Source organism: Streptomyces chartreusis (assembly GCF_008704715.1).
GTDB lineage: Bacteria > Actinomycetota > Actinomycetes > Streptomycetales > Streptomycetaceae > Streptomyces > Streptomyces chartreusis.
Genome location: NZ_CP023689.1, coordinates 8,799,448 through 9,722,193 on the forward strand (window position 1 = coordinate 8,799,448; position 922,746 = coordinate 9,722,193).

Annotated in this window: 755 protein-coding genes, 1 tRNA gene and 12 pseudogenes (1 of these 768 only partly in view); 409 read left to right on the forward strand and 359 right to left on the reverse strand. The window is 71.2% G+C overall.

From position 1 onward, the window contains the following. The 4 genes from CP983_RS39020 to CP983_RS39035 all read right to left on the reverse strand — a co-directional run. Positions 1-2,314: the 5' portion of a right-handed parallel beta-helix repeat-containing protein gene (locus CP983_RS39020; protein ID WP_167537824.1), read on the reverse strand. It extends 128 nt beyond the left edge of the window; only the first 2,314 of its 2,442 coding nucleotides appear in the window; its start codon is at positions 2,312-2,314; the stop codon falls past the left edge of the window. Positions 2,315-2,423: 109 nt separating this feature from the next. Further along, entirely contained in the window at positions 2,424-3,029 is a 606-nt protein-coding gene (locus tag CP983_RS39025) for an Rv1733c family protein (RefSeq protein WP_107911533.1), read from the reverse strand. A 179-nt stretch (positions 3,030-3,208) separates the two neighbouring features. Then, on the reverse strand, positions 3,209-4,036 hold the full coding sequence (locus CP983_RS39030; protein WP_150504971.1) for an MOSC domain-containing protein: 828 nt from the start codon (positions 4,034-4,036) through the stop codon (positions 3,209-3,211). A 45-nt stretch (positions 4,037-4,081) separates the two neighbouring features. Further along, on the reverse strand, positions 4,082-4,516 hold the full coding sequence (locus CP983_RS39035; RefSeq protein WP_093744974.1) for a DUF6643 family protein: 435 nt from the start codon (positions 4,514-4,516) through the stop codon (positions 4,082-4,084). A 299-nt stretch (positions 4,517-4,815) separates the two neighbouring features. Here CP983_RS39035 and CP983_RS39040 point away from each other — a divergent pair, with 299 nt between their 5' ends. Further along, positions 4,816-6,093: a TerD family protein gene (locus CP983_RS39040; RefSeq protein ID WP_150504973.1), complete on the forward strand. Its 1,278-nt coding sequence runs from the start codon at positions 4,816-4,818 to the stop codon at positions 6,091-6,093. Here CP983_RS39040 and CP983_RS39045 read toward each other — a convergent pair whose 3' ends face one another. Further along, on the reverse strand, positions 6,094-7,287 hold the full coding sequence (locus CP983_RS39045) for a glycosyltransferase (RefSeq protein ID WP_150507125.1): 1,194 nt from the start codon (positions 7,285-7,287) through the stop codon (positions 6,094-6,096). Positions 7,288-7,326: 39 nt separating this feature from the next. On the opposite strand from CP983_RS39045, the gene CP983_RS39050 reads away from it, so the two are divergent. Next, on the forward strand, positions 7,327-8,112 hold the full coding sequence (locus tag CP983_RS39050; RefSeq protein ID WP_150504975.1) for a glutamate racemase: 786 nt from the start codon (positions 7,327-7,329) through the stop codon (positions 8,110-8,112). Between the two features lie 131 nt (positions 8,113-8,243). Next, positions 8,244-8,786 (forward strand): hypothetical protein, encoded by a 543-nt coding sequence (locus CP983_RS39055; protein ID WP_150504977.1) that lies wholly within the window; start codon positions 8,244-8,246, stop codon positions 8,784-8,786. A 215-nt stretch (positions 8,787-9,001) separates the two neighbouring features. On the opposite strand, the gene CP983_RS39060 is transcribed toward CP983_RS39055, so the two are convergent. Beyond that, a complete protein-coding gene (locus CP983_RS39060; protein ID WP_150504979.1) occupies positions 9,002-10,069 on the reverse strand; it encodes an O-antigen ligase family protein in 1,068 nt (355 codons plus the stop codon). Positions 10,070-10,345: 276 nt separating this feature from the next. Here CP983_RS39060 and lnt point away from each other — a divergent pair, with 276 nt between their 5' ends. The 4 genes from lnt to CP983_RS39080 all read left to right on the forward strand — a co-directional run bounded on the left by lnt (position 10,346) and on the right by CP983_RS39080 (position 15,449). Next, positions 10,346-11,956 carry an apolipoprotein N-acyltransferase gene (lnt, locus tag CP983_RS39065; protein WP_150504981.1) on the forward strand — a complete coding sequence of 537 codons (1,611 nt, stop codon included), beginning with the start codon at positions 10,346-10,348 and terminating at the stop codon, positions 11,954-11,956. A 127-nt stretch (positions 11,957-12,083) separates the two neighbouring features. Continuing rightward, complete coding sequence (locus CP983_RS39070) at positions 12,084-12,563, forward strand: NUDIX hydrolase (RefSeq protein ID WP_107911517.1); 480 nt, start codon at positions 12,084-12,086, stop codon at positions 12,561-12,563. 54 nt (positions 12,564-12,617) lie between these two features. Beyond that, complete coding sequence (locus CP983_RS39075; protein WP_150504983.1) at positions 12,618-13,427, forward strand: 3-hydroxybutyrate dehydrogenase; 810 nt, start codon at positions 12,618-12,620, stop codon at positions 13,425-13,427. Positions 13,428-13,502: 75 nt separating this feature from the next. Beyond that, positions 13,503-15,449 carry a helix-turn-helix domain-containing protein gene (locus tag CP983_RS39080; RefSeq protein WP_150504985.1) on the forward strand — a complete coding sequence of 649 codons (1,947 nt, stop codon included), beginning with the start codon at positions 13,503-13,505 and terminating at the stop codon, positions 15,447-15,449. A gap of 56 nt (positions 15,450-15,505) precedes the next feature. Here CP983_RS39080 and CP983_RS39085 read toward each other — a convergent pair whose 3' ends face one another. From CP983_RS39085 to CP983_RS45130, 4 genes are all read right to left on the reverse strand, one after another. Beyond that, the gene (locus CP983_RS39085) at positions 15,506-16,912 is read right to left on the reverse strand and encodes an MFS transporter (protein ID WP_150504987.1); all 1,407 of its coding nucleotides are present in this window, start codon (positions 16,910-16,912) and stop codon (positions 15,506-15,508) included. A 314-nt stretch (positions 16,913-17,226) separates the two neighbouring features. Then, positions 17,227-18,003, reverse strand: coding sequence for a calcium-binding protein (locus tag CP983_RS39090; RefSeq protein WP_150504989.1), 777 nt, complete (start codon positions 18,001-18,003; stop codon positions 17,227-17,229). Positions 18,004-18,067: 64 nt separating this feature from the next. Further along, positions 18,068-18,841 carry a calcium-binding protein gene (locus tag CP983_RS39095; RefSeq protein ID WP_150504991.1) on the reverse strand — a complete coding sequence of 258 codons (774 nt, stop codon included), beginning with the start codon at positions 18,839-18,841 and terminating at the stop codon, positions 18,068-18,070. Positions 18,842-19,542: 701 nt separating this feature from the next. Beyond that, positions 19,543-19,809 (reverse strand): hypothetical protein, encoded by a 267-nt coding sequence (locus CP983_RS45130; RefSeq protein WP_150504993.1) that lies wholly within the window; start codon positions 19,807-19,809, stop codon positions 19,543-19,545. 95 nt (positions 19,810-19,904) lie between these two features. Between CP983_RS45130 and CP983_RS39105 the strand changes: the two genes are divergently transcribed. Next, positions 19,905-21,227 carry a cytochrome P450 gene (locus tag CP983_RS39105; protein WP_229914826.1) on the forward strand — a complete coding sequence of 441 codons (1,323 nt, stop codon included), beginning with the start codon at positions 19,905-19,907 and terminating at the stop codon, positions 21,225-21,227. 142 nt (positions 21,228-21,369) lie between these two features. On the opposite strand, the gene CP983_RS39110 is transcribed toward CP983_RS39105, so the two are convergent. Together CP983_RS39110 and CP983_RS39115 are read right to left on the reverse strand one after the other, a co-directional pair. Beyond that, complete coding sequence (locus CP983_RS39110; protein WP_150504994.1) at positions 21,370-22,191, reverse strand: SCO6745 family protein; 822 nt, start codon at positions 22,189-22,191, stop codon at positions 21,370-21,372. Between the two features lie 2 nt (positions 22,192-22,193). Further along, positions 22,194-23,072, reverse strand: a complete 879-nt coding sequence (locus tag CP983_RS39115; RefSeq protein ID WP_308436546.1) for an alpha/beta fold hydrolase — start codon at positions 23,070-23,072, stop codon at positions 22,194-22,196. A gap of 208 nt (positions 23,073-23,280) precedes the next feature. On the opposite strand from CP983_RS39115, the gene CP983_RS45020 reads away from it, so the two are divergent. The 4 genes from CP983_RS45020 (at position 23,281) to CP983_RS39130 (ending at position 25,896) form a co-directional block, all read left to right on the forward strand. Continuing rightward, a complete protein-coding gene (locus tag CP983_RS45020) occupies positions 23,281-23,532 on the forward strand; it encodes a thiolase family protein (RefSeq protein WP_229914825.1) in 252 nt (83 codons plus the stop codon). Further along, positions 23,520-24,479 (forward strand): acetyl-CoA C-acyltransferase, encoded by a 960-nt coding sequence (locus CP983_RS39120; protein ID WP_229914824.1) that lies wholly within the window; start codon positions 23,520-23,522, stop codon positions 24,477-24,479. Before CP983_RS45020 ends, CP983_RS39120 begins: the two co-directional genes overlap by 13 nt. Positions 24,480-24,529: 50 nt before the next feature. Next, complete coding sequence (locus tag CP983_RS39125; RefSeq protein WP_229914823.1) at positions 24,530-25,129, forward strand: HAD family hydrolase; 600 nt, start codon at positions 24,530-24,532, stop codon at positions 25,127-25,129. Between the two features lie 74 nt (positions 25,130-25,203). Next, positions 25,204-25,896: a TetR/AcrR family transcriptional regulator gene (locus tag CP983_RS39130; RefSeq protein WP_150504998.1), complete on the forward strand. Its 693-nt coding sequence runs from the start codon at positions 25,204-25,206 to the stop codon at positions 25,894-25,896. On the opposite strand, the gene CP983_RS39135 is transcribed toward CP983_RS39130, so the two are convergent. Beyond that, positions 25,897-26,751 (reverse strand): ABC transporter permease, encoded by an 855-nt coding sequence (locus CP983_RS39135; RefSeq protein WP_150505000.1) that lies wholly within the window; start codon positions 26,749-26,751, stop codon positions 25,897-25,899. A 42-nt stretch (positions 26,752-26,793) separates the two neighbouring features. Continuing rightward, positions 26,794-27,819, reverse strand: a complete 1,026-nt coding sequence (locus CP983_RS39140; RefSeq protein ID WP_150505002.1) for an ABC transporter substrate-binding protein — start codon at positions 27,817-27,819, stop codon at positions 26,794-26,796. A gap of 324 nt (positions 27,820-28,143) precedes the next feature. Between CP983_RS39140 and CP983_RS39145 the strand changes: the two genes are divergently transcribed. The 3 genes from CP983_RS39145 (at position 28,144) to CP983_RS39155 (ending at position 31,331) form a co-directional block, all read left to right on the forward strand. Next, positions 28,144-28,875: an ABC transporter ATP-binding protein gene (locus CP983_RS39145; RefSeq protein ID WP_229914822.1), complete on the forward strand. Its 732-nt coding sequence runs from the start codon at positions 28,144-28,146 to the stop codon at positions 28,873-28,875. Next, positions 28,872-29,816, forward strand: coding sequence for an LLM class F420-dependent oxidoreductase (locus CP983_RS39150; RefSeq protein ID WP_208852845.1), 945 nt, complete (start codon positions 28,872-28,874; stop codon positions 29,814-29,816). Before CP983_RS39145 ends, CP983_RS39150 begins: the two co-directional genes overlap by 4 nt. Positions 29,817-30,119: 303 nt before the next feature. Beyond that, positions 30,120-31,331, forward strand: coding sequence for a S8 family peptidase (locus CP983_RS39155; protein WP_150505004.1), 1,212 nt, complete (start codon positions 30,120-30,122; stop codon positions 31,329-31,331). A gap of 340 nt (positions 31,332-31,671) precedes the next feature. Here the strand turns inward: CP983_RS39155 and CP983_RS39160 are convergent, their stop codons facing one another. Next, a complete protein-coding gene (locus tag CP983_RS39160; RefSeq protein WP_150505006.1) occupies positions 31,672-32,145 on the reverse strand; it encodes an ATP-binding protein in 474 nt (157 codons plus the stop codon). Between the two features lie 137 nt (positions 32,146-32,282). Here CP983_RS39160 and CP983_RS39165 point away from each other — a divergent pair, with 137 nt between their 5' ends. From CP983_RS39165 to CP983_RS39175, 3 genes are all read left to right on the forward strand, one after another. Next, positions 32,283-32,660: an STAS domain-containing protein gene (locus CP983_RS39165; RefSeq protein ID WP_150505007.1), complete on the forward strand. Its 378-nt coding sequence runs from the start codon at positions 32,283-32,285 to the stop codon at positions 32,658-32,660. A 164-nt stretch (positions 32,661-32,824) separates the two neighbouring features. Continuing rightward, positions 32,825-33,367 carry an aldo/keto reductase gene (locus tag CP983_RS39170; protein WP_150505009.1) on the forward strand — a complete coding sequence of 181 codons (543 nt, stop codon included), beginning with the start codon at positions 32,825-32,827 and terminating at the stop codon, positions 33,365-33,367. A 221-nt stretch (positions 33,368-33,588) separates the two neighbouring features. Continuing rightward, positions 33,589-34,662 carry a hypothetical protein gene (locus CP983_RS39175; RefSeq protein ID WP_229914820.1) on the forward strand — a complete coding sequence of 358 codons (1,074 nt, stop codon included), beginning with the start codon at positions 33,589-33,591 and terminating at the stop codon, positions 34,660-34,662. 166 nt (positions 34,663-34,828) lie between these two features. On the opposite strand, the gene CP983_RS39180 is transcribed toward CP983_RS39175, so the two are convergent. The 4 genes from CP983_RS39180 to CP983_RS39195 form a co-directional block, all read right to left on the reverse strand. Continuing rightward, on the reverse strand, positions 34,829-35,344 hold the full coding sequence (locus CP983_RS39180) for a hypothetical protein (RefSeq protein WP_150505013.1): 516 nt from the start codon (positions 35,342-35,344) through the stop codon (positions 34,829-34,831). A 345-nt stretch (positions 35,345-35,689) separates the two neighbouring features. Continuing rightward, a complete protein-coding gene (locus tag CP983_RS44525) occupies positions 35,690-35,923 on the reverse strand; it encodes a hypothetical protein (RefSeq protein WP_189748834.1) in 234 nt (77 codons plus the stop codon). A 439-nt stretch (positions 35,924-36,362) separates the two neighbouring features. Further along, positions 36,363-37,481, reverse strand: a complete 1,119-nt coding sequence (locus tag CP983_RS39190; RefSeq protein ID WP_107911476.1) for a fatty acid desaturase family protein — start codon at positions 37,479-37,481, stop codon at positions 36,363-36,365. A 7-nt stretch (positions 37,482-37,488) separates the two neighbouring features. Continuing rightward, a complete protein-coding gene (locus CP983_RS39195) occupies positions 37,489-38,544 on the reverse strand; it encodes a ferredoxin reductase (protein ID WP_150505015.1) in 1,056 nt (351 codons plus the stop codon). Between the two features lie 86 nt (positions 38,545-38,630). Between CP983_RS39195 and CP983_RS39200 the strand changes: the two genes are divergently transcribed. The 3 genes from CP983_RS39200 to CP983_RS39210 all read left to right on the forward strand — a co-directional run bounded on the left by CP983_RS39200 (position 38,631) and on the right by CP983_RS39210 (position 40,591). After that, complete coding sequence (locus CP983_RS39200) at positions 38,631-39,770, forward strand: PucR family transcriptional regulator (protein ID WP_150505017.1); 1,140 nt, start codon at positions 38,631-38,633, stop codon at positions 39,768-39,770. 105 nt (positions 39,771-39,875) lie between these two features. Beyond that, positions 39,876-40,409, forward strand: a complete 534-nt coding sequence (locus CP983_RS39205; RefSeq protein ID WP_150505019.1) for a GNAT family N-acetyltransferase — start codon at positions 39,876-39,878, stop codon at positions 40,407-40,409. 108 nt (positions 40,410-40,517) lie between these two features. Continuing rightward, a tRNA-Met gene (locus CP983_RS39210) sits at positions 40,518-40,591 on the forward strand. Between the two features lie 233 nt (positions 40,592-40,824). On the opposite strand, the gene CP983_RS39215 is transcribed toward CP983_RS39210, so the two are convergent. After that, entirely contained in the window at positions 40,825-41,739 is a 915-nt protein-coding gene (locus tag CP983_RS39215; protein WP_373309837.1) for an endonuclease/exonuclease/phosphatase family protein, read from the reverse strand. A gap of 204 nt (positions 41,740-41,943) precedes the next feature. Here CP983_RS39215 and CP983_RS44890 point away from each other — a divergent pair. Continuing rightward, positions 41,944-42,126: pseudogene (locus CP983_RS44890) on the forward strand (IS630 family transposase); the annotation flags it as partial. A 121-nt stretch (positions 42,127-42,247) separates the two neighbouring features. Here the strand turns inward: CP983_RS44890 and CP983_RS39225 are convergent. Both CP983_RS39225 and CP983_RS39230 read right to left on the reverse strand, forming a co-directional pair. Next, a complete protein-coding gene (locus CP983_RS39225; RefSeq protein WP_150505023.1) occupies positions 42,248-42,880 on the reverse strand; it encodes a DUF6368 family protein in 633 nt (210 codons plus the stop codon). Positions 42,881-43,163: 283 nt separating this feature from the next. Beyond that, positions 43,164-44,144 carry a quinone oxidoreductase family protein gene (locus CP983_RS39230; protein WP_150505025.1) on the reverse strand — a complete coding sequence of 327 codons (981 nt, stop codon included), beginning with the start codon at positions 44,142-44,144 and terminating at the stop codon, positions 43,164-43,166. Between the two features lie 98 nt (positions 44,145-44,242). Between CP983_RS39230 and CP983_RS39235 the strand changes: the two genes are divergently transcribed. Then, the gene (locus CP983_RS39235) at positions 44,243-44,908 is read left to right on the forward strand and encodes a TetR family transcriptional regulator (RefSeq protein ID WP_150505027.1); all 666 of its coding nucleotides are present in this window, start codon (positions 44,243-44,245) and stop codon (positions 44,906-44,908) included. Positions 44,909-44,946: 38 nt separating this feature from the next. Here the strand turns inward: CP983_RS39235 and CP983_RS39240 are convergent, their stop codons facing one another. After that, complete coding sequence (locus tag CP983_RS39240) at positions 44,947-45,423, reverse strand: hypothetical protein (protein ID WP_150505029.1); 477 nt, start codon at positions 45,421-45,423, stop codon at positions 44,947-44,949. A 6-nt stretch (positions 45,424-45,429) separates the two neighbouring features. On the opposite strand from CP983_RS39240, the pseudogene CP983_RS39245 reads away from it, so the two are divergent. Next, positions 45,430-45,661, forward strand: a pseudogene (locus CP983_RS39245) (IS5/IS1182 family transposase); the annotation flags it as partial. Between the two features lie 16 nt (positions 45,662-45,677). Here CP983_RS39245 and CP983_RS39250 read toward each other — a convergent pair. Beyond that, positions 45,678-46,301, reverse strand: a complete 624-nt coding sequence (locus CP983_RS39250) for a TetR/AcrR family transcriptional regulator (RefSeq protein WP_150505031.1) — start codon at positions 46,299-46,301, stop codon at positions 45,678-45,680. A gap of 125 nt (positions 46,302-46,426) precedes the next feature. On the opposite strand from CP983_RS39250, the gene CP983_RS39255 reads away from it, so the two are divergent. The 3 genes and pseudogenes from CP983_RS39255 to CP983_RS39265 form a co-directional block, all read left to right on the forward strand. After that, complete coding sequence (locus tag CP983_RS39255; RefSeq protein WP_229914819.1) at positions 46,427-47,101, forward strand: hemerythrin domain-containing protein; 675 nt, start codon at positions 46,427-46,429, stop codon at positions 47,099-47,101. After that, positions 47,098-47,784, forward strand: a complete 687-nt coding sequence (locus CP983_RS39260; RefSeq protein ID WP_150505033.1) for an SDR family oxidoreductase — start codon at positions 47,098-47,100, stop codon at positions 47,782-47,784. The genes CP983_RS39255 and CP983_RS39260 overlap by 4 nt, the downstream gene beginning before the upstream one ends. A 1-nt stretch (position 47,785) precedes the next feature. Next, positions 47,786-48,151: pseudogene (locus tag CP983_RS39265) on the forward strand (transposase); the annotation flags it as partial. A gap of 54 nt (positions 48,152-48,205) precedes the next feature. On the opposite strand, the gene CP983_RS39270 reads toward CP983_RS39265, so the two are convergent. After that, positions 48,206-49,057, reverse strand: coding sequence for an alpha/beta fold hydrolase (locus tag CP983_RS39270; protein ID WP_150505035.1), 852 nt, complete (start codon positions 49,055-49,057; stop codon positions 48,206-48,208). A gap of 103 nt (positions 49,058-49,160) precedes the next feature. Between CP983_RS39270 and CP983_RS39275 the strand changes: the two genes are divergently transcribed. From CP983_RS39275 to CP983_RS39295, 5 genes are all read left to right on the forward strand, one after another. Next, positions 49,161-49,574 carry a winged helix-turn-helix transcriptional regulator gene (locus CP983_RS39275; protein WP_150505036.1) on the forward strand — a complete coding sequence of 138 codons (414 nt, stop codon included), beginning with the start codon at positions 49,161-49,163 and terminating at the stop codon, positions 49,572-49,574. Positions 49,575-50,908: 1,334 nt separating this feature from the next. Beyond that, positions 50,909-53,005, forward strand: a complete 2,097-nt coding sequence (locus tag CP983_RS44190; protein ID WP_167537825.1) for a tetratricopeptide repeat protein — start codon at positions 50,909-50,911, stop codon at positions 53,003-53,005. A gap of 132 nt (positions 53,006-53,137) precedes the next feature. Beyond that, a complete protein-coding gene (locus CP983_RS39290; RefSeq protein ID WP_150505038.1) occupies positions 53,138-53,530 on the forward strand; it encodes a hypothetical protein in 393 nt (130 codons plus the stop codon). Between the two features lie 202 nt (positions 53,531-53,732). Further along, positions 53,733-53,909 carry a hypothetical protein gene (locus tag CP983_RS44195; RefSeq protein ID WP_167537826.1) on the forward strand — a complete coding sequence of 59 codons (177 nt, stop codon included), beginning with the start codon at positions 53,733-53,735 and terminating at the stop codon, positions 53,907-53,909. Between the two features lie 830 nt (positions 53,910-54,739). Further along, entirely contained in the window at positions 54,740-55,225 is a 486-nt protein-coding gene (locus CP983_RS39295) for a DUF1036 domain-containing protein (protein ID WP_150505040.1), read from the forward strand. 105 nt (positions 55,226-55,330) lie between these two features. Here CP983_RS39295 and CP983_RS44200 read toward each other — a convergent pair whose 3' ends face one another. The 4 genes and pseudogenes from CP983_RS44200 to CP983_RS39320 all read right to left on the reverse strand — a co-directional run bounded on the left by CP983_RS44200 (position 55,331) and on the right by CP983_RS39320 (position 59,165). After that, the gene (locus CP983_RS44200) at positions 55,331-55,519 is read right to left on the reverse strand and encodes a hypothetical protein (RefSeq protein ID WP_167537619.1); all 189 of its coding nucleotides are present in this window, start codon (positions 55,517-55,519) and stop codon (positions 55,331-55,333) included. Between the two features lie 495 nt (positions 55,520-56,014). Then, positions 56,015-56,179: pseudogene (locus CP983_RS39310) on the reverse strand (transposase); the annotation flags it as partial. 230 nt (positions 56,180-56,409) lie between these two features. Beyond that, positions 56,410-57,702: an amidohydrolase family protein gene (locus CP983_RS39315; protein WP_150505042.1), complete on the reverse strand. Its 1,293-nt coding sequence runs from the start codon at positions 57,700-57,702 to the stop codon at positions 56,410-56,412. Between the two features lie 278 nt (positions 57,703-57,980). After that, positions 57,981-59,165: a trans-sulfuration enzyme family protein gene (locus tag CP983_RS39320; RefSeq protein ID WP_107911441.1), complete on the reverse strand. Its 1,185-nt coding sequence runs from the start codon at positions 59,163-59,165 to the stop codon at positions 57,981-57,983. 153 nt (positions 59,166-59,318) lie between these two features. On the opposite strand from CP983_RS39320, the gene CP983_RS39325 reads away from it, so the two are divergent. Next, on the forward strand, positions 59,319-59,762 hold the full coding sequence (locus CP983_RS39325; RefSeq protein ID WP_107911439.1) for an Lrp/AsnC family transcriptional regulator: 444 nt from the start codon (positions 59,319-59,321) through the stop codon (positions 59,760-59,762). 53 nt (positions 59,763-59,815) lie between these two features. Here the strand turns inward: CP983_RS39325 and CP983_RS39330 are convergent, their stop codons facing one another. Beyond that, positions 59,816-60,658, reverse strand: a complete 843-nt coding sequence (locus CP983_RS39330; protein ID WP_150505044.1) for a PhzF family phenazine biosynthesis protein — start codon at positions 60,656-60,658, stop codon at positions 59,816-59,818. Positions 60,659-61,315: 657 nt separating this feature from the next. Continuing rightward, positions 61,316-62,053, reverse strand: a complete 738-nt coding sequence (locus CP983_RS39335) for an SDR family NAD(P)-dependent oxidoreductase (RefSeq protein ID WP_150505046.1) — start codon at positions 62,051-62,053, stop codon at positions 61,316-61,318. 84 nt (positions 62,054-62,137) lie between these two features. On the opposite strand from CP983_RS39335, the gene CP983_RS39340 reads away from it, so the two are divergent. Further along, the gene (locus tag CP983_RS39340) at positions 62,138-62,779 is read left to right on the forward strand and encodes a TetR/AcrR family transcriptional regulator (protein ID WP_150505048.1); all 642 of its coding nucleotides are present in this window, start codon (positions 62,138-62,140) and stop codon (positions 62,777-62,779) included. 173 nt (positions 62,780-62,952) lie between these two features. Here the strand turns inward: CP983_RS39340 and CP983_RS39350 are convergent, their stop codons facing one another. Beyond that, positions 62,953-63,813: a MerR family transcriptional regulator gene (locus CP983_RS39350; protein ID WP_150505050.1), complete on the reverse strand. Its 861-nt coding sequence runs from the start codon at positions 63,811-63,813 to the stop codon at positions 62,953-62,955. A 254-nt stretch (positions 63,814-64,067) separates the two neighbouring features. On the opposite strand from CP983_RS39350, the gene CP983_RS39355 reads away from it, so the two are divergent. Further along, positions 64,068-64,997, forward strand: coding sequence for a hypothetical protein (locus CP983_RS39355; protein ID WP_150505051.1), 930 nt, complete (start codon positions 64,068-64,070; stop codon positions 64,995-64,997). A 633-nt stretch (positions 64,998-65,630) separates the two neighbouring features. Here CP983_RS39355 and CP983_RS39360 read toward each other — a convergent pair. The 5 genes from CP983_RS39360 to CP983_RS39375 all read right to left on the reverse strand — a co-directional run bounded on the left by CP983_RS39360 (position 65,631) and on the right by CP983_RS39375 (position 69,474). Then, positions 65,631-66,299: a GNAT family N-acetyltransferase gene (locus CP983_RS39360; RefSeq protein WP_150505053.1), complete on the reverse strand. Its 669-nt coding sequence runs from the start codon at positions 66,297-66,299 to the stop codon at positions 65,631-65,633. A 615-nt stretch (positions 66,300-66,914) separates the two neighbouring features. Beyond that, entirely contained in the window at positions 66,915-67,484 is a 570-nt protein-coding gene (locus tag CP983_RS39365) for a dihydrofolate reductase family protein (RefSeq protein ID WP_150505055.1), read from the reverse strand. A 91-nt stretch (positions 67,485-67,575) separates the two neighbouring features. Next, positions 67,576-67,734 carry a hypothetical protein gene (locus tag CP983_RS44205; RefSeq protein ID WP_167537827.1) on the reverse strand — a complete coding sequence of 53 codons (159 nt, stop codon included), beginning with the start codon at positions 67,732-67,734 and terminating at the stop codon, positions 67,576-67,578. A 46-nt stretch (positions 67,735-67,780) separates the two neighbouring features. After that, positions 67,781-68,770, reverse strand: a complete 990-nt coding sequence (locus tag CP983_RS39370; protein ID WP_150505057.1) for an immunity 49 family protein — start codon at positions 68,768-68,770, stop codon at positions 67,781-67,783. Positions 68,771-69,027: 257 nt separating this feature from the next. Then, positions 69,028-69,474: a hypothetical protein gene (locus CP983_RS39375; RefSeq protein WP_189748831.1), complete on the reverse strand. Its 447-nt coding sequence runs from the start codon at positions 69,472-69,474 to the stop codon at positions 69,028-69,030. Between the two features lie 83 nt (positions 69,475-69,557). Between CP983_RS39375 and CP983_RS39380 the strand changes: the two genes are divergently transcribed. Then, complete coding sequence (locus tag CP983_RS39380; RefSeq protein ID WP_229914860.1) at positions 69,558-70,235, forward strand: helix-turn-helix transcriptional regulator; 678 nt, start codon at positions 69,558-69,560, stop codon at positions 70,233-70,235. A gap of 26 nt (positions 70,236-70,261) precedes the next feature. Here CP983_RS39380 and CP983_RS39385 read toward each other — a convergent pair. Then, positions 70,262-71,135: pseudogene (locus tag CP983_RS39385) on the reverse strand (SDR family oxidoreductase). Then, a pseudogene (locus CP983_RS39390) lies at positions 71,132-71,782 on the reverse strand (iron-containing redox enzyme family protein); the annotation flags it as partial. The pseudogenes CP983_RS39390 and CP983_RS39385, both read right to left, overlap by 4 nt. On the opposite strand from CP983_RS39390, the gene nrfD reads away from it, so the two are divergent. Both nrfD and CP983_RS39400 read left to right on the forward strand, forming a co-directional pair. After that, a complete protein-coding gene (nrfD, locus tag CP983_RS39395; RefSeq protein WP_229914818.1) occupies positions 71,723-72,661 on the forward strand; it encodes an NrfD/PsrC family molybdoenzyme membrane anchor subunit in 939 nt (312 codons plus the stop codon). The pseudogene CP983_RS39390 and the gene nrfD sit on opposite strands and share 60 nt — an antisense overlap. Before the next feature lie 270 nt (positions 72,662-72,931). Continuing rightward, complete coding sequence (locus CP983_RS39400; RefSeq protein ID WP_150505061.1) at positions 72,932-74,647, forward strand: SpoIIE family protein phosphatase; 1,716 nt, start codon at positions 72,932-72,934, stop codon at positions 74,645-74,647. 49 nt (positions 74,648-74,696) lie between these two features. Here CP983_RS39400 and CP983_RS39405 read toward each other — a convergent pair whose 3' ends face one another. Then, a complete protein-coding gene (locus CP983_RS39405; RefSeq protein ID WP_150505063.1) occupies positions 74,697-76,037 on the reverse strand; it encodes an aspartate aminotransferase family protein in 1,341 nt (446 codons plus the stop codon). Between the two features lie 90 nt (positions 76,038-76,127). Here CP983_RS39405 and CP983_RS39410 point away from each other — a divergent pair, with 90 nt between their 5' ends. Then, the gene (locus tag CP983_RS39410) at positions 76,128-77,024 is read left to right on the forward strand and encodes a LysR family transcriptional regulator (RefSeq protein WP_208852847.1); all 897 of its coding nucleotides are present in this window, start codon (positions 76,128-76,130) and stop codon (positions 77,022-77,024) included. A gap of 257 nt (positions 77,025-77,281) precedes the next feature. Continuing rightward, complete coding sequence (locus CP983_RS39415; RefSeq protein WP_107911409.1) at positions 77,282-77,758, forward strand: potassium channel family protein; 477 nt, start codon at positions 77,282-77,284, stop codon at positions 77,756-77,758. Between the two features lie 40 nt (positions 77,759-77,798). On the opposite strand, the gene CP983_RS39420 is transcribed toward CP983_RS39415, so the two are convergent. The 12 genes from CP983_RS39420 to CP983_RS39475 all read right to left on the reverse strand — a co-directional run bounded on the left by CP983_RS39420 (position 77,799) and on the right by CP983_RS39475 (position 90,953). Further along, the gene (locus CP983_RS39420) at positions 77,799-78,374 is read right to left on the reverse strand and encodes a hypothetical protein (RefSeq protein ID WP_150505067.1); all 576 of its coding nucleotides are present in this window, start codon (positions 78,372-78,374) and stop codon (positions 77,799-77,801) included. Continuing rightward, the gene (locus CP983_RS39425; RefSeq protein WP_150505069.1) at positions 78,371-79,765 is read right to left on the reverse strand and encodes a hypothetical protein; all 1,395 of its coding nucleotides are present in this window, start codon (positions 79,763-79,765) and stop codon (positions 78,371-78,373) included. Before CP983_RS39425 ends, CP983_RS39420 begins: the two co-directional genes overlap by 4 nt. Further along, entirely contained in the window at positions 79,762-80,595 is an 834-nt protein-coding gene (locus CP983_RS39430) for an ABC transporter ATP-binding protein (RefSeq protein WP_150505071.1), read from the reverse strand. The genes CP983_RS39425 and CP983_RS39430 overlap by 4 nt, the downstream gene beginning before the upstream one ends. Continuing rightward, the gene (locus tag CP983_RS39435) at positions 80,592-81,416 is read right to left on the reverse strand and encodes a zf-HC2 domain-containing protein (RefSeq protein ID WP_150505073.1); all 825 of its coding nucleotides are present in this window, start codon (positions 81,414-81,416) and stop codon (positions 80,592-80,594) included. The genes CP983_RS39430 and CP983_RS39435 overlap by 4 nt, the downstream gene beginning before the upstream one ends. Next, on the reverse strand, positions 81,413-81,973 hold the full coding sequence (locus CP983_RS39440; protein ID WP_150505075.1) for an RNA polymerase sigma factor: 561 nt from the start codon (positions 81,971-81,973) through the stop codon (positions 81,413-81,415). Before CP983_RS39440 ends, CP983_RS39435 begins: the two co-directional genes overlap by 4 nt. A gap of 107 nt (positions 81,974-82,080) precedes the next feature. Beyond that, positions 82,081-83,130: a glycoside hydrolase family protein gene (locus CP983_RS39445; protein ID WP_229914816.1), complete on the reverse strand. Its 1,050-nt coding sequence runs from the start codon at positions 83,128-83,130 to the stop codon at positions 82,081-82,083. Positions 83,131-83,155: 25 nt separating this feature from the next. Further along, on the reverse strand, positions 83,156-84,445 hold the full coding sequence (locus tag CP983_RS39450) for a TRAP transporter large permease (RefSeq protein WP_150505077.1): 1,290 nt from the start codon (positions 84,443-84,445) through the stop codon (positions 83,156-83,158). Between the two features lie 3 nt (positions 84,446-84,448). Next, complete coding sequence (locus tag CP983_RS39455; RefSeq protein ID WP_150507144.1) at positions 84,449-85,000, reverse strand: hypothetical protein; 552 nt, start codon at positions 84,998-85,000, stop codon at positions 84,449-84,451. Positions 85,001-85,152: 152 nt separating this feature from the next. Next, complete coding sequence (locus tag CP983_RS39460) at positions 85,153-87,282, reverse strand: hydantoinase/oxoprolinase family protein (RefSeq protein ID WP_150505079.1); 2,130 nt, start codon at positions 87,280-87,282, stop codon at positions 85,153-85,155. 49 nt (positions 87,283-87,331) lie between these two features. Further along, a complete protein-coding gene (locus tag CP983_RS39465; protein ID WP_150505081.1) occupies positions 87,332-88,930 on the reverse strand; it encodes an FAD-dependent oxidoreductase in 1,599 nt (532 codons plus the stop codon). 69 nt (positions 88,931-88,999) lie between these two features. Continuing rightward, positions 89,000-90,025, reverse strand: coding sequence for a LacI family DNA-binding transcriptional regulator (locus tag CP983_RS39470; RefSeq protein WP_167537913.1), 1,026 nt, complete (start codon positions 90,023-90,025; stop codon positions 89,000-89,002). A gap of 274 nt (positions 90,026-90,299) precedes the next feature. After that, complete coding sequence (locus CP983_RS39475) at positions 90,300-90,953, reverse strand: M15 family metallopeptidase (RefSeq protein WP_150505084.1); 654 nt, start codon at positions 90,951-90,953, stop codon at positions 90,300-90,302. 166 nt (positions 90,954-91,119) lie between these two features. Here CP983_RS39475 and CP983_RS39480 point away from each other — a divergent pair, with 166 nt between their 5' ends. Together CP983_RS39480 and CP983_RS44895 are read left to right on the forward strand one after the other, a co-directional pair. Continuing rightward, positions 91,120-91,959, forward strand: a complete 840-nt coding sequence (locus CP983_RS39480) for an endonuclease/exonuclease/phosphatase family protein (RefSeq protein WP_150505086.1) — start codon at positions 91,120-91,122, stop codon at positions 91,957-91,959. Positions 91,960-91,962: 3 nt separating this feature from the next. After that, a pseudogene (locus CP983_RS44895) lies at positions 91,963-92,163 on the forward strand (transposase); the annotation flags it as partial. Between the two features lie 31 nt (positions 92,164-92,194). Here the strand turns inward: CP983_RS44895 and CP983_RS39490 are convergent. Beyond that, entirely contained in the window at positions 92,195-92,755 is a 561-nt protein-coding gene (locus CP983_RS39490) for a hypothetical protein (RefSeq protein WP_229914815.1), read from the reverse strand. A gap of 11 nt (positions 92,756-92,766) precedes the next feature. Here CP983_RS39490 and CP983_RS39495 point away from each other — a divergent pair, with 11 nt between their 5' ends. Beyond that, positions 92,767-93,666, forward strand: a complete 900-nt coding sequence (locus CP983_RS39495; protein ID WP_150505090.1) for an aminoglycoside phosphotransferase family protein — start codon at positions 92,767-92,769, stop codon at positions 93,664-93,666. A gap of 56 nt (positions 93,667-93,722) precedes the next feature. Here the strand turns inward: CP983_RS39495 and CP983_RS39500 are convergent, their stop codons facing one another. The 4 genes from CP983_RS39500 to CP983_RS39515 all read right to left on the reverse strand — a co-directional run bounded on the left by CP983_RS39500 (position 93,723) and on the right by CP983_RS39515 (position 96,110). Then, on the reverse strand, positions 93,723-94,364 hold the full coding sequence (locus CP983_RS39500; RefSeq protein ID WP_150505092.1) for an Rv1733c family protein: 642 nt from the start codon (positions 94,362-94,364) through the stop codon (positions 93,723-93,725). Positions 94,365-94,465: 101 nt separating this feature from the next. Next, positions 94,466-95,311, reverse strand: coding sequence for a rod shape-determining protein (locus CP983_RS39505; protein WP_167537828.1), 846 nt, complete (start codon positions 95,309-95,311; stop codon positions 94,466-94,468). Continuing rightward, positions 95,308-95,676, reverse strand: coding sequence for a TraR/DksA family transcriptional regulator (locus tag CP983_RS39510; protein WP_107911385.1), 369 nt, complete (start codon positions 95,674-95,676; stop codon positions 95,308-95,310). The genes CP983_RS39505 and CP983_RS39510 overlap by 4 nt, the downstream gene beginning before the upstream one ends. A gap of 122 nt (positions 95,677-95,798) precedes the next feature. Continuing rightward, positions 95,799-96,110, reverse strand: coding sequence for a TraR/DksA family transcriptional regulator (locus CP983_RS39515; RefSeq protein WP_125525638.1), 312 nt, complete (start codon positions 96,108-96,110; stop codon positions 95,799-95,801). Positions 96,111-96,619: 509 nt separating this feature from the next. Here CP983_RS39515 and CP983_RS39520 point away from each other — a divergent pair. The 5 genes from CP983_RS39520 to CP983_RS39540 all read left to right on the forward strand — a co-directional run bounded on the left by CP983_RS39520 (position 96,620) and on the right by CP983_RS39540 (position 101,896). Continuing rightward, positions 96,620-97,579 carry a HAMP domain-containing sensor histidine kinase gene (locus CP983_RS39520; protein WP_167537829.1) on the forward strand — a complete coding sequence of 320 codons (960 nt, stop codon included), beginning with the start codon at positions 96,620-96,622 and terminating at the stop codon, positions 97,577-97,579. A gap of 14 nt (positions 97,580-97,593) precedes the next feature. Next, positions 97,594-98,289: a response regulator gene (locus tag CP983_RS39525; protein WP_150507151.1), complete on the forward strand. Its 696-nt coding sequence runs from the start codon at positions 97,594-97,596 to the stop codon at positions 98,287-98,289. 55 nt (positions 98,290-98,344) lie between these two features. After that, complete coding sequence (locus tag CP983_RS39530) at positions 98,345-98,776, forward strand: hypothetical protein (protein ID WP_150505094.1); 432 nt, start codon at positions 98,345-98,347, stop codon at positions 98,774-98,776. 183 nt (positions 98,777-98,959) lie between these two features. Next, positions 98,960-101,218 (forward strand): protein translocase subunit SecD, encoded by a 2,259-nt coding sequence (gene secD, locus CP983_RS39535; RefSeq protein WP_189748825.1) that lies wholly within the window; start codon positions 98,960-98,962, stop codon positions 101,216-101,218. 219 nt (positions 101,219-101,437) lie between these two features. Beyond that, positions 101,438-101,896 (forward strand): SRPBCC family protein, encoded by a 459-nt coding sequence (locus CP983_RS39540; RefSeq protein ID WP_107911380.1) that lies wholly within the window; start codon positions 101,438-101,440, stop codon positions 101,894-101,896. A 59-nt stretch (positions 101,897-101,955) separates the two neighbouring features. Here CP983_RS39540 and CP983_RS39545 read toward each other — a convergent pair whose 3' ends face one another. Together CP983_RS39545 and CP983_RS39550 are read right to left on the reverse strand one after the other, a co-directional pair. Next, the gene (locus CP983_RS39545) at positions 101,956-102,198 is read right to left on the reverse strand and encodes a hypothetical protein (protein ID WP_030967281.1); all 243 of its coding nucleotides are present in this window, start codon (positions 102,196-102,198) and stop codon (positions 101,956-101,958) included. Positions 102,199-102,328: 130 nt separating this feature from the next. Then, positions 102,329-103,453 (reverse strand): PP2C family protein-serine/threonine phosphatase, encoded by a 1,125-nt coding sequence (locus tag CP983_RS39550; RefSeq protein ID WP_150505098.1) that lies wholly within the window; start codon positions 103,451-103,453, stop codon positions 102,329-102,331. Positions 103,454-103,686: 233 nt separating this feature from the next. Between CP983_RS39550 and CP983_RS39555 the strand changes: the two genes are divergently transcribed. Both CP983_RS39555 and CP983_RS39560 read left to right on the forward strand, forming a co-directional pair. After that, a complete protein-coding gene (locus CP983_RS39555; RefSeq protein ID WP_163017263.1) occupies positions 103,687-104,478 on the forward strand; it encodes a matrixin family metalloprotease in 792 nt (263 codons plus the stop codon). Positions 104,479-104,618: 140 nt separating this feature from the next. Beyond that, entirely contained in the window at positions 104,619-105,560 is a 942-nt protein-coding gene (locus tag CP983_RS39560) for an SMI1/KNR4 family protein (RefSeq protein ID WP_150505102.1), read from the forward strand. 59 nt (positions 105,561-105,619) lie between these two features. On the opposite strand, the gene CP983_RS39565 is transcribed toward CP983_RS39560, so the two are convergent. Both CP983_RS39565 and CP983_RS39570 read right to left on the reverse strand, forming a co-directional pair. Further along, on the reverse strand, positions 105,620-106,012 hold the full coding sequence (locus CP983_RS39565; RefSeq protein ID WP_125525614.1) for a VOC family protein: 393 nt from the start codon (positions 106,010-106,012) through the stop codon (positions 105,620-105,622). Next, complete coding sequence (locus CP983_RS39570; protein ID WP_107911367.1) at positions 106,009-106,311, reverse strand: ArsR/SmtB family transcription factor; 303 nt, start codon at positions 106,309-106,311, stop codon at positions 106,009-106,011. The genes CP983_RS39565 and CP983_RS39570 overlap by 4 nt, the downstream gene beginning before the upstream one ends. A gap of 105 nt (positions 106,312-106,416) precedes the next feature. On the opposite strand from CP983_RS39570, the gene CP983_RS39575 reads away from it, so the two are divergent. From CP983_RS39575 to CP983_RS39605, 7 genes are all read left to right on the forward strand, one after another. Continuing rightward, on the forward strand, positions 106,417-106,854 hold the full coding sequence (locus CP983_RS39575) for a glutaredoxin domain-containing protein (RefSeq protein WP_150505104.1): 438 nt from the start codon (positions 106,417-106,419) through the stop codon (positions 106,852-106,854). Between the two features lie 150 nt (positions 106,855-107,004). Continuing rightward, the gene (locus CP983_RS39580; RefSeq protein WP_150505106.1) at positions 107,005-109,308 is read left to right on the forward strand and encodes an FdhF/YdeP family oxidoreductase; all 2,304 of its coding nucleotides are present in this window, start codon (positions 107,005-107,007) and stop codon (positions 109,306-109,308) included. Between the two features lie 240 nt (positions 109,309-109,548). Further along, positions 109,549-110,634: an S-(hydroxymethyl)mycothiol dehydrogenase gene (locus CP983_RS39585; RefSeq protein WP_107911361.1), complete on the forward strand. Its 1,086-nt coding sequence runs from the start codon at positions 109,549-109,551 to the stop codon at positions 110,632-110,634. Further along, positions 110,634-111,266 (forward strand): MBL fold metallo-hydrolase, encoded by a 633-nt coding sequence (locus CP983_RS39590; RefSeq protein ID WP_150505108.1) that lies wholly within the window; start codon positions 110,634-110,636, stop codon positions 111,264-111,266. Before CP983_RS39585 ends, CP983_RS39590 begins: the two co-directional genes overlap by 1 nt. Before the next feature lie 195 nt (positions 111,267-111,461). Next, positions 111,462-111,827: a bifunctional 3-phenylpropionate/cinnamic acid dioxygenase ferredoxin subunit gene (locus tag CP983_RS39595; protein ID WP_107911357.1), complete on the forward strand. Its 366-nt coding sequence runs from the start codon at positions 111,462-111,464 to the stop codon at positions 111,825-111,827. Then, positions 111,824-112,984 carry an NAD(P)/FAD-dependent oxidoreductase gene (locus CP983_RS39600; RefSeq protein ID WP_150505110.1) on the forward strand — a complete coding sequence of 387 codons (1,161 nt, stop codon included), beginning with the start codon at positions 111,824-111,826 and terminating at the stop codon, positions 112,982-112,984. Before CP983_RS39595 ends, CP983_RS39600 begins: the two co-directional genes overlap by 4 nt. A 103-nt stretch (positions 112,985-113,087) precedes the next feature. Beyond that, a complete protein-coding gene (locus CP983_RS39605; RefSeq protein WP_150505112.1) occupies positions 113,088-114,218 on the forward strand; it encodes an aromatic ring-hydroxylating oxygenase subunit alpha in 1,131 nt (376 codons plus the stop codon). A 9-nt stretch (positions 114,219-114,227) separates the two neighbouring features. Here the strand turns inward: CP983_RS39605 and CP983_RS39610 are convergent, their stop codons facing one another. Continuing rightward, entirely contained in the window at positions 114,228-115,025 is a 798-nt protein-coding gene (locus CP983_RS39610; protein WP_185843863.1) for an IclR family transcriptional regulator, read from the reverse strand. A 150-nt stretch (positions 115,026-115,175) separates the two neighbouring features. Here CP983_RS39610 and betA point away from each other — a divergent pair, with 150 nt between their 5' ends. From betA to CP983_RS39625, 3 genes are read left to right on the forward strand one after another with little or no spacing between them, the layout of a single operon-like run. Next, a complete protein-coding gene (gene betA / locus CP983_RS39615) occupies positions 115,176-116,849 on the forward strand; it encodes a choline dehydrogenase (protein ID WP_150505114.1) in 1,674 nt (557 codons plus the stop codon). Further along, positions 116,850-117,686, forward strand: a complete 837-nt coding sequence (locus CP983_RS39620; RefSeq protein WP_150505116.1) for a methylenetetrahydrofolate reductase — start codon at positions 116,850-116,852, stop codon at positions 117,684-117,686. It abuts the gene before it with no gap. Between the two features lie 12 nt (positions 117,687-117,698). Beyond that, positions 117,699-118,541 (forward strand): alpha/beta fold hydrolase, encoded by an 843-nt coding sequence (locus CP983_RS39625; protein WP_150505118.1) that lies wholly within the window; start codon positions 117,699-117,701, stop codon positions 118,539-118,541. A 79-nt stretch (positions 118,542-118,620) separates the two neighbouring features. Here the strand turns inward: CP983_RS39625 and purU (CP983_RS39630) are convergent, their stop codons facing one another. Continuing rightward, positions 118,621-119,493 carry a formyltetrahydrofolate deformylase gene (gene purU / locus CP983_RS39630; RefSeq protein WP_150505120.1) on the reverse strand — a complete coding sequence of 291 codons (873 nt, stop codon included), beginning with the start codon at positions 119,491-119,493 and terminating at the stop codon, positions 118,621-118,623. Between the two features lie 219 nt (positions 119,494-119,712). Here purU (CP983_RS39630) and CP983_RS39635 point away from each other — a divergent pair, with 219 nt between their 5' ends. The 9 genes from CP983_RS39635 (at position 119,713) to CP983_RS39675 (ending at position 133,996) form a co-directional block, all read left to right on the forward strand. Beyond that, positions 119,713-121,182 carry an aldehyde dehydrogenase family protein gene (locus CP983_RS39635; protein ID WP_150505122.1) on the forward strand — a complete coding sequence of 490 codons (1,470 nt, stop codon included), beginning with the start codon at positions 119,713-119,715 and terminating at the stop codon, positions 121,180-121,182. A gap of 8 nt (positions 121,183-121,190) precedes the next feature. Next, entirely contained in the window at positions 121,191-122,288 is a 1,098-nt protein-coding gene (locus CP983_RS39640) for a quaternary amine ABC transporter ATP-binding protein (RefSeq protein ID WP_208852848.1), read from the forward strand. Beyond that, positions 122,288-124,291: an ABC transporter permease gene (locus CP983_RS39645; RefSeq protein WP_150505126.1), complete on the forward strand. Its 2,004-nt coding sequence runs from the start codon at positions 122,288-122,290 to the stop codon at positions 124,289-124,291. The genes CP983_RS39640 and CP983_RS39645 overlap by 1 nt, the downstream gene beginning before the upstream one ends. A gap of 13 nt (positions 124,292-124,304) precedes the next feature. Next, positions 124,305-125,273 (forward strand): ABC transporter substrate-binding protein, encoded by a 969-nt coding sequence (locus tag CP983_RS39650; RefSeq protein ID WP_030967255.1) that lies wholly within the window; start codon positions 124,305-124,307, stop codon positions 125,271-125,273. Between the two features lie 181 nt (positions 125,274-125,454). Further along, positions 125,455-127,893 (forward strand): GcvT family protein, encoded by a 2,439-nt coding sequence (locus tag CP983_RS39655; RefSeq protein ID WP_150505128.1) that lies wholly within the window; start codon positions 125,455-125,457, stop codon positions 127,891-127,893. Between the two features lie 118 nt (positions 127,894-128,011). Then, entirely contained in the window at positions 128,012-128,872 is an 861-nt protein-coding gene (locus CP983_RS39660; RefSeq protein ID WP_150505130.1) for a bifunctional methylenetetrahydrofolate dehydrogenase/methenyltetrahydrofolate cyclohydrolase, read from the forward strand. A gap of 31 nt (positions 128,873-128,903) precedes the next feature. After that, on the forward strand, positions 128,904-130,136 hold the full coding sequence (locus CP983_RS39665) for a sarcosine oxidase subunit beta family protein (RefSeq protein ID WP_150505132.1): 1,233 nt from the start codon (positions 128,904-128,906) through the stop codon (positions 130,134-130,136). 28 nt (positions 130,137-130,164) lie between these two features. Continuing rightward, positions 130,165-133,401, forward strand: a complete 3,237-nt coding sequence (locus CP983_RS39670) for a sarcosine oxidase subunit alpha family protein (protein WP_150505134.1) — start codon at positions 130,165-130,167, stop codon at positions 133,399-133,401. Beyond that, positions 133,394-133,996, forward strand: a complete 603-nt coding sequence (locus tag CP983_RS39675; RefSeq protein ID WP_150505136.1) for a sarcosine oxidase subunit gamma — start codon at positions 133,394-133,396, stop codon at positions 133,994-133,996. The genes CP983_RS39670 and CP983_RS39675 overlap by 8 nt, the downstream gene beginning before the upstream one ends. A gap of 57 nt (positions 133,997-134,053) precedes the next feature. Here CP983_RS39675 and CP983_RS39680 read toward each other — a convergent pair whose 3' ends face one another. After that, positions 134,054-134,851 carry an IclR family transcriptional regulator gene (locus CP983_RS39680; RefSeq protein ID WP_189748821.1) on the reverse strand — a complete coding sequence of 266 codons (798 nt, stop codon included), beginning with the start codon at positions 134,849-134,851 and terminating at the stop codon, positions 134,054-134,056. 113 nt (positions 134,852-134,964) lie between these two features. After that, the gene (purU, locus tag CP983_RS39685) at positions 134,965-135,837 is read right to left on the reverse strand and encodes a formyltetrahydrofolate deformylase (protein ID WP_150505138.1); all 873 of its coding nucleotides are present in this window, start codon (positions 135,835-135,837) and stop codon (positions 134,965-134,967) included. A 266-nt stretch (positions 135,838-136,103) separates the two neighbouring features. On the opposite strand from purU (CP983_RS39685), the gene solA reads away from it, so the two are divergent. The 11 genes and pseudogenes from solA to CP983_RS39745 all read left to right on the forward strand — a co-directional run bounded on the left by solA (position 136,104) and on the right by CP983_RS39745 (position 148,803). Continuing rightward, entirely contained in the window at positions 136,104-137,261 is a 1,158-nt protein-coding gene (gene solA, locus CP983_RS39690; protein ID WP_150505140.1) for an N-methyl-L-tryptophan oxidase, read from the forward strand. Between the two features lie 37 nt (positions 137,262-137,298). After that, positions 137,299-138,420 carry an aromatic ring-hydroxylating oxygenase subunit alpha gene (locus CP983_RS39695; protein ID WP_150505142.1) on the forward strand — a complete coding sequence of 374 codons (1,122 nt, stop codon included), beginning with the start codon at positions 137,299-137,301 and terminating at the stop codon, positions 138,418-138,420. A 140-nt stretch (positions 138,421-138,560) separates the two neighbouring features. Next, complete coding sequence (locus tag CP983_RS39700) at positions 138,561-139,733, forward strand: NAD(P)/FAD-dependent oxidoreductase (RefSeq protein ID WP_150505144.1); 1,173 nt, start codon at positions 138,561-138,563, stop codon at positions 139,731-139,733. Between the two features lie 58 nt (positions 139,734-139,791). Beyond that, entirely contained in the window at positions 139,792-141,054 is a 1,263-nt protein-coding gene (gene glyA, locus CP983_RS39705; protein ID WP_150505146.1) for a serine hydroxymethyltransferase, read from the forward strand. A 68-nt stretch (positions 141,055-141,122) separates the two neighbouring features. Continuing rightward, a complete protein-coding gene (locus CP983_RS39710) occupies positions 141,123-142,505 on the forward strand; it encodes an L-serine ammonia-lyase (RefSeq protein WP_150505148.1) in 1,383 nt (460 codons plus the stop codon). Between the two features lie 68 nt (positions 142,506-142,573). After that, positions 142,574-143,452, forward strand: coding sequence for a formate dehydrogenase accessory sulfurtransferase FdhD (fdhD, locus tag CP983_RS39715; protein ID WP_150505150.1), 879 nt, complete (start codon positions 142,574-142,576; stop codon positions 143,450-143,452). Then, a pseudogene (mshA, locus tag CP983_RS39720) lies at positions 143,421-144,764 on the forward strand (D-inositol-3-phosphate glycosyltransferase); the annotation flags it as partial. The gene fdhD and the pseudogene mshA, both read left to right, overlap by 32 nt. Positions 144,765-144,871: 107 nt before the next feature. Next, positions 144,872-146,008, forward strand: a complete 1,137-nt coding sequence (locus tag CP983_RS39730) for a pentapeptide repeat-containing protein (RefSeq protein WP_229915089.1) — start codon at positions 144,872-144,874, stop codon at positions 146,006-146,008. Between the two features lie 108 nt (positions 146,009-146,116). Beyond that, on the forward strand, positions 146,117-147,544 hold the full coding sequence (locus CP983_RS39735) for a serine hydrolase domain-containing protein (RefSeq protein WP_189749116.1): 1,428 nt from the start codon (positions 146,117-146,119) through the stop codon (positions 147,542-147,544). Between the two features lie 16 nt (positions 147,545-147,560). Beyond that, a complete protein-coding gene (locus tag CP983_RS39740; protein ID WP_167537830.1) occupies positions 147,561-148,502 on the forward strand; it encodes a GNAT family N-acetyltransferase in 942 nt (313 codons plus the stop codon). Positions 148,503-148,611: 109 nt separating this feature from the next. Beyond that, the gene (locus tag CP983_RS39745; protein ID WP_229915088.1) at positions 148,612-148,803 is read left to right on the forward strand and encodes a hypothetical protein; all 192 of its coding nucleotides are present in this window, start codon (positions 148,612-148,614) and stop codon (positions 148,801-148,803) included. 51 nt (positions 148,804-148,854) lie between these two features. On the opposite strand, the gene CP983_RS39750 is transcribed toward CP983_RS39745, so the two are convergent. After that, positions 148,855-149,610 carry an SDR family NAD(P)-dependent oxidoreductase gene (locus tag CP983_RS39750; protein ID WP_150505156.1) on the reverse strand — a complete coding sequence of 252 codons (756 nt, stop codon included), beginning with the start codon at positions 149,608-149,610 and terminating at the stop codon, positions 148,855-148,857. 144 nt (positions 149,611-149,754) lie between these two features. Between CP983_RS39750 and CP983_RS39755 the strand changes: the two genes are divergently transcribed. Further along, complete coding sequence (locus tag CP983_RS39755; protein WP_150505158.1) at positions 149,755-150,381, forward strand: TetR/AcrR family transcriptional regulator; 627 nt, start codon at positions 149,755-149,757, stop codon at positions 150,379-150,381. Between the two features lie 64 nt (positions 150,382-150,445). Here CP983_RS39755 and CP983_RS39760 read toward each other — a convergent pair whose 3' ends face one another. Together CP983_RS39760 and CP983_RS39765 are read right to left on the reverse strand one after the other, a co-directional pair. Continuing rightward, positions 150,446-151,570, reverse strand: a complete 1,125-nt coding sequence (locus tag CP983_RS39760) for a sensor histidine kinase (protein WP_150505160.1) — start codon at positions 151,568-151,570, stop codon at positions 150,446-150,448. Beyond that, the gene (locus tag CP983_RS39765; RefSeq protein ID WP_150507157.1) at positions 151,567-152,229 is read right to left on the reverse strand and encodes a response regulator; all 663 of its coding nucleotides are present in this window, start codon (positions 152,227-152,229) and stop codon (positions 151,567-151,569) included. Before CP983_RS39765 ends, CP983_RS39760 begins: the two co-directional genes overlap by 4 nt. Positions 152,230-152,537: 308 nt before the next feature. Here CP983_RS39765 and CP983_RS39770 point away from each other — a divergent pair, with 308 nt between their 5' ends. The 4 genes from CP983_RS39770 (at position 152,538) to CP983_RS39785 (ending at position 157,600) form a co-directional block, all read left to right on the forward strand. Continuing rightward, on the forward strand, positions 152,538-153,782 hold the full coding sequence (locus CP983_RS39770) for a DUF418 domain-containing protein (protein ID WP_150505162.1): 1,245 nt from the start codon (positions 152,538-152,540) through the stop codon (positions 153,780-153,782). A 135-nt stretch (positions 153,783-153,917) separates the two neighbouring features. Continuing rightward, the gene (locus CP983_RS39775; RefSeq protein WP_150505164.1) at positions 153,918-155,048 is read left to right on the forward strand and encodes a diaminopropionate ammonia-lyase; all 1,131 of its coding nucleotides are present in this window, start codon (positions 153,918-153,920) and stop codon (positions 155,046-155,048) included. A 52-nt stretch (positions 155,049-155,100) separates the two neighbouring features. After that, on the forward strand, positions 155,101-156,375 hold the full coding sequence (locus CP983_RS39780) for a Zn-dependent hydrolase (protein ID WP_150505166.1): 1,275 nt from the start codon (positions 155,101-155,103) through the stop codon (positions 156,373-156,375). A 40-nt stretch (positions 156,376-156,415) separates the two neighbouring features. Then, entirely contained in the window at positions 156,416-157,600 is a 1,185-nt protein-coding gene (locus CP983_RS39785) for an ArgE/DapE family deacylase (protein ID WP_150505168.1), read from the forward strand. Here the strand turns inward: CP983_RS39785 and CP983_RS39790 are convergent, their stop codons facing one another. The 5 genes from CP983_RS39790 to CP983_RS39810 all read right to left on the reverse strand — a co-directional run bounded on the left by CP983_RS39790 (position 157,601) and on the right by CP983_RS39810 (position 164,485). Then, entirely contained in the window at positions 157,601-158,605 is a 1,005-nt protein-coding gene (locus CP983_RS39790) for an esterase/lipase family protein (protein ID WP_150505170.1), read from the reverse strand. It lies immediately after the preceding gene. A gap of 152 nt (positions 158,606-158,757) precedes the next feature. Further along, complete coding sequence (locus tag CP983_RS39795) at positions 158,758-161,316, reverse strand: beta-galactosidase (protein WP_150505172.1); 2,559 nt, start codon at positions 161,314-161,316, stop codon at positions 158,758-158,760. Beyond that, positions 161,313-162,215 (reverse strand): carbohydrate ABC transporter permease, encoded by a 903-nt coding sequence (locus CP983_RS44900; protein ID WP_125526919.1) that lies wholly within the window; start codon positions 162,213-162,215, stop codon positions 161,313-161,315. The genes CP983_RS39795 and CP983_RS44900 overlap by 4 nt, the downstream gene beginning before the upstream one ends. After that, positions 162,215-163,189 (reverse strand): carbohydrate ABC transporter permease, encoded by a 975-nt coding sequence (locus CP983_RS39805; protein ID WP_125526920.1) that lies wholly within the window; start codon positions 163,187-163,189, stop codon positions 162,215-162,217. Before CP983_RS39805 ends, CP983_RS44900 begins: the two co-directional genes overlap by 1 nt. Before the next feature lie 6 nt (positions 163,190-163,195). Further along, positions 163,196-164,485 carry an ABC transporter substrate-binding protein gene (locus tag CP983_RS39810; protein ID WP_150505174.1) on the reverse strand — a complete coding sequence of 430 codons (1,290 nt, stop codon included), beginning with the start codon at positions 164,483-164,485 and terminating at the stop codon, positions 163,196-163,198. A gap of 288 nt (positions 164,486-164,773) precedes the next feature. Between CP983_RS39810 and CP983_RS39815 the strand changes: the two genes are divergently transcribed. Then, a complete protein-coding gene (locus CP983_RS39815; RefSeq protein ID WP_229915087.1) occupies positions 164,774-165,517 on the forward strand; it encodes a DUF1775 domain-containing protein in 744 nt (247 codons plus the stop codon). Positions 165,518-165,606: 89 nt separating this feature from the next. Here CP983_RS39815 and gdhA read toward each other — a convergent pair whose 3' ends face one another. The 4 genes from gdhA to CP983_RS39835 form a co-directional block, all read right to left on the reverse strand. Beyond that, entirely contained in the window at positions 165,607-166,971 is a 1,365-nt protein-coding gene (gene gdhA, locus CP983_RS39820) for an NADP-specific glutamate dehydrogenase (protein WP_150505178.1), read from the reverse strand. A 59-nt stretch (positions 166,972-167,030) separates the two neighbouring features. Beyond that, a complete protein-coding gene (locus CP983_RS39825) occupies positions 167,031-168,242 on the reverse strand; it encodes an FAD-dependent monooxygenase (RefSeq protein WP_150505179.1) in 1,212 nt (403 codons plus the stop codon). A 132-nt stretch (positions 168,243-168,374) separates the two neighbouring features. After that, positions 168,375-168,803 (reverse strand): RNHCP domain-containing protein, encoded by a 429-nt coding sequence (locus tag CP983_RS39830; protein ID WP_125526924.1) that lies wholly within the window; start codon positions 168,801-168,803, stop codon positions 168,375-168,377. Positions 168,804-168,831: 28 nt separating this feature from the next. Continuing rightward, positions 168,832-169,218 carry an RNHCP domain-containing protein gene (locus CP983_RS39835; protein WP_107911278.1) on the reverse strand — a complete coding sequence of 129 codons (387 nt, stop codon included), beginning with the start codon at positions 169,216-169,218 and terminating at the stop codon, positions 168,832-168,834. Between the two features lie 481 nt (positions 169,219-169,699). Here CP983_RS39835 and CP983_RS39840 point away from each other — a divergent pair, with 481 nt between their 5' ends. The 3 genes from CP983_RS39840 to CP983_RS39850 all read left to right on the forward strand — a co-directional run bounded on the left by CP983_RS39840 (position 169,700) and on the right by CP983_RS39850 (position 176,418). After that, positions 169,700-172,546 (forward strand): carbohydrate-binding protein, encoded by a 2,847-nt coding sequence (locus tag CP983_RS39840; protein ID WP_150505181.1) that lies wholly within the window; start codon positions 169,700-169,702, stop codon positions 172,544-172,546. A gap of 2 nt (positions 172,547-172,548) precedes the next feature. Then, positions 172,549-174,690: a glycoside hydrolase family 99 protein gene (locus CP983_RS39845; protein ID WP_373309907.1), complete on the forward strand. Its 2,142-nt coding sequence runs from the start codon at positions 172,549-172,551 to the stop codon at positions 174,688-174,690. 186 nt (positions 174,691-174,876) lie between these two features. Further along, positions 174,877-176,418: a glycoside hydrolase family 30 protein gene (locus CP983_RS39850; protein WP_189749114.1), complete on the forward strand. Its 1,542-nt coding sequence runs from the start codon at positions 174,877-174,879 to the stop codon at positions 176,416-176,418. 83 nt (positions 176,419-176,501) lie between these two features. On the opposite strand, the gene CP983_RS39855 is transcribed toward CP983_RS39850, so the two are convergent. From CP983_RS39855 to CP983_RS39865, 3 genes are all read right to left on the reverse strand, one after another. After that, a complete protein-coding gene (locus CP983_RS39855) occupies positions 176,502-177,266 on the reverse strand; it encodes a thioesterase family protein (protein WP_229915094.1) in 765 nt (254 codons plus the stop codon). A 73-nt stretch (positions 177,267-177,339) separates the two neighbouring features. Further along, complete coding sequence (locus CP983_RS39860) at positions 177,340-177,666, reverse strand: branched-chain amino acid transporter permease (RefSeq protein WP_150505185.1); 327 nt, start codon at positions 177,664-177,666, stop codon at positions 177,340-177,342. Next, positions 177,659-178,360, reverse strand: coding sequence for an AzlC family ABC transporter permease (locus CP983_RS39865; protein ID WP_229915086.1), 702 nt, complete (start codon positions 178,358-178,360; stop codon positions 177,659-177,661). The genes CP983_RS39860 and CP983_RS39865 overlap by 8 nt, the downstream gene beginning before the upstream one ends. Positions 178,361-178,440: 80 nt before the next feature. Between CP983_RS39865 and CP983_RS39870 the strand changes: the two genes are divergently transcribed. Then, entirely contained in the window at positions 178,441-178,881 is a 441-nt protein-coding gene (locus CP983_RS39870) for an Lrp/AsnC family transcriptional regulator (protein WP_150505189.1), read from the forward strand. A gap of 29 nt (positions 178,882-178,910) precedes the next feature. On the opposite strand, the gene CP983_RS39875 is transcribed toward CP983_RS39870, so the two are convergent. Continuing rightward, positions 178,911-179,879 (reverse strand): GlxA family transcriptional regulator, encoded by a 969-nt coding sequence (locus tag CP983_RS39875; protein WP_150505191.1) that lies wholly within the window; start codon positions 179,877-179,879, stop codon positions 178,911-178,913. Between the two features lie 118 nt (positions 179,880-179,997). Between CP983_RS39875 and CP983_RS39880 the strand changes: the two genes are divergently transcribed. Both CP983_RS39880 and CP983_RS39885 read left to right on the forward strand, forming a co-directional pair. Then, the gene (locus CP983_RS39880) at positions 179,998-180,636 is read left to right on the forward strand and encodes an HD domain-containing protein (protein ID WP_150505193.1); all 639 of its coding nucleotides are present in this window, start codon (positions 179,998-180,000) and stop codon (positions 180,634-180,636) included. Between the two features lie 222 nt (positions 180,637-180,858). After that, positions 180,859-182,484 carry a sigma-70 family RNA polymerase sigma factor gene (locus tag CP983_RS39885; RefSeq protein ID WP_150505195.1) on the forward strand — a complete coding sequence of 542 codons (1,626 nt, stop codon included), beginning with the start codon at positions 180,859-180,861 and terminating at the stop codon, positions 182,482-182,484. A 39-nt stretch (positions 182,485-182,523) separates the two neighbouring features. Here the strand turns inward: CP983_RS39885 and CP983_RS39890 are convergent, their stop codons facing one another. From CP983_RS39890 to CP983_RS39920, 7 genes are all read right to left on the reverse strand, one after another. Continuing rightward, a complete protein-coding gene (locus CP983_RS39890) occupies positions 182,524-183,945 on the reverse strand; it encodes an aminobutyraldehyde dehydrogenase (protein WP_229915085.1) in 1,422 nt (473 codons plus the stop codon). Beyond that, positions 183,938-185,257, reverse strand: coding sequence for a flavin monoamine oxidase family protein (locus CP983_RS39895; protein ID WP_150505199.1), 1,320 nt, complete (start codon positions 185,255-185,257; stop codon positions 183,938-183,940). The genes CP983_RS39890 and CP983_RS39895 overlap by 8 nt, the downstream gene beginning before the upstream one ends. 28 nt (positions 185,258-185,285) lie before the next feature. Further along, a complete protein-coding gene (locus CP983_RS39900; RefSeq protein WP_107908923.1) occupies positions 185,286-186,356 on the reverse strand; it encodes an ABC transporter ATP-binding protein in 1,071 nt (356 codons plus the stop codon). 5 nt (positions 186,357-186,361) lie between these two features. Then, positions 186,362-187,240, reverse strand: a complete 879-nt coding sequence (locus CP983_RS39905) for an ABC transporter permease (protein ID WP_150505201.1) — start codon at positions 187,238-187,240, stop codon at positions 186,362-186,364. After that, positions 187,237-188,127, reverse strand: a complete 891-nt coding sequence (locus CP983_RS39910) for an ABC transporter permease (protein ID WP_107908922.1) — start codon at positions 188,125-188,127, stop codon at positions 187,237-187,239. The genes CP983_RS39905 and CP983_RS39910 overlap by 4 nt, the downstream gene beginning before the upstream one ends. A 3-nt stretch (positions 188,128-188,130) precedes the next feature. Further along, a complete protein-coding gene (locus tag CP983_RS39915; RefSeq protein ID WP_150505203.1) occupies positions 188,131-189,255 on the reverse strand; it encodes a polyamine ABC transporter substrate-binding protein in 1,125 nt (374 codons plus the stop codon). A 191-nt stretch (positions 189,256-189,446) separates the two neighbouring features. Next, the gene (locus CP983_RS39920) at positions 189,447-190,625 is read right to left on the reverse strand and encodes an aromatic ring-hydroxylating oxygenase subunit alpha (RefSeq protein ID WP_150505205.1); all 1,179 of its coding nucleotides are present in this window, start codon (positions 190,623-190,625) and stop codon (positions 189,447-189,449) included. A 391-nt stretch (positions 190,626-191,016) separates the two neighbouring features. Here CP983_RS39920 and CP983_RS39925 point away from each other — a divergent pair, with 391 nt between their 5' ends. From CP983_RS39925 to CP983_RS39965, 9 genes are all read left to right on the forward strand, one after another. Beyond that, positions 191,017-191,442, forward strand: a complete 426-nt coding sequence (locus CP983_RS39925; protein WP_150505207.1) for a hypothetical protein — start codon at positions 191,017-191,019, stop codon at positions 191,440-191,442. Beyond that, positions 191,439-192,677, forward strand: coding sequence for an NADH-ubiquinone oxidoreductase-F iron-sulfur binding region domain-containing protein (locus CP983_RS39930; RefSeq protein WP_150505209.1), 1,239 nt, complete (start codon positions 191,439-191,441; stop codon positions 192,675-192,677). The genes CP983_RS39925 and CP983_RS39930 overlap by 4 nt, the downstream gene beginning before the upstream one ends. Before the next feature lie 75 nt (positions 192,678-192,752). Continuing rightward, positions 192,753-192,944, forward strand: coding sequence for a ferredoxin (locus tag CP983_RS39935; RefSeq protein ID WP_107908918.1), 192 nt, complete (start codon positions 192,753-192,755; stop codon positions 192,942-192,944). A 1-nt stretch (position 192,945) separates the two neighbouring features. Further along, a complete protein-coding gene (locus CP983_RS39940) occupies positions 192,946-195,000 on the forward strand; it encodes an acetate--CoA ligase family protein (RefSeq protein WP_150505210.1) in 2,055 nt (684 codons plus the stop codon). Positions 195,001-195,041: 41 nt separating this feature from the next. Continuing rightward, on the forward strand, positions 195,042-196,214 hold the full coding sequence (locus CP983_RS39945; RefSeq protein ID WP_150505212.1) for an acyl-CoA dehydrogenase family protein: 1,173 nt from the start codon (positions 195,042-195,044) through the stop codon (positions 196,212-196,214). A gap of 35 nt (positions 196,215-196,249) precedes the next feature. Beyond that, complete coding sequence (locus tag CP983_RS39950) at positions 196,250-197,422, forward strand: acyl-CoA dehydrogenase family protein (RefSeq protein ID WP_150505214.1); 1,173 nt, start codon at positions 196,250-196,252, stop codon at positions 197,420-197,422. Between the two features lie 32 nt (positions 197,423-197,454). Beyond that, positions 197,455-198,357, forward strand: a complete 903-nt coding sequence (locus CP983_RS39955; protein ID WP_150505216.1) for a 3-hydroxybutyryl-CoA dehydrogenase — start codon at positions 197,455-197,457, stop codon at positions 198,355-198,357. A gap of 47 nt (positions 198,358-198,404) precedes the next feature. Continuing rightward, on the forward strand, positions 198,405-199,016 hold the full coding sequence (locus tag CP983_RS39960) for a TetR/AcrR family transcriptional regulator (protein WP_107908914.1): 612 nt from the start codon (positions 198,405-198,407) through the stop codon (positions 199,014-199,016). 106 nt (positions 199,017-199,122) lie between these two features. Beyond that, a complete protein-coding gene (locus CP983_RS39965; RefSeq protein WP_107908913.1) occupies positions 199,123-199,452 on the forward strand; it encodes an SCO4225 family membrane protein in 330 nt (109 codons plus the stop codon). 4 nt (positions 199,453-199,456) lie between these two features. Here CP983_RS39965 and CP983_RS39970 read toward each other — a convergent pair whose 3' ends face one another. Both CP983_RS39970 and CP983_RS39975 read right to left on the reverse strand, forming a co-directional pair. Continuing rightward, on the reverse strand, positions 199,457-201,901 hold the full coding sequence (locus CP983_RS39970) for a SpoIIE family protein phosphatase (protein WP_125528223.1): 2,445 nt from the start codon (positions 201,899-201,901) through the stop codon (positions 199,457-199,459). A gap of 182 nt (positions 201,902-202,083) precedes the next feature. Continuing rightward, positions 202,084-204,159, reverse strand: a complete 2,076-nt coding sequence (locus CP983_RS39975; RefSeq protein WP_167537832.1) for a SpoIIE family protein phosphatase — start codon at positions 204,157-204,159, stop codon at positions 202,084-202,086. Between the two features lie 193 nt (positions 204,160-204,352). Between CP983_RS39975 and CP983_RS39980 the strand changes: the two genes are divergently transcribed. Both CP983_RS39980 and CP983_RS39985 read left to right on the forward strand, forming a co-directional pair. Beyond that, on the forward strand, positions 204,353-207,727 hold the full coding sequence (locus CP983_RS39980) for a pyruvate carboxylase (RefSeq protein WP_150505218.1): 3,375 nt from the start codon (positions 204,353-204,355) through the stop codon (positions 207,725-207,727). Positions 207,728-207,821: 94 nt separating this feature from the next. Beyond that, on the forward strand, positions 207,822-208,631 hold the full coding sequence (locus tag CP983_RS39985; RefSeq protein WP_150505220.1) for an aminoglycoside adenylyltransferase domain-containing protein: 810 nt from the start codon (positions 207,822-207,824) through the stop codon (positions 208,629-208,631). A 24-nt stretch (positions 208,632-208,655) separates the two neighbouring features. Here CP983_RS39985 and CP983_RS39990 read toward each other — a convergent pair whose 3' ends face one another. From CP983_RS39990 to CP983_RS40010, 5 genes are all read right to left on the reverse strand, one after another. Continuing rightward, positions 208,656-208,910 (reverse strand): EF-hand domain-containing protein, encoded by a 255-nt coding sequence (locus tag CP983_RS39990; RefSeq protein WP_107908906.1) that lies wholly within the window; start codon positions 208,908-208,910, stop codon positions 208,656-208,658. Between the two features lie 72 nt (positions 208,911-208,982). Continuing rightward, positions 208,983-210,065 (reverse strand): FecCD family ABC transporter permease, encoded by a 1,083-nt coding sequence (locus CP983_RS39995; RefSeq protein ID WP_150505222.1) that lies wholly within the window; start codon positions 210,063-210,065, stop codon positions 208,983-208,985. Further along, entirely contained in the window at positions 210,062-211,066 is a 1,005-nt protein-coding gene (locus tag CP983_RS40000) for a FecCD family ABC transporter permease (protein WP_150505224.1), read from the reverse strand. The genes CP983_RS39995 and CP983_RS40000 overlap by 4 nt, the downstream gene beginning before the upstream one ends. A gap of 63 nt (positions 211,067-211,129) precedes the next feature. After that, on the reverse strand, positions 211,130-212,170 hold the full coding sequence (locus CP983_RS40005; protein WP_150505226.1) for an ABC transporter substrate-binding protein: 1,041 nt from the start codon (positions 212,168-212,170) through the stop codon (positions 211,130-211,132). Between the two features lie 178 nt (positions 212,171-212,348). Next, a complete protein-coding gene (locus CP983_RS40010; RefSeq protein ID WP_150505228.1) occupies positions 212,349-213,983 on the reverse strand; it encodes a cellulase family glycosylhydrolase in 1,635 nt (544 codons plus the stop codon). 188 nt (positions 213,984-214,171) lie between these two features. Here CP983_RS40010 and CP983_RS40015 point away from each other — a divergent pair, with 188 nt between their 5' ends. Further along, a complete protein-coding gene (locus CP983_RS40015; protein WP_125526936.1) occupies positions 214,172-214,957 on the forward strand; it encodes a cyclase family protein in 786 nt (261 codons plus the stop codon). Next, positions 214,954-216,594, forward strand: a complete 1,641-nt coding sequence (locus CP983_RS40020) for a thiamine pyrophosphate-binding protein (protein WP_150505229.1) — start codon at positions 214,954-214,956, stop codon at positions 216,592-216,594. Before CP983_RS40015 ends, CP983_RS40020 begins: the two co-directional genes overlap by 4 nt. A gap of 144 nt (positions 216,595-216,738) precedes the next feature. Here the strand turns inward: CP983_RS40020 and CP983_RS40025 are convergent, their stop codons facing one another. Then, positions 216,739-218,184 (reverse strand): glyceraldehyde-3-phosphate dehydrogenase, encoded by a 1,446-nt coding sequence (locus CP983_RS40025; RefSeq protein WP_150505231.1) that lies wholly within the window; start codon positions 218,182-218,184, stop codon positions 216,739-216,741. 157 nt (positions 218,185-218,341) lie between these two features. On the opposite strand from CP983_RS40025, the gene CP983_RS40030 reads away from it, so the two are divergent. The 4 genes from CP983_RS40030 (at position 218,342) to CP983_RS40045 (ending at position 224,411) form a co-directional block, all read left to right on the forward strand. Beyond that, positions 218,342-219,301 (forward strand): LysR family transcriptional regulator, encoded by a 960-nt coding sequence (locus CP983_RS40030; RefSeq protein WP_150505233.1) that lies wholly within the window; start codon positions 218,342-218,344, stop codon positions 219,299-219,301. A gap of 150 nt (positions 219,302-219,451) precedes the next feature. Continuing rightward, positions 219,452-221,380 carry a collagenase gene (locus CP983_RS40035; protein WP_150505235.1) on the forward strand — a complete coding sequence of 643 codons (1,929 nt, stop codon included), beginning with the start codon at positions 219,452-219,454 and terminating at the stop codon, positions 221,378-221,380. 203 nt (positions 221,381-221,583) lie between these two features. After that, positions 221,584-223,926, forward strand: a complete 2,343-nt coding sequence (locus CP983_RS40040; protein WP_150505237.1) for a molybdopterin cofactor-binding domain-containing protein — start codon at positions 221,584-221,586, stop codon at positions 223,924-223,926. 8 nt (positions 223,927-223,934) lie between these two features. Then, positions 223,935-224,411 carry a (2Fe-2S)-binding protein gene (locus tag CP983_RS40045; protein ID WP_107910056.1) on the forward strand — a complete coding sequence of 159 codons (477 nt, stop codon included), beginning with the start codon at positions 223,935-223,937 and terminating at the stop codon, positions 224,409-224,411. A 34-nt stretch (positions 224,412-224,445) separates the two neighbouring features. Here the strand turns inward: CP983_RS40045 and CP983_RS40050 are convergent, their stop codons facing one another. Continuing rightward, complete coding sequence (locus CP983_RS40050) at positions 224,446-225,408, reverse strand: esterase/lipase family protein (protein WP_167537833.1); 963 nt, start codon at positions 225,406-225,408, stop codon at positions 224,446-224,448. A gap of 328 nt (positions 225,409-225,736) precedes the next feature. Between CP983_RS40050 and CP983_RS40055 the strand changes: the two genes are divergently transcribed. After that, positions 225,737-226,939: a PucR-like N-terminal domain-containing protein gene (locus tag CP983_RS40055; protein ID WP_150505239.1), complete on the forward strand. Its 1,203-nt coding sequence runs from the start codon at positions 225,737-225,739 to the stop codon at positions 226,937-226,939. A gap of 11 nt (positions 226,940-226,950) precedes the next feature. Here CP983_RS40055 and CP983_RS40060 read toward each other — a convergent pair whose 3' ends face one another. Continuing rightward, a complete protein-coding gene (locus CP983_RS40060) occupies positions 226,951-227,910 on the reverse strand; it encodes a LysR family transcriptional regulator (protein ID WP_150505241.1) in 960 nt (319 codons plus the stop codon). Between the two features lie 121 nt (positions 227,911-228,031). Between CP983_RS40060 and CP983_RS40065 the strand changes: the two genes are divergently transcribed. From CP983_RS40065 to CP983_RS40075, 3 genes are read left to right on the forward strand one after another with little or no spacing between them, the layout of a single operon-like run. Then, a complete protein-coding gene (locus CP983_RS40065) occupies positions 228,032-228,727 on the forward strand; it encodes a type 1 glutamine amidotransferase domain-containing protein (protein WP_150505243.1) in 696 nt (231 codons plus the stop codon). Positions 228,728-228,730: 3 nt separating this feature from the next. Continuing rightward, entirely contained in the window at positions 228,731-229,345 is a 615-nt protein-coding gene (locus CP983_RS40070; protein ID WP_150505245.1) for a TetR/AcrR family transcriptional regulator, read from the forward strand. Positions 229,346-229,395: 50 nt separating this feature from the next. Continuing rightward, positions 229,396-230,844 carry a purine-cytosine permease family protein gene (locus tag CP983_RS40075; RefSeq protein ID WP_189749209.1) on the forward strand — a complete coding sequence of 483 codons (1,449 nt, stop codon included), beginning with the start codon at positions 229,396-229,398 and terminating at the stop codon, positions 230,842-230,844. A gap of 22 nt (positions 230,845-230,866) precedes the next feature. Here CP983_RS40075 and CP983_RS40080 read toward each other — a convergent pair whose 3' ends face one another. Both CP983_RS40080 and CP983_RS40085 read right to left on the reverse strand, forming a co-directional pair. Next, positions 230,867-231,778: a peptidoglycan-binding domain-containing protein gene (locus CP983_RS40080; RefSeq protein ID WP_150505247.1), complete on the reverse strand. Its 912-nt coding sequence runs from the start codon at positions 231,776-231,778 to the stop codon at positions 230,867-230,869. A 131-nt stretch (positions 231,779-231,909) separates the two neighbouring features. Continuing rightward, positions 231,910-233,238 carry a phosphoribosyltransferase family protein gene (locus CP983_RS40085; protein ID WP_107910039.1) on the reverse strand — a complete coding sequence of 443 codons (1,329 nt, stop codon included), beginning with the start codon at positions 233,236-233,238 and terminating at the stop codon, positions 231,910-231,912. A gap of 183 nt (positions 233,239-233,421) precedes the next feature. On the opposite strand from CP983_RS40085, the gene CP983_RS40090 reads away from it, so the two are divergent. From CP983_RS40090 to pqqB, 3 genes are all read left to right on the forward strand, one after another. After that, positions 233,422-234,663: an acyl-CoA dehydrogenase family protein gene (locus CP983_RS40090; protein ID WP_150505249.1), complete on the forward strand. Its 1,242-nt coding sequence runs from the start codon at positions 233,422-233,424 to the stop codon at positions 234,661-234,663. 148 nt (positions 234,664-234,811) lie between these two features. Further along, positions 234,812-235,213 (forward strand): SseB family protein, encoded by a 402-nt coding sequence (locus CP983_RS40095; RefSeq protein WP_030948108.1) that lies wholly within the window; start codon positions 234,812-234,814, stop codon positions 235,211-235,213. A 252-nt stretch (positions 235,214-235,465) separates the two neighbouring features. Continuing rightward, positions 235,466-236,317 carry a pyrroloquinoline quinone biosynthesis protein PqqB gene (pqqB, locus tag CP983_RS40100; RefSeq protein WP_150505251.1) on the forward strand — a complete coding sequence of 284 codons (852 nt, stop codon included), beginning with the start codon at positions 235,466-235,468 and terminating at the stop codon, positions 236,315-236,317. A 95-nt stretch (positions 236,318-236,412) separates the two neighbouring features. Here pqqB and CP983_RS40105 read toward each other — a convergent pair whose 3' ends face one another. The 6 genes from CP983_RS40105 to CP983_RS40130 form a co-directional block, all read right to left on the reverse strand. Next, positions 236,413-236,802: a MarR family winged helix-turn-helix transcriptional regulator gene (locus tag CP983_RS40105; RefSeq protein WP_107910034.1), complete on the reverse strand. Its 390-nt coding sequence runs from the start codon at positions 236,800-236,802 to the stop codon at positions 236,413-236,415. An 86-nt stretch (positions 236,803-236,888) separates the two neighbouring features. After that, a complete protein-coding gene (locus CP983_RS40110; RefSeq protein ID WP_107910033.1) occupies positions 236,889-237,239 on the reverse strand; it encodes a VOC family protein in 351 nt (116 codons plus the stop codon). 126 nt (positions 237,240-237,365) lie between these two features. After that, the gene (locus CP983_RS40115; protein ID WP_150505253.1) at positions 237,366-238,397 is read right to left on the reverse strand and encodes a LacI family DNA-binding transcriptional regulator; all 1,032 of its coding nucleotides are present in this window, start codon (positions 238,395-238,397) and stop codon (positions 237,366-237,368) included. Further along, positions 238,394-239,302, reverse strand: a complete 909-nt coding sequence (locus CP983_RS40120; RefSeq protein WP_107910028.1) for a carbohydrate ABC transporter permease — start codon at positions 239,300-239,302, stop codon at positions 238,394-238,396. The genes CP983_RS40115 and CP983_RS40120 overlap by 4 nt, the downstream gene beginning before the upstream one ends. Continuing rightward, positions 239,299-240,222 (reverse strand): carbohydrate ABC transporter permease, encoded by a 924-nt coding sequence (locus CP983_RS40125; protein WP_150505255.1) that lies wholly within the window; start codon positions 240,220-240,222, stop codon positions 239,299-239,301. The genes CP983_RS40120 and CP983_RS40125 overlap by 4 nt, the downstream gene beginning before the upstream one ends. Next, a complete protein-coding gene (locus CP983_RS40130) occupies positions 240,219-241,544 on the reverse strand; it encodes an ABC transporter substrate-binding protein (protein ID WP_150505257.1) in 1,326 nt (441 codons plus the stop codon). The genes CP983_RS40125 and CP983_RS40130 overlap by 4 nt, the downstream gene beginning before the upstream one ends. A 183-nt stretch (positions 241,545-241,727) precedes the next feature. On the opposite strand from CP983_RS40130, the gene CP983_RS40135 reads away from it, so the two are divergent. From CP983_RS40135 to CP983_RS40145, 3 genes are all read left to right on the forward strand, one after another. Next, the gene (locus CP983_RS40135) at positions 241,728-243,749 is read left to right on the forward strand and encodes a beta-galactosidase (RefSeq protein WP_150505259.1); all 2,022 of its coding nucleotides are present in this window, start codon (positions 241,728-241,730) and stop codon (positions 243,747-243,749) included. A gap of 122 nt (positions 243,750-243,871) precedes the next feature. Next, positions 243,872-245,440, forward strand: coding sequence for a glycoside hydrolase family 53 protein (locus CP983_RS40140; RefSeq protein WP_150505261.1), 1,569 nt, complete (start codon positions 243,872-243,874; stop codon positions 245,438-245,440). Between the two features lie 182 nt (positions 245,441-245,622). After that, complete coding sequence (locus CP983_RS40145) at positions 245,623-245,910, forward strand: helix-turn-helix domain-containing protein (RefSeq protein ID WP_150505263.1); 288 nt, start codon at positions 245,623-245,625, stop codon at positions 245,908-245,910. A gap of 91 nt (positions 245,911-246,001) precedes the next feature. On the opposite strand, the gene CP983_RS40150 is transcribed toward CP983_RS40145, so the two are convergent. Next, positions 246,002-246,460: an SRPBCC family protein gene (locus CP983_RS40150; RefSeq protein ID WP_150505265.1), complete on the reverse strand. Its 459-nt coding sequence runs from the start codon at positions 246,458-246,460 to the stop codon at positions 246,002-246,004. Positions 246,461-246,733: 273 nt separating this feature from the next. Here CP983_RS40150 and crcB (CP983_RS40155) point away from each other — a divergent pair, with 273 nt between their 5' ends. The 11 genes from crcB (CP983_RS40155) (at position 246,734) to CP983_RS40205 (ending at position 257,653) form a co-directional block, all read left to right on the forward strand. After that, on the forward strand, positions 246,734-247,195 hold the full coding sequence (gene crcB / locus CP983_RS40155) for a fluoride efflux transporter CrcB (protein WP_150505267.1): 462 nt from the start codon (positions 246,734-246,736) through the stop codon (positions 247,193-247,195). Then, the gene (locus CP983_RS40160) at positions 247,192-247,566 is read left to right on the forward strand and encodes a DUF190 domain-containing protein (protein ID WP_150505269.1); all 375 of its coding nucleotides are present in this window, start codon (positions 247,192-247,194) and stop codon (positions 247,564-247,566) included. The genes crcB (CP983_RS40155) and CP983_RS40160 overlap by 4 nt, the downstream gene beginning before the upstream one ends. A 2-nt stretch (positions 247,567-247,568) precedes the next feature. After that, complete coding sequence (crcB, locus tag CP983_RS40165; RefSeq protein ID WP_150505271.1) at positions 247,569-247,943, forward strand: fluoride efflux transporter CrcB; 375 nt, start codon at positions 247,569-247,571, stop codon at positions 247,941-247,943. A 95-nt stretch (positions 247,944-248,038) separates the two neighbouring features. Further along, a complete protein-coding gene (locus tag CP983_RS40170) occupies positions 248,039-248,875 on the forward strand; it encodes an undecaprenyl-diphosphate phosphatase (RefSeq protein ID WP_107910009.1) in 837 nt (278 codons plus the stop codon). A gap of 107 nt (positions 248,876-248,982) precedes the next feature. Continuing rightward, positions 248,983-249,714, forward strand: a complete 732-nt coding sequence (locus CP983_RS40175) for a FadR/GntR family transcriptional regulator (protein ID WP_107910007.1) — start codon at positions 248,983-248,985, stop codon at positions 249,712-249,714. Continuing rightward, positions 249,711-251,150 carry an amino acid permease gene (locus CP983_RS40180; protein WP_125525063.1) on the forward strand — a complete coding sequence of 480 codons (1,440 nt, stop codon included), beginning with the start codon at positions 249,711-249,713 and terminating at the stop codon, positions 251,148-251,150. The genes CP983_RS40175 and CP983_RS40180 overlap by 4 nt, the downstream gene beginning before the upstream one ends. A gap of 58 nt (positions 251,151-251,208) precedes the next feature. Further along, positions 251,209-252,225: an asparaginase gene (locus CP983_RS40185; RefSeq protein ID WP_150505273.1), complete on the forward strand. Its 1,017-nt coding sequence runs from the start codon at positions 251,209-251,211 to the stop codon at positions 252,223-252,225. 117 nt (positions 252,226-252,342) lie between these two features. After that, the gene (gene aspA / locus CP983_RS40190) at positions 252,343-253,752 is read left to right on the forward strand and encodes an aspartate ammonia-lyase (RefSeq protein ID WP_150505275.1); all 1,410 of its coding nucleotides are present in this window, start codon (positions 252,343-252,345) and stop codon (positions 253,750-253,752) included. Positions 253,753-253,802: 50 nt separating this feature from the next. Beyond that, a complete protein-coding gene (locus tag CP983_RS40195; RefSeq protein WP_150505277.1) occupies positions 253,803-254,744 on the forward strand; it encodes a glutaminase in 942 nt (313 codons plus the stop codon). Positions 254,745-254,906: 162 nt separating this feature from the next. Beyond that, complete coding sequence (mptB, locus tag CP983_RS40200; RefSeq protein ID WP_150505279.1) at positions 254,907-256,301, forward strand: polyprenol phosphomannose-dependent alpha 1,6 mannosyltransferase MptB; 1,395 nt, start codon at positions 254,907-254,909, stop codon at positions 256,299-256,301. Next, complete coding sequence (locus CP983_RS40205; protein WP_150505281.1) at positions 256,298-257,653, forward strand: glycosyltransferase 87 family protein; 1,356 nt, start codon at positions 256,298-256,300, stop codon at positions 257,651-257,653. The genes mptB and CP983_RS40205 overlap by 4 nt, the downstream gene beginning before the upstream one ends. Before the next feature lie 83 nt (positions 257,654-257,736). On the opposite strand, the pseudogene CP983_RS44905 reads toward CP983_RS40205, so the two are convergent. From CP983_RS44905 to CP983_RS40225, 4 genes and pseudogenes are all read right to left on the reverse strand, one after another. Then, a pseudogene (locus CP983_RS44905) lies at positions 257,737-258,576 on the reverse strand (D-alanyl-D-alanine carboxypeptidase family protein); the annotation flags it as partial. An 89-nt stretch (positions 258,577-258,665) separates the two neighbouring features. Next, positions 258,666-259,802, reverse strand: coding sequence for a transcription termination factor Rho (gene rho / locus CP983_RS40215; protein WP_125525069.1), 1,137 nt, complete (start codon positions 259,800-259,802; stop codon positions 258,666-258,668). A 244-nt stretch (positions 259,803-260,046) separates the two neighbouring features. Continuing rightward, positions 260,047-260,874 (reverse strand): class I SAM-dependent methyltransferase, encoded by an 828-nt coding sequence (locus CP983_RS40220; RefSeq protein ID WP_150505285.1) that lies wholly within the window; start codon positions 260,872-260,874, stop codon positions 260,047-260,049. Positions 260,875-260,969: 95 nt separating this feature from the next. Next, complete coding sequence (locus CP983_RS40225) at positions 260,970-261,368, reverse strand: nuclear transport factor 2 family protein (RefSeq protein ID WP_150505287.1); 399 nt, start codon at positions 261,366-261,368, stop codon at positions 260,970-260,972. A 70-nt stretch (positions 261,369-261,438) separates the two neighbouring features. Between CP983_RS40225 and CP983_RS40230 the strand changes: the two genes are divergently transcribed. Both CP983_RS40230 and CP983_RS40235 read left to right on the forward strand, forming a co-directional pair. Next, a complete protein-coding gene (locus CP983_RS40230) occupies positions 261,439-261,996 on the forward strand; it encodes a PadR family transcriptional regulator (protein WP_150505289.1) in 558 nt (185 codons plus the stop codon). 10 nt (positions 261,997-262,006) lie between these two features. Continuing rightward, a complete protein-coding gene (locus CP983_RS40235) occupies positions 262,007-262,738 on the forward strand; it encodes a class I SAM-dependent methyltransferase (RefSeq protein WP_150505291.1) in 732 nt (243 codons plus the stop codon). A 32-nt stretch (positions 262,739-262,770) separates the two neighbouring features. On the opposite strand, the gene CP983_RS40240 is transcribed toward CP983_RS40235, so the two are convergent. From CP983_RS40240 to CP983_RS40255, 4 genes are all read right to left on the reverse strand, one after another. Beyond that, a complete protein-coding gene (locus tag CP983_RS40240; protein ID WP_093744773.1) occupies positions 262,771-263,514 on the reverse strand; it encodes a GntR family transcriptional regulator in 744 nt (247 codons plus the stop codon). Between the two features lie 130 nt (positions 263,515-263,644). After that, a complete protein-coding gene (locus tag CP983_RS40245) occupies positions 263,645-264,811 on the reverse strand; it encodes a serine hydrolase domain-containing protein (RefSeq protein WP_150505293.1) in 1,167 nt (388 codons plus the stop codon). 109 nt (positions 264,812-264,920) lie between these two features. Further along, positions 264,921-265,325, reverse strand: a complete 405-nt coding sequence (locus CP983_RS40250) for a nuclear transport factor 2 family protein (RefSeq protein ID WP_150505295.1) — start codon at positions 265,323-265,325, stop codon at positions 264,921-264,923. 9 nt (positions 265,326-265,334) lie between these two features. Further along, a complete protein-coding gene (locus tag CP983_RS40255; protein ID WP_107909984.1) occupies positions 265,335-266,303 on the reverse strand; it encodes an acetylxylan esterase in 969 nt (322 codons plus the stop codon). A gap of 103 nt (positions 266,304-266,406) precedes the next feature. On the opposite strand from CP983_RS40255, the gene CP983_RS40260 reads away from it, so the two are divergent. Beyond that, positions 266,407-267,789, forward strand: coding sequence for an 8-oxoguanine deaminase (locus CP983_RS40260; RefSeq protein ID WP_150505297.1), 1,383 nt, complete (start codon positions 266,407-266,409; stop codon positions 267,787-267,789). 14 nt (positions 267,790-267,803) lie between these two features. On the opposite strand, the gene CP983_RS40265 is transcribed toward CP983_RS40260, so the two are convergent. From CP983_RS40265 to CP983_RS40275, 3 genes are all read right to left on the reverse strand, one after another. Continuing rightward, positions 267,804-268,388: an Rv1733c family protein gene (locus CP983_RS40265; protein WP_150505299.1), complete on the reverse strand. Its 585-nt coding sequence runs from the start codon at positions 268,386-268,388 to the stop codon at positions 267,804-267,806. Positions 268,389-268,466: 78 nt separating this feature from the next. Then, complete coding sequence (locus CP983_RS40270) at positions 268,467-269,231, reverse strand: ferredoxin reductase (RefSeq protein WP_150505301.1); 765 nt, start codon at positions 269,229-269,231, stop codon at positions 268,467-268,469. Further along, positions 269,224-269,829 (reverse strand): sulfite oxidase-like oxidoreductase, encoded by a 606-nt coding sequence (locus CP983_RS40275; protein WP_150505303.1) that lies wholly within the window; start codon positions 269,827-269,829, stop codon positions 269,224-269,226. Before CP983_RS40275 ends, CP983_RS40270 begins: the two co-directional genes overlap by 8 nt. Before the next feature lie 324 nt (positions 269,830-270,153). Here CP983_RS40275 and CP983_RS40280 point away from each other — a divergent pair, with 324 nt between their 5' ends. Further along, the gene (locus CP983_RS40280) at positions 270,154-270,978 is read left to right on the forward strand and encodes a putative protein N(5)-glutamine methyltransferase (RefSeq protein ID WP_150505305.1); all 825 of its coding nucleotides are present in this window, start codon (positions 270,154-270,156) and stop codon (positions 270,976-270,978) included. 136 nt (positions 270,979-271,114) lie between these two features. Here CP983_RS40280 and CP983_RS40285 read toward each other — a convergent pair whose 3' ends face one another. Beyond that, on the reverse strand, positions 271,115-271,807 hold the full coding sequence (locus CP983_RS40285) for a hypothetical protein (RefSeq protein WP_150505307.1): 693 nt from the start codon (positions 271,805-271,807) through the stop codon (positions 271,115-271,117). A gap of 480 nt (positions 271,808-272,287) precedes the next feature. Here CP983_RS40285 and CP983_RS40290 point away from each other — a divergent pair, with 480 nt between their 5' ends. Together CP983_RS40290 and CP983_RS40295 are read left to right on the forward strand one after the other, a co-directional pair. Continuing rightward, positions 272,288-273,679: a family 2B encapsulin nanocompartment shell protein gene (locus CP983_RS40290; RefSeq protein WP_229915083.1), complete on the forward strand. Its 1,392-nt coding sequence runs from the start codon at positions 272,288-272,290 to the stop codon at positions 273,677-273,679. Beyond that, positions 273,666-274,952, forward strand: coding sequence for a cysteine desulfurase (locus CP983_RS40295; protein WP_150505309.1), 1,287 nt, complete (start codon positions 273,666-273,668; stop codon positions 274,950-274,952). The genes CP983_RS40290 and CP983_RS40295 overlap by 14 nt, the downstream gene beginning before the upstream one ends. Before the next feature lie 107 nt (positions 274,953-275,059). On the opposite strand, the gene CP983_RS40300 is transcribed toward CP983_RS40295, so the two are convergent. Further along, positions 275,060-277,138 (reverse strand): SpoIIE family protein phosphatase, encoded by a 2,079-nt coding sequence (locus tag CP983_RS40300; protein WP_150505311.1) that lies wholly within the window; start codon positions 277,136-277,138, stop codon positions 275,060-275,062. Between the two features lie 268 nt (positions 277,139-277,406). Between CP983_RS40300 and CP983_RS40305 the strand changes: the two genes are divergently transcribed. Together CP983_RS40305 and CP983_RS40310 are read left to right on the forward strand one after the other, a co-directional pair. After that, a complete protein-coding gene (locus tag CP983_RS40305; RefSeq protein WP_125529058.1) occupies positions 277,407-278,279 on the forward strand; it encodes a hypothetical protein in 873 nt (290 codons plus the stop codon). A 170-nt stretch (positions 278,280-278,449) separates the two neighbouring features. Continuing rightward, the gene (locus CP983_RS40310) at positions 278,450-278,830 is read left to right on the forward strand and encodes a hypothetical protein (RefSeq protein WP_107909968.1); all 381 of its coding nucleotides are present in this window, start codon (positions 278,450-278,452) and stop codon (positions 278,828-278,830) included. 25 nt (positions 278,831-278,855) lie between these two features. Here the strand turns inward: CP983_RS40310 and CP983_RS40315 are convergent, their stop codons facing one another. Continuing rightward, on the reverse strand, positions 278,856-280,016 hold the full coding sequence (locus CP983_RS40315) for a M20 family metallopeptidase (protein ID WP_150505313.1): 1,161 nt from the start codon (positions 280,014-280,016) through the stop codon (positions 278,856-278,858). 232 nt (positions 280,017-280,248) lie between these two features. On the opposite strand from CP983_RS40315, the gene CP983_RS40320 reads away from it, so the two are divergent. Then, positions 280,249-282,264 carry an NADPH-dependent 2,4-dienoyl-CoA reductase gene (locus CP983_RS40320; protein ID WP_150505315.1) on the forward strand — a complete coding sequence of 672 codons (2,016 nt, stop codon included), beginning with the start codon at positions 280,249-280,251 and terminating at the stop codon, positions 282,262-282,264. Between the two features lie 52 nt (positions 282,265-282,316). Continuing rightward, positions 282,317-282,868: a PadR family transcriptional regulator gene (locus tag CP983_RS40325; RefSeq protein ID WP_150505317.1), complete on the forward strand. Its 552-nt coding sequence runs from the start codon at positions 282,317-282,319 to the stop codon at positions 282,866-282,868. 40 nt (positions 282,869-282,908) lie between these two features. Here the strand turns inward: CP983_RS40325 and CP983_RS40330 are convergent, their stop codons facing one another. Together CP983_RS40330 and CP983_RS40335 are read right to left on the reverse strand one after the other, a co-directional pair. Further along, positions 282,909-283,454, reverse strand: coding sequence for a hypothetical protein (locus CP983_RS40330; RefSeq protein ID WP_150505318.1), 546 nt, complete (start codon positions 283,452-283,454; stop codon positions 282,909-282,911). 227 nt (positions 283,455-283,681) lie between these two features. Beyond that, the gene (locus CP983_RS40335) at positions 283,682-284,665 is read right to left on the reverse strand and encodes a fibronectin type III domain-containing protein (protein ID WP_150505320.1); all 984 of its coding nucleotides are present in this window, start codon (positions 284,663-284,665) and stop codon (positions 283,682-283,684) included. Between the two features lie 443 nt (positions 284,666-285,108). On the opposite strand from CP983_RS40335, the gene CP983_RS40340 reads away from it, so the two are divergent. Next, on the forward strand, positions 285,109-285,804 hold the full coding sequence (locus CP983_RS40340) for a glycoside hydrolase family 75 protein (protein ID WP_107909960.1): 696 nt from the start codon (positions 285,109-285,111) through the stop codon (positions 285,802-285,804). Between the two features lie 126 nt (positions 285,805-285,930). Here CP983_RS40340 and CP983_RS40345 read toward each other — a convergent pair whose 3' ends face one another. Next, complete coding sequence (locus CP983_RS40345; RefSeq protein ID WP_150505322.1) at positions 285,931-286,692, reverse strand: SDR family NAD(P)-dependent oxidoreductase; 762 nt, start codon at positions 286,690-286,692, stop codon at positions 285,931-285,933. A gap of 148 nt (positions 286,693-286,840) precedes the next feature. Here CP983_RS40345 and CP983_RS40350 point away from each other — a divergent pair, with 148 nt between their 5' ends. Further along, complete coding sequence (locus tag CP983_RS40350; protein ID WP_373309905.1) at positions 286,841-287,527, forward strand: TetR/AcrR family transcriptional regulator; 687 nt, start codon at positions 286,841-286,843, stop codon at positions 287,525-287,527. 73 nt (positions 287,528-287,600) lie between these two features. Here CP983_RS40350 and CP983_RS40355 read toward each other — a convergent pair whose 3' ends face one another. From CP983_RS40355 to CP983_RS40370, 4 genes are all read right to left on the reverse strand, one after another. After that, the gene (locus CP983_RS40355; protein WP_107909958.1) at positions 287,601-288,020 is read right to left on the reverse strand and encodes a PTS-dependent dihydroxyacetone kinase phosphotransferase subunit DhaM; all 420 of its coding nucleotides are present in this window, start codon (positions 288,018-288,020) and stop codon (positions 287,601-287,603) included. Further along, a complete protein-coding gene (gene dhaL / locus CP983_RS40360; RefSeq protein ID WP_150505323.1) occupies positions 288,013-288,612 on the reverse strand; it encodes a dihydroxyacetone kinase subunit DhaL in 600 nt (199 codons plus the stop codon). Before dhaL ends, CP983_RS40355 begins: the two co-directional genes overlap by 8 nt. Before the next feature lie 31 nt (positions 288,613-288,643). Then, positions 288,644-289,636 carry a dihydroxyacetone kinase subunit DhaK gene (gene dhaK / locus CP983_RS40365; protein ID WP_107909954.1) on the reverse strand — a complete coding sequence of 331 codons (993 nt, stop codon included), beginning with the start codon at positions 289,634-289,636 and terminating at the stop codon, positions 288,644-288,646. Between the two features lie 315 nt (positions 289,637-289,951). Then, positions 289,952-290,863, reverse strand: a complete 912-nt coding sequence (locus CP983_RS40370) for an EamA family transporter (protein WP_150505325.1) — start codon at positions 290,861-290,863, stop codon at positions 289,952-289,954. A 68-nt stretch (positions 290,864-290,931) separates the two neighbouring features. On the opposite strand from CP983_RS40370, the gene CP983_RS40375 reads away from it, so the two are divergent. The 4 genes from CP983_RS40375 (at position 290,932) to CP983_RS40390 (ending at position 296,583) form a co-directional block, all read left to right on the forward strand. Further along, positions 290,932-291,786: a LysR family transcriptional regulator gene (locus CP983_RS40375; RefSeq protein ID WP_150505327.1), complete on the forward strand. Its 855-nt coding sequence runs from the start codon at positions 290,932-290,934 to the stop codon at positions 291,784-291,786. Positions 291,787-292,174: 388 nt separating this feature from the next. Continuing rightward, on the forward strand, positions 292,175-292,969 hold the full coding sequence (locus CP983_RS40380) for an HAD family hydrolase (RefSeq protein WP_150507173.1): 795 nt from the start codon (positions 292,175-292,177) through the stop codon (positions 292,967-292,969). A 50-nt stretch (positions 292,970-293,019) separates the two neighbouring features. Further along, positions 293,020-295,389: a glycoside hydrolase family 65 protein gene (locus CP983_RS40385; RefSeq protein ID WP_150507175.1), complete on the forward strand. Its 2,370-nt coding sequence runs from the start codon at positions 293,020-293,022 to the stop codon at positions 295,387-295,389. A 309-nt stretch (positions 295,390-295,698) separates the two neighbouring features. Next, entirely contained in the window at positions 295,699-296,583 is an 885-nt protein-coding gene (locus CP983_RS40390) for a universal stress protein (protein WP_150505329.1), read from the forward strand. 3 nt (positions 296,584-296,586) lie between these two features. Here the strand turns inward: CP983_RS40390 and ppk2 are convergent, their stop codons facing one another. Continuing rightward, positions 296,587-297,390 (reverse strand): polyphosphate kinase 2, encoded by an 804-nt coding sequence (ppk2, locus tag CP983_RS40395; RefSeq protein WP_150505331.1) that lies wholly within the window; start codon positions 297,388-297,390, stop codon positions 296,587-296,589. A gap of 136 nt (positions 297,391-297,526) precedes the next feature. Here ppk2 and CP983_RS40400 point away from each other — a divergent pair, with 136 nt between their 5' ends. The 6 genes from CP983_RS40400 (at position 297,527) to CP983_RS40425 (ending at position 304,327) form a co-directional block, all read left to right on the forward strand. Continuing rightward, complete coding sequence (locus tag CP983_RS40400) at positions 297,527-297,868, forward strand: hypothetical protein (protein ID WP_150505333.1); 342 nt, start codon at positions 297,527-297,529, stop codon at positions 297,866-297,868. 45 nt (positions 297,869-297,913) lie between these two features. Continuing rightward, positions 297,914-298,288, forward strand: a complete 375-nt coding sequence (locus CP983_RS40405; protein ID WP_107909943.1) for a four-helix bundle copper-binding protein — start codon at positions 297,914-297,916, stop codon at positions 298,286-298,288. 72 nt (positions 298,289-298,360) lie between these two features. Next, on the forward strand, positions 298,361-299,539 hold the full coding sequence (locus tag CP983_RS40410; protein ID WP_150505335.1) for an acyl-CoA dehydrogenase family protein: 1,179 nt from the start codon (positions 298,361-298,363) through the stop codon (positions 299,537-299,539). A gap of 9 nt (positions 299,540-299,548) precedes the next feature. Further along, positions 299,549-300,472, forward strand: a complete 924-nt coding sequence (locus CP983_RS40415; RefSeq protein ID WP_150505337.1) for an oxygenase MpaB family protein — start codon at positions 299,549-299,551, stop codon at positions 300,470-300,472. Then, the gene (locus CP983_RS40420; protein ID WP_150505339.1) at positions 300,454-302,694 is read left to right on the forward strand and encodes a serine/threonine-protein kinase; all 2,241 of its coding nucleotides are present in this window, start codon (positions 300,454-300,456) and stop codon (positions 302,692-302,694) included. The genes CP983_RS40415 and CP983_RS40420 overlap by 19 nt, the downstream gene beginning before the upstream one ends. A gap of 58 nt (positions 302,695-302,752) precedes the next feature. Then, complete coding sequence (locus tag CP983_RS40425) at positions 302,753-304,327, forward strand: phytoene desaturase family protein (RefSeq protein WP_189749111.1); 1,575 nt, start codon at positions 302,753-302,755, stop codon at positions 304,325-304,327. A gap of 123 nt (positions 304,328-304,450) precedes the next feature. Here CP983_RS40425 and CP983_RS40430 read toward each other — a convergent pair whose 3' ends face one another. Beyond that, positions 304,451-305,293, reverse strand: coding sequence for an SDR family NAD(P)-dependent oxidoreductase (locus CP983_RS40430; RefSeq protein WP_150505344.1), 843 nt, complete (start codon positions 305,291-305,293; stop codon positions 304,451-304,453). An 87-nt stretch (positions 305,294-305,380) separates the two neighbouring features. Between CP983_RS40430 and CP983_RS40435 the strand changes: the two genes are divergently transcribed. After that, entirely contained in the window at positions 305,381-306,232 is an 852-nt protein-coding gene (locus tag CP983_RS40435) for a helix-turn-helix transcriptional regulator (RefSeq protein ID WP_150505346.1), read from the forward strand. Positions 306,233-306,236: 4 nt separating this feature from the next. Here CP983_RS40435 and CP983_RS40440 read toward each other — a convergent pair whose 3' ends face one another. Further along, the gene (locus CP983_RS40440) at positions 306,237-308,009 is read right to left on the reverse strand and encodes a serine hydrolase domain-containing protein (RefSeq protein ID WP_150505347.1); all 1,773 of its coding nucleotides are present in this window, start codon (positions 308,007-308,009) and stop codon (positions 306,237-306,239) included. Positions 308,010-308,178: 169 nt separating this feature from the next. On the opposite strand from CP983_RS40440, the gene CP983_RS40445 reads away from it, so the two are divergent. Together CP983_RS40445 and CP983_RS40450 are read left to right on the forward strand one after the other, a co-directional pair. Continuing rightward, complete coding sequence (locus CP983_RS40445; RefSeq protein WP_126902174.1) at positions 308,179-309,288, forward strand: NAD(P)H-dependent flavin oxidoreductase; 1,110 nt, start codon at positions 308,179-308,181, stop codon at positions 309,286-309,288. Then, on the forward strand, positions 309,285-310,862 hold the full coding sequence (locus CP983_RS40450; protein WP_150505349.1) for an acyl-CoA synthetase: 1,578 nt from the start codon (positions 309,285-309,287) through the stop codon (positions 310,860-310,862). Before CP983_RS40445 ends, CP983_RS40450 begins: the two co-directional genes overlap by 4 nt. Before the next feature lie 24 nt (positions 310,863-310,886). Here CP983_RS40450 and CP983_RS40455 read toward each other — a convergent pair whose 3' ends face one another. The 4 genes from CP983_RS40455 to CP983_RS40470 all read right to left on the reverse strand — a co-directional run bounded on the left by CP983_RS40455 (position 310,887) and on the right by CP983_RS40470 (position 319,084). After that, positions 310,887-313,796, reverse strand: a complete 2,910-nt coding sequence (locus CP983_RS40455) for an ATP-binding protein (RefSeq protein ID WP_150505351.1) — start codon at positions 313,794-313,796, stop codon at positions 310,887-310,889. Positions 313,797-313,970: 174 nt separating this feature from the next. Continuing rightward, positions 313,971-314,972 carry a (-)-alpha-amorphene synthase gene (locus tag CP983_RS40460; RefSeq protein ID WP_229915082.1) on the reverse strand — a complete coding sequence of 334 codons (1,002 nt, stop codon included), beginning with the start codon at positions 314,970-314,972 and terminating at the stop codon, positions 313,971-313,973. Beyond that, positions 314,962-316,443, reverse strand: coding sequence for a cytochrome P450 (locus CP983_RS40465; protein WP_125526908.1), 1,482 nt, complete (start codon positions 316,441-316,443; stop codon positions 314,962-314,964). Before CP983_RS40465 ends, CP983_RS40460 begins: the two co-directional genes overlap by 11 nt. Positions 316,444-316,666: 223 nt before the next feature. Beyond that, positions 316,667-319,084, reverse strand: coding sequence for a penicillin acylase family protein (locus CP983_RS40470; RefSeq protein ID WP_150505355.1), 2,418 nt, complete (start codon positions 319,082-319,084; stop codon positions 316,667-316,669). 112 nt (positions 319,085-319,196) lie between these two features. Here CP983_RS40470 and CP983_RS40475 point away from each other — a divergent pair, with 112 nt between their 5' ends. Then, positions 319,197-320,696, forward strand: a complete 1,500-nt coding sequence (locus CP983_RS40475) for an acyl-CoA synthetase (protein ID WP_150505357.1) — start codon at positions 319,197-319,199, stop codon at positions 320,694-320,696. Between the two features lie 36 nt (positions 320,697-320,732). Here CP983_RS40475 and paaK read toward each other — a convergent pair whose 3' ends face one another. Further along, positions 320,733-322,028, reverse strand: coding sequence for a phenylacetate--CoA ligase PaaK (gene paaK, locus CP983_RS40480; RefSeq protein ID WP_125526911.1), 1,296 nt, complete (start codon positions 322,026-322,028; stop codon positions 320,733-320,735). Positions 322,029-322,227: 199 nt separating this feature from the next. Here paaK and CP983_RS40485 point away from each other — a divergent pair, with 199 nt between their 5' ends. From CP983_RS40485 to CP983_RS40495, 3 genes are all read left to right on the forward strand, one after another. Further along, positions 322,228-323,082, forward strand: a complete 855-nt coding sequence (locus CP983_RS40485) for an alpha/beta fold hydrolase (protein WP_150505359.1) — start codon at positions 322,228-322,230, stop codon at positions 323,080-323,082. Positions 323,083-323,161: 79 nt separating this feature from the next. Next, positions 323,162-323,647 carry a cation:proton antiporter regulatory subunit gene (locus tag CP983_RS40490; protein WP_107909903.1) on the forward strand — a complete coding sequence of 162 codons (486 nt, stop codon included), beginning with the start codon at positions 323,162-323,164 and terminating at the stop codon, positions 323,645-323,647. 6 nt (positions 323,648-323,653) lie between these two features. Next, complete coding sequence (locus tag CP983_RS40495) at positions 323,654-324,943, forward strand: cation:proton antiporter (RefSeq protein ID WP_150505361.1); 1,290 nt, start codon at positions 323,654-323,656, stop codon at positions 324,941-324,943. A 113-nt stretch (positions 324,944-325,056) separates the two neighbouring features. On the opposite strand, the gene CP983_RS40500 is transcribed toward CP983_RS40495, so the two are convergent. The 5 genes from CP983_RS40500 to CP983_RS40520 all read right to left on the reverse strand — a co-directional run bounded on the left by CP983_RS40500 (position 325,057) and on the right by CP983_RS40520 (position 330,343). Then, entirely contained in the window at positions 325,057-325,371 is a 315-nt protein-coding gene (locus CP983_RS40500) for a hypothetical protein (protein WP_163017221.1), read from the reverse strand. Beyond that, on the reverse strand, positions 325,368-325,724 hold the full coding sequence (locus tag CP983_RS40505; protein ID WP_107909899.1) for an ArsR/SmtB family transcription factor: 357 nt from the start codon (positions 325,722-325,724) through the stop codon (positions 325,368-325,370). Before CP983_RS40505 ends, CP983_RS40500 begins: the two co-directional genes overlap by 4 nt. Positions 325,725-326,031: 307 nt before the next feature. Further along, positions 326,032-326,472, reverse strand: coding sequence for a hypothetical protein (locus CP983_RS40510; protein ID WP_150505363.1), 441 nt, complete (start codon positions 326,470-326,472; stop codon positions 326,032-326,034). 148 nt (positions 326,473-326,620) lie between these two features. Beyond that, entirely contained in the window at positions 326,621-328,666 is a 2,046-nt protein-coding gene (locus CP983_RS40515) for a sulfatase (protein WP_373309903.1), read from the reverse strand. A gap of 48 nt (positions 328,667-328,714) precedes the next feature. Then, positions 328,715-330,343, reverse strand: a complete 1,629-nt coding sequence (locus CP983_RS40520; protein WP_150505367.1) for an acyl-CoA synthetase — start codon at positions 330,341-330,343, stop codon at positions 328,715-328,717. Positions 330,344-330,509: 166 nt separating this feature from the next. Here CP983_RS40520 and CP983_RS40525 point away from each other — a divergent pair, with 166 nt between their 5' ends. The 8 genes from CP983_RS40525 to CP983_RS40560 all read left to right on the forward strand — a co-directional run bounded on the left by CP983_RS40525 (position 330,510) and on the right by CP983_RS40560 (position 339,145). Further along, positions 330,510-331,310, forward strand: coding sequence for a crotonase/enoyl-CoA hydratase family protein (locus CP983_RS40525; RefSeq protein WP_125527971.1), 801 nt, complete (start codon positions 330,510-330,512; stop codon positions 331,308-331,310). A gap of 120 nt (positions 331,311-331,430) precedes the next feature. Next, complete coding sequence (locus tag CP983_RS40530; RefSeq protein ID WP_150505369.1) at positions 331,431-332,390, forward strand: Zn-ribbon domain-containing OB-fold protein; 960 nt, start codon at positions 331,431-331,433, stop codon at positions 332,388-332,390. Further along, positions 332,387-333,436 (forward strand): thiolase domain-containing protein, encoded by a 1,050-nt coding sequence (locus tag CP983_RS40535; protein WP_107909888.1) that lies wholly within the window; start codon positions 332,387-332,389, stop codon positions 333,434-333,436. The genes CP983_RS40530 and CP983_RS40535 overlap by 4 nt, the downstream gene beginning before the upstream one ends. Beyond that, entirely contained in the window at positions 333,433-334,599 is a 1,167-nt protein-coding gene (locus CP983_RS40540) for a thiolase domain-containing protein (RefSeq protein ID WP_150505370.1), read from the forward strand. Before CP983_RS40535 ends, CP983_RS40540 begins: the two co-directional genes overlap by 4 nt. A gap of 120 nt (positions 334,600-334,719) precedes the next feature. Further along, on the forward strand, positions 334,720-334,965 hold the full coding sequence (locus CP983_RS40545; RefSeq protein ID WP_030958393.1) for a DUF397 domain-containing protein: 246 nt from the start codon (positions 334,720-334,722) through the stop codon (positions 334,963-334,965). Positions 334,966-335,161: 196 nt separating this feature from the next. Continuing rightward, entirely contained in the window at positions 335,162-336,070 is a 909-nt protein-coding gene (locus tag CP983_RS40550) for a universal stress protein (protein WP_150505372.1), read from the forward strand. 104 nt (positions 336,071-336,174) lie between these two features. Next, positions 336,175-336,672 (forward strand): hypothetical protein, encoded by a 498-nt coding sequence (locus CP983_RS40555; protein WP_030958688.1) that lies wholly within the window; start codon positions 336,175-336,177, stop codon positions 336,670-336,672. A 238-nt stretch (positions 336,673-336,910) separates the two neighbouring features. Beyond that, a complete protein-coding gene (locus tag CP983_RS40560; protein ID WP_150507177.1) occupies positions 336,911-339,145 on the forward strand; it encodes a glycoside hydrolase family 95 protein in 2,235 nt (744 codons plus the stop codon). Between the two features lie 22 nt (positions 339,146-339,167). Here the strand turns inward: CP983_RS40560 and CP983_RS40565 are convergent, their stop codons facing one another. Continuing rightward, entirely contained in the window at positions 339,168-341,066 is a 1,899-nt protein-coding gene (locus CP983_RS40565) for an N-acetylmuramoyl-L-alanine amidase (protein ID WP_167537834.1), read from the reverse strand. A gap of 347 nt (positions 341,067-341,413) precedes the next feature. After that, a complete protein-coding gene (locus CP983_RS40570) occupies positions 341,414-342,556 on the reverse strand; it encodes an aminoglycoside phosphotransferase family protein (protein WP_107909879.1) in 1,143 nt (380 codons plus the stop codon). Positions 342,557-342,799: 243 nt separating this feature from the next. Here CP983_RS40570 and CP983_RS40575 point away from each other — a divergent pair, with 243 nt between their 5' ends. After that, on the forward strand, positions 342,800-344,293 hold the full coding sequence (locus tag CP983_RS40575; protein WP_107909877.1) for a DNA-binding protein NsdB: 1,494 nt from the start codon (positions 342,800-342,802) through the stop codon (positions 344,291-344,293). 88 nt (positions 344,294-344,381) lie between these two features. On the opposite strand, the gene CP983_RS40580 is transcribed toward CP983_RS40575, so the two are convergent. Further along, a complete protein-coding gene (locus tag CP983_RS40580) occupies positions 344,382-345,779 on the reverse strand; it encodes a PP2C family protein-serine/threonine phosphatase (protein WP_150505376.1) in 1,398 nt (465 codons plus the stop codon). A gap of 430 nt (positions 345,780-346,209) precedes the next feature. On the opposite strand from CP983_RS40580, the gene CP983_RS40585 reads away from it, so the two are divergent. Next, the gene (locus CP983_RS40585; RefSeq protein ID WP_150505378.1) at positions 346,210-346,623 is read left to right on the forward strand and encodes an SsgA family sporulation/cell division regulator; all 414 of its coding nucleotides are present in this window, start codon (positions 346,210-346,212) and stop codon (positions 346,621-346,623) included. Between the two features lie 66 nt (positions 346,624-346,689). On the opposite strand, the gene CP983_RS40590 is transcribed toward CP983_RS40585, so the two are convergent. Together CP983_RS40590 and CP983_RS40595 are read right to left on the reverse strand one after the other, a co-directional pair. Next, positions 346,690-347,787 carry a baeRF3 domain-containing protein gene (locus CP983_RS40590; protein WP_107909874.1) on the reverse strand — a complete coding sequence of 366 codons (1,098 nt, stop codon included), beginning with the start codon at positions 347,785-347,787 and terminating at the stop codon, positions 346,690-346,692. Positions 347,788-347,852: 65 nt separating this feature from the next. Beyond that, positions 347,853-349,436, reverse strand: coding sequence for an alpha/beta hydrolase (locus CP983_RS40595; RefSeq protein ID WP_150505380.1), 1,584 nt, complete (start codon positions 349,434-349,436; stop codon positions 347,853-347,855). 270 nt (positions 349,437-349,706) lie between these two features. Between CP983_RS40595 and CP983_RS40600 the strand changes: the two genes are divergently transcribed. Both CP983_RS40600 and CP983_RS40605 read left to right on the forward strand, forming a co-directional pair. Beyond that, positions 349,707-350,357 carry a chaplin gene (locus tag CP983_RS40600; protein ID WP_107909872.1) on the forward strand — a complete coding sequence of 217 codons (651 nt, stop codon included), beginning with the start codon at positions 349,707-349,709 and terminating at the stop codon, positions 350,355-350,357. Positions 350,358-350,603: 246 nt separating this feature from the next. Next, positions 350,604-351,458, forward strand: coding sequence for a GNAT family N-acetyltransferase (locus CP983_RS40605; RefSeq protein ID WP_150505382.1), 855 nt, complete (start codon positions 350,604-350,606; stop codon positions 351,456-351,458). 37 nt (positions 351,459-351,495) lie between these two features. Here CP983_RS40605 and CP983_RS40610 read toward each other — a convergent pair whose 3' ends face one another. After that, positions 351,496-351,981, reverse strand: a complete 486-nt coding sequence (locus tag CP983_RS40610; protein WP_150507179.1) for a nucleoside deaminase — start codon at positions 351,979-351,981, stop codon at positions 351,496-351,498. Positions 351,982-352,116: 135 nt separating this feature from the next. On the opposite strand from CP983_RS40610, the gene CP983_RS40615 reads away from it, so the two are divergent. Next, positions 352,117-352,893, forward strand: a complete 777-nt coding sequence (locus CP983_RS40615; protein WP_150505384.1) for a GNAT family N-acetyltransferase — start codon at positions 352,117-352,119, stop codon at positions 352,891-352,893. An 83-nt stretch (positions 352,894-352,976) separates the two neighbouring features. After that, on the forward strand, positions 352,977-353,921 hold the full coding sequence (locus tag CP983_RS40620; RefSeq protein ID WP_150505386.1) for an NAD-dependent epimerase/dehydratase family protein: 945 nt from the start codon (positions 352,977-352,979) through the stop codon (positions 353,919-353,921). 78 nt (positions 353,922-353,999) lie between these two features. Here CP983_RS40620 and CP983_RS40625 read toward each other — a convergent pair whose 3' ends face one another. Together CP983_RS40625 and CP983_RS40630 are read right to left on the reverse strand one after the other, a co-directional pair. After that, on the reverse strand, positions 354,000-354,263 hold the full coding sequence (locus tag CP983_RS40625) for a GlsB/YeaQ/YmgE family stress response membrane protein (RefSeq protein ID WP_030956038.1): 264 nt from the start codon (positions 354,261-354,263) through the stop codon (positions 354,000-354,002). A 70-nt stretch (positions 354,264-354,333) separates the two neighbouring features. Further along, on the reverse strand, positions 354,334-354,909 hold the full coding sequence (locus CP983_RS40630; protein ID WP_150505388.1) for a nucleoside/nucleotide kinase family protein: 576 nt from the start codon (positions 354,907-354,909) through the stop codon (positions 354,334-354,336). A gap of 79 nt (positions 354,910-354,988) precedes the next feature. Here CP983_RS40630 and CP983_RS40635 point away from each other — a divergent pair, with 79 nt between their 5' ends. After that, entirely contained in the window at positions 354,989-355,729 is a 741-nt protein-coding gene (locus tag CP983_RS40635; protein ID WP_150505390.1) for a phosphotransferase, read from the forward strand. A 21-nt stretch (positions 355,730-355,750) separates the two neighbouring features. On the opposite strand, the gene CP983_RS40640 is transcribed toward CP983_RS40635, so the two are convergent. Next, entirely contained in the window at positions 355,751-356,335 is a 585-nt protein-coding gene (locus tag CP983_RS40640; RefSeq protein WP_150505392.1) for a hypothetical protein, read from the reverse strand. 188 nt (positions 356,336-356,523) lie between these two features. Between CP983_RS40640 and CP983_RS40645 the strand changes: the two genes are divergently transcribed. Next, positions 356,524-357,291, forward strand: coding sequence for an ArsR/SmtB family transcription factor (locus CP983_RS40645; protein ID WP_150507181.1), 768 nt, complete (start codon positions 356,524-356,526; stop codon positions 357,289-357,291). Positions 357,292-357,370: 79 nt separating this feature from the next. On the opposite strand, the gene CP983_RS40650 is transcribed toward CP983_RS40645, so the two are convergent. After that, entirely contained in the window at positions 357,371-357,811 is a 441-nt protein-coding gene (locus tag CP983_RS40650) for an SPW repeat protein (protein ID WP_030956152.1), read from the reverse strand. Positions 357,812-358,039: 228 nt separating this feature from the next. Between CP983_RS40650 and CP983_RS40655 the strand changes: the two genes are divergently transcribed. From CP983_RS40655 to CP983_RS40675, 5 genes are read left to right on the forward strand one after another with little or no spacing between them, the layout of a single operon-like run. Then, positions 358,040-359,347, forward strand: coding sequence for an NAD(P)/FAD-dependent oxidoreductase (locus CP983_RS40655; protein WP_150505394.1), 1,308 nt, complete (start codon positions 358,040-358,042; stop codon positions 359,345-359,347). Beyond that, a complete protein-coding gene (locus CP983_RS40660) occupies positions 359,341-360,075 on the forward strand; it encodes a DUF1365 domain-containing protein (protein ID WP_150505396.1) in 735 nt (244 codons plus the stop codon). The genes CP983_RS40655 and CP983_RS40660 overlap by 7 nt, the downstream gene beginning before the upstream one ends. Next, positions 360,072-361,418 carry an SAM-dependent methyltransferase gene (locus CP983_RS40665; protein WP_150505398.1) on the forward strand — a complete coding sequence of 449 codons (1,347 nt, stop codon included), beginning with the start codon at positions 360,072-360,074 and terminating at the stop codon, positions 361,416-361,418. The genes CP983_RS40660 and CP983_RS40665 overlap by 4 nt, the downstream gene beginning before the upstream one ends. Continuing rightward, entirely contained in the window at positions 361,415-362,776 is a 1,362-nt protein-coding gene (locus CP983_RS40670) for an SAM-dependent methyltransferase (protein WP_150505400.1), read from the forward strand. The genes CP983_RS40665 and CP983_RS40670 overlap by 4 nt, the downstream gene beginning before the upstream one ends. Beyond that, entirely contained in the window at positions 362,773-363,579 is an 807-nt protein-coding gene (locus CP983_RS40675) for a DUF1295 domain-containing protein (protein WP_150505402.1), read from the forward strand. Before CP983_RS40670 ends, CP983_RS40675 begins: the two co-directional genes overlap by 4 nt. A 26-nt stretch (positions 363,580-363,605) precedes the next feature. On the opposite strand, the gene CP983_RS40680 is transcribed toward CP983_RS40675, so the two are convergent. From CP983_RS40680 to CP983_RS40690, 3 genes are all read right to left on the reverse strand, one after another. Next, a complete protein-coding gene (locus CP983_RS40680) occupies positions 363,606-364,355 on the reverse strand; it encodes an anti-sigma factor (RefSeq protein WP_150505404.1) in 750 nt (249 codons plus the stop codon). Continuing rightward, positions 364,352-364,936, reverse strand: coding sequence for a sigma-70 family RNA polymerase sigma factor (locus CP983_RS40685; RefSeq protein WP_125525416.1), 585 nt, complete (start codon positions 364,934-364,936; stop codon positions 364,352-364,354). Before CP983_RS40685 ends, CP983_RS40680 begins: the two co-directional genes overlap by 4 nt. 248 nt (positions 364,937-365,184) lie before the next feature. Continuing rightward, the gene (locus CP983_RS40690; RefSeq protein WP_150505406.1) at positions 365,185-365,802 is read right to left on the reverse strand and encodes a sigma-70 family RNA polymerase sigma factor; all 618 of its coding nucleotides are present in this window, start codon (positions 365,800-365,802) and stop codon (positions 365,185-365,187) included. A 179-nt stretch (positions 365,803-365,981) separates the two neighbouring features. Here CP983_RS40690 and CP983_RS40695 point away from each other — a divergent pair, with 179 nt between their 5' ends. After that, positions 365,982-367,022, forward strand: a complete 1,041-nt coding sequence (locus CP983_RS40695; protein WP_150505408.1) for a MerR family transcriptional regulator — start codon at positions 365,982-365,984, stop codon at positions 367,020-367,022. A gap of 21 nt (positions 367,023-367,043) precedes the next feature. Here the strand turns inward: CP983_RS40695 and CP983_RS40700 are convergent, their stop codons facing one another. Together CP983_RS40700 and CP983_RS40705 are read right to left on the reverse strand one after the other, a co-directional pair. After that, entirely contained in the window at positions 367,044-368,414 is a 1,371-nt protein-coding gene (locus CP983_RS40700; RefSeq protein WP_150505410.1) for a cryptochrome/photolyase family protein, read from the reverse strand. Positions 368,415-368,497: 83 nt separating this feature from the next. Then, positions 368,498-370,024, reverse strand: coding sequence for an SDR family oxidoreductase (locus tag CP983_RS40705; RefSeq protein WP_107909848.1), 1,527 nt, complete (start codon positions 370,022-370,024; stop codon positions 368,498-368,500). Positions 370,025-370,140: 116 nt separating this feature from the next. On the opposite strand from CP983_RS40705, the gene CP983_RS40710 reads away from it, so the two are divergent. The 3 genes from CP983_RS40710 (at position 370,141) to CP983_RS40720 (ending at position 373,142) form a co-directional block, all read left to right on the forward strand. Beyond that, a complete protein-coding gene (locus tag CP983_RS40710; RefSeq protein ID WP_229915081.1) occupies positions 370,141-370,647 on the forward strand; it encodes a MarR family winged helix-turn-helix transcriptional regulator in 507 nt (168 codons plus the stop codon). Positions 370,648-370,808: 161 nt separating this feature from the next. Next, positions 370,809-372,884 (forward strand): MMPL family transporter, encoded by a 2,076-nt coding sequence (locus CP983_RS40715; protein WP_150505412.1) that lies wholly within the window; start codon positions 370,809-370,811, stop codon positions 372,882-372,884. A gap of 90 nt (positions 372,885-372,974) precedes the next feature. Beyond that, positions 372,975-373,142 (forward strand): hypothetical protein, encoded by a 168-nt coding sequence (locus tag CP983_RS40720; RefSeq protein ID WP_185932772.1) that lies wholly within the window; start codon positions 372,975-372,977, stop codon positions 373,140-373,142. Between the two features lie 60 nt (positions 373,143-373,202). Here CP983_RS40720 and CP983_RS40725 read toward each other — a convergent pair whose 3' ends face one another. After that, positions 373,203-374,243, reverse strand: a complete 1,041-nt coding sequence (locus CP983_RS40725; protein WP_150505414.1) for an acyl-CoA dehydrogenase family protein — start codon at positions 374,241-374,243, stop codon at positions 373,203-373,205. 99 nt (positions 374,244-374,342) lie between these two features. On the opposite strand from CP983_RS40725, the gene CP983_RS40730 reads away from it, so the two are divergent. The 10 genes from CP983_RS40730 (at position 374,343) to CP983_RS40775 (ending at position 385,025) form a co-directional block, all read left to right on the forward strand. Continuing rightward, complete coding sequence (locus CP983_RS40730) at positions 374,343-374,711, forward strand: YciI family protein (RefSeq protein WP_107909841.1); 369 nt, start codon at positions 374,343-374,345, stop codon at positions 374,709-374,711. Next, a complete protein-coding gene (locus CP983_RS40735; protein ID WP_150505416.1) occupies positions 374,711-375,904 on the forward strand; it encodes an RNA polymerase sigma factor in 1,194 nt (397 codons plus the stop codon). The genes CP983_RS40730 and CP983_RS40735 overlap by 1 nt, the downstream gene beginning before the upstream one ends. 131 nt (positions 375,905-376,035) lie before the next feature. Then, on the forward strand, positions 376,036-376,806 hold the full coding sequence (locus CP983_RS40740; protein WP_150505418.1) for a GntR family transcriptional regulator: 771 nt from the start codon (positions 376,036-376,038) through the stop codon (positions 376,804-376,806). An 87-nt stretch (positions 376,807-376,893) separates the two neighbouring features. Next, positions 376,894-377,121, forward strand: coding sequence for a 4Fe-4S dicluster domain-containing protein (locus CP983_RS40745; RefSeq protein ID WP_031480193.1), 228 nt, complete (start codon positions 376,894-376,896; stop codon positions 377,119-377,121). A gap of 13 nt (positions 377,122-377,134) precedes the next feature. Beyond that, positions 377,135-378,508, forward strand: coding sequence for an ABC transporter substrate-binding protein (locus tag CP983_RS40750; RefSeq protein WP_150505420.1), 1,374 nt, complete (start codon positions 377,135-377,137; stop codon positions 378,506-378,508). After that, the gene (locus CP983_RS40755; protein ID WP_150505422.1) at positions 378,505-379,347 is read left to right on the forward strand and encodes an ABC transporter permease; all 843 of its coding nucleotides are present in this window, start codon (positions 378,505-378,507) and stop codon (positions 379,345-379,347) included. The genes CP983_RS40750 and CP983_RS40755 overlap by 4 nt, the downstream gene beginning before the upstream one ends. Then, positions 379,344-380,138: an ABC transporter ATP-binding protein gene (locus CP983_RS40760; RefSeq protein ID WP_150505424.1), complete on the forward strand. Its 795-nt coding sequence runs from the start codon at positions 379,344-379,346 to the stop codon at positions 380,136-380,138. The genes CP983_RS40755 and CP983_RS40760 overlap by 4 nt, the downstream gene beginning before the upstream one ends. A gap of 254 nt (positions 380,139-380,392) precedes the next feature. After that, complete coding sequence (locus CP983_RS40765; RefSeq protein WP_150505426.1) at positions 380,393-383,140, forward strand: fumarate reductase/succinate dehydrogenase flavoprotein subunit; 2,748 nt, start codon at positions 380,393-380,395, stop codon at positions 383,138-383,140. Between the two features lie 230 nt (positions 383,141-383,370). Continuing rightward, complete coding sequence (locus CP983_RS40770) at positions 383,371-384,081, forward strand: chitinase (protein WP_030961923.1); 711 nt, start codon at positions 383,371-383,373, stop codon at positions 384,079-384,081. Positions 384,082-384,119: 38 nt separating this feature from the next. Next, positions 384,120-385,025: an aldo/keto reductase gene (locus CP983_RS40775; protein WP_167537835.1), complete on the forward strand. Its 906-nt coding sequence runs from the start codon at positions 384,120-384,122 to the stop codon at positions 385,023-385,025. Positions 385,026-385,044: 19 nt separating this feature from the next. Here the strand turns inward: CP983_RS40775 and sph are convergent, their stop codons facing one another. Together sph and CP983_RS40785 are read right to left on the reverse strand one after the other, a co-directional pair. Next, positions 385,045-386,049, reverse strand: a complete 1,005-nt coding sequence (sph, locus tag CP983_RS40780) for a sphingomyelin phosphodiesterase (protein ID WP_150505428.1) — start codon at positions 386,047-386,049, stop codon at positions 385,045-385,047. 120 nt (positions 386,050-386,169) lie between these two features. Then, positions 386,170-386,628, reverse strand: a complete 459-nt coding sequence (locus CP983_RS40785) for a pyridoxamine 5'-phosphate oxidase family protein (protein WP_150505430.1) — start codon at positions 386,626-386,628, stop codon at positions 386,170-386,172. 134 nt (positions 386,629-386,762) lie between these two features. Between CP983_RS40785 and CP983_RS40790 the strand changes: the two genes are divergently transcribed. After that, a complete protein-coding gene (locus CP983_RS40790; protein ID WP_150505432.1) occupies positions 386,763-387,149 on the forward strand; it encodes a VOC family protein in 387 nt (128 codons plus the stop codon). A 56-nt stretch (positions 387,150-387,205) separates the two neighbouring features. Continuing rightward, entirely contained in the window at positions 387,206-388,276 is a 1,071-nt protein-coding gene (locus CP983_RS40795) for an adenosine deaminase (protein ID WP_125528857.1), read from the forward strand. A 30-nt stretch (positions 388,277-388,306) separates the two neighbouring features. On the opposite strand, the gene CP983_RS40800 is transcribed toward CP983_RS40795, so the two are convergent. Next, positions 388,307-388,816: a mycothiol transferase gene (locus CP983_RS40800; RefSeq protein ID WP_150505434.1), complete on the reverse strand. Its 510-nt coding sequence runs from the start codon at positions 388,814-388,816 to the stop codon at positions 388,307-388,309. A gap of 25 nt (positions 388,817-388,841) precedes the next feature. After that, entirely contained in the window at positions 388,842-389,729 is an 888-nt protein-coding gene (locus tag CP983_RS40805) for a LysR family transcriptional regulator (RefSeq protein WP_150505436.1), read from the reverse strand. 137 nt (positions 389,730-389,866) lie between these two features. Here CP983_RS40805 and mgrA point away from each other — a divergent pair, with 137 nt between their 5' ends. Continuing rightward, on the forward strand, positions 389,867-390,859 hold the full coding sequence (gene mgrA, locus CP983_RS40810) for an L-glyceraldehyde 3-phosphate reductase (protein ID WP_150505438.1): 993 nt from the start codon (positions 389,867-389,869) through the stop codon (positions 390,857-390,859). Here the strand turns inward: mgrA and CP983_RS40815 are convergent. Then, positions 390,849-391,136, reverse strand: coding sequence for a DUF1905 domain-containing protein (locus CP983_RS40815; protein WP_107909809.1), 288 nt, complete (start codon positions 391,134-391,136; stop codon positions 390,849-390,851). The two genes, mgrA and CP983_RS40815, sit on opposite strands and share 11 nt — an antisense overlap. A 73-nt stretch (positions 391,137-391,209) precedes the next feature. After that, on the reverse strand, positions 391,210-391,611 hold the full coding sequence (locus CP983_RS40820) for a nuclear transport factor 2 family protein (RefSeq protein WP_150505440.1): 402 nt from the start codon (positions 391,609-391,611) through the stop codon (positions 391,210-391,212). A gap of 346 nt (positions 391,612-391,957) precedes the next feature. On the opposite strand from CP983_RS40820, the gene CP983_RS40825 reads away from it, so the two are divergent. The 4 genes from CP983_RS40825 to CP983_RS40840 all read left to right on the forward strand — a co-directional run bounded on the left by CP983_RS40825 (position 391,958) and on the right by CP983_RS40840 (position 396,411). Continuing rightward, positions 391,958-392,368, forward strand: coding sequence for a hypothetical protein (locus CP983_RS40825; RefSeq protein ID WP_125528862.1), 411 nt, complete (start codon positions 391,958-391,960; stop codon positions 392,366-392,368). Positions 392,369-392,450: 82 nt separating this feature from the next. Continuing rightward, complete coding sequence (locus tag CP983_RS40830) at positions 392,451-394,799, forward strand: FHA domain-containing protein (RefSeq protein ID WP_150505442.1); 2,349 nt, start codon at positions 392,451-392,453, stop codon at positions 394,797-394,799. A 9-nt stretch (positions 394,800-394,808) separates the two neighbouring features. Further along, positions 394,809-395,354: an SH3 domain-containing protein gene (locus CP983_RS40835; RefSeq protein WP_150505443.1), complete on the forward strand. Its 546-nt coding sequence runs from the start codon at positions 394,809-394,811 to the stop codon at positions 395,352-395,354. Beyond that, a complete protein-coding gene (locus CP983_RS40840) occupies positions 395,344-396,411 on the forward strand; it encodes a serine/threonine-protein kinase (protein WP_150505445.1) in 1,068 nt (355 codons plus the stop codon). The genes CP983_RS40835 and CP983_RS40840 overlap by 11 nt, the downstream gene beginning before the upstream one ends. Positions 396,412-396,423: 12 nt before the next feature. Here the strand turns inward: CP983_RS40840 and CP983_RS40845 are convergent, their stop codons facing one another. Further along, positions 396,424-397,710: a streptophobe family protein gene (locus CP983_RS40845; protein WP_150505447.1), complete on the reverse strand. Its 1,287-nt coding sequence runs from the start codon at positions 397,708-397,710 to the stop codon at positions 396,424-396,426. Positions 397,711-397,933: 223 nt separating this feature from the next. On the opposite strand from CP983_RS40845, the gene CP983_RS40850 reads away from it, so the two are divergent. The 4 genes from CP983_RS40850 to CP983_RS45025 all read left to right on the forward strand — a co-directional run bounded on the left by CP983_RS40850 (position 397,934) and on the right by CP983_RS45025 (position 400,800). Next, positions 397,934-399,076 (forward strand): DUF6777 domain-containing protein, encoded by a 1,143-nt coding sequence (locus CP983_RS40850; protein WP_150505449.1) that lies wholly within the window; start codon positions 397,934-397,936, stop codon positions 399,074-399,076. A gap of 99 nt (positions 399,077-399,175) precedes the next feature. Further along, complete coding sequence (locus tag CP983_RS40855; protein WP_125530028.1) at positions 399,176-399,631, forward strand: ATP-binding protein; 456 nt, start codon at positions 399,176-399,178, stop codon at positions 399,629-399,631. A gap of 57 nt (positions 399,632-399,688) precedes the next feature. Beyond that, positions 399,689-400,270 (forward strand): DinB family protein, encoded by a 582-nt coding sequence (locus CP983_RS40860; RefSeq protein ID WP_229915080.1) that lies wholly within the window; start codon positions 399,689-399,691, stop codon positions 400,268-400,270. A gap of 71 nt (positions 400,271-400,341) precedes the next feature. Continuing rightward, complete coding sequence (locus CP983_RS45025; RefSeq protein ID WP_150505451.1) at positions 400,342-400,800, forward strand: helix-turn-helix domain-containing protein; 459 nt, start codon at positions 400,342-400,344, stop codon at positions 400,798-400,800. Between the two features lie 16 nt (positions 400,801-400,816). Here CP983_RS45025 and CP983_RS40870 read toward each other — a convergent pair whose 3' ends face one another. The 3 genes from CP983_RS40870 to CP983_RS40880 form a co-directional block, all read right to left on the reverse strand. Further along, positions 400,817-401,419, reverse strand: coding sequence for a ClpP family protease (locus tag CP983_RS40870; RefSeq protein WP_150505453.1), 603 nt, complete (start codon positions 401,417-401,419; stop codon positions 400,817-400,819). A 1-nt stretch (position 401,420) separates the two neighbouring features. After that, complete coding sequence (locus CP983_RS40875; RefSeq protein WP_150505455.1) at positions 401,421-402,059, reverse strand: ClpP family protease; 639 nt, start codon at positions 402,057-402,059, stop codon at positions 401,421-401,423. Positions 402,060-402,144: 85 nt separating this feature from the next. Beyond that, complete coding sequence (locus tag CP983_RS40880) at positions 402,145-403,353, reverse strand: epoxide hydrolase family protein (RefSeq protein WP_150505457.1); 1,209 nt, start codon at positions 403,351-403,353, stop codon at positions 402,145-402,147. A 123-nt stretch (positions 403,354-403,476) separates the two neighbouring features. On the opposite strand from CP983_RS40880, the gene CP983_RS40885 reads away from it, so the two are divergent. Further along, positions 403,477-403,959, forward strand: coding sequence for a VOC family protein (locus tag CP983_RS40885; protein ID WP_107909786.1), 483 nt, complete (start codon positions 403,477-403,479; stop codon positions 403,957-403,959). 10 nt (positions 403,960-403,969) lie between these two features. On the opposite strand, the gene CP983_RS40890 is transcribed toward CP983_RS40885, so the two are convergent. The 5 genes from CP983_RS40890 to CP983_RS40915 form a co-directional block, all read right to left on the reverse strand. After that, positions 403,970-404,878, reverse strand: coding sequence for an SGNH/GDSL hydrolase family protein (locus tag CP983_RS40890; protein ID WP_150505459.1), 909 nt, complete (start codon positions 404,876-404,878; stop codon positions 403,970-403,972). Positions 404,879-404,996: 118 nt separating this feature from the next. Continuing rightward, the gene (locus tag CP983_RS40895) at positions 404,997-405,875 is read right to left on the reverse strand and encodes a geranyl diphosphate 2-C-methyltransferase (RefSeq protein ID WP_150507183.1); all 879 of its coding nucleotides are present in this window, start codon (positions 405,873-405,875) and stop codon (positions 404,997-404,999) included. A gap of 50 nt (positions 405,876-405,925) precedes the next feature. Further along, positions 405,926-406,999, reverse strand: a complete 1,074-nt coding sequence (locus CP983_RS40900; protein ID WP_268256310.1) for a family 2 encapsulin nanocompartment cargo protein terpene cyclase — start codon at positions 406,997-406,999, stop codon at positions 405,926-405,928. Then, on the reverse strand, positions 406,992-408,428 hold the full coding sequence (locus CP983_RS40905; protein WP_125528409.1) for a family 2B encapsulin nanocompartment shell protein: 1,437 nt from the start codon (positions 408,426-408,428) through the stop codon (positions 406,992-406,994). Before CP983_RS40905 ends, CP983_RS40900 begins: the two co-directional genes overlap by 8 nt. A gap of 327 nt (positions 408,429-408,755) precedes the next feature. Then, positions 408,756-409,763 carry a zinc-binding alcohol dehydrogenase family protein gene (locus CP983_RS40915; RefSeq protein WP_189749118.1) on the reverse strand — a complete coding sequence of 336 codons (1,008 nt, stop codon included), beginning with the start codon at positions 409,761-409,763 and terminating at the stop codon, positions 408,756-408,758. Between the two features lie 150 nt (positions 409,764-409,913). On the opposite strand from CP983_RS40915, the gene CP983_RS40920 reads away from it, so the two are divergent. Together CP983_RS40920 and CP983_RS40925 are read left to right on the forward strand one after the other, a co-directional pair. Continuing rightward, the gene (locus CP983_RS40920) at positions 409,914-410,714 is read left to right on the forward strand and encodes a VOC family protein (protein ID WP_150505465.1); all 801 of its coding nucleotides are present in this window, start codon (positions 409,914-409,916) and stop codon (positions 410,712-410,714) included. A 74-nt stretch (positions 410,715-410,788) separates the two neighbouring features. Continuing rightward, positions 410,789-411,481, forward strand: coding sequence for a ribonuclease H family protein (locus CP983_RS40925; RefSeq protein ID WP_150505467.1), 693 nt, complete (start codon positions 410,789-410,791; stop codon positions 411,479-411,481). 19 nt (positions 411,482-411,500) lie between these two features. On the opposite strand, the gene melC2 is transcribed toward CP983_RS40925, so the two are convergent. Together melC2 and melC1 are read right to left on the reverse strand one after the other, a co-directional pair. Then, positions 411,501-412,325 carry a tyrosinase MelC2 gene (melC2, locus tag CP983_RS40930; protein ID WP_030962410.1) on the reverse strand — a complete coding sequence of 275 codons (825 nt, stop codon included), beginning with the start codon at positions 412,323-412,325 and terminating at the stop codon, positions 411,501-411,503. A gap of 35 nt (positions 412,326-412,360) precedes the next feature. Then, entirely contained in the window at positions 412,361-412,780 is a 420-nt protein-coding gene (gene melC1 / locus CP983_RS40935; RefSeq protein ID WP_150505469.1) for an apotyrosinase chaperone MelC1, read from the reverse strand. Between the two features lie 362 nt (positions 412,781-413,142). Between melC1 and CP983_RS40940 the strand changes: the two genes are divergently transcribed. From CP983_RS40940 to CP983_RS40955, 3 genes are all read left to right on the forward strand, one after another. Further along, a complete protein-coding gene (locus tag CP983_RS40940; RefSeq protein WP_150505471.1) occupies positions 413,143-414,348 on the forward strand; it encodes an FAD-dependent monooxygenase in 1,206 nt (401 codons plus the stop codon). 273 nt (positions 414,349-414,621) lie between these two features. Next, on the forward strand, positions 414,622-415,605 hold the full coding sequence (locus CP983_RS40950) for an aldo/keto reductase (RefSeq protein ID WP_150505472.1): 984 nt from the start codon (positions 414,622-414,624) through the stop codon (positions 415,603-415,605). 84 nt (positions 415,606-415,689) lie between these two features. Then, entirely contained in the window at positions 415,690-416,172 is a 483-nt protein-coding gene (locus CP983_RS40955; RefSeq protein ID WP_150505474.1) for a DUF6328 family protein, read from the forward strand. A 28-nt stretch (positions 416,173-416,200) separates the two neighbouring features. On the opposite strand, the gene CP983_RS40960 is transcribed toward CP983_RS40955, so the two are convergent. Next, a complete protein-coding gene (locus CP983_RS40960) occupies positions 416,201-417,244 on the reverse strand; it encodes a hypothetical protein (protein ID WP_150505476.1) in 1,044 nt (347 codons plus the stop codon). Between the two features lie 109 nt (positions 417,245-417,353). Next, positions 417,354-418,325 carry an LLM class F420-dependent oxidoreductase gene (locus CP983_RS40965; RefSeq protein WP_125529344.1) on the reverse strand — a complete coding sequence of 324 codons (972 nt, stop codon included), beginning with the start codon at positions 418,323-418,325 and terminating at the stop codon, positions 417,354-417,356. A gap of 112 nt (positions 418,326-418,437) precedes the next feature. On the opposite strand from CP983_RS40965, the gene CP983_RS40970 reads away from it, so the two are divergent. Then, positions 418,438-419,874, forward strand: coding sequence for a serine hydrolase domain-containing protein (locus CP983_RS40970; protein WP_150505478.1), 1,437 nt, complete (start codon positions 418,438-418,440; stop codon positions 419,872-419,874). On the opposite strand, the gene CP983_RS40975 is transcribed toward CP983_RS40970, so the two are convergent. The 7 genes from CP983_RS40975 to CP983_RS41005 all read right to left on the reverse strand — a co-directional run bounded on the left by CP983_RS40975 (position 419,875) and on the right by CP983_RS41005 (position 428,507). Continuing rightward, complete coding sequence (locus CP983_RS40975; RefSeq protein WP_107909763.1) at positions 419,875-421,488, reverse strand: serine/threonine protein kinase; 1,614 nt, start codon at positions 421,486-421,488, stop codon at positions 419,875-419,877. Between the two features lie 157 nt (positions 421,489-421,645). After that, entirely contained in the window at positions 421,646-422,605 is a 960-nt protein-coding gene (locus tag CP983_RS40980) for a threonine/serine dehydratase family protein (RefSeq protein WP_150505480.1), read from the reverse strand. Between the two features lie 137 nt (positions 422,606-422,742). Beyond that, entirely contained in the window at positions 422,743-423,813 is a 1,071-nt protein-coding gene (locus CP983_RS40985) for a polyprenyl synthetase family protein (protein WP_150505482.1), read from the reverse strand. After that, a complete protein-coding gene (locus CP983_RS40990) occupies positions 423,810-424,856 on the reverse strand; it encodes a tetratricopeptide repeat protein (RefSeq protein ID WP_150507185.1) in 1,047 nt (348 codons plus the stop codon). The genes CP983_RS40985 and CP983_RS40990 overlap by 4 nt, the downstream gene beginning before the upstream one ends. 204 nt (positions 424,857-425,060) lie before the next feature. Next, on the reverse strand, positions 425,061-425,738 hold the full coding sequence (locus CP983_RS40995; protein ID WP_107909757.1) for an AIM24 family protein: 678 nt from the start codon (positions 425,736-425,738) through the stop codon (positions 425,061-425,063). A 64-nt stretch (positions 425,739-425,802) separates the two neighbouring features. Next, entirely contained in the window at positions 425,803-427,182 is a 1,380-nt protein-coding gene (locus CP983_RS41000) for a CAP domain-containing protein (protein WP_150505484.1), read from the reverse strand. A 95-nt stretch (positions 427,183-427,277) separates the two neighbouring features. Further along, a complete protein-coding gene (locus CP983_RS41005; RefSeq protein ID WP_125528748.1) occupies positions 427,278-428,507 on the reverse strand; it encodes a serine hydrolase domain-containing protein in 1,230 nt (409 codons plus the stop codon). A 218-nt stretch (positions 428,508-428,725) separates the two neighbouring features. On the opposite strand from CP983_RS41005, the gene CP983_RS41010 reads away from it, so the two are divergent. The 4 genes from CP983_RS41010 (at position 428,726) to CP983_RS41025 (ending at position 435,382) form a co-directional block, all read left to right on the forward strand. Then, complete coding sequence (locus CP983_RS41010; RefSeq protein WP_125528747.1) at positions 428,726-429,913, forward strand: ROK family transcriptional regulator; 1,188 nt, start codon at positions 428,726-428,728, stop codon at positions 429,911-429,913. A gap of 23 nt (positions 429,914-429,936) precedes the next feature. Then, complete coding sequence (locus tag CP983_RS41015; RefSeq protein ID WP_126903471.1) at positions 429,937-431,754, forward strand: alpha-galactosidase D; 1,818 nt, start codon at positions 429,937-429,939, stop codon at positions 431,752-431,754. Positions 431,755-431,819: 65 nt separating this feature from the next. Then, entirely contained in the window at positions 431,820-434,195 is a 2,376-nt protein-coding gene (locus CP983_RS41020) for a glycosyl hydrolase family 95 catalytic domain-containing protein (protein WP_150505486.1), read from the forward strand. Next, positions 434,192-435,382, forward strand: coding sequence for an SGNH/GDSL hydrolase family protein (locus tag CP983_RS41025; protein WP_150505488.1), 1,191 nt, complete (start codon positions 434,192-434,194; stop codon positions 435,380-435,382). The genes CP983_RS41020 and CP983_RS41025 overlap by 4 nt, the downstream gene beginning before the upstream one ends. Before the next feature lie 16 nt (positions 435,383-435,398). Here the strand turns inward: CP983_RS41025 and CP983_RS41030 are convergent, their stop codons facing one another. The 4 genes from CP983_RS41030 to CP983_RS41045 form a co-directional block, all read right to left on the reverse strand. Next, positions 435,399-438,341, reverse strand: a complete 2,943-nt coding sequence (locus tag CP983_RS41030; protein ID WP_150505489.1) for a helix-turn-helix transcriptional regulator — start codon at positions 438,339-438,341, stop codon at positions 435,399-435,401. A 72-nt stretch (positions 438,342-438,413) separates the two neighbouring features. Continuing rightward, entirely contained in the window at positions 438,414-438,767 is a 354-nt protein-coding gene (locus CP983_RS41035; RefSeq protein WP_107909746.1) for a UBP-type zinc finger domain-containing protein, read from the reverse strand. After that, on the reverse strand, positions 438,764-440,203 hold the full coding sequence (locus tag CP983_RS41040) for an ATP-binding protein (RefSeq protein ID WP_150505491.1): 1,440 nt from the start codon (positions 440,201-440,203) through the stop codon (positions 438,764-438,766). Before CP983_RS41040 ends, CP983_RS41035 begins: the two co-directional genes overlap by 4 nt. Further along, positions 440,200-441,876, reverse strand: coding sequence for an NAD(P)/FAD-dependent oxidoreductase (locus CP983_RS41045; RefSeq protein WP_125523972.1), 1,677 nt, complete (start codon positions 441,874-441,876; stop codon positions 440,200-440,202). Before CP983_RS41045 ends, CP983_RS41040 begins: the two co-directional genes overlap by 4 nt. A 229-nt stretch (positions 441,877-442,105) precedes the next feature. Here CP983_RS41045 and CP983_RS41050 point away from each other — a divergent pair, with 229 nt between their 5' ends. After that, positions 442,106-442,975, forward strand: coding sequence for a universal stress protein (locus tag CP983_RS41050; protein WP_150505493.1), 870 nt, complete (start codon positions 442,106-442,108; stop codon positions 442,973-442,975). Position 442,976: 1 nt separating this feature from the next. Here CP983_RS41050 and CP983_RS41055 read toward each other — a convergent pair whose 3' ends face one another. The 4 genes from CP983_RS41055 to CP983_RS41070 all read right to left on the reverse strand — a co-directional run bounded on the left by CP983_RS41055 (position 442,977) and on the right by CP983_RS41070 (position 447,040). Next, entirely contained in the window at positions 442,977-444,251 is a 1,275-nt protein-coding gene (locus CP983_RS41055) for a DUF4032 domain-containing protein (RefSeq protein ID WP_150505495.1), read from the reverse strand. Positions 444,252-444,291: 40 nt separating this feature from the next. Next, on the reverse strand, positions 444,292-445,038 hold the full coding sequence (locus CP983_RS41060) for an MBL fold metallo-hydrolase (protein WP_150505497.1): 747 nt from the start codon (positions 445,036-445,038) through the stop codon (positions 444,292-444,294). 49 nt (positions 445,039-445,087) lie between these two features. Then, positions 445,088-446,302: an acyltransferase family protein gene (locus CP983_RS41065; protein WP_150505499.1), complete on the reverse strand. Its 1,215-nt coding sequence runs from the start codon at positions 446,300-446,302 to the stop codon at positions 445,088-445,090. Between the two features lie 108 nt (positions 446,303-446,410). Next, on the reverse strand, positions 446,411-447,040 hold the full coding sequence (locus tag CP983_RS41070; RefSeq protein ID WP_150505501.1) for an alpha-ketoglutarate-dependent dioxygenase AlkB: 630 nt from the start codon (positions 447,038-447,040) through the stop codon (positions 446,411-446,413). A gap of 139 nt (positions 447,041-447,179) precedes the next feature. On the opposite strand from CP983_RS41070, the gene CP983_RS41075 reads away from it, so the two are divergent. Both CP983_RS41075 and CP983_RS41080 read left to right on the forward strand, forming a co-directional pair. After that, positions 447,180-447,809 carry a TetR/AcrR family transcriptional regulator gene (locus tag CP983_RS41075; protein WP_107909732.1) on the forward strand — a complete coding sequence of 210 codons (630 nt, stop codon included), beginning with the start codon at positions 447,180-447,182 and terminating at the stop codon, positions 447,807-447,809. Between the two features lie 109 nt (positions 447,810-447,918). Beyond that, positions 447,919-449,592, forward strand: a complete 1,674-nt coding sequence (locus tag CP983_RS41080; protein WP_150505503.1) for an FAD-binding dehydrogenase — start codon at positions 447,919-447,921, stop codon at positions 449,590-449,592. 88 nt (positions 449,593-449,680) lie between these two features. Here the strand turns inward: CP983_RS41080 and CP983_RS41085 are convergent, their stop codons facing one another. Next, positions 449,681-450,028, reverse strand: coding sequence for a DUF488 domain-containing protein (locus tag CP983_RS41085; RefSeq protein WP_150505506.1), 348 nt, complete (start codon positions 450,026-450,028; stop codon positions 449,681-449,683). 114 nt (positions 450,029-450,142) lie between these two features. Between CP983_RS41085 and CP983_RS41090 the strand changes: the two genes are divergently transcribed. The 3 genes from CP983_RS41090 to CP983_RS41100 are packed head-to-tail and all read left to right on the forward strand — an operon-like array spanning position 450,143 to position 453,451. Further along, entirely contained in the window at positions 450,143-450,883 is a 741-nt protein-coding gene (locus CP983_RS41090; RefSeq protein ID WP_150505508.1) for a L,D-transpeptidase family protein, read from the forward strand. 52 nt (positions 450,884-450,935) lie between these two features. After that, on the forward strand, positions 450,936-451,631 hold the full coding sequence (locus tag CP983_RS41095; protein WP_107909726.1) for a response regulator transcription factor: 696 nt from the start codon (positions 450,936-450,938) through the stop codon (positions 451,629-451,631). After that, positions 451,628-453,451, forward strand: a complete 1,824-nt coding sequence (locus tag CP983_RS41100) for a sensor histidine kinase (RefSeq protein ID WP_150505510.1) — start codon at positions 451,628-451,630, stop codon at positions 453,449-453,451. The genes CP983_RS41095 and CP983_RS41100 overlap by 4 nt, the downstream gene beginning before the upstream one ends. Positions 453,452-453,484: 33 nt before the next feature. Here CP983_RS41100 and CP983_RS41105 read toward each other — a convergent pair whose 3' ends face one another. Both CP983_RS41105 and CP983_RS41110 read right to left on the reverse strand, forming a co-directional pair. Continuing rightward, positions 453,485-453,718, reverse strand: a complete 234-nt coding sequence (locus CP983_RS41105) for a WhiB family transcriptional regulator (RefSeq protein WP_125523962.1) — start codon at positions 453,716-453,718, stop codon at positions 453,485-453,487. 108 nt (positions 453,719-453,826) lie between these two features. Then, positions 453,827-455,044 (reverse strand): saccharopine dehydrogenase family protein, encoded by a 1,218-nt coding sequence (locus tag CP983_RS41110; protein WP_150505512.1) that lies wholly within the window; start codon positions 455,042-455,044, stop codon positions 453,827-453,829. Between the two features lie 135 nt (positions 455,045-455,179). On the opposite strand from CP983_RS41110, the gene CP983_RS41115 reads away from it, so the two are divergent. Then, positions 455,180-455,881, forward strand: coding sequence for a TetR/AcrR family transcriptional regulator (locus CP983_RS41115; RefSeq protein WP_150507189.1), 702 nt, complete (start codon positions 455,180-455,182; stop codon positions 455,879-455,881). Positions 455,882-455,969: 88 nt separating this feature from the next. Here CP983_RS41115 and CP983_RS41120 read toward each other — a convergent pair whose 3' ends face one another. Then, a complete protein-coding gene (locus CP983_RS41120) occupies positions 455,970-456,878 on the reverse strand; it encodes a LysR family transcriptional regulator ArgP (RefSeq protein WP_229915079.1) in 909 nt (302 codons plus the stop codon). 66 nt (positions 456,879-456,944) lie between these two features. On the opposite strand from CP983_RS41120, the gene CP983_RS41125 reads away from it, so the two are divergent. Both CP983_RS41125 and CP983_RS41130 read left to right on the forward strand, forming a co-directional pair. Continuing rightward, positions 456,945-457,559: a LysE/ArgO family amino acid transporter gene (locus tag CP983_RS41125; protein WP_107909722.1), complete on the forward strand. Its 615-nt coding sequence runs from the start codon at positions 456,945-456,947 to the stop codon at positions 457,557-457,559. 120 nt (positions 457,560-457,679) lie between these two features. Then, complete coding sequence (locus CP983_RS41130; protein ID WP_189749107.1) at positions 457,680-458,978, forward strand: MFS transporter; 1,299 nt, start codon at positions 457,680-457,682, stop codon at positions 458,976-458,978. A gap of 3 nt (positions 458,979-458,981) precedes the next feature. Here the strand turns inward: CP983_RS41130 and CP983_RS41135 are convergent, their stop codons facing one another. From CP983_RS41135 to CP983_RS41150, 4 genes are all read right to left on the reverse strand, one after another. Then, the gene (locus CP983_RS41135) at positions 458,982-459,437 is read right to left on the reverse strand and encodes a cyclic nucleotide-binding domain-containing protein (RefSeq protein ID WP_107909720.1); all 456 of its coding nucleotides are present in this window, start codon (positions 459,435-459,437) and stop codon (positions 458,982-458,984) included. Positions 459,438-459,738: 301 nt separating this feature from the next. Next, complete coding sequence (locus CP983_RS41140; RefSeq protein WP_150505516.1) at positions 459,739-459,960, reverse strand: hypothetical protein; 222 nt, start codon at positions 459,958-459,960, stop codon at positions 459,739-459,741. Positions 459,961-460,011: 51 nt separating this feature from the next. After that, positions 460,012-462,255, reverse strand: coding sequence for an FUSC family protein (locus CP983_RS41145; RefSeq protein WP_150505518.1), 2,244 nt, complete (start codon positions 462,253-462,255; stop codon positions 460,012-460,014). Positions 462,256-462,323: 68 nt separating this feature from the next. Then, positions 462,324-463,709, reverse strand: coding sequence for an NAD(P)/FAD-dependent oxidoreductase (locus tag CP983_RS41150; RefSeq protein WP_163017218.1), 1,386 nt, complete (start codon positions 463,707-463,709; stop codon positions 462,324-462,326). Between the two features lie 317 nt (positions 463,710-464,026). Between CP983_RS41150 and CP983_RS41155 the strand changes: the two genes are divergently transcribed. Both CP983_RS41155 and CP983_RS41160 read left to right on the forward strand, forming a co-directional pair. Continuing rightward, complete coding sequence (locus CP983_RS41155) at positions 464,027-464,629, forward strand: hypothetical protein (protein ID WP_125523954.1); 603 nt, start codon at positions 464,027-464,029, stop codon at positions 464,627-464,629. Between the two features lie 11 nt (positions 464,630-464,640). Continuing rightward, positions 464,641-465,192 carry a fibronectin type III domain-containing protein gene (locus CP983_RS41160; RefSeq protein ID WP_229915078.1) on the forward strand — a complete coding sequence of 184 codons (552 nt, stop codon included), beginning with the start codon at positions 464,641-464,643 and terminating at the stop codon, positions 465,190-465,192. 13 nt (positions 465,193-465,205) lie between these two features. On the opposite strand, the gene CP983_RS41165 is transcribed toward CP983_RS41160, so the two are convergent. The 6 genes and pseudogenes from CP983_RS41165 to CP983_RS41190 all read right to left on the reverse strand — a co-directional run bounded on the left by CP983_RS41165 (position 465,206) and on the right by CP983_RS41190 (position 474,959). Beyond that, positions 465,206-467,110, reverse strand: coding sequence for an AMP-dependent synthetase/ligase (locus tag CP983_RS41165; protein WP_125523953.1), 1,905 nt, complete (start codon positions 467,108-467,110; stop codon positions 465,206-465,208). Positions 467,111-467,225: 115 nt separating this feature from the next. Continuing rightward, positions 467,226-469,442: a 1,4-alpha-glucan branching enzyme gene (gene glgB / locus CP983_RS41170; RefSeq protein WP_150505520.1), complete on the reverse strand. Its 2,217-nt coding sequence runs from the start codon at positions 469,440-469,442 to the stop codon at positions 467,226-467,228. A 5-nt stretch (positions 469,443-469,447) separates the two neighbouring features. Beyond that, positions 469,448-470,809, reverse strand: a complete 1,362-nt coding sequence (locus tag CP983_RS41175; RefSeq protein ID WP_150505522.1) for a maltokinase N-terminal cap-like domain-containing protein — start codon at positions 470,807-470,809, stop codon at positions 469,448-469,450. 41 nt (positions 470,810-470,850) lie between these two features. Then, a complete protein-coding gene (gene treS / locus CP983_RS41180; RefSeq protein ID WP_150505524.1) occupies positions 470,851-472,569 on the reverse strand; it encodes a maltose alpha-D-glucosyltransferase in 1,719 nt (572 codons plus the stop codon). Between the two features lie 5 nt (positions 472,570-472,574). After that, positions 472,575-474,580: pseudogene (locus tag CP983_RS41185) on the reverse strand (alpha-1,4-glucan--maltose-1-phosphate maltosyltransferase). 70 nt (positions 474,581-474,650) lie between these two features. Further along, positions 474,651-474,959 (reverse strand): DUF5133 domain-containing protein, encoded by a 309-nt coding sequence (locus tag CP983_RS41190; protein ID WP_125523950.1) that lies wholly within the window; start codon positions 474,957-474,959, stop codon positions 474,651-474,653. 296 nt (positions 474,960-475,255) lie between these two features. On the opposite strand from CP983_RS41190, the gene CP983_RS41195 reads away from it, so the two are divergent. Beyond that, positions 475,256-475,768, forward strand: a complete 513-nt coding sequence (locus CP983_RS41195) for a pep a2 (RefSeq protein WP_107909709.1) — start codon at positions 475,256-475,258, stop codon at positions 475,766-475,768. Then, positions 475,765-477,921: a glycogen debranching protein GlgX gene (gene glgX, locus CP983_RS41200; protein WP_189748923.1), complete on the forward strand. Its 2,157-nt coding sequence runs from the start codon at positions 475,765-475,767 to the stop codon at positions 477,919-477,921. Before CP983_RS41195 ends, glgX begins: the two co-directional genes overlap by 4 nt. 3 nt (positions 477,922-477,924) lie before the next feature. On the opposite strand, the gene CP983_RS41205 is transcribed toward glgX, so the two are convergent. Next, complete coding sequence (locus tag CP983_RS41205) at positions 477,925-478,725, reverse strand: VOC family protein (RefSeq protein WP_107909707.1); 801 nt, start codon at positions 478,723-478,725, stop codon at positions 477,925-477,927. Between the two features lie 167 nt (positions 478,726-478,892). On the opposite strand from CP983_RS41205, the gene CP983_RS41210 reads away from it, so the two are divergent. After that, positions 478,893-479,225: an ANTAR domain-containing protein gene (locus tag CP983_RS41210; protein WP_150505526.1), complete on the forward strand. Its 333-nt coding sequence runs from the start codon at positions 478,893-478,895 to the stop codon at positions 479,223-479,225. A 4-nt stretch (positions 479,226-479,229) separates the two neighbouring features. Here CP983_RS41210 and CP983_RS41215 read toward each other — a convergent pair whose 3' ends face one another. Continuing rightward, positions 479,230-480,021: an RNA polymerase sigma factor SigF gene (locus CP983_RS41215; protein ID WP_150505528.1), complete on the reverse strand. Its 792-nt coding sequence runs from the start codon at positions 480,019-480,021 to the stop codon at positions 479,230-479,232. Between the two features lie 266 nt (positions 480,022-480,287). Between CP983_RS41215 and CP983_RS41220 the strand changes: the two genes are divergently transcribed. From CP983_RS41220 to CP983_RS41235, 4 genes are all read left to right on the forward strand, one after another. After that, positions 480,288-480,743, forward strand: a complete 456-nt coding sequence (locus CP983_RS41220; RefSeq protein WP_107909704.1) for a MarR family winged helix-turn-helix transcriptional regulator — start codon at positions 480,288-480,290, stop codon at positions 480,741-480,743. Beyond that, entirely contained in the window at positions 480,740-481,588 is an 849-nt protein-coding gene (locus tag CP983_RS41225; RefSeq protein WP_150505530.1) for an ABC transporter ATP-binding protein, read from the forward strand. The genes CP983_RS41220 and CP983_RS41225 overlap by 4 nt, the downstream gene beginning before the upstream one ends. After that, a complete protein-coding gene (locus CP983_RS41230; RefSeq protein ID WP_150505532.1) occupies positions 481,548-482,408 on the forward strand; it encodes an ABC transporter permease in 861 nt (286 codons plus the stop codon). Before CP983_RS41225 ends, CP983_RS41230 begins: the two co-directional genes overlap by 41 nt. 202 nt (positions 482,409-482,610) lie before the next feature. After that, the gene (locus tag CP983_RS41235; protein WP_093867482.1) at positions 482,611-483,132 is read left to right on the forward strand and encodes a hypothetical protein; all 522 of its coding nucleotides are present in this window, start codon (positions 482,611-482,613) and stop codon (positions 483,130-483,132) included. Between the two features lie 28 nt (positions 483,133-483,160). Here the strand turns inward: CP983_RS41235 and hemC are convergent, their stop codons facing one another. Together hemC and CP983_RS41245 are read right to left on the reverse strand one after the other, a co-directional pair. Next, positions 483,161-484,096, reverse strand: coding sequence for a hydroxymethylbilane synthase (gene hemC / locus CP983_RS41240; RefSeq protein ID WP_125523945.1), 936 nt, complete (start codon positions 484,094-484,096; stop codon positions 483,161-483,163). Positions 484,097-484,113: 17 nt separating this feature from the next. After that, a complete protein-coding gene (locus tag CP983_RS41245; RefSeq protein ID WP_150505534.1) occupies positions 484,114-485,316 on the reverse strand; it encodes an MFS transporter in 1,203 nt (400 codons plus the stop codon). A gap of 110 nt (positions 485,317-485,426) precedes the next feature. On the opposite strand from CP983_RS41245, the gene CP983_RS41250 reads away from it, so the two are divergent. After that, positions 485,427-486,434 carry an ArsR/SmtB family transcription factor gene (locus CP983_RS41250; RefSeq protein ID WP_150505536.1) on the forward strand — a complete coding sequence of 336 codons (1,008 nt, stop codon included), beginning with the start codon at positions 485,427-485,429 and terminating at the stop codon, positions 486,432-486,434. Positions 486,435-486,453: 19 nt separating this feature from the next. Here CP983_RS41250 and CP983_RS41255 read toward each other — a convergent pair whose 3' ends face one another. The 4 genes from CP983_RS41255 to CP983_RS41270 form a co-directional block, all read right to left on the reverse strand. Beyond that, on the reverse strand, positions 486,454-487,230 hold the full coding sequence (locus tag CP983_RS41255; RefSeq protein ID WP_150505538.1) for an NPP1 family protein: 777 nt from the start codon (positions 487,228-487,230) through the stop codon (positions 486,454-486,456). A 165-nt stretch (positions 487,231-487,395) separates the two neighbouring features. Further along, complete coding sequence (locus CP983_RS41260) at positions 487,396-488,379, reverse strand: ATP-dependent DNA ligase (protein ID WP_150505540.1); 984 nt, start codon at positions 488,377-488,379, stop codon at positions 487,396-487,398. Positions 488,380-488,453: 74 nt separating this feature from the next. Continuing rightward, on the reverse strand, positions 488,454-489,140 hold the full coding sequence (locus tag CP983_RS41265) for a response regulator transcription factor (protein WP_107909698.1): 687 nt from the start codon (positions 489,138-489,140) through the stop codon (positions 488,454-488,456). Between the two features lie 160 nt (positions 489,141-489,300). Continuing rightward, on the reverse strand, positions 489,301-490,494 hold the full coding sequence (locus tag CP983_RS41270; protein ID WP_150507194.1) for a sensor histidine kinase: 1,194 nt from the start codon (positions 490,492-490,494) through the stop codon (positions 489,301-489,303). Positions 490,495-490,693: 199 nt separating this feature from the next. Here CP983_RS41270 and CP983_RS41275 point away from each other — a divergent pair, with 199 nt between their 5' ends. The 6 genes from CP983_RS41275 to CP983_RS41300 all read left to right on the forward strand — a co-directional run bounded on the left by CP983_RS41275 (position 490,694) and on the right by CP983_RS41300 (position 495,502). Beyond that, the gene (locus tag CP983_RS41275) at positions 490,694-491,350 is read left to right on the forward strand and encodes a TetR/AcrR family transcriptional regulator (protein ID WP_107910136.1); all 657 of its coding nucleotides are present in this window, start codon (positions 490,694-490,696) and stop codon (positions 491,348-491,350) included. Between the two features lie 28 nt (positions 491,351-491,378). Then, complete coding sequence (locus CP983_RS41280; RefSeq protein ID WP_150505542.1) at positions 491,379-492,182, forward strand: response regulator transcription factor; 804 nt, start codon at positions 491,379-491,381, stop codon at positions 492,180-492,182. A gap of 121 nt (positions 492,183-492,303) precedes the next feature. Then, positions 492,304-493,536, forward strand: a complete 1,233-nt coding sequence (locus tag CP983_RS41285) for a cytochrome P450 (RefSeq protein WP_150505544.1) — start codon at positions 492,304-492,306, stop codon at positions 493,534-493,536. Positions 493,537-493,594: 58 nt separating this feature from the next. Next, positions 493,595-493,789 (forward strand): ferredoxin, encoded by a 195-nt coding sequence (locus tag CP983_RS41290; RefSeq protein ID WP_107909695.1) that lies wholly within the window; start codon positions 493,595-493,597, stop codon positions 493,787-493,789. After that, positions 493,786-494,964: an NAD(P)/FAD-dependent oxidoreductase gene (locus CP983_RS41295; protein ID WP_150505546.1), complete on the forward strand. Its 1,179-nt coding sequence runs from the start codon at positions 493,786-493,788 to the stop codon at positions 494,962-494,964. The genes CP983_RS41290 and CP983_RS41295 overlap by 4 nt, the downstream gene beginning before the upstream one ends. 34 nt (positions 494,965-494,998) lie before the next feature. Then, the gene (locus CP983_RS41300; protein ID WP_150505548.1) at positions 494,999-495,502 is read left to right on the forward strand and encodes a MarR family winged helix-turn-helix transcriptional regulator; all 504 of its coding nucleotides are present in this window, start codon (positions 494,999-495,001) and stop codon (positions 495,500-495,502) included. A gap of 74 nt (positions 495,503-495,576) precedes the next feature. Here CP983_RS41300 and CP983_RS41305 read toward each other — a convergent pair whose 3' ends face one another. Further along, a complete protein-coding gene (locus CP983_RS41305; RefSeq protein ID WP_167537917.1) occupies positions 495,577-496,737 on the reverse strand; it encodes an MFS transporter in 1,161 nt (386 codons plus the stop codon). An 87-nt stretch (positions 496,738-496,824) separates the two neighbouring features. Here CP983_RS41305 and CP983_RS41310 point away from each other — a divergent pair, with 87 nt between their 5' ends. The 4 genes from CP983_RS41310 to CP983_RS41325 all read left to right on the forward strand — a co-directional run bounded on the left by CP983_RS41310 (position 496,825) and on the right by CP983_RS41325 (position 500,930). Continuing rightward, positions 496,825-497,571, forward strand: coding sequence for an AraC family transcriptional regulator (locus tag CP983_RS41310; protein ID WP_150505552.1), 747 nt, complete (start codon positions 496,825-496,827; stop codon positions 497,569-497,571). Between the two features lie 85 nt (positions 497,572-497,656). Then, positions 497,657-498,037 carry a DoxX family protein gene (locus CP983_RS41315; RefSeq protein WP_107909691.1) on the forward strand — a complete coding sequence of 127 codons (381 nt, stop codon included), beginning with the start codon at positions 497,657-497,659 and terminating at the stop codon, positions 498,035-498,037. Beyond that, positions 498,034-498,492: a peroxiredoxin gene (locus tag CP983_RS41320; RefSeq protein ID WP_150505553.1), complete on the forward strand. Its 459-nt coding sequence runs from the start codon at positions 498,034-498,036 to the stop codon at positions 498,490-498,492. Before CP983_RS41315 ends, CP983_RS41320 begins: the two co-directional genes overlap by 4 nt. Positions 498,493-498,593: 101 nt before the next feature. Beyond that, the gene (locus tag CP983_RS41325) at positions 498,594-500,930 is read left to right on the forward strand and encodes a SpoIIE family protein phosphatase (RefSeq protein ID WP_150507196.1); all 2,337 of its coding nucleotides are present in this window, start codon (positions 498,594-498,596) and stop codon (positions 500,928-500,930) included. 61 nt (positions 500,931-500,991) lie between these two features. Here the strand turns inward: CP983_RS41325 and CP983_RS41330 are convergent, their stop codons facing one another. Continuing rightward, positions 500,992-501,822, reverse strand: coding sequence for an aldo/keto reductase (locus CP983_RS41330; RefSeq protein ID WP_150505555.1), 831 nt, complete (start codon positions 501,820-501,822; stop codon positions 500,992-500,994). A gap of 96 nt (positions 501,823-501,918) precedes the next feature. Between CP983_RS41330 and CP983_RS41335 the strand changes: the two genes are divergently transcribed. Then, positions 501,919-502,983: a LacI family DNA-binding transcriptional regulator gene (locus CP983_RS41335; RefSeq protein ID WP_150507198.1), complete on the forward strand. Its 1,065-nt coding sequence runs from the start codon at positions 501,919-501,921 to the stop codon at positions 502,981-502,983. On the opposite strand, the gene CP983_RS41340 is transcribed toward CP983_RS41335, so the two are convergent. Genes CP983_RS41340 through CP983_RS41355 form a run of 4 tightly spaced genes read right to left on the reverse strand, consistent with a single transcriptional unit; the run spans position 502,946 to position 507,572 of the window. Then, complete coding sequence (locus tag CP983_RS41340) at positions 502,946-504,346, reverse strand: glycoside hydrolase family 32 protein (protein WP_150505557.1); 1,401 nt, start codon at positions 504,344-504,346, stop codon at positions 502,946-502,948. The two genes, CP983_RS41335 and CP983_RS41340, sit on opposite strands and share 38 nt — an antisense overlap. Then, positions 504,343-505,197 carry a carbohydrate ABC transporter permease gene (locus CP983_RS41345; RefSeq protein ID WP_030950959.1) on the reverse strand — a complete coding sequence of 285 codons (855 nt, stop codon included), beginning with the start codon at positions 505,195-505,197 and terminating at the stop codon, positions 504,343-504,345. Before CP983_RS41345 ends, CP983_RS41340 begins: the two co-directional genes overlap by 4 nt. A gap of 15 nt (positions 505,198-505,212) precedes the next feature. Continuing rightward, complete coding sequence (locus CP983_RS41350) at positions 505,213-506,166, reverse strand: carbohydrate ABC transporter permease (protein WP_150505559.1); 954 nt, start codon at positions 506,164-506,166, stop codon at positions 505,213-505,215. Next, a complete protein-coding gene (locus CP983_RS41355) occupies positions 506,163-507,572 on the reverse strand; it encodes an extracellular solute-binding protein (RefSeq protein ID WP_150505561.1) in 1,410 nt (469 codons plus the stop codon). The genes CP983_RS41350 and CP983_RS41355 overlap by 4 nt, the downstream gene beginning before the upstream one ends. 175 nt (positions 507,573-507,747) lie before the next feature. Between CP983_RS41355 and CP983_RS41360 the strand changes: the two genes are divergently transcribed. Next, entirely contained in the window at positions 507,748-509,298 is a 1,551-nt protein-coding gene (locus tag CP983_RS41360) for a glycoside hydrolase family 32 protein (protein ID WP_150505563.1), read from the forward strand. Between the two features lie 128 nt (positions 509,299-509,426). Beyond that, the gene (locus tag CP983_RS41365; RefSeq protein ID WP_150505565.1) at positions 509,427-510,401 is read left to right on the forward strand and encodes a TauD/TfdA dioxygenase family protein; all 975 of its coding nucleotides are present in this window, start codon (positions 509,427-509,429) and stop codon (positions 510,399-510,401) included. 33 nt (positions 510,402-510,434) lie between these two features. Here the strand turns inward: CP983_RS41365 and CP983_RS41370 are convergent, their stop codons facing one another. Then, positions 510,435-511,313, reverse strand: a complete 879-nt coding sequence (locus CP983_RS41370) for an alpha/beta fold hydrolase (RefSeq protein WP_150505567.1) — start codon at positions 511,311-511,313, stop codon at positions 510,435-510,437. 103 nt (positions 511,314-511,416) lie between these two features. Continuing rightward, the gene (locus CP983_RS41375; protein ID WP_150505569.1) at positions 511,417-511,710 is read right to left on the reverse strand and encodes a hypothetical protein; all 294 of its coding nucleotides are present in this window, start codon (positions 511,708-511,710) and stop codon (positions 511,417-511,419) included. 183 nt (positions 511,711-511,893) lie between these two features. Here CP983_RS41375 and CP983_RS41380 point away from each other — a divergent pair, with 183 nt between their 5' ends. Next, positions 511,894-514,155 carry an AfsR/SARP family transcriptional regulator gene (locus CP983_RS41380; protein ID WP_150505571.1) on the forward strand — a complete coding sequence of 754 codons (2,262 nt, stop codon included), beginning with the start codon at positions 511,894-511,896 and terminating at the stop codon, positions 514,153-514,155. 54 nt (positions 514,156-514,209) lie between these two features. On the opposite strand, the gene CP983_RS41385 is transcribed toward CP983_RS41380, so the two are convergent. After that, positions 514,210-516,468 carry a polyprenyl synthetase family protein gene (locus CP983_RS41385; protein WP_150505573.1) on the reverse strand — a complete coding sequence of 753 codons (2,259 nt, stop codon included), beginning with the start codon at positions 516,466-516,468 and terminating at the stop codon, positions 514,210-514,212. A gap of 272 nt (positions 516,469-516,740) precedes the next feature. On the opposite strand from CP983_RS41385, the gene CP983_RS41390 reads away from it, so the two are divergent. Then, positions 516,741-528,803 carry a non-ribosomal peptide synthetase/type I polyketide synthase gene (locus CP983_RS41390; RefSeq protein WP_150505575.1) on the forward strand — a complete coding sequence of 4,021 codons (12,063 nt, stop codon included), beginning with the start codon at positions 516,741-516,743 and terminating at the stop codon, positions 528,801-528,803. Here CP983_RS41390 and CP983_RS41395 read toward each other — a convergent pair. The 3 genes from CP983_RS41395 to CP983_RS41405 form a co-directional block, all read right to left on the reverse strand. Next, positions 528,745-529,788: an LLM class flavin-dependent oxidoreductase gene (locus tag CP983_RS41395; RefSeq protein WP_150505577.1), complete on the reverse strand. Its 1,044-nt coding sequence runs from the start codon at positions 529,786-529,788 to the stop codon at positions 528,745-528,747. The genes CP983_RS41390 and CP983_RS41395 overlap by 59 nt on opposite strands. 88 nt (positions 529,789-529,876) lie before the next feature. After that, positions 529,877-531,379: a metallophosphoesterase family protein gene (locus tag CP983_RS41400; protein ID WP_150505579.1), complete on the reverse strand. Its 1,503-nt coding sequence runs from the start codon at positions 531,377-531,379 to the stop codon at positions 529,877-529,879. Positions 531,380-531,462: 83 nt separating this feature from the next. Next, a complete protein-coding gene (locus CP983_RS41405) occupies positions 531,463-532,329 on the reverse strand; it encodes an MHYT domain-containing protein (RefSeq protein ID WP_150505581.1) in 867 nt (288 codons plus the stop codon). Between the two features lie 271 nt (positions 532,330-532,600). Here CP983_RS41405 and CP983_RS41410 point away from each other — a divergent pair, with 271 nt between their 5' ends. Further along, entirely contained in the window at positions 532,601-533,524 is a 924-nt protein-coding gene (locus CP983_RS41410) for an arginase family protein (protein ID WP_150505583.1), read from the forward strand. Between the two features lie 97 nt (positions 533,525-533,621). Next, complete coding sequence (locus CP983_RS41415; RefSeq protein ID WP_167537837.1) at positions 533,622-534,608, forward strand: alpha/beta fold hydrolase; 987 nt, start codon at positions 533,622-533,624, stop codon at positions 534,606-534,608. Positions 534,609-534,620: 12 nt separating this feature from the next. Here the strand turns inward: CP983_RS41415 and CP983_RS41420 are convergent, their stop codons facing one another. Both CP983_RS41420 and CP983_RS41425 read right to left on the reverse strand, forming a co-directional pair. Beyond that, entirely contained in the window at positions 534,621-535,841 is a 1,221-nt protein-coding gene (locus CP983_RS41420; protein ID WP_150505587.1) for an MFS transporter, read from the reverse strand. A 143-nt stretch (positions 535,842-535,984) separates the two neighbouring features. Then, on the reverse strand, positions 535,985-536,917 hold the full coding sequence (locus tag CP983_RS41425; protein WP_189748939.1) for a LysR family transcriptional regulator: 933 nt from the start codon (positions 536,915-536,917) through the stop codon (positions 535,985-535,987). Between the two features lie 71 nt (positions 536,918-536,988). On the opposite strand from CP983_RS41425, the gene CP983_RS41430 reads away from it, so the two are divergent. Then, on the forward strand, positions 536,989-537,876 hold the full coding sequence (locus CP983_RS41430) for an SDR family NAD(P)-dependent oxidoreductase (RefSeq protein WP_150505591.1): 888 nt from the start codon (positions 536,989-536,991) through the stop codon (positions 537,874-537,876). 31 nt (positions 537,877-537,907) lie between these two features. Here the strand turns inward: CP983_RS41430 and CP983_RS41435 are convergent, their stop codons facing one another. Next, entirely contained in the window at positions 537,908-538,663 is a 756-nt protein-coding gene (locus tag CP983_RS41435; RefSeq protein ID WP_125527633.1) for a dienelactone hydrolase family protein, read from the reverse strand. Between the two features lie 123 nt (positions 538,664-538,786). Continuing rightward, positions 538,787-539,407: an L-threonylcarbamoyladenylate synthase gene (locus CP983_RS41440; protein WP_163017214.1), complete on the reverse strand. Its 621-nt coding sequence runs from the start codon at positions 539,405-539,407 to the stop codon at positions 538,787-538,789. Positions 539,408-539,573: 166 nt separating this feature from the next. On the opposite strand from CP983_RS41440, the gene CP983_RS41445 reads away from it, so the two are divergent. Then, positions 539,574-541,106, forward strand: coding sequence for a helix-turn-helix domain-containing protein (locus CP983_RS41445; RefSeq protein WP_150505593.1), 1,533 nt, complete (start codon positions 539,574-539,576; stop codon positions 541,104-541,106). A gap of 165 nt (positions 541,107-541,271) precedes the next feature. On the opposite strand, the gene CP983_RS41450 is transcribed toward CP983_RS41445, so the two are convergent. The 6 genes from CP983_RS41450 to CP983_RS41475 are packed head-to-tail and all read right to left on the reverse strand — an operon-like array spanning position 541,272 to position 546,824. Then, entirely contained in the window at positions 541,272-542,504 is a 1,233-nt protein-coding gene (locus CP983_RS41450; RefSeq protein WP_150505595.1) for a cytochrome P450 family protein, read from the reverse strand. After that, complete coding sequence (locus tag CP983_RS41455) at positions 542,501-543,739, reverse strand: cytochrome P450 family protein (protein ID WP_125527636.1); 1,239 nt, start codon at positions 543,737-543,739, stop codon at positions 542,501-542,503. The genes CP983_RS41450 and CP983_RS41455 overlap by 4 nt, the downstream gene beginning before the upstream one ends. Before the next feature lie 5 nt (positions 543,740-543,744). After that, positions 543,745-544,383 (reverse strand): GTP-binding protein, encoded by a 639-nt coding sequence (locus CP983_RS41460; RefSeq protein ID WP_107909672.1) that lies wholly within the window; start codon positions 544,381-544,383, stop codon positions 543,745-543,747. Then, positions 544,355-544,717, reverse strand: coding sequence for a DUF742 domain-containing protein (locus tag CP983_RS41465; protein ID WP_125527638.1), 363 nt, complete (start codon positions 544,715-544,717; stop codon positions 544,355-544,357). The genes CP983_RS41460 and CP983_RS41465 overlap by 29 nt, the downstream gene beginning before the upstream one ends. Then, positions 544,714-545,136 (reverse strand): roadblock/LC7 domain-containing protein, encoded by a 423-nt coding sequence (locus CP983_RS41470; protein WP_093744622.1) that lies wholly within the window; start codon positions 545,134-545,136, stop codon positions 544,714-544,716. Before CP983_RS41470 ends, CP983_RS41465 begins: the two co-directional genes overlap by 4 nt. Further along, positions 545,133-546,824, reverse strand: coding sequence for an ATP-binding protein (locus tag CP983_RS41475; RefSeq protein ID WP_150505596.1), 1,692 nt, complete (start codon positions 546,822-546,824; stop codon positions 545,133-545,135). The genes CP983_RS41470 and CP983_RS41475 overlap by 4 nt, the downstream gene beginning before the upstream one ends. Positions 546,825-547,393: 569 nt before the next feature. Between CP983_RS41475 and CP983_RS41480 the strand changes: the two genes are divergently transcribed. The 8 genes from CP983_RS41480 to CP983_RS41515 all read left to right on the forward strand — a co-directional run bounded on the left by CP983_RS41480 (position 547,394) and on the right by CP983_RS41515 (position 570,115). Continuing rightward, the gene (locus CP983_RS41480; RefSeq protein WP_150505598.1) at positions 547,394-549,148 is read left to right on the forward strand and encodes a fatty acyl-AMP ligase; all 1,755 of its coding nucleotides are present in this window, start codon (positions 547,394-547,396) and stop codon (positions 549,146-549,148) included. 276 nt (positions 549,149-549,424) lie between these two features. Then, complete coding sequence (locus tag CP983_RS41485; protein ID WP_150505600.1) at positions 549,425-563,005, forward strand: type I polyketide synthase; 13,581 nt, start codon at positions 549,425-549,427, stop codon at positions 563,003-563,005. A gap of 61 nt (positions 563,006-563,066) precedes the next feature. Continuing rightward, positions 563,067-565,487, forward strand: a complete 2,421-nt coding sequence (locus tag CP983_RS41490) for a thioester reductase domain-containing protein (RefSeq protein ID WP_150505602.1) — start codon at positions 563,067-563,069, stop codon at positions 565,485-565,487. Beyond that, complete coding sequence (locus CP983_RS41495) at positions 565,484-566,623, forward strand: alpha/beta hydrolase (RefSeq protein ID WP_150505604.1); 1,140 nt, start codon at positions 565,484-565,486, stop codon at positions 566,621-566,623. The genes CP983_RS41490 and CP983_RS41495 overlap by 4 nt, the downstream gene beginning before the upstream one ends. 64 nt (positions 566,624-566,687) lie before the next feature. Next, positions 566,688-567,467, forward strand: coding sequence for an alpha/beta fold hydrolase (locus CP983_RS41500; protein ID WP_150505606.1), 780 nt, complete (start codon positions 566,688-566,690; stop codon positions 567,465-567,467). A gap of 81 nt (positions 567,468-567,548) precedes the next feature. After that, positions 567,549-567,911 carry an ArsR/SmtB family transcription factor gene (locus CP983_RS41505; RefSeq protein WP_150505608.1) on the forward strand — a complete coding sequence of 121 codons (363 nt, stop codon included), beginning with the start codon at positions 567,549-567,551 and terminating at the stop codon, positions 567,909-567,911. Then, positions 567,904-568,563, forward strand: a complete 660-nt coding sequence (locus CP983_RS41510; RefSeq protein ID WP_150505610.1) for an SRPBCC family protein — start codon at positions 567,904-567,906, stop codon at positions 568,561-568,563. Before CP983_RS41505 ends, CP983_RS41510 begins: the two co-directional genes overlap by 8 nt. A 169-nt stretch (positions 568,564-568,732) precedes the next feature. Next, complete coding sequence (locus CP983_RS41515; protein WP_150505612.1) at positions 568,733-570,115, forward strand: glycoside hydrolase family 10 protein; 1,383 nt, start codon at positions 568,733-568,735, stop codon at positions 570,113-570,115. 56 nt (positions 570,116-570,171) lie between these two features. Here CP983_RS41515 and CP983_RS41520 read toward each other — a convergent pair whose 3' ends face one another. Further along, positions 570,172-570,870 carry a lipoprotein gene (locus CP983_RS41520; RefSeq protein ID WP_150505614.1) on the reverse strand — a complete coding sequence of 233 codons (699 nt, stop codon included), beginning with the start codon at positions 570,868-570,870 and terminating at the stop codon, positions 570,172-570,174. A 220-nt stretch (positions 570,871-571,090) separates the two neighbouring features. On the opposite strand from CP983_RS41520, the gene CP983_RS41525 reads away from it, so the two are divergent. Further along, positions 571,091-571,753 (forward strand): maleylpyruvate isomerase family mycothiol-dependent enzyme, encoded by a 663-nt coding sequence (locus CP983_RS41525; RefSeq protein ID WP_308436550.1) that lies wholly within the window; start codon positions 571,091-571,093, stop codon positions 571,751-571,753. Positions 571,754-571,798: 45 nt separating this feature from the next. Here the strand turns inward: CP983_RS41525 and CP983_RS41530 are convergent, their stop codons facing one another. Next, positions 571,799-572,425: an NADPH-dependent F420 reductase gene (locus CP983_RS41530; RefSeq protein ID WP_150505616.1), complete on the reverse strand. Its 627-nt coding sequence runs from the start codon at positions 572,423-572,425 to the stop codon at positions 571,799-571,801. 222 nt (positions 572,426-572,647) lie between these two features. Between CP983_RS41530 and CP983_RS41535 the strand changes: the two genes are divergently transcribed. Next, a complete protein-coding gene (locus CP983_RS41535) occupies positions 572,648-573,295 on the forward strand; it encodes a class I SAM-dependent methyltransferase (protein ID WP_150505618.1) in 648 nt (215 codons plus the stop codon). 75 nt (positions 573,296-573,370) lie between these two features. On the opposite strand, the gene CP983_RS41540 is transcribed toward CP983_RS41535, so the two are convergent. Further along, entirely contained in the window at positions 573,371-574,315 is a 945-nt protein-coding gene (locus tag CP983_RS41540) for a methionyl-tRNA formyltransferase (RefSeq protein ID WP_150505620.1), read from the reverse strand. Between the two features lie 237 nt (positions 574,316-574,552). Here CP983_RS41540 and CP983_RS41545 point away from each other — a divergent pair, with 237 nt between their 5' ends. The 8 genes from CP983_RS41545 to CP983_RS41580 all read left to right on the forward strand — a co-directional run bounded on the left by CP983_RS41545 (position 574,553) and on the right by CP983_RS41580 (position 594,605). Continuing rightward, complete coding sequence (locus CP983_RS41545; protein ID WP_150505622.1) at positions 574,553-575,908, forward strand: lysine N(6)-hydroxylase/L-ornithine N(5)-oxygenase family protein; 1,356 nt, start codon at positions 574,553-574,555, stop codon at positions 575,906-575,908. A 30-nt stretch (positions 575,909-575,938) separates the two neighbouring features. After that, positions 575,939-576,997, forward strand: a complete 1,059-nt coding sequence (locus CP983_RS41550; protein WP_150505624.1) for a FecCD family ABC transporter permease — start codon at positions 575,939-575,941, stop codon at positions 576,995-576,997. A gap of 32 nt (positions 576,998-577,029) precedes the next feature. Next, the gene (locus CP983_RS41555) at positions 577,030-578,133 is read left to right on the forward strand and encodes a FecCD family ABC transporter permease (RefSeq protein ID WP_189748938.1); all 1,104 of its coding nucleotides are present in this window, start codon (positions 577,030-577,032) and stop codon (positions 578,131-578,133) included. Positions 578,134-578,159: 26 nt separating this feature from the next. After that, on the forward strand, positions 578,160-578,999 hold the full coding sequence (locus tag CP983_RS41560; RefSeq protein WP_107909655.1) for an ABC transporter ATP-binding protein: 840 nt from the start codon (positions 578,160-578,162) through the stop codon (positions 578,997-578,999). 112 nt (positions 579,000-579,111) lie between these two features. Next, positions 579,112-580,170 (forward strand): iron-siderophore ABC transporter substrate-binding protein, encoded by a 1,059-nt coding sequence (locus CP983_RS41565; RefSeq protein WP_150505625.1) that lies wholly within the window; start codon positions 579,112-579,114, stop codon positions 580,168-580,170. A 2-nt stretch (positions 580,171-580,172) separates the two neighbouring features. Beyond that, positions 580,173-581,960, forward strand: a complete 1,788-nt coding sequence (locus CP983_RS41570) for an ABC transporter ATP-binding protein (RefSeq protein WP_150505627.1) — start codon at positions 580,173-580,175, stop codon at positions 581,958-581,960. A 59-nt stretch (positions 581,961-582,019) separates the two neighbouring features. Then, positions 582,020-592,918, forward strand: a complete 10,899-nt coding sequence (locus CP983_RS41575) for a non-ribosomal peptide synthetase (RefSeq protein WP_150505629.1) — start codon at positions 582,020-582,022, stop codon at positions 592,916-592,918. Further along, entirely contained in the window at positions 592,905-594,605 is a 1,701-nt protein-coding gene (locus CP983_RS41580) for an ABC transporter ATP-binding protein (RefSeq protein WP_150505631.1), read from the forward strand. The genes CP983_RS41575 and CP983_RS41580 overlap by 14 nt, the downstream gene beginning before the upstream one ends. Here CP983_RS41580 and CP983_RS41585 read toward each other — a convergent pair. Continuing rightward, positions 594,535-595,716 (reverse strand): alpha/beta hydrolase-fold protein, encoded by a 1,182-nt coding sequence (locus tag CP983_RS41585; protein ID WP_150505633.1) that lies wholly within the window; start codon positions 595,714-595,716, stop codon positions 594,535-594,537. The two genes, CP983_RS41580 and CP983_RS41585, sit on opposite strands and share 71 nt — an antisense overlap. 94 nt (positions 595,717-595,810) lie before the next feature. On the opposite strand from CP983_RS41585, the gene CP983_RS41590 reads away from it, so the two are divergent. Continuing rightward, on the forward strand, positions 595,811-596,011 hold the full coding sequence (locus CP983_RS41590) for an MbtH family protein (protein WP_107909652.1): 201 nt from the start codon (positions 595,811-595,813) through the stop codon (positions 596,009-596,011). Here the strand turns inward: CP983_RS41590 and CP983_RS41595 are convergent. Together CP983_RS41595 and CP983_RS41600 are read right to left on the reverse strand one after the other, a co-directional pair. Further along, entirely contained in the window at positions 596,008-597,585 is a 1,578-nt protein-coding gene (locus CP983_RS41595; protein WP_150505635.1) for a glycerol-3-phosphate dehydrogenase/oxidase, read from the reverse strand. The two genes, CP983_RS41590 and CP983_RS41595, sit on opposite strands and share 4 nt — an antisense overlap. Then, complete coding sequence (locus tag CP983_RS41600) at positions 597,582-598,181, reverse strand: TetR/AcrR family transcriptional regulator (protein WP_150505637.1); 600 nt, start codon at positions 598,179-598,181, stop codon at positions 597,582-597,584. Before CP983_RS41600 ends, CP983_RS41595 begins: the two co-directional genes overlap by 4 nt. Before the next feature lie 74 nt (positions 598,182-598,255). On the opposite strand from CP983_RS41600, the gene CP983_RS41605 reads away from it, so the two are divergent. Next, a complete protein-coding gene (locus tag CP983_RS41605) occupies positions 598,256-599,854 on the forward strand; it encodes an FAD-binding oxidoreductase (RefSeq protein ID WP_150505639.1) in 1,599 nt (532 codons plus the stop codon). A gap of 139 nt (positions 599,855-599,993) precedes the next feature. Further along, a complete protein-coding gene (locus tag CP983_RS41610) occupies positions 599,994-600,875 on the forward strand; it encodes a YegS/Rv2252/BmrU family lipid kinase (protein ID WP_150505641.1) in 882 nt (293 codons plus the stop codon). A 15-nt stretch (positions 600,876-600,890) separates the two neighbouring features. On the opposite strand, the gene CP983_RS41615 is transcribed toward CP983_RS41610, so the two are convergent. Then, positions 600,891-601,256, reverse strand: coding sequence for a helix-turn-helix transcriptional regulator (locus tag CP983_RS41615; protein ID WP_107909648.1), 366 nt, complete (start codon positions 601,254-601,256; stop codon positions 600,891-600,893). A 127-nt stretch (positions 601,257-601,383) separates the two neighbouring features. Between CP983_RS41615 and CP983_RS41620 the strand changes: the two genes are divergently transcribed. The 4 genes from CP983_RS41620 to CP983_RS41635 all read left to right on the forward strand — a co-directional run bounded on the left by CP983_RS41620 (position 601,384) and on the right by CP983_RS41635 (position 605,701). After that, positions 601,384-602,058 (forward strand): ANTAR domain-containing protein, encoded by a 675-nt coding sequence (locus CP983_RS41620; protein WP_150505643.1) that lies wholly within the window; start codon positions 601,384-601,386, stop codon positions 602,056-602,058. A 28-nt stretch (positions 602,059-602,086) separates the two neighbouring features. Beyond that, positions 602,087-602,539, forward strand: coding sequence for a flavodoxin family protein (locus tag CP983_RS41625; RefSeq protein ID WP_150505645.1), 453 nt, complete (start codon positions 602,087-602,089; stop codon positions 602,537-602,539). Positions 602,540-602,781: 242 nt separating this feature from the next. After that, the gene (locus tag CP983_RS41630; protein WP_150507200.1) at positions 602,782-604,785 is read left to right on the forward strand and encodes a DUF1996 domain-containing protein; all 2,004 of its coding nucleotides are present in this window, start codon (positions 602,782-602,784) and stop codon (positions 604,783-604,785) included. A 136-nt stretch (positions 604,786-604,921) separates the two neighbouring features. Further along, entirely contained in the window at positions 604,922-605,701 is a 780-nt protein-coding gene (locus CP983_RS41635; protein ID WP_150505647.1) for an aminotransferase class IV family protein, read from the forward strand. Here CP983_RS41635 and CP983_RS41640 read toward each other — a convergent pair. From CP983_RS41640 to CP983_RS41650, 3 genes are all read right to left on the reverse strand, one after another. Next, a complete protein-coding gene (locus CP983_RS41640) occupies positions 605,698-606,447 on the reverse strand; it encodes an SDR family NAD(P)-dependent oxidoreductase (RefSeq protein ID WP_150505649.1) in 750 nt (249 codons plus the stop codon). The genes CP983_RS41635 and CP983_RS41640 overlap by 4 nt on opposite strands. Before the next feature lie 111 nt (positions 606,448-606,558). After that, positions 606,559-607,320, reverse strand: a complete 762-nt coding sequence (locus tag CP983_RS41645; protein ID WP_150505651.1) for a YqjF family protein — start codon at positions 607,318-607,320, stop codon at positions 606,559-606,561. Positions 607,321-607,366: 46 nt separating this feature from the next. Further along, entirely contained in the window at positions 607,367-608,017 is a 651-nt protein-coding gene (locus CP983_RS41650; RefSeq protein WP_150505652.1) for a TetR/AcrR family transcriptional regulator, read from the reverse strand. A gap of 57 nt (positions 608,018-608,074) precedes the next feature. Here CP983_RS41650 and CP983_RS41655 point away from each other — a divergent pair, with 57 nt between their 5' ends. Together CP983_RS41655 and CP983_RS41660 are read left to right on the forward strand one after the other, a co-directional pair. After that, positions 608,075-608,761 carry a class II aldolase/adducin family protein gene (locus CP983_RS41655; protein WP_030954917.1) on the forward strand — a complete coding sequence of 229 codons (687 nt, stop codon included), beginning with the start codon at positions 608,075-608,077 and terminating at the stop codon, positions 608,759-608,761. Continuing rightward, positions 608,758-609,687 (forward strand): carbohydrate kinase family protein, encoded by a 930-nt coding sequence (locus CP983_RS41660; protein WP_150505654.1) that lies wholly within the window; start codon positions 608,758-608,760, stop codon positions 609,685-609,687. The genes CP983_RS41655 and CP983_RS41660 overlap by 4 nt, the downstream gene beginning before the upstream one ends. A 7-nt stretch (positions 609,688-609,694) precedes the next feature. Here the strand turns inward: CP983_RS41660 and CP983_RS41665 are convergent, their stop codons facing one another. Further along, positions 609,695-610,054, reverse strand: a complete 360-nt coding sequence (locus tag CP983_RS41665; protein ID WP_150505656.1) for a VOC family protein — start codon at positions 610,052-610,054, stop codon at positions 609,695-609,697. A 111-nt stretch (positions 610,055-610,165) separates the two neighbouring features. Then, complete coding sequence (locus CP983_RS41670) at positions 610,166-610,888, reverse strand: DUF4232 domain-containing protein (RefSeq protein WP_150505657.1); 723 nt, start codon at positions 610,886-610,888, stop codon at positions 610,166-610,168. A 213-nt stretch (positions 610,889-611,101) separates the two neighbouring features. Between CP983_RS41670 and CP983_RS41675 the strand changes: the two genes are divergently transcribed. Further along, positions 611,102-612,346 (forward strand): helix-turn-helix domain-containing protein, encoded by a 1,245-nt coding sequence (locus tag CP983_RS41675; RefSeq protein WP_189748921.1) that lies wholly within the window; start codon positions 611,102-611,104, stop codon positions 612,344-612,346. Positions 612,347-612,405: 59 nt separating this feature from the next. Here CP983_RS41675 and CP983_RS41680 read toward each other — a convergent pair whose 3' ends face one another. The 5 genes from CP983_RS41680 to CP983_RS41700 all read right to left on the reverse strand — a co-directional run bounded on the left by CP983_RS41680 (position 612,406) and on the right by CP983_RS41700 (position 616,248). Next, positions 612,406-612,825, reverse strand: a complete 420-nt coding sequence (locus CP983_RS41680; RefSeq protein WP_107909635.1) for a TOBE domain-containing protein — start codon at positions 612,823-612,825, stop codon at positions 612,406-612,408. A gap of 152 nt (positions 612,826-612,977) precedes the next feature. Further along, entirely contained in the window at positions 612,978-614,063 is a 1,086-nt protein-coding gene (locus CP983_RS41685) for an ABC transporter ATP-binding protein (protein ID WP_150505661.1), read from the reverse strand. After that, positions 614,060-614,911 carry a molybdate ABC transporter permease subunit gene (modB, locus tag CP983_RS41690; RefSeq protein WP_107909633.1) on the reverse strand — a complete coding sequence of 284 codons (852 nt, stop codon included), beginning with the start codon at positions 614,909-614,911 and terminating at the stop codon, positions 614,060-614,062. Before modB ends, CP983_RS41685 begins: the two co-directional genes overlap by 4 nt. A gap of 11 nt (positions 614,912-614,922) precedes the next feature. Further along, positions 614,923-615,750 carry a molybdate ABC transporter substrate-binding protein gene (gene modA / locus CP983_RS41695; RefSeq protein ID WP_150505663.1) on the reverse strand — a complete coding sequence of 276 codons (828 nt, stop codon included), beginning with the start codon at positions 615,748-615,750 and terminating at the stop codon, positions 614,923-614,925. 111 nt (positions 615,751-615,861) lie between these two features. After that, on the reverse strand, positions 615,862-616,248 hold the full coding sequence (locus tag CP983_RS41700) for a TOBE domain-containing protein (RefSeq protein ID WP_176578801.1): 387 nt from the start codon (positions 616,246-616,248) through the stop codon (positions 615,862-615,864). Positions 616,249-616,386: 138 nt separating this feature from the next. On the opposite strand from CP983_RS41700, the gene CP983_RS41705 reads away from it, so the two are divergent. Next, entirely contained in the window at positions 616,387-616,869 is a 483-nt protein-coding gene (locus tag CP983_RS41705; protein ID WP_125526948.1) for a molybdopterin-dependent oxidoreductase, read from the forward strand. 11 nt (positions 616,870-616,880) lie between these two features. Here the strand turns inward: CP983_RS41705 and CP983_RS41710 are convergent, their stop codons facing one another. Then, a complete protein-coding gene (locus CP983_RS41710; RefSeq protein ID WP_150505664.1) occupies positions 616,881-619,607 on the reverse strand; it encodes a molybdopterin-dependent oxidoreductase in 2,727 nt (908 codons plus the stop codon). After that, entirely contained in the window at positions 619,604-620,416 is an 813-nt protein-coding gene (locus tag CP983_RS41715) for an FAD binding domain-containing protein (protein WP_150505666.1), read from the reverse strand. The genes CP983_RS41710 and CP983_RS41715 overlap by 4 nt, the downstream gene beginning before the upstream one ends. 223 nt (positions 620,417-620,639) lie before the next feature. Here CP983_RS41715 and CP983_RS41720 point away from each other — a divergent pair, with 223 nt between their 5' ends. The 3 genes from CP983_RS41720 (at position 620,640) to CP983_RS41730 (ending at position 624,403) form a co-directional block, all read left to right on the forward strand. Continuing rightward, entirely contained in the window at positions 620,640-622,154 is a 1,515-nt protein-coding gene (locus tag CP983_RS41720) for a PucR family transcriptional regulator (protein ID WP_150505668.1), read from the forward strand. A 47-nt stretch (positions 622,155-622,201) separates the two neighbouring features. Further along, positions 622,202-623,137 (forward strand): LysR family transcriptional regulator, encoded by a 936-nt coding sequence (locus CP983_RS41725; protein ID WP_150505670.1) that lies wholly within the window; start codon positions 622,202-622,204, stop codon positions 623,135-623,137. 105 nt (positions 623,138-623,242) lie between these two features. Further along, positions 623,243-624,403, forward strand: a complete 1,161-nt coding sequence (locus tag CP983_RS41730) for an NAD-dependent formate dehydrogenase (RefSeq protein WP_150505672.1) — start codon at positions 623,243-623,245, stop codon at positions 624,401-624,403. A gap of 48 nt (positions 624,404-624,451) precedes the next feature. On the opposite strand, the gene CP983_RS41735 is transcribed toward CP983_RS41730, so the two are convergent. The 7 genes from CP983_RS41735 to CP983_RS41765 form a co-directional block, all read right to left on the reverse strand. Further along, positions 624,452-624,847, reverse strand: a complete 396-nt coding sequence (locus CP983_RS41735) for a TOBE domain-containing protein (protein WP_030955054.1) — start codon at positions 624,845-624,847, stop codon at positions 624,452-624,454. Between the two features lie 55 nt (positions 624,848-624,902). Beyond that, positions 624,903-625,892 carry a TAXI family TRAP transporter solute-binding subunit gene (locus CP983_RS41740; protein ID WP_150505674.1) on the reverse strand — a complete coding sequence of 330 codons (990 nt, stop codon included), beginning with the start codon at positions 625,890-625,892 and terminating at the stop codon, positions 624,903-624,905. Continuing rightward, positions 625,889-627,310, reverse strand: coding sequence for a sensor histidine kinase (locus CP983_RS41745; RefSeq protein ID WP_150505676.1), 1,422 nt, complete (start codon positions 627,308-627,310; stop codon positions 625,889-625,891). Before CP983_RS41745 ends, CP983_RS41740 begins: the two co-directional genes overlap by 4 nt. Positions 627,311-627,318: 8 nt before the next feature. Continuing rightward, entirely contained in the window at positions 627,319-627,987 is a 669-nt protein-coding gene (locus tag CP983_RS41750; RefSeq protein ID WP_150505678.1) for a response regulator transcription factor, read from the reverse strand. A 17-nt stretch (positions 627,988-628,004) separates the two neighbouring features. Beyond that, complete coding sequence (locus CP983_RS41755) at positions 628,005-629,342, reverse strand: MFS transporter (RefSeq protein ID WP_107909623.1); 1,338 nt, start codon at positions 629,340-629,342, stop codon at positions 628,005-628,007. 125 nt (positions 629,343-629,467) lie between these two features. Beyond that, the gene (gene abc-f / locus CP983_RS41760) at positions 629,468-631,105 is read right to left on the reverse strand and encodes a ribosomal protection-like ABC-F family protein (RefSeq protein ID WP_373309855.1); all 1,638 of its coding nucleotides are present in this window, start codon (positions 631,103-631,105) and stop codon (positions 629,468-629,470) included. 342 nt (positions 631,106-631,447) lie between these two features. Beyond that, entirely contained in the window at positions 631,448-632,140 is a 693-nt protein-coding gene (locus tag CP983_RS41765; protein ID WP_107910116.1) for a GAF and ANTAR domain-containing protein, read from the reverse strand. 182 nt (positions 632,141-632,322) lie between these two features. Here CP983_RS41765 and CP983_RS41770 point away from each other — a divergent pair, with 182 nt between their 5' ends. The 4 genes from CP983_RS41770 to CP983_RS41785 all read left to right on the forward strand — a co-directional run bounded on the left by CP983_RS41770 (position 632,323) and on the right by CP983_RS41785 (position 636,591). Further along, a complete protein-coding gene (locus CP983_RS41770; RefSeq protein WP_150505681.1) occupies positions 632,323-633,300 on the forward strand; it encodes an aminoglycoside phosphotransferase family protein in 978 nt (325 codons plus the stop codon). 98 nt (positions 633,301-633,398) lie between these two features. Next, entirely contained in the window at positions 633,399-633,626 is a 228-nt protein-coding gene (locus tag CP983_RS41775) for an EF-hand domain-containing protein (RefSeq protein WP_150505683.1), read from the forward strand. Between the two features lie 103 nt (positions 633,627-633,729). Beyond that, on the forward strand, positions 633,730-635,118 hold the full coding sequence (locus CP983_RS41780; RefSeq protein WP_150505685.1) for an MFS transporter: 1,389 nt from the start codon (positions 633,730-633,732) through the stop codon (positions 635,116-635,118). A 357-nt stretch (positions 635,119-635,475) separates the two neighbouring features. After that, entirely contained in the window at positions 635,476-636,591 is a 1,116-nt protein-coding gene (locus tag CP983_RS41785; RefSeq protein ID WP_150505686.1) for a hypothetical protein, read from the forward strand. Positions 636,592-636,628: 37 nt separating this feature from the next. Here CP983_RS41785 and CP983_RS41790 read toward each other — a convergent pair whose 3' ends face one another. Continuing rightward, positions 636,629-637,600, reverse strand: coding sequence for an NAD(P)-dependent alcohol dehydrogenase (locus CP983_RS41790; RefSeq protein ID WP_189748919.1), 972 nt, complete (start codon positions 637,598-637,600; stop codon positions 636,629-636,631). Positions 637,601-637,625: 25 nt separating this feature from the next. Continuing rightward, entirely contained in the window at positions 637,626-638,420 is a 795-nt protein-coding gene (locus tag CP983_RS41795; protein ID WP_150505688.1) for a MerR family transcriptional regulator, read from the reverse strand. 47 nt (positions 638,421-638,467) lie between these two features. Here CP983_RS41795 and CP983_RS41800 point away from each other — a divergent pair, with 47 nt between their 5' ends. Then, positions 638,468-638,926 (forward strand): DUF6194 family protein, encoded by a 459-nt coding sequence (locus CP983_RS41800; RefSeq protein ID WP_150507204.1) that lies wholly within the window; start codon positions 638,468-638,470, stop codon positions 638,924-638,926. 36 nt (positions 638,927-638,962) lie between these two features. Here the strand turns inward: CP983_RS41800 and CP983_RS41805 are convergent, their stop codons facing one another. Then, positions 638,963-640,435: a tryptophan 7-halogenase gene (locus CP983_RS41805; RefSeq protein WP_150505690.1), complete on the reverse strand. Its 1,473-nt coding sequence runs from the start codon at positions 640,433-640,435 to the stop codon at positions 638,963-638,965. Positions 640,436-640,485: 50 nt separating this feature from the next. Then, on the reverse strand, positions 640,486-648,354 hold the full coding sequence (locus CP983_RS41810) for a type I polyketide synthase (protein WP_150505692.1): 7,869 nt from the start codon (positions 648,352-648,354) through the stop codon (positions 640,486-640,488). Between the two features lie 210 nt (positions 648,355-648,564). Between CP983_RS41810 and bdeA the strand changes: the two genes are divergently transcribed. The 8 genes from bdeA to CP983_RS41850 all read left to right on the forward strand — a co-directional run bounded on the left by bdeA (position 648,565) and on the right by CP983_RS41850 (position 658,214). Beyond that, complete coding sequence (gene bdeA / locus CP983_RS41815) at positions 648,565-649,512, forward strand: bis(hydroxyethyl) terephthalate hydrolase (RefSeq protein ID WP_150505694.1); 948 nt, start codon at positions 648,565-648,567, stop codon at positions 649,510-649,512. 356 nt (positions 649,513-649,868) lie between these two features. Continuing rightward, positions 649,869-651,383, forward strand: coding sequence for a helix-turn-helix transcriptional regulator (locus tag CP983_RS41820; RefSeq protein WP_373309852.1), 1,515 nt, complete (start codon positions 649,869-649,871; stop codon positions 651,381-651,383). Positions 651,384-651,651: 268 nt separating this feature from the next. Beyond that, positions 651,652-652,944: an RsbRD N-terminal domain-containing protein gene (locus CP983_RS41825; protein WP_150505698.1), complete on the forward strand. Its 1,293-nt coding sequence runs from the start codon at positions 651,652-651,654 to the stop codon at positions 652,942-652,944. Between the two features lie 328 nt (positions 652,945-653,272). Then, positions 653,273-654,097 (forward strand): ABC transporter ATP-binding protein, encoded by an 825-nt coding sequence (locus CP983_RS41830; protein ID WP_150505700.1) that lies wholly within the window; start codon positions 653,273-653,275, stop codon positions 654,095-654,097. Continuing rightward, positions 654,094-654,894, forward strand: coding sequence for an ABC transporter ATP-binding protein (locus CP983_RS41835; protein WP_107909612.1), 801 nt, complete (start codon positions 654,094-654,096; stop codon positions 654,892-654,894). The genes CP983_RS41830 and CP983_RS41835 overlap by 4 nt, the downstream gene beginning before the upstream one ends. Continuing rightward, positions 654,891-655,790, forward strand: coding sequence for a branched-chain amino acid ABC transporter permease (locus CP983_RS41840; RefSeq protein ID WP_107909611.1), 900 nt, complete (start codon positions 654,891-654,893; stop codon positions 655,788-655,790). The genes CP983_RS41835 and CP983_RS41840 overlap by 4 nt, the downstream gene beginning before the upstream one ends. Before the next feature lie 19 nt (positions 655,791-655,809). Continuing rightward, a complete protein-coding gene (locus CP983_RS41845) occupies positions 655,810-656,922 on the forward strand; it encodes a branched-chain amino acid ABC transporter permease (RefSeq protein WP_126900178.1) in 1,113 nt (370 codons plus the stop codon). Beyond that, positions 656,919-658,214: an ABC transporter substrate-binding protein gene (locus CP983_RS41850; RefSeq protein WP_167537838.1), complete on the forward strand. Its 1,296-nt coding sequence runs from the start codon at positions 656,919-656,921 to the stop codon at positions 658,212-658,214. Before CP983_RS41845 ends, CP983_RS41850 begins: the two co-directional genes overlap by 4 nt. An 81-nt stretch (positions 658,215-658,295) precedes the next feature. Here the strand turns inward: CP983_RS41850 and CP983_RS41855 are convergent, their stop codons facing one another. Then, entirely contained in the window at positions 658,296-660,101 is a 1,806-nt protein-coding gene (locus CP983_RS41855) for an alkyl/aryl-sulfatase (RefSeq protein ID WP_150505702.1), read from the reverse strand. Between the two features lie 146 nt (positions 660,102-660,247). Continuing rightward, entirely contained in the window at positions 660,248-660,886 is a 639-nt protein-coding gene (locus CP983_RS41860; RefSeq protein WP_150505703.1) for a TetR/AcrR family transcriptional regulator, read from the reverse strand. A 68-nt stretch (positions 660,887-660,954) separates the two neighbouring features. Here CP983_RS41860 and CP983_RS41865 point away from each other — a divergent pair, with 68 nt between their 5' ends. Both CP983_RS41865 and CP983_RS41870 read left to right on the forward strand, forming a co-directional pair. Next, a complete protein-coding gene (locus CP983_RS41865) occupies positions 660,955-662,559 on the forward strand; it encodes an FAD-binding oxidoreductase (RefSeq protein WP_150505705.1) in 1,605 nt (534 codons plus the stop codon). Positions 662,560-662,678: 119 nt separating this feature from the next. Then, positions 662,679-663,254 (forward strand): dihydrofolate reductase family protein, encoded by a 576-nt coding sequence (locus CP983_RS41870; RefSeq protein WP_125528758.1) that lies wholly within the window; start codon positions 662,679-662,681, stop codon positions 663,252-663,254. Positions 663,255-663,273: 19 nt separating this feature from the next. Here the strand turns inward: CP983_RS41870 and CP983_RS41875 are convergent, their stop codons facing one another. After that, a complete protein-coding gene (locus CP983_RS41875) occupies positions 663,274-664,410 on the reverse strand; it encodes an AI-2E family transporter (RefSeq protein WP_150505707.1) in 1,137 nt (378 codons plus the stop codon). Between the two features lie 256 nt (positions 664,411-664,666). Between CP983_RS41875 and CP983_RS41880 the strand changes: the two genes are divergently transcribed. From CP983_RS41880 to CP983_RS41890, 3 genes are read left to right on the forward strand one after another with little or no spacing between them, the layout of a single operon-like run. Further along, on the forward strand, positions 664,667-666,133 hold the full coding sequence (locus tag CP983_RS41880) for an MFS transporter (protein WP_150505709.1): 1,467 nt from the start codon (positions 664,667-664,669) through the stop codon (positions 666,131-666,133). Further along, positions 666,130-668,334 (forward strand): FUSC family protein, encoded by a 2,205-nt coding sequence (locus CP983_RS41885; RefSeq protein WP_150505711.1) that lies wholly within the window; start codon positions 666,130-666,132, stop codon positions 668,332-668,334. The genes CP983_RS41880 and CP983_RS41885 overlap by 4 nt, the downstream gene beginning before the upstream one ends. Positions 668,335-668,344: 10 nt before the next feature. Then, entirely contained in the window at positions 668,345-669,502 is a 1,158-nt protein-coding gene (locus CP983_RS41890; RefSeq protein WP_229914914.1) for a PP2C family protein-serine/threonine phosphatase, read from the forward strand. 16 nt (positions 669,503-669,518) lie between these two features. On the opposite strand, the gene CP983_RS41895 is transcribed toward CP983_RS41890, so the two are convergent. Beyond that, positions 669,519-670,838, reverse strand: a complete 1,320-nt coding sequence (locus tag CP983_RS41895) for a ThuA domain-containing protein (protein WP_167537839.1) — start codon at positions 670,836-670,838, stop codon at positions 669,519-669,521. A gap of 197 nt (positions 670,839-671,035) precedes the next feature. Here CP983_RS41895 and CP983_RS41900 point away from each other — a divergent pair, with 197 nt between their 5' ends. Next, positions 671,036-671,791, forward strand: coding sequence for a TetR/AcrR family transcriptional regulator (locus tag CP983_RS41900; RefSeq protein WP_150505713.1), 756 nt, complete (start codon positions 671,036-671,038; stop codon positions 671,789-671,791). Positions 671,792-671,798: 7 nt separating this feature from the next. Further along, complete coding sequence (locus tag CP983_RS41905; protein WP_150505715.1) at positions 671,799-672,944, forward strand: FAD-dependent oxidoreductase; 1,146 nt, start codon at positions 671,799-671,801, stop codon at positions 672,942-672,944. An 11-nt stretch (positions 672,945-672,955) separates the two neighbouring features. On the opposite strand, the gene CP983_RS41910 is transcribed toward CP983_RS41905, so the two are convergent. Continuing rightward, positions 672,956-673,930: a helix-turn-helix transcriptional regulator gene (locus tag CP983_RS41910; protein ID WP_150505717.1), complete on the reverse strand. Its 975-nt coding sequence runs from the start codon at positions 673,928-673,930 to the stop codon at positions 672,956-672,958. A 136-nt stretch (positions 673,931-674,066) separates the two neighbouring features. On the opposite strand from CP983_RS41910, the gene CP983_RS41915 reads away from it, so the two are divergent. Next, positions 674,067-674,462 (forward strand): RidA family protein, encoded by a 396-nt coding sequence (locus CP983_RS41915; RefSeq protein ID WP_125528773.1) that lies wholly within the window; start codon positions 674,067-674,069, stop codon positions 674,460-674,462. 38 nt (positions 674,463-674,500) lie between these two features. Here the strand turns inward: CP983_RS41915 and CP983_RS41920 are convergent, their stop codons facing one another. The 3 genes from CP983_RS41920 to CP983_RS44210 form a co-directional block, all read right to left on the reverse strand. Continuing rightward, a complete protein-coding gene (locus tag CP983_RS41920; protein ID WP_150505719.1) occupies positions 674,501-675,166 on the reverse strand; it encodes an NAD-dependent epimerase/dehydratase family protein in 666 nt (221 codons plus the stop codon). A gap of 64 nt (positions 675,167-675,230) precedes the next feature. Next, complete coding sequence (locus CP983_RS41925; RefSeq protein WP_150505721.1) at positions 675,231-676,349, reverse strand: mannose-binding protein; 1,119 nt, start codon at positions 676,347-676,349, stop codon at positions 675,231-675,233. A gap of 3 nt (positions 676,350-676,352) precedes the next feature. Then, a complete protein-coding gene (locus CP983_RS44210) occupies positions 676,353-676,499 on the reverse strand; it encodes a hypothetical protein (RefSeq protein ID WP_167537840.1) in 147 nt (48 codons plus the stop codon). A gap of 330 nt (positions 676,500-676,829) precedes the next feature. Here CP983_RS44210 and CP983_RS41930 point away from each other — a divergent pair, with 330 nt between their 5' ends. From CP983_RS41930 to CP983_RS41945, 4 genes are all read left to right on the forward strand, one after another. Beyond that, positions 676,830-677,570 carry a type VII secretion system-associated protein gene (locus tag CP983_RS41930; protein WP_150505722.1) on the forward strand — a complete coding sequence of 247 codons (741 nt, stop codon included), beginning with the start codon at positions 676,830-676,832 and terminating at the stop codon, positions 677,568-677,570. Continuing rightward, positions 677,567-678,856, forward strand: coding sequence for an RICIN domain-containing protein (locus CP983_RS41935; RefSeq protein ID WP_189748913.1), 1,290 nt, complete (start codon positions 677,567-677,569; stop codon positions 678,854-678,856). The genes CP983_RS41930 and CP983_RS41935 overlap by 4 nt, the downstream gene beginning before the upstream one ends. A 151-nt stretch (positions 678,857-679,007) precedes the next feature. Beyond that, the gene (locus CP983_RS41940) at positions 679,008-682,322 is read left to right on the forward strand and encodes a right-handed parallel beta-helix repeat-containing protein (RefSeq protein WP_150505724.1); all 3,315 of its coding nucleotides are present in this window, start codon (positions 679,008-679,010) and stop codon (positions 682,320-682,322) included. Next, entirely contained in the window at positions 682,319-683,554 is a 1,236-nt protein-coding gene (locus CP983_RS41945) for a S8 family serine peptidase (protein ID WP_150505726.1), read from the forward strand. The genes CP983_RS41940 and CP983_RS41945 overlap by 4 nt, the downstream gene beginning before the upstream one ends. A 60-nt stretch (positions 683,555-683,614) precedes the next feature. On the opposite strand, the gene eccCa is transcribed toward CP983_RS41945, so the two are convergent. Then, complete coding sequence (eccCa, locus tag CP983_RS41950; protein WP_150505728.1) at positions 683,615-687,607, reverse strand: type VII secretion protein EccCa; 3,993 nt, start codon at positions 687,605-687,607, stop codon at positions 683,615-683,617. Between the two features lie 454 nt (positions 687,608-688,061). Here eccCa and eccD point away from each other — a divergent pair, with 454 nt between their 5' ends. From eccD to CP983_RS41995, 9 genes are all read left to right on the forward strand, one after another. After that, entirely contained in the window at positions 688,062-689,468 is a 1,407-nt protein-coding gene (gene eccD / locus CP983_RS41955) for a type VII secretion integral membrane protein EccD (protein WP_150505730.1), read from the forward strand. Positions 689,469-689,508: 40 nt separating this feature from the next. Next, positions 689,509-691,074, forward strand: coding sequence for a type VII secretion protein EccB (gene eccB, locus CP983_RS41960; RefSeq protein WP_150505732.1), 1,566 nt, complete (start codon positions 689,509-689,511; stop codon positions 691,072-691,074). Positions 691,075-691,551: 477 nt separating this feature from the next. Further along, positions 691,552-691,887, forward strand: a complete 336-nt coding sequence (locus CP983_RS41965) for a hypothetical protein (RefSeq protein WP_030955148.1) — start codon at positions 691,552-691,554, stop codon at positions 691,885-691,887. A gap of 87 nt (positions 691,888-691,974) precedes the next feature. Further along, a complete protein-coding gene (locus tag CP983_RS41970; protein ID WP_030955147.1) occupies positions 691,975-692,283 on the forward strand; it encodes a WXG100 family type VII secretion target in 309 nt (102 codons plus the stop codon). Between the two features lie 122 nt (positions 692,284-692,405). Continuing rightward, positions 692,406-692,876, forward strand: coding sequence for a type VII secretion system-associated protein (locus CP983_RS41975; protein WP_107909597.1), 471 nt, complete (start codon positions 692,406-692,408; stop codon positions 692,874-692,876). A 25-nt stretch (positions 692,877-692,901) separates the two neighbouring features. Further along, positions 692,902-696,144 carry an AAWKG family protein gene (locus CP983_RS41980; protein ID WP_150505734.1) on the forward strand — a complete coding sequence of 1,081 codons (3,243 nt, stop codon included), beginning with the start codon at positions 692,902-692,904 and terminating at the stop codon, positions 696,142-696,144. Between the two features lie 181 nt (positions 696,145-696,325). Next, complete coding sequence (locus tag CP983_RS41985; RefSeq protein WP_107909595.1) at positions 696,326-696,781, forward strand: YbaB/EbfC family nucleoid-associated protein; 456 nt, start codon at positions 696,326-696,328, stop codon at positions 696,779-696,781. After that, a complete protein-coding gene (locus CP983_RS41990; RefSeq protein WP_030954976.1) occupies positions 696,781-697,155 on the forward strand; it encodes a hypothetical protein in 375 nt (124 codons plus the stop codon). Before CP983_RS41985 ends, CP983_RS41990 begins: the two co-directional genes overlap by 1 nt. Positions 697,156-697,236: 81 nt before the next feature. Next, positions 697,237-715,800, forward strand: coding sequence for a hypothetical protein (locus CP983_RS41995; RefSeq protein ID WP_150505736.1), 18,564 nt, complete (start codon positions 697,237-697,239; stop codon positions 715,798-715,800). A 15-nt stretch (positions 715,801-715,815) separates the two neighbouring features. Here the strand turns inward: CP983_RS41995 and CP983_RS42000 are convergent, their stop codons facing one another. The 3 genes from CP983_RS42000 to CP983_RS42010 all read right to left on the reverse strand — a co-directional run bounded on the left by CP983_RS42000 (position 715,816) and on the right by CP983_RS42010 (position 720,428). Next, positions 715,816-717,699 carry a sialidase family protein gene (locus tag CP983_RS42000; protein ID WP_150505738.1) on the reverse strand — a complete coding sequence of 628 codons (1,884 nt, stop codon included), beginning with the start codon at positions 717,697-717,699 and terminating at the stop codon, positions 715,816-715,818. A gap of 117 nt (positions 717,700-717,816) precedes the next feature. Continuing rightward, complete coding sequence (locus CP983_RS42005; protein WP_229914913.1) at positions 717,817-719,094, reverse strand: phospholipase D-like domain-containing protein; 1,278 nt, start codon at positions 719,092-719,094, stop codon at positions 717,817-717,819. A gap of 131 nt (positions 719,095-719,225) precedes the next feature. After that, positions 719,226-720,428: an erythromycin esterase family protein gene (locus CP983_RS42010; protein WP_150505742.1), complete on the reverse strand. Its 1,203-nt coding sequence runs from the start codon at positions 720,426-720,428 to the stop codon at positions 719,226-719,228. Positions 720,429-720,486: 58 nt separating this feature from the next. Between CP983_RS42010 and CP983_RS42015 the strand changes: the two genes are divergently transcribed. The 9 genes from CP983_RS42015 (at position 720,487) to CP983_RS42055 (ending at position 729,152) form a co-directional block, all read left to right on the forward strand. Next, entirely contained in the window at positions 720,487-721,221 is a 735-nt protein-coding gene (locus CP983_RS42015; RefSeq protein ID WP_150505744.1) for a TioE family transcriptional regulator, read from the forward strand. Positions 721,222-721,585: 364 nt separating this feature from the next. Next, entirely contained in the window at positions 721,586-721,867 is a 282-nt protein-coding gene (locus tag CP983_RS42020; protein ID WP_150505746.1) for a hypothetical protein, read from the forward strand. Between the two features lie 89 nt (positions 721,868-721,956). Continuing rightward, on the forward strand, positions 721,957-723,468 hold the full coding sequence (gene pelF / locus CP983_RS42025) for a GT4 family glycosyltransferase PelF (RefSeq protein WP_150505748.1): 1,512 nt from the start codon (positions 721,957-721,959) through the stop codon (positions 723,466-723,468). Beyond that, complete coding sequence (locus CP983_RS42030) at positions 723,465-724,865, forward strand: hypothetical protein (protein WP_150505750.1); 1,401 nt, start codon at positions 723,465-723,467, stop codon at positions 724,863-724,865. The genes pelF and CP983_RS42030 overlap by 4 nt, the downstream gene beginning before the upstream one ends. Positions 724,866-725,047: 182 nt before the next feature. Further along, positions 725,048-726,049 carry a GDP-mannose 4,6-dehydratase gene (locus CP983_RS42035; protein WP_150505752.1) on the forward strand — a complete coding sequence of 334 codons (1,002 nt, stop codon included), beginning with the start codon at positions 725,048-725,050 and terminating at the stop codon, positions 726,047-726,049. A gap of 31 nt (positions 726,050-726,080) precedes the next feature. Continuing rightward, positions 726,081-726,794: a nucleotidyltransferase family protein gene (locus CP983_RS42040; RefSeq protein WP_150505754.1), complete on the forward strand. Its 714-nt coding sequence runs from the start codon at positions 726,081-726,083 to the stop codon at positions 726,792-726,794. 8 nt (positions 726,795-726,802) lie between these two features. Next, positions 726,803-727,705 carry an NAD-dependent epimerase/dehydratase family protein gene (locus CP983_RS42045; RefSeq protein ID WP_150505756.1) on the forward strand — a complete coding sequence of 301 codons (903 nt, stop codon included), beginning with the start codon at positions 726,803-726,805 and terminating at the stop codon, positions 727,703-727,705. Beyond that, complete coding sequence (locus CP983_RS42050; RefSeq protein WP_150505758.1) at positions 727,702-728,364, forward strand: spherulation-specific family 4 protein; 663 nt, start codon at positions 727,702-727,704, stop codon at positions 728,362-728,364. Before CP983_RS42045 ends, CP983_RS42050 begins: the two co-directional genes overlap by 4 nt. Positions 728,365-728,390: 26 nt before the next feature. Further along, entirely contained in the window at positions 728,391-729,152 is a 762-nt protein-coding gene (locus CP983_RS42055; RefSeq protein ID WP_150507212.1) for an endo alpha-1,4 polygalactosaminidase, read from the forward strand. A 10-nt stretch (positions 729,153-729,162) separates the two neighbouring features. On the opposite strand, the gene CP983_RS42060 is transcribed toward CP983_RS42055, so the two are convergent. From CP983_RS42060 to CP983_RS42120, 13 genes are all read right to left on the reverse strand, one after another. Next, positions 729,163-729,384 (reverse strand): ferredoxin, encoded by a 222-nt coding sequence (locus CP983_RS42060; RefSeq protein WP_150505760.1) that lies wholly within the window; start codon positions 729,382-729,384, stop codon positions 729,163-729,165. Then, a complete protein-coding gene (locus CP983_RS42065; RefSeq protein WP_150505762.1) occupies positions 729,381-730,583 on the reverse strand; it encodes a cytochrome P450 in 1,203 nt (400 codons plus the stop codon). The genes CP983_RS42060 and CP983_RS42065 overlap by 4 nt, the downstream gene beginning before the upstream one ends. A gap of 233 nt (positions 730,584-730,816) precedes the next feature. Further along, positions 730,817-731,539, reverse strand: coding sequence for a hypothetical protein (locus tag CP983_RS42070; RefSeq protein WP_150505764.1), 723 nt, complete (start codon positions 731,537-731,539; stop codon positions 730,817-730,819). 64 nt (positions 731,540-731,603) lie between these two features. Further along, the gene (locus CP983_RS42075; protein ID WP_150505766.1) at positions 731,604-732,347 is read right to left on the reverse strand and encodes a class I SAM-dependent methyltransferase; all 744 of its coding nucleotides are present in this window, start codon (positions 732,345-732,347) and stop codon (positions 731,604-731,606) included. Positions 732,348-732,441: 94 nt separating this feature from the next. Continuing rightward, positions 732,442-733,866, reverse strand: a complete 1,425-nt coding sequence (locus tag CP983_RS42080) for a Gfo/Idh/MocA family protein (protein WP_125524901.1) — start codon at positions 733,864-733,866, stop codon at positions 732,442-732,444. Positions 733,867-734,475: 609 nt separating this feature from the next. Continuing rightward, on the reverse strand, positions 734,476-735,468 hold the full coding sequence (locus CP983_RS42085) for a zinc-dependent alcohol dehydrogenase family protein (protein WP_107909578.1): 993 nt from the start codon (positions 735,466-735,468) through the stop codon (positions 734,476-734,478). After that, the gene (locus tag CP983_RS42090) at positions 735,465-736,352 is read right to left on the reverse strand and encodes a carbohydrate ABC transporter permease (RefSeq protein WP_107909577.1); all 888 of its coding nucleotides are present in this window, start codon (positions 736,350-736,352) and stop codon (positions 735,465-735,467) included. Before CP983_RS42090 ends, CP983_RS42085 begins: the two co-directional genes overlap by 4 nt. Further along, entirely contained in the window at positions 736,349-737,308 is a 960-nt protein-coding gene (locus CP983_RS42095) for a carbohydrate ABC transporter permease (RefSeq protein ID WP_125524900.1), read from the reverse strand. The genes CP983_RS42090 and CP983_RS42095 overlap by 4 nt, the downstream gene beginning before the upstream one ends. A gap of 81 nt (positions 737,309-737,389) precedes the next feature. Beyond that, positions 737,390-738,745, reverse strand: a complete 1,356-nt coding sequence (locus tag CP983_RS42100; RefSeq protein WP_125524899.1) for an ABC transporter substrate-binding protein — start codon at positions 738,743-738,745, stop codon at positions 737,390-737,392. 89 nt (positions 738,746-738,834) lie between these two features. Then, complete coding sequence (locus tag CP983_RS42105; RefSeq protein ID WP_030947415.1) at positions 738,835-739,596, reverse strand: DeoR/GlpR family DNA-binding transcription regulator; 762 nt, start codon at positions 739,594-739,596, stop codon at positions 738,835-738,837. 285 nt (positions 739,597-739,881) lie between these two features. Then, complete coding sequence (locus CP983_RS42110; protein ID WP_189748911.1) at positions 739,882-740,634, reverse strand: hypothetical protein; 753 nt, start codon at positions 740,632-740,634, stop codon at positions 739,882-739,884. Beyond that, positions 740,631-742,292 carry a serine/threonine-protein kinase gene (locus CP983_RS42115; RefSeq protein WP_150505768.1) on the reverse strand — a complete coding sequence of 554 codons (1,662 nt, stop codon included), beginning with the start codon at positions 742,290-742,292 and terminating at the stop codon, positions 740,631-740,633. The genes CP983_RS42110 and CP983_RS42115 overlap by 4 nt, the downstream gene beginning before the upstream one ends. A 433-nt stretch (positions 742,293-742,725) precedes the next feature. After that, on the reverse strand, positions 742,726-742,932 hold the full coding sequence (locus tag CP983_RS42120) for a DUF2180 family protein (RefSeq protein ID WP_107909572.1): 207 nt from the start codon (positions 742,930-742,932) through the stop codon (positions 742,726-742,728). A gap of 276 nt (positions 742,933-743,208) precedes the next feature. Here CP983_RS42120 and CP983_RS42125 point away from each other — a divergent pair, with 276 nt between their 5' ends. The 5 genes from CP983_RS42125 (at position 743,209) to CP983_RS42145 (ending at position 747,819) form a co-directional block, all read left to right on the forward strand. After that, the gene (locus CP983_RS42125) at positions 743,209-744,375 is read left to right on the forward strand and encodes an aromatic ring-hydroxylating oxygenase subunit alpha (RefSeq protein WP_150505770.1); all 1,167 of its coding nucleotides are present in this window, start codon (positions 743,209-743,211) and stop codon (positions 744,373-744,375) included. Positions 744,376-744,414: 39 nt separating this feature from the next. Beyond that, positions 744,415-744,768 carry a VOC family protein gene (locus CP983_RS42130; RefSeq protein WP_150505772.1) on the forward strand — a complete coding sequence of 118 codons (354 nt, stop codon included), beginning with the start codon at positions 744,415-744,417 and terminating at the stop codon, positions 744,766-744,768. A 76-nt stretch (positions 744,769-744,844) separates the two neighbouring features. Continuing rightward, entirely contained in the window at positions 744,845-746,173 is a 1,329-nt protein-coding gene (locus CP983_RS42135; RefSeq protein ID WP_150505774.1) for a PP2C family protein-serine/threonine phosphatase, read from the forward strand. Positions 746,174-746,257: 84 nt separating this feature from the next. Next, positions 746,258-746,986, forward strand: coding sequence for a FadR/GntR family transcriptional regulator (locus CP983_RS42140; RefSeq protein ID WP_150505776.1), 729 nt, complete (start codon positions 746,258-746,260; stop codon positions 746,984-746,986). Further along, positions 746,983-747,819 (forward strand): sterol desaturase family protein, encoded by an 837-nt coding sequence (locus tag CP983_RS42145; RefSeq protein WP_150505778.1) that lies wholly within the window; start codon positions 746,983-746,985, stop codon positions 747,817-747,819. Before CP983_RS42140 ends, CP983_RS42145 begins: the two co-directional genes overlap by 4 nt. 29 nt (positions 747,820-747,848) lie before the next feature. Here CP983_RS42145 and CP983_RS42150 read toward each other — a convergent pair whose 3' ends face one another. From CP983_RS42150 to CP983_RS42160, 3 genes are all read right to left on the reverse strand, one after another. Continuing rightward, positions 747,849-749,996 carry a bifunctional serine/threonine-protein kinase/ABC transporter substrate-binding protein gene (locus tag CP983_RS42150; RefSeq protein WP_150505780.1) on the reverse strand — a complete coding sequence of 716 codons (2,148 nt, stop codon included), beginning with the start codon at positions 749,994-749,996 and terminating at the stop codon, positions 747,849-747,851. A 93-nt stretch (positions 749,997-750,089) separates the two neighbouring features. Continuing rightward, positions 750,090-752,324 carry a bifunctional serine/threonine-protein kinase/ABC transporter substrate-binding protein gene (locus tag CP983_RS42155; RefSeq protein ID WP_150505782.1) on the reverse strand — a complete coding sequence of 745 codons (2,235 nt, stop codon included), beginning with the start codon at positions 752,322-752,324 and terminating at the stop codon, positions 750,090-750,092. Further along, complete coding sequence (locus CP983_RS42160; protein WP_150505784.1) at positions 752,317-753,249, reverse strand: hypothetical protein; 933 nt, start codon at positions 753,247-753,249, stop codon at positions 752,317-752,319. Before CP983_RS42160 ends, CP983_RS42155 begins: the two co-directional genes overlap by 8 nt. A 529-nt stretch (positions 753,250-753,778) precedes the next feature. Here CP983_RS42160 and CP983_RS42165 point away from each other — a divergent pair. Together CP983_RS42165 and CP983_RS42170 are read left to right on the forward strand one after the other, a co-directional pair. Continuing rightward, the gene (locus CP983_RS42165) at positions 753,779-754,846 is read left to right on the forward strand and encodes a LacI family DNA-binding transcriptional regulator (RefSeq protein WP_150507216.1); all 1,068 of its coding nucleotides are present in this window, start codon (positions 753,779-753,781) and stop codon (positions 754,844-754,846) included. Positions 754,847-754,885: 39 nt separating this feature from the next. Beyond that, a complete protein-coding gene (locus tag CP983_RS42170) occupies positions 754,886-755,368 on the forward strand; it encodes a hypothetical protein (protein WP_229914912.1) in 483 nt (160 codons plus the stop codon). 86 nt (positions 755,369-755,454) lie between these two features. Here CP983_RS42170 and CP983_RS42175 read toward each other — a convergent pair whose 3' ends face one another. After that, on the reverse strand, positions 755,455-756,255 hold the full coding sequence (locus CP983_RS42175; RefSeq protein WP_150505786.1) for a phosphotransferase: 801 nt from the start codon (positions 756,253-756,255) through the stop codon (positions 755,455-755,457). A 966-nt stretch (positions 756,256-757,221) separates the two neighbouring features. Here CP983_RS42175 and CP983_RS42180 point away from each other — a divergent pair. The 5 genes from CP983_RS42180 (at position 757,222) to CP983_RS42200 (ending at position 763,219) form a co-directional block, all read left to right on the forward strand. After that, complete coding sequence (locus CP983_RS42180) at positions 757,222-758,466, forward strand: sugar ABC transporter substrate-binding protein (protein ID WP_150505788.1); 1,245 nt, start codon at positions 757,222-757,224, stop codon at positions 758,464-758,466. A gap of 16 nt (positions 758,467-758,482) precedes the next feature. Beyond that, complete coding sequence (locus CP983_RS42185; protein ID WP_150505790.1) at positions 758,483-759,451, forward strand: carbohydrate ABC transporter permease; 969 nt, start codon at positions 758,483-758,485, stop codon at positions 759,449-759,451. Next, the gene (locus CP983_RS42190) at positions 759,448-760,317 is read left to right on the forward strand and encodes a carbohydrate ABC transporter permease (protein WP_107909561.1); all 870 of its coding nucleotides are present in this window, start codon (positions 759,448-759,450) and stop codon (positions 760,315-760,317) included. The genes CP983_RS42185 and CP983_RS42190 overlap by 4 nt, the downstream gene beginning before the upstream one ends. Before the next feature lie 107 nt (positions 760,318-760,424). After that, positions 760,425-761,630, forward strand: coding sequence for a glycoside hydrolase family 1 protein (locus tag CP983_RS42195; RefSeq protein ID WP_150505792.1), 1,206 nt, complete (start codon positions 760,425-760,427; stop codon positions 761,628-761,630). A 170-nt stretch (positions 761,631-761,800) separates the two neighbouring features. Next, entirely contained in the window at positions 761,801-763,219 is a 1,419-nt protein-coding gene (locus CP983_RS42200) for a glucoamylase family protein (protein WP_150505794.1), read from the forward strand. 14 nt (positions 763,220-763,233) lie between these two features. Here the strand turns inward: CP983_RS42200 and CP983_RS42205 are convergent, their stop codons facing one another. Further along, a complete protein-coding gene (locus CP983_RS42205; RefSeq protein WP_189748903.1) occupies positions 763,234-765,954 on the reverse strand; it encodes a SpoIIE family protein phosphatase in 2,721 nt (906 codons plus the stop codon). A gap of 201 nt (positions 765,955-766,155) precedes the next feature. On the opposite strand from CP983_RS42205, the gene CP983_RS42210 reads away from it, so the two are divergent. Beyond that, positions 766,156-767,277 carry a PP2C family protein-serine/threonine phosphatase gene (locus tag CP983_RS42210; RefSeq protein ID WP_229914911.1) on the forward strand — a complete coding sequence of 374 codons (1,122 nt, stop codon included), beginning with the start codon at positions 766,156-766,158 and terminating at the stop codon, positions 767,275-767,277. A 189-nt stretch (positions 767,278-767,466) separates the two neighbouring features. Continuing rightward, positions 767,467-768,261, forward strand: a complete 795-nt coding sequence (locus CP983_RS42215) for a hypothetical protein (RefSeq protein ID WP_150505796.1) — start codon at positions 767,467-767,469, stop codon at positions 768,259-768,261. On the opposite strand, the gene CP983_RS42220 is transcribed toward CP983_RS42215, so the two are convergent. The 6 genes from CP983_RS42220 to CP983_RS42245 all read right to left on the reverse strand — a co-directional run bounded on the left by CP983_RS42220 (position 768,262) and on the right by CP983_RS42245 (position 775,609). Then, the gene (locus CP983_RS42220) at positions 768,262-769,626 is read right to left on the reverse strand and encodes a carotenoid oxygenase family protein (RefSeq protein ID WP_150505798.1); all 1,365 of its coding nucleotides are present in this window, start codon (positions 769,624-769,626) and stop codon (positions 768,262-768,264) included. Between the two features lie 49 nt (positions 769,627-769,675). Then, positions 769,676-770,116, reverse strand: a complete 441-nt coding sequence (locus tag CP983_RS42225) for an SRPBCC family protein (RefSeq protein WP_107909557.1) — start codon at positions 770,114-770,116, stop codon at positions 769,676-769,678. Between the two features lie 60 nt (positions 770,117-770,176). Further along, positions 770,177-771,661 (reverse strand): MFS transporter, encoded by a 1,485-nt coding sequence (locus tag CP983_RS42230; RefSeq protein ID WP_229914910.1) that lies wholly within the window; start codon positions 771,659-771,661, stop codon positions 770,177-770,179. Between the two features lie 119 nt (positions 771,662-771,780). Then, the gene (locus CP983_RS42235; RefSeq protein ID WP_208852849.1) at positions 771,781-773,781 is read right to left on the reverse strand and encodes an ATP-binding protein; all 2,001 of its coding nucleotides are present in this window, start codon (positions 773,779-773,781) and stop codon (positions 771,781-771,783) included. A 133-nt stretch (positions 773,782-773,914) separates the two neighbouring features. Beyond that, positions 773,915-774,307, reverse strand: coding sequence for a nuclear transport factor 2 family protein (locus CP983_RS42240; RefSeq protein ID WP_150505803.1), 393 nt, complete (start codon positions 774,305-774,307; stop codon positions 773,915-773,917). A gap of 63 nt (positions 774,308-774,370) precedes the next feature. After that, positions 774,371-775,609 carry a cytochrome P450, cyclodipeptide synthase-associated gene (locus tag CP983_RS42245; RefSeq protein ID WP_150505805.1) on the reverse strand — a complete coding sequence of 413 codons (1,239 nt, stop codon included), beginning with the start codon at positions 775,607-775,609 and terminating at the stop codon, positions 774,371-774,373. A gap of 259 nt (positions 775,610-775,868) precedes the next feature. Here CP983_RS42245 and CP983_RS42250 point away from each other — a divergent pair, with 259 nt between their 5' ends. Next, positions 775,869-776,291: an SRPBCC family protein gene (locus CP983_RS42250; protein ID WP_125527726.1), complete on the forward strand. Its 423-nt coding sequence runs from the start codon at positions 775,869-775,871 to the stop codon at positions 776,289-776,291. Between the two features lie 15 nt (positions 776,292-776,306). Here the strand turns inward: CP983_RS42250 and CP983_RS42255 are convergent, their stop codons facing one another. Beyond that, a complete protein-coding gene (locus CP983_RS42255; RefSeq protein WP_150505807.1) occupies positions 776,307-777,449 on the reverse strand; it encodes an acyl-CoA dehydrogenase family protein in 1,143 nt (380 codons plus the stop codon). 87 nt (positions 777,450-777,536) lie between these two features. Next, positions 777,537-778,349: an SDR family oxidoreductase gene (locus CP983_RS42260; RefSeq protein ID WP_208852850.1), complete on the reverse strand. Its 813-nt coding sequence runs from the start codon at positions 778,347-778,349 to the stop codon at positions 777,537-777,539. Positions 778,350-778,711: 362 nt separating this feature from the next. Between CP983_RS42260 and CP983_RS42265 the strand changes: the two genes are divergently transcribed. Next, entirely contained in the window at positions 778,712-779,665 is a 954-nt protein-coding gene (locus CP983_RS42265; protein ID WP_229914908.1) for an NAD(P)H-dependent flavin oxidoreductase, read from the forward strand. A gap of 47 nt (positions 779,666-779,712) precedes the next feature. Then, complete coding sequence (locus CP983_RS42270; protein WP_150505811.1) at positions 779,713-780,501, forward strand: enoyl-CoA hydratase-related protein; 789 nt, start codon at positions 779,713-779,715, stop codon at positions 780,499-780,501. Between the two features lie 29 nt (positions 780,502-780,530). Here CP983_RS42270 and CP983_RS42275 read toward each other — a convergent pair whose 3' ends face one another. After that, on the reverse strand, positions 780,531-781,190 hold the full coding sequence (locus CP983_RS42275) for a TetR/AcrR family transcriptional regulator (RefSeq protein WP_150505813.1): 660 nt from the start codon (positions 781,188-781,190) through the stop codon (positions 780,531-780,533). A gap of 257 nt (positions 781,191-781,447) precedes the next feature. Between CP983_RS42275 and CP983_RS42280 the strand changes: the two genes are divergently transcribed. Then, positions 781,448-782,509, forward strand: coding sequence for an NAD(+)/NADH kinase (locus CP983_RS42280; RefSeq protein WP_107909548.1), 1,062 nt, complete (start codon positions 781,448-781,450; stop codon positions 782,507-782,509). 13 nt (positions 782,510-782,522) lie between these two features. Here the strand turns inward: CP983_RS42280 and CP983_RS42285 are convergent, their stop codons facing one another. Both CP983_RS42285 and CP983_RS42290 read right to left on the reverse strand, forming a co-directional pair. After that, the gene (locus CP983_RS42285; RefSeq protein ID WP_229914907.1) at positions 782,523-783,389 is read right to left on the reverse strand and encodes a hypothetical protein; all 867 of its coding nucleotides are present in this window, start codon (positions 783,387-783,389) and stop codon (positions 782,523-782,525) included. A 226-nt stretch (positions 783,390-783,615) separates the two neighbouring features. After that, a complete protein-coding gene (locus tag CP983_RS42290; RefSeq protein WP_150505816.1) occupies positions 783,616-784,248 on the reverse strand; it encodes a TetR/AcrR family transcriptional regulator in 633 nt (210 codons plus the stop codon). 101 nt (positions 784,249-784,349) lie between these two features. Between CP983_RS42290 and CP983_RS42295 the strand changes: the two genes are divergently transcribed. After that, complete coding sequence (locus CP983_RS42295; RefSeq protein ID WP_150505818.1) at positions 784,350-785,747, forward strand: MFS transporter; 1,398 nt, start codon at positions 784,350-784,352, stop codon at positions 785,745-785,747. Continuing rightward, positions 785,744-786,964 carry an FAD-dependent monooxygenase gene (locus tag CP983_RS42300; protein WP_150505820.1) on the forward strand — a complete coding sequence of 407 codons (1,221 nt, stop codon included), beginning with the start codon at positions 785,744-785,746 and terminating at the stop codon, positions 786,962-786,964. Before CP983_RS42295 ends, CP983_RS42300 begins: the two co-directional genes overlap by 4 nt. Before the next feature lie 28 nt (positions 786,965-786,992). Here CP983_RS42300 and CP983_RS42305 read toward each other — a convergent pair whose 3' ends face one another. Beyond that, on the reverse strand, positions 786,993-788,072 hold the full coding sequence (locus CP983_RS42305) for a sensor histidine kinase (protein WP_150505822.1): 1,080 nt from the start codon (positions 788,070-788,072) through the stop codon (positions 786,993-786,995). 10 nt (positions 788,073-788,082) lie between these two features. Further along, positions 788,083-788,778 (reverse strand): response regulator transcription factor, encoded by a 696-nt coding sequence (locus tag CP983_RS42310; protein WP_150505824.1) that lies wholly within the window; start codon positions 788,776-788,778, stop codon positions 788,083-788,085. Between the two features lie 75 nt (positions 788,779-788,853). On the opposite strand from CP983_RS42310, the gene CP983_RS42315 reads away from it, so the two are divergent. Beyond that, the gene (locus CP983_RS42315; RefSeq protein WP_373309851.1) at positions 788,854-789,318 is read left to right on the forward strand and encodes a M15 family metallopeptidase; all 465 of its coding nucleotides are present in this window, start codon (positions 788,854-788,856) and stop codon (positions 789,316-789,318) included. Positions 789,319-789,341: 23 nt separating this feature from the next. Further along, positions 789,342-790,415 (forward strand): endonuclease/exonuclease/phosphatase family protein, encoded by a 1,074-nt coding sequence (locus tag CP983_RS42320; protein ID WP_150505826.1) that lies wholly within the window; start codon positions 789,342-789,344, stop codon positions 790,413-790,415. Between the two features lie 57 nt (positions 790,416-790,472). Here the strand turns inward: CP983_RS42320 and CP983_RS42325 are convergent, their stop codons facing one another. Then, on the reverse strand, positions 790,473-791,546 hold the full coding sequence (locus CP983_RS42325; protein WP_150505828.1) for an alkene reductase: 1,074 nt from the start codon (positions 791,544-791,546) through the stop codon (positions 790,473-790,475). 128 nt (positions 791,547-791,674) lie between these two features. Here CP983_RS42325 and CP983_RS42330 point away from each other — a divergent pair, with 128 nt between their 5' ends. Together CP983_RS42330 and CP983_RS42335 are read left to right on the forward strand one after the other, a co-directional pair. Then, positions 791,675-792,052 (forward strand): MerR family transcriptional regulator, encoded by a 378-nt coding sequence (locus CP983_RS42330; RefSeq protein WP_150505831.1) that lies wholly within the window; start codon positions 791,675-791,677, stop codon positions 792,050-792,052. A 336-nt stretch (positions 792,053-792,388) separates the two neighbouring features. Then, a complete protein-coding gene (locus CP983_RS42335) occupies positions 792,389-793,696 on the forward strand; it encodes an MFS transporter (protein ID WP_150505832.1) in 1,308 nt (435 codons plus the stop codon). Here the strand turns inward: CP983_RS42335 and CP983_RS42340 are convergent. Beyond that, positions 793,688-794,335: a nucleotidyltransferase domain-containing protein gene (locus tag CP983_RS42340; protein ID WP_150505834.1), complete on the reverse strand. Its 648-nt coding sequence runs from the start codon at positions 794,333-794,335 to the stop codon at positions 793,688-793,690. The two genes, CP983_RS42335 and CP983_RS42340, sit on opposite strands and share 9 nt — an antisense overlap. Positions 794,336-794,417: 82 nt before the next feature. Then, positions 794,418-795,710, reverse strand: a complete 1,293-nt coding sequence (locus CP983_RS42345) for an MFS transporter (protein ID WP_150505836.1) — start codon at positions 795,708-795,710, stop codon at positions 794,418-794,420. A 111-nt stretch (positions 795,711-795,821) separates the two neighbouring features. On the opposite strand from CP983_RS42345, the gene CP983_RS42350 reads away from it, so the two are divergent. Together CP983_RS42350 and CP983_RS42355 are read left to right on the forward strand one after the other, a co-directional pair. Continuing rightward, positions 795,822-796,376, forward strand: a complete 555-nt coding sequence (locus CP983_RS42350; RefSeq protein WP_150507222.1) for a hypothetical protein — start codon at positions 795,822-795,824, stop codon at positions 796,374-796,376. A 51-nt stretch (positions 796,377-796,427) separates the two neighbouring features. Further along, entirely contained in the window at positions 796,428-797,387 is a 960-nt protein-coding gene (locus tag CP983_RS42355; RefSeq protein WP_150505838.1) for a hypothetical protein, read from the forward strand. Between the two features lie 59 nt (positions 797,388-797,446). Here CP983_RS42355 and CP983_RS42360 read toward each other — a convergent pair whose 3' ends face one another. Then, complete coding sequence (locus tag CP983_RS42360) at positions 797,447-798,004, reverse strand: Dps family protein (RefSeq protein ID WP_125524252.1); 558 nt, start codon at positions 798,002-798,004, stop codon at positions 797,447-797,449. A 305-nt stretch (positions 798,005-798,309) separates the two neighbouring features. Between CP983_RS42360 and CP983_RS42365 the strand changes: the two genes are divergently transcribed. Together CP983_RS42365 and CP983_RS42370 are read left to right on the forward strand one after the other, a co-directional pair. Then, positions 798,310-798,492 (forward strand): hypothetical protein, encoded by a 183-nt coding sequence (locus CP983_RS42365; RefSeq protein ID WP_150505840.1) that lies wholly within the window; start codon positions 798,310-798,312, stop codon positions 798,490-798,492. A 221-nt stretch (positions 798,493-798,713) separates the two neighbouring features. After that, positions 798,714-799,938, forward strand: a pseudogene (locus CP983_RS42370) (RNA-guided endonuclease InsQ/TnpB family protein). Positions 799,939-800,238: 300 nt separating this feature from the next. Here CP983_RS42370 and CP983_RS42375 read toward each other — a convergent pair. Both CP983_RS42375 and CP983_RS42380 read right to left on the reverse strand, forming a co-directional pair. Beyond that, positions 800,239-802,719 (reverse strand): SpoIIE family protein phosphatase, encoded by a 2,481-nt coding sequence (locus CP983_RS42375; protein ID WP_150505843.1) that lies wholly within the window; start codon positions 802,717-802,719, stop codon positions 800,239-800,241. 76 nt (positions 802,720-802,795) lie between these two features. After that, entirely contained in the window at positions 802,796-807,061 is a 4,266-nt protein-coding gene (locus CP983_RS42380) for a HAMP domain-containing protein (RefSeq protein ID WP_150505845.1), read from the reverse strand. A 352-nt stretch (positions 807,062-807,413) separates the two neighbouring features. Here CP983_RS42380 and CP983_RS42385 point away from each other — a divergent pair, with 352 nt between their 5' ends. Together CP983_RS42385 and CP983_RS42390 are read left to right on the forward strand one after the other, a co-directional pair. Further along, positions 807,414-809,030 carry a phospholipase D family protein gene (locus CP983_RS42385; RefSeq protein WP_150505847.1) on the forward strand — a complete coding sequence of 539 codons (1,617 nt, stop codon included), beginning with the start codon at positions 807,414-807,416 and terminating at the stop codon, positions 809,028-809,030. A gap of 78 nt (positions 809,031-809,108) precedes the next feature. Then, positions 809,109-810,074: a YihY/virulence factor BrkB family protein gene (locus tag CP983_RS42390; protein WP_150505849.1), complete on the forward strand. Its 966-nt coding sequence runs from the start codon at positions 809,109-809,111 to the stop codon at positions 810,072-810,074. A 25-nt stretch (positions 810,075-810,099) separates the two neighbouring features. Here the strand turns inward: CP983_RS42390 and CP983_RS42395 are convergent, their stop codons facing one another. The 4 genes from CP983_RS42395 to CP983_RS42410 are packed head-to-tail and all read right to left on the reverse strand — an operon-like array spanning position 810,100 to position 814,455. Beyond that, positions 810,100-810,936 (reverse strand): carbohydrate ABC transporter permease, encoded by an 837-nt coding sequence (locus CP983_RS42395; protein ID WP_150505851.1) that lies wholly within the window; start codon positions 810,934-810,936, stop codon positions 810,100-810,102. After that, a complete protein-coding gene (locus tag CP983_RS42400; protein ID WP_150505853.1) occupies positions 810,933-811,913 on the reverse strand; it encodes a carbohydrate ABC transporter permease in 981 nt (326 codons plus the stop codon). The genes CP983_RS42395 and CP983_RS42400 overlap by 4 nt, the downstream gene beginning before the upstream one ends. A 2-nt stretch (positions 811,914-811,915) precedes the next feature. Beyond that, positions 811,916-813,217 carry an ABC transporter substrate-binding protein gene (locus CP983_RS42405; RefSeq protein WP_107909531.1) on the reverse strand — a complete coding sequence of 434 codons (1,302 nt, stop codon included), beginning with the start codon at positions 813,215-813,217 and terminating at the stop codon, positions 811,916-811,918. Between the two features lie 17 nt (positions 813,218-813,234). Next, positions 813,235-814,455, reverse strand: coding sequence for an aminotransferase class V-fold PLP-dependent enzyme (locus CP983_RS42410; protein ID WP_150505855.1), 1,221 nt, complete (start codon positions 814,453-814,455; stop codon positions 813,235-813,237). Between the two features lie 227 nt (positions 814,456-814,682). Between CP983_RS42410 and CP983_RS42415 the strand changes: the two genes are divergently transcribed. After that, positions 814,683-815,399 carry a FadR/GntR family transcriptional regulator gene (locus CP983_RS42415; RefSeq protein WP_150505857.1) on the forward strand — a complete coding sequence of 239 codons (717 nt, stop codon included), beginning with the start codon at positions 814,683-814,685 and terminating at the stop codon, positions 815,397-815,399. Here CP983_RS42415 and CP983_RS42420 read toward each other — a convergent pair. Next, positions 815,396-816,445 (reverse strand): YihY/virulence factor BrkB family protein, encoded by a 1,050-nt coding sequence (locus CP983_RS42420; protein WP_150505859.1) that lies wholly within the window; start codon positions 816,443-816,445, stop codon positions 815,396-815,398. The genes CP983_RS42415 and CP983_RS42420 overlap by 4 nt on opposite strands. Before the next feature lie 55 nt (positions 816,446-816,500). Here CP983_RS42420 and CP983_RS42425 point away from each other — a divergent pair, with 55 nt between their 5' ends. Beyond that, complete coding sequence (locus CP983_RS42425) at positions 816,501-817,181, forward strand: alpha/beta fold hydrolase (RefSeq protein ID WP_150505861.1); 681 nt, start codon at positions 816,501-816,503, stop codon at positions 817,179-817,181. A 73-nt stretch (positions 817,182-817,254) separates the two neighbouring features. Here CP983_RS42425 and CP983_RS42430 read toward each other — a convergent pair whose 3' ends face one another. Further along, complete coding sequence (locus CP983_RS42430) at positions 817,255-817,881, reverse strand: TetR/AcrR family transcriptional regulator (RefSeq protein WP_150505862.1); 627 nt, start codon at positions 817,879-817,881, stop codon at positions 817,255-817,257. Between the two features lie 81 nt (positions 817,882-817,962). Between CP983_RS42430 and CP983_RS42435 the strand changes: the two genes are divergently transcribed. Then, entirely contained in the window at positions 817,963-818,898 is a 936-nt protein-coding gene (locus CP983_RS42435; RefSeq protein WP_150505864.1) for an oxidoreductase, read from the forward strand. Between the two features lie 36 nt (positions 818,899-818,934). Here the strand turns inward: CP983_RS42435 and CP983_RS42440 are convergent, their stop codons facing one another. Then, complete coding sequence (locus CP983_RS42440) at positions 818,935-819,954, reverse strand: NAD-dependent epimerase/dehydratase family protein (protein WP_150505866.1); 1,020 nt, start codon at positions 819,952-819,954, stop codon at positions 818,935-818,937. Positions 819,955-820,080: 126 nt separating this feature from the next. Here CP983_RS42440 and CP983_RS42445 point away from each other — a divergent pair, with 126 nt between their 5' ends. Beyond that, the gene (locus CP983_RS42445; protein ID WP_150505868.1) at positions 820,081-820,647 is read left to right on the forward strand and encodes a TetR/AcrR family transcriptional regulator; all 567 of its coding nucleotides are present in this window, start codon (positions 820,081-820,083) and stop codon (positions 820,645-820,647) included. Position 820,648: 1 nt separating this feature from the next. On the opposite strand, the gene CP983_RS42450 is transcribed toward CP983_RS42445, so the two are convergent. Together CP983_RS42450 and CP983_RS42455 are read right to left on the reverse strand one after the other, a co-directional pair. Continuing rightward, complete coding sequence (locus CP983_RS42450) at positions 820,649-822,862, reverse strand: MMPL family transporter (protein WP_167537841.1); 2,214 nt, start codon at positions 822,860-822,862, stop codon at positions 820,649-820,651. Next, on the reverse strand, positions 822,859-823,434 hold the full coding sequence (locus CP983_RS42455; RefSeq protein ID WP_167537842.1) for a class I SAM-dependent methyltransferase: 576 nt from the start codon (positions 823,432-823,434) through the stop codon (positions 822,859-822,861). Before CP983_RS42455 ends, CP983_RS42450 begins: the two co-directional genes overlap by 4 nt. A 235-nt stretch (positions 823,435-823,669) precedes the next feature. On the opposite strand from CP983_RS42455, the gene CP983_RS42460 reads away from it, so the two are divergent. The 6 genes and pseudogenes from CP983_RS42460 to CP983_RS42485 all read left to right on the forward strand — a co-directional run. Then, on the forward strand, positions 823,670-824,842 hold the full coding sequence (locus tag CP983_RS42460) for a sensor histidine kinase (RefSeq protein WP_150505872.1): 1,173 nt from the start codon (positions 823,670-823,672) through the stop codon (positions 824,840-824,842). Further along, complete coding sequence (locus CP983_RS42465; protein ID WP_150505874.1) at positions 824,839-825,531, forward strand: response regulator; 693 nt, start codon at positions 824,839-824,841, stop codon at positions 825,529-825,531. The genes CP983_RS42460 and CP983_RS42465 overlap by 4 nt, the downstream gene beginning before the upstream one ends. A 111-nt stretch (positions 825,532-825,642) precedes the next feature. Continuing rightward, entirely contained in the window at positions 825,643-826,602 is a 960-nt protein-coding gene (locus tag CP983_RS42470; RefSeq protein ID WP_150505876.1) for a Dyp-type peroxidase, read from the forward strand. A 132-nt stretch (positions 826,603-826,734) separates the two neighbouring features. Beyond that, positions 826,735-829,251 carry an ATP-dependent Clp protease ATP-binding subunit gene (locus CP983_RS42475; protein ID WP_150505878.1) on the forward strand — a complete coding sequence of 839 codons (2,517 nt, stop codon included), beginning with the start codon at positions 826,735-826,737 and terminating at the stop codon, positions 829,249-829,251. A gap of 40 nt (positions 829,252-829,291) precedes the next feature. After that, entirely contained in the window at positions 829,292-829,486 is a 195-nt protein-coding gene (locus CP983_RS42480) for a hypothetical protein (protein ID WP_037863050.1), read from the forward strand. A gap of 407 nt (positions 829,487-829,893) precedes the next feature. Then, positions 829,894-830,304, forward strand: a pseudogene (locus tag CP983_RS42485) (FdhF/YdeP family oxidoreductase); the annotation flags it as partial. Between the two features lie 20 nt (positions 830,305-830,324). On the opposite strand, the gene CP983_RS42490 reads toward CP983_RS42485, so the two are convergent. Genes CP983_RS42490 through CP983_RS42500 form a run of 3 tightly spaced genes read right to left on the reverse strand, consistent with a single transcriptional unit; the run spans position 830,325 to position 833,432 of the window. Then, complete coding sequence (locus CP983_RS42490; RefSeq protein ID WP_107909516.1) at positions 830,325-831,113, reverse strand: hypothetical protein; 789 nt, start codon at positions 831,111-831,113, stop codon at positions 830,325-830,327. A 49-nt stretch (positions 831,114-831,162) separates the two neighbouring features. After that, complete coding sequence (locus CP983_RS42495) at positions 831,163-831,579, reverse strand: hypothetical protein (RefSeq protein WP_125524226.1); 417 nt, start codon at positions 831,577-831,579, stop codon at positions 831,163-831,165. Continuing rightward, positions 831,576-833,432 (reverse strand): hypothetical protein, encoded by a 1,857-nt coding sequence (locus CP983_RS42500; protein WP_150505880.1) that lies wholly within the window; start codon positions 833,430-833,432, stop codon positions 831,576-831,578. Before CP983_RS42500 ends, CP983_RS42495 begins: the two co-directional genes overlap by 4 nt. A gap of 603 nt (positions 833,433-834,035) precedes the next feature. On the opposite strand from CP983_RS42500, the gene CP983_RS42505 reads away from it, so the two are divergent. From CP983_RS42505 to CP983_RS42545, 10 genes are all read left to right on the forward strand, one after another. Further along, positions 834,036-835,238, forward strand: a complete 1,203-nt coding sequence (locus CP983_RS42505) for an RNA-guided endonuclease InsQ/TnpB family protein (RefSeq protein ID WP_150505882.1) — start codon at positions 834,036-834,038, stop codon at positions 835,236-835,238. Between the two features lie 57 nt (positions 835,239-835,295). Next, positions 835,296-837,317: an ATP-binding protein gene (locus CP983_RS42510; protein WP_150505884.1), complete on the forward strand. Its 2,022-nt coding sequence runs from the start codon at positions 835,296-835,298 to the stop codon at positions 837,315-837,317. Positions 837,318-837,423: 106 nt separating this feature from the next. Beyond that, positions 837,424-837,780, forward strand: coding sequence for a PRC-barrel domain-containing protein (locus CP983_RS42515; protein ID WP_125524265.1), 357 nt, complete (start codon positions 837,424-837,426; stop codon positions 837,778-837,780). 27 nt (positions 837,781-837,807) lie between these two features. Continuing rightward, entirely contained in the window at positions 837,808-837,975 is a 168-nt protein-coding gene (locus CP983_RS44215; RefSeq protein WP_163017203.1) for a hypothetical protein, read from the forward strand. Positions 837,976-838,142: 167 nt separating this feature from the next. Continuing rightward, positions 838,143-839,177 (forward strand): LacI family DNA-binding transcriptional regulator, encoded by a 1,035-nt coding sequence (locus tag CP983_RS42520; RefSeq protein WP_150505886.1) that lies wholly within the window; start codon positions 838,143-838,145, stop codon positions 839,175-839,177. 436 nt (positions 839,178-839,613) lie between these two features. Then, on the forward strand, positions 839,614-840,708 hold the full coding sequence (locus tag CP983_RS42525) for an ABC transporter substrate-binding protein (RefSeq protein ID WP_125524223.1): 1,095 nt from the start codon (positions 839,614-839,616) through the stop codon (positions 840,706-840,708). 93 nt (positions 840,709-840,801) lie between these two features. Next, complete coding sequence (locus tag CP983_RS42530; protein WP_150505888.1) at positions 840,802-842,361, forward strand: sugar ABC transporter ATP-binding protein; 1,560 nt, start codon at positions 840,802-840,804, stop codon at positions 842,359-842,361. Continuing rightward, on the forward strand, positions 842,354-843,316 hold the full coding sequence (locus tag CP983_RS42535) for an ABC transporter permease (RefSeq protein WP_150505890.1): 963 nt from the start codon (positions 842,354-842,356) through the stop codon (positions 843,314-843,316). The genes CP983_RS42530 and CP983_RS42535 overlap by 8 nt, the downstream gene beginning before the upstream one ends. Further along, entirely contained in the window at positions 843,313-844,347 is a 1,035-nt protein-coding gene (locus tag CP983_RS42540; RefSeq protein ID WP_185843769.1) for an ABC transporter permease, read from the forward strand. Before CP983_RS42535 ends, CP983_RS42540 begins: the two co-directional genes overlap by 4 nt. Positions 844,348-844,473: 126 nt before the next feature. Then, positions 844,474-846,834, forward strand: coding sequence for an AbfB domain-containing protein (locus CP983_RS42545; protein ID WP_208852851.1), 2,361 nt, complete (start codon positions 844,474-844,476; stop codon positions 846,832-846,834). 72 nt (positions 846,835-846,906) lie between these two features. On the opposite strand, the gene CP983_RS42550 is transcribed toward CP983_RS42545, so the two are convergent. After that, a complete protein-coding gene (locus CP983_RS42550) occupies positions 846,907-847,491 on the reverse strand; it encodes a DinB family protein (RefSeq protein ID WP_150505892.1) in 585 nt (194 codons plus the stop codon). A 46-nt stretch (positions 847,492-847,537) separates the two neighbouring features. Then, complete coding sequence (locus CP983_RS42555; RefSeq protein WP_150505893.1) at positions 847,538-848,788, reverse strand: MFS transporter; 1,251 nt, start codon at positions 848,786-848,788, stop codon at positions 847,538-847,540. 90 nt (positions 848,789-848,878) lie between these two features. Between CP983_RS42555 and CP983_RS42560 the strand changes: the two genes are divergently transcribed. Next, entirely contained in the window at positions 848,879-849,856 is a 978-nt protein-coding gene (locus tag CP983_RS42560) for an ArsR/SmtB family transcription factor (RefSeq protein ID WP_150505895.1), read from the forward strand. Between the two features lie 101 nt (positions 849,857-849,957). Here CP983_RS42560 and CP983_RS42565 read toward each other — a convergent pair whose 3' ends face one another. Continuing rightward, the gene (locus CP983_RS42565) at positions 849,958-853,224 is read right to left on the reverse strand and encodes a LamG-like jellyroll fold domain-containing protein (protein ID WP_150505897.1); all 3,267 of its coding nucleotides are present in this window, start codon (positions 853,222-853,224) and stop codon (positions 849,958-849,960) included. A gap of 315 nt (positions 853,225-853,539) precedes the next feature. On the opposite strand from CP983_RS42565, the gene CP983_RS42570 reads away from it, so the two are divergent. Next, positions 853,540-854,610: a glycoside hydrolase family 43 protein gene (locus tag CP983_RS42570; protein WP_150505899.1), complete on the forward strand. Its 1,071-nt coding sequence runs from the start codon at positions 853,540-853,542 to the stop codon at positions 854,608-854,610. Between the two features lie 13 nt (positions 854,611-854,623). On the opposite strand, the gene CP983_RS42575 is transcribed toward CP983_RS42570, so the two are convergent. Together CP983_RS42575 and CP983_RS42580 are read right to left on the reverse strand one after the other, a co-directional pair. Next, positions 854,624-856,132 (reverse strand): MFS transporter, encoded by a 1,509-nt coding sequence (locus CP983_RS42575; RefSeq protein ID WP_150505901.1) that lies wholly within the window; start codon positions 856,130-856,132, stop codon positions 854,624-854,626. A gap of 109 nt (positions 856,133-856,241) precedes the next feature. Then, the gene (locus CP983_RS42580; RefSeq protein ID WP_107912512.1) at positions 856,242-856,526 is read right to left on the reverse strand and encodes a hypothetical protein; all 285 of its coding nucleotides are present in this window, start codon (positions 856,524-856,526) and stop codon (positions 856,242-856,244) included. Between the two features lie 278 nt (positions 856,527-856,804). On the opposite strand from CP983_RS42580, the gene CP983_RS42585 reads away from it, so the two are divergent. Continuing rightward, positions 856,805-857,338 carry a hypothetical protein gene (locus tag CP983_RS42585; protein ID WP_150505903.1) on the forward strand — a complete coding sequence of 178 codons (534 nt, stop codon included), beginning with the start codon at positions 856,805-856,807 and terminating at the stop codon, positions 857,336-857,338. A 67-nt stretch (positions 857,339-857,405) separates the two neighbouring features. Continuing rightward, complete coding sequence (locus CP983_RS42590; RefSeq protein WP_150505905.1) at positions 857,406-858,122, forward strand: hypothetical protein; 717 nt, start codon at positions 857,406-857,408, stop codon at positions 858,120-858,122. A 15-nt stretch (positions 858,123-858,137) separates the two neighbouring features. Here the strand turns inward: CP983_RS42590 and CP983_RS42595 are convergent, their stop codons facing one another. Continuing rightward, on the reverse strand, positions 858,138-859,220 hold the full coding sequence (locus CP983_RS42595) for a LacI family DNA-binding transcriptional regulator (RefSeq protein ID WP_150505907.1): 1,083 nt from the start codon (positions 859,218-859,220) through the stop codon (positions 858,138-858,140). Positions 859,221-859,493: 273 nt separating this feature from the next. Between CP983_RS42595 and CP983_RS42600 the strand changes: the two genes are divergently transcribed. The 4 genes from CP983_RS42600 (at position 859,494) to CP983_RS42615 (ending at position 864,619) form a co-directional block, all read left to right on the forward strand. Continuing rightward, entirely contained in the window at positions 859,494-860,855 is a 1,362-nt protein-coding gene (locus tag CP983_RS42600) for an extracellular solute-binding protein (RefSeq protein WP_150505909.1), read from the forward strand. Between the two features lie 21 nt (positions 860,856-860,876). Then, entirely contained in the window at positions 860,877-861,827 is a 951-nt protein-coding gene (locus CP983_RS42605; protein WP_167537843.1) for a carbohydrate ABC transporter permease, read from the forward strand. Between the two features lie 2 nt (positions 861,828-861,829). Further along, positions 861,830-862,729: a carbohydrate ABC transporter permease gene (locus tag CP983_RS42610; protein WP_107912526.1), complete on the forward strand. Its 900-nt coding sequence runs from the start codon at positions 861,830-861,832 to the stop codon at positions 862,727-862,729. Between the two features lie 66 nt (positions 862,730-862,795). Further along, the gene (locus CP983_RS42615) at positions 862,796-864,619 is read left to right on the forward strand and encodes a glycoside hydrolase family 2 protein (RefSeq protein WP_150505912.1); all 1,824 of its coding nucleotides are present in this window, start codon (positions 862,796-862,798) and stop codon (positions 864,617-864,619) included. A 6-nt stretch (positions 864,620-864,625) separates the two neighbouring features. Here CP983_RS42615 and CP983_RS42620 read toward each other — a convergent pair whose 3' ends face one another. The 8 genes from CP983_RS42620 to CP983_RS42655 all read right to left on the reverse strand — a co-directional run bounded on the left by CP983_RS42620 (position 864,626) and on the right by CP983_RS42655 (position 872,764). Next, entirely contained in the window at positions 864,626-865,540 is a 915-nt protein-coding gene (locus tag CP983_RS42620; protein WP_167537844.1) for an alpha/beta hydrolase, read from the reverse strand. A gap of 7 nt (positions 865,541-865,547) precedes the next feature. Continuing rightward, positions 865,548-866,387 carry an alpha/beta hydrolase family protein gene (locus CP983_RS42625; RefSeq protein ID WP_150505916.1) on the reverse strand — a complete coding sequence of 280 codons (840 nt, stop codon included), beginning with the start codon at positions 866,385-866,387 and terminating at the stop codon, positions 865,548-865,550. Next, positions 866,384-866,707 carry a DUF4387 domain-containing protein gene (locus tag CP983_RS42630; protein WP_150505918.1) on the reverse strand — a complete coding sequence of 108 codons (324 nt, stop codon included), beginning with the start codon at positions 866,705-866,707 and terminating at the stop codon, positions 866,384-866,386. The genes CP983_RS42625 and CP983_RS42630 overlap by 4 nt, the downstream gene beginning before the upstream one ends. A 3-nt stretch (positions 866,708-866,710) precedes the next feature. Continuing rightward, positions 866,711-868,072 (reverse strand): acyclic terpene utilization AtuA family protein, encoded by a 1,362-nt coding sequence (locus tag CP983_RS42635; protein WP_150505920.1) that lies wholly within the window; start codon positions 868,070-868,072, stop codon positions 866,711-866,713. A gap of 42 nt (positions 868,073-868,114) precedes the next feature. After that, the gene (locus tag CP983_RS42640) at positions 868,115-869,326 is read right to left on the reverse strand and encodes an MFS transporter (RefSeq protein WP_229914906.1); all 1,212 of its coding nucleotides are present in this window, start codon (positions 869,324-869,326) and stop codon (positions 868,115-868,117) included. A gap of 193 nt (positions 869,327-869,519) precedes the next feature. Then, positions 869,520-870,239 carry a GntR family transcriptional regulator gene (locus CP983_RS42645; RefSeq protein WP_150505924.1) on the reverse strand — a complete coding sequence of 240 codons (720 nt, stop codon included), beginning with the start codon at positions 870,237-870,239 and terminating at the stop codon, positions 869,520-869,522. A gap of 168 nt (positions 870,240-870,407) precedes the next feature. Continuing rightward, a complete protein-coding gene (locus CP983_RS42650) occupies positions 870,408-871,649 on the reverse strand; it encodes an exo-alpha-sialidase (protein WP_150505926.1) in 1,242 nt (413 codons plus the stop codon). A 149-nt stretch (positions 871,650-871,798) separates the two neighbouring features. Further along, complete coding sequence (locus tag CP983_RS42655; RefSeq protein ID WP_189748895.1) at positions 871,799-872,764, reverse strand: LysR substrate-binding domain-containing protein; 966 nt, start codon at positions 872,762-872,764, stop codon at positions 871,799-871,801. 203 nt (positions 872,765-872,967) lie between these two features. Between CP983_RS42655 and CP983_RS42660 the strand changes: the two genes are divergently transcribed. The 5 genes from CP983_RS42660 (at position 872,968) to CP983_RS42680 (ending at position 878,175) form a co-directional block, all read left to right on the forward strand. After that, on the forward strand, positions 872,968-874,095 hold the full coding sequence (locus CP983_RS42660) for a tartrate dehydrogenase (RefSeq protein WP_150505928.1): 1,128 nt from the start codon (positions 872,968-872,970) through the stop codon (positions 874,093-874,095). Between the two features lie 78 nt (positions 874,096-874,173). Then, a complete protein-coding gene (locus tag CP983_RS42665; RefSeq protein WP_150505930.1) occupies positions 874,174-875,445 on the forward strand; it encodes an MFS transporter in 1,272 nt (423 codons plus the stop codon). A gap of 41 nt (positions 875,446-875,486) precedes the next feature. Beyond that, positions 875,487-876,452 carry a phosphoglycerate dehydrogenase gene (locus tag CP983_RS42670; protein ID WP_150505932.1) on the forward strand — a complete coding sequence of 322 codons (966 nt, stop codon included), beginning with the start codon at positions 875,487-875,489 and terminating at the stop codon, positions 876,450-876,452. Between the two features lie 15 nt (positions 876,453-876,467). Then, the gene (locus CP983_RS42675; RefSeq protein WP_150505934.1) at positions 876,468-877,853 is read left to right on the forward strand and encodes an acyclic terpene utilization AtuA family protein; all 1,386 of its coding nucleotides are present in this window, start codon (positions 876,468-876,470) and stop codon (positions 877,851-877,853) included. Further along, positions 877,846-878,175, forward strand: coding sequence for a DUF4387 domain-containing protein (locus CP983_RS42680; RefSeq protein WP_150505936.1), 330 nt, complete (start codon positions 877,846-877,848; stop codon positions 878,173-878,175). Before CP983_RS42675 ends, CP983_RS42680 begins: the two co-directional genes overlap by 8 nt. A gap of 33 nt (positions 878,176-878,208) precedes the next feature. Here the strand turns inward: CP983_RS42680 and CP983_RS42685 are convergent, their stop codons facing one another. Continuing rightward, positions 878,209-879,021, reverse strand: coding sequence for an SAM-dependent methyltransferase (locus tag CP983_RS42685; protein WP_150505938.1), 813 nt, complete (start codon positions 879,019-879,021; stop codon positions 878,209-878,211). A 290-nt stretch (positions 879,022-879,311) separates the two neighbouring features. On the opposite strand from CP983_RS42685, the gene CP983_RS42690 reads away from it, so the two are divergent. Next, entirely contained in the window at positions 879,312-880,949 is a 1,638-nt protein-coding gene (locus CP983_RS42690) for a GMC oxidoreductase (RefSeq protein ID WP_185844001.1), read from the forward strand. An 86-nt stretch (positions 880,950-881,035) separates the two neighbouring features. On the opposite strand, the gene CP983_RS42695 is transcribed toward CP983_RS42690, so the two are convergent. Both CP983_RS42695 and CP983_RS42700 read right to left on the reverse strand, forming a co-directional pair. Continuing rightward, positions 881,036-881,524: a carboxymuconolactone decarboxylase family protein gene (locus tag CP983_RS42695; RefSeq protein ID WP_150505940.1), complete on the reverse strand. Its 489-nt coding sequence runs from the start codon at positions 881,522-881,524 to the stop codon at positions 881,036-881,038. A gap of 2 nt (positions 881,525-881,526) precedes the next feature. Beyond that, positions 881,527-882,603 carry an NAD(P)H-dependent amine dehydrogenase family protein gene (locus tag CP983_RS42700; protein WP_150505942.1) on the reverse strand — a complete coding sequence of 359 codons (1,077 nt, stop codon included), beginning with the start codon at positions 882,601-882,603 and terminating at the stop codon, positions 881,527-881,529. A 385-nt stretch (positions 882,604-882,988) separates the two neighbouring features. Between CP983_RS42700 and CP983_RS42705 the strand changes: the two genes are divergently transcribed. The 3 genes from CP983_RS42705 (at position 882,989) to CP983_RS42715 (ending at position 886,750) form a co-directional block, all read left to right on the forward strand. Then, on the forward strand, positions 882,989-884,524 hold the full coding sequence (locus tag CP983_RS42705; RefSeq protein WP_150505944.1) for a pectate lyase family protein: 1,536 nt from the start codon (positions 882,989-882,991) through the stop codon (positions 884,522-884,524). A 196-nt stretch (positions 884,525-884,720) separates the two neighbouring features. After that, positions 884,721-885,560: a calcium-binding protein gene (locus tag CP983_RS42710; protein WP_229914905.1), complete on the forward strand. Its 840-nt coding sequence runs from the start codon at positions 884,721-884,723 to the stop codon at positions 885,558-885,560. A gap of 62 nt (positions 885,561-885,622) precedes the next feature. Further along, on the forward strand, positions 885,623-886,750 hold the full coding sequence (locus CP983_RS42715) for a sialidase family protein (RefSeq protein WP_150505946.1): 1,128 nt from the start codon (positions 885,623-885,625) through the stop codon (positions 886,748-886,750). A gap of 9 nt (positions 886,751-886,759) precedes the next feature. Here CP983_RS42715 and CP983_RS42720 read toward each other — a convergent pair whose 3' ends face one another. The 5 genes from CP983_RS42720 to CP983_RS42740 all read right to left on the reverse strand — a co-directional run bounded on the left by CP983_RS42720 (position 886,760) and on the right by CP983_RS42740 (position 890,541). Then, positions 886,760-887,074, reverse strand: a complete 315-nt coding sequence (locus tag CP983_RS42720) for a hypothetical protein (RefSeq protein WP_150505948.1) — start codon at positions 887,072-887,074, stop codon at positions 886,760-886,762. A gap of 327 nt (positions 887,075-887,401) precedes the next feature. Then, positions 887,402-887,788 carry a VOC family protein gene (locus CP983_RS42725; RefSeq protein ID WP_125526893.1) on the reverse strand — a complete coding sequence of 129 codons (387 nt, stop codon included), beginning with the start codon at positions 887,786-887,788 and terminating at the stop codon, positions 887,402-887,404. Beyond that, positions 887,785-888,585 (reverse strand): metalloregulator ArsR/SmtB family transcription factor, encoded by an 801-nt coding sequence (locus CP983_RS42730; RefSeq protein WP_150505950.1) that lies wholly within the window; start codon positions 888,583-888,585, stop codon positions 887,785-887,787. The genes CP983_RS42725 and CP983_RS42730 overlap by 4 nt, the downstream gene beginning before the upstream one ends. A gap of 36 nt (positions 888,586-888,621) precedes the next feature. Then, the gene (locus CP983_RS42735) at positions 888,622-889,551 is read right to left on the reverse strand and encodes a LysR family transcriptional regulator (protein WP_150505952.1); all 930 of its coding nucleotides are present in this window, start codon (positions 889,549-889,551) and stop codon (positions 888,622-888,624) included. Positions 889,552-889,683: 132 nt separating this feature from the next. Continuing rightward, complete coding sequence (locus CP983_RS42740) at positions 889,684-890,541, reverse strand: NAD-dependent epimerase/dehydratase family protein (protein ID WP_150505954.1); 858 nt, start codon at positions 890,539-890,541, stop codon at positions 889,684-889,686. Positions 890,542-890,865: 324 nt separating this feature from the next. Here CP983_RS42740 and CP983_RS42745 point away from each other — a divergent pair, with 324 nt between their 5' ends. Then, positions 890,866-892,095: an MFS transporter gene (locus CP983_RS42745; RefSeq protein ID WP_150505956.1), complete on the forward strand. Its 1,230-nt coding sequence runs from the start codon at positions 890,866-890,868 to the stop codon at positions 892,093-892,095. 99 nt (positions 892,096-892,194) lie between these two features. Here the strand turns inward: CP983_RS42745 and CP983_RS42750 are convergent, their stop codons facing one another. Then, a complete protein-coding gene (locus tag CP983_RS42750) occupies positions 892,195-893,271 on the reverse strand; it encodes a glycoside hydrolase family 5 protein (RefSeq protein WP_150505958.1) in 1,077 nt (358 codons plus the stop codon). Between the two features lie 289 nt (positions 893,272-893,560). On the opposite strand from CP983_RS42750, the gene CP983_RS42755 reads away from it, so the two are divergent. Both CP983_RS42755 and CP983_RS42760 read left to right on the forward strand, forming a co-directional pair. Then, entirely contained in the window at positions 893,561-894,076 is a 516-nt protein-coding gene (locus CP983_RS42755) for a hypothetical protein (RefSeq protein WP_150505960.1), read from the forward strand. 152 nt (positions 894,077-894,228) lie between these two features. Beyond that, positions 894,229-895,167: a tetratricopeptide repeat protein gene (locus CP983_RS42760; RefSeq protein ID WP_373309854.1), complete on the forward strand. Its 939-nt coding sequence runs from the start codon at positions 894,229-894,231 to the stop codon at positions 895,165-895,167. Here CP983_RS42760 and CP983_RS42765 read toward each other — a convergent pair. Both CP983_RS42765 and CP983_RS42770 read right to left on the reverse strand, forming a co-directional pair. After that, positions 895,161-897,014 (reverse strand): glycoside hydrolase family 76 protein, encoded by a 1,854-nt coding sequence (locus CP983_RS42765; protein WP_150505964.1) that lies wholly within the window; start codon positions 897,012-897,014, stop codon positions 895,161-895,163. The genes CP983_RS42760 and CP983_RS42765 overlap by 7 nt on opposite strands. A gap of 54 nt (positions 897,015-897,068) precedes the next feature. Continuing rightward, the gene (locus CP983_RS42770) at positions 897,069-898,559 is read right to left on the reverse strand and encodes a glycoside hydrolase family 76 protein (protein ID WP_150505966.1); all 1,491 of its coding nucleotides are present in this window, start codon (positions 898,557-898,559) and stop codon (positions 897,069-897,071) included. 296 nt (positions 898,560-898,855) lie between these two features. On the opposite strand from CP983_RS42770, the gene CP983_RS42775 reads away from it, so the two are divergent. Together CP983_RS42775 and CP983_RS42780 are read left to right on the forward strand one after the other, a co-directional pair. After that, positions 898,856-900,358 carry a family 43 glycosylhydrolase gene (locus CP983_RS42775; protein ID WP_150505967.1) on the forward strand — a complete coding sequence of 501 codons (1,503 nt, stop codon included), beginning with the start codon at positions 898,856-898,858 and terminating at the stop codon, positions 900,356-900,358. A gap of 72 nt (positions 900,359-900,430) precedes the next feature. Next, complete coding sequence (locus tag CP983_RS42780; RefSeq protein ID WP_150505969.1) at positions 900,431-901,204, forward strand: DUF1963 domain-containing protein; 774 nt, start codon at positions 900,431-900,433, stop codon at positions 901,202-901,204. Between the two features lie 46 nt (positions 901,205-901,250). Here the strand turns inward: CP983_RS42780 and CP983_RS42785 are convergent, their stop codons facing one another. From CP983_RS42785 to CP983_RS42795, 3 genes are all read right to left on the reverse strand, one after another. Then, the gene (locus tag CP983_RS42785) at positions 901,251-903,152 is read right to left on the reverse strand and encodes a Na+/H+ antiporter NhaA (RefSeq protein WP_167537845.1); all 1,902 of its coding nucleotides are present in this window, start codon (positions 903,150-903,152) and stop codon (positions 901,251-901,253) included. Between the two features lie 181 nt (positions 903,153-903,333). After that, a complete protein-coding gene (locus CP983_RS42790; RefSeq protein ID WP_373309849.1) occupies positions 903,334-905,904 on the reverse strand; it encodes a discoidin domain-containing protein in 2,571 nt (856 codons plus the stop codon). Between the two features lie 306 nt (positions 905,905-906,210). Next, a complete protein-coding gene (locus CP983_RS42795; RefSeq protein ID WP_150505971.1) occupies positions 906,211-906,810 on the reverse strand; it encodes a hypothetical protein in 600 nt (199 codons plus the stop codon). Between the two features lie 410 nt (positions 906,811-907,220). Between CP983_RS42795 and CP983_RS42800 the strand changes: the two genes are divergently transcribed. Further along, positions 907,221-907,832, forward strand: a complete 612-nt coding sequence (locus CP983_RS42800) for a DUF4232 domain-containing protein (protein ID WP_150505973.1) — start codon at positions 907,221-907,223, stop codon at positions 907,830-907,832. A gap of 39 nt (positions 907,833-907,871) precedes the next feature. Here the strand turns inward: CP983_RS42800 and CP983_RS42805 are convergent, their stop codons facing one another. Next, positions 907,872-908,417 (reverse strand): MOSC domain-containing protein, encoded by a 546-nt coding sequence (locus CP983_RS42805; RefSeq protein WP_150505975.1) that lies wholly within the window; start codon positions 908,415-908,417, stop codon positions 907,872-907,874. Between the two features lie 91 nt (positions 908,418-908,508). Then, on the reverse strand, positions 908,509-909,090 hold the full coding sequence (locus tag CP983_RS42810) for a DUF6461 domain-containing protein (RefSeq protein WP_229914903.1): 582 nt from the start codon (positions 909,088-909,090) through the stop codon (positions 908,509-908,511). Between the two features lie 127 nt (positions 909,091-909,217). On the opposite strand from CP983_RS42810, the gene CP983_RS42815 reads away from it, so the two are divergent. Together CP983_RS42815 and CP983_RS42820 are read left to right on the forward strand one after the other, a co-directional pair. Then, the gene (locus tag CP983_RS42815) at positions 909,218-910,135 is read left to right on the forward strand and encodes an EamA family transporter (protein WP_229914902.1); all 918 of its coding nucleotides are present in this window, start codon (positions 909,218-909,220) and stop codon (positions 910,133-910,135) included. A gap of 165 nt (positions 910,136-910,300) precedes the next feature. Next, the gene (locus tag CP983_RS42820; RefSeq protein ID WP_150505977.1) at positions 910,301-911,227 is read left to right on the forward strand and encodes a LysR family transcriptional regulator; all 927 of its coding nucleotides are present in this window, start codon (positions 910,301-910,303) and stop codon (positions 911,225-911,227) included. A 92-nt stretch (positions 911,228-911,319) separates the two neighbouring features. Here CP983_RS42820 and CP983_RS42825 read toward each other — a convergent pair whose 3' ends face one another. After that, complete coding sequence (locus CP983_RS42825) at positions 911,320-912,189, reverse strand: class I SAM-dependent methyltransferase (protein WP_150505979.1); 870 nt, start codon at positions 912,187-912,189, stop codon at positions 911,320-911,322. Positions 912,190-912,300: 111 nt separating this feature from the next. Continuing rightward, positions 912,301-912,894 (reverse strand): helix-turn-helix domain-containing protein, encoded by a 594-nt coding sequence (locus CP983_RS42830; RefSeq protein ID WP_189748893.1) that lies wholly within the window; start codon positions 912,892-912,894, stop codon positions 912,301-912,303. Between the two features lie 191 nt (positions 912,895-913,085). Between CP983_RS42830 and CP983_RS42835 the strand changes: the two genes are divergently transcribed. From CP983_RS42835 to CP983_RS42855, 5 genes are all read left to right on the forward strand, one after another. Next, positions 913,086-914,678, forward strand: a complete 1,593-nt coding sequence (locus CP983_RS42835; RefSeq protein WP_150505981.1) for an MFS transporter — start codon at positions 913,086-913,088, stop codon at positions 914,676-914,678. Between the two features lie 592 nt (positions 914,679-915,270). Further along, positions 915,271-919,356 (forward strand): discoidin domain-containing protein, encoded by a 4,086-nt coding sequence (locus CP983_RS42840; RefSeq protein ID WP_150505983.1) that lies wholly within the window; start codon positions 915,271-915,273, stop codon positions 919,354-919,356. A 91-nt stretch (positions 919,357-919,447) separates the two neighbouring features. After that, a complete protein-coding gene (locus CP983_RS42845) occupies positions 919,448-920,221 on the forward strand; it encodes an SDR family oxidoreductase (protein ID WP_150505985.1) in 774 nt (257 codons plus the stop codon). A 32-nt stretch (positions 920,222-920,253) separates the two neighbouring features. After that, complete coding sequence (locus CP983_RS42850) at positions 920,254-920,574, forward strand: nuclear transport factor 2 family protein (protein ID WP_150505987.1); 321 nt, start codon at positions 920,254-920,256, stop codon at positions 920,572-920,574. 35 nt (positions 920,575-920,609) lie between these two features. Continuing rightward, positions 920,610-921,443 (forward strand): MerR family transcriptional regulator, encoded by an 834-nt coding sequence (locus tag CP983_RS42855; RefSeq protein ID WP_150505989.1) that lies wholly within the window; start codon positions 920,610-920,612, stop codon positions 921,441-921,443. Positions 921,444-921,474: 31 nt separating this feature from the next. Here the strand turns inward: CP983_RS42855 and CP983_RS42860 are convergent, their stop codons facing one another. Continuing rightward, on the reverse strand, positions 921,475-922,425 hold the full coding sequence (locus tag CP983_RS42860) for a PLP-dependent cysteine synthase family protein (RefSeq protein WP_150505991.1): 951 nt from the start codon (positions 922,423-922,425) through the stop codon (positions 921,475-921,477). Positions 922,426-922,746: the final 321 nt, after the last annotated feature.

Genomic DNA, 922,746 nt, shown 5'->3' on the forward strand with positions numbered 1-922,746 from the left:
CGTTGCCGAACGCGGGGCCCTTGGGGATCGCCGTGAAGTACTTCTGCAGGGCCTCCGAGAGCCCCGGACCGAGCCGGTACTCGTGCTCCTCGGCCTGCTGCTCCACGATCCGCAGCAGCTCCTCGGGGCCGTAGTCGCTGAAGGTGATGGTCCGTGAGAAGCGGGACGCGACACCGGGGTTGACCGACAGGAAGCGCTCCATCTCGGCGGTGTAGCCGGCCACGATCACCACGACCGCGTCCCGGTGGTCCTCCATCAGCTTCACCAGCGTGTCGATGGCCTCCTTGCCGAAGTCCCGGCCCGAGTCCTCCGGCGACAGCGCGTACGCCTCGTCGATGAACAGCACACCGCCGCGCGCCTTGTCGAAGGCCTCCTGCGTGCGGATCGCGGTGGAACCGATGTGCTCGCCGACCAGGTCGACGCGGGACACCTCCACCAGATGGCCCTTCTCCAGGACGCCGAGGGAGGCGAGGATCTCGCCGTAGAGGCGGGCGACCGTCGTCTTGCCGGTGCCGGGGGAGCCGGTGAAGACCAGATGGCGCTTGACGGACGCCGCCTTGAGGCCGGCCTGCTGACGGCGCCGGCCCACCTCGATCATGTCGGTGAGGGCGCGCACCTCGCGCTTGACGCTGTCCAGGCCCACCAGGGCGTCCAGTTCACCGAGGACGGCCTTGGAGGTCCGCGTCGGCTGCTCCGCCTCGGCGGCGGCGATCAGTGGCTCCTGCTCGGTGGTGCGCTGGCCGGGGATGGCGCCGAGGAGGCCGGGGGACTGGTTCGCCGTCTGCACGACGGGCTCCGGCGCCGGAGTCGGCTGCCTGAGGCCCGCGCTCTCGTCGCTGGTGCAGTCCTCCACGTCCGGGCCCATCCCGGACGCCGCGTCCGGGCCGCCGTCCGCGAACTCGTAACCGCCGCGCGCACACCGCTCCGTACGGCACTTCCGCAGCGTCGTACGGCAGCCGTCGATCACATGGAAGCCGTAGCCGGCACTGCCCCTGACCCGGCAGTTCAGGAACGTGCCGCGGCCACCCGCGGAGACGTAGAACCCGGCCTCCGCCGGGGATTCGACCGTGCAGCGCTCGATGGTGGGATCGGCGCCCTTGGTGACGATCACGCCGGTCTGCGTGCCGTCCACCGTGCAGTTGTTGAGGGTGCCGCCGCTGCCGTGGTCCCGGAACCAGGCGCCGGTCGCCGCGTCCCGGATCCGGCAGTCGTCGAGCTGCGCGGTCGCCCCGTCGCTCACCGACACGGCCGTGTTGCGCACCTGCGAAAGGTCACTGTCGACGACGTCCGCGCGGGAGCCGCGGTCGAGGACGAACAGCGCGTCCGGCACGTCGTGCACCCGGCACGAGTCCAGTACGGCGGTCGCGCCGTCGCTGACCCACACGGCCGGGTAGTCGCCCGTGCTGTCGAAGATCTCGCACTGGTTGGCGTCCACGCGCGTGCCCGGATCCCACACCGACAGGCCGTTGCGCCCGAACTGACGCACCGTCGTGCGGGTCAGCGTCAGCACGGAGCGGGAGCGCAGGTCGACCGCGTTCTCCGGGATGTCGTGGATTCGGCAGTCCGCCAGCGTCAACACCGCGTCGGTGTCGAGGGTGACGCCGTCGGCCGTGGTCCGGTGCACATCGCAGTCGGTGAGATGGGCGGTGGCCCGGCCGGTGACCTGGACACCAGAGCCCCGGACCTCGTAGACCTCGCAACCGACCGCTTCCAGAGCGGAGTTCTCGCCGGTCGCCGTCAGCCCCGAGCCGGAGGCATGGTGCACTCGGCAGCGCTCCAGGCGGGGGTGGCCCCCGCCGCGCACGGCGATGCCCGCCTGCCCGGCCGCGACGACCTCGCACTCCTCGAACACACCGCCCCCGCCGTCGAGTACGGCGATGCCGATGCCCGCGGGGTTGTCGACGGTGCAGCGCCGCACGGTCGGCCGCGCACCGCCGCGCACCTCGATCCCCGCCGCGGACCGCGTGACGATCCGAACGTCCGTCAGCTCCGGCGCGCCCTCCTCGACGAGCAGCGCGGGCGCCGCCGCGTCCTGGCCCTCCACGTGCAGGTCCTGGACCACCGCCGAGGCGCGCACCGTCAGCGGCACACCGTCCACGGGCGCGATGCGCACCGAGCCGGGAGAGCCCTCGGGGCCGCGCAGGGTCACCGCCCGCTGGATGACGAGGTTCTCCCGGTACGTGCCGGGCGCGACGGTGAGGACGTCACCGTCGGCCGCGGCCTCCAGGGCGGCGGCGAGCGACGCGTACTCACCCGTGCGGCGCCGCCACCGCGATGTACCGGTGTGCGTCACCTGGACCGTGCCCTGTGCCATGGCGTTGACGTGCCCCCACCTCGTAGTACGCGGGTTTTGCTGCCGAAGAGTACGGCCGGTCCACCGTAGCGTGCGCGCGGGCGGTGGGTTGACCAGAGCCGGAAGGCCGTCAACTGCCGGTGCCGGTGCGCCCCCAGTCCGGACCTGCTTTGTCCCAGGCCTGGTCCCAACGGTCGTACCGGAGACGGACCATGCGCCACACGATCAGCCGTCTGACGCCCTCGATGAACCCGGCCGCCAGCAGGGCCGCGCCGACCCCGGCGATCACGGCGTGCGTCGCCGCCGTCGCGGCGTCCAGCGGGCGGGCCACGGTTCGGCCCTGGCGGTCTGTCCACATCCGGAAGAGGTCGCCAGGCTCCGGTCTGTCGAGGCTCGTCATCACCCGGCCCTGGTGCAGGGTGCCGTCCGGCGCGGTCCAGTCGGCCAGGACCCGGGTGCGCTTGTCCCGCCCGGTGGCCGACTCGGGGTCCACGTCCAGCGAGGAGCCGGGCACCCTGCGGACCACCGTCGCCGTCACCAGGTGCCGGGACGCGCGCTGTTCACGAACGGAACTCTGCAAGGCGCCCTGGGCCAGGCCGCCGACGAAGGAGCCCACCAGGGGCGTCACGACCAGGATCAGCAGCAGGGCCGCGAGGGCGACCCAGGCCTCGGCCAGATCGGTCGCCCGACGCAGCGGATTGTGCCGCCAACGCCAGAGTCCGCTGATCGCCCGCATCGCCGGCCACCCCCTTCCCGCCTCCGTGATAACCCGTGGCGGAGCCGTTCACCCGGGGGCCCCGCCGAAGAGAGAGCGAAATCACCTGAGTCGGGCCCTCTCAGGAAGTTCTCACAAAAGGCCCAACGCACGGACCCCGGGCCGTGGTTCCCGCCCGGCCCACGCTGCGGGGATCTTCCTCAATCGAGGAGGGTGACGGTATCGCCGACCCGGATCGTGCCGCGGTTCAGGGGCACCAGATTCTGGCCGAACACCAGCTTGCCGCCGATGCGGCGATGTCTGCCCAGGGTGAGCAAGGGCTCCTTGCCGCGCTCGGCGGTGCCCTGGTCGGTCGTCGTCACGACGCAGCGCCCGCACATCTTGGGCACGCGGAAGGCGACCTCGCCGATGGAGATGCGCGACCAGTCGTCCTCGGCCCAGGCTGCGGTGCCCGACACGACGACGTTCGGCCGGAAACGGTTCATGGGCAGCGGGCCCTCGTGCGCGTGGTCACCCTGCGCGATCAGGGAATTGAGGGCGTCGAGCGAGGCCGTCGAGGTGAGCAGCAGGGGATAGCCGTCGGCGAAGCTGACCGTCTCGCCCGGCAGGGCGTACTCCGGGTCTACGGGCCGGCACGTGCCGGGATCGGGCATGTGGACCAGGCGCACATCGGCGCCGAGATAGGTGCTGCACCAGGCATGCGCGGCGTCGTCCTCGGCGAGGACCGCCTCGACCTTGTCGCGGAAGATCTCCACCGGAACGGTGCCGACCGTGCTCGGCACGGGCACGCTCAGCGGCTCCATGCCGGGCGCGCTCAGCAGAACGCCGCCGCCGGGCAGCAGCTCGGCGACGGCCAGCGCCAGCCGCGGTTGCTGGCGCTGCGTAACGACCTTCCCCCCGACGTCGATCAGCATCCAGCGTCGATCTCCGGCCGGCCCCCAGGGCTCCACGACGGCTTCCCGGAGCGCTGTGCCCCGGAACGCCTTGACCGGATGAACGTGAACCGACTGCAGCTGTGCGTGCCCCATGGAGCCATCGTGCCAGGTGGCACCGACAGCCCCGTGGGAGACGGATCAGTAGCCGCGGTACTGCTGGTTGTTGTACGGGTCCTGATAGGGAGCCGCGGCGGGACGCGGAGCCGCGGGGCGCATCGCCTCGTAGCCCATGCCACCGGGGGCCACCGGCCGAGGCTGCTGAGCCTGCTGCGGACCCGGGTAGCCGCGCGGGGCCGCCTGCTGCGGGATGTAGGCCGCGGGCGCCTGCTGGAGCGGAGCCGGCTGCTGCGCCTGCGGATAACCGTAGGAGGGCTGGGACGGTGCCGCCGGGAGGGCGGGCAGTGCCGACGGCAGGGCAGGCAGGTTGCTGCCCGGCATGTCGTACGCGGCGGGGACCCGGATCGGGGCGATCTGCGGGGTGCCCCGCTCGGCGACGAGCCTGTCGTAGATCGGGGTGTCCGGGAAGGAGGCGGAGTAGTAGCCGCCGCCATAGGTGGAGCGGGGGGAGGTCATGGCACATAAGGTAAGCCCACGATGTGCTGGTTGGGGAGACCGATAAGAGGGTTGTTTTACGTGTCCGCTGTGACGCCGGATCCCCAATGCGAGCGAACTTGGCAAAAAGGGACGCCAATCCGCGCTCGGATCGTGTAAATGCCGAGTTCCGGGCGGGTTACCGGGGGTTGACCACGGGTGTTTGCACGCCCCTCGTGGGACTTCGATGTCGCGCGGAATAGGTTGACCGTGTACAAGAACCCAATGAGCTGCCGGGACATGCCTGGCGCCGTGAGCCGGTGATGGGGGCGGACATGTCAATGTCGAAGGGATCGAATGTTCCGGTGCCGACGACGGCACTGCGGGTCGAATTGGGCTGGGGCTCCGGTCCCGGAGTACCCGACGCGGACGCCTCGGCGCTGTTGCTCGTCGGCGGAAAGGTCCGCTCCGACGCCGACTTCATCTTCTACAACCAGCCCGCGCACTCCTCCGGCGCCGTCCGGCACGAGGGCAAGAGGGACGCCGGCGGGCAGGTGACCGACAGCATCCACGTCGACCTCGCGCGCGTGGAGCCCGCCATCGAGACCGTCATCCTCGCCGCCTCCGCGGACGGCGGCTCGTTCGGCCGGGTGCCCGGCCTCTACATCGAGGTCAAGGACGCGGCCCAGGGGACCGTCGTCGCCCGCTTCGACAGCACCGGCGCCGACGTCGAAACCGCTTTCGTGCTCGGCGAGTTCTACCGCCGCCAGGGCGCCTGGAAGTTCCGCGCCGTCGGCCAGGGCTACAGCAGCGGCCTGGAGGGCCTGGCCACCGACTACGGCATCACGGTCGACGAACCCCAGCAGGCGGCACCCACGGCGGCGCCGGCCGCACCGCCGGTCGCCCCACCGGCCCCCACGATGGCCCCGCCTCCGCCCGCCATGCCGCCGGTGGCCCCGCCCGCGCCCCAGGGGGCGCCGGTCAGCCTGAGCAAGGTCACGCTCACCAAGGCGGCCCCCGCGGTCTCGCTGACCAAGCAGGGCGGCACCTCGGGCGCCATGCGCGTGAACCTCAACTGGCAGGTGCGCAAGCAGTTCTCGGGCTGGGCGAGCAAGCTGGGCCGCCCCGTCGCCATGCACAACGACCTCGACCTCGACCTGTGCGCCCTGTACGAGCTGACCGACGGCAGCAAGGGCGTGATCCAGTCCCTCGGCAACGCCTACGGTGCCCTGCACCAGCCCCCGTACATCCACCTGGACGGTGACGACCGCACCGGTGCCGTGGCCAGCGGTGAGAACCTCACCGTCAACCTCGACCAGCAGCGCGCCTTCCGCCGCATCCTGGTCTTCGTGACCATCTACCAGGGCGCGCGCTCCTTCGCCGACCTGCACGCCACGGTCACCCTCACACCGCAGCACGGCGCTCCGATCGACTTCTCCCTGGACGAGTGCACGGTCCCGTCCACGGTGTGCGCCCTCGCCCTGATCACCAACACGGGCAACGACCTGATCGTCCAGCGCGAGGCCCGCTACCTGGTCCCCGAGCGCGGCGTCAGCCCGCAGCGCACCGTCGACTACGCCTACGGCTGGGGCATGAACTGGACCCCCGGCCGCAAGTAGTCACCCCTCGTCGGGCAGCGCGTCCGGACGTGCGTAGGTGCGGCCCTTCCAGGCCGCACCACGACCCCTGTAGTGCTGCACCGCGGAATCGACCGTCATCAGGAGATAGAGGAAAGCGGTGAACGGCAGCAGGGGAGCGAGCCACAGCGGCTGCCTGTAGTAACGGAGCATCGGGACGTACGTCCCCGTCATCACCAGCCACGCCAGACCGCCGCAGGCCGCCGTCACCGTGTCCCCGCCCGCCAGGCCCACGACGAGCGCCACGGGCGGCACCAGATACACCAACGCGAGCCCGGCGACCGTCCCGGCCAGCACCACCGGATTGTGCCTGAGCTGCGCGTACGCGCTGCGCGACACCATCCGCCACAGGTCACCCAGCCGCGGATACGGCCGCACGCTGTCCACCCGCTCGGCCAGCCCCAGCCAGATGTGCCCGCCACCGCGCTTGACGGCCCGCGCGAGCGCCACGTCGTCGATGACGGCATGCCGGATGGCGTCCGGGATCCGCGCCCGTTCCGCCGCCTCGGCCCGCAGCAGGACACAGCCACCCGCGGCGGCCGCCGTCCGAGACCCCTTCCTACCGATCCGGCGGAACGGATAGAGCTGTGCGAAGAAGTACACGAAGGCCGGCACGACCACCCGCTCCCACAGGCTCTCCACCCGCAGCCGCGCCATCTGCGAGACCGCGTCGAAGCCACCGGTGCGCGCGGCCGCGACCAGCTCGCGCAGGCTGTCGGGCGCATGCGCGATGTCGGCGTCCGTAAGAAGGAGGTATTCGGGCTCACGCGCGCGTGCCAGGCCGATGCCGTGCCGTACCGCCCACAGCTTGCCCGTCCAGCCCGCGGGCGGCTCGCCGGGGGAGTCCACCGTCAGCGGCAGCCCGCCATGGCGGCGCGCGAGCGCACGCGCCAGTTCCCCGGTGCCGTCCGAACTGCCGTCGTCGATCAGGAAGATCTCGGCCCGCCCCGGGTAGTCCTGGGCGAGCAGCGACGGCAGGCTCAGCGCGAGCACCGCGGCCTCGTCGCGGGCCGGCACGACGACGCAGACAGACGGCCACTCGTCCGGCCGAGTCCGCTGCGGGAGCCTGATATCCGTACGCCAGAAGAAGCCCTGACAGAGCAGCAGCCACAGCCAGGCGGCGAGTGATCCGGCGGAGGTCCACGCGAAGGCGCTCACCCGCGCAGTCTGCCCCACGGGAGCGGCCGGCAAGGGCCCATCGTCTATCGTGGCCGGGTGAAGATCGCGCTGATGGACTCCGGAATCGGCTTGCTCGCGGCGACCGCCGCGGTACGGCGGCTGCGACCCGACGCAGATCTCGTGCTCTCACTCGACCCCGACGGCATGCCCTGGGGTCCCAGGACTCCCGAAGACCTCACCAGGCGCGCCGTGGCCGTCGCCGACGCCGCCGCGGCGCACCGGCCCGATGCCTTGATCATCGGCTGCAACACGGCGACCGTGCACGCGCTGCCCACCCTCCGCGCCCGCCTCGAACCCGCCATACCGGTCGTCGGCACCGTCCCGGCCATCAAACCGGCCGCGGCCGGCGGCGGCCCCGTCGCGATCTGGGCCACCCCCGCCACCACCGGCAGCTCCTACCAGCGCGGGCTGATCAACGACTTCGCCGACGGCGTGACCGTCACCGAAGTGCCCTGCTTCGGGCTGGCGGAAGCGGTGGAGCACGCGGACGAGTCGGCGATCGACGCCGCCGTCACCGCGGCCGCCGCCCTCACCCCGCTGGACGTGACGACCGTAGTCCTGGGCTGCACCCACTACGAACTCGTCGCCGAGCGCATCCGCGCCGCCGTCCAGCGCCCCGACTTCCCGCCGCTCGTCCTGCACGGCTCCGCCGGAGCAGTCGCAGCGCAGGCCCTCCGCCGGCTCGGCGAGCAGCCCGCCCCCGGGGCGGAGGCGACGGGCACCCTGACCGTGCTGCTGAGCGGCCGCGAGGGCAAGCTCCCCGAGCCCGCCCTCGCCTACGCGGAAGGTCGCCTCCTCCACGCGGTCAGCCCCGCACAGTGATCGGCGATCACCACCGGCGGTCATGAGCCGACGCCCATGACCGGGCGCCGCGGATCCGCCTTGCTCCGGTCGGCGCAGTCACCCTGGGCGACGAGGTACCAGCGCAGCGAATCCTGAGTAATCTCATAGCCATGAGGGACCACCCCCACGGCAGGAAGCCGCATCCTGATGTGTGGACCGGGCGGGCGACCAACCGGGTCCAGTGGTTGTTGGCGCTCGTTGGCGCCGCCTGTATGGCGCTCGGAGTCGAGCTGGCCGTCGACTCGCCCTGGACGGGCGGCGTCGCCCCCCTCGCCATGGCCGTCGTGGGCTGCATCGCCGCCGGACTGCTGGTCCTCTTCGGCACTCTGGCGTTCGTGCACGTCGCCCTGAAGGTCGACCAGGAGTGCCTCGAGGTGCGCTGCGGCCACATCGGTGTGCCGCGCCGCCGTATCCCCCTGTCAGAGGTCGTAGGCGCCGAGTTCGTTCCACTGGTCACTCCGCGCCACTGGGGTGGCTGGGGTTACCGATGGCGTCCCGAGAAGGGCACCGCCGTTGTCGTACGGCGGGGTGAGGGCCTGGTACTGCGGTTGGGTGACGGCCACACGTTCACCGTCACCGTGGATGACGCGGAGGCGGCCGTGGGAGTCATCGAGGAACGCCTGCGTACTCGGAAGGTCGGCACGGTTCACTGAGCTGGGGCCGGCTGCCGGGAGGGGGCGGCGTTGGCGTTTCACTGGGCTGGGTGCTGGGTGCTGGGTGCTGGGTGCTGGTCTGGTCGGTGTTCGTCGGTTGCTCGTCGGGCACTGCTTGCTGCGGGTGACGGCGGCTGTCGGGCCCATGTGTGCGGACAACACAGTGGTCCGCGAGGGCTTGGGCATGGGTATGTGCGACAGCGTTGTACGTCAGGTCATGGAGCCAGCTGGTCGCCACGCGTGCGTACGTCGTCCTCGCGCTGCGTCGACTCAACGGCGATCGGGCGTGCTGTGGCCAGCCCCGCCAGCAGGCCCGCTCCCACGGACACCGTGGTGAAGCTGAGCGCATTGCCGACCGCGGCGATGGCCGCAAGCGCGGTGAGTGCCGCACCCGCGGTGAGAGCGACGGGGGTGGGGCGGGCGGTGCGCCACAGAGCGAAGAGCATCCAACAGAAGGCCGCCGCCAGGAGCAGTACGCCGACGACTCCCTGTTCCGCAGCCTGCTGCAAGGGCGCCGAGTGCGGCTTGCCGTCGGACAGGAGTGTCCCGGTCGCCGTCGAACTGAGCTCGCCGAAGCGGCCCGGACCCACACCCAGGGCGAGGTCCTCGCGCGCCAGGTGCAGCGCGTCCTGCCACAGCTGGATCCGGTGTCCGGTCAGCTGACCCTCCAGCCAGGTCAGCAGCCCGCCGGGCACCACGTTCCCGGCGACCGCCCAGATCAGGCCGGTGACCGAGGCCGCCGCCAGGGCCAGCCCCGCGATGCCCACGCCGCGGTGGCGGAGGTGGCCGGCAGAGAGCGAGCACACCAGGACGGCGGAACAGGTGACGAAGCCGCTGGTCGAGCCCAGGACTGCCGCGGTCACCGTGATCCCGGCGGCGAGCAGACGCAGAGCCAGGCGTACCAGCGGCGCCGAGGCGGACCAGGCCGCACAGCATGCGGCGCCGGTGGCGAGCGTCAGTACCGCGGCGGTGGCTCCCGCGTGGCCCAACGGCGTGACGAGCTGCGGGCCGGGCGACAGATGGGGAACGGTCAGCGTCAGGCCCACTCCGGCCAGAGCCGCGACGCAGGGCACGGCGACAGGCAGCAGCGCTCCGCCGATGCGGCCCGCGGCATAGCCGGCCGCCACGGCGAGGATCGCGAGCAGCACACCCTCGGGGCGGCCGTCGTGCATGGCAGCAGAGATCAGCGACCATGCGGCGCAGGCTCCCAGCACGACGACGCCCGCCGCGTCAGAAACGTTTCGTCTGTCGCCGTCCTCTTGCGGACCTGCCGAGGACGTCATTCTTGCGACACCCACCCCGCCCCCCGAAACCGGTCCCCCGACCTGTGACGGAACCTCGGCCACCCGGACCTGACCGGCCGGTACGAATGAGGCTCCGGCATACCGTAACGGCTTATGGCCGGTTTGTGGACGTCTCGTGCAGGAACGATGCGGCGCGGGACCTCGGTGTGCGGCGATTCGAGGTCGGTATTCGTGCGCTCGGCCGTGTGCCGTGGGCCCTGCCCGTGAGACGGACCGCGCTGTCCGTGCCAAGGTCAACCGCCGTACACTCCCGGAGTGACCGTCACCGCAACCTCCGTGGACGAGTCGGACCAGCTCGACCCGCAGACCGCGCCCGCCTCGCGCGCGGCACGACTCGTGCGTCTGGTTCCGGCCCTCGCCGCTGCGCTCTCCGGAGTGCTGCTCTACGTCAGCTTCCCGCCGCGTACCTTGTGGTGGCTGGCCCTGCCTGCGTTCGCCGTCTTCGGCTGGGTTCTGCGCGGGCGTAGCTGGAAGGCGGGCCTCGGCCTCGGCTATCTGTTCGGCCTCGGTTTTCTGCTGCCGCTGCTGGTGTGGACCGGTGTGGAGGTCGGCCCGGGACCCTGGCTTGCGCTCGTCGTGATCGAAGCGGTTTTCGTTGCGCTGGTGGGCGCGGGAGTCGCCGCGGTGTCGAAGCTGCCGGGCTGGCCGGTGTGGGCGGCGGCGCTGTGGATCGCCGGAGAGGCGGCACGCGCGCGTGCGCCGTTCAACGGCTTCCCCTGGGGCAAGATCGCGTTCGGTCAGGCCGATGGTGTCTTCCTGCCGCTCGCTGCCTTGGGCGGCACGCCGGTGCTGGGCTTCGCGGTCGTCCTGTGCGGCTTCGGTCTCTACGAGGTCGTACGCCTGGCGGTGGAGCGGCGGCGCATGCGGGCCGTGCAGCGGTCCGCCGCGGCCGTGGCCCTGCTGAGCGTCGCCTTGCCCGTGGTGGGCGCCGTGGCCGCGCGGCCGCTGGTCAGCGACAAGGCCGAGGACGGCACCGCGACCGTCGCCGTCATCCAGGGCAACGTGCCGCGCGCGGGACTCGACTTCAACGCCCAGCGACGGGCCGTACTCGACTACCACGCGCGCGAGACCGAGCGCCTGGCCGCCGAGGTCAAGGCGGGCAAGGCCGAACAGCCCGACTTCGTGCTGTGGCCCGAGAACTCCTCCGACATCGACCCCTTCGCCAACGCCGACGCCCGCGCCGTCATTAACACGGCCGCCAAGGCGATCGGCGCGCCAATCTCGGTGGGCGGCGTGGTCGAGCGGGACGGCAAGCTGCTCAACGAGCAGATCCTGTGGGACCCGAAGAAGGGCCCCGTCGACACCTATGACAAGCGGCAGATCCAGCCGTTCGGCGAGTACCTGCCGCTGCGCTCGCTGGTCGGGGCGATCAACGAGAACTGGACCTCGATGGTCCGCCAGGACTTCAGCCGCGGCAGCGAACCGGGCGTGTTCACCATGGACGGCGCCAAGGTCGGTCTCGTCACTTGCTATGAGGCCGCCTTCGACTGGGCGGTTCGCTCCGAGGTCGTCGACGGTGCGCAGATGATCTCCGTGCCGAGCAACAACGCCACCTTCGACCGCAGCGAGATGACCTACCAGCAGCTCGCAATGTCCCGCGTCCGCGCCGTCGAGCACAGCCGGACGGTCACCGTCCCGGTGACCAGCGGCGTCAGCGCGATCATCATGCCGGACGGCAAGATCACGCAGCGTACCGGCATGTTCGTGGCCGACTCACTCGTCCAGAAGGTCCCGCTGCGCTCCAGCGAGACCCCTGCCACCCGTCTCGGCATCCTGCCGGAGATCGCCCTGGTGCTGATCGCGGCGGGCGGCCTCGGCTGGGCGATCGGCGCCGGGATGCGCGCACGGCGGTCCGCGGACGCGTAGCCGTAAGAGGACACGTAGCTGTAAGGCGGCGGTCGCGTCCGTAGCGTGGACCGCCTGCCGATCGTGCTGATCGCAAGCCCGCGAAACCTACCGAGGGCCGCGTCACCGGCCCGTTAGGGTCGGGGACATGGCTACTCCTGACTTCATTCGTACGATCCGTGCCGCCGCCGGTCATCAACTGCTGTGGCTTCCCGGGATCAGCGCCGTCGTCTTCGACGACGAGGGACGGGTCCTGCTGGGGCAGCGCGCGGACAACCACAAGTGGACGGTGATCAACGGCATCCCCGACCCCGGCGAGCAGCCCGCTGCCTGCGCCGTGCGGGAGGTGTACGAGGAGACGGGCGTCCGGTGTGTCCCCGAGCGGGTCGTGCTCGTCAGGTCCAGCGGTGAGGTCACCTATCCGAACGGCGACATGTGCCAGTTCATGGACATCACCTTCCGCTGCCGTGCCGTCGGTGGCGAGGCACGGGTGAACGACGACGAGTCGGTCGAGGTCGGCTGGTACGAGGTGGACTCGCTGCCCGAGATGGAGGAACGCCAGCTGTTTCGGATCAAGCAGGCACTGGCCGATGAACCCACGTGGTTCGAGCCTATGAGTACGGACTGAAGTATGGGTTGCGACCATATGTGGCCTGGCAGGGGCGCTGCCTAGGGTCGAGCCATGACCCCGCGCAGCACCCTCCCGGCTCAAGGCTCGCCCTTGCCCTCCCCGCTCGACCTCGGCGGCCGCACCGCCCTTGTCACCGGAGCTGCCGGTGGCATCGGCCGCGCCTGTGCGCTACGGCTCGCGGCCGCAGGGGCCAAGGTCAGAGCGGTCGACCGGGATGCCGCCGGTCTGGAGGAGCTTGCCGAGCTGGCTCGCGGGCTTGCGGGCGCGGTCGAACCCCATGTCCTGGATCTGACCGACCTGGACGCTGCGGAGCTCGCCGCCGCCGGCACCGACGTCCTGGTGAACAACGCGGGGTTGCAGTTGGTGCGCCCTATAGAGGAGTTCCCGCCCGACGTCTTCCACACGGTGCTCACCGTGATGCTGGAGGCGCCGTTCCGGCTCATCCGTGGAGCCCTGCCCCATATGTATGGGCAGGGCTGGGGCCGCATCGTCAATGTGTCCTCCGTACATGGGCTGCGCGCCTCGGCATTCAAGTCGGCCTACGTGGCCGCCAAACACGGTCTGGAGGGACTCTCCAAGACCGCAGCCCTGGAGGGCGCACCACATGGCGTCACCTCGAACTGTGTGAACCCCGCCTATGTGCGCACCCCACTGGTCGAGAAGCAGATCGCCGACCAGGCCACAGCGCACGGCATCCCCGAGGAGCGGGTGGTGTCCGAGGTGATGTTGCAGGACAGCGCGGTCAAGCGGCTCATCGAACCGGAGGAGGTCGCCGAAGCCGTGGCGTATCTGTGCAGCCCGCACGCTTCCTTCGTGTCCGGTACCTCGCTGGTGCTCGACGGTGGCTGGACCGCGCACTGACCGGCAGGGGCCGGCGGGAATCCGAGTTATCCACAGGGCTGACGGGGTGGCGGTGCGATGAGCAATCCTGTCGGCATGCCCCGCGATCACATGCACCCCGACCAGCGTTCACCGGCCGCCGCCGGAGCGCCCCTGAGCAGCGCCGAGACACCGTTCCTTGAGCTGTTGGCCAGGGGCGCGTCCGCCGACGCCTATGAACAGCCGGTGCTGCTGGCCCGTGCCGAGGGCAGATCCACCGAATGGATCGTCGCCCTCGAACAGGCCAAGCTGCTCGCGCTGCGTGTCCGCTCCGAGCTGGAGGGACGCCGCAGACGCGAGGCCGAGCTGTCGGCCCTCTTCGAGACGGCCCACGACCTGGCCGGTCTGCGGGACCTGGACGCCGTGCTCCAGGCGATCGTGCAGCGCGCCCGGTCCCTGCTCGGCACGGACGTGGCCTATCTCAGCCTGAACGACCGGGCCCGGGGCGACACCTATATGCGGGTGACCGAGGGCTCGGTCGCCGCCCGCTTCCAGCAGTTGCGGCTCGGCATGGGGGAGGGCTTGGGCGGCCTCGTCGCACAGACGGCCCGTCCCTATGTCACCGACGACTACTTCAAGGACGACCGCTTCCAGCACACCCTCACCATCGACGCCGCTGTGCGTGACGAGGGGCTGGTCGCCATCCTCGGGGTGCCGCTGACGCTGGGCCACCATGTCATCGGGGTCCTCTTCGCGGCGGACCGGCGCGCCCGGGTCTTCGAGCGCGAGCAGATCGCGCTGCTCGGCTCCTTCGCCGCCCTCGCAGCAGCCGCCCTCGACACCGCGAACCTGCTCACCGAGACGCGCTCGGCCCTCGCAGATCTGGAACGGGCCAACGAGATCATCCGGGACCGCAGCGGAGTCATCGAACGCGCCTCGGACGTGCACGACAGGCTCGCCCAGCTCGTGCTGCTCGGCGGCGGGGTGCACGACGTGGCCGCAGCCGTCTCTCAAGTCCTCGACGGCACAGTCGAGTTCACGGAGGCAGCCGCCACACCCGCCAGAGCCTTGGAGGCGGCCCGCGCGGAGGGCCACGCTGTGCGGCACGGCGACGACTGGATCGCAGCCGTGATCGCAGGCGGTGAACTCCTCGGCGCGCTGGTCCTGCGCGGCCACCCCGGCCTCGACCCCGTGGACCAGAGCACACTGGAACGAGCCGCGACCGTCACCTCCCTCCTCCTGCTCGCCCGACGCTCCGCGGCCGAGGCCGAACAGCGAGTCCGGGGCGAGCTGCTGGACGACCTCCTCGACGCCCGCGACCGCGACCCACGGCTGCTGCGCGAGCGTGCGGCGCGGCTGTACGCCGACCTCGACGCAACCCACGTCGTCCTCGCCGCCCGCCTCGACGTCACGTCGGCCGACGCCGACCAGGAGGCGTCCGCCCGCAGACGCCTGTGGTCCGCCGCGTCCCACCTCGCCGCGACCCGCCAGGGTCTGGCCGCTGCCCGCGACGGCGGCACGGTACTGGTCCTGCCCCTCGAAGGAGGGGACACCGCCACCGCGGTGGCCCGCCGCACGGCGCGCCACCTGGGAACGGCAGTCCAGGAGTCGGTCACCGTCGGTGCCTCCGCTCCGGTGGAGGCACCTGCCGCCCACCCCGAGGCCGTGGCCGCCGCCTACGACGAGAGCCGGCGCTGCCTCGACGCGCTACGGCTGCTGGGTCGCTCCGGCGACGGCGCCGCAGCCGAGGACTTCGGCTTCCTGGGGCTGCTGCTGGCCGGCGACCGGGACATCGCAGGCTTCGTCGACCGCACGATCGGCCAGGTCGTCGCCTACGACGAACGGCGCGGTACCGACCTCCTGCAAACCCTCGACGCGTACTTCGCCTGCGGTATGAGCCCGGCCCGCACCAAGGACGACCTGCACGTCCACGTGAACACGGTCGCCCAGCGCCTGGAGCGCGTCGGCCGTCTCCTCGGCGCCGACTGGCAGAGCCCAGCGAGGGTCCTGGAGATCCAACTGGCCCTGCGTCTGCACCGGTTGTCGGCACCGACACAGCGCTGACCCCCATACGCACGGGGCGTACGGGGGCCGATTCGCAGGGCTCTACGGGCGAACCGTCAGACGGTGTGCGCGTCCGCAGCCCGGGCCGCCGTGGGCTCCGCACCTGCCGAGCGCTCCACGTCGGCCAGGTCCCGGTGACGGGTCTCCTTGGCGACACCGACCGCGATGAGCGTCAGGATGGCCGCGCTGATGACGTAGAGGGCGATCGGGGTGGAGCTGCCGTACGCGTCCAGCAGCGCGGTGGCGATGAGCGGGGCCGGGGCGCCCGCCGCGACCGAGGCGAACTGGGCGCCGATCGAAGCACCGGAGTAGCGCATCCGGGTCGCGAACATCTCGGAGAAGAAGGCGGCCTGGGGTGCGTACATGGCGCCGTGCAGTACGAGCCCCACGGTCACGGCGAGGAGCAGGTTGCCGAAGCCGCCCGTGTCGATGAGTGAGAAGAACGGGAACATCCACAGCCCGACTCCGGCCGCGCCCAGCAGGTAGACGGGACGGCGACCGATCCGGTCCGACAGGGCGCCCCAGCCCGGGATGACCGCGAAGTGGACGGCCGAGGCGATGAGGACCGCGTTGAGCGCCGTCTGCTTGGAGACTCCGGCCGACGTCGTGGCGTAGACGAGGATGAACGCGGTGATGACGTAGTAACTGATGTTCTCCGCCATACGCGCGCCCATCGCCACCAGCACATCACGCCAGTGGTGCCGCATCACGGAGACGAGCGGCAGCTTCTCGGCCCCGGCGTCGGCCTCGGCCGCACGCGTCGACTTACGCGCCTCGGCCTGCGCCAACGCCTGCTTGAAGACTGGCGATTCATCGACAGACAGACGAATCCACAAACCGACGATCACGAGCACACCGGAGAGCAGGAACGGTATCCGCCAGCCCCAGCTACCAAAAGCACTCTCCGACAGCACGGCCGTGAGCAGCGACAGCACACCGGTCGCGAGCAACTGACCTGCCGGCGCACCTGTCTGCGGCCACGAGGCCCAGAACCCACGCCGCCGAGCGTCCCCGTGCTCCGACACCAGCAGCACGGCCCCACCCCACTCACCACCGAGCGCGAAGCCCTGCACAAGGCGCAGCACGGTCAGCAACACCGGCGCCGCGGAGCCGATGGTCGCGTGCGTCGGCAACAGTCCGATCGCGAAGGTGGCCCCACCCATCAGCAGCAGGCTCAACACCAACAGCTTCTTACGCCCGAGCCGGTCCCCGTAATGCCCGAACACAAGCGCACCGATCGGCCGCGCGGCGAACCCGACGGCGTAGGTCAGGAACGACAGCAGGGTGCCGACGAGGGGATCGGAGTCCGGAAAGAACAGCTTGTTGAAGACGAGTGCGGCGGCCGATCCGTAGAGGAAGAAGTCGTACCACTCGATGGTGGTGCCGATGAGGCTGGCGGCGACGATGCGCTTGAGGTTGGCGGGGCTTGCGGGCGTCGGTGGAGCGGGTGCTGCGGAGGCCATGTACGCCACTTCCTCGTGTGCGGTGGGGACGGGTAGGTGTCGGCACACCGTAGAAACACGCAGGTGAGGCGCACATGTGGTGGGGCACCATAGTTCGGGGCACAGTTATGCGTTGGACCACCATGCCGTGCTCGCGGAGCGGCGGCTGAGAGCCTGGAGAGGAACGAGACTCATACTGTTCTGCTCCTGCTGTCATCCTGTCGCCGGACAGCCGGAACAGCTGTCCGGCGACGCCTCCGACCCGATCGCTCCCAGAGGGCTCTTGAACCTGCGGCCTCGTGAGTTTCACGTCAGGCCGCACGAAGGGTCGTTGATCAGGGGCAGTTGATGGCCGTGTCGCCGGTGTCGCGGTTGCAGGTGTCGAAGCCGAGGCCGCCGTCGAGGCTGTCGTTTGCGATCACGTTGTCCACGGCGTTGAGGGTGTCGTTGCCCTCGCTGCCGATGTGCGTGTCATTGCCCCTGCCCCCGGTGAGGGTGTCGTTGCCCTGGTCACCCCCGAGGGTGTCGTTGCCGTCGTCGCCGTTGAGGGTGTCGTTGCCGGCATTGCCATTGATGGTGTCGTTGCCGGCCAGCCCGGAGATCGTGTCGTTGCCGGGGCCGCCGTTGATGGTGTCGTTGCCCGGCGTCGCCCGCAGTCCGGTGGCAGTCGGATCGTCGCCGACGAGCCGGTCCGCCCGGGGCCCGCCGTTGAGGCGGTCGTCACCCGCACCGCCGATCAGCGTTCCCACGGCCTCCAGGTTCGGGGAGATGGTGACACTGTCATCGGCGTCGTCGGCGTTGACCCGTATCGACGTGACCGGCAGGGGACACTCTGCCGTGTGCGTCCCCGTCGACTGACACGGGGCGACGGCGGCCACGGTGTCCCCGGCGTCCGTCACTACGACAACGGTGCCCTGGCGCCGGACGGTGATGTCGTTCACCACCCCTTGGTCCGCTGTGACGACCAGGGCGTCGCCCACCTCCTGCACGACCGTGGTGCCTGCCAGGCCCTCGCCGGGGGCCGCACCGGGCGCGGCGGAGGCGGCGGTCAGCGGGGCGCAGGTGAGTGCGCCGATCGCCACCAGGGTGGTGCAGATGCTTCGTGTTCTCATCGGTGCCCGCCTTTCGGGTTGTCTCGCCGTGTACGGGTGCTTGCGTGCTGCTCGGTCATGCCGGTCACGGGCATCCGCTGACGTTGTCGCCCAAGTCGGCGCGGCAGTCGTCCGCGTCGGCGCCGCCTTCGACGTAGTCGTTGCCGCTGACGTTGTCCACGGCGTCGATGGTGTCCCGGCCGCTGCCGCCCTCGGCGTAGTCGTTGCCGGAGCCTGCGACGATCCGCTCGTTGCCGCCGCCGCCGTAGATCACGTCGTTGCCGGCACCTCCGTCCACGATGTCCGAGCCGCCGCGTCCCTCGACGGAGTCATTGCCGGAGCCGCCGAAGATCCGGTCCGCTTCGGCTCCCCCCGTCAGCGTGTCGTTGCCTGCGCCGCCGGAGAGGAAGTCGGAACCCTCGTCGCCTTCGAGGGTGTCGTTGGCGGCCCCGCCGTAGAGGTTGTCGTTGCCGGCACCGCCGATGAGGGTGACGCCGAGGGCCGTCAGCGAGGAGGTGACGTTGTCGTCCTGGTCGCCGGCGTTGACCACGACTTCGGTGGTGTCGGCGGCCCCGCAGGCGACTTCGGTCGTGCTGATGGCGTAGCAGTCGCCGGACGGTGCGATCGTGTCTCCGGTGTCTCTGATTCTGATGCCGTTGCCTGACTGCCAGACACTGATCGTGTTGCCCCGTCCGACTCCGGCGGTGACCGTGATGGTGGTGCCGGTCTTGTTCACCAGAGTTGTGGCGAGAATGTGTGACGTCGGTGCGCCGGCCGCGCGGGCAATGCCCGTGAGACACAGAGTGAAACCGCACACCGTGGCCAGAAGTGCCACGGTGTGATGACGCGTTCTCTTCATGACCTGCTCCTGACGATAGGGCGCTGAATTTCGATCTCGCAGACGTGCGCATTTCCTTTTGCTTCGATCGCCGCACCAATCGGAGGAGGCAGATCTTGACGGCTCCGGGACGTGATCCGGCGACCGCAGCCGGGACCCAAGAACGGGCCTTCGCGGCGTGCGAGGGAAACGGGAAAGGTGTGGCTGCAAGCGCTGAACGTGCGGCTGCGGCCCATCCCGGCGCGACGGCCGGATGTCCCTGCCGCTTCCAACAGTCCTCGAAGACCCCTCCCGTCACACCATGGCCGACGCCGGCTCGACCGGTGATCGGCCTTGGCGCCTGGGCACCCAGAGCATGCCGGGATGCGAAGCCGTGCTGAAGCCGAATTAGCGCCATTGCCGAATACACGGTCTCCGCGCGTGGATCGGCGCCCTGACCGGGGACGGATGAACTGCACGCATGCCTGTGCTTGATTTTCATCAGCCCGACCGGGTTAATTCGGGATTCACCCGTCCTGAATTCAATTAGTCGCGGGGTGAGTTGATGCGGCCCCCACGGTCGATCTGAAAGGGCTCGTCAACAGGGCTTTACGCCGGCACGTCCAAGCGGCTTCGGGTTCTGCGTCGGCGGCCCTGGGTATCCCGGTCTGTCTCGGTGTGAAAGGCGGGTGCCAAGGGGCGTCCAGTGTCGGCCGGGCCGCCACTGCCCCAGACCACTTCCGTCACATATACGAGCCTCCTGACGCGGCTCTGGCTTGATCGTGACCTGCCGGTGTGGGGATCATCGCCGACGGGGCGGCAGCCACCGGCCCGGCCTCGCGCAGTTCAAGGACAGCGGGCGCCCATGCAGATGGCACGCCGTGGCCGAAGGCGAGGTACTCCTTGTCGGCGCGGGCGAAGTCGATGTGGCCGGCGTCCTCGCCGTACTTCACGGGGTGACGTCCGGCGGCCGCGTGGGCGCCGAGGATGGCCTCACCCTTGCCGATCACTACCCCGGGATGCCCAAGAGGTGAAGCCGAGAGCAGCAAGTGATGCCGCGCGCACACGGCCCGGGGTCATGCCTCGTGCGTGTTAACTTCCGGCCGTGACTTCCCCGGCTCTGGATTCCTTCGCACCGGGTACTGGAGCAGCCGGGTGGGGCCCGGCGGCCGGCCCCGAATCCACCGACATCCTTGATCCGCTGGGTCTGCTCGACCTGTTCGGTGACCCCTTCGTCCGCGATCCCCACCCCTGGCTGGACCTCCTGCGGGCCGAGTCTCCCGTTCACCATGACCCTGCTACCGGGCTGTGGCTTGTCAGCCGTCACCAGGACGTACGCCGGGTCCTGCTCGACCCGGAGCGGTTCCACCCGGACAACGCCCAGCACGCCGTCACCCCGCTGCCCGTCGCCGTGCTGCGGGTCCTGGCTCGCGTCGGCTTCACGCTCCCGCCCGCCCTGGCGAACAACGGCACCCTGAGCCACTCCGGACTGCGCCGCGTGGTCACACGGTTCTTCAACGCACAGCGTGTCGCAGCGGCCGTGCCGGCGATCGAGCGCATCGCCGAGGAACTGCTCGACGGCGTCCGGTCCCAACTCGACACCACTGACGGCTGCGACCTGTTCACCTCATTCGCGCAGGTCCTTCCGTGCAGGGTGCTGATGGAGGTCCTCGGCATCCAGGACGTCGAACCGGCCACTCTGATCCGCTGGAGTGACGCCTCGCTGGAGCTGTTCTGGGGCAGGCCTCCGCTCGAACGGCAACTGGAATTGGCAGAACTCGTCGCGGAATTCCATCAGTGGCTCACCGAGACCGTGCGCAGCGGTACGGTCCCTGCCGGCTCGTTCATCGGGGCACTCGCCCGTCACCGCCTGCCCGACGGCAGGTCACTGGACGCCGAGACCGCGGTCGCCGCGTGCTTCTTCGTCTTCATCGCCGGCCAGTCCACCACCGGGCAACTCATCGCCACCGTGCTGCGCCGGGCACTGGACGAGCCCGGCAGGTGGCCGCACGTGGCCGGGGCAGCGGGCCGGGCCGAGGCCTGGGTGGAAGAAGTCCTGCGACGTGAGCCGCCGGTGACCACCTGGCGCCGGGTGACCCCGCAGGCCACCCGACTGGGCGGCGTCGGACTGCCGGCCGGTGCGCAGTTGCTGCTGATGCTCATGGGCAGCGGATCCGACCCGGAGGTCTTCCCGCAACCGGAACGGATGTGTCCGAACCGGGCGAACATCCGCCACCACCTGGCATTCGGCGCCGGTCGACACCGCTGCCCGGGTGCGTCCTTGGCGCGCACGGAGGCGGCGGTGGCCCTGCGGGCAGCAGCACGCAGACTTCCGGACATCCGACCGGCCGCCGGGACGGGGGAGCCACCCATGCTCGGCCTGCTGTCGTTCAGAGCACCGTCGAAGGTGGCGGTGGAACGGGCATAGGCGGCTCGGCAGCGACGACCTTTCGGCGTTCCTCAGCCCGGGAAGCCACTCCCTCGTGTGCGGTGGGGCCGGGTACGTGTGGGCACACGGCTCGGCCACCGGTGCCAGCGGATGAAGCAGGAGGGGAGGGGCAAGGGCCTGGTCAGCCGAGCTTGAGAAGGCCGGCTTCGAGGACGGCGCGGCCGAAGGAGCCGGCGAGTTCGGCGAGACGCTCACAGTCGGCGTCTCCCAGCGCGGCGTAGGCGGGAAGGGCCAGGCGGTCGGTGCGGTCCTCGATGTGCCGGCGCAGGAGTACGCCTTCCGGGCTGAGGGCGTCGCCGTCGAGGAGACCTCGCTCGCGTAGGCGTTCCCGGGTGTCGACCCACTCCTCCTCGGGCCATGCGCGGCTGGCCTTGAGGAAGCCGACGGGAACATCACCGGTGGCGGCGTGCAGAACCAGGGCCTCCAGGGCCCCGATGCCCTCGCTCAGCAGGCAGGCGACATGGCCGTCCCCACGGAATTCCCGGAGCAGTGTCTGGGCATGCCACAGCTGCAGTACCGGATCCTCCGGCCAGGGCAGCGCGGCGTGCGCGGCGAACAGCGGGCGGCCCTGCGCGTGTTCCCGGGCCGCCTCGGTGGCCCGGCGGGTCAGTGTCAGGACCTCGTCGAGGGCGGGCAGTTCGTGGATTCCCGCGCGCCGCAGGGCTTCGCCCGCCGCGGCGTAGCGTGCGTCCAGCACCTGCTGGGGCGTCGTTGCGTCCCAGGCCCCGTCGAGCGCCTGCCGTACGAGAGCGGGGTTGAAGTTGTAGAACGTCGCGATGACCAGCTCGGCGGATGCCCGGCCGAACGCGGCGCTGCGGGAGGTGAAGTAGCCGGCGCGTCCGCTCAGTCCGAGGTCCGCGTACCGGCGCCTGGCCTCGGGGACGAAGTAGATCATGCCGTGCACGGGTTCGAGTCCGCGCCAGGCCGCACGCGCTGTCTTCACGGTCACCTCTCCGATGAGTCGGGGGACGGGGTATGCGCCGCGTGTCCGTACTGGCCGTGCGCTCGCAGGTGTTCGAGCAGCAGGCGGTTCAGGGTTTCGGGCGCTTCCTCGGGGACCCAGTGGGTGACGTCCGGGATGGGCTCGAAGCGGTACGTTCCGTTGACCCACCGCTCGGTTTCCCGTGCCGCTGTCGGGCCGAACGCGCTGTCGTTCGTGCTCCAGACGTACAGCGTGGGCACGTCGACGGTGCTGATCTTGCCGTCGGGGCGGCCTGCCCGGTACCAGTTCAGCGCGGCGGTGAGAGCTCCTGGCCGGGACAGGTGCCGTACATAGGCATCCACGCTGTCCTGCGGAACCTTTCCGGCGTACAGGGCGCGCAGCAGCTCGGCGTCGTGGGCCAGCATGTGCTCCTCGGTCGCGGGTGTTTCACGCCAGTCGATCATGTAGTGCGAGCGGCTGCGCTGGTCCTCGTCGGTACGCAGGGCGGTCGCCAGAGCGCCGGGATGAGGGGTCGAGACAACCGTCAGGGTGCGTATGCGGCCGGGGTGGGCGGCAGCGGTCCACCAGGCCACCGCGCCTCCCCAGTCGTGGCCGACCAAGTCGAACGCCGGCCAGCCCAGTTCCTCCGTGATCGCGACGACGTCGTCGACGAGAAGGCTCATGCGATAGTCCTCGGGCCGCTGGGGGCGGGCGCCGGGGGAGTACCCACGTTGGTCGGGCGCCACCACCCGATACCCCTGCTCGGCCAACTCCGCGATCTGCCGTTGCCACGCCAGCGCTGTCTGGGGAAAGCCGTGCAGCAGCACTGGGCGGCCCTCGGGCGGACCCGCCGAGATCGCGTCGAACACGCCTGCACCTGTGGAGATGCTCAGCTCGGTCACGACTCACCCCTTCATACCGACTGGTCGGTAGCCTTCAGGTAGGGGGGCATGCTGTCAAGACCGCGGACTGGTTGAACATGACGCCGGATTCAACTACAACAGGGGCCCGGAGGCCGACCCCCGCACCCCTTGCGGCCATGGCTCGTGTCAGGGAATTCCGGTCCCGAGGATCCGGGACGAACCGCACCAACAAAAGCAGTGAGGCGACATGAGGGAAGCAGTCATCGTTTCGACGGCACGGACGCCGATCGGAAAGGCTTACCGCGGCGCGTTCAACGACACGCAGTCGCAGGAACTCGCCGCCCATGCCCTGTCCCACGCCGTACGACGCGCCGGACTCGAGGGCGGCGAGGTCGAGGACGTGATCTTCGGCTGCGCCGCTCAGCAGGGGCATCCGGTTTCAACGTCGCGCGTCAGGCGGCTCTGCGCGCCGGGCTTCCGGACACCGTGTCGGGGATGACGGTCGACCGGCAGTGTTCGTCGGGCCTGATGGCCATTGCGACGGCCGCCAAGCAGATCGTCGCGGACGGCATGCAGGTCGCTGTCGGCGGCGGTGTCGAGTCGATCTCCCTGGTGCAGAACGAGCACATGAACACCCACCGGATGACCGACCCCTGGCTGGTCGAGCACAAGCCGAGCATCTACCTGCCGATGTTGCAGACGGCGGAGATCGTCGCCGAACGCTACGGCGTGAGCCGGGAACGCCAGGACGGGTTCGCACTGGTGTCACAGCAGCGCACCGCGGCGGCGCAGGAAGCCGGCCGGTTCGACCGGGAGATCGTCGCGCTCGACAGCGTCAAGAAGGTGCTCGACAAGCAGTCCGGAGAGGTACGCCACGAAGGGGTCACCCTGACCCGGGACGAGGGCAACCGTGCCTCGACGACGCTCGAAGGCCTGGCCGGGCTGGCGCCGGTGCTGCCCGACGGGCAGGCGAGCGCACACTCCAGCGTGACGGCGGGCAACTCCTCACAGTTGTCGGACGGGGCTTCGGCGTCGGTACTGATGGAGTCGAGGGAGGCCGAGCGCCGCGGACTGGAACCGCTGGGCGTGTACCGCGGTATGACCGTTGCCGGTTGTGGACCGGACGAGATGGGCATCGGGCCGGTGTTCGCCATTCCGAAGCTGCTGAAGCAACACAACCTCACCGTCGACGACATCGGCCTGTGGGAGCTCAACGAGGCGTTCGCTTCCCAGGCGTTGTACTGCCGGGACGAACTGCACATCGACCCGGAGCGGTTCAACGTCAGTGGTGGAGCGATCTCGGTCGGCCACCCGTACGGGATGACCGGTGCCCGGCTGGTCGGGCATGCCCTCATCGAGGGCAGGCGCCGGGGTGTTCGGTATGTGGTGATCTCGATGTGCGTCGGGGGCGGAATGGGCGCGGCCGGACTGTTCGAGGTCGTCTGAGCGTGGATACCTTGTCGAACGCCGCGGAAAAGACCCGAACCTCGGTCCTTGTGGACTTCGGGGGTGTCATCACCTCCAGTGTGCTGCAGGCGTTCACCGACTTCGGAGCCTCGCTCGGCGGCGACCCGCGCCTGCCGCTGGAACTCCTCGGCCGGGACCAGCCGTCACGCGCACTCCTGGCCGACCACGAGTGCGGCCGGATCGACACCGAAGCCTTCGAGCGGGGATTCGCGGAACGACTCCGCGTCCACGGTGCCGTCGCCGAGGCCGAAGGGCTCACGGCCCGGATGCAGGCGGGCATGTCGATCGACCAGGAGATGCTCGCGTTGCTCGGTGATCTTCGAGTCGCCGGCCATCCCGTTGCGATCGTGTCGAATTCGTTCGGTACCGGAACCTACGACGGCGTCGACCTCGCCGCTCTTGCAGACGTGGTGGTCATCTCCGCCGTGGTCGGGATCCGCAAGCCCTCCCGACGGATCTACTCCATCGCGTGTGAACGTCTCTGCGTCGCCCCGGAGGAGGCAGTCATGATCGACGACCTCCAGCAGAACCTCGACGGAGCGGCACGGATCGGAATCGGCGGCGTACTGCACACCGGCGCCGCCGACACCCGTCGCCAACTCGCCGAACGATTCGGAATCAGCACCTGACCGATCGAGAACTGCCCTTCTGCGGCGGAGGTGGTTTTGTGACCATGGCGTCGGGTTCGAGTACGGTTTCCGCGATGGACACCACCGCGGCCGAGGAGAACGACGGCGAGAAGGCGCCCCCGATGGCACCGCTCTCGCACCTTCGCGTGCCGCCCGCGACGAAGCGAGGAGCGCGCACACGGGCCGCTTTGGTGAAGGCAGCGCGCAAGGTGTTCGAACGGGACGGCTACCTCGACACCCGCCTGACCGACATCACCAAGGAGGCGCAGTGCGCGGCGGGATCGTTCTACACCTACTTCGCGAACAAGGAAGAGGTGCTTGCGGCCGTACTCCTGGAGGTGCAGGAGGACATGCTCCACCCCGGTATGGCCCGGGTGGAGGATGCGGACGATCCCTATGCGGTACTCGAGGCGAGCAATCGCGCGTATCTCCAGGCGTACAAGCGCAATGCGAAGCTGATGGCACTGCTTGAGCAGGTCGTGCAGGTGGAGCCGGAGTTCCGTACGTTCCGAAGCCGGCGCGCCGACGCGTTCGTCCGCCGCAACGCGCGCGGCATCGCCGACCTGCAAGCGCGGGGTGTCGCGGACCGTGAGGTGGATCCGATGCTGGCCTCCCGTGCGCTCTCGGGCATGGTCAGCGTCATGGCCTATAACGCCTTTGTGCTCGGTGAGCGGCAGGAAGACGGCACGCCGGTGGACTTCGAGGATCTCGTCTCCACGGTCACCCGGCTGTGGGCGAACGCATTGCGGTTTCCTGCCCAAGGCTGATCAGCCGCGCGAGGTGGTGTCCCTGACCCAGGGCAGCGCCCATCGTTCCAGCAACACCAAAGCGGAGTAGAGCAGGATGCTCATCAACCCGATCAGAATGATCGCGGCCCAGGCCGTGGCGGTGTCGCCGACCCCACCCGCCTGCACGATCAGATAGCCCAGCCCGCTCTCACCGGCCTGGAACTCGCCGATGACCGCGCCGATCGCGGCGAGAGGCATGGCCACCTTCAGCCCGACGAAGATCTGCGGCAGTGCGGCGGGCAACCGTACCTTCCGGAAAGCCTGCCAGCGCGAGGCGTCCAGCGAGCGCGCCAACTCGGCCAGATCCGCCGGGGTCGACGTGAGGCCGGTTGCGGTGGACAGCACGATCGGGAAGAAGCAGAGCAGGAAGACCATGGTCAGGACCGGCTTCTGCCCCCAACCGAGGGCTCCCACCAACAGCGGCCCGAGCGCGATCTTCGGAACCGCGTTGACGGCAACCAGCAGCGGCGTGAACATCCTTTCCAGAACCCGCGAGCCCGCCAGTGACAGTCCGATCAGAACACCGCACCCGCTGGAGAGAACGAACCCGACAACCGTCTCCATGGTGGTGTCGCCGGCATGTTCCAGGAACCGGATCGGGGCCGCGGCGAACGCCGAGAGCACGGCACCTGGCGGCGGCAGCACAGCCGGGTGGATCACTTCCAGCACCGAGGTGAGAAGCCACCACACGCCGAGCGCGACCAGCAGCCCGCCCAGGGGCAGCAGCAGGACACCGAGGCCCGTCCTGCGCCGTGGACCGACTCGCGGCACGGGCATGGGCATCGGCTCCGGGCCCGCCGTCGAGGCTTGCTGCGGCTTCGAGAGTTCGGTCATCCCATCCTCCTCCCGGCGCGGCCCTTCTCCAGCGCGGCGCTATCAGGCCTTCGGCACCAGGTCGAAGTCGATGATCCGCTCAGGAGTCATTCCCTGCTGCAGCGCGCCCGCTCGCTCCAGGATCGCGATGCTCCTCGCCACCCGCGCGGAGTTCAGCGTCCCCAATGCCGTGCCGGAACCGCCCGGCGTGACGTAACCGGCCATCAACTCCAACTCGGCGGCCGCGGCGGTCGGGTTCGTGGCGTCCACGTTCCGCTCAAGGATCTCGGCGGCCTCCTTCGTGTTGGCGAGGCTGTACTCCAAGCCCTTGAGCAGCGCACCGGTGAACCGCTTCACCATCTCCGGGTCCTGCTCGGCGATCTCCTTCGACGTGATCAGCACGTTTCCGTAGAGGTCGGGTATCACGTCGCTGTAGGGCAGCAGGACGGCCTTCTTCTTGGTCACCGCCTCGATGGTCGGCTCACCCACCACGAACTGGCCGATGCCGTCCACCGAACCGGCGGCGAGTGTGCCCATCAGGGTCTGTGCCTCGCCGTTGACCCAGGTCACCTTGTCGGCGTCCACGCCGGCCAGTCGGGCGTACGTCGGGAAGAGGTTGCGTACGACGGAGCCGGGCGTGTCGGCGAGACGTTTGCCCTCGAGGTCCTTCGGAGTGGCAATGCCGTTGCCCTCGGTCGTGGCGATCGCGGCCATGGTGCGCTGCTGGATGGCGGCCACCGCGACGAAGCCCTTCGCCTGACCGCTGCCCATGTGCAGCAGACCTCCCGTCAGGTCGATCGGGCCGAACTGCGCCTGGCCACTCACGACGGCCGGAATCACACCGCCGGTTCCCTGGCCCGGCTTGATCTCCACGTCGAAGCCGGCCTTCTCGAAGAACCCCTTGTCCTTCGCGACCCAGGCGTACGCGTCCCGGCCGAAGTTGCCGAACGAGGTCAGGTAGGTCACCTTCTTCAGCGCCTTGCCGTCATCACCGGCACCTGCGTCGGAATCCGAGCCGCCGCATCCCGCCACCAGCGCCAGCGCTGTCGTCAGGGCCACCGCGGCGACCGTACGGGCGAACCTGATCATGCGCACAGTGTTGTCCTTTCCGACCGCCGGCCGCGTCGGCGGAGGGGCGTCGAGACAGACGAGACGGAACGGCGTGACAGAACCGCCGAGGGCATGACACTTGGTACGGACAACAGCGTACGAGGGATGGGTAGTTGTGGGCCAGGTGTGGGCGTCGGGGCGTACACCAACAGGACGACAGGTACCGTCGAGCGACCTGCTGCGGGTAGCCTGACTGGGCGTCACGAACCGGCCGACATGGCGATCGCCAGTGAATGGGGAGACCGCCGGATGATCAGACTCACCGGTGTGTCCCGGAGCTTCACCAGCCGGTCCGGTTCGACGGTGGCGCTCCAGGACATCGGCCTTCACATCGCCGAGGGTGAGTTCGTGGCGGTGGTGGGCCGGTCCGGATGCGGCAAGTCCACACTGCTCCGGCTGATCGCAGGGCTACTGCCGGTCACCGAGGGCGAGATCACCATAGGCGGTGAGCGAGTCACCGGAGCACGGCGGGATGTCGCGATGCTGTTCCAGCGGCCGGCGCTGCTGCCCTGGCGGTCCGTCCTCGACAACGTCCTGCTGCCTGTGGAGATCTTCGGCTGGAACAAGGCCGAGTATCGCGACCGGGCGAAGCAGCTGCTGGAGACGGCCGGACTGAGCGGCTTTGAGAAGCACCGGCCGCACGAGCTCTCCGGCGGTATGCAGCAACGCGTCTCACTGTGCCGGTCGTTGATGGGCGAGCCCCGGGTGATGCTCATGGACGAACCGTTCTCCGCACTGGACGCGCTGACCCGCGCGGACCTAGCGGTGGAGCTGCAGCGCATGCACATCGAAAACTCGTCAACGGTCGTCTTCGTCACTCACTCGATTGACGAAGCCGTGCTGCTCGCCGACCGGGTGGCGGTGCTCAGCCCGCGCCCGGGCCGGATCCGCAAGATCGTCGACGTCGCCATTCCCCGGCCGAGAACACTGGGCCGGACCGCACACCTGGACGAAGTGGCCCGGTGCAGCGCCGATCTGCATGAGCTGCTGATGGAACGGGACACACCCACGTCGGCCGAAACGGAGGGGCGATGAGCCTGCGGATCTGCGTCTTCACCGAGCCGCACCGCGGCGCCGACTACGAGGATCAGCTGCGTTTCGCCCGACTCGTCGAAGCCGGCGGGTTCGAGGGCTTCTTCCGGGCCGATCACTTCCAGGCGATGGGCGCCGGCTCCGGGCTGCCGGGCCCCACCGACGCGTGGCTCACGCTGGGCGCGCTCGCTCGGGAGACGTCCCGGATCCGGCTGGGCACCCTGGTCACCTCGGCCACCTTCAGGCTGCCCGGCCCGCTTGCAGTGATGGTGGCGCAGGCCGACCGGATGAGCGGGGGGCGGGTCGAGCTGGGCCTCGGCGCAGGATGGTACGAACGGGAACACACCTCGTACGGCATCCCGTTCCCACCCGCCCCGGAGCGCTTCGACCGGCTGGAGGAACAGCTGGCGGTGATCACCGGCCTGTGGCGGACGCCGGTCGGCGAGAGCTTCAGCTATCGCGGCGACCACTATCAGCTGGTGGACGCGCCTGCCCTGCCGAGGCCCGTGCAGGTGCCGGCGCCGCCGATCATCGTCGGGGGCCGCGGCCCCAAGCGCACCCCGGAGCTGGCCGCCCGGTATGCCGACGAGTTCAACATGCCCTTCAAGTCGGTGGCGGAGACGGCCCGGGCGTACCAGCGGGTTGCCGAGGCGTGCGACCGGACCGGCCGGGCCGACGCCGGTCAGTCACCGCTGGTTCTCTCGGCCGGGGTCGTGGTCGCTATCGGCCGTACCGACGCGGAAGCGCAACGGCGGGCCGCCCCGCTGCATGTCAAGAGCGCCCTGCCGCCGGAGGATCCGGTGGTCGGATCCCCGGCCCAGCTCGTGGAGCGGCTCGGCGAGTTCTCCGCGATCGGCGCAAGCCGCATCCATCTGCGACTGATCGATTTCAATGACCTCGACCACCTGGAACTCATCGCCGGTGAGGTGCTCCCACAGCTGTAGAGCGCGAAGGCCGCCGCACGCCGTGGCGCAAAGTGACGCTCAACGCGACCGCGCGTGAGTGGACGGTGAAGAAATCGGCACAGATAATCCTGAGCCGTTCTTTGGTGATTCAACCAGCGTTCAACGCTGCACGTTTGCGCTCGGGTTGCTTCGAATGTGCGTGAATCCCGTGGAGATCGGCGATCCGTCGGACGCCGGGTTCGCGTCGAGAGATTGATCTGCCCGCGACAAGTCGGCCACTCTCCTGAGCACGCAGCGCTGCTGTTCGAACGCAAATCCCCCCACTTCACGAGGAGACCCCTCTTGACGGCGCATCACAAACGCTCAAGCAAGGCCAAGATCGTCACCGCGATCGCGGCTGTCGCAACCGTCGTCGGTACCGGCCTTTACGTATCCCCCATTGCCCAGGCGAGCCAGCCCGCGGAGGGTACGGTCTACGGTCTGAATGCCGAAGGAGCCGTGGCCGGCAGCTACATAGTCCTCCTGGACCAGAAGACGTCCACGGCCGAGAAGCGGGACCTGGCCAACGAGTACGGCGGCAAGATCGGCCGGACCTACGGTTCGGCGGTCAACGGCTTCTCCGCCGGCAGTCTGACCGAGACGGAGGCCAAGCGGCTCGCGGCCGACCCCGCGGTGTCCAAGGTGGTCCAGAACAAGAAGTTCCACACCAATGCCACCCAGGACAACCCGCCGTCCTGGGGCCTGGACCGTGTCGACCAGACGGACACGGCCGGCGACGGGAAGTACACCTACCCGGACAAGGCCGGGGAGGGCGTGACCGCGTACGTCATCGACACCGGCGTACGCATCAGCCACAAGGACTTCGAGGGCCGTGCCGCCTCCGGGTTCGACGCCGTCGACAACGACGACACGGCCGACGACGGCAACGGCCACGGCACTCACGTGGCCGGAACCATCGCCGGCGCCTCCCACGGGGTGGCCAAGAAGGCCAAGATCGTCGCGGTCCGCGTGCTGGACGACAACGGCTCGGGCACCACCGAGCAGGTCGTCGCCGGCATCGATTGGGTGACCGAGAATCACCAGGGCCCCTCGGTGGCCAACATGAGCCTCGGCGGCGGCGCGGACCCCGCTCTCGACGAGGCCGTCAAGAAGGCCATCGCTTCGGGTGTCACCTTCGCGGTCGCCGCTGGCAACGAGTCGGCCGACGCGGGCCAGGGTTCACCGGCCCGGGTCCCCGAGGCCATCACGGTCGCGTCCAGCACCAAGGACGACGCCCAGTCGGACTTCTCCAACTTCGGCTCGATCGTGGACCTGTACGCGCCGGGCTCGGACATCACCTCCGACTGGAACGACAGCGACCAGGGGACCAAGACGATTTCCGGCACGTCCATGGCCACCCCCCACGTCACTGGAGCCGCCGCCGTCTATCTGGCCGGTCACCCGGACGCCACTCCCGCTCAGGTCGCCACCGCGCTCACCGGCGCGGCAACCGGCGACAAGATCACCAACCCGAGCAGCGGAACGCCCAACAAGCTGCTGAAGGTGACTGAGTAGAGCCATACCGGAGATCGGGCCCGGCGGTGCCGCAGCGCGTGCGCAGCGGCACCGCCGGGTCGCGTAGTGGTCGGATCCAGGTCGTGCTCTCGAAGCAGGGCAGGCAGGTGACGCGGTGCCCCGCGCCAGACGTGGACATCAACGCGGAGCGGGTCCTGAAGGTGGATGCCGCGACGGTGATGTCGAGCACCCCGCCGCGACCGGACCAGGCAGGTCTTGGCCAAGGCTGCCCGCGCTGGGGGCACCACGGCCTCTATCCGGCCGCCCTCGGCCAGTGGGTTCCCAGGCGGCGATCTGAGTCCTGCGCCCCGCGACCAGGCCGCGCACAGGAGCGAGTCTTCTACGCGAGACCGCGGCCAGGGACGTCGGCATCCTCGCGCAGGGCGATGCGGGCGGTGATGCGTTTGCCGACCGGCTCGGGGTGGATGGCCAGGTTCTCGGTGACGGCCTGGACGATCTCAAGGCCGTGCTGGCCGATCCTGCCGGGATCCGCGGCCCGAGCAGCGGGAATGGTGGGGTCGCTGTCCCACACCACGATGTCCACGGCATGAGCGGTGATCCGTAACTCCATCAGTACCGGGCCGGGAGCGTACTTGCGGGCATTCGTGACCAGCTCGCTCACCACCAACTGGGTGAGCTCCAGGACCTGCTGCGAGACCGGAAGGCCGTGCCCCTCCTGAGCCTGGGAGAGGAATTCCGTGGCCCGGTGGCGGGCCTCGGCGATGCTGGTGCCGCCCCCTTCCAAGGCCAGGGCAGTCTGCATCACCCGACAGCCGCTCCCCGCAGTGTCGTTTCCTCCCGCGTTCGATCCCATCGCGGTGTGCCCTCATTCCCCGTGTCAGACTTCCGCGCGTACCCCGGAAATCATCAATAACTCCTTGCTCTTGACGCTCCAGTAAACCGGTGGCTCGGCTCTACGGGATAGCGGCCGGGTGTGCCAGGATCACCTGCATGACTGACGGACGAGAAGGACGAACCGAGCGGGCTGGGCAGCCGGGGCGGCTGTCAGTCCAGGCCACCGTCAGCGACGGCGTCCGCGTGGTCACTGCGGCAGGGGAGATCGACTACGACACCTGCGAGGAGCTCCATCAGGCCCTCGAAGCCTCCGGCTCGCTGCCGCCGCGCGTGGTCGTCGACATGCACCAGGTCACCTTCATGGACTCCAGCGGCATCAACGTCCTTCTCGCCGCCTACCGCACCCACAACACAGCCGGCGGCTGGCTGCGCCTGGCCGGACCCACCGGCGCGGCCAAGCGGGCCCTGCAACTGGTCGGCCTCGACACCGTCATCGACTGCCACGAGACGCTCAACCAAGCACTCAACGCCTGAGAATCCGCATCCAAAGGCTGCCCGGCAGAGGCGGCGGTTCGCGGCCTCACCATCGCCGACGGCGGCCAAGAACCTCTCGCATCAATGTCAGCTCATAGCGTCCGAGCCATGACGAACACGAGTACGATCGCGAACACGACCGGCGCCACACATTCAACCTCGACGTGAACCTCGTCGACAGCCTGCGTCGCCTGCGCACGGACCGGATCGACCTGCTGCATCTGCACCGCCTCGACCCCGCCTATCCCATCGCCGACCAGGTGGGCGCGCTGGCACAGCTGCAGCAGGAGGGGAAGGTCCGGCACATCGGCTTGTCCGAGGTGACCGTCGAGCAGTTGGAGGAAGCGCGGCGCACCGCCCCGATCGCCGCCGTACAGAACCTCTACAACCTGGCGGCCCGCGACCACGAGGACGTCGTCGACCACACGGCGGCGCACGGTATCGCGTTCCTGCCGTTCTTCCCCGTCGCCATGGGCGGCCACGCGGGCCTCGACAGCCCTGTTGGCGCCGTGGCAGCGGAGCTCGGCGTCACCCCGGCGCAAGCAGCACTGGCCTGGCTCCCGCAGCATCCACCCAGTTTGGTCCCGATCCCGGGAACGGGCTCAGCAGCTCATCTCGCCGAGAACATCGGGGCGTTGGGGGTGGCGCTGAGCGCCGACCAGTTCAACGCCCCCATGCAACCGGGCCGGCACAACCGCACCTTCTGAATTGGCCTATGGGGCCCTGCGTGTTGTGAAGCCGACCGTTCCCACTTGGCCGGAACCGTGCCTCTCAATAGGCATGCGACACATTGACCGCACAGTGCCACCGCGGTTGCATGCTTGTGGCCCTTCGGTGGGGAACCGGGGGAGCAGGGCTATGTCGTTGCCTTAGGGGGAAAGTGCGGGGGAATATGAATTGGCGTGCCGTCAGACGTGTACGAGCCGTCTTGAGCGCCACGGTCGTGGTCTGTGCGGTCACGGCGGTGCTGCCCGGAGCCGCTTCGGCCGAGTCCATGACCGTGGCGGGCGTTGCGAGCGACAGCGGTGCCGGAGTCGAACGGATCAGTGTCGCGACCGACGGCACCCAGGGCGACGGTGACTCCGCCGGCGCCACGATCACGAGTGACGGTCGGCGTATCGCCTTCTCGTCGTCGGCGAAGAACCTCACACCCGCCAACCCGGGGACGGGGGAGAGGGTGTTCGTCCGCGACCAGCGGACGAGTCAGACCACGCTGATGAGCACCCTCACCTCCCCGATCCAGCGCCCGGTGATCAGCGCTGACGGGCAATACGTTGCGCTGTGGGGGCTGTTGTTCAGAGACACGAAGACATTCCTGTCCCAGGTGAGCTCGGGGAGCACGATCGGCATCAACTGCCCCGGCCTCAGCTGCAGCCAGCCATCGCTGAGCGCGGACGGCCGCTACATCGCCCAGGCCGCCACCTTCAACCGACCGCCGTCCCGGCAGCGTATCGAGGTACGGGACTGGCGGTCCGACACCACGCAGACCGTCGCCGAGTTCGGCCACACCGTGTCGGCGCGGCCGTCCATCAGCGGCGACGGCCGCTTCGTCGCCTACCAGGACGGCCAGGCGGAGGACGTCTTCGTGTGGGACCGGACCGGCGGCGCCGCCTCCGGCCCGATCGAGGGCTCGTCCAAGGCGGCGACACTCGTCCAGCTCACCAAGGACGGCCGTAAGGTCGTCTACCTCTCGGGCTCCGACACCTACGTCCACGATGTGAGCTCAGGCACCGACCAACTGGTGCCGAACGTACGGGGCGTGGCCATCGATCCCACCGGACGCTATCTGCTGTACACGCCACTCGACACGAGCGGACCGTCGCTCACGCTGCGCGACCTGGAGGCAGGCACCGACGAGATCGTCTCGAACCAGCCCGCCTCGGCCGGGACCGACGCGGTCAGCGCCGGCGGACGTGACGTGGTCTTCCAATCCACGGCCGACGACATCGTGCCCGGGGACACCAACGGCAAGTCGGACGTGTTCCTGCGCCGCTTCTACTGATCGCCCCGACAGCCAGGATCTCCACCCTGCACCGGGGAGAGCTGAATCTGGCCAGTGCGAGCCTCACCTGGTCGACGCGGCGGTTCTGAGTACGGAAGGCGTGGCTGAGGTGCCTTCAGCGAACAACTCTCGATGAGGCGGCGGGATGGATCCTCTCCGCGGGCCGTCACCAGTCGGCAGTGGCCCGTGGATTGACCTCGCAGCGAGCGATCTGGTCCAGGTGCCCCGTACCGATACCGGCAATGGCCACCCGGTCGGTTGCGGTGTCCTTGGCGGGCACCGGCACCTGAGCCGAGGTGGTGATCATGGTGAAGCCGTGTGCGTCCTTGAACGTCATCTTCATGGTGAAGACGGCGTCGCGTTCGTTCGGATTCCTGACTTCGACGGTGGCGTACGGGTCGTCCGAGCTCGCGCAGCTGACGAGTACCGCGGTGCCGTCTTTCAGGGGCTGGGCCGTTTCGCTGGAGGGGGACGCGGTGGGGGTGGGACTGTCGGTGGGCTGTGAGCGCTGCGTATCGCCGCCGCTGCCACCGGTAGGCGTCCGCGAGTCTTGCGCGTCGCTCTCGGACGAACTGGCATCGCTGCGGCTTCCGTGACCACATCCCGACGAGAACCCGGTCAGGGCCAGTACGACCATCGCTGCCGCCGCTGTGAATCTGAGCCTGCGCCCCCGCATGTACATGCCGCCACTTTACCCACGGGCGTCCCACCTGCCCCGATGGCCGTCTAGCGGCGACCCGTTGCGCCCGACATCCCGGCGCCGTCGGCCCCGCAGAAGGTCCCGCGTCGCTGCTTGACCGATTCTCGGGTGTGCCGTTTTTGCAGCTGTCGAAGCGGCCACACCGCCGTCCTCCGCTCGCCGGTGGTGTCGACGACGGACGGCTCGGGGAATTGCGGTCGTCCCAGGCCGAGGTCGGCCAGGGTGAGGGTGCGCGACTGGCCAGTGGTGTCAGTCTCGGCCGGGCGGCATCGCCGCTGGCGGCCTGCGCGATCCGCTCGGCGGTCGCGACCATGGCGGCAGGGTCCTTCAGCCACTGCTCCCTGCCGGCCAGGTGACCGGCATCTCGACAGCGGGCTCCGGTGCGAGCAGGTCCAGGCTCTGGGTACGGACGAACCCACCGACGGGGTCGACGATGACGCCGAACTTGTCGCCGCCGAGAACGTCGGGCAGTAGCGCGGAGTCGACGATGATGACGGCGACCGCGAAGACGGGATCGATCTCATAGTCCTGCGTCGACACGACCCGTGCCTGATCGCTCACGTACGCGGAAATGGGCCATCCATGTGTCGGCAGCTCGGGCGGCGCGAGTGCCTCGGCGGTGGAGCCGGTCCTGGAACCGCTCGGACGACAGTCGCCCCTGCGCCCAGATGACCAGCTTGCCGTCCGGTGCTGTCGCGTCCGGCATCGGCTTCGTTCCCGGATTCGATCTCCGGGAACGAAGCCGACCGGCTCTTGCCCCGCCGGGAGTGCAGCACTACAGGGGCTCGGGCCGGCAAAGGCCGGGGTACGTGCTGGGCTGCTGACGCAAGTCCAGGCAGCGCAGCTGGAGACCGGGCTGCCCGGATCCCGTGTCGAACGGCCTGGTGTCGCAGTAGCCCACCGTCCGCAAGGGATCTCATCCAATCCGGCGGTGCCGGGGACACGGCCGAACCCGGCGGTGCCGCCGTACGGCCGAAGTATCTCCGGCCAGTACCGGGAATCAGGCCGCGACGAGCTCCTGCTCGCGGTCCGGCGTCTTGACCTTGGGCTTCTTGTTCGGCAGCGAGAGCCGGAAGACCTTGTGCCACGCGGAGAAGACCTGCTTGGGCAGCGGGCCGGTGACGTACTCCAGCTCGTACTTCTCGAACAGCGCGCGCACCTTCACCGCGACCTCGGCGTACCGGTTGCTCGGCAGGTCCGGGAACAGGTGGTGCTCGATCTGGTGCGAGAGGTTGCCGGTCATGAAGTGCATGGCCTTGCTGCCGCTGATGTTCGCCGAGCCCATCATCTGGCGCAGGTACCACTGGCCGCGCGTCTCGCCCTTGATCGACCGGCGCTCGAAGACCTGCACGCCCTCGGGGAAGTGCCCGCACATGATCACCGAGTGGGACCAGATGTTGCGGACCAGGTTCGCGGTGAACGTGGCGGCGAGCGTGGTGAGGAACGACGGGCCCGACAGCAGCGGGTGGATCACGTAGTCCTTGAGTACCTGCTTGCGGATCTTGCGGCCCACGGCCTTGGCCCGCGCGCGGAACTCCGGGTTCTTACGGCGGCGCTTGTGCAGGTTCTTGCCGAGCTCCAGGTCGTACGCTGCGATGCCGTACTCGAAGAAGCAGGCGTTGATGAAGTTCCACAGCGGCTGGCCGAGGTGGATCGGGTGCCACCTCTGGTCCTCGTCGACGCGCATGATGCCGTAGCCGAGGTCGTTGTCCTTGCCGATCACGTTGGTGTACTTGTGGTGCAGCTCGTTGTGCGAGTGCTTCCACTGGTCGGACGGCGAGACGTGATCCCATTCCCAGGTGGTGGAGTGGATCTTCGGGTCCCGCATCCAGTCCCACTGGCCGTGCAGGATGTTGTGACCGATCTCCATGTTGTCCATGATCTTCGCCACGGACAGCCCGGCGGTGCCGATCAGCCACGCGGGCGGGAAGAACGAGAACAGCAGCACGCCCCTGCTGACCAGCTCGAGCTTGCGCTGCGCCGAGATGACCTTACGGATGTAGGCGGCGTCCTTCTCGCCACGGCTGGCGATCACCTCGTCGCGGATCGCGTCCAGCTCGCGGCCGAGCTCCTCGATCTGCTCCGCGGTCAGGTGGGCGGTGGGGTCGATGGCGGTCAAGGTGCTCCTACCGTTCGATGTCGCAGGGGCCCGCGGCGGCGGACACGCAGGTCTGGATGAGGACGCCCGGTTCGGCCTCGGTGATCTCGCCGGTGCGCAGGTCGCGGACGGCGCCCGCCTTGAGCGGCGAGGTGCAGCCGAAGCAGATGCCCATGCGGCACCCGGAGGGCATGAGCACGCCGGCCTCTTCGCCGACGTCCAGCAGCGGCGTGGCGCCGTCCGCGTCGACGGTTTTGCCGGTGGCGCTGAACGTGACCTCGCCGCCGTCGCCGGCGACGACGACGGTGGGGCGGAAGCGTTCGGTGTGCAGGTGCTCCGGGACGCCGTGCTCGCTCCAGTGCTTTTCGGCGGCGTCGAGCAGTCCCGCGGGCCCGCACGCCCAGGTCTCGCGCTCGGCCCAGTCGGGCACGAGTTCGTCGAGACGGGCGATGTCGAGCATGCCGTCCGTGTCGGTGTGCACCTCGGTGAGCCGCAGCTTCTTGTCCTCGACCAGGGCGTGCAGTTCGTTGCGGAAGATCACGTCCTGCGGCTGCGGCGCGCAGTGGACCATGACGACGTCGTCGAACTCGGTGTCGCGCAGCATGCCCATCACGGGCGTGATGCCACTGCCGGCCGTCAGGTAGAGCACCTTGGCGGGCTTGGCCTGCGGCAGTACGAAGTCACCGGTCGGCTGGTCGAGCTGGATCAGCGTGCCAGGTGTCGCCCTGCGGACCAGGTGGTTGCTGACCTTGCCGTCCGGGATCGCCTTCACGGTGATCGTGACGCGGCCGTCCTGGCGGTTCGTCGGCGAGGTGAGCGAGTAGGCACGCCACAGGCGCACGCCGTCGACGTCCACCCCGATCCGTACGTACTGACCGGCTGTGTGGCCGCGCCAGCCCCGTCCCGGCCTGATCACGATGGTCGCGGCGTCACCCGTCTCGGGGTGCACGGCCTCGATACGCCCCCGCAGGTCAGCGCCCGCGCGCAGCGGGCTGACCAGGTCGAGGTAGTCCGACGGCAGCAGTGGCGTCGTGACCATCTCCAGCAGTTTCCACGCCCTGCCGCGGAGGGCTGTACTCGTCATGGCTCCAGCTTGCTGCGCCTCAGGGCGTAAAGTCCTGACCGTAGGACGTAAATCTGATCGGCTGAATTGTTCGCAGGGAATAAAAAGTGAGCCATGTGATCCGGAGGGCCAGCGAACTGGCCTTGGATGAGACGACGGTCACAGCAGTTCGGGCTGCGCTGAGGGCCACCGCCGACGAGGTCGTCCAGGCGATCATCGACGAGGTCCCTCCCTATGCCAACGCCCTCTCGGGCCGCATGGGTGGCACCATCCGCCGAGCCGTCCGCACCGCCCTGGGGCACTACCTGGACCTCGCGAGCGGGAACGCCACGGGCGCCGACGGCGGTGACGCGGCCTACGAGCTGGGCCGCGGCGAGGTGCGCGACGGCCGTTCGATGGACGCCCTGCTCAGCGCCTACCGCGTCGGTGCCCGCGTGGCCTGGCGATGCCTGGCAGAGGGTGCCGTATCCGCAGGTCTGCCCGCCGCCGAGGTCGCCAAGTTCGCCGAGCTGACCTTCGCCTACATCGACGAGCTCTCCGCCGCGAGCGCAGCGGGCCACGCCGACGAACTCGCCGCCCGGGGCAGGGCCCACGAGCGCCACCTGGAACACCTGGCCCGCGACCTCCTCGCCGGCGCGAGCCCGGACGCGCTGCTGGTCTCCGCTCAACGGGCCGGGTGGCATCCTCCGGCCTCGCTGACCGCGGTCCTGCTGCCCGCCGCACAGGCCCGGCCTGCCTACCGCGCGCTCGACCCGAGCACCCTCGTCCTCGACGATCTGCCGGACGCCACCGGTGTGCTGCTCGTCCCCGATGCCGACCGATCACATCTCTTGCGGCAGCTGACCGGCCGCGCCGCCGTGGTCGGCCCGGCCCGGCCATGGACCCGTGCGTCCGCCTCGTACGCACGAGCCGTACGCGCGCGCTCCCTCTCCCCTGACATACGCGACACCGAGGACCACCTGCCCGAGCTGCTGCTGAGCGCCGACGCGGACGCGTTCGCAGACCTGCGTGCCCGAGCCCTCGCACCGTTGCGGACCTTGCCCGTCGCGACCGCACGGCGGCTGGAGGAGACGTTGCGGGAGTGGCTGCTGCACCAGGGCAGGCGGGACGAGGTGGCGGCGGCGTTGTTCGTCCATCCCCAGACGGTTCGGTACCGGATGTCGCAGCTGCGGGAGCTGTTTCCGGATCTCGCATCGCCAGACCGGGTCCTTGAGCTGACGCTGGCGGTGGGTCTTCGGGCCGGCTGACGCGTACTTCGACGGTCCACTACCCCGTACACGCGCCGCCAGAGCCGCGGCATCAGCACCGCGCCGATTACTGATGAGGCTCTTGCCTTCGGCAGGATGGGGTCTATGAGCGAGATCCGCACCCCCCGCCTCCTCCTTCGCCCTTGGCATGACGACGACCTCGTGCCCATGGCGGACATCAATTCGGACCCGCAGGTCATGCGCTGGATCGACGACGGCGCAGTGCGCGACCTGGACCACACGGCCGAGGACATCGAGCGGTGGGAGGAGGAGTGGGACGAGGAGGGCTTCGGCCTCTTCGCCATCGAGCTGCTGGCTTCTGGTGAACTGGCCGGTTTCACGGGGCTCTCCGTGCCTGAGTTCCTGCCGGAGGTACTGCCCGCCGTGGCGATCAGCTGGCGGCTCGGCGCACAGTTCTGGGGCCAGGGATACGCGTCCGAAGCAGCGCAGGCCACGCTGGAGTTCGCGCTCCAGGACCGCGGCCTTGACCGTGTCATCAGCATCAACCAGATCGGTGACAATGCCTCCGAGAACATCAGCCGCAAGCTCGGCATGGTGCCGGAACAGGTGACGGCACACCCGGTGTACGGCTATCCGCTGCGCGTTCACAGCATCGATCTCACCGAGTTCGAGGCATAACCCGGCTGCTCTCAGGCGAAGCCACGGTCAGAGCAGGGAGCTGCGTCACCTCCGGGCGAAAGTCGATTCGGCCCAGCCGGATCAATGCCGTACAGTTCTCCGTACCGACGCGGGGTGGAGCAGCTCGGTAGCTCGCTGGGCTCATAACCCAGAGGTCGCAGGTTCAAATCCTGTCCCCGCTACTCACACATGAAGGCCCGGTATGCACCGGGCCTTCATTGCGTCTACGTCAGGGCGAACCCGATCCGGGCCGGACGCGAGGTCGTCACGACCGGGCAGGGCACGCTCATCGACCCGCAATGGGGCCGCGACACCCAGCTGTCACCCCTCCTCGCTGGCCTTACTGATCTATGAGCTGGTGGGGCGCTTGGCGTCGGGAGGTACTCAGAGTCCCGCCGACCGCCGATCAGCCGGTTCAGCGATGCTTTCCCAGTTCCAGCGTCGCCTGTACTGGCAGATGGTCGCTCGGTAGCCGGCCATTCATTGCGAAGGTGTTGATTGCCGCCCAGTGTGTGGTCACCCCGGGGGTGGTGAGGATCCAGTCGATGCGCTGGCCACCGGGCTCCGGCGGTCGGAAGCCGTTGAACGTCCCATACAGGGGACCCCGTGCAGCCGCCGCGTCCCAGGTGTCCACGAGTCCGAGGGCCAGCATCGCGTCGTAGACCCGGTTGTCGTGTGCTGCGACGTTGAAGTCGCCGGTCACCACGACCGGCAAGGCGCTGTCGAACGCGGCGATCGTCTCGCCGATCAGCTCCACGGAACGCTCGCGCGCGTCCTGGCTCCGATGGTCCAGGTGGGTGTTGAGGACGTAGAACTCCCGCCCCTCGCGGGCGAGATCGCTGAACCGGACCCACGTCACCACACGCGGCAGGTCCGCACCCCAGGTGTTGGAGGCGATCACGGACGGCGTGTCGGAGAGCCAGTAGTGGTCGAATTGGGCAGGCTTCAGGCGCTCGGTGTCGTAGAAGACTGCCACGAACTCGCTCTTTCTGCCGCCCATTCTGCCGATGCCGATCCAGTCGTAGTGCGGGCCGATGTCCTTCTCGATGCTGCGCAGCTGCCGGTAGCGACCCTCCTGAGTACCGATGACGTGGGGGCGCTCGCGGCGCAGCAAGTCCCGCATCACCGGGCGCCGCACGGCCCAGCGATTGCTGCCCGTGGCGTGGGCGACCTTCAGGTTGTACGTCATGACGCTCAGAGCCCCCGGCTGTTCGCCGGCCGAGGCGCGCGAGGTGGACCCGTCGGTGGCGAGCAGCGGTACGGACATGGACGTGGCCGCCGCCGCGGACTCTGGCCTCTCGAGGCGCGTGTCTCTTATGTCGTCCGGCACATGATCTCCTCCTCTTGGGAACCAGGATGCGGGCGTGTGCTGGACTACGGAAGAAGATGACCGCCTCGCTTGAAGGGATGCGTAGTCAGCCTTCCGCTGGAAAGCTCTCCGTTCTGCGCTGGTGCTGTGACCGCATAGGTTCGCCGGGTCGGGGTTGCAGCGGTTGGATGTGTGGTGACGTCCGATCCGACCGCTGGAGGCTCGGTGGCCGAGCCCGTCCGTGTGCGCAGACTGACCGACCAGGAGGGACAGAAGCTGCAGCAGATCGTGCGCCGGGGCAGCACCAGTTCGGTGCGTTACCGACGCGCGATGATGCTGGTGGCCTCGGTCGGCGGGAAACGGGTGCCGGTCATCGCCCAGCTGGTCCAGGCCCACGAGGACACCGTCGAACCACCCCAACCACACCGATTGGCATCCGCTGGGGCGGCAGGACCCGCTCTCGCCGCATGTTCAGGCAACCCGGCGAACGTTCTAGGTCAGCACCACCTCAGCCGCGGGTCTGTCTGGACTACTTGACCAGCCGGAAGGCGGGGTGCCGGGCCCAGCCCCTCAGGAACTCCGCTGTTCCCAGCGCCATCCAGTCGTCGTCCGCGATCCCCGACACCCCGGGCAGGTCAGCGACGACCGGCGCCTGTCCGTCCAGCAGCTCGGCTTTGGCCACGCCTCCGATGACGTCCATGACAGCGGCGGTCAGCAGGGCCGTAGTCACGTGGTCGATCTCGCGATTGCAGCCGGCGCTGACGTTGACGGCATGGGTAGGCCTGAAGCCGAGGATGGCCTCCACCTCGGGTTCGTCCGCGTGCTCAGCCTCGAAGGTGCTCTCGTCGCCGACACCCGGCCCCATCAAATAGACCAGGAAGGGCCGACGCCAGTCCTCGCGCTGCGGATTGAATCCCACAAGTGCCGCGAGTTCCTTGTCCGCGGTGGCGTTGCCGAGGAGTGGAAGCGGGAACGGCTTTCGCCAGTGCTCCTCTCGGCTGTCCTCGATGCCCAGGCGCTCTGCGGGCACGTTGACGTCGAAGAATCCGGGCCGCTTCTCGTCGAAGTGGGAGGACAGCCCCACCATCAACGCGCGGAACTCCCGCAGCGCAGCGGGGGAGAGCGGCTCCGCCAACTCGATCACCAACGTCGGACCAGACATGCTGGGAGCCTAGTTTGATCGGCTCCGCGACCGCCCGAAATTCCTCCGACACCGAGTCCAGCCTGGCCGTGAGCCGACGTCGCCACGCCGGCGGACCAAAGCGGTCAGAGCACTAGCGGGGTCCTGGTCGCCGTAGCGTTGGCACGGCCGGCCCGGGGAAGGGAGCGGTGCCTGAAGGACCCGGCCGCCATGGCCGCGACCGCCGAGCGGATCGTGCAGGCCGCAGGCGGCGATCCCGCAGCCGGCCAGGTGACCGGCATCTCGACAGCGGGTGATTTGCCGCTCATGGGGTGAGGACGATGCGGCCCTCGGTTGTGTGGTTCTCGAGTCGTTCATGTGCGGTTGCCGCGTCAGCCAAGGGGAGGATTTCGATCTCGGTGTCGGCCAGTCCGCCCGCGACCGCCTTCAGCGCGGCCTCTGCGGCGGGCTGAACGGCCTCGGGGTGGGCCGGGACATAGCTGCCGGCGTTGAAGCCGGCGACGGTGATGTTGCCCTGCCAGATGCGGTTGCCGTCGATGCCGTGGTCCCAGTCGCCGCTGGCGTTCCCGACCAGCAGGAGACGTCCTGACGGTGCGAGCAGGTCCAGGCTGTGGGTACGGACGAGCCCGCCGACGGGGTCGACGATGACGTCGAACTTATCGCTGCCGAGCACGTCGGGCAGCTGCGCGGAGTCGACGATGGTGTCGTACGGCAACTTGCTCGCGGCCGCCGCGCCCATCCGCCCGGAACGGACCGTGCCTACCACCCGGGATGCGCCCAGCTGTCGGGCGATGCCGGGGAAGGCGGCGGCCAGCCCGCCAAGCGCGCCGTGGATGAGGACGCTTTCCCCTGCGGACATGCTGATGGCGCGGGTGAGCGCGATGTGGGCCATGAGCGCGTTGGGGACGGCGGCGACCGCTAGGGCGGGATCGATGTCGTAGTCCTGCGTCGACACGACCCGTGCCTGGTCGCTCACGTACAAGGACGCGTATCCGCCTGTCCCGTGGGCGGACAGCGACACCACCTTCTCGCCGACGGCGAAGCCGGTGACGCCCTCACCGAGTGCGCGCACGGTGCCGGCGACCTCAAGACCGGGAACATACGGCGGCTGCGGCAGCCCGGGGGCGTCCTTGAACAGGCCCTGTCGCAGGTAGACGTCGATGAGTCCGACGGCGGCATGGGTGACGTCGATCGCGATCTGGCCGGGCCCAGGGGTGGGATCCGGCAGATCGGTGACGGTGAGCACGCTCGGTGCGCCGAACTGGCTGGCTTGTACGGCCTTCATGGTGGTCCCTTTCAGATTTAACGCACGTCGTGATGCGGTATCGCGACCGTACCACCGTGTCGTGGTTAGCGCATCTCGATGTGCGTTAAGCTTCCGGCATGCACCAAAGGGCTCGGTCGGCGGAAGACAAGACGCGTCGCTCGGAAGATCTGCTGAAGGCGGCGGAAGCACTCGCGCTCGAACTCGGGGGCGTCCGGTACATCACGCTGGCGCCGGTCACCGAGCGGGCCGGGCTGCACCGCACCGGCGTACGGCGCTATTTCGCCAGTAAGGAGGAACTGCTCCTCGAACTGGCCGAACGGGGATGGGGGCAGTGGCGTGACGCGATCAAGGGTGAGGTCGCCGGTCGCACTGGGCTGGGGCCCGCACAGACCGCTGCGGTTGTCAGCGAGACCTTGGTCGCACTGCCGGTCTTCTGTGACCTGTTGACCCACGTCGCGCTGTACCTCGAAGGGGACGTCGACATCGAACGGGCCCGCCGGTACAAGACCAACGCCTTCGCCGCGCACGACGAGATCGCCACCGCGTTGGATCACGCGAGCACCATGACGCTCGAGCAGATCGGCAATCTGCTGGCCGTGGCGATCACGCTGGCCTCCGGCTTCTGGCAGGTGGCCCATCCGACGCCCACCCTCGCGGCGCTGTACGAACAGGAGCCGCAGTGGGGTCATGTCGCGCTCGACTTCGCCCCGCGTCTCAACCGCGCGCTCAAAGCGTTCGCCATCGGATTCGCCGAGTCGATCACCCCGGGTGAAGGGGCCTAAGGGCTGCTCCGTAAAAGATCTTCGGACGCCGGCGGTCGCTATCCCATGACCGCACGAGCCGCGTCGAGGAATGCCAGCCGGTTGTGTTCCAGGTAGTCCCGCACGTTCTCGCCGTCGGGCAGCCCTTCCCACACGGTCCGGTTGAGGTCGAGGGAGTACGCGCGTGCCGAGTCGTGTACGGGCAGGGGGAATTGGATGCGGATTAGTCGCTCCGCGACCCACAGCCTGTTCATGACGTCCTGGGTCGTCAGGTGCCAGTCGTGGGTGTCGTCCCACTCGTCAGGCTGGCTGAACGCGGCGCGTTCGGCTTCGGCCCCCACCTCGATGAACCGCTCCAGCAACGCCAGCTGTTCCGCGCGCCTGGCTTCCGACAAGGTGATCTGCTGTCGTTGCTGTTCTGCGCGTTCTGCCGAGAGCTGAGTCTTGTGCTGGACGAGGTAGGACAACAGACCGCCGAGGACAACGCCGCCCACGGATATGAGTGACACCCAGACCTGACCTGACATGGCGGTCATCGTTTCATGCTGTCGATCTTTGGGATGAGCCCGCGGCAGTTCGGCAAGCTGGTCACTGCGCTACAGCGCCAAGGGCGGACCCGGTCCGACAGGGCCGACTTTGGACCCTGCAGCTTGAAGGGTTCTGTGGCCGAGACGGCGGTTCCGCAAGGAAACCGTGCTGATCGTGGACGGAACCTTGGTGCTCACCCGTCATCACACGGTCGCCGAGCAGTCGAAGAACTACCGGTATTCGACCCTGCCCGGGCAGGAAGTCAGCCGAAGAGAATCTGCCGCAATATCCGGGTGAGGTGCTCGGTGAGTCGGTCCGGCGGCATCGAGGCGAGCGGTTCGGTGCGCGCGATATAGCGACTGAAGGCCACACCGATCATCTGCGCCCCCACCAACGCCACGCGCGTGTCCAAGTCGTCGCCCGGCACTGGGGATTCACCGGGTGACAGGACGGAGCGGTAGACGACGGCACTGTGCTCCTGCATCGCCACAAGGAGATGGGCGGCTGCGCGTTCGTCGGACGCGGCACTGCGCAGAAGGGCGATCAGTGGGTCGTTGACGGCGTCGGTCTCCAAGCGCCGTACGAAGGCCGCGGCGATCCGGTCCGGCAGCGTCTCGGGGTCACCTGCCGCGACTTGCTCCAGGTCACGATTGCCCGGCACCGCCGCGAGGAAGAGCCGTTCCTTGGAGGCGAAGTGCCGTGTGATCAGGCCGTGTGTGACTCCGGCCCGGCGCGCGATCTCCCGGAGCGTCGTACGCGCGTAGCCGCGCTCGGCGAAGGTGTGGCGGGCCGCCTCGATGATGGCCGCCCGGTGCCCCTCGGGATCCCGACGGCGCCTGCGTGGCGGCTCGTCAGCCGACTCGCTCGCCGGCTCTGCGTCGTTCACGGCGCCTCCTTCATGTGATCACTCTACGGCGCTGCGGCACGGCGCCCGTCGCCACTGCTACGTTAGTATCCATGTGGATATTAACGAGCGGGAGGGAGCCCGTTGTGAGCGTTGGGGAGCCTGTGGTGAGCGTTCAGGGGCCGGAATCCGCGGCGGTCGTCGAGACCCGGCTGCTGCACAAGATGCATCGGGCGGCTACGTCCTTGCTGGTGGAAGCGGCGCAGAAGTCTGCCGCGCCCTCCGCCGCGCTGGAGGAGTTGCGTGACTTCGTCGTTGCGGCGCTGCGGCACCATCACGAGAGCGAAGACGACGTGCTGTGGCCGCAGTTGACCGCCGCCGATCCCGCTGCCGCCACCGGACTGGCCGAGCTCGAAGCTGAGCACGACGCACTGGACGCGTCGCTGGACGCACTGGCCGCCGCTCCCGTGCGCGACGACGCCGGCCGGGTGCCGCTGATCTCCGCGGCCGTGGCCGTACGCGACCTGGTACACACCCACCTCGAACATGAGGAGCCGCTGCTCCTCCCTGCCCTTGAGGCGCACATGTCCGACGACGCCTGGGCGCAGTTCTCCCGTGCGGTCATCGCCTCGGCCCCACCTGTGGGCGCGCACCTCAACATCGGCTTCTTCGAGCAGGTGGGCTCACCCGCCGAACTCGCGGTGGTCACGGCGAATCTGCCACCGGCCGCCCTGGACCTCGTACCGGCCATGCGCGAGCAGGCCGAAGCCACCCTGAGAAGTCTGAAGGCCACCGAGCAGGATCTGAAGGCCACCGAGCAGGAAAGGACGGTCACCGCATGACCAGCACCCTCATAGTCGGCGGAAGCGGCGGGCTGGGCAGCGTAATCGCCGAGCACTTCGCAAGCCGTGGCGACGACGTCATCGTCACCAGCAGGGACAAGGCGCGCGCCGAGGCCGTGGCCGCCCGGATCGGGGGCAGCACCCGCGGGCTGGCCCTCGACCTCGCCCACCCCGAAACGATCAGCGCCTCGCTGGCGGACGTGACGGAGGTGGACCACCTCGTGATCACCGCTGTCGGCCAAGCGGCAAACACCCTGGCGCAGTTCAGCATCACGGATGCGGTTTCCGCCGTGACCATGAAACTCGTCGGCTACGCGGAGACCGTCCGTGTGCTGCACGACCGGTTCGCTCCGAACGCCTCCGTCGTACTCTTCGGCGGACTCGCCAAGGAGCGCCCCTACCCCGGCTCGACGATCGTCTCAACCTTCAACGCCGGGATCACGGGCCTGGTGCGGACACTTGCGGTGGAAATCGCGCCGCACCGCGTCAACGCCCTCCACCCTGGCCTGATCGGCGACAGCCCCAAGTGGCGCGACGTCCCCAACCCACCCCACTCGGCGCAGACCCCGATCGGACGCCTGGTCACCATGGCCGAGATCGCCGACGCCACGGACTTCCTGCTCCGCAACACCGGTATCAACGCCCACGACCTGCACATCGACGGCGGCTTGCTGGCCACCTGAGCCCACAGGGCGACCGCTGCTGAAGCGCGCGGGCCGGCTGCGCCGAGGACCCTCCTGCGCAGACACGGCCTACTGATCTCGCGCCAACCGCTCTTACGTGCGTAAACGCAATATCAAAGCGGTCATCTCGGAGGGGAAGGACCAGGTCGCCAATCGGAAGAAGTAGGGCTCCACGGGCGGTCGGCCCGTCAGCCCGGACGCCGATCTCTACAAGGAGCGGAACACTGTCGAGCGTCTGATCAACAAGCTGAAGGCCTGGCGGGGCAGCGCGACTCGAGATGACAAGACGCCCGAGAGCTACCTCGCCGGCCTCCACCTCCGTGCGTCGATGATCCGGATCAGCGATCGCCTGGGGGGACCTGGCTGATCACGACATCACACAGCCCCTAGGGCGTGTATCGAATGTCAGTCCCCGCCCCGGTCACGCTGCTTTCGCGTCCTCGCCGGCCAGGAATGGATGCAGCAGCGTGAGCAGGGCGCGCGGCCGGTGCAGCGGGATGATGTGGCCGCAGTCTTCGATGACGTGTCCGGTGAGATCGTCGGTGACCGGGCGGAGTTGGCGTTCCAGCGCAGCACCGACGGGCCGGGCGCCCAGCGCCATTGTTGGCACCGTCAGGCGGGCAGTGGCGACCGCCTGCTCGATCTGTACCGCGCTCTCGGGCAGGGCCCGGTAGTACGAGAACGCGCAGCTCAACGCCTGGCGGCCGGTGTATGCGCGGACGAAGGCGTCCCGGAGAGCGGGGCGTATTCCGGCGCCGAGCGTGCCGGCGCGCAGAAACCAGTCGACGTAGGCGGCCTCGTGGCCCTCCAGCACGGTCTCGGCCAGGCCCGGCGCGGCGGAATGGAATCCGAACCACCACGGCGGCCCGTCGGCTAGGAAGTCCTCGGCGCCGGGCAGCCTGCCCAGAACGGACTCCATGACGACCAGGCGCCGGACGAGACCGGGGCGGCGCAGGGCGAGGAGGAAGGCCGGCGCGGTGCCCGCGTCGATGCCCACCACCGCTGCCGAGGACACGCCGAGCGTGGTGAGAAGCGCCGCGGCGTCCTCGGCCAGGGTGCCCGCGTCGTAGCCGGAGGCGGCCCGGCTGCTGGCGCCGAACCCGCGCAGGTCCGGCGCGATGACGCGGTAGCGGCCGGACAGATCGGCCATGACGTCCGTCCACACCTCCCAGGTGTGCGGGAAGCCGTGCAGCAGCAGGACGGCTGGGCCCGATCCGGTGAGGGCGACATTCAGTTCGACACCGTTGGCGAGGACGCGTCGCAGCTCGGGCACGGAGGGGCTCCAGGTATGTGGTGAGTTATAGTGACTAGGTCACGTTAGGGAACTATCGTGGTCCGCCCAAGACGGCACTTTCCTTTCAGGTGGTGAGCTCCGGGTGACCACACCGAGGCCCGGCGAACCCAGTGGGCGACCCGGTGAGCGCGGTGATCTGCTGGATCCGCGCTGCCCGACCCGCCAGTTGCTCGACCGTATCGGCACCAAGTGGACGTCGATGACGGTCAAGGTGCTGGCCCAGGAGGCTCCCGGCGAGCTCCGTTTCGCGGAACTGCGGCGCCGTATCCCGGGCATCTCACAGAAGATGCTGTCCGTCACCCTGCAGAGCCTGGTCCGCGATGGCCTGGTCGCGCGCCGCGTGGAACCCACCGTGCCTCCCGCCGTCCACTACCGCCTCACCGGGCTCGGCCTGTCCCTCGAAGGACCGCTCTCCGCCCTGCGGGTCTGGGCCGAGACACACATGCCGGAGATCAACCGCAGCAACCAACTCGCCGATGCGTCACCCCCCAACTAGGGCGTGGATCGAACGAGCTGGTAACAGCCACTCGTTGATGGCCGCGACAAGAACGGTCGCCTCGTAGCGGACCGCGAGCTTGTCGTAGCGAGTCGCCACGGCGCGGTTCCTTTCAAGACGATTGATGCCGCACTCGGCTGCGTGCCGAGCCTTGTAGTCCTCGGCGTCGAACTTGGGCGGCCTGCCGCCGCGAGAGCCGAGCTTCTTGCGGTCACGGAGCGGACACGCGTAGGCCCAGGGTCGCTTGCCAGGGTTCCGCGGCCCAGGTTCATGCGGCGGAGATGCAGTTCCTGCGGCCGAGTCGCGGCAATGCGTGCAGCGTGGTCGTTGCCGAGGTGCTGGAGCTCGAGAAGCGGCTGACGGCCCTCAGCGATGGCAAAGCCCCGGTGCCAAGACCGCGACAACCGCGGCCTGGGCGGTCACCGAACACGATGGCACGCGGACGGTGGCCGGGCACCCCCTCGCCTCCGGCCCGGCGGGCTCGCCGGCAACGCGAGCAGTGCTACCTGGAGCTTGTTGCGAGCCTGCGCCTGGCGTGTGCGGTACTCAACCCGCACGGACCGGCCGAGGCCGACGCCGCTGCCGTTGAGCTCCTCGCCGCCTGCGAGGAAACGGTCACCGGTGTGCACCAAAGGTTCCTGGAGTCCTTCTACCCATGGAGCCGCGACTGGGCTGTGCGGGAAGTCGCACGGATCAGAGAAGCCCGCCAGCAGTTTCCCCGCATGGCAGGTCCTCACCTCAACTCCGTGTGACGCTTCCCGAACGGAGGTGGCTCGCCTACGCGAGACGCCAGCTGACCTTCAGCAAGCCGCCGGCCGCACAGGTGCCCGCTCAAGGGAATTCGGGCCCGTTCGTGGGGCCCGCTTTGCGGTAGTGGTCACCAACGGAAGGCTTACCGGGGATGCGTAACTGTGGGGCGAGCGTCATCGGATCCTCTGGGTGGACTGTGAACGGTTGGGGCAGTGGGCCGAGCACGGCACCCCCTTACAGGAACTCTGCGTCTGAGCCGCGAGCCCGGTCGCCGCGGCGCGCGTGGGTCTTCTTCGCACGGTACGCCCCCGGCCCGGGTGATGCCCCGGGGCGCCTGCGGCTGGGCCACACGGCGAATGCCGGCCCAGCGAAGCGGGATTCGCTCTGGCCTCTCGTGTCTCGAGTCTCGAGGCGGCTGCCGGTTGCAGTGCGGTGCACGGAATTCCCGATTGGCGGGAGCGATAGGGCAGGACGGCGGTGTTGTCCGGCGTCGTGTGGGATCGGCCGGAAGCCGCTCCTGTGCTCTCGACATCGCCGTGCTCTTCATGAAGATGCCCTTAAGCGGGGGATATCAGGGAGGCCGCATGCCTGGGCTTTTGCGGCGCGGTGAGCAAGCGTGGCAGGGGCTGGCCGGGTTTGTTGCGGTGGTGGTAGCGGGGTGTGTGGCCATCGCCGCGGCCATCACGTGGCTGTCCGGTCCGTGGGCGGCGGGGGTGGGGGCCGCCGTGACCGCGGTGTACGGGTTGACAGCCGAACTCTTTCGGCCACGACGGCGCAGCCGGGAGGAGACGGACCTGCTGCGCGATGCGCGGGGGCGTATTCCCCGGGCGCGTCAGGTAACCCGGCCGGAAGCGGCGGGGGTGCGTGCCGCGGAGGGCGAGGCGGCACCGCCCTATGTGCCCAGAGACGCCGAACACGAGGTCGTGCACCAGCTGCAGCAGACACGGTTTGTGCTACTGGTCGGAGAATCCGCCGCGGGCAAGTCCCGCCTCGGCTACGAAGTGGCACGCTCCCGGTTCGGACAGTACCGCTTCGTCGTTCCTCGCACGCGAGCTGCCGTCCCGCAGGCGGTGGCCTGTGCCCGCAGCTGCCGCCGGGCTGTCGTATGGCTGGATGACCTGGAGAACTACCTGGGCCGGGACGGCATCACGGCGACCATGTTGCGATCGCTGTTCGACAGCGGCCGAGGGCACCGGATCGTGCTGGGAACCATGCGTGTAGAGGAGTACCGCCGCTTCGAGGCCCGTGAGGAAAGCCGCCTGACCGGCTCCGACCGGGATGCCTGGCGTACACAGCGTGAGGTCCTGCAGGCAGCACACGTGATCCGGCTGCCCCGGCGCTGGTCCGAGCACGAATGCCGGCGGGCCGCCGCCCATGCGGACGATGCACGGATCGCGGCTGCCTTGCATGCCTGCGACCGGTTCGGCATCGCAGAAACGATCGCGGCAGGACCGGAACTGATGGCTGCATGGCAAAACGCCTGGGCCCCGGGCACTAACCCGCGCGCCGCCTCCCTGGTAACCGCAGCCGTCGACTGCCGCCGCGCCGGCCTGCGCAGCGCCGTGCCCCGTGATCTGCTGCAGCTGCTCCACGAGCCGTACCTGGCCGAGCGCGGCGGCAGCAACCTGCGCCCGGAGACCCTCAACACCGCCTTCCGATGGGCCTGCACACCCGCCCTGGCCACCAGCGGTCTGCTCCAGCACGACGGCGACGGCCGCTACCAGGCCTTCGACTACCTGATCAACACCCCCCACCTCGCCCCCGTCCCCGACCACCTGTGGCACGCACTCCTTAACGCAGTCGGCCCGGAGGACGCCTATGACCTCGGCCTCGTAGCCCATCAGCAGGCCCGGCTGCAGCGGGCGATCGCCGCACTGACCAAAGCACACCAGGGATCCGTGACCGAAGCGGAATTTCCCCTCGCACTCGCCCTGGGCGACGGCGGACACCCCCGCCAAGCTGCTACGCGCCTGCGCCGCATCGCCGAGCGGCCCGGCACCGAGCCGCTCTTCACGCTCGCAGCCCGTCACCAGGCAGCCTTCTTCATCGGAGAGTCCGGAGAAGCACAGCAGGCCGTGCGCCTGTTCGACCGGATCGTCGCCGAAGCTCGTACGCTGCTGGACGAGTCGCACCCCGACGTTCTCGACGCACGGCACCAACTGGGCTACTTCGCCGGCGAGAGCGGCAACACCCACGCCGCCGCCCACCAGTTCCGGGTCCTGCTCTCCGACCGGGTCCGCCACCATCCCGACGACCATCAGCAGCTCATCGCCACCAAACGCAGCTGCATCTGGTTCTCCGCCCGCCCTGACACCCTTGTCGAATCCGAACGCGCCATGCACGGCTTGCTCGACGAAGCCACCGCCCGGATCGGCGCGGATGCGCCGCACACGCTCGCCATCCGCAGCAGCCTGGCCACCTTCGCCGTCCGCGCCGGCAGGCACGACGAAGCCCTGGCCCGGTTCGCCGCCCTCATCGACGACCGAACCCGCCTGCTCGAACCGGAACACCCTCACGTCCTGCGCAGCCGCCTGGACTGGGTGCACGCACTCGCAGGCGCAGGACACACCGCACAGGCTCGCACCGAGGTGCTGAGCACCCTGCACACCGCCGAAGCCATCCTCGAACCCGACCACCGCCACCTGCGCCATGCCAGGACTCTCCTCGAGCAGCTCTCTTGAGGGTCCGTCCCGCAGAGGGCTGGGCTGCGCGGCTAGCCTGGGGGTGGGGGGTTGGAGTTGGGTGAGCCAGCTGGGTGCGGCGGGGTCGCCTTGGCGTGCGCGTTGGGTGAGCCAGGTGATGGCTTCGCCGGTGTGTCCGGTGTCGTACAGGAGGGTGACGGCGAGTCCGAGGCTGGCGCTGTCGCCGTTTTCGCTGGCACGTTGGTACCAGGTGATGGCGTCGTCGATCTGTCTGGCGGTGCGCAGGAGGGTGCCCGCGGCCCGCAGGCCTTCCGGCTGGCCGGCTTCGTGGGCGGCGGTGAACAGGCGCAGGGTGGGGGAGAGCAGGCCGCGTTCGCCGGCGGACTGGGCGAGGTCGGTCAGGTCCGGGCGGTGGGCGTGCTCGATCAGGGCGTCCCAGAATCCGGTGGGGGTGTGGTCGAGTTGGCGGGTGGTGCGTCCGTGTTCTTCGAGGAAGTGCGCCAGCCGGTAGTGGGGTTGGGGGTGTGGGCGGGGGTGCCGCGGCGGGGCCGGATGCGGGTATGACGGCGTGGATCGCCGCCGGCTCCGCGGTGGTCGGCGCCCTCGCCGGCGGCGCGGTGACCGGGTGGTTCACTCTGGCCGCCACCCGCAAACAGGGCGCAAGGAACGGTCGATGCCGCAGCCCGTCAGGCGGACGCCGCCCGGACTGCCGGCCAGCGCCGGGCGGACGCCGCATGGAGGCCGGACGCCGCCAGGCAGATGCAGCATGGGAGGCCGGACGCCTGCAGGCCCCCAGCTCGACGTCGCCCGCCAGATCCTCACCGCCCAGCGTGAGGTACGCCGGGCCGCCTACGCCCCGTTCCTCGCCGCCACCAACACCGCCTGCCGACACCGCCGGGAATGGCAGCAGACCCTGGGCCCCGTAAGCGGCCAGTCGCCGTGATCGCTACCAGACGGGCCCGGCTCGCCGTCACCGAGGCACTCACCCTGGTCCGTTTCGAAGGCCCCGACCCGGGCCTTCTGGCTGCCGAGACCCTGGAACGCTCCCTTGACGCGAACGCGCCCCAGGACGATTACCAACCGCGCACATTGCCTTCCTGGACGCCGCTTGCACCGCCTCACCAGCGCCTGACCCACCTTGGCGCCCCACTTTCTTGAGTGCCTGATCGTCCGGCCGGCAGTCAAGGACCGAGGCAGCACCAGGGACCCGACACGCACCTTCGGGCGATGGCCGGCCTCTGTACGGTGAGCCCCAGCCGGGAAGTGCCCATCGGGCTCGGCCCGAACGAGCGAGAGCTTCGGCTCCTGCCGGGGAGCGCTCCCTGACGCAATGCGGACGGCGCGTTGCGGGCCGGGAGGTGGCCAGCGTCAGGGGCCTGCCGGCCTGTTGTCACAGTTCGTTCGCCTCGTGCAGGAGCAGCACCCGGTCCTCGCTGTGGACAGCCGGTATACCGCCGCGGCGAGGTCGAGGATGCGCTGGGTCGTTGTCATCGTTGTGCAGTACCCCTCTTGCACCGGACGAGGGGACTGCAAGTGCGACCGAGATCAAGTGGCGGCGATCTTAGCCGAGTTCGCGGCAGGTGCGGCCTGCTGCATCCAAGTGCCACGGACCAGGTTGTGGCTGGGGGCGTGGTCGCTGATTCCCAACCAAGAGACCTGAAGCGAAGAGAAGTGACCATAAGGGAAAGGAATGGATCAATTCCGCCAACAGGCTGGCACGCCCCGGGGTATGGAGCGAGGATTACCTCGATTTAGACCGACCCGGGGGGATTCATGGTCGAGCCCTTGAGTGCAATTCTTCTCAGTGGCGGCAAAGCACTGTACCGATACGCGACGGGCACCGGAAACAAGCCTGTGACGATCGGAAACAGAACGAGCAAGAACCTCTACGTGGCCCTCTGCTTCACCCCCGAGAGAACCCGTGAAACCTGGCTCACGGTGGGATGGTTACGTGTGGACGCGTATACCACAGAGGTCTATCCGGTGCCCGTCATGCGCATCGGAAGCCCTGTCTATCTCTATGCGCGAACCAAAGGTGGAGCTCGCCAGTGGACTGGCGACGCCACGAAGATAGCTGTTGCTGTGCCAGTGACCGGGAAAGTCAGAGCCGGAGACAAGTTCGTCACGTCCGAACCCAAAGGCTCGATCCCTCTCCTGCAAAGCAGCAGCTGCAACGCTCGCGTACGCATGGTGGGCGCACAGGAGATCAAGGTGGGCGTGGACGGAGGGGCACTGAATCTGGTCCAACGGCAGTCGTGAGCATCTGCTCCGTCCTTGCCGCGAAACCTGCTGCTGCCTGCACGCTAAGTGGTGAGCGGCAGCGCTGGGGCATCGCAGCTCCTGGGGCGTCGAGAGGCGGCGGTTTCAGATGCTGGGGATCCAGCCGGTGACGGTGCTGATCACGTCGGCAATGACGGGTGCGGCGCCGTTGGAGGCGAGGAAGTAGCCGAAGCCGGTGCAGGCCAGGGCGGGCCAGGCGCGTACGGAGCCGCCCCGGAGCAGGATGAAGACGATGATGCCGAGCAGGACGACGGCGGAGACGGTGACGACCACGAGGGGATGCCCTTCCGGGTGCGTGCAGGGCCCGGCCGGTAGACGGCCGGGCCCTGCACGGTGGGCGAGGAGCGGGTCAGGTGCGGGAGAGGTTCTTGATGGCTTCCAGCGCTCGGCGAGGTGAGGTGACCTCGTCGCGGCATGCGGCGGCCTTGCCTCCACCGCGATGCTGGTCGCCGCTCTCCCAAGGCGCGTCGTCGCCATCTTCGTCGTCGGGTTCGGGGCCAAACTCGCCCGGGCTGGGGCGGCTCGGTCCAGTCGAACCACAATCCCTGCTTCTCCAGCTCGCGGATCTCGTGGTCGGTCAGGAACGCGACGGTGTCGGGGAAGTAGCCGGCGATGCCGGCGCCGAAGTCCATGAACAGCGTGCGCAGGACGTCGTGCTGTTTGGCTTCCACGATCCATCCGGCGTCCCGCGCGATGACTTCGGATGCGCACCGTCCCCGGACATTGCGATTCTCGGTCGCCCCACGGGACCGACCTTCCGTCCCGCACCGCCCACCGCAGTAGTCGCTTGTGCGCCGTCTTGAAGGAGCCGAGCTCTGCGGGCAGGCCACGCCAGGGCGAGCAGGTGCGGTACTTCCAGGCGATGGCCTCGACCGTGCGACGGTGATCCGCCCACCGGCGTCCACGAACCGGATCGGCCCGCTGCTCAGGCACCGCCGTAGCGTCACCTGCTGTCCTAGATGCTGCGGAACCCTGAACTTGCCCGGCGTCGACCATGACCTACAAGTCGTAGGCACCTCTGGCATCCACGAACTCGCTTATGTCCGCTACTCGATGTTCTGCACGTAGTTTGGTCAGCGTGGCCGCCTGGTGCGGATCCACGACAACCTCCTCGCCCCCATGACTGACGCCGACGTGAACGCCGGCTGGGCGAGGTGGAAGGACTAGGTCGATTCCGGTTGTGGGAGCCACGTGCCGTCGAGGGGAATGCCGGCGGCCGCCGCGATTCGGTTGCGTGACTCGAGCAGCCGAGTCCGCAGTACCGGCAGGTCTACGTTCACCAGTATGCCGTCGCGTTTGACTACGTGGCCGGCGACGAGGACGGTGTCGACCAGGCCGGGGTGGCCGGCGCTGACGATGGTGGCTGCGGGGTCGGTGACCGGGAAGACGGTCAGGTCGTCGGTGCGCAGGAGGATGATGTCGGCGTCCTTGCCGGGTGTGAGACTGCCCGTTCGGGCGTCGAGTCCGCACGAAGTGGCGGCGTCGATTGTGGTGAAGGCGAGCAGGTCGCGGGAGCGCAGGCCTCCGTCCAGTCCGCGCTGTACGGCGAAGGCGGTGCGCATGGTGGAGAACATGTCGCCGCCGACGGAGGGGACGTCGTCGATGGAGAGTGTCGGGCGTAGGCCGGCGGCAAGCGCCCGGCCGATCATGGGCCATCCGAAGCCCATCTTCAGCTCGACGTCCGGGCTGATCGACAGTGAGCTTCCCGCATCGGCGAGCATCCGCAGCTCGTCGTCACCGAGCCCGTTGCCGTGGACGAACGTGGTGGTTTCCCGGAGCAGACCGTGTGCGCGCAGATCGGCGACGGCCCCGCCTACGAGGTCCACGTGCAGGCTGGTGCGCAGCCCGAGTTCGGCGGCCAGTTTCAGCTCCCGGGCGACAGTGTCCATGCTGGTGGCCTCGGGGCCGCGCAGGCCGAACGCCATGGTGACCAGGCCTTCTCCGGCCAGGTCGGCGTGGACGCGGCGGACGGCGGCGTCGACGGGGGCGGGGGTGCCCCAGCCGGCGCCGAGACAGTAGATCGACCGTCCGGGAGCGTCACGCAGGGCGGCGACGGCGGCGTCCTCGTGCTGCGGGGTCTGCGCGACGTGGTACCAGTCCAGCATTGTGGTCACGCCGGAGTGCAGGGCCTCCAGTCGGCCGAGAAGGGTGCCCGCGTAGACGTCCTCGGGCTGGTAGTGAGGTTTGACGGTGCCGTGCATGGCCGCCGCCCACTCGGCGAACGTCCAGTCCGCGCCGATGCCGCGGAACGCGGTCTGCCAGGTGTGTCGGTGGTTGTCGACGAAGCCGGGCATGACGATCCGGTCGTTCGCGTCGATCACCTCGGCGTCCGGCGCGTCGATCCGTTCGGCGACCTCGACGATCACGCCGTCCTCGATGAGCACGTCGCCGCGGGCGAGATCGCCGACGGCTGGGTCCATGCTGACCACGGTGCCGCCGGTGAGCAGGGTTTTCATCGGGTGAACTCCTTCACAGACGTTCTTCGTATGTCATTGACAGGTGACGCTGCTTGAGCCCGCGAGTGAGCGATGTGCCGCTGCCAGCCGCGTCACCGTCGCGTTCGTCAGCCGGTGTAGGGCCGGCGAGGTGATGGTTCTGCCGGTGGGACATGGAGGTGCACCTCCTCGTTGAGGTGCTGGACTCTCAAGAGCCGGTCGTGGCGAGATCCGCGCCGGTCACGTCTACGCATGAGACATGGCATCGCCGCAGCACGCGGACGACGCTCTTGGGCGGTTCAGGCACTCGCCGCCGCAGCATGTACGGCACCGGCGGCGGCCAGTGCGTCGGCGACCAGGTCGGCGGTGTCCTCGGTTCCCGCGGCCAGCCGGACCAGGCCCGGCGGAACCGACTCGGCGATCTGGTCCTCGCTGAGCATCCCGCGCCACATGGACGCCGGGTGCACGGCCAGGGATTCCACGCCGCCGAGGCTGGCGGACCGCAGGGAGTAGCGCAGTCGGCCGAGGAAGGCGTCGGCCATCTCGAAGCCGCCGGTGAACTCGATGCCGAGCACCCCGCCGAAGCCGTTCATCTGGTTGGCGGCGAGCTTGTGCTGCGGGTGGGTCGCCAGACCGGGGTAGTGCACCTTGGCCACGGCGGGATGCTCCTGCAGCGCCTCGGCGAGCGCCTGGCCGTTGGCGTTGTGCCGCGGCACGCGCAGCGGCAGGGTGCGCATGCCGCGCAGCAGCAGCCAGGCGTCGATCGGGCCGAGGGTGGCACCGGTGAGCAGGCCGACGTCCCAGATCCGGTTCAGGAGTTCGGCGGGTCCGGCGATCACTCCGGCGGAGACGTCGGAGTGGCCGTTGAGGTACTTGGTCGCGCTGTGCCAGACCAGGTCGATACCGAGGTCCGCGGGCCGCTGGTTCAGCGGCGTCGCGAACGTGTTGTCCGCCATGGTCAGCACGCCGTGGGCGCGGGCCAGTTCCGCGACGACGCGCAGGTCGGTGATCTGCAGCAGCGGATTGCTCGGCGACTCCACCAGGATCAGGCGGGTGTCGGGGGTCAGCGCCTTCGCGAACGCCTCCGGGTCGGTCTGGTCGACCAGGGTGGTCGACACGCCCAGGCGCGGGAGCAGGTTCAGCAGTACCGAGCCAGTGCCGCCGTAGGTGGACTTCTGCCCGATGACGTGGTCGCCGGTGGAGACCAGCGCCAGCACGGCGGTGGTGAGCGCGGCCATCCCGGACGCGGTGACCATGGCGGCCTCGGTGCCCTCCAGCTCGGCGACGACGGCGGCGACCTGTGCGTGGTTGGGGTTGCCGAAGCGGGTGTAGAAGTCCTTGCCGCGCGGTTCGACGGCGCCCTGAGCGAACGTCTCGCCGTCCTCCGCCCAGAATGTCGCCGTCTGGTAGATGGGCGGTGCCACGGCACGGCTGGGGTGGATCTCGCGATCGGCGTGGACGGTGATGGTGCTGTTGCCCGGCATGGCTGCCCTTCCGTGGACGTTGGGGGTGACGCCATGAAGCGTGGGTGACAGACGCCCGGAATTGAACCGATCGCAGCAATGTTGGCAGCAAATTGCGCTCACTAGGGGCGCACGATTGTGGTACCTCGTAATTGGGCGCAATAATCTGCCATCATGGATGAGGTGGACCGGTCGATTCTGGCCGTGCTCGAACAGAACGGTCGGATCAGCAACAACGAGCTGGCCGCCCGGGTCGGGCTGTCGCCGTCACCGTGTCTGCGACGCGTGCGTCAGCTGGAGGAGGCCGGTGTCATCCGCGGTTACCGGGCGCTGATCGATCCTGCCGCGGTCGGCCGGAGTCTGCGCGTGTTCGCCGGGGTCCGGCTGATGCGGCATACCCGCGCGGACGTGGTCGCGTTCGAGCGCGGGATCACCCAGTTGCCGGAGGTGGTTGCCTGCCACCACATCACCGGCAATTTCGACTACCTGCTTCAGGTCGAGGTCGCCGACCTGCCCGCCTATGAAGACTTCCACGCCAATCAGTTGGCCGCCCTGCCCGGAGTGGCCACGGTCACGAGCTACGTCACCATGAAGACGCTCTCCCCTGAGGCCATCTGACGGCATGGCTTCGGTGACGACGGTGGCGCGCGAGTGCGGGTGGCGGTGCGCGGTCAGAGGCTGACGGTGCCGCGGATGCAGACGGTGGCGGCGCCGCTGACCCAGACGGTGCCGTCCGCATCGGCGTTGATTTCGATGCTGGCGGCCCGTCCCAGACGCGCGCCTTGAGAAACCCGGTAGGAAGTGGGCGCGGCGCCGGTGGCGGTGAGCCACTGTCCGACGCCGGCGTTCATGCTGCCGCACGCGGGGTCCTCGGGCACACCGGCGCCGGGGGCGAAGGTACGCATCTCGAAGTGGTGCTCGGATCCCTCGGGGTGCGCCCCGATCGCGCCGACCATCGCGGTCGGAATGAGGGACAGGTCGGGTTCGAGAGCGAGGACCTCCTGGGCGGTGCCGAGTTGGACCACGGCCCAGCCGGGCCCGTTGTCCACCCACTGGTGCGCGAGGACTCGCTCCCGCGTGATGCCGAAGGCCGCCACGATCTCGTCCAGATAGGCGTCGTCGAGTGCACCGTCCCGCAGGCGTGGCGGGGCGGCGAAGGACAGGGAGGCCTCGCCGCGGCGCACGGTGATCAGGCCGGCGGCGCACTCCTGCACGACGCGGTCGGCGTGCTGCGGGGCGCCGCCGCCGTCCAGCCAGGCACGCGCGGAGCCGAGCGTGGGGTGCCCGGCGAACGGCAATTCGCCCTGAGGCGTGAAGATCCGCAGCCGGTAGTCCGCTTCCGCAGTCGTCGGGGGCAGGACGAACGTGGTCTCGGACAGATTCGTCCAACGCGCCAGCTGCTGCATCTCCTCGTCGGTCAGGTCACTCCCGTCCAGGACGACCGCGACCGGGTTGCCGCGGTAGGGGGTTGTGGAGAACACGTCGACCTGCACGAACGAGCGCGTACGGGACATGATCATCGGTGGTGGCCTTTCGGTAGCGGCGAAAGCGGATCTCCCTCCGGCGGCGGGAGCATGCCCATCCCAGCGGGGGCCTGCGCGGCCGTGACAGGGCCAGTCACTACAAAGTGGACCGATCGACTGGCCTGGGGACTGGTTGCGGCCCACTGGCACCGGCGTGTGCTCGATGGCGTCTTGACGCGGGCGGCGGAACAGGCGATCTTCGCGGCGGTGTCCTGGCCGGACCGTAGCTGGCGCTCGGGCACCAGGCAGTAGGGGTGACGAGCCGCCCCTCCCGGTTGCCTGCCATGAGGAAAGGGACGGGCGGGGTTGTCAGCGTGCTGGCAGGGCGTGACCAGGAGGCCGCCGTGGCGTCGTAGCCGAGCAGGACCTGGCCGGTGCGCGGCGGGCGGTGGGGCGCGCCGAGACCGAGTCCTCCTTCCGGCCCCGCCAGAGGGTGATCCTTTTGCGAGCCTCAGTCGCATGCTGGCAGTGGACTAGTAGAGGGGCGATGCCGATCAACGCGGGCAACGACCGCGTCGCAGTCGGCACCCGCGGATAGCCCCTGCTGGCTACGACGTCGACCACGCCGGCGGCGGAATGCGCGACGGCCGCCCCTGCTCCCAGTCGGGGGCGGCCGCCCAGCCCAGGATGCGCACCGCCGGCCGTCGTTCAGGCCCGGGTGTAGCCGCCGTCGGCGAAGAGTTCGGCGCCGGTGACGAACGACGAGGCGTCCGAAGCCAGGAAGAGAGCGGCCTCGGCGATTTCCTCGGCGTCGGCCAGCCGTCCCAGTGGCACGACGGCCTCGGCGAACTGGTCGACGCCCGGCCCCGCGGCGCCTATCAGGCCAGGGGTCCGTGTGGGTCCGGGGCTGAGCACGTTGACCCGGAATCGGCGATCCCGCGACTGCCGGGACCAGTTGTGGACGAGGTTGCTCACCGCTGCCTTCGAGGCGCTGTAGACCTCGAGGTGCTCGTTGGGCCGCAGGCTGTTGCTCGAGCCGATGACCAGGATGGAGGCGTTCTCCGCCAGCAGCGGAAGCGCCTTCTGAACGGTGAACAGTGGGCCCTTGACGTTGACGGCGAGCGTCAGGTCGACGTTCGCCTCGGTGTGGGCGCCGAGCGAGGCGTCCGCGACGATTCCCGCGTTGGCCACCAGTACGTCGATGCGTCCGGCCTCCTCGCGGACTCGCGCGTAGAGCGCGTCCAGGTCGGCCAGGACCGAGACGTCGGATCGTACGCCGGTGGCCGCCGGGCCCAGCTCCTTGACTGCCGCTTCGAGGCGGTCGATGTCCCGGCCGGTCACGAAGACCCGTGCGCCCTCCCGGACGAAGCGGTGGGCGATGGCCAGCCCGATCCCGCTGGTCCCTCCGGTGATCACGGCCACCTTCTCCTGCAGCACGCCTGGCATGTCGAACCCCTTCAGTTATGGAATCGATCGTCCATAACGTAGGCAGTAATGGACGATCGAGTCAAGAATGGATAGGCTGAAGTCATGCCGAGACCACGCGCATTCGACGAACGCCAAGTCCTGGAGCGGGCCAGGGAACAGTTCTGGGCGACCGGCTATGCAGGAACCCGGATGGACGACATCGCCCAGGCGACCGGCCTGGGCAAGGGCAGCCTGTACGGCGCATTCGGCGACAAGGGCAAGCTGTTCCACCGTGTGTTCGGCGACTGGTGCACCGCAGTCGTTGAAGTGGCCGAAGAGCGGCTGGCAGGTGGCCCGGACGCAGAGGCCTTGGCCCGGCTCTCGGGATACGTGCGCCTGATGGCGGAGAACACCGCCTCCGACACCGAGCGCCGCGGATGCCTGCTGGCCAAGGGCGCGGCGGAACTGGCCCAGCACGATGCGACGGTCGCCGGACGGTCGGCCGAGACCATGACGGCACTGCTGACCCTGCTGCGGACGGAGATCAGCGCCGCCCAGCGCCACGGCGACATCGACAGCGCTGCGGATCCGGAGCGGTTGGCGGCACTGCTGCTGACGGTGGTCCGCGGTATCGAGGCGGTGGGCAAGGCCGGCCTGGACCCGGAGGCGCTGCGGAACATTGCAGACACCGCACTGGCGGTCCTGCCTGTGCCCGAGGGGCAGAAACGCCTCGCGACCGGGCGCAGTCCGGCGCGAGGTGGTTGACGGTGCGCGTGGACAGCGGCAGACGGCACTGGTAGACGAGCGGGCAGGAGCCCTCGGCGTGCTTCTTGGTTTTCGTCACACAATGCCAAAGGCCTTTGGGGGCACGGGGGTTACGCTCGCGCCGCACCACTCCGGGCTGCCCTTGCCGGGCTCGCTCTGGGCGCCGACGCCAGTCAGCAGGTCCGTGGGTCCGGGTCGCCGTCCTGATCGGCCGAGTGGAACAGTTCGATGACACGTTCCTCGTAGCGGACGCGGGCCGGGGAGAAGTCGTACGGCATCTTGCCGATGGCCTCCATCACGCTCATCCTCGCCCCGTCTTCTTCCTCGTCGGCGTGCTCGTCCTCCCGGTCCAGGAGGACGTTGAGGGCCTCTTCCAGGCCGGATCTTTCGATGGCGGCTGCCAGGGCGGTCTCGTGATCACATCGCTGGGCGGCCAGGTCTTCGATGCGCGGGTCGTCGGGGGACATGGTGTCGTCCAGGGCCGCCTCGGCCTCGGTCAGTCGGTCCTCCTCGGCCCGCAGCTCGGGGTGGTTGGCCAGGACGATGAACCGGTCGGCCTGGGTAGCGGCGCCCAGGGGGCCGAAGATGCGCTCCGTGACCAGGAGGGTATCGAGGTCGGCGGAGCGCAGGGCTCCGGGCGGTAGATCGTGCAGGCGGCCAGTGACCAGCGGTGAGAGCAGGCCCAGGGGGCTGCCCACCTCGCGGAGACGGTTCACGGCGGCCCGCTGGGCCTCGATGGCGGCAGCCTTGGAAGCGAGGGACTTCTCCAGGCGGGCCAGGGACTGCTCGATGCTGGTGGTGCCCTGAAAGGCGGCGTGGATGTCATCCAGGGAGATACCCGCATCGGCCATCCTGCGGATCCACAGCAGGCGGATCATGTCGTCGTATCCGTAGCGGCGGCGGTCATCGCTGCCGCGTTCCGGTTCGGCGAGGAGCCCGATGGCGTGGTAGTGGCGGATGGCGCGGGGTGTGGTCCCGGCGAACGCTGCGGCATCGCCGATCTTGACCCGGCGGGGAATCGCAGGAAGGGGCATGCGAGGGAACCTCTCAATGTCGTGCTCGCCGCCTACTGGACCACATGCCGCTACGGCACATGCAAACCCCCTGTGTCGTGGGGGCACGCGCCGGTACTCCCGGACCATCAAAGTCGTACGGACCGCTGTACGGGTTGAGAAGGCGTACCAACAGCCTGAGGGTGGGTGCACGCTGGCGACTTCAGCGTTCAACGGAGTGTGGAGTTTCAACGGGCGCTGTCAGGGCCCCCGCGGCAGCCGTCTACGCTCTCGGGATGCAGCGCAGCAACGTCACGCGGGACGACGGCGCATGGGTGGGCCTGTCCCTGGATGTAGAGGACCGCCGCAGGCCGGGGCTGTGCGTGTTCACTGCCGGGCCGCGACTGTTGCTCTCCCAGCTGTCGCGGCCTGTGCTGCTCGCCGTTGTCGACGAGCAGCTCCAGGGCGTGGACTTCTGGCGCACCGACGAGTACCGCTCCTTCGTCCCGCCCCTGCGCGCCGATGTGGGGCGGGCCCTGGCGGGTAGCCCGGAACGGTGGGCTCACCGCTTCGCGCAGCACCTCGTCGATTCGCCGGACAGCCCGTTGCACGAGGGTAGGTGGTTGCTCTCGCACGAGAGTCCGCTCCAGCGCTGGCGCCACGCTGATACATCGCATGGCGAATACTGGGGCTCGATGCTTGTGGACGGCCATCCCGAGGGCTACGTCGACTGGTTCCTCCATTCTCACTCGTGGGAAGTCCTTCCGCTGCGGCCGATGCCCGATGTCGACGACAGCCGGGTCAAGGCGTATCGGAAGCAGGCCCGTGAAGGGACGCTGCCACCCGTCTTGTTGTGGTGGGTCAGCGGCCTGGACAGTCATCTGATCCTGGACGGTCACGCCCGGCTAGCCGCGGCGATCGCCGAGTCCGTCGAGCCTCCGCTGCTGCAGTTGCACCGCACGGTGCCGCGTGATGACCGGGCCGCGCGCATCGATGAGGCCGTGGGCTTCTACGAGGACGAACTGGCACGCTTCGCCGAACTCCGCACCATCCATGGCCCCACTGTCCCGGACGGTGCCGCCACCGCCGGCCCCCAACTCGTCCGCCTCCTCCACGACCTGAACACCGCGGAGCAGCCGACCTGGGCCTGGCCCCTCCCCGGCGGACTGACTCAGTGGCGTCGCATCGCAGTCGAGGTGACCACCCGCCAGGACTGGCCCCTATGACCTTGCCGTTCCCACTTGGTTCTGTCCGGCCGATCATGTCCGGAGCCAGATGATGGTTGCTGCGACGGTGACGGTACCGAGGTAGACGTATGCGCGCTTGTCGTATCTCGTGGCTCGAACTGCGTGCAGTCCGACCGCAGTCAGCACCTGGGATGCCACCACACCAAATCCGGGTCTGCCAGCGGCTCGTGATGCGTTCGCCCGAGGAGCACCAGGTCCAGGCGCTCCACCTGCACCCGGAGTTCGCTGGCGGCCCCTGGCGGAAGCATGAACAGAGCTTCTTGGCGCTTGTCCCGGGCCCACCCCTCGCCGCAGCACGGGCAGGTGAACTCAGCTTCCCACTGCCTCCATCGGCGCTTGGTGCCGTGGACGCGCACGGACCACACGCTCAGCGCCACTGCCACGATGCCCGGAGACCATCGCTCCCGTTCAAGCGCACGGACGGCGGCATTCGCCGCTCCCGAGAGACCTGGGACATCGCGATACCGCACCCAGGGTCTTCCCCAGCCGCGTTCCCGCGACCGAAGAGAAACTGGTGTTCTACGCGGCACGGCCCCTTCGGATGCAAGTCATGGATGGCACTTTCCCACAGTCCAAGATCGGCCGGACAGAACCCAGCTCCATCAACGTGCCTCAAAGCGTCGCGCACGCTGACGGGGTGCCCTCGTGCTGGTACCAGACGGTGTCCAGCTGACGGCCGTCCGGCAGGGTGTGGCGGGCCGGGCCGGGGGCCGGGACGAAGCCGGCGCTTTCCAGGGCGCGGCGGCATGCGAGGTTCTCCGTCGCCGTGCCCGCCCGTACCGTCGGCAGACCGGCGTGGCCGTGGGCGAACTCCGCGCCCGCCAGGAACAGTTCAGTGCCGAGGCCCCGGCCTCGATGGTCGGGGGCGAGATTGCCGCCCATCTCACCCTTGTCGGGATTGAGTTCGAAGTACCCGGCGTAGCGTCCGGTGTCGCGGCGTACGCAAACCATGAACTCGGGCATCTCGGGGCTGGGTTCGAAGGGCTCGGCAGCCTCTGGGTTGGAACGGATGAACCAACGGGGGGTGGCGCCGTTGGGGCCCATGTCCAGCAGGGCCCGTCTGGCGTCGGCGTCCGGTATGACCTGGTCGGCCTCGTTCCCTTGCCAGCGCTGGGCATCGGGGTCCGCGCCCGCGGAGATGGCCGCCCACACGTCGAGCTTGGTCACCGGGGTGTAGAACAGCAGGCGCCGGGTGGCGAGAGCATGTCGGCCGGGCGTGCACGCGTCCGGGACCGGGAGGCCCGAGGCCGCTCGGCGACGTCGCAGGAGCGACCGAATCATGGAACCCCCCGTTGTTTTCGTCGGCTCAGCCGGTCGGCGCCGGGCGACGGATCCGCTCACACGGCAGTAGATCATGTCCTGCGCTATTCGAGCCGACGGTTACAACCCGCGACGCTTGCGCACAGAACTCAGGACTTGGGTGTTCACCACGCACCCTCGGCCTACGTGCGCATCGGCTCTCGGGTCCTAGAGCTGGCTCAGGCGCTGTCAGCGCCGAGCTGGTGCATCTGGGCGAACAGTCCGCCCTGCGTGAGCAATGCTTGTAACTGACCGATTCGATGATCCGGCCGTGGGCCACGACGACGTGCGCGGCCTTGGTTATCACCCATTGCCTGGCGAACGCCCGCATGAACGTCAGGCCGCGGGCGCTGATGACGGACATTCGGGTGCAGATGAAACCAGCAACCCCCGAACTCCCCACAAGGCTGACTTGCCATGTGGCATACATATCTAGTGCCAGGTCAGGCAACGTCTGCCCTGTCTGCTAACGACCCCTCGGGGCGATGTCCCCGTCGAATGTCCGCGCGTTCGGGGGGGCACGGGCGAGCGCGGGGCAAGTGACCCGAGTCGTCGTTCCGTCGCGAGGCAGCGGCCAATGTTCCAGGGTCAATCAGGTCAAGCCGGAACTCGCGTGGACCGGTATCGCATCGAGATGGCTCCCGACCGGAACTCACGGCGATCCACGAGCTCGACCTGGATGCGCTCGCGCAGACCGGCGAGCAACGTCGGCCCGTGCCCGGCAAGGACCGGCTGTACAAGGAACTCGTACTCGTCGATCAGTCCCAGGTCTGCCAACGCCAGGGGGAGCGTCACGCCGCCCACCCACAGGCCCTCGCCTGGCTCCTGCTTGAGCCGCTGAACCGCTTGCCCCAAGTCGCCCCGCAGCAGCTCAGCATTCCAATCAGCCTCGCTCAGTGTGCTCGACACGACGTACTTCTCCGCCCGGTCGATGCTCTCGGCGAAGGGGACCTCCCACTCACTCATCCAGTCAGGCCACGTGCCCGTGGACGGCTTCCGCCACGCCGACTCCATCATCTCGTAGGTCACCCGGCCGAATAGCAGGGCATCGGCTCGTTCCATCTCGGCGGTCCAGTAGCGCATCGACTCCTCGTCCGGCGGGAGCCCTGCCTCGTGATGGCAGCAGCCGTCGAGCGTGACGTTGATCGAGTATCGAAGTGGTCTCATCTCGCTGCTCTCCCTCGATACGCGCTCCGAGTTCACCGGACCGTATTCAGACGATTGTCGGCGCCATTTCTGATCGGCGCTCCGATCGGACCTACTCAACACCGTTGCGATGCAAATTGCTGTCGGGAGAGAAGTCCACGGCCACCTGGTCGAGCCTGATGCCGTCCCCCTGCTCGTCACGGCGCAGCGTGCTGTGCGGGAAGGCGTCGCTGGCGTCGTTGCTGATGGCCAGCTTGAACCCGGGCTCCACGGCATTTCCGCAGCCGGCATGTCGCTGACCATCGGCAGCCGGTGGCCTACTTGGTGGCCCAGTAGCCCAAGCTGTTCCGGTCCCCCTCTGCTGCCCGGCGTGGCGCGTCCGGCGATCCCAGCAGACCGTACGGCAGATATCCGGACCGGACACCGAGGTCCCAGCCATGGATCTGGACGGCGAGGCAGGCCAGGGCGAGGGTGCCTAGGGGGAGGAGGGACCGGGGTGCGGGATCACCTTCGGCCTCGACGCTCTCCCGGTACGCGACCAGCCGGGCGACGAGGGCGTCCTCGAAGGCGTGCTGATCGTCGTCGAGGAGTACGCGGAGCAGCCGCTGGTCCGCGCTCAGCGCGTCGCCGACCTCGTCGAGCCGGCGGGCGGCCTCCGCGCGCTCCCCGGCGTCGGGCTTGCGCAGCGGAACCGTCGGCCAGTCGCGGGGCAGATGCCCGGCCGCCTCGGTGAGATAGGGGCACAGGGCGTCCATGGCGGCGAGGTCCGCGGGGTCGGAGACGGAGGTGTAGCGGTTGTAAGGCACGCCGTTACGGATGGCGGGCGCGTAGTCGCCGCGCAGCAGCAGCCCGGTGACCCGCTCCCGGTCCCACACATGCCCGCTGACGACACACATCTCGAACATGTCGAGCCAGGTCCGCGCGGTCGGCGCTTCCTTGACGACGTCCCGGAAGGTGATGGGACCGTCCCCGAACTCGTCGTCGTCCGGGTCCGTGCTGATCCGCTCCCCGACGAGGGGGAACCGGAGTTCCTGGTCCCCGTCCGGGAAGCACATGATGCTCAGCACTCCGTGCACACACTCTGCGGCGGTGACGGCGACCGTGCCGGCCGCGGCGTCGAGGCCCGGCTCCGTCACCGTTCGCGCGGCGACATGGTCGAGCAGTTCGTCCGCCATGGCCCGGATCAGCGTCGGCGAGATGCTGGCGTACCGCAGCGAGTGCCACCGCGTGTAGGCCCGTCCGTCGATGTCGTCGAGCGCCTCGGCCAACCGCTGCTCGCCGACCTGATGGCATGTCACATCCCGCACGTGCCCCGTCCCTTCATGAACTCCACGACTGGACGAAGCACGCTATCAACGGGCACTGACAGCCCCGGGGAGCTGGTGACTCGTGATCGGCTTCCGGCGGGCCTAGAACACGCGGCTTACTGCGAGTACCCGGATGACGCCGACTGGATCCTTGCTGCCCCTGAAGATCACCCGTGCTGGGTGGGTCGGATCCGGACCGGCGGCGGGGAATCAGCGGTCACCAGTGTTTCGGCTCCTGTTGACCGCCCTCCCGTCCGTCACCGCCGCGCAGTGCCGTGGTACCGCTGCGCCAGCCGTGCGAGTGCGACCGCGCCGAGCAGCAGGCCGAAGTCGCGAAGTGCGACGTCGTAGTAGTCGGGGATCGTCAGGAGGTTGATGATGATCCCCGCGAGCCAGCCGGCCACCAGCCAGCCCCCGAAGCGAGGGGCCACCGCGACGACCAGTCCGGCGATGATCTCGATGACGCCGACGGCGTACATGGCGTCCTGCGCGCTGCCCGGGACCACGTCGTTGATCCACGGGGCGAGGTAGCCCGGCCAGTCGACGAGCAGGTTGGCGAATTTGTCGAGCCCGAACAGCACGGGGGCGACGGTGAACCCGACGCGCAGGATCCAGAAGGCCTGGTAGCCGGGGTCGGTGGCGATGGCCTGCCGCGCGGTGACGGGTGTGGCCGTTGAGGGTGCGGGTGCAGGTGTGGACGACATGACGCCCTCCTTCTATGAACAACGTCTCTTGTCGATAGAAGCGCATCCCGTTTCTTTAGTCAATGGAGGTTGGTTTTACACTGGTGTTCGTGGACCACTCGAAGGAAGCACCCCGCGACGACCTCTCCGCGGTAGCGGCGCTGGACGAGCCGACGCGCCGTCGGCTGTACGAGCACGTGGCGCGCAGTTCCGGCGCCGTGGGCCGGGACGACGCGGCCGAGGCACTGGGCCTGGCCCGGCAGACCGCGGCGTTCCATCTGGACCGCCTGGCCGACGAAGGGCTGCTGGACGTCGTCTACGAGCGGCGCAGCGGACGGACCGGACCGGGCGCCGGGCGGCCGGCCAAGCTGTACCGCCGCTCCGAGCGGGAGGTCGGCGTCAGCGTGCCCGCGCGGCAGTACGAGATGGCCGGGCAGCTGCTGGCCGAGGCGGTGGAGGAGTCCGACAGCACTGGCGAACCGGTCCGCGCGGTGCTGAACCGCAAGGCGGCCGAGCTGGGTGAGCGGCTGGGCGGCGAGGCCATGACAGGCGTCATCGACCTACTGGAGCGGTACGGCTTCGAGCCGCGCCGCGAGGGGGACACCGTCGTCCTCGGGAACTGTCCCTTCCACCTGCTCGCGCGCAAGCACGTCGAAACGGTGTGCGGCATGAACCTCCACCTGCTGCGCGGAGCGCTCGCCACCTCGGGCGACACCGCCTACCAGGCATGCCTTGACCCGGCTCCCGGTCGCTGCTGTGTGGTGCTGGAGCCGGCTCCCTGAGGCTTCTGAGGGGGAGGGGTCGACTGTCAGGGCAGGGGAGTGCCTCCGGTGGAGTTAAGGATCTCCGCCGTGATGAAGCCGGCCCGCGGCGAGGCCAGGAAGACGTACGCGGGTGCCATCTCGGCGGGTTGGGCGGGCCGGCCCAGCGGGGACTGCTTTCCGAACTCGACCGTGTCCGGCATCGTCGCCGGGATCAACGGCGTCCACACCGGGCCGGGTGCCACCGCGTTGACCCGTATGCCGTCACCGGCCACCATCTGCGCGAGCCCCTGTGTGAAGGTCACGATGGCGCCCTTGGTCCATCGCGTAGTCCAGCAGGTGCGGGCTGGGCTTGTAGGCCTGCACGGATGCGGAGTTGATGATGGAGCCGCCCGAGGGAATGTGCGGCAGGGCCATCTTGCACAGCCAGAACATGCCGTAGAGGTTCGTCCGTACGACACGGTCGAACTGGTCCGTGGAGATGGCCTCTATGCCGTCCGGCTGTGACATCTGATAAGCGGCGTTGTTGACGAGGACGTCTATGCGTCCGAATTCGTCGACGGCGCGATCCACCAGCTGCCGGCACGCGTCCTCCGTACGGATGTCGCAGGACACGGCGACGGCCTTGCGGCCCGCTTCCTCCACGAGGGCGGTGGTCTCCTCGGCGTCCGCTTTCTCGTCCGGCAGGTGGGTGAAGAGCACATCGGCGCCCTCGCGGGCGTAGGCGAGCGCGACGGCTCGGCCGATGCCGGAGTCGCCGCCGGTCACCACCGCCTTGCGGTCGGCCAGGAGGCCACTGCCTTCGTAGGAGTCCTCGCCGTGGTCGGGCGGCGGGTCCATGGGGCCGGTCCAGCCCGGGTGCTCCTGGTCCTGGGCGGGAAAGTCGGGGCGGGGGTGCTTCGGGGTGGGGCCCTCGGTCATGTGTGCCTGCCTCCTTCTGCGTCGCTCAACGACATGAGCAGGGCGCTGTGCTGCTGTCTCCAGGCCTTGAGCAGGTGGGCGCTGAGCCGGTCCTCGAGGAAGCCGGTGGCGTGAACGCCGAAGGCGATGTCGGGTTCCAGGTGCGGCTCGTCGGCCAGGAGTCCGCCGACCACCTCGTGGCGTACGACCTGCTCGTGCACCGCGTCCGCTGTCACGTGCTCGTCGTAGAAACGCTGAGCGGCCGCTCCCGCGCCCATGCGGCGCAGCGCCGCGGCCAGTCGGCGGGAGCCCGGCGACGACGTCACCTCCACCGTCGCGAAGTGGCCGACGAGTGCGCCGCGCAGAGCCCGGTGCAGTCCGAACAGGGACATCAGGTTCACGGTGGCGAGCGCCTCGGCGGGGGCGGCGTCCAGGTAGTGGCCGTAGGCCGTCTCCAGGCCGAGGTCATCCATCAGGTCGGAGAAGAGCCGGGAGTGGATGTCCTCCGCTCGGCCGGCGCCGAACTCGTCGTACTCGATCGCCACCATGCCCGCCTTGGCCCGGCCGCGCAGCCGGGGAATGACCCAGGCGCGGAAGGGCGGCGGCCGATGAGCCCCCGCAGGCAGCGCGGCGAACAACTGATGGTGGACCGAGCCGAGTTCACCTCCTACTACGGCCGCCCTGTCATCAAGGCCCCCTCGTGGTCGGCACGGGACATCGCCGGCTACTTCTTCCTCGGCGGACTCGCGGGCGCCGGCTCGGTGCTGGCCGCCGGCGCCCAGCTCACCGGCCGCCGCAGGACCGCCACCGCGATGAAGGTTTCCTCGCTGACCGCGGTGTCCCTCTCCGCGGCGGCCCTGGTGCACGACCTGGGACGTCCCGCCCGCTTCTCCCACATGCTCCGGGTGCTCAAACCGACCTCCCCGATGAGCGTGGGGTCGTGGCTGCTCGCCGCGTACGGACCCGCCGCCGGGGCAGCCGCCCTCAGCGCCGTGACCGGCCGCGCGCCCAGGACAGGGGCCGCCGCCACGGGCGTGGCAGCGGCGCTCGGCCCGGCCCTCGCCGCGTACACCGCCGTGCTGGCCGCCGACACGGCCGTACCCGCCTGGCACGGAGCCCACCGTGAACTGCCTTATCTGTTCGCCGCGTCCGCGACCGCAGCGGCCTCCGGTATGGCTTTGGTCGCTGCGCCGCGCGCCGAGAACGCCCCCGTGCGGTGGGCCGCCGGCATCGCGGCCGCCGGCGACGTGCTCGCGGCCACGGCGGCCGAGCGCGAACTCGGACCGCTGGTCGCGGAAACCTGGCGTCAGGGAGGCGGGGGACGTCTGTTGCGGGCCGCGCGCGTGCTGACCCTGTCCGGGGGAGCGGGCGCCGCGCTCCTCGCCGGCCGAGGCCGCCCCGCCGCCGTGGCCAGCGGCCTCGCCCTCCTCGCGGGCTCCGCCTGCACCCGCTTCGGCGTCTTCGCCGCGGGCATCGCCTCGGCCCAGGACCCCAAGTACGTCGTCGTACCGCAGCGCGCCCGCCTGGACGCCCGCGAGGTCGGCTGACCGAGCTACGGGCCGTCGGACGGTTCGTCCGAGGGGTTGCTCCGGACGCAACGGTGTCCCGAGCCGGCTCCGCCGCTGAGGCTGGTCCCACGTCCGATCTCTCTCGGGCTCGGGTGTGTGCGAGGGAAGTCCTGGGTGGTTTGGCCTCGCGGGTATCGATGCCGTGTGGACTCCGGCCGATACGGGGCACACGGGAGGGGACGGCGGGACCTGGCGCGCAGGGGCGTGCCGGGGCCGGGGTGGGCGTCGGGTCGAGCTTGGAGGCGTGAGGTGGAAGGGACGCAGGACGCGAGGGCCGTCCGGAGAGATACTGTTCCGGCCGTGCCCGCCGCGCTGTCGCAGGCGCTCGAAGCCATCGGCGCCGGGGCCTACGTCGTGGACGAGCGGGGCTGCATCATCGCGGTCAACGCCGGCGCCGAGGATGTGCTCGGCAGGTCCGCCGACGACCTTCTCGGCTACGACGCGCACGACCTGCTGCACCGCGGCCCCCAGGGCCAGCCGCTGCCGCGCAGCCAGTGCGCCATGCGGCAGGCGTTCCACGACGGTCGCCCCGCCCAGGCCGACGAGGACTACTTCGCGCTGGCCGACGGCACCGTGCGGCCCATCTCGTGGCTGATCACGCCGTACGACACCGGCGACCACCAGGCCCGCACCCTGGTCGTCTTCCACCCCCGCCAGGACGGGCAGGAGACCGGACCACGACCGGTACCGCCGGAGCCCGCCCTGGCCGAGCTGGAGCGGCTGGCCCTGCTGGCGGAGGCCACCGCACAGCTGACCTCCACGCTCGACATCGAGGACGCGATGCAACGGCTGACCGTCCTCGTGGTGCCCCGGCTCGCGGACTGGGTGATCGTCGACCTGCTCACCGAGCGGGACGAGGTGTGGCGAGCCGTCGTCGTCCACGCGGACGGCGAGACTCTCACGCACCACGAGGACCTTCAGGGGCCGATGCCGCCGGTGCTCGAGGAATCCCTGATGCCACTGTCCCGGGCCCTGCGAGGCGTGGCCTCCACGGTGACCGGACCCGAGACCTACCATCGCGTGCCGGACTCCGGCATCGCGGTCGAGCAGCGCCGCCTGTTCGACACGACCGGCATGCACTCGGCGGCCATCGCACCCATCCGCGGCACCCGCGAGATGCTGGGTGCCCTGACCCTGGGCCGCGCCGAGGACCCGGTGCCCTTCACCACCGCCGACCTCCCGCTGGTCGAGGACATCGCGCGCCGCGCCGGCCTCGCCCTGGACAACGCCCGCCTCTACCAGCGTCAGCGCAAGGTCGCCGAGACCATGCAGAACCATCTGCTGCCGCAGATGCCGGGCGTCCCGGGCCTGCAGATGACCGCCCGCTACCTGCCCGCCCCCGACGCCTCACAGGTGGGCGGCGACTGGTACGACGCGTTCCCCCTGTCGGACGGAGCGACCGCGCTGGCCATCGGCGACGTCGTCGGCCACGACCTGGAGGCGGCTGCCGGCATGGCGCAGGTGCGCAACATGCTGCGCGCCTACGCCTGGGCGCAGCATGAACCACCCAGCCGGATCGTGGAACGGCTCGACGAGGCGATGGAGCACATCACCGACGTCGACATGGCCACCATGATCTACGCCCGGATCGAAGTGCTGGAGGACGGTCACTGGCAGCTGTCCTGGACCAACGCGGGCCACCCTCCGCCGCTGTTGATCAGCCAGGACGGCGTGGCCCGCTATCTCGACGCTGGCCACGGCGTCGCCCTGGGCACGGGACTGCGCACCTCGCGACCGGACGCCGAAGTGGTGCTGCGGCCCGGATCCACGCTGGTGCTGTACACCGACGGCCTCGTCGAGGACCCCGGCCGCATCATCGACGTGGGCCTGAACCGTCTGCGCCGGCACGCGGCCGCCCTCGTGCACCGCCCCCTCGCCGCCTTCGCCGACCAGGTCCTGCACCGCGTCCGCCCCACCGACAACGACGACGACGTGGCCCTGCTCGCACTGCGCGCCCCCGCCTGAACCGTCCGATCTGTGCATCCGGTGCGAGGCCGCGCCGGAACTCCTTCGGTCACAGCGCAGCGCTCACCTCGCCGATCGCCGTGTCCAGGATCGACAGGCCGAGGGCCAGTTCGTCCTCCGTCGCCGTGAGTGGGGGTGCGATGCGGAAGACGCCGCCCATGCCGGGGAGTTGGACGATGTTCATGTGCAGGCCGAGTTCGAGGCAGCGGCGGGTGACCTGGGCGCCCAGCTTGTCGGAGCTCTGCTTGGTCTCGCGGTCGACGACGAGTTCCAGGCCGGCGAGCAGCCCGCGGCCGCGGATGTCGCCGATGACCTCGTGGCGGGTGGCCATGTCCTCCAGGCCGGCGCGCAGGAAGGTGCCGAGGCTGCGGGCGCGCTCGTCCAGGCGGTCCCTGGTCAGTACGTCGAGGACGGTGTTGCCCACGGCGGCCACCAGCGGGTCGGAGACATGCGTGGTGAAGAAGAGGAAGCCGCGGTCGTACGCCTCCTGCTCGATCTCGGCGCTGGTGAGGACGGCCGCCAGCGGCAGGCCCGCGCCGAGGGTCTTGGAGAGGGTGAGGATGTCGGGGACCACGCCGTCCCGTTCGAAGGCGTACCAGGTGCCCGTGCGGCACAGACCGGTCTGGGCCTCGTCGAGGATCAGGAGCATGCCGCGCTCGCGGCACTTGCGCTGGAGGGCCGCGAAGTAGCCGGGCGGCGGTTCGATGATGCCGCCGGAGCTGAGGATCGGTTCCACGAGGCAGGCGGCGAGGCTGCCGGTGGACTGGGCGTCGATGAGGTCGAAGGCGAAGTCCAGTTGGCGGCGCCAGTCGAGCTCACCGTCGGGCGTGGTGAAGTCGGGGCGGTAGGAGTTGGGGACGGGGATCGCGAAGTTGCCGGGGGCGGACGGGCCGTAACCCTTGCGGCCCGTGCTGTAGGTGGCGGACGCGGCGGCCTGGGTCATGCCGTGCCAGGACCGGGCGAACGACACGATCTCGTGCTTGCCGGTGACGAGCTTGGCCATCCGGATGGCGGCCTCGTTCGACTCGGCACCGGTGGTCAGGAGCAGCGCCTTGTCCAACGGCGCGGGCAGCGTCTCGGCGAGGCGCCGGGCCAGGTCGACGACGGGGCGGCTGAGCATGCCGCTGTAGAGGTGGTCGAGCGTGGCGACCTGGCGCTGGACGGTCTCCACGATCGCCGGGTGCGAGTGCCCGAGGATCGCGCTCATCTGGCCGGACGTGAAGTCGAGGATCTTCCGGCCGTCCTCGCTGTACACGAAGCTGCCGGCGGCGCGCTCGATGATCTCGCGGGTGAACCCGCCGCCGTAGCGGACGAGGTGCCGGTCCGCATCGGACCAGAACGTGGACTCAGGGGCCGTAAGGACAGTGGATGTCGGGGTCTCAGCAGCCATGACTCCGACGGTAGGACCGCGGCGAGCGCCACGTCCATCACACAATTCCGGCTGTGCTGTTCGGAAAAGCCGTACAACAATGGGGCGGTGATGAATCCCTGGAGGCTGAGGCTGCTGACTCAGCTGGACACGCTGGGTACGGTCCGGGCGGTGGCCCAGGCCGCCAATCTGAGCCCGTCGAGTGTGTCGCAGCAGCTCGCCGTGCTCGAGACCGAGACGGGCACTCAGCTGCTGGAACGCACGGGGCGCCGGGTACGGCTGACCTCGGCCGGGCTGATCCTGGCGCGGCGCGCGCGGGCCATCCTCGATCACATGGACACCGTGGAGGCGGAGCTGCGCGGGTTCGGTGAGGAGCCGTCGGGCCTGGTGCGGCTCGGGGCGTTCCAGAGCGTGGTGCACACGATGGCCGTACCGGCCGTGACACGCCTGTCCCGCGAGTATCCCCATCTCGACGTCCAGCTCCTGGAGTTGGAGCCGCACGAGAGTGTGCCGGCGTTGCGGGTCGGCGACGCGGACCTCGTGATCACGACCACGGACTTCGCCGAACTGCCGCTCGGCCCGGACCTCGACCTCCTGCCGCTGGCGACGGATCCGATCCTGCTGGTGCTGCCGCCCGAGCACCCGGCCGCCGGGCGCGAGCCCGCGGACCTCACCGCGTTCGCCGAAGAACCATGGGCCTTCGACATCCCCCAGTCGTACATGGCGAATCTCGCGCTGCGGCTGTGCCGACAGGCGCGGTTCGAGCCCCGTGTGGTCGCCCGTTTCAGCAACTACATGCTGACCTTGGAGCTTGTCGAGGCCGGCCATGCGGTCGCACTGCTGCCGGGCCTGGCTGTCGACGCCGGCCGCTTTCGCGTCGTCACGCGGGAGCTGACCAGCCCGGTGACCCGTACGATCACGGCCGCGATCCGCAGGGGTGTGCCGCCTCGCGCGGCGGTGCGTGTGGTGCTCGACGCGCTGCGTCCGCCCGCGGCCGGGGACGTGTGATCAGCGGTACGCATCGGCTGAGGCCGCCGACCACACTCGACCCTGCAGTCGGGAAGGCGGGGATGAGGGCCCCGTCGCGACGGGGGATTCCGCGACGGGGCCTGGTTCGAGTCTCGCAGGGGTGCGTCGGTGTCCACAGTGGAGTTTCTTCCACCATTCGTAGATCTCGGAGTGCGTGGCCGCTGTTCGGGTCGTGGTTCTGACTCGCGCGGCGCGTACGCGCGGGGTCGGCCTGGGTGTGGCGCAGGATGCCGGGTATGGTTCCCGGTTTCCTTGCCCGGGCGGTCGACCTGCTGTTGGGCCGTCAGGGGCGTTCGCTGCATTTCAAGGCGGCCGGAGCCGCGACGGTCGTCCTCCTGTTCGTGGTGCTGGTGGGTTCGGGCCTCGTGGTGGCGGCCGAGCGCGGAGCGCCCGGGGCGAAGCTGACCTCGTATCCGCTTGCGTTGTGGTGGTCGGTGGAGACCGCCACGACGGTCGGGTACGGCGACTTCTATCCGGTGACTGTGTGGGGACGGCTGATCGCCGTCGTGGTGATGGTCGTCGGGATCACGGCCTATGGCATGGTCACCGCTGCTCTTGCCACCTGGTTCGTGGGACGGGACCAGGAACGCCGGCACCACCGCCTGCATCAGGCCGAGCAGGCGGTGGAGCAGACGTACGAGGAAATGACACACGCCGTGCACGAGCGTTTCGATCGCATCGAGCGAATGCTCGAGGGCGGCAGGACGCAGTGACGGTGTTCGTGCTCATGATCCTGGCCCGGGTCCGGGCCGGTCACCGCCTCGGGCCCACCACCGCGTAGGCGGCCGTTCCGGCGGCGCCGAGTGCCAGGGCCGTCCACGTTCCCACCGCCGTGCCGGGCGGCAGCAGCATCCAAGTCGCCACCTGCATCGGCGCACTCGTCGCGGGCGGCGCGAAGAACGAGAACGCCAGCCAGGTGAACGGCAGCGTCCACGCGTACTGGCCGCCCGCCACAGCCGCGCCCAGGGCTGCCAGGCCCATCAGGCCCGCGCTGTCCCGCACGATGAACGCGGCGGGGGCCATGTCCTCGCCCAGCGTCTGCACGGCCAGCAGCACTACACCGACGATCGCTGCGGCGAGCAGCACATGGGCCGCCCTGCGGGGCGCCCAGCGGATCGCGGCCGTCCGGTCCAGGTCGGCGTCCTGGCCGCTGAGCCCGATCGAGGCCGCCATCGCCCCCGTGGCGAGGACGAGCACGGGCAGTCGGGGATCGGCGGACCCCTCGCCGGCGCCCGGGGCGAGGGCCCACACCGTCACCGCGCTGATCAGCACCGCGGCGAGCGACGCGGGGGCCTGGCGCGAACGCGCGTACAGCGTCAGCCATCTCACCTGGACGCACCACCGGACAGGACATCGAAGGCATCGCCGCCCTTGCAGGAGACCGCGGCGGTGTGCATCGCGTCGATGCGTGCGCGCTGTTCGGCCCGGGGGAGTGCCTTGAGCTTCTTCCACACCGGGCGGGCCAGGGCGATCTGGTCGGCCGCGGAGTGGGGGGAGCCGACGAGCGGCTTCAGGTCGCCCACGATCCAGCTCGCAGCGATGCTCTGTGCGGCGGCGTCATTGAGCGTGCCGCTCCAGCCGACGAAGGAGCACCCCGGCACCATGCCCTGAGCGATCACCGCCCGGGTCAGGTCCTCGCCCTTCGCGGCGTCGATGATGCCGTCGTCAAAGCTGAAGAGAACCGTTTCGCGGGACCACCGGGGAGTGGCTCCGTGCGGCAGCACGGTCGTGTTCTCCCGGATCGAGGTCGGCGCCCCGTCGCCCAGGGCGCCGTGCAGCAGACGTAGTGCCTTGTTGCCCGGACCCGCCAGGTCGGCCAGTCGTGACTGGTGTGTCCTCGTCACACACACATGGCCGTCGCACACCAACTCCGCTGCGGTTGTGTCTACGACATACATGTGGCGTGGGTCGGAGGGGAGGACGAGCAGGGCGATCACCGCTCCCGCCATGACGGGCGTAAGGGCGATCAGGCGGGTGCGGACGGTCGCGGCGACCAGGAGCGCGAAGCCGGTCGCGGCCATGCCGAGCAGCCAGATCGTCTGTCCGATGTGGACGGAAGTGGAGAGCGTCAGGAGTGCGTTGCGTACCTCTTCCACCGTCGGTGAGAGCAGCGAGATCCGGTTCGGCTCCGTGCTCGGGAACCCTGTCGCCGAGTCCGTCTGAGTCCGGCCCAGCGACGAGTGCATGAGAACCGTGAACACGAAGGCGGCCATGGCCAGTGAGGGCGGGGTGAGCACCGACGGCAGAGCTCGCCCCGCTCCCATGCCCAGCACGGCTCCCGCGATCAGGAAGAGGCCACCCACCAGTGAGATCGGCAGCCAACCGAGGTGTGTGTACTCGGTGTTGGCGATCACCTGGACCCCACCCACGAGGACCAGCAGCCCAAAGGCCGATGCCAGTGTGAGTGCCGTCGTGCCCGCCAGCGCGGCCGCGCGGTGCCGGGCGGGGCGCGGTGTGCTCGTGAGCAGCTCGGACATCTTCGAGCGGTGGTCACGCGGGCCCTGTAGCGCGCCGAGCCCCACGGCGACCGGCCACAGGTAGAACAGCAGGGCGCGGGTCCACATGGCCATCGGCGTCCACTGGGCCGTCCACGCCGTGGTGCCCCTCCACCACGCGGCGTTCAGGAGGTACAGGAAGCCGAGCGCCGTCGTCAGGACCACCGCGCCGGCCCATGGAGCGACGGAACGCTTCAGTTCGATGCGCAGGATGCGGGCGTTCACCAGGAGCCCCTTCCCTGCTGGGGGTTGAGCAGCATGGCCGAGTAGCCGCGCTCCAGCGGGGTGTCGCCCTCGTGCTCCGGGCCGCCCACCGAGGCCAGTTCGTCCGGCGGGCCCTGGAAGACCAGCCGGCCCTCGGCGAAGAGCACCACGTCGGTGCACGCGGCGGCCACGTCCTCCACCAGATGGGTCGAGACGACCACGCAGGTGTCCGTGCCCAACTCCTGGAGCAGCTCGCGGAAACGCAGCCGCTGGGCCGGGTCGAGGCCCACCGTCGGTTCGTCCAGCAGGAGGACCGTCGGGTCGTTGACGATGGCCTGGGCGATGCCGACCCGCCGGACCATGCCGCCCGACAGGGCCTTCATCCTCTCGTCGGCGCGGTCCGCCATCCCCACCCGCTCCACGGCCCGCTGCACCGCCGCCGGGATGTCCGCCTTAGGAACCTCCTTCAGCCAGGCCATGTACTCGACGAACTCGCGCACCGTGAAGCGCTTGTAGTAGCCGAACTCCTGGGGCAGATAACCGATTCGACGGCGCAGCGTACGATGCTCGCCCCTGCCGCTCACGGACTCGCCGAGCATCTCCAGGGTGCCCTCGGTGGGGCGCAGCACGGTGGCCAGCGTCCGGATGAGGGTGGTCTTGCCGGCACCGTTGGGGCCGAGCAGTCCGTGGACGCCGGTGCCCAGCGCGAGGTCGAGGCCGTCGACGGCCATCCGGTTCCTGCCGACCCTGACCTTCAGCCCGGTGGCCTGGATCTCCCAGGCGTAGGCCGTCGGTGCGATGTCGGCCGCGCTCACCGCGGACGTCATGTGGTGTTCCTTTCCAATGGTCATCGATGGGCTCGCAGTACGGAATAGGAACCTCTGCGGGCGATCACGACAGCGATGCCGAGCGCGAGGATCAGCCCCCATGCGGGCAGGCCATTGGTCTGCAGGGCGAAGGTCGTCCGGCTGGTGGCCAGGGTCGGTGCCACGACGACGGCGGCCCACACACCCGCCAGTACAACGGCGGCGCGGGTCACGCCCACGACACTGCCGAGCGCCAGCGTCGTCGCGGTGAAGGCCAGACAGGGCAGCAGCCACTGCGCCAGCATCACCCCGGTCACCCATCCGCCCAACAGCAGCGCGGGTACGACCACTCCGAGCACGGAGGCGGTGCGCCGCAGCACCAGATAGAGCCCGGCCCTCGGCACCGAGGCCGTCAGTTCGTACGCCGGATCCAGCCCGCGCGACCAGGACGCCGCGACGCCGAGGACCGGCAGGACCGGCGCGAACAGCAGCACCAGCGACACCTGGCCGGAGTCGGTGCCGGTGCCGACCAGATCGAGCAGCAGGGCCAGCAGCGTCACGCCCACGACCATCGCCAGCCACGGCACCATCGTGGGCGTCATCCACCTCGCCAGCCGCGCCGACCAGCGCCGCCTGCGCGGCATCGTGGCGGTCACCGCCAACTGGGGTTCCAGGCCGGACCACACGGCGTCGACCAGCGATGCGACCGCGGGCGTCTCGGTCCCGACGACCGCCGACAGCCGGTCGCGGCACACCCGGCACGCCTCCAGATGGGCCTCCACGGCCCACACCTCGTCGGCCGGGAGACTCGTATCGCCGCGCGCGTAACCTTCGATGATCCGCGTCGACGCATGTTCCACGCTCATGCCAGCGCCCTCCGCATCGCGCTCCGGGCCCGGCGCGCACGGGTCTTGACCGTGCCTTCGGGCAGCCCGAGCAGGACCGCGGTCTCCCGGACCGACAACCCGTCGAGCACCATGGCCTGCAGTACCTGTCTCAACTCCGGGGCGAGGCACCGCAGCGCGTCCCCGACATCACCGCCGACGGCCGAGGCGAGCGCCTCCTCCTCGGCGGCGGGCGCCGCGTCGGGCGGAGCGGCGGCCGGCGGCGGCTCCGCGTGGTGGGCCCTGCGCCGGAACGCGTCGACGAGACGGCGCGCCGCGATCGTCCACAGCCAACCGGTGGCCGTCCCGCCGACCGCGGCCCCGGCGAACGCGCCCGCCGCCCGCCACACCGCCAAGTAGGTCTCCTGCATGACCTCGGCGACGATCTGCTCGTCCCCGCACCGGCGGCGCAACCGCACCGCCAGCCACGGCGACGTACGCCGGTACAACTCCTCGAACGCGGCACGATCGCCTCTTGCCACCAGACGGACGAGACGCTCCTCGTCCAGCTCGTGCAGCGTTGCTCTGACTGATCTCACACCCGCTAGACGCCCGGGCCGCGCCGCAGGTTTTCCCCTCGACGTGATCCGCGCCACACCTCCATGGCAAGGTCGCCGGGGAGCCGTCCCTCAGGGTCGGTCCAGGCTCAGCCCCGGGCCACCGCGATGGCCCCCGCGAGCCGCTCACCGGCCTCGTAGATCATGTACGGGACGCCGCCGTCGGTGCCGAAGGCCGGCGCCGCGGCACGCCCGTTCTCCGGGGCCGCGCTGCGTGAGTTGTAGAAGACGCCCAGGTGGTTGCGCTTGCCGAAGTCGTTGCCGACCTCGGTGATCATGATGTCGCCGCCGCTTGCCTTGTCCTTGTTGTAGACGACGTAGGTGCTGTTGTCGCGGTGCAGGAGGTGCGGGCCGCCGACATTGACCGCGCCGACGTCGCCGTGCCGGATCAAGGGCTGCTGGTCGTAGCTCCAGTTGCGGCCGTCGGCGGACCAACCCCAGTGGATGTCACGGTGATCGGTGGTGTTGTTCAGCATGAAGACCATCACGTAGCGGGCGCCGCGCGAGGGCAGGTCGTGGCGGAAGACCCGGGCGTACGACGTCTCCGTGGTGCCCGCCGGGAGCATGGACGTCGACAGGACGACCTTGTCGTACGTGAAGTGGATCCCGTCGGCCGAGCGGGCGAGGCGGGTCGTGGTGTTCTCGCCGTGGAAGTACAGCCAGAACTCCTTGGCATCCTGGTTCCACAGCACATGTGGTGACGACACATGGCTGACGGAGTAGTGCGGTGACCACTTGTTGGCGACGATCGGGTTCGACGGGTACTCCGTGAACGGTCCGGCCAGCGAGTTGCCGTAGGCCAGACAGATTCCACCGGGTGCGTCGTGCGGCGCGTAGTACAGGTAGTAGCGGCCCAGGGGCGAGCTCAGCTTGTCGTAGACACCGCGCACGCAGGGGAAGATGATCTCGCCGGTGGGGTTGTACTTCAGCTGAGATGCCGTCAGGAGTGTGCGGACGTAGGTGTAGTCGGGGAAGCCGCCGGGCGCTGCGGCCGCGGGCTGGGCGCCCACGGACGTCCCGACCGCGAGGGCGGCTCCGGTGGCGGCGCCGGCCCGCAGGAACAGGCGCCGGTCGAGGCGGTGTTCGGGCGTCCGGTCGAAGTGGTGCTCATGCGTCCGGTCGGGGTGGTGTTCAGGCATGGGTGGGCTCCAAGGGGAGGGAAGTTCAGAGGTGGGTGGCGGCGGTGACGCAAAGGCCGCCCAGGGCGACCACCCAGACGTACGGCAGGGTGCGCACCATGACGTGCTGGGGAGTGACGCCCGCGTACTGGGCGCTCCACACGGTCTGTGTGCTGGTGGGGTCGGCGACGCCGAAGACCTGGTTGTACGAGGTGGCCATGCCGAGGACGACGGCCGCCGGGTAGATGCCGGTCGCGATGAGGACGCCGGCGATGCCCGCGCCGAGCCCGAACACATTGAGGGGTCCGCGGTAGAGGCACAGCGGGACGAGCAGTGTGAAGACCAGGACGAACAGCACGGCGTTCTGCGGGCTGACGGCCTTGACGAGCGGTTCGAGAGCGTCCACGGCACCGGGCAGTTTCACCGCCGCGAGCAGGATGCCGATGGCGACGAACAGGGCGATCGGCGGGGCGGCCACCTCGAAGCCGCCGTACAGGGTGCGCAGCAGCCGCTTGTTCATCTCGCCGGGTCGGGTCGTGGTGACCAGCGCGTACAGGACACCCGCCAACAGCGAAGGGATGATGGCGAGTTCGAAGCCCAACGCCAGGACGAGCGGGACGGCGGGGGCGAGCAGCGCGTACCAGGGCGCGTCACCCAGCTCCTCGCGCCGTGACCGCGGCTTCGCGTCAGGAGAGTCGACTGACTTGAGCGACCACGCGTGTTCGGTGCCCCGCCGCCGCGTCTCGACGAGGACGAACGCGAGAGCGGCGACCAGGGCGAACGGGAAGAGCTTCACCATGAAGCCGCGCACGGTCGGGATCGGCAGTTCCAGCGTGGTGGAGAAGAACTGCCACACCGGCAGCTCGAAGGGGATGCCCACGGCGATGCCCATCAGCACCGTGCCCGCGGCGGTCACCTTGGGCACGCCGACGGCGATCATGGCGGGGATGCCGATGATGCCGGCGAGCATGGCGGCGGGCGCCGAGCCGGTCACCGTTCCGACGAGTGCGGACACGGCGAGGACGCCGAGGGCCACCACGGTCGGGCGGTCACCGCCGAACTCGACGATCTTGCGGACGAGAGTGCCCGCGACGCCCGTCTCGTCGAGGAGCTTGCCCAGCCAGGAACCCAGGATGATCGCGATCATGGTGGCGGCCAGAGCGGGCGCGCCTTCCTGGAGGACCGTGTCCAGGACGCTGTTCTCGCCGGTGAGCGGCGCCCCGGCCAGGAGGGCGATGACGACGGCGAGCAGCACCAGCGCTACGGCGGTGGGGAGTCTGCGGGTGAGCATCAGGCCGACGCCTGCGGCCATGACGAGGAGGATGACGACGCCCATGGGTCAGTTCTCTCTTCTCGGAGCGGCAGCCCCGGGCCGGGTGAGGGCCGCACGCAGCGCGGCGGTCAGGAGCAGGGGGCTGCGGCCGAGCCCGCAGACGGTTCTGGCGTAGGCATGCGCGGCGACCTCTTCGGCGCCCGCGACATGTCCGGCGACACGGCGGCGTCCGATGCGGAGCACGGTGTGGCCGAGGGCCTGCTTGAGCGCGGTCTTCGCGGGGCCGTGGTGGAGGTGGGCGTGCACCGCCTCGTGGGCGAGCGCGGCCGCCCGCACCGAGCCCGGCGGATACCAGTGACGCCAGCCGCGGGCGTCGACCAACTCCTCCGCGAGCGCGAGGGTGTCGGTGTAGAGCTCGACCGTCGGCGGCCGTGACGTGTAGCGGGCGAGCAGCATCCGCTCCAGTCCGCCGCCCCGCTCGACCACACGCGCCGTGGACGGGACGGGAGCGAGCCGGGCCCCGAACTCGTCGGCTCTGCGGGCCCATTGACGTAGCAGCGCGCGATCACGGTTCTCGTGGGTGGGCGTGCCGGCCAGCAGCCGGACGGCCCATTCGATGTCGTCGACGGACGCGGGATCCGTCGGCTCCCGTACCCCGGCGGCCGACTCCCGTACCCCGGCCGTCGACTTCCGTACCCCGGCGGCCGACACCCGCGCATCGGCGGCCGACTCCCGTGCCGCGGCGGTCGGTTCCCGTGCCCCGGCGGCCGTCACGACCGCACCTCCAGGACCGCGACCACCGGCTCGTCGGCCGCGCGGGACCGCAACTCGCTGCGGGCCAGAGCGAGCAGGGGCTGCGGGTCGAGGACGCCGGACAGGTCCGCGATGCGGGAGCCGAGCAGCAGCCGCAGGGCGGGAGCGCGCACCCCGCCGTCGCCGTACGAGGTGGACTCGCCCACCAGCCGGGCGAGCGCCTCCGGGGCGCCGGCCACCGTCGTCGTGGCCACGAGCGCGTCGGGCGCGTGATGGCGCACGACACCGTCCATGTCGACGATCCGTACGGGCCTGCGGGCCGGCCGCAGACGGCGGCGCGTCCGTGTGCCGTAGACGGTGTGGGCGGCGGTGCCCGCCAGGACCTGGACCGCCGTGGGGTCGGCCTTCAGGCTGGCCGCCGCGGCACGGAGTCGCTCGGTGTCGTCGGCGCGGTGCGCCCGGTCCTGGGTGCGCAGTTCGGTGGCGCCGGTCGCGACCGCGCGCACGGTGTTGGTCTGCGGGTCGACGGTGACCTCGACCTCGACGCCCTCGGCGGCGGCACCCTGCGCGACGACCGCCCGCTCCGCCTCGGCGCGGATGGCGAGGATCTGCTCCTGCGAGGCGCCGGGCACGATCCGCTCGACCTGTTCCCGTACGAGCGCGAGGGCCACGCCGATGGGGCTGATGACCTCGTTGTGGCGGGCGATCCGGCCCTCCATGGCGCTGGTGAGGGCGAGGTGCGGGGTGACGGACGCGGCGCCGCCGCCTCCGCCGACGAGGACGGCCGTGTCCTCGTCGAGGCGGTAGTCGCGGATCATCGCGTCCACCACCGCCTTCACCTGTGCCACCCCCGCGTCGAGGATCCGCGCGGCCGCGGTCGAGACATCGGTGCCGAGCACGGCCGCCAGCGGCGCGATCGCCGCGCGTGCGGTCTCGGGGTCGCAGCGGGCGAAGTCGCCCTCCGGGACACGGCCGAGGGCGTTGGCGGCGCAGGTCATCGTGACCGCGAATCGCCCGCCCGCCGCGTCGATCACCGCGTAGTCGGCCGGGTCGCCGTCCATGGGCCGCACGGTGTCCACGGTGGCGTCGCGCAGGTCGTCGGGCGAGGCGAAGCAGGCGTACGGCAGCCCCGCGATATGGGCGCTGCGCGGGCCGACACCGGTCACCCGGCCCTGGCCGATCCGCACCATGGAGCCGCCGCCGACGCCGACCGTGCGCACGTCGAGGGCATTCAGATACGACGTCCTGCCGACGATGGTCGCGTGCCGGACGGCGACCTTGCCGCGCCGCACCACGCTGACGTCCGTCGACGTGCCACCCGTCTCCAGGAACACGCCCTCGCTCACCCGCTCCTGCATCAGAGCGCCCGCTACGCCGGCGGCCGGCCCCGACAGGACCGTCAGCAGAGGCCGGCGGCGCATCTCGTCGAGCGCCATCACACCGCCGTCGCAGCGCATCACCATCAGCGGCGCGGTCACGCCCGCCTTGACGATGGAGGCGTCGACGAGGTCGGCGGTGGCCAGCATGCGCGGCAGGATCGCCGCGTTCACCACGGCGGTACGGGTGCGCTTGTGCAGCCCGTACAGCGAGGTGATCTCGTGCGCGGCCGTCATCGGCAGCCCGTACGGCCGTGCCGCCTCCAGCACGGCCTGTTCGCCCTCGGGACGGTCGACGCTGAACGGCTGGCTGGCGACGAGGACTTGGGCGCCCTCGTCCGTCAGCCGCTCGACGGCGCTGCGGAGCGCCGAGATGTCCTGCGGGTCCGTGACGTGTGCGTAGGCGAGCGGAAGCCTTTTGCCCGGGGCGAGTTCGAGCTTGCCGAACGAGGCGAGCCGGCGGGTGAGCACCGCGCCGGGGCCCGCCCCGATGCCGATGAGCCCGACGGTCGCCACGTCGCCCTCCAGGAGCGCGTTCGTGGCCTGGGTCGTGCCATGCGCGAGAAAGGCGACATCGGCCGGGGCGCGGCCGGTCTGCGCCAGGAGCCGGTCGAGCGCCTCGACGATGCCGTGCGCGACACCGTCCTCGTGCCGGTGACTGGTGGGGACCTTGATCTGCCCCAGGAGTTCGTGGGTCGTGGCATCCACGGCCACGGCGTCGGTGAAGGTTCCGCCCACGTCGATGCCGACGCGGATGCGGGGTGTGTTCATGTCCGGGCACCTCCTTGTGCTGGATCGGTTCGCTCCGTACAGGTGGTGTTCAGTAGCCGCGTACGTCCGGCCAGTGGCGTTGCACTCCGGCGCGGTCGAGCAGCCGCGCGAACTCCTCGAACCGCTTGTCCTCGGCCTGCACCTGGTGCGGTTCGACGTCCTCGGCCACGCAGTGCGCGGCGAGGGCACCGGCGACCTCGCCGACGTTCCACTCCACCGGGTGCAGCCGGTAGCAGCCGTTGGTGATGTGGGTGGTGCCGATGTTCTTGCCCGCCGGCAGCAGGTTGCGGACCCGCCGCGGTACCAGCGCCCCGAGCGGGATCTCGAAGGGCACCGAGCCGATGTCGATGTAGTTGTCGCCGCCGGTCGAGGGATGCAGGTCGATGCGGTAGCCGCCCACGCCGACGGAGTCCCGGTGCCGGGTGCCGCCGTACGGGCCGACCAGGTCGATCGCCACGTCGTGCTCGGTGACGGTGGTGACGGCCTTGATACGGCGGGACTCGCGGACGTACGCCGCCTTGGCCAGGCCGTCCGCCGTGCCGGTGACGTCCGGGCGGATCCGCAGCCCCGGGAAGCCGGTGTCGCCGTCCGCGCGAGGCGCCTCGGTCTGCAGCCAGTACAGCAGCGACAGCGACAACTGCCTTGCCTCGCGCAGCGCTTCGGACTCCTGGCCGATATACGGCTTCAGCCAGTAGTCGTTGAGCGGCCAGTTGACGAGCGTGATGTCGGAGCCGAAGGCGCCCGGCGCGTGCAGCCTGCGGGCGAGGATGCGGCGGAAGCCCCACAGTTCCTTGTCGCCGGCGTCGGAGCTCTGGTCGGCGGAGACACCGAGCGGGTCGAGATCGGGGTTCGGCACGAAGGTCCGCGGCACCGGCTCCAGCGTGCGCGGGTCGGGCGCCTCGAAGCCGAGCAGCGGACCGGGCCAGAACGAGGGCCGGTAGCCCCGCCAGAAGGCGTAGTCGTCCGGCCGGTCGATCGTGTGGTCCTCGCCCTCGTGGTGGGAGAGCGCGAAGCAGACCGTGATGCCCTGCTGATTGAGGGGCTGGGCCTCGTCCGGGGCGTGCGGCTCGTCGAACTCGGCACGAGCCTCGGCCCCGTTCGCGTGCTCGACGCCCGCGAGGTGCAGGAGTTCGCCCGTCTCGGTGGCGTCGAGGACGTAGCGCGCGGTGAGCGTGCGCCGCGTGCCGTCGCGCAGGTCCTTCAGGGTCACGGACCGTACGACATCGTTGTCGGACTCGGCGGAGACCGGCCGGTGCTCGGTGAGCACGGTCAGCCGTCCCGCCGCGCGGTGGGGCGCGAGCATGCCCTCCAGGACGGCGAGGGCGACCTTCGGTTCGTGGCAGAGCTTGCTGACGCGGCCCGCTCCGGGATTGAGGTCGGTGAGCGCCGAGGCCTCGGCCCGCAGCGGATACCAGTGTCGGTAGTACCGCCGGATCTCCTCGCGCAGCCGCCGGTACGAGGCCGTCGTGCCGAACTGCTCCACCCACGGGTGCTCGTCGGGTGGCACCGCCTGGCTGGTGAGCTGGCCGCCGATCCAGTCCGTCTCCTCGGTGAGCACGACGCTGCGTCCTGCCCGGCACGCGGCGAGTGCGGCGGCCACGCCACCGAGTCCGCCGCCCACGACGAGGATGTCCGCTTCGGGTATCACGCTTCTCCTTGCTGCTGGGGCGAGTTGCCGCCGGGACGGCTCAACAGGGTTCGTGCGTATGCGTCTTGCTCAAGGGCGAACGCGCCGCGGGCCGGTCGTAGGACCCGGGCGGAAGGCGCAGGCGACGAGAGGCTCCCGCGCCTCCTCGCCCGCGACGAGCGCGGCCAGCAGCCGCACGGCCGCGGCACCCAACTGCGGCCGTGGGATGTCGAATCCGGTCGGCACGGGCTCGCTCGCCAGATCGGACGGCGGGCTGCCGAGCAGGGCGAGGGACACGTCACCGGGGCAGTCGAGGCCCGCCTCACGCACGGCGGAGAGCAGGCCCCGCCATGCCGCCCCGGTGTCGGTCTCCTCCACGACGAACGCCGTCACCCCTTCGTCGGCCCAGGCACGCAGCCGCTCGGGCGTCAGCTCCCGCTGCGGATCGGCGGACCGGAAGACGGCCGCGGGCCCGGATGCCAGACCCCCCGCCTCCATCCCCTCCAGGAAGCCGCGCTGACGGTCCGTGGAGGCGGGCGCGTCGTCGTCCTCACGGACGAGGACGATCCGTCGATGCCCCAGCTCGGCCAGATGTGCCACGACACCACGGGTGGCCTCGACATAGTCGGCGCCGACCCATGCCACGCCCTCCAACTCCTCGCGGCGGCCCAGGTGTACGACCGGGAAGCCGTCCTCGACCAGCCGCTTGAGCTCCGCGCGGGGAGTGTGCCGGCCGATGAAGAGACAGCCGTCGGCGAGCCGGACCCGGCTCAGGGCGTCGGGTCCCGCGGCACCCGCGCCGCCGGTGCTCGACCCGGTGAACAGCACCAGGTCGTAGCCGAGCGCCGCCGCCTCGCGCTCCACGCCGACGAGGAAGGGGTAGTACGAGTGCTGCACATCGGTGGGGAACGTGGCGGTGAAGCTGAACACGCCGAGGAGGTTGTTGCGGGCGGCGGCCAGCCGCCGGGCGGCCGGGTCGGGCACGTAGCCGAGGCTGCGGGCCGCTTCCAGGACGCGTCGGCGGGTCTCCTCGGAGATGAGGCGTCCCTTGCCGTCGGGCTTCGGGGAGAGCACCAGGGACACGGTCGCCTGGGACACCCCCGCGAGCCGGGCCACCTCGGCCTGCCGGGGACGCGCCGTACGTCCGCCCTGAGCGGGTGCACGTCCGGGCCGCTTCCTGGGTTCCACGGTGGTTGCTCTCCAGGGGAGTCGGGTTGCCGCTCTCGGCGACGGCACTGTGTTAATGCGTATTACCTAATGCGCATTAACGAGACTGGCCCCTCCCTGCCGGGCGGGTCAAGACTCGTGACGGAAACGCCGCGGAACGGAGGCGGGTGAGTGCGGTCCCGTGCGCGCAGGGTGTGGCCGCGTGTCGGGTTGCACCCGCAGCTCAAGTCAGTTCTCGCGGCCCGTACACCGCGTGGTCGGCTTCCGTGGCAAGCGCCCAGTAACGATCACCGAAGGACCAATGCCACCACTCGGTGGGGTAGTTCACCAAGCCACCGGCGGTCAGCGCGTCAATGAGCGTCCGGCGGTTGGCCCGCGCCTCGGAGTCCACATTGTCGGCGTCCGTGTAACACGCGCCGTCGCTCTCCTCCGGGTTGGCGTTGACGCGGGTGCCCATGTCGAGTTCCCGCCCGTCGGCGGTGACGAGCGTGAGATCAACCGCGGCGCCGGCGCTGTGAGGTGCGATCTCCGGCGGCGATACGTACCGGCTCGCGGCCTCGCGAACCCTTGTCGGCGGCCAGTCCGGATTGGCGAGTCGGAGTTTGTCGGCGTAGCGCTGGAAGTATTCGCGCTGCAGGGCGGGTGGCCGGTACCCCTCGATGAACAGCAGACGGATGCCCGGCGGGAGGAATTGCTGGGCCTTGAGGAGTCGGGTCAGGACTCCTTCCCGCAGATGCGCGAATGCTCCCGAGTGATCGCCTCGGCGAGGATCGACGGTGACGGACCCGCCGATCCGGATGTCCACGAGCGCTTCGCCGCAGTCGACCACCGGGATCGCGGCGATTCTTGGGTCCGACATCAGCACGATCTCGTTCATGCGCCGAGCATTGCCGACTGCCCGGCGGGTGGTGGCCGTGCTGTGTGTCGTTGCCCGGAATCTTGCGGGCGCGCCGGGATCCGGAGCAGCGAGTGTGGCACACAGGTTCGTCTTTTAATCTCTTTCTTGAGATGTGTGATGCCGTGGGTGTCCACGTGAGGAGGCGATGGTGTTCGGAAGGGGCACGGGGTTGCTCGCGGGGGCGGTGGTCGTCGCCTTCATCGTGCTCGTCGGCCCCAGCACGCCAAGTGGTGGCCTCTTCGGCGGGGCACCGCCGGCCGACGCCGTCCGGGATGCCGTACCGAACCGGGTCATGACGTGGAACATCTGCAATCCCTGCGACGTGAGCAACGAGGACCGGGCGGCGGACATCGCCAGGTATGCGCCGCAGGTCATCGGCATGCAAGAGACGTGCGTGCGTGATGTCGAGAAGATCCGGAACCATCTGCAGCGTCGCTACGGGCTGGTCTACCACGTCGAGTACGGGACGGTGCTGCAGAGTTGGGGCCGCTGCGGGGGAGTGCCTTGGAACCCCGGGGGTTTCGGTCAGGCGATTCTCTCGATCGCGCCGATGAAGGACCACGTCAGCGTGGAATACCCCGACGGCGGATCCGAGGACCGCGGGTACATGGCGGTCACCACGACTGTCGGCGGAAAGTCGACTCGCGTCTTCAACACGCATCTCGCCCACCGGCGCCAGGAGGAGTTCCGGGCCGAGCAGATCGGCGTCCTCACCGCAGAGGTCCGCAAGTATGACCGGGCGATCGTTCTCGGCGATTTCAATGCCGTGCCGGAATCCGCCGAACTCACGAAGATGTGGGCCTTGGCCTCGGATGCCGATCCCGAGTGCGGTCCCTCGGCCACCGGTGTCTGTGAGGTGACCACCGACTGGCAGAGCAAGTTCGACTACGTCTTCCTGCGGGGCTTCGTGTCGCTCGAGCAGCATGTGAATCCGACCGAGAATTCGGACCATCACCTGGTGCGCACCGACCTCAAGCCGACGTAGAAGGTGTTCGTGCTGCACACCGGGCCTGCATGGGAACAGCCGGCGCAGGAGCTCGGCTTCGGTTCAGGCATGACCTGCCGGCGGCGCCTGGCCGAGTGGACCGTGGCCGGTGTGTGGCCCCGGCTGCACGAGGCCCTCCTGGTCAGGCTGCGCAGTGTGAACGCCCTGGACTTCTCCCGGGCGGCGGTGGACGGCTCTCATGTCCGGGCGAGCGATGCCGTGGGCCAGTGTCGTGTCAGGCAACGTTCGCCCTGGTGAGGAACCGGGCCAGCACAGCCACGCCGACGGGTAGCGCAACCAGGTAGCCGACGAGGATACCGACGCCCGGATCAGCCAGCGCAGGGAAGGCCCAGTTCACCGTTGCAGTCACGAGCAGTCTCACCGCTACCAGCGCAAGGAGAGCGGCGACAACAGCAAGCCGACGCGGCGGGCTCGCCCCGCGGTACAACTCAGCCGCAGGCCCGATCGCCATCAGGCCCGTCACGAGGCCGACGAGACTGGTGTCGGGCAGCCACCCGAACGGCCACCCCACCAGAGCGACCAACCCGGAGACAGCGAGGCCGGCCAGTTCCAGCGCGACGGTGGCCACTACCGGGCGGTTCCACGAGGGATGTCGGATCGAGCCGCTCCCACTGTCCTTCTCATCGGCCACGTCGTCAGAGTAGCCATCGACAGCGCGAACGTTGACTGATGCGGCATTAGTCAGTTGCCGCCGCGTCGCAAAATTGGTCGACAGGCGCGGCCGCTGACCACTGTGATGGTTGCGACTGCCCGTCGCACGGAACGGGTCGACCATGGGAGTTGCTCTTGGTAGCCGGGAGTGTCGCAGACAGCCGCCCTCGGATCGATGAGGCGCTGGTCAGGCGTCTGGTCGATGCGCAGTTCCCGCAGTGGGCCGGGCTGCCCCTGAAGCTGCTCGACCCGGCCGGCTCGGACCATGTGATCTATCGGTTGGGCGAGGAGCTGTCCGTCCGGTTGCCCCGCCATGCCGGTGCAATTGGGCAGGCCAGGAAGGAATTCCGGTGGCTGCCCCGGCTCGCCCCGCACGTTCCCCTGGCCGTCCCGGTACCGGTGGGTGTGGGTGACCCCGACTTCGGCTATCCGTGGCCGTGGGCCGTCTCCCGCTGGCTGGACGGCGAGGTGGCCACCGTCGACGCATTGGGCGACTCCGCCGGCGCCGCAGTCGAACTGGCCCAATTCCTGGCCGCCCTGCAGCGGTTCGCCCCCGAGGACATCCCCGCTGTCGACATCAGCGATGACCTCACCGGCAGCCCGCTGTCCGATCGGGACCGCGCGACGCGGCTCGCCATCGCCGAGGTCGACGGGGTGTTCGACACGACAGCGATGACCGAACTGTGGAACGCGGCGTTGAGTGCGCCGGGTTGGGACCGAGCTCCGGTGTGGTTTCACGGCGACTTCCACACCGGCAACCTGCTGACCTCCGACGGCCGCCTCAGCGCCGTCATCGACTTCGGCGGGCTCGGCAAGGGCGACCCGGCCCGCGACCTGATGATCGCCTTCACCCTGATGTCGGCCGACAGCCGAGCCGCCTTCCGAGATGCGGTCGGCGTGGACGATGACACCTGGATGCGGGGCCGCGGCTGGGCCCTGGCCACCGGCCTGAACGCCTATACTTCCTACGCCGCGGTCAACCCCCGGGTCGCCGCGCAGACCACTCGGCAGATCACCCAAGCCCTCATCGGCTGACAGTAGCGGCGGCTCCTCGCGTCCGTCGCCACCAGGTGTCCCGCCCGGCCGGTCGTTCAGGGAGATGTGGTCCAACGCGGCGCGGTTTCCGCCCACTTGGATTCCCACTCGGCCAGGTTGCGCCGGTTCAGGACGTGGGCTGCGGTGCCGTAGGCGGCGACACCGGCGAGGGCGACGGCCAGGAAGGCGAGGAGGGCCCAGCCCATGGCGCGGCTGCGGATCTGTTCGGCGGTCATGGGCGGTTCGGTGAGCGCTCCCTCCATGTCGACCCATACCTCGACCCTGCTGTCCTCGGTGAGCCCGGGCAGCACGTCGGTCTGTGCGGTACGGATCGTGCCCTGCGGGTCGGTGAAGCGGACCGTGGCCGGGTAGCGCGTCTTCTTCGCCTCCTCCGAGCCGGGTTCGGGATGGCGCGGAGCGTCGTGCGTGAGTATGGCCGTCGTGAGGTGCCGGGTCTTGCGCTGGTCGGCGGCTGTCGTGACGTAGTGCCGGTAGGCCGTGTCACCGATGGTGAACATGGCGATCAGGCCGAGGAACGGCGCGAGGAGCAGCAGGGCGAGGGCGATCCAGCCCTGGAGGCGGTCGGTGCTCCGGCGCAGTGGGTTGTGCCGCCACAGCCAGAGTGAGAGGGGGTGCACCCATGGGTACCGGAGGTCGGAAGGCGGGGGTGGCTGCGCGGGCGGGATCGTGCCGGACACGGATTTCTCCTTCCGCGGGACGGGAACGGGACGGGGCCGCGACGCCGAAATGGGTGCCACGGCCGGTGGAGCGGCACCGGCCGTGGCAGTCGGGGACGGGGCTAATGGGGGTGGGGGCCGGTGCCCCGTCCGGGCGGCTGCGCGGACCTCGCCGAAGGGTGCGCGTGGGCGGACTGGAGGATCTTCGCGGCGCCGCGGATCGCGGCGGTGTGCGGCGCGGGGACGGCTCGCAGGGGCGCGTGCAGGCTGCCGGTCAGCCGGTACGTGAGGTCGGGACGCAGCGCCCCGCCGCCCGCCAGGAGGGCACCCCGGCACAGGGCGTCGGCGGTCACGGACGTACGGTCCTGCCGGAGCATCGACGTGATCATCGTCGTCACGGCTTCGATGACCTCCGCAGAGGTGCCGGGCGCGGAGATGTCGGTCGTGCCCACCGCCGTGCGTCGGGCGTCGAAGACCATGCCCTCGGAGAGGAGGACCACCTCGGTGAGGTGGGCGCCGATGTCCACCACGAGCAGCGGCCGGGAGAGGTCCGCGTCCGCGGCCAGCGCTATGGCACGCGCGGTGGGGACCGTCAGTACCGTGCGCGGACGCAGCACCTCCACCGCCGTGCGGGCCCGTTCCCGGTAGGTGGGCCCGTCGAGGACCGGCGTGGTGACCACCACCAGCGGCCGGGTGAGGCGGGGCAGACGGTGGCCGAGCAGCCGGTCGAGCATCCGGGACGTACCCGGAACGTCGACGATGGCGCCCCGCTGTATCGGATACACCGCCCCGGCGCCCGGGAACGTGATCGTGGGTACGTCGAGGATCATGCCGCGGCCGGCGATCCAGGCGCGAGTACGCGCGCTGCCCATGTCGAGGGCGAGGCCGCAGCACTGCCGGCACATCGGCCAGGGCCGGTGCCGGTGGTAGGAGGAAGAGCCGGTGCGAGGGCGCGGGACCAGTGTCATCGGCCGGCCTCGCGCACCTGCTGGCACCGGGCGCAGTAGCGGGCCTGCGGCACGATCGTCAGCCGCTCGCGGTCGATGGCCCGCCGGCACAGATGACAGGCGCCGTAACTGCCGTCGGCCATGCGCTGCAGCGCCGCCTCCACGTCGGCGAGCACCATGCGCGCGGACGCGGCGAGCTTGACGTGCACCTCGGCCTGCGCCGCGGAACGGCGGCCGAGCAGTTCCTCGGCGCGTGGCGCCGCGGCGATCTGGCGCAGCTGGTCCTGACGGAACAGGCGCTGTTCGTGCAGGTTTTCCCGGAGCGCGGCAAGGTCCTCGGGCGACAGGTGCGTGGCACGGTCGCCGACGGTCTGGTGGTTCACCACTTCACCCCTTTTGAGCAGGGCAGGAGAGGAAGTCGGTCAGGGCGGGTCTGAGCTGCGTCAGAGCCGATCTGATCCGACCGGGGTCGATCAGAGAGAGTCGGGGGAGACGGGGGAGTCGCGGGTCACGTGGCGGCGCGGCGCTGGCAGGGGACGCAGTACCGGGTGTACGGGAGGATCTCCAGACGCTCGGCGGGGACGGGCTTGGAGCAGCCCAGGCAGGCGCCGTAGGAGCCGTCGTCGATGCGGGCGAACGCCTCGTTGATCTCCTTGAGGACCCGCTGGATGGCCTCGGCCTGCGTCGACAGCAGATGGTCGTCCGCGCTCTGGCCCGACTCGCTGAGGGCCTGCAACTGCGCCAGCCGGCTGTTGCGGGCGTGCTCCAGGCGCTGCCGGGCCTCATGAGCGGTCAGCCGGCCGGGACGGGGGTCGGCGATGTCGGCCCGGGGCGTCCGAGCGGCGTCGGGTGCCTGAGGGGTCTCGGACGGGGAGGAGGTGTCGAGGGGCACGACGAGTCCTTTCTCAGCAGGTGACGGGCGCAGCAACGGCCGCCCGGTTCGTCGGACCGCGGGCTTCCGTGGAGACCGCGGGTTTTCGCCGAACCGGGCGGCCCTGGCACCTTCGACTCTGCTCCGTACGGCCTCGGAATCCCATCGGGCGCAGGCCCCATTCGCCCTGGACCGCGATGACCACACGCCGCCCGCCCGGGCCGGCGGATGGGTACCCCATGACCCGGGATATGGGGACCGGGCCCCATCGACCGCGCGCGTGGAGCAGGGCAGGCTGGTGCGGGGTCGATGAGGCCTGTTCGGGTCCCGGCCCGGTCAGGTGCGATCGGACCCGGTCAGGCCCCGATCAGACCCGGATACCGCGGTTCACGCGCAGGGGGTGCGATGACTGTGAGCCGAGCTGGTTAGGGTCGGGTCGTAGAAGGAGGAAATACCCCGTGTCGTTGTTCTGGCGGATCTTCGGGCTCAACGCCGTGGTCCTGGGCATCGCCACGGCGCTGCTGCTGTGGGCGCCGGTGACCGTCTCCGTGCCGGTGCTGCTGACCGAGGCGATGATCCTGGTCGGTGGCCTGGCCGTCATGCTCGTCGCCAACGGCACCCTGCTGCGCTGGGGCCTGGCCCCGCTGGACCGGCTGACCCGCCTCATGACCACCGTCGACCTGCTGCGCCCCGGACAGCGGCTCCCCGTGCCCGGCGCCGCCGGCAGCGAGGTGGCCGAACTGATCCGCACCTTCAACGCCATGCTCGACCGGCTGGAGCACGAGCGCGCCACGTCCAGCGCCCGGGCGCTGCTGGCGCAGGAGGCGGAACGCCGCCGTATCGCCCAGGAACTGCACGACGAGGTCGGGCAGAGCATGACCGCGATCCTGCTGGTGCTCAAGCGTGCCGCGGACGACGCCCCCGAGCCGCTGCGCGAGGACCTCCAGCAGGCCCAGGAGATCACCCGGGAGAGCCTGGACGAGGTGCGGCGCCTGGTACGGCGCCTGCGCCCCGGTGTCCTGGAGGACCTGGGCCTGGTCAGCGCGCTGACCTCGCTCTCGCTGGACTTCGCCACCCACACCGGGCTGCGAGTCGTACGGCGCCTCGACAGCGACCTGCCCGCCCTCGACCACGAGAGCGAGCTCGTCCTGTACCGGGTGGCTCAGGAGAGTCTGACCAACGCCGCCCGGCACGCGGACGCCCGCCGGGTCGAGGTGAGCCTGCACGGCGCCGACGGGGCGGTGGTCCTGGAGATCGCCGACGACGGCCGCGGCATCGAGGCCGCCTGCGAGGGGGCCGGGATCCGCGGGATGCGGGAGCGGGCGCTGCTCGCCGGCGCGACCCTGGACATCACCTCCACACCCGGCACCGGCACCCGGATCCGGCTCACCGCACCCGTCCCCAGGAAGCAGCGTTGACCATGCACGACCCGATGCCTCCCGAACCCGCCTCGGCCTCGACGCCGGCGACCGCCGGCCCGACGCCGATCCGCATCCTCCTCGCCGACGACCACGCCCTCGTGCGCCGCGGTGTACGCCTCATCCTCGACCGGGAACCCGACCTCCAGGTCGTCGCCGAGGCCGGGGACGGAGCCGAGGCCGTCGAGGAGGCGCGCAAGCAGGACATCGACCTGGCCATCCTCGACATCGCCATGCCGCGCATGACCGGGCTCCAGGCCACCCGTGAGCTGAGCGCGCTCAAGCCGGACCTGCGCATCCTGATGCTGACGATGCACGACAACGAGCAGTACCTCTTCCAGGCGCTGAAGGCCGGGGCCTGCGGCTACGTGCTGAAGTCGGTGGCCGACCGCGACCTCGTCGCCGCCTGCCGGGCCGCGATGCGCAACGAGCCGTTCCTCTACCCCGGCGCGGTCACGGCCCTGATCCGCAACTACCTGGATCGCGTCCGGCACGGCGAGGAGGACGCCGATCGCCTCCTCACGCCCCGCGAGGAGGAGGTCCTCAAGCTCGTCGCCGAGGGCCACTCCTCCAAGGAGATCGCCGAGATGCTGTTCATCAGCGTCAAGACCGTGCATCGCCATCGCGCCAATCTGCTGCACAAACTCGGTCTGCGCGACCGGCTGGAACTGACCCGGTACGCCATCCGTTCCGGTCTTATCGAACCCTGACACCGCTTCAGGGACCGACGCCAAGGATCCGAACACGTCCAGAGAGGGATGGTGCATGCGCCCGGCATCCCGCACCATCCCGCCTTCCGGGCAGCGGAGTTCGGCCGCGGTGCATCGACTCGCCGGAATACTCGGCGTCCTCCTCGCCGTCCTGCTCGCGTTGGTCCCCGCCCACACCGCGCACGCCGCGGGCGGGCCGAAGGACGACCGGGCCGCTACGGCCACGAGCGCGCAACTCGCCGACCACGGAACCCGCGCGGACAGCCCGTGCGCCGCCGGCTGCGCGACACAGCCCAGAACCCGGCACGACCCGCTCGGCGAGCGCCCCGGGCTGCCGGATCATCACGCCACCGACCCGGGCGAAGTCGCTGCCGGGCGCCCTGCCGTCGGCTCACGCACTCCCGCGGTACCCGCGCACGCACTCGTCTCCCCCGGCCGATCCACACACGACCGTGGCAGGGCCCCTCCGGCGCCCACCGGCAACTGAAGCAACCCGTCAACCTTTACCTCGTCACGGCAACGCGAGCCCGCGGTCCGCCGTTGGCTGCCGCTGCCGCTGCCGCTGCCGCTGCCGCTGCCGCTGCCGCTGCCGCTGCCGCTGCCGCTGCCGCTGCCGCTGCCGCTGCCGCTGCCGCTGCCGCTGCCGTGACGTGCCTGCCGGAGGCCTGTGTTGAAACGCCGGAAGAACTCCCTGCGCGCGCGTGCGCTGCTCGCCCTCACCGTGATCGCCGCATCGCTGGCCATCGCCCTCACGACACCCGTCCGCCTCGGACTCGACCTACGAGGCGGCACACAGATCACCCTCGAAACCCGCTCCACCGCCACCACCGAAGCCGACCGCGAGGCCACCGACCGCACGATGGAAGTGCTGCGGGGCCGTATCGACGCGCTGGGCGTCGCCGAACCGACCCTCGTCCGCTCGGGCGATCACCGCATCCTCGTCGAACTGCCGGGTGTACAGGACCCGAAGAAGGCAGCCGACGTCCTGGGCCGCACCGCCCAGCTCACGGTCCACCCGGTCCTCGGCGCGGCCGAGACCCCGGATGACAACACCGGTCCAGGGCCGGCCAAAGATCAGACCCTGCCGGACGAGTCCGGGCAGCCCTTGCGGCTCAAGGCCGCCGCCCTCACCGGACAGGACGTCAAGGGCGCCGACGCCCGCTTCGACCAACAGAGCGGCGCCGGCTGGCACGTCACCATCGACTTCACCGGCGACGGCCGCGACGCGTGGGCGGACGTGACCGCACAGGCCGCCTGCCACCCGGCGGGGGACCCGCAGCGCCGGGTCGCCATCGTCCTCGACAACAAGATCATCTCCTCGCCGCAGGTCGACCCGTCCGTCGGCTGCGGTACCGGCATCCCGGGCGGCACGACCCAGATCACCGGCTCCTTCGACGACGCCGAGGCCCGCGAACTCGCGCTGCTCATCTCCGGCGGCGCCCTGCCCGTACCGGTCGAGACCGTCGAACAGCGCACCGTGGGCGCCACCCTCGGCGAGTCGGCCATCGAGGCCGCGGCCTGGGCCGCCGTCATCGGCACGACCCTGACCGCGCTGTTCATCATCGCCGTCTACCGGCTCATGGGCCTGCTCGCGACCGCCGCCCTGCTCTGCTACGGCCTGATCTCCTACGCCGCCCTGGCCGCGCTCGGCGCCACCCTGACCCTGCCCGGGCTCGCCGGGTTCGTCCTGGCCATCGGCATGGCCGTGGACGCCAACGTCCTGGTCTTCGAACGGGCCCGAGAGGAGTACGCCGCCCGCAGCCGCCCCAGCCCGCGGTCGGCCCTGACGGCGGGATTCCGCGGCGCGCTGAGCGCGATCGCCGACTCCAACATCACCACGCTCGTCGCCGCCGGCCTGCTGTTCGTCCTGGCCTCAGGCCCGGTCCGCGGCTTCGGCGTCACCCTCGGCATCGGTGTCCTCGCCTCCATGATCAGCGCCCTGGTCATCACGCGGGTACTGGCCGAGTACGCGGCCGGACGGCCCGCGGTCCGCCGACGCCCGCGCCTCACCGGCGTCGCCGACACCGGACGGGTACGGGACGGACTGCTGCGCCGTAACCCGTTCCTGATGCGTCGTCCCCGCCGCTGGCTGGCCGTGTCGGGAGCCCTGCTCGTCATGGCCGTCTCGGGCGTCCTGGTCCGCGGCCTCGACCTCGGCATCGACTTCACCGGCGGCCGGCTCATCGAGTACTCCACGACCAAGGCCGTCGACCCCGACCGCGCACGCGAAGCCCTCACCGACGCCGGGTTCCCCCGCGCGGTCGTGCAGTCGTCCGGCGACACCGCCCTCACCGTGCGCACCGAGAACCTGACCGACACCGAGGCGGCCACCGTCACCGACGCCATCGGCGGACTCGGCGGTGAGACGAAGAAGGTCCGTGACGAGCTGATCGGCCCCAGCCTGGGCGACGAACTGCGCCGCAACGCGGTCATCGCCCTCGCTCTCGCACTGGGCGCCCAGCTGCTCTACCTGGCGGTCCGGTTCCGCTGGAGGTTCGCGACCGCGGCCGTCGGCGCGCTCGTGCACGACGTGGTGATCCTCGTCGGCGTCTTCGCCTGGCTGGGCAAGCCGATCGACGGGGTCTTCCTGGCCGCCCTGCTGACCGTCATCGGCTACTCGGTCAACGACTCGGTCGTCCTCTTCGACCGCATCCGCGAACTCCTCGCCCGCGACCGCACGACACCGCTGCCCCGCCTGACGAACCAGGCGATCCTCCAGACCCTGCCCCGCACGGTCAACACCGGCATGGGAGCCGCCATCATCCTCACCGCCCTGGCCGTCCTCGCCGACGACACCCTCACCGACTTCGCCCTGGCCCTGCTCGTCGGCCTGGCGGTCGGCACGTACTCATCCGTCTTCACCGCGGCCCCACTCACCCTCAGCCTGAATCCGCCCGCCCGGCGGCGTCGACCGCAGGAAGCGCACTGACACTTCGTCGCACAGGAGCCCGCGCCCCGTCATCTCGGGCGCGGGTTCGCGTCGTTCGCCTCGCGGGATGCCCAGCGGCCCCATAGAGTCGCGGTGCCGCCACGACAAGACGGGCGGCGCGGCTCCTCGCATGCCCAAGGGGCGGTTCCCCACGGACCGGGCGGACGGCTTGCAGGGGAGTCGCGGGCACGCTGAGGCTCAAGCGATCGAGGAGTGCTCATGGCAGGACGGTTTGAGGCGACGTTCGAGGTCGATCGACCTGTCGAGGCGGTGTTCGACTACCTCGCCGACGGACGCAACGATCCGCAGTTCAGCCCCCGCGTGCTCAAGATCGAGCGGGTCCCCGACTCCCCGACCGCCGTGGGCACGGTCTTCCGCAGCTCGGTCAAGGACGCCGGGATGAAGACGGCCAGGGAGTTCCGCATCACCGAACTCCAGGCCCCCACGAAGATTCGCTGGGCCGAGGTGTCGAAGAACATCGTCACGGCCAGTGAAGGCGGTTACGACCTGGAGCCGCTGGGCGAGGGCAGGACCCAGGTCCGTATCCACAACGTTCTGGAAGGCCACGGCATCGGCAAGCTCCTCGTCGGCCTGGCACTCTCCGCCGCCCGCAAGGACGCCCCGGCCTTCGGCGCGCGGATCAGGGCGGCGGCCGAAGCGGCGATCCCGGCGCGTTGACCCGACCCGGACGGTGAGGGCGGGCAGCCCGCCCTCACCGGCTCAGGGATCCGGTCACGTCACTGGCGGCCGGACCACGCCAGGCTGTCCACCAGCATGGTCAGGGGCGACTTGGGGACGGCCGCGCCGCTCCCGTTGTCGGTCTGCCTCCAGGTCGTGCCGGAGTCCGTGCTGTTCGAGCCCTTGGTGTCGTTGACGCCCTGGAAGATGCCGAAGTCGACGGGTCCGTCGTCGGCGGAGGCGGGGACGGCGGCCATGAGGAGAGCCGCTCCGGCGAGTGCCGCGGCAGTGATGATCTTCATGCCGGGCTCAACGACGAGACGGGCGACAGGATGTTCGGTCCGGCCCTTTTGGCGGAGCGTCGGAGCCGGCCTACGGAGGCGCGGTGTCGGTCGGTGTCGGACGGTGTCGGTCGGAGGGTGTCGGACGATTTCAGGACGGCCGAGGCAGGCGCTCGATCGCGACCATGGCGGCGTCGTCCCCCAGATGTCCGCCGACGTGCCGCATCAGGTCCTTGCACAGGTGGGCCAGCAGGGCGTCGGGACCGTGCTCCGCGGCCTTGCCCGCCACCCGTTCCGCGAGCGGGTAGAACGTGCCCCCACCGTCGCGGGCCTCGATGACACCGTCGGTGTAGAGCAGGACGACGTCGCCGTACTCGAAGGCGAACGTCTCCTCGGAGAGCTCGGTCGCCACGAACTCGGTGAGGCCCAGGGGCGGTGCCGGGTGGCGCACTGCAAGGGGACGGACCTGGTCGCCGCGCAACAGCAGTGGCGGCGGATGCCCGCAGTTGATCAGGTGGAGCACCGGCTCGTCGTCCGGGATGTCCAGCGCGGCGGCGGTGATGAACGACTCGCCGCGGTCCTCGGCCGTGGCGTCGAGGGCCGCGGGGTCGTCGAGGTCCGAGGAGACGGTTCCCTCCAGGAAGCTCATGAGCGCCGGCAGGTCGGCCTGTCTGTGGGCCGCGCCCCGGAAGGCGCCGAGCAGGAGCGCGGCGTCCCCGACCGCCTCCAGGCCCTTACCCCGGACATCGCCGATGACGATGCGGATACCGCGCTCCGTACGAGCGGCGGCATACAAATCGCCGCCGATCTGCGCCTCGGATTCGGCGGCCAGGTACACCGAGGCGATGCGCAGTGAACCGACCCGCTGGGGAAGCGGCTTGAGCACCACTTCCTGCGCCGCCGTGGCGACCGACCGCAGCTGCATCAGTTCCCGTTCGTGACGCTCCCGCCGGGCGGCGAACGAGGTCGCGAACGCCGACATCAGGATCAGGGTGATCAGCTGGAACGAGTGGTTCAGATCGACGAGGGTGGTGCGCACCGCCGCCACCACGGCCTGGGCCGTAACGGCGAGCGCGCCGACGTATGCGGTCATGCGCGGCCCGGCGAACGACGCCGTGACGGCGGGCGCGGCCACCAGGAACGGCCCGAGATGGACGCTGGCCGGAGCCAGGATGTCGACCACCGTGACGATCACGATCATCAGGATCGGCACCACCAGCAGCGCCTGAGGCGGCTCCTGCGACCACTGAAGGCCTTTGGGGCGTCTAGGAACCATATGTTCTGGATACACCCCATGGCGCCGCGGCGCCCGCACCGACGCCGACCACGGTCCCGCACCTCTGATCTCCGCTCGGCCCAGGTCCCGCCATAGGGGCCCAATGTGGCCAATTAACGTCGTTCCCTGATTGTCGAGGACATGCCACTCTTGCGCTCGTCTGTCCACGGCCGCTCATGGATCCCGCCGCCAGGAGGCAGCGGGAGGCGGTCGCGGGCCACAGGGGGAACGACATGCTGCGAAGAACGAGAACCGCGATCGGACTGGCAGTGACCGCGCTGGTGGTCGCGCTCTCGGCCCCGGCGGTGCAGGCGGACACGACTGCCCCGACGGGGCCGGCGTCCGACCGCGCCGGGGCGGACAACGCCGTCTACGTGGTCCAGCCACGCTCCGACGGCACCACCTACACCGCCATCTACGAACCCGCCCCGGGCGTCTCGGCCGACGAACTGCGCAGCACTCTGCGCCGGCAGGGCGTGCGCGGCGTGCAGGACGAGAACAGCGCGCTCGGCATCGGCATCGCCGGCTGCTCGCCCATCGTCGGCACCGCCTCCGCCTGGTGCGGCCACAAGTGGGCGTACGGCCCCTTCAACGACCCGCAGGTGTACTTCCTCGACCACAGCGGCGACTCGTGGCCCGTGACCGACGCCCGGGTCGACTGGTACCAGGCCCCCGGCATCGACGCCTACTACCGCTGGCACACCGCCGGTTGCCCCGGGGGCGGGCGGCACTGCGTGCACGTGTACAGCGGCAGCTACGGCACCGCCTGGTACGGGCTGACCGAGGCGTCCACGTCGGGCGGCTACTTCGTCGACGGCAGCGTCACGGTCAAGCTCAACGACCAGGTCACCCCGAACACCTACGCGGCCAGGCGCAGCGTCGCCTGCCACGAGATGGGCCACGCCCTCGGGCTCGACCACAACGGGTCCACCAACAGCTGCCTGTCCGTACCGGAGTTCCCGCAGCACCCGTCGTCGGACGACTTCGCCGTACTGAACCAGCTGTACCCGAAGCCCGGCACCTGACGGTCCTGGGCAGTGGCAGCCTCGGACGCGGTGAGCTGGTTCATCAGCGACTCCGTGTCCGAGGCGCATCCGCCCGTGTGGAGGCCGGCGTCCTACTGTGGGGGATCGCTCGTGACCCGACCAGCAAGGAGCGTCCGGCCGTGAACGTCGAAATACCCTCGCACGTGAGCGACTTGGCCACCGGGCTCGGCACCGGGGTCCCTTACGCCCTGAAGGTCCTGGCCGGCCGACTGGCCGACGACCCGGACATGGGCCGGCCTTCGGGGCTGCCCGGCATCCTCACGGTGATGGTCGACGGCGACGTGTTCGAGGACTGCCCCGACCTGGCCGTCGGCTACATCCGCGAGCCCGATCGGGTCGTGATCCGGCATGTCGCCCCGGCCTCCTTCGTAGAGCCGGAAGCAGACGCGGGGGAGCCAGAGCCAGAGCCGGAACCGGTCGCCGATCCCGCCCTCACCGCGGTCACGGTCCGGGAGGTCGCCGACGCCTGGCACCGTGTCACCCGCCTGCTCCAGCACCACGCCCCCGACTCCTACGCCTCGCTCCGGCCCGGAGCGAGGCCCGCCGCCGTCGCCGTCGTGGAGAACGAACTCCGCATCCGGATACCCGTCGAGCTGAGCGCCCTGTGGTTGTTGACCGCGGGTGACGACGGAGTCGAAGGCTCGGGGTGCCTGCCGGGCAATCGGGCCCTGATGACCTTGGACGCCGTGGTCGAGGTCCACCGGCAGCGGATGGACTCCCAGGCCCAGCACGAGGCGGCCTACGCGGACCGCCCCGAGTACGAACCGGGCACCGTATGGAAGGCGACCTGGATCCCGGTCGTCACCCGCGGCCCGTCCGACCGCACCTCGGGCCTGTACCTGGACGCCGAGACCGGCTACCTGGGTCGCTGGTCCCGTTACAACGATGATTTCGTCGAGGAGCTCGACACGCTCATCACGTACTTGGAAGAGGCCGCCGACATGCTCGAAGCCCCGTCCCTGGCCACTCGGGACAAGCCCGGCCTGGTCGATGGGGCGCTGGTGTGGCTGAGCGGCATCGATCCCGGGCGGGAATCCCGGTGGATGCCGCTGGCTCGCTGACAGCGAGCGGACGGCGAGGCGGCGGCATCTACCCCTGCCCCCTCCCGGTACCCGACCGCCTACTCCGGCTGGGTCGCGATCTGGATCAGGTTGCCGCAGGTGTCGTCGAAGACGGCCGTGGTGACGGGGCCCATCTCCAGGGGCTCCTGGGTGAAGCGGACACCGTGGGCGCGCAGCCGCTCGTACTCCGCGTTGACGTCCGCGACGGCGAACTGGGCCAGCGGAATGCCGTCCTGGACGAGGGTGTCGCGGTAGGTCCGGGCGATCGGGTGACCGACGGGCTCCAGGAGGAGTTCCGTGCCGCCGGGCTCCTCGGGGGAGACGACGGTGAGCCATCGGTCCTTCTCGCCCACGGGGACGTCGTGCTTCTTCACGAAGCCGAGGATCTCCGTGTAGAAGTGCAGGGCCTTGGCCTGGTCGTCGACGAAGACGCTGGTCAGATGGATCTTCATGAGGTGCTCTTCTCCGGTCCGGATGTCTCGGGCACGTGCCACCGCTCGGTGATCTGCCGCAGCGGAGCCGTATTCAGGTCGTGGAACTTGTAGCGGCCCTCCCGCCTGGTCTCGACGAGCCCTGCGGCCTCCAGCACGGCGAGGTGCTGTGAGACTCCCTGGCGGGAAATGGCCAGCTGGTGCTTCATGGCCAGTCGCGAGCAGATCTCGAACAGTGTCTGTCCGGATTTCTCCGTGAGCTCGTCGAGGATGGTGCGACGGGTGGGGTCGGCCAAGGCTTTGAAGAGGTCATCGGCCACGACTCCAGCATAGGCAAGCCGTCGCTTGCCTATCAAGTCGGGATGCGCGCCGAGCCCTCGACCGAGGGGGTGTGTCCGCCCGGCCCACCGATAGCCTGCGTCACCATGACGCGTGTCTGGTTCCTGCCCCTGCTGCTCGTCGTCGTCGGCTCGGCCGTGGCGACCACGCTGTTCCTCGACGGCAGCCCCGGCACGGCCGCCGCACTCCTGCTGGTGTTCGTGCTGCTCGCCGGAGTCAATTCGCCGCTGATCTTCCCGAGGTCGATCGGTGCCCTGGAGGCGCAGCGCCGCAGTGCCGCCGACGGGCGGCCGGTCGTCTACTGGCGCCCGGGCTGCCCGTACTGCATGCGCCTGCGCGTCCGGCTGGGCCGCGCCGCGCGTCAGGCGCACTGGGTCAATATCTGGCGCGACCCGGCCGGCGCGGCGGCGGTGCGGGCCGTCAACGACGGCAACGAGACCGTGCCGACGGTCGTCGTGGCGGGGCAGTCGCACACCAACCCTGATCCGGAATGGGCGCGGGATCACCTCTTCCCCTCCGCGTGATCATCTGAGGTGAAGCCCTTGACATGGATCCGGGGGTCGGGCTTCCTTAGGGTCGTTGCGTATCACGCAGATGTTGTGCAGTGCGCAACTCGTGCGGGTGTTTGGCGCCCGCCCGGCCCGCAACCCCTACACCCCGGAGCAGCGCCTCACATGACTCGTAAGGCACCTGATGAGGACCCCGGCGACGCCCGTCTGAGGGTCGGTTCTCCGAAGGAGTACGCCGCCGGTCTTCCGGCGGTCACCTCCTCGCTGCGGCATGCCGGTGAGCAGATGGGGGTCCGGCGCAGTCTGCTCACGTTGCTCCGGGTCAATCAGAAGGAGGGCTTCGACTGCCCGGGGTGTGCCTGGCCGGAGCCCGAGCATCGGCATCGGGCGGAGTTCTGTGAGAACGGTGCCAAGGCCGTGGCCGAGGAGGCCACCGTCCGCCGGGTCACCGCGGATTTCTTCGCCGAGCACACGCTGGAGGACCTGCTCCCGCGCAGCGACTACTGGCTCGGGCAGCAGGGGCGGCTCACCCGTCCCATGTACCGCCCGGCCGGCAGTGACCGCTATCGGCCGATCTCCTGGGGCGGCGCGTTCGACGTCGTCGCCCGTGAGCTACGCGCTCTTGATCACCCTGATCAAGCCGCCTTCTACACCTCCGGACGGGCGAGCAACGAGGCCGCCTTCCTCTATCAGCTGTTCGTGCGGGGCTTCGGCACCAACAACCTGCCCGACTGCTCCAACATGTGCCACGAGTCCAGCGGTTCGGCCCTGACGGAGACCATCGGGATCGGCAAGGGCAGCGTCACCCTGGAGGACCTCCACGAGGCCGACCTCATCCTCGTGGTCGGCCAGAACCCCGGCACCAACCACCCCCGCATGCTCTCCGCGCTGGAGACGGCCAAGCGGCGAGGCGCCCGTGTCGTCGCGGTCAACCCGCTTCCCGAGGCGGGGCTGCTGCGGTTCAAGAACCCCCAGCGGCCCTCCGGCGTCCTCGGCGGGGGCACCCGGCTTGCCGACCAGTTCCTCCAGATCAGGCTCGGCGGCGACCAGGCCCTGTTCCAGGCCTTCAACCGACTGCTGCTGGAGGCGGAGGACGAGGCCCCCGGCACCTGCTTGGACACCGCCTTCATCGAGCGGCACACGCACTGCTTCGAGGAGTTCGCCGAACACGCCCGCAAGGCGTCCTGGGGCGAGATCCTGGCCGCCACCGGCCTGCCCGAGGAGGAGATCCGGGAAGCGTTCCGCCGTGTGCTGGACGCCGAGAAGATCGTCGTCTGCTGGGCGATGGGGCTCACCCAGCACCAGCACTCCGTGCCCACCATCCGCGACGTCGTCAACTTCCTTCTCCTGCGCGGCAACATCGGCCGACCCGGCGCCGGCCTCTGTCCGGTGCGCGGCCATTCCAACGTGCAGGGCGACCGCACCATGGGCATCTACGAGAAGCCCGACGACGCCTTCCTGGACGCGCTCGGCACCGAGTTCGCCTTCACGCCCCCGCGCCGCCACGGACACGACGCCGTGGACAGCATCCGCGCCATGCGCGACGGAGACGTACGGGTCTTCGTCGCGCTCGGCGGCAACTTCGTCGCCGCGGCACCCGACACCGACCGGACCGAGCAGGCGCTGCGCCGCTGCCGCCTCACCGTCCAGATCTCGACCAAGCTCAACCGGTCCCATGTCATCGCCGGCGAACAGGCCCTCATCCTGCCCTGCCTCGGCCGCACCGAGGCCGACCTGCGGCCCGGCGGGCCCCAACTGGTGACGGTCGAGGACTCCATGGGCATGGTGCACCTCTCCCGGGGCCGGCTCGCGCCCGCGTCCGAGGAACTGCTCAGCGAGGTCGCGATCATCTGCCGCATGGCACGCGCCGCCCTCGGCGAGAGCGGCCCGCAGGTGCCTTGGGAGGAGTTCGAGTCGGACTACGACCGCATCCGGGACCGCATCGAACGCGTCGTCCCCGGCTTCGAGGACTTCAACGCCCGGGTACGGCAGCCGGGCGGCTTCGCGCTGCCCCATCCGCCCCGCGACGAGCGCCGGTTCACGACCGCCACCGGACTCGCCAACTTCACCGCCAATGCGCTGGAGTACCCGGAGGTCCCGCCGGGGCGGCTATTGCTCCAGACGCTGCGCTCGCACGACCAGTACAACACCACGATCTACGGGCTCGACGACCGCTATCGCGGCATCCAGCAGGGGCGACGCGTGCTGTTCCTGCACTCAGAGGATCTTCGCGAACGCGGGCTCGCCGAAGGGGACACGGTCGACATCGTCAGCGAGTTCGGCGACGGCGTGGAGCGCAGGGCACCCGCCTTCCGGACCGTGGCCTACTCGACCCCGCGAGGCTGCTGCGCCGCCTACTTCCCCGAGACCAACGTCCTCGTGCCGCTCGACTCCACGGCCGCCGTGAGCAACACCCCCACCTCGAAGTCCGTCGTCGTCAGGCTGGAACCGACCTCCGCCGGCGCGTAGCCCGCGAAAACCAGGAAGACGGCCGCGCGTCCCCCCCAGCACGCGGCACGCACCGGCGTCTCCGCCCCCGGCCCCGCCGGTCCTTCGGCATGCTCCGAGCCGAAATCGCCCAGCCGCGTGAACCCCCGTCTCCCTCCTTGACCGGCGCCCGGCCCTCCACGATGCTGTGTTGCGGCACATGAGATGAGTGCCGTAATGAGCAACATCTGATTCCGAGTCTCGATCAGCCGAGGAGTGGCCATGACGCACCAGGTCCGTGCTGTCGTCGCGCGGGGCAAGGGCGCCCCCGTCAGCCTGGAGACGATCATCGTGCCCGACCCGGGACCGGGTGAGGCGCTGGTCAAGATCGAGGCCTGCGGGGTCTGCCACACCGATCTGCACTACCGCGAGGGCGGCATCAACGACGACTTCCCCTTCCTGCTCGGCCACGAGGCCGCGGGCGTCGTGGAGTCGGTGGGGGAGGGCGTCACCGACGTCGCACCGGGTGACTTCGTGATCCTCAACTGGCGTGCCGTGTGCGGGAATTGCCGGGCCTGTCGGCGCGGGCGCCCCTGGTACTGCTTCAGCACCCACAACGCCAAGCAGAAGATGACGCTGACCGACGGCACGGAGCTGGCGCCGGCGCTCGGCATCGGCGCGTTCGCGGAGAAGACGCTGGTCGCGGCCGGACAGTGCACCAAGGTCGACCGGACCGCGTCGGCCGCGGCCGCCGGGCTGCTGGGCTGCGGCGTGATGGCCGGCATCGGCGCCGCGATCAACACCGGCAACGTCGGCCGGGGCGACTCGGTCGCCGTCATCGGCTGCGGAGGTGTGGGCGCCGCCGCGATCGCCGGATCCAACCTGGCCGGCGCGGCGAAGGTCATCGCGGTGGACATCGACGACCGCAAGCTGGACACCGCCAGGAAGCTGGGCGCGACCCACACCGTCAACTCCAAGGACACCGACGCCGTCGAGGCGATCCGAGAGCTGACCGGCGGTTTCGGCGCCGACGTCGTGATCGAGGCGGTCGGCCGCCCCGAGACGTACAAGCAGGCCTTCTACGCCCGCGACCTCGCCGGCACCGTCGTCCTGGTCGGTGTGCCGACCCCGGAGATGAAGCTGGAGCTGCCGCTGCTGGACGTCTTCGGGCGCGGTGGCGCACTGAAGTCCTCCTGGTACGGCGACTGCCTGCCGAGCAGGGACTTCCCCATGCTCATCGACCTCTACCTCCAGGGCCGCCTGGACCTCGACGCCTTCGTCACGGAGACCATCGCGCTGGACGACGTGGAGAAGGCCTTCGAGCGGATGCACCACGGCGACGTGCTGCGCTCGGTGGTGGTCCTCTGATGGCCGGCGCCCGCGTCGAGCACCTCGTCACGTCGGGGACGTTCTCCCTGGACGGCGGCACCTGGGACGTCGACAACAACGTGTGGATCGTCGGCGACGACCACGAGGTGATCGTCATCGACGCGGCGCACGACGCCGACGCGATCGCCCGGGCCGTCGGCGACCGTGCCCTTCGGGCGATCGTGTGCACCCACGCCCACAACGACCACATCGACGCGGCGCCCGAACTCGCCGCCCGCACGGGCGCCCCGGTCCTGCTCCACCCGGACGACCTGCCGCTGTGGAAGCAGACCCACCCCGAGCGGGCGCCGGACGCCGAGCTCACCGACGGCCAGCTCATCGCCGTGGCCGGCATCGAGCTGACCGTGCTGCACACGCCCGGCCACGCCCCGGGCGCGGTCTGTCTGCACGCGCCCCGCCTGGGGGCGCTCTTCAGCGGCGACACGCTGTTCCGCGGCGGGCCGGGCGCGACCGGGCGGTCGTACAGCCACTTCCCGACCATCATCGAGTCGATCCGCGACCGGCTGCTGACGCTGCCCGGGGAGACCGTCGTGCACACCGGACACGGCGACACGACCACCGTCGCGGCCGAGGCCCCGCATCTAGAGGAGTGGATCGACCGCGGCTTCTGAGTGCCTGAACAGGGCTTCGTGAGGCGTCCGTTCCACTTGTTTGCGCAGGTGGGCCGGGCGTTTCGCGCTGCCCGGAGGCCGTTCGGCGGGCCGGTGCGAACGAGGCGTTTTGACGCCTTGACAACGCTTCTGAGCGGCCCCCAAACTGACGTTGCGCTTACCGCAATCCGTTTCGCTATACGCACCCGAGGTGTCATGATGATTCCCGCGTGCCGTCTCGCGGATCTCCCGCGAGGCGAGGCCCACCGGCTCGACATCGATCCGCCGGTCTCGGTGTTCCACACCGACGATGGAGAGCTCTTCGCCATCGACGACACCTGCACCCACCAGGACGCGTCGCTCGCCGACGGCTGGCTGGAGGGGCGCGAGGTGGAATGCCCGCTGCATGCTTCGAAGTTCGACCTGAGGACCGGCGCGGTCGACGCCCCGCCGGCGAAGCTTCCGGTCCGGACGCACGAGGTCGTCGTCGACGAGGACGGCATGATCCACGTCCGGCTCTCCACCGAGGCGCCCAACCTGCCGCCCTGCATCGCCGCGCGGCTCGCCGGAGGTCCCGCGTGAGGACCGTCGCCGTGGTCGGCGCCTCCCTCGCCGGCCTGTCGGCGGCGCGCTCACTGCGCAGACAGGGCTACGACGGGCGGCTGGTCGTCATCGGCGACGAGCTCCACCGCCCCTACGACCGGCCCCCGCTGTCCAAGGAGTTCCTCGCCGGCACCCTCGGTGAACCGGAGCTCGCGCTGGAGACGGACGACGAGGACCTGCGGGCCGAGTGGCTGCTCGGCACCCGGGCCGTCGCGCTCGACCACGCGGAGCGCACGCTCCGGCTCGCCGACGGACGTCAGGTCCGCGCCGACGGCTTCGTCATCGCGACCGGTGCCGCGGCCCGCACCCTGCCCGGTTCCGCGGGCCTGGCCGGAGTGCACACCCTGCGCACCCTGGACGACGCCCGCGCCCTGCGCGACGAACTGGCCCTGGGCGGACGGCTGGTGGTGATCGGCGGCGGCTTCATCGGAGCCGAGGTCGCCTCCACCGCCCGCGCCCTCGGGCTGGAGGTCACCGTCGTGGAGGCGGCCCCCGCACCGCTCGCCGGACCCCTCGGCGAGGCCATGGGCGCCGTCGTCTCCGCCCTCCACGCGGACCACGGCGTGGCACTGTTGTGCGGGGTGGGCGTGAAGGGGCTGAGCGGCGAGAGGCGGGTGGACGCCGTCCTGCTGGAGGACGGCCGCACCGTCCCGGCGGACGTCGTCGTGGTCGGGGTGGGCGCCCGCCCGAACGTCGAGTGGCTGGAGGGCTCCGGCGTCGTCCTCGACAACGGCGTCAAGTGCGGTGCGGACGGCCGCACCAGCCTGGCCGGCGTGGTCGCCGTCGGCGACTGCGCCAACTGGTACGACCCGCGCTCGGGCCTGCACCGCCGGGTCGAGCACTGGACCGGCGCGCGTGAGCGTCCCGACGCCGCGATCGCCGCACTGCTGGCGGGCGGCGCCGTGGCACCGGGCGTGCCCCGGCCGCCGTACTTCTGGTCCGACCAGTACGGCGTGAAGATCCAGTTCGCCGGTCACGCGGCCGGCGCCGACAGCGTCACCATCGAGGACGGCACCCCGGACGAGCGCAACGTCCTGGCCGTCTACCGGCGGTCCGGCATCCCGGTCGCCGTGCTCGGAATGAACCAGCCGAGGCTGTTCACGCGCTGGCGCAAGCACCTGGCCGCTCCGCTGTGAGCAGCGAGATGGGTTGTTGTCTTCCCGCGGCGCCGTTGTGGCCGGTCGCGCAGTTCCCCGCGCCCCTGAGGGGCGCTCCCCGACGTCCTCCGAGGAGTGCACCGTGACCTCGACCGGCCTGCCGGACAGCCTGATCGCCACCCTCCCCGGCACCTCCTACACGGATCCGGGGATCTTCGCCCAGGAGCAGGAGCGCATATTCGAGACCATGTGGTTCTGCGTCGCGCGCGCCTCGGAGCTGGCGAAGCCCGGGGCCTTCCGTACCGTCGACGTGGGCCGCGAGAGCATCCTCGTCGCCCGGGCCAGGGACAACGGCATCCGTGCCTGGTTCAACGTGTGCCGGCACCGCGGGGCCAGGATCTGCACGGAGGAGTCCGGCGAGGTCAAGCGGGCCTTCCAGTGCCCGTACCACGCCTGGACGTACGACCTGAACGGCAAGCTCGTGGCCGCCCCCAACCTCACCAAGATGCCCGACGTCGGGCGCACCGAGTACGGGCTGGTGAGCGTGGCCGTGCGGGAATGGCTCGGCTATGTCTGGGTGTGCCTCGCGGAGAACCCGCCGTCCTTCGAGGAGGACGTCATCGGCGAGGTCGTCTCCCGCCTCGGCGACGTCGAGTCGATCGACCGCTACGACATCGACAATCTCCAGGTGGGCCGTCGTATTACCTATGACGTGAAGGCCAACTGGAAGCTCATCATCGAGAACTTCATGGAGTGCTACCACTGCGCCACGATCCACCCCGAACTCACCGAGGTGCTGCCGGAGTTCGCGGACGGCTACGCCGCTCAGTACTACGTGGGCCACGGCGCCGAGTTCGGCGAGGACGTGCAGGGCTTCACCGTGGACGGCTCCGAGGGCCTGGACCGCATTCCCGGCGTCGCCGACGACCAGGACCGCCGCTACTACGCGATCACCGTCAAGCCGCAGGTGTTCATCAACCTCGTCCCGGACCACGTCATCTTCCACCGGATGTACCCGGTGTCCGTGGACCGCACGATCGTGGAGTGCGACTGGCTCTACCTGCCGCACGTCGTCGAGAGCGGCAAGGACGTCAGCCGGTCCGTGGAGCTCTTCGACCGGGTCAACCGCCAGGACTTCGAGGCATGCGAAAGGACCCAGCCCGGCATGGGGTCGCGCATGTACGCCAAGGGTGGCGTGCTGGTGCCCAGCGAGCACCACATCGGTGCGTTCCACGACTGGGTGAACGAGCGCCTCGGCGCCCCCCTGTCGTAGCCGGGCGGATCAGCCCAGGAAGCCCATCCGGTGGCTGATCTCCTCGGCGCCCTTGAGCAGCACCGGGGAGAGCTCGTGCATACGGTCCTCGGTGAGCCGGTAGGCGGGGCCGGAGGCGCTCAGCGCGGCGATGACGTCGCCGTCGCGGTTGCGGACCGGCGCGGCCATCGCATGCAGGCCGATCTCCAGCTCCTCCAGGGTGATGGAGTACCTGCGCTCGCGCGCCTCGGCGAGGTTCTTCTCCAGCTTCGTCTTCGCCGTGATGGTGCGCGCCGTGACCTTCTTCAGGCCGGTCTCCGACAGCAGCGCCGTGCGCTCCTTGGTCGGCAGGTACGCCAGCAGGATCTTGCCGCTCGACGTGGCGTGCAGGGGGGTGAGCTGGCCGACCCAGTTGTGGGCGGTGATCGCTCCGGGACCGCGCACCTGGTACAGGTTGATCGCGTACTGCTCCTGCATCACGGCGATGTTGACCGTCTCGCCGAGTTCCTCGGCCAGGCGCTCGCAGATCGGGCGGCCCTGCTGGGTGATGTCGATACGGCCGGTGACCGCGCCGGCCAGGCGGACGATGCCGAAGCCGAGCCGGTACTTGCCCCGCTCGCCGGCCTGCTCCACGAGGCCGCGCGACTCCAGGGCGCCGAGCAGACGAAACGCGGTGGACTTGTGCACGTCGATCTCGGCCGCCACCTCGCTCACGCCCGCTTCGCCACGCTGGGCGAGGATCTCCAGCACGCTGATCGCCCGGTCCACCGACTGGACGCCGCCGGCCTGCGAATTCGACGTTTCTGTGTCATGGCTGTAGTTGCTCACAGTGAAACTATACGCGTAGTAAACAACATGGCCGCAAGTAACCGGGTCGCAACAAAGACGTTCGAAGTTGCGTTGTTCGCAACCTGGTGCGTATAGCGGGACCGGTCTAGCATGCCACGCGTATCGACGGCGCAAGCGAGACGAGGCACCATGGCTTCCCTGCAATACGACTTCGTCATCGTCGGTGGCGGCTCGGCCGGCAGCGCACTGGCGAACCGGCTCTCGGCGGACCCCGCGAACCGGGTGCTCGTGCTGGAGGCGGGCCGGTCGGACTATCCGTGGGACGTCTTCATTCACATGCCCGCGGCGCTGACCTACCCCATCGGCAGCCGCTTCTACGACTGGAAGTACGAATCCGAGCCCGAGCCCCACATGGGCGGCCGGCGCGTCTACCACGCCCGCGGCAAGGTCCTCGGCGGCTCCTCCAGCATCAACGGCATGATCTTCCAGCGCGGCAACCCCATGGACTACGAGCGCTGGGCCGCCGACCCCGGCATGGAGACCTGGGACTACGCGCACTGCCTGCCGTACTTCCGGCGGATGGAGAACTGCCTCGCCGCCGACCCCGACGACGAGTTCCGCGGCCACGACGGCCCCCTCGTGCTCGAACGCGGCCCCGCCACCAACCCCCTCTTCGGCGCCTTCCTCAAGGCCACCGAGGAAGCCGGGTACGCCCCCACCGACGACGTCAACGGCTACCGGCAGGAAGGCTTCGCCAAGTTCGACCGCAACGTCCACCGCGGACGCCGGCTGTCGGCCTCGAAGGCGTACCTCAAGCCCGTCCGCAAGCGCCCCAACCTCACGGTCAAGACGCGTGCCCTGGTCACCCGAGTCCTGTTCGAGGGCAAGAAGGCCGTCGGCGTCGAATACCAGCGCGGCAAGGGGGCCCCGCAGCAGGTCCGCGCCAAGGAGGTCATCCTCTGCGGCGGCGCCATCAACTCCCCGCAGCTCCTTCAGCTCTCCGGCGTCGGCAACGCCGCCGAACTGCGCGCCCTCGGCATCGACGTCGTGCACGACCTGCCGGGCGTCGGCGAGAACATGCAGGACCACCTCGAGGTCTACATCCAGTACGCCTGCAAGCAGCCCGTCTCCATGCAGCCGTACCTGGCGAAGTGGCGCGCCCCCTTCATCGGCCTGCAGTGGCTGTTCCGGAAGGGCCCGGCCGCGACGAACCACTTCGAGGCCGGCGGCTTCGCCCGCAGCAACGAGGACGTCGACTACCCCAACCTGATGTTCCACTTCCTGCCGATCGCGGTCCGCTACGACGGCTCCGTGCCCGCGGGCGGACACGGCTACCAGGTCCACGTGGGCCCCATGTACTCCGATGCCATCGGCTCCGTGAAGATCAAGAGCAAGGACCCGCGCGAGCACCCGGCCCTGCGCTTCAACTACCTCTCCACCGAGCAGGACCGCCGCGAGTGGGTCGAGTCGATCCGGGTGGCCCGCAAGCTCCTCAACCAGCCCGCGCTCGCCGCCTACAACGACGGGGAGGTCTCGCCCGGACCGTCCGTCAAGACGGACGAGGAGATCCTCGCCTGGGTCGCCAAGGACGGCGAGACCGCTCTGCACCCGTCCTGCACCTGCAAGATGGGCACCGACGAGATGTCCGTCGTCGACCCCACCAGCATGCGGGTGCACGGCGTGGAGGGCCTCAGGGTCGTCGACGCGTCGGTGATGCCGTACGTCACCAACGGCAACATCTACGCCCCGGTGATGATGGTCGCCGAGAAGGCGGCCGACCTGATCCTCGGCAAGGAGCCGCTCGCCCCGTCGAAGGCCGCGTACTACCGCCACCCGGACGCGCAGAAGCAGGCGGAGCGCTAGTTGGCCGCCGCGGGACTGAGGGCGCTGCTGGAACGCGTCCGCTACGAGGTGCTGCCCGCGAGGGCGACCGAGGACAAGGTCCTCGCCCATGTGCCGCGCGACGTCGTCGTCACCGTGACGGCGTCGCCGGTCAAGGGCCTGGAACCCACCCTCGACCTCGCCGTACGCCTCGCCGCGCACGGCTACCGGGTCGTGCCGCACGTGCCGGCCCGGCTGCTGCGCGACGACCTGCACCTGAAGGAGGTCGCGGGCCGGCTCGGCGAGGTGGGCATCGACGACGTCTTCGTCCCCGCGGGTGACGCCGACCCGCCCGCCGGGGTCTACGAGGGGGCCCTGCCGGTGCTGCGCAGGCTGACCGAGCTGGGCAGGCCCTTCGCCCGCGTCGGTGTCACCGGCTACCCGGAGAGCCATCCCCTCATCCATGACGACGTCACCGTCCAGGCCATGTGGGACAAGCGCGAGCACGCCACGTACGTCGTGAGCAACCTCTGCTTCGACCCGCGGCTGCTGGGGGAGTGGATCGGCCGGATACGCCGCCGGGACATCGCCCTGCCGCTGTACGTGGGGGTGGCCGGGCCGGTGCAGCGGGCGAAGCTGCTGGCCATGGCGACGAAGATCGGGGTGGGGGAGTCGACGCGCTTCCTGACGAAACACCCCTCGTGGTTCCTGAGGTTCGCGACGCCCGGTGGGTATGCACCCGAGAGGCTCCTGACCCGCGCCGAGGGGGCACTGACCGCCCCCTCGGCCGGAGTGGCGGGCCTGCATCTGTTCACCTTCAACCAGATCGCCGAGACCGAGCGATGGCGCCGCGCCCTGCTGGACCGCCTCGGCGACTGAACCGGGAGAGGCATGGCGGCCGACAGCGACTGGCATCTGACCCGAACCTTCAACAGCACGTCCGGTGACGTCCGCTGGGACCGGCTGGGCCCGCCCGGCGGACCACCGGTCGTCCTGCTGCACGGCACGCCCTTCTCCTCCTACGTCTGGCGTGCCGTCGCCCGCTCGCTCGCCCGCGAGTACGACGTCCACGTCTGGGACATGCCCGGCTACGGCAGCTCCGAGAAGGCCGAGGGGCAGGACGTGTCCCTGGCCGCCCAGGGCGGCGTCCTCGGCGAACTGCTGGCCCACTGGCAGCTCACGGAGCCGCTGGTCGTCGCCCATGACTTCGGCGGCGCCGTCGCCCTGCGGGCCCATCTGCTGCACGACGCCCGCTACCGGGCCCTCGCCCTGGTCGACCCGGTCGCCCTGGCCCCTTGGGGCTCCCCGTTCTTCCGGCTCGTCGGCGCCCACGCCGACGTCTTCCAACGGTTGCCGCCCGCGCTGCACGGCGCCCTGGTGCGCGAGTACGTCTCCTCCGCGAGCAGCCCGGGCGTGCGCCCCGACGTCCTCGACCGGCTCGTCGAGCCCTGGCTGGACGACACCGGCCAGGCCGCCTTCTACCGGCAGATCGCCCAGGCGGACCAGCGCTACACCGACGAGATCCAGGGCCGCTACGGCACGATCGGCATTCCCACGCTGGTCTGCTGGGGCGAGGACGACACCTGGATCCCGATCGCGAAGGGACACGAGCTGGCCGCCCTCGTCCCGGGCGCGCGGTTCGAACCGATCGCCGGCGCGGGGCACCTCGTCCAGGAGGACGCCCCCGCGCAGCTCACGGCAGCTCTGCTCGACTTCCTCCAGCGGCACCGGTGACAGGGCGGACGGGACGCAGGGGCCGTATACGACGAGGGCGGGACCGGATACCCCGGTCCCGCCCCTTCGCCGCGTCCGCTCAGCGGAAGACCACCGTGCGGTTGCCGTCCACCATCACGCGGCTCTCGCTGTGCCACTTCACCGCGTGCGCGAGCACCTGCGCCTCCACGTCCCGTCCGACGGTGACCAGTTCGCCGGGGTCGAGCGAGTGGTCCACCCGGACCACGTCCTGCTCGATGATCTGCCCCTCGTCCAGATCCGGCGTCACGTAGTGCGCCGTCGCGCCGACCAGCTTCACGCCGCGGGTGTACGCCTGATCGTAGGGGCGGGCGCCCTTGAAGCTGGGCAGGAAGGAGTGGTGGATGTTGATCGCGCGGCCCTCGAGCTGCTTGCACAGGTCGTCGGAGAGGATCTGCATGTAGCGGGCCAGTACCACCAGGTCGACGTCCAGTTCGCGCACCAGCTCCAGCAGCCGCGCCTCCGCCTCGGGCTTGGTGTCCCTGGTGACAGGGACGTGGTGGAAGGGGATGCCGTACGTCTCGGCGAGTCCCTCGAAGTCGCGGTGGTTGGAGACGATCGCCGGGATCTCGATGTTGAGGGCGCCGGTGCGACGGCGGAACAGCAGGTCGTTCAGGCAGTGGCCGAACCGGGACACCATGATCAGGGTCCGGGTCGGGGTGGCGGCGTCGGTCATGGTCCAGGTGATGCTGTGGGCCTGGGCGACGGGGCCGAACCGGTAACGCAGGTTTTCCAGATCGACGTCCGGATCCGAAACGTCGAAGTGGACCCGCATGAAGAAACGGTCCTGGAGCCGGTCGTCGAACTGCTGGCTCTCCAGGATGTTGCCGGAGTTCCTGACGAGAAAGCCGCTCACTGCGTGGACCAGTCCGGCGCTGTCTGGGCAGGAGAGAGTAAGGACGTACTCACGGCCGGGTTGCGGTCGAGGGGACATGTGCGGCCTCCGTCGGTGCGCATTGCACAACAAGGTGAGCGATACGCAACATGGTCGGGTCGTCACCCCTCCCGGTCAAGGGTGGGGAGGGCAAGTGATCGCATGACTGAATCGTCATCGGCGAACCCCTTGACGACTGTCTGGACATTCGCCAGGGTGTTCCACCACAAGCAATCGGGTGCATGATGCGCAACGAATTTCTGTTGAAAGGCTCGGCGCGTGGCAGACCTGTATGTGGATGGCGAATGGCGGGATCCGGTGGCCGGCGGAAGCCGGGAGATCCGGTGTCCCGCTGACGGCACGCTCTCGGCGACCGTCTCCGAGGCGACCCGCCCCGACACCGAGGCCGCGATCGCCGCCGCCCGCCGTGCGTTCGACGCGGGGCACTGGCCGAACACCCCCGAACGGGAGCGCGGCGCGCTGCTGCTGCGCACCGCCGACATCCTCGAACGCGACGCGAAGGACTTCGCCCGCGCCGAGTCCCTGGACACCGGCAAGCGGCTGGTGGAGAGCGAGTACGACATCGCCGACGTCGTCTCCTGTCTGCGCCACTACGGCGGCCTCGGCGGTACCGACGCGGGACGGGTGATCGACACCGGCCGGGACGACGCCGTAAGCCGTGTCGTGTACGAACCGGTCGGCGTGTGCGGACTGATCACGCCGTGGAACTACCCACTGCTGCAAGCGAGTTGGAAGGTCGCACCGGCGCTCCTGGCCGGCAACACCATCGTCCTCAAGCCCAGCGAGCTCACGCCCTCCACCTCCGTCCTGCTGATGAGGGCGCTGGAGGAGGCCGGGCTCCCGGCGGGCGTCGCCAACCTCGTCCTCGGCGCGGGACCCGAAGCCGGCGCACCCCTGTCCGACGACCCGCGGGTCGACATGGTCTCCTTCACCGGCGGCCTCGACACCGGCAGGCGCATCATGGCCACCGCCGCGTCGACCGTGAAGAAGGTCGCCCTCGAACTCGGCGGCAAGAACCCCAACGTCGTCTTCGCCGACGCCGACTTCGAGACGGCCGTCGACTTCGCCCTGACCGCGGTCTTCCTGCACTCCGGCCAGGTCTGCTCGGCCGGCGCCCGGCTGATCGTCGAGGACTCCCTGCACGACCGCTTCGTCGACGAGGTCGTCCGCCGGGCCCGGCAGATCCGCCTCGGCGGCCCCTTCGACCCCGACGCCGAGACCGGGGCGCTGATCTCCGCACAGCATCTGGCGAAGGTCGAGGCCTACGTCGCCTCCGGGCTCGCCGAGGGCGCAGTGCTGCGCTGCGGCGGCACGCGGCCCGACGACCCCGCGCTGGCGGGCGGCCACTACTACCTCCCCACCGTGCTCGACGAGTGCCGGCAGCACATGCGCGTCGTCCACGAGGAGTCCTTCGGGCCCGTGCTCACCGTGGAGCGCTTCACCGACGAGGACGACGCCGTACGCATCGCCAACGACACCGAGTACGGACTCGCCGGAGCCGTGTGGACCCAGGACGGAGGCAAGGCCCAGCGGGTCGCCCGGCGGCTGCGCCACGGCACGGTGTGGATCAACGACTACCACCCCTACGTGCCGCAAGCGGAATGGGGTGGCTTCGGGCACTCGGGCGTGGGCCGGGAGCTGGGCCCGACCGGCCTGAACGAATACCGAGAGCCCAAACACATCTGGCAGAACATCCAACCCCGGCCGCAGCACTGGTTCCGCGGCTGAACGCCGAAATGAGGTCGAACGTGACCACTCAGACCGAGGTGCCGCAGCGGCGCGGCACGCCCCAGGACTCGGGCTCCACCCCGGTCATCTCCGTGCGCAGGCTGTGGAAGGTGTTCGGGCCGAAGGCCGACCAGGTGCCGGACTCCGAGGAGTTGTGCGGCCTCACCCGCCGCGAGCTCATGGACCGCACCGGATGCACCGCCGCCGTACGGGACGTCCACTTCGACGTCTCGCCCGGCGAGGTCTTCGTCGTCATGGGCCTGTCGGGCTCCGGCAAGTCCACCCTGGTGCGATGTCTCACCCGGCTGATCGAACCCACCGCGGGCGAGATCGTCTTCGAGGGCGAGGACATCCGCCAGGCCGACCAGGCGCGCCTGCGCGACCTGCGGCGCCGCAAGTTCTCCATGGTCTTCCAGCACTTCGGTCTGCTGCCCCACCGCCGCGTCGTCGAGAACGTGGCGTTCGGTCTGGAGATCCGGGGCATGAGCAGGGCCGAGCGCACCAAGCGCGCCCAGGAGGTCGTCGAGCTCGTCGGCCTCGCGGGCTACGAGAACTCCTACCCCGACCAGCTCTCCGGCGGTATGCAGCAACGCGTGGGCCTCGCCCGGGCGTTGGCCGGCGATCCCGACGTGCTCTTCTTCGACGAGCCCTTCTCGGCGCTCGACCCGCTGATCCGCCGCGACATGCAGAACGAGGTCATCCGGCTGCACCACGAGGTCGGCAAGACCATGGTGTTCATCACCCACGATCTCTCCGAGGCCCTCAAGCTGGGCGACCGCATCCTGATCATGCGCGACGGCAAGATGGTCCAGTGCGGCACCGGCGACGAACTCGTCGGCGCCCCCGCGGACGACTACGTCCGCGAGTTCGTCAAGGACGTCCCGCGCGGCGACGTGCTGACCCTGCGCTGGATCATGCGCCCGCCGGCCGACGGCGACGCCCTCGACGGCCCCGAACTCGGCCCGGACGTCGTCGTACGGGAAGCCACCCGGGCCGTGCTGGCGGCCGACAAGCCCGTCAAGGTCGTCGAAAACGGCAAGCTGCTCGGCATCGTCGGCGACGAGGAGATCCTCGCGGTGGTCGCCGGGACGGAAGGCGGCGCGTGATGACCGTCGCGATGGAGAAACCGGAGAAGACGGCACCCGTCGAGGAGCCGCCCGCTCCGGCCGTGACCGAACGCAGGATCAGCCGGACCATGGTGGTCGGCGCGATCCTCGTGCTCTGGCTGGTGCTCTTCGCCGTACTGCGCGGAAAGCACACCCTGACCCTCGCGGCGGCCGACCTCACCGATCTGCACCGGTGGTTCAACGACGTCAACGACTCGATCGGCGCGGACCGCAACTCCAACCCGCTCTTCCTCTACTTCTTCAACGAGATCCGCTTCGTCATCGACTCCCTGGTGACCTTCGTGCAGGAGTTGATCTCGCAGCCGGGCGCCGACCGTCCCGTCCCGCAGATCGGCTGGCTCGGTGTCGTCGGCATCGTTGGCTATGTCTCCTGGGCCGTGGGCAACTGGCGGGTCGCGCTCCTGGCGGTCGCCGGCTTCACCTTCCTCGGGCTCCAGGGCCTGTGGCAGGAGAGCATGGACACGCTCGCGCTGACCGTGTCCGCCGTCTTCGTGGCGCTGCTGTTCGCGATCCCGCTCGGGGTCTGGGCAGGGCTGTCCGACCGGTTCAACCGGATCATGACGCCCTTCCTGGACTTCATGCAGACGATGCCGACCTTCGTCTACCTGGCCCCGCTGACCCTGTTCTTCCTCATCGGCCCGGCCTCCGCCACCATCGCCACGCTCATCTACGCGGCGCCGCCCGCGATCCGGATCACCGCGCACGCCATCCGCTCCGTGCCGACGACCACGGTCGAGGCGGCCGACTCGCTGGGCGCCACCCGTCGGCAGGCGCTGACGAAGGTGCTGCTGCCGATGTCCAAGCGGACCGTGGTCATGGGCGTCAACCAGACCATCATGGCCGCCCTGGCCATGGTGACCATCGCCGCCCTGATCGACGCACCCGGCCTCGGCAAGACCGTCGTCCAGGCCCTCCAGTCGCTCGACGTGGGCACCGCCTTCAACGCCGGTCTCGCGATCGTCGTCATGGCCATCGTGCTCGACCGCGTCACCACCGCGGCGAGCGGACGCGAAGAGGCGGCCCGGAACTCGAAGAACCGTTTCCTGACCTGGCGCCGCCCGCTGCTCGGCGCCGGAGCTGCGGCCGCCGCGGTCCTCGTCTACCTCTCGCACACCTATGTGTGGGCGGCGGAGTTCCCCGGCGAGGGAGGCGTGGGCAGCGCCATCTCCAGCTGGGCGGACAGCGTGACGACCTGGGCGCAGGACAACCTGTCCGGGCTCACCAACGCCTTCCGCGACGCCATCACCAACGGTCTGCTCAACCCCTTCCAGACAGTCCTGACCGACTCCCCGTGGTGGCTCGTCGGCGCGGCTCTGATCGCGCTCGCCGTGGTCCTCGGGGGCTGGCGCGCCGGCATCACCACGGCCGTCTGCGTGGGCCTGCTCGTCGGCACCGGTGTCTGGTCCGACAGCATGACGACGCTGGCGTCGACCGTCGTCGCCACGGTCCTTGTGATGCTGCTCGGCATCGGCTTCGGCGTGTGGATGGGACGCAGCGCGCTGGTCGACCGGCTGCTGCGGCCCAGCCTGGACGCGGCCCAGGTCATGCCGCCGTTCGTCTATCTCGTGCCGTTCCTCGCGCTGTTCGGCGCGACCCGCTTCACGGCGATCGTCGCCGCCGTCGTCTACGCGGCCCCCGTCGCCATGAAGATCATCGCGGACGGGGTCCGGAACGTGCCCGCCACCACCGTGGAGGCGGCCACCTCGGCCGGGTGCAACACCTGGCAGATCATCACCAAGGTCCAGCTGCCGATGGCGCGCAGCGCCCTCACGCTCGCGACCAACCAGGGCCTGATCTACGTCCTTTCGATGGTCGTGGTCGGCGGTCTGGTGGGCGCGGGCGCCCTCGGCTACGACGTCGTGGCCGGTTTCTCGCAGGGCCAGCTGTACGGGAAGGGGCTCGCCGCGGGGCTCGCCATCGTCCTTCTCGGCGTCATGTTCGACCGGATCACTCAGGCAGCGGCTCGCCGCACCAGCGCATAAGGAGCACCACACCATGGCAAGACACTGGCGAGCCGGCGCGGCCGGACTGGCCGTCCTCGGCCTCACCCTCACCGCCTGCGGCGGGGCGAAGGTCGGCGACGACTCCGCGGGGTCCGGCGGCTCGGGCGACTCCGGCAAGTGCGGCACCTTCAACCTCGCGGTCAACCCGTGGGTCGGCTACGAGGCCAACGCGGCGGTCGTCGCGTACGTCGCGGAACACGACCTCGGCTGCAAGGTCAACCAGAAGGACCTCAAGGAGGAGATCGCCTGGCAGGGCTTCGGGACGGGCGAGGTCGACGCCGTCATCGAGAACTGGGGCCACGACGACCTGAAGAAGAAGTACATCACCGACCAGAAGACGGCCCTGGACGCCGGCCCGACCGGCAACAAGGGGCTCATCGGCTGGTACGTGCCGCCGTGGCTGGCCAAGGCGCACCCCGACATCACCGACTGGAACAACCTCGACAAGTACGCGGCCGAGTTCAAGACCTCCGAGTCGGGCGGGAAGGGCCAGCTGCTCGACGGCGACCCGTCGTTCGTCACCAACGACGAGGCGCTGGTGAAGAACCTGAAGCTGGACTTCAAGGTGGTGTACGCGGGCAGCGAGACCGCCCTCATCCAGGCCTTCCGCAAGGCGGAGAAGAACAAGGAATGGGTGATCGGCTACTTCTACGAGCCGCAGTGGTTCATGTCCGAGGTACCGCTCGTCAAGGTCAAGCTGCCCGAGTACAAGGACGGTTGCGACGCCGACGCGGAGAAGGTCGACTGCGACTACCCGGTGTACGAACTGGACAAGATCGTCAGCGCGAAGTTCGCCAAGTCCGGCAGCCCGGCCTATGACCTGGTGAAGAACTTCACGTGGACGAACGACGACCAGAACGTCGTGGCGAAGTACATAGCCGTCGACAAGATGGCCCCCGAGGCGGCGGCCAAGAAGTGGGTCGAGGCCAACCGCGACAAGGTGGAGGCCTGGATCAAGTAGGCCCTTCACGAATGCCCGGTGGGTGGTGCGAGCGGACTCGCACCACCCACCGGGCATTGCTGTTTTCCGTGCCGTTCCCCGACGTCAGCGGACCTCTTGACACCCACCTGCACGGCAGGCACATTGAGTTGCGCAACCTGAGTCATGTTGCGCAGAAAGCAACTCAACCGGAGGTGCGGCGATGGCGGGACCCCGAGTGGTCATCATCGGAGCGGGAGTCGTCGGTGCGGCGCTCGCGGACGAGATCTCCGCGCGCGGCTGGACCGAAGTGACCGTGGTCGACCAGGGTCCGATCCCCGCCACCGGGGGCTCCAGCTCGCACGCCCCGGGCCTGGTCTTCCAGACGAACTCCTCCAAGACCATGACCGAACTGGCCCGCTACACCGTCGAGAAGTTCTGCTCCCTCGACGTCGACGGCAAGCCCTGCTTCCTCCAGGTCGGCGGCCTCGAAGTGGCCACCAGCCCCGAGCGCCTCACGGAACTGCACCGCCGCCACGGCTGGATCACGGCCTGGGGCATCGAGTCCCGGCTGCTGACCCCCGACGAGTGCGTCGAGCAACACCCCCTGGTCGACCGCGACAAGGTCCTCGGCGGCCTCCTCGTCCCGACGGACGGCCTCGCCAAGGCGGTCCTCGCCGTCGAGGCACAGATCCGCCGGGCCACCGAGCGCGGAGTGCGCTTCCTCGCCCGCCACGAGGTCCTCGACGTGCTGAAGGCCGACGGCGAGGTGACCGGCGTCCTGACCGACCAGGGCGAGATCCCCGCCGACATCGTCGTGTGCTGCGCCGGCATCTGGGGCCCGAAGATCGCCCGCATGGCCGGCATGAACCTCCCGCTCACGCCGCTCGCCCACCAGCTCGCCTGGACCGGCCCCGTCCCGGCCCTCGCCGGCCAGACGCAGGAGGCGGTCCGCCCGATCCTGCGCCACCAGGACGCCGACCTCTACTACCGCGACCGCTTCGACGGCATCGGCATCGGCTACTACGGCCACCGCCCGATGCCCATCACCGCCGACGAGATCCTCGGTGTGGACGAGGCCGACGAGATGCCGTCCGTCCTGAAGTTCACCGAGGAGGACTTCGAGCCCGCCTGGGCCGAGACCCAGTCCCTCCTCCCCGCGACCCGCGAGGCGAAGGTCGAGGAGGGCATCAACGGCCTGTTCTCCTTCACCACCGACAACTTCCCCCTCCTCGGGGAGTCCCCGGACGTCAAGGGCTTCTGGGTCGCCGAGGCCGTCTGGGTCACGCACTCCGCGGGCGTGGGCCGGGCGCTGGCCGAGTGGCTGGTCGACGGCCACTGCTCGTCCTTCGACCTGCACGAGTGCGACGTCAACCGCTTCGAGCCGCACCAGCTGTCCCCGGAGTACGTCCTGGCCCGCGACTGCCAGAACTTCGTCGAGGTCTACGACATCCTCCACCCCCTCCAGCCCTCCGGCGCCCCGCGCCCGATCCGCACCAGCCCCTTCCACCCCCGCCAGCAGGAGCACGGCGCCTTCTTCCTGGAGGCCAACGGCTGGGAGCGCCCGCAGTGGTACGAGGCCAACGCAACTCTGGTCGAGGGCCGCAACATCCCGACCCCCAACGACTGGGCCGCGCAGTTCTGGTCGCCCATCGTCGGCGCAGAGGCGCAGGCCACCCGCGAGACCGTCGCCCTCTACGACATGACGGCCCTCAAGCGCCTGGAGGTGAGCGGCCCCGGTTCCGCCGACCTCCTGGAGCGCCTGTGCACCGGCAAGGTCGCCAAGTCGGTCGGCTCGGTCACCTACACGCTCCTCCTGGACCACGACGGCGGCATCCGCAGCGACATCACCGTCGCCCGCCTCGGCCGAGACCTCTTCCAGGTCGGCGCCAACGGCAACCTCGACCTCGACTGGTTCACCCGGCACCTCCCCGCCGACGGCACCGTCCAGGTCCGCGACATCACGCCGGGCACCTGCTGCATCGGCCTGTGGGGCCCGCTCGCCCGCAAGGTCCTCCAGCCCCTGACGGACGAGGACTTCACCAACGACGGCCTGAAGTACTTCCGCGCCAAGCGGGCCTACATCGGCAGCGTCCCGGTGACGGCGATGCGCCTGAGCTACGTCGGCGAACTCGGCTGGGAGCTCTACACCACCGCAGACCAGGGCCTGAAGCTCTGGGACACCCTCTGGCGGGCCGCGGAGCCCCTCGGCGGCGTCATCGCCGGACGCGGCGCCTTCAACAGCCTCCGCCTGGAGAAGGGCTACCGTTCCTTCGGCACCGACATGACCTACGAGCACGACCCCTACGAGGCCGGCGTCGGCTTCGCCGTGAAGCTCGACAAGGACGACTTCATCGGCAAGGCGGCACTGGAGCGCCGCAAGGCCGACGTGCGGCGCAGGCTGACCTGCCTCACCATCGACGACCCCCGGTCGGTCGTCCTGGGCAAGGAGCCTGTGTACGACGGCGAGCGGGCCGTCGGGTACGTCACGAGCGCCTCGTACGGCTACACGATCGGCAAGGGGATCGCCTACGCGTGGCTGCCGGCGGAACTCGCCGTTCCCGGAACGGGCGTTGAGATCGGCTACTTCGACCGACGGGTCGAGGCGGTCGTGGCCGAGGAGCCGCTGTTCGACCCCTCGATGTCCCGGCTTCGTGGGTGACAGTCCGCAAGGGAGTGCCGCGACGGGTCGTGGACGGGCGCGCGTCCGTCGTGGCTGGTCGCGCAGTTCCCCGCGCGCCTGAGGGCGTCGCAGCAGATCCCTCTTGAAAGGAGTACCGGTGACCGCAAAGCTTCTCGACGGCAAAGCCACCGCCGCCGTCATCCGTGGCGAACTGGCCGAGCGCGTGGCCAAGCTGACCGCCACCGGCGGACGACCGCCAGGACTCGGCACCGTCCTCGTCGGCGACGACCCCGGCAGTCACGCCTACGTCGGCGGCAAGCACCGCGACTGCGCACAGGTCGGCATCGCCTCCATCCGCCGGGACCTGCCCGCCGACGCCTCGCAGCAGCAGGTCGAGGACACGATCGACGAACTCAACGCCGACCCGGACTGCACCGGCTACATCGTCCAACTGCCGCTCCCCGCCCACCTGGACGCGGGCGCCGTACTGGAACGCATGGACCCGGCGAAGGACGCCGACGGCCTGCACCCCGTCAACCTCGGCCGCCTCGTCCTCGGCGAGGAGGCGCCGCTGCCGTGCACTCCGCGCGGCATCGTCGAACTCCTGCGCCGCCACGACGTGCCGATCCCCGGAGCACGGGTGTGCGTGATCGGCCGGGGCATCACCGTCGGCCGACCCCTCGGACTGCTGCTGACCCGCCGATCCGAGAACGCCACGGTCACCCTGTGCCACACCGGCACCAAGGGCCTCGCCTGGCACGTACGCGAGGCGGACATCGTCGTCGCTGCCGCCGGCTCGCCCGGACTGATCACCGCCGACATGCTCCGCCCGGGCGCGGCAGTCCTGGACGTCGGCATCACCCGCACCGACGGCGGCCTGGTCGGCGACATCCACCCGGGCGCCAACCAGGTCGCCGGATGGGTCGCGCCGATGCCCGGCGGAGTGGGACCCATGACCCGGGCGATGCTGCTCGCCAACGTCGTCGAGGCTGCCGAGAGGAACGCTAACACCGTATGAACCTGTCCCTTCCAGCGGACGGAGCCCTCCGATGAGCCCCCGCACCCCCGGCGCCGAACTCCCCGACCACCCCGACTTCCTGTGGCGCAACCCCGAGCCCAGGCGGTCGTACGACGTCATCGTCGTCGGCGGCGGAGGACACGGCCTGGCCACCGCCCACTACCTCGCCAGGAACCACGGCATCACCAATGTCGCCGTGCTGGAGAAGGGCTGGCTCGCGGGCGGCAACATGGCCCGCAACACCACGATCATCCGCTCCAACTACCTGTGGGACGAGAGCGCCGGCATCTACGAGCACGCCCTCAAGCTGTGGGAGGGACTGGCGGAGGAGCTCGACTATCCGATCCTGTTCTCCCAGCGCGGCGTGCTGAACCTGGCGCACAGCCTCCAGGACGTCCGCGACAGCGTCCGCCGCGTCGAGGCGAACCGCCTCAACGGCGTGGACGCGGAGTGGCTGGACGCGGACGGCGTCAAGGAAGTCTGCCCGATCGTCAACATCTCCCCGGACGTGCGCTATCCGGTCCTGGGCGCCACCTACCAGCCCCGCGCGGGCATCGCCAAGCACGACTACGTCGCCTGGGGCCTGGCCCGCTCGGCCGACGCGGCCGGTATCGACATCATCCAGAACTGCGAGGTCACGGGCCTGGACGTGGTCGGCGGCCGGGTCGTCGGAGTGCGGACGAACCTGGGCCCCATCGCGGCCGGCAAGGTGGCGCTGTGCTCGGCGGGCCACACCTCCGTCCTCGCCGCGATGGCCGGCATCGAACTCCCGCTCCAGAGCCACCCGTTGCAGGCCCTGGTCTCGGAGCTCCTGGAGCCCGTCCACCCCACGGTCGTGATGTCCAACGCGGTCCACGTGTACGTGAGCCAGGCCCACAAGGGCGAGCTGGTCATGGGCGCCGGCGTCGACGCGTACAACTCGTACACCCAGCGCGGCGCCTTCCACATCATCGAGGAACAGATGGCGGCGGCCCTGGAACTCTTCCCCGTCTTCGCGCGCGCCCACGTCCTGCGCACCTGGGGCGGCATCGTCGACGTCAGCCCCGACGCCTCACCGATCATCGGCCTCACCCCCGTCGACAACCTCTACCTCAACTGCGGCTGGGGGACCGGCGGCTTCAAGGCCACCCCCGGCGTCGGCTGGGTCTACGCCCACACCATCGCCAACGACACCCCGCACGCCCTGAACGCCCCCTTCTCGCTCGACCGTTTCACCACCGGCGCGCTCGTCGACGAGCACGGCGCGGCCGCTGTGGCCCACTAGGACCACTGGAAGCTCTGGGAGCCGATCCATGCTGCTCATCCCCTGCCCGTGGTGCGGGCCCCGCGACGAGGCCGAGTTCCACTACGGCGGCCAGGCCCATGTGCCGTACCCGCAGGACCCCGCGTCCCTCTCCGACGAGGAGTGGGCCCGGTACCTCTTCTTCCGCGACAACACCAAGGGCCCCTTCGCCGAACGCTGGAGCCACGCGTCGGGCTGCCGCCGCTGGTTCAACGCGGTACGGGACACGTCGACGAACGAGATCCTGACGGTGTACAGGACGGGAGAGGAACGCCCGGCGACACCCGGGCCGAGGCCAGTCTTCTCAGCCCGTCCGGCGTTTGAGGACGAGGCCCTTTCGGGGCCGACGGGGGTCCAGGGGGCAGAGCCCCCTGGCGGGGTGGAAGGGGCGGAGCCCCTTCAGGACGGGACGGGTAGGGGCGGCGGGGGCGAACCATTCCGCCACCCCACCCGCGGCCGGATCGACCGCGAAACCCCCCTCACCTTCACCTTCGACGGCACCGAATACCAGGGCTTCCGAGGCGACACCCTCGCCTCCGCCCTCCTCGCCCGCGGCGTCATCCAGGCAGGCACCAGCATCAAGCTCGGCCGCCCCCGGGGCATCTTCTCCGCCGGCGTCGAAGAGCCAAACGCGGTCGTCCAGATCGAGGAACCCTTCCCGGAGCCCATGCTCCCCGCGACGACCGTCGAGCTGTACGACGGCCTGGTCGCGAGCAGCCTGACCGGCCAGGGCCGCCTCGCCACCGAACCGGACCCGGCCCGCTACGACGCCGTGCACGCCCACTGCGACCTGCTGATCGTGGGCGCGGGCCCGGCCGGCCTCGCGGCCGCGGCCGCGGCAGCCCGCAGCGGCGCCCGCGTCATCCTCGCCGACGACCAGCCGGAGCCCGGCGGCAGCCTGCTGGGCACCGGCGAACACCTCGACTGGGTGGACGAGGTCACCGGCCGGCTCGCCGCCGCCCCCGAGGTCCGCGTCCTGTCCCGCACCACCGTCTTCGGCCACTACGACGACAACCAACTCCTCGCCGTCGAACGCCGCACCAACCACCTGGGCGCCGACGCCCCCGAGGACGTCGCCCGCGAACGCGTGTGGCGTATCCGGGCCCGCCGGGTCGTCCTGGCCACCGGCGCCCACGAACGCTCCCTCGCCTTCGCGGACAACGACCGGCCCGGAGTGATGCTGGCCGCCTCGGCCCGTACGTACGTCAACCGGTACGGCGTCCTGCCAGGCCGGCACGCTGTCGTCCTCACCACCAACGACAGCGCCTACGCGGCGGCCCTGGACCTCGCCGCGGCGGGCCTCTCCGTCACGGCCGTCGTCGACACCCGCCCCGAACCGGGGGAGTGGGCCGAGCGCGCGAGGGCCGCCGGCATCGAGGTGCTGGCCGGCCACGCCGTCACCGGTACCACGGGCGAGGCCCGCCTCAGTGCGGTGACCGTCGCCCCGTACGGGGAGTCCGCGGGACAGCGGGAGTTCGCCGCCGACCTGCTGCTGGTCTCCGGCGGCTGGAATCCGGTGGTGCATCTGTTCAGCCAGTCCGGCGGCAGGCTCCGCCACGACGAGGCGCTGGGCTCCTTCGTCCCCGACAGCACACGGCAGGCGGTCGAGGTCGCGGGCGCCGCGAGCGGCGTGGCGGACCTGGCCGCGGTCCTGGCACAGGGCGCCGCGGCCGGTGCCCGAGCCGTCGAGGCCGAGGGCTACACATCCGCGACACCTCGCCTGCCGGAACCGGCCGCACAGCCCCGGCGGACCCCGCCCATGCACGTGTACGCCCTGCCGGGCGCGGCGGGCGCTCCGCGCTTCGTCGACCTCCAACGCGACGTCACCGTCGACGACCTGGCCCGCGCCAGCGGCGCCGGCCTGCGCTCGGTCGAGCACACCAAGCGCTACACCACGGCCGGCACCGCCAACGACCAGGGCAGGACCTCAGGCGTGCTGGCCGGCGGCATCGTCGCCGAACTGCTCGGCGTGGACGTCTCGGAACTCGGCACGACCACGTTCCGCCCGCCGTACATCCCGGTCTCCTTCGCCGCCCTCGCGGGCCGCGACCGCGGCGCACTCAGCGATCCGGTCCGTACGACCGCCCTGCACGAGTGGCATGTCGCGCACGGCGCCCTGTTCGAGAACGTCGGCCAGTGGAAGCGCCCCTGGTACTACCCGCTGGCCGGCGAGGACATGGAGGCCGCCGTACTGCGCGAGTGCCGGGCGACCCGAGAGGGCGTGGGCTTCATGGACGCCTCCACGCTCGGCAAGATCGACGTGCAGGGCCCGGACGCGGCCGTCCTCCTCGACCGGCTCTACACGAACATGATGAGCTCCCTGAAGGTCGGCATGATCCGCTACGGCGTCATGTGCCGCCCCGACGGCATGGTCTTCGACGACGGCACCGTCATCCGCGTCGCCCAGGACCGCTTCCTGGTCACCACGACGACGGGCAACGCGGCCGCCGTACTGGACTGGATGGAGGAGTGGCACCAGACCGAGTGGCCCGAGCTGAAGGTCCACTGCACGTCCGTCACCGAGCAGTGGGCCACGGTCGCCCTGGTCGGCCCGAAGTCCCGGGAGGTGCTCGGCTCGCTGGCACCCGAACTGGCCGTCGCCAACGACGACTTCCCGTTCATGGCCTGGCGCGAGACGACCGTCGCCGGGATCGCGGCCCGGGTCTGCCGGATCAGCTTCTCCGGCGAACTCGCCTACGAGATCAATGTGTCGCCGTGGCAGGCCCTCGCCCTGTGGGAGGCCGTGCACGAGGCCGGCGCCCCGTACGGCATCACCCCGTACGGCACCGAGACCATGCACGTCCTGCGGGCCGAGAAGGGCTACCCGATCATCGGCCAGGACACCGACGGCACCGTCACCCCCCAGGACCTCGGCATGAGCTGGGTGGTGTCGAAGAAGAAGCCCGACTTCATCGGCAAGCGGTCCTACGCCCGGGCCGACACCGCCCGCCCCGACCGCAAGCACCTGGTCGGCCTCCTCCCGGAGGACCCGGGCACCTTCCTGCCGGAGGGCACCCATCTGATCGCCGACGGTGTGCTGCTGACACCGCCGGTCCCCATGCTCGGCCATGTCACGTCCAGCTACCGCAGCGCGGCGCTCGGCCGGACCTTCGCGCTCGCCCTGGTCAAGGGCGGACGTGACCGCATCGGCGAGCGGCTCTTCGCCCCTGTCGGCGACCGGCTGGTCCCGGTGACCGTCGCAAGTCCCGTCCTCTACGACCCCGAGGGAGCCCGCCGCGATGGCTGACAACGCCCTGACCGTCCCGCTCCGCAGCCCTCTGTCGCAGGTCAAAGACCGCCTGGCAGCCGCGACCCGCACCTCCGGGGGCGCGATCCGGCTGGCCGAACTCCCCGTCCTGACCCAGGTCAACGTCCGTCTCGACGCCAAGGGAGCGGCCTTCGAGGCCGTCGGCCTCGCACTGGACCTCCAGTTGCCGCTCCAGCCCAACACCGTCGTCCGCACAGGGGAGTTGACCGTGCTGTGGCTCGGCCCGGACGAATGGCTCCTGATCGGACGACCGGGTGGTGAAGGCGAGCTGGAGAGCCGGATCCGGGAGGCGGCCGGGGACGAGCCGGTCTCGGTCACCGACGTCTCCGCACAGCGCACCACCCTGCTGGTGACCGGCCCCCGCGCCCGTGACCTGCTGGCCCACGGCTGCCCCCTGGACCTGCACCCGCGGTCCTTCGGCTCCGGGCGCTGCGCCCAGACGACGCTGGGCCGCACCCAGGCCGTCCTGGTCGCCCGGGACGAACCCAGGGCCGGGTTCTGGGTGCTGGTCCGCTCGTCGTTCGCCGGCTATCTGGCGGACTGGCTGCTGGACGCGGCAACGGAATACGTCTGAGCGACCGCGCCCCGCGTGTGCTCCTACACGCGGGGCGCGGCACTGCCGGCGCGGGGCTCAGCCAAGATGGCCCATCCGGTGGCTGATCTCCTCCGCGCCCTTGACCAGTGCGGGCGCGAACCTGTGGATGCGCTCCTCGGTGAAGCGGTACGCGGGGCCCGATGCGCTCAGGGCGGCGATGACCTCGCCGTCGCGGGCCCGGATAGGCGCCGCCACGGCGTGCAGCCCGATCTCCAACTCCTCCAGGGTCACCGCGTACCCGCGCTCCCGCGCCTCCGCGAGGTTCTTCTCCAGCTTCGTCCTCGCGGTCAGGGTGTGCGGGGTCAGCTTCTGAAGGCCCGACGCCGCGAGCACCTCGGCGCGTTCCTCCGCCGTCAGGTGGGCCAGCAGGATCTTGCCGCTGGACGTGGCGTGCACCGGCGTGAGCTGGCCGACCCAGTTGTGGGTGCCGACCGCGCCCGGGCCGCGTACCTGATACAGGTTGACCGCGTAGTGCTCCTGGAGGACGGCGATGTTGACGGTCTCGCCGATCTCCTCGCTGAGCCGCTCGCACACCTGCCGGCCCTGCTGGGTGACGTCGAGGCGGCCGGTCACCGCACCTGCCAGACGTACGATCCCGAAGCCCAGCCGGTACTTGCCCCGCTCGGCCGACTGCTCGACCAGTCCACGGGCCTCCAGCGCCCCGAGCAGCCGGAACGCGGTCGACTTGTGGACGTCGATCTCGGCGGCCACCTCACTGACACCCGCCTCGCCTCGCTGGGCGAGGATCTCCAGGACGCTGACGGCACGGTCGACGGACTGCACGCCGCTCACCGCGGAGCCCGCTGTTGCGCCCTCTGCCGCGTTGTTGCTCATGACGCAACTATACGCGCCGTGTCCATGGGTCCCGGGGCGACTTCGGAACCCGAGGGTGCGGCCGCCGGCGGTGCGTGGACCGGGCTGCCCGCATGCTCGCACGGCACATCGCCTCAGCGGAAGACGACCGTGCAGCTTCCGTTGACCAGCACCCGGCTCTCGCAGTGCCATCCGACGGCGCGTGCGAGCACCTGCGCCTCGACGTCGCGGCCCATGGTGACCAGGTCGTCGGGGTCGCGCGAGTGGTCCACGCGGACGACGTCCTGCTCGATGATCGGCCCCTCGTCCAGGTCGGACGTGACGTAGTGCGCCGTCGCCCCGACGAGCTTGACGCCACGCTGATGCGCCTGGACGTAGGGGCGGGCGCCCTTGAAGCTCGGAAGGAAGGAGTGGTGGATGTTGATGGCCCGGCCGTCGAGCTGCTTGCACAGGTCGTCGGAGAGGATCTGCATGTAGCGGGCCAGCACCACCAGGTCGACGTCCAGTTCGCGCACCAGCTCCAGCAGCCGCGCCTCGGCCTCCGCCTTGGTGTCCTTGGTGACCGGCACGTGGTGGAACGGGATGCCGTAACTCCGCGCGAGCGGTTCGAAGTCCTGGTGGTTGGAGACGATCGCCGGGATCTCGATGTTGAGCGCGCCCGTGGACCTGCGGAACAGCAGGTCGTTCAGGCAGTGCCCGAACCTGGAGACCATGATCAGGGTCCGGGTCGGCGTCGAGGCGTCGTGCAGCCGCCAGTCGATCCCGTATGCCTGGGCGACCGCGCCGAATCCGGTGCGCAGGTCCTCCAGCGAGATGCCGGGGTCCGAGACGTCGAAGTGCACCCGCATGAAGAAGCGGTCCTGGAGCCGGTCGTCGAACTGGCGGCTCTCCAGGATGTTGCCGGAGTGGTGCACGAGATAGGTGGCCACGGCGTGGACGAGGCCGGCCTGGTCGGGACACGAGAGCGTGAGGACGAACTCGCGGCCCGGCAGCGGTCGAGGAGACATTCCATCCTCCGTCGTGTGGTGCATATGACGCAACGCTGTGAATGATGCGCAACATGCTCCACCGGGGCGCTTGGGCGGTCAAGGGGGTGTGCCGCGCGAACCGGGGTCTCGATCGGCCGACCTCGGCGGCGGTCCAAGTCGGATCGGCCGGGCTCTTGACAGTGAGTGTCCGTGAGGAGACAGTTTGGTCCGTCGTTGCTCATAGCGAAGACAGTTGCGGACTGTGCAACACACCCTCATCGGCGCGACTCCCGGGAGATGGACCCATGGCCTCTTCGCGCACCTCCCACGACGTCATCGTCGTCGGCCTGGGCGGAATGGGCAGCGCGGCCGCCTACCACCTCGCCGCCCGTGGCCGGCGAGTGCTCGGCCTGGAACGCTTCGGCCCGGCCCACAACCTCGGCTCCAGCCACGGCGGCTCCCGCATCTACCGCCAGGCCTACTTCGAGGACCCGGCGTACGTGCCCCTGCTGCTGCGCGCCCACGAACTCTGGGAGAAACTCGCCGCCGACTCGGGGCGTGAGGTCTTCACCGAGACCGGCGGCCTGATGATCGGCCGTGAGCACAGCGCCGCGTTCGCCGGCACCCTGCGCAGCGCCCATGAATGGGGCCTGGACCACGAGGTCCTGGGCGCCGCCGACATCAGGCGCCGCTTCCCCACCTTCAACCCGGCGCCCGAGGACGTCGCCTTCTACGAGCGCAGGGCCGGCATCGCCCTGCCGGAGGCGACCGTCACCGCCCATCTGGACCTGGCGAGGGCCCATGGCGCCGAACTGCACTTCGCGGAGACGGTCCTCGGCTGGGAGGCCGACGGGCCGGGCGGCAAGGCCAGGGTGGTCACCGACCGCGGCGCCTACACCGCCGACCGCCTCGTCATCGCCCCCGGGGCGTGGGCGCCGACGCTCCTGTCCGGCCTCGGGGTGAGCGTGTCCGTGGAACGCCAGGTCATGTACTGGTTCCAACCCGTCGGCGGCACCCGTCCGTTCAGGCCGGACCGGCACCCCGTCTACATCTGGGAGGACCCCGACGGCACCCAGATCTACGGCTTCCCCTCCCTCGACGGCCCCGAGGGCGGCGCCAAGGTCGCCTTCTTCCGCAAGGGCGTCCCCAGCGACCCCGACACCCTCGACCGGCGGATCCACCGGGACGAGATCGCCGCCATGGCCGACCATCTGCGTCCCCGCATCCCCACCCTGCCCGGACGCTTCCTCAAGGCCGCGGCGTGCATGTACGCCAACACCCCGGACGAGCACTTCGTCCTGGCCCAGCATCCCGAACATCCGCAGGTGGCCGTGGCCTGCGGGTTCTCCGGCCACGGCTTCAAGTTCGTGCCCGTGGTCGGCGAGATCCTCGCCGACCTGGCCACCGAGGGCACCACCGAGCACCCCATCGCCCTGTTCGACCCCCGACGTGCGCGCGTCTGACCCGTCCGGCCCTGCCGACCCCTCCGAGGTGATTCCGTTGACCACGACCAGCCTGCCCCAAAGCCTGATCGCCACGCTGCCGGGCGAGCACTACACCGACCCCGAGGTCTTCGCCCTGGAACAGGAGCGGATCTTCGAGACGATGTGGTTCTGCGTGGCCCGCGCCGGGGAGCTGGAAAGGCCGGGCAGCTTCCGGACCTACCAGGTCGGCAGGGAGAGCGTGCTGGTCAGCCGTGCCAGGGACGGTTCGGTCAAGGCCTTCCTGAACATCTGCCGGCACCGCGGCGCCAAGCTGTGCACGGAGGAGTCCGGCGAGGTCAAAAGGGCCTTCCAATGCCCGTACCACGCCTGGACCTACGGCCTCGACGGCAAGCTGGTCGCCGCGCCCAACCTGACGTCGATGCCGGACATCGACCGGACCGCGTACGGACTGGTCAAGGTGCACGTCCGGGAGTGGCTCGGTTATGTGTGGGTGTGCCTGGCCGACACCCTGCCGTCCTTCGAGGACGACATCATGGGCGAGGTCGTCGAGCGGCTCGGCGACGTCGAGTCGATCGACCGCTACGACATCGACAATCTCCAGGTGGGCCGTCGTATTACCTATGACGTGAAGGCCAACTGGAAGCTCATCATCGAGAACTTCATGGAGTGCTACCACTGCGCCACGATCCACCCCGAACTCACCGAGGTGCTGCCGGAGTTCGCGGACGGCTACGCCGCTCAGTACTACGTGGGCCACGGCGCCGAGTTCGGCGAGGACGTCCAGGGCTTCACCGTGGACGGCTCCGAGGGCCTGGACCGCATTCCCGGCGTCGCCGACGGCCAGGACCGCCGCTACTACGCGATCACCGTCAAGCCGCAGGTGTTCATCAACCTCGTCCCGGACCACGTCATCTTCCACCGGATGTACCCGATGGCCCACGACCGCACGGTTGTCGAGTGCGACTGGCTCTATCTCCCGCACGTGGTGGAGAGCGGCAAGGACGTGGAGCGGTCGGTGGAACTGTTCCACCGGGTGAACCAGCAGGACTTCGACGCCTGCGAACGCACCCAGCCGGGGATGAGTTCCCGGGCCTACGCCAAGGGCGGCGTGCTCGTGCCCAGCGAGCACCACATCGGCGAGTTCCACACCTGGGTGCAGGAAAGGCTCCAAATGTAGTTGCGGATCGCGCAACCCTGTGCGCTATTGCGCACTGATGCGGCACATCCCTTGACAGCGCCTCGGCGCTGCCGAAACCATGTTGCGCATAACGAGTCCAGTTGTGCCATCTGAGACAGTGTTCGATCCGGAGGTTCAACATGATCACCGTCGTCGGAGCGTCGCTGGCCGGCCTGAGCACGGTCCGCGCGCTGCGCACAGAGGGCTACGACGGCGGCATCGTCGTCGTGGGGGAGGAGCGCCACACCCCCTACGACCGCCCGCCGCTGTCCAAGGACTTCCTCAAGGGCGCCGTCGACGCGGGCGCGCTCGCACTCGGCGACGCCGACGAGTACGCGGACCTCGATGTGCAGTGGCTGCTCGGGGAGCGCGCGGTACGACTCGACCCCGCGACCCGGTCCGTCGTCCTGGCCGGCGGACGGCAACTGCGCTCCGACGGCGTCGTCGTCGCGACCGGCGCCAGTCCCCGCACGCTCCCCGGCACGGACGGGCTGACCGGAGTCCACACCCTGCGAACCCTGGACGACGCCGAGGCACTGCGCGCCGAACTTCTCGACGGCTCGCCCAGGGTCGTCGTCATCGGCGCCGGGTTCATCGGCGCCGAAGTGGCGTCCACCGCCCGCCTCCTCGGGCTCGACGTGACGGTCGTCGAGGCGCTCGACATTCCGCTGGAACGCCAACTGGGCCGGGAGATGGGGCTGGTGTGCTCCTCCCTCCACGGCGACCACGGAGTCCGTCTGCTGTCCGGGACCGGCGTGGCGGGACTCGTCGGCACGGGCCGGGTCACGGGCGTGCGCCTGGCGGACGGACGCCTGCTGCCCGCCGACGTCGTCGTGGTCGGGGTCGGCGTGCGGCCCAACACCGACTGGCTCGCCGGCTCCGGTGTCCGGGTCGACGACGGCGTGGTGTGCGACAGCGGCTGCTCGACCGACGTCCCGGGCGTGGTCGCCGTCGGTGACGTGGCGCGCTGCCCCAACCCGTTCACCGGACGGCACGCCCGCATCGAGCACTGGAGCAACGCCACCGAACAGGCGCGGACCGCCGCCCGCACCCTCCTGACCGGAGTGCCGGCGCCCGCCCCGTTGACCGCGCCCTACTTCTGGTCCGACCAGTACCGGGTGCGCATCCAGGTCGCCGGGTACGTCGCGCCGGGTGCCGAGCCCGAGGTCGTCGAAGGCGACGTCGACAGCCGTACGTTCACCGCGGTCTACCGGCGCGAGGGCGCTCCCGTCGCCGTGCTCTCGCTCAACCAGCCGAAGTTCTTCAACCGCCTCCGCCGCACCCTCGTCCCCGCGGCCGCGGCCGTCGCGTAGGCGTGCCGCCCGCCGACGCCTGCGCCGCCCACCGTGCTCACACCCAAGGAGAGCGCCGATGACCCTTCTCAACCAACCCCTGCATGAGCTGGATCCGGCGATCGCGGCGGCTCTGGATGCCGAGCTGGAGCGTCAGCAGTCGACGCTGGAGATGATCGCGTCGGAGAACTTCGCTCCGGTCGCGGTCATGGAGGCGCAGGGCTCGGTCGCCACGAACAAGTACGCCGAGGGCTACCCGGGCCGGCGTTACTACGGCGGCTGTGAGCATGTCGATGTCGCCGAGCAGATCGCGATCGACCGGGTCAAGGAGCTGTTCGGCGCCGAGTACGCCAATGTGCAGCCGCACTCGGGTGCCTCCGCGAACCAGGCGGCGCTGTTCGCGATCGCCCAGCCCGGCGACACGATCCTGGGCCTGGACCTCGCGCACGGCGGCCATCTCACCCACGGCATGCGGCTGAACTTCTCCGGCAAGCAGTTCAACGTGGTCGCCTACCACGTGGAGACCGACAGCGGCCTGGTCGACATGGCCGAGGTCGAGCGCCTGGCGAAGGAGCACCGCCCGAAGGTGATCATCGCCGGGTGGTCGGCGTATCCGCGGCAGCTGGACTTCGCCGCGTTCCGCCGGATCGCGGACGAGGTCGGCGCCTACCTGTGGGTCGACATGGCGCACTTCGCCGGCCTGGTCGCCGCGGGGCTGCACCCGAACCCGGTCCCGCACGCCGACGTGGTCACCTCCACCACCCACAAGACCCTCGGCGGCCCGCGCGGCGGGATCATCCTGGCCCGCAGCAAGGAGTTCGCCAAGAAGCTGAACTCCGCGGTCTTCCCCGGCTTCCAGGGCGGCCCGCTGGAGCACGTGATCGCCGCGAAGGCGGTGTCCTTCAAGGTCGCCGCGTCCGAGGAGTTCAAGGAGCGCCAGCAGCGCACCATCGAGGGTGCCCGCATCCTGGCGGAGCGGCTGACCGCGCCGGACGCCCGCGAGGCCGGTGTGAACGTGCTGTCGGGCGGCACCGACGTGCACCTGATCCTGGTCGACCTGCGCGCCTCCGACCTCGACGGGCAGCAGGCCGAGGACCGCCTCCACGAGGTCGGTATCACCGTCAACCGCAACGCCGTGCCCGACGACCCGCGCCCGCCGATGGTCACCTCCGGCCTGCGCATCGGCACCCCGGCCCTGGCCACCCGCGGCTTCACCGCGCAGGACTTCACCGAGGTCGCCGACGTGATCGCCGAGACCCTCAAGCCGGTCTACGACGCCGACGCGCTCAAGGCCCGGGTCAAGGCACTCGCCGACAAGCACCCGCTCTACCCCGGCCTCTGACGGACCACTTCCCACAGGGGCGTGCCCGTCACCGACCGGCACGCCCCGCCCCTCCCACGGAGTACGGCGTGGCAATCAGCGTCTTCGACCTGTTCTCGATCGGCATCGGCCCCTCCAGTTCGCACACCGTCGGCCCGATGCGTGCCGCCGGGATGTTCGTGACCCGGCTGAAGCAGGACGGCGTGCTCGCCCAGACCACCGCCGTACGGGCCGAGTTGTTCGGCTCGCTCGGCGCCACCGGCCACGGCCACGGCACCCCCAAGGCCGTGCTGCTCGGGCTGGAGGGCAACGAGCCGCACACCGTGGACGTCGCCGAGGCCGACCTCGACGTCGAGCGGATCCGCACGACCGGACGCATCCGCCTCCTCGGCGCCGAGATCGGCCCGGCCCACGAGATCGACTTCGACGTCGCGACCCAACTGGTCCTGCACCGCAGGCGTTCACTGCCGTACCACGCCAACGGCATGATGCTCTTCGCGTACGACGCCGACGGCGTGCCCGTGTCGGAGAGGACGTACTACTCGGTGGGCGGTGGCTTCGTCGTGGACGAGGACGCCGTCGGGGCCGACCGCATCAAGCTCGACGAGACGGTGCTGCCCCACCCGTTCCGCACCGGCGACGAACTGCTGCGGCTCGCCCGGGAGACCGGCCTGTCGATCTCCGTGCTGATGCTGGAGAACGAGCGGGCCTGGCGCACCGAGAAGGAGATCCGCGGGGGCCTGCTGGAGATCTGGCGAGTGATGGACGCCTGTGTCGCAAGGGGTCTGGGCCGCGAGGGCATTCTCCCGGGCGGCCTGAAGGTCCGTCGGCGCGCGGCCGCGGCGGCCCGGGCACTGCGCGGCGAGGGCGACGCGAGAGGCCGCGCGATGGAGTGGGTGACCCTCTACGCGATGGCCGTGAACGAGGAGAACGCCGCCGGTGGCCGGGTGGTCACCGCCCCGACGAACGGCGCGGCCGGCATCATCCCCGCCGTCCTGCGCTACTACCTCGACTTCGTGCCGGGCGCCGACGAGGACGGCGTGGTCCGCTTCATGCTGGCCGCGGGCGCGATCGGCATGCTCTTCAAGGAGAACGCCTCCATCTCCGGCGCCGAGGTCGGCTGCCAGGGCGAGGTCGGCTCCGCCTGCTCCATGGCGGCCGGCGCACTCGCCGAGGTCCTGGGCGGCAGCCCCGAGCAGGTCGAGAACGCCGCCGAGATCGGCATGGAACACAACCTCGGCCTCACCTGCGACCCCGTCGGCGGCCTCGTCCAGATCCCCTGCATCGAACGCAACGGCATGGCCGCCGTGAAGGCGATCACCGCCGCCCGCATGGCACTGCGCGGCGACGGCCGGCACCACGTCTCCCTCGACAAGGTCATCAAGACGATGAAGGAGACCGGCGCCGACATGAAGGTCAAGTACAAGGAGACCGCGCGGGGCGGGCTGGCGGTCAACGTCATCGAGTGCTGAGGCGCGGGCGCGCCGAGCGGAGCGGCATCGGAACAGGACCGTTCAGGAACAGGACCGGGAGCGAGGACATGGGACGGGTCACCGAGCGACGGCGCGTACTTCGGATCCGTGACGGCGCGACGAGCACGCGCCCGGACACCCTGGTCGCGGAGGAGCCGTTGGAGATCCGCCTGAACGGCAAGCCCCTCGCCATCACCATGCGCACCCCCGGCGACGACTTCGCGCTGGCCGCCGGGTTCCTGGTGAGCGAGGGCGTACTGGCACGGGCCGAGGAGGTGGCGAACATCGTGTACTGCGCGGGCGCCACGTCGGACGGCGCGAACACGTACAACGTTGTCGACGTGAGACTCGCCCCCGGTGTGCCGCTGCCCGACATCACGCTCGAACGCAATGTGTACACGACGTCCTCGTGCGGCCTGTGCGGCAAGGCCAGCCTGGACGCCGTACGCACCGCGGCACGCGTCCCGATCGCCGACACGCCCCAACTCCGTGTCACGCCCGAGCTGCTGGCTGCCCTGCCCGACCGACTGCGGTCGGCGCAACGGGTGTTCGACCGAACCGGGGGGCTGCACGCAGCCGGACTGTTCTCCCCGGACGGCGAACTCCTGGACCTGCGCGAGGACGTCGGCCGCCACAACGCCGTCGACAAGCTGATCGGACGTGCGCTCCGGTCCGGCCGGCTACCGCTGTCCCGCAGCATGCTGCTCGTCTCCGGACGGGCGTCGTTCGAGCTGGCGCAGAAGGCGGTGATGGCGGGCATCCCCCTGCTGGCGGCGGTCTCGGCGCCGTCGTCCCTCGCCGTCGACCTGGCGGCGGAGACCGGCCTCACTCTCGTCGGCTTCCTGCGCGGCGGCTCCATGAACGTGTACGCGGGGGAGGAGCGCCTGGACCTGCGAGGACGCCTGGACCAGCGAACCGACGCCGAGCCCGCGGTTCCGGCGAGGTGAGCGACACATGATCCCCCGCCGCGTCGCGATGCTCAGCGTGCACACCTCACCGCTGCACCAGCCTGGCACCGGAGACGCCGGCGGCATGAACGTCTACATCGTCGAACTCGCCAAGCGCCTCGCCGCCATCGACATCGAGGTGGAGATCTTCACCCGCGCGACCTCCGCCGCGCTCCCGCCCAGCGTCGAACTGGCGCCGGGGGTCCTGGTGCGGCACGTCGCCGCCGGACCGTACGAGGGCCTGGCCAAGGAGAACCTGCCAGCGCAACTGTGCGCCTTCACGCATGGCGTGATGCGCACGTGGGCCGACCACCGCCCCGACCACTACGACCTGGTCCACTCCCACTACTGGCTCTCGGGTCACGTCGGCCGCCTCGCCGCCCACCGCTGGGGAGTCCCCCTCGTCCACACCATGCACACCATGGCCAAGGTCAAGAACGCGTCCCTGGCCGACGGCGACACCCCCGAACCCGCGTCACGGGTGTCCGGCGAGACCCAAGTCGTCGAGTCTGCGGACAGGTTGATCGCGAACACCGGCAAGGAAGCGGCCGAACTGCTCCACCACTACGACGCCGATCCCCGCCGGGTCGCGGTAGTCCACCCCGGCGTCAACCTGGACCGCTTCCGCCCGGAAGCCTCCACCGCCGATTCGGGCGTCGAGGCAGGCCGGATGGCGGCACGCGCCCGCCTCGGACTACCGAGGGACGCCCTCATACCGCTGTTCGTGGGCCGCATACAGCCGTTGAAGGCCCCCGATGTGCTGCTGCGGGCCGTGGCCCGGCTGTTGGAGGAACGGCCGGGGCTACGTGAGCGGATCGTGGTGCCGGTCGTGGGCGGACCGAGCGGCAGCGCTCTGACCGATCCGGAAGGACTCCAGAAGTTGGCGGCCTGCCTGGGCATCTCGGACGTCGTGCTGTTCCACCCGCCGGTCACCCAGGACGACCTGACCGACTGGTACCGGGCGGCCTCCGTCCTGGTGATGCCCTCCTACAGCGAGTCCTTCGGCCTGGTCGCCGTCGAGGCGCAGGCCTGCGGCACCCCGGTGATCGCAGCCAGGGTCGGCGGCCTGCCGGTGGCGGTACGCGACGGCGTGAGCGGCGTACTGATCCCGGGCCATCAACCATCGGACTACGCAAGGGCGTTGTCCGACTTCGCGGACGCCCCGACCCGTGCTGCCCGGATGGCCGAGGCGGCAGTCGTCCACGCCCGCTCCTTCGGCTGGAACTCCGCGGCGGCGGCGACGGCGGAGGTGTACACGGCGGCCCTGCACGACTGCCGACCCCTCAAGGGGCGACTTGCTCACGTGGTGTAGTCCCATGCGGAAAGGGGCTACGCATGGCGTGTCCACTCCCGCCAGAACAACCGGTAGGTCACAGCTCTCTTGATCGTCTTCTGGGCGGCGCCTAGGCTCTCGTGCCCATGGAGACGGGGGAACCGGACCGGTCGGTGGGACGTCGTGCAGCCGCCGGCCTGCTGGCCGGGGCAGGGCTGGTCATTCTGGGCACGGTGTTCGTCGTACTGCCGGGGGTGGTGGTCGACCACGATCTCGCCGGGGCGAGCGTCGCCGCGCAGGATCGGCTGAAGGCGGTGAACGATGTCCGCACGACGCTGCTGCAGGTGGTCGGCGGCCTGGTCGTGCTCTTCGGCGCGTACGCCACCTGGCGGCAACTGCGGGTGAGCCAGGACGGGTTGCGCGCCACCCAGGAGGGCTATGTCACCGACCGGTTCAGCCGGGCCGTCGACCAGCTCGGCAGCGACAAGCTGGACGTGCGCATCGGCGGGTTGCACGCGCTGTGGCGGATCGCGGAGCAGTCCGCCCGCGACCGGGAGGCCATCATCTCCATCCAGGCCGCGTACCTGCGGACACATCTGCCCTGGCCGCCCGCCGGGCCGGAATCACCGGCGGCGGACGTGCCGATCAACGACATCGCACCCCTGGAGACCCGGGCCGCCGACGCCCAGGTGGCGCTGACCGCGCTCGGCGTGCTGTGCCGGCACCGGGAGCAGTCCTGGGTCAATCTCAGCATCACCGACCTGCGCCGGGCCGACTGCGACGGACTGTGGTTCCCCGAGGTCAACTTCGACCGCGCCTGCATGGAAGCGGCGGGCCTGTACCACGCCAACCTGACCCAGGCGTCCCTGGTCTCGGTCAACCTGCGGCACGCCGACCTCACGACTGCGGTTCTCCGCCGGGCCCGCTGCATCCTGGCCGACCTACGGGCCGCGAAGCTCGTCGAAACCGACCTGCGTGACGCCGACTTCACCGAGACCGACCTGCGCGAGGCGAACCTGCGCAAGGCCGACGCCCACGGCGCGGTCTTCCACCGCGCCGACCTCCGCATGGCCGACCTGCGCGGCACCGACCTGAGCACCGCCGACCTCGTCGAAGCCCGTCTGACGGGCGCCCTGGCCAGCGAACACACGCGCTGGCCCGCCGACTTCGACCACACGGCCGCCGGAGTCGTCCACACCGACGACCCCGGCCCCGAGCCCTCACCCCTACTCCAGCCACCCGGGATGACATGGCAGGCACCACCGCTGCGGTCCACTCCCTGAACGACAGCCTGCGCCAGGCGTGGCTCCGGAGGGATCGCGGGCCCAACTCGGCTTGCGGCGGTCATTTAATCGCTTGGGGTCGAAATGATGTCCGACTACGGTGCCCGGATGGCTTCTCAGCGTGCCCTGCTGCCGCGCTCGACACCGGCTGCCTCGGGGATGTCGTCCCGTTCGATCACCGCGCTGCTGGATCGGCTCGAAGCACGATCCATCGAGTGTCACTCCCTCATGGTCGTACGCCACGGTCACGTCGTCGCCGAAGGCTGGTGGGCGCCGTACTCGGCCGAACGCCCGCATCTTCTCTACTCGCTGACCAAGTCGTTCACCTCGGTCGCCGTGGGGTTGGCGATCGCCGACGGGCTGCTCTCACTGGACGATCGGGTGGTACACGTGCTGCCCGACCACGTCCCGGCCGGCATCTCGGAGCAGGGGAGCCGCATCACCGTTCACCATCTGCTGTCCATGACGGCCGGGCACCTCACGGACAGCCTCGCCGAAGCCTGGGAGCTGGAACCCGACGACTTGGTGAAGGGCTTCCTGGGGTTGCCGTTCGCCGTTGCCGAGGGAACGCGGCACACCTACGACAACTCGACCACCTTCATCCTGGCCCGGATGGTGGAACGGGTCACGGGTCGCGGTCTCGCGGAGTTCCTCGACGAGCGACTCTTCAAGCCGATGGGCGTCGACCACGCCGAATGGGACCGGGTGAAGAGCGGTGCCGTCTTCGGATTCCACGGACTGCACCTCATGACCGAGGCCATCGCCGCCTTCGGTGAGCTGCTCCTGCGCCAAGGCATGTGGGGCGACCGGCGGCTCGTCCCGGGCGAATGGGTGGAGCTCGCGACCGGACGGCACGTCGACTGCTTGCCGTTCAAGGACGGAGCGGACGACGCCGATTTCTCCTGCGGCTACGGATACCAGTTCTGGATGTCGCGCCACGGGTACCACGGCCATGGCTCCTTCGGACAGCAGTGCGTGGTGGTCCCGTCACACGATCTCGTCGTCGCCGTGACTGCCCAAGGTGAGGCCCAGGAGGTGCTCGACGCCATGTGGGAGTGCCTGCTGCCCGGCGTGGACCATCCAGGAAGCGCCCAGGACGACGAGATCCTCGTCGATCGCCTGCGGCAACTGTCCCTGTCCCCGGTGCCGGGTTCGGCCGACCCGGGGCGCTCGGCCGGCGCGACACTCGACGCATCCTCCGAGGGCTCGGCTCTGCCAGACGGAACGACGGTGATCATCGATCCCGCCGACGGCGGATGGCTCGTACGCCTCGGGTCCCTTCTCGACGTCGAGGTCGGCCATGGCGAATGGCGGGAAAGCTCTCCGCTCGGCCGACCCGTCGTCGCGGCCGGTGCCTGGCAGGGCAGCACATTCGTCGCCGATCTCTACGTCATCACCACCCCGCACCGCGTTCGGTTGGTCGTCGACACCGAGGCGAGGACCGCGGCCGCGACATGGAGCACCGTGCCCCTGACCGGCAGCAGCCTGGAGCTGCACCTGCGGTCGCCACTGATGACACGACCCGACGTCGGGTAAGCGTATGGAGTCTTACGTGACAAGTGACCTGGTCTTCCGCCCCATCACCGGTCTGGAGGAGATCGAACTCTTCAACGCTCTGCCCGGCCCTTACAACGACGGTCTCGCGGAGGATCTCCAGAACGGACACTGCCGCGCCGACTGGATGTGGGTGGCCCTGAGCGACGGTCGGCCGGTGGCACGGGTCGGCTGGTGGTCCCGCGGCGGCAGCAGGCCTGAGGTCCTGGAAACCCTCGACATCGACGACGCCCACGGCGACCCGCACCGGACAGACATCGGCGCGCGTCTTCTGCGTACCGCCCTCACCGCGCTCTTCCCTGCGGGCACCCTGCCGCCTCCGTACGTCCTCCAGCCCCTCCCGGCGAATTGGAGAGACGACTCCACCACCGAACGCCGCATCAAAGGCCGGATAGAGGTGGTGGAGCGCACCGGCGGCAAATTCTTCGTCGAGAGGCTTCGGTATCGGTGGACGTCCGGCACACCCCTGCCTTCCCGCCGCGGCATCCTCACCTTCCGCCCGGTCAGCAGCGATGAGGAGGCCATCGACCTGCTTGCCCGCATCCTTCCGGGCACGCTGGATGCCTACAGTCAGGCCGACGTCGCCCGTTCCTCGGCCGGCGACCACGCACGCGTGCAGTACCACGACGAACTGCTGAGCTATCCCAGTCCGCGCGAATGGTGGCGGATCGGCGTCCGCCCGGACGGCGAACCGATCGGCTTGGTCGTCCCGGCGCAGAGCCCGAACGGCTTCGTGATCGCCTACCTCGGCGTGATCGACGGCCACCGGGGCCACGGCTTCGTCAACGACCTGCTCGCCGAAGGCACCCACCTGCTGGCTGCCCAGGGCGCCGAACGCGTCACCGCGGACACCGATCTGGGAAACCATCCGATGGCCCGGGCATTCGAGCGTGCCGGGTACGACAACTTCGCCGGGCGCATCGACATGCGCTGGGATTGATCCGCGGCTACTGGTTCGGCGTCGTCCCCGTCCTCGCCGAGTCCGCCGCCCTCCCCCACTCTCGGCTTCGCTCGAGCGGGGGACCCCCATCGGCATCGACGCCAACCAGATGGCCCGCGCCTGCGCCATCGGCCAGATCCTCCACATGACGGGCCCCACCAGCGCGCCGCTGTGGGCCCTCCTCGGCCTGGTCAAGGCGGTACTCGGCGACTTCCAGAAGCACGCCCTGCGCTGGGGCGTCCCCGTCTCCCTCGCGCACATCGCCTTCGCGGTCCTGACCGGAGCCGTCACGGTCGCCTGACGTCCGCGTCGGCCTGGTCCGAAAGCGGCCGGACCGGAGGGGGCGGGCTGCCTACGCCCCGGCACCCACGTGGGCCGGGAACGCCGCGGGGTGCGCCTGCTCGACGCGGTCGCGCTTGGTGTACATGTCCCAGTAGTGCTCGGCGAGTTCGTCCGGGTGGACGACGGGGATCTGCATGCCGGCGTCACGGATGTCCGACTCCGCCTTCAGGGACGCCTCGGCGTTCTCGGCCGTCTCACTGCCGGTGATCATGGCGCCGATGGTGAGCGTGCCGGCGTAGACACCGGTGCCCGCGAGTTCCCCGTTGAGGGCGTAGAGGTAGTTGCGGGCGGCTGCCATCACCGGGCCGGGACCGCTGAGGCCGGGCACCGGGTGCATCGCCGTGAGGCCGGTGGTCATCAGGACGGCCCCGTCACCGCGCTCGGTCATCTCCGGCAGGACCGCGCGGAACACCTCCACGGGCGTGAGCAGCAGCAGCCGCGAGTAGTCCGCCAGGGTGGCCGCGTCCAGCCGGGCGGCCGGGGTGAACGACATGTCGCCGCCGATGGGCCCGTACTCGACGACGTCGATCCGGCCGAAGCGCTCGCGGACGGCGTCCATCAGGGCGGGCACCCCGGCCGGGTCGGACAGGTCCGCGGAGAAGGCGGCGGCCTCGATGCCCTCGTCGGCGAGCCTCGCCACCAGCGCGTCCAGCCGCTCCTTGCGGCGGGCGACCAGGGCGACACGGAAGCCCTCCCGCCCGAAGCGACGGGCGACGGACACGCCGAGGCCGGTACCGGCGCCGAGGACGGCGATGACTTTGGACATGAGGTGTCTCCTTGCGAAGGAATATCCTGACCCATGGGTCAACTTCCATTTCGACCGTAGCACATAACTTGACCCCGGGGTCGACTTACGTTGTTCGACGGATGGGACCATGGATGCCGACCGGACGACGAGGAGGAACGGCGGATGCGGGCCGATGCGCGACGCAATGCGGAGAAGCTGCGGACAGCGGCTGTCGAGCTGTTCCGTGAGCGCGGCCTCCAGGCCCCGCTGAAGGAGATCGCCCGCCGCGCCGGGGTGAGCCACGGCACCCTCTACAACCTCTACGGCACCCGCGAGGCGCTCATCGACGAGGTCGTCACCGACCTCGCGGCGGACCGGCTCGACGAGGTCAGCCGACGGGCACTGGCGATGGACGACGCCTGGGACGGGTTCGCGTACTACATCGAAACCCTCTGCGAACTGCAGATCACCGACCCCGCCATCAGCGACGTCGTCACCGGGCGCTACCCGAACGCCGAACGCCTGATGGCCGTCTGCGGGCGAGCGCACGACGCCGCCACGCGCATCATCGAGCGGGCCCAGCGGGCCGGGTCCCTGCGGCCCGACTTCACCGGCGAGGACCTGGTGTTCGTCTTCGCCACCAACTCCGTGCTGTCCAGGGCCGTCAGGGACACCGCGCCCGACGTCTGGCGCCGGGGCGTCGCCTTCACCCTCGACGGCCTGCGCACCGAGGCCGCCCACCCACTGCCGACCGCCCCCCTGACCCCGCAGCAGGTCTACGAGGTGATGGGGAACATCGCCGGCGAGTGACGTCCGGAGACGTCGTACTGCCTGGCGCCCGGGTCGCCCGACTCCGCGTGCTGGACAGGGCTGGTCAGCCGGACCGTGTCGGGATGTGCAGGGTCACCTCGTACCCGCCATCGGCCGTGGGGCCGGAGGCGAACGTGCCGTCGAGGAGTTCGGCGCGTTCCCTGAGGCCGATCAGGCCCTGCCGGGATCCGGGCAGGGGCAGTGAGGGCCGGGCGGGCGGGGTGTTGGTGACGGTCACGCCGAAGGCGTCGCCGTCGTCGGCGTGCCAGAGGCGGACGACCGCGGTGGCGCCGGGAGCGTGTTTGCGGACGTTGGTGAGGGCCTCCTGCACGGTGCGGTAGATCGTGCGCTGCGCGGTGGTGCTGACGTCGGGAGGCAGTTCGCCGGTCAGCTCGGCGTCGATGCCGCTGGTCGTGACGAGCTTGTGCAGGTCGGCGAGGGTGGGCTGCGGGGTTAGCTCGGTGGCCCGGCCGCCGGAGGCGCGCAGCAGGGTGACCATGTGCCGCAGCTCGTCGAGGGTGTCGACGCTGAGCGAGCGGATCGTGCGGGCACCCTCCTTGAAGTCCGGGTCCTGCGCGGCGACTTGGAGAGCGCCGGCCTGCACGGCGATCAGGCTGACCTGGTGCGAGACGACGTCGTGCATCTCGCGGGCGAGCTGGGCGCGTTCGCGGGCGAGCACGGCCTGGGAGTGCAGCAGCCGCTCGTGTTCGCGGGCCTCCTCGATCTCCTCCAGGCGCCGGGCCAAGTCCCGGCGGGCCTGCACGAGTTGCCCGAGCAGGACGGGCGCGGCGGCCGTGGCGAGCGTGTAGAAGAAGTAGACCAGGGTCCAGGTGCGGTCGTGCGAGCTGAGGTCGTCCAACGGCCACGGGGTGGCGGAGGCGACCGCGAACAGCACGGCGCAGACGACGAGCAGCCTGCGGTCGCGGGACCGTTCCGCCAAAGTGAACAGGGCGGCGAACGGGGCGAACACGATGTCCAGCATCAGGCTGGCGGGCAGGGTGAGCAGGAAAACCGGCAGCGGGAAGCGCCGCCGCGCCAGCAGGGCGGCACAGGCCAGCGCGGCCATCGCCTGCGCGAGCCGGCTCGAATCCTCCAGGCTGACCAGGACGTCCACGACGGCGACCGCGACGACCACGAGGTCGACGACCGGATCGGGGATCCGCGCCCACCACGCCCTGGCCCCGGTCATCGCCCGGACCCCGAGGGCCGCTGCCCGTCGTCGAGCAGTCCGGCCCGCTGGGCCAGCAGCGCCGCCTGCACCCTGCCGCCGACCCGCAACTTGGTGAGGATCGCGCTGACGTGGTCCTTGACGGTGCCCGCGCTCAGATGGATACGGGTGCCGATGTCGGCGTTGGACAGGCCCTCCGCGATCAGCACGAGCACCTCGCGCTCACGGTCGGTGAGCCTGCCGACGCGCGCGGCGTCCTCGTCGCCGAGGGCCACGGCGCCCGGGTGGGTCTGCCAGACGGCACGGGACGCCTTCGGCGACATCACTACCCCGCCGGCGGCCAAGGTGCGCACGAGCTGGGCGAGTTGGTCGGGCTCGGTGTCCTTGAGCAGGAAGCCGGCCGCGCCGGAACGCAGCGCGGTGAGGATGTACTCGTCGGCGTCGAACGTCGTCAGCATCGCCACCACCGGCGGCTCAGCGAGCGCACGCAACCGCCCCAGCACGGTCAGCCCGTCCACGTCCGGCATCCGGATGTCCAGCAGCACGACATCGGGAGCCACCCGCCGTACGGTCTCGACCGCCTCGGCGCCCGCCGTGGTCGCGACGACCTCGATGTCGTCGGCCGAGCTCAGGATCAGTTCGAAGCCGGAGCGCACCAGCGCTTCGTCGTCCACCACCATGACCCGGATCACGTGCGCTCCGCCTCGTCGTCGTTGTGCGTACGTCTCACGCCGCACGTCGATGTTGATTGTCACCGCTTCGACGGTAGAGCGGGAAACGCCAGGTGAGACGGCCCGGCGGGACACTCCCGCCACCCGGGGGGTGGGTTCCCGCCGTACGGGGGAGTCGCCGCGACAGGCCGACGGGGCCGTTCCGGCGGTCAAACCGCCCAGCCCCTGCCCGGCGGGCACCGGACCCCCCGGTCGGCGGGGGCGGACCGGACAGTCGCCGGATACTCCGCGCCCGGGCCGATCGCCAGCGTGGAGACATGACCCAGAACGCAGACGACTCGGCGCTCGCGGCGCCGACCGCCACCCGTCCCGGGACGCCGCCCCTGGACACGCCCGCCGCGACCGAGCCGCGGCCATCGTCCTCGACCGGACGCCTGATCGGCGTGGACCTGGCCCGGGGGCTCGCGGTGTTCGGCATGTTCGCGGCCCACGTCGGCCCAGACCCGTCCCAGGGCGGCTTCACCGGGAATCTCATGGAGCTGGCGCACGGCCGGGCCTCCGCGCTGTTCGCCTTCCTCGCCGGCTTCTCGATCATGCTGATGACGGGCCGCCGTACTCCGAAGACGGGCCGGGCGGGCCGGCAGGCGGTCGCCAAGGTCGTGATCCGGGCCCTCGTCCTGCTCGCGCTGGGCACCGCGCTGACCATGACCGGCACACCGGTCGAGGTGATCCTCGCCTTCTACGGCCTGTACTTCCTCCTCGTCCTGCCACTGCACCGGCTAGGCGCCCGCCCGCTGGCGCTCATCGCAGCCGCCGGCGCACTGGTGCTGCCGCAGGTCCTGTACGTCGTCCAGCACGCGCTGCCCGCCGAGGGCGTCGACGGCGTCTGGGCCTGGCCGGCGGACGCCGACGGCCTCGTCTCGCTGCTGTTCACGGGCAGTTACCCGGTCCTGACCTGGATCCCTTTCGTCGTCGCCGGGATGGCCGTGGCCCGTCTGGACCTCGCCGCCACCGCCGTCCGCGTGCGTCTCGCGATCACCGGTGTCACGCTCGCCGTGATCGGCCACGCCGGCTCCTGGCTGGCCCTGCACTTGACGCCCGGCGCCATGTCCCGGCTCGGCGAGGCCAGTTGGGGCGGCGGCGACGCGGTCGCGTCCGCGTGGTGGTCCGACACCTGGGGCTACCCCGACGGCAGCACCCCGGTCGGGCTGCTGGTCGCCTCGCCGCACAGCGAGACGACCCTGTCGATCGTGGCCAACACCGGGGTGGCGACAGCGGTCCTGGCCGGCTGCCTCGCCGCCGTGGACGCCTTCCCCCGCTTCCACCGACTGGCCCGCCCGGTGATCGCCGTCGGGTCGATGTCCCTGACCGCCTACGTCCTTCACATAGCCGGAATCCGCCTCCTCGGCCTGGAGGAACTGCCCGGACCCGCCCTCCATGTGCTGCTCGGATTCATCGTGGCCGTGACCGCCTTCGCCACCCTCTGGTCGCGGCACTTCCGCCGCGGCCCCCTGGAGTGGCTGCTCGGCAAGGCCACCAAGCCCGCCGAGCTGGTCCGCTGACCCACCGCCCAGCGGCCGCGGGACCTCCCGTGACCGCCGGGCGGGACGCCCTCCGTCATCCATCGGCAAATCCGACGGCTATTGGTCGAAAACATTCGCTGGACCGAATGCAGGGACCCGTCGGACCCTGAATCCGTGTCTGACAACCGACCCTCCCCGCACCCCCTGCCCTGGCTCGCGCGCCCCGCCGCCCGCACCTGGCGCTGCGCGCCCGCACCCACCGAGGTACGCGCCTTCCACGCCGTGCTGCCCGGCTACTCACCCACCCGGCTCGTCGAACTACCGTCAATCGCAGCCGAGTTGGGAGTCGGCCGCGTCTTCGTCAAGGACGAGTCGCGCCGTCTGGGACTGCCCGCGTTCAAGGTGCTGGGCGCCTCCTGGGCCATCCACCGTGTCCTCGCCGAGCACCCTGAGAGCGCCGGGGACGTCGAAGCGCCCGGCCACCTCACCCTGATCGCCGCCACCGACGGCAACCACGGCCGGGCCGTCGCCCACATGGCACGGCTGCTCGGGCAGCGCGCCCACATCTTCGTCCCGCAGGGCGTGCACCCGCGCGCGGTGGCAGCCATCGCCGCCGAACAGGCGCAGGTCACCGAAGTCGCCGGCCCCTACGACGAAGCCGTACGCCATGCCACCGAGGCCGCCGACGCGCCGCACACCGTCCTCATCCAGGACACCGGCTGGCCGGGCTACGAGCGGATCCCGGGCTGGATCGTCGAGGGCTACGCCACCCTCTGCGCCGAGATCGACGAACAGCTCGCCGCCTACGCGGTCATCTCGGGCCCCGACCTCGTCGCCGTGCCCGTCGGTGTGGGTTCGCTCGCCCAGGCAGTCGTCACCCACTACCGCAGCCGCCCCTCCGGCCGGGCGCCCGCCCTGCTGTCGGTGGAGCCTGCGAACGCCGCCTGCGTCCTGCGCAGCCTCGCCCTCGGCGAACCCGTCAGCGTCACCACCGGCCACACCCTCATGGCCGGTCTGAACTGCGGCACCCCGTCCGGCCTCGCCTGGCCCCATCTGCACGGCGGGCTGGACGCCGCAGTCGCCGTCACCGACGCCGACAGCATCCGAGCCGCCGACCACCTCGCCGGCCTCGGCGTCTCCTCGGGCCCCTGCGGAGCCGCCACGCTTGCCGGCACGCGCGCGGCACTCACCGGCACGGGACGCGAAGAACGCCGTACGGCACTGGGGCTCGACGCGAACTCCGTGGTCGTCCTGCTCAGCACCGAGGGCACGGACGCCAACCCGCATGCCACCGCGGCTCACTGAGCCCGAGCCGAACCCCACCACCCCTCTTTCCGAGACGACCGGGAGACCCCGCATGACAAACCCCGTCCTCGACACGATCACCGTCGACGCCGACCGCCTGTGGCGGTCGCTGATGGACCTGGCCGAGATCGGCGCCTACGACGACGAGCGCACCGGACTGCGCGGAGTGAACCGCCTCGCCCTCACCGACGCGGACGCGGCCGGGCGGCGCCAGGTCATCGCCTGGATGGAAGACGCCGGACTGGCCGTCCGCGTCGACCGGATGGGCAACATCTACGGCCGTCGCGAAGGCACCGACCCGACCGCCGCACCCGTCCTCACCGGCTCGCACATCGACAGCGTCGCCACCGCCGGCGCCTTCGACGGATGCCTCGGCGTCCTCGGCGGCATCGAGGTCGTACGGACGCTCGACGAGCGCGGCATCGCCACCCGCCGCCCCATCGAGGTCGGCGTCTTCACCGAGGAGGAGGGCGTCCGCTTCGGCACCGACATGCTGGGCAGCGCGGTCGCCGCCGGCCGTCTGACACTCGGGTACGCCCACGGCCTGACCGACCGCGACGGCCGCACCCTCGGCGACGAGTTGGCCCGCACCGGCTTCGACGGACCCGCCGACGTACGCCTCGACCCGCCGTACGCCTACGTCGAGTGCCACATCGAACAGGGACCCGTCCTCGCGGAGAACGGCGTCGGGATCGGTGTCGTCACGGGCGTCCAGGGCATCTCCTGGCAGGAGATCACCGTCCACGGCCGTGCCGCCCACGCCGGCACCACCCCCACGCGGCTGCGTGCCGACGCCGGTCTCGCCGCCGCCGAGATCATCGTCCGGCTGCGGGCCATGGTCGACTCCGGCGAGTACGGCGAACTGAGGGCCACCGTGGGGCACTTGACCGTCCACCCGGACCTGACCAACATCGTCCCGGCCCGCGCCGAGCTGACCGTCGATCTGCGCAACCCCGACGACGCCGCCATGGCTCGCGCCGAGGAGGACCTGGCCGCTTTCCTCAGCGAACTGGAGGACGCCCGGCCGGGACTCACGCTGTCCACGCGGCGGATGGCCGGGACCGCGTACGTCCCCTTCGACGAGACGGTGCAGAAGGTCATCGCCGGGGCCGCCCACGACCACGGCCTGGCGCACATCTCCCTGCTCTCCGGCGCAGGCCACGACGCCCAGGAGATCGCGGCGCTCTGTCCCACCGCCATGATCTTCGTCCGCGGTGAGTACGACGGCATCAGCCACAACCCCCGCGAGTACTCCACGCCCGAGGCGTGCGCCCGCGGAGTGGACGTCCTGGCGACGACTCTGCTGCGCCTGGCCGACCAGGACTGACGGCACACGGCACACCCCAAGACCCCTTCGGAAGGCGCTCATGTCCCCACAGCCCTCGTCCATCGCGGCCGTTCCCGATCCGTCCACCGCCGACCCCGGCGGCCTTCTGGCCCGATTGATCGCCATCGACTCCGTCAACCCCGACCTCGTGGCCGGCGGGGCGGGGGAGACCGCCGTCGCCGACTTCTGCGGCACCTGGCTGGCCGCGCGCGGCTTCGAGATCAACCGCCTGGAACGGCGCCCCGGCCGGCCCTCGGTCGTCGCTGTCGCGCGCGGCACCGGCGGCGGCCGCTCCCTGATGCTCAACGGCCACCTGGACACGGTCGGTCTCGCAGGCTACGACGGCGACCCGCTCGCCCCGCGCGTCAGCGAAGGGAGGATGTACGGCCGCGGCACCTTCGACATGAAGGGCGGCATCGCGGCCATGATGGTCGCCGCCGCCCGTGCCACCGCCGGCGGCCGGCTGCGCGGCGACGTCCTCCTCGCGTGTGTCGCGGACGAGGAGTACGGCAGCTCGGGCACCGAGGAGGTGCTGGAGTCCTTCACCGCCGACGCGGCCGTCGTCACCGAGCCGAGCCACCTCGAAGTCACCCTCGCCCACAAGGGGTTCGTCTGGTTCGACGTGGAGATCGAGGGACGCGCGGCCCATGGCTCACGGCCCGAACTCGGCATCGACGCCATCGCCAAGGCCGGGCACTTCCTCGTCGCCCTGGAGCAGCTGGGGCAACGCCTCGCCGACGGCCCTTCGCACCCTCTGCTGGGCACCGGCACCGTCCACGCGTCCGTCATCCGGGGCGGCGAGGAACCCTCCACCTATCCCGCGCACTGCCGCGTCACCCTGGAGCGCCGGACCGTACCCGGTGAGAGCGCCGACGGTGTCGAGCGGGAACTGGCCGGGCTCCTAGACCGTCTCGCCGCCACCGTTCCCGACTTCCGGTCCCGCCTGATCCGCGGGGTGCATCGCGAGCCCTTCGAGGCCGACCCCGATGCCCCGATCGTGCGCACCCTCACCCGTCATGCCGAACAGGCCCTCGGGCACCCGCCCGTGGTGCGCGCCGAGCCGTTCTGGACCGACTGCGCCCTCCTGGACCGGGCGGGCATCCCCTGTCTGCTCTTCGGCGCCGACGGCGAGGGCGCGCACGCGGCCACCGAGTACGTCGACCTCGCCTCCCTTGACCGCCTCACCGACGTCCTCACCGCCACGATCACGGACTTCTGCTCCTGATCAGCCCCCGAGCACCGGGAGAACAAGCCCGCAGCGGACCGGCTTCGCGTGCCCGGGATCGAGGGCGTTGCTCACGAGTTGGGCGGCGTTGGTGTCGTACGCGAGGGACAGATGCTCGGAGAAGTCCTCCTTGCAGATCCGCTGGATCAGGATGTTGCGCACCTTCGCGCCGGGACCCGCGGTCAGGAAGGTGTTGCGGTACGGGGTGGCGAACGCGTCGTACCGGGTGACGATCACGGTGTAGCTCACGCCGGGCTGGGTGTCCCCGTCCTTGTCGAGCTTCCGGTTCATCTCGGAGCCGACCATCTGGTCCGAGAACGCCTGTCCGACGACGGCGGACACGGCCGGGTCGAGACCGAGCTGTGTCGTCAGCGTGCCGATGCCTGAGACGTTCCCGCCGTGGTTGGGAGGAGCCAGGGCGACAAGTCGACGCACCTTGTTCCGCTTCGGGTTTCCGGGGTTCGTGCCGCCCTCGAACCGCAGATACCAGCGGGGCGTCGGACCGCCGCCCTGGGAGTGCCCGACGATGTCGACCTGGCGGGCGCCGGTGGCCTTCAGGACACGGTCGACGTAGCGAGCGACCTGTCGGGCCGCAGCCGGGATGGGGCCGGTGGCCTGGAACGGACTGCCGGGAGGCCCGCCGTAGTTGGGGGCGAAGACGCAGTAGCCCTGCCGCTTCAGCCAGGGCGACAGCATGCTCCAGTTGTTGAAGGCGTTCGCCGCGGACCCGTGCAGCAGCACGACCGGGCGGGGGTGCTTGCGCGAGGGACGGCAACTCCAGTCGTTGGACCCGGCCGGCGGCGCTTCCGGGTGGAGGAGCCCCCCGGCCAACGCCGCGGTGACGTCGAGGACCTGGCCCAGCGGACGGGGCGGCGGCGGGGTGTCGGATGTCGCCGCCTCGCCGTGGGCACCGACGGTCAGCGACAGGGCGAGGCCCGCGCAGACCGCGGCCCATCGGGCGCGCCGCCGGTTCGACCGGCTCCGGGAATCCATCCGCTGCGACATCGGGCCACTCCTCGTCTCGTAGCCGGCCGAGCGCCGACGCGAAGATGATCGAGGAGCGGATCCGATGCCCACCCACCAGCCGCTCGCGGCACCTCATATGGAGCAGACCGCTTTCATCCGTCCAGCCCACGCAGGATCGGGAAGGGGCTTTCTCAGGTCGGTACCTCCAGCCACAACGTCCGGATCCCGGGAGCGTCCCGCCCCTCGACGCCCTGCGCGAGCAGGGTCAGGCCCGGCCAGCCCGGGGGTATCCAGAGCGTGTCGGGATCGCCGCCGGAGAAGGCGGGTCGGTCGCCGGTCCAGACGCGGCCGACGCACTCACCGCCGGCCCAACCCGTGACCCGAACCTGGGTGGCGTCCAGCCGGACCAGGTAACCCTCGGGGGAGGGTGGCAGGTCGACGTCGAGCCACGTCTCCTCGCCCGGCTTCAGCGTCAGTGGGAGCCGTACCGACTCCGCGGGCCCGGACCGCGCCGCGAACTCCGCGAGCAGCTCGTCGTTCTGCGCCGCGCACGACCAGTCCCTTACGGCCTCCAGCGTGAGCAGTTCGGCGCGCAGGCCCGGGCCGCTCGGGTGGTGGGGCAGGGTGACCGCGACCCGGTGGGTGCCGGCCGGCAGCAGTACCCAGGGGTTCTCGGTGTGGACGGTCTCCGGTGCGCCGCCGTCCACGCTCACCCGCAGCGGCTCGATCACACCGTGCAGATGCAGCGCCGACGGGGTGAGGGAGCGGACCGTTCGGCCGTAGGTGACCGGCTCCGCGACGCGCGTGCTGCTCCACCCGCCGAGCACCCGGGTGGGCGCGGGGTTCCCGGCCCAGTGCCCGTCCACGGTCCACAGCGCCGACACATCCGCTGTCCCCCGCACCTTCCAGAGGGTGCCGAGGCCGCGCAGCGCACCCATCCGCAGTGCGGGCAGCCGGGCGTCGTCGAAGTTGGCGTGGCCCCAGATCTCCACCACGGCCTCGATCGCGACGCTGCCCGTCACATCACGCACGTCGATGCGCCGGGCCGCGCCGAACTCTGCGATCGGTGGGTGCGTCCGGCCCCCGACCGACAGCTCGACGATGTCCGCCGCGCCGGTGAGCAGCAGCTCGTCCACGCCGGTCAGGTCAGTGGTGGTGCGGTAGGCGCCACGGCCCCGGTACACCCCGAGCGCCTCCAGGCTCGGCGGCAGCGTGTGCCGACCGGCCGGCTCCTCGGGGGCCGCGTCGGACCGCCGCCGCACCTCGCGCACCGCGGTCGGCGCGGACTCGGCCGGCGGGCGCGGGGCATCGGCGACCCGCACCGCGCCGTCGGCATCCACCGATCGCAGCCGTGCGGCCTCCGCGGACGGCAGCACGACGACCGTCACTCCCGCCACGGTCACCCGCTCGGACACCGGAACCTCGGCCCGCGTGCCGTCCAGCACGACGGTGACCGGGACGTCCGAGGAGAACACCAGCACCCCGTCCGCCGCCGCGACGAGATCCGCCGACGCGAGCGTCAGGGTCACGTCGATGCCCCAGGCCCCGAGCGGTACGTCCATCGCCATCAAGGGACACGAACCCGGCGCCACCGCGACCGGCACGTCCCCGACGATCGCCGTGCCCGGGTCCGCCCCGAGATGCGGTACGGCCACCAGCCGGCCGCCCTCGGGGAAGGCGAGCGCGGCGGACACCGAACTCGTCGGGAAGTCGCACGCGAGTCGTTCGTCCGCCAACACTGGGTCGGCCAGGGCAAGTTGGGCTCCCCACGTGTCGATTACCCGTGCCAGCACCTGAGCCTCGGCGTACTCCGGTCGCCGTGCGCCGGTCGACGTGACGTAACCGCCGAAGTCGTAGCCGTGGCTCATGAAGTTGCCGGGCCGTCCCCAGTTCCCGGTCGACGGGGTGTACCCGAAGTTCCAACCGGACGACTGGAGATACGGCGCGATCAGCTTGGCGCCGCTCGCCAGGAGCCGCCGCAGCGTGCGGTGGCGCCGGTTGGTCTCGGTGATCAGCAGCGGCACCCCGCGCTCCGCGACCAGGCCGGTGTACCGGCGCACCTCGGCCTCGATGTCGGGGGAGTCGTCGTCCGGGTAGAAGTTGCAGGCCGGCACCACACCGTCGACGTCCCCGGTGGCGCCCGCGAGGTCGCCCTGGCCGGAGCAGGCGATCAACGGGACCGTGATGCCGTGCCCGAGTGCGGCGTCCCGCAGGGCGCCCACGTAGCCCGCCCGGTCCTCGCAGTCGAAGAAGTCCAGCTCGTTCTCCAACTGCACCATGACGACGGGGCCGTTCGCCGGGTACTGCCGCTCGGCCAGCAGTGGCAGCACCTGGTCGAACCAGGCGGTGACCCGCTCCAAGTACCGGGGCTCGTTCTGACGGACCCTCAACTCCGTATCGAGGCCCAGCCAGGCGGGCAGTGCGCCGCCGTCCCACTCGGAGCAGATGTACGGGCCCGGCCGCGCGATGACGTACAGACCCGTCTCGTGCGCGAGGTCCAGGAAGGCCGCCACGTCCCGCCGGCCCTCGAAGGACCAGCGGCCGGGCGCCGACTCGTGGAAGTTCCAGGGCAGATATACGTCGACGCAGGTGTACCCCGACGCCCGCACCTGTTCCAGCCGCTCGCGCCACTGCTCCCGGGGCAGCCGGAAGTAGAACAGCGAGGCGCACAGCAGGGTGCGCGGGCTGCCGTCGATCCACACGCCCCGGCCGTCGACGCGGACCGCTTCGATGGTCTCCGAACGGTTCACTTCACTCCCGCGCTTCCGCCACTGATGTCCATTTCGTAGAGGTACTTCTGGCCGAGGTAGTAGACGACGATCATCGGCACCGCGAGCAGGATCGAACCGACCATGACCAGGTTCCAGGGCGGCGCCTGCATCGCCTGCGAGGTACTGGTGATGTACTGCACGCCCAGGGCCAGCGGCATCTTCGACTCGTCGTTCAGATAGATCAGGGGCCCCATGAAGTCGCCCCAGGTGTGGGTGAGCGTGAAGATGCCGATCGCGATCAGCACCGGCCTGAGCATCGGGAACATGATCCGCCGGTAGATGCCGAAGAAGCCCAGCCCGTCCACCATCGCGGCCTCGTCGAGCTGGCTGGGCAGCCGGGAGACGAACTGGCGGACCAGGAAGATGTTGAAGGCGTTGGAGAAGAAGTTCGGCACGATCAGCGGCAGGAAGGTGTTCACCCAGCCCAGATCCCGGAACAGGATGAACTGGGGGATCATCGTGATCTGCGTCGGGATCATCATCGTCGCGAGGACGACCAGGAACATCGTGCTCTTGCCCGGGGCCCGCAGCCGGGCGAAGGCGTAGCCGACGAGGCCGCTCGAGAGCACCTGCCCGGCGACCGAGAACAGCGAGATGATCACCGAGTTGATCAGGAAGGTGCCCATCGGCAGCTCGGTGCCGAACACCCGGGAGAAGTTCTCCCAGTGGAACTCGCGGGGGATGATCGTGAACGTGTTGGCGTTCACTGTCGCATCGCTGGACAGCGCGATCGACCCGACGAACACCAGGGGCGTCGACAGGATCGCCGCCACGACGATCAGCGTTCCGTAGGTGAACGGGGTGGCGCGGAACGCCCGTACGGCAGAGGTCTCCCGCCGCTGTCGGCGCCCGCGCACCGATGTCGCCACGGTGGCCATCACTTCACCTCGGTTTCGTAGAACACCCAGCGCCGGGTGGTGCGGAAGGCGATCACCGTGAACACCAGGATCACGGCGAACAGCAGCCATGAGATCGCCGACGCGTACCCCATGTGGTAGAAGCCGAAGGCCTGGTCGAACAGGAGCGGCACCATCGTCTGCGCCGAGTCGTACGCTCCGCGGTTGCTCTTCGGGGTCAGGATGTACACCTGGGCGAACACCTGGAACGCGTTGATCAGCCCCATGATCAGGTTGAAGAAGATGATCGGCGTCAGATGCGGCAGCGTGATGCTCCAGAACTGCCGTACCGAGTTCGCCCCGTCGACCTCCGCGGCCTCGTACAGCTCACGCGGGATGCCCTTCATCGCCGCGAGCAGCAGCACGGTCGCACTGCCCGCTCCCCACGCCGACATCAGGATCAGCGCCGGCTTCACCCAGGGGCCGTCGATCAGCCATGCCGGGCCCGAGACACCGAAGAGTCCGAGGAAGTCGTTGACCGGGCCGGACGGCGCCAGCACCATCTTGAAGATCATCGCCGTGGCGACCAGCGGAACCAGCGTCGGCAGATAGATCAGCGTGCGGAACAACTTGCGTGCGCGCACCTGCTTGTTGAGCAGGTTCGCCAGCCACAGGCCGAGCACCAGACCGAGCGGGACCGAGATCGCGGCGTAGTAGAAGGTGTTCCACAGCGCCTTCCAGAACGCCGGATCGTCGGTCAGGAGCGTGACGTAGTTCTGGAGGCCGACCCACTCGGGCGGGGTGAAGGAGTCCCAGTCGGTGAGCGAGTAGTAGATCGAAGCGATCATCGGGCCGAGCAGGAAGACCAGGAAGCCGATCACCCACGGCGAGACGAACAGATAGAAGGAGAGCGCCTCACGGCGCCGCCTCCTGGAGAGCTTCGGCTTCTTCGGAGACGCGGCCTTGTCCGCGACCACCGGTGCGGTCGGCGGGGTCGGGGCCGTCGTGGTCGCCATCGCCCGTCATCCCGCGGACTTGATGAGGGACTCCAGGTTCTTCTGGAGCGCGGTGAGCGCCTTCTTGGCGCTGCGCTCCTTGCCGAGCCAGAAGTCGGCGAGCCCGCTCTCGATGGCCGCCTGCATCTCGTTCCACTCGGGTATGAACGGGGCCCGGAAGACGAACTCGCTCGACTCGGCGAACACCCCCATGTCCACCTGGGTCTTCATCCACGCGGGCTTGAGGAACGCGTCGCTCTTCTGCACCTCCAGGTTGGCCGGTACGTCCTCACCGGACGAGATGATCACCTGCTGCGCCTCGGGCGAGGTGAGGAAGTCGATCGCCTTGAACGCGTTGTCGGCCTGCTTGGAGGTGCGTGAGACGGCCAGGCCGCTGCCGAACGCCGACACCGCCTGCTTCTTGCCGCGCCACAGCGGTGCGATGTCCCAGGCGAACTTCGTCTCCGTCAGACCCGCGATCGCCCAGAACCCGGTGGCGTTGACGGCGACCTTCTGGTTGGCGAACGCCTGGTCGCCGCCGATGTCGGCGCCCATGTCGGCGTAGTCCTTCGCGCTGGGCACGACCTTGTGCTTGAAGACCAGGTCGCCGGCCCACTGGAGGGCCTCGATCGCCTCGTCGCTGTCCACCGCGGGCCTGCCGTCGGCGTCGATGATGGCGCCGCCGTTCTGGTACACGAAGCTCCACCACTGCGGCCACCAGCCGGCACCGCCGTAGCCCCACTGCCGGCCCGGGACGGTCAGCTCCTTGAACGCGGCGAGCGCGTCGTCCCAGGTCCACTCGGCGCTGGGAGCCTTGATGCCCTTCTTCTCGAACAGCTCCTTGTTGTAGTAGACGATCATCGCGCCGGAGCGGTCCGGGATCGCGTACAGCTCGTCCTCGTACGAGTAGATGGACCCGACCGAACCGAAGCGCTGCCCGGCGTCGAGCCCCGCCTTCCCGGCCAGGTCGTCCAGGGGCAGCAACTGGTTCTTGCCGGCGTACGTGTTGACGCTCTCGGCCACCTGCATGATGTCCGGCCCGTTGCCGCCGGCGATCATCGTCTGGACCTTCTGCGGGTACGAGTCGCTCGGGATGAGCTGGAGCTTGACCTTCAGCTCCGGGTACTTCTTCACCAGCAGGTCGATGCGGGCCTGGTACGCCTTGCGGTCGGTGTCACCGCCCCACACCGTCATCACGAGCGGACCGGCGGCGGAACCGCCGCTGGAGGAGCCGCAAGCGGTGAGGGTCACGACACCGGCCGCGACCCCGAGACCGAGGAAGCCGCGGCGGGACACCTGAAGCCTGTCAACTGGCATGGCACTACCCCTCGTTGAAGTGCGCGAACGCGCAGGGATCAGCTCTCGGCAGCCCGGGCCCGGCTTCGAGTGACGGTTAAAATAACCCTCGTAAAATCTCGCTACAAGCCCTTGTTTCGTATGAGTTTCAACTTGCACGACCCGTGCACGCCCCAAGTGCCTGACCCGTCCGGAGATTTCCCGGGTGACGCCGGGAACTCACCGGGGTCCGCGGCCGACTTCTGTGGAGAGGCGGCTCTGCCCGCGCTCGTCCGCAGTCATCACGTCGTCGGCACAAGGGAGTCGTACGTGTCCCGCTCCACTCTGATCCGCAGTCTGCGCCGCACCGGCGTGCTCACCTCGGTCGCCCTCGCGCTGGCCGTCGCCACCGCGGGGCCGGCGGCGGCCCATGCGGAGGTGGAGGCCGAGGGCGCGCGGGCCCTCGACCAGAACGTCGAGCTGACCTTCGCCGCCGAGTCGGAGTCGGGCACGGCCGGGATCAGCAAGCTGGAGGTGATCCTGCCCGAGGGGATCGTCCCGCAGGACCTCACCTACGAAGAGGGCCCCAAGGGCTGGAAGTTCACCCCCACCGCCCGGGGCTACACGGTGGCCGGGCCGAAGCTGGCCGTCGGGGAGGACGTCGAGTACGTGCTGACCGTACGGCAGTTGCCGGACGCGAAGGAGGTGGTCTTCAAGACCCTCCAGACCTACAGCGACGGCAAGGTCGACCGCTGGATCGAGCTGGAGGAGGAGTCCGAGGGGGACGGCCACGGCCACGGTCACCCCGCGCCCCGGCTGGCGCTGAAGGCGGCCGCGCCCGGCGCCGAGTCGGTGAGCCCGACTCCCACGGAGGAACCGACGACCGCCGCCCCGTCGTCGGCCGCGGCCTCGGACGAGCCCGCCGCCCAGGGCTCCTCCGGGAAGCCCGCGGCGGACGACACGAAGGACGACGACGGCATGTCCGTCGCCGTGCCCGTCGGCATCGCGGCAGCCGTGGTGCTGCTCGGCGGCGGCGCCTGGTGGCTGCGGAAGCGGCGCGGCGGCGCCGCCTGACGATGCCTTCGGTCCGGGCGTGTCGCTGACGGACGTCCCTGGCCCGGGCGTGTCGCCGACGGACGATCCGCGACACGCCCGGCGTCACCTCAGATGACCCCCAGGTCGAGCATGGTGTCGGCCACCCTGACGAAGCCCGCGATGTTGGCGCCGACGACATAGTTGCCCGGCGCGCCGTACTCCTCCGCGGTCGCGCGGCAGGTGGTGTGGATGCCGGCCATGATGGCCGCGAGCCGCCGGTCGGTGTCCTCGAAGGTCCACGAGTCGCGGCCGGCGTTCTGCCGCATCTCCAGCGCCGAGGTGGCGACACCGCCGGCGTTGGCCGCCTTGCCCGGGCCGAAGGCGACGCCCGCGTCCTGGAACAGCCGTACGGCCTGCGGTGTGGTGGGCATGTTGGCGCCCTCGGCCACGGCCACCACCCCCGATGCCAGCAGGGACCGCGCCGCGCTCTCGTCGAGTTCGTTCTGGGTGGCGCAGGGCAGCGCGACCGAGCACGGCACGTCCCAGACGGAACCGCCCTCGACATAGCGGGCCCGGCTCACCGTCTGCGCGTACTCCTTGATCCGGCCGCGCCGGACCTCCTTGATCTCCTTGACCAGTTCGACGTCGATGCCCGCCTCGTCGACCACATAGCCGCCGGAGTCCGACATCGCGACGACCTTCGCGCCGAGCTGGTGCGCCTTCTGGGCGGCGTACATGGCGACGTTGCCGGAGCCGGATATGACGATCCGCCGGCCGTCGAGGTCCTGGCCGCGTTCGGCGAGCATCTCGGAGACGAAGTAGACGGTGCCGTATCCGGTCGCCTCGGTCCGTACGTGGGAACCGCCCCAGCCGAGGCCCTTGCCGGTGAGGACACCGGACTCGTAGCGGTTGGTGATGCGCTTGTACTGGCCGAAGAGATAGCCGATCTCGCGCGTGCCGACGCCGATGTCACCGGCCGGGACGTCCGTGTGCTCGCCGAGGTGACGGTGCAGCTCCGTCATGAAGGACTGGCAGAACCGCATGATCTCGCCGTCCGAGCGGCCCTTGGGGTCGAAGTCGGCGCCGCCCTTGCCGCCGCCGATGGGCAGCCCGGTCAAAGCGTTCTTGAAGATCTGCTCGAAGCCGAGGAACTTCACGATGCCGAGGTTCACCGACGGGTGGAAGCGCAGCCCGCCCTTGAAGGGCCCGAGCGCGGAGTTGAACTCCACGCGAAAGCCCCGGTTGACCCTGACCTTGCCGGCGTCGTCGACCCACGGCACACGGAAGAGCAGCTGCCGCTCCGGCTCGCACAGCCGCTCCAGGATGTGGTGCCCGGCGTACCCGGGGTGGCGGGCGAGCACCGGCTCCAGCGATTCCAGCACCTCGCGCGCGGCCTGGTGGAACTCGGACTGTGCGGGGTCCCTGGCCTGGACGGCCGCGTAGACCTCGGCGGTCAGGCGCAGGTCCGCGGGCGGCGTGTGCTGGATCGTCATGGACGTACCTCCTTGTACGACGGTGCACGCGAATGTACGGGAGATCGCGGGGCCGGTACTCAGCGGGCGGCCGCGGGGCCACCGCTGATCGCGTACTCGGCGTCGTGACCGTAGATCCAGCCGTTGCGCAGCAGCGGGTCCGAGTCGGCGAGGGCCGCGTCACGGCTGCGCTGCTCGGGGCCGTCGGGCAGATGGTTGATGTCGCCGCGGGCGTGACTGACCCGCCGGAGCCGGGTGGTGCGCTCGATGCGTACGGCTTCGTAGCGCCGAAGGGCCTGTTCAGGGCTGTCGGCGGACGTCGCCAGGCAGTGGGCCAGTACGGCGGCGTCCTCGATCGACTGCGCCGCGCCCTGGGCGAAGAAGGGGAACATCGGATGCGCGGCGTCGCCGAGGAGGGTGATCCCGCCCCGGCTCCACCGCGGCAGCGGCTCCCGGTCCAGCAGCGCCCAGCGTCCGGGGGCGCCGCCCGCGGTGACGAGGTCGGTCACCCGGGGGTCCCAGCCGGCGAACTCGGCACGGAGTTCCTCGACGGTGGCCGTCGCGCTCCACGACTCGTCGGTGAAGTCCCCGGCAGGGGCGACCGCGACGACGTTGACCGCGTCACCGCCGGCGATCGGATAGTGCACGAAGTGCCGGCCGGGCCCGAGCCAGAGGGTCTGGGCCGGGCGCAGGGCGAAGTCGGGTGCCGCGTGGGCGGGCACGACGGTGCGGAACGCGCAGAGGCCGGAGTACCGGGCCGGCGCCGGTTCGGCCACCGCGCCGCGGACGACGGAGTGCACACCGTCGGCGCCGATGACGACATCGGCCGCGACCACGCTCCCGTCGGCGAACCGCAGCACCGCACCGCCGGGCCCGGCCTCGACGGCGGTACAGCGCCGGCCCAGCCGGACCCACCCGTCGGGCACCGCCGACCTGACCGTGTCGAGCAGGTCCGCCCGGTGGACGGTGTACGTCCGCTCGCCGTAGAGCCGCTCGCACACCCCGCCCAGCCGCTCCACGGACAGCACGCGCCCGTCCGCCCACCGGCGGAACTCCCAGGCCCACTCCAGCGGCACGGCCCGCCGGAGCAGCCGTTCCATGACACCGAGGCGACGCAGCAGGCGTACGGCATTGGGGGCCACGAGGATTCCGGCGCCGACCTCGGTGAGGGCGGGTGCCTGCTCGTACACGGTCGCCGACAGCCCCGCGCGGTGCAGGAAGGCGGCGGCGGTCAGCCCGCCGATGCCGCCCCCGACGATGACGATCCGCGGTCCGTGAGCCACGTCGGGCATGAGCCACTCCTGCGCTGCGAGGGAATGAGCGTCCTGGTCACACCATGAGCCTGCCCGGTCGCTCTGAGGGAGAGGCCCGGCCGACGCTTCACGCCGACCGGGCCCCTGGTGACGGATTTCAAAGGCGAGGCGTCAAAGCACCGTGAGCAGTGCCCGGCCGGCGGCCCTGCCGTCCCGCAGCGGTCTGAGCGCCAGACGCATCAGGGCGAGCGCGTTGTCGTCGCCGGCGATGCGGTTGGCGCTGAGTCCGGCGCAGGTCCGGCACTGGTGGATGAGCATCCATTCGCCGTCCGGCCGTACGGTGAGGCTCAGTGCCTCCATACGGCCATGGCAGTCCGCGGCGCGGTCGCCGGGGACACGTCGGTCGACGTGCAGGCTGACCAGGCAGTTCGGGCAATGGTTGCGGTGCGCGGTGCCGGGCGCGACGAGGGACACGTCGAGCCGGCAGCCCACGCACCGGAAGTCATTGGCCCGGTGGCCGCCGTTGCCGTGCAGGACGTCCTTGGTGCGCTGTGGACGGTGCCGCGGGTTGCGGCCGCCCGTCCGGGTGCGGCGTGGCATGGCTGGTTCTCCTTTCCGTGGCGGGCGTTCAGAGGGAGCCGAACGCTTCGAGAGGGAAGGGAGGTTGCGCCAGCGGCCGCACGGCCATGCGCATCAGGACGAGCTGGTTGTCGTCCGTGCACACCGGGTTGGAGGTGAGCTCGCCGCAGCGGACGCAGCGGTGGACGAGCATCCAGTCACCGGTGCGCAGCACCGCGATGGCGATGGGGTTCATCCGCGCGTCGCACTCGGACCGGCCGCCGTCGACCTGGTCGATGACGTGCCGCGAGTGCAGGCAGGACGGGCAGTGGTTGCGCCGGCTGCCGTCAGGGGCCAGGGCCGACACGGTCAGCCCGCACCACACACAGGTGAAGGTGTTGGTGCCGAGGACGTTGTTGAGGGGGTTGTGCTGGTGAGCGAGGTTGTCGCTGGACACCCGGGTGCTCCTTGCTGGGAGATGTGCGAGGACAGCAAGAGCAGGCCGAGCGGCCTCGGGACGCCCTGAACAGGTCAGGGACGGTTTACGCGGTGCGGCGAGGCGCGCTCGGCGCGGGCCGGGTCATAAACACCTTTTCCATGGCGAGTTGGTGCAAAGCGAGTGAAGTGGTCTCGCTCAAGCCTGCACGCAGCTTCGGGGCGGCGTCCACTGGTTTATCCGGGCCCCACCGGTGATTCATCCCGGGCCCCACCGGGTAATTTTGACAGGCCCTTGACAAATTTGGCGGCGCCCCGCAGCATGCAAGACATCTGCGGATGCCTGCAATTCCCTTTGTTCAAGGCGTAATTTATCCGCACTGCGCATCGCATGTCACAGGGCTCGGCGGCTCCTTCGCCGTGCCCCGCACGGACACACCCCGGCAAGCGCGGCCGGCGCGCGCCTTGCCTGACACCCGCATCGTCAGGAAGGACAACCCCCCATGCTTCGGCGCCCTCGCGCGGGGCTGAGAACGCTCACCGCGCTTGCGCTCCTCCTGTCCGCCGCCGTCACGGCGGGCCCCTCGGCCGCCCCGGCCTCCGCGGCTCCGGCCGCCCTTCCGTCCGCCGACTACCAGCAGGTCCAACTCGCCACCGGCGCGGCCGAGTTGGGCGAACCGATGTCCTTGGCCGTGCTGCCCGACCGCTCGGTCCTGCACACCGCCCGCGACGGCACGATCCGCCTCACCGACGCCGCGGGCAACACCAGACAGGCCGGCAAGCTGGACGTCTACACCCACGACGAGGAAGGCCTCCAGGGCATCGCCGTCGACCCCTCCTTCACCGCCAACCGGTACGTCTACGTCTACTACTCCCCGAAGCTGAACACCCCGGCCGGCGACGCGCCCGTCACCGGCACCGCCGCCGACTTCGAGCGCTGGAAGGGACACCTGAACCTGTCCCGGTTCACGCTGCGCGGCGACGGCACCCTGGACCCGGCGAGCGAGAAGGTCGTCCTGGAGGTGCCCAACGACCGCGGTCAGTGCTGCCACGTCGGCGGCGACATGGACTTCGACGCGGCCGGGAACCTGTATCTGACCACCGGCGACGACACCAACCCGTTCGACTCCTCCGGCTACGCGCCGATAGACGAACGCACCGACCGCAACCCGCAGTTCGACGCCCAGCGCAGCTCCGGCAACACCAACGACCTGCGCGGCAAGGTGCTGCGGATCAAGCCGACCGCGGCCGGCGGCTACACCGTCCCCTCGGGCAATCTCTTCGCACCGGGCACCGCGGGCACCCGGCCCGAGATCTACGCGATGGGCTTCCGCAACCCGTTCCGGATGTCCGTCGACCGTCCCACCGGCACGGTCTACCTCGGCGACTACGGCCCCGACGCGGGCGGCACCGACGCGAACCGCGGACCGGGCGGCCAGGTCGAGTTCGACCGCATCACCGCGCCCGGCAACTACGGCTGGCCGTACTGCACCGGCACCAACACCACCGGCGAGACGTACAACGAGTACACCTTCCCCAGCGGCCCCTCCGCAGCGAAGTACGACTGCGCCGGCGGCCCCGCGAACAACTCCTTCCGCAACACCGGGCAGGCCAAGCTGCCGCCCGCGAAGCCGAGTTGGATCAAGTACGGTCTGGACGGCTCACCGCCCGAGTTCGGCGGCGGCTCCGAGTCGCCGATGGGCGGCGAGGTCTACCGGTACGACGCCGGCTCGACGTCCACGGTGAAGTTCCCGCAGTCCCTCGACGGCCGCTACTTCGCCGCCGAGTACGGACGCCGCTGGATCAAGGCCGTCGAGGTCAGGAGCGACGGCTCCTACGGCACGATCGAGGACGTTCCCTGGAGCGGCACCCAGGTGATGGACACCGACTTCGGCCCCGACGGGGCGCTGTACGTCCTGGACTACGGCACCGGCAGCAACAACCAGGCCCTGTACCGCATCGAGTACATCGCGGGCAGCAACCGCAACCCCGTCGCCCAGGCGTCCGCCGACCGCACCTCCGGAGCGCTGCCGCTCGCCGTGCGGTTCTCCTCCCAGGGCAGCTCCGACCCCGAGGGCGGCGCGCTGACGTACTCCTGGAACTTCGGCGACGGCACGACCTCCACGCAGGCCAACCCCAGCCACACGTACACGACCGCCGGCACCTATCGCCCCACCCTCACGGTCCGCGACCCGCAGGGGCTGACCGGCACCGCGAGCCTGGTGGTCACCGCGGGCAACACCGCGCCGACCGTGACCCTCCAACAGCCGCAGGACGGGCAGCCGTTCGCCTTCGGCGACACCGTGCCGTTCAAGGTGCAGGTCAGTGATCCGGAGGACGGCACCGTCGACTGCTCCAAGGTCAAGGTCACCTATCTCCTCGGCCATGACAGCCACACCCACGCCATCACCTCCACCAACGGCTGCGAGGGCAACCTCACCGTGCCCGCCGACGGCGAACACGACAGCGCCGCCAACCTCTACGGAGTCTTCGACGCCGAGTACACCGACGCCGGCGGCCTGACCACGCACTCCGTGCGCACCCTGCAACCCCGCCACCGGCAGGGCGAGCACTTCGGCGCCCAGTCCGGCATCCAGATCGCCGACCACGCCACCGCCGAGGGCGGCAGGACGGTCGGCTTCACCGACGACGGCGACTGGATCTCGTTCAAGCCGTACGTCCTCGCGGGCGCCACGAAGCTCACCGCCCGGGTGGCCTCCGGCGGAGCGGGCGGCACCCTCCAGGTGCGGGCCGGTTCCGCCACGGGCACGCTGCTCGGCACCGCGACCGTGCCGGTGACCGGCGGCTGGGACACCTTCACCGACGTCACCGCCAACCTCTCCGGCGCGCCCGCCGGCACCACCGAGCTGTTCCTGGTGTTCCGCGGCCCGACCGGGCAGGGCAACCTCTTCGACGTCGACGCCTTCACCCTGGGCTCCGGCTCCACCACGACCACGCCGTGGGAGGCGGAGTCGTACAGCTCCGCCGCGGGCGTCCAGTCCGCGGCGCACGGCTCCGCGAGCGGCGGGCTGACGCTGGGCTACATCGACAACGGCGACTGGGCGGGCTACGCCTCCGTCTCCACCGCCGGCGCGACCTCCGCCTCCGTGCGGGTCTCCTCCGCGGGCGCCGGCGGCACGCTCCAGTTCCGCTCCGGCTCGCAGACCGGGCCACTGCTCGGGTCGGTGACCGTGCCGGTGACCGGCGGCTGGGACACCTTCACCACCGTCACCGCGACGCTCAACGGCGCCGGAACGGGCCCGCTGTTCCTCACCTTCACCGGAGGCACCGGCAGCCTCTTCGACGTCGACACCTTCACGCTCGCCTCCTCGACACGAAAGGGGCGATGACCATGACCACCCTGATGCGGCGACTGCGCCGCGGCACGACCGCCCTGGCCCTGGCCGTGCTGGGCGCCCTGCTCACCCCGGCCGGGACCGCGCACGCGGCCTCCTTCGAGGTCCTCGTGTTCTCCAAGACTGCCGGGTTCCGGCACGACGCGATCCCCGCAGGCATCGACGCCCTGCGCACCCTCGGCGGGCAGAACGACTTCTCCGTCACCGCCACCGAGGACGCCGGCGCCTTCACGTCCGCGAACCTCGCCGGCTACGAGGCGGTGGTGTTCCTCAACACCACGGGCGACGTCCTCAACGCCGCCCAGCAGACCGCACTCCAGTCCTACGTCGACTCCGGCGGCGGCTACCTGGGCGTGCACGCGGCCGCCGACACCGAGTACGACTGGCCGTACTACGGACAGCTGGTCGGCGCCTGGTTCCAGAGCCACCCCGCGATCCAGCAGGCCACGATCCGCACCGAGGACCGCACCCACCCGGCCACCTCGCACCTCGGCGCGACCTGGACCCGCACCGACGAGTGGTACAACTACCGCGCCAACCCCCGCCCTCGCGTCCACGTCCTGCAGACCCTGGACGAAAGCACCTACAGCGGCGGCTCGATGGGCGCCGACCACCCCATCACCTGGTGCCACCGCCAGGGGCAGGGCCGCTCCTTCTACACCGGGCTCGGCCACACCGTCGAGTCCTACGCCGATCCGGCGTTCCGCTCCCTGCTGCTCGGCGGCGTGCGCTACGCGGCCGGGCAGGCGGCGGCCGACTGCTCCGCCCCGGCCGGCAACGGCCAGGTCGAGGCCGAGGCGTACACCTCCGCCTCCGGCGTGCAGGTCGCCGGGCACGCCCCGGCCAGCGGCGGACAGACGCTGGGCTACATCGACAACGGCGACTGGGCGGGCTACGCCTCCGTCTCCACCGCGGGCGCCAGGACGTTCACGGCGAAGGTGTCCTCGGCGGGAGCGGGCGGCACCATCGAGATCCGCTCGGGTTCGGCCACCGGCACCCTGCTCGGCAGCCTGACCGTGCCGGTGACCGGCGGCTGGGAGACGTTCACGACCGTCACGACGACCCTGACGGGCTCCGCTTCCGGGCCGCTGTTCCTGAGATTCACCGGCGGCGGGGGAGCGCTGTTCGACGTCGACACCTTCAGCCTCGGCGCCGCGCCCACGGCCGGCGCCCTCTCCGACGACGTACACCTCTTCTACTACTCCTGGTACGGCAGTCCCGCGGTCAACGGCGGCTGGCGGCACTGGCAGCAGGGCGGCCGCACCCCGCCCGACGACATCGGCGCCGACCTGTATCCGGCCCTCGGTCCGTACGACTCGGGCGAGGCGGGTGCCGTCGCCCGGCACATGGAGTGGGTCGCCCGGTCCGGCGCCGGCGTGATCGTCTACAGCTGGTGGGGCCGGGGCAGTTACGAGGACCGGCTGGTGACGCGCGTGCTCGACGCGGCGCGTGAGCGGGGCATCGAGGTGGCCTGGCATCTGGAGCCGTACGCGGGCCGCACCGCCGCCTCGACGGTCGCCGACATCGAGTACATCAACAGCACCTACGGCAGCCACCCCGCTTTCCACCGCTCGGCGGAGCACGGCGGCAGAAGCGCGTTCTACGTGTTCCAGAGCCTGGACATCGCCGACTGGACGGCGCTCGACGAGGTCACCGACACCAGCATCGTGCTCGCGCAGACCACCGACACCACGAAGATCGCGCACTTCTCCGGCATGTACACCTACGACGGCATCGCGGGTGCCACAGCGCCGGGCTGGAAGCAGGCCGGCGACCACGCGCGGGCGAACGGCCTGATCTGGGCGCCGTCCGTCGCGCCGGGCTATATCGACGACCGGGCCGTGCCGGGCAACTCCACGCCCACCGTGGAGCGGGCGAACGGCGCGGCCTACGACCGGCAGTGGTCCAACGCCCTGGACCCGGCGATCGGCGGGTCACCGACCTGGGTGTCGGTCACGTCGTTCAACGAATGGCACGAAGGAAGCTCCATCGAGCCCGCAGACTCCACACCGCCCGCCGGTCGGGGGTACCGGACCTACGAGGGCGCGTACGGGCAGACGGGGGAGGCGGCACAGACTGCCTACCTGGATCGCACCGCGTACTGGGTGGGCCGGTTCCGGGCGGCGTCGGGAGACTGACGCCTCGCGCCGCGTGGATGCGCCCGGCCGGATCCGTCCGGCCGGGCACGTGCGCTCGTCGGCGACCGGCTGCCGACGAACTGCGAGACCTGCTTTCTTCACGTCTTGACGTAAGTGTGCGGACGTTGCTTGGATCTCAACTCCCGCTCCATCCCACGCTGTTGGTCCCCCACGTCAGGAGCAGCTGTGAGACGTCCCCTCACCACCTTCGCGGCCGTCGCCGTCACCACCCTGTCCGCACTGGTCGGCACCGGCCAGGCAGCGCACGGCCGGGCCGTGACCGGTACCTACTCGACCGGCGGCACACAGGCATGGCGGCCCCTGCCGACCGTCCGCGTCGGCGACGACTCCGGCGGCCCCGTCGACGCCACCGTGGTCGCCGACCCCGCCGCCACCCGGCAGAAGTACGCCGGCGTCGGCTTCTCCCTGGACGAGACGAGCGTGTCCAACCTCTGGAAACTCACGCCCGCCGAACGGGAGAAGGCCGTCCGGCTGCTGGTCGACCCCGAACGCGGTGCGGGCCTGGACCGGTTCCGGCTGACGATCGGCAGCCCCGACCTCATCGAGCACCTGCCGTTCTGGTCGCTCGACGACCTCCCCGCCGGTGTCACCGAGGACTTCGCGCTGAAGCACTTCTCCGTCCGGCGGGACATCGACCTGCACATCATCGACACGATCAAGCTCATCCAGCGCTACAACCCCAGGGCCACGTTCTTCGCGTCGGCCTGGAGCGCGCCCGCCTGGATGAAGACCAACAACCGCTTCACCGGCGAGGTCGCGCTCAAGCCCGGCAGCACCACCGAGCACTACCAGGTCGGCAAGCTGCGCGACGACTGCATCGACGTCTTCGCGCGCTACTACGTCAAGTTCGTCCAGGCGTACGCCCGTCACGGCATCCGCGTCGACGCGCTGACCCTGCTGAACGAACCCGGCATGGACGTCGTGTACCCGGCGATGGACATCAGTGTCGCCCAGCAGCAGAGGCTCGCCCTGGCGATCAAGCGGGAGCTGCGTGCCGCCCGGCTCGGCACTCGGCTGTACGTGCACGACTTCAACTTCTGGGACTGGCGCGACCCCAACAGCACGGCCACCAAGAACTACCACCGCATCTTCGAGGACGCCCCGGACGGCACGGTGACCGGCGCGCAGGTCCGCACGGCGGCGGACGGCATCGCCTTCCACCCCTACTGGGGAGACCCCGGCGTGATGCGCGACGCGCGCAAGGAGACCGGGAAGCCGGTCCACGTCACGGAGACCAGCGACCTGGCGCCCTCGACCGTCCTCGACGACTTCCGCCTCGACGCCAGTTCCTACGTCCTGTGGGCGCAGACCACGGACCAGGACGGCGGAACCCTGCACTGGACGCCCGCCCGGGACAACGACATCGACTGGGAGCAGGTCGGCGCCACCACCAAGTGGCCGAACCGGCTGGTCAAGGTGAACACGGTCACGAAGGACTTCACCGTCCGCGACGAGCTGTACGGGCTCGGGCAGTTCGCGAAGTACCTCGCGCCCGGCGACGTGCGGCTGGAGTCCAGCGCCACGGAGAACGGCGTCGGCAATGTGGTCTACCGCTCGCGCAACGGCGGCTATGTCGCCGTCCTCGGCAACAGCACCGGTTCCGACAGCCGGGTCCGGGTGGTCGTCGGCGGCCAGAAGTTCGTGGTGACCGTGCCGGCCGGCTCCTTCGCCACGTACCGCTGGAAGGGGCAGGACTCCCGGGGCTGAGGGCACCGGGGCGTCGCCGACCGCTCACTCCATTCGGGTGACTGCCGTCAACAAAGTGCACAACATCGACAGGGCTGGATGCGTCAGGTCCCGGGTTGCGGGCGGACCGTGAGGATCTGCTGCGCCTGGCCGACCGGACCGTCGACGTCGTGCAGGACCGTGCTGGTCAGGCCCTGGCCGGTGGGGCCGAAGGTGACGGTGGTGTCCAGTCCGGTCCAGGTGCCGTGCGGTTGGCGGTGCAGGTGGACGGTCAGGTCGACGTTGGGGAACATCCACGCGCCGGGCGGCTGCCGCACGGCGATGCCGTTGGCGGTGTCGACGAGTGCGAGGTACGACGCGAGCGGGCTGACGGGGACGCCGGCCACCAGCTCCAGGGGCGTGGAGATCCAGGCGGTGGTGCGACCGGGGCGGGGCGGTGCCACCGGTCGCACGTCGAGGGAGGCGATGTAGCCGCCGGACCAGACCTCGGTCATCGGCCACGGGGCGAGCGCCTCGGGCGGGGTGAGGCGCTCGGCGGGGCCGCCCGCGACCTCGGCGGTGTCGAGCCGGGCCAGATACCAGGCGCGCGCCCGCACCACCGGACGGTCCGCGATCCGTACGACCGCTTCGAGGAGTTGGATGGTCCGCCCGGGACGGACGGTCTCCACCTCGATCTCGCACTCGTCCAGCGCGAGCCGGCCGAGGATGTCGTAGCTGATCCGGGCGAGGACCAGCCCTTCGTCCGGGGCGGCGGCGCGGTGGCGGTCGAGGGCGTGCACGACCAGCCCGCCGAGCGGACTGAAGTGCTGCTCGTCGCGGTGCCAGGCGCCGCTCGCGTGCGATGTCGGCTTGAAGCGGCGGTCGCCCATGGCTTCGAAGTAGCTTTCGGAGGTCAACGGACGGTTCTCCCAGGGGTGTTCGGCGGACGGTGCGCGGGTTCGGTCAGAGGGCGTTGAGCAGGACGACATAGACGGCCGTGCCCGCCCCGACGCTCAGGATGGTGCGGCGGCCGAAGGCCAGATGGGCGCCGACGGTCACCGCGACGGCGAGCAGCGCGTACCCCGCTCCGTGCGGATCGGTCGTGATCGTGCCGTGCAGCGCGGTCACCGCGAGGACGGCGAGGATGCCCACCGGCATCCACACCGCCAGCCGCCGCACCACGGCCGACTCGCGCAGCCGCCCGAGCACGGCGAAGGGCACGGCGCGCAGGGCGAGCGTGATGCCGAAGACGATCGCCAGGACGGCGACGAGATACGAGGTGCTAGGCATGCGCGGCCTCCTGGGCGGTGTCGGGGGCGGTGGTTACGTGACGGACCAGAAGCAGGCCGACGAACAGCAGCAGTGCCGTGAACATGGCCATGCCCGGGGTGAGGACGAGGGCGACGGCGGCGCTCGCGCCCGCCAGCAGCAGGGACGGCAGCTCCTTGCGGGAGCGGAACGCGTCCAGGGTGAGCACCGTGAACAGCGCGCACAGCGCGAACTCCAGGCCCTTGACGGGTGCGGGCAGGACCGAGCCGAGCGCGACACCGACCAGACCGCCGCCCACCCAGTACGCCTCGCACGCGATCTGCATGGCCAGCAGCCGGGGTGCAGAGCGCTCGTGCTCGGGCAGCGCCGCGTTGACCGCGTACACCTCGTCGATCATCGCGTAGACGGCGTACGCCTTCGCCACCGGGTGCCGGACCAGGTGCAGCGGGAAGGAGAACGCGTAGAACACGTGCCGGAAGTTGACCACCAGGACCGTCAGCGCGACCGCCGCGAGCGGGGTGACGGTGGCCAGCATGCCCACGAGCAGCAGCTCCAGGGAGCCGGCGAACGCGGCGAGGGAGAGGGCGGGCGCGAGCCACCAGGGCAGTCCGGCCTGGACGATCAGCAGGCCGAGGGCGATGCCGAGGGGGAAGATGCCGAGGCCGGCCGAGAAGGAGTCGCGTACGCCCCGGGATATGTGTTCCGTTCGTTCCACTGCTCCATCGTCCCGCAGGAGCCGCGACATGTGGTTGCGAAGATTGCCCGGATCGGTGCTCGCGGAGCAATAATATTCGCGTGGACGCGATCGACGAAGCAATCATTGCCGAGCTGGAGCGGGACGGGCGGCTGACCAACGTGGAGCTGGCCCAGCGGGTCGGGCTGACCACCGGGCCGTGTCTGCGCCGGGTCCAGCGGCTGGAGGCCGACGGCGTCATCAGCGGCTACCGCGCCGTGATCGACCCCGGGTCGGTGGGCCGCTCCTTCGAGGTCCTGATCGACCTCGGCCTCGAATCGCAGGACGCGGAGACGGTCGAGCACTTCGAGCGGACCCTGGCCGAGGCCGCGGAGGTACTGGAGCTGCGGCGGATGTTCGGCAGCCCCGACTACTTCGTGCGCGTGGCCGTCGCCGACCTGCCCGCGTACGAGGCGTTCCTCAGCGGGCGGGTCATGACGATCCCCCGGATCAAGAACGTCACCTCCCACTTCACGATGAAGACGATCAAGCGTGCCCCGTAGGGCTGACGATCAGGCCTGCCCCGTAGGGCTCACGGCGCCGCATCCCGTGGGCGCGTGGTGGCGAAGCGCCTGCGGTACTCGGTCGGGGTGGTGCCCAGGTGGCGGGCGAAGGCGCGGCGCAGGGTCTCGTCGCTGCCGAGCCCGCTGTGCCGGGCCGCCGAGGTGACGCTGTGCCCGTCGAGCAGGAGCTGCTGCGCTCGGTCGAGCCGGACGCGCTCGACCCAGCGGGCGGGCGTCGTGTCGAGCTCGTTGCGGAACAGCCGGGCCAGGTGCCGGGTGCTGACGGCCGCCGACGCGGCCATCGCGGCCAGGCCGTGGTCGGCGCCCGGATCCGCGAGGACGGACGCGGTGAGCGAGGCCAGCAGGTCACTGCGGGCCGGCGGGGTCGCCAGGGCCGTGGAGAACTGCGACTGTCCGCCCGGACGTTGCATGAAGACGACCAGTTCGCGGGCGGCCTCCCGGGCCACGTCCGCCCCGTGGTCGTCCTCGACCAGCGCGAGGGTCAGATCGATGCCCGCGCTGATGCCGGCCGAGGTGAGATAGCGGCCGTCCCGCACGTGCAGCGCGTCCGGCTCGACCCGCACCCGGGGATGCCGGCGGGCGAGCGTCTTGGTGTGCCGCCAGTGCGTGGTCGCCCTGCGGCCGTCGAGCAGACCCAGCTCGGCCAGCACGAAGGCGCCGCTGCACACGGACGCGACCCGCTCCGCCCGCCCGGCGAGCACGGCGGCCGCCGTCAGCAGGTCCTCGCCGGGAGGCCGCTCGGCGAGCGCGTCGGCCCCGGCGACCACGAGCGTGTCGACCGGCCCCACGTCGGCCGCGGCCACGGTCCTGGCCAGCGCCACGCCCGAGGAGGTCGTGACGTCGCCGCCGTACGGGGACGCGAGCACCGGCGCGTAGGGGTGGCCGAGCCGCCCCGCCTGGTGCAGCACCTCCAGGGGGCCACTGACGTCGAGCAGCGTCACCCCGTCGAAGACCAGGAGGGCCACGCGATGGGTCATGTCCGGATCTGTGGGTCGTACGTCAGGAAGGACATGGCGCCAGGATAGTCCGGCGGACGACATTGAAGGAGGTCACCGACCGGGCGGACCGGTCGGGCGAGAAGAGGAAGGCGTCATCATGGGCGAGACCATCGCGGGCGTACGGATCCCGGACAGCGCACTGGCGAGGGAGGCCACCGAACTCGTACGGGACGTCGCGGCGCCCCTGCTGTTCGACCACTCCCGGCGGGTCTTTCTGTTCGGGTCGCTGCGCGGCCTGGAAGCGGGGCTCGCGTTCGACCCGGAACTGCTCTACGTGGGCGCGATGTTCCACGACCTCGGCCTGACCGAGCGCTACCGGCGCACCGACCAGCGGTTCGAGATCGACGGCGCCGACGAGGCCCGCCGCTTCCTGCACGCCCACGGCGTCACCGGCGAGCCGGCCGACCGGGTCTGGACGGCCGTCGCCCTGCACACCACCCCGGAGATCCCCCTCCACATGGCACCCGAGGTCGCGCTGGTCACCCGCGGAGTGGAACTCGACGTCCTCGGCATCGGCTACCAAGCCGTCTCCGACGAGCAGCGCGCCGCCGTCGTCGCGGCCCACCCCCGCCCCGACTTCAAGAACCGGATCCTGGCCGCGTTCACCGAGGGCATCCAGGACCGTCCCGAAACCACCTTCGGTAACGTCAAGGCGGACGTACTGGCCCATTTCGTACCCGACTTCGTGCCCGGAGACTTCGTGGAGGTCATCAAGAACTCCGACTGGCCCGAGTAATTCGGGGGAGCGGAAAGGGCATTCGGCTCATATCCCTACGTTCCGCTGTGCCAAGTCCCTGTGGATGTGACGTTCTCCATTGCGCCGCCGCGCCGGCCTCGTGAGGCTCTCGGGGAACAAGCGTCCGAAGAACCGTGCGAAGAACTGTTATCCGCGGTTCACCGAGCGATCTCCCAGGTATCGGACAGCATCGTTCGGCGTCGAGGACAGGGAAGTTTTTTGATGAGTACAGAGCCCACGAGGGATCTCGCGGCACTGGTGACGGCCGCCCGCAGTGGCGACCCGGAGGCTCAGGACGCCCTGGTCAGCGCATACCTCCCGCTGGTCTACAACGTCGTGGGGAGGGCTCTGAACGGCTCGGTCGACGTCGATGACGTGGTGCAGGAGACGATGCTGCGCGCCCTCGACGCGCTCGGTGGACTGCGCACCGCGGAGAGTTTCCGCTCCTGGCTCGTGGCGATCGCGATGAACCAGGTCCGGGCGCACTGGCACGATCGGCAGGCGGCCCCTGGCGGCGTGGAGGAGGCCGAGGAGCTGGCGGATCCGGGCGCCGACTTCGTCGATCTGACCATGGTGCAGCTCCAGTTGTCCGGCCAGCGCCAGGAGACGGCACGCGCCGCCCGCTGGCTCGAGCCCGACGACCGCGGGCTGCTGTCGCTGTGGTGGCTGGAGTGCGCCGGTCAGCTGACCCGGGCCGAGGTGGCCGAGGCGCTGGAGCTGTCGCCGCAGCACACGGCCGTCCGGGTGCAGCGGATGAAGGCGCAACTGGAGGCGGCCCGGGTGGTCGTGCGGGCGCTGGACGCGCGTCCGCGCTGCGAGGAACTGCAGGGTCTGCTCGCGTCCTGGGACGGCCGGCCGTCGGCGCTGTGGCGCAAGCGAATAGCCCGGCATGCCCGGGGATGCGTGCGTTGTTCCGGTCTGTGGAGCGGACTGATGCCCGCCGAAGGGCTGCTGGCCGGCCTCGCGTTGGTCGCCGCGGCGCCCGCCCTCCTTGACCGGGTGCTGTCCGCCTCCGGCGGCATGGCCCCGGTCGGCTCGGCCTCCGCGGTGAACGCCTCCGGCGGTCACGCAGGAGCGGGGCATCGCGCCGCGCGCGGCCGGGCCGTCTCCCGCGGCGAGGCCCGCCGCCGTCGTCGCAACCGGCGCCGGGCCGTCGGAGGTGCCGTCGTCGCGGCCTGTGTGGCGGGCGGCGGATTCTGGTACTTCGACTCGGACCCCGGCACCGGGGCCGAGGAGGCGACGGCCGCGGCCTCCGCCGGCGCCCCCGTCCCGGAGCTCTCGGAGTCCGGCCCCGTCGAGACCTCGGCGTCACCCTCCAAATCCCCGTCGCCGTCCGCCTCGCCGTCGAAGAAGGCGACCCCCTCCAAATCGCCCAAACCGACCAAGAAGGCGACGCCGACTCCCCGCCCGACCCCGAAGCCGACGCGGACCGCGTCCAGCACGCCCCAGCCGCAGTCGGCCCCGACGGACACCGTCGGACAGGTCGTCGCGCTGGTGAACAAGGAGCGGGCGAACGCCGGCTGCGGCCCGGTCGAGGAGGACACCCTGCTGAACAAGTCGGCGCAGGGCCACTCCGACGACATGGCCGCCCGCGACTTCTTCGACCACACCAACCCGGACGGCGAGGACCCCGGACAGCGCATCACGGCGGCCGGCTACCGCTGGTCCACCTACGGCGAGAACATCGCGATGGGCCAGCAGACCCCGGCTGCCGTGATGGAGTCCTGGATGAACAGCCCCGGCCACAAGGCCAACATCCTCAACTGCTCGTTCAAGGACATCGGCGTCGGCATCCACAACGGGCCCGGCGGCCCTTGGTGGACGCAGAACTTCGGCGCCAAGCTGTAGGACCCGCCGGGTGCCCGTCGTCCCGGCGCCGGGCACCCGTCACAGCATGACGTGCTTGACCTGGGTGTAGTCGAGCAGCCCGGTCAGGGAGAGGTCGCTGCCGTAGCCGGAGTGGCGTACGCCGCCGTGCGGCATCTCCGACACCGTCGTGCCGTGGGTGTTGACCCAGACGATGCCGGTCCGCAGCGCACGGGTCGCACGCATGGCACGGTCGTGGTCGCGGGTCCAGACGCTCGCGGCGAGCCCCTGGGGCACGTCGTTGGCCAGCCGGACGGCCTCCGCCTCGTCGGCGAACGGCTGGACGGTGACGACCGGCCCGAACACCTCGCCCTGCACGATCTCGTCCCCCTGCCGCACCCCGGCGACCACCGTGGCCCGGTGGAAGTAGCCGGGCCGGTCCAGTCCGGAGCCGCCCGTGACGACCTCGGCGTGCTCCGGAAGCCGCTCCAACAGGCCCTGTACGGCAGTGAGTTGGGCGGCGATCGCGAGCGGACCGAAGTCGGCCCGCGCGTCGTCCGGGGCGCCCGGCAGCCGCCGGGCGGCACGGTCGGCGAAGCGGTCCAGGAAGGTGTCGTGCACGCGGCGGTCGACCAGGATCCTGGTCGCCGCCGTACAGTCCTGACCCGCGTTGTAGAAGGACAGCGACGACAACTGCTCGACCGCGTCGTCGAGATCGGCGTCCGCGTGGATCAACACCGGTGCGTTGCCCCCGAGTTCGAGGTGCAGCCGCTTCAGGTCGACGGCCGCCGCGGCGGCGATCTCCTGCCCCGCCCGGATGCTTCCGGTGACGGCCACCAGCCGGACATGCCGGTGCCCGACCAGGGCACGCCCGGTGTCGCGGTCGCCGCACACCACGTTCAGCACACCGGGCGGCAGATGCTCGGCGGCCAGCCGGGCCAGCAGCACGGCCGACGACGGCGTGGTGTCGGACGGCTTCAGGACGACCGTGTTGCCGGCGGCGAGCGCGGGCGCGATCTTCCACACGGCCATCATCAGCGGATAGTTCCACGGCGTGATCTGGGCGCAGACGCCGACCGGCTCGCGCCGCAGCACGGAGGTACGGCCCGGCGTGTACTCGGCGGCCGCCGCGCCCGGCAGGTTCCGGGCGGCTCCCGCGAAGTAGCGCAACACGTCCACGATCGCGGGGAGTTCGTCGCCCAGGAACAAGGCACGCGGTTTGCCCGTGTCGGCCACCTCGGCGTCCGCGACCGCGGCGGACTCCCGCTCCAGGGCGTCGGCGATGCGCAGAAGCGCCGTCTGCCGCTGCCCCGGAGTCGTCGCCGACCAGCTCTCGAAGGCCTCTTCGGCGGCCCGGCAGGCCGCGTCCACATCCTCCGGACCGGACAGCGGGGCCGTCCCGTGGGAGAGCCCGGTGGCCGGGTCGATCAACGGCAGGGTGGCGCCGGACGCGGCCGGCACCTCCTTGCCGCCGATGTGGTTGGGACGGTCGGTGTCAGCCACGGCGCAGCGCCTCCTCGGCGGCGCCGCGGCCGGTGCGGACGGCGCCCTCCATGTATCCGGCGACCCACTGGTCGGAGCCGCAGACGTAGAACGGCGGTTCATGGGTGCCGTGCAGCGGCCCGACGGCCATGACCTCGCCCGGCGGCCACTGGGTGACATAGCCCTGCGTCCACCTGTCGGTGCCCCACAGCCGCAGATGGCAGGCGGTCGGCCGCAGCGCCTCGTCGCCGAACATGCCGGCCATCTCGGCGAGCAGCTCGGGGGTGCGCAGCTGGGGCGGGGTGCCGAGCAGGACGCCGTACCGCTCGGGCGGGATCAGCGCCGACAGGACGCCCTCGTTCTGCGGCCAGGTGCTGCCGAGTACTCCCTCAGCCTCGGACAGGCCGTTCAGACCGGCGTCCCGCCAGAAGGGACGGTCGTACACCGCTGCGAACTTCGCGGCCGTGGCGTGGCGTTGCCGGTGCAGGGAGGCGAGCCGCTCCTCGCTCACACCGCTGACGGCGACGTCCCGCAGCGGGCCGACGGGCAGCGCGCTCACCACGGCACCGGCGGTCAGGACCTCGCCGGAGACCAGGCGCACGGTGCAGCGCCCGGGGCGGACGTCCAGCGCGGCGACGGGCGAACCGAGCCGGATACGGGGGCCCAGCACACGGCCGAGGACCTCGGCGAGCGTCGCCGAGCCCTCCGCGAGCCGCAGGCCCTCCCAGTCCTCGTAGTCGTAGTCACCCGTGCCCGAGCCGGGGACCGCCGCGCTCTTGCGCAGCGCGGCGAGCAGGGAGATCCGCTCGTACGAGCCGCCTGCCAGGGCGAGTTGGCCGATGTCCCACAGCCGGACCACGGCCGGTCCGGCCTCCCGGGAACGCAGCCAGTCGGCCACGGAGAGCCGGTCCAGGGCGGCCGCGTCCGGATGCGACCAGGGGTCGTCCGGGTCGACGCCGGCGGCGAGGGCGGAGAACTCCTTGCTCAGGCGCGAGTGCAGGGCCGCGTCACCGGGGCCGAACCAGTGCGGAGGTTCACCGGCCGAGAGTCCCTCCGGGGTCGCGCGGGTCATACGGCCCGGCTCCTGGACATAGCTGGGAACCAACGCCAGGCCCAGTTCCCTGGCGAGCCGGAGATAGGCGGTGTGCCCGTGGCCGACGACCTCACCGCCCAGCTGGACGGTGCGGCCGTCGGGTGTGCGGGTCTGCTCGACCCGGCCGCCGACGCGGTCCCGGGCCTCCAGAACGAGCACATCGGTGCCGGCGGAGGCCAGGTCCCGGGCGGCGGCGAGCCCGGCGAGACCGGCGCCGAGCACGATCACGTCGTGATGCATGGGTTTCGCTTTCTCGTGTCAGGGGCGCTCAGGCCAGGACCAGGCAGTGCTCGGGCCGCCAGCCGAACTCCACCGTCTCGCCACCGCTCCAGCGGTCCTCCATGCGGGCCCGGGCCGTGTTCTGCTCCAGCACCGACAGCGTCACGCCCGGGGCGAGCTCGATGAGGTAGGTCGTGGTCGGGCCGCTGTAGACGGTCTCGCGGAGCACGCCGCTCAGCTTCGACATGCCCGGTTCGAAGTCCGACAGCCAGATCTTCTCGGGGCGCACCGACACACTCACGGCGGTGCCGTCCGCGATGCCGGAACGGGCGCCGACAGCCAGCGCGGGGCCCTTCTCCAGGGTCACCTCACCATCCCGGTAGGTGCCGGTCATCAGGTTGGAGGTGCCCATGAAGGAGGCCACGAAGCTGGTGCCGGGGTGCTCGTAGATGTCCTCCGGGGTTCCGCACTGCTCGATGCGCCCCTTGTTCATCACCGCGATCCGGTCGGACATCGTCAGCGCCTCGTCCTGGTCGTGCGTGACGAAGACGAAGGTGATGCCGACCTCGCGCTGGATCTGCTTCAGCTCGACCTGCATCTGCCGGCGCAGCTTCAGGTCGAGGGCGGCGAGCGGCTCGTCGAGGAGCAGCACGGCGGGCCGGTTGACCAGCGCGCGGGCGAGGGCCACGCGCTGACGCTGGCCCCCGGACAGGGTGCGGGGCTTGCGGTCGGCGAGGCCGGCGAGCTGGACCAGCTCCAGCATCTCGCCGACCCGCTGCCGTATCTCGGCCTTGGCGACGCCGCTGCGCTTGAGGCCGAAGCCGACGTTGTCGGCGACGCTCAGATGGTCGAACAGGGCGTAGCTCTGGAAGACGGTGTTGACGTTGCGCTTGTTCGGCGGCAGGTCGGTCACGTCCTCGCCGGCCAGCAGCACCGCACCCTCGCTGGGGTCGCTGAAGCCGCCGATCATGCGCAGGGTCGTGGTCTTGCCGCAGCCGGACGGGCCCAGCAGGGAGAAGAAGTGACCGGCCTCGATGTCGAGGTCCAGGCGGTGCACGGCGTAGGAGTCGGCGTACTGCTTGGAGACACCGTCGAGCCGGACGGCGGGGGTCGCGTCCATGGGGATCACTCTCCGGAGAGGATGTCGAGGCCGCCGCGGCGGCCGAAGAGGCGCGGGATGAACAGGGCCAGGGCGATCAGGGCGATGGATCCCGCGAGCATGAGCGTGCCGACCGCGTTGATGGTGGGCTGCACCCCGAACCGGATCGCCGAGTAGATCCGCACCGACAGGGGCTGGGGGTCGACGCCGGTGGTGAAGTAGGCGAGGACGAAGTCGTCGAAGACCAGCGCGAAGATCAGTACGGCACTGGCCAGCACGGCGGGCAGCAGCGCCGGCAGGGTCACCAGCCGCACCGCCTGCCACCGCGTGGCGCCGAGATCCATCGCGGCCTCCTCCACCTCCGGGTTCAGCGCGGCGACCCGGGAGCGCAGGATGACGGTGACGTAGGAGATGGAGAAGGTGATCTCGGCGAGCATCACCGTGCCGGTGGACAGGGGGACGCCGAGGCCCTTGAACAGCAGCATCGACGCCACGCCCGTGACGATCTCCGGCGTGATCAGCGGCACCAGCATGACCAGCCCGGCCAGCGAACCGAGCCGGGTGCGGCAGCGGACCAGGCCGACGGCGAGCGCGACCCCGAGGAGCACCGAGCCGGCCATCGCCACCAGGGAGATACGCAGGCTGGTGCCGAGGGAGGCGATGAGCACGTCGTCGTGGACGAAGGCGCGGTACCAGCGAAGGCTGAACCCGTCGAACACGGTGAGGGACTTCTGGGAGTTGAAGGAGAACAGCGCCACGACCGCGATGGGCAGGTAGAGCAGCGCGAAGAACAGTCCGGTGACCGCGATGAGGACGCGGGGCCTGCGGTGGGAGCGCCGGCGCTTTCGCACCGGGGCGGACGTGGCGGCCGGGGCGGTGGCGGAGGGGGTGCTGACCAGAGTCATCGCAGTGCCTCCGCCTCGTCCTTGCGGGTGCGCCGGAGGTAGCCGAGCATCCCGATCAGCAGGACCAGCATCAGCAGCATGGTGAGCGCCGAGCCGAGCGGCCAGTTCTGGCCCTGGAAGAACTTGTCCTGGATGAGGTTGCCGATCATGATCTGGTCCGGGCCTCCCATGAGCTGTGCGCTGACGAAGTCACCCATCGCGGGCAGGAAGACCAGGACGAGTCCGGCCGCCGCGCCCTGCCGGGTGGCCGGCAGGGTGACGAAGAAGAAGGTGCGGATGGGGCCGCCGTACAGATCGCGGCCGGCCTCGATGAGGGAGACGTCGAGGCGTTCCAGCGCCGCGTACAGCGGGATGATCATGAAGACGACGAAGCCGTAGACCAGTCCCGCGACCACGCCGAAACCGCTGTTGAGGATCTTCGTGCCCGAGTCGGCCAGGCCTACCGCGCGCAGGGCCCGCAGTACAGGACCGTCGTCGGAGAGGACCACCGACCAGCCGTACATCCGCACCAGGTAGTTGGCGAAGAACGGCACCACGATCGCGGCGATCAGCGCGTGCTTGTACCGGCCGCCGTACAGGGCGATCGTGTACGCCACCGGGTAGGCGATCAGCAGACAGATCACGCAGGTCAGCAGGGCGTAGCCGAGGGAGCGCGCCAGGACCTCGGTGTAGGCGGGGTCGGCGAGGGCGCGCACGCCGGCCAGGTCGAAGCCGAAGCGCGGGTTGCCGAGCTCGTCGGTGGTGCCGACCGCGAGGACGGCCACGAGGATCAGCGAGGCGATCAGGAAGCCGGTCATCCACAGGGTGCCCGGCAGCATGAACCAGAGCCACATCCGGTTGCCGGAGGTGTCCCGGCGGCGGGTGCGCGAGGGGCGGAGCAGTGCCATGTCTCAGCCCGCCTTCACATGGGTCCAGGCGGTGTCGCGGGCGTCCTCCGCCGCGCGGCCGCCGTTGCGGAAGAACACGTCGGCCTTCAGGTCGTCCTGGGTGACCAGGCACTCGGGGAAGGGCTCGACCAGGTCGGCATAGGTCTTCTCGGTGCCCGCGACCGGCATCGGGTAGCCGATGTACTCGATGTTCTTCTTCACGTTCTCCGGCCGGAGCATGTAGTCGATGAAGAGCATCGCGGTGCCGGGGTGCGGGGCGTTGTAGGGGATGGCGTAGCAGTCGGAGTTGATCGGCGTGCCCTCGTTCGGGGCCTGGAACCCGAACACGGAGGGGTCCTCGGCCTGGTTGAGCATGGCGGCCATGTCGCCGCTCCACGCCTGCTGGATCAGCGCGTTTCCGTTGAGGAGGTTGTTGTAGCTGTCGCTGGAGAAGCCGCGCAGCCGCGGCCGCAGGGTGCCCAGCAGGGACGTGATGCGATCGAGGTCGCCGGTGTCGCCGGTGCTGACGTCGAGGCCGAGCGTGAGGGCGCCCATGCCGAGCACCTCGTCGCGGTCGTCCAGCAGGAACACCTTGCCCTTGGCCCGGTCGTTCCACAGGTCCCGCCAGGAGTCGGTGAGCTCACCGATCTTGTCGCGCCGCCAGCCGATGCCGGTCTTGTAGGCGGTGAAGGGGACGGTGTGCGCGGAACCGGGGTCGTACCAAGGGTCCGCGAAGTAGTCGTACGTCCCGAATATGGCCTGGGTGTTGGCGAGCCGGGAGTGGTCGATACGGCGCAGCCGGCCGCCCCGGACCAGCCGCTGGGCCCACTTGGCCGAGGGAAAGATGACGTCGTAGCGGTTGCCCGCGTTGAGCTTGGCGACCATGCCTTCCATCGAGTCGAAGTTCGACTGGATGACCTTGACGCCGTATTCCTTCTCGAAGCCCTTGAACACGGCCGGGTCGACGTAGTCGGCCCAGTTGAAGTAGACGAGATCGCCGTCGACGCGCGCTTCGACCGGGGCGAGCCGGTCGGCGTCGGGTTTCTTGGCGGGCATGAACCCGCAGCCGCCGGCCGCTGCGGCCAGCAGGCCGCCGGCGCCCGCCCGCAGCAAGGCGCGTCGGGTCGGCGGTGGTACCTCGGGGGACATGGAGGAACGTCCTCTCCGTCGAGGAACGGCACAACTCCAGGGCGGGACCGGCTGGTCGGCTCGCTTCGGGCCCTGATTCCGAAGGGAAGACCGGTCTGGGGAGGGTGCGTGCGTGGCTCAGAGGGCGCGGGATAAGGCCGTGGCCGACGGGAGGCGCACGGCGGAGCGCCGGGTCGAGGTGTGCGGGAGCGTCACCGTGCGTCCCCCTCCAGGTCCTGCCGGACGCGGCGGGCGAACCAGCCGACGGCGGCCTCGCGCTGCGACAGCGGGCCCGGCTCGAATCCGGGGGTCTGCATCCCGGCCTGCACGCGCTCCACCAGCTCGGCGTCCTCGTCGTTGGTCTCCCAGCCGATGTGGATGTTGATGCGCCGGGCCAGCCGGGTGCGGATGCCCTCGCCGACCTTCGTGTAGAAGGCACCGGGGATCGCCGCCCGGTCCTGGGCGGTGGGAAGGGCTGTCCACGCGAGCACGTGGTCAGGGTAGAAGTCGATGAGAGTGTTCGGGTAGATCACGGCGTACCGCCATACCCGGCGGTCCTCCTCGACCAGCCCCGGCATCGGTGACGCGAGGCGCTGATAGAGCCGCTCGGTCCAGTTCGAGGAGGGCTTGTCGCGCAGGGGTGACTCGAACAGGACGTAGTTCTCCTGCACGTCCACCGTGTACGCGGCGTAGTCGAGCAGTCGCATGAGCGCGGGGTGGGCGACCGGGACGTGGTAGCCCTCCAGATAGTTGTCGACGATCACCTTCCAGTTGGCGTTCTGCTCCTCGCCGCCCTTGAGGTCGTGGATCCGGTGCTTGCCGACCGGCACCAGGCCGGGCCCGGCGTAGCGTCCGACGGCCTCGGCGAGCCCGGCGCAGCTCTCGGCGAGCGGGGTCGCCTCCATGTCCAGGTTGACGAAGACGAAGCCCAGGAAGGACTCCACGTTGACCGGGTGCAGCCCGAGCTTCGGCTTGTCCAGGCAGGGGATGCGGCGGGCCTCGGGGGCGCCGACCAGGCGTCCGTCCAGCTTGTAGGTCCAGCCGTGGTACGGGCAGCGGATCGCCTTGCCCGACGGCTCGGGGCCGGCGACCAGCCGGGTGCCGCGGTGCCGGCACACATTGAGGTGGGCGGCGAGGCCGCCGTCCTCGGTGCGGACGACCAGCACCTCCCGGCCGGCGGCGGTGGCGGTCAGCCGCGCGCCCGGTCCGGGGAGATCGGACTCGTGGCAGACGAGCTGCCAGGACTTGGCGAAGATGCGGTCGGTCTCGGCCTGTGCGATGGCCGGATCCGTGTAGTAGCGGGCTGCCAGGGCCTCGCCGGGATGCTCGGGGGGCGGCTGGGGCGAGGCGGGGGTGACGGTCTCCGCTGCCCGGGTCGTCGAGGGGTTCATGGGGTCCTCCTCCGCGCCGCTGCGGCGGCGATGGGCGGTGAGGGATGGGCCGGGGGCACAGGGCAGGTGCGGCTTCCGGACCTGCCGGGATCCGGCTGACTGATTGGTTAGTCAGACTGGGACCCGAGCGGTGGCAAGTCAAGACTTGTGGGCTGACTAATTAGTTAGTTAGTCTCGTGGCAGACGGATGGACCTGACCCGCAGACGATTGCCCAGGCGCCCTCCGCAAGCCCGCGGGCCTCAGGTCCGCGCCACGTCGGGAGTCCGGATCCGGACACCCACCACAGCTCCCCGTCCTCGCGTCACGGCAGCGGAGCATCCCGTCCCACGTCATGGCCGCGCCACCCCTGTCCCCGGAACACCCGGAGACGGAGCGAACCCGGAGGCACGCATGAGCGCTCGCCGCAGTCTCGTCTGGCTCGGCCTCACGCCGGAGCCCGAACAGGAGCTGCCCGCAGCGGTGGCCGCCCTGCGGTCCCCGGCCGCCGGCCGCCCGCCGTCGGCCCTCGTCGCCGCCGAGCGGCACCGCGTCGAGCGGCTGGTCCTGCGCGGCACACAGCGCGGCTGGCTGCGCTATCTGCGCGAGGTCACCGACCTGGTCGTCCGGGCGGCCGGATCGCGGACCAACGACCCGAAGGCGGCCCTGCTCGCCGGCGAGGTCGTCCTCGACCACCACCGCATGCTGATCGGCCTGCCAGGAGCCGGCTACGAGCGCACCGCCCTCCAGCGACACGAACTGGAACGGGCGCTGGCACGGCTGCGGGAACGCCCCGAACCCGCACTCGCCGGCCCCTCCGAGCCCTGGAGCACCATATGACCGGCGTGTTCTCCCTCCTCCCCGAAGGACGGGCCGGCCTCCTCCTGGCGCCTCCTGCCTCCGGCGGCGAGGGCATCGACCGATACCTCGCCGCCGGTGGCTACGCACCGCTCGTCGCGCCCGACCGGCTGCTCGACCGGATCGCCGCCGCGGGGCTGCGCGGTCGCGGCGGGGCCGGTTTCCCCGCCGCCGTCAAACTCCGTACCGTCCGCGACACACCGGGCCCGCGCGTCGTCGTCGCCAACGGCGAGGAGGGCGAGCCGGGGTCCGTGAAGGACCGCTGGCTGTTGCGGCACCGTCCGCACGTCGTCCTCGACGGACTGCGGCTGGCCGCGGCCGTCACCGGCGCCGAGCGCGGCTACGTGTACCTCTCGGACGCCGCCGCCGAGCGGGCCGTGCGCGAGGCGCTCGCCGAAAGCTCCCCCGAGCTGCGCATCGACGTCGTACGGACGGAGCACACCTACGTAGCAGGGGAGGAGAGCGCGGTCGTACGGCGCATCGACGGCGGCCCGGCGCTGCCCACGGCCAAGCCCCCGCGCCCGTTCGAGAGCGGAGTCGGCGGCGCACCCACCCTGGTCGCCAACGTGGAGACGCTGGCCCGCGTCGCCCTGATGTACTCGCGCCCCGACGAGGCGGACGCCGTCGCGGCGAGCCATCTCGTGACCCTCTCCGGCGGCGCCGACGGTGCCGCACTCGTGGAGGTGGCCGCCGGTACGCACCTCAAGGTCCTCGCCGACGTGTGCGGACACGGCAGGGCCGGGGCGGTCCTGCTGGGCGGAATGTTCGGCGGGCTGCACGGCGAGGGCTGGTCCGACCTGCCGCTCGACCACGACAGCCTCAAGGCGGCCGGCGGAGCCCTCGGCTGCGGCGCGCTGCACTTCCTGCACCCGGAGGACTGCCCCGTCGCCGTGGCCGTGGAGGCCGCCGCCTACCTCGGGGCCCAGAGCGCCCGGCAGTGCGGGGTGTGCCTCTCCGGCACCGGCGCGATGGCCAAGGCACTCCAGGCCGTCGCCCACGGAGAGGCGAACTTCGACACGGTCGCCAAGCTCCACCGCTGGTCGCAGCAACTGCCCGGCCGCGGGGCCTGCGGACTGCTGGACGCCGCCGCCCGCGTCGTCGCCACCCTCCTCGACCACTTCACCGACGTGGTCGACGCCCACGCCCGCTCCGCCTGCCCCGTCTGCGCGAGCACCGCACCCGAGGACGGGCGCCGCTTCACCGTGCCGGTGCCCTGAGCCGCAGCCGCGTCTTTCCGGGCTCCTCCCCACCCCAGACCTCACCGCGCCGAGCCGCGCCGAAAGGACCGCACCATGAAACTGCTGCTGGACTCCACCCGCTGCCAGGGCTACGGCCTCTGCCAGGAACCCGCACCCGAGCTGATCGACCTCGACGAATGGGGCTACGCGCAGCTGCGCGTGACCGAGGTGCCGCCCGGCGACCGGGAAGCCGCAGAGGCCGCCGTCGCCGCCTGCCCCAACTCCGCGCTGCGGCTGGTGAAGTGACATGGGACGCGACCTCTCGGCCCTCTTCGACCCCGTATCCGTCGCCGTCGTCGGAGCCAGCGACGACCCGGCCAAGTACGGCCACGCCATCGCAGCCCAGGCCATCCGCGCGGGCGGCCGCCGGCCCGTCCACCTGGTCAACCGGCGCGGCGGCACCGTCCTCGGCCGCACCGCCGCGCCCAGCCTGAGCGCGGTCGGCGAACCCGTCGACCTGGCGGTGGTCTCCGTGCCCGCCGCCGGGTTCGAGGACGCCGTCGACGAGGCCCTGCGGTGCGGGGCCCGGGCGATCGTCGCGATCACCGCGGGCTTCGCCGAGACCGGCGACGCCGGACGTGCCAGACAGGAGGCCGTCGCCGAACGGGTGCGCGCCGCCGGCGCGGTGATGGTCGGCCCCAACTGCCTCGGCCTGGCCGACAACACCACCGACCTGTTCCTGGCCTCCGACACCTTCACACCCGGCGGAGTCGCGCTGCTGAGCCAGAGCGGCAACCTCGCCCTCGAACTACAGCTCCGCTTCGGCCCGCACGGCCTCGGCTTCTCCCGGTTCGTCTCGCTCGGCAACCAGGCCGACGTCACCCTCGTCGACCTGCTCGCCGACTGCGCCAGGCACGAGGGCACCCGGGCCATCGCCGTCTACGCCGAGGACTTCGGCGACGGACGCGCCTTCGCCGAGGCGGCCGCCGACGCCGGGAAACCCGTGGTGCTGCTCACCGCCGGCCGCGGGGACGCCTCCGCCCGCAGCGCCCAGTCGCACACCGGGGCGCTGACCACCTCGGCAGACGTGGTGGCCGCCGCCTGCCGGGACGCCGGCGTGGAACTCGTCGCCACCCCGCGCGAACTCACCGTCGTCCTCGCCGCGCTGCACGGCGGACGCCGGGCCACGGGCCGCCGGGTCGCCGTACTCACCGACGGCGGAGGGCACGGCGTCATAGCCGCCGACGCCGTCGAGGCGGCCGGGCTGACCGTGCCCGAACTGCACGAGCCGACAAGGGAGTTGCTGCGCGAAGCGCTGTGGGAGCAGTCGGCCGTCGCCAACCCGGTGGACCTCGCAGGAATGGGCGAGCAGGACCCCGGCTCCTACGCGGAGACCGTTGCCGCGCTGCTGGCCGCCGAGGAGGCCGACGCCGTACTGATGACCGGCTACTTCGGAGGCTACGCGGCCGCCGAGGGCGGACTCGGCGGAGGCGGCACGGCACTCGCGGAGGGGGAACAGGCCGCCGCCCGCCTCATCGCCGCCCGGCACCGTGCCATCGCCAAACCCCTGGTCGTGCAGTCGATGTACCCCGACTCGCCCAGCTGCCGCACGCTCGCCGCCGCCGGTGTGCCGGTCTTCGGCGCCACCGAGGACGCCGCCCGCGCACTCGCCGCCACCGCACCCCGAGCACCGCACACCGGCGTGACACCCCTGCCCAGCCCGGCGACCCCACTGCGGGAGACCGGCTACCTGGAGACCCGCAGGGCCCTCGAAGCGGCCGGACTCGCCTTCCCCGCCGCCCGCGAGGTCCACGACGAGGCCGAACTGCTCGCCGTGACAGGGGAGTTCAGCGGCCCGTACGTCCTCAAGGCCCTGCATCTGCTGCACAAGTCGGACGCCGGGGGAGTGGCCCTGGGCCTCGCCGGGCCCGACGAACTGCTTGCCGCCTTCCGGGAGATGCACGCCCGGCTCGGCGCCCCCTCCTACTCCGTGGAGGCCATGGCCGACCTCACCGACGGCATCGAGCTGATCGTCGGCGTCAACCGCGACCCGCGCTTCGGCCCGGTCGCCATGGTGGGCCTCGGCGGAGTGCTCGCGGAGGCACTGCACGACATCGCCTTCACCCTCGCCCCCGTCCCCGCCGACCGCGCCCTGCACCTGCTGCGCGGACTGCGCACCGCCGCCCTGCTCGAAGGGGTCCGCGGCCGGCCGGCCGTCGACGTCGAGGCCGCCGCGCGGGCCGTCGAGACCATCACCGCGTTCGCCGCCGCCCACCCCGAGATCGCCGAGATCGAGGTCAACCCCCTTCTCGTACGCCCCGACGGAGTCCTCGCCCTCGACTCCCGCGCCGTACTCGCCTGACCGAGCCGCACCCGCCCGACCGACCCCGAAAAGAGGTCCCCATGGACATGCGCTACACCCCCGAGCAGGCCGACCTGAAGCGTCGCGCCGCCGAGTACGCCAGGCTGCTGATGCGGTACGAGGACCAGTCCGAGCAGGCCGGCGGACCCCTGCCGCAGGAGCTCGTCACCGAACTGACCCGTGCCGCGATGGACGCCGGGGTCTACGCCATCAACATGCCCGCCGAGTGGGGCGGGGCGGGCCTGAGCCTGCTCGACCAGGTCATCGTCGAGGAGGAGTTCGGCAAGGTCACCAACTGCCTGTGGGACATCCCCTGGCGGCCCGCCAACGTCCTCGCCTACGGCGACGAGCGGCAGCGCGAGAAGTACCTGCTGCCGGTGATCCGCGCCGAGAGGTTCGACGCGTTCGCCGTCACCGAGCCGGGCGCCGGCTCCGACCCGTCCTCCGGCACCTCCACGGCCACCCGCACCGACGGCGGCTGGCTGCTCAACGGCGAGAAGTGGTTCGTCACCTGCGGCGACATCGCCGACTTCCTGCTGGTGCAGGCGGACGCCGGTCCCGAGAAGCTGCCCACGCTGTTCTTCGTCGACAAGGCCGCGCCCGGAGTCGAGATGACCCGCGTGCCGCACTTCATGCACTCCGCCGTCAACGGGCACCCCGAGTTCACCTTCACCGACGTCTTCGTCGCTGACGAGGACGTGCTCGGCGGCGTCGGCAACGGCTACGAACTGACCAAGGAATGGTTCACCGACGAACGCCTGATGATCGCCGCCCGCACCGTCGGCGCCGCCGAGCGCGCCCTCCAGCTCGCCCGGGACTGGGCCGTCGAGCGCGAGCAGTTCGGGGCGCCCATCGCCTCGTACCAGCTGATCCAGGGCATGCTCGCGGACTGCGCCGTGGACATCGCCGTCAACCGTGCCTACACCCACCAGGTCGCCTGGGAGGCCGACCAGCCCGGCGCCGACCGCAAGACCCTGCACGCCAAGGCCTCCACCGCCAAGCTCGCCGCCAGCGAGGCCGCGGGGCGGGTCGCCGACCGGTGCCTCCAGATCTTCGGCGGGCGCGGCTACGACCGCACCTACCCCGTCGAGCGCATGTACCGCGAGCTGCGCGTGGACCGGATCTGGGAGGGCACCTCCGAGATCCAGCGGCTGATCATCGCCAACGAGCTCATCAAGCGCGGCACCCGCGCCCTTGCCCTGCCCACCCACTGAACCCGTCTCCCCGACACCGGACAGCGAGGACTTCCATGGACTTCCGTCTCACCCCGCGCCAGGCCCAGCTCAAGGCCGAGGCCCGTGCCCTCACCGACTTCATCGCCGGCTACGAGAACCAGTGCGAGGAGGAGAACGGCCTGCCCGCCGACGCGCACGCCAAGGTCCGTGACGCCGTGCTGGACGCCGGCCTCCAGGCCGTCAACATGCCCGCCGAATGGGGCGGCGCCGGCCTCACCATCGCCGAACAGGTCACCGTGCAGGAGGAGTTGGGGCGGCTCACCGGCGCCCTGTGGGACATGGTGTGGCGCCCGGCGAACGCGCTGCGGTTCTGCACCCCGGAGCAGCGCGAGCGCTTCCTCGTCCCGGTGATCAAGGGCGAGCGGCGCGACTGCTACGCCGTCACCGAGCCCGGCGCCGGCTCCGACCCGCAGAACCTCGCCACCACTGCGACGAAGAACGACCAGGGCTGGGTCCTCAACGGCGAGAAGTGGTTCGTGACCGTCGGCGACCACGCCGACTTCATGATCGTGCTCGCCGCGGCGGGCCCGGAGCGTGCGCCCACCCTCTTCCTCGTCGACAAGGACACCCCCGGCATCGAGATGACGCGCGTCCCGCGCTGGATGCACACCTTCGTCTACGAGCACCCCGAGTTCACCTTCACCGATGTCCAGGTGGGCGAGGACGCCGTGCTCGGCGCCATCGGCGAGGGCTACGACATCACCCGCTCCTGGTTCACCGAGGAGCGCCTGATGATCGCCGCCCGCACCATCGGCGCCGCCGAGCGGGCCCTGGAACTGTCCCGGGACTGGGCCGTGGAGCGGGAGCAGTTCGGCGCCCCGATCTCCTCGTTCCAGCTGATCCAGGGCATGCTCGCGGACTGCGCCGTGGACATCGCCGTCAACCGTGCCTACACCCACCAGGTCGCCTGGGAGATCGACCACTCCCCGGCCGAGGACCGCAAGACGCTGCACGCCAAGGCCGCCATCGCCAAGCTCTCGGCGAGCGAGGCGTCCGGGCGGGTCGTCGACCGGTGCCTCCAGATCCACGGCGGCCGGGGCTACGACCGCGCCTACGCCGTCGAACGGCTCTACCGCGAGCTGCGCGTGGACCGGATCTGGGAGGGCACCTCCGAGATCCAGCGGCTGATCATCGCCAACGAACTCATCAAGCGCGGGTCGGGGGTCCTGGACCTGCCGGTCGCATGACGCGTGCCGAAACGGACGAGAGAGGGAGAGACATGACCGAGATCCGGCGCGTCGGGGTGGTGGGCTGCGGTCTGATGGGCGCGGGCATCGCCGAGGTGTGCGCACGGGCCGACGTGCCGGTCACGGTCGTGGAGCGCGACGCGGAGGCCGCCCGCGCGGGCCGCCTCCGCGTCCTGCGCTCGCTCGACCGGGCCGCCGCGAACGGCAGGATCGACGCCGCGCGACGGGACAGGGCCGCGGACCTGATCACCGTCGTCGACGAGATCGCGGCCCTGCACGAGCACGACCTGGTGATCGAGGCGGTCGCCGAGGACGAACGCCTCAAGGTCGACGTGTTCACCCGCCTCGACTCCGTCGTCACCGACGAGCGCACCATCCTCGCGACCAACACCTCGTCCATCCCGGTCATCAGGCTCGCCGCCGCCACGACCCGACCGGACCGTGTCGTCGGTGTGCACTTCTTCAACCCCGTGCCGGTCCTGCGGCTCGTCGAACTCGTGCCGTCGCTGCTCACCTCGCCCGCCACCGCGGATCGGGCCGAGGAGTTCGTGACCGGCACGCTCGGCAAGGAGGTCGTCCGCACCCGGGACAAGGCAGGGTTCGTCGTCAACGCGCTGCTCGTGCCCTATCTCCTCGCCGCCATCCGCATGGTGGAGTCGGGCAGCGCGACCGTCGAGGACGTCGACCGCGGCATGGTCCTGGGCTGCGCGCACCCGCTCGGCCCGCTGGCACTGACCGACCTCATCGGCCTCGACACCACCCGGGCCATCGCCGAGTCGCTGTACGCCGAGTTCCGCGAGCCCCAGTACTCGCCGCCCCCGCTGCTGTCGCGGATGGTGGAGGCCGGCCTGCTGGGGCGGAAGTCCGGGCGCGGCTTCCATGCGTACGACGGACAACCGGGTCGTGAGGCACCGGTACCCGCGGGGCGCCCGTGAGGGAAGATGGTCATGGCGAACGACGACCGAACGAGGGGAGCCGCACGGTGGCCACCAAGGTGCGCACGGCAGACACACGCGAGCGCATCCTGACCGCGGCGTGCGAGGTCATCGCCGACATCGGCTTCGAGAAGATCCGCATGCGCATGGTCGCCGAGCGGGCCGGTGTGTCGACGGCGTTGCTGCACTACCACTTCGACACCCGCGAGAAGCTGTTCACCGAGGCGATGACGCACTCCTTCGCCAGCACCGCCCTCGACGTCGACCGCGACGCGGGGACGGCGCCGGCGGCGGTCATCCTGGCCCGCATCGTGCGCAACCTGCTGCCCACCGACCCCGAACTCCACCAGGACTGGCGGCTGTGGCAGGAGCTGTGGGTGCGGGCCCTGCGCGACGAGACCACCCGGGTCTTCGCCGTCGACCTGTACGCCCAGCTGCACGGCTGGGTGTCCGACGCGATACGGCGCGGCATCGCCTCCGGCGAGTTCACACCGGCCGACGTCGACGACCTCAGCACCCTCGTGCTGTCCCTGAGCGACGGCTACGGCATCCGGCTGATGCTGCGCGACCCGACGGTCACCCTCGACTCGGCGCTCGCGTCCATCTGGCGCCACGTGGCCGGCGCGCTCGGCCTGCCGGCCGCCGTACCCACGGACTGACGCCCGGCCGGGCTGGGTACCCGGCGAAGGTGAGTACGGCTACTCAGGCCACCGGGCGCGGCCCGGGGCATCGTGGGGAACCGATCACGACCTCAGGGGGTTCGACATGGCCGGTTCTCAGCGCTCCTTCGTCCAGGTGACGCGCCACCACCTGGTCAATCCAGCGGCACTGGCCTACCTCGCGCTGGTGGTCGCCGTCCTGGTCTGGACGGGTGTGGACGCCCTGTTCGTCGAGCACCAGGACGCGAGCCTCGCCGGGATATGGGCCTTCGTCGTCACCGGGCCGACGTCCTGGCTGTTCCTGATGCTGCCGGGCGTGCTGCCCTGGGCCGGTGTCGTCGTCGGCGCCCTGGTCCAGGCGGCGGTGCTCGGCGCCGCGTACCACCGGCTCTCGGGCCGTCTGCACCACCACCGCGCCCGCCCGAACGGCGCGTGACGCCTCAGATGCCCGGATCGGCCGGCTCCGGCGACAGGGGCTGCTCGGTCCAGATGGTCTTGCTGTTGCGGCCGTAGCGGGTGCCCCAGCGCTCGGAGAGCTGGGCCACCAGGAACAGGCCGCGGCCGCCCTCGTCGGTGCTGCGCGCCTGGCGCAGATGCGGTGAGGTGCTGCTGGAGTCGGAGACCTCGCAGATGAGATGGCCGTTGCGGATCAGCCGCAGCACCACCGGCCCGCCGGCGTACCGGTAGGCGTTCGTGACCAGCTCGCTCACGATCAGCTCGGTGGTGAAGGCCAGCTCCTCCAGCCCCCACTCCGTCAGCCGCTCCGTCACCAGCGCCCGGGCCCGGCCGGCCGCCGTGGGCTCGGCGGGCAGCTCCCAGGTGGCCACGTCCTCGGCCGCCAGCACCCGGGTCCGGCCCAGCAGCAGCGTGACGTCGTCGGCCGGCCGGTCCGGCAGCATCACGTCCTCCACCGCCTTGCACGTGTGCTCCAGCGACCGCGCCGGACCGGTCAGTGTGTCGTGCAGCAGCGTCAGGCCCTGGTCGATGTCGCGGTCACCGGCCAGCAGCAGGCCGTCGCTGTACAGGGCGATCAGGCTGCCCTCCGCCAGTTCGAGCTCGGCCGTCTCGTACGGCAGCCCGCCGAGGCCGAGCGGCAGTCCGGCGGGGACGTCGAGCGGACACAACCGGCCGTCGGGCCCCAGGAGCGTCGGCGGCGGATGGCCCGCGCGGGCCACGGCGCAGTGCCGGGAGACCGGGTCGTAGATCGCGTACACGCAGGTCGCGCCCATGATCTGCGGGGTGGTGTCCTCGGCCTGCCGCTGTTCGGTGGCCAGCTGGTCCACCAGGTCGTCCAGCCGGGCCAGGACCTCGTCCGGGGCCAGGTCGAGGTGCGCGAGGGTCCGCACGGCGGCGCGCAGCCGGCCCATCGTCGCCGAGGCGTGCATGCCGTGGCCCACCACGTCGCCGACCACCAGCGCGACGCGCAGCCCCGACAGCGGGATGACGTCGAACCAGTCGCCGCCGACCCCGGTGGAGGCCTGTGCGGGCAGATAGCGGTGGGCCGTCTCCAGCGCCGGGTGCGCGGGCACCTCGCCCGGCAGCAGGCTGCGCTGGAGGGCCTCGGCGGCGTTGTGCTGCTGGGTGTAGCGGCGGGCGTTGTCGATGCAGACGGCGGCGCGGGCGGCGAAGTCCACCGCCAGGGTCAGATCGTCCTCCTCGAACGGCTCCGGCTGCTTCGAACGCCACAGACAGACCAGCCCCAGGACCACACCGCGCGCGGCGAGCGGCACCACCATCAGGGAGTGGACGCCCATCGCCAGCGCCCGCGCGGCCCGCTCCGGCTCGGCGTCGAACCAGCCGGAGTTGCCCTCCAGCACGGGCAGCAGGACCGGACGCCGCTCGGCCAGGCACTTCGTCGGCGCGGTCCGCTCGGGGAAGAAGAACAGATGGCCCTCCGGATACATCACCGACGTCGCCTCGGGCCGGATGCCGCGGGCCGCCATCCTGCGCAGCGGGCCCATGGAGTCCGGGGCCGGTTCCTCTCCCCGGGGCACCGGTTCCAGCAGGTCCACCGAGACGGCGTCGGCGAGCTCGGGAACCGCGGCCTCGGCCAGCTCACGCGCGGTCGTGGCCACGTCCAGGGTCCTGCCGATCCGGGTGCCCGCCTCGTTGAGCAGCGCCAGCCGCCGCCGGGCCCGATGGCGTTCGGTGACGTCCTCGACGATCTCGGTGACGCCCAGCACCCGCCCGGAGGGGTCCTGCATCCGGAACGCGGAGATGGAGATCACCAGCTCCCGGTGGGGGTCGTGCAGCAGCCGCGCGTGCTGCTCGGCGAAGATCACCGGCTGGCCCGTCTCCAGGACCGACCGCAGCTTGGCCTCGGCCTGGTCCGCGTCGGGGCCGAACAGGAACTCGCCGGCCCGCCGCCCGCGGTACGCCTTCGGCGGCAGCCCGCCGAACCGCGCGATCGCCCGGTTCACCCTCAGCACACGCAGGTCCGGACCGAGCACCACGACCCCCACCGGGGACCGGCGGAACAGGCCGTCCAGCACCGACCGGTCGATCTCCCACTGGGCGATGTCCTCGGCGAGCGAGCCGATGAGGAGCCACTCGTCGGAGTCCAGCCGACGCACCCGCCGGGCCCTGAACCCCACGAACACGCGGTGCCCCGCACGGTTGCGCACCGGCAGCAGCCCGAACCAGCCGCCCGCGCGTCGGCACGCGACGGTCGCCCGGGCGATCACGGCCTCGTCCCCGTCGGCGACCAGGACCTCGCGCACCGGCCGGCCCAGCACCTCGTCGGGCTCGTACCCGAGGAGCGTGGTGGCCTGATCGCTCCACGCGACGACGTGTCCGCGGTCGTCCAGCACCGCCGACGCGGATCGGTGGACCGAGAAAGGATCCTCCGGGCTCTCACTGAGCGACGTCGGGGATGTGTCGTGCATCGCCCACCCATCTCGCGCCGTTCCCGGGGCCCGCGGTGCGTCGCCCCGGCCGGTCCTGCGGTCGCGCATGCTCGGATTCGTAGCGGCTCACTCCCAGTATCGGCCGGACGGGCACCGCGCGCTTCGTCGCCGCGGCCGGGGCGTCCACTCGGAGGACGCCCGCACCCGGCCCGTGGCCCGGTTCATCGGGGCAGGGCCCGGGCTAGAAGCACCGCCACGTCGTCATCCGCCACCTCGGGCATCAGATGGGCCAACAGGTCGTCGCAGACCCGGTCCAGCGGATGCTCCGGATGCCGCAGCTCCCGCGCCAGGCGGAGCATGCCCTGGTCGAGATCGGTGCCTCGGGCCTCGATCAGACCGTCGGTGTAGATCACCAGGAGGCTGTGCGGCGCGAGGATCACCTCCTGCAGCTCGCCGTCCTGCCCGCCCACCCCCAGCGGCGGCCCCGCGGGCCCGTCCAGGAAGGCGACCGCCCCGTGCGCGTCCGCGACCACGGGCGGCGGGTGTCCCGCCCTGGCGATCACACAGCTGCCGTCGGTGGGATCGTGCACGGCGTACAGACAGGTCGCCATCTCGTTGTCGCCCAGGTCCGCCACGGTGGCGTCCAGCGAGCGCAGCACCTGGTCGGGCGGGGTGTCACGGCGCGCCAGGGTCCGTACGGCGGTGCGCAGCTGGCCCATGACCGCCGCCGCGTGGATGCCGTGCCCCATCACGTCCCCGATCACCAGCGCGGTCCGGCCGTCCGACAGGGCGATCGCGTCGAACCAGTCGCCGCCCACCTCGTGGTCGCCGGCCGGCAGATAGCGGGCGGTGAGCTCCAGTCCGCCGACGGCGGGCAGGGACGGGTTCATCAGGCTGCGCTGGAGGGTGAGCGCCGCCTCGCGCTCCCGGCTGTACATGCGCGCGTTGTCGATGTTCAGCGCCGCCCGGGCCACCAGCTCGTCGATCAGCAGGGTGTCCTGGTCGTCGAAGGGTTCACGGTCCCGGGTCCGGGTCACCACCACGGCGCCGAGCACCGTGCCCCGGGCCACCATCGGGATCAGCCGGGCCGCACCCACCCGGGCGCGCAGGTACTCGCGCAGCGGGTCGGCGCCGGGGGAGGGGATCAGCGGGCCGATGTCGGACAGGTACAGGTTCATCGGCCGGCCCTCGCTGATGACCTGCTCGTACACCGAGCCCGGCGGGACCTGGAGGGTGCTGCCGACCGCGAGCTGATCGGCAGGCGCGGCCGGATCCGTGAAGGACGCCGCGGCCCGCCGGACCACGCCGTGCGCGGATGCGGCGGTCTCGTCCGGGGCCACCGCCTCCTCCAGGAGCTGGACGTCGGCGGAGTCAGCGAGCCGGGGCACCAGGACCCGGACCACCTCCTGTGCCGTCTGCGTCAGATCCAGCGTGGAGCCCATCTGCGTGCCCGCCTCCGCCAGCAGCGCCAGGCGCCGCCGCGCCCGCTCCGCCTCCAGATGGGCCCGCTGCTCCTGCGTGACGTCGATCAGCGAGGCGATCACGCCCACCCGCTGCCCGGCACCGCCGAGCAGGGGGGCGTAGGAGCAGGACCACGTCCGCTGCCGTTTGGGGTCCGCCGACGAGCTGGTGTAGCGGTAGTCCACCACCGCCTCGCCCCGGTCGAGGACCCGCCGCATCACCGCCTCCAGCGCCTCGGTGCCGGCGGCGATCTCGGTCACGCGTCTGCCGATGTGCTCGGCCACCGGGACGCGGTCCATCCGGGCCAGCGCCTCGTTGACCCGCAGGAACCGCAGGTCCGGGCCGAGCATGGCCAGGCCGATCGGGGACTGGGCGAACAGTCCCTCCAGGGCCGCCAGCGCGTCCCGCATCCGCTCCACCGCCGACGTCTCCGCGGCGATGGCCAGCAGGCCCGGCCGCCCCCGCGAATCGGCGAACGGGCAGTGCCACAGCTCCATGTCGACGAGGGTTCCGTCGCGGTGCCGGACCGGCAGCCGCGCGACCACCGCCGCGCCCGTCCGCACCGACCGGGCAAGACGGTCCGCCAGCTCGTGGTTCTTCTCGGGCACCAGCACACGCTTGGCGTCCTGCCCCACCATCTGCTCCGGCGTGTGCCCGAGCAGGTCCTGCGCGGCCAGCGACCACTGCACCAGACGCCCGTCGCCGTCGACCACCCACAGGGCGAGCGGGAGCAGGTCCTCGAACACGCCCGCGTGCCCCGCCGCGGCCGTCAGCCGCGCCGGCCATTCGTCGATCGCGTCGTGCGTTCTGGCACCGCGGTGTATCGCGCCGACCATGAGGGCACCTCGCTTACACCACCCTCGACCACACAGAAGGCTCACAGACAGCGTAGGCCCGTCCGGTCACCTGGGTACCCGTGGTGACCGGGCCGGGTGTCCGCCGACCGGCGAGTGGCCCGGCTCACATGGCGTTATGAGGGAGCCGCCGACACCATGGGTGTCCGTCTCCGGCAGGCTGAAGGGATCAAGAATGTTCCGCAAGGTGCTGGTCGCCAACCGCGGTGAGATCGCGATTCGCGCTTTCCGCGCAGGCTACGAGCTGGGCGCGCGCACCGTCGCCGTCTTCCCGCACGAGGACCGCAACTCCCTGCACCGGCTGAAGGCCGACGAGGCGTACGAGATCGGCCAACCGGGACATCCGGTGCGGGCCTACCTCTCCGTGGAGGAGATCGTCCGTGCGGCACGCCGGGCCGGAGCGGACGCCGTCTATCCGGGCTACGGATTCCTGTCCGAGAACCCCGATCTGGCGCGGGCCTGCGAAGAGGCCGGCATCACCTTCGTCGGACCGAGCGCGGACATCCTGGAGCTGACCGGCAACAAGGCCCGCGCGGTAGCCGCCGCGCGCGAGGCGGGCGTGCCGGTGCTCGGATCGTCGGCGCCGTCCAACGACGTGGACGAGCTCGTCGCCGCCGCCGACGCCATCGGCTTCCCCGTGTTCGTCAAGGCCGTCGCGGGCGGCGGCGGCCGCGGTATGCGCCGCGTCGAGGAACCCGCGCAGCTGCGCGAGTCCATCGAGGCGGCGTCCCGCGAGGCGGCGTCCGCCTTCGGCGACGCCACGGTGTTCCTGGAGAAGGCCGTCGTCGAGCCCCGCCACATCGAGGTGCAGATCCTCGCCGACGGGCAGGGCAACGTCATCCACCTCTTCGAGCGGGACTGCTCGCTGCAGCGCCGCCACCAGAAGGTCATCGAGCTGGCGCCCGCGCCGAACCTCGACCCGGAGCTGCGCGACCGGATCTGCGCCGACGCCGTGCGCTTCGCCCGGCAGATCGGCTACCGCAACGCCGGCACCGTGGAGTTCCTGCTCGACCGCGACGGCAACCACGTCTTCATCGAGATGAACCCGCGCATCCAGGTCGAGCACACGGTGACCGAGGAGGTCACCGACGTCGACCTGGTGCAGTCGCAGCTGCGCATCGCCGCCGGCGAGACCCTGGCCGACCTCGGCCTCGCCCAGGACACCGTCAGGCTGCGCGGCGCGGCCCTCCAGTGCCGTATCACCACCGAGGACCCGGCCAACGGCTTCCGCCCGGACACCGGCCGGATCAGCGCCTACCGCTCGCCGGGCGGCTCGGGCATCCGGCTCGACGGCGGAACCACCCACGCCGGCACGGAGATCAGCGCGCACTTCGACTCGATGCTGGTCAAACTCACCTGCCGGGGCAGGGACTTCAGCGCCGCGGTGGGCCGCGCCCGGCGCGCCGTCGCAGAGTTCCGCATCCGCGGTGTGGCCACCAACATCCCCTTCCTGCAAGCGGTCCTCGACGACCCCGACTTCCAGGCCGGCCGGGTCACCACGTCGTTCATCGAGCAGCGCCCGCACCTGCTGACGGCCCGTCACTCCGCCGACCGCGGCACCAAGCTGCTGACCTACCTGGCCGACGTCACCGTCAACAAGCCGCACGGCGAACGGCCCGATCTGCTCGACCCGTTGACCAAGGTGCCCGCGCTGCCCGCCGGTGACCCGCCCGCCGGGACCCGGCAGAAGCTCGCCGAACTCGGCCCGGAGGGCTTCGCGAGCTGGCTGCGCGCCTCGCCGACCATCGGCGTCACCGACACCACGTTCCGCGACGCCCACCAGTCGCTGCTCGCCACCCGGGTGCGCACCAAGGACATGCTCGCCATCGCCCCGGTGGTGGCCCGCACCCTGCCCCAGCTGCTGTCCCTGGAGTGCTGGGGCGGCGCGACCTACGACGTCGCCCTGCGCTTCCTCGCCGAGGACCCGTGGGAGCGCCTCGCGGCCCTGCGGGAGGCCGCGCCGAACATCTGCCTCCAGATGCTGCTGCGCGGCCGCAACACCGTCGGCTACACGCCGTACCCCACCGAGGTGACCGACGCGTTCGTGCAGGAGGCGGCGGCCACCGGCATCGACATCTTCCGCATCTTCGACGCCCTCAACGACGTCGACCAGATGCGGCCCGCGATCGAGGCGGTACGGGAGACCGGCACCGGCGTCGCGGAGGTCGCCCTGTGCTACACCTCCGACCTGTCCGACCCGGCGGAGCGCCTGTACACCCTCGACTACTACCTGCGCCTGGCCGAGCGGATCGTCGACGCCGGCGCCCATGTCATCGCCGTGAAGGACATGGCGGGCCTGCTGCGGGCACCGGCCGCGGCGAAGCTGGTGTCGGCGCTGCGCCGGGAGTTCGACCTGCCGGTCCATGTGCACACCCACGACACCGCGGGCGGTCAGCTCGCCACCTACCTGGCCGCGATCCAGGCCGGCGCGGACGCGGTCGACGGGGCCGTGGCGTCCATGGCGGGCACCACCTCGCAGCCGTCGCTGTCGGCGATCGTCGCCGCGACCGACCACTCCGAGCGCCCCACCGGCCTCGACCTCCAGGCCGTCGGCGACCTGGAGCCGTACTGGGAGAGCGTCCGCAAGGTCTACGCCCCCTTCGAGGCGGGCCTGGCCTCGCCGACCGGCCGTGTCTACCACCACGAGATCCCCGGCGGTCAGCTCTCCAACCTGCGCACCCAGGCGGTCGCGCTCGGCCTCGGCGACCGGTTCGAGGAGATCGAGGCGATGTACGCCGCCGCCGACCGGATGCTGGGCCGGCTGGTGAAGGTCACGCCCTCGTCGAAGGTGGTGGGCGACCTCGCCCTGCACCTGGTGGGCGCCGGTGTGTCCCCGGCGGACTTCGAGCAGGATCCGGACCGGTTCGACATCCCCGACTCCGTCATCGGTTTCCTGCGCGGCGAGCTCGGCACCCCGCCCGGCGGCTGGCCCGAGCCGTTCCGCAGCAAGGCGCTGCGGGGCCGGGCCGAGGCCAAGCCGGTGCAGGAACTGAGCACCGACGACCGCGAGGGGCTGGCGAAGGACCGGCGCGGCACCCTCAACCGGCTGCTGTTCCCCGCCCCGACGCGTGAGTTCGAGACGCACCGGGACAGCTTCGGCGACACCAGCGTGCTGGACAGCAAGGACTTCTTCTACGGGCTTCGCCCGGGCAAGGAGTACGCCGTCGACCTCGAGCGCGGGGTGCGGCTGCTGATCGAGCTGCAGGCCGTCGGCGACGCGGACGAGCGCGGCATGCGCACCGTGATGTCCACCCTGAACGGCCAGCTGCGGCCGATCCAGGTCCGGGACCGGGCCGCCGCCTCGGACGTCCCCGTGACGGAGAAGGCGGACCGGAGCAACACCGGACATGTGGCGGCACCGTTCGCGGGCGTGGTGACCCTGACGGTCGCCGAGGGCGACGAGGTGGCGGCCGGTGAGACGGTCGCCACCATCGAGGCGATGAAGATGGAGGCCTCGATCACCGCCGCGAAGGCCGGCACGGTCGCCAGGCTCGCCATCAACCGCATCCAGCAGGTCGAGGGCGGCGACCTGCTCGTCGAACTGGCCTGAGCCGAGACCCGGCCACGCCCCGCGCGGGGGAACACGTCTGCGCGGGGCGCGGCCGGGCCCACCGGGTCGGACGTCAGGCACGGAAACTGGCCGTATGACCCGGACCCCCGCGGAACCGCACTCCGTCCCCGCCGAACTGCGTCCCTACCTCCAGGAGGTCGTCCGCCACGCGCAGGCCGTGTGCGGACGTCACCTGGTGAGCGTCGTCGCCGTCGGCTCCGTCGCGCTCGGCGACTACCGGCACGGGCGCAGCGACACCGACGTGACGGTCGTCGTGGACGCGCCCCTCCCCGGGCCGACGCTGTCCGACCTCGCCGCCGCACTCACGCACCCCGCGCTGCCCTGCCCCGCGACGGGACTGGAACTCGTCGTCTACGACGAGGAGTTCGCGGCCCGCCCGTCCGGCGAGGCCGGCTATCTGATGGACCTCAACACCGGGCCGCTGCTGCCGAGCCGGGTCAGTTTCGACCCGGCCGAGTCGCCCGCGTTCTGGTACGTCATCGACCGCTCGGTCGCCCATCGGTCGGGGCTGCCGCTGTACGGCCGCCCGCCGCGCGAGGTCATCGCCGAGCCCGGACGCGCCGACCTGCTCACCGCCCTGCGCGCCTCGGTCCGAGAGCACAGCGCCGCCGAGGGACATCTCGCGGACAACCGGGTCCTCAACGGCTGCCGGTCGGTGAACTTCTGCCGCACCGGCCGCTGGCAGGCCAAGCGCAGGGCGGCCCAGGCGGTCGCTCAGTCCGAGGAGCGATTCCGTCCGCTCATCGCTGCAGCGCTGCGCAGCTACGAACGCCCCCGCACCGACGCGACCGCGCTCCCCGGCACCGACGTCCAGACCTTCCTGACGTGGGTCGCCGGACGCGTCGACGCGGCCTGCGCGGCCGGGCGGCCGGTGGGCGAGTGACCGTGGTCCCGGTGGGCCGGCGGCTCAGGCCCAGCCGAACCGGCGGTCCACCACCGCCGCGAACTCCTCCAGGGTGAGCATCTCGTCCCCGTTCTGGTCGGCGGCGTCGAACAGCGCGGAGGACGCGTCCTCGTCCCCCAAGCCCCAGATCGGCAGATCTCCCGCCGCGGCCAGCGACGGCCCCTTCGTCCGCAGGGCGATGATCACCTCAGCGCGCGTCAGGGTCCCGTTGTGGTCGAGGTCGAGCGCCTCGAACAGCTTCCGGGCCTTGTCACTCATCGTGTCACCTTCGTTCCCGTCGGCAGGCCGACCTGCCACCCCGTTATCAGACAAGAACGCGATTCCGCCCCTTCAGGTTCCCTCTCGACCCCGGCGAGTGCGAGCGATCAGCCACATCAGATACGGCGCCCCGACCGCCGCCGTCAGCACACCCACCGGCAGCTCGACCGGCGCGAACAGACGGCGGGCCAGCAGATCCGCGACGATCACGATCGTGGCGCCGGTCAGGGCCGACGACAGCAGCGGGATCTGCGCGGTACGGGTCAGCCGATGGGCGATCTGCGGGGCGAGCAGCGCCACGAAGTCGACCGGTCCTGCGGCACCGGTCGCCACGGACGCCAGCACCACGCCGAGCGAGGTCAGCCCCAGCCGCACGGGACCGAGCCGCACCCCCAGTGCGGTCGCCGTGCTGTCGTCCAGGGAGACCATCCGCTGGGCGTACGCGGCCCACACCAGCACCGGCACCAGCACCGCGAGCACCAGGGCGAGCGGCGCGGCCTGGTCGTAGCCCCGGCCGTTGAGCGAACCCGTCAGCCACACCTTGGCCTGCTGGGCGACCAGATAGTCGCCCTTGGTGAGGAACAGCCGGGTCAGCGAACCCAGCGCGATCGACACCCCGATCCCGACGAGGACGAAACGCGTCGCGTGCAGACCGCCCCGCCAGGCGAAGACGTACACGAGCGCGGCCGCCGCGAGCCCGCCCACGACCGAGACGTACGGCAGGACGGTGTACGAGGTGAGCCCGAACGTCATCGCGGTCACCGTCGCCGCACCCGCGCCGTGCGTGACGCCGATGACGTCCGGACTGGCGAGGGAGTTGCGCGCGACGGTCTGCACGAGCGCGCCCGAGACACCGAACGCGGCACCCACCAGCAGGCCCGTCACCAGCCGGGGCAGCCGCAGCGTGCCGACGACCAGTTCGTCGGGGCTCGGCTGCCCGAGCAGCACATGGACGACCTCGGTCGGGGAGACGTACGACTCGCCGACGCACAGCGACACCACGGCCGTCACCGCGAGGACGGCGGCCAGCAAGGCCGCGACGGCACACGCCCTGCGGTGCAGCAGGAAGCTGCCGTCGCCGAAGCGGACGACGGTGTACCCGGCCGGGCGCAGCCGCCGGACGGCGGGCGGGATTCGCTCCAGGGGCTGTGTCATGCCGGCACCGTCGCCTTCCTCCGTACCAGCGCGACCAGGAACGGCACGCCGAGCAACGCGGTCATCACCGCCACCGGCACCTCCGACGGCGCGAAGACGACCCGGCCGAGCACGTCCGACACGAGGATCACCGAGGGACCGAGCAGCGTCGACAGCGCCAGCACCCAGCGGTGGTCGGAACCCACCAGCGCCCGCGCGATGTGCGGCACGGCCAGCCCGACGAACGCGATCGGACCGGCCGTGGCGACCGCGACACCGGTCAGCACGGTCGCGGCCAGCGCGCCGACGGCCCGTACCAGCGCGACCCGGTGACCCAGCCCCCGCGCCACGTCGTCGCCGAGCGCCAGGGCGTCAAGACCCCGGGCCACGACGGCCACCAGAAGCAGGCCCACCAGTAGGAACGGCCAGGTCCGCGCGACGACTTCGCCGTCCCGGCCGGCGATCGAGCCGACGTCCCAGAAGCGGAACTCGTCCAGGGCGCGGGCGTCGGTCGTGACGATCGCGGAGACCACGGAGGCGATGAACGCGTTCATCGCGGCCCCGGCCAGCGCCAGCTTGACCGGAGAGGCGCCCCCGCGTCCGCTGCCCGCCACCGCGTACGCGGCCACCGCCGCGAGCCCCGCCCCGGCGAACGCGAACCACACGTACCCGGCGGGCGTGTGCACCCCGAGGAACGCGATGGCGCAGACGACGCCCAGCGCGGCGCCCTGGCTGACGCCGAGGACGCCGGGCTCGGCGATCGGATTGCGGGTGATGCCCTGCATGACCACGCCGGCCACCGCGAGGGCCAGGCCGACCATCACGCCGACGACCGTGCGGGGGACCCGCAGCGCGCGCACGACCTGCGCGTCGTCGCCGGTGCCGTGGCGCAGCAGGGCGTCGTACACCTCGGCCGGGGCGATCTGCCGGCTGCCCAGGGCGAGGCTGAGCAGGACGGCGAGGAACAGCAGGAGCATGCCCGCGACCGTCCAGGCGATACGGCGCCGGGTGGCACGGGACATGCGGTTCCTCTTGCTGGTTCTCGGACGTGCGGCGAGCCGGTGCGCTCGGGCGAACGGGTGCGGCTACCTGGTGAGGTGCTTCTCCAGGTCCGCGAGGACCTCGTCCGCAGCGGTGACGCCGAGACCCAGGTACCAGGTCTCGTCCGGGACGTCGTACGCGTGCCCGGCCTTGACCGCCTTGAGGTTCCTCCACAGCGGGTTGCCCTGCGCCCGGGACTTGTCGGTGGCCTTCGCGTCGCCGTACACACCGGTGAAGATGTAGTCGGCGTCGGCCTGGTCGATGTTCTCGGCGCTGACCTCGGCGGCCAGGTCCTCGATGTCCTGGTTCTTCGGGCGCGGGATGCCGGCGTCCTTGAGGATGGTGCCGATGAACGAGGCGTTGGCGTAGAGCCGGATCACCCCGTCGGGCAGGTAACGCACCATCGACACGGTCGGCTTGTCGGCGCCGAGCTTGCTGTCGAGCTCCTTGACCTTCGCGTCGTACGCGGTCAGCTTCGCCTTCGCCTCGGCGGTCCTGTCCAGGGCCGCGGCGTTCAGGAGGTAGTTCTCCTTCCAGGTGAAGCCGGGGCGGATGGAGAAGACGGTGGGCGCGATCTTCGACAGCTCGTCGTACTTGTCCGCGGCGCGCAGCTGGCTGCCGAGGATCAGGTCCGGCTTGAGTCCGGCGATCGCCTCCAGGTTGAGGTTGTTGATCGTGCCGATGTTCGCCGGGTTCCCCGCGTCCTCCTTCAGGTAGGACGGCAGCTCGGGGGAGCCCTCCGTCGGCGCGAGGCCGACCGGCTTGATGCCGAGCGAGACGACGTTGTCGAGCTCGCCGACGTCCAGGACCACGACCCGCTTGGGCTGAGACTTGAGGACCGTCTCGCCCATGGCGTGCTCGATGGTGCGCGGCCACTGGCCCGGCTTGGCGTCGGTGCCCATCTCGGCCGTCTTCTGCGCGGCCGACGCGAAGTCCTTGCCGCCCTTGGCCACGGCCTTCTTGTCGCCGGCGGCCGCGGAACCCGCGTTGTCCGAGCCGTCGTCGGAACTGCCGCAGGCCGCGAGGGACAGCGCCGCGGCGACGGCGAGAGCGATGGCGGCCGGGCCGCGACGCCGGTGAAGCATGACAGGGCTCCCTTTTGGTGCACATGGGGTCGGCCGTTAGGCCAGCCTCACCTTATCCGGATCTTCGATGGGCCCTACATGCGAGTCTGTGTGGTTCCTGTCACGGCCGTGCGATGCGGACGCAGGCGTCCCCGGGGCCGGTGGGCCCGGCGCCGAGGACGCGCCGCGCGCGGGTGGGTCAGGCGAGGGAGCAGGCCGAGTCGTTCAGGGTGAAGGCCGTGGGGCCGGGGTTCGTCCCGCCCTTCGTGGCGGTGAAGCCCAGCGTCACCGAGCCCGCCGGGGCGATCGTCGCCGTGTACGACGCGGCGGCGACGCTCACTTCGGCGCCGCTCTGCGTCGGCGTGCCGCCCCACAGGTTGCCGACGCGCTGGCTGTCCGGGAAGGTCCAGCGCAGCGTCCAGCCGTTGATCGCGGAGCTGCCGGTGTTGCGGATGACGATCTCGCCCTGGAAGCCGCCCGGCCACTCGTTGGTGACCCGGTAGGAGACACCGCACGTCGCCGCCGAACCGCCGGACGCCGTGGTGACCGCCACCGTGCCGGAACGCGGTGACCGGTTGCCGGCGGCGTCGCGGGCGTAGACCGCGAACGTGTAGGAGGTGGCGGGGGCCAGCCCGGTGACGGTGGCGGAGGTGCCGGCCGTCGTGGTGGCTGCGGTCTCCGAGGTGCCGCTGACACGGACGACGTCGTAGCCGGTGACACCGGTCGCGTCGGTGGCGGCGGACCAGTTCAGGGTGACGGACGAGGACGTCACGGCGGAGGCGGTCGGGGTTCCGGGTGCGGTCGGGGGAGTGGTGTCGCCGCCGGAGGAGGAGTAGACGGCGGCCTCCTCGGAGGTGGCGGCGATGCCGTTCGCACCGTTGAAGATCCGCTGCCCCCACGAGGTCAGCTGGTTCGGGTCGAAGTTCGTGACCATGTCCAGGTACTCGACCCCGCCGCCGTTGCCGCTCCACGACCAGCCGAGGTAGCCGAGCCCCAACTGCCGGGTGACGGCGAGGATGGTGTCCTCGTCGGGGTCGCCGTCCGAGTGGTTGTGCCCGAACTCGCCCACGACGATGGGGAGTTTCGCCGTGACGAAGCGGTTGAGATAGTCGCTGATCTCGGCGGCGGTGTCGAAGACGCCGTACATGTGGATGGAGAAGACCGTGTTGGCGTCCGGGTCGGCCGCGAAGACCGAGGCGGCGTTGTCGCGCATCGTGAACGCCCAGTCCTGACCCCAGTTGGGCGCGTCGACCATGATGGTGTGCCGGAAACCGGCCGACCGCAGCTTCTGGACGGCGGCCTTGGTGTCCGCCGTCCACGCCGAGTAGTTCGTGTTCCCGTACGGCTCGTTGCCGATGTTGACGATGACGTAGTCCTCCTGGCCGGTCAGTGCGCTCTGCACGCCGATCCAGTAGTCGGCGGCCCGCGAGAGGGTCACGGCGCCGCTCTGTTCGCCGTAGCCGGTGGTGTCGTGGACCTCCAGGACACAGATGAGCCGGTTCTGTTTGCACTGGGCGACGACGTTCGACACGTCCGCGGCGTCGTTGCGTGTCCAGCGGTCACCGCTGGAGAGGACCACCCGCACCGTGTTGGCGCCCTTGGCCTTGATGTGGGCGAGGGAGCTGGCGCGGTCCGGGTACCAGGTGTGGGCGTGGTTGACGCCCCGCATGACGAAGTCGTTCCCGTTCGACTCCAGCAGCCGGCCGTTCGCGACACGGAAGCCCGGAGGCGCCGCATGGGCGGGGGAACCGAGGGCGAGCAGCGGGAGCAGCAGTCCCAGGAGGGCGGCGGCGACGGTGGCGAGCCGTGGGACGGCCGGGGTGCGGGATCTCATGGCGGCTCCAGGGGAAGGTATGGGACGAGTGGCTGAAGTTCCCTTTCCTGACGTTAATGGGAGCGCTCCCATGACCCATCAAGCCATCGTTGTCATTGACGCGTCAAGAGGTTCGGCGGCGATACGGGGCGGGAGGGGGCTGTACTGAGATGCTGTCGGTGCGAACACCGTCCGTTCGAGGAGGCGCCATGCCCGAGCCGTCCGTCCTTGCCGCGCTGGTGTCCGGACTGCGTGGTGGATCGATCGAAGTCGTCGATCTGACGTCACCCTTGTCGTCGTCGACTCCGGTGATCCAACTGCCGCCCCAGTTCGGCCAGACCGCCGTTTTCGAGCTGGAGGAGATCAGCCGGTACGACGACCGCGGCCCCGCCTGGTACTGGAACAACTTCCGCAGCGGCGAGCACACCGGCACCCACTTCGACGCCCCGAACCACTGGGTCACCGGCAAGGACCTCGCCGACGTCGCCTCGGTGCCGGCGCGCGATCTGATCGCGCCCGCCGCCGTGCTGGACTTCACCGCCGAGGCCGCCGAGAACCCCGACTTCCTGGTCGAGATCGACCACGTGAAGGCATGGGAGGCCGAGAACGGCCCCTTGCCGGACGGCGGTTGGCTGCTGCTGCGCACCGGCTGGGACGCCCGCTCGCACTCCCAGGAGGCGTTCCTCAACGCCGACGAGAACGGCCCGCACACCCCGGGCCTGTCGCCGCAATGCGCCCGCTGGGTCGCCGAGGAGTCGCCCGTCCTGGGCCTGGGCGTCGAGACGGTGGGCACGGACGCAGGCGCCGCGCACTCCTTCGACCCCGCCTTTCCCTGCCACTCCTACCTCATGGGCAGCGACAAGTACGGCCTGACGCAGTTGCAGAACCTGGCCGCGCTGCCGCCGACCGGTGCCGTCGTCGTCGCGGGGCCCCTGCCGATCGTCACCGGCTCCGGTGCTCCCGCGCGCGTGCTGGCCCTGGTGGAGCGCGGATGAAGGTCTCGGAAGCGGTCGGCCGGGCGCTGTGCGCGGCCGGCGTCGACCAGGTCTTCGGGGTCGTCGGGTCGGGCAACTTCCATGTCACCAACGCGATGATCGCGGCGGGCGCGCGGTTCGTCGCCGCACGCCATGAGGGCGGTGCCGCCACGATGGCGGACGCGTACGCCAGGACCAGCGGCGAGGTCGCGGTGGTCAGCGTCCATCAGGGACCCGGCCTGACGAACGCGATGACCGGCATCGCGGAGGCGGCGAAGAGCCGTACCCCGCTGATCGTGCTGGCGGCCGAGGTGACCGAACCCCGGTCCAACTTCTACGTCGACCAGGAGGCGTTGGCCCGTGCGGTGGGAGCGGCCGCGGTCCGGGTGACGTCGGCCGAGGAGGCCGTCGAGCAGACGTGCGCGGCGGTCCGGCTGGCGGTGCGGGAGCGGCGTACCGTCCTGCTCAACCTCCCTCTTCCGGTACAGGCGTCGGAGGTCCCCGAGGGCGCCCTGGCGCAGGCGGTGCCGCCCACGCCGAGGGCCGCCGTCGAGCCGGACGCGGCGGAGGTCACGGCCCTCGCCGAGCTGCTGGGGCGGTCCCGGCGCCCGGTGTTCGTGGCGGGCCGCGGAGCGCGGGAGCCGGGCGGCGGGGAGGCCCTGGCGGCGCTCGCCGAGCGGTACGGCGCGCTGCTCGCGACCTCGGCCGTGGCCCGCGGGCTCTTCCACGGCGACCCGTGGTCCCTGGACGTCTCCGGAGGCTTCGCCTCACCGCTCGCCGTGGAACTGATCCAGGGCGCCGACCTCATCGTCGGCTGGGGCTGCGCGCTGAACATGTGGACCATGCGGCACGGCCATCTCATCGGCGCCGACGCCACGGTCGTCCAGGTCGACGACGACCCGTCGGCGCTCGGCGCGCACCGGCCGGTCCACCTCGGCGTCACCGGCGACGTCCGCCTCACCGCGCGCCGCCTGTCCGAGCCGGGCGGCGAACCGCGCGAGGGCTACCGGACCCCGGAGACCGCGGCGGCCCTCGCGGCACGACTGCGCTGGCACGACGTCCCGTACGAGGACACCGGCACACGTGAGCGGATCGACCCGAGGACGCTCGGCATCGCGCTCGACGAGATCCTGCCCGCAGAGCGGGTGGTCGGCGTCGACTCGGGCAACTTCATGGGCTATCCGACGATGTACCTGTCGGTGCCGGACGAGAAGGGCTTCTGCTTCACGCAGGCCTTCCAGTCGATCGGGCTGGGTCTCGCGACCACGATCGGGGCCGCGCTGGCCCGCCCGGACCGGCTGCCGGTGGCCGCGCTCGGGGACGGCGGCGCCCTGATGAGCGCCGTCGAACTCGACACCGTCCGCCGGCTCGGGCTGCCCATGGTGGTCGTCGTGTACGACGACGAGGCCTACGGCGCCGAGGTGCACCACTTCGGGCCCGACGGGCACCCGCTCGACACCGTGCGCTTCCCGCCGACGGACATCGCGGCCGTGGGGCGGGGCTACGGCTTCGAGGCGGTGACCGTGCGGACGCGGGCCGACCTCAAGGCCGTGGCGGACTGGGTCGCCGGGCCGCGGAGCGCTCCGCTCCTGATCGACGCCAAGGTGGTGGCCGATCAGGGGGCGTGGTGGCTGGAGGAGGCGTTCCGGGGCCATTGAGCGCCTTGCGGGGAGCGCCGAGCGGGGTCGTTCTTCGGCTGCGGCGCCGTCGTGGCTGATCGCGCAGTTCCCCGCGCCCCTCTCGGGGCGCTGTCGGGCCGGCTGCCCGGTGGCGCTCGCGCGCTGCCGGGCAGCCGGACCGGATCAGACCGCCGGTGCCGGGTAGGTCGGGTACTCGACCCCGGAGACGTGCTGGACGACCCGGATGACCTGGCAGGAGTAGCCGAACTCGTTGTCGTACCAGAGGTAGAGGATCGCGTTGTCGCCCTCCACCTTCAGCGCGCCGGCGTCCACGATGGAGGCGTGGCGGGAGCCGATGAAGTCGCTGGAGACCGCGTCGGGCGCCGTGATGAAGTCGATCTGGCGGCGCAGCGGCGAGGTCAGCGACACGTCGCGCAGGTAGTCGAGGACCTCCTCGCGGTTCGTGTCGCGCTTCAGCTGGAGGTTGAGGATCGCGATGGAGACGTCCGGGACCGGGACACGGATCGAGCTGCCGGTGATCCGGGCCTTGAGGTCGGGCAGCGCCTTGGCGACGGCCGAGGCGGCACCGGTCTCGGTGATGACCATGTTCAGCGGCGCGCTGCGGCCACGGCGCTCGGACTTGTGGTAGTTGTCCAGCAGGTTCTGGTCATTGGTGAAGGAGTGGACGGTCTCCACGTGACCGCGCTCCACGCCGAACTCGTCGTCCATCGCCTTCAGCGGCGGGACTATGGCGTTCGTGGTGCAGGAGGCGCAGGACAGGATCCGCTCGTCCGGCTTCAGGGTGTCGTGGTTGACGCCGTGCACGATGTTCGGGACGTCGCCCTTGCCCGGCGCGGTCAGCACGACCTTGTCGATGCCGGGGCGCAGGTGGCCCGACAGGCCCTCGCGGTCGCGCCACTTGCCCGTGTTGTCGATGAGGATGGCGTTCTTGATGCCGTACGCCGTGTAGTCGACCTCGCTGGGGTCGTTGGCGTAGATCACCTTGATGGCGTTGCCGTTGGCGTTGATCGTGCTGTTGGCCTCGTCGACCGTGATCGTGCCCTGGAACTGGCCGTGGATGGAGTCACGGCGCAGCAGCGAGGCACGCTTGACGATGTCCTGATCGCCGCCGCCGCGCACGACGATCGCCCGCAGCCGCAGACCGGTGCCGGAGCCGGACTTCTCGATCAGCAGCCGGGCCACGAGGCGGCCGATGCGGCCGAAGCCGTACAGGACGACGTCACGGCCCTCGCCGCGCTCGATCTTGTTGGCGCCGGTGGCACCCGCGACGGCCTCGGCGGTGAACGCCTCCACCGTCAGACCGCGGTCGTCGGCCTTGTAGGTGGCGGCCAGCATGCCGATGTCGATCTGCGACGGGCCGAGGTCCAGCTCGGTGAGGGCCTTCAGGAACGGCAGCGTCTCGGTGACCGAGAGCTCCTCACCCGCGATCTGCCGGGCGAACCGGTGGGTCTTCAGGATGCTGACCACCGACTTGTTCACCAAGGAGCGGCTGTGGAGGAGGACGGTCACGTCCCGCTCCCGGTGCAGCTTCCCAATGATCGGGATCATCGACTCCGCGATTTCCTCGCGGTTCTTCCAGTTGGTGAACGAGTCGTCGTTGACAGTCACGGGCCTATCTTTCGAGCTAGGAGGCGCTCATATGCTAACCGCAGGTTCCGATGAGCGTTCAAAGGGGGGTCTGTGTGCCAGGAGAGTGTGTGCTATTGCTGGTATTCACCCCTTTTGTTCGGATCGTGTCCTGTAGGTGCGGAGGAGGAGTGAACGGGTGGAGCTGGAGCTACGGCATCTGCGTGTGCTGTGTGCCATCGCCGACGCGGGGAGCGTCGGGCGGGCCGCGGCCGAGCTCGGCTATTCGCAGCCCGCGATGAGCACCCAACTCCGGCGCATCGAGCGGTACTTCGGCGAGTCGATCTTCGAACGCGGCTCGACGGGCGTGCGGTTGACCCCGTACGGCTTCGAGGTCGTCGCCCAGGCGCGCGACGTCCTCGCCCGCGCCGACGCGATCGGCCGCCGTCCGGCCGCCGGCGCGGCGTCCGAGCGCCGGCCCCTGCGGGTGGCCGCGACCAATTCGCCGATGCTGGCCGGCATGGTGTCGGGCCTGCGCTCCCGGCTGCCGGACGTCTCCCTCGCGGTGAGCAGCGTCTACGCCTCGTCGCGGATCGTCGAGCTGCTGGAGGACGGCGTGGTGGACGCGGCCATCGCCGCCGACTACCCCGGCCGGGAGCTGGAGCACTCCGACACGGTGGCCCATCGCGGCATCGTCACCGAGCCGACGTTCGTGGCCCTGCCGTCCCGGCACCCGCTCGCCCAGCGCACCCAGGTCGCGCTCGCCGACCTCGCCGACGAGGCCTGGTTCCTGACGCCCGACGACGGCGCCGGATGGCCGGGCGTCTTCTACACGGCCTGCGCGGCGGCCGGGTTCACGCCCAAGACCGTGCACGAATTCCTCGGCGACCAGCAGCAGTTGCAGGGAATGATCGCCGACGGGCTCGGCGTGGCCGTGGTGCAGCCGACGATGCGACCCCTCCCGCATGTCGTCGTCAAGCCGCTGGCCGGGACGCCGCTGTGGTGCCGGTACGTGCTGGCCTGGCGGCGCGCGGCCGTCGCCGGGGAACTGGTCGACGCCCTCTTCCAGTCCGCCGCCGACGCGCACCGCCAACTCGTCGCACAGTCACCGCACTTGAGGACCTGGGCGGCACGCATGTGGAGCGTGCCCGGGGCCTAGCCGACGCTCACCGCTGACCTCCGCGCGTTATGGCTCCTCGGCGCCATGTGCTATGTCACACACCATTGTTGGTGCCGCACGGCGTTGAGACAGTGCCTCACGCGCCTCAGCACCCCACTCCGAGGCGCATCCGTCCGTGGAGGAATCCAGATGCGCTACCGCTTCGTGCTGCCCAGACGCATGATCACGGCACTCGCCGCCTGCGTCACCGTCTGCGGCCTACTGTCGACGCCGGCACTCGCGAACCCCGTGTCCCGAGCCGACGCAGCCCCGGTCACCTCCCGGGACACGGCACAGCCGCCGCCGACCGGCCCGACGGCGGACACCGCCGCCCGTCCCGCCGTACAGGACCGGCCGCTGAACCGCACCCAGCTGCCGCCCCTGCCGCCGTCGCGCGTCCCGACCCGGCCGAGCCCGGAGCCCGGCCTCAAGGCGGCGTCATGCACCCCCGGCGACTTCGGCGGCAGGACCGGCGCCGCGCTCGTCGCGTTCGTGAAGGCGTCGACCACGGACTGCGTCAACACCCTCTTCGCGGTCACCGGCACCGACGCGCGCGCCGTCTTCCGCGAGGCCCAGATGGTCACGGTCGCCGAGGCGTTCACCCGCGCGGCACGGACCTACAACGGCGACAACTCCGCCGGCGTCTGGCAACTCGTGCTGTTCCTGCGGGCCGGCTACTACGTGCAGTTCAACCACCCGGACGACGTGGGCCCGTACGGCGCCGCCCTGAGCCGCAACACCACCCGCGGCCTGGACGCCTTCTTCGCCCGCCCGCACTCCGGGGACGTCACGGACGCGAACGGCGACGTGCTGGGCGAGGTCCTCATCCTCACCGACAGCGCCGACCAGCAGGCCCGCTATCTCCGGGTCTACCAGCGGATACTCAAGGGCTACGACCGCTCCTACGACGCGATCTACAGCATGCTCGCGGCCGTCAACTCCGTGTACACCCCGCTCTGGCGCGGCAACTGGAACGCGGACTACGTCAGGGCGGTCACCGCCGACCCGTCCGTCGTCCGCACCCTGCACACCTTCGCCCTCGACCATCTCGACCTGCTGGGCACCGACCGCGCGTACCTCACCTCCAACGCCGGTATGAACGTGGCCCGTTACGTCGAGCACCCCGCCCTGCGCAGCACGGTACGGCCCCGGGCCAGGCACCTGCTCGACACGACCCGCATCACCGGCCCCACCGCCGGTCTGTGGGTGGCCGTGGCGACCCAGGCCGACTCCTACGACCGCGCCAACTGCGCCTACTACGGCATCTGCGACCTGCCCGGCCGGCTGATGCGCGCGGCCCTGCCGACCACCCACGGCTGCGACGCCACCCGCACCGTCCGGGCCCAGTCGCTCACCTCCGCCGACCTCGACGCGGCATGCGCGAGCGTGCTGCGCCAGGACGCCTACGTCCACGACCTCGTCCGGGACGGCGGACCGATACCCGGCCAGTACCTCTCGACCCTCGATCTCTTCGTCTTCGCGAGCCGAGAGGACTACCGGACCTACGCCGGGGCGATCTTCGGCATCAGCACGGACAACGGTGGCATGACCCTGATCGGCGACCCGGCCGACCCCGCGAACAAGCCGTACGCGGTCATGTACCAGAAGAGCCAGGACACCGGGCACGCCGCTCGGATCTGGAACCTCAACCACGAGTACACGCACTACCTCGACGCCCGCCACAACATGAAGGGCGACTTCGCCGAGCAGACGTCGGTGCCGGACGTGTGGTGGATCGAGGGCGTCGCCGAGTACGTCTCCTACGGCTACCGCGACCTCACCTACGACCAGGCGGTCACGGAGGCCGGCAAGCACACCTACCGGCTGAGCACGCTGTTCCAGAACACGTACACCAACAGCGACGTGACCCGCACCTATCCGTGGGGCTACCTCGCGGTCCGCTACATGTTCGAGAAGCACCCGGACGACGTCCACCGCATGCTCGCCCGCTTCCGCGTCGGTGACTACGCGGGCGGCCACGCCGTCTACGCCACCGACATCGGCACCCGATACGACGCCGACTTCGACCGGTGGCTGACGGAGTGCGCTGCGGGCGGGTGCGCGGGCTCCGCACACTGACCGCCGGGATCGGATCCTGCTGAGGTTCCGGGAGGGGCCTGCCCCGGTTCATCGGGGCTCGCCCCTCCCGGAGCTTCACAGGTGAGGCGGTTGTGGGCGTTGCGTGTCGAAGCGCCGCCAGGATCTTCCGGAACGCGTGCGGGCCGTGCACAGTCAGGAGCCGCCGAGCACGGCCGCACGCCACGTCGCCGGGAGGTCAGCCGATGGGAACCCACCACCGCTCCGAGCGGCCGGACACCACGCCCGGCGCCGGCCCCGACGGCGTCAGCCGACGCCGCTTCCTCGGATATGTGGTCGCCGCGTCGACGCTCACCGTCGCCGCACCCCTTGGCGAGGCGGCCCTGGCGCCCGGCGAGGCCGCCGCGGCGGTCCCCTCGCTGCCCGGCCCGGCCGAGATCTACGACCTCAACGACATGCTCACCCACGCCGCGCTGCCCACGGCGAACCTGATCACCATCCGGCTCGACGGCGACGGCACGGCCTCCTTCGCCCTGCCGCGGGCCGAGGTCGGCCAGGGCATCACCACCTCCAGCGCGATGCTGGTCGCCGAGGAACTCGACCTGCCGCTGGAGAAGATCCACGTCACCCTCGCCGACGCACGGCCCGAGCTGCTGTTCAACCAGCTCACCGGCGGCTCGAACACCACCATCTCCACGTACACCCCGATCCGCGTCGCCGCGGCCGTGGCCCGGGGCCGCCTGCTCGAAGCGGCCGCGCTCGAACTGGGGGAGGCCGTCGGCACCCTGAGGGCGAAGGCGGGTGTCATCACCTCCACCGTCACCGGCAGGAGCCTCGGCTACGGCGAACTCGCCGCGAAGGCCGCCTCGGTGGCCACCGGCCAGGTCGCCGTCACCCTGAAGGAACCCGCCGACTTCAAGGTGATCGGCACCGCCCGGCGACGCATCGACGCGCTGGCCGCGGTCACCGGCCGCAAGAAGTTCGCCATGGATGTGCAGGTGCCGGAGGCGCTGCCGACGATGGTGTGCCGGCCGCCGACGATCAACGGCACCGTCCGCTCGGTGCGGAATCTGGACGCGGTGCGGGCCATGCCCGGCATCACGGACGTCGTCCGCGTCTCGACCGGCGTCGCCGTGCGCGGCCGTACCTTCGGACAGTGCATCGACGCGGTACGCGCCCTCCAGGTGGACTGGGGCCCCGGAACCGCCGAGGACGCCTCCGACGACAGTATCCGCGCGAAGCTGCGCAAGGCCGAACTCCCGCTGCCCGGCATCGACCTGCTGACCAGGTCGGTCGACGCCCGCTTCACCTTCCACTTCGCCAGCAACAGCGCCCTGGAGACCAACTGCGCCGTCGCCGACGTCACCGAGGACTCCGCCGAGATCTGGGCGAGCCTGAAGGCGCCGATCGTCGCCCAGGAGGAGATCGCGCTGAGGCTCGGACTGCCGGTGGGCGCGGTCAAGGTCCATGTGACGGAGGGTGGCGGCTCCTTCGGGCGCAAGCTGTTCCACGACGCCGCGGGTGAGGCCGCCGAGATCTCCCGGGCCATGGGCAAGCCGGTCAAGCTGATGTGGCACCGCACCGACGACTTCCGGCAGGGCCGCACGCACCCCATGTCCACCTCACGCGTGCGTGCCACCTACGCGCTCGGGCAGGTGCTCACCTACGACCAGCGCCACACCTCCGTGGCCACCGACTTCGGCCACGGCGTAGGCGAGATCATCACCGCCGAGGCCAGCCGCCTGCCCGTCGGCGACCTCACCTTCTCCGAGACGATCTTCACGCTCACCCAGCAGACCCCCTATGACTTCGGCGTCGTCACCCAGCTGCTCAGTGAGACCGACAAGGGCTTCAACACCGGCTCCATGCGCAACATCTACTCGCCCAACGTGCGCTGCGCGCAGGAACTGGTGGTGGACGAGCTGGCCAGGCGCATGGGCAAGGACCCCTACCGGTTCCGCCGCTCCTTCCTCAAGGACGAACGGGCCCGTGCCGTGCTCGACAGGGTCGCCGAGGCGGGGGAGTGGGGCCGCGCCATGCCGGCCGGGACGGCGCAGGGCATCGCGCTGCACCCCGAGTACCACGCGTACGTCGCGGTCCTCGCCGAGATCGACTGCCGCCCGGGGACCACCGGACGCGAGATCCCCGACGCGTACACCGGCCCGCGCGTGACGAAGGTCGTGTGCGCCGTGGACGTGGGTCTGGCGGTGAACCCGCGCGGCCTTCAGGCACAGATGATGGGCGGCATCATGGACGCCATCGCGATCACGCTCAGCTCAGGACTGCACCTCGACAACGGGCATTTCCTGGAGGGCAGTTGGGACAACTACTTCTACACCCGGCAGTGGAACACCCCGCCGGAGCTGGAGATCGTCGTGATGCCGCCGACCACCGACACCCCCGGCGGCGCGGGGGAGTTGGCCGTCGCGGGCGCGATGGCTGCCGTGGCCTGCGCCTACGGACGCGCGACGGGCACGATGCCGACGACCTTCCCCCTCAACCACGAGGAACCGCTCGGCTTCGAACCGCTGCCCACCACCCCGCCGATCCCCGCGTCCCCGACCGACGGCCTGAGCCGCGCCTTCTAGGAGCTCCCGTGCCCGAACACACCTTCATCCTCAACGGCGAGTCCGTGACCGTGGACATCGAGGACGACGTCCGGCTGCTGTGGGTGCTGCGGGACGTCCTCGGCGTCACCGGACCGAAGTATGGCTGCGGGCTCGGTGTCTGCCAGGCCTGCACGAGCCACATCAACGGCAAGGCGTTCAACCCCTGTTCGGTCCCCGTGAAGGACCTGCGTCCCACCGACGAGGTCACCACCATCGAGGGCCTGCCCGCCACGGTCGGCGGCGAGCTGCACCCGATGCAGGAGGCCTGGCTGGAGTACGACGTCGCCCAGTGCGGCTACTGCCAGCCAGGCCAGATCATGACCGCCGTCGCCAAGGTCCGCCAGGCCCGTGAGGAGGGCCGCGAGATCAGCGAGGCCGACCTCGACGAGATCCGCAACGTCTGCCGCTGCGGGACGTACCACCGCATCCGCGAGGCGATCGTGGCCGGCGCGAAGAAGTACTGAACGTGCCCCCGCCACCGCGCGGGGGCACGGGGGTTCAGCAGGTGGGCCGCTGCGCGTGAGCCGGGTCCAGGGCGTTGAACACCAGCCGCGTGGCCACGTCGTTGTAGCTGATGCCGATGTGGTCGATGAGCTCGGCGGGGCACACGTCCTGGAGCTTGACGTTGCTGACGTTGGGCGCCGCGTCCAGATACGCCGAGGTGTACGGGGTGACGACCTCGTCGTACCGGGTGGTGATCACTGTGTAGGTGACGCCCGGGTCGGTCTCACTGCCGGAGTTCAGGTCCTTGAGGAAGTCCGAGCCGATGAGCTGCTGGCTGCACGCCTTGCAGCCCGCTCCGAGGACCGCGTTGCCGCCCGGGATCACCAGGGCGAGCAGGCCGAGGCCCGAGAACGTGGTGCCGTGGTTGGACGGGGTCAGGGCGACGAGCTTGTCGACCTTCGCCGCGCCCCCGAGGTACTTGATGTAGTGGCGCGGCATCATGCCGCCCTGCGAGTGCCCGACGAGGTCGACCTTCGCGGCGCCGGTGGCTGCCCGGACCCGGTCGACGAAGTCCGCCAGCTGCCGGGCCGAGGCGGCCATGTCCTCGGTGCCGAGCAGCGGGCCGGAGCTGCCGCCGTGGTTGAGGGCGAAGACGCAGTACCCGGCCTCCTTCAGCCGTGGGGAGAGCGCTGCCCAGTTGTCGTAGCGGTTCTCCAACGTGCCGTGCACGAGGACGACGGGACGCGGGTGCGCGGCGCTGGGCCGGCAGGCGAAGTCGTTGGCGCCGGAGGGCACGGCCGTCGGGTGGGCGAGGGAGTACGCGAACGCCGACGCGAAGTCGTCCTCGGGCGGGCCGACCGGATCGGACGCCGCCACCGGCGCGGTGTCGCTCGCTTCCGGTGCCGCCTGGGAGCGGTCGACGCCGACCGCGCCGATACAGGCGGCCGCCGTGAGCGCGGCCATGGACGTGGTCAGCAGGCGTCGCCGTGGGGGGCGTCGCAGTCTGCGGGTGCGCATGTGGGGCTCCTCTGACTGGTCGTGGGGGAGCGCCGGCGGATCCGTGCGGCCTGGCCGCAAGGGGATCGGTCAGGACTGGGTGAAGCCTTGTCACAAGAGCGAGACACGGAAGCTACTGGCGCGTAACGTCGGATCAACACTCGCGTCGCCCGCGGGAGCCGACCAGGAGAGCCGCGGAGGGAGACGAGAAAGATGTCAGGGGCGTGACACCTTTTCCGAGCTGTGCCTCACCGGGCGCAGCTTCCGCGCGCGCCACCACCGGTCACCACAGGCGAGCGCCCCGCGCCCCCGCCACCCCTCACCCGCCGCCCGGGACGGAGCCACCGCGATGACGGCACAGGCCGAGACGTTCACGCGTCAGCCCTGGCACGAGCTGCCCCCGGTGCTCGCCGCGCTGATCCGCTCCCGGACCGAGCACATCGTCGCCGACATGACCCGGGCGATCCGCGACGAGGTGCCCGCCTACCGCAGGCCGCTCGACTCCGCCGTCGGCCGTGACCTGACCGAGTCGATCCGCCGGGCCGTGCTGCAGTTCGTGGAGCTGATCGAGCACCCCGACAGTGCCCAGGACCATCACCTCGACCACTTCCGGCACCTCGGGCGCGTCGAGTTCCTGAACGGCCGGACGACGGACGCCCTCCAGGCCGCGTTCCGCGTCGGCGCGCGGGTCGGCAGCAGGCGCTACGCCGAGTTCGTGCAGGAGGCCACGCTGCCGCCCGCGACCGTGCTGACCCTGCACGAGGCCGTGCTGGTCCACATCAACGCGCTGTCCAATGAGTCGGTGAAAGGTTTCCTCGCTGCTCAGCTGCGGTCGGAGGGCGAGGTGAAGCGGGCCCGCCGGGCGCTGGTGGAGCGGCTGCTGGAGCCGCCGCGAGGGCAGGAGAGGGTAGCCCTGGGACCGTTGGCCGAACGGGCCCGGTGGGCGCTGCCGGGTGCCGTCGCGTCCGTGATCGTGCGGTCGGCGGGGCGTTTCTCCGTGCCCGGAGCGGACGGTGAACTGCTCTCCATCGGCCGGGGCAGCGACCTCGTGCTGATCGTGCCCGAGCCGGAGACGAGCGGGCTGATCGACCGGGTGCGGGAGGCTGCCCGTGGCCGTGTCGCCGTCGTGGGCCCGGCGGTGCCCCCGCACGAGACCTGGCTGTCCCTCCAGTGCGCCCGCCTCGCCGTCGACCGGCGCGCCGAACTGCCCACCGACGGTGCCTTCCTGCGGGTCGACGACGAGCTGTCCGAGCTGTACCTCCTGCGCGGCGCCCCCATCGGGCAGTTGCTGGGCCGCCGCGTGCTGGGCGTGTTCGCGGACCTGCCCCGGGGGCGGGCCGCCCGGCTCGCCGAGACCCTGGACGCGCTGCTGATGTCCTGGGGGCGTACGGCCCCCGAGGTCGCCCAGGCGCTGGGCATCCATCCGCAGACGGCCCGCAAACGCCTGCGTCAGCTGGAGGAAGTGTTCGGCGACCGGCTCGGCGACCCGCGCTTCCGGTTCGAGGCCCTGCTGGCACTGCGCACCCATGCGCTGCGGGCCGACACCGGGTGAGACGCGGGGCGTCACCAGTCGCGGGCGATCTCCAGCAAGTGGTCGCGGACCAGGGCGACATGAGGGTTGCCGGAGGAGCCCGGGCGCTGGGCGAGGAAGGCGGTGTTGATGGGTGGATCGTCCGGGTCGTGCAGCGGGACCAGCGCGCCCGAGGCCAGTTCGGCCGAGCACAGATAGCGGGGCAGCACGCTGAACCCCGTACCGCCCGCCACCGCCGCCTTGACCGCGTTCAGGTCCGGCATCGTGACCGCCGGGTGGCGCACCAGACGCCTGCCGAAGACATGCCGCCAGTAGCGGCGCACGATCGGCACGTCCTCGGCGTAGGCGACCAGCGGCACCCCGTGCAGCGCGGCCGGCCCGTCCGCCGCGAGCCGCGCCGGACCGCCGATGCGCTCCGCCCAGGCCGGTGCCGCGACCAGCACGAACTCCTCGTCCGCGAGCGGCACCGACGCCAGGGCGCGCCCGCGCGGCCGGTAGGTCGACAGCACCAGGTCGTAGCGGCCGGCCCGCAGCTCCTCCAGGAGGGGTTCCGTCAGGCCCGGCGTGATGCGCAGCCGTACGCCCCGGTCGACCAGCGGCGCGACAGCCGGCATCACGCGGTGGGTCAGCAGCTCGGCCGGGCCGGCGAGGTGCACGGGTTCCGCCGGGTGTACGTCCGCCGGTCCGCCCGGCCCCGTGACCGTGGCGAGGGCGTCCAGCGGCTCCACGATCCGGGAGGCGAGCTCGTCGGCGTACGGGCCGGGGGCCACACCGCGCGCCAGACGCTGGAACAGCTCCCGGTCCAGCTGCCGCTCCAGCGTGCGGATCTGGGTGGTGACCGTCGGCTGGGACAGGCCCAGCAGCCGGGCGCCGGCGGTGAAGGAACCGGTGCGGTAGACGGCGAGGAACGTGCGCAGCAGGTTCAGGTCCACCGGCGCCGCGCCGACCGACTGCCGGGCTTCCTCCTCCTCATTGGAATCCCGATGTCTCATATGGATGAGCCTATTGGATTCCAATGGGTGCCGGTGCGTACGGTCGGGGGCATCGACGTCCTGACGATCTGCACGCACAACGTCAGGACCTCCAGGAACCCCCTCTCGAAAGAGCCCCCTCATGTCGAAGATCCTGTTCGTGATGACCGGCGCCGACCAGTGGACGCTGGCCGACGGCACCAAGCACCCCACCGGCTACTGGGCCGAGGAGGCCGCCGCGCCCTACGAGGCGTTCAAGGCCGCCGGTCACGAGGTCGTCGTGGCCACGCCCGGCGGCGTCGTACCGCCCGTCGACAAGGGCAGCCTCGCGGCCGAGGTCAACGGCGGCCAGGAGAACGCCGACCGGATCGCCGCCCTGCTCGAGTCGATGACCGAGCTGCGGGAGCCGGTACGACTGGCGGACGTGGACCTCGACGACTACGCCGCCGTGTTCTACCCCGGCGGTCACGGCCCGATGGAGGACCTCGCCGTCGACGCCGAATCCGGCCGGCTGCTGACCCTCGCCCTGGACTCCGGCAAGCCGCTCGGCGTGGTCTGCCACGGCCCGGCCGCGCTGCTGGCCGCCACCGGCGCCGACGGCACCAACGCGTTCGCCGGGTACCGGGTGGCCGCGTTCACCAACACCGAGGAGACCCTGGGCGGCCTCGCCGACAAGGCCGAGTGGCTGCTCCAGGACCGGCTCACCGAAGCCGGCGTGCAGGTCCAGGTGGGCGAGCCGTGGGTGCCGAACGTGATCGTCGACCGCAACCTGGTCACGGGCCAGAACCCCGCCTCCTCCGCCCCGCTCGCCGTCGAACTGCTGAAGAAGCTGGGCTGAACCATGGCCGCCGACCGGCTCGACGAGGTCCTCGACGCGGCGTACGACTGCCTCACGCGGTACGGCGCGCGGCGCACCACGATGGACGACATCGCCACGACGATGGGCGTGTCCCGGTCGGCCGTCTACCAGTACGTCCGCGGCAAGGACGACGCTTTCCGCCAGCTCTCCGCACGCCTGCACAGCCAGGCGCTGCGGCGGGCCCGTGAGGCGGCCACGGCCGAGGACGCCTCGTACGCCGCGCGCGTGCAGGGCATCCTGGCCGTCAAGCTCGACCTGGTCCGGCGGCTCACCGGGGACTCCCCGCACACCGCCGAACTCCTCGACGACAAGGCCCGGTTGTGCGGCGACCTCTGCGGCACCTTCACGGCCGGGCTGCGGCAGCTGCTGGTCGCTCTGTTCACCGCAGCCGGGACGGCCGCCGCGACCGGGCCCGAGGACGCCGCCGACGTCTGCCTCGCCCTGGTCGCCGGCCTGGAGGCCACACCCGACGGCGAGCGGCTGCTCGGGCCTGCCACGGACGCGCTGCTGACGGGCCTGCTCGACACGTCCGCCGAGTCCGGCCGGGCCGAGTCCGCCTTCCCCGGCCGGGTGCGCGGTGCGACGATGCCGGGGTGATCACACCACCGGATCAACCCGACGGCAGAGCCCCGGACCGAAAGCTCCGCGTGGAGACCCACGGCCTCGACGTGATCGCCGACACCGAACGCAAGGGCACGCCACGCACCCTGTTCTGGCCGTGGTTCGGTGCCAACGTCTCGATCCTGGGCATCGGTTACGGTGCCTTCGCGCTCGGCTTCGGCATCTCCTTCTGGCAGGCGTTGGCCGCGGGAGTCGTCGGAATCGTCTTCTCCTTCCTGCTGTGCGGGTTCGTCGCCGTGGCCGGGAAGCGAGGCTCGGCGCCCACGATGGTGCTCGGCCGTGCCGCGTACGGCGTGCGCGGCAACCGGCTGCCGTCGGTGATCTCCTGGGTGCTCACCGTCGGCTGGGAAACGGTCCTGTGCGCCCTCGCGACCATGGCCACCGCGACCGTGTTCGGCCGGCTCGGCTGGGGCGGCGGCACCGAGACGAAGGTGGTCGCGCTCGTCCTGGTCGGAGCGTTGACCGTCGTGGTCGGCGTCATGGGCTTCGACCTGATCATGCGGCTCCAGACCCTGATCACCGTGGTGACGGGAGTGCTGACCGTCGTCTATGTCGCCCTGGTCGCCGACCACATCCACTGGTCCGCCGTGAGCGCCGTACCGGCGGGCTCCGCCCAGGAGTTCATCGGCGCGCTCGTCTTCATGATGACCGGGTTCGGCCTCGGCTGGGTCAACGCGGCCGCCGACTACTCCCGCTATCTGCCGCGCACCGCGTCGAGCCGAGGCGTGATCGGCTGGACCACCTTCGGCGCGTCCCTGGCACCGCTGCTCCTCCTGGTCTTCGGCCTGCTGCTGGCAGGCTCCTCGGCCGACCTCGCCGAGGCCGTCGCGGCCGACCCCATCGGCGCGCTGACGACGATCCTGCCGACCTGGTTCCTCGTCCCCTTCGCGCTCGTCGCCGTCCTCGGCCTCGCCGGCGGAGCGGTCCTCGACATCTACTCGTCCGGCCTGGCCCTGCTGTCGGCGGGCCTGCGCGTACCGCGCTACGTGGCCGCACTGTTCGACGGTGTCCTGATGATCGTCGGCTCGATCTACATCGTGTTCGCCGCCGACGATTTCCTCGGCCCGTTCATGGGCTTCCTCACCACGCTCGGCGTCCCCATCGCCGCATGGTGCGGCATCATGCTCGCCGACCTGGCCCTGCGCCGCCGCGACTACGACGAACCCGACCTCTACCGCCCCACCGGCCGCTACGGCGACGCACCACTCACCCCCCTCCGCCTGACCCTCACCGCCACCGCCCTCGGCTGGGGCCTGGTCACCAACTCCACGGCAACCTGGCTGGACTGGCAGGGCTACCTCCTCCACCCCCTCGGCCTGGGCGGCAGATCCGGCCCCTGGGCCTACGCCAACCTCGGCGTCCTGACAGCCCTGGCCCTCACCTTCGTCGGCACCCTGACACTGCACCGAGGCCGAGTCCACGAACAGGAAACCCTGACACCGAGCCCGGCGACGGACGAAGGCGCGTCTCTTTGAGGACCGGCGGTGTCGGCGGACCCTACGGTTCCGACGTCTCCGACTCCAGGGACGTGCGGGTCGGGGTGCCGTAGGTGCCTGATTCGTCGTTGAGGATGACGCGGGTGAGTTGGTAGGTGCGGACTGCGCTTTCGAGTTGGCGGTCGAAGTCGCCGTCCGCGTCCCCGGAGTACAGGCCGATCTGGCGCAGGCGCAGCTGGAGTTCGACGACCTCGGGTCCTTGGTCGCCGCGGCGGAGTACCGGGGGTTGTCCCTCCGCGTCGGTGGGGTCGGGGGCTGTGCTGGGGGTGGTGTCTGTGCCGGGCGGGGGAGTGGTGGAGGTGGAGGAAGTCGCGGTCGGGGTTGCGGAGTTGGTGCCTGACGGTGTGCTGGGGGAGGGACTCGAGCTGGTGGACGGTGATGTGGAGGGTACGGCCGTGGACTGGCCCTCCGGGGACGTGCCGTCCTCGGTGGTCGCGTCAGGGACCGGTGCGCGGACGTCGTCGGAGACGGCGCCGTCCCGGGAGGGGCTTTCGTAGGTGAACAGCCCGCCAAGGAAGGCGCCCGTCAGCAGTACGGCCAGGGTGGCGCCCGCGCCGGTGAGGAGGAGGGTGCGGTTTCTGCGCCGGGGGGTGGTGCGGGTGCCGGTGTCGGGGAGCCCTGCCTCGGACGCGGGTTCCTGCTCCGAGAGCGGGGGGATTGCGGCGGGCGCCGCCGTCAAGTCTCCTTGCTCCTGCGGGGGTTCGGCCCCTTCTCCGTCCGTCGTGGCATCGTTGTCGAGTTCCACGAACGGTCGTATCCGCACCGGATCGAAGTCCTCCGCGGCCGCCCGCTCCGCCGCGCGCGCGTCCCGACGGGCGTCGGAGGCGCGGCGGGCGCAGGAGCAGTCGGGGGTTCCGTCGGGCGCCCGGGGCGTGCCGCACTCCGGGCAGACGGGATCGTTCGGTTCACTCACGTAAGGGACCCTCTCCGTGCAGGATCCAGAGTTTAGGCATAAGTTCAACACTCAATCTCCATGACCCCGGAGGTTGACGGAACCGGCGCTTCCGGGCTGGCCGAAACCAGCCGCAGCGCCCCGGTCGACGGTCAGGCGGAGCGGCGCGGTGGCGTGCCCGTGGTCGGTCGGCCGAGGTGCGTGGTGAACCAGTCGCGGGCCAGTTCGGCGACGGTCGTGAGGGTGCCGGGCTCCTCGAAGAGATGCGTGGCGCCCGGCACGACGGCGATCCGGTGCTCGCAGTGCATCCGGTCGGCGGCCAGGCGGTTGAGGCTCAGCACCTGCGTGTCCCGGCTGCCGACGATGAGCAGCGTCGGCGCCCGCAGCCGGGCCAGCGCCGCCGGCGTGGCCAGATCCGGACGGCCGCCACGTGAGACGACCGAGCGGACGTCGGAGCCGGACAGCGCGGCCGCCTCCAGCGCCGCGGCGGCGCCGGTGCTGGCCCCGAAGTAGGCGACGGGCAGGCCGGTTTCCTCCCGCAGCCACACCGACGCGGCATGCAGTCGCCGGGCGAGCAGCAGGATGTCGAAGACGTTGTGCCGGTCGTGCGCCTCGCCGTCGGTCAGCAGGTCCAGCAGCAGCGTGGCCAGCCCCGCGCGGTTGAGGGCCGTGGCGACGTACTGGTTGCGCGGGCTCAGCCGGCTGCTGCCGCTGCCGTGCGCGAAGGCGACCGCCGCGGCGGCCCCGTCCGGCACGACCAGCCGGGCACCCACCCGGGCGCCGGCGGCCGGGATCAGCACCTCGCGGTCCGACGGCGACGAGGCCACCGCGGGGGAGGGGGACCCGGGCTCGGCGGCCCGCGCCAGCAGCGCTATGACCTCGGCGTCCGGGACCTGGCCGAAATGCCGGTACCAGGCACCCACCGAGCCGAGGATCCGGTGCGTCTGGGGGCAGATCACCTCGTCCGCCACCTGCCGCAGCCGGGCCACACCGTGCGTCGGCCCCACCGGCACCGCGAGCACGACCCGGGCCGCCCCCTGACCTCGTACGACCCGGCACGCGGCCTCGGCCGTCGCCCCGGTCGCCAGCCCGTCGTCGACCACCAGCGCGGTACGCCCGGTCACCGGCAAGGGCTCCCGCCCCCGCCGATAGCCACGCACCCGCCGCTCCAGCTCCGCCCGCTCGGCCGCCTCCACCGCCTCCAGCTCGGCGGAGGCCAGCCCGGCCTCGCTGATCACATCGCGGTTGAGGACGCGGACCCCGTGCTCGCCGACGGCCCCGAACCCCCACTCCGGCTGTCCGGGCACGCCCAGCTTCCGCACCACCAGGACATCCAGCGGGGCGTCGAGCCGCCGGGCCACCTCCGCCGCCACCGGCACCCCGCCGCGCGGCAGACCCAGCACCACCACGTCCCGGCCGCGCAGCTCCTGAAGTGCCTCGGCCAGCAGCCGCCCGGCCGCACTGCGGTCGTCGTAACGCATACGTGCCTCCCGTGCCCGCGAGGACGGGAGCTGTCCCTTCCCTTCAGGCTACGACTGTTCCCGGGAGGCTTCGGCACTTGGCGGTTTCCGGTCGGTACCCCGAGGCGGTTGCCGTGTTCAATCACTCGTATCGCGTCACGCATCACGGCACGAGACGGACGGCCCCACACGTCAGGAGGCATCGTGATCGCCGCTCCCGAGCCCGGACTGACCGAACGCGACATCGTCGAACGCGCCGTGCACCTGCGGCCCGTGCTGCTCGAACGCCAGCCGGAGGCGGAACGGCTGACGCACTACCCCAAGGACACCCACGACGACTTCCTGCGGGCCGGTTTCTACCGGATCCTCCAGCCGCGCCGGTACGGCGGCTACGAGTTCGCCCTGCCGGTCTTCTACCGGGTGGTCACCGAGATCGCCCGCGGCTGCCCCTCCACCGGCTGGGCCCTCTCGCTCACCGCCGCCCACGTCCTCCAGGTCGCGACCCTCTTCGAGGAGCGGGCGCAGGACGAGATCTTCGGAGCCGACGGCGATTTCCGGGCCGCGTCCACGGTCGCCCCCATCGGCGTCGCCCGGCCCGACGGCGACGACCACGTCGTCCTCGACGGCACCTGGCCGTACTCCTCGGGCGCCCCCTACTCCACCCACTACGTCGGCCAGACCCTGCGCGCCCCCGACCACCCCGGCGGCCCGCCCGGACCACCGGTGCTGTTCGTCGCCCCGCGCGCGGTGTGGACGGTGCTCGACGACTGGCACGGCGTCCTCGGCCTGCGCGGCAGCGGCTCCAACAGCATCCACATGGAGCAGGCCCGCATCCCCGCGTACCTCACACGCGAGGCGAGCCTGCTCGACCTGCCGGTCGAGGGCGGCAGCGTCGGCTCCGCACTGCACGGCAACCCGATGTACGCGGGGCGGGCGCCCAGCTTCTACCACGGCGAGCTGGCCGCCATCATGATCGGCACCGCGTACGCGGCAGCCGACGAGTACGCCCGCGTGATCGCCGGCCGCCCCCTCGTCCTGGAACCCGACCGCACCCGCGGGGAACTCCACGACTACCAGCGGCACCTGGGCGAGGCCCTCGGCGTGATCCACACGGCGGAGGCGGCGCTCCAGCGCACCGCCGAGGAGTGGATGGAGACCTGCCGGCGCAACGCCCGCGGCGGCGCCCCCTTCACCACCGCCGAGGACAACCGCCTGGCGCTGATGTTCCTCAATGCCGGCCGTATGACCTGGGACGTCCTCCAGGGCACCCTGTTCCGCACGGCCGGCTCCCGCTACGCCCGCGACGGCGAGCGGATGCAGCGTTACTTCCGGGACGCGGCGACGTACTGGACCCATGTGGGGCCCAGCATGGCCGAGCCGCTCGCCCGCCGGGTCGGCTGTGATCGCCTGGGGCTGCCGTCCGGCCACATTCCGTTGATCCCCTGACCTGCGGAGATCGAATGCCCTGACCTTTGGACAACCATAGGAATGCTCCAGTCCGGATCGGGTACGCGAGCAGGGCCGCGCCGGGATCGAGCATCCCGCGACCATGCCCCGGGCGGAACGCACTGCCGTCGCTGACAGGGGATCTGCCATGGACACACCCGCGAACGACTACAACGCCACACCGGCCCGGCGGGCGCTGGACGCGCTGGCCGACAACACCGAGGACAAGGCGGCGCTGGACACGCTCGCGAGCAGCGACGTCCTCGTCCCGGTGCCCGACGACGTGGGCGAGCAGGACGCCATCGACCCCGAGGCCGTGGCACTTCCGGTCATCGAGCGGCCGGGCGGCGAGCCGGTCGTCCCCGTCTTCACCTCAGAGCCCGCGATGGCCGAGTTGCTGCCCTACATCTCGCGCTACCGCCTGGTACCGCTGGGCGCACTGGCCTCCCAGTGGCCGGCCGATGATCTGGCCCTGACCATAGACGCCGGCTCCGCACACCCGCTGACCCTGACGTCGGAGGGCGTACGGACGCTGCTGGCGCGACCGTAGGGCGACAGAGCGATCACGGAGGGGATGGGCGGCGACAGGGTGGCCGCCCATCCCCTCCGCGCGCTCCCCACCCCGTTCCTCATGGCCGGATTTCCCCCGGGCAGCCGTGGCTCCGGGAGCCGCTGTGGTCACGGGCCGCCTCGCGGACAATGGGAAGGTCGGCCGGAACTGCCCCCCGTCGCAGGGTGGTTCGGCCGTACGGAGAGGGAAGATCCCACCGGGAGGGCCGACGCGAAGGGGTGGGGGGTCGTCTTGAGGGTCGTCCTGCTCGGCACCGCCGCCTCAGGCGGGTTCCCGCGCTGGAACTGCGCCTGCGTGCGGTGCGACGCCGCCCGCGACGGCAAGCTGCCCGCGCGCGGCCCGGAGTGCGCCGCCGTCACCGGCAACTCCCGCGACTGGTGGCTGCTGAACGCCTCGCCGGACATCCGCGACCGGCTCACCGCCGCGCCCGCCCTGTGGCCCGGCCCCCGGCACACCCCCGTGCGGGGCGTGCTGCTCACCGACGCCGAGCCCGATCACGTGGCGGGCCTCGCCGTACTGCGCGACGCCGCGCGGCTGAAGACCTATGCCGCCCCACCGGTACTGGCCGCGCTCGCCCCGGCACGGGCGGGCCTGGACCGTCACGCCCCGTGGGAGTGGGCGGACAGCCTCACCGAGGGCGGTTTCGTGCTGGCAGGCGGGCTCGTCGTCACGGCACATCCGGTCCCGGGGAAGCCACCGGCGTACGTGCCGGGCCGCTCCACCGACCGCCGCTGGGTGACGGTGTACCGCATCGAGGACCTGGCCACCGGGCGCGTCCTCGTCTACGCACCCCGCGTGAGCGCCTGGTCCGGGCTGCTGGAGGACCTGGTCGCGGACGCGGACGGCGTCGTCCTGGACGGCACGCACTTCGCGGCCGACGAGACGGGCGACACCGGGCGCCACCTGCCCGTCTCAGGACCGACCGGCAGCCTCACCGCCCTGGCCCGCCACCCGGGGGTCCGCCGGATCTACACCCACCTCGCCGACTCCAACCCCCTCCTCAACCCGGCCTCGACGGCCCGCGCCCAGGTCTCGGAGACGGGGACGGAAGTCCTGCCGGACGGAACAGAGTTCGCGCTCTAGACACCGCTCACGGCATCGCCGTCAGGGGCGCGGGGAACTGCGCGACGAACCACGACGGTGCCGCACCGGGAACACGACCCGTCGCGGCACGACGATCAGCGGCTCAGTGTGCGCGCCAGCGCACCCCGCTGCAACGGCAGAACCTCGGCGTGCAGGTCACGGCCCTTTCGGGTGAGGGTGACGTACACGCCGCGCCGGTCCTCCGCGCAGACGGAACGCTCCAGCAACCCGTCCTTCTCCAGTCGGCCGATCAGCCGGGACAGGGCGCTCTGGCTGAGGTGGACCCGCCCGACGAGGTTCTGCACCCGGCACTGCTCGCCCTGCACGGGCGTCGCCGCCGCGAGGATGTCGAGCACCTCGAAGTCGCTCGCGCCCAGTCCGTGCGGGTGCAGCACGCGGTCGATCTCGCACATCGTGCGCGCGTGCACGGACAGGATGTCCCGCCACCGCTCCTCGAGCCCCGCTTCGGCCGTCTTCACTGCCATACCCGCACCGTAACACCGATTCGGCCATTTGTTGAGCGTGCAACTAGTGCGTGTGCAAGCGGGGCTCCGACGGGCGGGGCGCGGGGTCAGCCGGTCGGGTCCTGGAGCAGCCCGACGAGGTTGCCGTCCCCGTCCTTCACGGACGCGATCAGCCTGCCGCCGCCGACGTCGTGGACGTCCTGGAGCGACTCGGCTCCGGCCTCCAGCAGGGCCGCGTACGACGCCCTGATGTCGGCCACGTGCCAGTAGGGGACCGGGCCGGTCATGCCCTTGGCGTGCCCGTTGGGGTCCAGACCGACGTCCTGCCCGGCGTCCTTGTAGCCGACGTAGTACGGCTCGTCCGCGTAGGGCTCCGTGCCCAGCAGGGCGCCGAACAGGGCCTTTGCCCTGGCGAGGTCCTTGACGGGGTAGATGATCGTGCTGATTCCGGCGGTCATGACGTCCTCCTCGGTGAAGCGGGGCCGGCGCGTCTCGCCGGTGCTTTCACGCTAGGCCGGGGGACCGGGTCATGACTTCTCGAATCCTGACCGTTCGCCGTCCGCCGGTCGCGCCGCTACGGCCGATCACGTCGACTGCCGCGTCACCAGCTCCGTCGGCAGTATCACCGCAGCCGGGTCCTCGCCGCCGATCTGAGCGAGCAGCAGCCGCACCATCTCGGCGCTGATCCGGTCGTAGGGCTGGCGGATCGTGGTCAGGGCGGGGGTGGCCTCCGTCGCCGCCGCGGAGTCGTCGAAGCCGCCCACCGAGACGTCCTCGGGCACCCGTCGGCCCGCCCGGCGCAGCGCGGCCAGAGCGCCCTGCGCCATCAGGTCGGACGCCACGAACAGGGCATCGAGGTCGGGGGCCCGCGCAAGCAGCTGATCGGCGCCCGCCTCGCCGCTGGCCCGGCTGTAGTCGCCGGAGGTGATGAGCCGCTCGTCGATCTCGACGCCCGCCTCCGTCAGCACCTCCTTGTAGCCCGCGAGGCGGTCGACACCGCCCGGGGTGTCCAGCGGACCGCTGACCACGCCGATCCGGCGGCGGCCCAGCGACAGCAGATGCCGCACCATGTCACGGGCGCCGTCCCGGTCGTCGGCCGCCACATAGCTCACCTTGGACCCGGGCCCCATCGGCTTGCCGCACTGCACGAGGGGCACGCCCGCCTCGCGCAGCTCCTCGGCGACCCGGTCCCCGGAGTGGCTGGAGACCAGCAGCACCCCGTCGACATGACCGGCGGTGATGTACCGAGTGATGCGCCGCCGTTCGTCCTTGGTGCCTGCCAGCATCAGCAGCAGCGGGATGTCGTGCGCGGCCAGCGCCTGGGTGCAGCCGCTCAGCAGGACGTTGAAGTTGGGGTCCTCGAAGAACCGCTCCTGCGGCTCGGTCAGCAGGAAGCCGACCGAGTCCGAGCGCCCCGTGATCAGCGAGCGGGCGTGCCGGTTGACGACGTAACCCGTCCTGCGGATCGCCGCGTTGACCGCCTCCTGGGCGGCGGGGCTGACGTAGTGCCCGCCGTTGAGCACCCGCGAGACGGTGCCCCGTGACACTCCGGCCTCGCGCGCCACGTCATGGATCGTCGGCGGTCTGCGTCGGCCCCCCGTGTTGCTCATGGTCATGACTTTACGGCCCCGGAGAGCAGATCCAGACTCCAGAACCGCTGGATGACCAGGAACAGCGCGACCAGCGGCAGCACCGCGAGGAACGCCCCTGTGATCACCAGCGTGTACAGCGCCGGGGTGTTGGCGCCCTGTTCGAGCAGCGTGTACAGACCCAGCGTGATCGGGAACCGCTCGTCGTCGCTGAGCATGATGTACGGCAGCAGGAAGTTGTTCCAGATCGCCACGAACTGGAACAGGAACACCGTCACCATGCCGGGCACCATCATCGGCAGCGCGACCCGCGTGAAGATCCGCCACTCGCTCGCCCCGTCCATCCGGCCCGCCTCGACCACGTCGGCCGGCACCGCGGCGGCCGCGTAGATCCGCGAGAGGTAGACGCCGTACGGCGACAGGATCTGCGGCAGCAGCACCGACAGGTAGGAGTCCGTCAGGTCGGCCTTGGCCAGCAGCAGGTACTGCGGGATGGCGAGGATGACCGGCGGCATCAGCACGCCCGCCAGCAGCACGTTGAACATCGCCTCCCGGCCCCGGAAGCGGTAGATCGCCAGCGCGTACCCGCTGAACGCCGAGACGACCGTCGACAGCAGGGCACCGAGACCGGCGTACAGGGCGGAGTTGCCCATCCACTGCCAGTACACGCCGTCGCGATAGGCGCTCAGGTCCGCGAAGTTGTCCGCGAAGCCCGTGCCCGGCAGGAAGGTGAACGTGGAGAACAGTTCGCTGCCGGACTTGGTCGCCGCGATCACCACCCAGGCGACGGGCAGCAGGCAGTACAGCGCGCCGAGCAGCAGCGTGACCGTGGGGATCAGCGCGATCCGGCGGCGCAGCGGCGGCCGGCTCCGGTCCGTGCCGGGCGCGGCGTCCGCGGCCGTGTCGGCGTTGCCGACGGCGAGGGAGCTCATCGGGGTGCCTCCTGCTTGTTACGACGGTTCGCGGCCCGCAGGAAGCCGAACGACAGCAGCAGCGTGGCCAGGGCGATGATTGTGGCCTGTGCGGCCGCCGCGTAGATGTCGCCCTTGCCGAAGGCGTCCTGGTACACCTTCATCAGCGGACTCCAGGTCGTGGACACGGAGTTGGTGAGCGGTTTCAGGGTGGTCGGTTCGTTGAACACCTGGAGGGTGGCGATGATCGAGAAGAAGAAGGTCAGCACGAGCGAGGGCGCCACCATCGGGATCTTGATCCGCAGCGCGATCTGGAGCGGCGTCGCACCGTCCAGCCGCGCCGCCTCGTACACCTCGGTCGGGATCGCCTGGAGCGAGGTGTAGATGACGATCATGTTGAAGCCGGTGCCGCCCCACACGGCGATGTTCGACAGGGCGAGATACAGCGGCCCGCCGTCCAACAGGTCGGGCTGCGGCAGGCCCAGCTTCTCCAGCACGAAGTAGAAGGGGCTGACGTCCGGCAGGTACAGGAAGCCCCAGAGCAGCGCCGCCACGACGCCGGGGATGGCGTACGGCAGGAAGATCGCGAGCCGGGTGACGGGCGCGAGCCGCACCTTCTCGGAGTCCAGCATCAGCGCGAACAGCAGGGCGAGACCCAGCATCACCGGCACCACGATGCAGCCGTAGCCCAGCACACGCAGTGCGCCGGCGACCAGTTCGTTGTCGGTGAGGGCGTCGGTGTAGTTCTCCAGCCCGGCCCAGACCTCCTTGCGGGCGCCCGACCCGAGGCCCAGTCCGGAGACCTTCACCTTGCGGAAGCTGAGCCAGACCGCGTAGCCGATGGGCAGCGCGAAGAAGAGGAGGAAGAGGATCGAGGCGGGAAAGAGGAAGGCATACGGGGCCCCCTTCACCCCGTACGCCTTCCGGCTCGTGCTGGTCACTCGGAGACCTCGAAGCCCTGCTTCTCGAGGTCGGCGACCGTGTCGTCCTGCATGGTCGTCAGGGCGGCGCCGAAGTCCGACTTGTCCTTGGCGGCCTTGCCGAAAGCGTCCTTGAAGGTCGTGTAGGCGACGTTCACGTTCGGGCCCCAAGCGGACGGGGCGGTGGTCTTCGCGATCTCGGCGGCCTTGGCGTAGAAGTCCGACTGGTTCGAGAAGTAGTCCGGCGGGGTCGCGAAGGCGCCGCTGGTCTGGGCGTTCGTGGCGGCCGGGTAGATGCCGCTCTCCTTGGCCAGCGCCTGGAGGGCGTCGCCGTCGGTGTTGAGCCAGGCGGCGAACTTCGCGGCGGCGGCCTTGTGCCCGGAGTCGGTGGTGACGGCGGTGGAGGAACCGCCCCAGCTGCCGGTGACGTCGTCCGACCCGGACCACTGGGGGAGCGGGGCCATGGCCCACTTGCCCTTGGTGTCGGGCGCGGCCGTGGTCAGCGTGCCCGGCGCCCACACCGCGGAGACCCACGCGATCTGCTTGCCGGTGTTGAGCGCCTTGTTCCAGGCCGGGGTGTACATCGGCTGGTTGTCGACGGCGCCCTCCTTGACGAGGTCGCCCCAGAACCCGGCGACCTTCTGGGTGGCGGCGTCGTCGATGCCGACGTTCCACTTCTCGCCGGAGGTCGTCCACCACTTGGCGCCGGCCTGCTGGGCGAGGCCCGCGAAGAGTCCGGAGTCGTTGGCGGAGAAGGTGGTCAGGTCCGTGTCCGGCGCCTTCTTCTTCAGCGCACGGGCCGTCTTGGCGAACTCCTCCCAGGTGGTCGGGACCGTCAGGCCGTACTTCTTGAAGAGGTCCTCGCGGTAGTAGAACATCATCGGCCCGATGTCCTGCGGGACCGCGTACACCGCGTCCGTGCCCAGGGTGGTCTGCTGCCAGACGCCGTCGGCGAACTTGCCCTTGGCGTCGCCGACGTCGCCCGCTATGTCCGCCACGGCGTCATTGCTGACCAGCGTCGGCAGCGCCTGGTACTCGGCCTGGACCAGGTCGGGGGCCTTGCCGGCCTTGTGCGCGGTGAGGATCTTGGTGATCAGCGTGTCGCCGGACGCCTGCTTCTTCACCGTGACCGTGATCCGGTCCTTCTTCCCCGGGCCCTTGTTCCACAGGTCGACGACCTTGTCCATGCCGGGCGTCCAGGTCCAGTACGTCAGCGAGACGGGGCCGGACTCGGCCTCGCTGTCCTCGGAGCCGCAAGCGGTGAGGGCGGTGGCGCCGAGGGCGACGGCGACGCAGGTGGCGGCACTTCTCAGGACGAGCCGTCGGCGCTTCGTGATGGGCATGGATCTCTCCCCTGACCTGGGGTCTCCGCCCGCTGCGAAGACCTGCCATGCTTCTGTGAGCGTTCACAGTAGAGAAACATCCCGGACACTTGTCAATGGTTGTTGCTGTGCGGTTATGTTGGGCTCGCGCCGCCGATCGAGTGTGTGCACGTTCCCAAATGATCGACTAATCGGGAGAGATCCATGCCGGAGACCAACCCCAGGGGCCTCACCGGGCTCGCCTTCGGTGGGGACTACAACCCCGAGCAGTGGCCGCAGGAGATCTGGAACGAGGACGTCCGGCTGATGCGGGAGGCCGGCGTCACGATGGTGAGCGTCGGGATCTTCTCCTGGGCCCTGCTGGAACCCTCACCGGGTGTGTACGACTTCGGCTGGCTGGACCGCGTGTTCGACCTGCTGCACGAGCACGGCATCCGCGTCGACCTGGGCACCCCCACCGTCTGCCCGCCGGTCTGGTTCTACCGCGCCCACCCCGAGGCCCTGCCCGTCACACCGGACGGCGTACGCCTGGAGTTCGGCTCGCGCGCCGCCGTCTGCCACAGCAACGCCGACTACCGCACGGCCGCCGCGGCCATCACCACCAGGCTCGCCGAGCGCTACGGCGACCACCCGGCGCTGGCGATGTGGCACGTGCACAACGAGTACGGCGTCCCCGTCTCGGCCTGCTACTGCGACTCCTGCGCCGCGCACTTCCGCCGTTGGCTGGAGGCGACGTACGAGACGGTGGACGCGGTCAACGAGGCCTGGGGCACCGCCTTCTGGGGTCAGCGCTACAACGACTTCGAGCAGATCAACCCGCCGCGCACGACGCCGACGGCCGTCAACCCGGCCCAGGCGCTGGACCACAAGCGGTTCGCCGACGCCACCATGCGCGAGAACTTCGTCATGGAGCGGGACATCCTGCACCGCCTCGCGCCGGGCGTCCCGGTCACCACCAACTTCATGACGGCGCTCAGCCAGTGCGACTCCGTCGACTACTGGGCCTGGGGCCGCGAGGTCGACATCGTCACCAACGACCACTACCTGATCACCGACGGCCGCCGCACCCACGTCAACCTCGCCATGGCCGCCGACCTGTCCCGTTCGGTGGCCCAGGGAGCGCCCTGGCTCCTGCTGGAGCACTCCACCTCCGGCGTCAACTGGCAGCCCCGCAACCCCGCCAAGGCCCCCGGTCAGATGGCCCGCAACTCCCTCGCCCATGTGGCGCGCGGCTCCGAGGGCGCCATGTTCTTCCAGTGGCGGCAGTCCCGGCGCGGCGCGGAGAAGTTCCACTCCGCGATGCTCCCGCACGGCGGCACCGACACCCGCGTGTGGCGCGAGGTCGTCGAACTCGGCGCCGCCGTCGACTCGTTGAGCACCGTCCGCGGCACCCGTACACAGGCCGACGTGGCGATGCTGTGGGACTGGCACTCCTGGTGGGCGCAGAACCTCGACTGGCGCCCGAGCGAGGACCACGACCCGCGCGAGCGCGCCGACGCCTTCTACGAGGCGCTCTACGACCGCCACCTCACCGTCGACTTCGCCCACCCGGAAGCCGACTTGTCGAGGTATCCCCTTGTCGTCGTGCCCGCCCTGTACCTGATGACGGAGGCGGCCGGGCGCAACCTCAGGGAGTACGTCGAGACGGGCGGCACCCTCGTCGTGTCGTACTTCTCCGGCATCGTCGACGAGCACGACGCCGTGCACGAGGGCGCCTGCCCCGGGCCGCTGCGGGACGTCCTCGGCCTCACGGTCGAGGAGTTCTCGCCCCTGCTCAGGGATCAGCTGGTCCGCATCACCGGCCCCGACGGCTCCGAGCTCAGCGGCGACGTGTGGACGGAGTTCGTCGTGCCGCGCGGCGCCGAGACGGTGTGGACCTACGCCGACGGCCTGACCGCCGGCCACCCCGCCGTCACCCGGCACCGCCTCGGCGAGGGCACCGCCTGGTACGTCTCCACCCGCCTGGGCGCCGACGGCCTCGACGCGCTGCTCGGCTGGGCGATCGAGGACGCGCAGGTCGCACCTCGTGCCGACCTGCCCCGGGACGTCGAGGTGGTGCGCCGCTCCGGCGAGTCGGGCAGCTACCTGTTCGCCGTGAACCACACCGCGTCGGACGCCAAGGTGCCGCTGGATGCGCCCGGCACCGAGCTGCTGACCGGCGAGCGCGCCGCGGGCCGCCTCGAGGTGCCCGCCGGAGCCGTCCGGGTCGTACGACTCGACGGCTGAGCCGACTCCCCTCCGCCCGCGCGTGCCGCGAGCCGCGGGCGGAGGGGCTCCTCGCCGCCGCACCGCACCGGTGCGGCGGCGAGGAACCTCCAACCCATACGTCGAAGGGACGACGGACGAAGATGTTCCATCCCAGACGCACGCTCCGAGCCCTGCTGATACCGCTGGCCGCCGGACTCGCCCTGACCGCCCTGCCCACGCAGACCGCCTCGGCGGCGAGCACGCTCACCAACGGCGGCTTCGAGTCGGACGGCACCGGAACCACGACCCCGGCCGGCTGGTCCACCTACTCGGCGACCGGACAGAACGCCGCCTCCTTCACCGAGGCCGGTGGCCACGGCGGCAGTCACCGCCTGACGCACTGGTCGGCGTCCGCGTACAAGGTGGAGACCTACCAGTACCTGTCGGGGCTGACCAACGGGAACTACAAGCTCACCGCCTGGGTCCGCTCCGGCGGTGGGCAGAACTCGGCGTACCTCGCCCTGAAGAACTGCGGCGGCGCCGAGCAGCGCACCGACCTGCCGGTCTCCACGAGCGGCTGGATCCGGATCGTCGTGCCGGTCAGCGTGACCGCCAACCAGTGCACGATCAGCATCAACAGCGATGCGGCCGCGGGCAATTGGCTCAACGTCGACGACCTGACCTTCGCCTCCGGCACGGGCGGCACCTCGATCCACGGCGCCGACATCTCCTCCCTCGCCAAGAGCGAGGCCAAGGGCGGCACCTACCGGACCGGTTCGGGCAGCACCGGCGACCCGGTCGCCATCCTCAGGAACGCCGGCATGAACTACGCGCGCCTGAAGGTCTGGGTCAACCCGGCCGACGGCTACAACAACAAGGCACGCGTCCTCGCCACGGCCAAGCGCGTCAAGGCCGCCGGCATGAAGCTGCTGGTCGACTTCCACTACTCGGACACCTGGGCCGACCCGGGCGCCCAGAGCAAGCCGGCCGCCTGGTCCGGGCACTCCTACAGCCAGTTGAAGTCCGACGTGTACAACCACACGTACGACGTGCTCAACGCGCTGAAGGCACAGGGCACCACCGCCGACATGGTCCAGGTCGGCAACGAGATCAACGGCGGCATGCTGTGGTCCGAGGGCTCCACCGACAACTTCTCGCAGCTCGCGGGTCTGCTCAACTCCGGCTACAGCGCGGTCAAGGCGGTCAGCTCGTCCACCACGGTCGCCCTGCATCTCGCCAAGGGCGGCGACCTGTCCGGCACCCGCTGGTGGTTCGACAACGCCGTCGCGAACGGCGTGAAATTCGACGCCATCGGCCTTTCTTACTACGGCTACTGGCACGGCACGCTGTACGACTTCCAGACCACCCTCGACGACGCGGCCGCCCGCTACGCCAAGCCGGTCTTCGTCGCCGAGACGGCCTACCCGTTCCGTCTGGACAGCGAGGACTCGCACGAGAACATCATCGACACCGCCGCCGAACTGGTCGCCGGCTACCCCGCCACGGTGGCCGGCCAGACCAGGTGGATGAACGACATGGCGAGCATCGTGGAGGCCGTCCCCGGCGGCCGCGGTCTCGGCGTCTTCTACTGGGAGGCGACCTGGACGGCCGTCAACGGCAACGGCTGGGACCCGACCGACGCCGCCTCCGGCAACGGCTGGGAGAACCAGGCCCTGTTCGGCTACGACGACCGGGCACTCTCCTCGACGTCGTGGTTCGGCCACCGTTGAGCGAGTGACGAACGGGCCCGGCCGCGCCCCGGCGGCCGGGCCCCCGCACGTCCGTCGCGAACAGCCCGGCGTCGTACGGCCGTTCGGTACCGGACAAGGCTCGCAGAGTCCCGGACACGGCGGCGGCAGCTGCGGGACAGTGGGAGCACGTGCCATGACGCGGCCCGACGGAGGGAGACGAGATGCTGAGGACTCCCGCCGGCCGGCGGCGCCTGGAGATCCTGGAGTGGCTCAAGGACCCGGCCGTCCATTTCCCGGACGGATGCCACGGCGACCCTGCCGAGGACGGAGTCACCGCGGACGCGGTGGCCGCGAAGCTCGGAGTACCGCCCCACGTCGCCGAGACCCACCTCGGCCTCCTCGTCGACATCGGCGTGCTGCGCAGCAAGAAGATCCAACAGCACACGCACTACCGACGGGACGAGATACGCATCGCAGAGGTGGCCCGCATGTTCGAGAAGGGCTGGTAGCAGCGCCGCAAGGGGCGCGGGGCTGTGTCATTGTGCGGCTCCGCCGCGCGGGCGCGACCAGCCGCGACGGCTCCCGCACCCGAACGACGACCTATTCCGGCCCGATCAGCGAAGCGCCATGCTCACGCACCGCGATCCGCGCCAGCTTCGTCAGCATCATCCCGTTGCGGATCGCGACGACGTAGTCGACGGGCAGACCGTGCATCCGGGTCCCGGGCCCTCTCAGCGGATGCCAGTCGATGACGAAGAGGGTGTGCGCGCCCCAGGGGATCAGTTGCATGGCGATGCGGGCCGCGCCGAAGGGCTCGGCCCTCGCCTCCAGTTCCAGCCGGCGCCGCGGTTCGCTGATGCGGACGACGACGGTGTCGTCGAGGGTCAGGCGGCCCATCCCGACCCGGACCCGCAGCCGGGCGCCCACGTCCGGCCAGTCGGGGTCCACGGCGAGGACCTCCTGGGTGCCCGTGACCCACTCCCCGTATCGGCTGCCGTCGGACAGCAGGTTCCAGACCTCCGACGGCGAGCTCAGGATCAGACGGCGATTGCGCGACACGCCGACCACGCTCCTTCACCTCGGCCGCTCAGCGGGCTCTTCGACAGTAGCCGCGCCGCACCCGACGGGCATGCCGAGCCGCGGCCGCCGCTGTCCGAGGTGACCCCTTCCCGCGCCCGGCGTTACCCTGTTGACCGGCCGCGATCACCCTCGCGGCGCGGCGGTGGGGCCCGCCGTACCCGAACCGCGGCAGCGTTGCCGCCAACGGTCCCTACTTGCAACCGCGAGGCCCGCATGCCCCGGGCCGCCCAGGCGAGTAGGAGACGTACGCCCATGACAGCCCCCGAAACCGACAGCCTGCGCGCACCCGCCGGCACCGCACGCCCCGCGGCCTGGCGGGCGCAGGCACCCGTCGTCGCGGTGGTCGCGGCCGGCGGAGCCCTCGGCGCCACGGCCCGCTACGCACTCGCCCTGTGGTGGCCGCTCCAGCCGGGCGGTTTCCCCTGGGCGACCTTCTGGACCAATGTCGTCGGCTGCTCCGTGATAGGCGTGTTCATGGTGATCATCACCGACGTGTGGGCCGCCCACCGCCTGGTCCGCCCCTTCTTCGGCACCGGCGTCCTCGGCGGGTTCACCACCTTCTCGACGTACGCCGTCGACATCCAGAGGCTGGTGGACGACGGTCATCCGCGCACCGGACTCGCCTACCTCGCCGCCACCCTCGTCGCCGCACTCACGGCGGTCTGGCTCGCCTCGGCGGCCACCCGTCGCGTCCTGAAGTGGAGGCAGTCATGACCAGGCTGACCGGCAGGGCGCTGCGCCTGACCGTCTTCGTGGGGGAACACGACACCTGGCACCACAAGCCGCTCTACTCCGAGATCGTGCACCGCGCCCACGCGGCCGGCCTCGCGGGCGCCAGCGTCTTCCACGGCATCGAGGGCTACGGCGCCTCCTCGCTGATCCACACCTCACGACTGCTGTCGCTGAGCGAGGACCTCCCGGTCGCGGTCGTGATCGTGGACACCGAGGAGCGGGTGCGCGCCTTCCTGCCGCAGCTCGACGAACTCGTCTCCGAAGGACTCGTCACCATCGACGACTGCGAGGTCATCCGGTACATCGGCCGCGACGACAAACCGAGCGAATCGGACAGGAAAGGTAAGAAGTAGCCGTGAACTGGCTTCTGGTCGTCGCGGGTGCCGTCGTCGGTGCGCCCCTGCGCTATCTCACCGACCGCGCGGTGCAGTCCCGGCACGACTCCGTGTTCCCCTGGGGCACCTTCCTCGTCAACGCCTGCGGCTGTCTGATCCTCGGCCTGCTCACCGGCGCGGCGGCCTCCGGTGCCGCGGGTTCCCACCTCCAGCTGCTGCTCGGCACCGGGCTGTGCGGCGCCCTGACCACCTACTCGACCTTCTCCTACGAGACCCTGCGGCTGACCGAGACGGGCGCCGGGCTCTACGCCCTCGGCAACGTCGTGGGCAGCGTGGTCGTGGGCCTCGGCGCGGCCTTCCTCGGCGTGTCGCTGGCCGAGGCGATGTGGTCGTAGGCCGCCGGCGGCGGTGTCGATGGCGCGGGAGCCACACCCGCGCCTGGTAGGACAGTGCGCACCAGCTGTCCCGCCGACCCCCGGAACTGGATCACATGAGCGTCATCAGCGTCGGTCAGGCCATCGTCCTCGGAGCCGTCGAGGGGGTGACCGAGTTCCTGCCCGTCTCCTCGACCGGCCATCTGAAGATCGTCGAGGGGCTCATGGGCATCCCCGTGGACGACGACTCGGTCGTCGGGTTCTCGGCCGTCATCCAGGTCGGCGCGATCGCCGCCGTGCTCGTGTACTTCTTCAAGGACATCGTGCGGATCGTGTCCGCGTGGCTGCGCGGGCTGCGCGACAAGGAGGAGCGCTATCACCACGACTACCAGTTCGCGTGGTGGGTGATCTGCGCGACGATCCCGATCGTCGTCGTGGGCCTGGCCGCCAAGCCGCTGATCGAGGGGCCGCTCGCCTCGCTGTGGGTGGTCGCGGGCTCGCTGATCGTGGGCAGCGGTGTGATGTGGGCGGCCGACCGGATGGGCCGGCACAAGCGAGGGGAGGACGACACCTCCTTCAAGGACGCCATGCTCGTCGGCAGCTCCCAGATCCTCGCCCTGCTCTTCCCGGGCTTCTCGCGCTCCGGCGCCACGATGTCGACGGCTCTGATGCTCGACCTCGACCGGGTCGCCGCCACCCGTCTGTCCTTCTTCCTCGGCATCCCGGCGCTGACCGGCGCGGGCATCTACGAGCTCAAGGACGCCCTCGGCACGGGGACGGCTGCGCTGCCGCTGGCCGTCGGCACACTCGTGTCCTTCGTCGTCGCCTACGCCTCCATCGCCTGGCTGCTGAGGTACGTCGCCAAGCACTCCTTCAACGCCTTCGTGATCTACCGGATCGTGGTCGGGCTGCTGCTGTTCGGGCTGCTCGGCGCGGGTGTCGTCAACAGCTGACGGGCGCCGGACGTGACGCCGGCGACGGACCTCCGGCGTCACGTCCGGTGAATCTCTCCTTAGGGGTCCCTTGACACCACCGTCCGCTCACCCGGAATATCTCTCCCGTGAACCTGTCAGACAGCCGGACAGCCGGACAGCCTCCCCGTCGTGTGAGCGCCATGGAGGCGGTGCTGGCGCATCTGCGTGATGCCATCGAGCGCGGCGAGTACGCCGTCGGCGACAAGCTGCCCTCCGAGGCGGAGCTCTGCCGCACCCTGGAGGTCAGCAGGCCCGTCCTGCGCGAGGCCCTGCGGGCCCTGCAGACCATGGGCCTGACCGTCTCCAAGACCGGCAAGGGCACCTTCGTCGTCGCCAGCACCGTCGAGGACCCCACCTTCGGCGACTACTCGGCGAGCGACCTGCTGGAGGTGCGCCGCCACGTCGAGATCCCGGTCGCCGGGTACGCGGCACTGCGCCGCACCCCGGAGAACCTCGACCACCTCGCCCACCTGCTGGACCGCATGGAGCGGGAGACGGACACCACCGCGTGGGTCGCGATGGACACCCTCTTCCACCTGGCCGTGGCCGAGGCCGCCCAGAACCCGGTCTTCCGCCGGGTCATCGAGGAGATCCGTGACGCACTGGCGCGTCAGTCGGCCTTCCTCAACGAGCTGGGCGGTCGCCGCGAGCAGTCCAACCGGGAGCACCGGGCGATCGTCGAGGCGCTGATCGACGGTTCCGAACTCGACGCGACCGACGCCATGGCCCACCACCTGGATCGCGTCGAGACGACCCTCACCGACATCGTGCGCCCCCCGCGCACGGACAGCACCACGGAAGGCGGACCCGAGGCGTGAGCGAACAGCACCTCAAGGAAGAGACGCGCCCCTCGTCCGGTCACGTAGACGTCGGAGACCACGGCTACAGCAAGTCGCTGAAGGCCCGGCACGTCAACATGATCGCCATCGGCGGTGCCATCGGCACCGGCCTGTTCCTAGGGGCCGGCGGCCGACTCGCCGACGCCGGCCCGTCCCTGTTCATCGCCTACGCGGTCTGCGGCGTCTTCGCCTTCCTCGTCGTCCGCGCCCTCGGCGAACTCGTCCTGTACCGGCCCTCCTCCGGCGCCTTCGTGTCGTACGCCCGTGAGTTCATGGGCGAGAAGGGCGCCTATGTCGCCGGCTGGATGTACTTCCTGAACTGGGCCACCACCGGCATCGCCGACATCACCGCGGTGGCCGTCTACACCCACTACTGGGGCATGTTCTCGGACATCCCGCAGTGGGTGATCGCCCTGATCGCGCTCGCGGTCGTCCTCACCGTCAACCTCATATCGGTGAAGATGTTCGGCGAACTGGAGTTCTGGTTCGCCATCATCAAGGTGGGCGCGCTCGTGGCGTTCATGCTGATCGGCATCTTCCTGTTGGCCACCCAGCACCCCATAGACGGCCACGACCCCGGCCCGGCCCTGATCACCGGCAACGGCGGCGTCTTTCCCAACGGCCTGCTGCCGATGCTGCTGATCATCCAGGGCGTCGTCTTCGCCTACGCCTCCGTCGAGCTGGTCGGCGTCGCAGCCGGTGAGACCGAGAACCCCGAGAAGATCATGCCCAAGGCGATCAACTCGATCATGTGGCGCGTCGGCCTCTTCTACGTCGGCTCGGTCCTGCTGCTCTCGATGCTGCTGCCCTGGAACAAGTACACGTCCGGCGAGAGCCCCTTCGTGACCGTGCTGTCCAACATCGGCATCCCGGCGGCAGGCGGTGTGATGAACCTCGTCGTGCTCACCGCGGCGATGTCCTCGCTCAACTCCGGCCTGTACTCCACCGGCCGCATCCTGCGCTCCATGGCGGTGAACGGCTCCGCCCCGAAGTTCACCTCGGTGATGAGCCGCAGCCAGGTCCCCTATGGCGGCATCCTCCTGACCAGCGGTGTCTGTGTTCTCGGCGTCGGTCTCAACTTCGTCGTCCCCGCCGAGGCGTTCGAGATCGTGCTGAACTTCGCGGCCATCGGCATCCTCGCCACCTGGGGCATGATCATGGTCTGTCACCTGCTCTTCTGGCAGAAGACCCAGAAGGGCGAGCTGACCCGCCCCGGCTACCGACTGCCGGGCTCCCCCTGGACCGAACTCGTGACGCTGGCGTTCCTCGCCTCCGTCCTGGTCCTCATGTACGCCGACGGCGGCGCGGGACGCACCACAGTGCTGTGCCTGCCGCTGATCGTCGCAGCGCTGGTCGCGGGCTGGTACGCCATCCGCAGCCGGGCCGGGCGCACCGCCACCAAGGCCGACGCGTGACAACCGTGTCGGTCGACGACCCCTCATCGACCCACGACAACCAGGCAGCCAGACAGTGATGTACAGCAGCTCCATAGCGGACGCACCCCTTGTCCGCGAACCTCTCCACGCCCCCGTCGCCCACCTCATACGCGGCGGAATGATCGAAGGCATCCACTACGGCTCCGTCGTCGTCCTCGGCGACGACGGTGACGTCCGGTTCCAGCTCGGTGACATCGAGGCCGCCTTCTACCCCCGCTCGGCGCTGAAGCCGGTCCAGGCCGTCGCCATGGCCCGGGCCGGGCTCCCGCTCGACGGCGAGCTGCTCTCGCTCGCCGCGGCGAGCCACTCCGGCGAGGAACGCCATCTCGCCGGAACCCGGCGCATCCTCGAACTCGCCGGGCTCACCGAGGACCACCTGCGCAACGTCCCGGACATGCCGTTCGACCCCGTCGTCCGGGACGCCTGGGTGCGGGAGGGCCGCGCGCCCTCCCGGCTCGCCCAGAACTGCTCCGGCAAGCACGCGGCCATGCTGTACACCTGCGCGCTCAACGGCTGGTCCCTGGACGACTACCTCGACCCCGGCCACCCGCTCCAGCAGGCCGTCGCCGAGATCGTCGAGGACCTCACCGGTCAGCGGATCGCGCGGGTGACCGTCGACGGGTGCGGTGCGCCGCTGTTCTCCGTCTCGCTGCACGGGCTCGCCCGCGCCGCCGCGCGTATCACCACCGCGGCGCCGGGAACGCCCGAGGCCCGGGTCGCCGACGCGATGCGCGAGCATGCCGAGATGGCTTCCGGCTCCGGCCGGGACGTGGCGGCGCTGATGCGGGCCGTGCCGGGGCTGCTGGCCAAGGACGGCTTCGAGGGCGTGCAGGTCGCCGCGCTGCCGGACGGCCGGGCCGTCGCCGTGAAGATCGCCGACGGAGCGAATCGGGCGCGGGTGCCGGTGGCTGCCGCCGCTCTTGCGTGGGCCGGGGTCGACCCTGAGCTGCTCACCGAGTTCCAGGGTGAGGCGCTTCTGGGCGGCGGGCGGGAGGTCGGGTGTGTGCGGCCCGTTCGTTCGCTGGAGCCGGTTGTCGTTTCGGCCTGCGCCTAAGGATGTGCCGGCCATCGCGACCAGCGGCTGCGGGGCCGTTGTGGCTGGTCGCGCAGTTCCCCGCGCCCCTGAAGGGGCGCTCTCCCTCACCTTTCCTGAAAGAAGAACCGTTTCCCCATGAACGCCGTCACCCGCAGCGAGCACGATCTGCTCGGCGACCGTGATGTCCCCGCCGACGCCTACTGGGGTGTCCACACCCTGCGTGCCACCGAGAACTTCGCCATCACCGGCACGCCCATCTCCGCCTACCCGCACCTGATCGACGCGCTCGCCGCCGTCAAGGAGGCCGCCGCCCTCGCCAACGAGGAGCTCGGTCTGCTGGAGCCGAAGAAGGCCGCCGCGATCGTCGCCGCGTGCCGGGAGATCCGCAGCGGCGAACTGCACGACCAGTTCGTCGTCGACGTCATCCAGGGCGGCGCCGGCACCTCGACCAACATGAACGCCAACGAGGTCGTCGCCAACCGGGCGTTGGAGCTGCTGGGCCACGAGAAGGGCCGGTACCGGCACCTGCACCCCAACGAGGACGTCAACCTCGGTCAGTCGACCAACGACGTCTACCCGACCGCCGTCAAGATCGCGACGGTGTTCGCGGTGCGCGGGCTGCTCAAGGCGATGGCCGTCCTCCAGGACGCGTTCGCCCGCAAGGCCGTCGAGTTCCGGGACGTGCTGAAGATGGGCCGCACCCAGCTCCAGGACGCGGTGCCGATGACGCTCGGGCAGGAGTTCTCCGCCTACGCCGTCATGCTCGACGAGGACCGCTCCCGGCTCGCCGAGGCGGTCGAGCTGATCCACGAGATCAACCTGGGCGCCACCGCCATCGGCACCGGCCTCAACGCCCCCGCCGGATACGCCGAGGCGGCCCGCCGCCACCTGTCCGAGATCACCGGACTGCCGCTGGTCACCGCCGCCAACCTGGTCGAAGCCACCCAGGACTGCGGCGCGTTCGTCCAGATGTCCGGCGTCCTCAAGCGGATCGCCGTGAAGCTCTCCAAGAGCTGCAACGACCTGCGCCTGCTGTCCTCCGGCCCGCGCGCGGGCCTCGGCGAGATCAACCTGCCGCCGGTGCAGGCCGGTTCGTCGATCATGCCCGGCAAGGTCAACCCGGTGATCCCCGAGGTCGTCAACCAGGTCGCCTTCGAGGTGATCGGCAACGACGTCGCCATCACCATGGCCGCCGAGGCCGGACAGCTCCAGCTCAACGCCTTCGAGCCGGTCATCCTGCACTCCCTCTCCGAGAGCATCACGCACCTGCGCAATGCCTGCGTGACCCTCGCCGAGCGCTGCGTGGTCGGCATCACCGCGAACACCGACGCGCTGCGCCGCACCGTGGAGAACTCCATCGGCCTGGTCACCGCCCTGAACCCGCACATCGGGTACACGGCCGCGACCGACATCGCCAAGGAGGCGCTCGTCAGCGGCCGGGGCGTGGCCGAACTCGTCCTGGAGAAGGGCCTGTTGCCGGCCGAGACCCTGGCCGACCTGCTGCGCCCGGAGGTCGTCGCGGGCACCGGACAGGCCCTGGCCTGACCAGCGGCGACCCCACCTCGGATGCGCGAAGGGACCGGCCGGGAGGCACAATGGTGATCATGGCAGCGTCGACGTCGTCACTGACCTTCCAGCCGATCCTGGAGCGCATCGCGGAGGAGATCGAGCGGACCCCCGGCCGTGGCCGGCCCGCCGACTACATCCCGGCGCTCGCGGCCTGCGACCCCCGCCGCTTCGGCATGGCCGTCGCCGAACTCGACGGCACGGTGTACGGCGTGGGGGACTGGCGCGAGCCGTTCTCCACGCAGTCCATCACCAAGGTGTTCACCCTCGCGCTCGACCTGGCCCGCGAGGGCGACGAACTCTGGGAGCACGTGGGCCGCGAGCCCTCCGGCAACCCGTTCAACTCCCTGATCCAGCTGGAGTACGAGAACGGCATCCCGCGCAACCCGTTCATCAACGCGGGCGCCCTCGTCGTCACCGACCGCCTCCAGACCCGTACCGGAGACGCGGCCGGTGAACTCCTCGCCTTCCTGCGCGCCGAGAGCGGCAACGCGGCCCTGGACTTCGACAAGGACGTCGCCGCCTCCGAGACGGCGAGCGGCGACCGGAACGCCGCGCTCGCCCACTTCATGGCGTCCTACGGCAACATCGACAACCCCGTGCCGGCCCTGCTCGACCAGTACTTCCGCCAGTGCTCCGTGCAGGCGTCCTGTGCCGACCTCGCCCTGGCCACGTCGTTCCTGGCCCGCCACGGCGTCCGGGCCGACGGCACCCGCCTGCTCACCCGCAGCCAGGCCAAACAGATCAACGCGGTCATGCTGACCTGCGGCACCTACGACGCGGCGGGCGACTTCGCCTACCGCGTGGGCCTGCCCGGCAAGAGCGGGGTGGGCGGCGGCATCATCGCCGTCGTACCGGGCCGGTGCACGTTGTGCGTATGGAGTCCGGGTTTGGACGAGCGGGGCAATTCGGTGGCGGGAGTGGCGGCCCTGGACAGGTTCACCACCTTGACGGGCCTGTCGGTGTTCTAGACGGGGGGCTGCGGAGAGGCTTTTGGCTTTCAGGGGCGCGGGGAACTGCGCGACAAGCCCCGCCGCAATCGATCACGCGCCGGACACACCCCGGACCCCCCTCAGAGAGACGGCCGTCAACTGACGGCCACCCGTCGTTGACAGGCTGACCGAGTGTTGGCCATGGCTTTTCCCATCGATCTCCGCCGCTGCCAGATACTCGGTCTGGCCGGCACCGCCATACTCGCCCTGGGCGGTGAGACGGCCGGTGCGCTGCCGGTCCGGGAACTCCTGGCCCCCAGCTCGGCGCACGCCGCCCTCGGCCTGGTCGGCGTGTACTTCGGCGTCGTCCTGCTGATAGCCGCATGGCTGCTGCTGGGCCGGCTCGTGCGCAGCGCGGATCCGCCGACCCCGCGCGCCTTGCTGCTGGTGCTGGCCGCCTGGGCCACCCCGCTGCTGATCGCGCCGCCGCTGTTCAGCCGGGACGTGTACAGCTACCTGGCCCAGGGAGCCATGGTCGACGCGCACATCGACGTGTACGCGTACGGCCCCTCCCACCTCGGTGGCCCCCTCGCCGACGAGGTCGCCCCGCTGTGGCGGCACACGGGGGCGCCCTACGGCCCCGTGTTCATGGGCGTCGCCTCCGTGCTGTCCGGCGCGACCCGCGGCGAAGTGCCCGCCGGACTGTTCGGCATGCGGCTGATAGCGCTGCTCGGCGTGGCGCTGATGGCGGCCGCCCTGCCGCGCCTCGCCCGGCACAGCGGAGCCGACCCGGCCGCCGCGCTGTGGCTGGGCGCCCTCAACCCGCTGGTGCTGCTGCACCTGGTGGCGGGCGCCCACAACGACGCCATCATGCTGGGCCTGCTCGGCGCCGGTCTGGTCGCCGCTCTCGGCCGCTGGCCCATCCTGGGCGCCGTCCTTGTCACCCTGGCGGCGCTGGTCAAGGCACCGGCCGCGCTCGGCCTCGTCGCCGTCGTACTGCTCCAGATGCGTTCCGGACACCACCCGGCCAAGGCCGTCCTCACCACGGGAGCCGCGTCCGCCGCCACCACGGTCGCCGCCACGGCCGTGGCGGGCACGGGATACGGCTGGATCGGCGCCCTGGACACCCCGGTCTCCACCCAGAACTGGGCGCTGACCAGCCTGCTCGGCCGGGCCACCGCGTCGCTGCTGGAGAAGACCGGCAGCGATCTGGCGCCGCTGGCCGTCCCGGTGTGGCACACCTTCGGACTCGTCCTCACCGGCGTTCTGGTGCTCCTCATATGGTGGCGCTGGCGTCCGCGCCCGGTGTACGCGCTCGGCCTGAGCCTCGCGGCCGTGGCCGCCTTCGGACCGGCGATCCGCCCCTGGTACGCGCTGTGGGGCCTGTTCCTCATAGCGGCCGCCGCGCCCAGCACCTCGGTACGGCACCGGGTCGCGGCCCTGACGGGCGTGCTCGCGCTCGCCGTACTGCCGAGCGGCGGCCCGGCCGACGCCGGGCAGCTGGTGCTGGCTATCTCCGGCGGCGCGCTCGCCGTGGTCGTTCTCTGGCAGGCGCATCTGGCGGCACAGGCCCCGGCGTTGGGACGTACGGCATGAGGCTTCCGCGCACCGATCGCGGCCGGCTGGCACTCGTGCTCGCCCTCGTCGCCGCCGTCGCCCTCTTCACCGCCACCGTGCCGTTGCTGCGCGACTGGTTCGACCTGCGCGTCTACTACGGCACCGTCGACAGCTGGATGCACCACGACGGCCGTATCTACGACTACCGGGTGCCCGGCACCACGTACGGTTTCACCTACCCGCCGTTCGCGGCGGTCGTGATGCTGCCCATGGCGCTGCTGGATCTGCACGTCGCCATCGCGGTGGCGCTGCTGCTCAACCTGGTGGCGCTGGCCTTCGTGCTGCGGGTGATCGCCGGGCGGGCCTGGCGGCGCTACGGCTGGTACGGAGTCGCGCTGGCCCTGTGCGGGCTGGCCCTGTTCGAACCGCTGCGGGACACCTTCAGCTTCGGGCAGGTGAACATCCTGCTGCTGGCCCTGGTGCTGCTCGACTGCTGGTTGCTGTCGACCGGCCGGGAGCGCCGGGCGGGTGTCGGCATCGGTCTGGCGGCGGCGATCAAGCTGACGCCGGCGGCGTTCATCGGGCTGCTGCTGGTGGCCCGTCGCTGGCGGGCCGCGGCCGTGGCGACGTCCGTGGCCGCCGCCGCGACGGCGCTGGCGGCGTGGGTGGCGCCGGGCCCCTCCCGTTTCTACTGGACGCACGCGATGTGGGACACCACCCGGGTCGGCCGCCTCGACTACGTCTCGAACCAGTCCCTGCAAGGGATCCTGGCCCGGCTGGACGTGACGGGCCGGGAGATCTGGGCGGTCGTCGTCCTGGTCGTCCTCGGGGTGTGGGTGGCGCGCACCCGCCGGGCGGTGGCGGCGGGGGACTGGACGGCGGCGTTCGCCCTCACCGGGCTGACCGCCTGCCTGGTCAGCCCGATCACGTGGGTCCACCACCTGGTGTGGCTGCTGCCGTCCTTCGCCGTCCTCGTCCGCGCCGGCCGGCGACGGGTGGCCGCCGCCCTGTACGCGGTGCTGTGCACCAGCGTGGTGTGGCTCTGGTTCGACGACGCGTCCGGCGTCGACGGCTTCATCGGCAGCAACACCTACGCGTGGATCACCCTCGGCCTGCTGTTCTGGCTGCCGGTCGGTCAGTCCGCCTCCGAGCGCTCGACCCGGCCGCGCGTCACCAGCGACACGGCACCCGCGCCCATCCCGGCGGCACCGGCGATCGCGCAGGCCTCCGCCCAGCCCGGCGCTGCGCCCTCGGGCGTCACCGCAGCCACCACGGGCACCGTGGCGGGGCCCGGCGCGGGTCTGGCCCGCAAACCGTCGAGCGACCCCACCGGCTCGACCCGGCCGGCCGCGCCGAACCCCCAGTCGAGCAGTTCGCCGGCCTCCTCGTAGACGGCGTGCCCGCCGCCCGCCCGGGGGTTGAGCACCGTCACGACGAGGGTGCGACCACCGCGGCGGGCGGCGGCGACGAGGGTGTTGCCCGCCTTGCTGGTGTAGCCGTTCTTGATGCCGATCAGCCCCGGGTACGGGTCCACCCCGTCCGCGCCGGTCAGCAGCCGGTTGGTGTTGCGGATCGGGTAGGCCCAGCCGCCCCCGCCCGGGAACGACGCCACGGCCGTCCCGCAGTACCGCGCGAACTCCGCGTTGCGCAGCCCGGCACGGCCGAACACCGCCAGGTCGTACGCCGAGGACACCTGGCCGGGCGTGTCGTACCCGTCGGGCGACACCACCCGCGTGTCGAGGGCGCCGAGCGAACGCGCCTTGGCCTGCATCCGGGCGGCCGTGGTGCGCCAGCCGCCGTTGAGCGCGGCCAGCACATGCACGGCGTCGTTGCCGGAGCTGAGGAACACCCCGCGCCACAGATCGGCGATCCGGTACGTCCGCCCCTCGGCGACCCCGACCAGACTGCTGCCGGGCCCGATCCCGGCCAGCTCCTCGTTGCGCACGGTGTGCGGGACGCCGACGGGCAGGGCCGGCAGCAGGGTGAGGGCGAACAGGGTCTTCAGGGTGCTCGCGGGCGGCAGCCTGCGGTGCGCGTCGTACGCGGCGAGCACCTCGCCCGAGTCGGCGTCCGCCACCAGCCACGACAGCGCCGAGACGCGCGGGAGCCGGGGCGCCCCGGAGAGCGGATGCACCTGAGTGCCGGACCGGTACAGCAGCGCGGGGCGTGGGATCGCCGCGGCCCGGGGTCCGCCCGGCGGGTCGGGGTCGAGCCCCTCGTGGGCGAACGCGGCGGCGGGTGCGAGCGCCAGCAGTCCGGCCGCGCAGAGCACGCACGCGGACACGAGAGCCCGGGAAGAAAGTCCGATCTTCATACTGCCAAGCTAGGAACGGAGTCGCCCCGGACCGTGCTGCCCGGGCCGGTCGGGGCGCGCGGGCACCCGGACGGGCGATGCTCCGGCCGTCACTCGCCGGGCAAGGTCGGCTGGATCCGCCGCAGGAACGTGGCGTTGTCGGGTGTCTCGCGCAGGCGTTCCAGGAGGGTCTCCAGGTTGGTCTGCCCGTCCCGTGTCTGGAGCGCCCGGCGCAGGCCGCGTACGACGCCCAACTCGGCCGGGGGCAGCAGGAGTTCCTCGCGGCGGGTGCCCGACGGGTTGATGTCGACGGCGGGGAAGACCCGCCGGTGGGCCAGGTCCCGGTTCAGGCGCAGCTCCATGTTGCCGGTGCTCTTGAGCTCCTCGAAGTAGAAGTCGTCGGCGCGGGAGCCGGTCTCCACCAGGGCCGTGGCGAGGATGGTGAGCGAGCCGCCCTCCTCGGCGAGCCTGGCGGCGCCGAAGAACCGCTTCGGCCCGTGCAGCGCCGCGGCGTCGACGCCGCCGCTCAGGGTGCGTCCACCGGAGGCGGCCGCGTTGTTGTGCGCCCGGCACAGCCGGGTCAGGGAGTCGAGCAGGATGACGACGTCCTCGCCCGCCTCGACGAGCCGCTTGGCCCGCTCGATGACGAGCTCGGCCAGCGCGATGTGTTGCTTCGGCGTCTGGTCGAAGGTCGAGGCGTACACCTCGCCGCGCACCGAGCGCCGCATGTCGGTGACTTCCTCGGGGCGCTCGTCGAGGAGCACCACCATCAGCCGGCACTCGGGGTGGTTGCCGGCGACGGCGGCCGCGATCTGCTGGAGGAGGACCGTCTTGCCGGTCTTTGGCGGGGCCACGATCAGGCCGCGCTGGCCCTTGCCCACGGGGGCGATCAGGTCGGTGACCCGGCCGGTCAGCCCCGATGCCCGGTGCTCCAGGCGGATCCGCTCACGCGGGTGAAGGGGCGTCAGCTCGCCGAAGCGGCGGCGGTTCCTGTCGGGGGTGCGGCCGTTGACGCGGGCGACGTCGGTGAGGGTGCGTCCCTCGCCGCGTACGCCGTCGACCAGGTCGCCCTTGCGCAGGCCGTACCGGCGGATCAGCGCGGGGGAGACCGGCAGGTCGGCCGGGGTGGGCAGCAGGTGCTCGGCGCGCAGGTGTCCCTTGCCGTTCGCGTCGATGTCGAGCACGCCGGTGACGGCACGGACCGGGGGCTGCTGCCGTACGGGTGGGTTTTCGAGAGTGGTGGTCATGGTGGTGGGTCCTTTCACGGACGGAAGGCATGGGACATGCGGAAGGAAGGGAGATGCCGCGGACTTCGGGAAGGCGGTCGACGCGCCTTCGGGCGGCGGGACACAGCACCCCGGACATGGCGCTGAGCCGGTCACGAGATGGTGCGGAGAAAGCCGGTACGCGGACCGGCGAACTGAGGTGGAACTGGCACCGGCGCCCTGGACCGGGCGTACACAGGTGCTAACGGGACGGTACCACGGTGGTTCAGCGCGTGGCGAGGAGTCCGTAGAGCAGGGGGATCCGCGGTTCTGGAAGCCGCCACCAGCCGGAGGGCGTGCGCTCCATGTGCGGCCAGCGCTGCCAGGGCAGCTCGTCGCTCTCGGTGAGGCGCCGGATGGTCAGTCCTGCCTGCGTCAACGCGCCGAGGACCTCTCCTATTCCGTGCATCCACTCGAAGCTGTCGGTGGCGCCCGCCACGGCCGGGCCGTCCGTGTAGGTGTGCGTGGCGTCGCGGTGCACGGCCCCGTCGCCGCTCAGGTAGTCGTGGCGCAGCAGCAGCTCCGGTCCCTCGCCCGGACCGGGCTTGGGGCCGAGGGAGTTGAGCAGCGGGTGGAACTCGACGATGTACAACCGTCCGCCGGGCCGCAGGAGTCGGGCCACCACACCCGCCCAGCGATCCAGGTCGGGCAGATAGCACAGCGCGCCCTTGCCGGTGTAGACGACGTCGAACTGCCGCCCCTCCAGGGCCGCCACGGCGTCGTAGACGTTCGCCCGCACGTACGTGACGTCCAGCCCCGCCTTCCGGGCGATGCCGTCCGCGGCGGCCACCGAGGCCGCGGAGAAGTCCAGGCCGACCGCGCGTGCCCCGCGCTGTGCGAAGGCGAGCGTCTCGGTGCCCAGATGGCACTGGAGATGCAGCACGTCCCGCCCGGCCAGCTCACCGAGGTCGTCCCATTCGAAGGAGGCGAACCAGCGGGCCGGATCGAGGTCCTGGTCGAGGCCGTAGAACCGGCTGGCGACGTGGACGGGTGTGCGGGCGTCCCAGTTCGCCTGGTTGGCCGACATCATCCGCGCATGCTCGTCGGTGGTCATGGGGACATCCAACCGCGACCGCCCCACGCGCAGGCGGACATCGCGCCACGGGGCACCCGGTGTCGATCCGGGTGCACCCCGCGTTCCGCCCGACGCTACGCGGACCGGAGCCGCGCCTCCTGCTCGATCCGGTCGAACTGCGCGCCCATGGCCTCCGCCAGCGCCTGCGCGCCCGACAGCGGACGGACCATGACCATGAAGTCGTCGATCAGCCCTTCCTCGTTCACCCGGAGGAAGTCGCAGCCGGTGATCTCCCGGTCGCCCACCCGCGCGGTGAAGACCAGCGCGTGATCACGGCCGTTCGGGTCGTTGATCTCCCGCACATAGCGGAAGTCCTCGAAGACCCGCACGACACCGCGCAGGATCGCCGCCGTGATCGCCTTGCCGGCATACGGCTTGAACACGACCGGGCTGGTGAAGACGACGTCCTCCGCCAGCAGGGTCTCCATGGCATCGGCGTCGCCCGCCTCGACGGCCTCGCGGAACGCGCGCATCGGATCACCTCATAGTCAATTTGTTGAGTAGGTGCGGATGAGAATAATCACCTGCTGTTACGGTGTCCACATGTCCCTCAAGTACGCCGTCCTGGCCGCCCTGCTGGAGGGCGAGGCCTCGGGTTACGAGCTGTCCAAGGTCTTCGACATCTCGTTCGCCAACTTCTGGCCCGCGACCCCGCAGCAGCTCTACCGGGAGCTGGAGCGCCTGGCGCAGGACGGCCTGGTCGAGGCCCGTTTCGTGCAGCAGGAGCGACGGCCCAACAAGCGGATGTTCACGCTCACGGAGGCCGGACGGGAGGACCTGCGGAGCTTCGCGGCCGAGCCGCCCCGACGGCCCACCGCCGTCCGCGACGAGCTCCTGATCAAGCTCCAGGCGATGGACGACCCCGGGACCGCCCGCGCCATGATCGAGGAGCGCATGACCTGGGCGCGTGGCAAACTCGGCCGCTACGAGCGTGTCCGCGCGCGCATGCTCGACGGCCGGACCGAGGAGGAGTACCTGCGCGAGTCCGACCGGGTCGGGCCGTATCTGACGCTGCTGGCCGGGATCTCCTTCGAGGAGCAGATCCTTTCCTGGTGCGAGCGGGTTCTCGTCGTCCTCCGGCAGCGCGTGGCGCAGGGGTGAGGTGAGCCGGATGTTCAGCCCCGAAGGCCCCTCCCTGCGTGAACTCACCGTCCAGGCCCTGTCGTCCGTCGAGCGCGGCTACGACCTGCTCGCCCCGAAGTTCGACCACACGCCGTTCCGTACGCCCGACTCGGTGCTCGACGCCGTCGCGGCGGCGCTGGCACGGACCGGACCCTACGGCGACGGTCTCGACCTGTGCTGCGGGACGGGCGCAGGCGTCGAGGTGCTGGCCGAGGTGTGCCGGCACAGTGTCACCGGCGTCGACTTCAGCGCGGGCATGCTGGACATGGCCCGGCGGCAGGCGCGGGACGCGAAACCGCGTATCGGCTGGGTCCGTGCGGACGCCCGTGCCCTGCCCTTCGCCCCCGCCTTCGACCTGGTGGTGAGCTTCGGGGCGTTCGGGCACTTCCTGCCGCGTGAGCTGCCGGGCCTGTTCGCCCAGGTGCACTCCGTACTGCGGCCCGGCGGCCGCTTCGTCTTCCCCGTCGTGGCCCCGCCGCGGCCCGTGTCGGTCGCCTACTGGATGCTGCTGGGCTTCGACGCGGTGATGCGGGTGCGCAACGCCGTGTGGCGGCCGCCGTTCGTCATGTACTACCGGGCCTTCCGGCTCGGGGAGGTGCGCGCCGAGCTGGCCCGTGCCGGGTTCGAGGTGGAACTTGAGGCCCTGCCCGAGTTCGGGCGGCGGCGGGACGGGAGCCCGCGGGTGCGGATGGTCGTCGCGCGCCGGCCCGAATCGGACTGACGACGTCATGGTGCGCCACGCGTCGCGCGTGCTCAGCCCGCCGCGGGCAGTGTGAACTCGTAGACCAGGGCGTCCTGTTGGGCGTCCACGACGAGGTCGGTGATCTCCAGGGGGCGGGCGTACTGGTCGTGGACGCAGCGGGTGACCCGCACCGTGGACGCTCCCGGGAGCCGGGTGATGGCGTCCCGGTGGTGCAGCGAGAGGCCCGCCCTGCGCATCCAGTCGTAGGCGAGCCGCAGTTGGGCCGAACCGGAGGCCTCCGTGCGGTCGCGGTAGCGGGCCAGCTCCGCCACCTCGGCCAGCGCCACCGCGGAGAACGATGTCACGGCCGTGCGCTGCCCCCGTCCGTCGGCGCCCGTGGACTCGTAGCGGTGCACCAGGGTCTCGCGGTGCGGGGCGAGCCCCAGGGCCTCGGCGTGCTCCGGGGAGGGCGTCTCCCAGGTGACGGTGGCGTGGTCGACGGCGCCCGGGCCGGTGGTCCGGGCGCCGACCGGGAAGGTGAGCGAGGCGGGCGTCTCGACCGGCAGGCCCGGCAGCGTGGCGTGGCTGCCGCGCCGGTCGGTGGCCACCAGACCGCTGCGGCGCAGCACCTCGAGCGACTGCCGGACGGTCTCCCTGCTGACCCCGAAATGCTCCGCCAGATGCCGTTCCCCCGGCAGCCGTTCGCCCGGCGGGATCGTCCCGTCGCGCAGCTCGCCGAGGAGCTCGGTGGCGATCCGCCAGTACAGCGGCTGGGCTTCGGTGAGCGGGCGGTCGTGCGGGGTGGTGCGGGCCATGCCGCGCCTCCTGTTGGTGACGTGTTGTAGCCGAGCGGGCTCCTTGCGTCACCAGATCTAAGCAGTGGTCTAAACCAACGGGGAAGGGTGGCCCCTCACTTCGGCTGAAACGGCCCGCGCCGAAGGGCCGTCACAGGGCGCCGTACAGGGCGTCGATCAGCGCCATCTTCCTTGGGTCGTCCGCGATATGAGGCCCCATCCGGTTCATCGTGTACCCCAGCGACACCCCGGCCTCCGGGTCCGAAAGACCGCACGAGCCGCCGAAGCCGTCGTGTCCGAAAGCCCGCGGGTTGGGTCCGTACGAGCCGTTGGGTCCACTCAGCCACAGGCCGAGGCCGATCTCCGTCTCGTGTGCGAACCCGGCGCCCAGCACGAGATCGCGGCAGCTGCCCTGCCCCTCGCGCACCCGCTCGGCGGCCTCGGGGGACAGGATGCGGCGGCCGTCGAAGGTCCCGCGCCCCGCGAAGATCCCGTACAGCGCGGCGACCGCCCGCGCGGTGCCGTGCCCGTTCGCGGCGGGAATCTCGGCGGCCCGCCACTCGGGCGAGTTGGCCTGGGCCGCGCCCAGGATCGGGTTGGTCAGCGCGGCGAGCGCCGCCGGCGCCAACTGGCTGAAGATCGCCGCCTGTTCACTGCTTCTGGCGACCGGCGGCTGCACCAGCCCGGCCACCCGCCCGGACTCCTTCTCGGGCAGCCCGATCGTGAAGTCGATCCCGAGCGGCCCGGTCACCTCCCGCTCCAGGAAGGCCCCCGGCAGCAGCCCCGACACCCGCCGCACGACCTCCCCGACCAGGGAGCCGTACGTGAACGCGTGATACCCGGACCGGGTCCCCGGCGACCACCACGGCTCCATCGCCGCGAGCCGCTGCGTCGTCAGCTCCCAGTCGCAGAGCTGCTCGAACGAGTGCGGCTCCCGCAGCCCGGACAGGCCCGCGCGGTGGGAGAGCAGATGCCGTACGAGGATCTGCTCCTTGCCGGCGGCGGCGAACTCGGGCCAGTACGTGGCCACCGGTGCGTCGAGGTCGAGCAGGCCCCGGTCGGCGAGGATGTGGGCGCACAGCGCCGTCGGCCCCTTGGACGTCGACCACACGTTGACCAGCGTGTCGCGCTCCCAGGGACGGCCGCGCTCCCCGTCGGCCCACCCGCCCCACAGGTCCACCACGGTCCGGCCGTCGACGGTGACGGCGACCGCGGCGCCCAGCTCCTCGCGGTCCCGGAAGTTCGCCTCGAACGCCTCCCGCACCGCCGCGAACCGCGGATCGCAGTGCCCCTGCACCTGTGCCTCGTGCTCCGCCATCGGCCCACCCCTTGTCGTCCGCCGGAACCCCGGGCCACGACGCCGCGACCCGGGCTCCCCGAACGTACCGACTGGTCGGACTGGACGGAAGGTGCCCGCACGGCCGAAGTCACCCGAAGAACAGCGAGCCCTCCGGTTCCCGGTGCCCTTCGACCGTGTGCCAGTAGTCGCGGGTCTCGACGGCCAGTCCCGCGGCGTCGAAACGGGCGAAGACACAGCCGGCCAGCGTGGCCGGCGTGCCGTCCTCCTCGGAGAGGACCCGGAACTCGGCCACGGCCACACCGTCCGCCCCGACGACCGGGGCGGAGAAGCGCACGTCGGTCACCCGCTCGGCCGCGAACGACCAGCGCAGATACGCGCCCAGCTCGCCGCGTCCCCGATGCGGTGCGCGGAACGGCATCGAGCGATGGACGCAGTCCTCGGCGTACAGCTCCAGCAGCGCGTCCACGTCGTGCTCGGCCCAGGCCCGCCGCCAGACGCGCACGAACCGCTCCGCGGCCTCACGAGTCTCCATACGGCGCCCTCAGGCGTGCGAGCGCAGCCAGTCCAGCTTGGCCGCCTCGTGGAACGGGCCGCCGCCCTCGTGGTCGTTGAAGTCGTACACCTCGATGGCCTTCTCGTCGTGGGCCCACGCGTTGAACGCCGCGAAGACGGTGGAGGGCGGGCAGGTCTGGTCCTCCAGTGCCGCCGAGAAGAACGCGGGCGCCCGGCCGCGCGCCGCGAAATGGACGCCGTCGAAGTACGACAGGGTCCGCAGGGCGTCCTCGGTGCGGCCCCGGTGCGTCTTCAGGTAGAGGCCGATCTCGCGGTACGGGTGACGGTCCGTGAGGGTCGCCGCGCGCGGGAAGTCGCACAGGAACGGCACGTCCGGCGCGACCGCCACCAGGTCCGGGACCAGGCCGCCGACCGCGATCGTGATGCCGCCGCCCTGGCTCGCGCCGAGCGCGGCCGTGCGGGCGGCATCGGTGAGGGGGTGGGAGCGGGCCGCCTCGACGGCACGCACCGCGTCCGTCAGCACCCGGCGGTAGTAGTAGTTCTCGGGGGCGTCGATGCCCCGCGTCATGAACCCGGGATACGCGGGCGCGGCACCCACGGGGTCGGGCGTCCCGCCGCCACCGCCCCACGCGCTGCCCTGACCGCGCGTGTCCATCGAGAAGTGCGCCCGCCCCGTGGAGGCCCACAGCAGGTTCTCGTGCGGCAGGCCGCGTCCGCCGCCGTAGCCGATGAACTCCACGACCAGCGGCAACGGCTCGGTCGCCCCGGCCGGCAGCCGCAGCCAGCCCTTCACCGGGTGACCGCCGAACCCGGAGAACGTCACGTCGTACACCTGCACGGTGCTCAGCCCCGTGTCGACCGGCTCGAAGCGCGCGTCCAGCTCGTGCTCACGCGCCTCCTGGAGCGTCTTGGACCAGAACGCGTCGAAGTCCTCGGGCTCGACCGACTCGCTGCGGTAGTCGCGCAGTTCGTCGAGCGGAAGGTCGAACAGGGCCATGACGGACCGCCTTTGCGAAGAGTGACTGCGGATGATCACACCGTACGTCGATGATCGGAGGACTCGCCAGATCTACGGCCCGCCGTGCGCCTACCATGGCGCCATGACGTCTGCCGTCGATCCGCCGATCGAGGTCGCGGAACTGCTGGTCAGAGATGCCGAACTGCTCGTCGTGGACAGCGGCTGGGAGATCCCCGGCGGCTGGCTGGCCGTCACCGATGGTCGGGTGACCGGTGTCGGCCCCGCCGGAAGCGAACCCGAGGCCCGCACGACCGTCCGGGCGTCCGGACGGCTCGTCACCCCGGGCCTGATCAACACGCACCATCACATCTACCAGAACCTCACCCGCTCCTACGCGCCTGCCGTGAACGGCTCGCTGTTCGACTGGCTCACCACCCTCTACCCGATCTGGGCCCGTCTCGACGAGGAGGGCGCGTACGTTTCGGCCTACGTCGGTATGGCCGAACTCCTCATGGGCGGCTGCACCACGTCCTCCGACCACCTCTACGTCCATCCCCGCCCCCGGCTCGTCGACGCCGAGATCCGTGCCGCCCGCGACATCGGCTTCCGCTTCCACGCCACCCGCGGCTCGATGACCCGCTCCGTCGAGGACGGCGGACTGCCGCCGAGGAGCGTCACGCAGACGGAGGACGAGGTCCTCGCCGACAGCGAGCGGCTGATCGGGGCATACCACGACCCCGGGCCGGGCGCGCTGGTACGAGTCGCGCTCGCGCCCTGCTCACCCTTCTCCGTCACCAGGTCGCTGATGACCGCGACCGCCGAACTCGCCGAGCGGCACGACGTACGGCTCCACACCCACCTCGCCGAGGACCACGACGAGGACACGTACTGCCTCGAGACCTACGGCTGCCGTCCCGTCGAGTACTTCGAGGACACGGGGTGGATGAGCGACCGCAGCTGGGTCGCCCACTGCATCTACCCGAACGACGCCGAGCTGCGCCGTCTCGCGGCGGCCGGCGTCGGCGTCGCGCACTGCCCCAGCTCCAACATGCTCATCGGTGGCGGCACCGCGCGCGTCGGGGAGATGCGTGAACTGGGCCTGCCCGTCGGTATCGGCTGCGACGGCTCCGCCTCGACGGACCACGCCTCGCTCTGGATGGAGACCCGGACCGCGCTGCTGCTGGGCCGCTACCGAGGCGGCCCGGGCGCGATGACCGCCCGCGACGCCCTCGACATCGCCACCCGCGGCTCGGCCCGCTGCCTGGGAAGGGACGACGAACTCGGTCATCTGCGGCCCGGCGCCTGCGCCGACCTGGTCGTCTGGGACCTGCACGAGGTCGCCCTGGCCGGTGCGCTGAGCGATCCGGTGGAGGCGTGGCTGCGGTGCGGTCCGGCCCGGGCCTGGACGACCGTGGTCGGCGGCCGGGTCCTGGTGGACCGCGGTGAACTCCGGCTGCCCGGGCTGTTGGAGGCGCTACGGGTGCACGGCGCGGTGGCGCGGGCGATGCAGGGCCGGTCGACCTGACGGAGCGCGGCTCCTCATGCCCGGCGGCCCGTCCACGCCGGTTCGGTGCGGGCCCATTCCTGGTCCCACTCGGCGAGACGGCGACGCATCGCGGCATGCCGTACGACGGTGTGGCCGAAGAGGATCACGGCGACGGCGGCGCCCGTCGTGCAGATGCCGATGGTGACGGTGTTCTGCCAGACCGCCGCGGTGCCCGGGGGAGGGGTCACGCTGTGGCCGCGGGAGTCGAGCCAGACGTCGACCTTCGCACCCGTGCCCGTCCCCGGCGGGACCCGTGCCACGGCCGTACGGGGGCCCAGCTCCGGATCCGTCCAGCGCACCGTGGCCTTGGCGGTCGGCTGACGTGCGCTCTGTGCGAGAGGAGCGGTGCGCGAGGCCCGCTCGACGACCTCGGCGCGGACGTGACGCAGGTCCTCCCGCTGCTCCCGGACCAGGGCCTGGGCATCGCCGTGAGCCCACCAGGCCGCCACCACCCCGGTCAGGGGTGCGACGACCAGCAGCAGGACCGCCACGGCCACCAGCGTCCACGCTTCCATGACATCCGACCGGCGCCGCAACGGACTCGACCGAAGGCGCCAGCCATGCACCTGGCTTCGCATGGCGTCCAGGTACCCCACATACCGGACAACGTTCCTGAAGAATCCGGATGCACAAATGGCCCCACGTGGGCCTGCTGGTCAGCCGAAGCGTTCGATACGGATACGGTCCACGGGCTGACCCGCCGCGACAAGCAGCCGCGAGGCGTGTTCGGCGAACCCGTTGGAGCCGCACACATAGGCCTCCCACCCACCGGGAGGCTGCTCGGCCAGGAGCGGCGCCACATGTGCGGCGGCCATACGTCCCACCACCACACCCTCCGGTGCGCTCCGTGTGAACACCGGCGTCGTCTCCGCGCCGTACTCCCGTGCGTAGACGAGCTCCTCGGGGCTGCGAGCCGACACCAGCAACCGCAGCGGCACATCCAGCCCCTGCGCCCGATGGTGCCGCACCATCGACATCAGCGGCACGACGCCGGACCCGGCGCCGAGCAGCAGTGCCGGCCGGTCCCCGGGCCAGGCGAAGAAGCCGCTGAGCGGGCCGCGCACCTCGACCGTGTCACCCGGCTCGGCCACGGTGTGGAACCAGCCCGACACCTCACCGCCGTCCACATGGTCCAGGGTGAGCTCGATGTGCCTGGAGTCGTCGGGCGCGGACGCGATCGAGTAGTGGCGCTGGGCCACATAGCCGTCCCCGGCGGTCAGCCGCAGCATCAGGTGCTGGCCGGGCAGATGGCCCGCCCAGTCGGGCACGGCGAGCCGGAAGGTCGCGGCGTGCGGGGTCTCGCGGCGGATCCCGGTGATCGTCGCCGTCTGCCACAGGGTGGCGGCCTGCTCGCTGACGGCGATCCGGCCGGGCACGGCGAACCGGGTCCGCGGCGTGTACGTGTCGGCTGTCTCAGTCACCGGAGTACCGCTGCTCCTCCCAGGGGTTGCCCCGGGCGTGGTAGCCGTTCTGCTCCCAGAACCCCGCCTCCTCGTGGTCCAGGACACGCAGACCCGCGATCCACTTGGCGCTCTTCCAGAAGTACAGGTGCGGCACCAGCAGCCGCGCCGGGCCACCGTGCTCCGGGGTGAGCGGGCTCCCGTCGTACTCCCAGGCGATCCAGGCCCGCCCGCCGGTCACGTCGGCCAGCGGAAGGTTGGTGGTGTAGCCGGTGTGCGAATAGGCGACGACATGTGTGGCCGACACATGGGGGCGGACCACACTGAGGAAGGCGTCCAGCGAGACGCCGCCGAACCGCACACCGAACTTCGACCAGCTCGTCACGCAGTGGATGTCGCCCTCGTACACCGACCCCGGCAGCGCGTGCGCCTCGTCCCAGGTCCAGCTGCGCGGCTCCTCGACCAGCCCGTCCACGCGGAACGACCACTCGGCCGGGGTCAGGTCGGGCGTGACCTCGGCGGACAGGACGGGCCAGTCGTCGCCCGCGTCGTACTGGCCGGGCGGCAGGGCTTCGTTGTGGACGCGCGGGCGTCCGGTGAAGCCTCGGGTGACGTTCATGCGGGTGGTGCCTCCAGGCCGGCGTGGGCGACGGCCCGCGGGTCGAGCGTGATCGGTACGTGCTTCGGTGATCGGTACGTGCTTCGTACAACCGTACGCGTTCCGGCGGGGTGGTCCCGCGGAGGGCCGGGAAGGGCCCGGCGGTCGTGATCGTTGGGGTAGTGTGGCCGTCCGGCCGGGGCAGTCCCGGTCCCGTGGAGAACCAGGAGGTGAGACCCATTACCGCTGTGTCAGGTCGGGTGCTCTCATCTCGTATCGGCGCGGACCACCGCCAGTAGGCGGCCGCGAGAGCATCCTTCGGCTTCCGAAAGGCTCTCGGCTTCCATGCCCTCTCTGTCTCCCCCCTCGCCCGCTTCCCCGTCACCGCTGCCCTACGACGCCGTCGTGACCGCGCTCCGGGCCGCCGGCTGTGTCTTCGCCGAGGACGAGGCCCGGCTGATCCTGGCCGCAGCCCGTACCCCGGACGAACTGACCGCCATGGTGGACCGGCGCGTCACGGGCGTGCCGCTCGAACTCGTCGTCGGCTGGGCCGAGTTCCGCGGGCTGCGCATAGCCGTCGAACCCGGGGTCTTCGTGCCCCGCCGCCGTACCGAGTTCCTGGTCGAGCAGGCGGTCGCCGCCGCGCCCGACGCGTCCGTGGTCGTGGACCTGTGCTGCGGCTCCGGTGCGGTCGGCGCGGCCCTGGCCGCCGCCCTCGGCTCACCCGGCCCGGTCGAGCTGCACGCCGCGGACATCGACCCGGCGGCCGTGCGCTGCGCCCGCCGCAACGTGGCCCCCTACGACGGGCGCGTGCACACCGGCGACCTGTTCGAGGCGCTCCCCGACAGCCTGCGCGGACGTGTCGGCATCCTCGCCGCGAACGTGCCCTACGTGCCCACCGACGAGGTCGGTCTCCTGCCCGCGGAGGCCCGCGACCACGAGCCCCGCGTCGCCCTCGACGGCGGCCCGGACGGTCTGGACGTACTGCGCAGGGTGGCCGCCGGGGCGCATCAGTGGCTGGCCCCCGGCGGCCGCCTGCTGATCGAGACCAGCGAACGTCAGGCGCCGACGGCCCTGAAGGCATTCACCGACAGCGGGCTGTCGGCGCGGCTGGTCGTCTCCGAGGAAATGCACGCGAACGTCGTGATCGGCCGCGGCCGGGACCGCTGAAGGGGCACGTGGGTCGGCGGACCGACTCCGGTCGTGGCGGGCCGGGGCGGACTCAGGCCGTGGCGGGACGGTGGGCCGATTCAGGTCGTGGCGGGACGGTGGGCCGATTCAGGTCGTGGCGGGGCAGCGGGGCGGCTCAGGTCGTGGCGTCGCTGTGCGAAGGGCCGTCCGAGGGGCCGGAACCGGGCCTGTCCCAGTGCCGGGGCCCGGGGAACTTGCCGTGCCAGTCACCCGGCCCCCTGTCCCGGTCCTTGCCCTCGCCCTTCCCCTGCTTCCATTCCTTCCAGTTCCCCGCGAGGACACGGTCGGCCGTCCTGGTGTCGTCGCCGGCACGGGTGCCGACGACGAAGATGTCGTCGCCGTTCTTGAGGTCGCCGGTGCCGGAGCCCTTGTCGCCGTCGTGGCGCACGGTGGTGTCCGAGCCGACGGTCCACGTCCACTCGGCGCCGTCCTCGCTCTTCACCGTGACCCGATCGCCGTCGACCTTCTCGACGGTGCCGCGCTGCCAGATCCGTACGACCCACTCGCCGCTCTCGCGGTCCTTCACGGTCGACTCGCCGTGCACGCCGCCTCCGCCGAGGCCGAACCGCATGCCGGGCCCGTGCCGTTCGCCGGGCGTGCCGGGCGACGGCGAGGCGGGCCCGGAGGCCGAGGGGGAGGCACCGTCCCCGGAGCCCGAGGAGGTCGCGGCGTAGGCGACCGTACCGCCGAGGGTCAGGGCGGCGACCGTGGCCGCCGCAGTAACCGCCTTGGCGCGGCCGGACCGCCGCCGCCACAGTCCGCGCGGCGCCGCCCCGCGCGGGTGCTCCCGTTCCGGATCGTGTGTCACGGCTCGCTCCCTTCGGTCACGGCACCCGGCATCCCCATGCCATGCCTTGCTGTGATTGTGGGATGCGCACCATAAGGAACCAGTAATCAGTTCCTGTGAAAAGGGGCGCCCACCCTTCTCTTCACGAGTACTTACCGATTCACCCAATCACGCCCGGAAATGGGGCCGTATAAGCGCTGCTTTGAGAAGTCAAAAGCTGCCATACGGGGCCAAATCAAGACCTCTGTAAGGAGATTGACCGCGCATCGAGCTGTCGTGTCATCCCGGTCCTCGGAACATCTTCCGCGGTTCCGTCACTGGTGGCGTCACGGGTCCGGGCGGACGGACGCGGCGCGCCGGCTCCGCTCCGGGGCACGGGTTTTCGGCCCGGGCCATCTTGAGCGGCGTCCTGCGCACCTTGTGAGGGGCAGTCGCTGCCTGCACGATCGGCGTCGCTCGAACGAAAGCCCGGTCCGGAGCGATCGACCAGAGGAGACCCCTGTGACGACCGACCGCATCAGCCTCAGCCCCGAGGCCGCCCGGCAGCTCGCGACCACCACGAAGACCACACCGCAGATGCGTGGAGTGACCCCGCGTTATCTGCTGCGTGCCCTTCCCTGGGTAGATGTGGAATCAGGTGTCTATCGCGTCAACAGGCGCCGCACCTACGTACTCGGCGACGACCGCATCAGCACCCACACCGATGAGGGAGGTCCCCGTGTGATTCCGGGGGACTTACGCGAGATCCCGTACCTCCGCGAGGCCGACGACGCCTTCCTCGGCCAACTCGCCGACGGATTCACGGAGATGAGCTTCGAGCCCGGTCAGGTGTTGGTGCGGGAGGGCGACACCGCCGAGCACCTGTGGGTGATCGTCCGCGGCCGCGCCGAGAAGCGGACCACCGGCCGCTACGGCGACGAAGCGCTGATCCAGGTCATCGGCGACGGGCAGTACTTCGACCTGGAGGCATGGACCAGGGGCGAGCCCATGCCGTACGCGGTGAAGGCCGTCACCCCGGGCGTCGCGCTGCGTGCCGAGCGTTCGGCGCTCGCCCAGCTCATGGACCGCGACGACGCACTGCGCGGCGCTGTCGACTCGTACACGGCGGGCGACATGCCCGCACCCGGTGCCGAGGCGCCGATCGACCTGAGCGGCGGCCATATGGGCGAGGTCGACCTGCCGAGCACATACGTCGACTACGAGGACGCGCCGCGCGAGTACCACATGACCCTCGCGCAGACCCGGATGATGGTGCACTCCCGCGTCGCCGACCTCTACAACGGGCCGATGGACCAGACGCGCACGCAGGCCAACCTGACCGTCCAGGCCCTGCGCGAGCGGCAGGAGAACCTGATGCTCAACCACCCCGAGTTCGGGCTCCTCCACAATGTGCCGGCCGGCCAGCGCGTGCAGGCGCGCACGGGTGCCCCCACCCCCGACGACCTCGACGAACTGCTCGCGAAGGTGTGGAAGCAGCCCGCCTACTTCCTGGCGCACCCCCGGGCCATCGCCGCGTTCGGGCGCGAATGTACGCGGCGGGGCGTGCCCCCGGTGACGGACAGCCGGTTCGGCAGCCCTCTGCTGACCTGGCGGGGCGTGCCGCTGCTCCCCTCGGACAAGGTGTCCTGCCCGAACGGCTCCGGCGACGCCGCGGGGACCACCGAGATCCTGCTGATGCGGACCGGCGAGGCGGAGCAGGGCGTCGTGGGACTGCGCCCCGCGGGGGTGCCGGACGAGGTCGAACCCGGCCTGTCCATGCGGAACATGGGCATGGACCAGAAGGGCATCACGTCGTACCTGATGACGGCGTACTTCAACACCGCGGTGCTGGTGGACGACGCCGTCGCCGTACTCCAGAACGTCGAGGTGTCCAAGTACCATGACTACTCCTGACGTCACGGCATGGCCGGCGCGGTCGGCCGACCCGTCGTCGCGGGTGCGTCAACCCGGCGGTTTCAGCGCCGAGTCGGTCCGGCAGGACTTCCCGATCCTGCACCGCACCGTCAACGGCCGTCCTCTCGTCTGGCTCGACAACGCGGCCACGACCCAGAAGCCGCGTCAGGTCATCGAGGCGCTCGCCGCCTACTACGGCGCCGCCAACTCCAACATCCACCGCGGCGCCCACACCATGGCGCGGGAGGCCACCGAGGCGTACGAGGCGGGCAGGGTGGCCGTCGCCGACTTCCTCGGCGCCGCAGGACCGGAGGACATCGTCTTCGTGCGCGGCACCACGGAGGCCGTCAACCTCGTCGCCCAGAGCTGGGGCCGTGCCAACCTCGGGCCCGGGGACGACGTCCTGGTGCCGGTCCTCGAGCACCACTCGGACATCGTGCCCTGGCAGATGGTCGCCAAGCAGACCGGCGCCCGGCTCGTGCCGATCCCCCTGACGAAGGACGGGGAGATCGACCAGGACGCGTACCGTGACCTGCTGTCCTCGCGGACGCAACTCGTCGCGATCAGCCATGCGTCGAACGTCCTCGGCACCGTCCCGCCGGTCGCGGAGATGACGGTACTGGCCCACCGCCACAACGCCAAGGTGCTGGTGGACGGTGCCCAGGCGGTGGCCCATTTCCCCGTCGACGTGCGGGAGTTGGACGCGGACTTCTACGCGTTCTCGGGCCACAAGCTGTTCGCGCCGACCGGCATCGGCGCCCTGTACGCGAAGCCGGAGCTCCTCGCGGGGATGGCCCCCTGGCAGGGCGGCGGCAACATGATCGAATCCGTGACGTTCGGGGAGACCACCTTCGCGCCCGTGCCGCACCGCATGGAGGCCGGGACCGGCCACATCGGCGGAGTCGTCGGACTGCTCGCCGCCCTGAACTGGCTGACGTCCCTCGACCGCGAGGCCGTCGCGGTCTACGAGGGGGACCTCATGGCGTATGCGCACGAGGCGCTCGCCGGCGTGCCCGGGCTGGAGTTGATCGGCTCGGCGCCCGACCGGATCGCGGTGCTCACCTTCACGCTCGCCGGACAGGACCCGGCCGCCGTCGCGGACTGGCTCGACCGGGACGGGATCGCCGTCCGCGCCGGTCACCACTGTGCCCAACCGGCCCTCGCCCACTACGGACTCGAGTCGGCGGCACGCGCCTCGCTCGCGCTCTACAACACCTACGGGGAGGTGGACCAGCTCGTCTCCTCACTGCGCAGACTGCAAGAGCGCGCCTGACGGCTCAGTCCGGAACTGATCCCGGTTCGGGGCCGTGCGACCGGAGACGGCCGCACGGCCCCGAAACCGGTACGTCAGACGGATCGGAGGTCAGGGGAGGGCGCCGCTCAACTCGTCGGCAGCACACGCGCGATGAGCAGTGCCACGTCGTCGGAGTTGTCGGGCCGGTGCAGGGTGCGCAGGAGGAGGTCGCAGCACTCCTCCAGCGGGCGGTAGGGGTCGTCGAGGAGCTCCAGCAGCGCGTCGAGGCGCTCGTCCAGTGGATGCTGACGGGTCTCGACGAGCCCGTCCGTGTAGAAGACCAGCTGGTCGCCGGGTTCGAGATCCACGGTCGTCGTGGAGAAGGCGACACCACCGACGCCCAGCGGCGCCCCCGTGGGCAGTTCGAGGAACTCCGGGGGACGACCGGGGCGGACGCGCGCGGGCGGCAGATGCCCCGCGTTGGCGATCCGGACCTGCCGCAGCTTCGGGTCGTGCACGGCGTAGACACAGGTGGCTATGGAGTGGTCGAGGCCCTGCGTGATCTTGTCGAGGTGCTCCAGGAGCCGTGTCGGTTCGAGGTCCAGGGACGCCAGGGTGTTCGTCGCGGTACGCAGCCGGCCCATGGTCGTGGCGGCGTCGATGCCGCTGCCCATCACATCGCCTACGACGAGCGCCGTCTTGCCGCCGTCCAGCGGTATCACGTCGAACCAGTCCCCGCCGACCTCGGCGCCGGCGCCCGCCGGCTGGTAGCGGGAGGCCACCTCCAGACCGCCCGTCACCGCGGGGTGGCTGGGCAGCAGGCTGCGCTGGAGGGTCAGGGCGGTGTCTCGGGCGTTCTGGTACCAGCGGGCGTTGTCGATCTGCACCGCCGCGCGGGCCGCCAACTCCCGGGCGAGCAGCAGGTCGTCGTCGCTGAACGGCAGCGGATTGCCGATGCGCTTGAGGTCGAGGGCGCCGAGGACCTCGCCCCGCGCGATCAACGGCACCGCCAGATAGGAGTGCACTCCCGCGCGGCTCAGCTGCAGGGCGGCCTCGGGGGAGCGGGCGATGCGAGGCAGGTCCTCCTCCTGGACGCGGGCTACCAGTACCGGACTGCCGGTGCGCACGCACTCGGTGACGAGGCGGTCCGGGCCGTAGTGCGCGACCTCACCCGGCGGATCGGCGGCGTCGAGAGCCTCCGTGGGGCCGTCGGCCTGGACGGCCAGAGCGCGGATCACCGCCGCCTCGGCCGGGCCGAGGCTTCTGCGCCTGCCGTCCACCACCGCTTCCAGGAGGTCGACGGCCGCGATGTCCGCGAGCTCAGGCACGGCGACCTCGGCCAGCTCGCGCGCCGTGCGGTCCAGCTCCAGGGTGGTGCCGATGCGCGCGGAGGCGTCGGCGATGAGATCCAGGCGCCGCCGTGCCGTCGCGGCCTCCAGCGCTGCCTGGTGCTGCTCGGTGATGTCGACGGCCATCCCGGCCACGCCGAGCACCGTGCCCGCAGTGTCCTCCAGGCGGTACAGCGAGACGGACCAGAAGTGCTCCCGGTCCGGGTCGGCCGGCGTACGGCCCACGATGCGCTGGTCGATGAGGGGCTCACCGGTGCCCAGGACCATGCGCAGGGCCGCCTCGATGCCGTCGGCGTCGACGCCGGGCAGCAGCTCGCGCGGTGTGTGCCCGATGTGGTCCTCGGCGGGGATGCCGTTGAGCCGGGCCAGCGCCGCGTTGACCGAGACGTAGCGCAGATCGGTGTCGAGGACGGCCAGACCGATCGGGGCCTGCGCGATGGTGCGCGTGGACAGGGCGACGTCCCGCTCCACCCGGCGGACCGTCGTCTGGTCGGCGCACAGGCCCAGCGCGTAGACGTCGCCCTGGTCGTCCAGCAGCCGCATGTTGCGGAACTCCACCAGGCGCGTGCCGCCGTCCTTGCGCCGGATCGGGAACGCCCCGGCCCAGCCCTCACCCGTCTCCATGACGTCGGCGAACAGCTTGACGACCAGGTCCAGGTACTGCTCGTGGACCATGATCCGGGCGGCGTACTCGCCCAGCGCCTCCTGCGCCGAATAGCCGAACAACTCCTCGGCCTGGGGGCTCCACAGCACGATGCGCCCCTCGACGTCCAGCACCACCGAGGCCACGCCGAGCACGTCGAGCAGCCCGCTCGGACCCACCGGCCCGCGCACCGGCTCGTCGCCCTCGGCGACGGGAGGTTCGGCTGGAGACATCCCACGCACCGCCTTCGGCCATTGTCGCGGCACGCCGTTCCCCCGTGCCGACTCCCCTTGTTCTACCGTGTTCAACCGTCTCCGGGCCCCCTCGGTCGCTCACCTCCACCATCCCTCAACACGGCGGTGGTCGTCCCCCGAAGGCGCCGCCGGGGCACGCGACTGTGGCCGATCAGACAGCGGGCGTTCTCCTGCTTGGTCTGTACATGACCACATCACCCCGCCAGACTGTCGCCGACACGCCCCCACCCCCCGAGGAGTCGTTCCCATGGCCCTGCGTGCCCGGCAACGTTGTCATGCGGTTCTCACCGGCCTCGTCGCCTTCGCCTCCGCAGCCGTGCTGTCCTCCGCGGTGCCCGCGCAGGCCGCCGACACCTGGACGGAGGTGGGGTCCGACCGTGCCGACCCGCTGACCGAGAGCCAGGGTCTGGCCTCCGTGGAGGTCCCGGCGAACAGCGCCAACCGCTACACCGGCATCGGCACCATCCCCATCTCGGTCTCCAGTCGCGGCTGGAACCACGTGGGCGACCCGGACGCCTCCTACAACGGCTACTACGTCGAGCCGTACCAGGCGGACTCGGGCACCGCGAAGATGTTCCGGGTGCAGGCGCCGAACGGGGCCTGGTCGGAATACGTGCACACGCTGGGCTCCGGGGAGGCGCTGAACAACTCCTTCGTCGCCATCGCGCCCGCCGGCCAGTGGATGGTCTCGGGCGAGTGGGGCACCATGACCCGCCTGCTGGTCCACCCCACCCCCGGCGTCAACCCGAGCACCTCGCCCTCGGCGAACCTCCCCTGGACCTCCAGCATCCGGCTCGACCGCGCCGTACGCGACGTACAGGGCTGCGACTTCCTGAACGCGACGACGCTGCTGTGCTCCTCCGACGACCCGGCGGGCACCCTCTTCGGCATGACCAAGCCGCTGCTCCAGATCGACCTCTCCGCCGAGCCGGGCGGCTCCGACGTGACCGGCCGTGTCACGGCCCTGCGCCAGCTCCCGCTGCGCAGCTCCTGCTCGGGCAACTTCGAGACGGAGGGCATCGACTACGACCGGCGCACCGGCACCCTGCGCGTGATCGTCGTCTCGCCGGGCTTCTGCGTGCTGACCGACAGCAAGACGTACAAGTTCACGCGCGGCTGAGACCGGCGCGGCGACGGCGCCGCCGGTGACGGGCGCCGGCGGTTCCGGCGGATCCGGACCGGCGGGCTCCGCCGGTAGTGCTCCGGCGTGGGTGGTGCTTTTCTTGGGTTGGGGTCCGGTTCTGCGGCTACCCGTGGCACCGCGACGCGGCCACGAGAGGAGCGATCACGATGGAACGTGAACGACTGCACGAGGAGCCCGTCTCCGTCGAGATCAGCGGATGCAGCAAGGAAGACGCCCGGATCGTGTTCGACGCGCTGTGCACGTGCTTCGAGTCCGACCGGGGCCCCGAGGACGTGCCGCAGCAGCTGCACGAGACGCGCCCGATGGTGTGGCTCGGCACGTTCGAGGTGACCGACACGCAGGAGTGCCCGGCACCGGCCCGCCTCTCGTCCTCCGTCGAGGCGGACGCACAGGGCGGCTACTGGGCCATCGAACGGCTCCGTACGACGCTGGACTCCCTGTTCACGGTGCACGACCTGGCCTCCGCCTCCGGCGACCAGGAGCGGGAGCTGCACGTGGTGCTGGAGAGCCGCCCAGGCCTTTCCTGACCGAGTCCGGCAAGGGCGCGCTCGGTCATGACGGGCCCAGCAGGCCGAGCACGGCGTGCCGGTAGGCGGCGTGGACGGCGGGCAGGTCCTGAAGACAGGCCCGCTCGTCCACGCCGTGCAGGCCCGCGTACCGCACCCCGAAGCCCGACGTGGCCGGGATGCCCTCGCCCGCGAGCAGGTTGCCGATGTTCGAGGGGCCGGCCGTCTTGGCCCGTACCGTGAGCCCTTCCCGCGCGGCGGCGTCCAGGAGCGCCGCCGCGGGCTGCTCCTCCTCGGCCAGCCGGTACGGCGGCCAGGACGCCACCGGCATGATCACGGTCGGCCGCGGAGCCGGCACCCGCGAGTCCAGCTCGCCCACCGCCTCGCGGACCAGGCGTTCGGCGGCGTCGGCGCCGAAGTGGGGCGTCGTGCGGATGTCGACGCCCAGCTCGCACAGGTCGGGCACCACCGAGAAGCCCTGGCCGCCGTGGCAGAAGGTGACCGTCAGCTTCGGCGGCAGCGGGAAGTCACCCTCGGCCCCGGGGAGCTCGGCCTCCTCCAGAAGCCGTACGAGGCGCGCCGCGCGGGAGACGGCGCCGGGCGCTGTGCTGCGGGACCCCGAGTGGCCGGAGGCGGCGTGCACCGCGATCGTGGCGCGCCACAGCCCCCGCCCGCCCACCACGACCTCGTCGAGCCCCGGGTAGCCGATCAGGACCCCGGCCGGACGGGCCGCCTCCGGGTCGGCCAGATAGGCGCGGGCACCGCCGAAGTCGCCCGTGTGCTCGTCCACGTCGAGCAGCACCGCGAGCCCGCCGCGCAGGTCGGCGGCCCGGTCGTGCAGCTCGGCCGCGACGGCGCAGAACATCGCCGCAGCGAGCTTGGAGTCGGCGGCGCCCCTGCCGCGCAGCCAGCCGTCGACGACGTCACCGCAGTCCGGCGGGAACGTCCAGGCGCTCTCGTCGCCGTAGGGCGCGGTGTCGACGCAGGCGTCCAGTGCCCACCAGGGGCCGGGCAGGCCGCCCGCGACCTCGATCAGCAGGCCGACGACGCCGCCGTCCTCGCCGTGCAGGCGCCGATACGGCAGCTCACGCCCGGCGATCCAGTCCTCCAGGACGCCGAGGACGGGGCCGTAGTCGTCGATCCCGGCGCGGCTGGGGCAGCGGACGAGGCGCTGGGCGAGGGCGATCGTGTCGGCGTGCGGGGTCATGGGGCCACTGTGCCCGAAGGCGGATGTCGGCTGGGCCGTGGAGGGGTGCCCGCTGCCTGCCCCAAGGGGTGCCGGGAACTGCGCGACCAGCCCCCACGTACCCGCAGCCGCCCACTCGGCACAGGCGCAAGTGGCCCGTCTCACCCCACCCCGGTTGTGCAACTAGTTGCATAAAGGCTTCCCGGTCCTCTACAACTACGTCAGGCACGACACCGCGCACGGAGGGGCCCCGATGAGCCGTTACCCGCACCTGCTGAGCCCGCTGGACCTGGGCTTCACCACGCTGCCCAACCGCGTCCTCATGGGCTCCATGCACGTCGGTCTGGAGGAGGCCGAGCGCGGCTTCGAGCGCATGGCCGCCTTCTACGCGGAACGGGCGCGCGGGGGAGTGGGCCTCATCGTCACCGGCGGCATCGCCCCCAACGACGAGGGCCGGCCATACGAGGGCGGCGCCAAGCTCACCACCGACGCCGAGGCCGAGCAGCACAAGGTCATCACCGAGGCCGTGCACCGCGAGGGCGGCCGGATCGCGATGCAGATCCTGCACTTCGGCCGCTACGCCTACCACCAGGACCTCGTCGCCCCGAGCCCGCTCCAGGCGCCGATCAGCCCCTTCCCGCCGCGCGAGCTCACCGAGGCCGACATCGAGCGGACCATCGACGACTACGCCCGCGCCGCCCGCCTCGCCCGGCAGGCCGGCTACGACGGCGTGGAGATCATGGGCTCCGAGGGCTACCTCATCAACGAGTTCATCGCGACCCAGACCAACCACCGCACCGACGGCTGGGGCGGCTCGTACGAGAACCGCATGCGTTTCCCGGTGGAGATCGTGCGGCGGGTGCGCGAGGCCGTCGGCGAGGACTTCATCATCGTCTACCGGCTGTCCATGCTGGACCTCGTCCCCGGCGGCTCCACGCTGGACGAGGTGATCACGCTCGCCAAGGCCGTCGAGGCCGCCGGCGCGACGATCATCAACACCGGCATCGGCTGGCACGAGGCCCGCATCCCGACCATCGCCACCTCCGTGCCCCGCGGCGCCTACACCTGGGTCACCAAGCGGCTGATGGGCGAGGTGTCCGTCCCGCTCGTCACCACCAACCGCATCAACACCCCGGAACTGGCGGAGGAGTTGCTGGCCGACGGCTGCGCGGACATGGTGTCGATGGCCCGTCCGATGCTCGCCGACGCCGACTTCGTCGCCAAGGCCGCGGCCGGCCGGCCCGAGGCCATCAACACCTGCATCGGCTGCAACCAGGCCTGCCTCGACCACACCTTCAGCGGCAAGATCACGTCCTGCCTGGTCAACCCGCGCGCCTGCCACGAGACCGAGCTGACGCTCTCCGCGACCCGGCTGCGCAAGCGCGTCGCGGTCGTCGGCGCCGGACCCGCCGGGATGGCCTGTGCCGTCAGCGCCGCCGAACGCGGCCACGACGTCACGCTGTTCGACGCCGCCGGCGAGATCGGCGGCCAGCTGAACGTCGCCCGCAAGGTCCCCGGCAAGCAGGAGTTCGACGAGACCCTGCGCTACTTCCGCCACCAACTCGACTGGCAGGGCGTCGACGTACGGCTGAACACCTGGGTGTCGGCCGGTGACCTCGCCGCCTACGACGAGGTGGTCGTCGCCACCGGCGTCACCCCCCGCACCCCGGACATCCCCGGCATCGACCACCCCAGCGTGGTGGGTTACCTCGACGTCCTGCGCGACGAAGCCCCCGTCGGCCGGCGCGTCGCCGTCCTCGGCGCGGGCGGCATCGGCTTCGACGTCGCCGAGTTCCTCACCGACGGCGGCGAAAAGGCGAGCGAGGACCCCGCGACGTACTTCCGGCACTGGGGCGTCGACATGGACTACACGGGACCCGGCGGCCTCGCCGCCCCCGAGCGCCCCGCCCCGCCCCGCACCGTCTACCTGCTCCAGCGCAAGACCACCAAGGTCGGCGCCGGCCTCGGCAAGACCACCGGCTGGATCCACCGCACCGAGCTCAAGCACCGCGGCGTCACCATGGTCCCGGGCGTGCGCTACGACCGCATCGACGACGCCGGACTGCATGTCACCGCCGGCGAGGAGAGCACGGTCCTCCCCGTCGACACGATCGTGCTGTGCACCGGCCAGGAGCCGCGCCGCGATCTGTACGAGGAGCTGGTCGCCGCCGGACACAACGCGCACCTCATCGGCGGTGCCGACGTGGCCGCGGAACTGGACGCCAAGCGGGCCATCAAGCAGGGCACCGAGGTGGCGGCGAGTCTGTAGGGCGAGCGAGCGCGGTCGCGAGGCGGCCGCCGCACGTCCCTAGGATGACTCCATGTCCCTCCCGCACGCGATCCTCGTCGCCCTGCTCGAAAAGCCTTCGTCGGGGCTGGAGCTGACCCGCCGGTTCGACAAGTCGATCGGGTACTTCTGGTCGGCGACGCACCAGCAGATCTATCGCGAGCTGGGAAAACTGGAGGCCGAGGGGTTCATCCGGACCCTGCCGGCGCAGCAGCCGGCCCGTGGGCAGAAGAAGAGCTACGAGGTCCTGCCCGCGGGCCGCGCCGAACTGGCCCGCTGGACCTCCGCCTCCCAGGACCCGCGGCCGCACCGCGACACCCTGCTGCTGCGGATGCGCGCCGCGGCCGTCGTCGGGACCGAGGGCATCGAAGCCGACCTGCGACGCCATCTCGCCCTGCACCAGCGGCAGTTGGCCGAGTACGAGGAGATCGAGAAGCGCGACTTCCCGCCCGGCAAGGACAGCTCGCAGGACCGGCTGCGACACCTGGTGCTGCGAGCGGGCCTCGACCTGGAGACCTTCTGGATCCAGTGGCTCACGCACGCCCTGGACGAGTTCGCCGAACTGCCGGGACACGAGACGGCGTGAGCCACGCGGGGCCCGGCGCCCGGCCGGGCTCCCGCGCGGGTCAGAGGCGGTACGGCTTCGACGTCCTGCGGCGCATGTACCAGGCAGTGCCCGCGACGGCCGCGCCCACCAGGACCCCGCCGCCCACCAGCGTGAGCGTGCCGTAGTCCTGGCTGCCGCCGCCCACGCCGCCCATCACACCGCGCGACGGCGAGGCGGTGGCCGTGGCCGAGATCGTGGGCCTGACGCTGGGCGAGACGATGACGGACTGGGTGCCCGCCGTCGTGCCGTCGGAGCAGATGACGATCACGGTGTAGGTGCCGGCGCTCACGTTCGACCACGCCGCCGACTGGAGCGCGCTCGTTCCCGACAGGGACACCTGACGCCCCTGCGAGAAGTTCGCCTGGCGGCTGTTGAGCAGCGAGGCGGTGCCCCAGCTGCCGTTCACATTCGTGCATGAGCTGGTGGTTACGGAAACCGTGGACCCCGTGGTGCTCACGGAGATCCCAGAGACGGCGTGGGCCTGCGCGGCTGCCACGAACAGAGGTAGTGCGGAGGCGGCTGCCACGGTAAGGCCCGAGCGGAGGAAGAGCGATGAGTTGCGCATGTGAATGCCCTCCGGCGGCACGGTCGGCGGTACGTCCGTTGCGCCGCCGAGGGTCGGGTACGCCCGTGCTGCCTCAGGGGAAGCCAACGCGCCCCGGGGCGTCGCCGCATGCGGGCGTCGCCCGGACAGGTGATGGGCTGCTGCATCCGGGGGACTCCGGGTCGGGCGGGCCGTGCCCTGAGTTGCGGGACGGCCACGCCCGCGGCTGTCGGTGCCGACGGACGCCCTCAGCCCTGCGCCCCGGTCGTCACCTTCACCTCCGTCGAGAAGCCGCCCCAGGTGCCGTCCGGCAGCCTGCCCCGAAGGCGCACCCGGTGGCTCACGCCGCGTTCCGGGCCCAGGTAGAAGCTGTACGTGGCCCGCTCGCGCGGCGCGCTCCCGCCGTACACCAGTGAGGTCGCCGTACGGCCGTCGAGCTGGATCTCGTACTCCGTGACGACGCCGTCGGTGCGCGGCGGCACCCAGTTCAGTTCCAGGTAGTAGGCCCCGTCCGAACGATGGGTCGTCCTGGCCTCGAACCCGGTTGGCGCGGTGCCGCGACCGTCGTCGGTGCCCGGCGTGGTGAGGCGGACGGCCGCCGTCGCCGGCGAGAGGTTGTCGGCGGCGTCCCGGGCGCGGACGGTGAACGAGTAGCGAGTGCCCGGCCGCAGCCCGGTGACGACGGTCGCCGTCTGGTTCCCGCCCACACTGTGGATCTTCGCCTCGCCCTGATAGATGTCGTACGACACCACGTCCCGGTCGTCCGTGGCGGCTGACCACGACAACTGGACCGCCCGGCTGCCGACCGCACGTCCGTCGGCCTTCCCCGGGCGGGTCGGGGCCGACCGGTCGGCGGCCACGGCCTTGGGGGTCGTCGCCCGGACGGTCTTGCTCGGCGGCCCGAGACGCCCGTCCTTGTCGCGGGCCCGCACGGTGAACACGTAACTGGTGGACGGCTTCAGCGTGGTGACATCCACCATGTGCTCGGCACCCGGCACTTCCTTGACCTTGGTGGTGCCCCGATACACCTCGTAGACCTTGATGCCGCCTTCCGCCGAGACCGCGCTCCACATGACGTGCACGCTGGTCGCGCTGCCCGCGGCGGCCGTGACACCCGTGGGTGCCCCGGGCAGGCGTCCGCCGTCCTCCCCGTCGGCCTCGCCCCAGGCACATGAGGACAGCAGCGCGAGCGCGGCGCAGACGGCGGATGCGAGTACGAGAACGCGTCGCACGACTCTGCCTCCCGGGGGCGGCCTCACTGCAATGGTCCGGACCAATATGACGCGGCTGACGCGATCACATCAAGAGGGCGTAGTCGATGACCTCGTCGATCGCGGGTGACCCACCGGCCGTTGGTGACCCGCCCGGAGGATTACGTATGCTGAAGCTCCTCGCGGCTGAACTCTCCCTGGGGGATGGTGAGTTCATGCCGTCCCGGCGCGGGCCGCTGTCGTCGCTGATCCGGTGCCGGACGCGGGTGGCCGGGGTGCCGGGGTCCATCGCGGGCCCGGGCCCCCGGCCTCTGGCCGAGCGTCGGAGACTCGCCGTCGTGTCGTCGGGGTGTGCACCGTACGGACCCCTGTGGTGGCAGCATGATCCGAACGCCACCACATTGGACTGAGCGTTCGGCGGAGTCCGACGCGTGTCAGTGTCCCCGGCGAGAGGGTCCCGAATCGTGCGTATACAGGCGTTGACGCTTGCCGCGGCGAGTGCCGCACTGCTTGCCCCCACGACACCACCCCCCGATCCTCCCGACCCCCTGGGCGGGCCGGAGACCCAGATCGAAGCCGCCGTCAGCGCCGCTGACCTGCTGGCGAAGGTGCGTAACTGCACCGCGGTCTCCCAAGGGCGATATCGCAGCGACAGCGGTACGGCCGCGAACATCCCGGTGTGCGGTCGGGGCGACGCCGTGTTCTGGAAGGCCGACATGGACATCGACTGCGACGGGCAGTCCACCGGCCACTGCAACAGCGCCACCGACCCGTACTTCTCCGGCTCCACGGCCTTCCAGCAGTCCGACGGCCGCTATCTGAGCGCCGAACACCTGCCGTACATCGTCGTGCCCACGCCCAGCGGTATCTGGGACTACCGAGCCCATGGCATCCGCGGCGGTTCGGTCGCGGCCGTCGTGTACGGAGGCCGGGTGCAGTACGCGGTCGTCGGCGACGTCGGCCCGCGCGACATCATCGGCGAGGCCTCGTACGCCACCGCCAAGGCCCTGGGCATCCCGGCCGACCCCCGACGCGGCGGCACGGCCTCCGGCGTCACCTACATCGTCTTCAAGAACTCACGGGTGAAACCGATCGAGGACGCCGCGGCCGCCGCTACGACCGGGCAGCAACTGGCGAAGAAGTTCGTCGCCGCGAAGTGAGTGAGGCGGGTGTTCGCGCACGGTCGGCCAGGCCGCTCATGCGCGCTCGGTACAACCGCGCACTCCGCTCGACGGGCCGCTCATGCCCGCTCGATGAGGGGCTTCGCGCCGCTCGGTGAGGGCGCGTCAGACCGCGGCCCAGCCGTCGTCGACCGGCAGGATCGCGCCGTTGATGTTGCTCGCCGCGTCCGAGGCGAGGAACACGATCGCGGCCGCCTGCTCCTCCGGCTGGGCCAGCCGGCCGACGTTCACGAAGTGCGGGCCGAGCGCCGCCGGTCCGTGCGCGTCCTGCGCCGCATCCACCACGATGCCCGTCCGAGTACCGCCGGGCGCTATCGCGTTCGCGCGGATGCCCTGCTTGCGGTACATCACCGCCAGGGACTTGGTCAGCCCCACCACGCCGTGCTTCGACGCGGTGTACGCCGCGCCGGCCGCGCTGCCGCGCAGGCCGGCCTCGGAGGCCGTGTTCACGACGGCACCCCTGCCCGCCCGGAGCATGTGCGGCAGCACCGCGCGGGTGAGCAGGAACGGCGCGGTGAGGTTGACCCGGATGACCCGCTCCCACTCGGCGTCGCCGACGTCCGCCAGCGCCGACATGCGGTCCATGATCCCGGCGTTGTTGACCAGTACGTCCACCCCGCCGAAGCGTGCGACGGCCGTCTCCACCACCTGGTCGACGACGGCCTGCTCGCTCAGGTCGCCGGCCACCGCGACCGCGCTGCCCCCGGCCTGCTCGATCTCCGTGACGACCTCCTGCGCTCCCTCGGCGTTGAGGTCCGCCGCCACGACCCGGGCGCCCTCCCTGGCGAAGGTCAGTGCGGCCGCGCGGCCGATGCCCGAGCCCGCTCCGGTGACGATGACGCTGCGTCCGTCCAGTCCACCGCTCATGAGGATCTCCCGTCCATGGGTCCGAAGGGCGGAACCGAACACGCCCAGGACCACACCCTACGACTTAATGTCTCTGAGTGACATAAAGTCGTTGTGCCGGTCGGGGAGAATTCCCGCCAGAGCGATCCAGTCCGGCCGGAGGGACACCATGACCGCAGCCCGTGGCAGCACGAGCCGCTCGAAGACCTCACCCGTCGGCCGACCCGCCGAGCGTCCCATGGGACGGCCGCCGCTCACCGAGGAGCGCAAGGCCGAGATCCGGCTGGAGATCGCGCGGGCCGCCGTGGACCTGTTCGTGACGCAGGGCGTGGCCGCGACGACGGGCGAGCAGATCGGAGCGGCGGTCGGCGTCTCCGCACGGACCGTGTGGCGCTACTTCCCCAGCAAGGAGAGCTGCGTGAGTCCGCTGTTCTCGGCCGGCATCGACATGATCGCCGACCGGCTGCGGCACTGGCGCCCGGGGCAACCCCTGGACGAGCTCTTCGACCCGCAACTCGCGGACGAGGATCACGTACTGGCCGGCCCCGACCGGGCAACCGTCGGCGCGCTGGTACGCCTGACCCGCACCGAACCCGGCCTGCGCGCGATCTGGCTCCAGACCTACGACGAGGCCGAACCGGCGTTCGCCCGCGCCCTCGCCGAACGCGCCGGGCTGCCCGCCGACGACCTGCGTCCGACGATCCAGGCGGCGATCTTCAACGCGGCCCTGCGCGCGGCCGTCGAGCACTACGCGTGGGACACCGCGGACACCGACCCGGACCGCGCGACCGCAGAGGCCGAACTGACGGCAACTCTGCGGTCGGCGCTGGGTGTTGCGGCGGAGGGGGTGGCGTAGGAGGAGGGGCTCGCCCGGCGTGGCCTCGGCCGGTGATCGCCCTACGTCCCGTCCTCGTGCCGGGCGGCCTGCCTCAGACCTTCCGGTACGTGTACGCCTCCGCGGCCGCCGCTTCCACGGCCGCCAGGTCGGCCCCGGTGGACGCCGTGACGACCGCGGCCACCGCGCCCTCGACGAACGGGGCGTCCACCAGGTGGGTGTTGTCCGGGAGTTCGTCGCCCTCGGCGAGCAGCGCCTTCACCGTGAGGACCGCGCTGCCCAGGTCGGTGAGGACCGCGACCCCGGCGCCGCGATCCACGGAGGCCGCCGCCGCGGCGATGAGTTCGGCGCTGGTGCCGAGCTCGCCGCCCTCGGTGCCGCCCGCCGGGGCCACCGGCACCGCCGTGCCGCCGCCCGCGAGCCCTTGCGCCAGCTCGGCCACCGACGCGGCCACCTGCGCGCTGTGCGAGACCAGCACGATGCCCACCAACTGCTTGCCCTTGTCGTCACTCATCGACGGCCTCCGCGAGTCCCGCGATCAGCAGGGCCGAGGACGTGGCCCCGGGATCCTGGTGGCCGATGCTGCGCTCCCCGAGATAGCTCGCCCGGCCCTTGCGGGCCTGCAACGGCGTAGTCGCCAGGGCGCCCTCCTCGGCCGCGGCCCGAGCGGCGACGAAACCGTCGCCGAGCGCGTCCACGGCCGGCACCAGAGCGTCGATCATGGTCTTGTCGCCCGGCGCCGCGCCACCGAGCGTCATGACGGCGTCCACGCCCGCCCGCAGCGCCTCGGCGAACTGGGTCTCGCTCACCTCACCGGCGTCCCCGAGCGCCTTGCCGGTCCGGCGCAGCAGCGTGCCGTACAGCGGCCCGGACGCGCCGCCGACCGTCGAGATGAGCTGTCGGCCGGCGAGCGTCAGGACCGCGCCCGGCGTCTGCGGGTCCTCCTTCTTCACCGCGGCCGCCACGGCGGTGAAGCCGCGCTGGAGGTTGCTGCCGTGGTCGGCGTCCCCGATGGGTGAGTCGAGAGCGGTGAGCCGTTCCGCCTCACGGTCGACGGAGGCGGCTGTGGCCGTCATCCAACGGCGGAAGAATGCGGCGTCGAGCACTGGATCTCCTTGCGTGACAGGTGTGTTCGGATCACATGCCCCACCGCAGCCCGGGTGTGCTCACCGGAGCGTCCCACAGCCGCAGCAGTTCCTCGTCGACCTGGCACAGCGTGACCGAGGCACCGGCCATGTCGAGTGAGGTGACGTAGTTGCCGACCAGGGTGCGGGCGACGGCGACTCCGCGCTCGGCGAGCACCCGCTGGACCTCGGCGTTGAAGCCGTACAGCTCCAACAGCGGTGTCGCGCCCATGCCGTTGACGAGGACGAGGACGGGGTTGCGCGGGGTCATGTCGTCCAGGATGGCGCCCACCGAGAAGTCGGCTATCTCGTGCGACGTCATCATCGCCCGCCGCTCCCGGCCGGGCTCGCCGTGGATGCCGATGCCCAACTCCAGCTCGCCCGGCGGCAGATCGAAGGTCGGGCTGCCCTTGGCGGGCGTGGTGCAGGCGCTCAGCGCGACACCGAAGCTGCGGGAGTTCTCGTTGACCTGGCGGCCGATCGCCTCCACGCGCTCCAGCGGCTGTCCCTCGTCCGCCGCCGCGCCGGCGATCTTCTCCACGAACAGCGTTGCGCCCGTGCCGCGCCGCCCGGCGGTGTAGAGGCTGTCGGTCACGGCCACGTCGTCGTTGACGAGCACCTTCGCGACCTGAATGCCCTCGTCCTCGGCGAGCTCGGCGGCCATGTCGAAGTTGAGGACGTCGCCCGTGTAGTTCTTGACGATGAACAGCACACCGGCCCCGCTGTCCACGGCTGCCGCGGCCCGCGCCATCTGGTCGGGCACCGGGGAGGTGAACACCTCGCCAGGACAGGCCGCCGACAGCATGCCCGGACCCACGAATCCGCCGTGCAGCGGCTCGTGCCCCGAGCCGCCGCCGGAGATGAGCGCGACCTTGCCCTCCACGGGGGCGTCCCGCCGTACGATCACCCGGTTGTCCACATCGACGACCAGCTCGGGATGAGCGGCGGCCATCCCGCGCAGCGCGTCCGCGACCACGTTCTCCGCGACGTTGATCAGCATCTTCATGGGTGCCTCCTGGTGATGTGAACGGCGACCCTCCGACCTGCGTCTGCCGAGGTCGGAACGGGTGGAGCCGGTTGTCGAGGTGGGCGGTCCCGAGCGGTCGGGGAGGGTCTCGGCGGGAGGGTGCCGGATCGATGGCCGCGGTGGCGGCTGTACGTCGGGTGTCGGTGGTCGTGGTGGGTGTCGTCGCCGTAGCCCTGCTGTCCGAAGTATCGCGCTTACGGCAACGAAGGTCACGTGCACGCCCGCCCGGTTGCGGCATGCGGGAGGGCATGGCCCGGGGTCCGTGCTCCGCGGCCGACCGCGCCGCGGAGCCCCTCAACTCCGGGACGTCACAATGCTCAGCACGTTGGCGGCGACGATGGCGCCGATGCCCGCCCACTCCGGTCCGCCCAGGCCCTGACCGAGGCCGATCATGCCGACCAGGGCCGCGAGGACCGGGTTGACGCTCATGAACAGGCCGAACGCGCGGGGCGGGACGTGCCGCAGGGTGAACAGGTCCGCGAGATACGGCACGGCCGAGGACAGGACCCCGGCGGCGATCGCACAGGCGACGGCGCCGGCCGTGGGCGGATGCCGGACGGCCACGGCGATACCGATCGGCAGGAACATCACGGCCGAGATGCCGGCCGCGGCCGCCGCGCCCTGCGCCCCGGGCACGCGTCGGCCGACGGTGCGGTTGAGCAGGATGTACGACGCCCAGCAGGCGGCCGCCAGCAGGCCCAGGGCCATGCCGAGGTAGTCGGTCGAGGGCTGCGGGCGCATCAGCGTGATGACTCCGGCCGCGGCGATCACCGCGCAGCCCACGTCCACGCGGCGCCGCGAGGACGCCAGGGCGATGGTGAGCGGGCCGAGAAACTCCAGGGTGACCGCCAGGCCGAGGCCGACGCGTTCGATCGCCGAGTACAGCGAGAGGTTCATGGTGCCGAACACCAGGGCCAGCAGCAGTACCGGCCACCACTGTGCCCAGGTGAACGACCGCAGCCGCGGCCTGCCGACGGCGATCAGGACGAGGGCGGCGACGTACTGGCGCACGGCGACGACGCCGACCGGGCCCAGCACGGGAAAGGCGAGGGAGCCGATCGCGGCGCCGGTCTGGTTGGACAGACCACTGCCGACCATCGTGGTCACGCCGGCCAGACGACCGCCGCCCGGTTCGGAGGCGGCCGGTGCGGAGGTGGCTCGCAGGGTCGCGCGCGTCGGCGCGGCGGGAGCGGGGCGGGTGCGCATACGCCGATCGTGGGACCGGCCCATCCTTGCGCAAAATGCGTTCGCACGACCATCTATACGCTTGAGTCATGGATGTCGAGCTGAAGCAGTTGCGCTGCCTCGTCGCGATCGTCGACGAGGGCACCTTCACCGACGCCGCCATCGCCCTCGGCGTCTCCCAGGCCGCCGTCTCCCGATCGCTGGCCTCCCTCGAACGTGCTCTGGGCGTCCGGCTGCTTCGGCGCACCTCCCGCGAGGTCACCCCGACGGGGACGGGACTGCGCGTCCTGGCGCACGCCCGCCGGGTGCTCGGCGAGGTGGACGGCCTGGTCAGGGAGGCGACCTCCGGGCACGCCCGGCTGCGGATGGGCTACGCCTGGGCGGCACTCGGCCGGCACACCCCGGCCTTCCAGCGCCGCTGGGCCGCCGCCCACCCGGGGACCGACCTCCAGCTCGTACGTGCCAACTCCTCCACCGCGGGGCTCGCCGAGGGCGCCTGCGACCTGTCGGTCGTGCGCAGGCCGGTGGACGACCGACGGTTCGACTCCGCCATCGTGGGACTGGAGCGGCGACTGTGCGCGGTGGCCGCCGACGACCCCCTGGCCAGGCGTCGCTCGGTCCGGCTGGCCGACCTCAGCGGGCGCACCCTCGTCGTCGACCGCCGTACCGGCACCACGACCACCGACCTCTGGCCGCCCGACTCGCGTCCGGCGATCGAGGAGACGCACGACGTCGACGACTGGCTCACGGTGATCTCCACGGGCCGCTGCATCGGCATGACCGCCGAGGCCACCGCCCACCAGTACCCACGCCCAGGAGTCGTCTACCGGCCGGTCCGCGACGCCGAACCCATCGCAGTACGCCTCGCCTGGTGGCGCGACGACCCGCATCCGGCCACGCAGGCGGCGATCGAGCTGCTGACGGCCCTGTACCGGGGCGACTGACACGGCACACACGGGGGGAACCGACAAGGCACACGGGGCGGGAAGGGCCCTATCCACTTCTCGCGGATCCTGATTGCGCGGTGCGCGGCCGTGAACCGCTTCCCCGCGCCTGTCCGGGTCCTTCCCGTCACCTCCAGCACACCATGCCGGCGGCGGGTACGCCAGGCCCGTTCGTCCCTTCATGAGGGCACAAAGGTGACAACATGGGCGGGACGGGTACCCATGAGCGGATCCCGCCCGGCGCGGGTGAACCGTCGAGTGGAGGTGGGGAGGCCGTGCGCCTCGCATTCCATGGTGCCGACGCGGCCGGACGTCCCCCGGACGCCGTAGCCGCGCGACGGCGCCCCGTGCGCCGAGCGCGCCCCGTCCCTCCCCAGCGGTCGTGACCGTGCGGCGGCCCTCCGGCGCAGGCGAATCCCGGGTTGCTCCCGACCCTTCCGCGACCCCGCTCGCGCCCGCCCTGCGGGAAGTGCGTGCCGTCGTCTTCGACACCGACGGGGTGATCACCGACTCGGCGAAGGTGCACGCCGCCGCATGGAAGGTCGCCTTCGACGACTACCTGCGCGCCCATCCGCCCGCCGATCCCGATCAGCGACACCTCTTCGACGTGCGGGACGACTACCTGCGCCATGTGGACGGCAAGTCCCGCCTCGACGGAGCAGCCGCCTTCCTCGCCGCGCGCGGCATCGACACGTCGGAGGAGACGGTCCGGACCGTCGCCGAGGCCAAGGAGCGCCTCTTCACGGCCCGGCTGCGCGATCAGGGCGTCGACGCCTACCCGGGCACCGTACGGCTCGTGCGGGCACTGCGCGCCGCGGGAGTGCCGCGAGCCGCCGCGTCCGCGTCCCGGCATGCGGGTGAGCTGTTGAGCCGGGCGGGTGTGCTCGATCTGTTCGACGCCCTGGTGGACGGCGGTGAGGCGGCCCGGCTGGGTCTCGCGGGCAAGCCGCAGCCCGACCTGTTCCTGGAGGCAGTGGACCGGCTCGGCGTGGCGGCCGACCGTGCCGCCGTCGTCGAGGATGCCCTGGCGGGCGTGGAGGCCGGCAGACGGGGCGGATTCGCCCTGGTGGTCGGCGTGGACCGGGCCGCCGGGCCGGACACGGGGGCGCGGCTGCTGCGGCACGGCGCCGACATCGTCGTACGCGACCTCGGAGAACTCTGTGCGGGAGGGGAGCCGAAGTGACCGAGCCGGGCAGGGAGGCCGAGGCGATGGATCTGGGCACGGAAGTCGAAGTGGACGGCTGGAGCTGGGAGTACGCCGGCTACACACCCGCCGACGAGCGGCTGCGCGAATCGCTGTGCACGCTCGGCAACGGCTACTTCGCCACCAGGGGCGCGCTCCCCGAGTGCGCCGCCGACGATGTCCACTACCCGGGGACCTATGTGGCCGGCATCTACAACCGGCTCACCTCGGACGTGTCGGGCCGCCAGGTGGAGAACGAGGACATGGTCAATGTCCCGAACTGGCTGCCCCTGCGCTTCCGCATCCCCGAGGGGCCCTGGATCGACCCCGACACCGCCGACGTCCTCGAACACCGGCAGATGCTGCTCCTGGCCGAAGGGCTGCTGGAGCGCCGTACGCGCTACGACCTCGGCGACAACCGTGTGTTGACCGTACGTCAGCTTCGCATGGTGCATATGGCCGACCCACATGTGGCGGCCCTCCGTACCGAGTTCACGGTCGACGGGTTCTCCGGCCGGCTGGAGGTGGAGGCCGCCCTGGACGGCGGGGTCACCAACTCCGGCGTGGCACGCTACCGGGACCTCGACGGCCGCCATCTGACCCACATCCACACCGGCGTCTCCGCCCCGGACACGGTCTGGCTGCGCTGCCGCACCCGCACCTCGGACGTCCGGATCGGCCTCGCGGCCCGCCTCACCGCCGACGTGCCGGTCGTGGTGCGCCATGAACTCCCGCATGTCATCCAGCAGTTGACGATCGACCTGGAACCCGGCCGTACCGTCACCGTCGACAAGACCGTCGCCCTGCACACGTCCCGCGACCCGGCGATCAGCGACCCGCTGCACGCCGCCGTCGACCGGGTGGGCCGGTCCCCGGACTTCGACGCGCTCGCCGCGTGGCATCGCGCGGCCTGGGACCAGCTCTGGCGCCGCGCCGAACTCGACGTACCCGGTGAGTCGGGCCGCATCCTGCGCCTGCACCTCTTCCACGTCCTGCAGACCCTCTCCCCGCACACCGCCGACCTCGACGTAGGCGTGCCCGCCCGAGGACTGCACGGCGAGGCCTACCGCGGCCATGTCTTCTGGGACGAGCTGTTCGTGCTGCCCTACCTCAACCTGCACTTCCCGGAGGTCTCCCGCGCGCTGCTCCGCTACCGCCACCGCCGCCTCGAACAGGCCCGCACCACCGCCGCGGCGGCCGGCCACCGGGGCGCGATGTACCCCTGGCAGAGCGGCAGCGACGGGCGCGAGGAGACCCAGCAGCTGCACCTCAACCCACGCTCGGGACGCTGGCTGGCCGACCACTCCCACCTCCAGCACCATGTGGGATCGGCCATCGCATACAACGTGTGGCAGTACTGCGAGGCCAGCGGCGACCTGGAGTTCCGGCACACCAAAGGTGCCGAAATGCTGTTGCAGATCGCCCGCTTCTGGGGCGACAAGGCCGTCCACGACGATGCCATGGGGCGCTACCGCATCAAGGGCGTCGTCGGCCCCGACGAGTACCACGAGGCGTACCCGGACGCCGACGGGCCCGGCCTGGACGACAACGCCTACACCAACGTCACGGCGACCTGGGTGCTCGCCCGCACCCTGGAACTGCTGGACACCCTTCCCGAGCCCCGCCGGCGCGAACTCGCCGAACGTACCGGCCTGACCGCCGGCGAACTCGAACTCTGGGAGGACGTGTCGCACACGCTGCATGTGCCCTTCCACGACGACGTCATCAGCCAGTTCGAGGGCTATGGCGAGCTGTCCGAACTCGACTGGCACGGCTACCGGGGCCGGTACGGCGACATCCGGCGGCTGGACCGGATCCTGGAGGCGGAGGGTGACACCGTAAACCGCTACAAGGCATCCAAACAGGCCGACGTCCTGATGCTCGGCTACCTCTTCGCGCCGACCGAACTGGGGGGCCTGTTCCGCCGGTTGGGCCACCGGCTGGAAGAGGACATGTGGCGGCGCACCGTCGACTACTACATGCACCGCACCAGCCACGGCTCCACCCTCAGCGGCCTCGTCCACGGCTGGGTGCTGGCGCGCTGCCGGCGCAGCGAGGCGTGGAAGTTCGTCCAGGAGGCCCTCCAGGGCGACATCGCCGACGTCCAGGGCGGCACCACCGGCGAGGGCATCCACCTGGGCGCCATGGCCGGCACCCTCGACCTCGTACAGCGCGGGCTGACCGGCCTGGAGACCCGGGGCGGTGCCCTGTGGCTCGACCCCGTGCCGATGCCCGAGCTGTCCACCTACGGCTTCGCCCTGCGCTACCAGCACAACTGGGGCGTACGGCTCCGTCTGGAGCGCGGCCTGCTGGAGATCGAGGTCCCCTCCTCCGACGCTTCACCCATCGACGTACGCCTCCCGGACCGGGAGGTGTCCCTCCAGCCGGGGGAGAAGGGGCGGCTGGTGCTGCCGGACTGAGGGGGGCGGGCCGGGAGCGCCGGCGCGTGCCACGTGGGTCCCGCTCGCTGCCGCCGTTGCTCCCGTTCCGCACCGGCCCGGGCCGGTGCGGAATGCCGCGGGTGGGGGGAGGCTGGGAGGACGGCGGTCGACGGGCATGGCCGGAGCGGCCGCCCGCGGAACGGCCTGACGGCGTGGCGGTCGGCGGGCTCGGCCGGAGCGGCCGCCACGCGGAACGGCCGTACGGCGCTTCCGGGATCCCGGCGCGCCCCGGTCCCGGCCCGCACAGGCCGCCCGGCGTCCGCGGGACTGCCCGGAAAGGGGAACGCGATGATCGGCCCGGTTGTCGTAGGGGTGGACGGCTCGTCGTCGAGCATGGCGGCCGTGGAGGTCGCGGCACGCGAGGCCGCGCTCCGGGGCGTGGGGCTGCGGCTGGTGCACGCCTTCGGACGGCCCGGCGCGCACATCCCGCCCGGCGGACGGCCCTGGGAACCCAGCAGCGCCGCCGGACTGCGCGAGCTGATCGACGGCACGCTCACCGAGGCCCAGCAGCGTGCCCACGAGTCCGGGCCCGGCGTCGACATCACCCGCGAGGTCGTCGTCGGAGAACCCATCACGGTGCTGGAGATCGAGTCACGCACCGCCTCCCTGGCCGTCGTCGGCAGCCGGGGCCTGAGCCGGTTCGGTGCGCTGATGCTCGGCTCCACCGCGGGACACATGGCCGCCCACGCCGCCTGCCCGGTGCTCGTGGTGCGCCGCAGGCCCAATCCGGCCGGACCCGTCCTCCTGGCCGTCGACGGCTCGCCCGCGGCGCGCGGCGCGGTCGAGTTCGCCTTCGTCCACGCCTCACTGCACGGCGTACGGCTGGAGGCGCTGCACGCCTGGAGCGAGCGGAACGAGCGCGCTTACGGCGCTCCCGCCGACCCGCCGTTCGTGACGTACGACGAGGACCGGCTGCGTGACGAGGAGGAGCGGGTGCTCGCCGAGGCGCTGGGCGGGCTGCGCGACCGGTACCCCGATGTCGAGGTGGTCCGCAGGCTGGTGCGCGGACGGGTGCGGCACTCCCTCATCGAGGCCAGCGCGGACGCCGGTCTCGTGGTGGTCGGGGCGCGCGGGCGGGGCGGTTTCGCCGGGCTGCTCCTGGGCTCGGTCAGCCAGGCGGTGCTCCATCACGCCGAGTGCCCGGTCGCCGTGGTGCGGACCGAGCAGACGTGAGGCTCAGAGATTCGCGGCGTGGTCGGGGACGTAGTTCTGGAGCTCGCGCGGCGGTCGACGGTAGCCGGTCGAGTCCGGTCGCTCGGGCAGCTCCAGGACCGGCGGGGGCACGTCCTGGTACGGCACAGAGCCCAGCAGATGGGCGATCATGTTCAGCCGCGCCCGGCGCTTGTCGTCGCTCTCGACCACGTACCAGGGCGCCTCGCTGACGTCGGTGTGCACCAGCATCTCGTCCTTCGCCCGCGAGTAGTCCTCCCAGCGGGTGATGGACTCGAGGTCCATCGGGGACAGCTTCCAGCGGCGCAGGGGGTCGTCCAGCCGGCGGCGGAAACGCTCCTGCTGCTCCTCGTCGCTCACCGAGAACCAGTACTTGCGCAGCAGGATCCCGTCCTCCACCAGCATCCGCTCGAAGATGGGGCACTGGCGCAGGAAGAGCTGGTACTCCTCCCTGGTGCAGAACCCCATGACGTGCTCGACGCCGGCCCGGTTGTACCAGCTGCGGTCGAACAGCACGATCTCCCCGGCGGCCGGCAGATGCTCGACGTACCGCTGGAAGTACCACTGCGTGCGCTCGCGCTCCGTCGGCTTGGGCAGGGCCGTGATCCGGGCGACGCGCGGGTTGAGGTGCTCCGTGACGCGCTTGATGGTGCCGCCCTTGCCGGCCGCGTCCCGTCCCTCGAAGATCACGACCAGTCGCGCGCCCGTCGCGCGCACCCACTCCTGAAGCCGTACCAACTCCGTCTGGAGGCGAAGCAGTTCCTTCTCGTACTGCTTGCGGGGCAGCTTCTCCGCCTTGTCGCCGCTCATGCCGCCTCCCGCATCGTGCCCGAACACCCGAACAGCATCGAACAGCACCGTACTGACCGTCGACGCGTGCCGCACCCCGGACAACCGATCACGACCGCACATGGGCGGACGGCGGGCGGCCGGGCAGGATGGGCTCATGGACGATGCCGATCCACACATCCACGTCGACCGACGTGTGTCCCAGTACGACGCCCGGGTGCGCAATCTGCTGGCCGGCACGTTCGGCCTGGTCGGTGACCTGCCGGAGACGGTCACCACCGGCTGCGGGCTGCGGGTGCCGTACGCGATGACCTCCGCACGGCCGGAGAGCGTCACCTGCCTGACCTGCCGCGAGCACGGCCACGACCAGCACGTCCGCCTCGCCGAGCAGATCGAGCAGCTGGGTGCGATGCCGGGCGCCGTCGTCACGGGGGCTCAGGCGGGCCGGGCGGCGGAGCACCACCGCGATCTCGCGCGGAGGTTTGCACAGGGCGGGTGAAGCGCGGCCGGGTTTGGCCCCATCCCCTCCGGCTACCCGGCCCGTGTGACGACGACGACATCCCAGCAACAACTCGTCCAGTTCCTGGAGGACCGCTTCACCTGCGCCCAGGCCTGCACCGACTGCGCCCGGGCCTGCGCCCTGCGCGCGAGCCTGGTGGATCCCGACGGGACCGGGGAGATGGAAGTCCTGCGGCGCAAGGGCATCATGTGCGCGGAGGTCTGCGACGCGACCTGCCATGTGCTGTCCGAGCAGAACCTCCTCGACGAGGCCGCGATCCGCGCCCAGCTGGAGTGGTGCCGCTCCGTGTGCGTCGAATGCGCGCACGCTTTCGACGCGTTTCCCGGCGGCGAGGAGACGGCCGAGGCGTGCCGCAGGTGCGCGAAGGCGTGTACCGAGTTCATGGGGACCCTTGCCTGACCGTTCCCAATTTCTGGAACACGTTCTACGGTGTGCGCCGTCAGGACCGCCCTTGGGGAGCCTGGAGGCGCCGTGCATCTGGAATACACACCCGAGCAGCAGCGGCTGCGCAGCGAACTGCGCGACTACTTCGCCGAACTGGTGCCGGACCTCGCACAGACCCGCTTCACCGACCCGGCAGCGCAGAAGCGCCACTACCGCAGCACGATCCGCCGGCTCGGCGGGGACGGCTGGCTCGGGGTGGGCTGGCCCAAGGAGTACGGCGGACGCGGCCTGACCACCATCGAACAGTTCATCTTCTTCGACGAGGCCGCCCAGGCGGGCGTACCGCTGCCCCTGATGGCGCTCAACACCGTCGGCCCGACGATCATGCAGTACGGCACGGACGAGCAGAAGTCGTACTTCCTGCCGAAGATCCTCTCCGGCGAGATCGATTTTGCGATCGGCTACAGCGAGCCCGAGGCGGGCACCGACCTGGCGTCCCTGAAGACGCGCGCGGTACGCGAAGGCGACGAGTACGTCGTCAACGGCCAGAAGATCTGGACCACCAACGGCGACACGGCCGACTGGGTCTGGCTCGCGACCCGCACCGACCCGGACGCCCCGCCCCACAAGGGCATCACCATGCTCCTCGTCCCCACCACCGACCCGGGCTACTCCTGCACCCTCATCAACACCCTTGCCTCGCACGACACCACCGCCAGCTACTACGAGAACATCCGCGTCCCCGTCTCCCGCCGCGTCGGCGCCGAGAACCAGGGCTGGCGGCTGATCACCAACCAGCTCAACCACGAGCGCGTCACCCTCGCCGCCCACGGCACCATGGCCATCCGCGCCCTGCACGACGTCCAGCGCTGGGCGATGGAGACCAAGCTCGCCGACGGCCGCCGGGTGATCGACCTGCCCTGGGTGCGCCGCCGCCTCGCCCAGACCCATGCGAAGCTCGACGCGCTCAAGCTCCTCAACTGGCAGATGGTCAGCGCCGTCCAGGACGGCACGCTCACCCCGCAGGACGCCTCCGCCGTCAAGGTCTACGGCTCCGAGGCCCGCCGCGACGCCTACGCCTGGCTGATGGAGATCGTCGCCGCACCGGGAGCCCTCAAGGAGGGCTCGGCGGGCGCCGTACTCCACGGCGAACTGGAACGCGGCTACCGCTCCGCCGTGATCTTCACCTTCGGTGGCGGCAACAACGAGATCCAGCGCGAGATCATCTCGTGGATCGGCCTGGGGATGCCGCGGGTCCGGCGTTAGCCTTCGGGCATGGGCGATCCCGGGCTGTTCACGCCGAACTCGGTCACCTGGCAGATGCACGCCGACCCCATGATGTGGGTCGCCGGGATCCGCGCGCTGTATCTGCAGGCCCTGCACCCGCGCGCGGTGCGCGGCGTCATGCAGAACTCCGACTTCCGGCACGACGCCTGGGGCCGGCTGCTGCGCACCGCGAACTTCGTCGGGACGATCACGTACGGCACCACCGAGGCCGCCGAGAAGGCCGGCGCGCGCGTGCGGAAGATCCACAGCATGCTGAGCGCCACCGATCCGGACACGGAGGAGCGCTACGGCGTCGACGAACCCGAACTGCTGCTGTGGGTGCACTGCGCCGAGATCGACTCATACCTCCAGGTCGGACGCCGCTCCGGCTTCCGCCTCACCGACGCCGAGGCCGACCGGTACATTGCCGAACACCGGGCAAGTGCACGCCTGGTGGGCCTCGACCCCGACGCCGTACCGGCGAACAGGGCGCAGCTGGCGGCGTACTTCGAGCAGGTGCGCCCCGAGCTGGCGTGCGGACCCGAGGCACGCGCGGTGGACGACTTCCTGCTCCACCCGCCCACGCACCCCCTGCTCGTCCCGGCGCGCGAGGTGCTGTGGCGGCGCGTGGCGAACCTGGCGTACGCCGCCCTGCCGCCATACGCCCACGAGCTGTACGGCAGACCGGCCCCGGAACCCGCCACCGTCACCCGTCAGTTGCGTGCCACGGGCACCCTGCTGCGCTGCGTTCCCGCACGTCTGCGCTGGCAACTCCCGCCCAAACACATCCTGCGGGCCATGGCACGGCTCGGTCCCGGCTCGCGCCCGGCACCGTACAAACTCGGACGACAGCTCGCCATACTGGACGAGTCGGGGGAGGGCGGGCGGACCAGCACGGGGGGCGAGCGCGGTAGATGGGGGACAGCAGGCTGATCCAGGGCCGGTATCGGCTGCTCGATCCGATCGGGCGCGGCGGCATGGGCGAGGTGTGGCGTGCGCGCGACGAGTCGCTGGGCCGGCATGTCGCCGTGAAGTGCCTCAAGCCGCTCGGACCCCACCACGACCAGTCCTTCTCCCGCGTGCTGCGGGAGCGGTTTCGCCGTGAGGCCCGGGTGGCCGCGGCCCTCCAGCACCGCGGCGTCACCGTCGTCCACGACTTCGGCGAGTCCGACGGCATACTGTTCCTGGTCATGGAGCTGCTGCAGGGCCGCAACCTCAGTCAGCTCCTGGAGGACAACAGGCACCATCCGCTGCCCGTCCCGGACGTCGTCGAGATCGCCGACCAGGTCGCCGCCGCCCTTGCCTACACCCACCAGCAGGGCATCGTGCACCGCGATCTGAAGCCGGCGAACATCATGCGGCTCGCCGACGGCACGGTGAAGATCTGCGACTTCGGCATAGCGCGCCTCGCCCACGACATCGGCTTCACCTCCCGGCTGACCGGCACCGGCATCGCGATGGGCACCCCGCACTACATGTCGCCGGAACAGATCGGCGGCGAGGACGTGGACCAGCGCAGCGACCTGTACTCGCTCGGGTGCGTGCTGTACGAGATCGCCACCGGGGTGCCGCCGTTCGACCTCGACGACCCGTGGGCGATCCTCGTCGGCCATCGCGACACCCCGCCCCGCCCGCCGCGCAGCCACCGCGCCGAGCTGCCCGAGTTCTTCGAGCAGGTCATCCTCGACCTGCTGGCCAAGCGCCCCGAGGAACGTCCGCACGACGGGCGGGAGTTGGGCCGCCGGATCGGTCTGGGCCGTACGACACCCGCTTACGTACCGACCGTGGTGACCCCGCAGCCCGCGCCGAGGGACCCGGAGCCGGTGACCCGCGAGCCCCGGCTGCCGTCCTGGACCCGCGGCATGACCACCGGCCACAAGGCCACCGGCGCCGGACTGCGCACCACACCCCCGGACGCCGGGGCCGGGCTGACCGGCGAGTGGATCCCGCGGCCCACCACCGGCAGGCCCGCGGAGAGCGCCGTACCCGAGGGGCGCCCCGCCCCGTCCGCGGCGACGCTCGCCGCACTCGCCGGGCGGCACAACGCCGGGCTGAGCCTCGGCCGGCTGGGGCGCTGGACCGAGGCGGGCGAGGTGCACCGGGCCGTCGCCGCCGAGCGCGAGCACCTCCTCGGCCCCGACCACCCCGATACCCTCGCCAGCCGCTACGAGGTCGCGTTCACGCTCAGCCGCACCGGCCGCGCCGCCGACGCCCTGCGCGAGTACAAGCACGTCGCCCGCGCCCGCAGCCTCGCCCTCGGCCCGGACCACCCCGAGACGCTCGCCGCGCGACAGGAAATGGCGTACGTACTGGGCCAGTTGGGCCGCCATTTCGACGCGCACCAGGTCTATACGTCAGTGCTGGCGGCCCGCGAGCGGACCATGGGCGGCGATCACCCCGACACGCTGCGCTGCCGCCACAACCTCGCCTTCAGCCTCAGCAGACTCGGGCGCCTGGAGGACTCGTACCGCATGGCCGACGAGGTCGCCGCAGCTCGCGCCCGCATCCTCGGCCGGCACCACCCCGACACCCTGGTCACCCGCTACGAAGTCGCCTACGCGCTCGGCCAGCTGGGGCGCTGGGCGGAGGCGCTCCAGACCTACCGGGAGGTCGCCGAGGCCCGCGCCCAGGCACTCGGCCCCGACCACCCCGACACCCTCGCCGCCCGCTACGAGGTCGGCATCAGCCTCGGCCGGCTCGGACTCAGCGCGGATGCGTTCCGCCTCTACCGCGACCTCGTCGACGACCGCACCCGCGTCCACGGCCCCGCCCACCCCGAGACCCTGCGCGCCCGCCACGGCCTCGGCGTCAACCTCGGCCGTCTCGGGCACTGGGAGGAGGCCCTCGCCGAGTCCCGCGACGTGTGCGCGATCCGGGAGCGGGTGCTGGGCCCCGACCACCCGGACACCCTGGTCAGCCGCCGCGAGGTCGCCGTGAGCCTCGGCTGGCTCGGCCGCTGGCCGGACGCGCTCACCGAGTACCGCAGGGTCGCCGCCGCCCGCGAACACGTCCTCGGCCCCGACCACCCCGACACCCTCGCCAGCCGCAACGACGAGGCCCACTGCCTCGAACAACTCGGCCGGGGCGCGGAGGCGGTCGAGCTGTACCGCAGGGTCGCGGTACTGCGGCAGCAGCGGGCGACCGGCGGGCAGTGACCGACGCCCGGTCGTCCCACCTATGGCCGACCTAGATCATCGCGTGTTACCAAGAACCATGCCTGCACACGAGGGAACCCCCGCACACGGTACGTACGACGTCGTCATCGTCGGCGGCGGTCACAACGGCCTGGTCGCCGCCGCCTACCTGGCCCGGGCCGGGCGGTCCGTGCTCGTCCTCGAGCGGCTGGACCACACCGGCGGTGCCGCCGTGTCCACGCGGCCGTTCGCCGGGGTCGACGCACGGCTCTCCCGCTACTCGTACCTGGTCAGCCTGCTGCCCGACAAGATCGTGCGGGACCTCGGCCTGACCTTCCGGGTGAGCAAGCGCGACGTCTCCTCGTACACCCCCGTGGAACGGGCGGGGCGCCCGACGGGACTGCTGGTGGGCGGCGGTGAGGACCGCACCCGGGAGGCGTTCGCCCGCCTCACCGGCGGCGAGCGCGAGTACGAGGCTTGGCAGCGCTTCTACGGCATGACCGGCGAGGTCGCCCGGCGGGTGTTCCCGACGCTCACCGAACCCCTGCCGGGCCGCGAGGAACTGCGCCGCCGGGTGGACGACGAGGAGGCCTGGCGGCTGCTCTTCGAGGAGCCCGTCGGCGTCGCGATCGAGGAGCGGTTCTCGGACGACCTGGTGCGGGGCGTGGTCCTCACGGACGCCCTGATCGGCACCTTCGCCGACGCCCACGACACCTCGCTGAAGCAGAACCGTTGCTTCCTCTACCACGTGATCGGCGGCGGCACCGGCGACTGGGACGTCCCCGTCGGCGGCATGGGCGCCCTCACCGACGCCCTGGCCACGGCGGCGCGCGAGGCGGGCGCGGTCATCGTCACCGGACACGAGGCGGTACGGATCGACACGGACGGCCGCAACGCCGAGGTCACCTACCGCACGGCGGACGGCGAGGGGGTCGCCGCCGCCGGCCACGTCCTGGTCAACGCCTCCCCGCAGACACTGGCCGCCCTCACCGGCGACACGCCGCCCACCCCCGCCGAGGGCGCCCAGCTCAAGGTGAACATGCTGCTCAAGCGGCTGCCCCGGCTGCGCGACAGCTCCGTCGACCCGCGCGAAGCGTTCGCCGGCACCTTCCACATCGCCGAGGGCTACGACCAGCTGGCCACCGCCCACGCCCAGGCCGCCGCCGGTGAACTCCCCGCCGCGCCGCCGTCCGAGATCTACTGCCACTCGCTGACGGACCCGACCATCCTCGGCCCCGACCTCGTCGAACAGGGCTACCAGACCCTCACCCTGTTCGGCCTGCACACACCGGCCCGGCTCTTCGCGCGCGACAACGACGCCGTACGCGAGGAGCTGCTGAAGTCGACGCTGGCCCAACTCGACGCCCACCTCGCCGAACCGATCGCCGACTGCCTGGCGACGGACGAGGAGGGCCGCCCGTGCATCGAGGCGAAGACCCCGCTGGACCTGGACCACGACCTGCGGCTGCCCGGCGGGAACATCTTCCACCGGGACCTGTCCTGGCCGTACGCCCAGGAGGGCACCGGCCGCTGGGGCGTGGAGACCCGCCACGCGAACGTGCTGCTGTGCGGGGCCGGCGCGGTGCGCGGGGGAGGGGTGAGCGGGGTGCCGGGCCACAACGCGGCCATGGCGGTGCTGGAGAGCGGCGACTAGGCGGGGGAGCCGCTTTCCACTGGACGGCGACTGGGCGTGGGCGCCGCTCTCCCCTGGGCGGCACTAGGTGTAGGCGCCTGGACCGCGACTAGGCACGGGTGCCGCTATCCCCCTCGACGGCAGCTAGGCGCGCGTGCCGCCGTCCACCTGGAGGATCACGCCGGTGACATAGGAGGCGCGGTCGCTCAGCAGCCACGCGGCGGCCTGGGCGATCTCCTCCGGGGCGGCGGCCCGGCCCAGCGGGTTCTGCGCGGTGATCCGGTCGATGATCCCGGGGGAGTGGGTCTCCCACTGGTCGACCATGTCCGTGAGCGTGAGTCCGGGGGCGATGGCGTTCACGCGGATGCCCTCGCGGCCGTACGTGGCCGCGGCCGAGGCGGTCAGGCTGTTCACGGCCCGCTTCATGGCACCGTACACCGGCAGCTCGGGGTTGGCCGCCAGGCTGCCGACGCTGGAGTTGTTGACGATCGCCCCGCGTCCGGCGGTGGCGCGGATCGCGGCGATCTCCGCCTTCATCGCCAGCCACGGCCCCCTGAGGTTGACGGTGGCGACGCGGTCGAACTCGGCGTCCGAGAGCTGGTCCATCGGGCCGGGCGGCTGGATCGTCGCACCGTTGTTGAAGGCGACGTCCAGCCGCCCGTACAGCTCCACGGCCCGGTCGACGGCGGCCCGGACACTGTCGGCGTCGGCCAGGTCGCACAGCACGTGGTCCGCGGTGCCGCCGGCCGCCCGGATCTCCTCGGTGACCGCCTTGAGCTGCGCCTCGGTACGGGCCGCGAGCAGCACCCGGGCCCCTTCCCGGGCGAACAGCCGAGCTGCGGCGGCACCGATGCCCCGGCTCGCGCCGGTGACGAACGCGACCTTGCCGGAGAGCAGGCCGGGCGAGGTGACGGGTGTGTCGTCGGGGCCGGTCGAGATGTCGGGCGTGTCAGCTGTGTCGGTCGAGATGTCAGGTGCGTTGTTCATGCCGTCGAGCCTGCGACCGGCCGCGAGGCCCAGCCAGGCACCGGCGGTACCTGGCTGGGCGCCCGGCGCCGCGCGCACACTGGAGACGTGGACCGAAGAGAACTGGCGGACTTCCTGCGCAGCCGCCGCGAGCGCATCGCCCCCGCCGACGTGGGGCTGCCGGCCGGCTCGCGCAGGCGTACGCCGGGTCTGCGCCGCGAGGAGGTGGCGCAGCTGGCCTTCATCTCGACGGAGTACTACACCCGCCTCGAACAGGCCCGCGGCCCGCACCCCTCCCGCGAGGTGCTGGCCCAGCTCGCCCGTGCCCTGCGCCTGTCCGACGCCGAGCGAACCCACCTCCACCACCTCGCCGGTGCCCCGCCAGGACCGCCGCCGGGACCGACGCGCGAGGTCCGCCAGAGCATCGTCGACCTGCTGCACCGGCTCCCGAACGCCGCGGCGACGGTGATCTCGGCGACGTTCGAGATCATCGCCTGGAACGACCTCGCGGCAGCCCTCATGGAGGACTTCTCCGCCCTGCCGCGCGCCGACCGGAACCTCGTCCGGCGCGCCTTCCTCGGCCCGCACCGGGACGGACGCAGGCTCTACGGCGTCTCGGACGTCACCCAGTTCGCGCGCAACTCGGCACAGCAGCTGCGCGCCGCCGCGGCCCGCTATCCGGACGACCCGGAACTCAAAGGGCTGATCCGCGAACTCCTCGACGGCAGCCAGGAGTTCGCCCGGCTGTGGGCGGCCCACGACGTGGCGCCCGCTCCCACGCTCATCAAGACCTTCGACCACCCCGTCGTCGGCCCCGTCACCGTCAACTGCGACGTCCTCGACCTCGCCGACCGCGACCAGCGGGTCGTCATCTACACCGCCACGCCCGGGACGCCGTCGGAGGAGGCGCTACGGCTGCTGTCCGTCCTCGGCACGCAACGCCTCGACGTCCCCGGCTGAACCGTCAGTCCGCCGACGCGGCCCAGCCGCTCGCGCTGATCCGCGCCGCGTCGGCCGGCCTGGCGTCGTCGAACAGGACCGTGTCCGCCGCCTCGACGCGGACGTCGTCGACATACGCGCCCCGGCCCACGTACAGCCGGTCGGTGGCGTACCGCCAGCGGATCCCCAGCTGCCGGTGCGCGGGGAGTTCCGCCGTGAGCCGGTGCCACACACGGCCGGACCAGCCGGTGACGGTGCCGGCCGGACGGGGCTGCGGCTCCTCGCCGTGGCGGGTCGTGGTGAAGGGCAGCGGCTGCCAGGTGGCCCCGCCGTCCGTCGTCGCCTCAAGGGCGAGCACGTCGGCCTGGGGTTCGGTGTCCCACCACAGGGCGCAGCACAGCCCGGCATCGCCGGACGATGTGTCGAGCGCGGGGAGTGTGAGGGTCGCGGTCGTGTCGGCCGCCATGCCCGAGAACCATGCCGTACGGCCGTGGCGCGGGCGAACCGCGACCGCGCGCGCCATGTTGTTCGCGGCCGCCACCCGGGGAGCCGAGCCGGAGCGCCAACTGCGCACCGGATGCACCGAGTTGCCGAGAACGACGAGGAAGGAGTCGGTCGTCGGGTCGAGCACCAGCGAGGTGCCGGTGAACCCGGTGTGCCCCGCGGTGCGCGGGGTGGCCATCGCGCCCATGTACCAGTGCTGGTAGAGCTCGAAGCCGAGACCGTGCTCGTCGCCGGGGAAGGCGGTGTTGAAGTCGGTGAACATCAGCTCCACCGACTCCGGCTCCAGGATGCGGGAGCGGCCGTAGGCACCACCGTTGAGCAGCGTCCGGCCGAGGACCGCGAGATCCCACGCGTTCGAGAACACACCGGCGTGGCCGGCGACCCCGCCGAGGCTGAAGGCGTTCTCGTCGTGCACCTCGCCCCACACGAGGCCACGGTCCAGACCGGACCAGGGTGCGCGGGCGTCCTCGGTGGCCGCGATCCCCGGTCTCCACGCGGCGGGCGGGTTGTAGCGGGTGCGGCGCATACCGAGCGGGCCGGTGATCTCATCGCGGAGGAGGACGTCGAGCGCCCGGCCGGTGATCTTCTCCAGGACCAGTTGAAGGGAGATCAGGTTCAGATCCGAGTAGAGGTACTTGGTGCCCGGCGGGTTCAGCGGCGCCTCGTTCCAGATGAGTTCGAGCTTTCCCTCGTACGTCGGCGCGCTGTACAGCGGGATCCAGGCGCGGAACCCTGAGGTGTGGGTGAGGAGCTGACGGATCGGGATGTCCTGCTTGCCCGCGCGGCCGAAGTCGGGCAGGTAGGAGGCGACGGTGGCCTCCAGGCCGAGAGTGCCGCGTTCGATCTGCTGCACGGCGAGGATCGAGGTGAACAGCTTGGAGACCGAGGCCAGATCGAAGACGGTGTCCCCGGCCATCGGGAGCTGCTGGTCGGCCGGGAACTCGACGCCGGTGTCGGTCTTCTCGTCGTACGCCTGATAACGCACCGCCATGCCGATCGGCTCGTGCAGGGCCACCGTGCCGCCGCGGCCGGCGAGCAGCACGGCCCCCGCGTACCAGGGGTGCTTGGGGGAGGGGCCCAGGAACGCCTCGGCGTCGGTGACGAGCCGGCGCAGGTGGCCGGGGAGGAGCCCCGCGCGCTCGGGTGAGCCGTGGCGCAGTGTGGTGCGGTGCCGCGAGGAGGCGGTGGCCGCCGCGGGTCCGGCGGGGAAGGGTGCGATGGCCAGGGCGCCGCCCAGAGCCACAGCCGTCCTGCCCAGTTGACGCCGGGTCAGTCTGTTGCCGCCGTCGGTCATCGAGGTTCCTCCCGCCGCTCCGCCTGAAAGTATCTTTCCGGGATCACCTTGCGTGGTGAAACTTTCCTGTCAGGCGTGGGCCGTGTCAACGGTGCGTTCACCGCAAGAGATCTGACGGTGTATCAGAAAAGGCCTTCCGTCGTCCGGAGGACTGCGGCATCCTGCGCCCATGCAGACGGAGCTGAGCAAGAAACTGGGAGTCGAGCACGCCATTTTCGGCTTCACGCCGTTCCCCGCCGTCGCCGCGGCCATCAGCCGGGCCGGCGGCTTCGGAGTGCTCGGCGCGGTCCGCTACACAGCCCCGGACGACCTCAAACGCGACCTCGACTGGGTCGAGGCACATGTCGACGGCCGGCCCTACGGCCTGGACGTCGTCATGCCGGCGAAGAAGGTCGAGGGCGTCACCGAGGCCGACGTCGAGGCGATGATCCCGGAAGGGCACCGGCAGTTCATCAGAGACACCCTCGCCAAGTACGGCGTGCCCGAACTGGCCGAGGGAGAGGCCGCCGGCTGGCGGATCACCGGCTGGATGGAGCAGGTCGCCCGAGGCCAGCTCGACGTCGCCTTCGACTACCCGATCAAGCTGCTCGCCAACGCCCTCGGCTCACCGCCCGCGGACGTCGTGGAGCGCGCCCACGACCGCGGTGTGCTCGTCGCCGCCCTCGCGGGCAGCGCCCGGCACGCCCGCAAGCACCAGGAGGCGGGCATCGACATCGTCGTCGCCCAGGGTTACGAGGCGGGCGGCCACACCGGGGAGATCGCCTCCATGGTGCTCACCCCGGAGGTCGTCGAAGCGGTCGACCCGCTGCCCGTGCTCGCGGCCGGGGGCATCGGCAGCGGACAACAGGTGGCTGCCGCGTTCAGTCTCGGCGCTCAAGGTGTGTGGCTGGGCTCCATGTGGCTGACCACCACGGAAGCGGACCTGCACTCGACCGCGCTGACCGCCAAGCTGCTCGCCGCCGGCTCCGGCGACACCGTCCGCTCCCGCGCCCTGACCGGGAAACCCGCACGCCAGTTGCGCACCGAGTGGACCGACGCCTGGGACGACCCGGACGGGCCCGGCACCCTCCCCATGCCCCTCCAGGGACTGCTCGTCGCCGAGGCCGTCTCCCGCATCCAGAAGTACGAGGTCGAGCCCCTGCTCGGCACACCCGTCGGACAGATCGTGGGCCGGATGAACAGCGAACGCAGCGTCCAGGCCGTCTTCGACGATCTCACCCGCGGTTTCGAGCAGGCCGTCGACCGCATCAACCGCATCGCCGGAAGGAGCGGCCAGTGACCAGCACTCCCGCGGCAAACGCCGTCAGCACCCCGCCCGTCGGCTTCTGGGCCCAGGCCACCGCCGACCCCGACCGCGAGGTCCTCGTCGCCCCCGACGGCGAACGGTGGACCGCCGGGCGCCTGCACGCCGTCACCAACCGTCTCGTCCACGGCCTGCGCGCGGCCGGCCTGCGACGCGGCGACGCCTTCGCGGTCGTCCTCCCCAACGGGGTCGAGTTCTTCACCGCGTACCTGGCCGCCTCCCAGGCCGGCTTCTACCTGGTCCCGGTGAACCACCACTTCGTCGGCCCCGAGATCGCCTGGATCGTCGCCGACTCCGGTGCCAAGGTGCTCATCACCCACGAGCGCTTCGCCGGTCCGGTCCGAGCGGCCGCCGACGAGGCCGGACTCCCGGCCACCCACCGCTACGCGGTCGGCGAGGTCGAGGGCTTCCGCCCCTACGCCGAACTCCTCGACGGGCAGCCGGACTCGGCTCCCGAGGACCGCACGCTCGGCTGGGTCATGAACTACACCTCCGGCACCACCGGCCGCCCCCGCGGCATCCGCCGCCCGCTGCCCGGCAAGCCACCCGAGGAGGCGTACCTGGGCGGCTTCCTCGGCATCTTCGGCATCAAGCCGTTCGACGACAACGTGCACCTCGTCTGCTCGCCGCTCTACCACACCGCCGTGCTCCAGTTCGCGGGAGCGTCCCTCCACATAGGGCACGGGCTGGTGCTGATGGACAAGTGGACACCCGAGGAGATGCTGCGTGTCATCGACGCACACAAGTGCACGCACACCCATATGGTCCCGACCCAGTTCCACCGCCTGCTGGCCCTGCCCGAAGGCATCCGGACCCGCTACGACGTCACCTCCATGCGGCACGCCATCCACGGCGCCGCCCCCTGCCCCGACCATGTGAAGCGGGCGATGCTGGACTGGTGGGGCCCCTGTGTGGAGGAGTACTACGCCGCAAGCGAGGGCGGTGGCGCCTTCGCGACCGCCGAGGACTGGCTCAAGAAGCCCGGCACGGTGGGCAAGGCCTGGCCGATCAGCGAACTCGCGATCTTCGACGACGACGGCAACCGGCTCTCGCACGGCGAACTCGGTACCGTCTACCTCAAGATGAACACCGGTGGCTTCGCCTACCACAAGGACGAGACCAAGACGAAGAAGAACCGCATCGGCGACTTCTTCACCGTCGGCGACCTCGGCTACCTCGACGAGGACGGCTATCTCTTCCTGCGCGACCGCAAGATCGACATGATCATCTCCGGCGGGGTCAACATCTACCCCGCCGAGATCGAGTCCGCCCTGCTGGCCCACCCGGCCGTCGCCGACGCCGCCGCCTTCGGCATCCCGCACGACGACTGGGGCGAGGAGGTCAAGGCCGTCGTCGAACCGGCCCCGGGCCACGAGCCGGGCCCTGCCCTGGCCGCTACGATCCTCGACCACTGCGCCGGCCAACTCGCCGGCTACAAGCGCCCCAAGAGCGTCGACTTCATCACAGAGATGCCACGCGACCCCAACGGCAAGCTGTACAAGCGGCGGCTGCGGGACCCGTACTGGGAGGGGCGCACGCGGGCCGTGTGACCGCAGCCGCGAGGCGTTCGCGGGTCACGTCCGAGGGTGCGGGAACCTCTTCAGCGCCCGGGCGAGGCCCGCCGCGTCGGTGCCGATCTTGCGGTACACGCTGGACAGCAGCTGCCGTACGCCCTGTTCGGTGAGGCGCAACTCCTTCGCGATGACCGCCTCCTGGCGGCCCTGGACAGTGAGTTCGGCCGTCTGCCGTTCCTGCGCGGTGAGGGTGCCCGTCTGTGCGTAGCGCAGCGGCAGTGGTCGCAGCCCGGCTGCCGAGAGCTCCTGCCTGGCCCGGGTGGCGAGGGCCTCGGCACCGCAGTGAACGGCGCATTCCAGCCCCTGGTAGAGCCGATGGGCAGCCTCCTGCACCTGCCCGTCGCGGGACAGCGCGGCGCCGTGCCCCACCAGCGCGAGCGCCAACTCGTACGACGCGGGTGAGCGCTCCAGGTGTTCGACGGCCTCGGCGTGCAGTTCGAGTGCGGCGGGACCACCGGTCACCTCGGCCTCGACATGCAGCGCATGGCCGATCGCGGAGGCCGCGCCGAAGTCCCGCGCCCGCTTGACGGCGTCCCGGGCGTGGCGGACCGCCCGGTCGGGCGCGCTGTGGGCGAGAGCGGAGGCCAGGTCCAGCTGCCACGGGCACCAGGCCGGGTTGTGCCAGTGCCGTGACTCCAGCCAGTCCCCGACGGCGGACAGCAGCCGTGCCGCCTCGGGGTACCGCTCCTCGGCCAGGAGCAGCTCGGCGTACACCGTGCGGGGATCGGGGAAGATGACGGCGTTCGGGACCACATCGCCGTAGTGATAGGCGTCGGCGAGCCGACGGGCGTCGGCCGTCCGCCCCCGGGCCAGCAGAATCTGGATCATGATGCCGATGGCGAACCACTGGGCGGGTACCGCGCCTTCCACGCGCTCGGCGGTGCGCAGCCCGGCCCTGACGAGCTCCTCCGCCTCGGCGAGGCAGCCGCGACGGTAGCGGATATAGCCGGAGAGGGTCTGCCCCTGCGCCAGGTGGGAGCCGCGCCAGCCCTTGTGCTCGCACTCGGCCATACCGCTGCTGAACAGTTCTTCGGCGCGCCAGGGCTGGTCGCAGTACATGAAGAGAAGGGCGACCGCGACGGGCACCTCGAAGCCGCGGTTCTCGTCGGTCCAGCTCATTCCCCCGTGCAGTGCCTCCTCGGCATGATCGAGGGCGGTCTGCCGCGGTTCGCCGCGCACCAGGGCGTCCCACGCTCGCAGTCCGAGGATGTAGCGCTCCTCCAGGCCGCGGCGGGGCAGTTTGTCGGCCAGCCGTGTCAGTCGGCGCGAGCGGGCGGAGGAGTCGGGCTCGTCGGCGCGGAACGCACTCCATACGAAGTGGTCGGCCTGCATACGCAGTTTGATACGCGCGTTCGGGGCACGCCGCGCCTCGTCGGCGGCCACGGCCGCGGCTTCGGTCAGCCGGTCGGTGTGAGCCAGCGCCTGCGTCAGCCGGTAGACGATGGAGGCCCGCAGGTCGGGGTCGATGTCAGGCTGCGCCAGTGCCTCCTGGAGGTGGCAGACGGTGGCGGTGGGCTCGATCAGGAAGGTGGAACCGGCGAGCTCGTGCAGGAGCGCGGCGCGGTCCTCGGCCGGGGGTGGTTCCCGCAGCGCTCGGGTCAGCACGCGCCGGGCGGCCTCGGGTGCCCCGGCGCGGAGATACTCACGCGCGGCGGCGCGCAGGACGGAGACGGCTTCGGGCCGGCCGTCGCAGGGCACCTCCAGCAGATGCCGCGCGGCGGCCGTGGGGCCGAACCCGGCCGCCTGGGCGGCGTCGGCAGCCGCGTTGTGCATGCCGACCCGCAGGCCCGGGGGGATGTCGCGATAGATCGTCGTGGCGATCGACGGGTGGACGAATTCCATGCTGTGCCCGGGCCCGTCGCCGTCCGCGAGGATGCGGGAGTCGCGCAGCTTCCGGGCCGCCTCGGCGGCTTCCTCGCTGCCGACCACCGCGATACCGGCGGCGAGTTCGGCGGAGAAGGACCCGCCCAGTACGGCGCCGGCCCAGGCGAAGCGGACGGTGCTCGGGCCGAGCCGGTGGAGGCGCTCGATCAGTCCGGGGCCCTTGAGCGCCGCGGCGACGTCTCCGACCACATGCAGTTCGTCCTGCGTGCCCTTCAACTGCCGTTCGCGGAGCCTGATGGCCAACTCGACGGACTCGAACGGGCTGCCGCCGGTGACCGACCAGCATTCGTCGCAGAACTCGTCCTCGGCCTCCTCGCCCACTTCGTTCCTGACGATTCGCGCCACACCGGTCCTGCCGAGCGGGCACAGGGCGTGAGGGCGCTCCTCGTTGCGCTCGACGAGGGTGCGGAAAGAGGTCGCGTCGGGCGGGAGGTCGTCGGGGCGATAGGCGACGACCATCAGGAGCGGGAGGTCGGCGACCCGGGGCGCGAAGGAGGCCAGCCAGTCGAGGGATTCGGCATCGGCCCAGTGCAGGTCGTCCAGGAGCAGGACGAGCGGTGCGTTCCGCAGCGTCAGGCGCGTCATGACCCAGTCGAGGCCGTCACGCACCCCGGTCGGGTCCGGCATCCGGGCGGCGTCCGTCGCCTTGAGACCGAGCGCGGCGCTGACGATGTCGTACCAACTGCCCAGGAAATCCCGGCGCTCCGGTTCGCTCATGCCGGCCAGGGCGGGCTGCATGACCTGGCGTACGACACGGAACGCCAGACCCTGCTCCTTCTCGCCGCCCCTGCCCGACGCGACCGTGAATCCGAGCTCGGTGGCACGGGCCCGCGCCACCGAGAGAAGCGTCGTCTTGCCCAGCCCGGCCTCACCGGTGAAGGCGAGCAACCCGCCCCGCGGCACCCGGGCCACGCCGTCGACGGTGTCGTGCAGGCCCGACAACGCGGCATCGAGTGCCCGGAGTTCCTGGTCGCGTTCGAGTAGTGGCCGGTGCTTGGTCAGAGGTTGCCGCAGCCCATGGGCCATGTTCGACCGCTTCCTGTCGTTGCTCCCCACCGGACGGGGGCGAGAGTACGCCCTCACGGACGCCCCTTGACCGGGTTGAAACAGGAGGTCGGCAGGAAAGGGTGAATTCTCCTCGGAGTTGATGCGTTCAGGCTCTCATGGGATAAACTGACCCGTTTTCGCTCGGGCAGAGGCTCAGGGCACCGCGGATGCCGCCGTCGTGTCCGCGTACCTCGGCACGGTACGGGACCAGAAGTAGCATCCGCGGATCCAGCCGGCCATGCCCTCCACATAGCCGACCCCGGCCGGGCTCAACTCCGGCCTGATCTCGCCGTAGAGTTCCTCGAACTCGCTGATGGTGCTGTTGATCCGCCGGATGGCCAGCGTGATGGCCGTCGGCAGAGAACACCGGTGTGCGCGTTGATAGGCAAGGGCCAGATTGACCATGCCGCCCGTCCGCTGTTCCTTCACCGCGGAGAAGAGATCAGCGATCCATACGGCCGCGTCGGCCGACAGTCGTGCCAGGCGACGCATGGCCGGATGACGGATCTCCTCCGGTGCCAGCTCGAACGGCTGCTGGGCCTCGCACAGAGGGTGGAACGGCTCGACACCGGCGATGAGGGAACGTATGGACCGGCAAAGGCCGCTCTCCAAGGGGACGGAGTCGGTCTGGCTGACCGCTTCGTAGAGCAGACCGTGCACGTACTCCCGGCTGGTCCAGGCCCATCGTTCGGCCTGAGCGGGTGTGCACCGCTCCTGGACCTGTCGATGGAGGTCGGCCAGCGCGGCCCCGAGCAGGGTGTCCGGCGGTTGGCCGTCACGCAGTATCCCGACGCTCTCGCACAGCATGGGCAGCAGTCGGCCGGGCTCGTGCCGGCCGACGTCCTCGGCCCGGTCGTCGAAGACGAACTGGTAGGCGATCTGGTTGGCCATGATCTGGAGCAGTCCGGAATCCATGGTCGGGCTGTTGTAGGCGGCGAGTTCGGCGGGGCGCGTACGGGAGATCATGGCCGCAACTTCCGGTTCATCGGTGAGGCCCCATTTGCTGAGCCATTTCTCGACGCCGGTTGCCGCTCGGGACGCGTGGGGATTGCTCTGGAACGGGAAGGGCATGTAGAGGTTCGCGTCGATCAGCTCCCGCAGATTGGCCGCGGTAATTCTGGCCGGAGCGGCGAGCGTGATTTCCTCATGCGTCATGGACATCGTCGCCTCCTGCCGCTCGGGGTTCGTGGACTTCGGTGTTCGGCATTGCCCTCGATACGAGAGCTGCCTCGGGCGGTGGACCCGCCGGCCGTTGTGACCGCGGTTCGCAGACCATCACCAAATCCCTCGGCCCCAATGACGCCGCGGGGCGGAGCCGTTCGACGTGTCCGGGAAGATGGCGCAGACGCCAGTGGCGGGCGATGTACGCGATGGCCACCATGGCCTCAGTCAGTGCGAATGTCTCGCCGATGCATTTCCGGGTGCCCGCAGCGAATGGAATCATCGCACCGGGCGGGACGGCGGGAGCCTGATCCGGCAGCCAGCGGTCGGGGAGGAAGCGGTCGGGCTCGGGGAACGAGGCGGGGTCGTGGTGCAGGAGATACGGGCTGTACAGGACGGTTGCGCCCCGCGGGAGACGGTGTCCGGCGAGCACCGTCTCCTTGGTGGTGACCCGGGTGAAGAGCCAGCCCGGCGGACGGTGGCGAAGGGTCTCGGTGAGAACGCGCTGGGTGTGGACGAGCCGCGGCAGCTCGTCGGGACCGGGCGGCCGCCCGTCGGCGAGCACGGCGTCGACCTCGGAATGCAGGCGGCGTTCGTCCTCTGGATGGCGGGCCAGGAGGTCGAAGGCGGAGGTGAGGCACAGGGCGGTGCTCTCGGCTCCGGCGAACATCAGCGTGAACACCTGGCTGCGGACTTCCCGTTCGGTGATCGCCTTCGCCTCGTCCTTGCTGCGCGCGGCCGTCAGCAGCACTCCCAGCAGGTCGTCCCGGTCGGTTCCGGGCCCACCCCGTCGGCGCTCGGCGACGGCCGCGTCGACGATGGCGCTCAGACGGCTGGAAGCGTGCCGGAAACGCCGGTTCGCGGGCGTGGGGACCCGGAACAGGGCATCGACCGGCACCACCGTCCGCAGGAACAGGCCGCGCACGATGGTGACGAGGCACCTGTGCATCTCGGCGGCCGTCGCGGCGTCCAGCGAGTCGGAGAACAGGAGGCGGTTGATCACCCGTGCCGACAGCGTCAGCAGGGTCGCGCTGACGTCGACCTCCTGCCCCGCCCGCCACTCGCGGCACATCGACTCCGCTTCCTCGCCCATCAGCCCCGTCTGGTCGGCGACACGGGTCTTGCGGAAGCCGGGTTGCAGCAGCCTGCGCTGCCGCCGATGGGCCTGATGACGGCAAGTGCCGACGCCGTCGCCCAAGAGCGTCCGCAGCCTGTCGTAGAGCGGGCCGCCCTTGTCGAAAGTGCGCGCGTCCATGAGGACCTGGTGGACCAGCTCCGGGTGGCAGACCACCCAGGCGCGCACGGGACCAAGGCGCACCTCGACCAGATCCCCGTGCGCGGGTAAGGAATTCAGAAAATCCAGCGGCCGCCGAAACAAAGCGATACCGTGGGATGCGGTGGGGAATATGCCTGGCGCAACCCCCACCCTCCAGGCGTGTCCTGCTTCAGGCACGACGTGACTCATTGCAAGCCCCCTGTCTCAATTGCCACGTGAAAGTCGGTGAACGTTCCACCGTGTTGGCGCCTGAGACATGTCCTGCCCAGTTCAATCGGCCATCGCTTTCGCGAATCCTTTCTGCAGGGGGGCGCACAGAAGCACAGCGAAGCAAAGAAACAATTCGCCTGGGTCACTCTTGTGGAGCCGAAATGCGGTCCCGCCCGTGGGAAGGGGCGGGACCGCATCCCTGTTACCTGCCTTCGCGCACCGACACCACCCTCAACTCGGGTGACGCCAGGATGTCCTTCTCGCAGAACCGTGCGGTCACCCACTTCTCACCGGAGAACAACCGCGTCTGGTCGCTGAAGTGGGGCGAGTTCGGGTTCGAGGACTGCGAGTACGTCAGCAGCGTGCGGGCCACCGGGCAGCGGCTGCCGTCCCAGCCCACCGCCTGGATGTGGCTGGAGCCGGTCGTCACCTCCGTGTAGCCGCCCTGTGCCTGGTCCCACACCGGCTCGATCTTGTTCCACACGCCCATCCCCTCCGTGCCGCCGGGCACCGGGATGCGCTGACCGTTCCGTACGACGACCTGGTGCTCGCCGAGACGGGAGTCGAGCGCGATGCCCGCCGCGCGGAGCTCGGCGACCGCGTCCGCGAGGGCCGTGGCGAAGCCGGGCGCACCGGTGTTGAGCGTGTTCGGCGTACGCACCGGGTCCGCCGCGGAGAACGGCACCTTCCACCGCTGGGCGGCCGGCACCTTCGCGGACAGCTTCCGCCAGAAGCGGTCGAAGAGCAGGGCGCCCCGGCTGCCGGTGTCCATGGTGCGATCCCAGTGCGCGAGCACCGCACAGGCCGCGGAGACGTCAACCGCCTTGCCGTCACTGCCCGTCGCCGTGCCACCAGGGAGTGCCGCGCACGCCCTCGCGGTGTCCGCAACGGCCAGGTCGGCTGCCGGAACCCGGTTCCTGAACTCCTGGCGCTCCAGGTCCCGGACGGTCAGACCGCCCCGCTCCGCCATCGCCGCCACGTCCTCGATCGCACCGCGGGTGCGCAGGGAACGCTGGGTGCCGATGTTGCCGTAGATCCGCTCGTAACCGGTGAGCGGCCGGTCGGCGTTGGCGAGCCACGCACTGTCGTTGGAGTTCTCCGCGTACGGCGCGTCCTTGAGCGTCGGCATGCGCGACGGCCCGAACGTCCCGCGCTGCACGGCGTCCGGATCGCTGCCGAGCGCACAGTCGCCGCGGGAGCCGTCGAGGACCGCCACGCCCGCCGCCGGGTAGGTGACCTTGCCCAGACCCGTGGAGCACCGTGCCGCCAGGTCGTCGGTGATCCGGGGCAGCACCTGCGACTGCGTGTACAGGGAGTGCCCCGAGGAGTCCGCGGCGATCGTGTTCACCCACGGCAGGCCCTGATGCCGGGCGAGCGACGCCAGGACATCGGCCGTGCCGCGCGCCTTGCTGAAGCCCAGCGACGTGTCGCCGAACCGCATGTTGGCCGCGTTGGGGTCGTTCAACGCGTACGCCGTGGTCGTCGTCCAGGACAGCGGGAGGTCGCCCCCTTCGGAAGCCACGACGGGGCCGTACCGGGTCCACCACTGGGTGCGGGTCACCGGTGCCGCGCCCTTGACCGCGACGGTGACGGTCCGCTTCTTCATCCGCTCCCGCTTGCCGTCCACCAGGTACACGGTCGGGTCGGCCGGATCGAGTGTCAGCTGGTGCAGGCTGAACGGAACACCGGTCGACACGGTGTGGCTCCACGCCACACGGGAGTTGTAACCGATGGCGATGGTCGGCGACCCGAGCAGAGCCGCACCAGCGACGTCCAGCTCGCCGGGGATCGTCTGCTGCGCCTGCCAGAAGCGGCGCCCGCCGTGCCATGGGTAGTGCGGGTTGCCCAGGAGCAGACCGCGGCCGTTCGCCGTGGTGTCACCCTGGAACGCAACCGCGTTGGACCCCATGTTCGCGTCGGCGGTCCGCTCGCGCACGGCTCCGATCAGCGCCTGGGCGTCCGGTGCGGCCCCGCCGCTGCCGGCGGCGGACCCGCTGGGCGGCGCGGCGGCGGTGATGTCGTCCACGGAGCCGCCCTGACCGCCGAGCACGGCGATCGCGTAGAAACGTGCGGCCACGTCCTGTGTGGTGATCGGCCGCACCCATGTGGCGCCCCTACATGTGGGGTCGGTGATCCGCTTCTGCTCGAGCCATGTGTTGTACCCGGCCGCGAAGCCCCGCATCAGGTCCTTGACCTGACGGCTGGGCCCGCGCGGCGCCGGTTCGGCGAGCAGCTTCTCCACCGTGCCCGTCTGGCGTACGCCCCGGAAGTACAGGTCGCTGGAGAGGTTGCTGGTCGCCGACGAGAGCGCGGAGTCGGCCGCCGCGTCCGCTCCGAAGAAGCGCGAACGCTCGCCGCGCACGGTCACGAAGCCGTCGGCGAGCGTGCACACCTGGTCGGCGGCCTGCGCCCAGCCGGTGCCGAAGCCGAGCGACTTGTAGTCCCTGCCGACGATGTGCGGAATGCCGTATTCGGTGTAGCGGATCACGGCGGACATGCCGCCGTGCGAGGGATGTTCCTGACGACCGTGCCGTTCGGCCGCGGCGGCCGGCAGCGCCGCCGAGGCCATGAGCAGGGCTGCTGCCCCGGCGGCCAGTCGTCTCACGCGGGTGGTGCGCATCGTGCCTCCCAACGTCATTGAGGGAAGGAGCGGTTGAGCGTACCCACTGGTCTGTCCAATGTGCCCCCGGGGTGCTTGACCCGCCCCGGTGACGGACCGAGGATCATGAGTCATGACGCAGGGACAGGGCAGCACGGTTGACGGGGTGCTGCGGCGCAGCGCGCGGCGGACCCCGGCACGGACCGCGGTGGAGTACGCCGACCGCACATGGACGTACGAGGAACTCGACGAGGCGGTCTCCCGCGCGGCGAGCGTCCTGCTCGACCAGGGACTCGCTCCCGGCGACCGGGTGGGCGCCTACGGCCACAACTCGGACGCCTATCTGATCGCGTTCCTCGCCTGCGCCCGCGCGGGCCTCGTCCACGTCCCGGTCAACCAGAACCTGACCGGCGACGACCTCGCCTACATCGTCGGCCAGTCCGGCAGCTCCCTGGTCCTCGCCGACCCCGGCCTCGCCGGCCGCCTGCCCGGGGACGTCCGTACGCTGCCGCTGCGCGACGCCGACGACTCGCTCCTCGCGCGCCTCGAGTCGGCTCCCGCCCACGACGGCCCCGAGCCCCGCGCCGAGGACCTGGTCCAGCTCCTCTACACGTCCGGTACGACCGCCCTCCCGAAGGGCGCGATGATGACGCACCGCGCCCTGGTCCACGAGTACCTGAGCGCCATCACCGCCCTCGACCTCAGCGCGGGCGACCGCCCCGTGCACTCCCTGCCGCTCTACCACTCGGCGCAGATGCATGTGTTCCTGCTGCCGTACCTCGCGGTCGGCGCGACGAACGTCATCCTCGACGCGCCCGACGGCGACCGGCTCTTCGACCTCATCGAAGCCGGCCGCGCGGACAGCCTGTTCGCCCCGCCCACGGTGTGGATCGCCCTCGCCAACCGCCCCGACTTCGCCGAACGCGACCTCGGCGGCCTGCGCAAGGCGTACTACGGCGCGTCGATCATGCCCGTGCCCGTCCTGGAACGCCTGCGCGAACGGCTCCCGAAGCTCGGCTTCTACAACTGCTTCGGGCAGAGCGAGATCGGCCCCCTCGCCACCGTCCTCGCCCCCGACGAGCACAAGGGCCGCATGGACTCCTGCGGGCGGTCCGTGCTGTTCGTCGACGCGCGCGTGGTCGACGAGGACGGCAAGGACGTCCCCGACGGCACAACCGGAGAGATCGTCTACCGCTCCCCGCAGCTGTGCGAGGGCTACTGGGACAAGCCGGAGGAGACCGCCGAGGCGTTCCGCGACGGATGGTTCCGCTCCGGCGACCTCGCGGTGCGGGACGCGCACGGCTACTTCACCATCGTCGACCGGGTGAAGGACGTCATCAACTCCGGTGGCGTACTGGTCGCCACACGACAGGTCGAGGACGCCCTGTACACCCACGAGGGCGTCGCCGAGGTCGCCGTGATCGGCCTGCCCGACGAGCGGTGGATCGAGGCCGTCACGGCGGTCGTCGTGCCGCGCGGGGAGGTGAGCGAGGCCGCACTCATCGACCACGCGCGCGAGAAGCTCGCCCACTTCAAGGCGCCGAAGCGGGTGGTGTTCGTGGACGAGTTGCCGCGCAACGCGAGCGGGAAGATCCTCAAGCGGGAGCTGCGGGACCGGTTCGCCGGCGAATAGGCGAGTGGACAAGTGCGCGAGTCGGCGGGCAAACGGCTAGCGGGGCCGGAGATCCACGATCCGCCGGATCTTGCCCACCGACCGCTCCAGCGACTCGGGTTCGACGATCTCCACGGTGACCGACACCCCGATGCCGTCCTTCACGGCCGCTGCGATGGACCGCGCGGCGGCGTCCCGGGTCTCCGGGGACGCGTCGGGGCGGGCCTCCGCCCGCACGGTGAGGGCGTCGAGACGGCCCTCCCGGGTGAGCCGCAGCTGGAAGTGGGGCGCCACGCCCGGCGTGCGGAGCACGATCTCCTCGACCTGGGTGGGGAAGAGATTCACGCCGCGCAGGATGACCATGTCGTCACTGCGCCCGGTGATCTTCTCCATCCGCCGGAACACCCGCGCGGTCCCAGGCAGCAGCCGCGTCAGGTCCCGAGTGCGGTACCGGATGATCGGCATGGCCTCCTTGGTGAGCGAGGTGAACACCAGCTCGCCCTCCTCACCGTCCGGCAGCACCTCACCGGTGATCGGATCCACGATCTCCGGGAAGAAGTGGTCCTCCCACACATGGAGCCCGTCCTTGGTCTCCACACACTCCTGCGCCACACCGGGACCGATCACCTCGGACAGCCCGTATATGTCGACGGCGTCGATCGCGAACCGCTCCTCGATCTCGCGGCGCATCTGCTCGGTCCAGGGCTCGGCACCGAAGATGCCCACGCGAAGCGACGTGCCGCGCGGATCGACGCCCTGGCGCTCGAACTCGTCGAGCAGGGTGAGCATGTACGACGGCGTCACCATGATGATCTCGGGTCGCAGGTCCTGGATCAGCTGGACCTGGCGTGCCGTCATGCCGCCGGACGCGGGGATGACCGTACAGCCAAGACGTTCGGCACCGTAGTGTGCGCCGAGACCACCGGTGAAGAGGCCATAGCCGTACGCCACATGCACCTTGTCCCCGGGACGTCCGCCCGCGGCCCTGATGGAGCGGGCCACCATGTCGGACCACAGGGAAAGGTCGCCATCGGTGTAGCCGACGACCGTGGGGCGGCCGGTGGTGCCGCTGGAGGCATGGAGGCGGCGGATACGGTCCTGGGGCACGGCGAACATCCCGTACGGGTAGTTCTCGCGCAGGTCGGCCTTGACCGTGAAGGGGAAGCGGGCCAGGTCTGCGAGCGAGCGGCAGTCCTCGGGCCGTACGCCGGCCTTGTCGAAGGACTCCCGGTAGAAGGGCACGTTGTCGTAGGCGTGCCGCAGCGACTTCCGCAACCGCTCCAGCTGCAACGCGCGCAGCGCCTCCGGGTCGAGCCGTTCGCCCGAGTCCAGCAGTTCCGTCGCGTCCGCCATGAGGAGCTCTCCCTCGCCAACCGCATCAATCCGGACGACCGATCATTCGGTCTGCGTGCTCAGGATCAGTAATTCAGGCGATGAATGATCAGGCAAGGGGGCGGGGCGCACTTTCTGCACCCGGGCCTGCGGGGTGTGGAACGTGCGGCTTGTGGAACCCCATTGCATCGCCCGGCCGCCGCCGACCAAGATCGACGGTATGCCGACCTTCCATGTCGCCGACGGGACCGAGATCGCCTACCACCTGCGAGGCGAGGGCGAACCGCTCGTCGTCCTGCCCGGCGGGCCCATGCGGGCCTCCGCCTACCTGGGCGACCTGGGTGGACTCTCCGCACACCGGCAGCTCGTGCTGCTCGACCTGCGTGGCACCGGGGACTCGGCGGTGCCGGCGGATCCGGCCACGTATCGCTGCGACCGCCTGGTGGACGACGTGGAGATGTTGCGCCACCACATGGGGCTGGCCCACATGGATGTGCTCGGGCACTCGGCGGGCGGAAGTCTGGCCATGCTGTACGCCGCCCGGTATCCGGAGCGAGTGGCGAAGCTCACGCTCGTCACCGCGATTCCGTGGGCGCTGGGGATGCCGGTCGCGGCGGAGGAGCGGCTGGCCGCTGCCAGGCTTAGGGGGGATGAATCGTGGTTTATGTATGCATTACCGGCATTTGAGGAATGGCTCGCCGGGTCGGTCGACTTCGACCCCGTGATCGCACCCTTCTTCTACGGGCGATGGGACGAAGCGGCGCAGGAACACGACGCACGCGCCGAGTACGAGTTCAACGACGAGGCTGCCGGTATCTACGGCTCCGACGGCGCCTACGACCCAGCCGCGACCCGCTCCGAACTCGCCCGGTTCGCCGCCCCGGTGCTCGTGCTCGCCGGTGAACTCGACGGAGGGCCATGCCCCGCGCTCGCCCGTCGTGCCGCCGAGGTCTTCCCGAACGGCGAGTTCGCCGTGCAGCCGGGTGCCGGGCACTATCCGTGGCTCGATGACGCGGACTGGTTCGTGCGGCGGGTCGCCGCGTTCCTCGGCGGGAGCGGGCGAAGGACGGGCTGAGTTCGGCTTTGGTGCCCCATGGTCGTTAAAGTTTCGTCAAAGACTGCTGGAAGAGACACCTGACTGAGGGGGGACCGCTATGGGTGCTCCGCGCCTGAGCAGTACGCCATTGCCCGGCATCGGAGTCCGCTACGACCTCACCACACGTGAACAGCGCCGCTTGTCCGTGGTCGCCCACCGGGACGGATCGCGGACGCTGAGCGCGTACAGAAAGGATGATCCGGACGCGTGCGCGTTGTCGGTGCGGCTCAGCTCCGCCGAAGCGACCACGCTGATCGACGCGTTGATGCCCGCGCACCACAGCCCCAACCTGCTGTCCACCACCGAGCTGGGCCTCGTCGCCGAGCGAGTCGAGCTGTCCGCCACCTCGCACTGGAACGGCCGCCTGCTCGGCGACACCCGGATGCGCACCGAGACGGGCGTGTCCATCGTCGCCGTGCTGCGCCGCGCCGAGGCCATCCCCTCGCCGACGCCGGACTTCAGGCTGGCGGGTGGTGACACGCTGATTGTGATCGGGACCCGTGAGGGTGTGGATGCGGCCGCCGAGATACTCGGGCGGGAGTGAGCCGCGATGCACTCCTCCGCGGTTTTCCTCATAGAGTTCGGCGCGATCATCCTCGGCCTGGGCCTGCTCGGCCGGTTCGCCGGACGGTTCCAGTTCTCACCGATACCCCTCTACCTCCTGGCCGGACTCGCCTTCGGCGAGGGCGGGCTGCTTCCGCTGGGCGCCAGCGAGGAGTTCGTCGCCATCGGTGCCGAGATCGGCGTGATCCTGCTGTTGCTGATGCTCGGCCTCGAGTACACGGCCAGCGACCTCGTCTCCAATCTCAAGACGCAGTACCCGGCCGGACTCGTCGACGCGGCGCTCAACGCGGTGCCGGGCGCGGTCATGGCACTGCTGCTCGGCTGGGGCCCGGTGGCCGCGGTCGTACTGGCCGGCGTCACCTGGATCTCGTCCTCCGGTGTCATCGCGAAGGTCCTCGGCGACCTCGGGCGGCTCGGCAATCGAGAGACACCGGTCATCCTGAGCATCCTGGTCCTCGAGGATCTCTCCATGGCGGTCTATCTGCCGATCGTGACCGCCCTCCTGGCGGGCGCCGGTCTCGCGGCGGGCAGCGCCACCCTCGCCATCGCGCTCGGCGTCGCCGGGCTCGTGCTGCTGCTGGCGGTGCGCTACGGCCGGCACATCTCGCGCTTCGTCTCCAGCGACGACCCCGAGAAGCTGCTCTTGGTCGTGCTCGGCCTCACTCTGGTCGTGGCCGGACTCGCCCAGCAGCTCCAGGTGTCGGCGGCCGTCGGCGCGTTCCTCGTCGGCATCGCGCTGTCCGGGGAGGTGGCGGAAGGCGCGCACAACCTGCTGGCACCCCTGCGGGATCTGTTCGCCGCGGTGTTCTTCGTCTTCTTCGGCCTGCACACGGACCCGGCGAGCATTCCGCCGGTGCTGCTGCCCGCGCTCGCGCTGGCCGTCGTCACCGCGTGCACGAAGATCGCCACCGGATACTGGGCGGCCAAGCGCGCCGGAGTCTCGGTCAAGGGCCGCTGGCGGGCGGGTGGAACCCTGGTGGCGCGCGGTGAGTTCTCCATCGTCATCGCGGGACTTGCCGTCACCGCCGGCATCGAGCCTTCGCTCGGCCCGCTGGCCACCGCCTACGTCCTGATCCTGGTGATCGTGGGCCCGCTCACCGCCCGCTACACCGAACCGCTGGCGACCCGCGTCACACGGTGGCGCGCAGGCCGGGCAGCGGCGGCGGTTCCGGCCGCCCCCGAGGGCGGCGAATCCCCGGCCGAGTCGGCGACGGACGCGGCCGCGGACCCGGCGTACGACGCGGTCGACGGCAGGGACGTGCTCGGCCGGTCCTGAGCGAATCCGCCCACGTCGATCACGTCGGCAGGGAACCAAGGGAGCCGGGCGAGTCCGCCCGGTTTCCCCGTCACGGCCGGGAGGCGCTGTACTCCCGGCCGTGTGGTCGTCCGCTACTCGACCTCGCGCATCATCTTCTCCATGGAGCCGACCGAGAGCCGGGTCCGGGTGAGCTCGTCCAGGGTCTGCCGCTGTTCTTCGGCGGTGCGGCGCTGCAACACCACCGTGTCCTCAAGGAGCAGCGCGTACTTCGTCGCCAGTTCCTTGTACTGCTCCTCGCGGGCGGCCAGCATCCGGGCCCGCCAGGTGGCGGCGCCCTGCCAGACGATCACGATGAGCAGGCTGAAAAATCCGGCCGCGCCCACGGCGCCGACCAGGACGCCCAGTTCGTCGGCTCCGGCGGCCAGCGTCACCACTTCCTCGTTCACTTCGCTTCCTCTTTCGCGGTCCGGTCAGCGTCGGTCGCGGTGATCGTCGCGGCCGCCCGGGCTATGACGTGGGGCGTCAACTCGAAGAAGAAGGGGGTGACGTCGAAGTACTTCATCGCCTTGCCGTCCTCCGAGAGCTCGAGCGTGCCGACGACGAGTCCGGCGGCCTCCAGGCGCTGAAGATGCATGTGCAGCAGCGGGCGGCCCATGCCGATCTCACGAGCCAGCGCGCTGACGTAGTTACGGCTCTCCATGAGCGCCGCGACGATCCGCATGCGGTGCGGATTGCCGAGCGCGGAGAGCACTTTCAGCAACTCGTCGCCCGTCGGTGCCGGAGGCGGGACCTCGGGCATCGCGGCCCCTTTCCGTCGTACCTGTCAGAAAACGCTGACAGTCGCTCCGAGGACCTGTCAAAGATTCCTGACACATATCAGGGCTGAATCAGGGGGAGGTCCGGGAGAGGTCAGGGGGAGGCCCGGGAAAACTCAGGGGCAGTTCGGGGATGGCCCAGGGGGGTGGCTCACGGAGGTGGCTCACGGGGTGGCCGGCTCGGGGGACGGCCCAAGGGGTGGCCGGCTCGGGGAGTGGTCCAAGGGGCGGCTCAGGCGCGGCAGTCGCAGTCGCACAGACCGGCGACCGGCCTGTCACCCCGAGCGATGATCAGCGATGGCGTCGACGCCTGACCACCACGTATCCGGCGGCCAGCGCCAGCGCGCCGACGGCGAGGCCGGCGCCGAGCACCAGCTCGAAGTCCGCGGGCCCGGTGGCACCGCCCAGTCCGCCCCGGACACCCTGCGTGGGGCGCGGCGAGCTCGTCGGGGGCGGTGTGAAGGTGGGAAGCGGCGTGATCGTGGGAAGCGGTGAATCGATCCTGCTGCGGCGCGGCAGGACCTCGCAGGCGATGCCGTCGTGCGCGCCCTGGTCCTCGTCCAGATGATTGGGGTCGCGAGGGTCGCGGTTGAACTCCGCCTGCGCGTCCTCCTGGAAGACGAAGTCGCGGCAGTTCAGGTCGCCCCGGGCATGAGCCAGGTGGGACGCCGGGCCGGTGACGGCGAGAACGGTGATCGCGGTCGTGCATATCGCGTGGGCGCGTCGCTTCACGTGCGTTGCCTCTCGGTCCTGCGGTCTCGACGACTGCCGATCGACAACCGTCAAGGCGACCGTAGGTACGCCACCGGCCCACGAGCGCGCGGTGCTAGGCCGTTCGAGCTCCTCCCGGGGTTCCTCGAACGGCCCAGCCGGCCGCCGCTCAGTCCCCTCGGGGCCCGTACGCGGTCATGAAGCGGTCCCGGAAGCGGTCCATGCCCCAGGTGGGGGCGTTCTCGGCGGGCTTCAGGCCGTCCGTCCAGTTCCAGTCGGCGATCTTGTCGAGGACCTTCGGGTCGCGGGCGACGATCGTGACGGGAACGTCCTTGCTGGTGCTGCCGGCGGTGACGGTGGGGACGGGCTGGTGGTCGCCGAGGAAGACGAGGACCGTGTCGTCGGTGCCGTACCGCTCGACCCACTCGGTGAGGCTGTGCAGCGAGTACTCGATGGCGTGACGGTACTCGGTGCGGACGCGCTCGGGGTCCTTCCAGACCTCCTTGGGGTCGGTGCCCTCCTTCTTGATCTGGTTGAAGACCGAGCCGTCGCCGAGTCGGTCCCAGTCGGTCATGCGGGCGATGGGGGACCAGGGGTTGTGGCTGGAGGCCAGGATGATCTCCGCCATGATCGGGTCGCGGTTCTTCTTGCCGTGCTCCAGACGCTGGAACGCCTCCAGGCTGAACTGGTCGGGCACGGGGGTCCAGCTGAAGTACGGGCCGTTGTAGCCCAGGTGCTCGGAGTCGTAGATGTGGTCGAGCGCGAAGAACTTGCCCTCCGGCCAGGCCCGCCGCACGCCCGGCACGATGCCGACCGTCCGCCATGCGCCGGTCTTCCTGAAGTAGCTGCCCAGCGTCGCCCGGTCGCTGGTGGTCAGGCTGCGGTACCGCTGCTGGTTCTTGATCCAGAGGCCGGACAGGAACGTGGAGTGCGCGAGCCAGCTGCCCGCTCCCGTCACGGGCGACTTCAGCCACGCGCTGCGCGACTGGAACCCGGCCGCCTTGAGGGAGTTCGTCCCCTCCTTCAGCACCGAGTCGATCTGCGGCGCCATCGCCGGATCGTCGATCGCGACGCGGCCGTAGCTCTCGATGAACGTGAACAGCACGTCCTTGCCGCGCAGCCCCGTCAGCAGCTGGTCCGGCGGCGTCTTCGCGAACGCGTCGACGGCGGCCTGCTTCTCGAAGACCCGCCCGTCCTTGAGGCCCGCCTGGACCTGCTCGATCCGGTTGTTCACGAAGTCGGCGTTGCCCTTGGTGGCCAGCGGGACCCCGGCGATCTGGATGCCCAGGGTCATGCAGGTGATCCACGCGGTGCCGAGGATCAGCGTCGTGCGCGTGGCGACGGCCCGATGGCCGACCATCAGGTTCGTCACCCGCACCGTCGCGAGCGTCATCAGGACGAGCACCGCGACGATCAGGACGATCACCCCGACCACCGCGAGCACCTGCCCGGTACGGCCGAAGGACTCCCGGACGAATTCGGCGGCGTCGTCCAGCAGGATCCAGTCCAGGACCAGGTCGAAGGGGCGGGCCAGCACCGAGTAGAAGCCCATGTCCACGAACTTCAGGACGGTGAGCAGACCCAGGAGCGCGCCCGCGGCCACCGACATCAGCCGCCGTGACCGCGGCGGCACCGCCAGCAGCAGGCCCGCGAGCAGGATCCCTTCGGCGGGCAGCCGGAAGAACGCCTCGGGGCCGAGCCGTTCGAGTCGGTTCGGCACGAGGAGCGCGAAGAGCACGAGCACGCCGGCCAGGACGGTCGTGCCTATGGTCACGCCGCGTGCGGTACGGGGGTAGCGGCGCCGCCAGCCGAACCAGCCCGGGGGAGGGGAGTCGGAGCGCTCCGCAGGGTCGGCCGTTTCCTCGGTGCTGTCGGCCTTCTCGGCCGCCTCGGCGCCCTCATCCCGCTCGGCGGCGGCCTCAGCCGAATCGGCATCTTCACCCGAAGCCGTCTCGGTACCCTCACTCGAAGCCGTCTCGGCACTCTCATCCGAAGCCGTCTCGGCACCTTCGCCCGAAGCCGTTCCGGCCTCTTCCGTTGCTTCGGACGCCTCCCCGGCCACCCCCGTCCCGCCCGTATCGTCCTCCGAGTCCGCGCCGCCCTCAGCGGTGTCGTGCGGCTGACGGGAGCGAGTGAAGAGCGACACTCGGCGGTCCTTCCGTGCGGTCTTGCGATGGCATGGCAAACACCGGTCGATGACCGAGCCTGCCACCATCAGTACGTCCGCACGTCACCTTAGGTTCAACCGGACCTGCGGCGGGATTCACCCGTCCCCGGACACCGCCACCTCGCGCGCCCAGCGGTAGTCCGCCTTGCCGCTGGGGGAGCGACGGATCGAGTCCGCGATCACCAGCTGGCGGGGGATCTTGTATCCCGCGAGATGGGAACGGCAGTGCGTCTGGATGTCCGCCAGGGTCGGCCGCACCGCCCCCGTGCGCAACTGCACCACCGCCGCCACGTGGTGTCCCCACTTCGCGTCCGGCACTCCGGCCACCAGCGCGTCGTACACATCGGGGTGGGACTTGAGCGCCTGCTCGACCTCCTCCGGGTACACCTTCTCGCCGCCGGTGTTGATGCACTGCGAGCCGCGTCCGAGCACGGTGACGATGCCGTCCTCGTCCACCGTGGCCATGTCACCGAGCAGCACCCACCGCTTGCCGTCCTTCTGGAAGAAGGTCTCTGCGGTCTTCCGGGGGTCGTTGTAGTAGCCGAGCGGCACATGGCCGCACTGGGCGACCCGGCCCACCTCGCCCGCGGCGACCGGCTCGTACGTGGCCGGATCGACCACCTGCGTACGGGAGTTGACCCGGATGCGGAAGCCGCGCTCGGGGCCAGAGTCCTCGGTCGCCGTACCGTTGAAGCCGGACTCCGAGGAGCCGAAGTTGTTCAGGAGCATCACGTTCGGGACGAGCTCCTGGAACTGCCGGCGCACCGTGTCCGACATGATCGCCCCGGACGAGGACACGCTGAACATCGACGAGCAGTCCGTGCCCTTCATGGGCCCGTTCAGGGCGTCGACCAGCGGCCGCAGCATCGCGTCGCCGACCAGCGAGACGCTGGTGACCTTCTCCTTCTCGATAGTCCGCAGTACTTCCTCCGGCGCGAACTTGCGGTGGATCACGATGCGCTGGCCGAAGTTGAAGCCGATGAAGGCCGTCAGCGTGGACGTGCCGTGCATCAGCGGGGCGGTGGGGAAGAAGGTGATGCCGTCGCCGCCGGCCGCCACGCGCTCGGCGAGTTCCTCCGGTTTCTGGACCGGCTCACCGGTCGGCGCGCCGCCGCCCAGCCCCGAGAAGAACAGGTCCTCCTGGCGCCACATCACACCCTTGGGCATGCCGGTCGTGCCGCCGGTGTAGATGATGAACTGGTCGTCTCCCGACCGTGCCGGGAACCCCCGCTCGGGCGACGCGGCGGCCTCGGCGTCCGCGAAGGCCACGGCCGGCACGACCGGTGCCTCGGCCGCACCCGGCGCCACGGTCCCGACCCGCACCAGGTGCCGCAGCCCGTCCACGCGGGGCAGCGCCGCCGCCACCAGGTCAGTGAACTCCGCCTCGAAGACCAGGGCCACCAGATCGGCGTCCCGGTAGAGGTACACCAACTCCTCTTCCACATAGCGGTAGTTGACGTTGACCGGGACGATCCGCGCCTTGAGGCAGCCCAGCACCGTCTGGAGGTACTCGACGCCGTTGTAGAGATGGAGCCCGAGATGCTCGCCGGGACGTATCCCGCTGTCGAGCAGATGGTGGGCGATCCGGTTGGCCGCCGCGTCCAGCTCCGCATAGGTGAGGCGGCGCTCCGCACCCGTGCCCGGATGATCCATGTACACGAGCGCCTCGCGGTCCGGGACCGCGTCGACGACCGACTCGAACAGGTCGGCAAGGTTGTACTCCACCGTTCCTCCTGCCCTGGCTCTCCACCGGCTGCCGGTCATCAGAGCAAAGCGCGGCACAACTGTGAAGGGTCCGCGCACAAGAAATCTGACTACCTGTCAGAAAACCCTTGAAGTGCCCCGGCGCCTCCTGCAACCTGTTCTCGTTCTTTCAGAGGGGAGATGGGCGATGAGTGGGACGGAACACCTCACCGTGCGACGCGAAGGCGCCACACTGGTGCTCACGCTCAACAGGCCGGAGGCCAAGAACGCGCTCTCGTTGGCGATGCTCGTCGGCCTGTACGACGGCTGGCTGGAAGCCGACGCGGACGACACGATCCGCTCGGTCGTGTTCACGGGTGCGGGCGGCTCGTTCTGTGCGGGCATGGACCTCAAGGCCCTGGCAGGCCACGGCATGGAGGGCGAGCGCCACCGGGACCGGCTCAAGGCCGACCCCGATCTGCACTGGAAGGCGATGCTGCGCCACCACCGCCCCCGCAAGCCGGTGATCGCCGCCGTCGAGGGGTACTGCGTCGCCGGCGGCACCGAGATGCTCCAGGGCACCGACATCCGCGTCGCGGGCGAGTCGGCGACCTTCGGGCTCTTCGAAGTGAAGCGCGGCCTGTTCCCGATCGGCGGCTCCACGGTCCGGCTGCAACGCCAGATCCCGCGCACCCACGCCATGGAGATGCTGCTCACCGGACGTCCCTACAGCGCCCGTGAGGCCGCCGACATCGGCCTGATCGGGCATGTCGTCCCCGACGGTACGGCACTGGACAAGGCCCTGGAGATCGCCGAACAGATCAACGCCTGCGGTCCCCTGGCCGTCGAGGCCGTCAAGGCGTCCGTGTACGACACCGCCGAGATGAGCGAGACCGACGGCCTCGCCGCCGAACTCAAGCGCGGCTGGCCGATCTTCGACACGGCCGACGCCAAGGAAGGCGCCCGCGCCTTCGCGGAGAAGCGGTCACCCGTCTACAAGCGCGCGTAGCGCTGCGCTGGCCCGGGCCGGTTGGAAGCAGCGGGCCGTATGTGGCTGGTCGCGCAGTTCCTCGCGCCCCCTTTCGGGGCGCGCCTCTCGCACCCGACCTCCGAAGGAGGCACGCCCCCGATGCCCGAAGTCCTCAAGGCGCCGCTGACCGTCGAGTTCCCCTTCACCCGCTCCCTCGGCCCCGTCCAGAGCGCCTTCCTCACCGGCCTGCGCGAACGCGTCGTGCTCGGGGTGCGCACCGGCGACGGACGCACACTCGTCCCACCCGTCGAGTACGACCCCGTCACCGCCGAGGAGATCCGCGACCTGGTCGAGGTCGCCCCGACGGGCACCGTCACCACGTGGGCCTGGAACCACGCCCCACGCCGCGACCAGCCCCTGAACACCCCCTTCGCCTGGGTCCTGGTACGCCTCGACGGCGCCGACACCGCCCTCCTGCACGCCCTCGACGCCCCCGGGCCCGACGCCGTGCACACCGGCATGCGGGTCCGCGTCCGCTGGGCCGAGGAACGCTCCGGCGCCATCACCGACATCGCCTGCTTCGAGCCGTACGACGACAGCGGCCAGGATGCCGGGGACATCTCTGAACCCTCCGCCCACAGCGGCGAGTTCGCGGACCCGATCACCGGCATCGTCGCCCGCGCCAGGCTCGACTACACCTACTCACCCGGCCGCGCCCAGTCCGCCTACCTCGCTGCCCTGGCCGAACACCGCAACGTCGGCGAGCGCTGCCCGTCCTGCCGCAAGGTGTACGTGCCGCCGAGGGGTGCGTGCCCCACATGTGGCCTCGCCACATCGGAACAGGTCGAAGTGGGTCCCCGGGGCACGGTCACCACGTTCTGCATCGTCAACATCAAGGCGAAGAACCTCGACATCGAAGTGCCGTACGTCTACGCCCACATCGCCCTCGACGGCGCCGGCCTCGCCCTGCACGCCCGGATCGGCGGCATCCCCTACGACCAGGTGCGGATGGGCCTGCGGGTCGAACCCGTGTGGACGGCAGAGTCCCGCTTCCCCGATCACTACCGGCCCACGGGCGAGCCCGACGCGGACTACGACACCTACAGGGAGCTGCTGTGAACCGCGAGATCGCCGTCGTCGCCTTTGCGCAGACCGACCACCGGCGCACCAGCGAGGAGCTCTCCGAGGTGGAGATGCTCATGCCCGTCCTGCACGAGGTGCTGGCGCAGACCGGCCTGAAGACCGCCGACATCGGCTTCACCTGCTCCGGCTCCAGCGACTACCTCGCCGGGCGCGCCTTCTCCTTCACCCTCGCCCTCGACGGCGTGGGCGCCTGGCCCCCGATCTCCGAGTCGCACGTCGAGATGGACGGCGCCTGGGCGCTGTACGAGGCGTGGACCAAGCTGCTGACCGGGGACGCCGACACCGCGCTCGTCTACTCCTACGGCAAGTCCTCACCCGGCCCGCTGCGCGACGTCCTCACCCGCCAGCTCGACCCGTACTACGTCGCCCCGCTCTGGCCCGACTCCGTCGCCCTCGCCGCCCTCCAGGCCCAGGCCCTCATCGACGCCGGCGACACCGACGAACCCGCCCTCGCCGCGGTCGCCGCCCGCAGCCGGGCCGACGCCACCGCCAACTCCCATGCCCAGCTGAGCGGTTCGGTGCCGCACGGGGACTACCTCGTACGACCGCTGCGTACCGGCGACTGCCCGCCCATCGGCGACGGAGCCGCCGCCGTGATCCTCGCGGCGGGGGAGCGGGCCCGTGAGCTGTGCGATCGGCCCGCCTGGATCCGCGGCCTGGACCACCGCATCGAGGCCCACGGCCTGGGCGTGCGCGACCTCACCGACTCGCCCTCCACCCGCCTTGCCGCCGAGAAGGCCGGCGCCTTCGAACGGCCCGTCGACACCGCCGAGTTGCACGCCCCGTTCACCGCGCAGGAGGTCGTCCTGCGCAAGGCGCTGAGCCTCGACGACGGCGTGCGCGTCAACCCGTCCGGCGGCGCGCTCGCCGCCAACCCCGTCATGGCCGCCGGGCTCATCCGCATCGGCGAGGCCGCCGCCGGCATCCACCGGGGCGAGTCCGACCGGGCGCTCGCACACGCCACGTCCGGCCCCTGTCTGCAACAGAACCTGGTCGCCGTACTCGAAGGGGATCCGCGATGAGCAAGGAGCCCGTGGCCGTCATAGGCATCGGACAGACCAAGCACGTCGCCGCGCGCCGGGACGTGTCGATCGCCGGGCTCGTCCGGGAGGCGGCCCGCAGCGCACTCGACGACGCCGAGCTGGACTGGGCGGACATCGACGCCGTGGTCATCGGCAAGGCGCCCGACTTCTTCGAGGGCGTGATGATGCCGGAGCTGTACCTCGCCGACGCCCTCGGCGCGGTCGGCAAGCCCATGCTCCGCGTCCACACGGCGGGCTCGGTCGGCGGATCGACGGCACTCGTCGCCGCCAACCTGGTCGCCGCCCGCGTCCACGGCACCGTGCTGACGCTCGCCTTCGAGAAACAGTCCGAGTCCAACGCCATGTGGGGACTGTCCCTGCCCATGCCCTTCCAGCAGCCGCTGCTGGCCGGGGCCGGCGGGTTCTTCGCCCCGCACGTGCGCGCGTACATGCGGCGCAGCGGCGCGCCCGACACGATCGGCTCGCTGGTCGCGTACAAGGACCGGCGCAACGCCTTGAAGAACCCGTACGCCCATCTGCACGAGCACGACATCACCCTGGAGAAGGTCCAGGCGTCCCCCATGTTGTGGGACCCCATCCGCTACTCGGAGACCTGCCCCTCCTCCGACGGGGCATGCGCGATGGTCCTCACCGACCGGGCCGGAGCCGCCCGCGCGCCCCGGCCGCCCGCGTGGATGCTCGGCGGCGCGATGCGCAGCGAGCCCACCCTCTTCCCCGGCAAGGACGCCGTGTCACCGCAGGCCGGCAAGGACTGCGCGGCCGACGTGTACCGCCAGGCGGGCATCGCCGACCCGCGCCGGGACATCGACGCCGTCGAGATGTACGTGCCGTTCTCCTGGTACGAGCCCATGTGGCTGGAGAACCTCGGCTTCGCCGCCGAGGGCGAGGGCTGGAAGCTCACCGAGGCCGGGGTGACCGAGCTGGACGGCGACCTGCCGGTCAACATGTCGGGCGGCGTCCTGTCGACCAACCCCATCGGGGCCTCCGGGATGATCCGCTTCGCCGAAGCCGCCCTCCAGGTGCGCGGCCAGGCCGGGGAACACCAGGTGGAAGGGGCACGCAAGGCGCTCGGGCACGCCTACGGCGGAGGGTCGCAGTTCTTCGCGATGTGGCTCGTGGGCGCCGAGCCCCCGGACGCCTGAGCGAGCTCCCGGACGTCCGCGGAGAGGCCTCCGCAAAGGTCCCCCTCACGTGGCCTGTTGGCACCCGGGACCGATCGCTAGGCTGACCCGCGGACGACGCGAATCGGGAGGAGCACGGACGTGGCCGAGAGCACCACCATCCAGCAGCAGCCGTTCACGGGCTGGGACAAGCCGGAACTGGACCTCAGCACCGCCGACTGGCACTCGAGCAGCCGTGGCCTGGGGGATGTCCAGATCGCCTTTGTCGAGGGGTTCATCGCGATGCGCAACAGCGGCCGCCCGGAGAGCCCTTCCCTGATCTTCACGCCCGCCGAGTGGGGCGCGTTCGTGTCGGGCGCGCGCGAGGGCGAGTTCGACCTGACCTGACACGGCGGAGCCGCGAGCGGACCGTGGCGGGATGAGCCGGCGGGCGGTGGCCCCGCACGCCGGCCGCCTTCGGGCCGATCCGGGGGTGTTCCTGCCGTTTTTCCGGACACGCGACCTTGAGAGCCCCCTCGGGGCCGAAGCCTGAGCCAGGCTGGCCCCGGTATCGGGAAGGTCGTACTCCGGAGGCGAGGAACCCATGAGCACCCAGCCGGTCATCGCGGCGGTCGACGGTTCGGACGACAGCCTGGTCGCACTGGACTGGGCCTTCGAGACCGCCCTGCTGCGCGGGGCGCCACTTCGGGTGGTCCACGTACAGCAGTACGCCACCTGGGCCGGTCCCGAGATCGTGCCGCCCGGGCAGCCGGAGTCCGAGCACGACCCGGTGCTCGACGAGGCACGCCGCTATCTGGCGGGGCGCGTCGAGAGGCCCACCCTGGAGTACTCCGCCCTTGCCGGAGCGGCCGGCACGGTGCTGCCAGAACTGGGCTCGACCGCCCGGTTGCTGGTTCTGGGCAGCCGCGGCCGCGGGGGCTTCGCCAGCCTGCTGCTCGGCTCCAGCGGCATGATCACCGCGCGGGACGCCGGGTGCCCGGTCGTCGTGGTGCCGAAGCCGGGCCGGGAGGTGGAGGACGCGGCGCTGCCGATCGAGCCGGGTCCCCGGGTCGTCGTCGGCCTCCAGGTCGACAGTCCGGACGACGCCACACTGGGCTTCGCCTTCGCCGAGGCCGCCCGGCGCGGAGCCCGGGTCCAGGCCGTCGCCGCCTACGCCTGGCCGCTGCACCTGTGGTCCGCGGTCGCCGCGGAGGTCATGTCGCCGCTGGCCGACCAGGACGCCGTCGAGGCCGAGACCCGCACCCTCGCCGAGGGCCTCCTCGCCGCGCATCGCGAACGCCACCCGGACGTCCGCGCCGAGACCTACGTGGTCCCGGGTGACGCGGCGGGTCACCTCGTCGCCGCCTCCAGGGACGCGTCGCTCGTCGTCGTGGGCCGCCACCGGCGCCGCCTCCTGGCGCCCGCCCGCATGATGGGCTCGGTGGCCCAGGCGGTCCTGCTCCACGCCGCCGCCCCCGTGGCGGTGGTACCACCCGCGCCGGCGGAGGAGTAGAGGGACACGCAGCGGCCAACTCCCGCTGGTCGAAGTACCGGGGCGCACGTCTCCAACGGCCGCCCTCACGTCATGGAACGGGTTCGGCCACGTACCATGGCGACATGTCGTTCCTCCGCCGCCGCAGCGCCACGCCCGCCGGGCCCGACTTCGACGTACTGGCCATGGACCCGGGCGACTGGCCCGGCAACCTGGGCGCCGGGCTGCTGCCCGCCCCCGACGGCAGCTGCCAGGGCGTCTTCCTGCGCTACGACCTCTTCGGCGGCCGCGGTCCGGCGATGATCATCGGCAATCTGCCCGAGGGCTCCCCGGCCCGCGAGGTGGAGCAGGACGAGATCCCGTTCGAGGTCGCGCAGCTGCTGCTGGCGCTGGAGAACGAAGAGGAGGTCACCGTCGTCGGCAGCGAGGACGTGCCGGTGATGCAGGGCGACAACCTCCTGATCGTGCGGCGCCTCAAGCTCTCCGAGAGCCGGATCTCCTGTGTGCAGTTCGACCGCAGCGACAATGTGCTGGTCACCATCGCCGCCTGGGACCGCCCCATCACCGACGACCTGTACGCCCTGCTCAAGCCGCTGCCCGCGGAGCTCTTCCAGCAGGGCTGAACCGTCTCGCCCTTCCTCCCCGGCCGGACCGGCCCCTGTTTGACTTTGTCATGACCCTTGCCGCTGAGTCATCGGATCTCTAGCGTCAGGGGTCATGTCGTATGAGCCGCAAGGGATCACCCGAAGAACGACTCTGAAGGCAGTGGCAGCCGTCGGAGGAGCCGGAGGACTCGCTCTGGGAGCAGGGGCCGGAGAGGCCGGCGCCACCGATTCCTCCGATGTGTCGAGCGTGCCGTCCATGCTCTGGTACGCCGCCCCGGCCGCCGACTGGGAGCGCGAGGCGTTACCCATCGGCAACGGTGCACTCGGTGCCATGGTGTTCGGCACCCTCGCCTCCGAACACCTCCAGTTCAACGAGAAGACCCTGTGGACCGGCGGCCCCGGCACAACCCAGGACTACGACCACGGCAACTGGCGGGCGCCCCGACCCGGCGCGATCACCGCCGTACAGGACGACCTCGACACGGGCACCACCCTCGACCCCGAATCCGCCGCCGACCGCCTCGGCCAGCCACGGGTCGGCTACGGCGCCCACCAGACCTTCGGCGACCTCCACCTCGATCTGCCCGACGCACCGGCAACGCCCCCGCCGGACTACCGCCGAGAGCTCGACCTCGACAACGCGATAGCCTCCGTCGCCTACACCCACCAAGGCGTGCGCCACCAACGGGAGTTCTTCGCGTCCTACCCCGACGACGTGATCGTGGGAAGGCTCAGTGCCGACCGCCCCGGCAGCGTCACCTTCACCCTGCGCCACACCTCGCCCCGCACCGACTTCACCGCCACCGCCGCCGACGGGACCCTGACCGTGCGGGGCGCCCTCGCCGACAACGGGCTGCGCTTCGAGGCGCAGGTCCGGGTGTACGCCGAGGGCGGCACCGTGACCTCCGGGGCCGGCGGCACGCTCATCGTGACCGGCGCCGACAGTGCCTGGTTCGTCCTGGCCGCCGGCACGGACTACGCCGACACCTACCCCGACTACCGCGGCCCGGACCCGCACGCCGCCGTCGCCCGAGCCGTGCGACGCGCGGGCCGGAACTACGAGAACCTGCTCGACCGGCACGTCCGCGACCACCGCGCCCTCTTCGCCCGAGTCGCCCTCGACATCGGCCAGTCGCTCCCCGCCGACCTCCCCACGGACCGGCTGCTGTCCACGTACACCGGCGGCACGAGCGCGACGGACCGTGCCCTGGAAGCCCTGTACTTCCAGTACGGCCGCTACCTGCTCATCGCCTCCTCACGCCCCGGCTCCCTGCCCGCCAACCTCCAGGGCGTCTGGAACAACAGCACCACACCCCCGTGGTCGGCCGACTACCACGTCAACATCAACCTCCAGATGAACTACTGGCCCGCCGAGGCCGCGAACCTCGCCGAGACGACGGCGCCCTACGACCGCTTCGTCGAGGCCCTGCGCGCACCCGGACGCCGTAGCGCACAGGAGATGTTCGGCTCGCGCGGCTGGGTCGTGCACAACGAGACCAACCCGTACGGCTTCACCGGCGTGCACGACTGGGCGACCTCGTTCTGGTTCCCCGAGGCGGCCGCCTGGCTCACCCAGCAGATGTACGAGCACTACAGATTCGGCGGCTCCACCGACTACCTGCGCTCCACCGCGTACCCGGTGATGAAGGAGGCCGCCGAGTTCTGGCTCGACAACCTGCGCACCGACCCACGCGACGGCACCCTCGTCGTCACCCCCAGCTACTCGCCCGAGCACGGCGACTTCACGGCTGGCGCCGCCATGTCGCAGCAGATCGTCCACGACCTGTTCACCAGCACCCTCGAAGCCGCCCGCACCCTGGGTGACGCGCCCGACTTCCGGCGCCGTGTCGAGGACGCCCTGAAACGGCTCGACCCCGGTCTGCGGATCGGCTCCTGGGGTCAACTCCAGGAATGGAAGCAGGACTTGGACGACCCCGCCGACGCCCATCGGCATGTCTCGCACCTGTTCGCCCTCCACCCCGGGCGCCAGATCCGACCCGGCAGCGAGTGGGCGCGGGCCGCCGAGGTCTCCCTGACCGCACGCGGGGACGGCGGCACCGGCTGGTCCAAGGCCTGGAAGATCAACTTCTGGGCGCGGCTGCGCGACGGCGACCACGCCCACACCATGCTGGGCGAACAGCTCAAGTCCTCCACCCTGCCCAACCTCTGGGACACGCACCCGCCGTTCCAGATCGACGGCAACTTCGGCGCCACGTCCGGTGTCGTGGAGATGCTGCTCCAGAGCCAGCACGACATCATCGAGGTGCTCCCCGCACTGCCCGCCGCCTGGCCGTCCGGTTCGGTGCGCGGCCTGCGCGCCCGCGGCGGCGCCACCCTCGACATCGAGTGGGCCGACGGCCGGGCGACCCGTATCGCCCTGAAGGCGTCCCGAACCCGCGAACTCATCGTCCGCAGCGACCTGTTCGGGACCGGCCGGCACTCCTTCAGGGCGGTGGCGGGGCGGCAGTACACCTGGGAGAGGCAGGACTGACGCCCGCCACAGGACCGATCCGCTAGGAACCCGAAGCCACGAGGTCCACGTCCGCCGCCCGCACGAACGCCACCCGGTGGCCGTACTGGATCTCGTAGTACAGGTCCTTGCCGACCACCACGCGGTGCGACGCCTGGTCGAAGTCGACCGCGTAGAAGTACTCGCTCTGCACCTTGCCGCCCGCCGCGTACCGCTGGCCGGCCGGCAAGGTGTACGGCAGCGGCGACACCGACTGCACGGGCACGTCCGCCGGATAGGCCGAGGACTCGGGATAGGCGCGGCCGTACACCGGGACACTCGCCATGCCGTCCTTCGGTGTCACCACCTCACCGGACGCGTTCACCGCGGCCGGACTCTCCTTCGTGTTCTTGAACCACGCCTTCTGGCCCAGGTACCAGATCGCCGTCCAGTCACCCTCCTGGCCGGCGACCGCGTACTGCTGCCCGGTCGACACCCGGGAGGACAGGTCGTTGACACCCTTGGTCGGGGTCGACCCCAGCCCGGGGTCCTTGATCAGGGGATACGTCTCACCGGGCCCGGAGTACAGCCGCACCGCGCTCGAACCGTGGTCCGCGCAGGCCTGACCGGCGGTCACACAGCCGGTGTACTCGGGCCGGTTGGTCGCGTAGTCGGGGCGGATCGTCACCAGTCCGCCGTTCGGGCCGGCGCTCGGCTCGATGGGCCGGCCGAGCAGCTCGAAGTAGTGCCGCCAGTCCCAGTACGGGCCCGGGTCGGTGTGCATGCCCCTGACGTTCGCCGCGGTCGGGCCCGGCACCGTGTCGTGGCCGAGGATGTGCTGCCGGTCCAGCGGGATGTCGTACTGCTTGGCGAGGTACGCCACCAGGCGGGCCGAGGAGCGGTACATCGCCTCCGTGTACCAGGCGTCCGGCCGCGCGAGGAAGCCCTCGTGCTCCAGACCGATCGACTTCGAGTTGACGTACCAGTTGCCCGCGTGCCAGGCCACATCCTTGGCCTTTACATGCTGGGCGATGTGGCCGTCAGTGGAGCGCAGTGTGTATTGCCACGACACATAGGTGGGGTCCTGCACCATGGTGAGGACACCCTCCCAGGCGCCTTCCGTGTCATGGACGACGATGTAGTCGATGTCCTGCGTCGTCGGACGACCGCCCATGTCGTGGTTGCCGTAGTCACCGTCGCCGAACTCCTCGTACGGCGCCGGGATCCACTCGCAGGACACCGTGGGCGGACACTCGGTCTCCCCGGCCTTGAGCGTGCGAAGGCCGGCCCGGCGCAGCTGCCCCGTGTCGGGGGACAGGCTCGGCTGCGCGGCCAGTGCCACCAGCTGGCCCCCGTCCGTCTCACGCTCCTGGCCGGTGCGCAGCACGGCGTAGACGTCGTTCGCGTACGCCGCCGCCGTCGCGGTGTCGTCGGCACCGGAGAAGCGGGCCACCGCCGCGTACCAGTCCGCCGGATCCGAGCTCAGCGGTTCGCCGAGCTCCTTCTGCGCGGCGGCGAGCAGCGCGGCACCGCCCGCCACATTGGCGGCCGGGTCCGTACGCAGCCGCTCCCGGCTCAGCCCGGTCAGCTCGGCCGCCCTGGGCAGCGTCCTCAGGCGGGCCGGGATCTCGGAGCTCTTCGGCAGCTTCGCCTTCGGGGCCAGAGCCTTGCGGGCACCGTCGCCGCGCGCGTCCTCCGCGCCGTCGCCGTGATGCGACCCGGACTCGGCGAGCGCGGTGCGGGCGTCGGTGAGGTGCATCGGGCCATACCCGCCGGTCACGCTGGGCGCCCCGGCGTGCGCGTCCCAGCGGGACTGGAGGTAGGAGACGCCGAGCAGGACGCTCTGCGGCACGTGGTACCGGGCGGCGGCGGAGGTGAAGGCCGACTGGAGGCCGTGCTCCGAGCCCTGCGATACGGACGGGGCCGCGCCGATCAAGGGGAACAGCAGTGTCGCAGCGGCCAAGGCGGTGACGGATCCACGCAATGCAGCCTCCTGGGACGGTCGGGCGCGATGAGCCGTGCGGGGCCGGGCGTGGGTCTGTGGTCCCGGCTGTCCGACGATCCGTCAATCATGCCAAGAGCTCCGTGAATTCCCTTGTCAAGAGGGATTCCCGGGAGTTTCGCGCCGTCGGCTCCCTGGCCTGCGGGGCGTCAGAGGCGTACCCCAATGGCTGCGTCCGGGCCCACCGAGGGTCCGCTCAGATCTCCATGGGCCGGACACAAGAAGCGTTCGGACACACGAGAGTGGCCGGACACACGAAAGCCCGCGGTACGCCTGTCTCCAGGGCGCACCGCGGACCACCGTCCCCGTCAGCGAGTGCCGACCGCCGCACGCACGGCCCGCCGGGCCAGCTGGCAGTCGTCGTGCAGCCGCCGCAGAAGCAGCCGCTGTTCCTCGCCGGACGGCGCAGCACCCGGGTGGGCCACTCCCGATGCCGCCGGGGTCGAGTCGTGCATCGAACGCTGCACGGCCGTCTCGTACGTACGGATCTCGCGGGTCAGCACCAGCATCAGGTTCACCAGGAAGGCGTCCCGGGAAGCCGGACCCGCCGACTGCGCGATCTGGCTGATCTGCCGCCGTGCCACCGGTGCGTCCCCGAGCACCGCCCACAGCGTCGCCAGGTCGTAGCCCGGCAGGTACCAGCCCGCGTGCTCCCAATCCACCAGCACTGGACCGGCCGGTGAAAGAAGGATGTTCGACAGCAGCGCGTCGCCGTGGCAGAACTGGCCCATGCCCTGCCGGCCCGCGGTCGCCGCGATGCCGTGCAGCAGCTTCTGGAGATCACCCATGTCCCGGTCGGTGAGCAACCCCAGCTCGTGGTACCGGGAGATCCGGGCCGCGTAGTCCAGCGGAGCGTCGAACGTGCCCGCCGGCGGCCGCCAGGCGTTCAGCCGGCAGATCGCGCCGAGTGCCGCCTTGATGTCCGCACGCGGCGGCACCTCTGTCGGGTGCCGCTGGAGTGCCGCCACCCGGCCCGGCATCCGCTCGATCACGAGTGTGCAGTTGTCAGGATCCGCCGCGATCAGTCTCGGCACCCGCACCGGGGGGCGGTGCCGGACGAACGAGCGGTATGCCGCTATCTCGTGCCGGATCCGCTCGGCCCAGGCCGGCGAGTGATCGAGTAAACACTTGGCGACGGCCGTGCTGCGCCCGGTCGTGCCGACCATGAGTACGGACCGCCCGCTGCGGCGCAGCACCTGCACCGGTGCGAACTCCGGGCAGATCCGGTGCACCGACGCGATCGCCGTACGCAACTGGGCGCCCTGAGGGCCGGACAAGTCGAGTCTCCCGCTGAGCGGTTGGGTGCCGAGCCCCGCGGCGCGCAGCGGTCGGCCCGCGCCGAGCACGGGGGCGGCCGCCGGCCGCGCGGGGGCGAGGTAGGGGCCGCCACCCGCCGGGCGGGCACGCAGCGACCGGGGTGGGGCGGACACGGAGGACGATGCTGCGTACATGGGAGAAACAGATCCCTTCGTGTGCCTTCGACGTATTGCGCTACCCGGCCCGGTCCCCCGGGTGCACCCTGGGGAGTGCGGCCCGTAGTTCAAAAGGCGACCGGGTCGGGGTGGCGCGTTCCTACCTGACACCCGTTGCCCAGTGGCACACCATCTGGCGCACCCTGGCGAACCCTGGCGAATAGTCCCGGGGCAACTCTCACCGGGCTACTGTCAACTCAGCCGAGAACCTGGGGGCTTGACGTGAGCGGAGAACCCAACACCCGCCTGGCGGACCTGTTCGGCCTGGCCGGCTGGTCCAAGGGCGAGCTCGCGAGGCTGGTCAACCGGCAGGCGGCGGCCATGGGCCACCCCCAGCTGTCGACCGACACCTCGCGGGTGCGGCGGTGGATCGACATGGGAGAGATCCCGCGCGATCCGGTGCCGCGGGTGCTGGCAACTCTGTTCACCGAGCGTCTCGGCCGTGTCGTGACCATCGAGGACCTCGGTCTGGTCCGGCACGGGCGTACGGGGAAACGGCAGGACGCCGGGAGTGTGGAGCATCCCGACGGTGTGCCGTGGGCGCCCGAGCGAACCGCCGCGGTCCTCACCGAATTCACGGGAATGGACCTCATGCTCAACCGACGCGGCTTGGTGGGCGCGGGTGCCGCGCTCGCCGCGGGATCCGCACTCAGCAGCGCCATGCACGACTGGCTGCACTCCGACCCGGCCCTCAAGGCCGACGCCCCCCAGTTCGACGACCCCCTGCACGCCGACCCCGCCGGGTTCGACCGCTACGAGGCCGCCCCCATCGGGTCGCAGGAGATCGAGGAACTGGAGCGCTCGGTGGAGGTGTTCCGGGCCTGGGACGCGGCCCGCGGCGGCGGGCTGCAACGCAAGGCAGTCGTGGGCCAGCTCAACGAGGTGGGCGGCATGCTCGCCTACCGACACCCCGAACATCTCCAGCGGCGCCTGTGGGGCGTCGCCGCCAACCTCGCCGTCCTCGCGGGCTGGATGTCGCACGACGTCGGCCTGGAGCCCACGGCTCAGAAGTACTTCGTCATCGCCGCCCATGCGGCCCGAGAGGGCGGCGACCGGCCGCGCGCCGGGGAGGCGCTCTCCAGAGCGGCTCGCCAGATGGTGCACCTCGGCCGGCCCGACGACGCACTCGACCTCATGAAACTCGCCCAGTCCGGCTCCGGCGACGAGGTGCTGCCGCGCACCAGGGCCATGTTCCACACCATCGAGGCCTGGGCACAGGCGTCGATGGGCAAGGGCCAGGCCATGCGCCGCACCCTCGGACGCGCGGAGGACCTCTTCGTCTCCGACCGGAGCGACGTGCCCCCGCCGAGCTGGATGCAGACCTTCAAGGACGAGGATCTGTACGGCATGCAGGCCCTGGCCTACCGCACGCTGGCCGAGTACGAGCCGGGCGCGGCCGCACACGCCCGGCACTTCGCGGAGAAGGCCCTGGCCCTGCGCGTCGACGGGCGGGAGCGTTCGAAGATCTTCGACCATCTGTCCATGGCGTCGGCCTGCTTCATCGCGGACGACCCCGAACAGGCCGACCGCTACGCACGGCTGGCCCTGATGGCGATGGGATCGAACTCGTCAGGCCGCACCTGGGACCGGCTCCGGCAGATGTACCGGCTCACCGCCGAGTACTCCAGCTACCCGAGGATCCACGAACTGCGGGAGGAGATCCGGATGGCGCTGCCCAAGGCGAAGAGGCCGGGCGGCGACAGCGCGCGGGCGTGACTGCGCACAGTCATAGGGGGACTGTGCGACTGACCGCGGCGCCGATGCCAAGGTTCCTGCGGGGCAGTGCCCTCAGGAGCGTCACCTTCTAGTACGTCACCCTGGCCACGAGCACGCAGGCATCGCCCTCACGCTCACTCTCACCGAACTCGTCGACGACCAGCCGTACGCAGTCCTGTGCCGTGTCCGTCTCATCCAGGCGGGGGCCCAGGTCGAGGAGGAGGTTCACGGAGTCCGCCGGGTTGTGCCCCGGCACCAGTCCGTCGGTGTGCAGGACCAGCAGGTCGCCCACCTCCAGGGTCTCCTCGGCCTGCGCGTACACGGCACCCGGGGTGGCGCCCAGCAGGACGCCGTCCGGCGCGTTCAGCCTGCGCCCCGTCCCGTCGCGGAACAGCAACGGGGCGGGGTGTCCGGCCTGCGCCCAGGTCAGGGTGCGGGTGTCGGGTCGGTAGCGGCAGCAGACGGCGCTGCCGAGGGCCGGCTGGACGGTGGCGTCGAGTAACTGGTTGAGCCAGGACATCAGTTGGCCCGGCTGGGTGCCGGCCATCGCCATGCCGCGTACGGCGCCCAGCAGGGCCGCCATGCCGGAGGCCACGGCCACGCCGTGTCCGGTGAGGTCGCCGACGCTCAACAGCGTCTCGCCGTCGGCCAGTTCGAGTGCGTCGTACCAGTCGCCGCCGATCATCGCGCTCGTCGACGACCGAAGGCAGCGGGCCGCGAGGTCCAGTGTCTGCGGGCCCTGGTGCGGGAGCCGCAGGGAGCCACGCCACGGCGGCAGCACGGCCTCCTGCAACTCGACCGCCAGCCGGTGCTCGGTGTGCGCCCGGTGGCGCTGGAGCGAGTCACGGGTCTCGCTCACGGCGCGCTGGCTCCGGCGCAGTTCGCTGACGTCCCGCAGCACGGCCCACATCGAGGAGGTGCTGCCGTCGGAGTCGAGCACGGGCTCGCCCATCATGTGCACGGTCCTGGCCTCGCCGTCCGGCCGTACGATCCGGAACTCCCCGTCGATGGGCTTGGCGTCGACCAGGCAGTCGGTGACCATCGCCGTGAGCCGGCGCCGGTCCTCGTCGAGCACGACGGACGGCAGTTCGTCGAGGGTGAGCGGGGCGGCGGCGGGGTCGCGGCCCAGGATCTGGAAGAGCTCGCCGGACCAACTGGCCTCGTCCGTCAGCAGGTTCCACTCCGCGCTGCCGACCCGGCTGAGCAGCGAGTCGCGCTCGGGCGGGGGAGGGGTGGCCGCCGGGGACGGGGACGGGCCGTCGCGCAGCTGCCCCAAGTGCTCGTCCAGATCGTCGAGTTGGTGCAGGGCGAGGTCGCACAGCGCTCGCTGCCACCGCTCCTGCGGGTCCGATCCGTCGCTCTGGGTGTCCCGCCGCACGGCGTCGACATCGCCCTTGAGCCGCCGTGCCTGCGATATGAGCGCATCGACGGAGCCACGACCTGGCGGCTGGGCGGCGGGGCGGTCCGCAGAGAGATGGGGCGGCATGACGCACTCCGATGCGGGGACGGTACGACCAAGGCTGACGGAAGGACCGTTACGACTGTTGCACAGCCCGCGACGCGCTGTAAGGGATTTGGCAACACCCGATTCGGTGGTGCGTCCGGCATATGCCAGAGTCCCTCAGGAGGGCTCGTGCGGTACGAACGGCGTACGTCGCGGCTGGGTCCAAGTCGTAGGTGACGTACGGGTTTTGATGGTTTGTAGGGACGATCGTACGGCCCTCACGCACATGTTCGACGGTCGCGTGTTCCAGAGGTGGAGCGGCGGGCATGGTGCGGCGGATGACTCCTCGGCAAGGGAGTGATGCAGCTCACAAAATTTGTGTGCTCCTGGGTGTACTGCGAGGGGTGCCTGCGGAGTCGTAAAGACACAGCGGCAAAACCGTCCCGACCGCCGACCGCAGGGGAGACCGCACATGGACATCGCCCTCGAGCAGCCCGCCCGCGCCCGCCTCATCACGGGCGAGGAGCGCGAGGTCCCCGTGCCCGCCACACTGCGGTACGCCTCCACGGACCCGCTGGCGGTGTACATCGACTTCCCGGGCGAGGTCTCACTCGACGGCCGGGGCGCCACCTGGACCTTCGCTCGCGGTCTGCTGGAGACGGGGCTGCGCGGCCCCGCGGGCGACGGGGACGTGCACATCTGGCCGTGCGGCGACGAGCGGACCGTCGTGGAGCTGCACTCGCCGTACGGCATGGCGCTGCTCCGGTTCGACACCGGCGCGCTGCAACGCTTCCTGCTACGGACCTACGCGGTGGTCGCGTCCGGCGAGGAGGACCTGGAGGCGGTCGTGGAGCGGGGTCTGAGCGCCCTCTTCGACGGGGTGTGAGACCGGGCGCGAGGTGCCGTGCGAGGAGGCCGGTGAGCTGCTGCCGGCCTCCTCGGCACGTCCGCGTCAGTAACGCAGCACCCCCGCGATCCCGAGGGCCTCGCTGAGGCTGCCGTCCGGCACGAAGCGGACCTCGGCCCCGGTCTCCAGGCACTGCTCGACGATCTCGTCCACGATGTCCTCACGGGAGTCGAGATCACCGCTCGCGGCCGGGATCAGATGGTCGCCGCCCTCGTCGCGCACCGTCACCCGGTAGTTCTCCTCGACGGCCAGCAGCCGTACCCGGCCCTCGCGGGCGCTGCGCCAGACCTCGTCGACGCCGGCCGCGAACGACTTGCGGCCCTGGGCGTTCTCGAGCTCGCGCATGACGGCGCCGGCGCTCTTGCGGGCCTCGGCGGTGATCCGTGGCTCGATCGCGTGCCACACCGCGTCGCGCGTGCCGTGCGCGAGGCCGCCGTGCGGGATGTGCACCGCGATCTTCGTGCTGCCGCCGATCTCGGTCAGCAGGGACAGCGCCGCCTGTTCGCCGGTGACGTAGAGCGGCCGCGGATCGCGCCGCAGGATCGTGCTCATGGCCGAGTCGGCGTCCTTGAGGAAGTGGCGGGTGTCCTCGTCGCGGAACGTGCTCGGCGTGTCCCCGATCTGCTCCCGGCGTTCGGCGTCGAAGTTCTCGGCGCGCCGGGTCAGCGGGAAGCCGCCGAGGCGGGCCTCGGTGATGCGGTCGAGGCTGCCGTTCCACAGGGTGACGCGGTCGGCGGAGACCGACAGCACCCAGTACGGGCGTTCGGCGGCCTGCGCGGAGACCAGGTTGCGGGTGAGGAAGGTGTCCGAGAGCACCACGCGCTCGGGCACGGTGCGGGCGAGCGACCACACCTGGTGCTCACCCGGCGCGGCGAAGATGACCAGGCCGTCCTCGGCGTAGGTGAGATCGACCTCCGCGAGGGCCTGGTCGAGCTGTCGCTCGACGTCCGTGCGCCGCTCGCGGGTGACCGAGGGATCGGCCTCCAGCTGCTTCTTGGCCTCGGCGACGACATTGCGCAGCCGGACTTGGTCCTGGGCCCGATAGGGCTCGCGGCGATGCGTCGGCGTCAGCACGGACACGGCCGGATACGGGCGCGGGCGCCGCAGCTCGGTGAGGGTTGTGGGACTGAGTGCGTGCTCCATAACAGCACGATAGGACCGATTCACCGATCGGGCATTAGGGGCAATCCGATCACCCCGCCCGGGGCCTACTCCCTGTCATCCGCCGTCCCGCAGGAACTGCCGTCGGCCGGCAGCGTGCCGTACAGCAGGAAGGTGTCGACCTTGGCGTGCACACACTTGGAGGAGGCGTAACCGGTGTGCCCGCCGCCCTTGTTGTCGAGGATCACGGCCGAGGGCCCGAGGCGCCTCGCCGTCTCCACGGTCCAGCGGTACGGCGTCGCAGGGTCCCCGCGGGTGCCCACGAGGAGCATCTTCGAGGTGTCCACGTCCTTCACCTCGTCGCGGATGAAGTCCGTGCCCCGGGGGCGGCCGTAGCACATCAGCACCCCGCTGAGCCGGTACGGACCGAAGACGGGCGACGCCCGGTAGTACTCGGCGCGCAGCCGGTCGAGGTTGTCGACGATCTGCCTGCCGGTGGGCCGGTCCGGGTCGTCCGCGCAGTTGATCGCCATCAGCGCCGCGGGCATGTTGTCGAGGGGGACCTCCTCCTCGTCCACCAGGCCGCCGTCGGGATCGTCGGTCCCCTCGCGCCTCGGGGGCGCGGCCCCGCCGGCCGCGAAGGACTCGATGGCGTGCGTGTCGCCGTCCTCGACCAGCGCCGCCAGGGCCCGCTCCAGGGAGGGCCACAACTCCTCGCTGTAGAGCGCCTGTCCGAGCGCGCCGACCAGGTCCTGACCCGTGAACGGATCGCCGAAGGCCGACGGCACCGGGTCCGCGTCCAGCGACTCGACGAGGCGTACGACCTGCTTGCGGGCCTCGCGCGCGTCCTGCCCGAACGGACAGGCGATGTCCTTCACACACCAGTTGATGAACTCGTCCAGCGCCTTCTGCTGCCCCTGCGCGCCCGCCACGCCCTGCTCGGTCAGCGGCTCCGTCAGTGTGTCCACGCCGTCGAGCACCAACCGGCCGACCTTGTCCGGGAACTGTGCCGCGTACACCGCGCCGAGCCGTGTCCCGTACGAGAAGCCCAGGTAGTTGAGCTTGTCGTCGCCGAGTGCCGCGCGCATCACGTCCATGTCGCGGGAGGCGTTGACCGTGCCTATGTACGGCAGTACGGGGCCGGAGTGCCGGGTGCACACGTCGGCCGCCTTCTTCAACTGGGACAGCACGGTCTGCGGATCACGGCTGAGGTCGGTGCCGTCCTCCGGCAGCTGGATCTGCTCCTGGCCGTCGCCGCAGCTGACCGGGGAGGACCTGCCGACACCGCGCGGATCGAAGGTCACGACGTCGTAGTTGTCGGTGAGCTCCATGAACTCCTTGCCACCGGACATGAACTCGGGGATGCCGGGCCCACCCGGCCCGCCGAAGTTCAGCAGTACCGAGCCCCGCTTGTCGCCCGTGGCCCGATAGCGGGCGAGTGCCAGGTCCAGCGATCCCTTTCGGGGGTGGGCGTAGTCGAGCGGGACGGTGACCTTGCCGCACTGAAGATCCTTGGGCAGGCCCTCGCCCGGGCATTTCGACCAGGTGACCTTCTGCCCGTAGAAGCTGCCCAGGTCGGGATCGGAGTCGGCGGTGTTCGCGGACAGGCCCGTGGCGGACAGGGCGAGACCGACCGCGCAGGTGACCGTGCAGCGTCGCAGCATGGGCCGCGTTGACAGCTTGGCCAGCATGGATGCCTCCAGGACGCCCGTCGCGGACCGGGAAACGGCGTCCTCGATCACGATAAGCGGGCCCCGGGAGGGACGCCTCCCGGGATGCGGGGGCGTCCGAGCGGCCGTACCCTGCGCCCCTTGCGTTCCTATCGGGCGTTTTTGCCGCTAGTTCGACAAACGTGACACTCGATGGGGTGAAAGGCCGATAAGCCATAACTCCAATGGTTCGCCCGCGTTTTATCCGATGCGGGCGAGTGCTCGTGAACAAGTCTGGAAGGCAGGGAACCTATGAGACGGGTTACCCGAAACGGTGTGATCGCCTTCGCCTCTGCCGGGGCGATGGCTGTGACGGTGCCGGCATTCGCCGATTCCGCGGCGGAGGGTGCCGCGACCGACTCGCCGGGGCTGCTCGCCGGCAACACCATCCAGGTCCCGGTGCACGTGCCGGTGAACGTGTGCGGGAACACCGTGAACGTGGTGGGGCTGCTGAACCCCACCGCCGGCAACAAGTGCGTCAACGAGGACGGTGGGCACAAGACCAAGGCACCCTCGGGCGGCGGCGGCGCCTCGGCCGAGGGAAGCGGAAAGGATTCACCCGGTCTCGTGTCCGGGAACGTCGTGGAGCTGCCGGTCCACGTCCCCGTGAACGTCTCCGGCAACAGCGTGAACGTGGTCGGCGTCGGCAACGCGGCGGTGGACAACGAGTCGGTGAACACCTCCGTCCCGCCGCGCACCACCAAGCCCGCTCCGAAGCCGTCCACGGAGCCCAGGTCGCATCCGCCGAGGTCGGTGCCGCCCGCGCACGTGCCGCACGCGCCCGAGGCGACGCTGGCCTACACCGGAGCGGACCACACCGCCCCCACCGTGGCGGGCGCCGCGGCCCTCGTCCTGGGCGGGGCCGTCCTGTACCGCCGCTTCCGCCCGAGGTCGATGCGCTGACCTGCGCCGCGTCGCGGTACGGCAGGCCCCACCGGGCGCACGAGCGGTGGGGCCTTTGTCGTGCCTGAATCAGGGGTCCCGGGCTGCGGCGGTCGCCCGCGGCAGTGCGAACTGTTGCCCGGCAGGTCCCCCGCGGGGTGCCGCAACGGCTTGATCATGCCGTGACGCCCTCCCCGGGGTCAGCGAGGATGCTGCGTACGCGGATGATCACCGCGCGTACCCACCCCCACGGAACGGAGCGCATCCATGGCCTCTCCGGCCCCCGAAGACCTCGTCATCACCCAGGCCGGCCTCGACGACTGGCCGGTCGTCCGCGGCTGGGCCGTCGACGAGGGCTGGAACCCGGGAGTATCGGACAGCGCGGCCTTCTTCGCGCAGGATCCCGAGGGCTTCTTCATCGGCCGGATCGACGGCGAGCCCGTCTCGGCGATCTCCGTCGTCAACTACGGCTCCGACTACGCCTTCCTCGGCTGGTATCTGGTCCGCCCCGACGCCCGCGGCCACGGCTACGGCCTCACCACCTGGAAGACGGCGCTGGCGCACGCCGAGAACCGCACGGTGGGCCTCGACGGGGTCGTCGCCCAGCAGGACAACTACCGCCGCTCCGGCTTCGAGCTCGCCCATCGCACCTTCCGGTACACCGGCACCGCACCCGCCCGCCCGGCCCCCGCGGACGTGCGGGCGCTGCGGCCGGAGGACGTCGAGGACATCACCGCGTACGACGCGACCTGCACGCCCGCCGACCGGCCCGGCTTCCTCGCGCACTGGCTCACCGGCCCCGGACACCACGCCGTCGTACGCCGCGCCGGCGACCGCGTCACCGGTTACGGCGTGATCCGCCCCGGCCACGACTGCCCGCGCATCGGTCCGCTCTTCGCCGACACCCCCGATGACGCACGCGCCGTCTTCGACGCCCTCATCGCGGAGGCGGCCGGCGGCCAGGTCGCGATCGACGTGCCGGAGACCAACCCGGCGGGCGTCGCCCTCGCCGAGGAGGCCGGCTTCACGCCCTCCTTCGAGACGGCCCGCATGTACACGGGTCCGGTACGGCCGTACGCCCGGGAGCGCGTCTTCGGCGTCACCACGCTGGAACTCGGCTAGCGGGCTCCCGTCGGTGCTCGGGTCGAGGGCGTCCGCCTCAGCCCGTGCGCCGGTGGAACCGGAAGTGCAGTGCGCGGATGTCCTCCGTCAGCTCGGGCACGGGGCCGTCCACCGCCACGCCCGGCGCGACCTCCTGGATCGACAGGGCCCGCACCGGCGCGGCCGTCACCCCCAACTCGCCCAGCCATTCACCGAGTTGCTGGGACGAGGCGACGTACACGATGCGCCCCAGGCCCACCCACGCGTGCGCGGCCGAGCACATCGGGCAGTGCTCGCCGGAGGTGTACACCGTCGCGGCCGCACGCTCCTCGGGCGACATGTGGGCGGCGGACCACCGCGCCAGTTCGAACTCGGGGTGCCGGGTGTGGTCGCCCGAGGCCACCCTGTTGTGGTCCTCGGCGAGCACCTTTCCGTCCGCCCCCACCAGAACCGAACCGAACGGCTCGTCCCCCGTCTCCAGAGCCTCGGCCGCGAGCTCGACGCAGCGACGCAGGTGCGGCAGTTCGGTGTCCTTCACGACCATGGCTTCCGGCCCTCCAAGCGGCACGACTTCTCCCTGCGCCTTCCATGGTCGCCCACGCCGGGCCGGAAGGAGAGGCGGGGCCGTCCGATCCGGAAAGGCCTTGCCGCGGCGGCGGCGCGGTGCTGGAGTGGCCTCATGGATCATGCCGCGGTACTCGCCCTGTTCGACCGGGACATGCGTGAAGGCGCACAGCCGGACGGCCCCGACGCCCGGGTCGAACGGGTGGGCCGCATCGTCCGCCAGGTGTCGTCCGAGCACGGCTGGAACGGCGTCGTGTGGTCCGACCTGGACGCGGCGGGCGCCGACGGGGCGATCGCCGAGCAGATCGCCCACTTCTCCGGACTCGGCCGCGAGTTCGAGTGGAAGCTCTACGGCCACGACCTCCCGGTGGACCTCGGCCAGCGCCTCAGGGCGGCCGGCTTCGTGGGCCGGCCCGAGGAGACCCTGATGATCGGCGAGGTCGCCGACCTGAATCTGGACGCCGAGCCGCCGGAAGGCGTCCGCATACTGCCGGTGACCGACAGCGCCGGCGTCGACCTCGTCGCGCAGGTCCACGAGAAGGCCTTCGGCACCGACGGCTCCCGGCTCCGGCACCAGCTGATCGCCAGGCTCACGGCCGACGCGGACACCGTGGTCGCGGTCGTCGCCCTGGCCGGTGACACCCCGGTGAGCGCGGCCCGGATGGAGCTGGTGCCGGGCACGCGGTTCGCCGGGTTGTGGGGCGGCGGGACCGTCGAGGGCTGGCGGGGCCGCGGCATCTACCGTGCGCTGGTCGCCCACCGCGCCCGTGCCGCGGTGGACCGCGGCTACCGGTACCTCCAGGTCGACGCCATGAGCAGCAGCCGCCCCATCCTGGAGCGGCTGGGCTTCGAACCGCTGACGACCACGACGCCGTACGTCTACACGCCGTAGGGTCGACCGCCACGACCCGGCGCGATGCCGGGGGCGCCCCGCCCGGATGTCACATCCGGGCCCCGCCGGTTCGTCGCAAGGTCATGACGACGAACCACAACGACGACAAGAGCACCGGCCGGACGATCCTCCTCGCGGGCGCAGGCGGCGTCCTCGGCCGGCACATCACCCGCGCCCTGACCGAGGCGGGCCACGAGGTCACCGGCCTCGGCCGCGGCGCACGCAACGACATCCGGGCCGACCTGATGGACCGGGACGCCCTGCTGCGCGCCGTCGACGGCCACCGCTTCGACACGGTGATCCACGCCGCGACCGTGCTGAGCAAGCCGCCCATGCGCCACCGCGACATGCACGCCACCAACGCGCTGCGCACCGACGGAACCGCCCACCTCGTCGAGGCCGCGCGGGCCACCGGTGCCCGGCGTCTCGTGGCCGAGTCGATGGTCTTCGGATACGGCTACGGCGACCACGGCGAGCGTGTGCTCACCGAGGACGATCCCTTCGGCCCGCGTGGCCGCTCCCCGGAGCTGGAACGGCACATCGAGGCGATGCGTGTGAAGGAACGACTCACCCTCGAAACCCCGGGGTTGGACGGCATCGCCCTGCGCTTCGGACTCTTCTACGGCCCCGGCGGCACCGACGCGCTCCTGCCCATGCTGCGCAAACGGCAACTGCCCTTGCCCGCGGACCACGGCCGGGTCCTGCCCTGGATCGAGCTCACCGACGCGGCCCGTGCGGTGGTCGCCGCCATCGAACGGGGGCGGCCCGGCCAGGCGTACAACATCGCCGACCGGACGCCGATGGGGTTCGGGAGCCATGTCCGTTGCGTGGCCGAGGAGTTCGCGCTGCCGAAGCCGATGACCGTACCGCTGTGGCTGATGCGGCCCATGTCGTACGCGCACACGGTGATGTCGGCGACGCTGCGGGTGTCCACGGCGAAGGCCGAGCGGGAACTCGGCTGGACGCCGGTCCATCCGGCGGCCCGCGACGGCCTGGCCGCGCTGCGGGCCTCCGGGGCCGTCGCCTGACGTGGGGTGCCGTGCGGAGCCGGGCGCCGTGGAGCCCGTGTCACCGGCGCGGCGCCCGCTCGTTCTCCCGGTGTGGTGTCAGCGGCGTGCCTTCGCCCGGTCCAGTGCCACGACGCCGAGTGCGGCGAGGCCGATCTGGATGAGCCACTCGATCCAGTCGACTCCGTCGGTGTCGGCCACGTCGAGGCCGGCCGCGAGCGCCGAACCGAGCAGCGCGGCCACGATGCCGACGAGGATCGTCCACAGGACACCGATGCGCTGACGACCCGGAACGACGAGCCGGCCGAGCACACCGATGACGATGCCGATCACGATGGCACTGATGATGCCCGAGATCTCCATTTCGCCCCTCTTCCTCCTGTCCCCGTAGTAATGCGAGTTCCCCGTGGAGCGAGGGACAGTCCGTTCCGCTTCAGTCGGCGGTCGGTGCCCTACCGGTCACCGCCGTGGGGACGTCCACGGTCCATCCCGTCGCCGCCACCACCTCCGTGGCGATGTCGATCACCGTGCGGCCGTCCGTCGGCACGCGCCGCACGTCAGCGGGTGCGTGTTCGTCCAGGAGTCGGGCCTTGCGCCGGCTGCCGCGTATCTCGTGCTCCAGCTCGGAGCCCAGCTCACGCCCGGTCAGGCGCTGTGCGGCCGTCTCGTCGGTCGCGGTCAGCAGCACCCGCACGAGCCGTACGTCGTCCCCCATGGCTCGGCGGAACATGGGCGCCGCCATGTCGAGCACGCTCGAGGTGTTCGTGTAGACGAGCCGCCGGTGACCGAGGTCGGCGTAGTTCGACCACACCGCGGCCAGGTTCCGTGCCGTGATGCCGGAGCGGTGCGCGTCGTCCGGCGGCGCAGGGTGGACGGCCCCCATGAAGTCGCCGTCGATCACCGCGTGCGCGACCTGCGCGGCCCGCAGCAGGGCCGAGACCTCCCAGCCGACCGTGGTCTTCCCGACCCCGGCCCGCCCTCCGATCAGTAGGACCTCGGCGTGCTCCATACCGGCAGCCTGCCCGGGTGCGGGCTTGCTTCGCGAGTGGTTTTGTGGGCAGATGATCGTCTGATCGGCGGAGGTGCGAATGGCGGAGCGGGTGCTCGGCGGCGGAGCCGTCAACGAGGTCGTGCGGGTCGGGACCACGGTGCGGCGTCCACCGCACGAACGGTCGGGTTACGTGCGGGAGTTGCTCACGCTCTTCGAGTCCCGGGAGTGGGCGGGCGCCCCGCCCTACATCGGGACGGACAAACAGGGGCGGGAGGTCTTCGGCTACCTGGAGGGGCGGGCGGCGGTCACCGCCGAGGAGCGGGCCGCGGCCCGCACGGACACCGCGCTCGTGCGGGTGGCCCGACTCGTGCGCGCCGTCCACGACATGACGCACGGAACCGAACTGGCCGGCGACCGGGACGTCGTGTGCCACAACGACCTCGCCCCGAAGAACACGATCTACACCGTCGAGGACGGCGAATGGTGGCCGACTGCCTTCGTCGACTGGGACCTGGCCGCACCCGGCGAGCGGGTGCACGACCTCGCGCACGTGTGCTGGCAGTACCTCGACCTCGGGCCGCGTGTCACCGACGTGCCCGAGGCGGCCCGGCGGATCGCCCTCGTACGTGACGCGTACGGTCCGTGCGACGGCGGCGAGGACCTCGTGGACGCGATCCTGTGGTGGCAGGACCGCTGCCGGCAGGGCATCGAGGCGGGTGCGCAGCGAGGTGAGCCGGCCATGGTGGCGCTGCGGCAGCGCGGCGTCCTGGTCGAGGTGCGCGACGCCCATGCCTGGACGGCCGAACACCGGGGCGCGCTGGGGGCGTTGCTGCGCTGACGCGGCGCACGGGCGCGGCGTCTAGGCCTCGCCCCAGGACGCCAGCCTGCCGTCCGGGTGGAGAGCGACGTGCAGTCCGTTGTTCTCGCCGTACGCGGCCCGGCCGTCGGCGACGAGCGTGTCGAGCCGCTTGCCGCCGGCGTAGACGTCGGCCTCGTAGTGGTCGGCCGTCAGCCGGTAGATCTTGGCCGTCGTCGACCCGTCCGCCAGCGTCGACGTGCCGATCAGGACGCGCTCGGCGGCCGGCTCGGGCTTGGGCTCGGCCCGCTCGACCCAGGACGAGACCCGGCCGTCGGGGCGGAGCGTGACTTGCAGCCCGTTGTGCTGGGCGTGCGTGGGCATGCCCTGGGTGTACAAAGTGCCGTACTTCGCTCCCTCGGCCCAGATCTCCGCCTCGTAGCGGTCCTTGCCGGTCTTGTAGACCTTGGCCCGGCTGACCTCGTCAGCGAGCTTCACCGTCGTCACGTACCCGCGCTTGGCCTTGGTGTGCTGGGCCACGGACGGGATGTGCGCGGGGGCGGCGAGGGCGCCGGCGGCCGAGATGCCGAGTGCCGTGGTGACACCGGCGGCGACGAGGGCGGTGCGCAGGGTGCGGGAAGCACGCATCAGGGAGTCGTTTCCTTCGGTGGGGTTCGTTCCGACGCATTCGAAGCTACGGACCGCCCATCAAGGGATCCCGTACGTCATGTAACAACCATTCGACACATGTGACGCAGAACGGGCAGAAGTCCTCGATTGACATGCAGGCGATTGCCTGCATAACGTGGAGTGTGCGATCAGAGAGCGACACCGCGATGGACAAGGTCTTCAAGGCGCTGGCCGACGACACGCGCAGACGGCTCCTGGACCGGCTGCACGAGGACAACGGGCAGACGCTGGGCGAGCTGTGCGCGCGCATCGACATGACACGTCAGTCGGTGACCCAGCACCTGGGCGTCCTGGAGGCGGCCAATCTGGTCAGCACGGTGTGGCGGGGGCGGGAGAAGCTGCACTACCTCAATCCGGTCCCGCTCCATGAGATCCAGGAGCGGTGGATCGACAAGTTCGAGAGCCCGCGCCTGCGCGTGCTCGGGGCCGTGAAACGACGAGCCGAGGAAGCCATGACCGACAAGCCCACATTCGTCTACGTCACCTACATCGAGAGCACGCCCGAGAAGGTCTGGGACGCCCTCACCGACGCCGACCTGACCGCCGCCTACTGGGGCCACAGCAATGTCTCGGACTGGCGGCCCGGTTCCCGCTGGGAGCACGTCCGCACCGACGGCTCGGGCATCGCCGACGTCGTCGGCGCCGTCGTGGAGAGCGAGCGTCCGACCCGGCTGGTCACCACCTGGGCGGCGCCGGACGAGGAGGGGCAGGAGGACAGGCACTCCCGGGTCACCTTCGACATCCGGCAGCACGCCGAGATCGTCCGGCTCACCGTGACCCACGAGGACCTCGCGGACGAGGGCGAGCGTGCCGACGTGTCCTCCGGCTGGCCGGCGGTGCTGTCCAACCTCAAGTCGCTGCTGGAGACCGGCCATGTCCTGCCGCAGGAGCCGTGGCTGATGCCGGCGCACTGAGCGCGCCGTGGTCCGAGAGCACGAGAAGGCCGGTCCGCGGGTGCGGTCCGGCCTTCGTGTCCGACTCTCCCGTGTGCCGCTACGGCCTCGGAGTGCTCTTGGCCGCCGCGCCGGCGCACATCAGCCCTAGGAGCACGGCCAGCGCGCCGATGATGATGTTGTTCACTATGACACCGGCGTCCGGGCTGTCACCGACCACCCACGGCGCGATGATCATCCAGACACCGATCGCGCAGCAGGCCCAGCTGAGGCCGTACATGCGTTCCGGGGCCCGGGTGAACCCGAGGGCCAGCAGGCCGATCGCTATCCCCACGATCAGGTTGTGGGTCACGAGCGGGGGCTGGCTCGCCGTGTAGTGGAGTATCCAGGGGGACACGGCGCAGTACAGACCGAGCAGGAACACCGGTCCGTCCAAAAGCGTCACATCACGACCGCCGAGCATGCGGGCATAGCGCTCCCGCATCTCCGATACATCGGGGTGGCTGGATATGTCACCTCTGGTGGGCGAGACGTTGGCCATGACTCGTCTCCTTTGACTCGCAGGCCTGACCGCTACTGGTGCGGTGTGCGGTAAGCGCCGCCTCAGCCCATTCTGCGCTTATTTCTTCCTTATGTGTAGTGGTGAGAGGTCTGCGGGAGGTTGCGCCTCGCACCTGATCGCAGGAAGTTCCCCCACCGGCCAATCCGGCCCGCCCGCAGCTTCGGATTACGCGGGACAAGGCGATCGCAGCGGGTGGGAGGAGCAACGATGGCGCCAGCGTCACGGCCGGAGGATGCGGCGGGGGGCGGGTCCGGTGCGCGTCGGCGTACGGCCGTCGTGGGCAGCGGGATCGCGGGACTGACCGCGGCGCATGTGCTGGCCCGCGCCCATCACGTCACGCTGTACGAGGCCGACGACCGGCTCGGCGGACACGCCCACACCCATGAACTGACGTCGGGTGACGGCACCGTCCACCGGGTGGACTCCGGCTTCATCGTGCACAACCGGCGCACCTACCCGCAGCTGCTGCGGCTCTTCGGCGAACTCGACGTCGCCACGCGGGAGTCGGAGATGAGCATGTCCGTGCGGTGCGAGGGCTGCGGCCTGGAGTACGCGGGCGCCCGCGGCCCCGCCGGACTGCTCGCCCGGCCCCGCAACGCCCTGCGCGGCACCTATCTGCGGATGCTCGCCGAGGTCCCCGCCTTCCATCGCGCGGCCCGCCGGCTCCTCGCCCGCCCGGCCGAGGACACCTGCACCCTCGGCGAGTTCCTGGACCGGGAGGGCTTCTCGCCCTATTTCCGCAGCCACTTCATGACGCCGCTCGTCTCCGCGGTCTGGTCCTGCGACGCGGCGACCGCCGGACGCTACCCCGCCGCCTACCTGTTCCGCTTCCTCGACCACCACGGCATGCTCTCGATCGGCGGCTCACCCCAGTGGCGCACGGTGACCGGCGGCTCGCGGACCTACGTCGACCGGATCGCCGAGCGTCTCCACCAGGTGCGCACCGGTGCCCCCGTACACGCCGTGCGCCGGCACGCAGGCGGGGCCGACGTCACGACACGCGACGGCACCACCGAGTCGTACGACTCCGTCGTGATCGCCGTACACCCCGACCAGGCCCTCACCCTCCTCGCCGACGCCTCCCCGGCGGAGAAGGAGGTGCTGGGGGCCTTCCGCTACTCGCGCAACGCCACGCTCCTGCACACCGACACGACACTGCTTCCGCGTGCCCGTGCCGCCCGCGCGTCGTGGAACTACCTGATGCCCTCGTGCCGGGCACCCGCCGACCGGGTCCGCGTCAGCTACGACATGAACCGCCTCCAGGGACTCGACACCCCGGAGACGTACGTGGTCACGCTCGGCGGCGAGGACCGCGTCGACCCGGCCCGGATCCGGGCCCGCATGGTCTACGAACACCCCGTCTACACGCCCGAGTCGGTCGCCGCGCAGCAGCGGCTGCCCGAACTGGACACCGCCGTCACCGCGTTCGCCGGCGCCTACCACGGCTGGGGCTTCCACGAGGACGGCTGCCGCTCCGGAGTGACGGCCGCCGCGGCACTGGGGGTGCGATGGTGACGGCGACCCCGGCCCTGTACTCCTGCGCGATCACGCATGTGCGCACGGCGCCCACCCGGTACGGGCTGCGGCACCGCACCTACATGTGGCTGATCGACCCCGACCGGCCGCCTCGACTCCCGTACGCGGTACGGGCGTTGGCGCGCTTCGACCCGCGCGACCACTTCGACGGCACACAGCCCTCCATCCGGGCCGGGCTCGACAAGTACCTCGCCGACCGCGGTGTCGACCTGCGCGGCGGGCGCGTGGTCATGCTCACCCACGCGCGCGTATTCGGGTACGTCTTCAACCCCCTCACCCTCTACTGGTGTCACGACCCCGACGGCCGGCCGCGCTGCGTGGTCGCCGAGGTCCACAACACGTACGGCGAACGGCACTGCTACCTCCTCCGCCCGGACGCGGAGGACGTCGCGTACACCGGCAAGGAGTTCTACGTCTCGCCGTTCTTCCCCGTCGACGGCCGCTACCGCATGCGCGTTCCGGCGCCCGACCGCCGGCTCGACCTCACCGTGCGCCTGGACCGTGCGGGCGGCCGGCCCTTCACCGCAACCGTTCGCGGCCTGCGCCGGGAAGTGACGACCGGCACGCTGCTCCGGCTGGCGCTACGTCACCCGTGGTCCACGGCCGCGGTGTCGGCGGCCATCCGGATGCACGGCATCCGCCTGTACCTGCGGGGACTGCCCGTCCAGCCCCGCCCCCGCCACCGGACTCCGGAGAATGTGAAATGAGAGCCGCCGAGCCCCGCTCCGCCGCCGAGCAGGGGGACGCCCCCACGGGCGACCTCGACGCCGAACACCCCAGCGCCGACGCCGACGCGGAACGCCCTGGCGCCACGCCCGCCGACCCCGATGCCGACCCCACCCGGCTCGACGTGCCGGCCCCACCCGCAGCCACCTGGCCCCGGACCTCGCTGACCCGTGCCGTGGTGCGCCGGGCCCTGCGCGAGCTGCCCCTGCAAGCCCGCTTCGCCGGAACGGGCAGCGTCGGCAAGGGCGGACCCCTGCTGGACGTCCACGATCCGGACGCCTTCCACCGACGCATCGGATCCCAGGGGCTGATCGGATTCGGCGAGTCCTACATGGCGGGTGAGTGGGACGCGCCCGACCCGGTCGGCGTCCTCACCGTGCTGGCCGCCCACGCGGCCGAACTGGTCCCGGCCACGTTGCAGCGCCTGCGCGGCCTGTGGGCCCTGCGCCAGCCGCCGAGCCGCCGCAACACACCCGATCACGCCCGGGACAACATCAGCCACCACTACGACCTGTCCAACGAACTGTTCGCCCTCTTCCTGGACGACACCCTCACCTACTCCTCGGCGCTCTTCCGCGGCTTCCCCGCCCACTGGGACCTGCTCGCCGCCGCCCAGCACCGCAAGATCGACCGGCTGCTCGACCTGGCCGAGGTCGGCGGCGGCACCCGGCTGCTGGAGATCGGCACCGGCTGGGGCGAACTGGCGATCCGGGCCGCCGCCCGTGGCGCGCATGTCACCTCGCTGACCCTCTCCCGGGAACAGCGCGACCTGGCCCGTGAGCGGGTCCGCGAGGCGGGCCTGGGCGAGCGCGTCGCGATAGAGCTGTGCGACTACCGGGAGGCACGCGGCAGCTACGACGCCGTGGTGAGCGTCGAGATGCTGGAGGCGGTCGGCGAGGAGTTCTGGCCGGTGTACTTCCGCACCCTGGACGAGCGGCTCGTTCCCGGCGGACGTGCCGCGTTCCAGGTCATCACCATGCCGCACGAGCGGATGCTGGCCAGCCGGAACACCCACACCTGGATCCAGAAGTACATCTTCCCCGGCGGCCTGCTGCCCTCCGCGAAGGCCATCGAATGGACCGTCCGGGACCACACCCGGCTCGCCGTCACCCGCCGCGAGGGCTTCGGCGCGCACTACGCCGAGACGCTGCGCCTGTGGCGCGAACGGTTCACCGAGCGCGCGGACGAGGTGGCCGGCCTCGGCTTCGACGAGACCTTCCGGCGCATGTGGACCTTCTACCTGGCCTACTCCGAGGCCGGATTCCGCTCCGGATACCTCGACGTCCAGCAGTACCTGTGCACGAAGGAGGACCTCGCCCGATGACCACCGCCGGAACCGACCGAGACGAGCCGACCCCCCGAACCGACCGGCCGGGCCCCGCCCCGGACGACCGGCCGGGTGTCGCCCACCGGCTCGCCGCCCTGGCCGGAGAAGCGCTCGGCGGCCCGTTGCCGGTGCGGCTGCGCGCCTGGGACGGCAGCGAGGCCGGCCCGGCCGACGGGCCCGTGGCCGTCGTACGTTCCCGGCGCGCCCTGCGGCGACTGCTGTGGGCACCCGGCGAGCTGGGCCTGGCCCAGGCGTACGTGACCGGTGACCTCGACGTCGAGGGCGACCTGGCGCAGGCGCTGCGCATCATGTGGGCTGCGGCCCGGGACCATGGCTCGCACGCCCCACGGCTCACCCTCGCAGGCCGGGCCCGGGCGGTCGGCACGGCCGTACGGCTCGGTGCCGTCGGTCCCCGTCCGGCCGCGCCGCCGTCCCAGGCACGCCTGCGCGGCCGCCTGCACAGCAAGTCCCGCGACCGGGACGCCATCAGCCACCACTACGACCTGTCCAACGACTTCTACCGGCTCCTCCTCGACGACACCATGGCCTACTCCTGCGGCTACTGGGCGAGCGACGACCCCGGCTTCGGTTCCGCCGACGCCCAGCGGGCCAAGCTGGAACTGATCTGCCGCAAGCTGGCCGTCGTGCCCGGCGCCCGGCTGCTCGACATCGGCTGCGGCTGGGGCTCCCTCACGCTGCACGCGGCCGAACGGCACAAGGCGCAGGTCACCGCCGTCACCCTGGCCGCGGAGCAGGCCGCGTACGTGCGGGAACAGGTGCGTGAACGCCGCCTGGAGCACCGGGTCGAGGTCGTGTGCCAGGACTACCGGGACATCACGGGCGGCGACTACGACGCGGTCGCCACCGTCGAGATGGGCGAGCACGTCGGCGACGCCGAGTACCCGGCCTTCGCCGCCGCCCTGCACCGGCTCGTCCGGCCCCAGGGGCGCGTGCTGGTGCAGCAGATGTCGCGCGCGGGCAACGCACCGGGCGGCGGCGCCTTCATCGAGGCATACATCGCCCCCGACATGCACATGCGACCGCTCGGCGACACCGCCGGGCTCTTGGAGCGCGCCGGGCTGGAGGTGCGGCACATCGAATCGCTGCGCGAGCACTACGTGCGCACGGTCGCGGCGTGGCAGCGCACCCTGGAGGAACGCTGGGACGACGTCGTACGGATGACCGGCGAGGAGACGGCACGCGTATGGCGGCTGTACCTGGCCGGCGGCGCACTCGCCTTCGAGGAGGGGCGTATGGGCGTCGACCAGATCCTGAGCGTTCGCCCGAATCCGCGCGGCGGCAGTGGCATGCCGCTGTCGCCGGAGCACTGGTACGCGGGGCTGGACCGGTCGTGAACGGCCTCGACTGGGGCGCCTTCGCCCTCAACCTGCTCTGGGCCGCGGCCGCCGTCCTCGCCGTCATGCTGGTCACCTTCGCCGTGGCCGTACGTCTGGGCGTCCACCGCGTGGTCGACATCGCCTGGGGCGCCGCGTTCGGAGCGGTCGCCGTCGTGACCTTCGTGGCGTCGGCCGGGGACGGGGACCTCGGGCGCCGGGTCCTGGTCACCGCCCTGACGGTGGTGTGGGGGCTGCGGCTCGCCGTGCACATCGCCCGCCGGGGGCACGGCGACGGCGAGGACCCGCGCTACGACGCCCTGCTGGCGAAGGTGCCCGGGAACCGCGACCTGTACGCGCTGCGCGTCGTGTACCTGCTCCAGGGCGCACTGGTGCTGCTCGTGTCGCTCCCGGTCCAGGCCGCCCAGTACGTACCGGCGGACATGACGGCCTTCGCCTGGGCCGGCACCGCGCTCTGGGCGGTGGGCCTGTTCTTCGAAGCCGTCGGGGACGCCCAGCTGGCCCGCTTCAAGGCGGATCCCGCTCACCGAGGCCGGATCATGGACCGGGGGCTGTGGCGCTACACCCGGCACCCCAACTACTTCGGGGACTTCTGCGTCTGGTGGGGGCTGTTCCTGATCGCCTGCGACTCGGGCGCGGCGGCCCTGGTGTCCGTCGTCTCCCCGCTGGTGATGACCTTCCTGCTCGTCCGCGGGAGCGGGAAGCCGCTGCTGGAGCGGCACATGAGCGAACGTCCGGGATACGCCGAGTACGTCGCCCGTACGAGCGGATTCTTCCCTTGGCCGCCGCGTCGCCGTGTATGACGGACCGCCCGCGACGGACCGGCGTGTCAGGCCGGGAAGTCCATCACTGCGACCGGTGGCGAGGTGGGTTCCGGCGAGCCGCCCGCCGGTTCCACCGTGATGCCCATGCCGTCCGCCCCGTCCAGGGCGCCCTGGAGCAGCACCGACTGGTCGGCCCGGCGCGGGTCCATCAGACCGGCGGGCCGCATGGTGCCGCGGTCGTCGAACCACAGCTGGTAGACCTTGCCGCGCGGCGGCTCCGCCATGCCGGAGCTGACGAACACGGCCTTGTCCAGGCTCCGGGACACCACCACCGCACCGGTCGCACCGCCCGCCAGCCGGGCCGTACCGGTGCGCGCGTCGGGAGCGGTGAGCACGGCGGCCAGCTCGTCGGCGCTCGCCCGTGCCTGGCGGGCCTCGGCCCGCGCGTCCCCGGCACGATCGCGCTGCCACACGGCGACGCCGCCCAGCCCGGCGGCGGCGAGACAGGCGGCCAACGCCCACCGGGACGACCGGCGCGCCCGCGCCCCGAACCGGCCGGCACGGGCGGTGGAGGCCGACACCGGCCTCTCCTGCCGTACGGCGGCTATGCGGTGCAGTACCTGCTCCCGCATCTCCGGCGGCATCGGCCCGGCCGTCGCGAGGCCGAGCCTGGCCGCGGTCGCGGTGAACTCGGCGACCTCCTGCGCGCAGGCCTCGCAGTCCGCGAGATGCCGCTCGAAGGCGGCCCGCTCGTCGTGGGGGAGGGCGTGCAGGGCGTAGGCACCGGACAGCGTGTGCAGCTCGGCGGTGATCACACGGTCACCCCCAGACAGTCACGCAGCCGGACGAGGCCGTCGCGCAGCCGCGTCTTGACCGTGCCGAGCGGCAGCGCGAGGGTCTCGGCGACCTGGCGGTACGTCAGCCCCCGGTAGTACGCGAGCGTGACGGCCTGCTTCTGGAGGTCCGTGAGGGTCCGCAGACAGCGCCGCACCTGCTCCCGCTCCAGACGTGCCTCGACCTGCTCGGTCACGTGGTCGTACTCGGGCAACCGGTCGAGCAGCGCGGCCTTGTGCTCCCGCGCAGCGGCGGCCTCCACCGACCGCACCCGGTCCACGGCCCGCCGGTGCGCGAGCGTCAGGATCCAGTTCACGGGGGTGCCGCGGTCGGGCCGGTACCGGGGAGCCGTCCGCCACACCTCCACCAGCACCTCCTGGGCCACCTCCTCCGACTGGGCCCGGTCGCGCAGCACGCTGCGGACCACCCCGTGGACGGGGCTCGCCACGGAGTCGTACAGCGCGGCGAACGCGTCCTGGTCGCCCAGGGCCACCCGCTGCACCAGTTCCGCCAGATCGGGCTTTGACGACGGGTTCGGGCCGATGTACACGGCTTCTTTCACGAGGGGTCCTCCGGGAGTGGGACATGGCCGCGGCTGTGGCCTGCCCGGCGGCCTGCCCGGCCGCCGGGCCGAACGACGGAGCGGCTGCCGGCGGACGTCCGACGGCAGGCCCGCCCCCGAGGAGCGCCGATTCTCCCCGGGGGCGAGCGGGGGAGCGGGGCCTGCTCCCCGGGTGCGGCGCGAGGGGATGCGCCGCTCGATGTGGCTTTGTGTTGGTCGTGCGCGCCACCGACGTGCCGGCGTGCCGTTCAGACCTGGACGTCCTCCCGCAGACGGTGGTGCAGCCGGTGCAGGCCGCGCCGGGCGTGGCTCTTGACCGTCCCCAGGGGCCAGCCGGTGCGTTCGGCGATCTGGGTCTGGGTGAGGTCCTCGTAGAAGGTCAGCCGCAGCACCCGCTGCTGGGCGTCCGGCAGCCCGGCGAGCGCGTCGCGGACGACCACCCGGTCCAGGGCGGCCTCCGCGAACCGGTCGCTGCCGCCCTCGTCGGGGGAGAGACGGGTGCCGGCCGAGGCGACGAGGTCACTGCGCCGCGTCCGTGCGGACAGGGCGTCGGCGATCTTGCGCCGGGTGATGCCCGAGATCCAGCCGGCGACCGTGCCGCGCTCGGGCCGGTAGCCCTGCCGACCCCGCCACACGCCGAGGAAGACCTGCTGGGTGACGTCCTCCGCCTCCCGCGCGTCGCCGAGCGCCCGCCAGGCGAGCGTGTGCACCAGGGGCGACCAGCGCCGGTACAGGGCGGCCAGACACGCCTCGTCGCCCGAGACCAGGCCACGCTCCAGCTCTTCCTCGCCGGTCGGTGCCGGGCCCTGATCGGTGGATCCGGCAGCCGAGCGGGCCGGGGGCACGGCGCTCGGAGGCGGTGTCATGTCGATGGCTCCTCTCCTGAGGGACGGCTCGGTCCTGCGGTCGGTTCGCGACGGACGGATCCGGTCCTCGGGTCGGTCGGGGGGCCTCTGTTGATCCGGCCGCGCCGGGTAACGCCATCGTGTGATCCGGGGCGGGAGGACAACAACACGCATCGGTTGTGCGTCGTATCGTCGGGACCATGGAGAAGACGGCGAGCCAGGCGGACCTCGGGACCGGACCCCGGGAGTCGGCCTCCCGGGAGGCGGGCGCGGGTCTCACGACCGGTGCGCTGGCCCGCCGGCTCGGGGTGTCGCCCACCACGCTGCGTTCCTGGGACCGCCGCTACGGCATCGGGCCGGAGGTCCGCGGCGAGGGCCGGCACCGGCGGTGGACGCCGCGGGACGTCGCCGTGCTGGAGGCGATGTGCCGGCTGACGTCCGCCGGAGTACCGCCCGCGGAGGCCGCCCGCACCGCGAGCCGGGGAGCGGACGATGCCGTCGCGCTCGCGGACGACGCCGAGGCCGCGCCGACGGGCGGCGCCCGGACCCGTGCGAGCGGCACGCTGCCGCTGGGCGATGTGCGTCAGGAGTGCCGTGGGCTCGCCCGGGCCGCGGTGCGGCTCGACGCGCCCGCCGTGGAGCAGCAGTTGGCCTCGGCGGTGGACGACCACGGCATCGTCGTCGCCTGGCAGGAGGTGATGGCGCCGACGCTGCACGCGGTGGGCCGCAAGTGGGCCTCGTCAGGCGACCGTTACGTCGAGGTGGAACACCTGCTGTCCTGGCACGTCTCCAGCGCGCTCCGCCGGTGCACCCGCCCCCTGGGGACACCGGGCCCGGCCCACGCTCCCGGACCCGTGCTGCTGGCCTGCGTGCCCGGCGAGCAGCACAGCCTCCCGCTCGAGGCGCTCAACGCCGGGCTGTGCGAACTGGGCCTGCCCACGCGGATGTTCGGCGGCGCCGTCCCCGCGGAGGCGCTCACGGCCGCGGTGACCCGGATCGGTCCTGCGGTGGTCGTGCTGTGGGCCCAGACCCGGTCGGCCGCGAGCCTGCCGCTGGCCCAGCACATCGCGGGCGCGCAGTGGGGCGTGCGGGGCGCACGCGGCCGGCCCGTGGTGATGCTGGGCGGCCCCGGCTGGCTCGGCCGCCCCGGGCCGGGAATGCTGCGGCCCACCAGCCTGAAGGACGCGCTGGACGTGCTCACGGGGCTGTACTCGCAAGGGACGCCCGCGGGTTCGCAGTGACCCGGGGCGGGCGAGGGGAGGTCATCTCCCACGGGCCTGCTTGAAGCGGGCCAGCCCGTCGGACAGGTCGATGATCGGATCCGGGTAGTCCAGCGCGGCACGCTCGTCGTCGGGCAGCCGCCACGGCTCGTGCACCGTACGTCCCTCGACCCCCGCCAACTCCGGTACCCAGCGCCGGACATAGCCGCCGTCGGGGTCGTAGCGCTTGGCCTGCGTGACCGGGTTGAGGACACGGTTGGGCCGGGTGTCTGTGCCCGTCCCCGCGACCCACTGCCAGTTCAGCTGGTTGTTGGCGACATCGCCGTCGACCAGCAGATCGAGGAAGTGCCGGGCGCCGATGCGCCAGTCGACGTACAGGGTCTTGGCCAGGAAGCTCGCCGTCAGCAGGCGGCCGCGGTTGTGCATCCAGCCCTCGTGCCGCAGCTGGCGCATCGCGGCGTCGACGACCGGATAGCCGGTGCGGCCCTCCCTCCACGCCTCGATGTCGTCGCGCGCCTCCCGCTCGGAGCGCCAACGGTCGTGCCGGGGGCGGTAGTCGGCGCTGCCCGCGTCCGGCCGCGCGGCGAGGACCTGCCGGTGGAAGTCGCGCCAGGCGAGCTGCCGTACGAAGGCCTCGGCACCGGGCCCGCCGGCCCGCCGCGCGCGGTGGACCAGCTCGACGGGGGACAGGGTGCCGAAGTGCAGATGCGGGGAGAGGTGGGAGGTGGCGTCGCCGGCGAGGTCGTCATGGCGCTCCTCGTAGGCGGACACCGGTCCGCGCAGCCACGCGGTGAGCAGTTTGCGGCCCTCCTGCTCGCCTCCCGCGGCGAGCCCCTGCGACACGCCCCGCACATCGTCACGGGAGGGGAGCGGCTCGGAGCCGACGCCGTCCGGGACCCGTACCTTGCGCGGCGCGCCCAGCGCGTCCCGCACCAGCTCGTCGGACCAGCGGCGGAAGTAGGGCGTGAAGACGGCGAAGTGGTCCGAGCCGGCCGGGGTCACCGCCCCCGGGGCGACGGCGGTGCTCACCGTGTCGTGGACGTGCAGCCGCACCCCTTCGGCCTCCAGGGCCCGCCGCAGCCGCTCCTCGCGCCGCTGGGCGTGGGCGCTGGCGTCGGACGCCATGTGCACCTCGTCGGCGTCCGCCTCGGTGACCACCTTGCAGACCTGGTCCACGAGGTCGCCCTCGCGCACGACGAGCCGGCCGCCCCGCTCGCGCAGCCCGGCGTCCAGGTCGCGCAGACAGTCGGCGAGGAAGGCCAGCCTGTTCGGTACGGCGAACCCGGCGCCGTCCACCGCCCGGTCCCGCACGAACAGCGGGACCGTCAGCTCGGTGCCGTCGAGGGCGGCGCGCAGCGGCGGGTGGTCGTGCAGCCGCAGATCGGAGGTGAACAGGACGACCGAGATGCTCATGTCGGGTGCTCCGTGGGAGTCGGGGATCTGACCCGCTGCCCGGTCGATGCGGTCGATGCGGTCGACGGGGGCGGCCGGGAAGGTCAGGGAACGCGGGCGCCGTCCGGTGCGGGGGCGGGCGTGCTCGCCGCGGCCCGGGCGATGTTGCGGGCCATGCCGCCGAACACGATCGCGTGGAAGGGGGAGACGCTCCACCAGTACGCCTGGCCGAGCAGACCGTGCGGATGGAACAGGGCGCGCTGCCGGTACCGGGTGCGGCCGTCCCCGTCGGTGAGGACCCGCATCTCCAGCCAGGCCAGCCCCGGCAGCCGCATCTCGGCGCGCAGCCGCAGCAGCCGGCCGGGCTCGATCGCCTCGACCCGCCAGAAGTCCAGCGAGTCGCCGACCCGCAGCCGGGACGCGTCGCGGCGCCCCCGGCGCAGCCCCACCCCGCCGACCAGCCGGTCGAGCCAGCCGCGCACCGCCCACGCGAGCGGGAAGGAGTACCAGCCGTTCTCGCCGCCGATCCCCTCGATCACCCGCCACAGCGCCCCGGGTGAGGCGTCGACCCGGCACTCCCGGTCGTCGCTGTACAGGCTTCCGCCCGCCCAGTGCGGGTCGGTCGGCAGGGGGTCGCTCGGGGCGCCGGGCACGGACGCCGACGACCAGCGGGTCGTCACCCGCGCGTCCCGCACCCGCCGCAGGGCCAGCCGTACGGCCTCCTCGAAGCCGATCGGATGCCCCGGCGGGTCGGGGACGTGTTCGGTGATGTCGTGCTCGGCGCACACCACCTCGTGCCGCAGCGACTCGGTGAGCGGGCGTGCGATCGAGGAGGGGACAGGGGTGACCAGGCCGACCCAGAGGCTGGACAGGCCGGGGGTGAGCATCGGCACGGTGAGGATGACCCGGCGCGGCAGCCCGGCGACCGCCGCGTAGCGGACCATCATCTCCCGGTACGTCAGCACGTCCGGCCCGCCGATGTCGAAGGTCCGGTTGACGTCCTCGGGCATCCGGGCGCTGCCGACGAGGGCGCGCAGCACGTCCCGGACGGCCACGGGCTGGATGCGGGTGTGCACCCAGCCGGGAGTGACCATCACCGGCAGGCGTTCGGTCAGATAGCGCAGCATCTCGAAGGAGGCGGAGCCCGAGCCGAGGATGACGGCCGCCCGCAGGACGGTCGTCGGCACCCCTGAGGCCAGCAGGATCCGGCCGACCTCGGCCCGCGAGCGCAGATGCGGGGAGAGCTCCCGCTCGGGCACGCCCGCGGGGGTGAGACCGCCGAGGTAGACGATCCGCCGGACGCCCGCGGCCCGTGCCTGCTCGGCGAAGATCCGCGCGGCCCTGCGGTCGGTCTCCTCGAATTCCTTCCCGGTGCCCAGGGCGTGCACCAGGTAGTACGCCACGTCGACGCCCTCCAGCGCCCGGCGGACGGAGGCCGCGTCGGTGACGTCGCCGCGCACCACCTCGGCCTCCTTCGCCCAGGGGTGATCACGCAGCCGGTCGGGGGAGCGGGCCAGGCAGCGCACCCCGAACCCGGCGTCCAGCAGCTCGGGCACGAGGCGCCCGCCGATGTAACCCGTGGCGCCGGTCACCAGGCACCGCGGTCCCTCACGCACCTCGTCCTGCTCCATCTGGCATCGGTCCTCACGTGTCGGAACCCCCTGGTGATCACTTCCCCGCCCGGGGCGGTTTCGGATGCGGCCACCGTCGGGCGAGGGGAACGGCGGCGGGTCTATAGGGTGATCGCGTGGGCACAGCGAACGACGGGCAACAGCGTGCGGCGGGACCGGAGTCCGGCGCGGACGGGACGCCGACCGACCTGTACTCCTTCGCGGTGCGGCTGCGCCGCATGAACGGAGAGATCAACCGTCTGGTCCATGGCTTCGCGGCCGAGCACGGTCTGCACCCCACGGACATCCAGGCCCTCGCGGCGATCATGGACACGGACGAACCGATGACCCCCGGCCGCCTGCGGCAGCACCTCGGCCTCACCTCTGGGGCGGTCACGGCGTGCGTGGACCGCCTGGAGCGCGCGGGGCACATCCGCAGGGTCCGGGAGAGCGCCGACCGCAGGGTCGTCCATCTGCACTACGCCCCCGACGCGCGGTCCGCGGCCCGGTCCTACTTCCGTCCGCTCGCCGCGGCGACGGAGGCCGCCCGCGCACAGTTCAGCGAGGCGGAGCTGGCCGTGGTGCTGCGCTTCCTCACCGCGATGAACGAGGAACTGGGCACGGTCGGGCCGGGCGCCCGCTGAATTCGCCGGCCCGCGGGTGCATCCGACCCCCGGGAGGCAACGGAAGAACGGGTGTCGTCTACGATCACGGACAGCAAATATCTCAATCATTGAGATTGTTTGTTGTTGAGGTATCTGCCGTCCGGGCAGCCCTCCTGCCGTACGAACAGCTCTGGAGACCGATGTCCTCCCCCGCCCGACGCGCCCGTGTGCTCGTCCCCCTGCTCCTGCTGGTCGGCTGGCTCGTCGCCGGAGGTGTCCTCGGCCCCTACGCCGGACGCCTCGGCGAGGTCGCGACCAATGACCAGGCCGCGTTCCTGCCGCGCAGCGCCGAGTCGACCGAAGTCATAGCGCAGCAGCGCGCGTTCCGGCAGAACGAGACCCTGCCCGTGATCGTGGTCTGGACCGGCGAGGAAGGCACCGGGATCACCGAGCGGCGGACCGCCGCCACCCGGGCCCTCGCCTCCCTCACCGGCTCGCCCGGAGTCGCCGGCGAGGTCTCACCGGCGATCCCGTCCGAGGACGGGCAGGCACTGGAGGGCGTGGTCCCGCTGCGCCCCGACCTCGGCGACGAACTCGCCGGCACCCTGGACCGCGTCCGCGCGGCCGCCGAGCGCGTCCCGGGCACCACGGTCCAGCTCGCGGGTCCCGCCGCGACCCAGGCCGACCTGTCCGACGCCTTCGCCGGCATCGACGGGCTGCTCCTCGCGGTCGCGCTGGCCGTGGTCCTGGTCATCCTGCTGCTCGTCTACCGCAGCCTGCTGCTGCCCCTGGTGATCATCGTCGGTTCGGTCTTCGCCCTCGGCGTGGCCTGCGCCGTGGTGTACGTCCTGGCCGACCACGACGTCGTCCGCGTCGACGGGCAGGTGCAGGGCATCCTCTCGATCCTCGTGATCGGCGCGGCCACCGACTACGCCCTGCTGCTCACGGCCCGCTACCGCGAGGAACTCGCCCGGCGCGCCGACCGGTTCACCGCCATGGCGGCCGCGCTGCGGCAGTCCTGGGCGGCGATCACCGCCAGCGCCGCCACCGTCGCGCTCGGACTGCTCGCCCTGCTGCTCAGCGACCTCACCAACAACCGCGCCCTCGGCCCGGTCGGCGCCATCGGCATCGCCTGCGCCGTCCTGACCTCGCTGACCTTCCTGCCCGCCGCGCTCGTCCTCCTCGGCCGCGCCGCCTACTGGCCCGCAAGGCCGCGCCCCGTGGACGCGGACCGGGAAGGCATCTGGCACCGGGTCGCCGCCCTGGTCGACCGGGCGCCGCGCAAGGTCTGGGCGGTCACCCTCGCCGTCCTGCTGGCCGGCGCCGCCTGCGCGCCCCTCCTCACCTCCAAGGGGGTCCCGCTCGACGAGACCTTCGTCAACGACGCGCCCTCGGTCGCCGCGCAGCAGACCCTGAGCCGGCACTTCCCGGCCGGCTCCGGCAACCCCGCCGTGGTCGTCGCCGACGCCGGCCGGCTCACCGACGTCGTCCGCGCGGCCGAGGACACCGAGGGCGTCGCTTCCGCCGCCGCGGCCGGCGCCTCGGGCCGGCCCGGTGACGAACCCCTCGTCGTCGACGGCCGGGTACGCGTCGACGTCACCCTCACCGCCGCCCCCGACAGCGACGCCGCCAAGGACACCGTCGCCCGGCTGCGCGCCGCCGTGCACGACGTGCCGGACGCCGACGCCCTCGTCGGCGGCTACACGGCCCAGCAGTACGACACCCTGCGCACCGCCCAGGACGACCGTGCCCTGATCGTCCCCGTGGTCCTCGCGATCATCCTGGTCATCCTGATCGCGCTGCTGCGCTCGCTCCTGCTGCCGGTGCTGCTGGTGGTGACGGTGGCTCTCAACTTCCTGACCACACTGGGCGTCTCGGCGCTGGTGTTCCGTCACATCCTCGGCTTCGAGGGGACCGACGCGTCGGTGCCGCTGTACGGGTTCGTGTTCCTCGTCGCCCTCGGGGTCGACTACAACATCTTCCTCATGTCCCGGGTGCGGGAGGAGACACTGCGGCACGGGCCCGCGCAGGGCATCTCCCGCGGCCTCGTCAGCACCGGCGGGGTCATCACCTCCGCCGGTGTGGTGCTGGCCGCCACCTTCGCCGCCCTCGGCGTGATCCCGCTGGCGTTCCTCGTACAGATCGCCTTCATCGTGGCCTTCGGCGTCCTGCTCGACACCCTCGTCGTGCGGTCGCTGCTGGTGCCCGCGCTGGTGCGGGACATCGGGCCGCGCGTGTGGTGGCCGACGTCCGTCGGAGAAAACACGAAGGGGTGAACATGCTCACGCCGAAGGCGGGCAGGCGGAGTGTACGGGGCAACTACTCGGCCCACGAGGCGAAGTCCGATCCTGGAGGTGTCTGCCGGTATGGGCGCGAAGGTGTTGGAGCGGTTTCCCGCGGGTGCTCCGCGCGGATCGTGGCCGGCGGAGGAGTACGCGGCCGAACGCCGCGCCCATGGTGAACCGGCGACCGTCGTGATGGACCTGAAGTCGGACGCCTTCCTCGTCGTCGTCCCCACGCGCGAAGAGGACTGAGCGGGCCTCCGCACGCCGGGCGGGATCAGGGCCCGCCCGGCGTGCGGACCTACGACGGCTTCAGGAGGCGCCCGCCACGAGTGTCTCCAGATGGGCCGCGCGCGACCGTGCGGTCTGCCCCTGCACCAGCAGGAACAGGGCCTCCCGGGCCAGGCGTTGCGCCGTGCCGGCCAGCGACAGGGACCGGCCGCCCCCGGCCACCACCGCCGCGGTGGTGGCCGTACGCATCAGTTCGGCCGCCCGGATGCGCAGCGCCAGACGTTCCGCCAGATGCTCGCCCGCGGCGGACCGGTCGGCCAGCTCGTAGGCACCATGGCGCACTTCCTCCAGCCGGGTGCGCAGCGGCCCGGCGGTCCCCTCGTCGAGGAGGGCCAGCGCCGCTTCGGTCACCCCGAACACCGCCGGGGACGCCTCGACCGTCTTCGCGCGGTCCGTGAGAGCCCACTCCTCGTACGGCTTCCGCAGCGCCACCGAGTCCTCCGGCAGCCACAGCCCGGCCAGCTCCAGCGACACCGTGCGGGACGCGGTGAGCGCCGCGAGCCGCATCGGCTCCGAGGCCCGGAGCCCCGGCTGCTCCCTGGCCTCGGTGAACGCGAACACCACCTCGCCGCCCTCCGTGACACCCGCGAGCAGCATCACGTCGTTCAGACCCCAGCCGGTGTACCAGGGCACCTTCCCGTCGAACCGCCACCCGTCGCCCTCCCGGGTGACCCGCACCGGCATGCGCGGATAGGACCGCAGATGCGCGTACGCCACCCCCGACAGCAGCTCGCCCCGGGCCAGCGGACCCAGCAGCCGTTCCCGTACCGGCCCCTCGCACCCGGTCAGTGTCGCGACCGGCGTGTGGTGCTGCGTCTGCACGAACCAGGTCGAGCAGCAGGCCCCGGCCAGGATCTCCCCGGTGCGCCGGGCCACCGCCGCCGGGGCCGCCCACCCGCCGTACGCCTCGGGCGCGCTCACCCCGAGCAGCCCGGAGCGCCTGATCGCGTCGATGTGACTGGTCGGCACGCCCTCCTGGTCGACGCGTTCGGCCAGTGGGGCGAGCAGGTCGTGCGCGAGACGGTGGGCGCGGCCGACGAGGGGATGGTCTTTCGTGGTCATGGAAGAAATTCTTCCGGCGCGGTCGTGCGGGGTGTCGATTCGGGGGTGTGTCGTTCGTGTAGGAGGTGAGAGAACACGACGACGCCCGAGGAGGCCGTCATGAAGTACTACCTGCTCAATGTGATGCAGCCGGTGGGGGAGCGCCCGGCACCCGAGGTGCTCGCCGGGATCGAGAAGAACCTCGACGCCCTCAACCGTGAGCTGCGCGAGGCGGGCGCCTGGGTGTTCGCCGGCGGGCTGCACGGCCCGGAGTCCTCCACCGTGCTGCGGCCCCGCGACGGCGACGTCCTGATCACCGACGGCCCCTACGCCGAGGGCAAGGAGATGCTCGGCGGCATCAGCCTCATCAAGGCGCCCGACCTGGACGCGGCCCTGGAGTGGGGCCGCAGGCTGGCCCTGGCGACGACCCTGCCGATCGAGGTGCGGCCGTTCATGGGCGAGGCCGGGGACCACGAAGCCGGCGCCTGATGACGCACCCCGACGTCGAGGCGGTCTTCCGCGCGGAGTACGGCCGCGCGGTCGCCGTCCTCGTGCGGGCCCTCGGCGACATCGACCTCGCCGAGGAAGCGGTGCAGGACGCGTTCACCACGGCCCTGCGGCGCTGGCCGGAGACCGGAGTGCCGCCGAGCCCGGCCGGCTGGATCATCACCACCGCCCGCAACCGTGCCGTCGACCGGCTGCGCCGCGAGGCGGGCCGGGGCGAACGCCACGCCCAGGCGGCCCTGTTGCACGCCCCCGACGCACCGCGCGAGGAGGGTCCCGTGCGCGACGAACGGCTTCGGCTCGTCTTCACCTGCTGCCACCCCGCCCTCGCCGTCCAGGCGCGGGTCGCCCTGACCCTGCGCCTGCTCGGCGGGCTCACCACCGCGCAGATCGCGCGGGCCTTCCTGGTGCCCGAGCCGACGATGGCCCAGCGCCTGGTGCGGGCCAAGGCCAAGATCCGCAACGCCGGCATCCCCTACCGCGTGCCGCGCGACGCCGACCTGCCCGACCGGCTCACCGGAGTCCTGGCCGTCGTCTACCTGATCTTCAATCAGGGGTACGAGGGTGAGGCGGCCCTGTGCGCGGAGGCCGTACGGCTCGGCCGTCTCCTCGCCGAACTCATGCCGGACGAGACCGAGGTCACCGGACTGCTCGCGCTGATGCTCCTCGTCGAGTCGCGCCGAGGCGCCCGGCAGGACGAGCACGGCGAACTCGTGCCGTTGCCGGAACAGGACCGGGGACTGTGGGACCGGGACCTGATCGCCGAAGGACAGTCGCTCGTGCGCCGCTGCCTGCGCCTCGGCCGGCCGGGGCCGTACCAGATCCAGGCCGCGATCCAGGCCGTGCACAGCGACGCCCCGAGCGGACGCGACACGGACTGGGGGCAGATCCGGCAGCTCTACGACCAGCTCATGGCCGTCGCGCCGAGCCCCGTCGTGGCCCTCAACCGGGCTGTCGCCGTCGCCGAGACCGAAGGCCCGGCCCGGGCCCTGGGCCTAGTGGACGCGCTGGACCTCGACGGCTACCACGTCCTGCACGCCGTCCGCGCCGACCTGCTGCGCCGCCTGGGCCGCGACACCGAGGCAGTGCGCGAGTACGAGAGAGCCGTCGAGCTCTCCGAGAACCCGGCCGAGCGCGCGTACCTCGAACGCCGGCGCCGTGAACTCGTCCGCACCTGATGCCGGCAAGGCGGTGGCGAATGTGTCTCCACCGCCCAAGAAGGTACAGGTCAGCGGCCGGGTGAAGGGTACTCAGGTGGCGCAATGATTCAGCAACACCACTGCGCCGACACCGTCGGTATGGTCAGCGCATGCCAGCCGAACGAACCCGCGAGCACACCGCGCCGCTCGCCGCCGCCCGTCGCCGACGGCTGCGTGCGGACCGTGCGCGCCAGCTCGCGGACCTGCTGCGGCACCTGGTCCTGACCGGAGGATTCCCCAGCGGCGCGCTGCCCCACGAGGACGTGCTCGCCGCCGACTACCAGGTCTCGCGCAACACCGTCCGGCACGCACTCGACCTGCTGCGCGCCGAACAGCTCGTCGAACGGCAGCCCGGCGTCGGCACCGTCGTCGTCGCCGAGAAGTACCCGCACGGCCTCGACCGGCTCATGGGACTCGCGGAAACCCTGCGGGAACACGGCCGGGTCACCAACGAGGTGCGCACCATGGGGCCCGTCGCCGCGCCCGCACCCGTGGCCGAGCGACTGCGGCTGCCCACCGGCACCGACGTGCTCTACATCGAGCGGCTGCGCCGGCTGAACGGCCTGCCGCTCTCCCTCGACCTCACCTATCTGCCCCTGGACATCGGCGGCGAGCTGCTCGGCGCCGACCTGGAGAACACCGACGTCTTCCGGCTGCTGGAGCAGATCACCGGGCAGCCCCTCGGGCACGCCGAGATCACCCTGGAGGCCGTCAACGCCGACGCGCACTCCGCCACCGTGCTCCAGGCCCCGCGCGGCACCGCCGTACTGATGCTGGAGCGCCTCACCCACCTGTGCGACGGCAGGCCCGTGGACCTGGAGTTCATCCGGTTCCGCGGCGACCGGATCGCGATGAGCGGGCTGCTGCGCCGCATCGTGTGAACCGGCCGCGGCGCCATCGGGCCCGTCACCCCGCGCGACGAGCGCGGACCTTCCCTCACCCCTAGCAGGACTTCACTGGAGACAGCCATGCCCTTGGTGCCCCAGCGGGCCGACGTGCCCGTGACCGTCGACGAGTCGAAGTGCATCGACGGCTGCACGCTCTGCGTCGACATGTGTCCGCTGGACTCCCTGGCGATCAACCCCGACAGCGGCAAGGCGTACATGCACGTCGACGAGTGCTGGTACTGCGGCCCCTGCGCCGCCCGCTGCCCCACGGGGGCCGTCACGGTCAACATGCCCTACCTGCTTCGGTGAAAGGCGCGCTTCGATGAACTCCCCGGCCCGCAAGAAACGCACGACGACCGCCGCCCTGCTCTCGGCAGCCCTCCTCGGCACCCTCGTCACCGGCTGCGGCGGCGACGCGTCCGCCGGCGACGCCACCCACGTCACCGTCACCGTCGGCTACCAGTCCAAGACCATCAACACCGTCACCGCCGGCACCCTGCTGCGCTCCCTCGGCTACCTCGAACGCGAACTCAAAGCCCAGGGCAAGCGCGACGGCATCACCTACAAGGTCGAATGGCAGGACTACGCCACGGGCGCGCCCATCACCGCGCAGATGACCGCCGGGAAGATCGACATCGGGTCCATGGGCGACTTCCCGTTGCTCATCAACGCAGCCCGCGGAAAGCAGCTGAACCGCCCCACCCGGCTCGTCTCGGTCACCGGCTACAACCTGCGCGGCGCCCTCAACACCGTGGTCACGGCACCGCAGTCGAAGCTCGCCTCGCTCAAGGACCTCAAGGGCAGGACCGTCTCCACCAGCGTCGGATCGGCGGCCGACGGGACCCTCGTACGGGCCCTCCAGGAAGCCGGGCTGGACCCGGACGAGGACATCCGCAAGCTCAACCAGCAGCCGTCGGTGGGTGCTTCGGCGCTCCAGGCAGGCAGCGCCGACGCGCTCTCGCAGTTCGTGGCCTGGCCCGGACTGCTCGCCTTCCAGGGCAGGGCGAAGGCCCTGTACGACGGTGCCGAGCTGAATCTGCCGACCTTCCACGGAGTGACGGTCCGCAAGGACTTCGCCGAGCAGCGGCCGAAGGTGCTCGACGCCTTCCTCGCGGCCCAGATCGACGCCACGCGATACCTCAACGACCACCCCGTGCAGGCCGCGGAGAAGGTCGCCGAGGCCACCGGCCTGCCGCCCGAGGTCGTCTACCTCTACAACGGCAGCGGCGGCATCGCCACGTTCGACCCGGCCGTCAGGCCCGATCTCGTCGCCGCGCTGAAGAAGGACGTCCCCGTGCTGCGGTCGGCGAAGCTCGTGGGCGACGTCGACGTGGACTCGTTCGTCGACGACAGCGCGATCAAGCGGGTGTACGGCGGCGAGTACGCCGAGCACCTCGCCACCACGCCGGACCCCTCACGCAACGAGGTCTGGCTCAAGGGCGAGGACCGCACCCGGGCCTTCGACTCGCCCTTTGCACTGCTGGAGTTCGTCGCGGGCCACAAGGACCAGGTGCGGGCCGCCTACGTCCCGGACGCCACGACCGGCACCCGCTGGTACGCCGACAAGGCCGTCTGGGTGCGGGACGGCAAGGAGCTGAGCCCCTTCGTCACCGCGTCCGCGGCCCGCGCGTACGCCCGGGCCCACCCCGGCGCCCGTACCGTCTCCTACTCCGCCGCACTGGAGCAGGCGTCATGACGCTGCTGACCGCTCCGGCGAGGAAGGCCTCGCCGGAGCCGGCACCCGCCCGGCGCACGCACCGCCTCCGGCCCTTCGTGCGCGCCCTCTCGCTCCTCGCGGCGCTCGGACTGTGGCAGCTCCTCACCACGCTCGACGTCCAACTGTGGCTGCGCTTCGACCAGTTCCCGTCCGTCACCGACGTGGCCGGGAAGTTCGGGGAGCGGCTCGGCGACGGCGCGTACTGGCAGGACGTGACGGACAGCCTGCGCCGGATCGTCACCGGCTTCCTGCTCGCGGCCGGGCTCGGTGTCGCCGCGGGCGTCGCCGTCGGACGCTCCCGATGGGCGGCGGACCTGATCGGACCGGTCCTGGAGGTGCTGCGGCCGGTGCCGGCCATCGCGCTGGTCCCCGTGGCGATCCTGCTCTTCCCGAGCAACGAGCAGGGCATCGTCTTCATCACCTTCACCGCCGCGTTCTTCCCGGTGCTGGTCGCCACCCGGCACGCGGTGCGCGCGCTCGCCCCGGTGTGGGAGGAGGCGGTGCTCACCATGGGCGGCGGACGGTGGCGGGTGCTCGCCTCCGTGGTGCTGCCCGGCGCGCTGCCGGGGATCTTCGGCGGTCTGTCGGTCGGGATCGGCGTCTCGTGGATCTGTGTCATCTCCGCGGAGATGATCTCCGGCGAGTACGGCATCGGCTACCGCACCTGGCAGGACTACACCGTCATCGACTACGCGGGCGTCTTCACCGGCATCGTCAGCATCGGCCTGCTGGGCTGGTTGACGTCGACCCTGGTGGAGCTCCTGGGACGCAGGCTGACGCACTGGCTGCCGCGACGCGAGGGGAAGGCCGGGGCATGAGCACGGAAACGGACATCGCCACCACCGCGCCGCCGGTCGACCGGCCCGCCCCAGGGGCACGGCTCGGCCTGACCGGAGCGCGGCTCGGGCGGCCGGGTGCCGCCGTACTGCACGACCTGGATCTCGAAGCGGCCCCGGGCGAGATCCTGACCGTCGTCGGCCCGTCCGGGTGCGGCAAGTCGACCCTGCTGCGGACCCTGGCCGGACTGCTGCCCGCGCTCGCCGGACAGGTCGCCCAGGACGGGCGGGCCGTCACCGGGCCCGGCGCCGACCGGGCGCTGATCTTCCAGGAGGACGCCCTGCTGCCGTGGCGCACGGCCCGCGCCAACGTCGAACTGCCCCTCGCCATCAGGGGACTGGGCCGCGCCGAACGCACCGCCAGGGCGCGGGAATGGCTCGACCGGGTCGGACTCACCGGCCTGGAACGGCAGTTGCCGCACCGGCTCTCCGGCGGGCAGCGCCAACGGGTCCAGCTCGCGCGGGCACTCGCCGGACAGCCCCGCGCCGTGCTCATGGACGAGCCCTTCGGCGCGCTCGACGCCCAGACCCGGGCCGGAATGCAGCAGTTGCTGGTGGAGGCCCTGCGCGGCACCGGCGCCACGGTCGTCTTCGTCACGCACGACGTGGACGAGGCGCTGTTCCTCGGCGACCGCGTCGCGCTGCTCGGATCGGGCGGCCTCACCGGGGTCCGTACCGTGCCGCGGCCCCGCGACCGCGACGCCCGCGACGACCCCGCGACCGTGGCGCTGCGCCGCGAGGTTCTGGATTCCCTCGGCGCCAGGACGCTCTGACGATCGCCCAACAGCTCGGGTCCTCGGGTCCGTCGGCGGCTGCGGGTCCGCGAGGCCCGTTCGCGCAGTTCCCCGCGCCCCTGAGTCGGCGGCCTCGAGGTCGGCCAAGGGGCGCGGGGAACTGCGCGACCAGCCACACACGGCCCGCCGCCCGACAACCGGACCCCGATCCGTCAGGCAAATCAGGCCCTGTCCGCCACGCCCTCGGCAGGGCCGCCCCCTGTCCTCGTGCACGCCCCGAAAGGCCACCCGCCATGACCCCCGCCCCCCTGACCAGGATCCCCGCCCTCGACTCGGCCGAGGAGCTGAGCTGTGACGTGCTGGTGATCGGCGGCGGCACCGCCGGCACCATGGCCGCGCTGACCGCCGCCGGGCGCGGCGCGTCCGTGTTGCTGCTGGAGAAGGCCCATGTCCGGCACTCCGGAGCGCTGGCCATGGGCATGGACGGCGTCAACAACGCCGTCATCCCCGGCCGTGCCGAACCCGACGACTACGTCGCAGAGATCACCCGCGCCAACGACGGCATCGTCGACCAGTCGACGGTCCGTCAGACCGCCGTCCGCGGCTTCGAGATGGTCCGGCGGCTGGAGTCGTACGGGGTGAAGTTCGAGAAGGACGAGCACGGCGAGTACGCGGTCCGCCAGGTGCACCGCTCGGGGTCGTACGTGCTGCCGATGCCCGAGGGCAAGGACGTGAAGAAGGTCCTCTACCGGCAGTTGCGCAGACGGGAGAACCGTGAGCGGATCCGGATCGAGAACCGGCTGATGCCGGTGCGCGTCCTGACCGCCGACGGAAAGGCGGTCGGCGCCGCCGCCTTCAACACCCGCACCGGCGCCTTCGTGACCGTGCGCGCCGGCGCCGTGATCCTCGCGACCGGCGCCTCCGGCCGCCTCGGGCTGCCCGCGAGCGGCTATCTGTACGGCACGTACGAGAACCCGACGAACGCGGGCGACGGCTATGCCATGGCCTACCACGCGGGCGCCGAACTCACCGGCATCGAGTGCTTCCAGATCAACCCGCTCATCAAGGACTACAACGGCCCGGCCTGCGCCTATGTCGCCAACCCGTTCGGCGGCTACCAGGTCAACCGGCACGGGCAGCGGTTCGTCGACTCCGACTACTGGTCCGGGCAGATGATGGCGGAGTTCGCCGCCGAGGTCGCCTCCGACCGCGGCCCGGTCTACCTCAAGCTCAGCCATCTGCCGGAGGAGTCGGTCGCGGCGCTGGAATCCATCCTCCACTCCACCGAACGTCCCACCCGCGGCACCTTCCACGCCGGACGTGGCCATGACTACCGCACCCACGACGTGGAGATGCACATCTCCGAGATCGGCCTGTGCGGCGGCCACTCCGCCTCCGGGGTCCGGGTCGACGACCACGCCCGGACGACCGTGCCGCGCCTGTACGCGGCCGGCGACCTGGCCTGCGTACCGCACAACTACATGATCGGCGCGTTCGTCTTCGGCGATCTCGCGGGCGAGGACGCCGCTCAGTACAGCGCCTACGAGGGCGAGTTGCCGCGCGGGCAGCTGGCCGAGGCCCACGAGCTGATCTACCGGCCGCTGCGCAACCCCGCCGGCCCTCCGCAGCCCCAGGTCGAGTACAAGCTGCGCCGCTTCGTCAACGACTACGTCGCCCCGCCCAAGAGCGGTGCCCGGCTCTCCCTGGCGCTGGAGCACTTCGAGCGGATGAGGGACGAGATCGCGGACATGGGGGCGAGCACACCCCATGAGCTGATGCGGTGCGCGGAGGTGTCGTTCATCCGCGACTGCGCGGAGATGGCGGCCCGCTCCTCCCTCGCCCGCACCGAGTCCCGCTGGGGCCTCTACCATGAGCGGCTCGACCATCCCCGGCGGGACGACACGGACTGGCTGCACCACCTCGACCTGCGCAAGGGCCCGACCGGCGCCATGGAGTTCACGGCCCGCCCCGTCGAGCCCTACCTGGTCCCCGTGGCCGAGTTCACCCCGACCGGCGGCCCGGCGCGGGACCTGGGAGAGGTGCACGCGCTGCCCACGGCGACGGCGGGAGGCGCGGAGGTGCCCCCGGCGGTGCCCACCGTCGCCGCCCCCGTCCCCGGTACGACCCACGGCACCTCCGCACCCTCCCGGGAACGCCTCCTCGAACTCGTCGCGCTCACCGAGGAGGAACCCGACCTCCAGGCCCTGGAGCCCTATCTGAAGGACCCGGACCCCGCCGTACGACTGGGCGCCGTGACGGCACTGACCGAGACGGCTCCCGCGGGAGCGGGGCCCGCGCTGGCCCACGCGCTGCTCGACGGCGACGGCGAGGTACGGGCCGCGGCCGCCGCCTCGCTGGTTGAGCTGGCCGAAGTCCTGTCGGCCGAGCCGGAGCTGAAGGCACCCCTGCTGTCCGCGCTCGCGGCGGCGGACCCGACGGCACGCGCCGCCGCCCTGGACGTGCTGCGGGCCCTGCGCCTCGGGGACGCGGCACTGTTCGCCGGGCACGCGGCCGACCCGGACATCGAGGTGCGCCTGGCCGCCGTACGCGCCCTGGTGTCGGTGGACGCGGCCGACGCCCTGACCGAGGCGGCCGGGGACGCCGCGCGTGAGGTACGGGTCGCCGTCGCACGCGGATTCGCTGCGCTGGCGCCGCACTTCACGCGGGCGGACCTCGGCACGCCGACCGCCGTGCAACGCCTGATCCAGGACCCGGACGTCCTGGTGCGCGCCGCCGCCCTGGAGACCTTGGGCGTCCTCGGCTGCCCCGAAGACCTCCTCGCCACCGTGACGGCGGCACTCGAAGACCCGGCCTGGCAGGTACGCGCGGGTGCCGCGAAGGCCCTCGGCGGGGCGGCACCGACGGGTGCGGTGCCCGCGCTCGCCGGGCTGTTGAGCGACACCGACGCCGATGTGCGCAAGGCCGCGGTGCTCGCTCTGCTGCGGCACTCCGCGCACGACGACGCCCGTGCGGCGCTGGCCGGCGCGGTCGACGACCCCGACGCCGATGTGCGCGCCTACGCGGGGCGGGCGATGCGGTGATCCGACCCTGACTTCTCGACTCCCGGCGCGGCAGGGCGGGTTGCTTGGTCTATACCTTTTCTGGTCTACACCCTTGACTGGTACATACCAAAGCGGTTGAGTGTGTCACCACACCCCCCACCACGGCCGCCCCCACGCCGTGACCGACTCCGTCGGTGCGTGCGCACGAGGTGCCGATTTCCCCCGGCCCTCGTCCGGGTGCGGCCGTGCTCCGCAAAGGAGTTGAACCTGTGAAGAGGCGCCGTATCGCCGCACTTGTCTCCTCCCTGGCCCTGGGCAGCGCAGCGCTGCTGCTCCAGCCGGCCCCGAGTGCGTCCGCCGCCGGCTTCGTGGTCAGCGAGGCCCAGTTCAACCAGATGTTCCCGAACCGGAATCCCTTCTACACGTACAGCGGCCTGACCGCCGCACTGAGTGCCTACCCGGGCTTCGCGAACACCGGCAGCGACACCGTGAAGAAGCAGGAGGCGGCGGCCTTCCTCGCCAACGTCAACCACGAGACCGGCGGCCTGGTCCACATCGTCGAGCAGAACACCGCCAACTACCCCCACTACTGCGACCGGAGCCAGCCCTACGGCTGCCCCGCCGGCCAGGACGCGTACTACGGCCGCGGTCCGATCCAGCTCAGCTGGAACTTCAACTACAAGGCCGCGGGCGACGCCCTCGGCATCGACCTGCTCAACAACCCCTGGCGGGTGCAGAACGAGTCGGCCGTCGCCTGGAAGACCGGCCTGTGGTACTGGAACACCCAGACCGGCCCCGGCACCATGACCCCCCACAACGCCATGGTGAACCAGGCCGGCTTCGGCCAGACCATCCGCTCCATCAACGGCTCCCTGGAGTGCGACGGCAAGAACCCGGCGCAGGTCCAGAGCCGCGTCGACGCCTACAACCGGTTCACCTCGGTCCTCGGCGTCTCCCCGGGCGGCAACCTCTACTGCTGACGCCCCCGCGTGCCCGAGGCGTGTGCGAGACTCCGCCGATGACCTCGGAAACGATCACCGCGGACGCCGCGGGCACCTGGAAACTCGGCGACCTGTCCGTGAGCCGCGTCGGCTTCGGCGCGATGCGGCTCACCGGCAGCGCCGCCTTCCACCACGGGACGCCGAGCGACCGTGAGCGCTCGATCGCCGTACTGCGCAAGGCGATCGACCTCGGCGTCGACCACATCGACACGGCGGCCTTCTACTTCTCCGCCACCCGCTCCGCCAACGAACTGATCAACACCGCACTGGCGCCGTACCCCGAAGACCTGGTCATCGCCACCAAGGTGGGCCCTTTCCGCGCCTACGACGGGGAGTGGGGCACCTCGGCCCGCCCCGACCAACTGCGCGGCCATGTCGAGGAGAACCTGCGCCAGCTCGGCCGCGACCACCTGGACGTCGTCTATCTGCGCCGCATGCGGCAGGACTCCATCGCCGAGCACTTCGGCGCGCTGGCCGAACTGCGCGAGGCGGGCCTGATCCGGCACCTCGGCATCTCCGCCGTGGAACCGCGCCACCTCGCCGAGGCGCAGGCCATCGCGCCCGTGGTGAGCGTGCAGAACCGGTACGCGCTCGACCGGCCCGACCCCGAGGCCGACGAACTGCTGCGTCTGTGCGGCGAGCAGGGCATCGCCTTCGTGCCGTTCTACGCGGTGGCCGGGGACGCGGGGGAGCAGGGCGCGACCGCCGCCCACGACGACGAGGTGCACGCCGTGGCGCGGGCGCACGGCGCGAGCCCCGCCCAGGTCCGCATCGCCTGGACCCTGCACCGCGGCCCGCACGTCCTCGCCATCCCCGGCACCGGCAACCCCGGCCACCTGAGCGAGAACGTGGCGGCGGGAGCCCTCCGCCTGACCGACGAAGAGGCGGCCCGGCTCGACGCGGCGCGAGAACACACCGGTTGAGCCGGACCGCCCCGATCGATCAGCCCGCGTACCCGGTCACCGGGTAGTGGTCCGACAGGTTCGTGTACGTGTAGTCGGTGCCCCAGCTCGTCACCGTCCAGGGCGCGCTCTGCTCCTTGACCACCTCGTTCTTCCAGACCGTGGGACGGGCATGGCCCGCGCGATGCAGGACGTGGTCCAGGTCCTCGCGCGGGTCGTCGGGGTAGCGGTCGTGGGCTATGGAGTTCTCCGCCGTGTCGAACGAGTACGGATGCCCCGTGCGAGCGTCGGCGCCCACCAGACCGCCGTCGGCGAGCATCGAGGCGTACTCCGGCGTGCGCGAGTCGACGTTCAGGTCACCGGCGAGGATCACCTGCTCGTTCGCCGGGATGTTCTTGCCGTCCAGGAACGCGTCGATCGTCCTGAACTGCCGGCTGCGCATGGCCGCCGCCTCGCCCGCGCCGCAGCCCGGGTCCGTCGACTGGGCGTGCGTGCCGACGACGTGCACCTTGGTGCCGTTCACGTTCAGCACGACGTACGCGAAGCCCTTGTTGGACCACCAGTCCGCGCCGCACGCGTCCTTGTAGACCCACTGCTCCTTGCGCAGGATCGGCCACTTGCTGAGGACCGTGACCCCGCCGTCCTCCGGCGTGGTCGCCGAGTAGGCGCCGCCGGTGGCGTCCCAGCCGCTCTTGGTGCGCCCGACCATCGGGGTCTGGTACGGGTAGCGGCCGGCGAGCGAGCTCTTCAGCGCGTCCGAGGAGGAGTTGTCGAACGCCTCCTGGAGCACGACGACGTCGTTCCCCTGCACGAACGGCGCCCTGGCGATCTCCGTGGCCCGGTGGTCCTGGCCCCAGTTCGGGTACAGGGTCTTGCTGAACAGGAAGACGTTGTACGTCAGCACCTTGAGCGGTGGCGTCTGCTCGGCGGCGGACGCGGCGGACGCGGCGGACGCGGCGGGCGCCGAGCCGACCAGGCCGGCGGTGGCGAGCGAGAGCGCGAGCACGGCCGAGCCCTGTGCACGGCGATGTGCGAAGAGCGTCACTGGATCTCCCTGTGATCGAAGGGGGTTGAGTGGCGCCGCACATCAAACCATCAGGGATTACCCTCGGGTAACACTCGTGCAGGCATTGGATGTCGCGGAGACGTACGCACCCGGACTTGTTCAGACAAGCCAGATTCCGTTTCGCATCAGATGCCGCTGCGGCAGCTCGCGCACCTCGTGCCAGGCCTGCACCGCGTGCGGCCGGACCCGGTAGTAGGCGTAGGTGGCGGAGTCGCCGCGCGGATCCCAGCCGGTCTTCGCGCGGAACGCCTCGGCCGCCGCGGCCGGCACCTCCTCGCGGGTGTGGACCTCGACCTCGCCGTCGATGAGGACGACGTCACGCGTGTCCCCGAAGGCCAGCCGGGTCCGGCGGCCGGTGCCGAGATTGCGGCCCGTGGGGTTGCCCGGACGGGTGGCCAGCCAGAGCGCCTCGCCGTCCCAGGCGAACCACAGCGCGACCAGACAGGGCACCCCGTCGCCGTCCGCCGACGCCACCCAGATGTCCGTCTCCCGTTCCAGCCGGTCGAGAACGTCCTGCTTGCGGCGCTCGGGGCTGCGGGGTTCATCCATGATCGTCATGCCGGGAACGCTAGCGATCGGCCGCGTGCCGCGCCTCGGGCGAGAGGCTTAGGACCGAGGTCCCGGTGGTGACTGGCGCCGCGAACGTTTTACGTATAACCTCTCCCGTCAATCGAACCTCCCGGAAGGCCCCGATGAGACGCATCGCCCTGGTCACCCTCGTCGTCGACGACTACGACGAGGCGATCCGCTTCTACACCGAAGCCCTCGGCTTCCGGCTCGTCGAGGACACCCCGCGTCCGGACGGCTCCCGCTGGGTCGTCGTCCAGCCCGGCGACCACGGCACCGCGCTGGTGCTGGCCCGGGCCAAGGGGGACGGGCAGCGCTCCAGGATCGGCGACCAGACCGGCGGGCGGGTCGGGTTCTTCCTGCACACCGACGACTTCGCCCGCGACCACGCCCGGATGCTCGCCGCCGGCGTGACCTTCCTGGAGGAGCCGCGCCACGAGCCGTACGGCTCGGTCGCCGTCTTCCAGGACCTGTACGGCAACCGCTGGGACCTGCTCCAGCCCGCCGGCTGATCCTCCTCCGCTCCTCCCGCCGCTTCGAACCGCCCCGCTCAAGGAAAGACCGCACCATGACCGCTACGCGCGTAGACGCCGATGTGATCCGCCGCCTCCCCAAGGCCGTCCTGCACGACCACCTCGACGGCGGCCTCCGCCCCGCCACCGTGGTGGAGCTCGCGGCCGAGGTCGGCCACACCCTGCCGACCACCGACCCGGACGAGCTCGCCGCCTGGTACTTCGAGGCCGCGAACTCCGGCGACCTGGTTCGCTACATAGCCACCTTCGAGCACACCCTCGCCGTGATGCAGACCCGCGAGGGCCTGCTGCGCACGGCTGAGGAGTACGTCCTCGACCTGGCCGCGGACGGTGTCGTGTACGGCGAGGTGCGCTACGCCCCCGAGCTGAACACCAACGGCGGGCTGACCGTCCCCGAGGTCGTCGAGACCGTTCAGGAGGGCCTCGCAGCCGGTATGGCGAAGGCCGCCGCCGCGGGCACCCCGGTGCGCGTGGGCACCCTGCTGTGCGGGATGCGGATGTTCGACCGGGTGCGCGAGGCCGCCGACGCGGCCGTGGCCTTCCGGGACGCCGGGGTCGTCGGCTTCGACATCGCCGGTGCCGAGGCCGGCTTCCCCGCCGCCGACCACCGGGACGCCTTCGAGCACCTGCGCCGCGAGAGCGTGCCGTTCACCATCCACGCCGGTGAGGCCGACGGCCTGTCCAGCATCCACCAGGCCCTGCAGATCTGCGGCGCCCAGCGCATCGGGCACGGCGTGCGCATCACCGACGACATCGTCGACGGCAAGCTCGGCCGCCTCGCGAGCTGGGTGCGGGACCGCCGTGTCGCCCTGGAGATGTGCCCGACGTCCAACCTCCAGACCGGCGCCGCCACGTCCATCGCCGAACACCCGATCACCGCGCTGAAGGACCTGGGCTTCCGGGTCACCCTCAACACCGACAACCGTCTGGTGTCGGGGACGACGATGACCCGCGAGATGTCACTGCTGGTCGAGGAGGCCGGCTGGACGGTCGAGGACCTGCGCACGGTCACGCTGAACGCCCTGAAGAGCGCGTTCATCCCGTTCGACGAGCGCAACGCCCTCATCGAGGACGTCGTCCTGCCGGCGTACGCGGCCGCGCTCTGAACCGGCGGTGCCGAACCGGCTGGTGCCGGGCTACGAGCCCAGCACCAGCCCTCGCACATAGGCGGCCTGTCCGACGTGCTGAAGATCGTCGGACAGGACGCTGACCAGCCGCACGCCCAGGGTGACCGGCGGATCCCAGCGCTCGTCCACGACCCGCCCCAGATCCTTGGCGGCGATGTCCCGCAGCCGGTCGAGCGTCTGTGCGTGCACGGCGTCGTAGTAGCCGGTCAGCAGGTCACCGGAGTCGACCTGCACCTTGGCGACCTTCGCCGGGGTGTGGCCGTAGCCGGTGTCGCGGCGCGGCAGGTCGAGGCCGAAGGTCTTCTGCCAGTCCTGCGCCAGCCACACCTGGTCGACCTCGAAGGCGTCGGCGATGTGATCGTCCTGGACCCGGGTCAGATGCCAGACCAGCCAGGCGACGGAGTTGGCGCCGGGGGCGGGGCGGGCGCCGAGCTGGTCCGGGGCGAGGCCGCCGACGGCGGCGTGGACTTCTTCCCGGATGCGGTTGTACCCCTCGATGAGGATGTCCTTCGCATGCATGGCTCCACCATCGCGCACCCCTCGCTCAGGCGCCTTCCGTTTCCAGCAGCGCCATCAGAGCCCGGGCCGCCGGGCTGGTGGCCTGCGCGGGCGGCAGCAGGGCCACCGTCTGGTAGACCGTCTCGCCCCCGTCCTTCACGGGCAGGGCGGTCAGGGACGGCCGCTTGTGCTGGAAGTGGCGCGGTACGACGGCGACGCCGAGGTCCTCGTCCACCAGGTCCAGCAGGCTGTGCACGTCGTTGACCTCCAGGGACACGGTCCGCCGTACGCCCGCCGCGGCGAACACCGCGTCGGTGGCGCGGCGCGGCCCCCAGTCCGGGTGGAAGTCGACGAAGACCTCCCCGCCCAGGTCCTCCGGGGTGACCGCGGCCCCTGCCACGGCCAGCCGGTGGCTCGGATGGCACAGGACCGTCATCGGCTCGCTGGTCAGCGGTACGACCCGCAGCTGATCGGTGTCCTCCTGCGCCGTCCGCACCGCGAAGGCCAGATCGAGGCGACCGGCCGCGACCTCCTCCGCCAGCGCCCCCGAGCCCGCCTGCCGCAGACAGATCTCCACGTCCGGGTGCTCCCGCCGGAAGGCCGCGAGCAGCCCGGCCACATGCACCCCGGCGATGCACTGCTCGGACCCGAGCGCCAGCATCCCGCGCAGCACGCCCTGCACCGCGGCCACCGCCTCGTGGGCGGACCGCACCTGTGCCAGGATCCGCTCGGCCTCGCACAGCAGGGCACGGCCGGCCGGGGTGAGCGTCACCCGGCGGGTCGTGCGCACGAACAGCGGGGTCTGCAACTCCCGCTCCAGTGCCCGGATCGAGGCCGAGAGGCCCGACTGGGAGACCATCAGACGCTCGGCCGCCCGGGTGAAGTGCTGGTCCTCGGCGACCGCGACGAAGTGCTGGAGATGGCGCAGTTCCATGATTGAGCAGCCTAGCCGCTGAATCCCATCTGATTTACCTGTTGGACCACTGCCCGCAGGTCGCGACAGCATGGACGCCGACTGGAACAGCGGCTCTGCGGAGCCGTCATCCGTGTGCCAACCCCTCTGGAGTCGCGTTGTACACCGCACACACCGACCGCTACGCGGACATGCCCTACCGGCGCACCGGCCGCAGCGGCCTGAAGCTCCCCGCGCTGTCCCTCGGACTGTGGCACAACTTCGGTCCGGACCGCCCGGTGGAGACCCAGCGGGCCATCCTGCGCCGCGCCTTCGACCTCGGCGTCACGCACTTCGACCTGGCCAACAACTACGGCCCGCCGCCCGGCGCCGCCGAGTCGGCGTTCGGCGAGGCCCTGCGGACGGACTTCGCGCCGTACCGGGACGAGATGATCATCTCCACCAAGGCCGGCTATCTGATGTGGCCCGGTCCGTACGGCGAGTGGGGCTCGCGCAAGTGCGTGCTGTCCTCGCTCGACCAGAGCCTGAAGCGGATGGGCCTGGACTACGTCGACATCTTCTACTCGCACCGCCCGGACCCGGAGACTCCGCTGGAGGAGACGATGGGCGCCCTGCACTCGGCGGTGCAGCAGGGCAAGGCGCTCTACGTCGGCGTCTCCAACTACTCGCCCGAGCAGACCCGCGAGGCCGCCCGCATCCTGGGCGAGCTGGGGACCCCGCTGCTCATCCACCAGCCCGCCTACTCGATGCTGAACCGCCGCCCCGAGGAGGAGGGACTGCTCGACGCCCTGGACGAACTCCAGGTCGGCTCGATCGTCTTCTCCCCGCTGGCGCAGGGCCAGCTGACCTCCCGCTACCTCGACGGCATCCCGAAGGACTCGCGGGCCGCGAGCGGCAGCCCGTTCCTGAACGCCGACGCGATCACCGACGAGCTGCTCGGCAAGCTGCGCGCGCTCGACGAGATCGCCAAGACCCGTGGCCAGACGCTGGCCCAGCTGGCCCTGGCGTGGGTGCTGCGCGGCGGCCGGGTGACCTCCGCTCTGGTCGGCGCGAGCAGTGCGCAGCAGATCGAGGACAGCGTCGCCGCGACCCGCAACCTCGACTTCGACGCGGAGGAGCTGGCGCGGATCGAGGCAGTGCTCAACGGCTGAGCCGTTCGGTCAGGTGAACGGTGACGGAGTCGCCCTCCCCCTTCCCGATGGCCTTGCGGACATCGGCCTTGACGGGGAGCTTGTGGGTGCCGTCCCCGAGGGCCATGAACGAACTGCGGAAGGGATGTCCGTCGATCGTCCCGCTGATCTTGACCAGTCCGCGGGTGCCGAAGAAGCCGACGGACTCCGGCCACACGACATAGGTCCAACCACCCTTGTTCGGGCTCTTGCGCAGGACGGCGGTGAATTCCGCGTCCACGTGCGTGCTCGTGGTCATGATGTCCTCCGTACCGTGGCGGTCTCTCCTGGCTACACCGGGAAAGACCGCCGCGGCGCGTGGAACTCATCGGTCAGGCTCCGGCGGGCACCCGGTCCAGGAAGCCGAGGACCGAGGTGATCCGCCCTTCGGGGTCCAGCGTGATGACATCCGACCCCGCCACCGGGGCCGCCCCTCCCCCAGAGGGGGCACCCCCCGCCTCGCTCACCAGCTCCCACGAGAAGCGTGCCGTGTCGTGGTGGCCGTCCACCGAGCCGGTGAGCCGGAAGGCGAAGCCGGGGAACTGCTCGTGGGCCGCCGATATCACCGCGGCCAGCTGCGCATGACCGCGGACGTCCGCGAGGGGATCGGTGTAGGTGCCGTCCTCGGTCCAGGCGGCGGCGACCGCATTGGTCAACTCCTCTGGCCCGGTGGCGTTCCACGCCTCGAAGTAGCGGGCGACGGCCGTCACGTGGCGATCGGTGTTCTCGGGCATGGGTGATCAGCCTCCATCGAGGTCGTAACTGCTGCTCAGGACCCGGATCCGGCTCGGTGACCCGGTACCGCAACGATGCCCGCCCGCGCCGGAAAGCTCGATTACGCCCGAGGTAATGCCCGCCGGCGATCAAGGCTTGACGTGTCCCCGTCGCGTTTCGGCCAACAGGACCTGTGAATATGCCAGGAGAGTGGCCGGAATTCCGTGGTGACAGTGTTTCAGTAGTGAACATACTCAACTACGTGGGCGCGTCACATGGGGCGACGGCGCCCTCACGCACCGCTCACGAGCCGCACCGAAAGCGAGGTCCGCCGACAGGCGAACACGGCACCACGGGGGAGGCTACGTGCACGACGAGTTCCTTTGCCATGTCACCGCGTACGGCGTCTGCGGCGGGCGGCGTATCGGGGTGCCCCTGGGAACCTACCGGGCACCCACCCTCGCGCTCGCCCTGTGGTGGTTACGCGACCGGGCGTCCTGGATGGCCGAGCGATTAGACCCGCGACCGGAGGCCGAGCACTTCCCGCCCAGCTCGCTCGTCCCGGTCGCCGACACCGTTCCCGACGTCCCCGCCGCCCTGCGCGACTGGTGCGGCGACGTCGACCGGCAGGAGCTGGTCGCCGACGAGTTGGCGGCCGGCCGACTGGTTCGGATCGCCGTGAGCGACGAGACCACGGAGTACGAACTGCTCGCCGAGTCGGTGGACGCGCTGCGTATGCAGCGGACCCTCCCGGCCCTGGTCGTCCCCGTCGCCTGACCCTTCGTACCGAAGCGGCCCTGACCCGCCGACCCCCTCGCCCACGCAGGCGCATACAGGGGCAGATCGATAGAATCCTGGCATGGCGGAGCGTTCGTTCGCACCGACTGCGCCCGTACTCGTCCTGGAGACCGACTCGGGCTCGACCGTGATGACCCCGGGCCGCGACTACCACGTAGGACGCGACCCGCTGAGCGACATCGTCATCGACGACGCCCGCGTCTCCTGGCACCACGCGGTGCTGCGGCCCGAGGCCGACCACTGGACCCTCGCCGACGAGGACAGCACCAACGGCACCTACACCGACGGCCACCGCGTCCAGGAGTGGGACGTCGGACCCGGCACCGTCATCCGCTTCGGCAACCCCTCCGACGGCCCCCGCGCCACCCTGCTGGACCGCCCCGCCCCGACCCTCGCGCCGGGGCGCCCCTCGGCCGTCTCCGTTCCGGCCCGCACCGGCACCTTCCGGCAGCCCACCAACGTACGCCCGCTGCCCACCCGGACCGTCCGCATCGGCCGCGCCCCCGACAACGACCTCGTCATCGACGACCTGGTCGTCTCCCGCCACCACGCCGAACTGCACGCCCTGCCGGACGGCGGCTACGAGATCGCCGACCTGGGCAGCCACAACGGCACCTACCTCAATGGCGGCCGGGTCACCGGCACCGCCCCGATCGGCGCCGGTGACATCGTCGGCATCGGCCACTCCGCGTTCTGCCTGATCGGGGACGAGCTCCAGGAGTACGTCGACACCGGCGAGGTCTCCCTGGAGGTGCAGGACCTCGCGGTGACCGTCGACCGGGGCGCCAGGACCCTGCTCGACCACGTCTCCTTCCCGGTGGGGGAGAAGTGCCTGCTCGCCGTCGTCGGGCCGAGCGGCGCCGGCAAGTCCACGCTCCTCAACGCCCTCACCGGACAGCGCCCCGCCGACCACGGCACCGTGCTCTACGACGGACGCGACCTCTACCGCGACTACGCCGAGCTGCGCCAGCGCATCGGCCTGGTCCCGCAGGACGACATCCTGCACGCCCAGCTCACCGTCCGCAGCGCCCTGTCCTACGCCGCCGAGCTGCGCTTCCCCCAGGACACCGCCAAGGCCGAGCGCCGGGCCCGGGTCGACGAGGTCATCCAAGAGCTGGGCCTTCAGCAGCGCGCCGGGCAGCCCGTGCACAGCCTCTCCGGCGGGCAGCGCAAACGCGTCAGCGTCGCCCTCGAACTGCTGACCAAGCCGTCGCTGCTGTTCCTCGACGAGCCGACCTCCGGGCTCGACCCCGGCATGGACCGCTCGGTGATGCACATGCTGCGCGGCCTGGCCGACGACGGCCGCACCGTCATCGTCGTCACCCACAGCGTGCTGAGCCTCGACGTCTGCGACCGGCTCCTCGTCCTCGCGCCCGGCGGACGCATCGCCTACTACGGACCGCCCGAGGAGGCGCTGGCCTACTTCGGCTTCGAGAACTGGCCCGAAGCCTTCGAGGCGTTCGAGCACGACCAGGAGCGGGACTGGGCGGGCGACTACCGCACCTCCCTGTTCCAGCAGCAGTACATCGCCGACGCCACCGCGCAGCCCCGCCGGCCCGGCAGCGAGCCGGTAGCCGTCGGCCGGCCGCCCCGGCCCCGCGGGCGAGTCGCGCAGCTCGGCACGCTGATCCGCCGCTACTCGGCGGCGCTGAGCGCGGACCGCACCTTCCTGATCATCATGATCGCTCTGCCCTTCGTGATGGGCGCGATGGCCCGCGCCCTGGCGGGCGGCCGGCTGACCCAGGAGACGGCGATGAACGCGCTGCTGATCCTGTGCGTCGGCGGCGTCCTGACCGGCGCGGCGAACGCGGTCCGCGAGCTCGTCAAGGAGCGCGTCATCTACCGGCGCGAGCGCGCGGTCGGCCTGTCCAGATCGGCGTACCTGATGTCCAAGGTGGTGGTCCTCGGGACGATCACCGTGCTCCAGGCCGTCGTGCTGACCCTGGTCGCCCTGCTCGGCGTCGATCTCAACGCCCCCGGCGGCAAGGGCGTGTTGCTGCCGCCCCTGCTCGAAATCACCGTCGCCGTGGCCCTGCTGGCCTTCACGGCGATGATGCTCGGCCTGGTCGTCTCCGCGCTGGTGCGCAAGGAGGAGGTGACCATGCCGCTGCTGGTGCTGCTCGCCATCGTGCAGGTCGTCTTCTGTGGCGCCCTGCTCAAGCTGCACGGCGTCCCCGGCCTGGAGCAGCTGTCCTGGCTGGTGCCCTCGCGATGGGCGCTCGGCGCGATGGCCGGCACCGTCGAACTGTCCCGGATCGTGCCCGGCGACCTGACGGGCGACCCGCTGTTCGAGCACTCGGCCGGGGTGTGGCTGTTCAACATCGCCATGCTCGTCGTGCTGTCGGTGGTCTTCGGCTTCCTGGTCTCCCGGCTGCTGCGCCGACGCGAACCCGTCGTGATGCGGAAGTAGGCGCACGTGATGGCTACCCCCGGCTTCCGGCCCACCCACGTCGTCCCCGGCCGTGGCATGCCCGCCTGGGAGACACCGGACCCCGCCCGGCCCACCGTGCCCCTCGACGCCTACCTGCCGGTCCAGCTCGTCGAACGACGCGGCGACTGGGGGCACATCCTGTGCGCCAACGGCTGGTCGGCCTGGGTCGACGGCCGCTTCCTGGTCGCCGTGCCGCAGGACCCGCCCACCGCCGACGACGGCCCGCTCGCCCGCACCGCCGACCCGCGCCCGCTGCTCGCCCGGACCGAGCGGGCGCTGACCGGGTACCGGTCCGCGGTGGAGGACCTGGCGGCCGGCGGCCTGGACGGCGAGTCCTTCCACGGCCGTACGCACGGCGTGCGGGTCGGAGTCGTCCTCGACGGGGAGTCGGTGTGGCTGTACGACGCCGAGCACGGCCGGTGGGTGTACGCGGACGGCACGCGGCTGAGCACCTACGCGACGGACGAGGCGCCCCGCGCCGAAGCGGAGCCCGGCCCCGCCCCGACCCAGGTCGTGACGCCCGATGGCCCGTGACACGAGCCTGTTCTCCGGCCGGCCCTCCGAGCTGATCGGCCGGCAGGTCGCCGGCTACCGCATCGAGCGCGAGATCGGCCGGGGCGGCATGGCGGTGGTCTACCGGGCGCGGGACCTGCGCCTGGAGCGCACCGTCGCGCTGAAACTCCTCGCCCCCGAGCTCGCCCGCAACGACACCTTCCGCCGCCGCTTCAGCCACGAGTCCCGGACCGCCGCCGCGCTCGACCACCCGCACATCGTGCCCGTCTTCGAGGCGGGCGAGACCGACGGTGTCCTGTACATCGCCATGCGCTACGTCGCCGGCAGCGACCTGCGCCACCTCCTGGACCGCGAGGGTCCGCTGCCGCCCGGGACGGCCCTGCGCATCGCCGCCCAGGTCGCCTCCGCCCTCGACGCGGCCCACGAGCACGGTCTGGTCCACCGGGACGTCAAGCCCGGCAACATCCTCGTCGCGCGCGGCACCGACAGCGACCACCCCGAGCACGTCTACCTCACCGACTTCGGCCTGACGAAGAAGTCGCTGTCCCTGACCGGCTTCACCACCGTCGGCCAGTTCGTCGGCACCCTCGACTACGTCGCCCCCGAGCAGATCTCCGGCAAGCCGGTCGACGCGCGCTGCGACGTCTACGGGTTCGCCTGCGTGGTCTACGAGTGCCTGGCGGGCCATCCGCCGTTCCGCCGCGACGACGACATGGCCCTGCTGTGGGCCCACCAGTACGACGAGCCGCCGCCCCTGACCGAGGCCCGCCCGGACCTCGCCGCGACGGTCGACGCCGTGTTCGCCGACGCGCTGGCCAAGAGCCCCGACCGGCGGCAGGACTCCTGCCTCGCCTTCGTCGCCGAACTGCGTGCCGCCGTCGCCGGGGGCACCGGGGCGGGACACGCCCCCACCGAGGTGGACCTCCGGGTCGCGGGAGCGCGGGAGGAGCCCGCCGACGCGGGGGATTCGAGGGGGCGTGCCACCGCCGAGCCGCAGTCGAAGGAGCCGTCGCGGGAGTCCGGGCGGTACGAGCCGAAGCCGCCGCCCCGCTGGGCCGAGCCGGTCTTCCGGCGCTGAACGTCGACCCGTTCAGCCCTCGGTCCGCGCCGCGACCTCGCCCCGGTGCCGCAGCGGCCGCGCCAGCAGCCCGCCGAGGAACCCGGTGACCAGCCCCCACAGCAACGCCAGCCCGAAGGCGCCCCACACCTCGGGCTTCAGGAACAGCTCGCCGGCCAGATCACCGCCGAGGTCGCCGATGCCCAGCACCGACAGGCCGTAGTGCGCGGAGATCCGGCCGACGAGGCAGATCATCAGCACCGTCAGCGCCAGCGCGACCGCCATGTGCACGGCGTGCTGCCAGGCACGGATCCGCGCCGGTGAACGCCGCGCCATCACGAACGCGGCCGCCAGCAGCAGCACCGCGTCCACGACGATCAGCCACCACACCCGCCCGTCCTGCTCGGCGAGCGTCCCGAGGTTCACCGTGGACACCTCCTTGCCGCGCAGCACCTCGTCCAGCACATGCGGCATGGGCAGCCCGAACGGCCCGTCCACCCGTCCGTTCCAGGTCGCGCCGAGCCCGATCGTGAGGGCGAACCACACCAGGTTCGGCATCCCGAGCAGGATCACCGCGAACGTCTCCGCCGCGTGCCCGCGCGTCGCCGCGACGATCAGCCCGATCACCACGCCCAGCCCGACGTACACCAGCAACAGCACCACCATGGCGTACGCGGCCGGCCGCACCGACTCCTGGAAGCGCAGCAGCCGCCCCGGCAACGGCGCCCCGCGCGAGACGAGCAGGGCCAGCACCAGCACACCCGCCAGCCACAGCAGCCCGAAGAACACGGTCGCCACCACGTCCGTGGTGAAGCCGATCTCGGGCGAGATGCCGAACAGGTCACCGAGGTCGCCGAGCACGTCCTGCCCGAGGTCGCGCAGGGACAGGGAGAAGGTCTGGCGGGCGGTGAAGGCCAGCACCAGCAGGGCGACCAGCCACAGTACGGCGATCCGGGCGGCCCACCCCGCCAGCTCCCGGGCACCGGCGACCGCCCGGTGCCGCAGCGGCCACAGGAAACCGGCGGCCAGCACGAGAGCGCCGGCGAGGGTGACGGACAGCGGGATCACGGTCAGCCCGGCATCGGACTCGGCGAGCCCTCCTGCGTTCCCCGACAGCTCGACCGTGCCGCCAACCGCCGTGACCACGGTCGCCGCGACGACCCGGGGGAAGGCGCCGTCGGGGAGGTCCGCCGCCCCGGCCGCCCACAGGCCGAGCGCCGCGACGACCACCATCGCGAGCAGCCCGGCCAGCACCACGGCGAGGGCCTGCACCCAGCCATGGGCGGCCACGGCCGGACGGGAAGGGGGCGCGACACTCACCCTGCCCACGCTAAGCAGCGCCCGCGCGGTGCGCCCGCCGGAAGGTCCGTATGCGTCGGCTTGCGGGCGGCGCGGGATCGGAACACAGAATGGGAGCGTCGCGAAACGTCATAAAAGTGGCAGGTGCGGCGAAATCGGATCAGGCGTCGCGGGAGCTCCGTACAGCGGAAGTGGTTCCCGCAGCAGGGGACTCGCAGGAGTCCCCCGTCGGGAAGAAGGCCTCGTGAGCGTCGAACCTCCGTCGTCCGACCGGCCCACAGGACCGCCCTCGGGCCCTCTGTCGGGCCCCTCCCAGCCGCCGTCCGGCCCGCCCTCGCAGCCCCCGTCCGGCGGAGGCGGTACGCCGGAGCCCGGCGGCCCCGGACCCCGACGCCCCTGGTGGCGGTCGGCGCCCCGCATCGCGGCGATCACCGCCGTGGTCGTGGCCGCCGTGGTCCTCGCCGTCGTCCTCTCCCGCGGCGACGGCGACGGCGGCACCGGGCAGAGCGGCGAGGTCTTCCTCCAGGCCGCCGACAAGACGGGCCCCGACCCCTTCACCGAGTCCACCGCCAATGACAGCTCCGCCCCGCCCGCCACCCCGTCCCCGCCCACCGGGTCGACGTCTGCGAACGAGCTGCGCGGCGTCGACGGCGGCGCCCCGGGCCTGTACGGCGGCACCCGCAACACCTCCGCCTGCGACGTGGAGAAGCAGGTCGACTTCCTCCGGTCGGCGCCGGACAAGAACAAGGCGTTCGCGTCGGTCGCCCGCGTCGGCGCCGCCGACGTCCCTGCCTACCTGCGCTCGCTCACTCCCGTCCAGCTCCGCCTGGACACCCGCGTCACCAACCACGGCTACGTCGACGGAGCCGCCACCAGCTACCAGGCCGTCCTCCAGGCGGGCACCGCGGTCCTGGTCGACGACCGCGGGGAGCCCCGGGTGCGGTGTGCCTGCGGCAACCCGCTGACCCAGCCCGTCCCCCAGCAGGGCACGCTGAAGCGGACCGGCGACTCCTGGCCGTCGTACCGCTCCTCGGACGTCGTGGTCGTGACCCCCTCGCGGACGATCATCAACGTGTTCGTCATCTACGACGCCGCCGGCGACGAGTGGGTCGCCCGCCACCGGGGCGACGACGGCGACAAGGACCGCAAGACCCACCGCCCGGCGAAGCCCACCCCGTCGGTGAGCGCCTCGACGCCGACCACGCCGACCACTGCGGAGACCTCCACGCCCGAGAACGCGACCAGCGAGCCGACCACGAGCGAACCCCCGACGACCGAGCCCGAAACGCCCGACACGTCCACCCCGCCGCCCCCTCCGGAAGAAGACACGACCACCACCTCGCAGTCGGCGCCCACCGAGGCCGCACCCCCGTCCCCGGAGCTGTGACGTACGGCGCCACCTGCACTGTGACTGCGCCGCCGCGCTCTGGGTAACAGGACAGATGCAGCAGCATCCGGCCAGTGCCGGCTTCCGAGAGAGAAACGCATGATCGAGCACGCGGACGGGGCAGTGATTCCTACTGGTTTCGACGTGCCCGTGGAACCACTGAGGCGGGCAGCGCACTACAGCGGTGAACCGGGATGCATCGCCGAGGCGCGGTCCTTCGCCGCGCTGTTCCTCGGCCGGCTCAGGACCGAGTGGTGCGCCAGCATCGGCGCGCCCGTCGAGGACAAGGTGCTCCTGGTGGTCAGCGAGCTGGTCACCAACGCCGACCGGCACAGCAACGGCCCGTACATCCTGGACCTGGAGGGCACGGACGACGCGGTGTCGGTCTGCGTGTACGACAGCAGCTCCGCCCTGCCCCGCCGTTACCCCAAGGACCCCGAGCGGGTCGGCCGGCACGGCCTGGAGATAGTCCACGCGCTCGCGGCCGAGGTCGCCGTCGAGCGCGTACCGGTCGGCAAGCGGGTACGGGCGGTGCTGCGGCTCGCCGACGAGTGAGCGGCGCGGCCGGAAATCCGGTGGCGGTCCGGATCCCGACCGCCCATGCTCGCCCGTATGACCGATGTCACGGAGCCTGAGAGGGCGCTGCCCGCACGCACCTTCGGGTGGTGGGACATGTGGGTCGCCCCCGACGACGACCCCCGCAGCGACGGCGGCTACGTCGGAGAACTCGCGACCCTCGTCGGCTACCTCGGAGACCAGCGGCTGACGTTCGAGATGAAGTGCGCAGACCTGGACGCCGAGGACATGGCCCGCCGCTCGGTCCCCCCGTCCGACCTCTCCCTGCTGGGCCTGCTGCGCCATCTCGCCGGCGTCGAACAGGCCTGGTTCCGCCGTGTCATGGCCGGGCAGGACATCCCCCGGCACTACCGCACCGAGGACGACCCCAACGGCGAGTTCACCGGCGCCGTACCCGACCCCGGCGTCGTCGCCGAGGCCTGGGCGACCTGGCGCTCGGAAGTCGCCTTCGCGGAGCGCTTCGTGGCCGAGGCACCGAGCCTCGACGTCATCGGCAACGGTGGCGACGAGCCGATCGCCCTGCGCGAACTGCTGGTCCACATGATCGAGGAGTACGCCCGGCACAACGGCCACGCCGACTTCCTGCGCGAGCGGATCGACGGGCGCGTCGGACAGTAGCCGGCCGCGATTTCCCCCAGGGCGGAACGCCGATCCCTTCCCCTCGCGCCCGGGGTTCCTAGGCTGGGAAGGTGAGCGAACAAGCGCCGAACGAAGCCCGCGTCATTCCCCTGCGCCCGCCGGTGGCCCGGCCCTCGGCCACGCGCCCGGGAACGACCCGCCCCGCGTCCGAACGCCCTGCCACCGCCCCGCCGGCGACCGCCCCACCCCGGGCAGCACCCAAGGAACCCCTCTGGCGCGACCTCGTCGGCGACGTCCTGCGCCGTGAGCGCCTCGCGCAGGAGCGGACGCTCAAGGACGTCGCCGACGCCGCCCGGATCTCGATGCCGTACCTCTCGGAGGTGGAACGCGGCCGCAAGGAGGCCTCCTCGGAGGTCCTCGCGGCCGCGGCCCACGCCCTCGGGCTCGGGCTCGGCGACCTGCTGTCGCTGGCGCAGGGCGAGCTCGGCAGGGTCACCAGCCGCCGGGTGCCGGGCGGCAGCCGCGGCAGGAAGGGTTCGTCGTACGACGGGCTGTGCCTGGCGGCGTGACGGACGTGCCGGCGCCTCAGACCCGCACGAGGCGCCGGCTCACCACCTCGTCGGCGAGGCCGTACGCGACGGCCTCCTGCGCGGTGAACACCTTGTCGCGGTCCATGTCCGCGCGCAGCGTCGCGATGTCGTGACGGGTGTGGCGGGCCAGCACCTCCTCGACCTGCGAGCGGATCCGGACCATCTCCTTGGCCTGGAGGGCGAGGTCGGAGATCTGGCCCCGGCTGCCCCCGGCGGCGGGCTGGCCGAGCAGCACGCGCGCGTGCTCCAGCACGAACCGCCGCCCAGGATCCCCTCCGGCCAGCAGAACGGCGGCCGTGGAGGCGGCCTGCCCCACGCAGAACGTGGAGATCGGCGCCTGCACGTACGTCATCGTGTCGTAGATGGCCATGAGCGAAGTGAACGAGCCGCCGGGGGAGTTGATGTAGATCGCGATCTCGTTCTCCGGCGCCGAGGACTCCAGGTGCAGGAGCTGCGCGATGACGACGTTGGCGACGCCGTCGTCGATCTCGGTGCCGAGGAAGATGATCCGCTCCGACAGCAGCCGGCTGAACACGTCCGAGGAGCGCTCGCCGTGCGCGGTCCGCTCGATCACGTACGGAATCGTGTAGTTCCCCATGTCACAGCCCCATCCGTCGCTTCGAGGCGGCCGGGCGGACGTCCGCGAGGGACTCCAGGACCCGGTCCACCATGCCGTACTCCCTGGCCTCCTCGGCCGTGAACCAGCGGTCCCGGTCACCGTCCCGGGCGATGGCCTCCGGGGTCTGGCCGGTGTTCTCGGCGATGAGCCGTTCCATGGTCACCTTGGTGTGGTCCAGGTTCTCCGCCTGGATCTCGATGTCGGCGGTGGTGCCGCCGATGCCCGCGGACCCTTGGTGCATCATGATCCGGGCGTTCGGCAGGGCGTACCGCTTGCCGGGCGTGCCGCCGCAGAGCAGGAACTGGCCCATGCTGGCTGCGAATCCCATGGCGAGGGTCGACACGTCGTTCGGGATCAGCCGCATGGTGTCGTAGACGGCGAGCCCCGCGTGCACCGAGCCGCCCGGGCTGTTGATGTACAGGCTGATGTCGGTGCGCGGGTCCTCCGCCGACAGCAGGAGCAGCTGGGCGCAGATCCGGTTCGCGGACGCCTCGGTGACCTCGGTGCCGAGGAACACGATGCGCTGGCCGAGCAGTTGGGCGGCGAGATGGTCGTCGAACCGCGTCGGCGGGGCGTCGCCCTCCTCGGCACGCGGCGCGAGCGTCGAGAGTGGAGTCATCGGTTCTCCTCGTGGTGATGGATGCCGGTGACTCCACTGTTGACCTCGGGCGATGCCGACGGCGGATTTCTCTGCCCTCGGCAGATCAGCTGACGGCAGAGCCGTCCCGCAGCTGCCGGAAGAACGCCCGTACGTCGTCCACCAGCAGATCCGGTTCCTCCATGGCCGGGAAGTGCCCGCCCCGGTCGAACTCGGTCCAGCGCACCAGGTTCTCGGTGCGCCGCGCCTTGTGCCGGAGCGGGATCTGCGGTTCGGCGGGGAAGAGCGCGAGCGCGGTGGGCGCGGCGGACGGCTCGGAGGGCTTCGCCACCCGGTCCTGCGGGTGGGCCCGCTCGTAGTAGATGCGGGCGGACGAACCGGCGGTCCCGGTCAGCCAGTACAGCATCACGTTGGTGAGCATCCGGTCCCGGTCGACGGCCTCCTCCGGCAGCTCCTCGGAGTCCGTCCACTCCCTGAACTTCTCCACGATCCAGGCGAGTTGACCCACCGGCGAGTCCGTGAGCCCGTACGCGAGGGTCTGCGGCCGGGTGGCCTGCTGGTGGTAGTAGCCGATCCCGTCACGCGACCACGCCGCCCAACGGCGCCACGAGGCGAGTGCTTGCTCCCGCTCCTCGGGGCTCAGCGCTTCGAGTTGCTCCGGCGTCGGCTCGGTGGCCGCCTGAGCGCCCGGCAGCAGATTGAGATGCACGCCCATGACACGCTCGGAGTGCGCCCGCCCCAGCTCACGGGAGATGGCCGCGCCCCAGTCGCCGCCCTGGGCGCCGAACCGCTCGTAGCCGAGCCGGCGCATCAGCTCGGCCCACGCGTCGGCGATGCGGCCCGCCTCCCAGCCCGGCTCCGTCGTCGGCCCGGACAGCCCGAACCCCGGAATGCTCGGTACCACCACATGGAAGGCGTCCGCCGGATCGCCCCCGTGCGCGGCCGGGTCGGCCAGCGGGCCCACCACGTCGAGGAACTCCACGATCGACCCGGGCCAGCCGTGCGTGATGATCAGCGGCGTGGCGTCCGGCTCGGGCGAGCGGACGTGCGCGAAATGCACGTTCGCCCCGTCGATCGTGGTCGTGAACTGCGGCCACTCGTTCAGCAGCGCCTCGGCGGCACGCCAGTCGTAGACGTGCCGCCAGTGCCGTACGAGATCGCGCAGATAGTCCGTCGGCACGCCGTACGCCCACCCCGAACCGGGGATCTCCTCGGGCCAGCGGGTGCGGTCGAGTCGGTCGTGCAGATCGTCGAGGTCGCTCTGCGGGATGTCGAGGCGGAAGGGACGGACGCTGTCCTGGGGCGATGACGTCATGCCCGGATGCTAGTTCGTGTGGGTGTACCGGCCACCTGAATTGGGCGAGGCCCTGAGCGATGAGTTTCGCGGCGCGGACCGGTCGACACACATGACAGCGGATCCACGCCCCAGGAGGTACTCATGGCAACCGACGGTTTCACCACGTGTCTCTGGTACGACGGCCAGGCCGAGGAGGCCGCCCACTTCTACGTATCGGTCTTCAAGAACTCCAGCATCGGCAAGATCGCCCGCTATCCCGAGGGCGCGATGCAGCCCGCCGGCAGCGTGATGACCGTCGAGTTCACGGCCAACGGCCACAAGTTCCTCGGCCTCAACGGCGGCCCCGAGTTCAAGTTCACCGAGGCGACCTCCTTCATGATCTTCTGCGAGAACCAGGAGGAGATCGACCACTACTGGACCAAGCTCACCGAGAACGGCGGCGAGCCCGGCCCCTGCGGCTGGCTCAAGGACCGGTTCGGGGTGTCCTGGCAGGTCGTCCCCGACCGGCTCGACGCGATGATCACCGACCCGGACCCGGCCAAGGCCGCCCGTGTCACCAAGGCGTTCATGTCGATGCACAAGTTCGACATCGCCGCCCTGGAGAAGGCCTACGCCGGGGAGTGAGCCCCGCCTGCTACGGGTTCTCGCGGATCACCCGGGTGATCTCCAGGGCGATCCGCAGGATCCCGGGCGAGCGGACCGGGCACGGCTTCGGCGTCGAGGTCGTGGGCGTCAGACAGAAGTGCAGGTAGTCGTCGTCGCGATGCAGGGCCGTGCGGTCCCGGCCCGGTTGGGTGCAGTACTCGTCGTGCGCGTGCTCGTACGCCGTGCACGGCAGGTACTGGACCCAGGAGTACCGCGCCCCGGCCCCGCTCACCGCCCTGCCCGCGTCGGCGACCAGTTCCCCGGAGGCGGCGGCCTGTTCCTCGTACAGGGCGTTGACGCGCCGGACCCGGTCGGGAGTGATCGGGTCCGGGCCCTGGAGCACCCAGACGATCCGCGCGTCCCCGGCGCCGGCGATCTGGTCGGCGAGCCGCTTCATGTCGGCCGCGTACCGTTCGAAGTACCGCTGCGGGGAGGCGTCATGGGTGATGCCGTCCATGCACGGCGTGTAGCCCCAGGCGTTGCCCCAGAACTGGAGCACCACGAAGTCCGGCCGCAGCCGGCGCACCAGGGCGGCAGCCTTGTCCCCGTCCGGCACGAGGGAGCGCTCGCCCGTGCCCTCCAGGTAGTCGCACAGGGTGGTGCCCGAGTAGGGCGCGCTCGTGTACGTCGCCCGCAGTTCCCCGCGTAACTCCTGGCCGAGCACCTTCTGCGCCTCCATCGCGAGCGAGTCGCCGAGGTACAGCACGCTCGGTGCCTTCGCCGGGGGAGCACTCGGAGCCGCACTGGGCGATGCCGAGGCCGGCGCGCGCTGCTGTGTGGTGACCGACGCCCGCGGCACCTCCGGAGGCGGCGCGGCCTCCGCCCCGGACGACGGATCCCCGCACCCACCGAGCAGCACGGCTGCCAGCAGCACCCCCACGATCCACGGCTTGCGCATACGGCGACTCCCGCCCCGGACACCGAAAACGGCTCCCCAGGCAAGCACGGCCGGGCCCAAGGGGGAAGACACGCGTCGGCCACGGAACACCCGTGGCCGACGCGCGTCCGGTCGTCGCTCAGACGCGGTCCGCCGCGATCAGCAGGTACTGGAAACTGCCGTTGCGGTACGCGTCGATGAACGTGTCCTCGATCCCGGTCACCAGGTGATCCGCCTCGCGCCGCAACTCCCAGTAGGGGATGGCCGCCTCCGTCAGATCCTCCACATGGACCGGTACGAGGCGGTTGCGGGCCATCGCGCGGAAGTACTCCGAGCGCGGGTGGATGTCGCAGATGTAGTGGGCGTTGATGAGGGACACCTCGCGCGAGGCGCGCCCGTAGGTGTCGTTGTAGCAGCCGGTGATCACCACGTAGCGGCCGCCGCGGCGCAGCAGCCGGGCGTGCTCGGCGAACAGCAGGTCGAGCTCGACGTACATGGTGGACTCGTTGTTCCAGGACGCCGCGTACGCCCCGGACTCCAGCCCGGTGTCCAGCATGTTGCGGTGGTGGTAGCGCACCCGGCCGTCGATGCCCCGCTTGCGGGCCTGCGCGTTCGCGAACTCGGCCTGCTTCTCGGAGATGGTGACGCCGTCGGCGTGGCAGCCGTAGCGCAGATTGGCCACGACACTGCCGCCGCCGCGCCCGCAGCCGGCGTCGAAGACGCGGTCGGCGGGGGACAGCGGACCGAGGGTCCCGGCGAGCAGCTCTGCCTGGGCGTGTTCCAGCCGGTGCAGTTCGGCGGTGACGCGCTCACGGCGCAGTTCGGGATCGGGTTCGTCGAGCACGGAGCGGTCGGCGTTCCCGATGCCGTAGTGGTGGTGGTACAGGTCGTCGAGCTTTCCGAGTTCGAGGTTGACCGGGTTCTCCTCGGCGTTCCAGTAGTCCGCGACGCGGTTCTGGTACGTGGACTGGGTCGGCACCGACTTGGCCTTGGTGCCGGCTTCGGGGGCGATGGTCAACTGTGACTCCTCGTGCTGGTGCATGTGACGTTCTGTCATGAGATGGCGCTTTACCAGTAGTTGGGCAGGTGGTAGCGGTGCGTGTTGGTGGCGTGCCACTCGTGGTTCCCGGCCACCCAGTCGTCCAGGCCCCGGGCGTAGCGCTCGACGAGCGGCGAGGTGGCGGCGAGCACCGCGGACTCCTCCTCGAACGCCGCCATGATCTGGTTGTGGATCTCGACCGCCTTCAGATAGGCGGCCTTGAGCCCGCAGCGCTCGTTGGCCGCGACGACCTGCGGCAGGTTCAGATGGGTGGGGTCGCTCGCCAGTTCCTTGGTGAAGGAGTACAGGTCGTTGACGATCGTGGTGGCGTTGCAGGCGAGCGCGGTGATCCGCTGGATCTCCGGGCGGGCGTACAGCGCCTCGGGCAGTTCGTAGCCGTCGATGGCGTCGACGATCGACAGACAGGGCCGGAAGTTGTTGAACTGCCGCATCACCAGGTACTCCCACACCCGGGGGACGTACCGCGTCTCGCTCCAGGCCGCCTCGGCGAGGTAGCCCATGTGCAGCCGGGCGAGGTCGTGCACGAGCCGGTCGGTCTGGCTCGGCGTCGCGACGGCCGCGTAGTCCTTCAGCGCCCAGTGGTACGAGCGCAGCGGACCGTCCGCCTGCATGCCGTGCGCCCACTCCTCCTGGAACTCGGGCGTGGCGTGGAACGGATCCAGTGCCGACTGGGCCATGATCAGCCGCCCGCCCAGGCCGCTGCGGGTCGCGCCCCTGCCCTCGTCCTCCTCGCAGTAGCAGCTGTCGACGATGTTCTCCGCCAGCAGCAGCTTCCCGGCCGCCGTCAGCCGGTCCAGGTCGGCGCCGGCCGGATGCTGGAGCACCACGGCCCGCCCGAACTGGAAACCCGAGAAGTCCCCCGACCAGGCCGGCGGGAACAGGTCGAGACGGCGGGCCCACTCCTCCAGCCTGCGGTCGACCTCCGTGACCTTCTCCGGGTCGGCCGGGCCCACCTGCCGGTAGTGCAGCCCCGGGATCGCGCCGCCGCGCCGCGACTGAAGACTCCGGGCGAGGTTCGGCGGGCCGGGGAGGGCCCAGGTGGAAGCGGTCGTACTCATCGCGTTCTCCGCGGGCTCACTCAGCGGTCCGGCCGATCTGGGCGTTCTCGAGGATCCCGACCGCGTCGGGCACGAGGATCGCCATCGAGTAGTAGGCGGTGACGAGATAGCGGATGATCGAGTTGGCGTCGATCCCCATGAACCGCACGTTCAGGCCCGGCTGGTACTCCTCCGGGATCCCGGTCTGGTACAGCCCGATGGCGCCCTGGTCGCCCTCACCGGTACGCAGCGCGATGATGCTGCTGGTGTGCTGCGCACTGATCGGGATCTTGTTGCAGGGGAAGATCGGAACGCCACGCCAGGCGGGGATCTCGTGCCCGTCGACATTCGCCGTACCGGGCACCAGTCCGCGCCGGTTGCACTGCCGGAAGAACGCCGAGATCGCCTTCGGATGGGCGACGAACAGCTTGGTCTTGCGGCGCATCGACAGCAGCTCGTCCATGTCGTCCGGCGTCGGCGGCCCGGTGAAGGTGCTGATCCGCTGCCCGTAGTCGGCGCTGTGCAACAGCCCGAAGTCCCGGTTGTTGACCAGCTCCCACTCCTGGCGCTCGCGGATCTCCTCGATGGTCAGCCTCAGTTGCTGCTCGGTCTGGTCCATCGGGTTGTTGAACAGGTCGGCGACCCTCGTGTGCACCCGCAGCACGGTCTGGGTGAGCGACAGCTCGTACTCGCGCGGGGCGAGGTCGTAGTCGACGTAGCCGCCGCCGATGGTCGGCTCGCCGACATGGCCGGCCTGTACCGGCACATCGGCCTCGCCCTTGCGGTTCATGGGCAGTTGCTGGCGCTCGGCGTACGCCGACAGGTGCTCCGCGAGGGACGGCGCCCGGTCGGTGAGCTCCTGGACCACCGTCCAGGGCAGCACCATCAGCACGCCCGCGGTCTCTGCGCGCACCGAACTCAGCCACAGCGGGTCGGGCTGGCCGATGGCCTCGTCGCCGATCTGGTCGCCGCCGGTGACGATGCCGACGATCTCCTCCTCGCCGTACTTGCCCTCGGTGAAGCGGGTGAAGCGGCCGTGCACGACGAGGTAGGCCTCGTGGATCGGCTGCCCGGCCTCCACGAGCACCTGACCGGCCCGGATCTCGCGCACCCGGAACCGGCTCGCGATCTCCTTCAGGACCTCCGTGTCGGAGTAGCCCCGCAGGACGGGCAGTTCGGTGAGCGTCTGCGGGATGACCTTGATGTCGTCGGCGCCGTTCTGCTCGAACTGCACCCGGCCGCGGCCGACACGCAGTTGCAGACGCCGGTTGACCCGGTAGGTGCCGCCCTTGACGTCGACCCAGGGGAGCATCTTCAGCAGCCATCGCGAGGAGATGGCCTGCATCTGTGGTTCGGACTTGGTGGTCGTGGCGAGCTGGCGCGCCGCCTGGGTGCTGAGACTGGTCAGTGGTCCGTCGGTGGTGGGGGCGGGTTCGTCGGCGGCGGGGCCGGCGGCGCTCTCGGATACGGACACGTGATCCCTTCCTGGAGGGTGAACAGCAGTGCACAAAGTGGTCGGTGACGACGGCAGTCTCCGGACGCGAACACGGCTGCCCCGTGACACGGATGGGCCGTACGCGTCGCAGGGACAAGCCAAACAGCGGGGGCGGTTCGCCCGGTACGGCGTGAAGGGGGCGGTTTCGTACACCTGGGTGGTGTAAACCCTTTGTTGAAGCGGAGTGATCACGTCCGAGTGCTCCCACGCCGGGAGGGAACGTGCGCCAAAGGGGCGCGGGGAACCGCGCGACCAGCCACAATGGCGCCGCAGACGACGAACCGCACACCCTGCGGAGCGTTGGTCTCAGGACAGGTCGTTCACCAGCACGGCGGCCCCGTCGAACCGACCCGCCTCGAGATCACGCAGCGCCTCGTCCGCCCGCGACAGCGGATAGGCGTGCGTCGTCGCGTGCACGGAGTGCCCCGCCGCCAGCGCCAGGAACTCACGGGCGTCCTCGCGCGTGTTGGAGGTGACGCTGCGCACCTGCTTCTCGTAGAAGAGCTCGCTCTCGTAGCGCAGCACCGGGATGTCGCTGAGGTGGATCCCGGCGACCGCCAGCGTCCCGCCCCGGTCCAGGGCCCGCAGCGCGACCGGGACCAGCTCGCCGGCGGGCGCGAACAGGATCGCGCTGTCCAGCGGCTCCGGCGGCATCGCGTACGCGTCCCCGGCCGAGGCGGCACCCAGATCCAGCGCCAGCCGCCGTGCGTCGGCGCCGCGCGTGAGGACGTGCACCGTGGCGCCCTCGGCGAGCGCGACCTGCGCGCACAGATGAGCGCTGCCCCCGAAGCCGTACAGCCCGAGCCGCCCGCCCGGCGGCAGTGCCGAGCGGCGCAGCGCGCGGTATCCGATGATCCCGGCGCACAGCAGCGGCGCGAGCGAAATGTCGTCCAGGGCGCCGGGCAGGCGGTGGGCGAACGAGGCCGGCACGGTCGTGTACTCGGCGTATCCGCCGTCGGCGTCCCAGCCCGTGTAGACGGAGGCCGGGCACAGGTTCTCCGCCCCGCGCAGGCAGTAGCCGCAGGTGCCGTCTGTCCGCCGCAGCCAGGCCACGCCGACCCGCTCCCCGACGTCGAAGCCGGTCACCGCGGAGCCGAGGCCCGCTACCACGCCGACGACCTCGTGCCCGGGCGTCACACCGGGCCGGTGCACCGGCAGATCGCCCTCGGTGACATGCAGATCGGTACGGCACACCCCGCACGTCCGCACCCGCACCAGCAGCTCGTCGTCCCCGGGCACCGGAACCGGCTTCTCCACCAGCCGCAGCGGCCCCGCCCCGACCGGCCCCGGTTCGAGAACCGACCATGCCCGCATCGTCGCGCCCGCCATACCGAGTCCCGTCCGCCGTCCGGCCGCTCTCCCCTCCAGTCTGGAACGGAACCAGGCATTCGGCGCGCGGCCCGACGGCCCGGTGACTAGCGTAAGAATCCGGACAACTCACCGAGCCGGGAGAGGGCCGCAGCCATGGCCGCGAAACCTGAAGGAACCCCCATCTGGGCCGACGCGATGTTCAGCGACATCGAGGGAGCCAAGAACTTCTACGGCGACGTCCTCGGCTGGACGTTCGGCGAGTCTTCGTCGGAGTACGGCAACTACACACAGGCCTACGCGAACGAGAAGGCGGCCGCGGCGGTCGTGCCGCCCATGCCCGGCCAGGAGGGCCAGTCGCAGTGGTGCCTCTACTTCGCCACCTCCGACGCCGCCGCCACCGCCACCAGGATCCGTGAGAACGGCGGCGAGATCCTGATGGAGCCGATGGCGGTCGGCGACTTCGGCAGCATGTGCCTGGCCCGCGAGCCCGGCGGCGCCGTCTTCGGGCTGTGGCAGCCCGGCACGCACGAGGGCTTCGAGGCTCCGATGGAGGAGCCGGGCGCGTACTGCTGGGGCGAGGTCTTCACACGTGAGCGCGAAAAGCCGGACACGTTCTTCCCGGCGGTCTTCGGGTACGGCGCGAAACAGATGGAGGACGACGCGGTCGACTTCCGGATCTACTCCATCGGCGAGGACATGGTTCTCGGCCGGATGGTGATGACCGACGAGTTCCCGCCCGAGGTCCCCTCCTACATCAACGTCTATTTCACGGTCGAGAACTGCGACGACGCGGTGGCCCGCGCCACCAAGCAGGGTGCCGTGCTCCGCTTCGGCCCGATGACCTCGCCGTTCGGCAGGTTCGCGGCGCTCAGCGACCCGCAGGGCGCCAACTTCTCGGTGATCGACGTCACCACGACCGAGGGCGAGATGCCGAAGACCACCGACGTCCCGTGATCGACGGCTGACCAGGACCGGACAGGACCGATCGGCGATCGCACCCGCGACCGGTCGGCCCGCCGGCCCATGGCATGATCGGGCGCATGCTTGAACGTGTTGTGGCCGCGTGCGACGGGGCTTCCAAGGGAAACCCAGGGCCGGCGGGCTGGGCGTGGGTCGTCGCCGACGAGTCGGAGACCCCGGCCCGCTGGGAGGCGGGTCCGCTCGGCAAGGCCACCAACAACGTCGCGGAACTGACCGCGCTGGAACGGCTCCTCACGGCGATCGACCCGGGTGTACCGCTGGAGATCCGCATGGACTCGCAGTACGCCATGAAGGCCGTCACCACCTGGCTGCCGGGCTGGAAGCGCAACGGCTGGAAGACGTCCGCGGGCAAGCCCGTCGCCAACCAGGACCTGGTCGTGCGCATCGACGAGCTGCTCGACGGCCGCAAGGTCGAGTTCCGTTACGTCCCCGCCCACCAGGTCGACGGCGACCCGCTCAACGACTTCGCCGACCGCGCCGCCAGCCAGGCCGCCACCGTGCAGGAGTCCGCGGGCAGCGAACTCGGCTCGCCGCAGCCGCCGCCCTCCCCGGACACCCCGCAGACCAAGGCACCCCGCCGCAAGGCCGCCGCCGCCCGGAAGAACGGCAGCTCCTCGCGGACCATCAAGGCCAAGTTCCCCGGCCGCTGCCTCTGCGGCCGCGGCTACGCGGCGGGCGAGCAGATCGCCAAGAACGCGCAGGGCTGGGGCCACCCGGAGTGCCGCACCGCCGACGCCTGACCGGCCGGCCCGGCGGGGCTCAGGCCGCGTCGAAGGTGTAGTGCGCGGTGTGGTCCAGCAGATCCGCGGGGCGCACGTCGTTCCACGGCTTCATCGTGTCGCCCAGATCGATCACGTTCGGCGTCCCGGCGGTCGGCAGATAGCCGGAGCCGGGGTGGCGCCGCTGCCAGTCCGCCCACAGTTTGTCGATGTAGGCGTGGTGCAGCCAGAACACCGGGTCGTTGGGCGACGCGCCGGTGGCCATCTGCCCGCCGACCCACACATGGACGCGGTTGTGCAGATTGACCCCGCGCCAGCCTTCGAGGTGGTTGCGGAAGCCGTCCGAGGCGCTGTTCCAGGGCGCCATGTCGTACGTCGGCATGGCCAGCACGGACTCCACCTCGGCCGGGGTGGGCAGGTCCCGTACGGCAGTGCCGAGCGAGCGGCGCAGGAACGTACGGCCGTCCACGCGCACCTTGATCGGCCAGTTCCCGCCGGACGCCGCGAACGGCCCGTCCAGCACCTGTCCGTCGCGGCTGCGCCCGGTGCCGCCCATGAAGTCGGGCGCCCAGAGCGAGGACCGTATCGAGCGGTCGGTGCTCCAGTCCCAGTACGGCAGCGCGACCGAGGCGTCCACCTCCTGCAAGGCGCGCTCGAACTCGAGCAGGAATCTGCGGTGCCAGGGCAGGAACGACGGTGACCGGTGGCCGGTGCGCTCGCCGTTGTCGGTGTCGCCGACGATGAAGGCGTTGTGGGTCGTGACGAAGGAGTCGTAGCGGCCGCTGCGCTTCAACTCCAGGAGGGCGGCGACGAATCGGCGCTTCTCGTCGGCGGTCAGGACGGCCTGGTTCTTGCGGACGGTCATGGTTGCGGGTGCTCCAGAGTGCGGGTTACGGCGGTTCAGTTGGCGGGGAAGGGCAGCAGGGCCGCGCCCTGGAGCTCGTCCACGGCGGCGCGGGCGGCGGCCCGCGGGGTGGGCACCGGGTCGTAGTGGCTGACGACGCTGATCCAGGTGCCGTCGGCGTTGGGCATCACATGCAGCTCGACGTCGTCGACGAACACGGCGTAGCCGCCGCCGTGATGCTGGTGGGCGCCGCCGGAGGCGGGCCGGCCCTGTATCCGGCGGCCCTTGTAGACCTCGTCGAAGGGCGCCGGGGAGTGCCGGCCGTGCTCCTCGTGGCCGGTGTGCTCCGGGTGCCGGCTCTGTCCGGAGGCGGACGCGGCGGGGGCGTTGAGCGTCTGGACGAGGGCGCCGGCGCCGGCGGCGGTGGCGAGGGCGGCCGTGGCGGTGAGCGCGCGGCGACGGCTGAGTTCCGGCATACGGATCTCCCGGGTGGGTTCGATGGTGCGTTCGGGTGCTGACTCCGCATACCTATCGGGCCCCATGAGAGCGGGAGAAATCGGTCGGGAGCGGTTGACTTCGATCCGGACAAGTGGCTACATGTCGTGCAAGCTTGAACAGAGATGATCTTGCTGCGAGTGGCCTCCCCGTGTGCCCGGAACGGGTAATTCCTTCTCGCTGGAGCCGCGTTCCCGGTGGTCCTTGGCGGGCGGATGTGGTGCCAGTGGTGTGTCTCACCCTTTGAAGCTGGCGCGATCCGGAACGTCACGGAAAGGCGCCGCGACCCCTGCTACCCTGCGGATCCGAATTGACCGTATTGGGGAACTTTCTAGGGGTATGTGTGAAGGTCGCCTGTGTCGGTGGCGGGCCCGCCGGTCTCTATCTCTCGATCCTGCTGAAACTGCGGGACCCGTCCCACGACATCACCGTCCACGAACGCAACGCGGAGGGCACCACCTACGGCTGGGGAGTGACGTACTGGCGCGGACTGCTCGACCAACTGCGCGCCCATGACCTGGAGACGGCTCGCGCGGTCGAGGCGAGCTCGGTCCGCTGGAACGAGGGCGTGGCCCACGTACGGGACCTGATGACCCGTCGGCCCGGCGACGAGGGGCACGGCATCGGCCGCCACCGGCTGCTGGAGATCCTCGCCGAACGCGCCCGCTCGCTCGGCGTACGCCTGGAGTTCGGGAGCACGATCAGCCCGGACGACCTCCCCGGCGCCGACCTGGTCGTCGCGGGCGACGGAGTCCACAGCGCCCTGCGCACCCGCCACGCCGACCACTTCGGCACCCGGATCGACAGCGGCCGCAACCGCTACCTCTGGCTCGGCACCAGCAAGGCCTTCGACGCCTTCACCTTCGCCTTCGTCGAGACCGACCACGGCTGGATCTGGTGCTACGGCTACGGCTTCGGCCCCGACGCCGGTACCTGCGTCGTCGAGTGCGCCCCGGAGACCTGGACCGGCCTCGGCCTCCACAGGGCACCCGAGGCCGACGGACTCGCCCTGCTGGAGAAGCTCTTCGCCGGGATCCTCGACGGCCATCCGCTCATCGGGCGCCCGTCCGCCGACGGCAGCGCGCCGTGGCTGACCTTCCGTACCGTCACCAACCGCACCTGGCACCGCGGCAACGTCGTCCTGATCGGCGACGCCGCCCACACCACCCACTACTCCATCGGCGCCGGTACGACGCTCGCCCTGGAGGACGCCATCGCCCTGGCCGGCGCGCTGCACGAGCGGCCCGCCCTGCCGGAGGCACTCGCCCACTACGAACGGGAGCGCAGGGCGGCCCTGTTGTCCCTCCAGAGCGCCGCCCGGCACAGCGCCCTGTGGTACGAGAACCTGCCCCGCTACATCGACCTGCCGCCGCAGCAGATGTTCGCCCTGCTGGGCCAGCGCCATTCACCCCTGCTGCCCTACGTACCGCCCCAGCTGTACTACCGGATCGACAGGGCGGCCGGGCAGCTGGAGGCGCTGCGCCGCCTCAAGCGCTGGCTCGGGCCGAAGGTCGCGCGCACGGTGCAGAGCAGGGCGGCCCGCAGGTAGCCGCGCGCGACGCGAACAACCGGTCCAGGAAAGCGTTCCCGAACACCCGGTGGGGGCCGAGCCGCTCCAGCACCCCGGCGGCCCGCCCCCACCCCTCCTCCCGCAGTAGGCCCCTGCGGCGGACGCTGTCGATCACGGGCCCAAGCCAGGAGCGCCTCGACGGCAACCGCTTGCCCGTCGAGCCGATTCACTCGTGTGGGTGAAGGATTCACAGGATGCGGCAGCGGAGGGGTCCGCTCCGCGCTCGCGGACCGCGAATGACAAACTGAAGCCATGGACGAGCGTGTAATCGGTAGGTCGGGTCAGCGGGCATCCGTCGTCGGACTCGGTACGTGGCAGCTGGGCGCCGACTGGGGAGACGTCGACGACCAGCAAGCCCTTGCGGTGCTGGACGCGGCGGTCGAGTCGGGGGTGACCTTCTTCGACACGGCCGACGTGTACGGCGACGGACGCAGCGAGCAGACCATCGCCGGCTTCCTGCGGGCCAGGCCCGAGCCGGACATCTTCGTGGCGACCAAGATGGGCCGCCGGGTGGACCAGATCCCCGAGAACTACGTCCTCGACAACTTCCGTGCCTGGAACGACCGTTCGCGGCGCAACCTCGGCGTGGACCGCCTCGACCTGGTCCAGCTGCACTGCCCGCCGACGCCCGTCTACTCCACGGACGAGGTGTTCGACGCCCTGGACACCCTGGTCGAGGAGGAGCGCATCGCCCAGTACGGCGTCAGCGTGGAGACCTGCGCCGAGGCGCTGACCGCCATCGCCCGGCCCGGGGTGGCGAGCGTGCAGATCATCCTCAACGCGTTCCGCATGAAGCCCCTGCTGGAGGTGCTGCCCGCCGCCCGGGAGGCGGGCGTCGGCATCATCGCCCGCGTCCCGCTCGCCTCCGGGCTGCTGTCCGGCAAGTACACCAAGGACACCGTCTTCCCCGCGAACGACCACCGCACCTACAACCGGCACGGCGAGTCCTTCGACCAGGGCGAGACCTTCTCCGGCGTCGACTACGACTCCGGCGTGGAGGCGGCCGTCGAGTTCGCCGGCCTCGCCCCGGAGGGGTACACCCCGGCCCAGCTGGCACTGCGCTGGATCATCCAGCAGCCCGGCGTGACCACCGTCATCCCGGGCGCCCGCTCGCCCGAGCAGGCCCGTGCCAACGCGGCCGCCGCCGCACTGCCGGAGCTGTCCGCGGACACGCTCAGCGCGATCCGCGACCTCTACGACCGGCAGATCAAGGACCAGGTGGAAAACCGCTGGTAGACGCATAGCGCGCAGGGAGCGGCGGCTTGGCCGCTCACGAACCCCGCCGTTTGAGCCCGACGCGGCGGGGTTACCTGTTAGCGCATGGCCGAACAGGAAAGACGGACGGGACGCGACGAGAGCGAGGAAGAGCGCGCCGACCGCATGTGGGGCGAGCTCCTCCAAGAGGTCCGGGTGACCCAGATGGGCGTCCAGATCCTGTTCGGCTTCCTGCTCACCGTCGTGTTCACGAACAAGTACGACAGCCTCGCCGACACCGACCAGACGATCTACATCGTCACCGTGGTGCTGGGCGCCGCCGCCACCGGGGCGCTGATCGGACCGGTGTCGCTGCACCGCCTGGTGGCAGGGCGGCGCATCAAGCCGCAGGCGGTGTCGTGGGCGTCCCGGATGACCTTCGTCGGTCTGATTCTGCTGCTGGGCACCATGACGGGCTCGCTGCTGCTGATCCTGCGGGTCGCCACCCACGACGACTTCGTGCCCTGGCTGGTCGCGGGCATCGTCGTCTGGTACCTGGTGTGCTGGTTCGTGCTGCCGCTGTGGGCGCGCCGCCGCACCACGGAGTGAGCGGCGGCGCCCCGGCGACCGGGTGCGGCTACAGCGCCTGCCCGCTGCCTCCGTGCGCACCGCGCAGCGCCGAGATGCAGGTGGAGATGGCCTGCTGGAGCTCCTCCAGCTGCTGGACCATGTCGTCCTCGGCGAACTCCTGCACGTCGTCGAAGGTCAGCTCCTCGAAGACCTTCGTCGCCCGCTGGAGGCTGTTGTAGAACTTCGTCCGCCGCTCCTGGACCCGCAGCTCGGGGTCGGCCTCCACGGCCTCGACGACGAGGGACTTCATGGTGTCGTAGGCGTCGGTGGCCCACTCGCCGGTGTCCTCGTCCTCCTCCAGCTCGTCGATGAGCGACAGATGCCGCTCGGCCTCCTGGCGCAGGTCCACGGGCGCGTCCACGGTCTGCCCGGCCGGCGTCTTGATCTGACCCGACTCGGCGATCTGCCGGACGTAGCCGATGCGGTCGGCCGACCGGCTCTCGGTGGCGACGGCCTTCTTCAGGTCGTCGGTGCGTACGACGTCGCGCGCCAGCTCGGCCTGAAGTTCCGGGTCCTCGCGCACCCGGTCCAGGAGCGCCTGGCGGGCCGCGCGGGCGGTGGAGGGGTCGGAGAGGATCGCCGCGCGCAGCGCGGTGGGGTTCTCGGCGACCTCCAGGGCCTTGGTCGGGCGGATGCCCTCGGCCTCGGCGGCCTCGGAGATGGCGGTGCCGCGCTCGGAGGTGGCGCTGTTGCGGGAGACGTAGTAGCCGAGCCACACGTCCGCGTCCGGCAGCTCGACCTCCTGGCCCGGCGCGAGCGCCTCGAACTGCGGGACGAGACCGTCGTCGGCGGCCCGGTCCCAGGCCTTGTAGTAGCGCATGACGCGATCGGCGGAGCAGCCCGCGAGCTCGGCGAACTCCTTCGCGGACACCTTCGGCGTCTCGTCGGCGCCCTGCCCGCCGGGCCGGACGCTGCGCGCCACCATCAGGCCGAAGGCCCAGCCGCCGGTCCGCGCGTAGACCCCGAACTCACGCGCGTCCCGCGCGACGAGGTCGGACAGCGGGGCCGGGGATGCGGAGGACGTCTCGGGTGGGACGAACGCCAGTGTCACGGGTGACTCTCCTGTACGAGCTGCTCGGAAGGCGAAAAGTGCAGACCGGCAGCCTATGGCACCCGGGTCGGCGCGCTCGCGCGGCGCCGGGCCGCCGGTGTGCTTTCGGTCAGCCGAGGGCGTCCCGCAGCGCGGGCAGCAGCGTGCTCTGAGCCCAGTCGAGATAGGGCAGCTGCGCCTCGCCTCCGATCTGTACCAGGGCGATCTCGGTGAACCCGGCCTCCGCGTAAGGGCGTACGGCCTTGACGAAGGCGTCCGGGTCGTCGCCGCACGGAATCGACTCGGCGACGTCGTCCTTGGTGACGAATCGGGTCGCCGCCTCGAAGGAGTCCGGGTGCGGCAGTTCCGAGTTGACCTTCCAGCCGCCGCCGAACCAGCGGAACTGGGAGTGGGCGCGCTCAAGGGCGGCGTGAGGGTCGGGGTCGTGGCACACCGGCAGCTGACCCACGCGCGGCTTGCCCTCGCCGCCGTGCCGGTCGAACGCCTCCAGCAGGTCCGCCTTCGGTTCCGTGGCGATCACCAGGTCGCCGAGCCTGCCCGCGAGCTCGCAGGACTGCTCGCCGGACACGGCGACACCGATGGGCGGCGGCTCGTCCGGCAGGTCCCACAGCCGGGCGGACTCCACGTCGAAGTGCGTGCCGCGGTGGTTCACATGCCCGCCCCCGAAGAGCGCCCGGATGATCTCCACCGCCTCTTCGAGCATCTCGTGCCGTACGTCCACCGACGGCCAACCGCCGCCCACGACATGCTCGTTGAGGTTCTCGCCCGAGCCGAGCCCCAGCCGGAACCGGCCCTCGGACAGCAACTGCATCGTGGCCGCCTTCTGTGCCACGACCGCCGGGTGGTAGCGGACCGTCGGACATGTCACGAAGGTCATCAGCGGGATCCGCCGCGTCGCCTGGGCGGCCGCGCCCAGCACGCTCCAGACGTACGGCGAGTGACCCTGCGAACGCAGCCACGGAAAGTAGTGGTCCGAGGCCACGGAGAAGTCAAAACCGGCCTCCTCGGCGCGGACCATGTGGTTCACCAGGTCACGGGGGCCGGCCTGCTCGGTCATCATCGTGTATCCGATCTTCACCATGCGGCCCGAGTCCCCGGACAGGAGCGTCGAAAACGGGACGGACCGCGCGGGCTCCCGGACTGGGGTGCGAGGACTGCCGGACGATGCCGGAATATCGGGGGAGGATGCACGTATGTCTGCCCGCGAGCTGCCTTCGAGCACCCCAGCCGCCCAGGGCGTCGACGCCGCCGGTGTCCTCGCCTTCCTCGACGCCCTCGACGCCGCCCCCACGATCGAGCCGCACAGCCTGATGATCATGCGGCACGGCCGACTGGTCGCCTCCGGCTGGTGGGCGCCGTACACCGCCGAACGACCGCACCTGCTCTACTCGATCAGCAAGAGCTTCACCGCGGCCGCCGCCGGGATCGCCGTCGGTGAGGGACTGATACGGCTCGACGACCCGGTGATCTCGTACTTTCCCGAGCTCGACGCCGACATCACCGACCCGCGCAGCCGCGCCATGCTGGTGCGGCATGTGGCGTCCATGGCCACCGGGCACGAGACGGACACCATCGCCGAGGCGCGCGAACGCGACCTCGAGAACCTCGTGCGCGGCTTCCTCCTGGTGCCCCCGCAGCACGACCCCGGCACCGTCTTCGCGTACAACCAGCCCGCCACCTTCACCCTCTCCGCCATCGTGCAGCGCACGAGCGGCCAGTCGCTCACCGAGTATCTGCGCCCGCGCCTGCTGGACCCGCTCGGCATCGGCGAGATCGCATGGCTGCGTCACCGCAGCGGCCAGGAGCTCGGCTTCAGCGGACTGCACGCCACCACCGACGCCATCGCCCGGCTCGGGCAGCTGTATCTGAACGGCGGCGTCTGGGAGGGCGAGCGGCTGCTGCCCGAGTCGTGGGTCGCCGAGGCCACCCGCGTGCAGATCGCGAACGCCGGTGGGATGCCGGGGGACGACTGGCAGCTGGGCTACGGCTTCAAGTTCTGGATGTCCCGGCACGGCTATCGCGGCGACGGCGCCTTCGGCCAGTTCTGCATCGTGCTGCCCGAGCACGACGCCGTGATCGCGACGACCGCGGACACCTGGGACATGCAGACCGTGCTGAACCTGGTCTGGGAGCACCTGCTGCCCGCGTTCGGACCCGAGCCCCGGACGGGCGGCGAGGCTGCCGACGCGGCCCTCGCACAGCGGCTGGCCGGCCTGGCGCTGCCGCCCGCATCCGGTGAGCCCGCGCCGCCCGAGGGCGCCGAGGCCTGGTCCGCCGCCGCGTTCACGCCGGACGGTGGTGTCTGCGTACCGCTTCCGAAGCTGACGGCGATCGGCCTCGCGCCCGGCGCGGACGGCTGGGCGCTGACGCTCACCGAGGACGGGCACCCGCTTCAGGTGCGGCTCGGGGAGACCGGATGGACCGTCACCGAGGGGCCGGTGCCCACCGCGGTGAGCGGCGGCTGGACCGACGCCGACACCCTCGCCGTCGACGTCGCCTTCCTGGAGACCCCGCACCACCTGGAAGTGGCGTGCTCGCTCAAGGACCGTACGTTCACGGCCCGTTGGCGTACGGATCCGCTCCACGCCAGGTCGCTGCGGGCGATGAGTGCCCCTCGCGCGTCGGCCTGATCAGTCGCCGGGAACCCGGAAGGTCCGCAGGAACGTGTCCAGGGCCTTCCGGTTCGCGGCGTCGTCCCAGTCCTCCTCCGGTGTCGTCCAGCGCAGCGAGTAGCCACGGTGGTCGTCGATGAGGAACCCCCGCCCGAAGGTGCGCAACCGGGTGCCGTCCTTGTCCGAGACCCACTCCATGTCGGCGGCCCGGTAACCCTGGTACGTGGTCGCCTCGATGTCGCCGATCCGCTGGAAACCGCTGCGCTCCTCCAGATCGGGCTGGACGTCGTCACGCCATACGGCGACCGGGTCCGGCCCGAGAGCCTCGCTGTAGGTGATCGCCAGCCTGCGATCGTCGCCCTCGGCGCCGAAGAAGACGCGGTAGGCCACGTCCGAGGCCCGGCTGGTGGCCACGGGTTCCCAGCCCTCGGGCAGGGCGATGGAGAAACCGTCGGGGGACGTGTACGTGCTGAATCCGTCGGGCAGTGCCGTGCCGGAGGGGGAGGTGCTCGGGGATTTCGACCCGGCCCCGGATTCCGTCCCCGTCTCCTCCTGGGTGGGTGAGGTGCTGGGCGCGGCGGTGGGGGACTGGCCCGTGGGTGCGCCGGCGGAGGCGGACGGGGTGGGCGCCGCACCCGTCGCCGCGGAGTCCGAGTCGTCCTGGGAGCCGTTGGTCACCACGAGGACGGCGGCGGCGACGGTGACCACGGCCAGTGCCGTGCCGATGACCATGGCGCGTCTGCCCCAGGTGGGTCCGACGGCGTACCGACCGCGCAGCCGGGGGCGGTGCATGGCCTGGGCGGCCGTCTCGGGGTCGTCGTTGATGACGCGGTCCAGCGCCTCGCGGACCACCGGTCTGCTCAGCCGCTCCCGCGAGTCCTTGCGCAGCAGCCCCTGCACGGCCTGGGTGAGCGGCCCCGCGCGTACCGGGGCGCGGAGCGGAAGGCGGTCGACCCCCTTCAACGTGGTCTCGGGGCGGTCCCGTTCGCGGTACGGCGGACGCCCCTCGACCATCGTGTAGAGGATCGCGCCCAGCGCCCACAGATCGGACGCGGGCCCGATCCGCTCGTCGCGGGCCTGCTCCGGCGAGGCGTACGACGGCGCTGCGACCCGGGGCGCGAGGGTCGCGCCGGCCAGGCCGAAGCCGGTGACCACGACCGACCCGTCGGCGCCCACGAACACCTGGCCCGGGCTGAGTTCGCCGTGCGTGATGCCCGCGACATGCGCGGCCTCCAGCACGTCGAGCAGTTCGAGACCGATGCGCGCGGCCCGCACATAGTTGAACGTGCCCTGCTGGGCGAGGAGTTCGCCCAGAGGCGTGCCGTCGATCCATTCGGTGACGATCCACAGGCTGCCGGCTTCCTCGACGGCGTCCAGCACGGTGGCCACCCGGCCCGGGCGCAGCAGCCCTATCCGCTCCGAGGTGCGCAGGATGCGCGAGGTGGCCCGGCGCGCGTCGTCCGGGCCCTGATCGTCGGGAAGCCCGATCTGGGTCAGAAGGCACGCACGTTCGGTTTCCAGGTCCTCGCCGTAGTAACCGACGCGGTTCGTCTCGCGATGTACGACATCGACGAGACGGTACCTTCCGGCAACCAACTCGGATGTGGAGACGTGCGCCTTGACCATGGCCATCCCTCGCTGAACCGCCGGCTCTCATTTCTCACAGGAAGTACGCGAGACGTCATGCGAAGCGTTCAACGAAAACCCCAACTAAAGGGCGCTTCTTTTCATTTGCTTTCTGACGCGTGAGTAAGCTGACGAAAAGGCCAGGAAATTGGGCTCGAATGCCTCAGTGAAGTCCGAAATCCGTCGCCCAGCGGAGTACGTCGGAGGTCGTCGCGTTGCCTCCGCACACGACCAGCCCGAGCCGGGCGTCGCCCCCGACCCGCTCCAGGACGCGCCGGGCGGCGGGCAGCAGACAGCCCGCGGCCGGCTCGGTCCACACCTTGGCGTGCTCGGCGAGGTCGAGCACACCCCGTACCGCCTCCCGGTCCGGGACCACGAGCACCTCGTCGACCTGGGCGGACACATGGTCGTACGTCAGCTGCGACACCGTGGGCGCGCTGAGCGTCGACACGATCGACGCGAGTTCCACCGGCACCGGCCCGCCCGCCGTGAGTGCCTGGGACATGGCCTCGGCGCCCTCGGTCTCCACGCCCCAGATCCGCACGTCGGGACGCCGGGCCCGCAGCGCCACCGCGACCCCGGCGATGAGTCCGCCGCCCCCGACGCTGACGATCACGTCGGTGAGTTCACCGGCGTCGGCGTCCAGCTCCAGACCGACGGTGCCCTGACCGGCGATCACCAGGGGGTCGTCGAAGGGGTGGACGAGGGTCAGCCCCTCGTCCCGCAGCCGGGTCACGAGCGAGAAGGCTCCGGCCATGTCGTCGGTGAGCCGGACCGACGCCCCGGCGTCCTCGGCGATCCGCACGGCGTGCGCGGGCGCCGAGCGCGGCATGACCACGGTGGCCTTCACGTCGAGGACGGCGGCGGTCATCGCCAGGGCGATGCCGTGGTTGCCGCCGCTGACCGCCACCACCCCGGCGGCCCGCTGGTCGTCGCTCAGCGACAGCAGCTTCGCCGTCGCCCCGCGGGCCTTGAACGACCCGGTGCGCTGGAGGAGTTCGAGCTTGGCCGTGACCGGGACGCCGAGCAGGGCCGACAGGCCGGGGCTGGGTACGGTCGGGGTGTGTACGACGTGTCCGGCGATGAGGTCGGCCGCGGCTTCGACGTCCGAGATCCCGATCAAGGCAGTCACCTTTCCGGCGCGGGGCGGGGATCCACGCCGCTGGCACCCTGACGCGCCGGACGCCGCCGGTCAAGCCGCTTTCACGGGCGGCGGCGCGGCCCCGGAGAAGATCGCCGCCGCACACGTGGACCGGGTGCTCACAGATCGCGCCGCACGAGGAAGTCCAGCAGTGAGCGCAGCTCCTCCGCGGGCCCCTCCTGAAGGGGTACGTCCGCCAGGGCCGCCTCCACGGCGGCGACATGACGCCGTGCCTCCGTGAGCGCGGCGGAGCGGCCGCCGGCCTCCTCGATCAGCGCGGCCGCCTCGCCGGGGTCGGCGGCCGACTCCAGCAGTGCGGCGAGCCGGCCGGCGAGGGGCGTGTCGAGGGCGGCGAGCACGGGATACGTCTTCTTGCGCTCCCGCAGATCGCCGTGCACCGGCTTGCCCGTGACGGCGGGGTCGCCCCAGATGCCCAGCAGGTCGTCCACGACCTGGAAGGCGATGCCCAGATGCCGGCCCGCGCGGTCGAGCGCGTCGACGGTCGCGGGCGGCGCCCCGCCGAGCAGGGCGCCGAGTGCCGCGGCGCAGCCCAGCAGGGCGCCCGTCTTGTGCTCGGCCATCGTCCGGTACTCGTCCGGCCGCACCCGCTCCGGGCCCGTCCAGGGACGCGTGGTGAACAGCAGGTCGTCCGCCTGCCCGCGCACCAGGTCCTGCAACGCCACGGACAGCAGCCGCACCGCCCGGGGGCCCTGAGGTGCCGCGGCGAGCGTCTCGACGGCCAGCGCGAACAGCGCGTCCCCGGCGAGGACGGCGGGTCCGGTGCCGTACGCCTTCCACACCGTGGGGCGGCGGCGCCGTGCCTCGTCGCCGTCCATGATGTCGTCGTGCAGCAGGGAGAAGGCGTGCACCAGCTCCACCGCGACCGCCCCGGGCACCGCGGTCCGGCCGGGCGCACCGGCCGCCTCCGCGCCGAGCACGGCGAGTGCCTGCCGGACGCCCTTGCCGCCGGAGGCCGCGGTCGGCGCGCCGCCGACCTCGCACCAGCCGAAGGAGTACGCGGCCATCTCGCCGACCCACGGATGGGTCCGCCCGACGGCCTCCCGCAGCGCGGGCCGCACCAAGGTCCGGCAACGGTCGAGGACCTGACCGGCGTCCACCGGGAAACGGACCGTCGAGGCGCGCCGGTGGGCGTCGGCCGGAGCCCGCAGCGCCGGGGAAGAGGCGGTCATCGGGCGCCCACCGCCTCCGCCTCGACGCCGAACTCCCGCTGCGCCCGTCCGACCATCTCCCGCGCGTGCCGCAGCCCGATCCGCTCCAGCACGTCGGCCAGCTCCGCCAGTTCGGCGGCGGTCTCCGCGCGGTCGCGCCCCAGCTGGGCCCGAGACTTCGCCAGCCCCAGCCGGGACAGCGCCTCCCCGCGGGGCTCGCTCATCGCCCGGAACTCCGACAGCGCCTGCTCGTACATCGCCCGCGCCTCGGTGTAACGCCCGGCGCGGTAGAGGACGTTGCCGCGCATCTTGTGGTTGTAGGCAAGCGCGCTGGACAGCTTCATCGCGCGGCACGTGGCCTCCGCCTCGGACAGCAGGGCCAGCGCCCGCTCCACGTCGCCGTCCCGCACGGACACCACGTCGGCCAGCCCGCGCAGCGCCCAGGCGTGGCCGCGGCGGTCCTCGGCGCCCGCGGCGATCTCGGCCGCCTCCTCGAACAGGGAGTACGCGGTGTCGTACGAGCCGGTGTTGCGGTGGATCTGCGCGATGCCCTCCAGCGCCCACACGGTGTGCCGGGCCTCGCCGCGCCGACGGGCCTCGGCCAGCAGTTGCTCGTGCAGCCGGTGGACGGCCGCGTAGTCGCCCTGGATACGGCCGGTCTCCGCGAGCCCGGCCAGCGAGTAGCCGCGCACGACGATGTCGCCGCCGCGCTCGCCGAGGTCCGCGGCGAGCTGGAGGAGCCGCCGGGCCAGCGGGAACGCGCCGCGCTGACGGGCCAGCGTGCCGCCGCTCCACAGCGCCCAGGCCATCGCCCCCCAGTCGTCGGCCTCGCGGGCGGCGCGGTAGCTCGCCTTCCAGGCGCGGTCGGCGTCCCCGATCTGCCCCAGCCGGCGGTGCGCCTCGGCGACGGCGAGCCCGGAGCGGGCCGCCTCGCCGTGCTGTCCGGACCGCTCGGCCGCTCTCAACTGCTCGGTGCCGGCGGCCAGAACGTCGGTGAGAGACGCGTTCACGGACAGAGTGGTCAGGGCGCCCTGGTACTCCGGGGCGAATGCCTTGCCGTACATCGATGCCTTTCGATCGATATACACGCAGTGTCTACTCCGAGTGTATACATGGTGCGTATACGTCGTCGGTATACATGGCGTGTATAGAGCGTTGAGAACCGGCCCTGGCCAAATGCTCGGCCAGGGCTTCACCTGTTGTCGATCAAGACGTCGGCAGGGCGGAGTGGGTTGCTCGTGAGGCGCAGATCACCTCGCGGGGACGCTTCAGTGCTGCTGCGGCTTCTGTGGTGTCGCCTCGCTCGGCCGTACGACGACATAGCCCTGACCTTGCAGCATCAGCTGTACGGCCTCGCCGGAACCGCCGCGCAGCATCGAGCCGAGGGACTGCGAGCGGTGCAGCGAGGTCTGGAGCCCGGCCGTCCAGCCGACCACCGCGTCGGTGTCGACGTACACCGGGTACTGCTGCGAGACCGGGATGACCAGCGGATTGCCGTCGCAGATCAGGCCCAGCCTGCCCTGACCGGTGAAGACGCTGTTGAACAGACCCCCGCCGGTGATGCCGGCGCCCTTCACCGTCGCTATCCGGTACGACAACGAGGCGTCGAAACACAGCACGTTGCGGCCGTTGACCGTGAACTCGTCGCCGGGGTCGACGTCGACGATGAAGCAGTTCTGCGCCTCGTGCGCGAACCAGGCCTCGCCCTGTCCGCGCACCGCCATCAGCGGCAGCCCCTCACCGGTCACGGCCCGCTTGAGCATGCCGCCCACGCCCTGGCCCTTGCGCTCGAACTGGAGGTTGCCGCGGTAGGCGACCATGGCGCCCTGGCGGGCGTGCATCTCGCCGTTCACCGCGTACTTGATGCACTTGGCGTTCTCGATCGTCATGCCCGGCGCCGTGGCCGGCTGGACCATGTGCTCGCTGGAAAAGAGGTCACCCTTCATGCGGGCATCGTGTCCCGGACGGCATCGTTCCGCCTAGGTCGCGGCGTGTCGCGGCCCGGATCCGTCAGCCGCCGAAGAGTTGTGTCCAGTACGTGCCAGCCGGACCGCCGCCCGCGAAGCCGATGCCTATGTGGGTGAAGTCGCGCTTGAGGATGTTGGCGCGATGCCCGGGGCTGTTCATCCAGCCCTCCACGACCTCGGCGGGGGAGCGCTGACCGCACGCGATGTTCTCGCCGATCGCGCGCATCCGGGAGCCCGCCGCGGCCGCCCGGTCCCACGGCTGGGTCCCCTCGGGCGAGGTGTGGGAGTAGAAGGCGCGGGTCGCCATGTCGGCGCTGTAGGACTGCGCGGCCGTGGTCAGCGCGGGATCGGCGGCCAGCGGGCGCAGCCCGGCCCTCGCCCGCTCCCGGTTGGTCAGGTCGACGACCTCGGCCGCGGTACGGGGCAGATCACCCGGCGCGAGCGGCCTGGCCCACAGCGCCGTCCAGTACGTGTCGCCGGAGCGGCCGCCGCTGACCGACGCCACGGCGGCATGCGTGAAGGCGGCGTCCTGCAGGGTGCGGCGAGCGCCTTCGGTGCGCAGGCAGTACGCGACGAACTCGGCCGGGGTGCGCGGACCGGAGACCAGGTGCTCGCCGATGGTGATGTACGCGTACCCGGTGGCGGTGATGCGCTGGTACACGGACACACCGTCGCCGCCCTCGACACCGAGTCGGCCCACCGCGGCCATCGCGGAGGCGTGCGCCCCCGCGGCGGAGGCGAGCCGGGCGTCGGGGGCGACGGGCGGCGAACCGACGCCGGCCCGGGCGGAGTTGACCGGGCCGAGGAAGCCGTCCGGATCGGGGGAGGGGAAGTCCGGGACGGTCAGGGCGGCCAGCGTCTGCATCGTGGAGCGTGCCGTGGGCGTCGGCGGAGCGCCGGGCATGGGCGGTACGGCCGTCCGCCCGGCCGGCGAGGGCGTGGCGTCCTCGATCACGTCCACCCCGAAGTCGCGCGCGAGCCCCGCCAGTCCGTCCGCGTACCCCTGCCCGAGAGCCCGCAGCTTCCAGCCGCCGCCGCGCCGGTAGACCTCGGCGAGCAGCAGTACGGTCTCCGGCCCCGGGCGCGGCGGGGCGAACCGGGCGATCGGGCGGCCGTCCGGGTCGGTGACCTGGAGCACCGGCGCGGGCAGCCGGCCCAGGGGAGTGCCGGGGTCGGACGGGCTGACGACCACCGTGACCCGGGTCGCCCCGGAGCGCAGCCGCGGCGGGTCGACGGTCAGGGTGTCGCCGTGCAGACGGGCGCCCGGCGCGGACGGCTGGTTGTAGAACACGAAGTCGGCGTCGCCCCGCACCTTGCCGCTGTCGTCGGTGATGAGCGCGGACACGTCGAAGGGGCCGGGTACCCGGACGGTCATGCCGCCGCCCGGGAGGGGCAGATTGCCCCCGGGGACCAACTCGCTCATCGGGCCGTCCTGGTGGGTGGTTCGGGATCCGGTGCGGATGTCCTGAGAACGCGCACCGGATCCCGGGGGTTCCCACCTGACGTGCGGCGTCGGTCCTACTCGTCGAAGCTCAGCTTGTTGTCCGGCGCGATGTCGTCGTGCCGCTCGACGGGCGTGGCGGCGGGCCGCGCCTTCTTCGACGGCTTGCCGCAGAACGCGGACTCCAGCGTGCGCAGCATCGTGTTGTGCAGCGTGCCGTTGTTGGAGGCGGTGGCGACCGCGGCGAGGCTGCGCTTGCCGTCCTTGGATGCGAACGCGTAGGAGTAGTAGCCCTGTACGGCACCCGTGTGGCCGTAGACGGAGACGCCGCACGACAGGTCGCGCCGCCGCAGCCCCAGCCCGTACGCCTGTGTGCTGCCCGCCGGCACCCAGCGCTGCATCTGTGCCAGCTGGGTCCTGGAGGTCAGCCGGCCGCCGAGCAGCGCCGACAGGAAGGTGTTGAGGTCCCGGGTGCTGGAGATGACCGCGCCCGCGCTCTGCGCCCAGGACGCCGTCTGCTCGGTGGCGTCGACGAGCGCGGCGCCCGCGGTGTCCGGGGTGAGATAGCCGCGCGCGTACCGGCCGGGGATCTTCGTGCCGGGGTGCACGTAGAAGGTGTCGGTCAGCATCAGCGGCTCGATGATCCGGTCGCGGTACTCGGTCGCCACCGGGTGCCCGGTGAGCTTCTCGATGAGCATGCCCGCGACGACGAAGTTGGTGTTGGAGTACGAGTACGCCCCGCCCGGCTTGGTGGTCCGCGGCTTGGCCAGGGAGCGGTTGACCAGCTGACGGTAGGTGAAGACCTTCTTGCGGACCGCCTCGAAGCCGGGAACCGTCCGCGCGAACATGTCGTTGGTGTAGTCGTACAGGCCGCTGCGGTGGCTGAGCACATGGCGCACCGTGATGCTCTTGTCGGGCAGCAGCCCCGGCAGATAGCGGTCGACCGGGGCGTCGAGCGTCAGTTTCTTCTCCTCGGCCAGTTGCAGCAGGACGACCGCCGAGAAGACCTTGGTGATGCTGCCGATGCGGAACCGGTCGGAGTTGCTGAGAGCCCTTCCGGTCTTCCGGTCGGCGACGCCGACGGCCGCCCAGTGGACGGTGTCGCGGTCCTCCAGACGCGCCATCGCGCCCGGCGCGCCGCTGCGCTGCGCCGCGCGCAGGTCGTTCCACAGACCCGTGACGTCCGGGGCCGGGGCGCCGGCCCTCGTGGTGCCGGGCTCCAGGGGCGCGGCATGCGCGGGGACCGCCAGGAGCGACATCAGGGCCGCCGTCACCGCCGTACCTCTGACCACCGATGCTGAGACCATGCGGGTTCCTCCCGTTTCCTTCGAAGTGCTGCCGATACGTGAACGATCATCTGCGTGCGGGGCAACCTTCTCGCATCCCGTCACATCGCCACAGACGACGCACAGTTGGACAGACCGCGATCACCGGGTAGGAGTCCTCGAACGGCCGGATCCGGAGTCCTCGAACGAATCCTGCTTCTTTTATTGACGACGGAAAATAAGGGCTCTAGGTTCCGGTCATGTCCTCGATCCACCGCGCCGAGACGTTTCCGGCCAACACGCCGGCCGCCTCGCAGATCTTCACCACCGTCCTCAGCCATGGGCCCCTCACCCGTCTGGAGGTGGCCCGGCGGGCAGGACTGTCACCGGCCGCCGTCACCAAGGCGGTACGGCCCCTGATAGAGGCCGGCTACCTGGTGGAGGACGTGGACGAGACCGCCCGCCCCGCGCTCGGCCGCCCCGCCAACCCGGTACGGGTCGACGGGGGACGGGCCCTGTTCATCGGCCTGAAAGTGACCGGCGACGCGGTCATCGGCGTGCTCACCGACCTGTGCTGCCGCATCCGCGTCGCCCGCCACGCCCCGCTCCCCGACCGGGAGCCGGGGAGCGTGCTGGCCTCGGTCGCCGAACTCACGGGCACACTCCTCGCGGAGGCCGGCGACCTCGGCGTCCCCGTTCTCGGCCTCGGCATCGCCGTCTCCGGGGACGTGGAGCGCGGCGCCGGAGTCGTCCGGTACTCGCCGTTCCTGGAGTGGCGGGACGTGCCCCTCGCCGAACTCGCCGCCGCCACCACCGGGTTGCCGGTCACCGTCGACAACGACGTACGGGCCCTCACCGTCGCCGAGCAGTGGTTCGGAGCCGGAGTCGGACTGTCCGACTTCGCCGTGGTGACCGTCGGTGCCGGCATCGGCTGCGGCCTCGTGGTGCACGGCCGGGTCGTCGCCGGGGCGCACGGCGTGGCCGGGGAGATCGGGCATGTGACCGTCGACCCGGCCGGCCCGCCCTGCCACTGCGGCAACCGCGGCTGCGTGGAGGCGATCGCCGGGGACGCCGCGATCGTGCGGCGGATCCGGGAGAGCACCGGTGCCGAGGTCGCCGACACCGCCGAGGCCGCGGCGCTCGCCCATCAGGGGAACGCCGGAGCCCGTGAGGCCTACGCCCGCGCGGGCGAGGCGATCGGCCGGGGCATCGCCACCGTGGCCAACCTGCTCGGACCCGAGCGGGTGATCATCTCCGGCGAGGGCCTCGCCGCCTACGACCTGTTCGCCGAACAGATCCGCGACGCGTTCGCCGCGGCCGCGTTCGGAACCGCCGCCCAGTGCGACGTACAGACCCGCCCACTGCCCTTCGAGGAGTGGGCGCGCGGGGCCGCGGCCACCGCGATCCAGTCCTTCATCCGAGCCGACGACCAGCGCCAGTACCGCTGAACCAACCCCTGGAGGCACGACCCATGAGGTCATCCTCGTACTCCGTCATGCCCGCACGCGCCCTGAGAGCCGTGGTGGTCCTCGCCCTCACCGCCGGTGTCACCGCGGCCGTCCCCGCCGCTCAGGCCGAGACCACCACGCCCCCGGCCGCCACGGCCGGCACCGAAGTGGCCGCCAAGCCCTACATGGGCTGGACCAGCTGGACCATGCAGTCGTCGAAGTACCCGGGCCTCAACCCGAAGGGCGACTACAGCTACCTGTCCGAGGCCAACGTCATCAAGCAGACCGACGCCATGGCCGCCAAGCTGAAGAAGTACGGCTACGAGTACGTCAACATAGACGCCGGCTGGTGGATGGACTGGTCCTGGAAGTCGCAGTTCGACGAGTACGGCCGGCAGAAGGCCGACCCGGTGCGCTTCCCCAGCGGCATGAAGGCCGTCGCCGACCGCATCCACTCCAAGGGACTCAAGGCCGGCATCTACCTCCCGGTCGGCCTGGAGAAGGGGGCGTACAACGACGGCAAGAACCCGATCTGGAACGCCGAGGGCTGCACCACCGGCGACATCGTCTACGACGACCTGCGCACCACCAACGGCTGGGACAGCGCCTACAAGATCGACTTCTCGGATCCCTGCGCGCAGAAGTACATCGACTCCCAGGCGCAGATGTTCGCCGACTGGGGCTACGACTTCCTGAAGCTCGACGGCGTCGGCCCCGGCTCGTTCAAGAACGGCGACAACTACAACAACGTCGCCGACGTCGCCGCCTGGCAGAAGGCCATCAGGACCGCCGGCCGGCCGATCCACCTGGAACTGTCCTGGTCCCTGGATTACGGGCACGTCGCGGACTGGAAGAAGTACTCCAACGGCTGGCGCATCGACACCGACGTCGAGTGCTACTGCAACACCCTGGTCACCTGGGAGAACTCGGTCGACGACCGCTGGGACGACGCCCCCGCCTGGACCGACCACGCCGGCCCCGGCGGCTGGAACGACCTCGACTCCCTCAACGTCGGCAACGGCGAGATGGACGGCCTCACCAAGGCCGAACGGCAGAGCTACGCCACCCTCTGGGCCATCGCCAAGTCCCCGCTGTTCACCGGTGACGACATCACCAGGCTCGACTCCTACGGCCTGTCGCTGCTGACCAACCGCGAGGTCATCGCGATCAACCAGAGCAGCGCCCCGCCCGCCGAGCCCGTCACCGCCTCCGACCCGCAGCAGGTGTGGGCCGCGAAGAACCCCGACGGCACCTACACCGTGGCCCTGTTCAACCTCTCCGACGCACCCGCCTCGGTGACCGCGAACTGGCAGACCCTCGGCTTCAAGGGCAAGGCCGCCGTGCGCGACGTGTGGAACAAGGAAGGCCTCGGCACCTACACCGACAAGATCACCCAGGCCCTCCCGGCCCACGGCTCCCGCCTGTTCACGGTCACCCCGCGCGGCACCGACCTCGCCTGGACCGCGTACGAGGCCGAGGCCGGCTCCAACACCCTGAGCGGCAACGCCTCCGTGGCCGACTGCTCCGCCTGCTCCGGCGGCAAGAAGGTCGGCAACCTCTACGTCGGCGGCAAGGTCACCGTCAACGACGTGGTGGTGGCCAAGGCCGGCACCTACCAGATCAAGGTCGCCTACGTCAGCGGTGACGCCCGCTCGGTCCTCGTCTCCGCGGGCGACGGCGGCGCCACCTCGCACAAGCTGCCCTCCACCGGTGACTGGGGGACCGTCAACAGCGTCTACGTGCCGGTGAAGCTCAAGGCCGGGACCAACACCGTCGTCTTCGACAGCGGCACCGGCTACGCGCCGGACATCGACCGGATCGACGTACCGAAGTCCCTCTGATCTCCCCCTCCCGTCGGGGCCCGGCCGTGCGCCGGGCCCCGGCCCGGACGACCCCGGAGCCGCACATGGACACCAGCCCGAACGAGCCGAGCAGAAGAACCGTCCTCTCCCTCGCCACCACCGCGGGCCTCACCGCCGCCCTCGGCACACTGCCCGCCTTCACCGCCACCGCCGCACCCGCCCGCCCCGCCGAAGTCCCGCTGCCCGCCGACGCCGCCCGCCAGCAGCTGTGGTGGCAGGCCCCCGGCGACGAGGGCTCCCTCATCGAACAGGGCCTGCCCGTCGGCAACGGCCGCATCGGCGCCCTCGCGAGCAACGACCCCGGCCGCGAACTCCTCCTGATCACCGACGCCACCATGTGGACCGGCGGCCTCAACGACACCCTCGACCAGGACGGCCAGTTCCCCTACGGCCGCTCCGACTTCGGCTCGTTCACCCTGCTGGCCAGGCTCACCGTCGACATCCCCGACCACGACCTCGGCGGCGTGAACGGCTACCGCCGCACCCTCGACCTCGCCCAGGGCCTGGTCACCAGCTCCTACGTCCGCTCCGGCGTCACCTACCGGCGCGAGATGTACGCCAGCCGACCCGACGACGTCATCGTCCTGCGCTTCACCCAGAGCGGCGGCGGCCGGTACACCGGCACCATCACCCTCACCGGCACCCACGGCGAACACCCCACCGCCGCCGAGTCCTTCGCCGCGACCCTCCCCAACGGCCTGCGCTACGGCGCCGCCGTCAAGGCGCGCGGCACCGGCGGGAAGGTCACCGTCGACGGCACCCGCATCGACTTCAGCGGCTGCAAGGACCTCACCGTCGTCGTCACCGCCGGAACCAACTACGCGCCCGACGCCGACTCCGGCTTCCGCGACCCCTCACTCGACCCCGAGCGACTCGCCCGCACGAAGGTCCGCGCCGCCGTCGCGGAGTCCGCCGATGCCCTGCGGCGTACCCATGTCGCCGACTACCGCGCCCTGTACGGACGATTCGGTCTCTCCCTCGGCACGTCCTCCGCCGAGCAGCGCGAACTCGACACCTGGGAGCGTCTGCACGCCCGCAGCCGCGACCCCGAGCCCGATCCCGAACTGGAGGCGGCCTACCTGCAGTTCGGCCGCTACCTGATGATCTGCGGCTCCCGCGGCAGCCTCCCGCTGGGCCTCCAGGGCCTGTGGCTGGACGGCAACGACCCGGACTGGATGGGCGACTACCACACCGACATCAACATCCAGATGAACTACTGGATGGCCGACCGCACGGGCCTGTTCCCGTGCTTCGACGCCTTCACCGACTACTGCGTCGCCCAGCTCCCGTCCTGGAACGACCTCACCCGCCGCCTGTACAACGACCCGCGCAACCGCTACCGCAACTCCAGCGGCAAGAACGCCGGCTGGGCCGTCGCCTTCTCCACCAACCCCTACGGCGGCAGCGGCTGGTGGTGGCACCCGGCGGGCAACGCCTGGCTGTGCACCACCCTGTGGGAGCACTACGAGTACACCGGATCGCGCGAGTACCTCGCGAAGATCTACCCCCTCCTCAAGGGCGCGTGCGAGTTCTGGGAGGCGCGGCTGCTCACCATCACCCTCCCCGGCACCTCGAAGGAGGTGCTCGTCGACGACAGCGACTGGTCCCCGGAACACGGCCCGCAGGACGCCAAGGGCATCACCTATGCTCAGGAAGTCGTGTGGACGCTGTTCGGGAACTACTGCACCGCGGCCGCCGAACTCCGGCGGGACGCAGGCTTCGCGGATACCATCGCCGCACTGCGCAGGAAGCTGTACCTGCCGCAGGTCAGCCCGTCCACCGGCTGGCTGGAGGAGTGGATGTCGCCGGACAACCTGGGTGAGACCACGCACCGCCACCTGTCCCCGCTGATCAACCTGTTCCCGGGCGACCGCATCCGCCCCGACGGCTCCACCCCGGCGGACCTCGTCGATGGCGCCACCGCGCTGCTCACCGCACGCGGCATGGAGAGCTTCGGCTGGGCCAACGCCTGGCGCAGCCTGTGCTGGGCCCGCCTCAAGAACGCCGACAAGGCCTACCAGCTCATCGTCAACAACCTCCGCCCCTCCACCGACGGCAGCAACGGCACCGCCTTCAACCTCTTCGACATCTACGAGGTGGAACGCGGCCGGGGCATCTTCCAGATCGACGCCAACTTCGGCACCCCCGCCGCCATGGTGGAGATGCTGCTGTACTCCCGGCCCGGACACGTCGAACTCCTCCCGGCCCTGCCCGACGCCTGGGCCGCATCGGGCTTCGTCGAGGGCGTCCCCGTGCGCGGCGGCTTCGAGGTCGACCTGCACTGGCGGGACGGCAGGCCGACCGAGGCGCGGATCCGCAGCGTCGGCGGCCGCACCACGACGGTCGCCCACGGCAAGGATTCCCGCACGGTCTCGCTGCGGCCCGGCGCGTCCGTCACCCTGAAGGACTTCGCCCGGTGAGATCCAAACTGCCCCTGGCCGCCATCCTGTTGACGCTCGTCGCCTGCCAGGCGGCGCCCGCCGAGGCGACCGGTGGCCCGAGCGGCGTCGTCACCTGGGCGGCCAGTGCGGACCGGATGGGCGACGGCGTCGCCGGCCGCAGCTACCGGCTCGTCGTGCACACCAGCGTCGGCGGCTCCGGCGTCCGGGTCCGGCTCTCCAACGCCTTCGGCGACCGGCCGATCACCTTCGACAGCGCCTACGCGGGCCTCCAGAAGCAGGGCGCCGAACTGCGGCCGGGCACCAACCGGCGTCTCGCCTTCGGCGGCGAGCGCACCGTCACCGTGCCGGCCGGCGCCACCGTGTGGAGCGACCCGCTGCCCGGGAAGCTGCCCACCGCGTCCAACCTCGTCGTCAGCCTCCACAGCCCCGACGCGGCCGGCCCGGCGAGCGGGCACTGGATGGCCATGCAGACGTCGTACGCCACCCAGGGCGACCGCACCGCCGAGGACAGCGGCACCCCCTGGACCATTCCGACCGGGTCCTGGTTCTACCTCGACGCCGTCTCCGTGCAGGCCCCCAAGGGCACCGGCGCCGTGGTCGCCCTCGGCGACTCCATCACCGACGGCTGGCAGTCCACCTCCGACCTGAACCGCCGCTGGCCCGACTACCTCGCCCGCCGGCTCCAGAAGACGGACACCGCGGTCAAGGGCGTCGCCAACGAGGGGATCTCCGGGAACAAGGTCCTCGCGGACGGCGCCGGGCAGAGCTCGCTGAACCGGCTGGAGCGGGACGTGCTGTCCCAGCCGGGCGTGCGGACCGTGTTCCTCTTCCAGGGCGTCAACGACATCAAGGCCCACACCGGCGTCACGGCCGACGACCTCATCGAGGGCTACCGCGAGATCGTCGACCGGGCGCACGCGGCCGGCAAGTGCGTCGTCGGCGCGACCGTCGGCCCCTTCAAGGGCTGGCACGAATGGGACCAGGCCGGCGAGGCCGTACGCCAGGAGGTCAACACCTTCATCCGCAGCAGCGGCGAGTTCGACGCCGTCACCGACTTCGACCGCATCCTGCGCAGCCCCTACGACCAGGAGAGGATGCTGCCGGCCCTCGACGGCGGCGACCACATACACCCCAACGACAAGGGCATGCAGGCGATGGCCGACGCCGTCGACCTGACCGCCCTCGACTGCGACCCCACCGGCTGATCGACGCGACGGCGGGTCAGCCCACCGTCTCCTCACGGGTGATCAGACCCTCGCGATAGGCGATCGCCACCGCCTCCGTACGGCTCGCGGCGCCCAGCTTGGCGAGGATGTTGGAGACATGGACGCTCGCCGTCTTGCCGGTGATGTACAGCTCCTCGCCGATCTGCCGGTTGCTGCGGCCGACGGCGAGGAGCCGCAGGACGTCCTGCTCGCGGGCCGTGAGCGGCGAGGAACCGTCGGCGTGGGCCTCCGCCAGACGACCGCGGCGGATCAGCGCGTCCACCCGCTCCAGCAGCGGTGTCGCACCGAGCCGGACAGCCGTCTCCCGGGCGGCCCGGGCCTCGGCACCCGCGGCCTCACGGTCGTCCGCCACCAGCAGCGCCTCGGCGTGGCGCAGCCTGCACCTGGCCCGCTCGTAGTCGTCGCCGTAGTCGAACGCGGCCACCGCCTTCGCCCACGCCCCCGCGTCCGGCCCGCTCACGGCCCGAGTCCACTCCGCCTCCGCACGGGCCAGCCACGCCATGCCCTCCGGGCCCTGCGGCACGCCGACCTCGCCGCGTACGGCCGCCGTCCGCGCCTGCCCGACCAGTTCCGTCGCCGTGTCCGCCCAGCGCCCGGCACCCTCCGCGTCACCCGTCAGGCGCAGCGCGGCGGCCCGGTCGGCGACCGCGGACAGGGCGAGGGCGGCCAGCCGGACCGTGACGTCGGGCGGCCTGCCCACGTCGTCGGTGAGGGCCGCGACGGCGGTCCCCATCCGCTCCACCGCCTCCTCCGCGTCACCGCGCAGCGCGGCGGCGTCGGTCAGCGCGATGCCCGCGACGAGCGTGCCCATCCAGTCGAACGGCCCCTCCAGCAGGGCACCGGCCTGCTCGACGGCGCGGAGATCGCCGCGCGCCAGGGCGACGTACAGCGCCGGACCGGCCGTGAAGCCGCCCGCCGCGGGCAGCACCTCGGCGTCGGCCGACGCCACGCTCAGGCACTCGTCCCAGCGGCCCAGCGCGTACAGCACCAGCAGCCGCAGATACCGCATCTCCAGCGGATACGGCGACGAGAGCAACCCCGCACGCCGGGCCCGGTCCAGACCCTCGGCCAGCCATGGCAGGCACTCCTGAAGCTCACCGGACTCGAAGCAGCCGACGGCGAGGTTGAACAGGGCCCGCATCTCCACCGGCGCGTTCCCGGACGCCCTCGCCAACTCCCGCGCCTCCCGCAGCCGTTCCCGCCCCAGCGGGGTGCGCCGGCCGCCGCCCTCCAGCGCGGCCAGCGAGATCAGCAGGTCCGCCTGGGCGTCCGGCACCCGCAGCTGCTCGGCGGTGCGCAGGGCCTCGTGGGCGATCCGCAGCGCGGTCTCGTCCTCACCGACCTGACGTGCGGCCATGACATGCGTGGCCGCCGCCCACACCCACGTCCGCGACGGGGGCTCCGCCGGGATCAGGGCGAGCGCCTCACTGCTGTAGGCGTAGGCCGCCGAGAGGCTGTCCACGCCGAGCAGATTGCCGGCGAGGGTGTAGCGGACCCGGGCGGCGAGTTCGGCGTCGGTGTCCTGGCCGACGCCCGCGAGCGCGGAACGGGTCAGGGAGACCGCCCGGTGCGACTCACCGGCGTGCGCGGCCGCGGCCGAGGCGCGCAGCGTGAGGGTCACCCGGTCGTTGCCCTCGCCCGAGGGCCGCGCCGCCGGCTCCACCGACGACCACAGGTCGAGGGCGGTCTCCAGATGCCGCAGCTCCTCGGCCGGCGCGCCGACCCGGTGCGCGTGCGAGGCGGCCTCCAGCGAGGCGGCGAGGGCCTCGGCCAGGTCGTGGCTCGCCCGGTAGTGGTGGGCGCGCTCGGCCGCCGTCTCCTTCGGCCGGCCGCGCCCCGTGAGCAGCCGGGCGAACGCGCCGTGCAGGCGGGCCCGTTCACCGGGCAGCAGATCGGCGTACACCGCCTCGCGGGCCAGCGCGTGCCGGAACGCGTACGTGTCTCCCGCGCCCGGCACCAGCAACTGCCGTCCCACGGCCTCGCGCAGCGCGGACTCCAGTTCGTCCTCCGGGATCCCCACGGCACCCCGCAGCACGTCGTGCTCCACCCGCCGCCCGGCGACCGCGGCCGTACGCAGCACCTGCTGCGCGGTGTCGGAGAGCTGCTCGAACCGGATCAGGAGGACGTCGGCCAGCCCGCTGGGCACCCCGCCCGCCTCCGTGTCCGTGGCCGCGACCAGCTCCTCCGCGTAGAAGGCGTTGCCCTCCGCCCGCTCCACGATCCGCCGCACGGTCGTGTCGGGGAGCGGCTGTTCCTGCACGGCCCGCACCAGCCGGGCCACCTCGGCGTCGGCCATGGGCCGCAGCTCGAGACGCTCGACCGCGGGGAGCCGTACCAGCTCGGCGAGCAGCGGCCGCAGCGGATGGCGTCGATGCAGGTCGTCCGCGCGGTAGGACGCGAACACGGCCAGCCGGTGCCCGGGCGCCCCACCGGCCGTCCGCTGGAGGATGCCCCGGCTCAGCAGGAACCGCAGCAGGTCCCGCGACGACTGGTCGGCCCAGTGCAGGTCCTCCAGGACGAGCAGCACCGGCGCGATCTCCGACAGGTCGGCCAGCAGCCCGGCGATGCCCTCGAACAGCCGCAGCCGGTCGCTCACCGCGTCCGTGCCACCGCCCAGCAACCGGCCCACGACCGGATGCCCGTCGAGGACACCCGCGAACCGCTCGTCACCCGCGAGCACCCCGAGGACCTCGGTGAACGGCAGATACGGCAGTCCGACATCGCCCAGGTCGACACAGTGCCCGGTCAGCACGATCATCCCGTCGGCGGTGGCCCGCCCCGCGACCTCGTCGAGCACCCGGGTCTTGCCGACCCCGGCGTCCCCGGCGACCAGCACGGCCCGGGCATCCCCGTCCCGGGCACGTTCCAGCACCCCGGAGAGCCGGGCGAATTCGTCGTCCCGGCCGATGAGCGGGGTACTGAAGGAGGCTTGCGACACGAAAACATCCTGCCACTTGGCACCGGCAGAACCCGTGGGCTTTTCGGGCGCCGGGAACAGGGCCTGGAGCGGTCAGGCGCGCAACGTCTTCGCCCAGTCCGCCGGCACCCGCCCCGCCGGACCCGGCGTCGGCTGGTCCGCAGGATGGCTCGCCGGAGGAGCCAGCTCGGGCCCCGACTCGAACATCTCGTTGGTGTCGTAGTTCCAGTACCAGGCCTCACCCGGCTCGAAGCTCTGCACCAACGGGTGCCCGGTGTCCCGGAAATGCGCCGTCGCGTGCTTCGCGGGAGAGCTGTCGCAGCAGCCCACGTGCCCGCACTGCGCACACCGCCGCAGGTGGAACCACCATCCGCCGACGTCGTCGCACTCGGTACAGCCGCTGCCGCTCGGCGCCGCCCCGGGATCGATGCCGTTTGCGCTGGTCATGAAGCCTCCTCGGACGTGAACGGAAGGAGCACCTGGAAACGCGTGTCGCCCGGCTCGGACTCCACCTGGATCGTGCCGTGGTGCTTGTTGGTCACGATCCGCCAGGAGATGTCGAGGCCGAGCCCGGTGCCCTCGCCCACGGGCTTGGTCGTGAAGAAGGGGTCGAAGATCCGCCCCCGGTTCTCCGCCGGGATCCCCACCCCCGTGTCGCGGAACTCCACCAGCAGCCGGTCGTGGTCCGACGCGGTGCGCACGGTCAGCGTCCCTTCGCCGCCCGCGCTGTTGATCGCCGAGACCGCGTTGTCGATCAGGTTCGTCCACACCTGGTTGAGCTCCGCCGGGTACGCAGGGACCTTCGGCAGCGTGCGGTCGTAGTCCTTGACGACGTCGATCCGCTGCCCGATCTTGCCCGACAGCATCAGCAGGGTGCTGTCGAGGAGTTCGTGCACATCGGCGTTCTGGAAGGGCGCGCGATCCAGCTGGGAGTACTGCTTGGCCGCGTCGACGAGGTGCGAGATGCGCGTGGTCGAGTCGTTGATCTCGTCCATCAACAGCTCTGTCTCGACGGTGTAGTTGAGCCAGCCGATCGCGTTCGGCAGGATCTCGCCGTCCACCCCCGCCGCGACCTGGTCCAGCCAGTCCACGTCGATGCCGGCCTGGACGAAGGTGGGCGCGATCCGCCAGCCCTCCGGGATGTCGTGGTCGTCGAGCCAGTCGGTGACCGCGTCCTCCCGGTCGGCGGCCTCCAGCGGACTGAGCGTGGGAGCCTTGGCGACCCGCTCGGCGGTGCGTTCCTGGAGGTCGATGAGGTTCGCCATCACCTCGGGCGAGTACGAACCCTGGGCGATGATCGCCAGCTTGTGCCGCATCTTGCCGACCCGCTCACGCAGCGTCGCGGTCGCGCGTACGGCCGCCGCGGCGGGGTTGTTGAGCTCGTGCGTGAGACCGGCGGACAACGAGCCCAGCGCCAGCAGCCGTTCGCGCTGCCCGATGGCCTGCTGGGTGCTCTTCGAGCCGAAGAACAGGCCCTCCAGCAGATGCACCGCCATCGGGAACCACTCCTGCATGATGTCCGCGAACGTGTCCGCGGGCAGCACGAAGAACCGCGTCGGCTCGGTGACGCGCATGGAGTTGTTGTAGACCTGCCGCACCCGGTCGCCCAGGTACGCCTGCATGGACCCGGCGTACACCCCGCGCTGGGACGTCCGGGTCACCTCCACGTCGTCCCCGCCGACCTTGCGATACAGCACGACCGTGCCCTCGATCATCACGTAGAAGCAGGTGGCCGGGTCACCCTCGGTGTACACGGGCCCGGGCTCGAACCGCTCCACCCGGCCCTCGCTGCACAGCCTTCCGAGCTGCTCGGGCGTCAGCTTCTCGAACAGGAACAGCGAGCCGATCTCGGCGGGCTCGCAGGGGACCGACTGCCCGCTCATGACTGCTCCAGGTAACGGTGGACGAGCATCACTGCCATGGCTCCCTCTCCGACGGCGGACGCGACACGCTTGGCGGACTCCGAGCGCGCGTCGCCCGCCACGAACACGCCGGGGACGTTGGTCTCCAGGTGGTACGGCGGCCGGTCCAGCTCCCAGCCGGACGGCGGCCGCCCGTCGGCGGTGAGGTCGGGCCCGGCCAGGATGAACCCGCGCTCGTCCCGCAGCACGGTCGCATCCAGCCAGTCGGTCAGCGGGGCCGCGCCGATGAACACGAACATCCACTGGGCGTCGACGCTCTCGGTCTGCCCGCTGTCCATGTCGCGCAGCGTGAGCTGTTCCAGGTGGCCGGCGCCGTGCGCGGACTCCACGACGGTCCTCGGGCGCACGGAGATGTTCGGCGACTCCTCGATCTGCTGGATCAGGTAGTGCGACATGGACGCCGACAGCGACGCCCCGCGCACCAGCAGCGTCACGGACTTCGCGCCCCGCGACAGATACATCGCCGCCTGCCCGGCGGAGTTGGCGCCGCCGACGATGTACACGTCCTGGCCCTGGCACGCGGGGGCCTCGGTGAGCGCCGACCCGTAGTACACGCCGCAGCCGGTCAGGTCCTCGCAGCCCGGCGCCTGCAACTGCCGGTAGGACACGCCGGTCGCCAGGATGACGCTGTGCGCGGCGACCGCCGACCCGTCGGAGAACCGTACGATCCGGGCGGCGCCGCTGACCTCCAGTCCCGTCACCTCGCGCGCGGTGAGGATCTCGGCGCCGAACTTGGCCGCCTGCCGCCGGGCCCGGTCGGTGAGCTGGGCGCCCGACACGCCGTCCGGGAAGCCGAGGTAGTTCTCGATGCGGGAGCTCTGCCCCGCCTGTCCGCCGGTCGCCGACCGCTCCACCAGAACGGTCCGCAGGCCCTCCGACGCCCCGTACACGGCCGCGCCGAGCCCGGCGGGTCCGCCGCCGATGACGACGAGGTCGTAGAAGTCGGCGGTCGGCGTCGTGGCCAGCCCGACCTTGGCCGCCAGCTCGGGTGCCTCCGGCGCCACCAGGGGCGTCCCGTCGGGCGTGACCACCAGCGGCAGCCGCTGTCCGTCGTGCCCCGCGGCGGCCAGCAGCCGCTGTCCCTCGGGCTCCTCGGCGGAGTACCAGCGGTAGGGCACCTGGTTGCGGGCCAGGAACTCGCGCACCTCCGAGGAGCGCGCCGACCAGCGGTGTCCGACCACCTTGGTGCTGGGCACCGGCCGGTAGTCGCTGCGCCGCCAGGCCTCCAGCAGGTCGTCCAGGACCGGGTAGAGCTTCTCCTCCGGCGGGTCCCACGGCTTGAGGAGGTAGTGGTCGAGGTCGACGACGTTGATCGCGTCGATCGCCGCGCTCGTGTCCGCGTACGCGGTCAGCAGCACCCGCCGCGCACCGGGGTACACGTCCAGGGCCTGTTCCAGGAACTCGATGCCGTTCATCTGCGGCATGCGGTAGTCGGCCAGGATCACCGCGACGAGGTCGCCGCGCAGCTTCAGCTCGCGCAGCGCCTCCAGCGCGGACTCGCCGGACTCCGCTCGCACGATCCGGTGCGACTCGCCGTAGCGCCGCCGCAGATCGCGGGCGACCGCCCGGGAGACTCCCGGGTCGTCGTCCACGGTCAGGATGACGGTCCGCGCTGCTTCGGCGGCCTGTGTCATACGTCTCCCACCCCGAGAGTCCGGTGTCAGGGCACGGTTTCCCCGTCGTCACCGGCCCGGTCCTGCCCATCGTATGTTCGATCGCCCCGCTCCGCGCGGGTATGCCGGACCCTGCCGGTGTCAGCCTCGGGGCGGCCCGGCGGACGGGACCACCGGCGTCCCGGGGCCATGGAGTCGTAGTGAAGACTGGGCCTCACGGATGTGACCGTGACACGAGGAGGCAGCCGGAATGACGCGCCCGATCACCGCAGGGGTGGACGGATCGGAGGAGAGCCTCGCCGGGTTGGCCTGGGCCGCCCGCGAAGCCGTCCGCCGGGGGCTCCCCCTGAGGGTGGTGCACGCCTGGCGGTTCCAGCCGCACGACGCGATCGACGCGGGGGAGGACACCCAGGCCCAGTGGGTGCGCGACGGACTGGCCGAGGTGGCGCGGGGCGTCGCCGAGCGGCACCCGGGCCTGGAGGTGACCGCCGATGTCGTCGAGGGCCCGCCCGCCGAGACGCTGATCGCCGCCGCGAGCGAGTCCGAGATGCTGGTGCTGGGGTCGCGCGGCCACGGCCGGGTCGTCGGGTTCCTGCTGGGCTCCGTCGGACAGCAGGTGATCGCCGGGGCCACCCGGCCCGTCGTGCGCGTACGGGCCGGTGACGAGCCGTCCGGCGAGGCCGCCGGGCGCGAGATCGTCGTGGGTCAGCAGGGCGACCCGGAGGACAGCGCCGCAGCCCTGGGGTTCGCCTTCGAGACGGCCGCGGCGCGCGGCGCGACCCTGCGGGCCGTGCGGGCCTGGACGCTGCCGCCGCTGTTCGCCTACAGCCCGGCCTCCCTGAAGCTGCTCGACGAGGCCGGGGGACTGGAGCCGTACGAGAAGCAGGCTCTGGGCGAGGCGCTGGGTCCGTGGCGGGAGCGCTTCCCCGAAGTGCCCGTCGTCGAGCACGTGGAGATGGGCAGCGGCGGGCAGGTGCTGCTGTCGGTGTCGGGGCGGGCCCAGCTGATGGTCGTGGGGCGCCGCGTGCACCGTACGGCCGTGGGTGCCCGGATCGGCTCGGTGGCGCACGGCATGCTGCACCTCGCGGACTGCCCGGTGGCCGTGGTCCCGCACGACTGAGTCAGTCGGACACGGTCGGCCGCAGCGTCTCCCTGGCCGTCGGCAGGATGTTGCTGATGTAGTCCTCGACGGCCGTGTCCAGGCCGATGTCGTGCTGCGCGTGCTCGGACAGGTACCAGCGGTGTTCGAGCAGCTCGTGGTAGATCTCGGCCGGGTCCATGGACCCGCGCAGGTCCAGCGGGACCGCCCGCACGGTGGGCCGGAAGACGTCGCGCACCCAGCGGTGGGCGAGTACTTCGGGGCGGGCGCCATGGGGGTCCCCCCTGCTCGAACGAAGTTGAGAGCTTGGGGGAGGGTCGCCCGGGGCGTAGTCGTCCTGGGTGGCCATCCAGCTCTCCAGGTCGTTCAGCAGCCGCCGGGCCTGGTTCTCCTCCGTGTCCAGGCCCGTCAGGCGCAGCAGCTGGCGCTGGTGGTGGCCGGCGTCGACGACCTTGGGCACGAAGGTGACCGTGTCGCCGTGCGTCGCGTGTTCGATCTGCATCTCGGCCACGTCGAATCCGAGGTCGTTCAGGCGGCGTATCCGGCGTTCTATGTAGTGGTACTTGCCCGCCGGATAGACGGAGGTGCGGGTCAGCTCCTGCCACAGGCCCTGGTAGCGGGAGCAGATCTCGGTGCCGAACTCGATGGGGTCGACGGAGGGGTGCAGCGCCCCGGACGCCTCCAGGTCCAGCAGCTCGCCGCTGATGTTGACCCGGGCGAGGTCCAGGTCGTAGTCGCGCTGGCCGTCGCTGAGCCGGGAATGCAGATCGCCGGTCTCGGCGTCCACCAGGTAGGCGGCGTAGGCGCCCGCGTCGCGCCGGAAGAGCGTGTTGGACAGCGAGCAGTCGCCCCATGCGAACCCGGCGAGGTGGAGGCGCACCAGCAGCACGGCCAGCGCGTCCATCAACCGGTGCATGGTCGCCGGGCGCATCGTCGTCTCGAACATCGAGCGGTACGGCTGCGAGCCGCGCAGATGCCGGGTGACCAGCACCGACTCCAGCGGGGCGCCGGCCGCGTCGAGGCGCCCGGTGACCACGGCGAGCGGGTCGACCGCGGGGATGCCGAGCCGGTCCAGGTCGCGCAGCAGCTCGTACTCGCGCAGGGCCGGGCGCTCGGCGAGTTCCTTGACGGCGATCACCTCGTCGCCGGCGCGGGCGTAGCGCACGATGTGCCGGGAGATGCCGCGCGGCAGCGGAACCAGGACCTCCTCCGGCCACTCCTCCAGCGGCAGCTGCCAGGGCAGCTCCAGCAGGAGGGCGGGGTGCTCCGGATTCGTCGCGCTGATCTGGAGTGCCATGGGCCGTTCGTCCTCGCCTCGCGGTGATCGTCAGCTCACCCTATGCGGCGCGCTCCCTGGCCTGAAGAGCGGCTTCCCGTACCGGACCTCGGTGCAACGGCCCGTGCCCGGGCAGCAGTACGTCGCCCTTGAGCCCTTCGAACACCGCCAGCGAGGCCACGGCCCGGGTCCGCTCGTGGTGGAACATGTCCGGCAGCAACTGAGGGCCCTTGATCCGCGAGGTGGGGTGCCCGCTCACCAGGGCGTCGCCCGCGATGACCGCACCGGCGTCCGGGAGGTGGAAGGCGCAGTGGCCGTCGGTGTGGCCGGGCGTGTGCACCGGTACGGGGCGGCCGGGCAGGTCCAGCGGACCCGCCGACGGGAACGCCTCGGGGGAGGTCACCGGGACGTGCGCGGTGCCGCCGGAGCGGATGGCGTGGATCGCCCAGGGCAGCACACCCGGCCGCCAGCCGTTGCGCAGGACCGTCCCGACGTTCACCTGGTGCAGGAAATCCCGGCGGGCGTGCGGCACTTCGGCCTCGTGGAGGTGGACCGGCGTGCCGTAAGTGGTGCGCAGGTACTCGGCGTTGCCCAGATGGTCGGTGTGCGCGTGGGTGATCAGTACGGCCTCGACCGCCTCCGGCGCACTGCCGACCTCCGTGAGCGAGGCGAGCAGCTTGGCCCGGTCGCCGGGGTACCCGGTGTCGATGAGCGTGACCGCGTCCCCCTCGGTCAGGATCACCCAGTTGGTGTTGCTGCCGTGTACGAGATAGGTGCCGTCCGCGACTTGCTGCACATCTGCCCGCATGATCGTCCCGCGTGGTGAGGTCCGTGCCCGACGGACACAGCAAAGCAGATCAACGGGCCGGTGTGACCGGCGGGTCCGGAGGCTGGACAGGAAGGGCGACCGGCGGTTCGGCGCGCATTCCGAACAGCGACCGCGTCGGCCGCGTCCGCCGCACCACACCCTCGTACAGCACCAGGATCACCGCCAGCGAACCGGCCACGATCACCGCGTACTCGACCAGGATCGGCGCCGGCCAGCCCACCACGCCGTAGGCGAGGGCGACCACGACCGGCTGGTGCAGCACGTAGACCGGCAGTGCGGCGATCCCGAGGTACGCCATCACTCGGGAGGGCGGCCGGGGCTCGCGGGGCCGGTCCAGCAGCCCGAGGACGGCCATCACCCAGCACCAGCCCGCCGCCCCGAACAGCGCCCGGGTCACCAGCGCGAACGGACTCCACTCGGTGAACGGGTCGTCCAGCGCCATGAATCCGGGCGCGGTGCCCGCGAACAGGGCGAGCCCCGCCACGCCCGTCGGCACCGCGAGCCGGCGCAGGGCGCCGCGGACACGGTCGTCGTCGGCGAGGGCGTACCCGAAGAGGAAGAACACCAGGTAGGCCCATCTGTTCCAGCCCGCGAAGCCCTCCTCCATGCCGAGGAACGCGTTGATCGCGGCGAGCGGCAGGGTGAGCAGCAGGAGAAGCGCCGGGCGTCGCTCGACCGCCCGCCCCACCCGCTGCGACCGGTCGGCCAGCGGTGCCGCGACCGGGGCGAGCAGCAGGCTGAAGGTCAGCAGGAGCACGACGAACCACAGATGGCCCGTCTCGAAGTACTCCCCGTCGAGGACGAAGGGGAAGTCGGCCGCGTCCGGACGGACGGTGAGGAAGCGGGGCCAGAAACGCCAGTACGACTCGTGGTAGCCGGGGTCGGCCGCCCGCAGCCGCAGCCACTGAGGGAGAGGGCACAGCAGGAGTGTCGCGACGACCAGCGGAACGCCCAGGCGCAGCAGGCGTTCCCGGGCGAACCAGCCCGCTCCGCGCCGGCGGATCGAGTACCGGGAGCCGAGTCCGGCGACGAGGAACAGCATGGGCATCGCCCACACGACCCCGAACCCGACGAACACGGTGACGGCCTCGCTCGTCTCCGAGTTCTTGACGTAGAAGTCGTCCTCCGGCGAGAAGACGAGAGCCGAGTGGAAGAAGACCAGGCCGAGGACGACGAACACCCGCAGCGCGTCGAGTTCGGTGCGCCGGGGAGCGGTGGCCGGGAGCTGCGTCTGCGCGCTCATCCGGACAGTGTGCGGGCGGGGCGAGGCCGCGCCCAGAGGAAGGGCTGCCTCCGGCACCGTCCGCCGGAGGCAGCCCCCGCGTGCACCCGAAGCGGCCGCCTCTCCGCCTCAGTGCACGCCGTGCGGGCGGAACTGCACGCTGATGCGCGGTCCCGCGGCGCGGGTGGTCTTCGGTATCGAGTGCTCCCAGGTCCGCTGGCAGGAGCCGCCCATCACGATGAGATCGCCGTGCCCCAGCGGACGCCGTACCGTCTCGCCGCCGCCGCGCATCGGGCGCAGCAGCAGATCCCGGGGAGCGCCCACCGACAGGATCGCGACCATGGTGTCCTCCCGCGCGCCCCGCCCGATGCGGTCCCCGTGCCAGGCCACGCTGTCCCGGCCGTCGCGGTAGTGGCACAGCCCCGCCGTGGTGAACGGCTCGCCCAGCTCCTCGGCGTAGTGCGCGGACAGCGCGTCGCGCGCCTTGGTGAGGACGGGGTGCGGCAGGGCGTCGTCGACTCCGTAGAAGGCGAGCAGCCGCGGTACGTCGACGACGTGGTCGTACATCGTGCGGCGCTCGGCACGCCACGGCACCTCGGACGCCAGCTGTTCGAACAGCGTGTCCGCGCCGCTGAGCCAGCCCGGCAGTACGTCGATCCAGGCGCCATGCGCGAGCCGCGTACGGCGGATCCCGGCGAGGGAGCCCAGCCGCAGCTCGTCGGTCTGGTCGAACAGGGAGCCCTGGAGGTGCGTGGCCATGCGTCCAGCGTACCCCTGAAATCGAAAATATGTTCCCCTCGATATTTCGGCGAGGCGGCGTCGCGGGCCGACTTTCCGACGGACCCTTTGGATACACAGATGTATCGGATACATTCACGTATCGAACGGAGGTCCGGCCATGACGGTGGAGGAAACGACCCGACGCGTCACCAAGCGCCGTGTCCGCACGCGGGCCAATCTGCTCGACGCCGCGTTCGCCGTGTTCGCCGCCAAGGGGTTCGGGCGGGTCTCCATCGAGGAGGTCTGCGAGGCCGCCGGCTACAGCAGGGGCGCCTTCTACTCCAACTTCGACAGCCTGGACGAGCTGTTCTTCGCGCTCTACCAGGAACGCGCGGACCTGATCGCCGACCAGGTCGCGGGGGCGCTCGCCCTCGACGGACCGGGCCTGGACGTGCCCGCCGCCGTGGACCGGGTGACCGAGGTGCTGCTCCTGGACCGCGACTGGCTGCTGGTGAAGACCGACTTCCTGGTGCACGCCGCACGTGACCCGGCCGTCGCGCGGACCCTGCTGGAACACCGCGCCCGACTGCGCGGCGCGATCGCCGAACGGCTCGCCCGCGCGGGAGGCCGTACCGCACTGCCCGCCGTGCTCGGCGACATCGACGGCGCCGCGCACGCCGTGGTCGCCGCGTACGACGGCGTCACCACCCAACTGCTGCTGGACAGGGACGTCGAGCACGCCCGCCGCTGGCTGGGGCAACTGCTCACCGCACTGCTCACCGACGGCAGCGGCGACAGCACGGCATAGCCGCAGCCGGACCACCGAGGAGCCCGATCGCCGAAGGACCCGGCCATCGAGCGGCTCCACCATCGATCAGCGCCACCACGTGTACCGAACAGAGGAAGGGACGGTCGCCATGGATGCCGACGTCATCGTCGTCGGAGCGGGACTCGCGGGCCTGGTCGCCGCGAGCGAACTGACCAGCCGGGGCCGCAGGGTCGCGCTGGTCGACCAGGAGAACGCCGCCAACCTCGGCGGGCAGGCGTTCTGGTCCTTCGGCGGGCTGTTCCTCGTGGACTCCCCGGAGCAGCGGCGGCTCGGCATCAAGGACTCCTTCGACCTGGCCTGGAACGACTGGCAGGGCAGCGCCGGGTTCGACCGGGTCGACGACGAGGACTCCTGGGCGGTGCGCTGGGCGCGCGCGTACGTCGAGTTCGCGGCCGGCGAGAAGCGGTCCTGGCTGGAGACCCACGGCATCAAGTTCCTGCCCACGGTCGGCTGGGCCGAGCGCGGCGACCTGCGCGCCGACGGCCACGGCAACTCCGTGCCCAGGTTCCACATCGCCTGGGGCACCGGCACGGGCGTCGTGGAGCCCTTCGTGCGGTACGCCAAGCAGGCCGCCCGCGACGGACTGCTCACCTTCTACCACCGGTACCAGGTCGACGAGCTGGTCATCGAGGACGGCACGGCCCGCGGTGTGCGCGGGACGGTGCTCGCCGAGGACAACTCGCCCCGCGGTGTCGCCTCCAACCGCGACGGTGTCGGCGAGTTCGAGCTCACCGCGCAGGCCGTCGTCGTCACCACGGGCGGCATCGGCGCCAACCACGACATAGTCCGCCGCTACTGGCCCGACCGGCTCGGCACCCCGCCCACCGAGATGGTCACCGGCGTCCCCGCCTATGTCGACGGGCGCATGCTCGACATCAGCGCGCAGGCGGGCGTACGGCTCGTCAACCGCGACCGCATGTGGCACTACACCGAGGGCCTGCAGAACTGGGACCCGATCTGGCCCGGCCACGGCATCCGCATCCTGCCCGGCCCGTCGTCCATGTGGTTCGACGCCCTCGGCCGCCGGCTGCCCGACCCGTGCCTGCCGGGCTACGACACCCTCGGCACCCTCAAGCACCTGCGCACCGACGCCGACATCGCCGGCCACGACCACTCCTGGTTCATCCTCTCCCAGAAGATCATCGAGAAGGAGTTCGCGCTGTCGGGCTCCGAGCAGAACCCCGACATCACCGCCAAGGACCGCGCCGGATTCCTGAAGGAGCGGGTGCTCGGCAAGGGTGCCCCGGGACCAGTGGCGGCCTTCCTGCGCAACGGCGCGGACTTCGTGACCGCACCCACCCTGGAGCAACTGGTCGAGAAGATGAACCAGCTGACGGACAAGGCGCTCCTCGACGCGGAGACCGTCCGGCGCCAGATCGAGGCCCGCGACCTCCAGATCGCCAACCCGTACAGCAAGGACTCCCAGGTGCAGGGCATCCGCAACGCCCGCCGCTACATCGGCGACCGCCTCGGCCGGGTCGCCACCCCGCACCGCATCCTCGACCCGGCGGCCGGCCCCCTCATCGGCGTCAAGCTGCACATCCTGACCCGCAAGACCCTCGGCGGCATCCAGACCGACCTCGACTCGCGCGCGCTCGGCGCCGACGGGACGCCGATCGAGGGCCTGTACGCGGCCGGCGAGGTCGCCGGTTTCGGCGGCGGCGGCGTCCACGGCTACAACGCCCTGGAGGGCACCTTCCTCGGCGGCTGCCTCTTCTCGGGCCGCACTGCGGGCCGGGCGGCGGCACGGCAGACGGCCTGACGGCGGCACGGCAGACGGCCGGGCGGCGGCACGGCAGACGGCCTGACGGCCCAATGGCCCGACGGCGGCCGACGGCCCGTCTCCTCGGTCAGGAGAGGAGACGGGCCAGCACGGCGGCGTGACTTTGCTCGGGAGACTTGGACGCGGTCAGCAGCGTCACCGCGCCCCTGCCCACCAACTCCCGCACATGTTCCAGGAGTTCGGCCGCCTCGGGCGCGTCCAGCTCCGCCTCGTACCGGCCGGCGAACTCCTCGTAGGACCCCTCGCCCGCGTGGTACCAGCGCCGCAGCTCGGTGGACGGGGTGAGCCCCTTGGGCCACTCGTCCACCTGGGCCGCGTCCTTCGACAGGCCGCGCGGCCACAGCCGGTCGACCAGGACGCGTACCCCGTCCTCGGGCTCGGGTGCTTCGTAGACGCGGCGGATGCGAACGCTCATGACCGAGCCTTTCCGGGGGTACGCCTCGCGGGCTGTCGTGCGAGTTCTCGGGCGGAACGGGGCACTCGTCGAACACCTGACGAGTTCCTCACAAGTGTCGGTCAAGGTCGAGGCATGATCACGCACAAGCCCCGTGTCGCACTGCTCGCCGCCTCCCTGCTGCTCACCGGCTGCGGCGGCGGTGCCATGGCGACGCCGGACCACGAACCCGCCGCCACCAGGCCCACGACCGCCACACCGCTGCCCGACGTCGCCCTGGAGGTCGCTCCGCAGCAACTGCCCGGACTGGGTCCCAAGACCTGGGCCGAGGTGCCGGCCGAGGCCAGGCAGGCCGTCGTCGTGACCGGTGAGGGCCGTGACTCCGCGAACTCGGAGGTCGTGCTGTACGAGCGCAGCGACATCGGCTGGGAGGCCGGCGCCCGATGGCCCGCGCACAACGCCCTGCGCGGCTGGACCGACCACCACCGGGCCGGTGACCTGCGCTCACCCGTCGGCGTCTACACGCTCACGGACGCCGGCGGCCTGCTCAGCGACCCCGGGACCAGGCTGCCGTACGACCACGGCGTCGGCTTCACCGCGAACGGCACCGGCTTCGAGGGCGAGCCCCTCGCGGGCTCCTTCGACTACGTCATCGCCATCGACTACAACCGCAAGCCGGGCACCACACCCCTGGACTGGACCCGCCCGCTCGGCGCCGGACGCGGCGGCGGCATATGGCTCCACGTGGACCACGGCGGCCCCACCCAGGGCTGCGTCAGCGTCTCCCGGGAGCACATGCGGCAACTGCTTAGGGCACTGCACCCCGACCGGGATCCGGTCGTAGTCATGGGCGACGCCGAGTCGCTGGCCCGCTGAGCCCGCCCACGACCGCTGCCGAGTCCACCCACCACCGCTTAGGATCCGCCGCGTGTGCGCACATGTGCTGGTCGCCGAGGACGACGAGATGCAGGCCGAACTCATACGCCGCTCCCTGCTGTCGGAGGGGCACACCGCCACCGTGGTCCACGACGGGTCGGCCGCCCTGGACGCCGCCCGGCGCCTGCGGCCCGACCTCGTCGTGCTGGACCTGATGCTGCCGGTGATCGACGGCTTCGGGGTGTGCCGGGTGCTGCGCCGGGACGACGACATCCCGGTGCTGATGCTGACGGCCCGGTCGGCGGAGGACGACGTCCTGCTCGGCCTCGAACTCGGCGCCGACGACTACATGACCAAGCCGTACAGCCCGCGCGAGCTCATGGCCCGCATCCGCACCGTGCTGCGCCGCAGCGGACGCGCCGCCGGCCGGCGGGAGGACCCCGTCGTACGGGCCGCCGGGATCGCCGTCGACCCCGAGCGGCACGAGGTGCGGTGCGACGGGGCGGCGGTGGAGTGCACGCCGGCCGAGTTCGAGATCCTGCTGGCGATGGTCGCCGAACCCGAACGGGTCTTCTCCCGGCGGCAGTTGCTGGAGTGCACCCGGGGCACCGACCGGGCGTCCACCGAGCGGGCCGTCGACGTCCACATCATGAACCTGCGCCGCAAGATCGAGGCCGACCCGCGCAGCCCCGCACGGCTGCTGACCGTGTTCGGTGTCGGCTACAAGCTCAGCGGCGGCCGCGGATGACCCGGCGGATACCGCTGCGCAAGCGCCTGCTGGTCCGGCTGTTGATCACCTCGGTGCTGATCGCCGTGTGCTCGGTGGCGGCCACGGCCTGGCTCGCGGTGGAGACCACCACCCGGGCGCTGCGGGAGGAACAGGGGCAGGTCATCGCCGAGGACATGGACGTCCTCGCGCGGCTCAGCGGCTACGCCGCCACCCACCCCGACTGGCGGGGCGTCGAGAAGACGGTCCGTGAGCTGTCCGCCCGCACCGGCCGCCGTATCGCCCTCACCACCACGGACCGTACGGCCATCGCCGACTCGGCCCCGGCCGGCACCTCCCTGCCGCCGCGCGCCGCCGCCACCGTGGACCCGCTGCACATCGACACCTACACCGAGCGCGGAGCGCAGCGGGCCGGCGTCGACCCCCGGGTCGTGGGCCCTTACCGGGTGACCGACGCGGAGCGGGCCAAGCTGGAGAAACTCGCCGACACACGGCAGCGGTGCTTCGCCCGCAACGGCTACGAGGCCGTCGTCGTGCAGACGCCGAGCGGCCGGCCGGTCGTCACCGACCACGACGGGCCGGTCGCCAGCGGGGTCGTGCCCGACGAGTGCGCCGACGGCCTGCTCAACACCACGACACCGACCGAGAACAAGGCCCTGTCCGACCTGTCCGATCGGGCCAAGAAGTGTCTCGACCGGCGCGGACTGAACCCCGGTTCGCAGCCGTTCGTCACGGTCGACGTGACCGAGAAGCGGCTCGGCACCCGCTATCTCCTGGGGAAGACCAAGGGAACCGACGACCGTACGGCCGTGCGGGAGGCCGACCGCTGCGTCGACGAGGCACGCCGCGCCCAACTCGATCCCTACGTCGCCCCCGTGGCCGAGCTGTTCCTGGGCGGCGGCGACACGACCGCCGTCCGCTTCGACATGTCCCCGGCCAACAAGGCCAAGGTCGTCGGCGCCGCCGGACTGGTGCTCGCGGTCACCGTGGCCGTGACCGCCGTGGTCGCCACCCGGCTCGTGAGGCCGCTGCGGGCACTGACCGAGGCCGCCCAGCAGCCGCCCGAACTGCATGCGCGAGTGCCCGTCACCACCCGCGACGAGACCGGCATCCTCGCCGCGGCCTTCAACGAACTCGCCGAGCGCCGCGAGCGGCTGGAGGCCCAGCGCAAGGCGATGGTCAGCGACGTCGCCCACGAGCTGCGCACCCCGCTCACCAACATCCGCGGCTGGCTGGAGGTCACCCGCGACGGCGTCGTCGACCCCGACCCCGCGCTGCTCGCCTCCCTGCACGAGGAGGCCCTCGTCCTCCAGCGCGTCATCGACGACCTCCAGGACCTCGCCGCCGCCGACGCCGGCACGCTGCGCCTGCACCGCGAACCCGTCCGCGTCGACGAACTCCTCCACCAGGTAGCCGCCGCCCACCGCGTCGCCGCCGACACGGCCGGCGTCGCCCTGCGCACCACGGCGGACGGCACCCCCTGGCTGGACGCCGACCCCGTCCGCATGCGGCAGGCGCTCGGCAACCTGGTCTCCAACGCCCTGCGCCACACACCGGCCGGCGGCACCGTCACCCTCGCCGCCCGCCGCGACGGCGACGACGTCGTCCTCGACATCACCGACACGGGGACCGGCATCGCCGCCGAGGACCTGCCGTACGTCTTCGACCGGTTCTGGCGTGCCGAGAAGTCCCGCAGCCGGCGTACCGGAGGCAGCGGGCTCGGCCTGCCGATCGTCCGGCACCTGGTCGCCGCGCACGGGGGTACGGCCGGGGCGGCGAGCGAGCCGGGCGCCGGATCCGTGTTCAGTCTGCGGCTGCCGGCCGCGGCCCCGCCCGGGTGAGGGCGGTGGCCGCAGGCCGTGCCGACGGGTCCGTCATCCGGCCCGTTGGCGCAGCGCCCGTCGCTCCGCCTCGCTCGTGCCGCCCCATATCCCGATGAACTGGTCCATGTCGATTGCCCAGCGCAGACACTGGTCCCGGACCGAGCAGCGCCGGCAGACGGCCTTCGCCTGCTCGGTCTGCAACACGGTCGGACCGGACGTGCCGATCGGGTAGAAGAGGTCGGGGTCCTCATGGCGGCAGGCGGCGTGGTCTCGCCAGTCGTCCATCAAAGTCACCTGCGATCGTCGAAACGTGCCCTCGGTGGATGCATTTACTCGTTTTCGAGTCGCCTGTCGATGCGCAAGTGAAACCCGTTCGGACACCGGCGAATCCGGTCACTGTTCCCGCATGCCCCAGGGAGAGCCGTACTCCGTCAGCAGATCCAGGAACGGCCGGGCCGGGAAGGCCTCCGGGCCGAGCACGCCGGCGCCCGACCAGACGCCGCCGGCGAGGAGTTCGAGGGCGACGACGGGGTTGACGGCCGTCTGCCACACCACGGCCTGCGAGCCGTACTCCTTCATGGACCACTGGTTGTCGACCACGTGGTACAGGTACACCTCGCGCGGCTTTCCGTCCTTGGCGCCCCGCACCCAGGTGCCCGCGCAGGTCTTGCCGTGCATCCGCTCGCCCAGCGTCGCCGGGTCCGGCAGGCACGCGGCCACGACGTCCCGGGGCGAGACCCGCACCGGCCCGTCGGCGCTCGGCACGGTCACCGGCTCGGTGCGGTCCAGGCCCAGCAGGTGCAGCGTCTTCAGGGTGCTGATGAACTCCTCGCCCAGGCCGTACTTGAACGTCACCCGCCGCGCGTCGACCCAGCGCGGCATCAGGAGCACCTCCTCGTGCTCCACGTTCACGCACTCGACCGGGCCGATGCCCTCGGGGAAGTCGAACACCTCGGGCTCGCTGAACGGCTCGGTGGTGAACCAGCCGCGGGCGTCCTCGTAGACGACCGGCGGGTTGAGGCACTCCTCGATCGTGGTCCAGATGCTGAAGGACGGCGCGAAGTCGTAGCCGTCGACGGTGAGGTTCGCGCCGTCGCGGACGCCGAGCTCCTCGATCTCGTCGAAGAGCTCGTCGGCGGCGTACCGGGCGAACACGTCCGACAGGCCGGGCTCCACGCCCATGCCGACCAGCGCCAGCGCGCCCGCCTTCTCCCAGTCCGCCGCCTGCTCGAACTGGGCGTCGCCCAGCTTGACCCCGCACTCCTCGTACGGCCGCTCCGGATGCGGGTGCGACAGCGACATCGCCATGTCGACATAGGTGGCCCCGGCGGTGCGCGCGGACTGGAACAGCGGCATCACGAAACGCGGGTCGGTGGCGTTGAGGAGCACGTCGCACGCGTGGCGCTCCAGCAGCGTCGTGACCGCGGCCTCGTCGCTCGCGTCCACGCGCTCGGCGAGGAACCGGGCGTCGCCGCCGAGGGCCGCCACGGCCGCCTCGGCACGTGCGAGGTCGTAGTCGGCGACGACCATCGCCTCGAAGAACGGACGGCGGGCCGCGATCCGGGTGATGGCGGTACCCACCCCGCCGGCACCCACGAGCAGTACACGCATGACAAGACTCCCTCGGCTCAAGGTCTACGACGTGATGGGGCCCCGCCAGATACAACGCCCGCCGCTCACGTAAGGTCAATGGCGTTGGCATAAGGCGGAGAGTTCGGCGTGAGCGGCACCAGGACGGAGAGCATCGTGCCCAAACCGGTCGTCCCGGAGGAGAAGCGGCGCCGTAGGCGTCCCACGAAAAGCGGCACCGTGCTGTCCGAGCGGCTGATCGTCGAGACGGCGCTGCGGATGCTGCGCGAGCACGGCAGCGCCGGTCTGACCGCCCGGCGCCTCGGTCTGGCCCTCGACGCCGACCCGAGCACGCTGTACCGGTACTTCCGCGGCATGGACGAGCTGACCCTCGCGATCGGCGACGCGCTGATGGGGCAGGCGCTGGAGGGCTGGACGCCGTCGGGGGAGTGGCGCGAGGACCTGCGTGCCGTCGGGCTGCGCATCCACGCGGCCTATGTCGCCCATCCGCAGGCCGCGGTGCTGACGACCAGCCGCGTCACCGGGCGGGCGAACGAACTCGCCGCCGACGAGACGGTGCTTGACGTCCTGCGCAGGGCGGGGTTCCCGCTGCCGGACACCGTGCGCATCTATCACGCGTTCATCGACCAGACCCTGGCGTTCGCCGCGCTGGACGCCGCGTCCCTCGCCCTGCCGAGTGCGGCGCTGCGGGCGGACGAGGACATGTGGCGCTCGACGTACGCGCGGTTGCCGCGGGCCACGCATCCCCGGATCGCCGAGGCGGCGCCATTGCTGGCGGCGCGGATGGTGAACAGCGCGTATCCGACGGCGTTGGAGATGTTGTTGGACAGTGCTGCCCTCCAGCTGGAGGCGACGTAGTGCTCCTCGGGGGGTGCCGCGATCTGTCGTCAAGGGGCTGCGGCGTCGTCGTGGCTGGTCGCGCAGTTCCCCGCGCCCCTTTGGGGCACTAGCGGCGCAGTGTCTCCGCAGCCGCTGCCGTCACCGCCTCCGTCACCGCCACCAGCGCCGGCGAGTCCAGCTTCCACTGCTGCCAGTACAGCGGGACGTCGACCGGGCGGTCCGGGGCGAGCTGCACCAGACGGCCGTCCGCAAGGTACGGCTCCGCCTGTGTCTCGGGGATCAGGCCCCAGCCCAGTCCGGCGACCACGGACGCCAGGAAGCCCTCCGAGGTCGGCACGTGGTGCCGAACGGCACTCGCGCCGGTACGGGAATGCAGCAGCCTGCGGACGAACGCGTCCTGGAGATCGTCGCTGCGGTCGAAGGCCATCACCGGCGCCCGCACCAGCGCTTCCCGCAGTGACCCGCCGAGGTGCCGCTCGGCGAACTCCGGGCTCGCCGCGGCCAGATACCGCATCCGGCCCAGCGACCGCACGGAACAGCCCGCCACCGCGTCCGGCGAGGAAGTCACCGCCGCCATCACCAGCCCCTCCCGCAGCAGCGTCGCCGTCCGGCTCTCGTCCTCCCGGCGCAGCTCGAAGCAGAGCCGCGGCTCCTGCGGCACGCGCGTGAGCACCCCCAGGAACCAGGTCGCCAGGGAGTCGGCGTTGACCGCGACCGACACCCGCGTCGCCTCCCCTGCACCGCTCAGCCCCAGCTCGGCCCGCGCGTCGCGCTCCAGCCGGGCCAGCTGACGGGCGAACCGGACGACGACCTCGCCCGACTCGGTCGGCCGCACCGGCTTAGTGCGCACCAGCAGCACCCGCCCCGTGCGCTGCTCCAGCGCCTTCACCCGCTGGCTCACCGCCGACGGCGTCACATGCAGCGCCGCGGCGGCCGCGTCGAAGGTGCCCTCGTCGACCACCGCGAGCAGCGTCCGCACCTGGTCGAGGGGAAGCTCGGTCAACTCTGTCTTCACGAGCGCTAAGGATACGTAAGAATCTTTAGCTGTACGTCAAGAGATCGTCTCCCTAGCGTGAAGCGCATGACAAACGCCTTGACCACCGCGGCCGCCGGATTCGGCACCGGCCTCTCCCTGATCGTCGCCATCGGCGCGCAGAACGCCTTCGTCCTGCGCCAGGGGATCCGCCGCGACGCCGTCCTCGCCGTCGTCGGCATCTGCGCCCTGTCCGACGCGCTCCTGATCACCCTGGGGGTGGCCGGCGTCGGCGCGGTGGTCGTGGCCTGGCCCGGGGTGCTGACGGTGGTGGCCTGGGTCGGCGGACTGTTCCTCCTCGGCTACGGCGCGCTCGCCGCCCGCCGGGTCTTCAAGCCCGGCGGCGCCCTGCTGACCGATGGCGACGCGGCGGGGTCACGGCGGCGGGCGGTGCTGACCTGCCTCGCCATGACCTGGCTCAACCCGCACGTCTACCTCGACACCGTCTTCCTGCTCGGCACGGTCGCAGCCGACCGCGGCCCGCTGCGCTGGACGTTCGGTCTCGGCGCCGTGTTCGCCAGCCTGGTCTGGTTCGCCGCGCTCGGCTTCGGCGCCCGGCTGTTGAGCCGCCACCTCGCCAAGCCGGTGGCCTGGCGCGTGCTGGACGGACTGGTCGCCGCGACGATGATCGCCCTCGGCGCGAGCCTCATCGCGGGTGCCTGACGGCATCCGGCTCGCCCCCGCCTCTGTCCGGAAACCGAGACCGGCATCCCACATGTTCGACCGCCGGTGCCATAGTGATCCCTGGTTCGCGATAGGTGTAACGAGCAACCAGGGACGTCCGTGGACACGAGTGAGAGCAGTACCGAAGAGCAGCCGGCCACCCCGGAGGCGGACAGAGCCGCCCGGCGCGGCTGGCGCCGCTGGGCGATGGACACCCGCCCGCTGCGCCGCCCGGCCTTCCGCCGGCTGTGGTCCTCGACCATCGTCACGGCCGTCGGCAGTCAGCTCACCGCGGTCGCCGTGCCCAAGCAGATCTACGACATCACCGGCTCCTCGGCATGGGTCGGCGCCGCGAGCCTCGCCGGACTGCTGCCGCTGGTGGTGTTCGCGCTGTGGGGCGGCGCCATCGCCGACACCATGGACCGCCGCAAGCTGCTCCTCGTCACCAACACCGGCATAGCCGTCACCTCCCTGCTGTTCTGGCTCCAGGCCGTCACCGGCATGGAGTCGGTGGTGGCGCTGATGGTGCTGCTCGCCGTGCAGCAGGCGTTCTGGGGGATCAACTCCCCGGCCCGCAACGCCTCCATCGCGCGCCTGGTGCCGGCCGGCGAACTGCCCGCGGCCAACGCCCTCGGCTCGACCGTCATGCAGACCGGTCAGGTCATGGGGCCGCTGCTGGCCGGTGTGCTCATCCCCGTGATCGGCCTGGCCGAGCTGTATCTCATCGACGCGCTGGCCCTGTGCGTGACGGTGTGGGCGGTCTTCAAGCTGCCCGCGCTGCCGCCCCTGAAGGCCGCCGCCGAACGCCGCGCGGGCATACGGGAGATCGTGGCGGGCTTCCGCTACATCGCCCTGCACAAGGTGCTGTTGCTGTCCTTCCTGGCCGACATCATCGCGATGGTCTTCGGCATGCCCCGCGCCCTCTTCCCCCAACTGGCCGGCCAGACCTACGGGTCGTACGGCGAAGGGCTCGCCCTCGGCCTGCTGTTCGCAGCGATCCCGATCGGCGCGGTGGTCGGGGGGCTGTTCTCCGGCACCTTCTCCAGGGCCCGCCGGCACGGCTGGATGGTGATCGGCGCGGTCGTCGCCTGGGGCGCGGCCATCACCGCCTTCGGGCTCAGCGACAGCCTGTGGCTCGCGGTGGTGTTCCTGGCCCTCGCCGGGGTCGCCGACATGGTCTCGATGGTCTTCCGCGGGGCGATCCTGCTGTCCGCCGCCAGCGACGAGATGCGCGGCCGGATGCAGGGTGTGTTCACGGTCGTCGTGGCGGGCGGCCCGCGCCTCGCCGACGTCCTGCACGGCACGGCGGGCTCGGCCTTCGGACCCCGCGCGGCAACCGTGGGCGGCGGTCTGCTGGTCGTCGTCCTCATGCTGGGCCTGGCCGCCGCGCTGCCGGCCCTGCGGCGCTACCGCGTCTGACGCTCAGAGCACACTGCGCCGGTGCTGCCCGTACTGCTCCATCAGCTTGCCCCGGGTCATCTCCAGCCGGTTCGCGAGGATTTCGGCGACGTACCGCACCAGCGACAGCCCGAGCTGCGTGTCCTCCTCGCACAGCCGCAGCACCGCCTCCGCCTCGAACTCGTAGGCGCGCACCGGGCTGAACGCCTCCGCGCCGAAGTCCCACTGGTACGGCGGGAACAGCCAGGACCAGCCGAGGAGATCACCGGCGCCGAGGCTTGCGACGGTGACCCGCTGGAGGGACGTCACGCGCTGGTCGAGGGAGACGGCGCCCGAGCGGATGACCCAGAAGCGGTCGGCCGTGCCGCCCGCCTCGAAGATCCGGGCGTCCTCCGGGAAGGAGACCTCCCGGGCGAGCGACATGAGGAGCTGGCGCTGCGGGGGCGGAAGGGCGGTGAGCAGTTTGATCGCTTTGGTCATGACACAGGGCTCCTCGCCGAGGACTGAGGTTCCGGTGCTTCCCTGCGTCCATTTCAGCCCGTACGGCCGCGCTGAGCACCTCGGCGGAGAGCGGTTTCCGCCGCGGGTCGTGGGACCGGGTCGTTCAGGGCATGAAAAAGCCCTGGCTGGACGGGGGAAGCCAGCCAGGGCCGTATGCGGGGTTCGCGGGGGATTTGTTCGATCGACCCCGTGACCACGTATGGATGAACCGTAAACCATCTTGGCGGATTCCGCGCAACCGGGACCGGGTCAGGTGACCTGTTTCACTCGGGCCCGGTATTCAGCCCTGTTCGGAGCGCCTGCCAGGGGTCAGGATCTCGTCCAGCACCACGATCACCGTCTCGTACGCAAGCGTCCGTACCACGGCGTCGCGAGCCCCTTCGGGGTCCGTCGACCTCAGTTGCTCGCTCCGCATCCGCCAGGATCGCTCCTCCTGCCGGGCGCTGGCCCGGGCTCGGTGCATCCGTCGCAGCAGTTCGTCTGAGTCCACGACATCGGTCATGACAACCGCGTACCCGGGAATCGCCCCGATGTGCGCTCCCGTGTCGTGCGGTCATCCCTCCGGTGCCTTCACGGGTACCCCCAGGGGCCGGGCCAGGCCGGTCACGCCCTCGTCGAGGCGTTGCAGATGCCGCAGGACACGGTCGGTGATCCGGCCGTAGCGCGGGACACCGGGGGTGCTCGGGCCGAGGAGCGAGGCGATGCTCGGACCGGTCTCGATCTCGGCGGTGGAGTGCTCGTCACCGACGTGGGCGCTGATCGCCTCCAGGTTGTGCTCGATGCGCCCGGCGGCCCGGCGCAGCCGGGGGTCGGCCGCGATCGAGGGGTGGGTGGGCAGCAGCTCGGCGGTCGCCGCCAGCGAACGGGCGTGGAAAGCGCACGTCTCCAGCAGCGCGACGACATAGCGGGCGGTCTCGCGCCGGGCCCGCAGCGGCGTGACCGGATGGGTGAGCGGCTTGGTCGCGGCGCGCAGGTCGGCCAGCGCCTGGTCGAGCTCGCGCGCCTCGTCGAGCAGTTCCTTGGGCGGTTCGCCACTGAGCTGGTCGACGGCGCTGCGGGTGACGTCGCCGAGCCGCTCCAGCACCGTCGCGAGCAGCTCGTTCGTCCGGCGGTCCGTCTGCACCGGCAGCACGAACGCCGCCGCGATCACCCCGCAGGCAGCGCCGAGCGCCGTCTCCTCGATGCGCAGCACCAGCACCGACAGGCTGTAGGTGTGCAGCAGGGTGTAGAGCAGGCCCAGCGCCGCGGTGACGAAGAAGGACACCGCCGTGTACGACAGCGGTGCCGAGTAGAACATCGCGAACACGAACAGCAGCACCAGCGCGAACGCCGTCCAGGTGTTGTGCCCGACCGCGCCGGCCAGCACGATCCCGGCCAGGACGCCGAGGACGGTGCCCAGCAGCCGGCGGTAGCCCTTGACCAGGATCTCGCCCGTGGAAGCGGTGTTGAGGAACACGATCCAGCAGGTCAGCACCGCCCAGTACCAGCGGTCGCGGGACAGCAGCTCGCCGCCGACGATGGCCAGCGTCGACCCCACGGCGACCTGCACCGCGGCACGTGTGGTGGGCCGCGCCAGCCCCGTCGCCTCCTCGGCCGGGGTCTCCTCCTCGGCGTCGAGCACCGCGTCCTCGGCGTCCAGTTCCTCGCGAGAGCGGGCGGTCGCCGGGCTGTCGTCCGTCTCGTCCCGGGCCCCGCCGAGCGCGATCCGCAGGCCGAGGACCGCACGGGCGGCCTCGCCGACGGCCCGGAACACGTCCTGCACGGCCGGTGACGCGACCGGCAGGTTCTCCTCGTCGCGGTAGCCGAGGAGCCGGTTGCGCAGTTGGGCGACCGAGGGGCCGGCGGCCTGTTCGACCGGGCGCAGCACAAGCACCCGCAGCGCCACGAGGTCCCTGCGCAGTGTCTCGGTCGCCTCGTCCTTCACCGGCTGGCGCCCGCCCGACGGGATGGGAGCGCCCGGCAGATGCATGGCGAGCGTGTCCACGCGCTCGGCGCCGCGCGCCCGCAGCAGCGACAGCCCCAGCCGCTCGGCGGCGATCTCGGCGTCCGCGACACGCCGTTGGACGAGCGCGGCCACCCGCTCGTCGGCGGTCCCGCCCTCCAGCCGGCCCTGGATCAGCAGAGCCGTCTCGTGCAGCCGTGCGGTGCCCTCGCGCACCTGCTCCAGGGCCCGGTCGGCCTCCTCGGGACCGGCGTCCAGCAGGTCGTGCTGGGCGGACAGCAGCTGGGCCAGCCGGGCGCGGAACGCCTCGCGCAGCCGCTCCAGCACGCCGGTCGGTGTCTCCGGGACCAGCACGAACCGCACGAGCGCACCGCACCCGAACGCCACGGCGACCGCGCGGAACAGTTCGGGCAGCTCACCGATGGAGGCGCCGACGAACAGGGACACGAAGTAGATCTGGAAGCCGATCAGCCCCAGCGCGGTGCCCCGGTCGCCGAACCGGCGGCCGTAGACGGCACAGAAGATGAGCGCGACGAAGACCAGGTCGCCGGCCACGACTCTGCTGTGCAGCGCCGCCGCCAGCGTCATGGACGCCAGCGCCACCGGCAGGCCCAGGGCGAGTGTGACCGCCTGCTGCCCGCGCTGCTTCTCCCGGATGGCGAAGGTCGAGACCATCGCCGCCAGCGCCCCCGCCACCAGATGTGTGACGTCGGTGCCGAGCAGCGCGAGCACGGCGACCGCGAGGGCGATCGAGCCCGCCGTGCGCAGCCCGGCCGTCAGTCTCAGCAGACCCGGGTCCGAGGCCGCGACCCTGTCGCGCAACCGTACCCGGGCCGGCCCTCCAGCTGCCCTCACGCCGCCGTACTCACTCCCGCTCTCTCCCCGCTCACACCGCGCACCGCGGCCCGGCCGACACCGTCACGTCACTCGGCCGAACCGTCGGCCGCACCCTTTCCCTCGACCTGCGCCCGCACCTGCTCCGGCGTCAGATACGCGTGGACGAACTCGAAGTCCTTCATCTTGGCGGGGGTGCGGGACTGGAACCCGGTACGCACGAAGTCGTCGCCGGCGACCGCGTTGAGCAGCCAGTTCGTCATGACGCGGGTCTTGGCGACGTTGGTGCGCAGCGCGGACCAGTGATATCCGCGGGCCACGGCCATCGCCGGCAGCCCCTTCAGCTCCACGCCGAGCGGCTTGGAGACGGCGTCGCGGCCGCCGAGGTCGACGACCAGCCCGAGGTCCTTGTGCCGGTACGGCCGCAGCGGCTGGTCGCGCAGGGCCGCGATGACGTTGTCGGCGACGACCTTGCCCTGGCGCATCGCGTGCTGGGCGGTGGGCGGGCAGACCGCGCCCTCCTCGTCCTTGGCCACGTCGGGCACCGCGGCGGCGTCGCCGAGCGCGAACACACCGTCGTTCCCGGGCAGGTTCATCTCGGCGGTGACCGCGAGCCTGCCGCGGATCGTCTCAGCGCCCAGCGTGGAGATCAGCGGGCTGGCGACGACACCGGCGGTCCAGATCAGCGTGCGGGTGGGGATCACCCGGCCGTCGGTGAAGGTGACCTCCTCGGGGCCCGCCTTCGCGATGGACACGCCCAGCGAGATCTCGATGCCGCGCTTGCGCAGGATCTCCTGCGCGTCGGTGCCGAGTTTCTCGCCGAGTTCGGGCATCAGCCGCGGCGCGATGTCGATCAGATGCCACTTGATCAGGTGCGGATCGAGCCGCGGATAGCGCTTGACCGCGTTGTGGGTGAGCATCTGGAGGCACGCGGCGGTCTCGGTGCCGGCGTACCCGCCGCCGACCACCACGAACTGGAGCCGCGCCGCCCGCTCGTCCGGATCCTGGCTCGCGTCGGCGAGGTCGAGCTGCGAGATGACGTGGTCGCGCAGATAGGCGGCCTCGGCGAGGGTCTTCATGCCGTAGGCGTTGTCGGTCAGCCCCGGGATGTCGAAGGTCCGGGTGATGCTGCCGGGGGCCAGCACGATGTAGTCGTACGGCTCGTTGTGGAGCTTGTCGGTGATGGTGCGCACGACGCAGACCTTCGAGGCGAGGTCCACGCCGATGGCGCCGCCCGGGATGATCCGGGTGCGGTACCTGCGGCTGCGGCGCAGGGACACGGCGATCGACTGGGGGGTGAGGACGCCGGAGGCGACCTGTGGCAGCAGCGGCAGGTAGAGCTGGTAGGAAGACGGCGTCACCAAAGTGATCTCGGCTTCGTCCGGGGAGAGTTTGCGTTCCAACCGGCGAACGCATCCGACTCCGGCGAAGCCTGCGCCAACCACCAGGATCCTGGGTCGTGTCACGGTGATCATCCCTTCTGCGGCTCCAGGCGGTCTGCCTCGACGACGTTCGCCTGCCCCTGGATCGCGGCTTCGCACGCCTCGATCCCACCGCGCCACCGGTCGTTCCGCCAGCCGGGTGCGGCAGGCAGATGAACCCGTCGTGAGCCACCTTGCCCCAACCGGCGCGGGGGCACACCGGTTCGGAAGTGAAAGACATGTCCGCGCGATCTCTTGACGAGTCATTGGTCCGAACCTAACTTCCGTAATGCTCATCCATATAAGGGACCACAGTTCATGTATCTGAATCCATGAAGTGTGGTCACCCCCCACGTCCGACAGGAGGCAGGATGCGCCCGACCCTGCGCACCCTCACCGTGAGCACGGCACTCTGCGCCACGTCGCTGCTCGCCGCACCGCACGCGTTCGCCGAAGTCGAGCCCGGGGGCTGGCAGTCGGTGTCACCCACCTACACCGAGCAGGAGCGGGGCTGCGGTCAGATCGACGGCCTGACGTTCCGGCTCACCTGCTCCACGGCCAGCGGCGACCAACGGGCTGAACGACGCTATGCCACCTACACCGGCGGAACGCGCCAGTTCGAGGGCTACTTCCGCATCACCAGCCTCAGCGGCACCCGGATCAGCCTCAAGCAGACCTTCCACGAGTCCGGCTCCGGCCCGTACTTCATGCTCGCCGTCGAACGCGGCGGCAGGCTCTACGCGGTCCACGGCGGCACCACGCTCTCCAACGCCGGAACCGTCGGCGCCACCGTCCGCGTCAACACCGTCCACCAGGTCGGCGCCGAGCACCGCACCTACATCAACGGCTCGCTGAAGCACACCTACGCGAGCCCCGGCGGCAGCTTCTACGACAAGTTCGGTGCCTACCGCACCAACAGCGGCAACGGGACGGCCACCGTGGAGTGGAGCAACGTCCGCTTCTGGCGCAAGTAGCGGCCGCCCGAATGCGAGGAAAGGCGCGTATCGCGGCGTCGGCAGCGCTGATCCTGGCGCTGCCGGCCTGCTCGGCCGAGCCGGAACAGCCGCTGCGGGCAGCCCTCACCACGCCCACCGACATCGACCTGACCTGGCGGGACGACCGGCCCGGGATCGCGGGGCACGTCCTGGAGTTCGCGACCGACGAGGACGGACCGTACACGGTCCTTCAGTACCTCGCGCCCCAGGTGACCGACTACCGCCACCCCGACCTGATGCCCCGCACCACCTTCCACTACCGGCTGACCTCCTACCGCGGCCCCACCGCCCGGCCGCACCTGACCGAGCGGCCGGACGGCATCCGCCTCACCTGGACCGACGACTCCCGGACCGAGGACGGCTACCTCCTGGAGATCCGCAAGAAGGACGGCGAGCGCTACGACCCCGTCGCCGTCCTCGACCCCGGCACCGAGGCCACCGACTTCGTCCCCCTGCCCGACGAGAAGCACGCCACCTACCGCGTCCGCGCCTTCGTCCTCGGGGAGCGGTCGAACGTAGTGCGGCTGACGACGGGCGAATGAGACGAACCGACGCTCAGCCGAAGACGTTGTCCGTGTCGTCCCAGTGCGCGAACTCGTCCGACAACTGCTCCCGAGGCGCGCGCGAGCGGGCCTGGTACATCGCGTCGATCTGGAGCGCGTAGTGCCGCACGATCGCGTCCCGCCGCAGCTTCATCGACGGCGTCAGCAGACCGCTGGCCACGTCGAAGGGCGCCGCCAGCACCCGGAACACCCGGATCGACTCCGGGCGCGACACCGCGCTGTTGGCGGCGGCCACGGCCCGGGCGACCTCCTCGCGCAGCGCGTTCTCCTCGCGCGCCTCCCGGATCCGCGAGTCGCTGCGCACGGCGAGGGAGTCGCGCCAGTAGGCCAGGAAGTCGGGGTCCAGAGTGATCAGCGCCCCGACGCAGGGCAGGTTGTCACCCACGACCACCGCCTGGTGTACCAGCGGATGCATCCTCAGCCGCTGCTCCAGCAGCGCCGGCGAGACACTCTTGCCGCTGCTCGTGACGATGACGTCCTTCTTGCGCCCCGTGATCGTCAGATAGCCGTCGGAGTCCAGCCGTCCCAGATCCCCGGTCGCCAGCCAGCCGCCGCGCAGCGCCGCCCGTGTCGAGGCGTCGTCGTTGACATAGCCCTGGAACACCGACGCCCCGCGCACCAGGATCTCCCCGTCGTCGGCGACCCGGATGTCCACGCCCGGCAGTGCCTGCCCGACCGTCCCCGACATCTCCCGGCCGAGCGGCTGAGCGGTGACGCCGCCGCTGGTCTCGGTGAGCCCGTACCCGTCGTTCACGTAGATGCCGACGCCCTCGTAGAAGAGGGAGAGCTCACGGTTGAAGGAGGAGCCGCCGGACGTCCCGAGCATGACCCGGCCGCCCAGCGCGTTGCGGAACTTGCGGTACACCGTCCGCTCGTACAGGGCGTGCTGCAGCCGAAGATCGAAACCGGGCCCAGGACCGCCGCCCAGCCGCTGCCGTTCCAGGGCCGCCGCGAAGTCCCGCGCGGTGTCCGCGGCCCGCTCGAACAGGGCACCGCGGCCCGCCTGCTGGGCAACGCGCAGGGCGTTCTTGTAGATCTTCTCGAAGATCGACGGCACGGCACAGAAATAGGTGGGCCTGAAACTGCGCAGGGCGGCCGACAGCGCCTCCTCGCGCAGGTCGGGCTCGTGCCCCATCATCATGCCGCCGCGGATGCACAGGGTCTGGAGCAGCAGGCCGTACACATGGGAGAAGGGCAGGAAGGCGAGGACGGACGCCTGGCCGCCCGGTGGCACCACCTTGTGGCCCCAGCCCGCGAGCAGCGTGTCGCAGGGGGTCGCCAGATTCCGGTGGGAGAGCGCGCAGCCCAGGGGATGTCCCGTGGTGCCCGACGTGTAGGCGACGACCGACGTGGAGTCCGGCAGCACGATGCGACGCAGCGACTCGACCGTGGTGAACGGGACGAACTCACCGCGCTCCGCGAGCTGCGCGAGCCCTCCCGCGTCCAGCTGCCAGACGTGCCGTAGCCGCGGCAGCGAACCGCACACGGAGCCGACCGTCATGACGGCCTGCTCGTCCTCGACGACCACGCCCACGCACTCGGCGTCCCGCAGGATCCACTCGACCTGGTCGCGCGACGCCGTCGGATAGATCGGGACCACCTCGGCGCCGACCGTCCACAGCGCGTAGCTGAGCACCGTCCACTCGTACCGGGTGCGCGCCATGATGGCCACGCGGTGGCCCGGCGAGATGCCGGACGCGACCAGCCCCTTGGCGAGATCGGCCACTTCGTCGCGCAGTTCCACGGCCGTCACCTCCTCCCACACGGTGGAGGAGGGATCGGGGCGGCGCGCGAGCATCGGCAATGTCGGATTGACGGCCGCCGTCTCGAAGACGCTGTCTGCGAGCCCGCCGGTCATGGGCGTGACGCTGGGGGGAGCGAGGCCGAGGTCGCGCATGTGCACTGCTCCAGATGTGTACCGGGTGTGACGTCACCGATGAGTTCCGTTATCGGCGCTGCCCGAATCTAGCCCAGCCTGGACCGGATGGTGTCGGGAACGGAGAACTCCGGCGTCACATCCGTTCAGGCAGCAGCCACACCGTGGCCAGCGGAGGCAGCGTCAGGCTGATGTGCCCGTCCTCCGGCTTGACCGGACCGGGGTTGGTGACGTCGCTCCCGCCGTAGCGCGCGGCGTCGGTGTTGAGGGCCTCGTGCCACGCGATCACCGAATCCGGCACCGCGAGCCGGTAGTCGTGACGGACCACGGGGGAGAAGTTGCTGACGGCGAGCAGCGGCGTGCCGTCGGCACCGAACCGCAGGAAGGCGAAGACGTTGTCGTCGCCGGCGTCACCGAGCACCCACCGGAACCCGCCCGGGTCGGTGTCCCGCTCCCACAGGGCGGGCGTCGCCCGGTAGCGCGCGTTCAGATCCGCGACCAGATCCCGCACGCCCTCGTGGTCGCCGGCCGACGCGTACCCGGGATCGAGCAGCCACCACTCCGGACCATGTGCCTCCGACCACTCGGCGCCCTGTGCGAACTCCTGCCCCATGAAGAGCAGTTGTTTGCCCGGGTGCGCCCACATGAAGCCCAGATATGCGCGGTGGTTGGCGCGACGCTGCCACCAGTCGCCCGGCATCTTGGACACGAGAGCCTGCTTGCCGTGCACGACCTCGTCGTGGGAGATGGGCAGCACGTAGTTCTCGCTGTAGGCGTACACCATCGAGAAGGTCATCTCGTTGTGGTGGTACTTACGGTGCACGGGCTCCTTGGAGATGTACTGGAGCGAGTCGTGCATCCAGCCCATGTTCCACTTCAGCCCGAAGCCGAGGCCGCCGCTGTCGGTCGGCCGGGTCACCCCGCCCCAGGCGGTCGACTCCTCCGCGATCGTGACGACCCCGGGGTTGCGCCGGTACACCGTCGCGTTCATCTCCTGGAGGAACGCCATCGCGGCCAGGTCCTCCCGCCCGCCGAACTCGTTCGGCGTCCACTGCCCGGAGTCCCGCGAGTAGTCGAGGTAGAGCATGGAGGCGACGGCGTCCACCCGCAGCCCGTCGATGTGGAACTCCTCGCACCAGTACGTCGCGTTGGCGACGAGGAAGTTGCGCACCTCGGTGCGCGCGTAGTCGAACTCGTACGTCCCCCAGTCGGGATGCTCGGCCCGCCGCGAGTCCCCGGGCTCGTACAGCGGCTCCCCGTCGAACCGGCTCAGCGCCCAGTCGTCCTTCGGGAAGTGGGCCGGCACCCAGTCCACGATCACCCCGATGCCGGCCCGGTGCAGCGCGTCCACCAGGTACTTGAAGTCGTCGGGCGTGCCGAGGCGCGAGGTCGGCGCGTAGAAGCCGGTGACCTGGTAGCCCCAGGAACCGGCGAACGGATGCTGTGCGACCGGCATGAACTCGACGTGCGTGAAGCCCAGGTAGTCGACGTACGCGGGCAGCTGCTCGGCGAGTTCGCGGTAGGTCAGGCCCGGCCGCCAGGACGGCAGGTGGACCTCGTACACCGAGAAGGGGGCCTGGTGCACCGGCACGTCGCCCCGGTGCGCCATCCACTGCTCGTCGCCCCACTCGTAGCGCGAGGCGTGCACGATCGACGCCGTGTCCGGCGGTACCTCCGCACGGCGTGCCATCGGGTCCGCCTTGAGGAACCGGTGGCCGTGCCGGGAGGTGATCTCGAACTTGTACCGGGTGCCCTCGCCGATGCCGGGCAGGAACAGCTCCCACACCCCGGACGCACCGAGCGACCGCATCGGGAACGCCGTCCCGTCCCAGCAGGTGAAGTCCCCGGCGACCCGCACTCCCCGCGCGTTCGGCGCCCACACCGTGAAGCGGGTGCCGGCCACGCCCTCATGGGTCATGGGTTCGGCGCCGAGCGCCTTCCACAGCTCCTCGTGCCTGCCCTCGCGGATCAGGTGCAGGTCGAACTCGCCGAGGGCGGGCAGGAAGCGGTACGGGTCGTGGACCTCCCGCTCGTCCGACCCGTCCTCGGCGTAGGACACCAGCAGCGTGTATGCGGGGACCGCGTCCAGCGCGAGCACGGCGGAGAACAGACCGCCGCCCTCCGAGACCAGCGCGCTGCGCTCGCCGTCGACCACGACGCTCACCGCACGCGCGAACGGGCGCAGCGCCCGGAACGCGATCCCGCCGGGGACGGGATGTGCCCCGAGCAGCGCGTGCGGATCGTGGTGGGCGCCCGACAGCAGGCGCTCACGCTCGGCCGGATCGAGGTCGGGCGCGGTGGCGAGCCGGCCGGGTCCGGCCGACTCGGGCCGCGAGGTCTCGTGCAGGGCCATGGGGGTCAGGCTCCTCTCACGGCGAGGCGTTCGATCGCCGCCATCGGTACGGGCAACCAGTCGGGTCGGTGCCGGGCCTCGTACAGCACTTCGTACACGGCGCGGTCGGTCTCGTAGGCACGGAGCAGCCCGTGCTTCGTGCGCGGGTCCCAGCCGGCGCGGGCGGCGTAGCCCGCGCAGAAGGCCTCCCGGGAGCGGCGCGCCCACTCCGGCCGCCACGGCCGGCGCTGGCGGGCGGCGTAGTCGAAGGAGCGCAGCATGCCGGCGATGTCCCGCACCGGGGAGTGCACACCCCGCCGCTCGGCCAGCGGGCGGGACGGCTCGCCCTCGAAGTCGATGACGAACCACTCCCGGCCGGCCCGCAGCACCTGACCGAGGTGCAGGTCGCCGTGGATGCGCTGGGCGGGCGGCCCGGGATCGCAGGCGGCGAGGGTGCCGAAGGCGGTGCGCAGCCCGGGGACATAGGGCTGGAGCGCGGGGACGAAGTGCGCTGCGAGCTCCAGGCGTTCGGTCATCGCCGCAGCCGTCCTGCTGTTCTCGGCGTGCGCCCGGGAGGGGAACGCCGACGCCAGCGCCAGGTGCACGTCCGCCGTCGCCTGGCCCAGCTGACGGGCCTCCGCGGTGAAGTCGTCACCCGAGGCCAGCGCGCCGAGCGCCAGCGTCCAGCCGTCGGAGGCGTCCCGCAGGAACGGCTGGAGCACGCCGAGCGTCGCCTCCCACGGGTGCGTCGTACGGAACCAGGCGACCGGAGCCGGTACCCGACCGCAGCCCTCCTGGGCCAGCGCGCCGGACAGCTCCAGGTCGGGGTTGACGCCGGGCTGGATGCGCCGGAACAGCTTGAGGATGAACGCCTCGCCGTACACCAGCGAGGAGTTGGACTGCTCGGCGTCCAGCAGCCGCGGCACGAGCCCGGCCGGCACCGGCACCGACAAATCGCCCTCGAAGCGCAGCGGGCCCGCCGTGCCGGGGTGCCGCAGCCGGTCCAGGAGCAGCTGGGCGCAACGGGGGTCCTGAAGCGCGTCGAAGACCGTCAGACCGGCGAGCGGGCCTTCCTCCGCCCGGCCGATGAGCGCCTTCCCGAGGTGTGGCGACAGATGCTGCCGTACGCCGATCAGCAGCTGGTAGCAGTCGCCGGCCGGGGGTGCGCCGCCGGGCGACGGCACCGCCGAGTGACCGGCGTGCACCAGCAGATGCAGACAGCCCGGGAACAGCTCCGTCATCGACAGCAGCGCGAGGTCGGTGACGGGCCGGTCCTTGCCCGCGAACCAGCGCTGGCGTGGCAGCCACTCGCGCAGCAGCCCGGCCAGCGAGGCCATCGGGCTCGCGTCGACGGTACGGGTGGGTCGGGGAGATGCGGTCTTCTGCATGGTGACGCGTCCTTTCCTCGGCACACGCTCGAAGCTCACGCTCAAAGTCGTCTGCCGATGCGGGATGCGACTCGGGTGAGCCGGAACCAGTAGAAGCCGTGGCCCCCGAGGGTCAGCAGATACGGCAGTTCGCCGATGGCCGGGAATCGGACCCCGCCGAACAGCTCGACCGGGTGGCGTCCGCTGAACTCGCGCAGGTCGAGCTCGGTGGGCTGTGCGAAGCGGGCGAAGTTGTGGACGCACAGCACCAGGTCGTCCTCGTACTCGCGCAGGAAGGCGAGGACCGCCGGGTTCGACGACTGGAGTTCGGTGTAGGTGCCGAGCCCGAACGCCGGGTTCTGCTTGCGGATCTCGATCATGCGGCGGGTCCAGTGCAGCAGCGAGGACGGCGACGCCATGGACGCCTCGACGTTCGTCACCTGGTAGCCGTAGACCGGGTCCATGATCGTCGGCAGGCAGAGTCGTCCGGGGTCGCACGTGGAGAATCCGGCGTTGCGGTCCGGGGTCCACTGCATGGGGGTGCGGACGGCGTCGCGGTCGCCGAGCCAGATGTTGTCGCCCATGCCGATCTCGTCGCCGTAATAGAGGATCGGGCTGCCCGGCAGGGACAGCAGCAGGGCGGTGAAGAGTTCGATCGAATGACGGTCGTTGTCGAGGAGCGGGGCGAGACGCCTGCGGATGCCGATGTTGGCGCGCATGCGGGGGTCCTTGGCGTATTCCGCCCACATGTAGTCGCGTTCCTCGTCGGTGACCATTTCGAGGGTCAGCTCGTCGTGGTTGCGCAGGAAGATGCCCCACTGGCAGCCGGAGGGGATGGCCGGCGTCTTGGCGAGGATTTCCGAGACCGGGTACCTCGACTCCCTGCGCACCGCCATGAAGATCCGCGGCATGACCGGGAAATGAAACGCCATGTGGCATTCGTCGCCGCCGCTGCCGTAGTCGCCGAAGTAGTCGACGACGTCCTCCGGCCACTGATTGGCCTCCGCCAGCAGCACCGTGTCCGGATACATCGCGTCGATCTCGCGGCGGACCCGCTTGAGGAACGTGTGGGTGGCGGGAAGGTTCTCGCAGTTCGTGCCCTCTGCCGAATACAGATAGGGCACGGCGTCCAGGCGGAAGCCGTCGATGCCGAGGTCGAGCCAGAAGCGGAGGGCGGCCAGGATCTCTTCCTGTACGGCCGGGTTCTCGTAGTTGAGGTCGGGTTGGTGGGAGAAGAAGCGGTGGAAGTAGTACTGCTTGCGGACCGGGTCGAAGGTCCAGTTGGAGGCCTCGGTGTCGACGAAGATGATGCGGGCGTCGGAGTACGCCTTGTCGTCGTCGGCCCACATGTAGTAGTCGCCGTAGGGTCCTTCGGGGTCTTTTCTGGATTCCTGGAACCACGGGTGCTGGTCGCTGGTGTGGTTCATGACGAAGTCGATGATGACCCGCATGCCGCGCTGGTGGGCGGCGTCGGCGAATTCGACGAAGTCGGCGAGGTCGCCGAATTCTGGCAGGACGGCGGTGTAGTCGGAGACGTCGTAGCCGCCGTCGCGGAGGGGTGATTTGAAGAAGGGCGGCAGCCACAGGCAGTCGACGCCGAGCCATTGCAGGTAGTCGAGTTTGGCGGTCAGGCCTTTGAGGTCGCCGACGCCGTCGCCGTTGCTGTCCTGGAAGGAGCGGACCAGGACCTCGTAGAAGACGGCGCGTTTGAACCAGTCGGGGTCACGATCCTTGGCTGGGGTGTCCTCGAAGGTGTCCTGAACGGGCTCGTTGACGGTCATGAGGCTCAGGACCCTCCGATCTGCGGTGGCGAAGCCTGGACGTGGAACACGTGCGCGGGCGCCGTGCCGGGTTCGAGGCGTACGTAGTTGGTCCGGCCCCAGCGGTAGCTCTCGCCCGTCAGTTCGTCGTGCACGGACAGGGAGGCGTCCCAGTCCAGGCCGAGTTGCGGCATGTCCAACGAGACCGTGGCTTCCTGGGTGTGGTGCGGATCAAGGTTCGCGACCACCAGGACCGTGTCCGGACCGGTGCGCTTGCTGTACGCGATCAGCGAGTCGTTGTCGGTCCGGTGGAAGCGGAGATTGCGCAGCCGGTGGAGCGCGGGATGGCACCTGCGAATCGCGTTGAGGCGGGTGAGCAGGGGGGTGATGGTGCGGCCTTCGCGTTCGGCCGCTGTCCAGTCGCGGGGGCGTAGCTGGTACTTCTCGGAGTGGAGGTATTCCTCGCTGCCCTTGCGCAGGGGTGTGTTCTCGCACAGTTCGTAGCCGCTGTAGATGCCCCAGGTGGGGACAGGGTGGCGGCGAGGACGGCGCGCAGCTCGAAGGCGGGACGGCCGCCCTGCTGGAGGAACTCGTGCAGGATGTCGGGGGTGTTGGCGAAGAAGTTCGGCCGCATGTAGGCGGCGGCCTCGCCGGACAGCTCGGTCAGGTACTCGGTGAGTTCCTGCTTGCTGTTGCGCCAGGTGAAGTACGTGTACGACTGCTGGAAGCCGATCTGGGCCAGGGTGTGCATCATCGCCGGCCGGGTGAACGCCTCCGCCAGGAAGATCACGTCCGGGTCGGTGCGGCCCACGTCCGCGATCACCCTCTGCCAGAACACGACCGGCTTGGTGTGCGGGTTGTCGACCCGGAAGATCCGCACCCCGTGGTCCATCCAGTGGCGCAGCACCCGCAGCGTCTCGACGATCAGACCGTCCATGTCCGCGTCGAACGCGATCGGGTAGATGTCCTGGTACTTCTTCGGCGGGTTCTCCGCATAGGCGATCGTGCCGTCCGGGCGGTGGTGGAACCACTCCGGATGCTTGTCCACCCACGGATGATCCGGTGAGCACTGCAGGGCGAAGTCGAGCGCGACCTCCAGGCCCAGTTCCCCCGCCCTGGCGACGAACCGGTCGAAGTCCTCGATCGTGCCCAGGTCCGGGTGGACGGCGTCGTGGCCGCCCTCGGGCGAACCGATCGCCCAGGGCACGCCGACGTCGTCGACGCCTGCGGACAGGGTGTTGTCGGGGCCCTTGCGGAAGGTCGTGCCGATCGGGTGGATCGGCGGCAGGTAGACGACGTCGAAGCCCATCGCCGCGATCCCCGGCAACCGGCCGGCCGCGGTCTCGAAGGTGCCGTGCGGGCGCTCGGCCGTGCCCTCGGAACGCGGGAAGAACTCGTACCAGGAGCCGTACAGGGCCCGCTCCCGCTCCACCAGCAGCGGCAGCGGATCCGACGCGGTCACCAGATCCCGCAACGGATAACGCCCCAACACGGCGTCCACGTTCGCCGCGAACGCCGCCGCGAGGCGTGACACGGGCGGCAGCGAGTCGTCGCGCAGCGCCTCCGAGGCGGCCAGCACGGCCGCCCGCTCCGACTCGTCCGGCAGTCCGGCGGCGGCACGCTCGTACAGCTCGCCGCCCTCCTCCAGGACCAGCCCGACGTCGATGCCGGCCGGCACCTTGATCCGGGCGGTGCGGCGCCACGTGGCCACCGGATCGCTCCAGGCCTCCACATGGAACGTCCAGCGGCCCACCGCGGACGGCGTCACCTTGGCGCCCCAGCGGTCCATGCCGGGGGCCAGTTCGTGCATCGGCGTCCAGGGGCCGGGGCGGCCGTCCGGGTCGGTCAGCACGACATTGGCGGCCACGGAGTCGTGGCCCTCGCGGAACACGGTGGCGGTGACCTCGAAGGTCTCGCCCACTACTGCCTTCGCCGGATGCCTGCCGCACTCCACGGCCGGTCGTACGTCCCGTACCGGGATACGGCCGATGGTCCCGGTGCCGGCACCGGCTTTGCTCTTGGTCCTGCCCATGGTTCACCTCCACCGCGCTCGAGGCCGGGCACAAGGCCCGGCCGGGGATTCGATCTTCGCCGGAAGCCGGCTACCTCTCGGCATGGAAACGCCGCCGCCGCCGCGATCTCGGCGGTCCTCTCCGGGCGGAGACGCTCGCCGTACGGGGCCGTCCGTCCTGCTCCAGGGCGTAAGCGGCCGGAGTGATCCGCAGAAAACGTTCGGCGGCGTCCACGGCCTCGCGGGCGCAGCGCTTTCCCATCAGCACACAGAGGGTGTAGCCGGTGTCCTCGAAGGTGGCGCGCACCATGAGGTCGGCCGGGGCCGCGAGCATGGCTCGTTCCCAGGCCCGGTATCGCCGAAGTTGCCGGGCGACTTCGGCTTTGGCCGGTAGCAGCATTGGCCCCGTTCACCTTCCGGGCTCGATGAGCGTTTCCCGACCGTCGGGCGGAAACCCGTGCGCGCATACGCACGGGTTCCGTTACGGGCATCGAGGTCTTCACACATGGTGCACGGTTGGCGACGCAGCGTCCTGTTGGATCTTCAACTACCTCAGGAGTGCGCTCCTGTTGCACGAATGGCGTACCGCCCCCACCCTGGAGTGACTCAGAAGCGATCAGCGCTCACGCTCCGTCATCGGGGCCCCGCCCCGCAGGGGCGAGGAGAGCGGGAGCTTTCGCGGTGAGGAGGTAAACGGTGAAGACCGCAGTGCCCTGCTACTACCACCTCGACGTGGAAGTGAGCCCCGAACGGGTGGGTCAGGTCAGCCGAATTCTGGCCGCCCACCTCAGGTACTGGGACCTGGAGACGCTTGTCGAGCCCGTCCGCCACGGCGCGGAGATGCTGCTCAGGGCCATCGACGAGCACGCTACGGACAAGAACATCTCGATCGAGATGTGGTGGAACGGCCAGCACCTCATCACGGCCGTCGGCGACAACGACCGCGCCCTGCGCCCGGACCACGAGCTGCGCGCCTGTCTCCGGCACATCGCCCTGATGAGTGACGGCTGGGGCTGCTGCGCCACCGAGTCCGGCAGCAAGGTCATCTGGTTCTCGCAACGCGCCCGCGCCGGCGAACGCGCCCCGCTCGTACCGGCCGCCCCCGCGCCCAGTCTGCGCGAGGCACGCCGCGTCCCCCGCGACGTGCCCGCCACGGCGGTCGCGCACGCGGCGGACATCCGGGACGGTGTCCTCGAGGAGGCCAGGTGACCGCGAGACGGCGCCGCGACGACAGGAGCCGAGGGGTGTCCGCCTGGAGCGGGCACCCCTACCCGCTGGGAGCCGCGTACGACGGCCGGGGGACCAACTTCGCCATGTTCAGCGAGGTCGCCGAACGCGTCGAACTCGTCCTCGTCGACGACAAGGGCCGGCACAGCGCGGTCCCGCTGACCGAGATCGACGGCTTCGTCTGGCACGGCTATCTGCCCGACGTCGGCCCGGGGCAGCGCTACGGCTACCGGGTGCACGGCCCCTGGGACCCAGGGCTCGGCCACCGGTGCAATCCGGCGAAGCTGCTGCTCGACCCGTACAGCCGGGCCGTGGACGGCCAGGTCGACAACCACGCCTCCCTCTTCGAGCGCACCCCGGGCGCCCCGTCCCCGGCGGACAGCGCCGGGCACACCATGCTCGGCGTGGTCACCGAGCCGTACTTCGACTGGGGCGACGACAGCCCGCCGCGACGGCCGTACGCCGACACCGTCATCTACGAGGCGCACGTGCGGGGCCTGACCCGCAGTCACCCCGACGTCCCGCCCGAGCTGCGCGGCACCTACGCCGGGCTGGCACACCCCGCGATCGTCGAGCACCTCACCTCCCTCGGCGTGACCGCCGTCGAGCTGATGCCGGTGCACCAGTACGTCCAGGACGGCGTGCTGCAGGGCCGTGGTCTGTCCAACTACTGGGGCTACAACACGATCGGCTTCTTCGCGCCGCACAACGCCTACGCCGCCCGCGGCACCCGCGGCCGGCAGGTCGACGAGTTCAAGTCGATGGTGAAGGCGCTGCACGCGGCCGGTCTCGAAGTGATCCTGGACGTGGTCTACAACCACACCGCCGAGGGCAACGAACGCGGCCCGACGCTGTCCTTCCGGGGCATCGACAACGCCTCGTACTACCGCCTCGTGGACGGCGACTGGGCGCACTACTACGACACCACCGGCACCGGCAACAGCCTGCTGATGCGGCACCCCTACGTGCTCCAGCTGATCATGGACTCGCTGCGCTACTGGGTCACCGAGATGCATGTCGACGGCTTCCGCTTCGACCTCGCGGCGACCCTGGCCCGGCAGTTCCACGAGGTGGACCGGCTTTCCGCGTTCTTCGACCTGATCCAGCAGGACCCGGTGATCAGCCGGGTCAAGCTGATCGCCGAGCCCTGGGACGTGGGGGAGGGCGGCTACCAGGTGGGCAACTTCCCGCAGCTGTGGTCGGAGTGGAACGGCAAGTACCGGGACGCCGTACGGGACTTCTGGCGGGCCGAGCCCGGTTCGCTCGGCGAGTTCGCCTCCCGGCTGACCGGCTCCTCGGACCTGTACGCGCACAGCCGGCGCCGCCCGCGCGCCAGCGTCAACTTCGTCACCGCGCACGACGGGTTCACGCTGCGCGACCTCGTCTCCTACAACGACAAGCACAACGAGGCCAACGGCGAGAACAACCGGGACGGCGAGAGCCACAACCGGTCCTGGAACTGCGGCGCCGAGGGCGAGACCCGCGACCCGGCAGTGCTCGGGCTGCGCGCCCGCCAGCAGCGCAACTTCCTCGCCACGCTGCTGCTGTCGCAGGGCATCCCGATGCTCTGCCACGGCGACGAACTCGGCCGCACCCAGCGCGGCAACAACAACGCCTACTGCCAGGACAACGAGGTCTCCTGGGTCGACTGGCGGCTCACCGACGACCAGCGTGCCCTCGCCGACTTCACCCGGCACGTCATCGGCCTGCGCGCCGCCCACCCCGTGCTGCGCCGCCGCCGCTTCTTCCAGGGGGAGACCCCGACCCATCCCGACCAGCCGCTGCCCGACCTGGTGTGGCTGCTGCCCGACGGCCGTGAGATGACACCGGACGACTGGCGCCGCTCCGACGCGCACGCGGTCGCCGCCTTCCTCAACGGCGACGCGATCGCCGAGCCCGACTCGTGCGGGCGGCCGGTCGTGGACGACTCGTTCCTGATGCTGCTCAACAGCTACTGGGAGCCGATGGAGTTCCAGCTCCCGGACGAGACGTACGGCGAACGCTGGACGACACTGATCGACACCTCGGAGCAGCAGAGCCCCCCGGACGAGGTGGAGCACAAGGCAGGCACGGCGGTGCTGATCGAGCGCCGGAGCCTGGTCCTCCTGTCCCGGCCCTCGCGCCGACGCGCCTGACCGTCACCTCTCGCGGCGCGAGGTCACCGTGAACTGCGCCCCGTCCGGATCCCGCAGCACCGCCTCGTCGCTGCCCTTCGATAGCACGCTGCCCCCGTTCAGCTCCGCGTCCCGCGCGCACTCCGCGACATCCTCGACCGCGAAGTGGACCTGCCAGTGCGGACGGATCGTCGGATCCGGCGCCGACCCGACCGCCCCCGACTCGATGCGCGCCACCGCGTCACCCCCGCTGCGCAGCACGACCTCGCCGCCCTCGTAGTGCACCTCGCAATACCCCGGACCCTCGGTGGCCCAGTCGAGAACCTCGCCGTAGAACAGGGCGGCGTCGAACGCGTCACGCGTGTGCAGACGGATGAACGTCGGCGCGGCCCGCCGCCACGTCTCCCAGTTGGAGATGAGCTCGCCCTCCCAGATGCCGAACGTCGCCCCGTCGCGGTCCGCGAGCAGCGCGGCCCGTCCGGGCGGCAGGGAGAGCGGCCCCACGGCCGCGGTACCGCCGCGTTCCTGGACCCGGGCGACCGCCTCGTCCGCGCTCGGCACGGCGAAGTAAGGGGTCCAGGCCACGGCCATCTGCCACATCGAGGCGACCGCGGCGATCCCGGCCACCGGCACGTTCTGCACCAGTGCGACCCGGAACCGGTCGCCCAGCTTGGCCGGCCGCCAGCGCCACCCGAGCACGGCCGTGTAGAACACCTGGGTGGCCTCCAGGTCACGGCTGGTCAGGCTCACCCAGCAGGGTGCGCCGAACACGGAGTGTGTGGACACGACATCGGCCGTGCTCCCGGGGGTCTTCGTATTGTTCATGTCAGTCGCGTCCTGGTCTCGCCCCACCGGCGGCCACCGGTGTGCTCCCAGTGTCGGGCCGGAACCGCTGCCGGGCCTGTCGAGTACCCCCGGCGGAGTGCTGAAACGGCCGATGTCCGTCCACGCATTCACTGGCACCCGATGGGCGAAGAGACGACGATGGATGCGTGGCACCGGTACCGAGCGAGCCCGCCGACGAGACCGACCGGATCCTTGAGCTGGAAGAGGAAGTCGACCAGCTCAAGGAAGCGGTGGTCTCGCACGCCGTCGTGGACCAGGCGATCGGCATGGTCGTCGCGCTGGGCCGGGTGGCACCGGACGAGGGATGGGCGGTGCTGAAGGAGGTCTCCCAGCACACGAACATCAAGCTCCGCCGGGTCGCGGAACTGATTCTCGTCTGGGGCAGGGAGGGCGAGATGCCGCCCGAGATCCGCTTCGAGCTCGAAGAAGCGTTGGAGCGTCACGGCCCGACGCAGATCCCGGAGGCGGGGCAGGACTAAGGACTCACCGCACTTCGGCCAGCAGCTCCTCACGCAGATGGGCGAAGCAGCCGCTGAGCAGCCGGGACACATGCATCTGTGAGATTCCGAGCTGGCAGGCGATGCGGCTCTGCGTCATTCCGCGGAAGAACCGGAGATAGAGGATCGTCCGCTCGCGCTCCGGGAGCCGTTGCAGACACGGCTTGACGGAGACACGGTCGACGACGATCTCGTACGCGGGATCGGGACCGCCGATCGCGTCCCCCAGCGCATAGCCGTCCGTCCCGGGCATCTCCGCCTCCAGCGAGAGCGCGGAGAAGCAGTCCAGGGCTTCCATCCCGGTGCGGACCTCGTCCTCGCTCAGCTGGGCGTGCTCCGCTATCTCGGGAATCGTGGGAGCCCGCCCCGAGGTCTGCTGCGACAGCTCCTTGGAGGAGCTGCGCACTCGGTTCCGCAGGTCCTGGACCCGGCGCGGCACGTGCAGCGTCCACATGTGGTCGCGGAAGTGCCGCTTGATCTCACCGGTGATGGTGGGCACCGCGTACGCCTCGAAGGCGTGACCGCGGGCCGGGTCGTAGTGGTCGACGGCCTTCACCAGGCCCAGGGCGGCCACCTGGTACAGATCCTCCAGGGACTCGCCCCGGCCCTTGAACCGGACGGCGATCCGCTCGGCCATGGGCAACCAGGCCTGGATCAGTTCGTCCTTGAGAACCTTGCGCTCCGGCCCTTCGGGGAGTCCCACGAGCCGTGCGAACGCCTCCGCGGTGTCGGGGGCGTCGTCGTGCGGGTGCTGCTTCGTTCTGGTGGCGGCACACATCCGTGCGCACCTCCCTCAGCAGGTGCTGGCTGGACAGCCATGGGAGGCGCGCGCTCGGACCTCGTGGAGGACACCCAGGGGCCTGTCGGCCGGCTCCCACGGAAGTGCCTCCTGTCCGAAGCACGTATGACTGTATTCCCGTCCAACCGGAACCTGAAACACATTTCGTGAATACCACTACGTGTTACGACAGAGTGACTGTATGTCCGCGCCTCCTTGACCCTCCCTTGGTTCATTACCTCTGTTACAGAGGTAACGTCGAAGACGTGGAACAGGAGACCTTCCCCGAGGACCTCGCGGACGCTCTCGTCGGCGTCCAGCGACTGGTCCGCCGCAGACTGCGCCGGGAGATGCCCGCCCCGCCGCTGCGCACCGCCGAGGTGGAGCTGCTCCGGCTGGTCGTGGAGCGGCCCGGCATCGGGATCTCGGAGGCGGCCAAGGAGCTGTACCTGGCGGGCAATTCGGTGTCGACGCTGGTCAACCAGCTGGCCCGGCAGGGCTACCTGGTCCGCGAGACCGACCCGGCCGACCGGCGCGCAGCCCGGCTGTTGCCCACCCCGGCGGCCGAGGCCCGGCTCGGCGAATGGCGCAGACGCCGCTCGGACCTCGTACGGCGCCAGGTGTCCCGGCTCGACGAGGCGGACCGCGAGACGCTGCTCGCGGCGATCCCGGCGCTGCGCAGACTGGCCGGCAACCTGCGTGAGGAGGCGGAGCGACCATGACACGACACCCCGCCGAGGCCGTGGTCTGCACCGGGCTCGCCCATGCCTTCGGCGACACCAACGCCGTCGACGGACTCGACCTGACCGTGCGCGAGGGCGAGGTCTTCGGGCTGCTCGGCCCCAACGGCGCCGGGAAGACCACGGCGATCCGCTGCATGACCACCCTCCTGCCGGTGCCCGCCGGCATGGTCCGGGTCTTCGGGCACGACGCCGCGGACGACCGTATGGCCGTACGCCGGCTGCTCGGCTACGTCCCGCAGCAGCTGTCCGCGGACGCCGGCCTGACCGGCCGCGAGAACGTCGCCCTGTTCGCCCGGGTCTTCGACGTGCCCCGCCGCGAGCGCGCCGCACGGGTCGGCCAGGCCCTCGCCGCCGTCGGCCTCACCGACGCCGCCGACCGGCTCGCCGGCACCTACTCCGGCGGTATGGTCCGCCGGCTCGAACTCGCCCAGGCCCTGGTCAGCGCGCCCCGCCTGCTGATCCTCGACGAACCCACCATCGGCCTCGACCCGATCGCCCGCACCGGCGTGTGGGAGCACATCGGCGCCGTCCGCGCCGCCACCGGCATGACGGTCCTGGTCACCACCCACTACATGGACGAGGCCGACCAGTACTGCGACCGGGTCGGCCTCATGCACCACGGCCGTATCCGCGCCCTCGGCACTCCCGCCGAGCTCAGGGAGGGGCTCGGCGCGCGCAGGCGGGCCGAAGGGGCGGACGGCACCGCATCGCTGCCCACGCTGGAGGACGTCTTCCGCGACATCGCCGGCAGCGGGCTCGACGAGAGTTCAGGAGACTTCCGCGATGTCCGAAGCACCCGCCGCACCGCCCGCCGTGTCGGCTGACCGGGCCCGCCCCGACGGCATCGACCTGCTGCTGCGGCCACCCGCGCCCCGCGCCGGCTGGCGGGTGCTGCCCGCCCGGGTCGTCGCCATGTGCGCCGTCGAACTCCAGAAGCTGCGCCACGACCGCACCGAGCTCTACACCCGTGCGGTCCAGCCCGCCCTCTGGCTGCTGATCTTCGGCCAGACCTTCACCCGCATCAAGGCGATCCCCACCGGCGGCATCCCCTACGTCGACTACCTGGCGCCCGGCATCATCGCCCAGTCCGCGATGTTCATCGCCATCTTCTACGGCATCCAGATCATCTGGGAGCGGGACGCCGGCGTCCTCAACAAGCTGCTGGTCACCCCGACCCCGCGCTCGGCCCTGATCACCGGCAAGGCGTTCGCCGCCGGGGTGAAGGCGCTGATCCAGGCTGTCGTCGTGATCGTCATCGCCGCGCTGCTCGGCGTCGCGCTGACCTGGAACCCGCTGAAGCTGCTCGGCGTCGCCGTGGTCGTCGTCCTCGGCTCCGCCTTCTTCGCCTGTCTGTCGATGACCATCGCCGGCATCGTCCTCAGCCGCGACCGGCTGATGGGCTTCGGGCAGGCCATCACGATGCCGCTGTTCTTCGGCTCCAACGCCCTCTACCCGCTGTCGGTGATGCCGGGCTGGCTCCAGGCCGTCAGCAAGGCCAACCCGCTCAGCTACCAGGTCGACGCCCTGCGCGGCCTGCTCATCGGCAGCCCCGCCCACCTCGCGCTCGACTTCGCCGTCCTGGTCGTGGCCGCCGCGCTCGGCATCACGGCGGCCTCCTCGCTGCTGGGCCGGCTGGCCCGCTGATGCCGGCGGGAAACGAGGTGTGCGGAACGTGATGTGCGGCACGTGGGAGACCGCCCGGGCACGGCCCGGAGAGGGATTCTTCCTGCCCACGGCTTGATCGGTGATCAAGGGGGCGAATGGGCTGGCCACAGCGCATTCTGCTCATTTGACAGTGCACTGAGCGCAAAGATAGGAAGCAGCTCTCTGGGTCGAGAGGTGGATTGTGTACGAGCCGAACGTGGTCGGGGACTGGCACGAGTACGACGAGCATGCCGGTCTGCGTGTCCGCGTCCACCGTCTGGAGGCCGCCGAGCCGCCGCGAGGACGCGACGACGCCGCCGAGGGGCTGACGTACTTCAGGCTCAGGGTCACCGTCGAGAACCGCGGCGAGCGGCACCTCGGCATCCACCTCGAGGACGGCCAGATCGACGTGCGGATCGGCAGCGACGGCGAGGCCGCGTTCATCGACTGGCGCAACTCGCAGTTCATCGAGGGCTTCGACGTCTACCCCCTGCGCCGCGCCACCGCCGTGCTCTACGCGGCCGGCCCCGAGGCGAGCCTGAGCCAGGTCGACGTGCAGATCCAGCTGCGGGTCGAGGAGGAGTGGGCGGAACGCCGGCTGTGGACCGGCGGCGTCGGCCTCCAGGAGGGCTGCGCCGGCGCCCACGCCGCCGCCCTGCGCGACGGCCTCGCGCTCCAGGTCAGCAACTTCCTGCGGGACCAGGCCGAGGAGGGCACCGCCTGACGCGGGCGAGCCCTCCCGGCCCCGTGGTTCAGTGCGGGATGCCGTCGATGATCTCGCGGGCGCCCTCACGCAGCAGCGCCACCGCGACCGACGTGCCCAGCGTCGCGGGATCCAGCCGGCCGGCCCATTCGTGGGCGTTCAGCCGCGTCTTGCCGTCCGGGGTGAACACACAGGCCCGCAGTGACAGTTCGCCACCGCGGTCCACGCGCGCGTACCCGGCGATCGGGCTGTTGCAGTGGCCCTGGAGCACATGGAGGAACATGCGCTCGGCGGTGGCCTCCCGGTAGGTGTCCGGGTCGCCGAGACCGCTGACGAGGTCGATCAGCTCGGCGTCGCCCTCCCGGCACTGGAGCGCGAGGATGCCCGCGCCGATCGGCGGCATCATCACCTCGGGGGAGAGGATCTCGCTGATCACGTCCGTGCGGCCGATGCGCTCCAGGCCGGCCACCGCGAGCAGCAGCGCGTCCGCCTCGCCGGCCGCGAGCTTCTCCAGCCGCCGGTTGGCGTTGCCGCGGAACGGCACGCACTCCAGGTGCGGGTGAGTGGCGGCCAGCTGCGCGACGCGGCGCACCGAGGAGGTGCCGATCCGGGTCCCGGCGGGCAGCTCGTCCAGCGTGAGCCCCCCGGGGTGGATCAGCGCGTCACGGACGTCGTCGCGCTTCAGGAACGCGGCGAACGTCGTTCCCGCGGGCAGCGGCCGGTCGGCCGGGATGTCCTTGACGCAGTGCACGGCGAGATCGGCCTCGCCCACCAGCAGGGCGGCGTCCACCTCCTTGGTGAAGGCGCCCTTGCCCTCGACCTGGGACAGGTCGCCCATCCACTTGTCACCGGTCGTCTTCACCGGCACGACCTCGGTGCGGACACCGGGGTGCAGGACCGCCAACTCGGCGCGGACACGCTCCACTTGGGCGAGCGCCATCGGCGAGTCGCGGGAGACGATACGGATCAGTTCAGGGACGGACATGCCGCCACGATAGACCTTCACAAGTCCGCGCTCGTACGCCACCGCCCTATTCCCGCACCGCGCCGCGCCCGGGCGGGCCGGGTCTGTACCATCAGCGCCGCCGCCGTGCACAACCCTCCCGCCAGGAACGTGCCGCGCACCCCGACCACCGGCAGCAGCGCGCCCCCGAGCAGGGCGCCGGCGGCGATGCCCACGTTGTAGGCGGCCGAGTTCGCCGCGAGGGCGGTCTCGGTGCGGCCCGGCGCGACCCTCAGCACCTGGGTCTGCGTCGCCATGAAGACCGTCGAGACCGACGCGCCCAGCACCATGATCAGCAGCACGCCCGCCACCGGGACGTGGCCCGTCGCCCACAGCCCGAGCAGCGCCACCGTCTGCGCCGCCACCGGCACGGTCAGCGTCGCCCGCGGGAAGCGGTCCAGGAGCGGCCCGGCCACCGCGACGCCCGCCAGCGCCGCCCCGCCGAACGCGAACAGCACCGCACTCACCGCGCTCGCCCCGAACCCGCTCACCTCGTCGAGGAACGCGACGACATAAGTGAACCCGGCGAAGGCACCGGTCACCGACAGGGCCGTCACCGCAAGGACGACGCGGAACCCGCGCCGGTCGGGGGCGGCGCCGTACGCGGCGTGACCGTCCTGCGGGCGGGACGTCGGCAGCAGCGCGGCGATCGTCACCAGCGAGACGAGCGCGAGCACCCCGAGCAGTACGAACGGCGTGCGCCAGCCGGTGTGCCCGCCCAGCCACGTCCCCGCGGGCACGCCGGCCACCGTGGCCAGGGAACCGCCGACGGACAGCATCCCGATCACCCGCCCCCGGCGCTCGGGCGGGAACAGGCCGACCGCGACCGGCCCCATCACCGACCAGAACACCGCCTGCGCAAGGGCCGTCACCACCCGGGCCGCCAGCAGCACCCCGTACGACACGCCGCCCAGAGCCGACGCCCAGCTCGCCACGGCGAGCAGCCCGAGGATCCCCGCGAGCAGATACCGGCGCGGCACCGACCGGGTGACCTGGGCGAGCGGCAGTGAGGCGAGGGCCACGGTCAGGCCGTACCCGGTGACCAGGGCGCCCACGGCGGCGAGCGACACCCGCAGATCGTCCGCCATCAGCGCGAGCAGCCCGACCGGCAGATTCTCGGTGGTGTTGAAGGTGAACGCCGCCAGCATCAGCGCCGCGACGACGGCGGCGCGCCGCCACGGAGCCGGACCTGTACCGCCCATCGAACCGCCGCCTTTCCCACGGGGGAGTAGAGGGGCAAGAGTGCGAGGCCGGGGCCGGCGCGCTCTACTCTTTCGGTCCAGGACGAATCGCCGCTCACGACGGGGGCCGCATGCCGCTCGCCCTGCACCTCGGCACCGACGACCTGACGCGCTGCCGGTTCGCGATCTCGCCGCTCTGCCAGACCCACGAGGCGCTGCGGATGCTGCGCCGGCCCACCCGGCACGGCTACCACCGCGGCTGGCTGCGCCGGATGCGCCGTACGCTCGCCGGCCTGGACCTCGCACCCCTGTGGCTGTTCGTCCCACCCGTCGGCGGCTACACCCCCGACTTCCTGGGCGCGCCTCCGCCGGAGCCGTACCCGTCCTTCGACGACGAACTGGCCCGGATGCGCGCCACCGACCCGGCGCTGGCGCACGCGGAGATGGCCCGCTCTCTGGCCTGCGTGCCCGGACTCGCCGAGTCACCGCAGGGGCGTGCCGCGCTCGACGACCCCGCCGCGACCGTGCGGCGCCTGGCCGATCTCACCGAACGGGCCTGGCACGCGCTGCTCGCCCCGGACTGGGCCCGGCACCGTGCCGTACTGGAGGCGGACATCGCGCACCGCTCGCGCCGGGCGGCCGACGGCGGCCTCGACGCGCTGCTCACCGGTCTGCACCCGGCCGTCGAATGGACCGGCCACACCCTCACCCTGAGCCGCTACGACGAACTGGCCGACGCCCAGCGCCCGGACGGCAGGGGAGTGCTGCTCATGCCGAGCGTGTTCGTGTGGCCGGACGTGGTCAGCGGCTTCGCCCGGCCCTGGCAGCCGACGGTCATCTATCCCGCCCGTGGCATGGGCCGCCTGCACGACGCCCTGCCGCCGCGTCCGCCGCGGGCACTCGCCCGGCTGCTCGGCCACCAGCGCGCGGCCGTCCTCGCGGGTCTCACCGCGCCCTGCTCGACCACGGAGCTGGCCCGCCGTCACGAACTGGCCCCGTCGACCGTGTCGGCCCACCTGTCCACGCTGCGGGAGGCCGGGCTGCTGGAGTCCCGGCGCCAGGGCCACTACGTCCTGTACGCACGAACGCCCCTGGGCGACGCCCTCGTGGAGGGGGACGTCGGCCCGGGGGCGCGGTGACCGCGGAGCGCCGGACGGATCAGGCGTTCGGGTCGAAGGCGATGCCGGACGGCTTCGCCGACGCCAGGTGGGAGGCGAAGCTGCCGTCCTTCAGGCCGAAGTTGGCGCTGCCGAAGTTGTACGCGACGAGCTTGTCGCGCACGCCCGCCGGGTAGCCGTTCCAGCCGACCAGCGGCGGGTACTGCCAGGTGCCCTTGTGGTTCTCCGGCGGCTCGTCGTTGGAGTTCGCCAGCCGGAAGCAGTGCGTGCTGATGCCGTCCTTGTGGTACACGATCTTGGCGTGCGTGCCGTCGAAGCGCACCGAGGAGGCGGCGTGCACCGTGAACGAGCCGTGGTTGGACGTCGAGACGTACTGCACCGCGTTGTTCTGAACCCACACCACGACGTGCTCCCAGTCGTGCCGGTGCCCGCCGATGCTGCTGCCCGCGAGCGCCTGGTCCTTCTCGAAGTACAGGCCGTAGATGTACGCGCACCAGCCGTTGTTGCACTTGTAGCGCGAGTAGCTGTTGGTGTTGTCGAGGTCCGAGGCGTCACGGCACTGGCCGTTGAGCGCGCCGGTCGGGTTCAGGCCACCGTTGACGGTGCCGTCCGGGCCGATGGCCGGGGTGGAGTAGCACCCGTCGGTGTCATAGTCGAAGGCCGGCTGGAACGTCCGCTCGGCCGCCTCGGCGTTGCCCGGCAGGGCCCCGGGCGGTGCGGCGAAGGCGGCGCTGGGGAAAGCGATGACGAGTGCGGCAGCACCGGCGAGCCCGGTGAGCCACCTCTTGCTGTGCGTGCGGAACGACTGTGACGCCACTGCGTCCTCCTCCTGGAACGGCGCAGCCCAACGGCTATGGGGGGATGGGGAGTTCAGCATCCCGGCGTTTCACATCCGTGCCAAGAGGCACGGGCGTACCGCTGGTAACGATCAGCGCAACACTTGGCTCCCGGGAAAGGCGCCTTGGCGGACCGTGAAGCCCCGTCAGACGCCGTCCTCGGGCAGCCAGGCCGCCGACTTCTCCGGCGTCAGGTCCGGCCGCAGCCGCAGCCAGGACGGCTGGCGCAGCATGCCGGACCGGGTACGGACGCTGTAGCGCACCTCGCCGACCAGCCGCGGCAGCACCCAGTGTGCGCCCGCCACCCGGGGCACCGGATCGAAGGGGCACCCGTCCGCCGCGACGGCCCCCAGCAGTCCGGCCAGCTCCGTCCGCTCGGCCTCGCTCCAGCCCGTGCCGACGCCGCCGACGTACCGCAGCCGGCGGTCGGCCGCGAACTGCCCCACCAGCAGCGCGCCCGGCAGACCGGTGAGCCGGCCCTTGCCGGGCAGCCAGCCGCCCACGACGACGTCCTCGCTGTGCATGTTGCGGATCTTGACCCAGGCGCGGGAACGCACCCCGGGCTCGTACAGCGAGTCCAGCCGTTTGCACACCAGCCCCTCCAGGCCGTGCTCCCGGGTCGCCGCCAGGGCCTCCGCCCCGTGTCCCACGACGGCACCCGGCGTCGACCAGTACGGCCCGTTGAGGTCGAGGTCCTCCAGCCGCCCGCGCCGCCGCGAGTAGGGGACCTTCAGCAGGGAGCTGCCCGCCAGGTGCATCACGTCGAACAGCACCAGATGCGCGGGCGTCTGCGCGGCCATCCGGGCGGCCCGCGCGGGCGAGTGCGCCAGCCCCATCCGGGACTGGAGCAACTGGAAGTCGGCGCGCCCCTGTTCGTCCAGGGCCAGGATCTCCCCGTCCAGCACGGCGGGCGTGGTCCCGAGGCTGTCGCCCAGCGCCCGCAGCTCGGGGTAGGCCGCGGTGATGTCCTCGCCGGAGCGGGCGCGCAGCAGCAGGGTGCCGTCACCCGCCAGATAGACCACCGCGCGCTGGCCGTCCTGCTTGGTCTCGTAGGCCCAGCGCGCGTCCTGGGAGGTGGGCGGGAGTTTGCCGGAAGTGGCGAGCATGGGAGGGATCAGCGGCAGGCTCACGGGTCAGTTCTCGACACGCCCGCCCGCCGCCACGCGCACCGGCCGCCGATTTCCCCTGAACGGCCGTCGGGGCGTCACTCGCCCCCGTTCGGCGGAACGGCCCGCACCAGGCCCGACTGATAGGCCATGACGACGAGTTGGGCACGGTCGCGGGCACCCAGCTTCGTCATGGCGCGGTGCACATGGGTGCGTACGGTCAGCGGGCTGACGTACAGCTTCCCGGCGATCTCCTCGTTGGAGTGCCCCTCGGCCACCCAGGCCATGACCTCCCGCTCGCGGGCGGTGAGGGCGGACAGGTGCTCAGGAGCGGCCGACTGGGCGCTCTCGGCGGGCGAGGACAGGAACCGGGTGATCAGGGTGCGGGTCGCGGTGGCCGACAGCAGGGACTCGCCGGCGGCCACCGTGCGGATGCCGGCGAGCAGTACGTCCGCCGTGACGTCCTTGCCGAGGAAGCCGCTCGCCCCGGCCCGCAGCGCCTGCGCGACGTACTCGTCGATCTCGAACGTGGTCAGGATCAGCACCCGCACCGCCGTGAGGTCCGGGTCGGCGCAGATCGCGGAGGTGGCCGCGAGCCCGTCGGTGCCGGGCATGCGGATGTCCATCAGGACCAGGTCGGGGCGGTGGAGCCGGGCGAGCTCCAGGGCCTCGGTGCCGTCGGTGGCCTCGCCGACCACCTCCATGTCCGCGCAGGAGTCGATCAGGATCCGGAAGGTGGCCCGCAGCAGGGCCTGGTCGTCGGCGAGCAGTACACGGATGGTCATGGGTGGTGCTTCTTCCCGCTCCGGATCAAGGGTCGGCCCCCAGCCTCGCCGTATCGGCCCGGCACGTCGTCGTCCGTCTGCCGACAATCACCCCTACTCGGAACGCAGTACGTTCCGCCGCCCACGTCATCCCCGAGCAGGACGGCCCGCGGCCCGGCGCTCACCACACGCACGGCAGCTCCACCTCGATCACCGTGGGCCCTCCGACCGGACTCGACACCCGTACGGTCCCGTCGAGCGCCGCGACCCGCCGCCGCACTCCGAGCAGACCCGAGCCGCCCCCGTCCGTGGCGCCGCGCCCGGGTGCGCCGGCCGCGCTCAGTTCGTCCACCCCGCCGCGGCCCTCGTCGGTGACGGAGACCCGCAGCCCCCTCCTGGTCCGTGCGAGCCGGACCGTGGCGGTGGGGGAGCCGCTGTGCCTTGCCGCGTTGGTGAGGGACTCGGCCACCACGAAGTAGCCGGCCGCCTCGACCGCCGCGGGCGCCCGAGGACCGTCGTCCGCCAAGCCGTCCACGTCGACGGTGACCCGCAGATCGCTGCCGGCGGCCAGCGCCCGCACCGCACCGGTCAGCCCGCGGTCGGTCAGGATCGGCGGATGGATGCCGCGCACCACGTGCCGCAGCTCGGCCAGCGCCTCCTCGGCCTGCTCCTGGGCGTCGTCCAGCAGCTTGCGGGCGGCGTCCGGATCACGGTCGTAGACGCGCTTGGCCAGCCCGATCCGCATCGACAGCGACACCAGCCGCGCCTGCGCCCCGTCGTGCAGGTCCCGCTCGATCCGGCGCAGCTCGGCGCCGTGCGCGGCGACCGCGTCGGCCCGGGTCGCGGTCAGCCGCTCGACCCGGGCCGCCAGCAGCGCCTGCGGCGACGGTCGCAGCAACGCGGTCGACCAGTTCGCCTCCACGTCCGCCAGGCGCACGATCAACGGCAGGACGACGGCCCGCCGGCGCAGCAGCCCGCAGCCCACGCCGTCCACGACGAGCCCGAGGGGCCACAGCGGCAGCGCGAGCACGACCAGTGCGCCGTAGACGTAGTAGGCGGCCATCCAGCGCAGGTCGGTTCGGGTGCCGGGATCGCGGACCGCGGTGCGCAGCCGCTCGGTCAGCGGCCCGTCGATGGTGCGGTAGGCCTCGGGGATCTCCCGCCCGGTCCGGGCGGCGGTCAGGCCTCGCTTGGCCCCGGCGATACGCCGCAGCAGGATCACCGTCTCCGGCAGCAGCCAGCAGCCGATCACCGCGAGGGTGCCGACGGCGGTGATCAGCAGCACGGTGATGAAGAGGTACATCCCGAAGGCCATCGCGGCCGCGACCAGGAGATGGACCGTCGCGCGCCCGGCCTTCCGCATCGTCGCCCGCATGTTCTTCACGCCCGGCGCCCCTTGCCCGGCGCGCGGGGGCGCGGGCACCCGGGCCGCAGGTGTAGCCCGCTCCACCATGCTCACGCCCCGGCTCACGTCCTGTTCAATCAATTGACTTAGATTGTACGGAGGTGAAACCGCGGCGGCTCGAGGGACTGGCCGCCGAGGTGCGGTGCGCAGTCCCGGTGCGGTGGTGATCATGGCAGGCAGGACACTGCGGGAGGAACAGGCGGGCGCGACCAGGGAGCTGCTCCTGACCGCGGCCGAGCGGCTCTTCGCCGAGCACGGGGTGTACGCCGTGTCCAACCGCCAGGTCAGCGAGGCCGCCGGGCAGGGCAACAACACCGCGGTCGGCTACCACTTCGGCACCAAGACCGACCTCGTCCGCGCCATCGTCCGCCGGCACTCGACGCGCATCGAGGAGATCCGCGCCCGGCTGGTCGCCGACCTGACCGACCCGGACGAGGTGCGCGGCTGGGTGGACTGCCTGGTCCGGCCCTCCCTCGAACACCTCGCCGCGCTCGGCAGCCCCACCTGGTACGCGCGGTTCTGCGCCCAGGTCGTCGCCGACCCCGCGCTGCACCGGATCATGGTCGAGGAGGCCCTCACCTCCCCGTCCCTCCAGACGATCATCGACGGCCTCAACCGGTGCCTGCCCGACCTCCCGGCCGAGGTCCGCGCCGAACGCGGCGAGATGGTCCGCCATCTGATCGTCCACGTGGCCGCCGAGCGCGAACGCGCCCTCGCCGAGCACACCCCCACGCCCCGGGCCACCTGGGACGACGCGGCGACGGGCCTCACCGACGCCGTCGTCGGCATGTGGCTGGCGCCCGTGACGCCGGGAGCACGACCGTGAAATCGACCTTCGGCGGACGGGGCAGGTTATGAACACCGGTTGGGCGGCGCCCCCAAGGGATGCGGGGAACCGCGCGACCGGCCACCACCGGCCCGCGGACGATCGACGCCCCGTCGCGGCACCGCCGGCGGAGCGCCTGGCGCGCGGCGCCGGCCAGCACGTCCTGGTCGTCGCCGGCGACCCCGACATCGCCGAGCTCCTCACGACCACGCTGGAGTTGGCCGGCTACCGGATCAGCCTCACCGGCACCGGCGCCGAGGCCGTCGCACGTGTCGTCGAGCGGCGCTTCGACCTGGTCGTCTTCGACACCGACGTACCGGACCAGGGGGACTTCGACCGGGAGCGCCGGCCCGAACTGCCGTACCGCCCGCCCGTGCTGCTGCTCACCGAGTGCGAGTCCCTGGGCCGTCTCGTGCCCGAACTCGGCCCGGGGAGACGGGACTACGTCACCAAGCCCTTCCGGATCGCCGAGGTCCTCGCCCGGATCCAGGTCCTGCTGCGCGACGCCCGCCCGGGCCGGCCCAGGGGCAATCCACTGCACTACGGCGACCTCGTCCTGGACGACACCGTGTGCCGGGCGCGACGGGGGACAAGGGCGCTCGACCTGACGCCCGCGGAGTACCGGCTGCTGCGCCAGCTCCTGGTCAACGCGCAACGTGTGCTGTCCAAGGAGCAGATCGGCCGCCACGTCTGGGGCGACCACCGCGGCGACAACGCCATCGAGCAACTCGTCTCGCGGCTGCGCCGCAAGGTGGACCGGGACGCCCCGGCACTGATCCACACCCGCCGCGGCTTCGGCTACTGGCTGGGCGGATCCGACGCCGCTGCCTGAGAGCGGGCGGCGATCGTGTGATCCGGGCCACGTCAGCCCGCTGTCAGGAAACTGACCGGAAGGCGTCAGACCCCTCTGTTTGCATGTGCTCATCGATGCCCCCCCACAGCAGAGGTGAACCATGGCCGACACCCTCACCGGTCGCACGTCCGAGGCACCGGACGCCGTTCCCGAGTTCCCCATGCCCAGGCAGTCCCGCTGCCCCTTCGACCCGCCGCCCTCGCTGAAGGACCTTCAGCGGGAGGGCCCGCTCGCCAAGGTGCGGCTGTGGGACGGCAGCGAGTCATGGCTCGTGACCCGGTACGCCGAGCAGCGCGCCCTGCTGGGCGACCCGCGCGTCAGCGCCGACACCGACCGGCCGGGCTACCCGACCAAGGCCAGTCCCGAGGCCGGCGAGGGCAAGCTCAGCTTCATCATGATGGACGACCCCGAGCACGCCCGGCTGCGCCGGATGGTCACCGCGCCGTTCGCCGTCAAGAAGGTCGAGGCGCTGCGCCCCGCCGTGCAGCGCATCGTGGACGGCCTGATCGACGACTTGCTGGCCGGCCCCGCCCCGGTGGACCTCGTGGACGCGTTCGCCCTGCCGATCCCTTCACTGGTCATCTGCGAACTGCTGGGCGTGCCCTACGAGGAGCACGACTTCTTCCAGGAACACACCAGGACCATGGTCCGTACGACCGCCACACCCGAGGAGCGCGGAGCGGCGAGCCGTGAGGTCGCCGGCTACCTCGCCGGAGTCGTGGGCAAGCGGATCGCCGAGCCGAGGGGCGATCTGCTGTCGAGCATCGCGGGCCGCGTCACCGCCGGTGAACTCACCCACCAGCAGGCGACCGAGATGGCCCTGCTCCTGCTGATCGCCGGCCACGAGACCACCGCGAACATGATCGCCCTCGGCACCCTGGCCCTACTCCAACACCCCGACCAGCTGGCCCTCCTGCGCGAGTCCGACGATCCGAGACTCGTCGCCTCCGCGGTCGAGGAACTCCTGCGCTACCTGCACATCACCCACCTCGGCCGACGCCGGGCGGTGACCGAGGACATCGAGATCGCCGGCCGGCTGATCAAGGCCGGCGAGGGCGTCATCATGGTCAACGAGATCGGCAACCGTGACCCCGAGGCCTTCGCCGACCCCGACCGCCTCGACATCACCCGCGACGCCCGCCGCCATGTCGCCTTCGGCTTCGGCGTCCACCAGTGCCTGGGCCAGCCGCTGGCCCGCATGGAACTCCAGGTCGTCTACGGCACCCTCTACAAGCGCATCCCGACGCTGAAGCTCGCCGGCGACCTCCGGGACGTCCGCTTCAAGACCGACGCGTTCATCTACGGCGTCCACGAACTGCCCGTCTCCTGGTGACCGTTCCTCACCCGCGCACCACGAACCACACCCACGTCCGAGGAGAGGAAACCGAATCATGAAGGTGGAGCTGGAGGCCGACAAGTGCGTCGCGTCCGGGCAGTGCGTGCTCGCCGCGATGGACGTGTTCGACCAGGACGACGACGGCATCGCGGTCCTGCTCGACGAGCGGCCCGCCGACGAGAACCTGGACGGCGTCCGCGAAGCCGTGGCGATCTGCCCGGCAGCCGCGATCCGGCTGGTCGACCAGTGAGGCGGATCGTCGTCGTGGGTGCCTCGGCCGCCGGACTCGCGGCGGCCGAGACGCTCCGCCGCGAGGGCTACGACGGCACTCTCACCCTCGTCGGCGACGAACCGCTCGCCCCCTACGACCGCCCGCCCCTGTCCAAGCAACTGCTGGCCGGCGAGTGGGAACCCGGGCGGCTGGACCTGCGTACCCCCGACGACCTTGCCGGACTCGACCTCGACCTGCGGCTCGGCGTCCCCGCGACGGGCCTGCGGCCCGCCGACACCGAGGTGGACCTGGGCGACGGCTCGTCGGTGCCGTACGACGGCCTGATCATCGCCACCGGGGTGCGTCCGCGCCGGCTGCCCGGTGCGGGCGGGCACGTGCTGCGCACCCTGGACGACGCGATGCGGCTGCGGGAGCGACTGGCTCCGGGCAGGAGACTCGTCGTGGTCGGCGCCGGGTTCCTCGGGGGCGAGGCCGCCGCCGTGGCCCGACGGCTGGGCTGCGAGGTGACGCTCCTCGAACCCGCCCCCGTGCCGCTCGCCCATGCCGTCGGCGCGCGGGTCGGCGAGATGCTGACGGACGCCCATCGGGAACGGGGCGTGGACCTGCGCTGCGGGGTCACCGTGACCGAGGTGACCGGGCACGGGGTGCGGTTGGCCGACGGTGAACTCGTCGAGGCGGACGAGGTGTTGACCGCCGTCGGCTCGATGCCCAACACCGACTGGCTCGTCGGCAGCGGGCTCACCGTCGGCGACGGCGTCGTCTGCGACGAGTACTGCGGGGCCGCACGCGATGTCTGCGCCGCCGGGGACGTCGCCCGCTGGTTCAACCCGCTGTTCGGCCGCTCGATGCGCATCGAGCACCGCACCAACGCCGCCGAGCAGGGCATGGCCGCCGCCCGCAACCTGCTGCGTCCCGAGGCACGCAAGCCGTTCGCGCCGGTGCCGTATTTCTGGTCCGACCAGTACGACATGAAGATCCAGGCGTACGGGTATCTGCGCGGGCACGACGAAGTGGCCGTGGTCGAGGGCGATGTGGCCGAGCGCCGGTTCGTCGCTGTCTATCGCACCGGGGACCGGGTTGCCGGGGCGCTCGCGGTGGGGGTGCCGCCGAGGGAGCTCCGCCGGTGGCGCCAGGCCATCGCCACGGGGGTGAGGTGGCGGGAGGCGGTGCAGATCGATGCGGTCGCAAATTAATTGAGTTACGCAATGAGATGGTAAAGTGGAATGCATGTCCACCACACCGCTCCCCGAACTCCCCGACAGCCCCGTGTCCTCGGAAGTGGTCGAGATCGAGCGTGCGCTCACCCGGATCACCTATCTGAGTACGCGTGCCAGGCAGCACGAGCGGCTGATGGCCCTGGCCGGGGTGCCGCTGGACCGGGCGGCCGTGGCGCTGCTGCGTCAGGTCGCCGACTCGGAGCCGTTGCGGCCGGGGGAGTTGGCCGCGCGGTTGGGTGTGGAGGCGTCGCATGTCACGCGTACGGTGCAGCAGTTGCAGAAGACCGGGTACGTCACCCGTGTTCCGGATCCGCAGGACCGCCGGGCCCAGCGGATCGAGCTGACCGAGTCCGGGCGCCGGGCCATCGTCCGGGTTCGGGACGCGGGGGCCCGCGGTATGCAGCTGGCGTTGGCCGACTGGACGCCGGAGGAGTTGCGGCAGTTGGCCACGCTGTTCCATCGCATGGTCGACGACTTTCTGGCGCATGCGATCGACGACGACGGTGAGCAGTAGTCGGCTGGGACCGTCTGACCCGTGGTGGGGCGGGTGCGGCGCCGCTGTGGTTGATCGCGCAGTTCCCCGCGCCCCTAGGGGGCTGTCGAGCTGTTGGTGACCTTGCTCGGTTCTTGGTGGTTAGGTCCGGGCTGGGTTGGCTCCCTCAGGCCGGTCAGGAGTAGTCGGCCCAGGGCAGGCAGGGCGATGAGTGGGATCAGTGCCGTGCGAAGGGATGTGGTGTCGGCCAGGGCGCCGATCGCCGGGGCCGCGAGGCCGCCCACGCTGACGGCGAGCCCGAGCGTGACGCCGCTCGCGGTGCCGATCCGGCGGGGGAGGTAGTCCTGGCCCAGCGTGACGTGCAGTGAGAACGGCACGTACAGGCCGGCCGACGTGAGCGCGACGAACAGGTACACCGCCGGGCCCGGCACGAGGACGACCCCGGCGACCGCGAGGACGGACAGCGTGTACGCGCGGCGGACGACCGTGAGGCGCCCGTAGCGCTCGGCGAGCCGGCCCCCGGCGACCGTGCCGACGGCCCCGCCCGCGTAGAGCACGAACAGCGCGGTCGTGCCGGCCACGTCCCCGCCGCCGGTCCGCTGACGGACGTACAGCGAGACGAACGCGCTCAGGCCGACGAACACGATCGAGCGGCACACGATGGCGCCCGACAGCCGTAGGAACGACCGCCAGTCGTCCGTCCCGGAGGCCTCGGTCCTGGACGTGACCGCGGCACGGCTCCCTGTCGAGCGCACCGCCGCCGCGCACAGGGCCGCGCCCGCGATCGCCGGGACGAGCAGCAGGGGAGAGGCGTCCAGTCCGCCGGTGGCGACAACCCCCGCCACCAGGAGCGGTGCCAGGGCGAAGCCGACGTTGCCGCCGAGGGAGAACCAACCCATGGCCGTATGGCTTCCCCGGGACGCGGCGCGGGCCGCGCGGGCCGCCTCCGGGTGGTACGCGGCGACGCCGATCCCGGACACGGCCACCACCGCCAGCGTGAGCCCATAGGAATCCGTGACGCCGCTCAGCGCGACTCCGGCACCGCCCGTCAGCGCGCTCAGCGGCAGCAGCCAGGGCATCGGACGGCGGTCGGTGAGCGCCCCGAACAGCGGCTGCACCACCGACGACAGCAGGGAGGCGGCGAGCACGACGCCCGAGGCGGCGGCATAGCTGTAGGCCCGCTCGGCGACGAAGAAGGGGACGAGGGCGGCGACGACACCCTGGTACACGTCCACACAGGCGTGACCCAGGGACATCAGCGTGATGGCTCGATTGCGTTTCTCGGACACCCTGCGATCGTCTCCGCGCCCGCTCCTGGCCCGCTTCCGATAATCTGCCGAAGTGTGTCGAACATCCGCCACACACCGACCGCGCCCACCCGTGCCAAGGTCCTCAGCGCCGGGGAACGCATCGACGCGCACCGGCACGACGACCACCAGATCGTCTACGCGGGCTCCGGCGTCCTCGCCGTCACGACCGACGCCGGCACCTGGTTCGCGCCGGGCAACCGCGCCATCTGGGTCCCCGCCGGCACAGCGCACGCCCACCGGGCCCACGGCCACCTCGACCTGTACCTCGTCGGTCTGCCCGCCGACGACAACCCGCTCGGCCTGGACGCCCCCACCGTCCTCGCGGTCGGCCCGTTCCTGCGCGAGCTGATCCTCGCCTACACCCGCGACCCCGACGACGACAGCCCGGAGCGCCGACGCCTGCTCGCCGTCCTGCGTGACCAGCTGCGCGCCTCGCCCCAGCAACCCCTCCGGCTGCCCACCGCCACCGATCCGCGCCTGGCCGCCGTCTGCGCACTCGTGCACGGCGACCCCGCCGACCCGCGCACCCTCGCCGCGCTCGGCGCCGCGACCGGGGTCGGCGAACGCACCCTCAGCCGGCTCTTCCGCCACGAGTTCGGCATGACCTTCCCGCAGTGGCGCACCCAGTCACGCCTCTACCACGCGCTGCGGCTGCTCGCCGAGGACACACCCGTCACCACGGTCGCCCACCGCTGCGGCTGGTCCTCCGCCAGCGCCTTCATCGACGTCTTCCGGCGCTCCTTCGGATACACGCCCGGAACGCACAACCGCCGCGCGTAGCAGGGCCGATGAACGGACGGGGCGGATGGCGACCGGAGACCTACCCTCCGGTAGCATCCGGCGGCAGGCCATCCAAGGAGGATTCGTGCCCCGGTCCGAACGCTCACCCCTGCTGCTCGCCGGCCTGCTGGCCACGGCAGGGGTCGCCCACTTCGCCGTCCCCCGCCAGTTCGACGCCATCGTGCCGCGCTCCCTGCCGGGGTCGCCCCGGACATGGACGTACGCCAGCGGCGTCGCCGAGCTCGCGCTCGCTGCCGGGCTGGCACTGCCGCGCACCCGCAAGCCCGCCGCCCTCGCCGCCGCGGCCTTCTTCGTCGGGGTGTTCCCGGCGAACGTGAAGATGGCCGTCGACCGGCGCGACCGCCCCGCGCAGGAGAAGGCCGTCGCCTTCGGGCGGCTGCCGCTGCAGATCCCGCTCGTGCTGTGGGCACGCGGCGTCGCCAGGAACGCGGAGGGACAGGCATGAGCGCACAGCTGAAGGTCGGCGACAAGGTCGAGGACTTCGCTCTGCCGGACGAGACCGGCACCCGGCGCAGCCTCGACGAGTTGCTCGCCGAGGGACCGGTGGTGCTCTTCTTCTACCCGGCCGCCCTCACCGCCGGCTGTACCGCGGAGGCCTGCCACTTCCGTGATCTCGCCGCCGAGTTCGCCGCGGTCGGTGCCCGGCCCGTGGGCATCAGCGGGGACGCCGTCGAACGGCAGCAGGAGTTCGCCACCCGCCACACCCTCGGCATGCCGCTGCTGTCCGACGCGGACGGCGCGGTCCGGGAGCGGTTCGGGGTGACGCGCGGGTTCTCGCTGGCCCCCACCAAGAGGGTCACCTTCGTCATCGGGCAGGACCGCACGGTCCTGGAGGTCGTGCGCAGCGAACTGCGGATGAACACCCACGCCGACCGGGCCCTCGCCGCACTGCGCAAGTGAGCGCACGGCCACACGCGGTGGCCGGCGGCGCCTAGGAGGCACGGCTCCGGCGCCGGGCGGCGCGGTTGATGCCGTCCGGCGGAGGATTCATGCTGGACGACATGGAGCGCGTCTCCGCCGCGGCGATCCTCGATGCCCAGGGTGTGGTGAAGGGGTGGAGCGAAGGTGCCCGGCGGCTGACCGGCCACACCGCCGAGGAGGTGGTGGGGCGGCCCGCTCGGGACCTGCTCGCCGAGGAACCGGCCCCCGGGGCCGTGGCCGCGCTCACCGGCCGAGTCGTCCTGCGCCACCGCGACGGCTCACAGGTGCCCCTGACGGTGCGCGCCCACCCCGTGCTCGGCGCGGACGGCACCGCCGACGGCTTCATGATCACCGGTGAGCCGCCGGAAGCGCGGGAACCGGACCTGGGCGAGGAGGCCTTCCAACAGGCGTCCATGTCGATGTCGGTCTTCGACACCGAGCAGCGCTACCTGCGGCTCAACCATGTCGCCTGCCAGGTCATGGGCGTCTCCGAGGACGCCCTGATCGGCCGGCACTTCCCGGAGACCGTGGAGGACGCCCGGCACAGCCGCGGCTTCCACTGGCATCTGCGCCAGGTCGCCGAGACGGGCAGACCGATCCGCTACGAGAGCTTCACCGGCGCCCCGGCCCTGAACCGCGACCACGCCTGGAGCATCGAGATGTGGCCGGTGCGCGACGCCGCCGGTGACATCGTGGGCACGGCGCTCGCGGCGTTCGACAGCTCCGACCAGTACTGGGCACGGGAGCGGCTGGCCCTGCTGAACGAGGCCGCCGCCGCCATCGGTACGACCCTCGACGTGGTGCGCACCGCCGAGGAGGTGGTCGGGATCGTCGTGCCCCGGTTCGCCGACTTCGCCAGCGTGGACCTCTTCGACTGGGTCCTGGACGCGGAGGAGCCCCCGGCGCTCACCGGCACCGACATCGCCCTGCGCCGGGTCGCCCACGGCTCCGGCACCGAGGGCACCCCGGAGGCGGCTGTACACCTGGGCGAGGTGGACGTCTACCCGCCGTTCTCACCGCCGGCCCGCGCGATCCTGGAAGGCCGCGTGATCCAGAGCCAGGCCGGCGAGCCCGCGTTCATGCGGTGGATCGCGGAACGCAACGCCCGCGGCCCGGCCGGCCGGCGGCACCGCGTCGGCGCCCACTCGATGATGGCGGTGCCGCTGCGGGCCCGCGGCACCACGCTGGGCGTCGCCGTGGCCGTGCGCATCAGACAGTCGGACGACTACGGCCCCGACGACACCGTCTTCGCCGAGGAACTCGCGAGCCGGGCCGCCGTATGCATCGACAACGCCCGCCGCTTCGCCCGCGAACGCACCACCGCGCTGGCCCTCCAGCACAACCTGCTGCCCCGGGGACTGCCCGGACAGGCGGCCGTCGAGGTGGCCCACCGCTACCGGCCGTCCGGATCGCAGGCCGGCATCGGCGGCGACTGGTTCGACGTGATCCCCCTGTCCGGCACCCGGGTCGCCCTCGTCGTCGGCGACGTCGTCGGACACGGCATCCCCTCGTCGGCCACCATGGGCCGCCTGTGCACGGCCGTACGCACGCTCGCCGACGTGGACCTGCCCCCGGACGAGCTCCTCACCCACCTGGACGACCTGGTCACCCATCTCGCCGGGGACGACTCCGACGAGGTCGCCGAGCTGGGCGCCACCTGCCTGTACTCCGTCTACGACCCGGTCACCCGCCGCCTCAGCCTGGCCGCCGCCGGCCATCCGCCGCCCGCCGTCGTCCTGCCCGACGGCACCGCGCAGGTCATCGAGATGAACGCCGGGCCGCCCCTCGGGGTCGGGGGACTGCCCTTCGAGGCCATGGAGGTCGAACTGCCCGAAGGTGCCCTGGTCGCCCTGTACACCGACGGTCTCATCGAGGACCGCGACCGGGACATCGACCACGCCACCGCCGAACTCTGCCGGGCCCTGACCGCGCCCGCCGAGACCCTCGACGCACTGTGCGACGGCGTGCTCAAGGCCGTCCTTCCGGAGGACCCCAGCGACGACGTGGCCCTGCTGCTCGCCCGCACCCGGGCCCTGGGCGCCGACCGCATCGCCACCTGGGACGTACCGCCGGACCCCGAGCACGTGGCGACGACCCGGCAGGCTGCCACGGACCAGCTGACCGCGTGGGGCATGGACGAGGCGGCCTTCGTCACCGAACTCGTCGTCAGCGAACTCGTCACCAACGCCATCCGGTACGGCGCACCGCCCATCCAGCTCCGGCTGATCCGCGACCGCACCCTCATCTGCGAGGTCTCCGACGGCAGTTCGACCTCGCCGCATCTGCGCCGGGCCCACGCCTACGACGAGGGCGGCCGCGGCCTGCTGCTCGTCGCGCAGCTCACCAAGCGCTGGGGCAGCCGGCAGACCGGCAGCGGCAAGACGATCTGGGCGGAACAGCCGCTGCCGTCGACCTGATCACTTCGCTCGTACCGGGCGGCTCCTTGACGAAGCCGCCCTTCGGGAACATTCCGTCGGCTCAGAACTCCTCGTGCGTCTCGGGGTCCCCGCCGAGCCGCCGGTGTGCGCGGTCGGCGACGGCCGCCATCTGCGTGGCGTCGAGCTCGAAGCCGAAGATGTCGAGGTTCGCGCGCTGCCGCTCCCGGTCGGCCGACTTGGGGATGGGCAGGGCGCCCAGCTGGGTGTGCCAGCGCAGGACGACCTGGCCGGGCGTCACCTTGAGGGTCTCGGCGATGCCCCGGACGACCGGGTCGTCCAGCAGGTCGGTGCCGCGCCCCAGCGGGCTCCAGCTCTCGGTGACGATGCCCTTTCCCTCGTGGAAGGCACGCAGCTCCTCCTGCGGGAACAGCGGGTGCAGCTCGATCTGGTTCACGGACGGCAGGACGCCCGTCTCCCGCTCCAGCCGCTCGATGTGCTCGGGCGTGAAGTTCGAGACACCGATCGACCGGACCAGGCCGCTCTCGCGGAGCTCGATCATGGCCCGCCAGGAGTCGACGTACTTGTCGACCCGGGGGAGCGGCCAGTGGATCAGATACAGGTCGACGTACGCCAGGTCCAGGCGGCGCCGGGACTCCTCGAAGGAGGCGAGGGTCTCCTCGTAGCCGTGGTGCCGGCCCGGGAGCTTCGTCGTCACCACCACCTCCTCGCGCGCAACCCCGCTCGCGGCGACGCCCCGGCCGACCCCTGTCTCGTTGCGGTAGTTCGTCGCGGTGTCGACGAGGCGGTATCCCAGATCCAGGGCGTCGGCCACCGCCCGTTCCGCCTGGGCGTCGTCCATCGGCCAGGTGCCCAGGCCGATGGCGGGGATCGTCGTACCGTCGTTGAGCGTGTGCAGCGGAATGCTGATCACTGTCGGACCTTCCCTCGACTGTGCCGTACACCCAGCGTCACGGATAGGGTGAGGATTGATCAACCGGACGGGTGGGGGATGAGGGCGGGCGACGGGATGGGCGGCACCGAGGAGAAGCAGGCGACGGGTTCCGGGCGTCCGACGTCACGGGACGTCGCCCGGCTCGCCGGGGTGTCGCACACGGCCGTCTCCTTCGTCTTCAACGGCCGCGCCGAGGGCAATCTCTCGCCCGCCACCCAGGAGCGGATCCGCCGTGCCGCCGCCGAGCTCGGCTACCGGCCCGACCCGGTCGCCCGCGGCCTGCGCCGCCGCCGGACGGCGGTGATCGGCCTGGTCACCGACGAGATCGCCTCCTCGCCGTTCGCGGGGCGGCTGCTGCGCGGCGCCATGGAGACCGCCTGGGACAGCGAGCACCTCGTGCTGACCATCGACTCGGGCGGCGACCCGGCCAAGGAGGACGCGGCCGTCGCCGAGCTCCTCGACCGGCGTGTGGACGGCATCATCTACGCCGCCATGTCGCTGCGCCGGGTCCGCGTCCCCGAGGGCCTGCACCGCACCCACTCCGTCCTCGCGAACTGCCTGCCCGAGGACGACTCCCTGCCCGCCGTCATCCCCGCCGAGCGCGCGGGCGGCCGTACGGCGGCCCGCTTGCTGCTGGACGCGGGGCACCGCCGGGTCGCCATGGTCGGTGGCCAGGACGACCTCGCCTCCGTCGACCGCCTGCGCGGCTTCCGCGACGCACTGCGCGCCGAGGGGATCAGCGTGCCCAAGGAGTGGGTCGTGCGCACGGGCGGTGAGATCTCCGGCGGGTACGAGGGCGCGACGCGCGTCCTGGACGGCGTCCCCGCCGACCGGCGCCCCACCGGGCTCTTCTGCTACAACGACCGGGTCGCGGCGGGCGTCCTGCACGCCGCGACCCGGCTCGGCATCACCGTCCCCGGCGAGCTGTCGGTGGTCGGCTACGACGACCAGGAACACATGGCCGCGTTCCTCACCCCGCCACTGACCAGCGTCGCCCTGCCGCACCGGGCGATGGGCGACGCCGCCGCCCGCCTGCTCCTCGACGCCATCGACACGGGCCGGACGCCGCCCGCGACGGTACGGCGCCTGGCCTGTCCGGTGATCAGCCGTGCGTCGGTGGGACCAGCTCCCAGCCGGTGACCGTGGCCCCGGCACCGGTCACGAGCAGCTCGGCCACGTCGTCCGGCCGCCGGTAGACCCGCTCGGTGACCATCGCCCGGTCGCCCACGAACAGCTCGAACAGCGAGCCGTCCACGAGGATCCGCACTTCGGCGGCCGGCGTCCGCACCACGATCGGCCCCGCATCCTCGGACCCGCCGCGCGGCCAGCCGCCCCGGTCGAGCGTCACCGTGCCCTCGCCCGGGTCCAGCAGGACCGTCAGCTCGGCACCCGCGGCGGACCGCAGCAGCCGCACGCCGGTGCGGCCGGACGCGGTCACCGTCAGGTCGTACGCCTCGGGCAGCCCGGCAGGCCGGCCCGCGGCCGTCACGAACGGCACGTCGGCACGCAGCAGTTCGAGTTCCGGCGCGGGCAGGACCCGCAGGGAACCGTCGGCACGCACGTCCACCACGCGCGGCGCGGTCAGTACCCCGGCCCACCCCGCCCGGTCGACCTCGGCCTGCTCCCGGGCCTCCCAGGACCAGCCCCACAGCAACGCCCGGTCGGGCTCCTGGAGCACGGCGGGCGCGTAGAAGTCCCGGCCGTGGTCCAGCCGCCCTCCGGCCCGCGCCTCGAAGCACAACCCGCCCTCTCCGACCGGAATCAGACGTCCCGTCAGATAGCCGGTGGTGCTGGGGTTTCCGTCCCACAGCGACAGCACCAGCACCCACGTACCGTCCGCCGTGCGCAGCAGTTGCGGGCACTCCCAGCCCACCGCCCCGTCGCCGAAGGCGTGCGCGGCCACGGGGTCGTCGCCGTCGAGCAGCACCCCCGCGAACCGCCAGTCGGTGAGGTCGTCGCAGTCGTACAGCAGCACCGACGGCGTCCCGTCAGCGCGGCCCGCGCCGACCAGGGCCCAGCGCCGACCGCCGCTGGTGAACACGAACGGGTCGCGGAACATCACCACGTCCAGGTCTTCCGGTGGGCCCGTCACCACCGGCGTGGGCAGGGGTCGCCAGTCGGTGAGTGTCTCGTCCTCGGGCATCAGCGCCCGCGCGAGACAGATCGAGCCGAGGCCCGTGTGGTGCCGGTCGACGCCGGTGTAGACGGCCGTCGGCACACCGTCGTCGTCGACCACACACCCCGACCAGCAGCCCGACTCGTCGGGGCCGCCCGGTGTCGGGGTCAGCGCGATCGGATGGTGCTCCCAGTGGACCAGGTCGGCGCTGGAGACATGACCCCAGTGGACGTTGGCGTGCACGGGGGCGTCGGGATTGTGCTGGTAGAAGAGGTGATGGCGGCCCCGCCAACGGAAGGGACCGTTCGGGTCGTTGATCCAGTTGGCGGGGGGACGGACCCGGAAGCGCGGGGCGCCGGGGTCCGTGCACTGAGCGGCGAGGCTCAACGGTTGACTCCTGCGGACGTGATGCCCTCGCGAAGAGGGCGCTGACCGACGACGAACACGGCGACGGCGGGGATCATGGACAGCACGACACCGGCGAGCACCACCGAGATGGAGCCCGTGCCGAGGTTGCCCTGGAGCGAGACCAGGCCCAGCGGCAACGTGTAGTTCTGGGCCGAGGTCTCCAGGATCAGCGGGCGGAAGAACTCGTTCCAGTGGTAGTTGAAGGCCAGCACGCCGACGATCGCGAGACCGGGCGCGGCCAGCGGGGCGTACACGGACCGGAAGATCCGCCAGGGCCCGCAGCCGTCCAGCATCGCCGCCTCGCCCAGGTCCTTGGGCATGCCAAGGAAGTACTGGCGCATCAGGAAGGTCCCGAACGCGGTCGGGAAGGCCGGGACGATCAGACCGAGCAGGGTGTCCGTCAGGCCCATCGACTTCAGCACCAGGAACACCGGCACGATCGTGACCTGGAGCGGCACCATCATGGTCGCAAGGACCAGCCCGAACAGCGGCTTCTTGAACCGGAACTCCAGGCGCGCGAAGGCGTACCCGGCCAGGCCGGCCGTGATCATCTGGCCCACCGCGATCAGCGCCGTCACCAGCGTCGAGTTGAGCGCCAGCAGCCAGACGTCGATCTGGTCGAAGACCCCGCTGTACGCCTCCGTGGACGGGCTCGTCGGGATGAGGCGCGGCGGCAGGTCGAACGCCTCGGCCGGGGTGCGCAGGGACGTGGAGACGGTCCAGATGACCGGGCCCAGCGTCAGCAGCGCGCACACCGCGAGGCCGGCGATCCGGGCCCACGGCGCGAGGGAGTGGCGGGTGCGGCTGAGGGAGAGAGTCGCTTGGCTCATGGGAAGGTCACCGGCTCACTGGTAGTGGACGAAACGCCGGCTGAGCCGGAACTGGAGGGCGGTGACCGCCATGATCAGCACGAACAGCAGCACACCCACCGCCGAGGCCGCACCGAAGCGCAGCTGCTCGAACGCGCTCTCGTAGATGACCATCACGACGGTGCGGGTGGCGTCGCCGGGACCGCCGTTGGTGAGGACGTAGGGCTGCTCGAAGACCTGGAGCGCGTTGATGATGCCGACCACCGACGCGACCAGCAGGGTGGGCGACAGCAGCGGCAGGGTGATGCCGAGGTGCTTGCGCAGCCCGGTCGCGCCGTCCAGGGCCGCGGCCTCGTGGATCTCCTTGGGGATGTTGTTGAGTCCGCCGACGAACAGCAGGAACGAGAACCCGAACTGCTGCCAGACATAGACCAGGATCACCGTGGCCATCGCCGCGTTCTCCGACGTCAGCCAGGGCACCGGGGCGACCCCGACCAGCCCGAGCAGCCAGTTCACGACCCCGAAGTCCTGATTGAACAGGTACTTCATCACCACCGAGATCGACGCCGCGGACAGCACCAGCGGGAAGAAGAACGCCGACCGGAACACCGACCGCAGCCACACCGGCATCCGCCCGTTCACCGCCAGCGCCAGCACGAGGGCGATCACCAGCTGCAGCGCGACCGCGAGCACCATGAACAGCAGCGTGTTGCCGAAGGACACCAGCACGGTCGAATCGGTGAAGACCTCACGGTAGTTGGCGGCACCGGCGAAGCTCGGGTCGTCGATGACGTTCCAGTGGAACAGGCTCAGCACTACCGAGCCGATGATCGGGACGACCGTGAAGACGACGATGCCGACGATCGTGGGCGCGAGGAACAGCGTGGCCAGCAGGCGGGTGCCGCGGTCGCGGGCGGAGCGGCGGGGCGCCGGGGCGGGTGGCGCGGCCGGCCGCTGCGGCCGTACGGCCGGGATCTGGGTGTTCGTCATACGTCACGCTCCATGGCCTTCTCCAGATCGCCCTGCATCCGGCGCAGCGCGGGACCCACCGAACGCCGGGACGCCAGAGCGGTACCGGTGTGCTTGAGCAGCACCTGCTCGACCTCGGCGACCTGCGGCGGCGCGGGGATCGGCCCGGTGTCGGGGAACTTGTCGAGGGTGTCGTAGAAGACCGGCCAGTGCTCCGGACCGGTCTCCCGGTAGCGCTCCGCGGTGAGCATCGAGCGGCGTGCCGGGGTGGTCTGGTTGGTGGAGAACAGCCGTGTCAGGGTGTCCCTGCGGGCGGCGTACTTGATGAACTCCCAGGCCTCCTCCTGCCGCTTCGAGGTGCGCAGCAGCGCATAGCCCGCGGCGCCGAACTGCATGCGCTGGGTGCGCCAGCGCGGGAAGTACTGCACGTCGAAGGCGTCGCCCTTCATTCCGGCCAGGTGCAGTCCGCCCGCCCAGAAGCCGCCCGCGGGCGTGACGCCGACCCGGCCGGTGGAGAACACGCCGATCAGGTTCTGCCCGTTGCCGCCCTCGGGCCGCGTGCACAGGCCCTCCTGGACGAGGGAGGCGAGATAGTCGTACGCCTCCTCCACGCGCGCGTCGGTGGCCTGCGGTGTCGTCCACCGGTAACCGCCCCCGCGGCCCTCCCGTGCGGCGGCCGGGTAGAAGGAGTCCCACAGCCAGTCACCGCCCGGTGCCTTGGACTCGGCCAGCAGATTGGTGTCGTTGGCGAACAGCCACGGCACCACGCCGCCCCACAGGCGGTTGGTCCAGAAGTACGGGGTGAACTGGGAGCCGCTGGCCTGCTTCATGTCCCGCAGCAGCGCGGTGAAGTCGTCGCGGGTCCAGTCGGCGCTGGGGAAGCCGGCGCCCGCCCGCTCCAGCACCTGGTGGTTGAGGTACATGTCGGCCGCGTTGAACTCGACCGGCAGCTGGTACAGGGAGCCCTCGTACATCATCGACTCCACCAGGGAGGGGTGGACGTCGGCGAAGTACTCGCGCAGCTCCTCGGCGTCCCGCTTCACCCAGTCGTCCAGCGGGACTCCGAGGCGCTGCGCGAACAGCTGGACGCCCTCGGTGGCGACGTACACCAGATCAGGGGCCGTGCCCGCCGCGATCTGGGTGAGGATCTTCGCGAAGAAGTCGGACCAGTCCACCGCCTGAACGGCGTTGATCCGCAGCTTGATGTCGGGGTGGACCTGCTTGAAGCCCTCGGTGAGCGTGCGGACGGCCTCCGGTCCGTAGGCGGGGCCGAGGGTGGCGACGACGAGCGAGCCGTCGTCGCGGCCGGGGATGTCGGCTCCGGTGAGCCGGTCCCAGCTCGCGGCGGTACCGGCGAGCGCGGCGGCTCCCGCGCCGTAGGCGCCGTACCGCAGCAGAGTGCGGCGGGTGGGATTCGAGTCGGTCATGCAGCGGGCCTAACTCGTGTTAGTCGAGTAGTGATGCCCCAGATGATGGGAAGCCCGTCACGGCCCTGTCAATAGTCGTGAACCACTTGACCTTTAACGAGTTAGGTCGCAGAGTCCTGGTCCACATGAGCCGCCTCCCGACGCCTTCCGCGTCCGACGAGAGGAACGATGTGTGATGCCCGCGATGACCAGGAGAGCCCTGCTCGCCGGCTCGGCCGCGGGGGCCTCGGCCGCGCTGCTGCCGACCGCGTCCCCGGCCGCCGCGAAGCCCCGGAAAGCCGCCGCCACCTGCGCGAGCTACCGCGCCGAGTACCACTTCACGGTCCCTGACCAGTGGAAGAACGACCCGCAGCGCCCGGTCTGGATCGACGGCGAATACCACTACTACTACCTGTACAACCCGGACTATTTCACCGGGGGAACCGCCGCAGGCACGGCCTGGCGCCTGGCCACCACGACCGACCTGGTCACCTTCCGGGACCGGGGGATCGCCGTACCGAAGGACACCACCTCCAACGGCGACGTCTGGTCCGGTTCGGCGGTGGTCGACACGGAGAACACCGCGGGTTTCGGCGCGGGCGCGGTGATCGTCGTCGTCACCATGGCGCCGGACGAGGTGACACAGGCGCAGTACCTGTACTACTCGACCGACGGCGGCCGCACGTTCCGCAACCACGGCACCGGGCCGGTGCTGGCGAACCCCGGTGTGCGGGACTTCCGCGACCCGAAGGTGATCCGCGACGAGGAGCGCGGCCGGTGGGTGATGACGCTCGCCGAGAACGACAAGGTGGGCTTCTACCACTCCACCGACCTGAAGTCCTGGACGTACGTCAGTGGCTTCGTCAAGGGCGGCATCGGCGTCCTGGAGTGCCCGGACCTGTTCCGCATCACCGCAGGCGACGGCACCGTGAAGTGGGTGCTCGGCGTGAGCGCCAACGGCAAAGGGGCCGGGCTGCCGAACACGTACGCCTACTGGACGGGCTCCTTCGACGGCACCGCCTTCACCGCCGACGCCGACGACCCGCAGTGGCTCGACCACGGCTGGGACTGGTACGCCGCCGTCACCTTCGAAAGGCACCGCGGCGACGGCTCCGTCGACCCCGCCGTCCGCTACGCGATGGGCTGGCTGAACAACTGGGACTACGCGAACATCACGCCCACCATCGACTGCGACGGCTTCAACGGCACCGACTCGATCGTCCGGCAGATCACCCTGAAGCGCTCCCCCTCCGGGACGTACTACCTGGCCTCACAACCGGTCGCGGCACTGGACGACCACGTCTCCCGCACGGTGCACCTCGGCGACCTGGAGGTCTCCGGCACCCGGGTGCTCGACCACCAGGGCACCGCCTACGAGGTGACCTGCGAGATCACCTGGGACCAGCTCACCGGAGCCGGCCTCCAACTGCGCCGCTCGCCGGACGGCAGCCGCCACGTCGACGCCGGGATCTACCGCGACTACGCCTTCCTCAACCGCCGCCCCACCATGAACCCCGACGCGTCCGGCCGCTGGCAGGAGAGCCACAGCCCCTTCGACCCGGGCGCCCGCAGCGTGCGGCTTCGCATCCTGGTCGACCGCACGTCCGTCGAGATGTTCGTGGACGACGGCCGCCACACACACTCCTCGGAGGTCTTCCCGTACCTGATCGACACCGGGCTCGCCCTGTTCACGATCGACGGCACGGCGGTCTTCCGGGACGTGGTGATACGGGAGTTCTCCCCGTGACACGGCGCTGATGGCTGCCGGGCTGTCCCTCCGCCCGGGCCCTGTCGCCACGTCCGCCGAACGCTGTCACGATCTTCCTGGAACCGGCTCTGAACGGAGCCGGCGCGGGCGAGCGACGGAGCGTGCGGATGACGAGGGACAGGGCCGACGGGGACGGGGCGGAGCAGGCCGTGGGGATCGAGGTGCATCCGGTCGCCGGGCACATCGGCGCGGAGATCACGGGCGTCGACCTGGCCGGTGAGCCGGCCGACGCCGTGGTCGCCGCGATCCGGGCGGCGGTGCTGCGCTGGAAGGTCGTGTTCTTCCGGGGGCAGCGGCTGGACCACGCCGGGCATGTCGCGTTCGCGCGGCGGTTCGGGGAGCCGGTCGTCCTGCGCAAGCGGGGCAGCGCGTCCCCGGCGGAATTCCCCGAGGTCGAGACGACCGCCGACCGGCTCGAACTGGGCGGGAAGTTCGGCATGGAGCACGACGAATGGCTGCGCCGACGCCGGCACACCCTGCTGCGCGGCTGGCACTGCGACCACGGCGCCCGTATCGACCCGCCCGCCGCGACGATCCTGCGCGCCGAGACCGTACCTCCGTACGGCGGCGACACGACCTGGTCGAACCTGGCGGCCGCCTACGCCGGACTCTCCGGCCCGGTACGGGAGTTCGTGGACGGCCTGCGCGCCGAGCACCGCCTCGGCGTCGGCTATCAGCCCCGGCCCGGCGACGACGCCTACGTCCGCCATCTCCTGGACCATCAGGTCGCCTCGCTGCATCCGCTGGTGCGCGTCCATCCGGAGACGGGCGAGCGGGTGCTCTACGTCAACGGCTACTACGTCGAGCAGATCGCCGACCTCTCGCGCGCCGAGAGCGGCGCCGTCCTGGAGATGCTGCTGGAGCAGGCGGTACGGCCCGAGTACACGGTCCGCTTCCGCTGGGAGCCCGGCAGCGTGGCCTTCTGGGACAACCGGGCCACCATCCACCTCGCCCCCGGCGACAACGCCCACCTCGACTTCCCCCGGACCATGCACCGCGTCATGCTCACCGGGGACGTACCGGTGGGCGTGGACGGCAAGCCGTCGGAGCCGGTCGTCGGGACCGAGGTGGGGCGCTGGTAGCGGACGTACGGCCGGGGGGTTCGGGCCTCGGGCTCAGCGGGCGAGCAGGTCCCGCAGCGCCTTCGCGATGTCGTCCGGCGCCTCCTCGGCCATGAAGTGACCGCAGGTGACGGTGGCGTGCCGCAGATCAGGCGCCCAAGTCCGCCACAACCCGGCGGCATCGAAGCCGAGCGCCGCGCCCCAGTCCTGCTGGAGCACGCCGACCGGCATCCGCAGCGTGCTTCCCGCGTCCCGGTCGGCCCGGTCGTGCTCGATGTCGATGCCGGCCGACGCCCGGTAGTCCGCGACGATCGACGGCACCGCCTCACGGCAGGCGGCGAGATAGGCGGCGCGGACGTCGTCCGGGACGGCGGCCCGGTCGGTCGTCCAGATGTCCAGGAAGTGGCCGAAGAAGTCGTCCGGGGCGGCACCGATCATGCGCTCGGGCAGGCCGGGCGGCTGGGCCATCAGATAGAGGTGGAAACCCACGGCGGCGGTGACGCCGTGCATGACCTCCCACATGTCCAGCGTCGGCAGGACGTCGAGACACGCCAGGTGGGTGACCGTGTCGGGATGGTCGAGCCCGGCGCGGAAGGCCACGAGGGCGCCGCGGTCGTGCCCGGCGAGGGCGAAGCGCTCGTGCCCCAGTTCACGCGCCAGGGCCACGATGTCCGCGGCCATGGTCCGCTTGGCGTAGACGGAGCCGTCGGTCTCCGCCGGCTTGTCGCTGGCGCCGTAGCCGCGCAGGTCCGGGCAGATCACCGTGTGGTCGACGGCGAGGTCGGCGGCCACGTGCCGCCACATCAGGTGGGTCTGCGGAAAGCCGTGCAGCAGGACGACGGGCGGTCCGGAGCCGCCCACGGCCGTGTGCAGGGACACTCCGTCGGCGACGGGGACGCGGTGATGTTCGAAACCGGGGATGACAGGAGGCACGGCGGCTCCGCTCCTTCCGAGAGGCGGGATCTTGTTCCTCGATCCTCCCCGGGGCCGATGAGCAACGAATGAGCAGCGGCGCCCCGTGCCTGCGCCCGCGCTGTCAGTCCCGCTCGGGCTCGGCCGGAGTGCCGGCGCGGCGCCGGGTCAGCACCGCGCCCACCAGGATCACCACACCGATGGCGACCACCTTGGCGGCCTGGTACACGCCGGTCGCCAGGTTCTCCGGGGTGAGCGGCAGCCATCCGAGCCCCAGCGCCGGAGCGACGACGGCCCACGCCGCCGCGAGCACCCCGACGACGATCAGCGTCACGGCCCCTCGTGTTCCGAGCCCGGCCCACCAGGGCTCCGAGAGGTGGTCCCGCTCGTCGATCCGCTCAACGTCCTTGTCGGCCATGGTCCGTACTCCTGTGAGTGTCGTGGTCACCGGGGAAGACGCGGGTGGAGGTGCGGGAGTTCACCGCGCGGCCGACGTGATCGTCGCGAGCCGCGGCGACTTATCTTGGAACCTCCACGGATCACCCGTTCCGTCGGTGATCCGTGAGCGTGACGGCGACGAAGGTGGAGGGCGGTGGCGGACATGAGCCCGGCAGACGTGCCCCCCGGCCTCGGTGTGCTCGGGCCGGTGACCGCCTGGGACAGGGACGGGAACACGATCGCCCTGAAGGGGCCCCGGCACCGCTCGGTGCTGGCCCGCCTGATCGTCGCCCGCGGCCGCGTCGTGCCCGTCGCCCATCTGGTCGACGACCTCTGGGACGACCCGCCCGCCGACCCCGTGGGCGCCCTGCGCACCTTCGTCGCCGCCCTGCGCCGCGCCCTCGAACCCGACCGCTCGCCCCGCACCCCGGCCCGGCTGCTCGTCACCGAGGGCCCGGGCTACGCCCTGCGCGTCCCCACGGACGGGGTCGACGCCTGGTGGTTCGAGCGGGCCGTCGCCGACGCCGGAAAGCTGCCGCCCGAAGAGGCGACCGTACGGCTGGACGAGTCGCTCGGCCGATGGCGCGGCCCCGCCTACGCGGAGTTCGCGGAGCAGCCGTGGGCCCGGGCCGACAGCCGCCGCCTGACCGAGCTTCGGCTGCACGCCGTGGAACTGCGGGCCGAGGCGCTGATGTCACTCGGGGAGGCCGACCGGGCCGCCGCGGACCTCCGTGCGCACGGCGCCGAGCACCCGTGGCGCGAGAACGCCTGGCGCCTGCTCGCCCTGGCCCTGTACCGCACGGGCCGCCAGGCCGACGCGCTGGAGGTACTGCGCGGGGCACGGACGCTGCTCGCCGATCAGCTGGGGATCGATCCGGGGCCTGGGCTGCGGGCGCTGGAGGAGGACATTCTTCAGCAGGCCGCTCATCTTGGGCGGGGTGACCGGCCGGCCTGGGCCGGTCGGCCGGGTCAGGCCGGCCGTCGGGCTCGGGGCGGGCACCTTGCCGGTGACGGCGCCTCAGGTCAGGCCGACCGTCTTTCCCAGGCCGAGGACAGTGCCCGGAGCGTAGCCGCTGCCCAGGCCGACGAGCGTGCCCGGCCCGCTGCCTCTACGCAGGCCGACCACAGTGCCCGGACCGCCGACCCCGCCCAGCCCGACCGCCACCCACCAGCCGACCGAACCGCCCGCCCCGGCGAAACCCCCGCATCGGCCAACCCCGCCGGGCGGGTCTGGGAGCAGGTCGCCGCCGCCTATGACCGCACCGTCGCCCCCGACGCCCGTGCCCGTCTGGAGTCGACCACCGGTCTGCTGCGCAACCTCGCGGTGACCGGCGGCAGTGGGCTGCTGGCCGCCCGCGAGCACCGGGTCGCGGCCGTCGCCGCCGCCGAGGAACTGGGCGACCCCGAGCTGACCGCCAGGGTCATCGGCGCCTACGACGTCCCGGCGATCTGGACCCGCCTCGACGACCCGGAGCAGGCGGCACAGGTCGTCGCCGCGGCCGAGCGCACCCTCACCGCCCTGTCCTCGACCGCGCACGGACACGCCGCCACCCCCGCCGCCCACGAGGCGGACAAGGCCAGGTTGCTCGCCACGATCGCCCTGGAGTCGCGCGGCACCCGGCTCGCCCGCGGCCCGCAGGCCGCCCGCCGGGCGGAGGAGATCGCGCGCCGCCTGGACGATCCGGCCCTTCTGGCGTTCGCCCTCAACGCCGGCTTCATGCAGACCTTCGACCGCACCGGGCTTGCGCCCCGCCGTGACGGAATCGGCGCCGAGTTGGTCGCACTCTCCGCCCGCCACGGCCTGTCCACGTTCGAGACCCTCGGCCACCTCGTCCGTCTCCAGGCCCGCAGCGCCCTCGGGGACTTCACCACCGCCGACCACCACGCGGTCGCCGCCGACGCCCTCGCCGTACGGCACGAACGTCCTCTCGTGGGCGTGTTCACCCGCTGGTACGCCGCACTGAGACTCGACACCACCGGCCGGGCACCGGCGACCGAGGTGGAGGCGGCCTACCGGGACGCGGCCGCCCTGTTGGGCGGAGCCGGCATGCCGGGCCTGGCCCACGGCCTGCTCCCGCTCGCCCTGCTCTGCCTGCGCCTGCGCCGTACCCTGCCGCTCGACTTCGACGACCACACGGACTGGGGCCCCTACGCCCCCTGGGCGCATCCCCTGCTCCTGCTCGACCGGGGCCGTCGCAGCGAGGCGGCCGAGGCCCTGCACGCGACGCCCGAGCCACCGCGCGACCTCCTTCAAGAAGCCCTGTGGTGCCTCACCGCGCAGGCGGCGGTGGCTCTCGGCGACCGGCGGACCATGGCCCGCGCGCACGCCGCCCTCACCCCGGCGGCGAACGAACTGGCGGGCGCGGGCAGCGGGTTGCTCACCCTGGGGCCGGTCGTGGGATACCTGGAGCTGTGCTCCGGCTAGCCCTGGAGCTAGCCCTGGACCTGTGTTCCGGCCAGGCCCGGAGCTGTGTTCCGGCTAAGCCGGGACGTGGGCGTGGACGTGGTCGTTCTCGGGCCCGCGCTGCGCCGCGTACCAGCCGAGGGCGCGCGCCATCGCCTTGTGGAGCGTGTGGGGGAGCAGCGGATCGAGCACCTCCCAGGTGCGGTCGACCATGTCCCGCGCTTCCCCGAGACACACCGTGAGGGCACCGCAGGACATCAACAGCTCGGCGGCGTCCGCGACATCGGCCTCCGAACGGACCTGGATGGCCCGTTGCAGCCGACGGCGGTCGTGCCCGTTGAGCAGCCCGATGGCGTGCGCCACCGGGTAGGTGACGGTCCCGTTGATCAGGTCCAGGGCCGGCGTACGCACGACGACGCCCTGCCGGTACGCGGCCGGCGTCGCCATGCCGTACAGGTCGGCGACGTCGTCGCTGATCTGGTAGGCGAGCCCGACGTTCTCGAAGTAGTCGCAGATCGCGGCGAGTTGGGCCTCGTCGGCGCCGCCGAGGATGGCGGCGACCTCGGCGGTGCTGCGCACGAGCATGCCGGTCTTGAGGCGGTGGGTGGTGCGGATCTGCTCCAGCAGGGCCGTGGGGTCGCCGGACTCGATGGCCTCGTCGAAGGTGGCGTGATGCCCGGCGAGGTCGAGGGCCTGCCCGGCGTGCGCCGCCCGCATGGCCCGTAGATACAGCTGGTAGACGCGCAGCATGGTGGCCGCGTCGGCCTGGGGCACACGCTGGAGCAGCGGGTCGAAGGTGTAGTAGCCGAGCGTGCCGGCGGTGATCGCGGCGGCGGTGCCGAACACCTCGTGGACGCAGGGCAGTCCGCGCCGCGTGGTCGAGCCGTCCTGGACGTCGTCGATGACCAGGGCCGAGGTGTGGAGGATCTCGGTGGCGGCGGTGAGCGCCCGGTAGGGCTCGGGGTCGGTGTCCAGCAGACACAGCACGCTGCCCGCGACATACGCGCGCCAGGAGCGCCCCGGCATGTTCAGCAGATGCAGCACCGGCGCGGCAAGGGCCTGGTGGAGCCGGGCGTGGGCGGTGGAGTCGAGCCGCGTTCCGTCGTGCGTGCCCGCGAGGAGGTCGACGCCGGCGATGTCCGCCGCGGTGTCCGGATAGACCGCGGAGGCCTCGGCACGGGCGATGCCGTGCCCGCGGCGCATATAGCCCTCGATATCGTCGATGGTGTTGTTCGGGATGGTCCGCAGCACGGCCTTTCCTTCGGCGGGCAGGCCGTTCATCGTGCCGCGCGCGGTCGCCGGGCTCTCCCGGAACGCGCGGCCGACGATGAACGTACGGACCTCGTGCCGGTCCTGAGGAGCGGTGACGTCCAGCTGCAGGTCCAGGTCCGGGACGTTCAGCCGTGCCGCGGTCGGATACGTGTTGAGCGTGGCCAGCGAGGTCCAGTGCCGCAGCGGTTCCCAGGACATCTCGTGATGGCTGACGGTGCCGTCGGGGGCGACGGCGGTCGCGCGGGCGGGTACCGCCGAGCCGGTGTCCGGGGACTCGGGGAGGTGCGCGGTCGCGCTGATCTCCCAGCCGTTGTCGAGGTGGAGGCCCGCCCACGTCCAGGTGTGCCCGGCCAGGACCGGCGTCTGCGGGCCGGATTCGTCGCCCGTCTGCCGACCGTGCTGGAACCAGGCCCGACCCACGACCCGCTGCGTCGTGCCCTCGCCCGAACGCAGGGTGCCCTGCACATCCAGCCGCGGCAGGAACTGCGACGCGAAACCGCCCCCGTCGCCCTCGGCCGCGGCCGGTTTCACCGGCTTCAGCAGCAGCTCGAACCGCGCCCCTTCCCGGAAGGCCAGCCGGAAGCTCCCGTCGTCCTCGCGACGCAGACTCGCCACATCGCCCACGCGGAGGTCCAGCCCGTCGGGAGCCTCGGTCACCGGCTCCCGCAGCAGCCGGTCCGGCAGCAGCGGGCCCTGCTCCAGAGCCTCGGACAACGTCCTGCGGACCCGCGGGTCCAGCAACTCGTCGGAGTCGATGGTGCGGCGGAGCGCCCGCAGCGCGGCCGGCGTGATCCAGGTGCCGTAGGACATGCCTTCGGGGCCATGGTGCAGGACGTACAGGCGATGGCCGGGACCGGCGTCCGGGTCGCCCGCGTCGCGGTGCCGGAGCAGGCCGACCGCCCAGGTGTGTTCCGCGCCGTCCTCGTCACGCAGATGTCCGGTCAGATACCAGCTCTCGGCGCCGGCCGACGGGTGCGCACCGCCGAAGGGCAGCGCGCCGGGGGGTGAGTGCGGTGTCGGGGCAGAGGGCTGCTTCTCGGCGGAAGACGCGGGGGAGATCACCCCCGCACCCTAGAAGCCCGATACCTGCCACTCGGTGACCATTAGCCGGATTCTCGCCTCATCGGATGAACCGGGACACCGATCAGGAGCAACGCCGTGCCCGAGAAGCGGCGCCTGCGCTGTCCGGCCCGCGGCCCGCCCGCCGCGCCGGTGAACCGACGGGCGAAACTCGTCGTCGTACAGATGAATGATCGACACGCTCACGCCGGGTACTCGACGCCGGCAGGAGCGCGCCCGCGGGCCCTCGCCCCGTGCGACGAGGAAGGAAGCGCATGCCGACTCCCGGGCCCCGTACCGCCGTCACACTTCTCGACATCCTGCTGCACGCCGCCGAGGACACGCCCGGCCAGGTCGTCGTCCACGTCCGCGGAGACGGCGGCGAGCACACCGTGACCTTCGCCGAGCTGCGCGACGACGCACTGCGCGTGGCGGGCGGCCTGCACGCGGCGGGACTGGAACCCGGCACGCCCGTCCCTCTCCTCGCCGGTCTCGGCGAGGATTTCCAGCCGATGTTCTGGGGAGCGCTCGCGGCTGGTCTCGTACCCGTGCCGCTGGCTCCGGAAGCGCGGCGCGCCGGCCCCGCGTGGGAGTTCCTCGGCAGGCCAGCCGTCCTGGTGGACGACACCGCCGAGGACCTGCTCGACGAGTTCCCCGGACCGGTGCGGGCGCTGCGGCTGGGCGAGTTGCGCGAGGGACGCCCGCCGCGCGAGCTGCCCGCCCGGGCGCCGCACGACCTGGCGTTCCTCCAGTTCTCCTCCGGCAGCACCGGTGCCCCAAAGGGCGTCGAGCTCACCCACGAGGCGGTCCTCGCCAACCTCCGCCAGATCCGCACCGCCATGGCGATCACGTCCGACGACGTGGTGGCCACCTGGATGCCGTACTTCCACGACATGGGCCTGATCGGCACCCACCTCGTCCCCCTGGCGGCGGGCCTGAAGCAGATACGGCTCGAACCGCTGACCTTCGCCAAGCGCCCGGCCCTGTGGCTGGAGACCGTGGCGCGGCACCGGGCGACCCTGCTGTCCGCGGCGAACTTCGCGCTGGCGCTCGCGGTGCGGCGCGTGCCGGACGACGCCTGGGCCGGGCTGGACCTGAGTTCCGTACGTCTGATGCTGGTCGGTGCCGAGCCGATCGCACCGCGCGTATGGCGGGAGTTCACCGCCAAGGCGGGCGCGGCGGGGCTGGCCGCCACGGCCATGCTGCCCGTGTACGGCCTGGCCGAGGCCACGCTCGCCGTGACCGTGCCCCCGCTGGGGGAGGTCGCCGCGCCCCTGCTGCTGGACCGCAAGGCACTGAGCCGGGGGCGGGCCGTCCTCGTGCGGCCCGGCCCGGACGCCGTCGAGTTCATGGACGTGGGCCGTCCCGTGCCGGACTGCCGGGTCCGTGTCACGGACAGCGCGGGCGGCCCGCTCGGCGAGGGGCGGGTCGGTCATGTCGAGGTCCGCGGCCCGCAGGTGGCACGCGGCTACCACCGCACTCCCGAGGCGAGCACGGCCGCGTTCTCGGAGGGCTGGCTGCGCACCGGAGACCTCGGATTCCTGCACGACGGCCGGCTCTGCGTCACCGGCCGGCACAAGGACGTCGTCTTCGCCGGCGGCCGCACCTTCCATGCGCCCGACCTGGAGGAGACCGCGGCCGCCACTCCGGGACTGCCGGAGGGGACGGTCGCGGCGATCGGATCCCCGGACCCCGAAACCGGCGGCGACCGGGTCGTCGTGTTCGTGCAGTGGGCACGGCCCGCCCTGGCCAAAGCACTTCCGGTACTGGACGCGGCGGCGACACGCGTCCGCGAGACGCTGGGCCACGACGACGTGCGGGTGCTGCCCCTGCCGCCGGGCGCGTTCCCACGCACGACGAGCGGCAAGCTGCGCCGGGCGCTGATGCGGGACCGGTTCGAGGCGGGTGCCTATACGGCGGTCGAGGAGCGGTTGGCGGCGGGGCGGGCCGCGGAAGCCGAGCCCGACGGGCAGGGCGGCCGGGTCAGGGAAGCCGGGCCGCCCGGGGAGCGTGGCCGGGCCGGGCAAGTCAGGCCGCACGGGCAGGGCGGAGAGTGGCGTGCGCAGTCGTCCGAGCCACGCTCGCGGCGCGGCGTCGAGGAGGCAATCCGCGGAATCTGGGCACAGGCACTCGGTCTCCCCTCCGCGGACATCGACCGGAACGCCCGCTTCTTCGCCCTCGGAGGCTCCTCGCTCAGGGCGATGGAGGTGCTCGCCGGGATCGAGGACTCCTTCCCGGTGACCGTGGAGCCCCGTGCGCTGCGTGACCACGACACGGTGTCGGGGCTGGCCGGCCATGTGCTCTCCCGCCTCGCCGACCTTGACGGAGCATCGGGTCATGCCGGTCGTACGGAGAGGCGTGCCGCGATGCCGTCGAGCGAGGGCGGTGCAGGGAGCGTGCCGCTGGCCGTACTCGGCATGGCCTGTCGCTTCCCCGGAGCGGAAACACCGGACGCCTTCTGGGAGTTGCTGGTCTCCGGCCGTGACACGATGACGGCCGTACCGGACGACCGTTGGACCGACGGACAGGCCGAGAGGCACAGCTTCCACGGCTCCTTCCTCCCCGAACCCGCGCACTTCGACGCCGCCTTCTTCGGGATGGACGACGAGGAGGCCCGCGCCACCGACCCGCAGGCGCGGATCTTCCTGGAGCTGACCCACGAGGCCCTGGAACGCGCCGGGTACGCGGGGGCGCGCCGGAACGGCCGTAAGGTCGGCGTCTTCGCCGCCGTGGGCGACAGCGGATACCGCGAGATCCTCGCCGCCACCGCCGACGGCGACCTGACCGCCCATCCCGGCGCCCTCACCGGCAACCTGCCCAACCTGATCGCCGCCCGCCTGTCCCAGGCACTCGACCTCGACGGCCCCGCCCTCGCCGTGGACACCGCCTGCTCCTCCGCTCTCGTGGCACTGCACCTGGCGCGGCGCAGCCTCCAGAGCGGTGAGTGCGATGTCGCCGTGGTCGGCGGCGTCCACCTAGCCCTCACCCCGACCGGACACCGGCTGCTCGACCGCGCGGGCGCACTGTCCCCGACGGGCGGCAGCCGTCCCTTCGGCGCCACCGCCGACGGCATCGTGCCCGGAGAGGGCGGCGCGGCCCTCGTGCTCACCCGCCTCGATGACGCCCAGCGGGACGGCGATCCGGTCCTCGCACTGGTCCGCGGCACGGCCGTCAACAACGACGGCCGCTCCCTCAGCCTGCTCGCCCCCAACCCCCGCACCCAGCGAGAGGTCATCACCCAGGCGTACGCCGAGTGCGGCGTCGACCCCGACGCGGTGACGTACGTCGAGGCGCACGGAACCGGCACCCCTGTCGGCGACCCCGTCGAGGCCCAGTCGCTCGGCCACGCGTTCCCGCCCCGCGCGGACGGGCTGCCGCGCCTGCTCGGCTCGGTCAAGGCCAACATCGGGCACCTGCTCAACGCCGCCGGCATGCCGGCCCTCGTCAAGACGGTCCTGGCGCTCCAGCACCGCCAGGTCCCGCCCACCCCGCACACCACCCCCACTGCGTCCTACCTGGAACGCGTCGCCCCCGGCTTCCAACTCGCCACCGAACAGCGGGAATGGCGGGCCACCGGGCCCCTGCTCGCGGGCGTCAACGCCTTCGGCTTCGGCGGTACCAACGCCCACGCCGTCCTGGAGGAGGCCCCGGTTCGGCCCGCCACCTCCGGGACCGACTCCGAGGGCCCGCATCTGCTCACGCTGTCGGCACGGAGCGCAGACGCCCTGCGGGCAGCCGTCGCCGACCTGGCGGCTCATGTGCGTAACCATCCGGGTCTGCGTGAGTCGGACGTCTGCGCCACCGTGAACAGCGCGCGCGACGACGGCCCTCACCGCCTCGCCGTGGTCGCCGACGGCCACCTCGCCGACCGCCTTCACGCTGCCCTCACCGACCGCCGCCACGCCGCGGACTTCACCGTCGCCAAGTCCCGTCCACGGACGGTGTTCCTGCTGCCCGGCCAGGGTGCCCAGCGCCCCGGCCAAGGCCGTGCCCTGTACCGGTCGGCGCCGCTGTTCCGCGAGGTCATCGACGAGGCGTCGTCGCTGACGGGTCCAGTGCTCGGGCGCTCGCTCGCCGACTGGTGCCTCGATCCCCGTACGGACCCGGAGGAGTTGGCCAGGACCGAGGTCGCTCAGCCGCTGCTCGTCGCGTTCGGGGTGGGCCTGGCAAGGCAGTTGGCGCACTGGGGCGTGACCGCGGACGCGGTCGCCGGGCACAGCGTGGGCGAGATCGCGGCGGCCTGTGTCGCCGGGTCGTTGAGCCTCGCAGAGGCGGTCGGGTTCGCGGCGGAACGCGGGCGGTTGGTGGGTGAACTGGCCCGGCCCGGCGCCATGGCCGCGGTGCGCGGCGACGAGGACACCGTCGCCGAGTTCCTCGACTCCGTGAGCGTGGCCGCCGTCAACGGGCCCGGGCAGGTGGTGATATCGGGCACCGAGGACGCCGTCGAGCAAGCCCTCGCGGAGCTGACCCGACGCGGCGTTGCCGCGCGCAGACTGCGCGTCTCCCATGCCTTCCACTCACCGCTGCTCGAACCGGTCCTCGACCCGCTGCGGGACGCCGCGAAGGCGCTGACGGTCCGGCCGGGAGCCGTACCGCTGCTCAGCACGGTCTCCGAGGAGTGGCGGCCCGGCCTCACCCCCGCGTACTGGCTGGAGCATGCCGTCCGGCCCGTGCGTTTCGGGGCGGCCGTGGGGCGGCTCCTCGACGAGGGCTACGACACCTTCCTCGAACTCGGACCGGGGAACACCCTGGGCGGGTCGGTCCGTTCGGTCGCCGGTGCGCGGGATGCCGGGGACGTGACCGTGCTGTCGACGGGGGCTGCATCGACGGCAGGGCGTGAGGCGGAGGGGAGCGAGACGCGGGCGCTGCTGGAGGCGGCAGGGCGGCTGTGGGCGCGGGGCGGGGCCCTGGACCGGACGGCCCTGGCCGCCACGGCATCGAGGGTGCCGGTGCCGACGTACCCCTTCCAGCGAACCCGTCACTGGCCGCGCACGCCGAGCGCGGAGCCCTTGATACACCGTCTCGACTGGCGGGACGCTCCGCTCATGACTGCCCCCGAAGGGCCTCGGGTCGTAAGGCTGTTGGGGGGTGATGGAGCGGTCGGGCGAAGGCTGGCCGAGCGACTGACCGAGCGTGGCGTGACCGTATTGCGGGACCACGCCGGGCACTCGGCGACGCCCCCGGACACCTTGGTGTGGCTGAGTGGCGAGGGGAGCGCCGGCAGCCCGCCGCCCCTGGACGCGCTGGATGCCGCGACCAAGGCCGCCGTCACCTCACTGCGCGACGTCCTCGACCTGCTCTCGGGCGACTGCTCCCGACTGCTGGTGGTCACGGAGGACGCATACGGCACGGGTACGGCGAACCCGGCGCAAGCCCTGCTGCACGGCTTCACGCTGGCAATCCCGGCGGAACACCCTGGCCTCACCGCCCGCGGCATCGACCTGACCTCCGGCGACGCGCTCCCCGCCCAGGTCGACGCACTGGAAAGGGAGTTGTACTCGGCCCTGGAGCCCGACGCTGAGGCCACCGTCGCCTGGCGCTCCGGGCGCAGGCTCATCCGTACGTCCGCCGCCGTGGCCGACGCTCCCGCCGCGCCCGGCGAACTTCCGCCGGACGGCACCTACTTGATCACCGGAGGAGCCGGCGGGCTCGGCTCCGCACTCGCACGGGACCTCGCGGGGCGGGGCGCGTGTGAACTGATCCTGACCGGACGCTCCGACACCGTGCCCGACGACCTGCTCGCCGATCTCCGTGCCCAGGGCGCCCGTGCCGCCCGGTACCACGCCGCGGACGTGTCCGACGAAACCGCCGTCGACGCCCTGTTCGCGGAGCTGCCCCCGCTGGACGGCGTCTTCCACGCCGCCGGTACGGTCCGGCCCGGCACGCTCCGCTCCAAGTCCGACGCCGAGATCGAGCAGGTGCTCGCCGCGAAGGTGCGGGGCACGGTCCTGCTCGCCGAGGCACTGCGCCGGCACGGCCAGGAACCGGCCGTGTGCGTCGCCTTCTCCTCCGTATCCGCGGTCCAGCCCGGACTCGCGGGCGCCCTCGGCGACTATGCGGCCGCCAACGCCTTTCTGGACGCCTTCGCCGCCGCCGAGCGCGCGGCGGGCCGGCCTTGGCAGTCGATCGCGTTCGGGCCGGTCTCCGACGCGGGACTGGCGGCCGGGTCACCGGTCGAGTCGCGCCTGCGTACCCGGGGCCTGGGCCCCATGACCACGCAGGCCGCGATCACGGCACTCCGGACGGCGGTGGCCACGGACGCGGCACACCTGTTGGTCACCGTGCCGGGGAGGGCTACGCAGGATCAACTCCAGTCAACTGCAACGCCCGTAAGCCGAACCGCCCCCGCACCCCGTCGCCCGACCCCCACCCCACTGCGCGACGAAACCGCCCCGACCGCCACCCGCACAGCCATCCTGATACGCAACCTCTTGGCCGACGCCCTGCGTCGCGCGCCCGAGGAGATCGGTGACGACGAGCAGTTCCTCAGCCTCGGCCTGGACTCGCTCACCGCCGTCGACCTCGCGCGCCGACTGGAGGCGGAACTCGGGCTGCCCCTGCCCGCCACGCTGCTGTTCGAGCACCGGACGGTCGGCGAACTGTCCGCCCACCTCGCCACGCAGAACCCCGCCCCGCTCGCGACGGCCCCGGCGCATCGCACCCAGGACGAAAGCGCCCCACGCCCCCTCACCCCCCTCCAACTCGCCTTCCTCACCACCGAGGCCCTCTACGAAGGCGTCACCGCCTACGGCTGCATACGCCAGACCATCCGCGGGCCCCTCGACCCCGCCCTCCTCGGCCGAGCCCTGTCCCACCTCGCCGCCCGCCACCCGATGCTGCGCCTGCGCATCACCTCACACGGCACACCACCGCGCCAGTACACCGCTCCGGCCGAACCGACAGACCGGGCTCCCCGCTGGTACGAGGTGCAGGACCGGACCACCGACAACACCTCACCCTTGCCCGACCTCGAACAACGCCTGTACAACCGTCCCTTCGACCTGACCACCGAAGACCCGGCCCGCGCACTCCTCATCCGCGACAGCCACGAGGCGCACCTCCTGCTCGTCGTCCACCACAGCGCGGCGGACGGCTACAGCCTGAAGGTCATGTGCGAGGAACTCTGGTCGCTCTACACGGCCCTCGCCCAGGGCAGCTCGCCTCTCGAACTCCCTGCCCCACAAACCGAGTTCGCCGACTACGCGGCCCACATCACCGCCGACCGCGAGTCGCCGGCCTTCGCCCGGGACCAGCAGTATTGGCGCGCCCGCATCGCCGAGCACACGACAGCGAACGGGACCCCGGCGCTGCCGTACGACGGCGACCCGGAAGCCGTCCCGGCGCCGCCGCTCACCCACCACCAGACGACCGTCGACGCATCGCTCACCGCCGCGCTGCGCGAGGTGGCGGCCCGGCACGAAATCACCCTCTTCCATCTGCTTCTCGCCGTGTACGGCCGCTGTCTGGCCCGCTGGGGCGGACAGCCCGCCGTCGCCGTGAACGTGGCGCGTGCTCGCCGTGAGGCACCGCTGCCCGGCATCGACCGCCTCGTCGGCCCGCTCGCCGACACTCTGCCGGTCTTCGCCGCCGTCGACCCCGACGAGCCCGTGACGGCGCTGGCCCGGCGGCTGCGGCACATCTGGCACGAGGCGGAGTCGCACGCCACGCTCACCAGCCCCGACATCGCCGCGCTGCTGCCCGCCACCGGCCCCGCACCCCGCACGGTCGCCCCGGCCGGGTTCAGTTTCGCCCGCTTCCCCGTGAGTCACGGCCGCGACTGGCCCGTCACCGTGACCCCGACCGCAGCGGCCACCGCCTCCGCCGCGACCAGGCTGGGACTGCTCTGCTGGGAGTCGGACGAGGCCCTGCACTTCTCCTGGAACCACCCCGCGCGGCTCTTCCACCCGGAGACCGTCGAACGCCTCGCGGCGGACTACGTACGCGAACTCCGAGCCGCTGCCGAGCAGTCAACGCCCACACCGGCAAACGGCAGCAGTGAAGGCGTAGTCGACCGTCTCTGTGCCCAGTTCAGGGCGACACCGGCGGCGATCGCGGTGAACACCGGCCACGACACCCTCACCTACGCCGAACTCGACACCGCCTCCTCCGCCCTCGCGACCCGACTGCGAGCCAGTGGCGTCCTCCCCGGCGATCTCGTCGGCCTGCTCACCGAACCCGGCGCCGACACCGTCGTGGGCGTGGTCGGTATCCTCCGGGCCGGGGCCGGCTGGGTACCCCTGGACGCGACCCATCCCGTGGCCCGGCTCCAGGACCAGGTCATCCGCACCGGCGTCACAGCCGTGGTCTGCCATCCCGCGACAGGCGAGACCGCCGCGCTGCTGAACGGCACGACCGCCATCACCGCCGACGACCGGTCCCCGGTCACACCATCCTCGACCGCACCGCCGCTTCCCGACCCGGACGCCATCGCCTACGTCATCTTCACCTCGGGTTCCACGGGCCGCCCCAAGGCGGTCCCCATCACCCACCGGTCGATGCTCAACTACCTCGACTGGGCCCTGACCACCTTCGGCTACGGCGCCGGCGACCACCTCGTGCAGACGGCGTCCGTCTGCTTCGACGCCTCCGTACGCCAGTTGCTGGCACCGCTGCTGGTCGGCGCCACCGTCCACACCCTCTCCCGGGACCTACTCCGCGACCCCGAGGCACTCCTCGACCGGCTCGTCGACGACCGGATCACGGTGTGGAGTTCGGTGCCCACACTCTGGGAGCGGCTGCTGACCGCCGCCGAGACCCGGGCCGGTCAGGACGGCACGCTCCCCGACCTGTCGGCACTGCGCTGGGTGCACGTCGGCGGCGAGGCACTGCCCGCCGCGCACGTACGCCGCTGGTTCGACCTGGTAGACGCGAGCGGGGGAGCGGAGCACAGGATCTCCAACCTGTACGGGCCCACCGAGTCCACCATCAACGCCACCTGCCACATCATCGACACCCGCCCGTCCGACGACGTACGGCAGTTGCCCATCGGCCGCCCCGTGGCCGGCACCGAACTGGCCGTCGTCGCCGAGGACGGCCGCGCCTGCGCCGCCGGCGAGGCAGGTGAACTGCACATTGCCGGAACCGGACTGACCCCTGGCTACCTCGGTGACCCGGAGCTCACCGCGGCAGCCTTCGTCGAACGCGGCGGCCGCCGCTGGTACCGCAGCGGCGACCGGGTCCGACAGGCCCCGGACGGTGTACTGGAGTTCCTCGGCCGCCTCGACGACCAGGTCAAGGTCCGCGGCCACCGGGTGGAACTCGGCGAGGTCGAGGCCGCGCTGCTCACCCACCCGGACGTCGCCCGCGCCGCCGTACTGCTCGTCGACGGACGACTGATGGCGCACGTCCAACCCCGCTCGGGCTCCGCCGAGCCGGACACCCGCGCGGTACGCGCCTTCCTGTCCCGCGTCCTGCCGCCGTACATGCTGCCCGGCCGCGTCCGCACGATCCCGGCGATGCCCCTGACCGGCACCGGAAAGATCGACCGCCGGCGACTGACGGGCGATGCGGAAGCAGCAAGCACGCCGACGAGCGCGGAAGGCTGCACCGGGCTTGAAACCAACCGCACCGACGAACCCCCGCGACCCGAGCCCGAGTCCGCGACACCGCCCGGCACCCCGACCGAGCGCATCGTGGCGCGCATCTGGTCGAACCTGCTGGACGTCTCCGACGTCTCTCGCGAGGACGACTTCTTCGCACTCGGCGGCGACTCCATCCTGGTCCTGGAACTCTTCTCCCGCCTGCGCGAGGAACTCCCCGCGGTCCCGAGGCCGACGACCGTCTACACCCACCGCACACTCGCCGCCCTGGCTGCGGCCCTCGACACCAGCACCCCGGAGCCGGCCCCCATCCCCACCCCGGCACGGCAGCCCTCGGACCCCTACCCCCTCACCCCCTCCCAACGGGGCTTCCTCCTCGCCGACTCGCTCACCCCCGAGTCCGACTCCGGCTGGCTCGCCAGGTTCCGGCTGAGCGGGCCCCTGCGCCATGACGTCCTCCAGCGGGCCGTCGACGTGCTGCTGGCCCGTCACCCGATGCTGCGGACCGTCTTCCCCGCAGGCGTCCGCCCGCCCGTGCAGCAGGAATTGCCGGACTCCCTGCGCCTGCCCGTCGAGACCGAGACGCTCGCGCACCCCGGCCTGCTGGAGCAGCGGATCGCGGAGGAGGCGGGGCGCCGGCTGGAGCCCTGGGCCTGGCCGTTGCTCCGGCTGCGGCTGTTCACCCTGGCGCCGACCGAGCACGTGCTGATCGTCCACGCCCACCACCTCATCGGGGACGGGTTCAGCGCGGCCCTCCTGACCAAGGAGCTGCTCACCGCGTACGACCGTCTCCTGCGCGGTCTGCCGCACGGCCTGCCGCCGATCCAGAGCACTTTCCGCGACCACGTCACCCGGTCCTCGGTACGAGAGCGCCCGCAGGGTCCCGAGGCCGACGCCTACCGGGCACGGCTCCGCGCGCCGTACACCCCGCCCGCACTGCGTCGGCCGACCACCGGGCAGGCGCCCGCCCAACCCGCCTTCCACACCGCGGGCTTCACCCTGGACGCCGCCACCACGGACGCGCTGCGCGGACTCGCCCGAGCAGCGCACCGCACCCTGTACGCGCCGCTGCTCACCGCGTACTACCGGGCCCTCGCGGAACTCACCGGGCAACGCGACCTCATGCTCGGGCTCGCCGTCACCGGACGCGAGGACTCCACGGCGGACGCGCACCGGGTCTTCGGACCGTTCGCGGAGGCGGTCGCGCTGCGTCCGGCCGCGCCGGTGGGCGAGGGCGCCCCCGCCTTCGACGACGACCTGCGGCGGCTGGCCGCCGAGGCGGATCTGGCTCGGGCCGACGGGCCGAGCGATGTGCGAACGGCGGCCGGGCTGCCGTGCCACGCCCAGTTCTTCTTCACTTTCCTCGACTTCACCTCCCTGGGCGGCGAGGAGGGCGGCGGTCTGTCGCTGCACGCCGACGAGTCCGACACCTCCCTCGCCCCGCCGCCGCTGGGCACCGATGTGTTCCTGGCCGTGCGGCCGGTGGGGGAGGGAGAGGGGCTGCGCGTGACCGTGCGGGCCTCGGCGGCCGCACTCACCTCCGGTGAGGTGACCGGGTTCGCCGAGGGGATGCGGAGGCAGTTGAGGGATGCCGTGCGCGGGCCCGGTGGCCGTCGGAGCCCTCGGCTCGACGCCGCGCTCGTCGGGTATCTGCCGGCTCCCCACCATCTCGCCGCCCTGGCCGGACTCCCGCACGACACTCCCGGGCTCGGCCGTGAGCAGATCAGGGAGCTCCTCTTCCCGGACGGTCGTGCCCGTCTGCTGGAGGAGACCGGGACACCGCTGGGCAACTCCGGCTTCGTCGCGCTCCCGCTCTTCGCCGACGAACTGGCCCCGACGGGCGATCTGGCGGCCCGCACCGCCCGTGCCGTCGAGCACGCCGCCGCCCTGGGCGCCCGCTGTGTCTCGCTCGCCGGCATGATCCCGTCCCTGACCGGCTACGGCTACGACGTCCTGCGGGAGACCACCACCGGCGCGGCGATCACCACCGGACACGCGTCCACCACCGTCGCCGTGGTGAAGACCGTCGGCGCCGCGCTCACGGCGGCCGGCCGCGGCCTCGGCGAGGTCTCGCTCGCCGTCGTCGGCTGCGGCTCGATCGGCGTCTCGTCGCTACGGCTGCTGCTGGCGACGGCACCCGTTGCGCCGGCCTGGCTGCTGCTGTGCGACCTGCCCGGCAGTGCCGAACGACTCCAGGGGCTCGCGGCGGAGCTGTCGTCCGAGCATCCGGGCATGCCGGTCGAGGTCGTCGAGTCGGGGCAGGCCCTGCCCGCCGCGGTCTACGGAGCCGACGTGATCGTCACCGCCGTCAGCGGTGCGACCCGCCTCCTGGACGTCGCCCGGCTGCGACCCGCCACGATCGTGGTCGACGACTCCTTCCCGCACTGCTTCGACACCACGAGCGCCCTGGACCGGATGGACCGGGACCAGGACGTCCTGGTCGTCGGCGGGGGCCTGTTGTCCCTCGGCACCACACGGACCCGGCTCGCCGAGGACCTGCCGGCGGTCGCGAGCGCGGGCTTCGCACTGCGGCCCGGGATCCCGGGCACCCTGGCCTCGTGCCGACTGGAGTCACTGCTGCACGCCCACCTCGGCGCACCCGGCCGGTCCCCGGGCCAACTGCCCCTGATCCACGGCCTCGTGGACCTGCCCCGCGCTCTCGCCCACTGGGACGCGGCCGAGGCGGCCGGGATCCGGCCCGCTCCGCTGCACCTGCTCGACCGCGTCGTCGGGCTGCCACTCAGGCCGCCGGGGACCGCCGGCCCAGCGCAGGACCCAGCCGGGTCGCGAGGTCGGTGAGGATCTGCACGTAGTCCTCTTGCTCGAAGGTGAACGGCAGCGCGAACGCCACCTCGTCGACCTCGCGGAACGCGGCGTGGGCGTGGAGGCGTTCGGCGATGTCCGCCGACGTGCCGACGAGGTCCGGCGCGAACAGCAGTCGCGCCGGGCCCTGCGGTGCGGTCGTGCGTGGGGTGCGCTTCGCCGCGTACTCCTCGTACTTCGCGCGCTGTGCCGGCGTCGCGGAGTCGGTGGGGATGACGACCAGGCCCTGCGAGACACGGGCGTCGTCGCCGTCCGGGTGACGGTCGCGGAAGGCACGGATGTGGGAGAGCTGGATCTCCGCGAAGTCCGGTCCCCCGTCCGCCCCGTCATCGGGTCCCTCGGCCTTGACGACGCTGCTGGTCAGGAGGTTCATGCCGTGCTCGCCGGCCCACCGCGCCGAACGCAGGCTGCCGCCGCCGTACCACATACGGCCGCCCAGCCCGGGTGAGTGCGGCTGCACTCGATCCGAGAACGTTTCGAACCCCTCGACCCCGCTGAAGTCCGTGGCCGGCTTGCCCCGCACGAAGTCCAGCAGCCGCCGCGCCCGCTCGTACCCGAAGTCCTCGGCGTCGGCCGTCTCGGCGTACAGGGCCTCCTTGACCCGGTCGTAGTGCATCGGCGGGCCGACGCTCACGCCCGGGTTGAGCCGGCCGCCGGAGAGCACGTCGACCGTCGCCAGGTCCTCCGCCAGCCGCAGCGGGTTCTCCCAGCCGAGCGGGATGACCGCGGTGCCGAGCTCGATCCGGCTGGTGCGCTGCGAGGCCGCCGCCAGGACGGCCACGGGCGAGGAGATGCCGTACTGGAGATGACGGTGGCGGACCCAGGCGCTGTCGAAGCCGAGCCGCTCGCCCAGCTCGATGATCTCCAGCGTGGACTCGTGGCCCCGCCGCGGATCCGCCTCGTCGAACAGCCCGATGGTGAGGAAGCCCAGCTTGCGCAAGGGGCGTGAGGTCGGTGGCACGGGCCCTCCATCGGTCGGCGACAGCGTTGATCAAGCAGTACGGCACTGCCAACGCGCCCGCGACCGGCGCTGTTCCCGTCCCTCCAGGTCAGACCAGGGGGATCGTCACCTCGTCCTCCACCGGCGGGTCCAGCTCCTGCGCGCGGCTGCCGGTGGCGGCGTAGCAGCGCAGCCGCACGGTCTCCGGGGTGACGTCCAGCCGGAGGAACTGCTTGAAGAACGGCGGGCTGTACGTCGCCGAGCTCGGTGAGAACAAGGACGTGTAGATCTTGCGCACCGGGAGGCGGAAGCGTGCCGCGCGATCGGGGCGGCGGCCGGCGCCGAGCAGCCCGGCCACCAGACGGGTGCGCCAGGTGATGCGGGCCGTCTTCTGCTGGGCACGGGTGAGCGGCATCTCCAGTCGCTCGGCGACCACGGCCGACGCCTCGGCCTCGGTCAGGGTGAAGAAGCGGCGCAGGCGCAGCCGGCGGCCGTACAGCTTGCTGTAGAACGCCAGGGAGTCGCCGCGCAGCGGATAGCAGCGGAAGTCCTTCTCGGTGACGTTGGCGATGTCGACCCGGGGGATGGTGTGCGTGGCGTGCATGAACGCGCCGCCGCCGCCCGAGACCACGTACTGGATCGTGCGGCCGTCCACCTGCACCGGGTAGCGCTGGTAGTTGTGGATGTCGCCGCCGATCGCCGCGACATAGCGGTGTGCCGGGTCGCGGACGATGTCGTCGACGGTGCCGCCGCCCTCGATCGCGCAGGGGTGGTGTGCGCCGTCCACGTACAGGGGCGAGCCCGTGATGAGGATCTTCGGGCGGGGGCCCTGCGACACCTCGCGCAGCCACGCGCCCTGTTCGGCGTCGAGGGTGCCGAGCAGCCCGGTGTCGATGCCGATGATCCGCACCGGCCCGGCGTCGATCGCCCAGTACGGCCCCGGCTGCACCGCCTGTTGTGCGGCGGCCGACCTCAACTGACGAGCAGCGTCGAGCCGTTGGCCGTCACCCTTGCGCGGCTTGTGCCACAGCACCTTTTGCAGCCAGGCCTTGCTGAGCACGCGCGGCGCGGGTTGCGGGGCGAGGGGCGGGGCGTCGCCGCAGAAGACGCGCATGAAGGCGCCGAGGTCCTCGTACCAGTCGTGGTTGCCCGGTATCGCGTATATGGGCGCCTGGTAGCCCTGGTAGGGCCGGAAGAACTTGGTGCCGTAGTCGTCGGCGCTGCCGACCGGGTAGATCACATCGCTGGCGAGGACGGCGAACCGGGTGTCCTGACCCGTCTTCAGGAAACCCGGCACGACGGAGTACTGAGGGTCGTCGCCCTCGCCGGTGTCGCCGATGACGAGGAAGGAGAACCGGTCGGGGTCGTCGCGCCGGATCACCTTGTCGGCGGGCACGCCCGAGGCCGCCCGCTGGGCCACCCAGCGACTGCGGGTACGGCCTGTGGGATCCCCGAACCAGGACGCCAGCACACCGTTGCGGGCGGCCCACAGCATTCTGGGGTCGAGCCAGGAGATCTTCTCGACCTCGGCCGGCATCAGCCGCTTGTACGTGCCGAGTTCGGTGGCGCCCCAGCCGGCGCCTTCGGCGGTATCGCGAGAGGAATCAGACACCGGTGCACCGTAACAATGATCTAGAGACTGCCGAGAGGGGGAGCGGGGACGCGGCGCGTCGGCCCGCCCCCGCACCGCCCCGGTCACCGTCTGCGGGCGTAACTCTCCCGCCTGGGCCGGGAAGTCCACGTGGGCGCTTTCGACGCGGGCTCGTGATCGGGCCGTTGAGCAGGTCCGGTCCGCCGGGTCGTCTCCTCGGAGGTGCCCGCGCTGCTGTCGCCCAGGACCAGGAGCGGGTCGAACATCACGACCACACCGGCCAGGACCAGGAAGACGGTCGGCCCCAGCAGCATGGGAAGCAGCAGTGAGGTGGGCGAGTCACCGGCCCAGGAGGCGCCGGTCGTGCCGTGCAGATGGACGCTGACGGCCGCCATGCCCGTGTAGTGCATCCCGGAGACCGCCACGCCCATGACGAGGCTGGCGCCGAGGCTGGTGAGGAAGCCGCGGATCGTGACGGCCGCCCACAGCGCGGCGGTCGCGGCGATGATCGCGATCAGGACCGACAGTGCCACGGTGGACGCGTCGTACTCGACGTCCGCGTCGAGGCGCAGCGCCGCCATCCCCAGATAGTGCATGGCCGCCACCCCGAGTCCCGTGACGACGCCCGCGCTGCTCAGCGCCGCCCGCCCGGCGCCCAGGTAGCCGACGATGAACACGCCGACGCCGACCACGACGATCGCCACGACGAGACTGAGGACGGTGAGTCCCGTGTCGTAGCGGATCCGGGTCTCCTCGACCTGGAAGCCGATCATGGCGATGAAGTGCATCGTCCAGATGCCGGAGCCGATCGCGGCGGCGCCGAGCGCCAGCCAGCCCGGCTTCCACGACTGTCCGCCCACCAGGGACCGCACGATGCAGCGCAGCCCCAACGCCCCTCCCAGGCAAGCCATCAGATAGGCCGCCACCGGGGTCACCGCACCGTAGCGGAACCCGTCGACCGTGCCTTCCATGAAGCCAACTCCCCCCAGAGTCATGGCCAGTTGTGGAGAACAAGGTGTACGGGGCAAGAGAGCCGGAAAGCAAGCCTTTACCGCCGGTAGCCGTTGAACTCTGCATCAACATAGGCCGACTCCAGTCACAGAGAGGCCGGATTCGGCCAAACGGTGGCCGGACGCGGCTCGGCCTCCCCGAGCCACGAGTGGTGTCGGTCCCGTGGATGTGGCACAGATGGAGTGGAGACGGGTGGCGGCACGCGGCAGGCATCGGCGGGAAGGCCCGGACATGGAGGAGCTCGCGATCATCGAGGCACCGTCCGTGCTGGGCCTGCGGCCGTCCGGCGTCCAGGACCTGCCGACGGCCCTGCTGGAGGCGGGGCTCATCGCGGGTCTGCCGGCGGTACGGGCCGGTCGCGTGGAGCCACCGCCCTACGATCCGGTGCGCGACGCCGACACCGGGGTCCTCAACCCCCACGGTATCGCGGAGTACTCCGTCCGGCTGGCCGACGCCGTCCGTGACGTCCTCGACGGCGGCCGTTTCCCGGTCGTCCTCGGCGGCGACTGCACCGTCCTGCTCGGCAACCTCCTCGCCCTGCGCCGCCGCGGACGCCCCGGACTGCTGTTCCTCGACGGGCACACCGACTTCTACCAGCCCTCGGCGGAGCCCAACGGCGAGGCGGCCTCGATGGAACTCGCCCTCGCCACGGGACGCGGCCCCCGCCTGCTCACCGACCTGGAGGGACGCGGACCCCTGCTGCGGGACGAGGACGTGGTGGCCTTCGGGTTCCGCGACGTGGACGAGTCCGCCGAGGCCGGCATGCAGCCCCTCCCGCCCGGCCTGCACGCCCTCGACCTGGACGAGGTGCGCGCGTCCGGTGCGGCCGGCGCGGCACGCCGGGCCGTGGACCGGCTCACCGCGGGCACGAGCAGCGGGTTCTGGGTGCACCTCGACGTCGACGTCCTGGACGACGCGATCATGCCCGCCGTCGACTACCGGCAGCCGGGCGGACTGACCTGGCAGGAACTGGAGAGCGTGCTCGGCACGGCCCTGGCCACCCCAGGTGCCGTGGGGTTCGACGTCACGATCTTCAACCCCCGCCTCGACCCGGACGGCACGATCGCCGCCCGTCTCGCCGAGTGCCTGCGACGGGCACTGTCGGCGCGCACGCGGACGGAGAACGCGGGACATCGAGGTCGTCGGGCCCCCTGAATTTGCCGAACCGGCAACGAGGCTCGTGGCGCCTCTACCGGCCGACGCAGGATGGCAGAGCCACTACGCGCCGCTCATGCGCAGCCCGGGAGGAAACATGCCGCAGCCCGCACACGCGACGTCCACGGACGCCACGCACCGTCTGGTCCCCGCTCCCGCCGGGAGGATCCACGTCGCGGAACAGGGAACCGGGCCGCTGGTGCTCCTCGTGCACGGCTTCCCGGAGTGCTGGTACTCCTGGCGCCACCAACTTCCGGCACTCGCGGCGGCCGGATACCGCGCGGTCGCCGTCGACGTGCGCGGCTACGGCCGTTCCTCCCGGCCCGAAGCGGTGGAGTCGTACCGGATGCTGGAGCTGGTCGACGACAACGTCGCCGTCGTGGAAGCCCTCGGTGAGCGCGACGCCGTCATCGTGGGGCACGACTGGGGCGCCACGATCGCCGCCACCTCCGCGCTGCTGCGCCCCGACGTGTTCCGCGCCGTCGGGCTGCTGAGCGTCCCGTACACCCCGCCCGGCGGCCCGAAGCCGAGCGAGGTGTTCGCGGGGATGGGCGGCCCGGAGGAGTTCTACGTCTCCTACTTCCAGGAGCCCGGCCGTGCGGAGGCCGAGATCGAGCCCGACGTCCGCGGCTGGCTCGCCGGTTTCTACGCCGCCCTGTCCGCCGACACCATGCCGGGGCCCGGTGCCCCCGACCCGCACTTCGTCACGCCGGGCGGCACACTGCGCGAACGCTTCCCCGCCGACCGTCTGCCCGCCTGGCTCGACGAGTCCGACCTGGACGTCTACGCCGGGGAGTTCGAACGCACCGGCCTGATCGGGGCCCTGAACCGCTACCGGAACATGGACCGGGACTGGGCGGACCTCGCCGGCCACGGCGGCGCCCCCGTGACCCAGCCCTCGCTGTTCCTCGGCGGCGCGCTGGACCCCTCGACCACCTGGCTCGCCGACGCGATCGCGGCCTACCCCACCACCCTGCCCAGCCTCACCTCCTCGCACCTCCTCGACGGCTGCGGCCACTGGCTCCAGCAGGAACGCCCTCAGGAGACCAACCGCCTGCTGACCGAATGGCTCGACGCCCTCTAGCCGGCGAAACGCTCACGCCCCCGCGGGCACCGGCCGCTTGATCAGATACGCGGCGGACGAGGTCACCAGGACCGTCATGCAGGCGATGAACACCAGACCCGCACCCTCCAGACCCATCGGGCCGGTCAGCACCCCCACCCCGATGACCGGGAGCGAGATGCCGCCGTACGCCACCACGAACAGCGTCGAGATGACGGCCGCACGCCGGTCCGCCGGGGACGCCTGCGCCACCGCCGACAGGGCCGCCCGGAACGCCAGCCCCTGACCGACCCCGCCGACGACCGCGCTCGCCACCACCAGCGCCAGCAGGTCCCACAGCAGCGCTCCCGCCAGCAGCGCCAGCCCGACCAGCAGCAGACCGCAGCCCAGCGGCAACGACCGGCTCACGCCCACCCGGCCGACGGCCAGTTGCCCGGCGGTCGACGCGAAGAACGCCATCGCCACCACGAGCCCGCTCACGGCGTGGTTGCGCTCGTTCAGGGACTCCGCGAGGAAGGCCGGACTGACCGAGGTGAACACACCGAACAGCGCGAAACCCGCGAACGAGGCGGTCGCCGCGGGCCCGAACACCGGCCGCACCTGCGGAGGCAGACTCGGTTTCTGCGGCCGTACCGTCCCGAGCCGCCGCCGCTCCCGGACGGTCTCCGGCAGCCACAGCACGACCACCGCCGAGCAGGCCACCAGGGCGAGATGCACGGCGAACGGCAGATACAGCGGCCACGGGGCGTACTGCGCCAGCACCCCCGCGAGCAGTGGACCGCAGCCCAGCCCGCCCATGTTGGCCGCGGTCGCGACCAGCGTGGCGCGGGCGGCGCCGTCGCGCGGGGCCAGCTCCATGACGTACGCCGTGGCGGCCCCGGTGAGCAGACCGGCCGACAGACCCGACAGCAGCCGGCCCGCGTACAGCCAGCCCAGTGACGTGGCCAGCAGGAAGCAGACGGCACTCACCGCCGCGCAGCCCAGGGCCGCGAGGATCACCGGACGCCGGCCGACCGTGTCGGAGGCGTTGCCCGCGAGCAGCAGTACGCCGATGACCGCGAAGGCGTACACCGCGTACACGATGGTGACCGTCAGCTCGGAGAACCCGAACTTGTCCTGGTAGTGGCCGTACAGGGGAGTCGGCAGCGTGGTCCCCGCCATGCCGACCGCGAACACCGCCCCGCCGAGCAGACACGCCCGCCACGTCCGTCGCACACCGAGGTCCGTGCCCCGGACACCGTCCTGTACCGGCATGGTCAGACGTCGCACTCGTCGGGCGGGTTCGCCATCGAGGTCATCCGGGTTTCTCCCCACGGTCCGGTCGTGCGGGCGGGCGATGCGGGCACCGCTCCAGCTTGCGCCCGCCGCACCGGCACCGCACGTGTTCACCCCGCCGTTCAGGGGGCTTCGGCGGGGGCGTCCGCGTCGAGTGCCGCCGCGCGCAGAGCGGCCGCCACGCGGGCGACCGGCTCGGACGGCGGCAGGGGGAGGCGGGCCAGGACCAGGCGCCGCTGCTCCTGGGGCCCGCCCCGTACCGGGAGTACGCGGACGCCGGGCGGCGCGGCGGAGGCAAGGACGGCGGGTACGGTCGTCAGCCCGCAACCGGCGGCCACGAGCTGCAGCTTGGCCAGCCAGTCACGGGCCGTGTGGGCGATCTCCGGACGCTCGTCCAGACCCGGCCACACCCCCATCAGACGGTCCTCGCCGGTGGTGGAACCGGCGATCCAGCGCTGCCCGCGCAGATCGGCCACATCGACGAAGTCACCGCGCGCGAGCGGGTGCGCGGCGGGCACCGCCAGACGCAGCGGGCGTTCGCTGAGTGTCCGCAGCGCGAGCGGGGGCGACTCCGCGTCCGGGGCGCGGAACGGCGGCGCCGATCCGAGCAGCGCCAGATCGAGGCTGCCCGCCCGCAGCGCCCGTACCAGCGCCGGAGTGCCGCCCTCGCGGCCCACGACCTCCAGACCGGGGTGAGTGCGGCGCAGGGCGGCCAGCGCTCGGGGCACCAGCACGGCGCCCGCACTGGGGAACCAGCCCAGCCGCACGGTCGCGGCCTGGTCGGGCAGCCCGGACAGCTCGCGGGCGGTCGCCTCGATCTCGTCGAGCACGACCGTCGCCCGGCGCATGACCACCCGGCCCGCCGCCGTCAGCCGCACCCCGTCGCGTCGCCGCTCCAGCAACTCCGCGCCCGCGGCCCGCTCGATCGCGGCGATCTGCCGGGACACCGCCGACTGGGTGTATCCCAGCGATCCGGCGGCCGCCGTGAAGGTCCCCTGCTCCGCCACCGCCCGGAACACCCGCAGCGCGGTCAGCGACACCTCGGTGAAGTCCATGACGTTCACGCATACCATGCGTGCTCGACTCTCGTTGGACTCATGGACCGGGCGTTCCTAGCGTGACAGGCATGAACGCTTCACGCATCGCCCTCGTCACCGGCGCCAACCAGGGACTCGGCCGCGCCCTCGTCGAAGGACTCGCGGCCCGCATGCGCCCGGACGACCTGGTCCTGCTCACCGGTCGCAGCCCGCAGCGCGTGACCGAGGCCGTCCACGAGGTCACCCGGCTGCCCGGCACGCACGCCCGCGTCGAGGGCCGGGTCCTGGACGTCACGGACAACGACGCCATCGCCCGCCTCGCGGAGGACCTCCGGGCCCGGCACGGCGGGGTCGACGTCGTCGTCTCCAACGCGGTCGCCCGTCTGCTGCCCGGGGAGTCGCAGGCACAGCGCGCCGACGAGTTCATCGACGTCTCCAACACCGCCACGCACGCCGTACTGCGCTCCTTCGGCCCGGTGCTGCGTCCGGGCGGCCGGCTGATCGTCGTGGCCAGCTCTCTGGGCACGCTCGGTCACCTCGACCCACGGCTGCACCACCTGTTCGACGGCGCGAGCCTCGACCAGGTCGAGTACGCCGTCGAGTCCTGGCGCGGCGCCGTGCACCGCGATACCGCCACCGAGGCGGGTTGGCCCCTCTGGCTGAACGTGCCCTCGAAGGTCGCCCAGGTCGCCGCCGTCCGCGCGGTCGCCGCCGAGCGCCGCGACCACGACCTGGCCACCGACACCCTGATCGCCGCCGTCTGCCCCGGCATGGTCGACACCGCCACCTCACGCCCGTGGTTCAGCGACTACAGCCATGCCCGGTCCCCCTCCGACGCCGCCCGCCCGGTGCTCGACCTGATCTTCACCGAGCACGTCGACCCTTCCCTCTACGGCGAGTTGGTCCGTTTCGGCAGGCCCCTCGACTGGCACGACGGCACACCGCCGGTGGAACAGGACAGGCTACTCACGCCCTGAGACGCCCACTCCGGGCGCCCGTCCCGGTCCCTCAGAACGTCCGCTTCAGCAGATCCAGGAGTGCCGCCCAGTGCCGCTCGTCGCCCTCGCGGTCGTACGCGGAGGTGTCGGACTGCGTGTACCCGTGCCCGGCACCCGGGTAGACCTCGCAACGGTGCCGTACGCCGGCCTTCGTGAGCGCGTTCTCCAGGCGCTCGATCTGCTCGGTGGGCAGGGACGGGTCCTGGTCGGCGTGGCCGAAGTACAGCTCGGCGGTGATGTGTTCGGCCACCAGGTGCGGGCTGTCCGGCGCCTCCGTCGCAAGCCGCCCGCCGTGGAAGCCGGCCGCCGCGGCGACCCGGTCCGGATACGTACCGGCCGTGAGGAGGGTCAGCCGGGCGCCCATGCAGTAGCCGGTCAGTGCGACCGGGCCGTCGGCCGCCGCCGGGCAGTCGGCCAGCCAGCGCAGATACGCGCCGGCGTCCCGCATCGCCGCCTCGGGCGTCAGCTGCTGCATGACCGGCATGATGCTCTGGAAGATCTCCGGCCGCGCCGCCGGATCGATGAACTCGGGCAGATCGAAGAGCGGAGCGCGCCCGGCCCGGTAGAACACGTTCGGCACCAGCACCGTGTAGCCGGCCCCGGCGAGCCGGTCCGCCATCTGCTCGAGTCGCGGCCGCAGACCGAAGGCGTCCATGTAGAGCAGGACCGCGGGACGCGGCTCGCCGTCGGCGGGGTGGGACAGATACGCGTCGGCGACGCCGTCCTCGGTGGGGATGTCGACGGCGGTTCCCTGTACGGAGGTCATGGGGGGTTGCCTCTCTGCGCAGTCCACGGCGAACGGGTCGCCGACCCGGTGGAGCCGGGCCGCGCACATGGTTTCATGCACCATCCAACGGCCCGAGGCGCCCCCTCCCGCTTGGCGACCGCTTTACTCGAACCTGGAGACGTCACCCGCTCCCACGCGCACGATCTCCGCCTCGCCACCCGAGAAGTCGATCACCGTGGTCGGCTCGGTGCCGCATTCCCCGGAGTCGACGACCGCGTCCAGCACATGGTCGAGCCGGTCCTTGATCTCCCAGCCCTGGGTCATCGGCTCCTCCTCGTCCGGCAGCAGCAGCGTGCTGGACAGCAGCGGCTCGCCCAGCTCGCTGAGCAGCGCCTGCGTCACGACGTGGTCGGGGATGCGCACGCCCACCGTCTTCTTCTTCGGGTGCTGGAGCATGCGCGGCACCTCCCTCGTCGCGGGCAGGATGAACGTGTAGCTGCCGGGCGTCGACGCCTTGATCGCGCGGAACACGTCGTTGTCGATCCGCACGAACTGGCCGAGCTGCGCGAAGTCCTGGCACACGAGGGTGAAGTGGTGCCGGTCGTCCAGCCGACGGATCGTGCGGATCCGGTCGATGCCGTCACGGCTGCCCAGCCGGCAGCCCAGCGCATAGCAGGAGTCCGTCGGATACGCGATGAGCGCACCCGAACGGACGCTGTCCGCGATCTGGGCGATGGTGCGCGGCTGAGGGTTGTCGGGGTGCACATCGAAGTACTTCGCCATTCACCGAGCCTATGCCCTGTGCGCCCCCGCAGCCGCCCAGGCCCGGTCGGCCGCGCGACGTCCGGAAGTTCTGGTCGGTGTCCGGGCACCCCACGTTCACGGATGTGTGAGGTAACGTCCCCGACCGGTACGTCGTGGATGAAGTGCAGGACGAGGTGAAGGCCGAGTGGCTGGCAGAGAGGACGGGAACCGTCGGGCGGGGACGGGGAGCGCCGACGGCTCGGCGTGGGCGCAGGAGTTGCTGGAGCATCTGCGGCCCCATGGACGGGACGTCCGCCGGGTCGTGACCTGGCTCGCCGGCGCGGTGCAGGGCATCGCCTCGCTCCAGGACGACACCGGCAGGCTCCTCGCGGGAACGCGGCCGCCGCTGGACGAGGACCTCGTCGCGGCCGTCGCCGCCGGCCGGATCGCCTCGGCCGCCTGGGAGGGGCAGGGCCGTCATCTGCGGCTGGTGCGGGTCACGTACCCCAATCCCTCGGCGGCGGGCGTCCTCGCCGTGTCGCGGGAGACGCCCTTCGACCGGCGGACCTCCGACATCGTCACGCACACCGTCCAGGTCATCGAACTCCTCCTCCAGGCGGAGGAGACCACCGCCGCCGGGCTCCGGCTCGAACGGGCCACGTCCGATCTGCGGCTGGCGATCCTGCAACTGCTCATGGTCGAGGACACCGTCTCCGCGCGCCGCGTCGCCGCGGGGCTGTGGCCCGGACTGCTCGACACCGACACCGCCTGCGTCCACGTCGTCGAAGGCACCGTCGAGGAACGCGACCTGGTCGCCGAGGAATGCATCGACGTGACGGGCGAGCGGGCGCTCGTCGTGCTCTGCCCGGCGGTGGACGAGCATGTGATCGTCGTGACGCCCGGCGAGTCGGAGGCCCGCGACCTGCGGTCACTGATCGGCGGACGCCCCCGCACCTTCATCGGCGGCAGCGCCCGGCAGAGCCTGGCCCGGACCGCCACCGCGTACGGGCAGGCCGTCAGCGCCCTCGCCGTGGCCCACTTCCGCCCCGACAAGGCGGCCGTCTACGCCGAACGCACCCACCCCGAGCGCCTCATCGACCCGGTGGCCCTGCGCGACTGGACCGACCGGCTGCTGCGCCCGCTCGACACCCTGCCGCACCACACCCGCGCCGAACTGCTCGCCACCACCCGGCTCGGCCTGGAGTTCACCGCCGTCAACGCCGCCAAGGTCCTCGGCGTCAGCCGCAACACCGTCCGCGCCCGCATGGAACGCGTGGAGACCCTGCTGCGCACCGACTTCGGCAACCTCACGGCCCGAGCCGTCGTCCACCTCGCGCTCAACATCCAGGTCAGCTTGGCGGACACACCGGCCGGCGACGACAGCTCGGACGACGCCCCCGTCTCGCTGTGCGACCTGCTGTCCGGGCCCGCGATGCGCACCTGGGCGCAGGACCTGCTCGCCCACCTCGACCAGGACACCCGTGACCTGCGCCGCACCCTGCGGACCTGGATCGCCGAGGGCGCCAACGCCGAACGGACGGCGCAGACCCTGGGCGTCCACGCGCAGACCGTCCGCGAGCACGTCCGCAGCGCGGAGCCTGTCCTCGAACGCCAGCTGCTCGCCGGCGGCAGCGACCTGTACGAGGTCGTACTGGCCCATCTCGCGCTGGACGACCTGGATCAGCCCGCCCTCCACGGGGTGAAAACGGGCCTTCCGGACTCACTTGTGCACGGGTGAGTGCCGGGGGCTCTGCAGTGGGCACCGACGCGATACCCAATGTCTCCGTCGCAGACGTAAGTTCGACTCTCCGCGGGGACACGACCGGAACGGGGGACCGGTCGCGTCCCCGCGCCCTGAATCGGTCATCCGCGCATCAATGCGGTCATCCGCGCATCGAGACCGTCATCCGCGCAGCAGTACCGGGATCTCCTGCCAGCCGAACGCGATGAACGACGGAACCTGACGCAGCTCCTCCTCGCGCACGGCCAGCCGCAGGTCGGGGAAGCGCTCGAAGAGGGCGGGCAGCGCCGTCAGGGCCTCGACACGGGCCAGCGGCGCCCCGATGCACCGGTGCACACCGATCCCGAACGCCAGATGGTCGTCGGCCCCGCGCGAGGCGTCGAAGGAGTCCGCGTCCTGGCCGTAGTGCGCGGGATCCACCCCCGCGGCCGCGTACGTCGTGATGATGGCGTCCCCGGCCGCGACGGTCACGTCCCCGACCTCGATGTCGCTGACGGCGAACCGCAGGGGCAGCGACGCGATCGACGGATGCACCCGCAGCGTCTCGTCGATCACCGCGTCCCAGCCGATCTTGCCGGACCTCACGTCCGCCAGCTGCTCGGGATGGGTCAGCAGGGCCACGACCGCGTTGCCGATGAGATTGACCGTCGTCTCGAACCCGGCTCCGATCACCAGTAGCAGCGTGTACAGCAGCTCCTCGTCGCTGAGCCGGTCGCCGTCCTCGTCGCGGACCCGGATCAGCTCGGTCGTCAGATCGTCCCCGGGGTGCTCGCTGCGGTGGGCGATGAGCGCGGGCAGCACCGTGCCGATCTGCTCCTGCACGAACGCGGCGTGCTCCGGACTCGGGTCGGAGGTGTCCATGATCGCCGCGATGAGGGTCCCGGTCGCCTCCTGCAACTCGTCCGGGACACCAAACAGTTCGCAGATCATCCGCATCGGCAGCGGATGCGCGAACCCGGCCTTGAGATCGACCTCCGCGTCCCCCTTGTCGAGCGCGTCCAGCAGCTCCCCGGTGATCGCCTCCACGCGCGGGCGCATCACCTCCGTGCGCCGCTGGGTGAAGCTCGGCGCGACCAGTTTGCGCAGCCGCGCATGGTCGGTGCCGTACGTCGAGAGCATGTTGACCACGCCGACCCAGCCCAGGATCCAGCCCCAGGAGGGGTGTTCGGCTATCTCGGGCCACAGCCGCCAGTGCTGCCTGGGGTCCTTGCTGACCCGGGGGTCGAGGATGAGTTCCTTCAGGGTGTCGTAGCCCGTGGGCGCCCACACGGGGATCCCGCCCGGCAGGTCCACGGGCACGATCGGGCCGAGGGCGCGCAGCCGGGCGCTCTCGCCGGGGATGTCGGCGCCGAACGGGTCGAGGGCGAAGCGGTCGGTGCGGTCGGACACGGTCACGAAGGAACTCCTGGCTGGTCGGGGGAGCGAGGGCTGAACCGGACGGGCAACGAGGTCAGCGAGCGATGGAACGGGCCGGGTCGCCAGGTCAGTCGCTCCCGGGGCACCACCGGCTCCATGTCGGGCAGCCACTGGGTGAGCCGCTCGATCGCCTCGGTGGCGATGAGCAGCGTGTGCTGCCGCACCGGGCACGCGTGCGGGCCCGCCGACCACGACAGATGCGAGGCGTCGCGGGGATGGCGGTCACCGGTCACCTCCCGCTCGGCGAAGTGCGCGAGCGCCCCGTACGAGACGACGACCGGAACCGCGGCCCTGATCCAGGTGCCGTGGAAGGACACAGGGCCGCGCGCGTAGTGGATGCCGTAATTGGCGAGCGGCGTCTCGTGGTGCAGCACCTCCACCACCGCGTCCGTCACCGGGCGGGCCCCGCTGGTGAGAGTGGAGTAGTACTGCGCGTTGCCGAGGATGCGGGACAGCGCGTTCGACACCAGGTTGGCCGTCGGCTCGTGCCCGGCGCCCAGGGTCAGGAACACCTGCCAGGTGACCTCCTCCGCCGTGAGCCCGGCGGGGTGGTCGAGGAGCCGGCTCGGCAGGTCGTCGCCCCGTTCCTCGGACTTGGCCGCGATCAGCTCCAGGACGTAGCCGCCGAACTCCGCCTCGCCCTCCGCCGATTCGGCGCCGCCCTCCATCATCTTGCCCAGGGCCACGTCGAGCCGGTCGCTCTGGCTGTCCGGCAGCCCGAAGAGACTGTTGAACACCAGCGCCATCAGCGGCCGGGCGAACTCGCCCACCAGATCGGCCCTGCCCTTCGGCCCGAACCGACCGACTAGCACCCGCACCGCACGGTGCACCCGGGCCCGCAGATCGTGCGGCTCGATCCGGTCGAAGGTGTCGATCAGCGAGCTGCGGTACCGGACATGCGCCGCCCCGTCGGCGAACAGGGTGTTGGGCCGCCAGCGCATCATCCCGAGCACCGGCGAGTCGTCGGCGACCGTGGCCTCCCACGGCCGCGGGTCGTGAGAGAACGTCTCCGTGTCGTGCAGCAGATCCAGCGCCGCCCGCCGGTCGGTGACGACGTACGCCGGCACGCCCGGCGCCAACTCCGCCCAGCCGACCGGGCCCTGGGCGCGCAGGGCGTCGTAATAGGGATACGGATCCAGTGCGAAACCGTCCTCCCACAGCCGCACGGGCGCCGAGCGGGCGAAGGTCTGCCGGTCGGGGGAGTGGGTGGTCATCCGGGTCACCGGTCCTCAGGGGCGTGACGTTCGATCAGGTGCTGGACCAGCGCGAGCAGCGCGTCGACGGACGAGTCGGCGTCACGCGCGTCGCACGTCACCATCGGCGTGCCCGCCGCCAGGTCCAGGGCGGCGCGCAGTTGTTCCTCGGTGTGGTGCCGGGGCGCGTCCGGGAAGTCGTTGAAGGCGACCGCGTACGGCAGCCCCGACTCCTCCACCAGCCCCAGCACGTCGAACGACGCGTCGATACGACGGCTGTCGACCAGGACGAGTGCTCCTAGCGCGCCGTAGGCGATGTCGTCCCACAGCGCCCGGAACCGCTCCTGCCCGGGCGTGCCGAACAGATACAGCACGACCCCGCCCGGCAGGCTGATCCGGCCGAAGTCGACGGCGACCGTGGTCGTCGCCTTGTCCCGCACCCCGGCGAGATCGTCCAGCGGCGCGGACGCCTCGCTGATCGGTTCCTCGGTGTGCAGCGGCCGGATCTCGGAGACGGAGCCGATCAGGGTCGTCTTGCCCACCCCGAACGGGCCGGCGACCAGGATCTTGACGAGGTCGCGGGCGGTGTCGGGCAGGTGGATGTCCCCGGAGTCACGGGGGACATCACCGGTGCGGCTAGGTGTGCTTGAGGGCGCGAAGGCCATCGGCCACTCTTTTCAGCAGATCGGGGTCGAAGCGCTCGGCGGGCGGGATCGGCGCGCGGGACGACGCCAGCTCCCGGTCGATGAGCTCGCCAGCGAGAACGCGTACGGCGGACACGGGCAGCCGCAGCAGCGCCGCCGCCTCCACCACCGTGAGCGAGCCGTCGTCCAGGGCGTCCAGCAGGGCGAGTTGCGCCGCGGGCAGACCGGCGGGCGCGAGGGTGCGGGTGCTGCTGAGCACCGACAGCCGCTCCAGATGGGGGCGGCTCGGCCGGGCCACGCCGCCGGTCGACAGATACGCGGGAACCAGGGGGCGGCCGCCACGGCGGCCGGTCATGCCGACGCGCCGCCGTCGGCACCTCGGGGCGCGGCCGCCATCGCCTTCTCGCCCAGTCGCGCCACCTGCGAGTGGACCCGGTGCGCGAGCATGTCCAGGCGCACCTCCCCGTCCCCGTACGCGGCGACACAGGAGCCGTGGTCCGTCGGCACGATCAGCACATAGCCGTGGTCGGACTCGATCACGACCTGCCGCACCTCGGCCCGCTCCCGGTCGGCGAACGCGGCGGCCGCCGTACGGCAGGCGCCCTGCACGGTGCTGGTGATGGCGGCGACCCGCTCGGCCGACGGCTGGGTGAGCGCGTCGGTGTACCCGGTCACCAGGCCGTCCCGCGTGAGCAGCACGGCCGCCACCACGTGCGGCACCTCCAGGATCGGTTCGAGCACCCAGGCCGTGTCCCCCGCTTCGCGGCTGGTCATCGAGCCGTTCCCCCTTCATGGTCGTGGTCGGTCTTATCGGTCTGGTCGGTGTCGTGCGCGACGGTTCGGTCCGGCTCGCGCTCGGCTCGCGCGCGCTCCCGCAACGCGGGCTCCGGCACGGAGGCGTTCGGTACGTCTGTGGAGGCGTCGTCGCCGGTGGGCTCGCCGGACGCCTTCCGGGCCGCCGCGGTGCCGGCCTGGAGCGCGCCCAGTGCGGCAGCGGCCTGTTCGGGGCGGCGCTCGGCGGGTGGCGGCGCCGGCGCGTCGTCGGACGCCGGGGTCGTACGGGTGCGGCGGCGCCGGCGCTGCGGGAGACCACCGGTGTCCCGGGGACCGTGATGCCCGGAGACGGCGTCGGTGGCGTCGTCGTGCTCGGCGCCGTAGCCGTGCGTGTCGGCCGAGCGCTCGGTGGCAGCCGCCTGAGAGGGCGCGGTGGGAGGGGCGGTGGCCGGCTCCGGTCGGGTGTCCCGGGCCGCCTCGACGGCGGACGTGGTGGACGCGGAGGAGGCGGGGGGCGCTGAGGAATCGGGTGGCGCCGCTTGTCGCGTGTCGTGCGCCTTCTCCTGCTGTGGCACCCGGGGCTTTCCGGTTCCGGGCTTCTCCTCCCGGGCGGTCGGCCGCGTGGAGCGCGGTGCGCTGGCCGCGGGCGGGCGCTCCTCGGAGTCGATGTCGCTGAGCAGGTGGCTGTCGACCCGCAGTACGGCCCGCACTCCGCCGTACGGCGACGGCGAGGACAGGTCGACGCTCAGGTCGAACTGCCGGGTCAGCTGCCCGATCGCGGCGAGCCCCATGCGCGGCGGATCGCCCAGCTCGGTGAGGAGGATCGGATCGGATCCGGCCACCAGCCGCTGTGCGCGGGCGCGTTCGTCCTGCGTCATGCCGAGGCCCGCGTCGTCCACGGTGACGCAGACGCCGTGATGGACGTGCTCCAGATTGACCACGACGTCGGTGTCCGGCGCGGAGTGCCGCAGGGCGTTGTCGAGGAGTTCGGCGACGATGATCGCGACCGGCTCCACCGCGTGGGACACGAGCCCGGTCCCCGCGGCGAGGTGGTTGTGGATCCGGATCCGGTGGTAGCCCGCGAGCCGGGCCTGGCCGCCGGTCACCGCGTCCACCAGATGCGACTCCTCGCGGGCCAGCCCGACCCAGGCCCCGCACACCACGGCGGCGACCTGCGCCCGCCGCAGCGACTGCTCGTTCTCGTGGTCGAGTTGGAACAGGGTCTGCGTCAACTCGGGGTCGTCGTAGTTCTGCTGAAGTCCGCGGAGCGCGTCCTGGAGCCGGTACAGCGCCGCCTGGATCTCGCGGGTCGCCCCGCGCATTCCGGCCTGGGCCGCGGCGTCGATCCGCGTGCGCTGCGCGGCCAGTTCCACGCGCAGCCCGTTCAGCACGTGTTCGAGCGCGGGTCCCAGGGGTGATTCCGCGGTCTGCGGGTGCAGCGGGCCCGGAACGACGACGTGGAGATGTGTGAGCTGCTGGGCGGCGGCCGGGACCCGCCGGGTCGCCAGATGCTCGATCTCGGCGGTGAACGCCTTGACCGCGCCGTCGAGTTGGCGGTGCAGCGCGTCGATCTCGGCACGCTGGCGCGCCTGTTGTCGCTGTGCGCGCAGCAGCCCGCCGCCCAAGGCGAGAGCGGACAGCATGCCGACGGCGAGACCGCCGGTCGCCAGGTCCGGGAATTCGATCATCGAATGCGTTCCAGAGGTCGGTTCGGGGCAGTCGGGCAGGGCTGGGTCCGAGCGCCGTCGGGCGAGCCGCTCGCAGCACAGTACACACCGTCATCGACTGATCTCGCACGGTCGACGGGTACTTCGCTTCGAAAGTGAAGGGACTCTGCTCACTTCTGCGCGGACTGTCTGAATTGCCTTGCGGAAGGCCCGAGTTGACTTCGATCAAGTGGTTCGCGGGTGCAGGCCGCGGCTGCCGGGGAACCGAGAGCATCGGAGCTCTCGTGCGTACGGAAGTCGTGAAACGCCCGGAAAAGGGACCCCCGCTGCGCCGACCCGGTTTGGACACGTAGGGTTTACATGCGTTCGACTTGCCGAACAGGGCGAGTTGCTATGGTGCTACTCACCGGTAGCAAGCCGGACGGGGGGATGTCAGGGGTCGGCACATCGGTGCCGTGACCCCTCGGCGGGTCGTCGAGACGGAGGGTCGGCAAGGGGGCCGGACCGACCGAGACGTCCGCACCCTTCCCGCACCTGGCCCTCGAACTCCAGTTCGTCGCCCATCGATGCAGACAGGTGAGACTCGCAACATGGTTCGATCTCTGGTCGATCTGCTGTCCCAGCACGCCGCCCACCACCCCGACCGAACCGCCTACCGCTACCTCGCGACCGGCGATCACGACGGCGAGATCCAGGAGATCTCCTACGGCCGTCTCGCCGAGCGGTCCCGGGCCGTGGCCGCCTGGCTCCAGGAGCGCGGCCTGGCCGGCACCCGCGCGATGCTGCTCTACCCGCCCGGCCTCGACTTCATCTGCGGCTACCTCGGCTGCCTCTCCGCCGGAGTCGTCGCCGTGCCGGGCGTCCCGCCGCAGGGGCGTGCGCAGAACCACCGTGCCCTGACCCGGATGAAGCGGCTCATCGCCGACGCCGACGCCAAGGTGATCCTCGGCGGCCGCGAGGTGATCACCGCCCTGTCCGGTCTCGCGGAGCACTTGCCCGAGCTGGCCGACATCACGTGCGTCGCCACCGAGGACATCCCCGACGAGACGGCCGGCTCGTGGCGCGAGCCCGAACTCGACGCCGACTCCGTCGCGTTCCTCCAGTACACCTCCGGCTCCACCTCCGCGCCGCGCGGCGTGATGGTCACCCACGGGAACCTGCTGGACAACGAGCGGGTCATCACCGAGCGCATGGGCCACACACCGGACGTCATCGCGGAGCACGGCCATGAGATGTTCGTCAGCTGGCTGCCGGTGTACCACGACATGGGCCTCATAGGCCCGGTCCTCAACACCGTGTACCTCGGCGTGACCGCCACCCTCTTCTCGCCGCTGCACTTCCTCCAGCAGCCCGAGCGATGGCTCACCGCGATCAGCCACTACCGCCCGCACACCAGCGGCGGCCCCAACTTCGCGTACGAACTCTGCCTCAAGCACGCCACGCCGGCGCTCCTCGACGGACTCGACCTCAGCAGCTGGAAGGTGGCCTTCAACGGCGCCGAACCGGTGCGCGCCGCCACCCTGCGGCGCTTCACCGACACCTTCGCGCCGGCCGGGTTCCGCCGTGAGTCGCTCTACCCCTGCTACGGCCTCGCCGAAGCCACCCTGATGGTCACCGGCAGCACCGTCCACACCCCGCCCACTCTGCTCCAGGCCCCCGAAACCGGCCCGCACGCAGGCCAGTCCGACGCCGCGGCCGTCAGCTGCGGCCGACCTGGGCCCGAAGTCACGGTCGCCATCGCCGACCCCGAACGGCACGAAGAACTGCCCGAGGGGCGGACCGGCGAGATCTGGGTGCGCAGCGCGAGCGTGGCCAAGGGCTACTGGCGCAACGCGCTCGCCACCCGCGAGACCTTCCGCGCCACCCTGGCCGGGCACGACGGCCGCTTCCTGCGCACCGGCGATCTCGGATTCCTGCGCGACGGCGAGCTGTTCGTCACCGGCCGCCTCAAGGACCTCATCGTCATCGACGGCCGCAACCACTACCCGCAGGACCTGGAACTGACCGCCGAGATGGCCCACCCGGCCCTGCGTCCCGGCTGCACCGCGGCGTTCTCCGTCGACGGGAACGACGGCGGCGAATCGGGCAGCGGCGAATCGGGCGGCGGCGAACAGGCCGTCGTCATCGCCGAGATCGCTCCGGACTCGGCCGCCGAGGCGGAGAAGATCATCGACGTCGTCCGCAGCGGCATCGGCGAGGCCCACGGCCTGTCCGTGCGCGATGTCGTCCTGGTCCAGCCGGGCACCATCCCCAAGACCTCCAGCGGCAAGATCCAGCGCCGCGCCTCCCGGGCGGCCTACCTGGGGGGCACGCTCGCCGTGATCCCCGAGCCCGCCGTGAGCTGAGACCCGCCGATCGCCGTGACCCGGCACCGGCCACCTGCCGTGACCCGGCACCGACCGGCCGCCGTGGCCCGGCACCGACCGGCCGCCGTCGGCATCGGCCCGCCCACCGCGGGCCGGCACCGCCGCCGGCCCGTCGACCGTCCGTCGGCGCATCCGCCGTACGGCGACCCCGACGGACGTAGCGACGCACCAGCCGAGCCCCGGCACGGGCCTCCGAGCCCCCGGGCCTCACGGCCGACCCGCCCTTTGCCCGAATCCACGAGGACACCTGTCTAGATGCCTGCGCACGAGTCCCCGAAGCAGTCCACCGAGCCCTCCTTGACCACTCCGCAGGCCGTGCGGGTCTGGCTGGAGTCGGCCGTCGCCGAGGCGGCCGGGCTGGACCTGCCCGCCGTCGACCCGGACCGGCCGATCGCCGAATTCGGGTTGGGGTCACGGCAGTTGGTGACCCTGGCGGCCGAGCTGTCCGCGTCGACCGGCCGCACCCTGGACCCGTCCCTGGTGTTCAACCACCCCACCATCGCGGCACTCGCGGAGGCGGTGTTCGCCGATCCGCCCGCCCCCGCCCCCACGCCCGCTTCGCCCGGCGGGGCGCCCGGGCGGCCCGACGACGACATCGCCATCATCTCCATGGCCTGCCGTCTCCCCGGCGGCGCCGACGACCCCGAGGGATTGTGGCGGCTGCTGGCCGCGGGCGAGGATGCCGTCACCGAGGTCCCGGCGGGCCGTTGGGACACCCAGGGGCTGCACGACCCCGACCCCGAGGCGACCGGCAAGGCGTACTCCCTGCGTGGCGGCTACCTCTCCGGCATCGACCGTTTCGACGCGGCCTTCTTCGGGATCTCGCCGCGCGAGGCCGCCGCCATGGACCCCCAGCAGCGGCTGCTCCTGACGACCGGCTGGGAGGCGATCGAGCGTGCCGGGATCGTCCCGGAGACGCTCAACGGCAGCTCCACCGGCGTCTACATCGGCCTGTACGACAGCGGCTACCTGGCCTCGGCCGCCCTGGACCAGCTCGACGGGCACGTCGGCACCGGCTCCGCGTCCAGTGTGGCGTCCGGCCGTATCGCCTACACCCTCGGCCTCCAGGGCCCCGCGGTCACCGTCGACACCGCCTGCTCGTCCTCCCTCGTCGCCCTGCACCTGGCGGCGCGGGCGCTCGCGGGCGGTGAGTGCGACCTGGCGCTGGCCGGCGGGGCGACGCTGCTGGTGACGCCGCGCGGGCACGTCGAGTTCAGCAGGCTGCGCGGGCTGTCGCCGTCGGGGCGGTGCAGCCCCTTCTCGGCGGACGCCGACGGCGTGGTGTGGGCCGAGGGCTGCGGCATCGTGCTGCTCAAGCGGCTGGCGGACGCGCGCCGCGACGGCGACCGGGTGCTCGCGGTCGTCAAGGGCTCGGCGATCAACCAGGACGGCCGCAGCCAGGGCCTGAGCGCCCCCAACGGCCCCGCCCAGGAGAGGGTGTTGCGTGCCGCCCTCGACGCGGCCGGGCTCCAGCCGCACGACCTCGACCACATCGAGGCCCACGGCACCGGCACCCCGCTCGGCGACCCCATCGAGGGCCGCGCCCTGTCCGCCGTCTTCGGCCCCGGCCGCCCCGCCGAACGTCCCCTCTGCGTCGGCTCCCTCAAGTCCAACATCGGTCACACCCAGGCCGCCGCGGGCATCGCCGGCGTCATCAAGACCGTACTGGCCCTCCAGCACGAGCGGATCCCGGCGTCCCTGCACGCCGGCACCCCGACCGAGCACATCGACTGGGCGCACAGCGGCCTGCGCGTACTGGACGGGGCCCACGCCTGGACACGGGACCCCGAGCGGGTCCGCCGCGCCGGCGTGAGCGCCTTCGGGATCAGCGGCACGAACGCCCATGTGGTGCTGGAGGAGGCGCCCGAGAACCAGCCCGGGAGGTCCGAGGATCAGCCCGGGACGCCCGCGGACCTCCCCGGCACGACCCTCTTCCCGCTGTCGGCCCGCACCCTGCCCGCACTGCGGTCCCAGGCCGACCGTCTGCTCCGAACCCTCGAACAGCAGCCGGCGCTGCCGCTCCCGGCCGTGGCCGCGACCCTCGCCCACCACCGAACCCACTTCGAGCACCGTGCCGTCGTCCAGGCGGCCGACCGCGGCGAACTGCTCACCGCACTGCACGCGCTCGTCGGGAGCCGCCCCGACCCCGACCGGACCGCAGGACCCGAACAGACGCTTCACAGCGGCAGGTTGGCGTTCGTCTTCCCCGGCCAGGGATCCCAGTGGCCCGGCATGGCACGCGATCTGCTCGACCGCGACCCGGTGTTCGCCGACGAACTCGACCGCTGCGACGCCGCCCTGCGCCCGTTCACCGAATGGTCGGTGACGTCCGTGCTGCGCGGCGACACGGGCGCCCCCGGACTGGACCGGGTCGACGTCGTCCAGCCGGTGCTGTTCGCCGTGATGGTGTCGCTGGCCGCCGTGTGGCGGGCCCGCGGCATCCGCCCGGACGCCGTGATCGGGCACAGCCAGGGCGAGGTCGCCGCCGCCTGCGTCGCCGGTGCCCTCAGCCTCAACGACGCCGCCGCGGTGGTCGCCCTGCGCAGCCAGGCCCTGACCGAGCTGTCCGGCACCGGCACCATGGCCGTCGTCGCCCTGCCGCACACCGACGTCGAGGCACAACTTGCCGCCCACGACGGCAGGATCAGCGTCGCAGCCGTCAACAGCGGCCGCTCGACGGTGATCGCCGGTGCCGTGGACGCGGTCGAAGCGCTGCTCGCCGACCTCGACCGGCAGCAGGTCTTCGTCCGCCGCCTCGACGTCGACTACGCCTCCCACAGCACCCAGGTCGAGACCGTCCGCACCACGATCCTCGAGGAACTCGACGGCGTCACCACCTACCCCACCGCCGTCGCCTGGTACTCCACGGTCACGGGCGAACCGGTCACCGAGGAACTCGAAGCCGACTACTGGTACACCAACCTGCGCGAGCCCGTGCGCTTCGCGCCGACCGTCGAGCGCATGGTCGCCGACGGCTACCGCTGCTTCGTCGAACTCGCCCCGCACCCGTCGCTGCTCACCGCCCTGCGCACCGTCGACGACGACCTGATCGCCGTCGGATCACTGCGCCGGGACGAGGACGGCCCCGCCTGCCTGGACCGCGCCGCCGCCGAACTCCACGTCCACGGACGGCGAATCGACTGGCGCCGCACGGTCCCGCCCGCCACCTGGGCCGACCTGCCGACGTACGCCTGGGACGAGCAGCGCCACTGGATCGAGCCCGCGACCTCCGCCACCGCCCCCGCCCCCGGCCTCTTCGACCGCGCCGCACACCCTTTGCTCGGCGTCCAGCTCCAGTCGGCGGACGAGACCCGCTGGACCTTCCGTAACGAGTGGTCCCCGGCCACCGCCGACTGGCTGCCCGACCACACCGTCTTCGGCCGGACCGTCGTCTCCGGCACCACCCTGATGGAGCTGTGCCGCGCCGCGCTCGCCGTGGCCCGCCCGGACACCGCCGCCGACGTCACCGGCCTGCTCCTCCTGGCCCCCCTCACGCTGCCCGCCACCGGCACGGTCGAGGTGTCCGTCGAGGTGGCCACCGCGGGGACCGCACCGGAGATCACGGTCCACAGCCGTCCCCGCGGCCAGGAGGCCACGGACTGGACCCTGCACGCCACGGCCTCCGCCGCCGACCCCGCCGCCACGCCGGACGACCGGCCGCCCACCTGGCCCGAAACGGCCGAACCGGCCTGGCACGACGACACGTACGAGCGCCTGAACACGCTCGGTCTCGGCTACGGCCCCGCCTTCCAGGGCGTACAGCAGGCCACCGCGTCCGCCGACGGAACCCTGCTGGCCCGCCTCGCGCTGCCGTCCGTCGCCCGTGACGCCGCCGACCCCTACCCGCTGCACCCGGCGCTCCTCGATGCCGCCCTCCAGGTGGCCGCCGCCTTCGACGCCACCGACCGGCGCGTACTGCTGCCGGTCGCCGTGGCCCGCTGTGTCCTGCCGCCCGGCGGCGCGACAGATCTCATTGCCTCCGTACGCCGGACGGACAGCGCCGGAACCGACGCCACGGACCTCACCCTCGACGTCACCCTGTGGGACGCCGACGGCTTCCCGGCGGGCCGTCTGGAGGGCGTACGCCTGCGGGCCGTCGACCCGGCCGACCTGAACAGCGCCTCGGAGAACGGGCGCCACCTGTACGAGGTGGCGTGGACGGCCGTCGCGGCCGCGGACACCGTCGGCGCCGACACGGTCGTACGATTCTGGCCCTCCGTCGGCTCCGAACCGGCCGCCGCTGCCCATGAGTTGGCGACGCAGGGCCTCGCCGAACTTCAGGCGCTGATCGCCCTCCCGCCGAATGAGGCTCCTGCGCGCACCTTCTGGGTGACCCGCGGAGCCGTCGCCGCCGCCGGCGGGGACGCGGTTCCGGGGCTCGCCCAGTCGGTGCTGTGGGGCCTGGCCCGCAGCGCCCGCGCCGAGCACCCGGATCTCGGGCTGACCCTGCTCGACCTCGACGGCGACGAACCGCCGCTCCTCCCCGCCGCGGCACTGGACGAGCCTGAACTTGCCCTGCGCGAAGGCCAGTTGCTCGCTCCTCGCCTGGTGCGAGCCCGTCCCGCGCCGCCCGAGAGCCCCAGCCGCATTCCCACTGACGGCACCGTGCTCATCACCGGGGGCCTCGGCGCGGTCGGCCGCCACATCGCCCGCATGCTCGCGGAGAGCGGCGTCACCCGCTTCCTGCTGACGTCCCGTCAGGGAGCCGACGACCCCCGAGCGGGCGAAGCCGTCGCCGAACTCGCCGCACTCGGCGCTTCGGCCGAGTTCGCCGCGTGCGACGTGGCCGACGCGGCGGCCCTGGCGGACGTACTGGACCGCATCGGCGACGACGCACCGCTGCGCGGAGTCGTGCACTGTGCCGGGATCCTCAACGACGGCGTGGTCGCCGAGCTGCACCCCGACCGCCTCGCACGGGTGCTGCGCCCCAAGGTCGACGGCGCCGCCCACCTGCACCGGCTCACCGCCGACCGCCCGCTCGACCTGTTCCTGCTGGTCTCCTCCGCGGCGGGGGTCGTCGGCAACCCGGGACAGGCCAACTACGCCGCCGCCAACGTCTTCCTCGACCAGCTGGCCCACCACCGCCGTGCCCTCGGCCTGCCCGCGGTCTCGGTCTCCTTCGGCGCCTGGGCGGGGGAGGGGCTCGCCGCCGAACACGCCGACCTGGAGCGCATGGCCCGACTCGGACACCGGGCCCTCACCCCCGACCAGGGCCGGGACCTGACCGCGCTGTCCCTGCGCCGCGACACCGCCCACCTGGTCGCCTGGGTGCTGGACCTGCCCCGGCTGCGGGCCGCCGCCCCGTCTGGCGCGCTGTGGCGCTCGCTGCTCCCTGCGGCCCGGCCGGCCCGGCCCGGCGGGCACACCCTGGCCGACCGGCTGGCCCGGCTGCCGGAAGCCGAACGTGCCGGGCGCGTCCTCGCCCTGGTGCGTGAGGAGGCCGCCCAGGCGCTCGGATTGCGTTCGGCGGAGTCCGTCCGCCCGGACCAGCCGCTGCGCGACCTCGGCATGGACTCGGTCACGGCCGTCGACCTGCGCAACCGCATCAGCGCCCGCATCGGCACCAAGCTCCCCGCCACCCTGCTCTTCGACCACCCCACGCCCACCCGCCTGGCCGACCACCTGCTGGGCGGCGTGCTGGCGACGGCGGGCAGTCCGAGCCGCAAGGCCGCCCCGGCGACCGTGGCCTCGTCGGACGAACCGGTGGCCCTGGTCGCCATGGCCTGCCGTCTGCCCGGTGGCGTCGACGACCCGGAGGACCTGTGGCGCCTGGTCGCGGAGGGCCGGGACGCGGTCGGCCCGTTCCCCGCGGCCCGGTGGGACGTCGAGTCGCTGTACGACCCCGACCCCGACGCGCCCGGCAAGTCCTACGCCCGCGAGGGCGGCTTCCTGGACGACATCGAGTCCTTCGACCCCGGCTTCTTCGGCATCACCCCGAAGGAAGCGGCGGCCATGGACCCGCAGCAGCGCCTGCTGCTGGAGACGGCCTGGGAGTCCCTGGAACGCGCCGGTATCGTGCCGGCCGACCTGGCGGGCAGCACGACCGGCGTGTACGTCGGCATGTTCGGCAGCGACTACCTGTCCGGCACCCGGCTCGACCAGCTCGACGGATACGTCGGCACCGGTTCCGCCCTCAGCGTGGCCTCGGGGCGGCTCGCCTACACGCTCGGCCTGAACGGGCCCGCCCTCACGGTGGACACCGCCTGCTCGTCGTCGCTGGTCGCCGTCCATCTGGCGGCGCAGGCGCTGCGCGCGGGCGAGTGCGATCTGGCGCTCGCCGGCGGCGTCACGCTGATGGTCACACCGCAGACGTTCGTCGAGTTCAGCCGGTTGCGGGGCCTGTCCCCGACCGGGCGCTGCCGTTCCTTCTCCGACGCCGCCGACGGGGCCGTCTGGGCCGAGGGCGCCGGCATGGTCGTACTGAAGCGACTGAGTGACGCCCGCCGGGACGGCGACCGGGTCCTGGCCGTGCTGCGGGGCACCGCCGTCAACCAGGACGGCCGCAGCCAGGGACTGTCCGCGCCGAACGGACCCGCGCAGGAGCAGGTGATCCGGCGCGCGCTGGACCGGTCCGGGCTGCGGCCCGACGACATCGACTTCGTCGAGGCGCACGGCACGGGCACCACCCTGGGCGACCCGATCGAGGCGAACGCCCTCACCGAGGTCTTCGGAGCCTCGCGCACCGAGGGGCGCCCGCTGTACCTCGGCTCGCTGAAGTCCAACGTCGGCCACACCCAGGCCGCTTCGGGCGTGCTCGGACTCATCAAGGTGGTCCAGTCCCTGCACCACCGGACCCTGCCGCGCACCCTGCACGCCGACACACCCAGCCGGCACGTCGACTGGGCGGACAGCGGACTGCATCTGCTGCGTGAGCAGGTCGCCTGGCCCGCGTCGGTCGAGCGGATCCGGCGTGCGGGTGTGAGCGCGTTCGGGATCAGCGGCACCAACGCGCATGTGATCGTGGAGGAGGCCGAACCCGCGGCCGGATCGCCGGGCACTGAAGCGCCCCTCGGGAAGCACCTGTTCGTCCTGTCCGGCCGCAGCGGGACCGGACTGCGCGGGCAGGCCGCCGCACTGGCACACGCCCTCGCCGACAACCCGGCCACCGAAGCATCGGACGTCGCGTACACCCTGGCCCGCCACCGCAGCCACTTCGAGCGCCGTGCGGCCGTCGTGGCCGAGGACCGGGACGAACTCCGTTCCGTACTTGGCGAGTTGGCTGCCGGACGCATCCCGCTTCCGCAGCACCGTGAGGAGCAGTCGGGCAAGGTCGCCTTCGTCTACTCCGGACACGGCGGCCAGTGGCCCGGCATGGGGCTCGACCTGATGGGGGAGTCGGAGGCCTTCGGTGAGGAGCTGACGCGGATCGACGAAGCCGTGGAGCGGCACGTCGGCTGGTCCGTGCTCAACGCCCTACGGGCGCCCGAGGAGTTCTCCCCGCTGGAGCGCACCGAATACCTGCAGCCGACGCTGTTCGCCGTGAACGCGGCGCTGACGACCGCGTGGCGTTCGCTCGGCGTCACCCCGGACGCTGTCGTCGGGCACAGCCTGGGCGAGATCGCCGCCGCGTACAGCGCCGGCGCGCTCACCCTGGACGACGCCGTCGCCGTGGTGACCGGGCGGGCCCAGGCGGTCGTACCCGTCGCGGGCAAGGGCGGCATGCTGTCCCTGAACCTGCCGCGTCCCCGGGTGGAGGAACTCCTCGCCCCGTACGCCGGCCGGCTGTTCGTCGCCGCCGTCAACAGCCCGCACTCCACAGCGGTCTCGGGTGACTCCGACGCCCTGGCCGAACTGCGCCGCGGTCTCGACGAGCAGGGCATCGAGGCCCGCTCGCTGTCGACGCCGTTCGCCTCGCACACCCCGCTGATGGCCCCGCTGCGCGACGAACTCCTCGACCGACTCTCCGGCGTCCACGGCACCCCGGCCCCGACCCCGCTGTACTCGACGGTGCTGGCCGAACCGGTGCCGGGCGACCGCCTGGACTCCGCCTACTGGTACGCCAACCTGAGCGAACCCGTGCGCTTCGCGGACACCGTGCGCCGCATGCTGGACGACGGCTACCGCTACTTCGTCGAACTCAGCCCGCACCCCTCGCTGGGCTCGTCCATCGAGGCGGTGGCGGCCGACGCCGGAGTCGACGCGGTGAGCATCGGCTCGCTGCGCCGCCACCGGGGCGGCAGCGACGTACTGCTCGGCAGGCTGCGGGAGTTGTACACGGCGGGCCACACCCCCGAGTGGCCGACGCTGTTCCCGGCCGGCCGCCGCGTCGACCTGCCGACCTACGCCTTCGCCCGCGAACGGCACTGGCTCGCCCCCGCCCCGGCCACCGCGACCGGCGCCTCGCCGCTCCTGGGCACGCACGTCGAGGCCAGCGACGAGGCCGACCGGCACCTGTTCCAGAGCGAGGTGGACCTGCGTGACAGCCGCTTCGCCTATCTGACCGACCACCGCGTGACCGGCGAGGTCTGGCTGCCCGGCGCCGCCTTCCTCGGCATGGCGCTGGAGGCCGCGTCCGCGGTCCAGGACGGCGGCGACGTACGGCTCGCCGACGTCGGGTTCCTCCAGCCGCTGTGTCTGGACGAGTCCCGGCCGACGCGCCTCCAACTGGTCCTGCGCCCCGCCGTCGACGGCGCACGGGACTTCACCATCGCCTCGGCACCGGCCGGCGATGAAGGGTCCGCGACCTGGGAACGCCACGTCACCGGCCGCATCACGACCGGCCCTGCCACCACCGCAGAGCCGACCGAGCCGCTGTCCGCGCTGCGGGAACGCTGCACCGAACAGGTCGACCTGCCCACCGTCTACGGCGCGCTCGCATCCCTCGGCATCGAGTACGGCCCCGCCTTCCGCGGCCTGGAGTCGGGCCACCGCACCCCGTCCGCCGGCCTCGCCCGGCTCGCCGACAGGCCCGCCGCCGGCCATCTGCTCCACCCGGCCGTCCTCGACGCCGCCTTCCACACGGCCGCGCTGCCCGGCGACGCGCCCCAGGGAAGGGCGTTCGTGCCCGCCGGAGTCGGTCGCCTCCGCCACACCGGGCTGCGCACCACTCCGATGTGGGTGGCGTGCGAGCTGCGGTCCGTGTCCGGCGACGGCGCGACACTCGACCTGCGCCTGTACGACGACAACGACCAACTGATCCTGGAGGCGGATGAGTTCCGGCTGGCCGCGCTCTCCCCGCTGGACGGAGCGCTCTTCGAGACCCGCTGGCAATCCCGCCCCGCCGCCGACGAACCGCCCGCACAGGGAAGTTGGCTGATCCTGGCCGACGAGTCCGGTACGGCGGCCGAACTGGTCGAGCGGCTGGGCACCTCCGTGCCGTACGTGATCGCCCGCCGCGGTGAGTCCTTCGCCGCCGAGGGCCCCGGGCGCTACGTCCTCGACCCGGCCGACCCGGCACACCTGTCCCGCCTGCTCGACGAGGCCTTCGCGAGCGAACCGCCCGCGCGGATCGTGCAGATGACCGCCCTGGACGCGCCCGCCGTCGAGGACGACCGCACGGCCGAGGAAGCCGCCCGGCTCTGCTGCCTGAGCACCCTGCACCTGGTACGCACCCTCGCCGACCGCACACAGACCGCGGCACCCCGGCTCTTCGTCGTCGTACGCGGCAGCCAGGCGGCCGGCGACAGCACGCAGGTGACGCACCCTCAGCAGGCGCTGGGCTGGGGCTTCGGCCTCGCGGTGGCGCAGGAGTACCCGGAGCTGAGGACCACCCTCGTCGACCTCCCGCCGACAGGCGGCGCCGACGCCCTGTGGAACCAGCTCCGACACGCGGACGACGAACGGCTCGTGGCCCTGCGCGGTACCGAGCGCCTGGTGCCCCGTCTGACCCGCACCCGCCCCGACGACGCCGGAAACGGCACGACCTCCCCGGACGGGGCGTACCTGATCACCGGTGGTCTGGGCGGTCTCGGCCGCGTCGTCGCCGAGCGGCTGGTCCGCCGGGGCGCCCGACGGCTGGCCCTGATGAGCCGCGGGGCGCCGGGCGCCGACGCCCGGGACTGGATCCGCCAGCTCGAGGAGCGGGGCGTGGCCGTGCACTTGGCCCGCGCCGACGTCGCCGACCGGGCCGGGCTGACGGCGGCGCTGGACGCCGTACGCGGGGAACTCGGCCCCATCACCGGGGTCGTGCACGCGGCCGGTGTCCTGGACGACGCCACCATCGCCAACCTGACCGACGAGCGCGTCCTGCGCGTCCTCGCCCCGAAGGTCCTGGGCACCGCGCTGCTCACCGAACTGGCCCCGGACGCGGCCGACTTCGTCCTGTTCGCCTCGGCAGCCGGCCTGCTCGGCTCGGCCGGACAGAGCCCGTACTCGGCGGCCAACGCCTTCCTCGACGCCTGGGCGCACCATCTGTCCCGCACGGACCGGCGGGCGCTCAGCCTGGACTGGGGTGCCTGGTCGGGCGTCGGCATGGTGTCGGAGTCCGGCGCCCGCGAGGCCGAGACCGCCCGCTCCGGCCTGGTCGCGTTCTCCGCGCAGGACGGCGGCGAGCTCTTCGAGCGGGTGCTCACCACGGCCCGTCGCCAGCTCGCACCGCTCGCCCTGGACTGGGAGATGCTGGCCCTCGATCCCGACGCCGCCCGCACCCGCCCCGTCCTGGCCGACCTGGTCACCGTCCCGGCCGGCACGCCCGGCTCGGACGACCTGGTCAGGAAGGTGTTCGCGGCGACGTCCGACACCGAGCGGACCGCACGCCTGGAGGCATACGTGCGCGCCAGGGTCGGCGAGGTCTCCGGCGGCGCCGTCCAGGTCTCCGCGACCACCGCCCTGAAGGAACTCGGCCTCGACTCCCTCATGCTGGTGCGGCTCCGCAACGCCTTCGCCCGCGAACTCGGCGTCGAACTCCCCGCCGCCACCGTGTTCTCGGCCGCCGACATCCGCGGCCTGGCACAGGCCCTCGGCACCGCGCTGCCGGAACGGGAGACAGCGGCGGCCGCCGGGCCGGAGCACGTCGCCGAGGTCCCCGACACCGAGACGCACCCCGCCACCCGCGACGTCGTACGGCTCCTGCGCAGCGCCCAGCCCGCCATGCCCGACGCGGCCCACGCCGTCGGCCTGGCCGTACGCCTGACCACGCCGACCACCCGCGAGACACTCACCGGAATCCTCACCCGCCTCACCGCCCGGCACGCGGCCCTGCGCACCGCCATCGTGCCCGCCACCGAGGGCGGACGGGAGCTGCGAGTGGACCGCGTCCTGCCGGAGCCGCCGCTGCGCTGGACGGTCGTCCCGGACGGCACCCCGCTCGACGCCGCCGAGGGACTGCGCGAGCTCCTGGAGCCCGCGTTCGACCTCGCCGCCGCGCCCCTGTGGCGATTCGAGCTGCTGGACGGCGGCGAGCGCGGGCAGCTCCTGGTCTACGGCGCCCACCACGCCGTCAGCGACCTCCAGTCGCTGCTGCTGGTGGCCGGCGAGATCGACGCCGAGCTGTCCGGCGCCACACTCGACGACACGGTCAGCAACCGTGACGTCCGCCTGCTGATCGAGGCCCAGCGGACCGAGGAGCAGGCCGACGCGAGCACGGACGCCGCCGATTGGCGCGCGGCGTTCCAGGGCAGCGCACGCCTCGACCTGACCCTCAGCCGACCGCGCCCGCAGACGCGTACCTATCGCGCCGGCAGCGTCACCGTGGCGATCCCCGACGGGCTCATGGACCGCATCTCGGCCGCCGCGAGCCGCCTGGCCGTGACACCCGCCGCGTTCTGCCTGGGCACCCTGACCGTCCTGCTGGCCAGGAAGCGCGAGCGTGAACGCTTCGTCCTGGCCGTGCCCGTGGACACCCGCATCCACGCCGACGCCTACGACGCGCTGGGCTTCTACGGCGTGCCCGTGCCCTTCCCCGCCGAGGCGGGCGCGGAGGAGCGCGTCGAGGAGGTGCTGCGACGCACCGACGGCCGACTGGAGAGGGTGCTGACCAAGGGCGCGATGTTCTCCGACGTGCTTCCGGTGCTGGCCCGCGGGGGCCTGTACCGGCCGAACGCACCGCTGGTGGAGGTGTACTTCAACTACGTGCGCGCCGCCCGCGGGCTCACCGCCCTGGAGGTGCTGCCGGCCGGGACGGGCTACTCCGACCTCGACCTGATGATCACCATGACCCCGGACGCGGGCCGGATCCGCCTCGACCACAACCTCGACATCCTGGACCGGGAGACGGCCACCGAGCTGGGCGAGGAACTGCTGCGTCTGCTCGCGGAGACGGCAGAGGACCCGTCGGGCCCGGTGCGGACGGCAGCGGCCCCCGCCGTGAGCCACTCACTTGCTCTCGCCGCCACCTTCGCCCTCGGCAACCTGCCGCTGATGTGCGAGACGGCGGTCGACGCCTCGGCGGACGACGGCAGCGTGACGACCGTCGCCGAGGCCCCGTACCACCACGTCCTGCCCGCCCTGCGCGACCCGTCCGGAGTCTTCGCCGACCCGGCCACGACCACGGGCGTCGTCCTGCTGCGGGCGACGGACCTGGAACGCTTCGGCCCGCTCGACGACCGGTTGCTGGCCGAGCTGCGCATCGCCTACCCGGCCGCACTGCGCGCGGTCGCCGAGAACACCCGCAAGCCGCTGATCGTCGGCTTCCTGCCCTCGGTTCTGACAGAGGACCGGCTCAGCCGTTGGGAACAGGAGGTCGCCGCCGAGCTGGCGGACGTGCCCGGCATCGCCGTCGTCGGCCCCGACGAGTGGACCCGGCACCACTCCGTCGAGGAAGCCTTCGACGAGCGCACCGAAGCCATGGCCCACCTCCCGTTCACCCCGCCCTTCCAGGCTGCCGTGGCACTCCGCCTTGCCGAGGTCGTCCGGGCCGTACGACGCCCCGCACCGAAGGTGATCGCCGTCGACGGAGACGAGACCCTGTGGGGCGGCGTGGCCGGCGAGATCGGCCCGGACGCCGTGGACCTGACCGGCCCGCGGGCCCTGCTGGCACGACGGCTGCTCCAGTGGCGCACGGCGGGCGCGCTGCTGGTGCTGGTCAGCAACAACGACGAGGACACCGTCCGCGCCGTACTCGACGGCCCGGACAGCCTGCTGAAGGCGGAGCACTTCAGCGTGCTCTCGGCGGCCTGGGGCCCGAAGCCGACCCGCCTGGCCGAGGCGGCGCACACGCTCAACCTCGGCCTGGACAGCTTCCTCTTCCTCGACGACAACCCGGCCGAGATCGCCAAGATGCGCGCCGCACTGCCGCAGGTGCTGTCGGTGACCTGCCCGACGGCGGGCGAACTGCCCGGGTTCCTCGGCAGGTTGTGGCCGCTGGTGCCCGCCGCGGCGACGGCCGAGGACGCATTGCGGGCGCGGTTCTACGCACAGGAACGCGAGCGGGACGCCGTCCGCGAGCAGGCCGGCTTCGAGGAGTTCCTGGCACAGCTGGAACTGGAGGTCGACGTCCGGGCCCTGGCCGACACCGACGTGCAGCGGGCCGAGCAACTCGTGCGCCGCACCAACCAGTTCACGCTGCGCGCCCGCTCCGCCGACGGCGGTGACGTCGCCCGCTGGCGCGAGCACGGCGAGGTGTGGACGGCGTCGGCCCGTGACCGCTTCGGCGACTACGGCCAGATCGGCCTGCTCGCCGTGCGCCACGAGGGCGACCAACTCGACCTCCTGGCCTGGCTGATGAGCTGCCGGGCACTCGGCCGGGGCGTCGAGGAACGCCTGCTGCAGTGGCTCGCCGACCGGGCCGACGAACTGCACTGCACCAAGATCCGGCTGCCGGCGGAGCGCACCCCGCGCAACACCCCTGCCCGCCGGGTGATTTCGGCGCTGGGCGGCGGCGATCAGGACGACGACCACCTGGAGACGGTGGTCACGCCGGAGTACCTGAGGACGTTCCGCTCCTGGCGACGGCAATGACGGTCCCGGTATCCGCGGACCACGGCGACGAAAGGGCAAGGCGACACGGTGAAGGGCTCTCATGCGTGAGGTGAACGAGAACGCGTCGGCGACCGCCGACCAGCGGGAGACCGCAGAGGCGATCGAACGGGGCGGCGTCGGTCTGACGGTGTCGGACCTGCTGGCCAGGGTGACGGGATCCACCGAGGCGTCGGTGCTGCCGGCCGAGTCGCTCGTGGGGTCGGCGGGAACGGCTCCTACGGGCGAGCAGCCGAAGAGGCCGGATGCCGCGGCCCCTTCGACGCCCGACCACCCCGTCGCCCCGAGCGTGTCCTCCCCGGCCCAGCCACACGACCTGGGAGAACTCGCCGCCGCTATCGCCACCGTGGCCGGCCGTTACGTACCCGCCGGGCAACTGGCGCCCGAGGCCGACTTCTTCGACGCCGGAGGCACCTCCGTGAGCGCCGTGGAGCTGGTCTCCGCGCTGGAGGACGAGCTCGGTGTCACGGTCGACCTGGACGAGGTGTTCGCCGATGCCCGGCCGGTCGCCCTGGCCAGGCACCGGCTGTCCGGTACGGCGGCAGCTCCGACCGCCGTACCGGAAACGCCCGTTCCCGCCGCGCTGCCCGCAGTGGTCCGGCCCGCGCCGGTCGCCACCCCGTCCGACGCCATGGCTCGCCCCGAGGACCTCAGCCAGATCCTGGCCGACCTGGCGCTCGCCGACCGCCTCCCCTTCGTGGCCTCGCCCGAGTCGCTGCCGCCCAGCCGCATCCTGCTGACCGGAGCCACCGGCTTCCTCGGCAGCCATATGCTCCTGGACCTGCTGCGCCACAGCGACGCGCACGTCTACTGCCTGGTCCGGGCCGCCGACGAGGAGGCGGCCGTCGCCCGGCTCGGCGAAGCGCTCAAGAACTACGCGCTGCCGTGGTCGTCGGAGGTCCGCCGCCGCGTCACCGTGCTCCCCGGCGACATCCGGCAACCCCACCTGGGCCTGTCCGACGAGGTCTGGAACACCCTCACCCACGAACTCGACAGCGTCGTCTCGGTCGCCGCCGCCGTGGACTTCCTGCGGGGCTACCAGTCACTGCGCACCAGTAACGTCCTCGGCGCCCTCACCCTCGCCGAACTCGCCGCGACCGGACGCCCCAAGCCGCTGCACCACATCTCCTCCATCGCCGTGTTCAACGAGGTCGGCATCCCCTCCATGGGCGAGGACGACCCCCTCGCCCACATCGACCGCCTCATCGCGGGCTACGACCAGACCAAGTGGGCCGCCGAGGTCGCCCTGCGCCGCGCCCGCGACCACGGTCTGATCGTCACGGCGATGCGCCCCGGCGGCATCGGCGGCCACACCAGGACCGGCGCCTACAACGCCCAGGACCTCAGCTCCGGCCTCATCTCGGCCTTCGGCCGCTTCCGTACCGTCCCCGCCTTCCGCTACCTCAACGCAGCCCCCGTCGACTGGGTCAGCCGCGTCGCGGTCGCGGTCGTGTGCGAGCCGGACGCGTGGGGCTTCGACTACAACCTCACCGGCGTCCCCAACACCCTCGACGACGTCGTACGGGACATGGCGTTCGGCGGCATGCACGTCCGCGTGCAGGACTGGGACGAGTGGCGGGTCGACGCCCTGGCCCGTCTGGAGGCCGACCCGATCCCCGAACTGACCTTCCTCAGCCGCGTGTTGCAGAGCCCCACCGCGCTGAAGCTGTGCGAGGCCACCCTCAAGGGCCCGGCCTCCGTCGCCGACCGCACCGACACCCTCATCGAGGCCCTCGGTCTGCCGCCCGCCGTCCGCTACGACGCCCGCGCCCAGCTGAAGACGTTCGAGCGGCTCGCCGGCGACGGCCTGGCCCGCCTCCCGCACAAGGACGACCAGCCCTACCTGTGGTTCACCGAGACCACCCGGGGCGGTGTCGGCCCCGTCGACGGCAGCCCCGACACCCCCTGCTCGATGTCCCTCACCCTGTCCATCGCGAGCATGCACCAGCTTGTGACGGACCGCCGCGTCGACGTCCGCGGCGAGGTCACCTGCCCGACCCTGCACCCCGACCCGCTGACCGTGGCACGCGGCGACATCTGGATCCGCCCCGAGGAGGGCATCCCGCAGCGCCACGGCCTGCGCCACCAACTCCTGCGGTACCGCCTGGAGTTGACGGACGCCGACGGCGGCCGCTGGTGGCTGGAGGGCCACAAGTACGCGCGGGCCCGCCGAGACGTCTGGCGCCAGACCCGCGCCCTGACCGTGGAAATCGGCCGTGAGGGCGAACCGGCGAGCCTGGCCGGGGAGGTCGTCGTCCCCGCGGACTCCTACGTACGCGACCAGATCGACGGCATCAAGGTCGACCCGCGCCTGACCGGCCAGGAGAAGCGCGCCGCCAAGCTCACCTGGCTCGCCTGGTTCGGCCTGGAGATGGGCCGCGGACTGGTCGGCCCCTTCGCCCGTGCCGCCGCCGACCTGCTCGACCTGCGCCGCACCCAGACCCCCACGGAGCAGCACCGATGATCTTCCGTACGACGAACCCCAGGGCCACCCGGCCCGCCCTGCGCAAGGTCAGGTCCACCACCGCCCTGCGTCCGCTGCGCCACCGGCTCGATCCGGCGAGGGTCGAGGAGATCCCGTTCCGCGCGAGCGACGGCGTACGCCTCGGCCTGACCCGGGTCGACCCGGGCGAGCGCGACCGCCCCGTCGTCCTGCTCCTGCACGGGCACACCGCCTCGGCCGACATGTTCCTGCTGCCCGAGACCCGCAACCTGGTCGACGTCCTCCTCGACGACGGCTACGAACCCTGGCTGCTCGACTGGCGCGGCAGCTGCCGGCTGCCGTACAACGAGACCGGCGGCCGCTACACCTACGACGACGTCGCCCTCTACGACATCCCCGAGGCCGTCGCCCACATCCGCGCCCGCATCGGCGACCGCCCCCTGTTCGTCGTCGCCCACTGCATCGGCTCCCTCACCCTCTCTCTGAGCATGACGGCGGGCCTGGTGCCCGGCCTCGCGGGCGTGGTGTCCCAGGGCGTCTTCCTCACCCCGAAGCTCGCGGGCCGCACCTCCCTGAGCATGACCCTGGCCGGGGAACTGCTGAAGTCCCGCATCGACCACATCCCCGTCGACTTCCGCAAGGTCGGCCTGTGGTCGAAGTACACCCCGCTGTTCGCGCTGGCCTCCCGCAAGGCGAGCTGCCCGGACCCCACCTGCCAGATCCTGCACAACTCGGCCTGGGGAACCGGCGCCTCCCTCTTCGTCCACGAGCACCTGACCGACATCACCCACGGCAGGCTCGCCGAACTCCTCGGCCCCGCCCCGCTGTGGATCCTGCCGCACCTGCGCCGCATCGAACTGGCCCGCACGGTCGTCCGCTGGCACGACACCGACCACCGCTACCGGGCGCTGCCGCAGAACGCCCTCGACGCGGCGGCCCGCATCGACACCCCCGTGCTGCTCCTGGCCGGCAGCGAGAACGGCCTGTGGCTCGACTCCCAGAAGCTGTGCCACGACGTCCTCGCCCGCCGTCAGCCGCAGCTCGACGTGACGTACACCGAGATCCCCGGCTACGGCCACCTGGACACGTTCCTCGGCAGGGGAGCGGCGCTCGACGTGTTCGGTCACATCCTCGATTTCCTGGGCGAACGGCGATGACGGCGGGCCTGTCGGCCGGATACCGTACCGGTCAGTAACCAAGACGCATTCCAGGAGGCCACCCATGCCGCAGCTCGAAGTCGACGGCGCGACGCTGACGTACGACGACGAGGGCCCCCGCGACGGCGAGGGTGTGCCCCTGGTGTTCGTCCACGGCTGGACGGCCAACCGGCACCGCTGGGACCACCAGATGACCCACTTCGCCGAGAAGCGGCGGGTCGTCCGGCTCGACCTGCGCGGGCACGGCGAGAGCACCGGCGCCGGAGCGCGCCGGGTCGACGACCTGGCCCGGGACGTCCTCGCCCTCCTCGACCACCTGAAGATCGAGCGGTTCGCGATCGTCGGGCACTCGATGGGCGGCATGATCGCCCAGACCATCGCGCTCGCCCACCCCGATCGGGTCGAGCGCATGGTGCTGGTGAACTCCATAGGGAAGATGGCCTACAACCGCGGCCGCGCCCTGCTGATGGCCGCCTCGACGCTGGTCCCCTTCAAGCTGTTCGTCGCCACCAACATCCAGCGCGCCTTCGCCCCCGGCTATCCGCGCGAGGAGATCCGCGAGTACATCCGCGCCTCCGCCGACACGCCCCGCGAGGTCGTCATGACGCTCTACGGCGCCATGCGCGCCTTCGACGTCCTGGACAGGGTCGGCGAGATACAGGTGCCGACCCTCATGGTGCACGGCTACCACGACATCCAGCTGCCCCTCGCCCAGATGCTGCGCATGGCCAAGGCCTACCCGGACGCGGTGGTCCGTGTCCTGGACGCCGGTCACGAACTGCCCCTGGAGAAGCCCGCCGAACTGACGACGGCGCTCGACCGCTTCCTCATCGAGCACACGTAGGCAGCAGGCCGGGGCGATCGGGCCCCGGCCCGCTCATGCGCTTTATTTAAGTGTTGCCTTATATAAGTGGAGGCTGGCATAGTGAGGGCCGTGCACGCTTTCGATGTGCTGGGTGATCCGGTACGGCGCCGGATATTGGAGCTGCTCGCCTCGGGTGAGCAGGCATCGGGCGACATCGGTGCCGTGATCCAGGAGGAGTTCGGGATCTCGCAGCCCGCCGTGTCGCAACACCTGAAGGTGCTGCGCGAGAGCGGCTTCGCGTCCGTGCGGGCGGAGGGCACGCGACGGCTGTACGCCGTCGACGCCGGGCCGCTGCGGGAGGTGGACGCGTGGCTGGAGAGATTCCGCGGTTTCTGGGAGCAGCGGCTCGACGCCCTCGGAACGGAACTCGCGCGAGGCAAGCGCGAACGCAGACTGAGAAGGGAAGCGAACGAGGATGAGTGAGATCGTCGACGAGTTGAACCGCCTGCACCGGCAGGTCGGGGTACGGCAGGTCGACGCGGGCGAGGCCCGCACGGTGCTGCTGCGGCGCACCTACGACGCCGACGTCGCCGACGTGTGGGACGCGGTGACGTCCCCGGAGCGGATCAGCCGCTGGTTCCTGCCCGTCAGCGGGGAGTTCAAGGTCGGCGGACGCTACCAGCTGGAGGGCAACGCCGGTGGCGAGATCCTTGAGTGCCAGGAGCCGGACCGGCTGCGGGTGAGCTGGCTGTACGGGCCCGACCCCGGGTTCAGCGAGGTCGAGGTGCGCCTCACACCGGACGGCGACGAGCGGACCGTGCTGGAGCTGGAGCATGTGGCCGTGGTGCCGGAGGGTTTCTGGGGGCAGTTCGGCCCCGGCGCGGTCGGCGTCGGCTGGGACCTCGGTCTCCTGGGGCTCGCCATGCACCTCGCCGACGGCGGGATGACCAAGGAGGAGAGCGAGGCCTGGCAGATCTCGGACGAGGGGAAGGCGTACGCGACGCGCTCCGGCGAGCTGTGGGGCGAGGCCTACGCGGCCTCGGGCGAGGACGAGCGGACGGTGGCGTCGACCACTGCGGCGACGATCGCGTTCTACACGGGGGCGGCCACCGAGGGCGGCGGCGATCAGTCGTAGCAGTCGTCGAAACTTTCGAACCTTTCCCGGAGGTTACTGGACAGGCCTTCTTGAGCCAATCGTGCTTTGCGGATGTGGCGTCTGTTGACGATGGAGACTGGCGCTCTTAGGGTCTGCCGCGAAATTCGGAAATGACTCCGAAACTTTCGACCTCGAAGAAGGGGACGAGATGGTGACCCGCACATCCATCGATCCGCCTCCCGAGCGCCGGCCCCGGCGCTCGCGCGTCCGCACGGCACTGGCCCTCGGCCTGGCCGGCCTGCTCGGCGCGGCCGGCGTCGGTGCCCTCACCGGCACCGCGCAGGCCGCGAGCACCCTCGGCGCGGCGGCAGCCGAGAAGGGCCGTTACTTCGGCGCCGCCGTCGCCGCGAACCACCTGGGGGAGAGCGCGTACGTCTCGACGCTCAACGCCGAGTTCAACTCGGTGACCCCGGAGAACGAGATGAAGTGGGACGCCACCGAGCGCACCCGCGGCACCTTCACCTTCGGCTCCGCCGACCAGGTCGTGAACCACGCCCAGGGCCGAGGCATGAAGGTCCGCGGCCACACCCTGGTCTGGCACTCCCAGTTACCGAGCTGGGTCGCGGGACTCGGCACCGCCGACCTCAGATCGGCGATGAACAACCACATCACCCAGGTCATGCAGCACTACAAGGGCAAGATCCACTCCTGGGACGTCGTCAACGAGGCCTTCCAGGACGGCAGCAGCGGTGCGCGGCGCAGCTCGCCCTTCCAGGACAAGCTCGGCAACGGCTTCATCGAGGAGGCGTTCCGCACCGCCCGGGCCGCCGACCCGGCCGCCAAGCTCTGCTACAACGACTACAACACCGACGGCGTCAACGCGAAGAGCAATGCCGTCTACAACCTGGTCAGGGACTTCAAGTCCCGTGGCGTGCCGATCGACTGCGTGGGCTTCCAGTCCCACTTCAACAGCGCCTCGCCGGTCCCCTCCGACTACCAGGCAAACCTCCAGCGCTTCGCCGACCTCGGCGTGGACGTGCAGATCACCGAGCTCGACATCGAGGGCTCGGGCACCGCACAGGCGAACAGCTACACCAATGTGGTGCGCGCCTGCCTGGCCGTCTCGCGCTGCACCGGCATCACCGTCTGGGGCGTCACCGACAAGTACTCCTGGCGCGCGAGCGGAACGCCCCTGCTGTTCGACGGCAACTACGCCAAGAAGCCGGCGTACACGGCGACGCTGACCGCCCTCGGCGGCTCCTCCTCCGGTGGCGGCACACCCGGCGCCGCCTGCACGGCGACCTACAGCAAGGCCGAGGAGTGGAGTGACCGCTTCAACGGCAAGGTCACCATCACCGCCGGGAGTTCGGCGATCAGCGCCTGGAGCGTGAACGTCACGGTGACCTCCCCGCAGAAGGTCTCCACGACCTGGAACGGCACGCCGAGCTGGGACAGCAGCGGCAACATCATGACGATGAAACCGAACGGCAACGGCAGCCTGGCCGCCGGAGCCTCCACCAGCTTCGGCTTCACCGTCATGAAGAATGGCAGCAGCGCCGCCCCGGCGATCGGCTCCTGCACGGCGTCCTGACCGGCAGCGCGTGGTTCGGGTCCGGCGCGGGCGCCCGCGCCGGACCGCGGGGCCGCTCAGCCGGCGCGCAGGGTCCGCTTGGCGAGCTCGTACGCCGGCAGCATCGCCCGGTGCTCGTCGGTGTCCATCCCGCCGAGGTGGATGACGACGGGCCCCCGCTCGGTGGTGACGGCCACCGCGGACTCCTCCTTGGTCTCCTCCAGAAGCTCGCTCGTGACGAGGTACTTCACCTCCGCGCCGGACAGGCCGCCCCCCTCGAAGGCGCTGTACTTCGCCTTGCTCGCGCCGTTCTCCGCCGCCACGAACTCCTTCAGGACGGCGCGTGCGTCGTCGTCACCGGGCTTGCCGGTCCAGACGCGCAGGAAGCCGATGTTCCCCGCCGGCTTGGCGTCGACCTCGCAAGCGGCCGTGACCGGGCCCTGGTGCAGGAGCGCGTCGGCGAGCTCCTGGGCCAGCTCGCCGTCGGGCTCCGCCGAGGCGTCACCGCCGTCGGTCCCCGTGTCGATGGCCTCCGCCTCCCAGTCCTTCGCGATGTCGAAGGTGACGGGAAGCGGGCACGCCGACCCGGCCGCGCCGATCGTGCCCCCGCTCTTCACCGCCGTGTCGCTCGCGTCCGCCGTCGCGTCGGCCGATGCCGAAGCGCTCGCCGACGTCCGCGCGTCGTCCTCCGCCGCCCCCGAACAGCCCGTCAGTACTCCGGCCAGCAAAGCCACCTGGGCCAGCCGACGTCGTACGGATCCCGCCCCCACCAGCATTTTTGTCGCTCCCCTCCCGATCTTGCTCAGGCGGCACACAGTATCCGAGACCACCGACAGGGCCGGTCCTGACCCTGCGGCATCATGAGGTGATGACCTCGCTGAGCTTCGAGCGCCACTGCGACGAGATCGTCTCCCAGACCGAACGGCTCACGGCCCATGTGCGCGGCGCGGACCTGACCGCCCCGGTGGTCACCTGCCCGGCTGGAATCTGGGGCAGTTGCTGCGGCACGTGGGCGGCGACCACCGCTGGGCGGAGGAGATCGTGCGGACCCGGGCCACCGGTCCCGTCTCCGACGACTTGGTCAACGACCTCGGCGCGTACACCGACGAGGACGCCGCCGTCCTGGTCCCGTGGCTCGTAGAGGGCGCGGAGCAGCTCGGCGCCACCCTCCGCGCCGCCGGTCCCGACGCCCTGGCGTGGAACCCCTCGGCGGACCGGTCGGCGCCGGTGTCGTTCTGGGCGCGGCGCATGACGTACGAGACCGTCGTGCACAGGGCCGACGCGGCCCTTGCCGCGGGCGCCCGGTTCGACCTCGACGGCGATCTCGCCGTCGAGGCGGTGGAGGAATGGCTGGAGTACGCCACCTTCCCCGAGGCGTTCGAGCCCCGGCCGGACCTGCCCGACCTGCTGGGCCCCGGCCGTACGCTCCACTTCGACGCGACCGACGCCGGTGAATGGGTCGTCGACCTCACCGGCGAGCGGCCCGCCTGGCGCATCGGGGCCGGCGGGACGGCCGCGACCGCACGGGGCCCGGTGACCGACCTGCTGCTGTACTTCTACAAGCGGCCCGCGCCCGGAGTGGCGACGACGGGCGACACCGCGCTGCTCGACCTCTGGCGGGCTCGCGCGGGCTTCTGGCTGGAGGCGCCGGAGGCGTGAGCCGGCCGGTGGCCCGTCTGCCACCTCGACCGCCGGACGCCTGAGTCAGTCCGCGGTCCGGGTGACCACCTTGATGTTGAAGGCGTGGGCGCCCAGACCGTTCGCGATGCCCATGAAGAGCAGCGCGAAGTGCTCCTGCCCGCGTGCCGTGGTGATGCCTCCGATGTCCAGCTGGGACGACTCGGCCCAGCCGAGGTCGGTGAGCAGCCGGCCGGCGGTCCGTTTGGCCTCGGTGTCCTCGCCGGACAGGAAGACGGTGCTCGGGCCGTCCAGGCTGTCCGGGGCGATCATGACGGTGGAGTCCATCGTGCACAGAGTCTTGACGACGGGGGTCCGGGGGAACGCCTCCTGGATCAGTTCCGCGAGGCTGCTGTTGGGGTGCGAGAGTTCGGTGTAGTCGTCGGTGAGGCCGACCCCGATGTCGATCAGGGGCTTGCCGGCCAGCGCCGACGCGCCGATGGAGTGCAGAAGTTCCACGGAGACCGTCCCCGGGGTGGCGTTGACGAGTACGTCCGCGTGGGCGGCCGTCGCGCTCAAGTCGGCGACCGGCAGCCCGAGTTCGGTCCGTTCCTCCGGCTTGCGCGAGCCGAGCAGGACGTCGTGCCCCGCGGCCCGCCAGCCCTGGGCCAGTGCTCGTGCGACGTTGCCGGTGCCAAGGAGTCCAATACGCATGGCTCGACGCTAGGCGGGGGCGCGAGGCCCGCGAATCGGGCCGCGGGCCCAGGTGGCTCGGCACCAAGGTCGTAGTCCTGAGGTCCCGGTTCCCGGCGGTTTGCCGAACCGGCAAGGCCGTTTGTCGGTCTTCCGCGGCGTCCCGCAGGCTTCTTCGCAGTGGACCCGACGGACCCCGCGCCCGTGCGGTCCCGCCACGACACCTGCGCATCGGGAGGCGACATGACCGAGACCCACCCCTTGAAGGCCGCCGAGTTCTGGGAGGCCCGCTACCGCGACGGCGGCCGGCTGTGGAGCGGCCGGCCCAACAAGCTGCTCGTCCGCGAAGCCTCCGACCTCGCCCCGGGCAGCGCCCTCGACCTCGGCTGCGGCGAAGGGGCCGACGCGGTGTGGCTCGCCTCGCGCGGCTGGCGGGTCACCGGCGTCGACATCTCCCGCACGGCCCTGGAGCGGGCCGCCGGGCACGCCGTCGAGGCCGGGGTGGGCGAACTCGCCGCCTGGGAACGCCATGTACTGGGCGAGACGTTCCCCCAGGGGTCCTTCGACCTGGTGAACGCGCAGTTCCTCCAGTCGCCGGTCGAGTTCGACCAGCGGTCCGTCCTGCGGCAGGCGGCGCAGGCCGTCGCGCCCGGCGGCACCCTGCTGATCGTCATGCACGCCGGCTGGCCGTCCTGGCAGAGCGAACCGCCCTTCGAGGCGCGGTTCCCGACCCTGGACGGCGTCCTCGACGAACTCGCCCTGCCGGAGACCGACTGGACCGTGCAGACGGTCGAGACGGTGCGCAGCGTGAGCGTGTCGCCCGAGGGCGTGGAAGGCTTCCGGGACGACAACGTCTGGCGCGCGCGCCGGGCTCACACCCCTCGCACCTGACGGCCGGACCGTGACGCGGACGAGCGCCGCCGCGCGGACCGGGATCCGCGCGGCGGTGGTTCTCGTGGGGCCGGGTCAGGGACGGCTCGTCAGGTAGCCGCCCATGGTGGTGAAGTACTCGGTCGCACCCAACTCCCGCCCGTCCTCGGTGCGGACACGCGTGATCGCCAGACCATGGTTGCGGCCGGTACGGGCGTCGGCGCCGGCGACGATCACGACGCCGTCGCCCTCGCGGTAGAAGACCCGGCCGGGCGTGCCGCCGTAAAGGCCCTGGGAGACCTCGGCCGCCAGTACTTCGAGCCGCTTGCCCTTGTGGAAGGTGAACGCGCTCGGGTAGGGCTCGGACTGGGCGCGGATCAGGCGCTGGAGGTCCTCCGCCGGCCAGGTCCAGTCGATGCGGCTGTCCTCGATGGACCTCTTGTGGAAGAAGCTGGCCTTCGACCGGTCCTGCTTGGTGAACTCCGTCTGTCCCGCGGCGATGAGGCCGAGCGCGCCGATGGTGACCGGGGCGATGAGATCGACGGTCTTGTGGAACAGGTCGGTGGCCGTGTCCGTCGGGCCGACCGGCACCGCCTCCTGCCGGACGATGTCACCCGCGTCGAGCTCGTCGTTCATCATGTGCGCGGTGACGCCCACTTCGGGTTCGCCGTTGATCAGGGCCCAGATCAGGGGCGAGAAGCCGGCGTACTTCGGCAGCAGCGAGTCGTGCACGTTCAGCGTGCCGTGGCGCGGGAGGTCGAAGATGCGCGGCGGGATCCAGGTCCGCCAGTTGTTGGCCACGATGATGTCCGGATCGGCCTCCTTGAGGCGCTCGAACAGCGCGTCGTCAGGGCGGTTGCGGATCACCACCGGGACGCGGTGCTCCTCGGCGAGGTCGGCGACGGAGTCGCTCCAGATCTTCTCGTAGGCGTGCTCGCTCCTGGGATGTGTGACGACCAGGACCACGTCGTGTTCGGAGTCCAGGAGGGCTTGAAGGGTGCGATGCCCCCAGGTCTGGTAGCCGAACATGACGACCCGCATGGGCTTCCTCCTCAAAGCAGGGACTGACCGAGAGAAGTAAAGCAAGGCTTGCCTTAGTGCACAACGGGCCTATGTGTGCTCCCAGTTGAGGTGGGGGTCGTCAGGACTGGGCCTATCGACAGCTCCACAGGATTAGCTTAGGCTCACCTAAGTTCCCGGTTCGCCGTTCTGTCAGCGTGCCCGCTCCTCGTACTTTCCCGCGCCTGACAGGCGACTGCCCCGCACGATGGGAGAGACATGTCACGGGTTCTTCCTGGTGACGCAACATCGGTTCACGACCTCATTGGCATCGGTTTCGGACCGTCCAATGTCGCCATGGCGATCGCGCTCAGCGAGCACAACGCACAGGCCGCGCAGCACGAGGTGATCACGGCTCGGTTCTTCGAGCAGCAGCCCTCCTTCGGCTGGCATCGCGGCATGCTCATCGACGACGCGACCATGCAGGTGTCCTTCCTCAAGGACCTGGTGACGCTTCGGAACCCGGCCAGCGATTTCAGCTTCCTCTGCTACCTGAAGAGCAAGGGTCGGCTGATCGACTTCATCAACCACAAGAACCTGTTCCCGCTGCGGGTGGAGTTCCACGACTACTTCGAGTGGGCCGCGGCCAAGGTCGAGGACATGGTGTCCTACGGCCACGAGGTGGTCGGCGTGGCGCCCGTCGTCCGTGACGGGACCGTGGAGTACCTGGAGGTGACGGTCCGTTCGGGCGAGGGTCTGGTCGTCCACCGGGCCCGCAACCTCGTCATCGGAACCGGGCTGCGTCCGCTCATGCCGGAAGGGGTGGAGCGGGGCGAGCGCGTCTGGCACAACTCCGAATTACTCGCGAAGGTCGACGAGTTGGAGGGCGTGTCACCCTCCCGCTTCATCGTCGTGGGCGCCGGGCAGAGCGCCGCGGAGAACGTGGCCTACCTGCACCGCCGCTTCCCCGAGGCCGAGATCTGCGCGGTCTTCTCCCGCTACGGGTACAGCCCCGCCGATGACAGCAGCTTCGCCAACCGGATCTTCGACCCCGGGGCGGTCGACGAGTACTTCGCGGCGCCCGAGAGCGTCAAGCGCCGGCTGATGGACTACCACGGCAACACGAACTACTCCGTGGTGGACATCGATCTCATCGACGACCTGTACCGGCAGATGTACCAGGAGAAGGTCCTCGGCAACGAGCGGCTCCGCTTCCTGAACGTGTCCCGCCTCACCGACGTCAAGGAGACGCCGGACAAGGTCCGCGCCACCGTGACCTCGCTCGTCACCGGCGACGAGACACCCCTCGACGCGGACGTGGTCGTCCTCGCGACCGGCTACAGCCCCGCCGACCCCCTCGGCCTCCTCGGTGAGGTCGCCGACCACTGCCTGCGCGACGACGAGGGCCGCGTCCGCGTCGAGCGCGACTACCGCATCGCGACCGACCTCGACCTGCGCTGCGGCATCTACCTCCAGGGCGGTACGGAGCACACCCACGGCATCACGTCGTCCCTGCTCTCCAACACCTCCATCAGGGTCGGCGAGATCCTGGACTCGCTCCTGGACCGGGGCCGCAAGTCCGCCTCCGACGAGGCCCGGACGGTCGTGGACGGAACCGGCAGCACCGCCCGCTAGTCCGCGATCAAAGGGATAACGTACGTCCACATGGGCACGACTGCACTGGAACGCCCCACGTCCAGGGGCACAACACAGGCCCGCCGGCGGCGGGTTGTGGGTTTGAGCACGCTGGTGGTGCTCCTCGTGATCGCGGGGGCGGTGTCGTTGGCTGTCGGTGCGCGCGCGTTGAGCCCTGCGGACGTGTGGCACGGGCTGTTCGCGGCGCCGGACTCCGACCAACGGCTCACCGAGATCAGGCTCATCGTGCAGACCGTGCGCGTTCCCCGGACGGTGCTCGCGATCGTCGCGGGCATCGCCCTGGGCGTCGGCGGGGCACTGATCCAGGGGTACACACGCAACCCGATCGCCGACACGGGCCTGCTGGGGGTGAACACCGGTGCCTCGTTCGCGGTGGTGGCGGCGATCGCCCTGTTCGGGTTCGACGACCCGTTCCAGTACGTCTGGTTCGCCTTCCTCGGGGCCGCGGCCGCGGGTGTCGTCGTGTTCGGGCTGGCGAGCATCGGCAGGGGCGCCGGCAATCCGTTGACGCTCGCGCTGGCCGGGCAGGGGGTCGCGGTGTTCCTCGCGGCGATGACGACCGCGGTCGCGCTGGGGGACAAGGAGTCGCTGAACGCGCTGCGGTTCTGGAACGCGGGATCCGTCGCCGGTGTCGGCTTCGACGTCATCTGGCCGGTGACCGGATTCATCGTCGTCGGGCTGGTCCTGGCGGTGACCACGCTGCCCGCCATCAACCTCCTCAACCTGGGCGACGACGTGGCACGGGGGCTGGGCGTGAACATCGCGCTGAGCCGGACCGTGGGCATCGCCGCCATCACCCTGCTGGCGGGCGCGGCGACGGCGGCGTGCGGCCCCATCGCGTTCCTCGGACTCATGGTCGCCCATGTGGCCCGCTATCTGACCGGACCGGACTATCGCTGGCTGGTGCCGTACGCCGGTCTGCTCGGAGCCGTCATCCTGCTGGCCTGTGACATCGTGGGCCGACTGGTGGTGCGACCGAGCGAGTTGGACGCGGGAGTCCTCGTGGCTCTCCTGGGCGCCCCCTTCTTCGCGGTCCTGGTGTGGCGCGGAAAGTTCAAGAGCGCATGAGCGGCAAGGACTTGAGGCCGAGCGGGCCCGGCATGCGGCCGGACGGGGCAGAGGTGCGGCCGAACCTGCGGGACACGAGGCCGGCGATGACGCCCGGCGTACGTCTTGGGACCGTGTCGTTCGTCTGGCGCCCCTGGAACGTGCTCGTCACCGTGCTGCTGGCCGCCGCGGCCTTCCTGGTGTTCTGCCTGTCCATCGGCATCGGGGACTTCCCCATCGGCCTGGACCAGGTGATCGCCACGCTTCTCGGCAGGGGCGAGCAGGTCGACGAGTTCGTCATCATGGACCTGCGGATGCCGCGGGCGCTGGCCGGACTCGTCGTCGGGGTCGCGCTGGGAGTGTCCGGGGCGATCACACAGTCCGTCGCCCGCAATCCGCTGGCCAGTCCCGACATCCTCGGGATCACCGGGGGCGCCAGCGCGGTCGCGGTGTTCCTGGTGACCGTGTCCGGTGGGACCGCCGCGGCGGTCGTCAACGCCGTGGGCCTCTCCGCGGCCGCGCTCGCCGGCGGGCTCGGCACCGGACTCCTGGTGTACTTCCTGGCCTGGCGGCGCGGGATCGACGGGTTCCGGCTCATCCTCATCGGCATCTCGGTGAGCGCCGTGATGGAGGCGATCACCACCTGGCTGCTGGCGACGGCCGACATCAGGGACGTGGCCAGGGCCCAGGCCTGGCTGGTCGGTTCGCTGGACGGCCGGTCGTGGGACGAGGTCCGGGTGGCGATCTGGGGAACGCTCGTCCTCCTGGTCGTGGTCGGTGGGGTCTCCTTCCAGTTCAAACCGCTGCACCTCGGCGACGACGTCGCCGCGGGCCTGGGCGTGCGGTACACGAGGGTGCGTGCGGTGCTGTTGCTGTGCGCGGTCCTGCTGGCCGGCGTGGCGGTGAGCGCCGCGGGTCCGGTCCCGTTCGTCGCGCTGGTGGCGCCGCAGGTCGCCATGCGACTGGTGAGATGCCCGACGCCGCCGATCGTGGCGTCCGGCGTGGTGGGCGCCCTGCTGCTGATCGGTGCGGACCTGGTCGCGCGCACGGCACTGCCGATCGGCCTCCCGGTCGGCGTGGTCACCGCCGCGATCGGCGGTCCCTTCCTCGTCTATCTGCTGGTCCGTGCCAACCTCAGACTGCCGGGGCAAGGGTGAACAAGCCTGAACGGAGGGGGGACCCTGTGGGGGCTCAGCACACTGTGACCGAGGTCGCCGCGGCAGTCGACGCCACACGGCTGGCGGCCGACGGCGTCAGCGTCGGGTACGGCGCCCGGACGGTCATCGAGGATCTGGACGTGGCGATCCCGTCCGGGGTCGTCACCACGATCATCGGGCCCAACGGCTGCGGGAAGTCGACCCTGTTGCGGACGCTGTCGCGGCTGCTCAAGCCGACCAGGGGGACGGTCGTCCTGGACGGCGACGACATCGGCAGGCTCCGGACGAGGGACGTCGCGAAGAAGCTGGGCCTGCTGCCGCAGGCACCGGTCGCGCCGGAGGGGCTGACGGTGGCCGACCTGGTCGCCAGGGGACGCCATCCGCACCAGAGCTGGCTGCGGCAGTGGTCGTCGGACGACGCCGCCGTCGTGGAGCGCGCGCTGGCCATGACCGGGGTCTCGGACCTGGGCGACCGCCCGGTCGACTCGTTGTCCGGCGGACAGCGTCAACGCGTCTGGATCTCCATGACGTTGGCCCAGGGCACCGATCTGCTGCTGCTGGACGAACCGACCACCTATCTCGACCTCGCGCACGCGATCGACGTACTCGACCTGGTGGACGACCTGCACGAGTCGGGGTGCACGGTGGTCATGGTCCTGCACGACCTCAACCTGGCCACGCGCTACAGCGACAACCTCGTGGTGATGAAGGAGGGTTCGATCCTGGCGCAGGGTCACCCACGTGACGTGATCACCGCCGAACTGCTGCACGAGGCGTTCGGACTGCGCGCCATGGTGATCGACGATCCGGTGGGGGACCGGCCCCTGATCGTGCCGATCGGTCGTGCACACGTTCAACTCCCCTAGATCGTATTGAAGTTGGAGAGGTTAGGCTAGGCTTACCTCATCCGCCCACGCTAAGGTTTGCCTGCCCTTAGACGGGGGTGCAGTGGAAAGCACGAAAGCAAGGGGAATGCGGATGCTCCTCACCAGCACGACGCCTATGAAGCCCTGGCGGCGGCTTGCGGCCGTCCTGTCCGCCGCAACCGTCGGCGTCGCCCTCCTCGCGGGATGCGGTTCCGACTCGTCCGACTCCTCGGACGACGCGGGCAATAACGACTCGACCGCCGCCGCCGGCGTATTCCCGGTCACGGTGGAGCACGCATTCGGATCCACGAAGATCACCAAGACCCCCGAACGGGTCGTCACCGTCGGCTACACCGACGATCAGACCGTCCTCGCGTTCGGCATCAAGCCCGTCGGCATGACCGACCAGTACCCGAACCCCGCGGGCAAGAGCCCCGACATCAACACCCAGTGGCCCTGGACGAAGGACAAGTGGGGCGACACCAAGCCCGAGGTCATCATGAAGAACGGTGACTCCGGCCCCAACTACGAGAAGATCGCCGCCCTGCGCCCCGACCTGATCATCGCCGTCTACTCCGAGGTCGACCAGGCCGCCTACGACAAGCTCTCCAAGATCGCTCCGACGGTGGGCCGTACCAAGACGGAGAAGGAGCCGTTCAGCGCGCCCTGGCAGGACAACGCGCTCCAGATCTCCAAGGCCCTCGGCAAGGCGGACGAGGGCGAGAAGATGATCGCGGACGTGCAGGACCAGCTCGACGCGGCCAAGAAGGCACACCCCGAGTTCGGCAAGGAGACCGCGGTCGCACTGTCCTGGTACGAGAACTCGGTGGCGCCGTTCACCTCCACCGACGTGCGCGGACGGCTGGTGTCGGGCATCGGCTTCAAGTACCGGACCGAGATCGACAAGGCCGCCGACGGCAGCTTCTACACCAAGCTGTCGCCCGAGCGCATCGACCTGGTCGACGTCGACCGCATCTTCGTCATCAACGACAAGGCGGACACGGAGGCGCTGAAGAAGTTCAAGCTGTTCACCAACCTGGACGCGGTGAAGAACGGCAAGGTGTCGTACCTGCTGGACAGTGAGGGCCCGGCGGTCGGCGCGGCCATCTCGCAGGGCACCCTGCTCTCCATGCCGTACGCGATCGACGAGCTCGTCAAGTCGGTCGGTTAGGTGTGACCAGCACCGACACGCGCGTCGCCCCGGCGACCCTGCGCACGGCGACCGGACGCGAGGCCACCCGATGGGTCGTGGCGCACTGCCGCGAAGTGCCCTGGCTGACGGTCGCCACCGTGCTCACCACGGTGGCGGGGGCGGCGCTCCAGGTCCTCCCCCTGCTCCTGCTCGGTCGTGTCGTCGACGGTGTGGTCGAGGGCGAGGCACGCTCCATCCTGGTCACGATCGGGGCGTTGATGGTGGCCGCCGCACTGCTCGGCGCGGCGGCCACCGCCGTGTCTACGTACCTGATCGGCCGTCTGGGCGCGGACCTGCTCGCGCGGCTGCGCGAGGGCGCCGTCCGCGCGGTGCTCGGGATGCCGAGCGCACGGATCGAGCAGGTCGGCCGGGGAGACGTGCTCTCCCGGGTCGGCGACGACGTGGCCGTCATCTCCAAGGGCATCCGTACGGCCATCCCCACGGTGTTCTCGGCCGGCGTCCTCGTCGTCATCGCCACGATCGGCATGTTCGGCCTGGACTGGCGACTCGGACTGGCCGGAGCGGGCGCACTGCCCGCCTACGCGCTGGCCCTGCGCTGGTACCTGCCCCGGTCCGCCCCGCTCTACCAGAGGCAGCGGGTCGCTCAGGCCGACCGTGCGCAAGCGCTCATCAGCGGTCTGAACGGCATCGACACGGTCCGGGCGTACCGTCTGGAGGGCGCCTTCCGCGAGAAGGTGACCGAGGAGTCGTGGCGGGTGCGCGACCTCGGAATCGAGGTGTTCCGGTTCTTCGGCCGCTTCGTCGGCCGGGAGAACCGCGCCGAGTTCATCGGACTGACCCTGATCCTCCTGGTCGGATACGCCCTGTTGGAGACCGACGCCGCCACCCTGGGCGAGGTCTCGGCCGCCCCGCTGCTGTTCCACCGGCTGTTCGTCCCGCTCGGCGCCATCATGTTCACCTTCGACGAGGCGCAGAAGTCGGGTGCGAGCCTGACCCGCCTGGTCGGCGTGCTGGAGGAGCCCACGGAGGACCGGCTGGTGGGCGACACGGCCGTCGAGGCGGCCGCCGCCGGAGCGTACCCGGTGACGGTGGAGGGGCTGACGTTCCGCTATCCCGGCGGCGAGGAGCCGGTCCTTCGGGACGTGAGCCTGACCATCCCGGCCAGCGGCTCGCTCGCACTGGTGGGAGCGACAGGTGCTGGGAAGACGACCCTGGCCGCCCTGATCGCGGGCATAGGGACTCCGCAGGCCGGGTCGGTGCGGATCGGCGCGACCGACCTCGCCGGACTGGACGAGGCCGGGGCACGGGCCCTGGTGAGCATCCTGACGCAGGAGACACACGTGTTCTCCGGGCCGCTCGCCGACGACCTGCGCCTGGCCGCGCCGGCCGCGACCGACGCCGAGCTGATGAACGCGCTGCGCACGGTCGGCGCCGAAGGATGGGTCGAGGCGCTGCCCGACGGAGTACGGACGCCGGTCGGCGAGGGCGGTGAGCGCCTCGACGTCACCAAGGTCGCGCAGATCGCCCTGGCCCGGCTGGTGCTCGCCGGGTCGCCGGTCGTGGTGCTCGACGAGTCGACGGCGGAGGCGGGCAGCGAAGGCGCCGCCGAACTGGAGCGGGCCGTGCTGGCCGCATGCTCGGGCCGCACCACGCTGTTCGTGGCGCACCGGCTGACCCAGGCGATGGCGGCCGACCGGATCGCCGTGCTGGACGCCGGACGCGTCGTGGAACAGGGCACGCACGAGGAACTGGTGGCTCTGGGCGGCCGGTACGCACGACTGTGGCGTGCCTGGCGAGAGGGCAGTTGAGCAACCCCTGATCCGAGTTGGGCCGACTTTCGTACGGTGGAAGGAACGCGGAGTCTTCGATGATGGAACCGAGCGCTCGTCACGTACTGCTGTCCCCCGAGCAACTGGCCGCCGTACGCAGGCGAATCGGCGAACACTCCGACCGGACGATCGTCGAGGCGTGTGCGATCGCGCTGTCGTACTGGGCGACGGGCCTCGGCCCCGACGGCATCGACCTCACCCCCGGCACCCTCTTCACCGAAGTGCTCGGCTGGGTGGACAACGGCGGCGACGGGATCGGTGGCTGGCCGGTCGGCACGGACGGTCCGACCATCTCCGTCCCGGACGGAGTCGTGCCCGGCGAAGCGCAGCTGGCGCTGGACGACCTGGCCGACTTCCCGGACCGCCCCATCGGGACCATCGGCCCGTCCACCGTGGCGGCGAGGCTCGATGCCCTGGCCGGGTGGAACGACACCCGGGCCGACCGGGTCCGGCCGACCATCGTGGAGATGTTCCTCGAGCAGGCCAGGAACAGGCCGGACGCCATCGCGATCGTCGACGAGCGCCGATCACTGACCTACCGTCAGGCAGCAGAGCTCTCCGGCCAGTTGGCCCACCGTCTGATCGAAAACGGACTCGCCGCCGAGCAGGTCGTCGGCATCTCCCTGCCCCGCTCCGCCGAGATGGTGATCGGGCTGCTCGGCGTACTCCGGGCGGGCTGCGCGTTCGTACCGCTCGACCCGCAGTGGCCCGCCGCACGCCGGGCCGTCGTCATCGAGGACGCCCGGGTCATGGCGCAGCTCAACGAGACGGGGGAGCACGCCCCGGACGAACCGGAGGCCTTGGCGGTCGACCTGGACGACCGGCGGTTCGGCTCCCACCCCACCGAGGGGCCCGAGGTCACGGTTCCCGGCGAGGCCCTGGCCTACGTGATCTTCACGTCGGGGTCGACCGGACGGCCGAAGGGGGCGATGATCCGGCACGAGGCGATCAGCGAGCGCCTGCTGTGGCAGGTCGACGAGATCCTGGGCTTCGGCCACGACGACGCCTCGCTGTTCAAGGCTCCGCTGTCCTTCGACATCTCCATCAACGAGATCTTCCTGCCGCTGGTGAGCGGCGCCCGGCTCGTCGTGCTGCGGCCCGGCGGCGAACGCGACCCGCAGCACTTGCTCAGCGTGATCGCCGAGCAGCGCGTCACCTTCACCTACCTGGTGTCGTCGATGCTGGACGTGCTGCTGGAGATGGCCGGCGACTCCGGCCGGCTGGACAGCCTGCGGCACGTGTGGTGCGGGGGCGAGGTGCTGACCCCGGAACTGTACGAGCGGTTCCGCACCAGGCTCGACATCCCCATGTACCACGGCTACGGCCCCGCCGAGACGACGATCGGCGTCTCGCACGTCATCTACCGGGGAGCCGCGGAACGGCTGTCGACATCGATCGGCAAGGCCAACCCCAACACCCAGCTGTACGTCCTGGACGACGAGTTGCGCCCGGTCCCGGTCGGCGTCGGCGGTGAACTCTACGTGGGCGGCTTCCTGCTCGGGCGCGGGTACGTCGGCGCGCCCGGCCTGACGGCCTCCCGGTTCGTCGCCAACCCCTTCGCCGCCGACGGCTCCCGGCTGTACCGCACCGGTGACCTCGCCCGGTACGCCCCCGACGGGTCGCTGGACTTCCTCGGCAGGGCCGACAACCAGATCAAGATCCGCGGCATGCGGCTGGAGACGGAGGACGTCGAGGTCGGCCTCGCCGAGCACCCCCGCGTACGGCACACCTGCGTCGTGGCCAAGAAGAACACGGCGGGCGGCACCTACCTCGTGGGGTACGTCATCCCGGCCGCCGGGAGCGAGGACCTGCGAGCCGACGAGGTCAGGGCCTGGGCCGGCGAGCACATGGTCGAGTACATGGTGCCCGCCCACATCGTCGTCATGAACGAGTTCCCGCTCACCGCCAACGGCAAGCTCGACCGCAACGCCCTGCCCGAACCCACCACGGACACGGGCGGGCTGACCCGGCCCACGACCGAGATCGAGCGTGCGGTGTGCGCTGCCGTCGCGGCGGTGCTGCGGCTCGAAGAGGTCGGTGTCGACCAGGACTTCTTCCAGCTCGGCGGGGACAGCATCCTCGCGATCTCGCTGCTGAGCGCACTGCGCGACGCCGGCCTCTACGTCACGGCACGGCAGATCTTCACCAACAGCACCGTGGGGGCGCTGGCGGCGGTCGCGAGCCGTGACGACCACACGGCGGTGGACCATCGTGATGTCGCGACCGGGACCGTCGTGGGCTCGCCCATCGTGCAGTGGCTCGGCGAGACCACGGACGCGATCGACGGCTTCGTCCAGTCGGTCGTACTGAACACTCCGGCGGAACTGACCGCCGACACCCTCGACGACGTCCTCACGGCCCTGCTCCGGCGGCACGACATGCTGCGCGCCGAGCTGGTGCGCGGCGACCGCTGGAGCTTCCGCATACCCGAGCCCGACCGGGCCACCGCTTCCTGGCAGAAGAGCGACCGGCCGCTCGACGAGTGCGGCGCGCTCGCCACCGCCGGACTCGATCCGACCGGCGGCGTGATGCTGCGGGCCGTCTGGCGCAGCGCGGCACGGCAGCTGGTCCTGGTCGCACACCACGTGGTGATCGACGGCGTGTCCTGGCGGGTCCTGATGGAGGACCTGCTCACGGCATGGCGGCAGGTCACCTCGGGCACGCCGATCGAACTCCCCCCGGTGGGCACGTCGTTCCGGCGCTGGACGCAGCTGCTGGAGCGCGCGGCGTTCGACGCGGACAGTTCCTACTACCGGCGTGACCTGCCGGGCGAGGACGAGCAGATCGGCAGGCGCCCGCTGTCCGAGGCCGACACCGTCGCGACTGAGCGGCTGCACACGGTGTCGGCGGCCCCCGACGTCACGGCCGCGCTGCTGGGCGAGATCCCCGCGAAGTTCCACGCGGGCGTCAACGACGTCCTGCTGACCGCGCTCGCCGTCGCCCTCGCCCGATGGCGCCGCGACCTCGGCCAGGCGCAGACCTTCGCGCACATCGAACTCGAAGGCCACGGCCGCGAGGCACACTTCGTCGCGGGCTCGGCCGGCTTCGAGCCCGAACTGTCGCGAACCGTGGGCTGGTTCACCACCCTGTTCCCGGTGACCGTGGACCCCGGCACGACGGCCGACTTCACGGCACCCGAGTACCTGACAGCCGCGCTGAAGGCCGTCAAGGAGGACCTCGCCGACGTACCGGACAACGGCGTCTCCTACGGTGCCCTTCGCCACCTCGCCCGGAGCGAGTTCGACGCGCCCGCACCGCAGGTCCTCTTCAACTACCTGGGCCGATTCGACGCGGGAGCCTCCGGAGACTGGCAACTGGCCAGCACGACAGGCCAGTTGGGTGAGAAGCGCGACCCGAGGATGCGGCTGCCGCGGCACCTGGAGTTCAACGCCATCGCCGAACCGGGCACCGGCGGCGAGTACGAACTCGTCACCACCATCTCCTGGCCCGACGGCATGTTCACCGACCAGGACATCACGACCCTCGGCGAGTACTTCCGTACGGCCCTCACCGGCCTGGCCGCGCTCGACGAGGGCGGGCACTCGCCCAGCGACTTCGCCCTGGTCCCGCTCACCCAGACCGACGTCGACGAACTGGACGGCCCGGCACTGGCGGACATCCTGCCGCTGACCCCGTTGCAGGAGGGCCTGTACTTCCACTCGGTCTTCGACGACGACTCCGCGGGCGCCTACGTCGAACAGCAACTCCTGACGCTGGAGGGCGAGGTCGACGCCGAGCGGCTCGCGGCGGCGGCCACCCGTCTGCTCGTCCTGTATCCGAACCTGGCCGCCCGGTTCGTGGCCCTCGCCGACGGCCGCGTGGTCTCCGTCCTTGACCGCGGTGTCGAGGCGCCCTTCACCACACTGGACCGCCCCGGAATCACCGACGCCGAGATACGCGAGTACGCCGAGGACGACCGCCGCGCCGGGTTCGACCTGGCCACCGGCCCGCTCATGCGGTACACGCTCATCCGCGCCGGATCCGGCCGGGACGTCCTGGTGCAGACCGTGCACCACATCATCGCCGACGGCTGGTCGGTGCCGCCGATGCTCCGCGCGCTGCTGGCCGAGTACCACGCGCCGGGAACCGTGTACCCCGTCGGCGGCTTCCCCGACTACGTCAGCTGGCTCGCAGGACGGGACGACGCCGAGAGCGACCGCGTCTGGCACGAGGAACTCGCCGAGCTGCCCGGCCCCTCGCTGGTCGCCGTGGAGCACACGCCGTCCGATCGGTTCACCGACATCGCCTCGGAGCCGGACGGCGACATCGACGCCGCCGCCCGCTCGGCCGGGGTGCCGCTGAGCGTGGCCGTGCACAGCGCCTGGGCCGTGACGCTCGGCGGCATCCTGCACAGCACGGACGTGGTGTTCGGCTCGACGGTGTCCGGCCGCGACGCCGACGTACCCGGCATCCAGGACATGGTGGGTCTGTTCATCAACACCATTCCGGTGCGGGCCAGTTGGAGCGGCACGACGACTGCGGGCGACCTGCTCGCCTCGGTGCGGGAGCACCAGAGCGCGGTGCTGCCGCACCAGCATGTCTCACTGGCGAGGATCGGCCGCCAGGCCGGCTCCGGCTCCCTGTTCGACACCCTGGTCGTGTTCGACGTGGCCACCGACGTGGAGGCGCTGCGACGGGCCGGCGACACCCTCGTCATCGCCGACATCGTGAACGAGGGCGCCCCTCACTACCCGTTGACACTGGTGGTGGAGCGTGCACTCGACGGACGTCCGCGCTTCAATCTGATCTACGACGGCGAGATGCTGCGGGAGACGACGGCCCGGACGATCCTGCGCACGTTCTCCTCGACGCTCACCGGCCTGCTCACCCGGCCGGACACCCAGGTCGACGACCTCGTACCGGAGAGCGACCGGCTTCCCGTGCGGATCGCTCCGACGACCCTGGGCGGGCTGTTCGACGCCGCCGCGCGACGCGACCCGGCGGCCACCGCTGTCACGCAATGCGATCTGGACGGCGGCACCCGGTCCCTGAGCTACGGCGAACTGGCCGAGACCAAAGACCGACTGGCCTCGGCGCTGCGTACGGCCGGGGTCGGGCCGGGCAAGCGGGTCGCCGTCGCCGTCCCGCGCTCCGTCGAACAGGTCGTCGCGCTCGTCGCGATCGTCAGCGCGGGCGGGGCGTATGTGCCGCTGGACCTGGCGTACCCCGACGAACGGCTGGAGTACATCCTCGCCGACTCCGCCCCCCAGGTCGTCCTCGTGGACCCCGACCAGCGGGACCGCTTCACGGAACTGCTGGCCACGGCAGGAGTGCCGGCCCGGGTCCTCGTACAGGGGGACGAGCTGCCGGTGGGGGACGGCGCGGCACCCGCAGTGAGCGTGCACGACCCCGCCTACGTCATCTACACGTCCGGATCGACCGGCCGGCCCAAGGGCGTCGTCGTCCCGCACTCCAGTGTGGTCACGCTGCTCGCCAACACCCAGCCCGACATGGACTTCGGCCCGCACGACGTGTGGGTCCAGTTCCACTCCTTCTCCTTCGACTTCGCGGTCTGGGAGCTGTGGGGCGCGCTGGCGTACGGCGGCGAGCTGCTGGTGCCGGAGTACGGGCTGACCCGCTCCCCGGTCGACTTCCACCGGCTGGTCCGTGAGCGCGGGGTGAGCGTGCTCAACCAGACCCCGTCGGCCTTCTACCAGTTCATCGAGGCCAACCGGCACGCCGGCGAGGCGCTCCCCGCACTGCGCCGGATCATCTTCGGGGGCGAGGCGCTGGAACTCGGCCGACTGCGCGGCTGGGTCGAGCGACACGGCACCGCGTCGCCGGAGCTGGTCAACATGTACGGCATCACGGAGACCACCGTCCATGTCACCCATCGGGTGCTCACCGACGAGGACTTCGAACTCGGCGCCGAGGTCAGCCCCATCGGCGGCGCCATCCCAGGTCTGGTCACCCACCTGCTCGACGACCGGCTCCGCCCTGTGCCGCCGGGCCGGGTGGGTGCCATCTACGTCGCCGGCGACCAGGTGTCGCTCGGCTATCTGGGCAGGCCGGGGCTGACCGCCTCCCGGTTCGTGGCGAACCCGTTCGCGGGGGACGGCTCCCGCATGTACCACACGGGCGACCTCGCCCGCCGCACGCTGGACGGTGAGCTGGAGTTCACCGGCCGAGCCGACGACCAGATCCAACTCAAGGGATTCCGCGTCGAGTTGGGCGAGGTGGAGTCCGCGGTCAGGGAACTCGACGGCGTGATCGACGTGGCCGTCACCGTGGCGGAGGGCGCCGACCACTTGGTCGCGCACGTCGTGGGCAGGGTGCCGGATGACATCACCGGGTCGCTGTCCAGGAAGCTGCCCGCGCACATGGTGCCCGGGCGGGTGCTGCCGGTCGACGCGCTTCCGTTGACGGTCAACGGCAAACTCGACCGCAAGGCGCTGGCCGAGCGCTCCGCGGAGACGGCCGCCACGTCGGCATCGTTCTCCGCGAGTGCCAGCGAGTCCGAGCTCGCAAAGCTCGTCGCCATCTTCACCGAGACCCTGCCCGGCACCGAGGTGGACGCCGACACCGACTTCTTCCGCGCCGGAGGCGACAGCATCGTCGCCATCACCGTCATCAACCGGGCCAGGGCACTCGGCATGGCGATCGCACCCCGGGACGTGTTCCTGCTCAGGACTCCCCGCGCGCTCGCCGGGCACCTCGCGACGAGCGCCCCGCAGCCCGCCGTACCCGCCCCCGACCGTCGCGCGGACGGCCCGCTGCTTCCGACGCCGATCATCCTGCGCCAGCGTCAACTGGGCGGATCCCTCACCCGGTTCGCGCAGGCGAGAACGCTGCCGACCCCCGAGGCCGCCGGCCTCGCCGACGTCGAGCGGGCCGCGAACGCCGTCGTCGCCGCCCATCCCGCTCTCCGGCTCCGCCTGCGCGTCGAGCACGGCGTATGGGCCCTGCGCACCGAACCCCACCGCGACGTCACCGCCGCACGCCCGGCCACGCCCGACCCCACCGCGGCGGCGAACGAGGCCGCCGGACGCCTCGACCCCGAGTCCGGCGAGGTCATCGCGTTCGCGTGGCTGGAGCCGACCCGGACCCTGGTCGTCACCGTGCACCACCTCGCCGTCGACTCGGTGTCCTGGCTGATCCTCCTGGACGATCTCGCCGCCGCCCTGCGCGGGGAGCCCCTGGCGCCGCCGACCACCTCCTACGCCGAGTACGCCGAGGCCCTGGCGCTCAACGCACCCCGGGCGATCGACGGCCTCCCGCACTGGATCACCACGCTCGGGGCGCCCCCGCTGCTGCCCGCCGTCGGCGGACTGCGTGAGACCACGGTCGTCCTCGCGCCCGAGATCAGCGACCGCGTGACCCGTACCGCGCCGGCCGCGCTCGGCGTCGGCCTCACCGAGTTGCTGTGCGGTGCTCTGCGCACAGCACTGACCCGTATCCAGCGGACGCCCACCGACCTCACGATCGAACTGGAGCGGCACGGCCGGGTCCCGGCCCTCGACCACCACGACTACACCCGCACCGTCGGCTGGTTCACCTCCATCGCGCCCGTACGGCTCACCGCGCACACCGACCCGGTGGCGGCGGCCCGTGAGCTCGCGGAGCGCCAGCCGGACGAGCGCGCGCACGTCGCCTACGGACAGCTCCGCTACCTCGACCCGCAGACGGCGCCACTGCTCACCGCCCGCCCGCAGGTGCTGTTCAACTACCTCGGCCGGGGCAGCGAGAACCAGGCGCTGCACATCGCGGGCGGCGACCAGGGCAGCCCGTACGCCGTCGAGGTCAACGCCTGGCTCGACGAGGCGACCGGAAGCCTGCACGCGGCCTTCACCCTCGCCGAGGGCGTCCCCGACGAGATCACCGAGCACTGGCTCGCCGCGGTGCACGGCGTGGCGGACGCCTCCGCGACGGCCGAGCGCACGGCTCCGGTCACCCCGCTCCAGCGCGGCCTGTACTTCCAGGCACAGATGGCGGGTTCGGCCGGACACTACGTCGCGCAGAGCTGGTTCACCTTCGACCGGCGTCTGGACACCGGCGCACTGGCCGAGGCGATGGCCCACGTGATCGCCCGGCACCCCGTCGTGGGCGCCGGCTTCACCACCGACGACGACGGCAACCCCGTCCAGACGCTGGCGGCGGGCCGCCGCGTGGGGGTCCGTACGATCGCCCTGTCCACGGACTCGGAGGTCGAGGCCCTGCGCGCCCGCGACCGCGACACGGGATTCGACCCGAGCGAGCCGCCGTTGATCCGGATGACCGTGGTGCGCCTGCCCGACGACCGGGACGGCCTGCTGCTCAGCTACCACCTGCTGCTGTGGGACGGCTGGTCCCGCGAGATCGTGCTCAGGGACCTGTTCGACGCCTATCAGGCGGTCCTCCTAGGCACGTTGCCGGCGCCGACCCCGGCCGTCCCGAGCTTCGAGGACCACGCCCGAGCGCTGGACGCCAAGGACGCCGCCGTATCGGAACGCTTCTGGGCCGGGCAACTCGCCGGACTCCCCGGTCCGACGCTCCTCGCCGGACCGGCCCCGGCCCTCTCGGACACCCTGCCGCGCGCTCTGGTGCACACACTGTCGGCCGAGCAGTCGGACCTGCTGCGGGATGCCGCCAAGGTGCACGGCGTCACCCTGAACTCGGTGCTGACCGGCGGGTTCGGCCTGCTCCTGGGCGGCCGCACGGGCCGCGGCGACGCCGTGTTCGGCGTGACGGTCTCCGGCCGCGAGGGCGAGGGGCTGTCCGACATCGTCGGCGTGCTGCTGAACACCGTGCCCATGTGGACGCGGGCCCGGCCGGGCGACACGGTCCGGGAGTACCTGTCGGCCGTACAGACGGCCAGGGTCGAGGCGATGGAGCACGAGCACCTGGGGCTCGGCGAGATCCAGCGGGCCAGTGGGCACGACATGCTGTTCGACAACCTGTTCGTCCTCCAGAACTTCCTGGACATGGACGCGTTCGCCGAGATGAACGCCCGGCACGGCATCACCTCGGTGAAGGCCGACGACTCCACCCACTATCCGTTCACCTGGGTCGTCACGCCCGGAGACCGGCTCACGGTCAAGCTGGAGTACCGCGACGAGGACGACGGGAACGCCCGCCGTCTCCTCGACGACTACCTGCGCGTGCTCGAAGACCTGGCCCGGGCGACGGGACCGGTCGGGGCGCTGCCCGGGCTGGGTGCGGAGCCCTCGTCGACTGAGCGTACGGACGTCGGGACGGACACCGTCGTCGACCGGTTCGACCAGGCCGCGGACCGTGACCCGCAGCGCCTGGCACTGGTCGCCCACGGCTCGACCATGACCTTCGCCGAACTGCGGGACCGCAGCCGTGCGGTGGCAGGGGTGCTCGCCGCGCGCGGCATCGGCCCCGAGACCACCGTGGGCCTCGCGATCCCGCGCTCCCTCGACTGGATCGCGGCACTGTTCGCCGTCCTGCGCGTCGGCGCCGCGTACGTGCCGCTGGAGCTGGACCACCCCGACGAGCGGATCGCCGCGATCGTCGAGGATGCCCGCCCGGACGTGATCCTCACGGTGAGCGCCGTGTCTCCCCGACTGACGGGCGAGCTGATCGAGCTGGACCGCCCCCTGCCGGACGCGGAGCCGTATCGGACGTTCGCACCGGACGACCCCGACCGGCTGCGGCACCCCGCGTACACGATCTACACCTCCGGATCGACCGGGAAGCCCAAGGGCGTCGTGACCGAGTACGCCGGGCTCACCAACATGCTGATCAACCATCAGCGCCGGATCTTCGAACCGGTCCTGGCCCGGCACGGCCACCGGGTCTTCCGGATCGCCCACACCGTGTCGTTCGCGTTCGACATGTCATGGGAGGAACTGCTGTGGCTCGCCGACGGGCACGAAGTGCACATCTGCGACGAGGAGTTGCGCCGTGACGCGCCCCGTCTGGTCGAGTACTGCCTCGAGCACGGCATCGACGTCATCAACGTGACCCCGACCTACGCCCAGCAACTGGTCGCCGAGGGCCTGCTGGACGACCCCGACCGGCGTCCGCCACTGGTGCTCCTCGGCGGCGAGGCCGTCACCCCCACGCTGTGGCAGCGGCTCGCGGAGACCGAAGGGACGGTCGGCTACAACCTGTACGGACCCACGGAGTACACCATCAACACCCTGGGCGTCGGCACCTTCGAGTGCGAGGACCCCGTGGTGGGCGTGGCCATCGACAACACCGACGTGTACGTGCTGGACCCGTGGCTGCGCCCCCTCCCGGACGGCGTCCCCGGCGAGCTGTACGTCTCGGGCATCGGCATCGCGCGCGGCTACCTCGGGCAGCCGGGCCAGACCGCGCACCGCTTCGTCGCGTGCCCCTTCGGCGAACCCGGCGAGCGCATGTACCGCACCGGGGACCTGGTGCTGCGGCGCCCCGACGGCAACCTGATGTACCTCGGCCGCACCGACCAGCAGGTCAAGATCCGGGGGCACCGGGTCGAACTCGGCGAGGTCGAGGCCGTGTTCGCGGCGCACCCGGCGGTGCGATTCGTCGCCGCGGTCGCCCAGCCCGATCCGCAGGTCGACGGGGCGTACCGGCTGGCCGCCTACCTCGTGCTGGACGGCGCGGACCTGGCGGCGGTGGCCGCGGAGGTGGGTGCCGGGCTGCCCGACTTCCTGCGGCCGACGCACTACGCCCAGGTCGACAGCATCCCGCTCACGGTGAACGGGAAGGCTGACACGAAGGCATTGCCGGAGGCCAAGCCCCTCGGCGCGCTGACCACGGCGGGAGAACGCGGGCCCGAGACCGGCACCGAGACCGTGGTCTGCGAGTTCTTCGCCGAAGCACTGGACCTGGACGACGACGAGGTGAGCGCGGTGAGCGACTTCGTGTCCCTGGGGGGACACTCCATGCTGGCGGTACGCCTCATCGGACTGCTCCGCCGCGAGTACGGTCCGGTGATCACGATCCGAGACCTGTTCACCCTGCGCACCCCGGAAGCGATTGCCCACCACCTCGATGACAACTCCTGACACGCGGCGGCCCCGGCCCGCCTCCGACATCCTCCGCACCGCCCTGCGCCGCAACCGTGGCGCCATGATCTGGGGCACGGTCCTCATGGGCCTGTACCAGGCGGGCGAGACCGCGTTCCCGATCGCCCTCGGCCTGATCGTCGAGCACACGATGCGGGACCGGAACCTCGGCTCGCTCGGCCTGTCCATCGCCGCGCTCGCCGTGATCATCACGACCGTCTCGCTGTCGTGGCGGTTCGGGATGCGCATCCTCCAGAAGGCCAACACGACCGAGGCGCACCGCTGGCGGGTGAAGGTGGCCGCCTGCGGACTCCAGCCGGTGGCCAGGGACGTCGACCTCAAGTCCGGCGAGATCCTGACCATCGCCACCGAGGACGCCGACCAGACCGCCGACATCATCGAGGTGGTGCCGCTGCTGATCAGCTCACTGGTCGCGGTGGTCGTCGCGGCGGTCGCGCTGGGCCTGGCCGACATCCGGCTCGGCCTGCTGGTGATCGCGGGCACGGCCGCGATCATGTCGGTCCTGAGCGTGCTGTCCAGGCGGATCGGGTCCAGCACCCAGGAACAGCAGGCCCGGGTGGCGCGGGCGGGTGCCAAGGTGGCCGACCTGATCACCGGCCTGCGCCCGCTGCACGGCTTCGGCGGCAACCACGCCGCGTTCCGCTCCTACCGCAAGGTCAGCACCGAGGCGAAGCTCCAGGCCGTCACCGTCGCCAAGGTCAACGGTGCGTACGCGGGCACCGCGCTGGCCCTGAACGCGGTCCTGGCCGGTGCCGTGACCCTGACGGCCGGCTGGCTGGCCTTCGACGGGCAGATCAACATCGGCGAACTCGTCATGGCCGTGGGTCTGGCGCAGTTCATCATGGAACCGCTCAGGCTGTTCTCGGAGATGCCGAAGTACGTGATGATCGCGCGGGCCTCGGCCGAGCGGATGGCGCTGGTCCTGACCGCGCCGCCGGTCACGACGCCGGGGTCGGAACACCCGGCCGCGGGCGGGAACCTGGAGATCGACTGCGTCCGGTACGGGACACTGCGGGACCTGAAGTTCACGGTGGCCGCCGGGGAGTTCGTCGCGATCGCCGCCTACCAACCGCGCGCGGCGGCCGACCTCGCGGCGGTCCTGGCTGCGAACGTCCCGCCCGACGCGTACGAGGGCGCGGTGCGGGTCGCCGGGCAGGAACTCGGGGAACTGTCGGTGGAGGCGGTCCGCGCGCACCTGCTGGTGAACCCGTACGACGGCGAGATCTTCGCCGGCACGCTCCGCACGAACATCGACCCCTCGGGCACCAGCCGGACCGTCCCCGAAGCCGTCGAGGCATCCATGCTGACGGACGTCGTCGCCCTGCACCGGGACGGACTCGACTACGGTGTCCGCGACCGAGGCGCCAACCTGTCCGGCGGGCAACGCCAACGGCTTTCCCTGGCGCGGGCGTTGGCCGCCGACAGCGAGGTCCTGGTGCTGCACGACCCGACGACCGCAGTCGACGCGGTCACCGAGCAGCTCATCGCGCGCAATGTCGCGAAACTGCGCCGGGGCCGCACCACCGTCGTGATCACCAGCAGCCCTGCCCTGCTGGACGTCGCCGACCGGGTCCTCGTCCTCGACGAAGGGGTCGTCACGGCCGAGGACACCCATCGGAACCTGCTGGCCGGCGACGCGGACTACTGCCTGGCCGTGGCCCGGTGACGCGCTGGCCGAGGGCCCAGGCGACATCCCTGAGCAGGGCGTGCCGCCAGCCCGCCCGGTCATGGCCGGCGGCCGAGCGCGAGACCCGTACGGTCGCGCCGGCCTGCTCGGTGAGGAGCTCGGTCCGTTCGCAGTGGGGGAGCATCAGTGTCTCGTGCTCCCCGACGTCGAACGCGATGCGCAGGCGCGACAGTTCCGGGCGCTCCAGCAGACGCGCGGCGATGCTGCCGCCGACCGAACCGCTCATGGGATCCGCCAGGTCCATGGCCTCGGGCGTCCACCAGAAGGACCCCGACTGACAGGCGACCCGGGACACCAGATCCGGGAACCGAAGGGCCGCGTACAGCGCGCTGAGCCCGCCGAGGCTCTGCCCCGCGACCACCAGCCTGCCGAGGTCGGCGGGTACGCCGGACTCCGCCACCAGCGGCAGCAGTTCGTCCCGGACCGCCTCCCACAGTTCGGGCCGGCACGTGAACTCGGCCGCCCTGTCCTTGGCCGGAAGGAAGACGAGGGTGACCGGGGGCATGTCGCCCGCTGCGAAGGCCGAGTCGAAGGCGGTCATGGCCGGGTGCAGGTACAGCCAGTCGTCGCCGTCGAGGAGCAGGACCACCGGACCGCCGCCACCCACGGGGTGGACCCGGACGGTACGTCGCCCACCGAGCCGTTCACTCGCCCAGCGGACCCGGGCGCGGGGGAGGGGCAGTACGGCATCGGTGCCGGGGCCGACGACGGGCCAGTGCGGCTGGGGCGGCGCGTCCGGCGTCGCGGCGATCGACCGGTCGCCGCCCGCGCCCACCGGGTTGAGCGGGTCGGCGTGCGCCGCGTCGCCCACGAGGAACCGGTAGGTCACCCGCAGCCGCGCGGGCATGCGCACCTCGGCGTACCAGCAGTCCGTGTCGCCCCATCGGTTCAGGGGCACCGGCTCCGACCAGCTCTCGAAGTCGATGCTCGCCGCGGATCCCCGCCACAGGAACAGGGTTGCCCAGCCGCCACCCCCGGCAGGTACGGATCTGGGCGCCTCGGCCGCCGCCCAGAACTCCTCCGTGCCGGGCTCGCCGGGCATCCCGAACCCGGCGAAGGCGTTCTCCGTGTCGGCCGTGACCGGGCGCATGAACGTCTCCTTGTGAGAGGGGAGCTGCGAAGGCTAAGCTCCTGTCAATTAGGCCAGGCTAACCTAATGTTGACGTTCCGAGGAGGCACTCGTCATGAGCACCAATCCCTTCGACGACAACGAAGGCCGCTTCCTGGTCCTGGTGAACGACGAGGGCCAGCACTCCCTTTGGCCGTCCTTCGCCAAGGTGCCCGGAGGCTGGACGACCGTCTTCGAGGAGAACACCCGAGAGGCGTGCCTGGAGTACATCGAGTCCCATTGGACCGACCTGCGCCCCCGGTCCCTCTCGGCCTAGGCGGGCAGGTTCACCTCGCCCAGCACCTCGCGCGCGACGTCCAGCGCGGCGTCCCGGTCGGCCGGCACCAGCCCGATGCGGGTGCGCCGGTCGAGCAGGTCCGCCTCGTCCAGGGCGCCCTCGTGGCGTACGGCCCACAGGAGTTCGGCGCCGGTGACGGGATGCCCCGTCAGTACGGGTTCGGCGAGACGGGGGTCCTCCGCGCCGAGCGCCTGGACGGCCGGTGCCTCGGTGCCGTAGCGCTGGACCAGGCGGCGCGGCGCGCGCAGCGAGCCGAGAGTGTTCGGTGACGCGGCGCCGACGAGGGGCAGCGAGGCGGTGGGGGACGGGCCGGCCGTGAGCCCGTGCGTGGCGACGGCGGCGTCGACGGCGTCCTCGGCCATGCGCCGATAGGTGGTGAGCTTGCCGCCGACCACCGTGGTCACGCCCTCCGACGAGGTGAGGACCGCGTGCCGACGGGAGATGTCGGAGGTCCGCGGCGCCCCGGAACCGGCCGCCGGCGCGGTGTCGAGCAGAGGGCGCAGACCGGCGAACGCGCCGACGACGTCATCGCGCCGGACCGGCACGTCCAGGACCGAGCCGAGGACGTCCAGCAGGAAGCCGATGTCGGTCTCGGGGACCTCGGGCACGTCCGGGACGTCACCCTCGACGGGCTCGTCGGTGAGGCCGACGTAGACCCGGCCGTCGCCCTGCGGCAGGACGAGGACGAAACGGTTGGTCTCGCCGGGGACCGGCACGTGCAGCCCCGCGGGCAGCGGGCCGAGGTGGTCGGAGCGCAGCACGAGGTGGGTGCCGCGCGAGGGGCGGATCCGGATGCCGTCCACCAGGCCGTCCGCCCATACGCCGGACGCGTTGATCACGGCGCGGGCCCTGATCTCGCCCTCCTCGCCGGTGAGTTCGTCGCGGACGCGGGCGCCGGACGCGGTGAGTTCCAGTGCCCGGACGCGGGTGAGGATCCGGGCGCCGCGGGCGGCGGCGGTGCGGGCGATCGCCGTCACCAGCCGGGCGTCGTCGGTGAGCCGGCCGTCCCAGGACAGCAGACCGCCGCGCAGGCCCTGGGTGCGCAGGGCAGGGGCGAGGTGCCGCGTCTCCACCGTGGACAGGCGGCGCGGGGCCGGCAGGGTGGCGCGGGCCGTGCGGGCCGCCAGACGCAGGGCGTCACCGGCCCGGAACCCGGCCCAGGCGAGGGTGGACTGGGCGCGGGACACGAGCGGCGTCAGCGGCAGCACGAACGGCTGGGCCCGCACCAGGTGCGGAGCCGTGCGCTCCATCAGCACCCCGCGCTCGACCGCGCTCTCGTGAGCCACGTCGAGCTGGGCGGAGGCGAGGTAGCGCAGCCCGCCATGGATCAGCTTGCTGCTGAAGCGCGAGGTGCCGAAGGCCAGGTCATGGGCGTCGACGGCGGCCACCGAAAGGCCCCGGGCGGCGGCGTCCAGGGCGACCCCGGCGCCTGTCGCGCCCAGGCCGACGACCAGGACGTCCACGACCGGACCGCCGACGGTCTCGGTGAGTTCGCGCGAGCGCCGGGCGGCGGACAGCGACGATCCGGGGACCGGGGGAGTGGCAGGGGTCATGGCGTGAGGGTCCTCTCCAGGATGCTGCGCAGTTCCGCCAGGAAGGCGTCGCTGCTCAGGTCGGCGTCGTCCTCGTCGGTCATGGTCCGCAGGGACAGGGTGAAGGACTGGACGATCAGCAGCAGGGACCGCGCCTGCCGCTCCACGTGGCCCGCGCGCACCGAGCCGTCGGCGTGGCCCTCCTTCACGGCGTCCGCGAGCAGGGCGAGCAGCGCCATCTGGCTCGCGCCCCGGCGGTCGAGGACGTAGGGCAGGAGCAGTTCGGGATCGACGTCCACGATCTTCTGGAAGAGCGGGTGGGCGCGGAAGGTCCGCACCCCGGCCACCAGCCCCTCGACGATCAGGCCGCGCGTGGCCGTGCCGGGCCGCCGTTCGGGCATGGCCCCCGTGGCGACCGCGACCCACTCGCGGGTCATCAAGTCCCCCACCAGGGAGCGCACATCGGGCCAGCGCCGGTACAGCGTCATCCGGGAGACGCCCGCGCGGCGGGCCACGTCGGTCAGCGTCGTACGGCGGACTCCGACGGCAAGGACACAGTCGCGCACCGCGTCGAGCACCGCGTCGCTGTCCGAGTGGTTGTGACGAATAGGCGTCATGTGTCACAGTGTAACGCCTGCGAGGCCGTCCGGGACACGGCATCGCTCGAAATCGACCGGTGAGGACGACAGTCATGGACATGCTGTGGAGCGGCTGGGGCGACCCGGCCAAGGCGGCGCCGCTGCCCGAGACCGTGATCGGCCTGCTGCGCGATCTGCTCGGAGTCAAGCCGCGCACCGCCGGGCCGGTCGCCCTGGCGGACATCGCCGTACCCCAGCCGGGACTCGAACCCGCCGTGCGCCAGGCCCTGTCCGCCGCGGTCGGCGGCGAGGAGCACGTCCGCACCGACGCCGAGACCCGCGTCCGGCACACCCGTGGCAAGTCCACCCCCGACCTGCTCCGCATCCGCGACGGCGAGGTCGACGACGTACCCGCGGCCGTCGTCCTGCCCGCCGGCCACGACGACGTCCTCGCCGTGCTGCGCGCCTGCTCCGAACACGGCCTGGCCGTCGTCCCGTTCGGCGGCGGCACCTCCGTCGTCGGCGGCCTCGCCCCCTCCCGGCGCGGTGCCTTCGTCGCCCTGGACCTGCGCCGTATGGACGCGCTGCTCGCCGTCGACGCGGTCTCCCGCACCGCCACCCTGCAACCCGGACTGCGCGGGCCGCAGGCGGAGGCGCTGCTTGCCGAACACGGCTTCACCCTCGGCCACTTCCCCCAGTCCTTCGAGTGGGCGAGCATCGGCGGCTTCGCCGCCGCCCGCTCCAGCGGCCAGGCGTCCGCCGGATACGGCCGCTTCGACGAGATGGTCCTCGGTCTGACCGTCGCCACCCCCGAGGGCACCATCGACACCGGCCGGGCGCCGCGCTCGGCGGCCGGCCCCGACCTGCGCCAGCTCCTGCTCGGCTCGGAGGGCGCCTTCGGCGTCATCACCTCCGTGACCGTGCGGATCCGGCCCGTCCCGCAGGCCCGTGTGTACGAGGGCTGGCGCTTCGCCTCCTTCGAGGAGGGCGCCGCCGCGCTGCGCCGCCTCGCCCAGGACGGACCGCGTCCGACGGTGCTGCGGCTGTCCGACGAGACCGAGACCCTGATCGGCCTCGCCCAGCCCGACGCCATCGGCGGCTCCGAGGCCGCGCAGCAGTCCGCAGGCTGCATGGCGATCGCCGGGTACGAGGGCACGGACGAGGACGTCGCGTACCGCAGCGAGCACGGCGCGGCCGTCCTGCGCGACTGCGGCGGCACCCCGCTCGGCGAGGAACCCGGCGAGCGCTGGGCGCACGGCCGCTACTCCGCCCCCTACCTGCGGGACTCCCTGCTGGACGCCGGGGCGTTCGTCGAGACCCTGGAGACCGCGACCTTCTGGTCACGCGTCCCCGAGCTGTACGCGTCCGTCCGCGACGCCCTCACGACGACGCTCACCGAGGCCGGCACCCCGCCGCTGGTCATGTGCCACATCTCCCACGTCTACGAGAACGGCGCCTCGCTGTACTTCACCGTCGTCTCCGCGCAGGGCGAGGACGCGGTCGCACACTGGGAGAAGGCCAAGCACGCCGCCAACGAGGCGATCCTCGGCGCGGGCGGCACCATCAGCCACCATCACGGCGTCGGCACCGACCACCGCGACTGGTACGTCCGTGAGGCGGGCCCCCTGGGCATCGAGGCGCTGCGTGCCGTCAAGCGGCGACTGGACCCCGCGGGGCTGCTCAACCCCGGCGTCCTCCTGCCGCTCGACTGAGCCGGGCCGCCCCGCCCCCGCCCGGGGCTTGACACGCCTGTTCCACTGGGCCGGTCACACCCCGCTCCACCTGCATACCTCCCACCCGCCCCCGGCCCGCCTCCGGCAGCTCCCTCCCGTCGGCCCGAAAGGCACACCGATGCGACAGTTCACCGCCATCGTCAACCCCACGGCGGGCGGATCCGCCTCCGCGGCCGCTCTGCTGGAAGTGGCCCGGCCGCTGCGGGAGGCCGGGGCCGACCTGGAGACCCAGTACAGCCGCAGCCTGGCGCACGCCCGGGAGCTTGCCAGGGACGCCGGAGAGCGGGGGCGGGTGGTGCTCGCAGTCGGCGGCGACGGAATGGCCGGCGGCATCGGCGGTGCCCTCAGCGGCACCGACATGGTGCTGGGCCTCGTCCCGGCCGGCCGCGGCAACGACTTCGCGCGGGCCCTCGAACTGCCCACCGACCCGGCGGCGCTCGCCGAGGTGCTGCTCCACCACGAGCCCCGGAAGGTCGACACCATAGAGGTCGAGTCCGCCGTGCACGACCGCACGGCGGTCCTCGGTAGCGTGTACGCCGGAGTCGACGCGCTCGCCAACCGCCACGCCAACAACGCCACCCTGCTGCGCGGCGCCGCCTCCTACTACGCGGGCGGACTGCGCGCCGTCACGACCTGGCGCGCCGCGCGCTACCGGGTCACCGTCGACGGTCAGGAGCACCTGCACATCGGCTACACGGTCGTGGCCGCCAACTCCGGCTACTACGGGTCGGGTCGGCTCATCGCGCCCGACGCCCGTGTCGACGACGGCCTGCTGGAGGTCGTGATGATCCGCGAGGCCCCGCGCCGGCTGTTCTTCGCCCTGATGAACGACCTCAAGACGGGCGCCCACGTCCACCGCCCCCAGGTCGAGATACTGCGCGGCAAGGAGATACGTATCTCGGCCGACCGCGAGGTGCCCTACGGTGCCGACGGCGAGGTCGAGGCGAACCTCCCGGTCACGCTCCGCGTCCTGCCGGGAGCACTGCGCGTCCTGTGCTGAGCCCCGGGCAAGAGGTCATCCGCCGTCCAGGGGCATCCGCTGCCGCGTCGCCCTGAGCTGCTCGGCGGCCGCGCCGCGATCGGCCTCGTCGTGGATGAGCAGGGCGAGCAGCGCGGCCACGGGCAGACCGGCCTCGGCGGGGTGGCGCAGCAGCTTGCCCGGCTCGATCCGGTAGATGTTGGTCCGCCCCTCGCGGACGTGGGACAGGTAGCCGTCCCCCTCCAGCTCCGCAATGATCTTCTGGACTGCGCGTTCGGTGAGCCGGCAGTGCGCCGCGATATGCCGGATCCGGACGTCGGGGTTGTCCGCGATCGCCGCCAGTACGCGCGCGTGATTGGTCAGAAATGTCCATCCGGTGTGCGGCTCAGGGACTCCGTCCATGTGCCAACAGTACGGCTCGGGGTTCACGTATACAAATACACGCACTGAATTTCATGTATCTGTTGACGTGTTCGAGAGTTCGGGTCACCCTGGTGCGGAGACGGGGAGCACTTGAGGAGAGGCGGACATGTCCGAGCTCACGTCCTCTGTGCCCGGCCCTGACGGCGACCGGGTCAGTGTGGAGGTACGCGGTGAACTCGACCTCGACACCAGCGAGCGGCTGCGCGGTGCCCTCCGCGAAGCCCTGCGCCGCTCGGTCCGAGGCGTCGATCTGGACCTGAAGGGCGTCACGTTCTGCGACTGTGCGGCCCTGAACATCCTGCTCGCGCTACGCCTGCGTGCGCTCAGGCAGGGCAAGACGGTCGTGATCAGTGCCAGTGGTGCGGTCGTCGACCGACTGCTCGACCTGACGCGGACGCGGGAGCTGTTCGCCGGTCCGGGTGCCGACGACGAGGGCGCGTCGGCCGCCGGGTCGCGCGAGGTGGCGGAGGTCTCCGAGGACTTCGTGGAGGACCTGCGGATCGAGGTCGCCCAGCTGCGCCGGGCGATGCAGACCCGGCCGACCATCGACCTGGCCCGCGGCATCCTCATGGCCTCGTTCGGCCTGAGCTCCGAGGACGCCTGGACGGTGCTGGTCGAGGCCTCCCAGAACACCAACACGAAACTGCACGCCCTCGCCGGCGACCTGGTCACGGCCGTGAAGGGCGAACCGCTGCCCGAAGCGGTGCGGGAGCAGCTGTCGTCCGCCGTCGCCAAGGTCGGCTCCGCCCGACCCGTGGCCGGAGCGTCGCGGTTGCGTTGATCGGCGGCGCGACGGCAGGGTTCGGGGTGTGCCTACCTTGCTGATCGTGCATCACACCCCCTCGCCCAACTGCCAGGCCATGCTCGAAGCCGTCGTCTCCGGTGCGACCGCGCCCGAGATCGAGGGCGTCGACGTCGTGCGGCGGGCGGCCCTGTCGGCCACGGCGTCCGACGTGCTCGACGCCGACGCGTACCTCCTGGGCACCCCCGCCAACCTCGGCTACATCTCGGGCGCCCTGAAGCACTTCTTCGACCAGATCTACTACCCGTGCCTTGACGCGACCCGAGGCCGCCCCTTTGGCTACTACGTGCACGGCGGCAGCGACGTGACCGGCGCCGTGCGGGCCGTCGACGCCATCACGACCGGCCTCGCCTGGCAGCGCGCCGCGCAGCCCGTGAAGGTGACCGGTGAGCCCGGCAAGGCCGACACCGAGGCCTGCTGGGAACTGGGGGCCACGCTCGCCGCCGGACTGATGGACTGAGCAGGGCTTCCCGTCGCTCAGGTTTCGGTTCGAACACCGTTGCTCAGACGAGGTTTACGCGGCTCATAAGATATTTCTGAGAATTCCTGAGGCGGTTGAACACTGCGCCGTCGGCCTGCGTATAGGACCGGGGGATTTTCATGCCCTGACCGACCACGAGGCGTAGGAGTACTTCCTTGGGACGCAGCACGCGAAGACGCCCAACGGGCGCACGGCGCGCGACCTTTGCAGCGGTCGCGCTGATGTTGGGCGGCGGCGGCCTTGTTGGGGCCAACGTCTATGCCTCGGCGACCGAAGACGGCGGAGCCGACTCCGCCGAGACGTTGTCCTCCCCGGCCGGCACGATCGACTGCCCGGACGTCGGCGACAAGCTGACGGATGTGCCGGAGGATGCCAAGGAGGACGTCGCGAAGGAGCTGGCCCTCCTTGACCAGCAGATAGCCGACGCCTACCAGCGGTTGACGGAGGCGGCGCAGGCGATCAAGCAGGACCCCGGCTTCGCCGACAACGCGATCATGAAGCCGCTGAAGGAGAAGCGCGGCGCGACGATCGAGCGGATCGCCATCGCCGTGGACCGCACGGGGGACCGGCCCGAGGGCCTGGACGGCCTCGCGGACTGCACCCTGCGGGCCCCCGAGCCCGAGAGCGGTGACCAGGCGAACGGCGCCGACGGCGGGGACGGCGCCCAGGACAACGGCGGCGACAACCAGAACGGCGCCGGTCAGGGCGGCCAGCAGCAGGGCGACGGCGGCCAGAACGCCGGCAACGGCGGACAGGCCGGCAACGGCCCCAACGCGGCGGACTACCAGGACATCAAGTCCGTACAGCCCAACGTCCAGAAGCCGGCCCTGTCCTCGGACGCCTCCCGTGGCACCTTCGCCACCAGCTGCGGCGTCAACGACAACGGCCTGTTCAACTCGGACAACGTCATCGTGGCCCCCGGTGTCTCCAACGGCGCCCACCACTTCCACGACTACATCGGCAACCAGTCCAACGACGCCTTCGCGAGCGACGAGGACCTGGCGAACGCCGAGACCAGCTGTGTGAACCAGGGCGACAAGTCCACGTACTACTGGCCCGTGATCCGTCTCCAGAACGGTTCGCAGGAGCAGGACGCCAACTCGCCCGGCGGCGGCATCGAGGGCAACGCCGGTGAGATCGTCACCCCCAAGGAGGTGACGCTGAACTTCGTGGGCAGCCCGCGCAGCAAGGTCACCGAGATGCCGCGTCTGCTGCGCATCATCACCGGTGACGCGAAGGCGTTCATCAACGGCACCGCGAACGCCAACGCCTCCTGGAGCTGCACCGGCTTCGAGGACCGGCAGCTGAAGGACAAGTACCCGCTGTGCCCGCAGGGCAGTGACGTGGTGCGCACCTTCAAGTTCCAGAGCTGCTGGGACGGGACGAACATCGACAGCGCCAACCACCGCACGCACGTGGCGTTCGCCGCGGCGGACGGCAGCTGCGCGAACGGCTTCAAGGCCATCCCGCAGCTGGTGCAGCGCATCGTCTACGACGTCAACGCGCCGAGCCTCCAGGACGGCGGCAAGACGACCCCGCTGTTCGCGGTGGACTCCTTCCCGGAGCAGCTGCACAAGCCCGTCACCGACCACGGCGACTTCATCAACGTCTTCGACGAGAAGCTGATGGGCGAGATGGTCGACTGCATCAACTCCGGCCGCAAGTGCGGTGTCGGCGCCGACGAGGGCGACGACCCGGGCCAGGAGGAGCCCACCGAGGAGCCGACCGAGGCACCCACCACGCCGCCGGCCGACGACAAGCCGGAGCCGGGCGACGGAGGCAACGAGCAGACGGACCCGCCGGCGAACGACGACCCGGCGACCGAGGCCCCGGAGACCGGCAAGCCGGCCACCGAGAAGCCCGAGACCGAGGCTCCCGCGAACGACGAGCCCGGTGACGACGCCCCCGCCACCGACCCGGCGGACGACGGCAAGCCCACCCTGTCCAGCACGGTAGCGCCCAAGTCCGACGGAACCCCGTCGGCCGCCGCGGGCGACGACCAGGCGCAGGGCGGCTCCGGCGACGACGAGAACGCGGGAGGCGCCTCGGCGCAGACCCAGCCTCCCGCCGAGGACACCGAGGACAGCCTGGGGACCAAGCCCCAGGCGGTCGGCGGCAACCTGGCCGAGACGGGCGCCACCACGCTGTGGCCCGCCGCGGGCGGCGCCGTCCTCCTCATCGGCGGCTTCCTGGTGCTGATGCGCGCCAGGCGCAGCGCCCGATAGGGGTGACAACGCAACAGGGGAACGGCGCGTGAGGCGCTGACATCCCGCGAGGGCCCGGACCGGTTCACCCGGTCCGGGCCCTTCGCGTTCCCCGGCTTCGGGGTGCCACGACGCCGGTCCTGACATCCTGGGCGGCATGGCGACGCTCAACGGAAAGCTCGTTTCCCCCGATGAACTGCTGTCCCTGGCCCTGGTCAACGTGGGCCACTTCACGACCATGCGAGTGGAGGAGGACGGCGTTCGCGGCCTGCCGCTGCACATGGAACGACTCAGGAAGGACTGCCGGGCCGTGTGGGGTGCCGACCTCGACACCGCGCGCGTCCGCGACTTCGTCCGCCGGGCCCTGGACGGACGGCCGCTGCCGTGCGTCGTCCGAGTGACCGTCTACGACCCCGGAGTCGACATGGTCCACCTCGCGGAGGCCGGGGAACCACAGGTCCTGGTCACGGTGCGCGGAGCCGGCGCGCTGCCGCCGGCTCCGCTGCGCGTCAGGAGCATGCCCTACGAGCGGGACCTGCCCGAGGTGAAGCACGTCGGGCTCTTCGGGGCCCTGCACATCCGGCGAAGCGCCCAACTCGCCGGGTTCGACGACGCCTTGTTCATCGGACGCGACGGACTCGTCAGCGAAGGCAGCACCTGGAACGTCGGATTCGTCGACCGGGACGGCACGGTGGTGTGGCCACAGGCGCCTGTCCTGCCCGGAGTCACCATGGCGCTGCTTCGGCAGCGCGCCGAACACCGCGTCGCCACCGTCACCCTGGAACAGGCCAAGGGCATGGCAGCCGCATTCGCCACGAACACCGGCATCGGCGTGCGGACCGTCGCCGCGATCGACGACACCGAACTCGCCACCGAGCACCCCGCGCTGGACCGGCTGCGCGAGAGCTACCTTTCCGTGCCGGGCGAGAGCCTCTAGTCCACGATCGCGCCACAGGAGATGTTCACGTCCGTCGCGGTGAGCGTGCGGGCCCGGTCCGAGGCGGCGAAGGCGGCCACGTCGCCGACGTCCGTGAGGGTCGCGGCCCGGCCGAGCTGGGTCGCGTCGACCAGGCTGTCGACGATGGCCTCCGCCCCGGGGAACTCCATGGGCAGGGATTCCGGTACGCCGCCGGACTTCAGCGTCACGACCCGGATGCCGTGCGGGCCCAGCTCGATCGCCCACTGCCGGCGCAGCCCCTCCAGCGCGTCCAGCGCGATCTTGAAGCCGCCGAGTCCGGGCAGGGTCTGCGTCCCGCCGCCACCGAAGGCGAGGATCACTCCCGCGCGGCGCTCGGTCATGTGGCGGGCCGCCGCCCGGGTCGTCAGGAACTGCGAGCGCATCGCCGTCACGATGGGCTGGAGGAAGTCCGCCTCGGAGATCTCCATCAGCGGTTGCTGGACGTCGCCGTAGCCGATCGCGTTGAACGAGACGTCGATCCGTCCCGCCCGTGCGGCGACATCGTCCACGAAGGCGTCCACCGCTGCCTCGTCGCCCGCGTCGACCACGGCCGTCTCCGCGTCCCCGCCCGCGGCACGGATCTCCTCGGCGACCTTGTCGAGCGGTGCGGCGGTCCGCCCGGCGAGGAAGACCCGCGCCCCCTCACGGGCGAAGGCGCGTGCCGCCGCCCCACCGATGGAGCCACCCGCGCCGTACACCACCGCGACCTTGTCCTTGAGCAACATGATCGATCTCCGTTCCGATCGGCTGTCGGCCGGCCGGCCGCGCGGTGCGGCCCCAGCCCTCTCATCCGATACGTCGGCGCCGGATTCCGGAATTCGACACGCGTGAGCGGATCAGGGCGTGGGGATGCCGGCGGGGCGCGCCGGACGGCCGAGCCGGACCGGGACGCCGGGGGAGTACAGCACGCTGGCCGGGGCGCCGCTCGGGGCCGGCAGTCCGGCCGCCGTGATCAGGTTCTCCTTGCAGGTCAGCAGCTCGGCGCGGTACAGCGGCCACCGGGGGTGGTGGTTGGGCAGGAACGCCAGCGATTCGGGCCCGCCGAAGAAGGCGTTGTGCATGCCCCAGCGCGCGGTGAGGAAGTGCTCCAGCTCGGTGGGCTCCTCGATGCGTTCGCCGGTGCGCACGGTGATGCGGCTGTACGCGCCGCGCGGCCCCGGCCAGCGGCGGGAACTGGTGTAGGTGACGGTGTCGCCGGCCTGCCGGACGGACATCCGGGACCACAGGTACGGCAGCCGGAAGCCGGCGCGCCCCATCACGACCGGGATCAGCCGCGAGGCGTCCATCGACCGGAACACGACCCCGCGCCGCCCGTGCTCGTCCACCGAGTACAGCCGCACGTTCGTCTCCGGGAAGGTCCCGAGATACGGCACCCCCGGCATCCGCAGCCAGCCCACCCGGTGCATCCGGAAGGCGACAAGACCGACGTAGGTGACCCCGTCGTGGGTGTCCGCGACGGTGCCCCGCGGCAGCAGCGCCGTCACCACGGCGGGGTCGACCGCCCAGTGGACGAAGGCGAGGTCCAACCACTCCTGGGTGAGGAGCGGAGTGCGTATACGGGCGGGGGCGTCCGGCGTGACGGGCGTGGGTTTCGGCACGATGACAGGATGACAGAACCGGCCCCGCGCTCCGTGGAACCCCAGGTCAGCGGTAGCGGGCGGTGACGCCGGCAAGGTAGCCGCGCAGCATGATCCGGGCCTCTTCGAGCAGAGCCGGATCGCCCTCGGGGTCCCGGCGGAACGCCTCCTGGGCGAGAGCGTCGGCGGCGAGGACCGCGGCCTGGCAGGCATGGGAGAGGGCCGCGTCGTCCCGGGCGAGGTCGAGGGCCAGCAGGATGTGCCGGATGCCGTCCGCCATCCGGCGCTTGTGCTCGCGGTCGGCCGCGCGGATCTGCTCGGTGAGGCTGCTGCCGAACCACAGGGCCCGGAAGCCGTGCTCGGTGCGGTAGATCGCCGCGTAGGTGTCGATCAGCACGGCGACGGGATCCTCCCACCGCTCGGCCGTCGCCGACCCGACGAGGTCGTCCATGGTCGTCTCCAGCCGGGCGAAGTAGCCCGCCGCGAGGGCGTCGACGATGGCGTCCCGGTCGGGCAGGTACTGGTACAGCGAACCGACCGAGACCTTCGCCTCCGCCGCGATCCGCGTCGTCGTCAGCGCCTGCGCGCCCTCGCGTACCAGGACGCGCTCGGCGGCCTGGAGGACCCGGGCGAGACGGGCCTTGCTGCGTGCCTGCTGGGGTGTGCGGCGCAGCGGGACCTGCCAGGTGCCGTCGGGATCCGGGGTCGGATCGCCCATGTGCGGCCTCCGAATGTGAACGTGACTTTGTTTCAGCTTTAGGCTAGCGTCGCGCGCATGACAGGCTCAAGCTCGGTGCTGGGTCAGGAGCGCGCCGCCGTGGCCGAGGCGTGCCGTCGGCTGGGGGCGGAGGGCCTGCTCATCGGCACGGCCGGCAACGTCAGCACACGCGTCGACGACCGGGTCGCGATCACCGCCACCGGCGCGGTGCTCGCCGAACTCACGCCGGACCAGGTGACCGTGGTCGACCTCGACGGCACCGTCGTGGCCGGGACGCTCGAACCCACCTCCGAACTCGACCTCCACCTCGGCGTCTACCGCCGCTACGGCACCGGTGCCGTCGTCCACACCCACGCCCCCATGGCGACGGCACTGTCCTGCGTGCTCGACGAACTGCCTTGCATCCACTATCAGTTGCTCTCCCTCGGCGGCTCCGTGCGCGTCGCACCGTACGCCACCTTCGGCACCCCCGAACTCGCCGAGTCCGTCCTGACGGCGCTGGACGGCCGCAGCGCCGCACTGATGGCGAGCCACGGCGCCCTCACCCACGCCCCGACCCTCGGCAAGGCCGTCGAGCACGCGCTCCTGCTGGAGTGGGCGTGCGGTGTCTACCAGCGCGCGGCAGCCCTCGGCACGCCCCGCGTCCTCGACGAGCAGCAGCAACTCGCCGTGATCGAGGCCGCGCTCGCCCGGAACTACGGCACCACCCACCCCGTACCACCCGTGCAGGAGGGAAACCGATGAAGGTCGTCACGCTGGGCGTGCATGTGCTGGACGTGCTGGTGCGGCCCGTCGAGGCCATACCCGAGGGCCAGGGCGCCACACTGGTCGAGGACATCAGGATGACCGCCGCCGGCACGGCCGGCGGAACCGCGCTCACCCTCGCCAAGCTCGGCGCCACGGTGTACAGCGCCGGGGCGATCGGGTCGGACCCCACCGGGGACATGCTCGTCCAGCTCCTCGGCGCGGCCGGCATCGACACCCGGCACCTGGTCCGCCGCACGGACACCGCCACCTCCGCGAGTGTCCTGCCCATCCGCCCCAACGGCGACCGCCCCTCCCTGCACCTCCTCGGCGCCAACATCACCTACGGCCCCGACGACGTGCCCTGGGACGCCATCGCCGAAGCCGACCACCTGCACCTCGGCGGCCCCGAACTGATCGGCGTCGACACCGCCACACGCATCCTGTCGCACGCCAAGGAACACGGCGTGACGACCTCGGTCGACCTACTGGCACCAGGCGTTCTCGGCAGCTTCGAGCAGATCGAGGCCGCCCTGCCGTACGTCGACCACATGCTGCCCAACGAGGACCAGGTCCTCGGCTTCACCGGCGAACAGGACCTGATCACGGGCGCGCAGAAGCTCCTGGCCGCCGGGGCGGGCCTGGTCGCCGTCACCCGCGGCGGCGACGGCGCGCTGCTGGTGACCCCGGACGGCACCGAGCAGGTGCCCGCCTTCGCGATCGACGTCGTGGACACCACCGGCTGCGGCGACGCCTTCTCGGCCGGCTTCGTCCGTGGCACGGGCCTGGGCCGGGCGCCGCACGCGGCGGCCGTCCTGGGCTGCGCGGCGGCGGCCCTGGTGGCGCAGGGACTCGGCAGCGATCACGGGGACTTCGACCTCGCCGCCGCGGACGCGTTCGCGCAGGAGCACAAGCCGCGCACCTGAGGTGCCGTCAGTCGTCCCGGTGGCTGACGATGTTGAGGACGTTGCCGTCGGGCGCTCGCACGAGGAACCTGCGCAGGCCCCAGGGTTCGTCGGTGAGCGGGTGCACGATCTCGTATCCGTGGCGCAGGGCGTCGGCGTATGCCAGGTCGACGCCCGCGCCGACGCGGACCGATACGGCCGCGAGCTCGGGCGCCGTCGCGTCGCGGGTCACGAGCTGGATCTGCGCCCGGCCGTCGGGAGACCGGTAGCGGGCTACCCAGCCCATGTCGAAGTCCTCGACGCTCAGTCCGAGATAGCCGGTGTAGAAGTCGCGGGCGGCGGCGATGTCGAGGACGTGGAGGTTGGGCGTGATGCCGGTGGGCTCCATCGTGATTCCTTTCCGGGCCGGTCTGGCGCCCCCGACGCTACGCTTCAGCCGCTCGTCCGGCGTGGACCGGCGCCCGCTCGTCGCACATGCGCCGGCCGGCCCGGAAGCGGCTCAGTCGAGAGCGTCCTCCATGTCCGTCTGCCAGTAGGTGACGCTCAGCGCGCTGTCGTAGTGGACGCCCTTGGCCGGAAGGCCGGGCGCGGCGGCCGGTCCGCCGTCGCTGTTCGGGGTACGGCCCTGGAACCCGACGACGAGCTTGTGGCCGGTGTCTCCGCCCGTGCCGCTGCCGTCGGCCGCGCTGAGCAGGACGCCCGCATAGCCGGATCCGCCCGGCTCCAGCATCGTCACGGCCTGCGGCTGGGTGTCCTCGATCGCCTGCGGCACCCACTGCATCTCGTCGAAGCGGAGCACCGGGTAGTACATCAGCGCGCATCGCTTCGAGCCGGTGTTGGTCACGGTGAGCAGCATGTGGTTGAGCGGCCGGGAGACCGGCTGGGCCGTGGTCCTGGTGTTGGACCCGTTGCAGATGGTCAGGTCCTGCGGGCCGTCGTCGTTCTTCGCGCCCTGGCCGGCCTTGCCGCCCGAGCCGTTCTGCGCCGACTTGACCGGGTCGGCGGACCCGCCCGACGACTGCCCCGAACCGCCGCTCCCGCCGGTCTGCTGCGGCGACTTCCCCGGCGCGGGCTTCGACACGTCCTTGGTCGCGCTCGGCGAACCCGACTGCGCGGCGCCCTCGTCCCGGGTGCCGGTGCCGCTCTGGCAGGCGGTCAGGGCGAGGGCGCTCAGGGCGACGCCGGTGGCGGCGAGGAGGCGGGCGTGACGGAAGGTGCGCATGGCTGATTCCTTGTCGGTGCAAAGGGTTTGGGCGCGTCCGCTCGACCGGTTGCCGGGAGCGGCGTGCTTGGATGACCAGAGCTTGATCCGTGTTCCGTCCCGCCCGCACCCACGGCGGGCGATCAGGGACGCTGGAATGGCTGGAACATGTCTGACCTGGTGAAACGTCCGTCCCCTGGAACGGGGGAACGGGACATGGGGGGTGGAGGAACGGTGTCGGAAGGCACTGCGGCGGCCGAATTCGCGGCACTTCTGCGGCAGTTGAAGGACCGCTCGGGGCTCAGCTACGGAGTCCTCGGCAAACGGCTGCACATGAGCACGTCGACGCTGCATCGGTACTGCAACGGGGATGCCGTGCCCACCGACTACGCGCCCGTCGAGCGGCTGGCACGGCTGTGCAAGGCCTCGCCGGACGAGCTGGTGGAGCTGCATCGGCGGTGGGTGCTGGCGGACGGGGCGCGGGGGAAGAAGGGCGCTGCGGAAGCGGCTGCCTCCTCCGACGCTCCGGCCCTCGTGCCCGACGCCCCGGGCCTGTTGGAGCCGGACAGTGCGGGCCGCCAGGACGGCCGGGGACGCCTCCACCGCCGTACCGCCGCCATCGCCGGTACCGGACTGGCCGCAGTCCTCGGTGCCGTCGTGCTCGCCATGGGTCTGCCGTCGGGCGGGGAGCAGGGCGACGAAGGCCGGGGGAGTCCCGTCGGCGCCGCCACCACGAAGGGCGTCTCCGGTGGGCCCACGCGGACGGAAGCGAGCGCGTCACCGTCCCCGTCCACCCGGTCCCGGGAACGGAACTCCCCTTCCCCTTCCCTTTCCCCGACTCCGACCAGGAACAGTGCCAGGGGTGCCGAGACGGCCGACGAGCCCCCACTCACCGTCAACACCCGGCCGTACACCTGGGAGGGCCCCTGCTCCCAGCACTACCTGATCGACCGGCCCGCGCCGGACGTCGGCCCGCCCCCGGTGGAGCAGGACGCGCCGGCCTGGGTCGGGGCGCACAAGGCGGTGTCGGCCGGCGAGCAGCTGGTGAAGCTGACCGTCCAGGGCACCGGGGAGGAGACGGTGGTCGTCGACAGCCTCAGGGTCCGGGTCGTCGGCAAGGACACGCCACCGGACTGGAACGACTACGTGATGGGCGTCGGCTGCGGAGGCGGTGTGCCGACCCGGCCCTTCAGCGTGGCACTCGACGCGGCGCGGCCGACCGTCGTCGCCGGGGACGGGCAGCGGGACTTCCCGTTCAAGGTGAGCGAGTCGGACCCGGAGGTCTTCGAGGTCACGGCCGACGCGTCGGCGTACGACGTGCGTTGGTATCTGGAGCTGGCCTGGTCCAGCGGCGACCGCAAGGGGACGCTGGTCGTCGACGACGACGGGCGGCCGTTCCGCACGAGCGGCAACAACGGGCGCCTGGCCTACGAGTTCCCGCTCGGCGGCCAGAAGTGGTCGAAGTCAGTGGGAGGTTGAGCGGGCAGCCTTGGTTGACCCTTGCAGGGCTCAGCAGTCCCCGGCAGCCGACCCGGGTCTCACACGGTGGCGAGGGACACCTCGGTCGACTTGAACAGGACGGTGACGGCGGAACCCGCCGTCAGCCCCAGTTCGCCGACCGCGTCCGCGGTGATCGCGGCCGTCACCTCGCCGCCGTCGACGGAGACCCGCACCGAGGCCATGGCGGCGCCCGTCGCGACCTCGCGCACGGTGCCGGGCAGCCGGTTGCGGATGGACAGGCCCTCGACCGGACCGGTGGCCAGCGCGACCTCCGTCGCCTTGACCAGGGCCTGTACGGCGGAGCCCGCCGCGAGGCCCAGATCCCTGACCGCGTCGACGGTGATGGCGGCCGTGACGTCCTGACCGCCGTCGAGGCGGACCCGGACCGTCGCCATGGCCTCCCCCGGAGTGACGGAGGTGACGGTGCCGGGGATCTGGTTGCGGATGCTCAGGCTCATGGTCGTACGCCTCGCAGAGTGAGGGGGATTTGTCCCCATTGGGGTGCTGTGCGGCCCACGGTAGTCCCGCGGGCGCGCCGTCCGCGGGAACCCCGTCGCAACCGCGAGGCGAAGGGGCCGCCGCACCTCGCAGAACCGGGCGCCACCACCTCTCAGGCCGGGTACGCGTGCGTCTGGGTCGCCTTTGCCGTCGCCCACACGGTGGCTCCGGGCCGCAGGTCCAGCTCGGCGGCGGCGATGGTCGTGAGGTCGGCCGCCAGCGGCAGTTCTCCGGCGAGGTCGGCGCGGATCTGGTCCCCGTGCGTCTCCAGGCCGACGACCTCGCAGCGCCAGAGATTGCGGGCGCTGGAGCCGGTCGGGCGGTCACGGTGCAGGGTGACCGCACCGGGCGGGAAGGCGACGAAGACCGGGCCGGTGAGGTCCTCGGTGGTCGTGATCGCGGGGCCGCCGTCGACGCGGACCGTGTGCCCCTGCGCCTCGCCCCGGTACAGGTTGAGGCCGACCAGATGCGCGATGTAGTCGGTGCGCGGATGGCGGGCGATGTCCGACGGCGTGCCCTCCTGGACGACCCGGCCGTCCTCGATGACGACCAGCCGGTCGGCGAGCACCATCGCGTCCAGCGGATCGTGCGTGACGAGTACGGCGACCGCTTCGAAGTCGGCCAGGTGGTGACGGAGCTGGGCGCGGACGTCGAGGCGGGTCCGGGCGTCGAGGGCGGCGAGCGGTTCGTCGAGCAGCAGCAGACGAGGGTGCGTGGCCAGTGCGCGGGCGAGGGCGACACGCTGGGCCTGCCCGCCGGAGAGCTTGCGCGGTTTGCTGCCGGCGTGCGCGCTCAGACCCATGCGCTCCAGCCACTCGGCGGCGCCGGCACGGGCCTCCGCCTTGGTGGCGCCGTGGCAGCGCGGCCCGAACGCCACATTGTCCAGCGCGGACAGATGCGGGAAGAGCAGATAGTCCTGGAAGACGACCCCGACCGGCCGGGACTCCGGCCGCGTACGCTCCAACTCGGCGCCGTCCAGCCGGAGATGACCGCCGGAGAGCGGGACGAGCCCGGCGAGGGCGCGCAGCGCGGTCGTCTTGCCCGCGCCGTTGGGGCCGAGCAGCGCGACCACCTCGCCGGGCGCGGCGCTCAGCGGCACGTCGAGGCGGAAGGTGCCACGCTCCACCACCAGGCGGGCGTCCAGGCCCGCGCCGGTCCCGGCGGGAGCGTCGACGGCGGTCTTCTCGGTGTCGGTCATGAGGCGGTCATCCATCGGTCACGCAACCCCGCCAGCACCGCGATCGACACGGCGAGCAGCACCAGGCTGAGGGCGATCGCCGCTTCGGGGTCGTTCTGGAGGGCGAGGTACACGGCGAGCGGCATGGTCTGGGTACGGCCCGGGAAGTTGCCGGCGAAGGTGATCGTGGCGCCGAACTCGCCGAGCGCCCGGGCCCAGGCGAGGACGGCGCCGGCGGCGATGCCCGGCGCGATCAGCGGCAGGGTGACCCGGCGGAACGCGGTGAAGCGGGAGGCGCCCAGCGTCGTGGCGGCCTCCTCGTAGCGCGGGTCCGCGGCCCGCAGGGTGCCCTCCACGCTGATGACGAGGAACGGCATCGCGACGAACGCCTCCGCGACCACCACGCCCGCCGTCGTGAACGGCAGCGTCACCCCGAACCAGTCGTCCAGCCATCTGCCCACGACGCCGTTGCGGCCGAGCGCCATCAGCAGCGCCACACCGCCGACGACCGGCGGCAGGACGAGAGGGAGGGTGACCAGGGCCCGTACGAGACCGCGCCCGGGGAACTCCACCCGGGCGAGCAGCCAGGCCAGCGGCACCCCGATCACCAGGCTCACCGCGGTCGCCGCCGTCGCGCAGAGCAGGGAGAGCTGGAGCGCCTGCCACACCTCGGAGCTGGTCAGCAGATCGGGCATGCTGCGCCACGGGGCGCGGATCAGCAGGGCGACGAGCGGCAGAACCAGAAAGGCGAGACCGATCAGTGCGGGCACGAGCAGCGGCAACGGGGCGCCCCCGCGCTCCCCGCGCACGCGGACGCGGCCGCGCCGCGGGCCACCGGTCAGGGTGTCCGCGGCGCCGGCCTTGTCCATGGACGGTCCGGTCACGGCTGGAGGAACCCGGCCTCGGACAGGACCTTCTGGCCGTCGGCGGACTGCACCAGCGCGATGAACGCCTTGGCGGCGTCGCTGTTCTGCGACTCCTTCAGCACCGTGATCGGGTAGTCGTTGATGGCGTCGGCGGACTCGGGGAACTCCACGCCCTCCACCTTGTCACCCGCCGCCTTCACATCGGTCTTGTAGACGACCGCGGCGTCGGCCTCCTTCAGCACCACCTTGTTCAGGGCGGACTTGACGTCCTCCTCGTAGGAGACCGGCGTGAGCTTCAGCTTGCTCGCCTCGATCGCCTTCTCGGCGGCAGCGCCGCACGGCACCGTCTTGTCGCACAGCACGACCTTCAGGTCCGACTTGGCGAGGTCCTTGAGGGAGGCGATCTTGTCCGGGTTGCCCGGCAGGGTCGCGATCTCCAGCTGGTTGCGCACGAAGGTGGCCGGCGTGCCCGCGGCGTCCCCCGCATCGGTCACGATCTTCATCGTCTTCGGGCTGGCCGAGGCGAACACGTCGGCGGGCGCACCGCCGGTGATGCTCGCGGCGAGCGCGTCGCTGCCGCCGAAGCTGAAGGTCACCTTCGTGCCCGGGTGCTCCTTCTCGAACTCCTTCCCCAGCGTCGTGAAGCTCTCCTTCAGCGAGGCCGCCGCGAAGACGGTCACCTCACCGGACAGCTTGTCCGAGGCGGACGCCGACGCGGACGAGTCCGACGTCTTGGCGGAGTCCGAGTCGGAGGACGAGCAGGCACTCAGGGCCAGCAGGGCGGCGGCGCCTGCGCCGGTCACCTTCAGCATCCGGCGGGTCCGGCGCACGGAACGGGTCATCACGGGTCCACTCCCTCTGGTCCTGACGGACACAGCTACGGTCTCAACGACCTTGCTCACGGTCTTACGACGTTGCTCACGGTCTGACGACCTTGTTCGGTCTTTCGATCTCTACGGCCGCTCGACGACCACGTTGGTCGACTTGATCACGGCGACGGCCGGCACACCGGGTTCCAGGCGAAGGTCCTCGGCCGACTCCCGGCTGACCATCGCGACCACCCGGAACGGTCCGGCCTGGATCTCCACCTGCGCCGACACGTCACCGAGGGTCACGTCGGTGACGATGCCGGAGAACCGGTTGCGGGCCGAGGAGCCGGTGGACTCCCGTGCGGCCCGGTGCAACTGCCGGGCGTAGGCGGCGAGGGCCGGGCCGGGGATGATGCGGTGGCCCTGCCCGTCCCGGACGGCGGTGAGTTTCCCGCCGTCCACCAGACGCCTCACGGTGTCGGCGCTCACGCCGAGTAACGCTGCCGCGTCACCGATCCGGTAGGTGTGCATGCGCTGATGATACTGCCGCAGATGCGAGGGGAAAGTCTCTTGTCGCATTGCATGAGCTGGATCATCCCTGGACTGGCATGGCATGTGCGTTTGTACGGGACCGCTGCTCGGGTACGGTCATCCGGGAGGTGGTAGCCCGTGAGTCAGTCCTTCGCAGCTGCCCGTACGACCGCCGGTCAGGCGGCGGAACTCGTCCTCGCCGGCGATCTGGACAACCCGGCCCGCCTGACGGTGCCCGATCTGCTCGGCTGGCCGCAGCACCGTGCCGAGGTCGCCTTCGAGTGCGCCACCAGCGGCATCCAGTACCACCGCTTCACCGGGCCGCTCCTGCACGACGTCCTCATGGACGCGGGCCCCGTCTTCGACCCCGCCCGCCGCAAGGACCGGCTGCGCTTCCTGATCGCCGTGCGCGGCACCGACGGCCACCACGCCCTGCTGTCCTGGGCCGAGATCGACCCGGACTTCGGCCGGGCCCCCGTCCTGCTGGCGGTCACCCTCGACGACACCGGGCTCGACCTCGCCGGCCCCCAGCTCGTCCTGCCGCAGGACCGCTGCGGCGCCCGGTACATCAGCGGCATCGAGGCGATCCACGTGGACGGCGGCTACCGCGCCTGGGACTGACGACGACCGGCTCACCGATCGGCCACGCCCGCGTCCCGCAGCCCCAGCCACACCCGGTCCCGGGTCAGCGGGACCTCGGTGAAGCGGACGCCGGTCGCGTCGCGCAGGGCGTTGGCGAAGGCGGGGGCGATCGGGTTGAAAGGGCTCTCGCTCATCGACTTGGCGCCCAGGGGCCCGATCGCGTCGGCCGTTTCCATGAAGTGGACCTCGGTGCGCGGGACGTCGGCGAACTGGGGGAGCCGGTAGCGGCGGAACGCGGCCGTCTCCACCTCGCCGCGCCCGTCGACGCGCACGTTCTCGAAGAGCGTGGCCCCGAGGGCCTGGGCGACACCGCCCTCGACCTGGCCCCGGCACTGCATGGGGTTCATGACCTTGCCCGCGTCGGCGGCGTGCACGCTGCGCAGGATGCGGATCTCGCCGGTGCCCGGGTCGACGGCCAGCCTGAACCACTGGGCGTTGAAGGCGACCGAGCGCGGGGTGCCGCCGAAGTGGCCGTCGGCGGCGAACTCGACACCGACCGCGCCGGCCACGACGTACAGCTCCTTGAGGGCCAGTCGCCCACCGGGGTGTGTCACCGCCTCCTCGACGAGCCGGCACTCGGCCCGGGGCACGCGCAGATGGGCGGCGGCGAAGTCGAGGAGCATGTCGGCCAGGGCGCGGGAGGCGCGCAGCGTGGCCTTGCCCGCCACGACCGTCCCGGTGGAGGCGAAGGCGCCCGTGTCGTGTCGTACGACGTCCGTGTCGGACTGGCGGACGGCGATCCGGTCGACCGTCGTGGCGAGTTCACCGGCCGCGATCTGCCTGTGCACGGTCGTGGTGCCGTTGCCGAACTCCGCCGTGCCGACCGCCAGATCGAAGCTGCCGTCCGGCAGCAGTGTGGCGCGCGCGTCGGCGATGTGGCCGCCGGGCGGGCCGGTCGCGATCATCGCGAGGGCCGTGCCCTCACCCACCAGCCAGCCCTCGGGCGCGGGTTCGCCCCCGGGCTCCTCCTGGGCGCGCCGCACGACGGCGAGACACTGATCCAGGCCGTAGCTGGCGATGTGCAGGTCCTCCTCGTGACCGCCGGGGGTGACCATCGGCTCGCCCCGGCCGATGATGTTGCGGGCCTTGAACTCCAGCGGATCCAGGCCGAGTCGGCGGGCCACCTCGTCGAAGGCCGACTCGACGGCGAACGTCACCTGCCCGAGGCCGTACCCGCGGAATGCGCCCGCCGGGACGTTGTGCGTGTAGACCGAGTACGCGTCGACCTTCTTGTTCGGGGCGCGGTAGACGGCCATGGACTCGCCGACGCTGTGGAACATCACCGCCGGGCCGTGGTTGCCGTACGCGCCCGTGTCGGCCACGACCCGCAGCCGCAGCGCGGTGAGGGTGCCGTCGCTGCGGGCGCCCACCTTCACGCCGATGGTGAAGGGGTGCCGGGTGGTGGCTCCGTGGAACTGCTCGGCCCGCGTGTACTCCAGCTTCACCGGGCGGCGCAGCTTCAGCACCGCCAGCGCCACGACGTCCTCGACGAGCATCTCCTGTTTGCCGCCGAAGCCGCCGCCGACCCGGCCCGCGATGACCCGGACCTTCTCCTGAGGCAGGTCGTACAGGGCGCACAGGGCGCGGCGGGTCAGGAACGGTGTCTGTGAACTGGTGCGCACGGTGAGGCGGCCGTTCTCGTCGAACCAGGCCACCGCGCCGTGCGTCTCCAGACTGGCGTGCTGGACGCGCTGGGTGCGGTACGTGTCCTCGTACACGACGTCGGCCTCGGCGAAGCCCGCCTCCACGTCGCCGATCTCGCCGTGCGCCTCGCCCACCACGTTCGCTTCGGGACGGGCGATGCGGGCCGTCGCGGCGTCCTTGGCGTGGACGACGGGCGCGCCCGGCCGCATGGCCGCCTCGGGGTCGAGCACCGCGGGCAGCACGTCGTACGTCACCTCGACGAGCCGGCAGCCCTCCTCGGCGGCGGCCTCGCTGTCGGCGACGACGGCGGCGACACGCTGGCCCACGAAGCGGACGGTGTCGTCGAGGACGCGGGTGTCGTCCGGGTCCTCCTCGGGGTGCTCGTGGCGGGCCGTGGAGAAGTGCCGTTCGGGCGCGTCTCGGTGGGTGAGCACCGCGTGCACTCCCGGCACGCGCAGGGCCGCGGTCGTGTCGACGGCGACGATGCGGGCGTGCGCGTGCGGAGAACGCAGGAGCTTCATGTGGAGCAGGCCGGGCACGTCGATGTCGAAGGTGTAGCGGGCGGTGCCGGTGACGACCTGCGGACCGGCGGGAGCGGGGAGGTTGCGGCCGACGGACTGACCGGCGTCGGGTGCCTCGACGTGGCAGACGCCGCGTACCGCGTCCTCGATGGCCCGGTAGCCGGTGCAGCGGCACAGGTTGCCCTTGAACGCCCTGGGCAGATCCGCGAGTTGGTCGTCGTCCAGGGCGGCCGTCGTCATCAGGTACCCGGCGGTGCAGAACCCGCACTGGAAGCCCTGGGCGTCGAGGAACCGCTGCTGCACGGAGTGGAGTTCGCCGTCCGGGGAGGCGAGCCCCTCGACCGTGGTGACCGTACGGCCGTCGGCCCGGAAGGCCGGGTACAGACAGCTGTGGACCGGCTCGCCGTCCACATGGACCGTGCAGGCGCCGCAGTCACCCGCGTCGCATCCCTTCTTCACACCGAACCAGCCGCGTTCACGCAGATACGTCCGCAGACACTGGCCCGGGCGGGACTCCTCCTCGTGGGAACGGCCGTTGACCTCGATCCTCATCGGACCACCTCCTTGCGGATCTCCTCCGCGTACCGGTACGTCATGTGCCGCCGCCACTCGGGCAGCCCATGGATGTCGTCGAACCACTCGTCGTCCGCCACGGCCGCGCCGATCGCCGACCGCAGCGCCCCGGCGGTCGGCGGCAGCGGGAACCACAGCCGGATCGGCCGCACGGTCGACGCGGTCACCGTGACCGCGAGCGATCCGTCGAGCGGGTCCAGCGCGCCGATGACCAGCACACCGGAGCGACCCAGCCCGTACAGCGACGCCTGCCGGAACGCCGTACGGCAGTCGAGGGCGCGGGCCGGCAGGGTCACGGACCGCAGCAACTCGCCCTCGGTCAGGTCCTTGCGGCCCGCGCCGGTCACGAAGTCGGCGACGCGCACCCGGCGGCGTACACCGTCCTGGGCGACGAGCAGGCACTCACCGTCGAGAGCGGCGGTCAGGGAGATCATCGGGCCGGCCGGGAGGGCGTTGCACAGGTTGCCGCCGACGGTCGCCATGTTCCAGATCTTGAACGAGGCGAGGAAGGCCCGGCAGCACTGCTCGAACAGCGGCGCCGTCTGCACCGAGAGGCCCTTCGCGAAGCGTGAGAGCCGGGCGATGGTGCAGGTCGCGGCGATCTCCAGCGAGCCGTCCGGATGCCGTCGCACCGGTTCCCAGTCGGTCCGGCTCAGGTCCACCAGACGCCGCAGGTGAGGCTGCGGCTCGGAGAACAGATACGTGCCGCCGCCCAGCCAGGCGTCGCCCGGCCGCCAGGGCCGGGGCTCCCTGGCGTCGCGTATCTCCACCACCGTGTTCAGGTCCATGGCCGTCAGTGAAGCAACGCGAACCGGCCCGGGACGACTGGTTCCGAACACGGAAACACCGACTCTTCCGGTGGTGACTCTGGAGGATCATCCAAGAGGCATTTCGTTCGTTTCATCTGGCATTTACGATGCTGAAATCCGTATCTGCCTGGTGGATGCGGTCTCGTCGGACGGGCGGCCGGGAGTGGCTGGATCCGGCGGTCGCGACAAGGAGCCGGAGCACATGCACGTCGAACACCTCCTGAGGGACGAGACCCTCGGCCTGCGCCTGCTGTGGGCCGAGGACACACTGCTGGACCGGGAGATCAGCGGTGTCACCGTCACGGATCTGGAGGACCCCGTCCGCTTCGTGCGGCCGGGAGAAGTCGTGCTCAGCGGACTGGTGTGGTGGACGCCGGACGGCGGGCAGGACAAGGCGGAGCGCTTCGTGGCCGGGCTGCGTGGCGCCGACGCCGCCGTGCTGCTGGCGGGGGAGGAGACGCACGGCACGGTCCCCGACGACCTCGTCGAGGCGTGCGTACGGCACGGCATCCCGGTGGCGGCCGTCCCGGCCCATGTGATGTTCCGGGCCGTCACCGACCAGGTGTACTTCCAGCAGTGGGGGGAGCTGAGCCGCCATCACGCGCTGCCCGAGGTCGCCCGTGCCCGGCTGAGCCGGCTCGCCGCTCAGGACGCCGGCCCGGAGGCGTTGCTCGCCGCCGCTTTCGCCCACCTCGGACGGACGGCCGCCGCCTACGTCCTCACCGCCACCGGACGCACGGTCGCGGCCACCGAGGGCGCCCGCGCACTGCCCGCCGAGGAGGCCGTCGCGGCGCTGATGGACGGCTCCGGCACGACGATCCCGGTCGACGCCGAGGCCGCCACCACACCGTACGAACGCCTGCACCTCTACCTCCCCGACCCGGACGCCGCCCCGCCCCGCATGCTGCACGAGGTCGCCGCGATCCTCGGCCGCGGCCAGGAAGCACGGACCCGGCGCCGCGCCGCCGCCCGCCGGGCGGTGGACGAACTCGGCACACTGCTGGCCCGGTCCGGCACCGAGGCCACCGACGTGGCGGCCGCACTGCGGACCTGCGGCCTGCCGAACGCCGACGGCCCGTACCAGGTGGTCACCGCCGACACCGCTGACCGGCGCGAGGGCCTGGCGGAAGGCGCGCTCGCGGAGGCGGTGGCGCACGTGGCCGGGCCGGGACCCGCGGCCGTGGGACGGCTCGCGGACGGCACCGCCTTCGCGGTCGTCCCCGGCGACCTCCCCGCCGGCTTCGGCGAGGTCTGGCCGCTCGTCGCCGGATGCGAACCGTCCGTGCCGCTGCACGGCGGCGCCGGGTCACCGGCCGCCGGGCCGGAGGGGCTTGCAGGGGCACTGGCGGAGGCCCGCTACGCCCTGGCCTCGGCACGGAGCACCGCGCCGGACGCCTCCCTCCTCACCGACGCCACCGCGTTCACCGGCCTCGACACGCTGCTGACCGGAGTGCCGGCCGAGGTCCGCACCGCGTACAGCCGCACCGTCCTCGGATCCCTCATCGACACCGGAAACACCTCCGCCGCCCCGTTGTTGCACACCCTGCGGACCTTCCTCGCCTGCGACGGCTCCTGGGCCCGCACCGCGGAGGCCCTGCACCTGCACGTCAACACCGTCCACTACCGCATCCAGCGCATCGAGCACTTCACCGGACGCGACCTGTCCCGCCTCGCCGACCGCCTAGACCTGTGGGCGGCCCTGCTGTGCCGGTCGTGACCGGCAGAGCCGGTGGGTAGGCCCACCGGAACCCCGGAAGGACCCGCATGCAACTGCGCCAGCTGGAATACCTGGTCGCCCTCGCCCGCGAACGTCACTTCGTCCGCGCGGCCGCCGCCTGCTACGTCTCCCAGCCCTCACTGTCGGCCGCGATACGGCGGCTGGAACACGAGCTGGGCGTGCCGATCGTGCGCCGCGGCAGACGCTACGAGGGCCTGACCCCGGAGGGCGAGGTGGTGCTGGCCTGGGCGCACCGCATGCTCGCCGAACGCGACGCCCTGCGCCAGGAGTTGTCGTCCCTGCGCGACGGCCTTACCGGCACGCTCCGCCTCGGCGTCGTCCCCACCGCGCTGCCCGCCGCCTCCCTCCTGACGACCCCCTTCTGCGAACGCCACTCCCGGGCCGGCGTCAGCATCGAGTCGCTCTCCTCGGCCGACATCACCTACGGGCTCACCGAGTTCGAACTGGACGCGGCGATGACGTACCTCGACGACGACACGCTGGGCGACCTGCGCCGACTGCCCCTGTACGAGGAGCGGTACATGCTGCTGACGCCGTTGGACGGGCCGCTCGCGGGCGCCGGGTCGGCGAGCTGGTCGCAGGCCGCGGCGCTGCCGCTGTGCCTGCTGAACTCCCGTATGCGCAACCGCCGCATCATGGACGAGTGCTTCGCCGCGGACGGCGCCACCGCCACCCCGGCGATCGAGTCGGACACCGTCGCCGGCCTGTACGCGCACCTTCCGCGCGGCCGCTGGTCGAGCGTCATCTCGCACGCCTGGCTGCACATGTTCGGCGTACCGGAGGGGATGCGGGTGGTCCCGCTGGAAGGACCCGCGCACGGACCGCGGGTGGGGCTGGTGACCGGCCCCGACGAACCGCCCTCCGTCCTGGCCGGCGCCTTGCTGGCGGTGGCGCGGGAGGCCGGCGTACGGGAGGCCCTGGACGCGTTGCTGCGGACGTATCTCGACGCTCACGACCACTGATAGCCGTCGGCTATACCGGCATAGCAAAGTTCGCTTTGACCAGGGCATTCGACGGCGAGGATCGTGAACTGCACCTTCCCACGACGCCAGTTGAGGAGCCGCGACATGGCCAAGGTGCTCTGCGTCCTGTACGACGACCCCACCGACGGACACCCGACGACGTACGCCCGCGACGACCTCCCCGCCATCGACCACTACCCCGGCGGCCAGACCACGCCCACCCCCGAGGCCGTCGACTTCACCCCCGGCCACCTCCTCGGCAGCGTCTCCGGCGAACTCGGCCTGCGCGACTACCTGGAGAAGGCCGGCCACACCCTCGTCGTCACCTCGGACAAGGACGGCGACGGGTCCGTCTTCGACCGCGAGCTGCCCGACGCGGACATCGTCATCTCGCAGCCGTTCTGGCCGGCGTACCTCACCGCGGAGCGGATCGCCGCCGCGAGGAACCTCAAGCTGGCTGTCACCGCGGGCATCGGCTCCGACCACGTCGACCTCGACGCCGCGATCGCGCACGGCGTGACGGTCGCCGAGGTGACGTACTGCAACAGCATCAGCGTCGCCGAACACGTGGTGATGACGACGCTGTCCCTGGTGCGCAACTACCTGCCGTCCCATCAGGTCGTGCTGGACGGCGGCTGGAACATCGCCGACTGCGTGGCCCGCTCCTACGACCTGGAGGGCATGCACGTCGGCACGGTCGCCGCCGGCCGGATCGGCCTCGCGGTGCTGCGCCGCCTCGCGCCCTTCGACGTGAAACTGCACTACACCGACCGGCACCGGCTGCCGCGCGAGGTGGAGGAGGAGCTGGGGCTCACCTTCCACGCGACGGCCGCCGACATGGTGCCGCACTGCGACGTCGTCACGATCAACGCACCGCTGCACCCGGAGACGGAGGGCCTGTTCGGCGACAAGCTGCTGGCGACGATGAAGCGCGGCGCCTACCTCATCAACACGGCCCGGGCGCGGATCGTCGATCGTGACGCCGTCGACCGAGCCCTGCGCAGCGGGCAGTTGGCCGGATACGGGGGCGACGTCTGGTATCCGCAGCCGGCCCCCGCCGATCACCCCTGGCGCACCATGCCGCACCAGGGCATGACCCCGCACATCTCGGGCTCCTCCGTGTCGGCGCAGGCCCGATACGCGGCCGGCACCCGGGAGATCCTGGAGTCCTGGTTCACCGGCCGCCCCATCCGCGACGAGTACCTGATCGTCGACGGGGGAGCCCTCGCCGGGACCGGCGCCCACTCCTACTCGGTCACCAAGTGACCCGGCGCTCCGTCACCCGGTGACCGCGGAGGCCACCGCCCGCCACCCTCACACGCGGTCGATGTGCACGTTCGTCGACTTCACCCGGGCGGTGGCCTCCATCCCGACCTCGAGCCCCAACTCCTCCACGGCCTCCCGCGTCAGCAGCGACACCAGGCGGTGCGGTCCGGCCTGGATCTCCACCTGGGCCGCCACGTCACCCAGCTTGATCGCGGTGACGATGCCCGGGAAGGCGTTGCGGACCGAGGTGTAGGAGGCGTCCTCCTCGCCGCTGCCGCCCTTCGCGAGCTCCACCGAGAAGGCGGCCAGGTCCTTCCCGTCGATGAGGCGCCTGCCGCTCTCGTCGCGATGGGTCGCCACCCGCCCCGCGTCCGCCCACCGTCGCGCGGTGTCCGGACTGACGCCGAGCAGCCGTGCGGCCTGGCCGATCGTGTATGCCTGCATGCAGGCCAAGATAGGTCAGCGGCGGGGCAGGCCGGTGACGCGCCCCGGCCGACGGCTAGCCGTGCAGTTCGCGGTACGCGACGACCGCCCCCGGATGCAGCGGCACGGACCCGGTCGAGATCAGGCTGCGGGCGTCCAGGAACTGGGTGCCCAGGGCCGAGCTCGGGACGAGGTGGGTGGCGCGGCGGACCAGGACGTCGGTGAGGGCGGCGGCGACGGGGGAGGGCAGATCGGGGCGGCACAGCAGCAGATTGGCGACGCCGATCGTGGTCACCTCGGGCGTGCCCCGGTACGCCCCGGCCGGCACCGTCACCGCCTCCAGGCCCGGCCCGGAGGGCTCCGTGCCCCGCAGGCGGGGGAGCAGCGAGGCAAGCGGCAGCAGCCGTATGCCGCGCCGGGCGCCGAGCCCGGAGAGCGCCGGCAGCGGCAGGCCGCCCGACACCAGCAGGGCGTCGATCGCCCCGTCCCGCATCGCGCGCACCGCCTGCGGCAGCAGCAGGCGGCGGACCTGGACGTCGGCGCCAGGGGTCAGTCCCGCGGCCCGCAGCAGCCGGTCGCCGAGCACGGCGCCGCCGGACGCGGGCGCGCCCAGCGAGACGGTGTGTCCCGCCAGGTCGGCGACCGTACGTATCGGCGCGTCGGCACGCACCGCGAGCTGGAGATAGTTCTCGTACACCCGGCCGATCGCCCGCAGCGGGACCGGGCGGCCGAACGGTGCCGAACCGTCGTACGCGGCCCACGCGATGTCGGCCAGGGACAGCGCCACGTCGGCCTCGCGGGCCTGGAGCATGCGGATGTTGTCGACGCTGGCCTCGCTGTGGATCACCTCGCAGGACAGCCGGGGGTAGGCCGCCCGCACCTGGCCGGCGAGGAGCCGTCCGAAGGCCGCGTAGAGGTTGCCGGACTCGCCGGTCGCGATCCGCAGCCTGCCCTCCGGTCCCCGGTCCGTGTGCCGGGCGTCGGCCGTCCCGGCGGCCGCGAGCAGCCCCGTGCACGCCACGCCGACGGCGGCGCGCAGGACGGTCCGGCGGGTCGGGCCGGTCATGGCGTACGTCCCTTCGCGGCCGATGTCGTCTCCTCGTCGGCGCGCGGGAGTACGACCCTGACCCGCAGGCCGTGCGGCTCGGCCGACGCGAACTCGACGTGACCGCCGCGCCCGGCCACCAACTGCTCGGCGATCGCCAGACCGAGGCCGCTGCCGCGCACGTCACGGTGACGCTCGGAGCGCCAGAACCGGGTGCCCGCCTGCGGCAGTTCCGCCGTGCCGAGGCCCGGGCCGTCGTCCCGTACCTCGAACACCGCGTGCGGGCCCTCGGTGAAGCAGCGCGTCCCGACGCGGGCGCGGCTGCCGGCGTACTTGATCGCGTTGTCCAGGAGGATGTCGGCGACCTGGGCCAGCTCACCCTCCGTGCAGGCCATGCGGACGACGCGGCCGGGGGCGTGGTCGAGGCGGACTCCGGCCTGTTCGGCGACCGGTCGCCAGAGCTGCACCTGGGCCTCGGCGACGCCGGTCGCGTCGCAGCACGCCGCCGGCGCGTCCGTCACGGCCAGCTCGCCGGCGCGGTGCTCGGCGTTCGCCAGGGCGAGCAGATCGTCCAGGAGGTGCTCCATGCGTTCCAGTTCGCCGGTCACGCCCGTGTACGTGCGGGTGGCGGAGTCGGGCAGCCGCAGCTGGAGGGAGTCGATGCGCAGGCGCAGCGCGGCGAGCGGATTGCGCAGTTGGTGGGAGGTGTCGGCGACCAGCCGCCGCTGCTGTTCCAATGCCGTGGTCACCGCGTCGGCCATGCGGTTGAAGCCGGTGGCCAGTTGCCGCAGCTCGGGCGGCCCGCCGGCCCGGGCGTGCTCGGCCGGCAGCCCCGCCGCGAGCGCGCCGACCGCCCGGTCCAGGTGGTGCAGGGGCCGTACGACCCACCGCGTGGCGGCGCGGGCGAGCAGCACGCAGGCCACCGCGAACAGCCCCGCCCCGGCCAGGACCAGCGCCCAGCGCAGGGCGATGTCGTCGGCGGCGGCCCGCACCGACGCCCGCAGCACCACGGCGCCGGAAACTCGGGTGCCGGTGCCCACCGGGCGGGCGAGCAGTCGGTCGCCCCGGGACCAGGGGCGCAGCGTGCCCCCGGGGGAGACGCGCTGGTTGCGCAGCGCCGCGTCGACCAGCCTCGCGACGACCGGGTCCGCGGCGCGCAGGCCGCCCGCCTGCACGACCGGCGCGCGGCGGGCGTCGACGACCACGACCGCCTCGCCGTACAGCTCGGCATACCGTCTCACCTCGGCCGTCAGCGCCCCGGTGTCGCCGCTCTCGGCGGCCTGCGCGGCCAGTCCGGCGAAACGGTCCAGGTCACCGGTGCGGGCCGCGACCAGCTGCTCGGTGCGCTGGGTGGCGGTGACACCGAGCAGCGGCACAGCGAAACCGGCCACCGCGAGCACCGCGAAGGCCAGGACGACGGTCAGCACCCGAGTGCGCATGGCCCGCTTCAGCCGCCGAACCGGTAGCCGAAGCCGCGGATCGTCGTCAGCACCTCGGGGCGGCCGAGCTTGGCCCGCAGCTGGGTGAGGTGGACGTCGAGGGAGCGGGACACCGCCAGATAGGCGTCGCCCCACACCTCGTCCATCAGCTGCTGGCGGCTGACCGCCGTACCGGCCCGGCCCGCCAGCGCGGCCAGCACCGCGAACTCCTTCGTGGTCAGCCGCACCTCCGCACCGCCCACCGTCACCCGGCGCGCGTCGAGATCGACCTCGACGTCACCGGCGCGGGCCGTGCGCGGGGCAGGTGCCGCCGGGGTGGCCGGCGTCGCGGCCCGGCGGGTCACGGCCTCGATCCGGGCCAGCAGCTCGGCCAGCCGCACCGGCTTGACCAGGTAGTCGTCGGCGCCCAGCCGCAGGCCGCGCACCACCGACCGTTCGTCGCCCCGCGCGGTGAGGACCACGACCGGAAGGCCGCTCACCGCGCGCAGCTTGCGCAGGACCTCGAGCCCGTCGAGGTCCGGCAGGCCAAGGTCGAGCAACAGCAGGTCGGCCTGGCGGTGGCGGGCGAAGACATCCTCGCCGCGCCGCACCCGGGTGGGCAGATGACCGTGCTCGTACAGGGCCTCGGTCAGGGCACCGGCCACCCCGTCGTCGTCCTCGGCCAGCAGTACGCGCACGCTCGCCACCCTCCCAGTCAGTCCTTGGCCTCGCTCTCCAGCGGCGATCCGTCCGACGTCTCGCGCATCCGAATGTAGACGAGCAGGGAGACCAGGACGCAGGCGGTGACGTAGTAGAAGTACCAGCTCTCGTGGCCGGCGTCCTTGAACCACAGGGCGACGTACTCGGCGGTCCCGCCGAACAGGGCCACGGTCAGCGCGTAGGGCAGACCGACGCCCAGCGCCCGGATCGACGTCGGGAACAGCTCGGCCTTCACCACCGCGCTGATCGACGTGTACAGGGAGCTGACGGCCAGCGGTCCGACCATGAGCAGGAACGCGTACAAGGGATCGCTGGTGTGCGACAGGAGGGTCAGCGAGGGCACCACCACGATCGCGCCCAGCACACCGAACCCGATCAGCATCGGACGCCGCCCGATCCGGTCGGACAGCAGCCCCATGACCGGCTGGAGCAGGACGAACACCAGCAGCGCGAAGAAGTTGATCCAGGCCGCCGTCGGCTTGGCGATGCCGCTGGTGTTGACCATGAACTTCTGCAAGTACGTCGTGTACGTGTAGAAGAACAGCGTGCCGCCCATGGTCAGGCCGACGACGATCAGGCACTGCCGGGGGTACGAAAGGAGCATGCGCAGGCTGCCACGAGCCGGACCGGAGCCCTTCTCGGCCTCTGCGGCCACGCGCTCGAAGCTCTCCGACTCGTCCATGCCGCGCCGCAGCCACAGCACGACGATCGCCCCGGCGGCACCGACGACGAACGCGATCCGCCAGCCCCACGACTCCATCTGCGTGTCGCTGAGCAGCTGCTGCAGGATGATCTGGAGGCCGAGCGCCGTCAGCTGCCCGGCGATGAGGGTGACGTACTGGAAGCTGGAGTAGTAGCCGCGCCGGCCGGGCGAGGCGACCTCCGACATGTAGGTCGCCGAGGTCGAGTACTCCCCGCCGACCGACAGCCCTTGCAGCAGCCGCGCAGTCACCAGCAGCACCGGCGCGACGACGCCGATCGTGTCGTACGACGGCGTCAGCGCCACGATCAGCGAACCGGCCGCCATCAGGGTCACCGACAGCGTCAGCGCCGAGCGCCGCCCCCGCCGGTCGGCGTACCGCCCCAGCACCCAGCCGCCGATCGGCCGCATCAGGAAGCCGACGGCGAACACGGCGGCGGTGTTCAGCAGCTGTGCGGTCTGATCGCCGGACGGGAAGAACGCGGCGGCGAAGTACACACTGAACGCGGTGTACGCGTACCAGTCGTACCACTCGATCAGATTGCCGATCGAGCCACGCACGATGTTGCTGACAACCCTGCGCTCGCCCTGACGCGACTTCCGCGTATCCGCGGTCGTGGTCTGTGTGGCCATCGAGAACTCCCTTGTCTGCGGCCCGGAGGCACACAGAGTCGATGGCCCGACAGCCCCGTTCAACAGCGCGAACGAAGACCTAACAGTCCCTTAGGACGGAGGCCGCGCGAGGGCGGGAATCGCGGCTACCCGTGTCTCCGGCCGCCGCGCAGCTCGAGCCGTTCGCCCGGGAAGTGCTCACGGAAGCTGCGGTCGTGCGAGACCGCCACCACCGCTCCCGGGTAGAGCGCGAGTGCCGCCTCCAGATCCTCGACGAGGTCGAGCGCGAGGTGATTCGTGGGCTCGTCGAGTACCAGGAGGTCGGCGGGCCGGGTCACCAGCGAGGCGATCTGGAGCCGCCGCTGCTGGCCCGCGGACAGCGCCGAGACCGGGACGTGCAGGTCCTCCGCACGGAACAGACCCAGCGACAGCAGCTCGTCGGCGTACTCGTCCGGCAGTCCGGGCCGTCCGGCAGCGAAGGCGGCGAGCAGCGGCAGCCGCGTGGAGCGGGCCGGGAGCTCCTGGGCCAGGTACCCGATGCGGGCGGGGCGGCGCACCGTGCCGGCGTCCGGTTCGAGGTCACCGGCCAGGACACGGAGCAGTGTCGTCTTGCCGGCCCCGTTCTCGCCCGTGATCAGCAGCCGCTGTCCGGGTGGGACGGTCAGGGCGCCGTCCAGACGCAGCCGGGTCCCGACCGCCACGCCCGTGAGCTCGGCGAGCGGACGTTCGTGGTCCTGGTGGGTCGGATGCTCGTCACCGGTTGCCGGCAGCGCCGCGGTGAACCGCAGCGGCTGCGGCGGTGCCGTCACCGGGTTGCGTCGCAGGTGAGCCAGCCGTTCGCGCGCCGCGCGCACATGGCCGCCGAGCTTCGCCTCGTGCGAGCGACGGTGCTTGCCGAAGCCCTGTCGCGGGTCCTTCCCGGTGGTGGCCAGTCGCTTCCCGGCGGCGTCCAGGAGTTCCTCGATACGGGCCACCTCCTGGACCCACTCGACGTGATCCTGCTCGGCGCGCCGCCGGGCGGCCGCCTTCGCGGTGCGGTATCCGGCCCAGCCGTCGCCGTGGCGATGCACGGTGCGCGCGTCTCGGTCGACCTCCAGGATCGCCGTGGCGACGCGCTCCAGGAACCCGCGGTCATGGGTGACGGCGACCACCGTGCCGCGGTGCGCGCGCAGGTGCTCCTCCAGCCAGTGCACGGCCGCCGCGTCGAGGTGGTTGGTCGGCTCGTCGAGCAGTAGCAGTTCGGGGGCGGCGGCCAGCACGCAGGCGAGGGCGAGCCGGGACTGCTCACCACCGGAGAGCGAGCCGAGCGGCCGGTCCCGGGTGATCCCGGTGAGCCCGAGCCCGTGCATGGCGGCCTCGACCCGTACGTCGGCCTCGTAGCCGCCGCGTTCCTCGTACGCGATCAGCAGCTCGCCGTACGCGGCGAGCTCGTCCTCGGACGCCTCGCCGAGACGCTCCTCCGCCGCGCGCAGCCGCCGCTCCATGTCGCGCAGTTCGGTGAGGGCGAGGTCGACGGCGTCCTGCACGGTGCAGTCCGGGTCGAGGTCGAGGGTCTGGGCGAGGTGGCCGACGCCGCCCGGGAAGCGGACGGTGAGTTCCCCGGCGTCCGGCGCCTCGGTCGCGGCGAGCAGTCGCAGCAGGGTCGACTTGCCGGAGCCGTTCTCGCCGATGACGGCGGCCTTCTCGCCCGGGCGGACGGTGAAGGTGACCTGGTCGAGGACGATACGGGTGCCGTAGGACTTGGTGACGTCCTTGACGGACAGCTGCGCCACGGCAGCGGGCATGGAGGTGTGGGCGCGTTCGCGCATGTGACTTTCCCTGGGGATGCGAAGGGTCTACGGGCGGCGGAAACGGCGGCGAGGGCCGTGCCCGGACTCAGCGGAAGTAGTAGAAAGTCACGCGTCCACCATAGCAAAACGAACCGTCTCGTCTCCAGTGGTATTCCCGGGCGTGAGCGGGCCCGACACCACCTGTTCGCACAAGAGAACCGATAGTGGGGTCCCGGGCGGCGTGAAACGGACGTGGCTGGGGACTTGGCGTAAGAGGCCGGTCGCGGCGGCGTTCCCCTGGGGGCCGGGTCCGGCCAGGCTCCTCTGGTTCAGACCACGAGCCGGGGGAGCCGCTCCTTATTCAGACAGGCTGCCGTGCTCGCAGATCAGCCGGGCGACCTCGCGGAGCTTGATGTTGTTCTCCTGCGAGTAGCGGCGGAGCACGTCGAATGCCTGCTCCTCGCTGAGGTCATGGCTGCCCATGACGATGCCCATGGCCTCGCCGATCATGTGGCGGGTGGCGACGGCGTGCTCCATCTGGGCATGCGTGCGGGCGCTGGAGAACGCGACCGCGGCATGGGAGGCCAACAGCCAGCCCGCCAGTTCACTGGCGTCGGTGAAGGCGCCGGCCTCGCGCGAGTAGATGTTCAGCGCGCCGAGATCCTCTTCCTCGGTGTACAGCAGGAAGCCCATCATGCTGCCGATGCCGAGCCGACGGGCCTCGGGCGCGTAGGAGGGCCACCGCGGCTCCTCCTCGGTGAAGTCGGGGATACGGCGAACCCGCTCGCCGTCCTTGGTGCGGGCGGCGTCGAAGCACGGCCCCTCACCCATCTGCTCCTGCAACTTGTCGCTCTCGACGACCAGCTCATGCGTGGGCGCCAGAGTCTGTACCTGCTTGCCGTGCAGCACCAGGATCCCGGCCGCGTGGCACCCTTCCACGAGCTCGACCGCGGAGTGCGTGATCCGTTCCAAGGTGGCGTCGACCGACTCCTGAGCCAGCAGATCCCGCGCCATCGCCGCCATCTGCTGCGCGAAGTGAGCCCAGTCCATCGCGTACGCCACCCTCCGGCTCGCCTCCGTCGGCCTTGCACCCAGCATGTCACGCACAGCGCGCAGGGGGCCCGGAGACGGCGAGGCACGTGGCGAGGCGGCAGAGGCCCCAGGGCGCCCCCGCCGCTCCGATAGGTTGCCGTGAGAGGCGCGATCTCCGTCCCCGTCGAAGGAAGCCCGATTTGAGCCCCTTGGAAGCGGTCGAGGTTCCCCACTCCCTGGCTTCGTCGTACGCACGCGCCTTCGGTGACGAGGGGAGGGCCTGGATCGCCGGCCTGCCCGCCCTCGCCGCGGACGTCCTGGACCGCTGGGACCTGCGACGCGATGGTGCGCCCGGCTCCGGGGAGGCCTCGCTGGTGCTGCCGGTGCTGCGCCGGGACGGCACGCGCGCGGTGCTGAAGTTCCAGATGCCGAGGGAGGAGACCACCGCGGCGCTCGTCGGGCTGCGTACCTGGGACGGCGGGGGCATGGTGCGGCTGCTCGACCATGATCCGGAGAGCGCGAGCATGCTGCTGGAGCGCCTCGACGCCACCCGCGCATTGACGTCGATCGAGGACGACGACGTCGCGATGGGCATCCTCGCCGAGCTCCAGTCCCGGCTGGTCCGCGTACCCGCGCCACCCGGACTGCGGGGTCTCGGCGACATCGCCACGGAGATGCTCGAACAGGTCCCTCGGGCCGTCACGATCCTCACCGACCCGGCGGACCGTCGGCTCCTGCTCGACTGGGCGTCGGCCGTGGCCGAGCTGGCCGGCGAACCCGGCGACCGGATGCTGCACTGGGACCTGCACTACGACAACGTTCTCGCCGCCGAGCGTGAGCCGTGGCTGGCCATCGACCCCGAGCCGCTGGCCGGCGACCCCGGGTTCGACCTGTGGCCGGCCCTGAACAGCGGGTGGGACGAGCCGGCCGCGAAGGGCGACACTCTGCGGGTCGTCCGGCGCCGCTTCGACCTCCTCACCTCGGTCCTCGACCTCGACCGCGCACGAGCGACCGGCTGGACCCTCGGGCGACTGCTCCAGAACGCGCTCTGGGACGTCGAGGACGGCGAGACCGCACTCGACCCGTCGGCCGTGGCGATCTCGGAGGCGCTGCTGAACCGCCCCAGGGAAGGGCGGGGGAGCGGCGGCTCGGAGCCAGGCGGGACAAGCGACGCTTGAGGCGACTGTCACTCGATCGGCCCTCCGGGCACGCGAGCGGCACGGTCATCACCCAGCCTGGCAGGGAGTCACATCCAGACGACCGGCTGGAGGACGAGATGACCACCCTGGACCCGGCTCTCAAGGCCGTCACCGACCAGATGAGGATCATCGGCGACGCGGACGGCGACGGTCGGATAGACATCGAGGAATTCCTGGCGGCCCTCAGAGGCATCGGGGTCGACAGGGCCCACGCCCAACGGGCGTTCGAGGAAGCCGACAAGGACCGCGACGGGGCCCTCGGGTACGAGGAGGCCGTGACTGCCGCGCGGAAGGCGTTGCAGTAGAACGGCAGCCCCGACCAGGTGGCCGTGATCCCGAAGTATGGGGCATTCAGCCCTTACTGTGACCTCGACGTCTTACTCCCGTGAACGAGATGGAGTTGGGGCCGTGGCGTTCGGGGAGTCGGCCCGTGAGGGCGAGCCGGGGCAACGTTCATGGGCCCCGCTGCTCGCGGTCTGCGCCGGGTACTTCATGGTGATCCTGGACGTGACGATCATCAACGTCGCCGTCCCGGTGATCGGCCGTGAACTGTCGGCCTCGCTCACCGGTATCCAGTGGATCACCGACGGCTACACCCTGGTCTTCGCCGGGTTCCTGCTGACAGGCGGCGCACTGGGCGACCGGCTCGGCAACCGCCGCGTCTTCTGCTCGGGCGTCGGCGTGTTCACGGTGTCCTCGGCCGCGTGCGCCCTCGCGCCGACCGCCCCCTTCCTGGTCGCCGCCCGCCTGGTGGAAGGGCTCGGCGCGGCACTGATCGTGCCCGGCTCCCTGGCCCTGCTCCAGCAGGCCTACCCGGCACCGGCCGCACGTGCGCGGGCCTTCGGGCTGTGGGGTTCGATGGCGGGCATCGCGGCCTCCGCAGGCCCGCTGCTGGGCGGCCTGCTCGTCACCACGGTCGGCTGGCGCTGGGTGTTCCTCATCAACCTGCCGGTCGGCGCGGCCTGCCTCGCACTGACCCTGCGACACGTGTCCCCCTCGCCCCGGCGCGCCACCCGAGCCCTCGACTGGCCGGCCCAGTGCGCGGTCGTCGCGGCGGTGGCCCTCCTGACCGCATCGCTCAACGAGGCCGGGCGGCGGGGCTGGTCCGACCCGGCGGTACTCGCCGGCCTCGGCCTGGCCGTGCTGGCCGCCGCGGCGTTCGCGGTACGCGAGCGACTCGCCCGCGCCCCCGCCCTCCCCCTGGACCTGCTGCACTCACGCGCGATGAGCGGCGGTGCCGTCATCGGCCTGCTGTTCAACTTCGGCTTCTACGGCATGGTCTTCACCGCCAGCCTGGAGTTCCAGCACCAGCGCGGCTACAGCGCACTCGAAACCGGGCTGGCGCTGTTCCCGGCGGTCGCGATGACGATGTTCGCCTCTGTCCTGTCCGGACGGCTGACCCGCCGTACCGGCGACCGTCCGCTGGTGGTCTCCGGCATGCTCCTGGCCGCACTGGGCCTGGCCGGCTGGGCCGCCGCGGGATCGGACCCGGCGTACGCGCTGCTGGTCGCACCGATGATGGCCGCGGGCTTCGGCACGTCCTTCGCGTTGACCGGCTCGACGGCCACAGTGATGGGCGCCGCGCCCCCGGCCTACTCGGGCACCGCCTCCGCCCTGTTCAACACCACCCGCCAGGTCGGCAGCGCCACCGGCGTGGCGCTCGGCGGCAGCCTCCTCGCCACGGCCACCGACCACAGCACCGGACTGCGCACCAGCATGGCGATCGGCGCCCTCGCGTACCTCATCGCCGCGGTTCTCGCATGGCGGTGCGTTCCGCCGAAGCCCCGGGCGGCGTAGCGGCGTTGGCGGCGGACCGCCCGCCGGAAAACCAGATGCAGGGCCTCGACGATGGCGGCTAGCGTTTGGGGTGTTCAGGTGCGCAGGCTGCGGCTACTTCGCCTCTCAAGCGGGTAACGCGGGTTCGAATCCCGCCATCGGCATCACCGGCCGGTGTCGTCCAGCGGCCCAGGACGCCTACAGTGCCGTCGCCGACCTCGATCTCTGAACACCTGTGACGCGAGCCGCCCGCCGCGGAGAACACCGCCGGGCGGCTCGGTCGCAATCGGTTGCCGTGGGCGTCCCACCCGGGACAACCCGCGGTAGCCAGCCGGAACATGACGTCGAATCAGCCGTGAGGCTATACGCTGCGACCCTGTGACCGGAATCGATCTTGTCAACGGGATGGTCGGCGCCGTGTGCGGCATGGTCGTCGCCATCCTGTTCCAACAGCCGCTCCAGGACGCCTGGTTCAGGCTCCGCCGCCGATTCGCCACCAGGGTGCGCAGCCTGACGTACCGTGAGGACGGCTCCCCGCTGTCGACCTGGTCGACGTTCTCGATCGGCCCGCTGCACACCTCCGCCCTCATCGTGGAGGGCGACGGCGAGCAGGCCATCGCACCGGAGTCGGTCCAGGTCCGGGTACTCGACGGCGAGGCGGTCCTGCCCGAGGAGATGGCGCCCTGGCGGGCGGAGATCGAGGCGGCGGAACAGCAGGCCGAGGAGACCGGCACACGCGTCCGCACCTGGAACGGCCCCCGCTACGCCGTCGAGGGCCTGGAGATCTCCCGTACCGCACTGGAGGAGCAGCCGGAGGTGCTCCTGCGGCTGCGCCCCACCGACTACTTCACCTTCCTCGCGGCACAGCAGCTCGACCGCCGGCTGCCCGACGGGACCACTCCGCGCGGCCGCTACCTCGACCCCGACCGCCCGCTGGACGCTCCCGCCTTCCTGCAGTGCAGCTTCGGCGTGAACGTCGCCGTGGTCACGGCCGACCACCTGCTCGTCGTCAGCCGCCGCGCCCACAACGTCCGCTCCGGGCCCGGTCTTTGGGGCTCCTCGGTGAACGAAGGGCTCTCCCGGCACATCGACTCGGCCGGCCGCAGCGCGCCCGACCTCCACGAGGTGGCCCGGCGCGGCATGCGCGAGGAACTCTCCCTGGAGCCGCACGAGTACACGCTCACCATGCTCGCCTTCGTCCTGGACGTCGAACGGCGCCAGTGGAGCGCCCACTTCATAGCCCATCTCACGAACCTGCGGGGCGAGGCGCTGCGCTCCCGCATGTCACGGGGCGTCGCGGACAGGTGGGAGCACCAGAGCATCGAGTACGTCCCGTTCCGCCCGGCGGACGTGGTCCGCTACCTCCTGCGCCCGGACCGCATCCGCCGCTGGGCCGCCGTCAGCCCGGCCCTGTACCACCTGGCCCTGGTCCACACCCATGGCCGAAGCGCCGTGGAACGCGCCGAGGCCCAGGTCGTGCGCCGCCTGAACTGAAGCGGCGGCCGGGCCTGGAACCGGGTGGCGGTCAACGTCAGTTCGGCGGTACGACGGTGATGACGAGGCCGCCGGTCTTCTGCCCGGTCTCGACGTACCGGTAGGCGTCGGCGATCCGCTCCAGCGGATAGCGCCGGTCGATGACGGGCCTGAAGCCGCCGGCCTCGATCAGCTCCCCGATGTGCCGCACGATCTCCTGATTCTGCCGCGGAAAGGGGAACTTCACCCTCCTGCCGCGGAACAGAGGGGTCACGAGCGGCAGGAGCACGTTCTGCCAGCCGGGGCCGAGCTCCGACGACAGATACAGCCCGCCGGGCTTCAGCAGCCGCCTGCACCGGCCGAAGGTGCTCTTGCCGACGGCGTCGAACACGGCGTCGTACCGTTGCTCGTCCTCGGTGAAGTCCTGCGCGGTGTAGTCGACGACCCGGTCCGCGCCGAGGCCCTTCACCAGCTCCACCCGGGCCGTGTCGCACACCGCGGTCACGGTGACCCCGTGGTGCTTGAGCAACTGCACCGCCGCCGAGCCGATGGCGCCGGTGGCGCCGTGGACCAGGACGGCCTGCCCGGCGCGCACTCGGGCGACGCGCAGGAACGCCAAAGCGTAGTGCGCCCCCTCGGTGGCGGGGGCGGCCTCCTCGAACGTCACCGCGTCGGGCATCGCCGCGATCGAACCGCCCTGCGGAACCGCGAGGTACTCGGCATGGGCGCCGAACTCGCCCTCGTTGTAGCCGAACACCCGGTCGCCGACACCGAACGACGTGACACCGCCGCCGACCGCTTCCACCACACCCGCGTACTCGGTCCCGAGCACGAGCCGCCGCGGCCGGGTCAGGCCGGTGAGCGCGCGCATGAAGAACGGCTTGGCCGCACGGTAGGCACAGTCCGTACGGTTCACCGTGGTCGCGTGGACCTTTACGAGTACGTCGTCCGCACCGACCGTCGGCTTCTCCACCTCGGCGACGGTGACCACCTCTGGCGGCCCGTACCGGTTGTGCACCGCTGCCTTCATGGCCGAACCGTAGCGGCAGGGCTCCCTAGGCGTCGCCCGGGGAGACCCCTGACCCGGCCCCTATCTCTCCCCTAGGTGGGCCGGGCGGTTCCCGGTATGTGATGACGGCTGCCAGATCCGCGCCCGCCCTGAGCAGGGCCACGGTGCGTGCGGCGATCCGGTCGAGGCGTTCGCTCAGGAGGCGCTGGGTCTCCTCCCGGCCGTCCAGCCGGTGGAGCGAATCGACGATCTCGCGCACTGCGGGGATGCCGTGTCCGGTGTTGCGCAGGGCCGCGACGATCCGCGCCGCGCGAATGGCCGGAAGGCCGTAGCGACGCGCTCGCAGGGAGGTCACCCGGTCGGGGACGACGAGTCCCTCCTCCTCCCAGAACCGCAGGGTCGAGGGGCGGACGTCGAGCGCTCCGGCGAGCTGCGTGATGGTCATAGCGTCGCCGTGGAGCTCGATCTCGGGCGTCACCGCCTCGCTCTGGATCGCCTGCAACGCCTCCTGAGCCCGCAACGCCTCTTCACGCTCGCGTGCAAGCCGCACGTGCAGCTCGCTGATCGCCGAGGCGGCCTCGGCGAGGGTCCGATTGCGCAGTCGGCTGAGCACCTCCCGAGCTGTGACCGGCCCCACGGCGGTCGCCAGCCCTCGATAGGCGTCAAGGGCGTGCACATGGACGGACGCGTAGGCGCGATAGCCATTGGCCGACCGAGCGGCCGGGGGGATGACTCCCAGCCGCTCCAGGTCGCGGACCTGCTGCACCGAGTACCCCGAGGCTCTCGCGACATCGACCGTTCTCAGCGGCGCCGGCCGCGCACCGCTCGAAGCCTCGCTCATCGCCGAACCCCACAGAAGCACTTGAAGGTGATGCTTGAACCATGAGTATGGAACAGATCATCGCCGCCGTGCGCGGCCTCGACGGCGCCCTCGTGCTCCTCCCGGGACCGGAAGGCGACTTTCCCGAGCTCGCATGGGGTGACGCGTTCTTCTACTACGCCCCCGACGGCCGGATCCCGCACAACACCCAGCCCTACGGAACCATCGTCACCAAGGACTACCCCGACGACACGGCTTGCGACCTCGACCCCCCGGACCGCTGGCGCGTGAACATCCACGTCGACCGCGCCACGTTCAAGGAACTCACGGGGGAGGAGCCCCGCAGCACCCACCGCCCCCGCGACTACACCTCCACCGACACCGTCCTGCCGCACCCCGTCTACGGCGCCTTGAGCTGGCTCTGCGTCGTCAATCCCGGCGAGCGGACAGCGGACACCGTCGTCCGTCTGCTGCGGGAGGCTCACGAGGCGGCTCGGGCACGGGCCGCCCGGCGGCAGGACCTGTGATGGGCCCCTGTGATCTCGGACCCCGACCCGTCCGGCTCACACCACCCAGGACAAGCCGTCCTCGGTGACCGTGAGTGCGCCGGGGGCGGGTGCGGTCGGGGCGTCGAGGGGGCCGCCGTAGAGGGCCTGTTCCTGGAGGGCGTTGCCGGTGCGGAAGGTGTTGGTGACGACCTCGGTGGTGAGGAGGGGGTTGGTGCGGGGCTCGTCGGGTGCCGTCAGGTGGTCCACGGCGGCGTCGAGTTCGGCCGCGGCCGCGCTCCAGTAGGTGCCGAGTCGGCCGGTCGCGCCCACCGCCTCGTCGCCGGAGGCCACCCCGCCGGCCAGTTCGGCGAAGGCGGCGACCTCGTCGATGTCGACCTCGGTGACCTTCTTCGCCGCCCAGAAGTACGAGTCCTCGTTGCGTTCCATGTCGTAGAAGGCGATGAGGAAGTCGTAGAACACGCCGTACTCGCGGCGGTAGCGCGCCTCGAACTCCGCGAAGCCGCGTTCCTCGGGGACGCTGCCGTCGAGGGCGGAGTTCACCGCGCGGGCGGCCAGCAGGGCGCCGTACGTCGCCAGGTGGACGCCCGAGGAGAGCACCGGGTCGACGAAGCAGGCGGCGTCGCCGACCAGGGCCATGCCCGGGGTCCAGAGGGACGTCTTCCAGTAGGAGTAGTCCTTGCGTACGCGTACCCGGTCGTACGGCTGCTCGGTCGCGACCGGCACGTCCGTGAGGAGCCGGGCGACCTCCGGGCATGCCTTGATCATGTCCTGCCAGGCGGCGCGCGGGTCCTGCTGGACGGCCGGGTAGTGCTCGGGCGAGATCACCGCGCCGACGCTGGTCAGGTCGTCGCGCAGCGGGATGTACCAGAGCCAGCCCGCGTCGAACGCGGCGCAGAAGATGTTGCCGCTGTTGGGTTCGGGGAGCCGTTGCCCGCCCGCGTAGTAGCCGAACACGGCGAGGTTGCGGAAGAAGTCGGAGTACACGCGCGCTCCGCCGACCTTGCCGTGGAGCCGGCTGGTGTTGCCGGACGCGTCGATCACGTACCGGGCGTGTGCCGTGCTTGGCGTCCCGTCCCGGTCGGTGTACTCGACGCCGTGCACCCGCTCGCCCTCGGTGAGCACACGGCGTACGGGGCTGCCCTCGCGCACCTCGACACCGACGCGTTCGGCGTTGCGGAGCAGGATCTCGTCGAAGCGGGACCGCTCCACCTGGAAGGCCGTCGCCGTGGGTTCCGGCAGGCGGGGCGTCATGGCGAAGGAGAACTGCCAGGGCTCGGGGGTCCGGCCCCAGCGCAGGGTCCCGCCCCGCTTGAGGGTGAAGCCCGCCTCGGCCACCTCGTCGGCGACTCCGAGGATGCGGCACAGGCCGTGCACCGTGGCGGGCAACAGCGACTCGCCGATCTGGTACCTGGGGAAGGTCTCCCGTTCCAGCAGCAGTACCCGGTGACCGCGCAGGGCCACGGCCGTGGCGGCGGTCGAGCCGGCCGGCCCGCCGCCCACGACGATGAGGTCGTAGTCCGAGGTCATCAAGGGCTCCTGTTCCGAAGTGAGGCTGGGTACGTGGCCGCCGCCGTGTGTCATCGTGTGATCAGCCAACTGCGGATCGCTGCCGCCGTGCTGTCGGCGTCCCTGTTGAGTACGGAGTAGTGGTCGCCCGGCAGGTCCGCGCTGTCGTGCGGCAGGGGCCACCGCGGCTGCCAGTCCCGTTCGGGGTCCGCCTCACGCATATGGGATGTGGGGCGGCCGCGGAGCAGCAGGGTCGGGACCGGCGACGGCTCGGGCTGCCAGTTCTCCAGCACGCGCGCGTAGCCGCCTCCGGCGATCAGCAAGGCGTCGTCCAACTCGTCGACGATGTCGGCCGGCAGGGCTGCGCCCGCGGACATCAGGGCCAGCCCGCGCGGGTCGTCGCGGCGCAGCACTCCCGCGTGGGTGTCGATCAGGATCACGCCGGCGGGCGTGTGTCCCGTCTGCGCCAGGTGCCGGGCCACCGCGTGAGCGACCACACCGCCCGCGCAGTAGCCCACGAGGACCGGTGCCTGGTCCGTGGGCAGGGAGCGCACGGTCTCGGCGTGCGCTCGCACCAGCGCTTCCATGCCGTGGGGGACGGCGGCCCGGTCGGTTCCGAACCCCGGGTGCTCCAGCAGGAACAGGTCACGTTCGCCCTTGAACTGCTCGGCGAGAGCGGTGGGGATGCGGTGGAGCGGGGTCAGGTAGTCGGGGATGTAGGCGATCGGCGCGCTGTCGCCCTGGGCGAGCCGGACCGGCGGGGTCGTGTGGCCGGTGTGGTCGCCGTCGGGGATGGTCGGAAGGGCGTAGGACGCGAGGTAACGCAAGGCCATCGCCTCCAACGGCCCCTTTTCGCGCAGCACTTGGTGGTAGACGGCGCTGAAGCGGTACGAAGGCACCGGGGTGTTGGGCTCCGCTAGCGCATCGCGGGAGTCGGCCTCGGCTTCCTCCGGCGTGGCGGATCCGTCCCGCACCGGCGGCAGCGCGCCCGCGTCCAGCAGAGCGGCATGGACGTGCGCGGCCAGCTCGGACGGGGTGGGGTACTCCAGCACCACCGTCGGAGCCAGTCGCACGCGCGTGAACGCGCTGATCCGGTTGCGGACCTGCACGGCGGTCAGGGAGTCGAAGCCGAGTTCCGTGAAGGGGCGTTCGGTGGGCAGTGCGGTCGGGTCCGGGAAGCCCAGGACCGCGGCGACCTCGACGCGGATCAGCTCGGCGAGGGCCGTCTCGCGTTCGTGCGGGGCGACGGAGGCGAGCCGCTCGCGCCACGAGCCGGGTGCCTGGGCCACCCCTGCCACAGGCTCCGCCGCTTCGCCCGGGGGCCCGGTCGTCGGCGTCGGCAGCAGGTCCGCCAGGACAGCCGGCGCCGCTGAGTCGGTCACCGCCGCCAGGTCCAGCGGGATCGGCACGAGCACCGGCTCCGGGATCCGCATCGCCCTGTCGAGGAGACGGACGCCTTCCGCCTCCGTGATGGACAGGACACCGCCCTCGTTGAGGCGTTCCGGTGTGACGCGGGCAGCCATTCCTTCGTCGTCGGCGGTGGTCCACGGGCCCCAGGCCAGGGCCTGGGCCGGCAGTCCGTGCGCGGTCCGGTGCCGCGCGAGTGCGTCCAGGAAGCCGTTCGCGGCCGAGTAGTTCGACTGGCCAGGTCGGCCGAGCACGCCGGCCGCCGACGAGTACAGCACGAAGGCGGACAGGCCGAGGCCCTTCGTCGCCTCGTGCAGGTGCCAGGCGCCGTCCACCTTCGGCGCGAGCACGTTCGCCAGCCGGTCGGGGGTCATGCCGTCCACCACGCCGTCGTCCACCACCCCGGCAAGGTGGAACACCGCGGTCGGCGCCGGAAGGCAGGACGCCAAAAGCGCGTCGACCGCCGTACGGTCGCTCACATCGCACGCCACCACCCGCACCTTGGCGGGCAGGTCGGCCACCCGGTCCGGAACCCGGCCACTACGGCCGGTCAGCACCAGGTGCCTGACCCCGCGTTCGGCGACCAGGTACCGGGCGAGGCTCGCGCCGAGCGCGCCGGTGCCGCCGGTGACGAGCACTGTGCCCTCGGGGTCCAGGGCGGGCGGCTCCGCGGTGGGCGGATCCGCGGGGGTCAGCCGGGGTGCCAGAGGGAGGCCGTGACGCAGGGCGACCTGGGGTTCGCCGGTCCGTAGCGCCCTCTCCAGTTGTTCGGGTGCGGCGGGAACTCCGCGCCGGTCGACCAGCACGATCCGGCCCGGGTGCTCGGACTGGGCACTGCGCACGAGGCCTGCGACCGCAGCCTCGGCGAGGTCCGGGTCGTCGCCGGTGGCGTTGTGGGTGAGCACCAGAAGACGGCCCGGTCGAGCGTCGGCGGTCCAGTCGCGTACGGCCTCCAGCACCGCCGTCAGAAGCCGTCGCACACGGTCGGGCCGGGTGGCGTCCTCGGGCAGGGCGGCGGCCAGTTGGGCCACGTCGAGCAGCTCGTGCTCCGGGCTCGCGTCGGGCGTCGGCTCGGTGGGCCGCCAGGTGAGGCGGTAGGTCTCGGCAGGTGTGGTGGCCGAGGCGGGCATCGCGCGGGTGACCAGGGACTCGACCGCGGCGAGGGGACGGCCGGCCGGGTCGGTCAGGGTGACCCGGAACTCGTCCGGGCCGAGCCGCCGTACGACGGCGCGCGCGGCGGAGGCACCGGTGGCGTGCACCGTGACGCCGGTGCAGGCGAGCGGGGCGCGGGGCTCACGCGGTCGGTCGCCCGGTTCCTCGGCCAGGAGCGCGGCGTGCAGAGCCGCGTCGAACAGGGCGGGGTGCAGGGTGTACGAGCTCGCGGTCGCCGTTTCCGCGGGGGACAGCGCCAGTTCGGCGAAGACCTCGCCGTCCCGTCGCCACAGGGCGGTCACCGCGCGGAAGGCCGGGCCGTAGTGGTGGCCGTGTGCCGCGAGGCGCGCGTAGTCCACCGGGAGCCGCTCGGCGTTCGGGGGCGGCCAGGCCCCGGGCGGACCGGTCGGCGGCGTCTCGGCCAGGGGTGCCTCGGTCTGCCGTGCCTCGGTCGGCGGTGCCTCGGCCGGAGTAGTCGTCGCGGTGGCGTGTCGGGTCCACGGTCCTCCCACGGCGTCGGCCGCGCGGGCCCACACGGTGACCGGCCGCCCGCCCGATTCGTCCGGTGCCCCCGCCACCACCTGCACCCGCACCCGGTCCGTCGTGGAGAGCACCAGCGGCTCGTGGAAGGCCAGTTCGGCCAGCCGCACGGCCCCCGCGGTGCCGGTGGCCCGGCACGCCAGCTCGGCGAAGAGCGTCGCGGGCACCACCACCCGCTCGCCGATCGCGTGGTCGGCGAGCCAGGGGTGCTCGGTGGCGGACAGTACGGCGGTGTGCCTGATCCCGGGCCCGTCGGCGTCGGGCTGGGCGTGCCCCATGAGGGGGTGGCCGGACGGGGTCCGGTGCCGGACCGCGTTCAGCCAGTAACGCTGCCGCTGGAAGGGGTAGGTGGGCAGCGGGCGCCGACGGGCACCGCTGTCGGAGTACACCGACCGCCAGTCGACCGGCACGCCGTGCACATGCAGCGAAGCGAGCGCCTCGACCGCCGTACGTGGGTCGGGGCACGACATGAACACCGCGTCCCTGTCCGGCGCGACGCACTCCTCGGCCGCCATGGAGAGTGAGGCGGCGGGGCCGGCCTCGACGAACGCAGTGACGCCCTCGTCGGCCAACCACTCCACCGCGTCGGCGAATCGAACCGTCTCCCGTGCCTGCCGCACCCAGTGCTCGGGGTCGACGAGCGCGTCCGGCTCGGGACGGCCCGTCAGTGTGGACACCACCGGCACGGACGGCCGGTGGTAGGTCACCGACTCCGCGACCGCGCGGTACTCGGCCAGCATCGGATCCAGCAGCGGCGAGTGAAACGCGTGGCTCACCCGGAGTCGCCTGGACGGCCGCCCGATGGCGGTCGCGAGCGCGGTCACCGCGTCCTCGGCACCGGAGAGCACGACCGACGTCGGTCCGTTGACCGCCGCGATCGCGATCGTCGCCGAGACCTCGTCGGGCAACTCAGCCAGTTTGTCGGTGACTTCGGGCAGTGGTGCGCGGACCGCGATCATCGCGCCGTCGGAGGGCAGCGCGGCCATCAACCGGCCTCGGGCCGCCACCAGACGCACCGCGTCGGCGCGCGAGAACACGCCCGCGATGTGCGCGGCGGCCAGCTCACCGATCGAGTGCCCGACCAGGTAGTCCGGCCGCACTCCCCAGTCGGCGAGCAGCGCGTGCAGGGAGACCGCGAAGGCGAACAGCGCGGGCTGCGTGTAGTCGGTGCGGTGGAGAAGAGAGTCGTCCGGAGCGTCGATGACCTCCAGCAGGGGGCGGTCGAGATACGGCGTGAACTCCTCGCACAGTGCGGTGAACGCCGTGTCGAAGACGGGGAAGGCGGCGCGTAGTTCGCGGCCCATTCCGGAGCGCTGGGCGCCCTGGCCCGTGCAGAGCAGGACCGTCCTCGGGCGGGGGAGTGCGGTGCCGCGGAGCAGGGACGGCCCGTCGACATCGTTGGCTTCGGCGCCGTCGGCCAGAACTCGCAGTCCGGCGAGCAGGCCCTCGGCGTCGGTGGCCAGGACGGCGGCCCGGTGGGACAGCGATGTCCTGGTCGTCGCCAGTGAGTAGCCGACGTCCAACGCCGCCGACCTGTCGGTCACTTCGGCCAGGGCCGCGGCCAGGCTCGCCGCGTGGGCGCGCAGACCGGCCTCGTCGCTGCCGCTGACCAGCCAGGGGGTGATGGGGAGCCGGGGCGTGGCCGCACCCTGTGCGGTTGTCGGATCCTCCGCCTCCGCGGGGTCGGAGAGCGGGGCCCCTTCGGCCGACGGCTCCTCGATGATCACGTGGGCGTTCGTTCCGCCGATGCCGAAGGACGAGACCGCCGCGCGGCGTGGGCCGTCCGGGCGGCGTGGCCACGGCCGGGCCCGGGCGAGCAGGCGCACCGCACCGGCGGTCCAGTCGACATGCGGTGACGGTTCCTCGGCGTGGAGCGAGGCGGGCAGTTCGTCGTGCCGCATCGCCTCGATCATCTTGATCACGCCCGCCACCCCCGCCGCGGCCTGGGTGTGCCCGAGGTTGGACTTGACCGAGCCGAGCCACACCGGGTCGTCCGGGTCGCGGTCCTGCCCGTAGGTGGCCAGCAGGGCGCCGGCCTCGATCGGGTCGCCGAGTGCGGTCCCCGTGCCGTGGCCCTCGACCACGTCGATGTCTGCCGTGCCCAATCCCGCGTCTGCGAGGGCCAGTTGGATGAGTTCTCGCTGTGCCTCGCCGTTGGGGGCGGTGAGGCCGTTCGACGCGCCGTCCGAGTTCACGGCGGAGCCGCGCAGCACGGCCAGCACCGGATGCCCGTTGCGTCGGGCGTCCGACAGCTTCTCCAGCAGCACCAGGCCGACGCCCTCGGCCCACGCGGTACCGTCCGCGCCTGCCGCGAACGAACGGCAGCGGCCGTCAGCCGAAAGGCCGCGCTGACGGCTGAACGCGATGAACGGCTGCGGACTCGACAGCACCGTCACTCCACCGGCCAGCGCCAGCGTGCACTCCCCGGCCCGCAGCGACTTGGCGGCCAGATCCATCGCGACCAGCGACGACGAGCAGGCCGTGTCCAGGGTCATGGCCGGGCCGCGCAGCCCCAGGACGTAGGAGATACGGCCGGACGCCACGCTGCCCGACGAGCCGATGCCGATGTGCGACTCCAGCTCGTGCGCCGGGACCCCGCTGCCGTAGCCGACGTGCATCAGCCCGACGAACACGCCCGTGTCGGTGCCGCGCAGCGTCGGTGCCGGGATGCCCGCGCGTTCCAGCGTCTCCCAGGCGACCTCCAGCAGCAGGCGCTGCTGCGGGTCGGTGGCGAGTGCCTCGCGCGGCGACATGCCGAAGAACAGCGGGTCGAAGTCCGCCACGCCGTCGAGGAACCCGCCACGGCGGGTGTACGTCGTGCCGAGCCGGTCGGGGTCGGGGTGGTGCAGGGACGCGAGGTCCCAGCCCCGGTCGGTGGGGAAGTCACCGGTCGCGTCCACTCCGTCGGCCGCTACGCGCCAGAGGTCCTCGGGCGTGGTCACGCCGCCCGGGTAGCGGCAGCCGACGGCGACGATCGCCACGGGCTCGGCCTCCGGACCACGCGGCGGAACCGAGGCCGTGCGTACGTCCGTTCCGTGCAGCCGGGTGTCCAGGTAGGTGGCGACGGCGGCCGGGTCGGGGTGGTCCCAGACCAGCGTCGCGGGCAGGTGCAGCCCGGTGCGCAGGCTGAGCCGGTGCCACAGCGTCATCGCGTCCATGGAGGTCAGGCCCAGGTCGGCGAACGCGATGCCGGGGTCGGCGGACGAACCGCGGATCGCCGCGGTCTCCGTGCACACCAGGTCGGTCAGCGCGGCCCGCCGCTCGCCCGGAGTCCGGCCGGCCAGCCGTTCCAGCGTCGGCTCGGCCGGACGTCCCGCGAGCGCCTCGCGCAGCAGGGCCCGGCGCGGCTTGCCCGCGGCCGTGCGCGGCACGGCCGGCGTGAAGAGGACCTCGTCGGGCACCTTGTGCGCGGAGAGCACGGCGGCGCAGGCTCGCAACAGCCCCGCCGCGTCGAGCGTCTGCTCCGCGGGGACCACGAACGCCACCGGAACCTCACCCAGCAACGGATGCGCCCGCGCCACCACGGCAGCGTCCCGCACCCCCGGCAGACGCCGCAGCACCTGCTCGACCTCGGCCGGGTCGACGTTCTCGCCGCCGCGCACGATCCGGTCGTTCAGCCGGCCGGTCACCGTCAGACAGCCGTGCTCGGCGATCCGGCCCAGGTCACCGGTGCGGTACCAGCCGTCGCGCAGGGCTTCGGCGGTCTCCTCGGGGCGGTTGTGGTAGCCGAGCATGACGCCGGGGCCGCGTACCCAGATCTCGCCCACGCCGTCGGCGCTGTCCTGCCCGGTCTCCGGATCGATCAGCCGGACGTCGGTGCCGGGGAGCGGCGTCCCGCTGCCGCCGGTTGCCCGGAGGCCGTCCGGTGTCTCCATGGCGATCTTGCCGCAGGTCTCGGTGCTGCCGTAGCCGTCCAGGAGCGGGGCGCCGAACCGCGTCTCGACCTGGTCCCGCAACTCCGGCTCGCTGGGCGCGCCGGCGGTGACACAGAACCGCAGCGAGGGGACCGCGCCCAGGCCCGCGTCGAGCAACTGCCGGTAGGTGAGCGGCACTCCGCCCAGCACGGTCGGCTGGTACTCCTCGACGAGCCGGAGCAGTGCGGCCGGCTCCGGTGCCGCGGTGATCCGTGCGCTTGCGCCGGCCACGGTGGTGCCCAGGACGCACAGCGAGTGGGCGTAGGTGTGCGAGAGCGGCAGCGGCCACAGCACCCGGTCCGTCGCAGACAGACCGAGTCGTGGCAGATAGCAGGCGACCGGGGACCACAGCGCGGAACGCTGGCTGGACACCGCGGCCCGGGAGGTGCCCGAGGTGCCGGATGTGTAGAGCAGCCAGGCCGGTTCGTCCAGGCCGAGATCGTCGGGCGGCGCGGAGTAAGGGCCGGTGGCGAGATCCTCGAACCAAGTGGCGTCCGGCGGCGGGCTTCCGCCCTCGTCCGCGCCGCCCCCGGTCACGACCAGCCGGATCGACCGGTCCGCCGTCAGCCGGGCGATCCTCGGCAGGTTCCGCCGGTCGGTGACCAGTACCGCCGGATCGCAGTCGGTCAGCAGGTCCGCGAGTTCGGAGTCGGTGCCGCGCGAACTCAGCGGCACGCCGATCGCCGCGGCCCGCACGGTGGCGAGGAGACCCTCGACCAACTCGACGCTGTTGTCCAGGCAGAAGGCCACCCTGGCACCGCGGCGGACCCCCAGCCCCGTCGCCAACCGGGCCGTACGGCGCTCCAGTTCGGCCCAGCTCACTGCCCGCCGGTCATCGGTGAACGCGGTCTTCTCGCCATGCCGTAAGGAGTTCTCGACGAGCAACTCCGCGACCGGCCGGACCTCGAACACTCCCGCCACACCCACCAGTTGTCCCCCCTCGCTCGCACGCCCGCGCCACGTCGGCTCCTTGATCAGCGTACGACGGTGGCGCGGAAGCGCAGTCGGAACGAAGGCGGAGCCGCCGGAGGCGGCACGAAAGCGGACGGAGACCGGTGACATTGCCGGTCCGCTCGTGAGGGCCCGGCCCTGACAGTGGCACGAACAGCCCTACCGCGACAGAGAGGACGACTCGTCGTGCAGTTCCACACCCCACCCAACACCCCCACCCCCGCGAGCTCCCGCGCTCACGCCTCCGGCTCCACCCGGCGCCGGGCCGGGCGACTGGTCGGCGCCGCCGCGGCGCTCGCCGCGGTCGTCGGCCTGGGAACCCTGACCAGCCCGGGCGCCCATGCGGCGGACAACCCCTACGAGCGCGGCCCGGCCCCCACCACCTCCAGCATCGAGGCGTCACGCGGCCCGTACGCCGTGTCGCAGACGTCCGTCTCCTCGCTGTCCGTCAGCGGATTCGGCGGCGGCACGATCTACTACCCGACGTCCACCAGCGACGGCACCTTCGGAGCCGTGGCCATCTCGCCCGGCTACACGGCCTACGAGTCGTCGATCGCCTGGCTGGGACCGCGACTGGCCTCGCAGGGCTTCGTCGTGTTCACCATCGACACGCTCACCACGCTCGACCAGCCCGACTCCCGCGGCCGCCAGCTGCTGGCCGCACTGGACCACCTCACCGAACGCAGTTCCGTCCGCTCCCGCATCGACGCGAGCCGCCTCGGTGTCATGGGCCACTCGATGGGCGGCGGCGGAAGCCTCGAGGCCGCGAAGTCGCGTCCGGCACTCCAGGCGGCGATCCCGCTGACCCCGTGGAACCTCGACAAGACCTGGCCCGAGGTCACCACGCCGACCCTGATCTTCGGAGCCGACGGTGACACCGTCGCCCCGGTCGCCTCCCACGCCGAACCCTTCTACTCCAGCCTGTCCTCCTCGCTGGACCGGGGCTACCTGGAGCTGAACTCGGCGACCCACTTCACGCCCAACTCGTCGAACACGACGATCGCGAAGTACAGCATTTCCTGGCTCAAGCGGTTCATCGACAACGACACCCGCTACGAGCAGTTCCTGTGCCCGCTGCCCCGGCCGAGCCTGACCATCGAGGAGTACCGGGGCAACTGCCCGCACACCTCCTGACAGCCCCGCGCCCCTTCTGTTCGGGGCACCGGCGGCGGACGTGCGCGACACGTCCGCCGCCGGTGCGGTCCCGTTGTGCGGCAGCACGGTCGCGGCAGGCGTCGACTGGGCAGGCGCACAATCCGTTCCGCGACCGCGCGGTGACAACACGCAGGTGACACCGGTGATTTGCCTGCCGGGGCGCGCGGACGTCAGCCTTCCGGTCCTCGTTACGCGCAAGTAGCGTCGCGGGAATGACCGGAGACCGGAGCAGTGTGCGGACGGCTCCCCGCTTACGGAGCCGCAACGGACGGGACGGTGCCCGATCGGCCGCCGCCGACCGAGGCCATGCCGAACTCGCGCGCGGTGGAAGGAAGTTGTTCGACGGGCCGGTGGGTGACGCCCGCGAATCCCTGCTGCTGGCCGCGTCGCTGCTGGCCGCCGACGCCCCGGAGCGGGCCGAGGCGGCCCACCTGTGCGCGGCGGACGCCGCCTGGGCTGCGGGGGACATCGCGGCTTGCCTGAGCACGCTCGACGGGGCGTATGCCGGACTGGGCGCCGGCGAGGACGTGGGCCCCGGTAGCCGCCAAGCGGAGGGTGATCACGGAGCGGTACTGGAGTCCGAGCGCCCACCGTCGCCGGTCACCGCCGCTCCCTCTCACGGAGACGGACGGCGGTCCCGGGACTGGGCCATGGACGCCTTCGTGCGGGACTACCGCGACGGCATGCGTGCCCTGTTGGCCCGTCGGCCGGAGCTCGCCACCGGGCCCCTGCGGCGCGTGCTGGATCGTGCCCGCGCCGACCATCGCCCGGAGCGACTGCTGCGTGCCGCGTCGGCCGCGCTGCTCCTCGGGGACGTCGGAGCGGCCCGCGCCGCCGGGGCCCGCGCCCTCGCGTCCGCCCGTACCGCGGACAGTGCCGTGTTCGAGGCTCGAGCCCTGGAGTACCTGGCGTACGGCGAACTGCGCGCCGGTCGCCACGCGCAGGCCCGTGCCCACGCCGAGGAGGGCGTGCGGGCCGCGCTGGCGGCAGGGCACCGCAACACCGCGGCGAGCCACCACGCGATGCTCGCCCTCGCGGCCTCGATCGAGGGGGACACCGCTGCGGTCGGACGACACGCCTCGGCCGCCCTGGGCGTCGCCCGCCGCCACGGACTCGCCCAGGCGGCGACCCTGGCCGAGTGGGCCACCGCCCGAGCGGACCTGGCGCGCGGACGTCCCCTGGAGGCCGCCGACCGGCTCGGTCCGCTCGTCGGGCCCGGTCCCAGACGCGGCCACTTCGCCGTGTGGATGCTCGCCGTGCCCTGCTTCGTGGAGGCCGCGGTACTGGCCGGGCACCCCGAGGGCGCGCGGACGGTGGTCGACGACTTCGCCGTGTGGGCCGCCTTCGGCGCCGACCCGCACGCCCCGGCCCAGCTCGCCCGCTGCCGCGCCCTGCTCGCCTCCGAGGACGGCGCAGACGACTTCTACCTGCGAGCCCTCGCCCTGCACGACGAGACGGGCGGCGACTTCGAGCGCGCCCGCACGGAGCTCCTGTACGGCCGGTGGCTGCGCCGGCGACGTCGTCTGCGCGAGGCCCGGCCCCGGCTCGGCGCCGCCCTCGTCGGCTTCGAACGCTGCGGCGCCGGCGCCTGGGCGGAGCAGACGCGCGGCGAGCTGCGCGCCAACGGAGCCGCGCCCGGGAGGGAGGCGGCGGGTGGGCTGTCACTGCTCACACCGCAGCAGCTGCGCATCGCCAGGCATGTCGCCGAGGGCGCCACCAACCGCGAGGTGGCCCGGCGACTGGCAGTGAGCACCCGCACGATCGACTACCACCTGCGCAACGTCTTCGCCGCCCTCGGCGTCCGCTCCCGCATCGAACTGGCCCGCATGGTCGACCAGGAAGGCCGCTGAGACGCGGCCCTTTCCCGGGCATCGACCCCCTGCTCATCCGAGGCGAACGGGAGGGACCTCGACGCCCCGCGCCCAAGAATGCCGCTGCACACCCCTAGGGACCGACCGGACGGTATGCCATCCTTCGGGGCAGGACGACGAGTCGGGTGGCTGCCGCGGCACGGGCAGCGCGCCTCGTCGGACTCCGCCGAGCCGTCGGACGCCGCTGAGCCGCCGGCCCGGCGGGGTCGGGGCACTGCCGGGAAGCCGAGGTAGGGGGAGGACCGCGATGCATCCTGCCGTACGCACACGCGCGACGAACCGCACCGGGCCGACGCCCGTTCCGCAGCCGCGGACACGACGCATCCGGTCGCTGATCGACGCCGACGCGCTGCGCGCCCTGCACCGGGCGGCCCGCGTCCTCATCGACGACCTCCCGGACCTGACCGACCGGCTCGTGGCCGTCCTGCGCGAGCAGGAACCGGCGTACCGGACCGCGCTGGAGAACGACCACGCCGCCACCTGGGAGGAGGTGCACCGTTCCCTGCGGCACAGCGTGACCTCGCTGCTCGACCCGCGCGGCACCCGCGAGGCCGCCCACCGGTGCACCTGGCGCATCGGCGTCACCCGGGCCGAGCAGGGGCTGCCGCTGGACGCCCTGCTGCACGCCTTCCGGCTCGGCGGCTCCCTCGTCTGGCAGCGGCTGGTGGAGGAGACCTCCCGCTCGGCGCCCGAGGACATCCGGCTCCTGGTGCACGTCGCCACCGACGTGTGGAACTTCGTCGACGAGCACTGCAGCCTCGTCGCGGACGCCTACCGGCAGGCCGAACGGCAACTGGCCTGGCGGCGCGAGAACCGGGTACGGCTCCTCGCGACCGCCCTCCTCGACGGCACCAGCAGGATCGCCGACCTGCCCGAGACCGCCGAGGGACTGCGCCTGCCGGAGCACGGGCGGTACGTCGTCGTCGCGGTCACCGGCGGCCGGCCCCAGGGCCCCACGAGCGTGCGCCCCGCCCCCGTACCACCAGGCACGAGCGTCTACTGGCACTCGGGAGTGGAAGTGGACTACGGCATCGTCCTGGTCGGTGACGAGGGCGACGGGGAGGACGACCAGGACCCCGTGGCGGCGCTCGGGCTCTCCGCCGACGGCACCTGCGAGGGGCGGGTCGGCGTCGGCAGCGCCGTGGCCGGGCTGGCCTCCGTCGGTGACGCCCGGCGCCTGGCCGACCTCGCCCTGAGCATCTGCCCGCCCGACGGCGGCACGGTCCGCCTCACCGAGCACCTGCCCGAAGCCCTCGTGATCTCCTGCCCGGAACTGGGCGCGACCCTCACCGAGCAGGTCCTCGGCCCGCTGCTGCGGCTGGAACCGGCCGACCGGGACGTACTGCTGGACACCCTTGCCGCCTGGTTCGCCTGCGACGGCTCCGCCCAGCGGGCCGGTGAGCAGCTCTACTGCCACCGCAACACCGTCCTGAACCGACTCCGCCGCTGCGAGCAGCTCACCGGCCGCTCCCTGGCGCGCCCGCTGGACGTCGTACAGATCAGCCTCGCCCTGACGGCACGCCGACTGCTGCGCGGCTGACGGTACGGCCGCTCGGGCTCCTCCCAGTCCCGCAGTTGACGGGACCGCACTCTCCCCATGCCGCCAACGGCTCTTTGGAAAGCCCCCGTTGGGCTGAGCCGCCGCGCCCGGACACCCTCGCCGCCCCCGCCGTACCGGCCCGCCCTCCTGCCCTCCGACCGGCGCTTTTCAAGCCACCCCTGGGCACCCGCACAACCCCGGCCCACCCGCATTGGGACCACGCAGCGTCCTCGCCCGAACACCTGTACCGCCCGCCCGCGCCCGTGCTGTCGTGGGCTGCCCTTCCCCCGAAGCCCCGTGCCCGACGGCACGGACCCGAGGAGCCGTGATGCCCGAAGCACCACCGGACGAAGAGGCCGCCCTGTACGTCGAGGGCCTCGACGTGACCTACGGCCGCGCCCTGTCCGCCCTTCGTTCCGTGTCCCTGACCGTCCCGCACGGCGCGATCGTCACCCTGCTCGGCCCCAACGGCGCGGGCAAGACGACCCTGCTGCGGGCGGTGTCGGGCACCCTGCGCCTGCATCGCGGCGCGATCACGGCCGGCCGTATCCGCTACGGCGCCACAGAACTCGACGGCCGCGACCCGGTCGCGGCCGTGCGGGCCGGCGTCGTACAAGTCCCCGAGGGACGCCGGGTCTTCGCCGGTCTCACCGTCGACGAGAACCTCCGCTCCGGCGGCCTCGGCCTCGGCAGGCGCCGCCCCGCTCAGATCGCCGAGTCCCGGGACCGGGTCTTCGCGCTCTTCCCGCGACTGGCCGAACGCACCGGGCAGGCCGCCGGACTGCTCTCCGGCGGCGAGCAGCAGATGCTCGCCATCGGCCGCGCCCTGATGGCCGCCCCTCGCCTGCTCCTGCTGGACGAGCCCTCCCTCGGCCTCGCCCCGCAGATGGTCTACCGGATCGCCGAGGTGATCCGCGAGATCAACGCCCAGGGCACCGCCGTCCTCCTGGTCGAGCAGAACGCGGGCATGGCCCTGTCCCTCGCCGACACCGCCCATGTCCTGGAGGTCGGAGAGGTCCGGCTCTCCGGCCCCGCCGACGAACTCGCCCGCACGGACGCCGTACGACGCCTGTACCTCGGCGAGACCACCGAGACCGAGGCAACTGAGACCGCCGAGAACACCGGCACTACCGAGGGGCAGGGAGCCGCGTGACCGTCCGCACCACCGCACCACCCGAACTCGCCGCGACGGACGTGACCGTCCGCTTCGCCGGGCTCACGGCCCTGGACACCGTGTCCTTCACCGTCGTCCCGGGCACCGTCCACGCGCTCATCGGACCCAACGGAGCGGGCAAGTCCACCTGCTTCAACGTGCTGTCGGGGCTCTGCCGCCCGGCCACGGGCGCCGTACGCCTCGGGGACGCCGAACTGACCCGGCTCGCCCCGCACCGCATCGCCGCCCTCGGCGTCGCCCGCACCTTCCAGAACATCGTCACCACCCAGGGCACGGTCGCCGACAACCTGATGCTCGGCCGGCACGCCCTGACCCGCGCCGGGTTCGCAGCCAGCGCGCTGCGTCTGCCGCACGTTCGGCGCGAGCAGCGCGAGCATCTCGCCCGCGCCCGGGAGATCGCCGAACTCACCGGTCTGGCACAGCACTTCGACAGCCCCGTCGCCCTGCTCTCCTACGGCGACCGCAAGCGCGTCGAGCTCGCCCGCGCCCTGTGCCTGGAACCCCGGGTCCTGCTGCTGGACGAGCCGGTCGCCGGGATGAACGCGGCCGAGCGCGCCCGCACGGTCGAGGTCGTGCACGCCGTACGCGCCGAACTCGGCCTGTCCGTGGTGCTGGTGGAGCACGACATGGGCCTCGTGATGCGGCTCGCCGACGAGGTCACCGTCCTCGACTTCGGCCGCGCCATCGCGCACGGCACCCCGGACGAGGTGCGCCGCGACCCGGAAGTGCTGCGCGCCTACCTCGGCACCGGCGCCGAAGAGGAGGACGCGGCATGACCACCTTCCTGGACAACGTCTTCAACGGACTCGCCCTCGGCGCCGTCTACGCCCTCGTCGCCCTCGGCTTCGTCATCATCTTCAAGGCGTCCGGCGTCATGAACTTCGCGCACGGCTCGCTGCTCCTGCTCGGCGGCTACGTCACCGCCGTACTCCACGACGACCTCGGTTTCGCCGGAGCGCTCGCCGTGTCCGTCCTGGTGACCGCGGCCGTGGCCGGCGCCATGGACCGCTTCCTGCTCCAGGCCGGCGGGGGAGCCGACCCGCACGCCGCCCATGTGCAGACCATCGTCACCATCGGCGTCGACATCGTCATCCTCACCGACCTGTCGCGGCGCATCGGCGGCGACCTGCTCTCGCTCGGCGACCCCTGGGGCGACTCGGTGAGCGGTCTCGGACCGGTGACCGTCGCCGACAGCCGGATCGCGGCGATCGTGGTGTCCACCGTCGTCATCGCCGGAGTCTTCGCCCTGTTCCGGTACACGAACTGGGGCCTGTCGCTGCGCGCGTCGGCCGAGGACGTGGAAGCGGCCGCCCTGATGGGCGTACGGCTGGTGCGGGTGCGCACCCTCGCCTGGTGCCTGGCCGGAGCGCTGGCCGCGCTGGCGGCGGTGTTCCTCGCCGCGTTCCCCGCGCCCGGCCTGGAACGCACGACAGGGCAGATCGCGCTGAAGGCGTTCCCGGCGGCCATCCTCGGCGGGATGGCGTCACCGCCCGGCGCCCTCGCGGGCAGCCTGCTGATCGGACTCACCGAGGCCCTCGTCGCCGGCTACCAGTCCGACCTGCACGTCCTGGGCGAGGGATTCGGCGACGTCGCGCCCTACGCGGTGATGGTGCTGGTGCTCCTGATTCGGCCCACCGGGCTGTTCGGCGGAAAGGCGGCGGTCCGTGTCTGAACGACTCTCCCGCGCCCAAGTGATCCGCCTGGGCCGGACCTTCGCGGCCGTCGCCGTCCTGTGCGCGCTGCCCTTCTACCTCGACGCGTTCTGGCTGCGCATCGGCCTGTTCTCCATGGCGGCGGCCGTCGGCGCGGTGGGCCTGGGCCTGCTGTCCGGCACCGCGGGCCAACTCTCCCTCGGCCACGCCTTCTTCCTGGCCGTGGGTGCCTACGGCTACGTATGGCTGGCCGGTGAACCCGGACCTGGGCTGCCCACCGTCGTCGCCGCGGTACTCGCGGTGCTGCTCGCCGGTGCGGCCGGCGGGCTGTTCAGTCCCGTCGCCGGCCGGGTGCGCGGCATCTACCTCGGCGTCGCCACCCTGGCCCTGGTCTTCCTCGGACACCATGTCCTGCTCACCGCGGACTCCGTCACCGGCGGATTCAACGGCCGCTCGGTGCCACCCCTGGAAGTGGGCGGCTTCTCCTTCTCCGCCGACTCCGAACTCACCCTGCTGGGCGTGCCGTTCGGCGCCGAGGAACGACTGTGGTACCTCGGGCTCGCGCTGTTCGCGGTCACCTGGTTCACCGCCAGGGGGCTGCTGCGAGGCCGTCCCGGACGCGCCCTGGTGGCGCTGCGCGACAGCGAGACCGCGGCCGCCGTGATGGGCGTCGACGTCTCCCGCTACCGCTCGGCGGCCTTCGTGGTGTCGTCGATGTACGCGGGCCTGGCGGGCGTACTGCTCGCCCTCTCCTTCCGCCGTGTGGTGCCCGACTACTTCGGCCTCGTGCTGTCCGTCGACTACCTCGCCATGATCGTCATCGGCGGACTCGGATCGGTGGCCGGAGCCACCGTCGGCGCCGTGTTCGTCACCGCACTGCCGCTGCTGATGACCCGTTACGCCGACCAACTCCCGCTGGTGGCCGCCCCCGGCACCACCGACGGCACGGTAGGCCCCACCGAAGCGGCCCGCTACCTCTACGGCGCGTCGATCGTCCTGATCCTCCTCTTCGCCCCCGACGGCCTGCACGGCCTGGTCCGGCGGCTGCGCGCCCGTCTGCGCCGCCCCCGGACGGCACCACCACCCTCGAACGCCACCTCCCCTTCCCAACCGACCGCGCCAGCCGTACGAGCCAAGGAGCCCACCCCGTGAAGCCCTCGCACGACCACACACACCGCGCCGCACCGCGCAGCAGAACGCTCCTGGCCGCGGCACTCGCCGCCCTGCTGCTCGCAGGTACGGGATGCAGCTCCAAGGCCAACTCCTCCGACAGCGCGGGCGACGGCGCCGACGGCGTCAAGACCGGCCCCGGAGTCACCGACAAGACCATCAAGCTCGGCGCCCTCACGGACCTCACCGGGCCGTACGCGACCCTCGGCAAGAGCATCGTGCAGGCACAGCAGATGTGGGCCGACGAGGTCAACGCCGACGGAGGCATCTGCGACCGGCGAGTGGAGATCGTCGTCAAGGACCACGGCTACGACGTCCAGAAGGCCGTCACCGCCTACGCCGACATCTCCGCGGACGTCGTAGCCCTGCCCCAGGTCATCGGATCGCCCGTGATGGCCGCGCTGCTCGACGACATCGACCGGGACAAGGTGCTGACCTTCCCCCAGGCATGGGCCGCCTCCCTGCTGGACCGGGACTCCGTGCAGGTCCTGGGCACCACCTACGACATCGACATGATCGCCGCCGTCGACTTCCTCACCCGCACCAAGGGCTTGAAGAAGGGCGACAAGGTCGGCCACGTCTACTTCGAGGGCGACTACGGCGCGAACGCGCTGGAGGGCTCGCAGTGGGCCGGGAAGAAGGCGGGCCTGAAGGTCGTCGGCCAGAAGATCAAGGCCACCGACACCGATCTGTCCGCTCAGGTCTCGGCGCTGCGCAAGGAAGGCGTCAAGGCGATCCTGATCAGCGCCGGACCGGCCCAGACCGCCTCCCTGGTCGGAGTCGCCGCCTCCCGCGGTCTCAAGGTCCCCGTCGTCAGCAGCGCCCCCGGCTACGCCCCGCAGCTGATGAAGACCCCGGCCGCGCCCGCCCTCGCCGCCATGCTGAACATCGTCAGCGCCGCCCCGGCCGCCAGCTCCGACCTGCCAGGGGTGCGGAAGATGGTCGCCTCGTACAAGAAGAAGTACCCGGACGCCCTGGTCGACGCCGGAGTTCTCTCCGGCTACAACGCCGCCCAGATCATGGGCGCCGACCTGAAGAAGGCCTGCGAGGGAGGCAGTCTCGCCCGCGAGGACGTGGTCAAGGCGCACCGCGCCCAGTCCAACGTCGACGTCGGCCTCGGCACCGCGCAGAACTTCTCCGACAAGGCGCAGCCGGCCAGCACCTCCACCTACGTGCACAAGCCGGACGCGAAGGCGGTCGGTGCCGCGGTGAACCTTGAGGAGGCGCACACCGCGCCGGGCGTCGAGGAATACCTCGCATCGCGCGAGAAGTGACCCCGGGGACTCCCTGACGGACTCACTGACGGCACGTCGGCCGGGCCACGGCAGCACCGCCGTGGCCCGGCACGGTCGCGCCTACGGAGTCACGATGGCGAAATCGGGGTCGGGTTCGTCCAGCAGGTCCAGGAGTCGGGTCAGGACGCCGACGTCGCCCTCGTGCTCGATGCCGTCCATGCCCCGGCCGGCGAGCAGGCCGAGCAGTTGAGGCTTGGTCAGCGTGAGCGTGAGGTCCGCGCGCGTGTCGTTGGGGTCCGGGTGATGGATCAGGGCTCCGTTGGACAGCTCCATGCGGTAGGTCTCCGCCAGGTCGGTGATCCGCCACAGGACGCTGAGCCGCTCGGCCCAGGCGCGTGGGCCGTTGACGCGGATGGCCAGCGAGTCGAACGCCTGGGTCACGCTGAGCGCGGACGTCATGCTCGACGCGAGCGCGATGGCCGTGTGCGTGACGGGGTTCTTCAGCTCGTAGGCGCCCTGGAGGAAGAAGTTGCGCCAGGTCGAGCACTCCGCGCCGTACCCGAGCCGGGTCAGCACGTCGGCGAGCAGATCGCGGGCTCCCCGGTGTTCGGGGGTGGCGAAGACGATGTGCGAGGCGAGCTCGGCGGCGAACCGCAGATCGCCCTCGGCCGCGAACTCCCGGGCCGTTGCCAGCGCCTTCTCCGCGCCGCCGAGAGCACGCACGTACCGCTCGCCCTGCGCCTGCGGAGGGTGCTGCCACAGATGGGCCGGGTTGCCGTCGAACCATCCCATGTACCGCTGGTAGACGGCCCTCACGTCGTGCGAGACGGACCCGTAGTAGCCGCGTGCGTGCCACGCCCGCTCCAGGGCGGGCGGCAGCTCGATGGCCTCGGCGATCTCGATGCCGGTGTATCCGGTGTTCATCATCCGCAGCGTCTGGTCGTGCAGGTAGGCGTACAGGTCACGTTGCTCGGACAGGAACGTCAGGATGCGTTCGCGGCCCCACACCGGCCAGTGGTGCGAGGCGTACACGACGTCGGCGGTGTCGCCGAACAGTTCGATGGCCTCGTTGATGTACCGCGACCACACCCGTGCGTCACGCACCTGGGCACCGCGCAGTGTCAGCAGGTTGTGCAGCGTGTGGCAGGCGTTCTCCGCCATGCACAGGGCATGCCGCTCCGGCAGGAAGAAGTTCACCTCCGCGGGCGCCTCGGTGCCGGGCGTCATCTGGAAGACGAACCGCACGCCGTCCAGGACCTCTTCCTGCCCGGTGCGTGTGATCTCCAGCGTCGGCGGGATCAGTCCCACCGAGCCGGAGGACGTCGCCATGCCCAGGCCCATCCCGATCTGCCCCTCGGGGCCGACCGGGGTTCCGAACGCCGAGAAGTACATGCCACGCCGGATCATCGCGGTCCCGGCGTACACGTTCTCCGAGACGGCGTGCCGCATGAAGTGCTCGGGAGCCACGACCGGTACCTCGTCACCCTCCCCGATCACGCCCATCACTCCGCCGAAGTGGTCGATGTGCGGGTGGGTGTAGATCACGGCCGTCACCGGCCGTTCGCCCCTGTGCTCGCGGTACAGCCCGAGTCCGGCGGCGGCCGTCTCGGCCGACACCAGGGGGTCCACCACGACGACCCCGCGCTCGCCTTCGACGAGCGTCATGTTCGACAGGTCCAGTCCCCGGATCTGGTACACGCCGTCGGTGACCTCGTACAGCCCCTGCCGTGCGCACAGGGCGCCCTGCCGCCACAGACTCGGGTTGCAGGTCGCCGGCGGGGGATCCGTCATGAGGTGCGCGAAGGCGTCGCTGTCCCACACGACCCTGCCCGAGGCGTCCTTCACCACCCCGGGCTTCAGCGCCGCCACGAACCCGCGGTCGGCGTCCTCGAAGTCGGTCGTGTCCTCGAACGACGTATCGGTCATCGCGAGGGCTCCCCTCTGTGGCCGTGGTGCCCGCGAGGCAGGGACGGACAAGGTCGAACAAAGCCCCCGAACGACCCTAGGTGAGGGCATCGTGAGCGGCGACTTGTCCGCGGTCTCCGGGGGCCTTCAGGGTGGGCCGGTACTGGTCAGGCGTGCCCGTCGTCGGTGAGTCCGATGGCGCGCGCGGCGGCGAAGATGCGGGCGCACCGCTGCGTCATGGCCTCCGGCGACTGGTCGGGGTGGTTGATCCACCAGCGGACCAGGGCGGTGCACAGGCCGCGCCACGCGTACTTGAGGGCGTCGGCGTCGAGCGGGTCGCCGGCGCCTGCCGATTGCAGCAGGTCGGCGGTGCCGGTCGCGGCGAGGTCGTCGATGGCGGTGCGGTAGTGCGACGCGCGGCGGGCGGCGTCGCTGTCGGGCGGCAGCGTGGCGTCGTAGAGCACGAACCAGGCGTCGCGCCGGCCTTCGAGGGCGGTGAACAGGGCAGCGAGGACGCGCAGGGAGGTCGGCGGCGCATCGGCGGCCGGTTCGGCCATCGCGGTGCGGACCGCGCCCAGCAGGCGTTCGCCGACCGGGTCGAGGCAGGCGAGGTAGAGGTCCTGCTTGCTGCCGAAGTACTGGTGCAGCAGCGGCTTGGTGACGCCCACGCGCGTGGCGATGGCCGCCACGGTCGTGGCCTCGTAGCCATGACGGCCGAACTCCTCGGTGGCCGCGGCCAGAACCTGCTGCTCACGCGCGGCTCTCGGCACACCCTTGGTGCCGGCCTTTGAGGAGTGCGTTGTCATGGGCATCGATCTTACCCTACGGTAATTTACCATAGGGTAAATTCACTGACCCCGCTGGGAGCACACTCATGCCTGCCACCGCGACCGACCCCGGCAACTCCCGCACCCGCTCCTGGTGGGGCTGGGGCTACACGGACGCCCATCCCGACGACGCCGAGTGCCTCGAGATGGGCGCGCTGCTGCCGGGCACCCTCGCCAGGCCGCTGCCGATACCCCGGGTCGCCGACCTCGCCATCGGCACACCCGCCGTGGAACCGCCGCCCTCCCTCGCGCACCTGGTCACCGCCGATCCCGCAGCCCGCGCCGCCCACGCCATGGGCAAGGCCTACCGCGACGTCATCCGCGCCCTGCGGGGCCGCCCCGGCCGGATCCCCGACCTCGTCGCCCGCCCGACCGACGACCAGGAGGTGGCCGACCTGCTGGACTGGGCCGGCGAGCACCAAGTCGCCGTCGTTCCCTTCGGCGGCGGCTCCTCCGTCGTCGGCGGCGTGGAGTACCGCGGCGACGCCCACCGGGCCGTGCTGTCCCTCGACCTGACCGCGATGGACCGTGTCCTGGAGATCGACGCCGTCAGCCGATCGGCCCTCATCCAGGCCGGGGCACTCGGCCCCGTACTGGAAGAACAGCTGCGCCCGCACGGCCTGACGCTGCGCCACTTCCCGCAGAGCTTCGAGTTCTCCACCCTCGGCGGCTGGCTGGCGACCCGGGCAGGCGGCCACTACGCCACCGTCCACACCCACATCGACGACTTCGTGCAGTCCCTGCGCGTCGTCACCCCCGCCGGAACCGGCACCTCCTGGCGCCTGCCCGGATCCGGCGCCGGACCCTCGCCCGACCGTTTGTTCCTGGGATCCGAAGGCACGCTCGGCGTCATCACCAGGGCGTGGATGCGCCTTCAGGAACGCCCCCGTCACAAGGCATCCGCGTCCGTCGCCTTCGCCGACTTCCAGCGCGCGCTCGACGCCGTACGGGCCATCGCCCAGTCCGATCTCGCCCCGGCCAACTGCCGCCTGCTCGACCCCGGCGAGGCACTGCTGTCCGGCGCCTCGCACGACGGCTCCTCCGTGCTGGTCCTGGGCTTCGAATCCGCGACCGCCCCCGTCGACGACCGTCTCGCGATCGCCTTGGAGATGGCCCGCGCTCACGGCGGCACCGGCGAGGCACCGAAGGCGGAGGGTGACGCCCCGGCCGACGCGGCCGTCAGCGCCTGGCGCTCGGCGTTCCTGCGCATGCCGTATCTGCGCGACGGACTGGCCCGTATGGGTGCCGTCGTCGAGACCTTCGAGACGGCCGCCACCTGGGACCGGATCCCCGCCCTGATCGACGCCGTCCGCACCGAGGTCGGCGCCGCCGCCCTGAAGGTCACCGGGCACGCGGCCACCATCAACTGCCGTCTGACCCACGTCTACCCCGACGGTGCCGCCCCCTACTTCACCGTGGCCGTCGCCGGCCGCCCCGGCGACGAAGTCGCCGTCTGGGACGACATCAAGGCCGCCGCGACCGACGTACTGCACCGCCACCGTGCCACCATCACCCACCACCACGCAGTCGGCCGCGACCACCGCCCCGGCTACGACCTCCAGCGCCCGGCCCCCTTCGCCCTGGCGCTGCGAGCCACCAAGAACGCCCTTGACCCCCACGGGATCCTCAACCCCGGCGTACTGATCGACTGACGCCGGGCGGGCGAGACAGGGCGCGTGGGCGGATGGTTCCGAGGGAATCCCGCGAGCCGCGATGAGTCCTGGGGCGTCCGGCGGTCGTACTGTCGAACCGTCACCGAGGAGGACTTCCGATGCGCAGAGTGACCTATTCGATGAACGTCTCGCTGGACGGCTACATCGTCGGCCCCGACGGCGGTATGGACTGGGGAGCGCCCGACGAGGAGGTCTTCCGCTTCTGGATCGAGGATGTGCGAGCGGCCGGCGTCCACCTGCTGGGACGACGGCTCTACGAGGCGATGCTGTACTGGGAGACGGCCGATCAGGATCCCTCGCTCGACGCTCCGAGACTGGAGTTCGCCGCGCTCTGGAAAGCGCTCCCCAAAGTGGTGTTCTCCACCACGCTGTCGGCGGTGGAGGGCAATGCCCGCCTGGTGTCCGGCGACGTGGCGAAGGAGATCGAGCGCCTGCGCGCCGAACCGGGGGAGGGGGACATCGCGATCGGCGGCCCGACTCTCGCCGCCGAGGTGGCGGCTGCGGGGCTGATCGACGAGTACCAGCTCATGGTCTACCCGGTGCTGCTCGGCGGTGGCATTTCGTACTTCCCCCGGCACGAGCGCCAGGTGGATCTCGAACTCGTCGAGACCCGCAGCTACAACTCGAGAGTCGTCTACCTCCGCTACCGGGCGGCTCGCCAGGACACGCCCTAGAGATCATCGAGGACTCGGTCTAGGGACCGGGCCCGACCGCCGGCCGCGCCCCCGCTGCCTCCGAGTCGTCGGCGTGGCCGCGCAGTGCCTGGTGGACGGACCAGAGCACGGCGACGAAGGGCACGGCCACGACGGCGCCGATGAACCCGGCCGCGATTGCTCCGCCGACGACGGCGAGGGCCACGACGACCGGATGCAGCCGCACCGCCCAGCTCATGACGATGGGGTGCAGGAGGTGGCCCTCGATCTGACCGATGATCACGATCAGCGCGACGACGATGAGAGCGGTCACCGGCCCCTTCGTCGCCAGCGCGACGACGGCCGCGACGGCCAGGGCGATGGGTGAGCCGATCAACGGGATGAAGGCGGCCACGAATTCCAGCAGCGCCAGCGGAACGGCGAGGGGGACGCGGAGGACGAGCAGGGCGATGCAGACCAGGAACGCGTTGGTCGCCGCGACGAGCAGGATGCCGTGCGTGTACCCGGTGAACGTCCGCCATGCGGCCCGGCCGGCGACCATGAGGTGCTGCCGCGCCTTCCTGGGCAGCTGATCGCAGATCCACTGCCACTGCCGGTCGCCGGAGTGCGTGAAGAAGACGGCGCAGAACAGGGCCAGCGCGATGACCGTCAGCACTTCCAGCAGCCTGCTCGCGCCGCTCACGGCCTCGCTGATGATGGTGGAGCGGTGGCTGGAGAGGAGCTTGCCGATCCTGGACTGGAGGTCGTCGAACGTGTTCGCCGGGAGCCGGAAGGGCGGTTCCTCCAGCTGCCGTTCGATCCGGCCGATGCCTGCCACGAACTCCCGCTGGAGCCCTCTTCGCTGACCTGCCACGATCTCACCCACCAGGGCAAGCCCCCCGAACACGACGGCGATACCGCCGATGACCGCACTCGCCACGGCGAGCGGACGCGGCATCCTGCGGGCGAGGAGCCCGGCCACGGGGCGCAGCACGGCGGTGAGGACCAGTCCGAGGAACACGGCGACGGCGACCCGATGGAACTGCCCGAGCACCGAGAACACGGCACGCACCACGATCGCCACGACGATGATCCGCCATGCGTACGCGGCAGACGTCCGCAGCCACTCCGGCACGCGCGAATCCGCGCCGCTCGGGCGGCCGACGGACGAGACGGGCGGATCGGGGGGCGTGGCCATCCTCAAGCCCGTACCACCCAACGGCCGCCGGATCGCGGACCCGGCCCGGAATTCGCCCGAAGGCCGGTACCGGCGCCGGGCGGCGGGAGTGTCGGCCGCCGATGTCCGACTCGGCGGCGTGCCGCCGAGTGGGGGAGTGCCGGGCTGCGGGGGTCGCGGGGGCGGTCGACAATCGGGGAGCGGAGGGCGTGTCCGGCCGGCCGCGTCGTGCCGTGGTTCGTCGCCGTGGTGGTGTCGGTCCGAGAGGAACGTGCTCATGGGCGCAGAGGCTTCGCCGGCCGCGCGCAGGGGTGCGTTCATCGCGGTGGCGGTCGCCCTGTTCTGTATCCAGCTCGACTTCTTCGCGCTGAACCTGGCCGTCCCCGGCATCGCCGACGAATTCGGTGTCACCGCCTCGGCGGCCCAGTGGACCCTCTCCGCGTACATGCTCGCCATCGGCTGCTGCTTCATCGTCGGCGGCCGGGTCGGCGACGTCTTCGGACGGAGGGGCGCCCTGCTCGCCGGCACGGTCCTGTTCGCGGCCGGATCGGTCGGCTGCGCGCTCGCCCCGGGGCTGTGGGCGCTCGTCGGGGCACGGATCGTGCAGGGCGTCGGCGCGGGCTTCGTCTTCCCGGTTTCGGTCGCCGTCGTCACCAACGCCTTCCCGGACGCCACCCGGGCCCGAGCGCTGGGAGCGGTGTTCGGCATCGCCAACGTGGGCACGGCGCTGGGACCATTCGTCGGTGGCGGCTTCACCGAGGGCCCCGGCTGGCGCTGGATCTTCTGGCTGCTGGCACCACTGAGCGTGCTGGCACTGGGCGTCGCGTACGCGTACGTCCCCGACTCCCGGGATCCGACGGCACCGCGCCAGCTCGACCTGATCGGCTGCGCGACCGTCGTATGCGCGCTCGCCGCGCTCACACTCGCCGTCGAACGCGGCAGCGCCTGGGGCTGGGACCACGCCCGCACCCTCACCCTGCTTGCCCTCTTCGCCGCGGCAGCCGCGCTGTTCGTACGGCGTGAGCTGCGCGCCCGGCATCCGCTCATCGACCTCGGGCTGTTCCGCAACACGCCCTACGTCCTGGTGACCGGCACGGGCACCGTCACCAACATGGGCTACGCGGTCACCGTGTTCGTGTCGACGCTGTACCTCCAGCAGGTGCGGGGTCTGTCACCGCTGGAGGCGGGCGTGGTGTTCCTGGCCCCCGCCGCGCTGGTGGCGCTCAGCGGACCGCTCGGCGCCAGGCTCTCGGGGCACATGCGCCCGGTGTCGGTGATGGCGCTGGCCGGGGCGCTCGCCGGCACGGGCATGATCGTGCTCAGCCTGGTGACGGCCTGGTGGCTGTACGTTCCCGTGTTCGCCTGGTGCGGACTCGGCCTGGGGCTGGGCTGGACGTTCGCCAGCGTGGCCACCCAGCAGGTCGTGTCGCCCGAACGGGCCGGCGAGGCCTCGGGCGTACTGCTCACATTCCTGGTCACCCTCGGCGGCGTCGCGCTGGCGGCCGCCGCGTCCGCGATCACCGCGATGCTGCCGGAGCGGTCGCCGGACGCAGCTTACGACGCGATCCTGCGCTGCGGAGGTGCGGTGATCCTGGCGGCTTCGGCGGTTGTCCTGGTGGTACGTCATCGGCTCGCGGACACGGCCGAGACCGGGGTACTCCCGCCGACGGGCTCGCCTCGCTCGGCCGGCGCACGGGCCCACGGTGCCGGCTCGCGGCCGTCGGATGGCGGGCGGCTGCCGTGATCGGCGGGGTGGAGCGGACCCGGATCCTGCACCGGTCGGTGCGGGTGACCCTCGCCGCGTCGCTGGGCTTCTACATCTTCGTGTACGGGCTCGACGAACCCGTCCTCGCCCTGTACGCACTCTTCGGGCCCATTTCCCTCGGCCTGTTGTCCCCGATCCCCGGATCCGGGCGGCAGCGGGCCGAGGTGATGCTGAAGGCACTGCCCGTGGGACTGGCGCTGGTGACTCTCGGGACCGTGCTCGCGGTGCACACCTGGGCGGCGGTGCTCGGCATGCTCGTCGTGGGCTTCCTCCTCGCCTTCGCGGCGATCGCGGGCCCGCGCCCTGCCGGGGCGGCCCCCGGACTCCAGCTCTTCTACATCCTGGCCTGCTTCCCGCCGTACGCACCCGACACGCTGGGGCTGCGACTGGCAGGGCTCACCTTCGGCGTGGTTGCGCTCGTACTGTGCGAGCTGTTCGTGCTGCCTCCCCCACCGGAGCCGACGTACCGGGCGGCTCTCGCGCGGGCGCTCGCGACGGCGCGCGACACCATCACCGGGGACAACGCCCTCTCACCGGAGGAACTGCGGGAGGCCGGCGCTCGGCTGCGGCTGTCCAACACCTCGCCCGCGCAGCGCCCCGCCGGCCCGGACCGCGCGGCCCGCGGCCTGGCCCAGGCGGGGTCCGCCGCCCGCCGGCTCCTCGAACAGCTCGCCCATCTCACCGAGATGGGCGAGCTGCGCGAACTCGTACGGAGCGGAGCGCGGAACGACAGCGTCCGGGAGAGCGGACGAGGCGGCCGGGACACGGCGCTGCGAACGCTGCTGCCGCGCGTGGTGTCCCTCCTCGACGACACAGCCGCCGCCCTGCGCACGGGCCGGGCCGCCCCGGGACCGCAGCGGATGGACGAGGCCATCGACGCCTTCCAGCGGATCCGCGCCCGGCAGGCGGCGGGACCCGCCGACGAGGTACCGCCGGCGGACGTGCTGCGCAGACAGGCCGCGCTGCTGGCGGTCGCCGAGTCGGTGCGCGCCCTGGAGATCTCCGTGCGGGTCGGCCTCGACGGACGTCGCACTCCGCCCATCGAACCCACGGAGCTGTTCTGGTACACGCACGCGGCCGCCGCCCAGCTGTGGCTGCGCCGGATCACCGGCAACATCTCGCTGCGCTCGGTGCAGTTCCACAACGCCCTGCGGATCGCGGTGGCGCTGGCCGCCGCGCGCCTGGTGGCGGGCTCGCTCGATCTGACGCACGGCTTCTGGGTGCTGCTCGCGGTGCTGACTCTGAGCCGGACCACGGTGGGGGAGGCCTGGACGGCCATCCGCCAGGCCGTCACCGGCAACCTCGTGGGCGCCGTCGTCGCGGGCGCCCTGCTCACCGGCCTGGCCCGGCACACCGAGGCGTACGCGGCCATCCTGGCCCCCGCCATGCTGATCGCCTTCGCGCTCGGGCCGCTGCTCGGCATCGCCTGGGCGCAGGGCCTGTTCACACTGGTCGTGGCCACCGCGTTCGCCCAGATCGCCCCGGCCTCCTGGCGACTGGCCGAGGCCCGGATCGTGGACGTGGTCACCGGCAGCGCCATCGGTCTGCTGTGCGGAATGCTCGCCTGGCCGGCCGGCGCCCGCGCCGAGGTGCGCAGAACCATGGCGGGCCTGCTGTACGAGTGCGGACCGCTGATCAAGGGCACCGTCGGCATGCTCGCCGCGGTGCCACCGGGCTCCGTCCCGGCCCCGGCCTCGCTCCCCACGCTGCACCGGCTGCGCCTGGCCGAGTCCGCCTACGCCCAGTTCCGCAGCGAACCCGGCAGCGACGCACACGTACGCGCCGACTGGCACGCCGTACTGCTCACCGCCCACCACGTCCTGCTCGGCGCCCAGTGGCTGCCCCGCTTCGACCTGCCCACCAACGCCCTGCCGCCCGAGGCCGGCGAGCGGGCCAGGGCCGGCGCCGACACGCTCGCCCTGACGACCGACCGGCTCGCCGACCTGTGCAGCGGCAGACGGCCGAAGACGGTCGACGAGGCGACTCCATCCGTACGGCCGACCGGGCCGCCGTTGCCGGTCCTGGTCGACCTCGACATGTGGCTGCGCAGCCTCACCGCCCAGCTCACCCGCATCGAGGCCGGACTGCCCGAGGCGATCCGACGGCCCTCACGCGGTACGACGGCCGCCGGCACCGCGAGCCCAGGGCCCGGCTCCGGTCCCGACGGGCCCGGGAACTAGGGGCGCCGCCGTGCCCGGCCGACCCCTGCGCCGCGAACTGCGGGGCCCCACCGTGCGCGGTTGGGTCTGGTGGCTGCCGCTCGTCGCGGTGCTCGTCGACCTGGCCGCCGAGTTCATCGTCAGGGGCCGTGAACCGGTGAGCTTCCTGCTCGTCGCGGTCCCGGCCCTGGCCGCCGCGACGCGCGGCCCGCTGGGCACCGCGATGTCGGCGGTCGTGTGCCTGGGGCTGCAGATGTGGATGGCCGCCCGCCGCCCCGGCCACTTCGACGAACAGCACCACGTCGCCCTGTACGCCGCCACCGCCCTCATCGGCATCGCCGGCGTCGCGCTCGCCGCGCAGCGGGAACGGACCCGGCAACACCTCATCCGCGCCAACTCGGTGGCGGAGGCCATGCAGCGAACCCTGCTGCGTCCGGTGCCGCGAAGACTCGGCCCGGTGCGTGCCGCCGGGTTCTACGAGGCCGGCGAGGGCGGCACCCTCGTCGGCGGGGATCTGTACGACGTGTGCGAGACGCCCTTCGGGGTGCGGGTGATCATCGGCGACGTCCGCGGCAAGGGGCTCGGCGCGGTACAGACCGTCGCCGCGGTGCTGGGCAGCTTCCGGGTCTCGGCCCATGAATGGCAGAGCCTGAGCGCACTGGCCGCCAGGCTGGAGCTCAGCATCGCCCGCAACAGCCCGGCGGGCGACGACGGTGACCCCGAACTGTTCGTCACCGCCCTGGTGCTGGAGTTCCCGCCGGAGGGCGGCGAGGTGCGCATCGTCGACCGCGGCCACCCCGCACCCGTGGCGGTCGGCCCGAACGGCGCCCGACGACTGCCCACGGCACCCGGACTGCCACTCGGACTGGGCGGTCTCTCGCCGGACGGGGTCGACACGACGGTGCACCTGCTCGGACCGTCGGAGGTGCTCGTCCTGCACACGGACGGAGTGAGCGAGGCGCGTGACGAGGACGGCGTCTTCTACCCCGTCCTCGAACGGCTCGGGCAGCGGTTCTCCGGGGAGCGCGCACCCGACCCGGAGACGGTCGTGGCGTTCGTCCGCACCGACGCGGAACGCTGGTCGGCGCAGGCCGACAACGACGACCGTGCCGTCCTCGCCCTGTCCCTGGACGCCGTGAAATCCAGGCGCCGGGACGGACGGGACACCGGCGACGCCAAGGGCGGGTAGCGTCGCCGGCCCACGACTAGGGCTGTGCGGTCAGCCGGAAGGACTGTGCGGCCGAGTTGTCACAGGGCCGCTGCACCAGCTGCACGCTGTTCGCGGAACTGCCCGTCGTACTGAGGCACTTGCCGCTGTGCCGGGCGACGAAGCGGTAGTTCCCCGATGCCTCCCGCTCGGGGCGCCACTGCTGGTTGCCGCCGCCGCCGTAGGACCACAGCTGCAACGGCGCGTTGTCGGCGGTCGAGACGCCGGTGACGTCGACGACCTGCTGCGGATTGGCCCGGATCGTGATGCGTGAGTAGCCGCTGTCGGTGGGGCGGAACTGGAACTGCTGGGCCAGGGTCTGGTTGCAGGTGTACTGCTGGATCGGGGTGCCGTTGGCCGTGGCCGCGGCCCTTGCGTCGACGCAGGTGCCGTTCGCCGCGTCGGTCAGGGTGTACCAGGCCGTGTCCGAGATCGGGTCGGTGGGCGTGGGGGTGCCGCTCGCGCCGGCGAGCCACTTCAGCCCGTCGATGAGGAACCGGTTCTGGGTGGCGCTGGCGAACGTGGACGACAGCCGGGTGTTGGTCTCGTAGTTCATGGCGTTGTGGCCGAAGTTCGCGTACAGCATCTTGTACTGGGTGTTGGTCCACATGATCGGGTAGTAGCCGCTGTACCAGGACTGGTTGGGGTCGGTGCCGAGGGGGAAGCTCGACGGATCGACCGAGGCCAGGATCTTGATGTTCGGGTTGTTGCGCAGGTCGTTGGACCAGCTGTACCACTCGCTGACCGCCGAGGTGAACGTCGTGGGAAGACCGGTGGTGGAGGGGTGGGTACGGTCCTCGGTGCGCAGCACCGCGGTCGTCGGGCCCCAGGTGTTGGAACGGAAGTTCCCGCTGCCGAGGAAGTTGTTGTAGTACCAGGGCCAGGAACCGGCGTCGGTCGTGAACGCCGAGACATGGAAGCCCATCCAGCCGCCGCCGGCCCGCACGTACCGCTCGAATCCGGCCCGCTGTGCCGCGCTCTGCGGCGCGTCGTCGAGGAAGAGGACGACCTGGTAGTCGTTCACGCCTCCGTTCGCGAGCAGATCCCAGTTGGTCGTCGCGGTGTAGGTGAAGTTGTTCTGGGCGCCGGTGCGCGGAAACCACTCATTGGCTTCCTTCACGAAGTCGATGTGCGCGGCGTCCCAGGTTCCGTTGTAGAAGGCGACGACCTTGAACGGTGCGGCCTGCGGCGCGGCGACGGCGTCGGACGCGACGGGAGACGGGGCGACCGCGAGCCCCAGCACCATCGCGAGCCCGGCCAGGATCCGCCCGGCCAGCCGCCTCACGGGCGCGTGGGCTTGAGGTGGGATGTCAGGCATGTCTTCTCCTGTGCCGACGAGGCGGCATGTGTGGGGGAGGGGGAACGCGTGGAGGGCACCGCTGCATTCTCATGTGCATGACACGACTTATTTCACTTCATGATTTAAGGAGCGCTCGAAATGCCCTGTCAAGGCTTTGGTATAGGCCAATCTGTGACGAACTTGTTCGTGACGAACATGTTCGTTAAGCTGTGGACGTGTCCGAAGGAAGCACCGCCCCACGCAGCCGCCGCGAGCGGCCCGCCAAGCCGGCCCTCACCTACGAGGGCATCGTCGACACCGCCGTACGCCTGATGAAGTCCGAGGGGCTCCAGCGCGTCACCATGCGGCGGCTGGCCCAGGAGCTCGACACCGGGCCGGCGTCGCTGTACGTGTACGTGGCCAACACGGCGGAACTGCACGCCGCGATCCTGGAAGACCTGCTCGGCGTCGTGGACCGCACGCCGGTCGACGGCGAGGGGGAGTGGACCGACCGGCTCATCGCGGTGCTCGGCTCCTACACCCAGGTGCTGTTCGAGCATCCGAGCCTCGCGCATTCCGCACTGGTCGCCCGTCCCTCGGGCCCCAACTATCTGGCGCTGGTCGAGGCGATCCTCGCGCTCCTGCACGAGGGCGAGGTCCCCGACGCGCAAGCGGCCTGGGGCGTGGACGTCCTGTTGCAGGTGGCGACCGCCACCGCCGCCGAACAGACCGCCAGGGACCGGAACAGCGCCGCCGAGGACGAGTTCCGGTCCCTCACGACGGCCCTGCGCGGAGCGTCGTCAAAGACATATCCGCGGATCGCCGCGGTGGGCGACGCGCTCGTGTCCGGCACGCCCCAGGAGCGTCTGACCTGGATCTTCCGGTCGGTCATCCAGGGCACCCTGACGACCCCCACACCGGCGGACACCACCCGTGCCGACGACAGCCTTCGCGAGCCGCCGGACACCGGATCCGCACCGAGCAGGAAGTAGACCGACCATGACCACCGACACCCACCACCCCGTCCTCGTCGTCGGGGCCGGTCTCAGCGGCCTGACGCTGGCCCGCGTGCTGCACGTCAACGGCCTCGAAGCCGTCGTCCTCGACCTGGAGGCGAATGCGTACACGCGGCCCCAGGGCGGCATGCTCGACCTCCACGAGGAGACCGGGCAGGCGGCGCTGCGCGTCGCGGGGCTCCATGAGCAGTTCCGCGCCAAGGTGCATCCCGGCGGGCAGGCGTTGCGGGTCCTCGACAAGCACGCGCGCGTCCTGCTGGAAGAGGCCGACGACGGCACGGGAGGCCGCCCGGAGATCGACCGCGGGGATCTGCGGGAGATCCTGCTCCGCTCGCTGCCCGAGAACACGATCCGCTGGAACAGCAAGGTCACCGGTGCGCGAGCGCTGGGCGCCGGACGGCACGAGGTGACCCTCGCCGACGGGACCGTCCTCACCACCGACCTGCTCGTCGGCGCGGACGGCGCGTGGTCCCGCGTCCGGCCGTTGCTCTCCGTCGCCACCCCCGAGTACAGCGGCATCTCCTTCGTCGAACTGGACCTGCTCGACGCCGATACGCGCCATCCGGAGTGTGCCGCGCTGATCGGCGGCGGAATGTTCTTCGCCCTGGGCGACGACAAGGGCTTCCTCGCACACCGAGAGACGGACGGCAGCCTGCACATCTACACCGCCCTACGGGCCGACGAACACTGGCTGTCCACCCTCGATTTCACCGACCCGGACGCGGTCAGGGCCACCCTGTCCGAGCGCTTCGCCGACTGGGCACCCGGCCTGCGGCGGCTGATCGCCGAATGCGACGGCCCGCCGGTCCCCCGCCTCGTCCACGCACTGCCCACCGGGCACGAGTGGCAGCGCACCCCCGGTGTCACCCTGCTGGGCGACGCGGCGCACCTGATGTCACCCTTCGCCGGTGAGGGCGCCAACCTGGCCATGATCGACGGCGCCGAACTCGGCCAGGCACTCGCCGCCCATCCCGGGGACACCGAGGCGGCACTGTCGGTCTACGAGAAGGCGCTCTTTCCCCGCAGCGAGGAGACCGCCCGCCAGTCGGCGGAGAGCCTGGAGACGATCTTCAACGACCGGGCTCCCCAGCCGCTCATCGACATGTTCGCCTCCTTCGCGACGGACTGACCGGCACACCGTCACGGTGCTGCTTCGTAGCGGGCGGCAATCGCGGCGGCGCGGTCGCGCAGGGAGGTGCGCAACGACTGCGGGGCCAGGGCTTCCGCGTCCGTGCCGAGCTGCCACAGCGCCCACTCGGCGTGCCGCAAGTCCTGGAACGTCACCTCCAGCCGCAGCCGGCCGTCCGCGTCGGGCTCTTCCGCCCGCACGGCCAGCGTGGTGTCCAGCAGTTCCTCCCGTCGCTCCGGGCTCAGCCGTACCAGCACGGTGATGTGGTCGCCGTCGGAGAGGAACTGTGCGGAGCGTTCCCGCCAGATCCGGTCCAGGTCGACCCGGTCGGGTCGCTGTGCCGCCTCGGGGAGTTCCTCCGCGGCCAACACCCGCGACAGCCGGTAGGTACGGTCCTCGCCGGATCTCGTCGCCAGCAGGTAGCCCCGCTCCCTCACGGTGACCAGGCCGATCGGGTCCACCGTGCGCCACTGCGGTGCCTGATCCGTGGCCGCGTAGTGGATGCGCAGCTTGTGGCCGGCGAGGACCGCGCGCCTGACCTCGACCATCGCGGTGTCGGCAACCTCCTCGGTGACCAGCCGGCGCGAGAGAAGGTCGCTCTCCGGGTCGACGAGGAAACGCCGGGCCGCGTCGCTCGCCGACGCCAGGTGGCCTTCGGGCAGCGCGTCGACCACCTTCCGGATCGCCGAAGCGAGCGCCGGTCGGAGGCCGAACACCTGCTCGCCGCGGCCCGATCGGGCGGTCAGCAGGGCGAGGGTCTCGTCGTGGTTCAGCCCGGTCAGCTCGGTGCGGAAACCGGGCAGCAGCGCGAAGCCGCCGTGCCTGCCGCGTTCGGCATAGACGGGAACTCCGGCCGCGGACAGCACCTCGATGTCACGCAGCACCGTGCGAGTGGACACCTCCAGCTCGCGGGCCAGCGTGTTCGCCGTCAACCGACCGCGTTGGCGCAACAGCAGCACCAGTGAGACGAGTCGGTCGGCGCGCATGCGAAAACCCTAGAGGAATACGTGACCAAGGGTGTCGTGATTTGTTGCGAGGCTCGTCGACGCGACGTCAAAGCCCGTGGCTACCGGGCCGAGAGACGCGCGCACTCCCGATGAAGCGAATGGAGCGGACGTGGCAGTGGAACGAACAGCGGTCAACCCGGTGACGTGGTCGGTGGACCTGGGATTCAACCAAGGTGAGCTGGTCTCCGGGCACACCCGGACCCTGTACATCTCGGGGCAGACAGCGATGAGCCCCGACGGGAAGCCGCAGCATGAGGGAGACATCGCCGCGCAGCTGACGCTCAGCATCGACAACCTGGAGGCCGTGCTCGACGAGGCCGGCATGTCCCTCGCCGACCTCGTCCGCCTCAACGTCTACACGACCGACGTCGATCTGCTGTTCCGGCACTACGGCGTGCTGGCGGCGCGGTTGGGCGCCGCCGCAGTGGCGCCGGCCACCACGATGCTCGGGGTGACGCGACTGGCGATCCCCGGCCAGCTGGTCGAGCTGGAGGGCACCGCCGTCGCGTGACGAGACCGTGGCGCCCCGCTGCGCGTGGGCGGCAGGGTCTAACCGCCGAGTCGGGTGATCTGGTCCGTTCGCAGTACCTGCGGTCCGGAACCGTCGAGCCGTGTGACGGCGATCATCGCCCGCCCGAGGTGCTCGGTGCTGGTCACGTAGCGGGGCGTCACTCGGCGCAGGAGCGGATACAGCCAGGACGTGAACCGGTACGCCAGCCGGTACCACCGCGTTGCGGAGGTCTCCCCATGGACGGGCTGGATCCACCCGGGACGGAAGGCGTAGGTGCGCATGTCCATGGCCATCAGCGCATTCTCCGTCCGGCCCTTCACCCGGGCCCAGAAGACGCGCCCCTGCTCCGTGCTGTCGGTACCTTCCCCCGAGACATACACGAAGGTCACGTGCGGATTGTCGGCGGCCACCACCCGGGCGGCCTCCAAGGTGTAGTCGTACGTGATCTTCTCGTACGCCTCATGGCTGAGTCCCACGGACGAGACTCCGAGGCAGTAGAAACAGGCGTCCGCCCCTGAGAGTTCTCCTGCGATCGGGGTGAGATCGGAGAAGTCGGCGTGCCGCACCTCGCGAAGCTTCGGCGCGCTCCTGCCGAGTGGCCGACGTCCGACGGCGACGACCTCGGTGATCTCCGGGTCTTCCAGGCATGCGCGCAGAACACCTTGACCGACCATGCCCGATGCCCCGAAGAGAACTACCTTCACCTTGACTCCATCCGGATCGCGTGCGGCGGGGGTGTACCCGGTGAGGCATCCCCGCCGCAGGGTGTCAGGTCGACCAGAGCACTGCGCCGTTCTGGACGATGACCACCTTCGCGTCGGCCCGCAGGACGAGTTGGGCTCCTTCGTGGCCCCAGGTCTGGGAGGCCCAGATGGGGCGGTCCTCGCCGTTGTGGATGACGAGGTTGCCGTCCGGCTGGAAGATCGCCCGGTGGTTCGAGCCGAAGGTCATGGACGCCCAGATGGGGTTGCCGTGCTCGTTGTAGACGACGAGGTTGCCGTCGGTCTGCATGACCATCCGGATGCGGTTCGTCGTCCAGGCCTGGTTGACCTCCAGGACGCTGGTCGCGAAGACGGTCTCGGTGCTCCAGTTCGGCTGCGGGGTCGCCTTGGGCTTCGGCTTGGGCTTTGCCTTCGGCTTCGTCTTCGGCTTGCTGCTCGGGCTGGACTCCGGCGCGGGTACGACGGGCTGAGGTGCGGTGACCTTCGCCGGCGCGCTCTTCGTCGCCTTCGCCTTCTTCGGGGACGGACTGGGCTTCTCGGCCACGTAGTCGTCGAGGGCGGCGGGGGCGGACGTCGGGTTCAGGACCGTGTCGGAGCCCTCCGCGGCCAACCCCTTCGCGGAGTCCGGGGGGCCGTCGTCCTTCGCGCTGCCGGTGAGCAGCAGGGGTATGGCGATGAGCGCGGCGCCGGCTATCGCCGCGCCGGCGAGGATCGGCTTGCGCGGGCGTCCGCTGCCGACACCGGTGTTGGTCCTGGTGCCCGGCGGCGGAGTCGCCACGGCGGCCGCTACGGCGACGCGCTCCTCGGGGGCTTCGGTGGTCCCGGCTGCTGCTGAGGCAGCGGCTTCCTCGGACCCGGTGGCGGGGGGCTCCCCGGTGTCGGAGGCGGGGGCGGTCGCGGTGGTCTCCTCCGCTGCGGCGGCAGGCGGTTCCCCGGACCCGGTGGTGCCGGACTCAGCCCCGGCGGCGCCGGTCTCCGCCGCGGTGTTCCCGGATGCCCCGGTGTTCCCGGACTCCGCCTCCGGAGCAGGGGCCGCAGCCGGGGCCGGGGCCTGACTCGGGGTCGGCTCGTCCGGTGCGGCAGGCGTGGGCGGTAATCCGGTCTCCCCTGCGCGGGTGGCGGCCGCCTCCGCGTTCGCGTCGGGGGTGGGGTGCTGGGGGGACATGCGCTACTCCTCCTCGGTGGCGGAGCTGTCGATTGTGGCCGGGGCCCGTGCAGTGGTCGGCTGGACGAACACCGGGAAGCCCGGCGGGCGTTGGTCGAGCGCCGCGTCGGGACGGACCGGTTCGGCCCGGTCACGGTCGTCGAGGTGCACCGACCCGCCGCGGTGGCGGCCGCAGGCCGATCCGACGCCTTCTCGAACTACGAGGTCTTCCCGTACGGGTCAACTTAGCCCGTACCAAGGACGATCGGCCGACCGCGTCCCCCAACTCTCCCGTCGCTTTGTCCACTCACGCCTCGCTGCTCCCGGAAAGTTCCCGACCCGGGCAGCAAACGGGCACGCAGGCGCGCGATTCGGACCCTGCCTGCTCCGCAACGGGCGGTGCCCGTGTGGCATCCTGGGGCTCCCGATCTGATCATCGTCGGCGTGTGCGCAAGCCGCCGGCACCCAAGTGTTCGTACTGACCGAAGAGTTCAGGTGGAGATGCGGCCCGGACAACGGCTAGAGGGCGGGCCCGACATGCCCGACAGCTCCGGGCCGGCCACCGTGGAGTCACCCGGCGCCGACGACGCCGAGGTCACCGACAACCCCGAGATACCCGAGGCCGTACGGGACGCCGCCCGCCGGGCGCCGGGCCACTGGATCGGGATGGTGGACCCGGAGTGGACCCAGGACCGTACGCCGCCGGAATGGGCGGTGTTGGGGGAGTGGCAGTCCGACGAGAGCGGGGAGGTCGGGGACTACCGTCCCAACCCGGCCTACCGCCCTTCGGCCCGGGTGCTCGGCTGGCCGGAGCCCACCGACCCGGTGGACGCGGCGGCGCAGCGGGCCGCCACCGGCTACGGCTCGGTGGACGAGGCGATCGCGGTGCTCGCGGAGGCGGAGATCACCGTGGTGCGCGGACCGGACGGCGGGCCGCTGACGGCAGCCGGTCTGGACGGGGCGCCGGTGATCCTTTCGTTCACCTCGACGGCACACGAGTTCATGTCCTCGGCACTTCGCCATGACACCGTCCCGGCACAGGAGTTGGCCCGGTCGCTGCGCGGTTCCGGCGCGCAGCTGATGGTCAACGCCGGTGCCGCGGCCCCCCTGCTCGTCGCGGCGGACAGGCTCCTCGACGCCTCGCCCGAACCGGAAGCCGAGCAGGCGCCCGCGGCGCCTTCCGAGGTCGGGACCCACAGCTCTTCTGAACCCTGGCCCCACACCACAGGGAGGACCCCGTGACGCGTCCGGCCCAGCCCACCCCCACCTCCGGGCAGACGGAGTCCGGTTCCGCCGGTGAGGAGGCGGCCTCGACCGCCACCGTCGCCCATGCCCAATCCGAAGTTCAGTCCACGCAGGCGCAGGCCGGCGAGGCGAGTTCCCGGGCCGCTCAAGCGAAGCCCGACGCAGAGGCCCAGGCATCGGCCGCCGCACCTGAGGCTGCCCCGGAAGGCCGTACCACCGAGCCAGGGCCAGAGCCCGAAGCCGAAACCGTCGGCAGCAGCCCGGCCGAGTCCCAAGTCGCCGGCAGCGGCCGGTCCGAGTCACGAGCCGCCACCGGCAGCCGGTCCGAGACCGAGCCGAACCCCGCCTCCGACCCCGACTCCGACTCGGAGTCCGACCCCGGCGCCGCCGCGGAGGCCAAGAGCCGGCTGCCCGCGCTCGTGCGGACCATGACCGCGACCGCCATCGACCGGCCGCAGCAGCAGGCCGCTCACGTGGGCCGGCCGGGCAAGGCGGTGCTGGCCGGGGCCGCGGTCGCCGGGGCACTGCTCGTGTCGGTGCCGTTCCTCGTGCTCACCGGAGGCGACGACAAGGACGCCAAGGCGGCGCCGGCGGGAGGCACCGTACTCGGTGGTGGCGCGCAGGAGGCGCCGGGCGACTTCGTGGTGACCAAGCCCGACACCGCCTCTCCGGACGACGAGAAGAGTTCCGGCAAGCCCGACAAGCCGGTGAAGCAGGCTCCGGGCGGGGGCGCGGCGCAGGGCTCGGGCAAGGAGACGCCGAAGCAGGACGGCGGCGGGAAGGACCAGCCCGAGGGCGACACGGGCAAGCAGGACGAGCCCGCGAAGTCGGGTGGCGGGAAGACGTCCGGGGGTGGCGCCGCCGACCAGCCCGCGAACCCCGGTTCGGGCGTGACGTTCAGCGCCCCGGTCTCCGTGCGCAGCCATCTCTCCGGCCGCTGCCTCGACGTACCGAACGCCGACTTCGGCGACGGCAAGAAGCTGTTCGTGTGGGACTGCAACAACGGCGTGGCGCAGAAGTGGCAGTTCGCCTCCGACGGCACCATGCGCATCCAGGGCCTGTGCCTGGACGTGGCCAACGCGAACTACAACGACGGCACTCCGATCCAGATCGCCCGGTGCAGTGGCAACGCCGCCCAGAAGTTCGTCCTGAACGAGCGCCACGACCTGGTCAACACCGTCGTCGGCAAGTGCGTCGACATCAAGGACAACAACACGGGCAACGGCGCCTGGCTGCAACTGTGGACCTGTGCCGGCACCGACAACCAGAAGTGGAGCGTCTGAGCGCGCTCCGGACGCCTTCCGGCCGAGAGCGTTGCTCCCGGCATCTGCCCGCCCCGGCAGCGGGGCATGATGGCACCGTCGGTTCGCCGACACCCGTCCCCGAGACCGGGGGCGCCAGCTGAAGACGTTGCCCCAGCAAGGAGGTTGGTGCGTGTCGCGCCAGGTACTGACGGTCGGTCCCGGGGACCGGGACCGCTACCGGACGATCGGTGAGGCACTCGCGGCTGCCCGTACCGGGGCGCTGATCAGCGTCCGGCCCGGGACGTACGCGGAGAACCTGGTGATCCACACCAGGGTGACCCTCACCGCCGCCGAGGGCCGGGGCACTGTCGAGATCCGGCCACGTTCGGGCAGTGTCCTCGCCCTGCGCGCCGACGCCGTGATGCTCTCCGAGCTTTCCCTGCGCGGCGGTGACGCCGAGCTGCCCGCCGTGGACGTACGGCGCGGGCAGGCCGCGCTCGACGGCTGCGAGATCGTCGGCGCCGCCTGGACCGCGGTACTGGCCGGGGGCACCGGCTCCCTCGCGCTGCGGGACTGCCGGGTGAGCAACCCCCAGGGCGCCGGCATCGTCGTCACCTCGACCACGCCCACCACCGTGGAGTCCTGCACCTTCGAGCACCTCGGCACCAGTGGACTCGTCCTCGCAGAGCAGGGCGAGGCGCGGCTTCGTGGCTGCACGGTGCGTGCCGCCCGCGGCAACGGCCTGCTCGCCAACGGCGACTCGACGGGCAGCGTCGAGGACTGCGACATCTCCTCCACCGACAAGCCCTCCATCGCCCTGGAGCAGAACTGCTCCCTCACGGTGGTGCGCACCGTCGTGCACGACACCAGCACCGGAGTGCACCTGAGCAGCGCGGGCCGTACGACGCTGGAGGACGTCCGCGTCACCGGCGCCTCCGGCAACGGGATCGCGCTGGCCGGGGGCACCGACCCGGTGCTGCGCCGCTGCCGAGTCTCGCGCACCCGGGGTCACGGCATCCTGGTCACCGACCGGGCGCGCGGCACCTTCGAGGACTGCTGGGTGGACGGCGCGCAGGGCGCGGCGCTCCGGGTCGCGGGGGCCGCCTCCCCGGCGCTCACAGGTCTGACGGTCCGTGACTGCGAGCAGGCGGGGCTGCTGTTGGAGGAGGACTCGGCGCCCGAGCTGGACCGCCTCGAGGTCATCGGCGGGTCGCCCGCGGTCTCGGTCCGCGGCGGCGCCAACCCATTGCTGCGCCGGGCCCGGCTCGTGGAGCCCTCCGGCGACGGCATCACGGCGGGCAAGGACGCCCGCGGCCGGGCCGAGGACTGCGAGATCGTCCGGCCGAAGGGCGCGGGCGTGCGCGTGGGCTCCGGCAGCACCCTCTACCTGGCAGGTGGCGGCGTCTCGGACACCGCCACCAGCGGCCTCGTCGTGGAGGACGGCGGCAATGTCACCGTCCGGGACTTCCGTGTCGAGATATCCGGCGAGGAAGGCGTCGTCGTCGCGGCGGGCGGCGAGCTGACCGCCAACCGGACCACCGTGCACGCCGCACAGGGCCACGGATTCCTGCTCCGCGAGGGCGCGCTCGCCTCGCTCAGCGGCTGCGAGGTCTCCGGCGGTGCCCAGGACGGCTTCCGGGTGGAGTCCACGGCCCCGGTCTCGCTCGTGAACTGTTTCGCCCGGGAGAACGAGGGCGGCGGCCTCGTACAGACCACACCCGGCGAACGGCTCGCCGTGGACGGCCTGAAGAGCACCGGCAACGGCAAGCGGGACGCCTGGGGCAGCGGCAGCGCCGAGAACACCGACCCGGCGGGCTCCGGCGCCGCGGACGCACCCCCGCCGGACCGCGTGGACGGCCCGCTCGGGGCCCTCAACGCGCTGATCGGCCTGGAGAACGTCAAGCAGCAGGTCGGCACCCTGGTCAACCTGACCCAGCTCGCCCAGCGCCGCGAACAACTCGGCATGTCCGCACCGCCGATGAGCAGACATCTGATCTTCGCCGGCCCGCCGGGCACCGGTAAGACCACCGTCGCCCGCCTCTACGGGGCGATCCTGGCCGAACTGGGCTCCCTGCGCAGCGGCCACCTCGTGGAGGTCTCCCGTGCCGACCTGGTCGCACAGGTCGTCGGCGGCACGGCGATCAAGACCACCGAGACCTTCCAACGGGCCCTCGGCGGCGTGCTGTTCGTTGACGAGGCGTACACGCTCACCGCGGACAGCGGCAACGGCGGCGCCGACTTCGGCCGCGAAGCGGTGGACACCTTGCTGAAGCTGATGGAGGACCACCGCGACGACGTGGTCGTGGTTGCGGCCGGCTACTCCCGCGAGATGGAGTCCTTCCTCGGCTCCAACCCCGGTCTGGCCTCGCGCTTCTCCCGGACCGTCGAGTTCGAGAACTACTCCGTGCCCGAACTGGTCGCGATCATGGAGAACATGTGCGGCCAGCACCAGTACGAACTGGGCGAGGGCACCGCGGAGGCGCTGGCGGCACACTTCGAGGCGATGCCCCGGGACGCCGGATTCGGCAACGGCCGTGCCGCACGCGGAGTGTTCGAGGAGATGGTGGACCGGCAGGCCGTACGCCTCGCCTCCCAGGCTCAGGTCGGCGAGCACGATCTACGGCTGCTGCTGCCGGAGGACGTGTCCGCCACCGCCGCGGCGAAGGCCGCCGAGTCCGGCGCGCCTCAGGACGATCCGCTGACCCGCCTCGGCGACATGATCGGCCTGGCCGAGGTCAAGCGCGATGTCGCGGACCTGGTCAACCTCATCACCACCGCCCGCCACCGCGCGGCCGCCGGCCTGCCGGTGCCCTCCCTCAGCCACCACCTGGTCTTCACCGGACCGCCCGGCACCGGCAAGACCACGGTCGCCCGCCTCTACGGCGAGATCCTGACCCAGCTCGGCATCCTGCAACGCGGCCAGCTGGTGGAGGCGGCCCGCGCCGACCTGGTCGGCCGCTACATCGGCCACACCGCCCAGCTCACCCGCGAGGTCTTCGAACGGGCCCGCGGCGGTGTGCTGTTCATCGACGAGGCGTACACCCTCACCCCGCAGGGCGGCGGCGCCGACTTCGGCCAGGAGGCGGTGGACACCCTGCTGAAGCTGATGGAGGACCACCGCGACGAGGTGGTCGTCATCGTCGCCGGCTACACCGGCGAGATGGAGCGCTTCCTCGCCTCCAACCCGGGCCTGTCCTCCCGCTTCCCACGCCGGATCACCTTCGCCGACTACTCCTCCGAGGAACTGGTCACCATCGTGCGCGCACAGGCCGCGAGCATGGGCTACGAGTGCGGACCCGGCACCGGCCCGGTGCTCAAGTCGTACTTCGAGGCGCTGCCCCGGGACCGCTCGTTCGGCAACGCCCGGCTCGCCCGGCAGGTGCTCGAATCGATGGTCACCCGCCAGGCGGGGCGGCTCAGTTCGCTGGCCGCGCCCACCCTGGACGACCTGCGCATCCTCGTTCCCGAGGACGTGGCAGCGGCCCCGAAGGCGGCCGGCCTGTGAAGCCTCCCGCCCGCGGGGCCGCCCGGCTGCTGTCCGGCGCCGGCCTCGCCGCAGCACTGCTGCTGCCCACGGCCGTCACGGCCCACACGGCACCTCACTCGGGGGTGCCGGCGGCCGACGGCAAGAAGGGCCAGGAACTTCCGGCGATGCCCTCCGCGCTCGACGCGGACGCCGAGTGCACCGCTGCCTCCCGTGAGAAGGCGAAGAAACAGGACTGGTCACGCCAGCGCCTCGACCTGGACCGGACGCACGGTCACGGCATCGGCGCGGGTGTGACGGTCGCCCTGATCGACACCGGCGTCGCCCCCGACGCCGACGGCCTCGACGGCCGCGTCACCGCCGACGGCTCGGCAGCCGACGACTGCGTCGGGCACGGCACCTTCCTGGCCGGGCTGATCGCCGGCAGCGGTGCCCGCCTGACCGGAGTCGCCCCAGGCGCGCGGATCCTCGCCCTGCGCGGCACGGACACACGCGGTGAAGCGAGCCCGGCGCTCGTCGCGGCGGCGGTACGCGAGGCCACCGAAGCCGGGGCCGACGTCATCGCGGTCACGGTCGCCCTGCCACGCCGGAACACGGAACTGACCCGCGCGGTCGCCGACGCCCGCCGCGCGGGTGCGATCGTGGTCGCCGCGGCCACCCCCGACCCGCCGACGCGGGGCGGCACCGACGAGATCCCCTCCCGTGTCTACTGGCCGGCCGGGGAACCCGGAGTCCTCTCGGTCGCCGACATGCTCCCCGGCGGCCTCCGCCCGGACCGGGCGCTGCCCACCACCGGCATCGACCTGGCCGCCCCCGGGGCCGGCGTGGTCTCCGGGGGCCCGCGCGGTGACGGCCACTACCTCGGCGCAGGCGCCTCGGTCGCCGCCGCCTACGCCGCCGGTGCCGCCGCGGTGGTCCTCGCGGCCCACCCGGACGACTCGCCCGACGCCGTCACCCACCGTCTGACCGCCACCGCCTACCCCGCGGACATTCCGCAACTGGACGCGTACGCCGCCGTGACCACGGTCCTCGGCGACGCCGGTGCGTCGGTCGGCACCGAACGCGCCGCGGAGCGCGTCGCCGTCCGTGACACTTCCGACGCCGACGCCGCCACCGACCGGGCCACGCTCTTCGTCATCCTCGGCTCCACCGCCGTACTCACCGTCCTGTGGGCCGCTTTCACCCTGCCCAGGGCACGCGCCCGCGGCTGGCGCCCGGCGCGGGCCGGGGGCGGGGGAACGACGGAGGACTGACGGTCCGTACGGGAACGACGACGGCGGGGGTCACCAGGTGACCCCCGCCGTCGTCGTGTCTCAGCCTTCCTGTCCGGCGGCCGGCTCCACCAGAGCCGTCTGCATCAGCCGTGCCTTGCGGCGGGCGATGTGCAGGGCCCGGCCCGGCGGCAGGTTGACGGGCTTCGCGTTGCCGAAGAGGCGGCCCTCCGTGGGCGGACAGGAGAGCAGGATCGCGGGGTTGTTCGCCTCGTCCATGCGGCGGATGAGGGAGTCGCTCAGACCCCGGCCCGCACCCATGGCGCTACGGGCGACGATCACGTGCAGGCCCATCTCGAAGCCGAGCGTCAGATGCTCGAAGAGCGGCTCGAACGGGCTCTGGAAGGAGTTGCTGGAGACCATGTCGTAGTCGTCGACGAGGATGAACAGACGCGGGCCGGTCCACCAGTCGCACTTGCGCATCCGGGCGGGGGCGATCTCCGCGCCGGGGACCCGGGTCTTCATCGCGCGGGCCGCGCCGTCGATGGTCTCCTTGAGGTTGTCCAGGGAGATGACGTGCCCGATGCGGTACTCCTCCGGGATGCCGTCCACCAGCGTACGCCGGTAGTCCACCGCGATGATCTTCGCCTCGTGCGGGGCGTACCGGGCGGTGATGCCCGCGGTGATCCGGCGCAGCAGGTTGGTCTTGCCGCTCTCCGTGTCGCCGACCACGATCAGGTGCGGGGTGCGGCTGAAGTCGTGCCACACCGGCTCCAGGGCGTCCTGGTCGATGCCGAGCGGAAGGCGCATGCCGCCGCCCTCGGTCTGCTCGGGCGCGGGGAGTTCGGCGAGCGGCAGCCGGTGCGGCAGCATCCGGACCTGCGGGGCGACCGGGCCCGGCCAGTGCTTGGCCACCTTGCCGACCAGGTGGGCGACCCCTTCGCCGAGGTCTTCCAGGGAGCCGCTGCCGTCCAGGCGGGGCAGGCCGGCGAGGAAGTGCATCTTGCTGTCGGCGGTGATGCCGCGGCCACCGCTGCGCGGCACCGAGCGGGCCTTGCGGGTGTCGATCTCCGAGTCCATCGGATCACCCATCCGCAGCTCCAGACGCGTCGCCGCCTGATCGCGGACCTGTGCGGACAGCTCCACCCAGCGGGTGGTGGTGATGAGCAGATGGATGCCGTAGTTCAGGCCGCGGGCGGCGAGTTCGTTGAACTTCGGGACCAGGTCGTCGTAGTCCTGACGGACCGTGGACCAGCCGTCGACCACCATGAACACGTCGCCGAACGGCTCGTCGGGGAACTCCCCGGCGGCGCGGCGACGGCGGTAGGACTGCATGGAGTCGATGGTGTGGTCGACGAAGAACTGCTCACGGCGGGCGAGCAGCGTCATCACCTCGGCGACGGCCCGGTGCACCCGCTCCGGGTTGAGCCGCGCCGCGACACCGCCGACGTGGGGGAGCGCGGCGAACTGGGAGAGGCCGCCGCCACCGAAGTCGAGGCAGTAGAACTGGATCTCGGCCGGCGTGTGGGTCAGGGCGAGCGCGGCGATCAGGGTGCGGGCGAGGGTGGACTTGCCACTCTGCGAGCCGCCCGCGATGGCGACATGACCGCCGGCTCCGGACAGGTCCACGACCAGCGGGTCGCGGCGCTGCTCGAAGGGCTTGTCGACCAGGCCGACCGGGACCCGCAGCCTGCCCGTGCCGGACCAGCCGGCGGCGGTGAGGCCACGCTCGGGGTCGGCGGCGATGCCGGGCAGCAGCGCGTCCAGCGGGGACGGCTCGTCCAGCGGCGGCAGCCACACCTGGTGGGCGGCGGGACCCGAGTCACGCAGCCGGTCCAGAGCCACGTCGAGCAAGGTCTCCTCGTCGCCGCTCTCCTCGGTCTCCGGCTCCGGGACGGGCGTGGGGTCGAGGGTGCGCGGCACCACCCAGCCGCTGGTCCACGGCACCACCTGGCTGGCCACCCGGGCCTGCACGACCGCGCCGGTGCGCCGCCGGTAGGTGCCGGAGGAGTAGGCGGCACGGAAGCGCGTCAGGGCCTCCACACCGGACTTGAGATAGCCGCTGCCGGGCTGGGCGGGCAGCTCGTAGGCGTCCGGTACGCCCAGCACACCCCGGCTCTCCATGGCGGAGAACGTACGCAGTCCGACCCGGTACGACAGGTGGCTCTCCAGCTGGTGCATACGGCCCTCGTCCAGGCGCTGCGAGGCCAGCAGCAGATGCACGCCGAGCGAGCGGCCGAGGCGGCCGATCATCACGAACAGATCCATGAACTCGCGGTGCGCGGAGAGGAGTTCGCTGAACTCGTCGACCACCACGAACAGGCTGGGCAGCGGAGTGAGGTCGGCGCCGCCGGCTCGGGCGCGCTCGTACTCCAGGGCGGAGGTGTAGTTGCCGGCCGCGCGCAACAGCTCCTGGCGGCGGATGAGTTCGCCGTGCAGGGCGTCCTGCATGCGCTCCACCAGGGCGACTTCGTCGGCGAGGTTGGTGATGACGGCGGAGGTGTGCGGCAGCTCCTCCAGGCCGAGGAAGGTGGCGCCGCCCTTGAAGTCGACCAGGACGAAGTTCAGCGTCTCCGAGGAGTTCGTCAGGGCGAGGCCCAGGACGAGGGTGCGCAGGAGCTCGCTCTTGCCGGAGCCGGTGGCGCCGATGAGCATGCCGTGCGGGCCCATGCCGCCCTGCGCGGACTCCTTGATGTCCAGTTCCACCGGGCGGCCGTCCACGCCGACCGCGATCGGCACCCGCAGCCGTGCGGAGCCGGTGTGCCGTGCGAACAGGGCCTTGGTGTCGTGCCGGTGCAGATCGGGGATGCCGAGCAGGGTGGTCAGCTCGACGTCGCTGTCCAGCGGCTGCGCGATGTCGGAGCCCAGGCTGATCCGGCGGGAGGCGAGCAGCCGCGCCAGCGACTCCGCGCCGAGCGGGCCGAGCCGGTCCGGCCGGCCGAGCGGCACCGAGCGCTCCTTGCGGCTGCGGTCGGTGCGCACCAGGTTGACCTGGTCCGGCCCGACGGTCAGCCGCAGCGTGTTGCGGCCGGGCCGCCAGCGCAGCGCGCCGGAGACGTCCAGCACCACGGCGTTGCGATAGCCGTGGCCCTCCCAGCGGTGACCCTCGGGGACGGTGATGCCGTCCAGGACGACCACCGTGTACGGCTCGTCACGGCCCGGGCGGGCATCCGGGTCGAAGCCGGGGCGCTCGGCGAACTCGGCGCCGAGCAGGTCGTCCAGCTCGGTGAGATCGGCCGTGATCCGGCGGACCTGACCTGCACCGTCCTCCTCGTGCGGATGCAGGGCGTGCGGCAGCCACTTGACCCACTCCCAGTCGCCCCGCCGCTCGTCGCTGACGCAGAGGGCGATCCACAGCTCCTCCGGCGCGTGGAACACGGCGAGCTGACCGAGAGCGGCACGCAGCAGCGCGCGTACGGCTTCGTCGTCGGCGCCCTCAGGGGGCCCGGACGACGTGGCGGCCTCCTCGTCCAGGGCCTCCCCGGGCCGCACCAGAACCCGGGCCGAGGACCGGAGGTAGAGGCCGAGGGGCTGCTCGGGAATCGTGGAGTAGGCGCGGATGAAGCGCCGCAGGGCGTGTGCGCAGAGTGGTTCGAGGTCCTCCACGGGGCGGGTGGACACCGGGTTGAGGGTGAGGGCGAGCTGCTGTTCGCCGACCGCGAGCCTGACCTCGCCGAAGTCCTCGTCGGCCGGGCGGCGTTCCCACAGCCGTGAGGTGCGGGCCAGCGAACGCAGGGACGAGGGCTCCGGGTGCCGCCAGGCGAGCGCCCGCTGCTGCTCCACGATGGTGGACCTGACCCGCTTGCGGGTCTGCGCCAGATAGCGGAGGTAGTCGCGGCGCTCGCCCTTCAGGCGCTGCTTGCGCTCGCTGGAGCGGCGCATCAGCTGGCCCAGCAGCATCGCACCGGCGGACAGCGCCATCACACCCATCGCCAGGTAGATGAAGACGCCGTTGCCACCGCCCGGGCGCAGGAACATCAGCATCATCGACACCGACATCAGCGCCATCGGCAGATAGGTCCATATCGCCGAGGTGTCGGGCACCGTCTCGGCGAGGACCGGCGGCTCCTGGAGGGTCAATTGCCCTTCGGGCATCTCGGGACCGCGCCTGCGGGCCGGCCGGCGAAACAGCACCACACTCAAGGAACAGAACCTCCGGTTTCACTGGCTTTCCGGCCCGCGCCGAATACCGGGACACCCGGTAGCCGGAAAGACCGCACCGCGCTCATTTTCCGGGGACCCGGGTACGCGGTGAACGCCGGATGAATGTTGTGAGCGGAAAGCAGGGAACGGTCAACTCTCCCACCATTCAACTGCATACCGGACAAGGAGCCCGGTCCCCAGCACGTTCCGGCGAGCGTAGGCAGTAGTCTGCATTCACGTAACGCGACCTGTCCACGCGGGAGAGGTGGTTGCCGGGCTCGCGGGCGTAATTCCCCTGTCCGACCCCCCTGTTCTGGCCCGTGCGGACCTTCCGTACTCTTCGCACTGCCCCGCTCACGGGGAAGTCCTCCTGCCAAAACCCCCACGGAAGACGAGAGTTCAGCTGATGACCGACAGTGCGGTGGCCGAACTGTGCCGCCTGACCGTACGTGCGCCGAGCGTCTCCGTCGATCTGGCCGTGCCCGCCGACGTGCCGGTCGCCGATCTGCTGCCCACGCTGCTGCGCTATGTCGGCGAGGAGGCCGAGGAGGCCGGACTCGACCACGCGGGCTGGGTGCTCCAGCGGCTGGGCGACGCCCCGCTCGACGAGGAGACGACCCTCGCGCGGGCCGGGCTCGCCGACGGGGACGTGCTCTATCTGCGCCCGCACACCGAGGCACTGCCCGAGGCCCGGCTCGACGACCTGGTGGACGGCATAGCCGACACCGCCGGCCGCAGGCTGCACACCTGGCACCCCGAGGCGGCCCGCGGGCTGCTGGTGGGCGCCACGGTGGCGACCGTGGCCGCGGCCCTCGTGCTGGTGTTCTGGCCGGGAGCGGCCGGCTCCGGCTCGGTCAGGGCCGCCTGTTCCGCCGTGGCGGGACTGCTGCTGCTCGCCGGCGCGGGCACCGCCAGCCGCGCGGTCGGCGACCGGTTGTCCGCCACCGCGCTCGGCCTGCTGGTCGCGCCCTGCCTGGCGCTCGCCGGCTGGGTGCTGCCCGGCGGTGACCTGACCGGCCCGGACGCGGCGCAGGTCGCGGGCGCCCGGCTGCTCGCGGCGGGCGCGGCGGGTGCCGGCGGCGCCGTCCTCGCACTGGCCGCCACCGCCGTCGGCGCCCCGGCGCTGCTGGGCACCGCGGTCGTGTCCGTGGCCATCGCGATCTCCGGTGCCCTCATCGGCTACACGGACCTGCACGTACCGGCCGCGGTCGCGCTGGTCGCGACGGTGTTCGTGCTCGCGGCCGGGACCGTGGCACCGTTCGCCTTCAAGCTGGCCGGGATGCGGATGCCCGCCCTGCCCTCCTCCGCCAGCCAGCTCCAGGAAGGCATCGAGCCCTACTCGGGCAGCGACGTCGCCGAGCGCACCGAACTGGCCGGACGCTGGGTCACCGCACTCTTCGCCGTCACCGGCGTCATCGCCGCGGGCGCCCTCGTCGTCCTCGCCGAACACCCGAACCTGCCCGAGGTGCTGACCGCGCTGGCGCTGAGCCTGCTGCTGCTTCTGCACTCCCGGGGGCTGGTCCACATCAGCCAGCGGCTCACTCTCGCGGTGCCCGGGATCTGGGGCTTGCTGCTGCTCGCCCGCAGCTGGGCGGCGGACAGCGACGGCGACGGACGACTGGTGGTCTTCGCGGTACTGCTCGGCGCGGCAGCCGCGCTGGTCATCGCCGCCTGGACGGTGCCCGGCCGCCGCATGCTGCCGTACTGGGGCCGGGCCGCGGAGGTGGCGCACACCGGCATCGCGGTGGCGCTGCTGCCGCTCGCCCTTTGGGTGGCGGGACTCTTCGGCTGGCTGCGCGGCCTGTTCGGCTGAGTACCCCCGCACTCCGGCAAGAGAACGACTAGGAGAGGCCGTGCAGTCCAAACGCGACCAGGTACACGCCCACACCTTCATGATGGGCAGGCTCAGTTCGGGCCTGCTGATGGCCGACCCGGACGCCCCGGAGAGCCCGCTCGGGCGCACCACACGCGGTGTGGTCTTCGGCGTACTGGTCACCGTCCTGGTCGGTGCGGGCGCCACCGTGTACGGCCTGCTGCGCCCCGGCGGGAACGACGCCTGGCGCGAGGACGCGCACCTGGTGGTCAACCGTGACACCGGCGCCCGCTACCTGTGGACCGACACCGACGGCGTGCTGCACCCCGTGCGCAACTACGCCTCCGCGCGGCTGATCGGCGGCTCCGACCTGGAGACCGTGGACGTCTCGACCGCTTCGCTGCGGGATGTCCCGGTGGGCGCCCCGGCGGGCATCCCCGGCGTCCCCGACACCGTGCCCGAGCCCGGCCAACTCGACGACGGCGCCTGGCACATGTGCGTCACCGGCCCGGACGGCGCGCTGCCGGACACCTCCGGTGCCGTGGCGAGCACCGGGGTGGAGAAGCCGGGGGCGACCACCGTGGTGGCCGGTGCGCCGCTGGACGCCGACGGCATCGGCGGCGACCGAGGGGTGCTGGTCAGCGGACCCGACGACACCGAGTACCTGGTCTGGCGGGGCAGCAGGCTCCCCCTGGACCGTGAGTCGGACGCCCGCAACGCCCTCGGCTACGGCTCCGAACAGCCCATGCCGGTCTCCGCGGCCTTCCTCGACGCACTGGCCCCCGGCCCCGTCCTGAAGCCGCCGGCGGTGCCGGGACGCGGGGAGGAGGGCCCCGAACTCGGCGGGGAGGCCAGCAGGATCGGCCAGCTCTTCAAGGTCAGCGTCCCCGGCGGCGACAGCACCTACCACTTGCTGCGCAAGGACGGTCTCGTGCCGCTGACCAGGCTCGGCGCGGCCCTGGTGCTGGGCGACCCGGCCACCCAGAAGGACGCCTACCAGGGGCGCTCGCCCGAGGTGCGCACGGTCGGCGCCGACGCGCTGCGCGAACACCGGGCCAAGGACCAGGACACCGGCGCCGCCGCGGAGCTGCCCGACGCTCCGCCCGTCCCGCAGTCCGCGCCACGCGGCACCGCGCTCTGCGCACAGGTCGACGGCGACGACGGCGGCGTCCGGATCAGGTCGGTGCTGGTGCCGCTGACCAGGCTCGCCCCCGTCGCGGTGTCCGAGGGCACCGCCCAGCCGGTGAAGCCCGCCTGCGTCCCCACCGACGCCACGGTGGTCCGGCCCGGCCGGGGCGCCCTGGTCCGGGCACTCAACGCCAGCGGCGCCGCGCACGCGGGCACGAGCTACCTGGTGGCGGAGAACGGCGTCAAGTACCGCGTCTCCACCAAGAATTCACTGGCCGCGCTCGGATACGAGACCGCCGACATCGCCTCCGTCCCGGCGCCACTCCTCGCGGCCCTCCCGACCGGCGCGGACCTCGACCCGGCCGCCGCCTCGGGCGTCGTCGAGCCCAGGGTGACCGCTCCGCAGTGCGCCCCGGACCTGGAGCGCGAGGCGGGCGAGGCGAGCGCCATTGCCGACAAGGCGGACACCGTGCGCTGATCACGGCAAGGGGCGCATTCGGCGCCGATGAAAAGGAAAAGGGCGGGGCCAACAGAGGTATTGAGCCAAAGTAGTTGCCGATGGTGTGAAGTCCGCGGAGTCATCGCGGACGGCGCGTGGCGGGAACCTCAAACAAAGCTCAGATATTTCGGACGAGCCATGCCCGCAGAATCCCCGAGGAAGCGCTTGCAAAGCCGGATACGGTGCTTCGTGACGCCCGTTCGGCTTCTTCCCGTGCCCGCTTTTTGCCCGCCTCGCGTTGCCCGGCGGACGGTGCGCGCACCGGGTGTCCGGCCGGTCGGAGAGGCTTGTTCATATCGCTGAAACCTCCGCACAACTCCCTTGCCACGCAAGAATTCCGGGGCGAGCTGACCGAAGCTCAAATCTTCCCTGTGCGCGTTGCGCGGAACGCCGGCTTCTCTTTAGCCTCAGCGAGCAACTGTGCGACGAGACAGGGCTGAACGAAGGGAGCGCGACATGGCGGACAGCGCCGCAAGGAAAGCGGACTATGCCAAGGGCTTGGGGGGTGTCTCCTCGCTGGAGTCGGCCCGGAGCCAGGTCGAGAAGATTCAGAACAACGTGGCTGAGATCGCCGCGCGTTCGGGCGTCGGCGGCGACGAGGGCCAGGCCCTGCTGAAGCTCTTCCGCAGCTGGAACGCCGAGGCGCAGAAGGTCGTCATCCAGATCAGCAAGATGGTCGACGCGCTCCAGGAGAACGTGACCTCCGCCAACCGTCTGGCGCAGGAGAACCAGGACCTGACCGAGGTCCTCAACAGCAAGACCAGCCAGGGCGTCTTCGAAGCGCTGAGCTGACCCGACCGGTAGCACCGGCCCCGTCACGGCGAGGCCGGACCCCTTGAGCTTCCCGGGCCGGCGCCCGGCCGTACGAGAGGAGACGTCATGGCCGACGGCATCATCGACGTGCAGTACCCCGTGGTCCGCAACGCCATCGAGGAATTGATGGCGCAGACCCAGCAGATCATCACCACCCTCAACAACCTGGAGGACGAGCTGAAGCCGCTCGTCAACTCCTGGGAGGGCTCGGACCAGGAGACCTACCGTCAGGTCCAGGCGGAGTGGGACCAGGCCACCAAGAACATGGCCCAGCTCCTCGGCGACAACGGCGAGCTGATCCAGACCATCCACGACAACCACTCCCGCGACGAGCGCAAGAGCGCCGACAACTGGGGCGGTGTGCGGGCCCGTTAGGGTCTCGCCGCAGCGTCCTCGTCGTCGAGGGTTCGGCGGCGTGGCCCGGCCGTCGTCCGTGAACGGGGCGTCTGCCGGGCCCCCGTGTCCCCGTCCGGCACCAAGCGTCAGGAGTGCGTCCCATGGCCGGTGAGAAGGCCGACGTAAAGCATTTCGACCTCAAGCAGATGGAGAACTTCCGGGACAACGAGGTACAGCCGGTCCACACCGCCGCGAAGAAGCACAAGGAGGAGGGTGACGGGTCCCACATCCGCCCGCTCGGCCACCTCATCGACGGGCACACCACACCGGACAACCTCGCCCAGGACAAGCAACTCCTGCGCATCGGCAGGATGGTGACCGAGCCGCTGGTCTCGGGACCGAAGCTGATCGAGGACATCCGCACCGCGGCCGAGGCCATCGACAAGCTGCTCGGCGACCAGATGGACCTCTTCAAGGAGTTGAAGGAGGCCCTCACCGAGACCATCGAAGAGGCCAACAAGACCAAGGACAAGAACCTCGACGCGATCGACGCTCAGACGCTCCTGCAGACCTTCGACGAGGTCGACACCCTCACCGCCGGCGGCACCGGCGACCCGGACGACGAGTCCTGACCAACTCCGATAGAAAGGGCGCCCGGTGGCCGATCGGTACGATCCCAACTCCGTCGCCAACCTCGACAAGTTCGACAGCGCCGGCGACCCGTCGAGTGACACCTGGGCCACCCTGGTCACCCATATCACCGGCTATCCGGTGCCCGACCGCAACACCATCTTCGACACGCTCCGCTCCGAGCACGGCGGCAAGCTGTTCCGGATGGACATCCCCGAGCGCAGCCTCTCCGTGCTCGTCAAGGACTCCGGTTTCCTGACGAACAAGGGCGAGGACTACGACATCTGGTTCTTCGACAGTGGCAAGAAGCGCTCCATCATGCAGGCCCGGATCGTCTTCGAGGGCCGTGTGAAGGCGGGCGAGGAGATCATCTTCGCCGGTCCGGGCTCGGACAACGTCCATGACGCGCAGGTCCGTGAGGGCAACGAGTTCACGGACTACAACAAGGACAAGATGAGCACCATCCCGCTCGCCCGGTACATGAACGGGCCGCGGGCGGCACTCCTCGCCCTCCTGGGCGGCAACACCACGGACGCCCGGTTCAGCAATCTCGGCGTGCCCGGGGCCGACGTGGTGGACCTGAAGTCCTTCGACACCACGGGGGAGTCCTTCGACTTCGCCGCCAAGTTCTTCAGGGACCACGCGGTGGTGCTGAAGGACTGGGAGGACCGCTTCGGCCGGGACGACGCCAGCTGGAAGGGCGAGGCCGCGGAGGTCTTCCGCAGCCTGCTGAAGAAGATCCGCGAGAACTACGACAGTTACGTCGAGACCTTCGACGAGAGCCCCGGAGCCGGCGACGGGACCGGCACCGGCGGCACCGTGTACTCCCGCGCCCTGTCGCTGGGCCGCAAGTACCTCGAGGACGCCGCGAACAAGCTGCTGGAGGCGTGGCTCTCCTGGGCCAAGTCCCCGTACTACGACCCCCACCAGGTGCTGCGCTACGTCCTGGACGACCTCGCCCAGTGGGTCGACGCCAACAACGTCGCCAAGACGGACATCAAGTCCTACACCTCCCGCTACACCACGACCGTCAGCCACAGCCCGCAGGCCGGCTTCACCCAGGTGCACCCGGAGTACGGCGACCTCACCGACATCGCGAACTGGGCGAAGGTCGGCGACAAGGCCGTCAAGATCTGGAGTCAGGGCGTCAACGAGTACCTCGGCAAGCCCGCCGCCGAGGTGCAGTCGAACCTGAACAACCACTTCCTCGACCTGGGCGACGACTTCTCCGACAACGTGCCCAAGCCGAAGTCCACCAGCACCGCCTCCGAGGAGTACGAGGAGAAGAAGGCCAAGGAGGAGCAGGAGGAGATCAACCGGCAGAACGAGGAGAACCGCAAGTACCAGGACGAACTCCGCGAGGAGCAGAACCGGCAGCGGGAGGAGGACAAGAAGTACCAGGACGAGCTGCGCGAGGAGCAGAACCGCCAGCGCGAGGAGGACAAGCGCCTCCAGGACGACCTGCGCAACGAGCAGAACCAGCAGCGCGAAGAGGACAAGAAGTACCAGGACGAGCTGCGCGAGGAGCAGCGGCGGGAGCAGGAAGAGGCCAAGCGGCAGGCCGAGGAGCAGGCCAAGGCCATGGAGGAGAGCCTCGGCGGCATCAACGACCCCAACGCCGTCACCGAGCAGAACCTCGACGGCCTCGACGACCTGCTGAACCAGAACAACCCGGTCACCGAGAGCCCCGGCAACCTCGGCGACGTGAACGGCCAGGGCGGCGACCAGTCCACCCTGCCCCCGGGCATCACGAACCTCGGCAACCTCGGTGCGGTGAACACCGGGCAGGGCGGCACGAACAACGGCGCCAACGACGCGGTCACCGAGAACCTGGGGAACCTCGGCGGCCTGAACGGGGGCAGCGGCTCGGTCAAGACCCCGACCGGTGGCAACACCCAGCTCGACGCCGGCAAGCTCACCACCGACTTCCCGGACGGCAGCAGCACCAGCTTCGACCCGGACAGCGGGGTGCTCACCACCACCCACCCGGACGGCAGCGTCACCACGCAGAACCTGGGCGACGGCACCAGGGTGACCAACCCGGACGGCTCGGTCACCAGCCTCGGCGACGACGGCAAGCTGACCACCACCTTCCCCGACGGCAGCGTCCAGACCGTCGACCCCACGACGGGTCAGGTCAGCACCACCGACGCCGACGGCACCACGACCACCCAGGACCTCGGCAACCTGGGCGACCTGAACAGCCAGAACAACAACGCGGACCTGGGCGACCTCGGCGACATCAACTCCGACCTGCCCACCCAGTCGGAGGGCGACCTGGGCGACCTGGGAAACCTGAACACCGACCAGAACGGCCTCGAAACCCCGACCGGCGGCAGCACCCAGCTCAGCGACGGCGACATCGCCACCGACTTCCGCGACGGCAGCAGGATCAGCTTCGACCCGGACAGCGGTCTGCTCACCAGCACTGACGCGGACGGCACCACCACGACCACCGACCTCACCCACGGTGCGACGGTGACCAACCCGGACGGCTCGAAGACCAGCCTCGACAACGGCATGCTGACCACGGAGTTCCCCGACGGCAGCAAGCAGGTCATCGACCCGGACACCGGCATCGCCACCGTCACCGACCCACAGGGCAACACCGAGCGGGTGGACCTGCACGATCTCAACTCGCAGGGCCGCGGCGACACTTCGGACATCCTCGACGGCCTCGGCGATCTGGAGAGCATCGGCGGCCTCGACGACACCGGCGGCGGCACCTCCACCCAGGACCTGTCGCTCTCCGACCTCGGCGTCGGCGGCGGCGCGGGCGGCGGGGCATCCGGCGGCGGCGTGGGGGAGAGCTACCTCACCGCGGACAGCTCCGGCGGAACCGGAGCCGAACCCCTCTCGGACGGCGCCGCAGACAGCGCGGGCAGCGCGCTCGCCCCCGCCGCGGCAGCCGGAACCCCCGGCGCGCCCGGCATGCCCGGAAGCCCCGGCATGCCGATGGGCGGCATGGGCGCCGGCGGCATGGGAGCGGGCGGCGACAAGGGCAACGGCGAGCGCGTGCGTGCCGTACTGGTCGACGCGGCCGAGGAGAGCGAACGCCGCAACCGCCGCCGGCGCAGCCCGTGGAACCGCCAGGAGGACGACGACACCTTCCTCGCCCCGGCCTCCCGGGTGGCTACCACCGGCGGCGACGCGCCCGAGGAGGAGACGGAGCCGGGGCGCAACAGGGCCACCAGTTCCGACTACCTGGAGGAGGACGCCGACGTGTGGGGCACCGAAGAGGGCGGCACACCGGCCGTCATCGGCCGGTGAGCACCGTACGGCCGCGGCCTGAGCACCGCGCCGAGACGAATCACACCCGGTCCCCGCTTCCGCGGCGGGGCCCTCACCGGGCAAGATCAGCAGGGCAGTTGACGGACCGGCGAGCACGACCGGGCGTACGGACCACACGTCCGGACGCACGCGGAGACCGACGGGGAAGGTAGGAGCGGGCGTGACGGAACCGCTGGAGAAGCGCCTGGAGAAGGCGATGGCCGAGCTCCAGGCCGCCCAGGAGGCGGTCGCGCGCACCGAACGCGAGCTGCGGCAGGCGTCGTTCGCGGTCCTCTCCTCCGACCGCGCGGTCCGTGCCACCGTGGGCCCGCAGGGCGAGCTGTCCGGGATCGAGTTCCTGGAGAACAAGTACCGCGACATGTCCCCCCAGGAGCTGGCCGCCAGCGTCCTGGAAGCGGCGAACGCGGCACGCCTGAAGATGAACCGGCATGTGATGAAGGCGATGGCGCCCTTCACGGAACCCAGCAGCAACGTGCCGGAGCTGAAGGGCTTCGAGCTGGACTGGGAGCGGATCTTCGGCCCCGAGGTATTGCGCGACGACGACGAGGACACCGCGCGCGACGACCGGGCCACCCCCGCCTGGCGGGACGCGCTCGGCGAGGACGGGGAGGACTGATGGGACAGCGTTACTACGTCGACCCGAACCGCATCGAGGCCTTGGCCAGGCAGCTCGAGGAGATCGGCACCCTGGCCAAGGGCATCACCGAGGAGTTCCTCGACGACCTGGCGCCCACGGTCAGCTGGCCCGGCACCGAGGGCGACTTTGCAGAGAAGGCCAAGCCGCAGGAGCAGAAGGAACGGCAGACCACCAAGGAGACGATGATGTCCATCCGCGACGCGGTCGTGGGCATCACCGACGCCACGGTCAGCCAGGTCCGCATGATGAAGGACACCCGCGACCGCAACATCGAGGACGTCGAGCGGGTCAACAACCGCATCGAGACCGATGGGCTGAACGGTGACGGCCCGGGCGGGCATGGCCGCCGCTGACCTCCGCACCGCCGGCCGCTCCCGCACCACGCCGGGAGCGGCCGCTCCGTCCTGCCCGCACGGCCCACAGGACGGCCCCCGATGAGCATCAAGGCATCGCCCGAGGTCAACGCGATGATCTTCATCCTCACCGGGGAGAAGCTCATCGACGCCGACGAGGACCTCGCCTACGAGAGCCGCCGGCCCTACTCCGGCCTCGGCCGCAAGGTGGACCGGCTGTCCTCGTTGATCGACAAGTCGGTCCACGACATCGCCGAGGTGATGCCGGACGACCTGTCCAAGTCGTACGCCAGGGCGATGGGCATGCTCATCGACGACGGCGGCAAGAACTACCTGCGCGAGTTCGCCGAACAGCTCGACAAGATCGCCGAGGGCCGGCGGAAGACCTCCATGGACATCATGGAGTCCAAGTGGCAGGTCATCGCCGAGGTCATCCGGCTGCTCATCGAGATCGCCATCTACCTGGCGATGTCCTTCTTCACCGGCGGCGCCTCGGCCAGCCAGATCATGATGGCCAAGCTGCGCAGCCGGTTCCTCATCCTCACCACGCTCACCCACCTGCTGCAGCGGCTGCACCTGGCGCCCTCGCTGACGGAGGCGTTCGCCGAGGCGTTCACCACCTTCGCGGTGCGGCTGGCGATGATGAACTTCGCCCCGAACGGCCGCCGCCCCGACGGGTTCGACTGGAACGACATCCTGAAGTCCGCCGCGTTCGGCGCCGCCGCGGGCTTCCTCACCAGCATCTTCGACGACATCGCCAAGAAGATCGTCAAGAGCTGGGACAACAACTTCCTCAAGAACGGGCCCGACCTCGACTTCAAGCCCAACCCCAACCTGAAGAACACCCCGAACCCCGAGTTCAAGAACAACGGCCCCGGCCCCAACCCCAAGCCGGACCCCGACCCCGGGCCCACCCCGAAGGACCGGCCGGACCCCGTTCCGAACGCGAACGGCCCGAACGCGAACGGCCCGGGCCTCACGAACAACCCGCCGGTGACCTTCCGGAACAACCCGCTCTCCTTCCGGAACAACCCGAACCTGTGGCGGAACAACCAGATCCTGCGCAACAACGCCGACCGGCCGGGCGCGCTGGCCGGCCACTACGGGATCAAGGGGACGGCCGACTTCCTCGCCGCCGGCGCCGGCGAGGCACTCGCGGAGATCCTGATCAAGGGCGCCTTCGACGGCGACTGGTCCACGAGCTGGTCCACCTTCGTCGGCGCGGGCATCAGCAGCCAGGTCGAGGCCACGCTCACCGACACCGCCCTCAACAGCGGCGCCGAACTGCGCCACATCATCGACAAGTTGCGCAACCAGCCGCCCACCGTCTCCGCCGACACCGGTGACACGGGCGACACCAGGGACTCCGACACCCGGGACACCGCCGACTCCTCACGCACCCAGGACGGCGACGGCCCGGACCGCACCGGCGGCCCCGCGAACACGGACCTCACGGGCGGCGCCGTCTCCACGCGTACGTCCCCCACGCCCAGTTCCGTGGACAGCCCGCCGCCGTACACGAGCCAGGACCCTCCGCTCTACAGCACCCAGGACCCTCCGCCGTACTCCCCGGGCTCGTTGCCCGCGACGGCCGCCGAGAACGCCCTGTGGCAGCAGGTCCACAACGGCCCCGCCGACGTCCGCGAGCAGGCCCTGCACGACATCGCCGCCCTGCGCGGCGCCCAGCCGCCCGGCAACGCGGAGATCGACGTCCGCGACAGCCTGCACGGCAACCTCTCGCAGATACCCGAGGTCCGCGTGCTGCCCGCCGGAGACGGCCCGGCGGTCCAGGTCGACGCCGACGAGGTCCGCCGCGCCCTGGACGGCTTCGGCACGCCGACGACGGTGGAGGACTCGCTCGACGGGTTGGGGTCCTCGGGGAGCGACACCACCGGCACATCGGATGTGACCGTACAGAACAGCGTGGACGGGACAGTCGAGCAGGAGGCGCCGGGCCAGGTCGGTGGCAACCCCGCCGCGTCCAACGGCTCCCAGACGGCACCCGGGACCGGCAACAGCGCCCGTCCCGGTGGCGCGCCCGCGACGGGAGGCAGCCAGACTCCCTCCGGCTCGCAGCCCCAGAGCACCCGCACCCCGGACGTCACGGCGACGCCGGACGGCCCGCAGATCACGCAGGACGGCTCCGCACAACCCTCCGTGACCTCGGAAACCTCCGCTTCCACGGAGGCCCCCTCTTCTCCTACGACGACCCACTCCTCGGAGACCGCCAACTCGGCCGACACCACCGGCACTTCGGAGGGCTCCTCCGAGAATGTCCTCACCCCGGACGCCGACATCACCAACGCTCCGCCGAAGGTGAGCACCACAGGGTCCTACGCCCACACCGGCGACGTAAGCCAGGCGCCGCCGCTGACGATCGTCGTCTCGGAGGGGGCGATGCCGGGGGAGGGGTCCCCGGAGGCTGCCGACCTGCTGGACCGGGCCGGGGCCGACCGGGCCGTCGTGCTGGGACCTGCGGTCACGCCGGACGGTGCCGGGCGGCCGGTTCGCGCCGCCGTCGAGCTGACTCGGGAGGGGCCGGGCGCACCGGTCCGCGTACGCCCGCTCACGGGCCCCGCGCCGACCCTGACGCGGGACAACACCACGGTCACGACCGAGACGGCATTCCCCGGCGCGGACATCCTGCTGCCGCTCGCCGACGCCCTCGGCCCCGCACCCCGCCCCGCCACCCAGAGCACCGCGACGACCGACGGCGACCCGGTGAGCACCACCACCACCGCCCCGCCGCCCAAGAAGGTGCTCACCGAGTCCTCAACGCCCGTGCACAGCAACGGAATCACCTCCGATTCCACGGTCTCCACCCTCCCCGCCGCGGCCAAGCTCGCCACCCTGTCCCGCCCCTGGACGGAGACGGCCACCGACCTGCACCTGGAGTCGGAACACACCAACGGCACCGGCGGCAACGCGCCCGGCACCGGCGGCGGACGCGGACCCGGCGACGACGGCACCCCGCCCCCGCCTCCACCCGCGACGCAGGACACGAGCACGCCCGCGCCCCCCATGGCCGTCCCGCCGCAGGGCCGCATCATCGTGCGGCCGGCGGACAGCGCGGACGACGAAGCCACCTCCGACGACGGCAACACCTCCACCCCTGAGCCGGCGGTCACCACTCTTGACGGCCACTCGGTCCCGCTGACGCAGCTGCGGCGCTGGGTGCCGGGGTCCGCCGTAAAGCCGCAGCCGGGGCGGGCCGTTCAGACGCTGACCATCTCGCAGAGCCCCGCCGAGGACGGTACGTCGCGTGACGCGGGCCGTCGGGCGCTGCTCGGCCAGGACACCTTCCGCGGGGTGCGCACCACTTCGGGTCCGACCCCGTCGGCCCCGCCCCGCACGGTGTTCACCGGACCGCCGGCCGCCCTCCCCGGGGCCGGCACCGACCAGGGCGCCGACTACTTCGTGGGGCACGGCACCGCGCGTACCGTCACGCTGGGCACCGACGACGCGGCACGCCCCACCGTCAAGGTCAGCGGTGTGCAGCTCGGCGAGGTGCTCAAGTCCTGGGCGCAGGACGGCGATCAGCAGCGACCGCTCGTGCTGTTCTCCTGCGAGACCGGTCAGCAGCCGCTGGTGGCGGGGCTACCGGTGGCCCAGCACGTGGCGAACCGCACCGGACGGCCGGTGTACGCCCCGACCACCGAGGTCGGCACGGCCAGGGACCGGGACGGCGACGTCCGCGCGGTACTCACCCAGGGCGCGGACGGGCCGGGACGCTGGCGGCTGTTCACCCCGGAGCCCGGCGGCGCCGACCTGGACGCGCTGGCCCGCGACGCCGGTCTGCACACTGGCCCGGAACCCGCCGACGCCTTCGCCCGGGCGCGTACCCTCCAGCACATCCGCACCCTGCGCGACGCGCTCGGCCCGGACGCCGAACAGCATCCGGAGAACCGGGAGTTGCTCGCCGGGCTGGCGTACGTGGACGGGCTGCGCTGGCTCAGTCCGGCCACCGCGGCCCGCTACGGCGACGGCCGGATGACGCCGGACCTGCTGCGCCGGATGGTCTCCGACCGGCCCGGCGTCACGGTCGATCCGGCGACCGGACCGACGACGCAGCAGTACACCGAGTTTCTGCGCGCCGCGGCCGAGTTGCGCTCCACCGCCGGACCGGACACGACACTCGACGCCCTGCTGCCCCCGCCGCCGCCCACGCTCCCGCCGGGCACCCTGGTCTCGCCGGAGGACGTGCGCGGGCTCGGCTACGCGCCGTCCGCGCAGATCACCTGGTCGCTCTCCAGCACCCCGCTGCCGCTGTCCGAGCTGGGACTGAGCGCCGAGGACGCCGCCGAACTCGCCCGGCGCAGGCCCGACCTGGCGCCCGCGCCGAGCCGCCCGGAGAGCCTCGCCGAGGACCTGGCCCTGTTCAGCAAGGACGCCACGACCGCGGACGGCGTGCGAGCGGACGGCCGGGACTTCCGGCGGCTGGACACCCCCGGCGGCGGCAACTGCCTGTTCCGGGCACTGCTCGACAGCGCGCGCAGCCAGGACGTACCGCCGGCGTGGGCCGCGCGCAACGTCGCCGGGCTGCGTGGACTGCTGCGTGACCGGATAGCCGGGTCGGAACTGGCCGCCGCGGCGGCCGAGGCCACCCCGGACCCAGTGCTCGCCGTGGTGGACGACCTGCGGATGACCGCGCTCGCAGGGGTGCGGAACCCCGACGCGCAGCGCAGGATCACCCAACGCTGGAACGGCATCGCGCAGGCCGTCGTCAATGACGGCGACGCCCGGCGGTGGCGGCGCATCCTCCGTGACAGCGGCTATCCGCAACTCGCCGAGATAGCGCCCACGCCCGACGACGCACGTCGGCTGGGCACCGAGGGACTCCTCGCCGCGGCGGCCGAACACGCCGGGCTGTGGGCCTCCCCGTTCGCCGACGTGCTCCCGCAGGCGCTGGCCCACACCCTCGACCTCGATCTGCGCCTGGTCCAGGCCGACCCGCACGCACCGGCCAACACCTTCGTCACCCCCCTCCACCCCGGCGGCAGCGGCGGCACCCTGCACCTGGCCTACAACGGCACCGACCACTTCGACGCCCTGGTCCCGGCCAACGCCCCGCTCACCCCCGAACCGGACACCGTCACGACCCCCGCGGACCCGGCCACCGACGAGCCGGAAGGCGACGACCCCTTCGGTGAGTGGCTGCGCGGCATGGGCGGGATCACCGACCTCGACAGCCCCGACACCGAAACGTCCGACCGGGGTGACCCGGTGCCGCTGGAGACGCAGCTCGAACGGCACCGCCCGGCCCGCCTGCTGACCGGGCCGGACGCCCGGCCACCGGGCACGGCACCGCGCACCGTCACCTTCGAGGACGGCAGCCGGCTGCCCACCGTCCTCATCGACCCCGGCGCCGATCCGGATCCGGACGACGGCGGCCCCGAGTCCCGCACCGACAGCACCCGAAGGAGCCGGCCTACCGGCCTCTTCGCCGGCCCTGGCGTCCTCACCCTGCGCTCGCCCGAGCAGGTCGCCGCGGAGATCCTCGGGCAGCTGCCGAAGAAGCTGCGCGACCAGTTCGACGAGGCGGAACTGCTGCGCCTGCTGACCGACCAGCCCGGAGCCTTCACCGCCCCACGCGGCGCACGCTTCGTGGGCCGGGAGAAGTCCGGCGTCGGCCACGAGATGACCGTCGAGGCCATCCCGTACCACCGCTGGGAACGCTTCTCCGACGTGAACGGCGGCACCACCCGCCTGGACACCATGCGGCGCGGCCAGGCCGGCACTGGCGGCGGGCGCAGTGTCGGCCACGGCCGCCGGATCGCCGCCGCGCTGGGCATGGGCCCACCGCTCAACTGGCTGCTGAAGATCGGCGTTTCGCTGGGCTGGACCCGCCGTACCGACTACTCCCTCGGTACCCAGGCGTACCACCAGACCGAGCACCGCGCCCACGAGGGCTCGCACCTGCACCTGGACGACGTCCACTACCGGGTACGGGTGGAGCGCGTCACCGAGGCGCCGAAGGCCACGGGCCCGGCCACTTCGCCCGCGACGGCCCCGACTTGGCGGCGCAGCCAGGTGCACACCGCCCGGTTCGCCATGCGGGACGGACTGAGCTGGCGGCTGCCCGACGACCTCACCGTGCCGTTCAACGGACCCCGCCGGGCACCGGAGACGCTCACCTTCCCGGACGGGACCGAGCCACGGATGACCGACACCACGGGACTGCACCTGGTCGACCCGCCGGAGGACATCGCGCTCGCCATCTCCGGGGCCCGCCCCGGCAGTTCGGCGCACCGCACACTGATCTCGTACGTCCGTCCGGGACGGCTGCTCGCCCTGTTCGGGCGGTTCTCCGGGCCGGTCAGCGGACCCGAGTTGACGCGGGGGAGCGGGCAGCACCCGCTGGGGCACCTCGTCGTGGAGCGGTCGATCCCGCACCGGGCCACCCTGGTCGCCGAGTCGGTCAAGGCGGAGCTGCGCGACCTCACCCAGACCACGTACCAGAACGAGCGCGGCCACGTTCGCGACACCCGCTTCGGCGTCCAGATCACCGCCGGTCCCAACTACACCCTCGTCGGCCCGGAGGCCGACGTACGCCTCCAGGGCGGGCCGCTCGTCCGCGCGGACCTCAGCTCCGGGCGCGGCCACTACCTCGGCACCGACGCGGCCCGCAAGACCACCGGCCGGCTGCGCAACCACCCGGTCGCGCTCTACCGGGTGGAGCGCACCCTCATGGTGCGCAAGGCCGGCGAACCGGCGTCCGCGGCCCGCGCGGTGCGGGTGGTCAGCCTGGACTGGATCTCCACCCAGGACGCACGCCGACTGGCCGGCTGGGACAGCCGTACGCCCGGACAGACGGGCCCGAACCCGGACGCCGAGCCGCCGGTGCCGTGGTACCTCACCCGGGAGGACCCGGTACACCTCAGCGGCCAGGTCCGCGCCGAGGGCTTCCGCCCCGACCGCCCGCAGAACCCCGTGCCGACCCCGGGGGAGAGCGGACAGCAGAACCCCGTGCCGATCCAGGGGGACAACGCACAGCAGAACCCGCCGCAGAACCAGGACGGGCAGCCCGCCCCGCCGGACCCCCTGCGCGCCTTCGCCGACTCCGTCCTCGACACCCTGCACCGCTCCTACCCGTCGCTGTTCGTGCCACCGCTGATGCTGCGATACCCGCGGCTGGCCCGGTTCTGGTACGGCGACGGGCGGATGCGGACCGCGCTGCACAACGACCGTCAGGTCCGCGAGGCGCTCAACCGGCCCAGCCTGGCGCAGAGTCTGGACGACCTGACCACCACCGGCGTGCCGGTCACCCTCACCGAGGACGGCAAGGTGCGCCGCGGCCACCACACGCTGATCCTGCGGGCGAGGCTCACCGACCGCCGGTTCGAGACCACCATGAGCGAACGCTCGCTGCGCAACGCGGTGATCGGCACCGAGGTGTCCGGCCAGGGGCAGCAGGCCTCCGTCACCCTGTCCGGCGGTGTCGAGCTGGGCATCTCCCCGCGCGACCACGACAAGGTGCCCGAGGCGGGGGTGCCGCGCCAGACCGGCAACGTGTCCGTGGGCGCCCGCTACGCCAAGACCGACCAGAAGGCCACCCGCAGCACGGCCGCGGTCACCCACGACCACCTGATGTTCCAGAACGGCGCCGACCTCTACAGCTACCAGGTGGAACTGGGCGCCTCCTTCGAGGGACACCGCCGCCCGCGCGGCTGGGCCCGGCTCGCCTCGCTCGGCCTCCTCGGCGCCGGTGTCTTCGTCAGCAAGGTCGAGGAGCGCCCGCTGTTCAACCGCGGCAGCGAGACCGTGGGTCGCGTGGAGCTGGCCGTGCCTGCGGCGCACGGCTCCGACCGGCACGCCCCCGCCGACCCGCCGCCCACCGGACCGGCGCCGGCACCCGCACCCGTGCGGCTCTCCGCCGTCGAGGCCGACCAACTCCTCGACGGCACCCGCCCGTTGCCGAGGACGGACTCGGCGAGCCAGGGTCTCGTCCGCAGGCTGCTGCGCGCCCCGCACGTGGTGCTCAGCACCGAGGGCGGCGCACAGCGCCAGCAGCTGGTGCAGGACACCGCCGACCGCGCCTCCGGCACCTCCTGGCACGTCAGCGCGCCCGGCGCCCCGGTGCGCAGCGCACTGCGCCGGGCGATGGCCAACCTCCACGTGGCCGGTCAACTCGGCCAGTACCTGGGCCCGTTCGGCTCCCGCATCACCGGACTCAACGGCGCAGGACCGCTCCAGACCCACTACCTGAAGGCCGCGGTCCGCGGCGAACTGGACAACCTGCGGGTCAAGAGCGACCCGAAGGCGGCCAGCCTCGAAGCGACCATCGGCAACGAGCACCGTGTGGCCGGCAGTACGAGCACCGTCTCGCGCACCACCCTCGGCGTCCAGGGCGCCGACATGCCCCTCCAGCAGGCCCCCGGCGGACCGGCCGTCGTCGGCTCCTACTCGACCGCCCTCCAGTACGCCTGGGGCAAGGGCCGCAGCGTCGCCCAGACCCTCACCCGGGGACGCAACACGACCCTCACCTACGCCGGCCGGATGTACCTGGTGGTCGCCGACGCCGCCGAGACCGTCGCCGTACGGGACCGCTGGACGGCCGCGATGGGCACCGTCGGCACCCGTGTCGGCGCCGGGATCAGCTCCGCCGCCGGACGGCTGTCCGAGGGTCTCGGCCGCGCACTCGCCCCGCGCCGGGCCGCCGCCGCGCTCCAACGGGTCCGCGACGCGGTGATGTTCCACCTGCCCATGCAGGACGTCATCGAGGCCGGGCTCGCCCCCGACGGCCTCGGTACCGACACCCCGCGCAACCTCGGGCGCGGCTACCGCGTGCCGCCCTTCCTGCGCGGCCGCCGCTTCCCGGGCCACCCGAGCGGTCAGCTCGACGCGAGCCATGCCGCCCAGCAGCTCATGGGGCGGATGACGAAGATCGGCGTGTCCTCGCACGACCGGGAACAGGTCCTCCAGCGGCTCTCCCCGGACTTCCTGCGCGCCCATCTGCACGAGCTGACGACCGACGGAATGACCCTGCCGGTGCGCTACCGCACCTGGCGCAGCCCGAGCCGGCTGCCGGTCGGCGGCAGCCCCGCACAGGTCCGGTTCAAGCTGACCCCGGTCACCACCACCGTGGAACGGCTGCGCACCGGCTTCGAGTTGGAGGACTACCGCACCACCGCCCGCGACAACTCCGGCAGCTCCTCCCAGGACCGCGGCGCCGACGTCACGCTCGCCACCGGCCAGCGCGCGGCGGAGAGCGGCATCCTCCTCGCCAACCCCTCGCTCCAGGGCACTGCCGCCAAGCAGCGCTCCAGCACCCGGACCGAGACAGCCGGCAACACCTCGATGCCGAACATCGCCACCACGCAGGCGCACGCCGAGATCGTCACCAGCTACATCCTGACCGTCACCATGACCGACGCCTCGGGTGAAGCACTGTCACCCCGGGCCGTGACGTCGGTCGGCACCCTCAACGAGATCGTCCCGGCCGGCCTGCTCACCCCCACCGACGACGGCGCCGACGGCATGCTCACCGAGGAGGACGTGCCCGAACCGGAGCGGGCGGTGCAGATGCTGACCGCCGATCAGGCACGCCCGCGGGGCATCGCCGCCTGGCGGAGCGGCGACGACGGCACCGGCAACGCCGACCCGGACGTCCTGCCCTTCGACGACCGCATCGGCTCCGGCATCCTCGCCGTCGACATCCGGGGCGCGGCCAACGTGCAGGATGCCCTGACCCTCGCCACCGCCCGCGCCGACGGCATGGGCGACAGCGACCTCGGCCGCCGCCACACCGGCAACGTCCTCACCGAGCGCGTGCGCATGGCCCGTCTCACCCCGCTCACCGGCCTCGGCACCGCCCCCGCGCAGGCCCAGCAGGAGGCCACCACACAGGTCGGGCTCACCGCAGGCTTCCGCGAGGCCCTCGGCACGAACGGCTCACAGCTCCCCGCCCAGGCCTCGGCCCGCCTGTTCGGACAGTCCCACACCGCCGACTCCCGCCTCTACGCGAAGATGCACCGCACCGGCGCCCGGCTGCTCGCCGTCGAGAGCAAGCCGCGTATGGAGGCCATGCAGCGCTCGAAGACCTCCGACGCGCTGGAGGCCGGCATCACCGACAACGTCGAGGGCATGGTCGGCACGTCGCCGCTCGCGGGCAACAGCAACGCGGGCGTCACCAACCCGGGCGCCTCGGTCCCGATCGGCGGTGCGAACGACGGCACCGGCCTCAAGGGCACCGTCGACACCACCCTCGGCACCCACCTCAAGGTCGTCACCGACCGCAGCATGCTCTTCGCGGTCCCGGTGAGCTGGCTGTCCGTGGCCGAAGTGGACCACCACCTCACCGACAGCCGCCCACTGCACGCGCTCGGCAAGGCCAAACGCGGCCCGCGCGCCGCCGAGGCCGAGACCACCGCCCTGGTCTGGCTCCGCGAGGACATCGCCCGCGACTACGGCCTCCTGGACGACACCACCTTCCCCGACGAGGTCGGCGCGGCCTGGGACGCCATGGCCAAGGCGGCCGGCGACCTCGCCGCCGCCGAGAAGGGCTACTACGACGCCCGGGCCAGGGCCCGCGAGACCTGGCTGGACCTGACCGCGGACGAACAGGCCGCACTCGGCGACGACCGGCCCGACCTGCCGACCGTCCTGCCGCAGTCCGTGGCCCAGTCCCCGGCCGTCGCCGCGTGGCAGGCCGCCCGCGAGGAGGTGCGCCGCTGGCAGGGACACACCGACTCCGCCGCCGCGGACCACCACCGGCTGCACCTCGCGGCATCCCGCCTCACCGCCCACCACCAGGGACGGGCGACGGTCCCGGTGCCCGACAGGGCGCAGGAGTACACCGAGCCGGCCTGGCGCTCCGAGGCCCCCGAGCCGTACCGGATCACCGACGGCACCGACTCCGCCCCGCGCACCCTCACCTCGCCCGACGGCACCACGGTGCGCGAGGTGCACGACATGCCGCACGACGGCGCCTCGTTCTTCCACGCCCTGATCGCCGTCGCCCAGGACCGCGGCCGGCTGCCCCACCTCCTCGGCACCGACCTCGCGGCCCGGTTCACCGCCGCCCCCGGCGACGCGGCGGTCACCGAACGGGCCGTGCGGGCCGCCCGCAACCGCCTGGCCTGGGAGCTGGGCGAGAACCGCAACGAGGACCTGCTCGACACCCTCGCCCTCGACGCCGCGGACACCTTCACCCAGGACGAACTCGACTTCGCGCAAGTACGGCTGACCCCCGCCCAGCAGGCCGAGTTCGACGCGTTCGGCCGTCTACCGCAGACGCTCTGGCCGACCCCCGAGCAACGGGTGGCGCTGGCCACCGCCGCCATGCTCCGGCCGTTCACGAGCGAGCCGCCGCAGAGCGGCACCGCACAACCCGCCCCGCCGGAACGCCGCGCCGGCGACCACGGCGGCGCCGACCTGCTGCCCGCCCTCGCCGCCCGGCTCCTCGGCACCCCGGTCACCGTGGTGACCGGCGAGGGCCGCGAGCAGCGCTTCCTCCCGCACGGCACCGATCCGGCCGCCGTCGACCCGGCCACCGACCCCGTCCTCTTCAACGCCGACGGCTACTTCCACGCCACCCTTCCGCCCGGCACCCCGCCCCCGGTCGCCACCCCGCTGCCGGCGCCGTCGACCACGTCCGGCAGCGGGACCTCCGACACCGACGTCACCCCTGCACACCGCAGCCACACCAACCCGCCCTGGCACCCGCCCGCCGAGAGCACCGGCCCGCGCTACCGCCTCGCCCGCGACGGCGTCCTCACCGCACCGGACGGCGCCACCTACACCCAGGGCACCCCCACCGGCCGCGGCAACGGCTTCTTCGCCGCGCTCACCACCGCCCTGCGGCACGCGGCCCAACAGCCCGGACTGGAGCGCCACGAGGCGACACGGCTGCGCCTGCGCGCCGACGCACCGCCCGCCCAGCTGATGCGCCTGAACGGCCTGCCCGGCGCCCGTGCCGAACGCGACTCGCTCTTCACGCCACCGCCCCTCACCGTCCGCCCGGGCGCACCCGCACCGAGCCAGGACGCCCGCGACGGACACCTGCGCCGCCATCTCGCCGAGGCCCCCTGGGGTCCCGGGGCGGACCGCGCGGTGGCCGAGTGGGCCGCCGCCGCGACGGGCACCACCGTCACCCTCGTCGAGGAGAACGGCACCGCCCACACCTACCCCGGCCCGTCCGGCGAATCCGGCCCGCACCTTCGACTCCGCCGCCGCGGCGGCGACTTCGTCCCCCTGATCCTGCGCACCCCGGCACCCGCCCCGACCCCGCCGGTCTCCGAGACCGTCCCGCCGCCGTCGGACCAGGACCCGGCCACCGTCCCCCTGCCCCCGTCGCCGACCGGCAGCGACCTCCCGGGCCTGCCCGGCGAGGAGGAGGCGTACGACCTCAGCACGCTGTCGGGCGCGGGCGATCCCACGGACGCGGGCTCCGACGTGGAGATGGACCTCGACTCCGGTTCCGAAGGCGAGCGGGCGGCCGTCGAGGCGAGCCCGGAGCACGCGTTCGCGGTCGAGTTCGCCGACCTGCTGGACGAGGCCGAGCTGCGGGCCGACGCCCTGCTGGACGTCGTACGACGCCGCAACGCACAGTTCGGCGGCTTCCCGGACGTGGCGTTCGACAGCGCGTTCACCGAGCACACCGGGATCGGCGTGCCCGAAGCCCTGGACCAGGTGGAGCAGGCCGGCCGGCTGTCGTCCGAGGAGTACGAGGCGCTCCGGGAGGCGCTCGGTCTCGGGATCGGCGTCCCCTTCACGCAGACGAACCCGCCCGGCACCTCCCAGCGGGACCGCGAGGTGACGCTGCGGATGCTGGACCGGGTGGCACGCCTCGTGAAGGAAGCGCTCCGCAAGCCGGACCGTCAGGCCGACGCCCAGGTCACCCCGCACATCGCCGTCACCGTGCTGCCGGACGGTTCGCTAGGCATCGCCGGCAACACCGGCGCCAAGGCGCTCACCGCCGACGAGGCCGCCTTGGTGGAGCAGGAGCTGCGCTGGTTCGTCTCCGGGCAGGAGCCTGGCGGTACCCAGCGGGTGCGGGAACTGGAGCAGTGGTCGAGGGACGAGGAGTCCCACCGGCAGTGGTCGGCTCGGATGGACCAAGAGGAGCGTGACCTCGCCCAGCGGTCCGCCGATCAGGCGGAGCTGCGGACCCGGCTGGAGGAGCAGTACGAGACGGGTGAATGGGACGACACGCTCCAGCGGCAGTGGGACACCCTGCTGGAGGACGAGACGGCCGCCGGGCAGGAGCAGCAGCGACTGACGGGGGAGCGCCGGCAGTGGCGGCGCGACGAGCGGTGGCTGGCACGCAGGCGGCCCGGTGTCGCACGGGACGTACGGGACCGTACGAAGCTCCGGGCGCTGGCCACCGGCTGGTACCGGCTCTACCACCCGGACTCGCCCGAACTCGACCTCGTCAAGCGGGCGTTGACAAACCCGCGCATCCTCAACGTGGCGGGCCGGGACGGCACCCCGGCACCCGGGGCGCACGGCTCCGAGCACGGCGAGCTGACCCTGCTCGGGCACTGGGTCGCGCACTGGGAGAACAACCCCGGCGACCCGAACACGCCCCAGACGCTGCCGCTGGGCGGGTTCAAGATGGCCTGCGCCTCCTGCGACCTCGCCTACCAGGCGGTCAACGAGCACATCGGGAGCACACTCGGCTACCGGGTGCAGGCGTCCGGCACCCACGGAATGTTCTTCCCCGGCTGGCGCATGCCCCAGTGGATGCGGCAACGGCCGCAACTGGTGCAGCACATCAGGGACAACGCGGAGAACATCGGTGCCTACCTGGACCAGGGCGGCGTACTCCAGGGCGAGCGGACCGAGGGCACACACGAGCAGAATCCCGCCGGCTCCTCGTCCGAGTACGAATCGGGCGACGAGGCCATGGACACGGACGCCATGCCCGACTCCCCGGAACCGGGCACATCCCCGCGACTGCCGCAGACCCTGTCGCCCGGTCCGGACGAGCCCACCGCCACCCCGCCGGTCCCACGAGGCCCGCGCGACAACCGGCCCCGCTTCGTGGTGCGTTCCGGCTTCGACGCCCGCCGCTTCTCGCACGACGGCGATCCGGTCACCGACCTCACGGTGCGCCTCGCGATCCGGGGACCCGAGGGTCAGGCCGAGCACGTACGCCGCCAACTGGCGGAAGGCGTACGTCAGTTGCTCAACGACCCGGCCCACCGCCTGGCCAACGGCGACCGGCTGCATGTGACCGTCGAACATGTCGACCCAGCCGACTCGCCCCATCTGACCGTGGACCTGGCGGGCCGGGACCGTGCGATGGACCAGACGACATGGTGGGCCGACGCGTCTCCGGCACACCTCGTCCACGAACTCACCCACCAGCTCGGCCTGCGCGACGAATACCGGGACTCCGACTCCCCGCACCGACCCCACATCCCCGGCAGCCTGCTCGGTGCCCTGGACGAGCAGCCCGAGGACGCCTCGCTCATGGCCGCCGGCCTCCGAGGGCGGCACCTGGCCCTGATGAGCGCCCTGATCGGCGACGTGACGCCGCAGCCGCAGCAGGGAGACCAGACCTGGGAAGCGGCCCGTACGGCAGCCACGCCCGTCACTCGCAAGTCGGTCTGGGTCGACCCGGTCTCGCTGCCCGGATCCGGGTCTGCCGAGGACGTGACCGACGTCCCGGCCCGCATGCCGCAGGACGCGACCCTCACCCCCTTCAAGTCGGGCAACTACGAGTTCACCAACCTGAAGCACACCAACGAGACCTACCGCGACAAGGCCGTCCGCATCATCGACCTGCTGCGCAAGCACGACACGATCCGGGACTACATCGGCGGCCGCCCCTGCCGGATCACCCTGCATCTGCGCACGACGGAGACCCCGGCCGACGTCACGGACCGCGGCGAGGCCGGGGTCGACATCAACCTTGCGAGCTACTACTTCGAGAAGTACGACATCGGCTACATCATGGGCATGCTGGCCCACGAGATCGGCCTGCACCCGCTCGCCTCCCGGAACACGAACATCCCCGACGAGGAGGAGATGTTCGCGGGCGTGCCGCTGGCCGTGCCCGGACTGTCCGACCTGAAGACGCCTCGCACCATGAGCACCGAGGGCGCGGGCCAGGCCGACCACATCATGGCGGCCTTCCCCAGCAGCACCCGGCACGGGATCTACCGCGACATCGTCGTGAAGATGGCGGGCGTGCTGGCCCAGGACGCGCAGGCACGGGAGGAGGGTGCGAAGGCCAAGGACGTCACGGACCTGATCGACACGTACCTCATGGACCTGGCGACCATCGCGGTCACCAACGACCGGCGCAAGGACGCCGCCTGGGAGCCCCGCTACACGGCGAAGGTCTACAACGCCTACAAGGAGATGTTCGTCGCGCAGCTGGCCGACGACAGCCCCGTCCGCGCGCTGCTGCCCGCGGACAAGAGCTGGTACAACGTGACCGGCAACTTCCTCGGCCTGGGCACCAGCTTCACGTTCAACAACCAGGGCGACAGCATCCAGACCGGCACCGCCACCGACGAAGCCCGCCCCCGCCTCCCTCGAACCGGCACCGAAACAGCACCGCGGCCGACCGGTACGCCACAGCGTCCCCGCGACAACCGGCCCCGCTACGTGGTGCGTTCCGGCTTCGACGCCCGCCGCTTCTCCTACGACGGCGAGCCCGTCACCGACCTCACCGTCCGAGTCGCCCTGCGCGGCACCGACACGCAGGCCGCCCAGGTGTACGACCGGCTCACGGCGGGCGTGCACGAGTTCCTGAACAACCCCGGCCACCGGCTCCCCAACGGCGACCGTCTGCACGTCACCGTCGAGCTGGTCCGGCCGACGGACTCCCCGCACCTGACCGTGAACCTCGCCGGACGTGACCGGGCGATGGACCAGACGACATGGTGGACGGACGCCGACCCGGTCCAGCTCGTCCATGAACTCACCCACCAGCTGGGCCTGCGTGACGAGTACCGCGACGCCGATTCCCCGCACCGCCCCCACATCCCGGGCAGCCTGCTCGGCGCCCTGGACGAGCAGCCCGAGGACGCGTCCCTCGCGCCCGCCGGCCTCCGCGGGCGGCATCTGGCCCTGCTCGGCGCGCTCATCGGCCCCGTCGCCGCACACCCTCAGCCTGAGGACCAGACCTGGGACGCGGCCCGTATGAGCACCGCACCCGTCACGCGTCAGTCCGTCTGGGTCGACCCGGTGTCCCTGCCCGGCACCGGGTCAGCCGAGACAGGGACCGACGTCCCGGCCCGCATGCCGCAGGACGGCACGCTCACTCCCTTCAGGTCGGGCAACTTCGAGTTCACCAACCTGAAGCACACGAACGAGCGGTACCGCGACAAGGCCGTCCGCATCATCGAACTGCTCGGGGACCACCCGACGATCCGGGACTACATCGGCGGCCGCCCCTGCCGCATCACCCTGCACGTGCGGACCACGGAAACCCCGGCCGACGTACGTGACCTGGGCGACGACGGTGTGCAGATCAACCTTGCGAGCTACTACTTCGAGAAGTACGACATCGGCTACATCATGGGCATGATGGCCCACGAGATCGGCCTGCACCCGCTCGCCTCCCGGAACAGGGACATCCCCGACGAGGAAGCGATGTTCCGCGGCATTCCGCTCCCGGTGCCGGGGCTGGCCGACCTGAAGACGCCGCGCACCATGAACACCGACAGCGCGGGCCAGGCGGACCACATCATGGCCGCGTTCCCCAGCAGCACCCGGCACGGGATCTACCGCGACATCGTCCTGAAGATGGCCGACATGCTGGCCGAGGCCGCGCGGGCCGGCGTGGAGGGCGCCAAGGCCAAGGACGTCACCGACCTCATCGACTGCTACCTCATGGACGTCGCCTCCATCGCGATCACCAGCGACTACCGCATGAACGCGGCCAAGGAGCCCGGCAACACCGCCAAGGTCTACAACGCCTACAAGGCCCTGCTCGCCCAGCACATGGCCGAGGACAGCCCCGCCCGTCCCCTGCTGCCCGCCGACAAGGGACTGTTCGGAGTCGTACGGGACTTCGCCCAGCTCGCCACCAGCCTTGCGACGAACAACCGCGGCGACAGCATCCAGCAGCCCATCGCGACGGACGAGGCCCAGCCACGGCTGCCGCAGGGCACGGAGGCGCCGCCGCAGCAAACCCCCTCCACCACACCTCAGTTGCGGGGCTCGCGCGATGGCCGTCCGCGATTCGTGGTGCGGGCCGGCTTCGACGCGAGGCGGTTCTCGTACGAGGGCGAGCCGGTCACCGACCTCACCGTGCGCCTCGCGATCCGGGGTCCGCAGGACCAGGCCGCTCAGGTGCGCGACCGCCTCGCGGCAGGCGTGCGTGAGTTCCTGAACGCGCCCGCGTACCGCCTGCCGAACGGGGACCGTCTACACGTGACCGTCGAGCACGTCGACCCCTCCGACGACCCGCAGTTGACGGTGGATCTGGCGGACCGGGACCGGGTGATGGACCAGAACACCTGGTGGGCCGATGCCGACCCGATCCATTTCGTCCACGAACTCACCCATCAGCTGGGCCTGCGCGACGAGTACCGCGACGCGGCATCCCCGCACCGCCCGCACGTCCCGGGCAGCCTGCTGGGCGCTCTGAACGAGTCCCCCGAGGACGCCTCACTCGCCGCCGGCGGCCTCCGCGGCCGGCACCTGGCCCTGCTCGGCGCGCTCATCGGGGACGTCACCCCTGCCCCCGACCTGGACACCGCGCAGACCTGGGACACGGCCCGGACCGCGGCCGTACCCGTCCCGCACAAGTCGGTGTGGGTGGACCCGGTCTCCCTGCCCGAGCCGGCGGATGGCACGACGGCCGACGGAGTCCCGGCGCAGGTGCAGCAGGACCAGAACGCCCAACCGGCGCCCGCCTACGTGCCGTTCTCCTCGGAGAACTTCGAGTTCACCAATCTCAGGTTCACGGACGACAGGTACCTCGCCAAGGCCGTCCGCATCATGGAGCTGCTGCGCAAGCACGACACGATCCGGGACTACATCGGCGGCCGCACCTGCCGTATCACCCTCCGCGTGCGCACCACCGAGACCCCGGCCGACGTGATCGACCGCGGCACGGACGGTGTGGACATCAACCTTGCGAGCTACTACTTCGAGAAGTACGAGATCGGCTACATCATGGGGATGCTGGCCCACGAGATCGGCCTGCACCCGCTTGCCTCCAGGAACACGAACATCCCCGACGAGGAGTCGATGTTCGAAGGAGTCCCGCTCGCCGTACCGGGCCTGACGGACCTGAAGACGCCTCGCACCATGAGCACCGAGGGCGCGGGCCAGGCCGATCACATCATGGCCGCGTTCCCCAGCAGCACCCGGCACGGGATCTACCGCGACATCGTCGTGGCGATGGCCCGGATCCTGGCGCAGGACGCGGCGAACGGGGCGCAGAACGCGCAGGCCAGGGACGTCACGGACCTGATCGACTGCTACCTGATGGACCTCGCCTCGATCGCGGTGACCAACGACCACCGGATGCAGGCGGCGACGGAGCCCGGCTACACGGCGAAGGTCTTCAACGCCTACAAGCAGGCGCTCCTCGCCCAGTTGCCTGCCGACTCCCCGCTCCGGGCCCTCCTTCCGTCGGACAAGAGCATGTTCGGTGTGATGAACGACTTCCGTCGAATCGGCACCTACATCGCGCTCAACAACCGCGGCGACAGCATCCAGCAGACCGACCCGACCTGATCGCGCCGGCCTGCGTCAGCCGCCCGCGGTGACCTGGTCCAGCGGCAGCCACAGGGTGGTGTTGGTGCTCGGGCCGACGTTCGTCTGACGCACCCGGGTCAGTTCGGCGTTGGTGAGGGCCCGGTTCCAGACGCGGACCTCGTCGATGCGGCCGGTGAAGAACGCCCTGCTGTCCATCCGCTGGCCGATGTGCACCCCGAACGGCGAGTTGCGGCTGACGGATCCGGCCACGTCGGCCGTGCTGATCGCCCTGCCGTCGATGAACATGGTGAGCAGCCCGCCTCCGCGACGCAGGGCGAGGTGGTGCCACTGGCCGTCGTTGTGCGCGGCGGTGGTGCTGACGGACGCGGACCGCACGGCCGTCGCGCCGCTGCGCACCGTCATCAGTCCGCGCACCCGGTTGTTCTCGGGTTCGCCACGCAGCCAGAACTGCGGCTGATTGCCGCCGATGCCGCCCATCCACAGCAGCGGCTGCTCGCCGGTCCGGCTCGTGTAGCGGAACCACAGGGAGGCGGTGAAGCTCTGGGTGCCCAGCTCCAGCTGGTTCCGGAACGGCAGACGTACGGCGTCGTCGGTGCCGTCGAAGGACAAGGCGCCGCCGAACCGTCCGGTCACCGGCGCCGCGCCGCCCAGTACGCTCGCTCGCTGGGCCGACGGGGCACGGTCGGCGGTGGTCGGGTCGGCGCCTCGACGCGGCTTGAGCCACTCCTCGTTGAAGCGGGCGAAGCGGATCTCGTCGCGGGCGTCGACGGTGCCGCCCTCGTACATCAGCCCCACCACGTCGCCGCCGATGTGCACCATGTCGGAGTAGCCCGACCAGTCCTGGGTGACCACGGTGCCGCGGTCCACGCTCTCCCAGGTGCTGCCGCCGTCGTAGGAGGAGCGGATCATCATGGTCCTGCGGCGGTCCGGGTCGCCGGGGCAGGACAACAGCATGCGGCCACCGGCGAGTTGCAGCGTCGAGCCCTGGACCTGGGGGGTGTACAGGCTCGGGAGGGGACGGAACCGGGAGGTGAAGCTGTCCCCGCCGTCGGTGCTGAAGGTCTGGGTGCGGTGCCCCAGATCGGTGCCGTCCTGCTCGCGACCGCTGACCAGGATGGCACCGTCGGTGCGCTCGCTGATGGTGAGTTCGGACGGCTTCTGGTGGAAGGTGCCGTCCGTGGCGATGGGCCAGGTGTCGGTGGCACCGCGGCGCCAGGTGGTGCCACCGTCGTCGCTGACGATGAGGGCCGCGTGGTTGGCGGAGACCCGACTGCCGTTCCAGGTCTCGGCGTTGACACCGAAGACCAGCCGGCCGGCGTGACTGCCGCGGGTGAGCTGGATCCCGTGCACGGGGCCGCTGGCGTACCAGGAGTTCCAGCTCGCGGGCAGGATCTGCGAGCTCAGGTTGCGCGGCCGGGTCCAGGTGCGGCCGTCGTCGTCGCTGTACTGGAGGTGCGGGGTGCGGTTGCACGGGACGGCACAGCTGGAGCCGTCCGGACTCGCGGTGTTGTGCGTCTGCGGCAGCAGGATGCGGCCGGTCTCCCGGTCCACGACCGGGGCCGGGTTGCCGCGGGTGTTGCCGGCACCGTCGGTGACGACCTGGAGCGGTCCCCAGGTGCGGCCGCCGTCGGTCGAGCGTTTCATCACGATGTCGATGTCGCCGGCGTCACCGCACGTGGCGTGACGTCCCTCGGCGAAGGCCAGGAGCGTGCCCTGGTTCGTCTGTACGACGGCCGGGATCCGGAAGCACGAGTAGCCGCCGGGATCCTGTGACGCCCTGAAGATCACCCGCTGCTCGAAGAGCGGTACGGCCTTGGCGGGTTGGGCGTGGGCGGGGCCCACGAGGGCCGCCGCGGTCGCCAGGACCACGCCTGCGGCGAGGTCGGCCTTCAGGTGTGCGCGAAGCCTCGACGGCATGAAGCGGCCCTTCGTTGTGCCTCTCGTCTGAACATCCCACGTCCCATTTATTAATATTTGGGAGTGTTTGATGTGGTTGACACGCCGCAGCATGCGAGTGACGGAACTGTCGGCACGTCATCCGCCACAGGCGGAGCGGATCTTGTAGAAGGTGCTCAGATACCGGGCGTGGTACGACGCACTGGTGATCCGCACGATCGCCTCGTCGGCCGAGCGCAGCGACGACCCGGTGAGGTTGGCGCTCCCCGTGTACACGCGCGGGGTGGTGGCGCCGTTGAAGTCACCGTCGATCAGCATCTGCTTGTTGTGCGGGCGTACGTCGATGCCGGGGCCGTTGGGGATACGGCATCTGCGGTGCTGGATGCCCGCGGCGTTCAGCCGGCTGGTGATCGCGGAGTCGCTGTCGCCGTAGACGATGTCGATCCAGCAACCCCGGCCGCGCAGCTGGGCCAGCTTGTCGGCGACCTGGCGGCGGGAGCCGAAGAAGCTGTGCGTCACGATCCGGATGGCGGTCCGGTGCCGCAGCCCGTCCGCACCGGTGTAGGCACAGGTCACCTCGTCGAGCACGTTGACGACGGTGTCCGAGGCCGGGTTGTTGTACGACGCGTCACCGCGCGGGAAGAAGTAGCCGCGGTAGGTCGAGCCGGTCGGTGTGGAGGCGTAGGCGTTGTTGTCGCCGCGTGCGAGCGTGCGCCCGCGGCGGAGCCGGTCGTGGTAGGAGGCGTAGCCGTTGTAGACCGTGGTGTCCGTGAAGGTGACGGCGTCGTTGAAGGACTCGACCTTGTACCAGTCGGAGAGGTTCGACGAAGTCTGGAACACGACCCTCGAATGACTGGTGCCGTCGTCGAAGGGCCCGATCCGCGAGAACAGGAAGAACTTGTTGTGGTTGTACGCCGGTTGGGGCGGCGCCACGGCCAGGCAGCCGCGCCGGACGTCGTCCACCCCGTCGGCGTCCTCGAACCGGTCGTCGCAGACGACGATCCAGGACCGGGCGTCCGTATTGGTCCCGAGCGCGGACCTGAGGGACCGGAAGGCCGCGTTCGCGAACTCGGCGCCGTCGGGACCGACATACGTCGAGTCGTCGACGACGAGTCTGACGTCGACGCCGCGCCGGTGCGCGGCGATCAGCGCGTTCGCGACCTCCCGATCCACGAACTCGTGCATCGCACCGCGGATCTGCGCCCCGGCCGGCGTCGCCCCGATCAGTCGGACCAGCTGAGTGAAGATCGCCTTCTGCTGCGCCGCCGTGCCCAGCGGGTCATTGAACACGGGCCCGTTCACGACCGGCTTGGTCAGGGCGGCGGCCGGTGTGGCGCCGCCGATGAGAAGCGCGGTGAGCAGGGACAGCACGGTGGCGACGGCGAGGGACGTGGCGCGCGTGGGCAGGAAGATCACTGATCGTGCTTTCCTTGCCGCAAACCGCGACTGTCTGATCGTGCGTCAGATTCACCCGGACGGCGGACAGGGCCACGTACCTGATCCGGCCGGGGCTCGCTCCCGCAGAGAGAGCTTCCGCACGGTGCGCGCTAGCTCCTGGTGACGTCCTTCACGAACACGATCCCGTCGATGGCGTTCAGGTGGGCCGGGTCGAGGGCGGCGTACCCGAACCAGGGGGATACGCGAGGCGCGGGCGATGAGTCGCCGAGGGTGGGGGCCAACCGGGCGGGGTCGATGACCGAGCTCTGCTGCGGGAGGGCGTAGAGCATCCCTTCAAAGGTGTCCGGCGGGGGAGTGTCGACGCCGCGGTGTCGGATCGTGCCGAGGGCCGTGGCCACGAAGGCGTAGTCCGCGCCGAGTCGGGCGTTCACCAGCGCGCCGGCGCTCCACCACTCCAGCCGGTCTCCGCCCATCCGCATCGAGCTCTTCTCCCGCTGGAGGTGGCCGTTGTGGGCGTGGACGAACACGGGTCCACGGTCGGCGAGGGCGAGGAGGTTCCGGGCCATCATCTGGTCCCGCACGCTCACCAGCCGGGTCAGGCGGGCCGGCGAGGAGTCCGCCATCCAGTGGTGGTAGCGCAGCAGACCGTTCGCGGTGCGGGCGTACAGGCGGGCCCGATCCCATTCCTCGGCCGTGGACTCCGCGAGCAGGTGCGGCATCTGCTCGTCGAGCAGTGCCGCCAGATCGTCGGCGAGCACGCGCAGCTCACCGGCCTCCGCCGATCGGCCGGTGGACCGGGAGGGGTCCATCATCGCGGCGGGCTCGGTCCAACGGTCGTCGGCGCCGAGCAGGCGGTCGAGCGCGTCCGCGGTGCAGGGCAGCAGGCTCGTGTCCACCCGGGCGGAGAGGTAGCCGTGGAGCGCGGTGAGGGCCTGCCGTGGGCTCGCCGCCGCCGTGATCTCCAGCGGGCCGTCGAAGCCGGCGAAGCGGAGCCGCTCGGACGCGGGGCGGCCGTCGTTGTAGTCACGCATCCAGCGCACGAGCTCGCGGTTGCCCGCGAAGGCGCCCCAGTCGTGGCTGATGCCGTGCGCCATGGCGTCGTCGAGGCTGCCGGTGCCCGAGGTGACGTAGTCGTCCACGACCAGCCCCATCAGGCAGTCGCTCTCGATCGCGATCGTCCGGTAGCCCTCCTGCTCGACCAACTGCCGGAAGAGGTCGTTGCGCAGTTCGAGCAGAGCGTCCTCGCCGTGAGTGGGCTCGCCCAGGGCGAGCAGCCGGGGTCGGGTCGGGACCAGCCTCATGACGGAGGCGGCGTCGACGGAATGGGCGGTGTCCTTGATGTCAGTCGCCATGCCTTCAACGGTATCGTTGAACCTTCGATTGAAACTTTGCCGCGATATCGTCGGTCTCATGGGGCAAAACCTTCAAACCGGTGGTCGGCTCCGGCCGGTCGATCTGGCGCGCGGACACGGTCTGTCCACGCAGGCGGTCAGGAACTACGAGGAGGCCGGCATCCTCCCGTCCGCCGCGCGCACGCCCCACGGCTACCGGACCTACACCTCGCTCCACGCGAGGGCTCTGCGCGCGTTCCTCGCCCTGGTGCCGGGGCACGGCCATCAAACGGCGGCGTCGATCATGCGGGCCGTGAATGAGGGGCGCGTTGATCAGGCTCTCCACCTCATCGACGAGAGCCATGTCCAGCTCCTCGACGATCGGCGGACCCTCCAGGCGGTGGAGAGCGCCTTGCGCGACCTGGAGCCCGAGTCCGGGGCCGATCCGGCAGCGGTGTCTGCGCCGGGCGGCACCTTCATCGGTCCCCTGGCGGAGGCGCTGGGGATCCGGCCCGCGACGCTGCGCAAATGGGAGCGCGCCGGACTGGTCCGCCCGCGGCGCGATCCGCAGACGGGGTACCGGGTCTACGACGAGGCGGACGTACGGGACGCCCGGTTGGCTCACCAACTCCGGCGAGGTGGCTACCTGTTGGAGCACATCGCCCCGCTGATCGCCCAGGTGCGGGCGGCAGGAGGTCTGGAGCCGCTGGAGGCCGCGCTGTCGGACTGGCACGACCGGCTGTCCGCCCGCGGACGGGCGATGCTGACCGGGGCCGCGGAGCTGGAGGAGTACCTGCGGGAGTACGTGACTTGAAATCGGCCCTATGGCCCACGATTTGACCGGTCCAAACCATTGGCAGTCGCATCGGCGGAGCCCGGCAGTCCGGTGAAACGGTGCTTCCGGCTCCCGCCTGGGCGGCTGAGTCCGAGGCGATGCCCGAGGGCGTTCGTGATCCATCGTCGAGCACACGGTCGAGCGGGATTCAGCCGTCCCGACGCACCTGCGCTTTTGCGTCAGGTTCCGCTGCAAGTGCACGAAAGTTCCACGGATACATCACTATTTGACGCGACGAATGCGTCGACGACCGGTCTCTGAGGGGGAAGCCGGCGTCACGCGTGGGGGTGCGTCCGCTCGACGGAGCAGTGCTCACCCCTGCCCGGGGAGGGAACAGCACCGCATGAAGCGGACCTTACGCACCACTTCGCTGACGACGGACGCGCTCATAGCCGCCGAACCGGCCGCCGACGGAACGCCGTACGCCGGGACAGACCTGACCCGATCCGACCGCTCCGTGTCCGGGTGGACCCCGGCCGCCACAGCGCTCACCTTCACCCTGCCGCAGTCCGCGGCATCCTCCACGGCCGCCGGCTCGGGCTCTTCCGCGCCGGCCGGCGACCCGGCACCGGACGCCCGTGTGCCCGAGGGCGGCGCCGAGCCCGTCTCTCCCGCGGGGAGCTGACCGGACGTACCGGCAGCGAGGTCCTGACCGCGCCTTCTTGCGCGTCGGGTCCTGCATTCCTCCCCACACCTCGGCCGTGGAGCACATCAATGCACGTTCATCACGGCGCGCGACGCAATGCCGCCGCGCGCGTCACCCTGCTCACCGAAGGCACCTACCCGCACAGTCACGGGGGTGTGAGCGTCTGGTGCGACCAACTCGTCACCGGCATGTCGGACATCGAGTTCGACGTCGTCGCCGTCACCGGCACCGGACGGGAACCCACCGTGTGGGACCTTCCTGACCATGTCCGCAGCGTCCTGTCGGTCCCCATGTGGGGCGCCGCTCCCGAGGGCCGTCCACCGCGCGGCCGGTCGCGCAGGCAACTCGCGGATGTCTACGAGCGGTTCCTGACCGCGCTCGTGGACCCCGGCGCCGAGGACGGCTTCGCACCCGCCCTGTACGCCCTGGCACGCGCCGCGGCGGACGGCGAGCTCAGCTCTTTCCTGCGGGGCCACACGGCGATAGCGATCCTTACCGCCGTATGGAGGCGACCCGGGCTGGCGGTGCGTGAGGCGCGGCCTACGCTGCACGATGCGCTCACCGCCACCGCCCTGCTCGAACACGCCCTGCGTCCGCTGGCCGCGCCGCCACCGCAGCACGGCGTCGCGCATGCCGTCAGCGGCGGCGTCGCAGTCCTGCCGGGGCTCGCGGCACGGGAGCGGTACGAGGTTCCGCTGCTCCTCACCGAGCACGGCGTCTACCTGCGCGAGCGCTACCTCGGCTATCGCACCGCGCCGTACCGCTGGCCGGTGAAGGCGGTGGTGCTCGGCTTCTTCCGGCTGCTGGCGGAGGAGAGTTACCGCCAGGCGGCCCTGATCACCCCCGGCAACCGCTACAACCGGCTGTGGGAGGAACAGGGCGGCGCCGACCCGGAGTCCATCCGCACCGTCTACAACGGCGTCGACCCCGCCGCGTTCCCACCTGCCGGGCCCGAGCCGGAGTCGCTCACGCTGAGCTGGGCCGGGCGGGTCGACCCGATTAAGGACCTGGAGACCCTGATCCGCGCCTTCGCCCTCGTCCGCCGGCAACTCCCCGACGTGCGGCTGAGGTTGTTCGGAGGCACCCCTCGGGGCGGCGAGGCGTACCGGGAACGCTGTGAGGCCCTGGCCGCCGAGCTGGGGCACGGGGACGCCGTGACCTTCGAGGGGCGCGTCGACGACATCAAGGACGCCTACGCGGCGGGGAACGTGGTGATGCTGTCGAGCATCAGCGAAGGCTTCCCGTTCACCCTCATCGAGGCCATGTCGTGCGGCCGGGCGACCGTGTCCACGGACGTGGGCGGCGTGCGCGAGGCCGTCGGCGACACCGGGCTCGTGGTGCCGCCGCGCGACCCCGCCGCCATGGCCGCCGCTGCGCTGGAGCTGCTGGGCGATCCCGAGCGGCGCCGCGCCATGGGGGAGGCGGCACGGCTGCGCGTCATCGAACAGTTCACCCTGCGCCAGACCATCGACACGTTCCGCGCCATTTACCACGAACTGGCGGTAGGGAAGCCCGAGTCGGCCGCCAGAGTCGTGCTGCCCTCTCCGGCGGTCAGCGGCACGGGGAGCCTGACCGGATGAGCGGTCCCCTGTCCCTCGAGCCCGGTGGCGTCGAGGCGGACACGCTTGCGCTGCGGCTGGCCGCACCTCGCCCGCGACGGGCCCCGGACGACGCCATGCCCGCGAAACGGCCGCCTGGGCGGAGGCCCCAGGAGGAGGCGGTCAGCACGCTGGCCGCGGGGCTCGCCGACTCCATAGCTCCCGCCGTCCATCCCTACGAGGTGGCGGCACTGTTGGAGGCGGAGGGCCTGTCCGCCTCGATGATCAAGGAACGGTACGGGCATCCGAACCTCTTCTCGCTGGCGACCGCGCTGTACGAGAGGGTGCCGCGGACGTTCCCCGAGCCGCCGCCGGCGACCGACCTCTGGCGGCCCGACACCCTGCGCTGCCTGCTGCGCGGCGCATTGTTCGCGCTGCCCGCACTGGCGTACCTGCTCACCGCACCGCTGTGGCCGCTCATCCGGCACGCTCCCGTGCTGATCGTGGCGGGCATCGCCTCCTGGGCGTGGGGGCAGGCGCTCGGCCACCGCGCGCACCTGCGGCTGGTGGCGGGACGGCGCGACGCGTCCGGCACCCTGCTGTCCGGGTCCCTGCTGGGCGCCGCGGTCGCGACGTCGCTCGCCGTGCTGCCCGCCGACAGCGCCTTGGCCGTCGGGGCGGCGGCCGCCCAGTCCCTGTACCTGGCGGCCGCGAGTGTGCTGCTGGTTCTGGCCCGGGAACGGCTGCTGCTGGCCGCGCTCAGCCCACTGATCGCCGGTGCCGTGGCACTGCCCTGGTGGGAGCCGGGGCCGGAACTGCGGGCCGGGCTGCCCGTGTTGGCACTCCTGGCGACATTGCTGGCCGCCGGCCTCGTCCTGAGGGTGGGCCGCTCCGGCCCGGCGGCATCCGGCGCCGCGCGGCCGAGGCTGCTCGCGTCCCTGCCGTACGGCTTGTTCGGGCTGGCCGCCGCGGTGCTCGTCATGCTGGAGGGGCGCAGGCAGCCGTACATGGTGATCGCCCTGACCCTGAGCATGGGCCCCGCCGAGTGGCTGCTGTACCGCTACCGCGGCTGGTCGGTCGCGGCACTGCGGGCCAGCGCGACCCCGGCCGGGTTCATGCTGCGTTCGGCCGCGGTCCTCGGCCTGTGCCTGGCCGCCTACCTGCTGCTGTTGCTGCCGGCCGCCCTGCTCACCGGCTCCGGTCCAGCCGCACCGCTGCTGCTCGCAGCCGTCCTGTGGACCGCCCTGCTGCTCCAGGCGTTCGGGGTCGCCTGGCCACCCGCCGTGCTCTGCCTCGCCGCCGCCGGCGCGGCCGCCGCGGTCACCCTGCCGGAGCTGCCACCAGAACCGGCCGTACTGCCTGCCGCCTGCGCCGTCACCGCCGTCTGCCTCATGGCCTGCGCGATACACCGCCTCGGCCGGCCCTCCCCGCACGCCTGACCCCGCGAACACCTCCGAACGGGCCACAAGCCCCACTGGCACGCCCGACCACAGGGGTGACCTCCGGACGGGCCACACCTGTTCGTCCGCCCGACCACGCCCACGATCCCGACAGGACCGCCGGCCGGCACCGCTCGGTGCAGGGTCTCCGACCTGTCAACGCCTATGAAAGGAACCATGAGTTGACCTCCGCACCACTCGCCGCCGTCACCGGAGCCGAAGGCTTCATCGGCTCGCATCTCACCGAGGCGCTCGTCGCCTCCGGCCACCGCGTCAGGGCCATGGCCCAGTACAACTCGTTCTCCTCCTACGGGTGGCTGGAGACCCTGCCCGCCGACGTCCTGGACCAGGTGGAGATCGTCCTCGGCGACGTACGCGACCCGGGCTCGGTGCGCGGCCTGCTCGACGGCGCCGACTGCGCCTACCACCTCGCCGCGCTCATCGCGATCCCGTACTCCTACCAGGCCCCGCACAGCTACGTGGACACCAACGTCACCGGCACGCTCAACGTCCTGGAAGCGGTGCGCTCGCTGGAGATCCCGCGCCTGGTGCACACCTCCACCAGCGAGACGTACGGCACCGCGCAGACCGTACCGATCACCGAGGACCACCCCATCAACACGCAGTCGCCGTACGCCGCTTCGAAGGCGGGCGGCGACCGGCTGGCCGACAGCTACCACGCCAGCTTCGGCACACCCGTGGTGACGCTGCGCCCGTTCAACACCTTCGGCCCGCGCCAGTCGATGCGCGCGGTGATCCCCACCGTGATCGGCCAGGTGGCGGCCGGGCAGCGCACCATCACGCTCGGCGACCTGCGCCCCACCCGGGACTTCACCTTCGTCGAGGACACCGCGAAGGCGTTCCTCGCCGTCGGTACCGCGCCCGCGGACCGGGTGGTGGGCCGCACCTTCAACGCCGGGACCGGAGGCGAGATCTCCGTCGGTGACCTGGTCGCCCTGATCGGCAAGGTCATGGACGCGCCGCTCGACGTCCGTGAGGACTCCGCGCGCATGAGGCCCGCGGCCTCCGAGGTGATGCGGCTCGTCGCCGACGCCACCCGGCTGACCACGGCGACCGGCTGGCGGCCCGGCAGCACGCTGGAGGAAGGGCTCGCGCGCACCGCGCGGTGGTTCACCGACCCCGTCAACCTGGCCCGCTACAAGACCGGCATCTACAACATCTGACCCGACCGGCACGTACCGCAGGAGGTATGCCATGCACGCAGTGATCCTGGCCGGCGGGAAGGGCGTGAGGCTGCGGCCGTACACGACCGCGCTGCCCAAGCCGCTCGTCCCCATCGGCGACCAGCACGCGATCCTGGAGATCGTGCTGCGTCAGCTGTCCACGTCCGGCTTCACCCGCTGCACCATCGCCATCGGGCATCTGGGCGAGATCATCCGCGCCTACGTCGGCGACGGGACCCAGTGGGGCCTGAGCGTCGACTACGCCACCGAGGACAGCCCGCTGGGCACCATGGGTCCGCTGCTGACCCTGCGCGACCGGCTCCCCGAGCACTTCCTCGTCATGAACGGCGACGTCCTCACCGACCTCGACTACGCCGACGTGCTGCGCACGCACGAGGCGTCGGGCACGCCCCTGACCATCGCCACGTACGCCCGCAAGGTGCACATCGACTTCGGGGTGCTGACCACCGACGCCAGCCGGGTCGTCGCCTTCACCGAGAAGCCCAGCATCGACTACCGGGTCTCCATGGGCGTCTACGGCGTCTCGCGGACCACCCTCGACCACTACACCCCCGGACTCCCGCTCGGCTTCGACGAGCTGGTGATGGACCTGCTCGCCGCCGAACGTCCCCCGCAAGCCTACGAGTTCGACGGGTACTGGCTCGACATCGGCCGTCCCGACGACTACGACCGGGCCAACGCGGAGTTCACCAGCCGCAAGTCGCTCCTGCTCAAGGGGGCCTGAGGAGAACCATGCACATCCTCGTACTCGGCAACACCGGCTACCTGGGCGCACATGTCGCCGAGCACCTGCGCGCCCTGCCGGACGTGCGCGTCCTCGTCGCCGGCCGCTCGCCCGCCGCCGACATCACCGTGGACCTCGCCACCGACAGCCCGCGGGACCTGGCGGCCCTGCTGGCCGAGGCCGCGCCCGACGCCGTCGTCAACTGCGCGGGCGCGACCGGCGGCGACGCCGTCACCCTCGCGGAGGTGAACGCCCGCGGCCCCGCCGTGCTGTGCGCGGCGCTGCGGCTGGCGGCGCCGGGAGCCCGCCTGGTCCATCTGGGCTCGGCCGCCGAGTACGGGCCCACCGAACCCGGCATGCGGGTCACGGAGTCGGCCGCGACCCGGCCGGCCGGCCCGTACGGCGCGACCAAACTGGCCGGCACGGTGGCGGTCACCGCGTCAGGGCTGGACGCGACGGTGCTCAGGGTGGGGAATCCGGTGGGCGCGGGGGCCCCGCCCACCGGGCTGCCCGGCCGGGTCGCCCGTCTGCTCGCCGACGCCGGACCCGACCCGGACGCGGAACTGCGGCTCGGCGACCTGTCCGCCCACCGCGACTTCGTGGACGCCCGCGACGTGGCACGGGCGGCCCGACTGGCGGTCACGGCCGCAGGGCCGCTGCCGCCCGTGCTGAACATCGGCGGCGGCGACGCCCGCCCCGTCCGCGATCTCGTGCGCCTGCTGGCGGAGGCGGCCGGCTTCCGGGGCCGGATCATCGAGGCGGGGTCCGGCGGATCCGCCCGGTCCGCGCAGGTGTCGTGGCAGTGCTCGGACATCACCGCAGCCCGCGACGCCCTCGGCTGGACGCCGACGCACACCCTCGACGCGTCGGTGGCAGCGCTCCGGGCCGCCGAGGGGGTACCCGCGCGGTGAGCCTGCTGATCCCGCTGTACGTGCATCCGGCCGAGGACCCGGGCGCCTGGCACCGGCTCATCACCTGCGCCACCCGCACCTACGCCGTCGTACTCAACCCGGCGAACGGGCCGGGCGAGGCCCGGGACCCGGCGTTCGCCACGGCCGCCGGGGCACTGCGCGCGGCGGGAGCCCGGGTGCTGGGCTACCTCGACATGGACTACGGCGTCCGCGACCCCGCACGGATCACGGAGGAACTGCGCCGGCACCAGGAGTGGTACGCCGTCGACGGATGCTTCCTGGACCAGGCGCCGGCGGACTCGCGGGGACTCCCGGGCTGCCGTCGCCTGGTCCGCTCCGCCCGCGGACTCGGCGCCTCGACAGTGGTCCTCAACCCGGGCGTCCACCCCGCGCCCGGGTACGCCCGGCTGGCCGATCTGACGGTCACCTTCGAAGGGCCGTGGTCGAGTTATGTGTCGGACTTCAGCCGCCCCGCCTGGACCGAGCGGTTGCCCGCCGAGCGGCTGTGCCACCTGGTCCACGGTGTCCCGGAACCCCTCGTGCCGCTCGCCGTGCGGACGGCGGGGGAGCGGGGCGCGGGTGTGTGCGGGCCGGTGACGGGAGACCTGCCCAATCCCTGGGCGCGGCTGACGCCCGCGCTGGCGGGGGCGGACCGGTGAGGCGGGCGGCCTTGGCCGTCGTGGCCATGCTGCTCGCCCTGACCGCATGCTCCGAGGGGCCCGCCCCCGGCAAGGTCGCTGCCAACGGCGCGCGTTGGCAGCCACGCCCCGGAACGGCGTGGCAGTGGCAACTGAGCGGCAGGCTCGACCCGTCCGTCGAGGTGCCCGTCTACGACATCGACGGATTCGAGAACAGCGCCGGCGACGTCGCGCGCCTGCACCGGGACGGCCGCAGAGTGATCTGCTACATCAACGTCGGCGCCTGGGAGGACTTCCGCCCCGACCGGGACGACTTCCCCCGCTCCGTGCTCGGCCGGCCCAACGGCTGGCGCGGCGAACGCTGGCTGGACATCCGTCGTTTGACGATCCTTCGCCCACTCATGGAACGACGCTTCGACATGTGCCGGGACAAAGGCTTCGACGCCGTGGAACCGGACCTGGTCGAGGGCTACGCCGACGACACCGGCTTCCATCTCACCGCCCACGACCAGCTCCGCTACAACCGCATGATCGCCGGGATCGCACACGAACGCGGACTCGCCGTGGGCCTCAAGAACGACCTGGCCCAAATCCACCACCTGGTAGGCGACTTCGACTTCGCGGTGAACGAGGAGTGCGCCCAGTACGACGAGTGCGAGCTGCTCGAACCGTTCACCGCCGGGGGCAAGGCGGTCTTCCACGTGGAGTACGCCGTGCCCACGTCCCGCTTCTGCCGGACCTCCAGCCGGCTGCGCCTGTCGTCGATGCTGAAGAGGCTGGAGCTGGACGCCTGGCGGAAGCCGTGCTGACGCCCGGGTGTCAGGAGCCGTCGGATTCCGGCTCGGCGAGGGTGATCGCCCCGGACGGGCAGACCCCGGCGGCCATGCGTGCGGCCGCGCGGTGAGCGGCCGTCGGCTCGGTTTGCAGCAGGAGCACCCGGCCGTCGTCCTCGTCCTGGTCGAAGACCTCGGGGGCGGTCAGGGCGCACATCCCGGCGCCGATGCACCGCCCACGGTCGACGCTCACCTGCGCCGCGCTCATGCTCCCTCCCGGTCCCACGTGACCGGGAGGCTCTTCACCCCGTAGATGTCCGCGGTCTCCGGGCGCAGACCGACCTCCTCGGCCGGCACGGCAAGGCGCAGGGTGGGGAACCGGTCGAGGAGCGCGCGGAACGCGACCCGCATTTCGACGCGGGCCAGCTGCTGTCCGAGGCACTGGTGGATGCCGTGGCTGAAGGCCAGGTGCCCGCCGGTGTCCTGCCTGCTCAGATCGAGCACATGGGGATCGGCGAAGCGCTCGGGGTCGCGGTTGGCGGTGTTGTACGACAGCACGACCGTCGTGCCGGCCTCGATCGTCTGGCCGCCGACCTCGACGTCCTCCAGGGCCGTCCTCATGAACGTCTTGGCGACGCTCAGATAACGCAGCAACTCCTCCACGGCCCCGTCGGTGATCGCGGGGTCGGCGCGCAGCGCGGCCAGTTGTCCCGGGTTCTGAAGCAGGGCGAAGGTCCCGAGGGACAGCATGTTCGCGGTGGTGTCGAATCCGGCGGCCAGCAGGATCAGGCTGATCCCCTTCAGCTCCTCGTCCGTCAGATCGCTGTCGGTGAGCTCGCTGAGCACGTCGTCGGTGGGGTTCGCGCGCTTGGCGGCCACCAGTCGAGCGAGGTACTCCTGCGTCGCGGTGTAGGCCGCGATCAGCTCCTCGTCACTGGTGGCCCCGCCCATGAACGTGTCGATCTGCTCCTGGAAGGAGCCCCGGTCCTCGTACGGCACCCCCAGCAGCTCGCAGATGACGATGGTGGGGATGGGCTTGGCGAAGGCCGTCACCAGGTCCGTCGGCGGCCCGGTCTTCTCCATGGCGTCCAGGCAGTCGGCGGTGATCTGCTCGATGCGCTCGGTCAGCAGCCGCATCCGCCGCACCGTGAACTTGCCCGCCAGCGGCTGGCGGTAGCGCCGGTGCTGCGGGTCGTCCATGAGGAGGAACTCGCCGGGCGGGGCCGGGGGAAGCTCGAAGTCGACGACGTTCATGAGCTCCTTGCGCGAGCTGAACCGCGGGTCGGCCAGGACCGACCTGACCAGGTCGTACCCGGTGATCAGCCAGCCCGGTTTGCCGCCGGGATGGGTGCAGCGGCTGATGGGGCCGTGCCTGCGGGCGTCGAGCAGCTCCGCCGGCGGGTCGAAGGGACAGCCGGCCTGACGCTCCGTCGGCAGCGTCGCGACGGTGTGGACGGACTCGCTCATGACCATTCCTCATCTCGCGATATGACGTGTTTGAAGTTCCCCGAAAGCTACGTTGCGTTCAGGATTGCGTCAATGCGAGTAATGCCGTAAGTGCACGTCAGGGAAGGTTAATTGATGCAATGACGCTGAGTTCGAATGCAATGGAGCGTTGCATTGAGTGACGTCGAAAGGCAATGGACCGCTCGACCGGCCGGCCGCGACGGTCAGCCGGGAGGCCGGACGCAACGGCGGCCTCAGACAGCAGCCTTGGGGTCGATCCACAGCGCCTCGGAGACGCCGCACAGCTCGCCCTCCGCCGTGGCCAGCGCCACGCCCATCGTGTGCTTGCGGCCGGACTCCGACACCAGCCAGGCGTACGAGATGTGCGGCTCGCCCGCGACGACCGGACGCAGGACCGTGCCCGTCAGGGAAGCGGTGACCGCGCCCGCGCGCAGCGTGCCGAGGAAGCGGCCCGCCCAGTGTCCCGGGCAGTCCAGCGCACCCCAGACCAGCTGGGTCGGGAGCAGTCCGTCCGTGTCGGCGAAGGTGTGGGACGGCGTCCAGGCGGAGGCCACCAGGCCGAGATCCGGCACCGGAGTGCCGTGCACCCGCAGACCGCGGTCAGCGGTGCGCAGACCGCAGCCGAAGCAGTCGACCACACCCGACGGCGGCGCCGCCCGGAACCTCTTGGCCGCAGCGTCCGCCTCGTCCCAGGACGGCGCGGCCGGCACCTCGAGCGGCAACTCGGCGGGCCGCGCGGCGGCGAGCGGCCGCTCGGCTTCGCCCAACTCCACACCCTCGTCAGCCGTTTCGGCGATCCGCACGGGCACCTCGACCGGCACCGGCCCACGGAAGTCCACCCGGACCGTCCGCGCCCCGGACCGCTCCGCCAACACCCCGGCGATATAGCCCCCGAAGGCCACCTCCGGGTAGCCGACGTACAGCTCGGGCACCACGATCGCGTCACTCGTCGTCATGATCCCCACCTCATCACACCCGAGGACCGTGCCTGCGCCGGCCGACCGCACCGGGATGACCGTGTCAGACGTCCGCGACCAGGAGGCGATAGCCGACGTCGATGGAGTCGAGGGCGAGCAGGTCGGCGTACCGGTCGTGCCAGCGGCCGGTGACGAGGTCCTCGGTGAGGGTGGCCAGGCCGGGAACGAGGGCGTCCTCCCCGGTCTGGGCGAGCATCGAGATTCCCGCGCGCACCTGTGGGTCGAGATAGGCGTGCGGGCGGCGCCAGAACGCCGCGCCGAACCCGTCCGTGCAGTCGTGCGGGACGTCGACGGGCACCTGGCGGGCCCCGCCGAGCAGAGCCGCCAGCCGGTCGGCCGGGACTGCGCGGGTGTCGTCGAACGCGGCGGCCTGGGGAAGGTAGTCGCGCACGAGCCAGAACCGCTCACGGAAGACCTGCTGATCCCAGGTCAGGACGACGACACGGCGGCGCGCGACCCGACGGAGCTCGGCGATACCGGCTTCGAGGTCACTCCAGTGATGGACGGTCAGCAACGCCATCACGGTGTCGGCGGCGTTGTCGCGCAACGGCAGTCGCTCGGCGACCGCGCACACGGCCGGCGCGGCTCCGGGTGGGCGCTGGCCGAGCATGACGTGGCTGGGCTCGACCGCCAGAACGGTCTGCGGCGGTTCGTAGGAGCCGGTACCCGCCCCCACATTGATCACGTCCGCGGCGTCGCCGAGCGCCGCGTGGATCTGCGCGGCGATCCGCGGGTCCGGCTGCCGCGTCCGGCCGTACGTCGTTCCGAGCGTGTCATAGATGGCCATGGCTCCGAGTATGAGACGAAGCCGTCGATCGGGGTGGGCCGCCGGAGCCGCACCCCGAACCGGCACTGTGCCGCGCCGCGAGGCGGTCGGCCGGTCAGCCGACGGGCGGCATGTCGGCCGGGGCGGAGTCGAGACCGGGCCGCTTGGCCGCCCAGGCGCCGCGCGTGAAGTCCGGGATCCCGACCGGGCGGCCGTCCCGCGCCAGGGACGCCGCGCTCAGGGGGACCGCCGAGCACCAGGCGGCCGAGTCGTACACGTCGATGTCGGGCACCAGCCCGGCGCGCAGCAGCTGGACGGTGCGCCATTGCAGGACGTAGTCCATGCCGCCGTGGCCGCCGTTGTTCGCGGCGTCGTCACCGACCTTCCGCCACAGCCAGTGGTCGTACTCCTTCTGGTAGTCGGCGAAGTCGCGCCAGGTGTGCCCCGCGTGGTCCGGTTCGAGATAGACGCGCGCGCCGGTCGGGGAGGGCCCGGTGTAGTCCTCGACGATCCCGCGGCTGCCGGCGAGCGTGTTGATCCTGCTGTACGGCCGCGGTGAACTCACGTCGTGCTCGGCCCGGATGACCCTGCCCTTCTCGGTCTCGATCAGGCAGGTGACCAGGTCGCCGTTGATGTACGTCTCCTTCCAGGACGGGTGGTCCCGGGGGATGTTGCGTTCGCGGTAGTCGGCGAGCCCCTTCGGCGCGGTCGCTGTCGCTCGCAGAGTGGCCATACGGTCGCCGCGGTTGACGTCCATGGCCGCCGCGATCGGGGCCAGCCCGTGCATGGGGTAGAAGGACGCGGTGCTGCGGGTGTGCCACAGCCGCCGCCAGGAGTCGGTGTAGTACGTGTCGGAGAAGAGGAGTTCACGCAGGTCGTGGAGGTAGCCGCCGTGGCCGTTGGTGATCTCCCCGAACACACCGGCGTGCGCCATCCGCAGCATGGCCAGTTCGTTGCGGCCGTAGTTGCAGTTCTCGGCGAGGAGCAGGTGCTTGCGGGTGCGCTCGGAGGTGTCGACCAGGTCCCACAGCTCGCGCAGTTCGGTCGCGATCGGGAGCTCGACGACGGCGTGCCTGCCGCTGAGCAGCGCCGCTCTGCCGTGCTCGTAGTGGAACTCCCAGGGCGTGGCGACGTACACCAGGTCGATGTCGTCCCGCCGGAGCATCCGGGCGTAGGAGTCGGCCGAGCCGCCGTACTCGGCGGGGCGGGGCTCGCCCTTGCTCACCAGCCGGTCGGCGGCACGGGTCGCCCGGTCGGCGCGGATGTCGCAGACGGCGGTCACGGTGCAGCCGGGTACGGCCGCCCAGCTCATGACCATGCCGCTGCCGCGGTTGCCGAGGCCGATGACGGCGACGCGGACGGTTCTGTGGACCTCGAACGGGACGCCGATCATCGACTTCTGTCCGGGACGGCGGCGGGGCACCTGTCCTGTGGCGGCGGACGCGGCCGGCGCCGCGGCGGTCATCCCGGCCGCGAGCGCGCCGGTGGCCACGGCTCCGCCAAGGAGCAGTCGGCGTGAGACAGCGGGTGTTTCGGACATGACGGCAACACTCCTCGGTGGGGTGGCTTGCATCACTGCCGGTGCACTGTCGTGACTGTGGGGGACGCGGGGACTGTCGGTGCACGACTCTGCGGGCTGTGACGCTCGCATGTCAATACGTGCTCGATAGAGAGCTGTTCCGAGCAGTATCGAGCATCATCGGGAGGTCTGGAGGCAACGGGGACGCCCGTCGGCCGTCACGCGCGGCAGCGGCTGGGCGAACTCGGCTGGAGGGAAAGGATCGCGGCGCGCGGAGCCCATCGCCGGAAACCGCTGTTGCCTGCCGAAGAATTTCTTGAAGCGGTGCGAATCCCGCCCAGTTGGGTGGCGGCTACAAGAAATGCGACGGCTTACTCGCCGCGGCTCGTCCGGATGCCTTCAGCGACCACGCACCGGGACTTCCGGCCACCATTCGCATTCTTACCGAAGGGAATCCTGCGGCCCGGGGAATTCATGGTCGACATCACCATCGCCGAACGCCGCTGAATCGGTATGAATCTGACCGGGGGACAGACGTACGGTTTCCCGGCCGCCTTCGCCCCAGGGCGATGTCCGGGCCCGGCGTCACACGGACCTTGTCGAGTCCTGGGACGCCGGGCCTGGCGAGGCTCAGGGCAGGACGACGATCTTGCGGCCCTGGCCGGCGGCGAACTGGTCCAGCGCCTGCGGATACTCCGTCAGCGGCAGCCGGTGACTGATGAAGACCTGCGGATCGAGCACCCCGGTGGCGAACAGCTCCGCCGCGCGCTCGTAGCTGTGCAGCACCGCCATCGAGCCGGTGATCGTGATCTCCTGGTTGTAGATCCGGTACGGCGAGATGGTGGCCTTCGTCGCGTAGTCGGACACCCCGAACTGGAGGAACGTGCCCGCCTTCGCGACCCGCTCCAGGCCGTCCTGGATCGCGGCGGCGTTCCCGGTAGCGTCCACGACCACGTCCCAGCCGCCACCTGACCGCCGCAACTCATCGGCGGAGAGCCCCACTTGAGAGCAGCCGAGCTTCTCCGCCGTGGCCAGTCGCTCCGGGTTGACGTCGACGACGTCGACCGACGCGGCCCCGGTGCGCTTGGCCAGCTCCAGCATCATCAGGCCCATCGTGCCGCTGCCGTAGATCAGCACATGGGAGCCCAGCCTGCTGTTGAGCACGTCGTAGCCGCGCACCGCGCAGGACAGCGGTTCGATCAGGGCCGCGTCCTGGACGTCCACATGGTCGGGCAGCCGTACGCAGTTCGCGACCGGGGCGACGGCATACTCGGCGGCGCCACCGGCCACCGTCACACCGATCGCCTGCCACCGGTCGCACAGGTTGTTGCGGCCGACCCGGCAGTAGCGGCACTCGTGGCAGTAGAGCGAGGGGTCCACTGCGACCCGGTCGCCGAGGGCGAGTTCGGTGACCTCGCTGCCGAGTCCCACGACCTCGCCGGCGAACTCGTGGCCCGGCACGACCGGCAGCGTCGGCGCGAACTCGCCCTGGAGGATGTGCAGATCGGTCCCGCACAGCCCGCAGGCCGCCACGTCGACCACGACCTCGCGCGGCCCGGGGGTGGGGTCGGGCACCGTGGTGACGGTGACCTTGCCGGGTGCTTCGATGACGGCGGCTTTCACTTGACTGCTCCTAGGGACAGCCCTCGGACCAGCTTGTCCTGGGCGGCGAAACCGGCGATGAGCACCGGCAGGGAGACCAACGTCGCGGCGGCGCACAGCCGGGCCAGGAAGAGGCCCTCGCTGGTGATGAAGCCGACCAGGAAGACCGGCGCGGTCGACGCGTTGGTCGCCGTGAGGTTGACGGCGAACATGAACTCGTTCCAGCTGAAGATGAAGCAGATCAGCGAGGTCGCGGCGAGCCCCGGCATCGCGACCGGCGCGACGATCCGCAGCAGCACGGTGGGCAGACCCGCGCCGTCCACTTCGGCGGCCTCGAGGATCTCCTTGGGCACCTCGGCGAGGAACGAGCGCATCATCCACACCGCGATCGGCAGATTCATGGCGGTGTAGAGGATGATCAGCGTCCACACGTTGTCCAGCATCCCGGCGTCCTTGACGATCAGGTACACCGGCAGCAGCGCCGCGATGGCGGGCAGGAACTTGGTGGACAGGAAGAAGAACATCACGTCGGTCCACTTCTGGACCGGCTTGATGGACAGCGCGTAGGCCGTCGGCACCGCCAGCACGAGCACCAGGAGCGTCGAAATCACGCTGGCCATGGTCGAGTTCAGCAGGAACGGGGTGATGTCGCGGCTGAACAGCAGCTTGTACTGGTCGAAGGTGACCGGCGCCAGCGGGCTCGGCGGGTTGGTCGCCGCGTCCGCCTCCTGGTGGAAGGAAGTGAGCACCATCCACGCCACCGGGGCGAAGAACGCCAGCGTGGCGAGCCAGGCCACGAAGGTCCACAGCGGGGACAGCCTGGGCGTGCCGCCGTGGTCGTCGCGCCGACGTAGGGCCTTCTTGAGTCTCGCGCCGGGCGCGGCTACTGCCGCGTGAGTGGTCATCGGGACACCTCCTCGCGGAACAGCGACGCGATGGTGCGCAGCGCGAAGGTCGCGATCACGATCGAGCCGAGCACGACGACCACACCGGCGGCGGCCGCCTGGCCGTACTCGTACTTGCGGAACATGGTCAGGTAGATCTCGTACGGCAGGTTGGTGGTCCGGGAGCCGGGGCCGCCCTGGGTGATCGTGTAGACCGCGTCGAAGGTCTGCACGACGTAGATCGTGCCGAGCAGGATGCCCAGTTCGAGGTACTGGCGCAGATGCGGCAGCGTGATGAAGCGGAAGGTCGCCATGGCCGACGCCCCGTCGACCCGGGCCGCCTCCAGCACGTCACCGGGCTGCGCCTGAAGGCCGGCCAGGATGATGAGCATCATGAACGGCGTCCACTGCCAGACCAGCGAGAGGACGACGGCGGGCATCGGGTAGGAGGACACCCAGTCGATCGTGGGGCCGTTCTCCGCGCCGAAGAGGCGGTACACGGCGTTGAGGGTGCCGTTGAGCAGGCCGTAGTCGGGGTTGTAGATGGCGTGCTTCCACAGCAGCGCGGCGGCGACCGGCATGACCAGGAACGGCGCGATGAGCAGCGTCCGCGCCAGACCGCGGCCGACGAACCGGCGGTCCAGCAGCATCGCCAGGCCTAGGCCGAGCAGCACACTGATGAGGACCACCGAGGCGGTGAGTACGACGGTGTTGAGCACCGCCGTGCGCAGCCGCTCGTCGGTGAAGACGAACTTGAAGTTGGACAGGCCGACGAAGTGCCGCTCGCCCGGCTTGAGGACGTTCCACTGGAGCGTGGAGATGACGAGCGTGGCGACGAACGGCAGCTGGGTGACGACGATGGTGAAGATCAGGGCCGGAAGCAGCGGGATGCGGCGCTTCCACTTGCCGGCGCCGGCGGACGGGCGCGGGCGGCTGGGCGGTGGAGCGGTCTTGGGGGGTGCGGTGAGCGTGGTCATGGCGGTTTCCTCTGCCAGTGACGGCCGGGAGATGGGAGAAGGCGGGCCCGGCCGGCCGAGGAGCCGGCCGGGCGATGACGGTCACTGGTAGTTCTTGGCGACTTCCTCGGCGAGCTTCTGGCCGTCGTCGAGTGCCTTGTCCACGCTGGTCTTGCCGGCGATGGCGGCGGAGATCTCCTGCGTGACCTTGGTTCCCAGGTCCTGGAACTCGGGGATGGCCACGTACTGGACGCCCACGGTCGGCCTCGGCTGGAGGCCCGGGTTCGCCGGGTCGGCCTGCTCGATGGACTTCAGCGTGATGTCACCGAACGACGCCGCCGCCTTCTGGTACTCCGGGAGCTCGTACGTGCTGGCCCGCTTGCCGGCCGGAACGCGCGACCAGCCGAGCTTCTCGCCGACCGTCTTCTCGTACTCCTTGCTGGAGGCCCACAGCATGAACTTCGACGCGGCGTCGGCGTTCTTCGTGGTCTTGGGCATGGCCCACGCCCAACTCCACAGCCAGCCACTGCTCTTGGTCTCGGTCGTCGGCGCGTACGCGTAGCCGACCCGGCCGGCGATCTTGCTGGACTTCGGGTCCTCCAGCGACCCGGCCGCGCTGGTCGCGTCGTACCACATCGCGACCTTCTTCTGGCTCATGGCGTTCAGGCACTCGGTGAACCCGGCCTGTGCCGCTCCGGCCTCGCCGTGCCCCCGGACCAGGTCGACGTAGAAGTTCGCGGCCTTCTTGAACTCCGGGGAGTTGACCTGCGCCTTCCAGTCCTTGGTGAACCAGGTGCCGCCGTAGGTGTTCACCACGGTCGTCAGCGACGCGCCGAGCTCGCCCCAGCCTGCCAGACCGCGCAGACAGATGCCCCGCATGCCCGGTTCCGCGCCGTCCACCTTGGCCGCGATGTCGGCTATCTGCTGCCAGGTCGGCCGCTCGGGCACCTTGATGCCCTTCGCCTCCATGACGTCCTTGTTGTACATGAGGAACGAGGACTCGCCGTAGAACGGCAGGGCGTACAGCTTGCCGTCGGAGCCCGACAGGGACGTGACCATGGGCTTGAGCAGGTCGGCCTTGTCGAAGGCGGTGTCCTTGTCGGCGTAGGAGCTCAGTTCGTGCAGCCAGCCGTTCTTCTCCCAGATGGGCACCTCGTAGGCGCCGATGGTGGCGACGTCGTACTGGCCGGCCTGGGTGGCGACGTCCTGGGTGACCTTGTCGCGCAGTTCGTTCTCGGGAAGGACCGTGAAGTTCACCTTGATGCCGGTGTCCTTCGTGAAGGTGTCCTTCGTCAGCTTCGCGATGTCCTCCATCTGCGGGTTGCCGACCATCAGCACGTTGATGCTCTTGCCGCCGCCACCGGAGCTGGAGGAGCCGCCCGCGCCGCTGCACGCGACGAGCAGCGAGCTCGCGGCCGCCGCCGCGGCGAGGACGTGGATCATTCTTCGTGTGCGCATGACTGACTCCAGGAGATGTGTTTCGGGGTGTGCGGAAGCGGGCCCCCGGACGTGCGGGGGTGGAGTGGGGTGCGGGGAGGAACCGCTGCTCAGACCCGGACGACCTCGGGGCCCAGCAGCGAGTAGCGGTGTGCCTCGGAGGCGGAGAGGCCGGCGTCGGTGACGATCGCCTCGAACTCCGTGACGTCGCCGAAGCGGCAGAAGCTCACGGCGCCGAACTTCGTGTGGACGCCGGAGAAGATCCGGCGCCTCGCGGCCCTGAGGACCTGGGATTTGACCTCGCTGACGGCGGGGTCGGGGGTGGTGAGCCCGTACTCGCGGGAGATGCCGTTCGCGCCGACGTACGCCAGGTCGATGACGAGTCCGGCCAGCATCCGCGTCGCCCAGTGGTCGACGGTGGCCAGCGTCCCGCCGCGCACCCGGCCACCGAGCAGGAGCACGGTGATGTTCTCGGCGGAGGCCAGATCACCCGCCGTGGCCAACGAGGAGGTGACCACGGTCAGTTGACGGTCGCGGGGGAGCGCTGCGGCGATGAGCTGCGGGGTGTAGCCCTCGTCGATGAAGACGGTCTCGGCGTCCCCGAGCAGATCGGCCGCGGCTGCCGCGATCCGGGACTTCTCGGGTACGTGCATGGTGGTGCGGAAGGCGAGCGTCGTCTCGAAGCTGCGGCTCTCCACGGGGTGGGCCCCGCCATGGGTACGGCGGACCAGCCCGTGCCCCTCCAGCAGATTCAGGTCCCGTCGGACGGTCTCCTTCGAAACCCCGAGATCGGCTGCCAGCTCTCCCACATCCACGGATCCGGAACCCCTTGCCCTTTCCAGAATTCCGCGTCTTCGTTCCTCGGCGTCCACGGCGACACCTCCGTTTCACGCGCGGCGCGATGTTCCCGCGCCGGCTGTTTCCCGGAGCCCGTCCCATTCGGCTTCGGTGGCCAAATTTCTACAAGGGGATCACCGGTAGTGAACAGATTCGCCGTTAAGCAGTTCGTGACCGAATGTGCCCGCATTCCAACGTGCGTAATACCGGAATGCCGGAGGTGGGGGCTGTACGGCGGGGGCGGTCATAGCCCGTTTCCCGACCGTCGCGTGCCCATTTGGTGCCTGCTTCCCCGACCGGATTCGGCCAGCCGGTCGGGATCAGCGGCAGTCGTAGGTGAACCGGGCGGTCACCGCGCCGTGGGAGGGCGAGAGAATCCGCAGCTCGGCGCGTGCCTCACGGTGGCCCTCGCCCTGGAAGGTCCACAGCAGATGCAGGCGTGCCTGCTTCTGGCCGCGGACCATCCTTTCCCGCAGCACTCCGGAGGTGGTGCCGTCGCTCCGGGTCCATCGGTACGACAGCGTGCCCGGACGGCCGTTCGTCGTGACGAGGCCGACGACGTCCGCCGTGTCGTCGCACCCCAGAACCGCCGGCCGGGCCGTGACTGCCACGTTCCTGACCTCGACGGCCGGACCGAGGCGCTGCCAGGCGAGGAACGCGAGGACGCAGAGCAGCACCAGCGCGGGCAGGGCGTGTCTGCGCAGCCGTCGGCGAGGAGGCGCCGGGGGTATCGGCACGGCGGGGATCGTCCGATGTGTGCGCTCCGCGACGGCGGCGGTGACCCCGGGGCCGAAACGCAGCACGGTGCCTTCGACCCGGTCCGGCGGTGTCGAAGGCCGAGTCTCCGGAACCGTCTGTTCGACGAGCGTCTCGTCCGCTTCCGGACGCTCTATCCAGTGGCTGGCCAGCACGGTTGCGCTGTACTCGGCACCGGCCGAGTCGGCTTCACCGTTCGTCGGGCGGGCGTCTTCAGGGCCGAGCCGCATGGTCGCGGCGTGCTCGTCGGAGGCCGCGAGGACCTTGGTCGGCTCCTCCTCGCCCGGCGCGGGAGTGCGATCGTGCTGGGTGGTCATCGGATGTCACACCGCCTGGTCAGAAGCTGCTGAGAGGCACCTCCGCCGGCGGAGCCCGGGTCGGTCGTGGCCTGGACCGTCCAGTAGCAGCCGGCGTTCTGGAAGGTGTGATCGACGGGGATCGAGTACTGCGTGGCGCCGCTGCGCGTGAACGTCTGCGACGCACCGTCGGCGGAGCCCGGCAGCCCGGCGACGTTGCCCGTGAACCACGAGACGGTGATGGTGACCGGCCCCGTGCCGTCCGTGGTGACGCTGACGGTCGCGGAGGCGCTCGACGAACCCGTCTGCACGAAGCCCGACACCGCGACGTCCTTGACGGCGGGCGCCGCGGGCGACGGGGGAGAGGTGGTGGTCGGGGTCTCCGTGATCTCCGGGTCGGTGGGAGGCGTCGTCTCCTCCCCTCCGGCGGGTGTGGCGGTGGCCGTGGGGTCCGCGCTGTCTGTTGCCGCCGGCCCGGAGGCCGACTCGCTCGGTGACGACGACGGATCGCCCGACTCGCTGGGCGTCGGGGACGTGGACGAGGAGGCCGACGCGGTCGGCGCGCTCGTTCCGGCCGGCCCCGAGCCGGGCTGCGCGCTGGTGGTGGCCAGGGCCCGGTCCGCCCGGTCCGCGGCGGTCCCGGGGGCGAACGGGGCGCCGTAGGTGAGGAGGACCGCGAGGACCACGGCGGCGCCTGACACCAGCATTCCGGGGCGACCGGGCAGCCACGACCGAGCGGGGGTGAGGGTGTAGCCCGGCTGCGGGCGCAGAACCGTGCGTGCGGTGTCCGTGGTGGTGCTGGGGTTGCCGCGGGCAGAGGGCAGCAGGAGCGGCAGCAGCGCCACCAGCGCGGCGAGCCTGCCGCGGCCGCGTTCCTCCCAGTCGGTCCCGTAGGCGGCGCCGGCGGCGGCCTCCAGTTCCGTCACGAACTCCTCGGCCTGCGCGGGCCGTTCCGCCGGGTCCTTGGCCAGACCGCTGCGCACCAGCCCACGTACGGCCTCGGGCGCCTCGTCGGCGGGGATGGGCGCCTCGACGTGCTGGAGCGCCAGCTCGGCGAAGTTCTCGCCCGAGTACGGCTTGCGTCCCGTCAGGCACTCGAAGAACGTGGCCGTGGCCGCGTACACGTCGGCCGCGGGCGAGGCGGGCGCGCCGGTCCACTGCTCCGGGGCCATGTAGGACGGGGTTCCGGCGACTCCGGCACTGGTGCCCGAGTCCACCGCGATCCCGAAGTCGACGAGCCTGGACGACCCGTCCGGCGCGACCAGCACGTTCTCCGGCTTGTAGTCGCGGTGCACGACACCGACGCGGTGGGCGTCGGCCAGACCGAGCAGTGATCCCTTGAGGATGACGAGCGCGGCCTCGGGGTCGAGCGGGCCCTGCCTGCTCAGGAGGGTCCGCAGGGAGATCCCGTCCACCAGCTCCATCACGATGGCCGCGCCGTGCGTGCTCTCCACGTACTCGTACAGCCCGGTCACGTACGGGCTCTCCAGCCCGCCGAGCAGCCGCGCCTCCGCCCGGAAGTCGTGCACGAAGCCCGGCCGGGTGCGCAGTGCCTCACTGAGGTACTTCACCGCGACCGCGACGCCGGTCTCCTCGTGGACGGCCAGTACGACCCGCCCGCTCGCCCCCGAACCGAGTTCGAGCGACTCGCTGTATCCGGGTACTTCCCATGTGCTCATTACGCCCCCCAGGCCGCTTGCCGGCGCGCCGCGGGAGCCTCACCCACTCCGCGGCGACCGGGCCACGCGCTCTGAGACACATTTTCGGCCACGGCGGTTGCGTGGCCAGAGGGATCGACGAGGCGTACCCCGACCGTGACATCGGCGACGCGATTGTTGCCGGGCGTCCTCACCGCGGCACGAGCCCGCGCCCCACAGAGCGGGGAAGATCACGTACGTCCGTCGGCCGAAAGGGAACGCGCCGGCACGCCGGTGGGTCTCGTCGATCAGCGCGACGCACCGGTCGTCGAAGACCCCCGTCGCCCATCCGCAGCGGTCGACCGCCTGCCTACGCTCCGCCTCCGCGGTGTGGCGGTTTCCCCGCAGCACTCCGTCCACGGCCACCTGCGTCAGGGGGATGACTTCCATCGGTGCCGTGAGGTCGGTGGACGGTTCAGGTGTCCTGTTCCGCCGCCCTGCACACCGGGCAGGTCAGCCGCCTGGCCGGGATGTCGTGGATCACTTCGCCGGGTTGGGCGGTACCCCGCAGGACCACCGACTCGGAACGCACATGCTCCGGGCAGACGGCGGCTCCGCACACTCGGCAGATGGCCACCGGCTCCGTGGTGCGCCCTGCCTGGGCGCATTCATAGCAGTTCATCTACGTGCCTCCCAGCCGTGCAGCAGAGACAGCACGAGCGTATCTCCGCAGGGCCCGGCTCGCTTGTCGTGAGCGTCGCAGACCCGCGCGGCGGGCACCGGGCGTGACCGGAACGCGCTCTCCCGGTTCCGGCCCGGAAGCTCACTCCTGCGGGCGCCCTGGGCAGGACAGGGCCGCCGGGGACCGCCACGCTGGGATGGTGCTGGGCTCCGACGCGTCCGCCGGTCGGTGATGCGTGGCCTGTCCATGCCGGTATCCCCGACGCAAGGGAGAGGTATGACCGAGACGGACTCCGACGGGATCAGGAGCAGCCGGCGCTCGCGGCAGGAAGGTTCCGACCCGGCCGCCGTCGACCTGAGGCGCGTCGGTGCGAACCCGGACTTCTGGTACCCGGTCGCGCTGTCCCGCAAGGTACGCCGCGGCCGGGTGATCGCGACCACCTTCGCCGGGGAACGCATCGCGCTCTACCGGGGGAAGAGCGGCACCGTCCATGCCCTGGAGGACCGGTGCGCCCATCGACAGGTGCCGCTGAGCATGGGCGTCGTCGAGGGCGAGGTCCTTCGCTGCTGCTACCACGCGTGGGCCTACCGCGGCGACGGCCGAATCTCGCAGATCCCCTACCTGTCCAAGGGCGACGGCCGGCCGCCGCGCGGCGTGCGCGGCTATCCGGTCCGCGAGGCGTACGGCATGGTGTTCGTCTTCCCCGGCGACCCGCAGAAGGCGCCGGACGTCCCGCTGCCCCTGCTGCCCGCGTTCGCCTCACCGCGGTACAGGACCATGACGTTCTCCCGAACGGTGCACTGCCACTACTCGTTCATGCACGAGAACCTGCTCGACATGAACCACCAGTTCCTCCACCGCGGAGTCGTCGGCAAGCTCCACCCGGAACTGCTGGGGTACGAGACTTCCGCGCGGTCGGTGGAGGCCCGCTATCTGTTCACCCACACCGGGGGAAAGCGGAACCGCGGCGCGGGCCTGCTGGCGGCAGAGGGTCTCAGCGGGCGGGACTCCGCCGACGTCATGACGATCCGCACCGAATACCCGTACCAGACCCTCGACCTGGTGCCGGAGAACGCCGACCACCCGGCCTTCCGGCTCTGGGCGGTGTACGTGCCCGAGGACGCCGAGCAGCGCACCTGCCACGCCTACGGCCTGCTGATGATCGAGAAGCCCGGGATCCCCGGTGCGCTGCACCTGGCCTGGCCGCTCATCCGCCGCTTCACCGAGCGGGTGTTCGCCGAGGACCGCATGGCCGTCGAGGCCGAGCAGCGGGCCTGGGACGAACAGGGCGAGGACCGCAATCACGAGATCTTCCCCCTCATCCTCGACGTCCGCGATGTGCTGCGCAGCAACGGCGTCCCCCTGCGCGCCCGGCCGAGCGCGTGCGCGCGTGCCGGCGGCGACCTTTCGAAGCCGGCGTCCGACCACTGCGCGACCGATTGACGCCGGGCCGCCCGATCGCCGTGCTGGCAGGATGGCCGTATGGAACGTGTGCTTGGAATCGGCGGGTACTTCCTCCGGGCAGCTGACCCGGCGGCCCTGACCGCGTGGTACCGCGACTGCCTGGGCCTGGACGCCGACGAGCACGGCCTCTGGCGTCCCGAAGCCGGGTTGACGGTGTTCGCGACCTTCGAGTCCGGCACCGACTACTTCGGATCCCGCGACCAGCGAACGATGCTCAACTTCCGGGTCCGCGACCTGGACGCGATGCTCGCGCAACTGCGCACCAAGGGAGCGGACGTGTCCGAGGAGACGCAGGACATGGAGGGCGTCGGCCGCTTCGGCTGGGTCACCGACCCGGAGGGCAACCGCATCGAACTGTGGCAGCCGGCCTGACCCGCCGGTGACCGGACGACGAAGGGCACGCGCGTATGACTCCCACCACGGCCGTCGAGACCGCCGGACGTCCGTGATGGCGGACAACGCCGATGGACCCGAACCGTCGCCCGGAGTCGATCCGGCGCTGCGGCCGGACGACCAGCTGGAGCAGATCGCCGAGCAGCTGCGGGAGCTGGCCGTCGCCAAGGACCGGCTCCAGGGACTGCTGGACGCGGTGCTGACGATCAGCCGGGAGATGGATCTGCCCACGGTGCTGCACCGCATCGTCACCACCGCCATGGATCTGGTCGGCGCCCGCTACGGCGCGCTCGGGGTGCTGGACGACTCCGGTGAGCAGCTGGGGCAGTTCATCACGGCGGGGCTGTCGGAGTCGGAGCGCGGCGACCTGTCGGGGATCGAGTTCCCCCGCGGCCGCGGGGTCCTCGGCCACCTGATCCACCACCCCGAACCCCTGCGCGTCGACGAGATCGGCTCCCACCCCGCCTCGGTGGGATTCCCGCCCGGCCATCCGCAGATGCGCACCCTGCTGGGCGTCGGCATCAGCGTCCGCGGCACCATCTACGGAGACCTCTATCTGTCCGAACGCCGCGACGGCCGGCCCTTCGACCGCGATGACGAGGACATCGTCGTCGCCCTGGCCGGCGCCGCCGGCATCGCGATCGAGAACGTCAGACTGTTCGAGCAGGTCCGCGACGGCGCCGAGCACTTCCAGCGACTCCTGCTGCCCACCCTGCCCGACCTGTCCCCGCTGTCCGCCGCGGCCGTCTACCGCCCCGCCCTCACCCCGGCCCACCTCGGCGGCGACTGGTACGACGCCCTCTGGCTGCCCGACGACGCGTGCGCCGTCGTGATCGGTGACGTCGTCGGCCACGACATGCGCGCGGCGGCCGCCATGGCCCAGACCCGCAGCATGCTGCGTGCCCTGCTGTTCGACCGCTTCACCCCGCCCAGCAGCGTCCTCACCCAGCTCGACCGCACCCTGCACGCCATCACCGACCTGCCCGTCACCACCGCCTGCCTCGCCCGGATGGAACCGGCGGAGGAGGGCTGGAAGCTGCACTGGAGCACGGCCGGCCACTTACCCCCGCTGATCATCACCCCCGACCGGCACACGGAGTACCTCGACGCCGAGCCCGGCCTGCCGCTCGCGGTCGACCCCGAGCAGGCCCGTCCCGACCACACCCATCCCGTGCCCGCCGGGACCACCGTGCTGTTCTTCACCGACGGACTCGTCGAGCACCCCGAGTACCCCATCGACCGCGGCCTGGCCGTGCTCGCCGAACTCGCCGCGGACCACGCCCACTTGCCGCTGGACGAATTCGTGTGCTTCCTCGCCGACCACCGCCCGAGCGACGGCCACGACGACATGGCCCTCCTGGCCCTGCACACCCCGAGCGACTGACACCGCGCACCACGCGGTGCGGCGGCCGGACCAATCTGGTCCAACCAGTTGACCAGTCTGGGGAAGCGCCGCCAGGGTGTGTGCATGACAGAGCAGCCCATCCGGCGTGAAGCCGTCTCCGAGCAGTTGTTCACGCTGCTCCGGGACCGCATCCTGAGCGGTGACCTCGCGGCCGGCGTCCCCCTGACCGCCGAGCGTGAACTGGCCGCCGAGTTCGGGGTGAACCGGCACGCGGTACGGGAGGCGGTGAAGCGTCTCCAGCAGGCGAGGCTGGTAGAGGTCAGCCACGGCGGACGCACCATGGTGCTCGACTGGCGACGGACCGCAGGCCTCGACCTCGCCCTCCAACTCGCCCACACCGAGCGCCTGTCCACGTCCTACGACCTGCGCCGCGACGTCCTCGAGATGCGGGCCTCCATCGGCGCGGACGCCGCCCGGCTGTGCGCCGCCCGCTGCCCCGACCGGACAGCCGCCGAGATCGTCAGCGCAGCAGCCGCCTACATCAACACCGGCCCCGACCTCACCGACCTCGCCGCCGCCGACGTCACCTGGTGGCGGCTCATCGTCGAGGGCTCCGGCAACATCGCCTACCTCCTCGCCTTCAACAGCCTCGTCGGAGAGGGCTTCACCGCCGGCGAGGTACCGACCGAGCTGCGCGCCACCGAACTGCTCGACGTCGCCGGACACATGAAGCTGGCCGCCCTCATCGCCTCACGCGACGAACAGGGCGCCGAGGCCGCGGCACGCGCACTGCTGGCCCGCAGCGTCCCGGTCACCCCGCACACCCGGGAACCCGAAGGAGGCACGCCGTGATACCCGCCGTCGTCTACGCCATACCCGCCTTCGTCCTGCTGGTCGCCGTGGAGGCACTGTCGTACCGCTTCCTCCCGGACGACGACGAACGCGGCTACGAGGCACGCGACACCGTGACCAGCATGTCGATGGGCGCGGGCAGCCAGGTGATCGCCCTGCCGTGGAAGGCCGTCACGATCGTCGCGTTCGCCGCCCTCTACAGCGTCGCGCCCTGGCAGCTGTCCGCCACGTCGGTGTGGACCTGGGTGCTGCTGTTCTTTGCCGAAGACCTCGCCTACTACGTCTTCCACCGCTCGCACCACCGCGTCCGGGTCCTGTGGGCGAGCCACGTGGTCCACCACTCCAGCGTGCGGTTCAACCTCTCCACCGCGCTGCGGCAGAGCTGGACCCCGATGACCACCCTGCCGTTCTGGCTGCCGCTCGCCCTGCTCGGCATCCCGCCCTGGATGATCCTGCTCCAGCAGTCGGTCAGCCTCATCTACCAGTTCTTCCTGCACACCGAGCGGGTGGACCGCCTGTGGCGGCCGATCGAGTACGTCTTCAACACGCCCTCGCACCACCGCGTCCACCACGGCTCCAACAACGCCTACCTGGACCGCAACTACGGCGGCATCCTCATCGTCTGGGACCGGATCTTCGGCACGTTCCAGGCCGAGGGCGAGCGCGTCGAGTACGGCCTCACCAAGAACATCGACACCTACAACCCGCTGCGCGTCGCCTTCCACGAGTACGCGGCCACCTGGCGCGACGTACGCAGCACCACCCGCTGGCGCGACCGCGCGGGCTACGTCTTCGGCCCGCCGGGCTGGAACCCGGACGCGAGCAGGAGCTGAACAACGGCCGTGCCGTATCAGGCGGTTGATCACTTCAGGGTTTTGCTGATGTCGTCCGCGCGGGCCACGAAGCGCATGGTGCGGTCCTTCACCCGGTAGAGGAACGCGCCCGCGTCCTCCTGGGCCTCGAAGAACTCCGAGTCCGGGTCGTAGCTGACCTTGCGGGTGATGCCCTGCCACGAGCGGCGCAGCAGTTCGGAGCGGAGGACGGAGCGGTCGTCGTCGCCGGCGGCGGCCAGGCCGTGGGCGCCGAAGCGGACGGTGTCGTAGGCCTCGGCGGCCCAGGGTGCGGGGGCGGCGCCGAAGCGTGCGCGGTGGGCCGCGGTGAACGCCTTGACGCGCGGGTCGGCGGCGGCGTCCGTGTAGCCCGTCCCGATGTGCCAGCCGTCCGCCTCCGCCAGGAACCGGGCGCCGAGCACATGCTCGTCCGCGACGCGCGGGCCGCGATACCCCGCTTCGCGCAGCTCGCGAGCGAAGGACGCGGCACGGTCGGGGTGGACGCCCGCGAAGAGGACCGCGTCGGCGCGACGGGCGGCGATCCGCCGTGCCGCGGTGGCGAAGCCGCTGTCCGGGGCCACCTCCTCGACCGTGGCATCGCTGTCGAGCTTCTTGTGCACCGTGATGATGCGGACCGTCTGGAGGCTCGCCGCCCCGTCGTCGAGGTCGTGGACGACCGTGGTGCGCGCGGGTTTCACGACCCCGTTGAGATAGCGCAGGATCGCCGGTGGCCCGGCGGTCCTCGTCGAACGCATCAGCAGGGTGCTGGTGAGGTTGACGCCGTCGAGTTCGCTGGTGTCGGCGCGCGTGATCAGCTGGGCGACCCGAGCCCGGGCGCAGGCCTCCACCGCCGGCGGCGCGGTCGCGTTGGTGCCGGTGCCGATCACCAGGGACACCTCCGGGTCGGCGGCCAGTCGGGCGGCGGCCGCGGCGGCCCCCTTCGCCGTTCCGCCGTCGTCGGCGGTGCGCAGCACGAGATCGAAGGCGCGTCCCGCGGTGGCGTTGTGTTCGCTCACCGCCACCCGGGCACCGCGCTCATGGGCCGTGAACGCGCCGTCCGACCGCTCGCCGAGGAGACCGATCACCCGCCGCGGCAACGCCCCGGTCCCGGTGGCGCCGGACGAGGTCGAGCGGCCCCAGCGCCACCAACTGCCCACACCCGCCGCGCTCACGCCCAGCACCGCCCCTCCGGCGGCCAGCACCCGGCGCCGAGAAGTCGGTTCCGCCGCCGACACCACGGCGGCCTGCGTCACGGCGTCCGCCCACCCGTCCACCGGCGCCCCGTCGGCGACCGTGCCCTGCGGCACCGGCAGCTCCAGCACCCGTGCGGCGCGAGCCGCCACCAGCGCGGGCAACCCCTCCGGCAGCCAGCCCTGCTCGTCGAACTCACCCAACCGGTCCCGGAGTTCACCGACCGACGGCCGCTGCTCCGGATCCTTCGCCAGACACCGCCGTACGATCCCGTCGAGCGCGTCGGGCACCGAGTCCAGGTCGGGGTCCTCGTGCACGGTCCGGTACAGCACCCCGGCCGCGCCGCCGACCCCGAACACCGGCCGGCCGGTGGCCGCGTGGGCGAGGACGCAGCCCAGCGAGAAGACGTCGCTCGCCGGACCCACCGTGCTGCCCCGGGCCTGCTCGGGCGAGAGGTATCCGGGGGAGCCGATGACCGAACCGTCGGCGGTGAGCGCGGTCACGCCGACCGCGCGGGCGATGCCGAAGTCGATCAGACGCGGCCCGTCCGCCGCGAGCAGGATGTTGGCGGGCTTCACGTCCCGGTGGACGAGCCCGCACGCGTGAACCCCCGCCAAGGCCTCCGCCAGAGCGGCGCCCAGACAGAGCAACTGCGCCGTCGGCCAAGGGCCGTTGCGGGCGATGGCCTCGGCGAGGGAGGGCCCCGGCACATAGGCGGTGGCCAGCCACGGGGAGCGGGCCTCGGCGTCGGCGGCGAGGACGGGCACGGTCCAGCGGGACCTCAGCCGCGCCGCCAGTTCCGTCTCGCGCCGGAAGCGGGCCCGAAAGCCCGGATCGCCGGCGTGCTCGGACCGGATCGACTTCAGGGCACACCAAGTCCCGTGCGGGGAGCGCGCCAGATACACCACGCCCATCCCGCCCGCGCCGAGCCGGGCGGCCAGCCGGTAGCCGCCGATCACCGACGGGTCGGAAGGCAGCAGCCGATCCATGGCACGGACCCCCTTTCCGTCTCCCTTCCCGGCCCCGCCCCGATCCCGCGGCCGGCTCCACCGGAACCGGCCCGGGACCGGGCGTCAGGCCTGTCAGCTCTGAACATTCCCCGCGTTCTGAAGATCCTGGAGCGACCCCAGCTGACGGAACCGCCCGTCGCGCACTTCGTGCACATAGGTACTGCGCAGCCACCCCTCGCTGCTGCTCTGGAACTGGTGATAGGCACCGAAAGCGTAAGTCCGGTCCATGCCCTGGTACTTGACCTTCGCCAGCCGCTCGCCGAGTTCGGCCCGCACCGGCCGGGCGCCAGACCGCTTCGGCACCGTCCGGGCGAACTCGCCCAGCAGCATGCGCACCGAGTCGTACGCCTCCGCGGCGAACGGTTCCGGAGCGGCCCCGTAACGCTTGCGCCAAGCGGAGGTGAAGTCCCGCGCGGCCTTGGTGCCGAGGGCGGACGGGTCGACCGCGGAGTCGACCACGTACCAGCCCTCGCCCGCGGCCCCCGCACGGACCGGGAAGTCCGTGCCGTACAGGAGGTGCTGCATCCAGCGCGGGCCCTCGAACCCGGCCGCGGCCAGCTGACGGGCCGCCGCCACGGTCGCGTCCATCGGGCCGAGGTAGGCGAAGGCGGTGACCCCACCGGCGAGCAGCGCGCGCACCGCGTCCGGGCCGTCGCCCGTCTCCTCGGCCACGACCTGGGGCACCACCTGGGCACCGAGCGCGTCCCGCCACTGCTGCACCAGCAGGGTGGCCTGGTCCTGGATGGTCGTGCCGCCGGAGCGGTCCAGGACCACGCCGATACGTCCCAGCCGTTTGGTGACCATGGCGTGCAGGGCGATCCAGCCGCCGAGCGCGGTGTGCGCCGCGCCGGTCTGGAAGGACGCGCTGGGCGAGGTCACGAAGTAGTCCTGCTGACCGGTGGTGCTCGACACATGGGTCAGTCCGGCCTGGCCGTAGACCTTCGCGGCGGACCGCATCGGGAGCTCGGTGACCGGTCCGAGGACGGCGACCACGTCCCGGTCCGCGGTGAACCGACGGGCCACGTCCTGGGCGCCGGCCGCGTCGCCCTGATCCCGTCCGACCCGGACCTTCAGGTCGTAGGCGCGCTCCGGGTCGGCGTTGTGCTGGGCGACGGCGAGCCGGGCGGCGCGTTCACTGACCCGGCTGACCAGCGCCGTGGACTCGGTGACGTGCACGCCCAGGACATACACCGGACGAGCCTTGCCGGGCGGCGCCTTGTCGTCGTCGCGGGTCGCGAGCACCGCGGCGCCCGCACCTCCCGCGGCGAGCAGCAACGCCCCACCGGCCAGCAGCAGTCGGCGCCGGCTGGGGCGCCGGTCCACCGCGTCCTGCGGTTCGTCCTCGGCGGCTGCCGGTGCCGCGGCGGACTCGTCCAGTTCGGTCGGCTCGATGTCGGGCAGCGCGAGGCCCTCGGCGGAACGGGCGGCGATCATACGGGCGACCGAGTCGGGAAGAACCGGGACACTGTCCCGCACGGGCGCCTCGGCGGCCTCGTCCGTCTCGCCGCCCTCGGCCAGCAGACCCCGCAGCTCCACGGCCGTCGGCCGCTCGCCCGGCTCCTTGGAGAGGCAACGGGCCACCAGCGCCCGGGAGTCGTCCTCGATGCCGGCGAGCGCGGGTTCGTCGTGGACGGTGCGGTACAGCAGGGCGTCGGGCGTGCCGCTGCCGAAGGGCGGACGGCCGGTCAGCGCGTACGCCAGGACTCCGCCGAGCGAGAAGACGTCGCTCGCGGCCGTGGCCGGTTCACCCCGGGCCTGCTCGGGGGAGAGGAAGCCGGGACTGCCGACGACCATGCCGGACGCCGTGAGGGCCGTGTCGTCGTCGGCCCGCGCCACTCCGAAGTCGATCAGCCGGGGGCCGTCCAGGGCCAGCAGTACGTTGCCGGGCTTCACGTCCCGGTGGACCAGCCCGGCCGCGTGCAGGTCCGCCAGGGCGTCGGCCAGCAGCCGGCCCAGAGAACGTGCGGTGGCGACGGGCAGCGGACCGTGCTCGGCGACGGCCTCGACGAGCGAGGGACCGGGAACGAACGCGGTCGCAAGCCATGGCTCGGCCGCCTCCGCGTCCGCGCCGAGCACGGGCACCACCCAACGGCTCGTCACCCGCCGGGCCAGCTCGGCCTCGCGTGCGAACCGCGCCCGGAAATCGGGGTCGTCGGCGCTCTCGCCCCGGATCACCTTGACGGCGGCGAGGGTGCCGTCGTCGTCACGCCCCAGGTACACCACGCCCATGCCGCCCGCGCCGAGCCGCCGCAGCAGCCGGAAGCCGGCGATGCGCGACGGGTCGGTGGGCCTCAGCGGTTCACTCATCGCGAGCCTCCGCGTCGTCGCTGCCGTCCTTGCCCTCGGCGCCGTCACGTGCCGTGTTGCCGCCGATGCTGTCGATCTCGGCGGCCGTGTAGGCCACGCCCTGCGCCACCTGGGAGGCGATCCGGGACGCCTCCTCGTCGGTGTGGCCCGCTCCGATACGGTCCGTCGCGGCCACGGTCACCGGACCGAGCCGGTACTTGAACCAGTCGAAGGGCAGCGCGCCCTTGATGCCGTCGACGAGTAACTCCCCGCTCTCGATGAGGTCGTCGTCGGTGACGCCGTTACGCGCCTCGGAGAACGGATCGGCCCGGGAGTACAGTCCGCGCACCTGCTCGGTGGCGTTCAACCGCTGGTTCGGGCAGCGGAGCGCCTCCTCCAACGACACGGCCATGTCCCGGCGCGCGGCCGTGGTGTCCTTGTGGACGGTGACCGTCATGGACACCTGCACCGGCCCCTTGCCCTCGCCGGCCGGCAGCTCGAATCGCCGGGTGAGGCTGGCCAACGCCGTGTCGGGCAGTGGCTGTCGCTGCCACACGCAGTCCTCGTCGAGCACCGCCCACTCGCCCGGATCACTCTCGTACGGCTGCGCCTTGCGGAAACCGGAACCGAAGTTGTCCGCCCGCGGGGTGAGCCCGCGAACGAACGTGACCGCCTCGGACCGTGTCCGCGGCGCCAGCTCTTCGGCCATCGTGTACGGCTCGTCCTCGGCGACGGCAGCCGCCGACGGATCCGCACCGTCCGCCGGGGCCGTGGGATCGGCACGGCCCGCCGAAGCGGAGGAGCCGGCGCCGTCCGAGCCGCTCGTGCCGCTGCGCGCCGAACCCTTCTTCCCTTCGCCGGCGGAACCCCCGTCCGCCCCGCTCGTACACCCGGCCAGCAGCAGTGTCCCCGCCACCGCCGCCACGACCGGTCTCCACTCGGTCATTCCAGCCCCCCACCCGTATGGATGCGCTCCCGCCGTCGCGGCGGTACGTATGGAGGAAGTGTGACGCACGTGAGGCTGTCCCGAACACCAACTCAACTGCTCTGCACCGGACTTGACGCAACGACACGGTCCGGTCGCGGTGATGTCGCCGAGTCGTGACGGTCGGGACGGGCCGGCGGACGGGCGCTTGCCGGACGAGCGCCGACGGACGCCCGTCGCCGCTCCCGGTGTCCGCCCGCCATCCAGGCCCACGCAGGTCGGCGCGTGCCTCCCCGGACAGCCGGACCGAGGAGCCCCACGAGCACTCCGAACAATCTCGCCCTGCCCAGCCGCCACCAACCCTGATCTGCCCTTCTCCCTCCCCGTCCCACCCCCGCTGCCATCGCCCGCCGAGCGCTCACGGTTGCTTCGCAGCCCACCCCGGCCCTAGGGTGAATGCGCTTTCATTCGGGTGTCGGCGCATCGCGCGGCCGGCACGGAACGGGGGATCGATCATGAAGGGCGCCGCATCGTGAACGCCACACCCACGGTGTACGACGTCGCCGAGCGCTCCGGCGTGTCCATCGCGACCGTGTCCAGGGTGTACCGGAACCCCGACTCCGTACGGGCCGCCACCCGTGAACGCGTCATGGCCGCGGCCCGGGAACTGGGCTACGTGCCCAGCGGCAACGCCCGCGGCCTCGCCAGCCGCTCCACCGGCGTCCTCGGCCTCTGCTTCCCGGACTACGCCGACCCCGGCACCGCGGACATCGAGGACGACGACGCGGCCATGCTCTACTCCGACCAGATCATCCGGGGCATGGAACGCGCCGCCCGCCGCCACGGCTACGCCCTGCTGATCGCCGCGTCGCTCGAAGGCGGCCCGGAGAGCCTCGTCGCCAAGGTGGCCGGCCGGGTCGACGGCTTCGCGGTGCTCGCGCGGACCGTACCGACGGAAGAGCTGGAGGTGATCTCCCGTCGCCAGCCGGTCGTCATGCTGGCCGGACCGCGCGCGGATCCCTCCCTGGACCACCTCGACCATGTGGAGGTCGCCAACGAGGACGGCCAGTACGAGCTGTCCCGGCACCTCCTGAACGATCACGGACTGCGCCGACTCGCCTACATCGGCGTCGACGAGTCGTCCCCGGACGTGGAAGCCCGCTTCCGGGGCTTTCGCCGGGCGTGCGCGGAGGCCGGCGTCGACGCCGGAACACAACCCGCGCTGCGCATGCCGATGATGACGCAGGCGGAGGGCGCCCGCGCGGCCGACCTGCTGTGCGATGCCACCGGCGAACGCCCCGAGGCATTCGTCTTCGCCAACGACCAGATGGCCGTGGGTGCGCTCCAGGCACTCGAACGCCGCGGGGTACGCGTGCCGGACGACATCGCCGTCACCGGCTTCGACGGCATCCCCCTCAGCCGCATCGTCCGCCCGTCCCTGACGACCGTGCGCCAGCCCATGGTGCGCCTGGGCGAACAGGCCGCGGAACTCCTGATCGACCGCCTGCGCGGCGAGGCCGGCGCGGACCCGGTGTCCCTGATGCTCCCGGTGAGCCTGGCCCGCCGGGCGAGCTGCGGGTGCCAGGAGGCGGGGCCGGGCACTTTCGGCGCGGTCTGAAAGCCCGGACGGCTTCGCTCCAACCCTCAGAATGCTGTCGTGGCCGAAGACGAGCAGAGCGACACAGAACCGCGTTCATTCCTGACGTGCGCGACGGAGGTGGCCCGGCTGCTGGGCGTCGAAGACGTCGCCGTCGAGCCGAACGACCGGCATGCCCGTCTCCTCGCCCACGCGGTGCGCAAGCCACTTCTCGAACGCGCGAGTCTGCCCGAGGAGTTGTTCGCCCCGTTGATGGCGGCATCCGTGTACGACCAGGATCCCAGCTTCTGTCGCTGGTTCGTCGAACCGGCGGTCTACGCATTCGGACGCCGGCGTGTGATGGCAGCACTGGTCGACCACCTGCGGACCGGCACGGATGCCGAGCGAGCCGGTGCCGTGCGGGCCTGGTACTGCGCCCACGTCCCGCTGCACGCGGATCGCTCCCCGGCGTACGGATCCGGTGGGGTACGTGATCCCGCTCTGGACGAGGTGCGGGACGTCAAGGACGCATGGCTTGAGGCATTGTCTGCACGATCTGCTTGAAAGCACCCGCGCATCCGCCCAGGCCCATCCCGACCAGCACATCCGTCGCTGGGCCGCTGCGGCGGACCACGACGCACCTGAGCCCGTCAGTCCAACAGGGCCGCTGTGAACACCTCGCGGTGAGCCGCCAGCCACCCCTCGATGCGGTCCCAACGCCGCCAACCACCGCGTTCGGACAGCGCCCGGGTGTAGGCGGGGTCGCCGTCGGCCACTCGGTCGGCGACGAAGGCCCGACAGGATGCGGTGGCCTGTTCGATGACGCCCGGCAGTTCGGCACGGTCCTGCGGGGAGAGGCCGTAGCCGTCGGCGAGGATCCGCAGTCGCGTCGGGGCGTCCAACCCCGCGGGATGGTGAGCTGTCGCGGAGACGGGATCGAGCATGGGCACCCAGTAGCGGGCGGTCATGGCGACGTCCCACACCGCCCGGCCGGGTGCCGCCATGTCGAAATCGATCAGGGCTACGGCACGGCCGTCTCGGAAGACGACGTTCTCCGGGCAGACATCGTTGTGGCACAGCATCGTTCCGCCCGCCGGGTCGGCCAGGGACCGGGGCCACTCGGCGCCTGCGTCAACCGCGATGGCCGCACTGACGTCGTGCAGCCGCCGCAGCAGACTGCCCACCGACCTCAACGCCGTCTCGGTCATCACCCAGCGCGGAAACGGCGGGAGAGCGACATCGCCGGGGATGAAGGTCAACTGTTCGCGGCCGTTCGCGGTGACACCGACCGGCCTCGGAGCCGCGTCGAACCCGTGCTCCTCGAGCCCGAGGAGATGGGCATGGAGGGCGCGAGCGGTGTGCGGCGCTGGGCGCTCCACGAGGGCACCGCGGCGGAAGACCGCGCCCACGTTCACCATGCCACCGACCAGCGCTTCGCCCTCAGCCGTCATGCCGATCACGCTACCGCCAGGTCGGCCGTGTGTAGGGCGGTTCCGAAGCACCTGCGTCTGGCCTCGGATCACCTCACCCACCGTCGTCCCACGGCAGTGCGAGCGCCCCGATGCCGCCGCCGAGGCGGCCGTCGAGGGACGGCACCAGGTCGAGGAGGGCGGTCGCGGCGCCCCACAGACCGGCCACGCAGTCGCCAGCCGAGGACGTAGGTGTCACGGGATCCGATGCCGTGCAGGACATGCCCGGCGGGATCGGAAGGGAGGTCCGGGCGCAGGCCGGGTTCCGGGAGTCCTGGCGCCAGCGGCAGGATCGCCGCCGATCCGGGAAGGGGCAGCGGCAGATCCGAACCCCCGTCGGCGCGGCCGCCGTACCAGTGCCCGATCACGAAGCCGTGGCGGGCGCGGCCGTCGACCGGTAGCACCAGCAAAGCCGCGCAGCGTCCGCCGAGGGTGTCGTGGGAGATCTCCCGAACCCGGCAGCCGTCGCGCTCTTCGACGAGCCGGCCGAGCCGGGGTCGCGGAGGTATGCCGTCGGCGGCTTCCCTGCACCCGCGCCAGAAGGCGTCGAAGTCCGGCGGGGCGTCCGGTGCGCCGATGTTCAGCAGGTCGTCGAGGGTGCGGCCGTGCGTGGGATCGAAGTCGAAAGGGTGGCCGGCGAACGGCATGGGGCGACTGCGGGCAGCCGCGCGAGGCCTACCGCCCGGTGGGTCGCGGGAACGCTCGGGCAGCGGCGTCGATCACAGATGCTTTCCATGTGCATTGATCCGTCTTACGTTGCTGTCGCATCGATCGGGAGCGTGCGGTCGCGGCCGAACGGTGCCACGCGGGCCGTCCGTCGGGTGTCGCGCTCGTTACCGGAGTGTGACCATGACCCCTCTTGTCAGGCCCCGAACCGCTGCAACAGAGTGATGTATGCGCTTACAGACAGCGCATACATCTGCACCAGAGCTCAAGGAGGAGCCCTCCATGAACCGCGCCGCCGCAACCGGGTCGCTCGCCCTCACCCTGGCGTCTGCGCTCACCCTCACCGCCTGTGGCGGCTCGGGTGGTGCGGGCGTGGCAGCCGATGCCAAGCAGACCCTGACCGTGTGGGCCATGGGCACCGAGGGGGAGAAGCTCGGCGACGTCGCCAAGGAGTACGAGAAGACGCACTCCAACATCACCGTGAAGGTCACGCCGGTCGGCTGGGACGTCGCCCACCAGAAGCTGGTCGCCGCGGCCGCCGCCGGGAAGCTGCCCGACGTGGTGCAGATGGGCGGGACCTACCTGGGCGAGTTCGCCGACATGGGCGTCCTGGAACCGGTCGACACCAAGACCTTCAAGGAGGGCGACTTCTTCCCGGCCGCCTGGCAGCAGGGCTCCTACGACGGTGAGACCTACGGCGTCCCCTGGTACGTCGACACGCGCGTGCTGTTCTACCGCACCGACCTCGCCGACAAGGCCGGCATCAAGAAGGCCCCGGCCACCATGGCCGAACTCCAGAGCGCGGCGCGGGCCTACCAGGAGAAGGCAGGCGCCAAGTGGGGTCTGTCCGTTCAGCCCCGCGGCCTGGACACGGTGCAGAGTTTCTACCCGTTCCTGTTCTCGGCGGGCGGCGCCATCGTCGACGACGACGGCAAGGCCGTGGTGAACTCCCCCTCCGCCGTGAAGGCGCTGGAGAACTACGGCAGCTTCTTCAAGAAGGGCCTCAGCGACAAGGGCGTCCAGCCCGGCTACGACGTGACCAAGGACTTCAACACCGGCTCCGTGGCCATGTTCTTCGGCGGCCCCTGGTTCACCGGCCTGCTCGACGACAACTACCCCGACCTCAAGGGCAAGTGGGCCATAGCCCCCGTACCCGCGGACCAGGCCTCCGTCTCGATGGCCGGCGGCTCCAGCCTCGCCGTCTCGGCCGACAGCGACCACAAGGCCGCGGCGAAGGAGTTCGTCTCCTACCTCACCGACGCCAAGGGACAGGCCGACTGGTTCGAGCGCACCAAGGACCTGCCCGCCAACAAGGCCGCCTGGGAGTCAGGCGACCTCGCCGGCGACCCCGCCCTCCAGATCTGGCGCAAGCAGATGGACACCGCCAGGAGCACCCCCTCCCAGCCCAAGCTGACCGAGATCACCTCCAAGGTCGACGCGGCCATCGAGTCGGTCACCCAGGGCAAGTCCACCGCGAAGGCCGCCCTGGACAAGGCCCAGTCCGAGATCGAAGGCCTCGTGCAGTAAGAGAGCGTGCCCCCTCATGTCCCTCACGACAGGACCGGCCGCCCACGCGGCGGCCGTCGACAAGAGCCCCGAGCCCGGCGCGCCCCCGCGCCGCGGCCGCCGCTCCCTGAACAGACACAACCTCACCGGATGGCTGTTCTCCACGCCCTTCCTGGTGCTGTTCGGCCTGTTCATGCTCTTCCCGATCGTCGCGACGCTCCTGATGAGCTTCACCGACTTCGGTGCCCGCCACGTCACCCGCCCCCTGGAGGCGGAGTTCGTCGGCCTGGACAACTACACCAAGCTCTTCCAGGACGACACCTTCCTCAAAGCCCTTTTCAACACCGCCTACTTCGTCGTGGTGGGCGTCCCCGCGACCATCGTCCTGGGGCTCCTCGCGGCGATCCTGCTGAACAACGGCATCGACCGGGCCCGCACGTTCTTCCGGATCGGCTTCTACGCCCCCGTCGTCACGACCATCGTCGCCGTGGCCATCGTCTGGCGGTTCGTGCTCGACCCCTCCGACGGACTCATCACCTCCCTCGCCTCCGAGGTCGGCCTGAGCGCACCGGACTTCCTGGGCTCGGAGACCTGGGCCATGCCGTCGCTGATCGCGATGGCCGTATGGCGCAACCTCGGCACGGTCATGGTGCTGTGCATCGCGGGCCTCCAGGCCATCCCCACGGAGGTCCGCGAGGCCGCCCGGCTCGACGGCGCCGGCGCCTGGCAGGAACTGCGCCGCATCACCGTCCCCCTGCTGCGGCCCACTCTCCTCTACGCCACCGTCATCACCTCCATCGGCTACCTCAACGTCTTCGAGGAACCGTTCGTGATGACCCAGGGCGGCCCGTCGGACTCCACCCTGACGGTCTCCCTCGACATGTACCGCGAGGGCTTCAACTTCTTCCACATGGGCTATGCCAGCGCCATGGCGTACGTCCTGTTCGTCGTGATCATGGGCATCACGGTGCTCCAGCTCCGCCTGCTGAAGGACAACACCCGATGACCGCCGAGACAGCCGTGAAGGCACCTCGCCCGCGCCGGACCGGACGCGTGCGCAAGCCGCTGCTCTACACCGTCGCCTCGGTGGGGCTGCTGGTGATGGCCGCCCCGTTCCTGTGGATGGCGCTGTCGGCGTTCAAGACCCGGCAGGACCTCACGGCGAGCCCGCCCGTGTGGATCCCCACGACCTGGACGCTGGACAACTTCAGCGCCCTGCTCGACCAGCTCGACATGCCGCGGTACTTCCTCAACTCGCTGATCGTGGCCGTCCTCGTGACCGTCAGCAACCTGCTGTTCTGCTCGATGCTCGGCTACGCGCTGGCAAAGCTCGACTTCTCCGGCCGCTCCAAGGTCTTCGGCCTGGTCCTGGCCGCGCTGATGGTCCCCGGCAACCTCATGATCCTGCCGCTGTACGTGCTGATGAACGGAATGGGCCTGATCGACACCTACGCCGGTCTCGTCCTGCCGTTCGCCGCGGGCGCGTTCGGCGTGTTCCTCATGCGGCAGTTCATGCTCCAGGTCCCCGACGAACTGCTGGAGGCGGCCCGCATCGACGGCGCGGGGGAGTGGTACATCTTCTGGCGGATCGTGCTGCCCCTGGTCAAGCCGGCCCTCGCCACGCTGACGATCTTCGCGTTCCTCGGTTCCTGGAACAACTTCATCTGGCCTCTGATCGCCACCAACGACCCCGACAAGTACACCCTGCCGGTGGCTCTGGCGACCTTCGCCAACGATCCGAACCGTACGGTCGCCGGCGGCAACGGCATGCTGATGGCCGGCTCCCTGCTCGTGGTCCTGCCGGTCCTGCTGGTCTTCGCCGTCCTGCAACGGCACTTCACCCAGGGCATCGCCACCGCCGGCATCAAATAGCCCCCTCTGCCACCACGTCACCCACCCCGGTGCTCGCCCGCACCGCCCCGGGGCCGGGCCGCCATGCCCACACCCCCCACCCCCTACCGGAAAGACAGCGACACAAGATGACGCACCGCACCGCCATTCCCTTTCCCGACGGCTTCCTGTGGGGCGCCTCCACCGCCGGCCACCAGATCGAGGGGAACAACGTCAACAGCGACTGGTGGCGCAAGGAGCACGACCCGGCGGCCGGCATCGAGGAACCCAGCCTGGACGCCTGCGACAGCTACCACCGCTGGGACGAGGACATGGACCTCCTCGCCGAACTCGGCTTCACCGACTACCGCTTCGGCATCGAGTGGTCCCGCATCGAGCCGGTCCCCGGCACCTTCTCCCGCGCCGAGATCGCCCACTACCGCCGCATGGTCGAAGGCGCCCTCGCCCGCGGACTGCGCCCCATGGTCACCCTGCACCACTTCACCGTCCCGCAGTGGTTCGAGGACCTCGGCGGCTGGACCGCGGACGGCGCCGTCGACCTCTTCGTCCGCTACGTCGGGCAGTGCGCACCGATCATCGCCGACGGTGTGCCGTACGTGTGCACCATCAACGAGCCCAACATGATCGCCGTGATGGCCGGTGCCGCGAAGGCCGGCGACCAGGGCTTCCCGCCGGCAGGCCTGCCCACCCCGGACGAGGAGACCACCCACGCGGTCATCGCCGCGCACCACGCGGCCGTGAAGGCCCTGCGCGGCAAGCACCCCGACATCAAGGTCGGCTGGACCGTCGCCAACCAGGTCTACCAGGCACTGCCCGGCGCCGAGCAGGTCACCGCCGACTACCGCCACCCGCGCGAGGACGTCTTCATCGAGGCCGCCCGCGGCGACGACTGGATCGGCGTCCAGTCCTACACCCGCACCAAGATCGGCGCCGACGGCCCGATCCCCGCCCCCGAGGACGCCGAACGCACCCTCACGCAGTGGGAGTACTACCCGGCCGCGGTCGGCCACGCGCTGCGCCACACCGCCGCCGTCATCGGCGACGACACCCCGCTGATCGTCACCGAGAACGGCATCGCCACCGCCGACGACACCCGCCGCGTCGACTACTACGCCGGCGCCCTCGACGCCGTCGCCGCCTGCCTCGACGACGGCCTCAACGTCCGGGGGTACCTGGCCTGGAGCGCCCTGGACAACTACGAATGGGGCTCCTACCGGCCCACTTTCGGGCTCATCGCCGTAGACCCCGTCACCTTCGCCCGCATGGCCAAGCCCTCCGCGGAATGGCTGGGCAGCCTGGGCCGCGAGCGCGCGCTGCCCCGCGCGGGCGCCTGAACCACCAACGGCTGACCCACCACAGACGGGCGGGGGCCGGCCGGCTCCTGACACCGGCCGGCCCCCGCCACACCCCCTCAGCAACTCCTCGGCACGACCCGGCACGACCCGGCACGACCGCACCACGGCACACGTATCCCGTCCGCCAGCACCCGAGGGAGCCAGATCAGATGAACCGCCGAAGCTTCCTGACGGCCGCCGCCACCACCGCCGCGGCCGTCACCACCGCGACCCCGCTCACCGCACAGGCCGCCCCCGCGTCCCGCTCCGACTCCGAACGCCGCCTGCTGCGCGAGTGGTTCACCGCGACCCACCGCTCGATGGAGGCCATGACGACCGAATTCGGCCTGGCCGCCGACAAGATCGACGTCAGCGGCAGCGGCACACCGGTGCCCTCCGCGCAGACCTCGCCGACCAACATCGGCTGCGGCCTGTGGTCCACCGTCGCCGCCGCGGGTCTAGGCGTCATCTCCGGGACGACGATGCGCCGCCGCCTCGAACGCGCGCTGAGCGCCGTCGAGCGACTGGAACGCGCCCACGGCTTCTGGTTCAACTGGTACGACGCCCACGACGGCTCCCTGCTGACGACCTGGCCCGAGACGGGCGACCCGATCCGTCCCTTCCTCTCCAGCGTCGACAACGCATGGCTGGTGACCGGCCTGCGCATCGCCGCCCACGCCGACCCGTCCCTGCGCCCACGCGTCGCCGCGCTCCTCGCCGACGCCGACTGGTCGTACTACTACACGCCCTACGACCCGGCGGACCCCGTCGCCGGCCCGGGCCAGCTCCGCGGCGGCTTCTGGCCGGACAAGCCCGGCAAGGGCGAGCCCACCGGCCACCACTACGGAGCCCTCAACACCGAGCCCCGGATGGCCAGTTACCTCGGCATCGCCGACGGCTCGCTGCCCACCGACCACTACTGGCACCTGCTGCGCACCCTGCTCCCCGGAGCGGGCCAGGAACAGCAACCACAGGGCGAGTACGCCGACGTCGACGGCGTACGCGTCTGGGAGGGCCACTACACCTACAGAGGACGCGACCTCGTCCCCACCTGGGGCGGCTCGATGTTCGAGGCACTGATGGTCCCCCTCTTCGTGCCCGAGGCCGAATGGTCCCCGCACTCCTGGGGCACCACGCACCAGCGCTACGTCCGCAGCCAGATCGAACACGGCCTGAAGGAGGCGGGATACGGCTACTGGGGCTTCTCCCCGGCCTCCATCCCCGACGGCGGCTACCGCGAGTACGGCGTCGACGCCATCGGCATGCAGGAGGACGGCTACAACTCACTCGGCGTCGTCACCCCGCACGCCAACTTCCTCGCCCTCCCCCAGGCCCCCACCGAGGCCCTCGCCAACCTCCGCGGCCTCGCCCGCGCCTTCGACGCCTACGACGACCGCTACGGCTTCCGCGACTCGGTCGACGTCACCACCGGCCACGTGAGCGACTACGTCCTGGCCCTCGACCAGGGCATGATCACCGCGGCCCTGGCCCAGCGACTGCAGCCCGGCCTCCTCCAGGCCCCCTTCCGCACGGGCGGCTTCACCAGCCGAGTACGACCCCTGCTGCGCAAGGAGCAGTTCTCGATCTGACCGACCCGTGGGGCTCACCGGTCGGCCTTCGCTGCGGTTGCCACCGGGACCGGCTCCTCGATGACGTCGGGCAGGGCCTGTTCTGCCCAGATGACCTTGCCCTGGGGGGTGTAGCGGGTGCCCCAGCGCTCCGCCATCTGGGAGACCAGGAACAGGCCCCGGCCGCCCTCGTCCGTCGTCGCGGCGTAGCGCAGGTGGGGCGAGGTGCTGCTGCCGTCGGAGACCTCGCAGGTCAGGGCTCGGTCGCGGATCAGCCGCACGTGGATCGGCTCGGCGCCGTAGCGGATGGCGTTGGTGATGAGTTCGCTGAGGATGAGTTCCATCGTGAAGCCGAGTTCGGCCAGGCCCCACGCCTCCAGCTTGCCGGACACGGCGTCGCGCATTCCCGCGACCGCCGCCGGGTCCGGCCGGACGTCCCAGTCGGCGATCCGGTCGGCCGGCAGTTGCCGCGTACGGGCGACGAGCAGCGCGACGTCGTCCTTGGGGCGCTCGGGGAGCAGGCTGTCCAGCACGTACCTGCAGGTCTCCTCCGGCGGGCGCTGGGGGTGGCCGGTCAGCGCGTCGCGCAGCAGTTCCATGCCGACGTCCAGGTCACGCCTGCGGTCCTCGATGAGGCCGTCCGTGTAGAGGACGAGCTGGGTGCCCTCGTCGAGGCAGAGCTCCGCGGTCTGGAACGGCATCCCACCGACGCCGAGGGGCGGACCGGCCGGCACGTCAGGGAAGGTGACGGTTCCGTCGGGCCGGACCAGCGCGGGCGCCAGATGCCCGGCACGCGCCATGACGTAGCGGCGCGTCACCGGGTCGTAGATCCCGTACAGGCAGGTCGCGCCGACGACGCCCGAGGCACTCGCCGCCGCCTCGTTCTGGTCGATTCGGCCGACCAGGTCGTCCAGGTGGCCCAGCAACTCGTCCGGCGGCAGATCCAGCGCGGAGAAGTTGTGCACCGCGGTCCGCAGCCGGCCCATCGTGGCGGCCGCGTGGAGCCCGTGGCCGACCACGTCGCCGACGGCCAGTGCCACCCGGCTCCCCGGCAGGGGAATCACGTCGAACCAGTCCCCGCCCACGCCCGACTGAGCGGGCAGATACCGGTAGGCGATGTCCAGGGCGTTCTGCTCGGGCATGGCCTGCGGCAGCAGGCTGCGCTGGAGGGTGACCGCCATCGCGTGCTCGCGGGTGTAGCGGCGGGCGTTGTCGATGCTTATCGCGGCACGGGCCACCAGCTCCTCCGCCAGCGACAGGTCCTCCTCGTCGAAGCTGTCGTGATGGTGGCCGCGCCAGAAGTTGGCCATGCCCAGCACGACGCCCCGGGCCTGGATGGGGGCGGTGATCAGGGAATGGATGCCGTAGTCGATGATCGCCTTGGCGCGCTCCGGGTCCTGTACGCGCCAGGACGTGGCGCTCGGCAGGTTGCTCACCAGCTGGGAGCGTCCGCTGCCGTACCCGCGCGCCTGGGGCGTAGCCGGCTGATAGGCGAACAGCCGGCCCTGCTCGGACAGCGGATGATCGTCCCTGATCCCGCACACGGCCGCGCGTCGCATGTCCGCCGCCGTGGGCGCCGGCTCCTCGCCGTGCAGGACGGCGTCGGCCAGGTCGACGGTGACGAAGTCCGCGAACCGCGGGATGGGGACGCGCGCCAACTCGTCGGCGGTGCGGAGCACGTCCAGGGTGGTGCCGACGCGCAGCCCGGCGTCGTACAGCAGCCTCAGCCGCTCCCGTGCGACCTCCGCCCTGCCGGTCACCGCCTGGAGTTCGGTGGAGTCGCGCAGCGTCACCACCGTTCCCTTGGGGCCGCCGTCAAGATCCGTGGGCCGCTGGTTGACCGCGAGCAGCCGTTCCCCGGAGAGGTGCACCTCGTCCGTGGCCTCGCGGCCGGAGACGAGCAGCTCCTTCGTGCCGGGATCGAGGCCCGGCAGCTCCGGCACGAGCCGTCCCTCGACGTCCGGCGGCAGCTCCAGCAGCCGTCTGGCCTCGTCGTTCGCCAGCATCAGCCGACCGTCCGGGGAAACGATCAGGACACCTTCCCGTACGGAGTGGAGCACCGTGTCGTGGTGCTCGTACATCAAGGTCATCTCGTCCGGGGCGAGGCTGTGCGTCTGCCGTCGCAGGCGCCTGCCCACCAGTGCCGTCACTCCGGTGGACAGTGCGAGGGCCGCGGCCCCGGCGCCCAGGATGATCGGCAGCTGCCGGTCCACCTGGCTCTCGACGTTCTTGACCTTCATCCCGGCCGAGACGAGCGCCACCACCTGGTCCTCGGTGTTCTTGATCGGGACCGTGGCCTGCACCTCACGGCCGAGCGGGCCGTTGACGCTCTCCACGTAGACCTTGCCCGCCAGCGACGGCCCGATCTCGCCCACGAACCGCTTCCCGATCCGGTCCGGCAAGGGGTGCGTGTACCGGATGCCCTCGGTGTTCATGACCACGATGAAGTCGACACCGGCAGCCCTGCGCGCCGCCTCCGTGAGCGGCTGGAGGATCTTGCTCGGATCCGGGGTCTCCAGGGCCGCCAGGACACCCGGTGAGTGCGCGAACGTCTGGGCCACGGCAGTGGAGCGGTGCCTGGCCTCGGCGCTGGTGTCCCGCTCCGACTGGAGGACGAGGGCAATGACGGCGCAGGTCACCAGCAGCACCACCAGAGCCACCTGGAAGACCAGCACCTGCCCGGCCACGCTTCGCGTGCTCCTGTTGAACAGCCGTTTGACGGATAGGTGCCGAAAACGGGCGAATCGATTCGCCATGCGACCTTTCTAGCATCGGTGATCCCGGGAGGCCAGGGCCCATTCACGGGATCCTTATCCGGCTGACCTCGGACATCTGTGCCGTCGCGCCTGTCTGACCTCGGATCCCGGGGCTCGGTCGTCCGTCCCGGACGCCCGCGCGGGGCGGTGATTTCTCCGCGCTCGATGCCCACTTAGGCCGATATGATGCATTTTGTGATCATGTCTGCACGGCACGGGCGCCGTCGCCCCGCCTACAGCGGCCGATGGGAAGCCGCCCGGCTGTCACCCGTGATCCTGGCCGTCCTCATCATCGGCCTGGCGTTCTCCACGCCCAGGGAGATCGCCATCAGCCGCCTGCTGCCGGCCGCGCCCGCCCTTGCCGCCGCGATGTGGCCCGTGTTCCCCACGATCGTGCTGGGGGCATTCTGCTTTCTCGCCATGATCATCCTCAGCTTCTTCTACACCGACCTGGGGACGCAGTACACGGCCGCCGCGATCATCGCCGTCACCCTCGCGGCCGCATACGGGAGCCATGTCCGACTCCAGCGGGAGGAGATCCTCTTCCATGTCCGACTCGTTGCCGACGCGGCCCAGAAGGTGCTGCTGCGCCCGCTGCCGCGCCGTATCGACGACGTCGAGATCGAATCGCTGTACCTCGCCGCCCAGGAGCAGGCCAGGATCGGCGGCGACTTCTACGAGGCGATCGGCACACCGCACGGGATCAGACTGCTCATAGGCGATGTACGGGGCAAAGGTCTGTCCGCGGTGGGGGCGGCCTCGGCGGTGATCAGCTGCTTCAGGGAAGCCGCGTACGACGAGCCCGACCTCAGAGCGATCATCCATCGCCTGGAGACCACCATCACCCGCCACAGCGCGGCGTTTCCCGCCCATGACCAGCCCGAACACTTCGCCACCGCCCTCCTCGCCGAGATCCCGCACGGCGGCGGCCGCGTACGCATTCTCAACTGCGGGCACCCGCCACCACTGATCGCGCACGGCGGGAAGGTCCGGGTCCTGGAACCCACCGTCGCCTCCGCGCCCCTCAACCTCGCGGCACTCATCGGCGACCGCTACTGGGTCGACGTCGTCGCCTTCGCCCCGGGGGACCGATTGCTGCTCTACACGGACGGCGTGTCGGAGACCCGGAACCACGACGGCCAGTTCTTCCCGCTCGCGGAATGGATGCGGCAGCAGGACCTGGAGCAGCCCCGCGAGCTGCTCGACCAGCTGCACGGGGACCTCCTCCGGCACAGCGGCGGCCGGCTCGACGACGACATCGCGGCACTCGCGCTGAGGTGCGCCGGCGCGCCGGAACGGGGAGCCGTGGGCGTGGAGGGCTGAGAACGGGAGTACCTCCCGAATTCCCTGCCCCACGGCCGGCCGGCCGGGCGGATAGGGTCCGGCTGTGCGTTGATCTTCCGTGCGGCCGCCTTGTGCCGCCGCAGACGGTGCGGGGCGCGTCCCGAAGTACGGGTCCGCCCCCGGTAGCCATGCCTGCCCGTCACTCCCATTCCACCGGAGATCCGCACAGTGACCGCTCAGCCACTCACCTACGACGCGTTCGTCGAGCTCGCCACCGCAGATCCGGCCGCCGTCGGCCTCGTGCTCAAAGGCTCCCGAGCCCACGAGGGCATGATCACCCGGCACTCCGACCACGACCTGTACGTGGTCCTCGCCGACGACGCGACGACCGATCTCACCCGCTTCGCGGGCCACCGCACCGAGGAACTCGATCTCGTCATCGTCTCCCTCACCGCGTTCCGCGCAGCGGGGATGCCCGGCTTCGAACGCTACGCCCTCGCCCGTGCCCAGGTCGTGCTCGACCGGCTCGACGGAGGCGTCGCCCGGATCCTCGCCGACAAGGCCCGACTGAGCGCCGAGGAGGCGTTCCGGGACTCCGGCCCCTGGCTCGACGCCTACGCCAACTCTCTCTACCGCTCCATCAAGAACGACCGGGACGGCCACGCCCTCGCCGCTCGCCTCGACGCCGCCGACAGCATCGGGTTCCTCCTGGAACTCCTCTTCGCTCTCGACCGACGCCCTCGCCCCTACAACAAGTACCTGACCTGGGAACTCGCCCGGCACCCGCTGCCGGGATGGGACACCGGCGAACTGCTCCGCGCCGTGGACCGCATCTCGGCAACAGGCGACGTGGATGATCAGCGCCGTCTCTTCGCTCTCGTCGAGACGGCGGCCCGGCAGGCAGGACACGGCGAGGTCCTCGACGCGTGGGGCGAGGACCTCGACCTCATGCGACCGCGACAGGGAGGCCGCGCACCGTCGTGGACATGGCATGGGGACGGTCCCCATGCCATGTGCCGGTGATCAGCCCTGGTACTCGTCGAGGTCGCCGTCCGGGACCCAGGAGCCGTGGATCCCGGCGGTCACCCGGCGGGGCAGGTGGACGGTCGCGATCCGGTCGAGACCCGCGGCGTCGAGGACCAGGAGCTGCGAGGCGTCCTGCTTGAGGTCTGAGACGACGGTGAGCAGGTATCCGTCGTCCTCGCGGGTCGCCGAGGCGGCAGGCACGAAGACGGCCTCGCTGGGCATGCGCGCGTCGCCGATTTGGCGGATGCGACGGGCGCCGGTGGTGCGGTCGTACTTGACCAGACCGTAGCCGCCGAGCCCGTTCTCGTCGGGGAAGGATATGGCGTACTGGTACCGGTTCTCGGCGCCCAAGTACTCCTCGTTCAGGGTCGGGAACTCCACCGGCAGGTCGTCGATGATCTGCTCGTCGACGGTCCCCGCGGCCAGGTCGACGACCCATCGCCGGGTGTAGGAGCGGGCGGTCGGCTCGCTCCCGCGGCCCGGCGCGCCGATCCACCAGTTCCAGGAGAGCCGGAAGCCCTCGCGGTCCACGGTCGGGCCCTCCAGGACGATGCGGCCCTCGTCGTCCTCGTAGGCGTTGGCGACATGCAGCATGCTGCCCGGTTCGATGGAGAACCAGCGGATGTGCCGGGCACCGTCGGCCCCCCGGGGCATGACGCCGATACGGGAGACGTGCTCGTCGCTCCAGCCGTAGGGGATGCCGGAGTGGTCGGTCGGGTCGAAGACGACGTTGCCCTCGACGAAGACCACATGACCGCGGGTGATGGCGAAGTCGTGCTTGAGCGAGGAGGTCGCCCCGGGGACCTCGGCCTCGTGGACGATCTCGCCCTTGGCGTCGGCGACGTAGTGGATCAGATACGGCGGCACGGGCGACGAGGCGAGGAAGTGGAGCTCTCCCGTGACGGGGTCCTCCTTGGGGTGCGCGGTCATGGCGGTGCGCAACTTGCCGTTGAAGTCGTAGGCGCCGACGGTCTCCAGGTCGGGGCCCAGTTCGAAGGGGAGGTTGGCCTCGCACAGGGCGAGCAGTCGTCCGGCGTGCTCGATGACGTGGGTGCCGGCGGTGCTGGCCGTCAGGTCCGGTCCCTGCTCGGTCATGTAGGGGGCGCCGTCCAGGGCGGGGGTGTGCACCCAGCGGTTGCGGTACCACTCGGCACGTCCCTCGCGGAGCCGGATGCCGTGCACCATGCCGCTGCCCTTGAACCAGTGGGTGGGGGTGACACCGGGCTTGGGGTTGTGGCCGTTGCGGAGCAGCCGGCCGGTCAGCTCGGGCGGCAGGGAGCCCTCGACGGTGAGCTCGGTGGCGGTGACCTCGTCGGCGACGGGGGTGAAGTGGCCCGTCAGGTAGGGCTTGTTCGCAGTCATGGCGGAACCTCTTTCGAAGAGTGTGCTAGGTGTGACGGATGACGGATCGTCAGGCGGACTGTTCGGCGCGCGCCTTGAGGGCGGAGAGCCAGTCGGAGAGGGACGCCTGAAGGGCCTGGCCGAGCTGCTCGGTCGCGGCCTCGACCGGGTCGCCGCTCCAGGACTCCTCGGTGTGCACGGTGACGTGGCCTTCGTTCTGCTCGAACATCCACACGTGCACGCCGGTGATGCCGGCGGCCGGACCGCCCCACACGATCCGCTCGCCGGGGACCAGTTCGTGCACCGTGGACGTGATGTCCAGTCCGTGGGTACGCCAGCTGAAGGAACTGCCGGGCGCGAGCGGGCCGTCCAGGGTGGCTCGTTCGATGTCCGTGTTCCAGGTCGGCCAGGCGGGGATGTCGGTGTGCAGGTCCCAGACCGTGGCGAGCGGCGCGTCGATCTTGATGCTCAGGCGGACGATGACGGGAGCGGTGTCGTCGATGGTGGTCATGGCTTTGTCTCCTTGGGGTGTGCGGTGGTCAGTTGCGGTTGATCCGTCGGTGCGGCCGGTTCAGCCGGTGCGGGTGGTCTGTTCGGTGCGCGGTGCGGGGACGGTTTCGGTCCGGGCACTCGTACGGCGTGTGAGGAGCGGCGCGAGGAGTGCGGTGGCGGCGAGAATCGCGGCCGAGACGGTGAACGCGGCCCGATAGCCCGCCGTGAGCGCCTCTACGTGCGACTCATGGGCGGCGGCGGCGTGCGCGGTGACGGAGCCGGCGAGGGTCGCGAGGGCGGCCAGCCCGATCGCGCCGCCCACTTGGCGGGTGGTGTTCACCAGTCCTCCCGCCAGGCCCGCGTCCTGGGCCGGGACGCCTTCCACGGCGAGTCCGGTCAGCTGGACGAAGGCGATGCTCAGTCCGAGCCCGACGACGATGCTCGGGCCGAGGATGTCGACGACGTAGCTTCCGTCGGCGCTGATCCGCGACAGCCACAGGAGCCCGGCGGCCTCGACGAGCAGGGCTCCGGTCACCGTCGCGGTGGCGCCGAGACGCCGGGACAGATGCGGGGCCAGGGTGGATCCGAGCATGTTGGCCGCTGCGAGCGGGAGTTGACCCGCCCCCGTGGCCAGGGGGCTGGATCCGAGGACCTGCTGCTGGTAGAGCGGCAGGAAGAAGAACAGGGCGATCCATACGGACCCCAGCAGGGCCATCAGGAGGTTGCCCGCGGCGACCCGGCCCACGGTGAACATCCGGGGCGGCATCAGCGCGTTCGGCCGGCGGAGCTCGATCACGGCGAAGGCGGCGAGGAGCGCGGCGGCAGCGACGAGGGCGCCCAGCACTCGACCGTCCGTCCAGCCCGTGCTGCGTGCGTCGGTCAGTCCCCAGACCAGGCAGGTCAGGGCAAGTGTGACGGTGACGGCGCCCAGCAGGTCGAACCGCCCGGCTCCGCGGCCCGGCGTACGGGACGTACCGGGAACCAGGCTCGCCACGGCGGCCAGGACGACCACCGTCCCCAGCGCGACGGAGTAGAAGATCCACTCCCAGCCCCATGCCTGGGTGAGGACCCCGCCCAGCAGCACACCGCCCGCCCCACCCGCGCCGGAGACCGCGCCCCACACCCCGAGTGCTCTGCCGCGTCCGGCGCCGGACGGGAAGAGTTCCATGACCAGCGCGAGTGCGGCCGGGGCGATCGCGGCGGCACCGAGGCCCTGTAGGGCGCGGGCCGCGATGAGAACCTCGGGAGAGGTGGCGGCTCCCGCTGCCAGCGAGGCGGCCGCGAACAGCGCGAGGCCGGCGGCCAGCACCCGGCGGCGCCCGAGCAGGTCGGCCGCTCGTCCGCCCGCCAGGAGCAGCGCTCCGAACGCGAGGGTGTAGGCGTTGACGACCCAGGTGGTGCCGCTGTCCGACAGACCTACGCCGGCACGGATCTGCGGCAGCGCGACGTTCACGATCGACGTGGCGAGCATGACGGTGAACTGGGCCGCCGCCAGCACCGCGAGCACCGCGGACTGCCTGGGGGCGGGCGCTGTCCGACCGGGCTGTGTGCGTGGGAGGTTCATGGCGCACAGCCTCATGCGGGCCGGTGTCCACTATCCAGGCTCGTCAGGGGCGATGACTGTCCACTCCTGTCCGCAGCTGTCCACGCGACCCCGGGCCGGGAGCGAGTACGCGGCCGGGACTACCGCGGGCCGTGCAACTCCTGCTGCCACAGCGCCTCGCAGAGCAGGTCCAGACCCTGCCGCACATGGCGCCGATAGGTCCCGTACGGCAGCGAGAGGCGGCGGGCGGCGGCCTCTTGGGTGGGCGCGCCGGAGAAGTAGCCCGCCGTCAGGGCCTCACGGGCGCGCACTCCGCGCGGGTCACCGGCGAGGTCGTCGACGGCCTGGCGCAGCAAGGCGCGCAGTTCCCCGACCGGGTCCGCGAGGTCGGCCGCGAGGCGGGTGCGGGTCAGGGCGCAGGCAGCGAACGCCGCGGAGTCGCGCCAGTGGGTCAGGGCTTCGCGTACGGCCTGGTCGAACGCGGTGCGCGAGAAACCCGAAGGCCCGGGCGCGGCGGGTGCTTCGGTGGCCGAGATGAAGCGGCCGAGCCAGGCTTCGACGGGCACTTGGCGCCAGTCGACGCAGAACAGCCCGTACGTGTGCTCACCCACGCGTGGGCGCGCACCGGTGTCGTCGAGGGTGCCCTTGACGCGCTCGCCCCAGGTCTCGGCGTCCCGCCAGACCGCGAATCCGTAGGCACGGCCGCGAGCACGAGCGGACTCCGCCTGGGCGCGCGAACTGCTCAAGTCGATTACCCGGGACGGGACTTGATACCGCTCCGGGTAGATGGTGAACCGGCTGATGCCGATGTGCTCGCCGGGGCCGACCGGCGCGGTGCCGTCCGTGTGCGCCCACGCGGCGGCGACGACGGGGTCGGTGGCCAGGTCCTGCGGATCGGCAGGTGCCGGCAGGGCGAGGCGGGTCGTGAAGGCCACGATCCGGCCCGTGCTGACGAGGCGGTAGACGCTGAACGCCTGCGGTTGGCGCTCGGCCCAGTAGCGGACCAGGTCCGCCGAGGCAGGCCCCTCGGTCTCCTCCGCCATCCGGAGCACGGCGTCCAGGTCATCGGGGTGCAGAGGGCGGTCGTGCACCTCGTCCTCTCGCGACCAGGTGCGTAGGCGCGCGAGGATCTCCCGCTCCCTGAAGAGGTGGAAGAGGTCGTCTGTGACGGTCCAGACCCGTTCCTCGGGAGCCTCGCGCAGGAGGCGCAGATACTCCTCGGCCAGCCGCTGACGCATACTCGCGAAGGCGTGCGGAGCCCGCCACCGCAGGTCGGCGGCCAGCGTCTCGCGCGCCGCGTCGTGCGGGTGGAGCCCACGGTGCGTCGATTCCATGAAGGGCAGGTCCCGCAGCCATGAGAAGAGCAGATGGGCGTCCTCCTCGGGCAGCACCGAGGTGAGCAGCTCCTCGGACGTCGAGTGGGCCTGTGCCACCACCTCCAGCGCGCGGCGGTGGGCCGCCGACGGCACGTCACCGATCAGCCCGGCGAGCAGGGTGCGCAGGATGTCCGCCGACGGCGCCCAGATCGCCTCGCTGCCGCAGCCCGCCGACCCCGCGGCCGCCGCGAGGGACAGTGCCAGGGGATTGCCGGCGGCGAAGCGGAGTATCCGGTCCCGCAGTTCCGGCCGGATCTGCGCCGCGGCCAGCAGGCTGCGGGACTGCTCCTCGGAGAACGGCTGGAGCTCGGTCACATGCAGGAGCCCGGACCAGGCGGGGTCGGTGGTCCACTGCGGCTGGGGCGTTCGGCGCCCGCCCAGGACGACCAGGGCGCCGTCGGCGGCGCGCGGCAGGAAGTGCTGCCACAGCCAGCTCTCCAGCCACTGGCTGTGCTCGAAGGAGTCCACGAACAGCACCGTGCCTGCGACATCCAGGAAGGGCCCGGCCGCGCGCTCGAACTCGGCCGGGTCCCGGCTGACGAAACGGCCGTCGAGCTCGACCAGCAGCCGGCCCGCCGCGCGAGCCCGGTCCGCCATGCACCGCAGCAGCGTCGACTTCCCTATGCCGCCCGGCCCGCACACGTAGAACGCGAACGGTGCCTGTGGGTCGCCGGCCAACGCCCGCTCGAAGCGCCCGAGTTCCTCGTCCCGGCCGACGAAGGCCCGTGTGCGAGCCCTGCTCAGTCTTTCGCCCACGGACACCATGGCCGCTCCCATTCCCATGTCTCAGCACGTACACGCGCCCGCTCAACTAGAGGGATTACAGCCACGAGAGGTTCGCACGGGATGGCGATACGCCGCAGGATGCGTCGGTGGTGTCCGTGTCACTCGGCCCGTGTCACCTGACGGTGCCCAGGTTCCCGTCGTCGGGGTGGCCCGAGACCAGGAGGGTGGTCTCCTCGACGCGCTGGAAGCGGCCGTCCGGGGCGAGTTGGGCGAAGAGGTAGACCTCGGTGCGGGAGGTGCGGCCGTTGTGCTGCGTGATGGTGACGGTGTGGCGGTCGGCGTAGCGCGGCCCGTCGCGCAGTTCGTCGTGGACCTCTATGTGTCCGCTGCGGACGAGGGAGCGCAGGCGCGTCATGTGCTGGACGAAGGAGGCCCGGTCGCTCCACTCGCCGTTCGTGCGCTGCCGGTAGTCGGGGGCGAAGTGCCGGTCCAGGGCAGTGGCGAGGTCGAGATCCGGGGTGAAGAGCAGGTCGTTGATGGCGCGGGTGATGTCGGTGGGTGTCATCGGTGTTGTTCTCTCCTGAAGGGGGGTGGCGGTACCGGGGAAGGCTCCATGGAGGCTCGGACGTCAGTGAGGCACGGGAGCAGTTCGTGCCGGGGTGAAGTCGATCCAGAGGGAGGCGGGGCCGCGCGTGTACAGGCCGGTCTCCCGGTAGCGGACCCCGGGCGTGTGGCGGATCTCGTCGAACAGGGAGAGCAGCATCCCCGCGACGGTCTCGATCTCGGCGCGTGCGAAGGCCGCGCCGACGCACTGGTGGAGTCCCGTCCCGAAGGCCAGATGCCGGGCGGCGGCGGTGAAGGAGCGGGCGGTGCCCAGGTCGGCGCGATGGATGTCGAAGGCGTCCGGGGAGGCGAAGGCGGCCGGGTCGCGGTTGGCCGCGCCGATCATGCAGAAGACGGTGGCACCGGCGGGGACGGTGCTGCCGGCGAGCACGACGTCCCGCTCCGTCCGGCGGGGGATGAGCTGGACCGGCGGGGTGTAGCGGAGGGTCTCGGCGATCGCGGCGGGCAGCAGGGCCGGGTCCCGGCGGACCTGCGCCAGCTGGTCCGGGTGGTCGATCAGGTGCTTGAAGAGGAGGGCGAGCGTCTTGTCGGCGGGCTCGACGGCGGCGACAAGGACGTTGATGACCAGCGCGGTCACTTCGCGGTCGCTCATGGCGATGCCGTCGAACTCGGCGGTGCACAGCTTCGATATCAGGTCCCCGCCGGGCCGGCGGCGGCGCTCATCGATGACCGGGGCGAGGTAGGCCTCCAGCCGCTCGGCACGGTCCAGGCACCGCCTGCGCTGCTCGGCGGTGAGGTCGATGCCGGTGACGAACTCGGCGACCCCGCCGAGCCAGTCGGCGATCTGCCGCCGGTCCTTCTTGCCCAGGCCGAGAACGTCCAGCGTCACGTCGATGGCGAGTGGCCTGCCGAAGTCGTTCACGAGGTCGATACGCCCCCGGGAGAGGAAGGGCGTGACAAGTTCGGCGGCGTTGGCGTGGATCGCACGAATCTGGTCCTCCAGGGCCTGCCCGGTGAAACCACGTACGACGATCTTCCGCTTGGCGGTGTGCTCTGCGCCGGTCATCTGCGCGAGAACCGGCCCCCGCATCACCGGCTCGGCCCGCACCTGGAGCATCTCCGTGGAGAACGCCTCGTGGTCGGTCAGCACCCGCTTGACGTCCCGGTGGCGGGAGACGAAGTAGCTGTCGATCGCCGACTCGTAGTGGATCGCGTCCTGCTCCCTCAAGCGCGAGAAGTAGCGGTAGGGGTCGGCGGCGAAGTCCTCGGACAGAACGCTGAATCGGGCATTGACCTGGGGCACGGCGGAGAGCTTGTCAGAAATCGGCAGATGGGCGGTAGCGCGTGCTGACGTCGGGTGAGCACGTGGAAACGCGACCGCAGGTCGAGAAGCTGCCGGTGCGGAGTGCTGAGCGGGGGTGCATCCTGAGGAGTGGGCACGTCAGGCCGTCCGGCCGGCCCGGTGAGCCCCGACGAAGCCGAGGCGTTGACGCTCACCGGGCCAGGTCTCCGAATCAGCGGCGGCGATACCCTCAGCGACGGCAATAACCAAGGAGCAGGTCATGCCATCCCTGCATTTTCATGTGAACTCCTCGATGAGCCCGTCCGAGGTGATGGGGGTGCTGACCAACTTCAGCCCCTCCCGCGTCGAGGAGTGGCCCTCCATCGACGCCGAGCACTTCCAGGTGCACGAGCGGGGAGACACCTGGGCCGAGGTCACCGAGGGCAATGAGAAATCGTGGGAGCGCGCACGCTACGAATGGGACCCCGCGACGCATGAGGTCACCGTCACCACCCATGATTCGAAGCCCTTCGGTTCGGGTGGCTGGAACTTCCACATGACGCCCACGGACGAAGGCACCCGCATCGACGTCGAACTCGAACGGCATCCCGCCTCGCTCAAGGCAAAGATGCTGTCTCCGATCATTCCCTTCGCGGGGCCGGTGTTCCGCAAGGCGTTCAAGGAGCCCCTGCACACCACCTAGCCATATCGTCCCTGGTCAGGACAGTAGCGAGCGGCCGATGATCTCCTTCATGATCTCGGTCGTGCCGCCGTAGATGGTCTGGACACGTCCGTCGGTGAACGCCTTCGCGACGCGGTACTCGGTCATGTAGCCGTATCCGCCGTGCAGTTGGAGACAGCGATCTGCGACCCGCTTCTGGAGCTCGGTCGCCCACCACTTGGCCATCGACGCATGCACGGCGTCGAGCTTTCCGTCCTCGTGATCGGCGATGCAGCGGTCCAGGAACGCCCGGGTGACGGCGCACTCGGTCGCCATCTCGGCGATCTCGAAACGGACATGCTGCAACCTGGCCAGCGGCCGCCCGAAAGCCTCCCGCTCCTTCACGTACTCGGTGGTGATCTCCAGCAGGTGCTCCGCTCCGGCGATCGCGGCGATCGCGATCGTGATCCGCTCCTGCGCGAGGTTCGTCATGAGGTGCACGAACGCACCGTTCAGGTCTCCGAGCAGGTTCTCCTTCGGGACCCGGACGTCGTTGAAGAACAACTCGGCCGTGTCCTGCGCCTTCTGGCCGATCTTGTCGAGATTGCGGCCGCGCTCGAAGCCCTCCATGCCTCGCTCGACGACGAGCAGCGACAGCCCGTGGGCGCCGCCCTCCGGTGTCGTCCTGGCCACCACGATCACCAGGTCGGCGAGGATCCCGTTCGATATGAAGACCTTGGAGCCGTTGAGCAGCCAGTGATCGCCCTTGTCCTCGGCCGTGGTGCGGATCCCCTGGAGATCCGAACCGGCGCCGGGCTCCGTCATCGCGATCGCCGAGACCAGCTCTCCGCTGCAGAAGCCCGGCAGCCAGCGCCGCTTCTGCTCCGGTGTCGCCAGCGAGGTCAGATACGGGCCGATCATGTCGTTGTGCAGCCCGATCGCGAACCCGGGGGTGTACGCCCGGCCGAACTCCTCGGCGAGAACGGCGCTGAAACGGAAGCCGGGGTCGCCGCCACCGCCGTACTCCTCCTCGACGGCCAGACCCAGCAGCCCCTGCCGGCCGGCGGCACGCCACACGTCCCGCGAGACGATGCCGTCCTTCTCCCACTGGTCGTAGTACGGGATCACTTCCTTGGCGAGGAAAGTACGTACGGTCTCGCGGAACGCCTCGTGCTCGGCGGTCAAGAGACGTCGCTCCATGGTCATCAACTTCCTTCGGATCGAGAGTGGTTCAGGTGGGGCCGGCGGAATCCAGTCGCGCGCGGCGGCGAAACGCCCCCGGGGCGGTCACTGTCGGGAGGCGGCGAGGAGGCGTCCGGCCTGCTCGATGCCGCGGACACCTTCGTACGACCCGCCGCCGTCGCACGGGATCACGGCACCGGAGATGTACGCGGCCGCCGAGGACGACAGGAACATCGCCAGGTCCGCGATCTCCTCTTTGGTGCCGAACCGGCCCAACGGCACGCTCGTGACCGCGTCGCCGTCGGGGTCCGCCGGCGACAGGCGAGCCATGCCCTCGGTACCTGAGATCGGGCCCGGCGCAATGGCGTTGACCCGGATCCCCTTGCCGCCCCACTCCAGCGCCAGCACCCGGGTGAGCTGATCCACGCCGGCCTTCGCGGCGCAGACATGTGCCTGGTAGCGCACCGGGATCCAGGCCTGCGGCGCGGTGATGTTGATGACCGACGCGCCGGGGGAGAGGTGCTCGAACCCTGCCCGCATCACATGGAACGAGCCGTTCAGATCGATGTCGACGACGACCTTGAAGCCGTTCGAGGACAGGTCGTTGGCCTCGGCGAGAAAGTTTCCGGCAGCTCCGGAGACCAGGACGTCAACTGTCCCCCACTCCGAGCCCACCGCCTCGAAGACCGCCGCGACCGAGTCCATGTCCCGCACGTCGGCAACGAAACCGAGCACCGGACCGCCGTACCCCCGCAACTGCTCGACCGCCGCGTCGACGTTGGCCTGCTTGCGGCTGGCCACCGCCACGGCGGCGCCCCGCGTGGCGAACGCCTCGGCGATGGCGAGGTTGATGCCGGTCGTCCCTCCGAAGACGACCGCCTTCTTGCCGCTGAAATCGAACCGGATGTCCATACCCATGACTCCCTGGACGCACTGACGTGGACGCAATGACGCACGCCTCCTGATCGAGGAGTGCGATGACGGCAGCGTCGACCAACCTGACAAAATAATCAAGTGCGGGCTTGCGGGTAGTCGTGTGCGGGCACGGCTTCACCCTCTCGGGTATGCAGTCAGGGAGTTATGTGATGTCTGCCTCATCGACAAAAAAGTCAGGCGACGGTCTTGAGGCGATTGTGCAACTAGTTGCACAATCGCAGCCCCGGTCTCCCAGCGGGAGCCCTCTCCTCGCGATCAAGCGCCACTGAGCCTCCAGCGATTGCCACCGAAGGACACCTATGCCGCTGCCTGCCGCCCTCTCGTGCCCGCTCACGCTTCCCGTAGTGGGCTCGCCCCTCTTCATCGCCTCGGGCCCCGACCTGGTGATCGCCCAGTGCCAGGCCGGTGTCATCGGGTCGTTCCCCGCCCTGAACGCCCGCCCCGCATCGCTGCTCGCCGACTGGCTGGACCGCATCACCGAGGAGAACGCCTCCTACGCGGCCGCGCACCCGGAAGCCGTGGTCGCCCCGTTCGCGGTGAACCAGATCGTGCACCGCTCCAACGACCGCCTGGAACTCGACATGGGCGTGATCGTGGAGCACCGGGTACCGATCGTGATCACCTCGCTGGGTGCGCGGCCCGAGATCAACGACGCCGTGCACTCCTACGGCGGCATCGTGCTCCACGACGTGACCAGCAACGAGTTCGCGCGCAAGGCCATCGAGAAGGGCGCCGACGGCCTCATCGCCGTGGCCGCCGGCGCCGGTGGCCACGCCGGTACGCAGTCACCCTTCGCTCTCGTCCAGGAGATCCGCGAGTGGTTCGACGGCCCGCTGCTGATGTCCGGCGCCATCGCGCACGGCCGCTCGATCCTCGCCGCCTTGGCCGCGGGAGCCGACCTCGCCTATGTCGGGTCGGCGTTCCTCTCCACCGTCGAGGCCGACAACTCGCCCGCGTACAAGCAGATGATCGTCGACAGCACCGCCAAGGACATCGTCTACAGCAACCTCTTCACGGGCGTCCACGGCAACTACTTGCGCGGCAGCATCGCCGCCACCGGTCTCGACCCCGACGGCCTGCCCGAGTCCGACCCGTCGGCCATGAGCTTCGCCTCCGACGGCGACATCCGGGCCAAGCCCTGGAAGGACATCTGGGGTTCCGGACAGGGCATCGGCGCGATCAAGCAGACCCGGACCGCCGCCGAACTCGTCGCCGCATTCAAGACGCAGTACGACGACGCCGTACTCGACCTGATGCGCAGGACCGCGCCCTACGCCGCGGCCCCGCTCAACCGCTGAGCCCTGGCCATGGGAGCGCGGCCCCGACACGCACGAAAGGAACGCTGATGCCGAGCAACACCGTCATCGCCGTGTCCACCGAGGACACGGTACGAACGATCCGACTGGACCGGCCGACCCGGCTGAACAGCCTGGACCTCGACGCCAAAGCCCAGTTGCTGGCGGCATTGAGGGAGGCCGCCGAGAGCCCGGACGTCCGAGCGGTCGTACTCACCGGCACCGGGCGGGCGTTCTGCGTCGGCCAGGACCTGCGGGAGGCGCGTTCCGCCGAGGTCGGACCCGCGATGGGCGACGCGGTGCGAGAGCAGTACAACCCCCTCGTACGGACGCTCCTGACGATGCCCAAGCCCGTGCTCGCCGCGGTCAACGGCGTCGCCGCCGGTGCCGGCCTGTCCCTGGCGCTGGCCTGCGACTTCCGGATCGCCGCCGCATCAGCGACGCTCACCACCGCATTCGCGGGCATCGGCCTGTCCTGCGACACCGGCATCTCCTGGACGCTGCCCCGCATCGTCGGCCGGGCAACAGCGTTCGATCTGCTGCTGCGCCCCCGAGTCGTGGACGCCGAGGAGGCACTCGGCCTGGGTCTCTTCAACCAGGTCGTGGCGGACGAAAACCTGGAGGCCGAGGTCCGTACGGCCGCCGTGCAACTGGCCGCCGGCCCCACCCGCGCATTCGGGGCCATCAAGACGGCCGTGACCTTCGCGGCCGAATCGACCCTCGACGCGGCACTGGAATGCGAGGCGGAACAGATCGCGCACACGGGCGCGTCGGAGGACTACGGGGTGGCGTTGAATGCCTTCCTGGAAAAGCGGATGCCGGTCTTCACAGGCCGGTGAGGTGGCCGATGCCGATGAGGGCCAGTGGCTCACCCTCTCCCTCCGGCCCAGCCCTCGTCGGGCGCGCCGCGCAGTCCGATGGCGGCCGCCCACAGGCGTGAGAGGTGATCGAGGACCATCTCGTCGTCGAAGGGCTCGTCCAGCGAATCCCTGGAGTGCGCGACCTGCTCGACCATCGACCCCAGCGCCAGGGCGGTCAGTCGGGGATTCAGCCGAGGGTTGGCCAGCCCCTCCTCCTGGAGCCGCCTGAGCCCCTTCTCGGCACGACTGACATAGAGCTCACGGATCTCGAGAACCATCTTCCGCAGGCTCTCATCGGCCGCACCGCCCTGGTCCGCGAGCCGCAGCACCTTCGACGCCTGATCCCAGGCACGCAGGTACAGACGGTTCGACTCGACGATCCGCGCGTACGGATCCTCGACCGTGTCCGTCGGCACGAGACTCGAAGCGAACATCTCCCCGGCGACCGACCGGACGACGTGGTGCAGCAGGTCGTCCTTGGACTCGAAGTAGGTGTAGAAGGTCCCGTACGACACTCCCGCCGCCTGGGCCACCGCCTCAGGGCTGAATCCCGACCAGCCCTGCTGCTCCAGGACCTCCCGGCCGGCAAGGATCAGGGCATCACGGGTCCGCCGACCACGCGTCGTGGTCGGCGGCGTGGGTGCCGGCTTGGTCCTCTGACGTCCCATGCTCGTATCATCGCATCCGCCCGCGCCGAGGTCGTCTTCCCGCAAGAGCCCCGGTCAGCGGCCTGTACCTCGCCGGACTGCCGCCTTCACGCCCCACGCGCGGGCCGGAACCGCGACCGACCTCTGCCTACGCCCGCCAGAGTGACACCTGGGCCGCGCTCCGCCTGGTCGCCCCGACCTGGTGGTCGGCTAGGGCCGTGAGGCGACGTGCCGGTCAGCCGGCCCGTCGGTGCGAGGACGAGGTCCCGGAGGCAGAGATGACGGTGAACCGGCTCGGTCTGGTCGTGCACGGCGGACGTACGGAGGCCGTGGAGGCGGGTCATGTGGTCCGCGCCTGGTGCGAGGAGCACGGCGTACGGTGCGCGGACATCGACGTTTGGGACGACGGCGGCCGGCGCAACGCCCGCGACGAAGTCGAAGCCGCGGGTCGCCCCGATCTCATCGTCACCCTGGGCGGGGACGGCACTTTCCTGCGCGGCGCACGGCTGGCCGCCGAGGGCGACGCGCTCGTGCTGGGGGTCGACCTCGGGCGAGTCGGTTTCCTGACCGAGGTACCCGCCTCCGAAGTGCGCCTTGCGCTGGACGCGGTGCACGAGAACCGTCTCCACATCGACAGCCGCATGCTGCTCGCCCTGCGCGCCTCCAGACGCCTGGAGGTACCGGCGGACGTCGGGAAGATGATGCGGTACGGCCGCGGTCCCATGCTGCCGGCGCCTCAGGTGCGCCCGGACTGCGAGGTCGACGAGGAGTGGGGCATCCCGCTGAACGTCACCGCGCTCAACGATGTGGTGCTCGAGAAGCTCTCCAGGGACCGCCAGGTGTCCGTCGGCGTGTATGTGTCCGGCCGGCTCCTGGCCTCCTACTCGGCCGACGCCCTGCTCGTGGCGACCCCGACTGGCTCGACCGCCTACAGTTTCGCCGCCGGCGGCCCGGTCGTCTCACCGCGCGCCGAAGCGCTCGTCTTCACACCCGTCGCCCCGCACATGACGTTCAACCGCTCCATCGTCACCGCCCCCGACGAACCCGTCGGGCTGCGTGTCCTCGAACGGTCGGGGCAGGCCGCCGTCAGCATCGACGGCCAGGTGCGGGGCGTGCTCGAACCGGGGGACTGGATCGGGGTGTTCGCCGCACCACGCCGCCTGCGGGCCGTCCGGCTGGGGCCGATGGACTTCTACGGCCGTCTGCGGCAGCGCATGAACCTCACGGACGCTCCGGCAGCCGTCGCCGACGGAACTGCCGCGCCCCTGTGGTCCGTCTCGACACCTCCACCCAGAGACCTCTCGCATCTGACCCTGCTCACGGTCCCGGACGGACACTGAAGCCGCGTACGCCTCAGTAGCCCTGCTCGATCGCCTTCTCGCGCATCAGCCTTTCCAACTCCTCGTCCGACAGCGGGTGCAGCGTGTCGAGGAGGTGGCGCAGGCCGGGTTCATCGAGGTACTGGCTGTCGACCTGGGCCTCCGCGTGGCGGAGATGGCGGGTGAGGGTGATGGCGCGCGTGCCTCCGGGGAGTTCGCGGACCGTACGCATGTCGCCGCGGGTGTCCACGGAGCACGTGACGTCCTTTTGCACCAGCTCGGGGCATTGCGGTGTCGGGGTGAGCTGCGAGCGCATGGTCAGGCCCGCATACCCGACCTCGTTCTGCGCGACGGGGCGATAGTCGACGCCGACATAGGCGGGCCCGACCACGACACGGGAAATCTGCATCCCCGGCGGGGCGGCGCCCACGTACAGCAACTCCGGATGCTCCCGGTACCGCGCGACCTCCGCCGCGTGCTGCTGCTCCTGCGCCTGCGCCGGGCCGAGGAAACCCCCGTACATCACGCAGATCGCCAGCGCGGCCCCCGCCCCCAGCCGCACCCACCGGCCCGGCACGAAGAACGCCGCGGCGACGGCGTACGGCACTCCCGTGAGCGCAACGCGTGTGCCGGCGCTCCCGAGGTCGACGTCAGCACTGTAGGCGGCAATGCCGGCCGCGACGCCGACCGTACCGAGGAGGAAGACCAGGACCGCCCAGCCGAGTCGCCCGGCCACGGAGCCGCACAGCGGCACCACCGTCCGCGCCGACGTACCCACCACGGCCAACAGCCCCACCGTCAGGGGCGCCCCCAGCGCAAAGGCCACCACCGCAGCCTCGGCCCCACCGCCCCACCCCGTCACCAGCAACCCGAACCCGAGCACCGGAACCGCGGCCGTCATCGCCGCCCAGACCAAGAGGAGATGAAGAGCCGCCAACCACCCTCTGCCACTCACGACTCCCACGTCACCCGCCATGCCCGAAGATTGCCAGCCGACGTTCCGACGCACATGAGTTCTCGTACTCAGAACGCCGTCCCCCACCCGTCGGGTCAGCCCGCCCGCAGATAGCGCGCGAAATCGACCGGATCATCCAATGGGCGTCGTACGGCAGCCGTACGCCCCGCCCCTACCTCGTCCGGTACGCCCGCAGAAAGGTGCGTACACCCTCGACCACGAGTGGCCGGACGCGGGTGTCCTCCGCCGCGTTCGCGGAGCCGAGTCTGTCCAGGGCGACGCCGAAGGTCAGGGCGATGAACTGGTCGGCTGCGAGGCGGGGGTCGGGGACGTCGAGGAGGCCGGCCTCGGCGAAGGCGGCGAATCGGTCGGCGATCGCCTCGTCCGGGGTGTTGGCCATGGCGTTGTAGCCCCGGTGCGGCAGGTTGCCGGACTCCGCGCGGACCAGTCGTTGCAGCGTGGCGTACTCCGCCGAGCCGAGCATGTCGGTCGCGATGCTCATCGAGAACGTGATCAGGGCGTCCTCGAGGTCGGCGGACTCCGTGACGTCGGTGAGCGTGTCGTCGAGCGTGCGTCGGATCGTGGTGATCAGCGACTGGCCGACGGAGTCGACGACCGCCTGCAGCAGGGTCTGCTTGTCGCCGAAGTAGTCGTACACCGTCCGCTTAGACACCTCGGCCCGCGCGGCCACCGCGTCGACGCTGGAGCGGTCGAAGCCGTCGGCGAGGAACAGTTCCCGGGCCGCCGAGAGGATGGCGGCCCGCTTCACCGTGGAGCCCTCGCGCAGTGTCTTCGTGGTCGGCATGGGCACATCCTAACCGTTCTACACTGCACGGTGTAGTGTAGTAGCCGGGATGTCGGCTCGGCGTGTGCCGACCGGCGTCGGAACCGACGGGAAGGACGTCCATGACCGCAACTCTCGCTCCACCGGTTCGCATCGGCAGGGCCGCTGTCGGGGCCCTCGGCCTGCTGGCAGTGGCGACCGGGGCCCTGGAGTCGGTGGTGACACCGACGCTCCCGCTCCTGCAACGCGAACTCGACATGAGCCCCTCCGAGGGGGCGTTGCTGAGCATCGTGCTTCTCATCACCGGCGCGCTCGTCACGCCGGTCGCGGGCAAGTTAGGCGACTGCTACGGCGGAAAACGGATCCTGATCCGGCTGATGGCGGTGGTCTGCGCCGGCGGGCTGGTGTCCGCCCTGGCGCCGAACCTGCTGGTACTGCTGCTCGGTCAGGTACTGCAAGGAGCGATGGTGGGCGCGCTGCCCCTGTCGTTCATCCTGGTGCGCAAACACCTCCCCGCCGGGGAGTCGAAGGTGGCCATCGGGGTCGTCAGCGGGTTGTTCGTCGGCGGCGGGATGGCGGGCACGCTGTCGGCCGGGCCCGTCGCCGAAGGGCTGTCCCGGCACTGGATGTTCGCGCTGCCGACGATCGCGGTCATCGGCTCCACCGCGCTGGTGAACCGGCTGATGCCGCATGACCCGCCGGGCCGCTCGGACGACGCCGGGATCGACTGGCCCGGCCTGCTCCTCCTGAGCGGGACGCTGGTCACGCTCATGCTCGTGCTGGCCCTGGCGCCCGACGTCGCCTCGCAACCCCTCGTGCTCGGCGCCCTGGTCCTGCTTCTGGCCGCCTTCGCCGGCGGATGGATAGCCGTCGAACGCCGAGCGACCTCACCCATGGTCGATCTGAGCATGCTGGCACGGCCCGCGGTGTGGAAGTCGTGCGTGCTGACCTTCGTAATCTGCGTCGGAACCTCGGTGGCGGTCTATCTCGTCCCACAGCTGTTCGCGGTGCCCTCCGACGAGTACGGCTTCGGGGCCGGTGCCACCGCGATCGGCTTCTTCCTGCTGCCGGGCGCCGTCGCCGCGTCGCTGGCCGGACCGATCAGCGGGATCGGGGCGCGGCGCTACGGCTCGCGTGCCGTGGTCACCGCCGGGGTCGTCCTCATGGTCACCGCCCTGATCGCCCTGGCAGCCGTGCACACCGAGGTCTGGCACCTCGTCATCGGCAAGGTGATGATCGCCCTCGCCAACGGCCTGTGCGTCAACGCGTTGGTGACCGGCACCGCCACATCCGTCGAACAGGGCGACACGGGCATCGCCACCAGCCTGGTCCTGGTGACTCGCGTCCTCGGCTACGCCGTGGGTGCCCAGGTCAGCGGCGCGATCCTCACCGCCGCCACCCCTTCCGGGTCGGACGTCCCCGCCGAATCGGCCTTCGTCACCGGCTTCGCCATAGCCGCCGCCGTCACGGCGCTGTCCCTCCTCGTCACCCGCACCATGAGCAAAGGAGCCAAGGAATGACCCGCACCGGTCTGTTGAGGGACAGCGGCATCGCGCCGAGGCGAAAGGTTCTGATATCCGGCGCCAGCATCGCGGGACCCGCCCTCGCGTTCTGGCTGAGCCGCTACGGATTCGAGGTCACGGTCGTCGAGAAAGCGGGCGCAATTCGTGGCGGCGGCTATCCCATCGACATACGCGGCACCGCACTCGACGTCGTCCGGAGGATGGGAATCCTGCCCGGACTGCAGGACGCGCACATCGACCTGCGCCGGCTGACCTTCCTCGACGGGGACGGCAGCGAGGTGGCCTCGGTCGAACCGCACGCCGTGACGGGCGGTGTCGCGGGGCGGGACCTGGAGGTGCGGCGCGGGGATCTGACCAGCGCTCTCCACACGGCCGTACGTGACGACGTGGAGTTCCTTTTCAACGACTCCATCGACACCCTCGACGATTACGACCACGGGGTCGACGTGACCTTCCACGGGGGCGGCAGAGGGACGTACGACATGGTGGTCGGTGCGGACGGTATCCATTCACGCACCCGCGAATTCCTCTTCGGCCCCGAGCGGCAATTCCACCGTTACCTCGGCTACTGCTTCGCCGTGTTCACCATGCGGAACACCTTCGGCCTCTCCCACGAGACGGTGATGTGGAACGCCCCCGGCAGGGCCGCGGCGCTCTACGCCGTGGGGGACGACGACAGCGTGCACGCCTTCCTGAACTTCGCCCACCCTGAACCGCCGTTCGGCGCCTTCCGGGATCCGGGAGCCCAACGGGATCTGGTCGCCGAGGTGTTCGCCGACGCGGGGTGGGAGGTCCCGGGCATGCTGGCCGCCATGCGCGACACGGATGACCTGTTCTTCGACGCGGTCAGCCAGATCCGTATGCCTCGCTGGTCCAGCGGGAGGGTCGCGCTGGTGGGCGACGCGGCGTACGCGCCCTCGTTCCTCACCGGACAGGGCTCCAGCCTCGCGCTCGTCGGCGCGTACATGCTCGCCCATTCCCTCGCCGACCGGGACCACGTCGCGGGCTTCGCCGCCTACGAGGACAGCACCCGTGAGTTCGTGACCATGAACCAGGATCTGGTCGGCGAGGGCGATGCGGCACTCTTCCCGACCACCGCCCAAGCCCTGAAGCAGCGCAACGACATGCTGCGCAAGCTCAGCTCCATGCCCGCAGCGGAGGCACGTCCGGCCCATTCGGCCCTCACCCTGCCGGAGTTGATGCCCGTGACATGAGCCCGGCCATGCGCGCCCGGGACGCGTGTCACCTGTCCTCGGCGCGTGGGGCGGTCGCCGGTAGTTCCACGGCGATGCGGATCCCGCCGGTCGGGCGCGGGGTGAGGGTGAGGGTGCCGTCGTGGGCTTGGGTGATGGTCTTCACGATGGCCAGGCCGAGGCCGACACCCGCGTGGTCGGTGTGGATGCGTTCGGTGCCGCGCCGGAACGGTTCGGTGAGCGTCGAGATCAGCTGTGGGGTGAGCTCTTCGCCCGTGTTCTCGACGGTGAGCACCACGGTCTCGGGGCGGACGCGGGTCATGACCCATACGATGCCCCGCTCGGGCAGGTTGTGGACGATCGCGTTGTGCAGGAGGTTCATGGTCAGTTGCAGCAGCAGCGCTTGTGAGCCGTCCGTGGGCGCGACGTCGCCGCTCGTCTCGATGCTGACGCCGTGCTTTTCCGCGAGGGGGAGGAGTGTCTCGGTGGCTTCCTCCGCGAGGAGGGAGAGGTCGACGGGTTCGCGGGTGAAGGACCGCTGCTCGGCGCGGCTGAGCAGGAGCAGTGCCTCGGTCAGGTCGATCGCCCGGGTGTTCACCGCATGGAGGCGGTCCATGAGCTTGCCGGTGTCGGGGTCCGGATCGGCGCGCGCCACGTCGATCAACGACTTCGAGATCGCTAGCGGGGTACGCAATTCGTGAGAGGCGTTGGCCGCGAATCTCTGCTGTTCGGCGACATGCGCTTCGAGCCGCGCGAGCATCGTGTCGAAGGCGTCGGCGAGTTCGCGGAATTCGTCCTTGCGGCCCGGTAGCCGGATTCGGTGGGAGAGCGATCCGTTCGTGGCCAGGCGGGTGGCATCGGTGATACGGCTCAAGGGGGCGAGGACGCGGCCGGCGAGGAACCATCCGCCCAGGAGACCAAAGACCAGCAGAAAGGCCATCACGGCGGCGGCCGTGGGGGCGAAGGTGCGCAGAAGGAGTTGGCGGTTGGGATTCTCGTACAGCATTCGCCGGTCCCAGTCGTCCGGGACGTATTCCAGGAGGGACACCCATACGGCGGCCAGCAGCAGGACACCGGCGAGCATGACGAACCCGGCATAGCTGAGGGTGAGTTTGACGCGAACGCTCAACCCGGGCGCCCTATCCACCGTCTGTTCCCTCGTTTCCGGCCTGCGACGTGGTTTCGATGCGGTAGCCGACGCCCGGCACCGTGGCGATCAGCCAGGGTTCGCCGAGCCGTTTGCGCAATGCCGAGACCGTGATGCGGACGGCGTTGGTGAACGGGTCGGCGTTCTCGTCCCACGCCCGCTCCAAGAGCTCTTCGGCGCTGACGACACCGCCTTCGGCGGCGACGAGGACTTCCAGTACGGCGAATTGCTTCCTGGTGAGTGCGACGTAGCGGCCGTCCCGGTAGACCTCCCTGCGGAACGGATCGAGCCGCAGACCCGCGATCTCGCGCACGGGCGGCCTGCTGTGGGCGCGTCTGCGGTCGAGTGCCCGGAGCCTGAGCGCGAGCTCCCGGAGTTCGAAGGGTTTCGTGAGGTAGTCGTCGGCGCCCAGCTCGAAACCGGAGGCCTTGTCGTCGAGACGGTCGGCCGCGGTGAGCATGAGGATCGGCATGCCGCTGCCGGAGGCGACGATGCGTTTGGCGACCTCGTCACCGGACGGTCCGGGGATGTCACGGTCGAGGACGGCGATGTCGTAGGCGTTGACGCTCAGCAATTCCAGGGCGGAGTCGCCGTCGCCCGCGATGTCGGCCGCGACGGCCTCCAGACGTAGGCCGTCGCGGATGGCCTCCGCCAGATAGGGCTCGTCCTCGACGATCAGCACGCGCATGTGATCGATGCTAGGAGGCGGCACGTATCGGCGGCATATCGAAAACCGCATACGTGCCGGCAACACCGCGCTGCCTTGACTGGCAGCATGCCTCGAACCTCACGATTACCAGGAACATCGTCCCGCCGGATCGTCCGGCTGCTCCTTGGTGAGCCCCGAGGTCCGCTCGGTGAAGCGGACGGTGCCGTCCCTGACGGCGTGACGGTGTTCGACGGCGTCGAGTTCTACGTCAGCAGCGGCTGGCGTTCCCCGGAGTACCAGGATCAGCTTCTCCGTGAGGCGGTCGCCGAATACGGGTCCGAGGACGAGGCCGCCCGATGGGTGGCAACCGCGACCACATCTCCGCACGTGGCGGGGGACGCGGTCGACATCGGGCGTTCCGACGCGACGGAGTGGCTGTCCCGGCACGGCGCCGAGCACGGGCTGTGCCAGATCTACCGAAACGAACCCTGGCACTACGAACTGCGTACCGAGGCGATCGAGCACGGCTGCCCGCGTATGTATGCCGACCCCACCCAGGACCCGAGGATGCAGCAGTGACCGAGAGCGAGCGAGGACAGGCGATGACGCGGGTTGAGGCGAGGGACAGCCGGGGCACGGAGGGAAGCCCGGACCCCGGATCCGGTACCCGGCGCGCCCGTATCCGCCGCGCCGTCGGCGCCCTCTCCAGGCCGGGTCCCTGGAAGCGCGGCCGTCTGCTCGCGACGCCGGCGGTACTGCTCGGCCTGCTCATGCTGCTGCACGCGCAGATCACGGACCGCGGCGGCCTCGGCAGCCTGGTGGAGAGCTTGCTGCCGTGGCTCGGCGTGTTCGTCCCGGTGCTGCTGGCAGGTGCGCTGTGGCGCCGGTCCGCCTCCGCCGTGGTCGCGCTGCTGCTGCCGGTCGTGGTGTGGCTGAGCCTCTTCGGCGGGCTGCTCGTCGACAAGTCCCACGCGGGCGGCGACCTGACCCTCGTCAGCCACAATGTCGGTGCCGGGAACCCCGACCCGGCCGCCACCGCCCGCGACCTGGCCGCCTCCGGGGCGGACCTGCTGGCGCTGGAGGAGATCACCTCGCAGGCCCGAGGTGTGTACGAGCAGGAGCTGGCGAAGACGTTCCCGCATCACACGGTGCTGGGCACGGTCGGGCTGTGGAGCAAACTGCCGCTGTCGGACACCCGGGCGGTCGACATCCAGCAGGACGTGGGGCCGCTGGGAGACGCCAAGTCGGACGACCAGAAGCTGCCGTACAACCGGGCGCTGCGCACCACGGTGGCCACGGACGAAGGTCCCCTGGCGGTGTACGTGGCCCACCTGGGGTCCGTACGTGTGATGCCCCGGAACGGCTTCTGGACGGACAGCCGGGACCGCAACGCGACGGCACTCGCCAAGGCGCTGGCCGCCGAGCGCAACGAGCGGGTCGTGCTGCTCGGCGACCTGAACGGCACCGTGGACGACCGCGCGTTCGCCGGCATCACCGCACAGCTGCACTCCGTCCAGGACGAGGCCGGGAACGGCTTCGGCTTCAGCTGGCCCGCGAAGTTCCCGGTGGCACGGATCGATCAGATCCTGGTCCGCGGTGTGGAGCCGGAGAGCTCCTGGGTTCTGCCGGCCACCGGCAGTGACCATCTGCCGGTGGCGGCGGGAATCAGCTGGTGAAGGCGGCGCTGCGCAGGCGCCAGATGCGAAACGGGGCGGGGGCGAGGGCCGAGGCGGTCAGGCCGAGTGCTGGTACGCCGAGTAGGTCAGATAGCCGTTGTCGCCGCCCTCGAAGTACGTCGCCTCATCGGCGGGGGCGATCGGGAGGCCGGTGCGCAGACGCTCGACCAGGTCGGGGTTGGCGATGAAGGCGCGGCCGAAGCTGATGAGGTCGGCTCCCAGGCCGAGCCAGTGGTCCGCGTCCGTGCGGCCGGCCTGCTTGGGGCCCATCGGCAGGACCGGGTTCATCACGAGCGTGCCGGGCCAGGTCCGGCGCAGAGCGAGGAGCGTCTCTTCGTCGATGGTGGCCTCGAGGTGGATGTACGCCAGCCCGAGCCGGGACAGCTCGGTCAGGAGGGCGGTGTAGAGCTCGGCGACGTCGGCCTCCTCGATGCCCCAGAAGGCGCCACCGGGGGAGAGGCGGATCCCGGCCCGGTCCGCGCCGATGGCTTCGGCGGTCGCGGTGACCGCCTCGACGGCGAACCGGATCCGGTTGGCCACGGAGCCGCCGTAGCGGTCCGTGCGCAGGTTGGCGTTGGAGGAGAGGAACTGCGAGATCAAATAGCCGTTGGCGCCGTGGAGTTCCACACCGTCGAATCCGGCGTCCACGGCCCGGCGCGAGGCGTCCGCGTACGAGCGGACGTGCTCGGGCACTTCCGCCGTGTCCAGGGCACGCGGAGTCGGTGCCGGCTGACGCCCGCTGGGGGTGAACACCTCGCCTACGGCCGCCACCGCCGAGGGGCCGACGGGCCGCATCCCGGTGGTGTCGGGGTGCGACACGCGCCCGCCGTGCATGATCTGGGCGAAGATCCGGCCGCCGTTGGTGTGCACCGCGTCGGTCACCGTCCGCCAAGCGGTCACCTGATCGTCGGTGTGCAGGCCCGGGGTGCCCGGGTTGGACTGGCCGATCAGGTTCGGCTGCACCCCTTCGGTGACGATCAGGCCGGCCGTGGCCCGCTGGGCGTAATAGCGCGCCATCGAGGGCGTCGCCAGACCACCCGCGGCGGCCCGCACCCGGGTCATCGGGGCCATCACCACTCGGTTGGGCAGCACCAGGTCGCCGAGCCGGTAGCCGGTGAAGAGGGTCGTCACGTCGTGTCTCCTTGGTCGGTTCCGCGTGATCCGTCGTGCCCTGATCGGCACACCGGTTACGCTAAAACCTGACACTGACGTCAGAGGCAAGGGTTGTGCCCCGGATCACAAGAGGAAGGGCGGGCGGCATGAGAATCGGCGAGCTCGCGGCGCGGGCCGGAGTGAGCGTCAGATCCCTGCGCTACTACGAGGAACAGGGCCTGCTCACCAGCGCCCGCAGTGCCAGCGGGCAGCGGCACTACACGGAGGCCCATGTCGAACGGGTCACCTTCCTCCAGCGGATGTACGCGGCAGGCCTGTCCAGCCGGACCATCGCCGAACTCCTGCCGTGTGTCGACTCACCGAGCGAGAGCACGTCCGATGCCGCGCTGGAGCGGATGGCCGAGGAACGCGAACGGCTCTCAGCGCACATCGAGGAACTGGTCCGCACCCGGGATGCGCTCGACGTGCTGATGGCCACGAATCGGGCCCACCGGGCGGGCCTGAGCCCGACCGCGACAGTCTGAACTCTCCCGTCGGAGCCATGGTCGAGGCGTCGGCCGGCCGCCCTCTTCACCTCGTTCACCCGCTCGTAAATCGCACGTTCTCCCGCTCGTAAATCGCCTTTCGTGGCCGGCCGAGCGGGAGTTAGTGTTCGCGCAGCGAGTGACTGCAGAGGAGCGAGGACATGGTCGGTCGTCCCGGCACGCGTTGACATTCGAGCCGTAGCGCCCTGTCATCGCGTGCTGCCCATGATGTGCGGCACAGCGAGCCTTCCTTTCCCGCTGCCTGAATGACCGGTGCAGTGCGTCCTTACGTGCGCCGGTTCGCGGGTCTCGTCTTCGCTCATCCGTGGGGTCCCCGTGCCGTTCTCTTCCTCCGCCGTATCCGATTCCGGTCCGTCTGTCCCGTCAGGTCTATGGCGGGACCGAGACTTCCGCAGACTCTGGTTGGGTCAGACAGCCTCTCAACTGGGCGAGCACGCAAGCCTGGTGGTGCTGCCGCTGTTCGCCGTCCTGACGCTCCACGCCGGTGCCGGGCAACTGGGGGCCCTGCGTGCGGTGGGGCAGGCGCCGATCCTGATGCTGTCGCTCTTCGTCGGCGCGTGGGTGGACAGGTGGCGGACCCGCATGGTGATGGTGCTGGCGGACGCCGGTCGGGCTCTCGCCCTGGGCGCCGCCGCCGTGGCCGGCCTCCTTGGTGTGCTCGGTCTGCCGGCGCTGCTCGTGGTCGCGTTCGTCGTTGGGGCGTTGTCCGTGTTCTTCGACGTGGCGTACCAGGCGTCCCTGGTACGGATGGTGAAGCGCGATCAGTTGGTGCGAGGGAACAGCGCGCTGGAGGGCAGCCGGTCCGCTGCGCAGATCGGCGGTCCTGCCCTTGGCGGCGCGTTGGTATCGATGCTGTCGGCGGCCGTTGCGGTCGCCTTGAGCGCGGTGTTCTTCGCGCTGTCATTCCTGTCGATCCGACGGATCGGTCACCGTGAATCCATTCCGGCACGCTCGGAAACGCGACCACTGCGGGTCTGGCGGCAGATCCATGACGGCCTGCGATTCGTCGTCGGCAATTCCGCGCTGCGGACCGTGTGTCTCGCATCAGCCGCGTTCCAGTTCTCCTTCGCGGCCGTGATGACCGTCTACTTGCTGCACCTGCCAAGGGACCTCCACCTGTCGGGTACAGCCGTTGGGTTGGCACTCGCGGCGACGGGACCAGGCGCGCTCCTGGGCTCGCTGCTGGCCGCCCGCCTACCGAACCGCTACGGACACGGCCCTGTGCTCGTGTCTGCAGCGGCGGTCGGCGACGGCGTGTTCCTGCTCGTGCCCGCACTGGACGGGGAGCTTGTGCTGACAGTCCCCGCCCTCATTGCGGTCAACTTCGTCTTCGGGACCTTCAGTCAGCTGGTGAACGTCACGGTCATGGCCATCCGGCAGACCGTCACCCCTGACGGGATGCAAGGCCGCGTGGCAGCGACGATCAACTTCGTCGGCATGGGGCTGACGCCACTCGGCTCGCTGCTCGGTGGGTTCCTCGCGGAGGTGTGGGGGACGCGGACCAGCCTCTTGGTGACCGCCGCGGGCATGCTTCTGTCACCGGTGCTGATGGCCCTGTCTCCTCTGTCTCGCTTGGGCCGAACGCTTCCCGTGCCGTCCGAGACGCCGGCCCCGTCAGCGTGACGACTTCGCCAGGTCAGCCAGCCACGGATGCCCGGGGTGCACACGCTCCAGCCATCCACTCAGGGCATCACGCCGTGCCCGGCCCAGCAGCGGCAGCACCCCGTCGAAGTCCTCTTGGTCCTTGGCACGTGCCGCCTTGGCCTTGAACAGCAGTACCAACTCGGGCGCCAGATAAGGAATCCCGTCCGCGGTCCGCTCAATGATCTCGTCGTACGGCAGTCGAATACTGTCGTCCCGTCGGCAGATCCACGTCCGGCCCTCGTGCGGCTCACGGAATACGTCGAACAGGAACTGACCACTCGCGGGATCTCGGAGCCAGGTCTGGTGCGTCGCAGCAAGCACCTCAGCTCCTGCCCCTGGCCAGACTCGACCCGAACCCACCGCGTCGAATAGGTACTCGGGGAAGCAGTCCCGAATTTCGGAGAATCCTGCGGCTGGTACGGCGATCTCCAGATCGCCGTGGTGCCGCGACTGCCTGCCGCGGAACAGGTCCAGGGCCCACCCGGCTGCAACGCACCAGGGTGTGCCGGCTCCGACCAATCGCTCAGCGACCTGTTCGGGTCGCCAGGCATCTGCCCACTGGGCATCCAACTCGTCCGCATCCGGCACGATGCCGCCGGGCGGCAGTGATTCGGTCATCGGCACAACGTAACCTCGCAGTCCGATTTGGGGCGCGGTCCAGAGCAAGAGCCGCCGGACCGGAGGGGGCGAAGACGGGCCCCTAGGCTGTCTCCTCGTCGACCGTGCGTGATGTGGTGGCCGGAGGTGTCGACTCTGGGCTGTGCTGTGAGCCGGGCCGGGGTGGCGCGGTGAGTTTGCGGACCTGCGGCGAGAACAAGGCCGCGCATGTGGCCAGGGCGATCACGGCAGCACAGCCTGCCAGTGCTTTCTGGGTGCCGATTGCGTCGGCAGCGGGTCCGGCCACGAGCAGCCCGAGCGGGGCGAAGGCCAAGGAGCCGAACCAGTCGTAGGAACTGACGCGGGAAAGGGCCTCTTCGGGGACCTCACGTTGGATGGTCGTGGACCAGAGCACGCCGAAGATGTCCGAGGTGATACCCGAGCTGAACATCGCCACGGCGATCAGCCAGACCGGGGCCGAGGCGGCCAGCAGGGCGATGGGCAGGGCGGCCGGGAAAGTGGCCAGAACCGCCACCAGGATGGGCCTGTTGACCCGGACGCGTGCGGCCAGGCCGGCTCCGGCGATCGTGCCCAGGGCCTGCGCCGCGACGATGACCGACCACGCCGTCGCCCCGCCCAGGTCCTCTTCCGCGAGCAGCGGCCCCAGGACGCCGACATTGGCGTTGAGCGCTGCGACGACAACCGCGTACTGGGCGACGACGACCCACAGCCACTGCCGGGAGGTGAACTCCCGCCACCCTTCCTTGAGATCGTCCCAGCCCGAGGACCCCTTCGCCGCCCGGTCGGGCACGCGCAGCCGAGTGGTCAGAAACGCGCTGACCACGAAGGACGCGGCGTTGAGGGCCAGCGCCCAACCGGCCCCGATCCACGCGACGGCGACACCGGACAAGGTCAGGCCGAGCAGGAGGGAGCTGTTGGTGCACACCCGTAGCAGCCCGTTGGCTTCTTGGAGCCTGTCCTCCTCGACGACCAGCGGGACAAGGCCGGCCATCGCGGGCGAGAACAGTGCGGTCGCCGTCCCCGCCACGACGGCCAGCACGCACAGCAGGATCAACGGCGCGTGACCGGTCAGCACGAGGCCGGCCAGCCCTGCGTAGGCGGCGGCCCCCACGATGTCGGCGCCGACCATCAGGCGTGCCCGTGACATGCGGTCCGCGATCACCCCGCCGATGAGAATGAACACCAACTGAGGGAGTGCCTGACAGGCCACCACCAACGACAACCGCCCAGGCGTCGCTCCGGGCAGGCCCAGCACGGCGAATGCCAACGCCACGCGGGCGAAACCGTTGCCCAGCACCGAGATGATCCGAGCCGCAGCAAGCAGAAGAAACTGCTGGTCACCCCACAGGGAGGACCGAACGGGGGAGGTAGACACGGCGTCGGACTCTACGGGGCGGCACCGATGTTTCCGTCTTCAATCAGCCATCATCGTTGCGATTACGCTGTCACCGGCGCAGCCACCATTGCACATGACCCGGGGGAGATCATGAGCCGTCCACTGCTGTTCCTCGACGTGGACGGACCGCTCAACCCTTACGCGGCCAAGCCGACGAGGCGCCCCGACGGCTACACCACCCTCAGGGTGCCCCGAGGCAGTGCGGATTCCCAGGACCACTACGAACTCTCCCTCCGTCGGCGACCCTTGCGGGTGTGGCTCAACCCGGCGCACGGACAGGCTCTGCTGAAGCTCGGCTACGAACTGTGCTGGGCCACCACATGGATGGCTGATGCCAACCGGTGGATCGGCCCGGTGCTCGGTCTACCTGAACTGCCATTCGTCGACTTCGGCGACGGCTTGTTCCAGGACCGCCCTGACGGAGTTCACTGGAAGACCGCCCCGCTGGTGGAATACGCCAACGGCCGTTCCTTCGCCTGGGTGGACGACGAACAGAGCGTTTTGGACCAGGAATATGTGACCACCCACCACCGCGCACCGGGACTCCTGCACCACGTCAACCCAAGGATCGGCCTGCGCGAGGACGACTTCCGGACCCTTGCGGACTTCGCCCGTACTTTGGGTACTTCACAGGCAGCCGGCTGAACTTGCCCTCCGGGCCCGCCATGGACGCGGGCCGGCCCGTACGCTCAGTCGATGATCACCGACGATGTGCCGCTCGATGAACTCGCCGGATCCTGGGACGAAATCCGTGAGGAGTACTACGACTTCCGTAACGATGCGTATGACCGGACGGTCCTCGGATGTGCTGCGCAGCTCGCCGAGGACCCGGGCGGAGAGTCGGCCTGCGTATGGACGATCGGTCTGCTGATGATGGCTCCCTACGTCGCCGGGGCGCCGGGCGACGGCGTCGTGTCGGTGGCGAGGTCGGCACTGGAGGCTGCTGACGGCGCCCTGCGTGACCGGCCCTGCGGGCACGAGACGCATCCCTACCAGGAACATGAACCGGAGTTCGACGAAGACCTCGGCAGACAACTGTGCGGCCTCTACGACCCGGACGCCGCATGGCATGAGAACCACCCCCGTGAGCAGTGGCTCTGCCCGCGAAATGTCGCAGGGCTCGCGCGGATCGCCCTGGACATCATCGAACCCGGCTCGGCCTCTGACGTCCCGCCGAGGCTGCCGGTGGGGACACAGGACACCATCGCGTCGCTGTCCGCCTTACTGCACGGCTACCCCGAGCCGGGGACCGACATCGAGTCGGAGATCGGCATCCACGCGGAGGAACTCCGGTCCGCCGAGCCGGCGGACCGGCCCGGACGGCTGTTGGTCGTCATGGCGGTCGCCTGGTACGCCGCCTCGGACTTCGTACGGAATCCCGCCGTGCTCGATGAACTGATCTCGGCGCTGGAGACGACGCTGCCGCACTACGCCGACGCGAGGTGCACACACGACCGGCATCCGGCCCCGCCCCGCAGCGGTCCGAACGCCGCCGCACTCGGCATCAAGCTGAGCAGCCCCGCAGGACGCGCCCTCTATGCGCGCGACCGCGCACGAACGGACCCCCTGGACCAGCTGCTGTGCCCCGTCGCCCTCTCAGAGATCACCAACGATGCCATGAGGGCCTTGGTGGGCCGGCGGGAGGAACTTCACTGAGGACCTGCGGAGGGTCGACAGCATGGACGAGGAGGGACGACCGGCCGGTGTCGAACGGCTCAGGCCTTCGCCGCCCTGGCGGCGTCCTCCTCCGTCTCGGCCCGGGCCGTCGTCAGTGTGCCGCCCGCGCTCTCGAGGTGGGCCCGGACGAACCACTGGAACTGTTCGAGGTCCCGCAGCTGTTCGATGAGGAGGTCCTCCGTCGCCGGGTCGATCTCACCGACGACCTTGATGGCCGCGCGGACATCCTCGATGACGCCCGTGTAGACGACGTCCAGCGCACCGAGGTGGGCGATGGCGTCCTCGCGGCCGATCGAGTAATCGTCCCAGGTGCGCTCCTTGACCAGGGAGCCCGGCGTGCCCTGCGCGACACCGCCGAGCGCGGCGATGCGCTCGGCCACGTCGTCGGCCATGTCACGCACCCGGTCTACCTGCGGATCGACCATCTGGTGCACGGCGATGAAATGGGGTCCGACGACATTCCAGTGAATGTGCTTCAGCGTGAGGTGGAGGTCGTTCAGGGCGTGCAGCCGCAGGCGGAGGACGTCGATGATCCGGCCGGCCGCCGCGCGCTCGATGCCGGGCACCGTGTACTTGGGGGTGAGGTCCCTCGCCATGTTCAGAACTCCTGTTCCGTAGTGTTGAAGTAGGAGTCCAGGTGCCCCGCTTTCGTGATCGCAGACCTGTGATGCAGCTTTCATCGGCCGATTGGGGGCTGCCACGACCCTGCCCCCGACCCAGACCCCTGACATCTGTCAGGGACCGCTGTGCGATTCGCCTTCGTAGGCTCGCGGTGCGCAATGCCCTGCCGGCCCAGTCGCGACGAGCATCATGTTCCTTTATCGGCCTCGTCGGACTCGCACCGCAGGCATCAGCCTCGGCGTCCTCGGACGGCACGCACTGCTCCGCGGAGGTGGAGCGGGTGAAGCCGGGTGAGAAGTTCTCCCGGGTGAAGAGCCGGACCTGTTCCGACACCGGGACGGCGGCGGTCAACCGCAGCGGCCGGACCCTGCTCATGACCTGGTACGAGCACGCCGAGTACGGCGGCGACAACACCGACGTGTACGGGGACTACGGCCCCGCGACGCGGACGGCTACGTCCTGAGCACCGGGCACGTGGTGGCGCTCGATCTCCTCGTTCATTAGGTCTCTTTCGTGGATACCCTCGGCTTCAGCCGGGGGAGGAAACGAAGCTCCCGCGGAAGCGGGGGCAGGTAAAGGCGGGTCGACGTCAAGGCGGATCGCCGTGCACCAAAACCGCTGGTGAGGGGCGCCATGTAGAACGAGAGGCCTCAACTGTCAGTCCTTCCGGGTAGGTTCGGATGCATGACGACAGAAGCGACCACGGAGATGACTGGGTATTGCCGGTACACCTACCGTCTGCGTTTGTCGTCTGCGGCCCGCACTGCTCTTGAGGCGGAGTGGGACCGGTTGCGCTGGGTGTGGAATGAGTGCGTCGCCAAGTCCAAGTCCGTGCACGCGCATAACCGGGTGACCGGCGAGAAGACGACGTGCGGGCCGGTGCAGCTCGCGGCGATGCTGACCGAGGCCCGTGCCCGGACAGCATGGCTGCGAGAAGGCGCGTGCGTTCCTCAGCAGCAGTTGATACGCGACTTCGGCAAGTCCCGCGCCAAGGCGCTCCAGGACATTAAGGCCGGTGTGGCGATGCGGCAGCGGGCCGGGATGCCGAAGTGCAAGAAGAAGCGTGAGGCGCTGCCTACCCTCGAATACACGAAGCGCGGGTTCCGTCTTAAGGACGGCCGTCTGCATCTTGCCGGCGGGATCGTGGTTCGGCCGGTGTGGTCGCGTCAGCTGCCCAAGCCAGCGTCCAGCGTGCGCGTGTATCGGGATGCGGTGGGGCACTGGTGGGCGTCGTTCGTCGTCCCGGCCGTGACCGAGGCCCTGCCCGCGACCGGGCGCGTGATCGGGATCGACTGGGGTGTCAGGGAGACCGCGACGACCACGTCCGACGACCACGACCTTCCGCACCCGCAACACGGCCGGACGGCCGCGGAGAAGCTGGCCAAGTACCAGCGGATGATGGCCCGGCGCCGTCCGGCCAAGGGACAGGCGGGATCGAAGGGATACCACAAGGCAAAGCGGCAGACCGCGAAGCTGCACCGCAAGGTGACCGCTCAGCGGACTGACACCGGCCGCAAGTGGGCCAAGAAGGTCGTCCGCGACCACGACCAGATTGCCGTGGAGGACTTCCGGCCCAAGTTCCTCGCGAAATCCACCATGGCGCGCAAGGCTGCGGACGCGGCCGTTGGTACGACCAAGAACGCCCTGGTCGAGATGGCCAGGAAGCACGGCAGGATCGTGCACCTGGTCCACCCCGCGCACACCACGATGGACTGCGCCACGTGCGGAGCGAGAACCAAGCACGCACTCCCCCTTTCCGAGCGAATGTATACCTGCACCGCGTGCGGCGCTGTCTCCCCGAGAGACAAGAACAGCGCCCGCGTGATGCTGGTCCGGGCTGGTCTGCAACCCGGCTAGTGCTGATCGTGTAAGACCCCCACCCCGCCGGGGATCAGGCAACGTGAGCTAGGAATCCCCCGCCTTCAGGCGAGGGAGGCGTCAACACCTACAACAGCTGCGACGGTCAGCAGGCCGTCCTCAACGACGGTCACAGCGCCGTCTATTACTACGGGTTCGGTACGCCGAACGTGGGGGTGACCGAGCGAACGACAACATCGGCTGGTTCAAGGTGTGGGACGCCCTCTAGACCCACCCGGCAGCCCCCTGGACGGATCGCCCCCCACCACGAGAAGACCGTGACCATCTGCCTGGCCGGCTTCACGTGGCAGACATCTACCTCCGGTCCGTCCGCCGCTCCGAACGAAAGCGCCTAGGCCACCCGGACGCCCACGATGCACGTGTCGTCGTCCGTGTCCGACTTGCTGTAGGTGAGCAGGCGGTCCAACTGCTGGTCGAGCGTGGGCGGGACCGTGCGCGCGGCTGCCAGCAGTTGGGTCAGTGACTCCTCCACGGAGCGGTCACGGCGTTCGATCAGGCCGTCCGTGTACATCAGCAAGGTGTCGTCGACAGCCAGTTGGACTTCGTGTTCCTCGTACGTCGCCTCGGGCACGGCACCGATCAGCAGCCCCTTGACCAGGGGCAGGGGCGTCGCCTCGCCGTCGCGCAGCAGGACGGGCGGCAGATGGCCGGCCCTGGCCCAGCGCAGCGTACGGCGCTCGGGGTCGTACAGGCCGCAGACGGCCGTGGCGGTGACGCCGCCGGTCAGATGGTGGGCCACCATGTTGAGCCAGGACAGCAGCTGGGCCGGTCGGGCGCCGGTCACGGCGAGGCCGCGCAGCGCGTTGCGCAGGACGACCATGCTCGTGGCCGCGTCGATGCCGTGCCCGGCGACGTCCCCCACGCACAGCAGCACCAGCCGAGACGGCAGCACGACGGCGTCGTACCAGTCGCCGCCGACGAGATGCTGGGTCTCGGCGGGCCGGTAGCGAACCGCCACCTGGAGGCCGGGCGCGTCCAAGGGAGCCTGCGCCGGAGGCATGATCGCGTGCTGCAACTGCAGGGTGAGCCGGTTGCGTTCACGGGCCTGCTGCTCGGAGTGGGCGAGCTGGTCCCGTGTCGCGGCGAGCGCGACCTCCGTCCAGTGGTGCGCGGAGATGTCCTGGTAGGCGCCCCGGACGACGAGCAGGCGGCCGTCGGAGTCGAGCTCCGGTTCGGCCACCACGCGGATGTGCCGGGTCACACTGTCGGGCCGCTGCAGCCGGAACGCGGTCGACGCGGGACTTCGGTGGTGCAGCAGCGTACGCAGGAATCGGCCGATGGCGACCGCGTCGTCCGGGTGGGCATGGGCGGCGAGATCCTCCAGTGGGATCGGGCCGCTTGTGGGGGACTTGCCGTACAGGCCGTAGAGCTGGACGTTCCAGGTGATCTCGCCGGTGAGGAGGTTCTCCTCGAACCCGCCGATGCGGCCGAGGCGCTGGGCGTGTTGCAGCAGGCTCGCCAGCCGTGCCGTCTCGTCCTCCATGCGCCAGATGAGCAGGACGCAACTGCCGTACCGGCTGATGTTGATGTCGGCGACCGCCGCCAGCGGGACGTCGTCGACCAGCGTGGTCAGCCGCATGCGGTGGGCGCGGAACGGCTCCCCGGTGGCGTAGACCCGTTCGATCAGCTCGAACAGCTCGCTCTCGCCGGCGGCCATCGGGTACGCCTCCAGCAGCAGCGAGCCGTTGACGACGCCTCGGGGCCGGCCGCTCGGGTCGAGGAAGCGGCCGTTGACGTGCTGGATACGGAAGTCGAGCAGTTCCCCGGCGGGGTCCAGATGCGGAACGAGCACCAGAGTGGGGTCGTGCAGGCTGTCCGCCAGATCCATCAGCTCGGTGACTTCCGGGAGGACGCCGGGCCGCCAGTCGCCGTCCGGATGGCGCGGGGCAGAAGTCTCCAGCGTGTGCGCGCACAGCTCGGCCAGGGCCTCGACCTGACGGACGATCTGCGCGGGCTGAGGTTCCATCGGGGCGGGCCAGACGATCTCGAGCACGCCGAGGATCCGACCGCCGGTGTCGGCGGGTACGGCCGCCCGGCCGCCGTCGGGGTACTGGTGCTGCCCTATGGAGGGCAGTCCGGTCTCGGACAGGCAGCCGATCCAATGGCCGGTGAGCTCCCCGACCCCGAGCCCGCGCCGCGCCACTGTCGCCACACCCGGTGGCACATACCGCCAGCGACCCGCTTCCGAGACCGTGAACCCGGCGCTGCCCGCCAGGGTCAGCGAGCCGTCGCCGCCCAGCGACCAGATGGCCACCGCTTCCGCGCCGAGCGGCCGCAGGGCGTGTTCCATCAGGGAATCGGCAACGGCCTGGGCGTCACGAGCGGCCAGCGCACCGCTCTCGGCGGCCCGCAGCATCAGGGCGTAGGAGTTGTTCCGCAGCGAGTCGGCCGCTTCGCCCCCGCCCGCCGTGTGTTCGAGGAAGCCGGTGGTCACCTCCGACAGCCGGTCACCCGAGGCCTGGTCGATGACCTCGACGGCGAATTCGAGAGGCGACATGCCCGCCTGCTCGGCCAGCTCGGCGAGTTGCCGTGCCGCCTGAGTGGGTCCGCACCCGAGCCGTTCGACGAGGATGCCCTTGGCCAGCTCGATCAGGGCGCGCCCGTCCGCCTCGGTCTGAGCCGCCCGCACCTCACGGCGCAGCCGCTCCACGGTCGCCGCCAGCCTGCCGACGGGGGAGCGCTGCGTGTCGTCGTCGCCCTGTCCGGCCACATCGATCGCGGCACGGGCCACGGGCGCCGCGGTGGGCACCAGTTCGGCGCCCGCCGGAGTACCGGCCGTCTCCGGCTCGGTCGGACGCTGGGGGTCACTCACGGTTGACCTGTTCCTCGGCTGGGACGTCCGAGGACGTCAGGCGGTCGGCTGATACGCACGGCAGCGGGACCGCCCGTCACGTGGTCAGCCAGCGCTGGACGCGGCCGATGAGGTCGTTGGTGTCGACAGGCTTGGTGACGTAGTCGTTCGCGCCGGACGCCAGGCTCTTCTCCTGGTCCCCGGGCATGGCCTTGGCGGTGACCGCGATGATCGGCAGGTCCGCGTACTGGGGCATCGAGCGGATCTCCGCGGTGGCGGCGTATCCGTCCATCTCCGGCATCATCACGTCCATCAGGACCAGCGCGATGTCCTGGTGGGCGAGCAGAGTCTCGATGCCCTCGCGGCCGTTGTTCGCGTGCAGGACATGGAAGCCTTGCAGCTCCAACGCCCCGCTGAGGGCGAAGAGGTTGCGCGCGTCGTCGTCGACCACGAGCACCGTACGGCCGAAGAGTGTGTCGTCGACGACCTGCGTGATCGCGCGCTGGGATTCCTCGGTGCGCACCAGTTGGAGCACGTCCCCGGGTTCCTCGGCGGACAGGTGCAGCGTGATGCGCTCGCGCAGCTCGTCCAGGCTGGAGAGGAAGGCCAGCGGACGGCCTTCCGCGCGGGAGCGCAACGACTGCTCCTGGGCCAGGTCCACGTGATGTCCGGTGTGTACGAGGACGGGCACGCTGGCCAGCGCCGAGTCGCCCTCGATGGCCTGGATCAGGCGGGTTCCCTCGTCGTCGGGCATGCCGAGCTCCAGGACGACGCAGTGGCAGGGTTCGTCGGCCAGGGTGCTGGCCGCCTCCTGCGCTCCGACCGCCGTGATGATGTCGATGCCCGCGAGCGGGTCGTCGGCATCGGGCGCGATGTCCGCGACCGCCCGTTCGGCGACGAGGGTGAGCAGTCCGCGCGTACGGCCTTCGACGACGAGCAGTCGGCGTCGGCGCCGCCCGGGAGCCTTCGCCGAGGGTGCCTCGGACGGTGCGGCCGGCGGGAGCTCGGCCGTGTGCGGCTGCTCCACCGGCTGTGCCCCACTGCCGACTACGCCCTCGTAGTCGGCCCGGGCCACGGGGAGGAACAGCGTGAACGTGCTGCCCTGGCCGGGCGTGCTCCGGACCGTGACGGCACCGCCCAGCAGACGGGCGATCTCCCGGGTGATCGACAGACCGAGGCCGGTGCCGCCGTACTTCCGGCTGGTCGTGCCGTCCGCCTGCTGGAACGCTCCGAAGATCGTCTCCAGTTGCTGTTCGGGGATGCCGATACCGGTGTCCTTGACATGGAAGGCCACGATCGGACTGCCGCGGTGGACGCTCATCGGAGTCTCGCCGTCCGCGGCGGGTTCGATACGCAGCTCGACGCCGCCCTCCTCGGTGAACTTCAGAGCGTTCGACAGCAGATTGCGCAGGACCTGGCGCAGCCGGGAGCCGTCGGTGAGCAGGTCGAACGGTGTCCCCGGCGCGGTGGCCACCGAGAACTCCAGGCTTTTCTGCGTCGTCATCGGGCGGAACGTCGCCTCGACGTACTCCACCAGCTCGCGCACCTCGACGCACTCGGGCGTGACGTCCATCTTGCCCGCCTCGACCTTCGAGAGGTCGAGGATGTCGTTGATCAGCTGCAGCAGATCCGAGCCGGCGGAGTGGATGATGCCCGCGTACTCGACCTGCTTCGGCGTGAGGTTGCGCGAGGGGTTCTGCGCCAGCAACTGCGCCAGGATCAGCAGGCTGTTGAGGGGGGTGCGCAGTTCATGGCTCATGTTCGCCAGGAACTCCGACTTGTACTTCGACGCCAGCGCCAGCTCCTGCGCCCTGGTCTCCAACTCCTGCCGTGCCTGCTCGATCTGGAGGTTCTTCGCCTCGATGTCGCGGTTCTGCGAGGCGAGCAGGGAGGCCTTCTCCTCCAGTTCGGCGTTGGAGCGCTGCAGTTCGTCCTGCTGCACCTGCAACTCCGCCGACCGCTCCTGGAGTTCCGCGGTCAGTCGCTGCGATTCCCCGAGCAGCTCGTCGGTGCGGGCGTTGGCCACGATGGTGTTGAGGTTGACGCCGATGGTCGGCATCACCTGGGCCAGGAAGTCCTGGTGGATCTGGGTGAAGCGGGTGACGGAGGCCAGCTCGATGACACCGAGGACCTGGTCCTCGACGACGATCGGCAGGACCACCAGCGCGCTGGGAACCGTCTGCCCGAGGCTGGAGGAGATCGTCACATAGCCCGGCGGCAGCTCTTCCACGCTGATGGGCCGGCGGTTGCGCGCGGCCTGCCCGACCAGGGAGCGCCCGACCCGGATGCGCTCGGGCCGGGTGGTGTCGTCGGGATAGCCGTACGAGCCCACCAGCCTGAGCTGGGGCTTGCGCGCGGTGTCCTCGGCGGCGTAAAAGGCGCCGTACTGCGCCGAGACCAGCGGCGCGAGCTCGTCCATGATGAGCTCGGCGACCACGGGCAGGTCCCGGTGGCCCTGCATCAGGCCGGAGATCCGGGCGAGGTTGGTCTTGAGCCAGTCCTGTTCCTGGTTGGCCCGGGTGGTCTCCCGCAGCGAGCCCACCATGGAGTTGATGTTGTCCTTGAGCTCGGCGACCTCGCCCGACGCCTCCACGGTGATCGAGCGGGTCAGGTCGCCCTCGGCGACGGCGCTGGCGACCTCGGCGATCGCACGGACTTGGCGGGTGAGGTTCCCGGCCAGCTCGTTCACGTTCTCCGTCAGGCGCTTCCAGGTGCCCTCGACTCCCTCGACCTCCGCCTGCCCGCCGAGCCGGCCCTCGCTGCCGACCTCACGCGCCACTCGGGTGACCTCGGCGGCGAACGACGACAGCTGGTCGACCATCGTGTTGATGGTGGTCTTGAGTTCCAGGATCTCGCCGCGGGCGTCGACGTCGATCTTCTTCGACAGGTCACCGCCCGCCACCGCCGTCGTCACCAGCGCGATGTTGCGGACCTGGCCGGTGAGGTTGTTGGCCATGGAGTTGACGTTGTCGGTGAGGTCCTTCCACGTGCCCGCCACGTTCGGCACGTGTGCCTGACCACCGAGGCGGCCCTCGGTGCCCACCTCACGGGCGACGCGGGTCACCTCGTCCGCGAACGCGGACAGTGTGTCGACCATGGTGTTGATGACGTCCGCCAGGGCGGCGACCTCGCCCTTGGCCTCGACCGTGATCTTCTGGGACAGGTCGCCGCGTGCGACGGCGGTGGCCACCTTGGCGATCGAGCGGACCTGGCCGGTCAGGTTCGACGCCATCACGTTGACGTTGTCGGTCAGGTCCTTCCAGGTACCGGAGGCGCCACGGACGATCGCCTGGCCGCCGAGGTTGCCCTCCGTGCCGACTTCTCGGGCGACGCGGGTGACTTCGTCCGCGAAGGCGGAGAGCTGGTCGACCATCGTGTTGATGGTGGTCTTCAGCTCCAGGATCTCGCCGCGGGCGTCCACCGTGATCTTCTGGGAGAGGTCGCCCTCCGCTACGGCCGTGGCCACCTGGGCGACATTGCGGACCTGCGCGGTGAGGTTGCCCCCCATGAAGTTCACGGAGTCCGTGAGGTCACGCCAGGTGCCCTTGACGCCCTTGACGTCCGCCTGCCCGCCGAGCCGGCCTTCGGTGCCTACTTCGCGCGCCACCCGGGTGACTTCGTCGGCGAAGGCGGAGAGCTGGTCGACCATCGTGTTGATGGTGTTCTTGAGCTGGAGGATCTCGCCGCGGGCATCCACGGTGATCTTCTGGGAGAGGTCTCCCTGCGCGACCGCGGTGGTCACCTGGGCGATGTTGCGGACCTGGGAGGTGAGGTTGCCCGCCATGAAGTTGACCGAATCCGTCAGGTCGCGCCACACACCGCCCACGCCGGGCACCTGCGCCTGACCGCCGAGGCGTCCCTCGCTGCCGACCTCGCGGGCGACGCGGGTGACCTCGTCGGCGAAGGCGGAGAGCTGGTCGACCATCGTGTTGACGGTCTCCTTGAGCTGAAGGATCTCGCCCCGCGCCGGGACGTCGACCTTCTGCGACAGATCGCCCTTGGCAACCGCCGTCGCCACCTGCGCGATGTCGCGGACCTGGGTGGTCAGGTTGCCCGCCATGGCGTTGACCGAGTCGGTCAGGTCGGCCCAGGTGCCCGAGACGCCCGGCACCTCGGCCTGGCCGCCCAGCGTGCCCTCGGTGCCGACCTCGCGCGCCACCCGGGTCACTTCCGAGGTGAACACGGAGAGCTGGTCCACCATGCCGTTGAAGACGGTGGCGATGTCTCCGAGCAGACCCTCGCCGTCGGACGGCAGCCGGGTGCCGAAGTCGCCGTCTCTCACGGCGGTGAGCCCGGCCAGCAGCTGCCGTAGTTCCTGCTCGCCGGAGGCCCCGTCGACGGCCTCGATCGTCTTGCTCGTCATGCGCATCCTCGTTCCGCTCCCCAAGAGCCCCCACACCGAGGACTCGGAACCGCGCCGGGCCTGTGAAGGGCCCACTCACCTGTCACGTTTGTGCTGTTCACGGCTTCGACCTGGTGAGGAAATCTGGTGAAGATTAACTCAGTTGTCGAGCGACAACAAAAGCTTCTTCGCACCCCCGCATCCGGCCGAGGCAAAGGTTTCATCGACGGCCCGGCGCATGGGTCACGGACGGCCCGGCGCACAGGGTCACGGATGGCCGGGCGCACCGGTTCACGGACGGCCCGGCACGCCGGGTCACGGATGAGGCGGCGCGGACGGGGTACCCGTATGCCCCGTCTGGAGGGCCTGGGCCGTGGAACTCACCGAATGGCTGTTGACCGCGGCCGAACGCGGCAACAGTGCCACACGTCTGGACGGCCGCCGGGCGGATGGAACTGCCTGGTCGCGCGGCAACCTGGTGCGGCCCCTCGTCCACGGGGCCACGTACTTCCGGGAGCTCCACCGCGCGATCGGAGAGCAGCGCGCAGGCGACCTGCTGCTGTTCACCGACTGGCGCGGGGACCCGGACGAGCGCCTGGACGGCCCGGGCAGCGAGATCGGCCGGGTCCTGGCCGAGGCGGCCGAGCGCGGAGTGATCGTCAAGGGGCTGCTGTGGCGTTCCCACCTGGACCGCTTCCAGTTCAGCGAGGCCGAGAACCGTCATCTCGGCGAGGAGATCGAGGCGGCCGGCGGTGAATGCCTGCTCGACATGCGGGTCCGGCCCGGCGGCTCGCACCACCAGAAGCTCGTCGTGCTCCGCCACCCGAACCGCCCCGAGCTCGACGTCGCCTTCGTGGGCGGCATCGACCTCTGCCACAACCGCAACGACGACGTGACGCACCGCGGCGACCGGCAGTCGCTGCGCATCGCCGCCGCGTACGGCCCGCACCCGCCCTGGCACGACGTCCAGCTCGCGATCCGCGGACCTGCCGTGGGCGACATCGAGGCCGTGTTCCGTGAACGCTGGGAAGATCCCGCGCCGCTCACCCGCAGCCCCCTCGTCCGCCTGCGGGAACTCGCCCACCGCGAGGACACGGACGCCGACCGGCTCCCGCCCCAGCCACCCGACCCCTCACCACTTGGCACCCAGACCCTCCAAGTCCTGCGCACCTATCCCAACCGGCTGCTGCGCGGATACGACTTCGCCCCCGACGGCGAGCGCAGCATCGCCCGCGGCTACCGCAAGGCGCTGGGACGGGCCCGTCCGCTGATCTACCTGGAGGACCAGTACCTGTGGTCACCGCACGTGGTGGAGTCCTTCGCCGAGGCGCTCGCCGCCCATGACGGCCTGCGCCTCATCGCCGTCATCCCCTCCGTCCCCGAACAGGACGGCCGACTCACCCTGCCGATGAACCTGATCGGCCGGATCACGGCCCTGGAGAGGCTGCGCCGTGCCGGAGGCGGACGCGTCGCGGTGTACGCGCTCGAGAACCACGCCGGCACACCGGTGTACGTCCACGCGAAGGTCTGCGTGATCGACGACGCGTGGGCCTCGGTCGGCTCCGACAACGTCAACCTCCGCTCGTGGACCCACGATTCGGAACTCACCTGCGCGGTGATGGACGAGGCCACGGACCCCCGAGAGCCGCACGACCCAGGAGGACTCGGGGACGGCGCACGCGCCTTCGCCAGAGACCTGCGCCTGGAACTCTCGCGTGAGCACCTGGACACGGAACCGCCCCCGACTCCGCACGCGCCCGACCCGCTCTGCGATCCCGCGCGGGCCTTCGACGCCTTCGCGGCGAGCGCCGCCGCACTGGACGCCTGGCACGACAACGGCCGGCACGGCCCGAGGCCACCGGGCCGCTTGCGGACGTACGTCCCGCCGCGTCTCTCGCGGACGACCAAGGCGGTCTGCACGCCGCTGCACCACCTCCTCATCGACCCGGACGGCAGGCCCTTCGGGCTGCGGCGCCGCAACGCGTACTGATTGCCGGGATGGACGAGCCGGTTCCCGGGGCATCCGGACAGGACCGGGAGCAGTCGCGAAGCGAGGAGTGTCGAGGCCATGGGTACTGCCGTCCACGTCCCGCAGACCCGGGACATGCTCGGCGAGGAGCTCTCGGGGGACGAGGCGTTCGCCGCCCTGCGCCACTACGGGGGACTGCGGCTGCTGATCGACTCGTTCGCGCGTTTCCGTTATGCCGACGGCTTCACCAACGCGCGGGCTCTCGCCTTCCAGGTGGTACTCGGGTTGGTGCCGTGCACCGTGGCGCTGGTCGGGCTGGCCACGTCGGTGCACACGGAGGGCGTGGGGCGGATCATCGAGCACACACTCGGCCGGATCGTGCCGGGTGCCAGCGCCGAGATCGTCGAGGACGCGTTCCAGGGGACCCGGCGCACCGCCCACGGCGACGTCTGGAGCACGCTCGCGCTGTGGCTCGGCCTGGGCTTCGCGCTGCTGAACCTCGCCTCGGCCATGGGCCAGATCGAGCGCGGCGCCAACCGGATCTACGGCATCGAGCGCGACCGTCCCTTCCCACGCAAGTACGCGCGGGCGCTGGCTCTCGCACTCGCCGCCGGCCTTCCCCTGGTGCTCGGGTTCGTCGTACTCGTCGCCGGCGAGGCCGTGGGCGACGCGGTGGCCGAGTCCGCCGGCCGGGAGGGCGGCGGACCGGAGTGGTGGGGCGTGCTCGACATCCCCGTGGGGCTCGCGCTGGCCTGGGTGGCCTCCGCGGTGATCTTCCGTTGGTCGCCCCGTCGTGTCCAACCGGGCTACACCTGGCTGGCATTCGGCTCGGCCGTGCACCTCCTGCTGTGGGTGGCGGCCACCTGGCTGCTCGCGCTGTACGTCGAGGAGAGCGGTGCCTTCGGCGCCGTGTACGGACCTCTCACCGCCTTCATAGCCCTGCTGCTGTGGGCCAACCTCACGGCAGTCGCCCTCTTCCTCGGCATCGCCTTCGCCGCACAACTGGAAGCGACCCGAGCCGGCCTCGCAAAGCCTGTACGGCCGGACCCCGGACCGGGTGCGTGAGGCCGGTCCCGAGCCGGGCCGTGCCTCAGCCCTTCACCGCCCCCGAAGTGAGGCCCTGGACGATGTGGCGGCTGGCGAAGGCGAACAGGAGCATGGTGGGGAGGATCGTGAGGACGGCTGCCGCGGACATCGAGCCCCAGTCGATGTTGAAGCTGGAGATGAAGCCGTTCAGGGCGGTGGGGACGGTCTTGTTGCTGTCGCTGTTCATGAGCGTCACCGACAGGAACAGCTCGTTCCAGCAGTTGACGAAGTTGAAGATGAACGCGGCGATGATGCCCGGGCGCATCACCGGCAGCAGGACCCGGAACAGCGCCGAGAACCGGGACAGGCCGTCGATCATGGCGGCCTCCTCCAGGGCGTCCGGGATGTTCTCGAAGAAGCCGCGCAGCATCACCGTGCAGAACGGGATGCACACCGCGATGTAGACGAGGATCAGACCGAAGCGGTTGTCGACCAGTTGCAGGTCGGTCATCAGCAGGTACAGCGGACCCAGCGCGATGAACGACGGGATCATCTGGGTGACCAGCGCGGCCATCAGCAGGGCGGACTTGGTGCGGAACTCGAACCGGGCCAGCACGTACGCCGAGAGCATGGAGATCGCCGTCGCCGTCGCGCCGGCCACCGTCGAGACGATGAGGCTGTTGGTGAGGTAGGTCCCGAAGTCGGCCGTGCCGAACAGACCGCTGTAGTTCTCCAGGGAGAACCGCTCGGGCCAGTAGGCGAGCGGGAACCGGAAGATGTCACCGGGCGCCTTGAGCGAGGTGACGGTGATCCAGTAGAGGGGGAAGACGGTGAAGAGCAGCCACACGCCGAGGAAGGCGAACTTGACCACCCGGCCGACAGTGGACTCCTTGCCGATCATCGCCTCGCTCCTTTCTTCTCGCGCGTGGCCATGAGGAAGAACACCGCGAACACCAGCAGCGCGGCCACCACGAGGAGGCCGAGCGCGGAGGCTCTGCCGTAGTCGCCCTGCTGAGTGATCTTGATCATCCAAGTGGTCACGATGTGCGTCTCGTTGTTCGGCCCGCCGCCGGTCATGCCGAAGATCAGGTCGGGGAAGTTGAAGATCCAGATCACCCGCAGCAGCACGGTCAGCGCCAGCGTGGTGCGGATGTACGGGATGGTGATCTGGAAGAGCGTGCGTGCCTTGCTCGCGCCGTCCAGCGCCGCCGCCTCGTAGAGCTCGTCGGGGATCGACTGGAGCGCGGCCAGGATCATGATCGCGAAGAAGGTGACGCCGTACCAGATGTTGGCGATCAGTACGGCCACCATCGCCGTCTTCGGATCCGCCAGCCAGGCGACCGGCTCGTCGATGAGACCGGCCTTCTGCAGCAGGTCGTTGACGACACCGAACTCGCTGTTGAACAGCCAGCGGAAGAGGATGCCTATGAGGAATCCGGAGATCGCCCAGGGGAAGAAGATCAGTGCCTGGTACAGGCCGCGGAAGCGGAAGCGGCGGCGCAGCCACAGCGCGAGCGCGAAGCCGATGACCAGCTGCGGCACGATCGAACCGAACACCCAGACCGCGCTGTTGCCGAGGACGGTGCCCCAGGCAGGGTCGGCGAAGACGTCGCGGAAGTTCTTCAGCCCGACCCAGGAGGTGTCGGTCAGGTCGGTCAGCTTCCAGTTGCGGAAGGCCATCTGGCCGCCCGCGATCATGGGGTAGTACGTGAAGACGGCCACGAAGACCGCGGCCGGCGCCATGAACGCGGCGATCTGAAGACCGCGCCGGGTGGTGAACTCCCGTCGCCGGCCCCCGCGGGGGAGACCCCGCTTGTGCGAGGTCTCCCCACTGCCCGGCGTCTTCGTCTTCGTCGCCGTTGTGGACGTGACGGACATGTCTACTGCTCCTGCTGCCACTTCTCGGTCCAGTACGCGTCCCAGCCCGCGACCAGCTTCTTGGGCGTGGTCTTGCCGAGGATCAGCTTCTGCACGTCGGCGTCCGCCTTCTGCTGCCACTCGGCCCACCAGGTGACACCGCGCGGCTGGGTCACGACCAGGTACTTGTCGGGCTGCTCGGTCATCGTGACGTAGCTCGACCAGGGGCCGGTCTTGTAGAAGGGGTCGCTGGTCGCCGACTTGAGGATGGGCACCAGGCTGTTCTTCTTGGTGAACGTCGTCGACGCCTCGCCCTGGGAGAGGAACTCGACCAGCTTGACCGCCTCGGCCTTGTGCTCGCTGCCCTTGGCGACACCCCACCCGGCGGTGGCCAGCGGCTGCACGGTCTTGCCGCCGGGCCCGGCCACCAGCGGCGCGGTGCCCCACTGGTCCTTCGAGATGGACTTGGACTCCGAGACCGTGGCGATCACCTCGGGGTCCTGGAGCAGGAAGGCCGTCGAGCCGTTGGAGAACGCCTCGACCATCTCCGGATAGCCCCAGGCGACCGACGACTTGGGCGAGGCCTGCTTGAAGAGCTTGAGGTAGTTCTCCATGGCGGCCTCCGCCTCGGGGGCGGCGAAGATCGTACGGCCGTCCTTGAGCTTGAAGCCGTTCGCCGGGTCGACCTGGTCGGCGAGGTAGGCCTCGATGGCGGCGGTGGCGTTGCTGTTGGAGTTGGCGCCGCCGCGGAAGGCGTAGCCGTAGCGCCGCTTGGCCGGGTCGTGGATGGCGGAGGCCTGCTCCACGAGTTCCGCCCAGGTGGCCGGCGGCTTGCTGAAGCCCGCCTCCTTGATCAGGTCGGTGCGGTAGAAGAGGCTCAGGCCGTAGAAGCCGTACGGGACGAAATACGTCTTGCCCTTGGCGTCCTTCGAGGCGTTGACGGCGTTCTCCGTCATCGCCTCCCAGCCCTTCCAGCCGGCGAGGTCCTTCTTCATGTCGTAGAGCCAGCCGTTGTTCGACCAGGGTCCGACGGTGATGTCGCGGACCTCCAGGACGTCCACCCCGCTGCCGGACTGGAGCATCTGCTGGAGCTTCTGGTCGGCCTGCTCGGTGGGCGGGGAGACCAGGTTGACCTTGACCTTGGGGTTCTGCTGCTCGAAGTCGGCTATGAGGTCCTTGAGCAGGTCGGTGCGGGTTGGGTTCGTCAGGCTCTCGACCATGTTGAGGGTGACTGTTCCGCTCGCCCCGGGGCTCATGGTGGAACAGCCGGTCAGAACCATCGCGGCGGCGGTGCCGAGCGCGAGAGCTGCCGTCCTTCTTCTCATTGTGCTGACCTCTTCCTTCAGTTTCCTCGTGCCCACTTGCCGAGGGCGGGGACGCATTCCTCGGCGAAGTACTCGTAGTCGGCGGCGGTGTTGTAGACGTGGGCGGACAGGCGCATGTAGCCGATGCCGTCGAAGCTGGTGAAGGCCGCCTCCACGCCCAGTTCGAGGGCCACCCGGTCGCGCAGTGCGTCGGCCTCGACGCGGTCGGAGGCGAGTCCGTCCGGCAGACGCACCAGGCGCATGCCGGGGACGGGCATGCCGACGTCGACCGCGCTGTCCGCGCCGGTCAGTCCGGTGACCGCGGTGCCGATGACCGAGGCGCCGTAGTCGGCCAGGTCGTCCATGTAGCGGCGGGCGGCGGGCCAGCCCCAGGTGCGCTCGATGAAGCGGAGGGACGTCGGCGCGGCCAGGTAGGACGTGGCGTCGATCGTGCCCTGCTGGTCGAAGCGGTCCGGGTAGGGATCGGCCGCGGCCCAGGAGTCGATGAGGGGATACAGCCGCTCGCGCAGCGGGCCGCGGGCGACCAGGGCAGCCGTGCCGCGCGGGGCGCAGCCCCACTTGTGGAGGTTGCCGGTCCAGACGTCGTAGGTCGCGTCGGCGAGCGGCGCATCGAGCAGACCGGGCGCGTGCGCGCCGTCGACGAGGACGGGGATGCCGCGTCGGCGGGCCTCCGCCCCGATGCGTTCCACCGGCAGCCGGCGTGCGGTCGCCGAGGTGATCTGGTCGACGACGACGAGTTCGGTGGCGTCGCCGAGTTCGGTGACGACGGCCTCGTACGCCGCGTCGGCGTCCGCGTTCAGCGGCACGCGGGCGGTACGGACCCGGCCGCCCCAGCGCCGTGCCAGCCGCTCGGCACCCATCGTCACGGCCCCGTAGCCGTGGTCGGTGACGACGATCTCCCCGCCGGGGCGCAGGGTGAGGGCGGTGTAGACGACACTCGCGCCGGCGCTGGCGTTCGGCACCAGGGCGAGGTCGCCGGCGCTGACGCGCAGGAAGTCGGCGAGCTCGACTCGGGCCGCGGCGAGCCGCTGGGGGAGCGCCGGGAACCACACCACGGGTGAGCGTTCCATCTCCACGCGCAGCAGCTCCTGCCGCTCCTGAGCCACCAGCGGAACGGCCCCGAACGAGCCGTGGTTCAGGTGCTTGAGGGCAGGATCCAGCGACCACGCCCGGTCGGCGGGCCGACCGTCCGCCAGCAGCAGAGGGCGCGGTGCGGTGGTCACCTCGGTCTCGCTCACAGGACTCCACATCTGGGCAGGGCGGGTTCACGGAAGGCCGGACTCCGCCTGACACGTTTGATGACTCGGCATCCTGCACCACCTTTCTCGGCGGAAACAAGGGTCGTACAGTGAAAGTCATCAGATGACTTTCGAGTGACACGCATCCGACACATCTGAGACTCGCTACAGTGCTCCGAGGGCGGCGGCATGATTCGCCGGCCCGTCAGGGGAGGAAGAGGGGACGGATGTCCGCAGTCGAGAAGGCGTTCCACGGCCTACGGCACATGATCGGTACGGGACGCCTCGGTCCGGGCGAGCGCATTCCGCCCGAGGGTGAGCTCTGCGAGGAACTGGGCGTCTCGCGCGGGTCGCTGCGCGAGGCCGTACGGATGCTCGCCGCCCTGGGCGTCATCGAGCCGCGCCACGGCTCGGGCACCTACGTGTCACAGCTGAGGCCCGAGGACGTGATCGGCAGTCTCTCCCTGACACTCGAACTCCTGCCGCTCTCGGGCCTGTTGGAGGTCTACGAGATCCGGCGCGTCCTTGAGGCCCATGTGGCCGCCCAGGCGGCGGCGCGCTGCACGCCGGAGACCGTGCGCACGCTCTTCTCGCTCATCGAGGACATGGAGGCGACGAGCGACCCCACCAAGGCCTCCGAACTCGACCACCGCTTCCACGCGGAGATCGCCCGCGTGGGCGGCAACCCCACCCTGGCCACCCTCCTGGCGGTCTTCCGCGCCCGCTCCCGCAAGTACCAGGTCTTCACCTTGCCCGAGGGGCCTGACCTGCGCAGGAAGAGCGACGACGACCATCGCGTCCTGGCCACCGCGATCGCGGACCGCGACCCGGTGGCGGCGGCCGGCGCGGCGCAGTCGCATGTCGCTCAGACGGAGCGGTGGTTGCGGGCGTTCATGCCGCCGGTGGAGGAGGTCGACGGACCCGCTCGGGAGGACTCGGCCTAGGACCCAAGCCGTCGGCGGTCGTCCTCGTCCCACTTCCGGGTGTCGCGAGGCTCCACGTACGGCTCCTTCTCGGCGGGGTGACCGCCTGCGACGGCGCGTTGGCGGGCCAGCTCCGCATCGCACTCCAGGCCCAGCAGGATCGCCAGATTCGTGATCCACAGCCAGACCAGGAAGATGATCACGCCCGCGAAGGTGCCGTAGGTCTTGTTGTACGAGGCGAAGTTCGCCACGTACACCGCGAAGCCGGCCGAGGCGATCAGCCAGATCACCAGTGCCAGGAAACTGCCCGGCGTGATCCAACGGAAGCCGCGGACCTTGGCGTTCGGGGTGGCCCAGTAGAGGATCGCGATCATGATCGTGACCAGGAGGACGAGCACCGGCCACTTCGCGATCGACCACACGGTGAGCGCTGTGTCGCCGATACCCAGTGAGGAACCGACTTCCTGGGCCAGGCCGCCCGTGAACACGACGATCACCGCGCTGATGACCGCCATGACCATCAGGGTCACCGTCACACCGACGCGGACCGGCAGCACCTTCCACGCCGGACGGCCCTCCGGGACGTCGTACACCGCGTTGGCGGTCCTGATGAACGCGGCGACATAGCCGGAGGCCGACCACACGGCGAGGAGCACACCCACGACGGCCATGACCGAACCGACGCCTGCGTTGCCCTGCATCTGCTGGACGGCGCTGGTGAGCACGTCTCGCGCGGGGCCGGGGGCCAGCTTCTGGATGTTGTCCAGCACTCGTTGCGTCGCGGACTCCCCGATGACTCCGAGCAGCGAGATGAGCGCCAGCAGTGCCGGGAACAGCGCCAGGATGCTGTAGTAGGTCAGCGCCGCGGCCCGGTCCGTGAGCTCGTCCTTCTTGAACTCCTTGAAGGTGCCTTTCAGCACCGCGCCCCAGGACCGCTTGGGCAGGTCCGTGGGATTGTCCGGCGCCCGCCGCTCCACCTCTTCGTCCGGGCCGGCCTCGGCGGCCCGCCCGGTCCCGGCCGCGCGGTGCCCTCCGTGCCTCTCGTGCCCTTTCAGCGTCCGTACCATTCCGCACGAGTAACCGGTTGCGCGTCACCCCACACGTATTCGCGGAGGAGAACCGATGGCAGCGCTTCAGAGCGGATCCGGCGACACGGGAGCGCACGGACCCGCGACCGCGCTGCTGACCCGGCGCACCTCGCGCTCGGTGCGCGCCGCGGTTCTGTTCCTGCACGGTGGATCCGTCGACAGCCGGGCCAGGTCGCGCTCCTGGCATCCGGCAGCCGTGCGCATGAGGCCCTTCGTCCGTGCCGTCGCCGCGGCGGTGCCGGACACCGACGTCCTGCTGGCCGAGGTGCGTTATCGGGTACGGGGCTGGAACGGCCCGGACGCCGATCCGGTCCGTGACGCCCAACAGGCACTGCGGGAGCTGGCCGCACAGGTCGGAGAGGTTCCGGTGGTGCTGGTCGGGCACTCGATGGGCGGCCGCGCCGCGCTGCGCGCCGCGGTGGCCCCGCAGGTGCGGGCCGTGCTCGCGCTGGGGCCGTGGTGTCCGGAGGGCGAGCCGGTGGAGCAGTTGCGGGACAAGGACGTGGTCGTGCTGCACGGCGACCGCGACCGCATCACCGACCCGGCCGCGTCAGCGGCGTTCGTGCGCCGGGCCGCTGCGGCCGGCGCGCGGGCTCACCTGGAACTGGTGAAGGGTGGGGATCACGCCATGATCCGTCGCGGACAGTACTGGCATCGCACTGTCGGTGCGACGGTCGCCGGGCTCCTGGAGGCGGTTCCGCGACCGGGACAGTAGCCGTCGTCGGACCTCGGTCAGCCCCTTCTGCGCCGTGCGCGTGCGTGTCGTCGGGTCCTCACCGGGAGGTTCGTCAGCGCGGGCTCGGCAGTCCTGCCTGCTCCGCGTCCGGCCTGCATTCGCGCAGGATGGACGCGATCACGTCGTCGAGTCCGTGCTCGGAGACCTCCGATGGCAGCATTCCGCTGACTGCCAGGCCGGCGTAGCCGTGCAGGGCCGCGAAGATCGGCAGTGCGACGCGCTCCAGTTGTCCCTCCCGCACTTCGCCGCTGCGCTGCCCGTCGCCGATGAGGCCGAGGAGCTGCTCGGACCAGCGGTGCGCAGTCGCTCCCAGCTCCTGTGACGCCTGCGGGCTGTGCTTGACGGAGAACATCAGGTCGAGCAGGGCCGCGTTGTCCACGGCGAACCCGACGTAGGCGCGGGCGGCGGCGTCCAGTCGGTCGCCGAAGGATGCGCCGTCGAGGTTCTGTTGCGAGGCCGTGATGGCCTCCGCGAGCCGCTCGAAACCGGTCAGCGCCAGCGTGTCCAGCAGTGCCTGCTTGGTCTTGAAATGACGGCTGGGGGCGGCGGGACTGACTCCGATGTCGCGGGCCAGCTCCCGCAGTGACAGTGCCTCGGGCCCCCGCTCGCGCAGGGCCTGCTCGGCGCGCGTGAGCAGGGCGGTCGGCAGGTCTCCGTGGTGGTAGGGGCGGCTCGTCATGCCCTCAGCCTAGCGTCGAGGTGAGCATCGCCCACATTGTTATCGTTGCATACATTGTTATCGCCGCCTACATTGGAACCCATGACAAAGAACCGGAACCGCAATCAGAACCCTCAGCCCTGGACCGTCGCAGACATCCCCGACCAGCTGGGGCGCACCGCCGTCGTGACCGGCGCCAACAGCGGACTCGGCCTCGCGACCGTCGAGGCGCTGGCCGGCGCCGGCGCCCACGTCGTCCTCGCCGTCCGGGACACCGGGCGCGGCGAGAGCGCGGCGGCGACCGTGAACGGCAGCGTGGAGGTACGCCGGCTCGACCTGGCCGACCTCTCCTCGGTCCGCGAATTCGCCGCCGCCTGGGAGGGCGGCCTGGACCTGCTCATCAACAACGCCGGCGTCATGAACATCCCCGAGGCCCGCACCAAGGACGGCTTCGAGATGCAGTTCGGCACGAACCACCTGGGCCACTTCGCGCTGACCAACCTGCTGCTGCCGCACATCACCGACCGCGTGGTGACCCTCTCGTCCACCGGGCACAGGGCGCCCGGCAACCCCCGCATCCGCTTCGACAACCTCGACCTCGCCGGCGAGTACCAGCCGATGGCCGCCTACAGCCAGTCCAAGCTCGCCAACCTGCTCTTCACCCTTGAGCTCCAGCGACGGCTCGCCGAGGCGGGCTCACCGGTCCGCGCCCTGGCCGCCCACCCCGGCTGGGCCGCCACCAACCTCCAGAGCAACGACGCCAGCCTCCTGCGCGGCATCGCCCTCCGCCTCGGCAACAGGCTCGTCGCCCAGGACAGCCGGGCCGGAGCACTGCCCACCCTGTACGCCGCCGTCCAGGATCTGCCCGGTGCCGGCTTCGTGGGCCCTGACGGCATGTTCGAAATGCGCGGTGCCCCGACCCTGGTCGGCCGCTCACCGGCGGCCGGTGACCCTGCCGTCGCCCGACACCTGTGGACCGTCTCCGAGGAACTGACCGGAGTCACCTTCCCGGAACCCGCCACCAGTGTCAGCGGCTGAGGACCTGAACGGATCCGGCCTCTACTGATGGCGCGGCTAGACCGCTCCGTGGGCGATCAGGCTGTCGGCGCAGTCGAGGACCGCCTCGCGTGCGGGGCGCGGCTGCCAGCCGAGGAGGGTGCGGGCCTTCTCGGTGCTGTGCCGGTTGCGGCGGCCCAGCGAGGGGGTGATCTCGCGGAGCGAGGGGTCCTTGAACCGGGCCGTGAGACGGACCGCGAAGTCCGGGATCCGCCGTGTCCTGACCCGACTGCCGCGTTCGCCCAGCCCGTCGCGCAGGATGCGGGCCATGTCGGTCATCCAGAGGAACTCGCCGGTGGCGAGGAAGCGTTGGCCGGCCGCGACCGATGACGTCATCGCCAGGATGTGCGCATCGACCAGGTCGCGGACGTCGACGACCTCAAGGCCGATGCGCGGCGCTCCGGCCATCTGCCCCGAGATCATGCGGGCGATGATCCCTACCGACCCGAGGTTGTCGGGCGTGAGCACGGGGCCGAACACAGCGCCGGGGAGCACGGTCGTCAGCTCGGTCGGGCCGTCGTAGCCCTCCATGTAGTCCCAGGCGGCACGCTCCGCGAGGGTCTTGGAGCGACGGTAGGGGATCAGTGTCGGGTCGTCCGGGTCGGTCCACAGGGTCTCGTCGGTGACGCCCTCGGAGGCGTACGACGAGGGGCTCGCCGCGTTCGCCGCCGACGTCATCACCACGCGTCGTACGCCCGCAGCGGTTGCCGCGCGCAGCACGCGCAGGGTGCCGTCGCGCGCCGGGGCGATGAGGGCCTGGGGGTCGTCGGAGGCGGCGCCCAGCGGGGAGGCGACGTGCAGGACGTAGTCGACGCCCTTCATCGCCGCGTCCCAGCCGTCGTCCGCCGTGAGGTCGGCGACCGCGAAACCCAAGCGCCCCGCCGGGTCGACCTCGGTGGAAACGGCCTCGGTGACGAAACGCTCGCGCTCCGGGCTGCGCACGGTGGTCCGTACGTCGTATCCGCGGTGCAGGAGCTCGGCGATGCACCATCCGGCGATATAGCCGCTGCCGCCGGTGACCAATACCAATTCGGGCATGGGAATCCTCCGTGGAATGGGGGTGAGAAGAGGCGATGTGCCAGAATGAAACGGAGGGCCCTCCGCTATGTCCTCCAACGTAACGGAGGCCCCTCCGTTTCGCAACCGCATGATTGGATCCCGCACGTGAACCCGCCGTCCGCGAAACCGACCCGGAAAGACGCCCTGGACAACCGGGAGCGGATCCTGGCCGTCGCCCGCGAAGCGCTGTCCGGGTCCGGCTCCGCCTCGCTGACGGCGATCGCCAAGCAGGCGGGAGTGGGCATCGGCACCCTCTACCGGCACTTCCCGACACGGGAGGCGCTGGTCATGGAGCTGTACCGGCACGACATCCAGGGTCTGATCGACCGCGTGCCGGTCTTCCTGGAGCAGAACCCGCCGCTCACGGCGCTCCGCCTCTGGTTCGAGGAGGTCGCGCACTACGGCCGGCTCAAGTTCGGCGTGGCCGAGGTCATTCACGCGGCCACCAAGGGCGGGCTCGACGACGAGTACTACGAGCCGTTCGTCCGCGCCATCGCCCTCCTGCTCGAAGCCGGCGCGGCCGACGGCACCCTCAAGCCCGACTTGGACCCGGAGGACGTCCTCCTCCAGCTCAGCGTCCTGTGGCGCATCGACCCGTCTCGGGGCGGCACGGACCGGGCGGCCCGCATTCTGACCCTGATCGTGGACGGGCTCCGAACCAGGCAGCCCTGACTCAGTGCGAGGCGGCGGTCGGCGTACCAGTGAGCGCCTCCGCATGGTCGCCGCGGCCCTCCAGATACAGCGAGGGCAGGCGTCGGTCCAGTCGCCGTGGCAGCCACCAGTTGCGCCGGCCGAGCAGGTGCATGGCCGCCGGGACCAGTACGAGGCGGACCACCGTCGCGTCGAGGAGGATGGCGGAGGCCATGCCGACGCCGATCAGTTTGAGGACGACCTCCGTGCTCGGCACGAAGGCGAGGAACACGGCGATCATGATGGCCGCGGCCGCCGTGATGAGCCGGCCCGTGCTCGCCAGCCCGTGGGTGACGGCCCTGGCGTTGTCCTTGTCCCGCAGCCATGACTCCTGCACGCGGCTGAGCAGGAACACCTCGTAGTCCATCGACAGGCCGAACAGCACCGCGAACATGAGGACCGTGACGAACGGCGGCAGGGGAGTCTCGGTGTCGATGCCGATCAGCCGCCCCGCCCAGCCGCCCTCCAGCACGAGGGCGACGACGCCGTAGGCCGCCGCAACCGAGAGCAGGTTCATCAGCGCGGCCTTGAGGGGGATCACGATGCTCCTGAAGGCGACGAGCAGCAGGAGCATCGACAGCACGATCACCCCGGTGATCAGGTACGGGATGCGCCGGGCCAGGTCCGCGGTGCTGTCGATCGACCGGGCACTCGCGCCACCGACGTACACGCGGGCACCGGTGCCCTCGGTGGCCGCGGGCACGGTGTCGTTCCGGAGGCGGTTCACCAGCTTCTCGGTCGCGTCGTCCTGCGGACCCGTCGTGGGCGTCACCGTCAGGATCGCGGTGTCGCGCTCCGGGTTGAACCGGGCCGGCGTCACGGATGCCACCCCCGGTGTGCCGGCCGCCCCGGCCCGCAGGTCGTCCAGGACGGAGTTCGCGCCCTCGGGCAGCCGTACCACCAGGAGCAGCGGCGCGTTCGCCCCGGGTCCGAAGCCGTCGGCGACGGCGTCGTACGCCTGTCGGCTCATGCTGCTCTCCCGGTTGTTGCCCGCGTCCGGGAACCCGAACCGCACGCCGAGGAACGGCGTCGCGAGCGTCAGCATGACCGCCGTTCCGGCCAGGGCCGCGGCGATGCGGTGGCGCTGGATCAGCCGGCTCCACCGCGCCCACCCCCGGCCGGCGCCGACGGTCGCAGCGGCGCCTCGCCGGCGAAGGAGCGGTATCCCAAGGCGGTCGATCCGTGCGCCGAGGTAGCCCAGGAGCGCGGGCAGCAGGGTGAGGGCGGCCGCGAGGACGACGAGGACACCGACGATCGCCACGAGTGCCGCGCCCCGCATGTAGGAAAGGCCCATGGCGAACAGGCCCAGCAGGCTGACGACGACCGTGACACCGGCGACGAGCACCGAACGGCCGGCGGTGTCGAGCATGGCGGCACTCGCGTCCTCGGGATCCAGTCCGCCTGCCCTGGCCTCACGGAACCGCGTCACCATCAGCAGCACGTAGTCGATACCGATGCCGATGGCCAGCATGGCGGCCAGCGACGTCGACCAGTCGGGGGCGTCGACGAGCCGGATGACCAGCCCCGTCGCCCCGGCGCTGACCGCGAGCCCGGCGAGGGCGATGAGGATGGGCAGCCCGGCGGCGACCACGGACCCGAACGTCAGGAGCAGGATCACCGCGGCGATGCCGAGTCCGATCGCTTCGGAGCCGATGGGACCGCCCTCGGCGAGGACCACGGCCTGCCCGCCGAGGAAGACCCGCACCCCGTCCGCGCTGTGGTCGCGGGCGATGTCCATGAGCCGGGTCGTGTCCTCGACCGGCATCTCGGCCCCGTTGGTCACGTCGAGGCTGACGGACGTCACCAGAGACCTGCCGTCGGCGGAGACCGCACCGGGCGCGGCGTAGGGGTCGTCGACTCGGGTCACGTGCCGCGCCGAACGCAGCTCGTCCAGCATGCCGGACACCCGCCCGCGGACCTCCCGCACCCCCTCGTCGGCCTCCACCACAGCGGTGACGGTCGCCCCCGACTGGCTCGCGAAGCGCTGCTCCAGCAGCTGCTGGGCCTGCTTGGACTCCGATCCGGGCGCGGAGTAGTCGGCGGTGAAGTCGCCCCCGAACGCGCGTGAGAGGGCCAGCACGGCCACCAGGCCGACCAGCCATGCCAGCAGGACGGTGCCGCGACGGCGATACGCCCCCCGGCCGATCCGGCCCAGCAGGCCGTCCGCCGCCCGGGGGTGGCTGTCGGATGTGGTCACGGCATGTCTCCTTCGGTGAGCCGAACGGGGCGGCGGCAGTGGTAGACGAGAGCGGGCGGCACGTTGTCCCACACCGTCCGGCCGACGACGACTTCGTCGAACTGGGACCGCAGCGAGCGCATCAGTCGCCGGGCGGGCCCGGTCCATCGGGCGTGGACGTAGGCGAACGTGGTGAAGACGCCGTGGGGCGGCAGCACCGAGGTCACGGCGCGCAGTACGTCGCGCTGGTCGCGCGGCGCGAAGGCCGCCCAGGGCAGCCCGCTGACGACGACGTCGGCCGCGCCCAGCCCGCGGGCGGCGAGGAGCGGCACGAGATCGCGCGCGTCGGCCCGGGCGACGTCGACACCGGGATGCGTCAGAGCCAGCCGCCGGGCGAACCGGTCGTTGAGCTCCACCGCGACGTGCCGGCCGCGGCCCGCGAGACGTCGCTGGATCGTCGTGGTGAACGCGCCGGTGCCGGGGCCGAGCTCGACCACCACGGGATCGCCGGTGCTGGGCACGGGCGCGGTCACCACCCGGGCCAGGGACCGGCCGCTGGGTACCAGGGCACCCACGGTCAGCGGACTTCGCATGAACTCCCAGAGGAACGACACCGGCTGAGGCCTCTCTCGTGCACGTGGGTCGGGCGACGCCGCGGTACGTCCGGCCGGCTTCGGGGAGCCGGCGGGCCGGTCGCCGCTTCTCGAAGCTAGGTCCGCCGAGGCACGGCGATCTTCGTCCGCGAGGCCGGACCCGCGGCCAGAAGGAGGAGGTCGGGCGGCCGATGGGAGGGGGTGGCGCCCATGCGGCCGGACGTATGGTGAAGCGGTGAGCGCATTCCAATGGCGCCGCCCCGGGCTCGACATGCTGATCGCCGCCGCGGCGGCAGCGGCCGGCGTGGCCAGCATCGTTCTGGGACCGACCTCGGACCTGCCGTGGGCGACGTGGGTGCTGGTCGAGGCTTCGGCGCTGACGCTCGGTCTCGCCCGGACCCTGCCGGTCGTCGCGCTCGCCGTGAACGTGGTCCTGATCGTCGTGACGGACGTGGTCGTGCCCGGCACCAGCCATGTGGCACCGCTGGTCGCCGCACTGACCCTCGGCGTCGTGGCGTACCGCTGCGGCACGGTCACCACCGTCGTGTCCTGGGCGGCCACCTTCGCCGCCGTACTCGTCAGCGTGGGCCGCGACGCCGGCGCGCTCCTCGCCGGGGCGGACGGTGCGCTGCGCATCCTGTCCGCCGCGATGGCCATCGCCGCACCGGTCGCCTTCGGCCGCTACCTCGCCGCGCTGCGCCAGGCCGCCGCCGTCGCCGAGGCACGTGCCAGGGAAGCGGAGGAACGCCGCCTCGTCGAGACACGCGCCGCACGCATGACGGAACGGGCCCACCTCGCCGGAGACCTGCACGACCTGGTGGCCCACCACGTGTCCGCCATCGCGCTCACGGCCGGTTCGGCCCAGTACGCCGCCACCCACGCCCCCGACCAGGAAGAACGGCTCGACGCGGCCCTCGCGGGGATCACCTCCATCCACGAGAGTGCCCGCCAGGCACTCGTCGACCTGCGCGGCCTGCTTCAGATCCTGCGCGACCCCAGCGCCCCCGACCTCCTCATGGATCCGGAGCAGATGATCACCGACGCAGTCGAACGCAGCCGGGCGGCCGGGCTCGACATCGACCTCAACCACGACGAACGCGTGACCCGGGCGCCCCTCGCCCTGCGCATCACCGCCGCCCGCGTCATGCAGGAGGCGCTCACCAACGCCCTGAAGCACGCCGGACCCGGTTCGAGCGTGGCGGCGTCCGTGGCCGTGTCGGACGACCGTCTGCTCATCGACGTCACCAACACCGTCCGACCCGAACCCACCCCCGACCTGCCGCCCTCGGGCCACGGCCTGACCGGGATGCGCGAACGCGTCGAGGTACTCGGCGGGACGCTCGCGGCCGGCCCCACCGGCAATGGCTGGCAGCTGTCGGCGGCCCTGCCCCTGGCGGTGCGGCCGTGATCCGCGTCCTGGTCGCCGACGACCAGGCGCTCGTGCGGGCCGGCGTCACGCTGCTGCTGCGCACCGCCGGCGAGGACGTGGTCGGCGAGGCCGCCGACGGACAGGAGGCCGTGCGGCTCGCCGAACGACTGCGCCCCGACGTGATCCTCATGGACCTGCGGATGCCACGCCTGGACGGCATCGAGGCGACCCGCCGGATCCTCGCCTCCGTGCCGGGCACGCATGTGCTGATGCTGACCACGTTCGACGACGACGCCGAGGTCTACGGTGCGCTGCGCGCCGGCGCCGTGGGGTACCTGCTCAAGGACGGCGCCCCGGACGACATGATCGACGCGGTGCGCAGGGCGGCCCGCGGCGAGCCCCTGCTCGCCCCCACGGTCCTCTCCCGCGTCCTAGCCCATGCACTCCAGGCCCACCTCGACGGCGTGGAGGGCACCGAGGCCGACCTCGGTCCAGCCCGAGGGGCTTCCCTGACTCAGCGCGAGCGCGAGGTACTGGCCCTGGTGGGCGCCGGACACTCGAACGCGGAGATCGCAGGGGCCCTGCACCTGGGCGTGACCACGGTGAAGTCCCACGTCGGCGCCATCACCCAGAAGCTGCACCTGCGCAACCGGATCCAGGCGGCGGTGGTGGCACATCAACTCGGCCTGGTCGACGACGACTTCCGACCGCTCAGCCCGCACGGTTGAATGGCGGGCCTGCGGAGCGCGCCCGTGCGGTTTCCCCGGCCGCCCTCCACCATGGGAGGGGCATCACGCCCTTCGGGACGGACCAGCCGCGCCCGCTGAGGAGGCCGGATCGTGCTTGAGTCGCAGCCCGTGGTCGTGCCGCCGGCCCGAGCTGCCGTGTTCCTCGTGGCCACCGTCGACCCGGGCGGCGAGGACACGGTCAGAGACCTGCTGGAGGACTTCTCGGGCTTGCGCCGCTCGGTGGCCTTCCGGGCCCCCGCCGACGAGCTCACCTGCGTCGTCGGCATCGGGTCGGCAGCGTGGGACCGGCTCTTCGACGGGCCCAGACCGCACGGCCTGCATCCCTTCGCGGCACTGGCCGGCGAACGCCACCACGCTCCGGCCACGCCGGGCGACCTGCTGTTCCATGTGCGGGCCCACCACATGGACCTCTGCTTCGAACTGGCGCGGCTGATCGCGGAGCGGCTGCTCGGCGCCGCCACGATCGTGGACGAGGTGTACGCGTTCAAGTACTTCGACGAGCGGGACCTGCTCGGCTACGTGGACGGCAGCGAGAATCCGGAGGGCGCGTCCGCCGCCGACGCGGTGTTCGTCGGCGACGAGGACCCCGGCTTCAGGGGCGGCAGCTATGTGATCGTGCAGAAGTACCTGCACGACCTCACGGCCTGGAACGCCCTGCCCGTCGAGGAGCAGGACCGGGTCATCGGCCGCACCAAGCTGGCCAACGTCGAACTGCCCGACGACACCAAGCCCGCCGACTCCCACGTCGCCCTCAACACCGTCACCGACGAGAACGGCGACGAGCGCAAGATCGTCCGCGAGAACATGCCGTTCGGCACCGTCGGGGAGCAGGAGTTCGGCACGTACTTCATCGGCTACGCCCGGACCCCCGACGTGACCGAGCAGATGCTCAGGCACATGTTCCTCGGCAACGGCCCGGCCACCCACGACCGGATCCTCGACTACTCCACCGCCGTCACCGGCTGCCTCTTCCACGTGCCGACCGTCACCTTCCTCGACGACCTGCCGCCCGCCCCCGGCGCGAAGGATGCGGCGACCGGTTCGCGGTAGGCGGCGGAGCGCCTCCCGCATCACGGTGCGTAGCGCCCCACAACAGGGGCCGACGCATTCCTCCGCTCCGTTTGCAGGGCTCGGACTGCCGGGTTTTGGTGGAAGGGACCCGTCGATGTCCCAGGAGCAGCCATGTCGATGTCGTCGTTCGGTTTCGGCTCACCGGATCCCTTCAGCGATATGTTGAACCGCTTCTTCGGCATGTCACCCGCGTCATCGCCGCCGGCGGTCCAACGGGTCCCGATCGGACGGCTGTTGACCGAGTCCTCGCAGGAACTCCTCAACCTCGCCGCGGGGCGCGCCATGGAGGACGGTACGTCCGACCTCGACACCGAGCATCTGCTGTGGGCCGCCACGCAGGTCGAACCGGCACGCTCCCTGCTCGCCCGCGCCGAGGTGAACCCAGATGTGCTGGGCGCGGAGATCGCCAAGATCCTTCCCCACGAGTCGGTCGAACCGTCCTCGGAGCCGGGGCTGACCCCGGCGGCCAAGCGCACTCTCGCCGCCGCCTACGCCCGCTCTCAGACGGCCGGGGTGTCCTACATCGGCCCCGAACACATACTCGGCGCGCTGATCTCGGACGCGGACTCCGGCGCTGCCCGGCTGCTCCAGGCCGAGGGCCAGGACGTCGGACGGCTGGCGGGCGTCACGGAACGGGCGGCCCGCACAGAGGGGCAGCCCGCCGACCGCAACCAGCAGCCGGCGACGACACTGGACGAGTTCGGCCGCGACCTCACCGACGAGGCGAAGGCCGGCAAGCTCGACCCGGTGGTCGGCAGGGCCGAGGAGATCGAGGAGACCGTTGAGATCCTCTCCCGGCGCTCCAAGAACAACCCCGTGCTGATCGGCGAGCCCGGAGTGGGCAAGACCGCGATCGTCGAGGGCCTCGCCCAGCGCATCGTCGCAGGTGAGGTACCCGACACCCTCAAGGACAAGAGGGTCGTCGCCCTCGATCTGTCCGGCATGGTCGCGGGCGCGCAGTACCGGGGACAGTTCGAGGAACGGCTGAAGAAGGTCATCGAGGACGTCCAGGCGGCGAGCGGCGACATCATCCTGTTCATCGACGAGCTGCACACGGTCGTGGGCGCGGGCGCCACCGGAGAGGGCTCGATGGACGCGGGGAACATGCTCAAGCCCGCGCTGGCCCGCGGCGAACTCCATGTGGTCGGCGCGACGACCATCGACGAGTACCGCAAGTACGTGGAGAAGGACGCCGCGCTTGAACGACGCTTCCAGCCGGTGATGATCCCCGAACCGACCGTCGAGGAGACCGTGCAGATCCTCGAAGGGCTGCGCGACGCCTACGAGGCGCACCACCAGGTCCGTTTCGCCGACGGCGCCCTCGCCGCCGCGGCCGAGCTGTCGGACCGCTACATCAGCGACCGGTTCCTGCCCGACAAGGCCATCGACGTGATGGACCAGGCGGGCGCCCGGGTACGGCTGCGCAGCGCCGGCCGGTCCACCGAGGTCGTCAGCCGCGAGGACCGTATCGCCAAGCTGCGCCGCGAGCAGGACCAGGCCGTCGCCGCCGAGGACTTCGAGAAGGCGGCCCGGATGAAGAGCGAGATAGCCCAGGCGGAGGGCGAACTCGCGGGCATCGAGGAACGCCGCGAAGGGGTCGTGTCCGTCACGGACGCCGACATCGCCGACGTCGTCTCGCGCCGTACGGGCATCCCCGTCTCCCAGCTCACCGCCACCGAGAAGGAGAAGCTCCTCGGCCTCGAGGAGCGGATGCACTCCCGCATCGTCGGGCAGGACGAGGCGGTCAGCGCCGTCTCCCGGGCCGTGCGGCGCAACCGGGCCGGCATGGGCGACCCGAACCGTCCCGTGGGCTCCTTCCTCTTCCTCGGTCCCACCGGAGTCGGCAAGACCGAGCTGGCCAAGACCCTCGCCGAGGAACTGTTCGGCGAGGAGGACCGCATGATCCGCTTCGACATGAGCGAGTTCCAGGAGAAGCACACCGTCGCCCGGCTGGTCGGTGCCCCTCCCGGGTATGTCGGCTACGACGAGGCCGGCCAGCTCACCGAGAAGGTGCGGCGCCGGCCGTACAGCGTGGTCCTGTTCGACGAGGTGGAGAAGGCGCACCCCGACGTCTTCAACACGCTGCTCCAGATCCTCGACGACGGGCGCCTCACCGACGGGCAGGGACGCACCATCGACTTCCGGCACTGCGTCGTCATCATGACGTCCAACATCGGGGCCCACCGGATCCTCGCCCACAAGGGCGATGTGTCCGAGCTCAAGGACGAGTTGATGGAGGAACTGCGGGCGCGATTCCTGCCGGAGTTCCTCAACCGCATCGACGACATCATCATCTTCCACGGTCTCACCGAGAAGGACCTGGGGCAGATCGTGGACCATCTGCTGGACCGCAGCGAACGACGGGTCGAGGCCCAGGGGATGCACCTCGAAGTGACCGAGGCGGCGAAGAAGCTGCTGATCGCCCACGGCCATCAACCGGAGTTCGGCGCCCGCCCGTTGCGCCGCACCATCCAGGCCGAGCTGGACAACCGTGTCGCGGACATCCTCCTCGGGGGAGAGGCCGAGCCCGGGGACACCATCGTCGCCGACGTCACGGAAGACTCCCTCCACTGCACCGTCCACAAGGACGCGGCGGCGGAGGACAAGGACGGCAACGAGGAGAGCTGACGTCCCAGCACTCCCGGACCCTCGATCGAGGAGGCCGCGCATGACGCACCATCACAAGTCCAACAAGGCCGTCGAGGGCGACTGGGAGCATGGCCACAACAGGGGCATGCCCCGCCGCCCCGACGAGGACGAACTCGCGCAGCTCACCGTGCACGAACGAAGGGAAGCAGGGCTGATCGGCGAACCCGCGCAGGGCGCGGAGGCCCCCTACGGCTGGGAGGGACGCAAGGGCTAGAGAACTGGCGGAACGCGGGGCGGTCGGGCGACCGCCCCCAGGCCACGGTGACCGTGCTGCCGATGCCCCCGCGCTGCAACTCGTCGGCGTCGCGCGCCCCGACGGTGAAGGGTGAGACTCTTGAACGCCTCCGACGACGACCGGCGAGCCCCCGAACACCGGGTCGGGCCCGAACCCGAGGGCGAACCGCAGTTCCACCCCTACCACCACCCCGCCGCGGGCTGGGGCGCGGCGAAGAGCGTGAGCCGGGTGCTGATGGATGCTGACCGCCCTCGCCGAGGCGTACCACCGGGGCGCCCGGATCGTGCACATCAACCCGCTGGTCGAGGCGGCCGCCACCCGCACCGCGTGCCGCACGACTTCACCACATGGCCCTGTTCAAGTCCACGCGCACCAGCACCCTGAACTCGGGACGAGCCGAGTTCTCCACCGCCCCACTGCCCGACGTGGTCCCCGCGCCCGGCACCCTGGCCCTGGGCATCATGCGCTCCCACGACCAGTGGAACACCACCATCTACTCCGACGACGACCGCTACCGCGGAATCAGCAACCTGCGCACCCTCGTCTTCATGAACGAGGACGACATGCGCGAGCGCGGGATCCTCGAACTCGAACCGGTGGACATCGTCAGCACGGCCAGGGACGGCAGCCACCGCCGGCTCGACGGCTACCTCGCCGTCCCGTACGACATCCCCCGCGGCTGTGCGGCGGGCTACATGCCCGAGATGAACGTCCTGTGCGCGATCGGCGACTACAGCACCCAGAGCGACCAGCCACTCATGAAGCACGTCAAGGTCACCATCACGCGGTCGGCCTGACGGCACGTCATCAGGTGGCGTCAGCCGGCGGGAGTGGGGCAGGTGGTGTCCGGCGGGCAGAACCAGGTGACCGCCGTGTCGACGAGGTCGCGTTCGGCGGCGTCGGCGTTGTCGGGGCCGTACGCGACGAGTGCGTACCGGTTGCCGTCGCTCGCCTCGAAACGGTGGTCGATGACATGCCGTACGGAACCGGTGTCCGACTCGCCGGCGATCTCACTGGCCCGGTACTCGTGCTCGGCCGCCGCGTAGGGCGACGACGAGATCTCGGTCAGTTCGATCAGTTCGTAGCCGTCCAGCTTGGTGCTCTCGGTCTGGGCGGCCTGGAGCGAGCCGTAGGGCGAGTCCTCCATCACCTGGAAGATCTGGAGTCGGCGCGACCCGTCGGAGCTGCGGTAGTTGACGATGTCGATGCCGAACTGGGACGCGCTGCTCTCGCGCGACCAGCCCGTCGGGACCGCGACACGGAACCCTTCCTCGTCCTGCGCCTCCTCGTAGCCGTCGGGCAGGACACCGGACCCGGCGTCCGTCACGGTGGGGGACTCCTCCGGGGCCGAGTCGCCCGGGTCGGAGCCGCCCGTCTCGGCCGGGGCGCTCTCGCCCTGACTCGTGGTGGCGGCCGGCGGTGGTTCGGGCTCGTCCTTCCAGGCGAACGCCCAGACGCCGAAACACACCCCCACCACGGCCAGCACCACGCCGGTGCGCTCCAGAACGCGCCGCTGCCGCGGCAGGTCCAGATACTGGTCCGGGTGGTAGAGGCGCTCGCGGCGTCCGCCCGCCCACTCCTGCCGTTCCCTGTCGTACACCCTCATCGCCGTCGTCCCTCCAGGCTCCCGGCCGTCTGCGCTGTCCCGTCGGCTCTCAGCCGAGTAGCTGGGCGATTCCCTGCACCACGGCGGTCGCCGAGGCCACCGCGCCCGCGGCGGCGGCCTGCGAGCCGAGCCAGCGCCGAACGCTGCCCAGCACCCGCGTGAGACGGCCGGACTCCGCCCGGCCCGAGCTCGTGATCTCGGCCTCCAGATCGACGAGTTCGGAGTGCAGCGCGGCGTCCTCCACCGCGCGGGCCCCCTGCTCGGGCAGCTCGGCGAGCAACTCCCGCACCGCTGCCAGGAGTTCCTGGTGCCGGGCGTCGGGGGTAGCGCCCGTGGCGTTGACCGAGAAGGCCCGGCCGTGGCTGCCGGTGGCGATCGAGCCGCCGGACATCGAGCCGATGCTGACTCCGCCTCCCGCGGCCGCACCGCCGTCGGGGAGCTGCGGCGAGGTGTGGTCCTGACTCATGTGAGGTTTCCTTCCTGGCGCGGCAGGCCGGTGCCGGGCGCGGGGGACGTCCGCGAGGACGCCTGACCGTGGCTGCCGGTGGCGATCGCGCCGCCCGACATGTCCTTGATGAAGACGCCACCGCCACTGACCTGGTAGATGTGCTGCTCGAACTCTTCGGTGCGGTAGCCGTGTTCGCGGAGCGCCACCCGGACGCCGCCCGCGATACGTTCCTGAATCGTCTTGATGTACCGCTCGGCGTCCGTCTCCTGGAAGATCGAAAGATCCTTCTGCGCGGCCGCGGCCCGCAGTGAGACGCGGGGTACGTCCGGCACCTCGTCGCCGTCGGACCAGCCGGAGGCGATCTCGCGGTACACGCTGCCGAGCGCGCCGATCGCGCAGGTCACGCCGATCGCGGGAGCGTGCCGCAGCGCACGCAGGGCGGCACTGGGCCACTTCTCCGGCAGCCGCTCCACCAGCGCGTCCACGCCCCGGAACTCCTTGCGGATCGGCCCGAGAACGTAGGCCTCGACCTCCAGGACGAGCATGCCGCCCTGGGTGTGCACCCGCACGAGCACCGTCACGACGAGCTGTTCGTGCCAGGCACCGACCCGGACCCGCAGGAACACCCGCCGGGCCTCACCGCCCTCGTCCACCGCCTCGTCGAGCTGCGCGGCGATCTGCTCCGGGTCGTACACCGGGCGTCCGCCCTGCCCACGGCCGCGTGGAGTGGCGGCGAAGGCGGCCGCGTCGTCGACGCCGCCGACCTCCACCTCCTCGTCGCGCCCGACGCCTCCCGGGAGATACAGGAACCGCTCGATCTCCAGGTCCCGCAAGCGGTCGCGGCCGGTGCGGGCGGCGGACTCCCGCAGCTCGATCAGCTGGGGTTCGATCATGTCGAGCGCGGCACTCGCCGTCAGGCGCTCCGTGGTCCGCCGGGCGAGGCCCGCTCCGGCGCCGTTGGCGGCACTGCTCTGCGCGGGAACCTGCCCCCGCGGCTCCTCGGGCAGCTTGCGCAACTCCATCGCGAAGGACCAGCTCTTCCTGCACGTGCCCATGCCGATGAAGGGCTTCTCCAGGTCGTACAGGGTGACGGGCGCCTGCTGCTCCCTGTGGATGCTGGGCACCAGGTCGTCGTACGGGAGGCCCAGGGGGAGCCCGGGTTGGGTGGCCGTGGGGAACGTCCACTTGGAGAGCCACCGGCACAGCGCCTTGCGGTGGCTCGCCTGGTGCTGCCAGCCGATGAGGGTGATCACCAGGGGGAAGAGCGCCGGGTACGGCGTCTGCGCGGTGCCGTCCACGAGCCCGGCGAGGTAGAGGTACCAGTAGAAGCAGAGGAACAGCACGCTGCCCAGTCCGGCGAGGCGGCCCAGGCCGTCGGCGGCGCGAGCCACCGTTCCCGGCAGACCCAACTCCTTGACGTCGCCGCCCCGTTCACCGACGGCGGCGGCGACCCACATCGCGAACGTGACCAGGGCGTAGAGCTGAGACCAGGGCATCGGGATCCCGCCGGACACGTTCTCCTGGCCCAGGTAGAGCGCGGTGAACACGTTGCCGAAGCCCACGTCGGCGTCGGGTCCCCAGCGGTCGGACACGCTGTCCCACACCATGAGGAAGTCGGAGAGCACGAACCCGGCCCAGGCCGCGAGCATCAGCATCGCCGTACGGGTCTCTCTGCGGGCCACGCGCACGGCATGGGCGAGTACCGGCAGGACGTCCACGCCCAGCGCGGGGGCGACGGGCCGTTCCATGTGGCCGACCAGTTCGTCGAGCACCCGGCGTCGGAAGGTGGCGTCCTGATAGACGCCGGCGCACAGCAGCCGGGTGGCCTCGGTGCGGCTGTAGCGGTCATCGGGAAGGCTTGTGCCCGGCACGGTGCTCCCAGGGTCGTCGACGATGGTCCTGTCCCGGCGTGGCGGGCACGGCTCGTCGCACGCGAGAGCCGTGGTCGCGGGGCGGTGGTGCCGACGCCGGACGAGCGACACGGGAACAGATGCGTGACGGTAGAGGCCAAGAGCACCGGGCATATGCGGACCGGCCTGCCTCTCCTACGATCCGGTGAATATGTCAGGCATGGCTGGACAAAACACGGTTCGTCAGGAGTGGATCAAGCGGAGCCGAGCCCAGGTCCCTCGATGGGTGAGGCTCCGGGGCCGACTCCCTGTGTCACGCCGCGCCGCATGGTGAGGCGAAGGCATGAGACGCCGCATGACGACGGAAGTCGGCCGAGCAGATCGCCCTGCGGTACGCCCGGTGGATGAGCGATCAGCACGGCCGACCCCGCCACACTGTTCATCAGGTCTTCCTCCGTGGATATCCCCGGCTGCGGCCGCGGGAGGAAGCGAACCTTGCGTGGGAGTGGGGCAGGGAGATCCGATTCGCGGCGTGGGGATCGGCGTATACCAAGAGCGCAGGTGAGGCAGCCCGCTCAGGGCGGGAGCTCTCAACTGTCAGTCCTCCCGGGTAGGTTCGGATGCATGACGATAGAAGCGACTACGGAGGCGTCCGGGCATTGCCGGTACACCTACCGTCTGCGGCTGTCGTCTACGGCCCGCACTGCTCTTGAGGCGGAGTGGGAACGATTGCGCTGGGTGTGGAATGAGTGCGTCGCGAAGTCCAGGGCTGTCCACGCGCACAACCGGGCGAGTGGAGAGAGGGCGACGTGCGGGCCGGTGCAGCTTGCGGCGATGCTGACCGAGGCTCGCGCCCGGACAGCGTGGCTGCGGGAGGGTGCGTGTGTGCCTCAGCAGCAGGTGATCCGCGACTTCGGCAGGTCCCGGGGCAAGGCGCTCCAGGACATTAAGGCCGGGTTGCCGATGCGGCAGCGGGCCGGGATGCCGAAGTACAAGAAGAAGCGTGAGGCGCTGCCTACCCTCGAATACACCAAGCGCGGGTTCCGTCTCAAGGACGGTCGTCTGCACCTCGCGGGCGGGATCGTGGTGCGGCCGGGGTGGTCGCGTCAGCTGCCCAAGCCCCCGTCCAGCGTGCGCGTGTACCGCGATGCGGTGGGGCACTGGTGGGCGTCGTTCGTCGTCCCGGCCGTGACCGAGGCCCTGCCCGCGACCGGGCGCGTGATCGGTATCGACTGGGGCATCAGGGAAACCGCCACCACCACATCCGACGCCCACGACCTTCCCCATGCGCAGCACGGCAGGACGGCCGCGCAGAAGCTTGCCCGCTATCAGCGGATGATGGCCCGCAGGAAGCCGAAGAAGGGTCAGGCCGCCTCGAGCGGCTACCGCGAGGCGAAGCGGCAGACAGCGAAACTCCACCGCAAGGTCGGTGCGCAGCGGCAGGACACGGCCCGTAAGTGGGCCAAGAAGGTGGTCCGCGACCACGATGCGCTCGCGGTGGAGGACTTCCGGCCGAAGTTCCTTGCGAAGTCGACCATGGCCCGCAAGGCCGCGGACGCCGCGATCGGCGCCACGAAGAAGGCCCTGGTGGAGATGGCCCGTAAGCACGGGCGCATCGTCCACCTGGTCCACCCCGCGCACACCACCATGGACTGCGCCAAGTGCGGAGCGAGAACCAAGCACGCGCTGCCTCTTTCCGAAAGGACGTATAACTGCACTGTGTGCGGAGTCGTGTCGCCTCGCGACAAGAACTCCGCCCGCGTGATGCTGGTCCGGGCTGGTCTCAACCCGGCTGGTGCTGATCTTGTAAGACCTGCCACCTGCTAGGTGTCAGGCGAAGTGAGCCAGGAATCCCCCACCTTCAGGAGGGGAAGGAGTCAAGTGATGATCCACTCCTCAGCGCTTCCGAGCCGTTTCGTGGGCCGCGCGGAAGAACTGGCCGCCGTGGCCGGGTACTTGTCGCAGCAGCGACTCGTCACCCTCACCGGCGTGGGCGGGGTGGGCAAGAGCCGCCTCGCGTCGGAGGCGGTGGAGCGCCTCGGGCACCGCGGCGGCCGAGCCGTGGTCTGGGTCGAGCTGTGGCCGCTCCAGAACGACAAGCTGCTGGTGCCCGCCGTGGCGCATGCGCTCGGTTTCGCCAACCACTCCGCCACCGACACCCTGGAAGCCCTCACCAGGTGGCTCCACGACCAGGACGTGCTGCTGGTCCTGGACTCCTGCGAGCACGTGAGGCGCGATTGCCGCACCCTCGTGGCCCGGCTCCTCGCCGCCGCCCCCGGCCTGACCGTGCTGACGACCAGCCGGGAACCGCTCGGCCTGCCCGGCGAGCACGTCATCGAGGTGGCACCCCTGCCCGCCCGGACCGACGGGGCGGAACTGCTCCGCGCACGAGCGGCCCTGCTCGGCACTCCGCTGGTGAGCCCTGAGGACGTGAGGACTGCCGTACGGCTGAGCCGGCGCCTCGAAGGGATCCCGCTGGCCATCGAGCTGGCCGCCGGACAGCTTGCCGACCGGACCGTCGAACAGGTCGATCGGCACCTGCGCTCACGCCTGGAGCTCACGGCCGACCACGGCAACGGCCCGTCACGGCATCGCGCTCTGCGGACGACGATCGGCTGGAGCCATGAGCTGTGCGAACCCGGCGAACGACTGCTCTGGGCGCGGCTGTCGGTCTTCCGCGGCGACGTCACCGCCGACACCGTGCGGCAGGTGTGCGCGGGCGGCCCCCTCGGAGCGGAAGCGCTCGCCGCCGCTCTCGCGGGGCTGGAGCGCAAGTCGGTCCTGAGCCGCCGGGGCAACCGCTACCGGCTCCTCGACACCCTCCGCGAATACGGCAGTACCTGGCTGGACGAGCTGGGTGAAACGGCGACCCTGTCGCACCGGCACGCCCACTACTTCCTTGAGCAGGCGCGCCGGGCCGACGCGGGTTGGTGGGGCCCGGACCAGACGTGGTGGTACCGGCGACTGGACGACGCCCACGCCGACCTGCGGGCCGCGCTGGACCACTGGCTGTCGACCTCCTCCGGGGCGGCCGTGGAGATGTGCGGGCTCCTCGGCTTCTTCTGGAGCTGCTGCGGCTACCTACAGGTGGCGGGCGAGTATCTGGAGGTCGCTCTGGCGCGATGCGCGGCACCCGCACGCATCCGGGCCAGGGCTCTGTGGGCGCTGGGGATCACCCGCGTGCTGATCGGGGACAGCGCGGGGGCGCACACCCTCGCGGAACTCGCGGCCCGTCAGGCGGAACGCAGCGGGGACACCGACGGGATGCTCCGCTCCGCCTACCTGACCAGCCTCATCCATCTGCTGGCCGGCCGGCCCCGAGCCGCTCGGAGTGCCGTGGACGAGGCGCTGGCGCGATCGCCGCGCACGCCGAAGTCCGAGGCGGGCAGGCTGCTGTGCCGTACGGCCCGTGTGTTCGCGCTGACCGGTCAGGGACACCTGGACCGGGCCCGCGCCGACGCGGAGGAACTGCGCGCCGAGTGCATCGGGACAGGGGAGTGGTGGGCGCGCTCGTACACCGACTATCAACTGGCCGTCATCGCCCTGCTCCAGGACCAGGCCGCCGCCGCGAGCAGGCACGCCCGGTCGATGCTCCGGGGCAAGCGCAGCATCGGTGACCGGTACGGCCTGGCACTCGGCCTCGACCTGCTGGCGGCGGCGCTCGCCGCGGAAGGCGCCATCGAGCAGGCGGCGGCGGCGCGGGCCGCCGCCGAGGTCCTCTGGAGCTCGGTCGGCCAGCCCGAGCGGGGTACCCCGGACGCGCGTCACATGCAGGCCCGATACGAACGCGCGGCTCATGCGGTGCTGGGCGAGGAGCGCCACGAGGAGCTGATGGCCCGGTCCGTCGCCATCGGATCGGAAAGGGTGCTCCAGGACCTCCTGGGACCGGTGAGCGAGGTCAACTGACGCGGGCGGCCCCCTGATCCGTCGACGCGGTCCTTCCGGGCGCACCGTGCAGAGAAGCCGAAATGGGGGTACGCGGCCGAAAGGGGACGATGAGCGGAGGATGACGATGTTCGAGGCCGGTGACATCCGGGAGTGGCGCGGTCACGATGTGGTCGACGACAACGCGCGCAAGATCGGCAGACTGGAGTCGATCTATGTGGACACCGTCACGGACGGGCCGTCTTTCGCGACCGTCACGGTCGGCATGCCGACCCGGCACCGCCTGGTGTTCGTGCCGCTGGCCGGAGCGACGGTCGGTCCGGGCTACCTGAAGGTCGTCTACTCGAAACGCCTGGTGAAGGAAGCGCCGTCCATCGAGATCGACGGGATCCTGCCCGCCGGGGACGAGGAAGCGATCTTCGCTCACTACGACCTGGCCTACAAGCCCGGCGCGGAGGGCGAGCGGCGCCTGGCGCGCCGCTGACGAACGACGACGATCCGGGAGGCGGCCATGGCTCTGTTCCTGTTCCTGCTGCTCGTGGCGGTGATACTCGGTTTCATCGGAGTGCTCGCCGAGGGACTGCTCTACCTGCTGTTCATCGGCATACTCGTGGCGATCGCCGACATCCTCTACGTGGGAATGAGGATCCGGCGAAGCGGCAGGCGCCCGGTTCGGTAGACCTGCCTGCCCGAGGGCCCAGCGTGTCGGCGCAACGCCTTGTCAGCGCGCCGATGACGGATGTATAACGTTGTAAAATTCAAGCCCTGGGACTCGGCGCCAGGCTCACGGTGACGACGCCGTACCCGCACCGACGACCCGAGTCGGGCCGTTTCGAAAGGAATGCCGTGCGGGTCAGCCTCAAGGACGTCGCCGCCCACGCGGGGGTCTCCATCAAGACCGTCTCCAACGTGGTGAACAACTACCAGCACGTCACCCCCGCCATGCGCGAGCGCGTCCAGCGGTCCATCGACGCGCTCGGCTATCAGCCCAACCTGGCCGCCCGGCACCTGCGCAAGGGACGCACGGGCATGATCGCTCTCGCGCTGCCGGAGCTCGGCAACCCCTACTTCGCCGAGCTCGCCGCCGCCGTCATCGACGCGGCCGCCGCCCATGACTACATCGTGCTCCTTGACCACACCGGCGGACGCCGCGAACAGGAGCTCCTGGTCAGCCAGGGCTTCCGCGCACGTGTCATCGACGGACTCATCCTCAGCCCCATCGAGCTCGAGTCGGAGGACCTGCGCGACAGGGCGGAGAACGTGCCGCTTGTGCTGCTCGGGGAGCGGGACTACGACCTGCCGTACGACCACATCGCCATCGACAATGTCGCCGCGGCCCGCGCCGCCGTCCGGCACCTGGTCGGCCTCGGGCGCCGGGAGGTGGCGTTCATCGGCGACCGGCGCGGCCGCAGCGAGCCCGCACAACTGCGCGTACGAGGCTGGCGCGAGGAACTCACCGCCGCCGGACTGCCGGCCGACGACGGGCTCGTGGCCGCCACCGACGGCTGGGGCCATGCGGACGGCGCGGCGGCCATGACCCGGATCCTCGATGCCGGCCGGCGCCCCGACGCGATCTTCGCCTACAACGACCCGATGGCCATCGGCGCGATGCGCGTCCTGCACGAGCGCGGACTTCGTGTCCCCGAGGACATCGCGGTCGTCGGCTTCGACGACGTGGTCGAGGGGCACTTCGGCGCGGTGACGCTGACCTCCGTGTCGCCGGACAAGTCGGCCATCGGCCGGCTCGCCGTGGAGTCGGTGCTCGCCCGGCTGGGCGGCGAGGCTCCCGAGCCCCGCCGTGTCTGGGCGGACTACCGCCTAGTGGAGCGGGAGAGCACCCTCGGGCGCGGTGCGGCGAAGGACGGACCGACCCCAGGCTGACCAGCCCGTAGGCACCTCCGCCGCGAACCCCGTCGGTCGGTCGACCGGCCGACGGGGTCATTCGTCGTGCCGTCGGAGGGTGTTCGTTCGCCTCGCCTCGGCGGTACTTCGCCGGCGCTGCGCCGGGCGCACCCCACCCCGCTAACGGACCTTCCCTGTCGGTAGAGGTAAAGGCCCTGGTCGTCCCAGGTCCCGGGGCCCGTACGGGAGTTGACCGCGCCGCGAGGGCCGCTCATGCAGCAAGCGCTTCCCCTCCGCCCCCGCCTCCTCACGATGCACACAGGTGTGCGCACAGGGGGTTTACAGCGTCCTTCCAACGATGTAAAAACCTCCTTGCGGCGGGCCGGACAACGTTGCCCGCCAGGGGAGATGCGCTGTTTCTGCTTGTGCGTCAGCTCCTCAGTTCCCTTTCAGCGTCACCCGGATCGGGGTCACCATGCAGCGCACCACTCACCGTCCTCGTCTCCTCACCCGTCCCGGGGTCGTGGCCCTGGCCGCCGCGGTGGCCTTGACCGCCGGCGCCTGTGCGAAGTCGGAGGACGATGCCTCGAAGGACACTCAGTCGCCGGCGGCCGCAGGCGCGGAGCAGAAGGTCGTCACACCGAAGCCGGGCAGCAAGACCTGCGCCATCGACGCCTACGGCGCCGAGAAGCTGGATCTGAAGAACGCGACCGTGGGCTTCTCCCAGTCGGAGAAGGAGGCCAACCCGTTCCGCATCGCCGAGACCCAGTCCATCAAGGACGAGGCGAAGAAGCGGGGCGTCAAGCTGCTCACGGCCAACGCCCAGTCGCAGTTCTCCAAGCAGATCAGCGATGTCCAGGACCTGCTCGCCAAGGGCGCCGACCTGCTGGTGATCGCCCCGCTCAACTCCGACGGCTGGGACCCGGTGCTCCAGGCCGCCGCCGCCAAGAAGGTCCCGATCGTGACGATCGACCGCAAGATCAACGCCACCGCCTGCAAGGACTACGTCTCCTTCATCGCCTCCGACTTCGTCGAGCAGGGCAGACGGGCCGCCGACCAGATGATCGAGGCGACCGGCGGCAAGGGCGAGGTCGCCATCCTCCTCGGCTCGGCCGGCAACAACGTCACCACCGAGCGGACCAAGGGCTTCAAGGAGCGGATCGCCGAGAAGGCACCGGAGTTGAAGGTCGTGTTCGAGCAGACCGGTGACTTCGCCCGCGAGAAGGGCCAGCAGGTCACCGAGCAGCTCATCCAGTCGAAGCCCGGCATCAAGGGCATCTACGCCGAGAACGACGAGATGGGCCTCGGCGCGGTGGCCGCGCTCAAGGGCGCAGGCAAGAAGGCCGGCGACGTCAAGATCGTGACCGTCGACGGCACCCGCAACGCGGTCCAGGGCATCGTGGACGGCTGGATCAGCGGCGTCATCGAGTCCAACCCCCGGTTCGGCCCGCTGGCGTTCCAGACCCTGGACACCTTCACCAAGGGCGAGGAAGTCCCGCAGGACGTCATCATCCAGGACAGCGCCTACGACGCGGACAACGCGAAGACGGAGATCGCGAAGGCGTACTGATCCCACGGGGCCCGGGCGTCGTCCGGGCCCCAACGCCGCTCCCGCACAAGCCTCTTCACGACTTTCTCCACCCCTTTCTTCCTGGAGGCACAGGTGGCACCCCCCGCCGAAGTCCTCGCCGTCCGCGGACTGAGCAAGACCTTCCCCGGCGTCCGGGCCCTGGACGACGTGGACCTCACCCTGCACGCCGGCGAGGTCCACGCCCTGATCGGCGAGAACGGCGCCGGCAAGTCGACCCTCATCAAGCTCCTCACCGGCGTGTACCGCCCCGACGCCGGCGAGATCACCTTCCAGGGCGGCAAGGTCTCCTTCGCCACGCCCCTGGAGGCCCAGAAGGCGGGCATCTCGACCATCTACCAAGAGGTCAACCTGATCCCGCTGCTGAGCGTGGCCCGCAACCTCTTCCTGGGCCGCGAACCGCGCAACCGCTTCGGCGTACTGGACATCGCACGCATGAACCGGGAGGCCGAGGAGACCCTGCGCGGCTACGGCGTCCGCGTGGACGTCCGCAGGCCGCTGCGCACCCTCGGGGTCGGCGCCCAGCAGATGGTGACCCTGGCCCGTGCCGTGGCCACCGACGCCCGCATCGTCATCATGGACGAGCCGACCTCCTCCCTCGAACCGCGCGAGGTCGAGACCCTCTTCTCGGTGATCCGGCGGCTGCGCGACGCGGGCATCGCCGTCGTCTACGTCAGCCACCGCCTGGACGAGCTCTACGCCGTGTGCAGCACGGTCACCGTGCTCCGCGACGGCCGGCGCGTCCACCACGGCCGGCTGGCCGACCTCGACCGCCTCGCCCTGGTGTCCACGATGCTCGGCCGGGACCTGGGCGAGGTCCGCGAGGAAGGCGTCACCAAGTTCACCGGCGACCACGAGGCGATCGATTCCCAACCCGTGCTGGACGCCAGGGAACTGACGGTGCCGCACAAGCTGCACGAGGTGTCGCTGAGCATCCGGCCCGGCGAGGTCGTCGGCCTGGGCGGACTCCTCGGCTCCGGACGCACCGAGACGGCGAAGGCCATCTCCGGGGCCCTGCCCGTCCGTTCGGGCCGCGTCACCGTGGCCGGCGTCCCGCTGCGCGGCGGCTCCGCACCGGCCGCCATCCGGGCCGGCGTCAGCCTGCTGCCGGAGGACCGCAAGAGCGAGGGCATCGTCCCCGGCCTGTCGGTCCGGGAGAACATCGCGCTCGCCGTCCTGCCCCGGCTGTCCCGCTTCGGCCTCGTCTCCGAGGCGCGCGTCGACAGCGTCGTCGACACCTTCATCAAGCGGCTGCGCATCAAGGCATCCTCACCGCACCAGAAGGTCGGTGAACTCTCCGGCGGCAATCAGCAGAAGGTGCTGCTCGCCCGTTGGCTCGCCATGAACCCCAAGGTGCTGCTGCTCGACGAGCCCACGCGCGGCATCGACGTCGGCGCCAAGGCCGAGGTGCAGAAACTCGTGGACGAACTGGCCGCTGACGGCCTGGGCGTCCTGCTCATCTCCTCCGACCTGGAGGAACTGATCGAAGGGTCCGACCGCGTGGTCGTACTGAAGGACGGTGCCGTCGTCGGCGAACTGACCGGGGACGACGTCACCGAGGACAAGCTGATGCGCACCATCGCCGGGGACGCCCAGGTGGAGCACCTGGCCAAGGAGGTGGCCACCGATGGCTGAGGCCACCCTCCGCACCGCCCCGCTGGACAAGACCCGCGTGCTCCAGTGGCTCCAGACCTACGGCGTCTACGCGGGCGTCGCGGCGCTGCTCGTCGTCAACACCGTCATCACCCCGCACTTCCTCTCCGCGGAGAACTTCCGCACCCAGGCCGTCCAGGTCGCCCCCGTCATCATCGTCGCCCTCGGCATGGCCCTGGTCATCGGCACCGAGGGCGTCGACCTGTCGGTTGGTGCCGTGATGGCGCTGGCGGCCTCCGTCACCGCGCTCTACCTCGGCTACGGACTCCTGCCCGCCCTGCTCGTCGTCGCGCTCTTCGCCGCAGGCGTCGGACTGGCCAACGGCGCACTGGTCGCGCTCGTCGGAGTACAGCCCATCGTCGCCACGCTCGCCCTCATGGTCGGCGGCCGGGGCATCGCACTCGTGCTGCTGCCCCAGCTCGAGGACCTGCGCAACCCCGCCCTGGCCTCCCTGGGCTCCGGCGACATCCTCGGCATCCCGTACCTGATCCTGATCGCCGCCGTCCTGGCCCTGCTGGTGGCCTTCGTGGTGCGCCGCACCACCTTCGGCCGTCAGCTCCTCGCCATCGGCGACAGCCGGCCCGCCGCCCAGCTCGCCGGTCTGCCGGTGCGCCGCGTGCTGATCATCGTGTACGTCGTGTGCGCGCTGCTCGCCGCCGTGGCAGGCGTGCTGGCGACCGCCCGCCTCCAGGCCAGCGACCCGACCTCGCTCGGCAACCTGATGGAACTCTCGGCCATCACGGCGGTCGTCGTCGGCGGTACCCCGCTGACCGGCGGACGGGTCAACATCGCCGGCACCGTGGCCGGAGCCGTCCTCATCCAGCTGCTCACCGCCACCCTCATCAAGCACGATCTGCCGCCCTCCTGGACCCAGATCGCCCAGGCCATAGTGATCGTCGCCGCGGTCTACGCGGCACGGGGACGGGGGAAGCGATGACCGTCACGAAAGCGGACGCGCCCGTGACCACCGCGAGCAACGAACCGACGGGGGAGAGCGAGCCGGTCGGCTCCGCGCGCTCCGAGCGACTGAGCGCCCTGATCCAGCAGCACGGCGCGCTGGCCGTGCTGGTGCTCGTCTCCCTGGTGGCGTCCTTCTCCTTCGACTCCTTCGCCACCGGCGACAACGTCGGCAACATGGCGACCAGTTCGGCCTTCCTGGCCATCGTCGCCCTCGGCATGACCTTCGTGATCATCACCGGCGGCATCGACCTGTCCGTCGGCTCGCTGTTCGCCCTCGGCGGCGTCCTCGCGGCCTGGGGGTCGCGCCACGGCACCCTGGTGGCCTTGCTGCTGCCGCTGGCGGTGTGCGGACTGATCGGCGTCGTCAACGGCCTGCTGGTCGCCCGCTCCCGACTCGCCCCGTTCATCGTCACGCTCGCCGCCATGCTGGGCGCCCGCGGCCTGCTGCTCGCCATCACCGACGAGGGCGCGGACACCTTCCTGATCGGCAAGGGCTCCTTCCTAGCGGAGCTGGGCCAGGGCACCACCCTGGGCCTCGGCAACCCGGTGTGGATCACCCTGGTCCTGTTCGTCGCGGGAGCCGTCGTGCTGCGCCGTACCCGCTTCGGACAGCATGTGTACGCGGTCGGCGGCAACGAGGACGCGGCGGCCCTGATGGGCGCCCCCGTGGCCCGCACCAAGATCCTCGTCTACACCCTGTCCGGGCTCCTCGCCGGCCTGGCCGGCGCGCTCAACGCCGCCTGGCTCGCCTCCGGCGTGACCATCCTCGGCAACGGCATGGAACTGGAGGCCATCTCCGCCGTGGTCATCGGCGGCACCCTGCTGACCGGCGGCCTCGGCTATGTCAGCGGCTCCCTGGTCGGCGTGCTGCTCCTGAAGGTCATCCAGAACGTCATCAACCAGATCGGCTCCCTCGACTCCTCCTACCAGCAGGTCGTCAGCGGCGCCTTCCTCGCCGTCGTCGTCATCGCCCAGACCTGGCTGGGCCGCAGACGGCAACTGATGTGACAAGCCCCGGACCCGGCGGCCGAGCCCTCACGGCCCGGCCGCCGGGTCCGGTTCCAGGCGGCCGGACTCCCCGCCGGCCGCCGCCCGCACGCGCACGTCTCCCACCCCACGATTCAAGGAGGCACGATGCGTCGAGTACCCGCAGGCCGAAGGCCGTTCGACTGGCTGAGACGGCGAGCGCGGTGGGCGACCACCGCGCTCGCCGCGCTCACCCTGGTCGGCGGCACGGCACTGACGGCCACCGGTTCCGCGGCCGCCGCACCCCGGGCCTGGACACCAAAGCCGTCCCCCATGACCACCCCGTGGACCAACCAGGTCCCCGTCGACAACCCCCTCCCGGAATACCCCCGCCCCCAGCTGACCCGGCCCGACTGGGCCAACCTCAACGGCATCTGGGACTTCGCCGTCACCTCGGCGGACGTCGGACAGCCGGCCACCTTCACCGAACAGATCCGCGTCCCGTTCGCCGCCGAGTCCGCGCTCTCCGGCATCCAGCGCAAGGTCACCCAGAACGACAAGCTCTGGTACAAGCGCACCTTCACCGTCCCGTCGAACTGGAACGGCCGCCGCGTCCAGCTCAACTTCGGCGCCAGCGACTGGCGTACGACGGTATGGGTCAACGGCCGACAGGCCGGAGCCACCCACAGCGGCGGCTACGACGCCTTCTCCTACGACGTCACCGACCTCCTGGCCGGCGGCACCAACACCATCGTCGTCTCCGTCTGGGACCCCACCGAGACGGGCACCCAGGCGATCGGCAAGCAGCGGATCCGCGACGTCGCCCCGCACCCGGGCGGCGGCATCCTCTACACGGCCGCATCCGGCATCTGGCAGACCGTGTGGCTGGAACCCACGGCCTCCGCCTACGTCAGCCGCCTCGACATGGTGCCCGACCTGGCGAACAACCGCCTCAAGGTCACCGTCCGCGGCACCGGCACGAACGGCCACCAGGCCCGCGTCACCGTCTCGACCGGCGGCACCACCGTCGGCACCGCCACCAGTCCGGTCGGCACCGAGTTCACCGTGCCCGTCCCGAACCCGCACCTGTGGACGCCGGAGGACCCCTTCCTCTACGACGTGAAGGCCGACCTCCTCTCCGGCGGCACGACGGTCGACTCGGTCGGCAGCTACACCGGCATGCGCTCCATCGGCATCGCCCGTGTCGACGGCCTCCTCCGCCCCGTCCTCAACGGCAAGTTCGTCTTCCAGACCGGCACTTTGGACCAGGGGTACTGGCCCGACGGCATCTACACCGCACCCACCGACGCCGCTCTGCGCCACGACCTCCAGAAGCACAAGGACCTCGGCTTCAACATGGTCCGCAAGCACATCAAGGTCGAACCGCAGCGCTGGTTCTACTGGGCCGACCGGCTCGGACTGCTGGTCTGGCAGGACATGCCGTCCATGGAACGCACCCCCGACGCCGCCGCCCGCACCCAGTGGGAGGCCGAGTACGACCGCATCATCGACCAGCACCGCAGCTCACCGTCCCTCGTCATGTGGGTCAACCAGAACGAGGGCTGGGGCCAGTACGACCAGGCCCGACTCGCCGACAAGGTGAAGGCCTACGACCCCTCACGCCTCGTCGACAACATGAGCGGCGTCAACTGCTGCGGTGCCGTCGACGGCGGCAACGGCGACGTCGTCGACCACCACGTCTACGTCGGCCCCGGCACCACCGTGCCCAGCGCCACCCGCGCCGCCGTCCTCGGCGAGTTCGGCGGACTGGGCTTCAAGGTCGCCGGCCACGAGTGGTACCCCGGCGGCGGCTTCAGCTACGAGGACCAGCCCGACCTCGCCCACCTCAACAACCGCTTCGTGGGCCTCATCGACGCCATCCGCGAGGTCCGTATGCCCCGCGGCCTGTCCGCGTCGGTCTACACCGAGATCACCGACGTCGAGAACGAGGTCAACGGCCTGCTCACCTACGACCGCCAGGTGGTCAAGGTCGACGAGGCCCGGGTGCGCGCCGCCAACCAGGCCCTGATCAACGCCTCCCGCGGCTCGACGGCCCCTATCACCCTGCCCACCAACCAGTACAAGTCCCTGCGGGTGACGACCCCCGGCTACACGGACCGGTACGCGCGCCACAGGGACGGAGCGGTCTTCACCGACGTCGTGGGCAGCGGCAGCGACGCCCTGCTCAAGAACGACGCCACCTGGAAGATCGTCCCCGGCCTCGCCAACAGCTCCTGCTACAGCTTCGAGTCGCGCAACTACCCGGGCGAGTACCTGCGCCACCGCGAGTACCGCGTCTACAAGGAGCCCGGCAGCGGCGACCTGTACCGGGCCGACGCCACCTTCTGCCCCGTCCCGGCCGCCAACGGCGGCGTACGCCTCTCCGCGTACAACTTCCCGGAGCAGTACCTGCGCCACTACAACGCCGAACTCTGGCTCGCCACCCCGGGCGGCACCCACACCTGGGACAACCCGTCCCTCTTCACGGAGGACACCACGTGGTCCGTGGAGGCCCCTTGGGCACCGTGAACCGGGAGTAGCAGGATCGGGCGGCGGCGTCGGCGGACGCCGCCGCCCGACTTCCGTGCCTGTGAAATCCGGCTAGGCCTTGGTTGATGTGGCCGACCTGGCGGCCTGTTCGATCCTTGCACGGTGGGCCGCGCGGGCTTCCTCGTCGATCGGCTGCTCGTATTCGGGGCGTACGCCGGTGCGGCCGTCGAGGCCCTCGCGCAGGATGTCGGCGTGCCCGGAGTGCCGGATGGTCTCGGTGAGGACGTGGAGCATGACGGCGAACAGGTTCGTGTTCGGAGCAGGCTCCGCCCACCACGGCACGTGGCCGGGGGCGTCGAGGGAAAGCTCGTTGATCGTCGCGTCCGAGTGTTCCCATGTGCGCCGGTAGAACCCGATGATCTGTTCGCGGGTCTCGTCCTCCGTCGCCCACTGATCGCTGCCGTCGGAGTCCTGCCACCGGCACAGCGGTTCCGGGGAAGGGCGGTCGAAGACGTCGCCGAAGTACCTGGCCTCGACGGTGGCCACGTGTTTTACCAGGCCGAGGAGGTTGGTCCCGGTGGCCGTCAAAGGCCGGCGGGCGTCGTACTCGGACAGGCCGTCGAGTTTCCAGAGCAGCGTATTGCGGTCCCGCCGCAGTCTCCCGTGCAGGTTGTCCTTCGCGAATTCATCGATCATGCGTCATGAACCTTCCGTGGGATGAGCTACCGGCAATGGCTGTCTGTCAGAGAGGCGATGGGGTGGGCGGGGGCCAGGTGAGCATCCAGCCGGCGGTAAGCACCGCCGCGCCGCCTGCCAGGGCGATTGCGCCGCCTGTTCCGATGCCTGCGGCCACCGAGCCGAAGCAGGCCGGGCCGATGCCCTGCAGCGTCATGCTGCCGGAGCCGAGCAGACCGAAGGCCTGGCCCTGGCCGTCCTGCGGCAGGGCGTCCAGGAACGGCCGTTGCAGGCCGAGACCGTAGGCCAATCCGAAGCCGCAGAGCAGTAGCAGACAAGACGAGACGCCCACTCCGGGCTCGGTGGCGAAGCCGATCAGCGGCAGTCCCGTCAGCGCGATCAACGGGACTACCAGTCGCTCCCGGGTGGGTGGCCGCAGCAGCCGACCCACCAGCAGGTCACCGACAAGCATGCCGACCGGCGGACAGCCCATCAGCACCGCGTACCAGCCGGGTCCGAAGTGGCGTCCTCCCGAGTAGGCGACGATCAGACCTTCCGCTCCCGCCACGAACGCGGGCGGCAGCCACTGGGCCAGCATCAGCCGTCGTACCGTGTGTCCGCGCAGCAGCCGGCCGGCACCGTGCAGGCTTGCCCGGACGGCCCCGCCATCGCCCCGAGGCCTGCCGGGTGTGCCGCCGAACTCTCCCGGCTCCAGCCGGGGTAGCCGGATGCGGATGGCGAGCGCGCAGCCGAGGTAGAGCGCGGCGCTCACCGCGAGCGCCCGGTGCGGGCCGAGTACCGCGACGACCGCACCTCCCAGCGCCAGACCGAACAATTGCGCGCCGGAGGAGGCGAGGTTGTTCAGTGAACGGCCCAGCACATAGGCGTCGCCCTTCAGCCACTGCGCGACCAGCCGACTCGACACGCCGCCGAACACCGGTGTGGTGAGGGCGACCAGCGCCATGACACCGAGGCTTGCCGCGAGCGGCATCCGTACCAGGGCGAGCAGCAGGGCGGCGGCGCACTCCAAGGCGTAGCCGCCGGCGATGAGCGCGCGGGGCGGCAGCCGGTCGGCGAGCGAGCCCAGGAGCAGTGAGCCGAACAACTGCGGGAGAAAGCCGATGCCGAAGGCCAGTGCGCTCAACAGCGCGGAGCCGGTGGTCGAGAAGACCAGCACCGAGAACGTGGTGATCCGCAGCGAGCCCGCAGTGATCGCGACGGCGCGGGTCGAGAAGAGCAGCCGGAATCGCGGCTCGGCCAGCACCTCCCGATAGGTGGCACGGTAGTTGACCTGCACGGGTTCGGCAGTTGGGGTCATGACGCGCAGCCTCTCCGTGCGCCCACGCCACTCACCAATGATTCGTCGCTGGACGAATCGAAACAGACGTCCCGGCGGTAGCATCGCAGAGTGCTCCGCTTCGAAGTCTCCGTCGAGGACCTGCTGCGCAGCCGCTTCGCACTGTCGCCCGCGCTGGACCTCTGCTTGCTGCTGCGCTCACTCGCCGGCCTGGACCGGCCGCTGCCGCGAGCCTGGGCCACCCGCCTCCTGCCGGCCTTCGAGCGGCTTCGCCGCGAGACCGAACTGGACGCCGCCCTCGCTCTGCAGGCCCCGCAAGCCGGACCGAACTTCGTCGCCCCGCCTCCGCGCGGCCTCAACCAGACCTGGGCAGACGACTTGGCCATGATCCGGGCCACACCGCTGGAAGCTGCCCGCCACGAGTTCGCCGCCACCGCGACCGGCCCGTCCGCCCGTGATCCCCGCGTACGCGCGGTGCTGGACTCGCCGGACGCCGTCTCCAGGGTCGCCGAGGCGATGGACCAGGCGTGGCACGAGCTGCTCGCCGCGGACTGGCCGCAACTGCGCGCGATCTGTGAGCGCGATGTCGTGCACCGAGTGGGCGTGATCGGCGAACACGGCTGGGCCACGACCATCGAGAGCCTGCACCCGGGCATCGCCTGGCGCGACGGCGGCATCGAGATCGGCTTCTTCCGAGGCGGAACAGTCCGCCTCGCCGGCGACGGGCTACTGCTGATCCCTTCGGTCTGCGTCGGGCATATCGCCGCCCACCTGGAAGACCCCTGGCCCAGGACCTTGGTCTACCGTGCCCGCGGCACCGCCGCCCTGTGGGGCGAACAGGAGACCGTCCCCCAACCGGACGCGCTGACCGCTCTGGTCGGCCGGTCCCGAGCCCGGCTGCTGTTGGCGCTGGACGCCCCGGCCAGTACCAGCCACCTCGCCCGAAGCCTCGCCATGGCACCCGGCGCGGTCGGAGACCACCTCGCCATCCTGCGAGGCGCGGGGCTGCTCGTCCGCGCCCGGTCCGGACGGTCGGTGCTCTACCGACGCACCCCGCTCGGCGAGGCGCTGGTCGCCGGTTCGGGCTGAGGGCATCTCGGGGTACCCACCGTTTCGCGGTCAAAGGCCGAGACGCGAACGGGCCCCGGCGGGGGAGCCATCCCGCCGGGGCCCAGTCGTCGCCGTCGGTGCTACGGCTTCTCGTCCGTGTAGAGCGTGCTCACCTCCTCGGCGGTGAGCGCCTTGTCGTAGGCGTGGACCTCGTCGACCGCGCCGTTCCAGAAGTCGACGTCGTTGCCGCCCCACTGGGCGCGGCCGACCGACAGGGAACCGGTGCTGGGGTAGGCCGCGCCGCCGGTGGCGGTCGCCGCCGGCTTGCCGTCGACGTAGAGCTTGATGGTGTTGTCGGCGCTGTCGCGGACCCCGACCAGGTGGTACCAGTGGCCCTTCTCGGGCGTGGTCACGAGGCGTGCACGGCTCTCGCCCGGGGTGCTGAAGGCGAACGCGCCCTGCCCGTACTGGAGGTAGAACGGGCTGGCCTGGCGCCGGGTGTCCTGGCTGACCGCGGTGGCGTAGTTGCCCGGGAGCTCGTCGAGCCGGACCCAAGCGGACACCGAGTAGCTTCCGGTGGTGTCGAGCACCGGTCCGGCCGTCTCGGCGTGCTGGCCGTTGCCGTCGAACTTCAGCGCGCTGCCGCTGACTCCGGGCGTCCAGGTGGTGCCCGTGGAGAGCGTCAGGGGCTTGGCGTTCGGGCCGTCGTCCTTCGCCGTGGTCCCGGAGCCCTCGTCGAGGGCCCAGTGCCCGCCGCCCTTGAGCGGCTGCCGCTCGCCCGCCGCGGCGCCGGCGGCGACGACCTTGCGGTTGATCTCACGGACCCGGACCGGGTCGACCTTGATCTCCCGACGGTCGTACGTGTACAGGCCGTTGAGCTCGTTCTCCAGGTCGGAGATCTGGGTGTAGATCGAACCGGACAGCTCGGCCCCGGCCTGGTCGAGATAGAATTTCTCGGTGTTCTCGACGTACTTGCGGGTCAGCGCCTCCTTGTCGTTGACGCCGCTGTAGATCACCGTCGGCGCGCCCGGCCACATGTGCCCGGGGGTGCGCAGGGTGAAGCCGCCGTGCTCACCGTCCATCGCCGCCCGCTTGTCGTCGGGGAACGGCGGGTCCTCGTTGTTGTAGTCGTGGTGGTCGATGATGTCGCCCTTGCCCGAATCACCCTTGGAGTTGCAGCAGTTGACACCGCTGTGGGCGTTGACGACACGCGACGGGTCGGCTTCCTTCACGGACTCGGCGATCTTGCCGGTCTCCGTGCGGTCCCACTCGCCCCAGCCCTCGTTGAAGACGATCCAGCCGATCACGGACGGCGCGTTGTGGTGCTCCCGCATCATCTCCCGGCCCTGGTCGACGAAGGCCCGCCGCCCGGTCTCGTTCGTGATGTTGCCGGAGACGAAGTCCTGCCAGACCAGCAGGCCGAGCTTGTCGGCGTGGTAGAACCAGCGCGCGGGCTCCACCTTGATGTGCTTGCGCACGGCGTTGAAGCCGAGTTCCTTGTGCGCCTTCAGATCGAAGGCCAGGGCCTCGTCGCTCGGTGCCGTGTACAGGCCGTCGGGCCAGAAGCCCTGGTCCAGAGTGGCGAGGGAGAAGACCGGCTTGCCGTTGAGCACCAGCTTCTGGAAACCGCCGACCTTCGCGATGCCTATCTTGCGCATACCGAAGTAGCTGCCGACCTTGTCGGTGGACCTGCCGTCGGTGAGCTTGACGTCGAGGTCGTACAGATAGGGGTCGTCCGGGCTCCACAGGTGCTGCTTCGCGACCGGCAGCCGCAGCTGCTTGTTGGCCGGCCCGCTGACCTTGCCGACGACGTTGCCGCGCTTGTCGCGGGCGACGGCCTCCACGCGGGCCCCGGCGGACGCCTTGCCCGACTCCACCGTCACCGCGAGGCTGCTCGTGTCGATGTCCGGCGTGGAGACAACGTTATCGATCGCGGCGTTCGCGACCGGCTCCATCCAGACGGTCTGCCAGATGCCCGAGGACTGGGTGTAGAAGATGCCGCCCGGGTTGGTGGACTGCTTGCCCATCGGCTGGTCGGCGCCGCCGGTGTCGGTGACCGCGACCACGACCTCCTGCGGCCCGGTGCCCTTCAGCGCGTCGGTGATGTCGGCGCTGAACGCGTCGTAGCCACCGGTGTGTTCGGCGACCTTCGTGCCGTTGACGAAGACGCGGGCCTGGTAGTCGACGGCGCCGAAGTTCAGCTTCAGCCGGTTGCCCTTGCCGACGTTCCAGTCCTTGGGGACGTTCACCAGCCTGCGGTAGAACATGTGGTCCTCGTGCCGCTCGAGGCCGGAGAGCTGAGACTCCACCGGGTACGGCACGACGATCTTCTCGTCGAGGTCCTTGCCGAACACCGGCTGCTCGCCGGCCTTGGCGCCGCTGAACTGCCAGGGGCCGTTGAGGTTCTTCCACTTGGAGCGCACCTGCTGCGGACGCGGGTACTCCGGCAGCGGGTTCCGCTTGTCGACCTTGTCGCCCCATTTGGTGGTGAGCCGGTGGGTGGAGGCGTTGTCGGCGTAGCGGATGACCTTCGGCACGGTCTCGCCGCCCGAGGTCAGGCCGCCCTCGCCGTCGTAGGTGACCCGCACCTGCTGGTTCTTCTGGATGGGCTCGGCGAGCGTCACGAGCAGGGAGTTGCGGTCCCGGGGATCGACGGCGACCGACTTCAGCGGCATGGCCGTCGTGTCGGCCTCGATCTTGAGGTGGTCCTTGACCGCCCCGATGTCACCGACCCTGCCTTCGAAGCGGGCCCGCAGCCGGCGGCCGTCCGCGGCGACGGAAGTCTCCACCGGGTAGACCTCGAAGCCCTCGGGCGGAGTGAACGCCGACATGGGCACGAGCTGCTTGGACAGGCCCGGGCCGGCCCAGCGCAGGAACATGTTGGCGCCGCCGAAGTCCTGGAACATCTCCAGGCGGAAGTCGTGCTTCTCGCCGGCGTTCAGCCGGATCGCGGCGCTGGTCTGCTCCTTGTCCCAGTCCGGTTCCCAGTGGTCGATGACCGGCTCGCCGTCGATGTAGAGCCGGAAGCCGTTGTCGCCGATGGCGTAGAAGGTGTAGTCGCCGGTGGTCGGTGCCTCGATCTGGCCCGTCCAACGGGCGGTCGTGTGCTCCGTCCTGCCGTTCAGCTCCTGGAAGGTGCTGGTCAGGCCGGAGAAGTTGATCTGCGGGTCGAGCAGCGTGCCACCGAGTTCGGCGAAGTCCCGTGCGCCGGGGGCCGACATGGAGAAGTACTCGCCCTTCAGGCCGTGCACCTCGACGTCGGCTGCTTCGGTGGCGAGCGCCGAGGCGCTGCCGGTCGGCTCCGCTGCCGACGCGGTGGCGGCCAGACCGCTCGGGGGCACAACGAGAGCGGCCGTGGCCAGCAGCGCCCAGAGTCTGGCCCGTGGGCGGATGTGTTGTCTTGTCATCGAACCTTTCCTTGCACGGGTGTCGCGGACCGGGACCGGTCGGCTGGAAAGACCAGCCCGCAGGAATGACGGAGGACCGGTACGGACGCGGTCGGGCGTTTCTTTCAACGTTGGAAATTTTGCGACGCCGAAATGACAGCACGGCCCTCGACCGCTGTCCAGACCTCGCGCACCACTCGGTCATTCACCCTCACGGGGCGTCTGCCGCAGGCGACTTGTGGCACGGGAGCCCCGCGAGCATTGACATGCCCGCGACTCACAACAATGCTGCTGGGGAGCTGTTCCATCGATGGAAAGCGAGGCGCCCGGGTGACCATGAGACTTCCGCGCCGGGTCACCGGCGCCGCGGCCGTGCTGCTGTCCGGCGTGCTCGCCGCCGTGCTGTCACTGACGGCCGCCGACCCCGCCGAGGCGGGACAGACGAGCCTGCGGGCGGCGGACCCGAGCGTGCTCCGCGTCGGGGGCACCTACATCTCGGTGCAGTCGGCCGGTGGCGGCATCGTCGTCCGACAGGCTCCGTCGACGGACGCTCTGGCGACGACACCCGCCCGGCAGGTCTGGTCCGACACCCGCAACCTCGGCGAGGTCTGGGCACCCGAGATCGTGCGCGACGGCGGCCGTTACCACATCTACTTCTCGGCGGGCCGCGGACCGGCCCACCGGATGTACGTCATCAGCTCGGCCACTCCGGACACCGGATACACCGGCGAGACCCAACTGGCCCTGCCGGACGGCAAATGGGCCATCGACGGAACCCTGTTCACCTTCAGCGGACAGCGCTGGTTCGTGTGGTCCGGCTGGGCCGGCGACACCAACGTCGAGCAGAACCTGTACATCGCCCGCATGAGCAGCCCGACCACTCCGACCGGCGCCCGCTACGTCATCTCGCAGCCCCGGGAGAGCTGGGAGCGGGTGGTCGGCAACCCGTTCATCAACGAGGCCCCCGAGGCCATCAAGGACCCCAACGGGCAACTGCACATCGTGTACTCCGCGAACGGCAGCTGGAGCGAGCAGTACTGCCTCGCCGACCTGCGGCTGCGCGCCGGCGGTGACCCGACGTACGTGTGGGACTGGTACAAGTCCAACGGCTGCCTGTTCGGCTCCAACCGCGGCACGATGATGTCCGGCTGGGACCCGACCCTGCACGTCAACGGCCCCGGCCATCACAGCTTCGTCCTGCTCGACGGCGACATCGCCACCAGCCCGCCCGCCGGACCGAGGTTCCCGCTGATGTTCCACGCCGTCGCGAAGGGGACGCCGTACGCGTGGGAGAACCGGTACTGGTACACGGGCACGTTCTGCTGGTGGGGCAACACCACCTACAGCCGCGCCAACGTCCCCGGCCCGAACACGAACACCGGCTGGAGCCTGAAGTTCTTCGAGTGAGGACCGGTGTCGCTCAGAACCTCGGCGCCGGTGCCTGGTTCTCCACCATCCGGGCGGCCTCTTCCGGCGTCGCGACGGACGGTGGCGAGCCCGCAAGTGGCTGGCCTGCCGTCTCCTTCATGCACGCCACGGCGATCACACCGACCACGGACGCGGCCATGACGTAGTACGCGGGCATCAGTTCGCTTCCGGTGACGGAGATCAGCGCCGTGATCACCAGCGGCGTGGTGCCGCCGAAGAGGGAGGCGGAGAGGTTGTAGCCGACGGACAGGGAGCCGTAGCGGACCTGGGTCGGGAACAGCGCGGGCAGCGTCGCCGACATGGTGCCGAGCAGGCACACCATCGACAGCCCCAGCATCAGCATCGCCGCCGACACGGCCACCAGGCTGCCCTGCCTGACCAGCAGGAACGCCGGGAGGGACAGGACGAGGAAACCAATCATGCCGGCCATCAGCAGGGGCTTGCGGCCCAACCTGTCGCAGAGCCGGCCCACCTGATTGATGATCAGCATCAGCACCGCCATGGTGGCGATGAGGACGAGCAGGCCGTGTGTCTCGGAGTAGCCCATCTCGTCCGACAGATATGTCGGCATGTACGACAGGAGCATGTAGTCGGCGATGTTGTAGGCGCCGACCAGGCAGATGCAGAGGATCAGGGTCGGCCAGTAGTCGCGGAAGATCTTCGCCAGGTCGCCCTTGGCGGTCGTCTCGACCGCGGAGGCCGCGTCGGAGGCGCGGTGGAGGGACTCGTCCTCCAGCTTGCGGAACGCGGGCGTCTCGTCCAGCCGGAGCCGGAGGTAGAGACCGACCAGCCCGAGGGGCCCGGCGACCAGGAAGGGCACCCGCCAGCCCCAGGACTCCATGCCGCCGCTGCCCAGCAGAGAGGTCATCAGCGTGACCAGCCCCGCGGCACCGACGTACCCGGCGAGCGTGCCCAGCTCCAGGAAGCTGCCGTAGAAACCGCGTCGCTTGTCGGGGGCGTACTCGGCGATGAAGGTGGACGCGCCGCCGTACTCACCGCCGGTCGAGAAACCCTGGACGAGCCTGAAGAAGATCAGCAGGACCGGGGCCCAGAAGCCGATCGCGGCGTACGAGGGGATCAGGCCGATGGCGCAGGTACCGATCGCCATCATGATCATCGTGAGGGCGAGGACCTTCTTACGGCCGATCCTGTCGCCCATCGGCCCGAAGACCATTCCGCCGATCGGGCGCACCAGGAACGACACCGCGAACGTTGCGAACGACGACAGCAGCTGCACGGTCTCGTTGCCGGACGGGAAGAAGACGTGACCGATGGTGACCGCGAGATAGCTGTAGATCCCGAAGTCGAACCACTCCATGGCGTTACCGAGAGCGGCCGCTTTCACCGCCCGTTTCACGGCCGCCTCGTCGGTGACGGTGATGTCCGTGCGCCGCAGCGGAGGGTTCTTGCGCCGCTGCACGGCCCTGAACAGCAGCCGATGCCGCCTGACCGCCCCTGGGTCCGCATCGGCCACGATCAGATCGGAGTCGCTGACCGCCATGAGGGGTCCCTTCTGCCGAGCGCGCGATCGCCGCCACGCCATGCACGGGTACCCCTTCACTCACACGTGTCCCATGAGCGGCAAATGGCCCCCGCAGGGTCCGCTCGCCCTACGAATGCGCCACCACCTCGCCCGCCGTCACCTGGGGCGGGTTGGGGAGCAGCTCGGCGAGGCGGTCCCGTACGAAGTCCTTCGCCCTGGCCGTCGACGCCTCGGCGCCGGAGCGGTCCTGGAAGACTCCCGTCGACACCATCACTCCGCCCCCGGCATCGACCCAGTAATAGGCCACGAAACCCGGGACCTGGCGCAGGAGCGGCACGAACTCCTCGTTCACCCGGCGCCCCGCCTCGGCCGGGTCGGTCACCTCTTCGTACCGCCGAACCACTGCGTACATGGCTGCTCTCCTCATGGATCGTGAGGCCGTGATCTGCGCTGACGGCGTACCCGCGATGGCCGGTGAGTCGTGCGCGAGACCGGCGTAAATCACCGGAAAAGGCCCCGTCGGTGGTCCGAACGGAGGGGCGGGACGGAGCACGGCACCGTGGGTGCGGGCTCTGATCGCCCCGTACGACCGGCGTTGTCAGTGCGGGATGTGAAGATGCCGTTCGGGAGGCGAGGACACGTCCGAGGCCGACTGAATCCACACGCCCAGATTCACCACCAGGAGACGCGGTGCCCACGGAATACTCGCCGGTCGATGAACTCAACCTGCTCAAGGAATTCCAGGACAGGGTCGGATACGAGTACTACGCCGACGGCTTCGAGCTGACGGAGTACGGCGACCTGTCCGGCCTGGTGGCGGGCTGGTCCGACGACCCCGAATTCACCGGCCGGCTGATTCCCTTCGCGCAGGCCACCGGCGGCGGCTCCTTCTACGCGCTCTGGAGGCTCGACGACCGCGCCGACGCCGCCGGACTGCCCGTGGTCGTCTTCGGCGACGAGGGCGGCCAGCACGTCGTCGCCCGGAATCTGCGGGAACTTTTCCGACTTCTCGGCTTCGACGCGGAGATCAGCGTCGACTGGGACGAGGCCTACTACTACCGCTCCGAGGACGAGCCCCACTCCGACCGCCACGACGAGTACGTGGATTGGCTCGACCGGCAATTCGCGCTACCCGTGGCGAAGGACCCGGCGGCCGTCCTTGCGGCAGCGCAGGCGGACTTGGGGCAGCGGTTCGCGAACTGGGCCAAGCCCTTTCTCCCTTGAGCACGTACTGGGCGCACACTCGCACACCACCTCTTCCAGCCTGATGAGCGAACACGAGGAAAGGCCCATGCACGGAGTGCCGTTGACGGAACAGGTCATAGCCGCGGTGCGCCGCGATCCGGCGGCCGGCGCCCTCCCGTATCTGCTGCCGCATGTGAATGTGCCCTGGGTGGAAGGCGGCGTCGCCAACCCGATGGCCGAGGATCTGCTCGCCGACGCCACCTTCCCCTCCGGGCGACCGCTGTCGCCGAGCCTGCGCGCCTGGCTGGCGTACGACATCAGCCTGCTGGAGCGGCACAAGTGGTTCACCCCCGACGGCGACTTCGCGCCGCGGCCACTGGACCAGTTGGTCGGTGACGAGATGGGCGACTTCTGGGGCGCGGAGTTCGCGTGGCTGTCCGGGCGCCTCTCCGAGTGCTTCCTGCTGCCGGGCGGCTCGGACTCCCGGCGCATCCTGGCCGTCACCGACCCGGACGAGGAGGGGGAGTACCCGGTGCTCGCCCTCGACCTGGACGACGTGCCCTACCTGGGGCTCATGTACCCGGGCTTCGACGTCTATCTGGCCGACACGGCGGGCCTGTTGGGCCTCGGCGAACGGGAGACCTACACGGATCTGATCCACCACGGAACCTACGGGCCCCGGATGCGCCGGCACGCCGCCCAGTGCTTCGCGGGGGAGTCCTGTGTGCAGTACCCCTTCGAGTTCGCACCCGTGTACGAGCAGCTCGGCCCCGAAGCGGGTCAGGACGGCACCCCGAACGGGACCGCGACAGGCCGATCCTGACGCGGCGGCGGCCGGTCAGGACGTCCCTGGCAGGGATCGCGGCGGCAGCGGCCCGGTGACTCCTTCTGTGCTTTCGCGCAGTACCAGCCGGTGCGCCACCACAAGATCCTGAGGTGACCGCACGCCGGCCGAGGAGGCGTCCGCCGGGGCGGATCCCGCGGCCTCGTCCATCCGGCGTTGCAGGAGTTCGACCGCGACATGGGCGACCGCGGCCTTGTCGGGCGCGACGGTGCTCAGGGTGGGGACGCTGAACCGTCCGGCCTCGACGTCGTCGAAGCCGATGACGGCGACCTCGTCGGGCACCCGGACACCGTGCTCGTGGAGTGTGCGCAGCGCGCCGAGCGCCAGCTGGTCGTTGAGGCACAGCAGCGCGTCGGGGCGGGCGCCCTCGCTCAGCGCCCGGGCTACCGCCTCGGCGCCGTCGGGCATCCGGAAGGACTCGACGGGCAGGAGGGCGGCCGGGTCGTAGGCGATGCCCGCTTCCGCGAGCGCCGCGCGATAGCCGCGGGTGCGGGCCTCGGCCGTGCCCAGGCCCGAGTCGTTGCGTCCGCCGATGACCAGGATGGCGCGGCGGCCGAGGCCGAGCAGATGCTCGGTCGCCTCCCGTGCGGCCTTCTCGTTGTCGATGGCGACGTGGTCGGCGCCCTCCTCCAGCAGTTCGCCGATCAGCACGGTGGGCGGGGACCCCGCGCGATCGCGCAGGTCGTCGGGGGTGAGGGCGAGCGGGCTGAGGATGACCCCGTCGACAAAGCTGGAGCCGAAGCCGGTCAGCGCCGCCAGTTCGTGATCGCGATCCGCGCCGGTCTGGTGGATCAGCACCGTCAGGGAGCGCCGCTCCGCCTCGCGGATGACATGCCGGGCGAGCTCGGCGAAGTACGGCACGTCCAGTTCGGGGATGACGAGGGCGATGATGCCGGTGCGGCCCTGACGCAGATGGCGGCCGGCCAGGTTCACCTTGTAGCCGAGTTCCTCGATGGCATCGCGGACGGCGCTTCTGGTCCGGTCGGAGACGTGGGTGTAGTCGTTGATGACGTTGGAGACCGTCTTCTCCGACACACCCGCGAGCCGCGCGACGTCCTTGATCCTTGGTCGTGCCACCAGAACCCTCCCTGCCCCTCGGAGCTGCTGAGTTTATGTCCCGGCAGGTCGCGGATCCGAAGCCGGACCGGAAGCGAGTCCGCCCTGCCTGACGGGCCCTCGAATTCAGGCCGCGCCTCCTGGCTCTTTACAGCCAATGTACATCGATGTAAAAACTAGCCATCGCATCGGCTCGACCGGTGCGCCCCCGCCTGACCCAGGCGGTGGATCACCATCCCCATGCGTGCTCCACCGCCGGTCCGGCATGCGTGTCCGGCCGTCGGAAGGTCCGCGATGTTCCCCCGCTTCTCCGCCTCACCACCAGCGCCCGCACCCGGTGCGGCACCTGATCTCACCCGCCGCCGGCTGCTGCGCAACGGCACGGCCGCCGCAGGTGCGCTGCTCGCCGCCGGCCCGCTGTCCGGCTGCGCGTCCCCGGCCGCCGCCGACGCCTCGGCGCTGAGCGTCTGGGACCTGTTCCAGGGCGGCGACGGCATGCTGATGGACGACATGATCAAGGCCGTCTCCAAGGGCCCGCAGCGCTTCGAGGTCGAGCGGACGATCCTGGACTGGGGCCCCTCGTACTACACCAAGCTGGCCATGTCCGCCGCAGGGGGCCGCGCCTCCGACGTGGCGATCATGCACCTCTCCCGGCTGGCCGGCTACGCGCCCGGCGGCCTCCTCGACCCGTTCGACCTGGACCTCCTCGCCGAATTCGGCGTCAGCCAGGCGGACTTCGCACCGGCCGTCTGGTCCCGGACGCAGCACGACGGGACGGTCTACGCCATCCCGCTCGACGTCCACCCCTTCATCGTGTTCTACGACAAGGAGGCCGCCGACACGGCCGGTCTCCTCGACTCCTCCGGTGAACTGGCGCCGATGGGCTCCCCGGAGGCCCTGCTCGACGCCGGCAAGGCGCTCGCGAAGGCGACCGGGCAGAAGGGCATCCTGTTCGGCCACGTCACCGACACCGCGCAGACCTGGCGGCAGTTCGCCGCCTTCTACGCCCAGACCGGCGCCACCTTCACCCTCCCAGACGGCGGCCCGCCGAAGATCGACGTCGACGCCGCCGTCCGCGTGGTCACCTTCATGCAGCAGCTGTTCGACGGCCGCACCAACCCCAACAACCTCGACTACAACGGCGCGATGGCCGGGTTCATCGGCGGCCGCGGCGGCATGATCATGCTCGGCGAGTGGGAGCTGCCCACGCTGAAGAAGTCCGGCATCCCGCTCGGCGCCGCCCGGTTCCCGCAGGTCTTCGAGAAGCCGGGCGTCTACACCGACAGCCACAGCTTCGTACTCCCGCACCAGGAGAACCCCGACCCGGCCCGGCGCCGCCAGGCCCACCGGTACGTCGCCGAGATGGTCAAGCAGAGCCTCACCTGGGCCACCGCCGGCCACATCCCCGCCTACCAGCCCGTACTGGCCGAGCCGGAGTACGCCGCCCTCGACCCGCAGTCCTCCTACGCGGACGCCGGAGAGGTCGCGGTGCTCGACCCGCCGAACTGGTTCGCCGGGGCCGCCTCGAACTTCCAGAACCGGATGTGCCAGCCCCTCCAGGCGGCACTGCTGGGCAACACCTCCGCCGAGAAGGCGGTGCGCCAGATGGTCCGCGAGGCGGACACGCTGCTCCGGCAGCCCAACCCGGTGGCCTGACGAGCAGAAGGAGTGACCCACGTGACCACCACCGCACCCCCCGGCACCGACACCGTGACCGGCCCGGCCTCCGACCGCCCCGGCGGCCTCCGCCGTATCGGCCTCAAGGCCGGCCGGACCGCGCAGGGCCCCGGCCTCGTCTTCGTCGTGCCGTTCCTGCTCGTCTTCGCCCTGTTCCTCGTCTGGCCCATCGTGCACGGGCTCTGGATGAGCTTCACCGACAGCTCACTCGCCCTGCGCGACACGGCCTTCGTCGGCTTCGACAACTACGCCGAGGCGTTCGGCGATCCGGACGTCTGGAGCAGCCTCGGCAACACGGTCGTCTTCACCGCCATCTCCAGTGTTCCGCTGGTCCTGATCGCACTGGCGATGGCCCTGCTGGTGCACAGCGGCCTCGCCGGACAGTGGGCGTGGCGACTGGCCTTCTTCGCCCCCTACCTGCTGCCCGTGACCGTGGTGACGCTCGTCTGGACCTGGCTCTACCAGCCGGAACTCGGCCTGGCGAACCAGTTCCTCGACACCATCGGCATGGCACCCGTCGGCTGGCTCTCCGACGAATCCGTCGCGATGTGGTCGATCGCCGCCCTCACCGTCTGGTGGACGGTCGGCTTCAACTTCCTGCTCTACCTCGCCGCGCTCCAGTCCCTGCCCTCGACCTACTACGAGGCCGCGGCGCTGGATGGCGCCGGCGCCTGGCGGCGCCTGTGGTCCATCACCCTGCCGCAACTGCGCCGGACCACCGCACTCGTCGCGATGCTGCAAGTCCTCGCCTCGCTCAAGGTGTTCGACCAGATCTACATCCTCACCAAGGGCGGCCCCAACGGCTCCACCCGCCCGGTCCTGGAATACGTCTACGACGTCGGCTTCACCGGCTACCGGCTCGGCTACGCCTCCGCCGTCTCCTACCTCTTCTTCGCCCTCGTCATCGTCGTCTCGCTCGTGCAACTGCGTCTCTTCCGCCAGGAGGACTGACCGTGTCCGCCACCGCAACACCCCTTCGCCCGCGGCGCCGTCCCCCCTTGGCGCCCGCCGAACCCTCCCTCGTCCTCGGACACGGCCGACTGCCCCGCGTCCTGGCCGGCACCGCGCTGGCCGTCCTCGCCGCCGTCTGGCTGCTGCCGTTCGTCTGGGCCGTCGCCACCTCGGTGCAGAGCGAGCAGGACGCCGCGTCGCCCGGACTCTCCCCGATCAAGGGCGCCTTCACGACCGAGGCGTACCGGCAGATCCTGGAACGCGGGAACGTCACCGTCTGGGCCTTCAACAGCTTCCTCATCGCAGGCCTCGTCACCCTGATCACGGTCGTCGTCTCCACCCTCGCCGCGTACGGCTTCTCCCGCGGCACCTTCCGAGGCCGCCGGACCCTGCTCGCCGTCACGGTCGCCGCCATCCTCGTGCCGCCGCAACTGCTCGTCGTACCGCTCTTCGAGCAGATGCTGCTGTTCAACCTGGTGGACACCTATGCGGCGGTCATCCTCCCGCAGGTCGTCGCGCCCATGATGGTCTTCATCCTCAAGCGCTTCTTCGACGGCATCCCGCGTGAGCTGGAGGACGCGGCCCGGATGGACGGGGCCTCGGAGTTCCGGGTGTTCCTGTCGATCGTGCTGCCGCTGTCCCGGCCGATCGTCGCCGCCGTCGCGATCTTCGTCTTCATCGGCGCGTGGAACAACTTCATGTGGCCGTTCATCGTCACCAACGACCCGGACCTGATGACCCTCCCCGTGGGCCTGGCCACCGTCAAGGATGCCTTCGGCATCCAGTACGCCCAGTCCATGGCCTCCGCACTGCTGGCGGCGCTGCCACTGATCGTGGTGTTCCTCTTCTTCCAGCGCCGCATCGTCGACTCCGTCGCCACCACCGGCCTCGGCGGCTCCTGACCTCACCCCCTCGCCGTACTCACAGGCCGGCTGCAACCCGCCGGCCCCCGATCGACTGGAGCATGTGTGCCCACCCCCTCCGTACCGCGCCCGGAGTATCCACGACCGCAGTTCGTGCGACGCGACTGGCTCAACCTGAACGGCGCCTGGCAGTTCGAGACCGACCGAGGGGACAGCGGGCTCGAACGCGGCCTGCTCGGCCGCGAACTGCGCGACGAGATCCTCGTGCCCTTCCCGCCCGAGTCCGAGCTGTCCGGCATCGGCGACACCGACTTCCACGAGGCCGTCTGGTACCGGCGCGCCCTCACCCTGCCCGCCGAATGGGCCGGACGCCGAGTGCTGCTGCACTTCGGAGCCGTCGACCACGACACCACCGTGTGGGCCGACGGCAAGGAGGTCGCCCGGCACCGTGGCGGTTTCACCCCTTTCACGGCCGACCTCGGCGACATCGCCGGCAGCGGTGAGGAGGTCGTCATCACCGTCCGGGCCCGCGACCCCAAGTCCGGCCCGCAGGCCCGCGGCAAGCAGGCGATCCAGTACGCCAACCACGACTGCAACTACACCCGCGTGACCGGCATCTGGCAGACCGTCTGGCTGGAGCCCGTCCCCGAACTGCATCTGCGGCGCCCCCGCATCACCCCCGACCTCGCCGGCTCCGCCTTCCACCTCGAACTCCCGATCTCCGGCAACCGCCCCGGCCACCGGGTACGTGCCGTCCTCAGCGACGCCGACGGCGAGGTGAGCCGCACCGAGGCACGCGCCGACCTGGACCTGGCCCCGCGCCTGCACCTGCCCGTCCCCGACGACCGGCGCCGCGAGTGGAGCCCGGAGGACCCGCACCTGTACGACCTGCGGCTGGAACTCCTCGACGCGACCGGCCAGGTGGTCGACGGCGTGGACAGCTACGGGGGTCTGCGCGCCGTCGGCCTGCGCGGCAAGGCCGTCCTCCTCAACGGCCGCCCGGTCTTCCAGCGCCTCGTCCTCGACCAGGGCTGGTACCCGGACGGGCTGATGACCGCGCCGACCGACGAAGCCCTCGTACGGGACATCGAGTTGGCCATGGAGGCCGGCTTCAACGGGGCCCGGCTCCACCAGAAGGTGTTCGAGGAGCGGTTCCTCCACCACGCCGACCGCCTCGGCTACCTGGTCTGGGGCGAGTTCGGCGACTGGGGCTGCGAGGTCGGCGGCTCCTCGGGCGACAACCAGCAGCCCGACGCCTCGTACGTCGCCCAGTGGCTGGAAGCCGTCGAACGGGACTACTCCCACCCCTCGATCATCGGCTGGTGCCCGCTCAACGAGACGTACCAGAAGCTCCACGACCGCATCACCCGGCTCGACGACGTCACCCGCGCGATGTTCCTGGCCACGAAGGCGATGGACGCGAGCCGCCCGGTGATCGACGCCTCCGGCTACGCCCACCGCGTCGCCGAGACCGACATCTACGACTCACACCACTACGAGCAGGACCCCGAAGCCTTCCGCGAGCTGATGTCCGGGCTGGCGAAGGACGCCCCGTTCGTCAACTCCCATGAGAGCGGGGCTCCTTACTCGGTGCCGTATCGCGGTCAGCCGTACTTCGTCAGCGAGTTCGGCGGCATCTGGTGGGACCCCGAGGCGGCCGCCGCCCAGACCGGCGAGGACCGCACCGAGTCCTGGGGCTACGGCGAACGCGTCCGGGACGAGGAGGAGTTCCACGCCCGGTTCGCCGGCCTCACCGGTGTCCTGCTCGACGATCGCGACATGTTCGGCTACTGCTACACCCAGCTGACCGACGTCTTCCAGGAGCGCAACGGCATCTACCGCTTCGACCGCAGCTCCAAGCTCGACGTCGACCGCGTCCGTGCCGCACAGCAGCGCCCGGCGGCGATCGAGGGAGAGGACAAGGACTGAGGTCTCCTACTTCAACTCCCGCTCAGAGCACGCCACATCGGCGCACCGGTCGTCGAGCAGGTCGCGGAACGACGTGCTCATGCGTACGACCGCGTCATTCGCCGCCTCGGAGAACCCGGCGTACTTGAAGTAGCCGTGGGGGAGCGTCGGCTCCTCCGAGGCGAGTACGTGTACGCCCGACGCCCGCAGTCGCTCCGACAGGACGCGGGCGTCGTCGCGCAGTGGGTCCAGTCCGGCGCTGAACAGCACTGTTGGCGGCAGGACGCCGAGGTTCTCGGACAGCAGCGGGGCGAAGCGCGGGTCCTGCCGCTGCGCCGGATCGGACACGTACGCCTCGATGAACCACTCGACGGCTCGGGACGTCAGCCCGAACCCCTCGGCGAACTCGGCGCGTGAAGGCAATGTCGGATCACCCGAGGCGAAGGGGCAGACGAGCAGCTGCGCGACCGGGGCCGAGGGCGATGACGCGAGGGCGAGAGCGGCGCCGAGGGCGAGATTCGCTCCGGCGCTGCTGCCCGCGACCGCGATCCGGGCCGCCGCACCGTCGAACAGCGTGCCCGCGTGCTCGTGCACCCAGCGGACGACCTCCACCGCGTCCTCGTAGGCACTGGGAAACCGGTGCTCGGGGGCCAGCCGGTACTGCACCGACACGACCGGCCGCCCAGTGACCTCGCACAGCATCCGTGCCTGGGCGTCGTGAGAATCCAGGTCTCCCTTGACGAAGCCGCCGCCGTGGAAGAAGACGATGACGCAGTCGTCGCGAGGGCCTTGGTAGAGGCGGATCGGAAGGGACCGGCCCCGGAGCGGCGCGATGTCATCGCGCACCAGCGGATCGGCGACCGGAGGCACACGCCAGTCGGCCTTCACCTCGCCACTTCTGAGGACTTCGGCGATCTGCGGATCGAGCTCGTGCGCAGCCACAGCCGGGTCACCGGGCCAGGCATGCGGCGAGGAATCGCTGCACGGTGGGCAGAACGGCGAAGTGGTCGTGAGCCGTGTCCGGGACCGTGTCGAGGCGTGCGTCGATGCCGTGCTCACGCCAGTTGGCGTGCAGCGCGTGGATGCGTTCGATGCGGTTGCTGCCCGCCGGGGCGGGACCGCGGGCGTCGGGCGGCGCGAGTTCCGCGCTGCCGGTGTCGTTCTCGCCGATGACCAGCTGGACGGGCAGGCCGCGCAGCGCGCCGGGGTCGACCTCGATGCCGAACTGCTCCTTGGCATCGGACGTGCCGTGCCACCAGGTCATCGCGGAGTCCAGCAGCGTGACCCGTCCGGGCGCGCCGACGGACAGGGAGGACAGCCGGTCGGGGTGCAGATAGGCGAAGCGGTGCGCGAACTGGCCACCGCCCGAGAACCCGTGCAGATGGAAGCGGTCGGTCCGCACATGCCAGCGGGCGGCGGCCTCCTCGACCATGGCGAGCAGCGTCTCGTCGGCCCGGAACCCCGTCGGTGAGAGCAGCTTGTAGCTGTCCACGTCATTGGGGCCGGTGATCCCGGCGGGGAACAGCGGCACGAGGACGACACAGCCCTGCCGCTCGGCGAACTCGGCGAAGGCGTTGCGCAGGGTCTCGGCGCGACGCCGCGTCCCGTGCACGGCGATCACCAGCGGGCGGGGCGGGCCGTCGGGACCATGTCCTTTGGGGACGTACAGGGAGTAGGAGAACCGCGGGTCGCGGGCGAGCGCGAACTGTGCGGTGGGGCCGGTGAGGAAGGACACGCCGGGGTGGTCGGCCGGCAAGTCCCAGGGGGACAAGGGGCGTTCGGTTGTCATGAGGCGTGGTCCGTTTCTATCGGGAGGTCCATGAGCGGGGCGTACTGCTGGCCGGCGTAGCAGTCGGCGTCGTGCAGGTCGCCCTGGGGCTCGGGGCGGGGGAAGGAGACCTTCACGGCGAGGGCCAGGGGGTGGTTGACCAGCAGGATGTCCGCGGGGTGGACGCCGTAGAGGCGGGCGAAGAGGTCCTTGTTGAGGAAGCCGGTGCCGACGAGAGTGTCGTAGGCAGCCTGGTCATGGCACATGAAGTCGAAGGTCAGGGTGAAGGGGCCCGCGTTCTTGGAGCGGACCAGGGAGCAGAAGTCCAGCAAGGTGGTCATGGCTCATACCTCCTCGGTGACGGTGCGGAAGAGCTCGGTCGGGGTGACGCCGGTGACGACGTGGTTGAGGGTGAAGCGGTACAGCGGGCCGCGGTCCGTCTCCGGCGGGGAGAAGGGGTAGGCCAGCGTGGAGACCAGGCCGTCGTACTCCGGGATCGGCAGGTGGCTGCTAGCGTGCGCGACGAAGGTCGCGACGGCGTGCGCGGTCGCCTGGTCGGGGGCGGTCACGGTGATCAGGACACCGATCTCGCGAGGGCGTAGTGGCTCGGGTTCGGCTGCCGCGAGTACAGCTCCGTCGCCGTAGAGGCGGAAGTCGATGTCCACGTCGGAGGGGTCGACGTCGCCACCGAACACGTCGAGGATCTTGTCCGCGAAGTACTTCTTCGTGAACGGCACCAGGTCGGGCAGGTGCCGGATGACCACCTGGTCGCGGACGCCGCCGACGATGACCGTCTGGTGGCCCACGAGTTCGGCGCCTTCGAGCTTGTTCGTGTAGCCGTCCGCCGGCATGAACCGTGCCCCGCGCACCCGGACGGTCCGCTCGTCGACGGCCTCGTACGTGGCGTCGGTGGTGTCGAGGATTCCCGACGGCTCGACTATGCGGAACGGGTCCGCGTTCTCGTACAGGGTGTGCGCCGCGACGGAACGAGGGGTGAGCCGGCTGTCCTCGGCGAGCGTGGTCACGTCGAAGTGGTCGTCGCGCAGGTGCACCAGGAGCCCGTTGGCCGACGGCGGGACGGCGCAGGCGGCGCCGCACTCGATGGTCTTCGCCATGTGCCAGGTCAGCCCGGGGTCGGCGCCGCGCATATGGGGGACCGCAGCGAACAGCGCGGTGTCGCTGGCCCGGCCGGTGAGGATGACGTCGCACCCGGACCGCAGGGCTTCCTCGATCGGCTCCACGCCCATCATGGCGACGGTGTGACTGCGTGCGAACAACTCCCGGTCGATGTCCGGCGCATGGGGTAGCGGCGCGATGCGGCCGTCGTCGAAGAACGCCTCCAGGCGCTCGGCGGGTTGGTCGGAGTAGATCAGCCCCATGGTGAAGTGCAGGTTCTCGGCCTCGGCGATGCCACGCACGAGTGCGGCGACCCGGTCGACGCCGATGTCCCGTCCGCTGGTCCCGCAGGACCCGATGATCAGCGGTACGCCGAGTTCGTCGCGTGCCCTGAGCAGCAGGCGCAGGTCGCGGGTGACGGCCTGGTCGGAGAGCTTGGGCGTGCCGGAGCCGAGGGCCGCGGGCCCGGAGTCGGTGGACCCGGCGTCGCAGGCGATGACGTGGGGCCTGGCTGCGACGCCGCGTCGGAACGCTTCGGCGTCGAAGCCGGCGCCGAGGGCTCCGGTCGGAGCGAGGATGCGGAACTCCATGAATGTCTCTGTTTCCTGTGCGATGGGCGTGGTCAGGGCAGGTCAGGCGGCCGGCGTGACGCGGCGCGCCAGCCGGGTGAAGACGACGAAGGTGATCGCGGCGAACAAGGCACCGTCGAGGAGCATGAACCGCCACCCCGTCATGTCGACGGTGAAGCCGAGCAGCGCCGGGCCGAGCGCCGCGCCGGTCGACGAGGCGACGGTGTACAGGCCGGTGTAGGTGCCCACCACGTGCCGGCTGGGGGCGAGATCCCACAGCGCGACGAGGGCGTTCACGGCGAAGGTCGCGTACCCGATCGAGGTGACGACCAGTGAGGCGACCGTGCCGGGCACGGTGGGGGAGGCGAAGCCTATGAGCAGGCCGACGACGAACAGCCCTACGCCGTAACGGATCGCCCGTATCTGGCCCAGTCGGGAGGAGGCGTAGGCGAGGGGGACGACGCACACCAGGAAGGCGACGGCGCCGGGCAGTGCGAGCCCGCCCGCCGCACCGCGGGACAGGCCGAGGGTCTCTGTGCCGTACGGGGTCATCAGTGCTCGCAGTGCGGACCACATGCCGGCGAAGCAGAAGATGCCGAGCATGAGCAGGGCCCGTGCGCGGGAGGGGTCGCGCACCATGTCCTTGACGACGGCCCAGGGCGATGTGAAGTCGGTCGGCTCGTCCTCTTCCTTCGCCTCAGCCACGGCCGTGGAGTGCCGGCGGCCCAGGAAGACCCACGAGGTGGTGAGGAGCACCAGCATGAGCACGGGCGGCAGCGCGAACGCGAGGGTGATGCTGCGGTCGACGACGAGCAGGCTGATCAGGGCCGACACGACGATGGTGAGACTGACGCCCGCCTTCACGAAGCCCTGGGCCTTGCCCCGGTGCGCGGGGGAGAGGTAGTCGGAGACCAGCGTCTCGGTGACACCCTTGAACGCGTTGGCCGTGGCCGCGAACGCGACGATGCAGAGCATCAGCGTGGGCAGATCGCCGGTCCAAGGGATCAGCGCGAAGGGTATCGAGGCCAGCGCCGCGCCGGTGAGGACGATGGCCCAACGGCCCCTGCCGTCCCGAGCGCGCCGGTCGGACACGAAGCCCATCCACGGCTGGATGAGGACGCCGAGCGCGTTGTCCATGCCCATGATGAGCCCGACCAGGCCCGCGGAGGTGAGGTACTGCCGCAGTTCGGCGGGGACTTGGGCGTCGTAGAAGTTCCAGACCGACTCCTGGGCGAAGACCGCGAGGGTCACCCACAGGACGGTGCTCGCACTCATCCGCCCCGGTGAGGTGGGGGCACTCCGGAGTGGGTGCGGTTGTGCGATCTCAGGCATGGCGGCTCCTTTGCCATATGCCATAGCAAGCGCGTCGGGCGGGAGGCCGTGCGCCTGGGTAGCGGCTCTGCTATTTGCTATAGCTTTATGAAGGTGGGCGACTCCCGCGGGCGCGGCAGTGGCAGCCGCCCGGCTCTCAGGCCGGGAAACGCCCCGAGATCAGAGAATCGCTGGACGCGGCGCTATGAGCGCTCATCAGCTCCGCCGCCCGGTCGCCGTCGCCGGCGGCGATGGCGTCGTAGATGGCCCGATGCTGGCGGTACCGCTCCTCCACCGCGCCGCGCCGGTCGCCGCCGACCTCGGCGAGGACCGTCGTGCGACGTTCGTCCGCGCCGAAGGCGTCGACCATGTGCAGCATCTGGAGCAGCGTCGAGTTGCCGCTCGCCCGGTCGACGAGCGTGTGGAAGGTCCGCATGCAGTGCAGGATCTCCTGGATCAGCTCGCGCGCCTCGTCACTGCCCGAATCGATACCGTCGGCCCGCCCCCGCAGGCCGTCGGCCTTGTCGAGCAGCGCGCGCATCTCCCGTCGCTGGGCCGCCGTCGACTTCTCGGCGGCCAGCCGGGCGGCCAGCGACCGCAGGGAGTCCCCGATCATGGTGAACTCCCGCAGCTCCTCCTCCGCGAACTTGGCGATGCGCACGGAGCGCGGCCCCGTCCGCTCGACCAGTCGGTCCTGCTCCAGGCGCCGCAGCGCCTCGCGCACCGGCGTCGCGCTGATGTCCAGCGACTCGGCGAGCCCGCGCTCGGTCACCTTCTGGCCCCGTTCGAGGCTGCCGGAGATGATCGCCTCGCGGATCGCGGTGTACGCCTGATCGCCGAGTGTCGCGGAGACCGTGAGGTGCGGAAGCTGTCCCATGTGCAGCACCGTATTTGCTACAGCATTATTTCTCAAGGGGTCGCGGCCGGCACCGGTACCTGCATATCCGCGGTATCCGCCCTCGGCCCGGACGGGGATCCGCCCTCGGCCTCGACGATGATCCGGTCGAGGCCGAGGGGAGGGCTCAGGCGAGACGCCGTCCCGCTGCTACGGCAGGCCGGCGGTCGCGAAGTACGCCCTGCACACCGTGCCCTCGAAGTCGGTGGCGATCTGGAGGACCCGCCTGCCGTCCGCCGACGGCAGGAGCGGTGAGCTGTAGTTCTGGCAGTAGTTCACCTCCGGATTCGGCACGGTCACCGGAGCGGCGATCGCGGACCAGGCCCCGCTGCCGTTCCGCGAGTTGGTGAGGATCGTACGGCCGCTCCCCGCGGCGGGCGTGCCGTCCCGGTTGAGCAGGCGCTGCCCGATCAGCAGGATCCGCCCGTCGGCCCCGCCGCCCGGCGTGGGCGCCCAGGCGATGGTCGGCGCGGCGCGGAAATACCTGCCGTCAGCCGTCTCGGGGCGGATGCCGAGGTTGGCGGGGTCACCCCAGTTCCAGCCGTCGGCGGAGGTCCGGTAGTGCACGACGCACTGGTACTGACCGCCGGGATTGCAGATCTCGTAGCTCATGAAGTACGTGCCGTTCGGCAGCCTTCGCACCACCGGCATCCCGGGCCGGTCGGGCGCCCAGGCGCTGGCCACGGTGTTGTGCTTGCCCTCCCAGCGCACCCCGTCGTAACTCCGCGCGGCCACGAGTTTCTGGCTGTGCGCGGCGTCGGTCTCGTCGGCGTAGTGGCAGACCAGGGCGCCGTCGGCCGCGACGGAGAACTCCGGTTCCCACAGCCCGCCCGTACCGCTCGCGACGGCGCAGGACGACAGGTACGACCAGGTGCGGCCCACGTCGTTGCTCCGCCAGATCCGCAGCGCCATACGGCGGTTCTGCTCGTCCTGGCCGACGGAGGCGGCCCACAACAGGGTGCCGGCCGGCAGCGCGCCCACCTGCCGGGGCAGTTCGAACAGGGTGGAGCAGCAGAGTCCCTGGCCCGCCGCGGACTCGGGGTCGGCGACTCTGCCGACCTCACGGAAGGTCGCTCCGGAGTCCGTGCTCTCGTGGATGGCGCCGATGCCGTTGTTGCCGTCGAAGGTGACGACGCTCGCGAGGACCCGGCCGTTGGCCGAGCCGTTGTGGGCGAGCCGAATGGCCCGCGGATACAGGCCCGTTCCGTCCCGCAGCGGTGTTCCGGTGGCGGCGAGGGCGGACGCGGATGCTGTCGTGGCGGTCGCAGCTGTGCCGGCTGTCATGGGGGAGGTGGCGGCCGGAGTGGCCCACAGCAGGCTCAGTGCGGCGGCCGGCGCGAGCGCGAGGAGTCGATGCCGTCCGAGGGCATGCCGAAATCGCAGGACCACCATGGTGTTCCTTCCGGGTGGAGGAGACGCGCGTCAGGCTAGAGCGGAATGTACATCGATGTAAACGGGCGGGACGGAACCGTTCCGCGAAAGCCGGCCGGCCCTCGACGCAGCGGCTGCGGGAGCTTCCAGGCAGGGGAAGGCACCCCGTGCTACAGGAGCCCGTACGTCTCCTGACGCCGATTCAGCCTGCGAGGGAGCCGTGCGGCGAGAAAGTCGATCAGCCTGCTGACCCGCTGCGGGACGTGCGCGTCGTCCTCGGTCAGGGCGTAGATGTCCGCGGCCGGCGTCGGCACGTCCGTCAGCACATGGACGAGTTCTCCCCGGTCGAGATGCGGCCCGACGTGCCACTCCGAACGCATGATGATGCCCCGCCCCTCCAGGGCCCACCCGGTCACCACGTCACCGTCGTTGCTGGACAGGCTGCCGCGGACGCGGATGTGCCGGGTGCCGGCGGTGTCCCCGAAGCGCCACAGCGCGAAGTCGCTCTCGTTCTCGCGCAGCACGATGCAGTCGTGCCCTGCCAGGTCCTCGATGCTCGTCGGCGTGCCGTGCCGGGCGAGATAGGACGGCGACGCGCACGGCACCCGCCGGTTCTCGGCGAGGCGGCGCATACGCAGCGACGAGTCGGGCGGGGCGCCCACATGGACGGCCACGTCGAACTCGCGGCGGTGAGGCCGCAGCGGAAGCGCCGAGGTCTGGAGCCGGACGTGCAGCTCCGGGTGGGCCTGCGCGAACTCGCCCAGCAGCGGGGCGATGTGCGAGCGCCCGAGGCCGAGCGTGGCCTCGACGATCAGCGAACCGCGTAGCCCGCCCGACCGGTCGGTGATCGAGTCCTCCAGCTCACGGACCTGGTCGAGGATCGTCGCCACGCGGGCCGCGTACAGCTCGCCCTCCGAGGTCAGTACGAGTCGCCGGGCGCCGCGCTGCACGAGCCGCACGTCGAGCCGGCGCTCCAGCGCGCTGAGGCGCTTGCTGACGACGGGCAGGGAGCAGCCGAGTTCCCGTGACGCTGCCGTGAGGGTCTCGCTCGACGCGACGACCTGGAAGAACTCAAGGTCGTCCAGGGGCGAGCGGTTCTTGCTGCCCGGCTGCCCGGGACGGCGAGGGCTTTCCACCCGGGAAAGCCTACCTTTCCGGCTACGGGCTTGTTGTGGGTATCGCGGCTGGCCAGGGTGTTCCCCAGGCCGTGAGCGGGACGCAAGCCCCGCACGCCGAGCGTCCCGGTTCACCGGTCGACGCCGTCCCATCCCGCAGGTGCTGCACGTGGCCAATGTGCTGCATGTGCTTCACGCGCTTCGTGTGCTGAGGAGAGAGATTCGTGCCGCAGAGTTACCGCATCGCAGCGATCCCGGGCGACGGGATCGGCCGCGAGGTCGTCCCCGAAGGTCTGAGGTGCCTGCAGTCAGCCGCCGAGGCGCATGGATTCGCCCTCGACGTCACCGAGTTCGACTTCGCCAGCGCCGACTACTGGGCGCGCCACGGCACGATGCTCCCCGAGGACTGGCGGGACGTCCTCGGCGGCTTCGACGCGATCTTCTTCGGTGCGGTCGGCCTGCCCGAGGTGGTCCCCGACCACGTCTCGCTGTGGGGCAGCCTCCTCCAGTTCCGGCGGGGATTCGACCAGTACGTCAACCTCCGCCCGGTCCGGCTGCTGCGCGGCGTCCGCAGTCCACTGCGCGATCACGGGCCCGGGGACATCGACTTCTACGTCGTCCGCGAGAACACCGAGGGGGAGTACTCCAGCATCGGCGGCCGGATCTTCGAGGGCACCCAGCGCGAGACGGTCATTCAGGAGACCGTCATGACCCGGACCGGCGTCGACCGGGTCCTGCGCTACGCCTTCGAACTTGCCGCCGCCCGCCCCCGCAAGCACCTCACCTGGGCGACGAAGAGCAACGGCATCTCGATCTCCATGCCCTACTGGGACGAGCGCGCGGCCGAGATGGCGGAGCAGTACCCGGACGTGACCGCGGACAAGGACCACATCGACATCCTGACGGCCAAGTTCGTCCTGAAGCCCGACCAGTACGACGTGGTCGTCGCGAGCAACCTCTTCGGCGACATCCTCTCCGACCTCGGCCCCGCCTGCACCGGCACGATCGGCATCGCCCCCAGCGCCAACATCAACCCCGACCGGACCTTCCCCAGCCTGTTCGAACCGGTCCACGGATCGGCGCCGGACATCGCGGGCCTCGGCATCGCCAACCCGGTCGGCCAGATCTGGAGCGGCGCGATGATGCTCGACCACCTCGGCGAGCACGAGGCAGCGGCACATGTCGTCGCCGCCATCGAGACCGTCCTCGGCGACCGGCCCGACGTGGTCACCCCCGACCTCGGCGGCACCGGCACCACCGTAGGCCTGGGCAAGGCCATCGCCGCCGAGATCGATCGAGGAGCCGGCCCGGACCGGCTCGCCGCCGTCGGCGACGTGGCCGCCACCAAGTAGGGCGAGCCGCCGCCCCCTTAACCCCGGCACTTCATCCGACAGCCGCCAACCCGGCGGCGGCGCGAAGGGACGACCCTCATGACGACGACGTCGGCAGGGCAGCGCTCAAGAACCCGGAGCATCACATTCCTTGTCGCTCTCGCGGTCTTCGCGCAGGAGTCGACCTGGAACTTCTACGAATCCCAGGTACCGCCCCTCCTGCGGGAGCACATCGGCAGCGCGGCCGTGGTGGGTGTGCTGATGGGCATGGACAACCTGCTGGGCATCTTCGTCCAGCCCTGGATCGGCAACCGCTCGGACCGCACCCGCACCGCCTGGGGCCGCCGAATCCCGTATCTGGTCGTCGGCATGCCGATCGCAGCCACGCTGTTCGTCGTCATTCCGCACACGGCGGCCTCCCTGCCGCTGCTGATCGCGGTGATGTTCGCCTACGCCCTGGTCGCCAACACCTTCAAACCCATCGCCGAGGCGCTGGTCCCCGACTTCATCGCACCCGAGCGACGCAGCCGCGCCAACGCCGTGGTCAAGATCGCCACCAGCCTGACGGCCATCGTCGCCGCGCTCATCAGCATCTTCCTCGTCGACGACCACCTGAACATCGCCTTCGCGATTCCCGCGGCCATCATGGCGGTGTCCATCGTGGTGCTCGGCGTCACCGTGCGCGACAGCCGGTCCCCGGCCTATCAGCAGGTCCTGGCCGAGAGCCTCACGGAGCCCGCCGACGGCAGGGCGCCGCGCGTGCGCGACACCTTCGTCGAGATCTTCAGGGACCGGGACCGCAGCAGGCTCCTGCTTCTCGCCGCCATCCTCCTCTTCGGCAGCGCCTGGGCCGCGTCCCGGTCACTGATCACGCCGTACGGCATGGAGGCCCTCGGCATGTCGCGCGGCGACGCCGGCGGCCTCACGCTGCCGAGCGGAGTCGCCTTCATCCTGGCCGCCTACCCGGCCGCTCTGTTCGCCGAGCGCTATGGACGGCTGCGGGCCATGGCCGTCGGCATGTCCGTCTTCGCCGGGGCCATGCTGCTCGGCACGCTCCTCCAGTCACCGCTGGGCGCCACCGTCGCCCTGTGCATCGCGGCCGCCGGAGCGAGCAGCTTCCTCGTCAACGCGGTCGTCGTCCTGTGGAACCTCGCCCCCTCGGCCAGGGTGTTCGGGACGTACGCCGGTATGTACACCGTGAGTTGGGCGGGCGGCGGCTTCCTGGGGCCTGCGCTGGTCGGGGGAATGGTCGACCTCAACGGGTGGTCCCTGATGCTGGTCGACATCGCCGCGGTCGCCCTGCTGGCCATCATCGTGATCGCCAGGATGGGCACCCTGCGGCGACGGTCCGCCCTGGCCCTCGCGAAATGACCGGACCGCCGCGCAGCACGACAGCCAGAAACGAGGACCGTGTGCCCCGCATCCTGATCACCACGGACTATCTGCGCCCCGGCGACGAGGTCGACGCCCGACTCCGCGCCCACGGCCACACCACCGTCCACGCGCCCATGGTCGGCCGCCGCGACCCCGAGCAGCTCGTCGCCGCCCTCGACGGCATCGACGCCGCCCTGGTCGCGAACGAGCCCCTCACCGCCGACGTCCTCTCCCGGGCGCCCCGGCTGCGGGCCGTCGTACGGACCGGCGTCGGCTACGACTCCGTCGACATCGTCGCCGCGGCCGGGCTCGGCATCACGGTGAGCAACCTGCCGGGCGTCAACGCCAATGCCGTGGCCGAGTACACCCTCGGCCTGCTGCTCGCCGCCGCCCGTCGACTCGTACAGAGCGCGACGGGCGTCGCCGCCGGCAACTGGCCCAGGGAGGACGGCCACGAACTGCGCGGCTCGACCCTCGGCCTGCTCGGGTACGGCGCGGCGGCCCGCGCTGTCGTACCGCTGGCGCGGGCGTTCGGGATGCGGGTGCTCTGCACCACGGGCGTGCCGGAGAAGGAGCGCGCCGATCCGCACGTGCGCTTCGTCGAACTGCCCGAACTGCTGGCGGAGTCCGACTACCTCTCCGTGCACACCGCGTTGACCGAGCGCACCCGAGGCCTCCTCGACGCGTCCGCCTTCCGCCTGATGAAGCCGACCTCGGTGCTCATCAACACCGCGCGCGGAGCCGTCGTGGACGAGCAGGCACTCGCGGACGCCGTACGCACGGGCCGGATCGCCGGGGCGGCACTCGATGTCGTGAGTGAGGAGCCGCTCGCAACGGACAGTCCCCTACGGGGAGTCGAGGGAATCGTCGTCTACTCCCACCTCGCGGGACAGACCGCCGAAGCCCGGACGGCCACGGGCCTCGACGGCGCGGCCGAGGTGATCGCCGCACTGGCGGGGCAGCCACGCTTCGCGGTCAACGCCCACCTGCTGAAGACCCACTGACAAGGAAAGAGGAACATGGACAAGGAACCGGTTGACTTCGTCACGGTCATGGCGCCGACCGGCATGCTCGGAGCCGGCTTCCCCGAGGCCACGATCGAGCGCGGCCTGCGCCTCGGCGCCGACGTGATCTCCGTCGACGGCGGCAGCACCGACTCCGGCCCCTACTATCTCGGCGCCTCCCAGCCCAAGACCACTCGCGCCGCCGTCGCCCGTGACCTGCGCATGCTGCTGAAGGCAGCCGCGCGTGCCGACATCCCGCTGATCGTGGGTTCCTGCGGCACCAGCGGCACCGACAACGGCGTCGACTGGGTCGCGGGCATCGTGGCCGACGTCCAAGCGGAGGAGGGACTGAACCTCCGAGTCGCACGGATCTACAGCGAGCAGGACTCCGCCGACCTGAAGGAATGCCTCGACGCCGGTCGGATCCACGCGCTGCCTCCCGCGGAGGAGCTGCGTCCGGAGACACTCGAAAGCTGCACGCACATCGTGGGCGTCATGGGACACGAGCCCATCGTCGCCGCGATCGAGGCCGGCGCCCAGGTCGTACTTGCCGGCCGTGCCACCGACACCGCCATCGCCGCCGCCGTCCCCCTCATGAAGGGGATGCCGGCCGGTCCGTCATGGCACGCCGCCAAGATCATCGAATGCGGCGGACAGTGCACCACCGACCCACGGGCCGGCGGCGTACTCGCCACCATCGACGCCAACGGCTTCTCCATCGAACCGCTGGCCACGACCGCCGCCTGCACACCGAACCTCGTCGCCGCGCACATGCTCTACGAGACCGCGAACCCGTTCCGGATGCGCGAGCCCGACGGCACTCTGGACGTAGGCGACGCCACGTACACCGCGGTCGACGAGACCACCGTGCGGGTCGAAGGCTCCCGGTTCCATGTCGCCGACCAGCACACCATCAAGCTCGAAGGCGCCCGCATCACCGGCTACGAGACGATGTCCTTCACCGGGATCCGGGACCCGCACATCCTCTCCGCCATCGACGACTGGGCCGCTCTCCTGCGCACGATGATCAAGCAGCGGGTGGAGCAGACGATCGGCCTGACCGACGACCAGTACGCCTTCGACGTCCGCCTCTACGGCTACAACGCCGTACTCGGGGACCTCGACCCGGCAAAGGGCGCGCCCCGCGAGGTCGGCGTGATGCTTCTGGTCAACGCGCCGGACCAGGCCACCGCGACCGCAGTCGCGAAGATCGCCAATCCGCTGATGCTCCACCTGCCGACGCCCGACATGAACTACCTGCCGAGCCTCGCCTTCGCCACTTCGCCGGCCGAGACCGAGCGCGGTCCCGCGTACGAGTTCGTGCTGCATCACGTCGTCGACAGCCGTACCCCCACCGACATGTTCCGCATCGAATTCGAGGAGGCCACGCGACGTGACTGAGACGACCCCCACCATCCTCGCGGACCTCGCACACGAGATCCGGTCCAAGAACGCCGGCCCTTTCTGGGTCACGATGGAGTTGTTCATGCGTGACGCGGACGGCTACCGCATCGCCGCGGACGAGTCCTTCCTCAACGAGCGGACCGTCGCCCGGCTCTACGACGTCGACGAGGAGGGCATCCAGATATTCCGGATCCCCTCGCTGAACGTCGTCAAGATCTCCTTCCCGCGCCCCGTCAGCCAGGCCTCGCTGTTCGACCGCGACATCCACTCGGGCCAACACCACGTGCCGCTCGCGGTGTTGCCCGTACCGGACAACTGAGCAGGAGGCCGAGTCGTCCGGCCCCGTCCGCCGCTACCCCTTACGGGCGAGTCCGCCGTGCTCGGCGACGACCTCCGGGGCGGACGGGCCGGGCTCCGGACGCCACTGCGTCACGGAGACGACGCCGGGATCGACGAGGTCCAGGCCGTCGAAGAACGCGGTGATCTCGTCGACGGTCCGCAGGTTGTACGGGACGGCGCCGCTGCTGTTGTAGGCGTCCTGCGCCTCCTCGAAGACCGGGTCGATGCCGAGTGACCCGTCGTTGATGGAGAGGTAGCTGCCCGCGGGCAGAGCGTCCATCAGCCGGGTGACGATGGATCGGGCCTGACCGTGGTCCCCGATGTGCCCCAGGATGTTGCTGAGGATGAGCGCGGTCGGCCGGCCGAAGTCCAGTGTGTCCGCGGCGGCCGCCAGGATGCGGTCGGGGTCCTTGACGTCGGCGTCGACGTAGGCGGTCGCACCCTCCCGGGTGGAGTAGAGCAGGGCGCGGGCGTGGGCGAGGACCATCGGGTCGTTGTCGACGTAGACGATCCGGGCCTCGGGCGCGAGCCGCTGGGCGACCTCGTGGGTGTTCTGGGCCGTCGGAAGGCCGGTCCCGATGTCCAGGAACTGCCGGATGCCCGCCTCGGAGACGAGGTACGTGATGTTCCGGCGCAGGAAGGCACGGCTGGAGCGGGCGATGGTCACGATGCCGGGGAAGACCGCGGTGTACGCGTCGCCGGCCTCTTCGTCGACACGGTAGTTGTCCTTGCCGCCGAGCCAGTAGTTCCAGATGCGGGCGGAGTGCGGAATCGACGCGTCGATCCTCGGATTCGTCGGCTCCGGAGCTGCCGCAGGGTCACTCATGGGTCGCATCCGTCCTTCGGTCGAGACGTGGATCATTCACCACCCAACCTATGCCTCAACAAGCCCCGCTCGTGCGTCAGTTGGGATTTTCCGTGATCAGGACGCGCCGCAGTTCGGCGCCCGCATGATTCCCGAGCTCGAATTGATGCCGAAGAGGCGCGTGAGATACCGGAGCATTTCTGTTGCGGGAAATCCGGCGACGGTACTGAAGTTACCCGCAGGTTTCTCGTGACTTATTTCACGCTTGTGAGTAGAACTCGTTTCCATTGTGTGAATGGAAGGAGATCTACGTGGAGTCAAGACCACCCAGCACGCAGGAAGGAAGAGGCCTTTCTCGTCGTCGCTTCATTGGTAGAACAGGTTCTATTCTAGGCGCCGCGGCTCTCGGCGCAATCGACCTTCCGAACGCCGCCGCACTTCCGCAGGCGGACGTGATCGAACCCGGTGCACAGGTCACCGCACTCGTCATAGGCACCGGCTACGGAGGCTCCGTCACCGCCCTTCGGCTCGCCCAGGCAGGTGTCGACGTCCACATGGTGGAGATGGGCATGGCCTGGGACACCCCGGGAACGGACGGCAAGATCTTCGCCAACACCACCAGCCCCGACTACCGGTCCTTCTGGCTGCGCACCCGGACCAAGCAGCCCCTGAGCAACTTCCTCGGCTTCCCGCTCGACCGAGACGTGCCCCGCTACACGGGCATCCTGGACGCCGAGGAAATGGGCGGCATCGTGGTGTACCAGGGACGGGGAGTCGGCGGCGGCTCCCTCGTCAACGGCGGTATGGCGGTCACCCCCGAACGGAGCCGCTTCCCCGGAGTGCTCCCGTCGGTCGACGCCGACGAGATGTACGACGTCTACTACCCGCGAGCGAACAGCACCCTCGGCGTCGCCACCATCGACCCGGCCTGGTTCGAGACGACGGAGGCCTACAAGTACGCACGCGTCGGCCGCAAGCACGCCCAACGCTCCAACTTCCGCTTCATGTTCGTCCCCAACGTCTACGACTGGGACTACATGAAGCAGGAGGCGGCGGGAGCGGTGACCAAGTCGGCCCTGGCCGGCGAGATCCTCTACGGCAACAACCACGGCAAGAAGTCCCTGCCGAAGACCTACCTCGCGCAGGCCCGCGCCACCGGCCGGGTCACCATCTCACCCCTGCACCGGGTCACCTCGGTGACCCCGGCCGGCGGCGGCTACACCGTCACCATCGAGCAGCTCGACACGAGCGGAGCCGTCACCACCACCAAGACCGTACGGGCGCAACGGGTGTTCTTCGCCGCGGGCAGCGTCGGCACCAGCAAGCTCCTCGTCCGCCTCAAGGGGACGGGCGCGCTGCCCGGCCTCAACAACGAGGTCGGCAACGGCTGGGGCGAGAACGGCAACGTCATGTGCGGCCGCGCCAACCACCTCTGGGACCCGACCGGAGCCCTCCAGTCGTCCATCCCGACGGCGGGCATCGACAACTGGGCAGCCGGCGGCGCGTTCGCCGAAGTGGCGCCACTGCCCACCGGAATCGAGACCTGGGCGTCGTTCTACCTGTCCATCACCAAGAATCCGCACCGCGGCCGGTTCACCTGGAACGCGGCGACGGGGAAGGTGGACCTGGACTGGCAGACCGCGTGGAAACAGCCATCGATCACCATGGCGAAGTCCATCTTCGACAAGATCAACGCCACCGAGGGAACCATCTACCGAACCGACCTGTTCGGCACCTACAAGATCTGGGGCGACCACCTCACGTACCACCCGCTCGGTGGAGCCGTCCTCGACAAGGCCACTGACAACTACGGTCGCCTGCACGGCCATCCGGGCCTATACGTGACGGACGGCGCGCTCATTCCCGGCAACGTCAGCGTCAACCCCTTCGTCACGATCACCGCGCTCGCCGAGCGCAACATCGAGAAGGTCATCGCCGAGGACTTCTGACCGCCGACACGTCCCGTCGACGGGACGTGCGGACAACTGTGGGCCGTGGCCGATGCGCCCCGGCCCGCAGCTCTAGGCGCGCCTCATCAGGAACCCTGCGGCGACGGCAGCACACACACGCTGTCGAGCCCCAGTACATGGTTGAGCCGGCCGAACGCGAGCCATGAGCCGATGCTCATGCTCAACTCCACGATCTCCGCCTGGCTGTAGTGGGCCTTCATCCGTGCCCAGAACTCCTCGTCCAGGTTGTGATGGTCGACCGCGTAGCGCTCCGCGTACTCGGCGGCGAGCCGGGTCCGCACGTCGAAGGCGTCCGTCGTACGCCACTCGGTGACCGCGTCCAGGAACCCGTCCTCGACCTTCTCCCCGTCACGTTCGGTGCGCCAGTCCAGACAGAACAGGCATCCGTTGATCTGCGCGATGCGCAGCCGGGCCGCCTCGAACTCGCGCAGTCCGAGGGTCGTGTACTGATACACGGACAGGGAGAAGGTGCTGGCCGCCTGGCCGATCTCGGGCACCAGGTCGCCCCAGACGTACGGGATGGGCTCGGCGCCCGATGGGATGTCGATCTGCATGATCACTTCTTTCCCAGTCTGCCCACCGCGGGGCGCAGCGGGACGTCGAGTGCGTCGTAGAGACCCGGTCCGGCCTCGACGAGCCAGTCGATGGCGTTCACCAGACGGCCGGCCGCCGTCGCGTTGCCGCCGGCAGCCCTGTTCTCACCCTCGTCCGTGGCCTCGACCGAGACCTCGATGCGGGGGCGCCCTTCGATGATCACGCGGTGCGCACCCGCTCCGCCGTCCGGCGGCGCCGGCCAGTCCGTGGCGCAGGTCGCGTGGATGCGGGTGATGTGCTCGACGATGATGCGGGGCTCGCCCGCCACCACGCCCTGCACCTCGAGCCGTACCGCTCCCTGGGTGCCGGCCGCGAACTCGCCCATCGTGCCGGTGACGACGGAGGTTTCGAGGGGGCGGCGTTCCAACGTCTCCTCGATGCCGTCCAGTTCGACGCCGAGGGCCCGTGCCATCATCCGCAGCTGTCCGCCCCAGATCATCGTCGGAATGCCCTCGGCCAGCATCAACGGCTGATAGTCCAGGGGGTGTCCCATGCCGATCAGGTCGCGAACGGCTTCCTCCTGGTCGTACGTCGAGTAGTCGAAGATCTCCTGGCACCGGACGGCGTCGATCTCGGACCCCAGCCCGCTGACCAGCAGCGGCAGCACGTCGTTGGCCCAGCCGGGGTCCACTCCCGACACGAACAGCGAACCGCCCCCGGCCCGCGCGGCCTCGGCCAGCACGTCGCGGATCTCGTCGGGGGCGTTCGTGCAGTCGTACATGCCGTAGACGGACGGCGTGACGACCACCGCACCGGCGCGGAGCGCGCGGCCGATGTCCTCGATCGCGCCGTCCGGGCGTACGTCACCGGATGCCGCGTACACGACCGCCCGGGGGCCGGCCGACAGAACCGCCTCGACGTCGTCCGTCGCCGCCACTCCGAGGCGCCGCCCGAGATCGCTGAGTTCACCCGCGTCCCTGCCGACCTTGGCCGGACTCGACACCAGCACGGCCACAAGGCTGAGCATCGGATGCGCCGCGACAGCCCGGATCGCCGCACGCCCGACGTTGCCTGTGCCCCAAACCACCGTGGGAATCATGGGCGGAGGGTAACGATGCACCCCAAAACTTCCCATAGCCGTGCACGAGGAATGCCGGAGGGGAGGTGGCGAAGGCCCGTTCATGTTCAGGTACATGATGGAGATTCACAAACCAGGCCATCTATCTGACTTCGGTCTGCCAGCAGGGCTTCATGCGCCTGGTCAAGCTCACTCGGAGCGCCAACTCCCCTCCGTTCATTCGAGAATGTGAACCAAGTCCGGTCGACAGTCTTGTCGGCTGACCGAACGGGTCCTATGGTCTCCACCCAGAAAGCGCTTTCTCCAGCGTCATGCGCCACCAGCCCCGCATGTCATGAGCCCGGGGCTGTCGCACACCCACGCGTCACCACATCCACGGTGTACCTCGGTGAACCCAGGAGACGAGATGAGAAGACCTGTCGCACTGCGAATCTCCGCGGCTTCGGCCGCGATGGCCCTGGCGGCTGCGGTCGGCGTGACCCTGTCGATGTCGGAGGCCTCGGCCGCGACCGGCAGCGCCACCGGCTACGCGACCCAGAACGGCGGGACCACGGGCGGTGCCGGCGGACAGACGGTCCGCGCGACCACGGGTACGCAGATCCACGCGGCCCTCTGCAGCCGGGCCGCCAGCAACACGCCGATCACCATCGAGGTCGAGGGCACCATCAACCACGGCAACACCACCAAGGTGTCGGGGGACAGCTGCAACACGGCCGCAGGTGTCATCGAGCTGAAGCAGATCAGCAACGTCACCCTCGTCGGCGTCGGCAGTGGTGCCGTCTTCGACCAACTCGGCATCCACATACGCGAGTCGAGCAACATCATCATCCAGAACGTGACCGTCCGGAACGTGAAGAAGTCGGGCTCGCCCACGTCCAACGGCGGCGACGCGATCGGCATGGAGAGCGACGTCCGCAACGTCTGGGTCGACCACGCCACCCTGCTGGCGTCGGGCGGCGAGTCGGAGGGCTACGACGGCCTGTTCGACATGAAGGACAACACGCAGTACGTGACGCTGTCGTACAGCATCCTCCGCAACTCCGGCCGCGGTGGCCTGATCGGCTCCAGCGAGAGCGACCTGTCCAACGGCTACGTCACCTTCCACCACAACCGCTACGAGAACATCGACTCCCGCGCCCCACTCCTGCGCGGCGGGACCGCCCACGCCTACAACAACCACTACGTGAGCCTGAACGAGTCCGGCATCAACTCGCGGGCCGGCGCAAAGGCGAAGGTGGACAACAACTACTTCGAGGACTCCAAGGATGTCCTCGGCACCTTCTACACGGACCAGCGCGGCTACTGGCAGGTCAGCGGCAACGTCTTCGACAACGTCACCTGGTCCAGCCCCGGCACCGAGAACTACCCCGCCGGTCCCAACCCGCAGTCCAACACCACGGTGAGCATCCCGTACTCCTACTCGCTCGACGCCGCAGCGTGCGTCCCCGACGTCGTGAGCCGCACGGCGGGCGCGGGCACCGGCCTCAAGGTGTCCGACGGCAACTGCTCGGCCCAGACGCCGACGCCCACCCCGACGACCCCGCCCACCACTCCCACGCCCGACCCGACACAGCCCAGCGGCACGAACCTCAGCATCGGGGCCGGCTCCGACGGCTCCAGCAAGGCCGACGGCACCAGCTACGGCAGTGTCCGTGACGGCGACATGAGCACGTACTGGTCACCGTCCGGCTCGACCGGGTCGGTCTCCATCAAGTGGGGTTCGGCGACGGCGGTGTCGAGCGTGGCCATCCGGGAAGCCGCCGGCTCCACGGGAGCCATCGGCTCCTGGCGGCTGCTGAACGCGGACACGGGCGCCGTGCTCACGACCGGCAGTGGTGCGGGCGTCGTCACCTTCCCGCAGACCTCGCTGAAGAAGATCACCTTCGAGATCACCGGCGCGACCGGCACCCCGAAGGTGGCCGAGTTCGAGACCTACGCCTAGCAGGGACAGGGGCCCTCCGAGCCACGACTGCCTACCTCCCCTCCAGTTCGCACAAGGTGCCCCTCACATTCGGGGCAACGATCGGGCGGGTTCGGCAGTCGTAGGGGGTGACGCGTTTCCGTCGCTGGAGCTCTCTGCCAACTGCCGTGCCTCGTCCGGTGGTTGGCAGCGGAGCCCGTCACTCCTGGGAGGGTTCATGAGCCGCTACGCCACACCCCTTGGCGACAGACCGGGCAGCGGGCACGACATCGCCGCGCCTGCCCCGCACGGCAAGCCGGGCGTACGCGCGACAAGCCGCGGTGTCGTGCTGGGGGCCGCCGTCGTCCTGCTGACAGGGGTGGGCGCCCCGGCCGATGCCGCCACGGAGCCGGTCGTCAGCGGTGCCACCGTCAACTCCGGGCACGACGTCATCGTGGGTACCACGCACAACGTGGTCTTCCCGGTCACGGTCAACGGATCGGCCGACCCCGGGCTGTCCTTCGTCGACGTGGACCTCAAAGGACCGCACGGCGGCTTTTACACCACCGACGCGTTCTGCGAGAGCGCGACGGCCTGCACGACGGTGTTCACCGTCAACGCCCACCCCGCCCCGGGCAGCGACGATCCGGTGGACCTGACCAACGCCAACGCGGGCACATGGTCGGTCGACGCCCTCGCCGACACCAGCGACGGAGACTCCGTCTTCGCCCCGGGCGTCGGGTCCTTCCGCCTCAAGCGTGCCGCGCAGCTCACGGTCAACGCGTCACCGGAGCCGGTGACCAAGGGCGCCCGCATCACTGTCACCGGCAAACTCGTGCGGGCCAACTGGGACACCTACCGGTACGCGGGATACGCGGGCCAGACCGTGAACCTCCAGTTCCGCCCGAAGGACAGCAGCACCTACACCACCGTGGTCACGGTGAAGACCAGCAGCACCGGCACCCTGCGCACCACGGTCAAGGCGGTCAAGGACGGCTACTGGCGCTGGAACTTCGCGGGCACGACCACCACCGGCCCGGCCAAGGCCACCGGCGACTACGTCGACGTGCGCCCCTGACCCGACCAGGACCACGAGCCGTTCGTGCCGAGGCCGCCTCAGCGGCATGTGACGATACGGCCATGATGCGACGGCAGAAGAAGCACAGGCGGCGGACAGTCTTGGCCGCGGCCTGTGCGGCGCTGGCGCTCACCGCGTGCAGTCAGGGTGGCGCCGAGAGCGTGGACTCGGGCGGGCGTGAGGCGAAGTACAAGCGCGTCATCGAGGACCCGCACCCGCGCCCCGCCGACGTCATCGAAATGGCAGGAGCGCCCACCGACGTGGCGCGCGCGGACGACGGTTCGCTACTGCTGACGTACGACGCCCGCAACGTCGAGGACGACGAAGGCCCGGCTGCGACCGCCTGGCGCATCATCGGCCCGGACGGGGCCACGGTCGCCCAGCAGGCGGAACACACGGACGCGGAGGCGGCACCGGCCGAGTTCAAGGGGGTGGCCGGCGGCTTCGTGAGGGTGCCGACGGAAGGGGGAGCCGGGGCGGCCTACGCCCTCGACGTACGCGGCAAGCGGCAGAAGGTCGTCATCAGCGGGACGCCAGTGCGCACCCGACCCGGCGACGTCCTTCTCGCCGAACTGGAGCCGACCCTTGTCTACCGCCCGGCCACGCGCACGGCGGCGCCCCCGGCCGGACTGCCGGAAGGCGCGGTCCGCGTCGCTGTCGACGAGGGCGGCACGGTCTGGACCCTGGACCAGTCCTTGACCGAGGACCCCGACCGCGTCGTATGGCAGCGCGACGGGCGCACCTTGGGTTCTACGACGGTCCCGAAGCCGTATGTGGGCGGTGGAGCCATCGTCGCGCGCGGCGGCACCGTGGCCCTGCCGCTCATCCGGAGCGAGAGTGTGAGCGGCCTGCTGGTGACGACCGACGGCGGCGAGCACTGGCGTACGGTCCTCGCGGGCGGCATCGCCTGGAAAAACCTGAAGCGCGGCCCGGAGTCGCTGGTCCTGGAGCTCCTGAGCGATGGTCGACTGCTCGTGGGTGAGGAAGGCGGCCGCTACTGGCTCGCCGACGACCACACCAACACCGCCTTCCACGAACTGAAAACGCCGACGACATTCACGTCCCTCACCGTTCACGGCACGACGCTCTACGGCATGGCGGACGCGACCACGGCGACGTACGGCCTGGTGAAGGGCGAAGGGCTGTGGATCTCTCGCGACGGCGGCCGCGACTGGCGGCGGCACCAGTAGGAGAAGTACCTAGGGTGTGCCGCCACTCTTGCGATCACGACCCGCGAGCTGACCCACCATCATGACGACGAGCCCGGCCAGGAGAAGACCACTGCCGATCAGCGTGCCCGTTGCGCGGGCGCCGGAGTCGCCGATGAGCATTCCGCAGACCAGCTGCCAGCCCAGCGCGAAGGCAAGTACCAGCTGACCCCAGCCGTGGACACGCGGGGAGCGGACATGGCGCCGGTTCCAGGGGAGCATCCAGGCGTGGGTGACCGCCGCGACACCGGAGGCGGCGATGAGAAGCATCAACAGGGCGAGGGGGATGGCGATGTACGGATTCACGGTCACTCCCACGCGTCCCGGTCCCACGCCGGACGCCACCGTGATCATGGCAGGGCGTGCGGGGCGGGTCCATAGCTCACGGCGCGTACTCCTGGAGTCGCTGACCTAAGCCCGTCAGGTGGACCCGAGCTCGCGTTCGAGGCGGTCGGCGGTCCGCTCGGCCTGTCGGGAGCGGGTGAGGGCGCGTCGGCCGAGGGTTGCGGCAGTCAGGCCCGGGGGATGGCGATGACGGCCCCCACCATCCTGTCGAGTCGGGCCTTGTCGTCCCGAACAGCTCCTGACCTCCGCCGACTTCACGGCGGCGACGGTGGGGAAGCGGGCGTCCGATCAGGGCCGGTGGGCCGGCTGGAACAGCTCGATGAGGTTGCCTGCCGGGTCGGCCAGCAGAATCTGACGGCCGCCCGGACCGGCGACGACCTCACTGCGGAAGGTCAACCCCGCACCCCCGAGCCGGTCGATCTCGGCGTCGAGGTCGTCGTAGGTGAGGTGGATGCGGTTGCCGCCCGCGACGGCTGCCTCCTTCGGCGTGGCCCGGGCACCCGAACTCGCCGGGCCCGACAGAAGCAGCCGCAGTCGGCCTCGGGTCACGTCGGCGAAGGCCGGGGCGGCGCTGGAGTTCAGGGTGAACCCGAGGTGGGTGGTGTAGAAGTCGGCGGCGGCCTGCACGTCGTCGACGAGGTAGCGGACGCTCACGTATTCGTCGTGGGAAGTCATGGCTCGGACCTCGTAACGGTCTCGGGGATGTTCAGGACCAGCATCAAGTACCTGATCCGGATGTCTATGTCGGCTGCGGCGTGTTCGAAGGCCGCATAGCCGACCTGGCCCGGGCCGTCCGGCGCGCCGGGGTCGGCCATGCTCCAGTGGACCCGCCGCGCGCCGAACTCCGGGCAGACCTCGCGAGCCTTGTCGCACAGGGTGATCACGTGGTCGAAGCGGCGGTCGGCCAGGTCGTCCACGTGCCGGGTGCGACTGCCGGAGAGGTCGATGCCGAACGACTCGCGCAGCACGCGGACCGCATGCGGATGCAGGTGCGGTTTGGGTCTGGTGCCGGCGCTGGCCGTCGTCACGCGGCCGGCGGTGTGGTGGCGCAGCAGGGCTTCGGCGATCGGCGAGCGGGCGCTGTTCCCGGTGCACACGAAGAGCACCGCCGGGCGGTGGGCTGGCGTCTGGGCGGCCTGACGGCGGGGGAGTGCGGGTGGCTCCGGGCGCAACGCCGGGTGCAGGGCCGCACCGCTTGCCGCCAGCCCGTGAGCGCATCGCTCCAGGTCGAGACGGTAGTAGCTGTCGCGGCCGTCGAAGCTGCTGCGGCGGGCTGTGACCAGTCCGCCGTCGCGGAGCAGCCGTAGGTGGTACGACACCAGGTTCTGCGGCTCCCCGACGCGTTCGACAAGCTCACGGACCCGATGGTCGCCGTCCGCGAGCTCTGTCAGCAGCCGCCAGCGCAGCGGATGCGCTGCCAGCCGCAGGAACTCGGGTGGCGCGACGGTCACGTCCCGGGGATGGGAGGCCATATGTCGACGTTACATCAATTCGGATTGATGCATCACCTAGTCGGCCGATGGTCTCCGCTCCCCGGGGTGGGCCTGGGCCAAGGTGTCCGATGTGTGTGGGCCTGGGCCAAGGGTGTCCGCTGCCGCCTCGGCGAAGTCCCGGATGAGCGGGGACCGGCGAGCCGCCACCCATGCCAGGGCCACTTCGTTGGGGCCGAGGTCGTCCACGGGCAGCGGGAGCACGTCCGGCCGGGTGTAGAAGTTGGCGGTGGACAGCGGGAGCACACAGATGCCGGCTCCGGCGGCCACCAGTTCCAGCTTCTCCTCCACCTGGTGAATCACCGGTACCTCGGGGCGTTCCCCGCTCTGCAACTCCAGCGCAACGTCACGCCACTCAGGAACGGCGTCCGGATCCTGGAGCAGATGCTCGGCGGCCAGGTCCTTGACGGTCACCGATCGCCGGTCGGCCAAGCGATGCCCGACGGGGACCATGACGACCCGGGGTTCCTGGAAGAGAGGACGCACCTCCAGACCCTGCCGGTCGATGGGCAGCCGCACGATCCCGACGTCGGCCCTGCCGTCCAGCAGCACGGCCACCTGGTCCTCCCAAGTGATGCGCAGCAGGCGGACATTGACGTCGGGATGGAGCCCGGTGAAAGCGATCATGGCCGGGGTGACGGTGATGCCGGGCATGAAGCCGATGGTCAGCGACTGCGTGCCCTGAGCCGAGGACTTCACCCGCCTGACCAGAGCCTGGGCCGAGGCGAGCAGCGGGAGGGCGTCCTCCAGCAGCTGTTTTCCGGCTGGGGTGAGCAGGGTGCCGCGGCGGCCGCGGTCGAACACTTCCGCACCGAGCTCGTCCTCCAGGCTGCGGATCTGCCGGGACAGCACCGGCTGGGCGATGTGCAGTCGCTCGGCCGCCCGTCCGAAGTGCAGCTCCTCCGCCACTGCCACGAAGTACCGGAGCTTCCGCAGATCAAGATCCACCTGGGGTCACCGCTAACTCTGTCGCCACGGCACTCGTCGTGGCCGGCCGTATTGGAAGGCGACCACAAATCTACTGCTCAGGTATGTCAGAGCCCCGTAGGTCCGCAGCCGGCCGTGCACGGACGGACCTGCTCAGCGGCGGCCGAGTACGGCCAGTGGGTCGGTGCGGGTGGGAACCCAGCCCAGTTCGGCCCGCGCGCGGGCAGGGGTGAACTGCTGGTCCAGGGCGAACGCGTCGGCGATCGGGCCCATCCGCTCACGAGCCTGCTCCAGGCTGATCGAGACGACCTTGCCGTCGATGCCCGCGGACCGGCTGAGGGCCAGCGCGCAGTCCTTGGCGGTCGGGTTCACGCCGCCCACCCCGACGTACACCGCACCCGGCGCGGCCTTCAGCGCTGCCACGTACAGCTCGGCGATGTCGTCGATGTGCACGAGGGGCCAGTGGTTCTCGCCGGTGCCGATGTACGGGATGGCGCCCGCATCCTTGCCGGGGCTCGTGTAGAAGAGGTCGATCAGGCGGTTCTCGCCGCCGTACAGCAGACCGGGCTGCATCAGGACGGGCCGGCCGCCCTGCCGCGCCCGTCGGAGTACGGCTTCCTCGACGGGCTCGCGCCAGGCGACGAGGGAGGGCGGGTTCCAGGGGGCGGTCTCGTCGGCCACGCCCTGGGTGTCGCCGTAGACCCAGGTGCCGCCCGTGTGCACATAGGGGCCGGAGCCGATGCCGTCCTGCATGGCGGTGGCGGCCGCCAGGTCCTCGTCGCCGGACTCTGCCTGCGCCAGGTGTACGACCGCCTCCGCACGCGCCGCCGCGGCGTTCAGGACGCCGAGATCCCCCAGGCCGCCCGGCACCGGAGCCGCTCCGAGGGCCCTGACCGTCTCGGCGGCACGGTCGTTGCGCGCCAGCGCCTCCACGGTGTGTCCGTGCCGGAGCAGTGCGCCGATCGTCGCCCCGCCGATGTAACCGGATCCGCCGGTGAGGAAAACCCTCATGATCGTGTCTCCTGCGTGTCGGTGGCTTGCCTTGCCCTCACAGCCTCCGTCCGACGACGACGCCCCGTCCAAGACCTCTTCCGGTGCCTGTGATACCCGTGGGGCATCACGGAATCGGGCATGACGTAGATCACGTCAAGAGGCGGCCCGATCTTGGAATGCGCGGTTTCCCACGACTGCTGCACTGTTCATGGGCTCGCCCTGTGTGGGGGCGCGCTGGGCAACGGTGCTCGACGCGGCCGGCCGAGGTGGGAGTCCCCACGACCTCGGCCTTCTCTGCTCCCTCGTCCCTGGACCGCTGTCTTCGAAAGGTTCTACCGCTCCATGCCTCTGGCTCTGTTGGCCCTGGCTGTCGTCGCCTTCGGCATCGGCACGACCGAGTTCGCCACGATGGGGCTGCTGCCCCAGATCGCCGACGGGATCGGGGTGTCGGTACCCCACGCCGGCAACCTCGTGTCGGCCTACGCGCTCGGTGTCGTCGTCGGCGCCCCCGTACTGACCGGCATCTGCGCCCGCGTACCGCACAAGCGGCTGCTGTTGCTGCTGTCGGGACTGTTCGTGATCGGCAACATCGCATCCGCGCTCGCCCCGAACTTCGGCCTGCTGTTCGCGGCGCGATTCCTGGCGGGGCTGCCGCACGGCGCGCTCTTCGGCGTCGGCGCCGTCGTCGCCTCCCGGCTGGTCGCCCCCGATCGGGCCGCACGCGCCGTGTCGAAGATGTTCCTCGGCCTGACCGTCGCGAACATCATCGGCGTCCCGGCCGGCACCGCGCTCGGCCAGCAGCTGGGCTGGCGGTCCGCCTACGCAGCCGTCGCCGTCATCGGCGTCGTCGCGCTGGCCGCCCTGGCCGCGTTCGTTCCCCACCAGCCGCGCGGTCAGCAGGCCGGCATACGGCACGAGGTGCGGGCCATGGCCAACCGGCAGGTCGTGATCGGCCTGGCCACGGCAGTGGTCGGCTTCGGCGGCTTCTTCGCCGTGTACAGCTACCTCGTGCCGATGTTGACCCACCTGACGGGCATCTCCGACACCTCGACCACCCTGGTCCTCGCGCTGTACGGCGTCGGCATGACGGCCGGCACGCTGATCGCCGGCCCCCTCACCGACCGCGCCCTGCGACCGACGCTCTACGCGGGACTCGCCCTGCTCGCGGCCGGGCTGGTGGCGTTCTACTTCACCGTCCACAGCACCGTTCCGGCCCTGGTCACGATCACCTTCATCGGCGCGATGGGTGCCCTGATCACCACGCCCGTACAGATGCTGCTGATGGCGAAGGCCAAGAACGCTCCGACGATGGCCGCGGCCTCCAACCATTCCGCCTTCAACCTGGCCAACGCGGGCGGTGCCTGGCTCGGCGGACTGGCCATCTCCGCGGGCTGGGGCTGGGCTTCTCCGAACCTCGTCGGCGCCGCGCTCGCCGTGGCCGGCCTCGGCCTGGCCTTCACGGGCGGCCTGATGGACCGGGGCGGCCGGGGTTCCGAGAGCTCCGAAGTGATCACGTCGTCCGCGGCGGAAGGCCTGCCGGAGGCGGCACCCACCAGCTCTGCCAAGGGGTGACGACGAGGGGTGGCCTGTGTGAGTGGGTGGCCTGTGTGAGACACACAGGCCACCTGGTCGTTCATGTTCATCTTCGCCGTGCACCGCTTCGAGTCGGGGTCACGCGGTCGGGAAGTTGTCCTGCGACCTGACGCGCTCGCGGATCCAGACGCCGGCGGGCTTCAGCGGCGAGGTGCCGGTCCAGGGGCCGGACCTGTCGCAGGTCCCGGTCTTGAAGACGGCTCCGGAGCGGTTGTCGTCGGAGAAGTTCCAGTTCGTCCAGCTGATCTTCTTGGCCGCCATGAGGTCCAGGTACCGCTGCGACATGGCGAAGTCGTTGCTGCCCTCTCCGGCGTAGTTCTGGGTGCCGAACTCGGTGACGAACACCGGGAGCTTGTCGGCGGCGCGGGAGAGGGTCGCCAGGTACTCGTCGCGGTGCGAGTACGCGTAGAAGTGGAAGGTGTACATGATGTTGGACGCCCTGACCGGGTTGTTCACCACCTCCGACTCGTCGGCTCCCTCGGACACGCCGAACGAGGACCACGCGCGCGTCCCGACGAGCACCGGAGCGTCGGAGTCGATGTTGCGGATGGTCGGGATGATCTGCTCCGCGTAGCTCTTGATCCGCGACCAGCTCACCCCGCTCGGCTCGTTCGCGATCTCGTACAGGATGTTGTTCTTGTCCTTGTTCCGGTTGGCGATGTCGGTGAAGAACTGCCGGGCCTTGCTCAGGTTGGTGTTGGGGTCGCCCGGGGTGAGCATGTGCCAGTCGACGATCACGTACATGCCGCGGTCGGTCGCCTGCTGGATCAGGGAGTTCGCGAGGTTGGTGAAGTGCTGGGGGTTCGTCTCGTAGCCGCCCTCCTGCACGTAGGTCGAGACGCGCAGGACGTCGGCGTTCCAGTCGCCGGCCAGTGCGTCGAGCGAACCGCCGGTCAGACAGTGCGGGTACCACTGGGTGCCGTGGGTGCTCATGCCGCGTAACTGGATGGGGTTCCCGCGGCTGTTGCACAACTTGGTGCCGCAGACCTTGAGCTGGCCGTTGACGGAGACGGGACCGGCAGCCGCCGCGGCACGCTGATCGGTGGTGGTCGCGTGTGCCGATCCCGTCGGGGCGACGCCGAGGAGAAGCAGCAGGGCGCTCCCGAGCGCGGTGGCCACCGCACCCTTCCGTAGCGACAGAAGTGATGCCCTCATATGAACCTCGTTCATGTGAGTGATTGATAGGAAACTTTCCTAATGGAGGAAAGCAGAGCACTTCTGGTGCTACAAGAGGCTCGTCGTCATCCACACTCCCTCGGACATTCACAGGTCGAGTTCATGTACGTGACACCGACACTCAAGGTGCTCACCGGGGACGGAGGGCTGGGCGACGCGTTCCGCTTTGTCCTCTGGCCAACGCGCGTAGACCGCGGGCACGATGCTTCCTGCACCACCTGCACAGCCGCCCCACAGGAACCGTGGCCCACCGCAGGAAGGTCCCCCGATGAAGGTCACCAAGACCTTGAAGCTCCGCTCGGTCCTGACCGCTCTCGCCCTCGTCGTCGCCCCCGGCGCCGTCGTCGTCGGCACCGCCGGCGAAGCGTTCGCCGTCACCAAGATCAGTCACGCCACCGCGACTTCCATGTTCCAGCAGGTCGGTATCACCTGGTCGTCGTCCGGGAACTGCTCCAACCGGAACAACTCCACCTGTACGTCCTTCGATCAGCTCAACCTGGCCACCGCCCAAGGCGCACAGACGCTCAAGCGCGCCAGCGGCTGCGCCGTGAACATCACGGGCGGCACCGAGACCGGACACGCCTCCGGCACGTACTCGCACTGGAACGGCTACAAGCTCGACCTCGCCAAGTACACCTGTGTCGGGAACTACATCAAGAACAACTTCACCTATATCGGCCCGCGCGGTGACGGCGCTCCCCAGTGGCGCTCGGGCTCGGGCAACATCTACGCCGACGAGGGCAACCACTGGGACGTCCTCTACTACAACTGCGGCGGCTGCTGAACCCATCGCCGCACGTCACCGATGACTCCCAGCTCTTCCGGCAGCCTTTCTGAGGCTGCCGGAAGGGGGCCTGAGCACCCTCCGTCGGCCACGGTTATTCTCTGGCAATGTCGAATCAGTCAGTGGCGGCGGGAATCAGTCTCGCTCGGGTGATGGCGCACTGCGGCGGAAGCCCGGTGGGCGCCGTGGAGCTACTGGTGAGGGCGATAGCCGCGGCACCGTCGGCCCCGGAACCCTATGCGGCCCTCGCCGAGTTGCGGCAGGACCAGGGCCCGGAACTGAAGCGGGACCTCGAAACCGAAGGTTCCTTGAGCGCTGTGCTCGCGCAGGCCTACTTCATGTTCCTCGAAGGGGACATGGACAACGCGGCGATGACCCTCGGCTCCGTCACGGGTGTGCGGCCCGACGTGGCCTGGGGCGCCGCGCCCTGGTTCGGTCATGCGCGCTTTCTCGACGAGGTGAGCGCCGAGGCGCTGGCCGAGGCGTGCCTGCGGACGTTGGACTACGGCCACGACCTGGACACCGACGAGATGCGGGACCGGTTCGCGCCCTGGTTCCATGCCCTCGACGTGGTGTCCGAACGCAGTCCCGTACCCGAGTCGCTGGCTGCCATGGCCCGGCTGCCCCGGGCCTGCGGCCGCTACGAACTGTCCTTCGCCCTGTGCGACCGCGCCGACGGCGTCGAGCGGGGCATGTGGACCGCGGTCGCACGGGCGGCCACCTGGCGCGTGATGGGCGACCTGGATCAGGCTGCCGAGGCCTACGAACGCGCCTTGCTCCTGGACCCCGCCAACTGGTCCCTCTACCTGGACCTGGCGGACGTACGCGCGGAGCAGGGCGACTTCGCCGCAGCTGCGAGCCTCGTCGAACAGGGCCTGGAACACGAACCCGACGAAGTCTCCCTGCGCGCGGCGAGCGCCGCCTACCGCACCCGCCTCTCCGGCTCGTCCGACGACCTGAGGGCCCTGATCACCCTGGCGCCACAACTCGCGAACAACACCTACCGGAACCTCCTGATCGACTACGCGTGTGCGGGGCCGAAACTGCCTCGGAAACTCGTCGCCGAAGCCCTTGCCATCCGTAATTACTGAAGGTGCTCCGCAGCCGTCAATGCCTCCAACGCACTGGCCTGAGTGCGCCAGTCGGACGGGTTGGGAGTGGTGCCGGACCAGCGCTGGCCGAGGCGGTTCAGGGAGTCACGGTTCTTGGTCCAGATCGAATCGGCCTGCCTCTCGGTGTACGTCCGGTAGGAGGCGGATCCGGTGGCGTCCGCCAGGTCCGCCAGGTGACGCATGAAGATGCCCTTGAACTGCTTCTGGTTGTCGTCACAGGAGTTCGCCGCGAGGTCGCAGGACTCGGTCAGGATGCCGTCGCGGGTGAGTACCGGCGACGAGATCGCGGCGTCGGCCAGGCGCGTGGCCGTGTCCCGGTAGCGGCCGTTCCCGGTGGATCGCCACAGTTGGGTGAAGGCGCCGATGGCCAGACCCTGGTTGTAACTCCACACCGTCTGGCCGTTGTTGGCGCAGCCCCTGGTCAGGCCGTCATTGACCAATCCCGCCGAGTTGATCATGCCGCTGGCGAGGTACCAGTCCGCCGCCGTGGCCGCCCGGCCGCCCCATACTGTGTCCCCGGCCAGGCGCTGGTGCAGCGAGGTGGTGAGCCACAGGTACAGCCCGTTGGTCACGGCGTTCTTGTACGTGCGCTCCCGGTCCCAATAGACACCGCCACCGCACGTGCCCGGATCCCAGAACTGGTGGACGTAGTCGGTGATGGTGACCGCCTCGTCCAGATACCGGCGCTCGCCGGTGTAGTCGTACGCCGCGATCCAGGCCACCGCCCACCAGGCCGCGTCATCGATGGCGCGGCTGATGAAGTGGCCCTCGATGGCGTCCGAACTGCGCACGCCCGCGGGGAAGACGCCACGGTTCTGCTCGAAGGTGCGAGCGATCACCCAGTCGTAGTCATGGCGCCCGCTCCGCTCGGCGAAATCGATGACCGACGTGAGCGCGACCGCCGAGTTCCACCAACTGCTGCGCCACCAGCCCTCGTTGGTCTGGTACGACGCCAGCAGCGCGTCCGCCGCCGCGCGGGCCCGGGTCGGCGCGGGCCTCACCCAGGCCGTACAGCTGCCCTCCTGATGGGAGGCCTCACGGCCGCAGGCGCGGACCGCCCCGCCGTACAGCAGGCCACGCGGGTCGCGGGTGGCGAACATCGTGGTCCGGGTCGAGGACGCCCCGGACGCCACACTCCTGCGGCCGAGGGAGGAGCCCTCGGGCCGGCTCGCGCCGGCGTCCCAGGAACGGTCGAGCCAGATCTCGTCGCCCGCGCCGCCGCCCTCGATCACGCCCCAGGCCATGCCGTTGCGCTGGTCGACGTGCAGGCTGACGGCGCGGCCGAAGATGGTGGTCGAGGGGACCGGGGTGTCGTCGCCGGACGCGGTGGCGGGGTCGGCGCCGTCACAGGACGTTCCGTCGCAGACTCGCGGGTACACCCAGTCGGTGCAGTTGACCGCGCCGGCGTCGCCGCAGGCCCGGATCCAGCCGCGCCGGTGACCGACCGGGTCGGAGATGTTGTACATGAGCGTCCGCGTGCCGGTCCATGTGTCGGGGATGCTGGCCCTGCCCAGCAGCGGCTCCCAGGTGGCACCGCGGTCCCAGGACCGGTCGAGCCAGACCGAGTCACCCCGCACACCCTTGTCGATGCCGGCCCACGCCATGTTGTCGGGGTCGGAGACGTGCAGTCGGAGGACGCGACCGTTGATGTTCCGGTCCGGAACGGGGAACGTCTCCTGACGCGCCTTCGAGGGGTCCAGCGTGTCGCAGGCCAGCGCGCAGACCGCCGGCGCCGCGTGGGCCGGCGTGGGCAGTGCGACCAGTCCGGCGACAGCGAGCGCCAGGACCAGGATGCCGATCCAAGCGCGATGTCTCAGTACTGACATGACGACGTACCCGCCCTTCCTCCGCCACTCGGTGTGGTGTTGCGAACTCTCCTGTCACGGCGCCGCGTTGAGCAGGTCGACGGCGCTGTGCTGCCGTGCCGCGTCCACCTTGTCGAGCGGGCCCGACCAGCGCAGTCCGTACTGATCGAGGGCGTTGCGGTCGCTCGAATGGGCACGGCTCGCCTGGCGCTGCAGGTAGGCCGTGTAGGGACGGTCCGGCAGTGCGGCGTTGAGCTTCCCCAGACCGCGCACGTGCGCGCCCTTGAAGGACGGCCCGTCGGCGCCGCAGTCGCCGCCCTCGCACGGGTCGCGCAGGATGCCCTCGGCGGTGTGCAGCGAGGAAGCCGTGGTCGCGGCATCGGCGATCTGCCGTGCCCGGTCGAGCAGCGCGCCGTCACCCGTGGCCCGGTGCAGCTCGGTGAGGGCGCCGAGCAGGACACCTTGGTTGTACGACCAGACCGGCTGGCCGTTGTTGCGGCAAGTGCCCAGGTCGATACCGTCGTTGACCAGATTCGAGCCGTTGATCATTCCGGTGCCCTGGAACCAGGACCAGCCGGCCCGGGCCCGCTCCCGATACGTGGTGTCGCCCGGGATCCGGTTGTGCAGGGCCGCGTTGAGTTGGATGTAGAGGGAGTTGGCGATGGCGTTCTTGTAGGTTCTCGCCGTGCTCCACCACACTCCGCCGCCGCAGGTGCCGTCCCAGTACGCCGCCATGTGGTCGGCGTCGGTGCGGGCGGTGTCGAGGTAGCGCCGGTCGCCGGTCAGGTCGTAGGCGGCGACCCAGGCGAGCCCCCACCATCCGGTGTCGTCGATGTAGTCGTTGCGGAACTGCCCGTCCTGCGCGTTCAGGTTCAGGTCGTAGGTGCGGGAGATCGTGTACGAGTAACTCCCCATCCCCGACACACGGATGTTGTCGATGACCGAGGTCAGGGAATTGGCGGAGTTCCACCAGCCGGTGGTGTCGAACAGGCCGGTCGAGTAGTTGTAGAAGGTCATCAGCCCGGTGGCCGCCGCGGTGCGTCGGTCGCCCGAGTTCCAGGTGGTACGGGCCCACGACGTACAGGCGATCTCGACACGATCGCCGGCTTTGCCGCAGGCGCGCAGTGCGCCGACGCCGTGGTTGTTCCAGTCGTCCACGTTGTACATCAGCGTGCGCCGGCCTCGCTGGCCCACAGGAACGGTGGTGCTGCCGAGCTTGCTGCCGGAGCTCCAGGTGCGGCCGCCGTCGAAGGAGCGGTCGAGCCACACCTCGTCGCCGGGGCTGCCGTTGGCGATGGACGCCCAGCCCATCGCGTCGGCGTCGTCGAAGTACAGCACGATCGACCGACCGTGAAGGGTGGTCGTCACCGGGCTGCGATCGCCGGGGGACAGGGCGGGGTCGCGGGTGTCGCAGTACTTGTTGCAGATGGTCGCCGCGGCCGTGGCAGTGCCGGCGGCGGACGCGGGCGGCGAGGCGATGCCCGCGACCAGCGCGAGGGCGATCGCCGCTGCCGACCGTCCGATGGTGGGGGGAATTGGTCTGCGGAGTCTTCGTACGGGAGTCATGGGGCCTCCCCGTCAGGGCGCCGCCCCCTTGCTTCGCCGACTGCGGCCTGAAGACGCCGGTGAAGGCGACAGCCCGGGGACGTGCTGTGAGTGAAAGAGAGCGCTCTCGGAAGGTAATGACGGGACGACGGCTCGTCAATGGTGCGGAGGAGAACGGCCGTTGAGGGTTTACAGTCCCATTCCATCGATGTAAAAGAGAGTGTCCACGGAAGGGCATCCAGCCGGACCGTACGTCTGCGAGTCGCTTGACAACGTTATCGCCCGAGTGTCGGTTCTCGATCTCCGACGGAGGTCCCATGCCTGTCAGATCGACCGGTTTCGTCGCCAAGTGCTGGGCCGCGCTACTCTCCGGCGGCCTGTTGGCGATGCTCTCGCCCTCCACCGCCGTGGCCCTGCCCGAGTACTCGACCGCCGAGGCGGGGAACCCCTTCGTCGACGGCTGGTACGCGGACCCCGACATCGCGATCTACGACGGCAAGTACTGGGTCTTCCCCACGGCTTCGAAGCCCTACGCCGAGCAGACCCACCTCGACGCGTTCTCCTCGACCGACCTCATCAACTGGACCAAGCACAGCAACGTCCTGACGACGGCGGAGGTCACCTGGGCGAAGTACGCGGTGTGGGCGCCGGCGCCGGTCGAACGCGACGGCAAGTACTACCTGTACTTCGCCGCGAACGACATCCAGAACAACTCCCAGCTCGGCGGCATCGGCGTGGCCGTGGCCGACCGCCCCGAGGGCCCCTACAAGGACGCCCTCGGCAAGCCGCTGATCTCGCAGTTCCACAACGGGGCCCAGCCCATCGACCAGGACGTGTTCATCGACGACGACGGCCAGGCGTACATGTACTACGGCGGCTGGCACCACAACAACGTCGTCAAGCTCAACCCGGACATGACCAGCCTGGGCACCTTCGACGACGGCTCGACCTACAAGGAGATCACCCCCGAGAACTACGTCGAGGGTTCCTACATGTTCAAGCGGAACGGCAAGTACTACCTGATGTGGTCGGAGGGCGGCTGGACCGGCCCCGACTACTCGGTGTCGTACGCCATGTCGGACTCGCCGACCGGGCCCTTCCAGAAGATCGACAAGGTGCTCGCCCAGGACCCGGCGGTCGCCAAGGGCTCGGGCCACAACTCCGTCGTCAACGTGCCGGGCACCGACACCTGGTACATCTTCTACCACCGCCGTCCGCTCAGCGAGAGCGACGGCAACCACCGTCAACTGGCCTACGACCGCATGTACTTCAACCCGGACGGCACGATCCGGCGCATCGCGATGCAGGTGAAGGACAACTTCGCCGACGGCAACGCCCTGGGCTGGAAGACGTACGGCGGGACGTGGTCGGTCGGCGGCGGGCGGTACAGGGCGGGACGCGACGTGGGAGCCAAGTCGCTCCTCGACACCAATTTCGCGGACTTCACGTACGACGCCGACGTCACGGTGAACTCGGGCGGCGGGGACGCCGGGCTGATGTTCCGGGTGGCCAAGCCGTCGGTCGGCCCGGACAGTTACTCGGGCTACTACGCGGGTATCAGCCCGAGCGGCAAGGTGGTCCTCGGCCGGGCGAACGGCTCCTGGACCGAGCTGGGCACCGCCCGGACATCCGTCGCGCCCGGCTCGACACACCGAATACGTGTCACCGCCGTCGGCTCGTCGATCAAGGTGTTCGTCGACGACATGAAGACGCCGAAGATCTCGGTCAGCGACGGCACTTACACGAGCGGCGCGAACGGCGTCCGAGTCTTCAACGCCGCCGCGTCCTTCGACAACGTGGCCGTCGGAGCCGCCCGGTGACGTGAGGGATGCCCCAGGCCGGGAGCATGCACGGACCCTCGACTGTCAGTGGGGCGTGGCACGATCACGGGCATGACGGCGATCGACGCGCAGCTCATCCACGAGACGGCTGCGAAGCATGGCGTTCCGGGCTCTGTCGCGGAGGAGCTGCTGGTCCGTAGCCGGCCCTGCGTCTACCTCGTGCAGTACGAGGAAGTGCCGGCATCCCTGCGGGAGCAGGCCCGGCCTGCCGCACGGACCGGCGGGCTTCCCGCGTTGCCGGAGGGAGCGGAGTGGCCCGACGGGAGAGAGCCGTTGATACTCAGCGTCGACTGCGCGGCCCTGCCCCGTGATGCCCTGGACATCGAACTCCCCGCCGACGGGCACCTGTTGTTCTTCAGCGACATCGAATACCCGCCGGACTCCTCCGCGGTGCTCCATGTCCCTGCCGGAACTCCTACGACAGAGCACCCCGGGACGTATGACTTCGACGGCGAGTCCATGCAGGTCAGGGTCTATGAGTCCCACACTCTGTATCCCCTGGTCGGACTGACCCTCGACGAAGACTGGCGAGATGCCCCAGCAGCTGAAGCATTCGCGAAGGGGCACGACGACGTACTGGACCGGTTCGAGGAAGACTTCCTGGAAGCAGCAGCCGGCGGAACCCGCCCCGGCGTCTGCGTGCAGATCGGCGGCTTCTCCAACTCATGGGACATGGCCCCGGACACGGACGGCCTGGTGCTCCTCGCACAGCTGGCGGGGCAGGCGATCGACTACGAGGTGTTCACCCTGAACCTCATCGTGGGCACCCGCGAGGACATCGCCGCGCGACGGTACGACCGACTCCAGTACGAGCAGCAGTGCTGAGCCACGCCCCATTGCGGAGCGGGGGAGAGCGACATGGCGGACGCGCTCAGCTCGCCGACTTCGACGGTCCGGCCTGCGCGGCAAGCACTCGCTGCCGGGCCTGCTCGACAGCCTGCGTCAGGGCTGCGATGTCGTAGGCACCCTGGTGGCGGCGTCCGTTGATGAAGAACGTGGGTGTACCCGACACCCCGCTCAGGTCCGCGGAATCGATGTCCTCCGCGACACGCCGCGCGCCCCGTCGCTGCTCCAGGTCGTCCCGGAACCGCGCCATGTCGAGACCGAGTTCCTGCGCATACCGCAGCAGGTCCTCGATGCCGAGGGCGTCCTGCCGCTCGAGCAGCAGATCGTGCATCTCCCAGAACTTCCCCTGGCGTGCGGCGGCTTCCGACGCCTCGGCCGCCAGCTCCGCGTCGGGGTGCACATCCGACAGCGGCAGGTGCCGCCACACATAGCGGACGTCGTGCTCGTGACCCAGTAGTTCCCGCACGACCGGTTCGGCCTGCCCGCAGTACGGGCACTCGAAGTCGCCGTACTCCACCACCGTGACCGCTGCCTTCTCGGGCCCGCGGATCCGGTCGTGGCGGACGTCGACGGCGACCGCCAGATCTGTCAGCGTCTCGGTCGTGCCGAGCAGGGCCCGTGCTCTGCGGGCCTCCGGCAGCAGTCCGATGACGCCCGAGACCGCCCAGCTGAGGACGAAGGCAGCGACCAGGGTGGTGAGGACACCGATGCGCGCCTGGTCCAGTTCCTCGCCCTCGAAGGCGTGGGAGGCGATCAACAAGGACACGGTGAAGGCCGCCCCGGCGACGGCACCGCCCGCGGTGACCGAACCCCAGCCCACGTTGGGACGCAGGCGACCGCCCGTCAGCACCTGTGCACCCGCCATCGAGCCCACGACCCCGATCACTTTGCCGGCCGCGCAGCCGCAAACAATGCCCAGCGTGATGGGGGAGGTGAACGCTTCTTCCAGCTTGGCGCCGCTCAGCTCGATGCCGGCGTTGGCCAGCGCGAACAGGGGCACGATGCCGTAGCTCACCCAGGGCAGGAACTTCTGCTCCAGCCGCTCATTGGGGGAGATCGCCGCGGCGAGGCCCTGTACCGCGGAGCGCTGCAACTCCGGGGTGGGCTGCTCGCGGAAGAGACGGAACAGCTGGCTCGCCCGTTCGAGGTCACCCCGTGGCGCCGGGTAGGCGACGACCAGGGCGCCTACGGCCAGACCCGTCACGACTGGGTCGATCCCGGCCTCGTACAGCGCGACCCACACCACCACGGACAGGACGGCGCAGGGTGCGCTCTTGCGGATGCCCACCAACCGCAGGACGGCGATGATCAGCAGCACGCCCAGCGCCACCAGCAGTGCCGGCAGATGGATGCCCTCGCTGTAGAAGACGGCGATCACCAGCAGCGCGAGCAGATCGTCGACCACGGAGATCGACAGCATGAAAGCGCGCAGGGATGCCGGCAGCCGTGAGCCGAGTACGGCCAGGATGCCCAGGGCGAAGGCGGTGTCGGTCGACATCGCCGTACCCCAGCCGTGCACCGAATCATGACCGGCGTTGATCGCGATGTAGATCGCCGCGGGTACGACCATGCTTCCTAGGCCGGCCGCGGCGCTGAGCAGCACCCAGCGGCGGTCCCGCAGTTCCCCCATGTCGAACTCGCGCCGCGCCTCCAGGCCGACCACGAAGAAGAACAGACTCATCAGCCCGGCATTGATCCACTCGTGCAGGTCGAGTGAGAGATGGTGGGTGTCGAAGCCGATGGTGAAGTGCGCTCCCCACACCTCTTCGTAGGAGTGCGCATCGACGTTGGCCCACACCAGGGCCGCGGCCACGGCTGCCAGCAACAGAGCGGCGCTGCCCGTCTCGGTCTGCACGAACGTCCGCCAACGCGCCCTGGTCTGGTTGGACAGGGTCTCACTCGCCTCGCTGGGGTCTTGGCCGCTCACCCGGCCAATTATCGCCACCGGCGCTGGCGCGGCCCGCAGACAGCTTGCCGCCACCGCTGTTTACCCCTGAAGGCCCACCCGGACGGCAGATGACGACGCGGCGCCGAGCAAGCCATGGGCCGGTCCCGGGGGCGATGGAAACGCCCCCGGGGCCTCCCGCCGATGCGGGATCAGACATGGATCAGGGGAACTGCGTGACCTTGGACGGAACGGTGTCCGTCCCCGACGTCGGCGCTCCCGTGTCATTGATGACGTGGCGGTACTGACCCTTGCCGCCGAGGGAGATCACCATCAGGTGGCGCATCTTGATGCCGGGCTTGACCGGCACCTGGAAGCCGTGGTGCTGGACGATGGTGTCGTCCGAGGTGTAGTTGCAGTAGCTTCCCAGCGCCCACGCCTCGTGCTCGTTCACCGTGTCGGCGACCTTGTAGGCCGCGTATCCGACGATGCCGTCATGGGTGATGGCGGCCTCGTTCGGGGCGTCGTAGGCCTTCTCGTTCTGGAAGAAGATCGTGCGGCCGCGCTCGCCGCTCCAGAACACGTCGTACTTGTTGAAGTGCTCCACGAACAGTCCGGTGGTCAGGACGTCGTCGCCGTTGACGCGAAGCCCGTAGTCGGCCCGGTTGGTGTCCCAGCCGACTCCCTCACCGTGGTCGGCACGCCAGATCCAGGTGTGGTCGATGAGCACGTCGTCGCTGTTGACGACGACCGAGTTCGTGGCGAGCCCCGGACCCGCGCCGCCGATGCGGACGAACACGTCTTGCATGGTGGTGGGGTTGGCGGAGTGGTCGGCCGACGCGCCGGGCTCGCCGATCCGCAGCAACGTGTCCGAGTTGGACGGTCCGGCGTCGATCAGGAAACCGGCGAGCCGCACGCCGTCGACGTCCGCCACGTGCATGGCGTCGACGCCCCCGTCGGGGATGATCGTGGCCAGGCCCAGCCCGAGGACGACGGTGTTGGCCCGGTCCACCTCGATGGTCTGGTCGATGTGGTACACGCCGGGCGTGAACAGCAGGTTGAGGCCCTGGTCCAGCGCCGCGTTGATGGTGGCGGCCGTCGCACCGGGCTTGACCACGTAGAACTGGTCCAGCGGCAGGGACGACCCGCCGGCGTTCGCCGGCCAGGACACACCGCGCGAGTTGGTGCGCTTGGCGGGCACGAAGACCTTGTAGGTGTTGCCGTCCAGGTAGAGGAACGGCTTCTCCCGGGAGATCGGGGTGGTGTCGAACGTGGTGTACGGCCCGGTGGCGAAGTTGGTCGCGGGCGCGCCCTCGACACCGGTGAACGTCATGTTCCACACGCCGTTGGTCCAGCCGCCGACGGAGCTGTCGCGGGTGTACCACTGCTGCTGGCTGTACGGACCGACGGTGCCGTCGATCTTCGAATCGGCGATGTATCCGCCGGAGGCCCAGCCGTAGCCGTTGGGGGCGAGGTTGAGGCCGCCCTTGACGTGGATCCGCCTGAACGGCGCGGCCTGGGCGACCGCCCATCGGTCGGTGCCGTTGGACGGAGTGACGGCCAGGTTCTCCGCCGAACGCCAGAAGTTCTGGGTGGCGTTCCCGTTGAACCAGCCCGCGTCGACGGTGATGTCACCGTTGATCTGGACGTCGTCGGGGTTGAGGCCGAGGCCCGACACGGAGGTGTAGAAGCCCAGTTGGGCGTTGATGTCGTTGTAGGTGCCCGGCTTCATCAGGAACTGGTAGCGACCGCTGCCGAACTGGCTTGCCTCCTGCTGCGCGAAGACCTGGTCGAACCTCTGCTGCAGGTTCGGCGTGGAGGGGTCCACGACGATGACGTTCGGGCCCAGGTCACCGCCGCCCTCGATGGGACCGCTGCCACCGGACTCGGTGTGCACGGAGACCTCCCAGAGGGAGTAGCCGTAGCCGGTCCCGCGGGCCGTGCCCAGGATGCGTACGTAGCGGCCCGAGCCGTCGACCTCGTAGGAGGCCTGGCCGCCGGTCGCCCCGGTCACCTCCTTGACGGTGCTCCAGTCCTGTCCGTTGCCGGAGGTCTGGATCCGGAAGTCCTTGGCGTACGCGGCCTCCCAGTTCAGGTCGACCTTGCACACGTCGCGCGCCGATCCCAGGTCGACCTGGACCCACTGCGGGTCGGAGGCCTGGCTCGACCAGCGGGTGCCGGTGTCACCGTCGAACGCGGCCGAGGCGGGTGTACCGGCGTTCTCGACCGAGGAGGCGGAAGAGGCCTTGCCGCGGGCGGCGTTGGCCGTGTCGCAGGACGCAGGCTGGGTGCCGCCGGTGGTGCCGAAGACCTGGAACTCCCACAGGGAGTAGCCCCATGGCGTGGCCCGGCTGAGCCCTTGCATCCGTACGTAGCGGGCCTGCCCCGACACATCCACGGTGTCGACGCCGCCGTCGCTGCCCGTCACGGTCTTGGCGTCGCTCCAGCCGGCGCCGTCCTGCGAGAACTGGATCTTGTAGTCCTTGCCGTATGCGGCTTCCCAGTCGAGTACGACCCGGGTGACGGAGGCCGTGGCGCCCAGGTCCACCTGTAGCCACTGGTTGTCGCTCGCGGCCGAGGACCACCTGGTGCCCCGGTCACCGTCCACCGCGCCGGCGGCGGGCGTCGCGGCGTTCTCGTTCGAGGAGGACATGACGCTCTTGCCCTGGGACAGTGGCGTTTCGGCTGCCGCGGCGGGCAGTTGGGCGGGGAGGGTGATCAGCGCCGCGGTGGCGATCAGCGAGACACCCAGCGCTCTGCGTCTGAGGCGTCCGGCGACATTCATGAGTCTCATGCATCAGCTTTCTGCGGGAGCGGTGCGGGATTCGGACGAGCCTGCTTCCTGCAGCGCGAGCGGACCGCCGCGATGGTGCCGCGACGATCCGCATCGCTTGTGTGCCAAGGCATGCCGGAGGGCAACACAGCAGTACAGCAACTTAGTTCACGCTTTGATTTAAGTGGCGCGGCAATCTGTGGGCAACCCCTTGGACATGGTTTTGTCGCGGGGCGCGCAATTCGGGAGCGGGGCGGGGGGTAGGCCGAGCTTCGGCGTGGGGGAGCGGGGGAGGGGGCCGGGCTGTGGCGCAGCACGTTGGTGCCGCTAGTCCTCGAGGAGGGCCGCTTCCTCATCGGTGAGCCGGTCGAAGCAGGCGTCCTCGGTGACCGTGGCGCTGGACTGGCTCCAGGTCGACAGGGTGTTGTGTCGCGCGTAGAGGGTCCAGCCCTGCTTCTTGTAGGTGGCCATGAAGTAAGTGCCGCGATCCCTGACCGGCACTTCCTTGGCGGCCCCGGACTTCTTCCAGCCGCGCGCGGCCAGGTTCGAGAGGACGAGTTCGAGCTGCTTTCGCGACGGGTCGGGCTTGGACGCCGATGAGGCGGAGTCCGCTCTGTCATGCGTCCAGGAGACCGTGCAAGGGGACAGACGTGCGATGAGTGCGGCCAGCTTCCGCTTCTTCTCTGTTTCTCCCGGTCCGGGTGAGGGGTCTGGGCCCAGCTCCGTCAGCCCCTCGGGCGCGCCGGCGGCCGCTGCGGCCGCTTCCAGGTCTGCCTGTACGTCCCGCTGGCCGAACGGTGCGGGCGAGGCGGTGGCCGAGGAGGCCGCCGTAGGGGTGGAGGACACGGTGCCGCCGCAGCCGGCGCTGAGGGCCGCTCCCGCGACGGCGGTCACGAGCCAACTGGCCTTGGTCCGGGTGGTACGCATGCGGTGTTCCCTCGGTGCGTGGTCACCGCGGGCGGCTGGGCCGGTGCCGGGGTGGATTCTCGATGTTGCGAACCCGGATCTTCGCACGGGGTGCCTCTGACCTGCGCAGGGAGGGCTCGGCTTGTTCGGGTGTGGTCGGCTGAGCCGACGCGGGTGCGGCCCGGGGCCGGGTGGCGGCGTCGGCGGTGAGGGGGTGGGACTCCCTGTTTCCGGGGTCTCTGAACTGTGGCCGCTGTCGCAGTGTCACAAGCGTGTTCGGAAACGGCTCCTGCTCGATGTGATCAGGCGGAAGCATCGCCGTCATGCGGCATGATCACCGGAACATTCCGACTCTCGGGGGATTTCTCATGGCTTATACAGCTCGTCCACGCCGTACCACCATGGTCCTGGCCACTCTCTCGCTCGGTGTCATGGCACTGACGGCATGCAACGGTGACGGGGAGAAGGACTCGGCCGCTCCGAGTGCGTCATCGAGCCCGTCCGGTGCGGGTGCCGGCAAGGGATCCGCCGCGCCCTCGACGTCCGCCCCGAGCGATGGCGGCAAGGCCGACGGCGACTCCGCCGGCAGCGGTGGCAGCACCCCGCAGGCGTCGGCGCCCGCGGCCGACGACGGCCAGGACGGGGGCGTGGGCATGTGCGAGACGACCGACCTGAGCTACAACGTCACTGTCGCCTCCAAGCCCGTCAACCATGCCTTGCTGAAGGCGACGAACAAGAGCAGTGACTCCTGTCTGCTGCCGGCCAACGAGTTGGTGATCACGATTCCGGGGCTCGACGGAGCCGCCGAGCACGCGGGCCCCGAGGGCAAGGACTGGATCCTGAAGTCCGGCGAGTCCGCCTACGCCGGGATCTTGTTCGCGCGCGCCGACACCGAGGGCGGCAAGACCGCGGACAAGGTGGAGATCGCGCTGACGCCCGCCGAGAGCCCTGCGACGGTTCCGATCAACGATGGCCCCGTCACGGTCAATGACGGCCAGGTCACCAGCTTCTTCGGCACCGCCGAGGACGCACTCACTTACTGATCACGTCGCCGCCCCGGGCAGGACTGACCACCCGCAGCCTTAGACGCGCTCCAGCGGGTGGTGAGGGAGGGGCGGGAGCTCGACCTGGATGGGATCGGCGGGGCGGACGGTCCCTCCATGGCGCACCACAGCCATGACGCCACTCTTGAATGTGAACTCGCCTGACACGGGGTCCATTTCGAAGACCTCACCGAGCAGCCCTTTGCGGAAGTCGTTGATCTTCGCACACGGGTTACGCAGTCCCGTCACCTCAAGCACCGCCTGCTCTCCGAGATGGAGCAGAGCGCCCGTGGGGAGGCCCAATAGGTCCAGGTGGCGAGTGGTGATGTTCTCGCCGAGCTGGCCCGCGGCGACTTCGAAGCCTTTGAGCGCGAGCTCGTCGAAGAGCTCCTCGTGCATGAGGTGGACTTGGCGCAGATTGGGCAGGTCCGGCTCGTAGGTCATGCGGAACTGGTGGCGGATCGTCTCACCCGCGTGAACGTCGCCTTCCACTCCGAGGCCCGTGAGCAGGGTGACGGAATCGCGATTGGGCTTGCTGAACGAGTACGTCTCGTTACGGCTCACCGCCGCGACCTGACCAGCCATCACGCCCGCCCTCTCACCCGTTGTCGTTCTCCGGCCGGTCGATCTTAGAGGCGGTGTACGGCGTGCCTCGCTGGGAGCAGGAGATCCAGGGCTACTCAGGTAGGGGAAGCAGGTTGGCGCTCCAGCGCTCCTCGCCGTCTCCCGCCGGCGTCACACGCAGCCCGAACGCGTTCTCGGCAAGAGGTAGGACGCTGTCGAGGGGGACGGGCCGGCCGGGGGCGAGTCCCAGCGGTCGCATCGCTTCTTCGAGCTGCGCCGGCACCAGACCGGTCGGGGCCAACGGCCCGAGTGTATGGAAGTCGACGTGGATGCCACCGTCCACCGCGTACTTGAACCAGTACATCGGCTTCTCGTTGTAGTGCAGCACGACAGTCTCGGTTCCTTGTGAGACCGCGGAGAGGATTCGTTCGTCGAGGCCGTGCATACCGCCCTGTTCCCAAGCCCATGTCCACGCGCCGTCGACGCCGGTCGTGACCACGGGTTCGTCGGCGTCGAGGAGGGTGTCGCCGTACTCGTCGTGCAGGCTCGTTTCATCGCGCAGGGCAACGCTGTCCGGGTCGGCGCCCATCCGAGCCAGCAGCTCCCGCGGAGGTATCTGCCTGGCGAAGGTCAGCGTGTAGATGGGGATGTCCGCCCGGAGGAAGTCCAGTCCGGGGCTTCGGTCAGCGCTCATCATGCCGAGGATCGTGTCATGCCCGGTCCCAGCGGCTCTCGCGGGATCCATCGTCCAGGGTTCCTAAAGGGTATGTCCATGATCGGCACGTGGACACGAACAAAGCGGAACGCCTCTACTGGTGGCCATGAGTCCGCAGACGTCTCCCCACACCTCGCGCCTGGGCGGTCGCGAGACCGGGTTCCTCATGGCGGTGGCCGGCATGTCCACCGTCCAGCTCGGCTCCGCCCTGACCGTTCCCCTGTTCGATCAGCTCACCGATGTGGGGGCTGCTGGGCTTCGCCTGGGCTGGGCCGGGCTGCTCCTGTTCATCCTCGTACGGCCCCGCCGCCGTGACTTCGCCCGCCGTGATCTGCTGGCCTGCACCGTCCTGGGCATCGTGACCGCCGGCTTGATGCTGTTCTTCATGCTCGCCATCGCCCGACTCCCGCTCGGCACCGCGAGTGCCCTGGAGTTCCTCGGCCCGCTGGCCGTGTCCCTGTACGGGCCCGGCGCAAGCCGCAAAATATGGACTGCCGCAGCTGCCATAGGTGTCGTTCTGCTGACTCAGCCCTGGCACGGGAACCTTGACCTGGCCGGAGTCGGATACGCCCTCGCCGCCGCTGCCTGCTGGGCCGCCTACATCCTGCTGACCCAGCGCGTCGGGGACCAACTCGCCGGCCTCAAAGGCCTGGCCGTCTCGATGCCGGTCGCCGGCATAGTCGGCATGCTCATCGCCGCGCCCACTCTGTCGACCCACCTCACCTGGCCGGCGCTGTGGACCATGCTGGGGCTGGCTGTCGTGAGCCCTCTGGTGCCCTTCGCTCTCGAATTCCTCGCCCTGCGCCGCCTGACGAGCTCGGCCTTCGGCACCCTGATGAGCCTGGAACCCGCCATCGCCCTGCTGATGGGGTTGCTCGTACTCGGACAGGTCCCAGGTCTGACGTCCGCACTCGGCATCGCCTTCGTCGTCGCCGCAGGCGTGGGCGCGACCCGCGCCGGTGCCCGTCCGGCTGCGGAGCACGCCCCACCCGCGCCGCACCCCGCTGCCGCCGAAGCATCTTGAGCCCCGTCGGTCGTACCGCCATGTCGAGGGAAAGGGCCGGCCGCACCGAGGTCGAAGGGGACTGCGCGAGGTCGAAGGGGATTGCGCCCCAGCTGGCTCCCGACATCGTTCGAGCCCGCGCGCCAATCATGCGCGTTTCGTTCGACAGTCCTGGACAATAGGCGGATGGAGACACGGCGTCTGCGGCTACTGGTCGAACTGTCCCGGCTCGGATCAATGCGCGCCGTGGCCGAAGCCGTGGGCACGACCACGTCGACCGTCTCGCAGCAACTCACGGTTCTCGCACGGGAAATGGGTACCGCCCTGATCGAACCCGACGGGCGGCGGGTGAGGCTCACCCCCGCCGGGCGTCGGCTGGCGGAACATGCCACGGCGATCCTCGCCGCAGTCGAGTCCGCCCGCCTCGACCTCGCCCCCGACAGCGAACCCAGCGGAACCCTGCGGGTGGCCGGATTCGCCACCGCCATCCGCGCCCACCTGCTGCCCCTCATCACCGACCTGGCCGAGAGCAATCTTGGGCTGCACATCCTCATCCGTGAGCACGAACCCGCCGAGGCCCTGGAGTTGCTGGCCGCGGACGGGGCTGACCTCGCGCTCACCTACGACTACAACCTGGCCCCCTCCGACCCGGACCCCGCGCTGCACAGCACCGCCCTGTGGACCGCATCCTGGGGCCTGGGCGTCCCGGCCCACGCCGATGTGGCCGACGCGGCGGACACCCTCGACGTCTTCGCCCGGTTCCGCACGCAGGACTGGATCGTCAACTCCCGTAACACCGCCGACGAGACCGTCATCCGCACCCTGGCATCCAGGGCGGGATTCACACCCCGGATCACCCACCAGGCCGACAGCCTCGACCTGGTCCAGGGCATGATCACCGTCGGGCTGGGTGTGGGACTGCTGCCGATCGGCATCCCCACCTTTCCCGACGTCCGCCTGGTGCCGCTCACCGGCCCGCGGGTGACGCTGCGCGCCCATGCCGTCGCACGCCACGGCCGCTTGGCCTGGCCCCCGCTCGCACTGGTCACCGACCTCTTGGTCCAGCGGACGGCGGCCCCAGCCGACGCCGCCGCTCCAACTGCCGGCCACTAGCCTGCGCCTCTCGGTGGCCCCCTTCTAACCTCTCCACCGGGGTGGCTTCAGGTTCCGGTGGCCACGCCGACAGGTAAGCGCGGGACTCGGGATCAGCCACGGCGTGCGGCCCACACGATGCGTTCCGTCCGCATCGCAAGGTCGTCGCGGCGCAGGATGCTGCGGGGGCTTCCCGTGTCGAGGAGTTCGTCCAGCGCGGTGAGGTCCTCGGGGGAGAGCTCGATGGCGGCGGCGCTACGGATGCGTTGCAGGCCGCTGAGGGCGTAGCGGCCGATCGCTTCGTTGCGGGAGCCCTCGATGTTCACGGCGATGGTGCGCCTGCCCTCGACCGTGAAGCCGGCGGCGGTCAGCATCGGGCCCCAGTCCGCGCCCCGGTGGGGCATGTGCTCGGCCTGGAAGCGATCGGTCGCCGCATGACAGCGCTCTTCCAGGCCGGGCCGGTCCTCCGGGGCGCCCTCGGGCAGGAAGCGCGGGAAGCCGGCCAGCTCCACGACGGCGAACAGACCGCCGGGCGCGAGCGCGTCATGGACGTTGCGCAGCGCGCGATCGGGATCACCGATGTGGTGCATCGAGGCCGACGCCCACACCAGGTCCGGTGAGCCGAGGTCGGGCCACGCGGAGTCGTCGAGGTCGGCCTGCACGGTTCGTACTCGCTCCTCCAGACCACGGGCGCACGCCCTTGCGTGCAGGTGCTGGAGGTATCCGGTCGATGCGTCGACAGCGGTGACCTGCGCATCGGGGAAGCGGTCGAGGAGGGCGAAGGTGCCTGCGCCCGTGCCGCAGCCCAGATCCACTATCCGACGCGGTGCAGTCGTGAGCGGCAGCCATGCGGTGATGGAGGCCGTGTGCTCGGCGAGGACCTCGGCGTCCAGGTCGAGGATCTCCGCCTGACCGTCGGTGTCCTGCTGCTGAGGGTGGCCGTGCTGAGCGTCGTGGAGGGCGTGCGGGTGCGCTTGATTCATGCCTTCACGTTAGGGCTGGCATGCGCCTGCGGCACGACTGCTCCCGGTTTACGCAAAACGATGCCCGGATGTGTTGCCCGACGCGCCAGATGCCGCCGGCGCGCCCCGTATTCACTCACCGGTGCCCTGACCGCCGCTGTCGCCGGCCTCCCGCTGATGGCCGCGGCGTGCGTCGCGGTCGAAGATGCCCAGGATCTCGCACGGGCCCCCTTCGGCGCCGATCGCGTGCGGCATCATCGTGGGGAACTCGGCAGCCTGGTTGGTCTCGACGCGGAAGCTGCGGTGGCCGAGCATGAGGACCGCGGTGCCGGACAGGACCACGAGCCATTCGCGCCCCGGGTGGGCACGCATGCGCGCCGGGTTGTCGGGTGGCGGTTCGGTCATCCGCTGGCGCACCACACTCATCCCGGGGTCACCCTTCACGGGCCAGCGCATCAAGCTGTGGGTGCTGTCGATCATCGGACTGGTGACGACGTCGTCGGTCGCCGTCTCCACGAGCTGATCCAGCGTGGTGTCCAGGGCGCGGGCGAGAGTGACCAGCTGATCCAGTGCGAGGCGACGCTGGCCGTTCTCGATGCGGCTCAGCGAGGACTGGCTGAGATGGGCGCGGGTCGCCAGTTCCTCAAGGGACCAGCCCTGCGCCACCCGCAGCGCCCGGATGCGTTTGCGTACGAGGCTGTCCAGCTCACCGTCTTCTTGCGCCATGGGCAAGATTGTATGCCTCCACTGCAAACCGCGCTTAGCGTCGTGGAGACACCTGATTCAGCGCCCATGTGGACGCCTCGGTCGGCGACGACATCAACGCCCAGCCGGCCATCCCACCACCCCACCACCCCTTCCCCCGGCGACCGGCCCTGCTCCGGCGCTGACCCGTCATGCCCTTCTGAGAGGAATCCATGAGTACGAACCAGCCCGTACAGGCCGCCGAAGCCGCAAGCGGCGGTGTGCCCGATGCGCGTCAGCTGCGCTCGATCCTGATCGCCGTCTCCATCGCGCTGATGGCCGTCATCGCCTCGGTGTCCGGGCTGAACGTCGCGCAGACCCACATGGCCGTGGAGTTCGGCGCCTCGCAGAACACCGTCCTGTGGATCATCAACATCTACACCCTCGCCCTGGCCGCCCTACTGCTGCCGCTCGGCGCCGTCGGCGACCGTCTGGGCCGCAAGCCCATGCTCATCGCCGGGCTGGGTGTCTTCGGCGCCGCGAGCGTCGTCGCGGGCCTTGCCCCGTCGGCCGAGGTCATGCTCGCCGCGCGCGTGGCCGCCGGTATCGGCGCCGCGATGATCATGCCCATCACCCTCGCCGTCATCACCTCCACCTTCCCCGAGGAACAGCGCGGCAAGGCGATCGGCGTGTGGACCGGCGTCGCCGGAGGCGGCGGGATCCTGGGCATGTTCCTCTCAGCGCTCCTCGTCGACGTCGCCGACTGGCGGTGGCTGTTCGTCCTGCCGGTGGCCCTGGTCCTCGTGGCCCTGGCCATGACGCTGAAGTCGGTCCCCAACTCCCGTGAGCCCTCGGCCCATCCCTTCGACACCGCCGGCGCGCTGGTCTCCACCGTCGCCGTGATCGGCCTCATCTTCGTCCTTCAGGAGGGCCCCGAGCGCGGCTGGACCGCCCCCGCGACACTGATCAGCCTCGCGATCGGTCTCGTGGCCGCCATCGGGTTCGTGGCCTGGGAATTGCACCGCCGCGACGCCGCGCTGCTGGACGTGCGCCTGTTCCGGGAGCGCGGCCTGGCCGGCGGCTCGATCACGCTCCTGGTGGTCTTCGGCGTCCAGGCTGGCATCGCCGTCGTCCTCTTCCCGTTCTTCCAGGCCGTGCTCGGCTGGTCGGGACTGCTGTCCACGGTCGCGCTGATGCCCATGGCCGTCATGATGATGACGGCCTCCGGCCTGGCTCCCAAGCTCGCCGCACGTGTCGGCTCCCGCTCGACCATGGCCGTGGGCATCGTGCTGGCGGGCGTCGGCCTGGCGCTCATGGCCCTGTTCGTGTCCGTCGACGGCGGCTATCTGACCATCCTGCCCGGCATGCTGGCCATGGGTCTCGGCATGGGCCTGTCGATGACCCCGTCCACGGAGGCCATCACCGCCTCCCTGCCGCGCGAGAAGCAGGGCGTCGCCTCCGCCCTCAACGACGTCACCCGCGAGTTCGGCACCGCCCTCGGCGTCGCCCTGCTCGGCGCACTGCTGGCGAACGGCTACCGCAGCGCCATCGACGGCCGGCTGAACGGCATCCCCCAGGAGACTGCGGACACCGCCCGGGAGGGCGTCGCCAACGCCGTCGAAGCGGCGGGCGGCGCCGGCCCGCACACGCAGGACCTGCTCCACGCCGCCCAGCAGTCCTTCGTCGACGGCTGGCAGCAGGCCATGTGGGCAGGCGTCGCCGTGATGGGCGCCCTGTTCGTCTACGTCGCCTTCCGCGCCCCCAGGAACACCGCTCCCGGGGTCGCGGGTGAGCCGGAAGTCACCGAGGCCGTGGCCGCCCGATGACCCCATAGGAGTTGGGCACACGGCGACAAGCCCGCTCATGCGGATGTCCGGCACTGCGATCGCGGTGCCGGACACGCGACCGGTAGCCGCAAGATCTCCGGCCTGAACGCCGTGCTGCGCTGTAGCTGTTCGAGGGTTCCTTTCGTGGTTGCATTCGCAAGACAGCGAGCGCGGCGAATGGCGGCGCACCAAGACCCGCCCGCAGAGTCCGCGAGCCCGATCGGCCGCCGACGGAGGCCCTCCTCCCGGGTGGGCGGCAACGCGTCTGGGCGGCCCCTCAACACGTAATCACGGCGGCATCGCGGTCCCGCCATATCCGGAACGACCAGCCACAGAAGCCGCCCCGACCACCGCATCGGTGCCACTACTTCGTCGGCTTCACCGAGCCCGCCCGAACGCGCACGCCCCCGAAACGAACCATTCGCTTGAGCCACGCCCTGCGAACCCCCACTCATCGCCCCGCGAACCAAACCCGCCCCAGGGGTTGACAGAAATCCCTGGGCGACACAGCCTTTGGCAACGTTGTCATCCGGTTCGGCGCGGGGCGTGCGGAGCCGGTTCGGCTTGCGCTTTTTGATGGGACGTCACACACATGACAGAACTGCCGGGCCCGTCGCGCCTTCCGTCGCGGCGGACCGTTGTCACCTCGGGGACCACGCTGCTGGCCGGGTTCGGCCTCAGTTCCGTGCTCCCCGGGCCGATTGCTGCTGCCGCCCCCACCGGCGCACCGGCCGCACCCGCCACACCCGGCGAGCTGGCCCTCTACCGACCCGTCTCGGTCTCCTCCACCGCCTACGCCGCCACACCCGGCTCGTTCGTCGTCGACCGCCTCGCCTCCCCGGGCGTCAAGGGCAGCGGCTGGCGCGCCGGGGGAGGCGACCCGCAGTGGATCGCCGTCGACCTCCAGGAGACCTGCGAGGTCACCCATATCCGTCTGACCTTCGAGGCCGATGCCTCCGACCCGGTGTACACGCCCCCCACCTCCGGCAATGTGCACAGCGGCACCACCGGAAAGGAGATCCAGTCGAGCTATTCGCTGGTCTTCGCGGTGGAGACCTCGCTCGACAACAAGTCGTGGACCACGGTGTACCGCACCACGGCGGGCACCGGCGGCGTGGTGAACGTCCAGCTCCCGCGCCCCACCAAGGCGCACTGGGTGCGCATGACCTCCCAGAAGCGGTCCAGCCCGCTGCCCCTCGGCCTCAACGGCTTCGAGGTGTACGGCACCGCCAAGGGCAAGCGCCCCTCGGCCACCGGCTGGACGGACTGGGGCTCCCACCCCGGCAAGGCGCCGAAGCTGACCGTCGCCGACGACGGGACGGTGCCCCTGGAGTCGGGCTGGCGGCTGACCATGGACGACTGGGCCGACGCGGACGGCGCCGGCCTGTCGAAGACCTCCGTGGACACGAGCGGCTGGCTGCCCGCGACCGTTCCCGGCACGGTGCTCGGCTCGCTCGTGGATCAGGGCAAGCTGCCCGACCCGGTGGCCGGCCTGAACAACCTGCACATCCCGGAGGCCCTGTCACGCCACTCGTGGTGGTACAAGCGGGACTTCGCGCTGCCGAAGGGGCTGCGCACCGGCGCCGGCCGGCACGTCTGGCTGGAGTTCGACGGCATCAACCACAAGGCCGACGTGTGGCTCAACGGCAAGCAGGTCGGCGATCTGACGTACCCGTTCGCCCGCTCCGCCTTCGACGTCACCCGTCACCTCGACGCGGACGACGAGAACGCGCTCGCCGTGCGGATCACGCCGATGCCGGTGCCCGGCAGCCCGGGGGACAAGGGCCCCGAGGGCGAGGCGTGGGTCGACGCCGGCGCGCAGCAGATGAACCTCAACTCCCCGACGTATCTGGCCTCCTCGGGCTGGGACTGGATGCCCGCTGTGCGCGACCGCGCGGCCGGCATCTGGAACCACGTGCGGCTGCGGTCGACCGGGCACGTCGTCATCGGCGACCCGCGCGTGGACACGGTTCTGCCGAAGCTGCCCGACGTATCGGTCGCCGAGGTGACCGTCGTCGTACCGGTCCGCAACGCCGACGACACCGACCGCCGGGCAACGGTCACCGCCGCCTTCGACGGCGTGCGGGTGTCCAGGACAGTCACGGTGAAGGCCGGCGAGAGCGTCGACGTCGTCTTCGCGCCCGACGCCTTCCAGCAACTGCGGCTGCGTGACCCGAAGCTGTGGTGGCCCAACGGCCTCGGGCGGCCCCACCTGCACGACCTCACGCTGACGGCGTCGGCCGACGGGCATGAGAGCGACAGGCGCACCACCCGCTTCGGCATCCGCCAGTTCGGCTACGAGTACGACACACCGCTGCCGTTCACCGCGTCCGGCGACGCCTACACGCAGACCGTGACCTTCGACCGGCAGCAGGCCCAGCACGTCCGCATCCGCTGCATGACCCGCGCGACCTCCTGGGGCAGCTCGCTGTGGACCCTCGCCGTCGGCGACAGCACCAGGCCGGGCGTCGACCTCGCGCTGCACGCCACTGCCGAGGCCTCCAGCACCGACCAGGACGACCACGGTGCGGCGAACGTCACCGACGGCGACGCCGGCACCCGCTGGTCCTCCGCCTTCGAGGACGACCAGTGGATACGCGTCGACCTGGGCTCCACCCAGTCCTTCGACCGCGTCGACCTCACCTGGGAACAGGCGTACGCGAAGACCTTCGTGGTCCAGGTCTCGGCCAACGGCTCCGACTGGACGGACGTGAAGTCCGTGGACAACGGGGCAGTGCCGCTGCCGTTCAGCGACGGCAACGCCAGCCTCCAGGTCGAGGACTTCGAACGGCGTACCGGACGCTACGTCCGCCTCAACTGCGGCCTGCGCAACACCAGTTGGGGCAACTCCCTGTGGACCTTCAGCGTCATCGACCAGAATGTCCCGGGCACCGACCTCGCCCTGCGTCAGAAGGCCACCGCCTCGACGGAGGAGTCCGACCACCCCGCGTCCCACGCCACCGACGGCGACCGCGGCACCCGCTGGTCCTCGGCCTACGAGGACCACCAGTGGATCCAGGTCGACCTCGGCTCCTCGCGGACGTTCGACCGGGTCGCCGTCGTCTGGGAGAGCGCGTACCCGAAGACGTACGTCATCCAGGTGTCCGACGACGGCGAGAACTGGACCGACGTCAAGTCCGTGTCCAACACCCCCGACCCGCTGAAAATCAGCGTCAACGGTGTCCGCGTGCTGGCCCGCGGCGGAAACTGGGGCTGGGACGAACTGCTGCGCCGGATGCCGGCGGAACGCATGGACGCGGCGGTGCGCATGCACCGCGACATGAACTTCACCATGATCCGCAACTGGGTCGGCAGCAGCGACCGGGAGGAGTTCTTCGCCGCCTGCGACCGGCACGGCATCCTGGTGTGGAACGACTTCCCCAACGCGTGGGGCATGGACCCGCCGGAGCGCGAGGCGTTCATCTCGCTCGCCCGCGACACCGTGCTGCGCTACCGCATCCACCCGAGCGTGGCCGTCTGGTGCGGCGCCAACGAGGGCAACCCCCCGGCCGCCATCGACAAGGGCATGCGCGCGGCGGTGCAGGACCAGGTCCCCGGCCTGCTGTACCAGAACAACTCGGCCGGAGGAATCGTCACCGGCGGCGGCCCCTACGGCTGGGTCGAGCCGGAGAAGTACTTCGACCCCATGACGTACGGCAGCAAGGACTTCGGCTTCCACACCGAGATCGGCATGCCCGTCGTCTCCACCGCGGCGAGCGTCCGCAACATGACGGGTGACGAGCCGGAGTGGCCCATCGGGGGCGCCTGGTACCACCACGACTGGAGCGAGCGCGGGAACCAGGCGCCGCAGAACTACAAGGCCGCCATCGCGGCACGCCTCGGCGATTCCGGAGACCTCGACGACTTCGCCCGCAAGGCGCAGTTCGTCAACTACGAGAACACCCGCGCCATGTTCGAGGCGTGGAACCAGAACCTGTGGGACAACGCCTCCGGCCTCATGCTGTGGATGTCCCACCCGGCCTGGCACAGCACGGTCTGGCAGACCTACGACTACGACTTCGACGTCAACGGCACCTACTACGGCGCCCGTTCGGCCTGCGAGCCCCTGCACGTGCAGGCCGACCCGGTGAAGTGGCAGGTCCTCGCGGTCAACCACACCTCGACCGACCTGCGCGGAGCCACGGTAGCTGCCCGGCTGTTCGACCTGATCGGCCGGCAGCTCGGCACGACCAGGAAGGCCCGGCTGGACGTCGAGCGGGCGGCCACCGCGAAGGCGTTCACCGCGGAGTGGACGAACGACCTGCCGGACCTGCACCTGCTGCGGCTCACACTGACGGACGCCAAGGGCAGGGAGGTGTCACGGAACACCTACTGGCGCTACCGCGACACCTCGGCCCTGCGGAACCTGAACAAGGCCAGACAGGTCAAGCTGACCGGCGACATCACCAAGGTCTCCCGCTCCGGTGACCGTCACGAGCTGACCGCGACGATCCACAACCGAGGATCGGCGGTGGCGGCCATGGTCCGGTTGTCCCTGCTGGAGGAGGCCCACGGCCGCCGGGTCCTGCCGACGCTGTACAGCGACAACTACCTGTGGCTGCTGCCCGGCGAATCCCGCCAGGTCACGCTGTCCTGGCCGGCGGAGGCCTGCAAGTCACGGCATCCGGTGCTGACCGCGCAGGCGTACAACAGCCCGGTGACGACACTGCGCGGCTGAGCACACCGTGTCCTGGCCCGGCTGCCCGGGCCAGGACACGGTCGCGTCCGGACTTGAGTCTCTCCCCGGGAGAGGGTCCACGGTGGCGTGCATGAACAGCAAAGATCTCGACGGACGTCTGGCCGTGGTGGCGGGCGGGAGTAAGGGAACCGGGCTGGCGACGGCCCACCGGCTGCGTGAGGCCGGAGCGCGGGTCGTCACCATCGCCCGCACGCCACCCGAGACGGCCGACCCGCTCTTCGTGCAGGCCGATCTGAGCACACCCGAAGGCACCGCGTCGGCCGCCACTCACGTCTACGACCACTTCGGCGCGCCTGACATCCTCGTGCACGTCGTGGGCGGCTCCCGAGCCCCCGCCGGTGGGCACTCGGCCCTCACCGAACAGGTCTGGGCGGAGGAACTGGCGCTCAATCTGCTTCCCGCGGTCCGCCTGGACCGGGCACTGGTTCCCGCGATGGTGGCCCGTGGGGCGGGCGCCGTGGTGCACGTGACCTCGATCCGGCGCCGGATGCCGCTGCACGAGTCGACACTGGCGTACGCCGCCGCCAAGAGCGCTCTGGCCACCTACAGCAAAGGGCTGGCGAACGAGGTGGCCCCGCGCGGTGTCCGGGTGAACTCGGTCGCGCCGGGCTTCATCCGTACCGACGGCGCCGAGCGCCTCCTGGCCCGACGTATGCAGGAGGGCGGCATCACCCGAGAGGCCGCGCTCGACGAGCTGAACCAAACCCTGGGCGGCATCCCACTGGGGCGGCCCGCGGAGCCGGAAGAGGTGGCCGAGGTGATCGCCTTCCTGGTCTCGGACCGGGCCGGCGCGGTCGCCGGCGCCGAGCACGTCATCGACGGCGGCACCGTCCGCGCCCTGTGAACCCCCCTGACACACCCGCACCGGAGAACACCATGCAAGAGATCCAGGAGTTCCTCACGAAGTACTTCTCCGCGGCCACGGAGCCCGACCGCGAGCGCTACTTCTCACTGTTCGGCGACGGCGTCGTCGTACACGACGACGGCCGCAGCCACCACGGGCTCGCCGCGGTGCGACGCTGGCGTGACGAGGTCCCGGACGTGCGCTACGACCTGCGCGAGGTCACCGGCACGCCCACCGCCTGCCGAGCCGTCGCCGAGATCGCCGGCGACTTCCCCGGCAGCCCGGTCACCCTGTGCTTCACTTTCGAACGCGACGCGGAGGGCAAGATCACACGGTTGGACATCGAACCCTGAGATCAAGGTCCGGGGCGTACGACGAGGAGGACACCGTGGCCGAGCGGCTGACGATCGGGGAGTTCTCGCGCATCACGCACCTGAGCATCCGCGCGCTCCGCCGTTACCACGAGCAGGACCTGCTCGTTCCCGCCGAGGTCGACCCCGTCACGGGCTACCGCTACTACTCGCCCGCGCAGGTCCGGTCCGCGCTGACCATCAGACGGTTCCGCGACCTCGACCTCCCGCTGGCGGATCTCCGACGCTTCCTCCGGGCCGAGTCGGCCGGCTCGGGCGGGGCGAGCGATGACATCGCGCAAGCGGTCGTCTCAGCCCACCTCCGCCGTCTCGAGGACCGGCTCGGCCGCACCCAGCGGGCGGTCGAGGCGCTCCGGGAGCTGCTCGATCCGGAGGCCGAGCGGACGGCGACCCTGGACGTCCTGCCGGCCCAGCAGGTCTTCGCCGTGTCCCTCGACGTCCCGGAGGGAGCCGACCTGAGCTGGTACGACTCCGCGATGCACGACCTGGACGCCGCAGCCGGCCGACGCCCGGTGCTCCCGGCGGGCGGCCGGTACGAACACGAGCTGTTCACGGAGGGCCACGGCCGCGCCACGGTCTACCTCCCGGCCGACGGACCGCTGCCGCCGGGAGCACCGGACACCGTGCGCGAACTGCGGCTGCCGCGCCGGAGCGCCGTCGTCGCCACCCACCTCGGTCCGCACGACGACCTCGACCTCACCTACGGCGCGGTGGGCTCCTTCGCCGCCCGCCAAGGACTGCGCGCCCAGAGCATCGTCGAGGAGGTCTATCTCTTCGGCCCGCGCGACACGGACGAGCCCGATCGTTGGCGCACGCTCGTGGCGTGGCTGGTCGAGCCTGACGCCGACTGATCGACCTCCCGGCTGGTCCGAAGCTTCGAGGTCAGTCGATGAACAGATCGCCCGTGAGGTACTTGAGCCCGGTGTCCGGGGCGACGGTCACAACGATGCGGCCCTCCCCGATCTCACGGGCCAGGTGCAGCGCGCCGGCGACGTTGAGCGCTCCGGAGGTGCCGGTGAAGATGCCTTCCTGCCGAGCGAGCGGCAAAGCCAGCCGACGGGCCTCCGCCTCGTCGATCGTGCGGGCTTCGTCGTACGAGCCGGCCGTGAGCAGCGGTGGGACGATGCCGGTGGCGATTCCCTCCACCCGGTGCGGTCCCGCCTTGCCGGCGGTGAGCATCGGCGAAGAGGTCGGCTCCAGGGCGACGGCGCGTACCGGACCTCCACCCTCCCGCAACGCCGCGGCGACGCCGGAGAACATTCCGGCCGTGCCGACGCCGGCGCAGAAGACATCCACCGCCACACCATCACCACCGGCCTGCTGAAGGATCTCGCGACCGAGGATCGCATAGCCGGTGAGGGCATCGACATTGTGGAACTGATCGGTCCAGAAGGCGCCCTCGCCCTCGATGACCCGGTCGACCTCTTCGCGCATCCGCACGAAGAGGTCGGGCGTGATCTGGCCCCCGTCGCTGGGCACCACGGTCACATCCGCACCGAACGCCCGCATCGTGCGCAACTTCTCCGGTGCGAACGCGTCCGAGGTGACGATCGAGAGCGGGTACTCCTTCACAGCACAGACGAAGGCCAACGCGGATCCCGTACTGCCGCCGGTGTACTCCACGACCCGCTGCCCGGGGCGCAGGGCACCGCGCCGCTCCGCACCCTCGATCATGGCCAGAGCCATCCGGTCCTTGTAGCTGCCGGTGGGGTTGCTCCCCTCCACCTTGACCAGCACGTCGGCCGCCCCCTCGGGCACGACCCGGCTCAGGCGTACCAGTGGCGTCCCGCCGATCGTGTCCAGCGACGAGGACTGGATACCGGGCAAACCCATGGGACTCCTCGCTCACCTCGCGATCCGGAAGCCCGGACCGGTCATCTCGGCAGCGGCCGTGCACAAGTCAAGGCTAAGGCCGCCATGAGGGAAGCGTTCGGCGGCTGCGGGGGAGGCATGGAAAGGAATTTCTGCCTGTGATTGGGCCACTGGCTCATCAGACAGATCTTCTCCCGTCATACCGTTCAAGTATCCGGACGTTTGCATTACCATCGGCTTTCGGTCGGCGGCCAAGGACCAGCCGTGTGTCCGTCGGTCACGAAGGCGCATGAGAGCCGCGACCCGGACCGTCACCGCCCAACACCCCTTCCGCACGGAGAT

Bases quoted from the DNA above. Each gene is read 5' to 3' on its own strand.
- CP983_RS42435 (WP_150505864.1), top strand. From the start codon at position 817,963: ATGACAAAGAACCGGAACCGCAATCAGAACCCTCAGCCCTGGACCGTC.
- CP983_RS40875 (WP_150505455.1), bottom strand. From the start codon at position 402,059: ATGACTCCACTCTCGACGCTCGCGCCGCGTGCCGAGGAGGGCGACGCC.
- CP983_RS39830 (WP_125526924.1), bottom strand. From the start codon at position 168,803: ATGCCACGCCGCACCCGGACGGGCGGCCGCAACCCGCGGCACCGTCCA.
- CP983_RS41710 (WP_150505664.1), bottom strand. From the start codon at position 619,607: ATGAGGATCGAGGTCAACGGCCGTTCCCACGAGGAGGAGTCCCGCCCG.
- CP983_RS41905 (WP_150505715.1), top strand. From the start codon at position 671,799: ATGACCACCGACACCCACCACCCCGTCCTCGTCGTCGGGGCCGGTCTC.
- CP983_RS40970 (WP_150505478.1), top strand. From the start codon at position 418,438: ATGTCTGCCCGCGAGCTGCCTTCGAGCACCCCAGCCGCCCAGGGCGTC.
- CP983_RS41360 (WP_150505563.1), top strand. From the start codon at position 507,748: ATGCCCGCGATGACCAGGAGAGCCCTGCTCGCCGGCTCGGCCGCGGGG.
- CP983_RS42730 (WP_150505950.1), bottom strand. From the start codon at position 888,585: ATGGCCTCCCATCCCCGGGACGTGACCGTCGCGCCACCCGAGTTCCTG.
- CP983_RS40725 (WP_150505414.1), bottom strand. From the start codon at position 374,243: ATGACCACGAAAGACCATCCCCTCGTCGGCCGCGCCCACCGTCTCGCG.
- CP983_RS40120 (WP_107910028.1), bottom strand. From the start codon at position 239,302: ATGAGCTCCCTCGCCGTCGGCAACGCCGACACGGCCGCGGACGCCGCG.
- CP983_RS42400 (WP_150505853.1), bottom strand. From the start codon at position 811,913: ATGTCCGTCACGTCCACAACGGCGACGAAGACGAAGACGCCGGGCAGT.
- CP983_RS41930 (WP_150505722.1), top strand. From the start codon at position 676,830: ATGCGGCCCGGACAACGGCTAGAGGGCGGGCCCGACATGCCCGACAGC.
- CP983_RS39070 (WP_107911517.1), top strand. From the start codon at position 12,084: ATGGCTACTCCTGACTTCATTCGTACGATCCGTGCCGCCGCCGGTCAT.
- CP983_RS40185 (WP_150505273.1), top strand. From the start codon at position 251,209: ATGTACAGCAGCTCCATAGCGGACGCACCCCTTGTCCGCGAACCTCTC.
- CP983_RS41765 (WP_107910116.1), bottom strand. From the start codon at position 632,140: ATGGACTGGGCTCACTTCGCGCAGCAGATGGCGGCGATGGCGCGGGAT.
- CP983_RS39700 (WP_150505144.1), top strand. From the start codon at position 138,561: ATGATCACCGTCGTCGGAGCGTCGCTGGCCGGCCTGAGCACGGTCCGC.
- CP983_RS40585 (WP_150505378.1), top strand. From the start codon at position 346,210: ATGGACATCGCCCTCGAGCAGCCCGCCCGCGCCCGCCTCATCACGGGC.
- CP983_RS41665 (WP_150505656.1), bottom strand. From the start codon at position 610,054: ATGGAGCCCACCGGCATCACGCCCAACCTCCACGTCCTCGACATCGCC.
- CP983_RS41365 (WP_150505565.1), top strand. From the start codon at position 509,427: ATGACGAGGGACAGGGCCGACGGGGACGGGGCGGAGCAGGCCGTGGGG.
- CP983_RS42830 (WP_189748893.1), bottom strand. From the start codon at position 912,894: ATGGCGCAAGAAGACGGTGAGCTGGACAGCCTCGTACGCAAACGCATC.
- CP983_RS42420 (WP_150505859.1), bottom strand. From the start codon at position 816,445: ATGGTACGGACGCTGAAAGGGCACGAGAGGCACGGAGGGCACCGCGCG.
- CP983_RS39915 (WP_150505203.1), bottom strand. From the start codon at position 189,255: ATGTCCCCCGAGGTACCACCGCCGACCCGACGCGCCTTGCTGCGGGCG.
- CP983_RS39825 (WP_150505179.1), bottom strand. From the start codon at position 168,242: ATGCCCGACGTGGCTCACGGACCGCGGATCGTCATCGTCGGGGGCGGC.
- CP983_RS41640 (WP_150505649.1), bottom strand. From the start codon at position 606,447: ATGTTGCTCAAGGACAAGGTCGCGGTGGTGTACGGCGCGGGTGGCTCC.
- CP983_RS44900 (WP_125526919.1), bottom strand. From the start codon at position 162,215: ATGGCCACCGTGGCGACATCGGTGCGCGGGCGCCGACAGCGGCGGGAG.
- CP983_RS41375 (WP_150505569.1), bottom strand. From the start codon at position 511,710: ATGGCCGACAAGGACGTTGAGCGGATCGACGAGCGGGACCACCTCTCG.
- CP983_RS41125 (WP_107909722.1), top strand. From the start codon at position 456,945: ATGACAAACGCCTTGACCACCGCGGCCGCCGGATTCGGCACCGGCCTC.
- CP983_RS40440 (WP_150505347.1), bottom strand. From the start codon at position 308,009: ATGACCGACGGCGGCAACAGACTGACCCGGCGTCAACTGGGCAGGACG.
- CP983_RS41050 (WP_150505493.1), top strand. From the start codon at position 442,106: ATGACGCGCCCGATCACCGCAGGGGTGGACGGATCGGAGGAGAGCCTC.
- CP983_RS41485 (WP_150505600.1), top strand. From the start codon at position 549,425: ATGCCTGCGCACGAGTCCCCGAAGCAGTCCACCGAGCCCTCCTTGACC.
- CP983_RS40985 (WP_150505482.1), bottom strand. From the start codon at position 423,813: ATGACCGCCTCTTCCCCGGCGCTGCGGGCTCCGGCCGACGCCCACCGG.
- CP983_RS40300 (WP_150505311.1), bottom strand. From the start codon at position 277,138: ATGTCTCCAGCCGAACCTCCCGTCGCCGAGGGCGACGAGCCGGTGCGC.
- CP983_RS40840 (WP_150505445.1), top strand. From the start codon at position 395,344: ATGGCCCGTGACACGAGCCTGTTCTCCGGCCGGCCCTCCGAGCTGATC.
- CP983_RS40040 (WP_150505237.1), top strand. From the start codon at position 221,584: ATGGGAACCCACCACCGCTCCGAGCGGCCGGACACCACGCCCGGCGCC.
- CP983_RS41040 (WP_150505491.1), bottom strand. From the start codon at position 440,203: ATGAGCGGGCAGTCGGTCCCCTGCGAGCCCGCCGAGATCGGCTCGCTG.
- pelF (WP_150505748.1), top strand. From the start codon at position 721,957: ATGCACGTTCATCACGGCGCGCGACGCAATGCCGCCGCGCGCGTCACC.
- CP983_RS40700 (WP_150505410.1), bottom strand. From the start codon at position 368,414: ATGAGCATCTCGGTCGTCCTGTTCACCTCCGATCTGCGGCTGCACGAC.
- CP983_RS40250 (WP_150505295.1), bottom strand. From the start codon at position 265,325: ATGGAGACTCGTGAGGCCGCGGAGCGGTTCGTGCGCGTCTGGCGGCGG.
- CP983_RS42845 (WP_150505985.1), top strand. From the start codon at position 919,448: ATGAACAGCAAAGATCTCGACGGACGTCTGGCCGTGGTGGCGGGCGGG.
- mptB (WP_150505279.1), top strand. From the start codon at position 254,907: ATGGCTTTTCCCATCGATCTCCGCCGCTGCCAGATACTCGGTCTGGCC.
- CP983_RS40005 (WP_150505226.1), bottom strand. From the start codon at position 212,170: ATGCTTCACCGGCGTCGCGGCCCGGCCGCCATCGCTCTCGCCGTCGCC.
- CP983_RS40305 (WP_125529058.1), top strand. From the start codon at position 277,407: ATGGCCCTGCGTGCCCGGCAACGTTGTCATGCGGTTCTCACCGGCCTC.
- fdhD (WP_150505150.1), top strand. From the start codon at position 142,574: ATGGGACGGGTCACCGAGCGACGGCGCGTACTTCGGATCCGTGACGGC.
- CP983_RS41965 (WP_030955148.1), top strand. From the start codon at position 691,552: ATGGCGGACAGCGCCGCAAGGAAAGCGGACTATGCCAAGGGCTTGGGG.
- CP983_RS42665 (WP_150505930.1), top strand. From the start codon at position 874,174: ATGACGACGACGTCGGCAGGGCAGCGCTCAAGAACCCGGAGCATCACA.
- CP983_RS42240 (WP_150505803.1), bottom strand. From the start codon at position 774,307: ATGACACCCACCGACATCACCCGCGCCATCAACGACCTGCTCTTCACC.
- CP983_RS41975 (WP_107909597.1), top strand. From the start codon at position 692,406: ATGGCCGGTGAGAAGGCCGACGTAAAGCATTTCGACCTCAAGCAGATG.
- CP983_RS42675 (WP_150505934.1), top strand. From the start codon at position 876,468: ATGGACAAGGAACCGGTTGACTTCGTCACGGTCATGGCGCCGACCGGC.
- CP983_RS39295 (WP_150505040.1), top strand. From the start codon at position 54,740: ATGGTCGAGCCCTTGAGTGCAATTCTTCTCAGTGGCGGCAAAGCACTG.
- CP983_RS40375 (WP_150505327.1), top strand. From the start codon at position 290,932: ATGGATGTCGAGCTGAAGCAGTTGCGCTGCCTCGTCGCGATCGTCGAC.
- CP983_RS42130 (WP_150505772.1), top strand. From the start codon at position 744,415: ATGGAACGTGTGCTTGGAATCGGCGGGTACTTCCTCCGGGCAGCTGAC.
- CP983_RS40140 (WP_150505261.1), top strand. From the start codon at position 243,872: ATGTTCCATCCCAGACGCACGCTCCGAGCCCTGCTGATACCGCTGGCC.
- modB (WP_107909633.1), bottom strand. From the start codon at position 614,911: ATGGACAAGGCCGGCGCCGCGGACACCCTGACCGGTGGCCCGCGGCGC.
- CP983_RS41460 (WP_107909672.1), bottom strand. From the start codon at position 544,383: ATGGCCTTCGCGCCCTCAAGCACACCTAGCCGCACCGGTGATGTCCCC.
- CP983_RS40815 (WP_107909809.1), bottom strand. From the start codon at position 391,136: ATGACCACGAGCACGCACGTGGACGCGGAATTCACCGCCGTCCTGCGC.
- CP983_RS40995 (WP_107909757.1), bottom strand. From the start codon at position 425,738: ATGAAGGGTGACCTCTTTTCCAGCGAGCACATGGTCCAGCCGGCCACG.
- CP983_RS41415 (WP_167537837.1), top strand. From the start codon at position 533,622: ATGCCGCAGCCCGCACACGCGACGTCCACGGACGCCACGCACCGTCTG.
- CP983_RS41620 (WP_150505643.1), top strand. From the start codon at position 601,384: ATGTCCGAGCTCACGTCCTCTGTGCCCGGCCCTGACGGCGACCGGGTC.
- CP983_RS42415 (WP_150505857.1), top strand. From the start codon at position 814,683: ATGTCCGCAGTCGAGAAGGCGTTCCACGGCCTACGGCACATGATCGGT.
- CP983_RS42190 (WP_107909561.1), top strand. From the start codon at position 759,448: ATGACCGCCGAGACAGCCGTGAAGGCACCTCGCCCGCGCCGGACCGGA.
- CP983_RS40490 (WP_107909903.1), top strand. From the start codon at position 323,162: ATGGGTGCTCCGCGCCTGAGCAGTACGCCATTGCCCGGCATCGGAGTC.
- CP983_RS40105 (WP_107910034.1), bottom strand. From the start codon at position 236,802: ATGGCAGTGAAGACGGCCGAAGCGGGGCTCGAGGAGCGGTGGCGGGAC.
- CP983_RS39765 (WP_150507157.1), bottom strand. From the start codon at position 152,229: ATGGTGGTGGACGACGAAGCGCTGGTGCGCTCCGGCTTCGAACTGATC.
- CP983_RS40350 (WP_373309905.1), top strand. From the start codon at position 286,841: ATGACCGCAGCCCGTGGCAGCACGAGCCGCTCGAAGACCTCACCCGTC.
- CP983_RS41925 (WP_150505721.1), bottom strand. From the start codon at position 676,349: ATGTCCCCCCAGCACCCCACCCCCGACGCGAACGCGGAGGCGGCCGCC.
- CP983_RS42295 (WP_150505818.1), top strand. From the start codon at position 784,350: ATGACCGCAACTCTCGCTCCACCGGTTCGCATCGGCAGGGCCGCTGTC.
- dhaK (WP_107909954.1), bottom strand. From the start codon at position 289,636: ATGAAGATGCTGATCAACGTCGCGGAGAACGTGGTCGCGGACGCGCTG.
- CP983_RS42060 (WP_150505760.1), bottom strand. From the start codon at position 729,384: ATGAGCGCGGCGCAGGTGAGCGTCGACCGTGGGCGGTGCATCGGCGCC.
- CP983_RS40205 (WP_150505281.1), top strand. From the start codon at position 256,298: ATGAGGCTTCCGCGCACCGATCGCGGCCGGCTGGCACTCGTGCTCGCC.
- CP983_RS42825 (WP_150505979.1), bottom strand. From the start codon at position 912,189: ATGAATCAAGCGCACCCGCACGCCCTCCACGACGCTCAGCACGGCCAC.
- CP983_RS40225 (WP_150505287.1), bottom strand. From the start codon at position 261,368: ATGCGCGCGTTCCGCGAGGCCGTCGAGGCGGGCGACGCCGATGCCATG.
- CP983_RS41865 (WP_150505705.1), top strand. From the start codon at position 660,955: ATGCCTGCCACCGCGACCGACCCCGGCAACTCCCGCACCCGCTCCTGG.
- CP983_RS39940 (WP_150505210.1), top strand. From the start codon at position 192,946: ATGGGACGCGACCTCTCGGCCCTCTTCGACCCCGTATCCGTCGCCGTC.
- CP983_RS40315 (WP_150505313.1), bottom strand. From the start codon at position 280,016: ATGACCCCGCACGCCGACACGATCGCCCTCGCCCAGCGCCTCGTCCGC.
- CP983_RS39730 (WP_229915089.1), top strand. From the start codon at position 144,872: ATGGAGACGGGGGAACCGGACCGGTCGGTGGGACGTCGTGCAGCCGCC.
- CP983_RS41585 (WP_150505633.1), bottom strand. From the start codon at position 595,716: ATGCGCCCGGTCACGGCCGACACGGAGAACGCCTTCGCCGGGTTCGGG.
- CP983_RS39330 (WP_150505044.1), bottom strand. From the start codon at position 60,658: ATGTCCCGTACGCGCTCGTTCGTGCAGGTCGACGTGTTCTCCACAACC.
- CP983_RS41650 (WP_150505652.1), bottom strand. From the start codon at position 608,017: ATGGGCGATCCGACCCCGGATCCCGACGGCACCTGGCAGGTCCCGCTG.
- CP983_RS42100 (WP_125524899.1), bottom strand. From the start codon at position 738,745: ATGCGCACACGAAGAATGATCCACGTCCTCGCCGCGGCGGCGGCCGCG.
- CP983_RS39530 (WP_150505094.1), top strand. From the start codon at position 98,345: ATGCGCCCGGCATCCCGCACCATCCCGCCTTCCGGGCAGCGGAGTTCG.
- melC1 (WP_150505469.1), bottom strand. From the start codon at position 412,780: ATGCCGGAACTCAGCCGTCGCCGCGCGCTCACCGCCACGGCCGCCCTC.
- CP983_RS40070 (WP_150505245.1), top strand. From the start codon at position 228,731: ATGGCCGCCGACCGGCTCGACGAGGTCCTCGACGCGGCGTACGACTGC.
- CP983_RS42700 (WP_150505942.1), bottom strand. From the start codon at position 882,603: ATGATTCCCACGGTGGTTTGGGGCACAGGCAACGTCGGGCGTGCGGCG.
- CP983_RS40655 (WP_150505394.1), top strand. From the start codon at position 358,040: ATGGCGCCAGCGTCACGGCCGGAGGATGCGGCGGGGGGCGGGTCCGGT.
- CP983_RS42555 (WP_150505893.1), bottom strand. From the start codon at position 848,788: ATGACCCCAACTGCCGAACCCGTGCAGGTCAACTACCGTGCCACCTAT.
- CP983_RS40015 (WP_125526936.1), top strand. From the start codon at position 214,172: ATGCCCGAGCCGTCCGTCCTTGCCGCGCTGGTGTCCGGACTGCGTGGT.
- CP983_RS39875 (WP_150505191.1), bottom strand. From the start codon at position 179,879: ATGACCCATCGCGTGGCCCTCCTGGTCTTCGACGGGGTGACGCTGCTC.
- CP983_RS39360 (WP_150505053.1), bottom strand. From the start codon at position 66,299: ATGATTCGGTCGCTCCTGCGACGTCGCCGAGCGGCCTCGGGCCTCCCG.
- CP983_RS40570 (WP_107909879.1), bottom strand. From the start codon at position 342,556: ATGTACGCAGCATCGTCCTCCGTGTCCGCCCCACCCCGGTCGCTGCGT.
- CP983_RS39640 (WP_208852848.1), top strand. From the start codon at position 121,191: ATGAGGTCGAACGTGACCACTCAGACCGAGGTGCCGCAGCGGCGCGGC.
- CP983_RS40965 (WP_125529344.1), bottom strand. From the start codon at position 418,325: ATGGTGAAGATCGGATACACGATGATGACCGAGCAGGCCGGCCCCCGT.
- CP983_RS40280 (WP_150505305.1), top strand. From the start codon at position 270,154: ATGCCCTCTCTGTCTCCCCCCTCGCCCGCTTCCCCGTCACCGCTGCCC.
- CP983_RS39315 (WP_150505042.1), bottom strand. From the start codon at position 57,702: ATGAAAACCCTGCTCACCGGCGGCACCGTGGTCAGCATGGACCCAGCC.
- CP983_RS42815 (WP_229914902.1), top strand. From the start codon at position 909,218: ATGAGTCCGCAGACGTCTCCCCACACCTCGCGCCTGGGCGGTCGCGAG.
- CP983_RS40650 (WP_030956152.1), bottom strand. From the start codon at position 357,811: ATGGCCAACGTCTCGCCCACCAGAGGTGACATATCCAGCCACCCCGAT.
- CP983_RS41165 (WP_125523953.1), bottom strand. From the start codon at position 467,110: ATGCGCGACCTCGGCCTCGCTCCCCCCAGCGTCACGCCCATGACCGGC.
- CP983_RS40640 (WP_150505392.1), bottom strand. From the start codon at position 356,335: ATGCGTGCTTCCCGCACCCTGCGCACCGCCCTCGTCGCCGCCGGTGTC.
- CP983_RS40665 (WP_150505398.1), top strand. From the start codon at position 360,072: ATGAGAGCCGCCGAGCCCCGCTCCGCCGCCGAGCAGGGGGACGCCCCC.
- CP983_RS39665 (WP_150505132.1), top strand. From the start codon at position 128,904: ATGAGCCCCCGCACCCCCGGCGCCGAACTCCCCGACCACCCCGACTTC.
- CP983_RS40555 (WP_030958688.1), top strand. From the start codon at position 336,175: ATGTCGTTCCTCCGCCGCCGCAGCGCCACGCCCGCCGGGCCCGACTTC.
- CP983_RS40610 (WP_150507179.1), bottom strand. From the start codon at position 351,981: ATGGTCGTGAAGGACACCGAACTGCCGCACCTGCGTCGCTGCGTCGAG.
- CP983_RS41600 (WP_150505637.1), bottom strand. From the start codon at position 598,181: ATGACGCCTATTCGTCACAACCACTCGGACAGCGACGCGGTGCTCGAC.
- CP983_RS41745 (WP_150505676.1), bottom strand. From the start codon at position 627,310: ATGCGCACTCGGGTGCTGACCGTCGTCCTGGCCTTCGCGGTGCTCGCG.
- CP983_RS40550 (WP_150505372.1), top strand. From the start codon at position 335,162: ATGAGCACCCAGCCGGTCATCGCGGCGGTCGACGGTTCGGACGACAGC.
- CP983_RS41010 (WP_125528747.1), top strand. From the start codon at position 428,726: ATGTCCTCGATCCACCGCGCCGAGACGTTTCCGGCCAACACGCCGGCC.
- CP983_RS41215 (WP_150505528.1), bottom strand. From the start codon at position 480,021: ATGTGTGCCGCCACCAGAACGAAGCAGCACCCGCACGACGACGCCCCC.
- purU (WP_150505138.1), bottom strand. From the start codon at position 135,837: ATGTCTCCTCGACCGCTGCCGGGCCGCGAGTTCGTCCTCACGCTCTCG.
- CP983_RS42095 (WP_125524900.1), bottom strand. From the start codon at position 737,308: ATGACCACGCTCACCGCACCCCCCAAGACCGCTCCACCGCCCAGCCGC.
- CP983_RS42780 (WP_150505969.1), top strand. From the start codon at position 900,431: ATGACGGCGATCGACGCGCAGCTCATCCACGAGACGGCTGCGAAGCAT.
- CP983_RS39810 (WP_150505174.1), bottom strand. From the start codon at position 164,485: ATGCCAGTTGACAGGCTTCAGGTGTCCCGCCGCGGCTTCCTCGGTCTC.
- CP983_RS40720 (WP_185932772.1), top strand. From the start codon at position 372,975: ATGGGCGCGAAGGTGTTGGAGCGGTTTCCCGCGGGTGCTCCGCGCGGA.
- CP983_RS39195 (WP_150505015.1), bottom strand. From the start codon at position 38,544: ATGACGAGTACAGCCCTCCGCGGCAGGGCGTGGAAACTGCTGGAGATG.
- CP983_RS42080 (WP_125524901.1), bottom strand. From the start codon at position 733,866: ATGTCCGAAACACCCGCTGTCTCACGCCGACTGCTCCTTGGCGGAGCC.
- CP983_RS39435 (WP_150505073.1), bottom strand. From the start codon at position 81,416: ATGAGCGTGGAACATGCGTCGACGCGGATCATCGAAGGTTACGCGCGC.
- CP983_RS40925 (WP_150505467.1), top strand. From the start codon at position 410,789: ATGATCGGGCGCATGCTTGAACGTGTTGTGGCCGCGTGCGACGGGGCT.
- CP983_RS40590 (WP_107909874.1), bottom strand. From the start codon at position 347,787: ATGGAGCACGCACTCAGTCCCACAACCCTCACCGAGCTGCGGCGCCCG.
- CP983_RS39575 (WP_150505104.1), top strand. From the start codon at position 106,417: ATGACGCGTGTCTGGTTCCTGCCCCTGCTGCTCGTCGTCGTCGGCTCG.
- CP983_RS39365 (WP_150505055.1), bottom strand. From the start codon at position 67,484: ATGAGACCACTTCGATACTCGATCAACGTCACGCTCGACGGCTGCTGC.
- CP983_RS42110 (WP_189748911.1), bottom strand. From the start codon at position 740,634: ATGACCACCCAGCACGATCGCACTCCCGCGCCGGGCGAGGAGGAGCCG.
- CP983_RS45020 (WP_229914825.1), top strand. From the start codon at position 23,281: ATGAGGGAAGCAGTCATCGTTTCGACGGCACGGACGCCGATCGGAAAG.
- CP983_RS42150 (WP_150505780.1), bottom strand. From the start codon at position 749,996: ATGGATCGGCTGCTGCCTTCCGACCCGTCGGTGATCGGCGGCTACCGG.
- CP983_RS40870 (WP_150505453.1), bottom strand. From the start codon at position 401,419: ATGGGGAACTACACGATTCCGTACGTGATCGAGCGGACCGCGCACGGC.
- CP983_RS41660 (WP_150505654.1), top strand. From the start codon at position 608,758: ATGAAGGTCGTCACGCTGGGCGTGCATGTGCTGGACGTGCTGGTGCGG.
- CP983_RS42755 (WP_150505960.1), top strand. From the start codon at position 893,561: ATGAAGGTCACCAAGACCTTGAAGCTCCGCTCGGTCCTGACCGCTCTC.
- CP983_RS40095 (WP_030948108.1), top strand. From the start codon at position 234,812: ATGGACACACCCGCGAACGACTACAACGCCACACCGGCCCGGCGGGCG.
- CP983_RS40475 (WP_150505357.1), top strand. From the start codon at position 319,197: ATGACGCAGGGACAGGGCAGCACGGTTGACGGGGTGCTGCGGCGCAGC.
- CP983_RS42230 (WP_229914910.1), bottom strand. From the start codon at position 771,661: ATGAACCTCCCACGCACACAGCCCGGTCGGACAGCGCCCGCCCCCAGG.
- CP983_RS39430 (WP_150505071.1), bottom strand. From the start codon at position 80,595: ATGACCATTGGAAAGGAACACCACATGACGTCCGCGGTGAGCGCGGCC.
- CP983_RS42330 (WP_150505831.1), top strand. From the start codon at position 791,675: ATGAGAATCGGCGAGCTCGCGGCGCGGGCCGGAGTGAGCGTCAGATCC.
- CP983_RS39920 (WP_150505205.1), bottom strand. From the start codon at position 190,625: ATGAACCCCTCGACGACCCGGGCAGCGGAGACCGTCACCCCCGCCTCG.
- CP983_RS40255 (WP_107909984.1), bottom strand. From the start codon at position 266,303: ATGGCCCTGTTCGACCTTCCGCTCGACGAACTGCGCGACTACCGCAGC.
- CP983_RS41855 (WP_150505702.1), bottom strand. From the start codon at position 660,101: ATGACCGATACGTCGTTCGAGGACACGACCGACTTCGAGGACGCCGAC.
- CP983_RS39735 (WP_189749116.1), top strand. From the start codon at position 146,117: ATGGCTTCTCAGCGTGCCCTGCTGCCGCGCTCGACACCGGCTGCCTCG.
- CP983_RS40505 (WP_107909899.1), bottom strand. From the start codon at position 325,724: ATGCCCGAGGTCCCGCCTCCGGCACCGACGGGCGACGAGTTGCTGAAA.
- CP983_RS41490 (WP_150505602.1), top strand. From the start codon at position 563,067: ATGCGTGAGGTGAACGAGAACGCGTCGGCGACCGCCGACCAGCGGGAG.
- hemC (WP_125523945.1), bottom strand. From the start codon at position 484,096: ATGTCCGTCCCTGAACTGATCCGTATCGTCTCCCGCGACTCGCCGATG.
- CP983_RS40420 (WP_150505339.1), top strand. From the start codon at position 300,454: ATGGGGGACAGCAGGCTGATCCAGGGCCGGTATCGGCTGCTCGATCCG.
- CP983_RS39060 (WP_150504979.1), bottom strand. From the start codon at position 10,069: ATGACGTCCTCGGCAGGTCCGCAAGAGGACGGCGACAGACGAAACGTT.
- CP983_RS40660 (WP_150505396.1), top strand. From the start codon at position 359,341: ATGGTGACGGCGACCCCGGCCCTGTACTCCTGCGCGATCACGCATGTG.
- CP983_RS40630 (WP_150505388.1), bottom strand. From the start codon at position 354,909: ATGGAGCACGCCGAGGTCCTACTGATCGGAGGGCGGGCCGGGGTCGGG.
- CP983_RS41275 (WP_107910136.1), top strand. From the start codon at position 490,694: ATGGCAGGCAGGACACTGCGGGAGGAACAGGCGGGCGCGACCAGGGAG.
- CP983_RS41680 (WP_107909635.1), bottom strand. From the start codon at position 612,825: ATGAGCCTGAGCATCCGCAACCAGATCCCCGGCACCGTCACCTCCGTC.
- CP983_RS41495 (WP_150505604.1), top strand. From the start codon at position 565,484: ATGATCTTCCGTACGACGAACCCCAGGGCCACCCGGCCCGCCCTGCGC.
- CP983_RS40035 (WP_150505235.1), top strand. From the start codon at position 219,452: ATGCGCTACCGCTTCGTGCTGCCCAGACGCATGATCACGGCACTCGCC.
- CP983_RS41530 (WP_150505616.1), bottom strand. From the start codon at position 572,425: ATGCGTATTGGACTCCTTGGCACCGGCAACGTCGCACGAGCACTGGCC.
- CP983_RS42760 (WP_373309854.1), top strand. From the start codon at position 894,229: ATGGCGCACTGCGGCGGAAGCCCGGTGGGCGCCGTGGAGCTACTGGTG.
- eccD (WP_150505730.1), top strand. From the start codon at position 688,062: ATGACCGACAGTGCGGTGGCCGAACTGTGCCGCCTGACCGTACGTGCG.
- CP983_RS42030 (WP_150505750.1), top strand. From the start codon at position 723,465: ATGAGCGGTCCCCTGTCCCTCGAGCCCGGTGGCGTCGAGGCGGACACG.
- CP983_RS42495 (WP_125524226.1), bottom strand. From the start codon at position 831,579: ATGAGTCAGGACCACACCTCGCCGCAGCTCCCCGACGGCGGTGCGGCC.
- CP983_RS39645 (WP_150505126.1), top strand. From the start codon at position 122,288: ATGACCGTCGCGATGGAGAAACCGGAGAAGACGGCACCCGTCGAGGAG.
- CP983_RS39460 (WP_150505079.1), bottom strand. From the start codon at position 87,282: ATGAACACACCCCGCATCCGCGTCGGCATCGACGTGGGCGGAACCTTC.
- CP983_RS41725 (WP_150505670.1), top strand. From the start codon at position 622,202: ATGCAACTGCGCCAGCTGGAATACCTGGTCGCCCTCGCCCGCGAACGT.
- CP983_RS40615 (WP_150505384.1), top strand. From the start codon at position 352,117: ATGGATCATGCCGCGGTACTCGCCCTGTTCGACCGGGACATGCGTGAA.
- CP983_RS41565 (WP_150505625.1), top strand. From the start codon at position 579,112: ATGCTCCTCACCAGCACGACGCCTATGAAGCCCTGGCGGCGGCTTGCG.
- rho (WP_125525069.1), bottom strand. From the start codon at position 259,802: ATGACCACCACTCTCGAAAACCCACCCGTACGGCAGCAGCCCCCGGTC.
- CP983_RS41265 (WP_107909698.1), bottom strand. From the start codon at position 489,140: ATGACCATCCGTGTACTGCTCGCCGACGACCAGGCCCTGCTGCGGGCC.
- CP983_RS39750 (WP_150505156.1), bottom strand. From the start codon at position 149,610: ATGTCCAAAGTCATCGCCGTCCTCGGCGCCGGTACCGGCCTCGGCGTG.
- CP983_RS40295 (WP_150505309.1), top strand. From the start codon at position 273,666: ATGACTACTCCTGACGTCACGGCATGGCCGGCGCGGTCGGCCGACCCG.
- CP983_RS41085 (WP_150505506.1), bottom strand. From the start codon at position 450,028: ATGAGCGTTCGCATCCGCCGCGTCTACGAAGCACCCGAGCCCGAGGAC.
- CP983_RS42340 (WP_150505834.1), bottom strand. From the start codon at position 794,335: ATGACCGAATCACTGCCGCCCGGCGGCATCGTGCCGGATGCGGACGAG.
- CP983_RS40145 (WP_150505263.1), top strand. From the start codon at position 245,623: ATGCTGAGGACTCCCGCCGGCCGGCGGCGCCTGGAGATCCTGGAGTGG.
- CP983_RS39035 (WP_093744974.1), bottom strand. From the start codon at position 4,516: ATGACCTCCCCCCGCTCCACCTATGGCGGCGGCTACTACTCCGCCTCC.
- CP983_RS40740 (WP_150505418.1), top strand. From the start codon at position 376,036: ATGCCAGCCGAACGAACCCGCGAGCACACCGCGCCGCTCGCCGCCGCC.
- CP983_RS40430 (WP_150505344.1), bottom strand. From the start codon at position 305,293: ATGAACAACGCACCTGACATCTCGACCGACACAGCTGACACGCCCGAC.
- solA (WP_150505140.1), top strand. From the start codon at position 136,104: ATGGCCTCTTCGCGCACCTCCCACGACGTCATCGTCGTCGGCCTGGGC.
- CP983_RS42580 (WP_107912512.1), bottom strand. From the start codon at position 856,526: ATGTACGCAGTGGTTCGGCGGTACGAAGAGGTGACCGACCCGGCCGAG.
- CP983_RS40235 (WP_150505291.1), top strand. From the start codon at position 262,007: ATGTTCAGCCCCGAAGGCCCCTCCCTGCGTGAACTCACCGTCCAGGCC.
- CP983_RS39950 (WP_150505214.1), top strand. From the start codon at position 196,250: ATGGACTTCCGTCTCACCCCGCGCCAGGCCCAGCTCAAGGCCGAGGCC.
- CP983_RS41285 (WP_150505544.1), top strand. From the start codon at position 492,304: ATGGCCGACACCCTCACCGGTCGCACGTCCGAGGCACCGGACGCCGTT.
- CP983_RS39445 (WP_229914816.1), bottom strand. From the start codon at position 83,130: ATGCCTGAACACCACCCCGACCGGACGCATGAGCACCACTTCGACCGG.
- CP983_RS40990 (WP_150507185.1), bottom strand. From the start codon at position 424,856: ATGTACGGCAAGGCATTCGCCCCGGAGTACCAGGGCGCCCTGACCACT.
- CP983_RS42260 (WP_208852850.1), bottom strand. From the start codon at position 778,349: ATGGGTATGGACATCCGGTTCGATTTCAGCGGCAAGAAGGCGGTCGTC.
- CP983_RS40755 (WP_150505422.1), top strand. From the start codon at position 378,505: ATGACGCTGCTGACCGCTCCGGCGAGGAAGGCCTCGCCGGAGCCGGCA.
- CP983_RS39405 (WP_150505063.1), bottom strand. From the start codon at position 76,037: ATGGCTGCTGAGACCCCGACATCCACTGTCCTTACGGCCCCTGAGTCC.
- CP983_RS42280 (WP_107909548.1), top strand. From the start codon at position 781,448: ATGACGGTGAACCGGCTCGGTCTGGTCGTGCACGGCGGACGTACGGAG.
- CP983_RS40170 (WP_107910009.1), top strand. From the start codon at position 248,039: ATGAGCGTCATCAGCGTCGGTCAGGCCATCGTCCTCGGAGCCGTCGAG.
- CP983_RS40975 (WP_107909763.1), bottom strand. From the start codon at position 421,488: ATGGCCATGGTCAAGGCGCACGTCTCCACATCCGAGTTGGTTGCCGGA.
- CP983_RS41475 (WP_150505596.1), bottom strand. From the start codon at position 546,824: ATGATCGAATTCCCGGACCTGGCGACCGGCGGTCTCGCCGTCGGCATG.
- CP983_RS40345 (WP_150505322.1), bottom strand. From the start codon at position 286,692: ATGAGCGGTGGACTGGACGGACGCAGCGTCATCGTCACCGGAGCGGGC.
- CP983_RS41730 (WP_150505672.1), top strand. From the start codon at position 623,243: ATGGCCAAGGTGCTCTGCGTCCTGTACGACGACCCCACCGACGGACAC.
- CP983_RS39565 (WP_125525614.1), bottom strand. From the start codon at position 106,012: ATGAAGATCCATCTGACCAGCGTCTTCGTCGACGACCAGGCCAAGGCC.
- CP983_RS41355 (WP_150505561.1), bottom strand. From the start codon at position 507,572: ATGACCGACTCGAATCCCACCCGCCGCACTCTGCTGCGGTACGGCGCC.
- CP983_RS42045 (WP_150505756.1), top strand. From the start codon at position 726,803: ATGCACATCCTCGTACTCGGCAACACCGGCTACCTGGGCGCACATGTC.
- paaK (WP_125526911.1), bottom strand. From the start codon at position 322,028: ATGGCGGACGCGACGGAACTGCTGGACTCGGGCGAACGGCTCGACCCG.
- abc-f (WP_373309855.1), bottom strand. From the start codon at position 631,105: ATGCCCGCTGCCGTGGCGCAGCTGTCCGTCAAGGACGTCACCAAGTCC.
- CP983_RS40705 (WP_107909848.1), bottom strand. From the start codon at position 370,024: ATGGAGCAGGACGAGGTGCGTGAGGGACCGCGGTGCCTGGTGACCGGC.
- CP983_RS41715 (WP_150505666.1), bottom strand. From the start codon at position 620,416: ATGGACCTGAACACGGTGGTGGAGATACGCGACGCCAGGGAGCCCCGG.
- CP983_RS40020 (WP_150505229.1), top strand. From the start codon at position 214,954: ATGAAGGTCTCGGAAGCGGTCGGCCGGGCGCTGTGCGCGGCCGGCGTC.
- CP983_RS40485 (WP_150505359.1), top strand. From the start codon at position 322,228: ATGCCGACCTTCCATGTCGCCGACGGGACCGAGATCGCCTACCACCTG.
- CP983_RS39985 (WP_150505220.1), top strand. From the start codon at position 207,822: ATGACCCGGACCCCCGCGGAACCGCACTCCGTCCCCGCCGAACTGCGT.
- CP983_RS40735 (WP_150505416.1), top strand. From the start codon at position 374,711: ATGACGCACCCCGACGTCGAGGCGGTCTTCCGCGCGGAGTACGGCCGC.
- CP983_RS41550 (WP_150505624.1), top strand. From the start codon at position 575,939: ATGGGCACGACTGCACTGGAACGCCCCACGTCCAGGGGCACAACACAG.
- CP983_RS42750 (WP_150505958.1), bottom strand. From the start codon at position 893,271: ATGAGGGCATCACTTCTGTCGCTACGGAAGGGTGCGGTGGCCACCGCG.
- CP983_RS40690 (WP_150505406.1), bottom strand. From the start codon at position 365,802: ATGACACCGCCTCCGAGCGCCGTGCCCCCGGCCCGCTCGGCTGCCGGA.
- CP983_RS41590 (WP_107909652.1), top strand. From the start codon at position 595,811: ATGAGCACCAATCCCTTCGACGACAACGAAGGCCGCTTCCTGGTCCTG.
- CP983_RS40835 (WP_150505443.1), top strand. From the start codon at position 394,809: ATGGCTACCCCCGGCTTCCGGCCCACCCACGTCGTCCCCGGCCGTGGC.
- CP983_RS41840 (WP_107909611.1), top strand. From the start codon at position 654,891: ATGACCACCTTCCTGGACAACGTCTTCAACGGACTCGCCCTCGGCGCC.
- CP983_RS40060 (WP_150505241.1), bottom strand. From the start codon at position 227,910: ATGAGACATCGGGATTCCAATGAGGAGGAGGAAGCCCGGCAGTCGGTC.
- CP983_RS42850 (WP_150505987.1), top strand. From the start codon at position 920,254: ATGCAAGAGATCCAGGAGTTCCTCACGAAGTACTTCTCCGCGGCCACG.
- CP983_RS41775 (WP_150505683.1), top strand. From the start codon at position 633,399: ATGACCACCCTGGACCCGGCTCTCAAGGCCGTCACCGACCAGATGAGG.
- aspA (WP_150505275.1), top strand. From the start codon at position 252,343: ATGAACGCCGTCACCCGCAGCGAGCACGATCTGCTCGGCGACCGTGAT.
- CP983_RS41005 (WP_125528748.1), bottom strand. From the start codon at position 428,507: ATGGTCTCAGCATCGGTGGTCAGAGGTACGGCGGTGACGGCGGCCCTG.
- CP983_RS40240 (WP_093744773.1), bottom strand. From the start codon at position 263,514: ATGGCCCGCACCACCCCGCACGACCGCCCGCTCACCGAAGCCCAGCCG.
- CP983_RS42430 (WP_150505862.1), bottom strand. From the start codon at position 817,881: ATGACGAGCCGCCCCTACCACCACGGAGACCTGCCGACCGCCCTGCTC.
- CP983_RS39965 (WP_107908913.1), top strand. From the start codon at position 199,123: ATGGCCGGTTCTCAGCGCTCCTTCGTCCAGGTGACGCGCCACCACCTG.
- CP983_RS39785 (WP_150505168.1), top strand. From the start codon at position 156,416: ATGTCCCCACAGCCCTCGTCCATCGCGGCCGTTCCCGATCCGTCCACC.
- CP983_RS41140 (WP_150505516.1), bottom strand. From the start codon at position 459,960: ATGACCGATGTCGTGGACTCAGACGAACTGCTGCGACGGATGCACCGA.
- CP983_RS39160 (WP_150505006.1), bottom strand. From the start codon at position 32,145: ATGGGATCGAACGCGGGAGGAAACGACACTGCGGGGAGCGGCTGTCGG.
- modA (WP_150505663.1), bottom strand. From the start codon at position 615,750: ATGACCCGTTCCGTGCGCCGGACCCGCCGGATGCTGAAGGTGACCGGC.
- CP983_RS42745 (WP_150505956.1), top strand. From the start codon at position 890,866: ATGCCTCTGGCTCTGTTGGCCCTGGCTGTCGTCGCCTTCGGCATCGGC.
- CP983_RS39130 (WP_150504998.1), top strand. From the start codon at position 25,204: ATGGACACCACCGCGGCCGAGGAGAACGACGGCGAGAAGGCGCCCCCG.
- CP983_RS40330 (WP_150505318.1), bottom strand. From the start codon at position 283,454: ATGCGCAACTCATCGCTCTTCCTCCGCTCGGGCCTTACCGTGGCAGCC.
- CP983_RS39150 (WP_208852845.1), top strand. From the start codon at position 28,872: ATGAGCCTGCGGATCTGCGTCTTCACCGAGCCGCACCGCGGCGCCGAC.
- CP983_RS39540 (WP_107911380.1), top strand. From the start codon at position 101,438: ATGGCAGGACGGTTTGAGGCGACGTTCGAGGTCGATCGACCTGTCGAG.
- melC2 (WP_030962410.1), bottom strand. From the start codon at position 412,325: ATGACCGTCCGCAAGAACCAGGCCGTCCTGACCGCCGACGAGAAGCGC.
- CP983_RS40775 (WP_167537835.1), top strand. From the start codon at position 384,120: ATGACCTCGGAAACGATCACCGCGGACGCCGCGGGCACCTGGAAACTC.
- CP983_RS41000 (WP_150505484.1), bottom strand. From the start codon at position 427,182: ATGAGCGAGTTGGTCCCCGGGGGCAATCTGCCCCTCCCGGGCGGCGGC.
- CP983_RS39590 (WP_150505108.1), top strand. From the start codon at position 110,634: ATGGCCGGCGCCCGCGTCGAGCACCTCGTCACGTCGGGGACGTTCTCC.
- CP983_RS42715 (WP_150505946.1), top strand. From the start codon at position 885,623: ATGATGCGACGGCAGAAGAAGCACAGGCGGCGGACAGTCTTGGCCGCG.
- CP983_RS42350 (WP_150507222.1), top strand. From the start codon at position 795,822: ATGAGCCGTCCACTGCTGTTCCTCGACGTGGACGGACCGCTCAACCCT.
- CP983_RS41700 (WP_176578801.1), bottom strand. From the start codon at position 616,248: ATGCACACCTACCGGATCGGTGACGCGGCAGCGTTACTCGGCGTGAGC.
- CP983_RS41205 (WP_107909707.1), bottom strand. From the start codon at position 478,725: ATGAACAATACGAAGACCCCCGGGAGCACGGCCGATGTCGTGTCCACA.
- CP983_RS39450 (WP_150505077.1), bottom strand. From the start codon at position 84,445: ATGGGCGTCGTCATCCTCCTCGTCATGGCCGCAGGCGTCGGCCTGATG.
- CP983_RS42275 (WP_150505813.1), bottom strand. From the start codon at position 781,190: ATGGGACGTCAGAGGACCAAGCCGGCACCCACGCCGCCGACCACGACG.
- CP983_RS41015 (WP_126903471.1), top strand. From the start codon at position 429,937: ATGAGGTCATCCTCGTACTCCGTCATGCCCGCACGCGCCCTGAGAGCC.
- CP983_RS41740 (WP_150505674.1), bottom strand. From the start codon at position 625,892: ATGACCGGCCCGACCCGCCGGACCGTCCTGCGCGCCGCCGTCGGCGTG.
- glyA (WP_150505146.1), top strand. From the start codon at position 139,792: ATGACCCTTCTCAACCAACCCCTGCATGAGCTGGATCCGGCGATCGCG.
- CP983_RS40860 (WP_229915080.1), top strand. From the start codon at position 399,689: ATGACCGATGTCACGGAGCCTGAGAGGGCGCTGCCCGCACGCACCTTC.
- CP983_RS39095 (WP_150504991.1), bottom strand. From the start codon at position 18,841: ATGAAGAGAACGCGTCATCACACCGTGGCACTTCTGGCCACGGTGTGC.
- CP983_RS39910 (WP_107908922.1), bottom strand. From the start codon at position 188,127: ATGGCACTGCTCCGCCCCTCGCGCACCCGCCGCCGGGACACCTCCGGC.
- CP983_RS39260 (WP_150505033.1), top strand. From the start codon at position 47,098: ATGACCAGCACCCTCATAGTCGGCGGAAGCGGCGGGCTGGGCAGCGTA.
- CP983_RS41910 (WP_150505717.1), bottom strand. From the start codon at position 673,930: ATGCGCGCCGACCGACTCGTCTCACTGGTGCTGCTGTTGCGCCAACGC.
- glgB (WP_150505520.1), bottom strand. From the start codon at position 469,442: ATGGCCCTGCACGAGACCTCGCGGCCCGAGTCGGCCGGACCCGGCCGG.
- crcB (WP_150505267.1), top strand. From the start codon at position 246,734: ATGACAGCCCCCGAAACCGACAGCCTGCGCGCACCCGCCGGCACCGCA.
- CP983_RS42685 (WP_150505938.1), bottom strand. From the start codon at position 879,021: ATGAGTGACCCTGCGGCAGCTCCGGAGCCGACGAATCCGAGGATCGAC.
- CP983_RS40050 (WP_167537833.1), bottom strand. From the start codon at position 225,408: ATGCGCACCCGCAGACTGCGACGCCCCCCACGGCGACGCCTGCTGACC.
- CP983_RS40275 (WP_150505303.1), bottom strand. From the start codon at position 269,829: ATGAACGTCACCCGAGGCTTCACCGGACGCCCGCGCGTCCACAACGAA.
- CP983_RS41455 (WP_125527636.1), bottom strand. From the start codon at position 543,739: ATGACCACCCACTCCCCCGACCGGCAGACCTTCGCCCGCTCGGCGCCC.
- CP983_RS42075 (WP_150505766.1), bottom strand. From the start codon at position 732,347: ATGGCCATCTATGACACGCTCGGAACGACGTACGGCCGGACGCGGCAG.
- CP983_RS42200 (WP_150505794.1), top strand. From the start codon at position 761,801: ATGAACCGCCGAAGCTTCCTGACGGCCGCCGCCACCACCGCCGCGGCC.
- CP983_RS39670 (WP_150505134.1), top strand. From the start codon at position 130,165: ATGCTGCTCATCCCCTGCCCGTGGTGCGGGCCCCGCGACGAGGCCGAG.
- betA (WP_150505114.1), top strand. From the start codon at position 115,176: ATGGCTTCCCTGCAATACGACTTCGTCATCGTCGGTGGCGGCTCGGCC.
- CP983_RS41305 (WP_167537917.1), bottom strand. From the start codon at position 496,737: ATGTCCCTGGGTCACGCCTGTGTGGACGTGTACCAGGGTGTCGTCGCC.
- CP983_RS41540 (WP_150505620.1), bottom strand. From the start codon at position 574,315: ATGCGGGTCGTCATGTTCGGCTACCAGACCTGGGGGCATCGCACCCTT.
- CP983_RS41500 (WP_150505606.1), top strand. From the start codon at position 566,688: ATGCCGCAGCTCGAAGTCGACGGCGCGACGCTGACGTACGACGACGAG.
- CP983_RS42790 (WP_373309849.1), bottom strand. From the start codon at position 905,904: ATGAGACTCATGAATGTCGCCGGACGCCTCAGACGCAGAGCGCTGGGT.
- CP983_RS42175 (WP_150505786.1), bottom strand. From the start codon at position 756,255: ATGACGGCTGAGGGCGAAGCGCTGGTCGGTGGCATGGTGAACGTGGGC.
- CP983_RS42270 (WP_150505811.1), top strand. From the start codon at position 779,713: ATGCCGAGCAACACCGTCATCGCCGTGTCCACCGAGGACACGGTACGA.
- CP983_RS41575 (WP_150505629.1), top strand. From the start codon at position 582,020: ATGATGGAACCGAGCGCTCGTCACGTACTGCTGTCCCCCGAGCAACTG.
- CP983_RS40530 (WP_150505369.1), top strand. From the start codon at position 331,431: ATGCCCGAAGTCCTCAAGGCGCCGCTGACCGTCGAGTTCCCCTTCACC.
- CP983_RS39375 (WP_189748831.1), bottom strand. From the start codon at position 69,474: ATGTCGTCCACACCTGCACCCGCACCCTCAACGGCCACACCCGTCACC.
- gdhA (WP_150505178.1), bottom strand. From the start codon at position 166,971: ATGACGATCCAGCACACGCCGCCCGCGGACCTGCGCCTGACCGCCGAG.
- CP983_RS39235 (WP_150505027.1), top strand. From the start codon at position 44,243: ATGCACCAAAGGGCTCGGTCGGCGGAAGACAAGACGCGTCGCTCGGAA.
- CP983_RS42840 (WP_150505983.1), top strand. From the start codon at position 915,271: ATGACAGAACTGCCGGGCCCGTCGCGCCTTCCGTCGCGGCGGACCGTT.
- CP983_RS41280 (WP_150505542.1), top strand. From the start codon at position 491,379: ATGAACACCGGTTGGGCGGCGCCCCCAAGGGATGCGGGGAACCGCGCG.
- CP983_RS42490 (WP_107909516.1), bottom strand. From the start codon at position 831,113: ATGAGGGTGTACGACAGGGAACGGCAGGAGTGGGCGGGCGGACGCCGC.
- CP983_RS40310 (WP_107909968.1), top strand. From the start codon at position 278,450: ATGGAACGTGAACGACTGCACGAGGAGCCCGTCTCCGTCGAGATCAGC.
- CP983_RS40635 (WP_150505390.1), top strand. From the start codon at position 354,989: ATGGCGGAGCGGGTGCTCGGCGGCGGAGCCGTCAACGAGGTCGTGCGG.
- CP983_RS41870 (WP_125528758.1), top strand. From the start codon at position 662,679: ATGCGCAGAGTGACCTATTCGATGAACGTCTCGCTGGACGGCTACATC.
- CP983_RS39340 (WP_150505048.1), top strand. From the start codon at position 62,138: ATGCCGAGACCACGCGCATTCGACGAACGCCAAGTCCTGGAGCGGGCC.
- CP983_RS40645 (WP_150507181.1), top strand. From the start codon at position 356,524: ATGGACAAGGTCTTCAAGGCGCTGGCCGACGACACGCGCAGACGGCTC.
- CP983_RS39880 (WP_150505193.1), top strand. From the start codon at position 179,998: ATGGGCGAGACCATCGCGGGCGTACGGATCCCGGACAGCGCACTGGCG.
- CP983_RS42795 (WP_150505971.1), bottom strand. From the start codon at position 906,810: ATGCGTACCACCCGGACCAAGGCCAGTTGGCTCGTGACCGCCGTCGCG.
- CP983_RS42010 (WP_150505742.1), bottom strand. From the start codon at position 720,428: ATGGCGACTGACATCAAGGACACCGCCCATTCCGTCGACGCCGCCTCC.
- CP983_RS39790 (WP_150505170.1), bottom strand. From the start codon at position 158,605: ATGTCGCAGCGGATGGATTCCCGGAGCCGGTCGAACCGGCGGCGCGCC.
- CP983_RS42565 (WP_150505897.1), bottom strand. From the start codon at position 853,224: ATGACAAGACAACACATCCGCCCACGGGCCAGACTCTGGGCGCTGCTG.
- CP983_RS40370 (WP_150505325.1), bottom strand. From the start codon at position 290,863: ATGCGCACCCGCCCCGCTCCCGCCGCGCCGACGCGCGCGACCCTGCGA.
- CP983_RS42640 (WP_229914906.1), bottom strand. From the start codon at position 869,326: ATGAGTGCGAGCACCGTCCTGTGGGTGACCCTCGCGGTCTTCGCCCAG.
- CP983_RS42120 (WP_107909572.1), bottom strand. From the start codon at position 742,932: ATGAACTGCTATGAATGCGCCCAGGCAGGGCGCACCACGGAGCCGGTG.
- CP983_RS40195 (WP_150505277.1), top strand. From the start codon at position 253,803: ATGGTGATCATGGCAGCGTCGACGTCGTCACTGACCTTCCAGCCGATC.
- CP983_RS39935 (WP_107908918.1), top strand. From the start codon at position 192,753: ATGAAACTGCTGCTGGACTCCACCCGCTGCCAGGGCTACGGCCTCTGC.
- CP983_RS40525 (WP_125527971.1), top strand. From the start codon at position 330,510: ATGAGTGGGACGGAACACCTCACCGTGCGACGCGAAGGCGCCACACTG.
- CP983_RS42525 (WP_125524223.1), top strand. From the start codon at position 839,614: ATGCAGCGCACCACTCACCGTCCTCGTCTCCTCACCCGTCCCGGGGTC.
- CP983_RS40355 (WP_107909958.1), bottom strand. From the start codon at position 288,020: ATGAGTGACGACAAGGGCAAGCAGTTGGTGGGCATCGTGCTGGTCTCG.
- CP983_RS40265 (WP_150505299.1), bottom strand. From the start codon at position 268,388: ATGCGAAGCCAGGTGCATGGCTGGCGCCTTCGGTCGAGTCCGTTGCGG.
- CP983_RS42425 (WP_150505861.1), top strand. From the start codon at position 816,501: ATGGCAGCGCTTCAGAGCGGATCCGGCGACACGGGAGCGCACGGACCC.
- CP983_RS40010 (WP_150505228.1), bottom strand. From the start codon at position 213,983: ATGAGATCCCGCACCCCGGCCGTCCCACGGCTCGCCACCGTCGCCGCC.
- CP983_RS39745 (WP_229915088.1), top strand. From the start codon at position 148,612: ATGGCCCGCGCCTGCGCCATCGGCCAGATCCTCCACATGACGGGCCCC.
- CP983_RS40600 (WP_107909872.1), top strand. From the start codon at position 349,707: ATGAGACGGGTTACCCGAAACGGTGTGATCGCCTTCGCCTCTGCCGGG.
- CP983_RS39905 (WP_150505201.1), bottom strand. From the start codon at position 187,240: ATGACTCTGGTCAGCACCCCCTCCGCCACCGCCCCGGCCGCCACGTCC.
- CP983_RS42160 (WP_150505784.1), bottom strand. From the start codon at position 753,249: ATGACCGAGTGGAGACCGGTCGTGGCGGCGGTGGCGGGGACACTGCTG.
- CP983_RS39970 (WP_125528223.1), bottom strand. From the start codon at position 201,901: ATGCACGACACATCCCCGACGTCGCTCAGTGAGAGCCCGGAGGATCCT.
- CP983_RS42395 (WP_150505851.1), bottom strand. From the start codon at position 810,936: ATGATCGGCAAGGAGTCCACTGTCGGCCGGGTGGTCAAGTTCGCCTTC.
- CP983_RS42235 (WP_208852849.1), bottom strand. From the start codon at position 773,781: ATGGTGTCCGTGGGCGAAAGACTGAGCAGGGCTCGCACACGGGCCTTC.
- CP983_RS41430 (WP_150505591.1), top strand. From the start codon at position 536,989: ATGAACGCTTCACGCATCGCCCTCGTCACCGGCGCCAACCAGGGACTC.
- CP983_RS41035 (WP_107909746.1), bottom strand. From the start codon at position 438,767: ATGACCAGCGCAAACGGCATCGATCCCGGGGCGGCGCCGAGCGGCAGC.
- CP983_RS42405 (WP_107909531.1), bottom strand. From the start codon at position 813,217: ATGAGAAGAAGGACGGCAGCTCTCGCGCTCGGCACCGCCGCCGCGATG.
- CP983_RS40790 (WP_150505432.1), top strand. From the start codon at position 386,763: ATGAGACGCATCGCCCTGGTCACCCTCGTCGTCGACGACTACGACGAG.
- CP983_RS39650 (WP_030967255.1), top strand. From the start codon at position 124,305: ATGGCAAGACACTGGCGAGCCGGCGCGGCCGGACTGGCCGTCCTCGGC.
- CP983_RS39860 (WP_150505185.1), bottom strand. From the start codon at position 177,666: ATGCCTAGCACCTCGTATCTCGTCGCCGTCCTGGCGATCGTCTTCGGC.
- CP983_RS41150 (WP_163017218.1), bottom strand. From the start codon at position 463,709: ATGATCACCGTGACACGACCCAGGATCCTGGTGGTTGGCGCAGGCTTC.
- CP983_RS41875 (WP_150505707.1), bottom strand. From the start codon at position 664,410: ATGGCCACGCCCCCCGATCCGCCCGTCTCGTCCGTCGGCCGCCCGAGC.
- CP983_RS40750 (WP_150505420.1), top strand. From the start codon at position 377,135: ATGAACTCCCCGGCCCGCAAGAAACGCACGACGACCGCCGCCCTGCTC.
- CP983_RS40130 (WP_150505257.1), bottom strand. From the start codon at position 241,544: ATGCCCATCACGAAGCGCCGACGGCTCGTCCTGAGAAGTGCCGCCACC.
- CP983_RS41795 (WP_150505688.1), bottom strand. From the start codon at position 638,420: ATGAGCGAGGCTTCGAGCGGTGCGCGGCCGGCGCCGCTGAGAACGGTC.
- CP983_RS42015 (WP_150505744.1), top strand. From the start codon at position 720,487: ATGGGGCAAAACCTTCAAACCGGTGGTCGGCTCCGGCCGGTCGATCTG.
- CP983_RS41480 (WP_150505598.1), top strand. From the start codon at position 547,394: ATGGTTCGATCTCTGGTCGATCTGCTGTCCCAGCACGCCGCCCACCAC.
- CP983_RS41755 (WP_107909623.1), bottom strand. From the start codon at position 629,342: ATGGCCACACAGACCACGACCGCGGATACGCGGAAGTCGCGTCAGGGC.
- CP983_RS42020 (WP_150505746.1), top strand. From the start codon at position 721,586: ATGAAGCGGACCTTACGCACCACTTCGCTGACGACGGACGCGCTCATA.
- CP983_RS42140 (WP_150505776.1), top strand. From the start codon at position 746,258: ATGACAGAGCAGCCCATCCGGCGTGAAGCCGTCTCCGAGCAGTTGTTC.
- CP983_RS39525 (WP_150507151.1), top strand. From the start codon at position 97,594: ATGCCTCCCGAACCCGCCTCGGCCTCGACGCCGGCGACCGCCGGCCCG.
- CP983_RS39320 (WP_107911441.1), bottom strand. From the start codon at position 59,165: ATGCCGGGCAACAGCACCATCACCGTCCACGCCGATCGCGAGATCCAC.
- CP983_RS39135 (WP_150505000.1), bottom strand. From the start codon at position 26,751: ATGACCGAACTCTCGAAGCCGCAGCAAGCCTCGACGGCGGGCCCGGAG.
- CP983_RS42600 (WP_150505909.1), top strand. From the start codon at position 859,494: ATGTTCCCCCGCTTCTCCGCCTCACCACCAGCGCCCGCACCCGGTGCG.
- CP983_RS40745 (WP_031480193.1), top strand. From the start codon at position 376,894: ATGCCCTTGGTGCCCCAGCGGGCCGACGTGCCCGTGACCGTCGACGAG.
- CP983_RS41245 (WP_150505534.1), bottom strand. From the start codon at position 485,316: ATGGGCGGTACAGGTCCGGCTCCGTGGCGGCGCGCCGCCGTCGTCGCG.
- CP983_RS41990 (WP_030954976.1), top strand. From the start codon at position 696,781: ATGGGACAGCGTTACTACGTCGACCCGAACCGCATCGAGGCCTTGGCC.
- CP983_RS42180 (WP_150505788.1), top strand. From the start codon at position 757,222: ATGAACCGCGCCGCCGCAACCGGGTCGCTCGCCCTCACCCTGGCGTCT.
- CP983_RS39885 (WP_150505195.1), top strand. From the start codon at position 180,859: ATGAGTACAGAGCCCACGAGGGATCTCGCGGCACTGGTGACGGCCGCC.
- CP983_RS41825 (WP_150505698.1), top strand. From the start codon at position 651,652: ATGCATCCTGCCGTACGCACACGCGCGACGAACCGCACCGGGCCGACG.
- CP983_RS40625 (WP_030956038.1), bottom strand. From the start codon at position 354,263: ATGGAGATCTCGGGCATCATCAGTGCCATCGTGATCGGCATCGTCATC.
- CP983_RS39025 (WP_107911533.1), bottom strand. From the start codon at position 3,029: ATGCGGGCGATCAGCGGACTCTGGCGTTGGCGGCACAATCCGCTGCGT.
- CP983_RS42800 (WP_150505973.1), top strand. From the start codon at position 907,221: ATGGCACTGACGGCATGCAACGGTGACGGGGAGAAGGACTCGGCCGCT.
- CP983_RS41535 (WP_150505618.1), top strand. From the start codon at position 572,648: ATGACCGAGACCCACCCCTTGAAGGCCGCCGAGTTCTGGGAGGCCCGC.
- CP983_RS40400 (WP_150505333.1), top strand. From the start codon at position 297,527: ATGGACGATGCCGATCCACACATCCACGTCGACCGACGTGTGTCCCAG.
- CP983_RS40110 (WP_107910033.1), bottom strand. From the start codon at position 237,239: ATGACCGCCGGAATCAGCACGATCATCTACCCCGTCAAGGACCTCGCC.
- CP983_RS42455 (WP_167537842.1), bottom strand. From the start codon at position 823,434: ATGCGAAGTCCGCTGACCGTGGGTGCCCTGGTACCCAGCGGCCGGTCC.
- CP983_RS42380 (WP_150505845.1), bottom strand. From the start codon at position 807,061: ATGACGAGCAAGACGATCGAGGCCGTCGACGGGGCCTCCGGCGAGCAG.
- CP983_RS40670 (WP_150505400.1), top strand. From the start codon at position 361,415: ATGACCACCGCCGGAACCGACCGAGACGAGCCGACCCCCCGAACCGAC.
- CP983_RS41440 (WP_163017214.1), bottom strand. From the start codon at position 539,407: ATGGCGAAGTACTTCGATGTGCACCCCGACAACCCTCAGCCGCGCACC.
- CP983_RS40465 (WP_125526908.1), bottom strand. From the start codon at position 316,443: ATGAGTCACGTCGTGCCTGAAGCAGGACACGCCTGGAGGGTGGGGGTT.
- CP983_RS42775 (WP_150505967.1), top strand. From the start codon at position 898,856: ATGCCTGTCAGATCGACCGGTTTCGTCGCCAAGTGCTGGGCCGCGCTA.
- CP983_RS42250 (WP_125527726.1), top strand. From the start codon at position 775,869: ATGCCATCCCTGCATTTTCATGTGAACTCCTCGATGAGCCCGTCCGAG.
- CP983_RS41070 (WP_150505501.1), bottom strand. From the start codon at position 447,040: ATGGCCACGCACCTCCAGGGCTCCCTGTTCGACCAGACCGACGAGCTG.
- CP983_RS41270 (WP_150507194.1), bottom strand. From the start codon at position 490,494: ATGCGGGCGACGATGCGGAAGGCCGGGCGCGCGACGGTCCATCTCCTG.
- CP983_RS40135 (WP_150505259.1), top strand. From the start codon at position 241,728: ATGCCGGAGACCAACCCCAGGGGCCTCACCGGGCTCGCCTTCGGTGGG.
- CP983_RS40885 (WP_107909786.1), top strand. From the start codon at position 403,477: ATGGCAACCGACGGTTTCACCACGTGTCTCTGGTACGACGGCCAGGCC.
- CP983_RS39855 (WP_229915094.1), bottom strand. From the start codon at position 177,266: ATGGGCGACCGCCGCTTCAAGCCGACATCGCACGCGAGCGGCGCCTGG.
- CP983_RS42550 (WP_150505892.1), bottom strand. From the start codon at position 847,491: ATGATCGATGAATTCGCGAAGGACAACCTGCACGGGAGACTGCGGCGG.
- CP983_RS41160 (WP_229915078.1), top strand. From the start codon at position 464,641: ATGCGAGGAAAGGCGCGTATCGCGGCGTCGGCAGCGCTGATCCTGGCG.
- CP983_RS41300 (WP_150505548.1), top strand. From the start codon at position 494,999: ATGTCCACCACACCGCTCCCCGAACTCCCCGACAGCCCCGTGTCCTCG.
- CP983_RS40495 (WP_150505361.1), top strand. From the start codon at position 323,654: ATGCACTCCTCCGCGGTTTTCCTCATAGAGTTCGGCGCGATCATCCTC.
- CP983_RS40115 (WP_150505253.1), bottom strand. From the start codon at position 238,397: ATGACCATGAGCAACACGGGGGGCCGACGCAGACCGCCGACGATCCAT.
- CP983_RS41080 (WP_150505503.1), top strand. From the start codon at position 447,919: ATGGATGCCGACGTCATCGTCGTCGGAGCGGGACTCGCGGGCCTGGTC.
- CP983_RS39480 (WP_150505086.1), top strand. From the start codon at position 91,120: ATGGTGTTCGGAAGGGGCACGGGGTTGCTCGCGGGGGCGGTGGTCGTC.
- CP983_RS40830 (WP_150505442.1), top strand. From the start codon at position 392,451: ATGGCGGAGCGTTCGTTCGCACCGACTGCGCCCGTACTCGTCCTGGAG.
- CP983_RS39355 (WP_150505051.1), top strand. From the start codon at position 64,068: ATGCAGCGCAGCAACGTCACGCGGGACGACGGCGCATGGGTGGGCCTG.
- CP983_RS39475 (WP_150505084.1), bottom strand. From the start codon at position 90,953: ATGAACGAGATCGTGCTGATGTCGGACCCAAGAATCGCCGCGATCCCG.
- purU (WP_150505120.1), bottom strand. From the start codon at position 119,493: ATGTCCCCTCGACCGCAACCCGGCCGTGAGTACGTCCTTACTCTCTCC.
- CP983_RS41860 (WP_150505703.1), bottom strand. From the start codon at position 660,886: ATGACAACGCACTCCTCAAAGGCCGGCACCAAGGGTGTGCCGAGAGCC.
- ppk2 (WP_150505331.1), bottom strand. From the start codon at position 297,390: ATGAGCGGCGACAAGGCGGAGAAGCTGCCCCGCAAGCAGTACGAGAAG.
- CP983_RS41135 (WP_107909720.1), bottom strand. From the start codon at position 459,437: ATGACCAAAGCGATCAAACTGCTCACCGCCCTTCCGCCCCCGCAGCGC.
- CP983_RS42480 (WP_037863050.1), top strand. From the start codon at position 829,292: ATGACGCACCATCACAAGTCCAACAAGGCCGTCGAGGGCGACTGGGAG.
- CP983_RS41320 (WP_150505553.1), top strand. From the start codon at position 498,034: ATGAGCGCACAGCTGAAGGTCGGCGACAAGGTCGAGGACTTCGCTCTG.
- CP983_RS39550 (WP_150505098.1), bottom strand. From the start codon at position 103,453: ATGGTTCCTAGACGCCCCAAAGGCCTTCAGTGGTCGCAGGAGCCGCCT.
- CP983_RS42125 (WP_150505770.1), top strand. From the start codon at position 743,209: ATGACCGAGACGGACTCCGACGGGATCAGGAGCAGCCGGCGCTCGCGG.
- CP983_RS41190 (WP_125523950.1), bottom strand. From the start codon at position 474,959: ATGCTGCTACCGGCCAAAGCCGAAGTCGCCCGGCAACTTCGGCGATAC.
- CP983_RS39900 (WP_107908923.1), bottom strand. From the start codon at position 186,356: ATGGACGCGACCCCCGCCGTCCGGCTCGACGGTGTCTCCAAGCAGTAC.
- CP983_RS39625 (WP_150505118.1), top strand. From the start codon at position 117,699: ATGGCGGCCGACAGCGACTGGCATCTGACCCGAACCTTCAACAGCACG.
- CP983_RS42635 (WP_150505920.1), bottom strand. From the start codon at position 868,072: ATGGAGTTCCGCATCCTCGCTCCGACCGGAGCCCTCGGCGCCGGCTTC.
- CP983_RS44195 (WP_167537826.1), top strand. From the start codon at position 53,733: ATGGGAGGCCGGACGCCTGCAGGCCCCCAGCTCGACGTCGCCCGCCAG.
- CP983_RS40595 (WP_150505380.1), bottom strand. From the start codon at position 349,436: ATGCTGGCCAAGCTGTCAACGCGGCCCATGCTGCGACGCTGCACGGTC.
- CP983_RS42860 (WP_150505991.1), bottom strand. From the start codon at position 922,425: ATGGGTTTGCCCGGTATCCAGTCCTCGTCGCTGGACACGATCGGCGGG.
- CP983_RS40445 (WP_126902174.1), top strand. From the start codon at position 308,179: ATGCAGACGGAGCTGAGCAAGAAACTGGGAGTCGAGCACGCCATTTTC.
- CP983_RS42505 (WP_150505882.1), top strand. From the start codon at position 834,036: ATGACGATAGAAGCGACTACGGAGGCGTCCGGGCATTGCCGGTACACC.
- CP983_RS39040 (WP_150504973.1), top strand. From the start codon at position 4,816: ATGTCGAAGGGATCGAATGTTCCGGTGCCGACGACGGCACTGCGGGTC.
- CP983_RS40415 (WP_150505337.1), top strand. From the start codon at position 299,549: ATGGGCGATCCCGGGCTGTTCACGCCGAACTCGGTCACCTGGCAGATG.
- CP983_RS40915 (WP_189749118.1), bottom strand. From the start codon at position 409,763: ATGCGGGCATGGTCGGTTCTCGAACCGGGGCCGGTCGGGGCGGGGCCG.
- CP983_RS39030 (WP_150504971.1), bottom strand. From the start codon at position 4,036: ATGGGGCACGCACAGCTGCAGTCGGTTCACGTTCATCCGGTCAAGGCG.
- CP983_RS42115 (WP_150505768.1), bottom strand. From the start codon at position 742,292: ATGAGCACATGGGAAGTACCCGGATACAGCGAGTCGCTCGAACTCGGT.
- CP983_RS40880 (WP_150505457.1), bottom strand. From the start codon at position 403,353: ATGACGTCATCGCCCCAGGACAGCGTCCGTCCCTTCCGCCTCGACATC.
- CP983_RS42650 (WP_150505926.1), bottom strand. From the start codon at position 871,649: ATGGTGGTCCTGCGATTTCGGCATGCCCTCGGACGGCATCGACTCCTC.
- CP983_RS39410 (WP_208852847.1), top strand. From the start codon at position 76,128: ATGAATCCCTGGAGGCTGAGGCTGCTGACTCAGCTGGACACGCTGGGT.
- CP983_RS39490 (WP_229914815.1), bottom strand. From the start codon at position 92,755: ATGGTCGACCCGTTCCGTGCGACGGGCAGTCGCAACCATCACAGTGGT.
- CP983_RS40795 (WP_125528857.1), top strand. From the start codon at position 387,206: ATGACCGCTACGCGCGTAGACGCCGATGTGATCCGCCGCCTCCCCAAG.
- CP983_RS40605 (WP_150505382.1), top strand. From the start codon at position 350,604: ATGGCCTCTCCGGCCCCCGAAGACCTCGTCATCACCCAGGCCGGCCTC.
- CP983_RS40260 (WP_150505297.1), top strand. From the start codon at position 266,407: ATGACGTCTGCCGTCGATCCGCCGATCGAGGTCGCGGAACTGCTGGTC.
- CP983_RS42355 (WP_150505838.1), top strand. From the start codon at position 796,428: ATGATCACCGACGATGTGCCGCTCGATGAACTCGCCGGATCCTGGGAC.
- CP983_RS39335 (WP_150505046.1), bottom strand. From the start codon at position 62,053: ATGCCAGGCGTGCTGCAGGAGAAGGTGGCCGTGATCACCGGAGGGACC.
- CP983_RS41510 (WP_150505610.1), top strand. From the start codon at position 567,904: ATGAGTGAGATCGTCGACGAGTTGAACCGCCTGCACCGGCAGGTCGGG.
- CP983_RS41410 (WP_150505583.1), top strand. From the start codon at position 532,601: ATGGAGGAGCTCGCGATCATCGAGGCACCGTCCGTGCTGGGCCTGCGG.
- CP983_RS41995 (WP_150505736.1), top strand. From the start codon at position 697,237: ATGAGCATCAAGGCATCGCCCGAGGTCAACGCGATGATCTTCATCCTC.
- CP983_RS41175 (WP_150505522.1), bottom strand. From the start codon at position 470,809: ATGCAGAAGACCGCATCTCCCCGACCCACCCGTACCGTCGACGCGAGC.
- CP983_RS41610 (WP_150505641.1), top strand. From the start codon at position 599,994: ATGCGACAGTTCACCGCCATCGTCAACCCCACGGCGGGCGGATCCGCC.
- CP983_RS40540 (WP_150505370.1), top strand. From the start codon at position 333,433: ATGAGCAAGGAGCCCGTGGCCGTCATAGGCATCGGACAGACCAAGCAC.
- CP983_RS41630 (WP_150507200.1), top strand. From the start codon at position 602,782: ATGTTGGGCGGCGGCGGCCTTGTTGGGGCCAACGTCTATGCCTCGGCG.
- CP983_RS42475 (WP_150505878.1), top strand. From the start codon at position 826,735: ATGTCGATGTCGTCGTTCGGTTTCGGCTCACCGGATCCCTTCAGCGAT.
- CP983_RS42805 (WP_150505975.1), bottom strand. From the start codon at position 908,417: ATGGCTGGTCAGGTCGCGGCGGTGAGCCGTAACGAGACGTACTCGTTC.
- CP983_RS40325 (WP_150505317.1), top strand. From the start codon at position 282,317: ATGTCCCTCCCGCACGCGATCCTCGTCGCCCTGCTCGAAAAGCCTTCG.
- CP983_RS41545 (WP_150505622.1), top strand. From the start codon at position 574,553: ATGTCACGGGTTCTTCCTGGTGACGCAACATCGGTTCACGACCTCATT.
- CP983_RS41970 (WP_030955147.1), top strand. From the start codon at position 691,975: ATGGCCGACGGCATCATCGACGTGCAGTACCCCGTGGTCCGCAACGCC.
- CP983_RS39655 (WP_150505128.1), top strand. From the start codon at position 125,455: ATGGCGGGACCCCGAGTGGTCATCATCGGAGCGGGAGTCGTCGGTGCG.
- CP983_RS41670 (WP_150505657.1), bottom strand. From the start codon at position 610,888: ATGCGCACCTTCCGTCACGCCCGCCTCCTCGCCGCCACCGGCGTCGCC.
- CP983_RS42320 (WP_150505826.1), top strand. From the start codon at position 789,342: ATGACGCGGGTTGAGGCGAGGGACAGCCGGGGCACGGAGGGAAGCCCG.
- CP983_RS39780 (WP_150505166.1), top strand. From the start codon at position 155,101: ATGACAAACCCCGTCCTCGACACGATCACCGTCGACGCCGACCGCCTG.
- CP983_RS39415 (WP_107911409.1), top strand. From the start codon at position 77,282: ATGGTTCCCGGTTTCCTTGCCCGGGCGGTCGACCTGCTGTTGGGCCGT.
- CP983_RS41470 (WP_093744622.1), bottom strand. From the start codon at position 545,136: ATGACCAGCCGCGAAGCGGGGGACACGGCCTGGGTGCTCGAACCGATC.
- CP983_RS40730 (WP_107909841.1), top strand. From the start codon at position 374,343: ATGAAGTACTACCTGCTCAATGTGATGCAGCCGGTGGGGGAGCGCCCG.
- CP983_RS39205 (WP_150505019.1), top strand. From the start codon at position 39,876: ATGAGCGAGATCCGCACCCCCCGCCTCCTCCTTCGCCCTTGGCATGAC.
- CP983_RS39945 (WP_150505212.1), top strand. From the start codon at position 195,042: ATGGACATGCGCTACACCCCCGAGCAGGCCGACCTGAAGCGTCGCGCC.
- CP983_RS42285 (WP_229914907.1), bottom strand. From the start codon at position 783,389: ATGACGGCCGCGGTTCCGGTGCTCGGGTTCGGGTTGCTGGTGACGGGG.
- CP983_RS42040 (WP_150505754.1), top strand. From the start codon at position 726,081: ATGCACGCAGTGATCCTGGCCGGCGGGAAGGGCGTGAGGCTGCGGCCG.
- CP983_RS41830 (WP_150505700.1), top strand. From the start codon at position 653,273: ATGCCCGAAGCACCACCGGACGAAGAGGCCGCCCTGTACGTCGAGGGC.
- CP983_RS41720 (WP_150505668.1), top strand. From the start codon at position 620,640: ATGCACGTCGAACACCTCCTGAGGGACGAGACCCTCGGCCTGCGCCTG.
- CP983_RS42740 (WP_150505954.1), bottom strand. From the start codon at position 890,541: ATGAGGGTTTTCCTCACCGGCGGATCCGGTTACATCGGCGGGGCGACG.
- CP983_RS41055 (WP_150505495.1), bottom strand. From the start codon at position 444,251: ATGGCACTCCAGATCAGCGCGACGAATCCGGAGCACCCCGCCCTCCTG.
- CP983_RS39845 (WP_373309907.1), top strand. From the start codon at position 172,549: ATGACCACCCTGATGCGGCGACTGCGCCGCGGCACGACCGCCCTGGCC.
- CP983_RS41685 (WP_150505661.1), bottom strand. From the start codon at position 614,063: ATGACCGACACCGAGAAGACCGCCGTCGACGCTCCCGCCGGGACCGGC.
- CP983_RS39840 (WP_150505181.1), top strand. From the start codon at position 169,700: ATGCTTCGGCGCCCTCGCGCGGGGCTGAGAACGCTCACCGCGCTTGCG.
- CP983_RS42625 (WP_150505916.1), bottom strand. From the start codon at position 866,387: ATGACAACCGAACGCCCCTTGTCCCCCTGGGACTTGCCGGCCGACCAC.
- CP983_RS40390 (WP_150505329.1), top strand. From the start codon at position 295,699: ATGATCGGCCCGGTTGTCGTAGGGGTGGACGGCTCGTCGTCGAGCATG.
- CP983_RS42255 (WP_150505807.1), bottom strand. From the start codon at position 777,449: ATGGAGCGACGTCTCTTGACCGCCGAGCACGAGGCGTTCCGCGAGACC.
- CP983_RS41075 (WP_107909732.1), top strand. From the start codon at position 447,180: ATGACGGTGGAGGAAACGACCCGACGCGTCACCAAGCGCCGTGTCCGC.
- CP983_RS42705 (WP_150505944.1), top strand. From the start codon at position 882,989: ATGAGAAGACCTGTCGCACTGCGAATCTCCGCGGCTTCGGCCGCGATG.
- CP983_RS39180 (WP_150505013.1), bottom strand. From the start codon at position 35,344: ATGTACATGCGGGGGCGCAGGCTCAGATTCACAGCGGCGGCAGCGATG.
- CP983_RS41800 (WP_150507204.1), top strand. From the start codon at position 638,468: ATGGAACAGATCATCGCCGCCGTGCGCGGCCTCGACGGCGCCCTCGTG.
- CP983_RS39955 (WP_150505216.1), top strand. From the start codon at position 197,455: ATGACCGAGATCCGGCGCGTCGGGGTGGTGGGCTGCGGTCTGATGGGC.
- CP983_RS40320 (WP_150505315.1), top strand. From the start codon at position 280,249: ATGAGCCGTTACCCGCACCTGCTGAGCCCGCTGGACCTGGGCTTCACC.
- CP983_RS41405 (WP_150505581.1), bottom strand. From the start codon at position 532,329: ATGGAAGGCACGGTCGACGGGTTCCGCTACGGTGCGGTGACCCCGGTG.
- CP983_RS41390 (WP_150505575.1), top strand. From the start codon at position 516,741: ATGCCGACTCCCGGGCCCCGTACCGCCGTCACACTTCTCGACATCCTG.
- CP983_RS40920 (WP_150505465.1), top strand. From the start codon at position 409,914: ATGGCCGCGAAACCTGAAGGAACCCCCATCTGGGCCGACGCGATGTTC.
- CP983_RS44215 (WP_163017203.1), top strand. From the start codon at position 837,808: ATGGCTCTGTTCCTGTTCCTGCTGCTCGTGGCGGTGATACTCGGTTTC.
- CP983_RS41880 (WP_150505709.1), top strand. From the start codon at position 664,667: ATGGGCGCAGAGGCTTCGCCGGCCGCGCGCAGGGGTGCGTTCATCGCG.
- CP983_RS42055 (WP_150507212.1), top strand. From the start codon at position 728,391: ATGCTGCTCGCCCTGACCGCATGCTCCGAGGGGCCCGCCCCCGGCAAG.
- treS (WP_150505524.1), bottom strand. From the start codon at position 472,569: ATGACCGTCAACGAGCCCGTTCAGGACACCTTCGAGGACACCCCAGCC.
- CP983_RS41655 (WP_030954917.1), top strand. From the start codon at position 608,075: ATGACAGGCTCAAGCTCGGTGCTGGGTCAGGAGCGCGCCGCCGTGGCC.
- CP983_RS39990 (WP_107908906.1), bottom strand. From the start codon at position 208,910: ATGAGTGACAAGGCCCGGAAGCTGTTCGAGGCGCTCGACCTCGACCAC.
- CP983_RS41615 (WP_107909648.1), bottom strand. From the start codon at position 601,256: ATGGACGGAGTCCCTGAGCCGCACACCGGATGGACATTTCTGACCAAT.
- CP983_RS42540 (WP_185843769.1), top strand. From the start codon at position 843,313: ATGACCGTCACGAAAGCGGACGCGCCCGTGACCACCGCGAGCAACGAA.
- CP983_RS41555 (WP_189748938.1), top strand. From the start codon at position 577,030: ATGCGGCCGGACGGGGCAGAGGTGCGGCCGAACCTGCGGGACACGAGG.
- CP983_RS40055 (WP_150505239.1), top strand. From the start codon at position 225,737: ATGACGGCACAGGCCGAGACGTTCACGCGTCAGCCCTGGCACGAGCTG.
- CP983_RS41420 (WP_150505587.1), bottom strand. From the start codon at position 535,841: ATGCCGGTACAGGACGGTGTCCGGGGCACGGACCTCGGTGTGCGACGG.
- CP983_RS41350 (WP_150505559.1), bottom strand. From the start codon at position 506,166: ATGACGAACACCCAGATCCCGGCCGTACGGCCGCAGCGGCCGGCCGCG.
- CP983_RS41105 (WP_125523962.1), bottom strand. From the start codon at position 453,718: ATGGACGACTGGCGAGACCACGCCGCCTGCCGCCATGAGGACCCCGAC.
- CP983_RS42185 (WP_150505790.1), top strand. From the start codon at position 758,483: ATGTCCCTCACGACAGGACCGGCCGCCCACGCGGCGGCCGTCGACAAG.
- CP983_RS42000 (WP_150505738.1), bottom strand. From the start codon at position 717,699: ATGCCGTCGAGGCTTCGCGCACACCTGAAGGCCGACCTCGCCGCAGGC.
- CP983_RS39760 (WP_150505160.1), bottom strand. From the start codon at position 151,570: ATGACCGGGGCCAGGGCGTGGTGGGCGCGGATCCCCGATCCGGTCGTC.
- CP983_RS39230 (WP_150505025.1), bottom strand. From the start codon at position 44,144: ATGAAGGCCGTACAAGCCAGCCAGTTCGGCGCACCGAGCGTGCTCACC.
- CP983_RS40855 (WP_125530028.1), top strand. From the start codon at position 399,176: ATGATCGAGCACGCGGACGGGGCAGTGATTCCTACTGGTTTCGACGTG.
- CP983_RS39080 (WP_150504985.1), top strand. From the start codon at position 13,503: ATGCCCCGCGATCACATGCACCCCGACCAGCGTTCACCGGCCGCCGCC.
- nrfD (WP_229914818.1), top strand. From the start codon at position 71,723: ATGAGCCCCCGCAGGCAGCGCGGCGAACAACTGATGGTGGACCGAGCC.
- CP983_RS39930 (WP_150505209.1), top strand. From the start codon at position 191,439: ATGACCGGCGTGTTCTCCCTCCTCCCCGAAGGACGGGCCGGCCTCCTC.
- CP983_RS42290 (WP_150505816.1), bottom strand. From the start codon at position 784,248: ATGCCGACCACGAAGACACTGCGCGAGGGCTCCACGGTGAAGCGGGCC.
- CP983_RS42590 (WP_150505905.1), top strand. From the start codon at position 857,406: ATGCACGGAGTGCCGTTGACGGAACAGGTCATAGCCGCGGTGCGCCGC.
- CP983_RS42210 (WP_229914911.1), top strand. From the start codon at position 766,156: ATGTCTGCACGGCACGGGCGCCGTCGCCCCGCCTACAGCGGCCGATGG.
- CP983_RS40800 (WP_150505434.1), bottom strand. From the start codon at position 388,816: ATGCATGCGAAGGACATCCTCATCGAGGGGTACAACCGCATCCGGGAA.
- eccCa (WP_150505728.1), bottom strand. From the start codon at position 687,607: ATGCCCGAAGGGCAATTGACCCTCCAGGAGCCGCCGGTCCTCGCCGAG.
- CP983_RS42570 (WP_150505899.1), top strand. From the start codon at position 853,540: ATGAGACTTCCGCGCCGGGTCACCGGCGCCGCGGCCGTGCTGCTGTCC.
- CP983_RS41790 (WP_189748919.1), bottom strand. From the start codon at position 637,600: ATGAAGGCAGCGGTGCACAACCGGTACGGGCCGCCAGAGGTGGTCACC.
- CP983_RS40580 (WP_150505376.1), bottom strand. From the start codon at position 345,779: ATGCCGCCCCATCTCTCTGCGGACCGCCCCGCCGCCCAGCCGCCAGGT.
- CP983_RS40785 (WP_150505430.1), bottom strand. From the start codon at position 386,628: ATGACGATCATGGATGAACCCCGCAGCCCCGAGCGCCGCAAGCAGGAC.
- CP983_RS39580 (WP_150505106.1), top strand. From the start codon at position 107,005: ATGACTCGTAAGGCACCTGATGAGGACCCCGGCGACGCCCGTCTGAGG.
- CP983_RS40000 (WP_150505224.1), bottom strand. From the start codon at position 211,066: ATGTCCCGTGCCACCCGGCGCCGTATCGCCTGGACGGTCGCGGGCATG.
- CP983_RS40160 (WP_150505269.1), top strand. From the start codon at position 247,192: ATGACCAGGCTGACCGGCAGGGCGCTGCGCCTGACCGTCTTCGTGGGG.
- CP983_RS41425 (WP_189748939.1), bottom strand. From the start codon at position 536,917: ATGGACTTCACCGAGGTGTCGCTGACCGCGCTGCGGGTGTTCCGGGCG.
- CP983_RS42090 (WP_107909577.1), bottom strand. From the start codon at position 736,352: ATGACCACTCACGCGGCAGTAGCCGCGCCCGGCGCGAGACTCAAGAAG.
- CP983_RS39680 (WP_189748821.1), bottom strand. From the start codon at position 134,851: ATGAGCAACAACGCGGCAGAGGGCGCAACAGCGGGCTCCGCGGTGAGC.
- CP983_RS39995 (WP_150505222.1), bottom strand. From the start codon at position 210,065: ATGACACAGCCCCTGGAGCGAATCCCGCCCGCCGTCCGGCGGCTGCGC.
- CP983_RS41090 (WP_150505508.1), top strand. From the start codon at position 450,143: ATGATCACGCACAAGCCCCGTGTCGCACTGCTCGCCGCCTCCCTGCTG.
- CP983_RS40695 (WP_150505408.1), top strand. From the start codon at position 365,982: ATGGAGAAGACGGCGAGCCAGGCGGACCTCGGGACCGGACCCCGGGAG.
- CP983_RS42535 (WP_150505890.1), top strand. From the start codon at position 842,354: ATGGCTGAGGCCACCCTCCGCACCGCCCCGCTGGACAAGACCCGCGTG.
- CP983_RS42820 (WP_150505977.1), top strand. From the start codon at position 910,301: ATGGAGACACGGCGTCTGCGGCTACTGGTCGAACTGTCCCGGCTCGGA.
- CP983_RS40230 (WP_150505289.1), top strand. From the start codon at position 261,439: ATGTCCCTCAAGTACGCCGTCCTGGCCGCCCTGCTGGAGGGCGAGGCC.
- CP983_RS40820 (WP_150505440.1), bottom strand. From the start codon at position 391,611: ATGCCCGAGAACACCGATCGCCACGTGACGGCCGTCGCCCGCTACTTC.
- CP983_RS42695 (WP_150505940.1), bottom strand. From the start codon at position 881,524: ATGCAGATCGACATCCCATCGGGCGCCGAGCCCATCCCGTACGTCTGG.
- CP983_RS39805 (WP_125526920.1), bottom strand. From the start codon at position 163,189: ATGGCGACCACGACGGCCCCGACCCCGCCGACCGCACCGGTGGTCGCG.
- CP983_RS40560 (WP_150507177.1), top strand. From the start codon at position 336,911: ATGCTCTGGTACGCCGCCCCGGCCGCCGACTGGGAGCGCGAGGCGTTA.
- CP983_RS42205 (WP_189748903.1), bottom strand. From the start codon at position 765,954: ATGGCGAATCGATTCGCCCGTTTTCGGCACCTATCCGTCAAACGGCTG.
- CP983_RS41595 (WP_150505635.1), bottom strand. From the start codon at position 597,585: ATGACCCCTGCCACTCCCCCGGTCCCCGGATCGTCGCTGTCCGCCGCC.
- CP983_RS40620 (WP_150505386.1), top strand. From the start codon at position 352,977: ATGACGACGAACCACAACGACGACAAGAGCACCGGCCGGACGATCCTC.
- CP983_RS39555 (WP_163017263.1), top strand. From the start codon at position 103,687: ATGCTGCGAAGAACGAGAACCGCGATCGGACTGGCAGTGACCGCGCTG.
- CP983_RS41635 (WP_150505647.1), top strand. From the start codon at position 604,922: ATGGCGACGCTCAACGGAAAGCTCGTTTCCCCCGATGAACTGCTGTCC.
- CP983_RS39980 (WP_150505218.1), top strand. From the start codon at position 204,353: ATGTTCCGCAAGGTGCTGGTCGCCAACCGCGGTGAGATCGCGATTCGC.
- CP983_RS39165 (WP_150505007.1), top strand. From the start codon at position 32,283: ATGACTGACGGACGAGAAGGACGAACCGAGCGGGCTGGGCAGCCGGGG.
- CP983_RS39545 (WP_030967281.1), bottom strand. From the start codon at position 102,198: ATGAAGATCATCACTGCCGCGGCACTCGCCGGAGCGGCTCTCCTCATG.
- CP983_RS42810 (WP_229914903.1), bottom strand. From the start codon at position 909,090: ATGAGCGCTGACCGAAGCCCCGGACTGGACTTCCTCCGGGCGGACATC.
- CP983_RS39085 (WP_150504987.1), bottom strand. From the start codon at position 16,912: ATGGCCTCCGCAGCACCCGCTCCACCGACGCCCGCAAGCCCCGCCAAC.
- CP983_RS40515 (WP_373309903.1), bottom strand. From the start codon at position 328,666: ATGGTGGCAGGCTCGGTCATCGACCGGTGTTTGCCATGCCATCGCAAG.
- CP983_RS42310 (WP_150505824.1), bottom strand. From the start codon at position 788,778: ATGCGCGTGCTGATCGTCGAGGACGAGCCCTATCTGGCGGAGGCCATC.
- CP983_RS40890 (WP_150505459.1), bottom strand. From the start codon at position 404,878: ATGCGCAAGCCGTGGATCGTGGGGGTGCTGCTGGCAGCCGTGCTGCTC.
- CP983_RS41335 (WP_150507198.1), top strand. From the start codon at position 501,919: ATGGGCGGCACCGAGGAGAAGCAGGCGACGGGTTCCGGGCGTCCGACG.
- CP983_RS44190 (WP_167537825.1), top strand. From the start codon at position 50,909: ATGCCTGGGCTTTTGCGGCGCGGTGAGCAAGCGTGGCAGGGGCTGGCC.
- CP983_RS40715 (WP_150505412.1), top strand. From the start codon at position 370,809: ATGTCCTCCCCCGCCCGACGCGCCCGTGTGCTCGTCCCCCTGCTCCTG.
- CP983_RS41110 (WP_150505512.1), bottom strand. From the start codon at position 455,044: ATGCGTGTACTGCTCGTGGGTGCCGGCGGGGTGGGTACCGCCATCACC.
- CP983_RS41735 (WP_030955054.1), bottom strand. From the start codon at position 624,847: ATGCAGGCATACACGATCGGCCAGGCCGCACGGCTGCTCGGCGTCAGT.
- CP983_RS39975 (WP_167537832.1), bottom strand. From the start codon at position 204,159: ATGGTCGGCGCGATACACCGCGGTGCCAGAACGCACGACGCGATCGAC.
- CP983_RS40470 (WP_150505355.1), bottom strand. From the start codon at position 319,084: ATGCGCACCACCCGCGTGAGACGACTGGCCGCCGGGGCAGCAGCCCTG.
- CP983_RS40765 (WP_150505426.1), top strand. From the start codon at position 380,393: ATGACCCCCGCCCCCCTGACCAGGATCCCCGCCCTCGACTCGGCCGAG.
- CP983_RS42545 (WP_208852851.1), top strand. From the start codon at position 844,474: ATGCGTCGAGTACCCGCAGGCCGAAGGCCGTTCGACTGGCTGAGACGG.
- CP983_RS39240 (WP_150505029.1), bottom strand. From the start codon at position 45,423: ATGACCGCCATGTCAGGTCAGGTCTGGGTGTCACTCATATCCGTGGGC.
- CP983_RS42360 (WP_125524252.1), bottom strand. From the start codon at position 798,004: ATGGCGAGGGACCTCACCCCCAAGTACACGGTGCCCGGCATCGAGCGC.
- CP983_RS40085 (WP_107910039.1), bottom strand. From the start codon at position 233,238: ATGCGTTACGACGACCGCAGTGCGGCCGGGCGGCTGCTGGCCGAGGCA.
- CP983_RS39925 (WP_150505207.1), top strand. From the start codon at position 191,017: ATGAGCGCTCGCCGCAGTCTCGTCTGGCTCGGCCTCACGCCGGAGCCC.
- CP983_RS41325 (WP_150507196.1), top strand. From the start codon at position 498,594: ATGGAGCGCGTCTCCGCCGCGGCGATCCTCGATGCCCAGGGTGTGGTG.
- CP983_RS41515 (WP_150505612.1), top strand. From the start codon at position 568,733: ATGGTGACCCGCACATCCATCGATCCGCCTCCCGAGCGCCGGCCCCGG.
- CP983_RS39325 (WP_107911439.1), top strand. From the start codon at position 59,319: ATGGATGAGGTGGACCGGTCGATTCTGGCCGTGCTCGAACAGAACGGT.
- CP983_RS41435 (WP_125527633.1), bottom strand. From the start codon at position 538,663: ATGACCTCCGTACAGGGAACCGCCGTCGACATCCCCACCGAGGACGGC.
- CP983_RS40760 (WP_150505424.1), top strand. From the start codon at position 379,344: ATGAGCACGGAAACGGACATCGCCACCACCGCGCCGCCGGTCGACCGG.
- CP983_RS40950 (WP_150505472.1), top strand. From the start codon at position 414,622: ATGGACGAGCGTGTAATCGGTAGGTCGGGTCAGCGGGCATCCGTCGTC.
- CP983_RS41895 (WP_167537839.1), bottom strand. From the start codon at position 670,838: ATGCCTGACATCCCACCTCAAGCCCACGCGCCCGTGAGGCGGCTGGCC.
- CP983_RS40245 (WP_150505293.1), bottom strand. From the start codon at position 264,811: ATGGCGGAGCACGAGGCACAGGTGCAGGGGCACTGCGATCCGCGGTTC.
- CP983_RS42195 (WP_150505792.1), top strand. From the start codon at position 760,425: ATGACGCACCGCACCGCCATTCCCTTTCCCGACGGCTTCCTGTGGGGC.
- CP983_RS40955 (WP_150505474.1), top strand. From the start codon at position 415,690: ATGGCCGAACAGGAAAGACGGACGGGACGCGACGAGAGCGAGGAAGAG.
- CP983_RS41520 (WP_150505614.1), bottom strand. From the start codon at position 570,870: ATGCTGGTGGGGGCGGGATCCGTACGACGTCGGCTGGCCCAGGTGGCT.
- CP983_RS42835 (WP_150505981.1), top strand. From the start codon at position 913,086: ATGAGTACGAACCAGCCCGTACAGGCCGCCGAAGCCGCAAGCGGCGGT.
- CP983_RS42155 (WP_150505782.1), bottom strand. From the start codon at position 752,324: ATGAGTGAACCGCTGAGGCCCACCGACCCGTCGCGCATCGCCGGCTTC.
- CP983_RS41290 (WP_107909695.1), top strand. From the start codon at position 493,595: ATGAAGGTGGAGCTGGAGGCCGACAAGTGCGTCGCGTCCGGGCAGTGC.
- CP983_RS42725 (WP_125526893.1), bottom strand. From the start codon at position 887,788: ATGACTTCCCACGACGAATACGTGAGCGTCCGCTACCTCGTCGACGAC.
- CP983_RS41155 (WP_125523954.1), top strand. From the start codon at position 464,027: ATGCGCCCGACCCTGCGCACCCTCACCGTGAGCACGGCACTCTGCGCC.
- CP983_RS42765 (WP_150505964.1), bottom strand. From the start codon at position 897,014: ATGTCAGTACTGAGACATCGCGCTTGGATCGGCATCCTGGTCCTGGCG.
- CP983_RS41605 (WP_150505639.1), top strand. From the start codon at position 598,256: ATGGACATGCTGTGGAGCGGCTGGGGCGACCCGGCCAAGGCGGCGCCG.
- CP983_RS39585 (WP_107911361.1), top strand. From the start codon at position 109,549: ATGACGCACCAGGTCCGTGCTGTCGTCGCGCGGGGCAAGGGCGCCCCC.
- CP983_RS40460 (WP_229915082.1), bottom strand. From the start codon at position 314,972: ATGACGCATGAGGAAATCACGCTCGCCGCTCCGGCCAGAATTACCGCG.
- CP983_RS41230 (WP_150505532.1), top strand. From the start codon at position 481,548: ATGTCCGAAGCACCCGCCGCACCGCCCGCCGTGTCGGCTGACCGGGCC.
- CP983_RS39505 (WP_167537828.1), bottom strand. From the start codon at position 95,311: ATGACACTGGTCCCGCGCCCTCGCACCGGCTCTTCCTCCTACCACCGG.
- CP983_RS42220 (WP_150505798.1), bottom strand. From the start codon at position 769,626: ATGACTGCGAACAAGCCCTACCTGACGGGCCACTTCACCCCCGTCGCC.
- CP983_RS39895 (WP_150505199.1), bottom strand. From the start codon at position 185,257: ATGCATCACGACGTGATCGTGCTCGGCGCCGGTCTCGCCGGGCTCGCC.
- CP983_RS41065 (WP_150505499.1), bottom strand. From the start codon at position 446,302: ATGAGCGCGCAGACGCAGCTCCCGGCCACCGCTCCCCGGCGCACCGAA.
- CP983_RS39675 (WP_150505136.1), top strand. From the start codon at position 133,394: ATGGCTGACAACGCCCTGACCGTCCCGCTCCGCAGCCCTCTGTCGCAG.
- CP983_RS39770 (WP_150505162.1), top strand. From the start codon at position 152,538: ATGACCCAGAACGCAGACGACTCGGCGCTCGCGGCGCCGACCGCCACC.
- CP983_RS42515 (WP_125524265.1), top strand. From the start codon at position 837,424: ATGTTCGAGGCCGGTGACATCCGGGAGTGGCGCGGTCACGATGTGGTC.
- CP983_RS42390 (WP_150505849.1), top strand. From the start codon at position 809,109: ATGGGTACTGCCGTCCACGTCCCGCAGACCCGGGACATGCTCGGCGAG.
- CP983_RS42510 (WP_150505884.1), top strand. From the start codon at position 835,296: ATGATCCACTCCTCAGCGCTTCCGAGCCGTTTCGTGGGCCGCGCGGAA.
- CP983_RS42065 (WP_150505762.1), bottom strand. From the start codon at position 730,583: ATGAGCGAGTCCGTCCACACCGTCGCGACGCTGCCGACGGAGCGTCAG.
- CP983_RS42710 (WP_229914905.1), top strand. From the start codon at position 884,721: ATGAGCCGCTACGCCACACCCCTTGGCGACAGACCGGGCAGCGGGCAC.
- CP983_RS39055 (WP_150504977.1), top strand. From the start codon at position 8,244: ATGAGGGACCACCCCCACGGCAGGAAGCCGCATCCTGATGTGTGGACC.
- CP983_RS42070 (WP_150505764.1), bottom strand. From the start codon at position 731,539: ATGACGACGAGTGACGCGATCGTGGTGCCCGAGCTGTACGTCGGCTAC.
- CP983_RS41345 (WP_030950959.1), bottom strand. From the start codon at position 505,197: ATGAGCCAAGCGACTCTCTCCCTCAGCCGCACCCGCCACTCCCTCGCG.
- CP983_RS42630 (WP_150505918.1), bottom strand. From the start codon at position 866,707: ATGACCACCTTGCTGGACTTCTGCTCCCTGGTCCGCTCCAAGAACGCG.
- CP983_RS42300 (WP_150505820.1), top strand. From the start codon at position 785,744: ATGACCCGCACCGGTCTGTTGAGGGACAGCGGCATCGCGCCGAGGCGA.
- CP983_RS42645 (WP_150505924.1), bottom strand. From the start codon at position 870,239: ATGGGACAGCTTCCGCACCTCACGGTCTCCGCGACACTCGGCGATCAG.
- CP983_RS39090 (WP_150504989.1), bottom strand. From the start codon at position 18,003: ATGAGAACACGAAGCATCTGCACCACCCTGGTGGCGATCGGCGCACTC.
- CP983_RS39350 (WP_150505050.1), bottom strand. From the start codon at position 63,813: ATGCCCCTTCCTGCGATTCCCCGCCGGGTCAAGATCGGCGATGCCGCA.
- CP983_RS41250 (WP_150505536.1), top strand. From the start codon at position 485,427: ATGCCGCTCGCCCTGCACCTCGGCACCGACGACCTGACGCGCTGCCGG.
- CP983_RS39075 (WP_150504983.1), top strand. From the start codon at position 12,618: ATGACCCCGCGCAGCACCCTCCCGGCTCAAGGCTCGCCCTTGCCCTCC.
- CP983_RS42135 (WP_150505774.1), top strand. From the start codon at position 744,845: ATGGCGGACAACGCCGATGGACCCGAACCGTCGCCCGGAGTCGATCCG.
- CP983_RS41045 (WP_125523972.1), bottom strand. From the start codon at position 441,876: ATGACACAGGCCGCCGAAGCAGCGCGGACCGTCATCCTGACCGTGGAC.
- CP983_RS40455 (WP_150505351.1), bottom strand. From the start codon at position 313,796: ATGGCCCATGGGCTGCGGCAACCTCTGACCAAGCACCGGCCACTACTC.
- CP983_RS41380 (WP_150505571.1), top strand. From the start codon at position 511,894: ATGAGCCCGGCAGACGTGCCCCCCGGCCTCGGTGTGCTCGGGCCGGTG.
- CP983_RS39755 (WP_150505158.1), top strand. From the start codon at position 149,755: ATGCGGGCCGATGCGCGACGCAATGCGGAGAAGCTGCGGACAGCGGCT.
- CP983_RS40065 (WP_150505243.1), top strand. From the start codon at position 228,032: ATGTCGAAGATCCTGTTCGTGATGACCGGCGCCGACCAGTGGACGCTG.
- CP983_RS39225 (WP_150505023.1), bottom strand. From the start codon at position 42,880: ATGTCTGGTCCGACGTTGGTGATCGAGTTGGCGGAGCCGCTCTCCCCC.
- CP983_RS41060 (WP_150505497.1), bottom strand. From the start codon at position 445,038: ATGCGGGCAGATGTGCAGCAAGTCGCGGACGGCACCTATCTCGTACAC.
- CP983_RS42770 (WP_150505966.1), bottom strand. From the start codon at position 898,559: ATGACTCCCGTACGAAGACTCCGCAGACCAATTCCCCCCACCATCGGA.
- CP983_RS41100 (WP_150505510.1), top strand. From the start codon at position 451,628: ATGACCCGGCGGATACCGCTGCGCAAGCGCCTGCTGGTCCGGCTGTTG.
- CP983_RS39595 (WP_107911357.1), top strand. From the start codon at position 111,462: ATGATGATTCCCGCGTGCCGTCTCGCGGATCTCCCGCGAGGCGAGGCC.
- CP983_RS41225 (WP_150505530.1), top strand. From the start codon at position 480,740: ATGACACGACACCCCGCCGAGGCCGTGGTCTGCACCGGGCTCGCCCAT.
- CP983_RS42225 (WP_107909557.1), bottom strand. From the start codon at position 770,116: ATGACCACCATCGACGACACCGCTCCCGTCATCGTCCGCCTGAGCATC.
- CP983_RS40425 (WP_189749111.1), top strand. From the start codon at position 302,753: ATGCCTGCACACGAGGGAACCCCCGCACACGGTACGTACGACGTCGTC.
- CP983_RS42440 (WP_150505866.1), bottom strand. From the start codon at position 819,954: ATGCCCGAATTGGTATTGGTCACCGGCGGCAGCGGCTATATCGCCGGA.
- CP983_RS41465 (WP_125527638.1), bottom strand. From the start codon at position 544,717: ATGACCGGCCGCCGTGGCGGCCGCCCCCTGGTTCCCGCGTATCTGTCG.
- CP983_RS42575 (WP_150505901.1), bottom strand. From the start codon at position 856,132: ATGGCGGTCAGCGACTCCGATCTGATCGTGGCCGATGCGGACCCAGGG.
- CP983_RS41580 (WP_150505631.1), top strand. From the start codon at position 592,905: ATGACAACTCCTGACACGCGGCGGCCCCGGCCCGCCTCCGACATCCTC.
- CP983_RS39140 (WP_150505002.1), bottom strand. From the start codon at position 27,819: ATGATCAGGTTCGCCCGTACGGTCGCCGCGGTGGCCCTGACGACAGCG.
- CP983_RS40220 (WP_150505285.1), bottom strand. From the start codon at position 260,874: ATGACCACCGACGAGCATGCGCGGATGATGTCGGCCAACCAGGCGAAC.
- CP983_RS40805 (WP_150505436.1), bottom strand. From the start codon at position 389,729: ATGGAACTGCGCCATCTCCAGCACTTCGTCGCGGTCGCCGAGGACCAG.
- CP983_RS41805 (WP_150505690.1), bottom strand. From the start codon at position 640,435: ATGACCTCGGACTACGACCTCATCGTCGTGGGCGGCGGGCCGGCCGGC.
- CP983_RS41020 (WP_150505486.1), top strand. From the start codon at position 431,820: ATGGACACCAGCCCGAACGAGCCGAGCAGAAGAACCGTCCTCTCCCTC.